Consider the following 922,746-nt stretch of genomic DNA (forward strand, 5'->3'; position numbering starts at 1 on the left):
TAATTGGCATTTCGCAAGCATCTCGTGGTATTCCGTCAGCCAATCGCTTTGCATGGTAATGCCGGCACCACTGCGGAAGAAATAACCTTCCGGTGTCTGTTCTACAAAGCGGATGAGCACGGCGCTGTCCATCTGTAAACCGTCGAAATAGCCCATAATGCCGGTATAGTAACCCCGCGGTTGCCCTTCGATGCGGCGTATGATGCGGATGGACTTGTCTTTTGGCGACCCGGACACCGATCCGGGAGGAAAGATCTGGGAGAGGATGGTCCCGTAAGAACGCTTGAAGGATTCTTTAATCTGCCCCTGGATCACCGAGGAGGTCTGAAGTAGTTGGCCTTTAGCCGTATTAACCTGGTCCACATAGCGGTACTTTACCAACTCTACATCGTCCGCGATGCGGCTGAGGTCGGTATGCAAGACATCCACAATGGTGGCGTGCTCTGCGTTTTCCCGCGGGTCATCGAGCAACAGATTACGTTGTTTGTATTCCGCCTGGGTCTTCGTTCCCTTCATGGGATAGGTGGAGATGGTATCCTGGTTGATGCGGACAAATGCTTCCGGTGAAAAGACAGTGCAGGTATCCTTGATCCAGAGTTTGTAAGGTGCCTGAGTGATCTGGAATAACTCCAGCAGCGTAGCATTGGTATGAATACGGGTAGGCAAGGTCAGGCTTAAAAGTTGGCTGTTACCTGCCATCATCTCCTTGCGTGCAACCTGAAATAACTTCTGGTAATCGGCTTTCGTGATGGGATCGATCTCCCATTCCAGGTATTCCAGCGGAGTAAGCTGGGGCAGTGGCTTGGACATGCTGGGGAAAATGAACTGGATCTGCGTCGGGTCAATGGCGAAGAGAGGAAACAGCAAAGGCTTCTTTCCTTCAAAATCCCAGACGAAAAAGAAAGGTGTGCCGGCATGCCCATAGGCATCCATTTGCCGTACAACTTGTTGAAATTCAAGGGTGTTTTCCATAGTCTAGTGTGCTAACAAATGCTTTTTCAGAAAGCCTAACAGGACTTTATACACTTCAAAGCGGTTTTCTTCATTGCGAAATCCGTGACCTTCGTCGTACTTAACCAAATAGGGAACGTCGATGTTCCTGGCACGCAATGATTTAACAATCTGATCGCTCTCGTCAATATTGACGCGCGGATCATTGGCTCCCTGGATCACCAGGAGCGGGGCCTGGATGCGGTCCACATGATAGACCGGACTTGCCGCATGCATGCGTACCTCATCTTTTTCCGGGTCACCTACCATCTCGTACATCATTTGCAGGAAGGGCATCCAGTAGGGGGGGATGGTCTTCATGAAGGTGAACAAATTGGCCACCCCTACATAATCGATCGCACAGGCATAAAGCTCCGGCGTGAAGGTGACACCTGCCAGCGTTGCATATCCGCCGTAACTCCCGCCGTAAATGCCTATGCGGTTAGGGTCTGCGATACCTTGTGTGATCAACCAGTGGACACCGTCGGTGATATCGTCCTGCATTTTGAAACCCCATTCTTTAAATCCGGCCGTCCAGAATTTTTTACCGTATCCCGTACTTCCCCGGTAGTTGACCTGCAGAACACCGATGCGTCTGCTGGCGAGCAGTTGCACTTCCGGATTGTAGCCCCACACATCACGGACCCATGGGCCTCCGTGTGGATTGATGACGACCGGCAGGCCCTTGCCGTCAGAATCTTTCGGCAGCGTCAGATATCCATGGATGGTCAGTCCGTCACGGCTGGAATATTCGATGGGCATCATGGACGACATGTCCTCCTCGCGGATCCAGGGACTAACATCGCTGATTTTATCCAGCCGTTTTCCCTCGAGATGGTAGATGTAATAAGCTCCCAGCGACCGGTCGGAATGGGTGCGGACCAGGTAGATGTCTTCGGCCTTATTGGTTGAAGCGATACCCACTTCCTTGCCCGGTAATAATTTTTCCAGGTCGTGCTGCAGGTTTCTCCGCTGTTCGTCGAGGAAATGATAGTGTTTCTTATCGGTGATGTAGGTGACTGCGGTGAGCTTTTTCCGTTTTTTGGAATACCCCAGCGAAGATACATCCACCTTGGGGTGGCTATAGATGGGATCCCCGGATTCCTGCCCGGTATGCATGTCCATGGCGACGACAACCGACTTGTCCCGGCCGAGATTGGAAGATACGTAGACCAGGTGAGGGTGCTCAAAATCAAAGGCCAGCGGAGCAATGCTGTCCCGGAAGTCGGTGGTGACAACTTCACGAAAGGCCTCAGACTCCTGGTCACGATACATCAGGCAGTTATTGACGCCATCGATGATCTTCATGGCCATGCGTAGCTTCCCATCATGGTCGGTGATCCAGGAATCGATGGGTTCGGCCGGATTGTCATTGCTGGCCAGTTGATGCAATGCTCCGGTATAGACATCAATACGGTAAGGATCAAAAAGCTGGGGATTGTTTTTGTTCATCGCAATCAATACCGACTGCTCGTCATCCTCCAGGTCGTCGATCAGTTGAACCCGCACCTGCGGATAGGGCGTCAGCGCTTTGGACTGGGAGCCATCCACATTCACACCATACAACTGGTAGTTTTCATCCCCGCCGGTGTCCTTGATATAGATCAGCCGTTCGCTATTGGCCCATAAGAAGCCGGCAATATCACGGTCGGTCTCAAAGGTAATTTGTTTGGCAGGAGCCTGCAGGTCATCTGTGGGGATGATGAACAGGTTTTGCCGCCGTTGATAGGGGCCGGCATAGGCAATGTATTTGCCGTCAGGTGATAGGTCATAACCGGTTTTTTCCGGATGCCGGAAGAAATCTTCTACCGCATAGGTGGCTGTACCAGCCGACCCCAGTTCGATCAGTTGCCTGAGGTCTTCCGAAGAAGATGGTAGAAGGATATCTCCGGGTCGATTTGCTTGCTCTGACATACGATTTGCTTTTTAAGTTGTCCGGTAGGACTGTATAAACGCTTTGGAGCATGGCATGTTGAGCATTAGACGGCATTTTTCATGCCGGTCACGCATGCTCTGTGCGATTTTGATCACCCTGGCAGATGACATGCAGCCCGGGTGATTTGACTCCTACATACAGGTTGGCTGTAATCCGTTTATTTACAATTTGCGCAGCATAGGTTCCAGGCTGACTTTTTCTGCGATGATGGCTGACACTTTGGTGATCGGCACCCGTTCCTGGGACATGGTGTCGCGTTCACGAATGGTCACGGTCTGATCCTCCAGGGTCTGGTGGTCAATGGTTACGCAGTAAGGAGTTCCCACTGCATCCTGACGACGATAGCGACGGCCGATGGTGTCTTTTTCATCGTACTGGCAGTTCATCGAGAACTTCAGGTCATCAAACAACTTCCTGGCGGTTTCGGTAAGGCCGGATTCGGTCCTTATGAGCGGCAGGATAGCGCATTTAACCGGAGCCAGGGCCGGTGGTAATTTCAGTACGGTACGGGTGGAATCTTTACCATCTGCATCCGGCACCGTTTCCTCGGTGTAAGCATTGCTCATCATGGCCAGAAACATGCGGTCGCAGCCAATGGAGGTCTCCACGACATAGGGCACATAGGATTCATTCAGATCCGAATCAAAGTAGGTGATCTTTTTGCCCGAAAATTCCTGATGGCTGCCTAAATCGAAATCGGTCCGGGAGTGAATGCCTTCCAGTTCTTTAAAACCAAATGGGAAGTCAAACTGGATATCTACCGCGGCATTGGCATAATGTGCCAGATTCTCATGATCGTGGAAACGCAGTTTATCCGGTGAAGTGCCCAGTGCCAGGTGCCAGTTCATCCGCTTTTCTTTCCAGTAAGCATACCAATCCAGTTCGCTACCAGGCTGAATGAAATATTGCATTTCCATCTGCTCGAACTCCCGCATCCGGAAGATAAACTGCCGGGCTACGATCTCATTGCGAAATGCTTTCCCGATCTGGGCGATTCCGAAAGGTATTTTTTGCCGGCTGGTTTTTTGAACATTGAGAAAGTTTACAAATATTCCCTGTGCGGTTTCCGGACGCAGATAGAGCTTCCCTTCTTCGCCGGCTATATTTCCCAGCTGGGTATTGAACATCAGATTGAACTGACGTACATCGGTCCAGTTGCGTGATCCTGATTCCGGGTCGGCGATCTCGCAGGCATCGATGAGCGCCTTCAGTGCCACCAGGTCATTCTTCCGCAGGGAGTCATTCATCTTATCATTGACTTCGTCGATCTGGTTCTGGTAGCCCACCACCCGGTCATTGGTCTCGCGGTACATCTTTTCATCAAAGCCATCGCCAAAACGCTTCCTTGCTTTTTCGATCTCCTTATCCAGTTTACCCTGGATCTTGGCGATATAATCCTCCAGCAGAACGTCTGCCCGATAGCGTTTTTTGCTGTCTTTGTTGTCGATCAAGGGATCATTGAAGGCGTCGACGTGGCCGGAAGCTTTCCAGATCCGGGGATGCATGAAGATGGCAGAATCAATCCCCACGATGTTTTCGTGGGCATAGACCATCGCTTTCCACCAGTATTCCTTGATGGCTTGTTTTAGTTCACTGCCATAAACTCCGTAATCGTAGACCGCGCTGAGGCCATCGTAAATTTCACTGGATGGGTAGATGAAACCGTATTCTTTACTGTGGGATACTATGTTCTTAAAAAGATCACTCATACTGCGTTCAATTGCTTGTTCTTTCGGCCTGCAAAGGTATGCCTTTTCCTATGAATGTTGCAGGTTGAAAGTTTAATGTTGAATGAAAGGAAAGATTCGATTCTAATTTATCTCCCATTCAACATTCAGCACGCAACCTTCACCATTCTTAAGTTATAGCTCACTCGTAAAGTGGAATTCTACATTTGGAAAGTTCTCCTGGGCCATCCTCAGCATCCAGGCCGATTCCGCCAGAAAGACCAGCCGGCCATCTTTGTCTTGCGCCAGGTCTTTTTTACGTTTTTGCATCAGTTCACGGATGGATTCAGGTTTGGTGCTGGAGACCCAGCAGGCTTTGTGCAGGGAAACCGGCTCGTAGTGACAGCTGGCCCCGTATTCATGCTCCAGGCGGTATTGGATCACATCAAACTGCAGCGAACCCACGGTTCCGATGATTTGTCGCCCGGTGTCTTCGCGTGTAAATAGCTGGGCTACCCCTTCATCCATGAGCTGCTCGATGCCTTTGGCCAGCTGCTTGGATTTCAATGGATTGGCGTTGTTCACGTAGCGGAACTGCTCGGGGGAGAAACTCGGGATCCCTTTGAAGTGGAGGATCTCGCCTTCCGTCAGGGTGTCGCCGATCTTAAAGTTGCCTGAATCGTAGAGGCCGACGATGTCGCCGGGAAAGGCCTCATCGATGACTTCCTTGCGGGCAGCCATGAAAGAGGTGGGATTGGAAAACTTCATGGTCTTTCCGGTACGTACATTGTAATAGTTGGTGTTCCGTTCGAAGGTGCCGGAGCAGATGCGGACGAAGGCAATGCGGTCCCGGTGCCGGGGATCGATGTTGGCGTGGATCTTAAAGACAAAACCGCTGAATTTTTTCTCAAATGGATCCACATCGCGCTCTTCGGCATGACGGGGTTGCGGATGCGGGGCGACGCGGATGAAGCAATCCAGCAATTCCTTGACTCCGAAGTTGTTGACGGCGGAGCCGAAAAATACCGGAGACAATTCGCCCTTGCGGTAAACGGTTTCGTCAAAATCCGGATAAACCGTGGTCACGGTCTCTAATTCTTCGCGCAGCTCGTCGGCCGGCCGCTGACCTACTTCCTTGTCCAGCCGACCATCGGTCAGGTCCGTGATGGTGATGGTTTCATCCACCTCCTGTTTGCTGTGCGGGCTGAAGAGACACAATTTTTTTTCATAGAGATTGTAAACTCCTTTAAACCGCTGTCCCATGCCGATCGGCCAGGAGAGCGGAGTGACGGTCAATCCTAGCTTGCTTTCGATCTCGTCGAGCAGGTCGATGGCGTCCAGCCCTTCGCGGTCCAGTTTGTTGATAAAGACAATGACCGGCGTGTTGCGCATGCGGCACACCTCCACCAGTTTTTCGGTCTGGGTCTCGACACCTTTCGCGACGTCGATGACCACGATGACGCTGTCTACCGCGGTGAGGGTACGGTAGGTATCTTCAGCAAAATCCTGGTGGCCGGGGGTGTCCAGGATGTTGATCTGCAGATCTTCGTATTCGAAGGCCATCACCGAAGTAGCCACCGAGATACCCCGCTGTTTCTCGATCTCCATAAAGTCGGAGGTGGCGTGGCGTTTGATCTTATTGGATTTGACGGCCCCGGCAACCTGGATGGCTCCTCCGAAAAGGAGCAACTTTTCCGTCAGGGTGGTCTTCCCGGCGTCGGGGTGGGAGATGATGGCAAAGGTGCGTCGGCGTTTGATTTCTTCCTGAAATCCCATGATCATTGTCGATTAGCGGCCGCAAAGGTAAGGATTCCCTGCTATTCCTTTAGGAGTAAGCACTAGTCCGTAATGAGTTAACAGAAGGTGCCATGGTCACCATCGTTTGCCGAAGGAAAACTGGATGGTGCCAATTGGATTTTCATCCAGATCATTTTGTGCAAGTGCGGACAGAGATAAGATCCAGGACTGATTACTGATCCAATCGAAACGCGGGCCTGCCTGATATCCGATCGTGATCACATCCGGATGATGTATTTCTTGATCACGGGCATAGTTTCGATGCCACCAAAGTCCTAATATACCACCTGTTAAAGCCACGCTGAATCGTGCTTTGTTAACGGGAAAAAACACCAGGTTTGACCCTAATTGCTGGCAATAGTCTGTGTAAAATGGGATGGTTTTATTATTAAATTGCTCCTGGGCTTTAAAAATGTTTATTCGGTATCCGGCACTCCAGGCCCAACGGTTATTCATTGGTTTTCATAAAATACACTAGTCTGTATTCCCCAGATATCACCACTGCCGGTAAACGCCGGACCAGTTCCAATGCTCAGTGAATGGTATTTCGACTGGCCAAATAAAGCGACTGCGAAAAAAATATAAATTATAGTTGCTAGCCCGAATTTAAGCAGGTAATTCATTTATCCATTTATTGCAATAACGGTAAAACAGGATGCATATTATTTTATATTCCTGCGCCGGTTACCCTGAATTTAGCTGGACTAAAGTCCTGAATTTTTTCTCCATACCCCATACTCCATGCTCCACGCTCCGTTCCCCACACTCCATGCCCCATCCTCCATGCTCCATGCTCCATGCCCCATGCTCCATGCTCCATGCCCCATGCTCCATGCCCCATACCCCACGCCCCACGCTCCATGCCCCATGCCCAATAACCTCTGCTACTTCTTAAATATTCAGCCAATAATTCATCTTCAACACCACGGCCCGGTTCTTTGGCCCCCAGTATTCCACGGCATAATTGTCCGTATAGACCAGATAAATATCCGACATGGGCTGATAGCGCCACTGGAAGCGGCTGTTGATATTGAAGTTGTCATCTTGGGTATTGTATTGCAGAAAAGTGGTCCAGGATAAATTATTGGAGAAATTAATTTCGATGCGCGGTCCGACCAATAATAAATTTACGTCACCGTAATTCGACGGCAGCCGGATGTTATTTTGTTCAAAACTTAAATCGAACTTACCCCAGGGTTGTTTCCGGTAAGATAACATCAATTTATACTGCTGTCGTTTTCCGTTGTAAAACCCTCCCGTGGAAATACCGAATAATGCAGAGAATAATTTTCTCTGGTCGGTGAAGTAAGAGGCTCCGATCGTATTGTAACGGTATTTACCGGCAGGGAGAGGCTCATCGGCAAATGTGAACGGATAAAGTAATTGATTGAGCTGATGATTGTATTCCAGTAAAAACATGCTGGTGTTCCTCCAGCTGATGTTATAGCTTCCCCTGACGCTGTTTTGGATCAATTCCGATGCCCGGGTGGTCCAGTCACGCATATGGTTCAAAAACCACGTATGCGATATTATTTTTCCTTCATTTTCCGGATAATACGTATAGCTGGCCCGGGAAAATAAATGATTAAATCCCAGGTGGTAAGTGGTGTCCCGCACGGCATCGTAATGATTCTGAGTAGGTATAAATCCGAGGTCCGCGTAATAATTGTCGCCTACACCCGCCAGGTTGGAATAGACGCTTATAGTGCGGTTATCATACCCGGCCCCTACATTGTAGAATGAATTATCCTGGCTCCGGACATGATCTGAGAACGACAGGCCATAGCCACCAAAAGCGCGGGTGCTTCCATCCTGGGTGACAAAATTGAACTCCAGGCCTACCGTCCGGTTGTAGTCATCGGCTAACAATGACTTATTCGCATGCCCCTGACGGTTATGGAAGTATCCCCGCAATACAGACCGCTTAAATAACTGCCGGTGGAGTGCCAGCGAAGTATAATTATTGCCCGGTTGATCATTGATCCCCTTGGTCTGCATATTCATCAAGCCAATCCGCAAGTCCTTATTCAGATTGCCGCTCAGCCGGAGGCCGTACTGGATCGGAATGGTATTTCCATCCTCATCGAGGCCGATCCTTCGGGAGAAAAAGGGCCGCATAGGAGGGATACCAAAATCAGAAAATAAGTCGCTGTTTTCCAGGAAGAACAGCCGCCGTTCTGGAAAGAGCACATCAAAAGTGGTGAGGTTTGTGACTTGCTGGTCTACCTCGACCTGAGAAAAGTCCGGATTGACCGTTAGATCCAAATTAAGGCTGGAGGTGACGGCTACCTTGGCATCCACCCCGGCATTAAAGCTGGTGGTTGTCGGTTCACCTTCTTCAACATTGTTATGACTGGAGGCGGAAACATAGGGTATGACTGAAATATTCGACTTAACGGCTGGTGGTGGCTGATCCCATACCAGGGCTCCGGTATAGCCAAGGTCCATCGAAATGAACTGGACCGGTACCGGTGACCAGGTATGCCAGCTGTTGGAACGGGGTTCGCCACGTGCAAAATTCAGACCCCAGGTTGTCTGGCTGCTTTTATAACGCAGAATACGAAATGGTATCGCCAGTTCAACGGTCCAGCGATCGGTCGCTGTCTGCACCGCAGAAAACCACTTGTTATCCCAGGCATCGTTGATACCGCTAAAATTACCGGTGCCACGGCGCATGGTCTGTCCGTTAACCAGCGCATCGGACTGGACATTGGCCGGGTTGACTGCAAAGCTGAAGGCATTGGTCCGTTCGTTGACAGGATCCAGGAGGATGGAAAATGCATCACCTTCCCAGAAACCCAAATTATCCCTTTTCAGACTCTTGATGATGTAGTCATCCGGGCCATAACAGATGGCTCCAATGTACAGATATTGATCGTCGTAAGTGAATTGTACTTCAGTCTGGATGTCTTTCGGAGCACGTTCGTCGTCCACCGGAAAACTCATCCAGAAATTATCCGCTTTGTCCGCAACCTGCCATGCCGGCTCATCGAGTACGCCATCAATGCGGATAGCTTCTGCACTGCGTTTTATCTGAAGCTGGTATTGTTGTTGAAGGTCCCGGCTATTCTGCCCGGTTATGCGAAAACCGGAACAAATCATCAGAAAAAACAGGACCATGCGAACGAAACTTGTCAGGCTAATATGAAATAGAAATTTATTGTAGAATACCATGATTCAAGGTTCGCTATTGGTTAGGTTAATTCAATGTCCCTGCTTTTGCTATGCCGGATATATGCTTCAGCATAATCAAATCCCCCTTCCATGCCTCGGAATAGTTCCATCCGGCCGTGATCGTTCGGATAGGATTTTTCGATGAACTGACTCCGGTGGGCAAAACAAGCCTGGTGTTTCAGATCCAGGACTGCAGTGATGTCCACGTAGTCGGTTGGATTGAAGTTGTGGGTCTGGATGCCGGACATCACTTCATAATAATACAGTGCCGGCTTGTCTGGCATGCGCAGCCAGGCATCGTAGGTAAGCATAGAACAGATGCGGTGATCGCGATGGGAATCCATCGGCCAATGGGTAAGCAACAGGTCGGGAGTCAGGCTGGTAACGAACTCATACACATTTTGGTAAGCTTCCGGATTGACGACGGTAGCACCATCGACCTGCCCCAGATAATAGGGCTTAAATGCCAATAAAGTGCTGGCCTCCGTGGCTTCAGCCGTACGGATCCTCGCCGCCTCGTTATGGCCGGTGCCTTCAATGCCCGCTTCACCCCTGGTGAGGTACGCTACGGATACCTGATGTCCCGCTTTGCTCAACAGTGCGATCAGCCCACCACATCCTGTCTCCGGGTCATCGGGATGTGCTCCGGTTACCAATACGTGCAGGGGTTTTTCCGGAACCCCCTGGGTTTCTGCCCATTTCCAAAGGGGTAGTGTTCCGAGGGAAGCTGCAGCTCTCAAATAAGTTCTCCGGTCCATGGTTCAACTTTGAACGAATGGGGTCAAAGATAACAATTACCCGACCCCATAATGTCCGGGAGCCTCAAATGAAATGAGCTTTATTCAAACTTTTTTAAGTTTGGATGGATCACAAGTTTGGCCTTACAACGGAGGCAGTGAAATCACCCTGGCCTTCGCGATCCCCGGGGCCTGCGACGAGGTCGTCAGCCATTAATAACGGTGTAATTTAAACGTGTATTTACCCCTTCGGTCTTCTGCCTCAATCGTCAGTTTGTTTTGATTCAAACGGCAGATACTACCGAAATAACAGAAGCTTTCGCCGGCAATGAAGTCATCAAAGCACATATCCAGGAAAAACTCCCATTCACTGTCGGAGCCATCATCGGTATAGTAGACGTCTTTATCGGCATAAATCTGCCAGTCGCCCTGGAAGGTCGCCCGCAATGATACATCATCGTAGATAGCTCCGTAATTGGGGAAAAATTCAATCACATCACCGTCAAATTCATCGGTGATATTATCCCGGAAAAGTGCATTGTCTCGCTTGTAATACACCTTTTCAAATTGCCAGCTGCCGATCAGCTTGTCTTCTTTCCGGCGGATCCGGAAATCCTTGGAACAAGCAGTAACCAGTAAACAGCATGCCAGGAAATAGGTAAAGTTCTTTTTCATGTTCAGTCTTTTTTGGTTCAAATGATCTACCCTTAAGATCCATCAAAAAAGCGCTTTCCCCTATCCTGGTCGCATGGTTTAGAAATACCTTAACCGGACCTTTTAATACCCTGTTAATGCCATAGTGTGTTCAAGGCGTTCTTTAACACTTTTTTGACGTACTTAATAGGTGGTGATGTGTTCCCGGAAGACCTTCTCCAGCCCTTCATCCTCCAGCAACAGCTGAATGTAACACAAGATTTCCTCGGGAGATTCGCGGATTTTCAACCGTTTCCGGTACTCCAGATACAAAATAAGCTGGAGCAGTACACGGTGGTAGGCTGGTGCTTTATCGGTCTCTTTCGGGTCGAAGCGGTAGTCGGAGAATTCCTCAAAAATGGTTGGACGCATTTTGCATAAAGGTAAATGCCGGAAGCCGGAGATGCAAGACATATGCAAATTAATTCTAATGTTATTTTCCGTGCGGAATAATAATCAACATCCTGTCTTCGACCGAAGAATTACATCAATCTTGGGTTAGATCCGGTGCTTCCTTATCTTGGGTTTGTAAAATTGAAAGCCTGCAGTCATCCTGCAGTGTAAATTGACATTCAAACCATTTGTACTTTTGAGCATATGGGGCTAAAATGTTTGTTCTTCTTATTGCTTGTCCTGTCCGGAACAAGATCCTTGTCCGGGCAAGCCACCATCCGCGGTGCCGTTTACAGTGCCACTACTGGTGATCCTTTGTCCGGTGTGAATCTGGTGACCCGGCAAGGGGACACCCTGGCCAGGACCGACACATTGGGTTTGTTTGAAATGATAGTTCCTCAGGATAGTTTATTCCGGGTTTGGAAGCCGGGATACCTGGAAGAGCTGATCCGGTGGGATGGTCAGCCGGCTGTTACCATCAATATGCAGCCTTTTGCATTCAACCTGGATGAAGTGGAGGTGGAGGCTTACCTGCCCAGCCGCAATGCCACACTCCAGCCCCAGCTGCTTCGTCAGCAAGCCATTCTTGCCCTGGATCCCATCTCTATCGAACGGAGCCTGAATACCATTCCCGGTGTTTATATGCAGACCGGTCAGAACAATACCAATCGCATCACCATCCGTGGAGCAGGCAGCCGCACCTTGTTTGGTACCGATAAAGTAAGGGCCTACTGGAATCACATACCGCTCACCGACGGTGCCGGCGAGTCGACCCTGGAAGACCTGGACCTGCAACTGGCGGATGAGATCAGAGTGTATCGTGGGCCTACCAGTGCCCTGTTTAATGCCGGCCTGGGAGGCGCGATCCATGTGGTTTCCAGTTTGAACAGCGATCGTCCTTTTCTGTATCAAGGCCAGGCACTGGTGGGATCGTTTGGCACGTGGGGACTCCGTAATGAAGTTCAGACGCAGGTCGGCGAACACCTCCGGATGAGTTTTAGTCAGGCGCGGCAGGTGAGTGATGGCTATCGTGCAAATCAATTTTACCGGCGGGATAATCTGGCAACGATGGGTCAGTGGATCCAGGGCCGGCATGTGTTGCAGTGGATGTTGCAGTGGATCGAGACCAAAGGTTTTCTGGCCAGCTCGATCAATGAAAAAACATTCCGGACGAATCCGGCTGAAGCGGCGGCAAATTGGGCTGGCGTCAAAGGGTATGAGTATTACGTGCGCCTCCTGGGTGGAGTCCATTACGCCTATGCCCTGGATCGGCGTAACAGCTGGCATGCCGCCGTGTATCAAAACCGTCGGGATGGTTTTGAACGCCGTCCCTTTGATACCTTTGATGACCTCCATAATTTATTGGGCTGGAGATCTTTCTGGCAATACGAAGGAGACCGGATGCATATTGTCCTGGGTGCAGAAAGCAGCAGGGAAGCGGTCACCGATAACTATTTTGAAACCCTGGAGTCCGGTACCGGGCCTTTTATAAGCGCCGATCCGCAGAAACGCCAGCATCTGGATGCATTTGGACAATGGAGTTGGCAAACAAATAATTGGGTATTTGCAGCCAGCGGGCAGTTGCAGAAGGTGCATTACCGGTTTGCCAATACCTATGATTTTCCGGTGATCTTTTCGCCGGGATTTCGGGTCACGCGGCAACTGCCACGGGATCAGCAAGTTCATTTGCTGATTAACAAAGGAGTGTCGGTTCCCGGGCCAGATGTAGTACGCAACGAAGACCGTACCCTGATACCAGGACTGTTGCCGGAACAAGGGTGGAATCTCGAGGGACAATATGTCTATCACGGCAGTCAGGGACTCCAGCTTCAGGCTAATGTATATTACCTGTGGGTTCGGGATCAGTTGGTTCTGCGCCGCCTTACCGAGACGATTTCAAAGGTGATCAATGCCGGTTCCACCGGGATGTTTGGAGTTGAAATTAATGCCAGTTATCCGTGGGTTCTGGGATCGCATACGCTGACCCAGACGCTGGCCTACACCTTTGCGGATTACCGGTTTTTGGATTTTGAAGACGGCGATAACAATTACAGTGGCAACCGGCTGCCAGGATCGCCAAAGCACCGGGTCAATTACCAGTTGGGCTGGGAATACAGGGATCGGTGGCACGCCCTGGTCCAGCTGATCGCGCAGGATCGCCTGCCCTTGCGGGATGATGGTTCAGCCTGGGGTGATGGTTATTTTCTGATGCATTTTAATGCGGGTTATGCATTTCAGCTCGGGAAATGGCAGTTCGATGCATTCGGCCAGGTAGACAACCTCACCAATACCTTATATGCGTCCATGTTCCTGATCAATGCCGGTAGTTTTGGGGGGGCTGCACCCCGCTATTATTATCCGGGCATGCCCCGCAGTTTTCGCCTCGGTTTGCGGTGGAAAATTTGAGGGTGGGGGTGAGGTTAGGGGTAAAAGGAAAAAGGAAAAAGGAAAAAGGTATGGGGTGTGAGGTATGGGGTGAGTGGTATGAGGAATGGGTTGTGATATTGATCCGGTAAACCGGCTGATAACGAACTGAGAATAACCAGAAAGCAAAAACAAAAAACAAAAAACCATAATGCAATGGCTCATCCTTTACTCAATCCCTGGAAGCGTCGCTGGTATTTTTTAACCCGGTTGCCTTCCCTTTGGTTTTGGGGAGTACGTATTGAGTCTGTCGATTCGGACCACTGCGTAATTTTTTTGCCCCATAACTGGCGGAGTAAAAATCCGTTTAAGTCCATTTATTTCTCCGCACTGTGCGGAGCCGGGGAATTGGCCAGCGGCCTGCTGGCACAAGACCATTGTTACCCCAATAATGTATCGATGCTGGTGGTAGAGATGGAAGCTAAATTCCATAAGAAAGCAGTCGGAGGCATCCGGTTTCGTTGCGATGAAGGCACACGGATCGCGGGGGCTGTTGGCCAGGCGGTTGCGACACAGACTCCACAGACTTGCCGGGTACAGGTCAAAGGAGAATCCGGAGGACATCTATCCGTTGAATTGTGGGTTACCTGGTCTTTCCGGGCCCGGACCAAATAAGGTTGTTGACGTAACAATGACGTAAAATTTCACAGGTAACTTCGAGGGTCAAATCACCAATTCTTCAGCATGTAGGCCCTTATTCGTCACATTTGTTTATTATTGGCGTATAAGTGGCGTAATATTTTTTAATGATTGGCGAAAAATTGCAGTAGGGAAATAGTTTTTTAACAAAATTTTAATCCTTTTCTTTGTTAAGGATAGTTGGAGAAAACCAAATGGAATGCCAGCTATTCCAAATTTCGTGAAACAATCTTTTGACTAGGCCTGCATCTAGATTGGCATTCAGAAGGTAACCGGAGAGAGCTTGAAAGACAATAAATATCTTATTGGGTATGATATAGGCAGTTCGTCCATTAAGGCTGCCCTCGTCAGCGTCGACAATGGCAGGACCATTGCGATTGCCCATGCTCCCGGTACCGAAATGGAGATCCAGGCTCCACATCCCGGATGGGCCGAACAGAATCCTGAACTGTGGTGGAGCTACGTTTGTCAGGCCACCCATCAACTACTCTCCGAATCATCCATTCCCTCAGAACAAATTGCAGCAGTAGGTATAGCGTATCAGATGCATGGTTTGGTTGCTGTTGACCAGGGAGGAGCTGTCGTCCGGCCCTCAATCATCTGGTGCGACGGCCGGGCAGTGCCCTACGGTGACCGCGCATTCCAGGATCTGGGAGCCACTACCTGTCTGACCCACCTGTTGAATAGCCCGGGCAATTTTACCGCATCAAAATTGAAGTGGGTACAGGATCAGGAACCGGAAAACTACCACAGAATACATAAGATCATGTTGCCGGGAGACTACATTGCATACCGGCTGACCAATAAACTGACAACTACGGTAAGTGGATTGTCAGAAGGTACGCTCTGGGATTTTGGCCTGAATGAACCGGCACAAATACTCCTGGATTATTATGGTTTCGATGTGAAGGTGCTTCCCGAATTAGTCCCGACTGTCGGCGTACAGGGATACATCAGTATAGAAGCAGCGGCAGCAACCGGTCTGCCAGCAGGGATACCGGTGGGTTACCGCGCAGGCGACCAGCCTAATAATGCCTTATCACTTAATGTGCTTGAGCCCGGAGAGGTTGCAGCCACAGGCGGTACTTCCGGCGTGGTCTATGCCGTCGTGGATCAATACATCTATGATGGTGAAAGCAGGGTGAACGGGTTTGCTCATGTGAACCATCAAGCCGACGACCCGCGGGTGGGCATTTTGCTCTGCATCAATGGGGCCGGCATCCTCTACAGTTGGATCCGGAAAGAGATCGCCCCGTCCGGAACTTCCTACCAGGAAATGGAGAACGCAGCAGCCAGTGTGCCTGTCGGCGCTGATGGTCTGCGCATCCTTCCTTTTGGCAATGGCGCCGAGCGGATGCTATCCAACCAGCAAACCGGGGTCCAGTGGATCAATCTGCAGCTGAACCGGCACAAACGTGCTCACATCTACCGCGCGGCACTGGAAGGGATTGCTTTTGCCTTTGTATATGGAATGCAGATCCTGAAACGCATGGGTGTGGACCTGCAGGTTATCCGGGTAGGTAATGACAATCTGTTTCAGTCCCGCATATTCAGTGAAACCATAGCTAACCTGACCGGTAGTACCATCGAAGTACTGGATACAACCGGTGCCGTAGGGGCAGCAAAAGCAGCCGGCGTTGCGGCAGGATGCTACACTTCTATACGAGAGGCAGTCCAGACTGCTCAGGTTATTCATTCTTACCGGCCACAGCAGCATGCGGATGTTTATCGCGATGCATACGAACTGTGGGAAAAAGATTTAATGAACCAACAAAATGAAACTGTAACTGTATGAGTAATGGCCCGGTCATAGGCGATAAGACGTATTTTCCAGGTATCAACCGTATACGATATGAAGGCCGTTTGTCGGATAACCCGCTTGCATTCAAGTGGTATGATGAAGATCGTGTGGTGGGGAATAAGACCATGAAGGATCATTTCCGGTTTGCCATTGCCTACTGGCATACCTTCTGTGGTACCGGAGGAGATCCGTTTGGGCCAGGTACGAAGGACTTTCCCTGGCTCGTTGCAGGCGATGCCATTGCCCAGGCCAAAGATAAAATGGATGCCGCTTTTGAATTCATTACAAAAATTGGCGCCCCATTTTATTGTTTTCACGACTTCGACCTCATCCAGGAAGGGAAAGATCTGGCGGAATCGACCAGGCGACTGGAGGTCATCACCGATTACGCACAGGAAAAGCAGAAAGCCTCGGGCGTTGAATTGTTATGGGGAACAGCCAACCTGTTCTCCCATCCCCGCTACATGAACGGGGCTGCGACCAATCCGGATTTGCAAGTCGTTGCTTATGCAGGAGCTCAGGTGAAGAATGCACTCGATGCCACCATAAAATTGGGAGGACACAACTATGTATTCTGGGGCGGCCGTGAAGGTTACATGTCGTTGCTGAATACCGATACCAAAAAAGAATTGGACCACCTGGCACGCTTCCTGCACATGGCAAAGGACTATGCAAGGAAGCAGGGCTTTAAGGGTACTTTCTTTATAGAACCCAAACCGATGGAGCCCAGCAAGCACCAATACGATTTTGATGCGGCTACGGTTTTGGGATTCCTCCGGGCCTATGACCTGATGGAAGATTTCAAACTGAACGTTGAAGTAAATCATGCCACCCTGGCGCTGCACACCTTCCAGCATGAACTGCAGATGGCCGTGAATTCCAACGCTCTGGGAAGCATGGATGCCAACCGCGGCGATTATCAGAACGGCTGGGATACGGATCAGTTTCCGAATAACCTCTATGAATTGGCTGAGGCTTTTCTGGTGATCCTGCCCGGTGGTGGTTTCCAGGGAGGAGGTATTAATTTTGATGCCAAAACCCGGCGTAACTCTACCGATCTGGAAGATATCTTCTATGCGCACATTGGTGGCATGGACGCTTTTGCCCGGGCATTACTGATCGCTCAGGATGTCTTGGACCATTCGCCGTACCTCGATTTACGGCAGCAGCGGTATGCCTCTTTCGAAACGGATGAAGGTAAATCTTTCGAAAAGGGACAGCTGAAACTGGAGGATCTGGCAGCACTGGGAAAAACGTGGGGAGAGCCCCAACAAAAAAGTGGTAAACAAGAATTTTATGAAAACATTATAAATCAATACATTTGACGCCGAATGATTGATTTTAACAAATCTTTGACTAAATTCATTGATTCATTAGCTGTATAAAAATTAGGTTTATGGAATGTACTTACTTGTTCAAAATGAGCAGGTTACTGGGCCGGTTTAAGCCCGGAGGCCTGATCATGATGTTGCTTTTCGCCTGGCAGGTGAGCTTCGCTCAGTCTGTCACGGTGACTGGAACCGTTACCGACGAGACCGGATTCGGTCTGCCGGGAGCTACAGTCTTAATTCAGGGAACATCCAATGGTACGGTCACAGAAGTGGACGGTACTTATTCCCTGAGTGTACAAAAAGGGCAAACTCTGCAATTTTCGTACACAGGTTATCAGACGCAGTCAGTAGTTGTTGGCGATAATACCGTCATCAACATCAGCATGGCTCCGGATGTAAGCCTGCTGGACGAAGTTGTTGTTACGGGTTATTCCTCGGAGAAAAAAGCGGACATCATCGGTTCAGTATCGGTGATCAGTACCGAAGACATGAAAACCACGCCTTCGGCCAACTTGACATCCCAGCTACAGGGACGTGCAGGTGGTGTCGTGGTGAGTGGTAGTGGTGAACCGGGTTCTTCGTCTAAAGTGCGTATCCGTGGATTTACTTCCTTCGGATCCAGTTCTCCGCTTTATGTTATCGACGGAGTTCCTACGGGAGACGCTTCCAAAGTTAACCCGCAGGACATCGAGTCCATCCAGGTGTTGAAAGATGCTACTTCAGCGTCAATCTATGGTGCTCGCGCCGCTCAGGGTGTAATCATCATCACCACCAAACAAGGACAAGCTGGTACACTCAGACTGACCTATGATGGTTATGTTGGTACCCAGCAATTCCCTTACAATCGCGCTCCGGACCTGTTGAATACTGCAGATTATGTTAAATACCTGCAGAAGAACAACGGTACGAGCTTCACCCACCCGGTATTCGGCAACCTGGCCAACCCGGTTATTCCTGATTACATCGTGGTCAGCAATGGCTTCAAAGGTGGTGTGAAAGCCGGTGACCCACGGGCCAATCCGGATCTGTACTCCATTGAGAATTACCGTGATATTTATCAGATTATGCCGTTGTCCGATGGTACCGACTGGTTCCGTGAAGCAACGCAGTCTGGATTTATGCAATCGCACCAGTTGACGGCTAGTGGAGGTTCTGACAAAGGAGTGTATTCTCTTGGTTTCAATTACTTTAATCAGGAAGGTACCTTGAAGTATTCCGGTTACAAGCGCTACGCTGTCCGGGCCAATACCTCATTCAATCCTAAAAAATACCTGCGCTTGGGTGAAAACATTCAGGTGCTGTACGAAGACTTTTCAGCAGGTGGTACTGGTAACCGTACGGAAGGCAGTGCTTTCGCACAGATGTTCCGGATGGTACCCTATATTCCTGTTTACGACATCAACGGTGGTTGGGGTGGTAACGGTGTTGGAGAATCCGGTAACGGTTCCAACCCGGTTGCTAACGTCTATCGTCAGAAAGACAACCTGAGCTACAACTACAAGATCTTTGGTAACGTATTTGCCGAAATCATGCCGATCAAGAATTTGACCCTGCGTACCTCCTATGGTATTGATTATGGAAATAACAACTATAAAAGCTATACCTGGCAGACCTACGAACGTTCTGAAAACGTCGGTCTGACTCAGTTGGGACAAGGTTCTACCTACAACTTGTTCTGGACCTGGACCAACACCGCAACCTATGAATTGCCTTTGGGCGATCACAACATCAAAGTATTGGCAGGTACCGAAGCCATCAAAGGCTTTGGAGACGGGATCACCGTATCTTCCAACACCTTCGACTTTGAAGACCCAGAATTCGTTACCCTGAATACCGATCAGGCTGTAAACGACGTTTCTTCACCATTGTTCCGTCAGACGCTTGCTTCCGTCTTTGGAAAGATCGACTATTCATACCAGGGCAAATACCTGTTGAATGCAACTGTACGCCGGGACGGTTCTTCCAAATTTGGTACCGATAACCGGTATGGTATCTTCCCCGCCTTCGGTGTGGGATGGCGTATTTCACAGGAAGGCTTCATGGATAATGTTTCCTTCATCGATGACCTGAAAATCCGCGGTGGCTGGGGACAGTTAGGTAGTGAGCGCGTGGTTGATGCCAATAACCAGTACTCCATCTTCTTCTTCAACGTGGGTGCAACCAACTACGACATCAACCGTCAGCAGACAGGTACCGCACAAGGTTACGCTGCTAAACGTTCAGGTAGTGCTGCAACCAAGTGGGAAACTTCAGAGACAACCAACATTGGATTTGACGCTTCCTTGTTCAACTACAAAGTTGATGTTTCTTTCAACTGGTTCAACAACGATACGAAAGACCTTTTGGTACAACGTGTACGGAATGGTTTGGAACCGTTGGTTATCCAGCCTTTCATCAACATTGGTAAGATGCGTAACCGTGGATTTGACTTCAATGCAACCTATCATGGCGGTGCAAAGAGTGAATTCAAATGGGATGCTACGCTGACCTTTACACATTACAAGAATACGGTTCTCGACATTGACGGTAATCCGGAGACTTTCTTCTCTTCAGGCACCTCTCGCTTTGGTAACGCCTTCAGAACACAGGCAGGTCACCCGATCTCTTCCTTCGTAGGATTCCAGATCGATGGTTTCTTTGAAACACAGGCCGACCTCGAAGCATTGGATCAGCCAAACGCAGTGATTGGTTCTTGGAGATTTAAAGATCAGAATGGAGACGGTGTCATCAATGACGACGACCGTACCTTCATTGGTAGCCCTCACCCGGACTTTGTTGCCGGTTTGAACCTGGGTGCTCATTACCGTAACTGGGACTTGAACTCCTTCTTCGTATGGAACTATGGCAACGAGCTGTATAACTACACCAAAAACTTCTATGAAATGCGTTATTTCGTAGGTGGTGTTGGTCGTAGAGTGTTGGAAGATGGCTGGGAACCTGGTAAATCGGATGCAGCCCTGCCTAAATTGGCTCCCGGTACCGAATCTGGTTATACCGAATTGATCCGGAACTCTTCAATGGATTACTACGTAGAAAGCGGTTCCTACTTCCGGGCTAAAACTGTTCAGTTGGGCTATACCTTGCCTCAGAACATCATGGACCGCCTGCAATTGGGCAGCATCCGTCTGTATGTTCAGGCTCAGAACCTGTTTACTATCACTCCTTACTCAGGAGTTGAACCAGACATTACGATTAACGGTACGGACACCTCGAACGACTTGCGGATGGGATACGATGAAACAAGTTATCCGCAGAGTAAGCAATTCCTGTTTGGCTTGAACGTAACCTTCTAATCTTAAAACCATAAAGACATATGAAAATCAATAAATATCTGTTATACACGCTGTTGCTGGGAGGTACGATGCTAGTCCCCTCCTGTAGTGATAGCTTTCTGGACCAGCCGCCCCAGGGGTCTTATTCTGCGGCTTCGCTGGCAAACTTGAAAGGCATCGAAGGCCTTTTGCTGGGAGCCTACTCCAACCTGGACGGTTCCTGGTTTGAAGACTGGGGTAACAACCACTTCAACCAGCACGGTGGTGCATCCAACTGGGTACTGGGAAGTATCCGTGGTGCAGATGCCTACAAAGGGACAGAACCTTCTGACGGTGTTGACATCAACCCGATCGAACGCCACGAAGTAACCCCTGCTAACGGGATCATCCGGGAGAAATGGGTAGGCAGTTACGACGGTATTGGCCGGGTCAATGAAACCATGCGGGTATTGGCTGAAGCAACAGATCTTGCTGATGCTGACCGGGCACGCATCTCGGGAGAATGCCGCTTCCTGCGTGGCCATTACCACTTTGAGGCTGTCAAGGTATTTGGAAATGCACCTTATGTGGATGAAACCGTTACTGATTTTCCTGCCGTGAAAAATGATCACATGATCTGGTCGGAAATTGAAGATGATTTCAAATATGCATACGATAACCTGCCAGGCACACAGACTGCACCGGGCCGCGCCAATAAATGGGCTGCTGCTTCCTATCTGGCAAAAGTGTACATGTATCAGGGTAAATGGTCTGATGCCAAAGCATTGTATGATCAGATCATCGCCAATGGTACCACTGCAGCCGGTGCTAAATATGCATTGAACGCGAATTACTACGATAACTTTGCTTCAGAAAAGGAAAACGGCAACACCGAGTCCATCTTCGCTTTCGAAGCATCTGCTTACGATGGTTCCATCGCCAACGGTAACTACGAAAACACGCTGAACGTACCACACGGTAGCGCTGCAAGAACCTCTTGCTGCGGATTCTTCCAGCCTTCTCAGTTCCTGGTGAACTCCTTCAAGACGGTTAATGGTCTGCCAATGTTGGATAACTTCAACGATGTTGATGTTAAATCTGACGAAGGTCTTTCTTCTGACGATCCGTTTACTCCGGATGCGGGTGAATTTGATCCCCGGTTGGATCACACCGTAGGTCGTCGCGGTATCCAGTACCTCGATTGGGGACCGCACCCTGGTACATTATGGATCCGCCAGGTACAGAACGGTGGACCATACTCTCCGAAGAAGAATGTCCCTTCCTATGCAGAATTTGACAACGGTCTTGGAGGCGTTATTGACTGGGGATTTGTATCCACATCTCAGAATGTGCAGATCATCCGGTATGGGGACGTCCTCCTTCTTGCTGCAGAAGCAGAAGCTGAATTGGGCAACACAGCAAAAGCACTGGAATACGTCAATATAGTTCGTAACCGTGCAGCTAGTCCGGAAAGTGTTGTGAAATTTGCAGACGGTACCCCTTGTGCCAACTACAATGTTCAACCTTACGCTTCTTTCGGAAGCCAGGCAGAAGCCATCAAAGCCGTACGCTTTGAGCGCATGCTGGAGTTGGGTATGGAAGGTCAGCGTTTCTTTGACCTGACCCGTTGGGATAATTTGTCGAAAGCCGGTAAAACGGCCGTATCTTTCGATGTTGTAGCTTACCTGAATGCTTATCTGTCACACGAGCAGATCAAGCGTATTCACCTCGCGGGAGCAGTCTTCACCGAGAAATACAAATTAATTCCGATTCCGGAATCCGTCATCACTCAGAGCACGGTAAACGGAGTACGTAATATCGAGCAAAACCCTGGTTTCTAACCATATACGTTTAAATCGAATGAAGGAGACTACTGCAAACAGTGGTCTCCTTTGTTTTTTAGTCAATGAGTTAAATCATATTTCACGGATTTGGCAGTACTGGGAATTTTAGACACTTTGCACAACGTTTTCCTGGAAACAACGAAAGAAGTTGTTACCTCCTAATGAACACTTTTAAACGGATAGTCTATGTACCGTTACACATTATTTGTTACCCTCCTCATCCTAATGTTATTTGCATGCACCCAATCACCGGATCATTTGTTTCGTGAGATTCCCCCTTCCCGATCCGGGGTTAAATTCGTTAATAAGGTAGAGGAGACCGATGAACTGAACATCCTCAAACTGGAATACTTCTATAATGGAGGTGGTGTGGCAGTTGGAGATTTTAACCGGGATGGCTTGCCGGATCTGTATTTCACAGCCAATCTCGCCGACAACCACCTGTACCTCAATCAGGGCAACTTAAAATTTAAAGATGTGACTGCAGAGGCCGGTGTAGCAGGTGAGCAGCGCTGGAAATCCGGAGTCGCTGTGGTAGACATCAACGGGGATGGTTGGCTGGATATTTACGTTTGTGCGACCATAGCCGGGGATACCCTTTACCGCCGGAATCTGTTTTTCATCAATCAGGGGCTGGATGAAAAAGGAATACCCACCTTCATCGATAAAGCAGCGGAAATGGGCGTGGACAATCCCAGCTATTCATCCAATGCACTTTTCCTGGATTATGACCGGGACGGAGACCTGGACCTCTACATCCTGACCAATGCAAAACAACACAATATACCCGTTGTGTACCGGGAGAAGGTGAACGATGGCACCGCCGATAATACGGACATCCTGATGCGCAACAATGGTGACGGAACCTTTACCGACGTTTCCAAAGAAGCCGGTATCCGCTTCGAAGGATTTGGACTGGGTGTTGCCACCTGCGATATCAATAAAGATGGCTGGCCCGATATCTATGTCGGCAATGACTACCTGTCGAATGACATACTCTATCTCAACAAAGGCGGGAAATTTGAAAATGTCATCGATCAGATGATCAAACATCAGTCCCGCTTTTCCATGGGCAACGACATCGCGGACATCAACAATGATGGCGAAGTTGACATCATCACCCTGGATATGCTGCCTGAAGACAACCTCCGCAAAAAAACGGTAATGGGTGGCAATGGCTATATCAACTACATCAACGACCGTCGCTATGGTTATACCCACCAGTACACACGCAACATGCTGCAGATCAATAATGGCGATGGGACTTTCAGCGAGATCGGCATGCTTGCCGGTGTCTACCAGACGGAATGGAGCTGGTCACCCTTGTTTGTGGACCTGGATAACGACGGTTATCGGGATCTGCTCATTACCAACGGCTTCCCCAAAGATGTTACCGATAAGGATTTTGTCAACTTCCGGCAAAACTTCGGATCATACACCGATCAGAAAACATTGCTCAGTGAAGTGCCATCTGTAAAGGTGAAAAATTACATCTACCGGAACGATGGGGATCTGACCTTCACCAATGTCAGTGAAGCCTGGGGTATCGATAACGTTTCATTCTCCAATGGAGCCGCCTTTGTGGATCTGGATGACGACGGTGACCTTGACTATGTGGTAAACAACATCAATGATCCCGCATCCATCTACGAAAACACCTTGTATAATGGCAAAAAGGATCTGGATACGCTCAATCATTACCTTGAGATCCAGTTGAAGGGGAACGTTAAGAATACCCTGGCACTGGGTACCAAATTGTGGATTAAATACGGCACCGGCCAATTGCAATACCACGACCATTCCATCTACCGGGGCTACATTTCGTCCGTCGACCCGATTGTTCATTTTGGCCTGGGTCGCGTCAATTCCGTTGACTCTCTGCTGGTGCAGTGGCCGGATGGCAAAGCGCAGCTTATGCTGGATGTGCCGGTGAATCAGCGACTGGAACTGGATCAGGATCAGGGACAGGATCTATCCATGGTTGCCTTACACCCACCCACGCATGTGCCCCATTTATTTACCAGGATCAACGGTGATTTGAATATTAACTACCAACAGCCGATGTATGATTTTATTGATTACAACATCCAGCGCAACATACCTCATAAATTTACAGAGAACAGTCCGGGGCTGGCCATCGGCGATGTAAATGGTGATGGCCGGGAAGACTTCATTATGGGAAATTACAAGAATCAGGATATTGTACTCTTTAAGCAAGGCGTAAATGGCACCTTTGCCGAGCAGGTACTGATTGCCGGCAAGGAAAAGCCGGAAGTGGATGAAGGTCTTTTACTGCTTGATGTCGACGGAGACCGCGATCTCGACCTTTATGTGGTAAGTGGAGGATTTGCGGATTCGGTTGGGCATGATCATTATCGTGATCGGTTGTATTTCAACGATGGTAAAGGCACATTCACGGAAAGGAAAGATGCGCTGCCTGCTCTGGCTTCCAATGGGATCGTTGTCCGGGCAGCAGACATGGATGGTGATGGCGATCTCGATCTTTTTGTTGGTGCGCGCGTATTACCAGGTAGCTACCCCATGTCTGACCGTTCCTATTTGCTGGAAAATGATCATGGTGTCTATACCGATGCGACTGAAAAATGGGCTCCTGAAATTGCTCAGGTCGGAATGGTTACCGACGCCATCTGGTCTGATTACAACGGAGATCACATTCCGGACCTGATGGTGGTAGGAGAGTTTATGCCCGTCCAGATATTCCGAAACAACGGACAAAAATTAGAGAAGGTGAACGGTACCGGCCTTGAATCGTACAGTGGCTGGTGGAACAGCATCGTCAGTGGTGATTTCGACCGTGATGGTGATATGGATTATGCGGTGGGCAACCTGGGTGATAACAATACCTATCATGTCTCAGCGGATCACCCGTTGAAGGCTTTTGCCCTCGATATTGATAACAACAACAGTCAGGATGTCATTCTGGCTTGTTATCTGAAAATGCCTGACGGTCATTATGATCTTTGTCCGGTCAACCAATGGGAAGAGTTGTTCTCCCAGAGCCCCGTATTCCGCAAACGGTTTTCATACCACCGGGAATTTGGGATGGCTACCATTGACTCGATACTGACCCCGGATGAGCGTGCCCGCGCCGTTGAGCGGGAGACCAATTATGTCCTTTCCTCGATCCTGATCAACCAGGGCGACGGCACCTTTAAGGTGGAGGCTATGCCCCTGTTGGCACAGGTAGCGCCCGTAAATGGCATGGTCGTTTACGATGTGAATGAAGACGCGATACCGGATCTCGTCCTGGTAGGAAATGACTATGCCAATGAAGTCTTTTCGGGTACTATGGATGCCATGAGTGGATTAGTCCTGCTGGGCAGAGGAGATGGTCATTTTGATGCCGTCGTTGGCGATTGTGGTTTCCGTGTCCCGGGAGACGCCAAAGCACTGGGCCTCCTGTCGACCAATACCGAAGATGTTTTTATCGCCACCCAAAATAAAGACAGCGTATTGGTATTTGCCACGTCCCGTAAGCCGGAGACTGTAAAGATTTTTTCTCCGGCGGCTGATGATGTATCTGCTTTGATCACTTACAGTGATGGAGCCGCGCAGCGGGTAGAATTCAGCTATGGCGCCGGATATCTGTCTCAGTCCAGCCGTCGACTGCGAATCACCCCGACGATGCGAAAGATTGAAATAACCAATCGCAAAGGCGAAACCAGGCAGGTTTTTGGTGATAGTCAATAACCAGTCCCCACAATGAAAATGCCCGTGAGTGTTTACGAACCCACGGGCATTTTCTTTAGTTAATCGGATGATTATTCCAGAAGTCGGGGAGGTATGAATGAATCCCTAAGACTTACTGCGTACTTTACCACTTCCGGTGATGGCAGAATGAATGGAAGGAGATCCTTCATACAATACACTGCCGCTTCCGGTTACACTCACTTTAAGATCGTCCTTTACATCAACTTCACAATTGCCGGAACCGGCAATGCCTACGGTGCAATGGTCAGTATTGAAGTCCAGTGCACGTACCGATCCACTACCACTGATGCTGATGTCGGTCGAACCTGCATGTCCGTTTAGCCGGATATTTCCGGATCCGGAAATGCTCATTTTGGCTTTGGAGGCCTGTAGATCCAGGTTGATGTCTCCGGAACCTGCTACGGACAAGGTGATGTCAGTGGTTTCGATTCCTTTTTCACTGATGATCGAGCCACTTCCGGCCACGGCAAGCTTGTCAATTTCCTTTAAAGTGATGTAAATGTCGACGGGTTCATGTCGCCGTACATTTTTATCAAACCGAATGTTCCAGGTTCCGCCTGAAACGTCGGTTTCAATATTATCGATGATGTTTTGTTGTCCTTTGATACGTATTTGCTGGCTATTGCCCTGCATAAGGTGGACGGTAGCCGAGATGGATAATCCCAGGGCATCTATTTCAGACAAGTTGAGGCTCTTTTCAACGACTGGCCCTTTCCCGCTGATTTGGCCCCTCCATCCTTGAGCTTGGGTGGAGATGAAACCCAAAAGAAGAATACTTAATAAGTGGATACGGTAAATCAATTTCATAGCAATGGTTTTGCTATAGGACGTGATAGCCTGACAAAAGGTTGCATCCGAATGAAGAAAAGGATCAATTTATTAAGTTCTACCCTGATTAGGCAGTTAGGTTTATCTTTAGACCATGCTTGAACTCGCTGCAATTGTAATACTGGGAATTCTGGCCCAATGGTTCGCCTGGCGCTTCAGAGTGCCGGCCATTCTTCCACTGATCATTACCGGATTGATTGTTGGTCCCGTTTCCACCCTATGGACCGCTACCGGCTCCAAGTGGATCGAGCCAATCTATAACGGGGATACCGGACTCTTTCCCGGAGAATCGCTTTTCTATTTCGTATCCCTGGCCATTGGGATCATCCTTTTTGAAGGTGGGATGACGCTCAAGCGCAAAGAGATCAAAGGCGTCGGATCGGCACTGATGCGGCTGATCATCATCGGTGCGATCGTCACATTTGTCGGTGGGGGCGTAGCAGCACATTTTCTGGTAGGTCTGAGCTGGAAAATTTCATTTCTTTTTGCCGGACTGATCATTGTGACAGGGCCCACGGTCATCGCACCCATCCTGCGCAACATACCACTCACCAGAAATGTAGCTACCGTACTCAAGTGGGAGGGTATCCTGATTGATCCCCTGGGTGCACTGGTGGCGGTGCTGGTGTTTGAGTTCATCGCATCGGGTGGAGAAGAGTTTACCCAGCATGCGCTGTTACAGTTTGGCAAGATCATCACGATTGGCGTTCTGATCGGGTTGGTAGCAGCTTATTTTCTCTATTACATCATACGGCACCAGTGGTTGCCCCGGTATTTGTTGAATGTATTCACCCTTGCCCTGGTACTGCTCGTTTTCGTGCTCAGTGATAAGCTGGCCTCTGAATCCGGCCTGCTTTCCGTCGTCGTCATGGGGATGGTCCTGGGCAATCTCGAGGTGCCTAATTTCAAGCAGATCCTGGATTTCAAGGAGTCACTGTCAATACTCCTCATATCGGTCCTGTTCATATTGCTGGCAGCCAATATTAATCTAGCGGACCTTTATTTGTTAGCAAATATTAACTGCCTGATGCTATTCCTGGTCGTCGTTCTGGTTCTGAGGCCCGTAGGTGTGTTCCTCAGTACACGGGGTAGTGAATTAAATTTTAGGGAGAAGGTTTTCATCTCCTGGGTGGGCCCCCGGGGCATCGTGGCCGCAGGAATAGCATCCTTGTTCGGCCTTCGTCTGTCTCTGGATGGGGTAGCCGAGGCACACTGGATCACCCCACTCGTGTTCATGATTGTCCTGGGAACAGTATTGGTCAATGCAACGACCGCCCGCTGGCTGGCGAAAGTCCTGAATGTCATCCAGGCCGCCTCCGATGGTATTCTGATGATCGGCTCTAACCTGGCTTCCCGGTTTCTAGCCCAATATTTAAATGAGCGCCAACGGCATGTCATTCTTGTGGATAACAACGCCGTCAGTATTCAGGAGGCCAGAAAATCAGGATTGGAGGCCGTTCAGGCCAACATATTTACCGAGGATCTTAACGACCACTTTGAGATGCTGGATATGGGATACCTGATGGCGATGACCTCCAACAGTCAACTGAATAAATTTGCCATCCAGTCCATGGCCTCCAGCTTTGGGGAAAATGGGACATTTCAGCTCCCGCCATCCCAGGAGGTAAGGGAAGGGAAATGCGATCCTACCTCCCTGTTTGCCCCCTACGCGGATTTTGTTAGCCTGACAGAAGTGGTCCGTGATTATCCGGAATATCACGAGATTCCGGTCAGTGGAATTGATGGTACATTGGCTTTGACAAAAGCCATGCAGCCAGGCCTGCAGATACCTGTATTTTATCGGGATAAAATGAATAACCTGCGCATCTTTCCGGCTTCCGTGGATACACTGAGGCAGATGCCTGAACCTGTAAAACTGATCTACGTCGGAAAGAAATTAGAAGTACAGGCCCAGGAAACCAAACCAACGGTCGAAATCACACGGGATTGAGTTCCCGGCTTCAATTTTTTGGAATGAAAGTATAAATTGCTGCTTTCTGATCTTCGATCAGGTTTAGCAACATGCTATCTTTGCGACGGTTATAAAACGATATAAGGAGGAGCCATGAAATACAGGAGGTTTGGTCGTTCAGACTGGAAAGTAAGTGAAGTCGGATATGGTATGTGGGGTTTGGCCGGATGGACCAATACCGATAAGATGGAAGTGGGTAAGGCATTGGACCGGGCCGTAGAACTTGGCTGTAACTTCTTTGATACAGCCTGGGCTTATGGCGACGGGGTAAGTGAAAATATCCTGCGGGATTTGGTAAGACGTCATCCGGACAAATCTCTTTATGCAGCCACTAAAGTACCGCCGAAAGACCGGCACTGGCCACCAGTCAAGGGCTGTTCAATCCAGCAGGTATTTCCTGCAGATTACATTCGCGACTACACCGAAAAGAGTTTGAAGAATCTTGGCTTGGAAACCATCGATCTTCTTCAGTTACATGTATGGGAAGATGCCTGGACCGATAACGACGACTGGAAAGAAGTTGTTGATGAGCTTAAGGAACAGGGCAAGATCAGGGCATTTGGGTTAAGCCTGAACCGTTGGGAACCGGAAAATGGCATGCAGGCGATCCGCACCGGACTGATCGATGCCGTTCAGGTCATTTACAACATTTTTGATCAGAATCCGGAAGATGAGTTGTTCCCCTTGTGCCGGCAGGAGGATGTTGGTGTTATAGCGCGGGTCCCGTTTGATGAAGGTGGACTAATCGGCCACCTGACCAAAGAAACCCGGTTCCCGGACAATGACTGGAGAGCAGGCTATTTTTGCGAGGAGAACCTGATCCCGACGGTAGAGCGGGCTGACGCGTTGAAACCGCTCGTGCCGGCGGACAGTAATCTTCCCGAAATGAGCATGCGGTTCATTTTAAGCAACCCGGATGTGTCTACGATCATACCTGGGATGCGCCAGGTCAAACATGTAGACGCCAATATGCACACATCTGACCTGGGACCCTTGCCGAAACAACAGCTGGAAGCGTTGCGCCCACATCGCTGGGAACGCAGACCTACTGCCTGGTCAATGTGATCTCATAAATTGAATGTATGAAGTGGCCACAGGAATTTACGCCCAAAATTGCTATCCTCAAATCGGAAGGTTATAGTCGCAGTCAGTTTACCCAGGACGTCCTTTCGGGGTTGATCGTTGGTGTGGTGGCGTTGCCACTGGCCATCGCCTTTGCGATTGCGTCTGGTGTGTCTCCGGAAAAAGGCCTGATTACCGCCGTAGTCGCCGGATTTTTGATCTCCCTGCTGGGTGGAAGCCGGGTGCAGATCGGGGGGCCAACCGGAGCATTCATCGTCATTGTATATGGCATCGTGGGCGAATATGGCTTGAGTGGCTTGATCACCGCGACCTTGATGGCCGGGTTCATTTTGATTGGTATGGGACTGATCCGCCTGGGACAATTGCTTAAGTATTTTCCATACCCGTTGATTGTTGGCTTTACTTCCGGTATAGCCCTGATCATTTTCAGCTCTCAGGTTAATGACGCACTGGGTCTGCAGCTGACCGGCGTGCCTGCGGATTTTATCGGGAAATGGCAGATGTATTTCCAGCACTTCACCCACCTCAACGGGTATGCGTTGGCGATCACCTTAGTAACCGTATTGATCTCCTATAATTTCGGAAAGATCAGCAAACGGATTCCCGGGTCCCTGGTAGCCATCATATTGATGACCGTAATTACCGCCTTTTGGAAACTGCCCGTAGAGACTTTGGCTGACCGGTTTGGGACTATTCCCAACGGTATCGGGATGCCTCAGTGGCCGGTGTTAAACTGGGATGTGATCAGGCATCTGATCCAACCCGCTTTCGCCATTGCTTTGCTGGGTGCGATCGAATCCTTGTTATCGGCTGTCGTTGCGGACGGGATGATAGGCGCCCGCCATCGTTCCAATATGGAGCTGGTGGCGCAGGGTGTCGCTAACATCGGTTCAGCCCTGTTTGGAGGCATTCCGGCTACCGGTGCGATAGCCCGGACAGTGACCAACATCAAGAATGGAGGAAGGACCCCTGTCGCCGGTATAATCCATGCGGTGGTACTCTTCCTGATCATGTTGTTCCTGGGGCCTCTGGCCAAGCAGATCCCATTTGCATGTCTTGCCGGAGTATTGATCGTCATCGCCTACCACATGGGTGAGTGGCGCCAGTTTTTCAGCCTGTTGCGATCGCACCGGATGGACGTGGTCGTTTTATTGACAACCTTTCTATTGACGGTATTCTTTGATCTGATCATAGCGATTGAGATAGGGATGGTATTGTCCAGCTTCCTGTTTATGAAGCGCATGGCGGATGCCACCAGGATGTCGGTGGTTACGGATGAAGGAGGGGAGACGTTGTTTGACAAGGAATTGCCGGATCTGCCCCGTGGAGTGCTGTTGTATGAGATTGATGGTCCATTGTTTTTTGGGGCTGCTCAACAGTTCCAGGATACCCTGCAGAATGTTTCCGAGAAGCCGCAGACCATCATCTTCCGGATGCGAAAAGTACCCTATATGGATGCGACAGGCGTATACCGGCTTCGGCAGCTGATCGAATATTTTCAGAAACGGAAAGTTCAGGTACTTCTTTCCGGTGTCAACCCTGCAGTGCTGGAAACGATGGAGAAAGCGGATATTTTTGATGCATTAAGCAAAGATCATGTATTCCCGAACATCTATGCGGCTCTGGACTACATCAAATTGCATGGAATACATTCCTGATTTTCAGTATTCTAAGACTCAGCATTCAGGCGCCGGAACGCTTTCTCCAACACTTTTGCATACAAGTGACTTTGGGTATAATAAGCATGCCTGGCTGTAGCCAGATGCTTGATGCCACCTGACAGATCCGGACGATCATTTTTACATTGGTTACGAAACTTCTGCCAGCGATCCGGATCATGGGTGCGTTGTGTAAGATAAGCTCCGATGAGCTCGGCCTGAAGACTTATCAAAGGAAACGCGGCTCCGTCGGCTTCAACGAATCCGGCAAAGATCAAATTTTCGTATTGCCGGGAGAAGATGTTGAGGTACAGGTCGGGATGGTCAGGATCCCAGGGAAATATTTCCTGGCGAAGGAATGGAAATACCTGCTCATAACCTGTTGCATAGATGATCAGGTCTGGTTCAATTGTTTCACCGTTCACAAAATGCACCCGGGATCCACCAAGAGCCCTGATGTCCGGCAGATATTGAAGATCGCCATGGGACAGATAGTGGAGGATCCGCGTATTCATGATCGGATGACTGGCAAACAGGGGGTGATCCGGTTTCGGCAACCCATATCGCCGCAGATCACCGATCAGGATTTTATTCAGCAGGAAACTGAACACAGGCCTTTCCAGCCACAGGGGAAGATGTGGTCCCTGATTGGCAAACACATCGGAAGGCATCCCGAAGACGTGTTTTGGGATGAAATGATAACCCCGGCGCATGGAGATCCAGGACTGGCTGGCAGCCACAGCTGCATCACAGGCAATATCACAGGCTGAATTGCCACCACCCACCACCAGTACCCGTTTTCCGGACAGTTGGTCAGGGTTTTGATAATCTTTCGAATGAATAACGGTTCCGGTAAAAGTTCCGGGATAATCCGGCCAATTGGGGTACCAGTTGCGGCCATTGGCTACAATCACACCCCGGTATTGCCGATGTTCTCCGTTAGCAAATGCGACATTCCAGCCACCATCCGGTTCTGGTGCCAGATCGGTTACTTCTGTATTGAACCGGATGGAATGCTCCAGCCCGTGTGCAGAGCTGAATAGGCGGATGTATGCCAGGATCTGCTGGTGAGAAGGATAATCGGGGTAATCACCGGGCATTGGAAAATCCCTGAAAGTGGACATGGTTTTGGAAGAAATGAAGTGGGTGGTCGAATAAATGGGTGTGTCCTGTCGTGTACGGTCCCAGATGCCTCCGGTATGGCTGGCTTTTTCGACCAGGTCAAAGGAGATATTTCGCTTTTTTAATACCTGCGCACTGGCTAATCCGGAAGGGCCCGCTCCAATGATCAGCCAGGTTGATTGATTACCTGTCATACGATTAAGGTATTCATTTGGCTGCAATTTCCGTGAGAAATATGGAGTAGCTGAAAAAATTAAAGCCGTTGAATCTGGATCGATTCAACGGCTTGTTCACGAACAGTAACCAATTCAATAGGCACAAAGTGTTTAGCGGGAAAGCTATAAGTCAGTCTGGGTTTAGTAAGCATAATTTATTGGGGCGCTTCCGCCTCTTTAGGACACGTCACGCAGATGAACCCGTCCGAAGTCATCTGATAAATGGATCCGGCATCCGGATGCTGGTACTTGCCTTCTTTGCCGGGTAGCCAGATCCGCCAGGTATTGTTATCAAATGTTATAAATTTTCCGAGAGGTACATTAACCTGCAGATTGATCTTCTGGTCCCTCCATTTATTGCCGGCGGGAATGGAGAAGATGGATTGATAGGCGAATTTATTGCCACTGATCTGAGATACATACTGTACATGATCCAGGAATGATTTTGCTTCTTCCTGCGTTTTGCCCCGGCCTTCCCTGCTCTCGACTATTTCGAAGTTTTCATTGTCTGAGGAGGTGAAGTTAAGGTAAACATCATCGCTGATCAGATAGTCATCACCCAGTTTCAGATCACCGAAATTGATCAGTGATTCCTGCATCGGGTTGTATAAATGCTCGATGTGCAGGGTGTCAACATTCAGAGATGCCTTGACGTCGGACTCCAGGGTTTTACTGTTGAAATGGCTCAGCATCAGGCTGCCCAGTGCAAATAAACTGGCGACATTAAGGGAGAAGAAGATCCACATTCCAGTGCGGATGCGGGGATTCAGACGGTGCCGGTTGATCAACCGTACAAAAAACAAGATCATGAATCCCAGTGGGATCGCGAAGATGAAGTAGATATTCATTAACATCAAAGAACTGAGTCCGGAATTACCCGGAAAGAAATAACCTGCAAATGGCAGGGAATAGAAGAAGCCAAACAACATGGCTATCCACGAAATGGCAAGGAAAATGATGAGGACTACCGCAATAATGGTGATGATGGGCCGGGCTATTTTACCGATGACTTCGATAACCCAGCTTACCGTCCTGCCTAGTACATAAAACCCTTTCTTAATGGTACCGGCGATTCCGTCCTCGTTCGCGCCTGGATTTTTTTTTTGCTGGTAAATTGATGACCAATTTCTACCAGCGTATCGGAAAGGGAGTTGAGTTCTTCTTCCACCGTCTTGGCTATATTGGATACGTTGATGGGCTCTCCCCGCATAGCCAGCCGGTCTGCTGCAGTTTTGGCTTCCGGCATAATAGCCCATAGGATGAGGTACAGGGGTAATCCCAGTCCACCGGAAATGAAGGCCAGTGCAAAAGCGATCCGGATCCAGATCGCGTCCTGAATTCCGAAATAAGCTGCCAATCCGGAACACACTCCCTTGATCACTTTATCTTCCGTGTTGCGGAACAACCGTCTGCCGGTACGGTAGGTGTTTTCTGCCTGCTGGCTTTCTGCGGAATTTCCGAAGGCATCTTCGTCACCACTAAAGTCTTCCGGGCTACCCAGGATCTTAATCGACTCCTTGATATCCGGCAACGTCACGATCTGACGGGCTACCAGGCGTTCCTGGAGCAATTCAGCCATCCTGTTTTCGATATCTGCGATGATCTCCTCACAACCTTCCGAGTGCTGGAAATGCCGGTTCAGAGCCGCCAGATAAGTGCGCAGGTGATCGTAAGCATCTTCGTCGATAACGAAGGGATAACCGCCAAGGTTAATGTTATAGACTTTGTTCATGATGTGTGGTTGTTTTCTATTGAATGATTAACTGCTTGTACAAGATGATTCCAGGAGGTCCTGAGGTCCTCCAGTACTTCGGTGCCATCACCTGTGATGGAGAAGTATTTTCGCGGTGGGCCGCTGTTGGATTCTTTCCAGCTATAGGTAAGCAAACCGGCATTTTTCAACCGGGTCAGCAAGGGGTATAAGGTTCCTTCCACTACGATCAGCTCCGCATCTTTCATGCGTGAGATGATATCTGACGGATAGACCTCCCCTTCATTCTTAATGATCGAAAGGATGCACAGTTCCAGTACGCCTTTCTTCATTTGTGCTTTGGTGTTATCCAGTTTCATGCTCCAAACATAATACGAAATCAGGTACTATGCAAAACAAAGTACCTGAATTTTACCTAGTACTATATTAATAGCTTGATTTTATCGACGAACGTACATTGCAGCATCCCGGAATCTACGCCGGACATTGTTGGAAGGTTCGTGGAATTATTGCCGCATTATTTTTGAGATTTCCTGGATAAATGGCTTTATATAAGCATGATACACATAGGTGATAATTTACAGGTGTTAGCAACCCAGCCCCTGGTTCCACTTTTGGAATGGGGATCATAAAAAAGCACCAGACTGCATGAGCCGACTGGTGCTGGAGGGGGTGTTCTTCAATCGGTCAGATCAGTTCATGTCATACAGGTCACCGGTTCCGGTGATGTCGTAATAGACGTAGGGGAATCCCTGATAATAAATGTTGCCGCTGCCACGGATCACTGCATCAAGTTGATGGTAGGCATAGATCTCGGCATTTCCGGATCCATGGATACCTACCGTACTTTGATCTGTACTTAACAGGTAACCATGGTAATTTCCGGAACCATAAAGGACAGCTCTTTGCCGGTCAGCATAACCTTCCAGGTAGACATCGCCGCTAGCATCAATTTCCAGCCGGAGCTCTCTTATGTCCAGCCCAAGATCGATATCCCCGCTACCCTGTACATCCACACGCAGGATATTCCTTCCCTTGATGGTGTTTTCACTGATGATGTCACCGCTGCTGGCGACACCCAAATATTCAACTGCCGGCAGGGTTACGTAGATCCGTGTACGGCCTCCGCCACCCCAGCCATGCTGATCGATGATCAGATCGCCTCCCTGCAGGTAAAAATTGTAATGGCCGACGGATTCTTCCGGTCCTTCTATGACCACCTCAAAATAGTCAGCCTGCGTCAGATAGACGTCGGCTGAGCCCTGTAATTTAACCCCGGTAAAACCGCTCACCGGAATTGTGGAAGTGATCACCGGCCCAAAATCACGTTCGCACCGGCTGAAAGCCACCAGGGTAGTTATTGCCAGTATCCATGTCCATGTCCTTTTCATAATACGGAGGTTTAGTTTCTAATGAATAGACGTACAGATGGCTGTTAAGGGTTACTTACCGTGGATGTTATCGTCGTGTTAATTAACCGGTGAGGGGATGACCTGAGCGATTCAGTTAGTATCTTTTAGCGGGTACTTTGAAGCATGTCTTAGCGGGTACTTTGAAGCATGTCGGGATCATGTGACGTGGATGACAGTTCACCCGGATAGCAGTTGGAATGCCGGACTTTTTTCTAATAAAATGTCATTCAATTACTTATATCCATCAATTTTCATGAACTAAATCCGGATTGCAGCCGTTACCAATTATGTATGCTTATTTGCAGCACGATATTTTAAGGATTTTGTCGCAGGATTTCTCCTAATTTTTTCCTTAGCAATCGCAACGATTAATTATCAAAGCTGGCTGCAGGCGGATAGCATACCCATCAAAATATATTGTTTTTACACTTTCAATTGTTCCTTATGGAAAATGACAATTATTTGCAGAAAGCAGTCTCCTGGGCAGAACGCAAAGGATTTACCAAAATAAGATCCATTCTGGATGACTATGAAAGCCCCAAATCATTTACCCGTTCAGGAGGCGAAGATGTGGTTCAGCCGGATGTTACAGGTGTGCAGATGGGAACAAAACACTACATCGAACTGGGTTTAAAAACCGATAAGCCGAATAAATTAATATCCAAGTGGAAGCTGCTGGAGCTGCTGTGTCAGCGCAACGAGGGAAAGTTTTATGTGCTGATACCGTATGGCCATAAGGCCTTCGTAGATCGTATCCTCAGGGATAATAACATCCACGCCGTAACGGTTTCCATTTGAGCCATTTTATCAGATTCTTTAAAACAGCTAATAATAAATGAAGAAGTTCAAGTATCGATTGGGCGAAGGTAAGTACTACTTTAACATTGTTTCCGGGATGCAAACGATCCTGGTGTCCCGCAGAGAGAAGACAGCTGCTATCGGAGCATTTCAAAAATACCTCTCCGTAGGTAAGACGTGTGAATGGTTGGGTAAATGGAATGGTAAGGATTTCATTGACACCAGTCTTCCTGTTTCAGCTGCTAAATCCTGAAGCTGCTGCGCTAAACCTGCTCAGATCAGGAATTGACCGTTTTCATAAATACACCGGCCGTCCGCCAGGATGCGTCCTTCATTACGCATGTCCGTAATCATATCAAAGTGAATCGCTGATTGGTTTTTACCTCCACACTGGTAATAGGATTGCCCGACGGCCATATGGATGCTGCCACCTATTTTCTCATCAAATAAAATATTGCGCGTAGGCTGCTGAATGTTGTAATTGGTGCCAATGGCAACCTCCCCGAAGCGACGGGAACCCTCAATGGCAAAAACCTGATCAAGTACCTCTCTTCCGGTTTCAGCATCCCACTTTTCGATCCACCCGTCTTTTACCGAAAGCGTGATGCCCTGCACGGACTGACCCAGGAATACCGATGGGTAACTGAAGTAGATATTCCCCTGTACACTGTCTTCAACGGGAGCCGAAAATACTTCTCCGGACGGCATATTCGCCCGGCCATCAGAATTGATCCACGTCCGGCTGGCGACCGAAAAGGTAATGTCAGTAGCTGGGGTAAGGTACTGTACCTGCTTACAACCATTCAGATAGTTCACTACTTCCTGCTGCATCTCCCTGACCTGTAACCAGCTGTTACGCGGGTCGTCGTCAAATAACCGGCACGCGGTATACACAAAATCCTGATATTCGCTGAGGGTCATCCCGGCCTCCTGCGCTGCTGCCTGGGTCGGGTATTGACAAAGGGTGCGCCGCATGGCACCGGAGCCGGTACGGCTGAAATAGACTTCATTAACCGGGGCTGTCGCTGATTTGCGTTTTGTAAGCTTTTCTTTTTCGCGGATCCGCTCATCCTTCAGATTGAATGGTGCACGGATGACCAGGTAGGCATCAAAATGATTGACAGCGTGCGCATATCCCGGATCGATCCAGGCCAGTTGATCGTCATCAGCTTCGGCGAAATAAATGGCATCTTTTTCGGCAAAATCAAGGTCAATCACCATATTGGCCCCCAGTCGCAGACCTTCCTTCCATACTTCCCTGACCAGGGGTTCTGCGAGCGTGGTACTGCGCACATACACCTGGTCCCCTTTTTTGAGATCGAGACAATATTGGGTCAATAATTGAGCGTATCGGTTTTCAATGGTTTGCATGATGGCTTCGGTTGAACTACCACTGTTTGGAGGTATAAGGATATCGTATCTGGTACAGATTTTTTACATGCTCCAACAATGTGGTACGTAAAGGTTCCAGATTCTCTCCGGACTTGGCGGAGACCAGCAGAATCTCTTTGTCGTATTCATGATAAAGCCGCTGGCTAAGATCTTCCTCGATCTCCCGCTTAGTTTGTCCATCCAGGTAGGCATCGTAGTGTATGGTGCGGTAGAGATCGATCTTGTTAAACACCAGGATCATCGGCTTATCCAGGACACCCATCTCAGCGAGGGTTTCATGGACGGTGCGGATGTGGTCCTCGAACTGCGGATGCGCTATGTCAATCACATGAAGCAAAAGATCACTTTCCCGGACTTCATCCAGCGTGGATTTGAAGCTTTCGACCAGATGATGTGGCAGTTTCCGGATAAATCCTACGGTATCAGACAATAAGAAAGGCGTTTGTTCCAGAACGACTTTGCGTACCGTGGTGTCCAGGGTGGCGAATAGTTTGTTTTCAGCAAACACTTCCGATTTGCTCAGCACATTCATCAGGGTAGATTTGCCCACATTCGTATAACCCACCAGGGCCACCCGGATGAGTTCACCGCGATTCTTGCGTTGGGTCTGATTTTGTTTGTCGATTGTTTCCAGCTTCTTTTTCAGGTAGGATATTTTATCCCGGATGATCCGCCGGTCGGTTTCGATCTCCTGTTCACCGGGGCCCCGCATACCGATACCACCGCGCTGTCTTTCCAGGTGCGTCCACAATCCACGCAGGCGTGGCAGCAGGTATTGCATCTGGGCCAGTTCGACCTGTGTCTTTGCCTGGGCGGTCTGCGCCCTGAGAGCGAAAATATCGAGGATCAGTGAAGAGCGGTCGACAATCTTTCGTTTGAGCTGCTCTTCAATGATCTGGGTTTGTTTCCCGGTCAGGTCATCGTCGAAGATAACCAGGTCGATGTCATGGCTTTCGATGTATTCCTGGATTTCTTCCAGTTTCCCTTTCCGGATGTAGGTCCTGGAGTCCGGATGATCGAGATTCTGGGTGAATCGTTTGATGGTGACGGCACCGGCGGTCTGGGCCAGGAATTCCAGTTCATCCAGATATTCCTGGATCAGGCGTTCGGTCTGGTCCCCATGGATTACCCCCACCAGGATGGCACGCTCCGGCTCCCGGTTGACGTTTGTTTGGGTGGATTCGCCGATGTTCCAGTTGTTTTTCATAAGGGTACGCGTTCGTAAGAAGAGGGTATTTGAAAGTACACCGTCTTCGGTTGATTGACCTTCCAGTCGTTTATTTCCAGGTCAAAGTTATACTTTTCAGCGGGGGTATTGATCTGATAATGACGCATCCAGGGAATCGCGCTGCCATCACCGGCATCGGTAAACTGTTGTTGGGTAATAGCTAATTGTTCCCCGCTGGTCAGGGCAAAAAGCATTTCGCGGATATGTTTCGCCGGCCAGTCCAGATGGATCGAATAATTCATTTGGTCCTCATACATCGGTCTGGAGCCATGTACCCAGACCGAATCCCGCGAAATAGAAAGGGCTGGAACATCAGACGAACTCAGATCGGGTGATAAACCCAGCAACAACCGTTGAAAGCCGTCAAAATCTACCGGAAGTTTTTGTTTCGCCAACCAGTCTTTGGTTGATCCATACACATATTCGTTGTTCAGATTATCGATGAGTTTAAAACTATCCGGGGTAATCAGGACGCGGTGGGTTTCTATGATCTTGGTGACACGGATCCACAACAGGGAATCCTTCGCCCAGTACCAGTGTAACCGTACTCCGATATTCAGATCTGGCGCATCTATGTCGAGTTTGCTTTTCGCCTCCAGATGATCCGGTTCGATTGGCGCATGCTGAAGGTCATCCCACATCGACAGCACTTTCTTTTCATCGGCTACGGCAGTATGCAGTGATTTACCAGCTTTACGATTGCAGTTGAAGCCGGACAATAGCATCGAAATGGCCAGAACCATCAGGATGAATGCGTGTAGTTCAGAACCTTGCTTCATTCGACCAATTGACGGCTGCTGATTTTTTTCTGTAATTCTTCGGATCGGTTATTGGGTAGATCCAGAGCATGGTGCCACAAAGCGACCGCCTGATCGATGGCCCCGGTTTGAAAGGCAATATCTCCTGCCAGCTCGGTGGCCCGGGCATTAGTCGCTCCGGCTCCGTCCAGGTATTTTTGAATGGCCTGACCTGCACGGGTGAAATCCTTGGTCCGGTATGAGAGGAAGGCCTGACTTTCCAGAAACCCGCCGTAATCAGGGTAGGACCGGGTGAGATCATTGAGCAGATTCTGTGCCTGGCTCTGGGTGCTCTCATCCTCAGACAAATATTCCAGATATTGTTGCCAGACCGGAAATGCCTGGGGTGCTTCCTTGAGCAGCTGTTCATAAAGGCCCGCGATGGTTGAACGTTGTCCGGAACGCTGTTGGGCCAGTATTTGCCCGGCACGGATCGACACTGCAAGCGGAGAGGATTTGCCGGCCATCAGGCTGGCGTCACTCAGGTTCTGCTGGGCTTCCTTGATTTGGTTCACATGGATCTGAGCTATTCCCAGGGCATAATAAAGCAATGCCTGGTTAGGAAAGTAATCCATACCCCGCGGGGCATAGGCTAAAATGTGCTGATATTGTTCGTTTTTAATTAAGAGGGGCAAGGCTTGTTCCCAAATGCTCCAAATGGCCGGTTGCAATTCGAGAGCGCTCAGGTAGGCACTTATGGCCTGGGCATCCTGACCGTTGGTCTGGTAGATATCTCCCAAAAGGGCTTGCACTTTAGCTTCTCCCGGATGAGCCTGATTCAAGCCCTGACCTGCATCGATCAGCGCCCGGCCCAATGCTGCTTCCGGATGCTGAATCTGTTTGTCCAGGTAAGGAATCAGTTCCTTGATCTTGTCATCCAGGGGGACCTGGGGATTGGAAAGGATGGACTGGATCGAATGCAGGTACTGGTCATCAGCTCCGCTGGCTTTCAGTGATTTTGACAGAGCCAGGTTGGCCTGAGCATTGTCCGGGTCCATCTGCAGGACCGCCTTGTAGACTTCTTTGGCCTTATCCGGTTTATTTATCTCCATGAAATGGGATGCAAGGAGTAAGCGGAAGCGTATTTCCTGTGGGTAGGCACTGACCAGTTTATTCAATTCGGCTTCGGCTTTCGCTGGTTTGTTGAGTTGAACATAGAGCTGGTATTTCTGCTGGATCAGGCTCTCGTGGACCCCAACCATTTGCTCCAGCTTATCCAGCACGGTGATGGCTTCCTCCGGTTTGCCTGCTTCGACCAGGTCGTGGGACCATACTTCGTAGTCATCTTCATACAAATTGCCGCTGGCGGCCAGTTTTTCATAGATGCCTGCTGCTGCAGTAAATACTTGTTTGTGTTCGTATTGACGGGCCAGCTGCAGCTGGTAGTACGGATTCGATGGTTCCCATTGGGATGCCTTTTGTGCCCAGTCAAAAGCCTGGTCGAATTCTTCTTTGGTGACATAGATCTTGGACAGTTCGTAGGCTGCTGCGGCGTTGGTGGGGTCTTTGGCCAGAACTTCGTTAAACCGGTTGATGGCTTTATCGGGGTTGCCCAGGATAACTTGCTGCATGGCATCGATGAAGAGGCTCTCCAGATTGACTGTAGCTTCATTGGTGGAGCCTGCCTGTGCCTGGACGGGAGTGAGGGATCCCCAGGCGTGCCAAAAAACGATCAACAGGAAAAACCGGGTGAAATGCTTGAAAACCGGCATACGGATCTTTTATGATTAGGACGAAAAAGTTATGAAAAAGTTGTACCTGTTTGCTGGTTCATCCTGTTTTCAAGGATGAAAACATCATTCTACCAACGTTATTTTCAGCATATTCGTTCGTGCCCGCTTACCGAGCGGCATGGATCCGGTATTGACGACCAAATCACCCGGTTTTACCACATTGTGGACTTTCAGGATTTCAACGACATCAGCTATGGTGTCATCGGTGGTCGTAAACTTATCGTAAAAAAATGTCCGTACTCCCCAAACCAGATTGAGGGTGGCCAGCATGTATCTGCGGTCTGAAAAGATGTAAATAGCATTGGGCGGCCGGTATGCAGCCATCCGGAAGGCAGTGTAACCGGATACGGTCATCCCCAGCAACGCCTTGGCGCCGACATATTCAGCCGTCTTAACGGCCTGGTAGCAGATGACATCCGAGAAAAAAGTATTGGATTTACGGGATGGTTTGGATTTCTTTTCGTTGAAATGGTAGTGGCCTTCGGCCTCTTCAATGATGGTTGACATCGCCTCGACGACTTTCACCGGATGGTCGCCCACCGAGGTTTCCCCGCTCAGCATTACGGCATCGGCTCCATCCAGGACGGCGTTGGCCACGTCCGTTATCTCAGCCCGGGTGGGACTGGGATTGTGGATCATGGACTCCATCATCTGGGTGGCCACGATGCAGGGCCGGCCAAGTTGCAGACATTTTGAGGTAATATCTTTCTGGATCAGGGGCAGTTTTTCCATGGGGACTTCAACTCCCAGGTCGCCCCGGGCCACCATGATGGCATCGGATTTGGCGATGATCTTATCAATATTCCGGACAGCTTCCGGTTTTTCAATTTTGGCAATGATCTTGGCTGGGTGCTCGTGTTCCCTGATAATGTTTCGCAGGTGCTTGATGTCGTCGGCCGAGCGAACAAAGGACAGGGCTATCCAGTTGACCGGCTGGGTGAGAATGAACATCAGGTCTTCATAATCTTTTTCAGTGACCGAGGGGAGAGAGACATGGGTGTCGGGGAGATTGACGCCCTTATTCGATTTTAAGATGCCTCCGAACTCCACCCTGAGCTTTACCTCGTCCTTTTTATTGGTCTCGGCAACGGTGAAGATCAATTTTCCGTCATCGATCAGTACTTTTTCACCAACCACCACATCCTGGGCAAACTGGTCATAACTCATATAGACCCGTTCCCGGTTGCCGATGCATTTGGTATTGGTAAACGTGATGATGTCACCCGCGTCCAGATGGATCCCTTCACCTTCCACTTTCCCCACCCGGAGTTTTGGTCCCTGCAGGTCCGCAAGAATACCGAGGTGGAACCGGTGTTCTTCATTGATACGTATAATGTTGTAAATGACCTGCTGGTGATACTCATGTGCCCCGTGGCTGAAGTTCAACCGGAATACATCCACGCCAGCTTTGGCTAATGCCAGCAATGTGTCATAATCCTCACACGCCGGACCTACGGTTGCAACTATTTTTGTATTTTGGAACTTCATATCTTTTCCTGCGGTTAATAGGGCTTCGCTGTCACTCAAGATTGGCAAATTTAGCAAAAGGTTAGCGTTCTTGATCGGACAGAAGCATGATTAATCTAATTTGATACTTTAGTAAGTTCACAGAGGTAGAAGACGCTGATAAAAAAAGGCTGATTTCTTTGTGATTGACTGGGGTTATCCTTTATTTTGCGGAAATTTTTAAAAATTAACCAATTATGTCTAGCATCGAAGAAAAAGTAAAGAAGATCATCGTGGACAAATTAGGTGTCGACGAATCTGAAGTTACGCCTGAAGCAAGTTTTACCAACGACCTGGGCGCTGATTCACTAGATACGGTTGAACTTATCATGGAATTCGAGAAAGAATTTGATATTTCGATACCGGACGAACAGGCAGAAAATATCCAAACAGTAGGACAGGCAGTAAGCTATCTGGAGTCTCAGATGCAGTCCTGATCTGACCTGATTATCAGTTATTTATAAAAAATCCATAAATGAGAACCCTTCTTGTTTATGGATTTTTTTATCGCATTAAGCGGGTAATTTATTTACTTTGCGGATGCTTATGTAAACCTTACGGTCTATGAAACGAGTAGTTGTAACGGGTATTGGAGCACTAACCCCAATTGGCAATTCCGTGGATGCTTACCTCAAAGCATTGCAGGCGGGTGTTTCCGGGGCTAATCCAATCACACGTTTTAATGCCGAAGCATTTAAGACAAGGTTTGCTTGTGAACTGAAAGACCTGGATATCACTACAGTACTGGATAAGAAAGATGTGCGTAAGCTGGATCTTTTTGCCCAGTATGCACTCTACACGACGCACGAGGCCATCGAGATGAGCGGACTCACCGAAGACATCCTTGCCACGGAACGCACCGGCGTGATCTGGGGTTCCGGTATCGGCGGGCTGCGCTCTCTGGAAGCTGAAATTGAAACCTATGCCGAAGGAGGTCATGGTGTGCCTCGTCACAGCCCGTTTCTGATCCCCAAAATGATCGCGGATATCGCCGCAGGTCATATTTCGATCCGGTATGGGTGCCTCGGGATCAACTACGCCACCGTATCTGCCTGTGCATCCGCTAATCACGCCATCATCAACGCATTTGATTACATCCGCCTGGGAAAGGCCGACGTATTCATCACCGGCGGGTCGGAAGCAGCGATCACAGAAACCGGCATGGGCGGTTTTAGCAACATGAAGGCATTGTCTGAGCGCAATGACGATTATCTGACCGCCTCACGGCCCTTTGATGCGGACCGGGACGGTTTTGTGCTGGGTGAGGGGTCGGGAACCCTGATCCTGGAGGATTATGAACATGCCCGCCGACGCGGAGCACCGATATTGGCCGAAATCATCGGTACGGGAGCTACCGCAGATGCCTATCACATCACCGCTCCCCATCCGGAAGGCCGGGGCGCCTCCATTGTGATGCGGACAGCACTGCGCGAAGCAGGACTGAACACCTCGGACGTAGATTACATCAACGTACATGGCACTTCAACTCCTCTGGGAGATGTGGCCGAGTTACGTGCCATTCAGCATGTATTTGGTGACGATGCCTACAAATTGAATATCAGTTCTACCAAATCCATGACGGGACATTTACTGGGTGCTTCCGGCGCCATAGAAGCGGTTGCCGCCATCCTGGGCATGCAGCATAACTTTGTTCCGCCCACCATCAATCATTTCACACCAGACCCTGAGATCGATCCTAAACTGAACCTGACTCTGAACCATGCCCAGGAACGTCACCTGGATATTATTTTAAGTAATACATTTGGATTCGGAGGTCATAACTCATCGATCGTATTGAAGCGGGTATGATAAGTCGGCTGAAAAAAACATACAATTACTATCTCGGTTCCGATAAATATTTTGTGCAGCGGCTTGATTCGCTCGTGAATTATGTGCCACTCAATCCCTATCTCTTCAAGCTTGCTTTTTTTCATAAGTCAAGCCTGAATGAGAATAAAAACCGCATGGACAGCAACGAAAGACTGGAGTTTTTGGGTGATGCGGTTCTCAGCTCAGTGGTAGCCGAATACCTCTTTAAAAAGTATCCCAATAGCGATGAAGGCTTTCTGACCAAAATGCGATCCAAGATCGTAAAACGAAAGACGCTGAATAATCTCGCTGACCAGATAGGGATTGATGTCCTCCTGAAAGAGTTTAACCAGACTCAACTGACCAATTCCATGCTGGGTAATGCCCTGGAGGCATTCATCGGTGCCATGTACATCGAGAGCGGATACCGGCGCACCAAGAATTACATCATTCACAAAATGCTACGTGAATACCTGAATATCCACGCACTTGAAAACAAAGATGATAATTTCAAATCCCAGCTGCTGGAATGGTGCCAGAAACACGGAAAAGAAGTTAGCTATTCCGTGCTGAATAAATACCGCATGGACAACCGGGACCGGTTCCGCGTCGCCGTATTGATTAACGGCGAGGAAATTGCAACTGCCGAAGATTTCAATAAGAAAAGCGCAGAACAATCCGCCTCCAGCATTGCGATAGCCAATTTGGGCATCGCTGAAGAGGTTGATGATGAGGATTGATCGAAGCTTCTGCTGAAGTCCTGAAGGCGCTACAGAAGAGAAGCGGTCATCCAGGAAGGGATACAATAAATAAGTGACCCGAAATAATCAAACGTATGGATCTATCGCTGATCATATCTATTGCCACCTCTGCAATGTCTCTATTGGTTGCATTGATCTCGGTGATCATTATGTACCGAAGTGTCAAGATCAGCCAGAAAGGTCTGGAGAAGACGCTGGAAGAAATGGAAGATTATACCATTTCAGAAAATCTCGAAATTCATGTTCAGGTCGTCAATGCGGTCCGCCAGCATCAGGCCCAGCTCCCACCCAATATTCACGATCCGGATTACGTCATGACGGAAGAAGTCAACCGCCGCATTCGAATGTTTTGGTTTTCCATCTTTGACGAATGGTTTGTCTGCAAGACCGAGGGTAAGTTTATGACGGATTACTGGGATAAATATTATAAATATGGTCTTATGCCAGTGATGAAACGTCCGGTATTCACTCAGGCGATCAAAAAAATGATTGAGGTGGATCACATCACCTTCCTTGGTCAGGTTCACGTTTTCTCCAAAGCCCTTAATGAGGTCCACCGAATGGTAAACAACACGGACCTCATCGATTACGACAAGATTCAATTTGCGGGCCATAACCATAAAGACTGAGATGAAGGCGTCCGGTAAAAAGCCTGTGAAAAAGAAAACCAAAGCAAGTCCCGCGTCTCAGGCTACCTATCCAGTCCTGCCTGTACTGGTCATCCTGGTCCTGGTCGTCCTGGTTTTAAGCCGACTCTATTACCTGCCGATTGCATTTGACCGGGATGAAGGATCGTATCTGTATTTTGGAAAGCTGATCCTGCATGGGGAGCTTCCTTATCAGGACTTTTACGAGATCAAACCCCCGGGAATATTTTATAGCTATGCTCTGATTGCGGCCTTGTTTGGTACCTCACCGATTGGGGCACATGTAGCACTCCTGGCCATCAAACTGGCGTCCGGTTATTTACTATTCCGGATCAGCAGGCGGTATGCAGATAGCTCGTTTGCCTGGCTTGCCATACTGGCGTATGGATTGTACAGCACCAATCCCTACTTACAGGACCTCGCTATGGTTTCCGAACACCTGACCACCCTGTGTACCCTGGGTGGAATATGGATGCTGCACCAGGCATTGGATAAAAAGAAGAACTTCTGGTGGATCGGTAGTGGGATTATCCTGGCGTGGAGTGTCCTGATCAAACAAACCGGCTTATTCTATTTTCTACCGGCGATCGTCATCGCCATCGGCGAAACGAAGGCGCAACGGCAGCCAATGCCCTGGAAAGGCCTGATATTTTTATTGGGAGCTTCGATATCGACGGGGCTGGTGATGTTGCTTCTATTATGGATGCAGGGGAGTTTGCCGGAAGCTTATCACTGGCTGGTCGAACGGCCACTGAATTATGCTGAAGTAATCGGTGACGATCAAAAGACGGACTTAAGAAGCCATTTTATCAGCCTGGCCAGTAAGACGTTGTGGATGCTGGGAATCGTCAGTGCAGTGGGTATGATTCTGGCCTGGATTGACAAACCGCGCCGATATCCGATTTATGTCCTCACGCTCACGCTGGCTGCCGGCATCAACCTGATCATCGGAGGCAGGTATTATGGACACTATGCACTAAACCTGTTGCCTTTCCTGGCCATGTGGGCTGCCTATGCATGGTATGTGGTGGGTAATCGTATCCCCTTCATGCAACTGCAACGCTCCTGGCTGTATATTCTCCTTTGTGTGCCAGTGATTGGAATAACGTTCTTCCTGGCTAGGGCGCAATATTTTCCATTGGACAGAACCATCATGGTTCGCCGTATTTATGGTTTGAACCCATTTGATGAAATGTACCATCTTGGTAAATACATAAATGGAATCAAAGGCCCGGACGATGAAGTGCTGGTTGTGGGCTCGGAACCGGAGGGCTATCTGTACACCCATTCGGTGGCGCCTACCCGCCATGTGTTTCCGGCCTTCATCTCCGATGCAGAACCGGAAAATGTACGCTATCAGCAGGAAGCCTCTGAGGCGATGAAATCGAGTAAACCGAAGTACCTTTTTTTGGTGGTTAGTTCTTTTTCCTGGCTCTTTAAGGATGAAAACCAATCCGGCCGTAGCTACTTCAACAACGCATTTTATTTTGTCCAGCAAGGTTATCGCAGGGTTGCGATCGCAGAAACCTATCCTGACCGGCCTTCCCGTTATTTTTATGGGGATGAAGCCACAAATCGCGATGCTCAATCCAGCACCTATATTGAAGTTTATGAGCGCCGTTAAGCCGTATGAGATCGAATTTGCAGGCCATGGCTCTGCGCAGGAAGGATTCCTGTATGTCGCGGAGCAGCCAGGTATTCCTTTTGAGGTACGCAGATCATTCTGGACGGTCAAGACACCGGCAACTGTTATTCGTGGTGGTCATGCCCACTATCAGACGGAAATGATACTGATCGCATTGCAGGGAACCATTATCCTGCAGGTGGAAAACCTGGCTGGGAAGCAATGGCAGTATAAACTGGACCGCCCGGATACCGGCATCTATATCCCGGTTATGCACTGGCATACCATGATTTATGAGGTTGATGCAGTCCAACTGGTGTTGGCTTCAGCAGATTACAATGAAGATGATTACATCCGGGATTACCAGGCCTTCAAACACCTTTAAAGATGCATAATGGAATTACTCGAGATTAATCGAGCTGATTTTCCGCAGTAACAGAGGCCAGTTGACCCGGATGGTGATTTCCACCCGGTTATTCAGTGCCCGTCCCGCCGGGGTTTCATTGGAGACCCTCGGTTGTGAAGCTCCGACTCCGATCACTTCGATCTGATTGGCCGGCATACCTGCATCCTGAATTAATACACGCGCAATCGAGGCAGCGCGCAAAACGCTAATCTCCAGATTGTCCTGTGTGGTATGCTGACCAGAGGCAGCATCGGGATCCGTGTGCCCGGTGACGGTGACAGGCAGGGTAGGGTATTGCTGCAAGGTTTTACCCAATTGCTGCAATACCTTACCGGCGCCGGCGGAGATTTTCCCATTTGACCCAAACAGGTAGGACGCATAGAGAATCATTTTGACCTGTGATGCTTCCTGTTTGATCTCCAGCTCACTGTCTTTGGCACTTTTGAACTGGCCCATTAGTTGACTCAGGATGGTTTCCAGTTGCGTTTGGTCGGTTTGATAGATCTCGGCAATTTCACTGAGCTGAGCATCCTTTTGTGCCAGAATCTCATTTTGTTCGCTCAACTCCTGATAGAGGGTCTCACGTATGGATTCGGCTTCACTTGACACCGACCCGAGTTTGGCATTGAGGTCGTTTATTTTTTTCTCCAGCAGGATGTTTTCGGCAACGATTTGATTGAATGCCGAATTGGCTTTAATCAATTCATCTCGGGTGTTCTCGTATTGCTCTTTAAACCGGCTGCTTTCTACGAGGGTCTGTTTCAGTTCTTCCCGAAGCGATTGTTCCGTCTTCTCAGTGGATTGCTGCAGTTCACTGTATTTGCGACTGCTGACGCATCCGGACATCAGACCGGAAATAATCACAGCCAGCAATAAGGTGACTCTTTTTAAAGGCATCTCGATGTATTAATTAAGCTGGAAGATGGATGATCCCAAGAGTCCCTTATCGGAGTAAATGGAGGCGATGTAATAACCAGGTTTAAGCTTTTCTGCCAATTCATAGGTGAACTCCAGATGTTGAGACGGACCAATGTTGACCTTTTTGGTATCCTGAGCTTCAATGACCAGTGTCCGGGCATCTTCCCCAACCCGCACTTTGGAGCCAGGCCCCACAGGCACTCCGTCGGCATTGGTGATGTAGAGGTATACGTTCTGGGGTCCAACATATTCTTCGGGAACATCCACCAGATCAAAAGCAACATTGATTTTGCGCACCTTTTTTGATTTGATGGTCGTCTTATCGTTGTTCTTGACATAGTTAACCGCCATTGAACTGGCCTTGAAGGCTTGATTGGCGAGTTGTGATGCGCGCTGCTTCATCAGGGCATTGGCTTGCTCCAGATCGCCGACCTGACCTTTCAGTTCCGTAGTCTGAATTTCATAGGCAGCTACCTGCGCCTGCAGTTCTTCATTCTGATTGCGCAGCGAATCGTTCTGGGTCTTCAGCATGGTGATCTGGGCATCCAGGTCGGACTTGGCAGTTTGGAGGTTGGCTATTTCGGCACGCAGAGACTTTGCATCGTTGTTTGCTTTCCGGGTCAGGCGGTAGATCTGCTGATCTTTTGAAGTCAACAATTCTTTGGCATTCTCCAGAGATCCTTTCAGCGAGTCATTCTCAATGGCCACCGTTGCATACGCGGTATGCATGCTGTCCAGATCAAAGACCAGGTTGTCCCTTACGGTGATGAGGGAGTCCAGTTCCTGATCCTGGGTAGAGATCATTTTGTTTTTGTTGGCACCGGACCAGGCCAGCCAGCCAATGACCAGGATGGCAACGGCCAATAATGCTCCGAGAATAATGGCTAGATTCTTATAATTCTTTTCCTCTTCCATGGCTATCGTTTTTTACGTCTATTTGAAGTTCTATAAAGATATAAATATTATAAATATATTTAATGTTAATTCGTGTGGCCTGCTATGGCCTACATTTCATACGTTAAGACTCCTGAATTAGTACTTGTCACACGTGGATTTTTACATTCATTGGACACTTATCAAAGGCACTAGGTCAATATCATGGTATTGAGCCATGATGTCGTGGTTTATTTCCCTCCATTGACCGATCTGGTTTTGAGACAAACCTCAACGTCAACCCGGAATTTATCCAGGTTGATTATCTTGGGGCCATGACTATGGAGGCATCCCCGGGACCTGCTTTTACCATTACAATTTACCGGCCAGAGGACCGGGAAGTTTGGGACACATTTGTTTCGCAGGCACGAAATGGTCATTTCCAGTTCCTGCGCAATTACATGGATTACCATGCAGACCGCTTTCAGGATTTATCCTTGCTGATCTGGCGTGGAACAAGGTTAATAGGCCTGATGGCAGGCCACCGTACGGAATCAATTTACTTTTCGCACCAGGGACTGAGTTTTGGAGGCCTGATCCAGCACCAGGATTTTTCGGTCAACTGGGCCCTTCCTGTTTTGACAAGCATTCGTAACTGGCTGCAGGAGCGTGGTTGCAAAAAATGGATTTACAAGACGGTACCAGTGCTTTACCACCATCAACCGGCGATGGCAGATCATTGGGCCTTATTTATGATGGGGGCTAACTGGCTATACCGGAATACCAGCATGACCATCGATTTGAGGAATACATTCCACTGGCACAAAAACCGGAAAAGGGCTCTGACCACAGCTTGCAATACGGCCTTTTTCTATCAGGAGAGCTCAGATGCCGGCCAGTTCCATCCTATCCTGACGGCATTGTTGCAGCGAAAATATGACCGGAACCCCGTGCATAGTCTGTCCGAACTGCAGCGATTGATGGATGTATTTCCGGACAATATCCGCTTGCATCTGGCCATAAAAGAAGAAGAGGTTTGTGCTGGTGTCCTGATGTACAATCATGCAGGTGTGGCTCATGCCCAATACATCGCGGCTACGCCCGAAGGAGAAAAGACGGAGGCGCTGACCGGATTGTTTCAGAACCTGATCCAAGACGTTTACCGGGACTGCCGGTACTTCGATTTTGGAATTTGTAATGAAGAAAATGGTACGTTGTTGAATGAAGGATTAGCCCGGTTTAAAGAAGGATTCGGTGCGGGAGTTACTATTTTTGATGCCTATCAACTGGATCTATAAAAAGGCAAAATCAGAAGCCTATGGGGTCGTATGAAGTGCCGTTTCTGGATTTTAGCGGAATACATCATCCTTTGAGGGAGGAATTTTCCCGGGCGTTTGAGACCTTCCTGGACCGACAATGGTACGTGCTGGGGGCGGAAGTATCGCGCTTTGAGTTGGACTATGCACGCTATATCGGACAGGATTTTGCAGTTGGAGTAGGGAGCGGCATGGCGGCGCTGCATCTGGCACTGTTGGCTGGCGGTATTGGTCCGGGAGATCAGGTTATCGTCCCAGCCAATACCTATGTGGCGACCTGGCTGTCGGTCGTCTATACCGGCGCTGAGCTGGTGGCGGTGGATCCTGATCCGCAAACAGCCAATTTATCGGCAGCCGGCATCCGCCAGGCTCTCACCGACCGGACCCGGGCAATAATTCCGGTGCATCTTTATGGAATGCCCTGTCCGATGCAGGAAATCATGGATCTTGCGCGCGAAAACAATTTGCTTGTGATTGAGGACAATGCACAGGCTCACGGCGCCAGGTTAGGGGATAAACGGACTGGCTCGTTTGGTCATGCGAACGCACACAGTTTTTATCCCACCAAGATCCTGGGAGCCCTCGGAGAAGCCGGGGCGGTCACCACCAGCGATGAATTGATTGCGGATCGGTTGTACATACTGCGCAATTATGGTCAGCGGGAACGCTATCAAAATGAAATGATAGGCTACAATTACCGGCTGGATGAGTTACAGGCTGCCTTACTCAATGTCAAGTTGAAATACCTGGATGCCTGGCTGGAAGAGCGACGTACCCTGGCAACCGGATACGACAAGGGTCTGGGTGATTTGCCCGGATTGATATTGCCGCCGGCAACAGATGGGGGACAACATGCCTATTACCTCTATGTCATTCACACGCCTTTCCGGGACCAGCTTCAGTCCTGGCTGAAGACTAAAAAAATCGAGACTATTGTCCATTACCCGCTGCCTCCGCATCGTCAAACTGCCTTTAGTGACTATGGCTGGTCAGCAGAAGCATTTCCAGTAGCAAACCAGCTGGCATCACAATGTTTGAGCCTTCCGTTGTACATCGGTTTATACCGTGAAAAACAGGAATTGGTCATCCATGCCATCCGGGAGTTCTGGCAAGATCATTCGGGTTGAATGTGACCCGGATCACAAAAAAGTTTTTAGCCGTAGGAAATTAATTGCAGTGGGTAGGGCGTTAGAGATACCAGTGTACCTGTTTAGAATCCACGATCAATACATAAAAGGAAAAAATATTTCAGTTGCAGGCAGGTGATTGCATACTAGCCAAAACAACTTTTCGTTCCTTTGGTACGCTGATTGATGAACTTTAAAATTAAACTATGCGGTTGAGAATCATTTTGATGCTGGGATTATTCTTGCCTTTGCTTTCTTTCGGTCAGTCCACCGATGGGGATTATCTGGCGGTTAAAACTTCAACATTCATTCCATTGAATCAATGGAAAAGCAATGATTTTCAAAGCAGACTCACCACTACACTCAACGCGAACCCTACGTACCGTGCATTAATAGCCAGTAAACGGCTGGCTGTAGGTATTGTCGATATGCACGATCCTACGCATATCACCTATGCCACCGTCAATGGTGACAACATGATGTATGCGGCAAGCCTGCCTAAAATAGCCATACTGCTGGCTGCGGAAGATGCTCTCTTCAAAGGTGAGCTATCCGAAACACCTGAAATCGACACCGATCTGCGGATGATGATTGCCCGGTCCGACAATCAGGCTGCTACGCGGATGATCGACCGTCTGGGTTATGAAAAAATTCAGGATGTACTGGAAGACCCCAAATACAATTTGTATTCGGAGGAGCAAGGCGGAGGTCTGTGGGTAGGTAAAAGGTATGGTTCCGGTGGTGACCGTCATCCCGATCCATTGAAAGGATTAAGCCATGCCGCAACGGTCAACCAGGTTTGCCGGTTCTATTACATGATGTATTACGGCAAATTGGTGTCCCCCAGCCGTTCCGCTGAAATGATGCGCATCATGAAAGATCCGGAGCTACACCATAAGTTTGTCAATACCATCGACCGGGTAGCCCCCGGTGCCACCATGTTTCGTAAATCCGGTTCCTGGAAGAATTATCATGCCGACTCGATCCTGGTTGATGATGGCGGTAACCGTCGTTACATTCTGGTTGCTTTGGCAGAAGATCCCCAGGGAGAACAAATCATGCGCGATCTGGTACGGATTGCTGAGCAGGTCATGCACATCCCGGCGGCCTCACCCAATACCGCGCCTTAAGTTTCAGCTGACCCAATAAATGCCCCATAAAAAAATCAACCGGTAGTGGTTGATACAATACGGTGCATATTGCATTGAAACTCGTACCTTTCTCGTAAGCCTTACCGTTTGCATCACTGATGGAAAGCTTGCAGAACACAGTTTACGATTTTACCAAAAAAGCATTTGATATACGTGACGGGGAAATGCGCCGAGCATTTCTGATGATGACCCATATATTTCTCATCATCTCCACCCTGCTGATCGTCAAGCCCACTGTTAATGCGCTGTTTCTGGCCACTTTTGGGGTCCGTTCGTTACCCTACGCCTTTATCTGGGTGGCGATCACCGCCGCAATCGTGACCACCCTGTATGCCCGTGCATTACACCGGGTATCCTTTTTCCAGATGTTATCCGGTACCCTGTGGTTTTGTGTCATTTCTTTGGTGGTTTTTGGTACCCTGCTCTTATTTGGTATAGCAGTTCATCTGGTCTTGTACCTGTTTTATGTCTGGGTAGCGTTGTTTGCGCTGGTGACCACCTCGCAGTTCTGGGTATTGGCGAATATGGTATTCAATCCAAGGGAAGCCAAACGACTGTATGGTTTTATCGGTGCGGGGGCTATTGCCGGCGGCATCTTCGGAGGATATCTGACTTCATTTCTGGCTCAGTTTATGCCCAGTGAATACCTTGCTTTTGTAGGCGCACTGTTATTAGGGGCTATAATACCGATCAGCCGCTATGTCTGGCGCAACTATGGTTCTGAAAAATTCTCCCGGTATACCGGACCGGAGGAAGAAGCACCCATGAAGCATCCGGCAAGGATGGTGCTGGAATCCAGGCACCTGACCTACATCGCATTAATTGTGGGCATCAGTGTACTGGTCGCCAAGCTGGTGGACTTCCAGTTTGGCGGCATTGCATCGGCCAATATTGGCGATGCCGATGAACTGACCGCTTTCTTTGGATTCTGGTATTCGACCTTCAATGTGATCTCCCTTTTACTCCAGTTGTTTCTTACCAGGCGCGTGGTCGGGACACTCGGCGTGGGCATCTCTCTGGTTTTCCTGCCCGGCCTGATTTTAGTTGCTACCATTATGCTCTTCTTTAATCCGATGTCTCTGATGGCAGCTGTGATGCTGAAAATGTCCGATGGCAGTTTTAAGCAATCCATCAATAAGGCGGCTCTGGAGCTGCTGATTCTCCCCATCCCGCTGAATATCAAGAAACAAACCAAGACATTCATTGATGTTTTTGTCGATAGCCTGGCTACCGGGATCGGTGGCATCCTATTGATCTTTATGGTTGATGCCCTGAATTTATCCGCTTTTTCAGTCAATGTAATGATCGTTTTTTTCGTGCTTGGGTGGCTGTACCTGGCTTACCGGGTTCGCCTGGAATACATACGTCTGTTTAAGTTGCAGGTCGAAGCAGTAGGCAATACCAAATCAAACACCACGCATAAGGAGATTGATCTTAAGAACGAGTCGGTGCTTAGTGGTATTCGCAAGGTGCTACTGGATGGGGGTGATTCACAGCGGTTGTATTTATTGGGTAAACTGCTCGAGTTGAAAGACAACCGGCTGTATGACTCGATTGTCCCCCTAATTCATCATCCGGATCCCCAGATCAGAGCCGTTGCCATCGAAAATTTGACAGTACTGACCCACAGCCCATTTTTGCCTGAAATTGAGTCTTATATCAACGATAGTTCACAACAGGTAAGGATCAAGGCTTTCGAGTATCTGATCACCCAATCGCCAGGACCGGATGACCCCTGGTATCAACTATTTCTTTACCACCCGGATGTTGAGGTACGGGGAGCCGCATGGGAGTTTTTAGCGCAGGAGACCGCTCACGACCCGGCACTGGCGGCTAAGTATCAACTGGAGGACAATGTCCGGTCGATGCTCCACGAAGCAACCTGGAATGCCCCCGTCGAACATCGTGTGTACCTGATGAATGCGGCATTAAGGTCCATCGGCTACGGCCATTTGGCTGACCTTTATCCAGTCCTCGAAGAAAAATTGGCGGAGGAGGATCCCAATTATCGCAGTGCAGTCATACAAGCGGTTGGGTTAAGCCAGCAGATCCATCTTTTACCACAGATTTTACCCTACCTGCCCTTCAAACGCTGGCGACAAGTCGTCTTCCAGGCTGTGGATGACATGGCGCCCAAACTATTAAAAGAAGCACGCAGGGAAATGGAGGACTCCATGGTACCCCTGGAAGTGAAAAGGTTGTTGCCTAAAGTCGTCAAGAGGATACAGCGCCAGGAGGCCGTACGCCTTTTATCCCAGTGGCTGGAACATCCCGATCCGGTGATTCGCTATGAATCCCTGAGAGGGTTAAACCGGCTGCGTATCGAAAACGACGGATTGATCTTCGACCGAAAAGCCATCAGTCAGCGGATCCTGGTGGTAGCGCACCGCTTTCAAACCATCCTGGGCATCCTGTATGTCCAGGACCAGCTTGATGCAGATGCCCCCAACAGCAATAAAGTGCGAAAGACTTTGATCGAGCTCCTTGAACACCGGCTGGACCGTCAGCTGGAGATAATCTTCCGCTTGCTGGGATTGACCTATCCGCCCACCGATATGCTGGCCATCTACCGCGGATTATCCAGCGGAGCCAAAGATCGCCGGATCAGCGCCCTGGAATTTCTCGACAACCTGCTGGAGCCTGGAATCAAGCGCGTACTGATCCCACTGATTGAGTCGTCGATGCTGGAGACCATCACCGAAGCCACCATCCGCGAACTGGACGTGCCACTCCCAACAGAAAGGGAGGCGTTATCCCGGTTGCTGGAGATCGATGATCCGCGTATTCATGTGGCGGTACTGCATTTGATTGATGCGCTGGGAGATACACGGTATCAAGCCATCCTGGAAAAAGTCATTGACTCAGGATCCGACAAGGAACGGGAAATCGCAGCAGCCATCCTTTCAAAATGGAGTTGACACTGAGCAGCTATAGATCACTAACCGTGCATCAGCTTGTCGATCCGGCCGGCCAGCGCATTGTGATCATTCGCCGAGTTCTTTTTTAACACATTGGACATCAATGCGACCAGATAGATGGTACCATCCGGGTGCTCGACGATGCACACCGAGTTCATATAATTATTGGCATTGCCCATATACTTCGCACAGGTGTAGCCTTCTTCCGGTTTACATTGGTACAAACTGCCGGATTTGAAGTACACGGCAGCATCTTTCAGAGCGGCGTTGGAAGCATAGCGGATCCGGCGATCCGTCATGTACAGCAATCGTTTGATTTCCAATGAAGAAGGCTCATCGATGACTTTCCCCCGTTCGAGGGCTACCATCCATTTCATCAAGCCTAACGGCGTGCCGATACTGCCACCCTTGGGTGGAATGCGGTTGGTACCGCCCCGCGTGAATAGTTGGCCCAGCCTCCATTCATCTTCGGTGATACCCAGTTCCCGCAGTGGTTCATTGACCACCGAGTTGGCGATGTCCGAGAGCTCGGATTTGGGAGTACTGCTGAAATAGGCTTCCGCTTCCTCCTCGGTCAGATCCGGATATTTTTCCTTAAAGACGTGCATGAGGATGGCCTCTCTCCAGACCACGGATGCTGCGCCATTGTTGCTGACGGATACCATGTGGTCCACCCATTCGTAAAGGGTGAAGACATCACCGGCCTGGACCGTCCGCTTAACCAGTTTATTGGTCTCCGGATTGAAGAAGGGTACGGTATGTTCGTCGTAGAGTGCCCACTGTCCGGCGCGTACCGATTTATTTTTCATGAGCTCCCGCCTGGATTCAAAATCTTCCGGGAAGATGTTTTGCAGTTCACAGAAGAACCCGGTGATAACGGCCAGCTTGCCGACACTCCCCGGTTGAAATCCTCTGTCCTCCTGTTTTTTCGCATATCGTATGGGCCGTCCCGGCGTAATGTCCAACAGCGTGAGGGAATAACTCTCGTGCAAATAGGGGAACAGGGAACCAACAGCTTTTTGTAGGGCCGGATCGGCTTCCGGTAGTACAGCCAGGCTGTCTCCTTTGGGTATATTCAGCAGGTTCAGTTTGATGTCATCCAGTTTCTTTTGCGCTCCCGGGATGGGAGCAGTCCCTTTGATGGTTCCATCGAGAATGTGTTCCCAGTAGAGCAGGCGGCGGATGCCGGTGAGGAGGTAACCGTCGATGGGATAGGCACGCACGGAGGGTAAAAACAGCAGTACGGCAAAGAGTCCGAAGAGATATCGGATAAAATGATGGCGATAGGAATTTTTCTGATTAGTCATTGGCATTTAAGTTTATCCGGGTTCCCTGGGGCAGGGGAGCTTCCAGAGAATGTAAATAGTCGGTGACAACCGCATTCTTTTGCTCCACATATGGCCTCACCTGGAACAGCCAGAGTTTATCCTCTTTAAATCCTAATTCGATGTCGAAAGGTCCGGCAGATTCAATGCCGGGTGTTCCCGGTAATTTTTGCTGTACCTGGCTGGCGAAGCTGAACAGCGCTTTGAGATCAGCAATGGAAAGGATTGGATTTGCAAAGCTGGCAAAATGATTGGCCGTTCCGCCGGTAAGTGGGAGACTGCGGTATTTGGGCTCACGAGCCGGTGACAACAGTTGATAGCGAAGTCCCGGCATCAGGCGATAGGATTCAGCCCACTGGCCCTCTACCGCTCCGCCGGCGCCGCGGCTAAAGGCTACTGTCAACTCATCGGACCTGCCGCTGGTGACGCCGGTCGTGATCATAACGCCGGAACACCGGACATCCACTCCCGGGATAAGTAATATGGATGGATATACATTTTCAGGGTTTAACAGATAAAACTGGCGCCACTTGAAGCTGCGTTCCGAATAGGGTGAGGCCCACACATCGCGGATACCCTGCATGATCTGAGCACTGTCCAGTACATTAAACAGGGTCAGGTTCAGACCGGCGCCGGTGAAGTCTTTCAGGTCTTCCATATTGGTATCACTGCGCAGAAATACCGGTAGTTTGCCGATAGGCACGCCCAGGACCTGGTGGAACTGCCGGGTCAGGTCACTGATGAAACCGGGCAGCAGGTTCATTTTGCCGATGGCTTTCCGCAGGGTGTCCAGTCTCCCGAGGGCATATGTTTCTATGGTTGCATTTTGCTGTCCATTTTGACGCATAGCTTCTGTCCGGACAAAGGTGGCCTGCAGGTAATCCCAGTAGCTTCCCCGGGAACCGGGCAAGGGTTGATCCATATGCTGGCGAAAGATGCCGAAAGGAATGACCAATCCTTCCACCACCTGATCCGGGAATAACAATTTCAACTGACCCAGATTTGCTGCTTTGGGTCCGCAGACCTTACCGGATGAAGTAGCCTGTACCGCGCGCAGGTTTAAAACGCTGTGTTCACCCAGCTGAAGTTTTTCGGTGGGCACAGTGATACGCTCGGTGCTACGCTGACGGGTGGTAACCAGCACTTTTTCATTTTCAGTGAGGTCTGCACCGTCTTTCATCAGGACTTGACCATTAGGTGTTACGGCATAAAATATTTTCTTGCCTTGCCACGGACGTAGTGATTCCATCAACTGGCTGGGTAGGACTGCATTGGGAATGCCCAGGTTTCTGGCCAGTAGCTGAACATGTGAAACCAGGTTTCCTTCGGAAACAGTAGCAATTCCTGCCACGGGTTTCAGGTCCGACGGTGGTCGCATGAAGAGGTAGATCTTGTCCTTCTGGACCTCCAGGTCTTCACCAGCATCATCCAGGATGATCTCCAGTTCACCGAAAGCGATCCCCGGGTTTAGTCCCCGGGCCACCTCGGCTCCCGGCAGCCCGAACAGGTAGGAATTGGAAGGTTTTTCTTTGGATAGTAAAGTGCCCAACTTGTCGACTGCCTGACCCAGTGACAACAAAACCGTCGCACGGATTCGGTCATCGTAAAATCCTTCCGCGATCGGTTCAAAAGTTGCAAAGGTAGCCACCGGATCCCGGTAGGTTGCCCGGATCGTATTTGCGCCCCATTCGAGACCTGCCCGTGCTCTCTCAAAGCGGGCCTGGAGTTCCGTCAGGCCCATGACGGTGTCCTGGGTACTTAAGGCCAGGTCTGCCGCCAAAACCTTCCACTCCCAGCTCTCAAGGAGTCCGGTAGCCGCCGCCGCCTGTGTGGCATAGCAGATCTTGTCAACATTGTTAAAGGCATTATCAGGGTTCCAGGCGATCAGAGAACGGAAGAGCAGATCTTCCAGCTGGACAGAACAATCCATTAAAGCTGCACGTGACGAAGGTTTTTTCAGGGTGGATAAACTATCCCGCATAGCCAGCAATAGGTCCGATGTTGCAATGGACAACCGGGCGGGATCCTTTGAGTTGGCCTGCTTCATGTATTCGTCCAGCAGATGCCGTATACCGGAAGCGGGTATGCGGCGCACCAGAGGAGCCAGGGATTGCAGGTCCACCGGTTGAAACAGGGTTTGCATATCCCGGATCAGTTTATCCAGGAGGTCCCGCTGGGCAACGGTGATTTTGGTCGCATTCCGGGTCCGGAAGGTTTGCAGTTTGGCAATATCGCTCTGCTCGGGCTGGCTGTGGATCTTGGAACGCAAATCCAGGAAGTCCGGAATGCTGTCGCTCAGCAATTTTGAATTGACCCGGATCATTTCTTTGACCCGGTCCGTACCCGGATGGGGCAGGTAACGAAAGGCCTGCCGGATCAAAAAGTAGTTGTCGAGCAGGCGTTGATCATCAGAAACCAACCATTCGAGGAATTCCTGGCCCCAGGCTTCTTCATCCTCAAGCTGTATGGCGCCGCGGTAATATTGTGCGCGACGCAGGACCCATCCATCATCTATCTCACGGAGATAACGCTCTAGGATGTATTGTTTGATCCTGCTTTCACCAAAATCTGCATCCCAGAATTCTTCCTGACCAGTGGTCGCCAGGATCTGTCCAAGATACAGGTGATTCGTTTTTCCTAAATCGATCACTTCATCTTTGTAACGCGCCCGCTGCACTCCTCCTGGTTCAGGGCACGGGTCGCGGGGTTGGCGTATGGTACCATCCTTGCAAAACCAGCGGATATCCCGGTAAGGTCCATGGACATCCTTTTTGTAATTCAGCACCATTTGTTTGATCGCATCTGCAGATTTGGGCTGTGCCCCGATCTGGTTGGTAAAGAAGGTAGTTACGAGGATCAAAGGAATGTAGATTCGATGCATAATCCTTTCACGTCTTTATTGCGGATAAATTGTATAACAGTTCGTGACCCTGAAGGGTTCGGTTAAGCAATTCCAGAGGTCCTTACTCTGCTATGTTGGTACGAGTGATTTTTTGCGATAAAGGAACCATCAGGGACAAAACCGCAGAGCCATAAAATGGATGGAGTTCCATGACCAGCCTTCCAGCCTGAATAGCCGGATCGGTGTTCGTCCACGATTCAGCTTCGGCTGTTGATTCGGTATTAAAAATGTAAATGCCCCGTACAGCTCCGTCATCCAGGAAAGGCCCTGCAAATACCAGCTTTTTCTCCCGGGCCATCCGTCTGATGTTGGCCAGGTGCGCACGCTGTAATTCGGCTGCGGTCACGCTGTCCTGACTGCGGTTTGGGCCAGATTTCAGAAAAGCCAGTACATAACTTTTCATTCCATAATCGTCAGCACCCAGGGCAGCAGCCATCGATGAATCAAACGCAAACCCGGAGGTGTCGATGATTTGACTGTACAGGTCTGGCATCTGCCGGACACCTTCGGGTTTTGTCGAACAATAAAGGAAGCATCCGGAGATCAGGATGACCAGGAGTCGGTTCATATCAGTCGTTTTTATTCAGAATCAACCTGCTGACAAATTATCCGGAAAAAGAGCAGGCAGGTCTAAGATAATTGCTTTTGACGGCTCACGCCTTCCACAGGCAGGGCCAATTTGAATCGATTTTTAAAAAATGTTGCAACCATTCATTGATTTGAACGGTCTCTACTAGGAAAACCTGACTACAATATGATCCAGCATTACCTTAAAATGACCTTGCGAGGATTCCGCAAACACCTCACTTCTTTCCTGATCAATGTGATCGGACTAGCCACAGGCCTGGGCGCGGCCCTTCTTATTTACATCTGGATACAGGATGAACTTCATGTGGATCAGTTCCACAGTCAACAATTGTATCAGGTCATGGAGCATCAGCATTATTCCAATGGCATCGGTACCACCACATCCACGCCGGGTATCCTGGGTGAATATTTGCAGAAGGATTTTCCGGAAGTTAAATATGGATGCGAGACGACCTGGAATGTGCGGAGCCAGCTGAAATATGAGGACAAATTGTTTAAGAAAGAAGGTATTTACGCTGGCAGCCATTTTTTTGAATTGTTTTCTTTCCCGTTACTGGCCGGTAGCCCGGTCACCGTGCTGGAGACAAATACCAGCATTGCTCTCTCGGAGTCTCTGGCCCAGTCCTTGTTTGGATCCACGGAAGCAGCGATGGGTAAAGCTGTCCTGTTCGATAATGATGCCCAATATCAGGTTTCAGCGGTATTTCAGGATCCACCGGCCCGGTCTTCTATGAAGTTTGACTTTGTATTACCCTGGAAGATCTTCGAAGACGAAAACGACTGGGTTAAGGAATGGGGAAACAATGGTCCCCGCTGCAATGTTCTCCTGAATGATGGCGTGGATGTAGCTGCTCTGAATGTCAAGTTAATGGATTACATCAAGGAGAAAGATGAAGGTTCAACGGTAGATCTGTTCGTGGTACCTTATGGACAACGCTATTTACATGGCAGGTATGAGGACGGAGTGCAGGTAGGCGGACGTATTGATTATGTGAGGCTTTTTGGCATTGTCGCTTTATTCATACTGATCATCGCATGCATCAACTTTATGAATCTGGCTACCGCCCGTGCCAGCCAACGGGCGCATGAGGTTGGTGTGCGGAAAGCGATCGGCGCTGAGCGTCGGTCCCTGATCATACAATATCTGAGTGAATCGATGGGCATATCACTGATCGCGCTGATCCTGGCCTGGGCACTGGCCTGGCTGGCTTTGCCGGTATTTAACAGCATAACCTCCAAGTCGATGGCCCTTACCTTCGACGAGCGCACAATTGCCGGATCACTGGTTATTCTGCTTTTCACCGGACTGGTTTCCGGCAGCTATCCGGCGCTGTATCTTTCTTCCTTCAATCCGGTGCGGGTCCTGAAAGGAAAGATCAAGTCTTCCTGGGGTGAGGTCTTCGCGCGCAAAGGACTGGTGATCTTCCAGTTTGTACTCAGTATCGTACTGATCATCGCCGTTTTGATCGTGCGGCAGCAAATCGATTACGTCCAGACGAAAAACCTGGGTTACAACAAAGACCAGCTGATTCATTTTGAGGCCGAGGGGGAAGTAAATAAAAAGAAGGACGTCTTCCTGGATCGGGTCCGCCAGTTACCCGGGGTGGTTGCCGCATCCAGTGTTGGCCATAGTTTCCTGGGGCAGAATAACAATACCTATGGCATCGACTGGCCGGGTAAAGAGGAAGGTACGCGGATATTATTTGAAAATTTTACCTCCGATTACGGCTTGTTATCGACCATGGGTATCCAGTTGAAAGATGGTCGGGACTTTTCCCGGGATTTTGGTGCGGATTCAAGCAAGATCATTGTAAATGAGAAGGCTGTTGAAATAATGCACCTCGATCATCCGGTCGGAACCGTCATCAAGCAATGGGGGAAAGAAAAAGAGATTATCGGGGTGGTGAAGGACTTTCATTTTCAGTCCTTGCACGAGGAAATGCGGCCTGCGTTTTTTTGGCTAAGCCCTGATAATGCCTGGAATATTGTTATACGCCTGGAACCTACCATGGTCAAAGCAGGGATCCAGAAGATAGAGGGCCTGTACGAGTCCTTTAACCCGGGCTTCATCTTCGAATACACGTTTCAGGATGAAGACTATGCGGACATGTATCAGGCAGAACAGCGTGTGGCTTCGCTGGCTAAATATTTCGCAGGCATCGCCATCGTCATTTCGTGTTTGGGATTGTTCGGCCTGGCTGCCTTTACAGCCGACCGCCGGACCAAAGAGATCGGCGTTCGCAAAATATTAGGGGCCGGTTCCTGGAATATCATCTGGTTGATCTCCCGTGATTTCACCAGACTGGTGATCGTTGCCATTGTGATCGCCGTACCGGTGGCCTGGTATCTTACCCGTCGATGGCTCAGTGACTATGCTTTTGCTGTGCACCCGAGTATCTGGGTTTTTCTGGGTGCAGCCCTGGCGGCATTGACCATCGCCTGGCTTACCGTGAGTACACATGCCTACCGGGCAACCCAGGTACACCCGGCGGATTGCCTGCAGGATGAATGAGAAAGAGGTAAAAGAGGTATAAGAAGTATAAGAGGTAGCAGAGGAATAAGAGGTGAAAGAGGTGAATGCATGACATCCATAACCCCAGGTTTTAACCTGGGGACGCAAAAGATGCATGACATCCATAGCCCCAGTTTTTAACCTGTGGGACATTGATTTTAATCCGGGAAGAACTCAGCCAGTAACCAGGTCTCCGGGTCAAGTACCACCCCGGTCACTTCCTGTTCAAAAGCCCACTGAAACGATTGTTTATCTTCGGTGACTTCTATCGTGTAGAAGCCTGATGTACCGTCTTTAAAACGGAAAAGCAGCTCCAGCGGAAAATGAAAATGCCCTTCTTTTTGCGATTGCTTCAGGTTCAGGGTCAGTACTTTGGATTTGTATTTCCAATCGTATTCCAGTTTGGGGTGTCCTGCCGTATACAGCCATTCCTGAAAGAAGTTCTCCAGGTCTTCGCCGGATACTTCTTCCATGACAGCCTGGAAATCCGGGGTCGTGGCATTGGATAAGGCAAAGTGATGGTAGTATTCACGGATGCCGGTCCAGAAGGCCTGATCTCCCAGCTTGCGCCTTAGCATGTGCAATACCCAGGCTCCTTTCTGGTATGAGTTGGCATTTAACAGCTGGAAATAGTTGGTCACTCCTTCCTGGATAACCGGTATGGATTTTTTCTGATTGAATGCGATCACCGCCTGCCGTTCCTTTTGCAGATAATGGACCAGACTGTCCCTGCCCATGGCATGTTCGGTGTACAGGTCGGTGCAATAGGTGGCAAAACCTTCGCTGAGCCAGATATGGGGCCAGTCTGCTTCCGAGGCAGAATTGCCAAACCACTGGTGGGCGATCTCGTGCGCCAGTAAGCGCTGAATGCGGCCTTTTCCGGTAACTGAATTTTCAAAATAAAAAATATTGCTGGCATTTTCCATGCCCCCGAATCGTGTGGTGGACTGAACATTGGCCAGCTTGGCGAATGGATAAGGTCCCAGTTGTCCGATGAAATAATCCAATATGGGCAGGGCCATGCCATAGTCGAAATAACCTGCTTCCCGGTTTTCAGGGTAGACCCAGCTCGTTATCGGGATACCGTCGATCTCACCTACTTGTTGTATCGCGAACGGTGCTGCACCAATCGCCATGACTTTCGTTGGCAGCGGTGCTTTCGAGGCATAGACTGTCATGCGGTGGTTTTGATCCAGGTTGACGGTTTCGAGCAGTTTTCCGTTAGCCACCACTTCGATGTAGGGAGGAGCTATAATTTCCCAGCGTACATAGGCTTTATCTGCAGGGTGGTCCACACACGGTATCCAGTTTTGTGCCCGGTTGGGCCAATTGTCGGCAAATACCGTCCGGTCGCCAAATTTGTTTCGACCGATGTACAACCCATCGTTGGGTATACCGTGATAATAAATGGCAAAACGATGCGTGGAACCTTCCTGTACACTGTTATTAATCCATAAACTCGAATCCTGTTGGCTGTAGGGAATGGAAAGGGAATCGAGTTGCACGGAATCCACCCGCATCCCTTTGCCACTTGCATCCATGGCAATCAGGTCCAGACGAAACCGGTCTGCGTCATGATTGAAATGAATGGTGACAGTGGCCAGACCGTGTATCATATCAGAGGTTCCATCAATCTCCAAATGGAAGTTGTATTCTTCGACATCCAGGGTCGGCGGGCCCCAGGTTTGGGTGTACGCGGAAAAGGTAATCAGCATGAATGCAAGGAAACAAATCGGTTTCATGGTTCTTGTCAATGTTGGAGGGTAAGATACGGATTTAGGTACCCTTCGGGTTGACGTCAGGACTGATAATTTTGTCAGGATGTATGGCTGATTTGCTATCTTCCTTATGCAGATCAAACCATGCTGATGGATACAGTTGAAGGTAACGCGGGATCTCCCGGATCTTTTCGGGAAAGCAAGGTCCTGGCTGTTGTTTTGCACGGCCTTACCCGTGGTATCGATTTGCTTTGCACGCAAATACGTCAATGTTTTGAACCCCACTATCAGGTGCAAATTTATGCCACGAAATATGCCGGCCATGGTGAGGCGCTGGCCAGGGCTGCCGTTTTGTCCGGCCATTACCGGTTGATAGCCATCGGGGGAGACGGTACGGTCAGTGATGTGGTCAATGGTATGATCCAGGGGGCAGCTGAGCTGGACAAATCTGCGCATGAACTCCTGCGGTTAGGGATCCTCCCAAGGGGTTCCGGCAATGACTTTGTGCGCAATTTCGATCAGGCCAGCAACCTCCAGGTTTTGCATGAGGACATCCGGCAGGATCGCTACCAAACCATAGACACCGGCTTCCTGCAATTCAAAGGCTCCGATGGTGCAAAAAAGTCCCGGTACTTTATCAACATTGCCGATGTAGGACTTGGAGGGGTGGTGGCTCACCGCATCAGCACCATGCCCAGGTGGATTCCTGCATTGCTCAAGTACCAATACAGCATCATCCGAACTATATTGCAATACCGGCATCAACGGGTCAGGATCCAGAGTCCCCAAAGCTCCCGTGAAGGGAAGATACTGGCTTTGATCCTGGCTAATGGGAATTATTTTGGCAAAGGACTGGGCATTGCTCCCTATGCCAGCCTCCGTGATGGACAGATTTCAGCGGTATGGATTGGACAGGTCAGTATTCGCGAGTATTTGCGCTACCTTCCCAGGATACGCAACTGTCAGCCCATAGACCATGATGAATTGCGGTATTTCGACTGCACTGCGTTAAACATTGACCATCTCGATCATCCATTACCGATCGACCTGGATGGCGAGTTTGTAGGGTTTACGCCTGCGGAAGTATCGGTTAGCCGGTTTGGCTTCAATGTTTATGGCCAGTTGCGGCAGTGAATCAAATCCTTGTTAAACAAATCCACCGGATAATTTCTTCCTAAATAAGGCAGGTGCAGGTTGGTTATCCCTTTTGATTTGCATTTATTTGTTCATCTCAGGGTAATAGGGTCCTGCTTGTGCCCTTAAGCTTTACCTCAAAGATCTACACCATGGGTCATCTAAGGGCAGCATTGCCCATTGGAGAAAGGAAAATAATTCAATGAAAGGAATATTTAGTTCTCTCAGACACCAGCTGATAAAAAGTGGCAAAACCCGAGCCTATGGGTGGTATGCCTTCGGAGAAATACTCCTGATCGTGGTGGGTATTTTGATCGCACTGGGGATCGACAACTGGAACGAGGAGCGTAAAGAACGGCGAACGGAACAGTATTTTTTGTCCGGGCTAAAGGAGGAGTTTACAGTGAATAAAATTAGACTGGAAAATCTGATAGCTGTGGTTCAGGATATTTCAGATGCATCGGAAGAAATTGAAGCTTATTTATCCGGCACGGTAGATACCCTTTCCGAAAAAAGCCTTTCGAGGAAACTTTACCGGGCATTGGCGTACGATATCATTTACAACCCCAATCAGTCATTATTGAATGAAGTGACAGGCTATGGAAAATTAAATCTCATCACCAGCATGCCGTTGAGGCAGGTACTGATGGGGTGGCAGCCCTTCATTCAACAAATAAGGCTACAGGAATCCGGTTTGCGTCAGAACAGGAATGAAATTCTGGACCTGCTGAGTAGTGAGAAGGGTAGTATCCGGACCATTTTTAACCACATTAGTCAGGATGAAAAAAAGCCTGGCTCCAACTCATTAGCCAGCCGGGAAAGTAATAAGATGGTAGTCCACACACCTGCCTTTGAAAATAAATTATTGATTTATTTATTGACGGCGAATAATACAGGTTCGATGCACTATAAACCGTTACTCACTGAAATAAATCAGATTCTGGAACTTATTGACCAGGAAATTAAAGAATAAGGTTTTGAGTGGTTAGCTTTCCAAATCATATTTAGTTCTTAGGTACTATTGCAATTACTCTTTAACGAGTTAGGGAAAGAATTTTTATGCAATTTCTATTGATCCGAAATGTAATTCTGGTTGCAAGGGTCGCTGCTTGGCGTATTCGTTCATTTTTGTTCCGGCAAACCGCGCCCCGACAAGCTGTGGCGGGCGGGGAACGAACCAAAAACCTCGATTCACGCAAAACTCACCTTGGCGTTCGGTGCAACTGTATGGGATTCAGGATATTAAGTTCTGCATCCCATCCGCTTTGCGGTTCCTTCACTTGAATGTCTCCCAGACATTCATTCCGCCATTTGGCGAAAAACGTTCAGTCAGACCATTTTAGCGGCATGCGCACGGCTCACCGTCTTTCGACGGCAGCAAAAATGCTGTTTTTGAATTGTTCAAACAGTTGCGTGAACCCTCTAAAGAGACGGTTGTATCTTAAAACAACCACTTCAAATAAAAGAAATGCAAAAGCCGTAGCTTTAAAAGTTTGGCTCAAAATTGTAACCCTAAATGGATGACAATTAGTAGAACTTCGAAATATTCTTTTGCCTAAGCCTTGAAAGTCTAAGTAGTTTAGTAATAAATAACGTTGGCTACAGGATTGGAGGGCTGCTCTAATAGGCAAGGTTCTACAAAATTCACTGATAGTCTAAAGATTGCACAAAATGATTTAATCATGGTTTAACCACTGAACGCGTTAAAGAATAAATTGTTCGGAAATACTTGCTTGATTTCAGATTGGTTTTTTTACCGCACAAAAAGGGACGAAAGAACATCTGCGATGGGTTTAAAAATAGGGCTAAACCACGACTGAATACCCAGGACTTATTAAATCCTGATTTGGACGGCTGGGATATTGAATGAATAGTACCTGATAAAAATCAAGTCCAGTTTCATCATTACCACTTAAATCAATTTTTAAGTGATGGTTCTCGCCAATAAGTATATTTGAGTCTTAGTATTGCTGTAACCGGCAAACAATCAACTATTTCCAATGACCAGGTATTTGCGCACGGGAACACAGGATCAGGACTTTCAACTCCTCGTCCAATCGTTGGATCAGGAATTAGCCATCATCGATGGAGAAGACCATGCTTTCTTTGCACAATACAATCAAACCGAATCTGTTCAATTCGTTATTCTCGCGTATCAGGAAGCACAACCCGTGGCTTGTGGTGGGTTAAAAGCATTCGATCCGACCACCCTGGAGATTAAACGCATGTATACCATCCCTTCCGTCCGTAGCCAGGGGATCGCCTCTGTTATCCTCTCCCAACTGGAAGACTGGGCTAGGGAGTTGGGATACACCAGATGTGTTCTGGAAACTGGTGTCAAGCAGCCCGATGCCATGCGTCTGTATGAAAAGAACGATTATGTTCGTATCCCTAATTATGGCCCATATATCCAGCAACCACTTAGTGCCTGTTTCGAGAAAGTGCTGAACCGGTAGGCGGGCCTTAATGCTGAGGCCTGATGATGATCCTGCGGACATACCGGTGAGGATACACCCGGTAGCTGTCCAGGACCGGCAAGGAGGTGTCCCCGACTCCGGTCGTCTCGTAATCCAGATTCAACGTAATTCCTCCCGACGGCTTCAATTGATAGGTGTAGAGCGCCCTGGTCAGTTCGTCGGTCGTATACGGATAGGCGTTAAAATTGAATGGTTTGTCCATTGAGAACTGCAGGCCGCTGCCCTCATCATCCACCATCCGCAACCAGCGGATTCCGGTGCGTAACCCATAATCCTGTGGGATGAGATAAGGCTCATACATAGCCTCAACAGTAGACTGGTAAATGCCGACTTTATAACCCGATTGGCGGTCGGGATAGTTTTCCTGGGGACCCCGCCCATACCAGGATACCTGTGAAAGATCGTCGGCAATCATGAGTGATAATCCGATCCTGGGTAACATTTGCGGCATATTACCCTGGGGTAATACGGTATGATCCAGTTTTATGGTACCATCAGCCAGGATGGAATATTCGCTGATGCATTCAAATCCACTTAGTGTAAGTCCATTTAGATATTTATCCATCATACTGAATTGTAACTGGCCATCCCGCGTGAGTACCAGCTCACGGACATGAACCATCACCCGGCCATCAGCGGAACTGGCTGAAAACTCAAGTGGGATCCGCTGGAGTGCATCCAGGCCGTAAGAATAATACTCCGTGGCCAGGGTCGCGTCAAACCCTTCCTTCCAGCGGCTATTCTTCATCCCATATCCATTCCATCGATCGATTTCATTCGCAACCGGAGCCCGCCACACATTGAGCTTCAACGGAGCTTTGAGCAACTCCCGGCCATCCTGCATCATGGATGTTAATTCTCCTGTGGCCTTTGTAAAGGTGTAAACAAAGCCATTTCCGGTAACCACGAGATGCTCTGGGTCACTTTCGGAAAGGGCAAGGTCACCGGCCGGCAATTTTTCAAGGATAGCGGACTGATTCCACTCATGGAGTTCCAATTGATCCCAGGCTACTTCAAAACCGGCGGGCGCCCAGAGCTCATCCGTCTTCAGTGCTGAGCTAACATTGATGCGGTACTCTTTACCAGCGGCGATGGCTGGCTTATGGTACGGGATACGAACCCACTGATGGCTCTGCGGTGGCGCCTCCAGATTCAGTGTCCCGGATTGCAGCGTATCATTATCGGCCGTTAATGTCCAGGTCGTGGTCCAGTGATTTGCAGGAGTGAAATTACTGTGATTCCAAACTTCTACCAGGCCCGTTTCGGCTTCTTCGAGTCGGAAAGACAAGGGTTGTCCCGAATGTTTCATTTGCCACATTTCTGGTTGTGGCTTCCGGTCAGGCCAGATGGTTCCGTAAGTTCTGGCACCTATCCCGTAGGTGAAGAAATGGCCATCATCCGTTTCATCTTCAAAATCCAGCCAGAGTGCTGCCTTGCCGGGGTCGGATAGAACCGCTGGATCCGTGGAAGTGAAGATGCCGACACGGTCGATCAGGGCATCTGCGGTGTAATTTTTTGTATCCTGGCCCTGAGTCTCTACGTTCCGGCCTATGTTAACAGGAAAAGGCAGGTTCTGGATGGACCCGGTGGCCGGCATGGTAGCTGCTATTGCGCCATCAATGATCAACTGCATTTTAGACCCATCGTACATGGCCGTCATCTGGTGCCAGTTGTGCTCCCAGTTTCCCGGAAGTGCTGCCGTTAAGAGAAACTTGCGGCCGGTATAAATGTAAAATGCAATGGAGTCCTGCCCTTGTTGTTCCAGGCCGAATTGATGGTTTCCCTTGGTGATCAGTGCGCCACCACTCCGATTCAGCTGACGGGGATATACATCCAGTGCCAGCGTTAGCTGGTCACCGGTGAGCTCCAGGTTGTCCGAGCGGTAGATTTCGATCCATTGATCATGGCCGTTCAGGTCTATAGCTTTTCCGTGGTTAGAGTTTACCAGACGTGCATGACCCATAATATTTACCGGAGTATTATAAGGAGACAGGTCCTTCAGACGTCGCACCGGAGCGGTAAGACCAGGACTGACAAAATCCCAGATGGCACCGCCCATCAACCGGGGATGCGCATAAATGACCCGCCAATAGTCGTCCAGGCCTCCTCCTCCATTGCCGGCCACTGAGATGTATTCATCCATGAAGGATGGCCGCTGGTCATTGGAGTCCAGCCCGAATTTCATCTCCAGCTCAACCGGTGTCGGATAGCGGGGGCCTACTATGTCTTCGCCGGGGTGCGTATCGGCATTACCCCCATACATCCAGTAGCGGGTGGGATCGAGTCGTTTTCCTTCCTGGATGACTTTGGTGATGTTTTCCCCTTCTCCGCTTTCGTTTCCTGCGCTCCAGAGCAGGATGCAGGGATAGTTGCGGTCACGCAGAACCATGCACTGTACGCGATCGAGATACATGGGGATATAATCGGGCATCTCAGAAACATATTCAGTAGCGTGCGCCTCATCACCGGTTTCATCGATAATAAACAGACCGTACTCATTGGCCAGTTCGAGGTATTTGGAGACCGGCGGATAATGTGAAGTGCGTACTGCGTTGAAATTAAATTGCTTCAGGAGCTCAAAGTCCTGGCGGATGGTGGCTTCATCCATGGTGTGCCCCGACGTGGGGTGCTGCATGTGGGAATTGATGCCATTGATCTTGACGGGCACACCATTCAGATAGAACGTGTTGCCCCGGATTTCGGTTTCCTTAAAGCCGATTTTTGTGACCACTCGATCAATGGTCTTGCCTTTGGAGTTGATCAGTTCCATGGTCAGGTCATATAAATTGGGAGTCTCCGAAGTCCACTTATCCGGATTGCTGAATGAATGTTCCATGGTGAAGGTATTCTGGCTATGTTCATCCAGGTCTATTGGCGTGCTTTGCATTTGAGCCATGGTTTTACCTGACCTGGAAATATGGGCGTTGATGCGGTATCCGGTACCACCTGACCGATAGCTCTTGACCTTTACATTAAGTCTGAGATGGGCATCTGCATAGTGCTCGTCAAGATCGGTGATCACCTGCCAATCGAAGAGCCGGACCGGATTGGTGGCATAAAGCCAGACATCGTCGAAGATGCCGGCCAGGCGCCAGTAATCCTGACCTTCCAGATAGTATCCGTCACAAAATTTGATGACTAAAACGGCAATGGTATTCCTGCCCCGTTGCAGGTAAGGAGTGATATTGTATTCTGCCGGTTCCTGAGCGCCTTCATTATAGCCTACTTCTTTACCATTAACCCAGACGAAGGACGCGGATGCAACTTTCTCGAATCGCAGGAATATTTCCTGACCTTTCCAGCCATCCGGCAGATTGATGGTAGTGCGGTAAGCCCCGGTAGGATTGTACTCCTTTGGCACTTCAGGCGGTGTCACAGTGAAAGGAGCTTCTTTTCCGGCACCACGCAAGGAGGCGAAGGGATCTGCCGGTGCATTGGATGGCCTTCTCAGAGCGAAGGTGGTGCTGATGTTGCGGAACATCGGATCCCCATAACCTTGCATCTCCCAGTTGGATGGGACGCTGATGTTATCCCAGTTGCTGTCGTCAAAATTCCGCTCATAAAAATTTGCCGGAATGCCCTCTGGTACATCGCTGTAGATAAACTTCCATTGTCCGTTTAATGAGAGATGAGCATCCGGAATGTGATAGGCCCGGCCTGCTTCCTGGCCCAGTTCAAAGACGTTCAGGTTTTCGATGTAGTCGGACAGATGGGACATGAAAGGATGCTCCTGTGCCTTCGATGGGTCCGCGACGAGGAGGAAATAAAAGATGAAGAGAAATACAATCGGTCTCATGCTGTTGAAATTTTGTCAGGGTAGCCGCATTTAAACTTTAATTTACGAATGATCACCAAAACCTGATCATGAACTGATCCAGGTCATGGCAGTGCTAGATCGATGACTCCTGGAGTTCCACCTTATCCATTGTAACTTCACCAAAGTAGTATTTTAGGAATACAGATCTTATTCAGACAAAATAAAATTGAATTGGTATGAAATGGCAGGTGCTCTCTATCTCGATGATGTCACAGGTATTGGCGTTGGCTCAACCACCGGCCGGTAATCCCTGGAATGTGAATCCGGACCCCGATGCGGTGATAACCTACCACAATCCGGTCATTCCTGGTTTTTATTCGGATCCCAGCATCTGCCGGGTAGGTGAAGATTATTACCTGATAACTAGCACGTTTGAATTTTTCCCGGGGGTGCCCATCTTCCACAGCCGGGATCTCATCCACTGGGAGCAGATCGGTCACGTCATGCACCGGCGGGAACAGGTGCCGAAGGGAATCAACATTTTTGCTCCAACCTTGCGCTATCACAATGGGATCTTTTATATGATTACCACCAATGTCGCGGGGGGAGGCAATTTTTATGTGACAGCCAAGGACCCGGCTGGTCCCTGGTCCGATCCGGTTCTCGTTGATGTCCAGGGCATTGATCCGGATTTGTTTTTTGACGATGACGGCAGGACCTATGTGATCTCTTCCACCTTTGTATTGAGTGAGATCGATTTGGCAAACGGTAAACTGACCGGAGAACGGCGGAAAGTGTGGAATGGCACCGGAGGACGGTATCCGGAAGGCCCGCATATCTACAGAAAGGATGGCTATTATTACCTGATGGCGGCAGAGGGTGGTACCGAAGAAGCGCATTCGGAAACCATCGCCCGCAGCAACAGCATCTGGGGGCCCTATACGGAGAATCCGGCTAATCCCATTTTGGCCCATGCCAATGCGGCCGGGCAGGGTAATCCCATCCAGGGAGTTGGTCATGCGGACATCGTGCAGGCACATGATGGTTCTTGGTGGATGGTCTTTCATGGATATCGCAGCGTCACCGGCTATCCCGCGCATCACATCCTGGGCAGGGAGACTTGTCTGGCACCGGTAACCTGGCCCACCAGCGGCTGGCCGGTGGTAAATGGTACCGGTGTCGTGCAAGTCAATATGACCTGTCCCACACTTCCCCAGAAATCATTCCCACCACTACAGGAACGGATTGAATTTGATCAGCCACTGGGTTTGGAATGGAATTACATTCAGCCTCCGGTGGAAGCCAATTATCAGGTTGGCAGCGGACAATTGGCGTTGCACGGATCTGCCACCAAGATCGGTGGCGAAGGGAGCCCTACGTTTGTTGGCCGGCGGCTGACGGATCTTGATTTTACAGCTGCAACCCGGCTTGATTTTTCACCGGCACAGGAGAATGAAGAGGCAGGCATCATCCTGCTGAATAACCAGACCCATTTTGATCTGATGGTAGTCCGCAAAAAGAATAAGCGCTATGTGGTGGTTAATCTTCAGTTCGGCAGGACGCATTACCAATCGGAGCCTGTGCAGCTGAAAGAAGGGCCGGTTGATCTGCGCATCAGCGGTCAAGGCCCGTTGTTTACCTTTGCATATGCCCAGGGCAACGATGATTTTAAAGTAGTGGATACGGCGGACGCACGCTTTTTGAGCTCGGAAACCATCGGTTGGTTTACCGGAGTTTATGTCGGACTGTATGCGACAGGAAATGGGGAATCCTGCAAATCTCCGGCGAGCTACGACTGGTTTCAGTATCAGGGTAACTGATCATGCCTGACTGGATAAAGGTTCAGGCAAAATATTTATCTTGATTATCAGTGATAAATAGGGTCCTTGAATTGCTTGTCTTTTGCGGGTGAATTTTGAGTTTTTTTATTCAATTCGTCCGCAGGATAAAATTATGATTAATGAATTTATTTGGCACAATCCGCCAGCTATTTATCGAACAGGGTAGGGTCAGGAAATACCTGCTGTATGCATTGGGTGAAATCATTCTGGTCATGATCGGGATTTTGCTGGCACTGAAGGTTAACAACTGGAACTCCGACCGGTTAAATCGGGCCAAAGAGCAGGAATACATCCATCGGATGAGGTATGAAATTTTGGCGGATATTAATTATTACACCGGAATTAAGGAAAGATTTCAAAATAAAGAGAAAAGCCTGTACAGAATAATTAAAGTGTGGCAATTGCCACAGCCACATATTGCCGATTCACTGGGATACATACACGATTTTGTTGTTGCGGGAAATGTCAGTTCCTGGTATAATGAACCCGTGACCTGGGATCAGTTGATCCAAACCGGAGACCTGAATCTGATCCGTGATAATCATCTGATTGAAGCATTGTATAACTACCACAATCTGGTTAAACGGATTTCTGATAATTATTCCGTTTACCCGACACAAATGGCCAATCAGGCCCGGGTTTCCTGGAGTATACCTTTCAGGCAGGAGGCATTGGAAAGCTTTATGGTTCCCAGAAATGAACTGCGGATCCCCGCCAAAGCTGTGTATGAAAATATCTGGAGCGAACGGATACACTATTTGGACCTCTACATTTCTTTAGCTTACATTACCACAGCCCAGGTACAAAATATGGAAGAAATCATCCAAACCGGAAATGAATTATTGCAATTGCTCCAGGAAAAGGCAGGGATAAAAAATGAGCTTGTGAATTAATTGATCACCTGGAATTATTGATTCAATTCCTGGGATGCCAGTTAAAATTAAATTCACAACGGTCCGGCTTCACGGGTATAAGTACACAGAAATTTATTCAGAATATCATTGTTGGCTGGCCCAGGCCATACCATCCGGCCCTCCCAGAGCAATATGATTTATGACGGATAAAGTGCCAAGATCCACCACCACGATATCGTTGTCCGGTGTGCAGGCTAAAAATGCCCGCTTCCCATCCGGGTCCATCTGAATGCCGGCCGCACCACGGCCGATGGGCAGGCGTTTGATTTCTTTTCTGGTCTTTGCATCATAGATAATGGCGTCACCCTGGCGGAGGCTGGTGATGAAAACCATCTTCCCATCCGGGGTGAATTTCAGGCGGTTGGCTCCCTGGGTCTGGGCGTCAAACTGCGCACTTTGTTTTTTCGTGGTCAGGTCGATGATGGTTATCTGGCCGTTGTCGCTGGAGGCTGTCCAGAGTTCAAGCCCATCCGGAGAAACATCAAATCCTTCTGATCCCCGGGCGGTAGGAACAACTGTTTGCGTCCATTCATTGCGGGGGCGCGGAGGTCCCGGCTGAGGCGTAGAGGATGATGGTTCAGGGGCATCCAGGATGCTTACAGTACCGGCATTGACATTGGTGGTATAAATTTCACGGGCATCGGAACGGACGTAGAGCATATGGGTACGGTCCTCGCCGGTGCCCATGCTCCAGTCCAGGGTATTGGTTTCCGGATCGTAACGACCTACCGCTTTGGATCCTTCTGCAGTAAACCACACTTTGCCCTGAACAAATTCGATCCCATGGGGGCCCCATAGAGGCCGGGTGTCGATGGTGGAGAGTGGTTTCTGTGCCACCAGGTCGATCACATTGATTTCATGCAGGCTACCACCGCCATAAATGGTCACGTAGGCAGTCTTGCCGTCAGCGGAAGCAATCACTTCGTGAGGATCTTGGCCTACGGGAATCCGGGCTTTGACAGCAAGGCTTACAGGATCGATGATCGCCAGTACATGATCAGATTTTGAAAGAGCGAGCAGGGACTGCTGACCATTGCTTACCGGAATAACCAATAGGAGCAGTGCGTATACTAAAATTGATCGCAAGGATTGCCGTTGATAAATTGATCTCATGATGCTGGTGATGATTATTTCATTTCCAATGAAAGATAACCTATTTGACTGCAGGTCATTGTATTTTAAATTAAATAGTTACCTGAGCAGATGGCCCCAACCTGATTAATTTACCCATTAAACAACCCCAGGGAAAGTCCTTATACCCAGCCACTCCAATACCCCAAAACCCCAAAACCTCAAACCCACAATACCACAATACCATGAAACCCCACACCCCACACCCCCAATCCCACACCCCATACTTCCGCAAAAAAAAGGGTCACCATTTTCAGATGACCCTTCACTGTTTCTGAGATTGGAATATTTTAAAACAGTTATTGTATCGTGATCTTACCTTTCAGTCCATCGGCCGAACTACCGCCTACCATAACATCAAAATCTCCGGGTTCGACGATCCATTTTCCCGTATTGTCGTAGAAGCCGAATACGGATTCATCCAGCTGGAAACGAATGGTCCGGCTTTCGCCGGCGTTTAGCATGATCTTTTCGAAGGCCTTCAGTTCTTTAACCGGCCGGGTCACGCTGGCGACCAGATCGTGGAGGTATACCTGAACGACCTCTTCCCCTGCTAATTTACCCATATTTCTCACATTAACCTGAACAGTAGCTGTATTTCCGCTGCCCATGGTTATGCGTAAGCCACTGTATTCGAAGGGACTGTATCCGATTCCATACCCGAATGGATAGAGCGGATCATTGGATTCATCGTTGTAATGACTCCAGAAGACCATGCCTCCACCCGCCAGATTCGGGCGTCCTGTACTCTTGTGGTTGTAATAGATGGGTACCTGACCAACACTGCGCGGAAAGGACATCGGCAGTTTGCCGGATGGATTGTAGTCGCCGTATAAAACCTGGGCGATGGCCATTCCGCTTTGGGTGCCGAGGTGCCAGGCTTCGACAATGGCGGGTACATGTTCAGCTTCCCATTCGATGGCCAGAGGCCGGCCATTCATAAGAACAAGGACCACATTCTGGTTGACCTCCATGACTTCTTTGAGCAGCTTTTCCTGTAGTCCGGGGATGTCGATGTAGGCACGGCTGCGCCCTTCTCCCGTCATCAGTCCATGCTCACCGATGACCATCACCACGACGTCAGCTTGTTTGGCACCTGCGATAGCAGCGGCAAAGCCGGTGGTATCGGTTTCATTGATTTTTAGCTCCATGACAAAGCTGGGATTTCCTTCAAAGAGACGTACTCCTGGATAATGGGTCAGCTTGTTACCGGAGTAGCGTTCCATCCCCTCCAGTACGGATACCGCTGTGCCATCATCAGAAGCGGGGCGCCAGCTGCCCAGAGGGCTCGTTTTGTCACCGGCAAGCGGACCGATCAAAGCGATCTTTTTGCCGGATTTAGCCAGGGGTAGCAGGTTTTTCTCGTTTTTCAGTAAGACAATGGATTTTTTAGCCATCTGGAGCACGGCATCTAATTCATCCGTATTGCCGATCATGGTCCGTTCACGTTCTTCGTCACAATAACGATAGGGATCATCGAACAGACCTAGTTCGTATTTGACACGCAGGATACGGCGTACAGCATCGTCGATCAATGCTTCATCGACCACACCTGAGGTGACCAGTTCTTTCAGATGGTTGAGGTAGTTGTAGGATTCCATATCCATGTCGCTCCCGGCATGCACGGCCAGGTCCGCAGCTTGTTTGCCGTCTTTGGCGAGTCCGTGTGGTATGAGTTCACCGATGGATCCCCAGTCCGATACCACAAATCCGGTGAAACCCCACGCTCCCTTCAGAATATCACGTTGCAGCAGGGCGTTGGCGGTAGCCGGGACGCCATTGAGCTCATTAAATGAATTCATGAATGTCCTCGCACCTGCATCAGCTGCTGCTTTAAAGGGAGGTAGTACCGTATTGTACAATGTGGAGGTTCCAATGTCCACGGTATTGTAATCCCGGCCGGCTTCTGCAAATCCATAGGCGGCAAAATGTTTGACGCACGCTGCAATGGTCAGCGGGTCACTAAGGTCTTTGCCCTGGAAGCCTCTTACCCGGGCAGCGGCAATCTGTGCACCCAGATAGGGATCTTCACCAGCTCCTTCCATCACACGGCCCCAGCGGGCATCGCGGGAAATATCGACCATCGGTGCAAAGGTCCAGTTGATTCCGGACGCAGCGGCTTCAGTGGCTGCCACCTTTGAAGATCGCTCGATGGCGCTCATATCCCAGCTTGCAGCCTCAGCCAGAGGGATGGGAGATAGGGTTTTATATCCGTGGATGACGTCAAAACCAATGATCAGCGGGATACCCAGGCGGGATTGCAAAGCCAGCTCCTGAACCTTCCGGACATTCTCCACACCGCGGACGTTAAGCATCGATCCGACCAGGCCTGACTTGAGGTTTTCAAATTTATTCGCAGCTTCACCACCGGCGGGAGCAGGGCCCGTGAAATTCCAGAAACCATTGTACTGGTTCATCTGGCCGATCTTTTCCTCAAGGGTCATTTTCGCCAGCAGGGCATTTACTTTTGCTTCAATGGCAGGGTCGTTCTGTGCCTGAATCATTGGTGCCAGGTAATACCCAAGCATCAGGGGTAGGATTAAGGTCCATTTTTTCATGTTACATTTCTTTTAAGCGCTCAAATATGGTAGGAAAGGTATACTTCTAAGGTAACAAAAGTAAGCGGATCTTGCTGGAGGAAAGGTGATGTGCATTAGATTGGTTAATGACCTGGGATACAAGGAAGAGCCGGATGGCCATTCATAGCCGTAAATTTGTTCATCGAATTGGGTCGCCATTGATTTTCTTCCCGGATCTTTAGCCTGTTAATTCAGTAGCATGTTCAATAAGAAGACGTTTGACCACTTCCAACTGAAATTTCGGGAGGCGATAGATCAGAAACCGGAATTAATGGACGAATTGTTGTGGGAGGTGACCCGTAACTTTCAGGAGAACTGGGATCTGGAAGTTTTGGATTTCGCAGCGATGTACGACCGGAGCCTGGAGAGCCGGATAAGCCGGAGGCTTTGGAAAGGGGTGGACTATTATCCCAAGGAAGCCCTGGCTGCATTCATCGCGAAGGACAAAGAAATCGTGCGCGTGATGTTCCGGGACTTATTTGATGAAAAGCGTGACGTCATCGGCCGGGTGAGCCGTTTTAGTTTTCACTGCGATCAGCTCTTGGACAGCCACCGCAGGGATTTGCCAGACTTGCTGGACCACTACCATGGTGATGAGCGGATGCCGGGACTTTATCTTGCTTTGCGCTACCCGGACCTTTATGTCTACCCAGAGCTAGAACTTTTTCGTCGATGCATGATCAAACTGGATGCACGTAATGTGCCCTCGGTGATCCCGGTAGATACTTATTTTAAAATGATGCGGACGATCGATAAATTTTTGATGATGGATGAGCACCTGGTGCGCGCTTATGAGAAGCGCCTGGCGGATATTCCTCATTTTGAAGGAAAGACCTTATTGCCGGCATTGGACTTCATCCGCTGGATGAGTGCTTCATGAAATCTGGCACGCCATTTCATCCAGTTTCAGTACTGTTCTCCAGTTTCGGCTGGTATTTTCCACCTTGATCTTTTTCTGTAAGGTTGCGTCGGCGAGCGGAGAGTTGGATATGCCGTCTGTACAGTAGATGTAGGCGACTTTTTCCCTGACTTCATAGAGGTCATTCTTTAAGTCGATGGAATGCATGATCTGCTGGTGTTCTGGGGTCAATGGCTGCTCATAAAATACCAGCAGGGTCCGGCTGGGATTCAGGTCTTCGATGTGGTTAAATGGGAATTCTTCGATCACTTTTTGCCAGTAGTCCAGGGGGAACACGACGACCCATGCTGAAAATCCGGATCTCTTTTCGATCTCCCGGGTGATAGATTGGGCGATCTCCCGGAGGTCGCTTTGGGGATGCCGGAAGACGATGTTGCCGCTTTGAATATAAGTGGCGACGTCCCGGGCGCCGATGGATTCACAATATTGACGGAGGTCTTCCATTTTTATCTTCTTATTGCCTCCGACATTGATTCCACGCAGCAGAGTGATGTAGGTGTGCATACTAAGTTCTTTTAATTCCGAAGATAAGGCTTCTGGAAGGGATTCCCGGGATTAGCATTGTTGCCTGGACTTACCTGGAAGAAGTATCGTTTACCTAGGTATCGGGAAAGTTGCACTTGTGTAACCACTTCAGGGCTAAAGCCCATAAGTGGAGACGACGTACTACCCCGGGCTGAAGCCCGGAGTTAAGGTACCCTGATGCCTGGCTAGAAAGCCCGGACTCACCAAGCAGGTTGTTTAAAAAACTGGTCAAGGTGCATGCCAGGGAGAGGATCACCCTCTTTGATGCATCTGTACTTGACAACCCCGCCTTTTAAGGCGGGGTGAATGCACAAAACAGGATACTAGGGCTTTAGCCCCGTAATTGAAACTTACTTTTTTATTAACTTACTATCCAATCTACTGCTATGGCCTTTGTCAAAATATTCATCCACACCGTTTGGACCACAAAAAACCGGGAACCAATTCTTCAACCTGACGTACTCTTTCCCATTTTGGAACACATCCGGGGGTATGCAAAGGAAAATGGCATAGCCATTGATCGGGTGAATGGACACCGGGACCACCTTCACGTGTTGCTATGGTTGCATCCGGAAAAGAGTATAGGCAAGATCGTACAACTACTCAAAGGTGAATCCTCCCATTGGATAAACCAACAAGGTTATTTCAAAAAACGATTTTCCTGGAATGAAGGATACTTCGCCGGTTCAATAAGCCCTTCCGTGATTACAGCAGTGCGACGTTATGTGGATGATCAACAGAATCATCATACCAGGGTAAGTTTTCAAGAAGAGTATCAGATGTTTTTGGACATGTTCAAAGAATCTGGGGGCTAAAGCCCATAAGTGGAGACGGCGTACCACCCCGGGCTGAAGCCCGGAGATAAGGTACCCTGATGCCTTGCTAAAAAGCCCGGACTCACGAACCAGACTGTTTAAAAAACCGGTTAAGGTGCGTGTCAGGAGGATCACCCTCCCAGAGACAGCGGTACTCCACAACCCCGCCTTTTAAGGCGGGGCTAAACCTCAAAACACGCCGCTATTGCTTTAGCCCAGTATTAGAAGGCCTGAAGGTCCCTTGTGTTTGGGTTAAAGCCCATGGGTTGAGACGGCGTACTACCCCGGGCTGAAGCCCGGAGTTAAGGTACCCTGATGCCTGTCTAAAAAGCCCGGACTCACGAAGCAGGTTGTTTAAAAAACCGGTTAAGGTGTGTGTCAGTACAGGATCACCCTCCCAGAGACAGCGGTGCTCCACAACCCCGTCTTTTAAGGCGGGGTGAAACCTAAAAAACGATACAAGGGCTTCAGCCCAGTATTTGAACCTGAAGGTCCGTTGTGTTTGGGCTAAAGCCCATGGGTTGAGACGGCGTACTACCCCGGGCGGAAGCCCGGAGTTAAGGTACCCTGATGCCTGGCTAAAAAGCCCGGACTCACGAAGCAGGTTGTTTAAAAAACTGGTCAAGGTGCGTGCCAGGGAGAGGATCATCCTCTTTGATGCATCTGTACTAGACAACCCCGCCTTTTAAGGCGGGGTGAAACCTCAAAATACGATACAAGGGCTTCAGCCCAGTATTGGAAGGCCTGAAGGTCCGTTGTGTTTGGGCTAAAGCCCATAAGTGGAGACGGCGTACTACCCCGGGCTGAAGCCCGGGGTTAAAACACACTGATGCCTGGCTAAAAAGCCCGGACTCACGAAGCAGGTTGTTTAAAAAACCGGTTTAGGTGTGTGTCAGTACAGGATCACCCTCCCAGAGACAGCGGTGCTCCACAACCCCGCCTTTTAAGGCGGGGCTAAACCTCAAAACACTGCACGGGGCTTTAGCCCAGAAACGAACAGAACTTACGAAAACATAATTCTTATACCGTTTTTATCAGCCAAGTATTACTTTAGACCTTTAATCGAGAAAAAGAATAGAATGAGAAAAGGACTTTGGATTGTCGTACTAACCCTCGGAATCACACCACTCTTCAGCCAGTCCCTGGATGCGGACAAAAAACAAGCCATCAAAGCATTGGATGCCCAGCTGGATCACTATGGTGCAATCGCTCACCAAATCTGGGGATTTGCAGAACTGGGTTTTCAGGAAGATCAGAGTACCGCCCTGTTGCAGAAGACATTGACGGATGCAGGATTTCACGTCGAGCAGGGCGTTGCCGGCATGCCAACATCCTTTATCGCCAGCTATGGCTCCGGGAAACCGGTCATTGCCTTCCTGGCTGAATTTGACGCCCTGGCTGACATGGCCCAGCAGGCCGTGCCTACCCAGGACCCGATCGAAGGACAGCCGGCTGGTCATGCCTGTGGCCATCACCTCTTTGGCACTGGCGCGGTAGCTGCTGCCATTCAGGTGAAGGAGTGGCTGCAGAAGACCGGCACATCAGGTACCATCCGTCTCTATGGGACACCCGCTGAAGAAGGCGGAGGCGGGAAAGTATTTATGGTTCGGGAAGGCCTTTTTAACGATGTGGATGCTGTACTCACCTGGCATCCAAGTAGCCAGAATGCCGCTAATGCAAGTGCGACCCTGGCAGCAGTAGGTATGAAATTCCGTTTCCATGGTGTTGCCGCCCATGCTGCTGCCGGACCTTGGAGGGGGCACAGTGCCCTGGATGGTGTGGAAGCAATGGATGTTATGGTCAACATGCTCCGGGAGCATGTCACCCCGGAATCACGGATCCATTATGCCATTACCAATGGTGCTAAAGCGCCGAACATCGTTCCGGCAGAGGCTGAAGTTTATTACATCATCCGCCACCCGGATATGAATGAACTGAAGGATATGATCCAGCGCATCATACGTGCCGCAGAAGGTGCCGCCATGGGGACCGATACCAAAGTGGATTATGAATACATCAATGGCTATTTTAACGTCATGCCCAACGCCACACTGGCGTCTATGATGCACGACAATCTGGAGCAGGTCGGAGGGGTGAAATACAACGAAGAGGAACGCAATTTCGCCCTGGAAATCATGAAGTCCTATCCTTCCGAAAAGCTGACACCGGAATCTGCCATGGAGGTCGAACCATTTAAGGTGGTGGAGAAAGGCGGTTATGCTTCCACCGATGTCGGAGATATCAGCTGGGTTGTACCCACTGCAAGTATGGGTGCTGCTACCTGGGTGCCCGGAACCATTGCTCACAGCTGGCAAGCCGTCGCTGCCGGCGGGACTACCATAGGGCCAAAAGGTATGCTGGTGGCTGCAAAGACGCTGACCCTCTCAGCCATGGATCTGTTTACGCATCCCGAAGTGCTGGTGAAAGCAAAAAATGAACTGGAAGAACGTCGCGGCAAGGATTTCAAATACGAATCACTGATCGGAGACCGCGAACCTCCTCTGGACTACATGAAACTGGGCAACGATTGAGGTCATAGGGTTAACCTTATCCTTCCTGTCCATTTTGATCTGTACTGGGAAATAATCCGGTCGGGAAATTATTCTCCTTAGGCGAGAGCAGGCATTATTCCGAAAGAATTAATACATTAAGCTTCTATATTCTCCGGATATCCTGAGCTAGTAAGATAAGCATGTAAAATCTGATCCACTCCGTTCCCTGGAAAGGCAGGCGGAAGGTCGGTTGATTAGCTATTCTCTCATAATTAATCTTTAGCTCCATGGATCCTATTCATGACTCTGTTCTGTTTCAGAATTATTTAACCCGTTCCGGCCAGTTTGATGAAGTTTTTGCCCGTAATCAAAGCATCAAGCCTGTCTATTCGGATGTAATCGGAGCGTTCAGTGCATTGTCCCCGGACGAATACCGGCAGCTGAATGAATTTGCAAAAAAATCATTTCTGAGCCAGGGGATCACCTTCGCCACCTACAACCAGAATCCGCGTGGCATTGAACGAATATTCCCCTTTGATCTCCTGCCGCGTATCATCCATCAGCATGAATGGGATGTGATCGAACGTGGTATGTTGCAGCGGGCTCAGGCTATGGATCTCTTTTTGCATGATCTCTACAATGGGAAGAAGATCCTGAAAGACAATATTATCCCGGTTGAGCTGATTCATTCGTCCAGCCACCTGTGTAAATTCATGGAAGGGTTTACCCCTCCCGGCAGTACCTACTGTCACATCTCCGGAACGGACCTGATCCGCCATGCTGATGGAGAATATTATATTCTGGAGGATAACCTGCGCTGCCCCAGCGGGGTGAGCTACGTGCTGGCCAACCGCGAAGCTATGAAGAAGACTTTTTCCCAGCTCTTCAAGCAGTTTAACGTGGCATCGGTCATGAACTACCCCTCGGTGCTGCTGGAAGTGCTCCAGTCGGTATGCCCGGCAGGCGTAGATGAGCCGGTCTGCGTATTACTGACGCCCGGTGTTTACAATTCGGCTTATTACGAGCATTCCTTTCTGGCACAGAGCATGGGTGTGGAGTTGGTTGAAGGACGGGACCTTTACGTCGACAACGATTTTGTCTATATGAATACGGTATTCGGACCCGAGAAAGTTGATGTGGTATACCGGCGTATTGATGATGATTTTATGGATCCATTGGTATTCCGGTCGGATTCAGTGCTTGGCGTCCCGGGCATCATGAGTGCCTATCGCAAGGGCAATGTCACGCTGGTCAATGCTCCCGGTACCGGAGTAGCTGACGACAAGGCAGTCTATACCTATGTCCCTGAGATCATCCGCTATTACCTTGATCAGGAGCCGATTCTTCAGAATGTGCCGACCATGCGCTGTGGCGAGGAAAAGGATCGTCAGTATGTCCTGGAGCACTTGCCCGAACTGGTCGTAAAACCCGTGGATCAATCCGGTGGGTACGGGGTGTTCATAGGTCAAAATGCCTCTCGTGAAGAATTGGAAAAACAGAAAGAACTCATCCTGGCATCACCCCGGGAATACATCGCCCAGCCCATCATGGCATTGTCGCTGCATGCCACCTTTATTGAACAGAAAAATCAATTCGAACCGCGCCATATAGATCTTCGCACCTTTACGCTGAAGGGAAAGGATGTTCAGTATGTCCTGAGTGGCGGATTGTCCCGGGTTGCGCTTAAAGAGGGCAGCCTGATTGTGAACTCATCCCAGGGGGGAGGTTCGAAGGACACCTGGATCGTGAACGACTGAATGGAATAATTTGAACTCCGGATAAAAAAACAATGCATGTTATCTCGCGTAGCCAATCATTTGTACTGGATGGGACGGTACCTGGAAAGGACCGATCATCTGGCCCGATACATTAATGTGGAATATTTTGGGTCTCTTGACAGCCCGGAACCCCGGCAACATTTGATCGCTATTAAGTCGATCATTGACATGACCGGCATGCCGGCGGTAGAAGATCAGGATATCAATGAAGAGGAAGTATTGGTCACGGCGGCACTGGACGACAAGAACCCGGTCTCGATCATCTCTTCACTCTATGCCTGCCGTGAAAATGCCCGCAGTGCCCGGGAGAGCCTGTCCAAGGAGCTCTGGGAGGCGATCAATAATTTTTACATCTTCGTCTCCGGCTATCCGGTGGATGTTTTGAAGACACGAGGATTGTTTGATTTTACCACCCACGTCATGCAGCACTGTGCGAATGTCCGGGGAAGGATCATGTTTACCCTGATGCATGATATCAGCTGGCAATTCATTCATATGGGATTGCTCATCGAACGCTCTGCCCAGATCGTACGTATCATGATCAGCAAACTGAACGATATTGAAGAATTAAAAAAGCTGAAACTCGGGCAATACATGGAGGCTCAACAATACAACATCCTGTTGGATTGCGTGGAGGCCAAGGATATGTGTCATAAGTATTATTCCAACTGGCCCGAACGGCACGCTACGGTTGACTTTTTGTTGTTCAATCCGTATTTCCCGAAATCGGTCGTGCGCAGCTTACTCAAACTTAAACTAAGTTTGGAAAAAATTCAATCGGACCGGATGATCACCCAAAAAGATATTGCATTTCAGGTCGGCAAGATGATCTCACCCCTGGAGTATGTAGAATTTTCCGATATCGAAGACGACCTGGAGAAATTCCTGGAAGATACATTGTCCAAAATATACTTAATTAGTGACCTGATTGTTAAAAAGTATTTTACTTAGGGACATGCCGGAATTTGCCATTGATTACCATGCAATAAATCACTACGAGCAACCCTTTTTTGAAGCTTTTCTCGAATACCTCATATTTCCTTTCGAAAATGATAACCAGCGTGTTATCAGCAGAACGTATGAGCTGGAACCTGCATGCACCGCGCACTACTCGACCAATGTCCATGGTTTTCGAACCCTGCGTTGCCGGCTCGCTGCAAACACCGGGACGTTTGAAATACATATGAATACGCGCATCGATAAGTTGTTGGTCAACCCCTTTAATTATTACCCTTACCGGCTGGATGAGGAACAAGCGTTGTTGCTGTCTCATGAATTCAAAGTGGATCATTACGAATACCTGGAACAGACGCATTTTACCCGGTTGCCTGCGGATTGGGCCCATCCGGTCTGGGAATCCACCGAGCAACTGTTTGATTTTTGTCTGCGGGTCAATGGATTTGTGTTTGCTTGTATGGAATACGATACACGCCATGCTTCGGTCCACAATAAGGTTGCAGATGTGCTCCAGGACCATCGTGGAGTTTGTCAGGACTTTGCCCATTTGATGCTTGGAATACTGCGGGAAAACCGTATCCCTTGCCGGTATGTGACCGGGTATTTAAATCCGGGGCAGGGGCATAAAGGCAGTGCTGCCATCCATGCCTGGATCGAGGCGTATATTCCGGGTAATGGATGGACGGGTTTTGACCCTACCAATAATCTTCTGGAAGATGTACATTACATCAAAATAGCCCATGGGGTGGACCTCGACGAATGCCAGACATTGAAAGGTGTCGTCCGGTCTGCCGGAAAAAACCGCACCGAATATGAAGTTCATGTTCGCGAATTGGAAATGCAAAATTTACAGCAATGACCTATTGTTTAGGCATCAAATTGAAAGCAGGAATTGTTGGGATGGCGGATACCCGGATCACCTCCGGCAATGAAACCAGTACGGCAGAAAAATATAAAGTATTTCAGCACGACGAGCGTAAGCTTTTCATTATGACATCCGGTTTACGCTCGGTGCGGGACAAATCACTGACTTATTTCAGTGAGATCCTGGACGAAAAAGTGGATGAATTCTCCAAGCTGTACCAGGCCGTCAACGCATTCGGTGAGCAGGTGAAACGGGTGGCTCAGGAAGACAAGACGGCACTTTCGGAGAGTGGATTGCAGTTCAACATCCACACCATCGTCGGAGGTCAGTTTCCCCATGACGATGAACATAAGCTGTACCTGCTGTATCCCGAAGGAAATTGGATTGAAATAGCCAAAGGTTATCCGTTTACCATCATCGGCAATTCCGGATACGGCACCCCGGTATTGCGACGCACCTTACGCTACGATTCAAGCATCAAATACGCCCTGAAGACGGGATTTCTTTCGTTTGATTCCACCCGGGTCTCTGCGAATGATGTGGGCTACCCGCTGGATGTTCTCATTTATCCAAAAAATGGGAATGAGATCAAGGTTCGCCGGTTTGAGGAGGAAGACCTGCGTTCCATCTCAAATTTCTGGGGACAGAAACTGACCGAGGCTGTGCATGAGGTGCCGGATGATTGGATCAATGGTTTGGGCTAGCCCGGAATTTAATAGTACTGCCTGATTTGGGTTCATCACAGTGTATCTACCGAATAGCTAACTTAGTACCCGCTATTTTGAGATCGCATCCATGAATAAACAACGTATCCTCATCAAGGTAGGGACCAATGTGCTGACCGACGCCCGGGGACGGCTCGATCAGGAAACTATTGTCCAGTTGTCAGAACAGATGGCAACCCTCAAGAAAGAAGGCCATGAAGTCTTACTGGTATCCAGCGGAGCTGTTGGTGCCGGTAAAGACCAGCTCACCCTGCGTACCGGAGCCGATCCGGTGGTGCAGCGACAGGTATACGCTGCTATCGGCCAGATTGCTCTGATGGAAAAATATCAGCAGGCTCTGGCTCCCCGGGATCTGCATGCGGCTCAGGTGCTGGCTACCAAAGAAGACTTCCGGGACCGCGATCATGCCCACAATATGGCGGCGTGCCTGCTTGCGCTCTGCCAGCAGCCGGTCATCCCAGTCATCAATGAAAACGATGTCATCTCCATCACCGAGCTGATGTTTACCGATAATGACGAACTGGCCGGACTGGTCGCTGCATTGGTCCAGGCAGATTTGCTCATCATCCTCTCCAGCGTCGACGGTGTCCTGAACCAGCAAACCGGGGCGGTTATTCCGGTCATCGATGCGGACGATGAAGCCGTGTGGGGTCATGTGACACCTGGGAAGTCTACATTTGGCCGGGGTGGCATGCTGACCAAGCTGCGGATCTGTCAGCGCATTGCACGGTTGGGTATCCCCGTCCTGATGGCTAACGGCAAAAGGCCTGACGTATTGGCGGACCTGATTCAGGGTGTTATCCCGCACACCCGGTTTGAAGCGAAACGCCGGCAACGAAGTCTCAAGCGTTGGTTGGCTTTTCAGGCTCCCCGGGGTTATGCAATGACCATCAATGATGGAGCTCAGGTCATCCTCCAGGACCCGCACCGGATTGCCAGTCTGTTACCGGTAGGGGTCACAAGCATTGAAGGCGAGTTTAAAACCGGTGATCTGGTGACCATCTGCAATGCCGCAGGCAAAGAGATCGGAGTAGGGGTGAGCAGTTATGATGCCGCAGCATTGCAGCAATGCCTGGGACAGCAGGGACATAAGGCAGCAATCCATTACGATTATATGTTTATTTACTAGTCAGTAGTCGGTATTCAGTAATCGGTAGTTGGTAGATTCTGTTTTCGGAATACGATTTTCCAAATGCCTGATACTTATCTTTGAACTCATGCATCAACAATCAGAATCTGGTCATTTGATCCTCAGGCAGGAAATTCAGGATGCTCTGGAAAAGGTAAAACAAGCCGCCCGTTCACGTATTCATTTGAGCGAAGAGCAGGTGCAGGCCGTGTTGATGGACCTGGCTGATCAGACGGAGCTGAACATACCACGATTACTTGAGAATAATGCGAAGGATCTGGAACGCATGGATCCCGACGACCCAAAGTACGACCGGTTGTTGTTAAATCCGGAGCGTATCCGGAATATTGCTCGCGATATCCGTAATGTAGCCCAATTGCCTACCCCTCTGGGCAGGATCCTGGAGGCCCGGAAACTACCCAATGGTCTCGAAGTTCAAAAGATTTCTGTACCCATCGGTCTCCTGGGAATCGTCTTCGAGTCCCGGCCGAATGTGACTTTTGATGTATTTACCCTGTGCTTTAAATCCGGAAATGCATGCGTCCTGAAGGGAAGCAGGGATGCACATGATTCCAATACTTTTATTGTTACCTTAATCCGGCAAGTCCTTGCAGCTCATGGCATTCATCCCGATCTGGTTTATCTGGCACCGAGCGAACGGGAAGCACTGCAACCCATCCTGGAAGCCGATGATTACCTGGATGCCATCATACCACGGGGAAGTCAGGGACTGATCGACTACGTAAGACAGAAAAGCAGAGTGCCGGTCATCGAAACCGGCGCCGGGATTGTCCATGTTTACGTAGATCGCACGGCCGACCTGGAAAAAGCCCAGGCTATTATCCGCAATTCCAAGACCAGACGCGTCAGTGTGTGCAATGCACTGGATTGTGTCCTGCTCCACCGCGACTGGTTGGACGACCTTCCGGAAATACTTAAAGGACTGGATATTGATTTTAACCTGGAGATTTTTGCTGACCCTCTGGCTTATCAGGCATTGGTTGGTGATTACAATCCGTCCCTGCTGCACCACGCTGACCCGGAACACTTTGGCATAGAATTTCTTTCCATGCGAATGGCTGTGAAGACAGTAGATTCTATGGAGGAAGCCCTGGATCACATACACCGCTACAGTTCAAAACACAGTGAAACCATCGTTGCAGAAAATGCAGAAACCATCGAACGCTTTCTGACCAGCGTGGATGCTGCGGTTGTCTATGCTAATGCGTCCACAGCCTTCACCGATGGTGCCGAGTTTGGTATGGGCGCAGAGATAGGTATCAGTACGCAAAAACTACATGCCCGTGGACCGATGGCTTTGCCGGAACTGACCAGTTATAAATGGGTGGTGCGCGGTAATGGCCAGATCAGACCATAGGATTCTGCAATCCACATCCATGAATTTCATTCCGGCTCATCCTTCACCATCAACCATTACCGTTTGATAAATTGACCGACTCGTTCTCCGGTCGGCACATTCTGCCTGAGCACATACATGCCTGCCGGCAGATTACGTACATCCAGTGTGTATTGATCCGATCCAGTACGTTCACACAGGTATTCCTTTCCCATCAGGTCAAACACCTGTACTTCCTTATTGCCTTCTTCCAACCCCCGGATAGTTATCCGGTCCCGGGCCGGATTGGGGAAGATGGTTAACGGGTAAATCTGTACTTCCACACGGGACAACGGCTCCGAGGTGACTACTACATCATCAATTGCAAAATAAGTTGGGGTATTGATCCCGTAGATGCCCACATCCGATGATGCCATAGTGATATGTACACTGTCGGCCTTGCCCAGGCCGAGTAGGTCGATATAGGTCCAGTCTTTGACCAGGTAATCCGACATGGGATCGTCAAACCGGTAATCAGCGAGGTAAAAATCGAGGCTGTCACTGCTTAAGTTGCCATTCCGGAAGACGCGTATCGTCAGACGGAGATAGTCCGGATCTTCACCCGTCTCACCACCAAAGCGTTTGCTGAAAGCATCACCGTCTCGCATGCTCAGGTAAGCATACGTAGTGTTGTTAACCCAGAATCCGGAGATGGAAGCACCAACTGCGTTGTCTTTTAAGCGGATCACACTGCTACCGTAGTTGTAAGCAATGGCATAGTGTGTGGAGTGCCGGGCTCCGGAGCCGGCAATGCAGCTGTATTGGTTGATGTAGCCGGAAGTCAGGGTGTCGCGTATGGTGGAGATGGCCCAGCCGCTCCAGCTCCCAAAGGTTGGGTCGTAGGTGTTGGGAATGGTAACGCTGCCACTCTCAAACTGGCCCGCAGATTGATTCAAAAAGGTGTCCAGTGGCAGGTTAAAAGACTCAAAACCAATCGTGTCCTGTGCAGACAAATGGGCGGAAATAAGAAAAACAATACAGATTAAAGCGGTTGATGGTGATTTCATTATTCAATTTTTTTTGAGTTCAATTCAAGGTGAATCCCAAGGGCATAATTGCGCCCGGGCATAGGCCGGTATTCGACGCTGCGATAGGTGACATTCCATAGGTTGTTCACGCGCAAGAATGAGGTGATTTGTGTGCTTCCTGTTTTAAGCCGGTAGTCCAGTAATAGATTCCCCAGCGAATAACCACTCAGTTCACCGGCATTCAGGGTGCTGACCTGACTGGTATAGTGCTGGCGGTATTGTACCTCCAGGTTACGCCACTGCCCTTGAAAGGAAGCAAAGGCCTGATGCCTGGGCACATAAACCAGCTGTGATCCCACCGGCAACAGCGGTTTTGTTTGAGCAACCTGATTGGTCGAGTGGACCAGATCGTAGCCGGCTTCAACGGTCCACCGGATATGTGGGTGGTTCCTTGTTATTTTGCCCCGTAATTCCAGGCCGCGGCTCCAGACCCGGGTTAAGTTCTGAGGAGACCAGATGAATTGCCCGGGTAGCGGACTCCAGAGGATCCAGTTCCTGATCTGGCGGGTATAGGCAGTAACGCTGCTGCTCCATTGGAGACAGGCATTTTTATTTTTCAGGCTTAGGGAAAGCTCCTGACCCCACCCGGACTCGGGCAGGAGGTCCGGATTACCTCCCGGCTGCCAATACAGATCATTTAATGTGGGCAAACGGTAGTTTCTGGCACCCTGCCAGTAAACCTGTACACTTTCACGGGGTCGCCAGTGAAAAGCCAGTGAAGGGGTGGTGGCAATAAGCCGGCCATCCACCAGCTCTTCGCGAAGGAGTCCCTGTGCCTCAAAATCACGAATCCGGTACCGGTATCCGATGAAAGGTGACAACCTCCATTGGTGCTTTGGTTTACCATAGACATTGGCTAGCGCCTGCTGCCAGGTTTCTGTTATTCCTGTTTCAATGCGCTGGCTGGGATCGAGGTGCCATTGCCAGGTTCCTTCACCAAGAATAGTCCAAAAGTGACTGTCACTGAACTCGCTGGCACGCGGATCGTCGTAGTTCAGGGACTCACGGTAGACACCGGCGCGTGCGTGCCATGCCATTTTACTGCTCCATTTCGTCCAATGGACTGCCGTCCGCAGGGCCTGATCCTGCTGCTTTGCCTCACTGGTAGATTGTTGTGTGGTGGGCGGAATTTCCCGGTCGGCCTGCTGGTACCAGGCATAGACGGATAACAGTTGTTGGTTTTTCAGCTGAAAATGGCCTTCCTGATAAGCCCCTGATTGCCGGGTAAATGCATGTTCCAGGGTTCTTGATGGCAGATCCGGCCGGATCCGGTACGGGAAGTTATTATTGGCTTGTTGCCAGTAGATGCGGGTGCGCCCCAGCCATTGCTGTGATCCGTAGCCTGAAGTTACATTTCCCTGCCAGGAGCCAAAGCTGCCCTGTTCGAGGTTTAGATGAAGGCTGTGGTCTTCGAAATCGGGTACGTTATTGACCTGGACAACGCCACTCACGGCTCCGGAGCCCCATCCGGCGGAATTGCCTCCGTACTGGATGCGGATCTCGTCGGAAAAGGCCAGTGGGAGCAATGAAAAATCCATTTGGCCCAACATGGGTTGTTCCAGTGGGAGACCATTCCACAAGACACGGGTATGGCCGGCACTGCCTCCCCGGATGGAAGTGGTGGCGGTATTCCCGGTTCCATAATTTTTAACATACACTCCTCCCTGTTCTGTAAGAAAATCACTCAATGCGCGATGGGTAGTCCCGGTCAGACGGCGTAAATTCCAAACTTCCTGATGAGATCCCGGCAAGCCATCACGGAGGGACGTACTCACGATCACCGCCTCGGGCAGCTGTTGGATGGTATCCGCCGGAGACAGTTGCTGTGCAGGGGATTCCTGCATCAGGGTTAACATCAGAATAAGAGCGATCCACCTGGTCATCCAGCAGATTGTTAGTTCCTTGCGACGTATCTGAGGAAGGCAGGGAATGGAGTTGTCGGAAGAAGTCAGGACTTGAATACCTGGTTAACCGATGGATTCCCGGCTTTTCCTCCGAAAGCCTAATGAATTAATAGATCATATTGGCAGGTCTTCTGGCTCGTTCCACCTCCGGCACCTTCCCATTCCGCTTAGATGTGGAACAGTGGTCTGATTGCCGTCGGCAATGAAGGAACTTACAGCAGCGGGGACTGCTCCGGATTTTCACCGGATTCCCTTTTCAGGCTCACCACGGATATGTGGTGATGCCACCAATGAGCATGCAAAATAAGTCTGCGTGCACATATGTGCATCCCGCATGAGACACATTAACATTTATAATTATCCGGACGATCTCAATTACCGGGAATTGGCCACCAGAAATCCCAGGACATAAACCAGGGGAGCATTCCAGTTGATGCATATTTCATTTGATGCATAACTGGGCTGCTGGTCCACATAACATTGCATGGGCGCCGCCTTAGCCGGATAGACGGCTCCACTGCGGGTATCCTGGAGAAACTGGTTGGGTCCGCCGGCGAGCAAACCGGGTACCGGATCGATAACGGCATCGGCTCCACTCTGACGGTGATGGATATGCATGGGCGGCTTGGTTCCGGATCCCGTAAGGAATGAATAACCTGTAGCATTCTTTCCAAAGATGTAATCGTTAATCTCAATGACTCCATTGAGATAGGCCTTATTTTTGGTCAGCCGGTATGCTTCCGCCAGAATCATGGCTGCATCCAATTCATCACTGTTGGAGCCCCAGTGAAATGTACTCAGTGGCTGGCGGTAATCCAGTGTGTCCATGGAGTGCAGCAGCTCGTCAGCCTTTGCAGTAAGAGCGTTTTGCATCCTGCTTGCCATATCCGCAGGTAATCCCTGGCTGTTACGCAGGAGACTGAAGGTGCCCAGGTCGCCCTGAAACCATTGCCAGTTGGCGCCATAGCGGTAGGTAATTGGATTTTTACGGGTACTGATAACCTCAAGATACAAAGGATCACGGGTAGCTAACCACAATTCAGCAGCAGCCCAGTAACGTTCGTCGGCAAAGTCGCGGTCACCGTATTCCCCGGTGGAGACATCGGCCGGGTTTCGAAATACAACATCCGGGTGCTTGTGATCCCATTCCCAAGCCTTTTTAGCCACTGCCAGACATTGATTGGCAAATGCAGGATCGACACTCAGGTAGATGCGGTAAGCCTGAGCCATGCATGCAGCAAAATTTAAGGTTGCACCGGTTCCTTTGCCTACGACATACCGTTGACTGATAGCTTTGTCGGGCATGACAAATCCTTCGAATCGTTTCGTCGTAATTTTGTGAAAACAGCCTCCGTCGGTATCCTGCATGGTGCTTAGCCAATCAAGCTCGTACCGCAATTCATCGAGCAGATCGTTTCTGTTATTTTGTGACTCCGGAATGTCCAGGGTGCCATCTGCCAGCAGATCCGGGTATTCTTCAGCGAGCGCGAGCATAATGCCTGCAGAGAAGGCACCATTAAGGGTGTATTTATTGTAGTCGCCGGCATCATACCAGCCGCCGGGTGATGCATATTGACCGTCCGCATGGCCAGAAGAGGGATCAAATATCAATGTTGTGTCCGGATGCGCCGCGCGTCGTGACCATTTGCCGGCATGACTGGCTGCCAATGGGGTAGACATCCGAAGGTAGTAAAAACCTTTGGTTGCTGCTTTCAGGGCAGGATCAAATACGCTTTGTGCGATCTGGAAAACAGGTGAATAACCCAGCCCTTCCACAAAGAGCCGGAAAGAGCCGGTAGTGGTAAATGCGGAAAAATCGGCATAGCTCAGCACTTCTCCGGACAACCCGCTCATAGGCCCTGGCGAAAGAGTGCCTGAAAAGACCTCTTTGTCCTGGTCATCTCTTAACGAGAATTTCTCCCCGGCCTTTGCAGTGACAACGGCGCGCTTCACATTTTCAGGTAAGTAGCCGATCTGATTCAGACGATACGGATCATTAAGTTGTTCGTTTTGAGCTGTTGTACAGAACGGCTGAAGCGCCAGAATTAGGAAGGTTAGTTGGAGATAACTTTTCATGATCACTCGCATGTGTTTATCCGGAGATAGCTCGGGTATGAACTGAAAGTTATGCAAATCATCTGGAAATACCCCTTTCTGATCAACCGACCTCCGGAATCTGGTGTTAATTGAAAAAAACATGTCCCTACAGACACCACGAGACTGGGAAGGTATGGCTGCAATCGCCCGCATTGTAGCGGATACCCTGCAGCAGATGAAAGCCCTGGCGAAGCCCGGGATGAGTACCAAGGAATTGGATGATTTGGGTTCCCGTCTGCTTAAAGATCAGGGGGCAAGATCTGCCCCCACCAAAGATTATCACTTTCCCGGAGCCACCTGTATCAGTGTGAATCATCAGGTCGCACACGGAATACCTTCTTCGGCAGTGATCCTGCAGGAAGGTGATTTGATTAACATCGACGTATCGGCCGAAAAGGATGGTTATTACGGGGACAATGGGGCATCATTCATTTTGGGTGTTGATCATAAGGGGTTATCCCCACTGGTTGCCGCATCGCAGACCATCCTGATGGGCGCCATCTACCGGATCCGTGCCGGGCAGAAAATCTCGGAAACCGGAAAGTACATCGAACAGCAGGCCCGTAAAATGGGGTTTGCCACCATCTGCAACCTTACGGGCCATGGGATCGGCCGTAAACTGCACGAAGAGCCTCGCGAGATCCCCAATTATTTTGACCGCTTTAACCGTCAGCGCTTTAAGAAAAACACCACAGTGGCCATCGAAACGTTCATATCAACCAAGGCAAAGGTCGTGGAGGAGTTACATGACGGCTGGACGTTGGCTACCATGGACGGCAGCTATGTTGCCCAGCACGAACATACCATTGTGGTGACCGATGGAGCTCCGGTCATTTTAACCCTGAATAATGGAATCGCATGATCACGCACAGTTTTCACCACGCACTACGCATTATTGAAGAACTGGATCGTAACCGTCAGGTATTCCGTAACTTGTTGAGTGGTGTACCGCATGAGATGCAGACCTGGCGTCCGGGGCCTGATAAGTGGAACTTGCTGGAGATCATCTGTCATTTGCGCGATGAGGAAAAGGAAGATTTCCGCATCCGTGTACAGATGGTACTGGAAGATCCCGATCAAACCTTGCCTGCAATCGATCCGGTAGGTTGGGTTCAATCCCGGCATTATGGGGACCAGGACTTTGAGGTTGTCTTGAATTCCTTTTTAGCAGAACGTAAACGGTCGGTGGACTGGCTGCAATCACTGCAGGATCCTCCCTGGCATCATGAACATGTTCACCCAACCGCCGGCATACGGTCAGCACGGTTGTTTTTTACCAACTGGCTGGCACATGATTATCTCCACATCCGGCAGATCACTCGATTGAAATACGATTACCTGCATGCCATGACCGGGGTCGCCCTGGATTATGCTGGGAAGTGGGTTTAATCAATAAGAAGAAAGACATTTGATAGGGTGCCCGGGGTGTAAGATCGTCCGGATTTATTACTTTCAACAAAAAGTATAACATCATGACGAAATCTATAAACCGTAAGGAATTCATCCGGTTATCCACCGCTGCCGCATTATCAATACCCATGTGGTCCCTGGTCAGCTGTAAATCAAATGACGGCCAAACCCAGGCGGATCATGCGATGGAGGAGGATATGGCAGATCCGCCCTATGCCAGTCATCCCGGACTTCAGCTTTATACCGTCCGGGAATTGTTTGCCAAGGACCCGGATGGCACCCTGCAGCAATTGGCGAATATGGGCATAAAACAGCTCGAATTTTACGATGCCACGGCTTTGAAAACCTATGTGCCCAAGGTGAAAGACCTGGGTATGGAAGTCATCAGCACCCATTTTTTACCCGGACTGATCACCGGAAACTGGGGGCCCGCAGAAGGTGGTATGACACCTCCGGAAAACTATTCCTTCGATCAAATGATTGAAGATTGTGCTTCCAATGGCGTGAAATATGCAGGAATCGCATTCCTTTTCCCCTGGGACCGTACCTCACTGGACGACTACAAGCACATTGCCGAAATGGCCAATAAAGCCGGCGAGAAAAGCAAAGCCTCCGGCGTACAGTTGTATTACCATAACCATTCATTCGAATTTAAACCCACCGACGGTACCACACCTTTTGTGGAAATGATGAAAATCATGGATCCCAATCTGGTAAAACTGGAACTGGATCTTTTCTGGGCTACCATCAGCGGCAATGACCCAGCTGCCATGATCACCAAATATTCCGACCGGGTCATCATGATGCACCTGAAAGACCTCAAAGCAGGTACTCCTCTGGATACCGATACGATGAATGTTGACCCCGGCGCATTTCAGGCCATGGGTGATGGAATCATTGATTTCAAACAGGTCCTGACGGCCGCCCATGCTGCCCATGTACCCTATGGATTTATCGAACAAGACCAGTCTCCGGAACGTCCGGTGATGGAATCCATCCAGCGGAGCCTTACTTATCTGAAAGGATTGGGGATGTAAAGGCTACCATACGGTATTGATGGATATGCTGTGAAACCCTCCCGGTAATTGATACCCTGCCAGGCTTCCGTGCTATTGATCGGACTGGGTCTGAATGCGGTAGGCATCCACGTTATTGCCATAAAAAGTGGGTACCAGAACCAGGTTCATGGCCGGGATGGTGGTTATATCCGCAGCGTTGATATCCAGGTTCTTGATGTCCAATACCTTTTCTTTCTGCCAGTCGTTGGTGACTGCATAGATCTCGCCATTCCAGTTTGAGATCAGCAGATTGTCCCCAAAAGGAGCGATGCCATCGCCTCCGGGCAGTTCATCCAGAACCGGATTAACCCTTTTAGTAGTCAGGTCTACCGTAAATACTTGTCCGATGTCAAATCCGGCTACCAGCAATTTGTCTCCTTCTACCAACAAGCCATTCGGGCCACCCAGCAGGGTATCCTGCAGGAAGAGGGTAACATCTTCGCCCTCGAGGGAATAGATGGTGTTGGTATTCGTGTCACTGACATACACCCGGCCATTTTGATCTACAGCGATGTCATTGAGAAAGGTCGCTCCCGGTACTTCATAAGTAGCCAGTATCTTACCGGACAGAATATCAATTTTAACGATCCGGGAAATATCCGCTACGTATAGATACTCGCCATAAAGACCCATGCCTTTGGGGCCGTTCAGATCGGTAACCCATTTACGATCGATGATCTTTCCGTCCAGCCCGACTTTCGCTATGAAGCCATCCCCGTCCCTGGCATCTGTCGGCACTTTGCCGATGCAGGCTACATACAGAATATTGTACGTTTCGTCGTAGAGAACACTTTCCGAGGTTGTTAATAAGGTGTCCGACTTCCAGGCCGGAGTCAGGATAATGGTCTCTTTGGTATCCGGAGGAAGCGGTGTCGATTTTTCAGGCTTATTGTTCGTACAACCAATCAAGAGGGAAGCCAGGATTCCCGGTATGGATAATAATCGTAAGGATCGCATGAAGGTAATGATTTGATGAATTTGACAGAAAAACAAGCGGGGTGGGGCGGATGTTGACGAGGGTTTCGTAATTTTTACTCAAACTGGTAATGAGATGAATCATTGGATAATTGTTGGAGCTCTTTTATTGTCAGGGTTTGCCTGTCAGCAACCGTCAGGTGAAGTTCAGAGCACTTCGGTGAAACGTATTCCGGTCCTTTTCGATACGGATGCCAACAATGAGCTGGATGACCAGCATGCACTGGCTTATCTCTTGTTTAACGACCAGACATTTGATATTCGTGGTATTTCCGTGAATTCAACCTTTAATGGCAGCACGATCCAACAACAATACGATGAAGCGCGGAGGATCATGGACCTGTGTGCAGCTCCTGCAACCATGCCCTTGTTGATGGGAGCGGACTCCGGATTTTTGAAGATCAGATCCCACCTCGATGCACCGGATTACGATGGTCATGAAGCGGTGGAATTTATTATTAATGAGATCCGGAATACGGACTCGATGGTGGTGATTGCCGTAGGTAAACTGACCAATATTGCCCTGGCCGTTCAAAAAGCGCCCGACATTGTCTCCCGTTTTCGCCTGGTCTGGCTGGGATCCAATTACCCGGAACCAGGAGAATACAACCAGGTCAATGATACGGCTGCACTATCCTTCTTGCTTAAAACAGACCTTCCCTTTGAAATCGTGACGGTTCGGTACGGCAAACCTTCAGGCACAGATGCCGTCAAGGTGACACGGGAGGAGATTTTACAGCACCTCGGAGGAAAAGGACCGCAAATGGAAACTCCGGTTACCGGTCGACACGGAGGAACATTTAACACGTTTGGGGATTATTCCGTGAACCTGTTTGATCATGCCGAAATGTACGGTGATCCGCCTTCACGGGCGTTGTTTGATCTGGCGGCAGTTGCCATTGTCAAGAACCCATCCTGGGCACATCTGCATTTTATCCCTGCACCCAGATTGGTCGATGGCAATTGGGTGGATCAACCGGAAAATCCCCGTCACATCGGCGTGTGGGAAGATTTTGCCCGCGACAGCATCATTCAGGACTTGTTTTCATCGGTTCCATAATTTCGGAAATGCAGGGACCGCATTGGATAAGGTATTTTCATTTGCTGTTACTATGGATAGGACTCCAACAGGTAGTCACAGGACAGGCTGATGCCAAATTTCACGTGGGTATCGAGCAGGATGTGGTCCCCTATGCCACAGGAGGTTATTTTGCCGGTGTCTGGCTGGGTAGAGGCCATTGGAAAACCCGCTTGCTGCATGTCAAGGCGACCAAGCCGGATTTTCTGCTGGCGGATGGCTTTACGGATAATGTGATCAAAGCCTATGCGATCGTGCTGGATTATAATTTGTCCACTTTTTCAAAGGGCTGGTGGCTGGGTGGCGGATTAGTCCGCTGGGATGCGTCGATCCGGTCTGCTCGTGATGGCATAAGTGCAGACTACCGGCTACACCTGGTGCATGGATCGCTGGGATATCATTTTCCATTGAGATATCATTTTTATATCAGCCCCTGGGCAGGCATGCATTTTAAGGTCACCGGACCCGGGGATGTGGCATTCTCCGCGGGCAATTACCGGATACCATTTCTGAATCCGGAGGCATCCATCAAGCTGGGCTGGTTTTTTTGAACGGGAAGGACCGGTCTTTAAGCCGATAAATGGAGGTCTATATCTAATTTTGATACAAAGGGCATCGTGTGGCGATTTCTAATCAATAAATTGGTCATCTAAATAAGCATCAATGAAAAGGCTTCTTCCAATGTTCTTCCTCCTGGTTACCCACTTTTTATTGTCAGGCCAGCAACTGGCTGACCGGATCGATTCGCTGATCAAGCCAGATTTTGACCAGCCGACCGGAATCACCGTTTTGGTAACCCAGCATGGCCAGACACGTTTCGACGGTGCCTATGGGTGGGCTAATGTGGAGCTACAGATTCCAATGCACACGGATGATGTATTCCGCTTGGGGTCGGTGACGAAACAGTTCACGTCGAGTGCTATCCTCCGTCTGGCAGAGCAGGGAAAACTGAACATCCAGGACGATATTCACAAATATTTTCCGGGCTACCCGACCGAAGGGCACACCATTACCATCGAGCACCTGCTGACCCATACGTCCGGTATCCCCAGCTACACGGATCTGCCGGAGTGGACACCGGAAGTGCATAGGAAAGATTTTACCCCCGATGAATTGATCCAGGAATTTAAGCGCGACACCCTGGATTTTGAGCCTGGGTCCCGGTTTAAATACAACAACACCGGCTATTTTATGCTCGGCGCCATCATCGAAAAGGTAAGTGGGATGACCTATGAAGAATACCTGCGGACCCAATTCTGGGAGCCCCTGGGGATGACGCATACCTTCTACGGTTCCAACAGCCCGATCATCCCCAATCGCATCCCGGGGTATGCTAAACAGGGCGACAAACTGATCAATGCTCCATTCCTGAGTATGACGCAGCCTTACGCAGCCGGGTCCCTGCTTTCGACGACCGGTGACCTGGCCATCTGGAACCATGCTGTTTTCTCGGATCAGGTGATCTCTGCAGCGAGTCGCAAAATGGCTCACACACCCTATACGCTGACAGACGGAAGTAAGACGAACTATGGTTACGGCTGGTTTATTGGCAATAAGTGGGATGAAAGGACCATCGAACACAGCGGCGGCATCCATGGCTTTCTGACCCAGAGCAAATATTTCCCGGACCAGGATCTGTATGTGGTGATCCTGTCCAATTGCAATTGTTTTGCACCGGGGGCTCTGGCGGACAAGATCGCCGGTCTGACCCTGGGCAAGTCGCTGGCCAAGCCGGTCATTGAAATTTCGGCTCAAACGATGCAGGATTATGTAGGTGAGTATACATTAGCTCCGGGTTTTATCATCACCATCTTCATTCAGAATGATAAGCTGATGGCGCAGGCGACCAATCAGGCTGCTTTGCAGTTATATGCCACCAAACCGGATTTGTTCTTCATCAAAGAAGTGGAAGCCCAGCTTGAGTTTGTCCGCAAGGAAGGGAAGGTAACGGAGCTGATCTTGCATCAGGGGGGCGCTGCACAGAATGCACCGCGTACCAAATAATGCGGGTGGCGATACCTCTATTGGTTCTCCTGGCGCTCGCGGCTTGCCGCGTAACCGGCCCGGATGAATTGGATTTTTCCAGCTGGGTTCAGCCGGTACCACGTGATGGTATCCTCATGGATTCGGCCTGGTACACCTGGGGCGGTTCGATGGTGCGTGGGTCCGACGGGAGATGTTATCTGTTTTATGCCCGATGGCCCCGCAACAAAGGCTTTCGGGGCTGGCTGGAATTCTCGGAAATTGCTCTCGCCACCGCCGATAACCCCACGGGGCCCTACCATTATCAGGAGACGGTGCTTACCGGGAGGGGCGATGATTACTGGGATGCTACCGCCGCCCATAATCCCCATATCAAGGCATTTGACGGCAAATATTATTTGTATTACATATCCAATCAATACCAGGATCTGGGTATGGATGCCTGGCATAACCGCATCTATACCCAGCGTATTGGCGTGGCCATAGCGGACGACCCATCCGGACCCTGGCAGCGGCTGGATAAGCCCGTGCTGGACTTGCAGCCCGGTAAAGCAGCTCATGGCTACGTGGTAAATCCTTCGGTGGCTGAAGGCCCTGATGGGCAATATTATATGCTGTTTAAGACCCGCCCGGAAGGGTCGGAAAAGGAATACGGCAAGGTATTTACGACGATCCATGCCATGGCCACCGCACCTTCACCCACCGGTCCCTTTACCATTGCCCACCAGCCTGTCTTTACGGAAGGCACCGGCGAGGACCCCTATCTGTGGGTGCAGGACGGGCGTTTTTATGCATTGGTGAAGGATATGTACGGTGAGTTTACCGGCGAGAAATCGTTGGCGCTCTTCACTTCCCCGGATGGTAAATCCTGGCATCCGGCGGCGCATTCCCTGGCGATGCCGCTACGCATCACCTGGGCGGATGGAGGTGTAGACAGCCTCCAGCATCTGGAACGTCCGCAGCTGTGGCTGGACCCGGAACGCCGGCAGGGCGTGTTGTTTTGTGCGGCCAGCTATGCCGATCCTCAGCGGAACAGGGACTGGAACACCTTTAATGTGCAGATCCCATTGCACTGGTAAGTTTATGATGTACCCTTAAATTCTTTATCCACAGAAATCTACGTTATGCCATATTTCTCTAAGGTAGAATCGAGCCCTGTCAAGGAGGGTGGAGTCGAAACCTGGGTCACTTGAAAGTCTTGGTAAAGGCAAGAGTTAAAAGTAAAGAGCGAATTAAAAGTACTTACTCAACAGGTGTTTCAATGACTTGTTCTATGGCAGATTCAACCAGTTGATTGAGAGAAACGCCTAATTCAATAGCTTTTCGGGCGGCAGCCCGGTGTAAGTCTGGTGATATACGGATATTGAATGATCCTTTGTAGGACTTCTCGAGCGGCTTGCCGGTTTGTTTACAGATTTCAATGTAGTCCTCGACCGCTTCCTGAAAGGAGCGTTTCAGCTCATCAACTGTCCTGCCTTCAAAAGTGACCAAATCAGTGATACCTTCGATCTTGCCGTAGAGTACTTCATCCTCAGCACTGAAATCAACTGAACCCAGGTAGTTTTTATATTTTAAAGAATTCTTCATATCACTTTTTCCTTTTTCAGTTCATCGATGATGTAAATTTTTTGGTATCGTTTCAATTCATTACCAGGATGGGGTTGATGTAACCGGATCAAATGTTTTGTGTAGTCGTTAAAGAAAGCTCTTCTTGAACCTGCTGTTTTTCCAGTCTTAATTTCTGAATATCCTAAGAGCCTTAACAGCGTGGCCAACTCCTGGTAGGTCAGAGATCCATTAAGGTTAAGTAGTTTGTTAACAAGTTTATCTTTCCTGGACACAACAATTGCAACTGAATATTAGTTGCAATTTAATGATAATAGTTGAATCTTGAGTCCACTCAATGATACATTAGATTTTGTGTAACCTTTGGTATGGTTTGCATCAACTATCCGGGTCGAGAAGGACATAAGATGGGAGCACAATTAATCGGGGTTTGGTGTAAGCCGCAAATGTTTGTTTTATACCTTGGACTAACTTGAAGCTGAATCATCATGCACATTGAAAATATAGAACCAAAAGCCCAGTTATGAGTCCAAATAAATTCCATACACCTGCATCGCTGGTGCTGATGCTGGCACTCCTCTCAACTTCCTATGGCCTAAGTCAGGATGGCTTGCTGGCATCGGTTTTCCGGAGCAATTCCGATTCACTGTTCCAGCGGGTCGTAGGGCATCCGGACGATTACCGCATTCAGATCATCTACACCCAGATCGACCGGGATGAAAACAATGTACCCCACTGCACCAACCATTATTTTCATGTCGATCCGGACGATTATTTTAACCCGGCGTCAACGGTGAAATTGCCGACCGCCATCTTTTCCCTGGAAAAGATCAATGCACTGAACATCGAAGGCCTTTCAAAATATTCCACTGTGCAATACGAAGCCGGCGAGGCCAGGGAGTCGGCTGTTTTTCAGGACAGCACGGCGGAGAATGGCTTTCCATCGCTTGCCCAGTACATCCGCAAGGCCTTTCTGGTCAGCGAAAACGATCCGTACAACCGCTTTTACCAGTGGGTGACACCGGAAACCATCAACAGGAAATTTCAGCAGCTGGGATTTGCTCACAGCCGCATAACCAGTCAGTTCCTGGGACTGAGTGTCGAGGAAAACCGGCATACCAACCCGGTGCGTTTCCTGGATACGGAAGGCCATATCCTTTACCGGCAGGATGCCGCCTACAACCAGGATTCGTTTGATTTCAGCCAGGAAGTATTCATCGGGGACAAACATTACGACCGGCAGGGGAATCTGCTGGATGGTCCGATCGAATTCACCCGTGCCAATAAGATTGCCCTGGAAGACCTGCAGCAACTATTGCAACGCCTGGTATTTCCCGAGTCGGTAACCCCGGAAAAAAGATACCAGCTCAACCTGGATGACTATGAATATCTGTACCGCTACCTGTCTCAGTATCCATCGGAGACCAACTATCCCAAATACGATGCAGACCAATATTTCGACAGCTATGCCAAGTTCTTCTTCAGGGCGGGCGGTCCGCAGATGCCCCCGAATGTCCGGGTATTTAACAAGGTAGGGTGGGCGTATGGCTTTTTGACGGATGTGTCGTACGTCGTGGATTTTGAGCACCAGACGGAATTTATGCTTACGGCGACGGTTTATGCGAACAGCGACGGAATTCTTAACGATGGCGAATACGATTACGAGACCGTGGGCTGGCCCTTTTTATATCAGCTGGGCCAGACCGTTTACCGGTACGATTTAAACCGGAAGCGTGAATACACGCCGGACTTATCCCGCTTTATGATGCGCTATACCAAGCGTGGTGAGGACGGCCGGCCGGCACTGAAGGACGTGGATAATTAATTGGGTGCACGGAGGGCCGTGGAAATTTACAACGAGAATCCCAGAGATATGGAGGAGGTACATGGAGAGTACCCGGAGTGTGGTGGAAGGATTTATTCCCGCCCTGTTCTGTGGATAACACGATGTATTAGGAATAGGAGCTCTCGAAAAATAGCATTAAATTGGAATTATCAGCCTATTGACCTTTTTTTACCGGACCGCTGGCTGCGTTCAGCCTAAAGCGACAATTCCGGCATATCTGTCCTGGCGGCAGAGCCCTCCGTACTGCCTGCACGAACGCTATCAGGCTGCGGGCATAAACAGGCTGATGATAACGGGAAGCGTCAAGGTCCGTATGGTAGATGATTAAAAAGCGCAATGTTGATACAGGAAATACGTGGATATAAGTAAGTTAGCGGATATTATTAAGACGACATTAGCACATAGACTTGAAATGAAAAAGACTGATTTATTAAATAACGGAATTCCAATTGCTCCTTCATTAAATCCGACTTTGGAGGCGGAAAATTTTGAACCACGACAGGGTGAAAACAAAAAACGACTGCTGACAATTTCTTCGATCGCTTTTCTAATTGCAGTTCTGGTAAGTTTTATAGCCAAATTTCTAATTTATCTTATTGACTTCTTTACAAATATTTCATTCTACGGAAATTTTTCATTCTCCCATTCAACTCCTGCGACAAACTCACTTGGAATTTTTGTTGTTATAATTCCCGCTATCGGAGGAGTAATTGTTGGTTTAATGGCTCTATATGGGTCAAAAGCAATTCGAGGACATGGCATTCCCGAAGCAATGGAACAAATCCTGACAAATCAAAGTAAAATAAAACCAGCGATTACCTATCTAAAACCGCTCTCATCAGCAATATCAATAGGAACAGGCGGACCATTTGGTGCAGAAGGACCAATCATTGCGACAGGTGGAGCATTAGGTTCAACAATTGGACAACTATTAAAAATATCGCACAATGAAAGAAAAATATTGCTTGCGGCAGGTGCGACAGCGGGCATGGCAGCAATTTTTGGTAGTCCTATAGCAGCAATGTTTTTAGCAATAGAATTGTTGCTGTTTGAATTTTCGCCCCGCTCACTTATTCCTGTTGCAATAGCATGTATGGTTGGAGCTGCAGGACATCACCTACTGTTTGGACAAAAGCCTGTTTTCGAAATGGGCAATATAGCAACTCCAAATATTTTTGCACTTGTTACGTGCTGTATCATGGGCATTGTTATTGGGTTATTATCTGTTTTTGTCAGCAAAGCAGTTTATTTTATTGAAGAAGCTTTTGAAAAGCTGCCCATTCATTGGATGTGGTGGCCTGCTATTGGAGGACTTTTAGTTGGGGGAGTAGGTTATTTTGCTCCGCGAACGCTTGGGGTGGGTTACGAAAATATTACAGATGTTCTTTCAGGTAATTTAAGCATGCAGGTTATTTTATCACTTTGCATTTTAAAATTTATTTCATGGGCAATCGCCTTAGGAAGTGGAACATCGGGAGGAACTTTAGCTCCCTTGCTAACTATCGGAGGTGCAACTGGCGCATTATTGGGAATGATTATTCTTTATTTATTTCCTTCATCGGGGATTACAATTCCTTTGGCAGCATTAGTGGGTATGGCAGCCATGTTTGCAGGAGCATCAAGAGCGTTATTGACTTCAATTATTTTTGCACTTGAAACTACTTTTCAATCCAATGCTTTACTTCCGCTTCTTGTAACGTGTGTTGCATCTTATATAGTTTCCTTTTTTCTAATGGAGCATACAATTATGACAGAAAAAATTGCACGAAGAGGTGTTAAAACTCCCCAATCCTATGAACCAGATATGTTAGAGGGAATAACAGTTGAACAAGTAATAACTAACAATGGGATTGTGATAAATGAAGATAACAGCATTAAAGAAGTTCGTGAATGGGTAAACAAAGAACCAAATTTAAAATCAAATTATCTCATTGTCTCAAATAAAGAAGGTGAATATAAAGGGCTATTGAGTTCTTTAGACTTATTCAGTGAAAACAATGGCCTAGATGAAAAAATCGAAATTCTACTAAATCAGCATCGTGTATCTATACAGCTAAATGACACCCTTAGGACTGCTGTTGAAACAATGGCGAAAGAAAATATTGATGTATTACCAGTTCTTGCAACAGGGAATAAAAGCATCATCGGACTTATTAGCTACCACGACATAATAGCAACATACAAGTATGGAATTGACGAACACGAAATGAAGCGACCTCATATTTCATTGAAAAGAAAAGGGCTAAAAATATTACTGCGGGGACAAAAAATAATTCAATTGACAAAGAGAAAAAGTAAATAACATCCGCTAACACGGGTTTTGCGTTAGTGGGCGGACAGTGCAAATATAAACATTTGAGCAATTAATATACGTTGGTGCTGGCAGACAGTTTGCGGTTTCAAAAGCCCACCAACGCAAAGCCCGAAACCGTCAGACTGTGCAATAACCTATAATTATATTTTTTAATGTGATACTTTTTTCGTAAATTAATACTATCACCTACGAACATATATTATGGACTTTGTCGAAGGTCAAGATCGCGAACAAATGTTCATCTCTTCGATCGAACAAATGGTCGACCCAGAAGCTTTTGTTCGTATTATCGATGCTTTTATTGATGTGCTTCCTCTAGAGCAGTTTGATTTCAAAAACCTTGAGTTAAATGAACAGGGTCGCCCACCGTTTCACCCAGGTGTACTCCTCAAACTTTATCTCTATGGCTATCAGAATGGCATCCGGTCCTGCCGTAAACTAGAACATGCCTGTAAGGTCAATCTGGAAGTCATCTGGCTTTTAAAAGGTAGACGACCTCACTATAAGACCATTGCTAATTTCCGCAAGCAGAATGCACTAGCTTTTCGTCAGGTCTTTCGCCATTTTGTTGCCATGCTCAAAGGCTGGAGACTTATTGAGGGCAAAACCATTGCGATCGACTCTTTTAAAGTCCGGGCTCAAAATAGCCTCAAAAACAACTACAATTTGGCCAAAATCCACCGGCACCTGGATTACATCGATGCCAAAATCGATGCTTACTGTGAAGAACTCGATCAAGCTGATGATGACGAAGAAAAAGAGCAGCTGCATGCCAAGATCAACGATCAGATTGACAAGTGGAATCAGTACTGCGAACTTGGAGATGAAATCATCCAATCCGGTAAAGAACAACTGTCCACTACCGATCCCGATGCTCAAGCTGTTATCCTACACCGAAATATTGTCAACGTAGGATATAACATCCAAGCAGCTAGTGATGCTAAACACAAGCTCCTCGCTGCCTTTGATACCGGTGATGTCAATGATACCCATGCCCTCGAATCCATGGTCCTCCAGGTTCAAGAAAACTTGGAAATCACTAAGTTTGATGTACTCGCTGATAAAGGATATCATACCGCCGCCCAGCTAGCAGCCTGTGAAGCCCTCAACGTTACCACTTATGTTTCACCTAAAGCCAACTCAGCCAATATCACCAATCAAGTCTTCCCGGTCGAGGACTTCAAATATCACCCTGGATCCGATACCTATCGTTGCCCCAATGGTTCCATCTTGCGATCCAATGAAATGATCTACCATCGCAAATCTAAAAAGCCCAAACATCCAGCTGCACGTTTTAAACATTACAGAACAGCTGATTGCAAGCATTGCCCCATTCGATCGCAATGCACCAATGCCAGAAATGGCAGAATCATCCAACGAATCGAATTCCAATCTTCTATTGATCGCAACAATAAGCGAGTACATCAAAAACCAGACTACTACCGCCAACGTCAACAAATCATTGAGCATCAATTCGGAACTTTCAAAAGACAATGGGATTTCACTTATGTCCTCATGAAAGGAAAGGATCAAATACTTGGTGAGATCGCACTTCTATTCTCAACCTACAATCTCAGGAGAACTGTTTCTATACTTGGATTTTCGGTATTCCTCAAGCGCCTAAAAGACGCTTTTTTGACTATATTTGATAATATACTGCTGACAGTCTTGATGGTACGCCACATTCAACTTTCATTTTTAACATACCCTCAGCTGCCACAGTTTAGGACAACACAAAAGATAAATTAGATAGGGAGTTGATGCACAGACTCCCGTTAGCGGTAATTATAAAACAACATAATAACAAAAAATGAAACAAATTCTGACATTAACACTTTTATTAATTGGCATCCTGACATTTGGGCAAAGTCAATCTGTATCAATTGACAAGAAGGAAAAGGAACAAGTCATAGATTCCCTGTCAATTCTTCTATCCAACTATTACATTTTCCCTGAAAAGATTCCACCAACCATTTCACTCCTTAAAGTAAATTACAAAAAGGGTGTTTACGATAAGATTAATGACCCGAATGAATTTGCCGACAAACTAACGTTCGATGTTATTTCAATTACGAATGATAAACATTTTCGTATAGCGTTTGACCCAGAAACAGTTGATGAAGAGCGTAAATATAAGGCGAATAGTTCAGCTTCTACATCTGAAAAAGACAGAACAACAAACTTTGGCTTTGACCAAGTTAAAATATTGAATGGCAATATTGGTTATATAAACCTAAAAGGTTTTTACGATCTTTCATATTCTTCAGCACCGCTTAATGCAGCAATGAATTTTGTGGCAAATTCGGACGCTTTAATAATCGATTTGAGAAACAATCACGGTGGAGCATCAGACTTAGGCCCATATTTCTCAGCGTTCTTTTTCAAAGAGCCACAATTACTATACGATTTTTACTCAAGAGAAAATAACAAGACAATACATCAACAATATTGGACTCAAACTTATGTAGATGGAAAGCGACTAATTGATATTCCGATATTTATTCTTACAAGTAATTTTACTTTTTCTGCGGCAGAAGCATTTGCATATAGCCTTCAATCGTTAAATAAAGCAACAATTGTAGGGGAAAATTCAGGTGGTGGAGCACATATGTGGACGGGGAAAATAGTTACCAATAACTTCTATGCTCATATTCCTTTTGCAAGACCCGTTGACCCGAGAACTAAAACAAATTGGGAAATAACTGGAGTGAATCCTGATGTAAAGTGTGATGCAAACCAAGCACTTGTTAACGCACAAATAGAAGCCTTAAAAGTTCTAATGGCAAAAGATTCGGCAAATAGTTCAAACTACCAATGGCATATAGATGGCTTGAAACCGCAGCTTACAGAGTTGAAAATTGATTCTGAGAAGTTAAATACTTATGTTGGAGATTATGGCAGCATAAAAATTTTATTCAATAACAATAAGCTTTATTTTGATTGGCGTGGAACCAAAAGTGAAATGATTCCTTTAGCGACTAATTATTTTATGACTAATGAGTTTAATTTTTTTCGCATTAAAATAGTAGAACAAGACGGGAAAGTAGTTGCATTGAAAATTATCAACGACAATAGTACGGAAAGGGAATTTGCTAAGACAAAATAGAAAAAAACTACCGCTAACAATGTATATAAAAAATAGGCGAAACAGTAATAAACTCAAGGCTTTTGGCTCGTATCAAACTTTGTGCTTAACCGAAAATTTGGTGCTTTGTAACCGCCTACTTTTCATATACTAACCGTTAGCGCGCATATTTTCATGAAACAGATCTCACAAATATTTTTCGGACTGTTGACATTTCTAATGGCATGCAAAGTGGACAAGAAAAATGTGACTGATCAATTCCCAATTCCTGACCCTAGGCTCGTGGACTATGACACGTCAGACATTAACATTAAACGAGCAATTACAAAAACTAAGGACTACTTAGCAATAAAGGAGACAGATGTAAATCTTACCGACTTCTATCTTGATAGTTTATATGTTAAGAGGGACACTATTGTTCTAATGATTAATCACATTGACGCTTATGAGATTTGGCGAGCCATGAAGGAGGATGAAAAAAGACAAAAAGAAATGGAGGCAAGAGGAGACGCGTTAATTGAAATTTATGTTCCACCGACAGGAAATTGGTCTGGACGAGACAGAGCAATTTTATATTTAGTAAAAAAGGACTCTATTATTGATGTTTTGTACCAATAGAAAATACACCACACAACAAAGATGGGTGTTGACAAACTCCTAAGTTAAAAACTGTCTACAAATGACTGCTTTTTCGAATATTATGCTATGCAAGGAGTAAAGAAATATAAGCCAAAGCTCTTCACGAACTTCTTCTTCCCGGATATTCCGCCAGTGGTCGGGTGGGCTATCCGAATGACAATTTCTACAAGGTCCTGAAGAGCAAAATAGATTTAAACTTCAGTTGCAAGGAGACAAAAACGATCTATTCACCTACAGACAAGCCTTCGATGGTTCAGTCGTATTCCCTGCCAGTTCTTCAGGCTGCTTCAACGCTGCTATCGATCCCAACAATAGGTGTCATAAACCAGACCAGGCTACCATCACCAACGTCACCAGGTCAAAGAGCCCGCCCGAACCCGTCCGTTCCGACAGGGGCTGCCGACGTTCAGTCGAGCGGGCATCAATTCGGAACTATAAAAAGGCCATGGGATTTTACTTATGTATTCATAAAAGGGAAGGATCAAATAATTGGTGAGATTGTACTTCTATTCTCAAACTGCACTTTCAGGAGTACTGAGCCTGCCAGATCACTGGCTGGTCTATACTTGGATTTTCAGTACTCCTCAAGCGCCTAAAAGACGCTTTATTGCTTATATTTGATAATATACTACTGACGCGACTAAGGTCGGTCAGTACACGTGCTGACAGCCCTGGTGGTACGCCATATGCGACTTTCATTTTTGACTTACCCTCAGCTGCCACAGTACAGAACAATACAAATGATAAATTATATCAGGAATTGATACTTAAACTCCTGTAAGTAGTGATAAAAAATAATGAAAGACTCAAGAAGACAATTTATTAGAAACTCAGGAATTACATCTATACTGGGAATATTTCCTGGATTATATATTTTAAATAGCGCTGAAATAGGTAACCTCTCATTAAAAGAAGGGTTTGTTTGTCAACCTGAAAATCAAGAGACCTATTTGATTGCTGGTCGACAGGCCCCAGTCACCTTGATGATTAACAAAATAAAGCATGGTATTAATTCAGTGTCATTTTGTAAAGAGGAGATCGTAGAAAATGATTTCATCCCTATTCATAAACATGGAAGAGAGGAAGAAATTATTTATATACAAAATGGTCGCGGCTTATTTATCCTGGGAGAGAAAGAATTTAAAGTTAGTGCTGGAAGCATAGCGTTTGTGCCTAAAAATATTTGGCACGGACTTAAAAATATTGGTAGTGATGTATTAACGATGATTTTTTCTTACTCACCTTCAGGCTTTGAAAATTACTTCAGGGAGATTGGAGTGGCAAAAGGAGAAGAATGGATTGAAAAAACTCCTGAAGAGTATAATGCAATTGACAAGAAATATTCGATTGTTTATAAATATACCCCACCTCGCTGGGAATAGTAGCCACCGTCAATAAAGTGGATAATGGTCAGTCTTTCACATAGTCGGCTCTGTCATATCCACCCACGTTCTATGTATTCGGCGCAGTTAAGGCACATACTTGGCACCTATAAAGGCGCATGGTTGACACTTTTTAAGAGCTTTAATTTGCGCCAATAGGAGGCTAAAATACGCCAGCTCTCGCAAAAATTAATAACGTAACACCTACCATTTGTTTACATCTTCAAAGGAGGCATTTGCCTTTGAAACCAGGGAGATTTAGAGATCGCATCAGGGCGGTACCTCTGAACATGGATGAAGATTTACCATCCGGACCATTCATTGGATCAGCAACAAGACACTTTCCTCCTGCGCGATCAATTCGTGGGTGACTCGTGCCGGGATCCGGACGTAGTCATTTGGTCTGGACAGAATCACTTCCCGGTCGTCTTCCCGGTAAATGGCCTGGCCGGATAGCAGGATCAGCAGTGCATGCGTCTTGCTCTGGTGTTTATTGAGGACGCCCTGGCTTTGGATGCGGATGATGCTGGCGGTGGCTACATCTTTGAGGATAGGACTGACGGCAATGGACTTATCCCGGGCCGTGATTTGATCAAGTAAGTTCATTGGAAATAAGTTTTGTACTGGTTCAGCTGATCGATCAGGGCATGGATGGTTTCCTGGTTTTCAGCAATGGTGGCGTTATCCATTTTACCCAGCAAAGTGTTTACCGGCAGTAAGTAATGATGCAGTTGTTCGTGGGCCTCTCCGGTCATGGTACACTGCTTAAAGATGTCCTGAAACCGGGCGGTTAATCCGGCGTGCAACTGTTGGTAGTGATCCGGGTCGGTGTCGGCAGGATCGAAGGCGTTCAGGAGTATTTGCATCTGTTCGATGCCCTGGGTGGTTTCCGGATTGGCTTCCCAGCGCTGGCCATTGTTTAATACCACGCTTGCGGTAGCTTCAGGATCGCCATGGTTGTGATTCTGACAGGCCAGCAAGGGTAGGAGCAGGATGAAAGCTAAATTTTTAAATTTCATGGTTTATTCGTTTTGGATGAGTTGAATTAAATGGTTGATGTGCTGGTGCCCGGTTGTTTTTAGGTTAAAGGCGCGGCGATTCATCTGCCAGCGCTGTAACAAAAACCGGAAGGACCCCAGCAACATGGACATGATGTCTTCGGCCGGGATAATGCGGGTTATTTGTCCCGCGGATTGTCCGGCCTCTACGAGCTGGGTTAATGTGTTTTGCATTTTGCCAATGATGGTCAGCATCTGCTGGTTAACGGATGAACTGTAGTTGAGGATGCTTTCCGAAAAGGTAGCCGGGATAAACTCCGGATGGTCAATTAAATAATCGAGTTGCCGGCTCAGGATCTGCTGTATTTTATCCAGGGGCGTTGCTTGGTTGTCTTGCAGGATGGGCTTGATGTGGCTGGCCAGGGATTGGTGCAGGGTGTCCAGGAGCCCGGCGAGGATGGCCTCTTTGCTTTCAAAGTGCCGGTAGACTGCAGCTTCAGTAAAACGGACTTCGCGAGCCAGATTTTTGATGGTCAGTCCGCCCAGGCCTTGTTCGTTCAGCAGTGCTCCGGCGGCTTCCAGGATTTCGACTTTCCGGTCTTTCATGGTTCGGGGCATTAACGGGTTTGCGACGCCTGCTTTTTCAGGTTATAAAAAGAGATACCCAGGAGAAATACCGCCATGGTCATGGCTATTGCGCCGATCAGAACAAAGACCGGTGGAGCATCCAGGTAGACCTCGGCCAGGATACCCAGGGGCATGAGCATGCCGGTTATCCCCAGCCAGGACACGAGGCCTGCCCGGGCAATCCGGTCGTGGAAATGTACCAGCAGGAAGCCGATGAGGACGTTCAGCAGCGCAAACAGGTTCCCATGGACGTGAGCCAGCCGCACTTCAAAATGCTTGCCGGAGCCATATTGGGCGATCCACTGGGCTTTATCCGTCGCGAAGTCCCGCAGGTAGATCAGTAAGAAGCCATAGGCCATGAATAAGGCCATAAAGAGGAGGCCTGCCGCTATGTTGTTTTTACCGGACATGACATGTTAGTAAATGTTCACTTACAAATGTAAACTATCTTTTTATTGCGTTTGAATGATTTGAATCATCCTGGGTTCTATGCCGATGTGTATCATGGCTTGGCCAGTCAGCAGATGGGCTGAAAGTCTCTGAGGGTATTGCCCTTATCCGGAAATAGAACAACTGGATGGTGCCATTTGGAATGTCAATGATCTCAATGTACATTTAGGATACTTTGATGTTTAGCAACCTGAAAGAAGAGAACAATTCCTAAAGTTGAAACAATTCCAAGTATCAACGATGTACCCTGAAAGGGTAAAGCAGCTGGCTTTTTACATTCAAATCATCATTATATGCCTAAAACGATCCTTGTTTTACTTGCTTTTTGCTTTCAATGCTCACTTGTACGTGCGCAGACCAAAATTATAGATATGCACATTCATTCCTATTCGGATGCTGACTTTGGTGAACGAGAACCAACGACCGATTACTATGGAATGAAAGGTGCTTCAAATGCAGAAGTACATCGGGTTGAAACTTTTGCAGCTTTTAAAAAATGGAACATTGTTAAAGCCATGGTAAGTGGTAACCCTCAAAGTGTCGAGGAATGGGCTGCAAAGGATGATGATAATCAGGTAATCAGAGGGATATTGATTTTTTCACCTGATGATTATGGCTTGGACAGCATTAAGTTTGAGCAAATGGTCAAGGACGGAAAAATTGAAGTATTTGGAGAAATTGGAGCATATTATAGTGGTACTACGCTAAGCGATCCAATCTGGCAGCCTTATTTACGTATTTGCGAAAGGTATGATGTTCCTGTTGCAGTTCATACAGGGGGAGGCGATCCGGGAGGAACTTATTCATGGTCTCCGAAAGCAAGGCTGATCAAGGGTGATCCCTATTTAATTGAAGATGTATTGGTGAAATATCCGAAGCTGAGGATTTATTTGATGCATAACGGTGGAGAAGAGTGGCACGAACATGCTTTGCGACTTATGGCCTATTATCCCCAATTATATACGGATATCGCGGTTATGCTTTGGGTTGAGCCCAATACTCAGCGAACGGTAACAGAATTTCTGATGAACGCAAAACATTCGGGTTATTTAGACCGGGTGATGTTTGGGTCAGACCAAATGGTATGGCCATATGCTATTGAAAAATCAATTAATTTTCTTAATAGTCTGGATTTCCTTACAGCAAAAGAAAAAGAAGGTATTTTTTATGATAATGCAGCTCGATTTTTAAAATTGAAATAAATGGGCCTGACGAAATTGCGAGTACTTAGCATTCTGGTTTTAGGACTGATGACAATCCTGATTTCGTGTGACAAGAAAAGCGAGTTTCAAATTAGCATTGAAGCCAATAGAACAAATTACGACACGCTATTCATTCAGGAATTAATTACAGGCAGAACATTGGCTAAAGTCCCATTGCGTCAATTGGATAAGGGTTACGCCTTCAATATAGATGAAGCTACACTTGGACAACTTTCAGTAGTTGGCGCCGGAACTACTTATTTGACAATTGGAAGTAACCTTGGGCGAATAACCAGAATACCATGGTGCATATGAAAAAGTGTATTTGATGAATTATAAGGCTAATCTCAGCCTGCATCCCTGGTGGATTCAGGGGATTTTATTATTGTATTTGCTCCTTGGTCTGCCATTGATTGTTTCGTTAGTGCTGCTGATTATTGGATACAACGTACCAATCAGTTTGTACGGAATTACATCTGTTGAGGGGAGTTCGATATTAGATGTCTTGCTTATAATTTTGGTTGGATTAAAGTTGCTCGTTGGATATTTGTCATTAACCGGAAATAATTACGCCAAACAGTTTGCCATAATAGATGGATCTATTGGTATTTTGTGTTGTTTATTTACTGGGTTTATCTGGCCATTTATTGAAGGGGATCAGTCTGTGGACCTGGTCTTTCGCCTTGAGATGATTGTGCTGATACCTTACGTAGTTTATTTCGTCCGCTTTAAATCAAAGCAATGAAAAGCCTAAAATAGCCTCATGAGTTTCAAAGGGCCGATATTGTTTCAAGCAAGTAAATGAGGATGCAATTTGCACAAATGGAGGCTGAAATATACCTATTTTCTGATTTCGGCAGGAAGAATGAGATCAGGCAAGGCTATCGGCCCAATTTGGTGATAGGATTTTTACCTGAGTCCCTGCCTGAATTATGGATCGGGGATCAATATTATTATTCGAAGCAAGACTCGGGTTCAATTAAGAATATGGATGTTGAATTAAACTCCGATTTGATTGTTTTCCCGGGTGAGCGTGCAAAAGTTACCTTTCTGGTTAACCTGATTAGAGTACATTATGTAGGTGATTTATTGTCGGTGCCCGGTACTGCATTCCTTATTCGCGAAGGGGCAAGAGTTGTTGGAACGGGTATTATCAATGCGTTCCAATTTTAAGGGCTATTCAGACGGACTTTACTTGTAAAATTCCTTAAGGGGCCTTTAGCGGCCATGCCCACCAGCCAGCCAGAGCTGACCAAGCTGACTTCGGCGGGAATTGTGTATGCAGATGTCCTACAAACTGAGGGGTTAAGTCTTGTTTCCATTTGCCCTGCAAATAACGTTAAGCGCATCCAGCTTTTGTATTGTGACCTCAGGGATCAATTCGCGCTCATGGGCGAGTTCTTTACAAAGCAATTCGATCTCAGGGATTAAAACTATAGGTGGGTGTTTCTTTGCCTCAAAAATAACTTGCTCTTTGCATGTATTGCTTGCCTGGAGTATGTTGTTTTTTGACTTTCATGGTCGATAATTTCTTAAATAATGCCTGAAAAAATGCCGACGTAATAAAGACCGGCCAATACAAAAACACTCCCCGTCACATAGCGCATAACCCGTTCTATTTGGGTGATCCTTTGAAAAGTGCCGCTGACCAGGTGGGTCGCATACGCCAACAGGTAGGTGAATAAAACCACTGGCAATCCGGTACCCAGTGCAAATACCAGGGGTAAATACAATCCCGAGGCGCTGGAGATGGTCATAGGGATCAGCATGCCGAAATACAGAGCTCCGCTGTACGGACAGAATGCCAGGGCGAAAATGATCCCCAGAATAAAGGAGCCCCATAATCCCTGCCCACGCAAACGCCCGGAAAATTGGTCCAGAAAATTTGTTTTGCCCAGGAAATTCAGCCGGATCACATTCAGCATGATCAACCCGATAATGATCAGGAGCGGGCCAAGACATTTTTCACCATTTTGCTGAAACAGCCGGGCGATATGGAATTTGCTGGCGCCGAAATACAGGATCAATCCAATGACCGTATAGCTGAAAGCCCTGCCCAATGAATACAAAATACCACTGAGTAATACCTTTTTACTGGAGGCAATATTTTTGGCAATGTAAGCAGTGGCGGTAATGTTTGTTGCCAGAGGGCAGGGGCTGATGGCGGTCATCAGGCCAAGGATAAGGGCTGATAATACCGGGAAATTTTGACTGTCAAGTAGCGATTGTAAAAAATCCATTACAATGCTTTGAGTTGTTCCTCGATTTTCTGTTTTAATTCAGCAGAAAATGCCTCCTGATCCCGGCCCTTTTCAAAGGCAAAATTGGTCAGATCAATATGTTGTTCCTGGCCATCTTTTATTACATTGATAAACAGGGAGGTGCCTGCTGCTTCAAATTTTTCAGCGAGGGCATAGTTTTTCTCTTCATCCACATTCACTGTTTTAAATAGGAGCTTGCCGGATTTAAGCGCATCCTGGAAATACGTGTCCACGGTGTATTTAGAATTGGCTTCAATGGCCATACACGTTTCACAGCGGTGTGTGCCATAAAAATCAATCAATTCGATGCGGGTGGCCGCGATATTTGCAGCGGATGAGGTGCTGTTGCTTTGTCCTGAACTGCAGCTCATGGCCAGCATAAAAACAAACGGAAATACTAGAAATGCTTTCATGTTGTTGTGTTTTTTAAAGAATGATGTTAAACAGATATCCGGACAGGATGATGCACAGCGTCACCACCCCGAAGAATATTCCAATCAATTTGATGGTCATTACTTTTTTCAATAACATCCCCTCCGGTATGGAGAGCCCAACGACAGCCATCATAAAAGCCAGCGCGGTACCAACCGGAATCCCTTTGCTTACCAATACCTGTACGATGGGGATGACTCCACTGGCATTGGAATACATGGGGACCGCCAAAAGAGTGGCCAGCGGAACGGCGAATAATTGACCTTTGGCGAGATAGCGCTCAAAAAAGCCTTCCGGAATGTATCCATGCATCAAACCTCCGATGGCAATTCCAGCCACGACGTAAGGTAAAACGCCCCGGAGGATCTTGACGACATCGGCCCAGATCCCCGGCAGCCGCTCCCGGAGGGTCACCGGCTTGGCCTGCCAATGCTTTTCTTCTTTTTGGCTTTGATCCAGTACATCCTGAACCCATGGAGTGAGGTATCGTTCCAGCCGTAACCTGCTCAAGATGAATCCGGAGGTCATACCCAGGATGATCCCGCTGACAACATAAATTGCCGTGACCCTTAACCCGAACAACCCGACGAATAATCCGATGGCCACTTCATTGACCAGAGGAGAGGTGATCAGAAAGGCGAAGGTCACTCCCAGCGGTATTCCGCCTTTTACAAAACCGATGAAAAGTGGTACCGAAGAGCAGGAACAGAAAGGGGTGACAACACCAAATAGCGATGCCATCAGGTATTCGAAACCATAAAAACGGTTGCGCGAAAGATAGTTTCTGACTTTTTCTACGGGGAAATAACTGTTTACGATGCCCATGAAAAAGATTACGAAGGTCAGTAGCAGCAGGATCTTTACGCTGTCGTAAATAAAGAAGTTCAGGGCATCCGCCAGATGATTCCCGGGCTCGAGGTGAAGCCACCGGTAGGTGATCCCATCCGCTATTTTTTGTAACCAGTCAAACATGGTCCAGACAGGTTTGATTTACCTGGACAAGAGGTCCAGTATCTCGGGTTTGGTGGGTATGCGGCCGGCCAGGACCACTTTTTCATTGACCACTACCGCCGGGGTTGATAGGATATCATATCGCATGATCTCCATGATATCTTCCACCTTCTCGACCGCAACATCTGCTCCGGATTCTGCGACCACTTCTTTGACCAGGGCAATGGTCTTTTGACATTTAGGGCAACCTGTGCCAAGAATTTTCACCTGTTTCATGGTGTCTAATATTTTATATCGTTCATCGTCTATGAACGATTTATAGATGTAAAAAAAACTATTCAAAAAATGCGGCAAACAGCAATTTTGCCTTCCGCCAGTTTTCCTGATTGATGCAATATTTGGTTTTGGGGGGATTGATCTCACCCTGGATCAGCCCGGCATTCTTCAGTTCCTTCAGGTGCTGGGAAATGGTCGATTGGGCGATAGGCAATACCTCCACCAGGTCCCCGGTAAAACAACAGCTCTGCGAGCTGAGCAGTCGGAGTATTTCCAGACGGGTCGGGTGGGCCAGCGCCTTGGCAAAGCGTGCCATTTCCTCCTGGAAATTGTCCGTAATGACTTGTTCGGCGAGGACTTTCATGACAAATCCAATCGTTCATCGCAAATCTACGATTTATTTTAATTGCAGGTTCATTTTTTTCAGGAAGGAGTCTTCGGGCATTAAATTGGTCGAAATTTGATGCCGTAGTCCACGTTTAACCGGTTACCTGATCTTTTGTTTCTGCTCTTTTAAGCAGGTAACAATTCTTCCATGTAATTTTAGCCCATGCAAACATTCACTCTGCAAAACGAACAACTGCGTGTTGGGATCCGGCAAACCGGCGCCGAATTAGCCAGCATCTATAGCCATCAGAACAAGCTGGAATATCTCTGGCAGGCTGATCCCCGCTATTGGAAAAGGCATTCATCCATCTTGTTTCCCATTGTCGGCAAACTGGCTCATGATACTTTCCGGCTGGACGACAAAGCCTATCATCTGTCCCAACATGGATTTGCAAGGGATATGGACTTCGTGGTGGATCATCAGGATGACAAGACCATTAAACTGCAGTTGAAGGATACGCAAGAGACCTTAAAGCTGTATCCTTTCGCATTTCAGTTTGATGCCATTTATACCCTGGAAAAAAATAAATTGTACATCACCTATGAGATTTCCAATCCGGGTGAGGAGCCGTTGCTCTTTTCCCTGGGAGCGCATCCGGCATTCAATGTGCCGGTCCTGCCGGATACCCGCAGAAGCGACTACGGGCTGCGATTCGAAACGGCTGAAACGACAGACCGGATATTGATAGCCGACGGATTGCGGACCGGAGAGACTTCACGTATCCTGGATGATGCGCAGTTGTTACCCATCACCGATGACCTCTTTGATCAGGATGCCCTGATCTTCGCCAGTCTGCGGTCGGAAGAACTGAGTCTCATCGGGCCGGAGGACCAGGAGATCTGGAAATTCGGATTCAGTGGGTTTCCATACCTGGGTATCTGGTCCAAATCCAAGGAAGCGCCTTTCGTGTGCATTGAGCCCTGGCATGGCGTGGCAGACGAAGTAAACTATGAGGGGCCTTTCCACCTGAAAGATGGTATCATCGCATTACCTGGCAAAGCAGAGTTTACCTGTACACACTGGGTGGAAATCGTGTAAGCTTCCTGATCGGATCAGTTCCAGCGCGGTTTTGAAAAAACGACCAGCAGGATATAGAACAGATAGATCCAGCCCGGTACCGCCAGGATGGATAAAACCAGCTTAGCCCATCCGGTATAACCCAGATGATGAAGCCATATCCCACCGCCCAGCACTCCACTGGCTATTGCCAGGAAAGCAAACCACAACGTGCCATTGCGGGAGCTGACCGAGCCATCACCAAGACCTACAATAAAAAAATAAAAGATGACCAGAGCGACGGCAATGGCGGAGAAAAGAAGCACCCGGTAAAAGATCATATGCCAACGGTTTAGGTTATTCACCAAAATTTCTCGGATAGAAAATTACAACGCCCGGAGATCACCACAAAAAAATTGTTGCTGGCTTCTTGCCATACATTTAGTAGCGGTGTTCAACCAACCAAAGTTGTTCTGTATGTAAATCTTATAAGATGCTGGCAGGGACTGGTCTGACCCGGATCCGGGTATGAACGAAACCTGTATATTTAGGAAAAGAATGTCCTATGCGGATTCCGGTTTTCTTAATCATTTCCCTGATGTTGATCGTCAATAGCTGTAATCAAAGCCCTCCTGCCCGCAGCATTGACCTGAAAGAACTCACCGTGGAAGACATTCACGCCGCCTACCGTGCAGGGACATATACCTCAGAACAACTTGTTCAGGCTTACTTCAACCAGATGGACAGCGTCAATCCGGCTATCCATGCCATTACCTACCGCAACCCGGATGCCCTGGCCCAAGCTCGCGCCCTGGACCAGGAATTCAAAGAGACCGGTACGCTGAGACCGCTGCATGGGATCCCGATGATTGTCAAAGACAATTATGAAACTGCCGGCCTGCCTACGACCGCCGGATCTATGGCTTTGGTCAATTTTATTCCGGAGACCAATGCCTGGATGGTGCAGCAGCTGATCGACGCCGGTGCCATCATCCTGGCGAAATCCAATATGGCCGAATGGGCATTCAGCCCGATGCACACTCAGAGTTCGACCTTTGGCATTACCCACAATCCCTATGACACGACCCGGGTGCCAGCCGGTTCGAGCGGGGGCACGGCTGCTGCCATTGCCGCCAATATTGGGGTGTTGGGTTTGGGGACCGATACGGGTAATTCGATCCGGGGACCTTCTTCCCACTGCGCACTCGTGGGGATGCGTCCGAGTTTGGGGCTGATCAGCCGGCAGGGCATTGTGCCACTGTACCTGCGCAACGATGTCGGTGGGCCGATGTGCCGTACGGTGACCGATGCGGCCCGTGTCATCCAGGCTACTGCAGGGCCGGATCCAGGAGATGCGCTGACTTATTTCGGCGAAGGATATGTCAAGCCGGACTATCTTTCTTATTTGCGCAAAGACGGTCTGCAAGGCAAGCGGATAGGCGTATTGCGCATACTCACTCAGGATATGGATCCGGGTATCAGACCGCTGTTCGAGCAGGCAATTAACGATCTGCGCCGATTGGGCGCCGAAGTGCTGGACTCGGTGGAGGTGCCGGATTTCGCCACGTTAAGACAAAATCAGTGGTGTGCAGAATTCCGTACCGATATCGAAACCTATCTGGCGGACCGGGCGCGGATCGATAGTGTACAGACTATTGAGGACATACTGCGGATCGGCACCAAATCGGACTATACCCGCCGGCGGCTGGAATACCAGCGCAGCCACCTGGACCGTCCGGAAGGCGATATTCCTTGTGGAACCCCATTTGATGATCCATTGCGGCTGGCCTTTCGCAAAGCGATCGAGCAGGTCATGGACGATCAGCTTATTGATGCTCTGATTTACCCAACCTGGAATTATCCACCGGCGCACATCGACCGGTTTGAGGAGGAATATCGCGGCGACAACAGTCAGGTTATTGCACCGGCCACCGGCCAGCCGGCATTCACCGTGCCTATGGGCTTCAATCCGGAAGGGTTACCGGCGGGAATCCAGTTTCTGGGCCGGTTGTTCGATGAGCCTACCCTGATCGAGATCGCCTTTGGGTATGAGCAAGGGACTCACCATAGACTGGATGCCAGACAGCAGACGTCGAATTGAGCTAGCAAGAAGACTTAAACACGTAAACACGTAAACACTTAAATACGTAAATACGTTATTACGCCTTATAATACTCCACCTTCCCTTCCTCTGCTACGGGGACCAGTTTATCGATCAGGTCCGAGCGGTCTTTTTCGCCCATGGTGATAAATGACCTGGCCAGGTCGACTTTTTCCTGGAGGAAATCAACATTTTCAGCTCCGGTGATCAGTACGCTGATGGGCATGCTCCAGGCAAAATGAATGGCATCCTCCACGCTGATCTGATTGGGTACAACCGGATTGTCCGAGGTCCAGACGGTACGTGACTCCATGACTTTTTTAGGGAAAAACCGTCCATCAGCCAATGTTTTCATGGCCAGCAAGCCCAGGCCTGCTTCGATGGCTTTGGGGATGACCAGCCGGACAAAGCTGTGCTCACTGGCGGCATCAACCAGGTTGATGGGCATTTGCAAGGTGGAAAACAAACCACTTTTACCCGCTTGTTCGATCATCCGGAGATGGGCGTAGGGGCTGGCATGGCCGGTGAACCCGACGTGTTTTACCTTGCCTTCTTTGAGTGCGTCTTCAGCAAGGCGCAGTACTCCGTTCTGGATGCGGGCATCGACATCATCGGGTGATGACAAGGCATGGATCTGCCACAGATCGAGATGGTCCACATTGTATCGCCGGAGGGATTCTTCCAGCTCCTGGCGGGCGGTGGCATAGGTTGTTGCCGTGCTCTTGCTCATGATAAACACCAGATCCCGGTAAAGTGGGGTCAGGTATTTGCCATAGCGGCGCTCACTCTGCCCGTCACCATAACTGTAAGCCGAGTCAAAGAATCGGATGCCTTGTTCCAGAGAGCGCTCTATGACGGCCTGGGCATCTTTTTCCGTGGTCCATCCGACATGATAGCCCCCGGTACCCAGCATGGTGACTTCACGACCAGTTGATCCAAGCTTACGCAGAGGCAGTAGAGGTCCCAGACGATCCCGGTTGCCGCTTAATTGCCCTTCGATTGGGTCATTGCTCCATGGCAACATCATACCGGAAGTTAGTACCATAAGCGATTCGATAAATTTTCGGCGAGAATGCATGACGTGATGATTAGGATAAAAGAAAGTAGTAATTTAAGCATTCTGCAGCAGATGCTTTAACTTGGCTGAAGTGCAATTGATCACTCTCGAAAGGTTTGCTTATGAATACGACGGAGACACGATCAACATGGATGAATCTGGGTGTAATACCTCAAACCATACTTGTTCTGGTACTGACCATTGTTACCCCAATGGTCATTCATTTAATCCCATTGAGTGGCCCGGTTCCTGCAGGTGCCCGGGTCTTACCTATGTTTTATGCTCCACTCGCTGGCGTATTGCTGCTCGGATGGCGGGTTGGATTTTTAGCCGGTATATTGGCACCTGTTGTCAATCATCTGATCACCGGAATGCCGGTTTGGGAACTGGTCTGGCTGTTAAGCCTGGAGCTGGGTATCTTTACCAGCTGGGTCTGGTTACTGGCTAAGAACAGAGCGCTCATCTGGGTTAGTGGCCCGCTGGCATATGTGCTTACCAAATGCATATCGGCACCGATGATTGGCTTGTTTCAGGATACTACACCCTGGACTTTTTGGGCTGGTTCGATTGTAAATGCCTTACCCGGATTGGTGATTTTGACAGTTCTTACCTTGCTATTTGTACGTTATGAACAAAGTCACACTTGATTTTCCATCCATCAGCCAGCGCATGAAAATGCTGGCATTTCCGGAGGACATTGACCTGGTTATCGGTATCGGTAGCGGCGGGGTGGTTCCGGCAGCGATGGTCGCCCACCAATTGGGTAAAGACTTGCGGATCCTATGGCTCAATTTTCGTGACCCGCTCAATGCACCGCGATATGCGGAACCTCAATTACTGGAGCCCTTCTATCTGTCTGCTGTACCTAAGCGGCATGTTTTACTGGTGGATGATGTTTCGGTCAGTGGTCATACGCTGGAGACGGCGAAAAGGTTACTGGCATCCCACCAGGTGACGACGATGGTCTGCAAAGGGAAAGCCGATCTGGTGCTCTATACAGATGTGCCGCAATGTGTCAACTGGCCCTGGAAAAGCAACGGTAGTCGCATAGCCAGTACTCCAGAGAAGGCAACCTGATGATGGCGTCCCGTAATACGTATCACACTATACCAGGTCAGGATTAACTTTCTTTGTGTAATAAAATGAACAAGCCATGGTCCGGATATTACCACTGCTGATGTTTTTTGTGTCATTAATGGCCTGCACCAACGCGGATAAATCACCGGAAGAAGCGCCAAATGTGGCAGTGGATTGGTATGCTGAAGGGGAGCAGGTGGCTACGGCAGCGCAGAATCACCTGATGAGTCAGGTCAAGGCAGCTTTGCAAAAAGGCGGACCGGATTATGCCATCCCCTTTTGCCATGGCAATGCCGGCCCGATCATGGATAGCCTATCGCAGGCATATCATTGCACCATCCAGCGTGTCTCGGACCGGAACCGCAATCCCGATCAACATCCGCAAACAGCGGCAGAAGAATCGCTCATGATGGATTATGTCAATCGCCAGATCGTCGGTGATACCGTGATCAGCCAGGCTGGTAATGCCGTGTTTTACCGTCCCATCGTAATCGGTCTGGAGACCTGCCTGAAGTGTCATGGACAGCCGGGCACCGATATTGCCACTTCCACACTGGATAAGCTGCATGAACTCTACCCGGAGGACCGGGCCACCGGATATCAGATGAATGATGTGCGTGGCTTGTGGAAGATCACCTTCCGCGAAGATCACCAATGAGGTTTCGGAGTTGCTGATTTTCCGACACATCTGGTCATAACCCCGTTTTTGATCCGGGATCCGGCAGGTTATTGATATATACCATCCAGCCGGCCAATCTATATCATGTTATTTCTGATGGAACCTCCAATAAATTGGGAAAATTGTGTTCCATGAAAAAAATTGTCTTTTCATTCGCAGTGCTATCCATATGTTTCGCCTGCGGGCCACAAGCCGGAAGCCCGGATTCTTCCAAAGACCTGGCAGCTTATTCCGCCAAAGGCAAGGAAGTAGCATCACTTGCTCAACAAACTTTTTTCCAGGAAGTCAATGATGCACTTAATGAAGGTGGGACAGAATACGCCCTGCAATTTATGCATCCAATCGATAACCCAAAGATTGACAGTCTCGATCGGGTTTATGAATGCACTATCGGGAGGACGTCGAATAAAATCCGGAATGTAGCCAACAAACCCGATGGACCGGAAGAATTGGCGCTGATCGAAGCTTATGTCAACGGAAAAGTGCAGGGAGATACGGTACTTGTCCGGAATGATCACGTTATCTATTACCAGCCGATCTTGTTGAGTATGCCAGCTTGTTTACAGTGTCACGGACAGCCAGGTGTTGACATAACCGACAGTACACTGGCCGCTATTCATACGCTCTATCCGGATGATCAGGCGACCGGTTACAAGCTTGGTGATGTGCGGGGACTGTGGAAAGTGACCTTTAAGGATATGGCCCAATAATTACATTTCGGAAATGGAAGAGGCAGCCAACTCACGTTGGGCTCCTTATTCCCGTTGGATGAAACGTCTATTGACCATGAATAAGTAAGGGTATGGACCGATATTGGTCTTCGATCCAAACGCGCAACCAATAGTTGCCAGATGAGACCGTGGGCAAGGGAAGGAGGAAGGTTTGATTGCCGCGAGATTTGAATTCATGCCAGGATGATTCAATCCGTCCGGAGGAACCAATCAACTCAATTCGGATCTGCTCGGCGGATTGGGTAGTGATGCGGAGGTTTGCGTGATCAGTGACCGGATTGCCAAGCAATTCCAGGTTACCCTTCCAAGGCGCCGTTATGAAGATGGCAGATAACCCGATTGCTTCAAAGGCTCCGGCATCGATAGCGCCTTCGCGGCTGTTGCCATTGAAGTCATCCTGGGGTGCACGATCGGCAACTCCGGCATCAATTGCCGGACTCCCAGCTAATAAATTATATTCCGTTCCTAGTTTGGGATCACGATTGGTTTTGTCCTTGGAGTGCGTAAGCCACCGATCCATTTTATCGGATGCACACACATTGCCGCCCCTGGAAGTTACGGACAACTTGCCCGCTTCCAATCCTATCTCTGAGCCATTGTTATCAAATACATTATTTTGTAATATTAAGCGGCTCTGATCCCCACCTTCCTGGAATTCAATGATAAATCCCTTGTTTGTTGTGTTGTTTGCAAAGGTGTTGTTGATCAGAAAGGTTGAGTCGTCATAATTATCGTAGTCGTTAAGGTAGATAATGCCATCGTATACCGAGCCACGAATATCATGCTCTTCCACCAGGCAGTTTTCCATCCAAAGGTTGTGATTGAACATGGACACGGCGGCTCCCCCTTCTGTGGCTGTGTTTTGAGTAAAGTGCGAGCGGCGGATCGTAACCCCATAGTTGCTCTTCATGGCGTCGTTGGTTGATGCAATGGCGCCTCCCTGGCCAGAGTTGTTTTTTTCAAAAGAGCAGTCTTCAATGGTGCATGCTGCGTCTTCATCAAGGTCTATTGCACCCCCTATCACGGTTGATTTATTTTGTTGGAAGCGGATGTCGGCCAGAATTACCTTATTGTATGGCCCATACGAGGCTATTCCACCTCCGTATTCATCGCTCGAATTGCTAGAGATAAAGCCCCCCTTGGCGGATAAATAGCCACTTTGATTGTAAATGCCGCCCCCTGAAAACGATGCTTTATTTCGCAACAGGTCACAATCAGTCATATACAAAGAGGTGTTTATTTCTTCCCTCGCAAGATAGATTGCCCCGCCGGAGCCAGCCTCGTTATCCGTAAAATCGGACCGATCCGCAGCCATGTCGGCATCCACCATCAAAAAGCACCCTCCCAGGTTTTCCGTAGTGTTGTATTTAAAGTTGCATCGGTCAAATTTCAATAGCGCTTCGTAGGCAACTACCCCCACGCCGCCGCCGACTCCATTTTCATTACAGCACTGGGTATTTTTTTCAAAATCACATTTTACCGCAGTCAGTGTCGAGTTCGAACCATTCACAAAAAGGACTCCTCCCAGATAGCTGGCTGAATTTGAGTTGAAGTTGGAGCTGGTACAGGTCACCTTGGCACCAAAGGTAACTTCGATGACTCCGCCACGCGCCGCTTTATTCTCTTCAAAGAGGCAATTGGTGAGGTAGCTGATGTTAGCCAGGTTAGTGGAAAAGGCTCCCCCGGTATCATCGCTTGAATTGTATTTGAATGTACAGTTCGTGGCACTAAAAGAGGTGGAATTGTTGGGCTGATAGACCGCTCCGCCGGCATAGGCGGAATGGTTGTATTGGAGTTGGCAATCTTCCATCTGGATCGATCCCTTTAACAACAAAATTGCACCACCATAATTTGCTGTATTGTAAAGGAAATAACAATGTGACATTTCGAGGTCTCCGGAAACGAGGATCCCTCCGCCAATCCCATATAAATTGGTTGAGTTACCGTTGGGGTTACCGGTTCCATTGGTGATATAAATTCCATCAAGATATACCGTTCCGCCTGACAGCGAGATCTCCATCACATGGTAAGCGTTATCGGAGCGGTGCTCCGTATACGATTCAATATCATCACCTGTCAGGTCTCCCGAAAGTCGTGTATAATAAGTGGTCCAGTCACGATCTTCCAATTTTGACTCTTTGCCGGTAAATCCGCCATATAAACGCAATGATTTTTTAATGAGGTAAGGCTTGGATTTTGCCGCCGGATGATAGGTGCCTTCTGCGATCCATAGTTCTGAGCCTGCCGGGACGGCGTCGATGGCTTTTTGTAAGTCTTTGTAGGCATTGATCCAGCTGGATCCATTGCTGGATCCGGAAGCATCGGATTTAACATAATATACTTTTGCTTGGAGAAAGAAACAGGATACGGCAAATATCAGTGTAAAAATAAATTTCATAAAACGTTGACTTTCAGGCAAAAATATGTACAACTGCCATTGTGGGCCATCAACCTTTTGGGTGATTTTTATAAAACTTGAAAAATAGAATGTTAAATCTATTGCACATAAAGTTAATTATACTTTACATTTGTAAAAATAACTTTACAAAATCAACATTCAATGAAATCACAATGGTTGTTACCTCATCGCTTTCGGCTGCCCGGGTGGATCCTGCTGGTGCCGGCACTGGTATTTGGTGTTATGGTCCTTCATTTTGATTATAAGATCCCCGGATTGGTGATCGAATTGGGAGGTTCTGATATCTTTTGCGGTACGCAGGATCTGACCGATGAACTGGCCTTTTCACTGGTCTGGATTGCCCTTATCGCAATTGGCTTCAGCAAGGAGAAATTTGAAGATGAAGGGACTCGGTTCATTCGCCTGGAAGCGCTTATCCGGGCCAGCTGGATTTACTCCATTTTGCTGTTTGCAGTCGTTTGGACGGTCTATTGCGATGCTTTTTTATCCGTATTAATCTATAATTTGTTTTCATTTCTCATCATCTATATCGTTTGTTACGAATGGATGAAACGATCCTGGAGGAGGCAGCGGGAAGATGAAGAATAAGGTGAAAATCCATCGAGCCATGCACGACTTGTCCCAGGAAGATTTGGCGCAAATCATTGGCGTGTCCCGGCAGACCATCCATTTTATCGAACGTAACAAATACGTTCCCTCGACCGTATTGGCACTTAAGTTGGCCCGGTATTTTAAAGTCCGGGTAGAAGAACTTTTCGAGCTGGAAGACGAAGATTAAGGGGCAGGGTTAAAAAGGCATTCGTATCTTAATTCGAAAATAGCGCACCATGACTCCCATCGAAGTCCCGACGCTCGCCTTTCTGCAAGAACTTACGGTCAACAACAATCGGGAATGGTTTCAGGAACACAAGGACTGGTACGAAGCCACTAAAGAAAACCTGGAGGCCTTTAAGAACAGTTTGTGGCATGCCATGAACCAGGTCGATGTTCTGGATGGGATCAAACTCTTTCGTATCTATCGGGATACCCGGTTTTCCAAAGACAAATCTCCATACAAAAACTACTTTGGCTTAAGCATGTCGCGAGCTACGGCAAAGCGAAGAGGTGGTTATTATCTTCATCTGGAGCCCGGCGGTTCATTTGTTGGCGGTGGATTTTTTGGCCCGAATGCCCCGGACACCTTGTTGATCCGGTCCGCTTTTTCGGCAGACGACCGCCCAATACGGAAGATCCTGGCAGACCCGGCTTTTGTGCAGCTTTTTGGACAACTGGAGGGCGAAGCATTAAAATCTGCTCCCCGGGGATTCACCAATGACGATCCGGCCATCGATCTCATTCGCATGAAATCCTGGATCGTTCGTAGGCCCTTTACCGATGCAGAAGTTGTGTCGCCGCAGTTTCCCGGTGAAGTGGTGAAGACCTATATTGCCATGCGGCCTTACTTTGACTACATGACCGGGGTGCTTACGTCCTAATCCAAAGCCCAACATCATGATAAAGATGCCAAGAGCACAGATCCTGATTTTTGGGATCATCATTCTGACGGGTTGTCGACTCCAGCCAAAAGTTACACCTCCGCTGAATGTCCTGTTCATTGCCATCGATGATCTCAGGCCTCAATTGGGCTGTTACAACCTGCCCTACATGCATACGCCAAATCTGGACCGGTTGGCTGCCAGAGGATTTGTTTTTGACCGGCAATATGTGCAGGTGCCTACCTGCGGGGCATCCCGGTACAGTCTGCTCACGGGGCGGAGACCGGCCACTCCGGATCATCTGTCTAACGATGTATTTGCCCGGTTAACCGCCGGGAAGCCGGAAGGAGTGATGCCTGAAAATTTCATTCAACTGCTCAGAAATAAAGGTTTCCGGACTGCTGCGGTAGGAAAGATCACCCACGCACCGGATGGCCGGGTTTATGGTTATGAAGACGATCCCTCCGAGGTGGAAGAATTACCGTATAGTTGGGACCTTCAACCACGGGTCTATGGGCGTTGGGGTACCGGGTGGAATGCATTTTTTGGCTATGCCGATGGCAGCAACCGACAGAGCAGGCATAAAGAGGTGCCGCCATTCGAGGTGACAGCGGGGCCGGATACCATATATCCGGATGGGATGATAACCAGGGAAGCATTGTCTCTGCTGGATACCCTGCAAAATTGCGGTAATCCTTTTTTTCTGGGGGTTGGTTATTATAAGCCGCATCTGCCCTGGACGGTACCACAAAAATACTGGGACCTGTATGCCGGGGACTCGCTGCCACCGATTCCGGTTCAGGATGTCCCTGCCGGCGCAGATCCGTCCAGCCTGCACGCGAGCGGAGAGTTTAATCAATACCTGGCGGTTCAGGAGCATCCTGATCTCCAACACCCTGCTTCGGCAGCCTATGCCTATGATCTGCGACGGGCGTACGCGGCATGTGTCAGCTATATTGATGCACAGATCGGGTTATTGATGCAGGCACTCGATGATCGTCACCTCAGGGACCATACGCTGATCGTCATCTGGGGAGACCATGGATGGCATCTGGGAGATCAGCGCGTATGGGGAAAACATACGCTGTCGGAATATGCATTACGCAGTGCCTTGATTATGAACCTTCCCGTTGATACGCTACCAGCCAGGCACATTCTGCAGCCGGTAGAAACGATCGATATCTTTCCTACTATCCTGGAAGTGTTGGGGCAGGGGATGCCAGATTTTGCGGAAGGTAAGTCCCTCCTTGCGAATCTTAAGGGAGAACCCGACGATCCTTCTGCGGCTGCATTCAGTTTCTGGCAAAGAGGAATCAGCATGCGGACGAATCGATACCGGCTGACACAGTACCTGGATCACGGAAAAATCTATACCGAGTTATTTGATTATCAGCAAGATCCGAATGAGTCACAAAATCTGGCCACGGGGTCTCCGGATATTGTCCGGGAGTTGATGCCCCGGTTGCAGGCGCACATGCCTGAATATCTCCGCGCTCTTTTTGATCTTCCGGGACAAGCCAAATAGCTGCATTTACCCGATAAAGTGTGATCAGCGATGGCTGATCAGCAGATAAAAACTAACTTAGTCTGAAACAACAATCTGTTATGCCTATGAAATCGCTTGCCTTAGCAATCCTGTTACTTGGTTTTTATGTGTCTATGAATGCCCAGCAATCCAGCTCAGACGTGATGGATTGGGAGAAATACGATCCGCCTTCCACCCTGGTGGTGCCGGAGCATCCCACCAGCCGGGCTAAATTTCCTTTCGTTGATGTACACAGTCATCATTGGCGTGGTTTGGACCGGGCTTATTTCGAAAAGCTGGGCAGGGAGATGGACGAATTGCATATGCAGGCAATGATCAATTTGAGCGGAGGAACCGGATTGCCATTGAAAAATATGGTAGACAGTGCACAGCGGTACCTACCGGGCCGGTTCATCGTATTTGCCAATATTGAATTGCGAAGCATTGACGATCCCGATTTTACGGCAAGCACCGTTTCCCAATTGGAAAATGATTACCACAATGGAGCCCGCGGACTGAAGATCTTCAAATCCCAGGGGATGGATAATAAAGATTCCAAAGGCAAACGGATCGCGATCAATGATCCGCGACTGGATCCCGTCTGGGAAAAATGCGGCGAACTGGGTATGCCGGTGCTGATCCATGCTGCCGACCCCGCCCCTTTCTGGCAACCCTGGGACGAACAAAACGAAAGGTGGCTGGAGTTAAAGGTACGTTCGGGACGCAGGCGTGCCGATTTTGAAGCCAGTTGGGAGCAGATCATCTCCGAACAGCATGATATTTTCAGAAAACACCCGAACACCACTTTTATCAATGCACACCTGGGATGGTTTGCCAACAATCTGGATACGCTGGGTCAGCTTCTGGACGCCATGCCGAACATGTACACGGAAATAGGCGCGGTTATCGCGGAGTTAGGGCGTCAGCCCCGGGCAGCAAAGGCTTTTCTTACCAAATACCAGGATCGTGTCCTTTTTGGCAAAGACTCGTACAATCCGGAAGAGTATCATACTTATTTCAGGGTCCTGGAGACGGCGGATGAATATTTCCCTTATTACAAAAGATACCATGCTTTCTGGCGGATGTACGGCCTGGATCTTCCCGATGAGGTGCTGGAGAAGCTGTACTATAAGAATGCCTTAAAAATCGTCCCCGGCCTGGATCCGGATCAATATCCCCAAGAAAATTAGTCGCAACAAAACCGCATGGAAAAAGATCTTCGTTTTCCGATTGGCCCATTTCAGAGCCCTGATATTGTCGATGAAGCAGACCGGGAACGCTTTATTAAAACCTTGTCGGCATTTCCTGAAGAGGTGCGTGCACTTGTCCACGATCTGGATAATGATCAATTGGCCAGAACCTACCGACCGGGTGGTTGGACAATAAGGCAAATTGTGCATCATGTAGCTGACAGTCATACTAATAGCTTCATCCGGTTTAAATTAACCCTGACGGAAGATACGCCGACCATCAAACCTTACTACGAAGACCGGTGGGCTGAGCAGGCCGATTATTTATTACCGGTGGAGGTTTCGCTGGGGATCCTGAAAGGCATCCACGCCCGTTGGGTAACATTGTTGGAAAGTCTATTTTCGGAAGACTGGTCCAGAGAGTACATCCATCCGGAGAACAACAGGGCTTATCGCCTGGATGTCGCGCTGGCCCTTTACGACTGGCACTGCCGGCATCACCTGGCCCATATCCGCCAGGCACTGGCGGACCAGTGACCGAAAGAAAATCAGGTATAACATTCAAAATTTTAGCATCGAATGGCAGATCGGATTAACTTAGCCCGGTGAATTCAGCCCTATGGATAAGACAAAAGAGATCATTCAGGCTGCGATCCACCTGACCAGTCAATATGGACTGGAAGGTGCATCATCAGCAAAGATAGCGCAGGAGGCCAATGTGACCCCTTCGGTACTGGGTGGTTATTTCCCGACCCACTGGCATCTGCTGGAAGCCGCCTATCAGTCCGTTCAGACGGATCATATGCATGCCTTGAAAAAAGTCTTGCGTGATCATAAGGATGATTTTTCGGAAGCAGCATTGAGAAGTCTATACCTGGCGTCGACACAGTTCTGGTTGGCTCACGAGGCTGCATTTGATTTTGCCCAGCAATATTTTAATTCCAGCCATTTCACCGAAGAGGTTAAGGCTAAAACGGATGCCTTGTTTTCAGACCTGGTCCATTGGTTCGATCAGGCCATGCGCAAAGGGCTGGTTCGCGAAATCGCTGTCCAGCAATTGTTGCCTTTGTTATTCGCAAACATTGTAACCACGGTTCGCTGTATCATGGAGACCGAGGTATTGGTCGAAAAAGACCATTACAATCATGCCGGATATCAATTCATTTGGCACGCCTTACGCCTCTGACATGTTCCAAAAAGCACTCTTACGTCGTCTGACCCGGACGGGATTGATCCTGTGTTGGGGTATGTCGCTGCATGCCCAGGACTTGTTGCTGGGTGCAGATCTCTCGTATGTGAATGAAATGGAGGATTGTGGAGTCATTTACCAGGAAGGAAATGAAGCGAAGGACCTGTACAGCATATTTGCGGATCATGGCTGTGCTTTGGCACGATATCGCCTCTGGCATAATCCATCCTGGTACGACCAGCTGAATCAGGGGAAACGTTATTCCGACCTGCCAGATGTGATGAAGAGTATCCGGCGGGCTAAAGATTATGGGATGCAGGTGCTGCTGGATTTCCAATTAAGTGATTTTTGGGCTGATCCGTCCCGGCAATGGGCTCCCGAAGCCTGGGCGGACATTGTCAATAACCTGCCGGTATTGGAAGATTCCCTTTATAACTACATCCGTGAGACACTGCTGCAACTTGATGCATCCGGATTGCTGCCGGAAATGGTACAGATAGGCAACGAAACAAACCGGGATATCCTGATGGCAACGGGCGTAAATGCACCATGGCAATTGGATTGGTCACGCAATGCCCCTTTGTTCAATACGGCCATACGGGCGGTGCGGGAAATATCTGCGGAAACCGGAGAGGAGATCCGGATAGCGCTTCATATTGCCGGCCCCCAGAATGTAGAATGGTACATGGATGGTTTTATCAGTCATGGGGTGACGGATTTTGATATCATTGGTTTATCCTATTACTGGCCTTACCACAAACCGGTTACCATCGCGGAGACAGGTCAGGTCATCTCCCGGCTGAGGCAGCACTACAGCGATAAAGAGGTCATGATCCTGGAGACGGGATGTATCTGGACCACTTCTTCCCATGACCAGGCGGTAAACGTGCTCAATGAAATTGCCCCAGGATACACCCCATCATCCCCGGAAGAGCAAGCAAGATGGATGATAGACCTCACCAGGGAAGTATACCGGCAAGGTGGTACCGGTGTTATTTACTGGGAGCCGGATTGGGTATCCTCAGGATGCCGGACCTATTGGGCCCAGGGGTCGCATTACGAGAATGCTGCATTTTTTGACTTTGACAACAATCTGCTGGTCGACGGCGGGATCAAATTTTTTAATTATACCACCTCATCTGTCCGGGTCACTGATGATATCCCAAATGGATTTACAATCACGTTTCAGCAGCGACAATGCATATTCCGCTCAAATAACCTGCCTTTTGATGCAAGCTATTCCTACCAGGTGGTTGATCCGTTAGGCCGGATACTTCAGTCCGGATCACTTAATTCGTTAAATGGTACCAGTTATGAGAAAACGGTGTCGTTGCCTGGAGTCGTGCCGGGATGGGTCACCTGCATCCTGCTCCACCGGCAACAGGTCATAGCGACTAATTTGCATTGGATCGGCTTGTGACGAAGATCATTTTGCCTGCTCTCCTTACCTGTTACATTTGTCCCTTCAGGTTAATTTGCTGTAATAGGTGTTCGTGTGACACTTAAGATTTGTAATAGCACGCTTATTCGCTCTTTCCTCTAAGATCAATTCGCTTCCACGCCGGGTGAATGACTTTATATGTTTTTAAATGCCAGTAAGTTACCGGGTTTTGACAGGAATCACATCGAGAAGTGATTACCATCATCCTATTTCAGGCAGCGAAATGAAACCGGGCAACGCTTGATTGACATGTAATACATATGTAATAGCCGGATAGCTTCAGAATGTAGATACTTTTGACCGGCTTGCCAATGAGGTAGATTTATTGGGAAGCAGGTAAGACAATAAATTCTTCAACTAATAATTAGTGGATATGAGCGTTACAATTAGACGTCTAAGTACGTTTCTGATTTTCTTCTTTGTCCTCGCTGGTTTGATGGCACAAAAAACCGTAACCGGTACAGTGCTTGACAACGAAACAGGGGAAGGCTTGATTGGCGCTAACATCCGTGTACCCAATACCTCGATCGGTACGGTCACGGATATTGACGGCAGTTTTAGCCTGACGGTAGCGGATGACGTTACCCAGCTGGAAGTCAGTTATACCGGATATGAAAATCAAATCGTATCCCTGGATCAAGGACTAAATCTCACCATTCGTTTGGCTGTGGGTAGCACCCTGGATGAGGTGCTGGTGATCGGTTATGGTACCGTCAAGCGGGAAGATGCTACCGGATCGGTGCAGACGGTGAGTTCGAAAGATTTTAACATGGGTGCGATCAGTTCTCCTCAGGAATTGATTTCCGGTAAAATAGCCGGCGTCCAGGTTACCACCAACGGTGACCCCGGAGGAGGTTCTACCATCCGTATCCGAGGAGGATCATCACTGAGTGCTACCAACGATCCATTGGTGGTTATTGACGGGATTCCGGTTGCCACAGATGGCATTTCCGGTTTGAGGAACCCGCTCAATGCCATTAACCCTAATGACATAGAGACTTTTACCATCCTTAAGGATGCATCTGCTACCGCTATTTATGGCTCCCGTGCCTCCAACGGCGTTATTCTGATCACGACCAAAAAAGGTAGTCTTAAGAATAAAATGCGGGTCGATTACTCGGGTAACGTATCGGTAAGCACCCGGGCAAAATCCATCGATGTCTTAGGAGCCGATGACTACCGTAGTTTTGTCAATGCCCGCTACCCGAGCGGCCATGCGGCGCTGGGATTACTGGGAAATGACAACACCGACTGGCAGGATGTGATCTTTCAGAACGCTATAGGGCACGACCACAATGTCAGTTTATCGGGTGGTGTAGGCGAGATCCCTTACCGGGTGTCATTGGGCTATACCAATCGCGACGGTTTGTTGAAAACGGACAATTTCAGCCGGACCACGGCAGCGATTAACCTGTCACCGGGTTTACTGGACAACTACCTGCAGATCAATGTCGGTTTGAAAGGTATGTTTGCCAAGAACCAATTTGCAGACTGGGGTGCTATCGGATCAGCGATTAACTTTGACCCGACGCAACCGGTTTACGATTCCGAAAACGATTACGGAGGCTATTTCACATGGTTAGGTGTTGACGGCCGCCCCAATACCCTGGCACCAGCTAACCCCCTGGCATTGCTGGAGCTGAGGGATAATCATTCCAATGTAAACCGCTATCTGGTCAATGCCAGCGTGGACTACCGGATGCATTTTCTGCCAGACCTGCGTGCGAATTTGAACCTGGGTTATGATTATTCCGATGGTTCCGGTACGAACTTCGTCCCTAAACTGGCTTCCTTCACCTTCTCAGATGGTGGTTACAGCGGAGAATATTCCCAAAACAAAAAGAACAGCACATTGGAGTTCTATCTGAACTACGTAAAAGACCTGTCCAGTATCGTGAAGCTGGATGTCATGGGAGGTTATTCCTGGCAGCATTTTTATGTTTCCAACTACAATTTTGCCTCCAATGTCGATGGAACGGAAATCCTGAGTGCAGCAAATACGGATCCCCGGGAATATTACCTGGTATCGTTGTTCGGCCGGGCTAACCTGACGATTGCTGAGAACCTATTGCTGACCGGTACCTTGCGCCGGGACGGTACTTCCCGTTTTTCACCGGACAACCGGTGGGGTTTATTCCCTGCTTTTGCTGCAGCGTATAAAGTGATTGAGAACCGGGATGCATCGGCCCTTTCCAATTTAAAAGTTCGTTTGGGCTACGGAGTCACCGGACAGCAGGATATCGGATCGGATTATTATCCGTACCTGGCACGCTATCTGTCGAGCCAGGAAAATGCACGTTATCAGTTTGGGGATCAGTTCATCACCACGTTGCGCCCGAATGGCTATGATGCCAACATTAAGTGGGAAGAAACAGCAACCTACAATGCTGCCCTGGACTATGGCTTCCTGAAAGACCGTCTGTACGGTTCGATCGAATATTATTACCGCAAGACCACGGACCTGATCAACTTCGTTCCGGTGCCTGCCGGTACCAACCTGACCAACTTCATCAACACCAACGTAGGTGACCTGGAGAACCGTGGGGTTGAGTTTTCCATCAATGCTGTTCCGGTAGAGAAGGAAAATATGTCATGGGATCTCGGGTTCAACATCACGGCCAATAAGAACAAGATCACACGTTTGACCGCAACCGATGACCCGAACTATCCAGGCGTTTATACCGGTGGTATTTCCGGTGGTGTGGGTAACACCATCCAGATCCACAGTGTGGGGTACCCTGCGAATTCATTTTATGTATACGAACAGGTATATGATGAAAGTGGTATTCCGATCGAAGGATTGTACGTAGACCGCAATGGTGACGGACAAGTTACCCCGGATGACCGTTACCACTATCAGAAACCGGCTCCAGATCTGTTCTTTGGTTTCACGACCTCATACCGGATCAAAAATTTCGATGTAGCAATGGCCGCCCGTGCCAATGTAGGTAACTACGTCTACAATAACGTCGCCTCCAATCTGGTCAACTACAGTAAAGTTTATCACTCGACCAACTACCTGACCAATATCCTGAGCGATTACGCTGCATATGATTTTACGGATCCGCGTTATTTCAGTGATCGGTTTATAGAAAATGCATCGTTCCTGAAAATAGATCACATCACCGCCGGATACCAGTTTAACCAAGCCCTGGGCTTGCGTGGAATCCGTGTCTATGCTACGGTTCAGAACCCATTGATCATCTCCGACTATACCGGTATCGACCCGGAAATTGCGGGTGGGATCGACAACAACTTCTATCCGAGACCGGTGAATTATTTGTTGGGTCTGAATGTCAACTTCTAAACCATTAAATAGTAAACGATGAGAAAATACATATATATAAAATCATTCCTCGTCCTTTCTGCCCTGATGCTGGTCGGTACCGGGTGTTTCAAAGACCTCAATACCGTTCCACTCGATACGGACGAGATTACCTCAGCCACCGTGTATGACAACCCCCAGGCTTACGAACAGGTTCTGGCTAAATTGTATGCGGGATTGGCAGTAAGTGGACAGCAAGGCCCAGCCGGTCAGCCCGATATCAGCGGGATTGACGAAGGTTTTTCCACCTACCTCAGACAATACTGGAAAGCCCAGGAATTGTCTACGGACGAAGCAGTCATTGCGTGGAATGACGGTAACATCAAAGATTTTCACGAACAGGATTGGGACTCAAATAACGAGTTTATTGCTGCCATGTACAATCGGATCTTTTACCAGATATCTCTCTGTAATGAGTATTTGCGTGAAACAACGGATGAGAAGCTGAGCGAAAGAGGTGTAAGTGGCACCCTGCTGGATGATGTAAAGACGTTCCGTGCAGAAGCCAGGTTCCTGCGTGCTCTGTCTTACTGGCATGCCCTTGACATGTTCCGCAATATACCTTTTGTGACTGAAGAGGATAAAGTTGGTGCTTTCTTTCCGGAGCAAATCACGGCACCGGACTTGTTCAGTTTCATTGAAAGTGAATTGCTGGACATCGAACCGGAGCTTAAAGCACCGCGTACCAATGTGTACGGTCGTGCCGATCAGGCAGCGGACTGGATGTTGCTTGCTAAAATGTACCTGAATGCAGAAACCCACATCGGTACACCTAAATACAGTGAGTGTATCACCTATGCACAAAAGGTTGTAGATGCTGGTTTCTCACTGGAATCCAACTATGCCAAATTGTTTATGGCTGACAACAATACCTCCGATGAGATCATTTTCCCCATCGAATTTGATGGAGTAAACACCCGGACCTGGGGTGGGATGACTTTTGTCGTCCATGCAGCTGTTGGTGGTAGTATGAAGCCCGCAGACTTTGGTATCGACGGTGGATGGGGTGGTACCCGTACGACCAGCGCCATCGTTTCGAAATTCCCGGCGATAGGTTCCGGTACCGACCTGGTTAGTCCTAACGCAGGCAGTACGGACTTTACAGCACTGTATGTACCTGGTGCTTACCAGGGATGGGACCCCAGTAACACCTCGACCGTTCTGGCTGATCCTGACGGCGATAACAATTTCGAAGGATATTTGTATTTCCCGGATGCAGGTACCCAATTCAAATTCACCACCGGCCCGAACTGGGATGTCAATTTTGGAGACAACGGTGCTGACGGAACCCTGGATTCCGGAGGAGATAATATTGTTGCAGCAGATGCCGGCATGTACAAGGTCAATGTTGACATGAACAACCTGACCTATACGATCACTAAAACCGACTGGGGATTGATCGGGTCCGGAACACCCTCAGGATGGGATTCCGATCAGAATATGACATACGACGCTGAAGCAGGTGCCTGGACGATTCAGCTTGACCTGGTAGCCGGGGATGTGAAGTTCCGCGCCAATGACGGATGGGATATCAACCTGGGAGACAATGGCAAAGATGGGCTGCTGGAATACGGCGGCGATAATATAGTCATTCCATCGGCCGGGAATTATATCCTGAAGTTATTCCTGAATCCTACCGGATACACCTATTCCATAGCACTGGCTAGTTTTGACAGCCGTGCCATGTTCTACACCGACGGACAGTCGCTGGAGATCGATGACATATCTCAATTTGTTGAAGGTTATGCCGTCGCCAAATTTACGAACCTCAGGTCCAATGGACAGGCAGGTTCCGATTTGACCTTTATGGATACCGACTTTCCACTGTTCCGTCTGGCTGATGCCTATCTGATGTATGCGGAAGCTGTTGTTCGCGGGGGCGCTGGTGGTAGTATGGCTACTGCAGTACAATACGTCAACCTGGTCCGAGAGCGTGCCTACAAAGGCCCATCGGGAGACATCACCCAGGCCGATCTGAATCTGGATTTCTTGCTGGATGAGCGTGCCCGGGAATTCCTCTGGGAATGTACCCGTCGTACGGACCTGATCCGCTTTGGCAAATTCAGTTCCGGCAATTACGTATGGCCCTGGAAAGGTGGGGTGAAGAGTGGTACGGCTACGGATAGTAAATACAACGTCTATCCGATTCCGGCATCCGACATCGGAGCAAACCCCAATTTGGTTCAAAACCCTGGTTATTAATCCTTAAATCGTAATACCATGACCAAAAATATAGTCTATCTAACCTTCCTGTTGTTCGCACTATTTTCGGCATGCCAGGACGAGGCTTTTGGCCCGGTGATACAAGTCGGAAGCCCTCCGACTATTACCAGCCCGGCTGCAGGATCCAATTTTGTGATTACTGAAGACAAGGCGCTGCAGGATTTCGGCACTTTTACCTGGACCCCGGTGGAATATGGATTCCAAGCCGCGGTTTCATACAACCTTGAGGTGGATCTGGCAAGCAACAATTTTTCAGATCCGGTGTCTCTGGGGATCATGAATGCAACCTCCCTGGATGTGATCAATGATAAGATCAATAGTGTTTTACTGGCAAAGGGGATTGGTGGAGGCACTCAGACGGCGATGGCTGCGCGGGTCACCGCCACGGTGAATCCGGATGTTGCACCGGTGGTGTCTGAACCATTGAATTTTAATGTTACGCCTTACGAGGCAGAGATTGTTTACGCTGTATTGCATGTTCCCGGCGGTTATCAGGGCTGGAATCCTGCGGATGACGCCACCGTCATTTATGATCAGAAAAGCAATGGCAAATTCGAGGGATTCATCAACTTCCCGGATGACAATACCGAATTTAAATTCACCAATGGACCAAGCTGGGATGTCAACTACGGGGACAATGGAGCGGATGGAACGCTGGATAAAGATGGAGCCAATATCATAGCTCCGGTCGCTGGCGTATACCGTCTGAAGGTGGACCTGAATGCACTGACGTACTCCATATTGCGGACAGATTGGGGCCTGATCGGTTCGGCTACACCAGCGGGATGGGATTCCGACCAAAACATGACCTTTGATCCGGCAACCGGTATCTGGAGCATCACACTGGACCTCGTCGCCGGCGATATTAAATTCCGTGCGAATGACGACTGGGGTGTGAACCTCGGTGATGACAATGCCAACAAGAAATTGTCTTACGACGGTGCCAACATTGTAATTGGTGAAGCTGGTAACTATACCATCGAGCTGATCCTGAATGTTCCGGTTTATACGTATACCGTAACCAAAAACTAAGAGGTGTTACCCTGTTAAACAAGCCCCTCGGAATACCTTCTGGGGGGCTTTTTTTATTTTACTTGAATAAATCTGTGTACCATGAATCCCAGAAAATTCAGTCTGTTATTTTTTACGATTTTTCTCGTCCTGAATGCGTGGTCCCAAAGCCGGATCGAGCGGGTAGAACCGCCGTCCTGGTGGGCAGGGATGCACGATCCGGACTTGCAGCTTATGCTTTATGGGCAGGATCTCCGTGGATATCTTGTTACAACCGATTATGCAGGCATAGAGGTTGTGGCAGTACACGATGCAGCCAGCCCCAATTATCTCTTTGTGGACCTGCGTTTTACCTGGGATATTAAGCCCGGCACCGTGAACTTTGAGCTGCAGCGGCAGGGATCACCGGACTTAAAGATTGATTATCCGGTGCAGCAGCGCCGTTCCGGTTCGGCCTACCGTGCTTCTTTCACGCCTGAAGATGTGATCTATCTGATCACACCGGACCGTTTCGCCAATGGCCAGACTTCCAATGATCAGGTGTCCGGAATGCCGGACCCGTACAACCGCACGGAACCCTTTGGCAGGCATGGCGGTGACCTGTCGGGGATCACACAGCATCTGGATTACATCCATGACCTTGGTTTTACAGCCATTTGGCTGAATCCCGTCCTCGAAAACAATCAGCTGGCGCAATCCTATCATGGCTATGCAACCACGGATTTTTACCGGGTGGACCCACGCTTTGGGTCCAACGAAGATTTCCGCATGTTGAGTGAAAAGGCTGCCGGAGAGGGATTAAAACTGATCATGGATATGATCGCCAACCATTGCGGGGACCGCCACTGGTGGATGTTGGACCTACCCTTTGAGGACTGGATCAACTACCAGGGCCATCCGGAAATAACCTCTCACCGCCGCACAGTCAACCAGGATCCCCATGCGTCACCGTCTGACCGCGAAAAGTTCTCTGCCGGCTGGTTTGTGACGCAAATGCCGGACCTGAACCAGCGCAATCCTTATATGGCCAAATACATCATTCAAAACTCGATCTGGTGGGTGGAATACGCCAACCTTGCCGGCATACGACAGGATACTTACTCGTATCCGGATAAAAACTTCATGTCTGAATGGACGTGCCGGATCCTGAATGAATATCCAAATTTCAACATTGTAGGTGAAGAGTGGGTTGACAACCCATCCATCGTATCGTACTGGCAGCGTGGAAAAATAAATCAGGACGGATATACTTCTTGCCTGCCCAGTTTGATGGATTTCCCCCTTACGATGGCATTGCATCAGGCTTTGAATGAGAATTCGGATTTTGGCTCCGGATGGATCAGAATTTATGATGTACTGGCTAATGATTTTGTCTATCCCGATCCGGGCAACCTGACCATATTCCCCGATAACCATGATATGAGCCGGATCCTTACCCAGGTTGGCGAGGATGTAGCAAAAGACAAACTGGCCCTGGCATTTATACTGACTACCCGGGGTATTCCCCAGATCTATTATGGAACGGAGATCCTGATGTCCAATCCGGGTACAGATAGTCATGGGATTATCCGCAGTGATTTTCCGGGTGGTTGGCAGGGTGACCGCGTGAATGCATTTACCGGTCAGGGACTTACACCAGAACAAAAGGATATGCAGTCCTTTATCCGGACGCTGTTACAATGGCGCCAGACCAATGACGCGGTTCGTTCTGGTAAGTTGATGCATTATGCTCCGGAGAATGGAGTATATGTCTATTTCCGCTATGTGGATGATCAGCAGGTAATGGTTGTATTAAATAAGAATAACAGCCCGGTAAAGCTGGACCTGTCGCGGTTTGGAGAAAGGCTGCAGGGAATTCAGGAAGCAAATGATATTATCAGTGGCCAGGTCATGCATTTTGTGGATCAGCTGGAGATCAAGCCGATGCAACCATTGATCCTTGAATTAATGAAATAAAACAACGGTTTTTTATTGGCTGGCCAGGGGAGTAGTTCGCAGTTTTATGCGGTATTCTTCCGGATCTGTTCGACAACGGTTAATGAATCATCATAGATCGTTCCCAGTATTCCACCCAGTTTATAATTGTCGAAACCGACAAAGTACATGTCCCGGAATACGCCATCGCCTACAGGTGCTTTGGGGTAACCATTCTGGTCCAGAAATTCCTGGATGCCCGGGATGAACTCCTCCAGTTTTGCCCGGTATCCGGTAGCAAGGATCACAGCATCAAACGGATGCATGCTGCCGTCATTGAACCGGACCGCAGATGTATCAAAACCGGAGACATCTGGCAATATCTTGATCTTACCTTTTTTAATTTGGGCTACCGTTCCCAGGTCGATAACCGGTGTTTTGCCGGTCTCCCTCAGCTGGACTGCAGGATGTGTTTTTGAAAGCGGTACGCCGTATTGTCCCAGATTCCCGATGACCATTTTCCGGATCTGGGTGCCCAGCCAGTCTCCGATACCCCAGGGTAGCCGGTCCAGCTTTTTGGCCGTCAACTGGACAGGATTACCTGCAATATCGCGTGGAACAATGGTGATCGGTGAGCGCACCGAGAGTGAAACATCTATAGCATTTTCAGCCAGATCGAGGGCTATCTCGGCTCCGGTGTTCCCCATGCCAATGACCAATACCTTCTTGCCCTTGAAGGGGGCCGGGTTCCTGTAATCAGCACTATGGGTAATTGATCCGGCGAACTGATTTTCTCCTTCCCAGTGGGGATGGATGGGTACTCGATTGATACCGGTGCAGATCACTACAGATTCTCCCTGGTACGTGTTGTCACCGGTGGTAACTTCCCAGCCCTGATCGTTTTTTTGGATCCGGGAGACTTTTTGACCAAACTCCGGACGAATGTTGAAATGCCTGGCATAGTGTTCAAAATATTTCAGCAGGGACTTCCTGGGCACATAGACCGGGTAGTCCGTGGGAAAGTCGAGAAGGGGCAGGTGGGATAATTGTTTTACCGTGTGCAGGCACAGGCGATCGTAGTGCCTGGACCACATGACACCTACGCGGTCCGAGCTTTCCAGCAAGGTGAATTCCAGCCCGGCTTGACGCATCCGGCCGGCAACAGCCAAACCGGCAGGTCCGGCTCCGATGATCAGGGTATGGTGGTTGTTCACGTTGTTATCATTTCTGTAACCTGGTGATGGAAGTTAGCTACCTGCTTTCTTTTTCTGGTCCCTGTCGATAATAATCGGTATTTGCTCCGGATGCAGGTTCTTGCCGATGATGATCCGGTCCGGGTTCAGGACGTAGATCTCCGGTGTATTGTCGACATAATATTTCGCATAGATGGACGCATTGGTCGGGTCGAATACATTGACAAAGGCACCGGTGTTGAATTTCTGGATGAATCCTTTCCACTCTTCCGGATTGGTATCCAGGGCGATGGCATAAACGCCGAAGCCTTTGCCTTCTCGTTTCCATTGATTGAATAAGCTCAGCAGTTGGGGTGTTTCCGCAATACAATGGTCACAGGTAGGGTTGAACATATAGACGACCACGTAGGGTTCTTTCATGTCGTAGATTGCCCGCTTCTGCCCACTGGGATCGGTGGAGATTACATTGGGAGCTTTCAGACCGACACAACTTGCTGCCATTTCGCTGGCCCGCTTTTGTAGTCCGTAGATCTGCATGGAGTCTGCCCAAAAAGCGAGATCCCGTGTGATGTAATTCTGCACGAGGTTAACATAGACGGCTTCTGCATCCATCAGATTGACCTTGCCTGGTTCGTACTTTAGACCGATCCAGTTTACAAAAAATTTAAAATAGGGTTTATCTTCTTTTACCCGGTTGATCAGCACATCTGCCGACTGGATGATGCTGTCGGCATCCTGGATGGTCAGTTCGGTCATGTAGCGGTTCAACTTATTGTATATGACGGGTGTGCGCAGCAGTCGCTCATCGGAAAAATCGACACCGTCCCAAAAAGCTCTCCGGTAGCGGACCAGCTTGGCATTCAGGTCTGGTTGGCCATCAGGCCCGATCACATCCGGGATATCGGGATTCTTGCCGGCATTCTTAAATTTGGTGACGAACGCATCCGGGTATTTTTTTAGGGTATTATCCGTAATTTCCGTACGTACCCTTACCAGACTATCCCTTTTTGATACCAGCGACTGATAAGCAGGATTGGACTGATCCATGGCTTCCACCTGGCTGTTCAAAGGTTCAATTAGCCGGTTGTAGACATCTTCCTGGTGGGTAATCCCATAGAGCAATTCATTTTCCAGATTGCCCTCGACTTTTATCTGGCCGATGAGCTCGTTGATCACCGTATTCACTTTCATAGTCTGGTCCGCACCAACGATCAACGGAAAGGAAGCGTTATTCGGCAGCAATACATATACCACGCCCTGCGGGTAAGGTTCTTGCCGTTTAAATCGGAGATCTCCTTTTTCATCCATTTGGGCAGAATCCAATTTGAAGCGCTGATCGCCATAAATACCAACAACAAAGGCCCATCCGATCGGACCCTGATCAATGTGAATTAGGATATCCGGTGATTCAGCTGTTTCAGCATTGGCATCAGGCGAAGTGCTCTGGCAGGCGAAAAGCAGGGTCGGAAGCACCAGGATTAAATATTTGATTAACTTCATGGTTTATGAATTTCAGAGTTACAAAAGTAATATCCAGCACCTTTTCCGCATGATCTCGTTGGTTTTTTCTCGAAAACCACTTCATTTGAAACGTTAACTTATAGTGTCCTCCCGACGTTTGATCGAATCTTTCAAACCTTATGTCCATCTCCGGAATGCATTTCCTCAGGTATTTTTATCTTTCTAAACCCGTCGTGTCTTCAAGAAATCTCTTGTGATCCGGACATTACTTTCCTTGACTTTGAACTAAACCGAAGTATAATGAAAAAAATTTCCTTTCTGATTATTGCCCTCATCAGCGTTGCATATCTGCACGCTCAAATCAATGCGAAGCTGATCCGTTATATGGATGTATCGGCGGATCAGATCGTCTTTGTCTATGGCGGAGACTTGTGGCTGATGCCCAAAACGGGTGGAACGGCGACCCAGGTCACCCATTCACCGGGCGAAGAGTCCTGGCCTAAATTTTCGCCGGATGGCAAATACATCGCCTACACGGCGAGTTATAATGGCAACGACGACATCTATGTGATCCCTGTTTCCGGCGGGCTGCCTACCCGGGTTACCTATCAGTCCCAGGCAGATCGCATGGTGGAGTGGCATCCGGATGGACAGCATTTGCTTATTGCCTCTCGCCGCGAGAGTGGTAGACAGTCTTATAATCAGTTTTATCTGGTCGATAAAATGGGAGGGCTGCCGGACAAGCTGCCTATTCCTTACGGAGAATTGGCCAGCTATTCACCGGATGGGAAACAATTGGCGTACATCACCAAGATCACCGAAAACTATCCCTTCAAGCGTTACCGGGGAGGTCTTGCTTCCGATGTCCTCATCTATGATTTTGCCACTCAAAAAGTTGAAAATATCACCAAGAACAACGCGACCGACGGGAAGCCGGCCTGGGCTGGAGATAAGGTCTACTTTATCTCTGATCAGGCTGCCGATATGCGTCGCAACATTTGGTCATACAACACGAAGACGAAACAGTCCAAACAGGTAACGGATTTCAAAGACTTTGACATCACCTATCTGTCTGCCGGTCCCCAGGATCTTGTCTTTGAGGTAGGCGGGACTTTATACCGGATGGGTCTGGCCGATGAGAAATATCAGCCAGTCAATGTTCAGGTCGTCAGTGACCTGTCGGTGGAGATGCCACGATCCGTGGACGTAAGCAGCCGGATCGCAAACGGAACGGTATCGCCAGAAGCCAAACGCATCATTTTTGAGGCCCGGGGTGAATTGTTCAATGTGCCTGTGAAGGAAGGATACACGCTTAATCTGACCCGTTCATCCGGTGCCTTTGACCGGGATCCTGCCTGGTCACCGGATGGTAAACAGGTTGCTTTCTGGAGTGACCGAAGTGGTGAGTTTGAAGTCTGGCTGCAGGATCCGGATGGGAAATCTCCTGCCCGGCAACTGACCAAACGGGGTAAAGGGTATGGCTACCATTTATTCTGGTCACCAGACAGCAAAAAGATTGCTTTCATCGACGAGACCAATACCATCTTTATCATCGATGCAAATAGTGGCGCTACCACCACGGCCGGCAACCACTACTGGAATGTCGGACACGGAGGTCGCCCCGGATATCAGATCTCCTGGTCTCCGGATTCCCGGTGGATTGCATTCACCCAGCAATTGGAGAACAGCAATGAATCCATTTTCGTATTCGATACCAGGGATGGACAAAAGCACCAGGTGACCAGCGGATTTTACAGCGATTATGAGCCGGTCTTCAGTGTCGATGGCAAGTACCTGTTTTACTTCACAGACCGCGAGTTTGATGCTTCCTATTCCAGCCTCGGTGACGGTACCTGGATCTATCCCAATACAACCCGCATTGCCGCCCTGGCATTGCAGCCGGAGGTAGCCTCGTTATTGGCGGTGAAAAATGATACGATGCCGGATCCGGATGCTAAGAAACCGGAGAAAGATACGTCCAAACTAGTGGTCAATATCAACTTCACGGACCTTGAATCCCGGCTGGAACTATTGCCCATCACTGCTGGTAATTTTGGTGCGATGGCTGCCTTTGAGGGCAAACTGGTCTTCTCCAAAGGTCCAAATACCGGTTCCGGAGAACGCCAGGCCAAGCTGGTACTTTACGATTTTGATTCACGTGAAGAAAAAACGGTGATCGAAGGTATCAACAATGTAGCCTTGTCGGCCGATGGGAAATCCATCCTGGTCGGCATTCGCGGGAAATATGGCATTATCAAGCCGGCGCCCGGTCAGAAAATCGAAGATCCCATTCCCACTGATGGCCTGGTCATGGATCTGGTACCCAAAGAAGAATGGCAGGAGATCTTTGATGACACCTGGCGGCGCTACCGCGATTTCTTTTACGATCCCAATATGCAGGGTGTGGACTGGAACGCCATGCACAAACGTTATGGCGCGCTGATCAAAGATGCCCGTACGCGATGGGATGTGACCAACATCCAGTCCAATATGCAGGCTGAACTGAGTGCCGGCCATACCTATACTGGTGGCGGTGATGTCGAACAGGTGGATCGGAAGGAAACCGGATATCTCGGTATTGACTGGTCATTGGACAATGGGAAATACCGGATTAAACGCATCGTTCGTCCGGCTGCCTGGAATACGGAAGTGCGGTCTCCTTTTGACCGGCCGGGTGTCCCGGTGAAAGAAGGTGAGTACATCCTCGCCGTGAATGGCATTGTCCTGGATCCGTCGATGGATCCGTATGCCCCTTTCGAAGGTCTTAATGGCAAGACGGTGGCACTTACGGTCAGCAAAGACGGGATGTTATCCACGAGTCACACCGTGGCCGTCAAATGCCTGGGTCAGGGTGAAGAGATTCAACTCCGTTATCTGGAGTGGATCGAGAACAACCGTAAAATGGTGGATAAGCTTTCTGATGGGAAATTAGGTTATGTCTACATGTCCAATACCGCCAACCAGGGCCAGTTGGAACTGGTCAGCATGTTTTATGGTCAGCAGGATAAGGAGGGCATTATCATCGATGAGCGGTTCAATGGTGGCGGCTCCCTGGCAGATCGTTTTCTGGAATTGATGCAAAGGCCTGTTGTCTATAATCTGCACTGGCGACATGGACGTGATCATACCTGGCCGATAAGGTTAAATCTGGGGCCTAAAGGTATGCTGATCAATGGCTGGGCCGGTTCCGGAGGTGATGGGCTGCCCTGGGCCTTTAAAGAATTGAAAGCCGGACCGATCGTTGGAGAACGTACCCTCGGCATCCTGGTAGGTCCTGCCACCGGACATCAGCTCATCGATGGCGGAAGCATCACCGTGCCAGGTGCGCGGCTCTATGCCAATGATGGGAAGTGGTTCTGGGAAGGTGAAGGCGTTTCACCCAATTACGAGGTGTGGGATGATCCGGAACTGCTGATGCAGGGTCGCGATCCGCAAATTGAAAAAGTGGTCACGGAAGTTATGAAGCTGGCGAAAGAACATCCCGGCCGCATGACCCCGGCACCAAAACCGGATGACCGCACCGCGAAGGGGTTGAATAAGAATTGAAAAAGAGGTAAAAGAGGTAGCAGAGGTAAAAGAGGTAAAAGAGGTAGCAGAGGTAAAAGAGGTAAAAGAGGTAGCAGAAGTAGCAGAAGTAAAAGAGGTGGCAGAAGTGACAGACGCGGGGCTGACCAAGGGCAACGAGCGTCAGTAGGTAGAATTTGTCAGCATAACGCTTCATAGCCACACGGCTTTAGCCTGGGGAGATAATATTTCCATAGCCTCACGGCTTTAGTCCGGAACGTGGAGCACAGAGCGAATTGATGCTTCGGTCAGCCCAGTCATGGAGTTTTAAAGGTCATTCTTAACCTAGTGTCATCTCGACCGACCAACGGGAGTGGAGAGATCTCAGGTAGCAAAAGCCTGGAGTATCGAACAAAAGCAAAAACGGTATATTTATTGGGCTTTGGCCTGGGGGTACAAATAGATGGATTCATTAACACATATCGTCGTCGGTGCCGCGGTAGGAGATCTGATCCTGGGGAAGAAAATCGGCAACCGGGGGATGGTACTTGGTGCGCTGGCCGGTTCCGTACCGGATTTTGATGTGTTTACCCAGTTATTAACGGATGACCTGGGCGGATTGGAACTGCACCGTGCCTTCACCCATTCGTGGGTATTCATGTTTACTGCGCCTTTGTTGCTGGCCTGGTTGATGCCACATTGGTACCGGGGGGCTTTCAGACGCTGGCCGGGGTACCCGTGGCTGCGCGGGATGATCTTTGTTTTGTTTTATTTGATTCTCGCTGCAGGGCTGACATGGATTACCACTTTTTTAGCAGGATGGTACGGATTAATACCTGGCATCCTGGGATTGACCCTGGGTGGTGTGATCTTTTACAATTATTACCATGCTCAGATCCGGGGTTTTGCTGACCACATGCAGGAACCGGAATCGGTAGGTTTCGGCCAGTGGTACCTCCTCTTTGCCCTGAACATATTGATCCACATTGTATTGGACTGTGCGACTTCCTATGGTACTCAGATCTGGTATCCCTTTTCCAATGAGCGGGTAGCCTGGGGCAATATGGCCGTGGTGGATCTATTGTTCACATTGCCATTGGCTTTGACGGTGAGTATTGCAGCTGCCTTACCGAGAAGTGCTCTCCTCCGAAAATTTCTGTTGGTTGCCGGGTTGGTGGTGAGCTCGATTTACTGGGCGGGGACCTGGGTTAATAAAGACCGGGTAAATGGTATTTGGAAAGAATCACTCCGGATGAGTCATCTTGAACCCAGCCAATCCTATGCATCACCCACCCTCACGAATAACGTTCTCTGGCATGGGGTGGCAGTGGCTGGTGATAGCATATATGTTGGGGACTATGCCCTGACAGATAAGAATCCGGTGTTTCGCATCACCAACCGGTATGCTTATTGGTCCAGTCCGCCACCGGACCTGGCCGGCACCCGCGCCTGGCGGATACTGACCTGGTTTTCCAAAGGGTATTACCATTGGAAGCAGGAGGGTGAAGGATACAGTTTCACCGATCTGCGCTTTGGGGGTATACCGTCGGAAGGTGATGACGAAGGCGTGTTCAGATTTCATCTGGTGAAAAACGGAATGGGAGACTGGCAGGTGGACGGAGGGCGTGAAGGCAACGGACAAGACATCCGTGCCGGATTGCACAGTCTCTGGATACGCATGAAGGGTTTGCCCTGATGCCGTCCATTACCCCCTGATGCGGAATAAGCTAACGTTTGATAAATGGGATGGTCGCCTTACCCGGGAGGTATAAATAGTACCATCCGGCGGGAAGGTGGTCCAGGGATAATCCATCTCCATTCCAGCGCCCGGGCGTGATTACCCGGCGGCCCCAAATATCCCTTATCTCATATTGCTGTTTAGTAGTAACACCGGTAATATGCAGTGCATCCGAGACGGGATTGGGGTATATTATTGGAATATCGTTTGAGGTCACAGCTTTTCTGCCGGTGGTGACTTGAGTGGTTAGTCTAAGGCTATGCGACATAAGTGTAAGGTTCGGCGCGTCCGGATGGGTGATCTCGACATAATACGTGCCGGTGTCCAGGATACTGAAGTCTGGAAATTCCAAAACTCCGGTGCTGTTTGACATCCAGTTGATCTGATCCCGGTAAAAGTGAAAGGTTTTATTCCCGATGGTGGTGTCGATGGAAAAAACGTACGAAAAATCAGCACCGTTTGTTACTTCAATGGTCGTGTCTTTTCCTACCGGCTTCATATCGGCATAGGTGTAAAATTCCACTGCGCCGATATTAGGCAACACATCTTCAAAAGTAAATTCGTTGCCGCCGATGTCCAGTGACTGGAGGGTAGGGTGGCCATGGAAATCTGGAATTTCATTAAAGTAGTTTTCCCGGATATCCAGGAGATTTAAGTGCGTTAAATCTTTGACACCGGCGGGAATGGCGCCGGAGAAATGATTATCCACACAGCTGAAAGATTCGATGCTCGCAGGCAAAACCGGAAACGGGCCGGAAAATTCATTTTCGCTGATTTGAGCTCGCCTCAATTTGTTCATCTGGGCCATCAGGTCTACCGGAAAATCGGTTAATTCATTGCGAAAGACGATGAGTTCTTCCAGGTTCTTGGCATCTTTAAAATCCTGAGGAATCGTTCCGGTAAAGCGGTTGGCAGATATATTGAAGGTACGCAATAGGGAGTTTTCGCCCATTCCCGCCGGGATGGTGCCGTTCAGTTGATTGTTGCTCACGTCAAAGTCCAGTAAGTTTTTCCAGTTGGCCAGGGATGCAGGCAGGGTGTCTGAGAGTTGATTACGACCCAAATAGATGCTGGTGATGTTATCCAGGTCTCCAAACGAAGCCGGGATACTGCCGGAAAGCTGAGTATTTGTACAGTAGAAAAACTGTAATTGTTTCATCAGCTGGATGCTGTCCGGGATGTTGCCATAAATGCTGTCATTCCCCACCTGAAAGTTTCGCATCTCGGTCAGTTCAAGGATCGCATCGGAGAGTTCTCCCTTGAGATTGTTATTTAATAAGGAGATGCCATAGACCCGGTTGTTCGCCATATCCAGACCATACCAGGTGGATAGGGGTTGGTGCAGGTCCCAGGTGGTAGTCCAGTGTTCACCATCCATATCCAGGTAGAAGGCGACCAAAGCCAGGGAATCATTTTGTGCTGTGCCTTGTAGTGATACACAACAAAAAACAAGTGCTAGGAATGATTTCATCAGATGAAGTGGTTCGTGAAATTAAATATACAAGTTGTAAGGTAATCCTTGGTGTACAGGAATGCCCTACTTAACCTCTTGTAATAAATGCATTTACCGTAGAAGGACCACTGACCCGGTTAATACTTTAGGATTGATTGTATTACCTGATAAAAAGGTGATGTTGTAAACATATACACCTGGAGGCCAATTCCCTCCGTCCCATTGGAATGTGGAATCGGATGAATGAAAGATGTGCTGACCCCACCGGCTATACAGGTCGATCTGAAACGTCGTAAACAGACAGGCAGAATGGATGGTGAAAACATCATTATTGCCGTCGCCATTAGGTGAAAAGATATTAGGAATATAGACATCGCATTCACAGTTACTATGAATCGTGATGGTATCCGATACGATACACCCTTCATCGCTGAATCCATGGACCCAATAGGAGCCCGGATCTGAGATGGTGATGGTGTTTGTGGTCTGACCGGTATTCCATTGATAAGATGAAAATCCGGAGGTTGCGGTAAGTTCCAAAGCCGTCGTTTCACATGAAAAGCTATCGGAAGAAATATGCAATGAACCTGGATTGGCAGCCAAGACCTGGATGGTATCCCGTCGGACGCATCCATTGTGCTCCAGATCAACCCAGTATAATCCGGAGGAAGTGATTTCATAAGAATTAGCTAACGATCCGTCCTGCCAGGTCGCTGTCATGGAGGTGGGAATGTTTATCCGCAATTGGGCTCCGGGACAGAGTGTGGTATCATTGGGTAGGGTAATAAAAGAGGTGGAAATCTCACTAACGGTGATCGAGTCCCTGCGTATGCAGCCATCTTTTTCAATTTCCAGCCAATAAGTCCCGGGACTGGAGATGATCCTGGAAGAGGCGGTATCGCCATCCCACCAGGTGAATCTATTGATATTGTCGGGTTTAATAAGTTGAATGGGGTTATCCTGACATACGGCGGTGTCGGAACGAAAAGAACGAGGTGGAAGTACAACCGTACGTGGCAATAAAGATTGCCTGGCAAAGTATGGATCGATGGTGTTTACATCATGCGATCGGTCACCCAGGTAGTAGGCGGAATCCACGTATTGGCATTGTGCCTGAGCCCCGTCTGGATTAGTGATCGCCGAGAGGAAGTTTTCATTCACATGCGAGAGATAAATGATTCCATTCGGGGCCAGAGCCATATCATTGGCGCTTTGAAAATTTGTAGGAATCCTGTATTGCGATGCATTTATTGCAGTTTCAGTATAATTGCTTAAAAAATATTGTGAGATAAAAACCTTTTCTCCGGTATTATAAAGCGGTTCCGTCACATAAAGTTTAGTACCATCGGGAGAAAAAGCAAGATCAATGTGGGAGTTGTAGATCGTTGGTGGTAGATGAATTGGCACCGGATCAGAAAGATTGCCGGTGTAGGCATCAAACCGAAAGAGATAAATTAGTCCGCTTAATTCACTAATTGCAATAAAATCATTATTAGGAGATCCGGTTATGATGAGCCCAGAGCGTTGTAAATTTAATTTTGGACCAATTAATTGTGAATTATATAATTCAATTCCCGATTCAGTGATCTTGAAAATATAAAATAAATTAGTAAATCTTTCATGCGTGATGAGCCAAATGGATCCACATGGTCCCTGGACAGTAAGTGCATTTATAACGGTGTTTTCAATCAATAAACTATTTTTAGTTTCAGGGATAATGTCTCCAAGCCCTGAATTTAGACTCATATCGACTATGGAATAATAAAGCCCATTTTTTAAGTAGTATGGACTTGGGTAAAATAGATAGTATTTTTCATCAGAACCAGGTACTTGTTGGATGAGAGCATTTTCATATTCTGCATTCATTCCATCAAGGCGTGTCCCGTGCGGCATAATACTATGGGTTTTGTCCCATGCGGTCTGCCCATCTGAGTAAAAGAGTAAATTTCCAAATGAATCACAAATGGAAGCACATCCAACTGCATTGTATAATAAATTGCCATCGTTTAATAATTGGGGTGGGTTCGTGGAAAAATCCATTCCAATATCCTTATAAATGTACCAGATGTTATTGATTGGTTGAGAAAAAACGGTCTTTAGTATTGTTAGTAAAACCAGGGTTTGGATTATTTTTATCATAGCACATATAATAAAAAAGGGGGAGAACAATGCTCCCCCTACCTAAATCTAACAGCAAATATTACATAATATCGTGGAGATCAAATCATTTTGATCTTGAATACTGAGTTCATATGGGCCGGTACCAGAGGTTTCATTAGAAATAAATGCAAATTTATTCACTTCTAATGGATAGGAACCAGCTGTTACATCATCAATCCACTCGTTATTATTATTATAATACCGCCACTGATTCATTGCCACAATATCTGTTGAATTTGTCGTGCCACTATTATTGAAGTCACCCAGATAAAGTACTAAAGTACGGTTACATCGTTGTTCCAATTCTCTTCCTCGTTCAACATCCTCAACGGTAAATGTATCCAACCCGAAATGTTTCATCAGAGCATGGTGTGCTCAACTTGTACATTAGCTTGTTTGGCTTCTTCTGTCCATATATTTTGGGTAACTGAATAGCTTTCTAAACAATTAGTAGGGAAGGGGATGCATGCCGCCCTTATTTCAAACATACTAATACAATCTGTTAAAGTCAACAACCTCCTGGTTAATTAACAATTCGGCCAAGGTGCTTGAATGCCAGGTGTGTCCTGAATATATGGGTCTATTGCATAAATTGGGTTAAAACCTGAGTCTCAAAACTCAAATCCCACATCCCAAATCTCACATCCCAAATCCTACATCTCAAATCTCAAATCTACCGCATCACATATTGCAGTTGCAGTTTTCCAGACACTCGATGATCAGAGACACGTCGCGCTCTTTGAGGGAATAGAACATGTTGCGGCCATCCCGCTCTACGCTGAGGATGCCTTTAAAGCGCATGTTTTGCAGGTGATGGGAAAGCAGGGACTGCTCACAACCTAGCATTTCGCAGATTTCCGTCACGGCCAGCTTGGGGTATTGCTCCAGCAAGTGGATAATACCCAGCCGGAGCGGGTGGGCCACGGTCTTGAGGATAAATGCCGTGCGTTCCAGGCGCTCGGCCAAATCGCGGTTAATGACTTCGGTTTCTCTCATGATGAATCAAAGATAACGAGGAATGCCCGCTTATGCAAATGGGAGTAGACAGTAGACACTAGTCAGTAGTTCTATATACTGGATACTAGTTACTGACTACTAGATACTAGGTACTGCAATATTATTATAACAATATATGAACAAATATTCATGTTTTTTGTACAAATCATTATATTGGTGCTTCATCGCTGAGCCAATTGCCATTGGCTATTTTATCAATTGTAAAAAAACCGTGGTATGAGAGTAGAACAGATTTATACCGGATGCCTCGCTCAAGGGGCATATTACATCGAAAGCGAAGGCGAAGTTGCCATCGTTGATCCATTACGGGAAACCGAGCCCTATATCCAGAAGGCCAAGGCCGATGGAGCGACCATCAAGTACATTTTTGAGACCCACTTTCATGCTGATTTTGTTTCCGGCCACCTGGATCTTGCCAAAAAGACCGGAGCTGAGATCGTATACGGACCGCAAGCCGACACGACGTACGAGAAACATACTGCCAGGGATGGTGAAGAATTTCCATTGGGAAAAGTGCGGATCCGTGTACTGCACACGCCGGGACACACTCCGGAAAGCACCACCTATCTCTTGCTGGATGAAAACGGAAAGGAATATGCCATCTTCTCGGGGGATACGCTCTTTATTGGGGATGTAGGCCGCCCAGATCTGGCCCAGAAGAAAGGCTCCCTGACCAAGGAAGACCTGGCCGGATGGCTCTATGACAGCCTGCGTCATAAGATCATGACCCTGCCTGATGATGTGATCGTTTATCCTGCCCATGGTGCCGGTTCGGCATGCGGCAAAAACATGTCTTCCGAGACCTGGGATACTCTGGGTCACCAGAAAGCAACCAATTATGCCCTGCGGGCCGATATGACCCGTGATGAATTCATCAAAGAAGTGACCGATGGGTTGCAACCCCCGCCTCAATATTTTGCCAAGAATGCCAAGATCAATAAATCAGGTTATGAAAGCATCGATGTGGTGATCAAGCGTGGAGCTATTCCGCTGTCTCCACGGGCATTTGAAGTGGCTGCCAATGAGCACGATGCGCTGATCCTGGACGTTCGCGACAAAGAAGAATTTGTAAAAGGTTTTGTTCCCAATTCCGTATTTATTGGCCTGGATGGATCCTTTGCGCCCTGGGTTGGCGCCCTGATACCGGACTTGCAACAGCCCATCCTCATTGTTGCACCGGAAGGCAAGGAAGAAGAAACAGTCCTGCGCCTGGCACGGGTGGGATATGACCATGCCATTGGTTACCTTCAGGGAGGCTTCGCCGCCTGGAAAGCTGCGGGAGAAGAGGTGGATACCATCGAAGCATTGGATGTACCCACACTTGCCGCCATGATGAAATCCGGTGAAAAACTCCACATTCTGGATGTTCGTAAACCAGGCGAATGGAGCGCTGAGCATGTGGATGGAGCCAGTCATTTCCCGCTGGATTTCATCAACGACCACATGAGCGAGATCAACCGCGATGACACCTATTATTTACATTGCCGTTCCGGCTACCGCAGTACCATTGCAGCTTCGATCCTCAAGTCCCGTGGATTTGAAAAGATCGTCGATGTTGTCGGGACATTTGAAGATATGATTGCCGCCGGAATTCCTACGACAGACTACGTTTGCCCCTCGACATTGAAGAGTGAAGGATAGGCAGCAGATTGCTATTGATATAAACCGTTAATATTAATTAACCATGAGATTTGGATTCGTCATCGATAACCGTAAATGCATCGGTTGTCATGCCTGTACCACCGCCTGCAAGAGTGAACATCAGGTTCCGGTAGGCGTTAACCGCACCTGGGTTAAACAGGTCGAGAAAGGCACGTTTCCCAATACACGGAGGTTGTTTTCGGTCATGCGGTGCAACCACTGCACCGATGCTCCCTGTGTGGAGATCTGCCCGGTAGAAGCGCTATTCTTCCGGGAGGATGGGATCGTGGATTTTAACAAGAACCGCTGCATCGGGTGTAAGTCCTGTATGCAGGCATGTCCCTATGATGCCTTGTACATCGATCCGGATACGCACACGGCTGCTAAATGCAACTATTGCGCACACCGGGTGGATGTCGGCCTGGAGCCAGCCTGCGTCAATGTGTGCCCGGAACATGCCATCATCTCCGGTGACATGGACGATCCAGATACGGAGATCGCCCAGTTGTTGTCCCGTCAGCAGGTGAAAGTGCGCAAACCGGAGAAAGGCACTGTGCCCAACCTCTTTTACATCGATGCCGACGATGCCTCCCTTAACCCTTCCCTGACCGAGAAGTCCAACAATTATTTCTGGAATTCACAGGAACGGGGAGTGGGACATTATGCCAAACAGGCTGAGAAAATGGCATTTACCAACCCGGATGTGGTTCAGGCCGTCATTCAGGCTTCAGGCGTCCAGGGGACGACCGTTGAGCCCGAAGGCGCAAAATCCATCGATGTTCTGCTGGGTAAGCCCCGACGGATCTACGATAGCCCCGATAAAGGGATATTGTGGGGTTGGGAAGTTTCCGCCTACGTTTTCACCAAAGCCATTTCTGCCGGTGCATTCCTGATCCCCTTCCTGGCCTGGGCCTTTGGTTGGGCGCGTCCCGATGCTCCGACATTTTTCTGGGCTTTGGGCCTTGGACTGCTTTTCCTGGGACTGACCGGCTTGCTTTTGGTTAAGGATCTGGATCGTCCGGATCGTTTTCTGAATGTGTTGTTCCGGCCACAGTGGAAATCCTGGCTGGTACGCGGTGGATATACCATCACTGCTTACGGGGCGTTGATAACCTTACTGGCCCTGATCAATTGGTTTGGCTGGTTTGGGCTGGAAGCTCCCGTCATGTGGTTGACAGCCCTGGTAGGGGTTATGGTAGCCATTTATACGGCCTTTTTGTTTGCCCAGGCCAAAGGACGCGACTTTTGGCAGAGTCCTACACTCGCCGTCCATATGCTGGTCCACAGTTTTATGGCCGGAGCTGCTGCCTTTCTGATCCTGAATGTATTGCTTCCGCAATCCTGGGATTGGACAGCATTCCTGCAGCGGGTCATGATGATCGGGATCGGTGTCAATCTGTTTACCATGTTGATGGAGATGACCATGACGCATCCGACGGTTGATGCCAAGCGGGTGGTACACATGATCCTGGAAGGCCGCTACCGCAATCTCTTCTGGATGGGTACGGTATTGATCGGAAATGTGCTTCCGGTGACACTGCTGGTCTTTGCCCAGGGTAATCCCCTGTTGTGGGCACTGGCAGCTGTGTTGGTTTTAGTGGGCATCTACGTGACCGAGAAGATCTGGGTGGAAGCGCCACAACGTATTCCTTTAAGTTAATCTGAAATAAGAAAATCCTATGGGTCATCATAAAGCATCCGTAATCGAACGTATCGCCGAGAAAATCGGCTTGATACCTGATTTGCACCAGGAAGAAGAGGCACCTGTAAACCGGCTCACCGAACCGGGTGACCTGACCAAGTTTCCCCCGCCCGATCAGTGGGATGACTGGGTGGAATACGAAGCCACCTCCTGGCCAAAAAAGGAAAAGAAACACTATGCCATCGTGCCCACCACGTGCTTCAACTGTGAGAGCGCGTGCGGGTTGACTGCATACATAGACAAGGAGAAAGGAGAGATCCGCAAACTGGAGGGCAACCCGTACCATCCGGGCAGCCGCGGCCGTAACTGTGCCAAAGGTCCTGCTACCATCAACCAGATCACCGATCCTGACCGCATCCTCTATCCGATGAAAAGAACCGGAGCCCGGGGTGAAGGGAAATGGGAACGCGTGACCTGGGATGCCGCTTTGGATGATATCGCAGCCCGCATCCGGAAAGCGATCCAGGAAAAACGCAACAACGAAGTCGTCTATCACGTAGGTCGTCCCGGCCATGAAGGTTATATGGATCGCATTCTGAAATCCTGGGGGGTAGATGGCCACAACAGTCACACCAACATCTGTTCTTCCGGAGCACGTTTTGGTTACAACATCTGGTATGGCTATGACCGCCCTTCACCAGACCACTCGGAAGCGAAATTCATCCTGTTGATCTCGGCACACCTTGAAAGTGGACACTATTTTAATCCCCATGCCCAGCGGATCATTGAGGGTAAGATGAAGGGGGCCAAGCTGGCAACTATGGATCCCCGCCTTTCCAATACGGCAAGTATGAGCGATTACTGGCTTCCTACTTACCCAGGGTCTGAGGCCGCGGTACTTCTTGCAATGGCAAAAGTCATTTTGGATGAAGGCCTCTACAACCGCCCGTTTTTGGAGAATTGGACGAACTGGCAGGAGTTTCTGGAAAATATGCATCCGGACACACCGGTTACCTTTGAAAATTACATTCTGAAAATGCGTGAAGCCTATGCGGAATTCACGCCTGAATATGCCGCTAAAGAAAGTGGTGCCAATCCTGAAATGATCGTCGAGGTGGCCCGTCAGATCGGCGCAGCCGGAGAGCGGTTTGCCACACACAACTGGCGCAGCGCCGCGAGTGGTAACCTGGGCGGATGGGCGGTGTCCCGCTGCCTCCATTTCCTGGTGGTCCTGATGGGAGCCGTCGGTGCCAAAGGAGGCACTTCACCGAACAGCTGGAATAAATTTAAACCGACATTTTTCGATAACCCTCCCGGACCCAAGTTCTGGAATGAACTGCATTTCCCGGATGAATATCCATTGGCCTTCTTTGAGATGAGCTTTTTGCTCCCGCACTTCCTTAAGGAAAAACGCGCACGGATGGAAGTGTACTTCACACGGGTATTTAATCCGGTATGGACCTATCCGGACGGATTTTCCTGGATAGAGGCGCTGTCGGATGAATCGATGGTCGGACTGCACTGTGCGCTTACCCCCACCTGGAATGAAACCGCCTTCTTTGCCGATTACGTCCTGCCTATGGGGCATTCGGCGGAAAGGCATGATATCAACAGTTATGCAACACATTCCGGAACCTGGATCGCATTCCGGCAACCGGTATTACGGGAGTTTGCCCGCAAACAAGGCAAAGAATTTACATTCACCTACGAAGTAAATCCGGGCGAAGTCTGGGAAGAGGACGAATTCTGGATTGAATTGAGCTGGCGGATCGACCCGGACGGTGAACTGGGAATCCGGAAGCATTTTATCAGCCCTTACCGGCCTGGTGAAAAGATTAACATCGATGAATACTATCAGTACATCTTCGAGCATACCAAGGGATTGCCGGAAGCTTCAGCCAAAGAAGGCCTGACTCCGCTCGAATACATGCGGAAATACGGCGCCTTTGAAGTCGAAAAACATGGTTACAAGAAGCACGAAAAGCTACTGAGTGAGGCGGATCTCAAGGGAAGTTCCGTGGATCCGAAGACCCAGATCATCAGCAAGGATGGTAAGGATATCGGTATCATGGTGAATGGAGTTGCCCATGTCGGCTTCCCGACACCATCGCGGAGGAATGAGTTTTATTCCCAGACGATGGTAGACTGGAAATGGCCTGAATATGCGATACCAGCCTATGTTAAAAGTCATATCCATCCGGAGAGCCTGAAGAAGGAGGAGGGTGAGTATGTCCTCGTACCTACTTTCCGCCTGCCCACCTTGATCCACTCCCGCAGTGGCAATGCCAAATGGCTGGCAGAGATCTCCAATCGCAATCCGATCTGGATGCATCCGCAGGTCGCCAACCGATTCGGTTTCAAAACCGGAGACCTGGTGAAAGTGAATACCGACATCGGCTACTTCATCGATAAAGTGTGGGTCACGGAAGGTATGGCGCCGGATGTGGTGGCTTGTTCACATCACCTGGGCCGCTGGCGCCGTCCCCAGGATAAAGTCGGCAATCGCTGGGCTACCAATACCGTTCAGATCAACAACGATGGAAAAGGAGGCTGGAAGATGTCAACCATTACCGGCATCCGGCCCTTTGAAAGTTCAGATAAAGACAGTAAGCGCATATTCTGGAGTGACGGAGGTGTCCATCAAAACATCACCCATGCCGTCCATCCCGATCCGATCTCAGGAATGCACTGCTGGCATCAGCGCGTGCGTATCGAGGTGCCTCAGCCTAACGACAAGTATGGTGACATCTTTGTGGATACCAAACGATCCTTTGAGAACTACCGCGAGTGGCTGAATATGACCCGTCCGGCCCCCGGCCCGGATGGCTTGCGCCGGCCCTTGTGGTTCAATCGTCCACTGAGACCTCAGACGGAATTGTATTATCTCAATAAAAAGGAAGAATAGCGCAATCTTGTTTGTTGGCACTGAAAAAGCAGGTCCGGTCTCGTCGGTTGCCCTATTGATTTGGTATCTTTCCGATTCATGGCATTGAAGAAGTGGTTACCGGTTCTGGAGTGGTTGCCTCAATACCAAAAAGGTTGGTTCAGGCATGACCTGGTTGCCGGCCTCACCGTAGGGGTGATGCTGGTGCCACAAGGGATGGCCTATGCCCTGCTGGCAGGAATGCCACCGATTTACGGACTGTACGCCAGTCTGATCCCGTTATTGTTATACGCCCTGTTTGGTACTTCCAGGCAGATATCCATCGGCCCGGTAGCGGTGGATGCTTTTTTGGTTCTGGCAGGTATTAGCGTTCTGGCCGAACCCCAGACACCGGATTACATCTCCCTGGTCATATTGACCGGCTTAGCGGTAGGCGTATTACAATTGATCTTGAGTCTGTTGCGGCTTGGGTTTCTCGTGAACTTTTTATCGCATCCTGTGGTATCCGGCTTTACATCGGCAGCGGCAGTGATCATAGCAGTAAGTCAATTGAAATACCTGCTGGGGATCAAAATACCACGCTTTGACCATGTTTACCAGACCTTCTATTATGCGGCGACACATTTGACAGAAACACATTGGATCACTCTGATCATGAGCTTCGCGGGAATAGCGCTGATCCTTTTGCTGAAAAGATTAAACAAGAACATACCAGGCGCATTGATCGCGGTTATCCTGGGCATTTTGATCACCTGGATCCTGCGATTGGATCAGCACGGGCTGGATACGGTGGGGGTGGTGCCGCAGGGATTGCCGCGGTTTGAAATGCCGTATATCACCTGGCAACGGCTGGTACAAATCTTTCCGACGGTGCTGGCGGTTTCCATCATTGGTATAGTTGAGTCGGTCGGGATTGCCAAGAGTCTGGAATCCAAACACCGCAGTTATGTGGTAATACCGAATCAGGAACTCCTGGCGCTGGGAGTCTCCAAGATCGGCGGCGCCTTTTTTCAGTCACTGGTCACCTCGGGAAGTTTCACCCGCTCGGCGGTTAACAACGATAGCGGCGCTAAAACGCAATTATCGTCCGTGATCACCATGGTGGTCATCGTGTTTACCCTGATCTTTATGACCGGGCTTTTCTATTATCTTCCAAATGCTATCCTTGCAGCTATTATCATGCTCGCAACCAAGAGCCTTTTTGATTATCAGGGAGCGATCCGGTTGTGGCATGTTCACCGGCATGACTTTTACATGTTGATCCTGACCTTCCTGGTCACCCTGATCTTTGGGATAGAAGAAGGGGTCCTTGCGGGGGTGTTGCTTTCCATAGCCATGGTCATTTACCGCAGTTCACTTCCGCATATGGCCATCCTGGGACGGTTGCCTGAATCCACCCATTACCGGAATGTAACCCGGTTTCCGGAAGCCATGCAGGAGGGTGGGGTGGTGATCATCCGATTTGACGCACCTTTGTATTTTGGAAACTCAACGTATTTTAAAGATACCATCCGTCAGATCATTCTGCAGCAAAAAGAGCCGGTCAGAGCGATGGTGCTCGACGCCAGCAGCATCAGCGACCTGGATACCAGCGGGCTCGAGGCTTTGGAGTCGGTGATCAATCAGATGCATGCGAATCAGGTCGACTTTATGCTGACGGGAGTGATAGGCCCGGTAAGGGATATTCTTTACAAGGCAGGCTTGCCAGAGATTATTGGTAAAGACAATGTTTTCCTTAATGTTCAGCAAGCCATGGATGATTATAACAACCGGCGAGATGAACGATCGGCACGTCTTCAGGCCAAAGCACTGCAGACCAATGTCCGCGAGAAGAAAGAAGATCCTTCCAAGCCCTAACCAACTATTTCCTCCATCGTTCTGAGATATGTTGTAACTTTATTTTTCAAGCCCTTACTGCTGCATGGAGGATAAATCATGTAAGACGTCTCGCTGGCGCTTCCTCAAAGCTCAACTGAATAACTTATTGCCGGAAGAATTCTGGCAGGCTATTTTGGATTCTTCGTCTTCGATCATCATCGATGTGCGCACTCCTGCGGAATTCGCCGCTGGTCATTTACCGGATGCCATCAACATCAATTATTTCGGTGAATCCTTCTGGAAAGATATTACCGCATTACCTGAAGAGGCTGAATATTTCATTTACTGCCGAAGTGGCAGGCGCAGCATCCGGACCGCTACCTTAATGCGAAATGGCGGCTTTGATAATCGCCGGGTGTTCAACATGGAAGGAGGCTGGAATGAATGGAAATCCAGAAAACTTCCGGTCACTGCTGTCGAAAACCACCTGCCCTCTTCCTGAGAGGGGTGACACTCTGCCTGCTCCTGACAGGTTTATCTTTTACGTACCATCTGCGAACGGTTTCGTATATCTATTGTTAGGTTTCCGAGGATAATTTTTTATTTAAACCATTGTAAATCATTGATCGTATATGAAAACCATTCAGATAAACCGGATTGGTCTGGACGAAGAAAAAGCGGAAGCCCTGGCCAAAGGATTAAATGAATTATTGGCAAATTATCAGGTGTTATATCTGAACACACGTGGATACCATTGGAATATAAAGGGTGAAAAATTCTTTGAACTGCACCTTAAGTTCGAAGAGCTTTATACCGACTTACTGGTCAAGGTGGATGAGATCGCCGAACGAGTCCTGACTTTGGGAGAAACTCCGGATCATACCTTTTCCGATTACCTTGAGAAATCGGATGTGGCAGTCCATCAGGATGTCACCGAAGGCCGCAAAGCCATTGCCCAGATCCTGGATGCATTTAAGATCATCATTGGGAAACAGCGGGTTTTGCTGTCCGATTCCGCCGATGCGGAAGATGAAGGAACCAATGCACTAATGAGCGACTACATCCGCGAGCAGGAGAAGCTGGTATGGATGTATGCGGCATACCTGGGCTGATCGCAGCCATTTTTCAATTTTTTGCCTGAATGATTCATTGTGTGATGAAAATCACATAAGCGACGTAGTTTATTATTTATATTCAATACGTCGCTGGATAGAGGTCCCGGGGATCCATTGGAAAGGTTTGTCTTGCCGGAGTAGGTAGAAGCTTTACAGGAAATTGTTTTCAGAGTAACAGTGCTCTCCTGCTACAGTTGCGTCATCTTCTGACCCTGAATATGTATATCCAGTGTTGCAGACACCCGGTAGGGGTATTTGTATGTGGATAGTTTATTCAGTTATACATTAATCATTCGTCTTATGATTGAATTCATCAGCCAGCCCTGGCACTGGGCAGTAGGCGGTGTGTGTTTTGCTCTGATCATCTTTCTGATGACTTGGCTGGGTCGCATGTTTGGCATCTCCTCGATCTTTCGCAACATTTGTACCATGGCCGGCGCAGGTGAGCGTTTTTCTTACTTTAAGGTCAACCTAAAAGAAGAGCGTTGGCGCCTGGTGTTCGTGCTCGGAATCATTTTGGGCGGTTACATAGCTGCACATTATCTGGCAAGTCCGGCACCGGTTGCCATCTCTCCCAAGACGGTTGCTCACCTTCAGGAGTGGAACATCGATGCCAGCGAAGGAGACGGATTTTTACCGGTATCAATTTTCAATTTTTCCAATCCCTTTGGTATCCTTTTGGCGGTTATCGGTGGGTTTTTAGTTGGTTTTGGCACCCGCTATGCGGATGGCTGTACCTCCGGTCATGCCATGACGGGATTGTCCCACCTACAGGTGCAATCGTTGATCGCCGTGATTGGATTTTTTATCGGTGGGTTGATCATGACCTGGTTAATACTTCCCCTGTTGATCGGTTAATCATTATTTCGCATTTGAAAACAATGAAGCATGAGATTGCTTTCTTTTTTCCTGGTTGGTATTTTCTTTGGTATCGTCGCTACCAAATCCGAGGTTATATCCTGGTTCCGCATCTATGAGATGTTCCGGTTCGAGAGCTTTCATATGTACGGTGTGATCGGTACTGCCGTAGTGGTCGGTGCTATCATAATGGCTTTAATGAAAAAGTTGCCCATAAAGACCATTGATGGGAAACTGGTAACGTACAAAGTCAAACCCATGCAGGTCAAGCGTTTTCTCTTTGGGGGAACCATTTTTGGGCTGGGCTGGGGATTGATAGGAGCTTGCCCCGGACCGATGTTCACCATGCTGGGCCATGGCTTTTTGATTTTCGGCGTCGTGATCATCAGTGCGGTACTGGGAGCGTTTGCCTATGGATCCTTGCGGGACCATCTGCCGCATTAGGCTGCTGCAATTCCACCCAAATTCCTGGTCACCATAACTTATGTGATCAAAGTTCCATTGGGAATCTGAAATAACGGAGACCTTTGCGTCCATACAAAGGCGGGTTATGGTCGGCTGGCTTCCCGCAAGTATCCGGTTTTGCTTATGATGCCAAGTAGTACACGTCAAACCTCCTTCATCGCCCTTACCATTCTGTGGTTTACATGGATTCTGCCGGGAGTTACCCTGGCACAAACAACCAGCACCCCGATCAGTTGGGCTGATAAGATCAAATTCAAACCAGTTATCGGAATTCAGATGTGGTCCATTTACACCACAGGTGAAGAATTGTACGATGCCACGGCCGCCGAGTATCAACCCGTTGAAAATCGCTTTGATGTCATGTTGCGCAGAAGCCGGTTGGGTTTTAAGATCCAGCCGCTCACCGATTTGCAGATCAGTGTGATTGGGTCCATGGATGTAGTTGGGCGCGATCTGCTCAGTGCCACCCAGGGCGCCAGCAATAATGGATCCACACCGGCATTCGGACTTTGGAATGCCATAGCGCAGTGGCGGGTGATACCGCGCAAAGAAGTGCTCTACCTGGCGACCGGCTACCTCACACCCCAGTTCAGCAGGGAACACATCACCGGAGCCTTGCGTGTGAGCTCCCTCGAGAAATCGTGGTCCCAAAATTATATCCGCAGGCATTTGACCGGTACTGGCCCTGGCCGTGCCGCCGGTGTGCAGGCTGGAGGTTTATTGCGTAAGGATCAGAGCCCGGTGGCCATGACCTATGATCTTGGAATTTTCAATCCGCTCTTCGAAGCTTACAGTGGGAACTCTACCGGCAGGCAATCATCTGCTTTGGTGACCGGAAAACTCACCTTTCACCTGGGTGATCCGGAGTCGGCTACCTATTCCCTCAGCCATCAGGTCAATATGTTTGGTAAACGACGTGGTGTATCCTTAGGTGTCAGTTATGCCTCCCAGGGCAAAACGGATCTTTTTGACCGGAACCGGGCTGCAGCCGTTGATATGCTTTTTAACTGGGGACCAGTCAACGTCGATGGAGAATGGGCATGGCTTTACCGGGCTGGCAAAGTGACCGCGGCAGGCAGTGAAAGGGAGGTCCGCTCACAGACGGGATTTCTGCGATTCTCCTATAATGTTTCCGTTTTCGAAACAAAGGTCATCGAACCAGTCTTCATGATCATGGATTTCACCGGGGCCATGGATCAGCAGGGACAAGCCGATGCCCAGGTATTAAAATCATTTGCCGGAAAGGACCGGGCCATTGACATTGGAGTGAACTACTATCCGGTGCAGGAAATCAGGCTTTCCTTGCATTATACCATACAGAATGGCGAAGAAGGAGAAACCGGGCCGGGAGCAACCTTCAACAATTATTTGTTTCAACGGGATGTCGGGGCTATCCATCGCGGAGATTATCTTGGCCTTGGTGTTGTATTTTCGTACTAGACTGCGGGAAGTTACCGGAAGATGTGACCGTCATCACAATACCCGGTGGCCATTCCCACTAATTTTGTATTCAGACTTTTACCAATGAAATGGAGTTCCATACTTCCTGTCCTTAGCTGGGTGCCAAACTACAAGAAGAGTGACCTTCAGGGCGATTTTTCTGCAGGTTTGACCGTGGGAGTAATGCTGATTCCTCAGGGCATGGCATATGCTATGCTGGCCGGACTACCTCCAATCTACGGATTGTATGCCGCGACAATTCCACTGATCATTTACGCTTTATTTGGAACCTCCCGCCAGCTGGCAGTAGGGCCGGTGGCCATGGTTTCTTTGTTGACGGCCTCAGGGGTAGGTCTTCTTGCCGAACCCGGATCGGTGGATTTTATCACACTGGCGATTGCCCTGTCGCTCTTTACCGGCCTGTCGCAATTTTTAGTCGGAGTCTTCCGGCTGGGTTTTTTGGTGAATTTCTTGTCCTATCCGGTCATAAGCGGATTTACTTCAGCCGCTGCACTGATCATCGGACTCAGCCAGTTGAAGCATTTGCTGGGAATCAAAATGGGTGGAAGCCAGAAGATCTATGTCGTTCTGGGGGAAGCCTTCAGCCAGATCAATAACATCCACTGGTTGACATTGCTGATCGGTTTGGGAGGTATGGCCCTGATCATGGGCGTTAAAAGAATCCATAAATCCATCCCCGGATCGCTCCTGGCCGTAATAGTCGGGATTTTGGTGGTCATGATTTTTCACCTGGAAGGAGCCGGAGTGAAAGTCCTGGGTGACGTACCTCAGGGGTTGCCCAAATTCGCATTACCCCAGTTTACCTGGACCAATTTTCAGGCTCTCTTGCCTACCACACTGGCAATCACATTGGTAAGTTTTATGGAATCGATCGCGGTCGCCACCGCCATCCAAAGCAAGCATAAGACCTATAAAGTTGATCCGAACCAGGAGCTGATTGCGCTGGGCATTTCTAAGATAGCGGGTTCGTTTTTTCAGTCCTTTCCGGTCAGTGGCGGATTCTCCCGTACTGCAGTTAATGATCAGGCTGGCGCCCGCACCCAACTTGCAGCAATTATAAGCGCCATCCTCATCGTGCTGACCTTATTGTTTTTAACCCCTTTGTTTCACGATGTGCCGAATGCCATCCTCGCTTCCGTCATCATGGTGGCTGTCTTCGGATTGATCGATGTCAAAGAGCCTGTGCACCTCTGGCATGCCAACCGCACCGATTTCTGGATGTTGATCGTAACCTTTACAGCGACCCTTATGCTCGGTATCATTCAGGGTATCGGGATCGGCGTATTGCTGAGTCTGGTCATGGTAATATACCGGACCACGCGGCCGCACATTGCTGTGTTGGGCCGGGTGCCGGGAACAAGTGTTTATCGCAATGTTGATCGCTTTCCGGAAATTCAGAAGCGCGCTGATCTGCTGATCATTCGCTTTGATGCACAGCTTTATTTTGCAAACATCAATTATTTCCGTCAATGCCTGGAAGACCTGGTTGTGGACAAAGGTGCATCTCTCCGGGCGGTGATCATCAATGCTGAAAGTATTAACAATATGGACTCAAGCGCGGTCCATGCGGTGGAAGAAGTGGTTGCAGACCTGAGGGCCCGGAACATCGATCTCTATTTCTCAAGTGTCAAAGGCCCGGTAAGGGATGCCATGGCCAAAGGCAAATTGCTGGGTAAGATTGGTGACGATCATTTCTTTATGGTTGTACAGGATGCAGTCAACGCCTACGAGCACCACCAGGACAAAAGCCAATTAGCAGAGGATGATCAGCGCGCTTATACCATGCAAACCAATACCTGATCACTCCTTAATCGTTTCATTTCATCAGAACCATAATTCAATAACGCCAAATCAACACCTGATGCCACTTAAAGAAGAACTGATCCTCCGGGATACACTGGCCATTGACCGTACGCGGTTGGCCAATCAACGTACATTATTGTCGTTTATCCGCACAGGCCTCTACCTGATCGTGACGGCACTGGGTATTTATCAGTTTAGCAAGACTTCCAAATTCCTCTGGACGGTCTGGATCCTTGCCGCTCTTGGCGCTGTCACGGTGGTGATCGGTATCATCAACTACCTGTATATGCACAAGAAAGTCGAGAAAGCCTATTCCGACTGACATCCTTTTCGATCCTGGTAAACTTCAGCAATACAACCCTAATGTAGTAACGATCACACAGCAGATCTGGGCACTCTTGCATGCGATTTAACACATTATAATTAGGTATATGTATTAAATTCATGGTGTCAATTTGTTATATTGAATATCAGGCAAGTGCTTTAGAGGGATGTGGCATGGGTCACACGACCAGTTCTTTTGAAGTGACACCGGTCACAGACTGTTATGACCCGATCCGGGTATTTTAGTGTTGTAATTATTGAATGTAAAAAATGTTGGAAAACTTAAAATTTATGAAGGTAGAACAAATTTATACCGGCTGTCTGGCAGAGGCGGCATACTTGATTGAGAGTGAAGGAGAAGCAGTGATCATTGATCCATTGCGTGAAACCCAACCTTATCTGGAAAAACTCCAGAAGGAAGGATTAAAATTGAAATATATTTTTGAGACCCACTTCCATGCAGATTTCGTTTCAGGACATGTGGATTTGGCTCAGAAGACCGGAGCGACTATCGTTTACGGTCCAAATGCGGAAACGAATTATCAAATACATCAGGCGAAAGACGGAGAAATCATCCGGTTGGGTAAAGTCACCTTCAAAGTGCTCCATACCCCTGGCCATACGATGGAAAGTACCACCTACCTGCTCCGGGATGAGAAGGGCAAGGACCATGCAATTTTCACCGGGGATACATTATTCCTGGGTGATGTGGGACGGCCGGACCTGGCCATTAAGCAGGGTGAACTGACACGGGAAGATCTGGCTGGCTTTCTGTTTGACAGCCTGCGGATGAAGATCATGCCGCTGGCAGATGAGGTAATCGTCTATCCCGCTCATGGCGCCGGTTCAGCTTGTGGAAAGAACCTGAGTGCAGACACCTGGGGATATCTCGGCGACCAGAAAAAATCAAATTATGCCCTGCGGGCTGACATGACAAGGAAAGAGTTTGTAGCGGAAGTTACAGCAGGCCTGACCCCTCCTCCCCAATACTTTGCTAAAAATGCCATGTTGAATAAATCCGGCTATGCCTCCTTTGATGAAGTACTTGGACATGGTAACACCCCGCTGTCACCGGAGCGCTTTGAGGCTATGGTTGAGGATCATGAAGCCTTGATGCTTGATACCCGCACGGCACAGGAATTTGCAGCTGGTCATGTGCCTAATTCAATATTTATCGGCATTGACGGCAGTTTTGCACCATGGGTAGGTGCCCTGATTACCGATATCAAACAACCCATTGTGGTTATCGCCCCGGCAGGACGTGAAGAGGAGGTTGTAACCCGCCTGGCACGCGTTGGATATGATAATACCCTTGGTTACCTGGAGGGAGGTGTTGAAGCCTGGGAAAAATCTGGAAGGGAGATCGACACCGTTGAATCTATCTCAGGCTCTGAATTGGCTGATCGGATGCGCGGAAACTTTAATGCGACCATATTGGATTCCCGTAAGCCTACGGAGTACATCACCCAGCATATCCTGGATGCGATCAATTTCCCGCTGGATTATGTCAATAGCAATATGGACCGGATCCGCCGCGACGAGAAATATTACATCCATTGCCGTACCGGATACCGTTCAATGGTTATGGCTTCCATCCTGAAGGCCCGTGGTTTTCATCAGGTTGTAGACATAAAAAATGGCTGGGAGTCGATTGAAGCTGCACCGATAGCCGTATCCGACTATACTTGTCCGACGACCATTCCTCAGGAGGTCATCGATGACGCGGTAGCAGCCGTTGTCTGAGGTTTGTATCAGTAATTTCAATACAGCAAACAAGCACGTTGCCATCCCATTCCGGCAACGTGCTTTTTGTTACATAACCCCATAAACCCTCTGCCTGAAATGGCGTTGATTACTCTGGGCCCCTGATTCTGGATATTCTATGATGCCGGAAGGGATTTCAGTTTTGCCAGGTCAGTGGTTAAATCGTCTAAATACGAAAAGGCATGGACCTGGAAATTTTATCCCGAATTCAATTTGCTTTTACGGTTTCCTTTCATTACATCTATCCTCCGCTGAGCATTGGGCTGGGCCTGCTGATGGTGATCATGGAAGGCCTTTTTTTGAAAACGGGTGAGGTAGTCTACGAACAGATGGCCCGCTTCTGGACCAAAATTTTTGCCCTCACCTTTGGTTTGGGAGTGGCTACCGGTATCGTCATGGAATTCGAGTTTGGAACCAACTGGGCTACCTATTCGCGCTATGTCGGCGATGTATTCGGTAGTGCCCTGGCCGCCGAAGGGATTTTCGCCTTTGCTCTGGAAAGCGGTTTTCTGGGTATCCTGTTATTCGGTTGGAACCGGGTAAGCCCTAAGGTCCACTTCATTGCCACCCTTGGTGTGTGGTTCGGATCCATGTTTTCTGCCGTATGGATCGTGGTGGCTAATAGCTGGCAACAAACGCCGGCAGGCTATCACATCGTTGGGGAGGGATTGGAAGCTCGTGCGGAGATCACCGATTTCTGGGCCATGGTGTTTAATCCTTCCAGTATAGACCGGATGCTGCATGTGTGGGTCGGAGCCTTTCTGGCAGGAGCATTCCTGGTAATGAGCGTTCATGCATATTATTTGCTGCGGCATCGTCATGTGCATCTTTCACAACAGGCCATCCGCATCGCTTTGGTTGTTGCTGCTGTCTTTTCGCTGACCCAATTGTTTACCGGCCACCGTTCGGCCGACGGCGTTTCGGTGAATCAACCGATGAAGCTGGCTGCCATGGAAGGCCATTTTGACTCTCTGTCTGCCGCGGATATGTATATCATGGGCTGGGTGGACAAGGATAAAGAGCAGACCAGTGGCATTCGTATACCGGGCGGGTTGAGTTTCCTTACCCATGGAGATGTCCATGCTCCTATCCAGGGCCTGAAATCGGTTCCCGTCACCAGTCGGCCGGGAGCCCTCAATGCCATCTTTCAGTTTTACCATTTGATGGTTATCATTGGAATGCTGCTGATCGTGATCAGTATGACCGGATTAATGCAGTGGTGGCGGAAGAAACTATTTGCTAACCGGTGGTTGCTGTGGGTGTTCGTATGGGCAGTATTCCTGCCGCAAATTGGTAATCAGGTCGGTTGGTATGTAGCGGAAATGGGCCGGCAACCCTGGGTCGTCTATGGCATGCTGCGCACATCCGATGCATTGTCCAAGGTGGTAACGGCTAACCAGGTATGGTTTTCCCTGATCCTGTTTACTTTGATCTATGCATTGCTGTTTATCTTGTTCTTATACTTATTGAACCGCAAAATTCAACATGGACCTTCGGATGATGACCCGATTGATCAGCGGCCGAAACAAAGAGAAATGGCGACAATCGTATAAATGCATCCCTAAAAATGGAACGGAACTATGGCATCATTTCTAGGCATTGATTATCCCACCTGGTGGTTCCTGCTAGTTGGGGGTGTTTTCACCGGTTATGCCATCCTGGATGGATTCGACCTCGGAGCAGGAGCCTGGCATTTATTCTTCAATAAGGAGTCGAGCCGGCGGATAGCGCTGAATGCCATCGGTCCTGTATGGGACGGCAATGAGGTGTGGCTGGTTATCGGTGGTGGTGCCCTGTTTGCAGGCTTCCCGGTAGTTTATGCCACCCTGTTTTCGGCCATGTACATTCCTTTTATGCTCTTTTTGGCTTTTCTCATCTTCCGCGCAGTCTCTATTGAATTCCGTAGTAAGGAACCTATGGCCTGGTGGCGTAAACTGTGGGATGTCAGCTACAGCATTTCGAGTATCCTTTTGGCGGTCCTGCTTGGAGTTGTGTTGGGGAATGTATTGCAGGGCATGGCGATCGGCCCCGACCTCGAATACACGGGACACTGGCTGGATTTCATCAATCCTTATTCGTTGCTGGTGGGAGCAACGGCACTGGCCTTATTTATGATGCATGGCGCCATATACCTGACCATGAAAACCGAAGGCCGGTTGTTCCTCAAAATAACCTTGCTGCTCAAACGTTCCATCGTAGCATTTATATCCCTTTTCTTAATGACATCACTGTACACCCTGTTGTGGATACCGCATCAGACCGATCATTTCGAGCGGTATCCCTTGCTCCTGGTGATCCCAGTGTTGGCGTTTGTCGCTATCGGATTTATTCCCTGGTTTGCGCGTCGCAAAAATTACAGGGTGGCTTTCCTGTTTTCATCATTGACCGTAAGCTTATTGATGATCCTGGTGGCATTCACCCTGTACCCGGTCCTGGTTGCTTCTACCTTGAATAATGCATACGATATTACCATTTACAATGCCGCTTCCTCGCAAAAATCCTTAGGCATCATGTTGCTGATTGCGGCGATCGGTGTTCCATTGGTTGCCAGCTATACATTTTTCGTCTATCGAACCTTCAGCGGTAAGGTCCAAATTGATGAAACGAGTTATTAATGAACCAGCTCAGCCAATCATCAAATCCGTATCTGCTTCAGCACCGTGATCAACCGATCGAGTGGTATTTGTGGGGACAGGAAGCACTCGCTATGGCCAGGAAGGACGATCGTCCCATCCTGGTGAGCATTGGTTATTCCACCTGTCACTGGTGTCATGTGATGGCTGAGGAGTCATTCAATGATAAGGACGTAGCTGATTACATGAATTTTCATTTCATCAATATTAAGATCGACCGTGAGGAGCGGCCGGATCTCGATGGTTATTTTATGGATGTTTGTCAGAAGCTCACCGGTCACGGTGGGTGGCCGCTTCAGGTATTTCTTACCCCGGATCTGAAGCCTTTTTTTGCAGGTAATTATTTCCCCCCGGAACCGGATGGCCGGCAAATGTCCTGGTTTCAGGTCATGCGTTTTGTAGTGCACAATTACCGGAATAACCGGGCAGCGGTAGACCGGCAGGGACAGCGGATTCTGGACGGAATGCAGTCCGGTCAGCCTATTGGGCTGGAAGCCGGGCTTGATTTTCAAAACCTGCCCTGGCTCACTGCCACACTGGTTGAGGCGTATGAGGAATCCCTGGTTCGATTAGCCGACGTAGAATTTGGCGGTTTCGGGTCCGCCCCTAAATTTCCCAATACGCCTGCGCTAGAGTTCTTACTCGAACGTTCGTATTACACCGGAAATCCGGATTGCCTGCGGCTGGTAATGCACACTGTTCAGTGCATGCTGAGGGGTGGTATTTACGACCAGGCCGGTGGAGGCTTTGCGCGGTATGCCGTCGACCGCCACTGGAAGGTGCCGCATTTCGAGAAAATGCTTTACGATCAGGCTTTGATGATCCACCTCCTGGCTCAATTGATCCTGCAGAAGCCCAGAAGAATGTACAAGCGGGCATTGCTGGAAACCCTGGGTTTTGTGCAACGTGAACTGGCCAATCCGGCTGGTGGCTGGTTTGCCGCGCTGGATGCAGACAGCGGGGGACAGGAAGGTGCATATTATACCTGGACCCTGGCGGAAGCGATCCAAGGTGTACCACCCGGAGCCAGCTGGTTACTGGAATTCTTTGATATCCATGAAGCAGGAAACTGGGAAGACAGAAACCTGCTTTGGCAGCCCCATGAGTTGTATGCATTTGCGGAGGATCACCAATTGGAGATTGATTATGCAAAAGAACAGATCGCACGGTTCAAGTCCAATCTTCTTCAGGCCCGGCAGAATCGCAGCCGGCCTCACCGCGATGAGAAATTGATCACCGACTGGAATGCCCTAATGGTTAGCGCCTTTATCAGGGCAGGAATTGCATTGCAGGACGATAGCTGGATCAGCCTGGCCAGGGATCAGATGGTTTATCTGTTGGATCAGGTTATGGATGCTTCACATAGCCGGATCGTACATGTACCGGGCTCCGAAACACCAATGCTTCTTTCTGACTATGCCTGTACCATAAAAGCGCTGTTGGACCTGGCCCTGGTAGACCCGGATCACCGGTGGATTGAGGTGGCATCTAATCTCTTAGAGCAGGTTGAGGAACATTTCCAGGCAGGAGATAGCCCGCTCTTCCTGAACCGTGGCGGAGACCATTCTGGTCATGTAGGCAGCCGGATCGAAATTCGCGATGAAGAACTTCCCAACGCGAATGCCCTGTTGGCGGAGAGCATGTATTTGATGAGTATCTATCGGGATCATCCGGAATGGCGGCTTCGTTCCCGGCAGATGCTCGCAGCGGTAAAAGACGCCATCCATCGTGATCCCCTGGCCTATGCATCATGGTACGGCTTGAGTCAGATGCTGCTTTCCGGTGCGACAGAAATAGCAATTGTGGGACCCCGGTTCAAAGAACTCAGCAAGGAGATTTTGCAGTTGCCGGTACCGCATCTTGCCTTAGTTGCTGCGGAATTTCCGGACCAGAAGCAGCCCATGCTGCGGGATAAAAGCAGTCCGGAGGGGTGTACCCGCATTTATGTGTGCCAGGGAGAACGTTGCTTATCTCCCGTATCGACTATTCAGGAATTAAAGGCAGATCTATCCTCTCTCCGCTGATATCTGCAAAGTGTAAATCCGGATGCATTCCCTGGAGCCGTCTGGATTGATCGACCCAATTGCTCCGATAGTCTACTTGTTTGAGTACTCTTTCGATCCAGGGCATTAAGGTGGCTAATACTGAATACCTTCGCGGCAAGTTGGTTTAACGAACCATTAACATGGTTTTAAATCAATTGTGTTTAAAGCCTTCCTACTTTGTTGCTTGTTCCTGTAAGATTCTGATGGATGTGGTGTCTGATTCTGGAAACATTGGGTTAGTGCGGTTTCGCTGAAGAAAGTAAATGAAGTGAGCTGTTATGGATCTGGTGGACAATAGAGGAGGTCAAACGTTTGTTAAGCTATAGCCAAATTTGAAAATGAGATTCACCTATCGTGTTTTTACGGCGTTAACACTGGTCGCATTGTTAGGAATCACTTCCTGCAAATCGGGCTACCGGAGTTTCGATGAGCTGCTCGTTTCCACAGAGATCTTACAGGTAAGCCCTTCGCCACGGGTCCCGATGGGAGCCATGTTGTCCTTCCTGACAAAAGAACCGGCAACCATCAGCTATACGATCCCGGGAAAGTCACCCCTGGAACGCACCTTTCCAAAAGCAGATACCCGCCATGAAATTCCGATCATCGGCCTTTATCCGGACACCGTGAACCAGGTCGTTGTCCGCGCGACAACAGCAGATGGTCATTCGGTAGAGAAGATCATTCCGATAACGATGGGATCTGTTCCTGATTTTTTCCCGGAGGTGGATATCGTCAAGCTGGATCGCAGTGCCATGGAGCCGGGACTTCATTTGGTGGAGGCTTTGATTGCCATCAATGGCAAGTTCACCTACTACGATATCTTATTTGATGATCAGGGAGTTATCCGGTGGTACCTGGATCTCAGTGAGTTTCAGGAGATTGTTTATTCCCCGCTGCGTATACGCAATGGCCATTGGTTTTTTGTACACTGGCAGCAATACATCGAGCTGGATGATCTGGGACGCGAAATGGATAAAGGCGTTATTCCCGGTTATGGGGTCAATCATGAGATCGTAGAGGTCCGCCCGAATGTATTCATCCTGGGTGCCTCCCGCTCGGATACCAAAGTGTATAACCAAGGCAGGGAAGTCTCCAGCCGCTTTGATCACATCATCGAATGGGACCGTAACATCAATAAGGTCATCTGGGAGTGGGATATGCGTGATGTCCAGGATGTCGATCGCCAGGTATTCCCTCCGGACTATGGTCAGGACTTCGCCGCGGATTGGTTCCATGTGAATTCCATAATTCCTCTCCAACAGGACGCCGGATTGATCGTCTCCGGACGCAACCAGGGTATTCTGAAGGTGGATCGCAAAAATAACTTACAGTGGATTCTCGCTCCGCACAAGGACTGGGGATTGGCTGGATTTGATGGGAATGGCCTGGATACTAAAAAATACCTCCTGGAGGCAGTCGACGACAAGGGCCAGCCTTATCCGGGACCGGTACAGGAGGGGACAGCATTGGCAGATTTTGTCTGGCCCACCGGGCAACACTCGGTCCATCTCATGGATAATGGTGATATCCTGCTTTTTGATAATGGACTTAGTCCAGGATTCCAAACCGGTGAACGTTTTTCCCGGGCGGTGGAATACCACGTCGATGCCGTAAATAAAAAGGTACAACAGGTGTGGTCTTTTGGACGTGAAGAAGGATTGAATTTATTTACCCCGGTCACCAGTAGCATTTATCCGTTGGAGCAAACGCACAATATTTTGATAACAGCAGGAAATGTCCGTCTGGGAGACTTGCCTCCCCATGCCCGCATGCTTGAAATTACCTACCCCGATAAAAAAGTGGTCTTTGAGGCAAATTTATTCCTCAAGGATGCCCGTGGAACCAAAGCAGCCGAATGGGCGCAGTTTGACCTGATCTACCGTGGGCATCGTTTTGAAATTTTTCAATAAAAGGTAAAAATATATGGCATTAAAAGTAATCGGAACCGGTTTGCCCCGTACAGGCACAGCATCACTTAAAGGGGCGCTGCAATTATTGGGCTATCAACAAACGTATCATATGGATAATCTGCTCAATAATCCAGCAATGGTTAAGTATTGGGTGGAGTTATTTGATACCGGTAAAACGGATTTTGATGTATTATTTGATGGATTTACGGCAAGTACGGATTTTCCCGGTTTTTTTGCATACAAAGCACTGCTGAAAAAATATCCAGAAAGCAAATTTATTCTGACCACCAGGGATCTGGATTCGTGGTATGAGAGTATCCATAAGACGGTCTTTCAGGCTGTTACCTCATTTTTTGCGAAAGAGACACCCACCGACAGTATGCGCCGGGTAGAAGGGGTATTTCAATTATTAGACCGCTATTTATTTGGTCAATTTTTTAATGGGACATTTACGGATAAAGAAAAAACATTATCCATTGTAAAGGCTTATTTACAGGAAGTGAAACAAAATATTCCTGACGGGCAAATGCTTGTTTATGAGATTTCTGAAGGCTGGGAGCCACTGTGTGATTTTCTGGAATTACCAGTGCCGGACCTGGAATTTCCATATAAAAACAAGCGGGAAGATTTTAATACCATGATCGCTAAAATGTTGTCCGGACAAAAAATGGAAGTAAAATAAGCAGAAGCCGCCCAGCAGTGTCCATTTTACGAAAACCATTGAATCCATTTTACGGATTCCCACAAAAGCAAAAAACCGGTATGCCGTCGCCTACCGGTTTTTTAATTTTTAGTTAAGTTTCGACTAATAATAAGAATTGGATTGGTCCTGCACCTTTGTGAAGGAGTATAGACGGTTGGTTAAAGCACAGTAATGAACAAAGAACAGAAAAATGAAATGTCAAGTTAAAGGGGGGAAATTGTGGGGGGGAGATCCGATTGGCTGGTTGTATCTATATAACTTGCCCATTGGATAAAAATTGTATGAAGTCAAAAAAAAAGTTAATTTTTTTTGAAGGTGATTCCACTCCTGATCCGGATGGCGGATTCATGGAAGGCTCTTGTTGTCCGGCCCTGGATGGATTCGGAACCTCCGCACCACTTGTGCTGTTGTATGAAATGAGGCTTACGATCAACCTGGCAGGTGATCTCTGTCATGGTGTGTGGATGGATAAAAGTTCCATTTTGCCCTCTGTTTGCCGGAGCTTCATAGCAGAGGATGCTGTGAGTGATGGTACGGGTGGAAATGGGGCCTGTACGATTCAAAGTAAAGTTCGGCTATGAAATACAAAGATTATTATCAAATATTAGGTGTGGCGAAGGATGCATCTCCGCAGGAGATCAAAAAAGCATTTCGTAAACTTGCCGCAAAGTATCACCCCGATAAAAACCCAGGTAATAAGGCTGCTGAAGAAAAATTCAAGGAAATAAACGAAGCCAATGAAGTGCTATCGGATGCGGATAAACGCAAGAAGTACGATACGTTGGGATCGAATTGGGAGTATTATCAGCAAGCCGGGGATGATTGGGAGAAATATGCACAGCAGGGACCGCGTTCCGGTGGAGGGAACCGCACGTATTATTATTCCGGGAGCCCGGAGGATGTCTTCGGCCGCGGAGGCCAGAGTGGATTTTCCAGTTTCTTTGACCTATTCTTTGGTGATGGCGCTCAGGGATCGGACCCTTTCGCTCACTATGGGGAAAGGACCAGGACTGGCCAGGCGCCACGCGGGAGTGATGTTGAGGCAACGATGTCCATAACACTGCGGGAGGCCTATCAGGGCAGCCGGCGCACCTTTGAATTTCAGGGTGAAAAGATCCGCATCGCCATCAAACCCGGATCTTATGAGGGGCTGAAACTTCGGTTGAAAGGTAAAGGGCATCCGGGCCCTCGGGGCCAGGCTCGCGGAGACCTGTACATTACCCTGAATATCACCCCGGATCATCAGTTTATCCGTGAGGGCGACGATCTGATCGTAAACGGGAAAGTGGATCTCTATACCGCTGTACTGGGTGGCAGCATAGAAGTATCAACGATGACCGGCAAAGTGAAAGTTAATGTACCGAAGGGTATGCAATCCGGAAAAACCTTGCGATTGAAAGGCAAAGGTATGCCCGTCTATGGTAAATCCGATGTGTTTGGCGACATGATGGTGAGACTGGACGTTGAATTGCCCAGGCAGCTGAGTTCGCAGGAAGAGGAGTTGTTTCGCAAATTGAAGGCCTTGCATAATAAGGAGGCCGTATTCCAAAATTGATGTGTATGTGTAATGGTTTTTACGTTCCAGGAAGTTCAGAAAGACTTCGATTAGTAGACACTTAAAAAACATATTATGCATACTACAATTGCAAATCCCAAAACCAACTATCTGTTGGGTGCCAGTCTCGATGTATTGCATCAGGAAAGCAAAGAATGGCTGGAGACGATTGAGTTCTGGCTGGATGAAATGAAATTCTTCGACAAGCTGCTTAAAAACCAGCCGGAAGGAGATGAGCACAAGATGACGATCCGGGAGATGCTTGAGCACGTAGAAGGCATCCACGTAGATTTCTTCAAACAGTTGCAGCAAGATGTCCGTGAACATGAACGCATGCTTGCCATGGTTGAAAAGAATATTCCGGGCTCATCGGATGAAGAATACCGGGTGAATCACCGTCGGATGAAATCAAGGATGGAACATCTGGATAAAGACTTCAAATCGTATAAAAAAGTAGTTTTTAAATTTGCACTGGACTAAGACGTCTGCCGAGTACCGTGCTGCACCGGCTAATATTAGAACGAATTCGAATTCATGAAAGCAAACTTCAGTGACCTGATCAAAGGTGACACGCCTGTCCTGATTGATTTTCACGCTGAATGGTGTGGTCCCTGCAAAATGCAGTCGCCCATCATCAAAGAGATCGCATTGTCTATGAAGGATAAGCTGCGGGTCATCAAGATTGATGTTGACAAAAATCCATCCTTGTCGAGGAAGTACAAGATCCGGGGGGTTCCCACGTTGGCGCTCTTCAAGGATGGAGAATTGAAATGGATGCAGGCAGGGATGAAATCCAAACAGCAAATCCTCAAGGTTATCGATCAGTTTGGGTAATCCGGGACAAGCTTTTGGTCAGTTCCTGGTCGTATCACACCGCCTTATTTACCCAGCCAGGATTTGAAGTTGTTGGATTTTTCTTTGCTGACGACCACTTCGGTTTCTTCGGGTGCAGGGTGAAGCGTAAGTTTCAGTTTTCCATTGAAATAGGGATGAATGGTGCGAATGGATTTAATGTTCAGAATGAAGCTGCGGTTCGCCCGGTAGAACATATTGGGATCCACTAATCTTTCCAATTGGTCCAGCGTATAATCCATCATATGGCGTTGACCTCCCCAGGTCATCATGAAGACAATTTTACCATCGGCATTAAACCAGGCAATTTCCTGGGTCTCAATGGTAAGTAAGCGCTGGCCCTGTTTCACCAGAAACCTGTTTCGGTAATTACTGACCTGACGGTCCCGTTGCTGCAGGTCGGTAAGCAGTGCCTCGAGCTGCAGGGACATCGATTGCTGCCCAAAATGGGATTGCAGGTGCTGGTATTTTTGCAGGCTGCGCGTGAGGTCATCCTTTCTGACGGGTTTGAGCAAATAATCCAGGCTGTTTACCTTAAAAGCATGCAAGGCATATTCGTCATAGGAGGTAGTAAAAATGACCGGTGCCATAATCTGGACCTGTTTGAAAATCTCAAAACACTGACCATCAGCCAGTTCTATATCCATAAAGATCAGGTCCGGCTGAGCATTGTTTTGCAACCACCATACCGAGGATTTTATGGTTTCCGCATGGCCGATAACCTGGATTTTGGGATCGATTTCTTCCAGTAATTTTATGAGGCGATTTAAGCCTAAGGGCTCGTCTTCTATGATGTAAGCTCGCATAGTGCTATGCTGTTATCGAATGTTTTGAGATGATGGGCAGCCGGACGATGAAATAGTCATCCCCCTCCAGTACCATGACTTCCCCGGCTCCCAGTAATTGGTATTTTGCCATGATATTGGTCAATCCAATTTTTTCCGAGGGCACCCACAATTGTTTCCGTTGCAGATTGTTCTTCACCTCGATGGAATTTCCTTCAAATATGGATATCCATATGTGTAATGGATTTTCAGTTGAAACCTCATTATGTTTTACGGCATTTTCAATGAGCAATTGCAGAGTCAGCGGAGGCAACAGAGTGGTATGAAATGCTTCCGGCAACTGAACATGGATCACCAGCCCGGCGCCAAACCGGGTCTGCAACAGATGCAGGTAGGAGTGGATGAAGTCCAGTTCTTTCGCCAGGGTAATTAATTCATCCTGGTTACTCTGTAGTAAATAGCGGTACACCTGGCTCATTTCTTCCACAAAGTGCTCGGCCTTGACCGGATCGATACGTATCAGGGAGCTCAGGCTGTTCAGACTATTAAATAAGAAATGCGGATTGACCTGTTGTTTTAATCCGGTAAACTGGGCTTCCAGGTGCATACGGTGTAAGGCTTCTTTTTCTTTTTCTGTCGTACGGAGCTGCCGGTAATACTGGATGGCTTCGGTGATACCAACGGCAGTGATGCATAAGATCAGGGCATTGAAAACATAAAATATAAGGATACTCCAGGATGCCGGATTATCCAGCCCGGCCTGGTCGGTATGATAAAAGAATTGAATGCACAGATCGGAGATATGCATCAATGGTGCAACCAAAAGTAGGCTTAAGAGCAAACTCCGGATCAGCCGTTTGACTACCATGGAAGGGTCCGGATGGTGCCGCCAGGAGTTCCTGGTGATCCCCACCACTCCCAACCACTGGATGGAGATGATAACAGTCAGGATGAAATATACCCATAGCCCCGAGGTCCAGGGCAATCCTTCCGGTACCGGGTTGCCGAGGATATTCAGCAGCACCAGGATGCCAATCCCGCCTGTATGTATCCATCGTTCCTTGATCATAACTGTCGGATGATGCATGGAAAGTACTATTTCCCGTTGAATCTCTGCCAGCCATTCTCCGGCAGGTGTCTGATTATCGGTGTCAAACGCCAAATATCTGCCTTGATCAGTCTCTACGCCCTACCGCGTACCTTCTCCGGCTTGATCTGCCCTTTAGGACGCTTCAGGTACCATTAATGCATGTTAACGTCCTCCGGTCTTGCCAATGATAGCTCCCGTAAGTCATTTTTGATAATTGATTCATATAAACCTTACTACTAATGAAATGTCGATTAATCAAGATGAAGCGAAACAGTGTTGTTTTCCTCATCCTTTCGCTTTTGGTTGCCGTGCGGATTTCTGCCCAGGTTTCCGGGTGGGAACTTTCCGGCGGATTGCAATCCTTTTACATCCCTGCTCCCGGATTCCATGTGAATTCATTGCAGCCAGTGGTCCAGGCCGGCAGAACATTCGGTTTTAGTCCTTCCAGCACGATGGGAATTACCATGAGGATAGGCTACAGCCGGAACCGGTATCAGGGCGATGCGGTCTATGTTCAGTCACTGGTCGGGTACTTCCCTTCCTTCGGACAACATTTACAGGGTGGCGTTGCACTGGGCCTTGGCTATCAGCGCTCCTTCTACAGCGGATCCTCCTGGCAGTGGGATGGCCAGGCATGGGAGAAAGGCCGGAGTTCTCGTACGGTGTGGCAGGTGCCTATCCAGTTTCGTCTGGGTTACCGCACACCGGGTGCCACCGGCGATTGGACACCCTTTATTGCTTATCAGGTCCACGGACAGTTCAAGTACAGCCCGGATCTGACCCCGTTGCCCGTTTCAAATTTCCTCATCGGTGTGCAGTATGCACCAAATAAACCTGAATAAAATGAAAAAATTAGTATTGATGCTGGCCCTGTTATGGATAAGCAATGGTTGTCAGCGCGACTTATACCTGGTGGATGTGCAGCCATTGGAAAACCCTATTGATTTCAATGCGGATCATCCACTGAAGGATAGTCTGGATGCGATTGTGGCAAGGCACATCCGGGATGGCGTTCCCGGCATCCAGGTGATCGTTAAAGATGCCGATGGATGGTATGTCACGAGTCAGGGCTATGCCCAGGTCGAAGGCAAAGTGCCATTTCGCGATAATATGGTAGCCTGGGTTTACAGCATTACGAAGATCTTCACGGCCACCCTGACCATGATGGCTGTGGAAGCTGGCAAAATCAGCCTGGATCAGACGATCAGCGCTTATTTACCCGCTGACCTGATCGATAAACTGGCTAATTACAACCGGATCACAGTCCGTCAACTATTGAACCATTCCAGTGGTTTGAGGAACTTTACGGTTATGCCGGCCTATCAGCTGGCTCAGTTCAACCAACCGTTCAGTCAACCGGACCTGATGGAGCAGCTGGCATTTGCCTATGGTAAACCTGCTTTGTTTGAGCCCGGTACGGATTTTTATTACTCGAACACCAACTATCTGCTGCTGCAGTTTATTCTGGAACAGGTCAATAAAACCGATTACCGGACGCTCCTGCAAAAAAATATCGTAGAGCCTCTTCAATTAAAACATTTTTATCTGGAACCGGATGATGCACAAGTAAAAGCCCTTGGGTTTCCCAATTATTATTTTGAAAGACACGCCGATGGACAGCTTGAGAACGTGACTGCCTGGAATAACGCCATAGGGCAGGCACTGGCAGGTTATGGCGGTATCGCAGCGAATGGACAGGATATCATTCTCTTTCTGGAAGCATTACTGGAAGGCAAGTTGATCTCACAGCAATCATTGGAACAAATGCAGACCTGGATTACCGGTAAGGAATCCACCGAACCTGACTACGGGTTGGGTCTTGAATACTTCACCTTCGGGGATCCCGGGATACCAACCTTCGGTCATGAAGGAGATAACATCGGGGGGACCACCATGGTCATGTATATTCCACAAAAGAAGCGGTATTTGTTTATCAGTGAAAATGCAGGACGTCAATTGTTCGGAGAATATCTGTTCAGGACAACGGATACCAAGATCGAGGTCTGTAATTTTTTGGCGGGAGTCGATTAAAGCCTTTCGTTACCTGACAAAACGGGTAAATACATATTGAGGACCAGACAGTAATATGGTGCTTTATCCTGGAGGCAAGTTACAAGTGGCTCACGTACCGGCGTCCTCCTGAAGGAGACCGGTGTGATGAAAATTTGGCGGGATGTTTTTCAAATTTGGTACATTAGGAGAACGGCAGGAAAGTGTGATTCCTGTTCCTTTCATGTTATTAACTGAATCGTGTGTTCATTAAATAACCCCTTCACCAAATTCATCAATCATGGAAACGAAGTCAACTGAAGTTGTCATCTCTTCCGCCCGCAAATTATTGCAAGAACAGAAATACGACGAAGCCCTCGGATTACTGGAAAATGCATCGTCCGGCTCAGGCGAAATAACCGGTTTAACCGGATTGGCTCATTTCCTGAAACAGGAATATCAGCTCGCTGCCGATTTTTACCGGCAAGCCAGCCAGCAGGAACCGGCATCGGAGGAATGGAAATATATGCTGCGGAAATCGGAGGCCAATGCATTTGCCGAAATCCATGAAAATATCCCGGATATCTATCATTTCGAGCAGGAGAAACTGCTGGACTTGCCGGGCATACCGGAGACCGCATTGCCACGTGAGCTTGACTACCGGGTAAAGCGCGGTCCAGGGTGGTTGATCCGCACCGGGATAGGTCATGGTTTTGGCGCCGTCATGTCGGCTGCTATGGCCGGGGTCACCTGGACCTTTGGTAAACTTTTTGGTTACCGGGATCGCATCTGGACCAACTGGTACCGGAGACCGATGTTTCTGGGTGTCATGACCCTGGCTTATATGCGTGAGCGTCTGAATAAATACAACCTGTTGAGTGCTTATCCTGCCGGTACGCTGGTAGGCTTTCAGGCCGCAGGACAGGTGCCGCCAGCCGGGACAGCGCATTTCCGCACGGCAAATGGCAGCTGGAACAATCTGGAAAATCCGATGGAAGGAGCTGCCGGGACCCGGTTTCAGCGCAATGTGAATCCGCAATCCGTAGAACAGGCATTAAAAATGGACCTGCTCACGCCTAATCCGAGGACCATCAGCCGCCAACTACTTGACCGCGGAGAAAAGATGAAGGAGGTTCCTTTCCTGAATTTACTGGCTGCTGCCTGGATCCAGTTCCAGAATCACGACTGGATCAGTTATGGAGAACCATTGCGCAATGACTTTTATGCCATACCATTGGATGATGATGATCCGGCGCGGCAACGGTTCTGGCAGACGAAAATGTTTGTTGGCAAGACCCAGACAGATCCTACGCGGCGGGATCAGGATGTTTACGCCAAAACCTATATCAATGAGTGTACCCACTGGTGGGATGGTTCTCAGTTATATGGAAGTGATCTGGAGACGGTTCATTGGTTGCGCAGTGGGGTGGACGGTAAAATGCGGATGAACCCGGACGGGACTTTGCCACGGGATAAAAAAGGGATAGAAGAGACCGGATATGTGCGCAATTGGTGGGTCGGACTGGCCTTAATGCATACCATCTTCATCAAGGAACACAATGCGATCTGCGATCACCTGAAAGAAAACAATCCGTCCTGGGATGATAACCAGTTGTTCCAGGTGGCCAGAATGATCAATGCTGCACTGATTGCGAAGATCCATACGGTAGAGTGGACCCCGGCCGTTCTGCCGAATGCATCTGCAGAACAAGGACTTAACGCCAACTGGTACGGGATCCTGACCAATCTGTTGCACAAGGGTAAAAACAAAAAAACGGTTGCCGGCATTAATGTCCGCAATCCGGAGATGGGAGGTGTTGTGGGAAACCCGGTAGAAAAACATGGGTGCCCTTATGGGTTGACTCAGGAGTTTGTTGAAGTATACCGCCTGCACTCGCTGCTTCCTGAAACCATCCATGTACGAAACAGAAAAAATGACAAAGAAACGGAAATCCCGCTCTTTCAGGCCAGACAGGCCGGGTCCGGCAAGCTTACCGATCAATATGGGATTGAGACGTTGATTTATTCTTTTGGTACCCAGAACCCGGGGCAATTAGTGCTTAATAATTACCCGCATTTTATGCGCGAACTCAGTATTCCGGGTAACCCTGTTTACGATATGGGGGCTGTGGATCTGCTGCGGGCACGGGAGCGCGGTGTGCCGAGGTACAATGAATTCCGGCGTCAGCTTGGACTTAGCCCGATCAAAAAATTTTCTGATTTGAATGACGATCCGGAAATCGTGCGCAAACTGGAGGCTTGTTACGGAAGTGAACCCGGTGATGTAGAGAAGCTGGACCTGATGATCGGTACCCTCGGTGAATCGCACCGCCCGACCGGATTTGGATTTGGCGAAACGCTTTTTCAGATCTTTTTGCTGAATGCCACCCGGAGACTGCAGGCGGACCGGTTTTATACCGACTGTTACGATGAAGCCCATTATACCAGGGAAGGGCTGGAGTGGATCGATCAGAATGATTTCAAATCGGTATTGCTTCGGCATTATCCTGAACTGGCCAAAACCGGATTGGCCAATATCAAGAATGCCTTTGAACCCTGGGATGAGGACGAACGCCTGGATCCTGCCAGGCATCCTCTACGCGGATTTGATAAAACCTTACACAAAGATCCCTGGAAAGGGGATCGCTGGTGATAAAATAAAAAAACCGGATCCGAAGACCCGGTAGCTAGAGAAGAAGGTTTTTAAAAGGACTGAAATGACAATGGTATCACTGGTGTGATATGAATACTTTTTTACTATCCAGATAAGTGCCGGAACGCACGGTCAGTTGATAAAGTCCTTCTTTGAGGTTCCCGACATCCAAGAGTATATCTTCGCGTGGATCCTTGACCTGCCGGATCAATACCGGACGGCCTTCTAGATTGGACAGTTGGACTGTGACCTGGTGCTGGGTCCGGTCTGCTGGTATCTGGACACTTAACTGCTGATCGGCAGGATTGGGATAAAATGAAATATGAATGGTCTCTGCCGCATTGTTTTTTCGATTGTCGTTGCCTCGCTGGGATTTCGTGGGTTTATTGACCACCTGTGAAGTCAGCGGACTGGATTGGACTGTCAGAGAATCTACTACCCTGGTAGTATCGGTACTACCTGTGCTGTCGACCACGGTGGTGTCGCGCAGTCCCAGAGTCCGGAAGTTGGACCAATCGCTTGAGCCGCTGGTGGAACCATCCGTACAGGTAGCAACCACCCTGAATTTGTAATTACCCATGGGCTCCAGACCTAAGGCCAGGTAGAAGGTGTCAGGTGTGTTGATGGTATTGCTGTAATAGGTTGTTTGTGATCCGCTCTTGACATCAACCTTGAAAGATGTAGCAGAATCCTGAATGATCCAGCTCAGCAAGGCGCTGGAATCCGTCACCTCCAATACCGATAAATTTTTGGGCTTGGGGCACTGGTTGAATGTGGTATCTCCCCCGGTCGTTGAAAAATCGATCCAGTCGCTGGACCCTGCCGAGTTCTTCTCGCAGGATGCTTTAACCCGGAAATGGTAATTGCCTCCTGGTTCCAAACCCTCCACATTGACGAAAGTATCGGTCGTTACCTGTGAAAAATTATACGATGTTGTTTGATTTTTACTTTTTACATCGACCTGGAAGTCGACATGTTGAGCGCTGGGTAACCACGTGAGTACCACTGTGGAGTCGGTAACATCCCGGACTGCCAGATTGGTCGCTTTCGGACATGGACCAGGTCCGGTTACTTTTTCGCCCGTAGTGGTGAACGTGACCCAATTGGTGTTGCCTTTTCCTTTGTCACAGTTGGCCTGAACTTTGAACCGGTATTCACTGCCGGCTTCCAGTCCATCAACCATGACCGATGTTTCCGACGTGGTGGTAGACCATTTAAATGCGGTCGTCCCACCACTGTGCATCACATCCACCGAAAAGGTTAAATTTTCCGGAGAGCCGTCCCAGCTTAACACCGCACTGTTGTCAGTGATGCTGCCGGCTTGAAGGTTTGTCGGTGAACTACATTTTTGTGCGAGCGTATTCAGTGTAAATAATGCAAGAAGCATCACAGTGGTAATCCACTTTCCCATACCAATATTCTTTTTAGTTACACAATAGTTGATGCGTCCGGTACACGTATTGGTTGGAAAAACGAGCTTGCTTAGAAGCGAAAGATAACGGGGGAAATGTTCGGGAGGATTATGTTCTTATAACTTGATACACGAGCAAAAATTGTTCCAGCGTAAATATTTTCCAAATTAATTAAAATTGAAATTGTTCCAGATGGTTGGCAATATGCATGCTGTGAAAATGAGCGTACTGGTTTTTGGTTAATGAGCCGAATGCTTCATGGGGCTGAAGTTTACCTTGCCATGCATCAAATGCATTAATGGCTTTGCGCAGGCGCTGGATGCCGGCCAGGGTGCCGTTAGGTGGAAAGGGTTTTGTTCCTTTGGTAGGCTCTGAAGTGTCATGCTGCATGTAACCCCGCCAGTCGAAATAATGAAAAGCAAGCTTGCCTACCGTAACCCGAAATAGCTTGGAGTGCATTAAGGGATAGCCTTCCAGTGTAAATTCCATTGTAAGAGCACAATGACTAAGATTCTGGAAAGCGTCCCAATCGCCGGATACCGGGATATCAGGGTTGCTTTCTATTCGGTCCAGAAAAGTCACGACTTCGCCTAAATTATTAAGTATCAATGGTTTTTTCATCTGGATGATGGATGTTTCATTGAAGATAATTAATTTAATAGAAAAGTGATTTTGCTTCAATCTGATAAGGATTGAACGGTGTTTTTTCAAATAAGATTTGAATTTATAATTATGAAAACCCCCGAAAACCCATCAATTGACTGGTTAGACCAGTTGCTCTTCGAGAACAAACTTCTGGAAGTGGTCCGGTTCGTTAATACCGTGAAGGATCCACCAGCTGAAATGTTAAGCCGGCAAGGGTTGGCATATTACCGATTGGAAAACTATGAGGAATCATCACGATGCTTTCAGGTTATCCTTACGGTGAAACCTGAGGATAAAGAAATAAGGGAATTATACGAGAGATCAAAAGTCAATGCTCGTACCAGGATCAATGAATTTGTTCCGGAAGTATACCATTTTGACGAGCAGGTTATCCAAAAGTTGAGGAGGACTACGCCATTACCGGTGCCCGTTAAAGTACATCGGGCTCCTGGCGGATGGCGCTTTTCCCGTAAATTGATCGGTGATTTATCAGGACGACTTTTATCTGTCTTGATTGACAATGTAACCGTTGTTTGGGGAAGGCTGGCTGGATTTCACGACCAAATTTGGACCAACTGGTATCGCCGACCTGCATTTTTAGGTATTCTTACCCTGGCCTATATGCGGGAACGAATGCATAAGTATAACTTGTATTCAGCGTACCCGGCAAACGCTTTGGTCGGTTTTGTTCATGGAAATATTAAACCACCGGTAGGCGTGACCCATTTTCGTACCGCAGATGGCAGCTGGAACAATTTGCATAATCCTTTGGAAGGTGCAGTTGGAACCAGGTTTTTGCGAAACATAGCTCCGAATTCCATCCAGACGGAAGATTCGGATCGATTGTTATACCCCAATCCAAGAAAGCTAAGCCGAATTTTTCTTACTCGTGGTCAGAGCATGAAAGAAGTGCCATTTCTTAATATGCTTGCCGTAGCCTGGATACAGTTTCAAAATCACGATTGGATCTCCCATGGTGAACCCAGGCTAAAGGAATATTATGAAATCCCATTGGACAAAGATGATCCTGCCCGTCTTCGCTACCGGCAGTTAAAAATGTTTGTTGGTAAAACACAGAATGATTATACCCGGTGCAAGGATGATCAGATTCCGATAACGCATCTAAATGAATGCACGCATTGGTGGGATGGTTCTCAAATTTATGGGAGCGATCTCGACACACAACAACGACTCCGATCAGGTATATCCGGAAAACTAGTGATTCAGGACAATGGTTTGCTTCCCCGGGATAAAAAGGGCATTGAGATAACGGGATTCACCCGCAATTGGTGGGTGGGATTGGCAATGATGCACACCTTATTCGTAAAAGAACACAATGCTATCTGCGATGATCTGACGAAGCATTATCCGGAATGGGACGATGAAAGGTTATTTCAGGTTGCACGCCTCATCAATGCAGCGGTAATGGCCAAGATCCATAGCCTGGAATGGAATTCAGTGATAAACCCCAATGCCACGCTGGCAAAAGGCTTACAATCCAACTGGTATGGCATGCTGACCACTAAGTTTCATCCCGAAGGTAACCGGAAGACGGTTGCCGGCATCAATGTGCGCAATCCTGAGATGGGTGGGGTTGTGGGAAACCCCATCGAAAAGCATGGATCGCCCTATGGATTGACGCAGGAATTCGTTGAGGTTTACAGGCTGCACTCGATGTTACCTGAAACGTTGATATTCCGTGATCATAATGGAGACGTACTGGAATCGATCCGAATCGATGAATCTCGTCAGAGAGGTTCGGGATTGTTGACAGATCGTCTTGATATGGGCCAGCTTTGGCATTCATTTGGGCTTCAACACCCAGGTCAACTGGTCTTAAATAATTATCCCCGATTTATGCAGGAAATGAGCATCCCGGGAAATCCGGTTTATGACCTTGGTGCCGTTGACATTCTACGCAGCAGAGAACGTGGAGTTCCAAGGTATAATGCCTTTCGACGGGCGTTGGGGCTGCAGCCGATAGAGACATTTGCCGACCTGACAGATGATGAGGAGGTTGTGCGCCGATTGGATGAAGCCTATGGAGGGAATGTAGAGTTACTTGACCTGATGATCGGATCTTTGGCAGAAGGTCATCGCCCTAAAGACTTTGCTTTTGGAGAGACCATCTTCCAGATCTTTTTACTTAACGCTACTCGTCGTCTGCAGGCGGATCGATTTTATACCGACTGCTATACGGCGGAATATTACACACCGGAAGGGCTGGAGTGGATTGACCGTACCGATATGAAAACGGTTCTGCTGAGGCACCACCCGGAGTTGATCCATACCGGACTGGCCCGTGTGAAAAATGCTTTCGAGCCCTGGCATGAATGATATACGGCAGCATTCTAACATGGATGGTTATTCCAGTTCCCAGCCGTATCTGATCCAATCCTCTTCTTTGTCGATGTCTGCCAGGCGGGGCAACTCATAGCAGGTAAGGCCCCGGTTTTGAATGCGACGCATGGTTTCCATAAATACTGAGTCCGTACTCCAGGCCATGGTATCAAATAGTGCTGCATTCTCCTGACGCATGCCAATCAAATAATAGCCCCCATCTTCGGTGCTGCCAATCACCAGGTCATAGTCCTTTAACGCCCGAAAAGCCTGGTTCAGCAGGGACGTCGTAATACCGGGAATGTCGCTCCCGATCAAAATCGCACCCCCGTGGGTGGTCAGAACTTCAGCAATAGCATTTTTCATGCGGGCTCCCAGATCTTCACCTCGTTGCAGGCGTTTTAAGAAAAGGGCCGGATCCCAGGCATCCTTTTCTTCTATTTCATCGCTGTAGTAGAGGTATTTTGTTACCCGGACCGGGGCGGTTACCTGCCGGATGCGTTCCAGCAGCGCCTCATAAATGGCCAGAGCTTTCTGTGGGCCCACGGTGGCTGCCAGTCGGCTTTTTACCTTTCCCAGCCGTGCATTTTTAGCAAAGAGGATCAGCGCATAATCGCTTTGAAGCATGTGGTAAGGTACTCGATTTTCCGTTTTAACCGGTAAGACTGTTAATTTGTGATGCTCAACTGACGTAAATAACCATCCATGCAGCAGGATAATCTTGATTTGCTCACCACCTGGGTCAGGGAATATACCCCTGATCTGTTGGGTTGGGCTGTTACGAAAACCGGCAATGCCACGCTGGCGGAAGACCTGGTACAGGATACATTTCTGGCTGCAGCAGAGCAAATGGAGCGATTCCGCAATGAAAGTCAACCCCGCACCTGGTTATTCAGCATATTGAGAAATAAAATTGCTGATCATTTTCGAAGTAATATCAGGGATCAGCGACGATTGGAGGAAGCACTCAGACAGGATCTTTATTTTCAGAACACCGGCGAGTGGAAGGAAGAATTAGCGCCGGCACCCTGGACGGAAGAAGAAGCGCCACTGCTGGATCAACCTGATTTCAGGCAGGTTTTGAAACGGTGCCTGGACATACTGAATCCGGTAATGCTCGACTGCATCAGGATGCGCTTTCTGGAAGACAGAAGAGGCGATGCGATTTGTCAGGAACTGGGGATTGCCGCGACGAATTATTGGCAATTGATTCACCGGGCAAAGTTGAATCTGCGTAATTGCCTTGAAAAGAATTGGTTTAACCACGACGAAGTATAATATGAATAGTCATTGCTACCAGGATCATTCCGGCCATTTCCTTCGATACCTGACCCTATTGGCAGTATTGCTGTTTTCATGTAGTCAACGGTTGCCTCACGTGCTGCCTGTGCGTGCTCCGGTATCGCACGCCGGATGGGATAGCTTATTGCATCAGCACGTCAGTATGGAAGGCTGGGTGGATTATGAGGGATTCATTCGGGACAGTATGAGATTGAACCGGTATCTGGAATTACTGGCTTCCGCCCATCCCCAGACATCCTGGCCGGGTGAAGAGCAAATGGCCTACTGGATCAATGCCTACAATGCCTTCACGGTGAAATTGATCATTCAGCATTATCCGGTGGAAAGTATCAAGGACATCAAGCGCGGGATTCCATTTGTCAATACCGTCTGGGATATACCATTTATCCACATTCAGTCGGAAACCTATGACCTCAATCAAATCGAACACCGCATTCTGAGGAAACAATTTAAGGATGCCCGGATCCATGCCGCCATCAATTGTGCGTCCTATTCATGCCCCCGCCTGGCATCGGAAGCCTTTGTTGCGGATCGATTGGATGACCAACTGACCCAGGCGATGTACAACTTTATCCATGATCCTCTGCGTAACCGGATTGAACGGTCAAGTGTACAAGTATCCCCGATCTTTAAATGGTTTGGGTCAGACTTCAGGCGGGATGCCGGTTCGCTCCGGGAATACCTAAACCGCTACCTGGAGACCCCTGTACCGGCGGGTGGAGAAATAAGTTTCCTGGAATACAACTGGTCACTGAATGATTCCGCCAGGAATCATCAATAGCAGACCGTCGAATTCAATTCAGCGCAACCATTGGCTGTACCAATGCTTCAATTTCTGACTGGAAACCCATCCACCGGACCAGACCACAAATACCACCAGGTTGACAATCTGCACCCGTAACCAGGAATTTTGCTGGTATTTCCTGGACGAAACAATACATGCTTTAGGGATCAGAACGGCCTTTATGCCCTGAGATTTCGCTTTCCGCAGAAATACATATTCTTCCATAATGGCATCTTTTGGATCATACCCACCGAGAGATTGATACACATCCTTACGGATGAAGAAAGTCCGGTCTCCGCCCTGGGTGAAAAACCAGCGGAACCGGGTAAAAAAGGCATTGATGCGTAATATCCCGGGTCCGCCATCAAAGCTGTATCTGAAATTGCCCATCGTCCATCCCTTTTCACTCGCCCGGATGATATCATCAGCATATGTTTCAGGAGGTAATGTATCGGCATGAACAAAGTAAAGGATGTCTCCGGCGGCATGTTTGGCACCGTAGTCCATTTGAGCAGCTCTGCCTCGTAGCCCGGAGACCAGAATGGTTGCCCCCATTTGCTGGGCTATGGTTATGGTGTCATCCTCGCTACGACCATCAACGACCAGGACCTCCCTGACCAGAGGCCCTCCATAATGCAATACATGACGGATCGTATTGGCGATCAGCCGGGATTCATTATAGGTGGGAATGATGACAGACAGGTACATGGGAGAGGGTTACAGATAGATTCAATAAATGGGAATTGAAAATAGCATGGAATGGAATATCGAATTCGTGTTGTGCATGAATGGAATGCTATTTTATTGTCAGGAATCGAAAAGCTTTTCGACCAATAGTTTGACGGTGTAAGTTAACTTTGTTCCGTAATGAAGGAAAATCCATTGTTGGTATCTTGTAAGGAAGCCACCGTCCTGGTGGAAAAAAAATTGCAGAACGAACTATCTATGGTGGAACGCGTTCAGCTTATTCTGCACACAGCCATTTGTGCAGCTTGTCGGACCTACCAGCGACAAAGCACAAAAATTGACGAAATCCTGAAGAAAGGTTTTAACCAGGGTGCCCGAGACCAACTGGACAGTAATGCGCTGGAGAAGCGCATCATCAACCATCTGGAACGTCCCGAATAATTCAATTACCCAGGCTTTCACAATTGTTAAGGAAATCTAAAAGTTTCTGGTCAGGCGTCAGGAAGGAAGAAAGTTAGCGACCAAGGTATAAAAGCTGGTCATGATTGCTGCAGAAACTACTGTAAGAAAAATCTACCCGATTTCCACCCCGATGGTGAATGACTGGAGTGAATTATTTACTCCGGGTGTTGAACAACACTACCGCCGCGGCCAGGTCGTTTTCCCAAGAAATCACCTGCATCCCTATGTTTATCAGGTGGTAAAAGGGTTGGTGGCCATCTGTTCGGTATCTCAGAATGATGATGTCATTCTGGATGCTCCCGGAAAAGGTGATCTGGTCAACCTTGATGGTATTTTACCGGCACCCAATGAATCATACCGGGCGACGGCACTGACCGGGTCTACGATCCTGAGGCGATTACCGCTGACTGAGGTCCAGGTTGCACTGCAGTCCAGGCAAAAATGGAATGAAATGGTTCACCAGTATCTGCTCAATCAAATCCAGCGATCGCAGCAGCGGATCCACGATCTCATGGTGCTTTCCGCACCGGAAAGAATCATTCATTTTCTGATGCAGTACGTCCTCAAACAAGGTCGTCAGGTCGGCTTTGAGTGGGTAGTCCAGCCGGTGCTGACACACCATGAAATTGGTCTGCTTACCGGAACCGGCAGGCAGACCGTAACCACCGTCCTCAATGAGTTGAGAAGTGAAGATGTCGTTCACTTTACCAGAAATTACTTTATCATCCGTAATCTTGAAAAAATGACCACCCTTTCAGGTTGCCCCGTCAGGGAGGAATTCAGGACTGCCAACAGAAAATAATACGGTTCCCGGTTCAGTAACAGATCGTCCGGATCAGATGCTGGGATGTTTTTCACCCCCGGGCTTTGTTTTTACCTCCCGGGTCGACTGGAATCTGGCTGTGAACGATTAGATTTGTTTAGTGCCAATAATCCATCATCAAACCATTGAACCCCAGGGTAACTGGGCTATCTGGGAAATCCGTGAAGCGGAATCCTGGTTCCGGGCTCATTTGCAGTTATTTGAGGTGGAAGAATCCATGATCGGTGAGATGAATGGTCAGCGAAGGCTGGAGTGGCTCGCGGCTCGTCAGTTACTACACGAAGTTTTAGGAGACCAGGATCGTACGCCATGTCTGAAAGACACGAATGGGAAGCCATACCTGGAAGACCGCCCGATCCATCTATCCATGAGTCATTCCCACGACCTGGCAGCGGTCATACTGGCACCGGTACCGGTTGGTATCGATGTACAGTACCGGGTGGCCAAACTGCAGCGTATTTCATCAAAATTTGTGACAGACAAAGAAGTAGACGTGTATCCGGGGAAACCTGACCTGGACTTTCTGCATATCCTCTGGAGCGCGAAGGAATGTATTTATAAAGCATATGGCAAAAGAGGATTAGATTTTCGTGAGCATCTGCACGTATACCTGGATGAGAAAGTACAGGAAGTTGGGACCTGCGAGGGCTTCCTGATCAAGGGTGACTTTGAAGCCCGCTACAACATCCACTATGAGTGGTTCGATCCCGGATTTGTACTGGTGTATGCCCTTATGGCTTAGTCACAAGCCATGTAGTTACAATTTCTCGATTTACAATGATCAGGCACCCTTGTAATCCTCAATTGGTGGGCAGGCACAGACGAGGTTACGGTCACCATACCCGTTGTTCACACGGGCTACACTCGGCCAAAACTTGAAGTGACTGCGCAGATAGGGAACCGGGTAGGCAGCCTGTTCCCGTGAATAGGGATGTGCCCAGCTGTCGGCTGTGATTTCCTCCAGGGTATGGGGTGCGTTATGCAGCACATGGTCTTCTGCGTCAGCTCCTCCGCTGGCGATATCGTCGATTTCCTGCTTGATGGATAACATGGCTTCGCAAAATCGATCCAGTTCTTCCTTGTCTTCACTTTCGGTCGGCTCAATCATGAGGGTACCTGCAACAGGGAATGAAAGCGTAGGTGCATGGAAACTGTAGTCCATCAATCGCTTGGCGATGTCTTCGGCGGATATGTTTAGTGCCTTGAACGGTCGTGCATCGATGATCAGCTCATGGGCTGCCCGGCCTTGTTCACCGGTATAGACCACGTCGAATACGCCTTCCAGCCGGGCTTTAATATAATTGGCATTCAGAATGGCGTACTCACTGGCTGCTTTCAGGCCCCGGAATCCCATCATCCGGATGTAACCGTAGGAAATCACCAGAATGGATGCGCTTCCCCAGGGTGCCGATGAGACACTTGGAATGGCTTTATCCCCTCCGATATGCTGGAATGGATGGCCCGGGAGGTATGGTTTAAGCTTATCGTTGACGCAGATTGGGCCCATGCCAGGTCCACCTCCACCATGTGGGATGGCAAAGGTCTTGTGCAGGTTGAGATGGCAGACGTCTGCACCGATACGTGCCGGATTGGTGAGGCCGACCTGTGCATTCATGTTGGCTCCATCCATGTATACCAGTCCTCCATGTTCGTGGATCAGCCTGCAGATCTGACGGATATCTTTTTCAAAAACGCCGTGGGTGGAAGGGTAGGTGACCATCAAAGCTCCCAAATGATCAGTGTGTTCTTTGCACTTGGCTTCCAGATCGTCCAGATCTATATTTCCCTTCTCATCACAGGCAACGACAATCACTTCCATACCGGCCATAACGGCGCTGGCCGGATTGGTGCCGTGGGCGGATTCGGGGATCAGGGCTATGTTGCGGTGTGCTTGGCCCCGGTCTTCGTGATAAGCGCGGATGACCAGAAGTCCGGTGTATTCTCCCTGGGCACCGGAATTGGGCTGAAGTGAGCATCCCGTAAATCCGGTGATCTCACAGAGATAATCTTCCAGTTCGGTGAACAGCTGCCGGTAACCTTCCAGTTGGTCAGCAGGGGCCAGCGGATGGATGTCCGCGAACGCCGGCCAGCTTACCGGAAACAGTTCGGTGGCTGCATTTAGCTTCATGGTGCAGGAACCCAAAGGGATCATGCTGTGAACCAGGGACAGGTCTTTATTCTCCAGGCGCTTGATGTAACGCATCAGCTGTGACTCCGAGCGGTAATTGTGAAATACCGGGTGGGTCATAAATTCCGAAGTGCGGCGGTAGGCCGACAGGTTATCCGGAATCTGAACCAGGTCTTCCATGCCTTTACCTGTCAATACTTCGGTCAGGTTTGCCACATCCCGGTCTGAACAGGTCTCGTCCAGGGCAATCGTAATCAGGTGCCCATTGTAATATAAATTATACCCGGCGGCCAGTGCACGCTGGCGTATGGTGGCAACCTGATCGGCAGGAACTTTTATCGTCAGGGTGTCAAAACAGGACTTATTGATGACATCCATGCCGGCAGCGTAAAGTTGGCCGGCCAGAGACCAGGTCAGCCGATGAATGGTTGTGGCTATCTGGCGTAATCCTTCGGGACCATGGTATACGCCGTACATGCCTGCCATTATGGCCAGTAATGCCTGTGCGGTACAGATATTCGAGGTTGCTTTCTCACGCTTGATGTGTTGCTCTCTGGTTTGGAGGGCCATCCGCAGGGCTGTCTTACCTTTTTCATCGATCGAAACGCCGATGATTCGCCCGGGGATCTGCCGTTTGAATTCCTCCCGTGTGGCGAAATAGGCGGCATGAGGGCCACCTGCCCCCATGGGTACGCCGAACCGCTGGGTATTGCCGATAACCGCATCTGCACCCCATTCTCCCGGAGGGATGAGTACCGCCAAACTGAGCAGGTCTGCGGCTACAATGACATATATATCTTTTTCGTGGGCTGCCTGCACGAGGTCACGATAATCGTGGACATGCCCCTGACTGGCCGGATACTGGATTAATATGGCAAAGGTCTGGTCGTCCAGGGTTGCCTCTTCCCAGGGGCCTACTTTCAGGGATATGTTTTGCGGGATAGCTCTCCCTTTGACCACCTCAATGGTGGTGGCGAAGACATCGTCGGCTACATAGAGTACATCGGCTGTTTCACCTTTTGCTCGCCGGTTCTTATGGGCATGGAACATCAGCATGGCTTCTGCGGCGGCAGTTCCTTCATCCAGCAGTGAGGCATTGGCCAGCGACATGCCGGTCAAATCGGCAATCATGGTCTGAAAATTCAGCAAGGCTTCCAGTCTTCCCTGGGATATTTCTGCCTGATAGGGCGTGTACTGGGTATACCAACCCGGGTTCTGAAAGATATTCCGCAGGATGGGGGATGGAGTCACCGTCCCATAGAAACCCTGGCCAATCAGTGATTTGAGCACTTCGTTTTTCGCAGCTATCGATTCCAGATGGTGCAAATAATCGAATTCGGAAAGAGCAGCTGGAAGTTGCAGGGGTTGTTCCAGGCGAATGTCCCGGGGGATGGTTTCATCCATCAGTTGATCCAGGGAAGGGACTCCGATGAGCTCCAGCATGGTGGCCAGATCACGATCGTTAATGCCAATATGGCGGTTACGGAAAGGCGCTTGCATCATAATCTAAATCGGAATAAAAGGTCAAAAAAATCTGATGTAAAATTAACCGAATTGAGCAGATTAAACCGGTCACATGCAAAAAATGTTCATTGGTGTGGTGCATGATTTAAATCAAATGGAAATGCGCTGGACAAGCCTGTTAATTGGTCATGAAATCCTACATTTGTCCCCAATTATCAAGTTATGAAAATCATCTGCGTAGGCCGTAATTACGTTGATCATGCCAAAGAACTGAACAATCCGGTCCCAACGGAACCCATGTTGTTCATGAAGCCTTCTACCGCCATTCTCAACAACAACAAGCCTTTTTACCATCCGGAGTGGAGCGAGAATATCCATTATGAAGCGGAGGTCGTATTGCGGATCTGCAAAAACGGGAAATACATACAGCCGGAATTTGCCGATACCTATTACGATCAGGTTACCCTGGGTATTGATTTTACAGCCCGGGATATTCAGGATCGTTGCAAGGCAAAGGGCCATCCCTGGGAAGTCGCTAAAGCGTTTGACCATTCGGCGGTGATCGGCCAATTTATTCCCAGAGAGGATGTCGATGTAAGCAACATCCATTTTGAGCTGGATAAAAACGGTGAGCGGGTCCAGGTGGGCGAAACCAGGGATATGATCTTTTCGTTTACCGACTTATTGGTTTATGCATCCCAGCGGTTTACACTGCAGGTTGGCGATTTTATTTTTACCGGAACCCCGGCCGGGGTAGGAAAAGTATCGGTTGGAGATGAACTGACGGGACAGCTGGAAGGAAAAGAAATGTTCAGGGTCCAGATAAAGTGATTTCAGAAATCTTCGGTATGGTCCCGTAATGAGCCCTTAAAGATCGGGCTTCCGGGGTCTGCACAACCAACCCGGGAGGGTTTTTTGTCAAATAACCGGAAATCTGAATACTAATCAAGTAATTTCTATTTTTGCGCAACGTTCTAATCAAATCGTAAAATTCAAATATGTATTTGTTTACCTCCGAATCGGTATCTGAAGGTCATCCGGACAAAGTTGCGGATCAAATATCCGATGCCATACTGGATGCCTTTCTCACTCAGGACCCCAAGTCCAAAGTAGCCTGTGAAACATTGGTTACCACGGGTCTGGCGGTCGTATCCGGCGAGGTGCGTTCATCTGCCTATGTCGACATACAGAGTGTGGTCCGGGAGACCATTCAGAAGATAGGTTATACCAAATCCGAGTACAAATTTGATGCGGATGCCTGCGGTGTTGTTTCTGCCATCCACGAGCAATCTCCGGATATCGCCATGGGTGTCGATGTAGGGAAAGATGCGATGAACATCGGAGCCGGGGACCAGGGGATGATGTTTGGCTACGCTACCAACGAGACGTCTAATTACATGCCCTTGCCCCTCGAACTAAGTCATATGATGCTCCGTGAGCTGGCGGCAATTCGCAAAGCTGGTAAGGAAATGACCTATCTCCGGCCGGATTCCAAGGCTCAGGTGACCCTGGCCTATGAAGAAGGGACCAACAAACCGCTCCACATCGATACCATTGTACTCTCTACGCAGCATGATGATTTCGCCTCAGAAGCCAAGATGCTTAAGGTCATTCGCAAGGACGTACAGGAGATCCTACTGCCCCGGGTCATCAAGAAACTGGGTGCCAAAAACAGGAGCCTGTTTGACTATAAATACAAATTACATGTGAACCCCACCGGCAAATTTGTGATCGGCGGACCTCATGGAGATACCGGCCTTACCGGTCGCAAGATCATCGTGGATACTTATGGTGGGAAGGGAGCACACGGAGGTGGTGCATTTTCTGGTAAAGACTCTACAAAAGTGGACCGTTCCGCGGCCTATGCGATGCGTCATTTGGCCAAAAACATGGTAGCAGCCGGCCTCGCAGACCAGTGTCTCGTACAGGTAGCCTATGCCATCGGGGTGGCCGAACCGGTAGGTTTGTTTGTGGATACTTATGGTACCAGCAAAATAAAAATATCTGACGGCGAGATTGCACAAAAATTACTGAAGTTGGTAGATTTGCGTCCGGCAGCTATTATCAAACGTTTTGGACTGCAAAACCCAATATTCCTTGAGACAGCCGCTTACGGCCATATGGGGCGCAAACCCGGTACCAAGGAAGTGATGCTTGGGGTGAATGGCCAGGCCAAAAAAACCACAGTAGAAACGTTTACGTGGGAAAAACTGGATCTCGTGGATACGCTGAAAGAAGCATTCCGCTAGCTCCATGCAAAAGCGACATTCCTTACTTTAGTTAGTAACATTCGATACAATGACATTTCTTCAAGAAATGTCATTTTTTTTTGTAACCAATGGAGTATTTAGAGTCTTTCTTCATGCATTTTAATTCGTGTTTCACATGATCCATCCACATACTGAAATTCGATACATCAACGATTTGAAAGGCTACGGTGTAGTAGCCAAACAAATGATCCCCAAAGGGACCATAACCTGGGTTCTTGATGAGCTTGACCGCGAATTTTCGCCGGAAGATATCGGGAACATGGAGCCTATTTACCAGCAGATACTGGATACCTATTCCTTTCGCAACAGTGCAGGGAATCACGTCCTTTGTTGGGATCATGGACGTTTTGTCAATCACAGTTTTAACTCAAACTGTCTGACAACCGCTTATGATTTCGAGATTGCCATACGGGATATTTACCCGGGAGAAGAATTAACCGATGATTATGGCTATCTTAACATTGGAACCCCATTCCGCGCTTTGGATGAAGGTACCCGGCGTAAGACGGTCTATCCCGACGATCTCAAACGATATTACAAAGTCTGGGATCGCAAGTTATGGCCTGCATTCAAACGCATAGGAAAGGTGAGCCAACCGCTCCGGCATCTTATCCGGGATACCCGGTGGGAGCATTACATGGATGTTTCTACCGGTAGACAGCCAATGGAATCGATATTGGCTTGTTATTATCCCGGTTCAGAGGAAGGCGCATTGATTATGGTAGAGAATGGCCGTAAATGAAATACCTGAATTACTCCAAAAAAGCCTTTGACATGAAAATCTTCCTGAAAATCGGGGTCATCCTGGCTGCTGTAACTGTATTCTCCGGATGTGCCACCATTTACTATTCCAAGGATGCCTATACCCTGGCGAAACGCGATAAAAACATTGCGATTCTGCCACCGGTCGTTTCCATTGCCGCCACCAAAAAAGTTGATGCAGAGGCCCTCCGTGAGCAACAAAAAACCGAATCCGTCAATTTTCAGCAGGAAATGTATTCCTGGTTTTTAAAACGCAAAATGCAAAATGCGTTTGACGTTGAAATCCAGGATGTAGCAACAACCAATGCCCGGCTCAATAAATCCGTTGAATATCAGGACGGAACACTGGCGCCGGATCAAATATGTACGCTGCTGGATGTTGATGCCGTGATTACTTCCAACTTTGCTTTGAGTAAGCCCATGTCGGAAGGTGGAGCAATTGCCCTTGGTTTATTGGTAGGCATTTGGGGAAACACCAATCAGACAGTGGCTACACTGGAACTCCATGACCGTCAAACCAAGAAGTTATTCTGGAGTTACCACCACAACATTTCTGGTTCGGTAGGAAGCACACCTGCACAGCTGGTGGATAACCTTCTGCGACGTGCCAGTAAAAAATCGCCTTATTGGTCGAAATGATGCGGATCTGATCAAATCAATCCGGACAGTTCGCGCACTTCCCGCAGGGTTTGCTGGGCACGTTCGCGGATCCGGGCAGATGACTGTTTGATTTGGTCTTTGACAGCGCGCTTATCGGCCTGCAGGCTTTTTAACTTCTGACGGAAGGGCTCGGTCATCTCGACAATGGCATTGGCCACTTGTTCCTTAAGCATCCCGTAACCCAGGGTTCCGTTTTGGTACTGACTCATCAGGTCGTTGTAAGAAGTAGTCTGGCCTGAAGCTTTCAGCAGGGAGAATAAATTTTCCACGCCTGGACTCATGGCGGGATATTTGATATCTCCCGAATCGGTCACGGCGCTCATGATCTGTTTACGCATACGGTCCGGGTCCGCAAAAACATCAATATTATGTTTCTCGCCCAGAGATGCACTCATTTTCCTCGTAGGGTCGGCGGTTGACATGACCTTCGGGATTTCGGTATACAATGGTTCCGGGAGGGGGAAATAATCCTTTTTTACGACATAATTAAACCGTGTGGCAATATTCCGTGTCAGTTCGAGATGCTGTTCCTGGTCCTTGCCCACCGGTACATAATGGGCGTGATAAATAATGATATCCGCTGCCTGTAATACGGGATAGGTGAACAGGCCCGTGGATATAAAGGCATCCTTGCTGGACTCCGAGATCTGTTGACTTTTATCTTTAAACTGGGTCATCCTGGTGAGTTCGCCATAGGAAGTCATGCAGCTCAGGATCCAGGCCAGTTCGGTATGCTCCGGCACCAGTGAGTGTATGAAAATATTGTTTACGTCCAGGCCGCAGGCGATCAGACGGAAGGCAACATCCCAGGTCAGTGTCCGCAGTTTTTGCGGATCAAAAGGCGTGGTCATGCCGTGGTAATTGACAACCCCGTAGAAACAATCATACTGGTCCTGCAGTGCTACCCAGTTTTGGATGGCTCCGAAATAACGGCCGAGATGTACATTTCCGGTGGGCTGGATGCAGGAGAGAACTTGTTTTTTGCCTTCCATATTCGGTCAGGATGCTTTTTTAGCGGCGATGGCGGATATCTCGATATTGACGAACTTTGGCAACGCGCTAACCTGAACCAATTCCCTGGCCGGAGCATTTTCCTCGCCAAAGTATTCGGCATAGATGACATTGATGCGTCCAAACAGGTGCATGTCTTTAACAAATACCGAGCACTTGAGCACATCTGCATAGTCCATTCCGGCAGCTTTTAATATGGATCCGATGTTTTTCAGCACCTGGTGGGTTTCTTCTTCGATGGTGCCTTCCAGGATCGTATTCTGCTCGGGAATGATAGCAATCTGGCCGGAGATAAAGAGCAGGTCACCCCACTGGGTTGCCTGGTTGTAAGGTCCTACCGGCGCCGGCGCTGTTTCGGTTTTGATGATTTTTTTTGCCATGTTAAAGGGATTAAATAAAAAAGCTGTCTGACACACTCCAGAACCAGCAGGACGTCAGACAGCTTCTTGTTGAATATTCTGAAAAGCTTATACTCGATTATTCTTCGAAGGCTTCTTCCGCTTTGATCACCAACTGGCCTTTATAGTACATATTGCCTTCATGCCAGTAGGCACGGTGCCACAGATGGGGTTCACCCGTAGTAGGGCAAATCGCCACGTTGGGAGTGGTAAGTTTCTTATGGGTGCGGCGCTTGTTTTTTCTGGCTTTCGATACGCGCGACTTAGGATGTGCCATGATTAATTATTTTGATCGTAATTTAACTTTTTTAATACTTCCCAAACGGAATTGCTTTCGGTTTCCCCGGGCTCTTCATTCGGTTCTTCATGGGATGCCTGCAGGATGTTTAATATTTCCTCATTGCATTTCGCTTCCGGATCCTCTTCACATGCATAAACCTTGGTCATGGGAATACCCAGGCAAGTTGTTTCATAGAGCATGTCGGCAATGTTGAGTACCGGCGTTTTTGGTTGAAGGTAGATCACATCTCCTTCGTCCCTTGCCTCCTCACTGTATCGAAAAAAATACGTCTGCTCAAACGTCACCGGAAGTTGGATGGGTTCCAGGCAGCGGTCACAAATGGCTGCCATTTTACCCTCAATAGCACAATCCATCACCATGGCATCACTGTTTTTTTCAAGCGTCACCACTGCATGGAATTTGCCTTGTTCTACCGGAGACTGATCGTATCCTGCGAAAAAGTCTTCCCCCAGGTCAAATTGAAAATGGTGAATACCATTGCGCAACCCTGAGATGGGAAGGTCAAACATCGATTTTGCATCCATGACAAAGAACTAGCAAAAGAGTTTGCAAAGGTAATGCTTTATTTTAAATCGGCACGAACTTTTTTCGCATTTCAATGGGGGCCTGAGGGGCTTTGCTGACAACCCGTCAAAGGTTGCTGGCAGGCCGTTTTGTCGACAGTCCCTGAGCCGGGAAATGCGAAATCAATAAGTTCAAATTCCAGTCGTTTATTACTTCATCAAGGGTCATTAATCCTCATTGAAGCAGTCGTTATCATGCGGTTACTCTTGTACCAGGACCGGAATACTTATTTGCCGGTCATCCTGTCGAATGCGAAGGCTGTGCCATCCGGAAGCCCATTGCTGATTGGCGATCGTGGTCAGTTGATCTGTCGCTTTACCTTCCCATATGGTCTGTCCAAGTACATTGATCAGTGAAAGCCGGCTTCCGATCAGGGCTTGTGGCAGCCTGATGGTCAGCTGGTACTTGACGGGATTGGGATAGGTTCGAATCTGTTCGATCAGCTGCTGATCAAATCGGGCTGATGTCTCTTCGATGCGAATGGTGTCCGATACAGCCTGACAACCGAGCCCGTCTGTGACTGACAACCGGTATAATCCGGGCGTGGCGCCGGTCAGATCTTCATTGGTACTGACGACCGAGGTATCATTGCTCCATTGGTAGGTAAACGGTTCTGTCCCACCCTGTACCGTAACCCGGATGATTCCTTCCACGCTAAGCACGGTATCAATCAGAATAGTGACCGGTGCATTCTCCGTTATCATGAATGAGTCGTTGGTTAGACAACCCAGTTCATCCAATGCATAGACCATATAACTTCCGGCTCCCAGGTTACTGATGCTGTCACCAAGGTCTCCGGTGGACCAGGATATGGAGTATACACCCTGAGCACCTGTTATTTCTGCTTTTGCTGTTCCGGTAGAATCGCCACCACAGGCTACATGGGTGGTAGTAAGGATGATTCCGACCGGATCCGGGGAAGTAAGGGTGACTTCACCAGTCACCTCGCATGCAGCTCCATCCGTGACCGTATATTGATAATCACCGGCTAACAGTCCGCTGATGAATGTGGTATCCGGGGCGCCATTCGACCACTGGACTGTGACATCACCCACTGCTCCGGTGACATTCAGCCGGATATTGCCTGAGTTATCTCCGTTACAGAAAATGGGCGTTGAATTGACAGCAACTTCAAGGGCACAGGCACCACCCATGATCTGGATTTCGGCACTCAGGGCCTGGCATCCATTAAAATCGGTAACCGTTACCTGATAGACGCCATGGGATAAATTGCCGATGTCCTGGGTGGTCTCCCCATTCGACCAGGAATAAGCGTAAGGCATGGTACCTCCGCTAACCAAAAGCGTGATGGATCCGTCTCCGGCTCCGGCCGTGGATTCCTGGTGTGATTCAGTAGAAAGGACGAGGGGGACTGGCTCCGTGACTTCGGCGGATACCTCTACAGTGCAGGTGCCTTCCGTGATGGTAACGGTATAATTTCCGGCAGGTATCCCGGAAATATCTTTTGTGGTTTGGCCCGAACTCCAGGTATAGGTTTCACTGCCTGTGGCGCCAAGGACTTCCAGATTGATCGATCCGGTAGATTCCCCGGCGCAGGTAACGGGTAATACGGAAGGGGTGGCATCGATTAGACAGGCTGCGTTGATGGTAAAACAATCCGCACATGACCAGAAGGTACCGGCGGTACCCTGTTGCCAGATGGTTGCATTGTACAATCCGGATGTAGCATCGGGAGGCAGGTCAAGCGAGCCTGAAAACCGGGTGGCGCTGGTTGCTGATCCGGTGATATCATAAGATTCTATTCCGTTGGAAATGCGGGCGGTAGTAGTCGAAGCGACACTGAATGCGGTGGCAGTTCCGGTGATGGTTACCGTAAATGCGGAGCCAGGGTTTCCGTTGTCCGGATTAAGAGCAATAGTCTGGGACTGCAGGAATCCCAGGGTGGTAAAACTTAGTAAAAGGGTGAATAGACATTTCATAGGTGCGGAGATTTGATTCGGAATATAATAAAGAAATTACTGCTATGAAAATAAGTCATTCTCAAGCAGAAGAAATAAAAAGGATAAGATCAGGGATGCAGGAGTTGGTCTCTGCAAAAACTAATTTAGCAATCCTGAAAGAATCGCTACGGAGCCTGGATCATTATTTTTTTAATTCCGGATTTATCTGCTGTTTTTACAAGGAAAAAATAGATACCAGGTGTGATTTGAGTCAAGCTTACATCGTACGACCGGATAGATTCGTTAAAGGCCCGTTGCCAGATATTCCTGCCCAACGCATCGATAAGTACCATAACCGGACGGTTCAGGACTTCCGTGAATTCCAGATGTAACCTGTCCACGGCCGGGTTGGGGTAGAGCTGGAATGTTAATTCTTCCAGATGCTTAATGGCCACTCCGGCATCCGACCTGAAGTAGATCGTAGCCCGTGGAATCCATCCTCCATGGCCATCCTGAATGGATACGACCACTGAATCCAGTCCTGCTTCAGGAGATGTAAAGGTATAATTGCTTGATCCGTCGAGGAGTTGCAGCAGGGTCATTTGAGAGCCTACAGCCAGGATTTGATTGTTCAATCGAAGTTCACCTTTAACCGGTTCCTGCAGCAGGGTGACTTGTAAGTCCCCGATGCTCTGGTCCCCGTCACTTACCGTAAGGAGATCCGGATTCAACGGGGTGCTGATCGATGGCATGACGAGCAGGGTGTCGCTGCCGATCAGCACCGGAGGATTGAGAACATCATCAAAACACAAGGCCAAAGTCCATTGATCGATACTGCCCCCACTGTTACCACCATTATCTGTGATCCGTAGCTTCCAGTCTCCTCCGGCCGGCAATCCGTTTAACTTTGAAAGAGGATTCTCCGGTTTGAAGATCTTCTGCGAGGACAGCGGACAAGATAATAATGTGGAGGATTGATCGTCAAACCCAAAATCAAAATTACTCAGGTTCGAACATTTGCCTTTGGCCAGGATAACCGAACTGTCCAACGGATTAACCAGTGTGAATGTCAGATTTCCCACCAGCTGCCAGGTGCCTTTCAGATTCAGTACGTTAACATCCGTTGGTATGATTCCCATTGGGACAGCGATTACCGATTCCGCTTGCCTGCCACCGATCACGGGAGTCGAATTGGTGTATTCCTGGCAAGTCTGTGTTTTGGTTTGGAACGCGGATGCGGCAGAGGGCTCTCCGCTCCGGCAGGAGTTGGCTGGGGTGATACGCCAGTAGTAGACGCTGCTGTTGGAGAGGGGAGAGGTTACGTCATAGAAATTGGTATAGGACAGCTTCTGCAGGATATTCGAGGTGAAACCCGGATCGTTACTCACCTCCACCCAGTAGTAATCCGCATCCGGTACGGTTTGCCAGGTTAACCGGGGCAGGCTGGATTGACCTGTAGCTCCATCTGCGGGTGATGATAAGGCCAGTGCAGAAAAGTCACTGGGAGTAAGATGGAGGTAGACTGGTATGGTACGCTCATCATTGCCGCTTTGCAAGGTGAGCATAATGCTGGTGTCCTGATAAATCGTCTGATAAGCTGCGGTTAAGGTCAGATTGATGGTTTCATCCGGCTGAACGGTGGTCTGGTCAGCGTCAAGCATTATGCCTTCCGGTAACTGCCCGGGCCAGGTTATGGTTATGGGGTCTTGAAAGCCATTGGAAGACTTCGTGTCAATGACAATGGATTCAGAACCTGGTATGCAGAGATCCAGTGAATTAGGCGTGATCCCGAAAGACCAGGTTTCGGTAGTTCCGGTTTGGATTTTGAACGTTCCCGGTGACAGATTGAAAAATACATTGTTGATTGCTTCTACCTTGATGTTGGCAGCGCTGGTCTCGATACCTGCCGGTATCAGGACGTATTCCGATCCGTCATTTTCGGTGACATCTTTTAATACGATCGGGTGATTGTGCCCGCCATCCGTGGATAGCAGTATCCGTACCTTCTGACAGTTGACCTGACTATTATCGGTATTGGCGACATCCCAGGTAACCAGCTGGTATTGATTGTTCTCCCAGGTAGCCCCGGAGCCGGGGCCTGTGACGCGGAAGGGACCTGCATTGCCATCCACTTTAAAGCTCAGCTCCTGCCAGGATGCCAGTCCACCTCCGGCATGATTGTCCCGCACGGTAAGTCGGAATTTCAAATTCCTTGAATAATCCGGCAATACTTCCGTCTTGGAACTTAAGCCAAGCAAATAATTGGTGAGATTGGGTAATGTTCTGACCGGGTCACTTGTCGGTGGGTACGAGCGGAATGCCGGCGCATCCCCTTTAGGTTCACCGAGCGCAGATTGGGGACCCAAATTGTATTCCTCCCAGCAATAGGTCAGGTCACTGTCTTCATTATCCGTGGCTTCACCGCGCAGTTGAAACGGTGTAGACTTGGGGATATGGGTAAAGCCAATGTCCAGAATGCTGACCTGGGGTGATGTGTTGCTGATAGGAGCGGTACTTCCGCAGGTGGCGCCGATACCCTGCCTGGTAAACGTGATGATTTGATTCAGTGCAATGTTGTGGTAGTAGTCCTCATTTCTTGATGCAACATAGTTGGATCCGCAGTTGCTGGCGCCGGCATAACACATGATGGTAGATCCGCTCCCGGGTTCGTATGCAGTTTCCGAAGACTCATTTTCCCCGTCACAAAAGTTGAATGAATGGGTCGCATTCAGCTGATGTCCCATTTCGTGGGCAACGATCAGGTAAAAAAGGCTGTTGCTGTAAGCGCCGAAGGTACTTGAAGTGGCATTCGCCTTGCCGGCAGTACAGACCGTACCCAGAAATGCAACACCACCGGCATTGGTCCCGAATACATGTCCGATGTCGTAGTTGTTGGTATTGATCACAGCATTGATGGCAAATGGCGCCTGAAGCAGCAGGGAATCGGGTGAACCATTGGTGAAGGGATCCGTCTGCGGATTCAGGAAGAACAATTGATCGGTGCCATCGACCAGCTGTAGGTTGATGGACAGATCTCTTTCCATGACTGCATTGACCTTGGTGATAATGGAAACCACTTCCGTCATGACTGAAGTGCGGGTGTTACCGTATTTAGCAGAGAATTCACCGGTGGTTGCAACTGCCAGCCGGTAGGTACGCAGAACCTGGTCCGCCAGCGGGTCCCTTGTTTCCAGAACGTCCTCAGCGTGATGAAATCCGGTAGTTTTTCCACCCTGTCCATCAAGCACGGTACAGGGAAAAGTTTCTCCAGAACCCATCCAGGCCGAAAGTTTCCCCAGGCTGGCAGATCTCGTATCGCCTTCCAGCAGCTGGGTTATGGTGCCATCATCCAGATAGGCACTAAACTGATTTGGAGTGATGACACAATGGAGTGTCATGGACCCGCTCTTGCCCAGATAGGTACGGATGTCCGGATATTTTTTGGCCAATTCCGGAGCTAAAACTGCTGTTTGTTGCAGTTGAAAACGGGTAGTTGAATGTTCCGTAGGCAGAATAAGTTCCGGTGCCGGAGAATTTTGGATCCATGACCACAAACCAGGAAAGTCCACTTTAAAATAGTGCCGGCCAGCCTCGGCATCCTGCGGTAATTCCCTGATATCCAATATGGGCTCGAAAAAATTCTGGGCTGTGCTGGTGGATGGAATGGCAAAGAATACAATCAGGGATAATAGTACAACCGGTCTTGGCATGATCGAAAAATTTCTTCGAAGAATCAGGATGTCGTCAAATGGTGTATCGCATGTAACGCGAAAAATAACCCATATGTTTCATATATCCAGCCGGTACACCCCGGAGCTTCGGAAACCCTCCCGGGTAACAGAAATGGATTGATTTTTGAAATACATGAATATACAATTCGGACCAGGAGCGTGAATAGCTTAAAAGTTAAAGTTAAAGGATTATAATACAATATTTTATAAGTTATAAAATATCGTTATATATTTGTTTTGCAACCCGTGGACGACCGGATTCATCCCGAAACAGCTGCCAGTAAAATTCTCTTCCGCCATCTTAACAAAATAAAGGATGAGTCAGACAACCATGGTACCGTCAAAACATATATCTTTGCTTTTCCCCTCCGGATCTGGAATCCGGATTCTAAGGTGTTGTTGGAACGCACATATATCCTTAATTGATGTCAGCGCAATCGCTAAGCCTATGAAGAGATGTGTACTTGTTAGCTTAATGATATTGGGCTCAGTATGGGTATTCGCTCAGGAGGCGAGGACCATTGACGGCACCTTGAATAACCCTTATGAACCAAATCTGGGAGCTGCTAACACAACCATGAAGCGCCTGGCTCCCGCGCAATATGCCGACGGTATCGGAGTACCGGTGGATCGCATGAATCCCCGTATTATCAGCAATCTGATGTTTGATCAGACCGATAACATCAACGACCAGAAAGGACTCAGTGCCTTTGTATGGGTGTTTGGCCAATTCATCGATCACGACATTACCCTGGTTCCCGATGAGGAAAATGAAACCCTGATGATCCGGGTACCTGATGGCGATATCATTGGGCCGGTTATTCCAATCAAACGTTCTGTTTTTGACCCGACCACCGGGATCACAACACCACGCCAGCACATCAATGCCATCACCTCCTTTATTGATGGCAGTGGAATCTACGGGTCAGATGCTAATCGGGCCAATTGGTTACGGACTTTCCAGGACGGAAAGCTGAGGACTTCTTCCGATGATTTGTTGCCGTTGTCTACCCTTACCGGCGAGTACAACTCTAACATTGATCCGTTAGCTCCGTTTATGGCCAAGCTGACACCCAATGACCCGAACCCGACTTTTGTAGCCGGTGATGTACGCGCCAATGAGAATCTTTATTTGCTGGCGGTACATACCTTGTTTGTTCGTGAACACAACCGGCAATGCGATCAGATCAAAAAGCAGCATCCCGAATGGAATGATGAGCAGATCTACCAGCATGCGAAAAGAAAAATAAGCGGCTTCATCGAATCGATCACCTATAATGAATGGCTTCCGGCCATGGGTGTACCGATGACCGAATACATCGGCTATCAGAGCAACGTGGACGCCGGCATCAGCAATGAGTTTTCTGCGGCCGCATTCCGTCTCGGACATACGCTGATCAATAATCAGATCCTGCGTCTTGACAACAAAGGTGAAGAGATACCACAGGGACACCTTACGCTGCGTCAGGCATTCTTCCAGCCACTGCAGATGATCACCGGAGGCGGGTTGGACCCGCTCTTCAAAGGTATGGCTACCCAGGTTCAGCAGGAATTTGACTGCAAAGTGGTGGATGACGTTCGTAACTTCTTATTTGGTGCCCCGGGACAAGGCGGGCTTGATCTGGCGGCCATCAATATCATGCGCGGAAGAGAGCGTGGTCTCGCGGACTACAATACCATCCGTGCTGCGGTAGGGCTGCAGCGGATCACCAGGTTTTCGGATATAACCAGCAAGACAGATGTGAGCCGCCTGCTCGCCCAGATCTATGGTGATGTCAATAATATCGATCCCTGGGTGGGGATGTTATCCGAAGACCCCATGGAAGGAACCATCTTCGGGCCAACCGTTACGGAGATAATGCACCGGCAATTTACAGAACTGAGAGACGGAGACCGGTTCTTTTACAAGAATGATCCGGCGTTGTCCCCGGCGGAAGTTGCCGAGATCAACAATACCAAGTTCTCCGCCATCATCAAAAGAAATACCGGGATTAGCCTGATGCAGGACAATGTCTTCCAGGCAATGCCTCACGAACAGATCCCGCATTCCGGCGTCGTTGTTGCCAAACGCAACCTGGATATGGCGATCTATCCCAATCCGGTCAATAGTGAAATGCATATGAAAGTGTATGCTTCTCACAGCAGTACCTGCCAGTTGCGGTTAATCAATATGCTGGGTCAGGAATCCCTGTACCGTGAACTTAGTTTGCTGGAAGGTGAAAACGATTTTGTCATTCCGGTTTCAGATCAAATTGTCAGTGGTACTTATCTGGTACAGCTGCGCATGGGTGATGTCACCAATGTGTATAAGATTTCCAAGCTTTAGGAGATTCAAGCCACCGCAGCCGGGTATTGTGGACTATGATCAATCTGCTAATGACGTTTCTGAGTGTGGTTGGGTGTCCTGTTCTACTTTTTTCCACCTGCGATGGGACCACAGCCAGTCAGCCGGATTTTTCCGGATGATACTTTCCAGTTTTCTGGCATAGCGGGCAGTTATTTCACCAGGCGCCACCTCACGTGGATTTTCTACCAGAACTTCAATTTCCATGGTATAATGACCTTGCGAAGTGTGCTTGATATCACCGTATAGCACCGGCCAGTTATTTTCGCGCGCGATAGCTTCAGGGCCATGGACAAAAGGTGTTTCGATGCCGAACAGCGGAGTCCAGATTGCCTTGGCTATCTTGCCGGGACTTTGATCAGCTACCAATACCAGACATCCTGGTTTTTCCTGACACAGCTGTACAGCCATCGCGGTTTGTTTTACGGGAATTAAATGCAATCCAAAGGCACCGCGGGTTTTGAGCACATACCTTTCCAGATATTTGTTCGTCAGTGGTTTATAAATCCCGTAGACCGGTGGTTTCAACTGTTGCGCCATGCCCAGGGCAGCCCATTCCCAGTTGCCGATATGGCTCGACAGCAGTACTGTGCTTTTGCCCTGCTCGGCATACTGGTTCAGCAGTTCACCATGAAGGATGGTGAATCTTTCCAGTAACATTGCATTGTTCATGGTAAATCCACGCAGGGACTCCAGGAGGGTGGTGGCGAGGATACGGTAGTTGGCATCTGCCAGCTTTTCCAATGATTCCGGGGTTAAATCCGGAAAAGCGCGAATTAAATTTCCATAAAGAACTTTTTTTCTATATTTGAGGCAACGCCTAAGAAACCATGAAATCAGTCTTACTTGCCTATAGATAAGCGATTCAGGTATAAGCCCCAGGATTTTTATAAAACTCCAAGATATACCGAAAGCAATTCGTTGCATTTACCTATTATTGTTTTAAATCTTGCCTGCGAAGGTAGGGTTATCAATTAGAGCAAACAACACATGTTTAGCAGGAGAGACTTTATTCATACCACTGTAGCATCTACCGGATCATTGATACTGAGCAATTCCATTGCCCCAAAGATGGATGTCATTGAGCGTAAGCCAGTGGTGGTTTCTACCTGGGATTTTGGCCAAAAAGCCAATGTACGGGCCTGGGAGATCCTGGGCAAAGGCGGAAGAGCCCTCGACGCGGTGGAGCAGGGTGTCATGGTCATTGAAGCCGACACCAGCAATATGACCGTAGGTGTGGGTGGATTGCCGGACCGGGATGGAAAGGTGACCCTGGATGCCTGCATCATGGATGAATATGGCAATGCTGGTAGCGTATGCTTCCTCGAGCACATCAGTCATCCGATCTCTGTCGCCAGAATGGTGATGGAGCGTACCCCTCATGTGATGCTCGCCGGTGAAGGTGCTCTGGATTTTGCTCTTTCACAAGGTTTTAAGAAAGAAAACATTTTAACCAAGGATGCTAAAAATGCTTGGGAAAAGTGGAAAAAATCAGCGGAATACAAACCGATTATAAACGTAGAAAATCACGATACCATAGCCATGTTGGCCTTAGACAGTCAGGGCGGACTTGCAGGCGCATGTACCACGAGTGGATTGGCATATAAACTGCACGGAAGGGTGGGGGATTCACCCATCATCGGTGCCGGTCTGTATGTGGATCCCGAGATCGGTGGTGCGGCTGCAACTGGTCTGGGTGAAGCGGTGATGCGTACGGTAGGATCATTTCTCGTAGTGGAACTGATGCGGCAGGGACGCAGCCCGCAGGAGGCTTGTATGGAGGCAGTTGAACGAATAGCCAAACGGGAGAAACGACCCCAGGATATGCAAATCGGCTATTTGGCACTTGGTCGCAACGGCGATGTTGGAGCCTACAGCCTACAGAAGGGTTTTACCTATGCTCTGCAAGATGAAAAACAGAGCACTACTGTGGCTGCCCTCTACTATCTGAAATAGTAGTGAATTTGGTATACTATGGAAAAAATTGTAAAAGTTGGTCTCATTGATGACCACGAGTTGTTCGTACATGCATTTGCATTATTGCTGGAAAACCTGGGTACATCCAATCGACTGAGAGTTGTTGCCCGCGCCCATTCCTATGCTGACGCATTGAAATGGAATCACGCTGATAATCTGGACTTGTTAATGCTGGATTTGCACCTGTCTGACGGGGACGGGCTGGACCTGATTTCCCACTTCCGGGAGAATTATACCCGCTTACGCATTGTGGTCATCTCGATGTATGACAATGCTGAATTTGTCAAAAAAGCCTTCCTGAACGGTGCTGACGGGTATATATTAAAACGGAATTCGCTGGAAGACCTCAAACTTGGCATTGATGAAGTGTTTACCGGCGAGACCTTTATGGGAAAGGGGGTAAAGCCCATTCCTAATTTGTCAGGGCCGAAGAGTAAACCGTCTGAATACACCTTAAAAGGGGACGCCTACCTGATGCGTAATGCATTGACCAATCGCGAACGTGAGATTCTGAAATACATTACCCAGGCCAAAACCAATCGCGAAATCGGCGACTTGCTTTTTATCAGCGACCAGACAGTTGGCGTACACCGTAAAAATATCATGCGGAAAATGGGGGTAAACAATACGGCAAGCCTCGTAAAGAAAGCTCTGGAAATGAAATTGTATGAATAAAACGGTCCGGTCAGCACCATTGTCCGGATTCTCCGTGTCAACCGTTAAAACTTCACACCAATCTACAGCTCTCAGGTGAGATTTAACATTTCATAATGTATATCTTATTAAAGAGCAAACAATTAGAAATGAGCTATTCTTGTGATGTAAAACATACTATAAAAACGGTAGAAGGCATCCTATGAATTAAGTTATTTTTGTATTTGTATCGGTATATCTGAGGTATTCCGGTCATTTCAAAAAGGCACTATACTTACACAGTAGTTTATTGAACTCAATAACTTACACATGAGTCAGACGAATTTTACTTTCATCAAGTTTATCTTTTTCGTTATTACCCTAAGTTCCGTTACGCTTTTGAATGCCACCAATAAGCCTTTGGCTGGTGCATGTTCGGAGGCTACTCTAACGGTGAATGCTGGTGATACCATTTACCGGAATATTAAATTCAAGGATTGCGCTTCGGAGTTCGAAGTGCCAAACAGTGACTTTGATATTCTGAATGGTTTTGACCCAAGCATCTATTGTAAATCGGTTACTCACATTGTACCCAGTGACCCAACGATGTCCGTAATGATCAACTTACTGGACGATTATATCATCGATGGCGGGGTAAATGTGATCAGCCGGGTTTTGGTTCTGAATGGTCATGTAGACGAAGCACTCTTACCTTCCGTTTGCGCGAATATGACCGCACTGAACATTCCTTCCGGTTCTGCCCAGGTGGATACCCTGTTTGACAATTTCAGGAATGGTTCATCGATCACTCCGACTACACCACGTACGTTCACCAGTACGACGGACGACGGTGAGTTGACGGTCGTATATTACATCGTTTCAGCCTCCGACGGACGGATTCCATTCCGGGCTGGTCTGAACCGCCGCCCGAGTCCACCGGACGGAGTATGTAACCTGAGTTGCCACGACCAGGTAACCATCTCAATGAACAGCTCCTGTGATCGCCAGGTAACTCCTGCCGATGTTTTATCGGACATCGATGAGGATTGCACCAACCTGATCACCATGCTGGCTTATCCCTACGATTTCTACAATGACCGGTATCCTAACCGTGACCAGGTAGACGTTGGTCTTGTTGGAGCGGATCTGATCTATAAGGTGATCGATCTCAATACCAACAATACCTGCTGGGGACATATTAAGGTAGAAGACAAATATCCCCCACAGATAGAATGCCGTAACATCACGGTAAGCTGCCTGGTAGCTGATGAAGCATCGAATTCAGTATCCACTGCTGAAAATTGCACCCTCTATGGAGGTCCACAGGTAGACATTCTGAGTAAAAAATATGTCAGTTTCGATTGCGAAGAAAGCCGTGACCTGATCGGTTATATGGCTCGCAAAGTACGGGCTACGGATATCTGGGGTAACTTCCGGGAATGTCAGGACACGATCTTCATCTGGAAAGAGACCATTGACAGCGTGGTTTGTCCCCCGGACACCCTGATCGAGTGTACCACGGAAGTAGTTCGCAACGGTAAGACTGTAGAATTACTATGGAATACCGGGAAGAAGGGTGATACCTACCTGGATGAGCAGGGTTATGCCCATCCCTGGCCGACGGATGGAGACGGTTATTTTCCGGCGCCGTACCTGAGCAGTGTAGATCCGCTGCAGGATCCGGCCTATATGATTCCAGAGAAGTCTGATGACGGACCAGTATTTGGTACTGGCGGAAAGTGTATGATCGTGTACGAATACACCGACTATGTATTACCCACCTGCGGCAAGTCTTATAAGATCCGCCGGGTGTGGGATATCTACGACTGGTGTACCAAACGGGATACCCAGTGCATCCAGTGGATCAAGATCACGGATACCCAGGCACCTGTAATCGATCCTAACCACCTCAACAATATTTTCGATAATGTGATTCACATAGATCTGGATCACGAGTGTGATTATGTCCCTGAATCGGTGCATGAAAAAGCCATTGAATTAGGTGCCTGGATTGCATGTGAAGTATTAAAGGCAGATTCAGATCCCCATGACTGTAAATCCGGGGTTACCCTGCCTGATCCGCGTGCCTGGGTATTGAAAGATTGTGATGATCAGCTGGATGTCTATTATGAAATAGAATATTTGGATCCTTCACATCCCGGCAAAACGGTTCTGGAATCAGGCAGCATTGCCGAAGGCAGTACAGCCCACGTATACTTGCCCGCAGGTTGGCATAATGTGGTCTACCACATTCGTGACCGGTGCTGGAATGAAACATTATTACTACAAGGTATTAGCATTTACGACAATACCCCGCCGACTCCTGTCTGCGACGAGATCACCCAGGTGACCCTTGACCCGGAAAATTGCTGGGCACGGGTTTATGCAAAAGACCTGGATGATGGCAGCCATGACAATTGTTGCGATCAACTGCATTTTGCAGTAGCCTCCATGGACTCCATTACCTATTGGAGAGATTACTGGCATGAATATTATGCCGGTTGCCTGGACCCATATGATTACCATCATTACAGCGATGCCATCGATCAGGAAATCGAAGACTGGATCAACATCTTCGTCTTTGACGACTACATCGATGTGACGGAATGTGGTGATGAACAGCTGGTATTACGGGTCTACGAGGCTTGTGATGTACCGCTTTATGATCCGCATCTATTCTATGGTGGAGAACATGAATGGTACTGGTGGAACTTATCGTATAAGTTCGCGGCCTGGTACATCTACCGACTGAATGATTACATTCATTATGGAGATCCCAGACCTGCTCTAACCTGCGATCATGAATTCCAGCTAATGAACAAGGTTGAAGCCTCCCAGACCAGTGAGGTAGTTCCTCTATCAATTGAAATTGGATTTAAGTGGGACTTCCCAATGCACGCTGTTGCATGCTTTGCATTGGGTAATATCAGCAATCCCATGATCCCAATTGTGGATCTTGGTTTCTTTGAGCATGGCACCTATCAGGCGCCTATCTGCGATTATTATTTCGATCCAGCATCAGCTGAATCGGAATGGCGCGGACGGGTACAGTCTGCATATCCCACCGAGACTACCATTACCGTTAATGCCTTAAGCACTCAAAAACGCTGGCACTTCCCTCACCTGTACAACGACTGTATGATCCAGGTGCTGAAGGACGACAAGCAGCCGCCGGTGGTGGTAGCTCCTGATGATATCACGGTCTATTGTGATGGTGTACCGTACTGGGGCTCGATCACATACGGACCGGACACTTACGATTTCCATGGGGCCATGTTTGCCCACGACGTATGTTACGGTTCGGATGAGTTGCTGACCTCAGGTTGCTTTATGGATGACAGCTACGCGGACCACATCACGCTGGGACACGAAGAATTGTGTACCCGCATCCCGTGGGATGGAGGAGACTATGGTTACTACGGCGGAGCAACGTGCGGAGATGAATATGGCTACAACCATTGTACGGATCTGTACTCCTGGTACCCGGAAAACTGGGCACCGATCTATTGCCGGGTATGGCTGTGGCTGGATAAATACGACAATCCGGATGGAGGCCACCCGGATCCACAAAGCTATTTTGACGAGACGACGGAAGACTGGCAGATCAGTGATAACTGCTGGTATCCGGAAGTTGATGACGTGATCGAAGGCTCGCTGAACGAGTGCGGGGTGGGGACCTTCACCCGGACGATCACAGCCACGGATAAATGTGGCAACACCTCCTACGATCATCAGACCCTGTATGTTAAGCCGAGATCGGACTTTGAAGTGATCTTCCCGGCGGACGTACTGGCAGAATGTACGGAAGTTGATCTGGACCTGGCCGCAACCGCAGAGGGAGCAGGTTATCCGGAAATATCGGATGACGACTGCGAACTGATCGGTATCACGTACAGTGACGAGCGTTATGACATCGTAGACGGTGCCTGCTATAAGATATTGCGTAGATGGAAAGTGATCGACTGGTGTGTTTATTCACCAGACATCCATGAGCGTTATCCGGATGTGATCGTTGACGACCGTATCGTAGCCGGTCCGGACCGCTGCTGCATCAACCGGAACCTGAAAGACGATGGCGACGGATATATGGAATACCTGCAGGTGATCAAGGTGATCGATGAGAATGCACCGGTGGTCACATGCAATGAGTTGCCGGAGACCTGTATCTACGATGCAGACTGCGAAGGAACGAGTGTATCGTATGATCTGGGCAGCGCTGAAGATGGCTGCACGCCGGCAGATGAGATCCGTTACCGCTACTTCGTGAAGCCATACCAGAGCGATGCACCGGCAGGTTACATCTATGGCCAGGGTCATGTACTGGAAGGCAGCTTCCCGGTAGGTACGCACGATGTATGCCTGATCGCCTCGGATCTGTGCGGCAATGAAGACACCTGCACGACGTCCTTCACGATCCGTGACTGCAAGAAGCCGACGCCCTACTGCTACAATGGTATAGCGACGGTGATCATGCCGAGTTCAGGGACGGTGGACATCTGGGCGATCGACCTGGATGCAGGCAGCTATGACAACTGTACGGCACAGGATAAACTGCGTTTCACCTTCGGACCTACGGCACCGGAGGATGATGCGGACTACGACGAAGCACAGCGGAGCTCCTCGGAGACGTTGACGTGTGATGACCTGGGTCAGCACAATGTGACGATCTACGTGTGGGATGAGACGGGCAATTTCGATTTCTGTGAGACGTACATCCTGGTACAGCCGGGAACGGAAGCCTGCCCGGGAGCGAACCTGGGATCGGTGAATGGACAGATCACGACGAGTCAGTCGGTGACGGTCGAATACGTGGATGTGAACCTGGCCCAGTCGGGGTCAAATCTGCCGACGTATCAGACGGGAGTTGACGGCCGCTATGCCTTCAACAGCCTGATGGCGAACAATGCGTATGAGATCAAGCCGGTACGTGATGACGACCCGACGAATGGAGTAAGTACGCTGGACATCTTCGAGATCCAGAAACACATCCTGGGATTGGAAAGTCTGCAGGGACCATACAATGTGATTGCCGCGGATGTGAATGGAGACAACAAGATCACGGTACTGGACCTGGTAGAGCTTCGTAAGCTGGTACTGGGCGTTATCGATGAATTGCCGAATAACACAAGCTGGCGTTTTGCGGTAGCAGATCAGACCTATGCTGATGTACAGGCACCGTGGGGCTTCCAGGAAGTATACAACATCCAGGACCTGAACCAAAATGAAGAAGTGAACTTCGTAGGGATCAAGGTGGGAGATGTGAACAATACGAGCAAGGCCAACAGCCAGCAGCTGCAGAGTGCGGAGATCCGCGACAATGTACACCTGGCGTTTGGGATCGAAGACCGAACGGTAGCAGCGGGAGAAGAAGTATCGGTGGCCTTTATGGCCCGGAACTTCAAAGACGTTGACGGCTATCAGTTCACGTTGCTGGGGCGCCAGATGGAGGTCCTTGGCATCGAAGCGGGAGCGCTGGATGTGACGGAACAGAATGTGGGACTGCAGCGGAGCAAAGACGGGATCATGACATCGAGCTGGAATGACAGCCGTGGAGTGACGGTGAGTGACGGTGAGGTACTGTTTACGGTACGGGTTCGTGCTCAGGAGAGCGGACAGCTGAGCCAGATGCTGCAGCTGAGCGACGTGATCACGCGGAGTGAATCGTATGTAGGCGGCGAGGTGAGCGGACTGAACCTGCAGTTTGAGCAGGACGGCAGAGTGTTAGATGTGAATAACTTTGCATTGTACCAGAACATGCCGAACCCATTCACGACAGAGACAGTGATCGGGTTTACGCTGCCGGAGTCAGGGGATGCGACGCTGACGATCATGGACGTGACGGGTAAGCAGCTGAAGCAGATCCGGGGGACATATACGAAGGGCTACCACGAAGTGAAGCTGAAGAAAGGTGAGGTGGGCGTTACCGGCGTATTGTATTACCGTCTGGAAAATGGCGCAAACGTAGCCACTAAAAAACTGGTGGTTATCGATTAATACAGTTGTTTTGAAAAATAAAAGAGGCCTGTATGCATCGCATGCAGGCCTCTTTTGCTTTTCGGCCGGATGTTTTCAACACCAGGCTTATGATACCTTCTATCTTGCCTGTACCTCCTTACGTTTACTCGTTTCCAAATATTGATGGAACTTCTTAGAAATATGCAATTCCCGTTGATTCATAGTTAATTATAAGCTTACACATTAATAAATTTTATAGTATGTAAAACATCATTTATGTGTAAATAGCTTTAATTCTTATTGCTATATATTATATAATTATTTAGTCTGAAATATACCATTGGCTCTATCCTGATTAGGAATTTCGTTGGGTTAATTTTGATTCGGAGACGTGTCGAAAGCCAGTAAATCGGTTATCCGTCAAGAGTTCTTCAACCGAAACACACACGCAAACTTGATCAAACCATGTCCATGAACAAGACGAAATTTACACCTATCCGATTGCTGATCCTGATCCTGGCAATCGTATCCGGCATTCAGGTTCATGCCACCCAAAAATTATTAGCCGGTGCCTGTGAGATCACTACGGTCACCTTAAATGCCGGTGACACGGTACGCAGAAACATCGGTCAGTTGGACTGTGCGGAAGAATTCACGACTGATAAAACCAAGGTGCCCAAATTTGACCCATCGTTATTCTGCAAGTCGGTGACCTATCTGGCACCCGGGGATAATGCAATGTCGGTTATGATCAACATCCTTCCGGAATACATTCTGGATGGTGGGGTACACGTCGTGAGCCGGGTTGTCGTCTTGAACGGACATGTGGATGAAAGCTTATATCCATCGGTTTGCCAGGGTGTAGCAGCGAATATTCCTGCTGGCTCCAGTCAGGTGGATACCCTGTTTGACAATTACCGCGATGGTTCTTCTTACGCGGTTACAGGGCCACGTACCTTCACCAGTACTTCAGACGATGGTGAGTTGACAGTGGTTTATTATCTGGTATCAGCGTCCGATGGCCGTATCCGCTTCAGGGCAGGGCTGAATCGCAGAGCCAGTCCTCCGGATGGAACCTGTAATCTGAGTTGTCACGACCAGGTTACCATCTCGATGAACGGAACCTGCGATCGCCAGATCACGCCTGCAGATGTACTTGCGGATAATGACCAGGATTGTACGAACCTGATCGCCATGCTGGCATATCCCTACGATTACTACAATACCCTGTATCCCAACCGTGACCAGGTGGATGTAGGGCTGGTAGGAGCGGATTTGATCTACAAGGTGATCGATCTGAATACCAACAATACCTGCTGGGGACATATTAAGGTAGAAGACAAATACCCACCGCAGATAGAATGCCGTAACATCACGGTAAGCTGTCTGGTTGCCGATGAGGCTGCTAATACAGTGTCCACTGCTGAAAATTGTACCCTCTATGGAGGCCCTCAGGTAGAAGTTCTGAGTAAAAAGTATGTCAGCTTCGATTGCGAAGAAAGCCGTGAACTGATTGGCTATATGGCCCGCAAAGTACGTGCTACGGATATCTGGGGTAATTTCAAGGAATGTCAGGACACGATCTTCATCTGGAAGGAGACCATTGACAGCGTGGTTTGTCCCCCGGACACCCAGATCGAGTGTACCACGGAGGTATTACGAAATGGCAAATACGTCGAGTTGCTCTGGAATACCGGGGTGAAGGGAGATACCTACCTCGATGAACAGGGTTATGCCCATCCCTGGCCGACGGATGGAGACGGTTATTTCCCGGCGCCTTACCTGAGCAGTGTCGATCCGCTGCAGGATCCTGCCTATATGATCCCGGAGAAGTCTGATGATGGACCGGTATTTGGAACAGGCGGCAAGTGTATGATTGTCTACGAATACACCGACTACATATTACCTACCTGCGGCAAGTCGTATAAGATCCGCCGGGTGTGGGACATCTACGACTGGTGTACCAAGCGCGATACCCAGTGCATCCAGTGGATCAAGATTACGGATACGAAAGGGCCACTGGTGGATCCCAAATACATCCGCAACTATAAATTTGATTCTGCGACTGAGATTGAAGCGAGCGTACAATCACATAGCATTAATTTGCCAGGCCCTGCGGACTTGTTTTCACTGGGTAACGGCTATTTTCTTATTTCAGACTTAGGTAACGATGCCTTATACGAAATTGACGTCCACGGTAAAGTTATCCGACAGGTATTCGGTTATCCTGCAGGATCGAATGTCATCGCCGTAACCACAGATGGTGCCAATATGATCTACCTGACGGAGACTCATGGTGATCAAATACTTATTTTTGATAAGCAAGGAAATCTAATCAATTCCTTCTCGGTAGCAGCTTATACTTCTTTTCCAGAAGGCATTGCTTATAATCCAAAAACGAACTTACTATATATAGTAAATGGATCAGGCACTAATGTTGTCCATGCATTCTCAATGCAAGGAACTCATGTTGCAGATTATCCGATATTTGGATCCAGCCCGGACGGGATCGCTTACGATCCAAAGGTTGATGGCTTTTGGATATACGATAGTGGGACCAATCAAGCGCGATTGTACAATTCCGATTTCGGTCAAGTGATGCTGGCTTTTACTGGGCCAGGATCTAGCGAAGGAATATCCACTTATGACGGTAAGGTGTATATAGTACAAACGGGAACTGCAACATTATTTAGCTATGATATTGGCTATCCGATCATTGATGTTGATCTATTGACTGAAGTAGACCCCCACGATTGTAAAGCGGGTGTTTCTCTTCCAGATTTGCGCAGTTACCTATCCAAGGAATGTGATAATGAAATAACCGTTTACTACGAAGTGGAATACAATGATCCGGACCATCCCGGGAAAACAGTATTGCAATCTGGTAACATAGATGAAGGAGGTACAAGCCATATTTACTTACCATTTGGCTGGCATTGTATCCACTATACCTTTATAGATCGTTGTTGGAACCAATGTACTTATGCCATAATGGTTAATGTAGAAGATAACACCCCACCAACGCCGGTTTGTGATGAAATCACCCAGGTGACCCTGGACCCGGATTCATGCTGGGCCCGTGTCTATGCCAAAGACCTGGACGATGGTAGCCACGACAACTGCTGCGACCAACTGCACTTTGCAGTAGCCAGTATGGACTCCATCACCTACTGGAGGGATTACTGGCATAACTATTTTGCTGGATGTCTCGACCCATACGATTATCACCATTACAGTGATGCGATCGATGAAGCCATCGAAGAATGGATCAACATTTTCGTCTTTGACGACTACATTGATGTGACAGAATGTGGTGATGAGCAATTGGTTTTGCGGGTCTATGAGGCCTGCGACGTACCTCTCTACGATCCCCATACGTTCTATGGAGGGGAACATGAATGGTATTGGTGGAATTTATCCGAGAAATTTGCTGCCTGGTATTTGTACAAGTTGGATGAGTACATCCACTATGGAGATCCGCGTCCGGAATTTTCCTGCGACTTCCTGACCTTGATGAACCAGGCAGGTACCACGGCAATGAGTTCCACACAAGGTGACATCAAGATGACCAGTGAGCTACTTTCGTTTACCAATCCGGTAACCTGGGCTCCGGAATTTTATGCTTCACCCTGTTTCACTCCGGGTGATCATGGCACTTTTTTCGCGCCGATATGCGGCTATTTTGGATCCACGCCTATCTACAATGAATGGCACAACCGGGTTGTTAACGCCTATCCGACAGAATATTCCATAACCTGGAGTTTAAGTACCAAGAAGCGTTGGGCCTTCCCTCACCTATACAACGACTGTATGATCCAGGTGCTGAAGGACGACAAGCAGCCGCCGGTGGTGGTAGCTCCGGATGATATCACGGTCTATTGTGATGGTGTACCGTACTGGGGCTCGATCACGTACGGACCGGACACGTACGATTTCCATGGGGCCATGTTTGCCCACGACGTATGTTACGGTTCGGATGAGTTGCTGACCTCAGGTTGCTTTATGGATGACAGCTACGCGGACCACATCACGCTGGGACACGAAGAATTGTGTACCCGCATCCCATGGGATGGAGGAGACTATGGTTACTACGGCGGAGCAACGTGCGGAGATGAATATGGCTACAATCATTGTACGGATCTGTACTCCTGGTACCCGGAAAACTGGGCACCGATCTATTGCCGGGTATGGCTGTGGCTGGATAAATACGACAATCCGGATGGAGGCCACCCGGATCCACAAAGCTATTTTGACGAGACGACGGAAGACTGGCAGATCAGTGATAACTGCTGGTATCCGGAAGTTGATGACGTGATCGAAGGCTCGCTGAACGAGTGCGGGGTGGGGACCTTCACCCGGACCATCACAGCGACGGATAAATGTGGCAACACCTCCTACGATCATCAGACCCTGTATGTGAAGCCGAGATCGGACTTCGAAGTGATCTTCCCGGCGGACGTACTGGCAGAATGTACAGAAGTGGACCTTGACCTGGCGGCAACCGCAGAGGGAGCAGGTTATCCGGAAATATCGGATGACGACTGCGAACTGATCGGTATCACGTACAGTGACGAGCGTTATGACATCGTAGATGGTGCCTGCTATAAGATATTGCGTAGATGGAAAGTGATCGACTGGTGTGTTTATTCACCAGACATCCATGAGCGTTATCCGGATGTGATCGTCGACGACCGTATCGTAGCCGGTCCGGACCGCTGCTGCATCAACCGGAACCTGAAAGACGATGGCGACGGATATATGGAATACCTGCAGGTGATCAAGGTGATCGATGAGAATGCACCGGTGGTCACATGCAATGAGTTGCCGGAGACCTGTATCTACGATGCAGACTGTGAAGGAACGAGTGTATCGTATGATCTGGGCAGCGCTGAAGATGGCTGCACGCCGGCAGATGAGATCCGTTACCGCTACTTCGTGAAGCCATACCAGAGCGATGCACCGGCAGGTTACATCTATGGCCAGGGTCATGTACTGGAAGGTAGCTTCCCGGTAGGTACGCACGATGTATGCTTGATCGCCTCGGATCTGTGCGGCAATGAAGACACCTGCACGACGTCCTTCACGATCCGTGACTGCAAGAAGCCGACGCCCTACTGCTACAATGGTATAGCGACGGTGATCATGCCGAGTTCAGGAACGGTGGACATCTGGGCGATCGACCTGGATGCAGGCAGCTATGATAACTGTACGGCACAGGATAAACTGCGTTTCACCTTCGGACCTACGGCACCGGAGGATGATGCGGACTACGACGAAGCACAGCGGAGCTCCTCGGAGACGTTGACGTGTGATGACCTGGGTCAGCACAATGTGACGATCTACGTGTGGGATGAGACGGGCAATTTCGATTTCTGTGAGACGTACATCCTGGTACAGCCGGGAACGGAAGCCTGCCCGGGAGCGAACCTGGGATCGGTGAATGGACAGATCACGACGAGTCAGTCGGTGACGGTCGAATACGTGGATGTGAACCTGGCCCAGTCGGGGTCAAATCTGCCGACGTATCAGACGGGAGTTGACGGCCGCTATGCCTTCAACAGCCTGATGGCGAACAATGCGTATGAGATCAAGCCGGTACGTGATGACGACCCGACGAATGGAGTAAGTACGCTGGACATCTTCGAGATCCAGAAACACATCCTGGGATTGGAAAGTCTGCAGGGACCATACAATGTGATTGCCGCGGATGTGAATGGAGACAACAAGATCACGGTACTGGACCTGGTAGAGCTTCGTAAGCTGGTACTGGGCGTTATCGATGAATTGCCGAATAACACAAGCTGGCGTTTTGCGGTAGCAGATCAGACCTATGCTGATGTACAGGCACCGTGGGGCTTCCAGGAAGTATACAACATCCAGGACCTGAACCAAAATGAAGAAGTGAACTTCGTAGGGATCAAGGTGGGAGATGTGAACAATACGAGCAAGGCCAACAGCCAGCAGCTGCAGAGTGCGGAGATCCGCGACAATGTACACCTGGCGTTTGGGATCGAAGACCGAACGGTAGCAGCGGGAGAAGAAGTATCGGTGGCCTTTATGGCCCGGAACTTCAAAGACGTTGACGGCTATCAGTTCACGTTGCTGGGGCGCCAGATGGAGGTCCTTGGCATCGAAGCGGGAGCGCTGGATGTGACGGAACAGAATGTGGGACTGCAGCGGAGCAAAGACGGGATCATGACATCGAGCTGGAATGATAGCCGTGGAGTGACGGTGAGTGACGGTGAGGTACTGTTTACGGTACGGGTTCGTGCTCAGGAGAGCGGACAGCTGAGCCAGATGCTGCAGCTGAGCGACGTGATCACGCGGAGTGAATCGTATGTAGGCGGCGAGGTGAGCGGACTGAACCTGCAGTTTGAGCAGGACGGCAGAGTGTTAGATGTGAATAACTTTGCATTGTACCAGAACATGCCGAACCCATTCACGACAGAGACGGTGATCGGGTTTACACTGCCGGAGTCAGGGGATGCGACGCTGACGATCATGGACGTGACGGGTAAGCAGCTGAAGCAGATCCGGGGGACATATACAAAGGGGTACCACGAAGTGAAGCTGAAGAAAGGTGAGGTGGGCGTTACCGGCGTATTGTACTACCGTCTGGAAAATGGCGCAAACGTAGCCACTAAAAAACTGGTGGTTATCGATTAATACAGTTGTTTTGAAAAATAAAAGAGGCCTGTATGCACCACATGCAGGCCTCTTTACGTTATTACCCTACTGCTTCTTGAACATTTTCCCCGTATAAATTGGAACGATTTTGGTAGTATTAAAAAAAATCGTAATAGGTAATTGATCGATATGCCCGAGGTTTGGCTTTGTGAAGAGGGGCAGAACGACATAAACAGTGGGTAAATAATATGAATTACCCTTTGTATCTTTGCAGGAATTTTAACAAGTAGTTCTTTCTTATAATAAGAAGCATATGAAGTTATCATTGACCACCCTATTCATTGCTGTTTTTTCCCTGTTCTTGTCAACGGGCATAATTGCAGAAAATCCCGATCTGTTTGCCCTGAATCTAGCAGGCTCGGTTGAGACAACCAGCCCCAATCAAGAAGTTTGTGTGAAGATTACAGCACAGGGTTTTAAGAATATTGTCACTGCACAATGGTCGCACAAATGGGACCCGGCAGTTCTTCAATTCAAGGAAATCCGGAATTTCAACCTGCCTCAGGCATCCGGAGGTGACCTCAACTTTGCAACCAACCGTATTAGTGAAGGTATCCTGACATTCTCCTGGAATACCACCGATTTTGCCAATGGTACGACGTTGAATGACAATAGTGTACTGTATGAGATTTGTTTCACAGCCATAGGTCAGAATGGAAAGTTCAGCCTGGTTGAGTTTTCAAACTCACCGCGGGCTATTGAAATTTCCGATCTGAATGGTATCATCACCCCGAATCTTACCAGCGGACGGGTTAATATCGGTCAGTCGACGGGTGGCGATGGATTCACCATCAATATTGGTGAAGCAAGCACCTCGATGGGTGAAGAAATTTGTATTCCGGTTACCGTAACCGGATGGAAAAACCTGACCAGCGTGCAACACAGCATCAACTGGAATCCGCAACAATTGGAATTCGTTGATATCAAGAACTTTGCACTTACCACCAATTTTAACCTGACTTTCGGTTTAACCGAGACGAATCTGGGAAAAATCCGATTTCTATGGATATCCAATGACCCGGTAGCCGGAGATAATGTTGCTGATAATACGGTGATCTATGAACTGTGTTTCAAAGCCACCGGTGATTGTGAGACAACGGTTCCTGTAAGTATAACCGGCGATCCTGCCGAGATAGCGGCAACAAACAGTGCCGGCGACATTCCACTCAATGCCGACAATGGAAGTGTGACCATTGGTTCATGCCAGTTCTCCGTAGTTGCAGCTGCGGTGCTGAATCCTTGTCCCGGCCAAACCAATGGCTCCATCAACATTACCGTGTTTGGTAAGGATGCCAATACAACCTATGCCTGGAGTAATGGCGCGACGACTGAGGACCTGACAAATCTGGCACCAGGTAATTATCAGGTAACTGTGACAAACGGTCAAGGCCAGAAAGTAAGTCTGGACAGCCCGGTGGCACTGAATGATAATGGGATGCAGTTAACACCTAATATTGTTGATCCTCAGACATCCTCTTCTTCGGATGGCAGAATAGAGCTGACAGTTACCGGAGGCAGTGCACCCTATGAATACCTCTGGAGCAATAACAGTACTGGGAAAGATCTGGTCAATATCCCTGAAGGATCCTACAGCGTGACGGTTACGGATGCGAACAGCTGTACATCAACGGCCACTTTCGCCGTATCCCTGGGTATTAAAGTGGCTAATGCCACAGTGAATAGCATCAAGTGCAACGGAGATAATAATGGTAGCATTGATATTACCGTCAGTGGGGGAGGTGGTACTTACACCTACAAGTGGAGCAACGGGGCTACCACCGAAGACATCAACGGACTGGCTGCAGGTTCGTACTCAGTCACGGTGACGGATGGTGCATCAAATACCACGACCGGTGGACCGTATTCAGTGACAGAGCCCTCCGCCATCACTGTAACTTCCCAGGTTACCGATGTAGCCAACCAGAATGACGGTGCGGTAAGCCTGACCGTTTCTGGAGGGGCTACCCCTTATACCTATGCCTGGAGCAATGGTGCTACTACGAAAGATATTTCGAACCTGGAACCAAATAATTATACGGTGACGATCACCGATGCCAATCAGTGCTCTTCGGTGGAAACCATACCGGTACAGACGGCTATGTTACGGGTGAATATTTTGACCCAGTCACCGGCATGCTTCGGCTCAACCAACGGATCGGCCACCGCTACGGTCAGCAATGGGGCATCTCCCTATACCTATAAATGGAATAATGGCGCAACCGCCGCAACCATTTCCGGGATTGGAGCCGGAACCTATACCGTAACCATTACGGATGCAACCGGAGCAACTGCCTCCGCCAGTGGTGAACTAACCGAACCAACCTCATTATCCGTGAAAACAAATACAGAACCGGCCAATGGCGGATCCCAGGGTTCAGCTACCGTCATTGCCCAGGGTGGTACTCCGCCTTACACCTATAACTGGTCACCGTCTGGCCAGACAACCCAGACCATTTCCAATCTTGTCAAAGGCCGCTATACCGTGGTCGTTACCGATGCGAACGGTTGTTCTAAAATCGCCACGGCCAACGTTCGGGATAACAACGACATTGAATGCTATGATGGGCGTAAGGTAATCACCCCCAATGCAGACGGTCTCAATGACAACCTTATCATCGAATGCGTGGAGGATACGCCAACCAAGTTGCGGATATTTACCAGTCATGGACAGTTGGTCTATGAACAAGATAATTACGATAATACCTGGGAGGGTACCGACAATGGAGGGACTCCATTGAGTGATGGAGTCTACATGTGGGTATTGGACGTTCGCCTTGACCCCAATGATACCCGGATCTATACCGGGTCGGTAACCATATTACGCAAACTGAATTGACCTGAAAACACACAACTCCCGAATTGCAAAATAGAATTCTATGAAAAAAATGATCTACTTGATATTGATCCTGATGCTTGTGGCAGTGAAATCCTGGTCGCAGGACCGGTCCCGCTACGCTCAGTATCAACTGTACCCTGTCCTGATCAACCCTGCGTATACCGGTTTTAGCGGTGACCACAACCTGCTGTTCAATTACCGCAGTTCATGGGCAGGGTTTGAAAATGGAAACCCTCCGAGAGATGTGACGTTTAGCTATGACGGGAAGGTGTTGGATAGGGTAGGCCTGGGAGCCATGCTGGTATCACAGCAGATCGGTTCTCTCCAGAATTATCGGGCACAGCTGGCATACGCCTATGGTTTTAAAGCCGGTGATTTTGATCTGAGCTTTGGATTGACCACGGAGTTTTTGCAAACCCGGCTGAGCAATAAAGCGATTCTGGATCCATTTTATGACCCGGGCGATCCCATTTTTGAAGAAGCTGTGGATGGGCTGCAGTATTTTGATGCGGCACTGGGCTTTTATACCGAATATCAGGAAAAGTTATTTGTGGGATTGACCGTTCCTAACCTGATCCGACTACGGATCGATCAGGCCAATGTTCCAACCCAGTCTGAAAGTACGGCACTGAAATATTTCGCGTTGCAACTGGGCTACCGGTTCATGGTGGAGAATTACAACTTCAAGGTTGAACCTTCCTTATTGGTACGCCGGTTGCGTGATGCTCCGTTCCAGACCGACCTTAACTTAAAACTGGCATTCCTGGAAGACCAGCTCATCGGAGGATTGGTTTATTCCATCGGTACCACCAGCAAAGTGGGATTCCTGATCGGTACACGCATCAATAATCTGCGTTTATCCTATTCGTATGATGTTGGACTGATCGATTTCCAGCAATACAACAATGGTTCCCATGAGATCACGGTAGGGCTCAAAATTGACCAGAAACCACGTCGGGTGAAACTGGAGGACGTGGACCCTAATCAGTAAAGAAACATCTTAGCTAATAAGAAAGCCGGGCAATGGAGACGTTGTTCGGCTTTTTTTATGTGATGAATGCCCGTGTGGGCTTCGTTGCATAACAAACAGGCTTGCTGGATGGCTTTTGGTTCAATTATTGGAATACCAATGCAGACTGAAAGAAGCCTATCATATTATGTTTATTGAAATATAAAGATAACCTGCAATTGTAAGTTGTAGATTTTCAATACTTAATGTAAAACAACTATCTGCTATTCTTCACGTATTAAGAAAATTTGGCATAGGATTTGGATTTATTAGGTAAGTCCTGGAATGATATCGTTCAGGCGGAAATCTGCCCCAAACAGATGGATGCGGACGGTGTCAGGAAAGGAGGTAATTGGATCGTTCAGGGAAGCGGCCTGCGCAACCGTGTCCCGTGTATCCAGGAACCAATTTGATTCAAAACACAAAACAAACTGTATGAATTCTGATAACCAAAACCGATGTCTTATGAAAAAGCTGACATTTACATGGCTTTACATTCTGGCATTTCTGGGTTTCTCTCAAATAGGAAATGCTCAGGAATGTTTGCTCAACGCAGCTGACCTGGTTACCATCAATATGGATTCACGATGTGAACGGACGGTAACTCCGGCAGATGTGCTGGTCAACCTCGACACCACCTTGTGTGATAGTCTGGGGTTGATCATTGAGTACCCTTATCAGGAATTGGCTACCGATCTGGGGCCAAATCGCGTTGATAAGCGATTGATAGGGTATGTTCTTACCTGGCAAGTGATCGACTCCGCTACAGGCAACAGAACCTGGGGACGATTGAAAGTAGAGGATAAGTTTCCTCCTACGTTCAATTGTGTTGATACCCTGGTGAGCTGTTTTGTCGCGCAGGACTTTCCAGCCATCTTGAGTGATCCGATGGATAACTGTGATTATCCAGCCCGGACCGAAATCCTACACCAGCAATGGTTTGACTACGACTGTGCGAATCCGGATACACTGGGTCGTATCGAACGTACCATCCGTGCTTTGGACGTATGGGGTAACTCCTTTACCTGTAACCAGATATTGTACATCCAGCGTGAAAATCTGGATTCAATATATGTTCCTGGTTTGCGCATCATCGACTGCTGCAATGACAGTCTGAAAAACTCCATGTATGCCGAATATGTAGATGGCAAGTACATTCCGATTCCAGTGATCAATGACCTGGGAGAAAGTATCGGTTTGGTTGACCCAATCTACCTGGCTGAAGGCGGCGATACCACCTATCTGTGGCCTAACACCGGCTATTGCCAGATCTATTCGGATTACAAAGATCACGTGATTGAAACTTGTGGGCATTCCTACAAGATCCGCCGTGAATGGAAAGTGATCGACTGGTGTGCGCAGCGCGATACGATTTTGACCCAGTGGATTAAAATCGTTGACACCATGGCACCTGTTGCAGATCGTCCTCTGGATATCACTGCAGCTACCAAAGTGCACGATTGCAAGGCTCACGTCGAATTGAAGCGCCCGAAAATCACCAAAGAATGTTGGGATGCATTTGACGATGTAGAAGTTCGTTATGCCGTGGATGTACCTAGCAGCAGTCATCAGGCGAGCGAATTCATCAGCGGAACCATCGCTCCTGGTAAAACGGCGATCATCTACCTTCCTGCCGGTTGGTTTACGGTCACCTATACCCTGACGGACGGATGTCTGAACTACAGCGTCTATACGCAGAATGTATATGTATATGATAATTCACCTCCGACACCGGTGTGTGATGAGATCACGCAGGTGACACTGGATCCCGATTCCTGCTGGGCACGTGTTTATGCCAAAGACCTGGATGACGGTTCACACGACAACTGTTGCGAGCGTCTGCATTTTGCAGTAGCCAGCATGGACTCCATTGATTATTGGAGAAATTACTGGGAAAATTACTTTGAAGGTTGTTTTGACCACTATGGCTATCAGGATTATAAAGCCTATATCGATGCCTTCATTGAAGAGTGGATCAACATCTTTGTTTTCGATGACTACATCGATTTGACCCATTGCGGCTCTGAAAACCTCGTATTGCGTGTTTATGAAGCTTGTGATGTACCTCTCTACGATGATCACCTCTTCTATGGTGGTGAGCATGAGTGGTACTGGTGGAACAAATCGCCCTGGTTCATGGCATGGTACATGTGGAAACTGGATGAATACAAGCATTATGGAGATCCTCGTCCTGGACTGACATGTTATGAAGGCTCTACCTCTGGTCCGGAAGCTGAAGTGCCAATTACGTGGGACTTCCCGGTAACCTGGGAGATCACAACAGGTACTCATACTTTCTGTGATCCTTCTGACCTGAATACGCCGTTGTCCAAATACGGATATGGAACGCCATACGAAAACATGACCAACACGAGCTCGATCTTCTTCGAACATTTCTTTGGTCTGGATGGTAATCATGGTCCGGAAGCATGGCAAATGTGCTACTGGCATCCGCGCAACGAGTCCGCTCAGGCTGACTGGTATTCAAGAGTACTGGTTCCCTACCAGACAGAAGCTAAAGTCACCAAGACTTTGAACATCACCACTCCTTACTACAGCAAAGGCTTGTATGCGGATTGTATGATCGAAGTTTTGAAAGACGACAAAGTACCTCCGGTGATCCCGGATCTGGAAAACCTGACCGTGTATTGTGATGGTGTGCCTTACTGGGGTGATGCTAAACTGAATGGTGTGGATGAATTCATCTGGCACGGTGCACAGTATGCACATGATATTTGTGCAGAAGAGGACGACCTGGGCTATAGCTCCTGTTTCCTTGACGATACTAAAAAAGATGTTGTCAACCTTCCGGCCGGTAGCCTTTGCGTAAAAGTGCCATGGGATGGTCATGATTTCGGATATTATGGTGGTACTTACTTTGAGAATTACCACAGCTACGATCAGAAACCCTGTCAGCTTGACCAGGTTTGGAAACCCATCTACTGCCGCGTATGGCTGTGGTTGGATTACTACGATCGTGATGCCGATCACAAGTTCAATCCGGAGGATGAATTCACCGATATTTACGATGATATCTACGACAATTGCCGCATCAAGGATATTGAAGAATCCGTAGATAATCATTTGAATGAATGTGGTTATGGCTATGTCGTTAAGACCTGGACTGCCACCGACTGGTGTGATAACGTGACCACTGCTTCTCAGCATCTGTATGTTAAGCCGCGTTCAGACTTTGAAGTCAAATTCCCGGCTGACGTGAAGATCGATTGCAACACCGTCAACGGTAGCCTGGAAGAAGCCATCAAAGCATCTGCTGCTGGTGCCGGATACCCGGTTATTACGGACGATGATTGCGAACTGATCGGCGTTGCTTCTGAAGACCAGCTCTTCGAGACGGTAGAAGAAGCTTGCTACAAGATCCTGCGTACCTGGACCGTGATCGACTGGTGTGTGTACAATGCAGACCGTCACGTATTGAATCCTGACGTTATCGTTACCGATACCTGTGTGGCAAGTTCAGACCGTGACTGTGTCGTACGTCACCTGAAAGATGATGGAGATGGTATCGTTAAGTATACTCAGATCATCAAGGTATTTGATCATACGCCTCCGACGATCACGCCGGCCGAAGACCTGAATGCATGTATCAATGATCCGGATTGCGCTCCTGCAAGCATCGTTTATCCTTTGGGAGAAGCCGTAGATGCTTGTACACCTGGTGACAAGATCGGATACCGTTACTATGTAGATCTTAAAGGAGCCGGTAATCCTGCTCAGTATCTGCGTGGTACAGGTAATGTTCTGAATAAAGAACTTCCTGCCGGTAACCACAAAGTATACCTGATCGCTTCTGACAATTGTGGAAACGAAGATACCGCTTTGATCAAAGTAACGGTTAGAGACTGCAAGAAGCCGACACCTTATTGTTATCATGGTATCGCTACAGTGATTATGCCAACCTCCGGTTCTGTGACCGTATGGGCTAAGGACCTGGATGCAGGTAGCTACGATAACTGTACGACAGATCCGAACCGCCTGATCTTCTCTTTCTCGGAAGATGTTGATGATCAGAGCCGCGTGTTCACCTGCGATAGCATCGGACAGCGTGAGGTTAAAGTATGGGTAACGGACGAGGCTGGTAACCAGGACTTCTGTACCACCTACCTGTTGATCCAGAATACCGGAGCTTGCCCGGATGTATCCGTAACCAGCATTACGGGTAACATCCTGACGGAAGACAAGGAGAACGTAGAATTTGTGGAAGTCAAATTGATGACCTCCAACAATCCGATGTCCATGTTCAAAACTGGTGTTGATGGTAAATACAGCTTTGGCAGCATCAACATGGGTAACAGCTATACCGTTCAGCCTATTCGTAACGACGATGCAGTGAATGGAGTAAGTACCCTTGACCTGGTTGCTATTCAGAAGCACATCCTGGGTATTGAGAAATTCGATACACCTTATAAAGTGATCGCCGCTGACATCAATAAGTCAAACAGCGTATCTGCTGTAGACCTGGTAGAGCTGCGTAAACTGATCCTGGGTGTATACGAAACCTTTCCGAATAACACCAGCTGGCGCTTCATAAGCAAAGATCATCAGTTTGCCAACATTCAGAGCCCATGGGATTTCGATGAAACGAAGACCATGACGGACCTGAAAGAAGGCGTGAATCTGGCAGATTTTGTTGCGATCAAAGTAGGAGACGTAAACCATAGCCGCCAGGCACACAGCCTGCAGGGTGTGGAAGTACGGAGCAATGAAAACCTGACCTTCCAGATCGATGAGACCTCGCTGCAGGCAGGTGAAGAGAAAGTATTGGCTGTTCGTGCTACGGACTTCTCCGGAATTGAGGGATATCAGTTTACCATGAACCTGAAGGGTATGACCTTCTTAGGGTTTGAATCTGGTGTACTGTCCCTGAATGCTGACAACTTCGGAATGATCCAGCCAGAGAAAGGGGTAATCACCACTTCCTGGAATGCGACCAAACCGGTAACCTACTCGGATAAAGACGTCCTGTTCAGCATCCGTGTACGGGCTAACGAGAATGTTCAGGTCAGCAAAGCCGTACAATTTACCTCTGCCATCACCCGGGCTGAAGCTTATCGCGCCGGTGATGAGCCGATGAATGTAGATGTAGCATTCGTGGATGGCAAGCGGATCATAAATGCCGCTGACTTCCAACTGCTGCAAAACAATCCGAACCCATTCGCTACAACGACGAATATCGGATTTGTTCTGCCAAGTTCAGGTGAAGCTACATTGACCATCCTGGATGTAACCGGTAAAGTAATCAAGGTTTACTCCAACGAGTATACCAAAGGTTACCACCAGATCCAGGTAAGCAGAAAAGATTTACCAGCTAGTGGAGTATTGTACTACAAATTGGAGTCACAAGACTACACAGCTACACGAAAAATGGTACTGGTTGACTAAGGAAGACCAGTAGCCGATGATTTAAAATCGGTTTTTGGGATGGCCTCTCTCCAAGAAAGTTTGGAGGGGGGCTTTTCTCTTTATAGGGAAAAAGGAAAAGGGGAAAAGGAAAAGGAAAAGGGGAAAAGGGAAAAGGGAAAAGGGAAAATAGGTTGTAGAGATTGAAGAGGTTGAAGAGGGAAAAGAGGAAGCGGGGTAAAATCAGCTGGAGTAATATAGATATCATCGGGACTTAACACCGTGTTGTCCCAAGGCTCCAGCCTGCGAAAATTGGCACGGGGAAGGAACGAGAGGCATGGGAGATAGCAAAAGTTTCGGAAGTTACTGGGGCATATCCACAAATTACCGGGATTGATCCGGTGTGTTTTGGGCTGTTCAAAGGATCCACTTAATAACTCATTTACGGACTTGCCGCCACACCCATGGTGTCCGCCAGGGGTAGCCAATCATGGATTACCGTTTTAACTTATATCAATAATGATAATACGTTAAATATGAATTTGAAAAATTACCCGATCAGAATATTTTCTATCTTTCCATTCGAATCCTCCCGATAGAACCGATTTTCCTAGGAAAATTTAGATTAACCGCACCCTAAACCGTTATGTATGGAAAGATTTCAACATTTGAAACTTAATTCTGCATGGCTGGTAAGAATCATGAGCACCTTCGCTCTGCTGATGACTTTTGCCGCATCGTCCTTTGCCTTCGAGATCTGGTGTCCGAAAGATACCTGGATCTGGGATGAGGATATGCCGAATTACCACTACGAAAAACCCGTAGTGAACTCGTACTATCATTATGATATCTGGGGACCTTGGGAAGAGAAACACATCAACTGTGGAGAAGGTTACATCAAGGTAACCTGGAAGATCAAGGATCATTATGGAGACTGGCATTATTGTTATCAGACCATAACCGTCAAAGCGAAACACCATTATGGATCCATCACCGTGGAGTGTCCTAAGGACAAGACCATCTGGTGTGAAGACCTGCATTATTTAAAATACGAGAAGCCGTACGTTCATTCCTATGGCCATTATGAAATTTATGGCCCCTGGGTTGACGAGCATCTGAACAGCTGCGGAGTCGGCAAGATCCTGGTCACCTGGAAAATTGTGGATGACTGCGGACAATGGCAGGAATGCCACCAGTACATCTGGGTCAAACAGAAAAGCAGTTATGACAGTTATTACGGACCGGTGACCTGGTGGCCCAAGGACTACCTCACCGATTATTGTGAAGGTGATCTCAGTCCGGACAATTTGCCAAAAGGATACGATTATCCAAAACTGGCGTCGGACGAACACAATTGCAGCAGTCTGGGTATTAGCTATTCCGATGAAGTCTTTTATCCTTACGGGGACGCTGACTTCTGCTATAAGATCCTGCGTACCTGGAAAGTGATCGACTGGTGCAGCTATGATCCGTATGATCATTATGGTCATAAAGGACTTTGGGAACATGTTCAGGTGATCAAAGTCCATGGTGGGGGAGAAGCTCCTGACCTGGTATGCCCGGATGACATTACGGTTTCCGTGTCCGGCCATGACAACCAGGCTTACGTGGAGCTCGATCCCGTAGATGCCAGCTCGGCCAATAGTTGTTCCGATAAGCTGTATGTATCGAACAATTCCAAATATGCTGACCACAATGGTGCAGATGCCAGCGGTTATTATCCGATCGGCGTCCATTGGGTATCGTTCTGGGCTAAAGATGGCTGCCACAATACCGCCGAGTGTAAAGTGAAGATCACTGTAGAGGACCAGATCGCTCCGACACCTTATTGTGTTGCCAGCCTGGTTACAGTCATTGCCTGGCATGAAGACGGAGTCTACACCAAACTGGATCCGAAAAAATTTGACCTCGGTAGTTATGACAACTATACCCCGAAGAACAAATTGAAGTTTACCATGGATCCACCGGTATTGGAATGTTCGGATCTGGATACCAATCACGTAAAGATGTGGGTGGAAGATGAATTTGGGAACAAAGACTTCTGCACAGTCCAGCTTATCCTTCAGGATAACATGGGCATGTGTCCACGCGATTCCACCGAAGGGCTCTACAGCATCTCTGGCTCCATCAAGACCGAAGCAGGTCAGCCGGTTGTCAATGCGATCGTATCCTTTGCCAATAGTGATACGGTCTCAACCGTCACGGCAGCCAATGGTAACTACCAGTCGCTGCTGTTGCGTCCTGACCGGTCGTATTCCGTAATACCGACGAAAGAAGCTCATCCGATGGATGGGGTCAATACCAAGGATTACATACTCCTTTATCAGTATGTGATGGGTAATGCCACCCTTGACTCCCCGTACAAAATCATTGCGGCGGATGTCAACGGAGACCATAAAGTGACGTTCGAGGATGTATTCGCTCTCGGATCCATGATCCTGAGCAAGGATGAATCGATGCCGGCAGGAATGCACTCCTGGCGCTTTATTGATGCACATTATCAATTTGCACATCCTTCCGATCCATTCCAGGACAATTTCCATGAGTATATGACAGTGTCAACACTGGCAGACCATATGGAACATATGGATTTCATCGGAATCAAAATTGGCGATGTTGACGGATCTGTCGGGGGATTGGAAGCACGGGAAGAAGTTGACCGTCAATTAATCCTTGACATTATGAATCGTCTGGCTCCACAGGTAAAAGCATTAAAAGCAACCGTATATCCTAATCCATTCCATCAAGAGGCCATCCTGGAAATCGAATCACCTCAAGTGGACCAAGCGACTATTATATTACACGATGTCACCGGAAAGACCCTGTACCAGACGCAGCAGCAGCTGGCACCAGGCATCAATCAGGTGGCGCTGCCGGCACAAACCCTGCAGTCAGAAGGTATTTATTACTACCGTGTGCTGACCAGCACCGGTTCTGCAACAGGTAAAGTGTTAAAAGTAGAGTAGGCTACGTAAAGTCCACTATCCATTTGAAGCCCTTTCAAAGTACTTTTTGAAAGGGCTTTTTGTATTTATACACTTACTGCCAACTATTTACAAATTATAATAATACATAATATAAATAAGTTATGGTGTAAAATACCAGAGCCTGGGTATTGGTGTCTCAAACACATTACATAAATTTGTAATGTATAATCTGTTTTTAATAGAGTTACTACACTTATCAGATTATACTTATTTGTCATCCCTCCCTTCCCTAAAACAGTAAAAAACCTATTTGCAAACCTATAGGCCGGAATTTTTATAACCAGGTCTAAACGAATGATTATGGAATCTATCTTTAACCAACGATGGAAGATGTGGATACTTCCGCTACTATTACTGACAGGGATCACTACCCAGGCCAATGCACAGTTAAGCTGTCCATGTGCCTCGATAGAGGTGTATACCCCTTCTCCTACAGGGTGTGAATACACGCTTTCATTAGCCGATTTTTTGCCGGAGGACCCGATGTTGTGCTTGCCTCCACTATCATTTTTATTATTTAACGCGCAGGGTCAGATTGTCATCAGCAATAGCCTGGATTCTGTCGGCAAACCATTTATCTACAAGCTGGTCTTTGACATACTAGGTACAGACACCTGCCGGGGGATAATTACTTTGGCAGATACAACCAGGCCTGTATTGGATTATCCCGCCAGAGACACGGTCTCCTGCATTGTTCCGGTCGATTCTTTTCCTAAGCCGACCGAAGCAGATGTCATAGACTGCTCGGAAACCCGGGTTACCCAATTAGGAGATACCGAATTAGACTTGCTGGGTTGCAGTGACCCGACTTTTTATGCCAAGTATTATCGGCTTTGGCAAGTGGAAGATGCGAGCGGGAATACAACCCTGTTTCGTGACACCATTTATGCCCGAAGAGCCGATCTTGCCCTGGTGGAATTTCCAGCCAGCATCGTTGGAGACACCTTTCTAATCTGTGAAAATTACGATACCAGTGTAGCTGCTACCGGTTGGCCGTTGCTTGACTCGGTTCCGATTACCGGTGCAAACCCCAATTGCAATTTATGGGTCTTTTATTCAGACTCGGTCATGGTACTGAATTGTCCGGCCAATCAAAAGATATTACGTCGATGGACGATCATGGATGACTGCGGCGGTGCTCCCGGTGTGCGCCAGCAGACTCAGATTATTGAAATCCGGGATACCGTTGCCCCTCAGGCTGTGATACCGGATACCATGTACGCAAGTACCGGATTAGCTGGATGCTTTGGAGATTTTACAGCTCCTTTACCTTCTGAACTGAGTGATAATTGCATTGATTCAGCGGATATCACGATCGATATCCTTTGGATTGAAGGAGCACAATTAGCCGGTGCCGACCGCAGATTTACCACGGTGCCTCCCGGCACACACCACCTTGAGTATACCTTCAGGGATGGATGCGGAAAATTCAGCCGGGATACTATGGTCTTGATCATGGAGGACAATACGCCGCCTGCGGTTGTCTGTAAGGATATACAATTCCAATTCAACGAGGGATTTAATGAAATTACCGTTCCTGCTTCCATGTTTGACAATGGTTCTCAGGATTTGTGCGGTGGTGAGGTCTTCCTTAAGGTCAAACGGATGGATGTACCTACCGGAGAATGTACGACCTTTGATAATCCGGACTATGCTTTTTCCGATAACATTCGCTTCTGCTGTACGGATGCCGGCAATACGGTCATGGTACTGCTGCGAGGATACGACCAGTATCCAGGAACCGGTCCGGTATCGGACGATACGCTCACGGGACATTTCGCACAGTGTATGGCGCGCGTCACCATTCTGGATAAGGCAGCGCCGACGATCCTGTGTGGCGAGGCAGTTACAATAGACTGCAGTGAGGTATTGGATCTTTCTGCAGTAAGTGAGCCCACGGTGTCTGATAATTGTGATGATCCCAGGTTGACGCTGATCAGTACCAACACGGATGAACTTGATGCTTGCCATACCGGTACTATTTACCGGACCTGGGAAGCCAGCGATGCATCTGGAAATTCATCACGCTGCACCCAAATTATTGTCTCTGTAAACAATGATCCGTTTGATGCCAATAATCCGGATCATCTGGAGTGGCCGGGAGATACCGTTCTTTACGGTTGCGGGACACCATACGATACTACGGTGACCGGATCGCCACACATTTATTACGATGGATGCTCACAGATCGCTTATCGCTATTACGATGAAGTTTACCAAAGTGTAACAGGGGTCTGTCTGAAAATATTACGCTATTGGAAAGTGCTGGACTGGTGCCAGTTCACCGGTAGCGAATACGATCCTTTTGACCCCAATATTCCGGGTACCTGGCGGCACTTGCAGGTCATCAAGGTTATGGACTCGGTCCCGCCGGTGTGGGTAACCCGCGTAGAAGATGTAACGATCAGTATCGATCAGGGTTGTGGCCCGGTTCATGCGCGGCTGGATCAATTTGAAGCTACGGATTGCACCAGCAATCTGAAGTATCGGTTCCGTGTAGATTATGGTAATGATCTGACCATTGACACGGCTGGTACCGGTAATGTGCCGGAAGGAACATTCCCTGCCGGGCAGAGCAAGGTATTTATTTACGCGGATGACGGATGTGGTAATGTCATAGATACATTCTACCTGGTGACTGCACGGGATAACAAACTGCCTACCCCGCAGCTGGAAAGCCTGATCACCACGTTGATGGCTCCGGCGGGAATGATCGAGGTGCCAGCACGTAAGTTCAACAAGTCCAGTTTCGATAATTGCACGCCGGATGACGAGATTACATTCTCCTATTCGGATGACCCTGCTGATTCCCTGCGCACCTTTACCTGTGCGGATATTGGCCTACAATTACTGACGATCTATGTCTTCGACGCATCCGGCAATTTTGATTTCGCTATCAATGTTCCGCTAACCATCCAGGATAACAACAATGTATGCCCGGGACCGGCACCAAGTGGTAACCAGGGCGAGATCAGTGTCCAGGGGAAAATCACCACTGTCACCGGGAAGGCTGTTGACCAGGCAGATGTTTATATGAAGGATGATGCAAATGGAAGTCATCCGGTGAGCACCGACCTGCGCGGTGAATACCATTTCCTGAAAGTGGCGAAAAATGAGAACTATGAGATCAGGCCAAAGAAAGACATCAATCCGCTCAATGGCGTTTCCACCCTCGATGTGGTTAAGATCATCAAACACATCCTGGGAGCCGATAAATTGGTTGGCCCCTACAATCTGCTGGCAGCAGATGTCAACTTCAGTGGCCAGATAAATGGAGGTGACGTCATCGACTTGCGGAAAATTGTTCTTGGACTAGCCGATTTCAAAGACCAGCGTTCCTGGGTCTTTATTAACAAAGACTACCAGTTTAAGAACGATAACGATCCGTTTGCTGACAATTATCCTCAGTCTTACAGCATTCAGCAGGCTTCCAGGGATATGGACATCAACTTTATTGGTGTAAAAATGGGTGATGTTGATAATACGGCCATCCTGGGTCAGCTGAATCAGGCTGAGATCCGTTCGAACCCGGTACTTCCGATCTATTACAATGCTCCTTTCCTCCAGGAAGGTAAGGACTACCAGATTGAACTGACAGCGGATGCATTGCACGATGTGTGGGGCGGACAGTTTGTACTGGAATTGGACCCTGAGGTAGCAACCATTGAGGCTGTTCAAACAGGGGGCATGCTGAAAGCAGGCACAGCAAACGAACGAGGATTGAAGGATGGAATATTCAAATTCAGCTTTGCTCAGTTAGGTGCTGGCGAATTCAAACAGGGAGAGGTGCTGCTTACCCTGACCATTCGTGCCCGTAAGGCTACCAACCTCGACGGCCACCTGCAGTTTACCAGTGACGATTTATTGCCCGAAGTCTATCAGCAGGATCAGACCAACAGTCTGGCGCTGATACCCGGACAATCCGGCATCGAAGGCTTGCGTTTGGCCCAAAACCGCCCGAACCCGTTTGCTGATCAGACCATCATTGACTACTTCCTACCCGAGAATACCCCAGTGGTACTATCGGTGATGGATATCGCAGGAAGGGAGGTGCTGGTTCGTCAGATGGCCGGACAGAAGGGGCTGAACTCCATCGTCATTCAGGGCAATGAACTGCCACGGCAGGGGATGTACATCTATTCGATACGCACGCATGATGGCCTGCTCCAGAATAAAATGATCTACCTGCGCTAATCCTAGACAATGAATAACAACTTATTAATACAATTATTTAAAAACGACCGGTTTATGAAAACAACATGGTTTAACCAATGGATGTCTCGAACCCCGAGAACCCTGGTATGGCAGGTCGGCTTAGTTTTATCTTTCTTGATGACATTGTTCACCCATCCGGTGCACGCAACGTCAGTTGTTGATAAAGCCAAGTTGCTTGGTCCTTACGTGCCAGAGGAGCCGAGTGCGGTTCCCTTTACGCCGGATCCGGCGTTTGGCTGGTGCTATGACGTAGTTTTGTACCTGGATGGTTCCGGGACCGCGACTCTGACCCTTGATAAAGCATTGGGTGGTCCGGTTCCTATTGGAGCCAGCTATAGCCTGAAGGTGAGTGGCAACGGAGGGAGCACTTCCTTCAATTGCAATAGTGTAGGCCAGCGGATCTCGTATGTGATCCGTGACCTGAGTACCAACTTCACCTGCAATGGCTGGGTGAAAGTCATGGATACCCTTGCACCTGTAATCTCCTGCAGTCCTGGCGGCACCCTATTTTGCCAGGATGCCCTGGATGAAGCCAAACCATCGGCATCAGACAATTGTACGCCAGCTGATGAGCTGAAATATACGTACAAAGACGCCATGGAAATGAATCCCAATTGCCGGGATCTGGATAACTCACTGACCATAACCCGCACCTGGACGGTTACAGACCGCAGTGGCAACGCATCTACTTGCACCCAAGTATTTACCATCTCACGACCGAGTGTATTTGCGGTCGAAATTCCCAAGAATATCGTTCTAGAATGTCCGGTAGCAAATACCGATCCTGCAGTAACAGGGGTCCCAACCATAAACGGTAAACCATTTACACACTTATGCGGAGCTATTTATTCCTATAAAGATCAAATCAAAAAAGAATGCGGTAACACTTTCGTTATCTGGCGTAAATGGTTCATCACCGAATGGTGCACCAAGATCGTACGCGAACAATATCAGGTAATTACTGTCGTGGATCGTACGCCTCCGACTGCGGTATTCGCAGATACCATCGAAATAGGCACGGATCTGCATTCGGATATGGCAACCTATATGATCATGGGGCCGGAATCCGTCGAGGATGCATGTTCACCCAATGTGACCATTACCGCAGTGGTGGACAATACCACCATATTGAATAAAGGCAGCAAAGTCAAACTGAAAAAAGGTTACCACACCATTAAGTATGTGGTAAAGGATGCCTGTGGTAATGAGACCATGGGTAGCACCGTGATCCACGTTTACGACGATGAACCTCCAACGATCATTTGTCATGATATAACCGTAGAGGTCAACGTAGATTCTTTCTCCGTAGTCTGCCTCGACGATTTACCCATAACCGCAACGGATAATTGTGGAAATGTTGATCTGGCTATCCGTAAGGACAAAGATCTGTGTAATGACGGAGAGAACGACCTCATCTATGGAGATTGTGTGACTTTCTGTTGTGAAGATGATAACATCACGTATGTTACAGTTCGGGGAATCGACCCGGTAGGGAATCAAAGTACCTGCCGGTTCCGGGTTACCATCGTCGGTGTAGGTGGTGGTGTTCCGGTAATCTCCGTACTGCCAGCTCAGGATACCACGAATTGCGGACAGACCATCCAATGGGCACAACCTACTATCCAGTCCATTTGTGGTATTTCGGTTGACATCCTGATCGACACAATTGAGAACAGTCTGAATAACTGCGGCGTTGGTGCCATTACCCGCCGTTATATTGCGATCAATACCAGCAACGGGTTACGCGATACCGCTACCCAGCGGATTGTCGTGATCAATGAACATCCATTCAGTGCAGCCAACATCGTATGTCCGGATGACCTGGACATCCAGGGTTGTTCCGTGGATGATGCGATGAACCTACCGGATATCAGCTTTACCGGGTTGAGCAACCTGGATTGCTACGATATCGATACGACCTACCGGGTCACTCAAAGTTCATCCCCACAGTTTTGCATCATTTTAACCCGTGAATGGATCATCCGTGATCTTTGTCAGCCCGACTCCATGTGGAGCTGCACACAGATGATCCGGATCAATGATACCACACCGCCACTGATGAGCGGTCCTACGGATGCCACATTCTATGCAACCACGAACTGTACGGATACGGTCGACCTGGATTCAGTTACCGTGATCGACTGTGATCCGAATGTCGTAGTTACCAATAGCTTCGGAGGTGGAGCGAAATTCACCAGAATCATGATGGTGGGAGAATATGACATTTCGTTCTATGCTGTGGACAATTGTGGAAACCGGGATACCCTTACGGTTCATGTGGCGGTACAGGATACCACACCTCCGACGATCGTATGCCGGGACTCCATCATCAATTGCGGTGATCCCATTCCGCCGGTTTCTATCATTTTATCTGATAATTGCGTTTCTGCTACGGTGGATCTGCTTTCAGACACTTCCATCACCGATGCTTGTGGCAAAGGAAGGGTTATCCGTGAGTACATCGCTACCGATGGATCCGGCAATACCTCGATTTGTACGCAGACCATTACCATCTCCGGGGCAGGATTGTTCACGGAAGATGATATCACCTGGCCGGCGACACCGCTGACCTTTACCGATTGTCCTGATCCGGCTAATTTAAATACCGGCTCGACAACGGTGGACACTGCAGGCAAGCCCTGTATTAACGTATACGTATTCAGTTCGGATTCCATAGGAAAATCAGATTCATTCTGTCTGGTCATCTTCCGTACCTGGACGGTAATCGATTCCTGTAATCTGGATCTTGCGACCGGAGCAGGCCGCTGGGATTCGATACAGGTGATCCGCATTGATGACAATACTCCGCCGGTGTTAAGCGGACCGGTTGATATCACGGTGGGTGCAGGTACCAATTGCATGGCACAGGTTACCCTGGACACCGTGGTTGCCACCGATTGTGATCCATTTGTTGTGATTACCAATAGTGAAGGGGGAGGAGCAGTATACAGCGGCTCACTTCCGGTGGGTGTAAATACCATCACCTTCACCGGACGCGACTCCTGTGGCAATATCGGCACACTGGATGTACTCGTGACGGTTACGGACACGATACCTCCGGTATTGAATTGCTCCCGGGATGTTACCGTCGCTTGCGGAAGTTCAGTTAGTGCAATCTTACCTTCGGCTACGGATGCCTGCGGTGTGGTGGATACCATCCTGGTTGATTCAACCATTGTAAGCGGGCTGTGTGGACGTGATACCGTTATTTATGAGTTCATAGCCGTTGATAATAGTGGGAACAGAGATACTTGTTCGTACCGGGCTATCTTCCAGCCTGCCGAACCATTCTCCTGTGATTTTGTAAGGCTGGCACTGGATACCATTAACCTGATAAGCTGTTCAGCTTCAACGCATCCGGATAGTCTGCCAGGATCCAGACCTACTGTTGATTTTGGCTCCAATTGTTATGCCGTAGAAGTCACCTGGAATGATGAGACGATTTCCAATGGTGGTGTACAATGTTTACTTGAGATACACCGGACGTGGATCATCACCGATACTTGTGGTGGAAACAATGACGCGTGTTCTATCCTTCAGGTAATTCGTGTTGAGGACAAGGATGCCCCTGTACTTGCCGTGCCGAATGATACGTGTATTTTTGCTCCGGATACAGCCAATGGTTTCGTAATCGTCACTTTGCCGCCGGCGACCGCCGATGATTGTGATCCGGCAGTTACCATCACCAATAACTATAACGATCAGGGGGCGACCATTTCGGACACCTTCTACCTTGGACAGACGGAAGTTACCTTCTATGCAGAGGATGCCTGTGGAAACCGCGACACGGCAACGGTTGTCGTTGAAGTGAAGGACGTGACTGCACCGGTATTCAGTTGTCATAAGATCTTCCGGGAAGTGAGCAATGATCCCATACCGACGGTTACAGTCCGGCCCATTGAGTTCATCACGACCGTTCACGATAATTTTTATGACAGTACTCAGATCTGGTTCTCCTTCTCCACGGATATCACCGATACGGTAAGGACCTATACCTGTGACAGTGTTGGATTGCTTTTTGTTCCGATCGTGGCAACGGATGGAAGCGGAAACCAGGATACTTGTCTTACGCTCATCCGCGTACTGGATACGCTGGGCTTCTGCCCATCGCCATTGGTAACCATCGGTGGTTCCATTCTTACTCCGGATGGCCGCGTAGTTGAAGATGTAGAGGTCCAGGCCCGTGGCACGAATCCGGTAAAAGCCATGTCGGATGCCGACGGAATCTATGAACTCAATGCGATCCAGCATGGATCCAACTATACTGTTACACCGGTGAAAAAAGATGACCCCAGAAATGGTCTTTCTGTTCTTGACCTGATTGTGCTGAAGAAACACATTCTGGGTATCCAGGAATTCAATAAACCGGAACAATACCTGGCTGGCGATATTGACCTTTCAGGCAGTATTTCCACCAGGGATGTATATGAAATGCAGAAGTTGCTGGTTGGTGCCATCAATCAGTGGTCACATGGCCAATCCTGGAAGTTTTATGCTGCAGATTACAAATTCCCGGATCCGACTAATCCGTGGGTTGAAGCGATTCCGGAGTCCATATTGTTACCTGACGGAATTAACTCAGCGATGCATTCTGATTTCATCGCCGTGAAACTTGGTGACTTTGACGGTTCGGTACGGACAACAAAGTTGCAATCGGCAGAAGTACGGAGTCATGACGCAACCACCTGGCACCTGCCTAACCAGCGCTACCAGCCGGGTGAGCTGATCTCGGTACCAGTGTATGGAGACGCCGGCAGCTGGGAAGGCTGGCAGACCAGCCTCCAGATTGCAGATGGCAGTTTGGAACTGATCCGTGTAGAGCCCGGAACCCAGTGGAAAGATGTCTTTGATTTCCATGCCGATGAGGATGGGTTGCAGGTTGTTGCTGCCGATGTCCGTGGGGTTCAGAATAAGGAAGACGAACCATTGTTCACACTGACTTATTTGGCCCATCAATCCGGCCAGGTTGATCAGGCTATTGAGTTACAATCCGAGCGTCTTAAAGCAGAAGCATACCACGACCAGGGTAATTCTGCTGCGATACGCCTGAGTTACGATGGCGCGCAGGCTCCGGCGGCCCAGTTTGAGTTGTTCCAAAACCAGCCAAACCCGTTCGCTGCCTATACTGACATCCGGTTCTATGTACCTCAAAGCTCAGATGTTATACTCCGGGTATGGGATGCAACCGGAAGAGTGCTGGTTGATCAGCATAATTCCTATGCGAAAGGAGTACATCAGATTCGACTGGAGAAAGAACTGTCAGAAGCCCAGGGTGTCTTGTACTATCAGATTCAGTCGGGCTCTTACACAGCAACCAGAAAGATGATAAGGATAAACTAAGTTCTATAATCTTAGTTCGTTGTTCGTTGGTTAAGCCCCCAGGTACTAGTATCTGGGGGCTTTTTCCAGTTATTTCGACAAAGTAATTGTGACATCTATTTTATATATTATTGATATTTAGATTATTATAAATATCACTATACGATACACTAAAAAATACCATTACCTCGGTAATCGTTCATATTATCGAAATCCTATATTTGTATTGTCTTAGCTTATAAATAAGTGTTTATAGCAAGACATTTTAATATTAGAACCTTCTTGTAGTTTTCTTCCTGAGGTGTTAATCTAGAACCTAGATTCGCTACCAACCTATTACAGTGCGATAATAGACCTAGTAAGTCTGTGGCTTTTCCAAGGCATGGACTGTTACGAGTTTTTTCATCGAGCCGGGCCATTGTCTTGCTCCAAGCATATTATTATTTAATAACTCTTAAACTAGGATCTCATGAGGAAAACTAACTCTCTTAAGTATCGCACTGCTATTGGAGAGTTCGTCCCAATAGTTGGTAAACTAAGGGCACTCGCCACAGGAACACTGTTGCTGCTTCTGGCTTTCGCAGGCCAGGTACAGGCACAAGAGTGTCCAATGGGCTGTACGAACATTAACTTGTCATTGGATACCATGAAAAATGGTACCGTGACCGTAACCCCGGCCATGATCATGGCAGACATGACGGCTAACGGTTGCGATGATCTTTCGGTTGTATTATACGACCAATTCAACCGTAAACTGGACCGTCCGGACGTCAACTGTAACTACATAGGCCAGTTGATGACCGCCGTTGTTATTGACGGAAATACTCAAAACAAATGCTGGTCAAACATCAGGGTTGAGGACAAAGCAGGTCCCAACTTAGGCTGTGTGGTAGATACCGTCTATTGCACCGAATTGCCGTTGATAGAAGCCGGATTGGACCGCTTCCCATCGGGAATGGCCATGGACAACTGTGATCCGTTAACCGGTTATCCGGTGATCATTTCGATGGATTACACCGAATATCCATGTGATTCTGTCCGTTTTGCAGGTTTGGCAGTTCGTCGTATAGTTGCACGTGACCGCTGGGGAACAGTGGCTGACTGCAACGATACATTTTACGTAGAGCGCGTGCCTCTGGATAGCATCGTTTGTCCTGCTGATACGATGTACGAATGCTATGCGGCAGATACGCTTTATACCATGATCAATGGTAAAAAAGTTATCAATCCGGACTTTTCCGGAGTTCCAAGCGCCATTGTGGACGGTGATACGATTCCTTTGTATCCAAACGGAACGATCTGTAAATTGTATGGATCTTTCAATGACCACGAATGGGAAATCTGTGGTAACGGCAAGAAAATACGCCGTACCTGGGAAATCGTAGACTGGTGCCGTGATACTGTTATCACCTGCGTCCAGTGGATTAAGATCATGGATACGCTGCCCCCGACAGCGGATGCTTATGCCGATGTTACGGCAACAGCACTGCCACACGATTGCCAGGGCAAAGTGGTATTCCCTTACCCAACCAAAATCGAAGACTGTTCTGCTATCAGTCGCGTACGGGTAGAAGTTGAATACGCTGCACCTGGTCACCAGGGAACTCCTTCCATCTTCTCCGAAGTATTTACTCCTGGCGTTGCAGTACAAACGTACCTGCCGGCTGGTTGGTTTGAAGGTACCATCTATATTACCGATGCCTGCGAACAGACACTGGAATTGCCTTTCCGGGTACATGTTCTGGATGAAACACCTCCGATTCCGGTTTGTGATGAAATCACACAAACCACACTGGATCCCAACTCATGTTGGGCCCGTATTTACGCAACCACCTTTGATGATGGTAGCCACGATAACTGTTGCCCAACGCTGCACTTCTCAGCTGCACGAATGAGTGATGTTACCGAAGCACGTACATACTGGGAAACCAATTTGAAGACCATCTTCGGACTAAACAACTACAATCGTTATTACAGTGAAATCCAGAAATTCATCAATGTATGGTTGGATTGCAATGTATTCGGCGATTATGTAGAGTTCTCAGGATGTGCCGATGACGATCAGGTAGTAACACGTGTGTACTCCACCTGCCACATCGAGCGCGTTTATGATCCGCACCTGTACGGTTCATCCGAACAGAAATTCTATTGCAACTTCACTTATGATGGTTATGCCAAATTGGTTGATAGCCTCAAGACGGCAGACCAGGTTGGATCAGCTATTATCGATGCCATCGAGCATATTGGTGATCCGCAGTTCAGCTGGAACTATTACAGTGAGTGTATGACACAGGTATTGGTTGACGATAAAGTTCCGCCGGTATGCCTGCCTCACGAAGATGTTACAGTATACTGTGACGGCGTGACCTATGGTAACGGTAACAATCAGTACGCTGCTTGCAACTCACTTGCTTCTCCAGATTTTGCATCACACAATACTTCAAACAGCGCGTTTGATAACTGTGATACTTGCAAATATTGGCTGAAACTGGATGACGTAGATATCCTGGTAGATCCATATTCCTACTTCTCCAGACCTGGTATCAAAGAAAACTGCAGCGATTATACGGTAGACAGCACAACCGTTGATTACGATGATAATTGCAACAGTTACTCTGAAAGAACCTGGGTGATTACCGACAACTGCGGTAACTCCACGACTTGTTCACAACGTGTATACATCAAACACCGTTCGGACTTTGAAGTCATCTTCCCGAAAGACACCATCCTGACCTGTATTCAGAATATGCAGATCGATGCCAGTCCGGAAAGACTTGGAGAACCGATCATCAGTGATGATGATTGTGAACAATTAGGTGTTCGTTACGTGGACGAAGAGTACCAGATCGTAGCTGGTGCCTGCTTGAAACTGTTGCGTACCTGGACGATCATCGACTGGTGTGCATACAATCCGGATGCCGACTATCACGGTCGTGACATCTGTGCTTCCGAAAGTCTGATCGCTTCCGCAAGCCGTCCGCAAATCAATCGTAACCTGAAAGATAACGGTGACGGTTACATGACCTATACACAGGTGATCAAATTGATCAACACGACTCCTCCGACCTTTACAGATACCACCATCAATGTGGCTTGTGCTTCTGATGCCAATACTTGTGAGGGTTCGGCTACCATCTCGATGTCGGCTTCCGATGACTGTTCATTGGGCGGCGACCTGAAGTGGACAGTACTGTTGTCCTATGAAGGTGGTGCAGAAGCACGCGTACCGGGACAGGATGTACAGTTTGGTTCAACAGCAACCCTGACGGATGATTATGAAGTTGGTTCTTATGTAGCACACTTCATCGTATCCGACCGTTGCGGCAACCAGGCAGAAGCATACATTCCTTTCTATGTAGGACTTTGCAAAAAACCGACACCATATTGCCATGACCTGATCATCACCCTGATGCCAGTCGATACCAACCAGGACAATGATCCTGATCTTGGTATGATCCGGGTATGGGCCAGTGATTTCGACGCCGGTAGCTATGGCTATTGCGGCCAGGATATCGTAGCGCTGTCATTCAGTGCCGATACCACCGATACGTACCGTGATTTCGATTGCAGAAGCGTAGGTCAACAACAACTGGAAATGTGGGTTACCGATGAGTACGGCAACCAGGACTTCTGTACCGTTACCCTCGATGTACAGGATAACATGGGAGCTTGCACCAGTCCGGATAATGCCAATGGAAACATCGCAGGTCGCGTTGTTACCGAGACGCAGGAAGGTGTTGCTCAGGTTAACGTACAACTGAAAGGTGCCGGATCGAATCCGATCAACACCGGTGTAGAAGGTATGTTCAACTTTGGAACCATGCCACTGGGTGGTAAATACTCACTGGTACCTGGTAAAAACATCAACCCGGTTAACGGTATTTCAACCCTTGACCTGGTCTACATCCAGAAGCACATCCTGGGTTACGAGAAATTGAATTCACCATACAAGATCATCGCCGCAGACATTGACCACAACGGTAGCATTACTGCCAGTGACCTGGTCCAACTGCGCCGCCTGATCCTGGGTGTGGATGACAACTTTAAGTCCAACACATCTTGGAGATTCATTTCTTCCACCTATGCATTCAAGAATCCGGAAAATCCGCTTGCAGAGCAGTTCCCGGAATCATACGACATCAGCTCTCTGAGCAGCAATATGGTTGTGAACTTCGTCGGTATCAAAGTGGGTGATGTAAACGGATCCAACAGTCCTAACGAACTGCAGAAGACTGAAATCCGTAGCAACGAGTCACTGACGCTGACCATGCCTCAGATCAGCTATAAAGCAAATGATGTCATCGAAGTACCGGTTACGGCCGAAAACTTCAATAACATAGACGGATATCAGTTTACCCTGGAATTCAATAATTCCGAACTGTCTTATGCCGGCGTTCAGCCAGGTGTATTGAATGTGACCGCTGCAAACATTGGTTTGAACCAGGTAGGCAAAGGAATCATCACCACCAGCTGGAATGAGGCTCAGTCAGTTTCCTATGGTAAAGAAGATGTCCTCTTTACGATCGCATTCCGTGCCTTGAGCAATGGTGACCTGGAAGAATCCGTACAGGTGAACTCCAAGGTTACTGCTGCAGAAGCTTACAATACCTGGGCTGAAGTACAAGGTGTAGACCTTGCATTCAAAGCCAACGGATCAATTGCAAGCAACGGATTTGCATTGTATCAGAACAATCCGAACCCATTCAATTCGAACACGGTTATCGGATTTAACCTGCCGGAAGCTTCCAGTGCAACCCTGAAGATCATGGATGTAACTGGAAAGCTGATCAAGCAGATCGACGGTGAGTATGTTAAAGGTTTGAACCAGATCACGATCAATAAGACGGATCTGCAAGCTTCTGGCATCCTGTACTATCAGCTTGAAACTGGCAAGTTTACTGCAACTCGCAAGATGATTATTGTTGAATAATTCTGTTTTGCTCTAAGAGTTTACTGTTTTTGGGATGGGACCCCTCTCCGAGAAAGTTCGGAGGGGGTCTTTTTTTTTGAGTTGACAGGTTTATGAGGGAATGAGATAACAGTTGGTAAGGTTAGAGGTCGTGTTGTAAGCAGATTGAAGGTGGCGGAAGGAGTAGAGTGTCACAACTATTCGTAAACTATTGGGGCATTTTATATGTTAAAGCGAACGGATGAAGGGTAGAATTCTGGCCATAGATTACGGGATTAAAAAATGCGGCCTTGCTGTAACGGATCCGCTGCAAATTGTTGCACAGCCTCTGGGTACAGTTGCGACGGTAGAAATGATTGACTATTTGAAACGTTACATCAACCAGGAACCTGTCGTTGCCATGGTGGTGGGAGATCCCTCCATGCACACACCGGATGGTCATCCGTTATTGCAGGCTATTGCTGAGTTCCTGACTGCCGTCGGCAAATCTTTTCCACAGTTACCTGTATACCGCCAGGATGAGACATTAACTTCCCAGAAAGCCAGGGAAATTATTTTAAAAAGTGGCGTCGGAAAGAAAAAACGCAGGGATAAAACACTGGTCGATAAGGTCAGCGCAGTTTTGATCCTGCAGGAATATCTGGGACATCTCTAAGTCCTTTTTGTACTTTTGCGTCACCAATTGATCCAACGATAAAGCATGATTTTACCTATTGTATTGTACGGAAACCCGGTATTAAGAAAAAAGTGTAAACCCATAAACGTTGATTTTCCTGAGTTGGAAAGTTTATTGGAAAATATGTGGCAGACCATGTATCAGGCTCATGGTGTGGGGCTGGCCGCTCCGCAGATAGGCTTGGATATCCGCGTCTTTATCGTCGATACCGTCCAGACGGCGAAAGAAGATCAGGAAAAGGAAGAACGGATAAAAAAGGTCTTTCTGAATGCTGTTCTTCTGAGCCATGGGGAGGAAGAGGTCGATTATGAAGAAGGCTGCCTGAGTATTCCCAATATTCATGGCGATGTGACCAGGCCGGATGAGATCACCATTCAATATCAGGATGAATCCTTTAATACATTCACGGAAACGTTTAGTGGAACCAATGCGCGAGTTATACAGCATGAATACGACCACATTGAAGGGATCCTCTTTACCGAAAAACTCAAGCCGCTCAAGCGGGTCCGTTTAGCCAAGAAGCTGGACAAGATCAAAAAGGGCATCGTCGATTGCGATTATAAAGTGAAAAGGTAGTCTGGTCCTGTCAAAAAAAGGGAACTATAGCAGAATCCCCCAATACCAGAAACTCCCAACACCACAACACCACAACACCACAATAACACAACACCCCATACCTCATACCCCATACCTCAAACCTCAAACCCCATTCACTTCCTGCCAAAGTCGGCGGGTATTTCACCCCATTTTTCTGTTTCCCATTTGATGATTGGATTCTTCCACTGATTGGTTTTGATCCATTGTAATGCCCGGTCTACCAGATCATAAATGGCTTTGTTTTTGGCGGTGCGGGTTATGGTTGATTTAATAGCCCGGTTGCGAACCCAGGCGATCGCGGTGATGGAGTCTGTATAAATGGGCATCGTCGGCTTGCCTTGTTTTTGCAGGTATGCCAATGCATGTACCAGGGCCAGGAACTCCGCCAGGTTGTTACTGCCACCGGCAAACGGTCCCTGATGAAAGATCAGCTGGCCGCTTCCTACATGTACACCGCGGTATTCTGTGGCTCCCGGATTGCCGCTGCAAGCACCATCTACGGCCAGACTATCGGCCTTCACGTCAGGAGGTATTGCATCCCGGATTACTTTTTTAGGGGCAGCGCTCTGGGGATTTTCCCAGCCACTGTGAAATGCTGCCCTTGCTTCCTGTTCACTGTTGTAGGCACGGTACTTGGCGCCGGGATAACCTTTGATCTGTTCCTGGCATGCACTCCATGACGAATAAATGCCGGGCTCTACACCCTCCCAGACGACATAGTACTTTTGTTTCTGAGCCATTGTCTAACTTTGCAGCCAAGTTAACCAAGATTATGTTTATAGACACCCATACCCATTTGTACCTGGATGATTTCGATGAAGACCGGAAAGAGATGATTGCCCGGGCTCTTCAGGCAGGAGTCCAGCGCATGTATTTACCCAATGTGGACGAAGAAACCATTCCGGCATTAAAATCGCTCGTTGGGGCCTATCCCGGCCAACTATTTCCCATGATGGGTCTGCACCCCTGTTCTGTGAAAGGCGATGTTGAAGCGGTATTGGAGGTGATCTTCAGGGAATTGGAGCAGGGTGAGTATGTTGCAGTAGGGGAGGTCGGGCTGGATTTTTATTGGGACAAGACCTGGGTGGCTGAGCAGGAGCTGGCTTTCAGAAAACAAACCGAATGGGCCATAGCCCATCAATTGCCGCTGGTGATCCACTCCCGGGAGGCTATGGATCGTTTACTGGAGATCCTGGAAGATTACCGGGGCAGTGGCGTGCGTGGTGTATTTCATTGCTTTACCGGGACCACTGCTCAGGGTAAACAGGCCATCGATCTAGGATTCATGCTTGGTATCGGCGGGGTCATTACCTTTAAGAACAGCTCGTTGCCTGTGGTTTTACCTCAATTGGGCCTGGAACACTTGGTTTTAGAGACGGATTCTCCCTATTTGGCACCGGTTCCATACCGGGGTAAAAGGAATGAAAGCGGGTATGTGCCCGTTATCGCACACAAGCTTTCGGAAGTTCTGGATTTGCCAGTGGCTGAAATTGAAAGGGTAACGACTAAAAATGCGATGGAACTGTTTCATATAGCGAATTAATTCTCAGACGGATACACCGTTTTTGGCTGGTATTTCATCTATTGTGTAGCGGCCAAAAAAATTTTGAATTTTTTGTTTTATTTAGAAATTTTGTATTTCTTGGAGCGGGAAAGAGACGAATTAATTATTAGCTTTGGAGAGTTGGCCGAGTGGTTTAAGGCGCACGTCTGGAAAGCGTGTTTCCCAAAAGGATCAAGGGTTCGAATCCCTTACTCTCCGCTTGTCAAGGTGTGCAACACTCCTTATTTCATGTAACCAATTGTCAATCAAAACATTAGAAAACAGTAAATAATTACGATTATGCGAAAGTTTGTTGTTCTACTTTTGGTTTTCGCCGCACTCTCTGTTTTTGGTGCAGTAGAAACGATGGCTCAGGAAGTGGTAAAAGATGCCACTGGCTTCCAGATGTTGAAGGAAAAATTCATCGAAGGTAGCTGGGGCTTCATGAGCACGGTATTGATCTGTTTGATCTTAGGCTTGGCCTTCTGTATTGAAAGGATCATTACACTGAACATTGCCAGTACCAACACGGATAAATTGCTGGCCCGTATTGACGAGCGTCTTGCTGACGGCGATGTCGATGGTGCGATGGAAATCTGCAAATCGACGCCTGGTCCAACGGCAAGCGTTTTGTATGAAGGTCTGCGTCAGTCCTCGAAAGGACCGGAAGCAGTTGAGAAAGCCATTGTTAGTTATGGTAGCGTTCAGATGGGCTTGCTGGAAAGAGGCCTGGTTTGGATCTCATTGTTTATCGCCATCGCCCCGATGCTCGGGTTTATGGGTACGGTAATCGGTATGATCCAGGCGTTTGACCGGATTGAAGAAGTGGGTGACCTTTCTCCGTCAGTTGTTGCCGGGGGTATCAAAGTAGCCTTGTTGACCACCGTATTTGGTCTTATCGTAGCCATCGTGTTGCAGTTGTTCTACAACTACATCATTTCCAAGATCGATGGTATCGTTAACAAAATGGAAGATGCTTCCATCGGTTTGGTGGACATCATGTCCAAAAACAACGTTTTTAAATAACTACGAAAAGGATACACCATGTATAAATTTTTAGCCAAGCATGGTCAGCTTGCCGCATTCGGATTGGGTGCTCTGATCATCCTGATCTTCTTTGGATCGGTGTTCAGTGGCCTGACCGACTTCAATGCACTGCCTGAAGAGCGGCAAGGGGAAACCACCATATTCGACTTTGGTTTGTGGGCGTCTATCATTTTGACGGTGCTCACGGTAGTAGTCGCTATTTTATTCGGATTGTATTACATGATCACGCATCCAAAAGGCGCCCTTGTTGGTATCATCGGGTTGGCTGTAATGGCGGTCGTGTTTATCATCCTGTATTCTACGGCTGCACCGGATACCGGCACTCTGGCCGCCAAAATCAACGAGTTTAAAATCAGTGATACCACCAGTAAATTAATTACCGGGGCACTGGGAACCGGTGTCATTCTTACGATTGTTGCTTTTGCATCATTCGTGATCACTGAAATCATTAACATCTTTAAATAAGCCGCTAGATGGGAAATGCTAGAAAGGTAAGCACGGAAATCAATGCCGGATCCATGGCGGATATCGCATTCCTGCTCCTTATCTTCTTCCTGGTAACAACGACCATTGTCGAAGATAAAGGAGTACTGGTGAAGCTGCCACCCTGGTCCGACGAACCACCGGAAACGGCGAAACTGAAGTCTCGCAACGTATTCTCCGTATTGGTTAATGCGCAAAACCAGCTTCTGGTGCGTGGTGAACCGGTGAAAATTGGTGACTTGCGGGAAAAAGCCGAGGAGTTCATCATGAATCCCAAGAATCAGGAAGATCTTGCCGAATCACCTAAGAATGCGATCATCTCGCTCAAAAACGACCGGGGTACGAAATACCGTACTTATCTGGAAGTGTATAATGAGCTGATGGCTGCTTACAACGAACTTCGGGAGACGGAATCACAGAAACGCTTCGGGAAGCATTATGATGATCTGGGTAACGCCCAGAAAAGGGAAATCAATAACGATATTCCTCTGGTCCTTTCGGAAGCGGAACCGACGTCATTCGGTGAAGAAAGTAAATAATCTCGAGCATCTAACAGCAACGCTATGTCAAAGTTTAAAAAGAAAAGAGGAGCGGCCTCACCGGCAATCTCGACAGCGTCCTTGCCTGATATCATCTTCATGCTATTGTTCTTCTTCATGGTCGTAACGGTACTGCGTGATTCGGAGTTGAAACTTCAGGTTGTAACTCCACAGGCTACCGAGTTGACCAAACTCGAGAAGAAGTCACTGGTCCATTACATTTACATTGGACGTCCCCTGAAAAAATATCAGGAGATTTACGGAACTGCGCCCCAAATTCAGTTGGGGGATAAATTCGCGCAAACCTGGGAGATCCCGGCATTTGTGGAAGAACATCGTGCACGGGTCAGAGAATCGGAGATACCAGCTATCATCACTTCGATGCGCGTCGATGGAGATATCACCATGGGTATTGTCAATGACGTTAAAACCCAGTTACGTAAAGCTGGACAGTATAAGGTTAACTATTCTGCCAAGCAGCGTACAAGTAAGATTCAATAAAACGAATCTGGGAATTTGCAGGGACCCTTCCCTGAAATGCAAAATAATAAAAGCTGCAGCTTTAAAAGCTGTGGCTTTTTTTATGTTTTGCGGGGAAAGCAACTCCAGAGTTATCCAGCGGTGATCAGGACACCCGGAAGTCATTCAATCGAAACAACTTTTCGTATTTTTACTCAAACATTTTATTCATGATCCAGCGACTACAATCCATCTTCCTCTTCTTACTGGCTGTATGCACCGCACTATTGTTCATCTGGCCGATAGCCTCCTCCTCACAGCAGGATGCCTATTTATTTGCCGATGGTAAATATTCGGTCGAGGACAATATCGTATTGATGGGAATCACAGCCATTGGAGCTATACTGGCTTTTGTTGCCATATTCCTGTACCGGAACCGTCCAGTCCAGCTACGCATGACCTATCTTTCTACGGTCTGCAGCATTTTAATACCAGTAGTGGCCATCCTCATTTACCTGAATGATACCAAAAACAGTGCGGTTCCGGCCAGTACCATCGATGACCGGATCGGAGCTTATTTGCCGGTTTTGGGGATTGTATTCGGGGTATTGGCAGCCCGCTTTATCCGGAAGGATGAGAAACTGGTGAAGTCCATGGATCGGTTACGGTGATCTAATGGAGGTTTCCATTCTGAAATACCTCCTTCCTCAGTACACAAGTTTATCCTGGAATAGCCGTCTGTTTTATTTCCCGAACAGGATCTAACCGGCAGGGAGAAGCCATACTACTTAAACACATCACCACTGAACACTTTATTATCTTTACAGCATGCAAAGAACACCGCAACAATGGAGCTACTGGGAAAAAGACCTTTACCTGGATGGCATTGAAGTGGCCATTTTGGGGGCAGGGATTGTCGGGTTAACGACGGCTATATTTCTTAAACAGCAACGGCCGTCATGGAAGATACAGGTGTTTGATCAATGGACTATCGGAGGCGGAGCTACCACCCGGAATGCCGGATTCGCCTGTTTTGGCTCACCTACCGAGCTGGTATCGGACCTCGCAACGCAGGATGAAGCAGCCACTTTTGCTCTGGTCAAAGCCCGGTGGGAAGGCTTGCAGCTCCTGCAGAGGACCGTCGATATGCAGAAGGCTGATTATGTGACTTGCGGAGGATATGAGGTGTTCTTTCCGGACGATCAATCTGCTTGGGATAAAACGGTGGATCACCTTCCCCGCTTCAATCAATTGGCCGAAGAAGTTACCGGTGTAAAAAATGCCTATCAAATCTTAACTCCTGCTGCCAGTGGTCTGCCATTCGCCGGTTTGGAACAGGTGGTTTTTATGCCCCATGAAGCCAGGATCCATCCCGGGAAAATGCACCAGCTACTGGTGACACAAGCCATCCGTTTAGGTGTCCCGGTCATCCGGGGTGTGGAAGTGGAGCACATCCACACGGATGGCACGTATGCTCAGATGACTACCTCCGAGCATGGCATCCTGCGTGCCAGGCAAATTGTCGTAGCCACCAACGGATTTACCCGGAGATTATTACCTGACGTGGACGTGCTGCCAGCCCGAAATCAGGTCCTGGTGACCGAGCCCATACCGGGGTTAACATGGGATGGCACGTTTCATTACCAGGAAGGCTACGTCTATTTCCGGCGTATAGGGGACCGCATACTGTTAGGCGGTATGCGGCATATCGATAAAATGGCGGAAATGACCGATGATTTGTCGCAAACCACAGTGATTCAGGAAGCGCTCGAACATTTTCTGACCAAACGATTATTAGCTGGCAAAAATGTTGCTATAACCGACCGCTGGAGTGGTATCCTGGGAGTTGGCGCGCAAAAATGGCCTATCCTGAAGCGATTGGATAATAATTTGATCGTCGCCGTCCGGATGGGTGGAATGGGAGTCGCTCTGGGCACCGGACTGGGTCAGCAAGCTGCAGCCTTAACCATTTCATAACCATCTATGCGGCATTTAAAGCGTTTAGCATTGGATATGGTCAGGTTTTGTACCGGGTGGATCTTACTATTTATCTTGCCAGGAGTGTTATCGGCTCAGCAAAGTGCCGACACTTCGGTCATATACCTCATCCATGCCGATACCCAGGTCTGGGAGTTGAAAGACCGAAGCACGATCCAAATCTATACTGGCAATGTCCTGCTTTATCAGGATTCGGTTTTTATGTATGCCGATTCAGCCTACATCCGGGACAGCATTTATTTATCGGCCTATGGACATGTATTGATCCAGCATGCCGACAGCGTGCAGGTATTTGCAGATACACTCATTTATCAGGGCAGGACCCGCAATGCTACCCTGTACGGGGACATCCTTCTGGTCAATGGAGGGCAGAAGTTGTATACAAACTACCTGGAGTATAACCTGGACGACCGGATCGCTCATTATTCGAAAGGGGCAACCCTGACGGATGATGAAACCACCCTCACTTCCAAGACCGGACATTATGAAGTGGATCTGGATCTGGCCCATTTTAAAGACTCCGTGGAGGTGACTGGCAAAGATTTTTTCATGCGGATGGATTCGATGGCCTATCAGACGCAGGAAAAAATCGCCTATTTTCTTGGACCCACTTTGTTGAGGCAGGAAGACAAACGCATCTATTGTGAAAGCGGTTACTATAATGTCCAGGGAGAAGTGGCGGAGTTTTCCGATCACGCCCAATATGAAGAGGGCGACCGTCGAGCCGAAGCGGACATTATCCGTTATGAGAAGGCCAACAACAAGGTAGTCCTGGATGGTAATGCCCGGATCAGGGAGGAAGGAAGGAACGCCTCAGGAGATCATATTGAATACCTGGAAGACAAGGAATGGTTCACCATCGATGGAAACGGTTATTATTCCGATTCATCCCGTACAGTAGCTGGTGAAACCATCTTTTACGATGTAAAACAAGATTCTTTTGCCCTTCCCGGCCGGAGCACGGTTGCTTCCGGCAGCCAGCAGTTTACTGCGGACCGTATGCGGTATTCAAAGGCTCAGGGAAATGGTGTGGCTTCGGGTGATGTTATCTGGATTGATACCATCCAGCAATATGTGATCCAGAGTGACTCCTTGAGTTACGGGGACCATCCGGCCCGGATTGAAGCGATAGGCCTGACCCGACGGCCTTTGCTGATAGCGATTATTGACGGGGATTCTTTATTTATTAAAGCGGACTCGCTGCGATTCACTCAGGTATCGGAAACGGATACCACCAGGATTATGCGGGCTTTTCACCGCGTCCGGATGTACAAATCCGATATGCAGGCCATCTGCGATTCCCTGGTGTATCGGGAGGCGGACTCGCTGTTTATCCTCTTCCGTGATCCCATATTGTGGGCTGATACCTCCCAATTTACCGCCGACACTATTGAAATGAGGCTTCGCAATAAACAGCTGGACGTTATCAACTTAAAGCAAAGCGCATTTATCGTGAATACAACCGATGAAGTCTTTTTCAACCAGATCAAAGGCCGTACGATACAAGCGCACCTTACGGACAATGAACTGGAGCGGATGGACATTGTTGGTAATGCAGAGACCGTCTATTATGTGCAGGATGATGATAAGGCGTACATTGGGGTCAATAAAGCCGTATGCAGCCGCATCCGCGTCTATTTTGGCCACAATGAGGTGGAACGAATACGTATGTATCAGGATCCTTCCGGACAAATGACACCAATGGACTTGTTTGATCATGAAGGCAATAAACTGGAAGGGTTTATTTGGCACGAGGACAAACGCCCCAAAAACAAAAGCGAATTATGACCTCGGGATGGACAATTAAGGCATGGTTGACTGGTGTACTGATACTGGTATTGATGCTACGGGGTACAAGCCAGGAACCTGGGCAGCTCCTCGCCAGTGCTGATGCCGCATTTCAGTCCGGGGATTACTCTACGGCCATTGAATCTTATCAGAACCTGATCGGCGAGGGTTACCGGCAAGCTGAAATCTATTACAATCTGGGTAATTGTTATTCGGCAAAGGGAGACCGCGGGCATGCGGTGATCAACTATGAACGGGCATTACGGCTGGATCCCCACAACCGGGATACGCGACACAATCTGGCGTTGATCTCCAAGCCGGTTGAAGATGCGATAACCGTATTGCCGGCATTTTTTCTTACCCGCTGGCTCCAGGCGATAGCCAACCTGGCTTCAGTGACTTCCTGGGCTTGGTGGACCATTTTATTTGCCTGGCTTTGCCTGGGATCGGTGATTGCTTACATCTGGTTTTATCACCGGATCTCCCGGGCCATTACGGGTCCTTTGGTGATCGCTTCATTGGCGATTGTCCTGGTTTGTGCAAGTATGGGCTGGTATCGGAACCATCTGTTGCACGATCATTCCATTGCGGTAGTGATCAAAGATCAAACCGAATTCAAATATGCTCCGGAGGATAATAGTGAAACCATTCACTCCCTTTTGGCGGGAACCCGGCTGGAGCTGGTGGATACCATCAGCAACTGGTATAAAGTGATCCTTACCAACAAGGATGAAGGCTGGATCGAAAAGTCAAATGTAGAGCAGCTGTGATTGAACCATTGTTCTTTGCCTCCAAAGAAGCTTTTTTAGAGTTTTTATCCAATTGGGGTGGCCAGGATGAGCTCTGGATAGGATTTCAAAAAGTTCATACCGGCATCCCATCTTTGCATTACCCGGAATTGGTAGATGTTTGTCTTTGCCTGGGGTGGATTGATGGAAAAAGGATGAGCATCGATGAGAATCAGTGGATGATCCGGATCACCCCACGACGACCTGGCAGTGTTTGGAGCCAGGTAAACCTAAAACGCTATGCAGAACTGGATTCCTCAGGCCATGTCCTGGATGAAGGAAAAGCTGCATTCGGCGTGCGTACCGAGGAAATAAACCCCCGGCAATCGTACCTGAATGGGGAGGTGGACCTGGATGCCGATTACCTGGATGCAATCAAAACCAATACTGCTGCCTGGTCCTATTATCAAAAACTGACGAAATCCAGGAAAGCCACTTGTGTACTTTGGATCATGAGCGCCAGACAGGAAAGTACCCGCCGCCGCAGGCTGGACCAGTTTATCGAATATAGTGCAGCAGGAAGGATGATTCCTGCGCTCCAGCGGTAGCACGGCTTACTGTGGTCCAAATAATTTTAAAGCATTATCCCGATAGACTTTTTTCAGGACCTCATCGCTAAGGTTGTAGCCATTGAGAGGCCAGTGGTAGGTAAAGTAGTCGTGGTAATAAAAATGCTCATCATCCGTCTCCAGAATGCGGAAAGTCAGGCGGTACATTGCCGGACTATTACCCATGTCGGTACCATAGAGCAGACGATCATCGTACTGGTTGAAAAATGCGTGCGCATAGCGGGGTATCGTGGCCGTCTCGGCATAGCGGGCTCCGATATCGGCGTACAGGTTGGGGTAGCGGTCAAACAGGCGGCCTAATATGGTCAGGTCGTAGCTGCAATTGGCATAATGGCAGGCGATAAATCTCGTTTCCGGGTGCTTCTGGACGGCTCTTTCCAGGGTCTCGATCATTTCGGCATGATCGAGGATATCACGCTGGTCATCCAATCGCCAGGTGTAGGCATTCATCAGGCCATCATTGGTAGAATCCATTGGTTCGTACATCCACAACGGTTCTGCCACATGAATGGATATGGGTATGTTTAATTCACCGCACCGTTGGATCAGAGGATCCATTCTGGGGTCATCGATATGCATACCCCATGCCGGGGTTGGTTTGGAATAAAATAACCCTTTTCCTTTGTCCCCCAGTTCGCCAACACCTTTGGCACCCATTGCAACACACCTTTCCAGCTCTGCGACAGCAGCTGGTCCAAAGCTTAATTTATCGTACCCGGAATAGTCAAATCCACAAAACAGGATAAACCGGTTTGGGTATGTATTGTACAATTGAACAAGCGAATCGAACGCCGGGCCGGTTTGATAAGTCATGATCACAGCCTTGTCCAGTCCAACTTCATCCATGGTCTTGACCCAGGCATCCACCTCATCCGCCGTTTTTGCATAGGGATGACTATGCAGGTCAATGACCGGATAACGGGCCTGGGCAATTTCGGTGTGGGGAATGTTGTAAATAGTAGTGGGACGATACTTGTCCAGCAGAAGTTTCTCCGGCAGTGGGAGTGTGTCCATCCTTGCAGGTGTGGTAGTGGTATCTGCAGTTGGCTGTACACATTTGCTGAAAGCCAGGGTCAGTAAACCTAACCATAAATACCCTTTCCACTGCAGTCTGCTCATACATTTCATCGATGTACAAGGTACGCTATTTAAGGATTAAATAAGTCAATCATGACATCAACCGTACAGGGTACCGGATCAACCCGGATGTCTGATTTGCACCGGATGGTGACGGACTCCTATTGGTGGGGTCATTCATTGATAAGTCTGTTGGTCCGTGGAAGGGGAGGATAGTGCCGGAATGACTAACATCAACAGCCTAAAAGGATCATATCACCTTTTTTCAAGGCTATTCGTGGTAGGTTTATCGTTCGAATTTTGGAACTTAATGAACATTCATCGCAGACAATAAAATAACTTATGATTCCTCTGAAAGATTTAACCACCCCAATTGACTTGGGGGATCACGCGAAAGGTACAGGCCAAAGGCGTACCCAACGTCCTGTTTATACCGATTCTCTGCCACCATGTAATCAGGCATGCCCAGCCGGTGAAAACATACAGGCCTGGCTGGCATTGGCCCAGGAAGGCCAGAACGAAGAAGCATGGCAGGAGCTGGTAACCAACAATCCATTCCCTGCAATTCATGGCAGGGTCTGCTATCACCCCTGTGAAGACGGTTGCAACCGCAAACAAATGGATACCTCGGTGTCCATCCATTCGGTTGAGCGGTTTCTGGGTGACCTGGCTATTGAAAAAAATTGGCAGGTCAGGTATCAGCCCCAACCGGGAGGTAAACGAGTGCTGGTGATCGGAGCAGGCCCCAGCGGGTTGTCGGCAGCTTATCATTTGGCTCGACTGGGACACGAGGTTGAAATATTTGAAGCAGGGCCATTGGCCGGAGGAATGATGCATTTCGGAATTCCCGCCTACCGCCTGCCGCGTAACATCATTTCAGCTGAAGTCGACCGTATCAGAAACATGGGTGTCAAGATCCATTTGAATCGCAAGGTTGAGGATGTGGTACAGGCCAAACGGGAGGGTAACTTCGATGCTGTTTTTGTTGCAGTAGGTGCGCACCTAGGTAAAAAGACCAATATTCCGGCGCGTGACGCCGGACAAATTCTGGATGCCGTTTCCTTCCTGAAAGACGTCGAGATGGGGAATACGCCCAAGCTTGGCCGCCGGGTAGCCATTTATGGAGGTGGTAATACCGCCATGGATGCAGCCAGAATTGCCAAGCGTATCGGAGTGGATGAAGCGATGATCATCTATCGCCGCGACCGTGAACACATGCCAGCGCATGATTTTGAAGCCGACGAAGCTCTTTCTGAAGGGGTAAAGATCCACTGGTTGCGTACCATCAAGGACATCAATCAGTCGACTTTTACCGTCGAAGTGATGCGGGTTGAAAATGGCCGGCCGGTACCCACTGGTGAATACGAAACCCTGGAAGCCGATGCGCTGATTCTTGCTCTGGGACAAGATACCGATACCGACTTTCTGCGACTGGTTCCCGGCATCGAATTTAAGGATGACGGCACCGTCATTGTTGGACCGGATATGATGACCGGAGCCGAAGGGATCTTTGCCGGCGGAGATATGGTTCCCAGCGAACGAACGGTGACAATTGCCGTTGGACACGGCAAGAAAGCCGCCCGGTTTATGGATGGCTATCTGCGTCGTAAGCCGTATGTGCCTGCTCCCAAGCATCCGGTGGTAGGCTTCGACAATCTCCATGTTTGGTACCAGACATTTGCGCCCGCTCAGGAGCAGCCTCATCTGGAACCGGATCAGGCGATCGCAAGTTTTGATGAGGTCGTGGCCGGATTGACACCCGATGAAGCCCGCTATGAAGCACAGCGCTGTCTGTCCTGTGGCAACTGTTTCGAATGCGACGGCTGCTATGGCGCATGCCCGGAAGACGCTATTATCAAATTGGGTCCCGGAAAACGTTACCGGTATAATTACGATCTGTGTACCGGTTGCGCCGTCTGTTTTGAGCAGTGTCCCTGCCACGCCATTGAAATGGTTCCTGAACCGGATTCCTCAACCTTATAAACTCCTTAGAGATCAATTATGAGTACGAAGCATAAAGTCACTACCATCGATGGAAATGAAGCGGCGGCGTATAACGCTTACCGCATCAACGAAGTTTGTGCCATCTACCCCATTACCCCATCTTCTCCGATGGCCGAGTGGGCGGATGAATGGTCCGTAAAAGGTATCACCAACATCTGGGGTAATATTCCAGAAGTTGTCGAGATGCAAAGTGAGGGCGGCGCGGCAGGAGCAGTCCATGGTGCGCTGCAGGCGGGTGCGTTAACCACCACATTTACCGCTTCACAGGGCCTCATGCTCATGCTTCCCAATATGTATAAGATAGCAGGTGAGCTGACACCCACGGTATTTAACGTGGCAGCCCGGTCCCTGGCAGCCCAGGCGTTGTCGATATTCGGAGATCACCAGGACGTGATGGCTGCCCGTTCGACCGGATTTGCCATGCTGGCATCCGCGAGTGTCCAGGAAGCGCACGATTTTGCATTGATCTCCCAGGCCGCGACCCTGGCATCACGCATCCCATTTATGCATTTTTTTGATGGCTTCCGCACTTCCCATGAAGTAAATAAGTTGTCGCTGGTAGCGGATGAGCACATCCGGGCCATGATCAGCGACGATCTGGTCATCGCGCACCGGCAGCGGGCATTAAATCCGGACCGGCCCATCATCCGGGGGACTGCCCAGAACCCTGACGTATATTTCCAGGGCCGCGAAACCGTGAATCGCTTTTACTTGGCTACACCGCAAATCGTTCAGGATCAGATGGATGCATTTGGTAAGCTGACCGGAAGGCATTATCATCTGTTTGATTATACCGGAGCCCCGGACGCCGACCGGGTTATCCTGATCATGGCATCAGGCGGGGAAACTGCAGCAGAAACCGCGAAAGTACTGGCTGCCCGGGGTGAGAAAGTAGGCGTTCTTCAGATCCGTCTGTACCGGCCATTTTCCAATGAACATTTGCTGAAAGCTTTGCCCGCCTCGGTTAAATCCATTGCTGTACTGGACCGCACCAAAGAACCAGGTGCCAATGGTGAGCCCATGTACCAGGATGTGGTTGCCTCACTGACTGAAGCCTTTGCCGAAGGTATTCTCAGTGACCTGCCACGCATCATCGGTGGCCGCTATGGCCTGTCATCCAAAGAATTTACGCCAGCGATGGTCAAAGGGATCTTTGATCACCTGAAAGCGCCAAAGCTTAAAAATCATTTCACGATCGGGATCATTGATGACGTAACCTTTACGCATTTGGATTACGATCCGGACTTTACCCTGGATGAATCCGGCTGGCGGCAGGCTGTGTTCTTTGGTTTGGGTGCAGACGGTACCGTGGGTGCCAATAAGAACAGCATCAAGATTATCGGTGAAAACACCGATATGTATGCGCAGGGTTACTTTGTGTACGACTCCAAGAAATCCGGAGCTAGGACAGTTTCCCACCTGCGGTTTGGACCGGAACCCATCCGTGCGCCTTATCTGATTAAAGAAGCTGATTTTGTGGCCTGCCATCAATTTCAATTCATCGAAAAGGTGGATATGATGGCTTATGCCAAGAAGAATGCAACCTTCCTTTTAAACAGCCCTTACCCACCTGAAGAAGTGTGGGATCAGTTGCCCCGCCCTATGCAACAGGCCATCCTGGATAAAAACATTTCCTGTTACACCATAGATGCGACTGCTGTTGCCATGAAGACCGGGATGGGAGCCCGGATCAACACCATCATGCAAACGTGCTACTTTGCATTGGCCAATGTGTTGCCAAAGGATGAAGCCATTGGCGCAATCAAGAAAGCCATTGAAAAGACGTATTTCAAAAAGGGCAGGGCGGTCATAGAGCAAAACTTTAAAGCGGTCGATGCTACCCTGGCGAACCTGTATGAGGTGGCATTGCCTGGTAAGCTCACCAGCAAGCAGGAATATCCTCCTATCGTACCGGATTATGCACCGGAATTCGTGAAGGGCATCACTGCCGAGATGATGGCCGGCATCGGAGACCAGATCCCGGTTAGCCGTATGCCTGTTGATGGGACATATCCTACCGGTACAACCAAGTTTGAAAAGCGCAACATTGCCAACCTGGTGCCGGTCTGGGAGCCGGATATCTGCATCCAGTGCGGAAACTGTAGTTTTGTCTGTCCTCATAGCGTGATACGGGCAAAATATTATCACCAGGAATACCTCATGGATGCCCCGAAAGGGTTCAAATCCGCTCCGATTAACGCCCGGGGATTTCCGGAGACCCAATTTACCCTTGAGATCTATTCGGAAGATTGTACCGGCTGTACCTTATGTGTAGAGGCTTGTCCGGCAACCAGCCTGACTGACCGCTCGACCAAGGCCATCAACATGAAGCCGAAGAATGACATCCTGGAGGAATCACGCAATAGCATCGATTTCTTTGAATCCATTCCTCAGAACAACCGGAGCAAAGTCAACTTCTCGACTGTCCATGGTGTGCAGTTTCTGGAACCTTTATTTGAGTTCTCCGGAGCATGTGCAGGGTGCGGTGAGACGCCTTATGTACGACTGATGACACAATTATTCGGTGACCGGCTGATCATTGCAAACGCCACCGGATGTTCTTCCATCTATGGAGGTAACCTTCCAACGACCCCCTATACCACGAACGCTGAAGGTAAAGGACCGGCCTGGTCCAACTCGCTGTTTGAAGACAATGCAGAGTTCGGTTTAGGTATGCGGGTGACGGCTGACAAACATCTGGCTACTGCACGCCAGTTGCTGAAGACTATGGAAGCAGAATTCGGGGAAGCGCAGGTTAAGGCGATCCTGGATGCACCCCAGCATGTCGAATCGCAGATCGTGTCCCAGCGTCAACGGGTTGAAGCATTGAAGCGCCAATTGGAGCAATCGAAGCATCCTCAGGCAAAACTGATGTTGTCTCTTGCCGACCACCTGGTGCGGCGCAGCATCTGGATCGTTGGCGGTGACGGTTGGGCTTATGATATTGGTTCAGCCGGTGTGGACCACGTTTTAGCCAGCGGCCGGAATGTGAATGTCCTGGTCCTGGATACGGAAGTTTATTCCAATACGGGAGGGCAGATGTCGAAGGCAACGCCAACCGCAGCCACTGCAAAGTTTGCTGCCGCCGGCAAGCGTGTTGGTAAAAAGGACCTTGCTATGCAGGCTATCTCCTATGGTAATGTGTATGTGGCACAGATCGCCATGGGAGCTAATCCACAACAAACGTTGCTGGCTATGCGTGAGGCAGAAGCCTATGAAGGCCCTTCCCTGATCCTGGCTTACTCCCATTGCATTGCCCATGGTATTGCAATGGAGAAAGGCCTGACGCAGCAAAAACTTGCAGTGAGCAGTGGCTACTGGCCGTTGTTACGTTACAATCCGGTATTGCGCAAAAAAGGTATTAACCCCTTTGTTCTCGACTCACCGGAGCCGGTCATCAACCTGAAAGATTATGCCTACAATGAATTGCGGTATAAGATTTTGACCAGGACCAACCCGGAAGAAGCAGAACGTCTGATGCAGCTGGCACAAGAACTGGTGGACCTGCGATGGGAAACATACGTTGATATGGCGGCAGCCGGAGCATCATCATTCGCACCTGTAGCCTGAAAATGAATTAACCGATTACAATGAATTTCAAACAACAATCATGGATCTAACCTCTCAATATATGGGATTGACCCTGCGGTCACCCCTGGTTGTCTCTGCCTGTACTCTATCGGAGGATATTGCCAACATCAAGCAAATGGAGGATGCCGGTGCGGGCGCCGTCGTGCTGTTTTCTTTGTTTGAAGAGCAGATATTGAAAGAGCAAAAATTGTTCGATCAGACCATGCAAGTCACCACGAATATCTTTGCGGAAGCGCTGGATTTTTTTCCGGACATTGACGATTACCACATCGGTGCCAGTCAATATTTGGAACATATCCGGCGTGCGAAAGAAGAGGTCGATATCCCTATCATTGCCAGTCTGAATGCCATTTCGCACAGCGGATGGATCGATTATGCCAAGCAGGTCGAAGAATCCGGAGCAGATGGTCTGGAAATTAACGTTTATTACATTCCCGCGGATATTCGGCTGACTGCGGAGATGGTGGAGCAGCGTTACCTGGATATTGTGCGGCTGGTCAAAGCACACATTAAAATTCCGGTTGCAATCAAGTTGAATCCTTATTTCAGTTCGATCGGACATATGGCTTACAGGTTGCATGAAGCGGGTGCTGACTCGCTGGTATTGTTTAACCGGTTTTATCAGCCGGACTTTGACATCAATCGGTTGCAGGTGCTGCCAAACCTGGAGTTCAGTGTGGCGCACGAGATCCGGCTTCCATTGTTATGGATCGCAATCCTCTATGGACGGATACCGGTTTCGCTGGCCGCGACGACTGGTGTGCAGAGTGCCGAAGAAGTGGTGAAATATCTGTTGGCTGGGGCTGACGTCGCCATGACGGCTTCGGCATTGTATAAGCGCGGTATAAGCTATCTCCGCACGATGACCAAAGATCTACAGTTGTGGATGGACCGTATGGGATTTGCATCGGTGACAAGTTTCCGTGGAGCAATGAGCCAGCAGCATATTTCGGATCCGACTGCGTACGAGCGGGCCAATTATATCCGCATTCTGGAAGGTGTGAAATAACGGGCTGCTCAGGGGGATTCAGAGTTCAATGACGGCTTTATCTTTTTTCTGAAGGTTACTTTCCAGGTGCTTCAGACAGTTCTTAATGGACTCCTCCAGGACTATCAGGATGCTTTTTTTTGCGTAGTGGCGATAGGTCACAAGGCTTATCTCTCGCACGGGCACAGGTGCCTTGAATGCGCGAAGACAGGCTTTTTGGCGAGGTGGCAAATCAATGGCCGCCAGCTCAGGGATGATGGTGATCCCCTGATTGATGTCGACGATCTTCAGAAGGCTTTCGATACTGCCGGCGCCGAATTCCATATGGTGTTTACCGGATTGTTGTTTTTGGAGCTCACAGAGATTCATGATCTGACTGCGCAGGCAATGCCCTTCCTCCAGCAGCCATAAATGATCCAGGTCGATATCCTCCGGCAGCAAATATTTTTTCTTTAATGCCTGAGATTCGGGATCGGCAACATAAACACTGAATGGTTCGTAAAATAGTGGGATTTCACGGAAGCTGTCTTTATGTAAAGGTGTTGCTAAAATACCGATATCAAGTTGGTCCTTCGCCAGTTTTTCGGTGATCTGGTCGGTCGTTAGCTCCGAGATGATGAGTTTGATCTCCTGGTATTGTTCCAGAAACGGGGGCAGAAAATGAGGTAACAGGTAAGGAGCCAGGGTAGGGATGATCCCGATGCGCAGGTCACCCTGCAATCCGTGGACCGATTCCTGGGCCATTTCCTGAAACCGGGCAATCTCATTCAATATGATCCGCGCCTGTTCGATCAACTGTGACCCGGTATCCGTGGGGGTCACCGGTTGTTTGCTGCGGTCAAAAACCATCAGGTCCAGTTCGTCCTCCAGTTTCTTGATCATCATACTTAAGGTGGCCTGGGTAACGTAACAGGATTGTGCTGCACGAGCGAAATGACGGTGTGTGTCGACGGCGACCAGGTATTCCAATTGCTGGATATTCATGATGGGGTTCAATTTTCGTTTTGCCGTATAGGCCAGAGCGCCATATACAATATCTATATTTTAAGTACAAATATAGGTATTGTCAAATTGAGCCGGTACTTCGCCTTTTTAGCAAATGGAAAGAGTAAACTTTTTAACGGATGATCCTGGAGTTCCTGGAAGCAGATCTTAATTCAACCCAAGTGGGTGCCAGCCATGCAGTACCATGATCGCCTCGATCTCCTCTCTGCGTTTGGCGGCCTGGAAGGCTGAATACATAAAGTACAGGTAAAGCACTTTGTTCGGAATGCTCCAGAACCAGAAATTATGAAATGGGTAGAAGTAGAATAGTGATTCGATGAGTATCAGAGTGACGAAAAGGAATCCAAAGCCCCACCGGGCGTTGGAGAATGTGACCGTTAAGCCTCCGGAAATGTAAAAGAAGGTAGCACACAACCAGATTAGTAATTCTTGTTTTGTCCCTAGTAGCAGAAAGCCCAGAATGGAAGTGATAATGAAATACAAAATCGCAGTGGTTTGACCCTTGCGAATAACGATGGATTCATTTTTAAAATTAGCGCGTAGTACATCCATGTTTTGCCCCTCAATTTGCTTCGCCTCAACCAGCATATTCCTTATACAGTCTAGATCAGATAATTGGGGGATCCATTTACCCATTTATCAAAAACAATACCAAAAGTGACTGCCACTTTGGATTAATCGCTGCATAAGGAAATGTTGCCTTAAAATATGGTTACGGTTTTCCGACTTCCCACTCGTGGATTCCGCTTGAAACTCCCGGCTGGGAAGTCATGATCAAACGCATCGCATTGGTGGAAACTGCTTTGAAGTGTACATTATTCCACTCGTCTTTGGAGAGGGGATAGTCTCCTTTGATTTTAACGTCCTTCCATTTAGAGCCCTTCAGGTATTGCAGCTTCCAATCTGCCGGGATGCGGCAACCACCATCCGGCCCGTCATCAAACCAGTACACCCGTGAAGAAGAGATCGATGCTGTTTCTTTGAAGTCATATTGTACCCATTCTTGCGTTCCGAACCGCGGCCAGAAATGCAGGTAGGGATTGGTGTGGTCGTTGGAATTTTCGGGTAAATATTGGTCATGGATAGCGTCCAGATTGCGGACATCCTCGGAACACGAGACCTTTCCGGTACTGGCCAGGGTAGGCATGGGCACCGGCGTGGTATGCCGCATATCATCCGCCAACCAGATTGCCATGAAGTTCCGTTCCCGGTTGGCCCAGGCATAATAGGGGATTGCGATTAAGGGTATACGATTACTTGCCAGGTTCTGGTTTGATTCCTCATGAACTACGGCTCCTTCCAGTGAAACAGCCATCACGCCGTTTAGCAATGCCGGTTCCCAGGTACTCTCCAGCTTTGCATTTTCAAAAACCATTGTGTTGATCACATGTTCGTCCGGTTGATCCTGACCTTCCAGGCAGTAGACCAACGGGCCTCGTTGAATGGCCACTTTCCCTTCATCATCCTTCAGGTTTGGATGTGCACGAACAAATCGTGGTTGCATAGGGAAGTTGATGGAAATGTGGTCACCGCTTTCCCAGCGTCTGGTGATGACGGCATAACCGTGATCCACCTGATACGCCTGAGGTTGTCCGTTGATGGTGACCGGAACCGGATTCGTATTACCTGATGCAAAGGTGTACAGGTCACTGGGCACCACTTCTCCCCGGGCCCAGCCTGGTATGCGGATCTTCACCGTGAACTGTGACGATGACCGGGGATTTACCCGAATATCCACCTGCCCATCCCAGGGATAACGGGTTTCCTGGATCATCTCCAGTTCGCCAGCCGTCGTCCGTATGCTGGCTTTTCCTCCAACGAAAAGGTTGACGTAGATCTGGTCGCCCTGAACGGCATACTGATAGCCGGGAATAGAAGGGAAGAACCGTGCTACATTACTCGGACAACATGCACACGAAAACCATGGACTGCGTGCCTGATTCTTCCGTGCTTCCAGAGGATTGGCGTAGAAGAAACGGTCTCCTTCCAGGGACATGCCCGAATTGGCGGCATTATACAGCGTGCGTTCCAGCACATCGATGTATTTGGATTCTCCGTGAAGCAAGAAGAGCCGGTAATTCCAGAAGACGTTGGCAATGGAGGCACAAGTCTCACAGTAGGCACTGAAATTCGGAAGAGCATAAGGCGGCCCGAATCCTTCCCAGGCTCCGGTGGCTCCTATCCCTCCGGTAATGTAAAGCTTTTTAGATACAACATCTTCCCAGATCTTGTCGATGGCATGGATGTAATCCTGATTGCCGGTGAGCGCCGCAATATCTGCCATTCCACTGTACATATAGGCGGCGCGTACTGCGTGGCCTACCGCTTCTGTCTGGTCGATCACTTTCAGATGCGCCTGGCTGTATTCACCCTGATTTGGCCCCCTTACGTCCAGGAAGAACTTGGCCAGGTCGAGGTATCTCTTCTCTCCCGTGATGCGATAGAGCTTAGCCAGACCGATCTCGATGACCTGATGACCCGGGTATTTTTCAATCTTACCCCATCCGAACTCCCGGTCGATCAGATCGGCAAATCGAATGGCAATATTCAGCAGGGTTTTCTTGCCCGTAGCCAGGTAATGGGCCGCTGCTGCTTCAAAAAGGTGTCCGGCATTGTACAATTCATGCGATAGGTCTTCCGTCTTGTCCCAGCGGTGAGCCCCAGCCCAGGCGTGGGGATGTTCGGGATCGATCGTGCGTGTGGTATAGAGGTATCCATCGGATTCCTGGGCTGCACCAATAATTGCAATCCAGTCATCAATTTTTTGCTCCAGGACCGGATCGGGATGGACTTGCAGGGAGTAGGAGGCGCCTTCAATTATCTTGTACAGATCCGAATCATCGAATGGGTAGGCGGTGCAAAAGGAACCTTGCTCTTCCCCAGCAGCGATGGCAAAATTTTTCACCCTTCCGGTGGACTGGCATTGTTCCATGGTATAGGGCAACGTACGTGTCCGGTGTTGTTCAAGGCGTGGTGCCCAGAAATCGTCGTTGAAATGGACCTGGGTGAAGGGTACCGGATGATAGGGGTAGTCGTGTGTGTCGTCCAGCGATTGGCAGTTGAGGTAGAGGGAAGTAAGCATGAATAAGAACATCAGATGGATTCGGATCAAATGCATGATTTGTTCGTTTTCTAATGGATAAATGATTACGGTAAGGCAAAGGCCACCCAGGTGTCACCGGATTTCGTACCCAGTTTTCCTCCTCCGCAGGCGATGACCACATATTGCTTGCCATTCACGGCATAGGTCGCTGGTGTAGCGTAGCCGGCTGCCGGCAGGTCAAAAGACCAAAGTTCGGCTCCTGTCGCTTTATCAAAAGCACGAATTTTTTCATCAGCGGTGGCTGCGATGAAAAGCAGGCCTCCGGCGGTCACGACAGGGCCGCCGTAATTTTCCGTACCGGTAGGTGGTAAGCCCCGGTCGATCAGTTCCTGATGGATGCCCAGAGGCACCTGCCACCGGATGGTTCCCTGGTTCAGATCAATGGCGCTCAGAGTTCCCCAGGGAGGGCGCACTGCCGGATAGCCATCTGCTCCGACAAATTTATTGTAACCGGTATGCTGGTAACGGCGGTCTTCTTTGGACGGTGCATCGTTTGATGGTTTGCCGGTGTCAGGTGTATCCAGGTTGTACAAAAAGGCGACCAAAGCATCGATTTCCTGGTCTCCCAGCCACCGGAAGTTAGGCATTTGCCCCTGTCCGGATTGTAAGATGTGCCGCGCTTCATCAGCCTTCCGGCGGGAAGGAAGCTGGGTCAAATCCGGTATGCCGCCCATAAAGGAACTCCCTTGCCGCTCCAGGCCATGGCATCCAGCACAGTAATTCTTATACGTATTGAAGCCCCTGTCCCGGAGCAGGCCGTTGGTTTTTTCTGTGACTTCAAAGAGTTTCAGGATCCAGGGCATTTCATTGGCGTTGACATAAAGGGTGCCTGACTCCTGATCCCATCCGGCACCTCCCCATTCTCCTCCGCCATCAAATCCGGGGAAGATGACTGTTCCCTGGAAACTGGGCGGAACAAAAGGCCCCCCGGTACGTACGGTAGCCAACATCTGCAAAGCATTTTCACGGGACGTATCACTGATGGTGGTTACTACGTCCGGAGTAAAATTCTGCCGGACAAAGGGTGGGGGAGCAGTAGGGATGGGTTGGGTTGGCCAGGCTGATTCACCAGGTATATCACTGGCAGACACAGGCTGTTCAACGATAGGAAATAGCGGCGTGCCATCTTCCCGGTTGAAGAGGAATACAAATCCGGTTTTGGTGATTTGAGCGACGGCATCAACCTGCTTACCATCCCGCTCTACGGTGACCAGGTTAGGTGTTGAAGGAAGATCTCGATCCCAGATGTCGTGATGGACCGTCTGAAAATGCCAGATCCTTTTCCCATTGTGTGCGTCCAGGGCGATCAGGCAGTTGGCAAATAAGTTAGCTCCCAGCCGGTTACCACCATAAAAGTCAGCCGTGGCGGAACCGGTGGGGACGAAAAGCAATCCCCGTGTAGCATCCAGGGCCATTCCTGCCCATGAGTTGGCTCCTCCTTCATACGTATAGGCTTCCGGTGGCCAGGTGTCATAACCTTCTTCTCCCGGTTGCGGAATAGTATGGAAGATCCAGCGTTGTTGTCCCGTATGCACATCGTAAGCGCGAATATGACCGGGACCTGCTCCGTAACTTTCATCTACCCGGCTACCAATGATAAATAAGTCTTCAAAAACGACCCCGGGGGAATTGGCTGTCAAAAAGAAAGATTCCGGATCCCGGCCCATGCCTTCGCGCAGATCGACGCGTCCGTGGGTGCCAAAGTCCTCGATCAGTTTTCCGGTAAGGGCATCTATGCAAAGCAGGTAAGGGCCAACAGTCACCAGCAACCGCCGGCCTTCTATGCCATCCCAATATGCCAGCCCCCGGTTTACACCCAGGCCATTCAGCCCGGACAGGTCTTCCAATGGGGCTATCTTCCAAAGCTCTTTGCCACTGGCCGCATCCAGGGCAAAAAAGTTCAGTGCGGGGGTGCTGCCATAAAGGACACCATCAAGGATCAGCGGATTACACTGAATCTGGGTATTGCGGGAGGTATCCAGGTCACCGGATGAAAAGCTCCAGGCAACCTTTAACCGGGTTACATTTGACTGGTTGATCTGATCGAGGGAACTGTAATGATCACGATCGTTACCTCCCAGATAACCTCCCCAATCCGGACTGGATTTATCCGTACGACAAGCCAGGAAAGATAGTGTGACAAAAAAAAGCGTAACCCGCATTTGAAAATTAATTTACAGGAAGATAGTTATTCCCGGAAGTTTGACCACCCTATGAAGCAAGGAACATTTGTTTACCTTTAAACATGCTGGCAATGGAATGAGCCAGGGGATTGTGAAAGCAGGAATCGAAAACATGAAAAGTCCATTTAGACGAATTAGTCTGGCTTTTTCCACGCTCTTAATGGCGTGGATGGTAAACGGGCAGCAAGCCCTGGTGATTATGAACGTGCGCATTATAGATGGCAGTGGCGGACCTTCCGCCATGGGAAATGTGCGTATTGTAGGTGACCAGATAGACACGTTCGGTCATATCTCACCTGCCCCCGGAGATTCCATTATTGATGGTGAAGGCCTGACACTGAGCCCTGGATTCATTGATTCTCACAGCCATCACGATGCTGATTATACGGCGGATCATCACCTGGTGCCGGTCATAAGTCAGGGCATTACAACCATTGTCGTAGGCCAGGATGGCAGTAGTAATTTGCCCCTTGGTGCCTTTTTTGACCATCTGGAGCAAGAACCACCTGCTGTGAACATCGCTTCCTATGCCGGCCATAATACACTGAGGTGGGAAGTGCTGGGAAATTCCGACTACCGCCGCGAGGCAACTGCTGATGAAATAGCCCGGATGGGACAATTACTGGATCAGGAGATGGAAGCCGGCGCACTGGGGATGTCTACCGGTCTGGAATACGATCCTGGTATTTATTCATCGCCCGGGGAGGTGCTGAGTTTGGCCAAACATCTGAAACCTTACCAGGGCAGATACATAAGCCATATGCGCAGTGAAGATGTCGAACTGGAAAACGCAATCGGAGAGATCATTAATATTGGCAGGACTTGTCAGATTCCGGTACAGATCAGTCATTTCAAGATAGGCATGAAAGCAAAATGGGGCAGCGCACCCGCATTGATAGCCCGGCTCAATGCAGCCCGGGAGGAAGGTGTCGATATCACCGCAGATGTCTATCCCTATACCTACTGGATGTCTACGCTGAAGGTGCTCTTTCCAAAACGCGATTTTACCAACCGGGAACAGGCTGAATATGCTCTGAGTGAATTAACTACCCCGGATGGCATGTTGCTCTCGACCTACGATGCCAATCCGGATTATGTGGGTAAAACGATTGCTGAGATAGCCCGTGCCAGCGGTGAAAACCCAGCCGACACCTATCTGCGGCTGATCCGCGTCGCGGACGAAAAGCATGGAGATGAGTCGGTCATCGGGACCGGAATGGATGAGGAGGATATCAGCCTGTTGTACCAGTGGCCGGAAACCAACGTTTGTTCCGATGGAAATGGTGGCAGCCTGCATCCGCGTGGTTATGGCGCTTTTCCGCGCTTTATTCGGATGTACACCCGTGATTCAGAGGTGCTCTCCCTGGAGGAAGCTGTCCATAAAATGACAGGGCTTACAGCGCAACATCTGGGTATCCGGGACCGGGGAATTATCGCTCCGGGTAAGTTTGCAGACCTGGTGTTATGGGACCCGCAAACGATCACCGATCATGCGACAACAGCACAACCCCATGCGTTATGTACCGGTATCAAGGCGGTCTGGGTCAATGGGGTTCAGGTATGGGATGGGAAGGACGCATCCGGAGCGCTTCCCGGCAGGGTCATCCGCCGGGAATAAGCCTGGCTATGGATAGGATATATGGCGTGGTTTTCTCATCTTGCACGCGCTTTGGCGTCGTTTCAGACGTCCGTCATAAATAACAAATCTCAGAAATCGATGATACTTAGTGACGTATCCATCCTGGAGGCTATCGAAAAAGGTGAAATCGTCATCGAGCCTTTTCGCCGGGAGAGTTTAGGTACCAATTCTTACGATGTCCGCCTGGGTAAATACCTGGCTGTGTATCAGGATGATGTACTGGATGCCCGTCTCCATAACCAGATCAGGGAGATTGAGATTGGCCCCGAGGGATATGTGATCCAGCCGGGGATACTCTACCTGGGTGTGACCGAAGAATATACGGAGACCCATAACTCGGTACCTTTTCTGGAAGGTAAATCGAGTGTCGGACGGCTTGGCATTGACATCCATGCCACGGCCGGTAAGGGTGATGTCGGTTTTTGCAATACCTGGACTCTTGAGATATCCTGTGTTCAGCCGGTACGTATTTATGCGGGTATGCCGATCGGTCAATTGATCTATTTTCAGGTTGAGGGCCCGGTTAACCGAATGTACCACACCAAGAAGGATGCAAAGTACACCACGCGTACCACCAAACCGGTAGAATCCATGATGTGGAAAAATAAATTCTGACAAAACGCAATGCCGGGATATGGTTGACAACTTTGCGGCCGTTAAAAATTTCCTAAATCCGATGTGCTCCCGCATAAGCATGCTATTTTTGTAACTATGCAATTTGTGTTTCCATCCTTTCTTTGGGCCTTTGCGCTCCTCAGCATACCGGTTATCATTCATTTATTTTACTTCCGACGCTTCCGCAAGGTTTATTTTACCAATGTGCGCTTTCTGCGCGAAGTAAAAGATGAGACCAGCAGCCGTAATAAATTGAAAAATTTGCTGGTACTGCTTTCCCGCGTCCTGATGGCTTCCTTCCTGATCCTGACCTTTGCTCAGCCCTTTATTCCCCTCAACAACAAGGTGGACGAGGGTCGCAAAGCTGTCAGTATCTACGTCGATAATTCGTTTTCGATGAAAGCTCAGAGCTCGGATGTACCGTTACTGGATAAAGCAAAAAGCCGGGCCCGGGAAATAGTGGAAGGATATAATGAAAGCGATCAGTTTCAGATCATCACCAATGATTTCGAAGGCCGTCATAACCGGTTTTTTAATAAGGAGGACATCCTTCCCATCATTGATGAGATCACGTACAGCCCGCAGGTGAAAGATATGAAGCAGGTGATGGAACGACAACATCAGCTCTTCAACCAGGCTCATCAGTCGCAACCAGTATCGTATCTGATCTCCGACTTTCAGGATCGCATTACTAACTTGCCTCCTGACCCGGACACCTCCTTTCATACCAATCTGATCCCCATTCAGAGTGTGCAGGAGAAAAACGTGTCGATTGACAGCTGCTGGTTTGGCGCTCCCGTGCATGTGCTGGGTCAGAATAACCCACTGTATGTGCGGATCCGAAACTATGGCGATCAGACCGTGGAAAATGTACGGCTATCGGTCATTCGCAATGGCCAGGAGCAACCCATGGGATCCTCCTCCATCGCGGCCAATGCCAGTACCGTGGATACCATAAATATTCAGACACTGGAGGCAGGATGGCACGAGATGGTAGTAAAGATCAGTGATTACCCGGTGACATTTGACGATACCTATTACCTGACATTTGATGTAGCTCAACAGGTGCGCATCCTGTTGTTGTACGCCGGCTTGCCGGATCGCTACCTGCAGGCGGCACTGGCAGGACTGAAGAATTTCCAGGTCACCGCCCAATCCGCTCAGAATATTGCCTATTCGGAATTTGGGAATTATCAGCTGATCATCCTGCAGGACTTGCCGGGCATTTCTTCTGGTCTGGGGTCAGAGCTCAGGCAATACCTCGAAAATACCGGTAATGTATTGATTTTCCCGGCCCATAACATCGATTTACAGAGTTACAATGCCTTCCTCCAGTCGGTACCGGCAGGTCAATTGTTTGCTCCGGACACCCTGCACCGACAGGTATCCCAGATCAATACGGAAGAATTCATTTACAACAATGTCTTCGAACGTATCAGGCCTAACTTGCGCCTCCCGGAGACCAATTATAATTTCGGTATCTCACGTGCCGGCAGGGCTGCTGAAGAGCCGCTTTTAACTTACCGGGATGGCAGTGCCTTCCTGATGAAATACCGCGTAGGAGCAGGCCAGCTCTATCTTTCGGCGGCCCCGATCAATCCGGATGACAACAACCTGGTCAATCAGCCGGAAGTATTCGTTCCTTTATTATTCAAAACGGCGCTGGCCAATGCCGAGAGCAAGGAGATCGCATATTGGATCGGTGGCAATAATACCATTACCATGGAGCGGCAATCGGGTAGCGACGCAGTTTTTGTTATCCGCGGAGCTCAGGAATGGATCCCCAAACAGACGACCGTAGGCAATGTTGTCTACCTCGACACGGAGGAAGAACCCGGGGAAGCGGGATTTTACGAGGTATTGTGGGATAACACCCCGCAGGCAAAACTGGCATTCAACTTTGACCGCAAAGAATCGGACCTGTCCATCACGCCATTGAGTGTCCTCAAAGACCGCTACGGGGCTGCTTATACCTTTCTCGATGACGCACAGATCGCCGATTTCTCAAAATACATTCGTGACCAGATCAGCGGCATCAGCCTGTGGCGGTACTGTCTCTGGCTGGTATTGTTTTTTCTGGCCCTGGAAGTCCTTATCCTGCGATTCTGGAAAACTTAACCTATGGATGTCCTGCTCAAAAAATGTACGGTAATTGACCCTTCCGGTCCCCATCATCGCAAAGAGGTGGATGTACTGATCCATAATGGGGTCATCGAGAAGATCGGGAAGCGCCTGACCGCTCCGAATCAAAAATGCAAACTGGTTGAGGCCAATGACCTGCATCTAAGTCCGGGTTGGTTGGATATTATGCCCTGGCATGGTGAACCGGGTTTCGAACAGGTGGAAACGCTGACTTCTTTATGCGCCGCAGCCAGCTCCGGAGGGTACACGGCCCTTGCGCCGGCACCAAATACGTTACCGGTTGCTGACCAGTTTAATAATGTTCGCGCCCTCCGGCATTTTCAGAATCCACAGGGAGTCAGGATCCATCCCCTGGGGGCCTTATCGGTTGGAACTGAGGGGAAGGACCTCACCGAGATGTATGACCTTACCCAGGCCGGAGCCGTTGCCTTTACGGATGGATGGAAATCGGTCCAGCATAGTGGATTGCTCCTGCGGGCCCTGGAATACGTACGTCCGCTGGGACGTACGGTCATCAACCAGCCTCACGAACGTCACCTTGAAAATGAAGGTCTGATGCATGAAGGGGTGACCAGTACCTTGCTGGGCATGAAAGGTATCCCTGCATTGGCTGAGGAGATCATGGTTCACCGGGATCTGGAATTAGCCCGGTATGCTGGTTCATCCATACACATCCTTAATATCTCCAGCAAAGGTTCCGTCCGGCTGATCAAGGAGGGTAAAAAACAAGGCATTCCGGTCAGCGCCAGTGTGGCGATCATGAACTTGCTGGCTGATGATGAAACGATCAGGGATTTTGATGCGGTCTACAAGATCTGGCCTCCATTGCGTGGGACGGAAGACCAGAAATCGCTCTGGTCCGGTGTTAAGAACCAAACCATTGATGTGATCACTTCCAATCACAGTCCGTCCGACCAGGAGCATAAAGACCTTGAATTTGCCTATGCCGCCTATGGCATCACCCAGTTACAGACCTGTTTTCCTGCTTTTAACTCGGCGTACCCGGATGAACTCGACACCTTTGTAAGCGCGGTCAGTGCAAACCCACGCCGTGTCCTTGGCTTGAAGAAGTTGATGCTTGAAGTTGGGCAGGAAGTTGAAATGACTCTGTTTAGCCCAACGGATACCTGGACTTTCAGCCGGCCTAAAAATAAATCGCTGGCAAATAACACACCATTTTTTGACCGTGCATTTACCGGAAAGGTTATCGGGACTATCATTGGTGATCAGCTAAACCTGATTTGAAATGTCCTGACGAATCAGTACATTTAAGAAAATATCAGACGATGGAACCAATCGATACCACCGAACAATTACCGGATCCGCAAGAAGTAAAATTTGGACGTACTGCGATGCGCTTCGGACTTTATACCGGACTTATCCTGGTGGCCATATCTCTGGTGATGTATTTGACCGGATTGTCAGACCCTACCAACACAAGTCAGCGTTTCATAAGCATGGCCATCAACATTTTAGTGTTTGCAGGAGGAATGGTATTAGCCTGCCGGGCGCACCGCGATGAAGAGCTTGGTGGCGTGATGTCATTTGGCCGTGGATTTGGAGTAAGCATGTTGGTAGCCATCGCAGCCTCACTGATTTCTTCAGTTTATTCCTACATCTTTCTGAAGTTTATTGATCCTGAGGTGATGAAGAAAGCCATGGATCTGCAAATGCAACAGATGGAAAGCAGAGGTATGACCGATGAGCAGATTGAACAAGCCTCAAAAATGATGGAGATATTTTCAACTCCCGGCTTTGCCAGTTTGAGTGCATTTATCTTTTCGGTGATTTTTGCATTAATTGTGGCGCTTATTGTGGCCGGGATCATGCAAAAGCGTGCTATCTGATCTGCTTAGAGTAGGCATTGTTCCACTGATTTCAGCTTTACCGTTATTCTTACTCCTCTGGAGGATTTTGCGACTAAGGTTTTCATACCTCATGACGGCTATGGTCAGATCCATTAGCAGCGGCATTAGCTGAGCGCTCCGGAATTACATGATCGCTAATTAAGCCAATAAAAAAGGGGCACCGGTAAGATGCCCCTGAAGATTGGTTGATTTGATTTATTGTCAGTTCTTGATAAAGCGCCTGGTGTAAACCTCACCATTTGCATCGATCCAGCGGACGAAATAAGCGCCGGCCTGCAGTTGGTCAATGGATTCCTGACTGGATCCGGCTGACCGGGGTTGTTGCAGGATTACCTTCCCGGAGAGGCTGATGATCGACAACTGGCCTTCTCCACTGCCCGGCAGATCCAGCCGGATGCTGCTGCTGGCCGGGTTGGGAGCGATACCGATATCCGGTAGTTCCCGGTTCAGAACGGTGGTGCCAATTTGAGGATCTACTCCCGGATTAATGACCAATGGGTCGTAATGATCATGTATGTCAATGGTATAGTCTTCCACTTCTCCATACCAATAGGTGCCGCAAGCTTCAGGATAGTCATCAAAGGCCATGGCCACCCGCATCCGCGTTTTTCCGGTTTTAGCCCAGGATGGAATATAAATGTATGACCAGACCCAGTTGGAGGAGTGATCAAAGGCTACTTTCTCATTGTAGTCGAATTTTCCATTGTGGTTAAAGTCGATCCAGACACACCAGAATGCAGCCGGTTTGATCCAGCCATAATGCGCATCATGCACCCAGTTCAAGGATGGTTTTAGAAACAGAGTGCCGCGGTCGTTGCGATACATCACAGTCGACATGTGGGTATAATCGCCATACCCGTTATGGGCGTAATTGGAGTAATTGTCCAGATCTCCAAGCCATACCTGATAGATGTATCCATAATTGGGATCCTGACCGGAAGATTCACAATACTTCGGCGCCGGAGGGCCACTCTCGACCCAAACGGAATAATCCTCCACTTCACCGTACCAGAATGCATCACAGGGATCCGGCTTATACTTGTCGTAATCTTTGAAGTGCATGGCTACGCGCATCCTTGTTTTGCCCGGCTTTGCCCAGGAGGGTACGTCAAAATGCATTTGCAATGGATCGTAACAAGCTGAATCACAGACCATTTCCTCCTTGTCAAATTTCTGATTCTGGTTGTAATCGATCCAAACCATCCAATGTGGTTTTTCCATGTACCAGTCACCCCATCTATCGTATTGCTTCCGCAGGTAGGGCTTCAGATACATGTCATGCCGCTTATTTTGGGTGATCTTGCACATCAGTTTGGTATAATCGGCATAACCGGATGGATCGCAACCCGAGACCTTATTGATCTCGCAAACATTTACCTGTTTGATGTATCCGTATTTGGAATTCTTACCCCAGCCTTTACAATAGTCGTTGTCATGTCCGTAGTAGGGATTTTTGATATGTACGGCATAATCTTCCACCTCGCCATACCAGTAGTAGCCACACGGTACAGGGTCGTAGATGAAACGCATCCCTACCCGCATCCGGGTGTTCCCGTCCTTGGCATCGCTGGGTATTACCACCCAGGCCGTGATTTCCCTCGAATAGGAATCTTTTACCACGACCTCACTTTCTTCAAACTTTCCATCGTGATCAAAATCGATCCATACGGTCCACCGGGCATCTTCGTGAAATGCCGGCCAGGTTCTCGGGGTCAGGGTGATCGGGTATTTCTTGCCGGCTTCTACTTCGATGGTCTGATGCATGTAATCACCATAACCATTATAACTGAAGCCGGAATGATTGCTCACGTTGCACATGCGTACACCGGCAATCCAGCCATAATACTCACTTTTTCCATAGGCAGAACAGTAGTCAGGGTCTTCGTTAGCTTGCAGGAAGGCAGTGGTGAGTAATAGGCATAATAGGGTCGTAAAGCTTTTCTTCATAGTACAATCATTTGGTTCATTCTTATCTCTAAGATAAGAAGCGGACTTTGATCATAGGTGACTTTAACATATAATAGAACGCATGATACGATCCGTATTCATGAGACTTAAGTACGATCAATTGTTCTGAAACCACTTCTTTTTGCTGATCTTCGCGGGTAATGAAAACCTTAGTTTAAAATCGGATCATGTTAAGATCAAAAGCAACGTATTTGTTCTTCCTGGGTATGGTCATCCTCTGCTTTTCCTGTCAGAAGGTTGAATCGGATTCAAGCCATTGGTATAAAGGGAATTTGCACACGCATTCGTATTGGAGCGATGGTGACGATTACCCCGAAATGATCATGGACTGGTACAAGACCCATGGTTACCAGTTTATTGCCCTGAGTGAACACAACACGATCGCCGATCACGAGAAATGGGTGCGCATAGGCCAGGATTCCTTAAAGAAAGTAGCCCTTAATAATTACCGGGGACGATTTGGAGACGACTGGGTCGTGGATCAGCTGGATGAAAATGGATTGGCAATCAAGCTTAAAACGCTGGAGGAATACCGACCTATATTTGAAGAACCGGGTAAATTCCTCATCATCCAGTCCGAAGAAATCACCAACCAGATCGGTGATAAACCACTCCACCTCAATGCGACCAACCTGCGTAATCTGATTGAGCCGCAAGAAGGAGAAAGTGTGGTGGAGATCCTGCAAAAAAGCATTGATGCAGTGCAGCAACAGCGTGAAGAGACCGATCAGCCGATGATTATACATTTGAATCATCCCAACTTTCATTATGCCGTGTCTCTGGAAGATATGATAGCGCTGAAAGGTGAACAGTTTTTTGAAGTGTTTAATGGGCATCACATGGTCCATAATCAGGGAGATTCCACCCACATGGGGACTGAAGAGATGTGGGACCTGGTCAATATTGCATATCTCAAACAAGGGAAACCTCTGCTTTACGCTTTGGGTACTGATGACAGTCATAACTACCACCGCATGGGCCGCCAATGGAGTAATTCCGGCCGGGGATGGGTGATGGTCCATGCCAGTGAATTAACAGCTGAATCCATTATCGCGGCTCTGGAGGCAGGAGATTTTTATGCTTCTACCGGTGTAACCTTCTCCCGGCTTGAGGTGCAGGACGGTACACTCAGCGTTTCTGTTAAAGCCGAACCGGGAGTGCATTATCAGATCCAGTTTATCGGATGCCGGCAGGGAGCAGATCACAGCGAAGTATTCTCAGAGGTTGAAGGAACCAGCGGGTCCTTTACCCTGCAGCCGGATCAGCTGTTTGTGCGGGCTAAAGTCCTCTCGGATAAGCAACATCCCAATCCCATTGAAAACCTGGACTACGAGATGGCCTGGTCCCAACCGGTTACCCATACCAACTGATAATGGGGTCGGCCGGATTTAAATTTTCCTGCCTATATACCGGATAACATGGGCGGGACCCTTATGGTATTCTCCTTCCTGAAGCAGGAGGTCGGTTTCCAGCAGGTAAATGGCTTCCAATGCAGATAACTCGCGCTTCACACTTTCGGTCGAATACAAGAGGTCCTCAGTTCGTGGTCCTCCGGACGAGTAAGCCAGCTGGGTACGCGTAAAGGCTTCCATGAAGAGTTCACCGCCTGCTTTCAATGACCGGATAAGTTTATCGTAAAAAGGAATCCTGACCATCTCTGGTAGATGGACATAGCTCAGGCCGATGGCGTCGTAATGGTGGTCTTTCACAGTGAATTCCTGTATTGATTGTACCGCATACCGGATATGGACTTGTTGCATGGCTGACTGTGCCAGGGCCCGCTGCTGGGCAACAGCACTGAAATCGAATGCTTCGACATCCCATCCCAGCCGGGCGGCATAAATGGCATTCCGCCCCTGGCCCTCCGCAGGAAAGAGGATCCTTCCCGGCGTCCTGGCATCGAGGCAGGTTTTCATCCATATATTAGGGGCCTCCCCGTAGACCAGTTCTTCCTCATTAAATCGATCATTCCAGAAATTTCTTGGGTCCAATTGGTTACAGTTTATTGTATTTATAATGCTTCCTGACCCGGATCATTCGGTCGAGCGGTTCAGAAACCGGTCGAAAGGATACAAAGCCTTAAAAGCACTGGCAGCATGATCCAGAAAGTCTGATGATGTCACCAATTTGTCGGGGCATGAATTGGAAGCAAGAAAGCTTTTCATTTTAAGGAATTCAATCTCCGGATGATCCGCCGGATAGCCTTGAGGGGTGCTTTTAAGCTTCTCACCATCAATGTCGCCGAAATAATGCCTGAAATCCTTGTTTTCAAGGATGGACTTAAACTCTTCGCGGTTGTAATCGATCTCCTGACGGATCGCTTTAAGCCAGCTTGATTCCGGCAGATAGGCGCCGCCCGCCAGCATGGATGCCCCCGGCTCCAGATGGATGTAATAGCCGGCCCTGCTATGGATCTCAGACCGTTTGGCCGCAGAGGATACATGCGCACCCATGGCAATCTTATAGGGTGATTTATCCTTGGAGAAGCGCACGTCCCGGTATATCCTGAAGACGCAATCCTTTGCTTTGAAATGGGCAATGGAAGGATCAAATTGCGCTATCTGCAGGATGAGTGCATCAATAAATTGCTCAAATTCTGCACGGGCAGCTTCATATCGCGGCTTGTTTTCCTGAAACCACTCGCGATTATTGTTGGCTTTCAGGTCTTTAAGAAACCGTAGGGTTGAAGTGGAAATACTTGGCATAGCTAACTCATTTAATGTTTGATTTGAAGCAGTTCATTGCAGTGGTTATAACCATTTAGTCCAGAGGTGCCGTTCCTTACCGGCAAATCCTGCTTTGCGGTAAAGGTTTTGTGCCTGCTGATTGGAATGGTCTACTTCCAGGTGAACAGCCTTTAAGCCATAAAGGGCACACTGATCACTGACGAAGTTGATAATCTCTTTCCCATAACCCTGTCCCCGGAATTCTTCTTTCAGAAACAACTCATCGATGAATGCGTCTTTGCCCAGATACTCAAAACTGAAGCCAAAACAGATGGCCACGTATCCGGCTGATTCACCGTTCATCCTTATGGAGTATAACGTGCCCAGCGCTTCATTGTTGAGCATCTGCAGGATCAGAAGTTCCCTGATTTCGGCATCAAAATGCAGATGCTCCAGGGTGCAGAAAGTTTCCATCATGCCCAGCAGGGTGGGGATATCGCCGGCGGTGGCCACGGTACACTGTATTGGTGCGTTTGGATCCATGGATTTTGAATCGGTGATTGCAGTATTTCCAGAGAATTTGTTGCTCCCTGGAAAAGTAAACATCAAATTTGTTTAAAGATCGTTAATCATGCTTTTTTTCTGGTTGTTCCTGTTAAACTTAACATCTTGCAGTATGCATACCGATTCAAATTCCTTCGACTGGCAGGGCCACCGTGGCTGCAGGGGACATTTCCCGGAAAATTCCATTCCGGCATTTCTCCATGCGCTGGAAACACCGGTCACGACACTGGAGATGGACGCTGCGATCAGCAAGGATGGCCTGGTAATTATTTCACATGAACCCTGGTTCAATCCGGTGATTTGCCGGGGCCCGCAAGGTCAGCAGGAAGGATTGGAATCCATTGCGATCCATGATCTGACCTATGAAGAGATAAAGCAGTACGATTGCGGGTCCTGGGGTAATCCCAGATTTCCGGATCAGCATGCTATATCTACCTACAAGCCTTCTCTGGCTGATGTGGTGGCCGCCGTTCGGGCCTATTGCGATTCGATTAACCGGCCCTACCCCTATTACAACATAGAGATCAAGAGCAGCCCGGAGTGGGATGGTACCTTTACGCCTTCCGTGGAAACGTTTGCTGCAACGCTGGTTTCTGCCTGCCGTGAACTTGGCATCCTGGATCAGACTACGATCCAGTCTTTTGACCTTCGCGCCCTGCGGGAAGTGCATCAGAAGTACCCGGAGGTTAAATTATCACTGCTGGTCGAAGAAACGTTTGAACTGGAATCGTTGCTTGATAAGTTGGAATTTGTTCCTCAGATTCTCAGCCCCTATTTCCCTTTAGTGACTTCCGAATTGGTGTCGGATTGCCATGCACGGAATATGCAGATTGTGCCATGGACGGTGAATGAAATAGCCGATATGAAAGCGCAGCGGGCCCTGGGTGTGGATGGGCTCATCACGGACTACGTAGACCGGATTGCACACATAGATTAGTTTCCGGTTGGAACTGGATCGCCTTTAAGCCTTGAATACAGCCAGGCATCCACGTATTTATCATCCTTCTTTACCGCATGGCGCATCAAGCCTTCACGGATGAAACCTGATTTTTCGAGGACGCGGGCAGAAGCAGGATTATAAGTGTAAACCATGGCCTCCAGCCGTGTCAGTGAGGTATTTTCAAAGATCATTTCACAAAAATCCCGGACGACTTCGGTCATGATACCCCTGGATCGGAAGGGAGCTCCCAGCCAATATCCAAAACCCGATTTGTGGCTGCTAATACCATGTTCGTACATTAATCCAATGCCACCTATTACCCGGTCCTCTTCATCCACGATCATCCAGTTAAAATGAATCTGGTGAGCTTGCTCCAGGTTTCGGTTCAATACCCTGAAATCGTTAGCATCGGAAACGGTATAAGGGTAAGGTATGAGTAGCGTATTGGTATACAGCTCGTTGTCATTCAGGTATTCAACCAGTTGCGATTCATCGCCCTTTCTTATTTCGCGTAAGGCCCAATGCGGATTTTTAAGATGCAGGTAATTCATTGCAAGGAACGCTTTGTACTTGAAAATAATTTTAATCCTGAAATATCTTCACTTCCCGCTGACCAGGTTTGGCGTAGCCACGATACATGCCTGGAGAATTAAAAACCATGGCGATGTTACCCTCAGGGTCCACAGCGATGATACCCCCTTCGCCCCCGGCCTTGCCCACCTTATCGAAGATAACCTCGCGGGCAGCCTCTTTCAGGGATTTATGCTGGTACAACTTAACCGCTGCGATGTCGTGGGCTACCGTATACCGGATGAAATACTCTCCGTGTCCTGTACAGGAGACTGCGCAGCTCATATTGTTGGCGTAGGTGCCGGCACCGATGACAGGTACGTCACCAAACCGGTTGTATCTTTTGTTTGTCATCCCGCCGGTGGAAGTAGCGGCGGCAATATTTCCAAATTGATCCAGTGCTACGGCTCCCACCGTGCCGTGTTTCATTTCCGGGGTCATCGCCTCGGATTTTTGTTCGGCGGCAATGGCATCCTGCAGTGATTTCCAGCGCCGTTCGGTATAAAAATAAGAGGGATCCACTATTTCCAGACCCTGATCGGCGGCAAATTGTTCAGCGCCTTTACCTGAAAGGAATACGTGCTCCGATTTTTCCATGACGGCACGGGCAGCAGCGATAGGGCTTTTAACCTTCGTTAGTCCCCCTACGGCGCCGGCATTCAGATCCCGGCCATCCATAATGGAAGCATCCATTTCATTTTTTCCATCGTGGGTGAAAACAGCACCTTTGCCTGCGTTGAATAGCGGATCGTCCTCCATGGACTGCACAGTAGCAACCACGGCATCCAGGGCTATCCCACCATCCTTCAGTATTTTCTCTCCTGCATCCAGAGCCGCGTTTAATGCCTGCCGGTAGGCCATTTCCATAGAATCGGAAAGGTTCTCCCTCAGGATGACGCCGGCACCACCGTGAATGACCAGCGCATAAGCTGGCTTGCTGGGTTGTTCTTCTTTATATTCCATCTGCTGATTTGAATGTTGTGAAGTACAGGCTGCTAAACATGCCACAATAACAAAAGTCACTGAAAATGCGATCCTCATGTGCATACATCTATTTTGTGCTAAAATACGAAATAGGGTGGTGGTCGTTTAGTGCTCCCCATCGGGTAAGCAACTGCTTCGATTGAGCGAGCGAATCATCCGGATTCCTCCAGATTGCCGTATCTTCACCGGGCTGAATAAATTAAGAAAAGTAATTAGCTGATAGCACATTATGAAAATTCTGATTGTAGGCGGGGGAAATATGGGATTGACTTATGCACGGGCTTTTCTGAGAAGTCATTTGTGCAGCGAAGAAGACCTGATGATACTGGAAAAATCCGAACGGAAACGTGGAGAATTAGCCTCGATGAAAGTAGGACACATCCACCTGGAGCCCGATACCTGCCTTCCTTTTGCCGACCTGATCATCCTTGCCGTGAAACCACAGGATACCAGTGATTTGTTTTCCCAGTTGCAGCCGCATCTGGACTCCGAACAGGTGGTACTCAGCATCATGGCCGGGATCCCTATTGCCGGCATTTCCCATGCTCTGGGTGTTCAGAAGATTATCCGGGCTATGCCCAATTTACCGGCGCAGATCGGGATGGGTATGACCGTATTCACTTCGGCGCCAGCCATCACCCGCATCGAACTGGTTACGGTCCAGAACTTGCTGAACACCACCGGCAAGTCCATTTATGTGGAGAATGAATCCATGATCGACGCTGCAACAGCGATTTCCGGATCAGGCCCTGCGTATGTTTTTTATTTCATGCGATCCATGATGGAAAGCGCTGCTTCGATGGGCTTTTCCACATCCGAATCGGAGCTCCTGGTGAGTCAGACATTCCTGGGAGCCATCGAATTGTATATGAAAAGTGATTTCAGCTGCGCGGAATGGATCCAGAAAGTGGCTTCGCGCGGGGGCACTACCGAGGCGGCATTGGCTTCATTTACAGAACATACTGTAAATACCCACATCGGGATAGGATTGGAGGAAGCACGTCTGCGCGCTGAGGCGCTTGGCAAATCATCTTAAAGCATCTGTGGCGACTTTTTTCCCAGCCTCCTGCAGTATGATCAGGTCGTGGCTGCCTGCACCCGGTGGATGGAAGCAGACCGGTCATTCTTAATGATATGATACCCGTAATAGATACTCAACAGTCCAAGCAATTCCGTGACATACAGCACTTCCACGTAACCCATACGGGTAAAGGAGCCGCCTATGCCGGGCAGTAAAGCACCTACCGCAATGAAAACATTGCCCAGGAAGCGCACGTCATTGCGCGCATCACGGTAATATTTGATGGCGGAATAGATCGCTCCTCCGAACAAGAAAATGAAGGAATACAAATTGATGAAGGGGGAGAAGTAACGGACCCATTGCCAGGTCAATGCCTTGCCACTCAGCCTTCCGTCGGATAAAACGGAGATGTCCACTGGGCTTAAGATGACACAGATGCTGGCAATGACGATCAAACTGGTGAACAGGACAGCCAGAAACCGTGCTGTGCGGGGCTTTAATAACAAATACACGGTGCCCTGGGCTAACGGGAATCCTCCCAGCAAGGCACCGACAATGTACCAATAGGTGACATTCCAGGACATCACCCCAAATAAGGTGTTAATCGACTCAGCGAGGGTGCCCATGCCATAGGTCAAAACGCCCAGCATCCACCACAGCAGGTATTTTGCGGAGGACTTAGTGCGATAATGCTGGTAGATCTGAAGAAAAAAATAAGCGGCAAGGATTGTTGTTCCGATCGGAATGAAATGTACCCAGTGCATGGTCTCTTTTAAGAGACAAAACTAGACCGGTTGTGCCGGACACCCCAAATTTTCCTTGTCAGGGTTTTGTCATATTAAGGCACCGCCGGTATCTGCAACAGTGATTTCGTTTGCGCAGTAAACTGACTGATGCGTTTTTTTTCATTGCGGATGCGATCACCATCAATGGCCCAGATGTGCAGAACGCCCAGGACGCCCAGAGCAGCAAAGATCAGGATGAACCACCACCCAAAAGCCCAAAAGCCAAATGGCGCGAGGATAATCCAGAAGATCAGGGAAATAAAAGTGCCTGAGCCCCACAGTACCGGAGCATAAAATGGCCCGGGCTTGGCTTTGCTGCGGGTAATCCGGTAAGCCAGCGCCAATGGGATGCGGTGAATTAGACTTCCCGGCCAGGTCATCCAGTACCATAAAGATCGCTTTGGTTGCATTGCCGGCGTATTGAGGCTGGCCAGCGCTTGGTTTAACTGGCTCTTTGTCGGCTCATCCATATTGTTTATACGGCTGGCCCAACTACGCTCACATTGATAGGCGTCATTCCTCGTGCTTACATTGGGTAGCACGTGCCAAAAGTTTTCCGGGCGGTCCAGTTGACATAATTGGTTGAAGAGCGGTTCGTCCTCGTCCTTGTTTACATGCAATACCAGTGGCTGCATAGCTTCCTCCACGGTCTGCGTTAATTTGCGTACACCACGTTTGTTTTCAGCATCATCCGCTTCCAGGAAAGACCTGGCTGAAATAGCAGGACCCACTTCAATCATTACTTCCGAACGCCAGCGGCCGGCTTCCACGAAGTTTACGCCGATGGGTACGATCGGGATATCCTGGATGTTTTCGACCTCCATGGCTCCAAATACCATCCGTGCCAGTCCTTTCTGGATCGGACGTAATTTCTTTTCTAGCCGGGTAGTGCCTTCAGCAAACACGGTCACGGCTTTCCCTTCACCAAGCCACCGGTACACCTGAGCGAAGGTAGCGTGATTGTTGCGCAAACTGCTGAATCCATCCCTGAAACGGTAGATCGGAATCTGGTGTGTAGAGTTTAGCAGGAAGTTAACGAATGGATTGACGAAGACATCTCCCCGAACCAGGAAGTACAGGGACCGCGGCAGGAAACAGGCAAGCACACATGCCTCCATAAATGAGCTGGGATGGTTGACAGCCAGCATGACCGGTCCGTCGGCCGGAATAGGCGCCTGAGTGTGCAAATAAATTTTCCTGAAATACAGGCGGAAACCCAAGCGGGCGAAAGGTCTGAGAATAAAATACAACATAACCCTGCTCTGAACGGTCTGACAAAGGTATACATTCCTCACCATCTAGAATGCCTATTGTCCGGATTCTGTACTTTTGCTGCTGTGAAACATCGCTATCTGATCGTCATTGCCGGATGTACCGGGGTAGGCAAGACCCGATTGGCACTCCAGGTGGCAAAACATTTCCGGACTGCCATCGTATCCGCTGACAGTCGTCAGATTTACCGGGAAATGTCGATCGGAGTTGCCAGGCCATCATCCGCAGAACTTGAACTGGTACCTCATTATATGATCGGGTCCCACTCCATACTGCAACCATTTGATGTAGTCCAATACGAGTTAGAAGTGCTGAAAATTCTGGAACAGCTGTACCGGGATCATGATGTAGTCGTTATGGCTGGTGGTACCGGATTGTACCTGAAGGCCGTGCTGGATGGAATGGACCCGCTCCCTCCCAATGACCCGGCCACCCTGGAAACATTGCAGGCATTGTTCAACCTTCAGGGGATAGAACCCTTGCAGGAGGAATTGATGCGCAGGGATCCCAGTGCCGCCAAAGCGATGGATGTCAAGAACCCAAGGCGTCTATTGCGAGCTTTGTGTGTGATGAGGCAGACCGGAAAACCCATCTCGGAATTTTGGCAGGGGGCTCCGGTAAAAAGAACTTTTATTCCCGTTCCAGTCTGGCTGCGCCTGGACCGTCAGGCACTTCATCAGCGGATCAATCAGCGGGTCGGTCAAATGATGGAAGCCGGACTGTTGGGCGAAGTATCCGGGTTAATGCCATTCCGTGGGTCTCAGGCTTTGGAAACGGTAGGTTATCAGGAGTTATTTGAATACCTGGAAGGTAATTCTACACTCGAAGAAGCAGTCGATTGGATTAAAGTGCATACGCGCCAATATGCCAAAAGACAGGAAACCTGGTTCAGGAAATACTTTAAAGGGCCGGATTTTTCTCCTGATGCAACCGCAGAAATCATGGCTTATCTAACTCAAACAATCCAAAACCATGAAAAAATACATTTGGAACCATGATTTAACCCTTGATGAACTCAATAGTTTTTTCAAAAACTCAATGGGTGAACAACTCGGAATGCAGTTTATTGAAATCGGGCCGGACTATCTGAAAGCAACCATGCCGGTGGATCACCGCACCATGCAACCGATGGGCTTCCTGCATGGAGGAGCTTCGGTGGCATTGGCAGAATCGATGGGTAGCGTGGGTGCCTGGTTGGCACATCCCCATGGATCGGAACGGCAGGTTATGGGCCTCGAAATAAATGCCAACCATCTTAAAGCGGTGACCAGGGGAGTTGTCACTGCGGTGGCTTCGCCCATTCGTCAGGGAAGCACCGTACAGGTGTGGAAGATCGATATCTTTGATGATCAGGAAAATCTGGTTTGTACCAGCCGCATTACCACTATGGCATTAAAAACCCGGTAGTTTGCTCATTTTGTTGCATAAAACAGCCCGTTAAGCCGTTATTAAACCATCGTATGCGTCTCAGATCAAAAATCAACCTCTTTCTAGGATTCTGCTGCTTGTACCTTGCAAATCTTGACGGGCAGGCCAACTTCAACATTCAGTTGATCGGACACGTTCAGTACCCCGATTCAGAATTCAGTGACATTTGGGGTTTTACCGGACAGGATGGCCGCGAATATGCAATCATCGGAGCTACCGGTGGAACCCTCATATATGACCTGAGTGATCCGGCCCATCCGGAGGAAGTACAATTCATTCCTGGTGCCAACTCCATCTGGAGAGACTTCAAAAGTTATGGTTCGTATGTGTATGGAATAGCCGACCAGGGTAAGGATGGCCTGCTGATCATTGATATGTCGGGTGCACCTTCAGCCATAACCTGGACCTTCTGGAATGAGAATATTCAGGTAAGGGATGACCAGGGAGCGATCGTCCGGGAAGGAACACTCGATCATTGTCATAATTTATTCATCGATGAACACGGAGTCCTTTACCTGGCCGATTGCGCCAATGTGTACCGCGGGAATATCATTCTCGATATCACCACAAACCCGGGTTCGGCTGCGTTCGTAAATGTTTTTAACACCTCCATTTCGCACGATATCATTGTTCGTAAGGATACGGCCTACAGTTCCGATATCTTCTCGGGGTTTTTCTCTGTTTGGGACCTGAGTGACAAGCAACACCCACTGCTGATAGCCACCCAGCCTACCACCTCTGAGTTCACTCACAATGCCTGGATCAGCGATGATGGTCATTATCTGTTTACCACGGATGAACGTGCTGAGGCTTACGTGGATGCATACGATGTTACTAATGTCCATGACATTCGCTTCCTGGACAAATACCGGCCTCCCAATGCCCGCATCAAACAGGTTATACCACATAATGTACACTATAAGGATGGGTACCTTGTCGTTTCCTATTATACCGACGGGCTAAAGATAATTGATGCCCATCGGCCTGATCTGCTGGTGGAGGTTGGTAGTTATGATACGTATCCTGGTGATGATGGTGGATATCACGGGGATTGGGGTGCTTATCCCTGGTTGCCTTCCGGGTTGATTCTGGTATCCGATATCGAGTCCGGCTTATACATACTGAAGCCGGATTATCGCCGGGCATATTACATTGAAGGACATATCACCGATGCGATGACGGGAGACTTCTTGAATGATGTTCAAATAACCATCTCCGGTGACCGGCTGGATCAGCAGGTGACGGATGCCTCCGGGAAATACCGGTTGGGGTATCCCGAAGGTGATACATTATCGGTTGAGTATTACCGGCCCGGATATGAAATAGTCCAAAGAAAGTTAATTGGCGAACCTGGTACCACCCTCTTGGTTAATATCGCACTGGTACCCAAACAACAGACCGTCTCACGGATCCAGATCGTCGCTGCCCAAACACAGGAAGGTATAGCCGGTGCGACGGTCCTGTATCAGGACAGAGCCCTGGTGGAGACCGTTTTGTCCGGTGAAAATGGATTGACGGAAATCACGCTACCGGTGGGGCATTACGAGATCGTGGCCGGGAAGTGGGGGAACATCACCAGACATATCCAGCTTGAAATTACGGCACTTAATGAGCCATTGGTGATCGAATTGGACCAGGGTATTGCGGATGATTTTTCCGTTGATCTGGGTTGGGAAGTTGAGTCTACAGCTTCTCGTGGAGGATGGGTTCGTGAAGTGCCGGTAGGAACCATATTTAATGGTAAAGATCTTAATCCGCCAGTCGATAGTGATGATCCTGGCGGTGAATGTTACCTCACTGGCAATGGCATAGGACCTGCCGGCGCATTTGACCTGGATGAAGGCTCTTCCTGGCTGAGGTCACCGGCATTCTCGATTAAAGCAGGTCTTTCACCGGCATTATCTTTGAATCTTTGGTACCAGGTTGCATCAGGTACTCCTGGAAATGATACACTAAAGGTCTATCTTGAAAATCAGGCCGGCCAGCTGGTATTACTGGAGGAATATGTGGATCCCTGGGACGGATGGCGTCCTTTCAGATACGATCTCTCGGCCTTTCCCGATGGCAATTATCGCTGTGTCGTTGTTGCAAACGACCTGGCCGGCCAGGGGCTGGGAAACCTGGTAGAAGCGGGCGTAGATAACTTCAGCGTTGAACATGCGATGGTCGTGACCTCCGTGCCTGAAATCTGGATGGCAAGTCTTGACTGGCAGGCCTACCCTAATCCGGTCAGGGATAAACTGGTTATCCGGTACCAGTTACACCATGCTGAGGGACCGGTCGTTTTCCAATTAATGAATATGCAGGGTCAGGTCATCCTGGAGCGACAGGTTTCGGATAATGAAGAGTTATTTCTTCCCGATGTGGTGACCGGGGGAGTTTATTTTGGCGTTTTACTAGGGCCCGGATTTTCTTCACAGGCACGAAAGCTGATTGTTCAGCGTTGATTCGCCACAATTTTTTTAAGAGACCTGTTTACACTTTTAGTAAAACATTCTATATTTGCCTCCGCTTTCACCGGAAGCAGGTGGAAGATTTGCCTTAAAAAGGCCCATTCGTCTATCGGTTAGGACGCCAGATTTTCATTCTGGAAAGAGGGGTTCGATTCCCCTATGGGCTACGAAGGATTGAAGGAGTTGCTGAGAAGTGACTCCTTTTTTGTTGATGGGCCAGGAGAAAGGAAAAGTGCCCATAGGTTGGCTGCGGTTAGCAGCCTCATCGCTAAGGCGATGAATAATCGAAGTTTATCCTGCGATAAAAGAGCAGGGATTCCCCTATGGGCTACGAAGGATTGAAGGAGTTGCTGAGAAGTGACTCCTTTTTTGTTGATGGGCCAGGAGAAAGAAAAAGTGCCCATAGGTTGGCTGCGGTTAGCAGCCTCATCGCTGCGGCGATGAATAATCGAAGTTTATCCTGCGATAAAAGAGCAGGGATTCCCCTATGGGCTACGAAGGATTGAAGGAGTTGCTGAGAAGTGACTCCTTTTTTGTTGATGGGCCAGGAGAAAGGAAAAGTGCCCATAGGTTGGCTGCGGTTAGCAGCCTCATCGCTGAGGCGATGAATAATCGAAGTTTATCCTGCGATAAAAGAGCAGGGATTCCCCTATGGGCTACGAAGGATTGAAGGAGTTGCTGAGAAGTGACTCCTTTTTTGTTGATGGGCCAGGAGAAAGGAAAAGTGCCCATAGGTTGGCTGCGGTTAGCAGCCTCATCGCTAAGGCGATGAATAATCGAAGTTTATCCTGCGATAAAAGAGCAGGGATTCCCCTATGGGCTACGAAGGATTGAAGGAGTTGCTGAGAAGTGACTCCTTTTTTGTTGATGGGCCAGGAGAAAGAAAAAGTGCCCATAGGTTGGCTGCGGTTAGCAGCCTCATCGCTGCGGCGATGAATAATCGAAGTTTATCCTGCGATAAAAGAGCAGGGATTCCCCTATGGGCTGCGAAGGATTGAAGGAGTTGCTAAGAAGTGGCTCCTTTTTTGTTGATGAGCCGGGAGAAAGGAATGGTGCCCATAGGTTGGCTGCGGTTAGCAGCCTCATCGCTGCGGCGATGAATAATCGAAGTATATCCTGCGATAAAAGAGCAGGGATTCCCCTATGGGCTACGAAGGATTGAAGGAGTTGCTGGGAAGTGGCTCCTTTTTTGTTGATGGGCCGGGAGAAAGGAATGGTGCCCATAGGTTGGCTGCGGTTAGCAGCCTCATCGCTGCGGCGATGGCGAATCGAAGTATATCCTGCGATAAAAGAGCAGGGATTCCCTATGGGCTACAAAGGATTGAAGGAGTTGCTGAGAAGTGACTCCTTTTTTGTTGATGGGCCGGGAGCTTTCTTTATTGCATCAGGGTATTATAGGCGCAGAGATCGTTGGTGACAATGAATTCAAACTCCTGCCAGGAAGCCCGGCCATCTGCATTGGTCGCAGGGATCCATCTGGGCATTTCTGATATTGCATTCAGCAAGATGGCATCCACCTCTTTTTGACGCGCGGGTTGAAGGAGGTAAGCCTGATGAACAATCCCATCCGGATCAACCGAGAATCGAATCCTCACCTGAGGTATATCGGTCAACCCGGCCAATTGATCTATGGCTTTTTCCTTCAGGTATTGCTGCATGGCTTCCCTGCCGCCCTGAAATTCCGCATCATGATCCGGAACGATCCGCATGGTAAACTGCATTTCTTTCTGCTCTTTAGACAGGTTATTGTTGGGGTAATAGGTTATGGTCATGACAATATCATCACCGGTTTCACCCTGTTGAAGCAGACGTTTCTGTGCCGGGCTCAAATTGAATCCATCGCCTATTGCATATTTTATTTCATCGTGATGAGTCAAGGCAAGATCCAACCTTACATATGTTTTCACCCAGGATGCGGGATAACCAGGGTGGATGTCCTGGATGGTGCATGCTTCTTTTGCGATTATTTTTTTGACCGATTGATTGATTGGAAGGATGCCATAGGCCGGAGATTGAGTATGGCTGTGAAAGGGAAAGGATAGCATAGCAAAGAATAGAATTAGGTGTCGCATGGATTTTGTTTTTGGATTCATTGCACGAAAATAAACGCATTGGGATGGGCATGCTTTAAAAGAATGTAAACAAGTGTAAATCGATGGTATCCTATCCGTCTTCTTTGGGTTATTCCCTGCCCGGGTCTTCCGTCTTAAAGAGTTTTGCAAAGGCATCGTAGGCCGCTAGATGCAGGATATCACCGTGATTTTGGGCCGGAAAGTATTGGAAAAACAATTGCAGTTGGGGCTTCTCCAGAGACAATTTGTAAAATAAGGTTTGAGCCAGCCGCTCCATTACCGGCCCTTCCTGGCCGACACCGATGTATACGGATTGGTTCTGGAGTTTGGGCTGCAAAGTAAGCTGCAGCAATTTTTCAGCATCCCACCAAAGGCTGGGACTGATAATGATATAGCGATTGAAGCTTTCCGGATTTTTGAAGAGAACCTCCGAGGCCAGCAGACCTCCCAACGATTGACCAATCAGGGTTTTTTCACCATTGACCCGATAATTCTGTTGGATGACGGCCGGTAACTCCCTGGTCAGAAATTCAATAAATGCTTTCGATCCTCCCGAGGTCGGTAATTTAATCCGATCCATTTCCTCTCCGGAAGGGTAAGTGAAATCACGTTGTCGATCTACATTTGCAATTCCAACCACAATGGATTCAGGCATCATCCTGATCCAGGAGAAAGTGCAAAACTGAACCAGGCCGCTGATGTGAATGAAATCTTCGTCTGCAGAGCCGTCCAGAAGATAGATCACCTGATATTGTTTCAGGGTATCGTTGTGATAATTGGCGGGCAGGTAAATATTTACAATGCGATATTCATCCAGGACCTCTGACCGGAATGTAATGGTTTCGCCGATGGAGAAGTGCTCTTTGCGGAGCTGCTGGCCATCTGCCCAGGTAGCATTTACCAATAAGACAATGGCTATGAAAATGGATCTCCAAATTATTCCATTCCGCATGCTTCATTTTTTTGTTTGGTCATTGACTTGGTCTTATTGGGTTCAATGCAAAAACCTATTGCCCACCGGACGCGGTTTTGACCTGAATCGTTTTGTCAAATACATTCACACCTCCCTTTACACCAAAGTCCAGTGTAGTCACCGGATAAGCTATGGAAATATTTTCCTGTTCAAACCGTTTCTTGATGCGCATGATCGCGTCATTCATACCGCGACAGAAGTCGTCGTTGGATTCAAATTTTACCCAATAGCGTAGCATAAAGTCATACGTTGAGTTGCCGATATCGGTGAAATAAAAATCAACACCTTCATCTGGGAGCAGCTCTTCAATATTTTTCACTTCATCCAAAGCCACCGCGCGGACATGAGCGAGGTCGTCTCCATACGAAACACCACTTTTTAAAATGATCCGTCGCTTGCCCCAGGTCGAATAATTGGTGAAAGTTCCACTGTATATGATCTGGTTTGGAACAAAAACTTCCTGGCCGGGTACGGTTTTGATGGATGTGGTGATCCAGCCGACCTCCAGCACGACACCATAGGATCCGTTGATCTCTACCCAGTCACCCACTTTATAGGGGCGCTGGATATCCAGTAGCAGACCGGCAAAAATGTTGGATGCAATGTCCTTAAATGCAAAGCCGGCAATGATCCCGATGACTCCAGCCCCGGTCAATAAGTTTCCCAGGGGTTTTTCTAGCCCAAGTATCTGCATGGCCCAGAAAATACCTGCCAGCAGGATGATGAAGTAGAGCGAGGAACCGATGATATGTTCCAGGTTGAGATTGTTGTTTTTGAATGTTCGGGTATAGATACGGATGCTTAGTCGTTTAGCCCATCTGGCCAGAAAGGTAAACAGCACGATCACCAGTACGGCCATGAATATTTTGGGCATATGATCTAGTATAACCTGTTGAAATTCCTGCCAGGTTTGATCCATATAATTCTTCGTTTGATCCATACGGGATTATTTTATTGGGCTCCCTGATTTTTGTTTTTTATACATCCATTCCAGCAGGAAGCAAAAAAGTATTACCCCTAAAGAAACAATTATTCCGGTAACATTGGAATGCAATTGTTGGAGGACCAGAATGATGAGTGCGACCAGACAAAGTACGGCACCGGAAAGAGGTAAAGATCTGATGGCACTGATCTCTCCGGAACGTTTGTAAGCCACCAGGTTGACGATGCCAAAAATGAGGATAAATCCGATGCTGCCTGCTGTAGAGATGCTTTCCAGTCCCAGCAGATTCACCAGCACCAGGGTAGCTACCCCAGTAATCATTAAGCCTATTGGCTGACCCCACAATTTAGCCAGGCAGTGGTGTGGCAGCTCCCCATCTTCGGCAATTTCATAATTGACCTGACTGCCTCCGTATAGCGATGCATTGATGGCTGAGAAGGTCGATATGAGGGCAGCGATGGTGATGATGGTGAAGCCGATTTGCCCCAGCATGGGCTTGGCAGCTTCTGCCAGTACATAATCCTGAGCCTTGGCGATCCGGTCGAAGGGTAGGGAGCCAACCGTCACTAAAGCAATCACGATGTATAAAACCAAAACAAAGGAGACTGAATAATAATAGGCTCGCGGAATATTCCTGCCGGGGTTGACAATGTCAGGGGCTGCATTGGCTATGAGCTCAAATCCTTCGTAGGCCACAAAGATGACCATGCCGCCGGCAAATAATTTAACCGGGTTTTCCCAACTATGGACGGACAGCTGTTCCAGGTTGGTGTTGCCTGCCAGCCCGTATGCGCCAACGGCCACAAAGCCAATCAAGATGATCAGCTTAATAATGACCGCATACGATTCTATTTTGCCTACAACAGCAATACTGTAATAATTGATCAGGGTAGCGAAAAGAATGATCGCACTCGCATAAATGTGAAAATCGATGTTGGTGTCGGCGGTTATCCTCCACAAATTAGGAGCGTAAGAGCCAAACGCTGAAGCATAGAGTGACAACATGATGATGTAGCTGATCCACAACAGGTTATTGATGGCTCCGCTGAAAATGGACTCACCAAATCCCTCATTCAGGAATTTCACCGTCCCGCCGCGATCCGGATAGCTTAACGAGAGCTTGGTGTAGCTGTATGAGGTGATCAGGGCCAGGATCCCGGCAAATAAGAAAGCAACCGGAGTTCCCCCTTTGGCGATGGAAACAGCCAGTCCCAGCACCGCAAAGATCCCACCGCCGACCATGCCGCCGATGCCGATAGCCATAGCCTCTTTAAGTCCGATCTTTTTTGTTATCACGCGACTGGCTTTGGTACGTAAATAAAATGATCAGGAATAATTAAATGATATTCAAATCATTATGGCCTGATGGGGTGAATTCGTGTCTCCCTAATATAAGGATAACGATTAAATTGTATGGATCCTCAAATCCGATCATTGTTTAATTCCAATGGGCAATCATCTTGCAGCCCAGGTATTTTTTGTGAGCTCAAACCATTCTGTCGGTTCACCATGATAATCAAAACTTTCCCGGAAGGTAAACCCCAATTTGGTAAGTACATTTTTTGAGCTGTAATGGAGGGGATCCACCATCGCCACAATAAAATCCATATTTATGTGCTCAAAGCCGTACTGAATGCATGCTTTTGAAGCTTCAGTAGCATAGCCTTGACCCCAGTGTTTTTGTTTGAAGCGATAGCCCAGGTCATAATAATGCCGTCGGTTGTTAGTTAGTTCTTCCACCAATCTCAATCCTGCCCATCCCAGACACTCAAGCGTTATTTTATCCACGACCGCCCACCGGCCGATTCCATTTTTCTGATATTGTGCCTGGATCATCCGGATCACCTGCTCCATTTCTTCCATGGATTTGACCGGGTTCTTTTCGATCAGTTTATGCACTTCCGGATCGGAATCCATTTCATACAGATCCTCTGCATCGGAATATTCGATCTCCTGTAAAATAAGCCGGGGCGTCTCCGCTTTGATTTTCATTTACTAATAATCTTTACCTTATCAAACATAAACGGATTATCGCTTCGCCTCAATTCGAGTCCGCTGGCAGTGGTCACGTTTTCCAGAATAACCGCTTTGGTCAGGATATAGGGGAATGGTTCCAGATACGAATCATTAGTGCGATCCGGATTAAAATTGGTAAAAATTGCCGGACCCTGATATTTTTCCGGATGATTGGTATCGTCGATGAAGAGATTCTGGATGGTAATCTTTTCCGGCATGTAGCAGGTGTAGCCGAAATCATGCTGTCCGGAGTAGGATCCATTGATTAATGCCGCCTGGACCGGTCGTCCTCCCGCAGGTATGAAAGTGCAATCGCGAATCACAAAACAACCCTGCCACGTACTTCCATAATCGGAACGCAGGTTGATGATGCTGTTACCTCGGATCGTACAATGATCAACCATAAATGTGCCGCTACCGATGGCATTGATGCCCATGTGCCCAAGGATTGAATTCCGGATGGTCGCATTCGCGACGCCTTTGTGCGCATCAAAACGGGAAAATATGCAACTGTCGTAAAGCAGGTTTTTTGAATAATTCGAACCCATGATGCCCCAGAAGGTGCGGTCATCGATGTCGTTGGTTTGCCGGCAGTTGACAAAAGAAACATTCAGGGCACGATTGACGATGATGTCGTAGGTACCCATGGAAACCGGTTTCCCAGCTGAGCCTATGGTTTGGTAGGTCTTATGTCCGGTTAAAATCGTATTACGCACCTGCACATTGACGCATTCGCTGATATGGATAAAACCTCCGTAAGGTGCTCCGTGGTCTCCTTCTCCTTCGATCCGGTGTTCCAGCCCGATCAACTGGACGTTAGAACGACGAATCGCCAGGTTACGGCTGTAGTACGTGTATTTGGATTCGGCTTGATTGGCAATCGTGGTAAAGCTACCTCCCCGGATGATCAGGGGCTGTATATCGATGGGTTGCGCCGAGACATCCGTGATCTGATCAAAATCCCAGAGAATGGGGGCATTCTGATCGACATTGCCATCCGCATCCACCAAAAATATATCCGTTTGGGAAGCACCGTTGTCCTGATTCAATCCGTAGCGGATGTAGTGTTTAACATGTTCATTGGTGACGGAAATCAGACAGGGCCCTGACAGTGCCAGGTCAAGGTGCTGTTGGTCTCTTTTTAACGTGGTCAACCCATCCGGATGGAACGAAGGCAGGCTGGATTCGACGAGAAAAACCGGTGCGTTATGATTTTCCACCCGGGTATCATCGATGATAAATGAAGCTGAGCCAAAATCCGTGTCGGTGCGTATGATGGCTATCCGGGCACTTCCTCCGATGTAATAAACAGCATTGTCTGCTGCCTTAACGGGCAAGGTTAATTCGTTGGCCAGTGCATGCGTCGCGGCGATTGCTGTAAGGTCGTCGGAGTGACCATCCCCTTTAGCGCCAAAATCGCCGTATTCCACCCATCCCCGTCTATTAATCCTCATCCGTTCTTTGGGTGAGATGTTCAGGATCAATAACCCGGCTTCGTCGGTTTTTACAGTCGTTTTACCTTTATTCCAGGTAATGACCACGGAATCTCCCGCGTGATATGCCTGCGCATGGATAGGTAGCGCTATCAATAGGGTAAAGAGGATGAATAAGCAGATTTTCATGACGACTTTAATTCCTGGAGAGGAAAATAAAGAAACTGCAAACGGAAATCAAAAAATGTAAGAATTCACTAATAACACCCCGCGTTATTTTTTAATTCACTGAGCCGGGTTTTAACCGGGATTACTTTACCCTTTTGTTTGCCGAAATGGATTTGACAATGGTTTGTCCTACCATCAGCTGCCTGGAGTCCTTTACCTTGGATAGGGATAATGTATAGGCTTCATGAACCAGTTGCTCCGCAGCCCTTTTCGGAAAGGTGTCCAGGTCGGGCACCAAAATAGACCGGAATTGATTGCCCCCGCCACGAAGGACTTTATTCGGATCTTGTAATGAAGTGCCCCAGTAAAATCCAAAAAGAACATTCATGCTGGTTCTACCTATCGATAGCGTGCAGGCCGTTTGACTCTGCCGGTCCGTGGGGCTCCATCCCAATGCAACGGCATTGTAATTATCGTAGATCAATTCATTGGCGGTCGGACAAAGATCCCAGGCGAAATCACGCAGCCATAAGACCAGGTCTCGTTTGCCGGGGTCGAATGGTTCCAGGAAGGGCAGGAGCAGGTGCACATCTTGTTTAGCCATGTTTGTGTATTAATTCGATGTTGTCACTGGATTAATTTTAGTTGCGTTGTGTCATATTTGTTCATGCATTTCCAATTTTGCCTGCAACAGCAATACTGTAGTAAATGAAAGGGTCTATTGCATGATTTGGGTTGAAAATTAATTAATTATTCGGATAGCCAATTGAAGACTTCGATTCCTTTAAACGAACATGTTAAAATTTTGATCTTGACCAGGAATTCTACTATATTGGAAATCAGTTAAGCTGATTGGCACTACCTTGGCACTACCTTGGCACTACCTTGGCACTACCTTTCAGGATTTGATTACCACTAAATCTTTGAGTTATGAAAAAATTACTTTTATGGGTAATGGCAGTCCTATTGCTTATTACACATGGATGCAAAGTCTCTGAAACTGAACAAGAAATTTTACCCGAACAAGTGGGATTCGAAAAGGTCCCGGAAGTATTGAATGGGGCAACGATAGCCGGATTGAGATTTCCCGATGGAACGATTTCAAATTATGTCACCAGGGGCGAAGTTGCTTTTGATTTTCCGGCAGGTTGGAGATTAATTGACTATAATTTTGGTGAAGGTACCTATTCCTATGTGAAAACATATACGTGTACCAGTAAATGTTCCGGTGGGTGCGATGTGATTTACATTAGTGATAATGTAGGGTGTTCTTCATGTCCAGAAAACGATCCGCAATCATGCACAGGAAAGTGGGGAGCTGACAATGAACAAATCATTGTGCCATTTGCTGATGTTGATAAAGCCTTGCAAGGTGAAAAACTTGTGTTTGTAAATTTTGGAGTTGGAATAAATAAAGTAGATAATGATTCCGAAGTGAAAGAATTGAAACCATTACCAAATTATTTATTAAATATACCGGAAGTACAAGCGCTATACAAAGAATTTATTATGCGGGAAGCGCAAATTTCGTCATTCAATGATGAATTGTTTTCTAGTGATGATAGAATTCTCCAACCGGTAATGGTGAATTTTTTAGGTTTTGGTTGCTATTTAAACATTCCGGTAAAGAAGGAGAATGCCAAATTGGAAACAAGAGACCCTAATTGTAGTTGCTCAAGTGGACAAAGTGGATGTACCCTGGAAGAAATAACCAAGGGATTTATTCATATTGGCTGGAAGTGTACCACTGGAGGATGCACCAGTTGCACAATGGGTAATATTCAATAATAAGAAGAAAGAATAAATTATTTGATAAATCAAGTTCATTCCAGCTATGAACTTGATTTATTTTTTTATTGATATGATGTGTTGTGTGGTTAACCATAAATAAACTATCTGCGCACATTCAACCCAAATCATGCAATAGCATTCGTGACAAGGGACATTTATGCAAGATGAGCAAGTGATTTGCTGAGGAGCCATAGCAAGCTATGGCGTATAGAAGAGATTGGATATGGTTCCAGTAATAGGAGTAGCAGGTGCATATCTTGGATAGTCACGATGTTCTTCAATCCGGGTCGTTAATCTAAAGCAAGCTGTCCGGATTTAATTTGCATAACTAATGAGGTGAACTGATTTTATTCAATAGGCTCCCACAATTCAATTTTATTGCCTTCCGGATCCAGGATATGGATGAATTTACCGTAATCGTAGGTTGCCAGATCATCCACGATGGTTACGCCTTCCTCCTTAAGTGCCGTAACGAGCTCTTCCAGATTTTCGACGCGGTAGTTGATCATGAAATCCTTTTCTGAGGGTGCAAAATAGCCGGTCTTTTCCGGGAATGGGCTCCACACCGTAGAACCTTTTTTGGAAGGGTCTTCCTCGTCGCGCCATTCAAACTGTACCCCATAAGGGTCGGCTTTGAATCCAAGATGGGTTTTATACCATTCTTTCATTTGGTCGGGATCCTTGCATTTAAAAAAGATGCCACCGATACCAGTTACTCTCTTCATTGATGTTGTATTTGTGGTTTGATTGTTCAAGGAGGACCGTAATGCAAATCCGAGTCCGAATGCAATCGCTGCGGAAATAAGCAGGGTTGTTCTTCGAGTCATTTATTAAGCGTTTCCAGCGGTTATGGGGCTTGCTATTAAAGATATCAAAAATGATTTCAGGTTTGTCGGAAGGAAAGTAAATTTTTATAGCGGACCCTGATGGTGTTGGGTGCCAAAAAAGTAGGAGACAAATACTGGAAGCAATAGCTGGATGCTATTCCCAGATTGTGCGCTGCAGGATGTCCTGGTAAGCCAGTTGGATGAGTTGTCTAACGGCCTGTTCCTCGTATACCTGATCAGGCCTGAGTTTGATATGCCGGCCCAGTTTTCCGGTTCCTTCCAGTATTCCGGATGGGTCAGGCAGGGTTGCCCCATAAAAGAAACCGACGTTTACATGTGCACTGTAGACATTGACATAGGCGAATGGAGCATGGTCCACACAGCCCATCGGATAATTATCATGAAAGATACCCTGAACATCCGGGCCGCAGTGATGGATCACCTTAATCCATTTGCTGGCGATAGGCCGTAGTTCGGCAGGTTTCCGGTTCAGCCAGTCCTCCAATTCAATATTCTGAAGGTCTTTACCGGTATATCTGAGTATTTTATTCATGTTAACCTTTTCATATCCTGTAATCCTGATTTGGAAATGGTGTCATACATGGTCATCCTCCCAAATTACATTGGCGATTTTCCAATCCGGGCCGGCTTTTGCGAATTGAAATAGTTTGGTGCCGGAGCCAGTAAAATCATTGCCATTGAGACATCCGCTTTTGGCGTAACGTGAAATACGTTGGGCGATATGATGACTGATCCGGGTTTCATCTGATATTTCCCATTCACTGAATCCGGTCAATGTTCCGTTTGTTAATAATAATTCTCTGGGTTTAAGGAATGCATTGAGGTCAAATATTTCCGTCTGTCCCGAGCTGAATTTAATGATGTTCGCTTCAGGCAGGCAAATGGAATAAATTTCCTGCAATGGAGGAACTTGTTGGTTGGTATTGGTAAAAAGATTAAAAAAACGAGTTGTAAGCTGGTCAATTTTGTATTGATCTGCTGAAATTGAATAAACGGATAATAATTGTTTTTTGACTTCAATTTCCTTTTCAATTTTTAATCCCATTCGCTTGAGTAGCCGGATCGATTTTTCATTGTCCGGCAATGAGATAGCCAGAATTTTATCGATTGTCTGACCATGGAATATGTAATCCATTACTGCCCGGGTGGCTTCCAGGGCATAACCCTGATTGGTGTATGCAGACAGAAAGGCATAACCGACATCATGATGTGGCAGATAATCCCTCTTCATGAATGTAATCATGCCGATGGGATCTTCTTCTCCATGCCTTTTCACAGTCCAGTAATCCGATCCGGCGTCGTTCCTGGCATTTTGAATATAAAGTTGTGCATCCGAAAGTGAATGGACATTACGGTCACCGATGTACCGGATCCATTCCGGCATATTGACCAATTCAAGAATAAATTCCTGATCGGACATATTCAGCAAGCTGAGGTAAAGCCGTTCGGTTTTAATCATGCTCACCAGTAGGTTTTAATATTCAGTGCTTTTTTTCCGATTTGTCTAATGAATTCTTCTGGACTCCCGGAACCAAATAATGATAATTTACGCAAGCCTGACGTGTTTTCATGATAAATTTATGTACAGATACTTATAAATCAGTGGGCAGGATAGTCAATTTTTGTTTTGGGATTGAACAAGTTCAGGGTGCAGGGACATCACAAATACCTCCCTGCTGGTACCAAATGAACCGATCGTGGTCACATGAACTTGATAACCTGGTTAATTGACCGTAACCTTGAAGGATAAATTACACCAAATGAGAAGAATCACCATTGCATTTCTGGTCATCACAAACCTGTGCGGTGTCAAAATGCTGTCTGGCCAGGCTATTGAAAATCCTGAGCAGTTAGCCGTAGAACTTGATGCCCTGGTACAACAGTATCGTGACCTGGATATATTTTCCGGGGTAGTGCTTGTGGCTGAAAATGGTAAGCCGGTCTATCAAAAGGCATTTGGGTTATCCAACCGGGAAAAAGGAACAACCAATACCCTGGGTACGTATTTTGACATTGGATCCATCAATAAGCTGTTTACCAAAGTTCTGGTTATGCAGTTGATCGAAGAAGGAAAGATACAGCCGGACGATCATTTGGGTAAATTTCTGAATGGGTTTCCCGAAGAAGCAGCCGCTAAAGTGACTGTCAAAGAGTTGATTGATCATACTTCTGGTTATGGAGATTATATGCAGGAGCCGGGCTTTTTTGATTTGCCAAAAAGCCAGCAGACAATCCCTGCACTGGTCGAAAGGATTCGTAAAATGCCGCTGGATTTTGAGCCGGGAACAGAATGGCAATACAGCAATGCAGGATACCTGTTGCTGGGTGGTATCATCGAGGAAGTGACTGGTAAGCCATTTTACCAGAACATCCTGGATCGGATTGTGATTCCTCTGGGCATGACCCATACGGTGGTTGACGAAAAGAAGGAAGTTACGGCAAACCGGGCGATCGGGTACATGAAGACGATGTTCGGATCCTTGGAAAACAATGAGAATCTGTTATTGATACCGACACCTGCCGGTGGTTTTATCATGACGGTTGAAGACTTGTTCAAATTTGTTGAGGCTTATTTCTTTTCAGATCAAATGGTAAGTCCGGCAGGAAAGCAATACGACGATTTTTATCCTTTTATCCAGCAGTTGAAGAAAGATGGTGGCGCCATTCCGGTAGCCGGTGGATTCGAAGGTGCCAATGCTCTGGCGTTGGTGGACATTCAACGCCATCTTGATGTCATTGTATTGGCTAACATGGACGAGCCGGTGGCCGAAAATCTGGGCAAGGCCATTTACGGATTGATCGATGGGAAAGAACCAACTGCGCCGGCCCTTCCCCTGATTCCGCAACTCTATTCAGCCTATCGTGATCAGGGCATCGGCTATTTGAAGGAACACTTTGCGGAGCTCATTGCGGGCACCGAAGATCGTGAGCCCGGGGATGTATGGTTGAATCAGATCGGCTACAATTTGCTGTATTCCGGCATGACCTCCGAGGCATTACAGATCTTTAAACTGAATACTGAATTATTTCCGGACATAGCCAACTGCTGGGACAGCTACGGTGAGGCTTTGTTGAAAAGCGGTGACCGGAATGCCGCACTGAAAGCGTACAAACAGGCGCTCGCCATACGTCCTGACCTGCCCTCTGCTCTTGAGGCCATAAAAAAATTGGAAAATTAATGGCCAGCCCGCAGGATTAGAGTCGCAAGTTGGCATTCCTTCTGTGTTTTGGATTACGCCAGTTATCTCTATTGATGGGTAAACAGGTAGTCCGATGCTTCAGCGATCTCTGAACGCTCACTCACTTCGCCGCCAGCCAGATCTGCCAACTTCTGGTAATAGTTTTTTGCTGCTTCGGTATCATTCAGTTTTAGTGCAGATACAGCAGCACCATAAAGCCCATTTAAGCGGTTTGGATGCGTATTCAGATCCATTTGATAGGCCATTAGTGCCTGTTCCGGTCGGTCAATTGTCAGGAGCAGATCGGCAAGAAGCTCCCGGGCAGGCAATACTTCGCATGGGGTCACCGGATGTTTGGTGGTATGGTCTTCACGGTTTGCTGCATCTTCCATCAGGCTCAAGGCCTCTTCAAAATTGCCTTCAGCCCACTTGATCCAGCCTTTAGCGGCCAGTGACTGAATCATGACCTGGTTGGCCTGATAGGTATTATTCGCCCTGGATAATTTTGCCTGGAGCGTGTCAAGTTGCGCGAGCTCGGAGTAGGCTGCTTGGAGATCTCCGGTATGTGCAGCACCGAGTGCACGGGTAAAATGCAGGATGGAAGCTTGCCAGGGAAACTGCTCCCAGGGGAAGTCCATCGGTGGCAGGGTCAAATTTGCTGCGGTTTTCCAATCCTTATTTTCCAAAACCATTCTTGCGGGTATAGCTGCCATGGCATAAGCAACTTTAAAATTTACGGGATATACTTTTTCAAAAGTTTTCAGGTAATCGTTTTGGGCAGCAGCTTGACCATTGTTGCCGCGTTGCAGGTAGGCGTATACAATGTAATCCATGCCATGTAATTCTTCATCCCAATGAGCATTAAATCCTGCCTGGTCTGCATAACAGACTGCTGAAGCTATGGAGTTTAAATTGGACTCAATCGATTCATCCCATAGACCCAATCGGGTAAAAATATGGGAGGGCATATGTTGTGCATGCGCAGAAGCCGGAGCAATTTGCGCATACTTGCGAGCAGTGACCAGGGCCTTGGACGCCAATACCGGATTGTCATAATTGTGGATGATGTAATGGGCTATTCCAGGGTGATTCGGATGGTCTGAGAAAAGGGATTCGAGAATGCTGCCCGCTTTCCGCTGGTTGGTGAAATTTTGATCGGCAGGGTCGGCGGTGGTATTTAGCGCCAGCGCATAGAGGATGGCAGCCTCGTTATCGTCCGGGTATTTCAAATAGATGGCCTCCATTTTGTCAGCCATTTTTTGTGCTCTGGTTTTCGGATCGGCGCTTTCCCAGTGGTGATAATATTCGCCGATGGCAGCAAGGTATTCCGCCTCTCTTTCTGTCTTTGGAATGGTCGCAGCAATTTGTAGGATCTTTTCACCTTTCTTCAATTGTTCCGGTCCCGGCGGCTCCCATAAGGCATGGTAGATGCTCATTGCGATTCCCCAGTAGGCCATTGCACAATTCGGATCGGCATCAATAACCTGTACAAATGCCTTCTCCGCTTCATCGTATTCAAACGAATGCAACAGCGATATAGCCAGCTCAAAAGTTTCCCGGACCGAATAGTCGCAGGACATGGCAAAATCTACTTCTCCGAAGTCTTTCCCGCTGCACATGATGATATCTCCGCGAAGCAGTTCGATTTGGTTCAGGGCAGGATTGGGGTTATTGACTTTTTGATGGCATCTTGATATTGGTCCCAATAAAATCAGGATAATTGCCAGGATAAATGGAATTGAATATTTCATGTACCATGAAATTGATCTTTACAGTAATATTGCCTGAAGCACATTTAATGCCTCTACCTAATTTACGTTAATTTCTTTATTCACGTGGGACATTAACCAATCGAACGAAATAAAACGCATGGACCCGGTAATCCGATGAACAGGTACGGGATATTTAATCTCAAATAATATCACTTCGATCCGCACTGGAAATGTTGAATATTGGGGTCCGTGGACAAACAAAAAGACTATGGGACTCAATACCTAAAATAGATCTGATGTTTTTATTCTGAAGCGCATTCTTCAGCTCCGGGGACTTCAAAAAATAAATGATTGGATATCTACAGCTCTTAAAACCTGTGTTATACTGCGGTATATCCTCCATCAACCAGATAATATCCACCCGTTATAAAGGATGCTTTATCGGAACTTAGGAATAATACCAGTTCAGCGACCTCTTCCGGTTTACCAAGGCGGCCGATAGGATGCCTTTGTCTCAAAAGTTCAAGTAATTCGTCATTAGCGTGCTTTTCTAGGAGGGGAGTAAGGATGTACCCGGGTCCGACAGCATTGCACCGAATGTTCAGAGCGCCGTATTCCGTTGCGATATTTTTGGTGAGTCCCACCAATCCATGTTTGGAGGTGGTGTACGCACTGGATAAAGGTGCTGCGACGGTACCATGGACGGATGCCATATTCACAATAGCTCCACTACCATTGTCCACCATGGCTTTTAGTTGATATTTGCATCCGTAGAATACACCGTTCAGGTTGACATCAAGAACTTTTTTCCAGCTTTCGAGGCTGTAATCACCGGTCAGGGCAGCTTCGCCTCCGATGCCGGCATTGTTGCAGGCAACATCCAGTTTGCCAAATTTTTTGATGGTGGCCTTTAACAGCGCTTCGTTGTCCTCCGGTGTGGAAGTGTCTGCATGAAAATAGGCCGCCGTGCCCCCGACCGCGGTTATCAGGTCCACCGTTTCATTTCCTCCTTCATCAGAGATGTCGGAAACCATCACGGAGGCTCCTTCCCTGGCGTAAGCAAGTGCTACTGCCCTTCCAATGCCTGATCCGGCGCCGGTCACCAGTGCGACTTTTTGGTTTAATGCATTTCCATTCATGGTATGACTATTGATGATCCTGAAAGATCAAACATCTGGAAGTAATTCTGGTTTAAACAATTCTTAATCAGAAAAGAAGGGAAAGGAACCTGTTGGAAAAAGCAATAGCTTTGTTTGACTGAGCTAATCAGAAATTTCAAGCTCCGTTTCAATAGCAAAGATCAGACTCTTGCTCATTGTAATAAAATGATGCCAATGCTGAATCTGGTTTTTCTCCGATGAATATCGCTGATTTACTGCTGCAATAAATTCAATGTTGCGGGATAAACTTTCAATATCCAGCTGCTTGAATGCAGAGGGGTGTCCAATAAATTGATCAAAAAAATCTTTTGATGTGGATAAGGTTTTGAACATGGTCGGAAAAACGACATCGAATTTTTGTTGTGTTGCATATTTGTCGTTTTCATTCAATTTGGAAATGCGGTAATATTCGAAGATCTGTTGACGGAGTAAATCATTACGAATGTATTTTAGGAAACCGGAAGATAAACTTTCATCAAAAGTGCCGCTGTTGACATTGAATTCATTACTGCTGGCCAATGTATAGGCCATTCGAAGAAACTTACCTGAAGTAAACTGGTGGGGGTTACTGAGTGCAATGTAGACCGAATCAATTTGTGCTGTTCTGTCTTTCGCTGTTATAATGTTATAGGTTAATTGTAAGGTATCGTTAATCAAATCTTTTTTAAGACTTAGTAATATCCTGTTTTCTTCCTGATGGTGTTGCCTCCTTTCATTCCATTCATTGATTTGCAGGGCAATGAGGATCCCGATCACCACCAGAATAATTTCACCAATAGCATATACAAGGTATTTACTGAATCGATTTTCAGACAGCCATAACCGGCGTAAATTTCTGATAAAATTGCTCATAGATATTAATTTATCTGCTGGTGGAAGACTTCGTTTGTTAGAAGCCTATGGGCAAAGCAATACTTTACCGGCGGTCATGTTGGCTAAATAATCTTCGATTCCACCATCAAATTCATCCAGCGAGATTTTTTTTTGGATGATTATCTCCTGCCCGGACGATATTAATTTTTGGGCATTTTTTAAAATCTTTAATAATTTAAGCAGCGGTTGCCGGGTTATCCATTCCGACAGCCAGAACCCGCTTACTTGTTTTCGTTCAAACAGGATATTGGTCACATCAGCGGTAAAGAAATCCCCGGACAAGCGTCCATAAATGCGGACTTCACCACCTTTGGGCAGGGCGCTTAATAGATCCTGTGTGCTGGAGCCACCAATGGCGTCAAAAGCAATCATAGCGTTTTCCTGCTTGCAAATAGCTCTTAATTGAGTAAGGTAGTCTGCATCACTGCTGTTTAACACGAATTCAGCGCCAAGTTTGGCAAGCAGCTCCACCTGTTCCTGCCGGTGAACAACATTGATGAGGGTTATTTTTGCATCCGAACACGCTTTGATGAGCATTTTCCCCAATGCACTGGCGGCCGCCGTATTCACCATCGCCTTATAATTATTTTTCTTACAGATATCGATAAAGGCCAGCGCCGTGGTAGGATTAACCATGAGCATGGAGCCCTGATCAACCGGTAGGTCTTTCATTAATGGGGACACAAACGTAAAATCGGTGACCATGTATTCTGCCCAGGAGCCATTGCCGGTCAACGGGGCAAAACAAGCTACATTTTTTCCACGCAGGCGTTTGGCAAGAAAATGATTGCCGGTAGCTACCACCTGACCACTTGCTTCAAAGCCGGGAATAACCGGTAAGGATTTCTTGTTTGGGTATTTTCCCTGCAGAAAAATGGCATCGGAGGGATTGATAGGCGACGCGGCAATTTTTATCAAGACTTCCCTTTTGTCCGGTTTGGGTACATCTAAAACCTTCAGCTCAGGCTTTTTTCCATATTCGGTGAGCCATAAGGCTTTCATTTTGTCAGGGGATCGGTTTTCCATTGTTTGGCTATTTTTAACTGATGGAGCTATTTGATTCCAATTTCTTCTGTGGCTGTATTACTGATCGGTTTCTACTGACTCAATATAGCGTGCAAACTCCTTAGAGAAACCTGATTTATGACTTTCCCAGAATCGATAAAATGGGTCGATATCCAGCTGGCTCTGGTAATAGCCATTCCATCCTTGCCATATCTTTTCTTCCATGGCCCCTTTATGATAGGTAATGAATGCGAACTCCCAGGCATTAAACATGTCCGCAATGAAGGTATTGAGCTGGATAACCTGGGCAGGCAATAGAGAGTCCTGGTTCGTCAGTGCTATTTCATAGATTTCTGCGAATCCCGGCACCCGGAACCAGGCGTTTTTTTCCATATCCATCGACACCAGAGCCTGATGATTAGCGACTTGTACGGCTTTCGTGTTTTGCCTTATACTGATTCCTACATAGATGAGGGAAATGACTACCGCGACAGCCCCCACAATTTCCGAGATCTGGGCATATTTTTCGATTTTCGCATTCATTGATCATTTGGTTTTTCAGGGTGCTGCTGGACATGTTCAATATATGATTTCCAAGTGGGATTTTCTCCGCTCCGTGTTGAATCGAAGCATTTGACAGCATTTAGTCCTACTATAGTCTGATCGATCCATCATAGAGAACCAGGGATGCTTGGCCAAGCTGAATGATCATTTCGGGATTATTGAAACCGGGCTAAACCGAAAGGGCATCCATCAGCTGCTGATTTAACGGGTTGGATTTTTCGTATGTTTCCTTTTTGGTGGCCAATTGTCGCCTCCCATGGACCCAATACTAGTTACTCCTGACCAGGGCCTTCATTGGATAAAATCTATCCTGTTTTAACCGGCCTGTTCGTAAGCTGCCCGGAGCCAGTCTATTACCTCCGTGTCAATATCCTCGATACTGGTAAGGTTAATCTTATGTGAACACATCGCGTTGGAGCTGGGAGCCAGTTTCCCCTGATTTTCAAGCTCTTTCAGGTTCAGACCGACCTCAAATCGCGTTTTTGTAGCCGGTTGCAAAAGAGCAAATTGTTTCTTGCGCCGTAAACTCACGTAGGCCCGCTTGGGCGCTACTTCGACATCTTTGCCGAATAGTAAGATCCCTTGCATCAGTTTGTCAAAAATCGGACGCATGTGTTCTTTCCCCTTGTACTGCTCTTCGATGAGCTCGTCTTTATTTTCCACAGAACCGGCATCTGCTTCCCGGGCTTTCATAGCCACCAGATTGGCAAATCCATGGGTAAAGCCATGCTCCGTCTTTAGGTATTTTAGGATCTCACCGTGCTTGGCAAATTGTTCTTTGCGGACAATGGCTACCCATTCCTCCAAGGTCTTCCCTGTGTTTTTGTGCAGGTTGTCGATCATGGTTTGTGTTGCTTTATCCATGGTGTTGTTATTTTCTGTTATGATGAAATCCTGTAAACACTGGTTTGCTGTACTTTACGCATTCAATTTGGTGAATTTATGGATAATCTGGTCATGTTCAGGGTAAAGCCTGCTCCGGAGTTGCCCAGAACTTCTACCATTAATTTTCCATCCGAGATGTTGGTGTATATGATTTTGTTGGGAAAGTCATGTTCCGGGTTTTCAAACGAATAGCTGGTAAGACTTCCAGGTACAAGCTTAAATACAACGGTTTTACCGTCATTCTGATCCGGCACTGTAGCCGCATAATACAGGTTGCCATTTTTAACCCAAATCTCCAGCGACTCGGTAATTATTTTTGTAGAATCCTTCATGACAAACGAATATCCTTAAAGGTGATTTCCGGATATTTTTTTCCACGTTTCAAAAGTATTTTTTCCATCGATTTGCCAGGTGCCTTCCAGAAATAATGGAAAATTAATCTGGCTATTTGCAGCGAGATTCAGGAAAAGGAAAACTGCCGGAATTATTATGCGTACAATCATATTATTCGGGTTCATTGAGACCGGTGATCAGGTCCACGACTTATGATAAAGATAGCGCATATTGGTCAATCTACCGGGGCGAAGGCCACGCAGGCATTCTGAGACTTCTGGTCACCTAACCGTGTTCCACCATTCTTTAAACTGCTGGTTTGGATCATTTAGATCAACGGGCTCGCCGATCATTGGAGTGACCAGAGGTACTCCGTTTAATTTGGATAGGTCACTGATTCTTCTCAGCGGATCATCCCAGGCATGTGCGGCTAATGCAAATTTTGAGGAATGAACCGGAAACAACCGCTTTGCTTTTAAGTCCATTGCCGCTTGTAAGGTGTCTTCGGGGTGGTTATGAATGTATTTCCAGGCTTTGTCGTACTGTCCATTGTCTAATATGGCCAAATCGATCGGAGTATATTTACTTCCAATGGCCGCATAATGCTTATCGTAACCACTATCACCTCCCAGGTATATGGAAATCCCCGGGGTTTTAAGCAGATAAGAGACCCATAAGGTTTTGTTTCTGGTTAGTTTTCGACCGGAGAAATGCCTCGCCGGTTCAACAAAAACAGTAAAGTCAGTATCTATTTCCACCTTTTCATACCAGTCTTTTTCGATAATTGTTTCCGGGGAATAACCCCAGTGTACGAAATGGGAACCTACCCCTAATCCGCACAGGATGGTTTTGATTTTGCTTTTTAGGGCAATTAGGGTTTCGTAATCGACATGGTCGTAATGATCGTGCGTAATCAACAGATAATCGATGTCCGGCAGGTCGGCTGCCGAATAGCGATCGGTGCCCAAAAATGATTTTACGGTTCCGGGCAGGGGAGAGGCGTTGCCACTAAAAACAGGATCCACTAATATCCGTTTTCCGTCGACTTGGAGGTAATACGATGAATGTCCGAACCAGACCAGTATATTGGAATGAATCGGAAGGTTTTTTAGGTCGGTTTTTATAGCCGGGATTTCGTCTTTCGGATATTGTCGCGACTTGTTCTTAAAATAGTTCTCGTATATAATGCTGAAATAATTGTGCCCTTCGGTAAGTGCAGGGGTTTCGGATAAATTTTGGAATGCCCCTTTTCGAAAGTTTGGAGAATGAGCTATTCGGGCAAGATGCGGACCTCGCGGATCTTTACCGAACTTGGCCTGGCGCATATACAACCAGACAGCTGTGATCAGGATTCCGGTTAAAGAAAGTATTACAACCATGGTCCAATTCATCGTTGATGTGAAAACCCTTCTACAGACATCACAGGAATGACTTCCCCGCCGGTATTCGATGCGTGACGGTTACTGGTTATTTGTACCTGACTTTTGGTTATTTATTACATGTTTTTCTCTGGCTCAAACGACAGCATGGTTAAGGTACACACAGATCCTTCCCCCGTAGCAGAAGTAAAGGTTAAATACAAATTGTGGACGCCATCCGTTTTTTGAATGGCAACCGGCCTATTAAACATAGCGGCAGCCATTCCATCCCTGGTTTCGATATTTGCACTACCGATCACCGGACCATCCGCAGCGTCAAGATGAAAATCCACGACACCACCAGCCATAAAGCTTGCCGGCGCACTACCGGTCAGGGTTATGGAGCCGATCCCGGTCAGATCGATATCGTTGTATGCAACATACCCTCCGGAAGCACCAATAACGATCTCCATGTCTTGAGTGATCCCGGGAGCCTGCCCGGCTTTGAGCTCATACTTTTGTGCTTTATCTACGGCATCGAAAGCTGCTGCAAGGATAGTGGGACGCCTTAAAACGACCACATCGCGCGCTTCGAGAGGACCGACCTGATTACCTCCTTGATCGGTATAGGAAGCGATCAGAATGTATCGGTCGTTGAGCAATCCGGGTTTCTGCTTGTTCAGGTCTATCTTCCCGCTGGAGGCCAGATTAGTAGCCTTGGGTTTTTCGTCTGCCAGTGATAGAATATACTGGACTATAAGCTCAGCCTCTTCTTTTTTGAGTGCCGGGTGGGCTGCCATGGCAGTCTCTCCCCATACACCGCCACCTCCATTGATGACTTTGTCTGCCAGATAGGAAACGGCATCGGTAGCCCCGTGATATTTTGCGGCAACATCCAAATACTTGGGGCCGATTGAAGCGATATCGATTTGATGGCAGGTCATGCAGTCGCTACCATTAAGGAGTTCTTTGCCACGGATCAAACTGGATGCCATAACCTGGGAAGCATGATCAATGGCACTTTTATTGATATCTGCTCCGTCCTCAATGTAGTCCATGGTAACGATAACGTGTGCCGGATCGATACCTGAGGCTATGCTTCCATCTTCCTTGTCGGTCACATCAACCTGATACCCCAGTTGTTCATTGTCCCAGAAGAACGATTGGTTGCCATCCAGCTTCCAGGCGACGGATGGCGGCTCGTTACCAACACGAATGGTTTGGGTTAAGGATGCGGTATTTCCTGCCTTGTCCGAGACGGTCATTTTTACATCGTAAATCCCGGGATCTGCAAAATTATGAGTCATGGTTGCTCCATTTCCGGATACTTTCTGATCTCCGATCATCCAGGTATACTCCAGATTGTCACCATCGTAGTCCTTGGATTTTGCGGCAGAGAAGTTGACCACCAAAGGTGCTGCCCCAACATCTTTTGTTGCGGTCAGGTCAGGGACAGGAGGCCGGTTGCCTGCGGTATAGGTCAGATGAACGAGCCGGGCATCCGGATTGAGGTGAAACCATACGGTCCCGTATTCCAGCATGAACATATCGCCCTGTGGAGACATGACCACGTCGATCATGTTGTTCCAGTGAATGCCGGGCAGAAATCGTTCCATGCTCACAAAGTTTCCGGCGGAGTCCATGGTGACCGACATGATCCAACCCCGGATCCAATCATAGGTGAACAATTTTCCATCGTAATAGGCGGGGAATCGTGCCGGGTTGTCCGGATAATCATTGAGGTGGAATACAGGACCGGCCATGGCATTCCGTCCGCCGGTTCCGACCAACGGAAAATCAGGTGAATTGGCATAAGGATACCAAATGTAGGCTGGTTGAGCGGGTGGAAGGATTTTAGCTCCGGTATTGTTTGGTGATGTGTTTTCGGGAGCCATCGGATCCCGTGGTTCTCCTAACTTTCCGGTGGCAAAATCATAACGGTTATAGGCATAGTTATTCCCGATGAAGTATGGCCAGCCAAAATAGCCGGCTTTACGGGCTTGATTAACTTCATCGTATCCGCGGGGCCCACGGCCGATGCTGTCTTTATTGGCGTCAGGTCCTACATCCCCCCAGTAAAGGTAGCCAGTATGTTTATCAATGGAGGTCCGGAATGGATTCCTGCACCCCATCACAAAAATCTCCGGTCTTCCCTGACTGCCGTCTTTAGGAAACAGGTTGCCATCTGGAATGGTATAGGTGCCGTCCGCCTCCGGATGAATACGCAGGATCTTACCGCGTAAATCGTTGGTATTGCCGGAGCTACGCTGTGCATCCCAGGCACTGCGTCCCTGACGTTCGTCGCTTGGATTGTATCCTTCGGACGCAAATGGGTTGGTATTGTCTCCTACCGACAGGAAAAGTTGTCCGTCATTTCCAAATTCAACACTTCCTCCTGAGTGGCAACATTCATCGCGCTGCGTGTTGACTTCCAGGATGACCTTCTCCGAAGCCATGTCGATTGTCTTACCGTCAAAATTAAAACGTGACAAGCGATTGACCACTTTGCCTACCGGTGAGTAATAAAAATAGATCCAGTGGTTGCTGGCATAATTTGGATCGAGGGCCATACCCAGCAGGCCATCTTCCAGTTCATGGTGTACCGTCATGTGGGTAATGGTGGAGATTTTTTGATCAGCGGGGTTGTAAGCTTTGATGTCGCCTTTGCGTTCGATCCAGATCAATCGTCCATCGGGAAGGTATTCCAGTTCCATCGGTTCATCAAGATGGTCGGTCAGTACCACTTTGGTGAAGCGGTTCTCCTCGGGGGCCACAGTAGGCTTGGTGTAGTCGGGAAGCTGGCCGTTGCCGGTCACATATTGGACCGCGCCCCAGATCATCTGAATGTATTCCGGTTCGCTGTAGGTCTCATCGGTATGGCCCATGCCGGTGTAGAAAACCTTTCCCCCTCCATATTCCTGAATCCAGGTTATGGGGTGCTGCTCTCCATTGGTTCCTCCTTCATAGGACGATTCGTCCAGGTTGATCAGAACCTGAATGTCAGGGCTAATATTCTTGTAGTTGTACCATTCATCGGTGCGTTCCCATCGTGCAGGTAGGTGCGAAGTACAGATGTGGTCTTTAACGACGACATCGGAAGCACCATCACGGACATTGGGATTGCTCGGGTGTCCGTTGAAATAAGCGCCGACCAGCTTGCCGTACCAGGGCCAGTCGTATTCTGTATCGGCAGCGGCATGTATTCCGATAAAACCGCCGCCGGCGGCTACATAGCGTTGCATCTCCTGCTCTTGCTCTGGATTCAGAACATCACCGGTTGTGTTCAGGAAAACTACAGCGTTGTAGTTTTTTAGATTTTGCTGGGTGAATTTAGTGGCATCTTCCGTAGTGTCAACAGTGAAGCCATGATCCTTAGCCATTTGAAAGAACATCGCCTGGCCGGCAGGAATTGATTCGTGGCGGAATACCGCAGTTTTTGAAAAGACCAGCAAACGAATTGCAGGTGTCTTGGAACATTGCCATTGAAGAAATGTCAGAATAAGTACAAGAAATACCAGCGACCTTTTCATTTTAATACTGTTGATTTTATTGACTCGATGAAGCAGCAGTGTTCAAGGGCTTACCAGTTTACCCACCACATACCACAACAATAATAGGGAATTCAGGGCGATTCACCTGCTCCATTTTACCGAAGATCGAGGTACACAGCCAGCTCGTGGATGAAATGCAGGAGGAGACCGACATTCGTGCGGGGCAGTAAAATTCAAAAGGAATGGATTTGGATTGAATACCAGATCGCGATGGAGCAAGCCTGGAGAAGATAAACTGTTTGATGAGGAATTGCTAAATGGCTCAATTGCCGGAGCATGATGTATAGCCGGGATCTTATTCGACCTGCAATTTAGGCGACTGATTTAATAAGAACTCAGGATTAACCCACAATAAGTACCTATTACATATTATAACTAATTAAGTTATTAATACCCAGGAATATATGCATGTTTAACTCAATGTGTATACATTATTAATGTATTGTATTGATTATCAAACTATCTTAAGCATGGTGATTATAGGTAATATGTCAGGCTGTGATAAGTTAATCATTTTAGGTATGTATAAATTACCTATTACATATAATTTATGAGTCTAATACTTCATTCCTGCAGTCAAATGGAGGCCGGCCATGAGAAGAAGCCATCATGAGGACTCTGCCAATTCAGTTAATATTTGGAAAGTGATGAATTTGCCACCGGTCTTCCCGGGAAAAAAGAAATGCCGAGGTACGGAGAAAACGGCCTCGCCGGAAAAGTTGTCAGCTTGACAATCTTTCATGTGCAATACACATAACTTTCATGGAGGTAATGAAATAGTATTCACCTCAATGGTTATAGTGCATTTCTCAATGCTTTGTACTGTTTGTCACTTGGAAATCAAAATCAGACAGAGGGTTCCTGCTGGCTGAGGCAATGAAAGCTGCCCAGTCCCCAGATGATATCGCGGGAATCGATTCCGACTACCTGACGGCCGGGGAAACAGTCCTGAATGATCCGTAAGGCAGTGTCATCCTTTGAGCTATGAAATACCGGTACGATAACAGCATGGTTGGCAATATAGAAGTTTGCATACGATACCGGTAAACGCTGACCCTGATAATACACCGGATCAGGCATGGGTAATTCTATGATGTTTAAGGGTTGCCCATCACGTAAACGCATGGATTGAAGCTGTTTCAGATTCTGTTGCAACAAGGCGTGATTCTCATCCCGGACGTTGTCCTCGATCACAGTGAGAACGGTGTCCCGGTTAACAAACCGAACGGTGTCATCGATATGGCCATCGGTGTCGTCACCAATGATGCCTTCATCGACCCAGAGTATCTGTTCCACGCCATAATATTCGCAAAGCAGTGCTTCAATCTGGCCCTGATTGAGATCCGGATTTCGGTTTGGATTGAGCAGGCAGGCGGTGGAAGTTATCAGGGTGCCGTCACCATTGAACTCAACCGAACCGCCTTCCATAACGATACCCGGGTAGAAAACGGGCAATCCCAGCTTTTCTCCGATCAGGGTAGGAATTACATCATCGAGATCGTACGGAGGATATTTACCACCCCAGGCATTATAGCCCCAATCAATGATGGCTTTGGGCTGGGCAGCATTCGGGTTAATTACAAATGCAGGGCCGTGATCCCTGCACCATGCGTCATTCGTGGGATGGTGATAGAACCGTATCCGGTCCGGAGATACCCCCGCTTCGTGAAGCATCTGCCGGGCTTTCACCTTCATAGCTTCATCTACGACATTGATCCGGACCTCTTCACTTTTCGTTACTTCCTTGATAAAGGCGCAATAGGACGGATAGATGGTTTCGATCTTGCCCGGCCAGGTATCCGGGTTATGCGGCCAGCTCAGCCACATGGCTTCGTGCGGCTCAAATTCAGCAGGGAACCGGTATCCGAGTTGTCGGGGCGTCATGGCAGTGTTATCCATAGATTATACTTCGTCGATGAACCTTTTCTGCAGAGGTTGGTAAGAATCGATTCGGCGATCCCGCAGGAAAGGCCAATGGGTGCGGTAGCGATCCGATTGAGCCAGGTCAATGTTTTCCACATGGATCTCCTCCTCTTCATGGGATGCCTGATACAGTATGCGGCCGAAAGCATTGGTTATGAAGGAGCCACCCCAAAATTGCATGGCACCATTTTGCTCGAAACCTACCCGGTTGACCGATATGACAGGGACACCGTTGGCCACACTGTGGCTGCGCTGGATGGTCTGCCAGGCCTGGTATTGCTCACTGTTGGTTGCCTCATCCTGGTCGGTCGCCCAGCCTATGGCAGTTGGATAAAAGAGCATTTCCGCGCCCATCAGAGCGGTAATGCGGGCAGCTTCCGGATACCATTGGTCCCAGCATATCAGGACACCTATGGTGCCATAGCTGGTCTTGAACGTTTTGTATCCTAAATCACCGGGTGTAAAGTAAAACTTCTCATAATAGGCCGGATCATCAGGGATGTGCATTTTGCGGTATTTGCCAAGGTAACTCCCATCTGCATCCAGGATGGCCACCGTATTGTGATAGAGACCAGGGGCCCGCTTTTCAAAAAGGGATGCAATGATGACCACATTCAACTCTTTGGCCAATGGTCCCAGAACATTGGTTGAAGGTCCGGGTATCGTCTCTGCGAGGGCAAAATTGTCGTAATTCTCCTCGTCACAGAAATAGAGTGAAGTGAACAACTCCTGCAGGCAGATGATTTGTGCTCCCTTTGCGGCAGCCAGTCGGATCCGCTGCTGAGCTTTATCCAGGTTTTGAGCCTTGTCCGCCACACAGCTCATCTGAATAATACCCACCTGTACATTGGCCATAGTTATTGCATTTAGCGGTGCAAAATTAACGTTTTCCCGCTTTGGACGCAGCAATTCGCACAAGTAACGGGAAAAGGAATCGACCACATTCAAAATTAGGTTAACCAAGCAATTCCCAGGGGCAGGTCTCCGGTTGCAATTTTTTGATTAATTCCGGGCCCATTCAACATGCAACATCCACCTTCAAAATTACCATGTGACTCCCGTCACGCAGACTACCGGGAGAATGTTTCACTTTTGTGATGCGGTTCGACGGTAACCGGACATTTCTAAATCCTTAATCAACTCCTCGTGAAAACAAAAAAAGTATCCTTCAAAGACATCATCAGCAGCAACAAACCGGTTCTGGTGGATTTTTCAGCCGAATGGTGTGGCCCCTGTAAAGCCATGGCGCCGGTACTCCAGCAGGTAGCATCCAAAGTGGGTGACAAAGCACGGATCGTCAAAATTGATGTTGACCGTAATCCGACCCTGGCCAGCAAATACAAGGTCCAGGGTGTACCGACCTTTATGATCTTTAAAAAAGGTAAAATGCTGTGGCGTCAGTCGGGGATGCAACCCATGCAATCCCTCGTGAGTTTGCTGGAAAAAGAAGCCGCTTCCGCCTGATATACTCTTCAGGGTGTTTCACTACCCGGATTCCTGAGGGACCGGCATGAACACCTGCTTAAAATAATTAATATCTAATTCACTCCATTATAAGGAGTCTGGCTGTAAATGTCTTATTTTGCAGCCATGAGCAAGCCCTTGATTTTAGTGACCAATGATGACGGGATCGTGGCGCCTGGCATCCGGGTATTGGTTGACATCGTCCGTGCCCATGGCGATGTCGTCGTGGTTGCACCCGATTCTCCCCAGTCGGGTAAAGGCCACGCAGTGACCCTGGAGGAGCCGCTGCGGATCAATAAGGTGAATGTATTCCCGGGCCTGGAAGCCTATGAATGCAATGGTACACCCGTCGATTGTGTCAAACTGGCTAAACACATCGTCCTGAAAGACCGTAAAGTGGATTTATGTGTATCGGGTATCAATCACGGTTCGAATGCATCCATTAACATCATTTATTCAGGCACCATGTCTGCCGCCATGGAAGCATCCCTGGAAGGAATAAACTCCATCGGGTTTTCGCTATTGAACTTTGCCTTTGATGCAGACTTCAATCCTTGCCGGCCTTACGTGGATAAGATCGTCCGGGATGTGATGGAACGTGGCATCCCGCACAGCCGTCTGCTCAATGTCAATATTCCTTACCCGGACCATGGCCGTATCCGTGGTATCAAGGTGTGCAAGCAGGCGGAGGGCCGCTGGCGCGAAGAATTTATGGAGGCAGTGGATCCGCGAGGCCAGAAATACTATTGGCTTACCGGTGTATTTCAGGTCGATGATCATGCTGACGACACTGACATCTGGGCGCTGCAAAACGATTACATCTCGGTGGTGCCTTCCGGACATGACCTGACTACTTACGCTTCATTACCTGGACTAAAATATTTGGAAGTATGACGTTTTTTAAACGCAACAATCTGGCATTGGGTTTATTGCTGGGAGTATGCCTGCCGGTAGCCCTGTACGGGATCCTGCTTACGATTTACGATTTTATGGAAGACCACGATTTATTAGCCAATGTCAGTTTCTCACCAACTTTCCGAACACGTACCCTTGCATTGGTAGCCATTTGTTCCAACTTGCTGTTGATGCGTTTGTTTAGTAAAAACTATGCACCTGACAGCATGCGCGGAGTGGTTTTAGCTACCTTCCTTCTCGTAGTTGCCTGGGTTGTTCGCTTTGCCAGCGTATTGTTTGGATAGATTGAGTGATCTCTGATTTTTAGTTACTTCATAGCTCAATCAATTCATGACAAGAGATCTTACAACCTATGGATCCCTTCCTCGTGATGGGACAATGACAGTGGGAGCGATTGCACAAACAAAAGGTAATTTCCATTCTGGCCATGAATAAGAAATGCCAACATAAACCTATCTTGAAATCCTTAACCAATTAAATATACAGCCATGGATCATCAACTAAATAGCCGGAGGAAATTCATCAGATCTTCCGCTATAGCTGCCACATTCCTGGGGATTGCTCCCGATCAGATGAGTCGCAGCGCCATAGAGCGCAAGCTGGAAGATCTTACTTCAACACCGCAGGCACGGGGAAAGTCGGTCATGGGCCTGAAGAAAGCGCCGCTGGATCAGGTTAAAGTCGGGATGATCGGATTGGGTAACCGGGGAAGCTTCCACGCCAAACTGGTCCATGCTCTGTATCCCAAGGCCAAACTGACAGCGATCTGTGATATCCGGCCGGAATATGCTCAGAAGACAGCGGATTTTTTAAAAGAGAATGGACAGAACCCTGCCGTGTATACAGGGAATGCCGATGCCTGGAAAGAGATGGTAAAGCGGGATGATATCGACCTGGTTATCGTGGTGACTCCCTGGGAAAACCATGTACCCATGTGTGTCGAAGCCATGCGTCAGGGTAAACACGTAGCTACTGAAGTGCCTGCTGCCGTGACCCTTGCCGAACATTGGGAAATGGTCGATACCGCAGAAGAGACCCAGCTCAACTGCATGATGATGGAGAATGTCTGTTACGGGGATGAAGAGCTCTGGCTGCTGAATATGGCAGAGCAGGGCGTCCTGGGTACACTGACCTACGGTGAATGTGCCTACATCCACAATTTGCGGGACTCCATGCTGAGTAAGACTGGCTATTACAATCAATGGCGGATACGCCATCATGTTACGACTGACGGGAATCTGTACCCCACCCATGGTCTGGGCCCCGTAGCACAATACATGGGCATCGGAAGAGGAGACCGCTTTGATCATCTGGTTTCGATGTCTTCGCTTCAGGCGAGCTTGTCTGAAGCTTCCCGGTCCATTGAGCCAGACAATGAGTTTTACAATCGGACCGATTACGCCCATGGCGATATGAACACCTCATTGATCAAGACAGATAAAGGCCGGTTGATTACCGTTCACCATGATGTGGTGACGCCACGGCCTTATAACCGGATTAATGCACTGGCTGGTACGAAAGGATATCATGAAGGTTACCCGAGCCGGCTCTCCATATTGGGTAAAGAAGAACATGATTGGCTGCCCGAAGAGGAATACAAGAAATACCGGGAACAATACAAGCACCCCATCTGGGATAAGTTGAAGGCTGAAATCGAGAAGAATGGCGGGCATGGCGGTATGGACTTCGTGATGATGTATCGCCTTATCGACAATCTGCACCAAGGATTGCCTCTGGATATGGATGTCTACGATGCGGCAGTATGGTCCGGGGTGACGCCGATCTCCGCGATATCCGTTCAACTGGGTTCCAGTCCGGTACAGTTTCCGGATTTTACCCGAGGCCATTGGCAGGGGAACCGCAAGTTAAGTATCATGGAAAGTGTCTGATCCGGGTCCGCAGTCAACAGTAATGGCTGATTTGGGTTAAAGGAAGCATCATGCGTTATTACGTCATTGCAGGCGAGGCATCCGGCGATTTGCACGGAAGCAATCTGATCAGGGCAATTCATACCCTGGACAAGGATGCTACCATATATGCCTGGGGTGGCGAGAAGATGGAGGCTGCCGGTGCCCAACTGCGCAAGCATTATAAGGATCTTGCTTTCATGGGATTTGTGGAAGTAGTCAGGCACCTGGGTACCATCATGCGAAATTTATCATTTTGCAGGGAGGACCTATTGGCCTTTAAGCCGGATGCGCTCATTTTGATCGACTACCCGGGTTTTAATATGCGGATCGCGAAATGGGCAAAATCAAAGCAAATCCCGGTTTATTACTACATCTCTCCTCAAATCTGGGCCTGGAAAGAAAAACGTGGATATGCACTGAAGGCCAGTATACGCAAGATGCTGTGTATTTTGCCTTTTGAGCCGGCATTCTATGAAAGATTTTCGATGAAGGCAGATTATGTCGGACATCCTTTATTGGATGTGATCCCGGAATACAAGGCAGAACCATTGAGTCTTGAAACTGAACTGCCGGTTATAGCAATCTTACCCGGTAGCCGCAAGCAGGAAATTGAACGGTTGCTCCCTGTCCAGCTGGGTGTCGTCCGTCATTTTCCAGGCTATCAATTCGTCATCGCAGGTGTACCTCATCAGGATTCATTGCTGTATTCCGATATTATCCATAATGCGGGCCTGCGGGATGATCAGGTTCCGGTCATTACTGGCCGTACCTATGATTTATTGGCATCGGCCTCGGGAGCTGTTGTTACCTCCGGAACGGCGACACTGGAAACCGCCTTGTTTGGGGTTCCTCTAGTGGTCGTGTATAAAGGGAGCCCGGTATCCTACCAGATAGCTAAAAGGCTGATACGCGTCAAGTACATCTCGCTGGTCAACCTGATCCTGGATAAACCATTGGTTCCCGAATTGATCCAGGATGAGTGCACTCCTGAGAGTATTGTTCAGGCCCTCAGGGTCCTGTTGAATCTGAATGCGGAAGGACAGTGGGCGAAAGAAGTGGTTAAACTAAAGGCCATTCTTGGAGGTCCGGGCGCATCACAGCGGGCGGGGGAGCTTATTTGTCAGGACGTTCCAGTCCGGGGATAAAAAAAGTCAACCGGTTATGGTCGACTTTTTCTTGAGAATGGTAACCCTTAAAGCGAAATATTGAAACAAATTTCTTTTAATCGAACTATACTCTTTTGTATAGCCATCCATACGCTGCAAATGTATCGCCTCTGTGTTAACTGAGTATGAACGGCTCATTTACATATTGTTAATTAAACGATGGTCTGTAATGGTTTGTTGCCTGACAACTAAAAAATTAGCATCAAAACGGAATTACCCACCGGATGGGTGGATATGATCTGATCTATTCCATGGCATGACCCAACTCATCAATTCGGATTGGCACACCTGCTAACTTGTGAAATTCAGAAAATGCCAACCTTAATACTTCAGATTACGGACACCACTGAAGGGGTTGTCTTTGTAGCCTAATGATCACAAATTTTACAAATTATGGATGCGAAATTATCCAATCCGGCGCCTCTGGGCCTGATGGGTTTTGGTATGACCACCGTATTGCTGAATATCCACAATGCAGGATTTTTCCCGGTAAGCGCCATGATCCTGTCGATGGGTATATTCTACGGAGGCATTGCGCAGGTAATTGCAGGGATTCTTGAATTCCAAAAAGGAAATACATTTGGTACCACCGCTTTTACCTCCTATGGATTGTTTTGGATCACCCTGGTTGCCTTGTGGGTATTTCCGGAATTTGGCTGGGCAAAAGGCGAAGCTACCGGGGCAGCATTTATGGGATGGTACTTATTCCTGTGGGGTGTGTTTACTTTCTTTATGTGGATAGGGACATTTAACAAGAACAAAGTCCTGCAGTTCATCTTCCTTTCCCTCTGGATCCTGTTTTTGCTTCTTGCTATCCGGGATTGGAGTGGCTCAGCCATCATCGGCACCATTGCTGGTTGGGAAGGCATGGTATGTGGGGCATCAGCAATTTATCTGGCAATGGCCGAGGTGATTAATGAGACACGTGAAAAACAAATCTTACCGGTCGGATAAAGATCAGCGCTTTAAAGTACGGACACCATAGACCACACCAGCGGTGTTGCCTTCATGTCCCTGGAAGCGGACGCGGACGGTATTTTTGCCATGGCTCAATGCAGGAGGGATCGGATATTCCACGTCAAAAAAAACACCCGGGAAGTTCTCATTCAGTTGTTGGGAGCCGATAATCTTTCCATTGATCAGGATGTCAAACGAACGTTTGCCGCGGTCTGAACCCCAATAAGTTGCCAACAGTTGCATGGGGGCCTGTGGGTCGACTTTCATGTCAAATTCAAAATAACCTCCGTTGCGGGCATCACGACCTTTCCGGCCGGATTCGTCGTAGACATAGGAGGCTTCCACACTGGTGAGATGGTGATCACGCTCGGGTTGCATTTCCCCTAATCGCATGATGTCCACAGTCCTTTTTTCGATTTCGGCTTCTTTTTGTTGCTTGGCGAGGAAATCTTTTTTGCGCTGCTCCCATCCGGCATCGGTAAAGTAATCGAGGTACGTGGTATATCGGATGGTATCGGCCCGGTAAAACGGTATAAAGGAAAGTTCGTAAGGTCTCCCACTATGTTCAGAGTGAAAAGCCAGAGCCTGTTCGTCCTGGATTACCCAGGAATTGGGTGAACGATCTTCTGTGACGATCACAGGTACTTCGAACAACGGATCCTCCACTGTTTCAGGCAGTTTCCCGGCCAATACGTACGGGCCGTACAGCAGTGCGATACGGTCCGGGTTGTCCGGCATGGATTCTTCCTGCAGACCAGCCGGCATTTCGATGCGGACCACATCACCGTCATGCCAGATACGACGGATCACGGCATAATCAGCAGTCTTGTAATGAGACAGGACAGGCGCTCCGTTAACCCAGATGCGCATGCCCTGGGTCGCCCACGCAGGATGTCTTAATTTCAAGGTGAATTCATGGGGAGCATCACAACCGACCTTCATGGTTACAGCCCCGGTGGCCGGATCTCCGGTCTGACTCAGTTGTACTTCCTTTGCTTGCCAGGACAAAACACTGGGCAGATAAAGATTAACCATCAGGCTGCCATCCATCCCGGTAAAATAGATGTGTTCGGCGTATTTGCCGTGGTTCTCCATGGCGGTCCCGACACAACACCAGAAAGAGTTGAACTTGTTGCTGAAATGCCTTTTGGTACCCTGCCGTAAAGGGATAAAATAACAATATGCTCCGGGGCCGTCGATGGATGCCAGGATGTGATTGTACAGGGCCCTTTCGTAGAAATCGGCATAAACGGGATCTCCCGACCAGGTGAATAAATGCTGGGTCAATTTCAGCATATTGTACACATTGCAGCTTTCTCCGGTGGCATCGCTGAGTTTATCGTTCAGCTTGTCCGCTGTTCCGAAATATTCCGAAATGCCATGGCTGCCGGTGACATAGGAATGGTGATGGACCACGCGATCCCAGAAAAATTGAGCTATGGCGGAGTCCTGAGCATCTCCGGTCATTTCATAACGCCGGGCGCAGCCGATCACTTTTGGGATCTGGGTATTTCCGTGTTTGCCAGCGAGATTGTCTTCTCTGTGTGCCAGGGGATCCAGCACGGCCCGGTCGTGAAATTTGCGGGACAAATCCAGATATTTCTTATCCCCGGTCAACGCGTAAAGATTGACCAGTGCATCGTTCATCCCACCATATTCGCAAAGCAGCATCTCCTGCCATTGCGCTTCTGAAAGGCCGGCAAATTTAGTATCAACCCAGTCGGCAAATTTGATGGCAATATCCAACGCTTTTTTATTCCCCGTATACTGGTATACATCCTGCAGGCCGGCAAATACTTTGTGCAGATTGTACCAGGGAGACCAGAGTCCGTTGAGGTCAAAACCGCGGGAAACGATCTGGCCGGAAGCGATCACATTCCAGGTTGAGTCTTCTTTCGGAATGGCACCGATATATCCTGTTCCTCTCGCATCCTGGCAGCGCGCCAGTTCATCCACGACATAATCTGTACGCTCTTTATAAGCATCGTCACCGGTGGCAGCATACATCTGGGCACAACCTGTGAGGTAATGTCCCAGGCTGTGGCCGGACAGGGTGCCTTCTTCCCAGCCGCCATATAAATCACCTTTGACAGGTAATCCTGCGTATTCATGAAAACGGTGTAAAAGCCGGTCAGGGTCCAGCTCGAGGAGATAGGCGCCATTCATATCCATGGCCCTCTTGAAAGGAGAATCCAGGAGGCGGATATCAGCCAGCGAAAACCCTGTTGCTTTCGGCTGGATGGCTGGTTGCACTTTCAGCAGTTGACCTAATTCCAGGGTAGGCGCCATATTCTGACCTGGTAATGTGCCACCGGCAAAAAGAACGGCAATCGAAAAGTATATTCCACGGTGCATGTTCCTGAATTTCAAAAGTTCAATCGAAAATAGGCAAAAAAAATCCCCGCCCGAAGGCAGGGATCTCAACAGGTCAATCAAAATTGACGAAAATTAGTTAGCTGCGATTATTCATCGGCGGCAAGAAATTCTTCTTTGGAGCGAACCTTAATCGGTTCCTTTTTGGCTTTAACCAGGAGGCCATTGATGGTATTGAGTTGGGTGTGAATGGTTTCCATTGATTTTAGTGCTTCCTGAAGCTTTCCGTCCAACAAGGTCAGGTTTTGCATTTGAGCCTCTGTAGGCCGGCCATTGTAACCTACGACCTCTCCATAAAGCGTTGATATTTTCTCGCGTAACAAGGGTTCAGCTGTGCCCACATAATTATCCCCCGTCATGACGACCAGTGGTTCCTTAAGCTTTTCCAGTCCCATGACAAACCCTGGCAGGAGGTTGGCGATTTTTTTATTTACCGGATCGGATTGCAATTTCATGCCAGCCTCGTGAAGGTTGTCAATCTCGTCCACCAGGTAAGCCAGATCTTCATTCATATGATAAAGTTTCATGGCTGTCTCGTGCTGAGCAATATGATCTGCTTCCGAATGAATTGATTCCGGATCGTATTTTAGCATTAGATCTTCTTCAAAGATGTTCTTGCCTTTGGTGATCCGCACCTTATAGGTTCCGGCAGGGACGGTAGGCGAACTGAAGCCCCCGAAGGCCAGCGTTTTACCTTTGGCCACCTTGGGTCGCTTATAGCTGTAGTTCCAGTCCACGATATTGATGCCCTTGGATTTTCCCGGAGTGACGACTGAAATGACATTTCCGTCCTTATCCAGAATTTCCATGACCATTTTGCCAAAGGTGTGTCGGCTCTTCATAAAATAAGCGATCTGTGCTGCTGAAGATGGGTTTTCCCCTACAAATTCGCCAACACCGGAATAACCTGCATAACCACTGGCTTCATGGATGATGGCTGTTTTATTTTTCAGGAAATGCAACTCCTGAGTCGTGACTTCCGGAGTGATCTGGCGCAATAGGTTGATGTTGTCGATCACGATCAATCCGCGGCCGTGGGTAGCCAGCACGATGGCATCATCCCGTTCCTGCTGAGCAATCCAGTGGACGGCTACGGCAGGTACGTTATTCGTAAACTGTGACCAGTTCTGGCCTCCGTCCAGGGTGATGTACAGCCCTAATTCAGTACCCAGGAATAACAAATTCCTGTTTTCGTAATCCTCCCGGATGGTCCGGCAGAATCCTTTGATATCCGGGGTGACCAGTGATTTCCAGGTCTTGCCACCGTCGGTTGTCTTGTATACGTAGGGATTCATGTCGCTGGCGGTGTGGCCATCAAATACGGCATATGCGGCTTGTTTGTCAAAGTGGCTGGGTTCAATAAAATAGGCCCAGGTGTTTTTCGGTAAGTCTGGAATGTTTGCCGTTACATTGCTCCAAGATTTTCCACCGTCAAAGGTCACCTGGACATTTCCATCGTCGGTTCCGATCCAGATTACCTGCTCGTCAACCGGAGATTCGCCGATCGCAAAGATGGTGCAATGGTTCTCTGCGCCTGAGTTGTCGGTGCTTAATCCTCCCGAATTTGCTTGTTGTTGTTTCGCAGGGTCGTTGGTGGTCAGGTCCGGCGAGATCTTGGTCCAGCTTTCGCCACGATCGTTCGATTTGTGGAGGTATTGACTGCCGATGTATAACCTGTCGGGGTTATGGTGGCTGGTGGTGATGGGAGTATTCCAGTTAAAACGAAGCTTAGGATCTCCCTCCTGGGCATAGGGCTTGATGGTTTTGGACTGATTTTTTTTCAGGTCAAAGCGCCAGACACCTTCTGCACCCTGCATCTCTGAATAGACGATATTGGGGTCGCCCGGATTGGGGAATACACGGAATCCATCTCCGAATCCCACACCAATCCAGTCGCGGTTTTCTACGCCTCCCGGCTTTGAGGAAACACCGACCCAGGAGCCATTGTCCTGCAGACCACCATAGACTTTATACGGATTTTGATTATCCACAGCCACCTGGTAAAACTGCGATACAGGTAACCCTTTGACCATCTCCCAGGCATTCCCGCCATCCCAGGAACGGTAAACCCCACCGTCGCAACCTAGATAGATCGTCGATGGGTGATTGGGGTCAAACCAGAAATCATGCAGGTCTGAATGAACGCCACCGTTAATATCGCGGAAGGTCTTTCCACCGTCCTTACTGATGGATCCATTTAATCCGGCCTTGACAATGATGTCCGGATTGGTAGGGTCAATGACGATACGGGAAAAATAGAAAGGTCTTACCGTGAGTCCAAAATCCGAGTTCAGGTGTTTCCAGGTTTGACCGGCATCTTCTGAACGGTACAATCCTTTGTCCTCTGCCTTTTCCGCTTCGACCACGGCGTAAACAATGTCCGGATTGGAAGGCGCGATGGCGATGGCAAAGCGGCCCAGTTGGCCTGCCGGGAACCCATTGTGTATCTTATTCCAGGTTTGTCCTCCGTCCGTGGATTTGTAGAGTGCACTAGATGCTCCTCCAGAGCTGAAAGACCAGGCAGTGCGGCGAAACTCCCAAAAGGCTGCATAGAGGACCTTGGGATCACGGGGATCCATGGCCAGGTCAGAACAGCCGGTTGTAGGATTTACGTACAGGATTTTTGACCAGGTCTTACCACCGTCGATGGTCTTATATACGCCGCGATCTTCGCTGTCGCCCCACAGAGCGCCCATGACCGCAACATAGACGACGTCGTGATTCGTCGGATCAATCTGAATGCTGGCGATGTGTTCGGATTTTTCAAGGCCCATGCTGTTCCAGCTCTGTCCACCATTAGTGGTCTTGTAGATTCCGTCACCTATAGAGACGCTGTTACGGGTCCAGGTTTCACCGGTACCTACCCATACCGTCTGATCCGGATCGGTAGGGTCGACAGCAATGGCGCCAATGGATTGGGCATATTTATCGAAGATGGAAGAAAAGGTCACACCGGCATCCACAGAACGCCAGACACCGCCGCCGGCAGCTCCCACATATATGATCCTGGAATCTGTCGGGTGGCCGGTGACGCGGGAAATACGGCCACTCATCAATGCCGGGCCGATGTGGCGGCCTCTCAGTCCACCGAAAAGCTCTTCTCCTTTAATGGTAATGGGCTGTTGGCTGAAAGTGGGTAAAGAAAGCAGCAACGCTGCGACCAACGTATATAGTTTTTTCATTATATCATCAAGTTTTGTTGAGAATGGGGATGTTCAGTTGGCTTAAAAGAACGAGGAAGCCGGCAGGTAATTGGAACCACCCGCAGGCTCCCACTTCTGTTTACTTTCCGGGAAATGCAAACACCGAATCATCCATATCGATGTTGACTTCCACTTTGTCCATTGTCAAACTTTGCATGACTTGTCCATCGAGTTTGATCTGCAGGGTAAACGGTTGGTAGACACCGGATACTTCCTGGTAATCACTCATGAAAGTCTCCTGTGATTTGCCTTTCATATCACCTTTGTGAATCATGCTTCGAACCATTACCGGTACATTGGTTTCTTTATCGAAGAAATAGTATGTAAAGTTTTCTTCTTCTTTTCCATCAACGGTAATTGGTTTCTTCGTCAGTTTCAGGCGGTAGCAATCGGTGCCCTCGATGTTTTCTTCACCTTCGATTTCGGCAGTGTACCCCTTATCTTTGTAATTGAGGAAAACTTCCGGGAAATCCATTTCGGATTTCATGATTTCACTGTCCTCCGACTCCCATTTTTCAGGTTGCATGGTCATGAAATTGGTACCCCAGCCTTCATTGCCGTCAAATGACATCTGGGTGATTTCCTGACCCTGGAAATTAATGACCAATTTCTGAGATCCGGGAACCTTTTGATACATCACAAAAGGTATTTCCATACCCTGAAAGTTGACTTTGCCTTCAGACTTCATGGTCTTGATCGCCGTTAAGGCATCACGTCCTCCTATCGTCTCCAGGTAGGACTCGATGACTTCATCAGCCGTTTGAGCATAGGAAAAATTGGTGACCAGCAAACCGGTCAGCAAAGCGAAAAAAATCGTTCTCATTAAGATTGTATTTCGTGAACTAATAAATCAAGTATGCGTAAAGATATCAGAACGTACCAGTACACTGGAAAGATACATGGATAAGAGCCGGTTGACGAAGTATTTCGACGAACGGGGCCAAGTGCCTGGACATTTGGAGCCAGAAAAGCGCCAGATCAGTGTCTGCCAGTAAGAATAACCACATAGCGATCACCCTCCAACCGGTCTGCCTTGTGCATCTCCAGCAGTGCTGCCAGCCCTACCGTGGATGCCGGTAAGACATGCAGACCTTCTTTTTGTTTCAGTTGGCGGCTGTACTGCATCATCTTGTGGTCACTGATGTCAAATGCATCCCCCTGGCTTTGGTTGAGAGCCCATAATGCCTCGTTTCCGTCGAAGCTGTGCCAGTTAATGAGTGGTTCGTTGATACGGGATTCCTTGATCTTATCTTCTTCGATATTGACGCAGGTTTCCAGGCCTTTCTTGAAGGAATAAATGATGGGGTTCTTTTTATAAGAGGAGGCAGCGACAAAACGTGGAATACGGGACGTTTTGCCTCTTTTGTATAAGCTTGCAAACCCCCGGTAGATTCCCGCGAGCAAAGTGCCATTGGAGACCGGAACGGCGATGATCTTCGGAGCGTCACGGAGGACATCGTACAATTCATTGGCTATTTCCGCATAAGCCATGATTTGAATAGCTGAATTGCTCCCTCCCGGATTGGCGTCATAGTAACCTTCATCTTCAGCCAGTTTCCGGGAGTACCATACCGCATCCTCGTACTTCCCTGGTGTACGGATGATTTGAGCGCCCTGGGCCTCCATTTCCTGCACCCGTTCAGTGTGATAGGTTTCCGGAATACAGACCAGGCAGCGCAACCCCGCCAGGTTTGCAGCCAGACTTATTGCAGCCCCATAATTGCCGCAGGTGGCCAGCGTGATGGTGTCGTATTCCCGGCGTAAAGCATCAAGGCATTGAGCAAAGGCGATGCGGTCCTTCTGGGTCCCGGATGGGTTGTTTCCTTCAAATTTTAGCCAAATCTGTTTCAGATCAAATTCCCGCTCAAAGTTCCGGGCCCGGATCAGTGAGGTGTCACCAATCTCGATATTGATGATGTCCGTATACGCATCAAGCCGGTCAATCAGGGCATTCTGTGGGTTTCGAACATACTGGCTCAGCTCAAGCGATTCGGAGGAAATGGATTCATGCAGGGTGCTTACACCATCCAATAAGGGATCAATCACAATACCGGGAGTTTCCATATATACATTAACAAACAGGCTATGAAAGGATTGGTTTGAATTTCGAACAATATAGACTCATCAACAGATCGAAGTCACTCTCCTGAGATAAGGATTGTCGTGTCCCATTATAATTGCATTCACTGGTGCGGCAATGAATGGAGTATGCCATGGGCACGGCGATAATCATTTTTGGTATGGAATTTTCATACCTATTTCTACGTCCTCGTTTTTGTCACCGAAATGGTTTCATGAGATTAGTTTTTACATCCATCCTGATCGTTTATGCCACGGTCCTCTGGGGTGCGGATTATTATTGGGTAGGAGGTAGTGGAAACTGGACGGATATCACCCATTGGTCCACCACCTCAGGGGGAAGCACCCAACAAGTCGCTGTACCGAGCTTTCTCGACCGGGTCATCTTTGATAATAACTCCTTTTCAGCTCCCAATCAGACTGTGACCATCGTAGGCGAAGTCTTTTGCGCCGGAATGGAATGGAAAAGCGTTTCAGGAATGCCGACTTTATCGGGATCCTCCGGATCGATCCTGAATGTATATGGCGATCTTATGATTGGCGATATGCAATGGAGCCTCCAGGGCAAAACCATCCTCTGGGGAAGCGGTACCGTCACACAAATCAATACTGGTGGTATAACCCTGCTGGGCGATCTGGAAATCAATCTTGGATCCGGTAATACCCTCTCCCAGAAAAGTAATCTGGTTGCAGGAAATGCCATTCGCCTGATGGGAGGCAATTGGAATAGCGGTGGATACCGTATCCAGGCAGCCTCCATCCGGCTGGATCCTATGGGATCTTCCACAATCACCTGGCAAAACAGTACCATTCAATTTTCAGGAAATACCAATGACTTATTTGTTCAAACCGACATGGTAAATCTGAACTCCAATGCATCAGCCATCTGGATGGGCGGGAGCAGTTGTAGTGTCCAACTGGGTGGAAGTAAACCGGTGGCATTTGCTACCTTATCCACGACCGATGTCAATGGCCTGCTTACCATCAATAACAAAACAGCTAGCGGAACCATCCCGAACATATCATTTTCCAATCTGACGATGGGCAGTAATGCAGTGTTCCGTGGCCCGGTTCAAACGGACCGGCTGGAATTGACGGCCGGGCATACCTACACATTCGCTGCTACCAATTGGTATCCGGTCAGGCAGCTGGTAGCTGTCGGGTCCTGTGAAGCTCCGGTTCTTTTAAGTTCAGACCAGCCCGGCGTATCGGCTACACTGCAGTCGGATGTAAGTCAATCGGTTGAATATGTACGCATCCAGGATATTGAGGCAATCGGTAGCGTTTTTTCAGCCGGCAACAGCAGTGGCACAGGGATAACAACGGGATGGGTTATAGCCAATCCGTCCGGCTCAAAAAAATTGTATTGGGTCAATGGACAAGGTGACTGGAGTGACCCCTACCACTGGTCACTGACCTCTGGAGGGAGTGGGGGAGCATGTATACCCTCCGGCTCTGATGATGTATTTTTTGATTCGAAGTCCTTCATCACAGGTCAGGATAGCGTCACCGTGAAGATAGCCATGGCCGAATGCAATAATATGACCTGGGATGCTCCTACCGGCAAGCCGGTTATGTATTCTAAAGAAGATGTAAGCCTGGTCATCAATGGTTCCCTCCTTTTTGATCCGGGAATGATCAATGCCTTTTATGGAAGTATTTCGTTTCAGTCTGCCGGACCTGGCAATAGCATAGATCCTGCCGGCACCGGATTTTCCGGACCGGTAAAGTTCAATGGCTCCGGTAGCTGGGTACTGAAGAGCAAATTGGTTTCAACAAGTACCCTGAGTCTGAAAAAGGGTGAACTTGACTTAAATGGAATGCCTCTTGATGTCCAGGGCATAGAGTCCCAGACCTATGAAATACGTCGACTAAAACTTGGCAATAGTACCATACGGCTAAACAGCTGGAACTTGCAGATGAGTGGCATGACCGTCACAGGCGATCTGGCTGATCTTATATTTTGGGGAAATAATGCGACGTTTTTTAATGTCGGCACAGGCAATACCCTGCATCTTCACAGTCTGAACTCTCAGGCGGATGAGATCACTTTAAACCGGTTTGGGAATCTTGACATCCGCATAGATGAGGTTGCCATCCTGGGGCGTGGAATATTTTTGGGCACACATCATTTTGGGACATTAAGTCTGGGCGCGGGACAGCATTATTCATTTGGAAATACCAGTGCATCTTTTTATATCGATAAACTCCAAGTCTCCGGTTCCTGTGCAGGCTTGACTGTTCTTGAGTCCAATGTGCCTGGTACGGCAGTATCTTTTAAGATTGCATCTGACCAGGCCGTGTCCATGGTTTCTGTGCGGGATATTGTTGCTGAAGGAGGGCAGATCAAAGCTTCTGCTTCGGTCGATGAAGGCAATACATCGGGTTGGTCATTTACAGAGAATCCAGCCAGGACCCTCTATTGGGTTGGCGGAGGCGGCTTATGGGAAGATCCGATGCATTGGGCAGCTGCATCCGGTGGAACACCCGGGGAATGTATTCCTACGGCCAATGACAATGTCATTTTTGATGACCACTCTTTTTCAGTAGACGGACAGATGGTCCATACCGACCGCAAGTTGCTGGCGCAGTGTTTTGACTTTACCTGGAACAATCCGGTTGTTGGTATTCAATTCAATCTGCCTAAATTGGAAGTACACCACTCTATTCGCATCCAAGGCCAGGCAGACTGGTCTCTGGAAACCCTCCGTATGATGGGTGATGCGCCGGATATGATCATCGCGATGGACACCTTTTATACACAGACCATCGAACTCATCGGCCTCGGTACCTGGACCCTGGAACACGATTTGCACATGCGCGCACTGGAAGCCAGTTACGGTCACCTGATAACGGCGGATTATTCCATCATCGGAAATACTTTCCGGATGTACAATCAGGCGAAGGTAAAACTTGGAAATTCTCTGGTTCAACTGGATGGAGCGGGGCTGGCTACCTTGGGAACATTTCACGTAAATGCACCAGAAGTCAATCTTGATGCCGGCCATTCCCGGCTATTGCTTACTCATGTGGGGGCGCAGGTTAACCTCATCGGTATGCACCGATTGTACCATGTTTTGTTCAGTAATCCGGCTGGCAATGGAACCATCAAGGGCGATGTAGGAGGATCATACCGCCGTGTGGAATTCTATGGCAGTGGCAGAATTGAAGCCGAAAACACTTTCGACAGCTTGATATTCAATGCCGGGAGAACGTATGTCCTTGAAAGCGGGAAAGTTCAGGTCATAGGCCAGTACTGGCGGATCCTGGGAACTCCGTGTACCTACATCATTCTGCGGTCTACCGACCCGGGTAAAAGATCCGTTGTGTCCATGGCCAGCGGTGTGGTCAGCGGAGATAACATTATTATCAGGGACCAGGAGACCCGTGGTGGAGCGACATTTTTTGCCGGCCGAAACAGTGTTGATGCCAGTAATAATCTGGGCTGGCAGTTCGAGCAGAATAGCGGTGTAACCCTGGATGGACTGCTGGGGGCAGATGTGACGCTGTGTTCTGGTCAGTCATTAAAAATTAATGAAGTGGATCTTATCGGTGCACAGTGGTATGTTTGGAATGATTCCATTTCGACTTCCTACCTGGAGGTTCATGATCCGGGGCAGGTCACCCTGTATGCCTATTTTGGTCAAAATTGCGAATACCGGGACACATTGAATATCAGGACACCTGAAGGGATTCAATTTGACCTGGGAGCGGATACGGCATACCTATGTGAGCAGGGCACCTATGCATTTGACATAACTGTTTCGGATCCGCACGCAACCTATTTGTGGAGTGACGGGGCAACTACGCCGAACCGTTCTGTAGCTGCAGAAGGTATATACCGGGCTACCGTTTCATCCGGAGGATGCACATTTACCGACAGCATTTACCTGGACCAGATCATTTTACCGAATATACTGGTGGACACATTGTTCACCATTTGTAGTACGGATAGCGTTTCATTCCATCTTGATCCCTGGTCAGCTTCTTTTACCTGGAGTGACGGTTCACTGGGTCCGGATGCTTCTTTTACTTATCCGGGGTGGCACTGGGTGGAAGCTGAAAGCGGCGGGTGCGTCAGTCGCGACAGTTTCAGGATCCTTGATAAAATACCAGCTGTACCTATTTTGGGCAATGACACTTTGATTTGCGGTACTGAATATACCCTGCGGGCGATCGCTGACCCGGAAGCAACTTATCTGTGGAGTGATGGCCAGATTACATCTTCAATCCTGATTTCGACCAGCGGCGTTTATGTAGTTGTGATGGATAAAGATGGTTGTTCCTTCTCGGATACGATACAGGTCACCTTGTCTTCCGGAAGTCTTGAATTGCCGGATACATTGAACTACTGCACGGGTGATCCAAAGATCATCGATCTGGGAAATGTTTCTGGTGAAGTGCGGTGGAGTGATGGTGGATCTGGCCCGGTCCATGCATTCGATAGTCCCGGTATCGCCTGGGTTTCCATAGAGGCAGGTGGTTGTGTCGTGACAGATACCTTTCTGATCGCTGAACAGATCACCCCACAGGTTAAGCTACCTGCAGATACGATGCTATGTCCCGGGAGTTGGTGGAGTTTTGATGCTGCCTTCCTTAGGCCGGCAACTTTAGTGTGGGAAGATGGAAGCACGGATGAGGTACATAAACTCATGGTTGATGAGGATACGTTAATTGTCCTGAAAGCTTCGCTGGGAGGATGTATTCAGGCTGATTCACTGCAAATTTCATTGAAGCCGATTCCGGTTATCGACCTTGGAAGCGATACCACCCTGTGCAATTCCGGCCCCATTGAACTGGGTGTGGAAACCAGTGGAACAACTGTTACCTGGGATGATGGGAGCACTGACGTATTCCGACAGGTTTTGGAGAGCGGTCATTATTGGGCTGAGGCGGATTTAAACGGTTGCAGTGCCCGCGATACGATGCAGGTCAATTTTATAACAAATACACTGCCTTATCAATTCCCGGATACGGCGCTTTGCAACGGTTCCGGATGGCAAGTTTCGGTGGCAGACATCCCTGCTCTTGATTATGTGTGGAGTGACGGAACCCGGGGACCGGCTAAATCAATTACCACCGCCGGCAGGTACATACTGATGTATGAATTCGGGGCATGCAGTATATCGGATACATTTCAGGTGAGAATCGAAGACTGTGACCATCCCGAGATTTACATCCCAAACCTCTTCTCACCCAATGGGGATGGGTTTAACGACTATTTTACCGTTTATACTGAACCGGGTAAAGTTATCAGGAGCTTCCGTATGCAGATCATGAACCGCTGGGGATCATTGTTGGCAGATATTCCTTCCATGACCCCGGGATGGGATGGGTTGGTGGGGGGTACAATGGTGCCGGCGGGAACGTACATCTACCGGATCTCGGTAGAATACGAAGAAGAAGGAGTATTGCATACAACCACCATTACCGGCGACTTAACCCTGGTCCGCTGATTTGATGTTCTGAGAATGTTCTCTGACGAAAGCCTGTAAGGCAGGTTGTAGTTCGAGCCACTTCTTTACCAGTGCAAACTGGTTGCGGGCACGGAATAAATTGTGTTTATCAATTTTGGTCTTGTAATAGACATCACCAGACAGGTAATCGGTTAAAAACCGGATACCCATGATAAATGTCATATAGGGAGCGGCAAATGGGAGCCATGTAAGCTCATATTCATTGAGTTCCTTACCCTGAATTGCCAGGTAACCTTCCAGGAAAGCAGTCGTGAGAGGGATTGATATTTCCAGTTTTTCGACATCGACGGCATCCTCAGGCAGATTGACCGGTAGTGTCCGCAGCGCGTCTCCCACGTCATACAGGATGGTACCGGGCATTACCGTGTCGAGATCGATCAGGCAGATCACTTCCTGACGTTCATCGAACAGGATGTTCTCGAGTTTGGTGTCATTGTGAACAACCTGAATTGGGATATGGTGCTGCAGGACCTCTGTGGGCAGGGCAGTCATGGTGTCTTCCATGGATTCCACCCATTCGACCAGGGGTAGAACACCCATCAGACGGTCTGAATTGTCTTCTGCACAGGCATCATAGAATTGTTCATAGCGCCAGAACATGTCGTGGAAATCCGGAATTACCGGAAAAAATGTTGCCGGATCCAGTTGTCTGGATTTTTGATGAAATGTTGCGATGGCTTTTCCTGCTTCGCGGGCAATTTCCGGGTCGGTGGTATTCGTCAGGGTGGCACCCGGTATGAAAGTCGTCATTCGCCAGTAACTGTCGGATTGTGCATCGTAAACCATGTTTGCACCAGTACGGCTCCGGATCAGTTTTGGATAGGCGCTTTCAAGAGAGCGGTGCATCAGGTCAAGCAGCAGCTCCATATTATTCATTAGCTCTTTGACCGGACGAAATACCTGATGATTGATGCGCTGAAGAAAGGCATCACCAGAATCTGTGATGACCCGGTAAGAGTCATTGATGTGTCCAGAGCCCACACTTTGAATGGATTGAACGAAGGCCAGGTCAAACTGAGGTACGATTTCCTGTAGGATCCAATCGTTATCCCAACTTGTTTTATTCATATTACCACAGTTGGTCAGGGTATGCCCCGCTGGTAATTAATTGATTTAACCTCGTCTGGACCATGGGTTTGTCTTCCGGATAGGTAACGCCAAACCAGGAAGCTTCACTGTAGAGCGATTGCACTTTGATCCCATGGGTCCGCATCATGGTAAAGACAGCTGTAGGGATATAGAATTCCGACTTTTCCTCACGACCATGCTGGCTTAGGAACTGCTTTAATATGGTCTCGCTCAACTCAAAGTAGGAAGGGTGAAATCCCCAGAAATTCATAGAGACCAGGGTGTCTTCGGTAAGCAGCAGATCCGGGCCTCCATCAGGGTTCGGATAACTTATGGTGCCGTCGGATTGGCGGCGGATCTTTATGATCTCTTCCACCGAGGTCAGGTATCCTTCTTCGTCCACATGGCAAACACCCCGGTTCACCGTACCGTGTTCGCTCAAAGTATTGATCAGTGAATAAGCAACATAGCTGTATAATTGCTCATTTACCTCTTCGGTCAGAAATTTTGCCATGGTGTGGAATGCTTCCTGGCCATAGTAGTCATCGGCATTGATCACGGCAAAAGGTTCATGGATGACATCCCTGGCAACCCAAACGGCATGCGCTGTTCCCCAGGGCTTGGTACGGTCATGAGGTGCTTCATATCCCTTCGGGAGGACGTCAAGTTCCTGACAGACATAAACGGTCTCCACGCGATTTTTGAATTTCGGTTCGAACAAGGCTTTGAATTCCTCCACAAAGGATTCCCGTACAATGAAAACGATTTTTTCAAAACCAGCCTGGATGGCATCATAGATGGAGTAGTCAATGATGGTTTCTCCATTGGGGCCAAATGCATCCATCTGCTTCAGCCCTCCGTAACGGCTACCTTTGCCTGCCGCCAGGATCAATAAGGTAGGTTTAATCATAGGGTTCTAAATTATACTCAAAGGCGCAAGTTTAACCTAAAAATGGGAATCGGAAAGGACATTTCCTGAAATATTTAGCTTTATGGGAAGGAAAGGTAAATTGACCCCGGCCACATAATTGGTCCCGATTCAAGGAGGGATGTACCGGTTCCGGGATTTTCATTCAGGGTACTAGGTGCAGGAATAGAATATTATTATTTTACCATCGGAATAGCCTTTTGTGTGCCCACACAGTGTAATTGTAATCATTTTCAGGCTCATCAATCATCGCAAAATCAGGAGGTGATTGCTGCATCTGGTAAAAGCATTTGGAACTATGGCATTAAATGGAGCAGACTGGATTTTTATCATAGCCTTTTTCATCATTTCTCTGGTGATAGGCCTGGTGGTAGCCAAGCAGTCCGGAAAGAATACTTCCGAATTTTTCCTTTCAGGACGCAGCATGCCCTGGTGGTTATTGGGTGTTTCCATGGTGGCCACAACATTCTCGGCAGACACACCCAATCTGGTGACCAGCATCGTGCGCCAGGACGGAGTTGCTGGAAACTGGGTATGGTGGGCATTTCTGATCACAGGAATGATGACGGTATTCATTTACGCCAAGTTATGGCGGCGTTCCGGAGTCCTGACGGATCTCGAATTTTACGAGCTTAGATATTCAGGCAAGATGGCTGCTTTCCTGCGTGGATTCCGGGCTATTTACCTGGGATTTTTCTTCAATGTCATGATTCTGGCAACCGTTTCACTGGCTGCGATAAAGATGGGAAGTATCATGCTGGGCCTGCAGCCTTGGCAAACCTTGCTTTATGCCTCGGTCATCACGGTGATCTACAGTGCCATGGGTGGACTGCGGGGTGTGATCATAACGGATTTTTTCCAGTTTGGTATCGCCATGGCCGGATCGATCATTGCCGCCATTGTTATCATGCAACTGCCCCAGGTTGGTGGCGTCCGCCAGTTACTTTCCCATCCGGAGGTACAGGCAAAACTGAACATTTTACCCAACCTGTCAGACCCTGACCAATTGTGGTCGCTATTGATATTGCCGCTGGCGATACAATGGTGGAGCGTATGGTATCCCGGAGCTGAGCCGGGAGGCGGTGGTTATATTGCACAACGGATGCTTGCAGCTAAAGATGAAAATCACGCCGTTGGGGCAACCATGCTTTTCAATGCAGCGCATTATGCTTTGCGGCCCTGGCCCTGGATCCTCATCGCTCTGGCATCCCTGGTCGTATTCCCGCAACTGGAACACATTCAGTCTGCATTTCCTCAGATTCCGGTGGATAAAATCGGTCATGACCTTGGATATCCGGCCATGCTGACTTTCCTGCCCCACGGACTGTTGGGATTGGTCGTCGCATCATTGATCGCGGCATTTATGTCAACATTGTCAACACAACTTAACTGGGGATCGAGTTACCTGGTTAACGATTTTTACCGTCGGTTTATCAATCCAAATGCATCCGAGAAGCAGCTCGTTTCTGCCGGGCGTATCTCAACAGTGGCGTTGATGATCTTTGCCGCCATTTTTGCATTGTTGTTGACAGACGCGTTACAGGGCTTTTCGATCTTGTTGCAAATCGGAGCCGGAACCGGCTTGATTTTTATCCTGCGCTGGTTCTGGTGGCGGATCAATGCGTATAGTGAATTAGCCGCGATGGTAATCTCATTTGCTGTTGCACTCTATTTTGAATTGCTGCACACCAGATTGGGATTTGATCCGGTTTCAACGCACTGGAAACTGATTATCGCTGTCGGGATAACGACTGTAGGATGGTTGATTGTCACCTTCCTGACCAGACCCACCGAACATAAGACCCTGGTCAATTTCTACCAGGTGACACAGCCGGACGCCACCGGATGGAAACCGGTCGTGGAGAGTGCCGTAAAGGAGGGTGCTTTGCATAAAGATCAGATCCAGCACGGTAAGCTTCCATTGCAGATCGCATGCATTTTTATTGGTTGCTTTGCTATCTACGGTTCATTATTTGCAGCTGGATTCTGGATATATGGAAGAATTGTATCCGCCATTATCGGTACTGTCATCGCAGGTCTGTCTATAACCGGGCTCCTGATCCTCTGGAACCGGATCAGGAATTTATAGACTATAGTTTTACCATGCGCAGGGTGCGTTGCCCCAGTGTTGTCATCAGGTAAATGTAATAGGTTCCAGGAATTAAGCGGTGAGTATCCAGCTCGATCGTCTGCGGACCTGAGGCAAGATTCCCATCGTACAGGGTGCTGATCACCGATCCCAGGACATTCATAATCTGAATGCGGACTTTTCCGCCCGGATGTTCCCACACCAATTTACCCGACTGACGGATTGGATTTGGTACAATACTGGCAGTTGAAAAGGATGAGTAGCTATGCCGGCTGCTGGTCGCTGTACTGCAATTTTTCAGGATAGGTAAACTCTGGTATTCCGGATACAACAGCAAGCCAACTTTCTCCTTTGGTATTTCAAACCAGTGTTCGAAAAGAGAGCCGTAGATATTGCGGAAATCGTGCTGTAGGGCAACGCCTTCCAGCGGGTCCACATCATCGGGTATCTCCGGGTTATGGCCTACAATGCTCCCTTCCACACAGGATCCAAATAAGAACAAAGGAGCAGCCGATCCGTGATCGGTACCCAGGCTGTAATTGGAACGGATCCGCCGCCCGAACTCGGTGAAGGTCATTCCCAGAACTTTTTCCTGGTATCCCAGGGCGTTGAGGTCAGCCTGAAATGCGGCGATAGCCGAGGACAATTCTTCCATTAAATCAGCATGTGCCCCCTTGGTTGCATCGCCAGGGGTGATCTGGTTGGCATGGGTGTCGTATCCACCCATGGAAGCAACATAAATTCGGGTCTGGAGTCCTCCGGAGATGAGCAGGGCAACATTGCGTAATTGGTTGGCCAGGTTATTATTTTCCGGATAGCTCACCTGGTTTTTACCTTTCTCAGCTGCTGCCTGGATAACGTCCGAGTATTGATTGGTTTTTAATATGGCATCTCTCAGGAAAGCAAGTTCGTCACCATAGTAAGTGTCCGGAGCATTACCGGCCGTGCTGATCGTGAGTGGCGCCAATGCAAAAGGATCGTTCACACTCATTGAAAAATTTCCTCCGATACCCTGACAGGTTTCGCTGACCGTACCCTGCATGGTGATCGCAAAAGGGTCCGGATCTTCCGCATTCGGGTAACCTTCAGGATAGCCCGGATACAGATCGTCCAGGTATCTGCCCAGCCATCCGGTATTCAGGTACTGATCGGAAGCAGAACCGGATGTCCAGATATCCGTGGACCGGAAATGGGACCTGTTCTGTTCCGGATAGCCAACTCCCTGGATGATTTGCAGTTGTCCTTCCCGGAACATTTCAGCCATTGGAGCCAGAGCCGGGTGAAGGGCAACCTGATCGGTCAGCTTAATGCCTTGGGTTTCCGGTATCAGCAGATTGGCCCGTGCTCTTGATAAACCATCGTATTGATCTAAAGGAAGGACCATATTCAGTCCGTCATAACCTCCCGAACACTGGATCAGGACCAGGATCTTATCGGTATTCTCCGTGAGATAACTTAATAATTTCCGGTACGTTTGGTTTAAACCGGGTAGGGCAACGGGGAGTGTGGCCAGCGATGTATTTCGCAGAAAAGTTCGGCGTTTCATTCATTATGTTTTTAAGCCAGATAATATTCAGGCATGCTTAACAGGGTAAAAACCAGATCCAGGAGTTTACGTCTCAGGGCTTCTTTAATTTCCACATCATTGGGATTGGAAAGGTATTCTCCATATTCCAGCTTCCATTCGTAATCAGGCAATCCCGGTATCAGGGTGTTTTTTAAGGTGTCATATTGCCCTTGCGTAATGGGCTGTGGCAGCAACCAGGCGATCCACTCATTCAGCAGCGTGTAGATGTCGGAAGGATCGCTGGTCAATTCCAGTAGTTTGAACGGATCAATGATGATCGGCTCCAGGTTGTTCCCTCCTTTTCTACCAGTCACGATATTGATCCAATCCTGACGATTGCGCAGGGTCGTGGAATTGATCCAATTCTGGTAAAAGCTGGGTTCCTGGTAATACGCTTTCCACCCTGCTACATCCGGCGCGCTGAAAAGACGCATGTCCATCGCGTCGACAGCCCGGTTAAGTAAAAGGTGGAATACATAGGTGGGAACCAGTCCTACGGGGCTTGTAGTGGAGAAGTTGCGGACAGTGCTTCCGACAAAATCCATCGGATTTTTTATCATCGCCCCATAGAGTTCTGCATCGTAAAAATGACTGCTCCCGAACAACTGGCGCAGTACCGGTTTTACTTCAAAATTGCTTGTCACCAGCGTATCAGCCATTGGCTCGATGATGTTTTCCTCTACAAATTCGTCGATACGGTAGTAGACGAAAAACTGATATAGATTACGGCACAGAAAACGGGCCGTCTCCTTTTTTGAGAACAGAATGTCGATGAGGGTCTTGTACTCATTAGCTCCTCCATTGGCAATGGAGACCTCATCAAAGCGGGGACTTAACTTTTTGGTGCTCTTATCGTGCCGGCTGGATCGGAAGATTGACTCAACAGGTACTTGCTGCTGGGCAAAAAAACCTTTATCACGCCAGCCTGTGAGGATTTTGGCTATGGCAACTACATCTTCCTCCGTATAGTTGGTATAATCGCCGGGACCAACTTGCGGACCTTTTCCAATGGTGAATAATTCCAGGAGCTCGCGAGCATAATTCTCATTTGGTGCCTCTACGGTATTGTCATTACCATTCAGAAAGCGCAACATAGCGGGGTCGATCGTAATTTCTTTAGCCAGGTCACGGAAATTGCCGGTGGCATGTTTACGCAACAACTGGGCATAGGAATAATTGTACTTGGGATCGTTGACATCACTTACCACAAAATGGTTGTGCCAGAACAACCACATTTTTTCCCGGATGTTGATGTGTGGCTCCAGGGCTAGCTGCATGGTCCAGGACAGCAGTGACTGCCTACGGAATCGCACTTCATCATTGTTCGTATCCTGGGGGCTATAGGGCTTATCAACCCAGGTGGTACCTATTGGGGCATTGACATCATTCTCGTCATTGAAATTGACCGGAGGGTCAGGCATGGGGAGATCTTCTAATAAACGATTCAGGGTTGCTTCCAGGCCCAGGTTTACGGATTCTATGATCTGGTCAGGCGAAGTGCCGAATAACGTGCGGCGAAGCAGATGTCCTGCTTCCTGTTCAGTCCAGAGCCCTGCATAAGAGTCTAAGTTTTGCCTTGGCGGCGGCGGGATGAATGCAAGATTGTTTACCGGCTTTTGTAGAAATGTTCGACGATCCATGGATTGGTTTTTATCATACACGTAAATCCGATGTCCCTGGTTGGACGCTTATCGGAACATTTGGTTTAATTTGATTTTCCCTAAAGAATTTAATTGACGGACAGACGGTCCGAAAGACCGTATTCAATGAATTATCAATCAATTGATTATGGTATTTGTTGGGCTAAAGGGTATAGTGAAAATAATATCGAATTCATCAAATTCAGGTGTTTATTGATCCGGGAATAGATTTAGACTATGAAAGGTTATCCCAACCCCGGCTTGAAATTTGTTCCTGCTAGCAACAAGTATCCGCAAACGGCCTTTTATTGCAACATCACGCACCGGAATCTTCTTGCCGAAGTCTTCCTGAAAATTATTTAAAGGTCGACTTGGCTGCGTTCCGGTAAAACACGGGCGTTTATGCGGAGTGGAGCGACAGAAAACAATATCTTGGATGGTCATGGGGAGAACAGTGTATTGGAATGTATTGCAGAGCGTGCTTGGTCTGGGGATCGTCCTGGCCATGACAGGGTGTTTCCATGGTGATCAGGAGGACCGACAACAGATTTCGGTGGCGGCCGGAGCGACTGAGGAACAGCTTCTTGATAAATCATTGGAAGTGCATCCCGCACCTCGTCAGTTAAGCTGGCAGAAACTGGAAATGACGGCTTTTCTGCATTTTGGTATCAATACATTTACAGACCAGGAATGGGGCGACGGGACTGACAAGCCGGATCTGTTTAATCCCTCCCGGCTGGATACCAGGCAATGGATCAGGACGCTCAAAGATTCAGGGTTCAAACTGGCCATGCTTACCGCCAAACACCACGACGGGTTTTGTTTGTGGCCTTCCCAGTTCACCGACTATTCGGTCAAAAGCAGCCCCTGGCAAGATGGTCAGGGTGATGTCATGCGTGCGTTTGTAGATGCCTGTCATGAATTTGGACTGAAGGTAGGTGTCTATCTTTCACCATGGGACCGGCACGAAAAGACCTACGGCAGTGATGCTTACAACGACTATTTCGTCCGGCAGCTGACTGAGCTGCTGACCAACTATGGTCCGGTGGATGAGGTTTGGTTTGACGGCGCCAATGGGGAAGGACCCAATGGGGTTAAGCAGGAGTACGACTGGAGCCGGTATTTTTCAACGGTTCGGGCACTGCAACCAGAGGCGGTTATTGCAATCATGGGTCCTGATGTCCGGTGGGTAGGCACGGAGACCGGATTTGGCCGGGAGACCGAGTGGAGCGTGATACCTATTGCCTATCAGTCCACGGATACTTCCGTATCCACACAGAATAGTAAAGGCATTTACCGCCCACAGATCAATCCGATGGATTACGATCTGGGCAGCCGGGAGAAACTGATTGGCGCCACTGAGCTGGCGTGGTACCCTGCCGAAGTGGATGTCAGCATACGGCCGGGTTGGTTTTATCATGCCAATCAGGATGAGCAGGTAAAGACGGCTGAGCAATTGCTGGAGATCTACCTGACATCCGTAGGACGAAATGCAGTCCTCCTTTTGAATGTGCCTCCTGATCAGCAAGGCAGGATCTCGCCTATCGATTCAACCCACCTGGCTGCATTTCATCAATCCCTTGAGGAGATTTTTCGGACCAATCAGCTAGCCGGAGGGACCATCACTCCTTCCACCAGTAAAAAGAGGCTTGAAACCGGATACCTGACCGACGGTTCCCTGACAACCTATTGGGAGCCCGATGCGGATGATGCTTCCCCATCGATATCCGTAGAATGGGAACAGCCCCACTTATTTGGGATCATGGCATTGCAGGAACCTATTCAGGAAGGACAGCGCATTGAAAAATTCATCCTCGAAGCATATGTTGATGATGTGTGGCAGTCGATAGCGGAAGGAACTACCGTGGGATATAAGCGGATATTGCATTTTCCGACAATTAAAACACAGCGGGTACGACTCATTTTTCCGGAATACCGCGGGCCAGCTCCACGGATTGCTTCCTGGGGTCTGTACAAGGATCTGCCTCAGGTTTATTTTGAACCCAAAGGCATGGCCTTCAGCGATAATCTGCGTATCACGCTGCATACCGATGATCCGGATGCGTTGGTTTATTATACGGTGGACGGCACCACTCCGACTGTGAAATCGAAGCGGTATGCTGGCCCCATTGAAATATTTGGTACCACCGAGATCAGGACCATTGCAGTTTCGCCTTCCGGGACAAAAGGATTTGTAAAATCCCAGTTGTACAATAAAGCACGCTATAAGATCCTCCTAGAACACGCCCCGGATATCCGCTATACGGCAGGGGGAAGTCTGATCCTTTCAGACGGCATACGCGGTGGTACCCAATTTGATAATAATCGCTGGCTCGGATTTCAGGGCGAAGACCTGGAAGCCATTATTGATCTGGGCACCCTGGGCCGTATGGATGGCATTACCCTGCATTTCCTGGAAGATTTAAGCCAGAAAATCTTTCCGCCGGAATACGTAGATATTTATGTAGGCACCAATCTTAAAAATTGGAGAAAGATAGGGCGTTTGCGCCCTGAATCCGGCGAAACATCCAATCTGCCCAGGACCGTAGACCTGTCCTTGGACCGGAACCTGGAAAATATCCGCTTCATCAAAGTATTCGGTAAAAACCAGACCATTCCGAAAGGGATGCAGGATGAGGGCGATCCTGCTTGGATCTTTATCGATGAAATCAGTATCAGATAGGCATTGCCCACGCTGTTACCGCCCTGTTAATAAAGATGTAATATAAACGCAGACTACCCACAATCAACTGCAGAAATGTAATTTTGGGCCTTGTTCCACCAAATGCATGCACTTAATATGTCCAAAAAACTGCTCTTGATAAACCTGCTTGCGGTTCTTTTGCTTCAATGTACTTCCAATGAGGATCGTCCTTCCGTGACTGATAATCCAGGATCCGTGGCTATGCCACAATTTGACCAGTCTACCTGGGAAGCCCGGAAATTCAGCATGTTTATCCACTGGGGTTTATATTCGATCCCTGGAGGGGTATGGAAAGGAAAACAAATCGAAAAAGGTTATAGTGAACAAATCCAGGCCTACGCTGCCATTCCGCGTGATGAGTATGCCGAGCTGGCCAAACAGTTCAACCCTTCCAATTGGGACCCGGACCATATTGTCCAGATCGCCAAGGAAGCAGGAATGCAGAGCATCGTACTGACAGCTAAACACCACGATGGCTTTTGTCTTTTTGCATCCAACGAAACGGATTTCGATGTGGTCGATGCAACGCCTTACGGCAAAGATGTGGTCAAAGGACTTGCCGATGCATGTGCACGGGGTGGTTTAAAATTTGGGTTGTATTATTCGCTGATCGACTGGCATCATCCGGCCGGTAGCCCCATATCGAAGAGTAATTCGGATCCGATCTCCGCGGAGCTGCATGCCTACAATCTGGCTCAGGTCCGGGAATTGCTGACCAATTATGGTCCGATCGATCAATTATGGTTTGATATGGGAGCTCCGACACCCGAACAAAGCAACGAATACCGCGACCTGGTCAAATCACTGCAACCCGAATGTCAGATCAGCAGCCGGGTCTGGAACCAGGACGGCGATTTTTTTGTAATGGGAGACAATCAATATCCCGAGGTTTCCATCCAGGCACCCTGGCAGGTGCCCGCTTCCATGTTTGATGAAACCTGGGGGTACCGGTCGTGGCAGAAGCGGGGAGATCCCCGTGCGAAAGCAGCGGAGAAACTGCATTCACTGGTCCGGGTTGCCGGAAGTGGCGGTGTTTACCTTCTCAATATTGGACCTGAAGGTGACGGCACGGTGGTGCCGTTTGAAGAAAAGGTATTGCATGAAATGGGTCAATGGATCACCCACAATGGCAAGGCGGTATTTGATACAAAACCGACTTCTTTCGGGGTTCGGACCTGGGGCGCAGTTACTGCCGGCAATGAGTTAGGGAAGCTGTATGTCACGATCCTCGAACATCCTCAGGATGGTAGGATCAGCCTGTACGGATTACAGAATCAGATCCTCAGAGCCTACCCGTTGGCTAATCCCTCGGTTGAATTGCCGATCGCAAAACAAGGAAAGAATGTAACATTCGACGTAACGTCTATGGTTTCCGATTCCATGGGAACAACCGTAATGGTTGTTGAAATAGGAGGGGCACCGGACTTTTATCCTCTCCGGACCGTTATCCCCAAGGCAGAAACCTATACCATGGATCTGAAGAATGCAAAAACCTACAAAGCCTATGTTGGCGATAAATACCAGAGCATTACCGAGGTGAATAATTGTTTGCAGTGGTTCCTGCAAAGCACAAAAGCCGGTAATTATGCCATTCGCCTTTCCTATACCAATGAAGAGGTCGGGCGAAATTTTACCTTAAAGGTCGGGGACAACACTTTCCCGCTGACGTTGGAAAAATCCGAACCGGAAGAAATTCCTGCACCTTCAGGTATTGCCTTTGGTAATTTCCTGATGGCAGAGCCTATCTATGAAGATGCTTCATTCAGCACAATTCACGGGGTGCTCTATAATCTCGCCTACTCCAGGCCATGGGGTTATGACGGCTCAAGGACATTCGTTGAAAAGAATGATTGGGAACAGGGTAAGCCTTACGATTTGAATCTGCCGGATGTAGGCTCTCAATACATTGGGTTCAGCATGTTTTCTCCGAATGATCAGGTAATGATGTCAACCATAACTGCGGATGATGGTGTCGCCTTATGGGTGGGAGGGAGAAAACTACTGGAGACTTTTGCCCCGGCTCCCCAGAAGACATACCTCGTTGAAATTCCCCTTGAACAGGGCAACAACCAGATGATGTTTAAATTTTATAATTCAAAGGGATCCAGCGAAGTCACCATACAGCATGATGTCGTTGCTGCGCGTTATCGTAAGACGGCAGGAAACATCAACCTGCAGGAAGGATCCATCGTGCCGGTAGAGATCCGGGCTTCATCTCCATACGCAGATCTTGGATTTGTCAATTTCAAAATGGAGATCGTGCCGGTAGATAATTTGTAAAAAAACCTTAGTTATGCGTGGATTGCCAGTGATTCTGTGGTTAAGCGTGGGGCTTTCAGCCTTAGGTGCACAGCCGTTTCAGTTTTTGCCGGAACTTAAGTCCATTACCTACCAGGAAGGCGAATTGTTCCTGGCCAAACCGGATTTTGGCTATAGTTTCGAAGGCAAAGCCACGCCAAACAATCAGGTTGCAGTTTCACAATGCCGGGTTGTGCTGGATGACTTTCGAACCATATCACCGGTTCCTGCAGGGAAAGGTCAGGCTAAGCTGCTGCTGGCCAAAAAAGGTGATAGCAAACACCTGGATGCGGAGTTTGCCAAAGAACTGAATGAGATCGGGGATCAGGGTTATGTGATCAAGGTGGATGTCAAACACATCACCGTATTGTCCAATACAGATCAGGGCTTATTTTATGCCATGGTAACCCTCAAGCAATTGTTGCAGCAAAATAAAAGATTACTGATCCCTTGTCTAACGATTGTCGACTATCCTTCCATAGCAGTAAGAGCCTGGCAGGATGACATCAGCCGGGGACCTATACCGAACATGGACTTTCTTAAGGAGGAGATCAAGCGACTATCCCAGTACAAACTGAATGCCCTGACTTTGTATACGGAGAATGTCTACAAATACAAAAGTCACCCCGATCTGGCTCCCCAGGAGGGAATATCCGAGGATGAACTTAAGCAGCTGGTTGAGTATGCCAAGCAGTATCATGTTGACATCATCGGCAATCAGCAGTCTTTCGGTCATATGGATAAAGTGCTCAGCATACCCGCCTACCAGTCACTGGCAGAAACACCCGGTGTTCTTTCTCCTGCGGTTGAAGGTACATATACTTTACTCCAGGATTGGTACGCTGACATAGTTCCCGTGTATACATCACCTTACTTTCTGATCAATTGTGATGAAGTGAGTGGTTTAGGCACCGGTCCCGCTAAGTCGATGCTGGCGACCCAATCGAAAGCGGAAATTTATGCCGGACACATCAATAAAGTGTACGAGTTGCTTAAACCCTACGGTAAAAGAGTCATGATGTGGGGAGATGTTGCGCTACATAGCCCGGAGATCCTCGATCGTTTGCCCAAGGACATCATCATGGTTCCCTGGGATTATGCAGCACTGCCATCGTACCGTGCTGAGATAGACCCGATCAAGACTGCCGGATTCCCGTTCTTTGTTGCTCCGGGAGTAAGCAATTGGGGCCGGATATGGCCGGATATGGAAACGGCATTTGCGAATATTCGTCAGTTTATTTGGGACGGATACCAGACTGGTACAGAAGGAGTCATACTGACTACCTGGGATGATGACGGCATAAGTTTATTTGAAGATACCTGGATGCCTCTGATCTGGGGTGGGGCCCTTTGCTGGGCGCCCAGGGATCCGGTAGATACGGCATTCCGAAGTGAATTCATCCAGTTATTTGACCAGAAGTTTTATCAATTGCCCGAGAAAAGCTTCGGACAGTTGTACATGGATATGTCCCATCTTGGGGATTACCCTGTGATTGCCGGCCTGTCCAATGCCCTGACCTGGGAAGACCTGATCCAGCTGGACTTTCCCTGGTCTGCTGCCGATATTCAGGAAGCAACACTGCAAACCAATGCTTTGCAGAAGCAATTGTCAGAAATTCAGGTTATAAACCACAATCAGATCAATAGCACGGTCGCTGCTGAGCTGTCACTGGAATGGGTAAGCTGGGTTTTACAAAAACGAATGGTACAGCGTTACCTGGCCGATCACCTGCCTGACGCTTCGATCAATCCGGGTCAGCTGGATCGCCTGCTTACCAATTTAAGGGGCAATTTGCTCAAGATCCGCTCAAAATACCAGTTGTTGTATAAAGCCGAGAACAGGTCGTATTACCTTGAACATAATCTGGAGAAGTTTGATGCCGAACTGGCCCGGATCGTTGAACTGTCCCAGCGGGTCATTTTTATTCCCGATGACAATGCGTTTGGAACCATACGTACGATGACCCTGGGCACGGTTATTCCGGGTGAGGAAGTCGTATATACGACGGATGGTACGGATCCGGATGCTTCCTCAACGATCTACCAGGTGCCGGTATTCATGGACCATTCCGGTACGCTCAAGGCGCGGGTGATCAATGGAAAAGAAATGGGCCCTGTCTTTGAAAAGTACCTGTACGTTCACGATGGTTTTGTCGAAAAGATTTCCTTTGATCATCCCTATGCACCACAATATGCAGGCTCCGGACCAGTCACCCTGGTGGATCATCAGGCCGGGACAGAGAATTTTCGCGATGGCAAATGGCTGGGGTTTGTGGGAGATGATCTGGTTGCCAACCTTCAATTGGAGTCCATGACCCAACTGAAGTCCCTGCACATCTCGTTTCTGGAAAGCCAGACATCCTGGATATTTTTCCCTACGGAGATCAAGGTTGAAGCTTCAGAGGACGGCGTCCATTATTCCACTATAGGAAAGGTGAACTGGCCACTTAAGCAGGATGAAGCCGATGTCCAGCGCAAGACGGCATCTTTTCAGTTTCCGGATACCCCGTTTAAGTATATCCGGGTTATGGCCAGAAACGTTGGTGAAAATCCGGCCTGGCACGTGTCTCCGGGCGCCCCATGCTGGTTGTTTGTTGACGAGATCAGGATTGAGAAAGCCGAATGACCGGTTATACCCGTATGGAGGAATGGCATAGGCAGTCTTTTGAAGTAACCTGGTCGTACGCATAACGCTACCTTTTTTCCTGCAGGGCTGGACATGTTGGAGAATTCCTTGTAATTTAAAAGGATGAACCGCATGCATCTCATCGCGATTAGTTTTGTTTTTGTTGGACTTTTTCAACGGGTAACCTGGGCACAGGATTCCGAGATGCCGGGCGAAAATCAACCTTACCTTATCAAGTCCATCTATTTTGGAGGTGGAAGTTATTACATTGACGACGATCAGAAGTCTGCACTGTACCTCTTTCTCAGCGGGGTGATCCTGGAAAATTACGAGATCCATATTCATAGCCACACCGACAATATCGGAGGTGTGGAATACAATGAATGGCTGTCAAAGATGCGCAGTGAAGCGGTCCGGGAAGCATTGCTCGATCACCTGGTACCGGAAAACATCATTTTCATCAAAGACCACGGTTTGTTTGACCCCCAATTCAATAATGAGTCCTGGGAAGGACGCCGCAGAAACCGGCGGGTGGATGTTGTGCTCTGGCCGAAACCAGCCTGAATTTCAAAACATCATGGGAACCCATAAAAAAAGCCATCTCCGGATGAAGATGGCTTGGTGATCGTGCTGGGACTCGAACCCAGGGCCCACGGCTTAAAAGGCCGTTGCTCTACCGGCTGAGCTACACGATCGTGTAACTTTTCTTGCAAAGCGACTGCAAAGATACAAACCATTTCATTTTTGGCAAGTTGTGATTCTATTTTTTGCCTTTTACTATGGAATAGGTTTGTCCTTCTATGCTTAGTTGGGTATTTGGGAAAATAGCCCGGGCTTCTTCCAGTAGGGGAGTAAGGTCACCGAACCGGCTGGAGTAATGTCCTAACAACAACTGCTGTACTTCGGCCAGGACGGCAATTTGGGCGGCCTGCGCAGCTGTGCTATGCTTTGTCAGCATGGCTTTTTCTTCAAATTCTTCCGTAAACGTCGATTCATGGTAGAGGGTGTCGGCGCCACGGATTAAAGGGACCAGCGTTTCATCGTATAAGGTGTCACTGCAGTAGGCATACACATTGGGAGGCGGTGGTGGAGAGGTCGCTTCACGAACGGTAATCCACCGTTCATCGGGAAGTTGGATGTCATTCCCGGCCTTCAGGTCCTTAATGTTTGCAATGGTCAGGCCGTATTCATCAATGTAAGCTTTGATCACATTGGGCTTGCTGAATACCTCTTTGAAGATGAAGCCCCAGGTGGGAATGCGGTGCTGCATCGGGAACGACCAGACTTCATAGTCATCATGGCGTACCAGAAGGTTGAAACCACTTTCCAATTCGTGAAAATGGAGGGAATACTGCAGAGGTACATCTCCTGCTTCCAGGATCAGGTCCAGGATTGCTTTAAGCCCCTTGGGTCCGTAAATATGGAGACTGTCTTTGCGCCCCATATGGTTAAAGGAAGTGACCACACCAGGCAACCCAAAGAAATGGTCACCGTGAAGGTGTGAGATAAAAATGTGATGAATGCGACCCCGTTTGACGGAATAGTCGATCATGCGCATTTGTGTCCCTTCCCCACAGTCAAGGAGGAAAGAATGATGCTTGATTTTGATGACCTGGGAGGTAGGATGCCGTTGGTGGGCAGGAACAGCGGAATTATTTCCCAGGATCGTTACTTCCATGGATTAATTATCGGTGGCTTCCTCTTCTTCGGCCCCGATTTCCCGCTCCAGTTCTTCCATCATCGCATAGTCAATGGCTTCCTGCAGGGTAGGAATGATCGTGAGAATGGATTCAAGCCGGGAGATCTCGATCAATTTTTTTACAGCAGGATGTACAATGCCGGTTACGATGAAGGAGCCATAGTCTTTCCAGATGCGGTTAGCCGTAAGGATGGAACTTAGTCCGGAAGAATCGACATAGGCTACTTTGGACAAATCGAAGATAAGGTTGCGTACGCCTTCGTTGCGCATAAAGACAAACTCCGATTTCAGATTTGGGGCTATCAGCGAGTTCAAATTTTCTTCGTCCAAAGTCAGGACGGAGTACTTATCCTGTTTATCCAGAGAGAATTTCATGTTACATTACTTTATCGCGTGCAAAAATAATGGAATTCTAATAATATGGACCACCCTTGTGTCAGGATCCGCAATTCATTCATCCGGAGGATCCCCAGTGTGCGGAATAAACCTGCTGGCATTTCGGTAAGAAGCGGTACTTAAAACGTTGATCTGCACCATAATCGAAAAGAGTTGTTGGAAATGATATTCATTATGTATGCAATTTTGTTTTAATATGTTATATTTCTATTAAACCGTGGCCAGTGGGAGGTTTATGACGTACTTGTGATGTTACATTACCAAGACAAAATGTCAGTTCGAACCAGTTTGGCATGTTTTTGTTGGGTTAACAGTGGGATTAATTCTCACTTTTTGTAAAATAATTGTGATCTTTGGTTTTGACGGAGTGCGAGCCAAATAAACAACAGGTAAACTATTTATGAACAGCAAGTTTTCATCCGAAGTGAAAAAGATTTTAGGTTTAAGCCGGGAGGAAGCGGTCCGTCTGGGCCACGACTACATCGGTACGGAACATCTGCTGCTGGGCATGCTCCATGATAAAGACATTCTGGCAGTCAAAGTCCTGGATTTTATGGATGTAGATTTCTCAGAATTGAAATACAAGATAGAAGAACAGATTCCACCCAAAAGCAACCTCTCCGACTCCCGCATCAAATTGGGCAGCATCGACCTGAACAAACAAGCTGAAAAAGTACTCAAACTAACTTTCCTGGAAGCGAAAGTGCTTAAAAATGAAGAGATCAGCCCGGAACACCTCATGCTGTCTATTCTCAAACACAAGGATAATCTGGCTTCCAGGATCCTGGAAGAGTTTGATGTGGATTATGAATCCTACAAGTCCGAGCTCGAATATGTGAGTCAGGAACAGGAATTCTCTAAATCCGATTTCTATAGTCAGGCATCTTCCGACTCGGATATTCCGATGGAAGAAGAAAGCTCAACCAAATACAAAAAAGCCAACCCCAAGTCCAAAACGCCTGTCCTGGATAACTTCGGCCGGGATATTACCCGCCTGGCAGAAGAGGATAAGCTGGATCCGATCATTGGTCGTGAAGAAGAGATCGAGCGCGTATCCCAAATCCTGAGCCGCCGTAAAAAGAACAATCCGATCCTGATCGGTGAACCAGGAGTAGGTAAAACAGCCATCGTTGAAGGTCTTGCACTGCGGATCATGCAGCGGAAAGTTAGCCGTACCTTGTTCAATAAACGCATCGTCATGCTTGACCTGGCTGCTCTCGTAGCCGGTACCAAATATCGCGGCCAGTTTGAAGAACGCATGAAAGCCATTATGAATGAACTGGAGAAATCACGTGATGTGATCCTGTTCATTGATGAGATCCATACGATTGTTGGCGCCGGAGGTGCCACGGGTTCATTGGACGCATCCAACATCTTCAAGCCAGCCCTGGCACGCGGTGAGTTACAATGCATCGGTGCATCCACCCTGGATGAATACCGTCAGCATATCGAGAAAGACGGCGCTCTGGACCGCCGTTTCCAGAAAGTCATCGTCGATCCGCCTAGCGCAGAAGAAGCTATCAGCATACTGACCAACATCAAAGCGAAATACGAAGAGTTTCATAACGTCACCTATTCCGAGGAGGCCATCAAGGCCTGTGTTATGCTCAGCGACCGCTACATTTCAGACCGGTTCCTGCCGGATAAGGCCATTGACGTACTCGATGAGGTTGGCGCCCGCGTCCATCTGAAAAACATCCACGTTCCGAAGCACATCGAAGAACTGGAAAAGAAGATCGAAGAGGCTAAGGAGAATAAAAACATGGCGGTAAAGAATCAGCAGTATGAACAGGCTGCTGACCTGCGCGATTATGAGTCCCGCCTGCAACGCCAGCTGGAGAAAGCGAAAGAGGAATGGGAAGAAGAATCCCGTTCCAAACGCTATCCGGTATCGGAGGAAGACATCGCCGAAGTCGTGAGTATGATGACCAGTATTCCGGTCAAGCGCGTTGCACAAAGTGAAAGCAATCGTTTGGTCCATATGACCAAAGACCTGAAGGAGCTGATTATTGGACAGGATGAAGCCATCACCAAGGTATCCAAAGCCATCCAGCGCAACCGGGTCGGATTGAAGGACCCGAAGAAGCCTATTGGGTCATTCATTTTTCTGGGACCTACCGGGGTAGGGAAGACCGAATTGGCCAAGGCGCTGGCCAGATACCTTTTTGATACCGAGGATGCCCTGATTCGTATTGATATGAGTGAATACATGGAGAAGTTCTCCGTTTCGCGACTGATCGGTGCGCCTCCGGGATACGTAGGTTATGAAGAAGGCGGCCAGTTGACAGAAAAAGTACGCAGGAAACCATATTCGGTCATCTTATTGGATGAGATCGAAAAAGCACATCCGGACGTTTACAACATCCTGTTACAGGTATTGGATGATGGTCAGCTAACCGATGGCCTGGGCCGGAAAGTGGACTTCAAGAATACTTTGATCATCATGACCTCCAATATTGGTGTAAGGCAGCTGAAAGATTTTGGTCAAGGGGTGGGATTCGCCACCAAGGCCCGTGTTGAAGCCGCCGAAGAAAATACCCGGAGTGTCATTCAAACGGCACTCAAGCGTACTTTCTCACCGGAATTCCTGAACCGGATCGACGACGTGGTGATCTTTAATGCACTGGATAAGGATCAGATCCACCAGATCATCGACATCACACTGAAAGATTTGTACAAGCGGTTAAGCCTGATGGGTTATACCCTTACCTTGTCAGATGAGGCTAAAGATTTCGTTGCCGATAAAGGATATGATCCACAGTACGGTGCCAGACCATTGCACCGTGCCATTCAGAAATACCTGGAAGACCCGTTGGCAGAATTCATTTTACAACAGAATCCGGAGGAAGGAGCCCAGCTGGAAGCTGTCCTTACCGCTGACAAGGAAGGCGTCCGGATCGTATTGGTCAATAAAGTAGAATCATCTGATATCCAGGAAAATTAACAGACATCGTGCATGGCATCGGATTTGCTCGTCCTTATCCTGGGATGATTGCAAGGCTTTTGCCCTATTTATGAAACTTACATCAAAGCAATTACCTTAATAAGTTGTAGTTTTGTACACTTTTTATTCATTAAACTTTTAAACATTTGGCAAGAGAAACCAACTACAGGAGACCGCAACAAGATAATGCAGGTTACCGAGTAAATGATCAGATCCGCGTTAGAGAAATACGACTCGTCGGGGATAATCTGGAGACAATCAGTGGAGAGATAGGAGCTAAAATAGAAACAGGCATTTACAATACTTACCAGGCACTTAAATGGGCCGATGAAGTAGGCTTGGATTTGGTCGAGATTTCACCGAATGCAAATCCACCGGTTTGCAGGATTACCGATTTTAAGAAATTCCTTTACCTCCGGAAAAAGAAAGAGAAGGAAATAAAAGCAAATACTGCCAAAACCGTCATTAAAGAAGTCCGTTTCGGACCGAACACCGATGACCATGATTTTGAGTTTAAATTGCGTCACAGCAGGAAATTCCTGGAGGAAGGGGCAAAAGTGAAAGCCTATGTACACTTCAAAGGAAGGACCATCGTCTACAAGGACCGTGGTGGTGATCTGCTGGAACGGTTTGTGAAAGAACTGGAGGAGTTTGGCACCCCGGACTCTCCGCCTAAAATGGAGGGACGCCGGATGCATGTCATCATCTCTCCGAAAAAGGATACCAAGAAGAAATAACCTTCAACCTCAGACAAGTCTAATAAGCTTTACTTTGTAAGGTTTTGCCTTTGGTATTCAAATACTTTTTATACCTTTGCACTCCATCTTAAAATTCGTGTGGTTATGCCAAAGATGAAAACACATTCCAGTGCCAAGAAGCGCTTCAAGCTAACCGGCTCAGGAAAATTAAAAAGGTTCCACGCAAATCATTCTCACCTGATGCGTAAAAAGACCAAGGTGAGAAAATTGCGGTTGGTCCAGTCATCGCTGATCAGTCCTGCCGATGAGGCAAGAGTGAAGCGGATGCTGAATATCTGATTCTGATTTTTTAACGAGAATACAGGTCAAGCACCCAAGTAGGTCCCTGTATTGAACTAAAAACAAAAGCACATGCCACGTTCAGTCAATGCGGTAGCTTCCCGCAAAAGAAGAAAGAAAATCCTAAAAGCAGCCCGCGGTTATTTCGGTGCACGGTCTAAAGTATACACCGTTGCCAAAAATGCCCTCGAAAAAGGTATGCAGTATGCATACCGGGACCGCCGCAACAAAAAACGCGTGTTCCGCCGCCTATGGATAGCCCGTATCAATGCTGCTGCCCGCATCAACGGATTGAATTATTCTCAGTTTATGCACAAGCTTGATGAGTCGAACATCCAGCTAAACCGGAAAGTGCTTGCCGATCTGGCCACCAATCACCCGGAAGCATTTAAAGCAGTTGTTGATCAGGTGAAATAAAGGAAGAGTTCCTTCAAGCGAAATATAAACCCTGGCCGGTTCCGGTTCAGGGTTTTTTATTTTCGGACAATTTTTACAAGTATGCTAAATCACCCGATGCCCGTTTGTCGAAGGCATGTAACGTGCTCCCAAATGGACTAATGTTTGATCGGCATTGGATCATGACCGGATCGCCTCGACCGGATCCATGCGGGCTGCCTGCCAGGCTGGTATAATGCCACTGAGGATACCAATGATAAGACTCATGGAAACACCGAGAATGATATTCTTCGCCGGCAGATAAAAATGAAATCCGGACAGTTTGGTGGCCAGCTCGGTAATGCCGAATACGATAATCAAGCCGAGGGCTCCTCCCAGCAGACACAGGATGATGGATTCGATCAGGAATTCCATCAGGATGACCGGGCGGGGAGCGCCTAGTGCTTTTTTAACACCGATCTGATTAGTCCTTTCTTTCACCGAAACAAACATGATATTGGCTACGCTGAAGATGCCAACCAGGATAGCGAAAAGTCCAATGATGATGGCTACCATACTTAGGACTTTAAAGATCGGTGCCAGCAGGTTCGTTAGTGTGGAAAGTTCGTTGATGGAAAAGTCGTCGCCTTCAATAGGTTTTAAATGCCGGTGGACACGTAGTACGCCGGTCAGCTCATCCCTCAGGTCATCCAGGGAGACCCCCGGGTTTGCTTTTACATTGAGCATGGTACCCCAGGTGGTCCTGGAACTGATATTGATCATCTTACGCGCCTGGTTGTAGCTGATGATCACAGCCCGGTCAAATGGGATGACATTGACCAGACTATTGCCTTCTTTCTTCAGGACTCCGATCACCATGAGCTTGCGTCCCCGCACATTGATGTATTTGCCTACCGGGTCGGTATTGGGAAAAAGGCTTGTAGCAATTTCATAACCCAATATGGCCCGGTCTGCCCCGGTTTCAAATTCAAAGTTGGTAAAATACCTGCCGGACTCGAATTCCAGTTTGAATATTTCGCCAAATTCGAAGGTAACCCCGGCCATGTATGCACCGCGGATACTGTTGTTGCGGAATTTGATCACATTGGTAGGCATGAAGACTGCCAGCGAAGCCATTTCCGCCGAATGAACCTTGGTCGTTATAGCCTTGTAGTCGTTGAAATCCGGGTTAGGACGTTTAGAGTATTTCCAGAAGTTTTCTCCGGGGTCTTCGTTCCAGGGGAAGCGGTCCACATAAAGGACATCACGCCCCAGTTTTTCGAAGCTTTGTTCGATATTTGCCTGGAGGGAGTCGACAGCAGATAAGATCAGGATGATGCACAGAATGCCGATCAATATCCCCAGCAGGGAGAGAAACGAACGCATCTTATTTGAGGCAAGTTGCTGAAATGCCTGGGTGATGCTTCCGATGAGTATGTTGAAATATATTTTCATAATACCGGTGAGCACCAAGGTAAGAACTAATCCTTTCGGGCAGCAAATTGTTCGATGAATGCATGGTATTTTCAGCTAAAAACCAGTGAGTTAACTGCCAATTTCAATTGGATTGTCTCATTGAATGTTTATTTTTGCCGAAATTTTGCAAAATCCGAAGCACATGAGGTCGAAACTATCCAATTTCAATTTTGAACTGCCAGCTGAATTGATTGCTCAATCACCAGCAAAAGAACGGGATGAGTCTCGACTGATGGTCATACACCGGGAATCCGGTAAAATCGAGCATAAGATCTTTAAGGATCTACTCAATTATTTTGATGAGGACGACGCACTGATCTTCAACAATACCAAAGTTTTTCCCGCCCGGATGTTCGGACGTAAAGAGAAGACAGGTGCCAAGATCGAAGTCTTCCTGCTGCGTGAGCTGAACAAGGATGCCCGTTTGTGGGATGTGCTCGTGGACCCGGCCCGGAAGATCCGCGTAGGCAATAAACTTTATTTCCATGACAAGAATGGCAATGAGGTTTTGGTCGCCGAAGTGGTGGACAATACCACCTCTCGTGGGCGGACGATCCGTTTCTTTTACGATGGCTCTGACGAAGATTTCCAGAATGAGTTGAAAGCGCTGGGTACCACCCCGCTTCCGAAATACATCAAACGTCTGGCTGAAGATCTCGATGTGGACCGGTATCAAACCGTGTATGCCAAAGTGGAGGGAGCCGTTGCCGCACCTACCGCCGGACTCCATTTCAGTAAAGAGCTGATGAAGCGATTGGAAATCAAAGGCGTAAACTTTGCAGAGATCACCCTCCATGTGGGACTGGGAACATTTCGCACCATTGATGTGGAAGATCTTTCAAAGCACAAGATGGATGCCGAATATTTTAGGGTTGATGATAAGGCGGTCCAGGTGGTGAATAAAGCAAAACAGGGCGGAAAACGTGTATGCAGTGTGGGTACCACCTCCATGCGATCCATCGAGTCGGCAGTTTCGGCCAATGGTCTTCTGAAGCCTTCCGAAGGCTGGACAAATTTGTTTATTTATCCTCCGTACGATTTTTCCATCGCCAATGCAATGATCACCAACTTCCATTTGCCAAAATCCAGTCTGATGATCATGGTATCGGCTTTTGGCGGGTATGATTTGATCATGGACGCATACCAGGAAGCCATCAAGGAAAAATATCGCTTCTATTCTTATGGAGATGCGATGTTGATCCTTTGATCAAGGAAACCACTCTTAGGTAAAGTTTCCCAATTTTTTAGGGCTGGGATGTTGTTTCAGTGATTTTCTTTAATACATTTGCGGCAAAATGAATGGGGGAAACTATTTCGCTCAGTACATAGTTTACCACATGAAATTTTTTGATTAACCTTTAATCTCGTTGACTATATGTATTGGACGCTTGAATTGGCTTACCATTTGGAAGAGGCTCCCTGGCCTGCTACCAGAGACGAGTTGATTGATTATGCTATTCGCTCCGGGGCTCCACTTGAGGTTATTGAGAATCTGCAGGAGATGGAGGACGAAGGAGAGATCTACGAGAGCATCGAAGACATTTGGCCGGACTATCCACGCAAAGACGACTTTCTCTTTAACGAAGACGAATACTAATTCGGCTGTCACAGCTGGAAATCTGCCGTATTTGCACAATTGGGACAAAAACAAAGCCCTGTATCCGCCTGCCTGCTTCCAAGATTGTATTTTTAACGCATGACACCGGCTAAAGACATTATTGTTGCTATCGATGGATTTGCATCTTGCGGTAAATCGTCCCTGGCGAAATCCCTCGCAAGGACATTGAATTACCGCCACATCGATACCGGTGCCATGTATCGTGCCGTCACCTGGTATTTTCTCAAAAATCAGGTGGATTGGCGTCATAAACCGGATCGGGAAGAAGCCCTGGATCAGATCGCGATTACCTTCGAAAACCACCATCAGCTGAATCGTACCCTGCTGAACGGACAGGATGTGGAAACAGTTATCCGTTCAGCCGAGGTAAATCAGGAAGTCAGTGAGGTGAGTGTTTTTGGAGATGTCCGTGAGAAAGTTGTCGCTCTGCAGAGGTCGATGGGAAAGGGTAAGCGCATCGTGATGGAAGGAAGGGACATAGGCACCGTTGTCTTTCCTGAAGCAGAGCTAAAAATTTTTCTAACCGCCTCGCTGGAAGTACGTACCGACAGGAGATTTCAGGAATTGATGCTTAAGGGCGTTATGACCACACGGGGAGAAGTCCAGGAAAATCTATTAAAACGGGACTACATCGATTCTCACCGCGAGATCAGTCCCTTGCGTAAAGCGAAGGACGCCTGGGAGATCGACAACAGCGATCTGACCATCCTGGACCAGCAGGCTCTCATCGTCGATCGCATCCGGGATCAATGGGGAATGACCGAAAAGGCATGACAACATGGTTGGACGATGTGTTAATTCTATGATAAAGGGTGCGGAAGGAGATTACATTTATACTTGAAATGCGTTTATCACCAAAATGGGAATATGAAAACCAATTATTACCTGTGCATGCTTGTCGCCTTGCTTTTTGCTATCAATGGGCAGGCGCAAAGCCGAAGCTCATCCAGCCGGCGGGCCCCGGTCAAGAAGACCGAGTGGACCGATAACCTCTGGTATGGTGGAGGACTGTCCCTGTCGCTGAGCAACTCCAATTTCGGTATTGGACTGGCTCCATTAGCAGGATATAAGATTTTTGAAAGCCTTTCGGTCGGACCACGTATCGATTTTTTCTACAACAGCGGTCGCTATCAGGAATTTTTTGGTTCACCCGTACTCAGATACAATACAATATCTGTAGGCGGTGGTCTGTTTTCCCGTTTTAAAATATTTCGTGGTTTGTTCGCGCATGTTGAAGGCGACTATTACAGCCTTGAAAATCCTGTCAGTGTGGACCCCCTCTCCAATAAGATCATCACGGAACGTGCATCGGAACCCAGACTTTATGTCGGAGCTGGTTACAGTACCGGTGGAACCGGACAATTTGGTACAGAGATATCCATTGTCTACAATACCCTTGCCGACCCAAACAGCGCCATCATACCCTGGGAATACCGCTTCGGGTTTAATTACAACTTCTAGGCACACCTACCAGGTCAGGGTCAATGAAGCCAGCACCTGCCTGGTTGCTTGCGGGTAATAACCGGCCAGATGATACCGGGTGCCCGATTCCAGTTGTGCATAAGGATCATCGGGTCGCGGATCGTATCCGGCTGAACTGAACCGATAAACCCAGCCATTGGTTGTGTACAGGGTATTCCATAAATTTTGTACCTGGATATTCCAGCCGATCTGCGGCCCGTTTTTCACCGGGATTGATCCGATCAAGGCCAGGTCATTTACCCAATATCCCGGGATCGATGCTTCTTTTTGTTGTGTATTGTCGAGGTTTTGACGGCTGACGTGGTTCCACGCCCATTGGACCAGGATGTTGCGGCTTGCTTCTTTGTTGCCCTGAAGGTAATACCGGATTTGCTGATTGTTGACCCATTGTGGTGAGAAGGATAGACTGGTGTTACGATATTCAACGGGGATCTGTCCACCGGCATCCCAATCATCCACATAATCGGTAAATTTTCTGACCCGGTTTTGGCTCCAGGTCAGGTTGGTGATGATTTCAAGTTTTTCCAAGGGTTGCCACTGGGATTGAACCTCTATTCCTGCCCGGTAGCTCTTTGGGATATTGATGCGGGTATAGGCGCCCACATCGTTGATTTGACCATTTAACACCAGTTGATTAACATAGTACATATGGTAAATGTTGGCGCCAAGAGAAGCCCTGGCACCCGACCAGTCCCAGCCCAGCTCGGTGTTGTAAAGGGATTCCGGCAGGGGATGCTGGGAACTGCTGCTTTCCGTATAATCATCCCGGTTAGGCTCTTTATGTCCTACCGCAAAAGATAGATAAGCCCGGTGGTGTGCACTGGGTACCCAGGACAATCCTGCCTTTGGGTTGAAAAAAGGAAGCTGGACCGATTGCCTCAATGGTCGCCCATCCTGGCCGGTCCCGAGGAAATCATAGTAGACCTGCCTGACTTGCAGATCCAGGTAACTTTGCAACTGTCTGGTCAGAGGTATTTCCCATTTACTATAGGCACTGAGATCGCGTTTTCTGGCATCATTGTCATAGTATCTAAAGCCCTGTTCGGCATCCCCCATAAAACTGGCCCAAATGACCTCGCCGTAATGGTTCCCCAGGTAATCATTTCCGGCTGCACCCAATGTCCAGGTCATTCCTTTGGCTGTGTGCAAAGCCCAGGAAGCAAGTGCGCCATAAAAGTCATTATCAAGCCAGCGTCGCCGGATCAGATTCGTGGTTAGGTGCTGGCCGGTTGGATCGGTTATCCCGTAGTCGGAGAGAAGTTGATCCGCTTTGTATTGTTCAAAATAACCATATCCCTTGGTATAATGCAGGGTGACATTAAGATCCATGAAAACCGACAGTTTTTGATTCCATATCGCCTGATAATGGCTTTGCTGGTAGTCATCAATTTCGTTAGGATGGGGAGAGCCCGGGCGCTCCGACCCGGCTGAATTGTAGCGGCGGAGCTGGGGATCGTCGATATAGGTGGCAGGAACACCATCCCAGGCTTGGTAAGTATTCTCTTTGCCTGAAAAATGCAGGAATCTAAGGGACGTATTCCGGTTTAAGTAAGCTGCGCTGAGGTAGTAAGATCTCAGATCTGCCCGTGCCCGGTCAATATAGCCATCGGAGTGAATGGTTGAAAGCCTTCCGTCCATTTGAAAATGGTTGTTAATCAGGCCTGTGCTGACTTCAGCAGAGGCCCTCCGGGTATTGAACGAGCCCAGAGATCCGGTGATGCGTGCCTGAGGGCCAGTCGTAAAAGACTGGGTGTTGAGGTTTATGCTCGCGCCAAATGCTCCTGCTCCATTCGTTGAAGTACCCACACCGCGCTGGATCTGCATTTGCTTGGTGCTGGATGCGAAATCCGGCAGATCAACCCAGAATACATATTGCGATTCCGGATCATTCAGTGGAACTCCATTGATGGTGACGTTGATACGCGTAGGATCGGAGCCACGGATCCGCATGCTGGTGTAACCGATTCCATTTCCGGCATCCGAATTGACCCACAGGGAGGGCGTATACCGTAACAGATAGGGCATATCCTGCCCGGTATTTTGTTTTTGAATCTCTGCCCCTGGATAATTGGTATACGTCATCGGGGTTTTTCCAGTGGCCCAGTGGTGGATCACCTCCACCGGGTCCAGAGTCAGGGAAGCAGGCTGCAGCTGAATATGAAGCGTAGCCGAAGGTATTGAATCCAGCCGGATAATCTTGTCTTCGAAACTGAGATGCTGTAAGCGGATCTCTGCCGGCAGATGGGTTACAGGTAATCGGAAGGTTCCGTCTTCTGCCGAGAGAGCCTGTGCCTCATTGGTAAGATTTTCAATGAATACATGAGCGATCGGAACACCGGAATCATCGACAATGACCCCGGACAGATTTTGTGCTTGGCCAACGGCAACAGCTAATAGATGCCAAGCCACCAGTACGCGGATTTTCACGTTAAAATATTTTTGAGCTACCTAATCCAGTAAGCTGGGGTAGCTCCTGGCATTTCCCTTCCCAGCATTACCTGGGCAGGTTCATTGGGTTTGATCTCAGCCGGTTTATGTACGGCACCCCACTTGATCTCGGCAATAAAGGTAATACATCCGTCATTCTATCACTAGTTTTTACACCTTTTTCAGACAATCCGCCTGGAGACGGAATATTTTTTGCAGACTGGATTGTCAGGCGGTTGGAAATGCGGTGAACACCTTAATGGACTGGATATCGAACAATAAATTGACTATCTTCATACCATTTGATGCGGATAAAGAGCAAAGAATATGTCTAAGAATTTGAGTGCGCTCTCAGGGAGAAAAGGTCTTGATCGGGGATTGTTTGAGCAGCTGGGGAAGCTTGGTGAGGAGGATGGTACTCCCGATCCCGGACAACTCGAAGAATTGGCTAAATCCTTTCTGATCGGGACAGCCAATACCTACGGCGTAGCTACCTTCTATGACTTACTGAGACCTGAAAATAAAGGCAAGCAGGTTTATGTATGCAATGGATCTGCCTGCCTGAACGCCGGGACACAGCCCCATGTCCATGAACAATTAACCCGATTTTTTCCAGCGGAGGCCATTGGAGAGATGTGCTGCCTGGGACGGTGTCACGAAAATGCCGCTTTTCAGTTTGGTGGGAACAATTACTCGGGTACAGCCATCAGGCACCTGGATGCCATTGTGGCCGGAAAGGCAACATCTGGAGATCGTTATTCCGTAGTTTCAACAGGGCCGGCAATCCTTACCCAAAACGATTTGACTCTGGACGAATGCATTGCAACTCTCGGGCAGGTATTGCAGACTAATCCGGAAGAAATCCTGACTGCGATCCAGATTTCCGGACTGCGGGGGAGAGGAGGTGCAGGATTTCCGATCGGACAAAAACTGGCCTTCTGCAGGCAAGCTTCCGGAGAAACGAAGTTTGTTATTTGTAATGCCGATGAAGGTGACCCGGGAGCTTATTCGGATCGTTATTTGCTCGAGCATCAGCCACATCGACTGTTATTGGGGATGCTCATTGCAGGATATGTGACCGGAGCGTCATGGGGTGTGCTCTATATCCGGGCAGAATATCCGGAGTCCATTCGCATTATGGAGCAGGCTGTACAAGATTTCCGTCGGGCTGGATTGGCCGGAAATGATGTGCCTGAAAGTGGATTTGGATTCCGGTTCAAGATCATCCAGGCCAGGGGCGCCTACATCTGTGGCGAAGAAACAGCTTTGATTAATTCCATTGAGGGTCAACGACCGGAAGTACGCGTACGCCCACCTTACCCTGCTCAATCGGGATTGTTCGGTAAGCCTACCGTTGTCAATAATGTAGAAACGCTGGCTGTTCTTCCGACCACACTGGTGGATGGTGGTAATTATTACGCTTCCTTAGGGACGGATGCTTCTCCCGGCACCAAATTGCTAAGCCTGGACGGCCATTTTATGCAGCCGGGGATCTACGAAGTAGAGATGGGAACACCGTTACAAGCTGTCATCGATCACGCAGGAGGATTCCGAATCCCGGTGAAGGCTTTACACATTGGAGGGCCGCTGGGAGGTCTGGTACCGGCTAACAAATTCTCAGAGCTAACGATTGATTTTGAATCCTTCGCTCAGGCCGGATTTTTGCTGGGGCACGCCTCATTTATTGCAATCCCGCAATCATTGCCTCTCATAAGCTACCTGGCAGACCTGTTTCGATTTGCCGCCCACGAAAGCTGCGGAAAATGCTTCCCATGCCGGCTAGGCACCAAGCGTGCGGAAGAACTATTTACCCGGGCTGCTGCCGGAGAGCAAGAGATTGATCCTGTTTTATTGGATGATCTGCTCTTCACTCTGGAGTCCGGTTCATTGTGTGCCCATGGAGGAGGCATTCCTCTGCCGGTACGTAATGCACTCATGTATTTCAAAAAGGAACTCGAACCTTATTTCAAACCCAGAATAATTTTGTCTGATGTTAGTCACACCTAAGGAAAAGAAGCGATTCGCCACAAAAGAGGAAAATGGAGCAGTGGCATTTATTGATGGTAAACCTTACGCTTATCAGAAAGGGGAGACCATGCTTCAGTTCATTCGTCGCAATCTTGGAACGCATTTGGTGCCAACTCTGTGTGATGCGCCGAATCTTGATCCTTTTGGTTCCTGCAGGGTGTGCAGTGTTGAGGTTGCTCAAAATGCTTCCGGTCCCCGGAAAATGGTAGCATCCTGTCACACACCACTCATGCCTGGGATGCATTTGTTCCCAACTTCCCACAAAGTACAACGGTTGCGTAAAAATATTCTGGAACTGGTGCTCACCGACCACCCGTTAGATTGCCTGACCTGTGAGGTGAACGGCAACTGCGAATTGCAGCACGTAGCCGCTCAGGTAGGGATCCGGGAAGTACGTTATCCGGCCGGAGCCCAGCATACGGATCGCTCTAAGGATTTGAGCCATCCCTATATGGTATCGGACCTGTCGAAATGCATCAATTGCTATCGTTGCGTCCGTGCCTGTGATGAAGTACAGGGGCAATTTGTATTGACCATGGCCGGACGCGGATTTGACGCTCATATTGTAAAAGGAGCAAATAAACAATTTGTAGAATCCGATTGTGTAAGCTGTGGTGCCTGTGCCCAGGCCTGCCCGACATCCGCTATCAGCGATGTATTCCAATCCAAGGCAATCCTTGCAACGGAAAAGACCAGGACGGTTTGCACGTATTGCGGGGTAGGGTGCAACCTGGAGGTATCGACCCGGGGTGAGAATGAGATCTTATCCATACGTGCACCCTATGATGCCGAAGTCAATCACGGGCACACCTGTTTGAAAGGGCGCTACGCATTCCAGTTTTACAACCATCCGGAACGCTTGCGCCATCCGTTGATCAAACGTAATGGCCGGTTTGAGGAGGCTACCTGGGATGAGGCTTATGACTACATCATTGGCCGATTGAACACCTATATTTCAGATTATGGCGCCGATGCCATTGCCGGGATCTCTTCATCCCGGTGCACCAATGAAGAAAATTACCTGATGCAGAAGTTTATCCGGGCCGTGGTGGGGACCAATAACATTGACGGATGTGCCCGGGTCTGCCATTCACCCACTGCACTTGGGATGCAACGTACGTTCGGTACCGGTGCGGCCACCAATTCCGTAGAGGATCTTAATCACACCAATTGCATATTGGTTATTGGTGCAAACCCAACCGACGCGCACCCGGTTACCGGGGCACGGATGAAACAAAAAGCCATGCAAGGGGTGACCACCATCGTCATCGATCCCCGAGAGACCGAGCTGGCAAAATACGCGACCTACCATCTTCAATTGCGCCCGGGGACCAATGTTGCAGTACTTAATATGATGATGTATTACATCGTGCAGGAGGGCCTGGTGGATCAGGATTTTATTGATCATCGTACGGAAGGGTACCGGTCGTTCACTGAAGCTCTGTTAAGCCTCGATATGGACACGATGGAGGCTATATCCGGCGTGCCCCGGGGATTGGTTCGCGAAGCAGCGATCGCATATGCATCTGCGCCCAATGCCATGTCGTTTCATGGCCTTGGGGTTACGGAACATTCTCAGGGAACATTCACCGTGATGCAGATCGCTGAACTGGCAATGCTGACCGGGAATATTGGCCGGCCGGGAGTGGGCGTTAACCCATTGCGCGGCCAGAATAATGTCCAGGGGTCGGCAGATATGGGTGTGCAGCCACACCAGGGCGCCGGGTATCTCGACATAACCCGCGAGGATGTACGCAATCGGTATGAGTCGTATTATGGCGTGCAATTGCCGCAGCACATTGGGTACAAGATACCGGAGATGTTTGATGCTGCCCTGCAAAACAAACTAAAAGCCATCTGGATCATTGGGGAAGACGTGGTGCAGACAGATCCAAACACCCAAAAAGTGATCCGGGCGCTCGATGCCATCGATCTGGTTGTGGTTCAGGAATTATTTATGACAGAAACTGCAAAATATGCCGACGTAGTCCTGCCGGCATCTTCTTTTCTGGAGAAGAGCGGAACCTTTACCAATGGAGAGCGTCGGGTACAGCGGGTAAACCAGGTAATAGATCCATTACCGGGCACGAAACCGGATGGTCAGATTATTGTCGAGATCATGCAACGCATGGGATATCCGCAGCCAGATTATTCTGCCCCAGCAGTACTGGCCGAAATTGCCGGCATCGTTCCGTTTTTTGCAGGTATTCGCTGGGAGGATCTGGGTACCAATGGCAAGCAATGGCCAGTCGCCGAAGATGGTACCGATTCAAAGATCATTCATGTGGAGTCGTTCAAACGGGGCAAAGGCAAGTTTGAATTTCACGGATTTCAAGAATCTCCGGAGCGGTCTGAATTTGAAAAAGATTATCCCTACATATTGACCACTAACCGCGAGCTGGAACACTATAATTGTGGCGCCATGACGCGGCGTACTAAAAATGTGGAAATCCTTACGGAAGACTATTTATTGATCCACCCGGATGACGCAGCAAATCATGGTATTGCTGCCGGAGATATGGTCTGTGTCGAATCACCCCGTGGTAAGGTGGATATAAAAGCTAAAGTGACTGATGAAGTCAATGCAGGTATATTGAGTACGACCTTTCATTTTCCGGAAATAATGGTCAATAACATAACTTCGGACATCCACGATTCAGAGGCTAAATGCCCGGAATACAAAGTAGTTTCTGTGCGCATCCGGAAATCGAAAGGTAAATATCGTCATACTGTGTCTGCGTGATATTGCCTGGGTAAATTTCCGTAACTTCAGCTTGAAAAAATACCTCAATCATGATGAGATGGCTGGGTTCAGTGATTCTGGTGGTTAACCTCTTTGCCTGTTCATCGGGTGAATCGCCTAAAGAAACAGCAGTCAGTCCCTATTCTACGACAGGCACCGTGGAAAGACTGGATTTGCGCATCAATGAATACATAGCGCGGGAAGCGGTCATTGAAGTGCTTGATAGTGGGTACAACTGGACGGAAGGGCCTGTTTGGCTGGCTGACGAAGGCTATTATGTCTTTTCAGATGTTCCTGAAAATACGGTCTTCGCCTGGCAGGATGGCAAAGGATCCTGGGAATGGCTGAAGCCAAGCGGATACACAGGAATTGTGCCCCGGCCCGGCGAAATGGGTTCTAACGGGTTAACACTGGATCCGCAAGGAGAACTCGTCCTTTGTCAGCATGGTGATCGTCGTGTGGCAAAGCTGGACGCTCCGTTGTCCAATCCGTTGCCTACATTCGCAACCCTGGCTGACCATTACGAAGGGAAGCGTTTCAATAGCCCGAATGATGTGATTTTTGATCATCATGGTCGTATGTATTTTACTGACCCACCCTATGGACTTATCAATAATATGCAGGATAGCTCCAAAGAGATTCCCTTCCAGGGAATATACCGGGTCGACTCTCCGGGTGAAGTGGTGCTACTGGATACGGTAAGCCGGCCCAATGGAATTGCTCTATCACCGGATGAACGCACCCTGTATATCGCTAACTCCGACCCACTTAAGGCGGTTTGGTATGCCTATACGCTTAGTGAAAATGGGGAAGTCTCCGACAAACGGATCTTTATGGATGTTACGGATAAGGTTAATGTTCATAATCCCGGTCTGCCTGACGGCATGAAGGTTCATCCTTCGGGTACTTTGTTTGCCACGGGACCAGGGGGCGTATGGTTAATTAATGCTCAGGGTGAACCACTAGGCATCATACGTACCGGTCAGGCAACAGCCAACTGTAGTTTCAATAGTGATTATTCTGAGTTGTTCATGACTGCGGATGGTTACATCATGCGGATCAAACTGGAAACGAATCTGCTGAAGAAGCGGACTCAATGATGGCTATAGCCTGTATTTTTCGCATTTCCAGGGGCCCGTTAAGGATGGTGTAGGGTATTGAAAGTCCGGATAGCAACAATTCATAATCCTGAAATAACTTTTCACGGCGGTTTTCATCTTCCCGCAGCGGATCTGCTTCCCAGGGCATGTCGGGATAACAAAGAAATACATGCTGATATCTGTTACGTGCAGCTTCCATCCATCGGGCCAGGAGAGGAGGCAACGCTTTGCCCACTTTGTCCTGCCACCAGATGGCAAAGGTATAGACATCGGTATCGGATAAAGTACAGGTTTCCTGATAGCATTGTAAGGTCTCCAGGGCAGACTGAGCCGAAGCTATGCGCAGGATTAATTCAGGAGTTGAGCTGACGGGCGGGCGGCTAAGATAATTCCGGCTGTATTCCGGAATCCACAACCAATTGGTAGTCAAATGGATGGCGTGGCAAAGTGTCGATTTGCCTGAACTTTCAGGTCCGGTAACCGAAAATATCATTCTACAGAAGTAGGGAAAAAAATTGAAATTGAAAAGCAGAATCTCTATCTTTACCCATGGAAAGGGTTTCAAATCTTCGGGTAGAAAATGCCCGGGAAGAGTACAATATCAGAAGAAGACAAAACCGATTTTTACTTCATATTACAAGTTTTTGGCATAAAACTTGTTTGAATTAAACTGGTTCTAATCATTCAATCCAATATTGTACTGCCCAGACAAATTGTAGTTTTCTTATTTTGAGACCTTAGTCTAGAGAGCCTGGATTAGCTAGTCTAATTCGGGCTTTTTTTCTTCTCCGTTCCAAATATAAAAAGAAATTTAAATATAAAAAAGCTATATATATAAAAATCCGTAATTTTTTAGGAATTACCTGCTGCCTGGTCGCGAAGTCGTTGCAGAAAGGGCGATGCGAAAACAAAATCTTCCATGTCCGGATTGTCGCTGTGCAGTACGGATTCTTTATTACCGATCCAGGCGACACGGCCCTGGTGGAGTAGGGCAATGTTCTCACCAATTTCCATCACGGAGTTCATATCATGGGTATTGATGATGGTGGTGATATGATTTTCTTCAGTAATACTGTTGATCAACTCATCAATCAGGATACTGGTTTTAGGATCCAATCCTGAGTTCGGCTCATCACAAAACAGGTATTTCGGATTCAGTACGATAGCCCGGGCTATACCTACCCGTTTTTGCATCCCGCCGCTTATTTCAGAGGGAAATTTTGAATTATTACCTGCCAGGTTGACCCGTTCAAGGCACCAGTTAACCCGGTTATCTTTTTCCTTTTTTGTCTGGGTGGTAAACATATCCAGAGGGAACCTAACATTTTCCTCTACCGTCATGGAATCAAACAAAGCCGATCCCTGGAAGAGCATGCCGACCTGCATTCTGACAGTTTTTAACTGCCTTTTATTGAGTCTTGAAAATTCAACGTCATCGTACCAGATGGATCCTTCATCCGGCCGGATAAGACCTACCAGGATTTTGAGTAAGACGGTTTTACCTGCACCACTTCGGCCAATGATCAGATTGTTTTTACCGGTATCAAACGTCAGGCTGATATCCTTCAGGACATTGTGTTCACCAAATGATTTATATATACGCTCGGCTCGAATCATAGATCAGGTCGTTAATACTACGGCAATAACATAATCGGCGAGAATGATCAGGATGTCGCTTAAAACAACGGCCTGGGTACTCGCACGTCCTAATTCTATACTGCCACCGGTCACGGTATAGCCATGGTAAGTCGAAACACAGGTCAGGATGATGGCAAAGACGAAGGACTTCACGAGCATCAGGGTAACGTTAAAGGGGACAAAGAAGGAACGCAGTCCCTGGATGTACTCTTCACTGGCCAGGAAATGGGTCGGTACCATGGTCAAATATCCCCCGGCTACGGCCAGAAATGCAGCAACAATCACCAGCATGGGGATAACGGTAATGGCGGCGATCAGCCGTGGCATGATCAGAAAGCCGGCCGTATTCACCCCCATGATCTCCATCGCATCGATGTGTTCCTTCTGGCGCATTCCTCCCAGTTCGGCAGCCATGTTTGATCCGACTTTCCCTGCTAAAACCAGACAGGTGAAGGTAGGAGCCAGCTCGATGATCGCTATATCCCTTACAATGTAGCCGATGTAATACCTCGGGATGAGGGTGCCATCCAGCTGATAGGAGAATTGGATGGCCGTAACGGCTCCGATGAATACCGAGATCAAACCTACGATCACCAGTGATCCTATACCGATGTCGTACATTTGCCGCACCGTTTCTTTCCAATACATCGACCAGCGCTCCGGCTTAGCGAATGCATTGCCCATCATGATGATAAACCGTCCAAAATGCGACAGCAGTTTAAGCATGCTACTTATTTTTCAGATCGTAACTTTGCGGGACAAAATAAACCATTATTAACCGTATAAAACGAAGTGTGGTCCATTTTCATGCCATTCCTTCGTCAAAGGTAACACATATCAAAGATCATGCGAGCTATCATTAGCGGAGGCACAAAAGGAATCGGACTGGCCATTGCAGAACAACTGGTGGGTGAAGGATATGATCTTGCCCTCTGTTCGAGGCAGGTGACTGACCTGATAGCTGCTCAAAAAAAACTCCTGCAGATCCGTACAGGTGCGGAAATCCTGATCCGGGAAACCAATGTCCGTAATAAAGAGGAAATAAAAGGTTTTGTTGATTATGTGCTGGGTAAATGGGATCGTATCGATGTACTGGTGAATAATGCCGGGATTTTTATCTCAGGAAAAATAACGGAGGAAGAAGATGGTGTGCTGGAAGAAATGATCGAAACCAATCTATACGGCGTGTATAACATGACCCGTGCCGTGTTACCAGCTATGCTGCCCTACCACCGCGGCCACATCATCAATATGGCTTCCATTGCAAGCATCATTGCCTATCCGAATGGCGGATCGTACTCCATTTCGAAATTCGGATTGCTGGGATTCTCTAAAGTATTGAGAGAAGAATTGAAGCCGGCCGGTATTAAGGTAACGGCACTCCTGCCCGGCGCCACCTGGTCCGATTCATGGTCCGGAGCGGATTTACCTTATGAGCGATTGATTGAAACACGGGATATTGCAAAAATTGTTTCATCCATATTAAGCCTGTCGGATTCAGCGGACATCGAGGAGTTGATTGTGAGGCCGCAACTGGGCGATTTATAATCTAATTGTATGTGTACAGTCACCTACCTGCCCTATAATGGTGGATTTGTAATTACTTCGAACCGCGATGAAGCACCGGATCGTTCTCCCCACGAATTATCACGGGTCCGTCTCGAAGAAGAGGTCATTGTATTTCCGAAAGATGTGAAAGCCGGTGGAACCTGGATTGCAGCAAGTCAATCGGGAAAAGTACTTTGCCTCCTCAATGGCGCTTTTGAAAAACACCACCACCGCCCGCCATACCGGTTAAGCCGCGGGCAGATGGCTCTGCAGTTTTTTGACTATCCAAGCATCAATGATTTTGTCCATGGATATGAATTTCAGGACATAGAACCATTTACCCTGGTGGTCTGGGATGGGGTAGAGCTAGCTGAGATTCGCTGGGATGTTCACAATTGCCTTCATTTTAAACAGTTGGATGCTTCTATGCCGGCAATCTGGTCCTCAAGCACACTATATCCACTGCCGGTACGGAATCAACGGCTAGCCTTATTTAACCAGTGGCTGTCCACTCATAGCAACTATGAACCAGCAGAGGTAAGGGCACTGCACACCTTTGGCCGGGTAGGCGACCCCACAAATGACCTGGTTATGGATCGCGATGGCGTGGTGCGTACTGTCAGTATAACCCAGGTGATTCTCCAAAAGGATACAACCAGCATGCATTACGAAGAATTGATCCAGAATGCTGAGGAAGAGATATCACTGCCTTTAACAGCCCTTCAACATCAATGATTGGCAGGATGGTATCAGATGTTTAAACCACCACAGACACTAAGTACCTGACCGGTAATGTAGGAAGAGTCATCGGACGCCAGAAATAGTGCCAGTTTGGCCACATCCTCGACCTTGCCCAGGCGATTCAGCGGTATGTTTTGCAGGTATTGTTTCATGGTTTCTTCGGAAAGTTCTCCCGTCATTTCGGTTTCGATAAATCCCGGAGCGATAGCATTGCAACGGATATTTCGGGATCCCAGTTCCTTGGCAATTGATTTCGTAAATCCGATGAGCCCGGCTTTGGACGCAGCATAGTTTGCCTGACCCGCATTTCCGAAAACACCCACTACAGAGGACATATTGATGATCGACCCGCTCCGGGCTTTCATCATCGGCCGCAGCACCTGTTTCGTGAGGTTGAATGCGGACTTCAGGTTGGTGTGGATGACCTCGTCCCATTGTTCTTCGCTCATACGCAACATGAGGGTGTCCCGGGTTATGCCGGCATTATTGATCAGTACATCAATAGTTCCAAAATCCTCCAGTACCTGCTTAACCAGTGCTTCCGCCTGGGTATAATCGGCTGCATCCGATGCATAGCCCTTAATGGTGACGCCGGAATCCTTCATGGCTCCGATGAGTTCGTCGGATGCCTGGTGGCTGGACCGGTACGTGAAGGCAACATGAGAACCTGCAGAGACAAATGCCTCTACAAGGCCTTTCCCTATGCCCCTGGTACCTCCGGTGATGAGTGTGACTTTCCCATTCATGTTATCAAAGATTTAATCATGCTGCCACAAAGTAATGGGTATTTCATCGTACTACCAAACCAGTGCCGACCAAGGTTGGTTTACCCAATCCATTTGCTCAGCATCCTGGCTAGAAATGATGCGCATGAAACCAATATGTCATTCTATTACACGGTCACATCGTGGTCTGACTTAAAAGTCATATTGCATTATTTACGTTATTTTTAGGGGAAATCCTCTGTAATGATTGCACTTCCAGTCTGGTCAGGTCCGATAACTCCCGGCATGCTTTCCATTTTGCCAATTCTATACGTAGCATGGTCCGACACGGTTCTCAGCCCTTCCGAGATGAGTTTGATCCATGACCGCATCAGCCGGATGCCCCATCTCACACCCGCAGAAAAGAAAGCATTAATCCAATGGGCTGACCCTGCGAATCCTCCCGGAGAGGAGATTTTCCGGGATTGGATAAAAGCCATGCAGGAGGCCTCTGGTAAATTAACCGGTAAGAAGCGATTGTCACTAGCAAAACTGGGCGTTGAAATGGCAGAGGCTGCAGCCAGAAAAGGAATGGATCCGGTCCATCTGCATCAGGTTTTGGATTCACTGCAGGAAATGGAGACGGCATTGGGGGTAACCAATCCAGAGAGCTACCGGCTTCTCGCTGGACGACTTAGTAACTACGGATCACTGGAGACGGAAGAACAACCTTCCTTCAGTGTCAAAGCGATGACTGCAGTACTCGATGACGATTATGCTTTAGAGCGTCAGCGACTGCGACGGTTGCTTGAGGACCCGGCTTTCAAATACCGCTATACCCGGGATAAAGACCGCCATCGCGAGCAGGTATTGTCCTGGTGCAAGATGCTGGCTCAACAGGGATATGGAGCTATTTCTTACCCGGAAGCATACGGTGGCCGGAATGATATGGGCAGGTATGCTGCAATCTTCGAAACATTGGCTCACCACGACTTGAGCCTGGTGGTCAAATTTGGTGTACAGTTCGGTCTGTTTGGAGGGGCCATTCTCCACCTGGGGACGAAGATGCACCACGATGCTTATTTACGGGATGCCGGAACACTTACCCTGCCGGGGTGTTTTGCGATGACTGAAACGGGTCATGGTTCTGATGTGCGGGGGATCCGGACGACCGCCCTGTACGATCCGGCAACCCGTGAATTTACTATTAATTCATCGGGGCCCGAATCCAATAAGGAGTACATCGGCAATGCATTGCACAGTCGCATGGCAGTTGTATTTGCTCAATTGAGCACGTTAGGCTCAGCACATGGAGTGCATGCGTTTCTGGTGCCTATGCGCGACAATGAGGGGCATGAGTTGCCCGGAATCCGTGTGGAAGACAATGGATACAAGATCGGACTGAATGGGGTGGATAATGGCAAAATATGGTATACCGATGTACGAATACCAAGGGAAAATTTGCTTAACCGGTTTGGATCGGTTGCTGAGGATGGTAGTTATGCCAGTCCGATCGAGAATCCGGATAAACGTTTCTTCACCATGTTGTCGACGCTGGTGGGAGGGCGCATTTGTGTTGGCAGGGCAGGGCTGTCAGCAGCAAAGTCCGGATTGACCATTGCCATCCGTTATGCCTTGCACAGGAGGCAGTTCAGCCCCGGACCTGATCAGCCTGAGACATTATTATTGGATTATCCCACCCATCAATGGCGGTTGTTGCCACGATTAGCCACGGCTTATGCACTGGATTTTGCATTGACGGATCTGACCCGTCAATACCAGGCTGCCCAGGGAGGCGATTTGCGGAAAGTGGAAACAAAAGCCGCCGGCTTAAAAGCATACACGACTTCTTTTGCTGTGGAAACCTTACAGGAATGCCGTGAAGCATGCGGTGGTAAGGGTTATTTGTACGAGAACCGGTTTGCCGACCTTAAAGGAGACACCGACATTTTTACCACCTTTGAAGGGGACAATACGGTGTTATGGCAGCTGGTTGCAAAAGGATTGCTGAGTGATTTCCGTCAGCAATTACACGATCAGGGAAATCTGGCGCTGGTGCGTTTGATCATGGAGCGGGTAACCACTTCCATGACGGAGAAAAACCCTATCATTACCAGGAACACCGATGCCAGCCATCTGCTGGACTCGGAATTTCTCCTTTCGGCTTTCAGGTACCGGGAGCGTAAGTTGGTACAGGGTGTGGCTGAACGCATGCGAAACTACCTTCGAAAACACATGGACGCGTACGATGCATTTCTCCGGTGCCAGATGCATATGGTCACCGCGGCAAAGGCATTTGTCGAGCGGGAAGTTCTGGAACAATTCGTTAAGGTGGTAGAAGACCAGGAAGACCCTGCTATCAAAGTTGCCTTACAGCAACTAAACCGGTTGTATGGATTGTACACCATTCTCGAGCACAAAGGCTGGTACCTGGAGGCAGGTTACCTGGAACCAGTCAAGACCAAGGCTATACGCCGGATGGTGCAAAAATTGTGCGCGGATATCCGGGTCGATGCCCTTGCACTGGTCGATGCTTTCGCTATTTCGGATGTCGTGCTGGGAGCTCCGATTGCCATCGGGTGATGTTTGGGTATACCCCCGTTTAACAATGGATTGTCATAGGTTGACCTTCCGGCCATCCTGGATCAGGATGTGGTTACCGGTTACCGCTTTGTAGGTGGCATGCGGGAAGATGGTTTTGAAAGTGCCGTCGTAAAACTGACTGGTATGATGACGGTCAGCTTCTGTATAAGCCAGGCAGTTGTAAAAGATAAGACCCTCACGACTGAGAAGCCTCCGGCAATTTTCCAGAAAGTCCATGGTCTGGCAAGCCTCGGGGATCCGGGCATTATCAAAGACATCGATGCAGATGAGGTCATACCTGTGGTTGTCCTGAGCCACAAAAGTGGCGGCATCCGTTACATACCAGGTGATAGGCTTCCGGAGTCTTGGTGCGGTGTATTTGACGGCTAGCTCAACTACCGCTTCATCCAATTCTACCGCCGTTATTTCAGCCTCCTGGTGGAATACATTCTGCAAAATAAGCGGTATAGACCCTAAGCCAAAGCCCAGGACCAGAACCTGGTCACAGCGAAAGGTATCCCAGCCTATGGTCATAAATGAAAGCCGGAAATTATCGTAGGCCTCATCAAACGAGTAAATGGCATTTTGAGTGCTTAACTGAAATTTTCCCCGGACCAGACTTACGTTCAGTTGAGGATTCAGATCGGAAGATGTTCGTTCCAGGGAAACTTCCCACAGGTAACTCAACCATCGTTTCCAGGCAGGTATTCTCATCACGAAGTATAAGATGCGCGATTGGTCTGGGTTTTCTGAAAAACAGCCTCGGTAATCCGGCTGTCGAGATCGCGGAAAGCCTGATTTTTTGAAGCATGGGCAGCTTCGGCTACTTCCTGCGCTTTAGACAGGTTATAGGTGAGGAAGCCATGCGGGCCACCCCAGGTAAATGGAGGTATGAATTTACGGAAATAGCCATCTCCGAATAAGTTGCAATACGGTCCGGCGACGGTTCCGGTGGTCAGCATGGTTTGGATACCCGTGCGGACGTGATCCCCCATGATGGTGCCGCAATAAGGGCTGCCGGTGGGGATGAATTTGTTTTCAGGATAACTCCAGACCGACACATCATCAAGGGTGTTTTTAAGATTGCTGATGGTGGTTCCGGCTCCCAGGTTGCAATACGATCCGATGACCGAGTTTCCAAGGTATCCGTCATGACCTTTATTGGAATAGGACTGCATCACGGTATGCTTGATCTCTCCGCCTCCGGTACACCCTGGTCCCAGGGTGGTGGGCCCGTAGATTTTGGTGCCCATTTTTAAAACACCCTGTTCACCCAGGCTGAAAGGTCCGCGGATCAGGCACCCTTCCATGACCTGAGCCCCTTTGCAAATATAGATGGGGCCTTGTTCGGCATTCAGGATGGAATGTTTCACCTGGGCGCCTTTCTCGATAAAGATCTGATCTGCCTGGATCAACTGATTGCTGGCGTCGGGCGATTGAAATGTTTTGACTTTCCGTAGCAGATCCACATCCCACTGCATGGCAATGGCATTGTATTGAAAAAAGTGCCAGGGCCGGTTCAGCTTAAAAAAAGGAGTATCACTGACCTGAAATCCATTGAGCTCCCGGATCGGCTCTTCCCGGATCAGCAGATCAAATTGACTGCGGGGAAACCGTGCGGCGATGAGGTCTTCACCCTCCATGATCGCCTCATTGATGTTCAACTGATCAACCAGTTTAATCAGCTCCCGTGAAGGCAAGTAGGCCGCATTGACCAGATAATTGTCGTCTTCGATATTGAGTGGATAGGCTTGTGCCAGATGATCCTGAGTGATGTAGGATGCTTTGCCATTCAGGAGTTGTTCCCATTTTTCCTTCAGGGTGAGTATGCCAATTCTAAGTTCACCGACAGGTTTGGTGAAACTGAGGGGAAGCAAATAGTCCCAACTATCATCATCAAACAATATGATGTTGCGGCTCATATTCCTTTCTTGGCTTTAAAAACGCATCAATTTGCGTGGCATTGTGTGATTGATTTTGGATAAAATGAAGAAAGCTGCCTGACCCGTCGCCAAGCAGCTTTCATCTATATCATTTTTGGATTGTATGATTACTCTTCCTTCTTGGCAAATCGGGAGTTTGCAAACTTCTTATTGAACTTGTCAATACGACCTGCAGTATCTACAAATTTCATCTTACCAGTGAAAAATGGATGTGACATGCTTGAAATCTCCATTTTGACCAATGGGTACTCTTTGCCGTCTTCCCAAACGATGGTGTCACGGGTAGGAGCACAGGAACGTGTAACGAAAGCTTTATCCACTGAAAAATCCTTGAACACAACAAGGCGATAATTTCCAGGATGCAAGTCTTTTTTCATCTTCAATTCAATTATTGGAGTGCAAAGGTAAAGTAAATTCCTCAATATGGGAATACTCAGACTTGAAAAAATATCAGGGTATAGTCGGTTAATCATTCCATCCAGGCCAAAATGCATCCCGGTAATGCCTTATGGCTGGAAGCTGACGGGAAGAAAGGTGAATCGCGATAATATCAAAGCGGATCTCCCACTGGTGATTATGCTGGATCATATAAGCTTCGGCAGCCTGCCACAACTTACGTTGTTTGGCCGGGGTTACAAAGGTCTCCGGCGTCCCATAATACAAGGATCGCCGCGTTTTCACCTCGATGAAAACCAAAATCTCACCGTCCAGGGCAACGAGATCCAGCTCCAGGTGACCATGACGCCAGTTTTTCGACAGGACCGGCCAGCCCATATTCTGGATCAGTTCCAATGCCAGTTTTTCGCCATATTCACCGGTTTGGAGGTGCTTTGCCATGGATTAGGGTAAGTTGACGTAAAGTTTAATATTGCCGTGTGATGGAAATGAAGATAACCTTTATTTTCGTGCTTGAATTTATTTCGCCTATGTTACCGAAAGTCAATCCACTGACGACTCAGGCCTGGCAAGCACTCGAATTGCAGGCTGATATGATACGGGATAAATTATTGAAGGCCTGGTTTGAGGAGGATCCTCATCGCGGTGAGACCATGATGATCCGTCACAATGAATTGATGTTGGATTATTCCAAAAACAGGCTGGACCAATCTACCCTGCAGTTGCTGGCAGAACTGGCATCCGCCTGCGGTCTGGAAGAAGCCCGCGCAGCTTTTTTCAGCGGAGAACTCATCAATGAAACCGAACACCGGGCGGTTATGCACCCTGCACTGAGGGCACCTCGCGACGCCCATTATTTTGTCGAAGGTGTCGATGTAATACCGGAAGTATACCGGGTACTCGATCAGATGGAAGCATTTTGCGCAGCCATCCACCAGGGAGTTACCAGAGGGAGTACCGGTAAAAAAATTACCGACATCGTAAATATAGGTATCGGCGGTTCTGATCTGGGAGCGGTGATGGTAACCGAGGCACTCCGCCCTTATTGGGTCGATGGAATTCAACCCCATTTTGTGTCCAATGTAGATGGAAATCACCTTTATCAGGTATTGCAGGAGGTGAATGCAGAGACTACTCTGTTTATTATTTCCTCCAAGACATTCACAACCCTGGAAACCATGACCAACGCTAAAAGTGCCCGGAAATGGTTCGTAGATCAGAGCGGTAATGAGGCCGCAGTCAAGGATCATTTCGTCGCTGTTTCCACCAATGCGGAAGCGGTGGCTGCATTTGGCATTGATACCCGGAATATGTTTGAATTTTGGGATTGGGTAGGCGGACGTTATTCGCTTTCCTCCGCAATAGGCCTCTCCATCGCATTGACGGTAGGTTTTAAAGCTTTCCGGGAGCTTCTGGATGGGATGCATTCCATGGATGAACATTTCCGTAAAGCTCCTTTGCTGGAAAATATGTCCGCATTGATGGGGCTTATCGGAGTTTGGAATATTAACTTTCTGAAGATGAGTACGCTCGCAGTCCTGCCATATGATCAGTATCTGCACCGGCTACCGGCGTATTTGCAACAACTGGACATGGAGAGCAATGGTAAATCGGTCGATCGTAATGGTCATCCGGTTCATTATGCTACCGGTCCGATCGTGTGGGGTGAAGCCGGTACCAACGGACAGCACGCATTTTATCAGCTGATCCATCAGGGAACGATCGAAATACCCAGCGATTTTATCGGCGTCGTTCAACCATCTCACCCGCTTCCCGGCCATCATAATTGGTTATTGGCCAATCTTATTGCACAATCACGTGCATTGATGCTCGGCCGTACCCGGGAGGAGGTGTTGGATAGTGGAGAAAAAGCCTCCGAAAAAGTAGTACCCCACAAGGTGTTTCCGGGTAACCGACCCAGCAATACCATACTGATGAAATCCTTGTCGCCATCTGCTCTCGGACAACTGATCGCGTTATACGAACACAAGGTTTTCGTGCAGGGCATTATCTGGAACATATATAGTTTCGATCAATTTGGTGTGGAACTCGGTAAAAAACTAGCGGTTCAAATCCATCCTTTCCTGGAGGATGGACGGACAGATGCATCCCTTGACTCTTCAACGAACGGATTATTAGCTGCCATTTATGACTGGAAGTAAGACCCCTCCCATTCCAATTCAGCCGACCATTCAGCACTATGCCTGGGGTGGTAAGGCCCTGATTCCATCCCTGGCCGGCATTCAGAACGATCAGGGTGAGCCATTCGCGGAATGGTGGATTGGAGACCATCCTAAAGCGCCTTCGATGGCTTTCTGGGACGACAAATGGCAGCCACTGGATCAACTGATCCGGAGTTCACCGGAATTTTGGCTCGGAGAACCTCTGAAATCCAGGTTTGGAGACCATCTGCCTTTCCTATTCAAGGTCCTGGATGTTCAGGATATGTTATCCATCCAGATCCACCCAACCAAGGCAAATGCTGAGATCGGATATGCCCGGGAGGAAAAACTCCGGCGTCCTTTGGATGCTTACGACCGGGTATTTAAAGATTCAAACCACAAGCCGGAACTCATGGTGGCCATTTCAGAATTTTGGCTGCTGCATGGATTTCAAAATGAAAAATCGCTCCAGCAGATCCTGGCGCGGGTACCGGAGTGGAAAGAGTTTCCGGGTATTCTTCGCAAGAAGCACGTGAAAGGGCTTTATGCACACATCATGCAGCTTTCGGATGCTAAGCTCTTTGATTACCTCAGTCCGCTGCGCGACCGAATATTACCGTCCTACCAGCGTGGTGAGTTAACCCGTTATCAACCGGAATACTGGGCAGCCAGGGCCTTTATGCAGTATGGCCTGGATCGTGGCATCTTTTCCATATTTCTGTTGAATCTGGTGTGCCTTTTGCCTGGCGAAGGCATATTTCAGGATGCAGGCATACCCCATGCTTATCTGGAGGGACAGAATGTGGAAATCATGGCCAATTCCGATAATGTCTTCAGAGGAGGGCTTACACCGAAATACGTGGATGTGGATCTGCTGTTACAACACGTGGATTCTCAATCGGTTGAGCCGGAGATCTTAAAAGCGGAGGACACTCCCAACGGGCGGATTTTTCATGTCCCAGTTCCGGATTTTAAATTGTACGAATACCGGTTAGAGCCGGGCCAGTCGGTTCAAATCCCTGCCGGAGCTCCGGGAGAACTGATCGTTATTTCCGGCCAGGGAAAGATCCTGCACGATAGCCGGAGCCGGGCACTTCGACCGGGTAGCGTTTTTTATTTATTGCCCGAGACCGATTGCCGGATTCAGGCAGATGATGTATTACTGGCTTATCTTGGGACATGTTGACCTGATCCTGCTTTTCCCTTTGGCACTAAAATAAAAAAGCCAGTCACTAGGGACCGGCTTAAGTCTTCGGGGTATGGTACAACCTTACTTGTACATGGACTCTTTCTTGAATTCTTTTACCAACAAGTAATAAAAGATCGCGCGGTATTTGTTCCGGTTGCTGGATCCGAATGTATCCACAACTTTAGCAATTGCTTTGTCCAGTTCCGGACCATCTTTCAAACCAAGTTTCTTGATCAGAAAGTTCTTTTTTACCCGCTCAAGTTCCTGAGGATCTCCACTTGAAACTTTACTGGCATCATTACGGTAAATGGAAGGACCACAACCTTTGGTAACGGATTTCAATAAAGCGCCATCGACAGTTTTTATGCCAAGTTTGTCTTTCATCTCCTTTTCATAAAGACTGACGCATTCATCAAATTTGCTCATAATTAGGATTTTTTAATGATTGATTGCAAATAGAGAACGCACGGAATGTCCTTGCGTGTATCAAATGTAAAGATTAATTAATACAATACCTATTTTTCCAGGTTTTGTAGGGTCAGAGCGGGGATTAACACCGGGTTGGTATCAGTTCAATTCCAAAACGATGGGGCAATGATCGGACCCCATAACATCCGGAAGCATGTAGGATGCCCTGATCTTTGGCACCAGGCGGTTACTTACTACAAAATAATCGATCCTCCAGCCCACGTTACGTTCCCGGGCTTTAAACATATAATTCCAGTAGGTATAAGCTATGGTATCGGGGTGAAGATGACGGAAGCTGTCTACCCAGCCGGCATCGAGTAAATTTTGAAACCCATCGATTTCAATCTGCGTATATCCGGCGCTTTTATTGTAGTTGCTTTTGTCATTGGCCAGATCTATAGGCCGGTGAGCCACATTCAGATCGCCCGTCAGGATGACCGGTTTTTTCTTTTCTAGCTCTTTCAGAAAAGACAGGAAGTCGGTATCCCAGGTCTGCCGGTAATCCAGCCTGACCAGCCCTCGACCACTATTGGGAACATAGGTGTTCACCAGATAGTAGTCTGTAAATTCAGCGGTGATAACACGACCTTCGCTGTCGTGGTCGGTTACCCCCATGTCGAAAGACACACCAATAGGTTCAACCCTTGAAAGTATGGCTGTGCCTGAATATCCTTTCTTGTCCGCAGAATTGATGTGAATGTGATAGTCGCTCCATTCGCCAAGTTCAGCAAGTACTTCATCATCCTGCGCTTTCGTTTCCTGCAGGCATAAGACATCAGGTCCCGCATGCTTCATGGAAGCATCAAAGTCTTTTTTGCGTGTTGCCCGCAGGCCATTCACATTCCAGGAGACGATCTTCATATTCAATACATTGATGGATGCTCAAAAATATAAAAAGCCGCAGATACCCGTTCGACTAGGTTGAAATTCACGGGTTGCAAACTACTTTTTTCCTATCTTTTGCATGATTAAAGTATCGCAACAAATGTCCTATATTTTAGCCCTTGACCAGGGAACGACCAGTTCCCGTGCCATTCTTTTTGATCAGAACGGTGCAATAACCGGTGTAGCTCAGCAGGAGTTCACCCAATATTTTCCCAAACCCGGATGGGTGGAGCATGATGCCGAAGAAATTTGGGATACGCAGCTCCAGGTTGCCCGTGAAGTCATCCGGAAATGCAACATCCAGGCCGGGGAGATCAGAGCAATCGGTATTACCAATCAACGTGAAACCACCGTCCTGTGGAACCGGAATACCGGTAAGCCCATCCACCATGCGATCGTCTGGCAGGATCGGCGTACGGCATCGATATGCGATGAGCTGAAAGCCCAGGGGCTGGAGGATTATGTGCGGCACAATACCGGGCTGGTAATCGATGCTTATTTTTCCGGGACCAAGATCAAGTGGCTATTGGATCATGTGCCGGGAGCCCGCCAGCTGGCTTCCGAAGGTGCTTTGTGTTTTGGAACCATAGATACGTGGCTGATTTGGAATCTGACTCATGGAGCTTGCCATGTTACCGATTACAGCAATGCCTCACGAACCATGGTTTTTAATATCGATCACCTTAAATGGGATGACCGGCTACTCGGAAGCCTGGATATACCGTCATCCATTCTGCCTGATGTACGTCCCAGTAGCCAGGTCTATGGAACGACCCATCCAGCATTGTTCGGTGACACCACAATTCCAATTGCGGGTATAGCGGGGGATCAACAGGCTGCCTTGTTTGGGCAGGCTTGCTTTGAAGCAGGTATGGCAAAGAACACCTATGGGACCGGGTGCTTTATGCTTATGAATACCGGAACAGAACGGGTGAGTTCGCACTCCGGCTTGCTGACAACCATTGCCTGGGGACTGAACGGAGAGGTGGTTTATGCCCTGGAAGGCTCCATATTTATCGCCGGCGCTGCCATCCAGTGGTTGCGCGACAGCCTGAAGCTTATCGATGAATCTCCAGATAGTGAATATTTCTCCTTTAAAGTGACCGATACCGAAGGTGTCTATGTCGTACCTGCATTTGCCGGATTGGGGGCGCCTTATTGGGATATGTATGCCAGGGGAGCCATATTTGGCCTGACAAGGGGATCTACCAAAGCTCACATCATCCGGGCCACCCTTGAGTCCTTGGCCTATCAGACCAGGGATGTGCTCGATGCCATGCAAAATGATGCCGGCATTCAGCTGCATACCCTGAAAGTTGATGGAGGAGCCAGTGCAAATAACCTGTTGATGCAGTTTCAGGCTGATATTCTCAATGTACCGGTCGAAAGGCCAGTGATCATTGAAACCACAGCCCTGGGAGCAGCCTACCTGGCTGGTTTAGCTGTTGACTTCTGGACTACGGAGGGGATCAGAAAGCAATGGGCACTGGATAGAATTTTTAAGCCGGATATGGAGGATACTACAAGAAATTCCCTGTATCAAGGATGGCAAAAAGCTGTTTCACGCACCATGGGGTGGTCAAAAGATGCGTGAAAAAACAAAACTTACTTTTAACAATTTGTAGTAATTTTCATTTGTATCAAATTCAATTTGTTACGGATAAATATTAGCCCTATTTCTCACATAAAGTTTCTTCAATTTAAGGCTAAAATTTAACTAAAAAGTGCTCACAATGAGCTACTTAAATAGGTTACTTCGCTATAACCTTCAGTCTTACCTGAGGCTTGTAATCCCGTGATATACCGATGAAATGGTCACCATTGTGGCACATTCTTTGGTACATATTTAGTGAATTTTACACTTGAATTATGAACTCATATCCTTTACGTCTGAGTTTACTCCTACCATTATACCTTTTAACCGCGACATTGCTCCCGGCCCAAAAGGTTCAACTTACCAGACTCTGCCAGCCAGCAAAGACCATTTATGTAAACAATGGTGATACCCTTGAAAAAGAAATCAAGACGGATCGTTGCGACATGGTCGTAGGCAATGTCACCAACTTACAAAAAGGCTATTATCATTGCATATCGGTGACCAAGGTGTATCCTCAGGATCCCAAGATGATGGTTGAATTATCACTCACCCCCAATTTCATTATTGGTTATCCCAATGATAAATTCATTACCGGACGATTATTGATATTCAGTGGTGACCTGGATGAATCGATCTTTACCAATACCTATTGTTACTCACCCAATCCAAGCCAGCCGACTGCCAAAGTGGATACCCTATTTGACAGTCAGAAAAACGGAAGCAAATTTAATACACTTCATGGGTTTGACCGGATCATGAGTAAAGCAGATGATGGCGCTTTGACGGTAGTCATTTATCTCTTGTCACTCGACCTTGGCAATTTTGAATTAAGAACAAACCTGGTGTCGCGTGGTCCAGCCGCAGAATGCATCCTTGCTTGCCACGACGATGTGACCATTTCACTCAATTCAACCTGCAGCCGGATTGTATCACCGGGTGATGTCCTGGCCGGATACGATCCCATAAGCTGTCAGGATCTTATCCTCATGCTTGAATATCCATATCCATTTTACAAAGATTTATACCCTGGTCGCAACATCGTTGACGCATCCCTGGTCGGCGAAACCATGATTTATAAGGTTATTGACCCGTATACCAATAACTATTGCTGGGGCAACATCAAAGTTGAAGACAAGTACCCACCCCAGATGGTCTGTCAGAATGTTACGGTGAGCTGCCTGAACCTGGATGAACAGGTACACGCGGTGACAACGAGTGACAACTGCCGGCTCTATGGAGATCCCCGAATGGACATATTGTCGATGAAGTGGGTCGGTTACGACTGTGGTGTGGATACCATGTTCCTTGGATATGTGGCACGGCAAACCCGCGTTACCGATGTCTGGGGCAATTATCGCAATTGCTCTGATACCTTGTTCGTATGGCGTGAGACCCTGGACTCTCTGGTTTGTCCACCGGATACACTGATTGATTGTACGACAGAAGTAGCGCGTAATGGTAAATATGTGGAGTTGCTGTGGAATACCGGCAAAAATGGGGATACCTACCTGGATGCCCAGGGATTTGCTCATCCCTGGCCGACCAAGGATGATGGATATTTCCCTGCGCCGAAATTGTCCAGTGTAGACACCACGCAGCCCGATGCTTACTTTCTTCCGGACCATACCGATACCGGTCCGGTATTCAATCAGAAATCAAAATGCCAGTTCATTGCGGAATACGAAGACTTTGTAATTCCAACCTGTGGAAAATCCTATAAGATCCGTCGCGTCTGGACCATCTACGACTGGTGTACTCTTACGGATACACAATGTGTGCAATGGTTTAAAATGGTGGATCAGTCCGGTCCGGAACTGGACCTGGATTATATCTCCAATCTCGATGGGGGTAACTGCAGTGACCTGGAAGTAATGCGCTATTCGACATTGGTCAATAAAGCCGTCGCTTCTCCGGCCTACCTGCTATGTGAAGTCATTGAGTCAGGTAGCGATGCACACGATTGTAAATCCACGGTTACCCTTCCGGACCCCCGAAAGTATGTCGAGAAAGACTGTGATGATGTCCTTGAAGTCCTTTATGAAGTAGAATATCTGGATCCTGCCCATCCTGGTAAATCCATTGTTCAGCAAGGTAAGATCACTCCGGGCGGTACAGCTCATATCTACCTTCCGGATGGATGGCATTGCGTTACCTACACCATTCGTGACCGTTGCTGGAATGAAACACAGCTTTTGCAAGGGGTGAGCGTCTTTGATAATACACCTCCGACGCCGGTCTGTGATGAAATAACACAAACCACTCTCGATCCGGATTCTTGCTGGGCACGGATCTACGCAAAAGATCTGGATGATGGCAGCCACGATAATTGCTGCGACCAGTTGCATTTCGCAGTGGCCAGCATGGATACCATCACCTATTGGAGGGAACACTGGCATGATTACATCGTGAATTGTGTCGGACATTATACTTATCTGGACAATCAGCAGTATTACGATGATTTGATTGAAGAATGGATCAATGTCTTTGTTTTTGATGATTACATCGACGTGACCGAATGTGGCAATGAGATGCTTGTCATGCGGGTTTACGAAGCTTGCGGTCAGCCCCTTTACGACGACCATCTCTTCTATGGAGGAGAACATGAATGGTACTGGTGGAATTTATCCGCAGATTTTGCTTCTTATTATTTATGGCGCCTCAATGATTACATTCATTACGGTGACCCGCGGCCCGGACTGATCTGTGATGATAGATTCCAGGGAGGTATTGGTTGGGATAATCCTCTATATGGCCAGGAATGTGCTTATCAGCTGAACGAACATGCGCCATACCTGGAGACATTCTGTGCTATTGTATTTAATCCGGCATCAGCCCAATCCGAATGGGAAAGCCGGGTGGCACAGCCTTATGGATCGGAAACACAGGTGACCCGGACTTTGATGGCCAATAGCCGCTGGCACTTCCCGCACCTGTACAACGATTGCATGATTGAAGTGCTGAAGGATGATAAACAACCCCCGGTTGTTCAGGCAGCTCCGGATATCTATGTTTATTGTGATGGAGTGCCTTATGCAGGTGTCATTACCGTGGCCGGAACCCGGGTCCACTGGGAGGGAGCTTCTTTTGCCCATGACATTTGCTCTGAATCGGACGACCTTTTGTCAAGCTGCTCTTCCATTGCGGATATTTATGCACCAGCTGCGTATTGCGTCAAGGTACCCTGGGATAGTGAATACGGATATTACCACGGTTCTGCTTGCGGTGATGCCTACCATTATACCGGAAAGCCATCCTGTGATGATTATTCAGCATGGTACGATACATACAGCTGGCAACCCACTTATTGCAGGGTTTGGCTGATGCTGGATAGTTACGATCGCGAAGAAGGCGCCAAGCCCAATCCACGTGACTATTTTGATGAAACAGCAGGTGACTGGGTGATCAGCGACAACTGCTGGTATCCTGATGTGGAAGAAACCATCGAAGGTGGGTTGAATGAATGTGGCATCGGTACTTTGTATAAAACAATAACTGCGACCGATAAATGCGGTAACCAGTCTTCTGACCGGCAAACCTTGCATGTGGTTTCCCGCTCCGATTTCGAGGTGATCTTCCCTACGGATGTGCTTGCTTATTGCGATGAAGACGGGTTAGATCTTACAGCTACACCGGAAGGAGCAGGTTATCCAGAGATCAGTGACGACGATTGTGAACTGATCGGAGTGACCTATTCGGATGAGAAATACGATATTGTCGAGGGCGCCTGTTATAAGATACTCCGGACCTGGAAAATAGTCGATTGGTGTGTTTATAGTCCGGACCTGCATCAGCATTATCCGGACATCATTGTCGATGACCGACTGGTAGCCAGTGACGACCGCTGCTGTGTGCACCGTAACCTGAAAGACGACGGAGACGGCTTTATGACTTATCTCCAGGTCATCAAAGTTATTGATGATAATGCTCCGGTCGTTACATGCAATGTTCTGCCTGAAGGTTGTATCTACGACGCGAATTGCGATGAGACTCCGGTATCGTATGATCTTGGAAGTGCCACGGACATTTGTACTCCCGCCGGTGACTTGCGATATCGTTATATCGTCAAACCCTACGAGAAGAATGTTCCAGCAGCCTACATCTATGGACAAGGACACGTTTTGAACGGAACCTATCCGGTAGGCACACATGGTGTATGTCTGATCGCTTCAGACCTTTGTGGCAACGAGGATACATGCTATACAACGTTTACGATCCGGGACTGCAAGAAGCCTACTCCTTATTGTTATAATGGCATTGCTACAGTGATCATGCCTACTTCTGGTTCAGTCGATATCTGGGCAATTGACCTGGATGCCGGCAGCTATGACAATTGCACTCCAAAGGATAAACTGCGGTTCACTTTTGGTCCGGTAAACCCCGACGATGATCCTCTGTATGATCCCGACATGAGAAGTTCTTACCGCACCCTGACCTGCGATAACATTGGTCAGATCAGTGTCACCATTTATGTTTGGGATGAGGAAGGCAACTACGAATTCTGTGAAACCTATATGCTGATTCAACCAGGTTCTGATGCTTGTCCAGATATCAGCCTGACTACGCTGGAAGGTCAGATCACAACCAGCCAGTCGGTGACAGTAGAGTTTGTTAATGTTGGATTGGAGAACTCCAGTAATTCGTACCCTTCATTCGATACCAAGGCGGATGGTAAGTTTGTCTTTACGGGATTGCAGGGTCAGAAAACCTATCGGATCGTACCGGAACGTAACAATGACTTTACCAATGGTATCAGCACCCTGGATATCCTGGAAATACAAAAACATATTCTGGGTGTTAAACCACTCAACGGGCCTTACAGCCTGATCGCTGCTGACATTAACGGAGACCGGAAACTGTCGGCTATCGATCTGGTGCAACTCAGAAAAGTGGTACTCGGTGTAGTGGAAACATTGCCCGAGGACAAGAGCTGGCGTTTCTTACCTGCCGGTCAGACATTTGCCAATAATCAGGCACCATGGGAATACACCGAATCGACAGAAGTGACGGTAGATGATCAGGCACAATTGGAAGCCAATTTCATCGGAATAAAAATAGGTGATGTCAACAACTCAAATAAGGCCAATAGCCAGCAATTGCAAGGCGCTGAGGTACGTGATCACCAACCATTGGTTTTAGAGATTGCCGATCAGTCCGTAGTGGCTGGGCAGGAAGTGGCCATCAACATCATGGCTAAAGACTTCAAGCAAATCGAAGGATTCCAGTTCACGCTGGCAGCTCGTGACCTGGAGGTACTGGGGACCGAGGCCGGAGTATTGCAGGTTACACCTGACAACTTTGGGATGAATAGAAGTAAAGATGGCATCCTCACAGCAAGCTGGAATGAAGTTTCTCCGGTTTCTGTCGCGGATGGTACCACCTTGTTTACGGTAATGGTGAGGGCTTTAAAAGATGTTAAGTTGACCGATGCACTTGTATTGAACAACAGCATTACGACCACAGAAGGTTATCAGAATGGTGATATCATCCATATGGAGCTGAAAGCCAATGAAGAGCTGTCGGGTATCGATATCAATCAGTTTGCATTGCTGCAGAACAACCCGAATCCATTTAATGGTGAAACGTCAATCGGATTTGTATTGCCGGCGACCGGTACCGCAACATTGCGTATCATCGATGTAAATGGTAAAGAAATATACCGTGAATCCGGGTCCTATACACAGGGTTATCACCGGGTCACAATCAAGCGTAAAGAATTGCATTCCAGTGGAGTATATTATTATCAGCTGGAAAGTGGTTCAAACGTTGCCATCAAGAAGCTAGTGGTTATCGACTAATACAGTTTGTTAAAATTTGTTTTGGGAAAAGATAAAGGGGATCTGTAACTCAGATTCCCTTTGTTGTTTTAATCAGGATACCCCAAATTGGGAGATGTGTTTCATATCTCCAAACATGACCAGAATGTCATCCTCCTCAAGGACTGTCTGAATGTCAACAACGCCCAGGACGCTTCGCTTAACCGATTCACCACCCAATGCACCACGGAATTTTTTATAGCGGATGATGGTCAATACCAGCACCCGGTGATTGTGCCGTACATCGATATCGTGCAACGTTTTGCCGATGTATTTTTCAGGAACCTTGATTTCAACGATATTGAAGCGGTCTGATAGGTAAAAGGAATCGATGACCCCTTTGATGATGAGGCGGCGAGCCAACCGGTCGGCAGCTTCTTCCTCAGGATTGATGATCTCCTGAACACCCATGGCATGCAATATGGTCGAGTGGACCGGTGAAAGCGTACGTGCAACGATCCGCTTGACCTGGAGCTCTTTCATGATAGCCACTGTGAGCAAAGAAGGTCCCTCTTCTTCGCCGATCGCCACGATGACCACATCCGCATCACGTAAAGGCAACGATTCTACAGCTGACTTGTCCGTGGTGTCCATAGCGAGGGCCAGAGTGACGCGGTCTTTGATTGAATCGACTTTCTCCATTCGCTTATCCACGGCCACGACTTCATGTCCTAGCAGCATTAATTTTTCACTCAGCGCGAGGCCAAAGTTTCCGATTCCGATTATTATGTATTTCATGATTTCGTGTTCTAATATACGACGAGTTCCTCGGCTGGTAATTGATAGCGCATGGATGCGGCCTTAGGGACCAGCCCCAGCATGAGTGAAAATAATCCAACCCTGCCGGTAAACATGGCAAAAATAATGATCACCTTTCCGATGGTGGATAGGTGAGGAGTCACATCAAGCGAAAGACCAACGGTTCCAAAAGCAGAAAATACCTCGAAGATCATCTGATTCAAAGTAAACTGCTTTTCACTTAGCGAGAGTAAAAATATGTATATACCTATGGCCAGAATGGATAGCCCGATCACCGCAAATGCCTTGCGAATGCTGTTTTCGGCAACAATCCGGCTTTCTATTTCTATATTCTTTTTTCCACGGGTCAGGCTGACGATATTCAATATTCCGATTGCAAATACGGTCGTCTTGATACCGCCGCCGGTCGAGTTCGGTGAGGCCCCTACATACATCAGCAGCAAAGTTACCATAATGCTCGCCAGGCTCAGGGTATTCAGGTTCATGGTGTTAAACCCGGCTGTCCTGGTCGTGACAGACATAAACATGGCCTGAAGCCAGCGCTGGCCTTCATCCAGTTTGCCAAACAGCTGGTGTTTTTCCAGGATATAATACATGATGGTACCGAACAGCAACAAACTACCGGTTGTAACCAGCGTGATGCGGGTGTTGATATGAACTTTCTTACGTAATGGGGGCAGCTGGTCCCTACGGATCACCTCAAGATAGAGGCGATGCAGGCGATTGATCACGGCGTCGTAAACGTCAAACACGATATTGAATCCCAAACCGCCAAGGATGATGAGGGTCATAATGATCATCAAAACGCCTCCTGCCTGGGCAATATGCGGGTCAGCGAGCCCATCGGTAATGGTAGAGAATCCCGCATTGCAAAATGCTGAAACCGCATGGAAGACAGCGTAAGGCACCGTGCGGTATCCAGAACTTTCAGGCATAAAATAATACAGGATACAGGCACCGATGGTCTCCGTCATCAACGTGATGAAAAGAATTTTACGGATCACATTCATTACCCCGCCAATGACCTTGGCGTTAACCATCTCTTTCAGGATGATCTGATTGCTGATCGAACTGCCTCCCCGTAAAATGTAGGCGACAAGTCCGGTATAAGTCATGATGCCTATACCCCCGATCTGGATCAGAAACAGGATGATCCACTGACCCAGATCAGAAAAATCAGTTGCAGTGTTCATGACGGTAAGTCCCGTTACGCAAACGGCACTCGTAGCCGTAAACAAAGCGTCAATGAAATCTATTCCTTCCTCCGTTGCATTGGGCAACATCAGTAACAGCGAACCAATTAAGATGATCAGCGTAAAACTGGAGGTGAACAACAGGTTAGGATGTATTTTGAACCGTTCGAGATACAGGGAATGCTGGATCGAGATCAATCCGGCGAAAAACAGGATCCAGGCGAGACTAAAACTGCCCAGGGCATGTTGGTGCCATAAGGTGATTCCTTTGAACAGCAGGTCATAAGCTGTATAAAAAATGGTCAATAAACTGATAAAATGGATGATAAAAGAGAATGTCTTGAAGTAACTCCAGTGGAAAGACCTCCATTTTTCCCGGTCACCGTAAAAGGATATTGGCGCCACAATAAACAAATACAAGAAGTAAACCCACTGGTAGGAGTAGAGTACGCCGTGAACATGTTCAAACCCAAAGTCCCAGATGAAGAAGGCTATGATGGCCATACTCAGGAACATAGACAAGCGATCAAACCATTTTGTAAGAGCGGACATCCCGAGAATTAAGGGCGGAAAGTTATAACGTTCTGACCTATATTTGGAAATTACCTTATGTGGATATTTATTTGAAAGTGAACTTGATTCTTATGTCCCGGCATCAGGCTAAAGTGGTGGATAATGCAGAATAGGCATTTGCTCTGGATTTTGTGGGGAGCTGTCTTCTTCATAACGGGGCCGGGACTGATCGAGCCTTACCAAATCTTCAGGGCTCTTTTTATACTGATATTGGCTTTAGAGTGTCTGGGTTTACCGGACAGGCAAAGCTCCGGACGATGGTTTATTCCAAAGCCCTTCCTATGGATTGGGGCTTCCATCACCTGGTCAGCACTATCCATCATATGGGCATATAATCTCGTAGAATCTGTCTGGACTCTTTTTCTGTATTTCACTCCTGTGATCAGCCTCCTGGTTGTTTCCCAAAAATGGGGTAAGCACCACTCTTTGATTGCATGGGTCGGGTATCTGGGCTGGATCTATGCACTGATCGTCGCTGTTTTACTGGTGAGTAATGGGATCCGGCATGGATGGACCAATCAGGAATTGTATCGTATCCATTATCCCTCCGGCCACAAATCAATGATAGCTGCCATATTGGTTGGCTGGTTTCCATTTATGTTAAATTCTGATTTGCCTAAGAAAGCGATCCAGGGATGGGTATTGCTAGCTTTAGCTCTGATCTTGTTTCTTCAGAGCCGGGCAGCTTTTCTTGCCCTCCTGGCATTTGGAGTGATCTGGTTATTACATCAACCCATCCGGTGGAAAACATACCGAAAGCTGTGGGTCATACCGGTAATTGGCCTGCTGATCTGGTGGATCAACCCGGGAAGGATCAGGTTGCGGATACATCCGTCCTACATACTGCAATCTCCGACCGCTTCGGATCGGCTGGTCATGTGGCAAAAAACGCTCCATCTGATCCGGGAGGAGCCATTATCCGGTTTTGGACTCGGACAGTGGAAGGTCCAGTGGCCAGCACTTGGCATACCCTCGAATCAATATTACAGTGATAAGGATGAGGAAGTGGTCTGGACACATGCTCATAACGACTGGCTGGAGACTACTGCGGAGCTTGGGTTACCCGGATCTTTGTTGCTTTTTCTTTTTCTGGCATCAGTGTGGTATTACAGCGGATATCTGGACCCGAAGCTTAAATCATATTCCCGGGCTTTAGTAGGCGCCTACATCATGTTCAGTATTTTTGACTTTCCCCGGTTGCGTCTGGATATCCAATGGATTTACCTGTCCTGGTGGGTCTGGTCGCTGAGAACTACTACCGTGTCCGGCCTTTCATTTAAAGTGAACATCCCTCTTAAAATTGCATCAGCCGGGGTCTTGGCTTTGATGATCACCTACGGAATGTTCCATTACGCTGATGAATATTGGGTTCGGAAATTGTGGCTGGCACGTGCTGCAAAGCAACCCGACAAAATAATTGCGCTTGCCGGCAAAATTAACCGGTCGGTGATGAACCTGGATGAGGCAGCCGTACCCATAGACTGGTATGCTGGTATGGCAGCACTGGATAAGGGACAGCAGGCCGATGCATTGAATGATTTCAGACAAGCTCGTCTTGTCCATCCCAATCATCACGATGTATGGAACAACCTGGGGGTAATTTATTTCCAACAAAGCCAACTGGATTCTGCCATCATCTGTTTCGGAAAAGCCAAGCAGATTGCACCTTCGCGGTGGGAATATACACGGAATCTGGTCAATGCCTATGCGGCCGGGGCACAATACAGCGAGGCGTTGAAAATACTGGACAACTGGAAGGATAATGCGGATGAGAAAGAAGCATTGCGCCGGAAAATAGTGGAATTTCAAAAGGCTTCAACGTCCAATTGAGCCCAATCAGGACTTACGGCGCTGAAACCATTGGTACATTTTCCAAAGACCAAAAGCTGCTGTTGCCAGCACAAACCATCCGATCATAAATCCAGGCTTTGAATTATTCAATCGGGAATTCCCTTCCTTCAGATGAAGTCTTCTTATCTTTTTGGCGTAAATAGGTAACGATATCACTATGAAAAAAAGAGATCTTATGGCCCGGCTAAGTGTTTTAGGTTGTTTATTGGCTGCAAGTCAGCTGCTTATTGGACAAACCTTATTTGGTCCTGAGGTTCAGTTTCGTCAAGTGGGACCTAGCCGTGGTGGTCGGGTGACTACAGTGACCGGCGTCGCTGCACAGCCGGGTACGTTCTATATGGGCGCCACCGGTGGGGGAGTCTGGAAGAGCACGGATTATGGGCAATCCTGGAAAAATATCTCCGACGGCTATTTTAATACGGGTTCCATTGGATCCATCGCTGTGGACCCACAGCATGCCAACCGTATACTGGTGGGCACCGGATCCGACGGTATTCGCAGCAATGTGATCATCGGGGATGGCGTCTATTTCAGCCGCGATGAAGGTAAATCCTGGAAACACATCGGCCTGGAAGATGCCGGGCAGATTGGTGCGGTATTGATTCATCCTCAGGATACCAACCGGTTTTTTGTAGCAGCAATAGGCAATGCCTTCAAGTCAAATGACATGCGGGGAGTATACCGGAGCAATGATGGCGGGGCCAGCTGGCAGCAAGTGTTATTTCATTCCGATAGTGTTGGGGCGGTAGATCTGGAGTTCGCTCCCGATAATCCGGATATCATGTATGCTGCGATGTGGCACGGGTTGCGGAAGCCCTGGACCATCATCAGCGGAGGAATGGAAGGAGGAGTCTACCGCAGTATGGATGGAGGAAATACCTGGAGTAAAATGAGCCAGGGACTGCCCCAGGGTCTCATCGGCAAAATTGATTTTACCGTGAGCCCGGCGATGCCACAGAGGGTGTGGGCGCTTATTGAGGCTCCGGTAGGAGAGGGAGGGGTCTACTTATCCGAGGATCATGGTTCTACCTGGACGCTGGTAAGCACCAATGAAGACATCCTGGACCGCCCATTTTATTACTGTAACATCAAAGTCAACCCACAAAATCCCAATAGCCTGTATGCGATGGCAACCTCTTTCTGGCATAGCTCTGACGGTGCTAAATCCTGGAAAAGAACCTCTGCCCCTCATGGTGACCATCACGATCTATGGATCAATCCATTAGATACCCTGGTTTGGATAGAATGCAACGACGGTGGAGCCAATGTGACACGAGATGGCGGAAAGACCTGGTCCACCCAGAACAATCAACCCACTGCTGAATTGTATCAGGTAGAAATTGACGATGATTTCCCTTATAATTTATACGCCGGGCAACAGGATAATTCAACCATTATGGTGCCCAGTATCCCTCCACACACACCAACTTTTGATGCAACCTCATTCTGGATCGCTACGGGTGGATGCGAAACCGGTCCTGCGGTACCTAAGCCAGGTGACCCAAATATCGTTTATGCCAATTGTAAAGGCAGATTTGGCGTTTATAATAAATTGACCGGCCAGGAGCAGCAATATTATGTAGGAGCTGCCAACATCTACGGACACAATCCAAAGGATCTGGCCTACCGGTTCCAGCGTGTTTCCCTATCCACGTATCGCCCTTTGATCCCAACATCGTTTATCATGGATCCCAATATCTGCACCGGACTACGGATGGTGGTAAAACCTGGGAGACCATTTCACCGGATTTGACCGCCTTTACGCCGGAAACACAGGTGATCAGCGGTTCGCCCATAACCCGGGATGTGACCGGAGAAGAGTTTTATTCAACCCTGTATGCGGTCCGTGAATCACCCCTTGAGCGAGGTGTTATTTGGACAGGATCCAACGATGGTCCTTTCTATGTGACCCGGGACGACGGCCAGACTTGGCAGAATGTAACACCAGCGGATCTGCCTCCGGGAGGCAGGGTTCAGAATATTGATGCTTCACCTCATAGTGCATCAAAAGCTTATTTTGCGGTCTACCGGTACTTGCTGGGGGACTATCAACCCTATATTTATAAAACGGAAGATTACGGCAAATCCTGGCAGCGGCTTACTGATGGCAAGAACGGAATAGCCATGGACGACCCGGTTCATGTGGTACGTGAAGATCCGGCAGTGCCGGGGTTGCTATTTGCGGGCACCGATCATGGTGTTTATGTTTCTTACAATGATGGTAAGACCTGGGAATCCTTGCAACAGAATTTACCGGTTACCCCGATAACCGACCTAAAGATTCACAAAGGTGATCTGGTGCTTTCTACCATGGGACGAGGTTTCTGGATTTTGGATGATATGCGTTTCATCCGCCAGGGTTCTTCTTCGGTTGCGACGAAACTGTATAAGCCTCAGGATGCATATCGCATGCGTTATTTTACCCGGGGCGGAGATATTCCGGTTGAGTACAAGCAAAATGGAGTCATCATCGATTATGTCATCGGCGATACTTCCTCGGCACAGGTCCTATTGGAAATTCGAAAAGGCACTGAGGTCGTCAAATCCTGGAAACTGAAGCCCGAAAAGGCAGCAAAAGAATCGAAAGGATACAACCTGCCTATCCGTCCTTCCTACACAACAGGACATCACCGCTTCCTCTGGAACATGCAACCGGATAAAGCTTCCCGTGGCGCCCTGGTTCCTCCGGGAGCTTATACCATTGAGTTAAAGAAGGGGGATGACCGGTTCACCGAAGATTTTTACATCAATTTGGATCCAAGGGTAGAAGCTTCCGGAGTGACCGAAGCGGACTTGGTGGAACAATACCGCCTGTACCAGGAAATTAGCCAGTTGCAGCAAAAAGCCAATGACCTAAAAGCCAGAATCGAAGCGGAAAAGAAGGCGATAGATCCCAATGCACTTAAAGGGAAAAAACGACTTGAAGCTGAATTAAAGGTAGATAAGCTTAATCTTGCTATCAAGGAATTAGTGACTGAGGAGGGCAGGTACATGACGCCCATGTTGTTGGATCAGATTCGTTATTTGGCAAGCATGATTAGTTCTGCGGATCAACGCCCTGGAAGGGATGCTTATGAGCGCCTGGATCAACTTTTCCAATGGTTGTCTGAAGTTGAACACGCTCTGGATTGATACTAGAAGCGGATAAGGGCATACCCTTTCTGCTGATACTCCGTCAGAATCGTCATGGCTGAAAGTCCAAGTTGTACAGCAGGATTGAGTGTTGACGGTTGTAAGCCGCGGCTGTAAGCGGTCTGACCGCAAAGGAAGAGCTCCACACCGGCATCCTTCAGTTCATGCATTAAATTGGTGTTGGGATTAGGCATTCCAAAGCGCTCCTGGTAAGCAGCATCATTCAGGGCATCCTTACCTGCAGATCCATGGAATACCCCCGCAACATGCAAGTGATCGAGTGGGACACCATAACGGGTATGCAAATTGATAAATCGGGCAATACTATTCAGTAACAAGTTGATCTGATCCGGGTTTTGTTCACCCGCATGGATATCAAAAACCACCCGATAATGAATGGTGGTATCCACTGTATGTTGTGGCTGATACCCGTAGTACACCGCTCCCTCGGTGGGTATAGCAGGACCAGGCCAGTGTTTTATATCTTGCCCATAGCCCGCAGTGGTAAGGTAAAGGAGAATGACTAGGGGTAGTAAGTAGCAAGACTTATTCATCATTACCGGATTCGGGTAAAAAGCGAAGTGAAATCGAGTTCACGCAGTGACGGGTATTTTTCGTTGTAAGGCGTTCTCCGATAAACACATGACCCAAATGCCCTCCGCAATTGGCGCAAAGGATTTCAACCCTTAAACCATCGGCGTCCGGAACTCTTTTTACAGCGCCAGGTATCTCATCGTCAAAGGCCGGCCAGCCACAACCGGAATCAAATTTATCTTTTGACCGGTAAAGTGGCGCATTGCATTGGCGGCATAGATAGGTACCGGAAGCAAAGTGTTTGTCGTAGACCCCCGTGAAGGGTCGTTCCGTTCCTTTTTTCAGAATGACTCTGGCTTCTTCGGGGTTTAGAGGATTGAACTTATTCATTGGTCTTTTTTAGCTTGGCTGCAAATTGTTTCCGAAATTTTTCCACTTTAGGATTGATGATGACCCGGCAGTAAGGCTGATTGGGATTCAGATTGTAATAATCCTGGTGATAATTTTCTGCCGTATAAAAAGTCTCGAAAGGTACAATCTCCGTCACGATCGGATCATCCCACAGAGCGGTGGCAAAATCGCTTTTAGCCGACTCGGCCGCCTGTTTTTGCTGATCGTTATGATAAAACACCACAGACCGGTATTGCGTACCTACATCATTGCCCTGTCGGTTGAGCGTCGTCGGATCGTGAACCGTAAAGAAAACTTTCAGCAAATCGTCGTAACTGATCAATTTAGGATCAAAGTAAATCTGGACCGCCTCGGCATGTCCGGTATTCTCATAACAAACCTGCTTATAGGTCGGATTTGGCAGATGACCTCCTGAAAAGCCGGATTCTACTTTAATGACACCGTTTAGTTCCTGAAAGATGGCTTCGATGCACCAGAAACAACCACCTGCTAATGTCGCCACCTCCAGGTCGGTTCTGTTTTCAACCGGCATGTCCATGGATTTATCTGTGATGGTGGCTTTGGGAGCACAAGAAATAAGACCCCACATAAAGAAAGGAAGCACTAGCCCAAAAAAGCCCGACCTCTTCATGTCTTTTGATTTGCTTGTACAAACGGTAGTCGTAAAGATAAGTTTTTTGCCAGGATGAATTAACGATACTTTAAAGCATTACCCTTGTGTCGGTATTGATTCAAATGGTTGATAGTCAGTTCGGTATCTGTCAGCCAGGCGAATTACCGATTGATGACATTCTTGAATCTGGGTCGATGCGGGGTGTTATCCCCGGACGCCGCTTTCTTGGCGCTCTCATAATCCGAATAATTACCCTCAAAAAAGACTACTTCCGAGTCTCCTTCAAAAGCCAGAATATGTGTGGCCAGGCGGTCTATAAACCACCGGTCGTGAGAAATGACCAGGATACATCCGGCAAAATCCTCCAGGGCATCTTCCAGGGCCCGCAAGGTATTGACGTCTATGTCGTTTGTAGGTTCGTCAAGGAGCAATACGTTACCTCCCTCCCGCAAAGTCATAGCCAGGTGCAGGCGGTTTCGTTCTCCCCCTGAAAGTACCCCAAGCTTTTTTTGTTGATCGGCACCGGCAAAATTGAACTTGCTCAGATAAGCACGGGCATTAACGCTGACATTACCCACCGTAATCAGGTCCTGTCCCCCTGAGACTACATCGTAAACGGTCTTTTCACCATCCTGGAGTGCCTTATGCGATTGGTCGACATACGATAATTTGACGGTATTGCCAATTTTGACATTCCCCTGGTCCGGCTTTTCTTCTCCCATGATGATGCGGAAGAGCGTACTTTTTCCAACGCCATTCGGGCCAATAATTCCGACAATTGCATTGCGGGGTATGCTGATGTTCAGATGTTCGAAAAGGATGCGGTGGTCAAAAGCTTTGCTGAGATCCTCAGTGTCAATGACGACGTCTCCCAGTCGGGGCCCCGGCGGGATATATAATTCGAGACGCGCCTCTTTTTCTTTGATTTCCTCATCCGCCAATTTCTCGTATGCATTAAGACGCGCCTTGCCTTTTGCATGGCGTGCTTTGGGTGCCATCCGGATCCATTCCAATTCGCGCTCAAGGGTCTTGCGTCTTTTACTTTCCGCTCTTTCCTCAGCCTCCAGTCTGCGGGCTTTCTGTTCCAGCCAGGAAGAATAGTTTCCTTCCCAGGGGATGCCTTCACCGCGGTCCAATTCCAGGATCCAGCCAGCGACATTATCGAGGAAATAGCGGTCGTGGGTTACGGCGATAACGGTACCTGGAAATTGCTGAAGGTATTGTTCGAGCCATTCCACCGACTCGGCATCCAGGTGGTTGGTAGGTTCATCAAGCAGCAAAATATCCGGATTGCTCAGTAATAATCTCGCGAGCGCCACCCGGCGCTTTTCACCTCCGGAAAGAACCTGGACCTTTTGACTTTCTTCCGGACAACGCAAAGCATCCATGGCCGTCTCAATCTTGTGATCAATCTCCCAGGCATTGTGATGTTCAATCTGCTCCATCAATTCGCCCTGGCGCTCAATCAATTGCATCATTTCATCGGTATCGATGGGTTCGGTAAGCTTCAGATTGATCGCTTCGTACTCTTTAAGCAGATCCATGATCGGCTTAACTCCTTCCTCAACGATTTCCCGGACGGTTTTCCCGGGGTCCAGCTCAGGCTCCTGAGCTAAATATCCAATGCGGAATGATCCGTCAAAGCGGATCTTCCCTTCGTAATTGCTGTCCAGTCCGGCAATCAATTTTAACAAGGTTGATTTTCCGGATCCGTTTAGACCGAGGACACCAATCTTGGCCCCGTAGAAAAAAGAAAGCCAAATGTTTTTTAAGACTTGTTTGGAAGGTGGAAATGTTTTTGAAACCCCTTCCATTGCAAAGATGATCTTGTGGTCTGCCATACGATTGCTTGCGGTAAAATTTTGATTATTGCTTGCAAAGGTATGATTCTGTTCCACATTCCCGGATGGTTTTATCCAGGATTGGAGGCAATCAGTGATGGAAGGAGCTTGTAAGTAGACAGCTCTTGAAACGGGTTAAAATGGAATGTGCCGGTAGGAGAGCCGGCACATTCCAAAGAGAAGCTATTAATTTAGTTTGATTTCACATTCATAACAATTAATCACCGCCTTGCCGGACCCATTACTTCCGACCATGGCTTCCATCTTTAGATTGGAATTTTCTTTATCTCTGATCCGGACGGTAGTCCTGGAAGGCAATTCCACTTCACTGTATTTCGCATCAACGGTGACTGAAAAGTCTCCTCCTGTCTGATTGGAAGTCAACTCCAGGTATTTCGCATTAAGCTCGAGCCTGGTTAATTGTTCTATGCGGCCAATCGTGATCTCATCCTCGTAACTTTCCGGAAATATCAGCTCATTGCCTAATGCATCCAGTTTGTATTCCCCGTATTTACTATTGACTTTCAGTCGGCCAACGCGGGTAGCGCTGAACTCATCTTCATAGGAGCTTTCTAATTCGATTTCACCGACGGACTTAAAATGAAACTCACCATATTTTGATTTGCCGCTGATGGATTTCGCGTTGCCCAGGGTAAGATTGCATTCATAACCGTCGAATACCAGTTCACCGATATTTCCCATTTCATAATCGGAGTATTTGTCGGTTATAGAAGATTTTCCGGGTACTGCTCCAAAACGAAACTCCGAATCGTAGGTTTCCAAGGTAACCTGATTAAGGTCTCCACCGGTCATTTTGGAATATTTCAGGGTGCCGGATAGATTACGGGCAGACTCATAGGTCATATCCGAATCATAAATATCCATTGTTACATCGCTAAGAGCACCTAGACTGGCCTTGCCATATTTCATATTGAGGGTGAAGGGGCCGGTACAACTAGTCACATGCACTTCACTGTCGTATTGCTCAATTCTAAGTTGACCTTTTACCGCTTGGTCGATGGTGATGGGATCGTATTTATTTTTGACTTCAATCAGAGCAATGTTATCGGGTATCCGGACCTCCAGCGTCATATCGATATCCCGGATGTCCTTCGCTTTATCACCGGATTCGAAAGTGATAGTGCTCTTGTTGAGGACTGTAATCCAGTTCTTAATATTCCGATCGGATTCAATGTTGATTTGATTACCGGACTGGGAGGCCCTGATATCCATGTTGTCCAGAGCAATTTTAGCATTCGACTCATCACTTGCTTTTACACGGATGGTCCCCAGTATGTGGATTTTTCCATCGGTGGAAGGAATCAGTTTGACCTCACCACCTCGATGACTGATGTAGAGCCGCTGGTCATGGACTACGGAATAATCCTGGTTCAGCGTTTTGGTCTTATCCACCTGACCAAATAGCGACCAGGTCAGGGAAAAGCAGAGCAGAAGATTAATAGATTTCATTAGGAATTTCATTTCGCTCGGGTTTTTGTAGTTCACGTTGTAATAATTCAAGCAGTTTGATTTGGATCTCATTGTTTTTACGCATGAGTTCCAGAATCTTATTTCGGGTGTTTTCATCCATTTGGTCGGAAGAGGTTTGGATGGTAAGTCGGGTTACTTCTTCCCATTCCGAGTTTATGTCTTGTAGTACGCCATGATCTACTTTAGATAATTCATTGGCGGTAAGAGGCTGCTGAAACTGTTGCTCATAAGCTTTTACAAAGGAGGCATCCAATGGGAACTGGGTCTTCTGTGCGACAATGGCCGGGGCTGGGCTGGTTGTATACCAGGCGAAGAATCCGCAAAGGATGACAATTGAGGCGGCTGCCACCTGCAAAACCCATCTGGATCGTTTATGAACTTTGGGTTGCCGGATGGAACTCCATAAAGCTTCGTGATCGAGATCTTCAATCTGATCCAGTGATTTCCTGTTATGCAGGATCCACCGTTCCAGTTCGTCCTGTTTGTTCATTGATTGATATTTTCTGTTTTAATAATTGTTTGGCACGCCAGTACTGAGACTTCGACGTGGATTCGGTTATCCCCAGGGTTTCAGCAATTTCCTGATGTTTGTATCCTTCCAGGAGGTGCAAACAAAACACTTGCCGGCAACCATCCGGTAAATCAAGGATCAGATCGTGCATGTCCTTGACAGCCAATTTAATTTCGGCTTCGGCGGCGATGGCCAGTTCAGGAATATACTCCTGGGGCTCTATGAGCCAATGACGCCTGGCCTGAACATGGTCCAGCGAACTATTGACGACAATCCGTTTGATCCACCCTCCCAGAGCCTTCGCATCCTGGATGCTTCCGAGATTGGCAAAAACCTTTATGAAGGATTGTTGTAATACATCTTTTGCGTCTTCCCGGTTACCCACGATCCTCCAGGCCGTGTGGTACATGGCCTGCGCATACCTTTGATACAATTGGTATTGCGCAAGTTCATTACCTCGGATACATTTTTGGATCAATGTGGCATCTTGCATAGAATCCGGTCAATCGGGTTTTTTCAAAGTTAGGACCGCTGGATGGGTAAAAAGGTTGGAATGGGCCAAGAATTTTGTGAATTGTTTTTTACACCATTGTAAAGTGGGATTAAGTCGTACCTTTTTGGAGAAAAAGCAAACAAGTCGATGCAAAAACTGATTTTTGGTGCGGTAATGATATTCCTTATGGCTCAATGTGGTGAAAAGACTGCATCCATTGAGCTCTTCGACGGATCAACGCTGCAAGGCTGGCACTCCGATGTGCCCGAGCTGGATACGAATTCACTTGCCCGAGATCCGTTCATTGTCCGAGAAGGGATGCTGGTCAGCCTGGGTACGCCGGGAGGCCACCTGATCACAGATTCGGTGTACTCGGACTACGCACTGGATGTCGAATACCGCTTCGCCGGTGAGCCGGGCAATTGTGGTGTGCTGGTTCATGCCTCTACCCGCGTTTTTTGTACGGCATGTTTCCCAAATCCATTGAGGTCCAGATGATGCATGAAAATGCAGGTGATTTCTGGTGCATTGGTGAAGACATTACCGTCCCGGATATGGTTGAACGGCGTGGCCCAAAAGATGAATGGGGAGGTACGGAAGGTAAAAAGCGGCGTATTCTCAATCTGACGGACGGATCTGAAAAACCGGTAGGAGAGTGGAATCAAATGCATATCGAGTGCCTGGGACGTGCGGTTAAGGTATGGGTAAATGGAGACCTGGTGAATTCCGGTACCGATTGTACGGCAGATCATGGTCAGATTGCATTACAGGCTGAGGGATCTGAAGTTGAATTCCGTAAGGTCACCCTTTCGCCGCTTAAACAACTTTCTGCCGATGATGCATTTTCATCCGGGGCGAAATAAATAATTGCAAGCAAGATCAGGGCTTGGGGAATCCTGCTGCCTGACTATCCAGTATTAACAACCAGTCATTGCCCCTTCTCGGGTCGCCTGGAGGATCGAACGGGATTGTTGCTGCGAAGTCCAGCGTACCGCCATCCAGGGAAGTTCCCGTTGCTGGATGGTACCACCAGGCATGTAATTTCCCTTGATTCATATAGGTAGTTCTGACTTCAAATGCATTTCCATAAGGGGCATAGACCATCAGAAATGTTCCTTCGCGATCACAGGCAGCCAGACAGGCTTGTCCACCTTTATTGGGGGCGTTCTGTAAGATGTCCTGATGCGGCGCCAAACGTTGCCAGGGTCTGGTTTCAAAAACATGGCGCATGTACCCTGCTTGATAAGCGCCAGGTAGATCAAGGGCCTGCTCCCAAGGTGTGCGGGCTACTGAAACGGGAGAAAATTTGGGGGATAAAATTGCCAGATATCATGACAACCATACGTGTTTCCACATGCGCCGGCCAGCATGGACCAGTAGCCGGCTCTTCGGCTGTCGAAATCATCAAACCAGCCATTGGCCGGAGTCCAGTTGATAGGATGATCCTCGTAATTGGGTTCGCCGTCCAGGACTGGTTTTGCTGGAATAATGTCGTAATCATGGCGGGTCATACGGTAGTTTGGATTGTCAAATTCGCCATGACCGGATTGGAAGAGGTTGAAATCAAGCCAGGAACTGTCTTGAAAAAACCGGGATGAGGATTCTCCTCCCATCGGATGAAAAGTGATCAGATGCCTGCCGCCGTCACCTTCCCTCAACCCTCGCGCCATGGAAGCTATGATCTGGAAGTCCTCCGGTTCTTCCGGTATCCGGTCACCTCCTAAAATCCAGATGATCGCAGCATCCTTATACCGCGCTCCCAGGAAATGACCATATTGAAAGGCATTCTGCGGGGTAAAGATTTCCGGGCCAATGCCCCAGCGTTTGTTGTATTTGTCACCCCAGGTAGGCAGCATGCCCATCACCATCCCCAGTCGATTGGTTTCACGGACGAGGTAGTCCACGTAGCTGAAATATTTTTCATTAGGCTGCGTAGGATCGTCATTGGTCAAGGGAATTTCTCCATAGGCATTTGGAGTGTGCAATCCGTCAAATTCGGCTAATGCCACAGCCTGTATCACTGTAAACCCTTTCTCTGAGCGGTTCTCCAGGTAGTGCAGTGCCTGAGTGCTATCCAATCGATGAAATAATTCCCAACCGGTGTCACCCAGATAAAAAAACGGTTTTCCATCGGCATGAACCAAGTGGTGTCCATCTGAGCTAATTTTTAAGGTTAGTTTTTGCCCCTGAATGGAGAAAAAAGCTAGTGTTGCTAATAAGAGCAGTACCAAAGATTTCAATTTCATGGAATTAAGTTACGGTGAGAATGAAGCAAGTTAGTGAAAAAGGAGAGTGAATTACTGGCCTGAATTCTCTCAGGTGGGTTATGTCACATGATTTGTGGGATTTCCCACATTTTGACCATTGGGAGTAGGCTTGTCGAAAATTGAACAAAGGTGTCTTTTTGGTCAAAAAACAAGGGTAATTTACATATTAAGAAAAATTGGCATTATTTATGTTATTGTTTAAATGTTAAACTAATTGCTTATTGCCAATTTTTACGGTATCCCTTTTAATTAATTAAGTTTTTTCTGTTAATTGCATCCAATGAGCCGAACCAATCGATCTGCTATGTCTTCATACCTACTGGGTAGCTTTGCTATTCCAATTATCCGTTATGCATTAATTCCACAAGGAAAGCAAAGTACATATAAAGAGAAAATATATTTAGCTTGGCCAATTACCCGTCCAAACTCCGTATTTATTTCCTCCCATATCTTGCCACATCCTCAAAACAGTAATCGAGTATGAGTATTACAAATTACGTAAAATCTGTAATGATTATTACCCTGTTTTGGGTATTTGGTTTTGTTCGTACGCCTATACTGGCCCAAACTTACCCAGTTACATTTTATGTTCCATTACCGGAGGGGGAAATCCGGAATACCCTCTATGCAATTAATTCAGCTACAGGTAATTCCATAACCTCAGTTATTTCATTGGTTACCATTGAAGGCAACGCTGTGATCGTCTATGATCAATGGGAAGATGGATATGAAGCAGATATTAATAATCCGGTTCAGAGTACCACGTTGGTTTTTGGGGATGGGAATCCGGCGAATGGGGATTTGGCAACTCCTCCTTCAGGGCTCTCCTGTTTCCCGCTCTGCCCGGCAGGGGATGGACCACTGCCTGTTGGATTAATACTCACTTTTAAGAATACGATGAATGCCGTTCCCACCAGGGGAAATACCCCAATATTGTTTGATGGAAAAGATCGAATCTCGAGCAACCGCAGTCTTTCCATTTCCCGGGCTGCGTGGTCTCCAACACCTGGAACGGTTTTAGCTGGCGCGGTAGAGGTTGTTGACACTTCGGCTTATGGCCTAAGCTTTGTAGCCCCGGTTGGGCAAAATACTGCGAATCAATACAGCATGTTTGAGCGTACGGATTTTTACATTATGGCCGCTCAGAATGGGACTCAGGTGACCATTGACGTGAATGGTCCGGCAATGGCAGGAGGTATTTCGACGGTAACGCTAAATCAAGGACAGGGCTATTGTGCCACTCAAGTATTGGAAGGAGCTACCATTGTTGCAACTAAGCCTATTCAGGCGCATTTGATAACGGGAGATGTAGGAGCAAGTTATGAGAGTCGCTGGTTTACGCTTTATCCACTGGATTTCGCGGATAAAGTTTATTATAACCCGGTGGCATCAGCATCCAATGATGACCCCACGGCTGTATTTCTATACAATCCAAACGCTGCAGTCATCTCCGTGAATTACAATACAACTACCGGGAGTGGCTCCTTTAATATACCAGCAATGCAATCGTACCGGTTCAATGTGCCGGTTAATTCGGGAGTAAAGTTTTCCGGCACCAATAACTTTTTTGCGATCGCTGTAGTCGATGCAGATGCTACCAACAATCTGACTCACGACTGGGGTCTAACCTTGTTGCCCGAAAATTACCTTACCTCTTCGGTCGTGGTAGGATGGGGGCCAGGAGCAGATGATATTTCTGGACCAGTTGGACCTGATGCCAATTACAGCCCCATATGGGTTATCGCTGAAAACGCTACGACAATCTACGTGGACTGGGATGGCAATCCGACGACTGGAGCAAATACCGATCCGAATGGAAATAAATACGACCAGTCATTTTCGGTATCTGCCTACCAGAGCATACGCCTTTATGACAATGTCAATAACGATAACGATCAAACTGGTGCAAGGATTTATACCGTCGATGGAACAAAAATAGCTGCAGCCTGGGGCCAGGATCCTTCGGTGGCTGTAGCCGGTAATCCGGCCCTGGATTTAGGAACTACCGTTTCTCCCAGTCTGGTGTTAGAGGCTTTTAAAAAAGCCCAATTGGTTGACGGAGATGCGGATAACCTATTGGATAATGGAGAGAACATCGTTTATCGTATCATTGTACGCAATCTCTCCCTTCGTACAGCGACCTCGATTGCGGTCAGTGATATGCTACCTACAGGACTGATCTATGTTCCTAATTCCACCATTCGGTACAGCAGTGATCCTATATTTAATAACGTCTCCATCCCAGATATGGGAACGACAACTTTTCCATTGGATGAAGGGGGAATAATGTTGATGGATGTAAAAGGTGGGCAGATCGATACGATCGAATTTCAGGTGACTGCAGCATTGATGGCACCCTTTCCCGAATACGTGACCAACAATGCATCCATAAATTCAGGGGACTACAATTTCATGGTTGATGTAGACATCCCGGTGGACAACAATTTTACACCCTGTTCTTTAGAATTTTACACCAACAATACTTATACGACCACCACTACGAACTACCAAGTAAACAGCACTTTGTACATTAGTACTACGATACCATATCTATTGAATGCAGGTACAGTAAATGTAACCGTCGAAAACACCTCCAACGGTGATCTAGAAACCGTGGTATTGACGGAGTCTCCAGCCGGATCGGGCATCTATCTTGGATCATTACCATCATCTAACGCGACGGGAGGTGCACAACAAGATGGAACCCTGCTGGCCAAGCTAGGACATTCATTTACAGCTACTTATACCAATGCCCAATTTGCCAACACGTGTAGTGCCAATGCCATCATTACCCCTCCCGTACAGACCAAACCGTTATACCTTAGTTCGGATGGATCAGGAACACCGGACCAGGACCTGGACCGGATCGACCCAGTCACCAGCGGGGATATGACGACGGCATTAAGCCAGACACTATCTTCTGGAGGCGGAGGAAGTATTTCTGCAGTGCAGACATTGCCTCTAACAGCAGTTGAGGAGACCAATAACAATGATAATACAACGAATTTTACACACACTGCAGGGAATGGTTCGAATAAATTACTAATGGTTGGAATTGCTGTTGGAAATAGAGATAATTCTGGAACCCCGCCAACAGTCACATCGGTAACCTATGGAGGAACACCACTTACCCTATTAGGAACCCGGCAGTCTCCAGGTACCTCTGGAAGTTATGATGATGATGCCAGATCGTACATATTTTATTTAATTAATCCGGCTAGCGGTCCAGCCGATATACAGATTAACTTTTCCGGCAATCGAGGAGTTGTGGCGCAAGCTGTTACTTTTACAGGAGTGGACCAAATCCAGCCATTTAGGGATTTCGATCCAGGGCCAGGTACTACCTATTTTCTTTCGGATGCAGGAACAAATGGCCAGGCAAGTTTAAGTATTGCATCTACCTCAGGTGAGTTGGTTTATTCCATGTGGGCAGGCGACCAAAATGGCAATGAAGCAAATCCTGGATCAGGCCAATCCACTGTCTTTACCGGATCCACGAACCAGATAAGTGGGGTGGCAAGTATCGAAAGTGGCACTTCACCTGGTAATCAAACTTATTCAGATCAAAATACCGATTGGGCTATCGTAGGTACTTCGATCCGACCAGCTCCAGCCGGAGTGGCTACAACAACTTTTACCCAGGTGCCAACCATGTGTGACGATTTCAATCTTATAGCAGGTACTACCATAACTTCGACGCTGTACCTAAACATCGTATCCGGTACCATGCCTGCTACCCCATCTATAACCGGGGTATTGAAAGCAAATGGTAGCCCGGTGGCAAACTTGACTACAGCCTCGTACAATTCTGGAACGGGTATATTGATTTTAACCGGCACTGTGAGCAGCAATACGACATTAACTGCCGGGCAAGCCCTTTCGTTGGATGTTACTACGGCACAAGCAGGAGTTACCTTTCAGATCCGCTTCGATTCACAAACCTATCCATCCCGAATTGACATTCCAACCACAACCGTCATATCGGTGGATAACCAGGCAGTTTACGATGCTCCCTATCCTGGTGGCTCAACCATCACTTCTGCCTTCAATGGAGATCTGGTTTACGTGCGCAGTACAGTGAGTGATCCCTTCGGATTCAATGACATCACTGCCATGGATTTAAAAATTACCGACCCCAATTCCGGCATGTCAACGGTTTCAGCTACATCAGTGGCTACAGCAGGTTGTACCCGTACTTATGAATATGCTTGGCAAACTCCTCCCAGCCCGGAAGGAGACTACGACTTACAAGTTACGGCGAAGGAAGGTTTGGAAAATACCATTGTGGATCAAGCGGTGACGACAATCAACATATCAAAAGAAGACCTCGGAACGCCATGCGAGATCAGACTTTTCACGGATAATACCTATTCCACAATAACCACCAATTATGATCCATCCAGTACTATCTATATTGAAGTGGTAGATGCAGATGAGGATGAGACTGGCGGCATGGATATGGTCAGTGTTGTGATTACTACGACCAATGGTGACTCAGAAACCCTGACTCTAATTGAAACTGGGAACAGCACAGGGATCTTCAGGAGCTCAATCGCCTCCAACATTGGCAGTGCCGCTGCGGATGGCATCGTAAATGCACCTGCTGGATCTCAAGTGTATGTGACGTATACCGATCCGGACAATGTGCTGGACGTATGTCCGGTTACCGCATTGATCAATACCCCAGCGCCATCTATAACACTATCCAAGTCACTGATCACTCCAATGGACGGTTCTGCCACAGTTGGGGAAACGGTTCAATTTCAAATTCAAATTTCCAATACGGGAGCTACTAACATTACGCAATTGACACTTAATGATGCTTTCAACCCGGCAGAATTGATGTACACCATGGCATCCATTACACCGGATGCTACAGCTTCCGGGTCCCTAACATGGAATTCATCAGCGTATAGCTTTTTACCTATTCCGGCAGGACAAACCAGAACCATTACGGTAAGTTTTACGGCAATGGCTCCTGCGGTTCCTTCCATCAATACAGCCTCTACCAGCAATGGTCAGGATCAGAATGGAACTTCTATTTCTGATCACATGGATAACGCTCAAGTGAATATTACAAATCCGTCGGTGTCGATTGTAAAGACTCGGACAAGTGTCAATCCAGCTTCTGTTGGGAATCAGATAACTTACCAAATTGACATAGTTAATAACGGTAACACTACTTTGGAATCACTTCCTTTGGTAGACAGCTATAGTGATGTGTGCCAATCTTTTGCCTCAACTACCGCTCCGGTAAGTCCGACAAGTGCTGGAGGTGGAGTTATTATATGGAATGATCTTCTACCAGGGTTGACAACTTTGGCGCCAATGGCTAGCTTAAACTTCACGGTGACCTTCAACGCCATCATGGAATGTACGAATACCCTAAATACGGCCTCGATCAATGGTGCGGTTGACGTAAATTTTGATCTTGTTCCTGCAATTCAAGACACTGCACTGGTGACAATAATAAGCATGGCCGATTTGAGCATTACGAAGACGGACGGCAGTGCTACGTACACCCCAGGAGTCGGGGTGACCTACACGGTGGTGGTGAGCAATGCAGGCCCGAGTGATGCGGTGGGTGCTACGGTCGCAGACATTGCACCGGCGGGGACGACGATCACGGGCTGGAGTGCAGTGTTTGCGGGCGGAGCGACGGGCAATGCCAGCGGCAGCGGCGACATCAATGAGCCAGTAACGATCCCCAGTGGTGGCAGCATCACGTACACGATCAGTGTGAGTGTACCGAGCAGCCAGACGGGAGACTTAGTAAATACAGCGACGGTAACAGCGCCCAGTGGGGTGACCGATCCGACGCCGGGTAACAACAGCGCCACGGATACAGACATGCAAAACAGTATGGCGGATCTGAGCATCACCAAGACGGACGGCAGTGGAACCTACACACCGGGAGTCGGGGTGACCTACACGGTGGTGGTGAGCAATGCAGGTCCTAGCGATGCGGTGGGTGCGACGGTCGCGGATGTGGCACCGGCAGGCACGACGATCACGGGCTGGAGTGCGGTGTTTGCGGGCGGAGCCACGGGCAATGCCAGCGGTAGTGGCGACATCAGTGAGCCAGTAACTATCCCGAGCGGTGGCAGCATCACGTACACGGTCAGTGTGAGTGTACCGAGCAGCCAGACGGGAGACTTAGTGAATACAGCGACGGTAACAGCGCCCAGTGGGGTGACGGACCCGACACCGGGCAACAACAGCGCCACGGATACGGACACGGCAGACCCGATGGCCGACCTGAGTATTACGAAGACGGACGGCAGTGCAACCTACACGCCGGGAGTAGGGGTGACCTATACGGTGGTGGTGAGCAATGCAGGCCCGAGTGATGCGATGGGTGCCACGGTCGCGGATGTGGCACCGGCGGGTACGACGATCACGGGCTGGAGTGCGGTGTTTGCGGGCGGTGCGACGGGCAATGCCAGCGGCAGCGGCGACATCAATGAGCCAGTAACGATCCCGAGTGGTGGCAGCATCACCTACACGGTCAATGTAAGTGTACCGAGCAGCCAGACGGGAGACTTAGTGAATACAGCGACGGTAACAGCGCCGATGGGTGTGACCGATCCGACGCCGGGCAACAACAGCGCCACGGATACGGACACGGCAGACCCGATGGCCGACCTGAGCATTACGAAGACGGACGGCAGTGCTACGTACACCCCGGGAGTCGGGGTGACCTACACGGTGGTGGTGAGCAATGCAGGCCCGAGTGATGCGGTAGGAGCTACGGTCGCAGATAATGCACCGGCAGGCACGACGATCACGGGCTGGAGTGCGGTATTTGCAGGCGGTGCGACGGGCAATGCCAGCGGCACAGGCAACATCAGTGAGCCAGTAACGATCCCGAGTGGTGGCAGCATTACCTACACAGTGAGTGTGAGTGTGCCGAGCAGCCTGACGGGAGACTTAGTAAATACAGCGACGGTAACAGCGCCCAGTGGGGTGACGGACCCGACGGGGGGCAACAACAGCGCCACGGATACGGACACGGCAGACCCGATGGCGGATCTGAGCATCACCAAGACGGACGGCAGTGCAACCTACACGCCGGGAGTAGGGGTGACCTACACGGTGGTGGTGAGCAATGCGGGCCCGAGTGATGCGGTAGGGGCTACGGTCGCAGACAATGCACCGGCGGGGACGACGATTACGGGCTGGAGTGCAGTATTTGCGGGCGGTGCGACGGGCAATGCCAGCGGCAGCGGCAACATCAATGAGCCAGTAAATATCCCCAGTGGTGGCAGCATCACCTACACGATCAGTGTAAGTGTTCCGAGCAGCCAGACGGGAGACTTAGTAAATACGGCGACGGTGACGGCGCCGATGGGTGTGACCGATCCGACGCCGGGCAACAACAGCGCCACGGATACAGATATGCAAAACAGCATGGCGGACCTGAGCATGACCAAGACGGACGGCAGTGCAACCTACACACCGGGGGTAGGGGTGACCTACACGGTGGTGGTGAGCAATGCAGGCCCGAGTGATGCGGTAGGAGCTACGGTCGCAGACATTGCACCGGCGGGCACGACGATCACGGGCTGGAGTGCAGTGTTTGCGGGCGGAGCCACGGGCAATGCCAGCGGCACGGGCAACATCAATGAGCCAGTAACGATCCCCAGTGGTAGCAGCATCACCTACACGGTCAGTGTAAGCGTACCGAGCAGCCAGACGGGAGACTTAGTAAATACAGCGACGGTAACAGCGCCCAGTGGGGTGACCGATCCGACGCCGGGTAACAACAGCGCCACGGATACAGACATGCAAAACAGTATGGCGGATCTGAGCATCACCAAGACGGACGGCAGTGGAACCTACACACCGGGAGTCGGGGTGACCTACACGGTGGTGGTGAGCAATGCAGGACCGAGTGATGCGGTAGGTGCTACGGTCGTAGACAATGCACCGGCAGGTACGACGATCACGGGGTGGAGTGCGGTATTTGCGGGCGGTGCGACGGGCAATGCCAGCGGCACGGGCAACATCAATGAGCCAGTAACGATCCCCAGTGGTAGCAGCATCACCTATACGATCAGTGTGAGTGTACCGAGCAGCCAGACGGGAGACTTAGTAAATACGGCGACGGTAACAGCGCCCAGTGGGGTGACGGACCCGACGGGGGGCAACAACAGCGCCACGGATACGGACACGGCAGACCCGATGGCGGAACTGAGCATCACCAAGACGGACGGCAGTGCTACGTACACACCGGGGGTTGGAGTGACCTATACGGTGGTGGTGAGCAATGCAGGCCCGAGTGATGCGGTAGGAGCTACGGTCGCAGATGTGGCACCGGCAGGCACGACGATCACGGGCTGGAGTGCGGTATTTGCGGGCGGTGCTACAGGCACGGCGAGTGGCAGCGGTGACATCAATGAGCCAGTAAATATCCCGAGTGGTGGCAGCATCACGTACACGATCAGTGTGAGTGTACCGAGCAGCCAGACGGGTGACTTAGTGAATACAGCCACGGTAACAGCGCCGATGGGTGTGACGGACCCGACGCCGGGCAACAACAGTGCGACGGATACGGACACGGCAGACCCGATGGCGGATCTGAGCATTACGAAGACGGACGGCAGTGCTACGTACACCCCGGGAGTCGGGGTGACCTACACGGTGGTGGTGAGCAATGCAGGCCCGAGTGATGCGGTAGGAGCTACGGTCGCGGATAATGCGCCGGCAGGCACGACGATCACGGGCTGGAGTGCAGTATTTGCGGGCGGCGCTACGGGCACGGCGAGTGGCAGTGGCGACATCAGTGAGCCAGTAACGATCCCCACTGGTGGCAGCATCACCTACACGGTCAGTCTGAGTGTACCGAGCAGCCTGACGGGTGACTTAGTAAATACAGCCACGGTCACGGCGCCCAGTGGGGTGACCGATCCGACGCCGGGCAACAACAGCGCCACGGATACGGACAGCCAAAACAGCATGGCGGACCTGGGCATCACCAAGACGGACGGCAGTGCAACCTACACCCCAGGGGTCGGAGTGACCTATACGGTGGTGGTGAGCAATGCGGGGCCGAGTGATGCGGTGGGTGCCACGGTCGCAGACAATGCACCGGCGGGCACGACGATTACGGGCTGGAGTGCAGTGTTTGCGGGCGGTGCGACGGGCACGGCGAGTGGCAGTGGTGACATCAATGAGCCAGTAACAATCCCGAGTGGTGGCAGCATCACCTACACGGTCAGTGTAAGCGTACCGAGCAGCCAGACGGGAGACTTAGTGAATACAGCCACGGTAACAGCGCCGATGGGTGTGACGGATCCTACGGGGGGCAACAACAGCGCCACGGATACGGACACGGCAGACCCGATGGCCGACCTGAGCATCACCAAGACGGACGGCAGTGCAACCTACACACCGGGAGTCGGGGTGACCTACACGGTGGTGGTGAGCAATGCAGGCCCGAGTGATGCGGTGGGTGCTACGGTCGCAGACATTGCACCGGCGGGGACGACGATCACGGGCTGGAGTGCAGTGTTTGCGGGCGGAGCCACGGGCACGGCGAGTGGCAGTGGCAACATCAATGAGCCAGTAACGATCCCCAGTGGTGGCAGCATCACCTACACGTTCAGTGTAAGCGTGCCGAGCAGCCTGACGGGAGACTTAGTAAATACAGCCACGGTCACGGCGCCGATGGGTGTGACCGATCCGACGCAGGGCAACAACAGCGCCACGGATACGGACAGCCAAAACAGCATGGCGGACCTGAGCATCACCAAGACCGACGGCAGCGCAACCTACACCCCGGGAGTCGGGGTGACCTATACGGTGGTGGCGAGCAATGGAGGTCCCAGTGATGCGGTGGGTGCCACGGTCGCGGATGTGGCACCGGCCGGTACGACGATTACGGGCTGGAGTGCGGTGTTTGCTGGCGGTGCGACGGGCACGGCGAGTGGCAGTGGCAACATCAATGAGCCAGTAAATATCCCCAGTGGTGGCAGCATCACGTACACGGTCAGTGTGAGTGTACCGAGCAGCCAGACGGGAGACTTAGTAAATACAGCGACAGTAACAGCGCCCAGTGGGGTGACCGATCCGACGCCGGGTAACAACAGCGCCACGGACACGGACACGGCAGACCCGATGGCCGATTTGAGCATCACCAAGACGGACGGCAGCGCAACCTACACCCCAGGAGTCGGGGTGACCTACATGGTGGTGGTAAGCAATGCAGGTCCTAGCGATGCGGTGGGTGCGACGGTCGCGGATGTGGCACCGGCAGGCACGACGATCACGGGCTGGAGTGCGGTGTTTGCGGGCGGAGCCACGGGCAATGCCAGCGGTAGTGGCGACATCAGTGAGCCAGTAACTATCCCGAGCGGTGGCAGCATCACGTACACGGTCAGTGTGAGTGTACCGAGCAGCCAGACGGGAGACTTAGTGAATACAGCGACGGTAACAGCGCCCAGTGGGGTGACGGACCCGACACCGGGCAACAACAGCGCCACGGATACGGACACGGCAGACCCGATGGCCGACCTGAGTATTACGAAGACGGACGGCAGTGCAACCTACACGCCGGGAGTAGGGGTGACCTATACGGTGGTGGTGAGCAATGCAGGGCCGAGCGATGCAGTGGGAGCTACGGTCGCAGACAATGCACCGGCAGGCACGACGATTACGGGCTGGAGTGCGGTGTTTGCGGGCGGCGCTACGGGCACGGCCAATGGCACGGGCAACATCAATGAGGCAGTAAATATCCCGAGTGGTGGCAGCATCACCTACACGATCAGTGTAAGTGTACCGAGCAGCCAGACGGGCGACCTGGTGAATACAGCGACGGTGACGGCACCGAGTGGGGTGACCGATCCGACGCCGGGCAATAACAGCGCCACGGATACGGATATGCAAAACAGCATGGCGGATTTGAGCATTACGAAGACGGACGGCAGCACGACGTACACGCCAGGAGTAGGGGTGACTTATACGGTGGTGGTGAGCAATGCAGGCCCTAGTGATGCGGTAGGAGCTACGGTCGCGGATGTGGCACCGGCAGGGACGACGATCACGGGCTGGAGTGCGGTGTTTGCGGGCGGCGCGACGGGCACGGCGAGTGGCAGTGGCGACATCAGTGAGCCAGTAACGATCCCGAGCGGTGGCAGCATCACGTACACGGTCAGTGTAAGTGTACCGAGCAGCCAGACGGGCGACCTGGTGAATACAGCGACGGTGACGGCGCCTAGTGGGGTGACCGATCCGACACCGGGCAACAACAGCGCGACAGATACAGATATGCAAAACAGTATGGCCGACCTGAGCATTACGAAGACGGACGGCAGCACGACGTACACACCGGGAGTCGGGGTGACCTATACGGTGGTGGTGAATAATGCAGGGCCGAGCGATGCGGTAGGAGCTACGGTCGCAGACAATGCACCGGCAGGCACGACGATCACGGGCTGGAGTGCGGTGTTTGCGGGCGGTGCGACGGGCACGGCGAGTGGCAGTGGCAACATCAATGAGCCAGTAAATATCCCCAGTGGTGGCAGCATCACGTACACGGTCAGTGTAAGCGTACCGAGCAGCCAGACGGGAGACTTAGTAAATACAGCGACGGTGACGGCGCCCAGTGGGGTGACGGATCCGACGCCGGGCAACAACAGCGCCACGGATACGGACACGGCAGACCCGATGGCGGACCTGAACATTACGAAGACGGACGGCAGCACGACGTACACACCGGGAGTCGGGGTTACCTATACGGTGGTGGTGAGCAATGCAGGACCGAGCAATGCGATGGGAGCTACGGTCGCGGATGTGGCACCGGCGGGCACGACGATTACGGGCTGGAGTGCAGTGTTTGCGGGCGGTGCGACGGGCACGGCGAGTGGCAGTGGTGACATCAATGAGCCAGTAACAATCCCGAGTGGTGGCAGCATCACCTACACGGTCAGTGTAAGCGTACCGAGCAGCCAGACGGGAGACTTAGTGAATACAGCCACGGTAACAGCGCCGATGGGTGTAACGGATCCGACGGGGGGCAACAACAGCGCCACGGATACGGACACGGCAGACCCGATGGCCGACCTGAGCATCACCAAGACGGACGGCAGTGCAACCTACACACCGGGAGTCGGGGTGACCTACACGGTGGTGGTGAGCAATGCAGGCCCGAGTGATGCGGTGGGTGCTACGGTCGCAGACATTGCACCGGCGGGGACGACGATCACGGGCTGGAGTGCAGTGTTTGCGGGCGGAGCCACGGGCACGGCGAGTGGCAGTGGCAACATCAATGAGCCAGTAAATATCCCCAGTGGTGGCAGCATCACGTACACGGTCAGTGTAAGCGTGCCGAGCAGCCAGACGGGCGACTTAGTAAATACAGCCACGGTGACGGCACCTAGTGGGGTGACCGATCCGACGCCGGGCAACAACAGCGCCACGGATATGGACACGGCAGACCCGATGGCGGACCTGAACATTACGAAGACGGACGGCAGCACGACGTACACACCGGGAGTCGGGGTTACCTATACGGTGGTGGTGAGCAATGCAGGACCGAGCAATGCGATGGGAGCTACGGTAGCGGATGTGGCACCGGCGGGCACGACGATTACGGGGTGGAGTGCAGTATTTGCGGGCGGTGCGACGGGCACGGCGAGTGGCAGCGGCAACATCAATGAGCCAGTAACGATCCCGAGTGGGGATATGATCACCTATACGATCAATGTAAGCGTACCGAGCAGCCAGACGGGTGACTTAGTGAATACAGCCACGGTAACAGCGCCGATGGGTGTGACCGATCCGACGCCGGGCAACAACAGCGCCACGGATACGGACACGGCAGACCCGATGGCGGACCTGAGCATCACGAAGACGGACGGCAGTGCTACGTACACCCCAGGAGTCGGGGTGACCTATACGGTGGTGGTGAGCAATGCGGGCCCGAGCGATGCAGTGGGAGCTACGGTCGCAGACAATGCACCGGCAGGCACGACGATCACGGGCTGGAGTGCAGTGTTTGCGGGCGGTGCGACGGGCACGGCGAGTGGCAGTGGCGACATCAATGAGCCAGTAAATATCCCGAGTGGTGGCAGCATCACCTATACGATCAATGTGAGTGTACCGAGCAGCCAGACGGGAGACTTAGTAAATACAGCGACGGTAACAGCGCCCAGTGGGGTGACCGACCCGACGCCGGGCAACAACAGCGCCACGGATACGGATATGCAAAACAGCATGGCGGACCTGAGCATCACGAAGACGGACGGCAGCACGACGTACACGCCGGGAGTAGGGGTGACCTATACGGTGGTGGTGAGCAATGCAGGCCCTAGTGATGCGGTAGGAGCTACGGTCGCAGACATTGCACCGGCGGGGACGACGATCACGGGCTGGAGTGCGGTGTTTGCGGGCGGTGCCACGGGCAATGCCAGCGGCAGCGGCGACATCAATGAGCCAGTAACGATCCCTAGTGGTGGCAGCATCACCTACACGGTCAATGTAAGTGTACCGAGCAGCCAGACGGGAGACTTAGTGAATACAGCCACGGTAACAGCGCCGATGGGTGTGACCGATCCGACGCCGGGCAACAACAGCGCCACGGATACGGACACGGCAGACCCGATGGCCGACCTGAGTATTACGAAGACGGACGGCAGTGCAACCTACACGCCGGGAGTAGGGGTGACCTATACGGTGGTGGTGAGCAATGCAGGCCCGAGCGATGCGGTAGGAGCTACGGTCGCAGACAATGCACCGGCAGGCACGACGATCACGGGCTGGAGTGCGGTATTTGCGGGTGGTGCGACGGGCACGGCGAGTGGCAGTGGCAACATCAATGAGCCAGTAAATATCCCCAGTGGTGGCAGCATCACCTACACGATCAGTGTGAGTGTACCGAGCAGCCAGACGGGTGACTTAGTAAATACAGCGACGGTGACGGCGCCCAGTGGGGTGACCGATCCGACGCCGGGCAACAACAGCGCCACGGACACGGACACGGCAGACCCGATGGCCGACCTGAGCATTACGAAGACGGACGGCAGTGCAACGTACACACCGGGAGTAGGGGTGACCTACACGGTGGTGGTGAGCAATGCAGGTCCTAGTGATGCAGTGGGAGCTACGGTAGCGGATGTGGCACCGGCGGGCACGACGATCACGGGCTGGAGTGCGGTGTTTGCGGGAGGAGCGACGGGCACGGCCAGCGGCAGTGGCAACATCAATGAGCCAGTAACGATCCCCAGTGGTGGCAGCATCACGTACACGATCAGTGTGAGTGTACCGAGCAGCCAGACGGGCGACTTAGTGAATACGGCGACGGTGACGGCGCCGATGGGTGTGACCGATCCGACGCCGGGTAACAACAGTGCGACGGATACGGATATGCAAAACAGCATGGCGGATCTGAGCATCACCAAGACGGACGGCAGTGCTACGTACACCCCAGGAGTCGGGGTGACCTATACGGTGGTGGTGAGCAATGCGGGCCCGAGTGATGCGGTGGGTGCTACGGTCGCAGACAATGCACCGGCAGGCACGATGATCACGGGGTGGAGTGCGGTATTTGCGGGCGGCGCTACGGGCACGGCCAGCGGCAGCGGCAACATCAATGAGCCAGTAAATATCCCGAGTGGTGGCAGCATCACCTACACGATCAGTGTAAGTGTACCGAGCAGCCAGACGGGCGACTTAGTAAATACAGCGACGGTAACAGCGCCGATGGGTGTGACCGATCCGACGCCGGGCAACAACAGCGCCACGGATACGGACACGGCAGACCCGATGGCGGAACTAAGCATCACGAAGACGGACGGCAGTGCTACGTACACCCCAGGAGTCGGGGTTACCTATACGGTGGTGGTGAGCAATGCGGGCCCGAGCAATGCGGTAGGAGCTACGGTCGCAGACAATGCACCGGCGGGGACGACGATCACGGGCTGGAGTGCGGTATTTGCGGGCGGTGCCACGGGCACGGCGAGTGGCAGCGGCGACATCAATGAGCCAGTAAATATCCCCAGTGGTGGCAGCATCACCTACACGGTTAATGTGAGTGTGCCGAGCAGCCAGACGGGAGACTTAGTAAATACAGCGACGGTCACGGCGCCGATGGGTGTGACGGACCCGACGCCGGGCAACAACAGTGCCACGGATACGGACACGGCAGACCCGATGGCGGACCTGAGCATCACCAAGACGGACGGCAGCACGACGTACACACCGGGGGTCGGGGTGACCTACACGGTGGTGGTGAGCAATGCAGGGCCGAGTGATGTGGTGGGAGCTACGGTCGCAGACAATGCGCCGGCGGGGACGACGATTACGGGCTGGAGTGCGGTATTTGCGGGCGGCGCTACGGGCACGGCCAGCGGCAGCGGCGACATCAATGAGCCAGTAAATATCCCCAGTGGTGGCAGCATCACCTACACGATCAATGTGAGTGTACCGAGCAGCCAGACGGGTGACTTAGTGAATACGGCGACGGTGACGGCGCCGATGGGTGTGACCGATCCGACGCCGGGCAACAACAGCGCCACGGATACGGACACGGCAGACCCGATGGCGGACCTGAGCATCACGAAGACGGACGGCAGCACGACGTACACCCCAGGAGTCGGGGTGACCTACACAGTGGTGGTGAGCAATGCAGGCCCGAGTGATGCGGTAGGAGCTACGGTAGCGGATGTGGCACCGGCAGGTACGACGATTACGGGGTGGAGTGCAGTATTTGCGGGCGGTGCGACGGGCACGGCGAGTGGCAGTGGCAACATCAATGAGGCAGTAAATATCCCGAGCGGTGGCAGCATCACCTACACGATCAGTGTAAGTGTACCGAGCAGCCAGACGGGCGACTTAGTGAATACAGCCACGGTGACGGCGCCTAGTGGGGTGACCGATCCGACGCCGGGCAACAACAGCGCCACGGATACGGACACGGCAGACCCGATGGCAGACCTGAGCATCACCAAGACGGACGGCAGTGCTACGTACACCCCAGGAGTAGGGGTGACCTATACGGTGGTGGTGAGCAATGCAGGCCCGAGCGATGCGATGGGAGCTACGGTAACGGATGTGGCACCGGCGGGGACGACGATTACGGGGTGGAGTGCAGTATTTGCGGGCGGTGCGACGGGCACGGCGAGCGGCAGTGGCAACATCAATGAGCCAGTAACGATCCCGAGTGGGGATATGATCACCTACACGATCAGTGTAAGTGTACCGAGCAGCCAGACGGGAGACTTAGTAAATACAGCCACGGTCACGGCGCCCAGTGGGGTGACCGACCCGACGCCGGGCAACAACAGCGCCACGGATACGGACACGGCAGACCCGATGGCCGACCTGAGCATTACGAAGACAGACGGCAGTGCAACCTACACGCCAGGAGTAGGGGTGACCTATACGGTGGTGGTGAGCAATGCAGGCCCGAGTGATGCGATGGGTGCCACGGTCGCGGATGTGGCACCGGCGGGTACGACGATCACGGGCTGGAGTGCGGTGTTTGCGGGCGGTGCCACGGGCAATGCCAGCGGCAGCGGCGACATCAATGAGCCAGTAACGATCCCTAGTGGTGGCAGCATCACCTACACGGTCAATGTAAGTGTACCGAGCAGCCAGACGGGAGACTTAGTGAATACAGCCACGGTAACAGCACCGATGGGTGTGACCGATCCGACGCCGGGCAACAACAGCGCCACGGATACGGACACGGCAGACCCGATGGCCGACCTGAGTATTACGAAGACGGACGGCAGTGCAACCTACACGCCGGGAGTAGGGGTGACCTATACGGTGGTGGTGAGCAATGCAGGCCCGAGTGATGCGATGGGTGCCACGGTCGCGGATGTGGCACCGGCGGGTACGACGATCACGGGCTGGAGTGCGGTATTTGCGGGTGGTGCGACGGGCACGGCGAGTGGCAGTGGCAACATCAATGAGCCAGTAAATATCCCCAGTGGTGGCAGCATCACCTACACGATCAGTGTGAGTGTACCGAGCAGCCAGACGGGTGACTTAGTAAATACAGCGACGGTGACGGCGCCCAGTGGGGTGACCGATCCGACGCCGGGCAACAACAGCGCCACGGACACGGACACGGCAGACCCGATGGCCGACCTGAGCATTACGAAGACGGACGGCAGTGCTACGTACACACCGGGAGTAGGGGTGACCTACACGGTGGTGGTGAGCAATGCAGGTCCTAGTGATGCAGTGGGAGCTACGGTAGCGGATGTGGCACCGGCGGGCACGACGATCACGGGCTGGAGTGCGGTGTTTGCGGGAGGAGCGACGGGCACGGCCAGCGGCAGCGGTGACATCAATGAGCCAGTAAATATCCCGAGTGGTGGCAGCATCACGTACACGATCAGTGTGAGTGTACCGAGCAGCCAGACGGGCGACTTAGTGAATACCGCCACGGTGACGGCGCCCAGTGGGGTGACCGATCCGACGCCGGGTAACAACAGTGCGACGGACACGGATGTCGAATTTGGAATGGCAGATCTAAGCTTGGTAAAAACGGTTGATAATCCATTTCCGATTGTTGGAGAGATTGTAACCTTTACCATACAAATCGACAATTCCGGACCGAGTGATGCAACAAATGTAGCTGTAGAAGATCTCGTTCCTAATGGATATTTCAATATTACGAATATCAGCAACAGTGGTATGGAGTTGATGAGTACCATAGCCTGGAGTGGCTTGGTAATACCTGTTGGAAGCTTATCGCTGACATTTGATGCTACAGTGGATACTCCTGGAGTAGGTATTAATTATATAAACATTGCCAGAGTATCCGGAGCAGATCAATTTGACCCTGATTCAGATCCAAGCAATGCTGCCGACAGTAACCCGGGTAGCGGAATAGGATCAGTTGATCCGGATGGTAGTCAGGACCCCCTCGACGAAGATGATGGCGATGATGCTGAAGTCACTCCTCAATTATTCGATTTGGCATTGACAAAGACACTGGATATACTTTCCATCCCGGGCCCCTATTTGCCTGGAGATACCATCCAATTCATATTTACTATTTATAACCAGGGGGATATCCCGGCAGATTCGGTTGCAATCATTGATTATTTACCATTCGGTTTAACCTATGCAGATGGTGGAGTGGGATCCATGATGACATCCGGAGGGACACCGGTCCAAGTGACTTATTCAGGCGGAATTTTTGGAATAGATACCTTGCCTGCTGGCGATGAATTAAGCATAACTGCACGATTTAGGATTACACCCGGATTGATGATGCCATTTCTTACGAATGCTGCAGAAATTGCTTTTGCAAGTAACCCACTTGGAGCGAATGACCTGGATAGCTGGGCAAACTCAATACCGGATGATGACGCTGGGGGCATGCCTGGTAGCCCTGCAGATGGATATATTTATGGCGATGGGACCGGTGTTCCTGGAGATGGAGTTGCTGCTACGGATGAAGACGACCATGATTCTGAGAATGTTCCCGTGCTTCAATTCTTTGATCTGTCAATTGCGAAAACTGTTACTTCCAATCCGCCATACTTCCCGGGTGGACAGGTTACTTATTCCATTTCGGTATCAAACGAAGGAACATTAGATGCCACAGATGTTATAATTGTCGACTACTTACCCGCTGGGCTGATATTAAACGATCCCAATTGGAAGGATAATCTGGATGGAACTGCTTCATTAATAAATCCAATACCATTGATTCAGCCCGGTACATCTGCCTCAGTAACTATTTCTTTCGATATTGATTATAGTACAACAGGTAGAATCACCAATGCGGCAGAAATTGAATCAGCCTCGAATGCACTTGGATTTATGGACATGGACAGTCAACCAGATAATGGATCCAATGGTGAAGACGATTTTGGAACTGTTTCCATTGACATTGTTTGTCCGGCTTTAGTATGTCAAGACCGGATTATTGTCAGTTTGAATTCAAGTTGCGAGTACCCGTTGTCAAGCCGGGATATCATTCGTAATGTATTCATTCCCAACGAACTATTAAATTGGACCATTACCGACAAGGATGGAAATAGGTACAATACCAATATTCTTGATTCACGTTTTCTCGGTCAATGCGTAACTGTCCGAGTGGAATTTGAAGTTTGTAATCAACAGTCCTGTTGGGTAGAAGTATGTGTTGAAGATAAATATCCGCCCCAAATCATGTGTGAAAACGATACAGTGAGTTGTTTTAATTTGGAAGAAAGTGCCGATGAAATTCAACTTGCAGATAATTGCCAAATGTACCCGGTACAAACGAAAATCCTTGAGAAACGTTGGGTGGATTATGGGTGTGACAATCCTCTGTTTATTGGATATTTGGCCCGTAAACTTCGCGCAGAAGACGTTTGGGGCAATTACAATGAATGCCGCGATACACTCTTTGTTCGAAGGGAACTATTGGACAGTCTGGTTTGTGGACCAGATACATTGATTGCCTGCAACTTGCAACACCAGCTTTCTAATGGAACCTGGGTAGATGTTTTGTGGCAAACGGGCAAGCAAGGGTATACTTATCTGGATAAAGATGGGTTTGTCCATCCCTGGCCAACCGATAATCAGGGACTTTTCCCTGCACCTTACCTGGTGAGTGCTCAATCCAATCAGGATACAGCATTCTTGTTACCAGACCGAACAGATTCCGGACCGGTATTTAATCCGACTGGAAAATGTCAAATCGTATTTGAATATGAAGACCATGTGATTTCAACCTGTGGTAAAGCTTTTAAGATTAGGCGAACATGGAAAATTTACGATTGGTGTGATGGAAGAGATACGACGTGTACTCAGTGGTTTAAAGTGGAAGACAATACACCTCCATATCTGATGGAAGAAATGGTTACAACATCCGGTGACCTAACATCAGAGCAGGAATCCATAACCAGAGATTTACTGACCGCAAACAAGGACCTTTTAGCCTATACCGATGCTCACGATTGCAAGGCGGTTATTCAGTTACCAGATATCCGCCAATTCGTAGAGCGTAGAACAGGAATGAATAATACGTATGAATGCGATGATCAACTTGAATTGTTGTACGAAGTAGCATATGATGATCATAGTCATCCGGGCAAAACCATTATCAGTCAAGGAAATTACGATGTTGAAGGCGGGCATATTTATCTACCGGAAGGATGGCATTACATCCTTTGGACCATCCGTGACCGTTGTTGGAATGAGTACCAAATTTGGCAGCGTGTCAGCGTGATTGACCGGACTCCACCATCGCCTGTTTGTGATGAGATTACTCAGGTGACGCTCGATCCGGATTCCTGCTGGGCAAGGGTATATGCCAAGGATCTGGACGACGGCAGCCACGATAACTGTTGCGATCGATTGCACTATGCGGTAGCCAGCATGGACTCAATCACCTACTGGAGGGATTATTGGCATGAATATTTTGCCGGATGCCTTGATGCATACAATTACCATCATTACAGCGACTACATCGATGAGGCCATCGAGGAATGGATCAACATCTTTGTCTTTGACGACTACATTGATGTGACGGAATGCGGTGATGAGCAGCTGGTATTGCGTGTTTATGAGGCCTGTGACCTGCCACTTTATGATCCACACACCTTCTTCGGCGGGGAACATGAATGGTACTGGTGGAATTTGTCATTGAATTTTACCCGGTGGTATTTCTGGCGGCTGAATGACTACATTCACTACGGTGATCCCAGAGCAGGCTTTTTATGTACTATACCCGCCGAATTGGATCCTGCACAAAGTGTTTCTACACCACTAAATCCAATTGAGTGGGATATTCCCAATATAGCTTCAATCTGTGATTCGGATAAATCGACCGTTCATGGTACCTATCAGGATGGTGTTTGTTTCTCCTACCTGTACCGGACACCGGCCGATTACCAGGATTTTCTGACTCGGGTAGATGCCAAATACCATAGTGAAGCTCAGATTACCCTTGCCTTATCCGAAAAGAAGCGGTGGCACTTCCCTCACCTATATAACGATTGTATGATCCAGGTGCTGAAAGACGACAAGCAGCCGCCGGTGGTTATCGCCCCGGACGACATCACGGTCTATTGCGATGGGGTACCGTACCACTGGAATGTTGAACGCTCATACGATGCCGGGCGAAAGGTATATTCTGTGAGTGGATATGGAGCACATTTTGCGCATGATGTATGCAGTGAAGATATCCTTAGCACCTATTGTTCCTCTCCTTATATCAGCCTTGGTTCTGATTCCCAATCAGGTGATATTGGACCAGTTAGCTATTGTGTGGAATATCCATGGAGTTCAGAACACGGATACTATGGCGGAACAGTTTGTCCCGAATCCAATCATTACCCGGAAAATACAGGTTGTGATGAATATTCGGAGTGGTATGGACAAAACGATTGGAGTCCGATTTATTGTCAGATCTGGTTATTGTTGGATCAATACGATTCCCCGGACGGCAGCAAACCTGAAATTGATCAATATTTCTCTTCGACGGATGCGGATTGGCAGATCTACGACAATTGTTCTGTGGCCAGTCAACGTACCCAATTTTCCGGTAGTTTGAATGAATGTGGGGTTGGCACATTGAGCAAGAAAATTGAGGTTACCGACCGGTGTGGAAATACAGCCTATGATGTTCAAACGGTCTATGTTAAACCTCGTAGTGACTTTGAAGTTGTTTTCCCGGCCGATTTGATTGCCGAGTGTATGGATACCGAATTTTTAATGCCGGAGATATCCGGGCGTCCTGTTATCTCCGATGATGATTGTGAATTAATAGGTATTACGTACCAGGATGAACGGTTTGAAACTGGCGAAGGGTGTTATAAAATTTTGCGCACATGGAAAATCATTGATTGGTGCGTTTACCAACCAGAAATTCAACATCGGAATCCAGACATTGTAGTCGATGATCGGCTGGTGGCAAGTGCCGATCGTTGTTGCATTCACCGGAATCTTAAGGATGATGGAGATGGTTTCATCACGTATCTCCAGGTCATAAAAGTAATTGACCAGATTGCACCCGAAGTAACATGTAACGATTTGTCAGAAATATGTTTATATGACGATCAATGTGCCTCTACGCGAGTCAACGTTGATTTACTTGGACATGTGACGGACAATTGTGCTACACAAGATGAAATCCGATTCAGGTATTCCGTATTGCTCAATGAGACCGAACTGGTTCATGCTCAATCGGGTCATGTTTTGATCTGGAATTACCTGTCGGTCTGTATGGTATTTGGTTAATTGCAGAAGACCGTTGCAATAATGCCGACAGTTGTTACTCGACATTTACAATTAGGGACTGTAAAAAGCCAACGCCATATTGCCATACAGGCATCACCACGGTTGTCATGCCTTCAACTGGAAACATTGAGGTGTGGGCAAAAGATCTTGATGCTGGCAGTTACGACAATTGTTCTGACCAGGGGAATTTGCGTTTTAGCTTTACAAGTGATGGACTGACACCTTCCTTGTCTTTCTCTTGTTCTGATATTACAAATGGCAAATCTCAGGAATTTGAACTTGAAATCTGGGTCATTGATGAATCTGGAAATGAAGATTATTGTACAACGACATTAATGATTCAGGATAACTCTGGCAACATTTGTCCCGATAGATCCCCATTTAGTGCAGGAGGAGTCGGAATCGCAACTCCAGGTCTACGAGTGAATAAACCACAACTGTATCAGAATGTTCCCAACCCATTTTCTGAGACGACAAATATTGACTTCAATCTTCCCGAGACCATGGAGATAACCTTAAAACTCTTTGACATTACGGGAAAGGAAGTTTATTCTCATCAGGGTGTTTATTCCCGCGGTATGCACCGTCATACCATTGCAGCAGGACTACTCCCAGATACGAAAGGAGTTATCTTCTATCAGTTGCAGACACCGAAAGGTATTTTGAATATGCGAATGATTCGGGTAGAATAATTTGAACTGATTGCAAAATGATAAACGGGCCAATGAATGAATTGGTCCGTTTTTATTAATAAGAATAATTTATACACTTCTCAAGCGCTCCGCTGCAGTTTCCGGCGTAATGTCTCTTTGGGGGTAGGCAAATAACTCATATCCTACCATAAATTTTTTAACACTTGCTGACCGGAGCAATGGCGGATAGAAGGACATGTGCATATGCCATTCCGGATGATCCAGGCCATCAGTAGGGCTTTGGTGAATGCCGGATGAATATGGGAATGAAGTGTTAAAAACCAGGTCATAACGTTGGGTAAGATCCTTCAGAATTGCTGCAAATTGATTTTTTTCTTCTTCTGTAAGCAGTCCAAGGTGGGGCACGTGCCTTCGGGGGATGATCATCGCTTCAAAAGGCCAAACTGCCCAAAAAGGTACAAGCGCAACAAACCCAGGGTTGGTGGCGATGATCCGTTCTTTGAGCGTCAACTCTTGTTTGAGATAGTCCTTAAGTAGGCTGGAGCCGTTTTGCCTGTAATATTCCTCCTGTTTATGACTCTTTTTGAGGACCTCCGTAGGTATGGATCGCTCTGCCCAGATTTGACCATGGGGATGGGGGTTGCTGCATCCCATGATTTCTCCTTTGTTCTCAAATATCTGAACGTGGTTAATGGTTGGATTTCGTCCTATTTCGAGGTATTGCTCCTGCCACACATCGATCACCTTGCGAATAGCAGGCAATCCCATTTCAGGAAGAGTCAGCGAGTGATCCGGTGAAAAACAAATGACTTTACAAACACCTGTTTCGCCCTCCGCATGTAAAAAGCCTTCGGTATAACTTGCCTTGCTGCTATCGGGTAATAAAGCTGCAAAATCATTAGTGAAGACATAAGTATCACTATAGTCGGGGTTTATGGATCCGTTGGACCTGGTGTTACCCGGACATAAATAACATTTAGGGTCAAAGCGTGGTCTGGTTCCCACGTGTGGCGTTTCCTGTTTGCCTTGCCAGGGACGTTTATTTCGGTGTGGGGATACCAATACCCATTCGCCGGTTAAAATATTGTAGCGTCGATGTGGATCCTGGCTGAAATTGAGTTCGGGCATTTTCTAATCCATTTAATCTTAAAGGTACAGCAGTAGAGCAGAATCACCAAAATGTTCGTCCAACGACCTCCGGGTCGCTTGATTCCAAAAAAAAAGGCTGTACGAATACAGCCTTTCTTGTGGTATTATTTTCAGGATCAGCTCTTAGGACCCAATGTTTTGTTCTTATGCATTTCGTACAATTTGCCAATGTTGGGTACAACAATGATTTCTGTACGACGATTCTTAGCCAGTGAATCCGCGTCGGTACCTTCAGCGGTAGGCATAAACTCGGCCCGGCCGGCAGCAGTAAGTTGCTTTGGATCTACGCCCATCTTGATCAACTTACGCACAACTTCAATACTGCGGGCAGCACTCAGATCCCAGTTGTCCTGGTATTTGTCCGTATGAATGGAACGCTTGTCCGCATGACCTTCAACGATAAAGTGCATATCAGGATTAGCTTTCAGCATGGTAGCAATTTTGTCCAGTGTTTCCTGGTCGTCTTTACTAACCACAGCAGACCCGGTTTTAAAGTTGATAGGATCATCCATGTCGACGTATAGCATGTCTTCCAGTTCAACCAGACGTTGATTGGATTCCAGTACGGCGTCTTCTACGGTGGTGAATGCCTCATCCATAGCAGAACGGATCTGATTAATTTGTACTTGCTTGTCATTCAGGTTTTTCTCAACATCTTTCAGTTGGGTTTCTGTAGATGAAAGCTGGGTACGGACCTGACTGATGTTTTGATCAAGGGTGGCTTTTTCGCTGTTAAGCTTGGTGTTCTCTTCTTCCAGCATGTTCACTTTTTGCTCAATCTTGGCCATGCTGGCAGCAAGTTCATCCTTTTCACTTTGCAGTGCATTGAATTTCTTTGTGCTTACACATGAAGACAACAACACAAGCAATAACAATGGTAGCATCCAAATCTTCGTCTTTTTCATTATGCGCCTTTTTAAAGAATTATGTAAGAGTCTTTTCCTCCCCAAAAATAGGGGTCAAAACCTAATATTCATAATATTCACGCGAAGTTGCGTCGCATGAAGTGAATTTAATCCAAAGCATTAACCTCCAATGCCGTCGATTGACCTCTCAGGTTCATCAATAACGGTTTCCGGCAACCCCCTCGTCAATGAGCGACTCCAGGCGTTTCAGGTGTTGGTCCTGAAGTCTGATCTCCTGGGAGCTCCAATTTTCTTCCAGCCGTGGTATGCTCCTGGTTCCCGGTATGGCGGATATCGGGATGTCCCTGGACAATAACCACGCAAGCGCTACCTGTGCCGGCGTAACATTCAATTCTGTGGCAACCTCGGCTACGGCATCGGCTAACTGTATGTTTTTCGCAATCGCTTCTTCGGAAAACCGGGGGTTCTGCAACCTCCAGTCACCCGGCTCCAGATCTTTTCGTGAGCGGATCGAACCAGAGAGAAATCCACGACCCAGTGGACTGTAGGCTACAAAGCCGATATCCAGCCGCTTTAGGGTAGGAATGATTTCAGCCTCTACTTCTCTGGACCACAGGGAATATTCTGTTTGCAGGGCACTGACAGGGTGTACTGCGTGTGCCCGGGCAATTGTTTCCGGATCGGCTTCCGACAATCCGATATAGCGAACTTTGCCTGCTTTTACCAGTTCGACCATGGCGCCCACGGTTTCTTCGATGGGTGTCTTTGGGTCAACCCGGTGCTGGTAATAAAGGTCAATGTGGTCGGTACCTAGGCGTTTCAGGGAAGCTTCGCAACTTGCCCTGACATAGGATGCACTTCCTTTTGTGCCCAGCCAGCTACCGTCTTCTCCCCGGGAGATCCCAAATTTAGTGGCCAGGGTGATTTGGTTTCTGCGTCCCCGTAACGCTTTGGCCAGAAGTTGTTCATTGGTAAACGGACCATACATATCGGCGGTGTCCCAAAAGGTGCAGCCGATATCAACAGCCCGGTCCAGCACCGCCAGGTTATTGGCTTCTGATGAAGAACCATAGAAGTCCGACATGCCCATGCAGCCAAGACCAATGGCTGGCACCTGCAGGCCTTGTGATCCTAATTTAACCGTTGACATGATTTATTTCCTTTTTCAATGTTAGGGGAGAAGACTCCTCAAGCCGCCAATCTAACAACCTGATTAAGTTATGGTTTGGAGTTACCGGGAGTTTATGCAGGATGGATGTGCTCCGTCAATCGGTTTGCTGCACTTTTTGGGCTTTTTGCTCAATCGCCGAAAATACCCGTAAATAATTTTCACAAGTAATTTTTTTTAACTCTCTTTTGGACCAACCACGCTTGGCTAGTTCAATTAAAACCTTTGGAAAGCAAGACACATCTTCAAGCCCTGGTATGGGATAATCCATCCCATCGTAGTCACCACTGATGCCAATGTAATCTATACCAATTAATTTTTTTACGTAATCAAAATGATCCGCAACATCAGATACCGTCACCAACGGCATCGGATATTTCTTTTCCCATGCTTCCATAGTTTCTTGAAGTTTCGCATTGTCTCCTGGAAATTCTTTCATGAAAGCATAATAAAGTGAATCTCCCTGATTCATCCATCGGCTAAACGACATGCTGCTGTGTTCAGCAACCATGTCAATCATAATCAATCCTCCATTCGATTTCAACTTGAGTAAAATGGTGTCGGGCACGTTGCGGTTAACATCGCTTAATTTTCGTACGTTGGAATGACTGAAGATCACCGGAGCTTTTGAGATCGCCAAAATATCACTCATCGACTTAGCGGAGATATGGCTCATGTCAATGATTATCCCAAGGTTGTTCATTTCCTGAACGAATTCTCTCCCCAATGCTGAAAGGCCATTGTTCCGTGGTTCATCATCGCTGCCATCTGCAAGTTCGCTGGTGTGATAAGTGAAGGTCACACAGCGCAATCCCAGCTTGTAATATGTACGGAGCAAAGAAGTTTTATTCTGTAAAGCATCAGACCCTTCAAGCATGGGAAGTAACGCAATTTTACCCTTATTCATTGCTCTTCCCATTTCATAAGAGCTTCGTACAATTTCTAAATCGCTGGTATAGGTATTTTGAAGGCGGTAGAGTAAGTCATAAGCGTCCAGTAAACTGCTTAGTGAATCACTTGCCACATTAATCTGCACACCACCCACACCGCCTTTCCGCCATCTGGGAATATCAGTCTGTCCTGCTGTAATCTGGTCCAGGGGGTAATCATCAATGTCCTGCGGGCACTTGGGAAGATGTTTGTAGTTGCAGCCATAATACCAGGCAAATAAATCATTATGACCGTCTATTATTGGCGAATTTCTTAATACAGAGGCTACAATTTTTTCGGCTTTGGCTTCACTTCTCGGATATTCGTTCTGCGCTTGAACGAGGCAATTGACAAAAATCAAAAGTGACAATAGGTGTAGCCTTTTCATATAAATTTTTTCCTCTGTGTTAAGCGTGTTTACCTGGATTTGCCTACGTTCTCGAATAAAGAAAGATAATGAAAAACAACAGGTTGGTTCCTTGAAGATTTTATGGATTGGAAAAATGCAGAGGCATACTGCTTGAAATATGGGGTTAAAGGCTAGAACAAGTGACTTCACATTGAGATGCGTGGTAAAAAGAATGGAATAAAAAAGCCCAATACGAAGTGCCGGGCTTTCTCTTTGGAGTGGAAGAGGAAGTCGAATCCCGCTTGGGCGGAACAAGTACTGCGTCCGTCAGCTGACTAAATGAGTCGACGAGTTAGGTAGTAAAAACGAAAAGGGAACCCAAAAATTGGATTCCCTTTCCTTTTGTAGCGGAGGCAGGACTCGAACCTGCGACCTTCGGGTTATGAGCCCGACGAGCTACCAACTGCTCCACCCCGCGATGTAATATCTGTTTGACTAAACAAACAGGGATGCAAATATACGAAATCAATTTTCAAAAGCAAGCCTCCATATGCATTTTGTAAAATTTAGATGGACGTTCCGACTAAACGGTAATTTCTTTACAACGAAATCCCGGCATTCGTTAATTTCAATGGCTATGAAGAACAAACCCTTACAAATCGTCTGTCTGGGAGCTGGCTATCTGACCATCCATGCCGTACGGACCTTGATGAAAAGCATTCGCAAAGGCATCGTAGAAGTTTCCGTTATCGACCGTAACAATTACCATGTCTTCCATGGATTGGTGGCGGAAGTCTTGACAGGTAAACTTTCACTCGGAGATATTGTAAGCCCAGCCAGAAAACTGTTTAAAGGTCTTGACTTTATTAATGGGGAGATCGAGTCAGTGGACTTTGAAGCCAAAGAAGTCGTTACAACCCGCCTTTTGGATGGGAAACGCTTCCGGATCAACTACGACCACCTGATCATTGGCATGGGTTCTACCGATGATCTGGATAAATATCCCGGTGTTTCGGAAAACACCTTTCGGCTAAAAGTGTATTCTGATGTGGTGAGCTTAAGAAATCACATCATTTCCTTATTCGAATATGCATCCATAGAAGAGGACCCAGAAGAACGCAGGGAACTGCTCACCTTTGTCATCGCTGGAGGCAATTATGCCGGTATCGAGGTTGCCGTGGAACTGGATGAATTTGCGGGTGATATGACCAGATATTATTTTCCCCAGATCGGATATGAGGAGGTCCGCATCATTGTGCTGCATTCCGGTGCATTCATCCTTCCGGAACTGGGTGAACGGTTTCCCGGATTGCTTAAATATGCTGAAAAAAAGATCAGTGAAACCAATATTCAGATCCATTATAATGAACGGATCCAGTCCGCAACACCTGTTTCTGCCCGCACCAACAAAGGACTTGAGATCAGTTCCAGGACCATCATCAGTTGTGTAGGTAATGCACAATCACCTTTATTCGACCAATGGCCGGTAGAGCGGCATGAATCGGGCCGGTTGTTGACCGATGCCTATTTCCGTTTGGCTGGAAAGGAAAACCTGTGGGCAGGGGGAGATTGCGCCGCTGCTCCGCATCCGAAAGGAGGATATTGTCCCCCTCTGGCGATTTATGCGATGAAAGCCGGAAAACAAATTAGCAAGAATATTTTGCGCTCAATCCACAATAAACCCCTTGCTCAATATCGCTTTACCGGTTTGGGAGATGCCTGCACGCTGGCACACCGACGTGCCGTAGGGCATTTGTATGGTATCCCCTTCTCCGGGTGGCTAGCCTGGGTGGCCTGGCGGATTTTTATGTTCAAGTATTTGCCGATCTGGGAAAAGAAGATACGCACGGCAATTGACTGGTGTATCTGGCCTTTCGTAGGAAGGGATATTGCAAGTTACCAATCGGATAAGCAGCTGCAGGTTAAGGAGCTTTTTTTTGAACCAGGACAGGATGTGATCGTTGAAGGAGAAGATGGAAATACCATGTTTATTATTTATGAAGGTGAGGCAGCTATATCCAAAGAAGGTCATGAGCTTGGTCAGCTCAAACGAGGCGATTATTTCGGTGAGCTGGACGTTTTAGGAAAAGGGACACGAAGCTCAACCGTTAAATCCATAACCCGGTTAAGGTTGCTGGAAATACGCAAACATCTGGTTACCAAACTGAAAAAGGCCCTGGAGTAGGCCCTGACCGAATCAGCTTACCGCTCTTGTCAGAGATCATGACCCGGATCCAGGCGAAATCATACGGAAATGCCTAAATTTTTTTCATCTTTAGCCACAGCCAAACCAAAATATCTCGATAATGCGACCATCTTTTCTTGTTGGTGGAGTGCGCACCCCTATCGGTAAATTCGGTGGAACATTAAGTACAGTACGAGCCGATGATCTGGCTGCCGGCGTGATACGTCATCTGGTCGATCGGTACGGACGAATCCCCTTTGAAGAATATGATGATGTGTTACTGGGATGCGCAAACCAGGCCGGTGAGGATAACCGGAATGTAGCCCGCATGGCACTGCTTTTGGCAGGGTTGCCCTGGTCGGTACCCGGAGAAACCATCAACCGGCTTTGTGCCAGTGGAATGAGTGCCGTCATCCACGCGCACCATGCCATAACCAACTCCGATGCAGACCTGCTGATCGCCGGAGGTGTCGAACATATGACACGGGCCCCCTGGGTGCTTTCCAAATCAGCGATGCCATTTGGCCGTGATGTTGAGCTATTTGATTCCTCCTTCGGCTGGCGGTTTATCAATCCCAACATGCATGAGCGATTTGGCACTGACAGCATGGGTGCGACTGCTGAAAACCTGGCACAGGCTTATCACATCAGCCGCGAAGCCCAGGATGCTTTTGCGTTATCTTCACAAATAAAAGCGAGTGCCGCAGATGCAAGTGGACGGCTGGCGGAAGAAATTGTTTCCGTCGAGATCCCCAGACGAAAAGCAGATCCGCTTCTTTTTGAAAAGGATGAGTTTATTAAACCACAAACCACACTGGAAGGGCTCTCGAAACTGAATCCTGCCTTTCTGACCGCTGCGGAAGGTGGTACCGTGACCGCCGGTAATTCTTCCGGGTTGAATGATGGTGCCATTGCGCTTTTGATCGCGAGTGAAGATGCAGTCCATCGCCATCAACTTGAACCGCTGGCCAGAATTGTCGCTTCTTCAGTCGTTGGTGTCGAGCCTCGAATGATGGGAATCGGACCGGTGCCGGCTACGAGAAAATTATTGGCTAAGACCGGACTCACACTGGGTGACATGGACATTATTGAAATCAACGAGGCATTTGCTGTTCAGGTCCTGGCCTGCCTCCAGGAGCTCGGCCTGCCCCAGGATGATCCGCGTATCAACCCGAATGGAGGTGCCATTGCCCTCGGGCATCCACTAGGCATGACCGGTGCACGCATCCTCCTTACAGCAGCACTGGAACTGGCCAATCAAATGAAACGCTATGCCCTGGTAACCATGTGTGTCGGGGTCGGACAGGGATATGCCGTATTATTAGAAAGAAGCTAATCAGACATGCAGCAACTGGAACATTTTATTGAAGGTAAATGGCAAAAAGGAGCAGGCCAGGGCAAGATTCTGTATCATGCCATCACCGGAGATCCCATTTATCGTGCAGCAGGTGATGGTATCGACCTGGGCAATGCGCTGGAATACGGACGCCGCGTCGGAGGCCCTGTATTGCGTGGAATGACATTCCACGAAAGGGGACGGATGCTGAAAAAGCTGGCATCCTATCTATACACCATGAAGGAAAATTATTACCCCATTTCTTATCAGACCGGGGCTACCCGCGCAGACAGCTGGTTTGATATCGAAGGAGGTATCGGGAATTTATTTTCCAATGCCAGCCTGAGGAGACAATTTCCGGATCAACCTTTCTATACGGAAGGCGATGCGGTCCCGAGTTCAAAAGGTGGTACCTTCATCGGGCATCACATCATGGTTCCCCGCGAAGGCATCGCCATTCACATCAATGCCTATAATTTTCCCATCTGGGGCATGCTGGAGAAAATAGCGGTCAATCTGCTGGCAGGTGTGCCGGCTATTGTAAAACCGGCCACAGTCACGGCTTACCTGACCGAAGCCATGGTGCGCGATATTGTCAACTCCGGTATATTGCCTGACGGCGCTTTGCAGTTGATTGCAGGTGGCGGCCGTGGTCTCCTTGATCACGTCATGTACCAGGATGTGGTCACCTTCACAGGATCTGCAACTACTGGCCTGCAGCTTAAATCACATCCGCGTGTGCTAAGCGAAGCAGTGCCATTCAATCTGGAGGCCGACTCATTAAACTGTACGATTCTCGGAGATGATGCTTACCCTGGTACTCCGGAATTTGATTTATTCATCAAGGAGGTGCGTAAAGAGATGACCATCAAATGTGGTCAGCGATGTACGGCAATACGCAGGATATTGGTACCTGAAAAATTGACCGGGGATGTCCAGGCGGCACTTGTTTCCGTATTGCAAGAGACCACGATCGGTGACCCGCAGCGGGAAGGCGTACGGATGGGTGCGTTGGTCAGCCGGGATCAGGTTGCCGAAGTTCGTGAACGTATCACCCAATTGACCCAGTCGGCCAAGATCGTTTATGGCGACCCGCACCAGGTGGAAGCCCACGCCGCCGATCCCGGGAAAGGAGCTTTCATGAGTCCCATTTTGCTGAGAGTGCATGACCCTTTCCATCAGGTAGCGGTACATGAGGTTGAAGCATTTGGTCCGGTGAGTAGTCTGATTCCTTACCGGGACCTGGATGAAGCATTGATGCTGGCCCGCATGGGCAAAGGATCACTGGTAGCCAGCATGACGACATACGATGATGCCCTGGCCCGGAAGTTTGTCCTCGGAGCTGCGGCCCATCACGGGCGATTGTTAATCCTGAACAGAGATTGTGCGAAAGAGTCCACTGGTCACGGGTCACCCTTGCCCACGTTGATCCACGGAGGGCCGGGCCGGGCCGGAGGGGGAGAAGAAATGGGCGGTAAACGGGGCGTATTGCATTATCTGCAGCGCACCGCTATCCAGGGAAGTCCCACCACCATAACGCATGTCACAGGCATTTATCAGCGGGGTAGTAAGGTGACTCACGATGAGGTGCACCCGTTTCGTCGTTATTTTGAAGACCTTGAGATTGGCGGGCAGTGGATCACTGCAAAACATACGGTGACCGAGGCCGACATTGTTAACTTTGCAAATGTAAGTGGGGATCACTTCTACGCACATGTCGATGAAACTTCTCTCGAGGGTACCCTTTTTGAACGGCGGGTTGCACATGGATACTTCCTGTTGGCTAAAGCTGCCGGATTATTTGTTGAGCCACGCAAAGGACCTGTATTGTTGAACTACGGCATCGATGAATGCCGGTTTACCAAACCGGTTTATCCGGGAAATACCATCGGGGTTAAACTGACTGTGAAAGAAAAAATTAACCAGGACAAAAGGGATGAAACCGATATTGCCAAAGGAATCGTAAAATGGGATGTGGAAGTCTATGATGAATCCAACGAGCCGGTAGCATTAGCCGTTGTTCTCACCATGGTTAAAAAAAGAAATCAGGATTGAGATGAAAGAGGGGTATGTGCAAACGACAGCCATCAACGATCGGGTGCGGCGGATCGAATTTTTTCATCCGGCCCATAATGCATTGCCCGGCAAGCTCTTGGCTGAACTGGAGCAAGCCATAAAAGCATTGGAGAATACACCAGGTATTGTTGCAGTCCTGTTGACCAGTGCCGGTGACCGGACGTTTTGTGCAGGTGCAGACTTTGATGAACTGGCGGCGATCAGGGACGAGGCCGGTGGATTCGAATTTTTCTCCGGATTTGCACGGATCATTAATGCCTGCCGGACCTCTTCAAAATTGATCATCGGCAGGGTGCAGGGTAAGGCTGTCGGCGGGGGAGTGGGTCTTGCTGCTGCAACCGATGTATGTTTTGCCACCATTGAATCGTCGGTTCGGCTCAGTGAATTAGCCATAGGCATCGGACCGTTTGTTATCGGACCTGCAGTAGAACGGAAGACCGGGAAGTCTGCATTTTCTACGATGGCCTGGAATCCCGAACAATGGTTTGACGCCCAATGGGCGAAGGACCAGGGGCTTTTTCAGGAGATCTACCAGGATATCAGCCTGATGGATCAGGCAATCACAGCTTATGTAGCCCAAATTGATCGTTATCATCCTGCTGCGATTGAAGCCCTGAAAATTGTAAATTGGGAGGGGACAGAACATTGGGATCAGCTATTGGCGGACCGTGCCAGGATAAGCGGAAAGCTGGTCTTATCCGATTTTGTCAAGCATAAAATTCAAAGCATTCAAAACAAGATTAAACGTCAGGAATAATGAAATCAGCTTATGTCATTTCGGCTGTTAGAACCCCTTTAGGTAGTTTCGGCGGTCAGCTGGCTATGTTTGGTGCAACAGCACTGGGTAGCAAAGCCATTGAAGGTGCACTTGCCGTCGCCAACATCGACCCGGGAGCCGTTGAAGAAGTATTTATGGGTAATGTGGTTTCGGCAAATGTGGGGCAGGCACCTGCAAGACAGGCAGCTCTGGGTGCGGGGATCCACATCAACGTGCCCTGTACCACTATCAATAAAGTGTGTAGCTCCGGAATGAAATCCATCATGTTTGGTGCACAGGCCATCCAACTGGGTCTTGCCGATGTGGTTGTTGCCGGAGGCATGGAATCAATGTCCAATATTCCGTATTACATTCCCAATGCCCGCTGGGGATATAAATACGGTGGAGGAGAGCTGATCGACGGATTGCAGCGCGACGGTCTTAATGATGCTTACGGTCATGAACCCATGGGTATCTATGCGGACCGGACTGCAGAAAAATACAATATCTCCAGGGAAGCACAGGACGATTTTGCCATCAAGTCTTACCAGAAAGCGGCCCGGGCAACAGAATATGGCAAGTTCAGAAACGAGATAGTAGGGATTCCGATACCGCAACGCAAGGGGGATCCGGTGATGATGACCGAAGATGAAGAATTCCACCGGGTTCAATTTGACAAGATCCCGGCCCTAAAGCCGGCTTTTTCCAAGGGAGGCACCGTGACGGCTGCCAATGCCTCAACCATCAACGATGGTGCGGCAGCACTTGTACTCGCGAGCGAGGATGCCATTAAAAAATACGGTCTGAAACCCATTGCCCGCATCGTGAGCTATGCCGATGCCGCCCATGAACCGGAGTGGTTTACGACTGCACCCGCCCTGGCAGCACCGAAAGCCCTGCAGCGTGCGGGATTGACTAAAGAGGACATTGATTATTACGAAGTCAATGAAGCCTTTGCTGTGGTGACCATGGTCTTCAATCAGATCCTCGACATCGATCCCGAGAAGGTGAACGTGAATGGTGGTGCGGTGTCCCTCGGTCATCCATTAGGTGCTTCCGGCGCTCGCATCGTCTGTACCTTACAGCATGTATTACAGGACCACGATGCCAAATACGGCCTGGCAACACTGTGTAATGGTGGTGGCGGAGCTTCTGCAATTATTCTGGAAAAGATCTAGGATTCCTGGCAGGTTTTCATTTAAATCTGAATGGTAAAGCAGGTGCCCTGACCGGGGATGGAAGTGGCAAAAATATGACCTTTATGCATCTGGACGATTTGGCGGCTCAGGCTGAGCCCAATCCCGCTGCCATTTTTCTTGGTTGTGAAAAATGGAACAAATATTTGATCAGCCAGTGAATCGGAAATGCCGGACCCATTATCCAGGATGGAGATCTCCACTGCGCCTTGAGAATTTTTAATAATGGCTACCTGCAGGACCGGATCATCCGTCTTCGTCATGGCTTCCAACGCATTCTTGATTAGATTGATAAAAACCTGTTCCATCAGATCCGGATCCATCAATGCTGTGACCGGATAGGTAGGATATCGCTTTTCGATCGTGATGTGTCGTTCCTGAATGTCCTTGGTGAACAGGACGAATGTTTGATCCAGCAGGTTCGTGGGATCTATTTGTTGAAACTTGGGAGGAGGTATCTTGGTCAGCTGGCGGTAGGTTTCCGTAAAATGCAACAGACCATTACTCCGCCGCTCAATGGTTTGAATGGACTTTCTGATGTCTTCCTGTACATTGGCTTCTTCCAGTGAATCGGAATTAAGCATTTCATTGGTCATGGCAGCCAGCGACACCACCGGGGTGATCGAATTCATGATCTCATGAGTAAGGATCCGGATCAACTTCTGCCAGGAGTCGACCTCCTGCTGTTCCAGTTCCGCATGGATATTCTGCAGGGCAAACAAGTGCAGAGGTTCGTCCCGGAGCTTCAGGATGGTCTTCCGGATGGCTATTTGTTTGATTTGATTTTCAATGACCAGCTTGACAAGCTTTTTCTCCCCGGGTTGAATATTTTGGAGTGCATCGTACAGGTTAACATTGTATCGTTCGACCGCTGAGAAGTTGGGGAAATAGGATTTGTGGAGTAATTGCTGGATGCCCTTGTTCATCAGGACAGTTTTACCGTTCTGCTCGAAGCAAATCAGTCCGGCATCTACATTTTCAACAATGGCTTGTAAATATTGAAACTGAGCCTCCTTCTCCGACCGGATATTGCGGAATTTTTCATTGACCAGATTAAATGCACTGTGAAGATCCTGGTAACTATCCTGTACATTTTTATTTTCCGGATAACTGACTGCATAATCGTTGTAGCGGATATTGGATAAGAAGGTTGCCACCTCCGAATTTGTCTTGTCAACAAGACGAAACAGCCGCCAGATCAAAATTCCGGTCAGCGGGATAAAGAGCATCAGATGCATTTTTAATCCATCCCTCTGCCACAGGTATGTAAAGAGCAAAATCAGGATGAGGATGGCAATGAGGAAGGAAACGACCTTGACTTTAAAATGTTGGAACATTAACGATGTTTAGGACAATCCGAATTTTTCCAGACGACGATATAAAGCAGCTCTTGTGAGCCCCAGGTCTTCGGCTGCCCGGGTGATGTTGCCTTTATGCAAATGCAATGCTTTTAAGACATACTGACGCTCCATATGGTCCAAATTTAAGGATTGGTCTTCATCGGTGGTGGTATAGATCCCTTCTTTTTGTAACAGGATGTCTTCCGCACGCAACGTATTGGAGTCAGCCAGGATCACCGCCCGTTCGATGACATGCCGCAATTCCCGGACATTGCCGGGCCAGTCGTGCAATTCGAGTTTATGGATGGCTTCCGGAGCAAAGGCCAATTCAGGTTTTTGATATTTCCTGGCATTTTGCTCAAGGAAAACACTGGCCAGGATGGGGATATCACCAATGCGCTCTCTCAGGGGTGGGAGCTGGATGGCCACGGTGTTGATGCGATAGAGTAAATCCTGCCGGAAAGCTTTTTGCTGGACCATCTCGTGCAGTGGCATGTTGGTGGCACTGATCAACCGGATATCGACGGGAACAGGTTGATTGGATCCTACCGGCGTAACTGCTTTATTCTGGATGGCGGAGAGCAGCTTACTTTGAGAGGCCAGTGACAGGTTGCCGATTTCATCCAGGAAGAGCGTGCCCTGATGAGCCGATTGAAAACGGCCAATGCGGTCTTCCCGGGCATCGGTAAAGGCTCCCTTCTTATGTCCGAATAATTCGCTTTCAAGTAAAGCTTCCGGAATAGATCCCAGATCCACATTGATAAATACTTCATTGTGTCGTGAGGAAGCGCGATGAATGGCACGGGCGACCATCTCCTTACCGGTTCCGTTTTCGCCCAGTATCAGCACATTGGCATCGGTGGTAGCTACCTTATCAACGGTACGGAAGACCTCCTGCATGGCCGGTGACTGTCCGATGATCTCGCCGGACTGCTGATACAACTGTTCGGTGAGGACCTGACGTGTTTGCTGGAGTTGTTTGATCTCCCGTTTGGATAAACTGATCGAGAGCGCCGACTCAACAGCCGAAAGCAGTTTTTCATTTCGCCAGGGCTTCTCTAAAAAATCGATGGCACCGATTTTTAGGGCATTAACCGCTATTTCAATATCCCCGTGCGCGGTGATGACGATGACCTGGGTTTGGGGACGTATCTCCTTGATCTTGCCCAACCAGTGCAAGCCTTCTTCTCCTTTGATCGCCCCCTTGTTGAAGTTGAGGTCTAGCAACACAAGATCGGGCTCGTACTGACGCAATAACCGGGGTAAATGGTAGGGATTCGACTCCGTATAGAGATGACTGACCCTGGATTTAAGCAACATTTTCAGGGTGAGGAGGATGTCTTCCTCGTCATCCACGATGAGAACGGTACTCTCCAGCTGAGAAGCGATTTTCATGCGTGTTTGGTTCACAATTGGATCCTGGTTGGTTAAATATACGGCAATCTGTCCGAAATCGAACACTATTGCTAAGACGTAGCAATGTCCCAAAACGTTGCAAAGGGTAGCTGATTTTTTGTGAATAACTTATGCAGAAGCCCGAGGGGGCCTATGCAATCCGGTACACCGGTACAGTCTCTGCTTTACCCCGTAGTTCCAGGTCGCCCACGCGTTCGGCAGGATAAGGAGTCGATTCAAGCTGCATGATCAGTGGACCGGTGGCGGCCAGCTTGGCTTCGATCCGGTTGCACATCTGCTCAACCCTTGAGGTTGTATTCAGCACATCGCCGGAATATTTAATGCTTTTTTTGATCTTACCCATCTCCCCGATGATCACCAGCCCGCAATGAACGGCTGCCTTGAATGCCGGCACCACCCCGAACTTCTCCAGGTATACACCTCTTTTACCTTGAATTTCATTCTCGATGTCAAAAAAGCATTTCAGACATCTGGACTGGTTTAGCCCGTCAGACATTTTCCAGCAAACCACAATTTCATCCCCCACGTATTCGACGACTTCTCCGCGGTTGGTCTCGATAGCGGTTGCCAGGTCGTGAAAGAAATCGTTCAGCAACTGGTAGAAACGTGCATTGCCCAGGTTTTCAGCCAGCGTGGTTGAGCCATTCAAATCAAGAAACATAAAGATCCTGGGTTCTTCCTTCGGATGGAAATATTTGCCCGAGATCAGCCGGAGCAATTCCTGGATGCTGAATCGTTCGGTCAATTGTATGAAGAATATGGATATCAGTGCCAACACTAAAAAAGGAGTCACCGGATGCCAGAAGGAGGTGGAAGTAATGAAATGCATCGTTTTCTGCCAGCCATCGGCAGTAAACAAACCGTCTCCGGAAAGTACCGTATTAAATAACCAGGAGGTACCGGTGATGATAATGAATAGAACACCGCTATAAAGGATCATCTTCAGGATCAAACCCATCCAGAACTTTGTCCGTGCTACGATGGACCTGAAGAGGAATAATTCAAGAACTCCCAGTAAAAGTCCCCCACAGCCAAGAGCAATGGATGCCGCCATCAGATTCTTGCTGAATTGGTAGTTGGACATCGGAGTTGTATCGAGTACCCCTGGATAATTGGTGAGGAAGAGGTATTCGTGCAGGGTGATCAAACATCCGGCGATGAGCCACAACAGTGTTATTAAAGCCAGTTTAAATGCTTTGGGACGAAGGAACATCGGGTCAGGTTTTAGTCATCGAAGTATGATATCGGATTTCATTTCCTTAAAGTAGACGTTGGACTCAACGGAATCGTTGCAATTTTTGAGAAAATGTAACCTTTTGCGTGATCTGGTTGTCCGATATCGAACATGCGATCGTTCATTTTCGCACAGAAAATTATATATTATAAAATATTTAATCTGTAAATGAATGATATCCAAATATATAAAAGTTTGGCATGGCTTTATTATATAATAAGTAAGAAGAAAAGGTTTAAAGAACACTGAATGGACCGTAAGATAGAAAAGAAGACCTGGACATGGCAACGCATAGCAATCATCGTCGCCGTCGTTGGAATTGCCGCGTATTTGATCTCCACTATGGTGAAGTCAGCCGGCACTTCAAAACTGAATGTACAATCGGAGCGCCTGCTATTGGACACCATCAAAACCGATGTGTTCCAGGAGTATATTCCCGTTACCGGGGTCGTAGAACCGATCAAGACCATTTACCTGGATGCTGTGGAAGGCGGGAAGGTGGAAGAGCGACTTGTCGAAGATGGTGCAATGGTTAAGAAAGGACAAATGATCCTCCGGCTTTCCAATCCGGACCTGATGTCCAACTTTCTGAATCAGGAGGCTAACATCATTTCGCAGATCAACCAGATCCGGAACACCTCACTCCTGATGGAACAGCAGAGCCTGAACCTTAAGGAACAGGCGCTTAATGTCGTGTACCAGATCGATCTGACCAGCAAAAGGCTTGAACGCAACAAACAACTCTATGCGAACAATGTGATCGCCAAAGTAGATCTCGAGGAAATGGAAGACGAATATGAGAACCTCCTGCGCCGCAACGATCTGTTGAAAAAAACCATCGCAAAGGACAGTGCTTACCAGGCCCTGCAACAATCACAGATGGAATCCTCTCTGGACCTTATGCAGCGAAACCTGGAGATTACCCGCCAGAGCCTGGAGAATCTGGTGATCAAGGCGCCCATCGATGGTCAGCTTTCCGGATTGAATCTGGAGATCGGTGAATTGGTCACGGAGGGTGAAAACATTGCAACCCTCGACAACCTGGAAAATTTCAAAATTCAGGTACGTGTGGATGAATACTACATCTCCCGGGTATTCCTGAATCAGGAAGGCTCCTTTCAGTTTGCCGGGAAATGGTACAATCTGCGCATCGCCAAGATCTATCCCCAGGTTACCAATGGTGCCTTCCTGGTAGATATGGTATTCACTGATGAGACCCCGACCGGGATCAAAAGAGGTCAGTCGGTTTCTGTGAAACTGGAACTCAGTGCCGAAGAGCGTGTCATGTTGATCGCTCGTGGAGGATTTTATCAGACGACCGGTGGCAACTGGGTGTACGTCATCGACCCGGCTACCGGTAATGCCCGCAAACGCACCATCCGCCTCAACCGTCAAAACCCTAATTATTATGAGGTAACCAGCGGTTTGAATGAAGGTGATGTGGTCATCGTCTCCAGCTATGAGAATTTCGGAGACAAAGACGAACTGGTATTGAAATAATTTAAGCTTAAATCATATCGATATGATCAAAACAGTAAATCTGACTAAAGTGTACCGGACCGACGAGGTCGAGACAACCGCTTTGAACGGTGTCAATATTGACATCAAAGAAGGCGAGTTTGTCAGCGTTATGGGACCCTCGGGATGCGGTAAATCAACCTTACTCAACGTATTGGGGATGATTGACAACCCAACTACCGGAGAGTACTTGTTCAATGGAGAAGAGGTTGGCCATCTCTCCGAGCGGAAACGTTCCAACGTACGTAAACACAACCTGGGTTTTGTGTTTCAGAGCTTTAACCTGATAGACGAACTGACCGTGTATGAAAATGTGGAGCTCCCGATGCTCTATACCAAAGTGCCTTCTGCCGAACGTAAGAAAAGAGTGGAAGAATTGCTGGAAGGTATGAACATCATGCACCGCCGCAACCATTTTCCCCAACAGCTTTCCGGGGGGCAGCAGCAGCGGGTAGCCGTGGCTCGGGCCATCGTCAACAAACCCAAGCTGATCCTTGCCGACGAACCTACCGGTAACCTGGACTCTGCCAACGGGGATGAGGTCATGAAGATCCTTGCCGACCTGAATGCGACCGGAACCACCATCCTGATGGTTACGCACTCCCAGTACTGCGCCGAATTCGGCAACCGCATCATCCGTATGCTGGACGGCCAGGTCGTTACGGAAAATGTGGTGAAGCAATATTTGTAGGCAGAGAGCATGGAGCATGGAGCAAGGGGCATGGAGGATGGAGTAGAGAGCATGAAGGTGTAAGCAAGGAATGCGTGTGACGGACTGTATAATTGTGAGGCAAAATTGAATAAAAATAACCGTGGCAAAATTCAGATTCGAAGATCTTGAAATTTGGAGGGAAGCCATATCTATTGCCTCAGATTTATTCAGGATAGCCCGAAATCTTGAAGAGCAAAAATTATTCAGATTCGCGGATCAACTGCGAGGTTGTGGTATTGGTATTCCCAATAATATAGCGGAGAGTACTGGTACTTCAATGATCAAAGAACAACAACAGTTGCTTCGTTATGCCAAACGGGAATGCTTTGAAGCTGCTAATATACTTGTCATTCTGGTTAACGAATCCCTGGTATCTAATGAATCCAAGGATGAGTTATTTACCCGGATTGAAATATTGAGCAGAAGGATTCAATCATATTCAAACGCTTTGATAAAAGCAAAATAAAAGCAATTGAATCTTATAATACCTAGTCAACCAAAGGGGGACTATCTCAAGGTCCCATATTCTATACTAAGTACTTATGAAAATGACCAATAAAGAATACCATAAAATAATTGCATTACAATGTGGGTTTGAAGCTCCATGCTCCATGCTCCATGCACTATGCCTCCAAGCCTATGATCCAACTATCTAACATTGAACGCCTTTACACCACCGGCCTGCAGAAAACGTGGGTTTTACGGCAGGTGGACCTGACCATTAACCAGGGTGAATTTGTAACCATAATGGGTCCCAGCGGAGCTGGTAAAAGCACCTTGCTGAATATCATCGGGATGCTGGATCAGCCGAATAAAGGGGAATATTTATTTCTCGATGAGCCGGTATTTCAAATGAGAGAAAGGCATCGCAATGAATTGCACAAACAGTACATGGGATTTGTTTTTCAGGCTTACCATTTGATCGATGACCTGACCGTATACGAGAATATAGAGACCCCGTTATTATACCGGAAAGTAAAAAAGAATGAAAGGCAATCCATTATTGCTGAATTATTGGACCGGTTTAATATGGTGGCAAAAAAAGACTTGTTCCCGAGTCAGCTGTCCGGTGGTCAGCAACAAATCGTAGGTGTAGCGCGAGCCATCGCCGCCAAGCCGAAATTACTCCTGGCCGATGAGCCGACCGGTAATTTGCATTCTTCGCAAGGTGAGATCATTATGGACCTGTTCAAACAGTTACACGAGGAAGGGATGACCATCATTCAGGTTACCCACTCCGAAAAGTATGCGCAATACGGTACCCGAATTATTTTTATTGAAGACGGATTTGTACGAAACGATGAGCGAATAAACAGATAGTATTCGAACCTGATAAAATGAAATTATATGTTCTTTAATTATTTTAAGATCGCATTTCGCCAGCTTAAAAAGAACCGGCTATTCAGTTTCACCAACATAGCCGGTTTAAGTATTGGAGTGGCATCCTGCCTGCTTATTTTACTCTTTATTGCTTACGAGCTGAGCTTTGACCGCTGGATCCCGAATATCGACCGGATCGTCCGACCTCATGCTGAAATTAATTTTGGAGGAAACGAAGATGCGTACCCTTTTGTGGGTAGCATTGTTGGCCCGGACGCTGCAGCGCAACTGCCGGAAATCGAATCGTGGTCCAGAGTTCGTACGTATGGAGGCTACCTGGTCAAAGTAGATCAGACCAATCAGCAAAATAATCTGGAAAGGCAGGTGATGAGTGTGGATAACGCATTCATCAATTTATTTTCATTGAAGATGCTGGCCGGTGATGCCGGTAGTGCACTGAACGAACCCAATACGTTAATCCTCTCCGCGTCCGCGGCCAAAAAATATTTTGGAACACCGGAAGCAGCCCTGGGTAATAATTTATTACTGGATAATGAAAAGATCTGGAAAGTAAACGGAGTTTATGCGGACATACCACCGACCACCCATTTCCAGGCAGATATGCTGCTTAGTTTAGCTGGAAATGAAGAAATCAAGAAGGAGTCTCCATTATGGGCAACGAGCAATAATTTTTATACCTATTTCTTATTGCGAAAAGGTGTGGATTATGATGAATTCAAACAAAAATTCCTGAATCTATCCAGAGAAAAGATCAGCATTACAGCCAGGCAATTACTTGGAATGACACTTCAGGAGTTTGAAGCTACCGGTCAATATGCCCGTATGGATCTGGACAAGGTGGCTGACATCCATCTGTATTCAAAATTAGGTGGAGAATTATCCCCTGGAGGGAATATTCGCTACATCTATATTTTTGGTGCGATTGCCATATTTATATTGTTGATCGCCTGCATTAATTTCATGAACCTGACCAGCGCCAAATCTTCTCAGCGAAGTATGGAAATAGGTGTTCGTAAGGTCATGGGTAGCAGTAAGCAGAACTTGTTTTCCCAGTTCCTCAGTGAGTCTTTTTTAATGTCTTTTTTGGCAGTGGTAGTGGCAGTGATTATTGCATTACTGGCACTGCCCGCATTTAATACGCTCACGGCCAGGCAAATTACCATGCCGTGGACCAGTCCGGTTTTCTGGGCCTGTCTGATTGGCGGAATATTGATAACCGGATTCTTAGCAGGGGGTTATCCTGCCATGGTCCTGGCAAGTTTTGACCCCATCCGTTCTTTGAAGGGTCAGAAATTAAAATCTGCAGGCCGGATTAATTTACGCAGCGTCCTGGTGGTCTTTCAGTTTATGATCGCCATCGTGCTTATCGTGGGATCCATCCTCATCTACCGGCAACTGAACTACATTCAGAACAAGGATCTGGGATTTGATAGAGAACAAATCCTGATTATCAACAACACGTACGCCCTTGGGGACCAGATCCAATCCTTTAAGAACCGTATCCTGAGCCAGCCGGAGGTGAGCAGTGCCACCATCAGCAGCTATCTTCCGGTGCCCTCAAGCTACAGCAACAGTACCTACACCAAAACACGGGAATTCAGACAGGACCAGTCCATCAATATGCAAGAGTGGAATGTGGATTTCGATTATGCCAAAACGCTGGATCTCAGGATGGCTGAAGGTCGTTTCTTTGACCCAAAATTTCCGACCGATAGCTTTGGAGTGGTTATCAATGAAGCGGCAGCCAAAATCCTCAATTTCCCTGATCCTCTTGGTCAGAAGCTCTATGGCATAACCGGTCAGTTGTCCGGCCCGCCCAAGCCGGAAGACTTTACAGAATACACCATTATCGGGGTAGTAAAGGATTTTAACTGGCAAAGTTTGCATGACAAGGTCGGCGCCTTAAGTATGTTTTTGGAGCCTTCACGGGGATTGGTTTCCGTACGCTATCAGGCGAAGGACAGTAAGAACCTGATCCAGTCAATCGAAGGGATGTGGAAGGAGATGGCACCTTCGCAACCATTCTCGTACCGGTTTATGGATGAGTCATTCAGCCGGATGTACGAATCCGAACAACGGATCGGTAAGATCGCTCTGATCTTTGCATTTCTGGCCATCCTGGTTTCTTGTCTTGGCCTGTTTGGCCTCACACACTTTGTTACCGAATTACGTCGTAAAGAGATCGGTATCCGTAAGGTTTTGGGTGCAACGACAGAATCCATCGTGCGGATGTTGAATAAAGAATTTTTGATCCTGGTATTGATCGCACTGTGCATAGCGACGCCGATTGCCTGGTACGCCATGAATAAATGGTTGTCGGATTTTGCTTACCGGGTAGCTATTTCCTGGTGGGTATTTGCGTTGGCGGGTATCATTGCCCTGAGCATCGCTCTGCTCACTGTCAGTTTCCAAAGCCTGAAAGCTGCACTCGCCAATCCGGTGAAGAGCATTAAAAGTGAATAATTAAACACTTTCCGGGATGCCCTTGCCACATGAATGTATGAGGAGGCGCATCAACCCTGAAAAATAAAGATCAAAAATCGGGATAAGCGATAGGAGCTGGATAATCGGTGTGAATTACACGAATACCAAAATCAAAAAGAAATAATTCATGTTGCAGTCATTTTTAAAAATAGCCTGGAGGAACATTATTCGCAGTAAGGGATTTTCCTTCATCAATATTATGGGTCTGGCTATAGGTATGGGCAGTAGCATGTTGATCCTGATGTGGATTTCCAGTGAAGTGACGTATGAAAACTTCCATGAAAACGGGGATCGGATCTATGAGGCGTGGAATCGCGCAAATTTCAGTGGCAAATTGCAGTGCTGGAATACCACACCAAAAATATTGGCTAGAACGGTAGAGAAAGATTTACCGGAGGTTGAGCAGGCTGCAAGGGTTGACTGGAGCAGCCACTTCCTGTTTAGCGTTGGCGACAAGCGAATCACCGAAAAAGGTAATGTAGTCGATTCCAATTTTCTGCAGATGTTCACATTTCCGCTGTTGAGGGGCGAGCCGGAAACGGTTCTCAAGGAGCATAATTCCATCGTGCTGACCAGGTCTTTCAGTAAAACGCTATTTGGTGATGAGGACCCCATGGGGCAAATCATCAAAATCGACAACGATCAGGACTTTAAGGTTACGGGTATCCTGGAAGAATTGCCTAATAATACGCTGTTTAGTTTTAAATATCTGGTGCCTTGGTCGTACAAGCGCTCCCTCGGTGATGATGATAGTTACTGGGGGAACAACAGTACCCGCACGTACGTGATGTTAAGACCCAATGCATCCATCGTTTCAGCAAATGAAAAGATGAAAGCACTAAAGCCGAAATACGACCCAGAGGATCCGACCTGGGAAATGTTTCTTTACCCCATGGCCAAATGGCGTTTATACTCCAGTTTTACCGATGGAATAGAAGATGGGGGAGGACGCATTGCCTACGTCAGATGGTTCGGTGTCATCGCGCTGTTCATCCTGTTGATTGCCTGTATTAATTTTATGAATCTGAGCACTGCCCGGAGTGAACGTCGGGCGAAGGAAGTTGGCATCCGCAAGGTGGTAGGTGCCCGGAGAAAAGGATTGGTCAGTCAGTTTATCGGTGAGTCGGTTCTGATGGCATTTATTGCAGGTGTCCTGGCCCTCGTGCTGGTTTCGGTTAGCTTACCCGCATTCAACCGGCTAACGGGTAAATCCCTGCAAATCGATTTTACCAATCCCTATTTCTGGATGCTGTTTTTGGGATTCATCCTGCTTACCGGCATGTTGGCGGGCAGCTATCCCGCCTTTTTCTTGTCCTCTTTTCAGCCATTGAAGGCTTTGAAAGGTGCCATGAATAAGGTGAACACGCTGGTGACTCCGCGAAAGGTACTGGTCGTTTTGCAGTTTACTTTTGGCATCGTCCTGATGATCTGCACCATCATTGTCCGGCAGCAAATCAATTATGCCCAACAACGGGAGACCGGATACAACAAGAACAATTTGATCTACCACCCATTTACGGGAGATATCAGCAAGAATTACCGGTTGATAAAAAGTGAATTGCTATCAAGTGGTACCGCTACCTCGGTAGCTGTGACCAGTGCTCCTATTACCCAGAGCTGGAGCGATGGTTGGGGCCAGGAATGGGAAGGAAAAGACCCCAATGATAAAACCGACTTTTACCGGTACAATGAGGAAGAAGATCTGGGTGAAACAGTTGGTCTGACGTTCGTCCAGGGACGGGATTTTGATTTGTCCCAATATCCTACCGACTCTACTGCCATGATCATCAATGAGACCTCACTTAAGGTGATGGGTTTCGATAATCCGATCGGACAAATCGTGAAGGATAACGGTCAGGAATGGCATATCGTGGGCGTGATCAAGGACTTTATTCTGACCTCCCCTTACCTGCCGACCCAACCCATGCTCATTTACGGGGCAAATTCCTGGTTTGAGACCCTGATGATCAAACTGAGTCACGATCATTCCACAGCAGATAATTTGAAAACGGCCGAAGCCATATTTAAAAAATACAATCCGGAATATCCCTTTAATTATCAATTTGTGGATGAGGAATACGCGCAGAAATTCGCCAATGAAAGGCGCACCGGCACACTGGCCGGATTATTTTCCGCACTGGCCATTTTGATCTCGTGCCTGGGATTGTTTGGACTGGCAACTTATATGGCGGAGAGCCGGATCAAAGAAATAGGTATCCGAAAAGTACTTGGAGCTACGGTGACCGGTTTGACCTCTTTATTGACCAAGGATTTTCTAAAACTGGTTTTGGTCTCCTTTGCCATAGCGGCTCCACTGGCCTGGTGGGCCATGCATCACTGGCTGCAAAGTTATCCCTACCATACCCCTATACGCTGGGAAGTATTTGCAATGACCGGTTTGCTCTCTGTTTTGATTGCTGTCGTGACAGTCGGTTATCAGGCGGTAAAAGCAGCATTAACCAATCCGGTAGGAAGCATAAAGAATGAATAGGCATAAATGATTTTAATTAATTGAATTCAGGATTATGTTCAAAAATTATTTATCGGTAGCACTGCGGAGTTTCATGCGCAATAAGGTATTTACCTTAATTAATATTGCGGGACTGGCCATCGGAATCAGTGCTTCACTGGTTATTTTTTTAATCGTCCAGTATGAATTCAGTTACGAAGATTTTTTAAAGAATAAGGATCGCATATACCGGGTGGTCACGACCTTACATTTTCCTGATATGTTGATTCATAACGGGGGGGCACCAGGGCCACTTCATACGGCTGTCGAAGAGTCGATACCGGGTATCGAAAATTCAACCGCGTTTTGGATGAATTACCAGATGGATGTGAAAATTTCTAATGGCAATGATAAATCTGAAACCTTCAAAAAGCAAAAAAATATCCTGTATGCCGATGCAGGGTTTTTCCAGATGATCCCTTACAGCTGGATTTCCGGTGATCCGGGTGATGCCCTGAACAAACCCAATCAGGTGGTCCTAACTGAAAGCCGAGCCCGGGCTTATTTCCCTTATCAGGACATAACCCGCGCAGTTGGAAGAACCATCATTTACAACGATTCAATCCAGGCTGTAGTTACCGGCATTGTGGAAGATCTAAATGAAGTATCAGGCTTTAATTTTTCTGAATTTATTTCACTTCCTACGTTTCTTGATGACTGGGAAAAAAATCAAAGTGGCGATGAATGGGGTAGTGTCTCCTCATCTTCTCAATTTTTCGTCCTGCTTGAGCCCGGTGTCAATCCAGTCCGCATCAACGAGCAATTGGCTGAATTAAGAAAGCAACATGCCTCAGAAAATGATGTTCCGACCGAATACACGCTGCAGCCGGTAAGTGACATTCATTTCAATGCGGACTACGATAGCCTGTCATCACCCCATGGTCATAAACCGACACTCTATGGCTTATTGGTCGTTGCAGCATTCCTCTTGCTATTGGGATGCATTAATTTTATCAATCTGACAACAGCCCAGGCAAGCCAACGGGCTAAAGAGATCGGGGTGCGTAAAACACTGGGTAGTACAGTGGGTCAAATGCGTGTTCAGTTTCTCAGTGAAACATTTATCCTGGCGGCAATTGCAGCAATTATTTCTTTATCGATCACTCCCGTCATCCTGCGGATGTTTTCAGGTTTCATTCCTGAAAGTTTGCATTTCAGTTTGCCTCAGCATCCGGTAGTCTTATTGGTTGTAGCCGGCTTGATTGTACTGGTAGGGTTGCTGGCAGGCTTCTACCCGGCGATGGTGCTTTCTCGTCTGAAGGCCGTAATTGCCATAAAAAATACAGCTTCTGATGCCGCCACAAACCGGGGTGCCCTGATTCGCAAGTCGTTAATCGTATCTCAGTTTGTCGTTGCCCAGTTCTTCATCATTGCCACCCTTATCGTCGGCAAGCAGATCCGGTATTCGCTCAACAAGGATATGGGCTTTCAGCGGGATGCGATCATCAGTTTCAGAGCGCCTTACAATTATATGAACCCGGACAACAAACAATACGTCCTCAACGATCGCCTGCGGTCCATTCCGGGTATTGAAAAGATGAGCCTTGCTGGTGCTCCTCCAGCCAGCAATAGCACCAATACCACCTCCATGGAATTTACAGAGGATGGAAAAGACATAGAAACCATGGTTGAAGTAAAAAATGCTGACACCAGCTATTTTAATTTGTATGGAATCCGATTGTTAGCCGGACGCAACTTACAACCGAGCGATACCCTGAAAGAATACGTCATCAACGAATATTATTGTCATTTTTTAGGCTACGATAACCCCCAAGATATCATCGGAAAAACGATTAAACGGAATACCAGGAACATTCCCATTGTAGGTGTTGTAAATGATATTAATACGAAATCGGTGGCACGAGCGATTGGTCCACTGGCATTTGCCAGTATTGGAAAAAACCACAGCACTTTCCACGTCAAGCTGCCTTCTCAAGGTGAATCTACCAGCGCCTGGAGTAAAACAATTGATGCCATTCAGAAGGTATTCAATGAAGTTTATCCCGACCAGGAATTCAGTTATACTTTTTTTGATGACGATGTTGCTGCTTTTTACAAGAAAGAAAAGGATATCGCAAAACTGCTCAACTGGAGTGCCGGCCTGACCATTTTCATCAGCTGCCTGGGCCTCCTGGGACTGGTACTGTTTACCACCACCCAACGCGTCAAGGAAATCGGAGTACGCAAGGTTTTGGGTGCATCGGTGGGCCAGCTGGTGGTTTTGCTGTCCAGTGATTTATTGAAACTGGTCATGATCGCATTTTTCATTGCAGCTCCGTTTGCCTGGTGGATCATGCACCGATGGCTGGATAATTATGCCTATCGCACATCCGTAGGCATCTGGTTGTTTGCGCTGAGTGGCCTGGTTATGCTGCTCGTCGCCGTCATAACTCTAAGTACGCAGACGATACGTTCGGCGCTGGCAAATCCGGCTGACAGTCTGCGCAGTGAATAAATGATCATAAATCCTGACCCTGGTAAATCCGGGGCGGAACTTAATAAAAATAGTATGTGGATCAATTCTTTGAAAGCTGCTATCCGGAACCTGACAGATCAATTTTCCGGGACCTTCAATTGGCTTAAAAAGGCAAAGTATAGCCCGATCAAAGCCATTCAAAATTAGAAGATATGGCCGTACCGCTTAACAACATTAAAATAGCATTGAGAAACTTGTGGAAACATAAGACCTTTTCGGCTATTAATCTGCTGGGCCTTGCACTAAGTATGAGTGTGTGCCTCTTTATACTTCTGCTGATTCAGGATGCTTTCAGCTACGATCGCTTCCATCCCCGTAAAGAGAACATCTACCGCGTGGTAACATCGGCACACCGGATCAACGGTAACAGTGAAGATTATGCCACTTCACCCTACCCGTTTGGTTATGTAGCCCAGGAGCAATTATCCCAGGTCGAGCTCTGGACACCGCTGATCGCACGGTTTTCGGGAACGATGCAAACCCCAAACAAGCATTTGGATTTTGGCGGGTTGTTCACTACGCCATCGTTCTTCAACATGTTTGGATTTAAGCTGGAAGGTGATCCAAAAGAGGCCTTAAGCGCCCCGTACAATCTGGTGCTTACGGATAAAATGGCACTTAAATTATTTGGGGACCGCAATGTTATCGGAAGGATTATTTCAATTCCTGGTTATAGCCAGGATTTCCGCATAACCGGAGTTCTATATCCGTCGCCGGGAAAGTCCCACCTTGACTTTGATGCACTGGCTTCAGTGGCAACCATGGAAACTGAAAATAAGAGCAAGGGTGATGTTTCCGGGGTGGATAACTGGAAGGATTATTATTCAACCTACAATTACATCCGTCTCGAGGACGGTGCAGACTTCCAGAAGGTCCAGGGAGAAATGAACGATGTCGCCCGGCCTCATTACGCCGGATTAAGTTTGGAAAGCCGGGATGCTAATTATTCGTTTTCTCTTCAGCCCCTGAGTGAAATAACTCCCGGCAGGGTGCTTTCCAACCAAATGGGTAAGGGCATGCCACTTTTCCTTGTTTGGTTTTTATCCGGACTCGGATTGATCATCGTTCTGGCTGCTATCTTCAATTATACCAACCTGACGATTGCACAGGCACTGGTGCGTGTAAAGGAAGTAGGAGTCAGAAAAGTAATGGGCGCATCAATGCGTCAGGTCTTCTGGCAATTTATCGGAGAGTCGGTCATCATGTCCTGGCTCGCTTTGATCTTGGGATACAGCCTGATGCAATTGGTGAAAGGAGCATTTAACCAGTTGAGCATTACCGAGCTGCTCGACATGGATTTGCATGAAAATGGACAGGTTTATCTGCTCTTTATTCTTTTCAGTACTCTTGTAGGTATACTGGCCGGATTACTGCCTGCCTTAACGCTATCCAAAACAAAACCCATTGCAATTTTACAGCGGGCCGTAAGCTACCCGTTGATGAAAAGAATGGGCTTGCGAAGAATTTTATTGGTCACCCAGTTGAGTTTTACGCTCTTATTTATGATCCTGGTGACCATCTCCTGGAAACAGGTACAATATGCGCTCCGGGTAAATTTCGGTTTTGACCGGCCCCAAACTTTACTGGTGGACTTGCAGGACCAGCCTTACGGCAAAGCAGCCCTGGCGCTGAATCAGGTGCCTGGAGTAGGAGCCTATACCGGAATTTCTATTCCGATGGGCACCTGGATGGACGCATCCGAAGATGTCCGGACAGCATCGGATAAGGAAAAAAGGGGTGTGCGGGACTATTTCATTGACGATGCCTATCTGGACTATTTTCATCTCCCGTTGATTGCCGGTAAAGCATTCCAGGACAATCCGGCCCAGCAAAAGGAGGCTTTCGCTATTGTTAATGAATCTTTTGTCCGGCAGTTTGAACTTGGAGACCCGCATGAAGCAATCGGCAAACCACTGATACTCGGAGACAGCACCATGGTAAGTATTCTCGGTGTCGTGGGGGATTTCCCTTTCAAGCCGGCCAATTATAAAATGGAACCTTTGTTACTGCGCTATGACCCGGGACGAATAGGATATCTCATGCTGGATATAAACAGCAAAGATGTTCCGGCAACACTTCTTGCATTGGGAAGTGCCTGGAAAAAACTGGATGACCAAAATCAATTTTCCGGTGAGTTTTACGACCAGACCATCCGGTCAAACTTTAACAATCTCATGGATCTCACCCGTATTGTTGCACTGTTTGCAATCCTGGGATTGATAATAACCTCCATGGGCCTCATGGGCATGGCTATATACAATGTGGAAACCAAAGCAAAAGAAGTGAGCATACGTAAGTTACTGGGAGCAACATCCGGAGAAATCATTGTATTTCTCTCCAAGGGGTATGTCTACCTGATTGGAGTTGCTCTGATCATAGCCATTCCGGTCGGGATAATACTGGGGGCTCAACTGCTCCAATTATTTGTGGATCGCATACCCTGGGGAATTAATGTATTTCTCCCCGGAGTGTTGATCGTGACCGTGATAACCTTAGGGACGATAGGGACACAAACCTGGAAAGCAGCATTTCGAAATCCGGTTGATTCATTACGCAACAATTCCTAAAATTAGATAGCATGTTCTGGCAAAACCTCAAAATCGCTTACCGCCATTTCGCAAAAAATAAATTATACACGGCCATTAAGCTGACTGGTCTCACCATAAGCCTGACAGCGTGTGTCCTGATCGGGCTCTATCTGAATTATGAGTTGTCGTACGATGGAATGCATGAACATGCTGATCAGATCGTCAAAATGAATATGGAATATCATTTTGGTGGCGAGACAGCGCAGGCAAATGTGACCGGTACCCGCGCAGGTGTGGCATTTGAGCAGGACTTCCCGGAAGTGGAGTCTTTCGTCCGGGTTATTGATTACCCTCAGGTGGTGAAATACGGGGACAAACTTTTTGAAGAGCCCCGGTTCTATTTCGCCGATTCCACATTTTATAAATTCTTCAGTTTTCCATTGGTGGAGGGCAACCCGGATAAAGTCCTCAGTGGCCCGAATCAGATGGTCCTTTCTGAGCGGATGGTTGCCAAATATTTTCCGTTCGATAATCCCATCGGGAAATCGATGAACATAGGAGGTACACGGGATGCTACCATCACTGGTATCATGAAAGACCCTCCGTCGAATACCCACATTAAACCGGACTTTGTTTGTTCATTTATGTCTTTGCCACAGGCTAAACCGGAAAATGAGACCTGGTGGAATGCCAATTATACCACTTACCTGTTGCTTAACCCGCATGCCCGCTGGCAGGACCTGGAGAAACGGATTCCCGAATACATGCAGTCAAAAACCTCGGAAACCGGTATGGAGGATGGCAATTACGTCACATTCCACCTGGTACCCATGAAAGACCTGCATTTAAGGTCTACCGTGGCGGGCAATTTTGAACCCAACGGTGACATTCGTTATCTCTATGTATTGGGGACAGTGGCACTGTTGCTTCTGCTGATTGGTTGCAGCATTTATGTGAATCTGACGACTGCCGCCAGTACGGAAAGAGCCCGGGAAGTAGGTGTGCAGAAAGTCCTGGGTGCCGGACAGACATCCCTGAGCTGGCAGCACCTCAGCGAATCCGGATTCCTAACGTTCGGTGCACTGGTTCTGAGTATCTTCCTCGCCTACCTGATCCTGCCGGTATTCAACCGGCTGTTTGACCGCCCGTTGACCATGGAGCCGATGGCACAGCCTGTAGCATGGGTGGGTCTGATAGGCCTGGGTACAGCCATTACGCTGGTGGCCGGCTTCTACCCGGCCTGGGTGATCTCCCGCTTCCGGCCGATCAAAGTTCTGAAAGGACAATTCAAGATGAGTGCCTCCGGTTTGTGGTTGCGCAAATCGTTGCTGGTATTCCAGTTTGCCATATCTATCCTGCTGATCATCAGCACACTGCTCCTTCGTGGACAGATGCAATACATCCAGAACAAAAAACTGGGCTATGAAAAAGATCAGGTGGTTGTGATTCCGTCAGACCGCCAGATCAACAAAGCCTTCGATGCACTCAAATCCAGCTGGAAGCAAAATGCCGGTATACTTTCGGTCACCAGGAGTTACGATCCTCCGGTGGATATCCGGGGCGGTTATGATATTGGTAAAAATCCGGATGGCAGCGATGTGGTTCCGGTGACCGCTATGCCAGCGGACCAGGATTTTCTGCAAACGATGGAAATTCCCCTGGTTGCCGGGTTGGATCTTACACCTAATGAGTCGGATCTGGAAAGCCGTATGGAGGCAGATTCAACCTTACAGGGGGTGGTGCTGATCAATGAGGCAATGGCCGGTTATTTCGGCTGGTCGGCGGAAGACGCAGTAGGTAAAACCGTACGTTTCAAAGGACGCATGTGCAATGTAAAAGGGGTCTTCAGGGATTTTAATTTTAAATCATTGCATGAGCCCATCCAGCCATTGGTGATGTTTCCAAGTACCTCAGGCCGATTCATTCTGGTCAAGCTGGGTACCCAGGACATCCAGCATACACTTGGTGCTATGGGGGATGTGTGGCGGCAGCACGTGTCGCATCGTCCCTTCAGTTATGAATTTCTGGATGACACCTACCGGAACATGTACGAATCTGAAATGCAAACTTCACGGGTGGTGTCGGCATTCACCTGGATTGCCATATTCCTTTCCTGCCTCGGTTTGTTCGGTATGGCTTCCTATACATTTGTGCAACGTACCAAGGAGATCAGCATTCGCAAGGTGTTGGGGGCATCTACCTGGGGAATACTAAGACTGCTTTCCCGTGACTTTCTGGTCATGGTTGGGATCTCCCTGCTGGTGGCATCTCCCATTGCCTACTTCCTGATGAGAAAATGGCTCAATGACTTTGCTTATCGCATCAACATTTCATGGTGGGTGTTTATTCTGGCGGGACTGGTCGCGGTAATACTCACCCTGCTTACAATCAGTATTCAAGGATTCAAAACGGCCCGGACAAGCCCGGCCGGCAAATTGAGAAGTGAATGAAAAGGAATTGATCAAAGCGGTGTTGGTCTGATAACCTCAGTATGATTTTGAAATTGACAGATCTAAAAATGTATATAAATGATTAAAAATTATATCCTGATCGCCATAAGAAACATGCGTAAACATCCTACGTATGCACTGATCAATACCTTTGGCCTGGCCGCCGGGATCGCTTCGGTATTACTTATCTACCGTATTGTCAGTTATGAACTGAGTTTTAACAAGTCCTTTCCCAACTACGATAACCTGGTGCGCATCGTAAAGGAACATCAGACATTGGATGGCTCCATCGAACACAATGTCTGTGTGCCTGCGCCAGCCATGGATGCCATCGAGTCCACGGTGCCTCAATTTGCCGGTGTCAGCCGCGTCAAGGAAGTTTGGCCAAGCATAAAGATGGAGGAGCCTGATGGCGGGGAGATCAAGAAATTTAATGTACCGCGCGGTCAGACAGCCTTTTTTGTTGAACCGGATTTTTTTACCATGTTTTCGATACAATGGCTTACCCAGCCGGACGTAGCTTCCTTTCAACGGCCCGGATCCATCGTCCTCACCGAATCCTTCGCACGCCGGTTTAATGTGGATCCTTCATTGATGGTCGGTAAGGTCTTGATGATGGATAATGTAGCGGAAGTAACAGTAACCGGGATCATCAAAGACATGCCTTCGAACTGTGATTTCAACTTGCCTTTCCTGGTAAGCTGGGAGACCATGCTTGCCCATAAGGAAGCATTTTTCTTCGATGAGCGCTGGGGCAGTTGCGCATCCAACAATCAGATGTATGCCCTGATGAAAGACCCCGGCGAAGTGAATCAGGTCAACACCATTCTTGCCGATATCGGCAAGGAAGAATACAAGAACCGCAATGGCAAGCAATCCCAGCATCATCTGCTTCAACCGCTGAGTGACCTCCATTTTGATGAACGCTATAATAATTCCGGAACCCATGTTATGCTGAAAAGCCGGCTGCGGATTTTAGGAGCTATCGGCCTGCTTATTCTGATCATGGCCTGCTTTAATTTTATCAACCTGTCCACGGCCAGAGCAACCTTGCGGGCCGGAGAAGTGGGTGTACGCAAAACACTTGGTAGTGACCGTCGCCAGCTGATCGGACAATTCATGGGAGAAACGGCACTGGTTGTTTCTGCCGGTGCAGTCCTGGGAGCAATCCTCGCACACTTTCTGGCTCCATTGCTGAGCTATGTGTCGGATGTGCCCAGCGATTTTCCTTTTTTCTCCAATCCACAGATCTTTGTTTTTCTGGCTCTTTTAGTTCTGGTCGTTACTTTGCTGGCCGGATTTTATCCTTCCATCGTACTGGCATCCTTCTCACCGGCACTGGCGCTGTACGGACGCCGTAATAATCAGGCCAATACCGGTATTACCCTGAGGAAGGCTTTGGTTATTTTGCAATTTGTGATCGCACAGGGTTTGGTCATCGGTGCGGTGATCACGTTGCTTCAGCTGGACTTTATCCACAACCGTGATTTGGGCTTTAAGCAGGACCTGATCTATACGTTCCCGATTGGGATTGATAGTTCCTCGCTGTCCCGCCAATCTGCATTGCGGTCAACGTTGCTGGCCCAGCCCGATATCGCTGCGGTAACCTACAGCAGTGATCTTCCATTTTCCGGAAATACCTGGTCCAGTAATTTTAAGTACGGCAGTCGGCCTGAGGATGAGACGTACCCGGTGACCATGATATTTGGCGATGTAGATTATCCAGAAGTATTCGGGTTGGAGCTGGTGGCCGGACGTTGGGTCATGCCTTCGGATACCATTCGCCAGGTCGTAATTAATGAGACACTGGTACATAAATTGGGCATTCAAAATCCGGAAGAAGTCATAGGGCAGAGTCTTGTATTGGGCAGGAAAAGGACGGAGATCACCGGTGTCGTCAAAGACTTTAATACACACAGCCTTTACAATGAAATGCTGCCTTTGGCGATCTCAACATTCAAAGATTATTACTGGAGTGTTGGCGTAAAGATTAAGCCGGGAGATGTCAATGGTACGATCCGGGGTATAACGCAAGCCTTCGATCAGGTCTATCCGGAACAAGTGTTTGAAGGCCGTTTTTTTGATGACAGCATCCAGGAGTTTTATGAAAATGATCAGCGCCTGTCCCGAACGTGTAAAGCATTCGGGCTCCTGGCCATCCTGTTGGCTTGTCTTGGACTCTTCGGCCTTATCACGCACATTGTACAGGAGCGGATTGGCGAAATCGGAGTACGTAAGGTTCTGGGTGCATCCATTCAGAGTATCGTGGGATTGTTATCACTCGACTTTATCAAACTGGTCCTGATCGCACTGGTCATAGCAAGTCCGCTTGCCTGGTATCTGATGCATCGCTGGCTGCAGAACTTCGTCTATCACATCGACATCAAATGGTGGGTATTTGGAGTGACCGGCCTGGTGGCTGTTCTGATTGCCTTTGTGACCATTGGGTTTCAGGCCATCCGGGCTGCTCTGGCCAATCCGGTGGATAGCCTGCGATCGGAATAAAAGGATTTATAAAAAACAATCGACAAGGTATATGATCTGGAAATACATCAAAATAGCCACCCGGAACTTAAGACGCAATCGCATCGTCGGGTTTATCAATATCGGTGGTTACGTACTAAGTGCTACCAGCTTTTTATTGATTGTTTTGTATGTATTGAATCAAACAGACTACGATAAGCATCATCAATATGGAAAAGACCTGTACCGCGTTGAGACCAAACTGATCAATACGGGTACTCCCTGGATCACCGCGACCGTGTCTCCGCCTATTATTCCAGCCCTGGAAGTTGATTTCCCTGAAGTATTGAATGCTACGCGGGTTGTCGATCCGCCAGAAACATCCCAGCATATTCTGAAGCATGACAATGTGTCTTTTTTTGAAACCAAGGGCTATTATGTAGACAGTACTTTTTTCTCCATGTTCAGTTATGACTGGGTGGAAGGAAATCCGGAAAAGGCACTGATGGAACCCTATACGGTCGTCCTCACCCTTCCAGTGAAGGAGAAACTTTTTGGGAAAGATCCAGCCATAAATCAAACCATCCGGATTATCAACCGATTTGGAGACCATCCGTTCAAGGTGACCGGTGTAGTTGATCCAAAGACCTATAAATCCCACATCCGGGCTCATTTCTACATGTCGATGAACAGCGGCGGAATCGGGGAATACGTGCGCCAAAACGACCAGTGGGCCGGTGGAAATTTCATATTTGGTTATGTGCAGCTGACACAACATGCTGATCCTAAAGCGCTGGAAACCAAGCTCCCGGCGTTTTTACAAAAGCATGGCGGGGATCAATTGCGTGAAACAGGTATTGAAAAAACACTGACTTTGCAAGCTGTCCGGGACATCCATCTTTACAGCACCCGGGCGAATCAACTGGATACAGGTGGCAACTTGAAATTGCTGAGCATCCTTTCGTTGATTGCATTTATCATCATACTGATTGCAAGCATTAATTACATGAACCTGGTGACGGCCCGGTCAGTGGCCAGAAGTCAGGAAGTTTCCGTACGTAAGCTTCTGGGTGCGGAGAAACGAAATATCACAGGCCAGTACCTTGTAGAATCGTTTCTCACCGTTGGGATTTCACTCATAGTTGCCGTATTACTCGCATTCCTGCTCTTGCCCGAGCTAGGAGAATTTACCGGCGAAAACCTGGACGTGAGCGGTAGCAAAGTCGCTTTTGTTGGAGTGGGATTGATTGGGTTTTATATCCTGATTGGCCTGCTTTCAGGAAGTTATCCGGCGTTGATGATGGCACGTGTTTCTCCCGCTCAGGGAGTAAAAGGGCTGGTCCGTAAGGGGGTGATGAGCGATCACCTCCGCAAAGGCCTCGTGGTGGCGCAGTTTGCCATTTCACTGATGTTGATAATTGGTTCGGTCATTATGTCCCGTCAGATCCAATTTCTCAAAACCAAGGATCTGGGCTTTAACCGTGACAACCGCATCGTAATCCCATTTCAGACCAGTGAGGCCCGTGAGCAAATGGCCATTATCAAATCAGAGGTACAGCGTTTGTCCGCGGTTAAGGGCTTATCCGGCATGCGGGTATTGCCGGGACAATTTGTGGCGCAGGACTTTAATCTGACGGCTGCCTCCACGCAAATCGAAAATAACCTGAAATTGATCCAGGTCGATGAAAACTATTTTTCTGTGCTGGACATTCCCATTGTATCCGGGCGAAATTTCACTCAGGGAGATACTTCTCATCAGGTATTGATCAATGAAAAGTCCCTCAAGGCATTTAACCTGAATCCTGCTGACGCCATAGGCCAACATCTTATATCTGAATATCAGGGCGAGCGGACGGAATATCAGATCATAGGCGTAGTAAGAGATTTCAACCAGAATTCACTGAAAGAGGCTATCCATCCACTCCTTTTCCAGTATCAGCCTACAGACCGGAATCTTTACCTGATGCTGGCACTGAATGCCGGTGTACAGGGGCATTTGATTTCCGACCTATCACAGATATGGAACGGGGTGATCCATGATACTCCCTTCGAATGGCATTTTTTGGATGAACTGGTGGAAGCCCAGTATCAACAGGATACCAAAATTTCGACGATCATCGGCGGGTTCACGCTGCTTGCCATACTGATCGCTTGTCTGGGATTATTTGGACTGGCTCTTTTTATGGTTGAGCAAAAATCCAAAGAAATAGGGATCCGTAAAGTGCTGGGCGCGTCGGCAACCCAGATCGTAGTCCGGATCGCATTGCAGTTTATTGTCCTGGTAGGCCTCGCCCTGATCATTGCAACCCCGGTAATCTATTGGCTGATGGATCGGTGGTTGCATAATTATGAATACCAGATTGCCATACGGCCCTGGATGTTCCTGGCGGGCGGATTGGCTGCAATAATCATTGCATTTATCACGGTGAGTGTGCAGAGTATTTCCGCTGCATTGGCCAATCCGATAAAATCACTCCGGGAAGACTAAATATTTTTCAATAAAATGAAATGAGATACCAATGTTCCTGATTTATCTGAAATCCGCCTGGCGCAGTTTATTAAAAAATAAACGGCTGACAATAATTCATATCACCGGACTTTCCATTGGAATGGCGGTGGCCTTGCTGATTGCCATGTGGGTCTACGATGAATACACCTTTAACCGTCAATTTCCCAATCACAACCGGATCGCGCAGGTCTATCAAAACGTAACCAATAACGGAGAAATACAGACCTGGACTAACGTGCCCTATCCACTTGCTGAAGAATTGCGGAGCAATTACGGATCGGATTTTTCACATGTGGTCATGAGCACCCAGCCGGATGACCATATGGTAACGATTGGTGCAGAAACGATGAGTGTTTCCGGATGTTTTATGGAGCAGGAAGGTCCGGAGCTGTTCTCACTGGATATGATCCGGGGAAGCCATCAAGGGTTAACAGATCCTACATCGGTCCTGCTTTCGGAGTCGACAGCCGCTACTTTTTTTGACGGTAAAGACCCCATGGGACAGGTCGTTCGCATTGATGAATTACCGGAGGTGAAAGTGACCGGTATTTACCGGGACTTTCCGGAGAACAGCAGTTTCCGTGGGCTGGATTTTATTATCCCCTGGCAGTTTTTCTATTCCAATCTCGATTGGGTTCGGAGTAACACCGACCCCTGGCGCCCCAATTTTGTGAATCTTTTCGTTGAAATAAACGGCCAGGCAAGTTTTGCAGAGATATCGGCGCAGATAAAAGATGCCAAGCTAAAAAAGATCAGTCCTCAGCTGGCACAAAAGAAACCGGAGCTCTTCCTTCAACCCATGGATCGCTGGCACCTTTACAGTGAGTTTAACGACGGAATCAATACCGGAGGAGCCATTCAGTATGTGATCCTTTTTGCCGTTATCGGTATTTGTGTGTTGTTACTGGCGTGTATCAATTTTATGAATCTGAGTACGGCGCGCAGTGAATCCCGGGCAAAGGAAGTCGGTGTGCGTAAAACAATTGGATCAAAACACGGGCAACTTATTTTACAGTTTTTTGCCGAATCGTTTTTTACGGTCTTAATCGCCTTTTTCGTCACGCTGGTCCTGGCCCAGGTGGCCTTGCCTTTTTTCAATCGCGTGGCACAGAAGGACTTACACATCCCGTGGGGAAACCCATTGTTCTGGCTGGCAAGCACAGCGTTCCTGGCGCTGACCGGACTAATCGCCGGAAGTTACCCATCCTTTTATCTTGCCGCCATCAATCCCCTTAAAGCCATTAAAGGGACTTTCAAGGCTGGTCGCATGGCAGCTGTACCCCGGCAGGTGCTGGTGGTTTTGCAGTTTGCCGTTTCGATCAGCTTTATCATAGGTACTATTGTGGTTTACCGGCAGATCCAGCACGCCAAATCGCGCCCCGTGGGTTATGACCGCGATGGGCTGATCATGGCGCCGGTAAATAATTCGGCAATTCACGATCACCTTCCGGCTATACGCGATGCCCTGGTTAAGAGCGGGGCGGTCAAAGAAATGGCGGAGTCCGGCAGCCCCGCCACCGGAGTCTGGAGCAGTACCAGTGGTTTCAGCTGGCCGGGTAAGGATCCCAATTTGTCCATTGACTTTGGAAATGTCAACGTCTCCCACGATTACGGTAAAACCATTAAATGGAATATACTCCTGGGCAGGGATTTCTCCCGGGATTACACCACGGATTCCAGCGCAATTATTTTAAACCAGGCTGCGGTTGAATTCATGGGCCTGGACGACCCGGTAGGCAAACCAGTCACCTGGTGGGATAATAAGATGCAGATTATTGGTGTGATTGAAAACACCATCACCGGTTCACCTTATGAAGAAGTCCGACCGGTGATCTATTCCCTGACCAGTTATCCCGGCAATTACGCCCTCATCCGGCTTGGTGACGGGATAGGTGTTCGTGATGCCCTGGCTCAGGTTGAAAAGGTGTTCAAATCCTTTAATCCGGAACAACCATTTGATTACCAGTTTGTGAATGAAGCTTACGCTTACAAATTCGGACAGGAGGAAAGGGTGGGGACGCTGGCCGGATTTTTTGCAGCACTGGCCATACTGATATCCTGCCTAGGGCTTTTTGGCCTTTCTGCTTTTGTGGCGGAGCAACGCACAAAAGAAATTGGGATCCGCCGGGTGCTGGGTGCAAGCGTGATCGGGGTATGGAATATGTTGTCCTGGAATCTGGTCAAACTGGTTATGATTTCTGTGCTGATTGCGATACCGGTATCGTACCTGGTTATGGGTGGCTGGCTGAACCATTACACCTACCGGGCTAGTTTGTCGTGGTGGATTTTTGCTATCGCAGCAATTGGGGCCATGATACTTACGGTAGCGGTGGTAAGCTATCAGACAGTGGCTGCCGCCCGTGCCAGTCCGGTTAAAGCACTAAAAGATGAATGAACATTTTCAATCAGATAATCAATTCTTATGATCCGTAATTATTTTTTGGTTGCATGGCGGAACCTGACCAGTCAAAGGTTGTATTCTTCAATCAACCTTTTGGGCCTCACCATCGGGACTGCCGTGGTCATTCTTTTACTTGCCCATGTCAGGGACGAACTGACCTTCGATCAATTTCATCCCAATGCAGATCGCATTTCACGTGCCTGGGTCAAAGAGCATGCTGACGGTAATGTTTTTTTTAATACGATTACTCCTTACGTATTGGGCCCGGTGCTGGAAAATAATATTCCTGAGGTCGAGTCGGTCACGCGCTACATGACCTTTCCGGTTCAGTTCAAGGAAGAGACCCAGGTCGGCCAGGAAGATGTTCATGCCGTTGAGCCATCTTTTCTCCGGATGTTTGGATTTGAGCTTCTGCAGGGAGACCCTGACCGGGTCTTAAGCGAGCCTAATTCCATTGTACTGACCGAATCGATGGCACAGAGGTATTTCGGTGAACCCAGGCCTATCGGAAAGACGCTCAAGGTGTATATGGATGACTGGTCGGATTTCAGGGTAACGGGTGTGATGGCTGACCCGCCCGTCAATTCAAGCCTTCAATTTACATCATTGGTTCCACTGGCAACTTTCAAAAACCGGTTGTCGGAGAATGGTCAGGTGAGCTGGACTAATGTCAATGTAGAAACTTATGTACTTCTGAAACCGGGTGCGGACCGCCTTGCCGTTGAAAAAAAGATACAACCGTTGATGGATGCCCAGGTGGCGAAAATTTACGATCCGGGGGAATACGAAGTCGGTTTGCAACCTTTGACTGATATTCATCTGGATGATGCTTTTCCGGTCGGGTTTGTGCCGGTAAGCAATCCTCGCTACCCTTACATCCTCGGGGCGATTGGACTGCTTATCCTCCTTCTTGCCGGAATAAACTTCACCACCCTTGCTGTGGGAAGATCCATGACCCGGGCCAAGGAGGTAGGCATCCGCAAGACCACTGGTGCCACCCGTGGTCAGTTGATCGGCCAATATTGGGTTGAATCGGTATTGACCGCCACGATAGCCGTTATTGCCGGTTTTATTGTCGCAAGAGTTTTACTCCCGTATTTCAATGAACTGTCAGACAAACATCTTAACCTTTCCCTCAATGGTAACATGATTTTATTCCTGGGAGCACTGGCTTTATTGACCGGTTTACTGGCCGGTATTTATCCCGCTATGATCGTATCCGGGTTTAAGCCCATTCAGGCCTTACAGGGGAATAATAATACCGGTAAACAGCAAAAATTTGGGACTTTAAGAGGGTTGGTGGGGGCCCAGTTTACCATTTCCATTTTATTGATCATCTGTACCTGGACCATGTCCCAGCAATTGCACTTCCTGCAAAATAAAGATCTCGGATATAACCATGATCAATTGGTTGTTATTCCCTACCTGGAAGAAAAAAGTTTCATTGCGGACATGTTTGAGTCTGGTAAGGCACTCCGGCAACGCATCCTTACGGAGCTCGGATCAGAAAGCGGGGTTCAGGACATAGGTGTCTCTACCAATGCACTGGGCACCCCCGGCTGGGTGAAACTGGGGTATACCGATGCTCAATCACGGCAGTTCCGGCAATTTACCACGACGGCGATCGATCCGCACTTCTTACCCCTGATGCAAATCTCCCTGGTGGAAGGCCACAACTTTACCGGGGCGGATGCCACCGATGCCAATTCAGTAATTGTCAATGAAGCATTCGCCAAAGAATTTAATGTGGCGCTGGGACAGCCTCTGCCTCAGCCGTTTGACCAGTTCAGGGTGACCGGCGTGGCGAAGGATTTTAATTTCGAAAGTCTGCATGAGCAGATCCATCCCCTGGTTATGACCACGAATATTCGTGGGATGTTCATGGCTGCTACGGACGTCAGTTTTGATGATTTTCCGAACCCAAAGCTGACCTTTAAGTTAGGTGCAGGCCAGATCGCTTCGACCATGTCCAGGATAGAAAAGATATGGAAAGACCTGGTTCCGGATCAGGCATTCCAGTATTCCTTTATGGATGATTCGATTGACCGGCAATACCGTACGGAGCGGCGCCTGGGTCAAATCGTTACCCTGGCGACCCTGCTGGCCTTGTTTATCGCCTGTCTGGGATTGTTTGGGATAGCCACTTTGACCACGGCACAGCGCATGAAGGAAATTGGGGTGCGCAAAGTACTTGGGGCATCCACTGGTGAAATATTGGTCTTGCTGAATAAACCATTGACACTGATCATTCTTCTGGCTACCGGTATCGCCATTCCGGTCGCCTGGTACCTGATGCAAAACTGGCTGACCAATTTTGCTTTCAGGATCAGTCCTTCCATCCTGGTCATGATAGGGGCAGGGTTGGGAGCGCTGTTTTTGGCGTTGGTTGCTGTGTCCTGGCAATCCTTCCATGCAGCCAGAAAAAGTCCCGTCCACTCATTACGAAACGAATAGGTTAAGAAAATCAACAGAATATCATGAAAGCGATACTCTTAAATCTGATCAAATCCGGTTTTCGCAGCCTTAAGCGAAACAGTGGATATTCGGCCATCAACATTCTGGGTTTAGCTGTTGGCCTGGCCAGTTTTTCATTCATTATGCTGTATGTCCGGGGAGAGCTGGGCTATGACAATTGGCATGAAAAGGGAGATCGCATATACCGCATGGCGCTGGAACGAAAATACCCCGGCCGTTCACGTTTTTATGCCATCATCCCCAATGGTTTCAGTCAAGTCGTAGCGCAGGACATTCCTGAGGTGGAAGAGACTTGCCGGTTATTTTATTTTAACGGGAATCAAACGACCATCAAGAAGGATGGCAATCTGTATGTTGAGGATAACTTCATGTGGGCGGACAGTAATTTCTTTGACCTGTTTTCTGTACCCTTACTGGAAGGCGATGCCAAAAAAGCCTTATCCCAGCCCCGCAGTGTCATCATCACCCAGCACATAGCCAAAAAATATTTCGGGGATGCAGATCCAATGGGGCAGATCCTGGACGTAGCCAATAACGATAATGATTTTAAAGTGACCGGTGTATGTGCCGATCTTCCGGAGAATACCCATTTGTCTTTTGATTTTCTGATTGCATCGGCGGACCTGGGCGCTTTTATTCAACAACCAAATTTCGTAGGTTTTTCGGCTTATACTTACCTTTTGCTGAAACCGGGTGCCGATCCGGTCGCCGTAGAATCCAAGTTGCCGGACATAGTCGTGAAATATGCCTCTGGTCAGATCCTGCAAAACTTTGGCGTGGATTATCCTACCTACCAGCAACAGGGGAATGGCTACCGCTATTTTCTGCAGAAACTGCCGGATATACACCTAAAATCCAATCTGGAGTCAGAAATCAAAGCACCGGGATCTCTGAAAAGAGTTCAGTTTTTCATTCTGATCGCCCTGTTGATCCTGCTCATCGCTGTCATTAATTTTATGAACCTGACAACGGCAAAATCAGCCAGCCGCGCCCGGGAAGTCGGTATCCGCAAGACGATGGGTTCATCACGGGGCGCCTTAGCCGGCCAGTTTTTTACAGAGGCAATACTGGTATCGTTAATTGCCGGAGTTTTGGCACTCGGCATAAATTTTTTAGCACTCCCCGGATTGAACACCCTCACGGGAAAGACCTTCACGTATCAAAACCTGATGAGTTGGTCGTTCCTGGGAATGCTGTTTGGGGCATCGCTGATCACCGGACTTATTTCCGGTACCTATCCGGCCACGTACCTGTCCTCCTTTAAGCCCATCGATGCATTCCGCGCTCACATATCGACCGGTGTTCAGCGGGTTATCCTGCGCAACGCACTGGTTGTATTGCAATTCAGCATCTCTGTATTTCTGATCATTGCGACCATCCTTATCTATAATCAGTTGAAATTCAGTCAGAATCAGGATCTGGGGTTTGATAAGGAAAACCTGTTGAATATCGGCGGCGGATTCAACCTGGAATTCCAGCAAGAGGAGACTTTCAAAAAAGAGTTGCGACAGCTGTCCGGCGTAGTCGCCGTCAGTGGTTGTAATAACCAGCCGGGTGATAATTATTTTGGCATGTCCTTTAAACCCATGGGAGCGGACGAAACTACCACAGGCTCTGGCCTGATCATCGACGATGGATATGTGGAATGCATGGATATGAAGATCCTGCAGGGAAGAAGTTTTTCGGAACAATTTACCGACTCACTGAATGTAGTGGTCAATGAGGCTGCTATCCGGGAAATGGGCCTCAAAGATCCGATAGGAAAGACGATGACCTCCAGCGATAACTTTCTTAACCCGGTGGAAGGAACTCCATCGGTGTACACCATTATTGGTGTCATTGAAGATTTTCATTTTCAATCGTTTCATCATCAGGTAACACCTCTGTTCTTAATTCATGATACCCGCAGTTTCCGCCCTGGCGTGGATGGTGTAATAACCGTTCGTCTGGCGGGTGGGAATATTCCGGCTACAGTAGAAACCATCCGGAAGATGTGGAATAAAATGGTGCCTGAAGTACCATTTTCGTATACCTTCCTGGATGACGACTGGTCAAAACTGTACACCAGTGAAATGACCATGCGCAAAGTCTTCGGCGTCTTTTGTCTCATCGCCATCTTCATTGCATGCCTCGGATTATTTGCTCTGGCAGCCTACACGATTGAAAAACGGGCCAAAGAAATAGGCATTCGCAAGGTCCTGGGAGCGTCCGATGAAACCATTGTCGGATTGTTGTCCAAAGACTTCCTCAGGCTGGTATTGATTGCAATTGTGCTGGCCAGCCCGATAGCCTGGTATGTGATGCATCAATGGTTACAGGGTTTTGCCTACCGGATTCCCATTCACTGGTGGGTTTTTCTCCTGGCGGGTGGTGCAGCTGTGCTGATTGCATTTCTCACGGTGAGTTTTCAAAGCATAAAAGCGGCAATGAACAGTCCGATCAAATCATTACGGAGTGAATAGTCCAACTAAATAATTCGATTATGATCAAGCATAATTTGAAACTGGCCTTTCGCAGCCTCGTCCAACAAAAAGGTATCACGGTTATTCATTTAATCGGCTTATCATTTGGCCTGGCCAGTTGTCTGCTTATTGGTAGCTACATCTATAATGAATACAGCTACGACCGGTACAATCACAATGCCGATCGTATTTACAGGATCAGCCGGGAATTTATCAACCGAGATGGTTCGCGTCAGCTTCATCTGGGGCACCTGGCACCCCCGTTTGCCCCTCTGTTGAAAAGCGACTACCCGGATATTGAGCAGATCGTCCGTATGTTGGAAACGAACCTTACGTTCCGCAAGGATGACAACATTTTTGATGTTGAAAAGGTCTTTATCGCCGAGCCTTCCTTTTTTCAAATCTTTGATGTTGACCTGATCGAAGGAGATACCGCCAGTGCGCTGGATAATGCATTTACGCTTCTCTTGAGTGAGTCCATGGCTAAGAAATTTTTCGGTAACGAGGATCCGTTGGACAAGACGATGGTCGGGATGGGCCAGTATAATTTTCAGGTATCCGGCGTGTTTAAGGACTTTCCTCCGGAGTCCCATTTTCACCCGGATATTCTCGCCGCCTTCAACACCTTACGGGACTCAACCATTTATGGCGAAGAAGGATTGCGTACCAATTGGGGAAACAACTCCTTTTCAACGTTCATCCTTTTGCCCAGGAATTATCCATCTCAACAGCTTGAAGCGCAATTCCCTTCATTTGTAGACAAGTATATGACGGGTGTTTATGGCAATCAAAGTAAACCCAGCGATCGTACCAAGCTGCATCTGATGCCGCTCACGGATATTCATTTGCATTCCCATCTGGATTCGGAGATAGAAGAAAATGGCGACATCAAACGCATCTATATCTTTGCGGTCATCGCTTTGCTGATCCTGCTCATTGCCTGCTTCAATTACATGAATCTTTCCACAGCCCGGTCAGCAATACGCGCCAAGGAGATTGGCGTTCGTAAGGTGGTTGGAGCCCGCCGGACAGAGATCATGCAGCAGTTCTTAGGAGAATCTGTTGTGCTCACCCTGGTTGCCGCTGTCATTGCCGTGGGACTTTGCTGGCTGGCTTTCCCGGTGGTCAACCAGTTACTAAATATCCATCTGCAATTCAGCAAGCTGCCACTGTTTGGTGTGGTGGGGTTGATCGTCGCGGTGGCTGTAATTACGGGCCTTCTGGCGGGAATTTATCCGGCGGTCTTTTTGTCGGCCATGCGTCCGCTTGGTATGCTGAAAGGCGATCAGTCCCGTGGAACCGGCGGTGGATCAGGAGCGTTGCGCAAAGTCCTGGTCGTTATGCAGTTTGCTATCTCCGGAACTTTGATCATAGCCACGATCGTGGTGTTCCGTCAGTTGAGCTATATGCAGAACAAGGACCTGGGACTGGATCAGGACCAGGTGATCACCATTAATTTTTATCGCAACCTGGCTCCCCAGTTTGAGAGCTTTAAGCATGAGTTATTGGCAAATCCGTCTATCCGCGATGTAGCCAGGAGCTCCAGGATACCTTCCGGCAGGCTTTTGGACAGTTATGGTTCTGCTGAGGTACAGCTATCGGGTGATTCGCTGGAAAAGCCGGCTGCTGATCTGAAGACGTTGTTGATCGATGAAGCATTTGTGCCGACGTACGACATTAGGCTGACAGCTGGAGATAATTTCCGTGATTTTGATAAAACGGGTAATATCATACTCAATGAGACAGCCATCAAAGACCTCGGTTTTAGCTCGCCTGCAGAGGCAATAGGTAAACGCATTAAATATGCCGGCAGGGATACCTATATCACCGGGGTTCTTCATGACTTTAACTTTGAAAGCCTGCATCAGGACATCCAGGCTATGATTATGATCAAGCCTTCTGACAGTACCAACTACAACTGGTTATCAATCAAGATGGCCGGACAAAACCTTTCAGAGGGAATCGTCCACCTGGAGAAAACATGGAAGCAATTCTTACCGATGTTTCCGTTTAATTATCAATTTGTGGATCAGCAATTTGGTGAATTGTACCAGGCCGAACAGCGCCAGGGTAAAATGTTCATCGCCTTTGCCTTGCTGGCAATCCTGGTGGCTTGCCTGGGATTATTGGGCCTGACTGCATTTGTGGTTCAGCAAAAAGTCAAAGAGATCGGTATACGCAAAGTGCTGGGGGCAAGTACAGCTTCCATTGTCACTATGCTGAACAAAGACTTCCTAAAGCTGGTCCTGTTGGCGCTGGTGATCGCCAGCCCGCTGGCCTGGTACCTGATGCACCGCTGGCTCGAAGACTTCGCCTATCGCATTCAGATCCCTTGGTGGGCATTTCTTATTGCCATCGTTGTGGCAGCACTGGTGGCCTCACTAACCATCAGTTTTCAAAGCATCAAAGCCGCACTGGCCAATCCGGTTAAATCATTAAGAAATGAGTAAGTAAAAACCTGACTGACTATGTTACGAACTTATCTTAAGATCGCCTGGCGTAATTGGCGCAATCAACGTTTTTATACGTTGATCAATACGGTCGGACTGGCATTGGGCCTGACCAGCTTTCTGTTCATTTTTCTTTATGTAAACTATGAATTGAGTTTTGATCGCTCTTTGCCCAATGCTGACCGTGTTTACCGGTTCAACTTCATGGCAAAGCTGGGGGATCAGCTCGCTCATACAGCAGCTTCGCCAAAACCGGCGGGTCCGGAGTTCATGCAAAGGATACCGGAAATTGAAACTTTTTGCCGTCTGAGAAAGTGGGGAAACCATGTCGTGCATTTGGAAAATCAATCGTTCAATGAGGAAGTCGTTTATGCTGACAGTACGTTTTTCCGGGTCTTCCCGTTCAAACTCCTGGAAGGTGATCCGCTCACAGCACTCCAGTCGCCTACTTCGGTGGTATTAACCCAGCAGGCAGCCAGGAAATATTTCGGTGATCAGGATGCGGTCGGTCAGCATCTCAGGATTGGTGATGTTGAACTGCAGGTCACAGCTGTTATCACGGACCTGCCTAAGAATATGCATTTTCATTTTGATTTCTTCAGGTCCATGTCCGGCCTTAACCTGGAATGGGACAACGATTGGGGAAGCACAAATTATTACAATTATTTCCTGTTGCGAAAAGGAGCCGACCCCGGAGAAGTTTCACGGAAAGCTACCCAGATCCTTGATGAACACCTGGCTAAGGTGATCAAAGACTATTTGGGTACCTCGTGGGAAGATTTTACGGCTGCAGGCAATTATGCAAATGCCGTAATATTTCCAGTAACAGACATTCATTTGTACAGTCATCTGGAAGATGAGCTTAGCCCGAACAGTGACGGTAAATACATAACCATTTTTGGAATAATCGGATTATTTATTCTGGGCCTTGCCTGCATCAACTTCATGAATCTGTCCAGCGCCCGTTCTACGGTACGTGCTAAAGAAGTTGGAGTAAGAAAGACGCTGGGAGCCAGACGTGGTGAGCTCGCCTGGCAATTTTTATTCGAGAGCAGTTTGATGAGCCTGTTTGCGCTCATAGTAACACTGATTGCTGCTCCATTCCTGTTGCCTTATTTTAATCAGCTTTCTGGTAAACAGTTGTCGAATCATGTTTTATGGAATCCGGCTTTGTTGGCAGGGGGCATACTCTTTACGTTGCTTGTAGGCCTGATATCCGGAAGTTATCCGGCCTTTCTGTTGTCCAGGTTCCAACCGGTTAAGGTGCTGAAGAGTAACTCGACCCAGACCGGTAACACTTCAGGCTGGAATTGGACGGGGTCTATTCGGAGTGCTCTGGTGGTATTTCAGTTTGTCACAACGACTGTTCTACTGGTGGGTGCACTGGTGGTGAGCAAGCAACTACATTTTATTCAGAACAAGAAATTAGGCTTTAACAAGGAGCAGGTTCTGGTATTGCAAGATCCCTACCTGGCTGGGGATAATCTTCGTGCTCTCAAGGAGCAGCTCCTGCAATTACACGATGTCAGTTCAGTCAGTGTAAGTGGCAACTTACCGGTCAACACTTCCGATAATGCCGGAAGCACCATCCGCGGCAGGGTGATCGATCAGGAGCACACCACGCTATCCAACAACTGGTGGGTCGATTTTGACTATTTAAAAACGATGGGAATGGAGATCGTTGCGGGCAGAGACTTTTCGCATTCGATCAGTACGGATAGCAGCGCGGTGATCATCAATGAAACCATGGCTCGCAAATACGGCTATCCACAAAATGACGTGATAGGGCAGGAGGTTAACTTTATTCAGGATGGGCAGCAACTGGATATTCATACCATTGTAGGTGTAGTCCGTGATTTTAATTTTGCCAGTTTACACAATCAAATTGAGCCTCTGGCTCTTTTCCGGGGTGTCAGCAGGAGTTTCATGAGCATCCGGTTGAATACCGCGGATCTCGATCATTTTATCCATGATCTGCAGAACCTATGGGAGAGGATGGCTCCTTCACAACCTTTTGTTTTCTCCTTCCTGGATGAACGCTTCAATGCGTTGTACGAATCGGAAATTCGCATCGGAAATATCACCAATCTCTTTGCCTTCCTGGCTATTTTCATTGCTTGCATGGGTCTCCTTGGCCTGGCAACCTTTACGGTACAGCAGCGGACGCGAGAAATAGGCATTCGCAAGGTTCTGGGAGCTTCGGTGCAGGGGATCGTGGTCCTGCTGTCCGGCGAATTCCTGAAGCTGGTGATCCTGGCACTGATCATCGCTACACCGATCGCCTGGATCATGATGCACCGCTGGCTCGAAGATTTTGCTTACCGGATCCCTGTGCCCTGGTGGGCATTCGTTTTAGCCGGTATCATCGCTATATCAGTAGCTTTCTTCACGATCAGCTTTAACAGTATCCGGGCGGCACTGGCTAACCCCACTAAATCATTGCATAACGAATAATGAATTACCTGGCACCTATTTAAAAAACAGTAACCAATGTTTTACAATCATCTCAAAGTTGCAATCCGAACCATCTGGCGGCAGAAAGGCCTGAGTTTTATCAATCTGGTCGGCCTCAGCGTCGGAATAGGCTGCTTCAGTTTATTCCTTTTGTATGCGATCAATGAATTCAGTTTTAACCGGTTTCACCAAAATAAGGACCGCATATACCAGGTGGTCGTGTGGAGGCAGCCTGTAGGTAATCAGACAGAGGTTGGGTCGGGCACTTTTTTGCCCATGCCATTGGGGCCGGCGATGGAGTCCGAACTCCCGGGAGTAGAAAAAGCAGTACGTTATAAGCCTTCGTGGAAAAAAAGTTTTGTACGCGCTCATGGCCAACTGAGCCAGGCAGGAGTAACTCTGGTCGACACTTCATTTCTTTCGGTCTTCTCCTTTCCACTCATTGAGGGAGAGATCAGCTCGGCATTGGATGATCCGTATAAGATCGTTCTGACCGAAAAAACTGCGGATCGTTTATTCGGAGACCGGCATGTTATCGGAGAGCAACTTCAGATTAAATTGGAGGATCGGTTTGAAACCTATACCGTTGGCGGCGTGGTCAAAGATATTCCATCCAATTCTTCACTTCAATTTGAGATACTCAGCCCATTTTCCCGCTATCTGATGACTGATAATGGAAAGTCTGCCAAAGATGAATGGAACTGGTCCAATGGCGAAGCGTTCGTGATGCTCCATGCGAATAGTGATCTCGCTGGCCTGGATGGGCCGGGAGTAGCCAAGCTGCAAGATTTCTACAACAGGCATTTCCCGGAAGAAGAAGCATTTCTGAGAAAAGAAGGACTCTGGACAGGAGTAGGGGCTCCCTCCACGTACCGTCTGATGCCAATGGATGAGATGCATATGGGCAAAGCACAATGGCTGAATGCCGCCGAGATGGACCCTGAGTTTATCTGGATGCTGTTGTCGATTGCCGCCGGTGTTCTGCTTATTGCCTGCATTAACTTTACCACACTCTCGATTGGGCGATCCGCAGGCCGGGCGCAGGAAGTAGGGGTTCGGAAAGTACTGGGGAGCAACCGCAACCAATTGGTTCGGCAGTTTTTAGCAGAAGCACTGCTCATGAGTATTTTTTCTGCAGGCCTGGGATTGACGCTGGCTCAGTTGGCTTTACCGTGGTTCAACACCCTTGCAGACCGTAGCCTGCAGTTCTCGCTTCAGTTGTATCCGGAGATAGGCTGGTTGATCATCGGGTTGATTTTACTCGTCGGTTTACTGGCCGGGGCATATCCTTCGGCGGTTTTGTCCGGGTTCCGCCCGGTTGCCGTATTGAAAAGCAAACTTCGGTTGGGCGGATTAAATTTCTTCTCAAAAGGCCTGGTCACGACCCAGTTTGTGCTTAGTGTCGGGTTAGCCATTTCTACGGCCATTATCCTGCAACAAGTGCATTACATGCAAACCCAAAATCCGGGATTCCAGAAGGAAAATGTCCTGGTGGTCAAGGCCAGGGAGACAAATGCAGCAGAGATTTACCCCAAGTTCCGTCAACTGGCGATGCAAAACCCGGATGTACTCTCCATCTCAAGCGCTGAGATGAGCTTTGGCCAGGACGAGGGATATGCCCTCATGGGCTGGGAATACCACGATGAACAAAAAGAGACCTACCAGTATATTGTTGATACCAATTTTGTTGCGGCACTCGGAATGGATGTGGTGGCTGGTTCCAATTTTCAACCGGGCATGGGGCAGAACCGGGTGATTATCAATGAGGCATTTGCCCATAATTTCGGCTGGACGGCGGACGAAGCTGTAGGAAAAACGATTGATGGCTACAACGACACAAATGCACCCCCTCTGGTACAGGGTGTCGTACGGGACTTTCACTTTCGCTCGTTTCGGGAAAAGGTAGAGCCCCAGCTGTTTCTGCCCTACCAGCCAGGTGACGCACATCCTTACCAGTTTTTTATCCGCCTGCGACCGGGAGATCCGGCGTCTGCATTGACAGCCCTAAACAAAAACTGGAAGCAAATCGAACCCGATTTACCCTTCAACTACAGTTTTCTGGATGAAGACCTCAATCGATTCTATCAATCGGAATCGCGGTTGGGCAAGATCATCGGATGGGCTGGAGGCATAGCCATCTTCCTGGCATGTCTGGGTTTATTGGGACTGGTGGCACTGGCAGTGGTTAACCGTACGAAAGAAATTGGCATCCGCAAAGTGCTGGGTGCCAGTGAGCTAAGCATTGTTGAATTGTTGTCGAAGGACTTCCTCCGGCTGGTCGCTGTTGCGGTAATTATAGCCAGTCCGGTTAGCTGGTTTCTGATGCACAACTGGCTACAGAGGTTTGCTTACCACATTATCATGCCCTGGTGGATTTTTGTAAGCATTGGTGCCTTTGCCTTGGCTATTGCTTTTCTGACCATCAGCTTTCATGGCGTACGCGCGGCTGTCGCAAATCCGGTAGACAGCCTGAGAAATGAATGATTAACACCTGAATTGGACCGGGTAAATAATTTAATAGAAAATGCATTTCTTCCAGTTAAAGATCCTTTTTAGAAATTTATTCAGGCAGCGGGTTTTCACCCTGATTAACCTGTCCGGGCTTGCCCTCGGGATCATGTGCAGTCTCTTGATTTTTTTATGGGTGGCTGATGAGCTGGGCTACGATCGGTTTCATGAAAAATTGGATCGATTGTATGTGGTTACCAGCAAAGAGGTCATGGAAGGCGAAATGTTTGGGAGCTACGATACACCCGGATTACTTGGAGAGGAACTACCCCGAAAATTTCCGGAGATCGAAATGGCCTGCAATATGTCCTGGACTCAATATATGACCGTGTCGGTAGGTGAGCGGAACATGTTGAGGAGAGGAAATTATGCCGGCCCTGATTATTTCAGCATGTTCACCTACCCAGCTCTTGCAGGCTCGGTAGAAAATGCCCTGAAATCTCCAGACAATATGGTCATCACTGAAAATATGGCCGTTGTATTTTTCGGGAGTGCCAATGAGGCAATAGGGCAGGTCATTAAAGTAGATAATAAATGGGATATGAATGTCGCTGCGGTGGTGCAGGACGTCCCATCCAACAGCTCCGAACAATTTGATTTTTTATTAAGCTGGGAGTTATTTAAAAAATTCAATCCTTGGATGGATAACTGGCACAACAGCGGACCATATACGTTTGTGCTGCTGAAAGAAAATACCGATGCAGGGAATTTAATTGGAAAATTAAAGGCATTCATCAAGCAATACGATAAAGATTATGCCGACAATGACCACCTGGAACTGGGATTGCAACCTTATGGAGAAAGGTACCTGCATTCGAATTTTAAAAATGGATACGTAGCCGGAGGCCGCATCGAATATGTCCGCTTATTTATTCTGGTGGCCCTTTTTATTTTAATGATCGCCTGTGTCAATTTCATGAATTTAAGCACGGCATACTCCTTAAAAAGGAGTAAAGAAATTGGGGTTAAAAAAGTAATGGGAGCAGAGCGGATGGTCCTGATCCGGCAGTTTATTTCGGAAGCCATTCTTTTTTCTTTCTTTGCTACGATACTGGCTCTGATGGTTGTGCAATTAATTCTTCCTTTTTTTAATCAGGTCGTATCCAAGCAACTTACGCTTCCGTTGGGTCACCCGATATTTTGGTTGGCAATTGGTGCACTGAGTGTATTGACCGGACTTTTAGCCGGCAGTTATCCGGCCTTTATGCTTTCGGCATTCAGTCCCGTTTCCATTTTAAAGAATGAACTTAAACCCGGTTTGTCAGGGGTGCTGGTACGCAAGGGACTGGTCATTTTTCAGTTTGTTTTATGTGTGGTATTTATGATCTCCTCACTGGTCATCACCGATCAGGTACATTACATCTATACCAAAAATGTAGGGTATGAGAAAAATAATTTGCTCTATATCCGCCTGAGGGGTGATTTGCAAAATCAATTTCAGACGTTTAAAGATGAAGCATTAAAAATCCCGGGCATCGAACACGTAAGCCGGATTTCGCAAAGGCCATTTTCCATAGAAAATACAACCGGGGATGTCGATTGGGAAGGTAAAACGCCCAATACCAAACCACGCTTTTCAGAAGTAGCCGTCGATGATGATTTTTTAGAAACCATGAAGTCAGAGATGGTGATGGGGCGAGGTTTCAGTGCTGCTTTCCGGGACACAGCCGGATTTATTATCAATGAAACGGCATTAAAACAAATCGGGTATGAAGAACCCATTGGTAAGCCGTTGACATTTTGGGACACCAGGGGAACAATTGTCGGCGTCATTAAGGACTTTAATTTCAGTTCCCTGCATCAGCCGATCGAGCCTCTCGTCATGCGCAAGGCACGTAAAAGACAGGGTGGCTACGCAATGATCCGGGTTGAACCGCAGGCTATGGATCAGGTAATAAGAGACCTGGAAACACTGGTGAAAAAAATAAATCCTGCTTTCCCGTTTGCCCACCAGTTTGCGGATGAGGAATACATGTCCATGTACCAGAATGAATTGTTGACGCGCAAGTTGTCCGGCTATTTCACCTTTCTGGGCATTTTTATCGCTTGCATGGGATTGTTTGGATTGGTCCTTTTTATGATCGAACAGCGCACCAGGGAAATAGGTATCCGGAAAGTGCTGGGAGCGCCGGTAAGCCGCCTGGTGGGGATGATCTCGCTGGATTTTGTCAGGCTGGTATGGATAGCCCTGCTTATTGCCATGCCTTTGGCTTATGTGCTGATGGAGCGATGGTTACAGGATTTTGCTTACCGGATTGGCATCCCCTGGTGGGCATTTGTTTTAACCGGCATATTGACTTCTTTTATTGCATTTGCTACGATCGGGTTCCATAGCCTGAAAGCAGCAACGGCGAACCCGATAAAAAGCCTGCGAAATGAATAAATCAAAAGCCAAACACATGAAGCTGAAATCGATATTCATTCTGGCCCTGGGATTAGGTATCACAGGCGCAACTGGAAAAGCTGCAGCCCAGAAACCCATGACCCTTAAACAGGTGCTTATAGAACAATTAAAGACAACCCATGCTGACAAAGACTGGTTTGTGCCGGCAAATCTGGCAGTGGCAGGATTAACGGCTGAACAGGCCAACTGGGATGACGGTCAGGGGAATCATTCCATTGGCCAGCTTGCCACCCACCTCATTTTCTGGAATGAACGAATGCTCGAGCAATTTGAGGGTAAAAAATTGCCGGCATTCGAAGGAGACAACCAGGAGACATTTACCCAATTTAATCAGACCGGATGGGAAACGACAGTCCAGAGGCTGGATGAGGTGTTGAGCAAATGGGAATATGCCGTACAAGCTGCAAATGACGAAAAAATTAATCAGTGGGCTTCAACCATCGCCCATATCGGAACGCACAACGCGTATCACATCGGACAGATTATTTACATCCGCAAAGACCGCGGATGGTGGGATGCGGAAAATGGAGTTAAATAAATAGAAATAAAATAAAATCCTTGTTTCTATGCTCAGGAATCATTTAAAAATTGCTCTGCGCTCGTTGCGGAAGGATGTATCCACCAGCACGATCAATATTGTTGGACTAAGTGTCGGTATGTGTGTTTCATTGCTCATTGGATTGTGGGTATGGGATGAAATTTCCTACGACAAGTTTAATGAGCATCACGAACAACTTTATCAGATCATGCTCAATGATCACATGGGTGACGGAAGCATCAATACCTTTTCAGCAGTTCCGCTACCATTGATCGATGTACTGCGCTCTTCTGTTCCGGAAGTGAAATATGCAGCAGTACAGGACTGGGGTTGGGAACATGGGTTAATGGTCGGCGATCACCGGTTTTCCAGGCATGGTTTGCAGGTAAGTGATGATTTTCTCAGGATGTTCACTTTCCCGTTGATAAAGGGCGAAATTGGTACAGCTCTGAAAGAAACGTATTCCATCGTACTGACCCAGCGGATGGCAGAAGCATTATTCGGCGATGAAGATCCGATGGGCAAAATGGTACGGATAGATAACCGGGAGGACCTTATGGTGACTGGTGTCCTGCAGGATCCACCGCAAAATTCAAGCTTTGACTTTGAGTTTCTGGTACCGTTCAGCTATTACGAATTTTCCGCACCATGGGTTAAAGACTCACGGGACAATTGGCAAAATTTTGCTTTTCAGGGTTATGTGGAATTACAACCCGGAATTACTGCCGATCAGGTGATACCCAAGATCCGGAATCTTGTTAAAGAACATTTGTCGGGGGATGAGGTAAATGCAGAGGTGACACTCCATGGCATGGATAAATGGCGCCTTTACAGTGAATTTGAGAACGGAGTTGCGGTAGGCGGATTTATCAAATACGTTCGCCTGTTTGCATTGATCGGAGCATTGGTTCTCTTTATTGCCTGCATCAATTTTATGAACCTATCGACGGCGCGGACCGAGCGTCGTGCACGCGAAGTAGGTGTTCGTAAAGTGATCGGATCCAACCGCAGCCAACTGATCTCCCAGTTCCTGACGGAATCGGTCCTGATGGCCGTACTGGCATTTGTTATCTGCATCCTCCTGGCTGAGGTGTTTATGCCAGGCTTTAATCATTTGACCGGAAAGCATTTGTCGATACCTTATTCGTCGATGTCATTCTGGATCCTTGCCACCTGTCTGGTGGCGATCACCGGACTATTAGCCGGCAGTTATCCTTCGCTGATCTTGTCAGCTTTTTCACCACGGACGATCATTAAAGGACTGGGATATTCCGGAGAACGTTACCGGGGATCGCTGGCGCGAAAATTTCTGGTGATCACTCAGTTCGCATTGTCTATAGCCTTGATCATCGGCACCATGGCGGTGTTTTTACAGGTGCGATACTCTATGGCCAGGCCTTCGGGTTACAACCCTAATCTGCTGGTCATGGTCAATACGACCCCGGACCTTTCCCGGAATTATACGGTATTAAAAACTGAATTGATCTCCTCGGGGGAGGTACAGGCTATCACCAGGTCTGGTAGTCCGATCACAGCGGTTTTCCAGCATTTTGCTGACATAGACTGGCCAGGGAAGCAGGCAGGTGACCGGGCGGTATTCGCCAATGTAGATATCGGTGACGATTATTTTGAAACGACCGGAATCAGGATACAGGAAGGACGTGCTTACCGCCACGGCAGCATTGCGGATACAGCATCCATCATCTTTAATGCTTCGGCGATCAAACGGATGGGACTACTGAACCCTGTAGGTCAGACGGTCCGGGTTTTCGGAGCGCCACGGACCATCGTTGGAGTTGTCGATGATGTCGTTATGACATCACCCTTTGAGCCGGTAGAACCCACCATGTACCGCATGAATTACGACTGGGGCGACGCCATTATGTTTCGTCTTGATCCGAAAGTGAATGTGCATGAGGCACTGGGTACCATTGAACGTATCTTTCAAAAGCATAATCCGGCTTATCCATTTGCTTACCAATTTGCAGATGAGCAATACGCCCGGAAATTTGGGGAGGAGGAACTGACGGGTAAACTGGTTGGGATCTTTGGTATGCTGGCCATTTTCATATCCTGCTTGGGTTTATTTGGCCTGGCCATGTATATGGCTGAACGCAGAAACAAGGAGGTGGGTATCCGGAAGGTTTTGGGCGCGTCGATCAGCAGCATATGGATGAGCTTATCCCGGGAATTTTTTGTGTTGGTTTTCATCGCCTGCGCCATCGCCATACCCGTAACTGCCGTGGTGTTGAAAAAATGGTTGAGTGGTTACGTTTATCATACCAATTTACCCTGGTGGGTGTTTGTGCTGGCAGGTGGGTTTGCAGGACTCCTTACCCTGATTACCGTGGGCTACCAGGGAATAAGGGCTGCTTTAGCCAATCCGGTAAAATCACTGCACAATGAATAACAGGACTTTTTAAACTTAGTAATGCATCTCAAACGGAATAAAATATGTTGACCAATTATCTGAAAATAGCATTCAGGAATCTGTTCAAACACCGGTTTTTTTCATTGCTGAACATTACCGGATTAGCCCTGGGCATGGCGTCTTGTCTGACGGCTATCCTTATCCTGAAAGATCAATTGGGTTACGATCGTTTCCAGCCAAACCGGGACCGGGTGTACCGCATCATCTGTCAGAATAAGGAAGGGATGAAACTGGCCTCAGTGGCCTACCCGCTTGGCGATGCCATTGCAGAGAATTACAGTCAGGTTGAGAACACCGTTCGGCTGGTAAGGAGCATTTATGCTGCCGATGCTACCACAGCGGATAATAAAACATTACAGGTCAGTGGGTACTTCACCGAGCCCTCCTTCTTCCAAATTTTTGGCTTTGAACTGGAGGCCGGCAATCCGGCAAACGCACTTTCACAACCCAATACCATCGTTTTATCACACGAATTTGCTGAGCGCATGTTTGAAGGTAGAGATCCGGTGGGCCAAACCCTGGAGCTGGGTGGGAAAGGTACTTATCAGGTCACCGGTGTCGTTGCACCACCGCCAGGAAAAAGTCATTTGCGGTTTGATGTCCTGGCATCTGCGGCTACATTGGCCTCGCTGGACCAGGCTTTACCAACGTCTGAAGCCGGAGAAAAGATCCTGGACAACTGGGCTAACCGTTACATGAGTTATGTCTATGTATTGGTCAAGCCGGCAACCACGGAGAAGGATCTGAAGCTGGCCTTGGATCAGATAGCCGTGACCCGTTCTCAGACGGATTTGGAAGATAGGAATGTGGTCTTTTATCCACAGCGTCTGGCTCATATTACGCCTGCGCCGGAACAATTGGCCAATGATACAACGGATGGAGCTCCCTGGTTTTTTATGTATGGCATTGGATTTTTTGTACTCCTGCTGACGTTGTTTCCGGCTTTGAATTATGCCAATTTAACGACGGCCAGGGCACTGTCCAGGGTGAAAGAGATCGGGATTCGTAAGACGGTGGGTGCGAAGAAAGCGGACGTGCGTAAATTGATACTAACAGAATCGGTCCTAACGGCTTTAATAGCGCTGGCTATTGCTTCTCAGTTGAGTATACCCCTGAATCATTTTGTGGTCAGGTATTTTCCGGTTTCCATTGACGCTGCAGGTTTACAAATTGATGGATTTGATTGGGCAATATTTATTGTGTTTGGCCTCCTGGTAGGCCTGATCGCAGGCTGGCTCCCTGCCAATCGTATGGCAAAAATGGAATCCCTGTCGGCCTTAAAACATAGCACGCGTATTTTAGGAAGGTCACCATTCCGGTGGAAATCGGTGATGCTGGCGGGACAATTTGCACTTTCGCTGATATTCCTGGTTTTTGTGACGACCATCTGGATGCAGATGAAGTACATGTTGATAACGGATTATGGCTTCCAGAGGGAAAATCTGGTTACGGTATCCCTACAAGGTAACGATCCGGCGATTCTCAAGAATGAATTCAGGCAGGATCCGCATGTCGTGGGCATCACACAAAGTTCCTTGTTTCTGGCGAGCAGTAATTTGCAGGGCATGCCGGTAAAGCTCGAACCAGGTGGCGAATATCAGGAAGTACATAGTACGTTGGTGGATGCCGATTTTAACAATGTCATGGGGCTCAAACTGGTAGCTGGTCAGGATTTTCCGTCGAATTATACAGGAGGAGATCAAACGTTTCTCATCTTCAACCAGACAGCCGTGACTGCCTTTCATTGGGGCACACCTGCAGAGGCGGTTGGCAAGACGGTGTGGCTGGACGATACGACAACGGCGGTGGTCCGGGGTATCGTAGAAGATTTCCATTACCGGAATCTGGAAAGCGGGATCGATCCGTTTGCTCTACAACTGAAGGATACCAAATTTGGCACCTTATATCTGCGCATGGCGCCGGGTGATCCGGTGATCGCCATGCAGGCTTTGCAAAGCATCTGGAAGAAGGTAGATCGCGTACATACCTTTGACGGGACTTATATGGAAGAAAACATCCGGCGGGCGTATCAAAGCGTAACTTTTGTTGGCGGCTTGATGAGTTTCTTCACCCTGCTTGCCCTGGTCCTGGCATGCATGGGATTATTGGGAATGGTAACCTTTAGTGTGAACAATAAGATCAGGGAAATTGGCATCCGCAAGGTACTAGGGGCATCCATCACGCAATTGACCATTCAATTGTCACGACAATTTATGGTCTTGTTAGGTCTTGCCCTGATCATTGCCTTACCCCTGAGTTATATGTTGGTAAGTAAATTTCTGAATGTGTTTGTTTACCACATTTCCATCGGCTTCCTGATTTTGGGAGGTAGTGCTTTTATGATGATTATACTGGGAATAGCAACCATTGGCGTTCAGACCATCAGAGCGGCCAGGGCTAATCCGGTAGATACGTTAACGCAGGAATGATCAGCTGGATGAAATTAAAATCAGGTCATAAAATGATGGGTCATTCTCCTAAATCTGCCGGTAGCCATTGGTTTCCGGTAATTCCTGTTCATTCTGTTGAAGTTCAGACGGATGGTGACCTTACGATAATGCATCAAAGGATTTATACAACCCATATTTTCAAATGATTAAAAACAGAGCTTATGTTACAATTAGCCATACCAATTCCTTCTGTTCCGGGTATCCAGGACATTGACATGGAAATGAATATCCAGGGTAAAAAGCAAAAACTGCATTTCAAAGTGCAGGTGTTTACTTGGGATGAATGCGTGCATACCCTGGATGAACGCATCGAATGCATCCGGGATATTATCCGGGATTACGGGGAGGAATGGAGCATCTATCACATTGGATCGCCGACGGAATCTTATGTTCCATTGACTTTTATCCGCACCGATGACTGGAACCGTCAGCGGCAGATGATGATGGAAGTGCTTAAGGAAGGTTGAATGTTGAATGTTGAATGTTGAATGGGAGTGGAATTTCATCTTGTGATGATTAGTAGTGGCGAGGGGACTCGGGGATGGCTCACTCAACAACAAATGGTCAATAATGAAACAGGCGGGAGCAAGTGTTATGGTGATTCCGGCCTAAAATTGTATAAGCATAAAAATGAATAAAAATACCACAACGATGAATTGGAATGAAGTATTGAAAGGGATCCTCAGTGCCGTAGTGATGTTACTGACAATTACGGGTCGTGGTCAGGAAACCTTGACCATCCAACAGTGCATGGATCTGGTTGAAAAACAGAGTTTGTCTGTGCAGGCCAGTACGTACGACGTACACCGTGCGGAGATCAACCTGCGCGAAAGCAAGCAGGCGCTAATGCCGGATCTATCGGCAGACGGTCAGTTTAGTTACAGCTTTGGACGGACAATTGACCCGACGACTAACCTGTTTGAATCTCAGAATCTGGGATTTAACAGTTTTAATCTCCGCAGCAGTGTGCCTATATTCCAGGGTGGGCAACTACGGCGCGAGATCATCGCAGCACAGCAGTCCCTGGCGGCGCTGGATCTTCGCAGTCAGGAGACTCAACTAAATACACGCATGGATGTGCTCCAGGCATATGTCACCCATTTATTTGAAGCGGAGCGTATCAAAAATGCCGAGGGGCAGATGGCAATATCCCAGCATCAGCTGGATCAGGTCGATGAACGAATTAAAGCAGAGGTGGCACCAGCGGTCGACCGGCTTCAATGGCAGGCACAACTGGCCCGCAACACACAAGACCGCATCCAGCGATTGAATGCGATGGAAAATGCCGGGCATCAACTGCGCAACCTGTTGAACCTGGATCCGGAAGCTCCGCTGAACCTTCAGGAACCGGACGGTTCCGCTGCGGTAGCAGAGGAAGCCTATACGTTCGCTTCGGTGATGCAGCGGCTTATGAACAGCCATCCCGGAATCCAGGCGGATGCCCGGAATGTACAATTGGCAGAAACCAACATTTCCATTGCGGAGTCCAGATACCTGCCTACCCTGTACGCCGGAGCGAGCGTGAACACTAATTATTCAACCCTGGGTTCGACTTCTTATTTTGAACAATTGAATCAAAACCTGGGTGTTGGAGTAGGGGTGGCACTGAATGTCCCGATTTACGACCGGGGTACCCGCCGTGCGGAAGTCCACCGTCAGGAAAATGCCCTGGATCTGGCACGAAACACCCAACAGCAAAACCTGAACAGTCTCCGCCAACAAGTTCAACAGTTATTGACTGACCTGCGCAGTGCCCGGGAAGAAATGACCGCAGCAACGACCAAAGTTGAATACCTCAAAACAACCCTGGATAATATGCAGCAACGCTTTGGACTGGGGATGGTCAACAACTATGAACTGCTGGATGCACAAAACCAATACGAGCAAGCCGTCAACGACCTGACCATTGCCAAATTTGATTTGCTGTACCGCCGCCTGGTTATCAACCTGCTGGAAGATGGTACCATCAACTAGGACCGGACTTGAATTGTGAAACTGAGAGAGGATTCGCCGGTCAATCGAAAGAATGAATCGATTTCCTTGTTACCTTCGCAGGGTGAAATAATCAAGGAAAGTGCGATTGATTGACCGGATTTACATTAAGGTGCTGGCTTGGCGGAGGCGCTATCTGAGGGATTATACATTTGTTCTTTTGCTTGCTGTCCTGGTGGGCATCGTTGCCGGACTGGCATCTGTGGTATTAAAGACCATCATCAATACGGTGGAGATCTATACCACCACACTTACCTCCAAAGGTTTTTTCCTCTTTGTGCCTTTATTGGGTATCCTGCTCGTTAGCGCACTGAAGCGTTTTTTCTTTCAGAAGGTCTCGACCTTTTCGGGTATTGGCAGCATCATTTATTCAATTGCCCGCACCAATGCACGTATTCCGGGCATGCTGATGTACACCCGGATGATCACTTCGGGCCTGACCATGGGTTTTGGTGGCAGCGCCGGACTGGAAGCCCCGGCCGTGGTGACAGGTAGTGCAATCGGAAGCAATCTGGCATCCTTCTTCAATTTGGGTCATAAGTTCAGGACCCTGTTTATCGGGTGTGGATCTGCAGCCGGCCTGGCAGCCATCTTTAATGCACCGGTTGCGGGGACCTTGTTTGCGCTGGAAGTGCTGATCCCTCATTTTTCGACGGAGATATTTATTCCGGTACTGATCTCTGCGGCCTCCGGGAGCTTGTTTTCTCAGCTGTTCATGGACGGTGAAGTATTGTTTCAGATTTCGGAAGTTTCGGTATTCAAAGCGAATGAGGTGCCACTGGTGGTCTTGCTGGGATTGCTGTCTGGGATAACCAGTATCTACTATACGAAAGTGGGAGGCTGGGTGCAGAACAAGCTGAAACAAATGGAAAGCTGGTACTTGCGGGCCATTATAGGCGGTGTGTTGCTGGGTGTCTTGTTGTATGCTTTCCCGTTGTTTTACGGTGAAGGATACCTGAGTGTCCGGTTTTTACTGGATCATGAAGTGAACGGACTTTACGAGTCTTCCTTGTTTAGTTTCTTACCCAATACGGCCTTGTTCCTGTCAATATTCATGATCGCACTGGTCCTGTTTAAGCCGATCGCTGCCAGCCTGACCCTGGGTGGGGGTGGTGACGGAGGTATGTTTGCTCCCTCCTTCATCACGGGAGCTTATCTGGGATATTTGTTTTTTTCTCTGGTTGAACTGGCATTTCCTTCCTGGCTGATCAACCCGACGAATTATATCCTCCTGGGGATGAGTGGTGTGCTTGCGGGTGTTATGCATTCTCCGCTCACTGCGATCTTTCTGATCGCTGAGATGTCCGGAGGATATACCCTGTTTATCCCCCTGATGATCATCGTGTCCTGTGCCTATTTTATGAAGTTGTACTTCCACCAGAAGCCGATCTACCTGCAATCCAAGTTATTGGAAGACATCAACTTTGAACACCAGGAAGCGATTTCGCTGCATCAGATGGAAATGCAGGATTTACTGGAAACGGATTTGCGGCAAATTAATCCTGAAATGACCCTTGGGGATCTGGTGAAAATTATTGCTAGCTCCCGGCGTAACTTATTTCCGGTCGTTCAGACCGGACAGTTGATGGGTGTGTTACTGTTGGATGACATCCGCCCGATTATGTTTGATACCAGCCGGTACCAGGAGCTGAAGGCCAAGGATTTGATGATCCTTCCTCCTGCGACCATCGAATGGAATGAGCCCATGTCTTCGGTGCTCTCCAAGTTCGAGAAGACGGGAGCCTGGAACCTTCCGGTCCTGGATGGAGGAAAGTATAAAGGTTTCATTTCAAAATCCAACATCCTGTCTGAGTACCGGGAGGCGTTGAGGAAATCCAGGGATATTGATTAAGGGAAAAGGGAAAAGGGAGAAGGGAGAAGGGGAAAGGGAAAAAGGGAGAAGGGGAAAAGGAAAAAGGGCAAAAGAGGTATCAGGGGTAAAAGAGGTATCACAGGTGAAACTCTCATAGTTCCATGGCTTCAGCCTGAGCAAATCGTATCAAAGTCAGAAACCCCTATAATCCCATGGCTTTAGCCTGGGGAAAAACCAGGTGGAATGCTGGACCTGCGTATCTTTGTGGAGCAACCGCTAACGTTAACGGTGAATAGTTACCCAAAGGAAAACACAGTATCATGAAGTTATTCGACATGCGCAAGGAGTACAGGGCCCCGGAGATCAGTCTGGAGGATATGAATCCGGATCCCTTCACCCAATTTGAACAATGGTTCTCCGAAGCCAAAGAACTTTATGGTGACCACACCAATGCCATGAGTCTGGCTACCGCATCGGCCGGGGCAGCACCATCGCTGCGGACGGTCCTGCTGAAATCATTTGACCGGGAAGGCTTTGTTTTCTTTACCAACTACGCCAGCCGCAAGGCCCGGGAAATAAGTGATAATCCTCAGGTTGCGCTGATGTTTCCCTGGATCGAAATGCACCGCCAGGTGATCATTACCGGAACAGCCAGCAAGATATCCACAGCGGAGTCTTTGTCCTATTTCATCTCCCGGCCCCGGGGTAGCCAGCTGGGTGCCTGGATCTCACAGCAGAGCAGCGTGATCTCATCGCGTAAGGCACTGATGATACAGTGGGAACACATGAAAGAAAAATTTAAGGATGGTAACATACCCTTGCCGGATTTCTGGGGAGGTTTCCGGGTCGTACCGTCCAATTTTGAATTCTGGCAAGGACAGGAAAACCGCCTGCACGATCGTTTTTATTATTCTCCACAGGATGATGGCGGATGGGTGATCGAGTTGCTTTCGCCGTGATGTTGGCAGAAGCCTTGTGAATGAAGTCGCAACAATTAATTAACCTTGATGGGTCTGATCACCTGCGGACGTAGTCTCTGATAAAAATCCTGGGGATTACTGGAGATGTATGGCGAATGCCGTAGCCATTTTATCGAGAACGGCTTTCGTCTGTTTACTGCCAATTCCTATTTTTTGTTTAAAATCAAAAGTTGATATTACTTCACCGGTAGAGGTTTGGATCAAGGAGGCATTGAAATTTGCCATACGTTCCCTCCAAAGGTTATGGTAAGTATACCGGAGGATACAGTCGGACTGTTTTGCCTGAAACAACTCCTGAACAATAAGTCCTGTCTGGGGTATGGAATAAAATGTATCCAACACTTGAATGGAAACCGGAGAACCGGTGGGCAGAAAGGCTGACACCCGATTATTTGCTATTACTTTCCATCCACTCCGCATCATGGCTTGTTCGATCAGGGTGACCAACCGATCTTCCGTATTGGAATGTACTATTTTAACAGTGGTTACCCGCGCATTCGAAATGCTTTCGGAATCAGATTTCGGACAGGAGATGCAGCCGGCTTCCAGAAAGAATAAGGACAAAATGAAAAGAGAGGTAAATATTTGGTTCATCGTGATACTTTTCGCCAATTTACCGGAGTTGGCCTCAGCTAATTATTTGCATAATGTTAAACCGTCTTAATTTGGTGTTAATCCTGGATGACAATTTAGATCATCCCTTAAACGAAAAGAATTGACACGCAATGATCACTTCTCGCGGCAGGCGGAAGGTTACTCTCTTTATCGTCCTGCTTATCCAAAGACATTGATAAATTTTCTCCTGGAGAATGCAGATGGCCGGGATAGGCTATGGGATGCGGGGACAGGTAATGGACAACTGGCCCGACAGCTTGCTACTGATTTTACCCAGGTTTTTGCCACGGATCATAGCGCCAATCAGCTCAACTTTGCCCGGGGCCCGGAAAATGTTAAGTTCATCCATTGTCCGTCGGAAAAAACGCCATTGCCGGATAACAGCATTGATATGGTGACCATCGCTCAGGCTATCCACTGGTTTGATCGCCCGGCATTCTACCAGGAGGTGCGCCGGGTTGGGAAGTCCGGGTCTAAAATTGCCGCCTTAGGCTACGGATCATTACAGATAGAAGGCCTGGAGGAGATTTTGGCTGCGTTTCATTCCAGAACATTTGGGGAATTTTTATCTGCTGAACGGAGACACGTGGATGAACATTACCGTAACCTCTACTTTCCATTTCCGGAGGTCCCTTGCCCGGAATTCAGGCAATCGTTTGTATGGGACTTGCCAATGCTTGAGGGCTATTTCAATACCTGGTCCAGTGTACAAAAATACATCGATAAATATGCGGTCAATCCAGTGGGTGCGTTGATGCGCGCGATTCAGGATAAACTGGATGGGGAAATGGAAGTTCGCGTGACATTCCCTTATTTCATGCGGCTGGGGACCATCGGAAGCGGATGATTATTTGCCTTTGCCCTGCAGGATGACCAGGATCGTATAAAACATGATCTTGATATCCAGCGCCAGGGACATATTCTCCAGATAAAGGATGTCAAATTTCATGCGTTGTACCATTTGCTCCACGGTAGAGGCATATCCATATTTGACCTGTCCCCAGGATGTGATACCCGGGCGCACCTTGAGCAGATGTTTGAAATGCGGATCCTTCTGCAGGATCTTGTTGATGTAATAGCGGCGTTCCGGGCGGGGGCCTACCAGTGACATATCACCTTTCAACACATTCCAGAATTGCGGTATCTCATCAAGTCGCCATTTACGCATGAGCCGCCCCCACGGGGTGCAACGCTCGTCATCGGAATGGGAAAGCTGTGGCCCATTCGGTTCGGCATCGACAAACATCGAGCGGAACTTGATGATATTGAACGGCTCACCCCCTTGACCCACCCGCTCCTGGGTAAAGAAAATCGGGCCGGGAGAAGACAGCCGCACCCGGATGATGATGTAAATGATCAGGGGGAACAGGATTACCAATGCAATCAGGCTGATCACAATGTCCATCAGCCGTTTAAGCATTTTTTCCCATTTGGGCATCAACACCGGTTGGATCTCAATCAGGATGGCGCCGTAAACGTGATTCATTTTCACCGTTCCCAGCATGATGTCATACATGTCAGGTGTGATCTTCACCAGGACCCGGTCGTCGTAATCAAACAGAATATTCAGAATGCTTTTTAGCCGGTTGTGTTCAGAGGTCTCGATGGCAATCAATACTTCCTCGATCTCCTGATGTTCGATGATGTCGGGCAGCTGTGCTATATGTCCTAATTTGGGTAGATATTGAGCCAGCAGATTTTTCGATTTTCCATTGCTGTCAATGAATCCAATGAACTTATGTCCCAATTTTTTTGGCCTGGAGATAATGTCCTGATACAATTCCAATGCAGTGGTATCCCCGCCAATAATGATGGTATTGTACGCCACCAGACCAGCTTTCAGTTTACGGGAGGCCCGCGTCAGCAGGATCATCCGGGAGGTGACCGTGAGTAGGAAATGCAGGCAAAACAGGGTAAGGAAGGACTGGTAATAGGTTCGGTAGTTCACGATGAAGTCATCCAGGATCAGGGTGAAAAACAAGAAGACCACCCCCATGAAACTCAGGAAGAAAGTGCGGGTGAAGGTAGCCAGGCGCGAGAGACGGTAGATGTCGTTGTATTTGTCAAATATATAGTAGAATAGTATCCAGCCGACGGGGATGATCAATACAGCGTAGAAGTAGTTGATATCGTTCAGGTCGGCAGGTAACTGGATAGAACCGTTCTCCAGATTTTTACGGTAGATAAAGAACAAGGTCCAGGCAAGCGCTGCCATGAGGAAATCGGCAGCGATGTAAATCCGCGTATCTAACAGGCGTCTCTGGCGATTCATCTACAGATGTAGCAATTTAATATTATCCAAATATACAGACCCTTCCGAGAGGGTATCCGGGAGTTCTGCCCGGAATACAACCTGATATTCCGAGAGGTCGGACAATTGTACATCAGGGGTAAAGTTAATATATATTTTGTTCCACTCTGCTTTAGGGAATAGCGCCAGTTTATAATTGATTACCGGATTGATGCCAGGAGCAACACCGCGAAGCCCGATTTGCAGCAAGACATCTCCATGGTAATGCAACTCCATCCAGATTGGACTGCCATCCTTGGGAAGTTGTGTCAGTGCAACCGACGTCGTCACCTCGATCACGGGATGGGCCCTGGTAAGGCTGGTAGTAGCTGCATCCGAGCCTCCGATGCCAATACCGGGTATAATCTTCAGGTGGGTAAAGGTATCCTGATCCAGGTCCAGGTCCAGGGACAAAGACTCGTTAAAAGGTTCCAGCCAGCGGTATTTAACGCGATCCTTGTACCGGAAAACCGGCTGAATGGTCTGACTGTCGGCGGGAATAGCTGCGGGTTCAATGATCCATGGCTCAAGCATAGGATATAACGCAGGATACAGCTGTAGTCCGTTTTCCCGAACGCCTGGAAAGAGTGTTATGGATTTTTCAACATTGGGAGACCCGATCGGAGCGACTGCGGGAATGCGGAAGGCTCCCAAAAATCCCTGATCTCCATACAAATGGTATTCCGTAAGCTCCTGATCGGTAGTGGTTTCGGCAAAGCGAAGATCAAATTTTGGTTGCTCAAGGACAAGATAGGTCACCGGAGGGACTTCTTTGATGCAACCGGATACAAGGATGATTGCCGGCAAAAGAACCCGCAATAAAAGTTGATCAGATGGCTGCATGCGATGCATTGATCTTCTCCATGATCCTGAACGCGATCTCCAACGCCCGCGTGCCATCCTCCAGATCTACCAATACCGGTTTATCATCCCGGATGCTCTGGAGAAATTTTCGGAGCTCATCCACGATCGCATTGTTGGGCTGCACGACCGGACTCTCCAATTTGATGTATTTACGGCCATGACCGGTATCAAGCGGAATGTATTCGGATGCCTGATCCGGACTGACGGTATCGGCCAGCTGAACGATTTGTACCTCTTTTTCGAGGAAGTCGATGGATACATAGCAGTGTGGCTGAAAGAGGCGCAATTTGCGCATATTCTTCAGTGAAATTCTGCTGGCAGTCAGATTGACAGTGGCTCCGTTTTCAAACACAATGCGTGCATTGCAGATGTCCGGTTCTTTGGAGATAACCGCCACACCGTTTGCGTGTATCTCTTTAACCGGAGCATGGATCAGGTGCAGGACCAGGTCCAGATCATGGATCATCAGATCAAGGACTACAGATACGTCCGTACCTCGCGGATTAAATTGGGCCAGGCGGTGACCTTCAATGAACATGGGTTCAAATCCATATGGCTCAATGGCCTGAAAGGCAGGATTAAAGCGCTCTACATGACCGACCTGTACTTTTAGCCCTTTGTTGCGAGCCAGTTGTAATAATTCGCTGGCTTCCAGCATGGTGGCACACACCGGCTTCTCGATGAATACATGTTTTCCGGCAATCAATGCCTCTGAGGCGAGGGCATAATGGGTTCCGGTAGGGGTCACAATATCCAGGATATCACAAGCGGCAACCAATGAAGGGTAATCCGAAAATGCTTGAACACCCAGGTCAGCGGCAACCATCTCACGGGTATCCGGATTCGTGTCGTAAAATCCAACGAGTTCGTATTCAGATATTTGTTGGATGCATCGCAAGTGGATTTTTCCCAGGTGCCCTGCACCGGCTACTCCTATACGCATATAAAACAGGTTAGGACGGACTTATCCATCCGTTGTTGAAAAACCATGCTATCAGCAGGATGGCGACCAGCAAAACGATAAAAGTTTGCATGGATTGCTTCATATATTTCGCAAGTAAGCGGATATCCTCACGGTGTCCGGGAAAGCGTTTTAATAAATCTTCCGTTTCTGACCCGGGCTGAAATAACATTTTAGGAGAAATTTCAATCTTGGACCGGGTAAGTTTTCTTGAAAGTTTTAATACTTTGATCCGGTAATAGACATTGGTCACCAAGAGGGCGGCCACTAATAAAATCATGCTAATAATAAGAATCCAATGCATAAACTTTTGAATCCGTTCTTGCCCGCAAAAGTAACACAAATCGCTAAGTCCATGGTCATAGCCCTGGGGGTTTCTGTGGCTTGTGCCTTGTCCGGACAGCAACCTACGCTGGCATATTATCTTCCGGACATACCTTATGATCCGGCAATTACCACCCCGGCAGCCTTTCTCGGTCATGAAGTAGGAGAGTGGCACGTAAGCCATGACCGCTTGTACCAATACATGTTACAATTAGCCAGAGAATCGGACCGGATAACCGTGCAGGAGTATGCCCGGACTTATGAAGCACGGCCGCTTTTATTGCTGACCATCACTTCGGAAGCAAACCAACGCAACATAAAGGCCATCCAGGCAAAACACATGGCATGGTGCGATCCGAATCAGGATGTGGGCATGGATCCTCAGGATATGCCTACCGTATTGTATCAGGGTTACAGCATCCATGGCAACGAACCCAGCGGCGTCAATGCTGCTTTATTGACGGCTTATTACCTCGCAGCAGGACAAAGCAAAGAGGTAAAAGATATCCTGGATCATGTCGTGATCTTGTTTGATCCATGTTTTAATCCCGATGGAGTACAGCGCTTTTCCGGGTGGGTAAACAGCTATAAAGGACAGGAACTGATCTCCGATCCGGCGTCAGAAGAATTGAATGAACCCTGGCCAGGAGGACGTACCAATCACTACTGGTTTGATCTGAACAGGGACTGGATGTTGCTGCAACACCCCGAATCGCGTGGCCGTGTGGCCAACTTTTATGCCTGGAGGCCCAATATCCTCACGGACCACCATGAGATGGGATCCAACAGTACTTTTTTCTTCATGCCCGGCGATCAGCGACGGGTACATCCGTTGACTCCGAAAATAAATCAGGAACTAACCTTTGCGATTGCAGAATATCACGTCAAAGCTCTGGACAGCATCGGTTCCCTGTACTTCTCCCAGCAGAATTACGACGACTATTATTACGGCAAAGGCTCATCCTATCCAGATATGAACGGATGTGTGGGCATCCTTTTTGAACAAGCCTCGGCTCGCGGACACCTGCGGGAAACCGATAACGGATTGCTTTCTTTTCCCTATGCTATCCGTAACCATGTTAATACCGCCTTGTCCACCTATCGGGCTGCCGTCGGCCTGCGTAATGACTTGCTGACGTATCAACGGCAGTTTTTTATTGACAATGCGAAAGAAGCAAAATCATTCCCGGTCAAAGCCTATGTCTTTCAGGATAAACAGGATCCGGTGAAAGTGGCGCGTCTGGTGGATCAGCTCAAGCAGCAGCAAATTAACATTTACCATTTAAAACAGCCGGTCTCGGCACAGGGGAAAAACTTTAGTGAAGATGCCTACATCATCCCCATGGACCAGACCCAGTACCGGGTGGTAAGAGCTTTGTTTGAAACGATCACCCATTTTGAAGACAGCATCTTTTATGACATATCAACCTGGACCATGCCCCTGGCTTATAATGTGGAATATGCCACGCTGGATGCCCGGAATTTCCGACCGGATTTGTTAGGCAGTCCCGCTGATGGAATGCTTAAGCCGGGGATGATCAAAGGTGGAAAAGCAACTTATGCGTATATGATCCCCTGGGAAGATTATTTTACGCCTGCAATTGCTTATCAGCTGCTGGCAAAAGGGTTGCATGTCAGGGCTAATGATGAACCATTGCAGGGAATGGTAGGTTCAGAAAAGCGGGATTTCGCTGCCGGATGTCTGATTCTCCCGGTCGCCAATCAATCCATGGATGCAGAGTCTATCCACGCTTTGCTGGAATCGCTCTGCCAGAAAATGGGCGTAAATGCCTATGCACTGTCCAGTGGATACACCCACCCGATCAACCTGGGTAGCCCGAATACATCGGCCATCCAGGAGCCCAAGATCGCATTGGTCATCGGAGAGGGGGTCCAGTCCAGCGATGCTGGTGAGATTTGGTTTATGCTGGACCAGCGTTTTCAGATACCGGTTACCTTAATTTCTTCAACCGATTTTTCACGGTTGGACATCCAGCGTTATACGACAGTCATCATTCCGGATGGATCTCCGCGGATCAATCAGGCCGGTGTGGATAAATTGAAATCCTGGGTGCAGGCCGGTGGTATCCTGATTAATATGGAGGGAGCGGCATTGTGGGCTGCTTCCAATAACCTGGCTAAAGTCAGCAGGAAAAGCCTTAAAGATGGGGATGACATCAACCTCCCGTATGGGGAGCTGAGTGATTACCAGCGTACCCGGTACATTGCCGGTGCAATCATGCAGGCAAAAATGGATCTTACCCATCCGTTGGCATTCGGCTATACACGGGAGACTTTGCCCATTTTCCGCAGAGGTAACACCTTGTTCGAAATGCCGGCCAATAAAAATGCCACTCCGATTCAATACACCGATCATGCGCGGTTGAGCGGGTATGTACCTGCAGCATATCTCCCAGCAATGGATGGCAGTGCCGAGGTGGTCGTCAATCAATTAGGCCGAGGGCGGGTCATCAATTTTGCGGATGATCTCAATTTTCGTGCCTTTTGGTATGGTACAACCAAGTTGATGATGAACGGGATCTTTTTTGGTTCCATGATCTCACCCAACGCCTGCGAGCGGTTAGGGGAATGATGCTGTAAGCATGGAAGTTGGCGGTCAATTTTGACTATTTGTGAATAGGTGACTTCTTGCCCTGGCGGGCACGGCGCTTTCTTTCTAAAGCCAGTGGTATTTTCGCTTGATTGGGTTGTTGAGTCACCAATTCAGCCTGCAGTAATGTGAATTAACAACAGTGGTTCCTGATTGAGTTGGTATTCGCAAGGCTCATTAATCCGTTTGATTGACCGGGAAATTGGCTGAAATGGTTATTATTGGGTGTCAAAATAAACCGAGATGATAAGGTATCTAAACCTGGTAATCCTGCTACTGCTCATAAGTACGTTCATTGAAGCCCAACCCATCATTCGCTATCCGGCTATAAGTCCGGACGGCCAGTCCATTGCCTTTTCTTTCCAGGGGGACATCTGGGTGGCTAAATCGGACGGTTCGGACCCGCAGCGGCTCACCATTCATGAAGCCTATGAATACGAACCGCACTGGAGCCCGGATGGCAAGAACATCGTGTTTATCGGTAACCGGTTTGGGAATGATGACCTTTTCATAGTAGACCGTGAAGGAAAAACAGTCAAACGGCTGACCTACCATTCGGCAGCGGACCGCGAACCTTCCTGGGGTTCGGATGGCCAGATCTACTTTACCACCAACCGGGATTTTGCTTCGGTGGAGTGGGAGTATGAGATCCATACTGTTCCAGCCCAGGGTGGCACTCCGGGACGATTGCTGGATGCATTAGGTTACAATCCGGTTCTTTCCCCGGATGGCAAAATGATTGCTTTTGAGCGGGGGTCATGCCGGATTGTTCGGGAAGATTACCATGGACCGGCGAACCGCGACATCTGGATCTATCACATTCCTACCAAAACCTATCACCAGATCACCACATTTGATGGACAGGATATCGAGCCTGCGTGGGGAAAGGATAATCAGTTGTATTGGTTGTCTGCGCAGGACGGACGCTATAACCTGTTTGTCATTCCAGTCAATGCAGACGCAAGTGCCGGCAAACAGCGCCAGGTTACCAATTTTAAAGGTACCGGTATCCGCTATTTCGATGTAGGGATGAGTGATGTGGGCGTGGTAGAAAAGGGCAATGAAATATTACGCCTTGATCTTAAACAAGGGAAATCTACACCGATAAATCTCACATTGACCGGCGATGACCGCTTTGATCCGGTAGTGGACAAGTCCTTCTCCAGTGGAGCCGATGAATATGCCGTGTCACCCAATGGAAAAATGATGGCACTGACCATTCATGGGGATATCTTTATCAAAGCGGTGGACAAAGATATCGACAGAACCACACAGGTCACCCACCATCCTTTCCGTGACCGGAATCCGGTGTGGGTTAGCGATTCGGTCCTGCTATTCATTTCCGATCGTGATGGAAACTATGAAATATATTCGGCTAAGTCTTCAGATCCAAAACAAGCCAATCCTTTCCTGACTCTGAAATTTGATGTCCATCGAATCACCCGCACCCCGGAGGATGAAGGTGAGTTGATTATTTCTCCGGACCACAAAAAGGTTGCGGTCCTTCAGGGCAGAGGTAAATTGATTGTGATGGATGTGGACAGTACCGGGATGTTAAAAAATCAGGTGGTCATGCAGGATGGCTGGGATACGCCTGGTGGTGTAGCCTGGAGTCCGGATAGTCGCTGGCTGGCTTATGCTTTATCGGACCTTGACTTTAATTCTGATGTGTATATTCAGCCGGTTGACAATCACCTCAAGCCTACCAATGTTTCCATGCATCCGCGTGACGATTCCCAACCATTCTGGAGTCCGGATGGGAGCAAACTGGGATTTATGTCCATACGCAACAACGGTGATAATGATGTTTGGTTTGCCTGGCTGAAAAAGGAGGACTGGGAAAAGAGCAAACCCGACTGGGACGGAGACAAAGAGACAGAGTTATTTGCCGAGAAGAAAGATGCCAAAAAGGAAGACAAAAAAGAGCCTGACAGCCTGATCATCGATCTGGACGATATTTATGAGCGTCTGGTTCAGGTGACCCATTTCCCGGGCAATGAAGGAGATCTGTCCATTTCCAGGGATGGGGAGACCTTTTTCTTTACAACCTTTAATGGCGGTCGGGCCGGATCAGAGGGAGACCCGGAGTTAAAGAGTGTCAAATGGGATGGATCGGACCTCAAGACGGTTCTCAGCAATGGGCGTATCTGGGGAACCCAATTAGGTCCCAAAAATGAATACCTGTATTACTTTTCTACGCCTGGATCAATCAACCGGCTTAAGCTGCCGGATGGTAAACCGGAGCGCCTGCCTTTTGTTGCCAAAATGAAAATTGACCAGCCTGCAGAACGGGAACAGGTGTTTGAAGAGGCCTGGAAAACCATTGAAGAGGGCTTTTATGATCCGAAATTCCATGGATACGATTGGGATGCATTGAAGAAGAAATACAAGCCCTGGGCCATGGCGGCTTCGACCAAACAGGACTTCATCTATTTATTCAATGAAATGCTGGGTCAGCTCAATTCAAGCCATATGGGTTTGTTCGGATCCACACCGGAAGAGACCCAGCGGGAGACTACCGGCAAGTTGGGCGCTGAAGTCAAACCGGTGAATTCCGGAGTAGAAGTAACCCATGTTATTGCCAATACGCCGGCGGCAAAGGAAAATGCATTGCAGATTGGTGATGTGATCACCGCAGTCAATGAACAGGCGATCACCAATTCGGGTAATTTTTACCAACTATTGGCAAATACGGCCAATGAACGCACCTTGCTGAGTGTTCGTGGTAAAGATGGGTCTACCCGGGACGTAGTCCTGCGACCTTCGGTATCCATCAATGCTGATCTTTACGATGAGTGGGTGCAGCAACGCAAAGACCTGACTTCCAAATATTCAAATGGCAAACTGGGATACATCCATATCCAGGGTATGAACTGGCCAAGCTTCGAACGATTTGAGCGGGAATTGATGGCCAGCGGAAACGGTAAGGAAGGAGTCGTGATCGATGTGCGGTATAATGGGGGAGGGTGGACCACTGACATGTTGATGGCGGTTCTCAATGTCCGTCAGCACGCCTATACCATTCCACGCGGTGCGGCCGATGACCTTAAGAAAGAAAATACCAAATTCAAAGACCACTATCCGTATGGTGAGCGGCTTCCATTATCGGCCTGGACCAAGCCTTCGATAGCTATGTGCAATGAGTCCAGCTATTCCAATGCAGAGATTTTTTCCCATGCGTATAAGACGTTAGGGATCGGTAAGCTGGTCGGAAAAGCCACCTTTGGTGCGGTCATTTCAACGGGTGGTTATGGGCTGATGGATGGCTCTTTTGTACGGCTTCCCTTCCGGGCCTGGTATGTTAAAGCTACCGGTAAAAATATGGAGCATGGCCCAGCTGTACCGGACATCCAGGTGGAAAATGATCCGGAATACAAGGTTGGTGACGACCAGCAGTTAAAAGCAGCAGTAGATGAACTATTACGTGAAGTAAACAGCAAAAACTGATTTTACTCGACGGTTCTCGATCAACAGGACAACTATCAACCCCGCAGTTTTATGCAGGGTTGCGAACCCTAACCACCTACTACCTTACGGACTACGTCGATGGCGGCACCCAACCCTCCGGTGTCGCTACCGCCTGCCGAGGCGAAAAAGGGTTGTCCTCCGCCACCGCCCTGGATGGCTTTGGCGGCATCACGGACCAGATTGCCTGCGTGCCAGCCTTTTTCGTCAACCAGGGATTGACTGATCTTGATCAACAATTGCGGTTTCCCGTCTACAGCGGCACCGATGGCGACAATGGCGGGCTGCAGGGTAGCCTCCAGCTGGAAGACAAGATCTTTGAGAACTTTGCTGTCCTCGATCTGAACGACCTCGGTCAAAACCCGGAACCCATCTTTACTTTTTGCTTTACCAGCCAGGTCCGCTTTGAGCGACACAGCTTGCTGGCCCAGTAAGGCCTCGATTTTTTGCTTTAAGGCGCGGTTTTCTTCCAGCAATTGTTCAATCTGGGGCGTGGGATCCTGCTGAGCTTTAACCAATTGCCGGATATTCCGTAGTGTGGCTTCTTCGTCGCGGACCATGGTTTCAGCGCCTACCGCGGTTTTAGCCTCGATACGGCGTACCCCGGCAGCGACCGCTGATTCGGACGTAATCTTAAAGAGTCCGATCTTTCCGGTGGTGCCAACATGGCAACCCCCGCACAATTCCCGGGAATAACCCGGATCAAAGGTGATCATCCGCACGGTATCGCCATATTTTTCACCAAAAAGCATCATCGCTCCGGCGGCTTTGGCTTGCTCGATAGGAATCCCCCGGTCTTCACCCCGGTGTATGTCCTCACGGATCCTGGCATTGACAATCTGCTCGATACGGTCCAGTTCATCCTGTTCGACCTTCTTGAAGTGGGAGAAGTCGAAGCGCAGATAGTCTTCATTGACCAGTGATCCTTTTTGGTGCACGTGATCGCCCAATACCTGACGTAAAGCGGCATGCAACAGGTGGGTGGCTGAGTGGTTATTTTCAATGAGATGCCGGCGATTCGCATCAATGACAGCCTTGACCGGCTGTTTCAGTGTGCTGGCATCTGGTAGTTTATTGACCAGATGAATGAAGAGGTCGTTTTCTTTAATGGTGTCGATAACCCGGATGGCTTCCCCGCCAAACCATAAGGTGCCGGTATCGCCAACCTGACCCCCACCTTCCGCATAGAATGGTGTCGTTTCCAGGACCAGTTGATAAACCGGCTTTCCTTTGACCAGCATTTGCCGGTATTTCAGGACATGGGTTGCGTCGACTTCGGATTCATCGTAGCCTACAAAATGGGAGCTGCCATCCCGGAGGATCACCCAATCACCAGTCTCTACACTGGCATCGGCACGTGATCGTTCACGCTGGGCTTCCAGCGCCAGCCGGAAACCATTCTCATCAACAGTAAGCCCTTTTTCGACTGCGATGAGACGGGTCAGGTCGATCGGAAATCCATAGGTATCATACAATTCAAAAACGAAAGCACCATCGAGCACCCCATCCGTAACTTCAGCCTGATCCACTTTTTTTAGTCCCGCTGCCAGTGTGCGCAGGAAAGAGCGCTCCTCTTCAAAGACGACCTGGCGGACAAACTCCTCCTGGGCTTTGAGTTCCGGAAATACATGCTGAAAGCGATCCGCAAGCAACGGTATCATGGTATGCAAGAAAGGCTGATCCTGCCCGAGGAAACTGAAATTGTAGCGTACGGCACGGCGCAGGATGCGCCGGATGACATATCCGGCGCCAGTGTTTGACGGGAGTTGACCATCGGCGATCGTGAAGGCAACTGCCCGGATATGATCGGAGGCCACGCGCATGGCAATGTCTGACTTAGCCTCCTCTGTATAACGGCCGGTATACCTGATACCGGTAGATTGTTCAATGAGTTCGATGAAAGGTGTGAATACGTCGGTGTCGTAGTTGGACTTTTTACCCTGGATTGCCATGCAAAGCCGTTCGAATCCCATACCGGTATCGACATGTTTTGCAGGTAGTTCCTCCAGCGTGCTGTCTGCTTTCCGGTTGTATTGAATGAAGACCAGGTTCCAGATCTCGATAACCTGAGGATGACTTTCATTGACCAGGTTACGACCGGGAAGTTCCGCCCGTTCTGCATCCGAACGGAGGTCGATGTGTATTTCGGAACAGGGTCCACAGGGGCCGGTATCGCCCATTTCCCAGAAATTATCTTTTTTGCTGAAGCGCAGGATGCGCTCTCCGGGGAGGTATTGTTTCCAAAGGTTTTCCGCTTCCAGGTCGGTATCCAGATTTTCCGCTTCATCACCGGCAAATACACTCGCATATAAGCGTTCGGGGTCCAGGCCGTATACACCGGTGAGTAATTCCCAGGCCCAGGCGATGGCTTCCTTCTTAAAATAGTCACCAAAGGACCAGTTGCCCAGCATTTCAAACATCGTGTGGTGATAACTATCCCGGCCTACTTCTTCCAGGTCGTTATGCTTTCCGGATACCCGCAGGCATTTCTGAGTATCGGCAATGCGTGGATATACCGGGGGCTTATTGCCGAGGAATGAATCTTTGAATTGATTCATGCCGGCATTGGTGAACATCAGCGTTGGATCATCTTTATTGACGATGGGAGCCGAGGGAACGATGCGGTGGTCTTTGGATTGAAAGAAATCCAAGAAGGTTTGTCTGATTTCCTGTGCCGTCATGGTACGGTATTTGAATTGAATTGGGCTGTAAAATTAGAAATTCTCGGGTTCTGTTTGCTTTCCGGAAACAGTTTCGGTTTTTCAATTACATAATAATGTAATATGATCTGAATATGGTTGTTAAGACTGGGTGCTAAAGGTTATTTGTTCGTTAAAATTTTGTTTAGCAAGGCTTTCCTGCTAATTTTACGCCTAATCTTCACATGGAACATATCTAAAATTATTATTGGTTCGTATAATGATGTGTATACATGAGCTCAGATAAGTATGTTTATAACCCGCATACGTTGCGATTTGAGAAGGTAAAAGTGTCTCTGAAGCAGCGCCTTATGCAGGTATTTGGTTTTGCCTCAGCAAGTTTGGTTTCTGCATTATTGCTGGTTTATTTAATCCACGAATACTTTCCTTCCCCTAAAGAAAAATTACTGCTGAATGAGATCGAGAATATGAAGGTCCATTACAGCGGATTGACCGATCAGCTGGACATGCTGAGTAAGGTTCTGAATAACATCCAGGAACGCGACGCCAATGTTCACCGCACGTTATTAGGGGTAGACCCGATCGATGAAGCGGTATGGAATGGTGGTGTGGGTGGTCACCAGCAATACGAGGAGTTTCAACAATATGAAAATACGGGCCAGTTGCTGATCAGTACACAGAAAAAAGTAGACAAGCTGGAGCGTCAGCTCTATCTGGAGACCAAGAGTTTGGATACCATTACCAACCTGGTCGCCAAGAATGAAGATCGCCTGAAGTCCATACCGTCTATCAAACCGGTACGGGAAGATAAATTAAATCGCAGCGTCACCCTGTTGTCCGGTTTTGGATTGCGTATTCATCCCATTTATAAGATCCGCAAGATGCATTACGGCATCGACTTTTCCGCGCCGAAAGGTACCGCCATTCAGGCTACCGGTGACGGTAAAGTGGTCGAAGTGGTCAATGGTGGTCGCGGGTTTGGTAAACACGTGGTCATCGCCCATGGATACGGTTTTGAAACCCTGTACGGTCATATGTCGCGCATCGATGTGAAAGTAGGACAACACGTGACCAAAGGCCAGCAGATCGGCCTGGTCGGCAGTACAGGTACATCAACTGCTCCGCATTGCCACTACGAGGTGCATCACGATGGCAAGCAGATCAATCCCATCGACTACGTCATGGATGGGTTGACACCGCAGGAATACCAGGAACTGGTGCGCAAAGCTTCCATCGCCAACCAGGCTTTGGATTACTAATAAGCAGACTGATTAACTGAGAATATAAAAAGGGCTTCTTCGGGAGCCCTTTTTTGTTGGTAATGTTTTGTTAGGCCTAAAGCCCTTAAGCCCCCTTCTTAGTCACGCGACTTTCTGAAGCCCGGCTTCGTGGTCCGGCAGGCTGGTCCTACCTGAGTTTTCCCAGGCTAAAGCCGTGGGTCGATGAGGAGTTCTGCCTTGGATACCTACTGACACTCGTTACACCCGGTCGGCACTGCCTCTTTTACCTCCTCAACTTCTTTTACTTCTTTTACCTTTGTTACCTCTGATACCTCTTTCAATATGCCTCGTAAACAACGTCAGATCAACAAGGAGATCCATCAGTGCCTCAATTGCGGGACATCCTTCAATGCTCCTGACAACTATTGTCCGAATTGCGGCCAACTGCGTACGGATGGTATGGTTTCCGTGTGGGACTTCATCAAAGATGCGTTTGAGGACATCTTCAATTTTAACGGTCGGATCTTCCTGACCCTGAAAAGCCTGATGATCCCCGGCAAGCTGACCAAGGCATTTTTCGATGGAAAGATCAACAGCTATTACAAGCCGGTGAGGATCTTTTTCATCTCTATGATCATCCACTTTTTCTTACTCAGTCTCACGTTAAATGACATCTACGATTCCCAGAATTTCCAGCAGTGGGGGAGGGAGTCCGTCACCCGCGAGCAGTCTATCGAGTTGTTGGACTCGGTCAGAAGCAATTACACATGGTCCACCCAGCAAGAACAAACATTGGACACCCTGGAAAAGCAAATCAGAAAACGCTTTAGTGGCGGTGATTCGACGGATTTTAGTATTTATCAGGAGCCTATAAGAATTGCATTTTATGACATCTATTCCGGGATGAGCCGGGAGGATATGATCAAAGCCTATCAGCTGAAAGGAGTAAATGCCATTTTGGCACCGCAGCTGGCCCGGCTTTTGCGCTCACCGGGAGATGCTTTGCGCTTTGCCATCGGTAATCTGACGTGGATGATCCTGGCCCTGATCTTCGCCCTGGCACTGGTCATGAAGCTGCTTTATATCCGGAGGCGAAAGCTGTATGTCGAGCACCTGGTTTTCCTGTTTCACAACCACGCCTTCGGGTTTCTGATTTTTTCGATCAATTATTTGCTGAATTTCGTCCTAAACACCGACGCATTCATTGGATTCTCTACGATCATTTTTATGATCTATTGCTTCATTGCGATGCGACGTTTTTACCAGCAAAGATTCTTCAAAACCTTTATTAAATCAGGTATCCTGTTGATATCCTATTTCTTATTGTTTTCCATCTTTGTGGTGATAACCATGTTGGTAAGCATACTCCTGTATTGATGAACGATGCTGCTATGAAATACGATCTGGTGGTTGGTCTGGAGATCCATGTCCAGATGAACACGCTTAGTAAAGCATTTTGCGCGGAGCGAAATGCCTTTGGCGCTGCGCCTAATACTCAGGTTGGCGTTGTTTCACTGGCTTACCCGGGAAGCCTACCGGTGCCGAACCATAAGCATATGGAAAAGGCCATCCGCCTGGGCCTGGCGCTGGACAGTACGATCGCACCCGCAGTCTATTTCGACAGGAAAAATTATTTCTACCCCGACTTACCTAAAGGCTATCAGATCACCCAGGATGCCATGCCTATCTGTAAAGGTGGATTTCTTTACCTTGCCAATGCTGGTCGGAAGGTTCGCATCCATCATGTGCATATGGAAGAAGATGCCGGTAAACTGATTCACGATCAGGATCCGGATGATACGCTGATCGATCTCAATCGTGCGGGTGTGCCCTTGCTGGAAATCGTGACCGAGCCGGACCTTTTCAGCCCGGAAGAAGTCTACGAATTCATCACGGAAATCCAGCAATTGGTCCGTTACCTGGACGTCTCCGATGGAAACATGGAAGAAGGTTCGTTGCGGTGCGATTGCAATGTTTCGGTGAAACCTGCCGGATCAACCACTTTGGGTCAGCGTTGCGAGATCAAAAATGTGAATTCACGCCGGTTTGCGCGTCAGGCGGTGGAAGCAGAATTCGAACGTCAGATCAAATTGCTTGGAGAAGGAGGTGTCATTCGTCAGCAGACATTGCACTTTGACAAAGACCGGCGACTTACCATTCCAATGCGTAGTAAAGAAGAAGCGCATGACTACCGCTATTTTCCGGATCCGGATCTTCCCCCTTACCCCGTGACGAAGGAAGCAGTGGATCGTATCCGTCAGGAAATGCCAGCCTTGCCCTGGAAAATCAAGGAAACCCTGCAACAGGAATACCAATTGTCTGAAGAAGATGCTTCGAATATTGCAGGTCATCTTCATGATGCTACGTTCTACCTCCGGATTGCGGATGCTTTACCCATTGAACACCGAAGGATATGGACCGACCTTTTCATCCATAAGATCAAACCGATGGATGCGGGTGAAACCTTTCCTCTTTCTGAAAACCAGTTGATCGGGTTGATCTCCTGGATCGGTGATGAAAAGATCAATCGGACAGTAGCTTTCAGCACCCTATGGGATGCGTGGCTGGAGACGCCGGATCATACCCTGGAGGTTATGGCGCAAGCGCTGAATATTGTTCAAACCGATGATGAGGGTTTTCTCAAGGATCTGATCCGGGATGCCTTCAGACAGTTTCCCGACAAAGCAGCAGCTCTGAAGAATGGCAAAAAAAACCTGATCGGCTTGTTTATGGGTGAGGTGATGCGCACATCCGGAGGAAAAGCCCACCCTCAACGAACACGTCAGTTGATCGAGAACTTGATACAGGAGTTAGAGTAATTTATCGGCCTTCCCTTGCAATTTTATTGGAACATGCATCGTATCTAACAATATCGATGTTTAAATAGCTGATATCAAGGCTATTGCATGTCCTGAATTTGAGTATCTTTATTGTATGATCGATACTTCCAAACTGGAAAAACTGTATTACTCCATCGGAGAAGTGGCGGAAATGCTCGGCGTTTCCAAGTCGCTGATCCGCTATTGGGAATCGGAGTTTCCAACGCTGAAACCCAGTAAGAATTCCAAGGGAGATCGTCGATTCACCAAGAAAAACATCGAGCAGCTTAACCTCATATTCCATCTGGTCAAAGAACGCGGCTTTACCATCGAGGGTGCCAAAAACGAGATCAAAGAAGGCAAGACCAGTTACGAAGCGCGCATCGAGGTCATCGAACGGCTGAAGTCCATGCGCCAGCGCCTTTCCCGGTTCAAAGAGACTTTTGAGTAGTCAGTAGCAAGTAGTCAGTAATCAGTTATACTTCTTTTACCTCTTCCACCTCTTCTACTTTTTCCACATCTTTTGCCTCTTCTCCCCCTGTTACAATTCAATCTTTCTGCCACAAATCCGGTAATCAAATCGTTCGTTGGAAGCGATGATCAGGGTCCGGTCTCCAAGGTAAGTTTCCAGTAATTCCTGATACCACTGTTTGTAATGTTCATCCAGGTTGGAAGTAGGTTCATCCAGGCTAACCAGTTCACTGGATGTCAGAACCGCCAGGGCAATGCGCAGGCGTTGCTGCATACCGGTGGAATAGTGGCGGATGATCTTGTTTCGTTCTCCATAGAGATGGCAGGCTTCTAGGAAGCGACCGGCATCCCAGCCTGGTAATAAATGGCGGTGGCTCATATGGAAACCGATGAGTTCGTTGGCGGAAAATTCCTGAATAAGGTCCAGATATGGTGCGGTAAAATTGAGGTGTTTCGGTACGTCTTCGAGTGGGTTGCCTCCAAGGGTGAAACGGACCTTGCCAGCACTTGGGGTGAGTAGTCCGCTGGCAATTTTAAGAAGTGTTGATTTACCCGCCCCATTGGATCCGGTTATGGCGATGCGCTCACCGGGATGGATGGTGGTCGTTAAGTCCTGGAATACCCAACGATGCCGGAATTGTTTACCGACGTGATCCAGGTCAATTTGCAGTCCCATTGATCTGGCGGAACCCTTTCATGATGCCGCGGTCGGAATTACGGATGAAACGAATGATCTGGTCGCGTTCTTCCGTCGCCTCCAGTTCGGTTTCGATGATATTCAGCGCCTGGGTGGTATTGTACCCTTTGACAAACAGAACGCGGTAAATATCCTGAATGTGGTTGATGATCTCGGATGAAAAACCTCTTCGCCGTAAACCGACCGAGTTGATCCCGGCGTATGACAGGGGCTCTCTTGCCGCCTTGACGAACGGTGGTATATCTTTACGGACCAGCGATCCACCCCCAACCATCACATGTTCTCCGATTTTGACAAACTGATGAACTGCCGTTAATCCTCCCAGGATGGCGTATTCTCCAATCTCAATGTGTCCGGCCAGGTTACAGCTGTTGGCCAGGATGACGTTATTACCCAGTACACAATCGTGAGCGACATGCACATAAGCCATCAGCAGACTGTTGTCACCGATATGCGTTTGAAAGTTGGCTTTGGTACCGCGATTCAATGTTACGTACTCCCGGATGGTGACCCCGTTTCCGACGGTAACTGTCGATTGTTCGCCTTCAAATTTCAGGTCCTGGGGGATGGCGCCAAGTACGGCTCCCGGGAATACTTTGCAGTTGTTTCCCAAGCGGACACCGTCCATGATCGTGACATTTGGACCGATCCAGCTATTGTCACCGATTTCAACATCGGCACCGATGGTCGTAAAGGAGTCAACGGTGACGTTTTGACCGATGCGTGCATCCTTGTGGATATTGTGAAATGCCGTCATGCGTCTCTTTTGATGATTTGTGCAGTGAGTTCGCCTTCTGATACAATTTTGTTGCCCACGTAGGCTGTGCCATACATGTGGCAGATTCCCCGGCGAATCGGGTTGAGTAATTCCATTTTTAAGATCAATGTATCACCAGGCATTACCTTGGATTTAAACCGGGTGTTATCAATTTTGATAAACAGCGTGTCCCAATTCTCGGGGTCAGGTACCGTGGATAATGCCAGTATGCCTCCGGTTTGAGCCAGCGCTTCAATTTGTAAAACACCGGGAAAGATGGGATTGTTGGGAAAATGCCCGGGAAAGAACCACTGATCGTAGGTGATATTCTTGATCCCCACTACGTGCTGAGGACTTAATTCAATGATTTTATCTACTAACAGGAAGGGATGCCGGTGGGGAAGAAAATTATGGATCTGATTGATGTCGTAGACGGGTGTTTCATCGGGGTCGTAATTGGGTTTGCCGCGTAGCTTGCGTTGCTCAACCAGTTTCTTTTTCAGGACCCGGGTAAATGCCACATTAGGGCCATGACCGGGCTTGCGGGCCACAATTTTTCCTTTGATCGGCGTGCCCAGGAGCGATAGGTCACCCAGGACATCCAACAATTTATGCCGGGCAGGTTCATTCTTGAACTGGAGCTCAGTGGTGTTCAGTACGCCCTCTTTTTCAACATGGACCACCGATTTACCCAGTTTCCGGGCCACGCGTTCCAATTCACTGTCGGTCATGATCCGGTCGGCAATAACAATGGCATTGTCGAGGTCGCCGCCCTTGATCAGCCCCTGATCGATCAATCCTTCGATTTCATGGAGGAAAACAAACGTGCGGCAAGATGCGATTTGTTTGCCATAATCCTCGATGTCAGTCAGGGTGGCATATTGCTGACCCAGATAAGGGGAGTTAAAATCGATCAGACAGGTTATCTCCAGCTGGTCGGCCGGTAGGGCCATGTATTCCGCCCCGCTCTGTTCATCGGTATACAGGATCGGCTCCTGGATTTCGAAATAGGCGCGCTCGGCATCCTGAGCCACTTTCCCTGCCTTTTCACATTCGGCATAAAAGGTCCGTGCACTTCCATCCAGGATGGGTACTTCCGGGCCATCAATTTCGATTAAAGCATTGTCGACTTGAAAGCCTGCCAATGCGGAAAGGATGTGTTCGACCGTGGCAATGGAAGCATCTCCCCGACCGATGGTTGTACCCCGCTGAGTGGTCTGGACCATGTTGATGTCCGCGGGGACCACTGGACGATCCGGAAGATCAATGCGTTGGAATTTTACGCCGTGATTGACGGCAGCCGGCATGACTTTCATGGTCACAGAAACACCGGTATGCAGTCCCACTCCCCGGAGTGTGAAAGAATCTTTAAGCGTGCATTGTTTGGCGGTCATAAGCTATGGCTGAATAAATCGTGTGCAAAGATAGGGTTCCTGACGAAATCCGGAGATTATTGGCCTGCGATCTTATCGGGATCCTACTTATCCAGCAAGTAAAATCACCGGCTCCTGGTCACTTTGGAGTCATGGGATATTAACCTGCGATAACCGTCTATTCACTTAATTCCTCGGTGGACTGCAGCTCTTTCTCCAGCGATATCAGTCGCTTGAACAGCTCCGGAAGCTTGCGGAATATGGCATAGGATTTCAGGTAGTCCCGGTAAGGGATGGCTGGTGATCCATACCAGGCCGAACCGGGTTCTTCGATGGAGGCTGCGATGCCGGACTGGGCCTGGATCCTTACCCGGTCGGCTATACGGATGTGACCAATGATTCCTACCTGTCCTCCGATCTGGCAATAGGCACCAATTTTTGCACTTCCGGCTATGCCAGTCTGGGCTGCAATGACCGTATGCGGGCCGATCTCCACATTGTGAGCAATCTGGATCAGATTATCCAGCTTGCATCCCGTACCAATACGGGTGGATCCCATGGTAGCCCGGTCAATCACCGTGTTGGAGCCGATTTCCACCTGATCTTCGAGGACAACGTTGCCGATCTGTTGAATTTTTTGGTAATTACCCTGACCATCCGGTGCAAAACCAAACCCGTCACTTCCGATCACGGCATTGGCATGGAGGATGCAACCCGCACCGATCCGGCAATCGTGATAGATCCGGACACCCGGATAGATGATTGTACCATCGCCGATAACGACATTTCGACCGATAAATACCTGACCGTGGACAACAGTCCGGGCGCCTATATGGGCACCTTCCTGGATGATCGTGCCTGGTCCAATGGAAGCGGAACCATCAACAAAACTTTCCGGATGAAGATGAGCTCCAGGGTCAATACCTTCCGGAGTTGTTTGCTGTTGTTGGTAGACGTCCAGTAACTTCTGTAATGCCGGATAAACCTGATCAACCCGGATCAAGGTCATTGAAAGGGCTTTTTCAGGCAGGAAATCCGTTGACACCAACACGATCGAAGCCTGGGATTCGTACAGGTAGTGTTCGTATTTGGCATTCGCCAAAAAAGTGATACTACCTGGCTTACCTTCTTCAATCTTGCTTGGCTGTGTGACGACCACGTTGGGATCTCCTTCGACCGTACCCTGAAGCAGGGCAGCAATTTCGGAAGCTTTCCATTCCATGGTGCGAAGGTACAGAATTGTACCTATACTTTCGTACTTTCGTGCCCGGGCACATTATACACCTTATGCTGATCGGTTACCATCCCCATTCTGAAAAATTGATCCAAAAACTACCCCTGGATGAGCGGAAGATCATCCTCACACGCGATCCATGGAATCCTGCCTTTTGGGAAGCTCAGGACATCAGCGGTTTGTGCTGGCCTATGCATGCAATTCCGCTTTCCGGTGTTCCGGGATTCAGGATCAGCGCATTAAGTTATCGGGTTCGTCGCAGTGCCATACTATCCATTCCAAAGGTTTCCATTGATCGCAAGCAGGATTTTCACCTGAAAACGGAGTCGATCGTTCAGACCCGCTACCCGCTGTATGCATTTCAGTTATTGGGCCTTCGGCCGGACATTCGTGTTGAGCTACTGGATCTGGAAACAGAAAACGATCCTGAAAAAGCGTTTATCGGTCATCACCAGGTCGTGGAGCATACCCATCATTTGCATCTGCATCCCGGCGAAATGGTTCCGGTGAGTGCACTTGGTTTCTACGGCTGGGCGACCAGGGACCAGGACGAGCAAGCACATCTGCTGGTCCGGAATTTTCATTATCCCGAGAGCATATGGTGTAATAACCTGGAAAGGGGCCTGGCTCGTCGATGGGAAGAGTACCGGGTAGGGGTTCATGTCAGACAGGAGAACAACTTGCTCCAGGTCTGGATGGCTGGAGCCGATCAGGATGATCATTTGATCCGGGTCAGTGCGTCATTTATTTCCCAGGCCGGTGTAGAAGATCACATGAATCTGTTATTCAGCAAGCAGATCGAATTCATCCGGGACCATCAGCCCTGATTAATAGGTTGCCATAACCCCTTCAAAATCTCAAATCTCAAATCCGAAATCTCAAATCTTAAATCTCAAATCACATGTATCTCTTCTTTGATGCTTCCGCATTATCCATGCCGGCCCATTGGAAAGCTGCTGTTGAAGACACTTATCACTGGCCACGCCTGGTTCATCTAGCCTGGGAACTGGTGGATGAAGAATCCAATATCGTAGAGACGGCGAGCAAGATCATCAAACCATCCGGTTTTGAGATCCCTTACAGTTCCACCGAATGGCACGGTATCGATCACGATGTGGCGATGGAGCAGGGTGAGGATATTGCCGATGTCTTAAAAGCCTTTGCAGCAGTGGTCCGTAAAGCGGAATATGTGATTGCTTTCAATATGCAGTTCAATGAAATGATCGTAGGTGCTGAGTATTTCCGTGCCAGTATTCCGAATCCACTGGTCTCTGCAGAAAAGATCTGCCTGATGCGGGAATCGACCTACTTCTGTAAGATCCCGGCTCCTGGTGGTCGGTATAAATGGCCCAGTCTCAGTCAGTTATTCCAGAAATGCTTCGGGCACAAGTTTGAGGGTGCCAATGAGGCCGATAAAGATGTCCGTGCCGCCAGCATGTGTTTCTTCAAACTGCTGCAGCTGGACGAGCTGGATGTCTTTTGAGGGGTAGTTAATGGGTTCATGAGAGTTTAAGTTACCATGGATGGATTAGGTCATGATTTCAAGTTATTTTATCTCCACTGTCATTTCGACTGAGGCCGAAGAATGAGGCGGAACGGAGAAATCTCCGGTCATTACTGTGAGTTATAATGGTCCTCGGACGTTTCTATCACTTGTTTAGATTCAGCATGGCGATATAAGGTATAATTCCATCATTATGTTTACATTGTAATCTGCTCAACCCGGAACGGCCGGATTGTATTATTACCGGCTCAAACAAATGGACATCGATGGGCAGTTTGAATATTCACCCATCCGGCAGGTTCGTCTGCTACCGGCGGTGAGAGAAATTTCTGTTCGCAATACACTGGTCCGGGACCTGTTAACCATTGACGTGGGCAAGGAGATAGAGGATTTACAGCTAAGTGTATTCGATCTGGCGGGACGAAAAATGAATGCCTGGAGGGTTCCGCATGGTATTACCGAAAAAGTCCTGGATCTTAGTGAATTATCCGCTGGAACTTACGTGCTCCAGGCCCAGGGTGGATCCTTTAACGGAGTCTGGAAAATCATTAAGATTTGAGGGCAACGCCATCAAGATGGATAATCTTATTTAGTTTAAATCAAGTTGTATCCATTATTTACGTAATACATTATAGATTTCAGGCATATTGTTATGCATGGTAGGTGAATTTGCATTATCTTCAATGCAAGAATCTCCTGAATTATGCATAGAATCGTTTCACTCTTTGTAGCAATACTATTCTCCACGTGGATATTAGCACAGCCTGCTGATTCAACGTATTCCACACCAGGAAGTTATGTATACACCATTCCGACCGGTTATACAGCTACCCTACAGATTGACGTCTGGGGTGGAGGTGGAAGCGGAGGCCGTCAGACCGGTGGTGGCAAAGGCGGCGGCGGCGGTAGCGCGTTTGCAAGTTCTACAATTGTTTTAGGGGCTGGAACGTACAATCTTATGGTTGGAGCTGGTGGTATAGCTGGAGAAGATGGTCAGTCTTCCGATTTCAATAGCATGGTTGTAGCTGTTGGGGGTAAAACCACGAAAGATGAAATTGGTGGTTTAGGCGGTGCTGCTACCGACTGTGTTGGACAAATTAAATATTCCGGAGGACATGGAGGGAATGGCATTCAAGACGGAGGCGGTGGCGGTGGCGGCGAAGCTGCCGGGCCAGAGGGTGATGGTGCTAATGGTAGTAACCAAATGACAGGTTTTGGAGGAGATGGTGGTGCCGGAGCTACTTCCGGAGGAGATGGTGGTAACGGTGGTTATCGCATTGATTTTGCAATCGCAGAAGATGGCTATGCTCCTGGAGGAGGAGGTGGTGGTAAACATGGCCCACATCAAGCTAATTATGTCGGCGTTGGTGGAGACGGCATGATCGTAGTAACTGTAATCGACTATGCCCTTCCTATTTCCCTTCTATCCTTTGAAGGATATGCCCAAAGTCATTCCATCCAGCTGAAGTGGAGCACCGCTACGGAAGTCAACAATGATTTCATGGCCATCGAGCGCAGTGTTGATGGATTGCATTTTGATGAAATCGGACGGGTGAATGGCCAGGGCACAACCTATGAAGCACATCAATACCAGTATCTGGATGCAAAACCCATTTCCGGACTGAACTATTACCGGCTGCGTCAGGTCGATATCGATGGCGTGCCTACCTATCATAAGATCATCTCAATCCAGATGAATGATGTGGCACAATCTGGTACACTGGTCGTGTATCCCAATCCGGTTCAGGACCGCTTGCATCTTCAATGGCAGGCCAGTAATGCGCCTTCGGATATTAAAGTGTTTGATTTGAACGGCAAAGAATTGCTGCGTAATCGCATGCCGGAAGGGTCGACGGAATATCAGTTATCGGTAAGTAATCTGCCGGCAGGAATCTATGTATTACAGGCGATCCGTGCCAGTTCAACTGAAGTGACCCGGTTCCAGAAGCTCTAAATATTTAAGGTATTCATTGCTTGAAAGTAGTTTGGTATAAGCCAGTAAATTAACCACTTAAAGCAAGACGATATCCACTTTTGTCAAGAAGTCAACTTCTGTCTTCGGCGTTAAAGTTGCAATGGTCTGTTGCAATATGAATCTATTTTGGTATATATTAGTACCTAGTAATCTGATTTGTATTTTTTCACGCACTAGGAACATTGACTTGCTAACCCCATAGGTCCCTGTTTCGCCCAAATAACAAGCGACCATGCAACGTTTATTTTTACTCTCTCTGGCCATATGCCTGACAACCTTGATAAGGGCTCAACCAATGAGTCAAATCTTTAACTCAAGTGGAACTTGGACTGTACCAGTTGGATATTCGGCTATCGTTACTGTACAAGTTTGGGGAGCAGGTGGTGGAGGTGGTAATAGTAACCATGCAGGCGGTGGTGGTGGTGGTGCATATGTTAATCGTGGAACAATGACAGTTCCTAGTGGTACTTATAATGTTACCGTTGGTGTAGGAGGAGGCCCAGAAGTTAATGGCACCAACAGCAGTATTACTTTAAATACTTCAACTGGAATGGTAACATTAACAGCAGGAGGAGGACTAGCAGCAATTGGGTCCACTGGAGGATCAGGAGGTACCCCGATTGCAGGTACTAATCTACATTCTGGAGGTAGCGGTGCAAATGGAACCGGAATTATAGGTGGAGGTGGAGGTGGCTCAGCAACTTCCATTTCAAATGGAGGTAATGCAACTGGCTCAACTGGAGGTACAGGAGAAGGAAATGGTGGAAATGGAGGGACCGTGAATAATCAAGGTGGCCAATCGGGAGTTGCACCTGGAGGTGGGGGAGGAGGTAAGGCAAATGGAACCGGAATCTCAGGATCTGGAGCTGCAGGCAGAATAATTATCACTGTCGATCAGGCTCTTCCCATCTCACTTTTATCTTTTTCAGGCGAAGCACAGGGACATCACATCAATCTATCCTGGAGTACCGCCACAGAGATCAACAACGACTACATGGCTGTAGAGCGCAGCGCGGATGGCATCAATTTCAGTGAGATAGGTCGCGTAAATGGTGCAGGAACTAGCTATGATGTGCATCGCTATCACTTCACCGATGCAGCTCCCGTCAATGGATTGAACTATTACCGGTTGCGACAGGTCGACATCGATGGTGTCGGTAGCTACCATAAAATCATTTCCGTTGAAATGGATGCATTACGGCCTGGTATCCAGGTGAAAGCCTATCCGAACCCCACCAGTGATTTCCTGTCCCTGAGTTGGGATAGCCATGCTGAACCGACCCTGATCCGGGTCTTCGATATGACTGGAAAGGAACAAATGCACCGGGTGACTGCAGCTGGATTGACACAGTATTCTTTACCGGTTTCACAACTATCCAATGGAACCTATGTACTGCAGGTACAACATGGAAATATCAATGAAGTGATTCGCTTCCAGAAATACTAAATGATTTACAAGACGTAACTGAAATGCAAAAGGCCTTTTCTGTGAAGGCCTTCTGCATTTTAAGATATCACTGGTTTTGTCTCCAGGCCGGATCTTCCTTGGCATCCTCCAGGAAATCATCAACGTCATCCAGTTCCGGTGATTCTTTGACGGCGCGCCAGTCAAAATGTTCGTCAAAAGGATCCAGAGCCTTTTGAGGATCAAATACCCGTACATCCACCGGTAGCGCTTCATAAGGCGTGTAGTCCGGATTCCCGGTGAAAAAATCTGCCAGGTCCGTGGAGCCGGCATCGTATTGGTTCAGATAGGGCAGGCCAAGAATATTCCAGAAAGTCTTGAAAATACTGCCGAAACTCACGTGGGTATGACCGGTATACTGGCGCTTGATATATGGGGAGATTAACATCAGTACGCTGCGATGAGCATCAATATGATCCACTCCGTTCTGACTGTCATCTTCCGTGATCACGATCAGCATGTTTTTCCAGTACGGAGTTTGAGTGAGGAATTCTACCGTACGACCAACTGCGAGGTCATTGTCCGACATATAACTCTCCCGGTAAGGATAACCAGCTTCAGGACGCTCTCCAGCTCCGTGATCGTTAGGAATGATCAGTGTAACGAATGAAGGCATGGTGTCCGAACCATCGACCCACATCCGGTTAAACTCACTTTTGAACTGATCAACCCGGAATTGATCTGGTATGGCCATATTGTAGGATGGAAAAACGCGACTGGTGCGGTCGTACAGACCCTGAGGTAATGGATAGTTGATGATGTGCCGGATGCCCTGGTATTTGAAGTCGGGACTATAAATGCCCGGTTCAAACATGATACTGAATCCAAAATTGTAGAAGGATACTTCATTCCGTAATAAATGATCCCACATCGAACCAGCCTCATTGTAGTCTTCCGGATAGATGGCTCCGGCAGCACCATTCATTGCGAAGATGCCAGGTGCTTTTGAACCGGATTTAAAGCTCCGGTTTCCGCCATAGGAAGCAGAGGTACAGGTTTCGGTCCATTCATTCGGATAGGTATTCACCAGCCACCGGTGGCCATCAGCAGAATGATCAGAATCTACATAAAAATTATCGGCAAAGGCATAAGCTCTGGCCAGTTGCAGGTGATTGGGCATAACTGTGGCATCATGCACCGTGTCCTCTTTCTCCCGGTTGGTGAAGCTGACCCCGGCCCCGTACCTGGCCAGAGATGGATCGCCGGTTGCCCTTTTGATCTGGCCGAATATCTCATCGTAGGTGCGGTTTTCTTTAGATATAAACACGATGTGCCGGATAGGTGACGATTTTTCGCCCGGATACAAGGGGATTGGATTATCCTTTCTACCGGCAAATTGCGAGTCATTGGATTGCATGAATGACCAGTTGTTTGAAACGACTTCAGCTGTCATGGATTTCAGCGTCGTTTCATCCGGGATCGCTACCATTTGAACGTTGCCCTTCATTAAATTGCCAACATAGGTGCCCTCTGGACCGGAAGTGAAATGCTCACCTCCATTGGGGCCTGCACCAAATCCTTTGGCATTGGCGATGATGAGATGGCTATTGTCTGCACTCACTTTTAATTTGGATGGGAACCAGGCTGTTGGGATATGGCCCAATACTTCCAGAGTAGCAACATCAATGACTGCAATGGCATTGATACCACTTTCTGCCACGTACAGCCTTTTTTGGTCGGGGGATAATGCCAGTCCGAAGGGAATGACTCCCCGGAAAGATGAAAGCCTGGAGTCCGGTTTAAGGTAGATGGTTTTAACCACGGTGTCGGAAGCGGGCGATAACACCGAAATGTTATCGTTATTACCATTTGATACGAATACATAATCATTGGTTGCAACCAGGGAGTTCGGGCTGGAACCTCCTACGGCAGGGATATCTTCAATCAATGCTCCAACACGATTACCAGTTTTCGTCTTTTGGATTACTACGGGAGCGGCTGGGTTTTGGACATCTACGGTGAATACAGAAAAAGATTCTGCAACATTCGGGTCGCCCAGGCCGGGCACCCACACACTATCCTTCGTATAATATCCTTTCAGCGATTCCTCACTCAGGTATTCGTAGGGAGGAAACTCCCAGGCGGTCGAATCGACATTTGAAGGATCAATCCCGGGCAGTAGATTGTATTGATACATACCCACATTGGCGACGTAAGCTTTTAAACCATCGCTGGATAAACAGATTCCAAATGGATAGCGACCGACCGGAACTTCACCGATGACCTTCTTATCCTTCGTATCCAGGATGACCATGCGAAAACCGATTTGATCCACAATGTATAGCGTATTGCCATCTGCTGAAAGTACCAAATCTCCGAGGTAACCATCTTTCGTTTGTTCCGAAGTCATACATGAGATGCTATCCATTTTTTGGCCTGTTTCCAGGTCGAATAGATAGACCAAATTGGTCTGTCCGCCGGAAACATAGACGTATTTGGACGCCGGATCGATGGCCAGGCCCATGAAAACAGATGCCAGTACACCCCGGTCCGTGTTAGCTCCTTCAGGAATTTGGGACACCCGGGGGTGGTCCGTGAACGGATCCTTAATAATTGTGATCGAAAGAGGGGTGGTTCCGGAATTGGCCGTGACGGCGAAACGATTGTCCGGGCTAAGGACCAGTCCATAGGGATGTGGAGCAGTCTCTATCCAGGATCCTGCTGGCCGCACGATGCGACCATTGGGGAGAATTGCCTCTCCGGACATCTCCTTATGGGTGAATTCATCACCGGCAGGTGCCTGGATTATCCATACCGGAGAGCGCTGTGTACAGGACTGAAGCAAGATGATTAGGAGCACAAATGGTACGAGTCGCATCTTTTTTTTCCAAAAAAACAAAACTGGCCGCATAATTCCTGGGATCTTATATTAGGTTATTGTAATGATTTACAGTATGAAGGGGAAGCATTGAATTTTCCACCCTCATTTTAAAGGTGTTGAGGTAGCCGGACGGATGATTGAGGTTTGCCTGCCCTTCCAGTTTGGTCCATCCCAGGCCGATCGCATGACATCAATTTGTCCATCGATCCAGGATTGTGATTTTTCCAGGAGCGTGCGGTAGTTGCCCGACCGGATTACCGGACCATACCTAAGTTCTACGATACTGACGGGTTTGCCAAAATGCCGAATGAAATGCAGGATGAAATTGCAGCTGTGATCCCAGTTATCGTTGCGGTCTTCATATTCCATGGCTACTGGTTGGACAGGAAAATGATTTTCTGCAGCCACTTCAAAAGAACCTTTTTTGAAGAGTTGAGTAGGATATCGGTTACTGGTTTTGCCTTCCGGATAGATCAGCACATTGAAACCTTTGCGCAACGCCTCCGCGATAGCGATTCTCGTCCTGGCCCGGCTTGCGGTGCTTGAGCGGTCAACAAAAACAATTCCTGTTGCCCAGGCACCTTGTCCGATGATGGGCCATCGTCCGAACTCGACTTTCGCTACCGGAAAGAGTAAGGCATCCGCGAGATTGATCAATGGGTCGATCGAAGAGCGGTGATTCACAACCACCAGGTGGCCATGCTCAGGTGGCGTTCCTACGCGTTTCAACTGGATGCCGCCGATTCTCATCATATGCTTAGCCCACACCTCTTTGCGAAAACGCATACCTTCTTCTACATTACCTGAAAATATATTTTTAATCAGAACCCAGATCAGATAGAATAAGGTAAGTCCAAACAAACCAAACAGGCGGAGGATAGCACGGAGAGGATACAAAATTTGTTTCATGATTAACCTACATCATGCTATAGAAACCGTTGCGAGGTGCATTTATGGAACCTGCCTGTCTACCGGCAGGTAGGAACAAGCGTTTCGCTCAGGAGTCATCACATGAAGTTAATAACTATTGTACCCTATTCAAAGGATTCTGGCATTAAGATAGGGTGGATATCGCAAGTATTATTTCCGGAGTGATTTCAAAATCAAGGACCTGGTTAATGTCGATTTGTGAAACGGACACAAGACCTCAACCGGGAGTTTCCGTCCGCTCCAAATGACCATCCATCCAGGACTTGACTTGATCCATTCCCTGCATCGCATCCTTTACCAGGATTTGTTGCCCAATTTTCAGGTTTACCCGGATGCTGGGTTTACCAAAGGTGGTTACAAAATGACGGTGCATGGACCCACTTTCCCAGGCGACATCGTGATCGAGATACTCTATCAACAAAGGAAGGACCGGTATGTCCTGCTCAAGGGCCACTTCAAATGATCCTTTGCGAAATGGCCTGGTTAACTGCTCGCCACCGGTAGTTCCTTCAGGAAAAATCAGGATAGAATATCCCCTCTGAAACCATTTTCCAATGGCTTCCCGGGTTTGCCGGCGGCTATTCGGATCGGTACGATGCAGGAAGATAATTCCGGTGGCTTCTGCAGCTCTGCCCAGGACAGGATATCGGGCAATTTCAGCTTTCGCTACCGGGATGCAGGTATAGTGCGCCAGAATGACAACCGGATCCATCATCGACCGGTGATTGCATTCAACCATCACAGGGTTTTGAGGCCAAAAACCTTCCCAGGATACGCTGATTTTTAGAATGCGTAAGGCCAGCCGGCACCACCGTTGACGAATCCTCAGCGCATGGCTGAGATCGTCCCCGCTCCATAGTCTCCTCAATAATATTACCGAGAGGTATACACCCATTGTAATCAGGACAAGTGCCATCCGGCTGTATGCTCTTATTCCTTCCAATTCCTGCGCCTTACTTTGAACCTAATAAAGTTAAAAATCTCTTTCGATAACTATCTTTGGATATGAACATGCAGGAATTACTGGCCTCATATCCACATCATGGAAGTGTCAAATGGATCGGAATCCGACCCGGATTCCGGGAGGCGGTGCAGGAATTGGAAGCAGCAGAGATTACTGCTACACAGGGCCTGGAGGGGGATCATTATCATGGCCGCAGTAAAAAGCGCCAGGTAACGCTACTCCAATGGGAGCATTTGCCGGCGATAGCCGGATTGATGCAGACAGACCGGATCGATCCTTCTTTGCTCAGGCGAAATCTGGTGGTGGCAGGAATCAATGTCCAGAGCCTGATGTACAGCCGCTTTCGAATTGGTGAAGTGATCCTGGAAGGCACCGGCCCATGCCATCCCTGCTCCCGCATGGAAGAGAACCTTGGTCCGGGCGGTTATCAGGCCATGCGTGGTCATGGAGGAATAACCTGTAAGGTGATCCGTCCGGGAATGATCCACCGGGGCGATGAAGTTGTTTGGTTGGAAAATCCGCATCCGCCATCCAAAAATTCCGACTGAATCTACATTTTGATGGTTGAGACGTTATACTAGTACTACCGGTTAACATCATCGTTTTGGTCACCTCCCGGAATAGGGAAGGATACTTGTATTTGCCAAAACGAAATCCAATGCATACTTCATCGTATGAAATCCGGGTTAATCACCTGGACGAAGCAGAAAAGTTCTATCGTTTCATCCTGCAGGTTAAAGGAAAAAGACAGAAAGGTAAACGGTACTTTTTTAAACTCCCGGATCTTGAGATTTACCTCTCTGAAAGGAAAGAAAGGGCCACTGCGAAGATCAACCCGGAAATCACCATAGCCGTAAATCATCTGGAGTATTATTATGCGCGATACCGGGCACTCGATCCACGCCTGGTTCTTCGAGGCATGTATGAGACACCGGGGCAATTTACCACGCTGGACCCGTTTGGTAACCGGTTGGTTTGGGTTCAATTGTAATCAGGTATCTGATTTATGTACTAGTAGTAGTTCCTCATTTTTTTGGGATTTTGAGGCGAATTGGCTATGATAATTTGGTCATGGAGTTAAGTGGATGTTTCGATAATAAAAAGCAGTCCTTGTTATTCATTTCAATGACCGGATAATTTCACTTTTTTAGTAAGAACAGCTTTGTCCTACTTGTACCCAGCATATTGATTGGCATTAAATTCGAAACGCTCATACGCTGATTCATCAGGAGGACCTGGTGTAACCTGGATATAAGGTTTGTCTGCCATAGTCATGATGACAGATGCAAAAGTGTATCCTTTTCCATTCTGAAGATTGGTGCGACACACCGGATTATTGTTAAAATCGCGGGAGCGCAATGTTGCCATGATGGTCGATTCAGACACGTCCTTATTTTTACTTATTCGTTGTTCCACGGCTTTGAAGCGGTAATAACTGTTGTCTTGCACCTGCTTGGTTCCCTTCGGACCGGAAGGTTTAAATGCAGCGAACCAGGGTTTAACATCGTCATTGGCCAGCGGATGGTTGGTGTGATAAACCGATCCGTTTTCGTTCACCGGATTGAAACGGGTGACCTGATTTGCAGAGGCTTCAAAATCAAAAACTTCACCTTTTATGCCGATGATGTAATTCTGTCCGGACGCATGTGGGACGGTTTGGATAAATTGTAAAAGATCTTCTTTGTCGGTGGACCGGATGATGCGGCGGATGATAAAAGCCACCGGTAATCCCGTTGAGGAAGCTTGCAGTTGCATGAGGGTGTTGACGCATACACCAATGCCCTGTTCATTTAAGCCATTTAAAGCAATCAAACCAGGATGGGTCAGGATAAGCTGTTCTGGTTGATCGCCTGATTTCTCAATGCGCATCATCACCTGAAATCCGTCTGTATAATTTTCCAGATCCATATTCTGGGAGATATATCCTGGACGGCTACCCGTTGCCGGTACACCAATCCCGCTGCAATGATGATTGTTCAGATTGTTGACATATACCCAAAATTCATCCAGCAGGTTCAGGACCATAATATCATTAAAGGCTTGTCCGGAGCCATCAGCTATTCCGCGGATTTCCTGATACAGGTCCGGAGTCCATTTTCTAATGGCATCATCAAAGTGGGCATATTCAAAAAAATCTTTTAATACGGCATCAGCGTCTTTTTCCAATGCAGTGGAAGTGTTCTTTTTCCACGCTGCAATAATTCCGGCAATTTCTGTCTTTAGTGTTTTACCATGTTGGACACCCAATTCGTAGCCTTCTCCCGTAAAGGTTACGGTTTTCAAATTTCTGTCCGTTGGCTGAGCAAATGAATATATGCCTGTAAATAGTAAAAGGTGTACAATGATACTTTTCATGGTATGGAGGTTATTCCTTCAAGTTAAGGTATTAAAGGTATTATTTCAAAGAAGGAAGAATCCATGGATTAAATGTAGGTGGTATTGCAAGACAAAGAAAAGTGACATTCTAAAGATGAGACTGCAGTCAGCCAGGAAACTGGAAAGTTTTAGGACAGGTTGGGAAACAAATCGCTGTTTCATAACATCAAGTGTGTACAGAACATTGCTTGCTACGATTTTGATGGATGTAGTTATTTTTAAATAATTGTGTGAGCGCAGTACGGATGTGAAATGCATGCTGGGTTCACAATCGATACTTTTCATTCCTGACTAAATGACTTATTCATGACTAAACGGTATTTCCTCTCAGCCATACGTAACCTATGGCGAAGAAAAGGTATTGCCCTGCTCAATGTGTTTGGACTGACCCTGGGTATTACGGTATTTCTCCTGATAACCCAGTATGTTCGGTTTGAGACCAGTTACGACCAATATTATCCGGATAAGGACAGGATTTATCGTATTGGTTTGGAACAGTACCAAAACGGAGAATTAGTCCAGGCGAGTGCAGAAAATTATCCTGCCCTGGGTCCGGCTTTACTGAAAGACTTTCCAGAAGTGGAATCGTATGCCCGTATGTATAACCTGGGCGCCAAGAATAACATTGTTGTCACTTACGAAGACGGTCTTAACAAAATTGCCTTCAAACAGAAACGCTTCTTGTATGCCAGTGAGACATTTTTGGATCTCTTCGGCTATCAAATGGTAACCGGAGATGCACACTCTGCTCTCCTGGAGCCTTTTAAGGCCGTCCTCTCGGAAAGTACCGCAAAAAAATACTTCGGGACCAGCAACCCGGTAGGTAAATACCTGCGCATGCAGGATGATGATTTCAATAATGAGCTGTACGAAGTGACCGGTGTAGTCAGGGATGTTCCGGCTAATTCCCATCTGAAATTTGATATCCTGGTTTCTTACAGCACTTTGTTCAGCCGCTACCAGGGATCAGCAAGAGCAAGAGTCCGGTTCGATGAAAGCTGGCAGCGCAAAGACATGTACACCTATATAAAGCTTCGGAATGGTGCAGATGCGCAAGCAATGACCTCGAAGTTGCCGGATTTGGTTGCCAGGTCAATTCCTGACCTTCAGGCCCAGAACCGGGAAGAGCAAATGGTGGTGCAGCCGGTAACAGCCATCCATTTGACGTCTTCGCTTAATAATGAACCTGAGCTTAACGGTAATGGGAGGACCGTATCTTTTCTTGGGTTGATTGCTCTGTTTGTCCTGATCATCGCTTACATCAACTACATTAATATTTCAACCGCAAGATCCGTAGAAAGAGCGAATGAGGTAGGGGTCCGCAAAGTATTGGGTGCAAACCAACGGCAGTTGTGGACCCAATTTTTGACCGAATCATTCCTGGTTAACGCCTTTGCTCTTTGTATAGCTGTAGGCGTATATGCATTGTTTTTCAAATCGTTCAGCAGGATGGTAACGAATCTTGCGGATGAACAGTTTGGAGGATTTGCACTATGGTACCAGGGATATTTTGTATGGCTGCTATTGGGATTGTTATTGGGTGGCACCTTGTTATCCGGGCTGTATCCTGCATTTGTGCTTTCTCAGTTTAAGCCCATACGCATACTGGGAAAATCAATGGAGTCCGGCCGGCGTGGTAACCTGTTGCGTAAGGGGCTGGTACTCTTTCAGTTTGCTGTTTGTATTGCGCTGATCGTCGGTACGATGATCGTATACGGGCAGATGAAATTCATGCTCAACCAGGATCTTGGATTCAATGGAAGTCAGATAGTCGTCGTAGAACAGCCGGGCGTGTCTGCTAACTTTGAGACCAGGATGCAGAAAATTAAGAATTTCAAGACGGAGATAGCCCGCAATACAGGGGTCTCCGACGTGATGAGCACCCTGGTTATTCCCGGCAGAAAGATGCGGTGGAAAGTCAATGTACGCCGTTATCAGGATGAACCGGAAATGGCCCATGCCTTCAATTACAACTTAATAGATGCACATTTCATCGATGGCTTTAATATGCAAATGCTGGCTGGACGTAATTTCTCAGAGGACATTGCCACGGATGCCGATACCGCCTGCATCATAACCCAACTGGCCAGTCAATTACTGGGCTACCAGGATCCGGATGATGCCATTGGTCAAACCATCACTTCAGATGACCTGGGCACAAGCAGGATCATCGTCGGCGTGGTGAATGATTATCATCAGGAGTCATTGCGTAGCGAGGTGCAACCCACCTTGTTCTTACTGGATGATTACGCCGAATATTATCTGATGCGGATTCAGGCAGGCAACCTGCAGCAAACCATAGGGTATATAGAGACGGAGTGGACCAAACGATTCCCCGGAAGTCCCTTCCAGTATTTTTTTCTGGATGATTATTTCAATGCGCAATACCAAAATGAACTGAGGTTCCAGAAGTTGTCTTTCATTTTTGCATTTTTGGCTATCCTGGTAGCGTGCCTGGGGTTGTTTGGGTTGTCTGCATTTATGGCTCAGCAACGTGTGAAAGAAATCAGTGTCCGGAAAGTGTTGGGTGCTGGTGTCGGGCAACTGATCCTTATGCTAACAGCGGATTTTGCCAAAATTATTCTCGTAGCAAATATTCTGGCCTGGCCGGTCATCGGATGGCTCATGTACCAGTGGTTGCAGGGATTTTCACTGCGGATACCACTGCATTTCTGGTATTTTCTGGTTGCAGGATTTATCGTGATGCTTCTCGGAGCCCTGACCGTGTTCTTTCATGCCTGGCGGGCGGCAAATTCCAATCCCGCAGAAATATTGGCGGGCGAATAGAGATATTCTGATCAGTCACCTGAAACTCACAGCAATGCATTCCCTCACGTGTGGAGGGGTATGTTGTCCTTGAATTTTAATACCTTGATTTCTGAAATTATTGAAAGGTAAAATGATTTCAGGATGAAAGGACTTAAACTGTTTTTACTGGTTAGCACTTCCGCCTGTACAACTCTGGTTACGGCTCAGGATCATGTGCAACGGATCGACCACGGTGTACGTATCGAATTTGAAAACGCATCATCCGATGCCCCTGAATGGCTGCAAATTCAGGCGGTGACTGACCAGGTCATCCGGGTAACCGCTGGTAAAAAAGGAGTTTCTGTATCCGAGCATCAGGATCTCATTGTACTGCCTGGTGTCCCCGCAGCTGTAAAATGGGATATCCAGGAGTCGGCAGAAAAGGTCATCCTTAAAACCGATTCGCTGCAAGCCGAATACAACCGGGGGACAAAACAGTTGCGCTTTCTGGATAATCATGGCGGGGAACTGTTACGTGAAGCCGATGGCAATGCACGAAGTTTACACGCCGTGGATATCGAAGGAGTGCCCTACCAGGCGATCTCTCAAAGTTTCCATCAAACGGAAGGCGAGGCATTTTATGGCATGGGGCAGCACCAGGCTGGATGGACCAATTATGCCGGAACTCAGGTTGAATTGGCTCAGAATAATACCGAAGTAGCGGTACCTTTTTTGATCTCCTCCCGGCACTACGGGATCTTGTGGGACAACTATTCGACCACACGGTTTCTCGATGTCCGGGACTTTCAATCCCTCACTTCCTTAAAATTGTTCGATAAAAATAGCCAGGAAGGTTGGTTGACAGCCACCTATATCAATAAAAACACCAATGAACCCTTTGTGGTAAAACCGGAATCGGTCATTGATTACGATTTTCTGCCCGATATGCGATATTTTCCGTCGGAAGCGCCGATGGGACAAAGTAAAGTCACCTGGGAAGGATCGTTGGAGTCACCCCATACCGGCACACATTTGTTTCAATTTAAGTATGCCGGCTATGTCAAACTCTGGATCGACGGAAAGTTATTGGTGGACCGCTGGCGCCAGGCCTGGAACCCGGCTACCTTAATCCTCAAAGTTGATCTTGATAAAGGTAAACGTACGCCGGTGCGAATCGAATGGGACCCGGATGGGGGAGAATCCTACCTGACGATGCGCTGGCTACCACCCACTCCGGATGCGCATGCTTATGATATCGCTTCGGAGGCAGGATCTATCTTATCCTATTATTTTATTGCGGGTTCGAATCCGGACCAGATTATCCACCAGTACCGGAAGATCAGCGGCAAGGCGCCCATCATGCCCCTTTGGGCGTATGGGTTTTGGCAAAGCCGCGAAAGGTATAAGACCCAGGCGGAACTGATGAATACGGTTCGAACTTTCCGCGACCGCAAAATACCGCTCGACAACATTGTCCAGGACTGGTCCTACTGGAAACAGGATGAATGGGGAAGTCAGGAATTTGATGAAAGCCGTTTTCCGGATCCGGACGGGATGATCGATAGCCTGCATTCGATTTACCACGCTCATTTTATGATTTCCGTATGGCCCAAATTTTACGAAGGCATTCCGGCTTACGATGCTTTCAACAAAAAGCACTGGTTGTATCCCCGCAATATTGCCAAACAGACTCGGGACTGGATAGCCCAGGGTTATACCTCGACATTTTACGATGCTTTCAACGCCGAGGCCAGGGATGGATTCTGGCAGTTGTTACGGACTGAATTATTTGAGAAGGGCATTGATGCCTGGTGGCTGGATGCGACGGAGCCGGATATTCACAGCAATGCTACCATGGAAGAACGGAAACGGTTGATGTCGCCCACCGCCCTTGGTCCTGGTGGCGCTTATTTTAATGCTTACCCGATCATGAATGCCCGGGGTATCTATGAGGGACAACGCAGGGACAGCCCCGGACAACGGGTATTTATTCTTACCCGGTCAGCCTTTGCCGGTCAGCAACGTTACGCCGCTGCGACCTGGAGTGGAGATATTGCATCCCGTTGGCATGACTTTAAAGATCAGATACCAGCCGGAATTAATTTTTCATTATCCGGCATTCCATATTGGACCATGGATATCGGTGGCTTTGCTGTTGAACGCAGGAACGAACATGCACAAGGCGAGGCGCTGGAAGAATGGAGGGAAATGAATGCACGCTGGTATCAGTTCGGCGCCTTTTGCCCACTGTTTCGCTCGCATGGCCAATATCCCTTCCGGGAAATTTATAACCTGGCGCCGGAGGATCACCCGGCTTATCAGGCCATGCTGGGATATGCGAAATTGCGTTACCGGCTGATGCCTTATATCTATTCGGTCGGAGCCAGGGTATATCTGGAGGATTACACCATGATGCGTGGATTGATCATGGACTTTGGCAATGATCCGAAGGTGCAGGACATCGGCGATGAATACTTGTTCGGTCCCGGTATCCTGGTGAACCCGGTGACCGATTATCGAGCACGGAAACGATCAGTGTATATGCCTGCGGGAACAAACTGGTTTGATTTTTATACCGGAGAATTCATCACAGGCGGTCAATCCCGGATGATGGATGCCCCCCTGGATCATATGCCTTTACTGGTCCGCAGTGGTTCTATCATTCCGGCTGGTCCGGCCATGGAATACACCACCCAGCATCCCCAGGATACGTTGTATATCCATGTTTATACCGGGGATGATGCCCACTTCGACCTGTACGCCGATGATGGCACCTCCTATGCCTACGAACAAGGGGCTTATTCCATTATTCCAATGGACTATACAGAGTCATCCGGATCCTTGATTGTCGGAGATAAAACAGGTGGATTTACCGGTGATTTGACCGACCGGTATCTCAGGATCATTTGGATCACCCCGCAGCATGGGAGTGGATTCATGCAACTACCTAAAGGCAGGGCGAAACGGTACCGCGGGAAGGCTATCACGTTCCAACGACCGAAAAACTATTGAAAATGAAGCGTAGGAAATTTATACAGACCACCGGACTTGGTGCGGGACTTTTCACGATTGTTCCCCGACAGGTGCTTGGGAAAGGCTGGGTAGCGCCGAGTGATCAATTGACGAAAGCCATCGTTGGTGTTGGTGGAATGGGCACCGGACACATTCAATATGAAGGCCGGTTAGTCGCGATCTGTGATGTGGATGCCAACCACCTGGCCAAGGCCAGCGAGATTGCAGGCCCCCAGGTCAAAACTTTCCATGATTATCGTGAGCTACTGGCCATGCCTGAAGTCGATGTAGTGCATATTGCAACACCTCCTCACTGGCATGGATTGATTTCAATAGCGGCAGCGAGGGCTGGCAAGGATGTCTGGTGCGAGAAACCAATGACCCGGACCATCAGCGAAGGCAAAGCAGTGATCCGTGCGGTTCAGGAATACGGCCGAATGTTTCGTTTAAACACCTGGTTTCGCTTTGAATCAACTTTTTATGGCATGGGGGTTCCGGTCGCACCGATTAAAAAGCTGGTAGATAGTAAGGTTTTTGGCTGGCCACTGAAGGTTACCTTAAATGCCGCTACCGGGTTTAACTGGAAATTTTACTGGCAGGGTAAAACCGATCTGATACCGGAACCGGTGCCTCAGGAACTTGATTACGATTTCTGGTTGGGGCCGGCACCTTTTAAACCCTATCATCCGCACCGGGTTCATGCTTCTTTCCGTGGTTACTGGGATTACGACGGAGGTGGCCTTGGTGACATGGGGCAGCATTATCTTGACCCGGTCCAATTTCTTTTGGACAAAGATGACGAGAGCCCGGTTACCATTGAGATTGATGCCCCGCAACAGCATTATGATGCCGTCGGGACCTGGCGGCGAATTACGTTCACCTACGCAGACGGTTGTCAGATCGTTCTTGATGGTGCCAACGATGATACCAGGGCTCCATTCCTGGAAGGGCCCGGCGGGAAATTGTATCCCGGATTAAAAACGGATAGACTGGACGTCGAAAAATTATTGGCCTATTTACCGGATCCTCCTCCCGTGATCACCCGGTTTTCCGATTCGGTTCGTACCAGACAAAAATTTGCATTGAACGAAATGAACGGACACCGGTCGTGCACTTTGGTGAATCTGGGGAAAATCGCATTGCGGTTGGGTCGAAACCTCACCTTTGATTCGACAAGTCAGCAGTTTGTCAATGACCCGGGAGCGAATGCCTTATTGGAACAGCCGATGCGGGGAAACTGGAAAATGGAATTGTGATGAGAACAAGCTGGAAAATAAATTATGGGGGTTGGATATTGACCATCTTCCTGTTTCTGCTACCCGTGTTAGCACGTACACAGGATCACTGGCCTGTAGATTACCGGGTATCACGATGGCTCGACCGACTGCCAGCCGGGAATAAGCATCAGCTGGATGGAATGCTCAGGGAGTTTTTTATTTATGGCAATAACAATGTCAATGCGTTAATATCCGGGCATTTGGTGAAGGCAAAGATGGTCGCAACTCCCCTGGATTATGCGATCACTTCCATCTTCCGCTATGTGGGTCAGGAAGGGCATGACGTAGAGCGCTCCCTTTTTATTAATGCCTTGGTTGAACAGTGGGATGCTATCCAGGCCGTTCCGGTGAAAAAGTATTTGTTGCAGGAAATGCAATTTATCCATGATGCACGACTTGCTCCGCTGATAGCTAATTGCCTGAGTGACCCTGAGCTCAGAGGTGATGCCATCCTTGCCATGAATATTTATCCGGACCGGAAGTTAAATAAGCAGATTAAAAAAGGACTTAAAGCCGGGGATCCTGCCATCTGGTCATGGGCCTCCGCACATCCTCAGGAGCAATTCCAATCTTTGATCTGGAAAAAGTTTCAGCGGTCAGAAGGTGAAGAACAGGAGATGTTCCTCAAAGCCATCGCAATGCAGGGCAATCCCCGCGACAGCTCAAAGATGACTGAACTTGCAGCTGCTCATCCGGTTACCGCGTTGCATTATCTGGAACGTGTGGACAAGCAGTTTTTTCCGGTTTCCACGGCAGAGGCAATCATGACAGCGGGGGAAGCTGTTAAATGCCAGGCGCTCCATGAGTTATTTGAAGCCAGGCCACTCTACACTTTCCGCCATTACGGACAATCTGTGATAGAGGGACCCTGTGCTGCATTGATATCCAATGATCTTACCAGTTCGAATGACAAATCCCTGGATGATGCCATCCAGAAGCAGCTACTGGCAGATTCTGCTCATGCTGAAAGACAACGCACCTGGTTACGGATCTTGTCCGGGCGGGGCGGATTTTCCAATGCCAGGTTTCTGAAGAGCCTGACAGGAAACCCGGATCAGGATGTGCGGGTGGATGCGTTACTGGCATGGTCCAGGATCGCAGGCGCAGAATCCATGCCTTATCTGACGGATTGGTACTTTCATACCCGTGATTCGGCCCGACAGATCGAGGCGTGGCCCCTGATCCGTCAATATACTGACGGGGGAAATATGAAATCATTAGCTGACCGGATAGCTTTCCTGACTCCTCATTTCCGGATCCAGCTTCTTGATTTGATCGCTGATAGACAGGCAGGTGCCTGCTTTTCCCAGGTTTATTACCAGACCCAGCAAAATGACACAGCGGTAGCAAACCAAGCCTGGAAAACCCTGGCCTCCATTGCCGAGCCTCAACACGATGCCCTGATGCACTCGCTTATTCAGGAAGCACCTGAGAATCTCCGGGCGATGGTCGCAGAAAGCTTATTGAATGACCTGCATTCTCCAAGGGATAAGTTGAAAAACTGGCAGTGGATCAATCAATCACTGGATGCCGGCGTCGTATTACCTCTACTGATACGCCATAGCGAAGAGCCTTATGCTCAAAACATGATAGATCACCTGGAGCAAGTTCCGGCGCTGACGACCCGCACCCTGGTTAAGCAGTTGTTGGAGAAATCCGATGAAGAGTCTTTACAAGTCCTGCTTTGGATTGCTGGTCATCATGAAACCCTGCGCACGATGGTGATCGATGAATCGGTTCCTCAGGTGAGGCGGAACATATCGGGTAAGGAAACTCAGCGCCTATGGCTGGTCGATTGGTTAGGGATCTGCCGCTCCCAGCATGAACGTGATGTCGTCTTTCAGCAATTGGCCGGTTTACCCGGATGGAGTACCTACTTCACCTTAATGGATTATTTTAAAGAGGAGAACCTTAAATCACTGGCTTACCTCCGTGCCTTGACATCGGTCTGTCTGCCATCCGGGGACCATGAAGGACTTAGCGGACAATCGGTGAAAAATACCCTTCAGCAACTGGTACCTATTGCAGAGGAAATGGATCATCAGGAATCTTCTGCCATCGAAAATTACCTGGTAGAAATGCCCCAGGGTGATGCATTCCAGTCGCTTTTTAATGGTGTAGACCTTACCGGGTGGCAGGGATGGGTAGCCGATCCTTATACATTAAAAAAGTTGAGTGCTCAGGAAAAGAAAATGCGCCAGGAGGAGGCAGATGAGAAAATGCGTCAGCACTGGCAGGCGAAAGACGGGAAGATCGTATTTAGCGGCGAAGGCGCTAACCTGGTCACCAAACGGACCTTTGAGGACTTTGAAATGCACGTGGACTGGAAGATCACCAAAGACGGTGACAGCGGTATTTATCTGCGGGGTTATCCCCAGGTCCAGATATGGGATACCAGTCGGGTGGAAGTCGGGGCACAGGTTGGCTCCGGAGGCCTTTACAACAACCAGAAAGGTTTCTCAACACCACTTACGGTGGCAGATCGGCCAGTTGGCACATGGAATCATTTCTTTATCCGGATGTTGGGAGACCGCGTGACGGTGTACCTGAATGATGTACTGGTGGTTAATGACGTGGCATTGGAAAACTATTGGGATCGCAATCTGCCGGTCCTGGCTGAAGGCCCCATTGAATTGCAGGCGCACGGTACCGATCTCGCATTCAGGGACCTGCTGATCCGTGAAATTGATCCGGCTTCCTACACGCTTACTCAGGAGGAAATTGACCATGGTTATCAGGCATTGTTCAATGGTATGAATCTGGATAATTGGATCGGGAACACCACGGATTATCAAGTTCGCGATGGTGTTATCGACGTGGATCCTTCCCGTGGTGGGGAAGGTAATCTGTACACGGTGGACACCTTCAGTAACTTTTCTTTGCGCTTTGAATTTCAACTTACCCCAGGGGCCAATAATGGGATTGGCATTCATACGCCATTGACGGGGGATGCTGCCTATGCAGGCAAAGAAATTCAGGTCCTAGATAATACGGACACCATATACGATAAACTCCAACCTTACCAATATCATGGTAGCGTCTATGGGGTTATTCCAGCGAGACAAGGATATCTTAAAGGCATTGGTCAGTGGAATGAAGAGGAAATCCGCGTGGATGGCGATCACGTTCGGGTGACCTTAAATGGCGAAGTGATCACGGAAGGTAATGTGAAAGAATGGACCGAGCATGGGACGATGGATCATAAAGATCACCCAGGCCTGCAGCGTCATTCCGGACATATTGGATTTCTTGGGCACGGAAGTCCGTTGAAATTCAGAAATGTGCGTATCCTAAGACTTTAATTGCCGACTCATCAGATGAAAAACGGAAGAATCTCATTGGTACAGGCATCTCCGGCCTTATTTGACAAAAAAGGCACGCTCGAGATCGTCCGGGATTGGTTGGTCCAGAGCAAAAAAGAGGGTGCGGATGTAGCGGTCTTTCCGGAAGCATTTATTTCAGCTTATCCGCGGGGGTTTACCTTCCAGTCGCCGGTAGGGGACCGGAAGCCTGCCGGGAGAGCACTGTGGCAACGTTATTGGGAGGAGAGTGTAAACCTTCCCGGGCCAGAATTGGAGTTGCTGCAGAAATGGTGCAAAGAACTGAACCTCGTACTCGCTATAGGTGTGGTGGAGAGAACGAGGGGGAGCCTCTATTGTACGCTTGTTTACATTGATCAGGAAGGTCAATACCTGGGAAAACACCGCAAGCTTAAGCCTACAGCAGCCGAGCGGATCATCTGGGGCGAGGGAGGTGCCCAAGACCTGGTGTCCTTCGCCACCCCGTATGGACAGTTGGGTGGTTTGATCTGTTGGGAGAATCGGATGCCTCTGGCGAGGATGGCCATGTACGAACAGCAGGTTACCCTTTATGTGGCGCCAACAGCTGATCAACGGGATACCTGGTTTCATACGCTACACCACATTGCCGCTGAAGGCCGTTGTTATGTCTTTGGCGTGAATCAGTTTGTGCGTAAATCCGACTATCCATCAGATCTCCCGGGCATTGAGGAGTTGGAAGGGTGGCCGGATATCATGTCGCGAGGGGGCAGTTGTGCGATGGACCCGATGGGTCAGCTTATCGCCGGGCCGCTTTGGGATCAGGAGGGATTGGTTTTGGTTGATGTGGATCAGGGCCTGATAACCAGGTCCCGGATGGATTTTGACCCGGCAGGGCACTACCACAGGCCCGATGTATTTGAGTTCAGGGTTAAAGAGTAGTCAGTAAGAAGTAATCAGTATTCAGTAAGCAAGCAGGACCAGGTGAATCCTTAAAAGTTATAACTATTCAGGAATTGAGACGTCACCCATCAGATATTCATCCACCGAAACCGAAAGCTTAATGATTGGAGACTATGAATAATCGTACATTTCACGTATGAACTCTTGCAGTCAAAACACGATCCTGAACTTGGTATTGGTATCAGTCATTTCGGCTTCAAGCCTGATGGCTCAAGTTGTCCCGCTGCCCAATGCCCATGCCCACAACGACTACGAGCATAACCGGCCGCTGTTGGATGCGTTGGATCAGGGCTTCACCAGTGTGGAAGCAGACGTTTACTGGTGGAATGGGAAGTTGGTGGTCGCTCATAATTTGCCTCACGGCGAGGAGGCCAGGCAGGCCCTGCCCACGTTGGAGGAGCTTTACCTGAAACCATTGCAACAACGCATCCAGGACCATGGAGGAAAAGTGTATCCCGGCTACGATGGCGTCTTTTTCCTGATGATCGATTTCAAATCCGGTGCCGACGAAACGTATGCGGCACTGATAAAGACACTGGAACCTTATCGGGAGATGCTGCATACGGCCAATCATCCCGGACCGGTGACCATTTTTATTTCCGGCAACCGACCTATCGATCTGATCCTGCAGGATCCAGAGATCCTTGTTTCCCTCGACGGCCGGCCGGATGACCTGGTACGCAACATAGCGACTGCCCGCATGCCGGTTATCAGCACCTCATTAGCCACCATAGGATCCTGGGACGGCCGGTCTCTGATGCCCCGCACGATGCGTAAATCCATCCAGCAACTGGCCAAAGCCTGTCATACGCAAGGCAAAAAGCTGCGCTTATGGGCCATCCCGGACACCGAATTATCCTGGTCCACCATGCAGCGCCTGGGCGTCGATCTCATCAATACGGATGATCTGGAAGGGCTGAGGAGGTTTTTGGGGAGATAGTGTAGGGTAAAATGAAAGAGCCACCGGACCAGATCCGATGACTCACTTTGATTGCTCCAAATGCAAGCAGGATTGTTCCAAAATTTATCGACTAAAGTCTAATAACTTTATTGTCACCATTTCCCACTCGAATCCGGGGTGAATCGTTTGTTTGGATATTGTGTTTGTCATTGTCGAACCTCTTATGGATTGAAGGGTTTTTGTGGAATCTATTTTGACAGTTTCCGGATTTTGAGTTGTTGATTTGGATTTAGGAGGCTTACAGACACTGCATGCGGTTTTGCCTAACTCTAAGGCTTTTTTTAATTCGATTGAAATCGAACTATATTTTAGATATCTGCAATCTTTCATGTGGTACTTAGCTCCGGTTTTTGTTATGTATACGGTTTGGGCTATCGTGTTGCTAGAGCTTCCAATCAGGATGCCCAATAGCAGGACAAAGTAGATTAATGGACTTGATTTTATGGACATGATAAATTATTTAAATTGAGGAAGTTGAATTGTGAATATTGTGAAAAGTTCTAAGCGTGGGAGCAGTCTTGTTGTCAAAAAGTAATAACTTGAAATAGTTCATAAAATTGCGGATTAACCGATCATCAGTTCGAGTTGAATAAGAAGATTAATCCGGGAAATCCGCGATTAAAAATGGTGACTAATTATAGCCGTTAGGCTTGATAACCTTTACTGGAGTAATGTTAGGTATCCCATTAGTCGTATTGTAGACATCATATCCCCCATAAATATTAGGTTTGGTGGTTTGTGCTGGAGTGATGTTAGGTATTCCATTGGTTGTATTATAGATATCATATCCCCCAAACATATTTGGTTTAGTGGATTTTGACGCCGTGATATTAGGGACTCCATAGGTTGTATTGTAGACATCGTATCCGCCATACATATTTGGTTTAGTGGTTTGTGATGGCGTAATATTAGGGATTCCATAGGTTGTGTTGTAGACATCGTATCCGCCATACATATTGGGTTTGGTGGTTTGTGTTGGTGAGATATTAGGTATCCCATACGTTGTATTGTAAACATCATACCCACCGAAATTATTTGACTTAACTGTTTGTGTTGGCGAGATGTTTGGAAGTCCGTAAGTGGTATTATAAATATTATATCCATTTTGAGCAAAGCAAATGTTGATTGCACTTAGAAGGATTAATAAATTAAATAGTTTTTTCATCAGAATAAGTTTATTGAATTCGGTTCCTACTCTTATGGATTTTCGGAGTAACTCCCTGTTTAAAGCTGGTTTTCTAGACTCCAGTCGTTTGTCACAATAGGTTGCCAGCCTGTACTTAGTAGCTAAATGGTTGTTTAAGGATTGATATTGTCAAGCTATTTTGAAGAAATAAATGTTTAATGCCTGATCATTAACCGGGAGGGCCATAATTTTTCAATGGAGAATTCCTCCCGGATCCATGATTTTAGTTAGAAATAGAAGCTTACGCCAATGCCAAACTGAAATGCATTAATGTCAATTTCTGCTTCGGAGTCATTGTCCTTCAACGTGCCGAAGTCACTGCCAAGACTCATTCGGGCTCCGATTTTATGGTCGATTAAGTATTCCAATCCAGTGCGCACTCCAAAGGAAATGCCGCCGAAGGTTAGCTCATCGTAATCGTTATCAATCGTTAATGAATTGTATCCAAATCCTCCTAAAATGGGTAAATACAAATTGTCAGAAATAGGAACCATATAGGCGACATGTGGACCAAAAGTGAATCCGGATTGTTTTTCCTCGTAGGGATTCAACCTTAGATTTATTGGACAAAAGCCCTAAACTGACGCCTATTTCCAGGTTATCGATCACATAATAGCCTCCGGTTATGCCAGCGTTCAAATTGGACTGCTTGAATTTTGCATTCAAACCGTCTATTTCGAGTTTGCTGTTGCTGAAGCTAATGTCCGGTCCAATCCTAATTGAGCCCTGCCCGATTTGAGCATAACTTGTGGTGAGGGTAAATAAGAACCCGAATAATGGAATTTTAAAAAGGTGTTTAAATTTCATGTCAAAATAATTTAAGGGATTTATTTAAACGGAATGATTTATAACTTATGCTAGAAAGGCATTCTCACCGATTGATGGGAACGGCGTCTTGCTGCCTGGCGTTGGGTTTTTGCACGCTTGCGAACGCATTTACGCTTTGCAACGTATTTCTTTGTTACCCGGGTTTTGCGTTTGCCGTAGCGGGATTTCACCATGAGTGTTTTTGATCTTCCTCCATTGTGGTGTTTTTGCAAACTACTGGCAAATTCTGTACGGGCTATGGTTGGCTGACCCTGGGAGGATAGTGGTTGTATGGCGATTAAGAGTGTTAAAGTGAAGAGTGTAATGATGGTTTTCATGGTACGTGATTTTTGTTGTTTCTAATCTGTTCACGTACATGTATTGCAGATTCAATGCATTGTTAACAGCTTGGGCAAATTATTTTTTCACCAGCAATGGAAAAGCTTAATAAACCAATGAAGTTCGGTTTATCTGGACGGTGAGGCACAAGGCGTGAAAGAGAAGCTATAGGAGATCCACCGGCGGGTATTTGGTTCGAAGTAACTTAAATATTGCAGGTGTTCACCTAGCACTTGTTTAACTTCATGGAAAGGTGTGATTTGGTTCTTTAGCGGGTCTATCCGTATAAAATCAAATTGGCAACCAGACGTTGTGGTTACTCGATAATCCTGTCCGGAAACCTCAACCAATCCATGTTCAACTTTAAACCGAAGTTCTGTGGGAGAACTTAAAAATTTTGAAGTAAGGTCGATTTTACCAGTGAATGCTTTCTGCGATTCTGTTTTTTCTTTTCTTGCTATTTGTTCATTTAATTTCGCATAGTAGGCAAAGGCTGGATCACTGATTTGATTGAAGCATTGATTTGCATTGCTCACCGTGCCGATTGCCAGATGATTAATCCCAAGAATCAATAGAAGCAAGTCTTTATCCTTGCCAGGGAGATTTTCCGATTGCAGCGTTTTAATCAGTATTCCCTGACTTTCGGTGAATTTTTCTTCCAATAACTTCACCATGGACCACCCGGCGATACCATTGGTGTATTCCGGATTTAATTCAAGGCTATTCTGGAAATGGATGCTTGCTTTCTTCAAATTGATATCTCTCCGGTAACGCTCACCGATGGGTAGATCCTTGGCCCCCCCCGGTAATTCTGGAAGATCTAACCGCAACGACCAATCCAGCTCAATTGGAAGGACAAATTGATCGATCTGATAACTGCAACTTTTCAATGCTGTCCGGATATAACCAACCCCGATGTTGTATTCCAATACCGGGCTTGGTACATAGGACAATATTTCCGAATACAATTCAATTCCCATCGACTCCTCGCCACCTAAGGTCAAAAGATTTGCTAATTCATACATGTATTGAAGCTTGTTGACCTGATCAACTACTTTCCAGATGGTATACTGTCTTTCAGATTTACTTGGATATCCGGCCAACTGGTCTTTCAATTCGTAGATTTCATAGATGGCATCAATGAGTTTGGGTAATACCGGACCACATTCATAACCAGCCAGGTGCGCCATGAATGCACCTTGAATATCGGCACGCTCTTCTTTACTCCGCTCCTGATTCGGGGTTTTATCGTAGGCAATAAAATGTTCGTCATGATCCAATTGTTGAAGTGCGTGGATTAGTTCATGGCCAATGAGAAAAGCCAGCGCATCTTTTTTTGCTGCACCAAACTGATTAAGCGCCTGAAGTAGATGGTTTTCCACCAAAATCGTATTTGAGGACGGCTGATAAGCAGCTCCGAATCGTTTTGATGTTGCAATTTTTATTTCCGGGGCGATGGACGGGTCAATGGCATTAGCCTGTAGGATATTTGATAGATGGTATCTACTGCTGTTTGACTCTGTACAGTCAATGTCAGTAACAGGAGTCCGAACGACAGGCCATATGTCCAGATTTTTTTCATGTTTATTGAATCAGTTGGTTGATTGCTTCCATCAATGGACAATCCGGATACTGATTTGGTATATTTCGCAATGCCATGAGGGCATCTTTATCTCCATTCATTCTGTGGATCAGTGCCTTATAAAAAGGTAATTTACATCCTAAGCTCTCCTCATTTATTTTGTCCAGAGTAGACAGAGCCTCGTCGTATTGCTTTAATCGGGCCAGTGCAATGGCCTTGTAAAGATATACTTCGTCCATAACGGATCCCTGGTCGATCATTGCATTTAATTGTTCCAGGTCCCGGGAAGGGTCGTTACCAAAAGATTTTAGTACTTCGGATAATTGTACACGCTGGACAGGATTTTCCATCCCGATGCCTTGCAAGCCAAGTTGTTCTACATCGTCACGGATGAATTGATCATAGGCCAGCAAACCTTTTTTTATCTGTTGATCAGTGTTCCATCTTTGATATCCCCAAAATCCAACAATAGCCATCAATACAATGGCTGCAACCCGTATAACCCGCCGATAAAGGATACCACGGATTACTGGTTCCTGTTTTTCTGGTAATTTTTTGATTTGATGGATTTCAGATCTGATTTTATTGGACTCGGTCAGATCCATGGCCTTCATTACATCTTCTTCCCAGGCTTCATCAGGGTCTTCGGCGCCTGTTTGCCAAAAATCGTGCGCAGCACGAATTTCTTCCCGTATACGATCTTCAGAAACTTTTTCTACTGCTTTGATAATTTGAGGGAGTTGATCATACCAGAACTTTACTTCCGGATCCTCGTTGACCAGCGATTCGAATTCCGGGTCATCCTGACCTGCCATAAGCTGCAGATGTTCTTCACATCGTTCCAGCGGGGTTTTATCGTTCTTATCCTTCGGATTCACCTAGTACTAATTTTTTGAGATAATTCATACAGCGATTCTTTTTCACGCGTATCGATCCTTCCGTGTATTTCAATTTCTTCCCAATTTCCAGCAGTGGGACCTTTTGGTAATAAAACCATTGAATTATTTTCTGACATTCTTCATTGAGCTGTTTAATTTTCTCAGCAATCAATGTGTGTTTTTCTTCGTACGCTGTCTTTTCCGCCAGATCGTCTTCCGTCCATCCTTCGAGTTCGGGCGCATTTCCATTGTCAAGACTTACTGCTTCTTTTCCTTTGCGTTGTCGAAGGGTATATAGCCATAGTTTACTGGCAACAGCATAAATGTAGGTTGTCAGCTTTCCCTTTAGCTCAAAGGAACCCTTGCGGATCTGTTTGACCAGGACAACCAAAACTTCCTGGAAAAGATCTTCAGCATCTTCTGAGGAACCGCTATTCCGGATAACCAACGTTCGAATGAGGGAATAAGCGTCATCGTAAAGTGCTAGTAAACCTTCTTGTTTTTCATCCTGGATTAACCGGATGATCTCCTGATCGGTCATGACTTACCTGTTTAGATTGCTCCATTGCTACAAACGTTAACAGGAGGCAAATAAATTTCTCAATTGTGTCCAGAAAATAAGTGCTCCTGATGCATCAATTTCTAGTGACTGTTAACATTTGGTATTTGCTGCAATCTATGGACAAATCGAAAAAAATCCATGATTATGAAAAAGAACATGTACCAAATCCTCTGGGCGATATGCTTGATCTTTACGAATTTGTTATCCGCGCAAAGTCCGGATTCCTGTGCAGATCTTGCCCTCATTCAACTGAATGTTATTGAATTTACACCGACGGATCAAACCATATCCTTCCATTTGAAAAATATTGGAACGCAGGCTGCTGATCTGCAAGGTCCAACATTGAATCTGGATGATAATGCAATGGTTTCCATTTATTTTTCGAAGGATTCCATCCTGGATCAAACGGATGTCCTCCATAGCAAGGTGACATTGGGTGAATTTCCTTTGAATCCTATTGCCGCGGGAGAAACCTTTACGATCGTTAGTTCCAATCCGTTATCCCTGAATTTTAACGACTACCATTTTTTAATTGCAATTGCGAATGCGGATTTCCTGCCAGAATGCTCCAAAGAAAACAATGTATTGGTAACGCCGCTGGATATTCCCTACATCCGTCTTTCCATGCCATCAGTGGATGCGGACCCGGCCAGCCAGGTTGCAATACCTGTTTATGCCAGTGGATTTACCATGATGCTTGGCATGCAGTTCAGCATCCAGATGCCCGATGCTTCTTTGTTTCATTTTGATTCAGTAGGTTCTATCCAGTTGCCTGGATTGTCAGGCCAGGACATTGCTGCACAAGATGATCACCTGGGATTGATCTGGTTGAGTGATGAACAAAATGGTACAACCTGGTCCGGTGAGAATGCCCTGTTTTATCTGTACTTCACGCCATTGGCGGCTGCTGACACCTGTGTTTCGGTAAATTTTGACGGTGAATTTTTGCCGATTGAATTGTATCGTGCCAAATCAAACGGATTGCAAGCCATCCCTTACGGATTGGAGTCGGGAACCATCTGCTTGCGGGCATTCAACGAGTGCTCAGGTCTGGTACATCTCGAGAATGGCAAGCCGATTGCCAATGCACTGGTTCAGCTCAATGGATTTGAAACCTTTACGGATGCCAACGGTCACTACCATTTTGACCATATTCCCAATGGAGAGGATTACACCATTCAGGTTTCCAAAGGGGGTGATTATCTCAACGGGATCAGTATTGCAGACATCATTGCCATCAAGCAACATCTCTTAGAGATCCTGCCCCTGGACTCTCCCTATAAAATAATCGCTGCTGATGTTTCTGATGATCATCATTTGAGCGTGATCGACCTGGTTCTGATCAGGCGCCTGATGCTGGGCGTCATCGATACGTTGCCCAACCTTTATGTCTGGAAATTCATACCAGAATCCTATGTATTTGAACATCCTGATGCACCGCTGGCAGAGGATTATCCGATGGTTGCCCAGATCATTGATCCTGCCAAAGTGGAAGAAGGTGTTAATTTTATCGGGCTGAAGATCGGTGATGTAACCCTCGATGCCCGTCGTAATTTGCAGGAACAACCTGTCGAAGTAAGGGAATCCATAACCTTGCAGTCTGAATTTGACCCCAATACCGGCACAGGTGAATTTAAGACCATCAATCTGGTGGCCATGAAAGACCAGGACCTGGAAGGTATGCAGTTAAGCTTGCCATTGAATCCCGGATTTGAGGTGCTCGATGTCGAATCGGACGTGCTCGGTGGTTTGGACGACCAGGAATATTACGTTCGCAAAACAGCATCCGGTAATGAGCTGAACATCGTTTGGGTGAATAAATCCGCTGTGTCAACGGCTGTACATAACGGTGATGCTGTATTGCGTATCCATATTCTTACCAACGCTGAAGCAGCTGCTCAGAACTTGTTTTCTAGCAAAGAAGGTCGATTAATGAACCTAGTTCAGGATGGGCAAAATGATTCGTATGCTGTCCGGATTGAAACCAGGGCATCGGCTCCACACCAGGTATTCGAGATCAAGTCCATTGCGCCTAATCCTGCATCCTATTATACCCTGATAAAGCTTGACATACCGCAGGACGGTGATCTGGAAATAAAAATTTACGACATGGTTGGACGCAATGTCTGGAATTACCATGATCGCCGGGAGGCAGGTTTACAGCAAATCCTGGTGCCATTGTCGTCCTGGAGTGCTGGTGGATATGTTGCGCAATGCCGGATGGGTGCTACCTATCTTTCGGAACAGTTCATTAAGGTATCCAATGAGACACTCCGGTAAACCGTATTCGAAACCATGGTTTTTTTGGTACGTGTCAATAGATAGCAGCTTGAATTAAATCATAACCATGACCGGATTATTTCGGTCATGGTTTTTTTTGTTAAACAAGCATGCATTAATTTCAATGATCGTACTTTAGAGTAGCCTATTTGATTGATGAGTTTCAACATGAGCTATCACCCAATCCACCTTTTTTTGTTGATGCTGTTTTGTGCAGTGCCTTTCCAGGAGTTGCAAGCACAAATCACTGAGCCTTTATCGGAAAGTCTTTCCCTGTTACCGGGCGACGACGGATTTCAGGCTATGGATGCTTTTCCGAATGGTGATGTGGTTGCTGTGGGATATACACAAGGCAAGGAGGGTAAGGGTAAGGATATTCTGGTTCAGTTGGCTGATTCCACGGGCAAAGTATACTGGACGAAGAATATCGGGTACACCCACGACGATGAGGGCAGGGGAGTGCTGATCAATAAAATGGGACAAATAATCGTGGTTGGATCCATATCGTTACCAGGTGCTTCGGGGTTTACAGAAGTTAAACCCATCATGCTGATTTTTTCAAAGGAGGGACGGCTTGTGGACCGGTTCATATATTATGATCCTACTCCATATGCCTATTGGAATACAGTTACAGAAGATGATCCCGGCCACTACTTCCTCGGAGGCTCGATGGAAAATAAGCCAGGTGTAGTTGCCTTCCGGAACCATGGGGTGATCTGGAAAAAGAGCCTGGATGCGGACCCCGGTTCGGTGCAGAAATTGATCCTCCTTAATGGTAATTTGTTTGGAACCGGATCTGCAGGAAATAACCGTTTACTCACCTTTTCAATGAATCAGGACGGCGATATTCTGTGGCAAAAACGCAACCAGGAGCCATTCAGACAGGGTGTGGATCTTATCGCCTTCTCTTCGAAGGAATTAATCGTTGCGGCCAATGCCTGGGATCCCCGCCTAAGAGACCAGGCGGGTATCCTGAAAGTGGACGCGGCTTCTGGTAAAATACTCGCATCCCAATTATATGGCGGCAGGTTCAGGGATGAAGCACGAACCATCCTAAGAAGCGATGTCGATACGCTGATTTTGTTTGGATTGAGTTATTCTCATCTCCGCCAGGGAGCTCACCGCTCCCAGGGCTGGATCCAAATCATTGATTCAGCAGGAAATGCAATCCGGGATCAATATCTGGGAGGCAGTCAGGACGAATGGTTTGCTTCAGCCAGGTATTTGACATCGGGTAGGATCCTGGTGCTTGGACAAAGTGCCTCCGGTGATGCCATTGGTGCCGATGGCTGGATGGTTCGTTTGCAGGCATCCCCGCAGTTGAAAATCTTTGATTGGTCAGAAAATCCATGGCGTTGGCACCCTCCGGCCGATACGGTCCGGAGCGGAGAAAAACTGATATCCTGGCTGGAATTAACAAATAGCGGATCTACACCAATCCGGACTCCGGAAGTAGCCATTCAGGTGGATGGTCAGACCCCGATCCGGGCTACCCAGACTTCGGCGTGGATCGCACCCGGCGAGCAAATAAGCCAATATTTTGCGTTCCCGTTCGCGTCACAAAACGCTGGTACTGCCTTCATTCAACTGGAGGCTGGGGGCCGGCCCATAGCTGATGCTCAATTCTTCGCCGGTGTTGCCCCGGAAGAACATTACCTGGTTACACTGGATTCCATTCGCCTGGGTGATCAGGAAGACCATTTTGCATTTCTTCCTTTGCAAATCAAAAATACCGGTAACACCTCAACTCAACCGGTACAGTTGAAGCTCATCGCTCCGGGTTGGCTCGAATTGGATAATGATTTGGTACCCTTTCTGGTTGCTCCTGGTGAGACCAGGGAAATCCAGGTGCCCTTCCATTTGGGACAGGATGCCGGAGATAGCCTCCATCTGGAAGTGCTGGGATCGCATACCAATGATTCCATCCTGTTTATGGGGCATTTTAATCTGGACCTTGGCCGGGTGAAATCGGCTTACCAGGAGGCCCGGCAGCAGCGCATCACCGTGGTGGCACTGGATGCCTTAAAAAACAGATCGCTTGGCCAGATCACGTCGGACCAGGTGGAGGCGCTGCCTCTGGATTCATTTCTACAAAAAGTTACGGTGACCGGATTTGAACCCACATTGCCTGCCGAGGAGGAGGTCATTCAACCGCCCGAAGAAGTCGCTTGGCAAGGACAATTGTTCTGGATTCAGCCGGACCCGATCCAGAAAGCGGATGTGGTGCATACCCAGCTGGATCGCTTTCCTTTGTTGCTGCGTTATGTGTCCAATCAGCCGGTGGATTCTTTCTGGAAGGTCCAGGCCCTGGTCCATTATCAAGGTGGGGCCGACACCGTGTCATCAACCTGGCAGGGCGGGTCGTATGTTGTTGGCTATCAGTATAATCTGCAGGCTTCTGCTTTGTTGCATGAAGGGGAAAACCGGATAGAAGTTTTACTGTCCAATGGTGAGCACCAGTGTCCGGTTCCCGATGTCTTCGTCTATTACGAACCTCCCCGAGTCAATCTGCATGTGTACGCCTATGGAGTGCCTTTTGAGGATCTGCCCTGGGTCAGCAAGGATGCGCAGGACTTCAGTCAGCTTTTCGGTGGCCAGGAAGACCTGCTGTTTGATCGCGTCAACACCACGGTTTACAATTCGGCCAGTAGTACAACAACGCAGGCTATCCGGAAGAGTATCCGTGATATCCAGCTGGACTACCTGGAGTTCAGTCGCATCAAGCCCAACGATGTGCTTATTTTCTATTGGTCTTCGCACGGTTTTGTTCTTGATGATCGCTACCGGCTGGCGGCTTCCGATTTTGATTTTCTGTATGAAGAGGAAACGTCACTGGATTTTCAGACCGAGGTGCTGGATAAGCTGAAGCTACTACCTTGTAAGAAGATCCTCTTCATCGATGCCTGCTACAGCGGGTCCATCGCCAACCTGGATGTGCCGGAAGGGGTAAAGTCGGAACCCATACCCGATGAGATTGCGTTGTCGGAGGCCCTACATGCCTTGGCTTCCAGCGCCAATGATTTTTACTTCGTGCTGTCGTGTGGACCCGGCGAGCTGTCCTATGCCGATGACCGATGGGACAACAGCGCGTTCACGCTGGCCTTAAAGGAAGGGTTGACTACGAATGGTATTGACCGGGATGACAACCGCATCATAACCCTGGGTGAGTGGTACGAATATGCCAGGGACCGGGTGCCTGAGCTGGTTGCCGAGAAGAAAGACATCATTACGACCCAACGCCCGGTCTTGCTGCAGGAACCGGTAGCAGGCCGATTGCCGATATTTATTCGTGATGAATAAAATCATAATGAGGGGATGTGTTAACATTGGAGGACGGAACGCAATACACCCAAAACCATTAGCATGAATGCGAGATATACACGTTGGATCAATCATGGCATTAACAATCTGATCCTTATTATCCTTATAGCCAGCTTTTTGCCCCAAACCCTTTCCGGCCAAACCTGTGACCGGCAGCGGGACTCGTTGGCGCTGGTGGCGTTGTATAATGCGACGGATGGGCCGAACTGGACAATAACCTGGGATTTGAATAGGCCGATGAGGGAGTGGTATGGCGTCATACTAGATAGTACTGGTTGTGTTCAAAAATTAATATTAAATGGTGGAAGAGGCCTTAGTGGTGAATTACCTGATCAGGTTTTTAATCTTGAAAATTTGGAAGTGTTGGAACTATTTGGGAATAATCTTACTGGTACTATCTCTAGTGGTTTCGAAAATTTAACCAAGCTACGATCACTTAATTTAGGACAAAATAATTTCCACGGTCAAATACCAACAGAGATTGGAAAGTTGAGTAGGCTTAACTTTCTTAATTTACAAAATAATAACTTGACAGGTAATATACCTATTGAAATTTTTAATTTCACCAATTTAGAAACATTATCACTTAGCTATAATGATTTAGATGGTAACATTCCAAATAATGTTGGTAAATTGATAAACCTAAGGAATCTGAGCTTTGCAGGAAATAGGCTTAATGGAAACATACCCGAATCAATCAATCAATTACAGAACTTAACATCCTTACATTTAGAGATCAACCATTTAGATGGTGAAATACCAAGGGGAATTACGTTCTTGGATAGTTTATGGTGGGTCTCACTTTGGGGAAATAATTTTTCCGGAAGTATTCCAGAGGGGTTTGGTCGATTAGAAAAATTAGCTATCCTTTCATTAAATCATAATCAACTTAGTGGTTGTATTCCAGAAGATTTGATTTCAAAGTGTAGAGTTGATGTGGATTTTAATGCAAATCCGCGACTTCCCTGGCAAGGTGATTTCTCCCGTTTCTGTGTCGGTGAGCCACAAACCGGAGCACCTTGCGATGACTCCAATCCCTATACAGCAAATGATCGCATTCGGACAGATTGCTCCTGTGCTGGAGATACTATCTCTTGTAGGAGCCAGGATTCTTTGACTTTGGTGGCTTTTTATCAGGCTACTGGAGGACCAAACTGGACGGTGACCTGGGATTTGAATCAGCCGATGGATACCTGGTTCGGAGTTAAGATGAATGATGAAGGTTGTGTAACGGAAATTAAGTTAGGAGCAAATGCTTTACATGGAGAGATACCGGTCGAGTTGGGACAGCTGGGACCATTGCGTTTGTTATTGCTTGCAGATAATGATCTATCTGGACCCATACCTGGTTCGATAGGAAATTTAAGCCAACTAAGCCAGCTGGACTTGCGTTTAAACACCTTTGCGGGTGAGATTCCAAAAGAGTTAGGAAATCTAACTCAATTGTCCTGGCTGCTGCTTGCAAATAATGAACTATCGGGATCAATACCTTTCGAGTTATCCCAATTGAAAGATCTTCAATTATTATGGTTGGATAATAATCAGTTAGAAGGAGAAATTCCAGAAATTTTTGGTTCAATGTCCAAACTGAAAGCGCTTTGGTTGTATCAGAATAATTTGTCTGGAGCATTGCCTCAAAGTTTAAGTAATGCAGACAGTCTGGCTGAATTCATCGCCTATCAAAATCAATTGAATGGTGATTTGCCTGATTACCTGGGAACATTAAGTAATCTTTCCATATTAAAACTGAACGATAATCGGCTTAGTGGTTGTTTTCCTCAATCACTGGCTTCCGGTTGTTTCATCGATTATGATTTTACCAATAACTCATTGCTCCCCTGGCAGGGTGATTTCTCTCGCTTCTGCGCCGGAGAATCGCAAACCGGCGCTCACTGCGATGATTCCGACCCCTACACGTTAAATGACCGAATACGGACAGATTGCTCTTGCGCAGGGGATACCGTATCCTGTCGAGGCCAGGATTCTCTAGCATTGGTAGCCTTGTACAATGCGACAGATGGACCAAACTGGACGGTGACCTGGGATTTGAATCAGCCGATGGATACCTGGTTTGGGGTGGAGCTGAATGAAAATGGCTGTGTGACTTGTTTGGATCTGGACGGAGTGCCTGATTGTGGTATTGTTCAAAATAATTATCAATCAGGAAATAATCTTACAGGAAATATACCAGGGCAAATTGGTGACTTACAAGAATTAAAAGTTTTATCTCTTGGCTTTAATAAATTAGACGGAATCATTCCCAAAGAATTGAGTAGATTAATTAACCTTGAAGACCTAGACCTTAGTAAAAACAATCTAACAAGTTCGATTCCATTTGAAATAGGTAGTCTAATAATCCTAAAAAATCTGGACCTTGGTTATAATCAATTGACTGGTGAAATCCCAAATGAATTGGGGGAGTTAAAATCGTTGATTTTCTTGGGATTAGATGTTAATTCCTTATCAGGTTCAATCCCAACTGAACTAGGTCAACTTACGAATTTGGAGGATTTAGGCCTAGGCAATAATCACCTCAGTGGTCAAATACCCAAAGAAATTGGAAGTCTATATAAATTGAAGACCTTTAGACTTAGTTTCAATGAAGTATCAGGAAGCATTCCTCCTGAATTATCAAAGTTATCCAACCTTGATATCTTATGGCTAAATTTTAATCAATTAAGTGGTGAGATACCAGCTGAATTAAGTCAATTGGAAAACCTCGGTACCATTGGTCTTGACAATAACAATCTTGAAGGTTGTTTTGATGGCTCGTTTAGTGCATTTTGTTCGATCAGTTATGGTTTTTCTAACAACCCAAAGCTACCCTGGCAGGGCGATTTCTCCCGCTTCTGTGCCGGTGAATCGCAAAGTGGAGCACCCTGTGATGATGGAGATCCCTATACGGTCAATGACCGAATACAAGGTGACTGTGGGTGTGTTGGTCAGGCAGTATCCTGCCGGCAACAAGATTCACTGGTTTTGTTGGCCTTTTACAATTCGACGGGCGGTTTAAATTGGAATACCACCTGGGATATTAAACAGCCGATGGACAACTGGTATGGCGTTGAGTTGTTCGACGATGGTAGTGTAAAATCATTAGAAATTTGGACTAACAATCTGACAGGCACCTTGCCTTTTGAAATTGGTAATTTCTGCAATATCCAGACCATTTCAATTGGAGGTTCTCAAATAGGAGGACCTATTCCATCTGGAATAGGAAATCTGACGAATCTCGAAGTGCTTACTTTGGGTCAAAATGAATTGTCCGGGGAAATACCTGTATCCATTGGAAATCTGACCAAATTGAAGACTTTATACTTGGATCAGAACAATCTTATTGGACATATTCCCACCGAGATTGGGTTCTTGATTAATGTAGAAGATCTTCATCTTTATGACAACCAACTCACCGGTTCGATCCCTGAAACCATCGGGAACATGATCAGTCTGAAAAATGTTCGCCTCGACCGGAATCAATTATCTGGTATTATTCCTCCTTCCATTGGCAATTTGGCAAACCTCGAGGTATTAGCTCTGGGATACAATCAATTAAGTGGAACTATTCCACAAGAATTGGGAGATGATTCAAAACTGAATATCCTGCATATGCAGGAGAACCTACTCAGTGGTGCTATTCCTGTTTCTTTGAGTGGGCTCAATAATCTGAGTGAGTTATTTCTTAATACCAACCAATTATCTGGTACGATTGATAAATCGTTTGGTCAGATGCAACAATTGCGAAAACTTTATTTGCATAAAAATAACTTATCTGGAGCCATACCATCTGAGTTAGGTGGCTTAATAAGCCTGGAAGAATTTCGTGTTGACAGCAATGCACTCACTGGAACAATTCCATCTTCCCTAGGGGATTTGGTGAAAATAAAATTATTGGTTCTTCGGGACAATCAGTTGTCGGGCGGAATCCCCGCCTCTCTGGGAGGCTTATCCAATCTAGAACTGATCCAATTAAATAACAATGAACTAAGTGGTTGTTTTGATGATGCACTCAATTCGCTTTGTTCGGTGATGTATGACTTTACTAATAACCCACTACTTCCCTGGCAGGGTGATTTTGCTCGTTTCTGTGCCGGGGAGTCCCAGGTAGGAGCGACATGCAGTGACAATGATCCGAATACGACTAATGATCAAATCCAGATGGATTGTGGTTGTCTGGGAGAAATTGTCACTTGCCGCAGCACAGACTCCCTTGCTTTGGTAGCATTGTACAATGCAACAGATGGACCCAACTGGACCGTGACCTGGGATTTGAATCAGCCGTTGGATACCTGGTATGGGGTTGAGTTGAATGAAGAGGGATGTGTCATATGTTTAGATCTTGATGGAGAAGTCAACTGTACAAATACATTCAATAATGTGCCAGGAAATAACCTCACTGGAACCTTGCCTGTTGAACTATTTCATTTAGATCAGCTTGAAGTTTTAAGTCTGGCAAATAATGCGATTACAGGTGAAATTCCGTCCGACATTGAGAATTTGGCATTCCTTCGAGGCCTATATTTACAGGATAATAAAATTTCAGGCCAATTGCCCGACGAAATCGGTAATTTAAAAAGCCTGGAAATGTTTTGGATGCAGAATAACAATTTGACAGGAGAATTGCCTGCTAGTATGGGTAATTTATCCAAGCTGATAGGTTTTACACTTCAGTATAATCAATTGACTGGAAATATTCCAGGCAGTCTTGGAAATCTAGAGAATGTGCAATGGATGGGTTTGGCCTACAATAACTTTTCGGGACCTCTTCCAGCTGAATTGGGTGAACTATCTAGCATACAGGCTATAGGTTTCAATAATAATCAATTAACAGGTGAACTCCCTTCCTCCTTTAGTAAACTACAGAACTTAGTGAATTTTCAATTAGAGAATAATCTCTTGTCGGGTGAAATTCCAAGTTACTTTGGGGACTTTCCTAAATTAAGATTACTTTACCTAAATGATAATCGGTTATCTGGCTGCATTCCCGAAAGCCTTCTAAACAAATGCGATAGTTCTGTCAATCTTTCCAATAATCTTCAACTTCCCTGGCAGGGCGATTTCTCCCGTTTCTGTGCCGGTGAATCACAAACTGGAGCACCCTGTGATGATGGAGACCCCAATACGATCAATGACCAGATCCAGGTGGATTGCGGTTGCAGAGGGGAGGTGCTTACCTGCCGCAGCAGAGACTCACTGGCACTGGTAGCAATATATAACGCTACAAATGGCCCGAAATGGACAAAAGGCTGGAATTTAAATACACCAATCACTTCCTGGAATGGCTTGAAGTTTAATGGTGATGGTTGTCTATCTCAACTGGACTTAAGTAATAATAACCTTAGTGGTTCCTTCCCTTCCGAAATAGGGAACCTAATCGACCTCCAGCATCTGGACTTGAGTAAAAATAACCTGACCGGCGGTATTCCGGAAACCATCGGTGAGCTTAATCGTCTAGAAACGCTACTATTATTTGAAAATCAACTCTCCGGATCGATACCTGATGGAATAGGGAATTTAATTCATCTGAGAAATTTTCAATTGGATTACAATCTACTGACCGGTCCGATACCTCTATCGATTGGTAATCTTGGTCAATTAGAGATTCTTTCCATGGGCTTCAATCAACTGAATGGAGAGATACCAGGGGGATTGGGTACTTTATCCCATTTGCAGCAAGTCTTTTTATTGCATAATCAATTGACTGGCTCCATTCCCGCCAATTTAGGTAATGCGGTGAGCCTTGAAGAATTATTTTTAGATGATAATCAATTGACCGGGAGTATTCCTGCTGAACTTGGTCAGCTTTCCCGTCTGCGGATCTTGCATTTATACCGTAATGGGTTGGTTGGCTCCATCCCTGCTCAATTGGGAAACCTCTCGGCATTGACGGAGTTGCGATTGGAATTTAATCAGTTGGGAGGTGCCATTCCATCCTCGCTGGGTAATTTGAATCAGATGAAATTATTCGTTTTGCAGGGTAATCAATTGACCGGAGAAATACCTGGTTCCCTGGGTAATTTGTCAAGCATTGAATTGATTCAATTAAACGATAATCAACTGAGTGGTTGTTTTGATGAGACGCTCCGGCCATTGTGTTCGGTTACTTATGACTTTACAAATAATCCCCAGTTAGCCTGGAAGGGTGACTTTTCTCATTTCTGTAATGGAGAAGCGCAGCCAGGAGCTACCTGTGATGACGGTAACCTGACCACAACGAATGATCAAATTCGTTCGGATTGCGGTTGTTCTGGTGAGATAAACGATTGTGGTTCCGTTACGGTGGATATTTCGAATTACACCAATCAGAGCTACTCCATGCAACCCGGTGAGCGACTATTCGTTGATCTGTTTGCAGATAGCCCTTTACCTTCCAATTATGAATTCCAAGGATTTGGTAGTGTTAATCAGGGTACCATAACCTTAGGACCGGTTCCTGGTCAGTTCACTTATGTGATTAATGACGTTGCATCAGCTACCATCCAGGTACCCTTTGAGATTTGCAGCAAATCGTGTCCTGATGCCTGTAAATCTGGGCTTGTTACCATTCAGGTAAACCGCGACTGCTTCAACGAAGAAAACTTCAACTTGCCCAACATCCTCTTCCCCGATGGCCCGGCCGGAACCAACCGTTACTTCATTGTGGAAACTACCAAGTTATGTGCGGACCTTTACGGGGAGTCTACCACAGCATTAAGGGTCTTTGACCGTTGGGGCAAAGTCATCTACCGGGATGAAGACTACCAAAACAACTGGAGTGGCACCGATCAGCCCGGTGCTCCGCTAGCAGCAGGAACGTATTATTATGTGCTGAACATCCACCATGAGCGGGGGATGGAGCAGGTGACGGGGTATATTACGTTGTTGAGGTGATGTCAGACATGGAGCATGGAGCATGGAGCATGGGGCATGGAGCATAGTGAGTAATGAGCAATGTGACAGTATGGTAATAGTCAGATCAGGAATATTTTTCTTGCTTTTACAATTTAGGAAACTGTAGTCCAGTCAATGAAATCCTGTGATTGACCTCATGGAAATTTAGCTTTACATCATGGATTTATTTTTTTGGGACTCTTAAATTTATACCCACTCTAAGAATAGTTTTAGAACATTGAATGTCCCTGTTAACATGAAATAAAAAATGGCAATACACCCTAAAGTGAATTGATGAAAAATTGGTTTACACAACGATCAGGCTGGAAGTTGAGGATTAAGCTACTCATTCTTCTTTTCGGATACCTAACGCAGAGCGGAAGGGCCCAAACCTGTGAACGGCAAAGAGACTCTCTGGCTCTGGTGGCCCTTTATAATTCGACCAATGGACCAAACTGGTCGGTAACCTGGGATTTGAATCAACCGATTAATGCCTGGTATGGGGTTGAATTGAATGATGCGGGCTGTTTGAGAAGTCTCATACTGAATAATAATGGCTTGAAAGGCAGTATTCCTCCGGAAATAGGGAATTTTGAGAATGTGCTTCAGATTAAGATGGATGATAATGCTTTGGTTGGATCCTTGCCAGATAAATTGTATGATCTTGCGTTAATAGAAACATTAAGTCTCCTGAATAATCAACTATCTGGTGAATTATCAAGTATAGTTGATCATTTGAAAAGCATAGGAACACTTAATTTGATGGGCAATCAATTCAGCGGACCAATACCAAAAGAGATAGGTAATCTACACCACATAACGTGGTTGGGATTGAATAATAATCAATTTTCAGGTGAAATACCTCATGAAATCGGGCAATTGACAACGCTTGGAAGTCTTTGGGCATCATTTAATCAATTATCAGGTCCTATTCCGGAAGAGTTTGGTAATATGGTGAACTTAAGTCAGCTTACTTTGTCTCAGAATAATTTGTCCGGGGGTATTCCCAGTTCTTTAGGTAATTTACCCAACCTTACATTCCTTTACCTTGACGGTAATAACCTTACGGGAGAAATTCCTGCCACGTTTAGTAATTTACAATCTATGCATTCACTATTTCTTCATAATAACAATTTGGAGGGATGTTATCCGGAAGGGCTATGTTATTTGGCATTAGAAGATAGGCGCGGAGGCTATTGTCAAGGTGCTTATGAAGGATGTCAATTTAATTTTAGAAATAACCTCAAGTTGCCATGGCAAGGTGACTTCTCTAAATTCTGCGCCGGTGAATCACAGACTGGTGCTACCTGTGATGATTCTTATCCCTATACATTAAATGATCGAATTCGGGCTGACTGTTCCTGTGCGGGAGATACTATTTCTTGTCGAAACCAGGATTCCGTGGCATTGGTAGCCTTGTACGATGCGACGGATGGACCAAACTGGACGGTATCCTGGGATTTGAATCAACCGATGAATACCTGGTATGGGGTGGAGTTGAATGCGGAAGGTTGTGTGCAGTGCATTGATATGGATGGCGTCTTTGATTGTGGTGAGGCAGGAAGTGACTTTCCCGGAAATAATTTAAATGGAATTATTCCACCTGAAATTGGGGACCTCTCTAGCCTTCAATATTTGATCCTAAACAATAACCATTTAAGCGGTTCGATCCCTCCTCAGATTGGAAACCTAACAAATTTGGTATTACTGAATCTGAGCTCTAATAATTTAAGTGGCAATCTGCCATCTGAGACTGGCGATTTATCCTCTATGAAACATTTAAAGATTGCTTCAAATCAAATATCTGGCCAAATTCCAGGCCAAATTGGGAACTTGATAAATGCAGAAGTGATCGATCTAAGGTTCAATCAGCTTTCAGGACCGATTCCACCGACTCTCGGAAATTTGAAAAAGCTTTATGGGTTGACGGTTGGCTTTAATCAATTATCTGGGCCTATTCCTGCTAGCTTGTCTGGTCTAAGTAATATCAATTGGCTGGACCTTAGTAACAACGACTTATCTGGCGAAATACCAAATTCTTTAGGTGACTTAACAACATTGCGTTTTTTGGGGATAGGCGTAAATCAACTCATCGGCCCAATACCAGCCTCCTTTGCTTCTCTTAATTTAATCAATATTCAAGCTGAAGAAAACCAGCTCTCCGGTGAGATTCCTGCTTTTTTTGGAGATTATCCCAGTCTTCAATTACTTTCTCTTCGAGATAATAATTTTACGGGTTGCTTTCCGGAGAATTTGCTCAGCAAATGCAACATTACCGTAGATGCTACGCAAAATCCTGAACTCCCCTGGCAAGGCGACTTCTCGCGTTTCTGTGCTGGGGAATCACAAACCGGAGCACCCTGTGATGATGGTGACCCCAATACGATTAATGATCAAGTTCAGAGTGATTGTCGCTGTAAAGGTTCGATAAGTATTGGAGCTGATTGTGATGATGCAATCATAATATCGGACACTGGGAGAATTGTTATTGATACATTGTATGGCCCTGGTAAAAAACGTGAATTTAATGGATTTAATTGTTTCAATATAGTTGGTATAGATAGTGAAACAAACTCAAAATGGTTTGAATTTTATTGTGACTCTTCAAAGGAATTAAACTTTACTATTACTCCACTAAATAATGCGGATGACATTGATTTTGTATTTTTTGAGCTTCCGAATGGATTTTTTGATTGTGATTCGTTGATAGTTTTAAGATGCATGGCTTCATCATGTGCGGGACCCACTGGCCTAAGAGGTGATTCTGAAGATAGTTCTGAATTGCCAGATTGTAAAAATGGACAAGATGGTTGGTTATCTACCGTCTGGATTGAACGTGGTAAATATTACGGTATAGCTGTAAACAATTTTACGGGATCCGGCGGTTTTATATTGGATTTTAATGTAGAGTCTAATAGGACCGATTGTAACTCACTTACATTCGATATTGAAAAATACGAGCAAAGATATGCAGTGCCACCTGGAGAGCGTTTATTTGTGGATCTGTTTGCCGATAGCCCTTTGAGTGCCAGTTTTGTCTTTAATGGATATGGTAGTGTTAACCAGGGTACCATTAACTTAGGACCAGTACCTGGACAGTTCAGTTTCGTTCTGGACGGTGTTACTTCGGCTACGATTCAGGTGCCTTTTGAAATTTGTAGCTATGTCTGTCGTGATGTATGCGCTAATGGATTTATTACCATTGAGGTGAATCGAGACTGCTTCAACGAGGAAAACTTCAACTTGCCTAACATCCTCTTCCCGGATGGCCCGGCCGGCACTAACCGGTATTTCATCGTCGAGACCACGAAACTATGCGCGGACCTCTATGGTGAATCTACGACAGCTCTGCGTGTATTTGATCGTTGGGGTAAAATCATCTACCGGGATGAAGACTATCAAAACACCTGGAGTGGCACCGATCAGTCCGGTGCACCATTGCCTGCTGGTACCTATTATTATGTGCTGAACGTCCGCCATGAGCGGGGGATGGAGCAGGTGACGGGGTATATTACGTTATTGAGGTGATGGACAGGCATGGGGCATTTTGCATGGTGCATGGGTATTCATTGAAGACGGCGAATGCAGATCTTTGTAACATCAGTAATTTAATGCCTTATCCTTAGCACTTACTTTTTTATCAAATTTATGATGAGTTTTTGGATTGTGCCTCTTTGTTCAGGAAGGCTTTGAGCTATCAATAAAGCCAATGTAACAAGGGTGTTTTCGCTAATTTTTCGTTCTCCATTGTCATTAAAGTGGAATTTATTTTGTTCAAGAAACCAAACGAATAAGAATGAACCTATCCTTTTATTACCGTCACTGAAGGGATGTCCTTTTATAATGGAATAAAGCAATTGTACTGATTGCTCTTCGATAGTTGGATATGCTAACTCACCAAAAACAGTCTGTGAAATACTTCCCAAAATACCTTTAAACGAATCATCCTTTTCATTGCCAAAAAGTTCACTTGCCTCTCCTCTTTTCAATAAATCAGATTTTAGTTTTTCAATGGCGACCTTTACATCTCTATAGTTAATTAGATAGATTACTTCCCTATTGAGATTATCAGAAACTAGCTCATCTTTGTCATATTTTTCGAGTAGCTCAAATGATTTCGAATAGTGTGATATTATAGAAAGGAAGCCATCGGTGATTGCTTTTTGTTTTTCAAAAAATTCTTCATTGAGACTATTTAATTCCTTTTGTAAAACTGCAACCCTGTTTTGCTCTTTCTCCAGGAGTTTTTTATTGATCGAATAACCTTTGAGAAGGTATTCTTTAAGTTTTTGAGTTGCCCATTTCCTGAATTCGGTGCCAACCTGTGATTTGACACGATAGCCGACTGAAATGATAACATCTAAGTTGTAGTAGGCAACTTTTCTTGATACTTCTCGTTCTCCTTCCTTTTGAACTTGGCGGAATTCCCGCCAAGTTGATTCTTTAGTAAGTTCTCCTTCTTTGTACAGGTTCTTAATATGCTCTCCAATTGTTCTTCTAGCTTTTCCAAACAAGTCCATTATTTGTTGTTCTGAAGCCCAAACAGTGTCATGTTCACCATCAAGAACAACCTGGAATTCAGTATAACCATCTTTTGGTTTGAAAACTACAACTTCACTGTTTATAATATCAGGAAGACTCATATTTGAATTGTATCGTTCTACAAATGAAGTTTTTTTATATACTTCTTCAATACCTTTGTGTAAGACTACATATTATGTAGTAAACCGCAAATAAATTATAATTTCCATATTCCATTCATTTGATCTATCCATTAGATGCTTCTCTCCTCGGCTGACCTACCTGACTGAAATCGATCGGGCGGGTATGACATTTAGTAGTAAATAGTATCAACGCGTAGAAAAAGCAACTGACATGAACAATTCGTGGGTCATGCCCAGGACACTCGACAGTTCGCTGAAGCTTTGATTAAATGCATAGCCGAACCGGTAATTGTTTAGGGAGTTGATGTTTTCCCCTAAGGATAATCCTGCCTGGAAGTGAAAGGTCTTTTCGGTGGAGAAGCCGACACCCAGCCAGAATTCTTCGGACAATTGAGCCCGGATCATTCCATCCACATGCAAGCCGGAGGTTTCTACATAACGAACCCACACACTGGGCTCTATATAAGAAGTCTCTGAAGTGTATTTGATGTAGCCCATGGTTGCATAATAATGCGGTACACGGCGGACACCACGGTATTCCCGGTTGCCCACGTTCAGATAACCCTGAAATGAAAAGAACTGAGGGATGGATAGGCCTCCATAGATGTTGTCGTCGTTATTTAGTTGTTTTTGGGCAAATACCCCGATCCCAATATCCGGGTACCACTGGCTCTGCAAGTCATCCAGCGGTATCTCGGTGATATCGTTCGCCCGGATGTCATCCATATCGATCCCCAGGTAATTCATGCCGATTGAGAGTGCACCGGATATGCCACCATAATAGGGATCGCGGGAGAAAACGGTACCTAATTGGCCATACAAACTGGTTTGGCGGGTGGAGCCCAGCCGGTCCTGCATCAGATAGCCGCCGGTAATCAAATGGGCATTGCCGTCATTGCGGGTGATCCAGTGTCCATGCATCAGAGCCGTAGAAGGAGCCCCTTTCAAGCGTGTCCATTGTTGCCGGTAAGCAAGACCTGCCTTGGCATTCTGGTCGTAGAGAAAATATTCATGATGAATGACAGCTGGATTTAGGACTGCGTGATAGTCCTGGTAAAAGGTGAATTGAGGTAATTGCTGTGCCTTGATGGAAGGGATGACAGCCCAGAAAAGAATCCAGCAAAGCCATTTTTTATGCATGGTCAATACATTCCAGTCAAAGGTAGCTAAATTCAATTTTTGTGCCTAATATACTGTAAACACACTTGTGATTTCAAATCCAATTACGCGGCAAAGCACTTCAGAATTATGCCTTCATTCCTTACCTTCATTGGCCTAAATAAAGAAGTCGATGAAAGAACGGATGATTCTCATGACTGCCCTGGTCATGATCTTAGCTGTGACGCCAGACTGGGCGCAGCGAAAAAGCAAAAAACAGGAACCTGCACCTGCGCCAGAAGTGGCGGTAAAGATGGTCGATGCCAAAGAATACTCCGGCATGACCTTCCGCAATATCGGCCCTTTCCGCGGTGGACGGGCAGTAGCGGTATGCGGGGTGGTGCAAGATCCCTATACCTTCTATTTTGGCTCTACCGGCGGTGGCGTTTGGAAGACCGAAAATGGTGGCGAAACCTGGAAAAACATCACCGATGGTTACCTCAAGACCGGTTCCATAGGTGCTATTGATGTTTCCCGCTCCGACCCGAATGTTGTTGTGGTCGGGACTGGTGAAGGTCCGGTGCGTGGGGTGATGACCTCGCATGGGGATGGTGTGTATATTTCCACCGACGGAGGTGCCACCTGGGCCAACAGAGGTTTGGATCGCGTACGGCAAATACCCAAAGTCCGCATCCATCCGCAAGACCCTAACATCATCTATGTCGCTGCACAGGGAAGCCCTTATGAGCCGACACCGGACCGGGGTGTCTATCGTACCAAGGATGGTGGGAAGAGCTGGGAGAAAGTCCTCTTTGTCAACGACAGCGCCGGCGTCTGCGACCTGTCGATGGATATGACCAACCCACGGGTGCTGTATGCTGCCTTCTGGCACCACCAGCGGTTACCCTGGAAGATGGTTTCCGGCGGCCAGTACAGCTCGATCTGGAAGACGACAGATGGAGGTGATACCTGGACAAAATTGACCAAAGGATTGCCGAAGTCCATCATGGGTAAGATTGGAGTATCGGTATCCGCGGCAGATCCTCAGCGGGTTTATGCTGTCATCGAATCGGAAGAAGGTGGGCTATACCGTTCTGATGATGCCGGTAACAGCTGGACCCGGATCAACAAAGACCGGATCCTGCAGGCCCGCTCCTGGTATTACATGCATGTGTTTGCCGATCCGCATGATGCCAACCGCGTCGTGGTGCTGAATGCGCCTTACCTGCTTTCGGAAGACGGTGGTAAGACCTTCCGGACTGTCCCGACACCGCATGGCGACAATCACGATCTGTGGGTGCATCCTTTGGACCCGAACATCCAGATCAACTCCAACGACGGCGGCGCCAACATCAGCTATAATCGCGGGCTGACCTGGAGTACCCAGGGCAATCAGCCTACCGCCCAGTTCTACCGCATCAATGCCGATAACCGTTTTCCATATTACGTCTACGGCGGCCAGCAGGATAATACCTCGGTCTGCATACCTTCCCGTAGTGACCGTGGAGGCATCTCGAATGACGAATTTTATCCGGTAGGAGGATGTGAATCGGCCTATTGTGCCTTTGATCCGGACAATCCGCGATTTGTGTATGCCGGATGCTATCAGGGCATCATCTCTGAGACAGATACGGAACTAAAAATTTCCAAAGACATCATGGCCTATCCCTATCTGGGACTGGGTTCAAAGCCTTCTGATGTCAAATACCGATTTAATTGGAACGCCCCAATTCTGGTCTCACAACATGATCCCAAAGTGATCTATCACGGTGGAAATCAGGTCCTGAAATCTTCAGACCGTGGAACCACCTGGAATGAGATCAGCCCGGATCTTACCCGTAATGATCCGAACAAACTGGATTTTGGCGGTGGCCCCATCACCAATGAAGGAGCAGGCGGTGAGGTCTACCAGGCCGTCTATTACCTGGCGGAGTCGCCCTTTGATGCCAACGAGCTTTGGGCCGGCAGCGATGACGGATTGGTCCACATGACCCGAGACGGTGGCCAGAACTGGGCCGATGTGACACCTCCGGGGCTTATGGAGGGGCAAATCAACAGCCTGGAAGTGTCTCCTAATACGCCGGGTAAGGTGTACGTGATCTACAACCGCTACAAGTTCAATGATTTCAAACCACACATCTACATAACCACCGACTTTGGTAAAACCTGGACTGATCATGTTCAGGGTATTGCTCCGGAAGCACATGTACGTGTCGTACGCGAGGACCCGGTGCGCAAAGATCTGTTGTTTGCCGGTACCGAAACCGGAATGTACATCAGTATAAATGGCGGTATGCAGTGGGATTCGTTCCAGCTTAACCTGCCTATCGTGCCCATCACCGACCTGATGATCCATCACGGTGATTTGCTGGTAGCTACCCAGGGCAGGGCTTTCTGGATATTGGATGACCTGACACCATTACGTGAAATGCAACCCAAATCCGCCGGGCAGGTTGCCCTGCTGGCTCCACGTGACCCGATTTTATACGGAGGCCCAAGACGTGAATCACTTACCATGGGTACCAATCCGGACTATGGTTTGGCATTGTATTACCAGGTAAATGAGAAACTGGATTCTTCCGACATCAAGATCCGGATCCTGGATGATCATGGGAAGGTGTTGAATGGCCAACCACTGGGCGACAATAAAAAGTCACTTGACAAAATGCCCGGGTTGCATAAATACGTCTGGGACATGCATGTACAGGATAAGCCTGAAGTGAAAGGTGTCCTCACCCTCGGTGGTAGGGGAGGCCATCTCGTCACTCCGGGAAAATATACCGTGCGCGTCGTCGTTGGAAAAGACAGCATCGACCAAACCTTCATGGTTGATGCGGATCCCCGCCTGGAAATTACCGATCCGGCGGCTTATCAGGAAAAACGGAAACTATTGGATCAGCTGGATGCCGGAGCCCGTGCTCTTAATGACGAAGTGAATACGCTGACTGCGGTCAAGCAACAACTGGAGGACTTTGTTAAACGCCCGGGTCTGGATACCAGCTTAAAAAAAGCTTGTAAAGATGTGATCACCTCGATTGAAGATGTTGACAAGACACTGGTGCAGCGCAAGCAGCAGACGTTCCAGGATGTCATTAATTTCCCCAATCAGCTGGACGCTGAGCTCAAGCACATAGAGGGGTTAATTGAGGATGGATACCTGCCGGTTACCAATGGACAGAAGATGCGGGTCCACGATGTCATGGATAAGTGGGATAAAGCAGAAATGCAAATCAATGAATTATACAAGAAGGTCAGTGATCTGAATCAGATGATCCAGGAGGCCGCAGTTCCGGTCATTCAGGTGGATCGCAAAGGTAAGACCTGATCCGGAAGCCCTTCAATAAAAGCAGAAAAGGTTGCCATTCGAAAATCTGGATGGCAACCTTTTTTCATTTGGTACTTGTCTATATAAGACTTTTGATCCGGACCTGATGATGCATCAGATCACTTCCGTAGGTATTAGTTGAAATACCAATTGGCGTACCTTTCGCGACAATTCCTGCATAACATCCTGGATCGGGCCGGATAACTCCACCGTCAATGGTTGTACCATTGAAATCGAAACGGTAAACAGATGAATGGTGGGCAGAGATCCCAGCAGTTGCATACTTTGGATGACATCTTTCAGACCGATCTCATGGGTGCTCATAGCTTGCGGGAAGTCCTTTACGAATCTTGGTTTGATCAGACGTATGGTACCGGGAGGATTTTCGTCCATCGTGGCATCGATCATGATCACCTGTTCGTACGATTCGATCTGGTTCATCAGCACAAATCCGCCGGTACCTCCATCCAGTATATCGACATCATCAGGCCATTCCTGATCTTGTAATGCCTTAACAAAATGGACGCCCAGGCCTTCATCACCCATCAGGTAATTACCCAGTCCAAGAATCAATACAGGTTTTTTGTCCAATGGTCAGGCGTTATGTTGGTTTTCAAAAACTTCTTCTTCAATGAATTTCCAGCCACCACCCATGGATGACATTTCACCTCTGCCTTCCACAAAATCATGGAAAAACACCAGATAGATGTGGATGATGGCGAAGACGATGAAAAACCACATGGTGATGTGATGTACCATGCGCAGCGTTTGGTCATTACCAAAAACACCAGGTACCCAGGCAAACAACGAAGGCAACCAGGCATCACTCATCCCGGCATAGAGCCCTCCACCCGTAATACACTGGATGGCAAATGCTATGAAAGTCATGAAATAAATGAATCCAGCGAGGGCATTGTGGCCTACCGACAGGTGTTCGCGGTTTCTTTTTAATAAAATGTCAATCCGGATGACATCCCACATTTCCTTAAAATACTTTTTCGTGATAGGGACGAAGTTTTTCCAGTTGGCGTACTTGTTACCCACGAAACCCCAATAAATCCGGAAAATGAAATTATAAAAGAAGATGTAGGCGGCCAGAAAATGCAAAAACCGTACGATTCCAAACCAATAACTGAATGATGCTTCTGCATTCGATTGTATGGCGATTGGTGAGCCAATCAGATAACCGGTGATGCACAGCACCACGATGGCCAACGCATTCAACCAATGGTAGAAACGCACCGGGCGTTCCCAGACGTAAACACGTCTTAAAACTTTATTTTTCATTGGTTTGGCATTTTAAGGTACTACCTGTATGCGGCTTACTGTTTCTCCCTCTTCATCGTAAAGGTGTACTGCACAAGCCATACAGGGGTCGAATGAATGAATTGTACGCAATATTTCAAGCGGCTGTTCTTCATTAGCAACCGGTGTGTCCAACAGTGCAGACTCGTATGCTGAACGTTGACCTTCCGGGTCCCTCGGCGAGGCATTCCAGGTAGTAGGTACCACCAGCTGATAATTTTTAATCTTTTGATCTTCGATCACGATCCAGTGGGCGAGTGCCCCCCTGGGTGCTTCGGTATGACCTACGCCCTTAGCCTCTGCAGGCCAGGTCTTCGGTGCAAACTTGGTCGTATCCGCCATGCGGACATCACCGTTTTTGATGTTTGTGATCAGGGCGTCATAGAACTCCTGTGCCCACTGGGCGACCAGAATGGACTCGAGACCACGTGCAGCGGTACGGCCTAGCGTCGAGAACAATGCTGTAACCGGAACATTAAGGTTCGTGAGTGCCATGTTAACTACTTCCTTGAAGTCTTCACGACCGCGTGCATAACCCACCAGGACACGGGCGAGGGGACCAACTTCCATGGCGTGCCCTCTCCAACGGGGTGTTTTCAGATAGCTGTATTTCTGATCGACATCCAGATGTTCGTAGGGTGGTTTTGGCCCGGTGTAATTCAGATTTGTTTCACCGGCCCATGGATGCAGGCCGGCTGCATCGCCGCCGCTGTATTCGTACCACGAACGGCTGATAAATTCCTGAACCTGAGCATCTTCCCGTAAATCGACTTCCTGCAGATTGTTGATATCTTTATTTAAGATTACCCCACTGGGGAATTTAAAACTGGATTCGTCACGGTAGCCATTCGTCGGTAAATCACCGTATACGAGATAGTTGCCAAGTCCACCTCCGATGGCTCCCCAATCCAGGTAATAGGGCGCTATGGCCATCAGGTCGGGGATATACACCTGTTCGATAAACCGTTTGCCTTCTTCCAGAAGCTGACCGACATAAGCCAGTCGCTCTGCATTGATAACACTTACATCGTCCAGGCCAATGGAACAAGCCATACCTCCCACCAGGTAATTAGGGTGTGGGTTCTTGCCACCGAAGATGGCGTGCACTTTGACGATTTCTTTTTGCCACTCCAGCGCTTCCAGGTAATGAGCAAGACCAATCAGATTGATCTCCGGAGGTAGCTTATAGGCGGAGTGCCCCCAGTAACCATTCGTGAAAATGCCCAGCTGACCGGTGGAGACGAAGCCTTTTACTCTTTTCTGCAAATCGGAAAAATAGCCCGGTGAGCTCTTGGGCCAGTTGGAAATGGACTGTGCGATTTCCGAGGTCTTTTTCGGATCTGCATTTAAGGCATCAACGACATCTACCCAGTCCATGGCATGCAAGTGGTAAAAATGGACTACGTGGTCGTGCATGTATTGTGCGCAATACATGAGATTCCTCACCAATTCGGCGTCGGGTGGAATGATGATATCGAGGGCGTCTTCGACGGCCCGGCAGGATGCCAGTGAGTGTACCGTGGTGCAGACACCACAAACCCTGCCTACAAAAGCCCAGGCATCCCGTGGATCCCGGCCCTGCAGGATCCGTTCGATCAGACGCACCATGGTTCCTGAACTGTAAGCATCGGTGACTTTGCCGCCTTCAATATTCGCTTCAACCCGCAAATGGCCTTCTATGCGGGTAATGGGGTCAACAACTATTCGAGAACTCATTTTTTTTGGTTTGTTGGATTAATGGACTTAGTCACAGATCATTCATGATCTAATTCTTCCGCGCTGGTACGGCCTTCCTGAACGTGACTCTGAATGATTTTTTTCTTCATAATGTTGGTACCGATGGCATGTGCCGCAATACCTGTTGCGGTAACACCGGCTGCAATGGCTCCGATCTCATCGGCGGTGCTTTCGATACCGAAACCCGGGAAACTGGAAAGCCTGCGGTAGAATGGGCCATTATCCCAGAAATTCTCTTCACTGCAACCAATGCAGCCGTGACCGGATTGAATGGGATAACTGGTACCATTGTTCCACTTGGTCACTCCACAGGCGTTGTAGGTCGTTGGTCCCTTACATCCCACTTTATAAAGGCAATACCCTTTGCGGGCATTCTCATCATCAAAACTTTCAACGAACAACCCTGCATCGTAGAATGGACGGCGGTAGCAGGTGTCGTGTACCCGCTTGCTATAAAATGCTTTGGGTCTGCCTACGCGGTCCAATTCAGGAATCCGGCCAAATGTCACCACGTGGACCAGCACCCCGGCCATGACTTCGCCGATAGGCGGACAACCAGGTACTTTGATAATGGGTTTGCCTTTGACCAGTTTGTGAATAGGAGTAGCTCCGGTAGGATTCGGTTTGGAAGCCTGAACGCAACCATTGCAGGCGCAGGAGCCCCAGGCAATGATAGCCTTGGCTCCGGCAGCAGCTTCCTGAAGGATATCGATCGCCGATTTTCCTCCGATACAACAATAAGCACCATCAGCACCCATTGGTACAGAACCTTCGACACACAGTACATATTCACCCGGATATTCTTCCATGGTTTTGCGCATCGATGCTTCGGCCTGGTGACCGGAGGCTGCCATTAATGTTTCCGTATAGTCCAAGGAGATCTTATCCAGGATGATGTCCGCAACGATCGGGTGAGAAGACCGGATAAATGACTCACTGCAACAGGTGCATTCCTGAAAATGCAACCAGATTACCGGGAGTCTCGGTTTGGTCATTAAAGCTTCGGTGATCTGAGCCACGCCGGTCGATTCAAGGCCCATATAGGCTGCGATCATGGTCGTGAACTTCATGAAATCCCGGCGGGAATAACCTCTTCTTCGTAAATCTTCGTAGTAGGTAGGACGCTTAACGCTGGTTGATGATGGAGCCATTTTTTATGAATTCAAAACGTTTTGAAAATGGTATCAAAAAACATCTTAAATTAATTGATATCTATACGGATTAAAGATGACATACATCATAATCGCGCATGATGATGTAGGATCTATTTAGGATGCTGAAAATTTTAAATTTGTTATTGCTCTGATATTTTGTGACCGGAGCAGTTAAAATCAAACCCTTCTTTACTATGAAACCAATTCGAATTGTAGTTCTTCTGCTGAGTCTCTTACCATTCACTTTAATTGCTCATCCCGGACATGGGATAGGCAATGGATGGTCGTTGACCCATTACACCGGTTCACTGGAGCACGCCTGGATACTTGTGGTAGCAATTGTGGCCATCAGTTATTGGCTAGTGCGCAGCACCAAAAAATCATCCAGTTGAAATGCATGAGCTTTCAATCGTGATGAGTATTTTGGATATTGCCAACGATACGGTGAAGGCTCATAATGCACAGGGTGTCGAATCCATTGAATTGGATATCGGAGAAATAGCGGGTATAGAGATGCCTGCATTGGAATTTGCCTGGGAAGCTGCCGTGCCGGGTACGGTATTACAGAAAGCAGAAAGACAGATCAATCACATACCCGGTAGGGGGAGATGTCTGGAATGCGGATCCACTTTTCCCATGTCAAATTTATACACACCCTGTCCCGGATGCAACAGCTACTTCACGGATGTGATCGCTGGTAAGGAATTAAAGATCAAATCATTAACCCTGGCTACGGCCGAAGACTAAATATCAACTGTTATGTGTTCAACTTGTGGATGTGGTGATACGGATGGCATCACAATTACCTTATTTAATTCCGGAGGAAACCTGAAAGCAATTGATCTGCCTGCCATGAAAACCATGGGACCGGTTCCCTTTGCTACTGCCACTGAACATCACCACCACGGACACCATCACCATCATGATCACGGCTCCCACCATCATGAAACAGGGCACATACACAGCCATGGAGATCATGGCCATCCGCATGTGCATTTCACCAGCCCGAAAACAGTGGTCGATCTCGAAGTGGACATTTTACAGCAAAATCAATTACTCGCAGAACGCAACCGCGGGTACTTCCTGGCCAAGTCTATTCTGGCCCTGAACCTGGTCAGTTCTCCCGGATCGGGTAAGACCAGCCTGCTGGAGCGAACACTCACAGACCTGAAGGGTAAAATGGACTGTGCCGTGATCGAAGGGGATCAGCAATCTTCGCAGGATGCCAGCCGGATCGCTGCTACCAGTGCCCCGGTGGTTCAGATAAACACCGGGAAAGGATGTCATCTGGACGCGGACATGGTTTCGAAAGCACTGCAACAACTTAAACCAGCTAACAACAGTTTATTATTCATTGAAAACGTGGGTAACCTGGTTTGTCCGGCATTGTTTGATTTGGGAGAAGCAAAGCGCGTCGTCATTATCAGTGTGACGGAGGGTGATGATAAACCCATCAAATACCCGGATATGTTTCACAGCGCGCAACTTTGCATTATCAATAAGATTGACTTATTGCCCTATGTTCAGTTTGACGTGAATAAAGCAAAGGACTATGCCCTGCAAGTCAATCATCATCTCAAATTCCTGGAGCTTTCAGCAACAACCGGACAGGGCATGGACCAATGGTATCAATGGCTGGAAGAGGAGATGAGCCGGATCGGTTGACTCAGGATAACACCCTATCATAGATAACGTAGCAATTGTTAGGTAGAAGCATTCATATAAAAGGCCGGGTACAAGGGGTCGGATTCAGGCCATTTGTCTATCGCCTGGCGGTTCAACTCCAATTAGCCGGCTGGGTCAAGAATGGTCCTGATGGTGTACATATTCTCATCGCCGGAGATGAGGAGTCTATGGACCGGTTTGAAAACCATCTGCGGATCAAGCCTCCTGCATTATCGATCATCACGTCGTTTACTTCGGAGCTGGAAAAAGTCAATGACCTGGCCATATTTCAGATTATAGAATCCGCAGCTTCAGGCCCGGGAGAGGTGCTGTTAACTCCTGATCTGGCTTTGTGTATGGAATGCCGTCATGAATTGCACGACCCGTTGAACAGACGTTACCACTACCCGTTCATCACCTGTACACAGTGTGGGCCCCGTTATTCCATCATTCAATCGCTTCCCTATGATCGTCCGGGGACAACCATGTCGCCATTTACGATGTGCCCCACTTGTCAGTCAGAATACAATGATCCCCTGGATCCAAGGCATCATGCGCAGACCAATTCGTGTCCGGATTGTGCAATTTTACAGAGCTGGTGTGACGCCACTGGGAATGTGTTGCATCAGAATCAGACAGTGGCTGTCAATTCTGCGGTCCAGGCTTTATTGTCCGGATTTATTGTTGCCGTAAAAGGAGTGGGAGGTTATCTGTTGATGGGTGACGCCACACAAGCCCGTGTTATCGAGCAGCTTAGGGAACGTAAACACCGGCCTTCAAAGCCATTTGCGGTTTTATATGGTGATAAAAGCCAGCTGGAGCTCGATGTGCTGCTTTCCGACCTGGCGTGGAAACAACTGACAAGTCCCGAGTCCCCCATCGTCTTACTGCCATTCCGGAGCGATGAACCCGATTCCGGCCTGCAACGAAACCTGGTGGCTCCCGGCCTGGATCAGTTAGGGGTCATGTGGCCTTATACACCATTGCTTGACCTGATCAGTAAAGAGGCAGGCAGGCCTTTGATCGCTACCAGTGGAAACAAAAGTGGTTCTCCCATCTTTTACCAGGATGAAAAAGCAATTGCCGGATTAGAAGGTATTGCAGATTTTTTCCTGGTCAATAACCGGACCATTGTTGTACCGCAGGACGACAGCGTGATGCGGTATTCTCCAGTATACCGCCAACCTGTGATCCTCCGGCGCAGCCGCGGATTTGCACCCAGTCTGATCCTCCCTTCATCACAGCCGATGCAAGACGGAGTTCTGGCCATGGGAGCAGCACTTAAAAGTACATTTGCCTTTACACACCGAAACAATTGTTATGTCAGCCAATATTTGGGAGATACGGACCATTACGAAGTTCAACAGGCTTATGAGCATACGCTTGACCACTTGCTAAGAACGACCGGTCAGGAACCCCGGGTCATCCTGGTTGACCGCCATCCGCAATATGCCAGTACCTTGCTGGGGCAACGGTTGGCGGAAGAACTGTCCTTGCCTATCCTGAAGGTTCAACACCATGAAGCCCATTTTATGGCTGTACTGGAGGAGCATTCGTTGTGCGATCGGGAGTTTCCCATTCTTGGTTTCATTTGGGATGGCACGGGTTATGGCCATGATGGCCAGACCTGGGGGAGTGAATGTTTTATGTATCAGAAAGGTAAACTCCGGCGGGCCGGGCATTTAAATTATGTAGCACACCTGGCCGGTGATCAGATGGCACGGGATGCCCGCTTACCGGCATTGGCATTCAGCGGCGGCAATCCAACCATCCTGGCGTATTTGGAAACGAAGTTCAGCCGATCAGCCTGGAACATTTACCAAAAACTCCTGGAGAATGATTCCAAAATCCAGACCTCCAGTATGGGCCGCTTGTTCGACGCAGCCGGATGCCTGCTGGAGTTGGGAACACATCAATCCTTTGAGGGGGAAATTGCCATGAAACTGGAAGCGCAGGCCTGGGAAGGTATTCGGCGGATAGGGTGGGAACTGGAACCCTACGGTGTATTAAGATGGGATGGCGCTGAGCTTCTGATGGCTCTTTTTCACGACAAGTCTGCGGTGCCTGAACGTGCTGCGCGATTTCATCGTACCCTGATAGGCTGGATGTTCGATGAAGCGGGAATGCATCCGGAGGTTGAACACCTGGCAATGAGCGGGGGCGTTTGGCAGAATGGATTGCTGGTGGATATGGCTCTGCATTTTAAACCTTCGCAATACAATTTGTATTTTCATAAACAGTTGTCTCCGAACGATGAAGGCATATCCTTTGGTCAACTGGTCCATTATCAGAAAGTAGGACAGCAAGGTTTTGTCAGGGACCAATTGATGAAAGCATTTGATGCTTCTACTTCGAGCAATTGATGCACAAAAAAAATTAAGATTATGTGTTTGGCAATACCGGGAAAAATCACTGCGATCACGGAGCATCTGAATGGTGCATTCCGGACCGGGAAGGTCTCTTTTGGCGGGATCCAGCGGGAAACAAATCTAAGTATGGTTCCCGATGCGCAGGTCGATGATTATGTATTGGTCCACGTAGGTGTGGCCATCAGTGTTGTCGATGAAGAAGAAGCCCGTAAAACGTTTGAGTTGTTGAAAGCGATGGGTGAACTGGAGGATGAACTCGGACCGGAGCCCAAAACCGATGGAGTATGAAATATCTGACCGAATACCGTGATGCTGTGATGGTTCAGGAGTATGTCAAACGGATCCATCAACTGGTGACCAGGCCCTGGTCCATCATGGAGATATGTGGGGGACAGACTCATGGTTTGGTGAAGAACGGGATCCTTGAAATGTTACCAGAGCAGGTAACCATGGTTCATGGCCCCGGATGCCCGGTATGTGTCACACCGCTTCACCTGATTGATGATGCCATCGCTCTGGCCTATAAACCAGGAGTCATCGTGACCTCCTTCGGTGATATGCTCCGCGTGCCAGGGTCTGAAGAATCTCTTTTGGAAGCCAAGGCCAATGGAGCCAATATGCAAATGGTTTACTCTCCCCTGGATGCCCTTAAAATTGCCCAGAAGAATCCGGATAAAGAGGTTGTATTTTTTGCCGTAGGTTTTGAGACAACTGCCCCGGCCAATGCACTGTCGGTCATCCAGGCGGATGCCATGGGGCTGGAAAATTACAGCATACTGACTTCTCATGTATTGGTACCTCCTGCCATGGAGGCCATACTGTCCGATCCGGAAAGCAAAGTAGATGGTTTTCTCGCCGCCGGTCACGTATGTACGATCATGGGTATAGAGGAATATTACCCGATCGCTGAAAAATACAAGGTGCCTATTGTGGTGACCGGATTCGAACCCATCGATTTACTCGTAGGGATTTACGAGACTTTAAAGCAGCTAGAAGAAGGCACTTACCGGGTAGACAACCAATATGCGCGAGTCGTTCAGGCGGCAGGAAATCCTCAGGCCAGGAAGGTTATCGGAAAAGTATTCACGACCTCAGACCGGATCTGGCGGGGTATAGGTGAGATACCAGGCAGTGGCTATGAGGTTGACCAGGAGTTTAGCCGGTACGATGCAAGGTTAAAATTTCATCTTGGCCACCGGGAGGTTCCTGAGCATCCTGAGTGCATCGCCGGACAAATCCTTAAGGGATTGCGTAAGCCTTTCCATTGCGCTCAGTTTGGCAAAGGGTGTACACCCGAACATCCGCTGGGCGCACCCATGGTCAGTTCGGAAGGCGCTTGCGCTGCTTATTATCATTTTGCTCAAATGAAAAACGAGACGGTCCATGGCTGAAAAATTGAGTATGCGGCTGCAATGCCCGGTCCCAAAGATGGATTTTGATGTGATTCAGCTGGGACATGGAAGTGGGGGCCTGATGACCCACCGGTTGCTGAAAAGTGGTGTTTTTGAAGTGTTGCAGAATGAGTTTTTACGTGAGGAACACGATGGTGCGATCGTTGACCTGAAAGGGAAAACGGCCATCACGACCGATAGTTTTGTGGTCTCTCCAATCTTTTTTCCCGGAGGAAATATCGGGGATCTGGCTGTAAATGGCACGGTGAATGACCTGGCCATGTGTGGAGCCAAACCACAGTATCTGACCCTGGCATGCATCCTGGAGGAGGGGTTTGCGCTGGAGGAATATTGGGAGATACTGTTAGCCATCCGTGAGGCAGGTAAGACTGCCGGTGTGCAGGTTGTGACCGGTGATACGAAAGTTGTTGAAAAAGGTAAAGGCGACGGTATTTTTATCAATACGACCGGCATTGGACTGGTGCATCCGCATGCAGACATTCGTGTTTCAAGGATCAAATCCGGTGATGTCGTCGTCGTCAGCGGTTTGGTTGCCAGTCATGGCATGGCCATTATGTCGGTGCGTGAGGGACTGGAGTTTGAGACAACGCTGGAAAGCGATACCGCACCGGTTCACGATATGGTGTGGGCACTATTGGATCAATTTGGAGAGGATATCCGGTTTTTGAGGGATCCGACCCGGGGTGGGGTGGCTTCAACATTAAACGAGGCTGCATCGCAAAGGAAACTCGGAATCCGGCTGGAGCAAACACAGATCCCGATGCTGGAAGAAGTGGAAGGTGCCTGTGAGCTACTGGGAATGGATCCGCTTTATGTAGCCAATGAAGGGATATTTGTAGCAATTGTCGCACCCGGTACGGCAGATGCAGTCGTTAAAACCTTGCAGCAATTTCCCGGGGGAAAATTTGCATCGGTCATCGGACGTGTGGTGGATGAACATCCGGGTCAGGTCGTCCTGAACAGCTCAATAGGTGGTAAACGTGTCGTTGCTATGCTGGCAGGGGAACAGTTGCCGAGGATTTGTTAATGCCCGGGCTAATAAATAGAATGGCTGTGTACGCATGATTTGGGTTGAAATAAAAAATGGCAATAGAAAGCACCTCGATCTATTACCATTTAGTTGGAAATAATCCGTCGATTTTATTCAGGATTTAATTTGCGGAGTCATATTCTACCATCCATTCCACGCCATATTTATCGGTAAACATGCCAAAATAGACACCTAATGGTCCGTTGGAAATAGGCATCTCTACAGCACCTTCTGAAGATAGGCCATTAAACAGACGGTCAGCTTCTTCCCGGCTTTCCGCACTTATTGAAATGGTATTTCTGTTGTCATTTTCACTGACCTTTCCCATCATTTCCAAAACATCGCTCGCTATTAAGCGGGTGTGTTTTCCGATCGGGAGGACAATGTGCATGATCCGGTTGGCATCATGGTCCGCTATTGGAAATTCAGGGCTGGATATGGACCCATACCGCAATAATTTTGTGAATTCTCCGCCGAAGACGGACTTGTAAAACGTAAATGCTTCTTCTGCATTTCCATTAAAATGAATGTGAGGATTAATTGTTGCCATATTTAATTGATTAAAGGTTAAAAGGTGTTGTTGTCAATGTTCCGGATTTGATTAAGTGATCGATTTTATTCATCGTTAATGTAAATCCTTCCCGGAAACCTTTTTCAATCATCATTTCCAGGATAGCCAGTGATTTGTATTTGATGCTGATACGCACCGTGGTAATCCCATTTGCTTCGCTGAATTTCAAGTCGTTTTCCGACCCGTAGAAATCCTGATTAATGTGTTCATCCTTGTCGCTAAAGCCTGAAAGGTATTTGAGATTTGTCTTAGGGGAAATGGATGTATAGTCCTGAACGGAATAATGTTCCTGTCCTTCGGGACTTATCATTTTGTAAAACCTGCGTCCACCCACTTTAAACTCCATACGTATGGTTTGTGCTACCCAGGGCTCCGGAGCACCCCACAGATCCAGAATTTCCTGTTTGGTAAAAGCGTCCCAAACCAGATCAAGCCCGGCATCAAATTCTTTGTGGACAAAAATGGTATTCGTTTTTTTGTCAACATTAAAATCAAACAGCAAATGATTATTCATGATTTTTGATTTTTAAGCTTTGATAATATTTTGTCAAGTTGATTAAACTTGTTTTCCCAAATGGATTTTAATTGGCTCAGCCATTTATCGACTTCTTTCATTTTATCCATTTCAAGTGAATAATAAATTTCTCTACCCTGTTGTTCCTGTTTGACCAACTGGCATTCGGTCAAAATCCGTAAGTGCTTCGATACGGCTTGTCTGCTCATATCGAAATGCTCGGCCATTGCATTCGGTGTCATTGCCCTTAAAGCAATTAAGGTGATTATCGCTCTGCGGGTTGGATCTGCTATAGCCTGGAAAACATCTCTTCTCATGTGCTGCAATTTATTTTAAGAAACCGTTCGGTTGCAAATATATGCGCAACTGTTCGGTTTCGCAAGTGATTATAAAAAAAATTTGATTTTTTGTGAGGCTGCATGAAGCGGCAGCCACCTGCTACGATATTAACCAGGATTTAGAATCAGCAAAATGCATCAATCCTTCCTGTCTGCTCTGGCAGGGGTGAACTAAGATTTGCCTGTGTAGAGGATAAATTAATTATTCAATACCGCTTCTGCCACCCTTCCACAAAATAGGTCGTCCGGCCCCCGATTTTGGCAGACTCCGCTACTCCGGGACCATTAGGGTTTTTGGCTCCCGGCTCCCGCCATTTCCAGAACCAGTCCTCCGGATAAACTTTGTAGTAAGCATCGCGCTCACAGGCCAGCGTGAGGATGGATTTCATTCGCTCATAGAGCTCCTTTTGTTTCTTGAGGGGGATAGCACCGGTTATAGATGCCGGATGAACCCTGGCTTGATAACAGATCTCATCGGCATACAGGTTGCCGACCCCGGCAAGTATGGACTGGTCCAGCAGCCAGGCCTTGATAGCCGTGGTTCTTCCTTTCATTTTGGCCAGCCACTCCGATTCGTCTATTTCGAGTGCATCCGGACCCAGGCCGGTTTCATTGATGTAGGCATGGATATCGTTCAGCAGGAGGATACGGCCAAACTTACGTGGGTCATCATATCCGATATAGAGCCCATTGGATAACTGCCAGTTGAATCGTTCGTATCGGGAGCGCTCCATCGGATCCTGATAATAACGCAGATCACCGGTCATGCTCAGGTGCAGTAAAACCGACTGTCCCTTATCCAGCAATGCAAAAAGGTATTTACCCCGGCGATAGGTTCCGGTGATGGGTCGTCCGGAAAGGGCCTGGATAAACTCATCCCCGGAAATATTCCGAAGGATGTGCTCATCCCATACCTCAACGCGGTGGATTTGCTGGCCTACCGCTTCGGTATGCAATAGTTTTTGAACGGTGTTGACTTCAGGTAATTCTGGCATATTGGTCTTAACAAACAGTTGTATAAATGGTTTGTGTCATCCAGTTACCAGATTTGGCGGGGAAGGTTGTATTTTCCCTTTGGAAAAGCAAATCATATGATGCGACGGATCAACTATGCTACTCTGATCATGGCTATGCTGGTATTGACCCAGTGCAGCCGTAAACCGCCCTTTTACATGGACCCGGGTTATTTTGGTTATGATCAATCATTTCTGGGTGAGCATGTCAAAGATCTGGTATTGCTTACCTCAGCGGACAGCAATCAACAATTGCTGGTTTCTCCGGCTTTACAAAGCAGGGTATTTACTTCTTCAGCGGAAGGTCGCCGCGGCAGGAGTTTTGGCTGGGTGAATTATGACCTGTTGAAGAGTGGTGAAGTCAGTGCACAGTTTAACCCCTACGGAGGAGAAGACCGCTTTTGGCTTGGTCCGGAAGGTGGTCCCTATGCCTTGTATTTTGCTCCAGGCCAGCCGCAGACATTTGACAACTGGGTGGTGCCCGGCCCGTTTGACCGTGATCCTTTTAATATAGTAGAGCAGGATCCCACTTACATCCATTGCCGCTCAGGATTTACCGTTCCGAATTATGCCGGTACTCCCTTGTCGGTGCAGGTGGATAGATCCGTACGTCTGCTTGATCAGGCGGGTGTGGAGCATGCCCTGAATATGGAGATGCCTAACGGAGTGCGATGGGTAGGGTACAGCTCGGAGAATGCAGTTCAGAACACCGGGGAGACAGCCTGGACGGCTGAGCAGGGTTTACCTTCTGTCTGGATACTCGATATGTTTCCTCCTGCGGAGAATGGTGCCGTGATCATCCCGTTCCGGGCAGGTGATGAAAGCGAATACGGCATGGTGGTGCGTACCAACTATTTCGGAGATATTCCAGATGACCGTTTGCAGGTCAACGAAGATTACCTATTGTTCAAAGTCGATGGCCATTATCGCAGTAAGATTGGCATACCTCCTCTACGGGCGAGGCAGGTTGCCGGCAGCTATGACCCGGATCATCAGACACTCACCATCATCCAGATAGGGCCCGTGGATACTCAATCGGTCTATGTAAATTCCGTTTGGGGCACAGACACTAATCCGTACGACGGAGATGTGATCAATTCGTACAACGATGGCCCACTGGAAGGAGGAGGACAACTGGGACCTTTTTTTGAGATCGAGTCTTCATCACCGGCTTTGGCATTGCAACCAGGAGCCTCTTACCAGCACCTGCAACGCACCTTTCATTTTACCGGGGATGCCGGAACCCTGAATCAGATCATGCAGACGGTGCTTGGGGTGACGGTCCTCGATGTAGAACATTTCATTCATCCCCCAATCCAATAGTTATGGCTGCCTCATGGTATTTGTATCGTACCCCGGAACAAATTTATCTGCATCAGGACAACAACTGGTGGGAGGCTCCGGCAGGATTATCCTGGAGCGCGGTCTCCAATCATGTCAATTTGTATCGCTGGCTGGAATTACATCATCAGGACTGGGACCAGTTAGCTGCGCCCCCTGAGCTTTCCCATTGCCTGCCTCCCCTGGACAAGCAGGAAGTCTGGGCGGCTGGTGTCACTTATTACCGCAGCCGGGATGCACGCATGGAGGAATCCCAGGAGTCCGGTGGTTCAACCTTCTACGATAAGGTGTATGTGGCGGATCGCCCCGAACTATTCTTTAAGTCCATGGCACACCGGGTTTCTGGCAACCATGAGAAAGTACACATACGGCAGGACTCAACCTGGAATGTGCCCGAGCCTGAACTGGCATTATGGGTGTCTTCCGAAGGGACCATCGAAGGTTATGCCATTGGAAACGATATGTCCTCGCGTGACATCGAGGGTGAAAATCCGTTGTATTTACCTCAGGCAAAAGTGTACGATCGCAGTCTGGCCCTGGGTCCCTGTCTGTATGTCCCGGATGGCCCACTGAGTTCGGAAACGCGTATCCAGATGATGATCGAGCGGCACCGTCAGGTTATTTTTAGTGGTGAGACGACCGTAGATCAGATCAAGCGCAGTTTTATAGACCTGGTAGGCTATTTGAATCATTCGATGGACTTTCCGGATGGCGTCTGGTTGCTGACCGGTACGGGTATCATCCCACCGCCGCAATTTACCCTGAATGCCGGTGATCAGGTGCTGATTGAAATCGAGCCTATTGGTTTACTGACCAATCAGGTGCAGGTGTTCTCCCGGGAATGACCTTGTTAGTTTTTTGTCATTGAGAAGGGGACACTATCCTTTCCGGTAGCCCATCGCTTATCAGGCTGATCGGCCATTTTAAAATGGAGTGTACCACCCTGCATGATTTCCGGGTAAGTAAGAAAGGTGCGATCGATAGGCTTACCATTGAGCTGCAGCGACTGGATGTAATAATCCGTTGCTTCATCCTGGGTGGCCACGATGGTCATGGTCTTCCCATTTTCGAGCTTTAATGTGATCTGGTCAAAAAGCGGACTTCCGATAACATACTGGTCCGATGCCGGAGTGACCGGGTAAAATCCCAGTGCGCTGAATACATACCAGGCGGAAGTTTGTCCGTTATCCTCATCTCCGCAATATCCGTCCGGAGTCGGGCTGTACAATTTTCGCATCACCTGACGGGCCCAATATTGTGTTTTCCATGGCTCGCGGGCATAATCGTAGAGATAGATCATGTGTTGGATCGGCTGATTGCCGTGGGCATAGTTCCCCATATCCATAACTTGCATTTCACGTATCTCATGGATGGTAAAGCCATAGTAGGAGTCGTCAAAATTAGGGGCCATCGCAAAAACAGTGTCCAGCATGGATACAAAGGGTTGGTCTCCACCCATCAGATTGATGAGACCCTGGATATCCTGAAATACGGACCAGGTGTAATGTAAACTATTGCCCTCAGTGAAAGCATCACCCCACTTCAGTGGATTAAAAGGAGTTTGAAATTGGCCGTCCTCGTTTTTGCCACGCATCAGATTGTGCGTCGGATCAAAGAGGTTTTTATAATTCTGTGCCTGCCGGTAAAAGCGGTCGGCTATGTCTTTTTTACCCATTTTAGCTGCCATCTGTGCCAATGCAAAATCATCGTACGCGTACTCCAGGGTACGGGCAGCATTTTCAGGGATACCTACATCATAGGGTACATAACCGAGTTCGTTATAATATTCGACGCCAGCGCGTCCCACCGAACTGACCGGCCTGCCATCCGGTATGTTGCCATTTTTAAGCATAGCGTCCAACAGTATATCCGCGTCTTTTTCATCAGGAATATTGCCTTTCAGGTAAGCATCAGCAATTAATGACGCAGAATTGGAACCCACCATGCAGTCACGGTGTCCCGGGCTGGCCCATTCCGGCAGCCATCCCGATTCCTTATAAGTATTGACCAGGCCTTTCATGATCCTGGTGGTCAGGGAAGGATACATCAGATTAAAGAAGGGAAAGACTGCACGAAAGGTGTCCCAGAATCCATTGTCGGTGTAGAGGTATCCCGGTTGTACGGTGCCATTGTAGGGGCTATAGTGGAGGACCTCACCGCGGTCTCCGATTTCAAAAAATTCTCGGGGGAATAACATCATCCGGTAAAGGCAGGAATAAAAAGTTTCCACCAATTCCGGATGATCATCGGTCACCTGGATCCGGCCCAGTTCTTTTTCCCACACGCCCTGAGCTTTTTCTTTCGTCTCTATGAAGGTATCATTCCCGATTTCCTGTTTAAGATTGCGCTCAGCCTGTTCCGGGCTGATGAAGGAGGAAGCCACTTTCACGTGAACCTGATCTCCGCGCTTTGTAGAAAATCCGATGATAGCGCCTACATGATCGCCTTCTGCCAGCCGGCTGTTCTTTACCAGCTGCCATTCGTCAGACCAGGTGTCTGTGATCTCAAAATCATGGTCAAACACTGCCACGAAGTAGTTGTGAAAGTTCTCAGGCACACCACCGTGATTATTCCGGCAATAACCGATGATCTTCCGTTCCTCCGGTATTATACGGACCATGGATCCTCCATTGAATGCATCAAGCAGGATGAAAGCAGAGTCAGCCATGGGAAAGGTGAACTGGAAATGACTGGCACGCTCGGTAGGAGCCATTTCCATGGTTACATCGTAATCCGCCAGGTACACGGAATAATGATAGGGGTGCACGACCTCCGCTTTATGCGAAAACCAGGAGGCCCTCTCTTCTTCCTGAAATTTCAGTTTCCCGGTCACTGCCATCAGAGAGAATGCTGCATAATCATTGATCCAGGGACTGGGCTGATGCGTTTGTTTGATACCCCGGATCTTTTGTGCACTGTACTGATAAGTCCATCCGTCTCCCATCTTGTTGGTCATCGGAGTCCAGCTGTTCATTCCCCAGGGTAAGGAAATGGATGGATACGTATTTCCATGAGACATATCAAACCTCGAGTCGGTTCCCATCAGGGGATTGATCAGGTCAGCAAGACCGGATGGCTGGGCAGTCAGGGCAGACACCATCATCAATAGCAGACCGGAAAAAAGTTGTGTTCGCATGTTTAAAAGAATTGTTCGTATGGCGTGAATGTCAGCATTTGGTGGTCAGGATCAAAATGATTCCCTGGGTATTTTGTCTATAGTAACCAATAGCCGGCTCTGATGCCCAATCACCTTATTGGCCAGTAAATCGGCACCTTTCCATAGCAGGTAAGGTAAATATTTCAGCACAACATGCCCTTTCAGCATGACCAGTAGTTTGTTCAGAAATGCCTGCGTTGAGACTTTGCCATGAATACCGGATTCCTGGACCTGGTCTTGTATGAATTTTTCATTGACCGAGTGCAGATGGGCGTGCAGTGGCGTTTTTTGGTTGCAATGGATGCACAGTGAATATTGGATGACTTCATTGTAGGGCGTGGTCAGGATCAGCCTGCCGCCCGGTTTGAGTGCGCGGAATAATTCCTGCAGGAATTTGGCTACCTCCTCAATGTGTTCCAGCACCTCTGACGCGACGATAACGTCAAAGGTATTGTCCTGGAAGGGTAAATGCTGTGCGTCACCCCGGATGACCAGGTGGCGTTCGTCATGGACACGTTTTTTGGCATTTTGGGTATTAGCCGAGGAGAGATCCATCGAACAAATTTCTGACCTTTTCCGGTTTTGAATGATAGATGCTGCCAGCCAGGCGTTTCCGCATCCCACATCCAGAATTGATGTTGCCTGGCCCGGTATTTCCCGTATGATGGTTTCCTGCAGGCGACGGTGTTCGTGGAGAGTAGCCTGATTACCGGAGGATTCGAAATAATCAAACACCTCGGCATCTGTTTCATAGTGTTCGAAATAGTTTGTTATCCGGTGACTGGCAAATTCATTGGGTAAAAGCTGCCAGACGCCATCAACAGTAGAGTATCGCACCTGGTCTGCCTCCGCATGGGTGCCATCCGGAGAGAGGTGCAATGGAACTCCGGTGACCGGACACTGAAGCTTACCAAGTAATTCCATCATACCATTTGTTCAGGTAGGTTTAGGTTATCCGCCCAGGCTTACCCCAAGCAAGTGACCGATGCCAAAGGTAATAGCTGCAGCCATAGCTCCGAAAAGGACCTGTCTCATGCCGGACACCCATACTGATTTGCCGGTCATGAGGGTGATCAAGGCACCGATTCCGAAAAGTCCAATGCCGCTTAGTCCGATGCTTAACCAGGTAGCCCGGGGTGCCTGGGTGAAGAAATAGGGTAGTACCGGAATGATCGCACCCAGGGAGAACAACACAAATGAAGCGATGGCTGCTTCCCAGGCTGAGCCCCCAAGCTCCTCCGGATCAATACCCAACTCTTCGCGGGCCAATACATTCAACGCATTCTCATCATGCTTCATCTGTTCTTTGGCCAGGTTGTCAGCTTGTTCCTGGCTTAATCCTTTGGCCTGGTAAATCAGTGATAGTTCAAGTTGTTCTTCTTCAGGGTTGTTGGCTAATTCCTCACCCTCCAGGTCGAGCTGCCGCTGAAAGAGTTCACGGGCGCTCTGTACGGACAGCCACTCACCCAGTGCCATAGAGAGGGCGCCGGCAAGGAGTCCTGCCATCCCGGTGACCAGGATGTATTTGTTGTCGACAGCTGCTCCAGCCACGCCCATGACCAAACTCAGGTTGGAAACCAATCCGTCGTTGGCGCCCAGAACAGCGGCGCGGAGGGCATTGCCACCCACATTGCGGTGTCGTGATTCCAGGGTGGCTAAACGCCGGGGGTCAATGGTCTTATGCTGAGCCTGGATTCCTTCCAGGATTTGGGCATGATGGAGCAGGCTGGTTCTGGCTTGAGGTGAAGACTTGGGTGACTGGCCAAAAGCAATGGCCTTTTCTGTTTGGATGAGGTCTCCCAAAATAAAGGAAGTGCCGAAACGCTTTGCCAGCCAGGCTTTGGTCCTGGCTTGCCAGGAGGGGCGGAAGGCCACAGCAGATGCATCATTTAAACCTTCCTGGTTAAGGAAATGAGTGTAATGACGCTTTTCAATCGATGCCATTTGCTGGTATATTGCCCGGATGGCTTCCTCTTGTTCCAATCCGGCCAGGGTCTCATAAAGAAATGCCGCATCGAGCTCATTTTGGATGAGGGCCCGGGACTTTTTAGATATCGTGTTTCCCAATACTTTGTACTTTGGAACAAGTTAATAAGAGTCTCTATGAATCTAAAGCAAACCCGCACCTTTACCATTTTTGCTCCCTATCCAGTTCGTTATGCCCCTCCGGAAATACTTAAGCCAGAGACAGCAGCTGATGCCAAATTGCTGAACCCGAACGTCCAGGAAGAGATCCGGAACATGCAATCGGTTGCTGGCGTTCTATTTAGCGGAAGCTGGATGCTTGGAATAGCTAACCTATCAGGCGGCTAAAGCTGAAAAACATGCGCATGAATGCATTGCGGACATCGAAGAAGGATTCCAGGGGAAATTGTACAGGTTCCTGTTCAGCAATAAAAATTCCTTCTTCAAAGCCCTGATTCATGCAATGGGCATGGGTAATTAGGTAATCCCTGATGAAAAAATCATCTTAACTCTTTAAATAGCAACCAAATGGCATTCTGGAATGCAGGCATTATCGTATGGCTGTTTATTATGACCCAGCAGTCTACGCGGTATGTACTTACTTCAGGTACCATTTACTTCCGTTCGGATGCCCCGTTGGAGATCATAGAAGCAAAATCCGAAATGTTGGAAGGGGTGCTGGACATATCTACGAATTCCTATGCATTTTCTGTCAGGAATAGTTCTTTTAAAGGATTTAACAGCCCACTGCAGCAGGAGCATTTTTATGAAAATTACATGGAGACGGACCATTATGCAACCAGTACTTTCACCGGTAAGATCCTGGATCCGATAGACCTGACCAAAGAAGGTGAATACATTGTGCGGGCAAAGGGTATCCTTCAGATCCACGGTGTCAATCAGGAGCGGATCATAAAAAGTAAATTAACCGTACTGACCGATCGTCTTATCATTCGCAGTCAATTCACGGTTCCGCTGGAAGATCATAAGATCACGATACCCCGTATCGTTTACCAAAAAATAGCTGAAGAGATCCAGGTTACGGTGGAGGCCGAGTTCAAAGCGCAATGAACAGGATATATCAATTGGCCGGAGAACAGCTATGCCTGATGCTCATCTTCCTGGGGGCGTATGGTTCCGTATATGGCCAATACCACATTCGTGAGGTTCAGCTTCCTGAAAACTTACGTAGACATTCCATTCATTGTCAGCTTCAGACATCCAAAGGGTTGATGCTATTCGGCACTTCAGAAGGACTTTATCAGTACGATGGATGGCGATTTGATCACATTTCCGGCGACAGCATGCTTTCACAGAATATCACGGCTGTTTTCGAGGATGCCGACGAAACAATTTGGGTTGGCACTGAAACGGGAGTCATAGGTAGAGCCCAACAATGTGGTGCCCTGACCCTCGAGCCCTGGCTTATCGAGGAAGGGCATCCGCATGTCAGAATAACTTCGATACTAAGGGATAAGGCGGGGATCCTCTGGATTGCCACGTATGGTGAAGGTGTTTATGCCTGGACTGGCAGCCGGCTTTATAATTTCAATGAAGATGACGGCTTACCGGCTAACGAGATCTACCAAATGGCGCAAGGCCCCAAAGAAGGCGTATGGGTAGGTACAGATCTGGGTTTGATCCATTGTTCATATACCTCCAATCATAAATGGGTCAGAACCCTTACTACGGGCCTTGGGCTACCGGACCATATCATACCATCTGTACGGGTTTATGGCGCACGGATCTGGTTTGGCACATTTGATCTGGGATTTGGCTGGGTAGACTCTTCAACTCAGCAAATTGAACATCTGACACCGGATTGGTCAGGTGGAAGTATTGCATCCATGTTATTTCTATCACAAGATCATGGTTTCATAGGGACTGCGGAAGGTGGATTGTGGGAAATGGATGGTGACCGGATTACCCCCGTTCAATTTTCTCCGAAATTGTCCGGTAAGGTATCCATCGATCAATTGTGGCTGGATCACGAGGGGGTGGTCTGGATGATCGTCAACGAACAATATATTTATAACTTTCTTCCGGCCATGCAGCGCTGGGAACATTACCTGGGTGATATACAAAGCTTGGCTTACCTGGATGAGGATACAATCTGTCTGGGGAAGGTGGACGGATTGGCCCTGACCCGGATTAATGAGGACGGCAATCTGCAAGTCATTCGTGAGGTATTACCGGGTAGTAATGTCATCAGTCTTTATGCCGATGAAGACCGTTATGTGTACGCCGGAACTTTCGGGCAGGGTGTTTATGTGCTGGACCCGAAGTTCCAACTGGTTGCCCATTGGGATGAATCCACAGGTTTTTTAAACGGATCGATCCTGTCCATTACCCGTCAGGGTGATTTTCTGTGGTTTGCCACCCTTGCAGGTACGAGCAGAGTGCAGTATCGTCCGAAAAAGTCAAAAGGACCCGTAATCCAAAATTTTACCAAAGCACAGGGACTGCCTTCCAATTACATCTATCAGGTTCGAACAGATCATCGCGGACGGCTTTGGATCGCTACGGACGGAGCCGGTGTGTCGGTATTGGAAAACGATCATTTTACCCATTATCCCACTGCTGTCGTGAAAAGATCAGGAGGGTATGATACCCTGTCGATCGGCAACGTATACAGCATGGCAGAAGACAATAACGGTCATCTCTGGCTCAATACGGCCAATAATGGAATTATTGGGTTGGATATCAATGTTTCCGGAGACCCGCATTCCGATAAGCAGGTCAGCCCGAGGGCGAGTGAAGTAAGCATTCTGGCCTGGTCCGGAGCTCACCTGATTATGGTAGATCGTGATGGAGTCGAAGCTTTTTATCCCGGCAGTAACAGTATCACCTATTTTGAAGAAAGCGCTGGAATCAAGGATCTGGTATTAAACATTAATGCATCCTGGAATGATGATTCCCACGGTGTATGGTTTGTTTCCAACCAAAGCTTGTTTCACTACCAGGAAACGCCTGCGAAATGGTTTCAACCTACGCCGGTGATTAAAGAGATCCAGATCATCGATGGTGGAGCAAATCTGGTGCATACCAATCAATTCGGTTATGATCAGAATCACCTGCGGATCAGTTATGCCGGCATCTGGTTTACCGAACCGGAGAATCTCCTCTTTTCTTATCGCCTGCTGGGCAGTGATACGACCTGGCGGAGAACCAGGGACCATCAGGCTTTCTTTCTGAATCTGGATCCGGGGAACTATGAATTTCAGGTCAAAGCTTCCGCTCACGGTGATTTCACTTCAAGTGAGAAATCCAGTTATGCATTCACGATCGGCAAACCCTTCTGGCTCACCTGGTGGTTTATCACTCTGATGACAGTATCGGTCTTTGCCTTACTTCTCGGGGTGATCAAATGGAGGGAATATGTCGTCAATCAGCGCAGTGCCATGGAGAAGCATCAGATTGAGGCGGAACTGGCTACCATTAAGAATCAGATCAACCCCCATTTTCTATTTAACAGTTTCAATACCCTGGCGGCGGCCATTGAAGAAAATCAAGACCTGGCAATTGAGTACGTGGAGCACCTGGCCGACTTTTACCGGAAGATCCTCCTTTTCGGAGACAGCCAGAAAATCGAGTTGAGTGAAGAACTTAAGATCGTGGATGAGTTCTGTTCTATCCTTCAATACCGCTATGGAAATCAGCTCATCATCGATAAGCAACCGATGTCTCATGAAGGACAGATCGTCCCGATGAGCTTGCAGCGGTTGATCGAAAATGCAATCAAACACAATGAGATATCCAGGCAGAAGCCATTGACCATCACCTTGTTTAGAAAAGAGGATTATGTAGGGGTTTCCAACCCGGTACAACGAAAATGGACCAAGGAATCTTCTACCGGGTTTGGCCTGGAAAGCATCCGTAAACAATACCGCTTTCTCACGGCTAAACCTATCCACATTATGCAGAATGAAAATCGATTTACCGTAGAAATACCCATTCTAACCAATGAATGACTTATGAAAGTATTAATTATTGAAGACGAACATGCCGCTGCCAAGCGATTGATGAATATGCTGCATGAGATTGACGATACCATCGAAATAGAAGGTGTGACGGACACCATTGTGAGCAGTCTGGAATGGCTGGAGTCCCATAAAGAAGTGGATTTGCTTTTTATGGATATCCATCTTGCTGATGGCAGCAGTTTCAAGATCTTTGATCACATCGATATTCAGAAACCGATCATTTTTACGACCGCCTACGATCAGTATGCGATTGAGGCCTTCCGGGTCAATGCACTGGATTATCTCCTGAAACCTATAAAGAAAGCCGAACTTCAGGTGGCCCTTCAGAAATATACCGACCGTCTGCAGCGCGCTGCTTTTGATTACCGCGAACTGGCCCAGAGTCTGTTAAAGGAAGAACCAGCCAAACGGTTTCTGATCAAAGTTGGTCAGAGTTACCATGTGGTGGACATCCTGGATGTAGCCTATTTTTATACCCAGGATAAAATCACATTCCTGGTTACCAATCAGGGTAAGCGATATCCCATCGAATATTCCCTGGAGAAACTGGATGAGCTGGTGGATTCGAAACTCTTTTTCCGCATCAACCGTCAATTCATCATTAACTATCAGGCGATTCATGAGATGCATGCCTACTCCAAGTCAAGGGTAAAGATCGTTCTTGAACCGGCTTGTAAAATTGACAGCATTGTCAGTACGGAGCGGTCACCGGTATTTAAAAAATGGATCACCGGAGATCTGGAGAGCGGTGAATTATAAGAACCAGATACAAAAGCAGATTAAACGTGAAAAGTCCACTTTCCCGCATGGTGGGTAATAAGCCGGTTACAGCCGGACATTATCCCGGTTCAGCGGGTAATCCGGCGGAAGAATAAGTGGGTAAGGTACATTTGCATAGACGAAAGCAGAACATGCTATGAACATGAAATCACATTATTTGTGGATCACGGGTATTGTAATGATCCTCTTCCTGTCAAAATGCTATTATGACAATGAAGAAGACCTTTATCCGGTGGTGGATTGTAATACGACGAACATGAGTTATGCCAATGATGTGAATCCCATCATCACCAACAATTGTTTGTCCTGCCATAATGCACAGTTTCCCCAGGGAGGAGTGGTGCTGGAAGGATACAGCAACCTGCACAATTATGTGATCAATGGCAGATTGAAAGGCTCGATTCAACACGACAGTGGATTTAGCCCGATGCCCCAGGGTGCGGCCAAACTTTCGTCCTGTTTTATCCAACAGATCAATGCCTGGATTGATCAGGGAGCTCAAAACAATTAACCGGAAGTCATGATCAGGAAAGTGCTATTATTCTTGCTTTTAGTAGGCGTTGTTGGAGGTTTTGTTGTGTACAAGTTTGTCAACAAGCCATTTGAAGAGGTTAAAGACATCGCCCCGGTGGCTACCTTGACAGCAGAGGATCTGTTAAAAGCTTTTCAAGCCGACGAGACTAAAGCTAATGAGACCTATCTGGATCATTTCATTGATGTAACCGGAGAAGTAGAGTCGGTGAGTCAGGAGGATAGTATCTGGACGGTCATCCTGAATGCGGATGATGTGATGTCCACTGTGCGGTGTGAAATGGATTACGTCCAGGGTAATCATCGCCCGGAGTTCAACAGTGGTCAATTGGTCACCCTGAGGGGAAAATGTACCGGCATGCTGATGGATGTCGTACTGGTTCGCTGTATTGAAATAAAAAAATAAACCATGCATAACATGAAAAAAGGAATTTTCGCATTGAGCATAATGCTGTTAGGCGCTTCTGCCTTAATGGGACAGAAGTATTTTACCAAGGATGGCAAGGTCTCTTTTTACTCGGATGCACCGATGGAGAAGATCGAAGCACACAATACCAAGGCGGCCAGTGTGATTGATGCCTCGAGCGGGCAGATGGAGTTTGCCGTTCTTATCAAGGCTTTTCAATTTGAAAAGGCGCTGATGCAGGAGCACTTCAATGAAAATTACATGGAAAGCAGTACCTATCCGAAAGCTTCATTTAAAGGTAAATTGGAGGATCCCGGTAATGTGAAAATGAATCAGGATGGTACCTATCAGACGAATGTTTCAGGAGAGTTGACCATCCATGGGGTAACCAAGAATGTTACTACACCGGCAACCTTTACCGTAAAGGACGGTCAGGTCGTCGGCAAGGCCACTTTTACAATCCTTATTGAAGATTATGGTGTCAAAATTCCTGCCGTGGTCAAGGACAAAATTGCCCGAGAGGTCAAAATTGACATCGAGTCCCAATATTTACCCATGGATGACAAAAGTTGATCATGATGCGGCGAATTCAATTCATGCTTCTACTGGTGGGCTTTGTCATCTCCGGCAGCCGGGCTCAGGATACGGATCTGCTTTCTTTGCTGGGTAATGATGATGTGACTGAATATGCCACCGCAGCATTCAAAACGAACCGGGTCATCAATCTGCATTCGCTGGAAAGTACGGCCGGAGGAGTTTTGGACTTTAAGATCAATCACCGGTTTGGATTCATCAATGGTGGTCCTTATGAATTTTTTGGGCTGGACAATGCCATGATGCGGCTTGGTTTTGACTATGGCATTACCGATCAACTCACGGTAGGAATTGGCAGAAGCAGTTTTCAGAAATCATTCGATGGTTTTTTGAAATACAAGATCCTCCGCCAGTCCTCTGGGAAGAAGGTCATGCCGGTGACGTTGGCGGTGATGGCTGCCAGTTCACTAAATTCCGTAAAATGGGCTGACCCAACGCGAGATAATTATTTCTCATCGCGACTATTTTATACCTATCAGGTGATTGTTGGCCGCAAATTCAGTGACCGGTTATCACTACAGCTTTCACCAACCCTGGTGCACCGCAACCTGGTGGCTACCAGAGCGGAGAAGAATGACGTATATGCGGTAGGGGCAGCAGGCCGGGTTAAATTAACCAATCGTTTGGCCATCAATGCGGAGTATGTCTATGTACTCCCTAATCAATTGGGGCCTGATTACCACAACTCGCTATCTGTGGGTGTGGATATAGAAACGGGAGGCCACGTATTCCAGCTTCACTTCACCAATTCCACTTCGATGATTGAGAAAGGTTTTATCACTGAAACGGTAGGGCAGTGGGAGAAGGGTGGTATTCATTTCGGATTTAATGTCAGCAGGGTATTTACCATTGTTGACCGTACTAAACACCGATAAGACAATCAAGTTTGGTTCTTCGGACAAGAGCTTATGTTCGTTCTTTCGTCGGCACGCAGAAGGGATCTTATCAGGTCCCTTTTGCCATTTAATGGAGTTGATTCGTGGCGGGCTATGTAATCCGGGCTACAAACCCTGGCAAACAATTTGCAGCATTGTTGCGTTAATGCGTATATCTTTATGATTAAATAAGAAAACAAGTCCTTGTCATGCACTATCTTTTTTATCTGATTTTGCCCTACTTTTTTATTTCAAATCCGACACCGGTTACTCCAACCGCAGCGGAAGAAATCCACTGGATTACCTGGGATGAGGCCGTCCAACTGAATGCTTCCAATCCCAAGAAGGTATTTGTAGATGTGTACACCGACTGGTGTGGATGGTGCAAACGGATGGATGCTACAACCTTTAAGGACCCGAAAGTAGTCGAGTATATTTCCAAGAATTATTACGCAGTTAAACTGGATGCTGAGCAGAAAGAAGATATTGTTTTCCAGGGAAATACCTTCAAATGGATTGCTGCCGGACGTAATGGTATCCACCAGCTCGCTTATGCGCTGCTGGACGGTAAGATGAGTTACCCTTCCTATGTCACACTGGATGAGAGTTTTGCGCGTATCCTGATCTCTCCCGGATATAAGCAGGCCGATGGTTTAATGAAAGAATTGGTTTATGCCAGTGAAGAGAAGTACAAGACCATGACCTTCGCAGAATTCCAGAAAGCGAGATAGTAAATTTCTGACCCGCTAGAATTTCCAGCTCACCGAAAAGTATGGAGTGATGGGCAGCAACGATACATCGTTGCCCAGGATGTAATTTTGATTTGGAAGATTTGTATTGGGAGAGCCTTCCAGGCTGAGGACATATTGCCGGTATTCAACATTGTTGTGGTTGAACAGATTATAAACGCCAGCTGAGAACAAGAGGTTGGAATTTTTAACGGGCAACCGGTAACTGGCACCCAAGTCAAATCGCTGGTATGCCGGGAGGTAAACATAGGCTCGCCGGATGTTGATATCCCTGCGGGGCGTCTCGCCCACGCTAAGAATGTTGAGATAGGGTTTTCCGCTGACATATTGATATCCCGCCCAGAGTGACCATCGTTTATTCTGGTATTCCTGGACAATTTTCAACTGGTGCCGGCGATCATTTTGAGATGGATAATAGGCGCCCTGGTTGATCTCAGGAATGGATTGTTCCGCTTTGCTAAGGGTATAAGCGATCCAGCCTGGCCAATGGATGGCGTCGTGACGTAATAAAACATCGATGCCAAATTGTTTTGCTGATCCGTCATAGAGTTTATAGGTACTGGATCTTACCGGGTTCTTGCTGTCCACCCCGGGCATTTCCTGAGCATATTCCAACCAACCGGTGAGGTCATGATAAAATGCTTCGGCTTCTACCCTCCAGTCCTCTTTTTGCCAGGTCCAGCCTCCGGTAAACTGCCAGGACCCAAGGACAGGAAAACGATCTCCGTCTGCCAGGATGAAGAATTCAAAACTCCGGTTGTACCGGTCTTCATGATTTGAACTGCGTAGATACTGGTGGTAATTCCCGGCAGCCAGATGAAACCGGTGACCTGTCGGCGATTCATATTCCAGGTACCACCGGGGTTCGAACTGGATTTGTTTGGTTACCGAATAATAAATGCCTCGCAAGCCCGCTTCCATTTTCCACCCCTTGCGCTCAAAAATATATTCGCCATAGGACTGGAATGTCCGTCCCTGCAGTTCAACATTTAAGGATGGCAGTGCTTCCAGATTAAAATCCACCCAGTTGTCCATTTGGGATGCCTGTAAACCTACTTTTAGCTGTTGTTGCGGGTTCAAGGTAAAATCAACTTCCGTCTGTGCTTCTGCCAGCGAAGAATTGTTGAAAAATGAGTCGGAAACATCAAGTTTGATCGGAGGATACTGCACACCTTCGATCCGGTCCAGGTTCAGCTGGTTAGCGGCCTCACTGGAATGTGAGGTGTAATTGATCCAATTCTTCCAGACAATCCCCGATGCAAAGCGATGGTCCAGGTAAAACCCTGCAGCCTGGTTTTTCCAGGTACTGGTTTCACTCAAAGCGGATTTATACAGGACATGTTCATCGCGATTAGGGATCGCAAAGCCATTATTGCTCAGATTATTGAAATCATCGTAGCCAGTGAAGTATTGCAGGCGAAGCGAAGTGTTTAGCCAGTGCCCTTCAATACCGGCGTATCCATCATAAAACTGGAAGGAAGGCTGTGTTTCCCGGATATTCAGGGTGTTGCGGATGGGGTTTTCACCCGGGTATTCAAAGTAATCTTCTGTGGGTTTTTCATAAAGAAAGTTAAAAAGGCCGTCTGAAGAAAGGTTGTAATAGGTGGAACGACCGGCTACTGTGGCGTACAAATGTTTTGACAGGGGGCCCCGCGCCACTCCTGAGGTGGTGAGATTGTCCCAGGTTATCTGTCCGCTCCATCCCGGATTCTGCAGAGAGGGCTCAAGTGTATTTAAATTGATGATGGAAGCCGTGCGTCCGCCGTAATTTGCCGGAAAATATGAACGGTACCAGGTGACATCCTGAACCAGATTGGGCGGCAGGGCGCTAAAAATGCCGAAATAGTGATCTACTTTTAAGAGAGGCATATCATTCAGTAAGATCAGGTTTTGATCCGGCTCATTGCTACGGACTCCCGGCAACGCATTCAGGTCGTCACCGGTATTGACACCTGGTAGCCATTGCATGGATCGCAGTACATCCGATTGCAGGCCTCCCAATCCCATAGCCAGCATTTCATTGGGACGCCATTGGATTGCTGTGCTTTTTGAGCTGTATCCGATGGGAGGAGGTTTGGAAGCGATCAGGATTTCAGGCATTTCCTGAATCTGTGGGATCAGCGAGATGGATAGTTTGTTTGAAATTTGATTTTGGTTAACCCGCAGATCACCATATCCAAGCAGTTGAAAAGCTACCTGTCCGGACTGTTCATTGCAGGCCAGAGTGAACCGGCCCATCGAATCTGTGGTAGTCCCATGACGAAGATCCGTGGTGAAAACGGCAACGTTCTCAAGATAATCCCCGGTCCAGGCATCACGAACCCTTCCTGAGAGGATAAGGTGATCAGATCGGCTCGCATTCTCTCTGGGAGGATGTGTCCTGATCAGGTATTGTTTGTCTGAAAGCCGTTGGCACTCAAACTGGTTGTCAGCCAATAAATCTTCAAGAATTTTGTCCGGATGGTTCTGAACCTGGGTCGTATCAAAATATACGGAAGCTAATGCCGAAGCATCGTAGGCAAACCGGATGTTTAATTTTTTCTCAATTTCGTTCAGTAGGGTAGGTAAAGGGCATTGGGAGCGTATAACCTGTTGCGTGAATGCTGGCATCTGCAACACCCACCACGCAATCATAAGGTGTACTATCCGTGGTCGCAACATATGGTTATGGACTCAACGACTATTTGACGGTTATTTGTTTCCCATTTATTTGAAATTCTAATTGCATTGGCCAACAAATGTGATATAAAGCACTATCCAGCTGATTCAATTGATAAAAACCGGTATATCGTTTCGATCCGGTTTCATCCCCGTAAATAATGGTTACGTCGTATTGTCTTTCGATTTCTGCAAAAACATTGCGCAGGGGTTGTGCATTCACCCGGATCAGCCCGCTCCGCCAATCGTCCTCTCTAGCCGGATCAAAGGTATGGGATTCGGCAGCTCTGCCGGCTACATAGCCATATTGTTGCCCCGGGGTCAACATCACTGGATTCTCTCCCGGAACGGTTACTTCAACCTTCCCGGTGAAACATTTCACATCAAAAATGGAATCGCGGGCGAAGACATTAAAGGATGTCCCCCATACCCGAATGGAGCCCAGTTCGGTCTCTACCGTAAAGGGCGCCCCCTTGGTAACTTCAAAAAATGCCTCACCACTCAGGTGAATGTCACGTTTATTCTGGTATTGTCTCTTGCGATAAGTGATTTGTGATGCCGCGTTGAGGATGATTTGGCTTTCATCCGGTAATACATGCGTCAGGTGGGTTCCGGCCATACTGCTGATCCTTGACTGCCCGGCTACCTGAAGCCATAATAACAAACTGGCAGCAACGAAGAAGCAGGCAGCTGCCACGGCATACCACCTGGATGGAATGACACGTCTTTTTGCGACAGGTTTTTCTTGTATCTCTGATTGAATCTTGCCCCATATTTTTTCCCGTTGCCCTGCTGACACCGCGTATTCCCTCACGGCAAGATGACGGATCAGTTGCCTGGCTTCATCGATGCGGGGTTTAGTATCAGGATGGTCAGACTCCCATTCCTGCCAAGCCCGCCGATAGTGTTCATCCTTATGCAGGTAGGCAGCAATGAAAGAATCCACGTCGATCAGTTGCTCAGGAGTATATGTTATGTATTCTTGCTTCATAAGCTTTGCATGCTTTCCATACACTATTAAGTACCCGGATACCTGTTTGTACTCATCCCTGTTAAGAAAATCATAAATACCAAAGTCAGTATGGCCCTGAGCTTTTGGATGGCACGATGAACCTGATTGCGCAGAGACTGGTACTGTACGCCCATGATGTCTCCGATCTCTTCGTAGGTAAGGCCCTGATGATAACGCAGGTAAATGGCTTCTTTCTCCCGGTGTGACAGCTGATCCAGGGCTGATTCCACCTGTGCATACCGCTCTTCATTGGAAGGGCTGTCCTCCCAGTCCCAGATCAGTTCGAAGGGAATCTGATCATCGCTGCTGATTTTAGCATTTTGTTTAAGGGTTCTATAGAGCCGGTGACGGAGCGAAGCACAGAGGTATTTTCGCGGGGAGTCCGTATCTCCCAGATTGGCCTTGCGTTGCCAGAGGTCAACAAAAAGTTCCTGAATGACATCCTCAATAATCTCGGTCTGGGGTGTGAAGTGATGCCCGTAACGCAGCAGCGCATCAAGGTGTTCCTGGTACAACTGCTCAAATGCTTCCGTGTCTCCCTGTTTAAACCGCAACCAAAGCGGATGAGGTGCATTCATCGTATTCTATTTGCTAAGGCAGCCTGCGATTTGGATGGTTCCGCAGACAGTTCGTTTAAAAACCCGTATGCAAGTATCGAAAGATTTCACAGAAAATTCCCACTTTCGAACTGAAGTTATCCGGAAAACCGGTTTACGGATTATGGTAAAATAGCTATATAGGAGATCTTCATTATGAGATCAATACCCAAAACGGTCATCACGCTAGGCTTAATCAGCTTATTTACGGATATGGCAAGTGAAATGTTGTATCCGGTGCTCCCTCTTTTTATGACTGAGGTCGGCTTTACGGTATTCGGAATTGGTTTATTGGAGGGTTTTGCCCAGTTATTGGTGGGATATGCCAAAGGTTATTTTGGCCGGTGGTCCGATGTTTCGAAAGTGCGGGTTCCCTTCATCCAATGGGGATATACTCTGAGTGCGGTTGCCAAGCCTTTAATGGGAGTTATCATGATTCCAGCGGGAATATTCGTCTTACGATCATTAGATCGGCTGGGTAAAGGCGTACGCACTGCCGCTCGTGATGCATTGCTGGCCCAGGAAGCCACTTCTTCCACCAAAGGCCGCATCTTTGGGTTTCATCGCAGCATGGATACGCTGGGCGCCAGCCTCGGGCCATTACTGGCTTTGTTCTTTCTCTGGGCAAAACCCGATGACCTCCGGTCGCTATTTTATCTGGCGATCATTCCGGGTATGGTAGCCATCTGGTTTGCATGGCGTTTACGTGAAAATGCAAAGAGCAATTCCGGTTCCACTGCCAGTCGACCTGGTTTTCGGGATTTTTTAAAGTATTGGAAAGCGTCGCCCCGGGGGTACCAAACGGCGGTTGGGGGATTATTGATCTTTGGGTTGCTCAATAGCTCTGATTTCTTTCTCCTGCTCCAATTACAATCTTTGGGATATTCTGAAAAAGCAGTCATTGGTTTTTACATCTTTTACAATTTCGTCTATGCAGGCTTGGCATTTCCTGCCGGCATCCTGGCGGACCGGTGGAAATTCAAGTCTATCTTTGCGCTGGGTATATTGTGTTACGGCCTCGTATATGGAGGTATGGGGATCGTTCATGAACCCTTTTTTCTGGCGATCCTGTTTCTGCTGTACGGTGTGTATGCCGCGATGACAGAAGGGATCGCAAAGGCCTGGATATCCAATCTTATCCCACCGAAAGAGCTGGCTACGGCCATCGGTACCTATGAAGCTTTTCTGAGTATCAGCGCCTTTCTGGCAAGCCTGCTGGCAGGATGGATTTGGTCCACCTGGGGCGCATCTCTCTTATTTCTTCTGGTGGGTATTTCAGGCGTCATTTTAAGTGCATTTTTCTTTCTGAAGCCGATGCCGGAGAAAATTGCTCAATAAAATTCCTGTTTTTTATTACAGATTTTTTCCTATCAATTTTATGATAGTCTTCCATTTATACATAATAAAATAATGTAATTTAAACTTTCAGGCAGTTTGGCAGGTCCAATCGGTGAGTACAAAACAACAACTGTTCGATTTTCAAAACGAGTTCTTAATCGAACATTTTTTCACTAAAATTCACCTTGTCATGCAAAAAATTATTGCAAAACTGTTCTTGCCATTGGCCATGATCGGCCTGATGATCGCCTGTCAAAAGGAACACATTGAAACGACCCAGAATTACACAGAGGCGACGTTGGATCTGCGGGACGCAACCGATGATCCTTCCGATCGATGCTTTACGTTTGTATTTCCCGTCACTGTCGTTTGGCCCGATGGGACCTCGGCAACATTTGAGACCCAGGAAGCTTTTGTCGAAGGAGTATTAACCTGGAGAGCCGCTAATCCGGGAGCACGCATTTTACCTAATGTTCAGTTGCCAGTGGATGTAACCCTGTCGGATGGATCGACCAGTACGATCTCAACAGCAGCACAATTACATGAATTGCAGGTCGCTTGTGGCCTGGAACGATTGGGTAAAGGACACCGGATCCTGGATTGTTATAAACCGGTATTTCCGTTTACACTGGTCTTTCCGGATTCTTCGACTCAATCAGTCAATGACCGGGAAGAAATGCAGGACGCCATTGCGAGTTGGCGTACAGCAAACCCATCTACACCGGGCGTAGTCCACATTCAGTTTCCTTATGACGTGCGCCTTCAGGACAGTACTGTGATCACGGTTTACAGCAAAGAGGACATTGATGCCATCACAGCGGATTGTGATTTCGCTCCTCCTTATGGCCCCTGTGTCCGGATAATATTTCCGATCATGCTGAATTATCCTGACGGTACAGGTGAGGAGATTGCCGATCTTCAGTCGCTGCGCGATGCAATAGATACCTGGAACGCGGCACATCCCGATGACACGACGAAACCTGAGATTGCGTTTCCACATGAGATAGAGTTACCCAATGGCTCTACCGTCACCGTGGAGAATAAAGAACAGTTGGCAAAATTCCTCCGGGCTTGCCGCGAACAGCGTCCTTTTATTCCCAATCTGCTGGATAACGCATGTTATCAGGTGATCTTTCCGGTAACCATTGATTTTTCCGATGGATCTTCCTTGGAGATTGCCGGCTATCAGGCCTATCTGGATTTTCTTCAGGCCTGGCACAAGAGTCATGCCATGGGCGACCGGCCACCACATATTGCATTTCCGTTTGAAGTATTGATTAATGCCACCAACACAGTAGTGACAGTAGAGAATGCGGCGGACCTGGCGGCCATTGTTGCCAGATGCATTAACTGACAGACAGCTAAGTACATTTCATTTCATATCGTCCAATGAATTTATGGACCAGGGGGTCAGTCGTCGTGATTGATCCCCTGGTTATTTATACTGATTGCTGGTCTGAAATGAACCGGGGAGAACAAATCGAGCCGGGATTTGGTTATCTTGGCAGTAATCGGCTTTTGTGTATGCAGTTAAATCAGATTCCTTCCACATTTAAGATCAAAGCGCTGATCATCTTCTCAGCCCTGGTGGCATTTCTGGCGGTGGTTCCTGATACGTATAGTCATCCGGCAGCTGCCCAGGTAATCATAGAGGCGATACACCGGGTGCCCACCACTCAAAGCCGCATTTACCAGTTGGAGGTATGTGCTGAGATACCCGATAACTGGACTCGAACAGAGACTGCTTTCTTCCCGAAAACTCAACTGCCGGAAGACCCTTTCTCTGAAAATGTGCAATTCCTGCTTACATTTCGTTATTTGCCTCTCCTCGCCCGCAGTTTTCTTTCCTGATCTGTGATGGTTCCATAAGTCATTCAATGATGGTGTTTTCACAGCATACATTGATCCATTCATTCTTTAAATCATCATCATGATACTCAATAAAAGGATGCAAAGATCCTGGGGGATCCTCCCGGATTGCATCATCGATCAGGCGGATATTTACCTGAAAGAAGTAGAGGAAATTCGCCGGCATGAAGCCTTGTTTCGAAATGCCAGTCACCTGCCGGAAATATTACCGATGAAGCCAGATATCGACATGCTGGAATTTCTGGGCCTGGCTGGAGCACTGGTAAGTCACCACCTGGGTATAAGGCCATTCGACGAACAATATCAGGGAGCAATAGCACTGATAAACCGGCAGATGGTGGAAATGCAAACGGGTGAGGGCAAGACTCTAACCATAGCATTGGCAAGTGCATGGCTGGCATTTCATCTTGGTAAAAGCACCATATTGACGTTCAACGATTACCTGGCGGGCAGAGATGCTGCCTGGATGGAACCCGTATACCAGGCACTTGGACTGTCCGTCGCTGCGGTGCGGGAGAGTGACAATGCACTGCAGCGCAGAAGAGCTTATCAGGCGGATATCGTATACTCGACGATCAAGGCGATCGGGTTTGATTTTTTGCGTAACCAGATGATCTGGACTACGGACGAAGCGATGCCGATCGATTTTCGTTCTGTGATCATTGATGAGGCAGATGCCATACTTATCGATGAGGCCAGACATCCCCTGGTATTGGCCGGGCCCAGACCGGGAACTCCTCTGGACCTTAATTTTATTGCTGATCTGGTGGGTTCGCTTTCGGATGCAGACTTTGAAGTGGACGAACGCCGTCACGAATTATTTTTAACGGAATCAGGACTCCACATCATCCAATGTGCTTTCCCTGAGTTTGATTTTACAGTCGATGATGGCTTCAGAGTGTTTTCTGCTATTCAGGTTGCTTTACAGGCCCGGGTTTTGCTCCAAAGGGATGTACATTACCTGGTGGCGGGAGATCGTATCCAGCTTATTGATGAATTTACCGGCAGGGTTGTGCCGGACAGGCAATGGCGAAATGGGCTGCAGGCTGCGGTGGAAGCAAAGGAGAAGGTGACTATCCGGGCTGATGGTGAAGTTCTGCAAATGATATCCATACCTCATCTGATCCGGAAATACCAGCGTAAGGCGGGAACAACCGCAACTGCTGCTGATGTAGCTGAAGAACTCCATTTGCTTTACGGAATAAAAACCTGCATTATACCAACGCATCAGTGCTCACAACGAAGAGACCTGCCCCTCCAGGTATTGGTGACGCAGGAAGAGAAAGACAGGCACATTCTGGAAGAAGTCAAAAGAAGGCATACCAGTGGTCAACCGGTTTTATTGGGCACCCTGACAGTGAAAGAATCTGAACATCTCACTAATCTGTTGAAAGCATCCGGCATTACCACCCAGCTACTGAATGCCCATCATGATGCACATGAAGCACAGATCATCGCACAAGCGGCACTCCCGGGGATGGTTACGATCGCAACAAATATGGCTGGAAGGGGCACGGACATCCGGCTTGGGAACGGCATACCGAAATTGCAGGAAGAAGTATTGGCAACCGGAGGCTTATTTGTGTTGGGGACCAATTTGCATGAGGCACGGCGGATAGATCGTCAATTGAGGGGCCGGGCAGGCAGGCAGGGTGATCCGGGCGAAACGGAGTTTATCGTATCCATGGAAGATGACCTGATGGTTCGCTATCACCTGAACGAGATCCTTGATGCCTCCTGGCGAAAAAAAGATGTACACAGGATGAATCAATCAGAACGAGCTCATTTTGTGCTGATGGTACAGCAGATAATTGAGAAACGCCTTGAGGAGATGCGACGAAATATTGCGGAGTATGCGGACTTCCTGGAAAATCAGCGCATCATCTGGAGTCGTGAAAGACATCGGTATTTTAATGACGCATTGATTCAGGAGTTGTTGCAAGCGGAAATGCCCGGGCAATTCAACTTGATTCAGGGCAGGATCAAAGGGCTGAGGGAGATCATATTACATCACTACGATCAGTACTGGGCGCAGTTTCTTCAGGAGATGATGATGCGCCGGGATGGAATTTACCTGGTACGGCTGGGCGGTTATCAACCCTTGCGCATCTTCAGGGAGGAAGCCGATTCTCGTTTTGAGGAATTACTTGAAGACTGCCGGTCAGCGTGTGTCAGGGATTGCATCGAATATTTGACAAGAAGTGATTCCCACGATGATTCGCACGCATTTAGCCGGCCTACATCAACCTGGACCTACATCGCCAGTGATAATCCTTTTGCCGATCAATTAAATATCCGGCTGGCGAATCCGGGTGAAATAGCTTTGCAAACGGACGTGTTTACGTTACCACTTCTGTTTGTCAAGGGACTGCTGCAACGATGGCGTGAACGAATCAGGAAAAAAGGATGAAGCGTAATAGAATGGGCTATTTGAGGTTGTTTTCCAGGAAAAGGAGATCAATAGCAGTATTTCGCCATGCTTGCAATACCTCTCTCCCGGTTGGAGCAGGGGACCAGATGTTGGAACCCAGAATAACATCAAGATCGCCATCGTGATCGTAGTCCACACTTTCACTGATCAGCCACCGGCCTGCATTGGCTTCTTCCGGAAAGGTATACGATGTGAATTGAAATGTGTTCTGTGATTCATTTTGCAGATAAACGATGGATTCCTCAGGGAGCTGGTCGTAATCGGCAAAATAGGCGGTAACCAGCAGATCGGTATCTCCATCCTGATCGAAGTCCTGAGCTATTACCCGGGTGGCTCCATAGATGGGATAAAACCAGGCTTGTTCAAATGTGTTCGTACCGTCATTTGTAAATATCCGGACACCATGATAAGGTTTCAGTGCGTAGGAGTAGTCGGCATTGTCTCCATTAGCCAGTACGATATCCAGATCGCCGTCGTGGTCCATGTCGGAGAGTTCGATCCAGCTGGAACCATAAACACTGGGCAGGCGGATGATCTGTTGGGTCTTAAAAGTCAGATCACCCTGATTCATCATCAGGTATACGCCTTCATTGCCCTGACTGGCCAGCACGATGAGATCTGGTTTGTCATCATGATTCATATCCTTGACGATGACCCGGATGATGCCCGGTTGTCCCAATAAAGGAATGTGATCGTATTTACCGGTCCGATCGGAATGAAGCATGAGCAACTCTCCGGTCTTGTTGCCAAATTCGGCTAGCAGTATTTCATCTTTTCCATCTCCATCGAGGTCAGAGAATACCGTATAAACCGGACGATGTAAGGAATCACAAATTACGGTCAATGCCGTATCAATGGTTTTGGTAAGTCTCCCTTTTGGGATTTCGGAAGGGAGGATTGGTCCCATTTCGGTACACCAGGTGGTATCGCCCGATTGCCGGTAATCGGCAATGGTGTAATACCGTTTTTCGATGAACTCATGGTGATCGGGATCGGGAACGGAGTAAACCTGCCCCCGGACGAAGCCCACGAAATTAGTGCCGGCACCTTCATCATGATGGATGTAGGATACGAAAGATTCTGGCAGGTCATCCAGTTTGACCGCATGAGCTGTGAATTGCTGCATTGGTTTGTTCCGATGCATCCGGCTACTGTCAAACCTGAAGGTGTCGACTGCGTGAGATAACACATAATGGGCGATCGAATCCCAGGCAGCCTGTGTCAGGATCGGTTTCTGTGGATACGCCATTGAAAACTGCGTATAAAAGGTCTCTTCCATATTCAGACCTGCGTAAGGGTTGTAATGATCGATGATCAATCCCATACGGGCAGCCATTTCAGGCAATACACGGTTTTTCCAGACGGATACAGGCAGGTCAGTAGGCTGAGGGGCAAGGTGACAAGAACCACAATATTGGTCAAAAAGTGCTTTTCCGGTTCCAGCATCAGCTGAATCTGCCGGTTGACAACCCGTCAGTACCAGAGCCAGGAGTACAACCGACCATCCGAATTCCGTTACCTGGGCAAACCGGATGTCGGGTTGAGTAGAAATAATTTTTTGGCTTTCGATCACTGCTCACCCTTTCAATGCAAAGTTGCCGGATTGTTCGGACTTAATCCAAATCCTGTAACCATAAATCACGGTAAATGTGATTTATGGAACAATCAGGGCCTCAGGGATGCCTGCAAGAATATGTTATTCCTGAATTGGTTTAATTGTGGTACAAGGCGTTATGCACCAGCATTTCTCCGCAATTAGCACAGGCAATCGCTGAACCGGCACCACCCTCACAACCATTAGAGCAGGTATAATGCCATACTCCGGCGGCATTTTGAGGAGGATCAGGTGTTGAAGTCGGTGTAGTCGCAGCAGGAGTTGAATGATAGGCCTGGTTGTGCAAATAAGCAGACCCGCAAACCGGGCAGGTACCTTCGGCGTCGCCGCCACTCCCTTCACAATTATTCGGGCAGATGTAATGAGATACGCTGGTATTGACGGCTGCCGCTGCAGGCAGTTGATTGGCAGGTGCTGTATTGGCAAGGCTCGCATTTTGATCCAGCAGCGATTGCCGGGCTGATTCCCGAACTTCACGATCCTGGGCACTGGGTCCGCATGCAGAGATTGCAAAAAGAATAAACAATAAGGAGGCAAATAACTTCATTTGTCGCTTTTTAATTAGAGTTACGAAAGTAAGAAGATTCTCAACGTTGGCATGCAGGCGAAGGCTTGAGCCTCCGATTTCCATGACATAACTTAAAATTCCGTCTGTGCATTGTGCCAATGCTTAAAAATCACAGTATAGTTATTTTTTATTTTCCTTCAAGTCCTTCGGCTACCTTTTTCATGGACCAAAGACAAAGCGCCTTGTCTGAATATTGACCGTTGAGTTCCGTACAGTTTTCAGTTAAAATGAAATCTGGTTCAGGCAGTGCGATAGGCGGTAGTTGGAAGTTGAGGGCCCGCCAACCACCATCGGGTAATTCCTGATAAGGTCTGGGGCCGGTGAATGATGTCATCAGCAGCCATGTTGAACCAGACCGGGTAAAATTGGTCAGTGCTTTGCGGATGTTCGTTTCACTGAAATGAACCAGGCAATCCCGGCAAAGGATGAGATCTGCCCGGGGTAATGGATCTTCGGTCAGATCGCCCAGAATGAATGAGAAAGGTCGACCGGTAAATTGCACTTTGTTCGAAGCGATGATCTCCGGCACGATATCCATCCCGGTGTATTCAAGGTCATCAGGCAATATACCCTGTATCCAGGCAAGATCTCCGCAGGGGGCATCCAGTAAGGACCGGATTGAAAGCCTGGCAAATAAGTCCGGCAATACGGAACTTATGGTTCTCGTCTGATCTACATCGGATCCCGGTCCCGATACGGTACCCTGGTTATCCCAATAATTGGTTTGATGGATGGTATGGAATATTTCAGCCAGTGATTTTCCACCGAACTTTGCGGAAATCGTGTCCATATCATCAAGATAAAATGCCGGTATCGGTTCTTTTTTATCGCTGCTCATTTTGCCTGGATAAATTGGTGGATGGATTCAATTAATTTCTGGCGGTCCGGTTCATGGTTGTAGATCATGTGGCCGGAATAATAATAGGAGAATTCAATGCGATCGGTGGGTATGCCGTTTCGGGAACAGGTATACTCTCCGTCAAAGAAGGGTGTGATCAAATCAAAGTAACCACTGGCGACCATAACCCGGAGTGCATTGTTACGCCGCATAGCCAGGCCCATCCCGGGTGCTGTATTGACGTAGGAAGGCTCCCATGCTGCATCTTTGGGTACCGGCTTCCAGTCCCATTTACCATAAATAGCATCATTGCCGGTGAGATAAGGCCGGTCCATGCTAACTTTCAAATCCTTCGCCAAATAATCATTCAGGGCTGCGGTATAAGCGCTGGAGGTGCGGTAGTCGGCAGCGTCGCCCAGTGTCGGTTCGCTGGCGGACTGGTCCCATTCCTTTCCCCAGTACCTGGCGTCCAGCCGGCCAATGGTAATGCCCTGGTCGCGAAGCAATTCTTTTTGAAACCGGGGTACCAGGATCCGGAAGTTCGATTGGCGGATATAGGTGGTGTCCAGACCGGTAAAATAAGCCAGCGAATCGGCCAGCATTTTACGTTCCGGACCTGAAAGAAAATTGCCTTTGTACAGCCAGGGAGCATAGGTACGGTAGGTAAAGGATCGCGCCTGATCCAGGAATGATTCCAATGGCTGCCCAGCACCGGCCTTCTTGTGATACCAGGCCGTGGCTGCCATGCTGGGTAGGTAGGTCAGGTAAGAAGTGATGTTAAAGTCTACCGAGGTGGAACCGGCATAATCCAGTGCCTGAGATATAAGTATCAGCCCATTGAGTGCCAGATCCTGTCCGCCCTGCTCCAATGTCGCAGCGACTGCAGCAGCCCGGGTGGTTCCAAAACTCTCGCCGATAATGTATTTCGGAGACATCCACCGCTGGTGATCGGTTGTCCACAGTCGGATAAACTGTGCTACCGAACGGGCGTCCCCAACGAGGCCCCAGAACGATTCATCTTTACCTTTGCCGATTGCCTTGCTAAAACCTGTTCCGACCGGATCGATGAAGACGAGGTCGGCGATATCCAGGAGACATTGTTCATTATCAACAACGGGGTAGGGAGGCGCACCATCATCCCGATTAGCGTCTGAATCCACCAGCACCCGGCGCGGGCCTAAAAAACCCATATGCAGCCATATCGAGGCAGAACCTGGTCCACCATTGAATACGAAAACCACCGGCCTTGGCACATTGTCAGGTACATTTGTTCTCAGGTACGAAACCGACCAGATGGAGGCAACAGGTTCATTCTTATCATCGCTGAGGAAGAATTCCTTCGCTTCTGCACGGTAATGCACACCTACACCATGGTAGGTGCCCTGATGTGTGGTGATGAACGATCTGGGTTCAGGGATTTTCAGCGAATCCGGTTTTTGCCCGAAAGAGTAACCTGCCATCAGAAGGCATAAAAGTTGGATCAAGGTGGTTTTCATTGACTTAACAACAAAGGTTTAAACGAAAATAATCAATATCCTTAAAGGAGAATGCTGTGCTGGAACGCAGGTTACATATCAGGAAAATTGCAAATGAGCTTGCTGGGTTTTGGCGGAAGGATTAAAATAACCATAAGCCAGATGCGGAAAAGACGTTTTCAGTGTTTGCAGTAAAGTTGCTACTCCCATTACGTCGTCGATGGTTTCAATCCTGGCCTTTTCCAGGTACCAGTCAGGGTCTATATTAAAATTGCGCCACTGGATCATATTCAGGCCGGTATCCCGGATAAATTGCGACAGTGCTTGAAATTCAGGGAGACTATCGGTCAAACCGGGGTAGACGAAATAATTGATGGAAGCCCACCCATTGTATTTCCGCACCGTCTTCAGAGATTCCTTCAATGCTCCGAATGAATAGTTCCGTGGCAGATAATAGGGATTATACCATTCTTCCTGGGCGCTGTTCATGCTTACGCGAATACTTTGCAAACCTGCTTTACAGAGCCGTTCTACATCCTTTGGCCGGCTACCGTTGGTATTGATGTTGATGATGCCGCGTGGCGTGCGGGCCCGAATTTCACGGATGGCTTCTTCCAGGACATCAGCCACCAGTAATGGTTCTCCTTCACAACCCTGGCCAAAGCTGATGATCGGATCTTCAACGGTTTCCAGGTGGTCAACGGCTACTTCAACGATCTCCTGTACATCCGGTTTGAATTGCAACCGAAAATGACTTGAATGGATCTGATGCTCTTCCGGCTGCAGGGAGATGCATCCCAGACAGGTAGAGTTGCAGGCCGGGGAAGAGGGAATCGGGCATTCCCACCGGTTTAAAAAATAATTTTGTGCCGCACGGCAGTGGTAGCTCATGGCACATTGTGTTGCCAGATGATTGACCAGCCGGTTCTCCGGGTATTGACTACGGATCCTGGTTATTCCGGCTTCGATGTCCGGCAGGTCGAATTCTTTTACATCCTGACGGACATCGGCATCAACCCGAATTGCTGTAGTATAAAATTCATCATCCAACCATCCTACGGCAGTATAGGCATAGAGCGGTAACACAGGTGCATCCTCATCATTGGCATAGGCGGAAAGATAGGTCTGGGTATGCGCCGGCGCAATGAATGCAGATACGGCATGGCCATCCGTGTATATCTGAGCCTGCTGCCTGCGGAGGGAAAAACCCCATGGATTCCGGTTTTGGAGAAAGAAGATCTCGCTGCCTTCAGGTAAAGGGATAAAGTCTTCTTTTTGCAGCCGGACCATTTCTCTTCCGGTCCTGCCCATGACCTCATACCGGGTATCTTCCATAATGTTTCCCGCGTCATCTGCGAAAAGCATAAACGGAACTCGGGACGGATGTTTGACTCGATCTTTTTTCATGCAGAAATAACCAGGATTATTCGTTAACGAATTTATAACCGACGCCACGAACCGAGCGGATATACTTTGGATTCCTGGGATCTTCTTCGAAATATTTGCGAAGCGCCAGGATGAAATTGTCCACCGTGCGGGTGGAAGGAAAGATGTCGTAGCCCCATACCAGCTGCAGCATTTGCTGCCTCGATACCACTTTGTTCCGGTGATCTATCAATAGCTTCATGAGCTGGACTTCTTTTTTAGTCAGGGTTAAGGCTCCCTGGTGGCTATTCGCCTCAAAAGTGACAAAATTAATGCTGTTGGGACCGAATTGGTAAATCGAACGATTGGGATCGATCGGCGCCGTGCTCCGTTTGAGCAAATTGTGCACCCGTAATAATAATTCTTCCAGGTGAAAAGGCTTGGTCAGATAATCGTCGGCTCCGATGCGTAATCCATGGATGCGATCAGCACTGGTATCCTTAGCCGTTACGAAAATGATCGGCACGTGTTCCTGTTCAAGCCGTATAGCCTGGCAAACGGTATATCCGTCCTTCTCCGGCAACATAATATCTAAAATAATCAGATCGAAATGTTGTTCCTGTACCAGGTGGATGGCCAGATCACCCCGGTCTGCGGTAACGACCTCCAGATTTTCGATCTCCAGATTGATGCGAATGGTTTCGCGTATGCTGGGCTCGTCTTCTACCAATAAGACTCTTTTCTGCATTTATTGATTCTCCAGGATATTTGGAAAGGTAACTAAAAACCGCGAGCCTCGTGGTTCATTGGGCAAAACCTGTATCTGGCCTTTATGCCTCTCCATGATTTTTTTTACAATGTACAAGCCAAGACCAGTGCCGGATGTTTTACGGGTACTTTCCTGGCCAATGCGGTAAAATTTTTCAAAGATAAGTTTCCTTTCACGTGCATCGATGCCATCACCATGGTCACTCACCTCCAGGATCAGATTTTCAGAAGACTTCGTTGTCCTGATTCCGATGTATTGCGGTTCTTTCTGGTATTTGATGGCATTCTCGATCAAATTGGCCAGTATACTTTCCACATCTTTCCGGTCGGCCCATAAAGGTGGCAGTTTGCTCAATTGCAAATCCCAATGAATGTACGGGTGGTTCATGGTATACGTATTCTTAGCCTGTCGGATCATGTCATTAATATCCAGGGCTTCAGGTTCCATCCCATAGGCGGCTTCTACCTGTGCAGCAAGAAGCAGGTTCTGTATCAGCTTTTCCAAACGGTTATTTTCATTCAGGGCTCCCTGGATGAGTGTAGACTGTTGTTCGGCAGACAAGGAACGTTTTTGGATGGTTTCAAGCACCAGGCGGATGCCTGCTATTGGTGACTTCAATTCATGGGTAATGGAAAGAAGAAAGTTTTGTTTTTGAGTGGCAACGGCAAGCTCCTGATAATACGACCGGTTAATTAGGTATAAGCCAATGCCCAGTGCGGCGATAAATACGAGTCCTTCGCCGAGGATCATGATGGATTTTCGTTTATGACTTCTTTCTATCATTACCTCATCCTTCAGACTTCCTTGATTTTCTTGCCGGACCTGCTGCTCCAGCCGGTAGATTTCCTGGTTCTGCCGGTGCAGCAGAATGCTCCACCATGAGAGTGCAGCAGCCATGTAGATCATGATCATTAGGGTAAGCAACCTTTTATACTGCATAGTGAACTATGATCGTTTTTATTATTAATAAGAAATTGATAATCAAGTATATTGGAAGTTATTGAAGTTGTAAAGATACAATCAAAAGCAAATGAATTTTAATACATCACCTTTGCCAACACATTAAATTATTTACCTTTGATCGTGAAATCATGAGAATGGAGCGTCGACAGTTAGAGGAGCTGATCCGGTTGCTGATGAAAGAAAACGACCGGTTGTACATTCCCGGCTTCGGCGTGATCCAGAAGCACATGCAGTCTGCCCAATACGATAAGTTGCACAACCGCCTGCTTCCACCAAGTTATGAGTTCAGACTGGAAGATCATTTACACTACGATGATCCCTATCTTGCGGACATGTTTGCCTGGTATTCGGATTCCGATCAGGAAAAATCGGCAAATTTTGTGCAGACTTATGGCGAACAATTGCACCGCGATTTATTTGCCCAGGGGAAGAGTGAGATAGTTGGTGTTGCATCTTTCCAGCGGCATGGTGATGTCGTTTCAACTACCTCAGATCCTACTTTTTCCAAGACCAACCGGCTGCCGGTTTTAGAAATCCAGGATATCTGGGAAGAAGATGTCACACGCCAGCAGGTCTGGTGGGAATTCAGTGTATTTGGTGTAATGCTGTTGTTGGTGCTGGGGTTCGTTTATTTTCTCCTCTATACCGGGTCGAACGCTCCGGGATACTTACCATCCAACGATCTTCCGCATACCATAGGACAACAAATCAGTTTTCCGGACATTCATGATCAGCCGGATACGATCCAGAATCCCCTGATCGAAGGCATGCCGGATGAGAGCATGACTGAAATTCCTGAAGTTCATCTTGTCCAATCGCCGTCCGGAAAGAGCAATGCCGTAATCATTGTTGGCGCATTTGAAGACGAAAGTAATGTGCTCAAAATGCGCCGGATCCTGGAACAGCGCGGATGGCAGGTTTACGAAGAACAATCCAGGGCATTACCCATGACCAGGATAGGATTTGTACTGGATCAGGAGGAAGATATTGATTCAGTACTGGGCCTTGTTCGCCGGGAGATAGAACCGGGTGCCTGGTTACTGGTACGCAATAGCAAAGACCGCAAACATGAATGAACATCCCACACTTGCGCAGATACGTGATGGAGCCTTCTTCCTGATCGCCGGCCCCTGTGTCGTGGAATCAAGATCGCTGTGTGAGGAGGTTGCCGGACAGGTCAAATCGTGGTGTGAACAATTAGGAATCCCCTATATTTTTAAAGCGTCTTATCGGAAAGCCAATCGCTCAAGCATCCATTCATTTCAAGGGATTGGAGATGCTGCTGCATTAGAGGTGTTAAGTCATGTACGTTCAACCTTTGATTTGCCGGTTACGTCCGATATCCACACGGAGGAGGAAGCAGCGCTGGCTGCGGATCATCTGGATGTCCTCCAGATACCGGCCTTCCTGTGTCGCCAGACCACTTTGTTGCAAGCCGCTGGTCAAACCGGTAAAATAGTCAACATCAAGAAAGGTCAGTTTATGAGTGCACAGGCTATGCAGTTTGCACTTGAGAAAAGTCAAAATGCGGGCGCTTCAGACACCTGGCTCACCGAGCGTGGCAATAGCTTTGGCTACCAGGACCTGGTCGTTGACTACCGGAATATTCCCTGGATGCAACAGCTCGGCGCCACAACGATTCTGGATTGTACCCATTCACTCCAGCAACCAAACCAGTCCAAAGGTGTTACCGGTGGCCATCCCGAGCTTATCCCGGTCATCGCACAGGCGGGCGTTGCTGCTGGTGCCCATGGCCTGTTTATAGAGACCCATCCCAAGCCTTCGGTGGCATTATCGGATGGAGCCAATATGTTACCACTTTCATCACTTTACCCGCTGTTGGAAAAATTAATCAGGATACGTGAAGCGCTCCAGTAACCAAGATGCTTATCATGAAAGATGTATTTGATTTGATCGGAAGAATTTTAATTGCCGCCTACTTTTACTACGAAGCTTACGACTCAACGGTTTTTTTTGAAGCGACCATGCATACCATGAAGGAATACAATCTGACATGGAAACCCGAATTCCTGCTCATCTTTACCATCGTGTTTCTGATCATCGGAGCAACCATGATCCTGATTGGATACCGGACTTCGCTGGGAGCCATATTTTTACTTGGATACCTCTTACCCGTCACTATCATCGTCTATTCCTTCTGGAATGATCCGGCAGAGACACGCCGTTTTCATGGGTTCATGTTCATGAAGAATTTGGCCATTGCCGGTAGTTTACTCTATGTCATCAGTCACCGCGAAGGAAGATTCCGGCTACGGAGGCTCTTCCAGGCAGCCAAAATTTCCCGCCCGGACTGGAAAAAAGTCTGAAATAGCCACTTACTTGACCGCGAACGTTCGAACCAGCTGGTTGCCTTGATCGTCCAGTAAGACCAGGAGATGACTGCCTTTTTCCAATGTTATTGTCAGGGTATGGATCCTTTTTGTTGTTCCTACATATCCACCGTCAAGATGCCAATGGATGGATGCATTCGGGTCTTCATGGGTCGCTTTCAGGACCAATGGTTGTATGTTGCCAGCTGCGTTTACCGGTAAGTAGATTGCCTGACTGCTTGCATGGGGATAGATGAGCGCCATAGGCTGGTGATCCTGACCACAGCCGCTCTGCCAGGGTGGAGGATCCTGGTATTCGGGATGTGAATGACGGTAATAATAGGCTTGTAAAGGGGGTAATTGAAAGGAGGAAAGCGTCTCAGACGGACCGGAATAACATTGCTTGTCCACTTGTTTGCCATTGGCTGGATTGATCCAGATGTGGTGGTGGTAAGGGCAGGTTCCCATGCGTTCCATTGACGTCAATCCCCATGCCGTATCGACCGGGCAGTCCGGGCCTGGCAGTAAACCGGACTGGGCACACAGAGCAAGTTTGGTCAGATCATCATAGGGTGGGGTAAACCATGCAGAGGAAGGCAGGTAATTTATCAGTTGAAACAGGAGTGGGGCCGCCGCCTGGATTCCTGTACATCCCGGACGGCCTTCACCATCAGCATTACCAGCCCAAATACTAATGATGTACCGGGGAGTGATCCCCACCGCCCACGCATCACGAAATCCGAAACTCGTGCCGGTTTTCCAGGCAACCATTTGCTGCGATGGAAATTGTTGCCAGCGACCTTCTTCATCGGGTCTGGTCAATGCAGTCATGGCATCAATTGACAACCAGATGGCGCCAGCCGGCCAAACTACCGGGTCGGATTGATAGACCGGATGGTTTGAATCTTTTTGGCCTGTCCATCCATGGCTTTCCTGCCAGTCCTCCCTCGTGTATTGCGCATCCCGGCTGGTAAAATGCAGTAACGTTCTGGCCATAGCACCATAGACCCGGTTCAGTTGCCAAAGACTTGTTTCTCCACCGCCCAGGATCAGTGACAAACCATAATGCTCCGCAGTAAAAGGAAACGAAGTGAAACCACTTTTACGAAGATCCTGTAGAAAATTGGGCACGCCGTAGTTCCTGAGCAGTGAGACCATGGGAATATTGAGTGATTTTCTCAGGGCATCACGAACCGATACGGCGCCTTCATACTGCAAATTGAAGTTTTCCGGCTGGTAACCATTGATCAGCAGCGGCACATCCGGAAGCAAGGTTTGGGGATGTACAATGCCCTGGTTGAATGCACCCGTTGTCAGCAGAGGTTTGAGGATGCTACCCGTGCTCCGCAAGGCCTGCACGCAATCAACTGCACCTGCATGCTGAGCGCCTGCTCCAGGCAAATTTCCTGCATAAGCCAGGACTTCATTTTCTTCAACGGATGTGATCAGGATTCCGGCATTGTGGATCGCTTTCCCGGTCAGCTCTTTTTCATAACGTTCCAGGATCGCATTGACTTGCTTTTGCAGCCTGGTGTCCAGGGTGCTCGCTATGCGGTGGGTCTCAGGTGCTGATTGGACTGCAAACTGAAGAAAATGCGGAGCAAGCTGTGGCAGGGGCAGGGGAGATTCCGGGACAGGTTCATCAAGAGCCAGCGAATAATCCAACGAATCCAGAATACCAGACTCGAGCAGCTGGCGGAGTACCCGGTCGCATTTACCCTTCAGGGCAACATCGTGTTTGCCGGGACGGACTATGGAAGGCTGGTTGGGAAGGACAGCCAGGACTGCAGCTTCAGCCCAGCTGAGCTGGGAAGGAGGGCGGTTAAAATAGCGCCAGCTGGCTGCTTCCAGGCCGACTACATTGCCACCAAAAGGCGCCTGACTGGCATAAGTTTTTAGTATGGATTCTTTGCTGGTCTCCCATTCCAGTCGCAGAGCCCAGAACATTTCAATTAATTTTTCGCCCAGCGTACGGGGTCGCCCCGCTCGCACCAACCTGATGACCTGCATACTCAAAGTACTGCCGCCGCTAACGACCTTTCCAGCACTCAGGTTCTGCCGCATGGCCCGGATCAGAGCCAGGGCATCTACTCCCGGATGCCGGTAAAATTTCCGGTCTTCAAATTGTAATAGACACGTTTTGAATTTTATGGGGATCGTATCAGGGCCTTCAAATCGCCATTGGCCGTCATTTGCCACTTGTCCTCCGATCAACTGGCCCTGCCGGTCCAGCAGCTCCCTGGCCAGAGGACGGTCAAAGAGCGGTTCGGGCAGGCAAAACCAAAACCAAAAACCCAGTATAGCCACCAGTGCCGCACTGCAATGCGTGATTATTTTAGGAAGGAACAATGGTTGGAATGATTTTTGACCTGAAGATGGGAAAAAAGAAAACTATACACGCGATCGGAAATCGAAGAAACTTTTCTCTACGAAACGGTGTATCAGACAGCCTTTTCCGGTGTATAGTTTTCTAAAACTACTATTGTGTATAGATAGATGTGTTAAATCAAAAATACATATAAAATCCTATCCTCGTGCGCCCGCGAAAACATATTTATTATTTAAATAACTTATTCTCAGATGTTTAAGCGAGGTGTGAAGCACTGAGAATGTTATCAAGATGGCCTACTGCACAAAACGGAATATCGGATCGATCACAAAATGCAATCCCGGTAAATACCAATCAGGCCAGCCCTTTTCTCAGTGCAGCCCCTGCCCACCCGGCAAATCCACCGATCAGGCCACCAAGAAAACTTAAGACCAGGATCAGCGCAACAGGTGGCAGCCCGCCAAACAGCTCCCCAACTTTCGGTGTCAGGACCGTTGCATTGGTTTTATACAGCCAAACGGACCAGAGTAACCAGGTCACAAATACGGCCAGGAAGCCCAATGGAAAAGCTTTTCTCACCGGGAATTGCAAAATGAACACGGCCAGACCGATAATTACGGCAAAGCTCCACCAGGGGAGAACAAGGCTGGCCAGGTGGCATACCAGCACCAATGCCAGTAAGATTATCCAGAAGTTTTTCATTGTGCAGAAGTTATGGAGAATAATGGCTGGTGTGTCTGCCAGTATTCCTCCGGTACCAACAATAAAGGATAATATTTGCCCTGAACCCAGGCATCGACCATCTGATCGTAATATTTACTCCCCGGATGACCGCTTTGGCCACCAGGATATACTCCGATGGTCTGCGGCTCCTGGCCCAGTTGAACGATCATCCGCCAGGAAGGTCCGTGACTTGCCGGTCCATTCGTCGCATTTAATGCGGTTGAATGTCCCCCGGCAGGTAGATTTTTACGGCTGAATGCTGGTAAATTAGCCAGGTGGTTGATGTTTAATGGTGCATATTCACCCCAGCTGTGGGTGGTCAGGGAGTTGAAATCTTCCTGAGATTCCTGCCAGGACTGGAGCAATAGGTCACCGGCAGTTTCGATTTTATCCGGCGTATCCTGGCGGTCCATAAACGGATCATCCGGGTGATCCTGCAACCATTGCAAGGTCAGGAAATTTTCAGGAAACAGGATCGGCTCCGAGTCTGATTTTGCTTTAAACTCATCCCAGATCATATTGTAGAGGTGCCGGTACCAGATCGTAAAATAGATCGGTGCCTCAGCGTTTGCATTGAATTGATAATCCCAGGACTTCAGGGCTAGCCCAGGACCGGATGTGGAAGCCTCCGTTGGTATCCCGGCGAGCATGATCGGGAGCGCATCTGCGGCGAACTGACTGAAGGTGCTTAATTGGAAAGCCTTCATATCATCCACAGTAAATTGCTTTTCGGTAGAGAGGTATTTGTTGATGGTGCGACCGCGGTAATCTTCAAAATGACCATTGTAATAATAAGGATAGGTGTCATCTGTGCTTCGCTGGTTGGCGGATGCCACATAGCCTTGAGCCGGGTTGTGAACGGTCGGTAATTGTTCGAATGGTATCATCCCTTTCCATCGGTACTGAGGATCTTCAGCGGGGAAAACGAATCGGCCCACTTCGGGTGCCTTAACCGGGAAATGACCGTTGACAGTCAGCCCGATATCGCCCTGGTTCGAGGCGAAGACAAAATTCTGCGCCGGTGCACAAAAGGTTTGGAGCGCTTTACGGTAATCGCTGTAATTGTCTGAACGGTCCAGCCCCATAAACGTCTTCAGTTCATTGCCGTCACTGTCATGACTTACCCAGCGGTATGCCAGGTCTGCATGGCCATTTCCGGCATCTTCATAAACGATCGGACCGAGTACAGTCCATTTCACCGAATCAACGATGGGGTCCCCGTTCTTTACCAGGATCTCCTCCCTTCGCCAGGTGATCTCCAGGGTGTCGCCATCCATCAGGTAATGGTTTTTGACAGCATCCGTCCAGTGGACCTGATACCAATCGGCGACGTCTTGTCCCACATTGGTCACTCCCCAGGCCGTACTCTGATTAAAGCCGATGACGATGCCGGGTGTGCCCGGAAGTGCGACTCCATGGGCATTTATAGTCGGGGTATGCAAGGACATTTCAATCCAGATGGAAGGTAAAGTCAATCCAAGATGCGGGTCATTGCATAGCATGGGCAATCCGGAAGAGGATTTAGACCCACCTACCGCCCAGTTGTTGCTACCGTCCTGTCCTGGCGGTTTTGGGTGTACCGGGGATGGTAATCCTCCCAATATACTATCTGGCAAAACAATGGGATTCGGTAGCTCGGGAATAAAATCCCAGGTTACTTCCGAAGGAATGACGGGCTTATCCAATGGGTTTATCTCCGGGAATAATTCGGAGAATCGCTGTATGCCCAGCCAATGTATGGTGTTGCTTGCTTCCAGGTCATCTTCGCGGCCATTGAGGCGCTGAGCCATGGTTTTTACATAAAGAGCACACTGGAGTACAGACCAGGGTTTGGGTTCATGACCTATAAGTTTGTACTCCAGTGGAAGAGTGCGTGCATCCAGCGTGCTGATGTACTGATTTACACCATCAGAAAAAGCTTCGAGGAGGGCATACTGATCCGGATCTTTTTGCCAGGAAACCACAGTTTTTTCCGCGGCAGCCAGCATTCCCAGTCTTCTCTGGTTTTTGTCCCGATCCACCAGCCTTGATCCCATAACCTCCGCCAGAAATCCACCGGCGGCACGGGTGGTCATGTCCATTTGCCACATGCGTAAACTGGCTTGAATATATCCCTGCGCCCGGTAGGCATCAGCATCCGATTGTGCATAGATGTGCGGAACCAGACGGTCATCGAAATAAACATGAACGGGAGCAGAAAATGAACTTTTCAGGCTGGGTGGAAAGTCAAATTCGGGATGGTCCGCGCCATTTTGTAAAAATCCGGTATAAGGACTGAGGAAATAGCCTAACCTGGGCAAAGTCGTTTTACCTATCTGGAGCGGGCGGTTAAAGAAATAGATGAGAAGAAATGCGATGATAAGTGGAATAACTCCAATAAACCGCTTCATATGTTATGCATCTTGCTGGCGAATGAACGTCCATTCGTTCGCTGAAGATAGCTCATCTGCATATTGATAAGAACTTTCGTTAAAGGTTTTTATGGCTTCCGGGTCAGAGAGCCGGTGGCGGATGATAAAACGGGTCATGATCCCGCGTGCTTTTTTGGCATTGAAAGATATGAACTGCAAATCGCCGCCGCGGTCCTCCAGAAATTTGATGTTGATGACCGGCGCTTTAACTTTTGCTGTCCGGATGGCCTGGAAGTATTCCTGGGAAGCAAGATTGATAACAACTCTGGTGTCTTCCGGCTGTTGCAGGATTTTATCATTGAGGTGGCGCGTAAGTTTCTGCGTCCAGAACTCGTACAGGTTCGAATATTTGCCTTGTTCCAGGCGGACGCCCATTTCCAGACGGTAAGGTTGGATCAGGTCCAGTGGTTTGAGCATCCCGTAAAGTCCGGATAAAATAATAACATGATCCTGGGCGAAGGACAAATCGTCTTCATCCAGGGTATCTGCTTCCAGACCAACGTAAACATCTCCCTTGAATGCCAGTACTGCCTGTTTCGCATTCTCCTTCGTAAACGGGAAATCAAACTGCCTGTACCGCTGGTGGTTCAGGCTGGCCAGAGCTTCGGATATGGACATCAGTTGTTGCAGATCGCCGATGGATTTCTTCTTCATGACCCGGATCAGCTTTTTGCTGTCATTCAGAAAATCGGGAAGGGTGTGGGTGGTGACCCCGGTCGGTTTGAAATCAAGGGTTTTAGCTGGGGATAACAGGATCAGCATACGGAATTTTACATGAAACAAAACTTAAGGCGGGAAAAGGTTCACCAGGGAGGGAATAAAAAAACCGTCTCAAAAAACGAAGTTCTTGAGACGGCCATTTTGAGAAAGGACTATGCGAAAAAAAATTAGTTTCCTTTAGTACCTAAAACCGATTGTTTCTTTTCGGGTAATGCTTCCGGTTCAGCCGGTTTGGCATTGATCTGTCCAATCACCTGGATGGTGATGGGCTGATCTCCCTGATTGGTATAAACGGTAACAGTTTTACGGATTGCTCCGATACGATGGGTATCGTAGCGGATGGTCATGGTATCGACTGCACCGGGCATAACCGGCTCTTTTGGCCAGGTAGGCACCGTACAGCCACAACTTCCCTTTGCGTTGGTAATGATCAATGGGGAGTCGCCTTTGTTTTCAAATGGCAATTTGCGATAAGGATCAGAATCCTGTTCGATGGTACCGAAATCTACCGTAGTCGTTGCGAGGTACATGACAGGACCTTTGTTTTCTTGCTTTTCAGCAGCAGGTGCTTGCTGAGCATGAGCGATGGCAAACCCTGCGAACAACATAAAGAGGAGAGCGAATTTTTTCATTATCAGTTACTTTTAGTTTACACGTTCAACAAAAGTATTAACAAATTTGAGGCCGGGAAAGTGCGTTAACAAATCATTTGAATTTAATAAATCTTCATTTAGATCTGCTTATAGCAGGATGACCGGTATCAGAAAGTAAGTTTTGCATGACCTTTCGGATGCTACAAACCGACCAAAGTCATGTGTTCCAGGCACCATTACATCCGGTGATTTTTTAAATAATTGGTATCTTTAGCCGTTCCATTTCTACAACAGTTCTTTCTTTTTGCCATGCTTGATTTCAAAGAAATAGAAGCCCTGATTCTACCCGAGAATGAAGATTCCGATCGCTTCCGCAACGAAGTTATCCGGGACTACTGGATAAGCTGTATCAGCAGGGAGGCAAGTATTCTGGCCCGGAAGGATGTATTATTGGGTAAGGCTAAATTTGGAATTACCGGGGATGGGAAGGAAGTGCCACAGGTCGCGCTCGCCCGTGCCATGCGGGCAGGAGACTGGCGTTCCGGTTATTACCGGGACCAGACCCTGATGTTTGCACTCGGGATCACGAATGTCGAGGATTATTTTGCCCAATTGTACTCGGATACCAACTTTGACCCTTTCTCTGGTGGCCGGCAAATGAATAATCACTATGCAACCCGCATGGTCGATCGCAGCGGTGCCTGGATAGACCAGCGTTCCGGCTATAATGTCTCATCCGATGTCTCCTGTACCGGGGGCCAGATGGCACGTGCTCTGGGGTTGGCCATGGCTTCCAAGATGTACCGGAATGACCAGGACACACAGGCTCTTTTTTCCAATGAGGGTGACGAAGTATGTATCTGTACCATCGGGGATGCCAGTACCACCGAAGGCATTTTCTGGGAAACGATCAATGCAGCGGGTGTCATGCAGGTACCACTGGCCGTCTTTATCTGGGATGATGGATACGGGATTTCCGTTCCCACTAAATTACAAACGACCAAAGGCGACCTGACGGAATTATTATCCGGTTTCGTCACCACAGATGAGAACAGGGGCATAGAAGTCTATACAGTGCCCGGATGGGACTATCCCACTTTGGTCGAAGTCTTTGAACGCGCGCTGAACCGTATGCGTAAACACCACATACCCATGGTGTTTCACATCACCGAGGTGACACAGCCTCAGGGGCATTCCACTTCCGGAAGCCATGAGCGTTACAAGTCTCAGGACCGGTTGCTGTGGGAACGCAATCATGACTGCATTAAAGTGATGGGCAACTGGATGGTCGACAACCAGATCGCCACCGAAGACCAACTCCAGCAGTTGCGCAAGAAAGCGAAGGAGTACGTACGACACGGAAGAAATGCCGCGCTGCACCGGTTTTATGATCCTGCGAAAAAAGAAATTGCGAAACTGACCCAGATCTATGAGACCATAAAAACCCACCACTTGCCCCAAGTACTGGAACACGCAATCCAGGAATTGAGAGGATTGCAGGATCCGTTGATCAGTGATATTGTCCGTAATGCAAAACATATCTATTATACGATTGCCCACATGAATGTGCCGGGAAAAGCCGAGTTGCACGACTGGATTGTCGAACAACAGAAACAACGGCATATCAAATACCATCAGCACCTGTATAATGAGACACCGATGAGTGCATTGCAGGTTCCGGTCGTTTATCCGGCTTACGACGCGGATCCGGAATTGTTGAATGGCTATCAAATCCTGAACCGGTTTTTTGATCAGGCCCTGCAGGCCAATCCGAAACTGATCGCTTTTGGTGAAGATGTAGGGAAGATAGGAGGGGTTAACCAAACCATGGCCGGGATGCAGGATAAACACGGGGAACACCGTGTATTTGATACTGGAATCCGTGAATGGACCATTGTCGGTCAGGCAGTAGGATTGTCGATGCGGGGTTGGAGGCCATTGGCGGAGATCCAATACCTTGATTATCTGGTGTATGCTTTGCCGGAACTGACCGATGACCTGGCAAGCCTGCACTATCGATCCAATGGTATTCAGATCGCCCCGACCATTATACGCACCCGCGGCCATCGCCTGGAAGGTATATGGCATGCGGGATCTCCTCTTGGAATGCTGATCCATGCCCTGAGAGGAATGCATATTATTGTTCCGCGCAATATGACCCAGGCCGCAGGTTTTTACAATACACTGCTGCAATCCCATGACCCGGCCCTGGTGATTGAATGTCTGAATGGATATCGGCTGAAGGAGCCGCTACCTTCAAATCTCGGCCAGATCGCACTTCCCCTTGGTGTGCCTGAAGTGCTTCATGAAGGAAGTGATGTGACTCTGGTTACCTATGGATCCTGTGTCCGGGTAGCTCTTGCTGCTGTGCCTTACCTGGAGAAACTGGGTATTCGCGTGGAGATCATCGATGTCCAGACATTATTGCCTTTTGATCTGGAACATGTTATCGTCAATTCCCTGAAAAAGACCAACCGGATCGTATTTATGGACGAAGATGTCCCCGGAGGCGCCACAGCCTACATGATGCAGAAGGTACTGGAAGAACAGAAAGGATATTATTACCTGGATTCCCCCCCGGCTACCATTACTGCAAAGGAACACCGGACCCCTTATGGATCGGATGGTGATTATTACACCAAGCCCAATGCGGAGGATGTGGTGGAAAAGCTGTACGATATCATGCAGGAAAGTTATCCGGATGATTATCCGAAGCCGGTCTGATCCTGAATAATGGTCTTTGGTATTATCTTCGTGAAATAATCAGGCATCTTATATATTAAGAAATATTATTATCTATATTTGTTCAGCACAAATCGCAGGACTTGCAGGAGAATCTCGTAGTTATCCCTACCTATAATGAAATCGAGAACGTGGAGGCCATCGTTCGCGAAGTGCTGACCCTACCAGTTGATTTCCATGTATTGATCGTTGACGACGGCAGCCCGGATGGAACGGCCGCGAAAGTCCAGTCTTTGAAGATTGACTTTCCGGGCCGGCTTTTTCTGTTGGAAAGGTCGGGTAAGCAAGGTTTGGGTACGGCTTACATCACCGGATTTAAGTGGGGACTGGAGCAGGGCTACCAATACCTGTTTGAGATGGATGCCGATTTTTCGCACCCTCCAGCCAAACTGATCGATCTGTATAAGGCTTGTTCTTCCGGTGCGGCCGATGTGACAGTGGGAAGTCGGTACACCAAAGGCGGTGACGTGGAGAACTGGCCCTTGGACCGCTTATTGTTATCCCGGGGCGCATCATTATATGTTCGTATGATCACCGGGATGCCTGTTAAGGACCCTACCGCCGGATTCATCTGTTACCGCCGGCAGGTTCTGGAGAAAATGGATCTCGATCATATCCAGTTTATTGGGTATGCCTTTCAGATAGAGATGAAATACAAGGCGTACAAGCTCGGTTTTAAGCTGATGGAGGTTCCCATTCTGTTTAAAGACCGGGAGCAGGGCGTGTCTAAAATGAATGCAAGTATCATTAAAGAAGCCGTGTTCGGCGTACTGGCCCTACGATTTGGCCGTAAATAGAGACGATTTTACCCACGACTAACCCATTCCCTTAAGCAGTATCAATTATTTGGTGTCACGACATCATCAATTTGATGATACGATTTTGATCGTGAGTTACACATTATGGAAATTTTTAATTTTTTCTTGAAAAAAAGTGGGCATAGGTGGGGATATGTGGTAAAAAGTTATACATTTGAATTGTAAATTAACTTGAGAGTGTAACCATGTACCAATTAAGAGGCGAATATGAGTGCAGTGTAGACGCGAAAGGGCGTCTTCGTTTGCCCTCCTCCTTGCTTCGTCAATTCGGTGGTTCAGGTCCTCTCTCATTTGTAGTGAACCGTGGCTTTGAAAAGTGTGTCATGCTTTATCCAAAGGAAGTGTGGGACCGCAAAGCAGCCGAAGTCAATGCCTTAAATATTTACAATCCCAAACAGCGGACTTTTATTCGGTACTTCTATCGTGGGGCCACAGACATTGTGGTTGACGATGCCAGCCGGATCAATTTGCCTAACTCGCTGCTGTCGTATGCGGGTATCGATAAGGACATTATTCTGTTTGCTTACCATGAGCAAATTGAGATCTGGTCCAAAGAGCAATACGATCAGGCCATGCTGGACGAGCCGGAAGAATTTTCAGCTCTGGCCGCAGAAGTATTCGGAGGCCGGGATCTGGATGCCGCTCATGATGAGTGAATACCATAAGCCCGTACTGCTTAACGAAGCGGTGGAAGGTCTGGTGACAAATCCCTCAGGTGTCTATGTAGATGCCACTTTTGGCGGGGGAGGTCACAGTAAGGCCATCCTGGGTCGATTGACAGATAAAGGTCGTTTGATCACGTTTGATCAGGATGAGGATGCTGCAGTAAATGCCATCGACGATGACCGGTTTCAGCTGGTTCAGGCCAATTTTCGCTATCTGGTGAAATACCTGAGGCTGCTGGAGATCAGCCACATCGATGGATTGCTGGCTGACCTGGGAGTTTCATCTCACCAGTTTGATGAAGTTGACCGGGGGTTTATGTTTCGGGAGAATGCAGTGCTGGATATGCGGATGAATCGCAGCAGCCCGCACACCGCTTCCGACCTCCTGATGGAAATGCCGCAAGAGGAAATGGTGCGCATGTTTAGTCTTTACGGAGAAGTCCGGAATGCCCGAACTGTAGCCCAGCGAATCGTGGAAGCGCGAAAAAACGTCAAAATAGAACATTCGGCAACCTTAATGCGCATCCTGGATCCTGTGGTCCGGGGCTCTCGACTAAGGTATTATGCACAATTGTTTCAGGCGCTGCGCATTGCAGTGAACAGGGAACTGGATGCGCTGGAAGGGTTGCTTAATAGTTGTCACCAGGTTATCCGTCCGGGAGGGAGATTGGTGGTGATCTCTTACCACTCGCTGGAGGACAGGATGGTGAAACATCTGATCCGGAGTGGCAACACGGATGGAGTGAGTCACAAGGATGATTTCGGGAATGTGGAATGCCCTTGGCAGGCCATCACCCGGAAACCCTGGGAGCCTGATGAAAATGAAATAAAAACGAACAGCCGGGCACGAAGTGCACGGATGCGCATAGCTGAAAGACAATGAGTAAAAAACCTAAGCAGAACAAAGGTAAACTGAAGGGGACCTGGATGATGTTCCGGAACCTGCCCTATGTCTACTTTTTATGCGGCATCGGTTTGGTCTATATAGCCAATGCGCATTACGCAGAAAAGAAGATGAGGAAAATTCAAAGGCTGACCAAAGAGGTGGAGGAATTGCGATGGCAATACAATTCGCTGAAATCCGACTATCTGTATCAGAGTACCGAGAGTCAAATCCAGCAGAAAGTCACCTCTCTGGAACTTTCGGACCGGAATAACGCTCCGAAAGCCATTGAAAAAAAGCAAAGGCGTTAAGCCATGAATGTAAAAAATGAACTACTGCTGCGACTCTATGTCGTCATGCTGTTTTTCATTCTCGCGGCAGGCGTCATCGGTTACCAGTTGGTAAAGATCAGTGTAATCGAAGGCGACAAATGGCGCAAAAAGGGGACGGATGATTATCGTAAATACCGTCCCATCGAAGCAGAACGAGGAACCATATTCAGTGCTGATGGCACACCACTCGCTGTTTCACAACCGTTCTTTGATATCGCAGTTGACCCATGTCAGAGTAAGCCGAACGATTTCAAGGCTAATGTTGATTCTCTGGCGTACTTTCTGGCCAGATATTTCCAGAAGGGAAAGACCCCGCAATCCATTGCTTCTTCGCTGAAGAAAATGAGAGCGGAAGGGAAGCGCTATTTTCTGGTCGAACGAGGTGCAACATTTAATGACCTCAAGAAAGCCCAGAGCCTCCCTCTGTTAAAGCTGGGGCGTTACGGAGGTGGTTTGTTGTACGATGTTCAGCACAACAACCGGATGCGTCCGTACAAAAGCCTGGCAGCCAGAACCATCGGTGTTTACCGGGAAAACAATCCGGTCGGAATTGAAAAATCATTCGATGCCTTCCTGACCGGCGAATCGGGTAAAAAGTTGTGGCAGAAGTTGAATGATGGCGACTGGGTTCCTGTCAATGATATGGAAGCCATAGCGCCCAAGCGCGGAGATGATGTCTATACCACCATTGATGTGGAAATCCAGGACTTTGCCGAAAAGACTCTGTTGCAGACCGTGACAAAGTATCAGGCAGCTTACGGGACCATTATCGTGATGGAAGTCAAGACCGGAGCCATACGAGCGATTGCTAATCTGGGTAAATCGTCCGATGGGTATGATGAGATCTACAATTATGCTGTAGGTACGGCACAGGAACCAGGTTCCACCATGAAACTGGCTACTGCCATGGCTTTGCTGGAAGACCACGGGGCAGATCTGAATACGCCGGTACGGCTGGATGGAGGAAAGACCCAATTTTACGGAGAATGGATGTATGACAGTCACCAGCACGGTATCCAGACCGCGACGATGATGGATGCATTTGCGGCATCATCCAACATTGGAATGGCCCGTTTAGCCGACCAGTTTTACAATAACAAAGATCGTTCGGAGCAATTCATCAACCGGTTACAGCAGTTTGGCCTGAATGCCAGGACCAATATTGAAATCCCCGGTGAAGTTTCTCCTTTTATCAAGAATGCCTTTGACTACGAAGCCGGATGGAGTAAGACATCCATTCCGTGGATGGCCCATGGCTACGAGTTAAAAGTGACGCCGCTGCAGATGCTGACATTTTACAATGCGGTGGCTAATAAAGGGATCAAAATGCAGCCATACCTCGTCAGCAGGATTGAGGACGAGCATGGCCTGGTCAAATCTTTCGGTCCTAAAGCGTTCAAACAACCAATAGCAAGTCTCGTGACCATTGATAAGGCTCATAAACTGCTTGAGGAAGTGATGCGGACCGGGACCGGTAAGGACCTGCAATCGAACCTGGTTCAGATGGCTGCCAAGACCGGTACCTCAAAAGTCGGGTATTTCCACAAAGGACAATCTCCGGACTACATCGCCTCCATCGCAGGATTTTTTCCATCCGATGACCCGGTTTATTCCTGCATTGTCGTGATCGGCCAACCAAAAGGTGCTTACTACGGTAGCTCTGTAGCAGGACCGGCCTTTAAAGCCATAGCAGAAAAATGTTATCTGCGCCGGATTGCACCGGGAGATGTGGTTAATACTGGTAACATGCCCAGTAGTACCCAAATCACGCTTCCCCGGTCCAGCGTCGGGTTTAAAGAAGACTATAAAGACATCCTGAAGACACTTGCCCTGGAATACCAGGACGAAACATCCAGTGACTGGATATTATTGGAAGGTGGGCGGGTGCCAATGGAGATGAAACGCAGGTTCGTGGATTTTGAAAAGGTGCCGGATGTGATCGGCATGGGAGCGCGCGATGCAAGTTATTTAATGGAACGCTGTGGATTGCGGGTCCGGATCGAAGGAGCCGGAAAAGTGGTTCAGCAGTCGCTCCGTCCGGGGCTAACCGCCCGGGGACAAATGGTACAATTGAAATTAGGGTAATATAAATTCTAGTTCATTGAAAAGGTTGCGTGAAATCTTACCCAATACGGTAATCTCAGTAGTGGGTAATACCGACCGGGAAATCAGGAAAATCGTCCTGGATTCCCGGCAGGCAGGAGCAGGCAGTTTATTTGTTGCCATGCCCGGAACCCGGGTTGATGGTCATGAATTTATCGCCACGGCCATTCAAGCCGGTGCACAGGCAATCGTCTGTCAGCGGCTGCCTGAAAAACCGGAAGATAATGTAACCTACATCCAAGTGGAGAATGTGCCGCAAACGTTGGGGCACATCAATCAAAAGTTCTTTGACAACCCTTCCAGGAAAACCAACCTGGTAGGTGTGACCGGTACCAATGGAAAAACAACCATAGCCACCTTGCTCTACCAGCTTTTCATCAGGCTGGGATACAAAGCCGGACTGATCTCTACCATTGAGATCCGGGTCGGTGAGCGCAAGGAAGAGGCTTCACATACCACACCGGACAACATCACCTTAAACCAACTATTGGCCAAGATGGTGGATGAAGGATGTGACTATGTGTTCATGGAAGTAAGTTCACATGCACTGGAACAGCAGCGGGTCGCGGGATTGCATTATGTGGGGGCTATATTTACAAACCTCACGCATGATCATCTCGATTACCACGGAACATTCAAGGTATATCTGACTGCAAAGAAGAAGTTGTTTGATGCGCTGGAAAAGGATGCTTTTGCATTGATCAATATCGATGACAAGCATGGTACGGTGATGGTGCAGAATACCAGGGCCAGAATCCTGAAGTATTCACTCTTACGGCCAGCGGACATCAAAGGCAAGATCATCCAGAACAGCATCGAAGGATTGCAGTTGCAGATCAACCGGAGAAACGTATTTACCCGGCTTACGGGCAGATACAATGCTTCGAACCTGCTTGCCGTCTACGGGGCTGCCATTGAATTGGGACAGGGTGTTGATGAGGTGTTGACAGCCATCAGTGCGTTGAACCCCGCGAGAGGTCGTTTTGAAGTCGTTCTGGACCCTTCTCATGGTAAAACAGCAGTTGTGGATTATGCCCATACCCCGGATGCTCTGGAGAAGGTTCTCCAGGCTATGCGGGAAGTGAGACAGCCGGGAGGAAAGATCATTACGGTCGTAGGTTGCGGGGGCAATCGCGATAAAGCGAAACGTCCGGTGATGGCGAAAGTAAGTGCCATGCTCAGTGATCAGGTCGTATTGACATCGGACAATCCTCGCGACGAAGACCCGGATGCCATTCTGGCGGATATGTGGGCAGGGCTTGAAGAAGGTACACGGCAAGGGATATTCCGGATAACCGACCGGCACGAAGCCATCCGCATTGCCTGGCAATTAGCTCAGGCAGGGGACATCGTTCTGGTCGCCGGCAAGGGTCACGAAACCTATCAGGAAATCAAAGGGAAGCGGTATCCATTTGATGATAAAGCGGAAATACAAGCCTTGATAAGTCAGGCTTAAAAATATAGGTTCTATTATCATTCTCAGGTTGGTTTTACAGTTGCAGACGGCCGGCTAACGAGCTGGCCGCTGCCACTGATTTTTGGAATGTAAGAGAAAAAAGGATTATGCTTTATCACTTGTTCGAATATTTAGACCGGAACTACGATTTGGTAGGGACGGGACTTTTCAGATACATCACTTTCCGATCGGGCGCGGCAATCATCTTATCATTGATTATTTCCATGGCCATCGGTAAGCGGATCATCAGTTCTTTGACACGCTTGCAAATAGGAGAATCTGTCCGAAACCTCGGATTAGCCGGGGAAAAGACCAAAGCAGGCACTCCGACCATGGGTGGGATTATTATCATCCTTTCCATCGTCATCCCAACCTTGCTGCTGGCAAGGCTGGACAATATTTACATCATCTTGCTTTTGGTCTCCACCCTGTGGATGGCAACGATTGGCTTTATCGATGATTACATCAAGGTATTCCGCAAAGATAAAGCGGGATTAAAGGGTGTCTTCAAGGTGTTGGGTCAAATCGGCCTTGGGATTATCGTTGCAGCCACGATGCTTTGGCACAAGGACATCACCGTACGGATGCCGGCCGAACAGGTCAACGGTAAATACAAAGTGGTTGAACAGTTCACGGATCCGGAAGACGGCGTCCAGGTGGCAAATGTAAAGACCACCCTTACCAATGTCCCGTTTCTGAAAGGCAATCAACTGGACTACCAAGTTTTTGTACGGTGGTTTGCCGGTGATAATGCGAAGAATTGGGCCTGGCTGATATTTATCCCGTTCGTCATTTTTGTGGTTACGGCAGTTTCAAACGGTGCAAACCTGACCGACGGCCTCGATGGCCTGGCCACCGGAGTATCGGCCATCATCGGGGCGACCCTGGGTATTCTGGCTTATGTGTCCGGTAACAAACTAATCGCAGACTATCTGAATATCTTTTATCTGCCGAACAGCCAGGAGATCGTCATCTTTTCTGCCAGTTTTTTAGGGGCATGCGTCGGGTTTTTATGGCACAATGCTTATCCGGCACGGGTTTTCATGGGTGACACGGGAAGCCTTACTCTGGGAGGGATTATCGCAGCCATGGCCATTCTGCTGCGCAAGGAATTGCTGATACCGATCCTTTGTGGAATCTTTCTGGTTGAGAATTTATCGGTTGTATTACAAGTCTCCTATTTCAAGTATACCAAACGTAAGTATGGTGAGGGAAGGCGGTTGTTTCGCATGGCGCCACTCCATCACCATTACCAGAAAGGAGGGATGCCTGAATCAAGGATCGTCATTCATTTCTGGATTGTGGCCATCATGTTGGCCGTCATCACATTGATAACATTAAAAGTACGCTAATAGTATGCAGGAAGGACTCGGAACAATGTTGTACCATCGGTTAAAGGGGGACCGCGCGATCTGGCTGATCGTAGCGCTGCTAACCGTTTTGTCCTTACTAGCCGTTTACAGTGCAACAGGTAGCTGGGCTTATGTGAAGAAGGGAGGTAACACCGAATATTTCCTGGTGAAGCAATTCACACTGATCGCGTCGGGATTGTTCCTGATGTGGGTATGTTACCGGATTCATTACACCAGGTATTCCCGGCTGGCTCCCGTATTGCTGGTTTTTGCCATCGGCATGTTGCTGTACACGCAACTTTTTGGGATCGAGATCAACCAGGCGAAACGATGGATCGGAATTCCGTTCACATCGATAACCTTTCAGACCTCGGACTTCGCAAAGCTGGCGCTCATCATTTTTGTAGCACGGAGCATTGCCAAAAAGCAGGATAAGATCAAGGACTTCAATGGAGCATTTTTGCCCATCATCCTTCCGATTGTACTGGTATGCGGATTGATCGCGCCTTCGGACTTGTCCACAGCCATCCTGCTGTTTGCGACCAGTTTTATGATGATGTTCATTGGAAGGATCGATATGAAATACCTGGTCTTCCTGGTGATGATGGGGATGGTCGCTTTTGGGTTGCTATTCCTGGTGGGTAAGTTATTCCTTCCGGATGCGATCCGGGTGGATACCTGGGAAGTACGGGTGAAGGATTTTATGGAGAATAAAGAAGGCAGCCACCAGATCCAGCAAGCCAAGATCGCCATTGCCAATGGCGAGTGGTTCGGCAAAGGCCCGGGCCAGAGCACTCAGCGCAATTTTCTTCCGGCTGCATTTTCCGATTGCATCTATGCGGTCATTTGTGAAGAATATGGTTTGATCGGCGGATTTGTGGTCTTGATCCTGTACCTGTGGTTGTTGTTCAGGACCATTGCGATCGTGACCAAGTCGCCCAAAACGTTCGGAGCCATGCTGGCAGTAGGACTGGGCATGAATATCGTGATCCAGGCATTTGCCAATCTGGCGGTATCGGTGCATTTGGTGCCGGTTACGGGATTGACACTGCCTTTGGTCTCCTGGGGTGGCACTTCCATCCTGTTTACCAGCATGACCATCGGGATCATATTGAGTGTGAGTAAGTACATCGAGCAACAGGATAAATCCGCACCGGTGGAAGCGGCATGATGAAAGTGATCATCAGTGGTGGAGGCACCGGCGGACATATTTTCCCTGCTATAGCGATAGCAGATGCATTGAAAGACAAAGATCCATTGACCGAGATCCTGTTTGTAGGAGCTGAAGGAAAGATGGAGATGGAGCGGGTCCCGAAAGCGGGATATCCGATCGCTGGACTTCCCATCCGGGGATTACAGCGAAAATTGACATGGCAAAATGCTTTGGTTCCCTTCCGGGTACTGAAGAGCTTGTGGAAAGCGGCGGGTTTGTTGAGGACATTTCGCCCCGATGTAGCCATAGGCGTAGGCGGGTATGCCAGTGGACCTTTATTGTACGCGGCAGCGAAACGGAAAATACCGTGCCTGATCCAGGAACAAAATTCCTATGCAGGTATCACCAACCGCCTCCTGGCCAAAAGGGTAAATACCGTCTGTGTGGCTTATCCCGGGATGCAGGCATACTTTCCGTCAGAGAAGATCGTGGAAACCGGCAATCCGGTCCGTGCCGACCTGGAGATGATTGATGCTAAACGGGAGGAAGGCTATACGCATTTTCATCTGGATCCGACCCGGAAAACGTTACTGGCTTTTGGCGGCAGTTTAGGCGCCCGAACCATCAATCAATCTGTCCAGGCTCTGATCACTGAAACGGAAGTGCCTGATTTTCAGATTCTCTGGCAGACAGGAAGAGGTTATTGGAGCCAGTGGGAAAACCAGGTGGAAGAACTGAAGCAAAAAGGCATCCACATCATGCCCTTTATAGACCGGATGGACCTGGCTTATGCAGTGGCTGATCTGGTGATATGCCGGGCTGGAGCGCTGACCATCAGTGAATTGTGCCTCGTGGCCCGACCGGCGATCCTGGTTCCTTCTCCTCATGTGGCAGAAGATCACCAAACTAAAAATGCCCGGTCGATAGAACAGGCTGGAGGTTGTCTGGTGGTCAAAGATGCAGAGGCCGAAAGCAAGCTGATGCCATTAGCCAGGGAGCTAATGCACAACGACATAAAAAGGGAAGCATTACGACAGGCCATCCGTAAGCTGGCAAAACCGGATGCAGCCCGGGAAATTGTAAACGAAATCTGGAAATTGAATAAAGTAAAATAAATGAAAAACTGGTTTAAATCGATTCACCTTCAGGACCGCCGGGTCAAAGCCATCGTTTGGATGGCGATGGTTGCGGTTTTGATCATGCTTTTCAGCATGGGTGCGTCCTACAAAAACCAGCAGATCACGCAGCAGTTGGTGATCGACCTCGATGAAAGCATCAAGGATGACGCGATTACCAAAGAAGACATTATCCGGATGATCCAGGAAAGTTTTTCCTACGATCTTACCGGCTCCAGGATCAGCGATATTGATCTGGCCAGTATAGAGGCCGTTATCCGGCAATACGATTTTGTCGCCAACGCAGAAGTTTATGTGGATGCCGAGCAGAACATCCATGTGGATGTTAAGGCCAGAAAACCCCTGGTTCGGGTGAGTGATATATCCGGTAAGCAATATTTTCTGGATGACACCGGCATGCAGATCATGGCCGACGGGGATTTGAAAAGCAGGGTGATTGTCATGTCAGGCAATGTCGGACCATACAATCGCAATGAAGAGGGCCAGCTGGAAAGCAGACTGCAGAGGGGACTGGAACTGGTACGGGTGATCAACCGGGATGACTTCCTGAAGGAGCTGATCGAGCAGATCTATGTTCAGGAGAATGGCGAGATCACGCTGATACCGAAATTCGGAGACGAGCGGATACTTCTGGGCATGGTTGAAAATCTGGATGCCAAATTTTCGAACCTGAAGGACTTTTATTTAGGCGGACTAAGGTACCGTGGTTGGAGTACGAACCACGAAATAGACATTCGATACAATGGACAGGTAATAACAAGAAAAAGGGCTTAACAATAAGATAACTACAAAAATACGATCTATGAGCTTCAAGCATTTGAAGAAGTCCGAGCCGGTTGTGGCTCTGGACCTTGGTACCACCAAAGTTTGCGTTCTGGTGGGGAGGCGCAACGAATATGGGAAGATCGAAGTGATGGGATTAGGTAAGGTGGAATCTGAGGGTATTTTACGGGGCATCGTTTCCAATATCGATAAAACGGTGAAGGCTATCTCGGATGCTGTGGACATTGCCGAACGCAATTCCAAATACGAGATCAAGGGAGTGCATGCAGGCATCGCCGGGCAGCACATTAAAAGCCTGCAACACCGTGGCATACTGACCCGTGACTCCGCCCAGACGGAGATCTCACAGGAAGACATCAACAAGCTGATCAATGACATGTACAAACTGGTGTTGCCTCCGGGCGATAAGATCCTGCATGTCATTCCCCAGGAATATACTGTTGACCATGAAGAAGGCATTACCGACCCGATCGGTATGTCCGGTGTACGGTTGGAAGCTAACTTTCACATCATCACCGGTCAGATCTCTGCTTCCAATAACATCCTCCGTTGTATCGAGCGCGTAGGACTCAAGGCAGCGGACATGACCCTGGAACCGATCGCCTCAGCGGAATCGGTGTTAAGCCGCCAGGAGAAGGAAGCCGGAGTCGTGCTGGTGGATATCGGGGGTGGTACTACGGATATCACTATTTTCCAGGAGGGGATCATCCGGCATACAGCGGTCATACCATTTGGAGGTAACGTGATCACCAAGGACATCAAAGAAGGGTGCACCGTCATGAACGATCAGGCTGAAAAGCTCAAAGTGAAATTTGGATGTGCGCTGGCTGAAGAAATCGTAGATAACCGGATCATTACCATTTCCGGAATCAATGGCCGCGATCCCAAAGAGATTTCTGAAAAAAATCTGGCCAAGATTATCCAGGCCCGTCTGGAAGAGATCTTTGACTATGTGCTGTGGGAAATACGCCGGTCAGGATATGAGCGCAAGCTCATTGCCGGTATCGTGCTCACCGGGGGAGGCGCTTTATTAAAGGACATTGATTTACTGGCAGAATATCATACCGGCATGCCAACCCGGATCGGATTGCCAGTGGAGCACCTGGCCCATGGTTATGAAGAACAATTAGCCAGTCCCATCTTCGCCACGGCGATTGGACTGCTGATCCATGGCATAAAGCTCAGCGAGCAAAAACCCAAAGTGGAAGAGGAAGAAGAGGAAGATGTAACACCGAACGACAAAAACGGGGTGGATAAGTACCCGGAATTAGCGCAAAACAGTTGGTATACCAAGTTATTCAATAAGACGAAGGAGTTCTTTGAGGCAAGTCCGGATCCGGATTTACGCTAAACAAGGAAGGTCTATTTTACCAAAACTACTAAAACCTAAGTCATGATTTTTGATTTACCTAAAGAAGATCGATCCATCATCAAAGTGATTGGAGTAGGTGGCGGTGGCTGTAACGCGGTCGCGCATATGTACAAGCAGGGGATTGTCGGCGTAGACTTCGTGATCACCAATACCGATAACCAAGCATTGGAACTGAACCCGGTGCCTGTCAAGATCCAGTTAGGGCCTTACCTCACGGATGGCCGCGGAGCAGGTTCTAAACCTGAGGTAGGCAAGGAAGCTTGTGAAGAATCCATCGAGGACATCCGGTCCATTTTGGAGGAAGATACCAAGATGGTATTTATCACCGCCGGTATGGGTGGTGGTACCGGAACCGGAGCAGCTCCGATCATCGCCAAGCTCTCCCGGGAGATGGGTATCCTCACGGTGGGGATCGTTACCGTACCATTTACTTTCGAAGGCCGCCGGCGCAACGAACAGGCGAAGCTAGGCCTGGAAGAACTTAAAAAATGTGTCGATGCCATTGTCGTGATCTCCAATGATAAACTGCGTGAGATCCATGGAAACTTACAGCTGTCGCAGGCGTTTTCCAATGCCGATGACATCCTGTCCATCGCTGCCAAAGGCATCGCGGAGATCATCACTGTACCCGGATACGTCAACGTTGACTTTGAGGATGTGAATACAGTGATGCGGGACAGCGGCGTAGCCATCATGGGAACTGCTGTGGCCGAAGGGGGTGACCGCGCCCGCAAAGCAGTGGACAGTGCATTGAATTCACCGCTCCTGGAGGACAACGATATCCGTGGGGCAAAGCACATCCTGCTGAACATCGCTTCCGGCAGCCAGGAGGTAACGATGGAGGAGATCTTCGAAATTACCGAATACGTTCAGGAAGAAGCCGGATTTGGTACAGACCTTATCTGGGGCCATTGCAAGGATGAAACTTTGGGTGAAAAGATCAGTGTTACCATCATTGCAACCGGATTCGAGCACAAGACCAAAAAAATTATCCATGAAGCCGCTCCTGAAAAAGTGATGGTTTCACTGGAAGAAAAACACGAAGATGAAAAAGTCTTCGAAGTGGAAACAGCCCCGAAAGAAGAACTGAATACGATCGAATTTGATCACGTGGACGGAGGAGTCTACGATAAATTTCAGAAGAACAGATACAGTTACGAAGAGCCATTTGTGAAGGCCGAAGCGGATGAGAAACGTGATGAAATGCGTGAACGTTTTATACGTCAGGAAGCAGAACGCCGGGAGCGCCTTCGTAAGATGAACATCAAATTAAACAACCCCAAGAGTGTGGTAGACCTGGAGAGTAAGCCGGCATACCAGCGCCGGAATGTTGAGCTGGATGATGTCCCGCATTCTTCGGATAATCCCCGGTCCAAGTGGATCCTCACGGATGACAATGAACCGAAGATCAGGGAAGAAAATTCTTTCCTGCATGACAACGTCGATTAGGTAGTAGTTTATCATATAGACCTAAAGATTTCTTTCTATTCGTCTTTTTCTGAGATTGGTTTATGGTTCCGGGCGCTCCCCGCGCCCGGACATTTTCAAAATGTCGAATTTTTAGGAAACTTTATGATAATATTTAATGTATAATGTATTATTTTAGATACATTTAAAGATCTTCTTTTTATTCGTCTTTTTCTGAGATTGGTTTATGGTTCCGGGCGTTCTCAGCGCCCGGACTTTTTATTTTACCCATTTTGTACAGCATTATTCAATGATTCCATCTCTCATCCTCGCCTTCATGGAGGTAGGTGACCGGCAGGTTTGACCCATAAAAACCAGTGTCATGTATCGGAAGACAGCGGTGCGTACGTATCCGGATCCAGGATGTTGTAGATCCATTGTACCACCTCTTTCAGTACCATTTCTTTTTCCGGCTCGTTATGCAGTTCATGGTAAAGGCCATCCCATACTTTGAGTGTAAGGTCACCCTCAAAGTTTGTTGCAAAAAATTGACTTCCTTTCAAAAAATTGATGCGGTCAGCAGAACCATGCATCAACAAGATCGGCACGGCGCTTTCGTGCCTTTTTGTATACAGGAATTCAGCTGCATCCAGGATGCCTACTCCAAGTTTTATTGATGCACTTTTGAACCGGTGGGGATCTGCATCTGCTTGCTTTACAATTTCTTCATCACGGCTGAGCCATTTTGTTTTCAGTCGTATTGGCAACATCATGGATGGCACAAATGCTGCTACTTTACGGACGATGCCACGCACCCATCTTGGAACATCGGCAAAGGTCTTGATAGCCGGTGCCGAAACAATGGCTCCGGCGATCTCTGGCTCATAGCGAAGCAGATAATATAGCAGGAGGTTGCCTCCCATGCTATGCCCGTACAAAAAAAGCGGCACCCCCGGGTAATCCTGTTCCAGTTGGGTCTTGAATCGATCTATGATCTGAAGTAACGTATCGTAATCGCTGATATGTCCTCTTTTGCCGCTGGACAGTCCGTGACCAGGTAAGTCGAAAGCTTCAAAAGCAATGTCTTCTTCCCTGAACCAGTCGGCAACGTGTGCATAGCGGACAGATTGATCTGCCAGTCCGTGGATCAGGCCGACCACGGCTTTTACCTCCTTAGGTGGTGTCCAATGGTGGAAAGTAATCGAGTAATCAAGGATTTGTTGTATGGAGGTAGAATGATGATCGTCTTCCATGTATTTAATAATAGCCCAGATAAGTTACAAACAAATTCCGGAATCCCGGAGGTACAGGAGGTTCTTGCAACATGGATTAGATGATCGTGGACATTCCTGCCTTCAATTTTTCCAGCTTCTGTTGATTGAGGGGTTCACCTTCAATGATGGAAGCTATCAGATCACCGGTTTGCGAGCAACTTAATTTATAGCTGGGTTTAAGATCTTCGGTACCAAACCCATTTGCAAGGTACACGTCGATGGCCTCCCGGATGGTCTGCGCTTCGGTATTCATATTCCAATGATCAAGCATCATGGCAGCAGAAAGGATGGTTGCAATCGGGTTTGCTATATCCTTGCCGGCACCCTGTGGATACGAGCCGTGGATTGGTTCATACATGGAAGTCTTCGATCCAACGGAGGCAGAAGGGAGCATACCGATCGAGCCGGTAATGACGGATGCTTCGTCTGACAGAATATCTCCGAACATGTTTTCGGTAAGGATGACATCAAACTGACCCGGATTAAGTATGATCTGCATGGCGGCATTATCCACAAACAGGTAGTCCAGAGTCACATCAGCATAGTCTTTTTTAGCCAGTTTGGTTACGGTATCGCGCCATAAACGTGAGGTTTCCAGGACATTGGCCTTATCCACAAGGGTTACCTTGTTGCGACGCAGTTGCGCGGCTTTAAATGCTTCGTGGGAGATGCGTTCAATTTCTTCAACATGGTAGCTGCAATGATCAAATGCGGTAGACCCCTCGGCAGAGCGGCCTTTTTCTCCGAAATAGATCCCACCGGTCAGTTCGCGGAAGATGACCATATCCACGGGACGAACGATATCCTCCTTAAGCGGGCTGTATTTGACCAGGGAAGGATATGCCTTTACTGGCCGGATGTTGCAGTACAGTCCCAGGTTTTTCCGGATAGCGAGCAAACCCTGTTCCGGACGCACTTTAGCATTCGGGTCCATATCGTATTTGGGATCTCCGATGGCGCCAAACAGTACGGCGTCGCTTTGCAAACTGGTTTCCAGGGTCTCGTCAGGTAGGGGAGAACCGGTCTTGTCAATGGCAGTAGCGCCTACGAGGCCAAAATTATAATGAAATTGATGGTGAAAACGGTCAGCGATTGCTTCAAGCACTTTGATGGCTTGTTCGATGACTTCAGGTCCGATGCCATCACCGGGTAGTACAGCGATTTTTTTATTCATGACGATTAATAGATGACTTGCTGCTTTTCAAAAGCCGCGATTTTATCTTTCAATGATAGTAAAAAGTCGATATCATCATACCCATTTATCAGGCACATTTTTTTGTAATCATTGATATCAAACGAAAAAGTTGCCCCAGTGCTGTCATTCCGGATGATCTGATCTTCCAAAGAAACGGTAAAAGTAGCTTTTGGATTTTGTTCAATAGACTTAAACATATCATCTAAAAATGCAGGACTAACCGTCACGGGTAGAAGTCCGTTATTGAGCGCGTTCCCTTTAAAGATATCGGCAAAGAAGGATGAAACCACAACCTTGAAACCAGCATCGTAGATGGCCCATGCCGCATGTTCACGACTGGATCCACATCCAAAGTTCTTACCGGCGACCAGGATTTTACCCTGGTACGTGGGATTATTCAGTACAAAGTCCGGATTAGGCACATCGCCTTTCATATAGCGCCAGTCACGGAATAAATTCTCACCAAAGCCATCGCGGCTGGTCGCTTTCAAAAAACGGGCGGGTATGATCTGATCGGTGTCAATATCTTCGATCGGAATCGGGACAGCAGTGGACTGCAGGGTGGTGAATTTATCCATTAGTTCAAATATTCTCTTACGTCAACAATTTCTCCGGCTACCGCACAGGCAGCGGCGGTTAACGGGCTGGCAAGCATGGTCCGTGCTCCGGGACCCTGACGACCCTCAAAATTCCGGTTTGATGTGGAAACACAGTATTCACCGGCGGGAATCTTGTCTTCATTCATCCCCAGGCAAGCCGAACATCCCGGTTCTCTCAGGTAGAATCCGGCGGCTTCGAAGATCTTATCCAGACCTTCTTTTCTGGCTTGTAGTTCGACTTGTTTCGAGCCGGGTATGATCATTGCCTGGACATGGTCCGATTTGGTCTTGCCCTGCAGGAATTGAGCTACCAGGCGCAGATCTTCGATCCGCGAATTGGTGCAGCTTCCTATAAAGACATGCTCGATGCGTTTACCCAATAATTCCTGGCCTGGATCCAGACCCATATAGTGCAGGGACTTTTCATAGTTCACCTTGTTCTCGACTTCATCCATGCCCGGGATATGTCCGGTGATACCGATGCCCATCCCGGGATTGGTTCCGTAGGTGATCATCGGTTCGATGTCAGCCGCATCGAAGATATATTCCGCATCAAAGACGGCATCTGCATCGGTGTACAACGTTTTCCAGTAGGACAGAGCTTCTTCGAAAGCAGCTCCCCTGGGAGCGAACTCACGTCCGTTCACATAGGCAAAAGTGGTCTCATCGGGTGCAATCATTCCACCGCGTGCTCCCATTTCTATGCTCATGTTGCAAATGGTCATCCGTGCTTCCATAGACAGGGAGCGTATGGCTGATCCGGCATATTCAACGAAATAACCGGTACCGCCGCTGGCGGTAAGTTTGGATATGATGTAGAGGATGATGTCTTTGGATAATACACCTGGTTTAAGCTGACCTTCCACACTGATCCGCATCTTCATGGGTTTAGCCTGAAGAACGCATTGCGAAGATAGGACTTGCTCAACCTGGCTGGTGCCGATACCAAATGCGATGGCGCCAAAAGCTCCGTGTGTGGAGGTATGACTGTCACCGCAAACGATGGTCATTCCCGGACGGGTGATACCCAGTTCCGGACCAATGACATGCACGATGCCCTGATAAGGGTGGCCTAAGCCATAGAGTGGCACGCCAAACGCTTCACAATTCTTCGTCAGGGTTTCCACCTGGTGGCGGCTTAAGGGATCGTTGATCGGCAGGTGCTGATTGATCGTAGGCACATTGTGATCGGCAGTGGCAACGGTATGATCCGGTCTGAAGACCTGAATATGTCGTTTTCTCAACCCGTCAAAAGCCTGAGGGCTGGTCACCTCATGAATGAAGTGCTTATCGATGTAGAGGACATCCGTGCCTCCCTCCAGGGTATGGACAACATGTGCATCCCAGATCTTGTCAAAAAGTGTCTTTCCCATAAAATTTAAGATCCTGTGTGATTAGGCTCAGGCGGCGTGTATTGAATTTTTTTCCAATAGCTGGCAAAGATCGTCTTCCTGGACTTCTTTTTTATCATCCGCCAATGAAAGAAATTGCTCATAGACGGAATCCAGCTCGTTTTTAGTTAATTCAAACCCGATCTGCCGCGCTTTAAATGCCAGGGCAGCCCGGCCACTGCGTGCGGTGAGGACAATGGAGCTGTGATCAACGCCGACATCCATCGGATCAATGATCTCGTACGTCTCCCGCTTTTTGATGACCCCATCCTGGTGGATACCGGAGGAGTGCGCAAATGCATTGGAACCCACGATGGCTTTATTAGGCTGGATCAGGACGCCCATTTTCTCGGAAACCAATTGACTGGTTTTGCTAAGGAGACGGCTGTTGATCCCGGTTTCAAAATTCAGGTAGGGGTGTTGTTTGAGGATCATGACAACTTCTTCCAGAGCGGTATTTCCTGCTCGCTCGCCGATCCCATTGATGGTGCATTCCACCTGACGGGCACCGTTCTGGACACCCGCTATGGAGTTAGCCGTGGCGAGTCCGAGATCGTTATGGCAATGCGTAGAAAGGGTTGCTTTATCAATGCCCTTCACATTATCCCTCAGGTAGGCGATCTTGGCTCCGTATTCTTCCGGAAGACAATAACCCGTCGTGTCCGGAATGTTCAATACTGTAGCTCCGGCAGCGACAACTGCTTCGATGACACGGGCCAGGTAGGCATTGTCTGTGCGGCCGGCATCTTCAGCATAGAACTCTACATCTTCCACAAATCGTTTGGCATACTTCACTGCAGCGACGGCCCGTTCCAGGATCTGCTCCGGTGTGGATTTGAACTTATAGCGGATGTGGCTCTCGGAAGTTCCGATGCCGGTGTGGATACGAGGATGCTTGGCATATTTTAAAGCGGCAGCTGCGGCTTCGATGTCTTTTTCCACCGAACGTGACAGTCCGCAAACCGTTGCATTTTTAATCAATTTGCTGATTTCCTGTACAGATGCGAAGTCGCCGGGACTGGATATAGGAAAGCCCGCTTCGATGATGTCCACACCCAGTTCTTCCAGGGCTTCTGCCAGCTCCAATTTTTGATTGGTATTCAGTTTACAACCCGGGACTTGTTCCCCATCTCGCAGTGTGGTATCGAAAATCTGTATTCTGGTTGACGACATAATTTTGCTAAATTTGACTTTGATTCAATCAAAAATATCGGGCATCTCTCGAAATCAGGAACTATTTTAACAGAACTGTTACAATTTCTAAGTCCGGTATATTTTCATAATATTTTGATATCCAATTACTTATAATTTTCTTATTACAATGCCAAAACCGCAAACGGACTATTTGGTACAGCTGATCAAATCCATGACAAAGTCTGAGAAGCGATTTTTCAAGGTCTTTGTCAACCGGAACAATGCTTCCGAGGATACCCTCTTTATCCAGCTATTCGATGCCATAGACCGGATGAAATCGTACGAGGAAGAGTCGATCCTAACGAAGATTCCTGGCATCAAGAAAGCCCAATTATCCAATCTGAAAGCCCATCTGTACAAACAATTACTGGTGAGTTTGCGACTGCTTCATCGCAATCAGATGGCCGATATTGAGATGCGTGAACGCCTGGACTATGCCCGCGTCCTGTACAGCAAAGGCCTGTACCGCCAGAGTCTGGAGATCCTGGATAAACTCAAAAGGAAATCAGAAGCCCTTTACCAGTATACCATAGCCCTCGAGATCCTGGAATTTGAAAAACTCATCGAGACCCAGTACATCACCCGGAGTATGTCCGACCGGGCAGAAGAGCTTACCCGAGAAGCTCAGGATCTGACAAATAAGGTGCGCCGGTCGCATGAGTTTTCCAATTTGTCCCTGTTGCTGTATGGATTATACCTGAAAGTAGGCTATGTGCGCAATGAAAAGGATTACCGGTTTGTAAAACAGTTTTTTGAGAGTCATTTACCCGCCTATTCCATATCCCATCTGGATTTTTTTGAAAAACTGTACCTCTATCAGTCCTACGTTTGGTATTACTATATGACGCAGGAATTTACCATGTACTTCCGCTATGCACAGAAGTGGGTGGATCTGTTTCATGACCACATTGAGATGATCGATTTTGACATGCCTTTGTACATCAAGGGACTGCACAATCTTTTGAATGCCCATTTCCTGACAGGTCAGTACCACCGCCTTTCTGAGGCGCTCAAGGAGATGGAAAATCTCCTCGCCCACAAGAGCCTGGATAAGAACATGGAGAGCCTGCTGACCCAATTCCTCTATACTCATCAGATCAGCAAGCATTATCTGGAGGGTACATTTACCGAGGGAATTGCATTGGCGGAAAGGCTGGCCAAATTGATTGATGAAAATCCCTATAACTGGGATTCGCACCGGGTAATGGTATTTTATTACCGGATTGCCTGCCTCTATTTTGGAAGCGGAAATCCATCCATGGCCATTACCTATCTGAACCGGATTATCAATGAGATCACGCCCGATTTCCGGGAAGATATCCAGGGATTTGCCCGGATACTCAATTTGATCAGTCATTATGAATTGGGCAACGACCAATTGGTGGAATACCAGGTCAAGTCGGTGTACCGATTTTTAAGCAAAATGGAAGATCTGAATAAAGTGCAGGTCGCTATCATCCGTTTTATCCGTAACCTGACCCGGATTTTGCCTGCAGACCTCAAACAAGAGATGATCCGTTTGCGTGATAAACTGGTCAAGCTGGAAAACGATCCGTATGAACGCCGGCCATTTCTTTATCTGGATATCATCTCCTGGCTGGATTCAAAGATCGAGTCTATTCCGGTACAGGATGTCATTCAGCGCAAATTCAGACAGAAGCAGAAAGCTATTCTGGAGCGATCACTTTCCACCTAGCGCGGCGGAATCATCTTGCCGCCAGTTTACCAGATTCAGGTACATGAGGATGATCCCTGCTAACATCATGACGATGCGCAGTATGAAAGCGCCTAATCTGCCGAAGTTATCGATCCAGGTAAGAAAGACAAACTGAAGTCCAACGAGATTGAGAATAATGGACAATATTCCAAATAGAAACAACAGAAATCCCAGGACGGTATAAAATGACTTCATAACTGAAATTAAACAATGGATCAAAGGTAGTTGTTTGTGTGGAAACATGGTATCCAAGGCTTCAACTGGCTTGGATAGTGTCCACAGAAAGCATTGTATTACGAATCCCCGCAGCAAAAAGTCTGAATATATGGATGGAGCAAAAGTAAAACTGATTGAATGTCCCCGGGATGCAGTCCAGGGCATTCATGCTTTTATTCCAACCGAATTAAAGGTGCGCTACCTCCAGCAATTGTTAAAAGTGGGATTCCATACCATTGATTTCGGGAGTTTTGTTTCCCACCAGGCTATACCTCAGATGGCGGACACTCACGATGTTATTCAGCGATTGGACATTTCGGATACAAATACCAGGTTGCTAGCCATCGTGGCGAATCTCCGCGGCGCTATTGAAGCGTCGGAATACGATGAGATCACCTATCTGGGATATCCCTTTTCAATTTCAGAGGTGTTTCAGATGCGCAATACCAACGCCACCATTGAACAATCCCTTGGTCGCGTGGAAGCCATACAGGAAGTTTGTGCAACCCGGAATAAATCACTGGTCATTTATGTTTCGATGGGCTTCGGAAATCCCTATGGTGAAACCTGGAACGTTGACATTGCTCAATATTGGGTAGACCGGCTGGCGGATATGGGGATCAAGATCATGTCTTTGTCCGATACCATTGGTGTGGCTACCCCTGAAACGATAAGTTATTTGTTCGGCAATCTGATCCCTCCTTATCCGGACGTCGAATTCGGGGCACATCTGCACACAACGCCGGACTCCTGGGGGCCAAAGATTGAAGCAGCTTTCAGCAACGGGTGTTTTCGATTTGACGGAGCCCTGAAAGGATATGGCGGATGCCCGATGGCCAAGGATGAGCTGGTGGGCAACATGCCAATGGAAAACCTGCTCCGCTTTATGCATCAGCATGGAGAACTAACCGGTCTGGACATGGAAGCCCTCGCTGAAGCGGAGCAAATAGCGCTGGAAGTCTATGCATATGCGGATCGGTAAGGGTTGGCTTTCAATATGGATAACCGTGTCTCGATAACAGTTCCTTCAGCCGCGCTTTTCGTTCTGTGACCGTTTCATCCAGTATGGAGTCCGCCAGGGGAGAAAGCTCCTCAGGATCGGTGGGCAGGTGATAAAATCGCCCGTCCGTGTACAATTTCCAGGTCCGGTCCTGAGCAAAGGTCGCAGCTTTCCAGGGGCCCCAATGCGGGTCGTAGGAGCAGTATATGGCATCACGTCCGGGTTGTGATTGATGCATTAGCCCGCGCCAGAATGATTGACCGGGACCATCATAACGATTATTCACTTGATGCGAAGCATCCAGCAAAGTAGGGATCAAATCCGTAAAATCGATCAAACCTTCGTAAACGGAATTTCCGGTTATGGAGTCCGGGTACCAAACGAACCCCGGAACATGTGTGCCCCGGTCATTCGGTAATCCTTTGCCACCTTGGACAATTTCCCCATTGCAAATACTTTCGATTTGTTGGTCTGTTCCGTTATCACTCATAAAGATCAACAGGAGTGGTCGCGGGTGCTCCCGGGCGGCTTGCAACAGGATACCTATCTCCCGGTCCATAGCGGTTACCATACTCGCAAAGTTTGCCGGATTGCTGCGGATGGAATCTTCTGCACCGGGAACTTCCGGAGCGGGAAGAAAAGGATCGTGTGTCAGCACCATCGAATAGAAGAAGAATCGCGGAAAGGCAGCAGCCTGATGCATCAGACTGTTCAGTTTTCCGGCAAAATAATCCGGTCCATAGCCGCCGCTAAAGGTCTGCGTATGTCCATTTTCTGTAATGGTGGGACGATAGTATCGTGATCCCAGAGTGTCCATCTGCCAGACATAATGGTAATCAAAGCCCGCTTGTTCCGGGGTAGAACCTCCCTGGCCAGCCAGTTTTCTTTGGTATTCGTTTCCATATAGTTGCCATTTACCGATGATGTAGGAGCGATAACCTGCGTCTTTCAGATAATCCGGTAAGGTCGTAAAAGAGGTATCCAGGATGCCGAATCCACGATAGGTTTCATCGTTGTATTTTCCGGTAAGAAGTTGAACCCTGCTCGGAGTACAAAGGGGCATGCTGTACAAATGTTTGAGAAGTACCCCTTCACGGGCAATCTGATCCAGATTGGGCGTGGAATAACTGGTTCCACCATAGCTCGTAAGCGTTTCCAACCCAAGGTCATCAGCCAGAATAAAGAGGATGTCCGGAGCAGTTTGATCTTCAGTCGATGAGGTGGAACAAGCCATCCATAGTAGCAGGGGTATGAGCAGCCCGATCTTTTGTATCAATGTGGTGTACATGGCCATAAGTTGTGCACTATTTGACGATCAGTCGCAACGCTTCTCTTCGGGTGAGTGGTGCCAGTTTGTGGGTCTCGGTGAAGGCGATTACCGCCTCAGGACTGACTCGTGAATAGTTCCGCAAAGCCCATCCGGCTGCTTTTTGCAGGAAGAACTCCTTGCTGTCTTTCACATGGAGGATGTAATCGAATAATAACGTTTCATCGGTTTTGTCACGATACAGTAGTTGAAAAATAATTGCAGCTCGTTGGAGCCAGAAGTTGTCGCTTTTGATCCAGCGTCTTGTGACTGGAATCTTTTGTTCCGGGAATTGCCGAAAGTGTATGCCCGCAAGTTTGGATACCCAGTCCACGGTATCCCACCAGCTTCGATGGGTTATCTGCCACTCCAATAATTTGATCAGCTGTGGATCTTTCTCTTTTTGTGCATATTCCACCATTTCGATGGACGCGTAATGCAGTTCGCGATGATCGTCCTCAAAACAGAGTTCAACGAAATTCCATAACCTTTTACCGGTAAACAGTCCATGTTCTCGATAAAAAGGCTTGACGATATGGAGCCATTCAGGTGCTTTAAGCCCGTAATGCTCAAACTGGTTACGGAGGTAAGCCATCTGACCCGCTGCGCGTATCGGATCACCCTGTTCAGCAAATAGTTGACTTAAATGATTCAGATAACCTTCCGGCGTTTTTTGAAAAGACATGATCTGAACTAGTTTTTTGACATCAGTGCAATCCGGTTTCCTTCACTGTCTTCTATGACTGCCATAAATCCTCGTTCTTCGGATATTTGTCGTTTAGAGATCAGGATTTTATGCCCGCTCTCCGTTACCCGTTTTAAGACCGGATCCAGTGAGGGTTCTGCGTTCAGATAAATTAACGGTCCTTGATTCCCCGGAAAATAAAAATCAGGGTGATAGGCCAGTGCCCCCTGTACCTCATCCTGCTGGCCTGGAAACAGGATCAATACGAATTCATTTCCAAGGGGTAAACGCTGCATGCTGATATCAAAGATTGATTCATAAAACTGCTGAGCCCGGTCCGGATCAGATACCGGAATTTCGAACCATGCAATCCGATTGGCCATAATAATATAGGTTTACAGCAAGGTACGTTTCTTGGAAAGAAGATAAGGTATTGCCCCAAAGAAAACGTGGCTACTCCGCTTTCACCAGCCACTTTCCCTGTTGCGAATACCTGGTTTGATATCTGACATAATAGGTGCCGGCAGGCAGTAGGCTCGCATCCCAATCCTGTGTATACCAACCTGCTGCGAATTTGCCTTGTGCCAGAGTGCTTATGCGTTGCCCGGCGCCATTAAACAGCTGAACAAGGATGGACTCTTCACTATTGCCTGCAAACCGGATGGTGGTTCGCTGTGAGAATGGATTGGGATAAGCGTCAACCAGACTGCGACCTGCCACCTGATTTTGCTCGTGTATGGCCGTTGAGATGCATGGGCTATTGGTGACAAATGGAATTTTTTGAAATTGATTGGTAAAAATGGATCCCAGATCATTGGGGCCCAGGCAGAACCAATCTTCCAGAATGGTCGTATAGATACTCCGGAAATCATAATGCATGGGTAAGTTTACTTCAACATCGACTTTTTCGGGTAGGGTAGGATTGGGGCCCCAAACTGAGGACTGAACGCCGTCACCAAACACAAAAAGTGGAGCAGCGGCGCCATGGTCGGTCCCAAGACTTGAGTTTGAAATAACCCGGCGGCCGAATTCGCTGAACGTCATGCCCATCACCCGTTCAGAGATACCCAGGTAGCGTAGATCATCCACAAATGCTTTGATACCATCACCCAGTGCTTGCAATAAATTGGCATGTTCACCTTTGGTATGATCGTTATTGATAACCTGCGCATCATGGGTGTCAAATCCATCCAGCGATACCATGTAAATCCGGGTCTTTAATCCACCGGCAATGAGCTTGGCTACGATCCTGAGCTGTTCTGCCAGGGCATTATTGGTGGGATAGTTGTTTTGTGTGGTCACCCTTCCCGCTGCTTTTTTAATAACCTGACCATAAACCTGTGATTGTTTGGTGATCAGGCGGATGTATGCGAGCTTTTCACCGGAAAGGGTATCCTGGGCTTGTTCTTCCACATCATCAACCAGGCTGTAAAACCAGTTGGGATCACCGACAACCATACCCATCGCGCTGGCTGGCCCCTGGAATGCAAGGGAGAGGTTGTAGCCAATCTGAATGGCAAGGGGATCGGGCATGATGTCATTAGGGTAGTCGATGGGGAAGTTGGGATATTCCTGGTTCAGGTAGCGGCCCATCCAACCGGAGGACAGGATTTCATCGTGGTCGGCAGCAGTCATCCAGATGTCCGTTGACCGGAAGTGGGAATAATCCTGATCCGGGTATCCAACGTTCTGGATGATGCTGAGATGTCCATCGTTGTAAAGGTCGCGTAACCCACCTAATGAAGGGTGGAGTGCAACCCGGTCTACACCGGTGAGTGAAAGCAATTTGTTTTCAGGGATGATCACCTCCGGCCTGACGTTGGCCAGTGTGTCGTACAGGTCCAGCGGGATCACCGTGTTTAATCCATCATTGCCACCTGCCAGATAAACCAGTACCAAAACTTTGTCGGTGTCGACGAAGTCGTTGTACATAGCCTTAAGAAAAGGAGAATTCATGAAGGCCTGCACCCCGAATCCACCGGCCAGAGATGGCATGAACAAGGCGTTGTATTTAAGGAAATCTCTTCTTTGCATGGAATAGGGTATTTATTGAAGGTGATATTCCGAAAGCTGAAACAAATACTGGAAGAATGGCTTTACCCGGTTTTCTACCGTCATCCGGGCCATTTCATCGTAGGGAGTCAGTTTATAGGCAAACCAGGCCTGGTTCCAATAGCCTTCATTTGCCTGACCGGAAAGCAGGATGGACTTCATCTGGTTGCGTTGCAATTCACTGACCGGTACAGCCAACAGGAGATCGATGATCTCATCAAGCATTGGGTTTAGTTGATTGGGATTGTCCAGGCTGTCTATGAACGCCAGCAGATCCACATTGGTCAATAAGTTTTCCGACCAGAATCCCCAATAAATGAAGGAATCTGTGGTCAGCGCACGACGAGGTATGGAATCCGTGGTAATCCACGACTTATCGTACTGAGGGTATTGGTGGTAGGCCGGCCAGCCGGCAACATTGGGTGGATCCATAAGTTGCTGTCCCAGGCTGGACATCTGCCAGAGGGAGGAAGTCCTGATCTCCAGGTTGTTTTGTACCGACGCATTGGCAGGCATTTTGACCTGCATCGAACGCCAGAAACCAATGAAGAAGTCAACCGGACTTTTAATCATCGCTCCACGCAGTTCCGGGTCAAAAAAATGAGCGGAGTTCAGCAGGGTACGCAGTACTGGCTCGATATCGTAGTTGTTATCACGGAGCAGCATGGCCAAAGGCTCAATGATCGATTGTTCAGTCTCGTCAGAAATGTATGGATACACAAAAAACCGGTAGATCTTTCGACAGATGAACAAGGCTGTCTCCTGGTTGGCAAATATCATATCCAGCAATTCATCGGTTTCTTTTGCTCCATCCGGACCATAATTTCCCTTGATAACCTTGTTGCCATAAAAGGATGAGAATTGTTTGTCAGACTGATCGTGTAGCCAATAATTAAAGTAAGACTGGTAAGTTCCTTCCCACTGGATCGTCCAGCCGGTCAGGACTTTGGCTGCCATCTTGACGTCCTCTTCGGTATAATTGGAATTGGGGCCTTTACCAATGCAGAACAATTCCTGTAGTTCACGACCGTAATTTTCATCCGGGCTTTCCTGGTTGTTGAATGCGCCATTAAGGTAGAGGAGCATTTGCGGATCGGTGGTAATGGATTTAGTCAATGTCCGGAAATTGCCAAATGCCTGCTCATGTAATAATTTAAAGTGACGGTAAGCCTGATTAGCCCAGAAAACACCCCAGGTCTGGGTCGAAAAATGGTTGTGCCAGAACAACATCATTTTTTGTTGAAGGCTGGCCGATTGGTTCATTAACTGATCAACCCACCATGCCTTCAAGCTCACTATGCGCGCACTGGTCAGATCACCGTTTGTTGTGTGATCGTTCACCCAGGTCTGACCAAAGGGAATGTTGGGGTCTTTCAGATCATCACGGTTGTAATCATTGACAGGTAATGGTTGGGGGTGAACCTCAAACAAACGATCCAGGGTAGCTGCCAAGCCAGAAACGACGGCCTGATCCACTTCATCCTTCTTTGCTCCAAACAGGGTCCGGCGCAGCAAATGCACGGCATCCAGGTAATTAAAGTCACCGCCATAAGGTTCCAGCCCACTGGTTATTCCCAGAGGCTGCCATTCTTGTATCGGGGTAAGCATCTCCATTTAGCAAGTCATTTTATAGTTAACGCAATTGATACTCTGTCCGGTACCGGTTAGGGTAATGCATTTGGAATATAAAGGAAATAACATATCCCATGACGCGTAGATCGGACGATGGTTAACAGAGGTGGTCAATAATACAGTAACTTATAAGATACATCGTTGAAAATGGTCAGATCTTTCTTAAATTTTATCCATGGAAAGTGATTCTTAGTAAAGAAAGAGCCGTAATTCCAAATAACATTTTAAAGATGATTTCCGGAGTACATACCATTATCTATTCCATGAATGCAGAGGCAGACAAGGCTTTTTTCCAGGACATCCTAAAATGGCCATACGTTGATGTGGGGCATGGGTGGTTGATCTTCAGGCTTCCTCCAGCTGAACTCGCCGTGCACCCCTCTGGAAACAGTCATCATCATGAACTGTACCTGATGTGTGATGACATCCATGGATTTGTGGAGGATATGAAGGTGCATCACGTCAATTGTAGTGAAATTAAAGATCAGGGATGGGGATTATTGGTTGATCTGACCTTGCCCGGAGGAGGAATTTTGGGGGTGTACCAACCAAGACACCCAAGGCCATAAATCAGGTACCTTATGTGGTAGGCTTATATTACAGGGATGTTGTGGAACGCTATCGGTTGTCGTAATTCCACCTTTGCCTGACGTGTTCGTAGGCCAGGATAGCAGCCGTGTTGGAAACATTCAGGGAATCGTTTTGTCCAAACATTGGAATCTTAACGAATTGATCAGCCCGTTTGCGCCAGGCTTCCCGCACACCCGTGGATTCTGTCCCCAACACCAGGGCTACCGGCCCTGCCAAATTGACCTCCCAGGGCGGCAGACCTCCTTCCAGTTGCGTCGTGATCACATGGACCGACTTCAGCCATTGCAGCGCTTCATCCAGGGTACACAACGCAACGGGTACAGAAAACAGGGTGCCTACGCTGGAGCGAATGACATTAGGGTTGTAAAGGTCGGAGACAGGATCTACAACGATCACCCCGGCCAGCCCTGCTGCATCTGCTGTACGCAGGATGGCTCCGATATTGCCTGGTTTTTCTACCTGATCAAGCAACAGGTAACAAGAGGTCCCGGTAGGTGTGCCCAGAGAACTTAACGGATGTTCCTTAGCGGTGGCAATTGCACATGCATCTACGGTTCCGGAACGGTAAATCAGGGTGGAGAACAACTCACTTTTCACCTCACAGCAGGGGAGGGTAGAATATTTCCAGTCCCCGGGCATCCCCGAGCCTTCACGCAGGATCAGATGGTTAATGGTATAGCCATTCTCCAGAGCCATCCGGATCTCCTTCCAATCCTCCATGACAAACAGACCTTCCTGTCTGCGCGCACGGGATTTTTCCCGTAAACGGTGGATCGATTTAATGGTTGGATTGGATGCAGAAGCAATGATCATTATCTTTGATTATAGCTGTGCGGCGATCATAAAGGTAAAAGTAATATCGGTACATGATTTACGGTAACATACCCTTCTTTCGAATCAAATGGTCATACCTATTAGGGTATGGACTATTGTTTGGAGGCTTGTCGGGATTCATTTCATGGCTTGAGTTCAACTATACCCTTGAAGCGATCGATCCACGTTGGGCATTTTTCTGGATAGGGCTGTTATTTACGATCGTAGGTGCATGGGGAGGCCGTGTCCTAACCAGTCAGGTGACATCCACGGCATCCATGGTTAAGATTCATGAGGTTTCCAACGATGGAACGGACCTACGCATTTCAATGGATCATGCGACGAAACCTGTCAATGGATTAAGTGACCGGGAATATGAAGTTCTGGTAGCCATGGCGGCCGGAAAGTCTAATCAGGAAATTGCCAATGATCTTTATATCGCCATCAGCACTGTGAAGACCCATGTTTCAAGGATTCTGCAAAAAACGGATGCCAAGCGACGTACCCAGGCTATCCGGCATGCTAAAAGAATGGGTTGGATTCGCTGAAATAGTCATTTTTTCTGGATAATTGGTTAAAATCCTACTTTAGGCGGATGCGTCTTATCAGTCTTTGCTGCAATTTTAGTTCAAAAAACGAATATGCGTAAAATCATTTTAACCAATGGATTGATCGCCGGATTCATGATACCGGCAATAATGGGATTGGTGGTATTGGTAGCCGGGGAAGGAAGCGGATTCACCGAAATTGCCGGTTTCGCTTCCATGATCATCGCCCTTTCTACCATATACCTGGGAATCAGGCAATACCGTGACCGGGTACAAGCAGGCAATATCACGTTTTGGCAGGGTGTGAAGGTAGGCATGCTGATTACACTGATCGCCTCGGCAATTTATGTGATCAGCTGGACCATTTATTATTACCTGGGGCCGGGCCAGAATATGATGGATCAATATTTTCAGAATCAAATCGATCAACTGCAGGCGGATGGCAATCTTACCAAAATACAAGCGATGCAGGATATGAAGGTCAACTACAGCAAGCCATACATATTGATCGCTTACACCTTTATGGAAATCTTTCCGGTAGGATTGCTGATAACACTTATCGCTGCAATGATCAACAAGCGCTGATCAGAGGAATGTCCTGATTGACAGCCTCAGTCCTGGATGATAAAGGGCAACCGTGCCATAGGACCTTGATGGTTTTGCCAGAATTCCAGCTCCCTGACGTATGGTTCCCATTTCCCAAGTTTAAATTTCAACCTGGAAGAAATCAGGTCATCGGAATTTTGTCCCGTAACTTGTTCCAGAATCCGTGTTAAAGGATCTTTGATCGGAGGATAGGAAGCAGTCCGGTAATCATCAATACCTGCTAATTCAGCGGCTTTCTTAATAGCGTCGTTGAGGTTGCCAATCTGATCCACCAGTCCTACCTGCAGGGCATCTTCCCCGGTCCAGACCCGCCCCTGAGCTACTTCATGGACAGCTTCTTTGGACATCTTCCGGCCTTCGGATACATTGGAGATGAACAGGTCGTAGAAATTGTCGGTCTGTAACTGCAGTATTCTTCCCTCTTCATCCGAGAGGGGTAACAGTGAAGTAAACCCTGCCGCGTATTTACCGGTAGAAACGGTATCAACGTAAATCCCGATCTTGTCTTCCAGCAGGCCATTGAAATTGGGCATCATCAGAAACACGCCGATGGATCCGGTCAGTGTATTCGGTTCGCTGATGATGAAGTCCGATTTACAGGAAATAAAATAGCCACCGGAAGCTGCATAATCACCATAGGAAGCGACCACTGGTTTTCCTGCCGCTTTTATTTTTTCTATTTCGGAGAGGATGTCCTGGGATGCCATAATACTACCCCCCGGAGAGTTTACCCGTAAAACGAGGGCTTTGATTTTGTCATCGAGGCGGATCTTACGCAATTGCCTGGCATATTTTCCTCCCCCAATCACACCTTCGGCTGTACTTCCGTCCACAATGTCACCCTCTGCATACAATACGGCTATTTTGTCCCGGGCGCTGTAATCCGTGCCGAGACCACGGGCCTTCTTGTATTCATCCATGGTGACATAATTAATTTTATCATCCTCTTCCAGTCCTATCTGTTTGCGGATGTAATCATCGGCAGCAAAGGGTCCCCCGATTTCATCCACCAGGCCGTATTGAAGAGCCTGTTCTGCATTTTGGGCCAGAAATTCATTGGCGATTTCACGCAGTCGGTCTGTGGTCTGATTGCGATCCTCGCCGATCTCCTTAAGATAGAGTGCATAGATGCTTTCCAGATACTCCCGAATCTGATAGCGGTTTTGCGGACTCATTTTATTCAGGCGGAATGGTTCGGTTGCCCCTTTGTACTGGCCTTTGTAGAAGACCTCCATTTTAACCCCTATTTTATCGAGTGCATCTTTAAAAAATGGAGTTATCGACGCAAAACCCCTGAAGTCAACACCTCCAACCGGATTAATAATGATGTGATCTGCCGCGGATGCCACCAGGTAACCGGTCTTGTCAAAATACCTCCCGTCAGCAACGACGAACTTTCCGGATTTCCGGAATTCATCAAGGGCATCTTTTAGGGCCAGGGCAGTGGCCTGTCCGTGGAGATTGGACATACTGCCAAGTTTGACTCCTTTTACATCGTTATCTGATTCGGCCTTCTTCAGCAGGGTGATCAGGTCCTGAAGTCCGACATAGTCTTTTTGTTCCAGAGAGAATGAGAAGTTTTGAACGTTGTTGGTCAATTCTGGTAATGCATAATCCAGTGACAGGTCCAGAACCGTGTTGGGCTTTACGGCAACCTGCTTTTCCGCAACTTTTGTGAACCACCCCACCATTGCGATCCCCAGAAATACCAGGATTACTGATGCGAGAATGGTACCCAGACAGGAAGCAAATAGAAATTTAAAAAATTGTTTCATGATCGATTATAACTGCCTTATATCTAATAAATCGCTCAAAGCTAATGCTTGTTCAACCGCCGTATGGGAATATTAGATGGAAAGGTGCCTTAATTAGATCAATGGGTCCCGGACATGCGTTAAAAATATAGGTCGCACCGGACCTCCGAATATAAATTTTTTAATTTCACGCCCCATTTACACACTGCTTGAGGTGATGAATAGAAGTGGATTGCTCTGGGTTGTTTGTATGTTGGTAGCCTTGCCCATGTGGTCACAGGGACTGCAGGTTTTTGCCGAGGATAAACTGCCCGTAAAACTGGAAGAAGCAATTCGACAGTTCCTCCTAGGTGGTGGTGTGGAGATCCTCTCCATTCAGTACGAAGGTGATTCACGGGCCATCGGGTTTTTTACAGACCACCAGGCGACTACCGGATTTGATCAGGGCATGGTCCTCTCCACTGGTTTGGTGGACTCGCTGGCTCAACCGAATCGCAGCGACAATCTCAGTACTTCAACCTCAGGACTCCGGTACAGTGCAGAAGGACTCGAAGCGCTGGTCCATACGCTGGATACGACCGATCAGCTACTCTTCGATGTAGCCAAATTAACCATTCGTTTTCGGCCGGCCACCAGTCGGATTGCATTCCGCTATTTTTTTGCCTCGGAAGAATATCCGCAGTTTACCTGTAGTAATTTTAATGATGTCTTCGGCTTTTTCCTTTCCGGACCAAACCCGGACGGTGGTCAGTATCAATTACAAAACCTCGCGGTTGTCCCTGGTACCGACACCATTGTTTCAGTGAACACCATTCATCAGGGTAATCCATTAAAACCGGATTGCAAACCTGTTTACCCCCAGTATTACCATGACAATTCAGGCGGTCAGGTCTTTGCTTATAATGCGTATCTGGATGCTTTTACGGCCACCGCCGACGTGGTGCCCTGTGCCGAATATCAAATGGAGCTGGCTTTAGCCGATCTGGCAGATGATCATTTTGATACAGGTGTCTTCATCGAGGCCAATAGTTTCCAGTCGGTGCCCTATCGTTTTGCCGAAGGGACGCTGCCAGAGCCTTTTATCTTGCAGGAAGGCTGTAATCCGATGCAGATCCAGCTGGATTGGCTGGACACGCTGACACCGGTGCACTATAAGGTAGTGGGTACACGGGGCAATAATGATGATCTCTACGTACGGGAGACACTGCGCCAGGATATTGCTGGCAGCAGTATATTGTTTCAATTGGTGCCTTTACCGGATCAGGAAGACGAGGGTGATGAACCCATCTATTTTATACTGACCTATGGCTCTTGTGGAGCCGATACCATTCATCTGACTTTGCTCGATGGTTTTAAAACGATTGAGCAGATGCCTGAAGACACGGTAGTCTGTCAGGGGACCTCCCTGGAATATCTCGGAAATTCCAATGCCCCAATCCGGTACAATTACCGGGGAAGCAGGGGGCCGGTCAGTCCGGGGAGGAATGATTATTCCCTGCAGATCCCTTACTTCCCTGCACCCTATCTGGATCTGCAATGGCTCCAATCATTCTGCATGGCGGTCTCTGCAAATACAAATGCCAATTGGGATGTGTATTTGACGACGCCCGGTGGTGTCCGAGTCCCCCTTATCCTCTCAGGTGAAGGACCCCGGGGCTGGACCAGTGCTTGTTTTAACTGGGATTCTACCACACTGTGGCGCGATGCCACACCACCTTTTTCAGATTCCTATCGTCCGGACCAGATGCCGGTCATCCACCTGCCCTATAGCGGACCGGTGGCTGGAACCTGGTATCTCACCATCTATAACCACAGTCAAGAGGAGGGTCAGTTGCGTGACTGGAATCTTACCTTAAATGACCCGGTGCAGGAAACCTGGGTCTGGAACCGTGATGATTCCAACCCTTGCACAAATTGCCAGCTATTATCTACTGATCCGGACTCATCGGCAAATTATACCCTGATCCGGAGTACTTCTTTACGTTGTCAGGACATCCAGCAAATGCATGTCGAGGTGCTTCCCAATAGAATGGATTCCACAGGTATCCAATGTATAGCTACGAATGATAGTTTAGCCTTTATCTGGAACTATGAGGAAGGTGTTACTTACGAGGTAAGCACGAATGGCTCTGACTGGTTTGCTCCTAACCGGACACCTTACCGTCAGGTTTATGACGTTCAATCCAGTCCGACGGATAAATTCTATCTGAAGGTTCAGGGACCTTGTCTCGATTCGGTCATCACATTCAACTGTACGGCCATACCCTGTGCTGCAGGGCCAATAATCAGTCCCCCAGGAGATACTTCAGTTGCCTGTTTTGGACAACGCATTGACCAATATCAGGTTGAGCCACACGCCGGGTATACTTACTGGATGCAGGGCCTTGAGAATAATACCGGGCGTTTCAATAACCTGGCTGCCGGAACTTATCCATTGGTTGTAACGGATGAACAGGGTTGTAAGTCGGAATTTACGATCCATATCGCGGAGCCTGACTTACTGAATGTGGAAGCCCGGATCTTACAAGAGGTAACCTGCCACTATGCCAGTGATGGTCAGGCAGAACTTCTGGTCTCGGGAGGGAATGCCCCCTATGCCTATGCCTGGTCCAATGGAAATAATGATCCCAACCCGAAAGACCTGCCATTTGGACCAAACCGGGTGGTGGTCACCGATCAAAAAGGGTGCGCGGCTTACCGCACGGTCGAATTATCCATTCCCCAGGACCTGCAACTCACCGTGATAGAGCAGGATATCCATTGCGCCGGGACTAAGACCGGCCAGGTGCGGATTGATGTGTCGGGTGGCAATGGTCCGTTTCAATTTGATTGGTCACATAACCCGTTCCTTGATAATGCAGTGGCAACCAATCTGGCAGCAGGTTCGTACCGCGTCACAGTCACCGATCCTTCCGGCTGTCAGGTATCCGCCATGGCGGTCATTAACGAACCGGAATTACTAAAGGTAGAGTGGGAGAGCGAAGCCATTTCCTGTCCTGATGCCGGTGGCGGTGAACTGAAGGTCGTAGCGACCGGTGGTGTATCCCCGTATATCTATCAATGGAACAATGGGTGGGAAGAAAACGTACTGACTGAAGTCCAACCCGGTAATTACTGCGTCACGGTAACCGACAATGAGGGATGCCAGCAGACCGCCTGCCAGCTGGTGTCACCCGGTAGGACCGCATTGGTTGAAGCTAAGACCATTCAACCCAGTTGCTTGCTGGGACCTTTAGGGGCGGTTGACATGCAGCTGGATCCTGCATTTGCACCCTATTCGATTATTTGGACCGGTGGCTCAAAATACATGAGTAACGGATATGGGATCAAACTCGCTGAACCCGGAAAATATACTGCTTTCGTCAACGATGACCGGGGGTGCAGTTTTTCCAGGACCTTTGAAATTAATCCTCTGGATACGCTGCAATACAACCTGGCTACCAGTGATGTGACTTGCGCAGGCTATCAGGATGGATTATTTATGATCCAGGTCCTGCAATCCAATGGATCGGTTTTCTTTTCCCTGGATAGCATGCAGTGGCAGACTACCGGCCTTTTCCGTGACTTATCGGAAGGTATGTACCGTCTGTTCATTCGCGATCAGGCAGATTGTACTGCTGAAGATACCGTGGTGGTCCTTGCACCGGATAGCCTGCGTATCGACCTGGGACGGGATACCGTAATTCGCTATGGCCAGACATTGGTGGTCAGTCCGGTGATTGAAAATGCACAGGGAAAGCCAGCACTGGTCTGGACTGGAACGGGAGTGCCTGCTGACTGCTTGGATTGCCCGACGCTATCGATCCAACCCTCGTATTCTACCTCATTAAAAGTGATCGTCATGGATGAAAAGGGATGCCGGGCTGAGGATTATCTGGACATATCCGTCGAAGATGAGGTGTTGATCGAGGTGCCTACTGCATTTACGCCGAACGGGGACGGACTGAATGATCATTTTGTGATTCACGGGACACCGCCAGTTCGACTGCTCGAAGTCATGGTTTGGGACCGTTTGGGAAACTTGTTGTACGATTCAGATACCAATGTGTTAAATGACCGGTCCTCAGGCTGGGATGGGACATTCCGGGGGAAGGAGGTTCCAGCCGGGGCTTACCGCTGGCTTGTCCGTGCGGAGACCAGGCCCGGGAAGCAAGAATCACTGAGTGGATGGATACAATTGCTGCGATGAAGAAATGGCTGCTGATATATGGTATGTGGTTTGTAGCCGTGGGGGTAATCTGCGGACAAACCATCACGGTTGTCTGGCCGGATCGCAGTTCCATGCCAGCACGTATTGGAGATCAGGGCAGGATGGAAGCAGGAGCTTATGTAGCTACCCAGGGGCAGGAAAAATCCACCAGGATCCGACAGTGGAATGCGGATGCTGCTGTTCGGTTGTTACAGACCGGATACGATCACCTGGCCATAGGATTAAATATCCGGCAGGAGCAGGTGAGTACATTGTTTCGCAGCCAGCAGGTTGCTGCAGGGATCGCTTATCGTCGTGAACTGAATGAACCGCGAGCAGATTTCCGGAACATTGTTGGAGCTGGGGTTCAATTGGGACTTTATCACCTTAATCTGGATGCAGGAGACTGGATCTTTTCCAGTCAGTTTAATGATCAACTTTATCAGTTCGACCCAGCTATCAATTCAAATGAACAGTTGAGTGGAGTGAACTGGAGTTCAAATGTCCAGCCCGTGGTCCACGCCGGTCTGTATTACCGGTTGATGACCGGTCCATGGACCATGCTGCTTGTTCCGTCCTTTGCCACCTTAAATACCCCATCTCTGGACATGGATGGATGGTCCTATGTACTGCCTTCGCAAATGCAGCTGTTGGGACAGCTCGAATACCGTGATACGGAACAGGTTACTCTCGGAGCGGAAGGGTGGTATACACGCCTTGAAAAATTATCCGACCTGCAACTGCAGGGTTACATACGCATAGGAAAGCAGGACCGGGAAGAAACGACTTTTCAACTTGGCGGCATTCTAGGAGTGAATCGCGATCCAAATGAGGTACAATTTATGCATGGCGGATTACAAGCCAGAATCCGCTGGAAAGATCACCTCGCAGGATTACGGGTTGAAGATGCACTGTCCAGAGTGAATCGTTGGGGCACGCGGCTTCTTATTCAGTACCGTTACGTACTACGTGATGAGTAAACCTCAATTGATCAGCTGGATGCGGTGTACACCAGGCTGGTAGGTCCTGGTTATGAGGTTCTTAACCTCATCGTAATCTGCATCATTGGACAGGAAGTCCAGCCGGTCAGCGTCCAGGATAATGATCGGGAAGCTCACCTCTGACCGGAAATATTCGAAATAAATATCCTGAAGGGCCTGCAGGTAATTCAACTGGATCTCTGCTTCAAATTGCCGCCCTCTCTGGGCAATATTCTTCAACAGATTGGCTGGCGAACGATGCAGATAGATCAGCAGGTCCGGATTAGGGAAATTGTTGGCCAGGGTAAAGAACATGCGTTGAAACAACCGGTATTCATCCTCTTTCAGATTGTTTTTGGCAAACAATAAGGTCTTCAGGAAGAAGTAGTCAGCAACGATAAACTCATGAAAGAGATCCTGATGAATCAGTGATTTTTCGAGCTGCTTATGCCTTTCCGTCATAAAAAATAACTCAAGCGGGAGTGCGAAACGGTCCGGATCTTTATAAAAGTGAGGCAGAAAGGGATTATCGGTGAATTCTTCCAGTACCAGATTGCAGTTAAAGTCCTGGGCTAGGCGCTGACACAACGTCGTTTTTCCGGCACCGATATTGCCTTCGATACAAATGTACTGATGTGGTATTGATTGACTCATTCTTCCTCGGCAATCATAACTTCATTGAAATCTTCACATTGGTTATACAATTCTTCAATGCTGAGATCATAGACCGGATGGACCCAGTCGGAAACAATTTCCATTAAAGGGACCAATATAAAATTTCTTTCATGTATTCTTGGGTGTGGAATGATAAGTTCTTCGGTATCCAATACAAGATGGTCGTAAAAAAGGATATCAATGTCAAGCGTACGTGGTCCCCAGTGTACGGTGCGTGTCCGGTCGAAGTGAATTTCGATTTGCTGGCACTCGTGCAGAACCTGTAACGGTGATAGGCCCGTTTCGAGCATCAATAGTTGATTATAAAAATGGGGCTGGTCAGGTTCACCCCATGGTTCTGTAAAATAGAGCCGGCTTGCATTGATTATCGGACCTACCTGCCTGATCAGCCTCTCCCGGGATTTGGTAAATGTATCCAGGACTTGTCCTACATTCCCTCCCAATGAGAGGATGACCTGGTGCGGTGGTGGTAAGGGTGTCATGAATGCAATTTCCGACAAAATTAGGTAAGTCGAAAAATTTTTAAACGATAGCTCCTTAACCGTTCAATTCAGTTTTGCCTCGTAGTCCGCGCTGATGGAGGTGTATCCTTTTTGTTTGGCTGAGTTGAGAAACTTGCGGGCTGCAATGAGGTTTCCACTATTGAAGTATGCCTGGGAAATGAAATAATCAAAGGACCCTTCCTTTGGATTCAATTCAATGCAACGTGTAAATCCATCTATGGCTTCCTGCAGCTTTCCACTGGAAAGTAAAGCAAAGGAACGGTTGGGCAGCACATCCCTTTCGGAAGAGCCCATTTCCAGCGCTTTGTCAAAATCGTTGATAGCCAGCTTATATTCTTTCCGTAAAGAATAAGCAATTCCCCGGTTTTGATAGACTGAAATCAAATTGGGGTCAATCTTAAGCGCTTCGTCGTAGTTTCGGATGGCAACGTCCACTTTGCCCTCCATGCTATTTACATTGCCCAGTGACTCCTGGATTTCAGCATCAAAAGGATCCAGCCCGGCACCGGTATTCAGTAGCCTGTGTGCTTCGGTCGTGTTGCCGGATTGAGCCATATAATTACCCAGGTTTTTATAGGCTGTGGCATACCGGTTGGGATATTTTCTGATCATATCCCGCCACAAAGTCTCACTATTGTTCCAGACCGGAATTCGTGTCCAGGTGACGGCGCCATATACAACCGTCAGGGCAGTGAGGAATGCCAGCCATGGAATGCAATTCTTAAAGCGTGCCATATGAATGGATGTTCCGGCGGACATCAGGAAAAATATACCCAGTGAAGAGACGTAGCTGTATCGATCTGCAAGAACCGCCGAGCCCACCGAAAGCCATTGCAGAACGGTCAAAACCAATAGCGTATAGAAACTGAAACTCCAGAACATCAGCATTTTTCTTCTACGCCACTGAATGTAGATCACGACCAGGAGACCTGCCCCTGCGAGGGCCAGAAGGTAATAGCTGAAAGGAAGCATCCCGGCTGATGTCAGCCTGGGGTAAGGATAGACATTGCTCAGATGAAAAGGAAATAACAGCTTAAGCGGATACATAGCCAGACCATAAAAGCCTACCGTGATGCGGTTATACCAGGATAACGCTTCCATCTTCGAGACGGCACCCGCTTGTTGTTGAACCACAATGGCCACAATTCCAATGGCCAAAGCAATGACAAAAAAGGGCAATTTTTCTTTCCAGTCGCGGGCCTCCTGTTTGAAGCGACCATATTTCCAGTAATCCATCAGTAACAAAGCCACCGGAAATACGACCGCCATCGCCTTGGAAAGCACTGCGAGCACAAAGCATAAAAGTGTTGCCGCGTAATACATGCGGTTGCGGCTGCCTTGGTAATGGAGATAGGAAACAAGTCCGGCGATAAAAAAGAGACCATAAAGGACATCTTTCCTTTCTGCGATCCAGGCTACCGATTCGATGTGCAGGGGGTGGATCCCAAACCATAAAGCTGTGAATAATCCCACCCATCCATTGCGTGACATTTTGGAAAATAAATGATACACCAGTATGGTAGACAGTACATGCAGGACTACATTGATCACATGATACCCCGAAGCGGAGGTTCCGAAGAGGAGGTGGTCGATACCCAGTGATAACATGGTTAACGGATGGAAATTGCCCACGAAGGATTGGGTCATCAGGGCGCCCCAGTCCAATTGCAACATGGATTCATTTTCCAGCACATAACGTGGATCGTCCCAGTTTGTCCAACCAAGTTGAAAAGCCGGAATGTATAAGATAAATGTCACTATTGCCGGTACTATTCCCCACCACCATGCCAGTGGCATAACAGGTATCCGCTCCGAAGACTTTTTGGGTTTTCCCGGACGTTTCTTTTCAGCTGCCATAGATCAATCGCTTCAAAATATCAGTTTGACAGGTAAAGACAATTTGTGAAAACCTGCCAATATCAGTAACGTTATTTTGAAGCAGGGCTCCACTTCTTGATAGCCAGTAAATACCGGTTGAGTTCCTCTCTTACTCTGGGGAAAAGGAGGAGTAATCCCAGCATGTTAGGGAATACCAAAGCCAGAATCATGGCATCAGAAAAGCCCCACACCGCGCTCATGTTTGCCGCAGCACCGATGACAATGAATACCAGGAAAATAACCTTGTAGGAAAGGTCAGCAGCTTTGCTACGGCCGAAGAGGTATTTCCAGGACTGTAACCCGTAGTAGGACCAGGAAATCATGGTCGAAACAGCAAATAGGACGATGGCTACTGTCAGAACATAGGGAAACCAGGAAATGCGCTCCCCAAAGGCCAGGGATGTCAGTGTTGATCCCTCAACGGACACTCCGTTGACAATCACCGAACCGGTTCCGTATTCAAATACGCCATTGAAATTATAGAAAATAATGACCAGGGCGGTCATGGTACAGATTACAACAGTATCAATAAATGGTTCCAATAAGGCGACGAGTCCTTCCGATGCTGGAAATTTGGTCTTCACTGCGGAGTGTGCGATAGCCGCTGATCCGGCACCGGCTTCATTGGAGAAAGCTGCCCGGCGGAATCCGATGATCAATACACCGACCAAACCACCTAATCCGGCCTGCGGGGTAAAGGCGCCTTCCATGATCACCCTGAAAGCATCGTCGATAAGGCTGAAATGTTCGAAGACGATAAAAATACAGGCACCGACGTACAGAATTGCCATGAAAGGAACAATCTTCTCGGTAACGGATGCGATCCTTTTGATGCCTCCGATGATGACGAATCCAACCACTATGGCTAAAACTACACCGATGATGGTGCCGGAGGCGCCGCCTTGCATCCCTAACATGGAAGCCAGCTGGGAGGCAGCCTGGTTGGATTGGGCTGCATTACCACCTCCAAAGGAGGCACCAACGCAGAGGAATGCAAAAATGAAGGATAATGCTTTACCGAGGCCGGTGAAGCCTTTTTCTTTCAGTCCTTTTGAAAGATAGTACATCGGTCCGCCATAGACGGTCCCGTCAGGCCCGATATCACGGTATTTTACACCAAGAGTACATTCCACAAACTTAGTTGACATACCCAACAATCCACAGATAATCATCCAGAAAGTAGCGCCCGGACCACCTAATGCGATGGCCAGCGCGACCCCGGCGATGTTGCCAAGTCCTACGGTACCGGATACAGCAGTAGCCAGTGCCTGAAAATGGCTTACCTCACCATGTTTGCTTTCGTCTTCAATGGTCCGGAGCACGTCCCCGTCAACCACAATCGAAGAATCAGGTGAAATGGCTTCGTGATGATCCATTTCATCGTATTGGCCGCGGACTACACGTATCGCCAGAGGGAACCTGCGGATATTGACAAACGAAAAATAAATGGTAAAAAACAACGCACCACCGATCAGCAGGAGTAAAACGATGGGTAATTCTTTGCCCCCTCCCAACGGGATGGGATATAATACGATATTTTGCCAGGCATTCGAAAATGGGGTGAACGCCTCATTGATCCGGTAGTCTAAACCGGTGGTATCAACGGCTGCCTGACTAAATAAGGATATCTGGAGGAAGAGGAGTCCTCCCATTGCGAGGAAAAATTTCTTCATACGTGCGATGGTTTTGTTTTTTCGGTTGCTTTCTATCCAATTGGATGCGGGAAATTAAGAAAAAATCCCGGTTAGGAAAGTAGCCTAAAAATGAAAGTGCCATGAGGGTGTCTGATTTGTGACGAAAGAATAGCGGTAAATTCTTTTATACAGGGCACCGTTTTTCATTCGTATTCCCGGGGCAAATGCCTGATACGCCAATGTTTGGGATAATAATTGTTTAAGCGGTTGCCTACTGATTTTGCCCATCCCAGCCCCAACGACTGGTAGGTTATGCGGAGCCAACCCGGAGGTGCGGAAATCGGTAAAGGTTTTTGTGCCAGGAACACCAGTGCCTGATCCAGTTCCAGTTCAAGATCCGGAAAAGAGACTTGATAGACCGTCGAAAGAGCCAGTGCCGGGTGTGGTTTAAATTGTTGGCCAATTAATTGCCCCAGTCCGGTCACAGGTTCGGCCTGCGGAAAATGATGGAGGAATGATGAGACAAGTTCCAGATGTGCTGACGGAATTGCATAGAGCATGTTATGATGGTCTAGGGGAGCCAGTCCCTGAAGGTCACTGATATGCCGGGTAAACACTTTTTCGAGTGACGAATGAACTTTCGAATGCAGAAGTTTCGGTTTCTTCCAGGATTGCAGTGGTGTATCAGCAGCCTTTATCAGTACTGAAAAGAAAAAGCCTTCTCCGCTGATCCGGTGTGGCCAGCATTGATATCCCGTGGCATCACCGGTCGTTACCGGCATCACATTGGCAGGGAGGTCGTGCCTGGGAACGGAACTTGCTTCCGGAAATTCCCTCAATAAATGATTCACCTGATCCAAATTCTCATAATGGTTGTACGTACAGGTTGCATAGATCAGTGAGCCTCCCGGTGCAAGCAGGCCCCAGGCTGCCTCCAGGATACTTTCCTGCCGTAGGGCACATTGCTGGACCAGACCGGTCGACCATTGTTCCAGAGCTATGGGCTCTTTGCGGAACATACCTTCCCCGGAGCAGGGGGCGTCCACCAGGATCACATCGAAAAGAGCCGGGCATTTGTCCTGAAGCTGCTCCGGACGGGCTGATAAGGTCACGACATTGGGAATACCCCACTTGGTAAGATTTTCGTGCAATATGTGATATCGTTGAGGTACGATTTCATTGGCAATAAGAAGATCGTCTGGTCTGAGAAGTGAGGCGATCAGGGTCGATTTCCCACCGGGAGCAGCGCACAGGTCCAGGACCCTTTTGGGCGTACCTTGAATCGCCTCCCTGAGCGTGGAATACAACAGCATGGTGGAAGGATCCTGTACATAATAGGCACCGGCATGGAGCCCTGGGTCGAGTGTAAATGTGGGCCTGGCATCTAAAAAGTGCCCGTCCGGATGCCACGGAATGGGGTGTGTAGGCCAGGGGAGGGGATACAGCTTGTAAGGGTTGGTGCGAAGGCCTGTGACCGGATCTTCCTGTATGGACTGTTCAAACCGGTTATATTCATCGCCCAGTGGGATAGAAAGCCAGGATGCCAGTTCTGCCGGGATCTTACGACGGACCATCGAAAATTGTTTTGGCGGGATGACCAATTGTTTGTAGAGAAAATACCTGCATCAGCATGGACAGATCTGTGATTTGATCAAACATATGCAGACAACTGTTATTTTACAAACGAAAAATAAAAGTTTGATGTACCGAAGCCTGAGGGAGAGTCTCGAAGATTTAAAGCGCCATGGTTACCTCATCGTGGTCCGGGAAGAGGTAGATCCTCAACTGGTGATGGCGGAGGTACATCGGCGGGTCTTTGAATCCGGAGGGCCGGCATTGTGGTTCCAAAAGGTGAAAGGAAGCCCATTTTCAGCTGCTTCAAACATCTATGGGAGTAAAGAGCGGATCCGCTTTTTATTCAGAGATACGCTGGCCCGGGTGGAAGAGCTGGTGCGGGTGAAAAATGATCCTGCATACCTACTGAAGAAATGGTACCGTGCCCCCGGGGTCGGTTGGACCGCATTGAGTGCCTTGCCTAAAAGACTTCGTCGCAACACTGCTGTGGAATATGGACAAACCACGATTGATCAGTTGCCCCAGGTCGTCGGTTGGCCGAAGGACGGCGGTGCGTTTATTACACTGCCGCAGGTATGTACCTTACCCCCACAGGATAAAAACATCATGCATTCCAATCTGGGAATGTATCGCATCCAGCTATCCGGTAATGCGTATTTACCCAATCAAGAGGTAGGCTTACACTATCAGCTGCATCGCGGGATAGGCATACATCATCAGGCCTATCAGGCCAAAGGCATGCGTTTTCCTGCATCAATTTTTGTAGGTGGTCCTCCCAGCCACGCTTTTACAGCCATCATGCCATTGCCTGAAGGCTTGTCGGAGATGACGTTCGCGGGGATGCTGGCCGGTAGGCGTTATCGTTACAGGTGGGAGGGAGAGCATGTTATCGGAGCAGATGCTGATTTTTGCATTTCTGGTGAGGTGTTACCAGAGACTTTAAAGCCGGAAGGGCCATTCGGGGATCACCTGGGCTATTACAGCCTGGAACATCCGTTTCCGGTGATGAAGGTGGACAAGGTTTATCACCGCAAGGATGCCGTGTGGCATTTTACGGTGGTGGGCAGGCCACCGCAGGAGGATACCTGGTTTGGCTACCTCATCCATGAGATCGTGAAGCCATTGACATCCACGGAATTTCCGGGATTGGTATCCATCAATGCGGTAGATGCCGCCGGCGTACATCCTTTATTATTGGCCGTTGGAAAAGAGCGCTACATGCCTTTCCGCGAACAACGGCCTGAAGAGATCCTGACCATCGCCAACCACTTGCTGGGTAAAGGGCAAACGTCACTGGCAAAATATCTGTTTATCGCAGCGCAGGATGAATATTCAGATCTGACTACGGAAGATATCCCCCGTTTTTTTGGTCATGTGCTGGAGCGCGTCCACTGGGATCGCGATCTCCATTTCCAAACTCAGACAACAATCGACACGCTGGATTATTCGGGAGATCACTGGAATGCAGGATCCAAACTGGTGGTGGCTGCCCGTGGGGTAAAGCTGAGGTCCCTGGCTACCTCAGTTCCGGCGGTATTCCCTGTCCTGGAGAAGGTGAAAAAGATATCCATCCCATTACCCGGAATCATGTGTCTGGAAGCCCCAGCTTATCAAAATGAAGAACAGGAATCACGATGGAAGCAACAATTGGCTGAGGCGATACCTGTCGGGACGGTGGATCATTTTCCGTTGCTAGTCCTCGTCGATGACGCTGATTTCTGTGCCCGTACACTGAATAATTTCCTGTGGGTTACGTTTACCCGTTCCAATCCGGCGCCGGATATCACCGGAGTCGGGGCTTTTGAACAAGACAAACACTGGGGATGCCGTGGTCCGCTGATCATCGATGCGCGGATAAAGCCGCATCACGCACCGGTCCTGGAGGTGGATGCGAAAACCAAAAATGCAGCGGACAAGCTTTTTGCAAAAGGTGCCAGCTTGTACGGCGTGGGATAGAATATTCTAAAGCATTTTCAGGACACCATGGATGTAACCCGCAGACTCCGCAAGTCCCGGGAGAGGATCCTGTCCATCCTTTTCGTATTCGATGGCAGCAAAGCCGCGGTATTTGACCTTTTTTAATGCCTTGAGGACTGCCGGTATATCGATGACGCCCCGGCCAATTTCCACCGGAGTACCATCAGCATTATTCTCTGTTTCATCCTTAAGATGCAGATCATAAAGCCGTTCGTGGTATTTTAGGATCATGGCTGCCGGATCTTCATTGATGCGGACCACATGCCCGATATCGATGCAAAAACCTACCCGCGAATCGAGGTCTTTGATCAGCTTGTTGACGTCATTTACACTGGAATACAGGCTGTCACCGGGTCCATGGTTATGGATAGCCACTTTGATGTTGGTCTTTTTAACAAGTTCATTGACTTGTGGCAACAGATCATGATCTGGCACCCCGATGATCACTTCAATACCTGCCGCCTTTGCATAGTTAAATGCATTGGTAACCTTATCGGCGGATTTCATATAGATCACCCCTGCGGCATACAGGTTCAAACCGGCATCACGGACTTTTTTGGCCAATCGCTTTATCTCTTCTTCAGAGGCATCAAGCGGCATGTGCATGCTTTTCAATCCAATATTCAGTAATCCTACCCGTTTTGCCATTGCAATCGTGTCATCCAGGCTGAATTCCCGGGTGGTGTACGAGGCAAGACCAAGTTGATATCCGGGCTTGTCACTTTCCCAGGGAGTATTATCCTTTGGCATGAAAGGCTGTAGTGTCGAGTACCCGGTCAATGCCGCAACGCCGCCTAAGAATGATTTTCTCGAAATTTTCTGTGCCATATGATCTGATTGGATTGAATGAGAATTTCGCGCAAAAAATACAAAATATATCAGGCGATGTGGTCTAACACTACAAAAGAATTGGCGAATCCATCGATCCCTGGATCCACCCGTTGGTCCCAAAATCTTAGTCAACCATAACCCAATACTTTTGCCGGAAGATAAATCCCGTATTTTCGGTGGAATGAATAACAATTCACGCCAATCGCGTATTCCTACTTTCTGGAGTCAGTTACCCATACCTTATTTCTATATGATCCTTCTGGGCTTTGGACTGGGATTGCTTTTGGGAGTGCGCTTCTATTTTACCTTCTGGATGTCCGGAGAGATTAACAACTGGACATTCGAGAATTACTTCATACCTCCCTTTACCAATCAGACCCTGTGGGGTTTTATCGCTCCTCTGGTTTATTGGGCTTTGCAGAGGTTTCCGGTAGGTAGGGGCACTTCGACTTCTCGATGGGTGCAGGCTATCGGATTCAGCATGCTGATTGCCATGTTCCATGAGATCATGTCTTATGTGGTCTGGTGGGTGCCTTATCATCTTACCGGATATGAGAAGATCACCTGGGAGATGATCCGGAACACATTAGTACGGATTCCAGCAGGATTCATTGGGCAATGGGTCGAGTATTGGGTCTTGTATCTGGTGTTTGCCGGCATTAATTATTCCAGGAAATACAAACAGAAAGAATTGGAGCTTATCCGACTGGAAGCCCAGCGCAACCAATCCCAGTTGAATGCCTTGCGCCTGCAGCTTCAGCCTCATTTTCTGTTTAACACCTTAAATACGATTTCTTCCCTGGTGGACATCGAGCCAAAAGATGCCCAGACTATGATCCGCAAGCTGGGTGATCTGTTAAGAGGTTTGCTGGCAACTCATGAGAATCACCTGATCCCCTTTGAAAAGGAGATGGAATTCGTGCGTAACTATTTGGACATTGAGCAGGTTCGTTTTAACGATAGGCTAAAGATTGACTATGAGATAGATCAAGGTACAAACAGAGTGCTCGTGCCGGCATTTATATTACAACCCCTGATGGAGAATGCTCTTAAGCATGGATTTTCGGGTAAACTGGAATCCTGCACTATCCGTGTTTCAGCCAGGTGGTGCGAAGAGGATATGCTGTGTCTAAAAGTTGAAGATGACGGGCATGGCACCAATGCAGAACCTGGCGAATTACTCCAAAAGGGAATTGGGCTGCGCAACGTAAAAGAACGGCTTGAACTGATCTACCAGGACCAGGCCAGCCTGCGCGTTTCTAATCCAGAACAACCGGGCTTCATGGTAACGATAGTCCTTCCTAAAAAAATGGCATGACATGGAACGGATAAGGACTCTTGTCATTGATGACGAACCGCTGGCCCGGGCCAGGATCATACGTTTGTTATCAATGTATCCGGAGGCAGATCTGATTGGTGAAGCGCGGAATGGCAAAGAAGCGATTCTGCAGATGCGTGAACACCAGCCGGATTTGATATTCCTGGATATCCACATGCCTGATTTAAACGGCTTTGAAGTTCTTGAAATGCGTGGGGACGCATCCAGGCCATTCATCATTTTTGTGACAGCCTACGATCAGTACGCTGTTCAGGCTTTTGCAGTTCAGGCCATTGACTATCTGCTTAAACCTTATGATGACCAGCGATTTGCCAGGGCCTATGACCATGCCAGGCATCAGATACTGCTCAACCGGCACAAAAATAAAGTACCTGTTGAGGCATCGCCTAACCAGGCTGGAACAGACCAGGCAACATTTATTGTGAAAGGCGCCCATGGTATTGACAAAACCCTCCGGTACGACGGTGTGATCGGTATCCGGGCAGATGGTAATTACCTGCATGTCCACACCCTGGATACCCGGTACCTGGTTCGGATGACGCTGGCCGAAATGATCGAAAGATTGCCGGACCGGATGTTTTTACGCATTCATCGCTCCTTTGTAGTCAACCGGTTGCATATCTCCCAGGTCCATTATTACGGGAACAATACCTATCGTTTCCTGCTTTCCAACCAGATGTCCTGGTGCTCAAGCCGTGGCCATAAGCCAGAAATAATGGCTTACCTGAATGAAAGCTGAGATGCCGATCAGTGTGATTCTTTTACTTGGGAAATAGTTGTTGTTCGATGAGCTCACAAATGATGTGTCCGATGAGGATATGGCTTTCCTGGATCCTGGGAGTGTCCTGGGAAGGTACGTTGATAAGGTTGGTCGATAGGGCTTTCAGTTTGCCGCCGCTTTCTCCGGTCATCCCGATGGTTACGATCGATCGCTTTTGAGCTTCCTCAAATGCCCGCAGGATATTCGGTGAATTGCCTGAGGTACTTAAACCGAATAATACATCTCCCGGCCGTCCTTTAGCCCGTACCAGGCGCGCATAGACTTCTTCGAACGAATAATCATTCGCCACTGCGGTGAGATACGAGGTGTTTACGTGCAGGGCTTCCGCAAAGAGGGGCTCCCGGTCTAGGTAGAATCTGCCGGACAGTTCTGCCGCCAAATGCTGGGCATCTGCAGCGCTGCCTCCATTACCACAGAACCATATCCTGCCATCCCTGGTCAGGGCAGAAGTACACACATCAATGGTTTGATTGATACGATCCATCAGTCCGGGATCCTGGAGCAGTTGCTCTTTAACCCGGATGCTTTCCTTGATGATGGCTGGAATGCGTCCTTTCATGGCTTGGATTTTGAAGATAAAGTTCCCGGTCGTTCAATGCATTCGAAGAAGGCAGACCAGGAATAGTGTGGTTTGATGGACTGGATATGCCGGGTAAAGTCAGCCTGGTGATTCTCCTCGAAATAGATTTTCATAGCATCACCGATGGATACAGGATTAGTATCCACGACGAGTCCACCCTGCCGGTCGCCGATGATTTCCGGTAGTCCGCCAACCCGCGTTACGACCATTGGTTTTTCGAAAAAAATGGCAAGTTGGGAGATACCACTTTGAGTCGCCGAACGGTAAGGCTGGGCGACCAGGTCGACCGCACTGAAATAGTATTTAACGCGATCATCCGGAATGAATTCGGTATGCTCTACCACCACTTCAGGATGTGGAAGTGACTGGATCAGGGTCTGGTATTCTTCCCTGGGCTCATAATATTCTCCGGCGATCAGCAGACGTATTTTGTTTTGCAAAAAATAGGGGTCTTTCATAGCCAGGATTAATAGATCCAGCCCCTTGTATTTGCGGATAAAACCGAAATAGAGGATGTAGCGGTAATCCGCATCAAGATGTATGGCGGCCAATGCTGTATTGCGATCTACCGGATCCCCATAGTTGTCATAGATGGGGTGGGGATGATAACGAACCGGTTTCGTTTTGGTGAAGAGTCGCATCTGTTCTTCCACGGACCTGGACATAACTACGAAATCATCGGTCGCCCGGACAAACAACCTGGTAAAGGCCTGATCAAAAGGTCTTTTCTCATGAGGGATGATGTTGTGTACGATGCCGGTGATCGTGGTAATCCCTGACCTTTTGGCCAGGCGGGCAATCACAGCGAAACAGAATCCGAAGAAAGGAAGCCAGTAATTGATCAGTACGCGAGTGGCTTTCTTTTTACGGATGTAAAGGCCGGTGCGTATCCAGCTCAATGGATTAAGCGCATGGATCATCCTGCGAATCGGGATGGTCGTTGGGTTTGGGCCTGTATTGTACTGGCTGGTACCGGGAAACAGGAATCCCGGATACTGAAGCGTAAAAGTTATGATTTCTACCGTATAGTCGTGTTTACGGTATTCTTCACCCAGCCTGTGTATAAAGGATGCTATACCTCCCCGGTAGGGGTAAGCCGGCCCAACTAAAATGATATGAGGTTTTACTTCCAAATGCGCGTGTTGTGTTGTATTACCCAGGGCCCAGCAGACCCTTACATTGGGCTTGGGCAAAGCTAAGGAATTGGTTTATTTCAGCCATCTTCTGAGGGTTAACATCATAGGAATTACAGTCCACCACAGAAAAGGTCCATTCATCACTATCGGCTGACTGAAGACATCAAGCAAACTTAACTTTCAGTAGAAAACCTGACAAAATGAAATGTATATTGACTTGTTTGATTGCCGCCCTGACGCAATTTACGGTCGCACAAACCCAATTAACGGTAACTCCTGACGTAAGTCCTGCTGCTTCGGTTATGCAACAAATCGGGCTTACCCAGATTCGGGTGGATTACCATCGCCCGGCTGTGAATGGCCGCACCATCTGGGGTGGGCTGGTACCTTACGGCCAGGTCTGGAGGGGCGGGGCGAATGAAAATACCGTCATTAACTTTTCGACACCGGTAAAGATCAATGGTAAAACGCTGGATGCCGGAAGTTATGGCCTGCACTTTTTGGTGGAGGAAAAATCCGTTACCGCCATCTTTTCCAGCAACAGCACATCCTGGGGTAGCTTTAGTTACGATCCCACAGAGGATGCACTACGAGTGAGTGCAGCGTTGGCCCCGGTGGAACAACCGCGCGAACGATTGGAGTATCAATTTGAAGACCTGACTCCGGAAGCGGTGAACTGTGCAGTCACCTGGAGCGATAAAGCCATTGTTTTTCAGATTGCCGTGGACGTGGATGAAACAGTGGTCGCCAGTCTGACGGAGCAATTAAGGAGTAAACCGGGATGGACCTGGCAGGGATGGTATGAGGCGGCTGGTTATTGCCTCAGTAATAATACACACCTGGACCAGGGGTTGACCTGGGCGACCCGGTCCGTATTTATAGCTCCCAACGCGCAAAACATCCTTCGCAAGGCACAGCTCACCAGCAGGGTGAAAGGAATGACCGGCGAATCTGCAGTTGCTGCCGAGATGGAATCCATTCAGCAAGATCTGTCACGGGGCAATGTGACCTGGAAGGAATACAGTGCGGCTGCAAATTATGCCTTGAGAATGGATCAGCTGGACCAGGCAATCCGGTGGGCAGATGCAGCCATCGACCAGGGGGGAGGTATGAACCCATCCATGGTCAAGGTGAATATTCTGACCAGGCAAGGCCAGCGTATGGAGGCAGAAAACCTGCGATCAAATGCTATTGCGATGGGATCCAATCAGGAATTAAATACCTATGGGTATCAACTTTTATACGCCGGGAAGAGTGTCGAAGCCATACGCATCTTCGAAGCCAATGTTGCCAAAAACGCAGATGACCCCAATGTATGGGACAGCCTGGCAGAAGGATATATTACCAATGGAGAAAAGGAGAAAGCAATATCCGCTCTGAAAAAATGTCTGAGCATGAACCCTCCTGCCAATTTAAAAACGCACGCTGAAGCACTTCTGCAGCAGGCAGAATCAAATGAATAGCCCGCTAGACCTGACTTAAAACGATGAAAGGTCCTCCTGGTGACGGGAGGGCCTTTTTGTTTTATTTCTAATACGAACCCCAAAGATTGATCCCCCACTTTTGATTCAACCTCAGCAAAGACACAGACTGGAGGGTAGCCGGAACCTGTATGAGGGCGAAATGATTATGACCTAAGCTCTTCCTAATTCATGAAGAAATCTTCATATATTGCCCTGGATTTTATATTTCATATTCTGTTTTTTTATATACCTAATAAGAAAAAACTATCTTGCAGCGTCCAAACGGATTAAAGCCATCATGAGATGAAAGCCTACCAGGATCTATTACGACATATCTTGGCTGACGGTGTTGTCAAAACCGATCGGACCGGCACGGGGACCATCAGCGTCTTCGGTCATCAGATGCGCTTTAACCTTGCGGACGGGTTCCCCATGCTGACCACTAAAAAATTACATCTTAAGTCGATCATCTACGAATTGCTTTGGTTCTTGCAGGGAGATACCAATGTGGGCTATCTGCAGGAACATGGTGTACGGATCTGGAATGAGTGGGCGGATGAGGCTGGAGAGCTGGGACCGGTATATGGAAAACAATGGCGTAGTTGGGAATCTCCGGACGGTAAAACGATCGACCAGATCTCTAGGGCTGTCGAATTGATTATAAATAATCCGGACTCGCGGCGGATCCTGGTCAGTGCCTGGAACGTAGGGGAATTGGATCAGATGGCTTTAACGCCCTGTCATGCCCTGTTCCAGTTTTATGTTGCGGATGGGAAGTTATCCTGTCAATTGTATCAACGCAGTGCTGACGTCTTTCTTGGGGTACCATTTAATATTGCATCCTACGCGTTGTTAACGATGATGATGGCGCAGGTGTGCGATCTTGAACCCGGTGATTTCGTCCATACTTTTGGTGATGCCCATCTGTATTCCAATCATTTGGAGCAGGCACGCCTTCAATTGGAGCGGGAGCCAAGAATGCTTCCGAAAATGATCATAAATCCAACTGTGCGTTCAATTTTTGATTTTTCGTTTGATGATTTTTCATTGATCGATTATCATCCGTACCCGCATATCAGAGCGGAAGTGTCGGTATAAATGGTGTCATAATTTAGATAGAGTCTAAATAGATAGAGCTTAAGTGGATTTATTGTAAACTATAGGACCGCTCGTTATTTTTGCGCGGGTTTTTAACAGAGGGTTAACATTTTTGAATACCTCATCGTAGAAAACATTGAAAGGCTGAAATTTTCTAAAAATATGAAGATCAACATGCGTCGCCTGGTTTTAAGCAGCCTGGGCTTCTTTTTTGCCCTGGCCTTGTTCGCCCAGGATAACATCGAAGAGGGTAAGAACCTCTTCCGGACCAATTGTGCGGCATGCCACAACAAGAACATGAAGGACAAACTCACAGGTCCTGCATTGGGTGGTGTTGAAGACCGCTGGCCCAGTAAAGAAGATTTGCATGCCTGGGTCCGTAATTCTCAAAAGTTGATCGCAGATGGTAATCCACGTGCTGTCGAGATCTGGAAAGAATACAGCCCGGTGGTAATGCAGTCATTTGAGAATTTAACAGATGCTCAGATCGACAATATATTGGCCTACGTCAATGATGTATATACCGGTGCATCCGCCGCTGCGCAGACAACTGCTACCGGACAGGAAGGCGTGCCGGTAGAATCTCATTCTAAAAATTACATCTATTACATTCTATTGGTTGCCCTGGTTTTCCTGGCCCTGATGATGAGTCGCGTCATCCTGAATACCCGCGGAATCGTCAACGCGGAATCTACCGGAGAGGTACCCGTGAAGCATTCCATGTGGAGTATGTTCACCAACCGGACCGTGATCGGGTTTGCCATTTTCGCATTGATCGTTTTAGGCAGTTATACTACCGTCAAGAATGGTGTAGCACTGGGCCGTCAGCAGAACTACGCTCCGGACCAACCCATCAAGTTTTCACATGCCACTCATGCCGGACTCAACAAGATCGACTGCCAGTACTGTCACGACGGCGCACGCCGCTCCAAGCACTCCATCATTCCGGCTACCAACACCTGTATGAATTGCCACCGGGCTATTAAGAATGGTAGCACCTATGGGACTGCAGAATTGACCAAGATCTTTGTAGCTGCCGGATTTGACCCGAATACGGACACCTATATTGATAACTACGAATCCCTGACCAATGATGAGATTGCCGCCATCTATAAAAAATGGATCGGCAACCAGTACATGGAAAGTGAAGGAGTGGCCTCACTGGATGTGGATGGTACCCGCACGGTCGAAGAGCAGTGGACCAATATCGAAGAATCCATGACCAGCGATACCAAACCCACATTACAGGGTCCGATTGAATGGGTTCGCATTCACGCACTGCCCGATCACGTCTTTTTCAGCCACCAGCAGCACGTGACTGTAGGCAAACTGCAATGCCAGCAATGCCATGGCAAGGTTGAAGAAATGGAGAAAGTGCGTCAGTACTCCACCCTGTCCATGGGTTGGTGCGTCAATTGCCACCGCCAGACAGAAGTCTCAAGCTTTGGTGATAATAACTATTACCTGGATTCCTACAAGAAATACCACGATGATCTGGAAGCTGGTAAGCGGACCGGAGTCACGGTAGAAGACATCGGAGGAACCGAATGTCAGAAATGCCACTATTAATTCGATAAAATAAGATTTGTAAGCAGCATATAACTTGCTTTATGAAAGACAATAAAGTAGCCATCTGGATCGGACAAAAGGACCTCAATCACGATCCGAAATTTTTAGAGGAGGCCGGCAATGAATTTGCCCGTATTCCTCTGGATAAGATGGCGGAATCGTCCTCACTGGAACATGTGGGAGCTACACGACGGGATTTTCTGAAATACCTTGGATTCGGATTGGGAGCTGCCACCGTTGCCGCAGCCTGTGAAATACCGGTTCGTAAAGCCATCCCATATGTCGTAAAGCCGGATGCCATCGTTCCCGGAGTAGCTAATTACTACGCCAGCTCCTTTGTTAAAGGCGGTGACTATTGTGCCGTCCTGGTAAAAACCAGGGAAGGACGTCCGATCAAGATAGAAGGCAATGACCTTTCTCCGGTCACCATGGGTGGAACTTCAGCTAGAGCCCAGGCCACCGTCCTGGAACTCTATGATGTGAACCGCATCAAAGGCCCCGGACGCATTAGCGACGGTGACGTCATTGATGGTAGCTGGGCAGCCATTGATAAAGAAGTTACGGGTGCTTTGCGGCCGGAATCCAAAGTCCGCATATTATCCAACACCATATTAAGTCCGGCGTTGCATGCCTCCATCGCAGAATTTACAACTGCATATCCCAATACGAAACTGGTTCAGTACGATCCCGTTTCTTCTGCAGCCATGCTCATCGCGAATGAGCAGCAATTCGGAATGAAAACAGTGCCGGATTACCATTTCGACGGCGCCAAGGTCATTGTGGGGATTGAAGCGGACTTCCTCGGAACCTGGATCTCACCCATCGAATATGCTAAAGGCTACGTGAAAAATCGCAGGATTGAACACGAAGAGCATGCTACCATGTCGCGCCACTATCACGTGGAATCGCATATGTCAATGACCGGTTCCAATGCCGATAACCGCGTGTTGGTGAAACCAAGTGAAATCGGTGCTGCCATCGCAGCACTGTACAACGAAATTGCTGCTCAAACCGGAGGCGCCAGGGCAAATGCCCCTGCCGGCCTGAATGAAAAAGCGACTGCTGCTATCAAAGCTGCAGCAAAAGACCTGCTGGCTAACAAAGGCACTTCCCTGGTGGTCAGCGGATCCAATCTGGTTGCCGAACAGCTTTTGATCAACCAGATCAACCTGCTGCTGGGCAACTATGGTAAAACCATCACCTTCGAACATGCCTCCAAACAACGTCAGGGTGACGAGAGAGATGTGGCCCGGTTAATTGACGAAATGAAAGGTGGCCAGGTGGATGTCCTCATCCTCATGGGTGCCAATCCATCATTTGACCTTCCTCAGGCAGAAGCCTTTAACGCCGCACTGGAGCAGGTGCCTCTGAGAATTTCCATGAATTATCACGTGGATGAGACCACCGGACGCTGTCATTGGGCTGCTCCGGATCATCATATCCTGGAATCCTGGGGAGATGTCGAACCTAAGTCAGGTGTTTACAGCCTGATGCAACCGACCATCAACCCGCTTTTCGATACACGACAGGCAGGCCTCAGCCTTTTAACCTGGGCAAAGAGTGCGAAAATATCGGGTGGAGATCAGCCTTACCACGATTTCATTCAGCAGCTGTGGCAGGAAAATATGTTTCCGCATCAATCCGAATATTCTGTATTCCAGGCATTCTGGGATCATACCTTGCACAATGGCGTGTTTAGCGCCGGAGGAAACGCTGAACCCGCCTATAATGCGGTGGATGTCAGTGGATTACAGGTTCGCAAACCGGCAGGCGAGGGGATGGAGTTATCCCTGTTTGAGACCGTAAATATGGGTGCCGGCCAATATTCAAACAACCCCTGGTTGCAGGAAATGCCGGATCCCGTCAGCCGTTGTGTATGGGGTAATTACCTCTCCGTACCGGTATCATTTGACGGATGGAAGACGATTGAAGGATTTGCCGGTTTAAAAGACGGTGACCTGGTAAACCTGACCTCCGGCGAGGCAACGCTCGAAGTACCGGTGATTCAGCAATTCGGACAGATGGACGATACGTTTGGAATTGCCCTGGGTTATGGAAGGACTGCTGCCGGACGGTGCGGTAACGATATCGGAGTTAATGTCCAATCCCTGGTCCAGATCGATAACGGCCTGTTCCAATATTACCGTTCGGGAATCCAGGTGAGTGGCAAAGCCGGTCGTGAGGATCATTTTGCCTGTGTACAGTATCATCATACCATGGGCGTGAAGACCCTGGATAAGAATGGAGAAGAAATAAATGCTGACGAAGCAGCACTGGCATCCGTATCGATTCCATTCTTCAAAAAGACACGTCGCGGATTCCAGGGAGCTTTGACCGACCGTTCCATTATCCACGGGACCCACATCAATGATCTGGAGACCTTCCTGGAAGAACTTCATGAAGAACGGGAAGAGTTCCAATATCTGAATTCCCGGAGTTTGTATCCTGACTACTCAGACCACTACAGCCGGGGTCACCACTGGGGTATGCACATTGACCTCAATGCTTGCATCGGTTGTGGAGCCTGTACAGTGGCATGTATGTCTGAAAACAATGTTCCGGTGGTCGGTAAACACAATGTCGCCCGCCATCAGGAGATGACCTGGCTGCGGATTGACCGCTATTTCTATGGGGATTTTGAGAACCCGAAGACGGTCTATCAGCCGATGATGTGTCAGCATTGCGATAATGCACCTTGTGAGAACGTATGTCCGGTGGATGCCACCAACCACAGCTCAGAAGGTTTGAATCAAATGATCTATAACCGTTGTGTAGGTACGCGGTATTGTGCCAACAACTGTCCTTATAAAGTACGTCGCCTGAACTGGGCGGATTACACCACCGCTGACTTGTGGCCGATTAACGAGCACAAGATCAATGAGGAAAAAGTACAGTTCTATGCCGATGATCTGACGCGTATGGTATTGAACCCGGATGTTACGGTGCGTAGCCGTGGTGTCATGGAAAAATGTTCTTTCTGTGTACAGCGAATCCAGGAAGGTAAACTAAATGCCAAAAAAGAAGATCGCCGCCTGCTTGACCGCGATGTTCGCCCGGCATGCCAGACGGCCTGCCCGACCGGAGCCATCACCTTTGGTGACCAGAATAATCCGGAAGGTGAATTGACCGGAAAGTTCAAGTCACCGCTGAATTACATTGTATTGGAAGAGACCAACGTACGGTCCAGTGTAAATTATACTGTTAAGGTGAACAATGCCAATGAGGCACTGGACGCCTGAATTGAAAGTCAAAATTCAACGAAACTAATTCATTAATAATGAGTCATTCTCCTGTTTCACCGATCAGATCTCCATTAGTTGAAGGTCATAAGACCTATCATCAGATCACGGAGGACCTCTCGGCACCTACCGAGAATAAACCGAATGCGGCCTGGTGGGGTGCCTTTGCAGTCGCTCTGACCTTTCTGACGATTGGAGTTGTTTGCATCATTTTGACCATTTGGGATGGTATTACAGAATGGAATCTGAACCGGACCATTGGGTGGGGCTGGGACATCACCAACTTTGTATGGTGGATCGGTATCGGTCACGCAGGAACCCTGATTTCAGCGATCCTGTTGCTGTTCCGTCAGAAATGGCGTACCGGGGTAAACCGTGCGGCAGAAGCGATGACCATCTTCGCGGTAATGTGTGCGGCATTGTTTCCGGCCATCCACGTAGGAAGGATCTGGGTAGTATTCTTCTTCTTCCCTTATCCGAATAGCCGGGGACCCTTGTGGCCCAACTTTAACTCACCATTGTTGTGGGACTTGTTTGCAATCAGTACCTATTTTACCGTATCCCTGTTGTTCTGGTATACCGGTCTGGTACCGGATTTTGCCACTTTGCGGGACCGGTCAAAGGGGTTACGCCGGAAAATGTACAATTTCGTATCCTTCGGATGGACAGGCTCAGCCAAACACTGGCAGCGGCATGAGTCACTCTCATTGGTTTTGGCAGGGTTAGCTACACCACTGGTACTTTCGGTACACACCATTGTAAGTTTTGACTTCGCCACCTCGGTGATTCCGGGATGGCATACGACCATATTCCCTCCTTACTTCGTGGCAGGGGCTATATTCTCAGGATTCGCAATGGTGCAGACACTGATGGTCATCACGCGTAAAGTGCTGAACCTGAAGGAATATATTACTCTGGAGCACATCGAGTCCATGAACAAGGTCATTCTGCTGACGGGTACCATCGTAGGTGTGGCCTATCTGACGGAGTTGTTCATCGCCTGGTACTCCGGGTACATTTACGAGCAGTTTGCATTCTTCAACCGTGCCCTGGGCCCTTATTGGTGGTCGTATTTTGGTATGATGTTGTGTAATGTGATATCACCCCAGTTATTCTGGTCAAAGAAGATCCGCCGCAGTGTATGGTGGACCTTCTTCATGTCCATATTTGTGAATATTGGTATGTGGTTTGAGCGATTTGTGATTATCGCCACCACATTGGCCCGTGATTATCTGCCTTCATCCTGGAGTTATTATTCACCTTCATGGGTTGAGATTGGCATCTTCCTGGGAACACTGGGTATCTTCTTTACCTTCTATCTCCTCTTTACAAGGTTAGCGCCGGTAGTAGCCGTTGCGGAGATTAAACATATCCTGAAGTCGGCTGGCGACCAATACATCGGAAAAGATGCACATCACCATCATTCCAAAGAAATAACACAAGAATCCTAATCATCACATATAGCTGAGCAATGGCAAACCATAAAGACGTTTTATTCGGATTGTATTCAGATGAAGAAGTACTGCTTAAAGCTGTACGGAAGGCCAAGGCTGCTCATCTGGACATCATGGATGTCTTCACTCCATTTCCGGTACATGGCCTGGATGAGGCATTGGACTTAAAAGAGTCAAGACTGCATATTGTAGGTTTCATTTTTGGTCTGATCGGATCGCTTACGGCTTTTCTGGGGATGACATGGATCTTCACGGATGACTGGCCTATCATCATTGGTGGTAAACCTTACTGGTCGGTACCAGCATTTATCCCCATCACCTTTGAGCTTACCGTATTATTTGCCTCTATTGGCATGGTGGTCGTCTTTTATGTGATTGGCGGACTGGGACCAGGTGTGACGAATCCGACACTGGATGACCGGATTACTGATGACAAATTCTGTATAGCTTTTGACCAGCACGGCTTGAGTGATAAGGATATTGATAAAGTGAAATCTTTCCTCAAAGACAGCGGAGCGGAAGAAATCCATACAAAAACCATCTAAGCAACGAAAATGATGCGATCAATAAAATATGGCGTATTTGTTTTGGGATTGGTCGTCCTGGTATACGCCTGTTCACCAGCGAAGGGCAACCGTACCGGGCATGAATTCATGCCGGATATGGTGCACTCAACTGCTTATGAAGCAAACGTCCTGAATTACTATTATTACAATACCTGGGGGACTATCCAGGAATTGAAGTCGTATGCCACTCCACGCCTTCCGGTGAAAGGAACCATCGCCAGAGGTTTTGAAGGGGGCGGAGTCGAACCGGGTAATATCAGCATTCCTATGAATGGAGCGGTGCCCTTTTATTACGGACCAAGTGAAGAAGAACGAACACGTGCCATGGCCGAGATCGTTCAGAATCCTTTTCCGATCACTGCCAAGGGGCTGGCCGAAGGTAAGAACCTCTACACCATCTATTGTGGTATCTGTCATGGAGATAAAGGAGACGGCCTGGGCTATCTGGTTCGTGATGATGGCGGGAAATATCCTGCACAACCGGCTATATTCACCAGTGATGACTTCTTGAATGCATCGAATGGACGCTACTATTATGCCATCATGTATGGTAAAAACGTCATGGGATCCTATGAGGATAAATTGTCGTACGAGGAGCGCTGGCAGGTGATCCATTACATTCGCTCGCTGCAGGCTGCGAAAAATGGTACGGTTTATAATGAAGACGCAAATACCTTTAATACCGTAGATATCCCTGGTGCGCAGTGGAAATCTGACGAGGATAACATGCCTGCCGAACCTGCCGGTATGCACGAAGAAATGTCAACGGAAAGTCATTCAGAGCACTAATCATTTGGAAAACAAGAGTATGAATACCTTTACTTTTGAACGGAGCCAGCGCATGTTTTTAGGAATCCTGATGGGAATAGGAATTCTAAGCGCTATCATTCTATTGTTACAGCACGATCCTCTGAAAGCTCGCTTTTGGTCGGACTTTCTGCATAACTCAGTGTTTTTTTCCGGCATAGCGGTCATGGCACTCTTTTTCATGGGTGCCAGTATTACAGCAATGGCGGGCTGGTACACGGTGTTTAAACGTGTCTGGGAAGCTTTCAGTCTGTTTTTGATCGTCGGGATAATCCTTATGATCATTCTGGGACTGGGAAATTACCTCGGATTACACCATCTGTACCACTGGAATGATCCAGAATCTGTCGCGGATGATGTCCTGCTAAAAGGCAAGTCACATTTTTTAAATAAAGGATGGTATTTGATAGGCACCATAGTCATCATGGGAGCATGGATCTATTTTGCCCGCAAGATCCGCACCTTGTCGCTGGAAGAAGATCAGAATCCTGGTCCGGACTTTGAAAAACACCGTAAAATGCGGGTTTGGGCTGCGGCCGTTCTTCCCTTCATTGGCTTTTCCAGTGCTGCGGTCATTTGGCTCTGGGTGATGTCGGTGGATCCACACTGGTATTCTACACTGTTTGCATGGTATAGTGCGGCCAGCTGGTTCGTAGCAATGATCGCTATGACTATCATGATCATGGGCTACCTGCAATCCAAGGGCTATTTCCCGGAATTTAACCGGGACCACCTGCACGATCTTGGCAAATTTTTATTTGCATTCAGCATTTTCTGGACCTATCTCTGGTTCTCTCAGTTCATGTTGATCTGGTATGGCAACGTAGGGGAGGAGACCACCTATTTCTTCACACGCCGGGATCATTATCCCGTTTTGTTCTATGGAAACCTGGTGATCAATTTTGTACTTCCCTTCCTGATCCTGTTGCGCAATGACACCAAACGGAAGTTGGGTACCATGTTCTTCGTTTCCGGTCTGGTCTTTTTTGGCCACTGGATCGATTATTTCCTGATGATTAAACCAGGGGTGCTCCACACGACACAAACGCTGAGTGCGGCAGGGGATGACCACGGATCACATGCCATTGCTGCCGGATTTGGAATCCCGGGATTTTTGGAGATCGGAATGATGTTAGGCTTCTTAGGCCTGTTTATCTATATGGTTTTCTGGCAATTGAGCAAGGCATCACTGATACCGAAAAACGATCCGTATTTAGCTGAAAGCTTACACCATCATGTGTAAATCATTAAATCGAAATTGTAAACATTAATAGCGCGTAATATGTCGACTCCGCTGATCATTGTTTTGATTGCCATCATGGTTATGGTACTGATCGTTCAGATCGCAAGGCTTACCGAACTTTCGGGAATCCTGCGAGGAGAAGAGGAAACAGAAGTTCGTGATAACCGGGTCCAGGCCAAATGGTTATTGATATTTATGATCCTGTTTCTGGTCTTTTGTGTATGGTCCGCGTACCATTATAAAGATTTTATGCTCGGTTACGGGCCACTCAAGGCTTCCAGTATACACGGAAAGGAGCTGGATGACATGTTCAACATAACTTTGTTTTTCACTGGTATTGTATTCATTGCCACCCAGATAGCATTGTTCTGGTTTAGCTTCCGTTATCGCGGAGAAAAAGGAAGGAAATCAATCTTCCTGCCTCATAACAACACCCTGGAGATCTGGTGGTCGGTGATACCCGCCCTGGTTATGTGTGGTCTGGTCGCAAAAGGATTGGTTGCCTGGAACAATGTGATGTCAGATGTCAATGAGGACGAAGAAGCCATAGAAATTGAAGCTACCGGGGTTCAGTTTAACTGGATCCTACGCTATCCCGGACCGGATGGAGCACTTGGTACCCGGGATTACCATAAAATTACTGCTGCCAACCCGCTGGGCCAGGATTATACCGATGATAAGAACCTCGATGATTTCCTGCCCGATGAGATTGTATTACCGGTAAACCACAAAGTACGGGTCCGGATTACCGCCCGGGATGTATTACACGACTTTTATCTTCCCCATTTCAGGGTTAAAATGGACGCCATACCCGGTATACCGACGTTCTTTGTCTTTACGCCTAAAGAAACGACGCAGGAGTTCCGGGATCGTCTTCGTGCCAGTGGAAAATATGATTTCCCTTACGATGAGACCGATCCTTCTCTGGGGCCCTACTGGAAGAATGTGAATTTTGAATTGGCTTGTGCGGAATTGTGTGGTAAAGGGCACTTCTCCATGCGCCGTACAGTCCGCATCGTATCAGAGGCCGAATACGAATCATGGCTGCAGACACAGAAATCCTATTATTTGAATAGCATCCGTAACTCGGATGACGATCCGTATAAAGGACAGTTGTTGAATGTGGATGTTGCCAGCAGGAAAGCAGAGTTTATGGATGCTTTTGCCAAGGCAGATACAGCGGCTTCTGCAGCTGCCCGGATCGTGCGGCTGAATTATGTACATTTTGAAACAGGTTCCGCAACGTTGACGGCATTGTCCCGTTATGAATTGTCTAACCTGATCGATGTATTGAACGATCATCCGGATCTGCGCATAGAACTGGCAGGCCATACCGATAATACCGGTGACGCCGCTGCCAATCAGGAATTGTCCAAAAACCGGGCAGAAGCCGTACGCGATTACCTTATACAGCATGGTATCAATGAAGGCCGGCTGACTGCGGTAGGCTACGGTCAGAACCGTCCGGTGGATACCAACGATACTGAAGAAGGAAGACAAAATAATCGCAGAACCGAATTCCAAATCTTAAATTAATCGAAAAATCAAGCATATGGCTGAGGTAATAAAGTATGAGCCTGAAGTGTTGATCGAGGAGCAAGGATTTGATGACCATTTCCATGAACACCACCATGGAGATAAGTATCAGTCCAACTTCATTACAACCTATATATTTAGCCAGGACCATAAGATCATCGCCCGACAGTTTTTGATCACGGGTATTTTCTGGGCGATCATTGGAGCTGCTATGTCGGTTATCTTCCGGCTTCAGCTGGGTTTTCCGGAAGAGAGCATGGCGTGGTTGAAACCTATACTTGGGCAGTGGATCACCATCGGTGATGATGGAGTCGGTCATTTATCGCAGGACTTTTATTATGCATTGGTTACCATGCATGGTACGATCATCGTATTCTTCGTGCTGACGGCAGGACTGAGTGGGACCTTCTCCAATTTGCTCATTCCTCTGCAGATTGGAGCCCGCGATATGGCCTCTCCCTTCCTCAACATGCTTTCTTATTGGTTTTTCTTCCTGGCCAGTGTGGTTATGTTCCTGTCATTATTTGTAAGTACAGGGCCCTTTGCCGGAGGATGGACTGCATATCCCCCGCTCTCGGCGCTTCCACAGGCATCATCAGGATCAGGCACCGGTATGACCCTGTGGTTGGTCAGCTTGGTTTTCTTTGTCGTCTCGGTTTTGTTGGGAGGTATTAACTACATCACTACCGTATTGAACCTGCGTACCAAAGGGATGAGCTTATGGCGGATGCCCCTGACGATCTGGGCGTTTCTGGTTACAGCCATTATCGGTCTGTTGTCATTCCCGGTATTGGTTTCCGGATTTTTGTTGTTGATGTTTGACCGGATTTTAGGGACCAGCTTCTATCTGAGTGATATCTACATCGCAGGACAGGCACTTGATCATTCCGGTGGTAGCCCCATCCTGTATCAGCACTTGTTCTGGTTCCTTGGACACCCTGAGGTTTATATTATCATCCTGCCGGCTATGGGTATCGTTTCCGAAGTCATGTCGGTCCATGCCCGCAAACCCATCTTTGGATACCGGGCGATGGTCCTTTCGATATTGGCGATTGCCTTTTTATCCTTCATTGTTTGGGCACACCATATGTTTATGGCCGGAGTTAATCCGTTCATTTCCAATTTCTTTGTACTCTTTACCCTGATCATTGCCGTTCCTTCGGCGGTGAAGGTATTCAACTGGATAGCCACACTTTACGGAGGGAACCTCCGGTTGAATACGCCTATGTTGTATTCCATTGGCTTTGTATCCATGTTTATATCCGGCGGATTGACCGGTATCTACCTGGGTAACTCAGCGATCGATATTCAGATGCACGATACTTATTTTGTAGTTGCACACTTCCACATCGTAATGGGTGTTGCTGCATTCTTCGGAATGTTTGCCGGGATCTATCACTGGTTCCCTAAAATGTTTGGCCGATTTATGAATGAAACCCTGGGTAAGGTCCATTTCTGGGTTACCATGATTGGCGCTTATGCCATATTCTGGCCCATGCATTACATAGGAATGGCCGGTGTACCCCGGAGATACTACAGTTTCGACCAGTTTGATGCTTTCCGTCATTTTGCGTCGATGAACAAATTCATAACCATTGCAGCAATCATCGTGTTCTTTACCCAGCTGCTCTTTGTATTCAACTTCTTCTACTCCATTTGGAAAGGGAAGAAAGTAAAAACGAAAAACCCCTGGGGTGCCAACACCCTGGAATGGACTACACCTATCCATCCGCCGCATGGCAACTGGCCGGGTAAAATTCCTACGGTGCACCGGTGGGCCTACGACTATGGAAAAGACGGAAATGAATTCATTCCTCAGTATGTTCCGTTGGCTGAGGGAGAAGAAGCGGGTGATCATTAAGTGAAGCAATAATAGCAGTAAGCGTTGAAGCAGATCAAAGAACAAAGTATGCCTCTGGTTGGATCTCTGGAAGTGAAGACATATTCCAAAGTCCAGGATTTGAAATTGCTTTTCAAGTTCAGGCTGACTTTAATGGTCGTATTTACGTCCATCCTGGGGTATTTGATTGCCTCTGGTGGTAACATCCAGTGGAGTAGTCTGGCCTTGTTATTTATAGGAGGTTTTACCATAACAGCAGCCAGCAATACCCTGAATGAGGTTTTGGAAAAAGACTTTGACGCATTGATGCAGCGCACGGCCAACCGGCCATTACCGGCAGGCCGTATGTCAATCTCGCAGGCGGTGATCATCGCCGGCCTCCTTGCTGCAACCGGGATCATTACCCTGGCATTGTTTAATCCACTGACGACACTATTGGGTTCTTTGTCTTTGGTGTTGTATGCATTTGTGTACACGCCGTTGAAACGAATCACATCATTATCCGTGCTGGTAGGCGCTGTACCGGGAGCCTTGCCTGCATTGATAGGCTACGTGGCTTTTACCGGTACGATAGGCCCGGTGGCGCTGATATTGTTTACCATCCAGTTTATCTGGCAAATGCCTCATTTCTGGTCGATCGGATGGTTGGGTTTTGAAGACTATCAGGAAGCGGGGTATAAGTTGTTACCCAATATGTCCGCCGGTAAAACGGGTGACATTAGCAAATATGCATTTATCTATACCCTGGCGCTGATACCTGTGAGCGCTTTGCCGGGGTTTCTGGGCTTGTTATCATGGGTTAGCTGCCTGGCGCTTGGCGTGGCGGGATTCTTTTTTATCTGGAAAGCATACCGCTTTTACCGTTCCAATGATAAAGCAAGTGCAAAAGGGTTGTTGTATGCATCCTTGCTGTACTTGCCCATCACATTTATCGTCGTATTAATTGATTCAATCTGATGCAGACATTGAGCCATCAAGAAAGCTATACGCAGAGTAAGATTCACCCGCACAAGCTGGCGTTGTGGATCTCCCTGGCGAGTATTCTGATGATGTTCGGAGCATTTACCAGTGCCTATATGGTACGAAAAGGAGCCGGTAACTGGCTGGACTATGAGGTTCCGGGTATTTTTTATGTTAGTACGGTGGTGATGTTGCTCAGCAGTGTTACAATCCAGTACGCATATCTTTCGTACAAATCAGGCAAAGAACTTCTCTACAAAGGGGCCCTGGTGCTCACATTTTTGTTAGGGATTGGATTTCTGATCCTGCAATACAAAGGGTGGATGGACTTGTACGGGATCGGCATAGAGATCAACGGGAATCCTTCCGGATCCTTCTTTTATGCTATTAGCGGAGTTCATGCAGCACACGTGTTGGGCGGACTGGCTATAATGGTCGTGGCCATGGTCCAGGCATTCAGTTTACCATTTACATTTTTAAAAAATCGATTAACCCGCCTTGAGTTGACCACCACCTATTGGCATTTTGTGGATCTTCTTTGGGTATATTTATTATTCTTTCTGTTAATACAATGATGTTCATATGGCTGAGACGATATCTAGCACAGAAGTAGTCGAACAGGACAATAATCTATGGTCTGGCGGTAAACCACCCATGAAGGCCAGTTATGGCAAGTTGATGATGTGGTATTTCCTGCTGTCGGATGCCTTTACCTTTGCCGGCTTCCTGATCGGGTATGGCGCTTTGCGCTTCAGTATGCCCAACTGGCCGGTGCCGGAGAAGGTGTTTAATAAATTTCCGTTTACCGGAGAGGCGAACCTGCCATTGATCTTTGTGACCTTCATGACTTTCGTACTGCTGGCCAGCTCATTTACCATGATGCGTGCGGTCCAGGAAGGTCATAATGAGAATCGCAAAGGGGTCATTAACTGGATGTTACTGACCATCATCGGTGGATTAACCTTTCTGGGGTGCCAAGCCTGGGAATGGACTACCCTGATTGCGAAAGAATATACCTCGATCCATGTCAATCCATTTGGGCGTATGACCGAGGACGGCGTTTTCCTGAATGCCGATGGCAGTGAAGGAGAAACCTTTGAAGCGGGATACAGTTATCTTCTGCACAATATCAATGCACATGCAGATGGTCATGGAGAAGAGGCTGGGGAAGGCCACGGCGAGGCCGCCGTCAGCCACACCCACCCCGGGGATTACACCGATGCATTGATTGATGAGGACGGTTACATCCACAGAAAATATAAGGTCACATCCGGAAATGATGCCGGTCAGATCAAATCCGAAGCTTTCGGCCCGAGAGCCTTTGGGGCACTCTTCTTCTTTATCACCGGGTTCCACGGATTCCACGTGTTTTCAGGGGTCCTGTTTCTTACGATCATTTTGATCAATGTGATTAGCGGCATTTATGTTGCACGTAAGAATGGGTATGAGATGGTCGAGAAAATTGGGCTCTACTGGCACTTTGTGGACCTCGTATGGGTCTTCGTATTTCTGGTATATTATCTATTGTAAATCGATCCAAAACACATCATCGAATGGCACACGATCTCGAAGCAGGTAAAAAGTTAGCTTTAAAGACGATCTTAATATTGGGGGCGATAACCGTTACCGAAGTATTGGTTGCGCTGACCGGCAAAGGATACATCATCAGTGGGTTTCATATGGCTGAAGCAATTCTGGCTATCATCATGATCGCCATGAGTGCTTATAAAGCTTACCTTATCGTATTTGAATTTATGCACATGCGGCACGAAGTGAAGGGACTGCGCTTTAGTGTTCTCCTCCCGATGTTGCTGTTGGTATGGGCTATAATTGCATTTTTCTCCGAGGGCAATCACTGGTTGCATAACCGCGATCAGATCATTGAAAAGAATGAACAGGTGCCTGCCGTTGAAACCATCAAGCCGGTCGGAGATTAATCGTTGGTGTTCCTCTGACACAGGAACCTGTCTCCTAAATTTCTTACCGGGAATTGGCGCTCAAAGCATTGCGCGGACTAAACCAGAATGCATCTGCAATGTTTTTTAATCACACGATTTAATCGCCATCCAATGCGTAAATACCTTACCTGGGCTTCCGTTGCTTTAATTCTTATTGTTTTGCCGGTCGGTTCCTTCATCTACCTGAAGCGTGGATTTGATTTTCAGAAAAAGAATTTTGCGGAGATGCAAATGCTTGGCGCCATGCCGTATGATTCTTTGGTAAACTGGGATCCGGGATTGAATGCAGTATGGCTATCCGGGGATGTCCACGTTGTTGCATTCTTTACTCCCGGCAACAGGATCGATATGGGAAATACCCTGGTTACCCTTCAGGAACAGTACGCCAAAGTAAGCCATTTCCAACTGATCGGTATGGCCGACAACATTGATGCCATGCCGGAATTGGCGACCTATAAGATTGTAAGCTCAAATCCCAATCTGCCGTCCATCCGCTCCCGGTTCCCGACCAATTTCGGTCCGGATGTTCTCACCCTGGTGGATAGTAAAGATGAGATCCGGGGTATGTACCATTGGCGTGATGCCGAAGAAATGAAAAAAATGGTAACGCATATCGCACTGTTGTTGCCAAAAAATGAATAGTATATGAGCCAACCTAATCTTCAGCTGGCCCGCAAACTGAATACCGTCGCATACATTGTGAGCTTTTTAGTCCTCGCGTTGGTCGCCCTGATGCGGCAGTTTAAACTTAATACAGACATTGATTTTTCATTTCTGCCGCCTTTTCATGCCACGTTAAATGCGATAACAGCAGTTATCCTGGTATTTGCTTACATCGCCGTCAAAAGGAAAAAGATCTCTCTACACCGCAAATTGATGATCACCGCCCTGATCACTTCTTTGATCTTCTTGATTTCTTATGTTTTGTACCACATCACGACAGAAGAGACGCGATTTTGTCAGCCAGGAGCCATTCGCTATGTTTATTTTCTTCTGTTGATGACCCACATCCTGTTGGCAGCAGTGAGCTTTCCCCTGGTCCTGTTCACATTTATTCGGGGGTACACCGGCCAGTATGTACGTCATCGTAAGATGGCAAGGTGGGTTTATCCCTTATGGTTGTACGTCGCAGTGACCGGACCAATCTGTTATCTGATGCTGATGCCTTGTTATTCGTAGAAATTGTAATTTCGTATCATGAAAAAATTAATCCTTCCGTTCACTCTTGCTCTGGTGTTGCTGATGGCTGTTTCTCCTGCGTTTGCACAATGTCCCATGTGTCGTGCTACCGCTGAATCCAATTTACAGCACGGAGGTACCGCCGGGAAAGGATTGAATACCGGCATTCTCTATATGCTTGCGATGCCGTATGTATTGGTAGGAGCGATCGGAGTGATCTGGTGGAAAAATCGTATTACTTCTCAGAACGATTATCCGCCGGTAGGTGATGATCAGATGAATTGATTATTGCACACTTGCCCATTTTCTTTTCTGCATTGGACAAACAAAAAAGCTGCCCCGGCAATTCGAAGCAGCTTCGTCATTCTGATTATTGGGAGTCCGTTTTAATTCAGTGGGATCTGGTATCCAATGTTAAATCCAAATCCATAGTTCCGTACGTGGACGTCGATGATTGGATCGCGGATGAAATCTGTAATCAACTGCTGGTATTGGCCTTCCAATAAGAGTTTTCCTTTTCCGGCAGGGATTTCTACGCCAGCCAGGCCAACACCATTGACTCCCCAGCGGTTGTAATTCTGGTTGTTCAGGTTGATATTGGTTTCGCTGATGTTGAAGTCCAGGATTAAACTTGCCTTGGTTTCCAACCTAGCCCTGGAGGCATACGAGACCGATGGGCCGGCAGCAAGATAGAATTGGACCGGGCCTTCACCGAACCGGTATTTCAATAACAAAGGAGTTTCAACGAATTGAATTTTGGTGGTAGCTTTTAATTGTACATCCAGGGGAATCTGCAAAACTTTCATGTTCCAGCCTTCTTTCAGATGGAATCCTTTTTCCTTGTAGGACACACCCGGTACAAAAGACCACTGTTCATTTAGCGGGAGATCATAGTACAACCCAGTTGCATATCCGGCATAAAAAGCTTTTTCAGGTATTAAGGCATCCATGACACCATTGACCTGGATATTGGACAGCAGCACGCCACCTTTTATCCCCACGGATGAGCTATTCTGGGCTAATGCCATGGTGGTCATCAAACTGAAGCAGGCTCCGAGGAAGAAGTTCTTTTTCATAATTCATCATTTTTGCGGTGAATAATTTGATTCATTTTCAGGTAGACCGGTAGGCGATTGTTAAATAGCGTTAAGCCTGATGTTATGGATCCATTAAAATTTCAATTGACCGGAGAGATTCTTTTTTGATTAATTCCTTGTCGGTGAATCTTTTGGCACGAAAAATGCGGTTGAAGCATTACCCTCCACTCCAATCAGTCCATTGTTCACAGTCTCAATGATGCTTATGATGCACAAATACTCCAGTATTGCATGCAGTTTTCTCGTGTTGGGGGGCATTCTGCTTATGGGACTTCGTGCAAGTGATTGGTCGGAAACCAACGCCTTTGATGACCAATTAGAACTGGCAACCTGGATGGATTCTTACCAGACCACCATTGACCAGGCTAAAAACTACATCAAGGAGAGGTATCCCAATCTGAACTGCATTCCCCGCGAATGGGTATGTATCCAACTGGGTACCGCTTCCTGGTATACCTATACATTGGAATCCAAGCAAAATGGCGGATGCATTCAGACGATCTACATGGTTGACTCCAGCGGTAAAGTCGAGGAGAACAACGTTGATATCAGGGAAGAAAGGGAACTCTATGACCGGATCATCCAAAATGTTGCTGATCTCATGATCGATGTAAAGGCAGATCCACGGATCCAGTTTGTACCTTTTATCAAGCGTAATGAAGACAATACCATATCGGTATGGATGTTGCCGGGGCAGGAGGAAGAAGAAGGTGGTGACAGCCTGGCATTTTATGGTCCTGAATACCATTTCAAATTTGAATCTTCAGGAAGCCATGTTATAGAGCAGGATATGATCAACCGGGATCTCCTGTGGGGCGTTCCTTTGAATCGCGGCAGGGAGATCTGGTTAAACTATCAGAAAGAGGAAACGATAACGACCGGGGCTATGTATTTTGCCTGGCGCTACCGGAACAACTTCAACCGGGTATTCATTGAGACCAGGAGGCATATTACGGCGATTCAATATTATGATGATGGTAGTTATACACTTTCCCAGATGACCAAAAAGCATCGTGGCGACCGTTACATTTGTTTTGATCCCAACCGCAGAGGCTAGTGAGTAATCAATGACAACGCTAAATAAAAAAGCCGGTCGCAACAGCGCCGGCTTTTATTTTTTGTCTTTTATCGTAAGGTTATCCGAACTTCTTAACCAGCCAGATGACCAAACTTACAGTACCAAACAGCCAACACAAGGAGCCGAGGATCCAGATGAAGCCGCCAGTCGAAAACAAGGTTGCAGCTCCAATAATGGACAACAACAAACCTGCTCCCCAACCGAAGATCCAGAACCACATCCATTTGTTCACCGGATCCTGGAAATCGATACCTGCATCGTATTTTTTCTTCATGACTTTCTGAACGAAAGCTATGCGCTTTTCAAAACGAGCCTGCTGGCGTTCTGCACGCTTGATGTCTTTGATTTCTGCTTTAGTCAAGGCCTTTGAGGTGGCGGAAGCGATTTCAATTTTAGATTTCGCTTCTTTTGCTTTTATCTCTCCATGAGGTAAAGCCCACATAGTGTTGCTCAAAAGTGCCAATGTGAAGAAGCTTAGTAACAGTTTAAGTTTCATATGGCGTTGTTTAATTGTGAAATAATAAATCGGTGGCTAAATATATAAAGAAAATCAATAAGTGAATCGCAACAATCGTCATCATTTTTTTATCAGCCCTTCCCAGGGTATATGGTGTATATCGGCTCAGTGGATACCAACCTGCAGACATCATAATCTTAATTGGGATCGATTCACTGTCTCAGAATGTAAAATACCGGTTCAGAATGCACTTGCCGCTTGTCTCCGCTTTAACTGGCTTTGACCTCATTTGGCTCACGGATGCCTATAAAGAGACTGACCCATCCGGCGATCATCAGAAGCCCACCCAACGGGGTGACCGCACCCAGCCACCTTGCCTCAGTCAATGCCATGATGTACAGGGACCCGCAGAAGAAGGCAGTGCCCAGTAAGAAAAAGAAGGCAGCCCGGCGGATCCACGGACTCGAGATCCGGTAGCCTAAAAGTCCGGCGAAGGCCAGGGCAAAGGTGTGAATGACCTGATAATATTGAGCGGTATTCCACCAATTCAGCTGGTCAGCATTAAATCGGTCCGAAAGTAAATGAGCCCCGAAAGCTCCGAGTACTACGGATAGACCTCCTAATGCACTGGCCCATAACAATGTCTTTTTCATACTTCCATTATTTCAACTGCCAATCTATGGGTTTTAGGCCTTGTTTTTCCAGGATTTCATTGGTTTTTGCAAAATGACCATTACCCAGAAATGCATTCCCAGCCAGTGGTGAAGGATGGGCAGACTCCAGAACATAATGCTTCATTTCATCGATCAATTCAATTTTTGAACGTGCAAAACGGCCCCATAACAGGAAGACCAATCCACTGCGATCATCGGATAATTTCTGAATGACAGCATTGGTAAATTCCTGCCACCCGATGTTTTTGTGTGACCCTGGTTGTCCAGCAGCGACCGTCAGGATGGCGTTGAGCATGAAGACACCCTGTTCTGCCCAATAGGTAAGATCGCCGTGATTAGGCGGTACAAAACCCAGGCTGTTCTGCAGTTCCTTATAGATGTTGCGTAGCGAAGCAGGAATGGCAATGCCGCGGGGAACAGAAAAGGATAGCCCCATCGCCTGTCCGGGGCCATGGTAGGGATCCTGCCCGATAACCACCACTTTAACCCGATCAAAAGGTGTGGTATTGAATGCATTGAAAATCAGGGGACCGGGAGGATATACGGTTATGCCCTGTTGTTTTTGCTCCTGCAGAAATTGCTTTATACCCTTAAAGTAGGGCTTGGCAAATTCCTCCGCCAACTTCCTCTTCCAGCTTTCCTCAATCTGTATTCCTTGCTCCGGCATACGTATCTCAGGTCTTTAATGGTTGGATTCCCTTATCTTGTCTGAAAATAACAATTTTAAAGGAACCCAATGCACCACGGCACCTGGCATCGTGAACCGCTCTCCGGTTGGGAAAAGGCAATCCGCGAAAAGATACAGGGCGAATTGGCTACGGATGAGCTAAGCCAAATTCTTTATGCTACGGATGCTTCCGTTTACCGGGAGATGCCATTGGGTGTTGTTTACCCACGGGAAGAGCAGGACATTGCGGCCCTGATCCAAATAGCCTCCGCCTACCACCTCTCGCTTATACCGCGTACTGCGGGCACTTCATTGGGTGGCCAGTGTGTTGGCCATGGTTTGGTCGTTGATGTTTCCCGGCACCTCCATAAAATTCTCGAACTGGATGTCGAAAATCGTCGTGTGACAGTGCAGCCCGGAGTGATCAGGGACGATCTCAATCGTTTTCTGGCACCGCACGGACTCTTCTTTGGACCCAATACCTCAACGGCCAATCGATGCATGATCGGGGGTATGGTCGGCAATAATTCCTGTGGTTCGACTTCGATCGTTTATGGTTCTACCCGCGATCATGTTCACAGCCTGGCCGGATACCTTAGTGATGGGTCACCGGTCACATTTGGTCCTCTGGATCTTGAAGAGGTCAACCAGCACATGGACCAGGAAGATTTCAGCGGAACGCTGTACCGTCATCTTATCAACAGGCTCGATAAAACAGAAGTACGGGATAACATCCGTCAGTGGTATCCAAAAGAATCTATCCGGAGGCGAAATAACGGTTATGCCATAGATACACTGATCCGTCAGCAGCCTTTTGATCCGGACGGAGATCCGCTTAACCTGGCCAAAATGGTCTGTGGATCGGAAGGCACCCTGATGCTGATAACCAGGATAACGCTCGATCTGGATGAGCTTCCACCCGTCAGTGGTGCCATGGTTTGTGTTCATTTTGCAGATTTGCTCGAAAGCATGGAGGCAGTGGTACCGATCATGAAGATGAAACCATTTGCCTGCGAACTGATGGATAAAGCGATCCTCGATTGTACCAAAGGGTCCAGGGCACAGGAGAAAAACCGTTTCTTCCTGCAGGGAGATCCTGAAGCTGTGCTCATGGTTGAGTTCAGGGCAGCTACCGAAAAAGCTGCGTTGGCCATGGCCGAAGATTTGATCATCATCCTGAAAGAGCACCACTTTGGTTTTGCTTACCCGCTGGTGACAGGAAAAGATATTCACCGGGTTATGTCGCTCCGGCAGGCAGGCCTTGGCATACTGAGCAATATTCCGGGGAAGAAAAAGGCGGTGGCTTGTATAGAAGACACCGCAGTGGCAATCACGGATCTGAAGGATTACATCCGTGATTTTAGCGAATTGATGGCGTCATTTCATCAGCAGTCTATTTATTACGCTCATGCCGGTGACGGGGAGATTCATCTACGACCTGTACTGGACCTTAAAGAAGCCAGGGATGTGGCTCATTTTCGGTCAATCAGCGAAGCATCTGCCCGGCTGGTCAGGAAATACCGGGGCTCCCTGAGTGGAGAACATGGAATCGGTAGGGTACGGGCCGAGTTTCTTCCTGATTCCATAGGCCCCGATAATTATGCGCTACTCCAGGAAATTAAACAGGTCTGGGACCCCGGGTATGTCTTTAATCCGGGCAAGATCGTAGATGCACCACCCATGGATGCTGCTTTGCGGTATACAGTAAATCAGCCCGAACCAAGCTTCCCAACTGCTTTCGCTTTCGGAAGCCTGAACGGGATGTTGGGGGAAGCAGAGCGATGCAATGGTTCGGGTGACTGCAGGAAATCGACCGAGGCCGGCGGAACCATGTGCCCAAGCTACCAGGCCACCCTGGATGAAAAACATACAACCAGGGCCAGAGCCAATGCACTTCGGGAGTATATGACCAGATCGGCAGGTTTGGAAAACCCACTGGATCATCCTGAATTATTGGAAGTACTGGACCTGTGTTTGAGTTGCAAAGGGTGTACCGGTGAATGCCCGTCGAATGTGGATATGGCAGCCATGAAATCGGAGTTTCTATATCAGTATTACCGTTTCCATCGTCGTCCTCGTGGTCATTATTTTATCCTGAACAACGACCGGTTGGCACGGTTAGGAGGCTTGGTGCCCGGTATTGCAAATTGGGCCATGAAACATCACTGGCTGGGAAGACTGATCCGGAATGTCATGGCAGTGGCGCCGGAAAGGTCGTTACCGGCCATTGCACCCCATACGTGGTGGTCACTCTATAAACGGGAATCTGGTCGGTTAAGTGCTGGATCCAAGGACACGATCGTATACTTTCTGATTGATGAATTCACCAATTATTTTGAACCGCATATTGGCATGCAGGCCATGCAATTAATGCACCGGTTGGGTTATCCGGTCAGGGCTATGTCGCCGGTTTCCACTGGACGTGCTGCCATTTCCAAAGGTTACCTTGACATTGCAAAGGACCTGGCTGAAAAGCAGATCAGACGCTATCAGCCACTCCTAAAGAAAGACGTAGTGTTGCTGGGCTTAGAACCTTCGGCTATCCTGTCGTTCCGGGATGAATATCCACGGCTTTTAAGAGACGAAGACCAGGCAGTTGCCAATCAGTTGGTGGGAAAAGCATGGCTGGTAGAAGAGTTTTTGGTGCAGGCGTGGCATAATGGGTTGATAGATGCCAGTCGATTTGATCAAAAATCCCGGCATCTGCTGGTCCATGGACATTGCCATCAAAAGGCATTGGCAGGTATCGAGCCTACCCTGGAAGCACTTTCGATCCCCACAGGTCATCATGTTGAGCTCATCCCTTCCGGTTGCTGTGGTATGGCCGGTAGCTTTGGTTATGAGCCGGAGCATTTTTCCACCAGCATCAAAGTAGGAGAACTGGTCCTTTTTCCCGCCCTGCGCCAAGCGGGCAAAGATCAATTGGTCGTAGCATCGGGTACCAGTTGCCGCCATCAGATACTTGACGGGGTCAATATGAGGGCACTTCACCCGGTAGAGGTTCTTTCACTTGCCCTCAAACCACATTAAGGTTGTTATTCGTCGAAGGATTGCATTACTTCACACGATCAATTTGGTGATTTTCCGGGTTATCCTTTATCCTTGCACCGGATCCAGATCCTATGGAACAATCAGCATATTCCGGCTCCGACCTGCTCGCACTTATCCGTGCCAGTGACCCTCGTGCCCTCACCTGGATCTACAATCGTTATTATCAGGACCTGGTACGGGTAGCATTTCAGATTACCGGCGATGGTGATTTAGCCGAGGACGTTGTCCAGGAAAGCATCGTTTACTTTTGGGATCGCAGAGAGGCCATTGAAATCACCCAATCGTTGTTTGGGTATCTGAAAAGAATGTGCGTCAACCGGGCATTGCGCAGAGTGCAGCAAGAACAACGCCGGAGTGAGGTTCTCCAATTCCAGGATGCTGACCATTCTGAGTCCAGACCCCTGGAGTTTGAAGAACTCCAAACGTCCATCCATCAAGCCATCTCCACTTTGCCGGACCGTTGTGAAGAAGTGTTTCGTCTTTCCCGCGAGGATCAGCTGACCTATGCAGAGATTGCAGATCGCATGGGGATCTCCATCAAAACCGTTGAAAACCAAATGAGCAAGGCGCTGCGATTGCTGCGAGAAAAATTAAAAGATTTCCTCATATCCATTTTTTTGTAAAAAGGAATAGGGGTGCCGGCATTATCGGGGTATCCTGCCTATGAAAGCTATGAATCAGGACATATACAACTGGACGAAGAAATTCCATCAGGGCCAGTTATCGGAGTCAGAATGGAAGCAGTTGATGCAGGCAATGGAAGATGATCCGGCGCTGGCCGATGCATTTTATTCCGTCTTGACATTGCTGCAGGGAGAAGAAAAAATTCCTCCGGAAGTAGACGTCCGCAAAGCATTGGACAAACATTTAATCAGGGAGCAACCAGGTAAGCGACCAATACGGCACTTTATGTCACGGCATTGGTGGAAAATTGCAGCGATGATAATACCGATTTTACTCGTGCTTAAAGCTTTGTGGCCTACGTCCCCTGAAACACCGGCCCTGGTCAGCACGATCCGGGCAGATAGTGTACAGCTGGATGTGGTGCTTCCGGATGGCAGTCAGGTTGTGCTGGCGCCATTCAGTAACATAACCTGGCAAGAGAATTTTAAAGTCCGTGATGTGACCATTGCAGGGGAGGCATTTTTTACGGTTCAGCGGGATAGTCTGCATCCATTTACAGTGCAGGCGGGTACATCCAGCGTGCGGGTCCTGGGCACAGCATTTTCGGTCAGGGCCTTTGAGTCATCACCCATTCAGGTTGAGGTACTGCATGGCCGCGTAGCTGTAAGAAGAGAAACCACTGCGAATACCGTAATCCTGACCGCGATGGAATCGACAGTCTGGGATGAACAACAGGGAAGCTGGTCCACCAGTGAGATGACCGATGAAGGTGATTTGGCGTGGGCTACCCGGGTTTGGAAAATTGATCAGCAAAAACTCGAAGACATCATTCCAGGTTTGGAAAGGATGTATGGCATTGATCTGGAATTGGCCAATCCTGCTTTAAGGCATTGCCGTGTTTCCGCTACATTGGATCACAAGACACAAGAGGAGATGCTCGAGATTCTTAAGCTGATCCTGCAGGTGGACATCACCTACCAGTCAGGTAAAATCTATCTTGATGGGCCCGGCTGTTAAATGGATCATCGGATTGATTTTGACCGCCTCGGCATGCTTCGGTCAGGAACTGGTCATCGAAAGGACAACCATAGTCCGGGTTCAGGGATTAACCATTGAGGAGGCCATACGCCGGCTGGAAAGTTTATACGGCATGCAGTTCGCCTACAGCCCCGACCGGTTGCCGTTAGCGCGGACCGTTGATTGGCGTTTTCAGGAACAGCCTACGGAGACGGACTTGATTAACTTCTGGTCCCGGTACGGAATTCGTAGTCAGCGAATCGATAATTTATTTGTCCTGAGTGCAGATCCGGACTTTGTGGTAGAGCAGTCAATACCTGAATTATCTGTTAACACAACGGAAGCGATCTATCCGGTGCGGGAAGCCTACCAGGTATCATTATTGGATCAGCGGAAGATACCCGCATACCTTCCGTCGGTAGTACCGGAAGTCATCCATGCGCCCGGCTCGATGAAGTTGCCACCTCTTCAACCCGAAAAATATCAGATCACCTTTCTGCCAGGGATATCCAGCGGTGGAGTGATGCCCCAGCTGAAAGCTTACCATTTGTCTTTTAACATGCTGTGGGGACAGACCGGACTGGTGGAAGGGGTGGAAGTAGGTGGATTGATCAATGAGGTGACCTGGGATATGACCGGGTTGCAATTAGCCGGATTTATCAATCAGGTTGGCGAGTCCATGGAGGGATTTCAGATTTCCGGCGGTGTCAATGTGAACCATGGCAGGACCTGGGGTGCACAATTCGCTTCTTTGGCCAATATAACCGGGTCCATGGAAGGGTTACAAATTGCTGGGATGTTTAACGTGGCTCATGGTGATGTGGTGGGAGTGCAGTGTGCGGGTGGTGCCAACCTGGCTTACGGAGCAACCAATGACTTTCAGTTTGCCGGCATCTTTAATAAGGCTAAGGGTAGCTCACGGACACAGGTGAGCGGATTGTTTAACAGTGCGGGAAATGTAAAAGGATGGCAGTTGTCCGCATTGGGGAACCGGGCAGATACGGTTTATGGAAGCCAGGTAGGGCTTGTAAACATTGCGGATTCCCTGACTGGTGCTTCCATTGGCCTGTTGAATTTTGTCAAACACGGACACAACCGTATTTCACTGGCTGCCTCAGCTGCTTTCCCGGTGGAGATCACAGGAAGTCTGGGATCCAGGGCACTGCACAATTTACTGAACGTGGGCTGGCAAAAAACCGGAGATCATCCGTTCTGGGCTCTGGGTTATGGGCTGGGATCCTATTTAGCACTCAGAGATTGGGGAGGAATCAACCTGGAAGGTTTGGCCCAGTGGATCATCGCTGGTAACCAACTTGACAGAAATGGTGTCTTATACTCTGCCAAGCTTGATCTTGAAATTGCGGTGACCAGAAAGCTGGCCATTTTCGGGGGACCATCCTGGCAAATTTTCGGCCATCCGGACAGGGATGTCTTGCCGGATGGATCGGTCGAGTTCAGGCCCTGGACTGGTAGAACGAGGGAACTTGATCACAGCAATTGGCGGGTGTACCACTGGACCGGCTGGTCTGCCGGTATTCGGTACGGCTTGAAATAATTCATCTAAACCTTATTAAAATAACAGACTATGAAAACACATATTGGAGTTTTCTTTTTGACAAGTGTTGCTTTCACTTCGTGCTTTTTTGACTTTGGGAACCGTGATATCTTTGGTTGTATCACGGCGGAAGGGGATTACATCGAGCAGAGCTTTAACCTGGAAGACTTTGATCGCATCCAGTTGAGTATCGACGCCGAGGTAATCGTCGAACAGGGAGATCATCAAAGCGTTGTCGTTGAAGGTTATGAATCGGTGGTCGATAACCTGAACACCGATATTCGCAACAGGGAATGGAACATTCGCCTCGACCATTGTTCCCGCAACATTAAAGAAGTAGTTATTCGGATTACATTACCCAGACTGGAAGCGGTAAAAGTAAGTAGTTCAGGATCATTGGTATCCACGAATACCATCTCCGGAAGCGGGATTGATATTGACATCAGTGGTTCCGGGAAAGTGGATATGGCCATCAATGTATTAAGTCTGGATGGACAGATCTCCGGCAGCGGCTCCCTGATTCTGGAAGGAAATGGAGAAAATGTGGATTACCGGATTAGTGGAAGCGGTAAATACCAAGCATTCAATCTCGAATCAAAAAACACCTCCATGGACATCTCCGGATCGGGCGATGCAGAAGTTCGTGTCAGTGATCAGCTTGATGTACGCATCAGCGGATCGGGCGATGTCTTTTACAAAGGGAACCCGCTATTAGACGTGCGCACCAGTGGCTCCGGCCGGGTTATTAATGCCAATTGAATACATTCTTGTTCTCATCCTAATTTAAAGAGGTACACGCACAGTACCTCTTTTTTTATGCTTCATCCAGGATAATTATTGAAAACTGAAACCTTTGGGCAGTCTCAGACGTCCTATCCCTGTTCCGTAGCAGGAATTGCTGGCTTCAGCACTTAACACCTGGTATTGGTCGATAATAATGGACCCGGGTCGGAATTCGGAATAGTTTTGACCCATCATTCAACTGAACTAAACTGACTTAAATGAAATCATTTAACCTGACTTTCGTATTGCTAATGCTATCTACATTCCTCTTCGCTGGTAAGGAAGGAGCTATCAATGGTAAAATACTGGACCCGCAGGGAGCAGGTGTTCCCTTTGCCAATGTGCTCCTTTTAGCCGTACAGGATAGCCAACTGGTGAAAGGGGAAGTCTCCAATGAAGATGGTGGATTCAGCATCCCGGGCATTGATGCCGGAGAATATTTCCTGCAGGTAAGCTTTATTGGTTTTGATACCTACAACTCAACCCCATTCTCCGTGTCCGAAGGCCAGGAGATCAGCCTGCCGCCGGTTCAACTGTCTGAATCTGCCAATGAGTTGACCGAGGTGGTGGTCAAGGCAACCAAGCCATTGATTGAAGTGAAGCCGGATAAAATGGTGTTTAACATCGAAGGCAGTATTAATGCGCAGGGGAATGATGCCATGGAATTGTTGAGGAAATCTCCTGGCGTCGTAGTAGATAACAATGATAACATCCTTCTGCAGGGTAAATCGGGTGTAAAGGTTTACATCGATGGTAAACCCTCACCTTTGAGTTCCGATGACCTGGCAGCCATGCTGAAGACCATGCAGTCATCGGAAATTGAAGCCATCGAAATCATTACCAACCCGTCCTCCAAATACGAGGCGGAAGGAAATGCCGGGATCATCAACATAAAACTCAAGCGGGATAAGAATATGGGTGCCAATGCTACCGTAGACCTGGGGTACTCCATCGGACAATTTGCCAATTACAACGGTAAAATAAGTGCCAACCTGCGGCAGAAGGAATACAATCTCTACGGCAGTTACGGCTACAACGAAGGCCAGCATTACAATTATATGAACCTGTACCGTGAACAGGTTGGTGGTGTATTTGATCAGAAGTCCAGCCATCAGGGTTCAAGCAACAACAACAGCTTCCGCCTGGGTGGTGACTATTTCCTGAATAAGAAGAATACCCTGGGCTTTCTGGTGAATGGCAATGTTTCAAATTACAAATTCAATTCAGATTCCCGGATGGCTATCTCCAGAATAGGTAGTTCGACGATTGACAGCTTCTTATTGGCCACCAGCAACAACACAGGAAGCCGTTCAAATTATAATTTCAACGTGAATTACCGCTTTGACAGCGGATCTGGTACAGTCTTCAATGTGGATGCAGACTATGGACGTTATGATAACGATGGCACCGAACTGCAGCCCAACTATTATTATGCTGGGGATGAATCCGGTTCACTACTGAATCAGCGTACGTACCGGAATGTGACACCGACCATTATCGACATCTATACATTAAAGATGGATTATGAGAAAGCACTGTGGGGAGGGCAACTTGGAGCAGGAGTTAAATTTGCCCTGGTAGAAACCGACAACACCTTCAATGTCTTTAACGTATATGGGGGCGAAGAGGCTATAGATCCCAACCGCAGCAATTCCTTTTTCTATTCTGAGAATGTAAACGCTGGATATGCCAATTATTCAAGGCAATGGAAGAAGTGGAATGTTCAGGCTGGATTGCGTATAGAGCAAACCAATTCAGAAGGTGACCTCAAAGCTTTCCTTCCCGTAGATAATCAGAATGTAAAAAGGCACTACATGGACCTGTTTCCATCCGGTGGATTGACCTATCAGGTCAACGATATCAACAGCCTCCAGCTGACCTACAGTCGCAGGATCCAAAGGCCTAATTATCAGGACCTGAATCCTTTCCTGGGTTACCTGGATGAGTTGACCTATGAAAAAGGAAACCCTTTCCTGAATCCGCAGTATGCGCATAACATTCAGCTTACGCACACCTACAAATACCGCTTCAACACCTCGCTTTCATACAGCCATACGACGGATCTGATCACTCGCATTACGGATACCGCCGGGGTGGCTGCCAGCTTCATTACCTGGCTTAACCTGGCAGAGCAACATAATGTCAGCCTGACCTTCAGTGTTCCTTTCCAGATCACCAAGTGGTGGAGTTCGTTCAGCAACCTGAGCGGTTATTACACCCGGAATATCGCAGATTATGGCAATGGCAAGTCCGTAGACCTTGCTGCGACCACTTTCAATATGTATGCTCAGGAGACATTTACCTTGCCACACGACTTCCGGCTGGAGATCTCCGGCTGGTATAATTCCCCGTCCTTGTGGGGAGGAACTTTCCGCATGGGCGGTATGGGATCATTGGATATTGGCATTCAGAAGAAATTGCTGAATAACCGCGCTAACCTGAAGGTCAGTGTCAGCGACGTGCTCAAGACGAACAAATGGCATGGAGTAAGCCAGTTTGGTGCTTTGTATATGAACATCAATGGTGGCTGGGACAGCCGCCGGCTGAAGGTGAACTTTACCTACCAGTTGGGAAATAACCAGGTCAAATCAAGAAATCGCCGCACCGGCCTTGAAGACGAGCAGAACCGGATAGGGGGCGAAAATTAATTGTAATCTGTTCTTCATCTGCATAAGGCATCCTTTTAACCGGGGATGCCTTTTGTTTTAGGTGCTTTGTAAAGTCAACAATTTACTTTCCAGGAGATCGCGTTCGGTACTGGTCTTAACGAGCTCAATTGCTTTCCGGAGATGGGCAATGGCCAGGTCAGGAAGATCCGGCAGAAATAACGTGGATAGCAGGGAGTGATAATACGGGTTGTTTTCCAGCTTTAATTTTAAGGCTTCTTTTCTGGCTACCTCATTGCCTTTGACTTTGGACAGCGCATAGGTGCGGTTGAGTGCAGCTATTGGCGAATATTCCAGGACCAGCAAATGGTTGTAGAGGTCCAGGATATTAGCCCACTTTGCCGGAGTATCTTCTTTCTGTGTGTGCCAATAAGCTATACCTGCCTCAAGATGATAGCGGGATAGATGGTTTCCCTGGGCTGCCTGATGGAATAAATAAGTCCCCCGGATTATCATGGGTTGATCCCACAATGCCGGATCCTGGTCCTGGTAAAGAATGGGGTGACCGAATTGATCTCTTCGCGCCGGGAACCTGGAGGCATGAAAGCACATCAATGCCATCAGCGCATAGACTTCCGGAATTTGGGTGACCGGAGTCTGGAGTAGCAAATCTGTCAACCGGATTGCTTCTCCTGCCAGGTCTTCCCGGATAATCGAGTCATGGCTCTCTGAGTAATAGCCTTCATTGAACAACAGATAGAGCATGGTGAGGACCGTCGGCAGGTGGTCGTTTACCTGCCTGGCCGAGGGTGTTTCCAGCGAAACGCCTTCGAGACGAAGTTTCTGTTTTGCCCGGTAGAGTCTTTTGTGGATCGTTTCTTTACTGGTAAGCAGTGCATTGGCAAGCTCATCAATGCCAAATCCACACAGAACGCGAAGTGCCAGTCCTATTTGATCCCGGGGATGGATGGAAGAGCGGCAAATGGCAAAAAGCATGCTGAGCTGGCTATCGCGGATGTACCCTTCAGAAAGATCTATATAGTCGGTTTCGCTGGCATGCAGTGAAATGAAGTCTGCTTCCTTTGTCTTAAAATTCTGGTGTCGTCTGATCCAGTTCAGGGCATTGTTTTTCGCCACTGCATACAGCCAGGCCCGTGGATTTCCAGGGATTTGACCATAGGTCCAGGATTCGAGGGCTTTGGCAAAAGTAGCGCTGGCAATATCCTCTGCATCCTCTAAATGCTCAAATCCGACATATCTTGTCAGCACTGCTGTGATCTTTCCGAACTCAGTCCGGAAGAGATGTGGTATTAATGCTTCAGAATTCATAACGGTAACCGGTATCCGGTGGTCAGACCGGATACCGGTCGTGCATAACTCATCTGTGTGTCGCAATCTTTCTGACCTCTACGGTATTGCCATCACCCTGCAGGACAGGACAACCTTTGGCAAATGCAACGGCTTCATCAATGGATTCTGCCCGGACAATGATCAGGCCACCGATGGTTTCTTTAATGTCACCAAATGGGCCATTGGTCACCACATCATTGAAGTGGACTACCCTGGCGTCATCAAAAATCAGTCCCTGGCTACCGACAAATTTATTCTGGGCGGCAATACCTCCGATCCAATCCATGGTTTGTTTCATCCAGATTTGCATTTGTTCGGGTGAGGCGATCCTGGACCCGTCCTCATGGCGCATAATCAACGAATATTCATTCATACTGTTCGTTTTGTGTCTGTCAGTAAATGCAGACGATGATCTAATTTATTTCATCCTGATGACAATCGGGCAGTTCGGATTTGGACAAATCCTGTGAAAAAAATTTAATTATCGCCAGGTACGCGCTTTCATTTCCAGATACCGGTTGATCAGGTTGATGGTCAGCTCTTCCGGTTTGGTGTAAAGTGACTGAATGCCATGTAGACCCATCTGGTAGATCATCTGTTTTTTTTCAGCGAGGATCTTCTCAGCCAGGGTGTGGTGATAGATCATACGAAGGTCTTTGGGCACGTCCTGTATATAACGTTCAAGTTCTGTGTTCTCAAAAAAAACGGGAACAAGCAAATGTCGCTTGTTGATAAGTCGGAGGATGGGTAAAACCCTTTCAAATGCAGGCAAGCTTTCAAAATTCACGAATAAAAAAAGGAGGGAGCGCACTTTCAGCGATCGGCGAATGGTGGAATAAAGCATTTCATAATCCGACTCACCCGACGATGGCTGCAGGTCGAAAAGTTGTTCCAGTAGGAGATGCTTTTGCCGGGAAGAAGCATTTGCCTGTAGAAAAACATCGGTTTTTTCGGCGAAAGATAACAACCCGATCTGGTCATACTTTGCAAGAGCTGTATTCGCCAATACCAGACCGGCATTGATCGAATGATCGAGGAGGGTAAGTCCATCGAATGGTAATTGCATGGAGCGGCTACGGTCAAGCAGGAGGTAGATTGGTTGGGCCCTTTCATCTTCATAATGATTGACCTGTAGGTCCTGACCCCGGCTGCTGGCTTTCCAGTTGATGCGCTGGAAGTCATCACCGGTCACATAATGCCGGATGTGGTCGAACTCCTGGCTTTGTCCAATCCGGCGAACCTGCTTGATGCCGTAATGCGCAGCCAGGGGAGTAGCCAGTATGGCTTGCATCTCCCTGACCAATTTTACGGAAGGGTAGACAGGGATACGAGAGGATTGTCCGGTAACCATCCGGCGCGATATCAGGCCCAGAGGTGATTCTAAAAGTAGTATCGTTTGACCAAACTCATAAGTTCCACGATCCTTCGGGATTAAATGATAGGTCCAGTTACAGTTTCCATTGGGTTCCAGAGAAGTAGAATAATGTAGATCCCGAATCTGGAATTCAAACGGAACCTCATCCAAAATCTGGATTTTTAGAAGGAGGTCGGTATGGTTTTGTACGGTGATAGTAACGGATTCGCTGTACCCTAATGACAACAGTTCACTCATAGACCGCGTACTGCTCACCGGTTCGCTGGTTCGGAATAACCAATAAAGATCCAGTAGGGTAAGGATGCCTATTACTGACAGGAGGTAAGGACCCAAAGCAAACAAGGGTGTGATAAAATAAGAGAGGATGAAATAAATGACCAGGCTTCCCCATATCAGGAAAAACTGCGGAGTCAAATAAGCATTTCGTCCTATGTAAGCAAAGCTATTCATCGTTAACGCGGTACCGGTATCGTTTCGATAAGCTGACGGATAATATCGTTCGGTTTGATGCCTTGAATTTCTTTATCTGCCGAAAGAATGATGCGATGGTTCAGTACAGGATATGCCAGTTCCTTGATGTCTTCCGGAAGTACATACCGGCGGCCATGCAATGCAGCTTTCGCTTTCGCAGAATGCATGATGGCAAGGGATGCGCGGGGTGAGGCACCGAGGAAGAGGTCCGCAGTGGCCCGGGTGCGATGGATAATTTCTGCAATGTAATCCAGCAGATCGTCCTTGATATGAATACCGGCCACGATGGATTGGGCCCGTTTCAGGTTTTCACCATCAAAAACGGGTTCTATCCTTTCAAGCAACAAGGTGTTTCCGGGATTATTAAACCGGCGAAGTATTGCTTTTTCTTCCTCCAGTGATGGATAATCCATTTCAATGCGAAAATGAAAGCGATCCAGCTGAGCCTCGGGTAACTTGTACGTGCCTTCTTGTTCGATGGGGTTCTGGGTAGCCAGAACCAGGTATGGGAATTGCATGGGATAGCTGGTACCATCTACTGTCACCTGCCGCTCCTGCATAACTTCAAACAAGGCTGCCTGTGTCTTTGCCGGGGCGCGATTCACTTCATCGATCAGTACCAGGTTGGAAAATAGTGGTCCGGGCTTAAATTCAAATTCGACGTTCCTGGTATTGAAGACCATCGTACCGATGATATCTGCAGGCATCAGATCAGGAGTGAACTGGATACGCTTAAACGGCGCCTTTATGGCTTTGGCAAACAATCTGGCCGTGAGGGTTTTGCCTATTCCTGGAACGCCTTCCAGCAGGATATGGCCATTGACAAGGAGTGCGATCATCAATAAGTCGATCATGTCTTCCTGGCCAACGATGATGGAGTGAATTTCTTCTTTTAATCGACGATGTTGTTCCTGCAGCCATAACAGGTCTGCGTCCGGGGCATACAAATAGTCTGTATTTTCTTCAGTCATGACAGATCAAGCTTTAAATTTTGAATTTGCAGATGTAACTTTTGTTTCATTATGGTTGATTTGGGCCAGAATTCGTTGCAGTTTTTCTTCGTAAGCAATTACCTCCCGGGAAGGGATGGCCGGACGGCGGACCAGTGAAGTATATTTTTCCTTTATTGCTTCGATCTCCGAAATTGGAATGCCGGATTTAGAGGCCACTTCTTTGGTGAAACCGGATGATTGGGTCGAAATCTGAATATTCAGCATGTTTCGCAAGCCTTGCCAGAACAGTTCTGAACGCATTTTCAGCCAGGGCAAATGATCTCCGGTGGAAAAATACAAGTCACCCAGCGTCTCGGCATAATGGATGGAGGTGTTTTCGATTTGTTTGAGAACAGGTATCGCACGTTGCCGGCGTCGGATCTGGGAAAGTACATACAATAAGGCTCCTGCCAGGATCAGATACCAGGCCCATCGCAAAGCAGGGTGTTTCAGGATGTAATCCAGGTAAGAACTGGGCCTCGGAGGAGGGTTTGTAAATGGTAATTTACTATGCTCGTCCCAGAACACAGGGCCCTGTGGCATGGCCGAGGCCAGATACTCGAGATGGCGCTTGCCTGCTTCTTCCCGCATAAAATAATTGGTGAAACACAAAGGGGCTGCATGCAGGATAAACCGGCCTTCGCCCATTGGTATGGCTATGCAAAGCGCTTCAGGATCATCCGCTACCAGGATTTCCCGGATGAGCGTGTCCGGGAAGATCTGTTGCGAGTCAGCCAGATAAAATACGGGGCGTACCAGCTCCGTTGTGTCAATGTTTTTTGTTACAAAGGAAAGTGTGTCCCATAACTGTATTGAATCCATCGATGGGATACTCAGAAACCAGGATGTATCCTGGCCAAATGAAAAATCGGACTCCACGATCCATTCTTGCTCTTCATCCAGGATCAGGTTGGACAATTCAAACCAATTCTCAAACGACATGAATGCGGTGCCACCACGGTCTACAAATTGTGCTAGCTCTCTGAAATCGTTTGGTTGGTAATAAGCTTTCTGACCAATACAGACATAGGTAGCGTTTCCGGGATCCGATATCGTATCCAGTGTGCTTTCCAGGTCATGATAAATGGTTATTACGGAATCACCACCCAGCATCCGGCCCAACAATTCATGCGTTAACCAAAGATCATAAGGGTTTTTCTGGTGGATGGAATAGCTTCTGCCCCAGTGCACAACTTGTACGGGCCTGAACAAAATATACCAGGCTATTAAAGCCAGTATTATGATGCCGGTCAATGCTATGGCAACTCTGGATTTACGCATGCGTTGCCAGAGATTGAATTATTTGCAAGAAGGCATCGCTTTTGTTGATCTCGGCTTGCAGAATGGACTCGGATGCACGATATCCTCCGTACCATATCAGTTCATAAAATTGGGCAATAGGAATAAAATGCGACTGCAGGGGAGGATGGGGTTGCAATTCGCTGCGATACGCAGCATTGGTTTTACCTTTGCGCCAATCGACCAGATTGTTTTTGTGCAATAACCATAAAGCATATAAAAACTGATACCGGATGACCTGGATCAGATCCTGTTGCTTTCTGGCCTCGGCAATCCGGTCCAAAAACCATGGTTCCGTAAATGCTGTAAGGGTTGTTTCCGGCAATACAGATTCATCGGGTCTCACAGGGGATTGGATAATCCTCCGGATCCGGATGTTTCGGAATAATAGAAAAAGGAATATTGCTCCCACGGCAATCAATAATATACGGATGATTTTATTGACCCAATTTGGTATTATTCCGTGCTTTTCCGGTTGTCGTTTGGTGACGGTTTCAGTTTCTGTTGCTGTTTTCTGAGTTCCTTGCCCTCCGCGAACATTTCGGTTTTTCTCCCACCTTGATGCCGGATCTTCATAAGATGGAAGCTGTCGGATTTTCGCTTTCCATTCCGTCGTATCGAGTGAGACAGGGTTCTGCCCCGATACGATGGTGCTTGCCACGCTTAACAAGACCCAGGTAATCGCCATCAGTCGCCTAGTCATTCACAAAAAATTTGTTGACATCTTCTTTGATCCCGGTGGCTTCATTCAATTCACGAAACGACCAGTACATCATCCGGCAAACCTGATAATGGATGGCAAGGAATACACTGGAGAGGAAGGAGATGTACACAGCCAATAGTCCTTTGCTGAATGCTTCGTTCATCCCAATGTTCCAGGAGATCATCATCTGTATTCCTTTCGCAATGGTGAAATAGCTCAGGTACAATACCATTAACTCCATCAATAATAATGGGGCCAGGACCGTCATGAATCGGTTTAAATTGCCATGCAGTAAATTTTTAGTTCGGATCATAGTCTGCATCCATGTTCCTGGTTCTTCGGACCAAACAACCAGCATAAAATAATAATATCCCGCCATCAGAAAGAGCATCAGCAATCCCAACCACCTTGCTGTAAATGAAAATCCGATCCAGAATAATATATATAATCCAGTGGCCAGCCATAACACACCATTCCGGTGATGTGTGGATTTAAAGGAGGGTAGGAGGGGAATGGTCAGGTTTAACCACCAAAGAATGCCACACGTGATACTAACGTACCATCCACTTTGTATATCAGGAGCTGCAATTACACCCAGCAGTTCGAACAGTGGCTCTTCATACGTGCTCACGAGATTGAGATGATGCATGACACCAATTGCCAGGCCTACCGTTATCCAGGCCGGCCATTGGGATCTGAGGTATTGGCCTATTGTTTGCCGGGTAGCAAGGAGCGCGTCACCGATAAGCCGGTCCGTAGATTTTATCTGATGTAATTCGATGGCTGGATTATATAAGGGAGTGATTTCCGCACTAAGGGTTGCGAGCTGTCCTTTATGTTTTAATTGCATAGGATACCAGACGAAATACCAGAGTACAAAGGCCAGACACAACCCGATAAAAATTAACCTTATCAGGTCTGGAGTATCCGTGTACCGTGTAAAAAAGCCTTCAATAAATGCAGCCATCGTAATCAGAGGGAGGATACCCATAAGAACCTGAAGTCCTCTGACTCCACCCAGTTTAAAGGACTGAAAACGTGTATACGTACTCGGAAACAGAAGATGTTTGCCCATAATCAACCCGGCCCCGCCAGCTATAATGATGCAGGAGATCTCAATGGTACCATGCATCCAAATCGTTAATGCCGATTCACGGAAAAGGCTATGCTCAATAAAGAAGTACTGGAAGCTGCCTACCATGACGCCATTATAAAAGAGGATGACCAGGCTTCCGAATGCAAAAAATAGTCCCATCAAAAATGTCCGGATCGATACCAGAATGTTGTTTAAGGTAATCCCCAGGAACATGTCTGTCTCATTCATCGATTTGTAGACGGCCATTGGGTCACCCTTTGCGATGTTTTCTTCGGTCATCTGGACGTATTCTGACCCTAATATGGTCTGCACGAAAGCAGGGTCCTGGTACGCTGAAAATACCCCGACGATAAATGCAAAGGTGAAAACGATCAAAGACAACCTTAGCTCTCTTCGATATTCATAAGCAAGAGAAGGCAATTGGAGCGTCCAGAAATGGATCAGATCCTGTAGTGAAAATCGCCTGGTACGTGATAATTGGTAAAATAAGCGTTGAGCAATGCTATTCAGGTAATACCGGACGGAACGGTTAGGATAAAAAGTGCGGGCATAAGACAGATCATCGGTAATTTCTACGAACGCCTGATGAAGGGACTCCGGATCCTGGACCTCACGGCTTATCAGCGCCTCATAGGTTTTCCATTTTTGTTTATTTTGCTCAATGAAGGAGGACTCCCGCATACATGGGCTTCTTTCGCATCAGGGAAGATATGCAAAAAATTGATATTACGACCACGCAAAACGTGATCATCCAATACGATCAGGCTTCTACTGGTGAGCGTGTCTATGCATTCATTATTGACCTGATCATCAGCATCTCATTGTTCCTGCTCATGGTTTTCTTTTTCAACGTTTTCCGATTTGGTGATGAGGCAGGTACTATCGTGGGAATTGTGCTGGGGCTTCTGTATCCGCTGATTGCCGAATGGACCAATTCCGGACAGACCTACGGAAAGCGATGGATAAAGATCAAGATCGTAAAGCTTGATGGGAAGGATGCGCGGGGCCTGGACTATCTTATTCGCTGGTTCTTCGGGTTTATTGAGCTGTATTTTACGCTAGGGATCCTGGCCTACATCGTGGCAAAGATTACCCTTCCGCACCAGCGCATCGGAGACCTGGTCGCCGGAACCACCTGCATCACCATTCAGCCGGATTATAACATTTCCCTGAAACAAATTCTGGATATGCGTACGATGGAGAATTACACGCCCGTGTACCAGCAGGTATCCGTATTCAGCGAAGAGCAGATGCTGGTACTCAAGCAAGTACTGGACCGCTGGCAAAAATATCCTAATGCGGCCTATCAATCGCTGATCGACACCCTGTATAGTGCTGTTCACCGGCATATGGAAATGACCGAAATGCCCGCCACCATTCCTCAAAAGGTGGAATTACTACGTCAGGTTTTATCCGATTACATCGTTGTTACCCGGTCGTGACAGATGGTCGAAAACAATCGGAAAAAATTTAAGCCGAAACCCGGCTAAAGAAGGGTTGCAGGATCAGGGAGAACCCAATGACAAGCAGACATCCAATAGGGTTCAACCAAAGGAACGAGATGTCCGACTTGAAAAATAAGATCAGGATGGTTATTTCGGATAAAATGGCGCCTACGAACACGGGCCATGCAGTAATGCGTTTCACATAAAAAGCTGCCATGAAGATACCCAGGATCGTACCATAAAAAAGTGATCCGACAATGTTGACAAACTGGATCAGATTTTCCGCCAGTGAGGCGAAAAAAGCAAAACCTACCGCCACCATTCCCCAGAAGAAGGTAAATGCTTTGGACATGTACAGGTAGTGTTTATCCGATGCTTGTGGCCGGATCAGCCTTTTATACATGTCCACCGTAGTTGTTGATGATAGCGAATTTAACTCGGCGGAGGATGAGGACATGGCGGCTGAAAAGATGACGGCTAATAATAAGCCCACCAATCCTTTGGGCAGATGATGCAGGAAAAAATGCAGGAAGACGTAGTCCCGGTCATTGGTTTCAATGGAAGAATCCACGGCTTTGATCAGGCTTTTTGTCTGCTCTCTGAGATCATTTTCCTGAGCATAAAATGATTGCAGTTGCTTGCTGGATGAAGCTTTTAATCCGGCATCATTTTGTTCCAGCGCTTCTTTGAAAATTGATTGTACCTGAGTTCGGTCGGATACCAGTGCATCGTATTCGGCTTCTATTTGCCGGAGCTGGCCCGCCATATCGGTTTCGTATACATGATCCACAACATTTTCATTGAAGAAGATGGGCGCCCGGTGAAACTGGTAAAAAATGAAAACCATAATCCCTACCAGAAGGATGAAAAACTGCATGGGTATTTTCAGCAATCCATTGAAAAGCAATCCCATACGGCTTTCAGTAATACTGCTTCCAGTGAGGTAGCGCTGGACCTGGCTCTGGTCCGTGCCGAAATAAGCCAGGAACAAGAAAACACTGCCCAGTATCCCGGAAAATAACGTGTACCGGTTATTCAGATCAAAGGAGGTGTCAATGATATTCATTTTGTTGTTAGCCCCGGCCAGATGCAAGGCCTCGGTCAACGACCATCCTTCCGGGATGTAATTAAACAGTACCATAAAGACCACGAACATGCCGCCCATGATCACTACCATCTGCAATTTCTGCGTTTGGTTGACGGCTTTTGAACCACCGGAGACGGTATAGAGGATGACCAGTGATCCGATGATCATGGTGGTCCAGCGCAAACTCCATCCCATGATGGTGGTCAGGATAATCGCCGGGGCATAGATGGTGATGCCGGCGCCCAAACCACGTTGGATCAGGAATAAAAAGGCTGCTATGAGACGGGTTTTGATGTCAAACCGGGTCTCGAGGTATTCATAGGCCGTGTAGACCTTAAGACGGTAATAGATCGGTATGAATGTGATGCATAAGATGACCATAGCAATGGGCATCCCAAAATAAAACTGAACAAACTGCATACCGTCCGCATATGCTTGTCCGGGAGTGCTCAGAAAGGTAATGGCGCTGGCCTGGGTAGCCATAACAGAAAGACCGACCATCCACCATTTTGCCTGCTTGTCTCCTAACAGATATGAATCGATATTTTGCTGGCCACGCGATTTCCACACGCCATAGATAACTATGAAAAGCAGGGTGCCTATTAATACGATCCAATCTAACTGCTGAAGCTGCGCCATTATGGTTTCAAGTTCCGGATGCTCTCTGCCCGTGGATTTGGTTAAAGATAGAAGAAAATAGCTGAGCTGAAAGGCCAGGTCATGGCATTAAGAAAATTTTAAGGGATGGCATGGATTGGCCTTTTGGATATAATGAAGGCCCGTTCTCTAAAATCCATACGCTTTGCGTGCACTGGCGATTTGGGCTTCTTCCTGCGTGGCAGGGAATAGGGTGTAACGAGGTGCAATAATGGGTCTGGCCCTGCTTATGGTAATGAGAAAAATCGTAGTGAAAGGGAAAATTCCACCGGTCATCGCGGTCAATCGCTGTTCTTTTTCCGGATAATCCGGTGAAGTGGGGTCAATTACCTGCGCTGTGCCATACAACTGATACCCTTTTTGAACGAGGATGTCAATGAAACTGACACACACTTTGTTGTTTAACCGGATATTCCTCGCCGACTGCGGCGAGGCGATATTGGCTATGATGATCTTATCCTCACCGTAATGGGTGAATATTTCTTTGGGAGAAACAGTGGGTTGCAGGTCCGGGCTGGTCGTCGCCAGCCAACAGAGGACACTCTGATCGATGTATTTCAGGATTTCCGGCGTAAGGTTGTGCATTGGAATTTCTGTTTATTGGTTCAATATTTAGGTAGGTGGCTATAGTCTCCAATTATGACATCATTTCAATTTCTTAGCAGAATAGCTTAGCTTTATCGAATGAGTTCAATGGAAGATAAAACCCTCAATGAAAAGCCGCCGCTCACCAAATCCTGGTCCAGCTGGTACATGATTGTGTTGTCCTTTTTCGTATTCCTGGTGGTGATTTTTTTCATGCTGACCAAATGGTTTGCAGCATAAGCCAATTGCAGTTACCCTCCCGAATAGCTGCATGGACTACTGTTGAAGTTGTTTGCGGAGCCAGATCATGAGGATAATCCCTATTGCAGCAAAACTCAATCCGCTCGCTATCCCAAAACGCCATGGTTCCAATTTACCCGCCCAACCGGTCTGATCGATTGCTCCGATGATCTGATATATGCCTAGAAATGTCGTCACCAGGGTGATCATCACGAAGAGCAGGTTATGAATTTGGCTATTGCGGTATTTCGGAGGGATTATGCGGGCATTGCTGATCACAAAAAATAAAAATATCGTTACAACCGGCAGTAGAATGCCATTCAATGCCTGAGCCAGGATAATTACCGGAATGGGTTTTACATCCAGCAGGCCAAAAAGCAGTCCTACTCCCAGCACCAACATCCAGCTCAGCTTAAAAAATAATCCTTCCGGTTGCCAGGCAGGACGATCCGGGAATAGAGTGCGTCCGGCGATAGCGGTAGCCAGGGGTGCCGTTATGGCCGAGCTGATTCCTGCGCCCGCCAGCCCAATACCAAACAAATAGCGGACCCATCCGCTGCCGGTACCTGCCAGCTGGTCGGCCAGAGCGGCAAAACTGAACGATCCGTCGATGGCGGTTCCCACCACCAGCACGGCAATGGAAATGATACCACCGAGCGTGACCGCAATTCCAAGCCCCCACCGCATCTCGTTAAGGGTTTGTCCGGTTCCGAGGCGACTTCCCAGAAACAAGTTGTAAGGGACAATGGTAGTTCCGATCAGGGCGACCACCAATAAGGCACTGCCTGCCGGTAATTGAGGAATCAGGGCACCGCTTCCAATTGCACTCCAGGATAGGTCTACCTGGGATGATGCCAGCAGGAATGAAAAACCCATCAGGGCAACCATGGTGCCCAGGATCCGGGTGATTTGCTTCAGGTTCCCCTGCCAGAGCAGGATGAATGCGATCATAACGATCAGGATCACCCAGACCGGCCGCGACACCCGGGACATCAGGTCAAGTCCGGCCACAGCTCCCAGGATGTTGCCAGCTTCATAGGCAGCACACCCGGTCATGAGGCAAATGAAGAGGAATACGGGTAGCCAGCTCCTTCTTTGATATTGTTCAGCGATCAGGGTGCCCAGCGGTCTTCCGGTGGCCATAAAGATGCGGGCCACCCCTTCTTGGAGGAGGATGGTGGCAATCGTGGAAAACACCAGAGCCCAGATGAGACTGGCTCCGTAAGTGGCTCCGGCTTTTCCTGCGGTAGTCACGGTCCCCGGGCCGATAAAAGCTGCTGCTATGACCGACCAGAGGATGATGTTGGCAAAACGATGGCCCCAGTTCAATGGCTTTTTCACGAAGAGGATTTTTGCTGTAATATACGCCAGCCCAGCTGGAGCTGTCCGGCATGATAGATGTCGTGGGTATATACCCCTTCCATCAGTTCGGCAAACGAATAGTTTTTGCCAGGGACTTTTTCGCCAAGTTTATTCAGCGGAAATTCATGGATCGCCTGGATGAGCTCTCTCTGATTCTGATCCATTTGTTCCACCAGGCCGTGAACAAGGTCTTCCGACCATTCCCGTGGAGATGGCCAATCCTGTGGACTGTTTACGTCAAGCCGGTAGTCATCCTGTCCCTTCAGGTGAGCCAGGGTATATTCGCGCCATGCCAGCATATGCTGGATAATCTGTCCCAGTTGTTTTTCGGTGTGAGGTAAAAATTGGGTCAGATCTTCCGCTGTCAGCCGGGTTATGATGTCTCTGATGGCTGTCCCATACCATGGGTTTCCCTCATATGTTTCGAGATACCGGTGGATGAGATAGGATTTTAATTCCATGTATTGCAGATTAGGACCATGTATGGCAAGAAAGATAATGGATTTCGATAGCAAGGGATGATCAACGCGGTTTAAATTCTTGAAACTGTGCCGGTAGTATAGCAACACTGGTTGATTTTTATTTCATTTAGTTGATTGTGTCAACTAAAATACATTTATTTACTATAAAAAATGGAAGACGTAACCATACAGGAGATCCGGAGATTTAACCGGTTTTATACGCAGATCATCGGGTTGTTGGATCGTCACATCATACAAAGCCCGTTTTCATTGCCAGAAGCCCGGGTATTGTATGAACTGCATGCACAGCAACCTACCACCGCTTCCAGTTTGGTTGAGAGCCTTAAGATGGACAAGGGGCTGCTCAGCAGGATCCTTTCGGCTTTTGAAAAGAAAAAATTCCTTCATAAAGAGAAGAGTGTTACGGATGGAAGGTCCTTCCTGCTTCAGCTGACCCCGGCAGGTGAACAAGCCTTTGGCAACATCAATACTGCTGCAAACCAGCAAATCCGGACTTTGATAAGTGATAAAACACATTCAGAACAACAGAAGATCATGAAGGCTATGCAAACCCTGCAACATGTATTTGGAACCAGTGCAACGGATAATAAAAAACTTACGCTGGATGACCTGATCATTCGCACCGAATTACAGTCCGGAGATCTGGGTTATATGATTCAGATGCATGGCCAGGTGTACCAGGAAGAATACGACTACGGGATTTCATTTGAATCTTATGTTGCAGGGGGTGTTGCCGAATTTTATCAAATGTATGACCCTGCGAAAAGCAGGATTTGGATCGCAGAACATCAGGGCTTGCGTGTTGGATTTCTGGTTTTGCTGGATCGGGGTGAAGTAGCACAGCTCCGGTATTTTTTGTTGGATCAGCACTATCGCGGGATCGGTCTGGGGAAGCGGTTGATGGAATTGTTTATGGAATTTCTTCGTGCCAAAAAATATTCCGGAGCTTATCTGTGGACTGTGGATGGATTACCTGCTTCCGCAGCATTATACCGGCGACATGGATTTCAGCTGACCGAAGAAAGGCCCTCATCTGCATTCGGGAAGCCTTTGACGGAGCAGCGATATGACCTTAAATGGTAGAAGAATTTGGATCAATAGCCTCCCCAAAAACGGCGTAGGAACCATTCCAGAGCCGCCAGGAAAAAGAGCAGGAAGAACAGCCATTTCATCATCAGCAACGGCTGGGTGACCGATTGTGCATAGGCTACCGGCTTCACATCCTGACGTGCCTTGATACGATCGGGGAGGGTACTCATGGCATCTGGTAACACAACTTCTCCGTTGCGGTTACTAGCCAATGACTCCAGTACCGACCGGTCGGCGGTCAGGTTGTACATTTCCAGTTGTACGGGTTGGATGCTGAAACTGCCATTGAATGTGAGTTCCTCATTATTATAGGTGGTACTGGCACGGTAGGTATAATTGCCTTCCGGAAAATAACCGGCTTGTAAGGTATATTGCAGACCACGGCGATCCATGGTAAATCTAAATTCCTCCCGATTATCATTGTAAATAGAAATGAATACATCGGGATCATTCACCAGTTCATAGGATTGGTTGTATAATTCTGCATCCATCCGGACGATTTCATTTTCCCGGAATATCTTTTTAGGCAGGTACACCCTGAATTGACGTTTGTCTTCCTGGAGGGCCAGGTACTGGACCGTTTTGTCGATCAACTCATCCACCAGCTGGTGATCCTGATGGTTTAAATAGTCGTAAAGACGCCATTTCCAGATTCCTTCAGCAGTGAGTATCCCGGTCTTAACCTCTCCGTCCTGATGGAAGAGCCACAACGGATAATTTGTCTCCACTTTGCTGATCACCTGATTCATTAACACTGTTGTTCCGGCCCGCAGGCCATATTCGCCAAAAGGAGCCTGCAGCGGTGGCATTTCCGTGAGGAAATCTTTGAGTGCGTCGCTGAGGGTGAACAATCCAAAGCTGTTTTGCAGTTCACCGGTCACTTCATCGGTATTCCGGATCTGCGTTTTGATGGATAATGCATTTTGTATCTGATTGAAGGCATTGATGTCCGTATCGGCACCCAGGATAAACCAGCGATTTATCTTGCGGTCATCCATTGTTTTGAGCATGGCATTGATGGACTTTCCCGGAGCCGGCAATTGATCAAAGACAACCAGATCAAAGTCCTGAATTTCAACCGGGTCGCCAAATATTTTAGTGGTGACCTGGTAATTTTTATTCTTTTCCAGGCTTTGGCGGATGGCAGCCAGATCCGGATGGGGTGTGGAGGCCAGTAATAACACATTTTGCCTGGCATCCAGGACATCTACGTAAATGTCTTTGTAATTATTGGAGGTCGCTTCCTCTCCGGTGACCGGGGCCAGGGCGATGCGGTAATGCTGCACTCCCGGTTTATCTGCTTCCAGGATGAAATTTAGCGATTGGAAGAAAGGGTCCCGGTTGATGGTTATGGTTGCCTGGTCAGACCGTGTCCGGCTATCACCCTCCACCCGGTAGATCTGTAGATTGGACCGGTCCCCATCACAGGCGTCAGCCTGGACATCGACCTGTACCTGAAAGCGATCTCCCAGGTAAACGATGTCATTGTAATACACATTTTCAACACGGGCATCCTTCTGAATGGTCGTATCACCCAGTAATACACCATAGATCGGGGCCTTCAAATTCTTGCTGCCGTAAATCGGATTCTTGCCTTCATTATACAATCCATCCGTGGCAAGAATGACGGCACCCAGATTCTGATCATTGTACTGATCGTAGACATAATCCAGAAACTGTGTGATATCTGTAACCGGATCTGTAAAGCTATCGCGAAAGCCTTCGTGGACACCGTCACCGAAACTGAGCCGGTGAATATCGTAATCCCCGGAGAGCTGATTGGCCATTTGATCCAGTTGCCGCTGGTAAGCAACGATCTGTTCAGGTTTCATACGTGCCGGCACCGATTGAGATACATCCGTACCTAACACAATGATCGGCTTTTCGACCGTGGAGGTTTGATATTTCAAAAATGGAGACAACAGCAGGGCTGCGAGCAGGAAACTGACAATAAAGCGCAGGATTCCAAGTAGATATTGTTGCCACCGGTGTGAAGTCGGAATGATTTTATTCCGGTAATATAAGATCAATGTAATGATCAGGGCTGCCGCTGCACATAGAATGAGGTAGACCGGAGGATATAAAAAACTTAGGTTTTCCAAGTGTTCACCAAATTAGCTGGGGCGTCAAAGATACGCCGCCAGGTAAAAAATCATATTATTCTCCCAATTATTGGAAAAGGTCTCTCATCTTAACATGAATTTAAGGTTCCTGTTGATGAATACATTCTAATTTTGAACGATTTCGAGCGCCAAATGTGTTCTTACTTCATCAGCTGGAATTGAAACCATAACATCATGCGTCTTAGATTAATCAGCCTATTGCTCTTTCTTAGCTTCACAGCAATTGTCCGTGCCAACTACATTTTGATTCCTATGGACTTAAAGCAGAAGCAGCATCTGAAAGCTTATGGTATCTGCTATTGGGTTTTGGAACAGAACGTAGAAGCATGGTGGCTGCTCAATTACCGGGGAGGGAGTTTTGCATTTCCCTATGCCCAGTCCTTTGAGAAGGAATGCCTGACCCGGGATGTGACCTTTGAGGTGATACCGGATGCAGCATTTGCGAAAATTCGGAATGAAATCGCCCAGGAAGAGGTGAATCAGGATGCCATTAAGCTGGAGAAAGCGCCAAAGATTGCGGTGTATACGCCGGAATTCAGCCAGCGGGGAGAAAAAATTCAGCCGTGGGATGATGCGGTCACCTTGGCATTGACTTATGCGGAAATTCCATATGAAACCATTTACGATGCGGAAGTCATGTCGGATAAGCTGGCATTGTATGACTGGCTGCACCTGCACCATGAAGATTTTACCGGCCAGTATGGAAAATTTTATGCCTACCATAACGAACCCTGGTACCGTGAGAATAAGCGTCAGCAGGAAGAACTAGCTGCCAAACTTGGATTTAAGAAAGTGTCCGAACTCAAGCGGGCAGTCGTAAACAAGATCCGGGACTACGTTGCAGGAGGTGGATTTATGTTTGCGATGTGTTCCGCTACGGATACGTATGATATTGTATTGGCTACTGAAGGGGTAGATATTTGTGCGGACATTTATGACGGCGACCCGATGGATCCGGATGCCAACCAAAAGCTGGATTACTCCCAGACCTTTGCTTTCCGTGATTTTAAATTGGTATTGAATCCTTTGGAGTATGAATTTTCCACTATTGACAATACACGCCGGCGAACGGTGACTCCTGAAAACGACTATTTTACACTCTTTGACTTCTCGGCGAAATGGGACCCCGTACCGACCATGCTGACCCAGTGTCATACCCGCACCATCAAAGGGTTCATGGGGCAGACCACGGCATTTCCCGAAGACATCATTAAATCCAATGTACTGATCCTGGGTGAGAATAAGGCCATCCATGAAGCACGCTACATTCACGGAGAATATGGAATGGGCACCTGGACTTTTTATGGGGGCCACGATCCGGAAGATTACCGCCACCAGGTCCATGATCCGGAGACGGATCTCAGTTTGCATCCCAATTCTCCCGGCTACCGGTTGATTCTTAACAATATCCTCTTCCCGGCAGCACGTAAGAAGGAACGGAAAACCTGATGTTGAAGCACCTCTTGTGGCTGCTGATCCGCTGGGGCTTTTACATTTCCCTACCATTTGTTTTGTTGATCCGCGGGGGTGTATATCTCCACCGGCATTTCTATTTGCAAGCCTGGCTCACGGTACTGGGAGGGGTTGTTATGGCTTCGGTCATCCTGCTGGTGTACTGGACGCTGATACAACGAAGGCTTTTTCCGGAAAAATCGATCGAACATAATAGGTTTAGTATAATGTTGGTTTTTCTGGTGGTGACGGCCTACGGCTTCCAAAGTGCATTTTACCTGGCTCAGAATCATGCCAAAACGGATGCTATTCACGCTGAATTCCAGGAGTTACATCCGTTATTAAGGCTTAGCGTATCGACTGTGATCCTTTTGGATCGCAAAGTCCTCATCACAGATGCTTCACGATTACCGGAGGACTATAAGAGGATGGGGATGTCCTCCAAAAAGCAGTCGCTTCACTACCTCCAAAAGGATGGTTATACCCATGCCATGGACCTCCGGACCAGAGGACAGCCGGCCTGGCGGAATGCCTTGTTGCAGGCTTATTTCAAGATCATGGGATTTAACACCCTGCGGCATGGAGGGAACAATGATCATTTACACGTATCCTTATCCAGCTGGGACCGGCCAGGATCGATATGACTTTATCTGGGAAGTGAATACCTGGTCAATATCCTCGCAAGACACACCCGGTGCGGTCATTTTTTTGTATTTTGTAAACGTATAAAATTAGGATTATGTACCGAACGAAGATAGCAGGGATTGGATACTATGTACCGGAGAAAGTGGTTACGAATAATGATTTGACCCGGGTCATGGATACCTCCGATGAATGGATCATAGAGCGCACCGGAATACAGGAGCGCCGCTATGCGAAAAAACATCATGAGTCTACCTCCACCATGGGAGCAGAAGCTGCCAAAATTGCCATAGAAAGGGCTGGGATCACTGCCCAGGATATCGATTTTATCATCTTTGCTACCCTTTCACCCGATTACTTTTTCCCGGGTTGCGGCGTATTGGTTCAGCGCCTTTTGGGAATCCCGAATGTCGGTGCATTGGATGTTCGCAATCAATGCAGTGGATTCATATACGGACTTTCAGTTGGAGACCAGTTTATCAAAACCGGCATGTATAAGAATATACTTCTGATCGGGGGGGAGTTTCACAGTGCAGGCCTAGATTTTACGACCCGGGGGAGAAATGTTACGGTCATCTTTGGGGATGGCGCCGGTGCAGTTGTCCTGCAGCCTACGGAAGAAGATGGTCAGGGTATCTTATCCACCCATCTGCACGCGGATGGGAATTATGCCGAGGTACTCGCCTACATCAATCCGGGATGTCATGGCGGTGTGCACCTGGGGACAGAACGATTTGGCTATCCAGACCAGGAATTTGGTGGTGCCTTTCTGACCCAGAAAATGTGGGATGACGAAGATTATTACCCCAATATGGATGGCCAGGCAGTCTTTAAGGTCGCCGTTCAGAAGTTTCCGGAAGTGATCATGGAAGCATTAAAAACCAATAACCTCACTCCGGCAGATATCAATTTGTTGGTTCCGCACCAGGCGAATCTGCGGATCAGCCAGTTTGTCCAACGCATACTCAAACTCCGCGATGACCAGATTCATAACAACATCCAGAAGTTTGGGAATACGACAGCAGCGTCGATCCCCATTGCCCTGTGCGAAGCTTGGGAAATGGGCAAGGTGAAGCCGGGAGATTTGGTCTGCCTGGCAGCATTTGGGAGCGGATTTACCTGGGGTTCGGCTTTGATCCGCTGGTAAAATTCAAACCACATCGATTTCCGGAAAGTCGGCCTCAATACAACACCTGGATTGATTTTTCCATGCCATTGTATTTCTCTCAACTTATCTACATACTTCGTGTTTGTTGAGCACGATGAAAACCATATACGACCATCAGATCCGGGATATTTACGGGAATCAAATTCCGCTTGAGAAATATCGGGGTAAGGTTTTGCTAGTCACCAATACGGCTTCACATTGTGGGTTTACTCCCCAATTAGCCGGACTGCAAGAGCTATATTCTCTCTACCGGGATCGGGGATTAGAACTGTTGGCTACCCCAAGCAATGATTTCCGTAACCAGGAGCCGCTGGAGGGGAATGAGCTACTGGTATTTTGTGAATCCTATTTTAAGACCACATTTACGATCACGGAGAAGATCCACGTCACGGGCCCCGGGCAACATCCCCTGTACCGGCAGTTCGAGCATACATTGGGGCCAATGTCTTGTCCCCGCTGGAATTTTTACAAATATTTGATTAATCGTAATGGAGAAGTAGTATCGTACTTTGTTACATTTACCAAGCCCAATTCAAACCGGGTCAAAAGAACCATTGAAAGATTACTGAATTCATGAAAGTTGATATTCTTGCCATCGGGGTACATCCGGATGATGTGGAGTTGTGCTGCAGCGGAACGATCTTTAAACACATAGCAGAGGGATATAAGGTCGGTATCCTCGATCTGACAAAAGGGGAGCTTGGCACACGAGGCACTCCCGAAATCCGGGCGGCCGAAGCTGCGGAGGGAGCGCGGATAATGGGCGTCGAGTTCCGCAAAAACATCGGACTGCGGGATGGATTCTTTGAAATTTCAGAATCATCAATTAATCCGATTATCGAGGTCGTCCGTTATTGTCAGCCGGACATCATACTGGCCAATGCGATTCAGGACCGCCATCCCGATCATGGCCGGGCCAGCGAGTTGGTTGAGCAAGCTTGTTTTTTAGCCGGATTACACCGTATAGAAACGAACTATGAAGGGGTATTGCAATCACGGTGGCGACCGAAGGCTATCTATCATTACATTCAGGATTTCCAATTGAAGCCTGACCTGATCGTAGATATTACAGCTCACATGGATAAAAAGATGGAAGCCATCCTGGCATTTAAATCCCAGTTTTATGATCCGAATAGCCCGGAGCCTACCTCACCCATATCCGGGAAGGAGTTTCTGGATTACGTAAAATCCATTTCTGCGGCAATGGGCCGGCGAATTGGAGCAGACTATGGGGAGGGATTTAACGTCATGCGGCCCATTGGTGTGAAAGACCTCGTGAAGTTGGATTGAGAAGATGTGAGCGGGTTGAATTACCGGTTATAGGTTATCTTCAGCGTATGGAATTGCGAAGTCGTCGAATACGTTTAACCAGCCCGCTGTATCTGTATATTTCGGCATTGCTGCTCCTGATTTATGTGTTTCTACGGGCCTTGAATCTCTCCATGACCCACGACGAAGCCCACACCTACCTGGCTTTTCATGATGTTTCCGTGTGGTCCTGTTTCTGGTCTGCCTCGTGTTGGGAAAATGCCAATAACCACTTATTGAATACACTGCTCATGCAAGGTTCAGTAGCATTGTTCGGGCCATCCGAATGGGCTATTCGACTTCCCAATGTATTGGCTTATGCCTTGTATCTCTGGGTATCATTGCGCCTGGTGGCATTGCTGGCTCAAGATAAGCCTGGATTACAATGGATCGGATTCATCCTTTTGAATGCCAACCCCTACCTGCTCGATTTCTTCTCCCTTGCCAGAGGATACGGATTATCGGTTTCCTTTATGTTGACGGCTTTATGGTTTTTCCTTCGCTGGATGCGGGATGGTAGAATGCTGGACATATCCCTGTCTTATCTATGGTTGGGGCTGGCAGTCCTCAGCAATTTTACAGCATTAAATTTACTCGCGTCATTTATGATTGCACATGGTATAATGGGACTATCCTTGATTTATCATGAGCACACCTTTAGCTGGAAAAGGATCATAAGCACAGCCCTGCCGGCCCTGGTCCTTCTTCTGGTCCTGGGTGTTTTTCTGGCATTACCTATTCAGGAGTTAAGGGCAAAGGGCGAATTTCTTTATGGAGCACCATCGTTATGGGATACCATTTCCATCCTGGTTTCTGATACCTTATACAGTCAGCATTATCTGGGAGATGCAACGGTCAATACCGGCCTGGTATTTCTGTTGGTGATTATGGTTCCAGCCGTAGGGTTTGCTTTAGGTATTTATTCTTTGCGGAAAAATCTGACCCAACGCTTCTATTTTTCTGTTGTTCTGATCTTACTTACTTCTTTCGCCATCATGCTGATTCAGCACCAGTTACTGAGATCACAATTCCTGTTTAACCGCAAAGCCCTGATGTACATTCCTTTGCTGGCACTGATCCTCTGGTTATTCATATTGGTTAACCGGGACAGGCTCTGGATGCGGATAGGAGGAGGTGTGATAGCCGGATTTCTGGTGTATCATGAATTGCGGTCTGGCAATTTAACTTCCTGCCGGGAATGGTGGTATGATGCTGATACCAAGGCCATGATGCTGTCCTTGCATGATATCACCCAGGATGACCCAAAGCCGGTGTCCGTCGGGTTGAACTGGTTGTTTATGCCGGCTTCCGAATATTATCGGGTGGTTTACCATCTTGACTTTCTGGAGCCATTGGTCTACGACAAAGAAATCCAGACCGATGGTCGATTTGACTATTACTACATTGATGGTGGAGATTGGCCTAAACTGCAGGACCGATACGATAAACTGGTTGATTACGGTGGCCGGTTCTTATTGAAGAAGAAGGGGGGAGGTTAGTCCAGTTTCGCGGTGACTGCTTCTGAGGCGATCCAGGCTCCAATCGCTAGTGACGAAGTAGCTGCCGGAGAAGGTGCATTAACTACATGGACGATTCCCGGACTCTTGAACAACCTGAAATCTTCCTCCAATTCTCCATTGTCACGTATGGCCTGAGCACGCACGCCTGAAGGCGCAGCCTCAACCTGGTCTGCTCGCAATTCTGGTATGAGATGTTGTGCGGCCTTGATAAATGCTTTTTTGGAGAATGAACGGTAATATTCGTCCAGGCCTATTTTCCAGTAACCTTTAAAGAGTTTCCAGGAGCCGGCAAATCCCATCCAGTCTTTCATGTCCCTCCAGGAAAAATCGGTGCGTTGATATCCTTCTCTTGCCCAGGCCAATACTGCGCTCGGTCCGACATCGATGATGCCGGTGATGCGCCGGGTAAAATGGACACCCAAAAAGGGTAGGGCAGGGTTCGGGACTGGATAGATTAGGTGATTAACCAGATGGCGGGCTTCTTCCTTTAAGGCATAATATTCACCCCGGAATGGCAAAATGCGCAGATCCAACCGATTCTCGGTCATCCTGGCCAGCCGGTCAGCCCATAGCCCACCACAGGTTATTACCAGCTTGGTGGTAAAAGTCCGGGTGCTTGTCTCGATGGTCACCTGACGGGGGGCATGTGTGATACCCAATACTTGCGTATTTTGATGGATCTCACCTCCTGCTGCCCGAACCTTTTCAGCAAATTTGGTTGCCACGTCGGCAAAACGAATGATACCCGCCTGTGGTACAAATAATGAAGCCAGTGCCGCTACATGGGGCTCGCGCTCTCTGGTTTGTTCAACGCCCCACCACAGGACATCTTTCATCCCGTTTTGGATACCCCGCTGCTGGATGGATTGCAGTCGAGGTATCTGGTCCGGGTGAGTAGCAACGATCACTTTTCCACAGCGTTCATAATCGATGCCCTCCCGTTCACAGAAGTCAATCAATTGTTGGTATCCCTCTTGACATAATTTTGCTTTGAAACTGCCGGGACGGTAGTAAATGCCGGAATGTATGACACCACTGTTGTGACTGGTTTGATGGGTAGCTAGCCCGGATTCCTTCTCCAGTATGGCCAATTTCCAGTGCGGGTATTGCATGGATATCCGGTAGGCTGTGGATAGCCCGACAATACCACCACCTACGATCAAGACGTCATACGTATTCATGGCACGAAGGTACTGCATTCAACATCCGCTTATACCATCTTTCCTGACTCTTTCGTTTGTAGGACATGATCCGGAAGACTGGGACTTCCGGGCAAAGATTCCGGAAACCCGGATGGGATAAAAATTTGTTTAAATTTATCCACATGGTCAGGTTAAAGCAGTACTGGGATAATTTGTTTCGTGTAGCGTTTGTCAGCGTGTGGATTGTGCTGTCTGCTCAGGTTGTGCTTGGTCAGGACACCCTGTCCAATGAAATGTACATAAGTCCGGCGGGTGAATTGAAATACGAGACTGTATATCACTGGGACCGGAATCAGGGCTTGCCGGGGGGGCAACTCAAGCAAACCTTCAAAGACTCTCTGGGATTTTATTGGTTTGTTACGGAAAATGCCATCACCCGATTTGATGGAGAACGCTTTTTGGATTTTACCATCAAGGATAAAGATCGTCACCTTTCAGGAGCTCATATCCAGAGTGTGTGGATGCCGGATGCGGAGAATTTGTGGGTCTTTTACGAGGACCGGCAGACAGGTTATGATCGGATCAATGCCATCAATCTTAGCGTCAGTTACGAAGACTTTCCCTATGGCAATATGATTCGTTTCTATCCGCTGGACCGGCAGCGCTCCCTTTGGATCACTGGAAATCAAAGCGAGATTGAGATATATGTCAAGTTGCAAAGCGGATCGCGGATGGTCCGATCGTATGTATTGCCTTCCAATTGGGATCCGGGACAGATTTTGATCCGGGCTAATGAGCAAACCATTTTTGTCGGTAATCTGATCAATGATACGTTGTTACTGATCCATGATCAGCAATTGGAACAATACCCGGTGCGGGGGCAACTGAATACGATAACCCCGCGCGGGGACCGGGATGCCTTACTCACCTATGAAAATGTTCCGGGCATCTTCCGTCTGGACCTGATGACCATGGTTCTGGATCACTTTGGATACGTCTCTGCCAACGAATATTTTGATGGCGGATTTAAGGATCGCCAGGATAATATTGTTTTTTCCATCCGGAGTAATTTCAAAACACCCAAGGGGTACATTATCATTACTCCGAAGAATGAGGTGGTGCCCCTATACCTGAATATTGATGGGGGAGAGATCATCAGCGACCTGTACAGCGACAACATTTTTAATGAAGCCACCCTGGCGACGCCTACCGGCGCCTATTACCTGTATAAATCCGGAAACAAGATCCACAATTTTTTCACCAAGAAAATCTCGAAAGGACAGTGGGGAGCCGTGATGCGCGGTATGGCTGAAGCGCCTGACGGCACGGTATATGCCTTAAGGGAATTTGATGTATTACACGAGCTGTCACCCGACCATGAACATTCCAGAGCTATTCTGCTCCATCTTCATGATACGCTGCAAAACAGGTATTTACCACTGAGTTGCAGCTCGAACCTGGCTATGGTTGACAGTACAGTCCTGTGGGGAAGTCTCTGTGATCAACAGCAAAATGCCTATTTGTTTTCCTATAATGTGAAGAACCGGCGTTCTCACTTATTCTGGGTTGGTTCAGATATGCTGGTACGCGATCTGACATACGATCGTTCCCGCAACAGTATCTGGCTTGCTGTGCGGAGGAATGTGGATAATGGGGGATTATTGTTGCGTTTTAACCTTATTACCAAGCAATTCGAATTATGGAAAAATAAGGATCAGGAAAATCCTTTGGACGATGCCCTGCCCAATTGCATCAAAACAGATTCCCTGCAAAAGCTGTGGATAGGCACTCAAAACGGATTATACCGGGTCGACCCGGACAAAAATGAATGGCAAGCCTGGACACAATCCAATCAACTACCTAACGAGCAGATATTGGATTTCTACCTGGTCAGTCAGGAAGAGATCGCGCTGGGCACCGAAGGTGGATTTGTATTGTTTAATCCCAAAACAAATCGTGTAATTCAAAAATACGATGCAGAAGCAGGGTTGAATAACCTCACCGTCTGCAGTATCCTGAAGGATGCTTCCGGTAATTTCTGGTTGGGCACATTCAATGGCCTTTCCTTCATTAATGTAAAGGATGGCCTGGTCACGAATTATCTCGAACAAAGCGGAATAAGCCATACGGAATTTAATCGATTGTCGGTATTAAAGGATCACCGGGGTCAATTTTATTTCGGAGGCATGAATGGTGTAAGTGTTTTTTACCCGGATCAGCTTCGTGATAAAGATTTGGACAAAGGCTTGCGGCTGGTCGCTATCAATCAATTAAACAGAAATTTAGGTTTGGTCCGGCACACGGATGAAGTGCCTTTTTTGAAAGAAATTGTCATGCGGCCCTCGGATGTATTTCTGGAACTTCAATTTTACCATCCGGATAATATGAATGCGCAGAACATGACGCTGGCCTATAAGATCCAGGAGGCCGGTAGCTGGAATATTACAAAGAGTAACCGGATTCGCATTGAACAGTTAAGTCCGGGATTTTATACGTTACGGATACGGGGCACAAATATTGCCGGTAACTGGCTTGAAGAGGAATGGGAAATGCCGATCCGCGTAAAAAATGTATTTTACAAAAGTCCCTATTTCATTGTTTTTTTGTTACTCAGTGCAGGAGGATTGATTTATGGTTACATCAAACGAAGGACCTTGATTATTGCGGAGGAAGAAAGGCAGAAAGCGCTGATAACCAAACGGTTTGCTGAACTGGAAATGCAGGCATTACAAGCCCAGATGAATCCGCATTTTATTTTTAATGCATTGAGTGCCATCCAGTATTTTGTACACTCAAATAATAAAAAGGCGTGTGAGCTTTACATCAGTAAATTTGCGTACTTAATCCGCTCTGTCCTCGAAGCATCAAAGAATAAATACATCTCATTGAGGGATGAATTAAAAATTGTAGCAACTTATGTGGAGCTTGAACGAATGCGGTTTAATAACAAGTTTGATTTTGAAATGGATATTGACGGCTCGGTAAAGGATATGAATGTCCAAATTCCGGCATTGTTTTTACAACCATTTGTGGAGAACAGCATCAATCATGGTTTATTCCATAAAAAAGAAAAAGGTCATTTGCAATTGCGTGTAAATCAGGCAGGAAAAAATATTCACATTCTTATCCAGGATAATGGAATTGGCCGGTTGCAATCGGTGATGATCAAGGAGAAATCAATTGGAGCCCACAAAAGTCGCGGTTTACAGATGATGGAAGAACGCAAGGAAGTCTATCAGAAGGTGGACGGCTATCATTTGAATTTTAATATTGAGGATTTATTTGATGGCGGTAAACCTTCCGGAACCAAAGTAATAGTAAATATTCCCATTTTCGAAAATTAGTAAAAATGATACGAGTTGTTTTAGTGGACGATGAAGAATATCCGCGTTTATTGTTAAAGGAATTGCTGGAGGAAAGTTTTCCTGAAATAGAGATTATCGGTGAGGCAGACAATGCCGATGATGCCTATGTGCTAATTGAAGATGAAGAGCCGGATCTGGTTTTTCTGGATATAGCCATGCCGGAGAAGACGGGGTTTGATCTGTTGCAGATGTTCGATCATCCGGAATTCGAAGTCATCTTTGTAACCGGTTATGATCAGTATGCATTGGATGCATTTAATCACTTTGCCATAGGTTACTTACTGAAACCCATTGACAGCAGCATGCTTTCGGAAGCGGTATTGAATGCTAAAAAGCGCATTGAGAGTAAAAAATCCAATGCTAATATTCAGGAATTGTTACAACATCTTAGCAACTCCTCGCGGAAGACCAATCGGATAGGTATTCCCACCATGGAAGGTTTGGAGTTTGTTGAGATGAATGAAATCATCCGGTGTGAAGGAGATCAAAAGTATACGAAGGTTTATCTGACGAACAGGACCAATATCCTGAGTTCATACAATATTGGCGAATTCAGGCGTATCCTGGAGCACCATAACTTTTTTCAGTGTCACAAGTCTCACCTGGTGAACTTAAACCATGTAAGAAAATACAATAAAGAAGGCACTTTACACATGTCGGATGACAGCTCGGTGCCGGTTTCAAAACGTAAAAAGATCGAGTTTCTGAACCAACTTCCCAGGTTATAAGGCCGATTATGACTTATTTGCATGCGGTCGTCAAATTAGTTGGTAAGTTTCTATATGAAAACATATATTTGCAACTGCATATCCTTATAAGTTGTTTCACCCAAAGAGTTCAACTTAGAACCACCTGTCATTGATGGGTGGTTTTTTTGTTTAGAGGAGTAATGTAAACTTCCCAATACGGCGCATACTCTGTCTGGGCCGTTATCCCAAGTTACCAATCAGGTACAAACAAGGTACTTCAGCCATACCTGAAAATATTCCGTTTTCATTCCCCTGGTGCGAATAACTGTATACTTTGATGCTGATACTACACTGTTGAACTAAACCGCTACGCGGTAGCATCTTAACTCAAAATAGTGTAAAAAGACTCATTGGTTAATCATTAAATCTTTAACAATGAGTCAATTAAGTGATCGGTTCCAACGGGACCTTAACATTCGTAATTACAGCCCTCGAACCATTCGCAGTTATACCCTGGCGCTTCGGCAAATTGGTAGGCACACCGGCAAATGCCCTTCCCAAGTTTCCATACCAGAGTTGAAGGACTATCTGGATTTTCAGGTCAAGCAAGGTAAAAGTTGGTCCACCATTAACGTGATCATCTCTGCGGTTAACCTCCTGTACACCGAGACCCTGGGCGAGCCCCCTATTCTCGATCGCATCAACCGGCCCAAGACACCGGTTAAATTGCCTTCCGTCCTTTCTACAGAAGAGGTAGCTTCCTTTCTGGGATGTATTCGCAACCTCAAACATCGTACCCTGTTTATGACTACCTATTCCGCCGGATTACGCATCGGTGAAGCTTGTCGATTGAAAGTCACCGATATCGACTCCGCACGCATGCGCATCATCGTTCGCAATGCCAAAGGACATAAGGATCGTGAAGTGATCCTATCCCAAAAGCTCCTTGACCAGTTGCGCTCCTATTATAAGTTCTACCGTCCCACAGAATTCCTTTTCATGGGTCAAAAACCAAATACACCCCTTACCTATCGTGCCGCTCTGGATGTCTTTAAAAAATCCTTGGCACGCGCCGGAGTCCACAAACACGCTTCCACCCATACCTTGCGGCATTCCTATGCCACTCATCTCCTCGACAAAGGCATCGACTTGCGCATCATCCAGGCCACGCTCGGTCATAAGTCCATCAAAACAACTCTTAAGTATTGCCACCTCACCAACAATCGTTATGCCGGCGTGACCAGTCCGCTGGATGACCTCAACCTCTAATGCGTCCCCAATGGGAAGTGGCCGATGTCCTGCATCTCGTCGCTGAGCAACTCAAGGAGGATCCTTCATTACCCCAGGTGGTCAAAAAAACCATCACCGATATCCTCCAATGCCGTACTAGCGCCCTTGGAGGTCATCTGCTCGAGTGTCCTAACTGTAAACACACTGTCATCTCCTATAACTCTTGTCGTAATCGCCATTGCCCCAAATGCCAGTACTCCAAACGCGAACAATGGTTGCTCGATCGCAGTGTCGATGTCCTCCCCGTTCGCTACTTCCATGTTGTATTTACGTTGCCTCACCTGCTCAATCCGGTGGCTAAAGCCTTTCCCAGGGTGGTGTATCACGCGCTCTTCCATGCAGCTTGGATGACCATTCAAACTTTGAGCATGGATCCTAAATGGCTAGGAGCGCATTCCGCTATGATTGCCCTGCTGCACACTTGGGGTCAAAACCTCTCCTTTCATCCCCATCTCCATTGCATCATCCCGCAGGGAGGCTTCGTCCCACAGCTGAATCGTTGGGTTTATGCCTACCATCGCAAAATGCTCTTTCCCGTCCGCGTTATCAGTGCACTCTACCGTCGATTCTTCCTTGATTTACTTCAACAGGCTTTCTCCAATAAGCAAATACTTTGGTCCCTTACGGATTGGAATACTTTAATGCAAAAGGCTCAAAGTAAATCTTTTAATGTCTTCGCTAAGTTGCCTTTTACCGGTCCTCATAAAGTCCTCGAATATCTCAGTCGGTATTCCCATCGCGTGGCCATTACCAATCAACGATTGATCCACGTTTCCAAGGAGTCCGTTCAGTTTTCCTACCGCGATTACCGCGACAACAGCTCCAAAACCATGTCGCTTAATCCCTGGGAATTCGCCCGTCGTTTCCTCCAGCATGTACTCCCTAAGGGGTTTGCCAAAATCCGTCATTACGGCTTCTTATCCAATAAAGCCAAAGAAGTCTACATGCCAGCCATTCTTGCTTTCTTCGAGCGCCGTAGACCTGCTAAAATTCGCTTTGACCTAATCGAACATTTCATCAATATCTTCAACACTGATCTTTCCATTTGTCCCCACTGTCACAAAGGCAAACTCCTGCCCATAGCTCAATTACCACCTGCGCGTGGCGATCCGTCCTGTATCATCTCCAGGCATCTCTTGAACAATATTTCAATTCCTATTGATTTTTAATCCAAAACAGACACCATGCTGATCAAATCCTTTTTGCATCCATACTTCAAATACCTACCAGCAGTAGTCCTATTGTTCCTCCTGCATCCATTCTCCAGTTCATGCACCTGTCAATTACCTTTCTTTTATCGATGCGCCAGCATCCATGCTTCTCTTATTCTACATTCATTTCAACCCAAACCATCATTTCCTTTTCCCATAGCGCGGCTTCGTTCAACTCAATTGTATCTATAGTCCTTTTTATCTATCTTTAGCTTAACTATTCAGGTTGTATTGCCCTCCACGCAACACCTTACTTTCGTTCCAGCCGCGAGGACTACAGATACAATCCTTTTTAGGTAAAGGTGGTCGTCAAGGCTATTAAGTTCTTTGTCAGCCGGCCATGAAAGGGGTCTGGAGTGGATTTTGATCACGGTCATTCTGAATTATCGTCCGATAATCCAATCAGTCTTTCTTTTCGACGCTGTCGTGTGCAGATTTGTATCAGCGAAAGGGAAACCTCAAAGTCAGGGTAACTTTCTTACGAACCAATGTATGTACATCACTCATTGACCGCTTTTTTTCATTAGTCTCTCTACATAGTTTAAAAAGCGTCTTATATCATTCAGCATTGAAGTTCAATTCAAAGTTATAGAAAGCGGTTAATGAGATAAAAAAGTAAAGGCAGTTCATTTGAACTGCCTTACTTTTTTCAAAGAAGTGCAAAAACATCGCTTGGGTTATTTTATGGGCGCTTTATCATCCACTTAGAATGCAGGACATTTCACTTTACTGCGCTTTCTGGCCGGACGGTCAAAATCAAAGTACTTCATAACCGAAAGTTCAGGACCTCCCAGGGTACGGGATGCTTTTGCCAAATCTGAAATATTCATGTCAAAGGAGAAGGTAAATACCATATCCTTATAGTCGTATCGTAGTGCACCGATCAGGGCATCGCGTTGGAACTTGCCATCATTGATCGCCCAGCGTAACCAAAAACCGGTATAGACGGCAGATTGTGCACGGAAGTAAGTACGTGGCTCTTTGGACATCCTTACAAAAGTCCCCAGGTTAAATTCACGGTGTGGTCCCTGGTAGTGAAAGATAAAACTGGGTTTCAAGGCCACATATGCATTGACACGGATGCTACCCCCACCGTGAAAGGTATATTTTGGGTACAACTGCAGGCCTTCGGTTTGGATATCCTGATGATCCATGAAAGAAATGGTAGCCCGGTTGAGATGGAACCCCGATAATCCCAGATACAAAAAATCGTATCGGTTGTAGAGCGGAACGAACCATCCCAAACCAGCGGAAATATCCAGATATTGGGTGGTGTTCATCAGCTCTCCGTTCAGCAGAGAAGGATCTTCATCCAGGAATCGTAATTTCTCAATATCAAATTGATTCTGAACAAATCCTATCCGGGCACCGGCAGATATGAGGTGGTCGCCATTGCGATTAAGCGCTTTCAGATAGGACAGGGTGAGGGCGATATCCGTTGTGTTGTACGCAATATCTCCTGCCTTGTCACTTAGTATCTGCAATCCTGCTCCAAACTCATCACGCAGGCCAAAACCTCTGAACGCTTTCATGTCCGCCGAGGCAATCATGGTGCGGTATCCGGCATTGAACGTTTGCCACTGGCTTCGATAATTGCCGATGAGTCGCAAATCTTCGTTCATCAGCCCCACCATGGCGGGATTTAGAAATGTTGGCGATGCATGGATATGTGACAGGTGCACATCCTGCCCCACAGCTGTCCTACTCAGCATGATCATCCCCGTTAGGAACATGAACAAGTAAAAGTGTTTCATAACCCTAGCTTTAAATTTTTACCTATATAAGCTCGTGGCGGGGGGGAGGCCACATGACATCTTGGGGGGCGAATAAGCGATTATCACATCACTCGGTCATCAAAAAAATGGCATTAAACTCTTTGGTATTGATGTTATCTTTTGTTTGTTATCGAATAATTGAAATGTTGCCGCTCTTGACAAATCTGTCTCCCGCAGCACAGTGACCCTCCAGCAGATAGACGTAGACGCCGCTGTTAAGAGGAGCATTCTTGTACGTTCCGTCCCATAGGTCATTCTCGACATTTTTGGTAGAGAAGATCAGTTCACCCCAACGGTTGAAGATCTTTAACGACTCCAGGGTCGATGAACCGGAATTACGGATCAGGAATTCATCATTACGTCCATCATTATTGGGCGTCATGGCATTTGCGATCTCGATCTTATCAAATTCACAATCGTCAGCAACGAAGACTATGAAGTCTGCAACGGCCATACATCCTGCAGGGTTGCTTGCTTCCACGGTATAGGTGGTGGTCTTATCCGGATTAACTGTTATGGTCTTACAATTGGAACAGATCAGTTCTCCATTGGCGTACCAGTCAAGGATCACATCCGGGCTGGAGGTTTGCACCGTTAAGGTGGAGGATTCCCCTTTCTTGATTTCTACATTTTCAGGTTTGATCATTTCCGGCGCTTCATAGACCGTAACCGTTACCTGAGATGAAATGGTGTCACCCGTGCATCCGATCGTTTTCACGGTGTAGGTGGTCGTTTCTGTCGGACTCACCTTGGGTTGACGGCATTCGGTACAGGATAATCCCGGGCCTTCCCAGTATAAATCGAGATTAGATGCTGCATTTACCTTTAAGATGGCATCATCTCCCAGGCAAATAGCCTGATCTATACCCACCAGGGATTTTTCCGGAATGATTTCAATGGCATAAGTTACGATCGAATCACAGCCTGAGGCAGCCTGATAGGTCTTGCTGAATGATGCTGCCTGTGTATAGGACTGACCATCGATGATAACCGAGTCGCCCTGGCACAAGGTATAAGACACATCTTCACGGTAGGCATCGAGGACAGTGGCATGCACATGGATGATGCTGTCGCAACCACTCGCGCTTGTCAGAGTGACTTCATAATCACCACTGGCATTGATTGTGAGGCCCTGGTAGTCGATGCTTTCGCCTTCGCACAGGGTGACCTCATCGTCCACATCAATGGCATCCAGAACATCCAGGTTCAGGGTGATGATGCTATCACATCCTGAGCTGCTGGTGAGGTTTATGGTATAAACACCGGCTGAAGTGTAGTTCTTACCTGCAAGGGTAAAGGTCTCGCCTTCACATATCGTTTGATCCACCGTAGTCTTGATCTGGCTGGTTACTTCCAGTTCCAAGGTGACGATCGAATCACAGCCTGCTGACGTGGTTAATGTGTCGGTGTATGTACCGGAGACTGTTAACTGTTGTCCTCCGAAAGCATACGATTGACCTTCGCAGATCTGTTGCTGAAGGTTATGCTCGATGAGATCGGCAACAACCAGGTTTAAGGTAACAATTGAGTCACAACCGGCTACCGATGTAAAGGTGGCAGTATAGGTTCCGGACGCGGTTAGGTCCTGACCGTCAAACGGATATACTTGAGAGGAACAAATCGTCTTGTTGATGGTTTTGTTCTTTTGTTTTACCACCGTTAACTCCAGGATCACGGTGGAGTCACATCCGTTGCTCGTGGTAGCCACTTCCTGGTAGGTCCCGGCTGTATTCAGATTCTTACCGAAGAAGGCATAAGATTGACCTTCACATATTTCTTCCGTAATGGTGGTCGTCGGTGCCGGCAATACCTCAAGAGCCAGATTTATGATGGAGTCACAACCTGCCGCACTGGTATAAGTAGCGGTGTAATCCCCCGTGGTGCTTAAGTTCTTCCCGTCAAATGAATAGGTTTCTCCGGCACAGATACTTGCCGCCATGTCTACCACGACAGGATCAATAACCTGCAGATTCAGGGTTACAATCGAGTCGCAGCCGGACGAAGCCGTTAAGGAAGCAGTGTATGTGCCGGCTGTATTCAACGATTGACCGTCGAAAGTATAGGTTTCCCCACTACAGATGGTTTGATCCAGGTTGGTGGTCAACTGATCGAGGACTTCGAGATTGAGCGTGACAATGGAGTCACAACCAAAGGCTGAAGCTAAAGTATCTGAATAGGTACCCGGTGTCGTAATGGTCTGGCCACCGAAAGTATAAGACTGTCCGGAGCAGATCTGCTGGTTGATGGTTTTGCGGATTTTGTCCAGAACAGCCAGATTCAGAGTTACAATAGAATCACATCCGCTGGCTGAGGTCAGATTTGCAGTGTACGTACCACTCGTGTTGAGTGTCTGTCCGTCAAACAGGTAAGTCTGGCTGGCACAGATTTCCACATCCAGTGTTTTGGTAAGCTGTGGCAAGACCTGCAGATCCAGGGTTATGATAGAGTCACAACCTTTGATGGTGGTCAGATTAGCCGTGTATGTGCCGGTGGTCGTTAGTGCTTGTCCGTTGAAGGTAAAGCTTTGACCTTCACAAATTTGCTGGCTGATATTTTGTGCATATTGTTCATTGACCGTAAGATTCAACGTTACTATGGAATCACAACCACTGGCAGCAGTAAGTGAAGCGGTATACGTGCCACCTGTACTTAAGGACTGACCATCAAAAGTGTAGGTCTCTCCTTCGCAAATGGATTGATCCAGCGTGGTTGTCAGTTGATCCAGTACTTCCAGATTCAGAGTCACAATGGAGTCACAACCAAAAGCAGAGACCAGGGTATCCTGATAGGTTCCTGCTATGGTCAGTGTTTGACCACCAAAAGTGTATGACTGTCCGGCGCATATCTGTTGGTCAATGGTGCGACGGATCTTATCCAGAACACTCAGGTTGAGCGTGACGATAGAGTCACAACCATTTGCTGAGGTCAGATTTGCCGTATAAGTGCCACCAATGTTCAGATTTTGTCCGTCAAACAGATAGGATTGCCCGGCACAGATCTCTACATCCAGTGTTTCGGTGAGTTGCGGTAAGACCTGCAGATCCAGTGTCACGATGGAATCGCAGCCATTGACCGTGGTCAGATTGGCTGTGTAGGTTCCTGATGTGGTCAGTGTCTGGCCATCGAAAGTGAAACTTTGACCCTCACAGATCTGTCTGCTGATATTTTCTGCATACTGCTCATTGACTGTCAGATCCAGAGTGACAATGGAATCGCATCCTCCAGCCGATTGCAAAGTATCAACATAGATTCCGGAAGTATTCAATGATTGACCATTGAACGTGTAAGATTCGCCTTGACAAATAGCTGCTGAAATGGATTCAGTGAAGCTTGGTGATACTTCCAGATTTAAAGTGATGATACTGTCACAACCGGCTGTAGATGCTAGTGTATGTGTATAGGTCCCAGTCTGGTCAAGGATCTGACCGAAGAAGTCATACGTTTCTCCTTCACAGATCCTCTGATCCAATTCCGTTTGGAAATTGTCGTTGAAAGTTAAGATTAAGGTTATAATGGAATCGCAACCTCCCGTCGTGGTTAATGTATCGGTATAAGTGCCGCCTGTGGTAAGTTGGGTGCCATTGAAATCATAAGTCTGTCCTGTACACAGCTGGACATCAAGGTCTGTTAAGAGTGCTGGTAAGACGGACAGATTAAGTGTCACGATGGAGTCACAACCACCGGAAGTTTGCAAAGTGTCAATAAACGTACCACTGTTCGTCAATATGGTACCATTGAAATTGTATGTCTGACCGGTACAGATTTGCTTGTTGATCGATTTTGTGATCTGAGGCAATACCGACAGGTTCAGGGTGATAATAGAATCGCAACCGGATGAACTTGTTAATGTATCCACATAAGTTCCCGACGTATTCAGTGACTGACCTCCAAAGGTTACGGTTGCACCATTACAAATTTGCTGATTGATCTCCCGTGAATAGGAATTAAGCAGCTGTACGCGCATGGTAACAATACTGTCGCAACCCCCAGCGCTCGCCAGGGTATCCCGGTAGGTTCCTGCCTTGGTGATTGTATTTCCATTGAACACGATGGATTGGCCCTCACAAAGGGGTTGATCGAAGGAATATCGAATGGTCGACTGAACAGTAAGATTCAGTGTAACAATACTATCACATCCTGCTACCGAAGTGAAATTACCGGTGTATGTTCCAGATGTGGAATAAGGTGTTGAGCCCAGATAGAACACATTCCCTTCGCAAATTTGCTCATCCAGGGTCGTTGTGATTTGCGGAACAACAGAGAGATTCAGTGTGACTACACTGTCACAGCCAGCCTGAGAGGCAAATGTCTCCGTATAGGTGCCACTTGAATTCAGGGTCTGGGAACCAAACACATAAGATTGACCATCACAGATCTGCAAATCGATATTGGAAGTCAATTCCTGTAGTACGGTTAAGTTCAGATGGATGACCGAGTCACATCCATACCTTGTTTGTAATGAGTCGGTGTAATTGCCGGTACTGTTATAGGTATGACTGCCAATGGTTACCGATTCACCTTCACAAACCTGACGGGTGATGGTTCTGTCAAATACTGGCCGAACAGTCAGACGAATCACCACTGTACTATCGCAACCAAAGACGCTGGAGTAATCTTCCTGGTACGTTCCGCTTGTCGTGTAGGTTCCTTTAGGTGTGGTATAAGATTCACCATCACAGATTTCCACCTGGCTGGTTTGTGTATATTCCGGGTGGACAGTAAGATCCAGCGTGATGACTGAATCACAACCAAACGCATTTTGCACGGTGACCGTATGAATACCAGTGGTGTTGTACGAGTTTCCACCCACAGAGTAGGACGATCCCTGACAGATATCCGTTACAATACTTGAATCACGGCGAGGGACCACTGTCAAATGCAGGGTAACCAAACTGTCACATCCACCGTGCGAAGTGAACGTATTTTGATAAGTTCCACTTGTGGTATAGGTGTTCGATCCAACTGAATAACTGTCACCTTCACAAATGATCTCATCCAATGTCGTGAGGATATTATCTACTACTGTCAGGTTTAGGGTTACAATACTGTCGCACCCTGCCTTTGAAACAAAGGTACCCGTGTATGTTCCGGATGTATTGTAGTAGGTCGAACCCAACAGGGTTGAATCACCCAGACAGATGGTACGGTTGATGGTCTTTGTAATTGCACTTACGACCTGAAGGTTTAAAGTTGCAATGGTATCGCAACCCACAGTTCCTGGCACAACGGTAGAATAATTACCGGATATCGAATAGATCGTGCCATAGAAGTTATAGGTTTCACCCTGGCAAATTTGTTCATCAAGGTATTTGGTAAGTTGAGGATCAACAACCAGGTTCAGATTGATTATCGAATCACATCCAAATGCTGTTTGCAGGCTAATGGTGTAATTACCCGTTGTATTGAATGTTTGTCCACCTATAGTAACATCCTCACCAAAACACAACCTGAGGCTTTGATTCTGGATAATATTTGGCTTAACAGTCAGATCCAAATTAATGGTGCTATCACAACCGTGAACATCGGGAACAACCACCGTGTAATTTCCAGTGGTATTGAAGAGGCTTCCTCCAACATTAACAGACTCGCCATCGCATATGATCTCGGACAGGTTTGTTGTTTGAAGGGTATAGTTAGAAAGGGTTAAATGCACGATACTGTCACAACCGGAGCTGGAAGTCAGGGTTACATCGTAGGTTCCCGGAATGGAGAAGTTGGTTGATCCTACAGTTACTACCTCACCCGGACAAACGGTTTCCACAAGACTGGTCTCTTCGTGAGGTATGACGGACAAATAAACTTCATTTGAAACGATACTGCAATCAGGATCTCCCAGATTGCCGGGAGCATCAGCCACAGTTACCCGGTAGAATCCGGCATTGGCACTCGTCGCATTGGTGATACTTATGGATGAACCGGATCCTGCCGGTGACCAGTTTATGTGGTCAGGGCTGAATTCCCATTGGTAGGCCGGATTGGTAAATACCCCGGATACGCTCGCAGAGATCACTGATGATCCACCTTCACAGATCTCATCAGGTGAAACGGTTACTGAAATTGTAGGGAAGCAGTTAATGACAGTTACCGTTTGGGTTGCGGTTGCAGTGTTTCCACAGGCATCTATTGCCGTGTAGGTGCGAACAATCTGATAATTGGATTCGCATGAACCAGGGACAGTGGTTTCATTCACGGTAAATGAGCTGATCGTGCAGTTGTCGGTTGCGGTTACATCCACATTCAGCACCGGAGCAGGTGGGATACTGCTACAATCTACGATAGCATCGGTACCGACTCCATTGATGACGGGTGATTCCGTATCATTGATAGTGATGATTTGTGAGCATGTAGCTACATTACCACAATTATCTTCAATTTTATAGACCCGGGTTACTATTTCTGGACAGGAGCCTCCGTTGCTCGTTTCGCTCACGAGACCGAAGGATGCCTCATTCAGGCCACAGTTGTCGAAACCTGAACCACCAGCAATTTGAAACTCGGTGTAGGTGCTATAAGGTGGCAATTCTGAAATATCGCAAGTCAGATTCTCATTGCCCGGACAGGCAAGAGTTGGATCCACATCATCGATGATTGTGATCGTTTGATTGCGTGTAGTTACATTGCCACAGTCATCAGTAAGTGACCAGGTACGGGTTATGGAACCTGTGCCATTGCAGCCCTGGGAAGCATTATCCGTAAAGGTGGCATCCAGGTTCGTGGCACAATTGTCAGATTCGTCGGTTACATCACCAGTAAGTCCAAGATCATAAGGATCCTGATCACAGGTAAGTGTAATGGCGGCAGGCACCGTGAAAGTAGGCGGCTGATCGTCAATGACTTCAATGGTCTGGGTGTATTCAAGTAACCGACCGCAAGCATCGGTATACGACCAGGTTACATAGATATAATCATTACAATCCAGTGCATTTAAGGTTACCGTGGGAGATACCGTTCCACTGATCGCACATCCTCCGGTAGAGCTGTTGTCATAGGTCAGGTCAACCGGTGAGAAAGCTCCTACAGCATCACAGGCAATGGTGACATCAGCAGGAGTGGAAGTAAATACCGGTGCTGAAGCCGGTTGTACATTGATGGTCTCAGTGAAGCCCGGCAATGTTCCACAACCATAATCCTGGTCCGGATATTCAACGGTGATGGTTCCACCACAGGCATCGAAGCTTGGGGTTACTACTGGACTAACTGTATTTTCAATCAGGCAAGAGCCCGAGTTACTGTTTGAATAGGTGATGCTTGGAGCTACAAAGATTGATGCATCGTCACAGGTTAGATCAGTAGGAATGGTATAGCTTCCCCAGGTAGGTGCAGGAGCAGGATCCACGGTGACACTTACCGTGATATCCGGTAAAGTACCACATGCGAGCGTTGGGGCCGGGTAAGTTATAACCAGTGTCCCACCACATTCATCAAAAGCCGGACTGGTAATTACGCCGTCAATAAGACCTGAAATTTCGCACGCTCCGGTTTCTCCGTTGGTGTAGCCTAACTGTGGTATAACTACCGTTGCAGTTTCAGCATCCTGGCAAGAAATGTTGGGGATGGAGGGAGTAGGATCCCATGCCGGCGATGGAGCAGGCAGGACATTTACGGACACTGTAATGTCTGTAAGCCCGCTACAGGGTAAGGTTGGTGCAGGGTAAGTTATTGTAACCGTCCCACCACACGATGTATAGTTCGTATTTGAAATTACGCCATTTATAGTTCCGGATATCTCGCAGGTGCCGGTCTCACCGTTGGCATAATTCAAGGGAGGAATTATGAATGAAGAAGCATCTGCTTCTGAGCAGGAAATGTCCGGAATACTCGGTGTCGGATCCCAAACAGGACTTGGAGCCGGGACTACAGTAACGGATACCGTGACATCAGTTAAACTGAAGCATACCGGCAAGGATGTCGCAGAATAGGTTATTTCTACCGTGCCACCACAAGCATCAAATGTGGTATTGGTTATGACACCATTGGCGGTACCAGATACATCACAGCTACCTGCTTCACTGTTTGAAAATCCTAACACCGGAATTGTGAATGAACCGGACTCGGCTTCAGAGCAGGTGATCGGGCCAATGGCGGGTGTAGCATCCCATGTGGGATCTGCCGCGGGATCCACCGGTATCGAAATTATATAATCTGCCAATGTCCCGCAGGCAAGCGTTGGACCAGCCCAGGTAATGTCAATCGAGCCGCCACAGGCATCGTAAGTGGAAGAGATCGTGGGAGTAACTGTCCCATCTATAAGGCATGATCCTGCTTCGCTGTTCGAGTAAGTCAGATCGGGTGCAGTAAAGGTAGCTACGTCACTACAGGTGACACTTGCAGGCAGCGTAGGCGTACCCCAGGTTGGTACCGGAGCTGGATCCACAGTGATGGAAATGGTATAGTCGGATAATGATCCACAAGCAAGGGTCGGTGCTGGCCAGGTGATGTCAATGGTTCCTCCGCAGGCATCGAAATTGTTGACTACTGTTGGTGTTACGATTCCATCAATAAGACACGAACCAGCTTCGCTGTTGGAATAGGTCAAATCTGGAGGTGTAAAGGTTGCAACATCTCCGCAAGCCAGATTTGAAGGCACAGTTGGTGCGATCCAGGTTGGTACTGGTGCCGGATCGACGGGGATAGAAGCTGTAAAGTCAGATAAACTACCACATGACAAAGTTGGAGCGGCCCAGGTAATATCAATGGTACCGCCACAAGCGTCGAAGTTGTTGATAATTGTCGGGGTAATTATTCCTTCAATCAGGCAGGAGCCGCCTTCACTATTGGAATAGGTCAGGTCTGGTGCGGTAAAGGTAGCAACATCACCACAAGCCAGGTTTGCCGGCAAGGTTGGCGTTCCCCAGGTTGGTACTGACGCAGGGTCAATGGTAATGGATGCCGTATAATCGGTCATGGTACCGCAAGCTAAAGTAGGAGCGGTCCAGGTGATATCAATGGTTCCACCACATGCATCAAAGTTGTTTATTATGGTTGGTGTAATGGTGCCGTCAACGAGACATCCTCCGCTTTCACTATTGGAATAAGTCAGATCCGGAGCAGTAAACGTTGCTACATCGGCGCAAGCCAGATTTCCCGGCAAGGCAGGTGTTCCCCACGTAGGAGTCGGTGCCGGATCTACGGTTATAGAAGCGGTAAAATCACCGATTGTTCCGCATACCAGTGTCGGTGCCGGCCAGGTAATGTCAACGGTTCCTCCGCACGCATCGTAGTTTAGGGTAATGGTCGCTGTGACGATACCATCGATCAGGCAACCTCCGGCTTCACTGTTGGAATACGTCAGGTCAGGAGCAACAAATGTACCGGCATTTGCACAGGTCAGAGACGCCGGCAGTGTTGGTGTTCCCCAGGTGGGAGTCGGAGCTGGATCAACCGGAATCGATACGGTATAATCTCCAATGCTTCCGCAAGGAAGTGTCGGTGCCGGCCAGGTAATATCAATGGTTCCGCCACAGGCATCGTAGGTAGTTGATATGCTTGCCGTTACGGTGCCATCGATCAGACAAGATCCTGCCTCACTGTTTGAGTAAGTTAGATCGGGTGCTGTAAATGTAGCAACATCACTACAAGCGACACTTGCCGGCAGGGTTGGTGTACCCCAGGTTGGAGTTGGAGCCGGATCTACAGGAATGGAAACGGTATAATCAGTCAGCGAACCGCAAGACAGTGTCGGAGCTGGCCAGGTAATATCGATGGTTCCTCCACATGCATCAAAATTATTAACGATTGATGGTGATATTGTACCATCGACCAGACAAGAGCCAGCCTCACTATTAGAATAAGTCAGATCAGGCGCGGTGAAAGTTGCAACGTCAGCGCAAGCCAGATTTGCAGGTAATGCAGGAGTACCCCAGGTTGGAACTGGTGCCGGATCTACCGGAATAGAAGCCGTATAGTCTGTCATAGATCCGCAAGACAGCGATGGTGCTGTCCAGGTAATATCAATGGTGCCACCACATGCATCGAAGTTGTTTACAATTGATGGGGTCACCGTACCATCAATCAGACAGGTCCCTGCTCCGCTGTTTGAGTAGGTAAGATCAGGCGCAGAGAATGTAGCGACATCGCCGCAAGCAAGATTCGCAGGAAGGGCCGGTGTACCCCACGTTGGTATTGGAGCCGGATCTACCGGGATAGAAGCTGTGTAATCGGCTAAAGTTCCACACGCCAGTGTTGGGCCGGTCCAGGTAATATCGATCGTTCCACCGCAGGCGTCAAAATTGTTCACGATGGTTGGGCTAACTGTTCCGTCTACCAGACAAGAGCCGGCCTCGCTGTTCGAATACGTCAGATCCGGAGCGGTAAATGTTGCAACATCCGCACAAGTCAGGGTTGCTGGTAAAGATGGAGTTCCCCAGGTTGGCGTTGGAGCCGGATCCACTGGAATGGAAGCCGTGTAATCCGCAATAGAACCACAAGGCAATGAAGGCGCAGGCCAGGTGATGTCAATGCTTCCTCCGCAGGCATCGTAATTTAATATTATCGTGGCAGTTACGGTACCATCAATAAGACAGCCGCCGCTTTCACTATTCGAATAATTCAGATCAGGCGCCGTGAATGAACCGGCATTGGCACAGGTGATACTGGCAGGAAGTGACGGTGTACCCCAGGTTGGTGTTGGAGCCGGGTCTACTGGTATGGAGACGGTATAATTTGGAATAGAACCACAAGCCAACGAAGGCGCAGGCCAGGTGATGTCAATGGTACCACCACAGGCATCATAGGATGTTGAAATGGTCGGTGATACGCTACCATCAATAAGGCAGGATCCCGCTCCACTGTTTGAGTAGGTCAGGTTTGGAGCCGAAAAGGTAGCTACATCACTACAAGCAACGGTTGCGGGAAGGCTGGGCGTTCCCCAGGTCGGCGTTGGAGCCGGATCCACGGTAATAGAAGCAGTGTAATTCGCTATTGAACCACAGGCTAATGTAGGAGCTGGCCAGGTAATGTCAATGGTTCCCCCGCAGGCATCAAAGTTGTTTACGATAGTCGGAGAGACGGTACCATCGACCAGGCATGAACCTCCTTCACTGTTGGAGTAAGTAAGGTCAGGAGCAGTAAACGTCGCGACGTCGCCGCATGCCAGGTTGGATGGCAGTGTTGGTGTACCCCAGGTTGGTGTTGGAGCCGGAGTTATCGTAATTGAAGCCGTATAGGGAGCCATTGTGCCGCAAGAAAGTGATGGTGCCGGCCAGGTAATATCAATGGTGCCACCGCAGGCGTCAAAATTGTTGACGATTGTCGGCGAAACGGTTCCATCGATGAGACAAACACCGCCTCCACTGTTGGAATAGGTTAGATCAGGAGCAGTAAATGAGGAAACAGCAGAACAAGTCAGGGTTGCCGGTAAAGTTGGTGTGCCCCAGGTTGGTGTTGGTGCCGGATTGATGGGGATGGAAGCCGTATAGGCGGTCATGGTACCGCAGGTCAGAGATGGTGCGGCCCAGGTAATGTCAATGGTTCCTCCACAGGCATCATAATTATTGACCACTGTTGGAGTCACAGTGCCATTGACCAGACATCCTCCACTTTCGCTGTTGGAATAGGTTAAGTTGGGTGCAGAAAATGATCCGGCGTTGGCACAGGTAAGACTACCCGGCAGGGCCGGTGTACCCCAGGTTGGTGTCGGTGCCGGATTAACCGGTACAGAGGCTGTATAGGCAGTCATAGTCCCACATGCCAGAGACGGCGCAGCCCAGGTAATATCTATGGTTCCTCCGCAGGCATCATAATTATTGGTCACCGTTGGAGTTACAGTACCATTGATCAGACATCCTCCACTTTCGCTGTTGGAATAAGTTAAGTTAGGGGCAGAAAATGATCCTGCATTGGCACAGGTAAGACTTCCGGGCAGGGTTGGTGTTCCCCAGGATGGTGTTGGTGCAGGGGTTACCGGAATAGAAGCTGTGTAATTCGTCATCGTGCCGCATGGTAAGACCGGTGCCAGCCAGGTAATATTTATGGTGCCACCACAGGCGTCATAGGTTGTTGATACCGAGGCTGCAACGGATCCATCTATAAGACAGGTACCGGCTCCACTATTGGAATAGGTTAATGGAGGCGCTGTAAATGTAGCCACATCACTACAAGCAACACTGGGTGGTAATGATGGCGTTCCCCAGGTCGGTGTGGGCGCCGGACTGACGGTAATGGATGCGGTATAGTTGGTCATCGTGCCGCAGGATAATGAAGGTGCAGCCCAAACGATATCGATGGTACCTCCACAGGAAGTATAATTGAGGGTCATTGTAGGGGTAACCGTTCCACCTACCAGACATGCTCCGGATCCACTATTGGAGTAAGTCAGGTTAGGAGCACTGAAGGATCCTGCATTAGCACAGGTCAAACTTCCCGGGAGAGATGGGGTAGCCCAGGTTGGTGTAGGTGCCGGAGTTACCGGAATGGACGCGGTATAGGGTGCTGGAGGACAGGCTCCGGTTCCGGTCCAGACGATGTCGATGGTGCCACCGCATGCGTCATAGTTATTGGTGACCACTGGTGTTACACTTTCAGTGATAGCGCAACTTCCGGATTCACCATTGGAATACGTTGCATTTGGCGCGGAAAAGCTGGAAGCCGTAGCACAGGTCAGAGATCCTGGTAAGGACGGCGGTGTCCAACTCGCTACAGGAGCTGGGTTAACAGTTACTGTTGCCGTTTGGGTAATGGTTCCCCATCCGCAACCACTTACAGTCCAGGATAAGGTGATGGACCCTCCGCTACATGCATTAAAGCTGGACGAGGTAATGGTTCCGTTTGCCGATCCGGAGATCAGACAGTTACCGGATTGTCCATTCGTATACGTTAAGGTAGGCGCAGTATAACTTGCTGCTGTCGCACAGGAAATAGCCGGTAGGGAAGGAGTACTGAATGATGGAGCAGGAGCAGGATTTACACGGATCGTTTGCGAACCTGAGCTGGAGTTTGTACAGGCATCGGTTGCTGTCCAGGTACGATTTATGGTATAGCCGGTTGCCAACTGTGTCGGGCCAGGGCAATCGTAGGTTACTGCATCCACATAGGTTGGTGTTACCGGGTTATGACAGTCATCTGTTGCAGTTGCGGATCCGGTGGAACCTGGAGCTGTGCTACCGCCGCAGGATACGGTCACTGCTGCCGGGACAGAGATCACCGGGGCTGTAATATCCCGGATCGTGATTTGTTGTGGTGTTGAAGCGCCGGAAGTGTTTCCGCACAAGTCGGACACCCTCCATTGGCGGTTATAGACTGTGGTACACGTGTTACTGGATACCAGTACATCCGTATAGGAAAACATCAGTTGACCGGTAGGAGTACAGTTGTCCGTGGCTGAAACGACTCCGGTGATTCCGGTATCTGTATAGTCCTGGGTACATGATATGGTTATGTTCGGTGGATTCGTTTTGACTGGGTTGGTATTATCATTACAATAGACGTAAAAGCTACTAAATTCAAGGAAGTTGCCACCTGCATCATAAGCTGTAACCGTGAAGAGAGCAGGTGTCACACCGGATGGCGGTGGGCTTCCAACGGTGACTGATACCGAACTACCGGGGATGGTGCCGGTAGGACTTACATTACCGGAAATGGTCCATTCAAAATGATCGAAGGAAGGATTCGTAGAGGTTGCACTAAAATTGAGAACTTGTCCAGGCAGATAACAGCCGGTCGGGGAATCTCCGGAAATGGAAACGGCAAACGGGGCAAAGGAAGAGCTTCTTTCCAGATCAAAGTTCGTAACGTAGTTGTAGGGTTTACCTTTATAAATATATTGGACCAATACTGATTTCGATCCGGCTTCTGAATAGTCGTATGAAAACCCATTTTTTCCGGATTGCAGCAATTCACCCTGTGCATTAGGCATATCATACCAGGAAATCTGAAATTCCAAATCCCGGTTATTTATTGCCAGGTTCACGGTGTAGGACTTATTTGAGGCAGCAAGATGCTGTGGTGAAACCAAACGCAATTTTCCTTCCTCCAATGAAAATCCCAGATCGGCACAGTCGGCCATCTCATAGGGTTGATAATCAATATCAAAAGTAGAATGGAAAGAATCCGGAGAGTCATACACTTTGGCACTATAGCCAAAGAAGTATAAGGACAGCAGGGCTGTCGTGAACACATACCTATACGAAATCATACAACCTAGATTTTAAAGTTGTATGATAGATCCCATACGATGTTTTGCTAAATTGATACCCGTTTCGTAAAGAATCTATCTATACACAGTAGTTTACGTGATGTGGATAAGGCAAAATCTATGCCAAGGGCAGGGATGTGCAACGCTAGGCGCCACAGCTCCGTCCACTGTAAAAATGATGCATATGTATGATGCACATGAAAATCTGTTGGTTATATCTGTGAGATTTAGATAATATGATATCAAAAAAAAATGGAATAGCAGAATGTGGGTACTGTTTACTTGGGATGATGCTATTATTGAATGGGTGTAATCGCGTAGGAATGGAGGTTGAAACCCAGGATAGATCTGTATTTTTAGGTTCTTTACCTCACTTGTTTATTCAACACAATGAACCCTATATTAGCTGGATTGTCCAAGAAGATAGCATGGATTGGTGGCTGGTACAGAATCTGAATACTTCAGAAATTGATACCATTGATGGTAGGTTGGATTGGTTTGTTAACTGGGCAGATTTTCCAAAAGTATTTTCAGGACAGAATGGTATGCTGGCCCTGGGCTTACGTTACACTAGTTCAGGTAAATATTCCTATACCATTGATTATTACACCAAGACGAATGATCAAAAAGGTTGGATCTCACATGGTTCTCTTCCGGACGATTCAACCTTTACAGAGCATGGATTTGCATCTGCTATAGCCTATCATTCCGGATGGCTCGTCGTTTGGTTGGATGGTCGAAATGGTGAGAAAGGCGGTTTTACAGGACTGCGCAGTGCTGAAGTGCTTACTGATGGTAAGGTCTTAAAACAACAATGGGTCGATACCTCAGTTTGCGATTGCTGTCAAACTGCAATTGATGTGATCGGAGGCATCCCGCAGGTTGTATACCGTAACAGAACAAAAGAGGAAATCAGGGACATCTACACCGCAAAATATAACCATGGTACATGGTCTGAGCCTGAACAGATTTATGAGGATAATTGGACTATAGCCGGGTGTCCGGTCAATGGTCCACAGATTGTGGGTTATACCGATAAAGGTGTTGTAGGTTGGTTTACTGCGTCACATGACAAACCTCAGGTGAAATTTTCATTTACGGGAGGATCAATCATGGAAGCCCGGATCTTGGATTCGTTAACTCCATTGGGAAGAGTTCGAATGTCAATGATAGATGACGATGGATTTGCAATAGCCTGGATGGGTAATTCAGAGAATCGGACCAACTTGAATTTGCATTTATTTGACTGGGATGGCGTAGAAAGGAAAGCCTGGTCGATACCACAGTTAAGTCCTTCCAGAGTAAGTGGATTTCCTGCACTAAGTTATCTGGATCAAAACATTTATCTGGCATGGACCAGCCCCGGCGAAAAAATAGATACTGTTCAGTTAATTAGATTGCCAGTTTATGGAATTAATTGATAACACCAGCGTCATTTACCAGATTACCATACTGATCATTTTTGGTGTGGCATTGCTCTTCTTCATTTTTATGTACCGGTATTCCGTGGCATTGCGCAAGTCAATCCTGGAAGAAGAAGAGGCAAAACGGCTCCTGACGAGTAATTCATTTAAGCTGGAAAAAAGTGTTTTGGAAAATCAAAAATTAGAAGCAACTCAGAAAATGCAGAAAGAGCGTAATCTTCGCCTTGAACAGGAAGTGGTTTTGCGAAATAAAGAGTTGGTGACCTCTACCTTGCTTATCAATAAGCAAAAAGAAATATTGGCAAATATTGACAAAGAGACCAGTCAATTTTCAGACTCACTTCAAATTACAGATCGGTCCGTTTTGAAAAATATTAAACGAATAATTCGGACCAATTCAAGTATTGCCAATGAATGGGAAGATTTTAAATTGCATTTTGATAAAGTTCACCCGCAGTTTTTTGAAAAACTTTCGGAAAGGCATCATACGTTATCACAGCATGAAATAAGGCATTGTGCTTATATAAAAATGGGGTTGGCCACCAAAGAAATTGCCAGGCTGATGAATATTAATGCGACCAGTGTTCAAATTGCCAGAGTGCGGTTGAAGAAAAAACTAAAACTGACCAAAGAATTGGATTTGATTGGATACATCCTCGATGTTTAAACAGAACTAAACCAGATGGACCACGCCGGATTGCATGTAATTGATTTGACTATCGTACTGTGGTATGTGGTCATTTTATTAGTGATAGGATTGTCCTTTTCTAGCCAGACTAAAACGGAATCGGAATTATTTCTTGCCGGAAGAAGGCTGACCTGGCCAGCGATTGGCTTTAGCCTTTTTGCATCAAATATTTCCAGTACAACGATTATTGGATTGGCTGCTTTTGGTTACACCTATGGTGTTGCAGCGTCCAATTATGAATGGATGGCAACGCTTATTTTAATTTTGGGTATTTTTTTCTTTTTTCCTTATTATATAAAACAACGAATTACAACCGTACCGGAATTTCTGGAAAAAAGATATGATGCAAAAGTCCGGAAATATGTTTCTGTCTTTACCATTTTATTAAGCGTGGTGATTGATATTGCGGCAAGCCTGTATGCTGGCGCTTTAATTATTCAGGTATTTTATCCGAATGTTCAGATTTGGCAGACATGCATGTTTTTAGCTGTAATTGCAGGTATTTACACTGCAGCCGGAGGGCTTGCGGCGGTGGTATATACGGATATCCTGCAGAGCGTCCTGGTATTGATGGGATGCTTTATTTTATTTCTGGCAGTTCTTGGACAATATGGATTCTCCTGGGAAAATGCAGTCTCCCACATTGATCCAAAATGGATGCAAATGATCCTGCCCAGCAGTGACAAGCACTTACCGTGGACCGGAACATTGTTTGGCTTGCCCATTCTGGGTTTTTATGTCTGGATCATTAATCAGTACATTGTTCAGCGCATACTTGCTGCCCGGAGTTTAGCCCATGCCCGCTGGGGTGCCATATTAGGAGCTGGATTAAAACTAACGATCCTGTTCCTGATGGTTATGCCCGGGGTATTGGCGATCCCTTTGTTTCCTGACCTTGATAATCCGGACAAAGTATTTCCAACGTTGATGACCAGTCTGCTGCCTCCTGGCGTATTGGGCCTCATGTTGGCAGCAATGATCGCAGCAATCATGTCGAGTCTGGATTCTGCACTGAACTCGGCCTCTACGCTGATCGTGAATGATTTTTTGAAACCGTCTTTCCCTGACCGGTCCACCAAACATTTTGCCAAGTTAGGAAAGTATACCACCTTGATTCTGATGATTTTTGCTGGGGTTTGGGCGCCGTTAATCTCCCGGTTCGAAGGAATTTTTGTCTATGTTCAGGTAGCGCTCGCTTATCTGATTCCCCCGATCGTGGTCATCTTCTTAGGAGGTTTTATTAGCCGTAGGGTATCCGGGAAAGCTGCATTCCTTACTTTGATAATAGGTCACTTGTTATCTATTATATTCATTCTGTGGGAGTTGGATGTGCGTATGGGCATCCATTACTCGATGCTTCCCATGATTCTGTTTATATTGAATGCCGCTTTGTTAGGTGTCATGACCTATTTCCATCCCAACACCGATGATTCCAAACTTATTGATACAACATTCTATTCAAAATTGGGGATTGAGGAAAAGCCGGTTTCCTGGTATTTTGATTACCGTGTCCAGGTTGGTGTCTTACTCGTCATCACCGTATTGCTGATTATTGTATTCCGTTAACGGCAATACTTGCTATCTATTCCCCTAATGGTATTCGTTTTTTAACCTTAAATGCGTGATTTTGTTTGGTGAAGACTCCGGCACCCGGATCCAATGGAGTTGAGAATAAGGGAGTTCAGATCCGTATAACAAAACTATTACACAATAATACAAATGTACATAATGTATATGTATAAGTCCTTGGTAAAATCAGTAATTCAAGGCTGGATTGATGCTATTACAGCAGTCTGATTTTGGATTGGATATAACAAATTTCGTTTATTGCCAAAAGAAATCTACCTTAGTGTCAAAGAAATTGTAAAGGTTGCTTTTTAGAAATTAGCAAAATAAATTTTGGTATGAGAGTTAAGTTGGACCAATCGGTGAAACAAGCCTCCGTGTTTGTGGCTTTCTTACTGCTGACAGCCATGACCTGGGCGCAAAAAACCATTACAGGTACGGTTACAGATGCAGAAAGCGGCGAGCCATTAATCGGAGCAAACATTGTGATTAAGGGTACGTCAACTGGTAATGTGACAGACATTGATGGAACCTATTCGATACAGGCCAATATGGGCGATGTATTGGTGTTTTCTTACACATGATATGAAAACCAGGAAGTCACAGTAGGAGCTTCCAATGTAATTGATGTAACATTAGCAATCGGTAAGCAACTCGAAGAGGTTGTGGTAATCGGTTACAGCTCAGTGAAGAAATCTGACCTTACTGGAGCGGTAGTACCGATCACCGAGAAAGATTTCAACCGGGGTGTGATCACTTCGCCGGAAGAACTTATTCAGGGCCGGGCGGCCGGAGTACAGATTACCTCTGCATCCGGTGAGCCAGGATCCGGGATCAATATCCGGATACGGGGTACATCCTCCGTGGTAAACGGAAATAACCCGCTTTTTGTGGTGGACGGTGTTCCACTAAGTGGAGACAATACTTCCGCTTCTGGTCGGGGGATCGGAACGGTTGCTGCAAAGAACCCGCTCAACTTCCTGAACCCGAGTGACATTGTAAGTATCGACATTCTTAAAGATGCATCAGCAACGGCGATTTACGGATCACGGGGTGCAAATGGTGTTGTGATCATCACGACTAAGAGCGGCCAGTCTGGCGCTGGTGTTCTGGACTACAATGTATCGTTTGGATTGTCAACGGTAGCTAAGCGCTATGATCTTCTTTCTCCTTCTGAATTCATCGACGCTTATTCCAGTTTTAATGGTGCAGCAGCAGCTGCTACTTTGAATGGCGGATCTGAAACAGACTGGCAGGATGAGTTATTCCGTACTGCCTTCACACAAAACCACAACCTTTCTTTCGGTGGTGGTAATAACGGAGGCAACTACCGCTTTTCCCTTTCCTATCTGAACCAGGATGGGGTGATCCAGGAGAGTGGCTTGCAGCGTTTGACGGGACGATTTAACGGGTCTAAGAAATTCATCAGGGATAAATTGAATCTGACGGCTCAGTTTACGGTTTCCAACAACCATGATGATAACGTACCCAACACCAGTGATACCGGATTTGAAGGTGACTTGATTGGTAACATCCTGAAAGCAAACCCTACACAGCCGGTATACAATGCGGATGGAACTTTCAAGCAAGTGAGCAACACAGAACCGAATCCACTGGCAATGGTTAAGCTTACGGATGGTTTTACCAACACGTTGCGTACCCTTGGTAATGTATCTGGTGAATTTGCCATCACCAACGATCTGTCCTTTAAATCTGTTTTGGGATTTGACCGCTCCACTTCATCAAGGATAGATGCATTGTCGAGAGATCTGAATGCATTGCAGGGTATTTACAACATCGGACGCCTTTATAGTAGTGATATTTCCATCCTGAATAAATTGTGGGAGAACTACTTCACCTACGATAAAGATTTTGGCAGTATTTCATTCAATGGACTGTTGGGATATTCCTACCAGAGCTTTGATTACGGAGGGAAGTCCCTTGAACTGGCAAACTTCCGCACGAATGATCTCAATGTGATGATCAACAACTTCGGAGCAGCGGAAAATTCAATTGTGAACAATTCCTACCGTACGATTGACGAATTGCAATCGTATTTCGGCCGGGTTACATTCGACATTGCAGACAAGTATTTGCTGACTGGTACAGTTAGGGCCGATGGTTCGACCCGCTTTGGTCCAGGAAACCAGTATGGTTATTTCCCATCCTTTGCCTTTAAATGGCGCCTGATTCAGGAATCGTTTGTGCCCGATTTCTTCTCGGACCTGGGGCTCCGCCTGGGATGGGGTCTTACCGGAAACCAGTCCATTCCTCACGATCAATTCCAGCTTAGAAGACGTTATGGCAACTGGAGCCTCCAGACCGACGGCAAAGGGATCAACTCCGGTGGTTTGTCAACCATCTCATTCCAGAACCCGAACCTGAAATGGGAGGCAACCAGCCAGCTGAACCTTGGTATTGATTTTGGTTTTGCCAACAACCGTATTTCAGGCTCTCTTGACCTGTATAAGAAGAATACCAAAGATCTTTTGATCCAGGTGTTCTCTGCGCAGCCAGCTCCCCAGCCGTTTACCTGGGAGAACCTTGACGCCGACGTGGTGAATCAGGGCGTAGAACTGGCGCTGAATACCTTCATCGTGGATAATGCCGATTTCTCCTGGAATTTAGGAGCCAATCTTGCATACAATCACAACATTGTTAAGAATTACAATGGTTTGTTGAACACAGGTGCTATTCGCGGTCAGGGTTTGTCCGGCGCTTTTGCTGAACGTATTGCAGGTGATCAACCCCTGTACGCATTCTTCCTGAGAGAGTTTGGAGGTTTTGATTCGGAAGGCATTACCCTCTATCCGAATGGTGACGTCCAGGAATTTGTGGGAGCAAGTCCACTTCCTACGGTGAATGCCGGTTTGACAAACACCTTTACGTACAAGGACTTTGATCTGAGCTTCTTCTTTGCGGGCCAGTTTGGACATTATGTATACAACAATACAGCTAATGCGTACTTCACCGCCGGTGCACTGGCAAACGGCCGGAATGTTACGAAAAATGTTGTTGGCAATGGCGAAGGTCGGTTGAATGCTCCTGACGTATCCACGCGATTCCTTGAAAAAGGTGACTTCGTTCGTTTGCAGAACTTGTCGTTGGGTTATAATGTCAGAACCTCGGGTGACATCTTCAAATCTATCCGGTTATATTTGACCGGACAGAATTTGTTCCTGATTACCAAGTACTCAGGTCAGGATCCTGAAGTGAATAATGATGCATCGATCAATGGTATTCCTTCATTGGGTATCGATTACACGACGTATCCACGTCCTCGGACGATTACGTTTGGTGCCAACTTTTCCTTTTAATCAAGCAAATTCATCATGATCATGAAAATGAAAAAAGCTATAAATATAATAATGGGCGGGGCATTCATTCTGACCCTGGTGCCAGCCTGTACCGATCTCAAAGTCAATGAAGTTGATTCCATAGTAGAAGAGAATGCCGGTGGCGGTTTTGTGGCCGGAAATCCTACTGATTTGTTGTCATCGGCGTATAATGACCTTGGATCCTATACCGACCAGGCAAATATCTATGCACTGCTGGAGCAGCCTTCGGATGAAATGATCCCGCCAACACGCGGGGTTGACTGGGGTGATAATGGAGTATGGCGTTTGCTGCATACCCAATCATGGGATGCAACGCATTCACAAGTACTCGGTGTCTGGAACCAGCTGAATTCGTTTGCTTATAAGTGCAATGAAATCCTGGCCTCCAATCCAAGTCCGCAACAAGCGGCTGAAGCTAAAGTTTTACGTGCGTTGAACATGTACTATGTCATGGATTTTTACGGTCAGGTGCCTTTCCGGGAAGTTACCGAAGGTGTTGATGTAGACCCCAAGGTACTTTCAAGGTCCGAAGCTTTTGATTTTATCGTCAAGGACCTGACGGATGCGTTGGCAGCACTGCCAAATGATGGTCCAATGGTAGGGGGACGCTCAACAGCGACACAGGCCGCAGCCAATGCCCTGCTATCGCGCCTTTACCTGAATAAAGCAGTCTTTACAGCAGCCGATGCAGCCGGTCCCTACAATTTCGATGCAGGTGATATGACAAAGGTGGTTCAGTATGCTGATGCCGTTGCCGCTTCAGGATACGACCTGGAAGATGAATACTTCAAAATTTTCTCGAACAGCTCAGAAAAGGAAGTTATCCTGAATAGTGTTGCCGGTACTCCGCAAAACCGTTGGTTTATGACGCTTCACTACGATCAGAATCCCAGTGGATGGAACGGTTTTACCACCCTGGCTGATTTCTACAATAAGTTTGACAAGAGCGATCCCCGGATCGGTAACTATCCTGCACCGGATGGTTCCCAATTCTCCGGTATTGGCAGAGGCTTCCTGATCGGTCAGCAATACAAAGATGACGGAAGTGCATTGGTCGATTCACGGACACAAAAGCCACTGCAGTTTACCACCGATGTACCTCTGGCTGGTGCTGCCACAGATAAAGGTATCCGTGCGATTAAATACCACCCGTCAAATGCCGGTAAATACATTATGATCCGATATGGTGAAGTGTACATGAATAAATTGGAAGCCATCGTACGTGGCGGTAGCAGTAGCCAATCCGCTTTGGACGTGGTGAACAATCTGCGTGCAAAGCGTGGTGCTCCTGCACTGGCCAGCATCGACGTAAGTGGCGTTCTGGACGAGCGCGGCCGTGAATTGTACTGGGAAGGATTCCGCCGGGATGATCAAATCCGGTTTGGTACCTTTACGGGAACCTGGGAATCCAAGACAACCACAGATCCTAGTCGTGTTTTGTTTCCAATACCGCAGCAGGCATTGGATTCAAATCCAAACCTGACTCAGAATCCGGGATATTGATTTAAGTTCATTTCCATAAACGAAAAAGCTGTCCCTGGGTCTTCTGCACAGGGACAGCTTTTTATTTTTTTGAAACTCGCTGACACCGAGCATTGAAAACACCTAATTTTGATTTCGTGAAAAAGGCCCTCGCCGGTATAGTGTTCTGCACACTTCTGATAAGTTCATGGGCTTGCCATGAAGAGGAAAAACCGGCTCTTTTTCAGCTGATGCCCTCTGAGGAGACGGGAGTTCATTTTGTCAATGATGTTGAAAATTCTCCGGATTTCAATATCCTGTTGTATCGGAATTTTTATAATGGTGGAGGAGTAGCCATCGGGGATATCAACAACGATGGACTGGCAGATATTTACTTTACCCGAAATCAGGGGCCCAACAAACTTTTCCTCAACAAGGGAGATTTTCATTTTGAAGATATCACCGAATCAGCAGGTATCGGTGGAACGAAAGCCTGGAGTACAGGTGTGGTCATGGTTGACATCAACAACGATGGTTGGTTGGATGTATATGTATGTAACGCAGGTTATGTTAAAGGTGATGATCAGGAGAATGAATTATTTATCAATAATCATGACCTGACATTCACCGAATCAGCAGCCGAATACGGGCTGAATGAAAATGGGTACACCACCCACGCCGCATTTTTTGATTACGACCTGGATGGAGACCTGGATGCCTACATTTTGAACAATAGTTTTATACCGGTCAATACGCTTAACTACCAAAACAAAAGAGACCTCCGCGCTAAAGACTGGCCAGTAGAGGATTTCCTGAAGGGTGGGGGTGACAAATTACTTCGCAATGACAATGGCCATTTTGTCGATGTGAGTGAAGAGGCTCATATTTTTGGGAGCTTGATTGGTTTTGGGTTAGGGGTCACTGTCGGCGACATCAATGGCGACCTCTACCCGGACATCTATGTGTCCAATGACTTTTTCGAAAGGGACTATCTCTACATCAACCAGCGGGACGGAACCTTTAAGGAAGAAATTGAAAAATGGATGAATCATCTGAGCCTGTCATCCATGGGTGCCGATATGGCGGACATCAACAACGACGGGTATCCCGAGGTGTTTGTTACGGAAATGCTTCCGGATAACGATTACCGCATGAAAACTACCACTTTGTTTGAAAACTATTCGACCTATCAGCTCAAACAGTCACGGGATTTCTACCACCAGTTTATGCAGAATACGCTGCAGTTGAATAATGGAGACAGTTCATTTAGCGAGATTGCTTACTTCAGTGGTGTCGCTGCATCCGATTGGAGCTGGGGAGCCCTGCTCTTTGATATGGATAATGATGGCTATCGGGATATCTACGTATGTAACGGAATACTCCAGGATGTTACTGATCAGGATTTTCGTGACTTTTTTGCCAATGAAGTAATTCAACGCATGGTCCTGACCGGAGAAAAAAAGGATATTGATGAGATCCTGACCAGAATGCCTTCCAAACCTCAATTGAACAAGGTGTTCCATAATCAGGGCAATCTGACTTTTAATTCGGTGGGCCCCGAATGGGGTTTTGATAAGCCGTCTTTTTCCAACGGGGCAGCCTATGGCGATCTGGATAACGATGGAGATCTGGACCTGGTCGTGAATAATCTCAAACAGGAGGCATTTTTATTCCGAAACAATTCCTCCTTACAACTACACCACCATTATATCGGGTTTAATTTGAAGGGCAGTCCGGAGAACACATTTGCCATCGGTACAGTCATCCGTGTGTATAGCGGGAACAAAATCCGCAATGCTCAGGTAATCCCATCACGGGGTTTTCAGTCCTCTGTGGATTATCGGACACTGTTTGGAATGGATACTTTGACGGATATTGATTCCATTCAAATAATCTGGCCGGACCGGACGCAGACTTCCCTCGGCCCGCTTGCCCTTGATTCAGTCTATTCACTGGATTATGCCACCCTCCAGCGTCAGCAAATACCGGCTCCCCAACAAGCAGGCACGGCCACCTACCTCACCGAGGGACCTAGCCCGTTTGCGGCACAACCTGAAGATGAATATGTTGATTTCTATCAGGAAGGTTTGGTCTTTAAAATGTTATCGAAAGAGGGCCCGCGTGCTGATGCCGGCGATGTCAATGGAGATGGCCTGGAAGACGTATTTATTGGAGGTCCGGCAAATGTTCCCGGGCTCCTGTACATCCAGTCCCCTGCAGGATTTTCGATAGCGGATACGCGTACCTTTTTGCGTGACGCCATCTATGAGGATACGGCAGTCCGATTTTTTGATGCTGATGGAGACGGCGATCTGGATTTATTCGTCGGGTCCGGAGGAAATCGCGGCCGGGCGGGGTCAACCAACTTTCATGACCGGTTATACATCAACAATGGTAAAGGGGATTTTGCCTTGCAGTCCTTTGCCTTTCCGGGTAATGGCTACAATACGGCAGTAGCCGTAGCTGAGGATATAGATCGTGATGGAGACCTGGACTTATTTGTTGGTAATCGGAGTGTTCCGGGAGTCTACGGTATTGATCCACAGAGTTATCTTCTGGAGAACGATGGCAAAGGGCATTTCCGGGATGTAACACATACCCTGGCACCGGAACTTGAACACATCGGCATGGTGACCGATGCTCAATGGATTGACCTGGATGGGGACCAGACCAATGAATTGGTTGTGGTGGGAGACTGGATGGCACCTCAAATCTTTCACTGGAAAGATCAGCAATTGCATCCATTTGACAGCGGTCTTGAAAAACTGTCGGGATGGTGGAATGGTATGCAAAGTAGCGATCTCGATCAGGACGGGGATATGGATCTGATCCTGGGTAACCGGGGAGAGAATTTCTTCTTCACCGCAGATGAAGAACATCCGGTCAAATTATGGTTGGAGGATTTTGATGACAATGGCACGATCGAAAAAGTCATTACCCGTACCATAGACGGTAAGGACATGCCGGTCCATACCCGCGATGAGCTGGCATCTCAGATCGTCAGTCTTAAAAAACAGAACCTGAAACACGTCGAATTTGCGACCAAATCGATGGATCAGTTGTTCTCTGACAAGGTGCTTTCAAATGCGCAGGTCAAAGAGGCGACCTGGTTTAAATCCTGTATTGCATGGAATGATGGAACAGGGAGATTTACAGTTGAAGCCCTGCCTCAGGAGGTTCAATTTTCTTGCGTCTGTGCCATCAATTGTACCGATGTCAATGCCGATGGGCGTCCGGATATCATCCTCGGCGGTAATGAAAGTAATTTCACGCCCCAATATTCACAGTTGGACGCCAGCAGGGGGCAGATAGTCCTGAATATGGGAGCAGAAAACTGGCAGTGTGTCGATCTTGCCAAAACAGGAATGCACCTTGAAGGTGATGTAAAACAAATCTTGCCGGTCACCATTAGAAACGAAACCTACTTACTGGTCCTGATCAACAATGAGGTGCCGCAACTTTTCCAGATTAATTCACAGACGATCCCGGCATTATGAACCAGGCTCTAGGGGCAGAATGGAAAGGCGCAATAACGACTCAGAGCATCTTCATGATGCTGACTTTGATTTTATTCCTAACCGGATGCACCAGTGAATCGAAACGATTTGAGTTGTTATCCAGCTCAAAAACGGGTATTTCATTTAGGAATGACCTGGAGCCGACGCCGGAGATGAACATTTTTAACTACCTGTATTTTTACAATGGAGGCGGAACGTCAACAGGTGACGTCAATGGTGATGGACTACCGGATCTATTTTTTACCGCAAACCAAACAGAAAACAAGCTGTATCTCAACCTGGGTGATCTTAAATTTTCAGACATAACCAAAATAGCAGGTGTAGGTGGTCCGGAGGGATGGTCTACCGGGGTAACCATGGCGGATGTTAACGGAGATGGCCTGATGGACATTTATGTATGCCAGCTGGGCAGCCACCTGACTTTTCAGCAACGCAATCAGCTCTATATTAATCAGGGCAATGATTCGAACGGGATACCGCATTTCGTCGATGAGGCTAAAAAGTACGGACTGGATATAGCTTCCTATTCTACGCAGGCTGCTTTCTTTGACTATGATCTGGATGGAGATCTTGACATGTACCTGCTGAATCATTCCGTGCATAACAACGGGACTTTTGGTCAAAGGAACACCTTGCTGGATGAGATGCATCCTACCGCTGGTGACAGGCTTTTCCGTAATGACGGAAACGTATTTACCGATGTTACTTCCTCTTCTGGGATCTATTCGTCTGTGCTGGGCTATGGACTGGGTATAATAACACCGGATGTCAACAATGACGGATGGCCGGATATTTACATCGCCAATGATTTTCACGAAAACGATTATCTGTACATCAATCAGAAGGACGGGACTTTCAAGGAGTCATTGTATGAGACCGTCCAGCATACTTCCCGCTTTTCCATGGGTTGTGACTGGGGCGATATCAACAATGACGGCTGGAATGAATTGATGACCCTGGATATGCTACCGGAAGATCCGGTGATCCTGAAGTCTTCTGCAGCAGAAGACGCTTATGATGTTTATCAGTACAAATTAAAATACGGGTATGGTCACCAGTTTGCCCGCAATAACCTGCAATTCAACTGGGGGCTGAATCCCCAGAATGGGAAACCTATGTTTTCGGAGATTGGTATGATGAGCGGTGTCTACGCCTCCGACTGGAGCTGGAGCACATTATTCAGTGATTTTGACCTGGATGGATATGAAGACATTTTTGTTTCCAATGGAATCCTGCGACGGTCCAATGACCTGGATTACATCAACTTTATTACGAACGATTCCATTCAGGCCCGGCTCAGCAGCCCAATGGTCTCGGCCAGGGATTTCCAGTTGTTCGAGCACATGCCGGAGATCAAATTGCCAAATTACCTGTACCACAACAACCATGACCTGACCTTTACCAATGTCGCTCAGGAATGGGGGCTTGATAAACCAAGTTTCTCCAATGGCAGTGTTTACGTGGATCTGGATAACGATGGCGACCTGGACCTGGTAGTGAATAACATCAACGATTTTGCAGCCATTTACGAAAATCACACCCGGGAGAATCAGGCTGATTCACTTCACTACCTTACCGTCATTCTGAAAGGAACCGGGGCAAATTCATATGGAGTAGGTAGCTGCCTTATTGCGCGAACCCATGGTCAGTCATTGATCCGCTATGCAAGTCCGACCAGGGGATTTCAAAGTTCCGTAGACATACGGCCCACCTTTGGTTTAGGAAAACAAACGCGGATTGATTCACTATGGGTTATCTGGCCTGATCACCGGTATCAGTTGTTAACCGATGTGGCCGCCGATCAGTTTTTAGAAGTTCGCCAGGATCAGGCACAAGGTATCTATCCATGGCAGAATAAGGATAATGCAACTCCCCTGGCATACCGTTACAAAGACCTTTCGAAAGAAACAAACCTGAACCACGTCCATAAAGAGAATAGTTTCATTGAATTCAATCGTGAGCCACTAATCCCGCATATGAGCTCACAGGAGGGGCCTGCATTGGCTGTGGGAGATGTGAATGGTGACGGGCTGGAAGACCTGTTTGTAGGAGCTGCCCGCAGGGATACAGCCGTCCTTTTCCTGCAATCGCCGAATGGTACATTCAGGCAGGACCTGGTAAATCAATCTTTGTGGAATGCCGAAGCACATTTTGAAGATACTGAGGCATTGCTCAAAGACTTAGACGGTGACGGGAAGGTTGATCTGGTGATTGCCAGTGGAGGAAATGAATTCAATAACAATTCGCCCGAGACATTCACCCGGTTTTACCGGAATCACGATGGCCGCTTCATCCGCGATTCTTTTCCACCAATCGGATTATCGGCGTCGGCCCTGGTTGCGGTGGATATCGACCTGGACGGCGATGAAGACCTGGTCATTGGAGGCAAGTCCATTCCCAGGCATTATGGTAAACCGGCTTCGTCGTATATCCTGGTCAATGATGGCCATGGCCATTTTAAGGATGCGACCCTTGATGTGGCTCCTTTTCTGATGGGTATCGGGATGGTTCAGGATATCGATGTCGCGGATATGGATGGTGATGGCCGCCCGGATTTGCTTATTGCCAGTGAATGGTCCCCGGTGATGATTGCGATGAACCGACCCGGTCATTTCGAACTTCTGAAAGGCGATGATCTCGGTATTCCCCATTCGGAAGGCTGGTGGAACACCTTCATTCCCGCGGATTTTGACGGAGATGGAGATCTGGATTTCATCGGTGGTAATTTGGGACTAAATTCCAAACTCAAGGCCACAGCAGAGCATCCGTTGATCCTTTATTTGGCGGACTTTGACTTCAATGGTGATCAGGAACAGGTGTTGACCTACTACGATAAAGGCTCCTACAAGTCGTTTGCCACGATGGATGAGCTGGTCAAACAGATGCCCACCATTCGGAAGAAGTATCATACTTACCACGACTTCGCCAGTGCGGACATCAAGGAGGTCTTTGACCCCCAGATCATGGACACCGCTGTCCAACTGGTCGCGTATCAACTCGCGAATTGCTATTTTGAACAGGTTGCGCCTATGCAGTTTGAAATGCATGTTCTGCCATTGACCTGTCAGGTATCCACCATCGAGAAAGGAATGCCTGCCAATCTGGATCGCGATCCGGAACCTGAAGTAACTGTAGTAGGAAATTTTTACCCCGTTAATATTCAGCTTGGCCGCTACGATGCTTCCCCTGGCTTTGTGCTTGATTTTCCCGGGGGTAATCCAAGAGTAATTCCTCCCCAGGAATCCGGTTTGGTCGCTTTTGGACAATGTCAAAATGTTGTTCAGATCAATTCTCCACATTATGGACCATTATTTGTTGTAGGTCGTAATAACGATGCGTTGCTGTGCTTCGGAAGGTCCCCTGCGATCGTGCCTGATAGCAAGCAATAATGGTCGTCCTTGTTTTCTGTTAAGGGCAAACAATTCCATCATTGTTTTTGAACACAATGATTTTGAATTAGTTATATCTTTTTGTTTTCTGATATATCATTTAATGTATTGCTCTTTTCAGGATGACCGAGGGCTATTCAATCAATAAAATGAAACCAATATGTGTGGTATTGTAGGTTACATCGGTGATCATTCTGCCGTTTCGATCTTATTAAAAGGTTTGCAGCGACTGGAATACCGTGGTTACGACAGTGCAGGAATTGCCGTACTCGAAGAAGGTGAGCTCGTTGTTTACAAGAAAGAAGGGAAAGTAGCGAATCTAATCTCGCAGCTAAATGGAAATGGATTGCATGGATCCATCGGTATCGGACATACCCGGTGGGCTACGCATGGTGTACCCAATGACACCAATGCCCATCCCCATGTCTCGGAAGATGGCAAGATCGCATTGATCCATAATGGCATCATTGAAAATTACCTGACCTTAAAGTCCGAGCTCAAGGCTAAAGGTTACCATTTTCAGAGTGAAACGGATACAGAGGTCCTCGTGCAGTTTATAGCTGATGTTTACCGCAATACCGATGTGGATTTTGCGGAAAGCGTTCACCTGGCCCTGCAACGCGTAATAGGAGCTTACGGTCTGGTGATCCTAAATGTGGATGAACCGGATCAACTCATTGCTGTACGCAAAGGTTCACCCCTGGTGATTGGGAAGGGAGAACATGCACATTTTATTGGATCCGATGCAAGCCCTTTCCTGGAATATACCAATGAGGTTATCTATCTGAATGATGATGAAATCGCGGTGATCAAACGTGATTCAATAACGATCACGGACAGCAGACATAAGCGTGTGTCTCCCTATTTCGAGAGACTGGACCTGGAGTTGGATGCCATTGAAAAAGGTGCTTATGATCATTTTATGCTGAAGGAGATCTTCGAACAACCCGACCGGTTAAGGGATTGCATGCGGGGTAGGGTGTTAGCCCAGGCAGGTGAAGTCAAACTGGGTGGCATCAGGTCCTATGCAGACAAGGTATACCAGGCTAAACGACTGATCCTGACCGCTTGCGGTACCTCATATTATGCAGGACTCACTGCCGAGTACCTGTTTGAAGATTTGTGCCGCATTCCGGTGGAGGTTGAATATGCATCGGAGTTTCGCTATCGCAATCCGGTCCTCTCACCGGATGATGTCTTGGTGGCCATCTCTCAATCCGGAGAAACAGCTGATACCCTGGTTGCTGTTGAACTGGCAAAATCGGCAGGATCTACTGTTCTAGGTATCTGTAATGTGGTTGGATCTTCTATCGCCAGGGCGACCCATGAGGGCATCTATACCCATGCCGGACCGGAAATCGGCGTGGCAAGCACCAAAGCATTCACCGCCCAGCTCATCGTTTTGTCCATGCTAGCCATAAAAATTGCAAGTGAACGCGGGACCATCGATGCCCGGAAAAAACAGGCGCTGATCAGAGAACTTCAGTTGGTACCAGAGCTGATAGAGGATGTGCTGGATCAGGCAGGCAGGATAAAATACATTGCCCAAAAGTATTGGCTGGCTTCTAATTTTCTGTACCTGGGCCGGGGTTACCAGTATCCGATAGCCATGGAAGGAGCATTAAAGCTGAAGGAGATTTCATACATCCACGCTGAAGGATATCCAGCTGCTGAGATGAAGCATGGACCCATTGCCCTCATAGATGCAGAAATGCCGATTGTGGTATTAGCCCTTAAAGACAAGGCCTATGATAAGGTGATCTCCAATATCGAAGAGATCAAATCCCGTCATGGCAAAGTGATTGCCATTATATCCCAGGGGGATGAAGCGATTAAAAATCAGGTAGATGACTGGATTGAAATCCCCGCAGTGCTCGAATACTTTGCACCCCTGGTCTCTGTCGTGCCGTTACAATTACTGGCCTATCACATCGGGATTATCAAGGGATGCAATGTAGACCAGCCCCGTAACCTGGCTAAATCGGTCACTGTGGAATAATGGGAGGCATTCAGAAGAAACCGATCGACCACATTGGATATGATTTTCTTGCAGGAGGGGCACTGCGGAAGGTAGAGGATGATGCACGCCGCAGAGACAAGCAAAAGAGCTGGCCTTATGCATTCCGACCGCTTGAACCGGCAGAAATTGAAGTTTTGGTTCATCAGGAAAATACGGCAAGTGACTGGCGGCATATCTGGGTTGCTGACGGGTTTAATCCCCGGTTGGTTCGCAATAGCCGTTTCTTCGGTTTGGTAAGGATCGGGCCTTTGCACCCCGTTTATCTTGAGTTTCATGATTTGAGCCTTCCGGTAGGCATCTACAATTCCACCATTATCTCCTGTGATGTGGGGGAAGATGTTGCCATCATGAATGTTCGCTATTTGGCACATTACCTCATCGACCCCGATGTCATATTGCTCAATATTGACGAAATGCACGTGACAGATCATGCAAAATTTGGTGAAGGGGTACTGAAGGAAGGCGAACCGGAATCGATCCGCGTTTGGCTCGAAGTAATGAATGAAAACGGCCGTAGAAAGATTTTGCCCTTTGCCGGTATGCGTCCTTTTGATGCCTGGATGTGGACCCGCTACCGCGGAGACCTACTCCTGCAGGCCCGCTTTAAAGAATGGACCCAGGCCTTATCCGGTGACCGATTCGATGGATATGGTGAAGTAGGATCCAATACAGTGATTAAGAGCTGCCGTATCCTGAAAGACGTACGCATCGGATCCTACGCATACATCAAAGGGGCCAATAAGTTGAAAAATCTGACCATCCTGAGTGAAGAGGCCAGACCATCTCAGATCGGAGAAGGCGTCGAAATGGTCAATGGTATTATGGGCTATGGTTGCCGGGCCTTTTACGGTGTTAAAGCCATTCGCTTTTTAATGGATGACCATACCACACTGAAGTATGGCGCCCGTCTAATCAACAGTTATCTGGGAGCTAATTCAACCATATCATGTTGTGAAGTATTGAATAGCCTGATTTTTCCATTTCACGAGCAACATCACAATAACTCGTTTCTGATTGCCGGTCTGATCGAAGGACAGAGCAACATCGCTTCCGGGGCTACCTTAGGATCAAATCACAATACCCGGCAAGCGGACGGGGAATTTACTGCAAAACGTGGCTTTTGGCCCGGACTCTGTGTGAACATAAAGCACAACAGTGTATTTGCAAGTTATACTCTGCTTGTCAAAGGTGATTACGCTTACGAACTGAATAACCCTTTACCCTTTGCCCTGCTGTCCAATGATACGTCAAAGGATGAATTGACCATTCTTCCTGCCTACTGGTGGATTTACAACGCCTATGCATTGTTTCGCAATGAGATGAAGCACCAGACCAGGGAACAGCGGAAGAACCGACCGGCGAATGCCATCCGGTCCTTTCTTGCAGCGGACACGGCACAAGAGATCCTGCAGGCTTTGGAATTTTTATCCCGGTATCAACCCGGCGATGACGGAATGGCAGAGATCGATACAGGCGTGATCGAAAACAGTAAACGCCGGGTAATGATCGTAAAATTCGAGGAGGCCATGAATGCCTACCGGGAGATGTTATTGTTTTACGCCGCACGTTGCATGGCTGAACAGGCAGGTGAGATTGAGCTTGATACTTCTTTTGACAACACGCTAAAATGGAATGATCACCACTGGGTTAATGCCGGAGGATTGCTTTTCCACCAGCAGCAATTAGAATTACTGATCGATGGTATCCATAAACATGAAATGGTGTCCTGGGAAGACTTCCACGATGTTACGGATCGTTTTGCAACGGAATATCCTCAAGCCAATTTCCTGACCGCAATCGGTGTCCTTAATAAACTTGGATACCAAAATCTGGAGTCGGTTTGGCATGATCAGATTCAGTTACTGAGTAAAGTGCGGCATCGAATTCATGAAAGTCGTCTCAAGGACTATCAAAACGAATTCAGGAAGGCTACATCCGAAACAGAAGCGGAATGGAACGCCGTTTATGGCGATCTGGAATCAGAAGAACAATATCAATCGATACTCCGGTTCATAGAGACAGAGATTCAGCGATTCAGTCAATTATCCCTGATTTCACACTGAATTCAGGTATGAACAGAGGGAACAATCCACGTATCCCTTTTTGTTGATGAAGATCACAAAGGTCAATTCAATGAATGACTGTATATTTAGTGCGCTTTAAAGAAAGGTAAATCGATCCTCCTTTCGGATACCGGGTAACCGTGTACGTACGCGATGGCCCATAAAACAGCATTGAAGAAACAGTTAACTCCATTCCTCGCATTAACCAAATGAGACCTCAGCAATGAAGAAATTCGGATTATTAAGTATGCTGACCATCCTACTCTTATCCGGGTGCCAGAAAAAAGATGCCTATCTCACCGTTCTGAAAGACCCCGATAACATCCACCATTCAATGAAACAATTGTCGGATGTGATCGTACACGACATTTTTTCCCCTCCGGTTGCTTCCAGGATCTATGTATATCCCAGTATCGCAGCTTATGAGGCCATGCTGCCGGCTTATCCCGACTACAAATCGCTGGCAGGCCAGTTGCATGGATTGACACCTACACCGCAACCAGATACCACCAGGACAATTTGTTTTGAACTTGCCTCGGTCCATGCCTTTCTGAAAATTGGAACCATGCTGATCTTTTCCGAGGATAAGATGAAAGAGTATCAGAAGAATCTTTATGCCAAACTGAAGCCCACTATGCCATCCGATGTGTGGGATAATTCTCTTGCCTATGGTGAGGAGGTTGCTGCCCATATCAAAGCCTGGATGGATGGCGACAATTACAAACAGACACGTACATTTCCCAAATTCAGCATTACCGATGAACCGAGCCGGTGGAAACCTACGCCGCCTGCCTACATTGACGGCATTGAGCCTGCCTGGGCAAAGATCCGGACAATGGTCATTGATTCTTCCAGCATGTTCAAGCCAGCAGCCCCTCCGGCATTTGATATGACAGAAGGAAGTGAGTTCCGGACCAAAGTGGAAGAAGTTTATCGGGTGGTCAATGAATCCACTCCGGAGACCAAAGCGATAGCCAGCTTCTGGGATTGCAATCCCTATGTCTCCCATCAAACGGGTCACGTCATGTTTGCCACGAAAAAGATCACTCCAGGTGGACACTGGATAGGCATTACCAATATAGCCTGTCACGTAGCAAAAGCAGATTTCCCCAAAACGGTTGAAGCGTACACCCTGACCTCCATATGTTTGTTTGATGCCTTCATCAGTTGCTGGGACGAAAAATACCGGAGTAACCTCATTCGCCCGGAAACAGTCATCAATCAATACATGGATGAGAACTGGGTACCGATCCTGCAAACGCCACCTTTCCCTGAGCACACCAGCGGCCACTCGGTTATTTCTACTGCTTCTGCCATAGGACTGACCAGTCTGTTTGGAACACCATTCGCTTATACCGATAGTGTTGAGGTTGAATATGGCCTGGAACCACGTCATTTTAATGCATTTCTCGATGCATCGAGTGAAGCAGCTATCTCACGGCTCTATGGAGGGATCCATTATATGCCTGCCATTGAGTTTGGAGTGGACCAGGGTAAGAAAGTTGGTGAGCTGATCGTTTCCAGACTGGAAATGGAAAAGAAATAGTGAACCGTAAGGCCGTTTCTTTTATTTAATGTAATAAAATGGCCTTGGTATGCGCTTGATGCTATGCTTTACATTGGTGTGTTTATTAACAGGCTGTGACGCACAATCCGGTAATGGGTTGGACAAGGCATTCAAAGCTTATTGGTTTGACGGACAGGCAGAGATTACATCCTATGAATTGCAACAGGCACGATATGGGAACAGTTATCCTGGAGAAGCTGTGGTAATCTTTGTAACCGAAGATTTTTCCAGATCACGCCAGGTTAAACTGGATCATCCTCTTAACGCTGGGTCCGATGCGGTGAATGTATTGAAATGCAACATCACCAAGAAATTTAATACCGGCATTTACCCATACTCCATGATGCTTTCCAGTTTTGTGCCGACCGGAATTCCTGCTGTTCATGCCCTGAAGGTTACAGCCAGTTGCCAGGAATGGTGCGGACAAAGTTTTACCCAGCTCAACTGGATCGACCACGGTTATCACCTACAGGGTTTCTCGTATTTTGAACAGGAAGGAGATGAAGAAAAGAACCTGACCGGTGATTTCTGGTTGGAAGATGAAATATGGCAACAGATCCGGCTGGATCCTGCTAGCCTTCCCATCGGCAAAATCCAGATGATTCCGGGGCTCCTGTTTACGCGTTTAAGGCACCAGTCCGTCAAGCCACTGGAGGCGGAATGCCGCTTTGTCCGGGAAGAATCCACAAGAATCCGTTCCTATCATATCCGGTATCTGGAGGTGACGCGTGAATTGATCATCAATTTTGAAGCGGATTTTCCCTACCGAATTGTAAGTTGGAAAGAAATTACTGAAAATGGCTTTGGTCCCGACAAATCGATTTCAACGACTGAAGCCATCCGGAAAGAAACCATCCGGCTGGATTACTGGAACCATCATCAGCCGGTGGATAGTACGTATCGTAAGACCCTGGGACCGAAGACCATTCATCAAGGAAACTGAGGGCTTAATAGAAATTACGTAGATTCGTCGTTTATCTGTTGGAAATGGAAAAACTGATCGATAATCACGGTAGATCCATAGAATACATCCGGATTGCAGTCACGGACCGGTGTAACCTCAGGTGTTATTACTGCATGCCTGAGGAAGGCATTGAATATGTGCCCAGAGATCATCTGTTGCATTATGAAGAAATCGAAAGGCTGGTCCGGGTGCTTGCGGAGATGGGTGTCCGGAAAGTTCGGTTTACCGGAGGGGAGCCGTTTATACGCAGAGATGTCATCCATCTGATGGAGTCCATTGCATCAATCCCCGGTATCGAAGCCCTGCATATCACAACGAATGGAACGGTAACCAGGCCATTTATCCCACAGCTTAAAAAACTCGGTGTGAAAGGGATAAACCTGAGTCTGGATACGCTTGATCCACAACGGTTTAAAGAGATTACGCGGAGGGATGTCCTGCAGGAGGTGATGGATACACTGGATGAGCTCGTTGATGCCGGTCTTCCGGTAAAAGTGAATATGGTTGTCCTCGGCGGTATTAACGAAGATGAAATCGGGACCATGGCACGACTGGCAGAAACACGGCCAGTTGACGTACGGTATATTGAAGAAATGCCATTCAACGGGGGAGGGCATGAACAACAACAGACCTGGAGAGACCACCGGTTTATTGTAGAAAATTTGAAATCAACCTTTCCGGACATCATGCCGGTAGCTGCGGAGAAATCTTCCACAGCATTGATGTATGCCATTCCTGGCTTTCAAGGTAAAATAGGCATCATTCCAGCCTACAGCAGAACATTTTGCGGGAGCTGCAATCGCATCCGTCTCACCCCTGAAGGTGTGCTCAAAACGTGCCTTTACGATCGGGGGATGTTTAATATTCGTGACATCATACGGTCAGGGGCGACTGATGAACAGATTAAAGAATCCATCCGGGATGCTGTCGGACATCGGGCTAAAGACGGTTTTGAGGCAGAAAGACAGGCGTTACAGTTTCCATTGGGAAGCAGGGAATCCATGTCTACCATTGGCGGATAAATATCGGGAAACTATGACAAAGGAATTCAGTCATCTCAAAGATGGTCAACCCAGTATGGTTGATGTTACTGTGAAGGAAGTTACCCGAAGGCTGGCCAGGGCGAGGGCTACTGTAATCCTGGGTGAAGACCTCATCGGGATGCTGGAAAGTGAGGAACTTTACGTGCCTAAGGGTCCGGTTTTCCAGACGGCTATTCTGGCGGGCATCATGGCTGCTAAAAAAACCGGGGATCTCATACCACTTTGTCACCCGCTCCCGCTAAGTCATTGCCAGATTACGATAAAAATGGTTTCGGGTGACCGCTTGCATATCGAGTGTATTGCCCAGTTGGATGGCAAGACAGGCGTAGAAATGGAAGCACTTACCGGCGCATCACTGGCAGCGCTGACAGTATATGACATGTGCAAGGCATTGTCTCAGGACATTCAGATCACCGACATCATGCTCATGGAGAAGACAGGGGGAAAAAAAGATTTTATCCGGGAGTTATGAATACACATCAGAAACACGCAAATCTGGTCAAGCCATCCACCGGTCATTTTCACCGGCACGAGTGGGGAATCCTCGGTTCCAGCTGTTCGACCATCGGTGCCTTGGTTCAGAAAATTGCCCAGGGATTTCCAGGCTCCAGGATGGGATACCTGGATGCAGCGCACCGGTCAGGAGACCAACCATTGGATGAAAATCACCCGCTGAACGCAGCAGGACTGCAAGTCGTGGTAACCGATCACATTCATTACCGGGAATGGCAGGACGGTCAAGCCATGAATGGGTTTGACTGGAAGATCCGTTTTGCAGATCTTGACGTCCTCTGGATCAATGGCAATCATTATCCATCGGCAAATCAGATCATCATCGTAGACCAGGCTAAAGAACACTCACTGAAAAAACGTCTGGAAAGGATCAAAAACATAGAATTGATTTTATTGAAAGATAAGGATAGCGGACTTCCGGCATTACTTACAGAACATCCCGCATTTGATCGTGCTATCCCGGTGATCGATATCCAGGATGAGGCAGCATGGATGGAATACATCAGATTATTGGTCAATGCCTCCAGGCCCGATGTAAGCGGGTTAGTCCTGATTGGTGGAAAAAGTAGCCGGATGGGTAGAGACAAGGCCGCTATCGAATATCATGGTCAAGCTCAGAAGGATCACTTGTACCAGCTCCTTCACTCAAAACTGGATGCGGTTTACTTTTCGGTTCGGCCGGGACAGGAAGTAACGGGACCATCCATCGAAGATGCATTCCCGGGGCTGGGCCCCTTTGGTGCCATCTTGAGTTATTTTCAGCAGCATCCGGATGAAGCCTTGCTGGTGGCAGCGTGTGATCTGCCCGGGATTCATACTGAGGCCATAGGTTATTTGTTGGAACACCGGAATTCGTCCAAAATGGCTACGGCTTTCTTAAACCCGGAAACTGGTTTTGCGGATCCGCTTTTTACTATCTACGAGCCAAAAATCTATCCCCGGATGCTGCAGTTTCTGGCGTTGGGCTATTCGTGTCCGAGAAAGGTGTTGATCAACAGCGACATTGAAATATTGGAAGTACCCGATCCGGACTGGTTGCAGAATGTGAATACACCGGAGGATTTTGCCAAATATTCCATTGTGTAGTGTGATCCGGAACAGTCATACGGATCTTTTATTTATCCGCTGGGATTAAATCAAAACGAAATCCATGGAAGAGATCATTAAGAAACTCAATTTTAAGGGACAGCAGGAAATTCAGGTTATCCGGATGCCCGCAGAACTCAGGCCTTTGTTTGAGCATTGGAGCAAAGATGTCAACGTACTGGAGGACGAAGCATTAAAAAGAGATGTGGACTTTCTGGTGGCATTTTTAGTGGATCCCGCGCATATTGCACAGCTGGCAAAAGAACTACGGAAAGTAGACCAAACCAGAGACCCGGTACTGTGGTTTGCCTATCCGAAAAAATCATCGAAGCGATATAAGACCGAATTATCCCGGGATCATGGATGGGAGCCGATGGGAGCGATTGGTCTGGAACCTGTTCGTCAGGTAGCTTTGGATGACGATTGGTCGGCACTGCGGTTTCGTCCTGTGAAGAACATAAAAAGCATGACCCGGAGTTCTGCATTATCCAAAGAAGGCAAGGAACGTATCAAGAAGTAATTTCCGGAATATAGAATTATTTGCGAAGAAGCTGATAGAGGTAAAATGCAAGGAGAGCTATGATCGCAAGGACAAACACAAGGCCTGCCAGGTTTATTCCAATAGCTATGATGGAAGGCAGGTGTGTTATCGTCCAGATAATACCGATGGCCAGTACTCCCATGATAATCAAGCCCAGAATTTTGTTGGTAGACATAGCTGATCAATTTTGGTTAAACCATCCTGCTCCACGAATAACATTACAAGATTAAACATCATGTTCGCCATACAGGTTCAAAATACCGGCATTAGGTGCTAATCCGTTAATTTTTTCATATATCTTAATTGGTACGCTTTTAATGGATTAGTTCATGTTACTAGTTTCCATCCTGGTATATCTGGTCTTCACAGTATCCATCGGTTATTTTGCCAAACGTTGGGTTTCCAATGCCGAAGATTTTATCATGGCTGGCCGTAACCTTCCCGCTTATCTGAATGCAGCCGCGGTCTTTGCACTCTGGTTTGGGAGTGAAACGGTTTTGGGGGCATCCGCTGAGTTTCTGGAGCATGGGCTGCTCGGAGTTATTGAGGATCCGTTTGGGGCAGTGCTTAGTCTCGTACTGGTAGCAGTATTTTACGCCCGCCGGCTTTACCGGCTCAATGTGTACACCATTATTGATTTATTCCGGATGCGGTTTGGACGGGTAGCCGAACAAATCAGCGGGATCATGATGATCTTCTCTTTCTTTGGTTATTGTGCAGCACAATTGGTTGCCCTGGGGTTATTATTATCGACCATCACCGGGCTGGAGTTAACCACGACCGTCTTGATATCCGCAGGCATGGTCATCTTTTATACCTTTTGGGGAGGTATGTGGGCGGTGTCGGTTACTGATTTCCTGCAGAGCATCATGATTGTCACCGGATTGGTTGCCTTGACGATCGTATGGGGAAGCCAGAGCGATGGATTTCAAGCTGTAATACATAGTGTTCCAAGCAGCCATTTTCAGTTTTTTCCACACGAAGGATCGCTGGAATGGATCCACTGGATTACGGCATGGATGGTCATTGGACTGGGCAGCATAGCCAGCCAGGATGTCTTCCAACGAGTCAATTCCGCGCGATCGGAAAAAGCCACCTATTATTCGACCCTGATTGGAGCCGGGTTGTATCTCATCTTCGCACTTATTCCACTTTACCTGATCCTGCTGGCTAAGAACCTTTTCCCGGATATGATGGCTGGTGACCTCCAGACGGCCTTGCCTTCCATTGTTTTGCAGAAAGGTCATATTGGGCTCCAGATCCTGTTCTTTGGCTCTCTGGTGAGCGCGATACTAAGTACTGCCAGTGGTGCCTTATTAGCCCCCGCCAGTATACTTTCAGAAAATATCCTGAAACCGCTTGTCGCCGACCGGTTGACCACACAACGATTCTTATGGCTGACCAGAATTTGTGTTTTGATGGTTGGCCTGATCTCAGTCCTTTTCGCCCTCGGGCACCAAAACATTTACGACCTGGTCGGTATCTCCAGTGTGTTTGGACTGGTCTCCCTATTTATTCCATTAAATATAGCTTTGTTTACCAAATGGAGTAACCGCTCCGGGGCTTTGTGGTCCATGATCTGTGGGGCGGGATGCTGGATCTATTTTGAATACGTTCATCCGCTTATCGTTGATGCGCTCTGGCCGGGAGTACTGGCCAGTATTGTTGGGTATTTGATAGGGACGCTGATTCACAACATCCGAAATGCGGATTTGGTACAATCCACAGACTAGCCTTCCGGCAGCTTTTCCCAGGGGACGGATTTCAGGATGTATTTGATGGCTTTCAGGGTTGTTTGCGGTTTGATGTCACCTTCAATGACGTGCCATGGAGCTTTGCCTACCCCGGTCAATTTGAACATCTTTGTTTGGTATTCATGGTACTGGTCATACAGACCTACGGCATTCAGGTCCACAGCAGATAACTCCCACCGTCGCAAGGGATTTTGTTGGACATGTTCGATGCGCAGGGCTTGCTCTTTACGACTGATGGTAAGATGGATTTTGACCAGGATGGTGCCTGCGGATAAAAGCATTTTCTCAAATTCCAGTACTTCTTCCATAAAAAGCTGATGTTGTTCCGGGGAACAGAAGCCGTTGACAGGTTCAACGACGGCACGGTTGTACCAGCTTCGGTCGTAAAAAACAATCTCGCCCTGTTCGGGAAGACTGGCAATGTATCGTTTGAAGTACCACTGACTCTTTTCCTTTTCGGTAGGCTTATCCAGGGCTACCAGCCGTACATTCCGGGGGTTCATATGTTCCATACATGCCCGGATCAGGCTGCCCCGGCCGGCGAATTCGCTTCCTTCCACGAGAATGGCGACCCGGCTGCCACTGCGCACAATCCAGCTTTGCATCTGGTTCAGGGCAATTTGCAGCTTCTTGAGTTTGCTCTCAAACATTAACGCCTGCAATACCTGCGGAAAGTCCGGGACCTCCTGTCGCAGGAGTAGTTCCAGGGCACGCGTAGAAGACAGGCGCTTCAGATCTTTCTTGGAATACATAAACATTGATTAGATATACATCGAACGATAAAAACGGTGGACAACATTCGGATCCGGACTCAGGATGGTCTGCGCCTGGTCCTTGCCGGGATAGTTGAATCTGGATAGCAGATACCGGATGCTTTCCAGACGGGCCTCCATCTTCGAGTCGGTATTGATGATGATCCACGGAGAAAATTCAGTGTGGGTCTTAATGAACATTTCCCGGATGTGCCGGGTATATTCATCCCATTTCTCCCGTGATGCCAGATCTACCGGGCTTATTTTCCATTGCTTGAGCGGGTTGGTCATCCTGGCCTGGAATCGCTTCTCTTGCTCTTCCTTGGAAATGTCAAACCAGAATTTGATGATCTTAACCCCATCTTCGTACAGCATATGCTCAAATTCCGGAACCTGCTGAAGGAAACGTTCGTATTCTTCCGGGGTGCAAAAACCCATCACCGGTTCCACGACGGCACGATTATACCAGCTGCGATCGAAGAAAACCATCTCACCACGATTGGGGAGTTCCTTCACATGGCGCCGGAAATACCAGTGTCCTTTCTCAATATCCGATGGTTTTCCCAAAGCAACTGCTTTGGCAGCCCGTGGATTGAGGTAGCGCATAAACCGGCGGATAGCGCCACCTTTGCCGGCCGCATCGCGTCCTTCAAACAATATGGCCACACGCATACCCTGCTGGGTTATCCAGTTTTGCATTTTCAGAAGCTCGATCTGAAGTAATTCCAGGTCGGTCTCGTATTGGATCCGGTCATACACCGGAGTGAGGTGGACCATGCGCTCAAACAACAAATGTTCAAGGTCAGCCCGGGTAGCGATTGGAGCAATTTCTTCATTGGAGAATAAGAAGGGCTCTGTTGACATGCTTTTTTCACCTTTGATCAGACTAAAATAATTGCTTTAAACTAGTCATTCTACTAGGAAAGCCGTAATTCAATCCGCAGATTTACATCATCATTAAGGCCAGACGGCCTCACCCGAAAAGTCAGGTGTATTAAGTTATTAAACGTAAATTAAACCAAAAGTAACCTGTCATGAAGCCGTTTATACTGGAAGAAACGAATTGGAAAGCTGTCCGGGAGCAGCAATACGATGTGGCTATCCTGCCGTGGGGGGCAACCGAAGCCCACAATTACCATTTGCCCTATGGTACGGACAATTACCAGGTAGAATACGTCGCGGATCAGGCGGCTAAAAAGGCCTGGGACAAAGGTGGAAAACCATTGGTATTGCCTGGCATCCGCTATGGTGTGAATACCGGCCAGCTGGATGTGCCATTTTGTATGAATCTTTTGCCTTCTACTCAGCTGGCCATCCTCAAGGACATAGTGGACATTCTTAACCGGCATGGTCTGACTAAACTGATCATCCTCAACGGGCATGGAGGTAATGACTTTAAGACTATGATACGAGAATTATCCATCACCTTTCCTGATGTGTTCGTGTGCTGGGTGAACTGGTGGCGAGCAGTGGACTGGTCACTCTTTTTTGAAGATCCGGGCGATCATGCAGGAGAAATGGAAACGAGCGCGGTCCTGCACATTGCCCCACACCTGGTCCGCCCTCTGGAGGAAGCAGGACCCGGAAAGGCTAAAACTTTCAAACCAAAGGCGCTGCGGCAGGGATGGGCTGTCACCCAGCGGCAATGGACTCGGGTAACCGAAGATACCGGGGTTGGAAATCCCTACCCAGCAACCGGAGCTAAAGGCGAAAAATATCTGGATGCTATAACCGACTCATTGGCAACCTTTTTCCTTGAACTCGGCACGACACCGTTGAATGAGCTTTATACGGATTGATCGTTCCTACTGATTAAAACCTGCTGCGCAAAGTGTAGGATGTATACCTTTCATTCATCAGATAACCGCTATATTTGCAGCCGGAAAAACCATTTGGGCCCCTTCCTTGTTAAGGGGTAATATGAAATTGAATACATGGCAATTATTATAACTGACGAATGCATTAACTGCGGAGCATGCGAACCGGAATGTCCGAATAATGCAATCTATGAAGGAGGTATCGAGTGGGCAATGGTTGATGGAACAACGTTGACAGGATCCTATCCGTTGCAAAATGGCCATCAGGTGGATGTCGACCAAAAGCAGGAACCCATCTCTGAGGATTTTTATTATATCGTGCCCGATAAATGCACCGAATGTGTTGGTTTTCACGAAGAACCACAGTGCGCTGCCGTGTGCCCCGTGGATTGCTGTGTTCCGGATCCCGATCACGTAGACAGTGAACAAGTCCTGCTCGATCGCAAAGAAAGATTACATATAGCCTGATCCGGGCTTAGTCCAATAACATAGCTGCAATCTCCTGGTTTAATTTCCCAATCCACACATTGGATTTATTGGTCAAGACAACAATAACCATTTGATCATCAGGATAGATGACCAGATTTGAAGTTCCACCTACCGACCCACCGCTATGTCCGAACCAATGCCGGCCTGCATCATCCATATCGCTGCGAAATCCGATCCCATAACCCGTGTCCTGACCCGAAGCATCCTTCTGTGAGGTTGTGAACAGGGTGCGGACGGATTCAGACCAAAAGTCTGTGCCCAGCAGGGTATTGGCAAAGCGGCAGAGATCTGTCGCCGAGGATAAGTATCCTCCGCCAGCCCATTTATAACTATTATCCACCGCAGGAGCATTGGTGATATTACCCTGCAGGTCTTCAACGTAAAAACGCGTGCGCCCGGGGATGATGGCATTTACCATTTCCGGTCCGGTGTGGAGCAAGCCAAGCGGCTTAATGAGCTCATCATCCATCAGGTAGAGAAAAGGTTTTCCACCAACAGTCTGCATGACGGCACTGATCAGGTTAAAACCATAGCTGGAATAAGCATATTTACTGCCAGGTTTATGAAGCAGTGGATCATCTTTGAAAATATCAAGAGCGGTAATAACATCCGAATAATGTTCATTCATTAAAATTTCATTGCCGTTGTAGTGTCTGATGCCGGCCAAATGTCCGCCGAGAAGCCTTATTGTGATCATGGATTTATCACCATCGGCAGGGTAGGATGGCAGATAGTGCTGCACAGGAAGATCAAGATCGATCAGGCCCTGCTGATACTGTTTTGCAAGGACGGATGCGGTAAGGGATTTTGAAATGCTGCCAATCCGAAAGCGGGTTGACAATGCATCTACCGTGACATTTTGTTCCAGATCCGCATAGCCAAATCCTTCCGCATAGATGAGTTCACCGTGACTGGTAACAGCTACTGCGACTCCTGGTACGTGCTGTGATTCTTTAAATTCCTCAACCCGATGCTTGACCTGATCGAGCTTGTCGGAAAGATTTTGCGCATTGGAAGATGTCCAGGTTAGGACTGCAAATAATAAGGTAATGATCCATTTCATATGTTACGATTTGAAGTATTTCCAGGGAACCACCAGCATTCCGAAACATTCGCCATCTTCTTTCGTCAGATGTTTATGATGGATTTTATGTGCCCTGCGGATTGCTCTAAAATAAACATTGTTTGAGTTCCTGAACCATTTAAATCGCTGATGAATGAATACGTCATGAATCAGAAAGTAGGTGAGGCCGTACAGAAGTATCCCCAGTCCTGCCCAGATCATCCAGATCATAGTAGTTAAACTGCCTAAAATGAAAAATGTCGCGCTGGGTATGGCGAAAATCAGGAAAAAGCGGTCGTTTTTCTGAAAAAAACCTGGCTCGCTGACGTGATGGTCCCGGTGCCAGGACCACAGGAATCCGTGCATGACAAACTTATGGGTGAACCAGGCCACAAACTCCATGACCGAATAGGTTACAAGGGTGATGATAAGTCCTATTACAAGATTCATTGTGTAAACATTTTAGCTAATATGTTTTTGCGATATGCGAATATTTGATCAATTTTTTTACTGATTAACCATTTATCAATCCATTTGCCTATGAAGCCAAATGGGACAGCATAGTACAGCAAGTCAGTCATTAGAATACCATCATCCTTTTTTTCAAAATGGTGTTCATGATGCCAATACCGGTAAGGTCCGAAGCGTTGTTCATCAACAAAATAGAAGGGTGCCTTGACCTGAGTTATTTCAGTGACCCAGGAAGCGGGAATGCCTAGCAAGGGAGTAAGTCGATAACGAATCACCATGCCGGGATACATAGGTACGGACTGAATATCGCTGAGCACTTTAAAATTCATTTCCGGGGGAGTGATTTGGCCCAGATTTTCCGGCCTTGAAAAAAATTGCCAGGCTTCTTCTAAAGTGACAGGCAACGTCATTTCCCATTTTTTGACCTGCAGTTGCATCAGACGCGATTAAATTTAATATTCATTTTCGCGAGGATTAAAAGCAAAATTTTAAAACCATTGGATATTCGAATTCTTTTCTCCAATAAAATCTGCGGCTGGCAAGACCTGATTTTCAGGAACAAAGCTTTGTAATATACATAAGCCGAATACACACCGAATTTTGCCTGGGAGGGCAGTCGTTGGATAGCCTGGCGCGCGGCTTTAAAATCTTCCGCAATCTCCTGTTCTATCTCCTGTTTTATTTCGGCATTAAGCCCACTGGAGGCCCAATTTGGGAAATAGATCCTGCCCAGTACTTCCTTATCATTCTTCAGATCCCGCAGAAAATTGACTTTTTGAAATGCAGCACCTAATCGCATTGCTCCCGGTTTAAGTTCCTGATAACAAGCTTCATCTCCTTGACAAAATACTTTTAAACACATCAATCCAACGACCTCTGCTGAACCCAGGATGTATTCTTCAAATTTCTCCCGTTGATAGTTTTGCGCATACAAGTCCATCTCCATGCTTCCCAGAAATTGCTCGATCAATTGCAAGTCTATTTGAAACCGATTGACTGTGACTTGGAAAGCATGCAGGACCGGATTGGTGCTTATACCTTCATCGATCGCCCTGTAAGTCTCACGCTTAAAGCGGTCCAGAAGACCAGCCTTGTCGAAGTCATGAAAGGTATCGACAATCTCATCTGCCAGTCGAACGAATCCATAAATTGCGAAGATATGTGGGCGGATCGAATGGTCAAGCATTCGGATTCCAATTGAAAAGGAAGTACTGTATCGCATGGTGATCACCCGCGACAACTGCATACAGACATTATCGTATAATGCCATCATGCCTGGTCTTGCTGTTGTTTTTTAAGAATGTATTTTGCAACCACTTCGCCGCTGATAACAGCTGGAGGTAATCCTGGACCAGGTACCGTTAGCTGTCCGGTAAAAAATAGATTGTTTACCTTTTTGCTTTTAATTTTTGGTCTTAAAGGGCCAGTCTGTAACAGCGTATTTGCCAGGCCGTATGCATTACCTCGGAAAGAATGATAGTCTTTGATGAAATCATTGATGCAATAACTGCGGTGAAACAAGACTTGGTCCTTTATGGTGCACCCAAGTTGGCGCTCCATGCGATCAAGGACCCTATTAAAATAGTGGTCATGCTTTGCGGGGTCATCTTGTAACCGGGTGGAGAGCGGTATCAGAATGAACAGATTTTCTTTTCCTTCCGGAGCAGCCATGGGATCGGTCTTGGAAGGCGCACATACATAAAATAGGGGATCTTCCGGCCATATGTGGTCGTCGTAAATGGACTGAGCGTGCGAAGAGAATGGTGCATCGAAGAATAAATTGTGGTGCTCAAGGCCGGAGACCTTTTTATTAACACCTACGTAGAACAACAAGGATGAAGGGGCCATTACTTTTTTATCCCAATAGGCTTTTGAGTAAGACCGGCTTGAATTCGGTAATAGGTCCATTTCCGTATGATGGTAGTCAGCCCCTGATATCACCAGATTTGTCTCAAACAGACCGTTGCATGTAGACACGGCTTTCACATTTCGGTCTGAACCCATGATGAATGAATCTACCTCCGTGTCAGTAATTAATTCAACTTCATTCTCTGACAGGATTTGACGGAATGCTTCTGAAATTTTCGTCATTCCTCCCATTGGATACCAGGTCCCCAGCATCATGTCCGCATAATTCATCATACTGTATAATGCAGGCGTTTCTTCTGGTTTTGCTCCAAGAAATAGAACTGGAAACTCCAGCAACTGCACCAGATGCGGATCCTGAACATATTTACGGATGTGCTTTGCGATGGATTGAAAAAGATCCAGGCGCATGCTTTTCTGAATCAATTGCAGATCAGCATATTCCGTGACGTGGAGCGATGGTCTGTAAATGAATTCAGACATCGCTGTGTCGTATTTAATTTTGGCTTCTTTCAGGAAAGCTGCAAGGCGGTCCCCACTGCCTGACTCAAATCCATCAAACAAAGTCTTTAAGCTGTCAAAATCGGATGGAAGGGTGACGGGCTCCCGGTCACTCCAGAAAACCTGGTAGGAAGGATTAAGTCGCTTTAATTCGTAAAAATCCTGGTGGGTATGCCCGAATAGCTGGTAAAAGCGTTCGAATACCTCCGGCATCCAGTACCAGGAAGGTCCCATGTCAAACTGGAAGCCCTGGTGATCCCATTTTCGGTTGCGGCCACCTACTGATTGATGTTTTTCAATCAATCGTACAGAGTGACCAGCTTTGGCCAGGAGTGCGGCACAAGCCATTCCCGCGATTCCGGCACCAATGACCACTGTCTTGCTTCCAGATTGTAAATTCATACCTAATAGATCAAATTTTAGTTAGTTTTGTTTAACGAAAATCAAAAAAAATTAAACAAAACATGCAACAGGTTACCCTGTACTGGTTTAGAAGGGACTTGAGATTGGATGATAACCACGGATTTTCACAAGCGTTGGCTTCCGGTTTTCCGGTCTTTCCAATTTTTATTTTTGATCGCAACATTCTGGATGAACTCGAGGATAGGTCAGATGCCCGAGTGCAATTCATACACAACCAGCTGGTTAACCTGAATAAGGAACTGGCAGTCTATGGATCCGGATTATCTACTTTTTACGGTACGCCTGAAGATGTTTTCCGGGAGCTGATCCAAATCCATTCGATCCGGATGGTTATGACCAACCGGGATTATGAACCTTACGCTATTCAGCGGGATAAACGAATCCATGCTTTCCTTTCAGACCATGGAATTCCATTTAAGGGATTTAAAGATCAGGTGATTATGGACCGGCGAGAGGTCCTGAAGGCTGATGGGGAACCCTACACAGTTTTTACTCCCTACAGCCGGAAATGGAAAGAACTATTCCGCCCGGACCTGATCCAGCCATTTCCGGTTTGTCTCTCCAGGGAGGTGCTTTTGCAAATACCCGGCAAAGATGTGCTGCCCTTGAAATCAATAGGATTCCAGCCTGTAGGTCAGGCATTTCCGGGCAAGGTAATGGATGAAGAGCTTATTCGTAACTATCAGGAAATCCGCAACTTTCCGGGTATCAGAGGGACTACAAGGCTGAGCGTGCATTTGCGATTTGGCACCATCAGCATCCGAAATCTGGTCAATAAAGCAATGGCCTGGAACGGCACTTTCCTGAATGAGCTCATTTGGAGGGAGTTCTACATGATGATCCTGTACCATTTCCCCCATGTCGTCCATCAGTCTTTCCGGCCACAATATGACCGTATACCCTGGCTAAACCAGGAAGAAGCGTTTGAAGCATGGTGCGAGGGGCGTACCGGATATCCGATTGTTGACGCCGGAATGCATGAACTGAACGAGTCCGGCTTTATGCACAACCGGGTTCGTATGATCACCGCTTCATTTTTGACCAAGCATTTGTTGATCGATTGGCGATGGGGGGAAGCCTATTTTGCCCGGAAATTGCTGGATTACGAATTAGCGTCAAATAATGGAGGCTGGCAGTGGGCGGCAGGATCGGGCGTGGATGCAGCGCCATACTTCCGTATTTTTAATCCGGCATTGCAAGCCCAAAAGTTTGATCCTGACCACCGATACCTGGATGAATGGGCGCCGGGATGGCAATTGCCCGGGTATCCGTCACCTATTGTAGATCATAAGTTAGCCCGGGAAAGAGCTATTTCCACATTTCGCAAGGCCTTGGATTGAATCAATTTCCAAATTAGATTATACCCTCCGGATGAATTCCATTGCCGGTTCAAATGGCGATGATGTATGGAAATCAGGCAGTTCTAACCAGTTAGACAGAAGCGGATTTGGCTTGCCATATACCTGGTGTGCTTCCCAGACATAATCCAGATACCAGTCAGGCTCGTTGCCCCAGCGGGTTTCCTGGTGACGCATTTCCCAATAGGACTTTCTGGGTAACCGGAGATAGATGCCTCCTGAATAGCGATGGTTTAAGTCAGGGTGGGCAAATGCCAGGATTCCTTCAATAAGAATCAGATCGCAGTCATTTTCACAGTCTTCGATGGCTGAGAACAATCGATTCCAGTCGACAGACAAGGGATGTTCCCAGTCCTCGGCTTGATTGATCCTCGGAAGTTGGTTTTTGGGCAGGACGTAGTCATCCAAAGCCAGCAAAACAGTTTTTTCAAATATTCCGGCCAGGTGAAGAGCCAGGGAGGTTTTACCCGCCCGGCTAATCCCGCCAATTCCGATCATTTTACTCATCATCGGGCTGATTGCGCAGCGATTTGCCGGCTCTTACAATGGCCTGCGGATTTCGCAACCACAGGTCCCGCTGCGGGAAAGGAATTTCTATTCCCTGTTGGCGGAACATATCAATGATACGGTAACGGATCTCACTTTTGATTCGCTCGATGCGGAAAAACTCACGGCAATAGATATGCAGGGTAAACTCAAGAGCTGAGTTGCCAAAGTCGGAGAAATGAACGGAAGGTGGCGGCAGATCCAGCACTTCTTTTTGCTCTTCGGCAGCCTGCATCAGGATTCTGGTTACCAGCTGGACATCCGACTGGTAAGAGACTCCGACATGGATCTGAAAGCGGGAAGGCTCATTATTGTTGCTGAAATTGACCACATTGTTCACAACCAGTTTCGAATTGGGTATGATAATGACCACGGAGTCCCTGGTCTCAACCTTGCTGGTACGGATACCTATGTATCGTACCCGGGCCACCGTGCCATCTACGACGACAATGTCGCCTACTGCTACAGTACCTTCGATAAGCAGCACAATGCCTGAAATCCAGTCCATGAAGGTCTGCTGCAAACCCAGACCTAAACCGACCAACAGAGCAGCCGCACCGGTCCAAACATAGGAGAGCGTAAATCCCAGAGCCTGGATTGACCAAAGCACCGTGATGGTATACAGGACGTATTTGAAGGTTGTAATGATGGCAAACTGACGGCCAATATCCACCCCACGGCGCTGAAAACGGTTTTTTAATGTTTTGGACAACAGATAGCTTATCAACCGGGCCAGGGTGATGATCGCAAGGGCAATCAGCAGGTTCTGTACAGTAACCGTGTTGGTGCCTGCCTTAAAGAGAACTTGATCCAGTATCTGTTGCAAGAAGGACGGTTTGGCAACGAAAATAGAAAAGATTATTCCAATTCGGGTAAAATGGTTGCCGGCGGAGTGCAGACACCAACCCGTTGTTTTCCATCTTGTTCAGAAGATTACACTGAAGGACAAGTGCTAACCACGGGAGGTATGAAGTGCGGGGTCCCTAGGTTTCAACCGAGTAAAACCTGAAAGTTTATTACCTTAATCCTCATACAACAACTCATCAGCTTGGATTCATCTGAAACTATTACCACAGCAGGCACATCGGCGAAGAAGTTCAATACGATGCCCGTTTTCTTTACTGCTATTTCAACCATCCTCGGAGCCATCATGTTCCTGCGGTTTGGTTTTGCAGTAGGGCAACAGGGACTATTGGGTACCATCATCATCATTCTGATCGGGCATATGGTGACTATTCCGACAGCTATGGCCATCGCAGAAATAGCGACCAATCAGAAGGTTGAAGGAGGGGGAGAGTATTACATTATTTCCCGGTCTTTTGGTCTGGTAATAGGGTCTACCATTGGGATAACGCTTTATCTATCGCAAGCCATAAGTGTAGCTTTTTACATCATTGCATTCACCGAAGCGTTCACACCGCTGTTTAACTGGATTGACGGACTTCATCCTCCTGTCTGGGTGTCCTGGTTGCTGGCTCAAAAACAAACGATCGGGATCCCGGCATTATTGGGACTTACCTATATCATGCTGACCAAAGGGGCATCTTTAGGCGTGAAGACATTGTATGTGGTTGTTGCCACTTTGGGGGTGGCTCTCGTTGCTTTTTTTCTGGGAAGTGCGCTGGATCAAACATCTCAATACGGCCCGACAACCACCATTCTGGATTTTCCAAGTACCGGGATCAAATCAGTTGATTTCTTCACCGTTTTCGCCATTATTTTCCCTGCATTTACCGGGATGACCGCCGGAGTAGGCCTGTCCGGGGACCTCAAGGACCCATCCAAGTCGCTTCCATTAGGGACACTATCAGCTACCATATCCGGAATGATCATTTACTTGTTTATAGCCTACAAACTACACATTTCTGCGTCCCCGGTAGAACTGGCGGATACTTCACGACTGATCATGTCGGATATAGCCTGGCAGGGATCATGGCTGATTCCGATCGGATTAGCTGCTGCAACCATTTCTTCCGCCCTGGGATCCATCATGGTAGCGCCGCGGACCTTGCAGGCCATATCCCGGGACCGCATCTTCCCCACGCCCTTCCTGAATGACTTCCTGGCCAAGGGAAAAGGATTGTCCGATGAACCCTACAATGCCAGTCTGGTAACCATTCTGATCGCCGGTGCATTCATCTTTCTGGGCCAGTTGGATGCAGTAGCACAGATTATATCCATGTTTTTTATGGTCACTTACGGTTCATTGTGTCTGATATCTTTTCTCAATCATTTCGCCGCGGATCCTTCCTACCGGCCCAGTTTTCGTTCCCGGTGGTACATTTCCCTGTTTGGCGCGATAACCTGCTTTGGCCTCATGTTCTTTATGAATGCTTCGTATGCCATTATGGCAACGTTGTTACTGATATCACTTTACTTCTTAATTGCTTTTTTTAACAAGGATAAAAAGAGTATTGCCTTGATTTTCCAGGGTGTGATTTTCCAGTTCAGCCGGCAGCTTCAGGTCTTCCTGCAAAAGGCGGATAAAGAAGCAGCCCGTAGCTGGCGCCCATCCGTTGTTGCCTTGTCTAAATATACGTTTGATCGTATCGGTCCATTTGATCTGTTGCGCTGGATTGCCCACAAATATGGATTTGGAACCTACATTCATTTTGTCCCTGGTTATCTCTCCCGCCAACTCAACCGTGATGCTAAGGTGGCTAAGAACCGGCTGATCAAAATGGCAGAAATCAGTGATAGCAATATTTATATTGATACGATGATCAGCCCATCCTATCAGTCTGCAATCGCTCAGATCATCCAGTTACCAGGTATGGCTGGTACGGATAATAACCTGCTGCTCTTGGAATATACAAAGCACGATTCAAGCGGTCTGACAGACCTGATCGATAATTTTAACCTTATCCGGTCTGTGGATTTTGATTTGGCTATCCTGGCAAGTTCGGACCGTGGGTTTGGAATAAGGAAACGAATACACATCTGGATCACACAACAGGATTACCGGAATGCAACCCTGATGATCTTGCTGGCTTACATCCTCATGGGACACAAGGAGTGGGCCGGCGCTGAACCACGGGTTTACGCCTATTTCACCGAAGACATTATGGATCAGGAGAAGAGCCGCCTTACCGGGCTGATTCAGGCGGGTCAGTTGCCTATTTCTACCCATAATGTTGAATTTATCACACGCCAACACGATGCAAATCCACACGAAATCATCATTGCGAAATCCCGCGATGCTGATCTCACTTTTATCGGATTCCTGGCCGAAACCGTTAAGAAACTGGGGGCTAAAATGTTTACCGATTACGACCTGCCCGGAAACATCTTGTTTATCAGCAGCTCGGACGAAATTGACCTTCAATGAGACCAACTACATCTTAGCGTTTTTGGTTTTAATGATGATGACGCCGTGGTTGCCTTCTTCTCCGTAAATGGCAGTTTCAGAGAGGCTGCGGAGAACCCGGACACTCACGATTTCATTGGCATTGATGCTGTTATTGACCGAAGCATAATTCCTGCCCATGTTGGTGTTATTGACGATGAACAAGGGCTGCGTTTCGAGGGTGATCGTGCTTTGACCCCGGACGTAGATACGGGCGTTATCGCCATCCCCCTGGATTGTCAGGGATGAATATTTGCGCAAAACATCAGCCAGGCTGCGGTTGTCCTGCTGATTGTTTATTTCATAGGGATCCTCCTTGGCAGCTTTTTTAGGGGTGTCTTTCGATACAAAACAACCTGTAAGGAGAACCAGGGTGAGCAGGTAAAATAGATTTGTGGCTCGCATACGTATGGGTTTTAGTCCAGACATCAAATTAAACATTCTTTTATAAGATGAAAAGGGTAACCCTTATGGCGTATGGGTAAATAGCAGGATTAATACGTGTTTTCTTCCTGAGTGCTCAATGAATGACCACAACGATGGCAATATTGGGCGAATTTATGATGTTCGGTCTGACCGCATTGCGGACATTTGAAATAATGAAATTCTTTCTGGTTCATTACCCGCCCGCTGATCTCGGCTGTTACAATACCGGTAGGTACGGCGATGACGCCATAGCCAAGGATCATGACCACGGTAGCCAGCATTTGCCCCAGGGCAGTGATCGGGATTTTATCCCCATATCCGACCGTGGTGAGCGTCACAATGGCCCAATAAATACCATCGGGAATAGAACGGATCTGTGGATTGATGTCTCCTTCAACCATGTACATCAATGTACCCAATAAGACAGCCATCAGAATCACGAAGGAAAGGAATACGTAAATTTTGGTCCGGGACGCCTGCAGTGCACTAACCACAATGGAGCCTTCACGGACAAAATGTCCCATTTTGAAAATGCGGAATATCCGCAACAGACGAAGGACCCGGATAATCAGTAAATGTTGTGCGCCAGGAAAAAAGATGCCGATGTAGGCTGGTAGGATTGCCAGTAAATCCACGATCCCAAAGAAAGAGGTGGCGTAGGCAACCGGGTTCCTGGAGGCATACAAACGTAGGACATACTCGACGGTAAAAATTACCGTGAAAAACCATTCCAGCGAGTAAAAAAGCCACCAGTAGGTATGGTGAAATGAGCTTACCGTTTCGAAAATGATCGCCAGTACACTCAGTACAATGGCGATGATCAGGATCCGGTCAAATCGCCGGCCTTCCTTCGTATTTGACTCAAAGATTATTCGGTGCAGCCTTTCCTGGCCTTTAACACTGATAAAACGGTCCAGGAGCTTCCGGCCACGGTTGCCCATGAAGAGTAAAAACTTTCCCAAACGGCGAAAGAATCGAACCAACAGATTGCCATCTTCAGTCATGGTTTGGGTAAGATAAGCCATCGCTGGTAATTAGGTGATGATTCTTGTCAAAAAATGGAAGAGTTCGGTACATGCATTAACCTCGGCAGGGTCGTACCTTTAAGTGGTAAATATCAAGGGGTTATGCACGTAGAATCATTTCGGGACTATTGTTTGTCCAAACCAGGCGTTACCGAGTCTTTTCCCTTTGGGCATGACACGCTCGTTTTTAAAGTGATGGATAAAATGTTCGCTTTGACAACACTTGATTCAGACGGCTTTACGGTGAATCTAAAATGCAGACCTGAACTGGCCCAGGAATGGAGGGAATCTTTTCCGGAAGTTAAGCCTGGCTATCACATGAATAAAACGCACTGGAATACGGTGGACTTTGAAGGATCCCTGGACGATTCCTTTTTAAGCAAGATGATCGATCTGAGCTATCAACTGGTTGTGGAAGGGCTTCCAAAGCCGGTTCGTGAACAATTAAATCGACTGTAGTATGCATATCGGGATCGTAGGGCAGGGGCTGGCAGGTACATTGATGGCTTTCCGGCTTATCCAGGAAGGATATCAGGTTACCGTAATCGATCCGGGTGGCGAGAATTCCAGTACCATTGCCTCAGGTCTTATCAATCCGGTTACGGGCCGGAAATATGTAAAAAGCTGGCTGGTGGAGCGATTACTCGATCTGTCAGACCGCGTGTATCCGGCTATGGAAATTGAGCTGAACATCAAATGTTACCATCACCGGCCATTGTACCGCATATTGCACGATCACCAACAGGCCGAGTTGTGGATGCTGCGAGCCATCATGCCTGGCTATGATTCTTACCTGAGTTCCAATACCGAAAATTGGACTCCGGAAGATTCCGGATTACGCAGACCTGCAGAGTTGGGCAAAGTCCGGGAAGCCAGGTGGCTGGACACAAGTTTGTTGCTTACGGCGTTTCGCAGCTATTTACAGGCTCGCGGAAACCTCCGACAAAGTAAATGGCAACCGGATGAGACGACAATCCGGATTGATCACATCCTGTGGAATGGAGAATCCTTCGATTATCTGTTGTTTGCAGAGGGTAGTGGCATAAGTGATAATCCGTATTTCAATTGGTTACCAATCCAGCCCAGTAAGGGGGAGAGACTCCTTATCAAAGCCGAAAGCAAGCTGACCCGAACACTGAAAGCAAATTATTTCATTATTCCGTACCGGGAGCCTGGTAACTTCTGGATTGGTTCCCCTACGGACTTCACTGCTCAGGACTCAGCGCCGAGTGAACGGGGTAAGCAAGTGCTGGAAGAACACATCCGGTATTGGCTTTCAGATTCCTTTACCATTGCGCATCACGCGGCGGCATTCCGGCCTGCCAGCAGGGATCGCAGGCCGGTGATCGGTTTTCATCCTCAATATCCCAGGATCGGTGTCCTGAACGGTCTCGGTACCAAAGGGGTATCCATAGCGCCTTACCTTGCTGACCTGATGGTTGAATATCTGCGGGACCAGTCTCCATTTCCCGCAGAAGTTGATATCAAAAGATTTGCATACCCGGGAGGGGGTGAATCGCGTTAAATTTATATTAATATGGATCCAGCAGCTTACCGAAGTGGCTTGAATAGCCATCTATCTAAACATACCAACCAACAAACCCTGCTTTATGATTCGCAACGTTTTCGGTATTACCATCATGGCCAGTTTACTCTGGTTCTGTCATACCACACAACCATTACCACAAAAAGATAAACCATTGAATTGGAAAGGAATTGATAGTCTTGAGGCCATAGGTAAATATCAATCAGCAGCTGACGAATGCCGAAAATTATACCTGTCATTACCTGAAAATGCGGTCTCCGAACGCACCAAAGCCCTTATTTACCTGGCAAAATACATGGTCTATCTTGATGCCAGGGATCAGCAGGCAGCCATCCTGTGGCTGGATAAGCAAGCCAAATTGGCATCGGGGCCGGTTAGTAGCCTGATTCATTCGTTTGTTGGTGAACAGATTGCAGCCTGGGCAGATCAAAACCGTTGGGGGAGAGAGAACCTCTTGCCGGGTGCAGTGCTGGATACAACGGATTTGCAAACCTGGCCCTTATCCGAGTTATACCATTGGGCCATGACCCATTATGAGGCGTCCCTCGTAGATGTACAAGGCACCTCGATACCTCTGACCGAGCTTGGAGATTTGATTGTCTGGGATACATTGGCACAGCAATTTGCACCCAATCTGCATTACCTGTTGCTGGATCGCGCACTTCAGTTCTTGCAGAGGCCGGAAGTGACAGCAGTAGCAGATGAGTCTGTCCTGCAGGATCTTACTGCTGCCGGACCATTGTCTGAATTCCTCGCGTGGCAAATTACCGGATCGGACCACGCGTCGCAAGTGCTCAGACACTTCCAGGCCATGCTGAAGTATTCCCGGGAGCATTTATCCGCCCCTCTGCAGATCCAAACAGACCTGAAAAGACTGAACTATGCATTTAATGCACTGATCCATACAGGCAAAGAGGCTCAATTTGAGGCAACACTTTTCTCAATGACGGAGGAGGATTATCCGGTAGCCGAAAAGGCCTGGATTCGATATACGCTTGCTGATTATTGGGTCCATACCAAGTCCTATCTGTCCGAAGAAGCACATGCTGCCCTGAATCGTAAAGCACATTCCGAAGCAATCGCAATAATCACGGATGAACCGGGGGTGCCGGCAGCACAGGCAGCTCAGGCTCTGATTGATGAACTGGAGACCAAAGAGTGTAATGTGCAGATGGAAAGTGTCTGGCTTCCTGACCAACCTGCTCTGCTCCACGTGAATTACCGGAATCTAAGCAATGTTGATTGCCGCATATATCGCCTTGAAAGTACGGATGAATGGCAACGATTGGATGGCAGAGAACGTAAGGCCTGGCTTGAAAGTACCAAAGCCTACAAGGTTTGGACCAGTAAAATCACCGATCCCAAAGATTATTTGAGACATTCGACGGAAATCCCGGCACCTGCATTACCGTTCGGCCGGTATGTGCTCGTGGTGACTTCTCAGAATGACCGTGGGGAGTGGATTTATGCCGAAGCATTTCAGGTCTCCGACATCATTTATGAACGCAACCAAAAAACACCGGTCACTTTTTCCATCTCTTCCCGGTCCAGTGGATTGCCTCTGGCAGGAGTGAAAGGAACCCTCTATAAATGGGATTACGGCCGTAATCAGCAAAATGCCAGGAAATCCATTGCCGGAACCATTGAAACGGACAGTCAGGGGCAGGTAACCACAGATAACGGTAATTTTCAGGAGGTTGTCTGGACCCTGGGTAAGGATACCCTGGAGTCGATGGATGGAAACGGTTACCAAGGTTTTGACGGAGTAATCCAGCAAAATGCTTCGGTGGTTCTATCTGACCGTTCTATCTACCGGCCAGGTCAGCGTATGCAGGTTACAGTTTTATTTTACCAGAATAGCCGGTCAGACCGCAAAGTCATGATCGACCAACCCGTTGAAATTCAGTTGGTCGATGCAAATCAGCAGGTCGTATCCTCTATGAAGTTGAGAACCAACAGATTCGGTAGTGTGAATACCAGTTTTCTGCTTCCTTCCGACCGGCTTGCTGGAAACTGGAGTATTCAAACTCCTGGTTATCAGGGCTATTATGGATTTCAGGTTGAAGCTTATAAACGTCCTACACTTGAAGTTACCTGGACGCCGGATACCTCCATTCATGTTCTAGGCGATGCGATTACGGTGACCGGTCATGTCCGGAATCTTGCCGGAAATCCGGTACAGGGAGCCACGGGTAAATTCACCGTTTACCGGCAGATGCCCTGGTTCGATTATTGGAGAATACCTGCCTATAACAGACGGGAACAGATTGCTGCCGGTGTCGTAAAGGTTGACGACCAGGGCAACTTTTCATTTAATTACGATGCCTTGCCGGATCCGTATGCCACCCAGGCCAAGCGCCCGGTCACCTATCATTTTTCCATCGAGGTTGAGGTGACGGATTTGAACGGAGAGACACAATCCAATCAGCAGGTTCAGATCCTTACTCAGGATCCGGTCCGCGTATTGATTCCTGTTCAGGATGTATTGGTTGATGCGACGGAAATTGCATTGTCCTGGCAGTTGCAAAATTATTCGGGTCAACCCTTGTCCATATCCGGAAACTACCAATTGGTTCAGTTGGCAAATCCTGGACGCCTGATTCGGAGAAGGTTGTACCCCAGGCCGGATATGCCCGTGTTGTCACCTGGTGAGTTTCAAAAACTGTTTCCGCTGGATGCCTATCAAGACGAAGACAACTGGCAAAACTGGAGAGATGATCAGGTGATCCGGCATGCATCCTGGCAGTCTTCCACAGATGGGAACGTAAGCATCAATCTGACCGGCATAGCACCCGGTGCCTACCGGCTGGAGGTAATAGCTGAAGGCCAGAAGGAAGCCAAATACGGATATTTCCTGGTAGCCAATACTTCTCTGCCACTGGCCATTTCCGACTTGTTGCTATTGAAAAAGGACAAGGGCTCGTATGAACCCGGAGAACAAGCCGTCGTGAATCTTGGTTCTGCGTGGAGCGGACTTCCGGTTACCATTCGTATTATACACAGTGGAGCAGAGATTATTTCGTCCATGATCCGGCTTGAAAGTTGGAGCAAGGTAGAGGTCCCGATCCTACTGGGTGATTTTGGTAATGTGGTACTTCAGATCTCAGCCGTGAGGGATAACCGGACTTTATCGCAGACGATGGTATTGCCTGTTCCCTGGAAGAACAAAACCCTGCTGGTCGATCGGATTAGTTTTGATTCGGTGGTTGAGCCAGGGCAGATTCTGGATTGGTCACTCCGGGTAACCGATGCGGACGGGACGCCGGTGGAAGCAGAGGTGACCGCTGTATTGTATGATGCGTCATTAGATAAACTGAATCCCCATGAATGGTTCCTGCCGGAAATGCCTCAGCGATGGTATCCGGAGGATCCCTGGACCTGGCGGATGAGTGATATCAAATGGTTATCCATGGTTCAATATCCTCCGATCACCAGTGCGGGAGTACCTTCGATCCCATGGTTTTATCTGAACAGTTTCCGATATCCTCAATTTGGTGGCCGGGTACTTCGCGCTCAGAACATGGAATCGGATATGATGTCCAGGGAAGCAGGTAATCCAGCTCCCGCTCCACCAGCAACAGCACAGGCAAAAATGGAAGATCAACCTGTTGAAGATCAGCCTGGACAGGAACAAACATCCGGAGAAGCATTAATGAAGATCCGGAAGAATTTTGATGAAACCGCTTTCTTCTTCCCTCAGTTGAAGACAAAACCAACGGGAGAAGTAGAATTACCCTTTACGATGCCGGATGCCTATACACGATGGAAATGGATGATCATCGCGCATACACCACAGATGGCTGCAGTCATCCATACCGAATCGGTCGAAAGCCGCCTGGACCTTATGTTATTCCCTAATTTGCCGCGTATCGTGCGCAGCGGCGACCTGATCGAATGGCCGGTAAAAGTAGTGAATACCGGTAATGAGAACCTTCCCGCAGTCGTACGTCTGGATTTCTTTAACGTGAACAACAGAGAACCTTTGCCGGGATTGACGGGACAGCCGGAGCGGGACATTAACCTGGAGGCCCATGGATCAGAATTCATATCCTGGATGGTTCAGATACCTGCTGATTATGTAGGTGTATTGGGATGCACTATTCGCGTTCAATCCGGAGCTAAGGGAGATCAGGAAGAGCGGCTGATCCCGGTGCTCACCAATCAGACGCTGGTAACCGACACCTATCCATTTTACATGGATCCGAATACGGACAAAACGATTGAAGTCGATGCACTCAAACGGATTTTCGAGCGACCAGAGCTGCAATTGATTGGTTATCAAATGGACTGGACTGCAGATCCGGCATGGCTGGTCCTGCCAGCCTTGGCTTATGTGCAGGGGCAACGTCACCTCACTGCTGCCGACTGGGCGGAATCAGCATACAGCTGGATATTAGGTGAATCCATCGTAGCCAATCCCCTGATACGCCAGGAAATTGCCAATTGGCCGGTCGAAACACTAAAAAGTCCGCTGGAAGGACAGGATGAAGTTAAAGCCGTCTTACTTCGTGAGACCCCCTGGGTATTGGATGCCAGTTCAGAGACCTGGCAGATGCAACAGATCAAAGGATTCCTGGAGCCAAATACGGTTGCCTATCAAAAGGTGCATAGCCTGGAGCAGTTACGGTCTCTCCAGAATGGAGATGGCGGATTTACCTGGTGTCCTCAGGGAAACTCCGATGTGTGGATGACGATTTATGTAATGGATATCCTGAGTCGTCTGCACAGTGAGCTCGACTGGCATCCTGCTGATACGGACTGGATAGGTGAAGCGTTGGCCTATATCGACAGGCAAATGGAACGAAACATTCAACTGGACCCTGACCGCAAACATATCACTTCGCTGGATGTAAAGGCATTGTCCGTATTAACACGCTGGAGCGATGTGCGGACCGTACCGGATAGCAAATGGATCCAATTTGCCTTAAAGGTACTGCCGGAGCAATGGATCGATCTTCCACTACAACTGCAGGCTTATGCAGGGGAATTATTGCGAAAGGACCATCCCGATGTTTCAAAGACCATCCTGGAGTCGCTGTTGGAACGTTCCATCGTCCATCCGGAACTGGGTCGATACTGGAAAGGTCAGCCAGGATACAGCTGGGAACACGCACCGATAGCCACCCAGGCTGCCATCATTCAGTTCATGCGAACCATGCAAGTCGATGAGTCGGTGATCCGTTCGGGCATCCAGTGGCTGTTGAAAAATAAACAAACCAATCACTGGGACTCGGGCAGTGACACTTATGTTGCCATCCAGGCCATCTGGACCGGTACCCGGAGCCTTCCCGTGAGCTCGGTTCCTCTGGCGATCCGGGTCGGTAATTGGACGGCGCCGGCAGTGATCCGCGGTGAGAAACGCTGGGATCCGACAGACATCGGGAAAGACATGCAGACGGTAACTGTTACCAACAAAGGCGGTCAGATTGCCTGGGGTGGGATTTATGTACAATCTCTACAGCCCCTTTCTGCAGTCCAGGCTCAACGTCAGGAAGGAGTGGTCCTTCAACGACTCATCAGTGAGGTGAAAGGGCAGGAGATCGTGCCCTTATCCGGTTCCGCACAACTCGCAAAAGGCGCACGGATAAGGGTTCGTCTGACCTTGAAAACAGACCGGGACCTGGACTATGTATACATCAAGGATTTACGGGCTGCCGGGTTGGAGCCTGTCGATCAGCGCAGCGGATATCACTGGCAGCAGGGCTTGAGTTATTATCAGGTTGTTCGTGATGAAGCCCAGGAGTTTTTTCTTGATCACGTACGCCCTGGGACGCACATCATCGAATTTGATGCTTACGTAAGCCAGTATGGTACTTACGAGGCAGGATATGCTTTGATGCAATGTCTGTACGCTCCTGCATTTGCTGCACGGACTGATGGGAAACAAATCCGGATCAATCCTGTCCAGTAAGTTGACCGGTATTCATATGGCCAAAGAATGCATTTCATCGCCCGGAGCATGCGTTGAATCGAAAATTGATGCACGCAGGCAAGAGATGGTCTATCTTTCTGTTGATAAAAACTACTGAAAATGACAGACGATAAGAATTTCCGTGAAGATCATGCCCAAACCATCATTCGCAATCATATGATCTGGTCCATGGGAGCCGGGTTTATTCCGGTACCTATTGCCGATTTCTTTGCGGTCAGTGCGATCCAGTTGGATATGATCCGCCAATTATGCAAATTGTATGAAGTCGACTTTAAGGAACGCCAGGGAAAGGCGCTGGTCACTTCCTTGACAGGTTCCGGGTTGGCCCGCCTGGGAGCCCGTGCCGTGAAGTTTATCCCGGGAGTGGGTAGCGTCTTAGGTGGGATTACGATGGCTGTTCTGTCCGGAGCTTCCTCCTATGCGTTGGGACAAGTCTTCATTAAACATTTTGATACCGGGGGGACGATCCTGGATTTTGATGTGGAGCGGTTGAAGAAATATTACAATGAAATGTTTGAGAAAGGGAAAGAAGTTGCTCAGGATCTGCAGCGCCAGCAACAGGATACCCGCGAACAGAAAAAGCATGAAAGAGATGAAGCTCTTGCTGCCGATGTCGTAGAAAAACTTAAGTCTTTGGCTGAATTGAAGAGTCAGGGCGTAATTACCGAGGCGGAGTTTCAAAAAATGAAAGAAAGGCTGATCAACGCCTGATCGGATGATGGGGCAGGGGCATGCGGGCAGCCGGTGCCAGGTCAAGGGATGCAAAATCTCCCTCCAGGTATTTATAATATCCGGCAACGGCGATCATGCCTGCATTGTCCGTACAATAAGCAAAGTCCGGGATGAATAGATCCCATCCATGAAGTTTAGCTGCTTCAGTTGCGGCGTGGCGTAATCCACTGTTGGCAGAAACACCTCCGGCCAGAGCCAGGGTATGAATGCCCGTATCTTTTGCCGCCTGGATAAGTTTTTCCATCAGGGACTGGATGATAGCGGACTGGATGGATGCACACAGATCATCCAGGTTGTTATTGACAAAATCCGGGTCTTCCCTGCTTTGTTTTTCAACAAAATAACGAATCGCAGTTTTCAGTCCTGAAAAGCTGAAATTGTATCCCTCCAGCTGCGGTTTTGGAAATGGATAAACTGGTGTGCCTGAACGTGCTAACCGGTCGATCTTTGGCCCTGCGGGATAGCCCAGTCCCAATAATTTACCTGATTTATCAAATGCCTCACCGGCAGCGTCATCCAGGGTCTCACCGAGAATTTCCATATCGGCATGGTTATTCACCTGAACGATCTGGGTATGGCCTCCGGACACGGTAAGGCACAGAAAAGGAAATTTCGGATAAGGAGTTTCTGCAAAATGAGCCAGTACATGGGCTTCCATGTGGTGGATAGCCAGCAGGGGTACATTCAGACTGAGGGCCAAACCTTTGGCAAAGGACATTCCAACAATTAGTGAACCCAGTAAACCCGGGCCTGCGGTGACCGCAATCGCATTAATTTCCTGGAGGGATACACCAGCCAGTTTTAAGGCTTTTTCTGTAACCGGCAAGATGGATTCCTGATGTGCCCGGGATGCAACTTCAGGAACTATTCCTCCATAATTTACATGCTCCAGCTGAGATGAAACGATATTGCTCAGCACCGTTCCATTCTTCCAGATTGCGACTGAAGTATCATCACAGGAGGATTCAATTGCGAGGATGACAGGATTTTGTACTATTTTAAACTGGCTATACACCAATCAAATGTTTTTTTTCATCTTTAAGAATGCAAGGACAAAGTTCCGGATATTCAACCAAAAAGAAGATTTGGTATTGGATGAAATGTGGTGAAAAATAATTATAATTGCGCAAAACCGATCTAAAGACGTCAGATTATGCGATTGATTATCAACTTAGTTTTAGTGCTTATCAGCGTTGCCTTGATCTACATGGTAGTTGAGTCCATTGCGGTTCCAATCCGTTTCAAGACCATGAAAGACAAACGGGAGCAAGCTGTAATTGATAAATTAATGTTGATCCGGAATGTTCAGAATATGTATCAGGACATTACCGGGTCGTATGCTCCTACCTGGGAGCAACTGAAAGACACCCTGACCAATGGTCGCTTTATGTACATCAACATTAAGGGTGACCCTGATGATCCTAATTTTAAAGATTTCGAGCGCGATACCTCTTATTCGAATGCAATTGACAGCATTCGTGCCCTTGGTATTGACCTGGCTCATATCGGAAATATTCCTTTTACGGAAAATGAGCAGTTCAATTTGTATGCGGATACTGCAGAATACCAGCAGGTCAGTGTTAACGTGATTGAAGTTGGTACACAGTACAAATCATTCATGGGTCCTTATGCCGACCCCTCCTTTGCCCGGTATGATAACTCCTATGATCCGAATAAAGTGATTAAATTTGGCGACAAAACAACGCCAAATACTGCAGGCAATTGGGAGAAAAGATAGAAAAAGGATCAAAAGGTATTTATATTCCAGGGAACAAATCAGCCGTTCCCAAACTGTCTTTACTGCTTGGTAAAGACAGTTTTTTTTGCATCCATATCGACTCTCATCAGCGCCTGACGTTTTATCGCACCGGACGTAAATCCTCCTTCAAGCAATCGGTCATCGAGTGGCTTGAAGAAAGTATTCAGCTATCGGAGTTACTCCAGGAATCAACCCTTGAGGTGTGGGTAGGACTGATCCAGCAACATTATACCTTTGTCCCGGTACCCCTGTACCAGGAAGAACACCGGGATCTCTACGCACAGCGGGCCTTTTATCTGCCACTTCGGGATGCTACCTGGACAGACTCCATTACCACCAGAGACTATATAAAGGTGTTGTACGAAGCAGACCGTGAATTATACAAGGTGCTTTACCAATACCTGCCCGAGGTTTCCTGTACCCATTATCTTACCCCCTTGTTGCGCCGGTTTTACGAACAATTCGGGGATCACAATAAGACCCTGTGTCTGGCCAATGTGCGGGGCGGATACCTGACACTGGCCGTCTTTGCGGATGGGAAACTGATCTTCGTAAACCTGTTTGAGTGGCAGAAAGATGAAGACATCTACTATTATCTGGCATTGATGGTCAACCAGCTTGAACTCGATCCCGGTAAGCTGATCATGTATCTGAGCGGAGAATGGGTGCCGGATAGCGATCGGCACAAATGGGTCAGACGCAAGTTCAAACAATGGAAATGGACCCACGTACAAAATCATCTTTTCTCTGCTTCCGTGAAGAAGCACAATCTTCAGGCTTTCCAATTGTATGATCTAGTTTGTCCCTTCTTATGAGGATCATAGGAGGGGCATTTAAGGGACGGAGATTTTATCCGCCAGCCGATAAGTGGCCGACCCGCCCGACCACCGATTTTGCAAAAGAAGGGTTGTTCAATATTCTGGAAAACCGGATGGACTTTTCCGTTTCTGTCTGCCTGGACCTTTTCGGCGGTACAGGAAATCACAGCTTTGAGCTGATCTCCCGTGGGGCTGCACGAGTGACGTATGTTGACAAGTTCCGTCCAGCGGTAACTTTTGTTCATCAATTAGCCAGGGAATTGGAGATTACCGACCGGATACAGATCGTACTTGGTGACGTGTCGCGCTTCCTGACCCATAAGAGTGGCGAATTCGATTATATTTTTGCCGGGCCTCCCTATCCGCTCCCCTGGATCTCCGAAATACCGGATTTGATTTTTGATCACGGCTGGCTGAAAGAAGGAGGAATATTTGTTTTGGAGACAAATCCGAATCATCGTTTTGATCAACATCCGCGTTTTAAGGAATTGAGGACCTACGGAAAGACCCACTTTAGCTTTTTTGGTTAGACGGGGTCAAATTCCCTTATTCCTTGTAATTTTGTCGGTCTTTAAGCGGATGTATGGAAATCGTGCCAAAAATACAGGCGGCAGTAGCAGCATTTCTGAAGAATAACTACCAGGAAGAGGTGGCCTTTGATGCGGTTGTCGTTTCACCTACAAAAAGGGAATTTGCTGGCGACTTCACGGTTGTTCTATTTCCATTCGTAAAAGCATTACGGACCAACCCTGCCCAGCTCGGAGAAGCAATCGGAAACCAGCTGATCAGCCAGACCTGGGTCACTGCATTTGAAGTGAAGGGCGGATTTCTGAACCTGACTCTGGCTAACTCGATCTGGAAAGAATTGCTGGATACAGTAACCGTATCTGACCGGCAGCGTGACCCGGAGCCGAAAATCATCATTGAATATTCTTCACCCAACACCAATAAACCTTTGCACCTTGGACATATACGGAACATCCTCCTGGGATGGTCGTGTGTACAGATCTATAAAGCAATAGGTTACCAGGTGATCAAGACTCAGGTGATCAATGATCGTGGTATTGCCATCTGCAAGTCCATGCTGGCCTGGAAGAAATTTGGCAATAAAAAAACGCCGGCATCAACCCGGACAAAGGGAGATCATTTTGTCGGTGAATATTACGTGTTGTTCAATACCAAACTGGACGAAGAATATAAATCGTGGCAACAACAAACGGAAGCTCAGGGAATCTATGTTGCCAACAGGAAGGAAGATCAGAACGAGGCTGCCTTTTTTAAAGCATATGCCAATACCTACTTTAATGAACACAGCTTATTAGGCCGGGAATCCAAAGAAATGCTCCTGAAATGGGAAGCCGGTGATCCGGAAACCATCGAGCTGTGGCAAATGATGAATAATTGGGTGTACGATGGTTTTAATGCCACGTACACGGAACTGGGTGTCGATTTTGACACCATTTATTACGAGTCGGAAACCTATTTGTTGGGCAAGGAATCGGTCGATATCGGTCTGGCAAAAGATATTTTTTACCGGAATGATGACGGCAGTGTCTGGATCGATCTTGAAGATGCAGGCATGGATAAGAAGATTTTGCTCCGGTCCGACGGAACATCCGTGTACATAACGCAGGATATCGGTACGGCCCAGCACCGTTATCAGGATTTCCATTTTGACCGGATGGTCTATGTTGTAGGCGATGAACAGGAATACCATTTTAAAGTTCTGTTTGAAATATTGAAACGCCTTGGTGAGCCCTATGCAGACCAGCTTTTTCATCTCGCATATGGCATGGTAGATCTTCCCACTGGCAAAATGAAAAGTCGTGAGGGAACGGTCGTTGATGCCGATGACCTCATCACGGAAATCCTCGGGGAAGCACGCAAAGCAGCAGAAGAAAGGGGTGAACTGGCGGACCTGGCACCTCAGGAACAGGAAAAGATCATTCGAAACATTGCGTTGGGAGCCTTAAAATTCTTCATCCTGAAAGTCAACGCCAAGAAGCGCATGGTATTCAATCCCGAAGAATCCCTGGACCTCCAGGGCCAGACCGGGCCTTACGTTCAAAACGCATATGTGAGGATCCGGTCCATCCTTCGCAAGGCCGATCAGATGACCATCCCACAGGATTATTCCGGCTATCAACTGGTACCGGAAGAACGCGAGCTGATCTCCCTGTTGTTGCAATACTGGGAGACTCTGGTGCAGGCAGCCAATAATTTTGATCCTAGTGGAGTAGCGAATTACGCATACCAAATGGCCAAATCGTTCCATCGTTACTATCATGATGTATCGATTTTACGTGCCGAATCGGAGGAAGCGATGGCATTCCGGTTTGTACTGATCCGGAAGATCGCCAAGGTGCTGCAGCATGCCATGCTCATGCTGGGGATTGAGATGCCGGATAGGATGTGAGCCCATTATTAATTATTATGAATTGATTGAATTTATGGCAGAGGAAAAAGAATCGTTGAACTTTATTGAACAGATCATAGAAGCAGATCTGGCAAGTAATAAACATGGAGGTGACGTCATTACCCGCTTCCCTCCCGAACCCAATGGGTACCTGCATATCGGGCATGCCAAGTCCATCTGTCTGAATTTCGGTATTGCTCAAAAATATGGAGGGCGTACCAATCTCAGGTTTGATGATACCAACCCGGTTACGGAGGATACGGAATACGTGGATTCGATCAAGGCCGACATTCACTGGTTGGGTTTTGACTGGGAGGACCGTGAATATTATGCTTCAGATTATTTCCCACAGTTGTACGAATGGGCGATACAGATGATCAAAGCTGGTCAGGCTTATGTCGATGATTCGACGGCAGAAGAAATCGCTGCCATGAAAGGCACTCCTACGGAGCCAGGCAGTGAGAGCCCATACCGTAATCGCTCGGTAGATGAAAACCTCGACCTTTTTCAGCGCATGAAAGCAGGCGAATTCGAAGAAGGTTCCCGTGTTGTACGGGCTAAGGTCGATATGGCCTCGCCGAATATGCACATGCGCGATCCGGTGATGTATCGCATTAAATTTGCCCATCACCATCGTACCGGTGATACGTGGTGCATCTATCCGATGTATGATTTTGCTCACGGACAGTCCGACTCCATGGAGCATGTGACGCATTCACTGTGCAGCCTGGAGTTTGAGAACCACCGTCCCCTATACGATTGGTTTATCAAAGCGTTAGACATCTATCCGTCCCGGCAGATCGAGTTCGCCCGCCTGAATGTGGAATACATGCTGACCAGTAAGCGGAAGTTGTTGCGGCTGGTGAATGAAGGATATGTGCATGGATGGGATGATCCGCGTATGTCAACCATCAGCGGTATGCGCCGCCGGGGCTACACTCCGGCTTCGATCCGTGAATTTGCCGATCGGGTAGGTATTGCCAAAAGAGAAAATGTAATCGAGTTTTCCTTACTCGAATACTGCGTTCGGGAAGATCTGAATAAAGTAGCCCAGCGTGTCATGGCGGTTCTGGATCCGCTGAAGCTCGTCATTACCAATTATCCGGAAGGTCAGACCGAATATTTACCAACGGAAAACAATCCGGAAGACCCCGATGCCGGCAGCCGTGAAATGCCTTTTTCCAAAGTACTCTATATCGAACGGGATGACTTTATGGAGGATCCCCCCAAGAAATACTTTCGCCTGGCACCTGGTAACATGGTCCGCCTGAAAAGCGCCTACATCATCGAGTGCACAGATGTTATCAAAGATGCGGACGGCCGGATCTCAGAAGTACATGTCCGCTATATCCCGGAAAGCAAAAGCGGTCAGGATACCTCAGGGATCAAGGTTAAAGGTACTATCCATTGGGTGGCTGCCGCAACGGCTCTTGACTGTGAGGTGCGGATGTACGATCGTTTGTTTACCGTACCAAACCCGGGGGATGATCCGGATAAGGACTTTACCGCATTCTACAATGCAGAGTCACTGCGGGTATTGGAAGGAGCCAAAGTGGAACCCAGCGTGCAGAATGCCAGGACAGGGCAGGGGTTTCAGTTTTTGCGGAAAGGATATTTCACTCTGGATATGGACAGCAAACCCGATCACCTGGTATTTAACCTGACAGTTAACCTGAAAGACAGTTGGGCTAAAGTAGCTGCTAAAGGGCAGCCGGCATAAAGTAAATTACGCCGGCATGCTCCATGATGGTATATAACAAAAAATGACTACCACAACTGTAGAATGTACTGATGATTAGATGTTATTGGTGTCCCTGGGTTTAACTGCAGCCTGAAATATTTTCTGGCCTAAATCCATGGCAGGTTTGCTGGATACTGATCATGTTTCATTTATCTTTGCTACCATGGTATCGGACCGTGTCATATTGGAGGAACCGCGATTTGTGCTCACCTTGAAGCGACTCAGTCACCAGCTCATTGAAGACCACAGTGATTTCGCCGAATCCTGCCTGGTGGGAATACAACCAAGGGGAGTTTGCCTGGCTAACCGGTTGCACCATATCCTGACCAAAGAACTGAAGGTTAAGTCCCTGCCTTACGGTAAGCTGGACATTACCTTTCACCGCGACGATTTCCGCACCCGGCACAAGCCACTGGCTGCACATGAAAATGATATGCCTTTTTTGGTTGAAGACAAAAGGGTGATCCTGGTTGATGATGTACTCTATACCGGCCGGTCAATACAAGCGGCCCTGTCGGCACTGACCCATTATGGCCGGCCCCGGGAGGTGACACTGGTCGCACTGATAGACCGTCGGTTCAACCGTCATCTGCCGATACAGGCAAATTATGTAGGTCTTCGGGTTGATGCGCTGGATGAAGCCTATGTTCAGGTGGAATGGAATCCGGACGGATCACCGCACCAGGTATTATTGTTCGCCCATAAATCAGAAAAAGAAGATTAGCATGGCGTCTCAACTTTCGACGAAACACCTCCTGGGGATCAAATACATCGAACGAAAGGATATTGAATTGATACTTGAGACCGCGGACCAGTTTAAGGAGGTCATTAATCGTCCCATCAAAAAGGTACCTTCCCTACGCGATACCACCATTGCCAATTTGTTTTTTGAGAGCTCTACCCGCACCCGGATATCCTTTGAGTTGGCTGAGAAGAGACTTTCCGCGGATGTTATCAACTTTTCCGCATCCTCATCATCGGTCAATAAAGGGGAGACACTGCTGGATACCGTCAATAACATCCTATCCATGAAAGTGGATATGGTGGTTATGCGACATCCGGCGCCCGGTGCACCCTCCTTCCTGGCCGGAAAGATCGATGCAAATATCATCAATGCCGGAGATGGCACGCACGAGCACCCTACCCAGGCCTTGCTGGATGCTTTCTCCATCCGGGAGAAATTAGGAACATTACAAGGCAAAAAAATTGCCATCATCGGTGATATTCTCCATTCCAGAGTTGCCCTGAGCAACATCTTCTGTTTGCAGAAATTAGGGGCAAAAGTGCGGGTTTGTGGTCCGGCAACCCTGATCCCGCGTTATATTGGCGACCTGGGAGTAGAAGTAAGTCATTCGGTAGAGGACACCCTGCAATGGTGTGATGTTGCCAATGTATTACGGATCCAGTTGGAACGTCAGAACATTAAATATTTCCCTTCCTTACGTGAATACACCCAATATTTCGGAATCAACCGTGCAAAACTGGAAAAGGTGAAGAAAGACATCGTTATCATGCATCCGGGTCCCATCAACCGGGGCGTTGAATTGTCCAGCGATGCGGCTGATTCGCCCCATTCCATCATTCTTCAGCAAGTGGAGAATGGGGTAGCGGTGCGCATGGCCGTTTTGTATTTATTGGCTGACCGGAGAAATTAATTTGGACTTGAATTCGTTGACATGCTTGTATTTCAAGTAGGTAATCTGTTATTATGAAATTATTACGTACGTTTCTTTTCGCAGTCCTTGCACTGCTTTCGATCGGGATCCATGCCCAGACTCCTGCTTATCACATCGAAATAGCCTGTCCAAGCTGTCATCAGGATACCATTTTCCTGGGCAATCACTATGGAAATAATCAGTTTTACCGGGATACAGCCTACCTTATCCAGGATACATTTTATGTTTTTGAAGGAAATAAGCCTCTGGAACCCGGTGTTTACATGCTGATTATACCTCCCAATCCACCCCGCATCGTACAGTTTATCGTCAATGAGAATGAACAGGAGTTTGCTCTGCTCTTAACTCAGGATTCATTTCCTGCCATCGAGGAAGCCGTTGGATCCGATGACAATCAACTTTTTGCCGATTACATCAAATACCTCAAAGTTGCAGAGTTGCAGCGAAATCAGATCCTGGTGAAATACGATGGTAAAACCGACCCTGCCAGCCAGGATTCGATGCAGGTCGATCTTGTCAATTTGAACGCACAGGTGCGCGGTGCCCAGGAGCGGTTGGCTGCTCTGATGCCCGGCTCGACTGCCAGCATGCTGATCCGCAGTTCCTGGGAGCCACAGATTCCTCAGTTTACCGGGGATACGCAAGAGGTAAAAATGCAGAACTACCAGTACTACAAGAACCATTATTTTGATGAAATTGACTTTGCCGATCACCGGTTGATCCGAACCCCTTTCATCCATCAGAAAGTTTTTAATTACCTGGAACGGCTGGTATCCCCGGAACCGGATTCACTGATGAAAGAAATGGATCTGCTTCTGGCCAGGATGGAGGGCAACGATGAATTGTACAAATATTTTATTATCCAGTTTCTCAACTGGTCTGCCCGGTCGGAAATCGTCGGATATGATGCCATTTACGTGCACCTGGTAGATCAATACTATGCGGATGGGAAAGCGGACTGGCTGGGAGAAGACCAGCTTAGCCGCATCGTAAATACGGCAAACACCCTACGCCCTCTACTGATCGGTAAGCAGGCGCCGGACCTTGAGATGCATACGCAGGAAGACCAGGTGCTGCACCTCTATGATGTGGAAAGCCCGTACACCGTTTTGTTTATCTGGGATCCAGAATGCGGACATTGCAAGAAGGCCATGCCCATCATGGAGGAGTTCTACCAGAAATACAAAGACGACGGTGTGAAGATCTTTGCCATCTGCAGTAAACTGCGTACCCAAAATGAACCTGAGGGAGACAAGAAATGCTGGGAGTTCATTGATGAGCATCCGGAGATGAAAGAATGGATAAACGTAGTCGACCCATATCATCAATCACGGTTTAAAGTGGTTTATGATGCCAAGACGACACCTCAGATCTATGTTCTGGACAAGGACAAAAAGATCATATCCAAAAAGATAGGAGCGGAACAATTGCCCGGATTATTTGATTACCTGCTGGGTCAGCAGGTGGCACCAGCCCCCCCGGTTAAATAACCATAAGCGTCAAAGCCTCGACGGATTGCTGTGAGTTATTTGATGGTAAATGTCTTCTTGACTTCGTCAGTGCCGGACTTCAGGATTACTTGATACTTGCCGGCCCTCAGATAATATTTACCATTATCCGCAGGCTTGATTTCTTCCTGATCGTCTTCCTTTTTATCCTTGTTGATGGCTGCGGAATATGCATCGAGTACGGACTCAGAAAATGCAAGATTGTACTCTGGATACTGGATCCCCTTGTTTAAATCCAGCGTTGTCTGGTACAAAACGATGTCATCCATAAGCACCTGCATATCCGCTTTTTGTGTGTCTTTGCTATAGACCGGTATCTTTAAAGCCGGTTCACGCACGGGGTAATAGGGTGAAAATTGCCTGCCCCAGAAACCACTGTACCGCTGTTCTTCCAGATCGAAAAGGGCCAGGTTCTTCGCGATCATTTCCGGATTCAGCTTTTCAACTTCGGAGACATTACCCACATAAAGCGAACGGCCATGGGTGGCCAGGATCAGGTCGTGATCCCGTGGATGGACGATCAGATCATGGACTGGGACAGCCGGAAGATCCTGGGATAACGCCATGAAGGATGCTCCTCTGTCGAGGGAAAGATAAGCACCGAGGTCGGTACCCACATAAATGATATCCGGGTTGACCGGATCTTCTTTTACAACATTGATGGGAGCCATGGGCAAGTCTTTGCCCAATGCTGTCCAGGTGCTGCCAAAATCTTCTGATATAAAGAGATACGGTGTAAAGTCATCCCAGCGGTAGCCATTCAATGCTGCATAAACACGTGATTTTTCATGGGTACTGGCTTGAACACGTACAACCCACAGGTCTTTGGGAAGGCCGGCGCTGATGTTGGTCCAATGTCCGCCACCGTCCTTGGTAACATAAACCAGTCCATCATCACTTCCGGTGTACAATAAGCCAAACTGCAGTGGTGACTCATGGATGGTTGTAAGCGTGCCGAATGCCACGTCCCCGGTCTTGCCCCCGTTCGTAAGGTCACCGGAGATAACTTCAAAATCATCACCCTGGTTCAGGCTTCGGTGAACCATGTTGGATCCCATGTAAAGTATATCCTGATTATGGGTGGATAACCAGATCGGCGCCTGCCAGTTCCACCGGAATGGATGTTCACCCAGCTCATGAACCGGTGTTATACGGGTAGGTCTTCGTTTGTTTTTATTGGTGCGGAAATAATTGCCAAATTGTGAGCCGGCATAAACGGTTTCATTATCCCGCGTGTCCACCGCTGATTGCATGCCATCACCGCCTCCTATTTCCTGGAAAGGATACTGACCGTTATCCTGCCATCTGGTGTTCATGGTATTGTTACTGGGTCCGTACCATACGCCATTATCCTGCAACCCGCCGTAGATGTTGTATGGCTTCTCCATATCGACGGAGATGTGGTAATACTGTCCTACATTCGGTGTGTTGCATTTGATCCAGCTGGCGCCATTATCGTAGGATATGTTTATACCTCCGTCGTTGCCCAGGATCAGATGGCCGGCACGGTTAGGGTCAGCCCAAAGCGCATGATGATCGCTGTGCACATTATCGCCATCAATGGATTTCCAGTTTTTACCTCCGTCATCCGACTTGAGGACCGGAACCCCCAGCACGTACAGCTGATTTGGGTTCTGCGGGGCGACGCGGATCTGTCCGAAATAGTAGCCATAGGAATAAAATAATCCATCCAGATAGCCTTCGTGTGTCTTCTGCCAGGTTTTTCCGGCATCTTTGCTGACGTACACTTCGGCGCCGATCACTTCGGTATCAAAAAGCAGAGCATTAGCATCTTCCAGGTATTCGGCGAGAGCAGCCGGTGCGATTTTACCCTGGCGTACCATGGCTTTCACCGACTGGACCGTATACTTGGCTGGGAACCGGTTGTCGGATAAAAACTTCTTGAGGGTCTTATCCTTTAGTTCCATGAAGCCCTCTTTGGACATCTCTTTCAGACTTGCTTTGGTTAACACATCCGGTTCTTTTTTCTCCTCGCTGGGGCGCCGGTTGTAATTATCCACGATGGCATAGAGATAAAGCTGATTACCGGCACGAACGGCATCCATACCGATACGGCCGACACCGTCACCGGTGGGAAATCCACTGCCCTCATTCGTAAGAAGGGTCCAGGACTTACCTCCATTGGTACTCTTATAGATGCCTGAGCCACTGCCTGCTTCCACGAAGTTCCAGGCTCTGCGTTCACGATGCCAGGTGGCGGCATACAAAATATTGCTCTTGCCCGGCTCCTGAATAAGTTCAATAGCGCCAGTGTTGTCATCGACAAATAAGGTTTGCTGCCATGTTTTTCCTCCATCGTTGGTAACATAGACGCCTCTTTCCGGATTGGGTGAATACAGATGGCCCAGAACGGCGACGACCACGTGATCCGGGTTTTTCGGATCGAGGATTATTCTGCCAATGTGCTGACTTTCCGGTAAACCCATAAAATGCCAGGTCTTTCCATTGTCTGTGCTTTTGTAAATGCCGTTTCCGGCATAGGAAGACCGGCTGCTGTTGTTTTCTCCGCTGCCCAGCCAGATGATATTGCGTGACCAGTCTACGGCAATGTCACCAATGGCAATGACGTCCTCATGGTCAAACACCGGAGTGAAAGATGTTCCGTTATTCTCCGTTTTCCACAAACCTCCGGAGGCGTAGGCTACATAGAAATGACTCGGATCGGTGGGACTGATATCAATATCGACCACCCTTCCACTGAATATGGTGGGCCCGATGGCTTCAAATGGTACTCCCGTAACGAGTGAACGATCTACCAGAGCTTGATTTTGACTCCGGGCTTTCATCCGGTCTCCTGCTGGGGTGGGTCCAGGCTGGGCCATTGCTATGTAAGAAAAGAGTATACAGGGTAGTAAGAGCTGAATCCGAAACTTCATCGATATGGTTTATGGTCGATTTGGAAAAAAAAGAATGCCTGAGATAAAGATATCCCAGGCATCCATTATATCCAAAGTATGTATTCAGAATCAACGTGCCGATACGACCATATGATCTTTAAGGTTATTCAGGTCATCTTGATTGAATCGACCCTTCAACTGGAAAAGTAGAAGATTGTCCTCGTCTCCACCCTGGATCAACAGGATCAGCTGATCCCGGTGTTTTGGATCTTCCTTCAGGAACAGATGAACTTCATCACCGTCATCGCGGACCATAAACAAGGTTTCAAAGCCTTCCCGGTTGAGGTCTTTTTTCAGGAATCTCAGATCCGAATTCAGGCCATCTACATGCTGGTCAAGGATCAGAAAACGCAAGGAAGAGATCCGGTTGGATAGAGAAGCCAGGGAGGGCTCTTCTTTGGCTGCGATATCAATTCCAATTCGGGCTATGAAGCCGGGGAAAGAAAGCTGCAAGGCGTTATCGTATCCTTTGTAATAGGAGATGAATTCATCAACTGCACTTTGTGCTTTGGACTGGGTTACAAAGAGAAGGGATAAAAAAGTCAGGTTTAGCAGAATGAATTTTTTCATGTCAGTCGTTTTTTTGCTTTTTATCTAAATCTTCCAGGTGTTCCATGCCTTTGACATCCATTTTGTCAGAAAGCTTGGAGATCTTTTTCAGGTCGATATTTCCTACAAAACTGATCAGGGCAAAGTCCTCTCCGCCAACCAAGAGCAGTAATTCATTGATGCGGTTGGAGTTGGCGGGATCTTCTTTCACCCAGAATCGTACATTGGAATCCCCATCGCGTACGGTCATGAGCGTTTCGTATTCCTTGGTGTTCAGGATGTTCATAGCCTCCTGATAATACTTTTGACCATCGTTGTCGCGGGACAATATCCTGAGACCTTTCAGGTCCTTGAGGACGTCCTTAGTATCCTGGTCCATGTCATCCACGTCCAGTTTGGATACCAGGTCAAACATCTTTGGGCTGATATACACGACGGAGAAAGACTCGTCATTCAGGTATTTGTCAAAATATTTGCTGATGGCATCGGCTTGTGCCATAGACGCAGTGACTCCAAAAACCAGGAGTCCACATGCTATTAGGAACTTTTTCATGATTGAATCCGAATTTTGATTTGTTTATGAATCAGGTTTAGTTATTCTCTAATGATTTGAAGTTTGTCAAGTTCCTGGATGCTTTCCATGGACTTGGTTCCTTCGTGCATTTTATTACTGACCATGGCCAGGGCTGCTTTTGTGGTCTCCCATGCTACCCTGGGATCTTCATACGTATCCCGGCTGGGCCTGTGCTCGTAATGAAAAGTGGTCCACACCACACCGCAAAACACTGCAGCAACCGCTGCTGCGCGAGACCATAGAATAATACGTCTGGCCGTCGGACGAGGCGATTGTTCCAGATGTTTGGTATAATCCCGGGATGTGGACATCTGACGAGCTTCCTGTAAAAACTGGAAATAGATGGCGTCAGCCGTTTCATCTTCCATTGGCAAATCCTCTTCACCAAAGTGTTGTAGCAGGATTTTTTCTTCCTCCTGTGTGGACTCTCCGGCCCAGTATTTCCGCAGGAGTTCTTGCATGGATTTATTTGGCGCTGTCATAAGCTTGTAATTGTTCAATTTGTTTACGAATAGTGGTCCTGGCCCGGAACAGGTTTATCTTGACCTGGTTCAGGGTCAGATTCAGCATTTCTGCGATTTCCTGGTAGGCGTATCCTTCGATATCCCGCAGGTGCATCACATCCCTTTGCTGTTCTGGCAACTCATTCATCATGTTTTGTATCCGCTGGAAGAGGTCTTTTTTGGTTAATGCCAGATCAGGGGTGTGATCATGCGATTCAAATTGCCTCACTCCATCCAGCCCTTCTGTTCTGCGGTGTTTTGAACGCAGATGATCAATCGAGATATTCCGCGTCAGCTGCATACACCAGGCTTCCACATTTTGGATCTTGTCCAGGTAGTCTTTCTGTTTCCACAATTTGATCCAGACTTCCTGAACGACATCCTCAGCCTCTTCTACGCTGCCTACCATCCGCAATGCGAAGCGGAATAATTTGTCCTGAATTGGTGTGATGAGTTCTTTTATCGCATCCATGGTATTAGAAGATCGAATGAAAATGGAATTGGTTACATAAAAATTAACTATTCAGTGACATAATATGACGATCCAGCAGGTGCAGTTGTGGATAACCTGGTCTAAATCATTTGCCGGGCGAATTAAATGCAGTCAATTCCTATTCTGTCTGATGGACACCGCGAGCGTATCATCCCCCCGATTCGATGGGCATGGGAGGAGAAAGATGCCCCTGGATTACAGTAGACGGGTTCCGGTTTGCCAGAGGAATGGGGCAGCATGAACGATTTGCCTGGCGTTTCTGTTTTTTAGGCAGTTTGAATAACCGCACGCACTTACGGTAATTCTCCTACTTTTGCATAGACTATGTTCAAGTTAAAGCGGATCGATACATTACTGGTTAATTCTTTCTTACCTCCCTTTGCATTGTCGTTCCTCATTGCATTGTTTGTGCTGGTCATGCAGACCATCTTCATCTACATGGATGATCTGATGGGGAAAGGATTAGGGCTGTTCATACTGGTCGAGATGATCTTTTATTTATCGGTCAAATTATTTCCTCTTGCACTGGCTATCGCCGTTCTGCTCGCCTCGGTTTTGGTTTTTGGCAATATGGGCGAGAAATATGAATTATCCAGTCTGAAATCTGCAGGTGTGTCCCTGCTGCGAACCATGCAGCCACTGATCTACCTGGTTACCTTAATCAGTGTGCTCTCTTATCTAAGCAATGATTACCTGTCACCGATCGCCAATTTGCAGTTTCATTCCCGGATGTGGGACATCCGAAAACAAAAGCCTGCTCTGGCCATTGAACCGGGCATCTTCAATGAAGACTTTATGAACACCGCCATCTGGGTACAGGAAAAAGGCGTAAACCAGCGTGACATCAACAATGTATACATCTACAATCAGGATCGCAATGAAGCGAATATTGACATGATCCATTCAAAGACGGGTGAGATGTTCATTACTGGCGATGGGAGGTATTTTGTCATGTCACTCCATGACGGGCACATGTATAACGAACAAAACCGGCGTGTCACCAATGACAATAAAATATCCTATCCGTTTGTGCGGGTTAATTTTAAAAACTGGCACAAAGCCAACGACATGTCTGAATTTGATTTGGATATGACGGATCAGGATCTGTTCAAATCCCATCAATACATGAAGACCAGCCGTGAGCTTATTTTGGATGTGGATACATTCAATCAGCAGCTGGCCAATGTCAATCCCACTTTACTTGAAAAATATCCCAATTTTATCACGGGTGTCGATACCTCCAAGAGTGAGAACTGGAAGGAGAATGCGATGGCATCGCTGAAGAATGGCGATAATATACCCAATGGGTTGCCACGGGATATCATCATGGACAGGATGAAACAAAAGACCGATGTGCCAACCGATGAAGCGAACGAATACTACATTGGCCGATATGCCCCCCCGGTCGAACTGGTTACCGGAAGTGTCGGGCCGGGCCATTTGGAAAAGCATTTCGCAAGAGGTGAATACTCCCGCCTCTTCTATGCTGCGCAATCCAAAAGCAGCCGTATCGTCCAGGAAATTTTAAGCCGCGAAGCAGAGAAACGCAACCTGGAGGAACGCAAAGCGAAATTCCTGTTTGAATTGCATTCCAAATTTGCTCTGGCAATTGCCTGTCTGATCTTTTTGTTCATAGGAGCACCTATGGGGGCCATCGTGCGCAAGGGAGGCTTTGGATTTCCTTTTTTGATCTCCATTTTCTTCTTTGCCCTCTTCATCATTTTGTCGATCATGATGCGTAAGATGGCAGAATCGTTGGCCATCAATCCCGTTCTCGGAGCCTGGCTGCCGGTAATCATCATCTTTGCCATGGGTTTCACCCTTACGCTGCGTGCCATGCGTGATTCCAAACTGATGAATCTGGATACGTACACACAGGGCTTCCAAAAATTCTTTGCCAAACTGTTTCAATGGAGTTAAGGTCCCTGGTCATTTTTTCCTTGCTGATCCTGTCACTATGGCTTGCATCACTGGCTGCATTAAACCATTATCCGGTGGGCACCGAATTGGATCATATCCAGCTCATCAGGACACCGGCAGCCGATTTTACCTTCAAATGGATCACCAGGCTGGGGGAGGTGTGGATTTATTTTATAGTGGCTATCTATTTTGGTTTGCACCGTCGGTTTGGCAAGGTAGGACAGGTGGCCTTATTGGGTTCACTGGTTATGGTATTAAGTATGGCTTTAAAGCTGTATTTCGCACATCCCAGGCCGGCCCTTGCCTGGGCCGGATTTGGTCAAATGGCCTCCATCCCGGGGGTGACCTGGAGAGCGACGCTGGATTCATTTCCTTCCGGGCATACCATGTCTGCCGTTGTCATCTTCGGATGGTTGGCGCTGCGAAGCCGTAATGGATTCTTCGCCGCCCTGTCAGCGCTGACAGCCGGATTGGTGGGTTTTTCGCGGATTTATCTTGCGGAGCATTTTCTTAAAGATGTCAGTATGGGATTGATCACCGGACTGGCATTGCTTTGGATTTACTGGAGGGTACAGTGGGCGCTGGATCCTGGCCGGCATGCAAAGCCAGGGATATCATCAGATCATTCCTCTTCGAAATAATCTTCCAGTTGGCGTTCAGTGGTGCGAAGCCGGTCCCGGCAATAATTCAATAATTGCTGTGACTCTTCAACCAGCTTTGGTAAATCATCGACAGCAACCTCCTGGGATTCCAGCATTTTTAGGATGGCTTGTAGTCGCCGGTAAGCCTCCTGGTACGTTTTTATTCCTTTCATGGTTTTCTCGATTTAATGGCAGTGACAGTACTGGTGATCTGACCGTCTTTCAGGTAACTCGTAAGTTCATCGCCAGGGCTCACGTCATGAACCGTAAGGAGGGGCTTTCCGCCAGAAAATACCCAGGCATATCCCTTCTCCATCAGATACAATGGATTCTTCCATTCCAATTGCTCCTCCATCCGCTCCAGTTGATTGTAGAGATCACGAAAATAGGATTTCAGAATGGAAGAACGCATTTGTTGAATGTGTTCGATCTGTTGCTGGGCCCTCAAGATGGGTACTTTGATCATCCGGTGCAGATCGTGGCTGATGGACAGTAAATTTCTGGACTCTGTCTGGATACGTTGATGAATAAGGGAGGTAATGCGTTCAGCGGTTTCTTCAATCAGGCCTTCAAACCGTGCATTGTGGTCTACGATCAGGTCTGCGACGGCTGTCGGTGTCTTCAGCGAGGAATGTCCGACAAGGTCCAGTATGGTCTGGTCGATATCATGGCCAATTCCGATAAGTACTGGCAAGGGAAACCAGGCCACTTTCCGTCCCAGGGCCTCACTGTCGAAGGCGGCAAGGTCGAGTTTTGAACCGCCCCCACGCACGATGCATACGGCATCAAATTCATCGCTGCGATCTGCTATCTGTTCCAAGGCTTCCGATACTTCGCGCTCCGTGTTGATGCCTTGCATGGCTGCGGAGAAAAGGGTTACGTGAAACCGATACCCATAAAGGTTTTCTCCAAGATGATTGAGAAAGTCCTGAAATCCTGCTGCTGTCGATGAGCTGACCATGGCGATGTGCTGAATTACAGGAGGCAGGGTGATTTGCTTGTTCTTGCCGATCAGGCCCTCTTTTTGCAAGGCCTCAATAACCCGCAATCGCTTAAGGGCGGCCTGGCCATAGGTGTATTGTGCGTCCAGGTCTTCGACGATCAGTTTTAAACCATAACGCTCATTGAATTCCACTTTGATCTTGAGTCGTACTTCCGTACCATCCTGGAGCAGATCATCCAACAGGTCAGGATATTTTTTCTCCAGAAAGCGGTATTGGCTGCTCCAGATAGCTGCCTGGGTCTGGGCGATGATCTGATCGCTTTTTTCGTCCTTTTGAATAAGATCCAAATAGTGATGTCCCCGGGATGATCCTACCTGATTGATCTCCGCGGTGATCCAGATGGCATCGGTAAAATTCAGGGCGATCACCCTGCGGATGTATTCATTTAATTCAAACAGCGAAAAAGTCTGCATAGTGCCTAGTTCACATCATCCAGGATGAGATCAACTGTGAGTTCTTTTTGGCCGGCGCTATTGGCATTGCGGATCACGGTGACCTTGACCTTGTCTCCGGCATTGTGTTTTTCCAGCACCGACCGCATTTCGATCAGGTTGGTGATCTCATCGTCGTCAATCTGGACGATGATATCACCCCACTGGATGCGTCCGAACCGGTCCCTGTCGGTGCCGTGCAATCCGGCTTTTTCTGCTGCTGAACTCTGGGCTACCTGCAGGATCAGGACACCATTGATTTTATAACTCGAGGAAGTATAAGGGACTATGCCGAGTGAAGGACGGCGAATCTTGCCATACTGGATCAGGTCCGGGATCACCGAGCGAACCTCATCGACCGGTATCGAGAATCCGATGCCTGCACTGGCGCCGGAAGGGCTGTAGATGGCGGTGTTTACGCCGATCAATTGCCCGGATGAATTAAGGAGCGGACCACCCGAGTTGCCCGGGTTGATGGCTGCGTCGGACTGAATGACATCACGGATCGGCGTGCCGTCTTTGGCCCGTATTTCCCGTCCGAGAGCGCTGATCACTCCGGTAGTCAGCGTCTGGTCCAAACCGAAAGGGTTGCCAATCGCGTAGACCGACTGCCCCACCTTAAGTTCGTGGGATACCCCTACGGTAATCGGCGTTAACTGGCTGGGTGCTGCCTTGATCTTCAGGACTGCCAGGTCCCTTTCTGCCGCATAGCCGATGATTTCTGCCTCCCATACCGACTGGTCGGCGAGTGTAACAGTTGCCTTGCCACCATTGATGGCTGACTCGATCACGTGATAATTCGTCACGATGTGTCCCTGATTATCCCAGATAAAGCCTGAGCCGGACCCCTGAGGCAATTCGTAGACATTGGTAGACCAGTAATCCTTTTCATAGACACTGGTATTGATAAACACGACCGCCGGTGCAGCATGTTGAAACAAGTCGATGGTGTGTTGTTCATTATCAAGTAATGGTGCCGACGGAGTAGACTCTCGTTCACCGGTGGTGGTGGGCACGGGGGTGGATGCGACCTCCCCGGCTTCTGGTGGCAGTGATTCCTGGTCCTCTGCAGCTGTCCGGTTTTGCCAGGATACACCCATAAAAAATCCGGCAGCAAGGAGGAAAACATAAAGAATCGTGCGCAAAAAGGAATAAGTTTTCATTTTAGTCCAAATTGAATTGGTAAAATAAATTGAAAGCAGACTTTGAGTCCCGCCACGGTTCAGAACAAATAAAAGCAGAATCGGTTTTCCGCTTATAGACCAACGACATCCTTACCCTGATCAAAGATCAGGTCGACAGGTATACCCAGTGCCGCACAGCGATCAAGATCGGCTTGCAATTGAGGTGAGACTATCCCTTTTTCAGTGACAAATTTAGCCACTCCGGCATAGTCGCCGTCACCTTGCAGTGTCAGGATTTTTGTCGACAGTGCATCAGTAGCCTGTTGGAACTTATCAAAATTGACCCGGTACTTTCCGGTAGCTTCGTCGCGTTCGAAAGCGCCCATGTCCTTAAAGAAATTAAAACGGACCATATTGGCCCGGCCGTGTGCGTCTGCTCCGCCAAACCGGATCGAGCGGAAAATGCTGGCCATAAAAGTGACGACGTTGCTTTTGTAGTCGCCTTCGATTTCACCCTTGTCGTGGAGCTGTTTGACCATATACAAACCCAGGACATCCGCTTTGCCTTCTTCCAGGGCCGAATAATGTTCCTTAAGTGCCATACGAACGGTTCCTTTTCCGTCGATGGTGTTTTTAATGCCCAGGCCGTGCGCAACCTCATGAAACATGGTGTTTGCAAAAAAAGCGTCAAAATTGATGAATGAAACCTGATCCGAATCGATTAACTCGTCGGCCAGGGGTATCAGGATCTTATCAAATTTGGCACGCATGACATTCTTCAGTTGGAGACGGCGTGTTCCTTTTTCCAACTGGACCTGCTCGTCGTTTGGCAAATTGATGGCAATGGTTTTTCCGCCGGAATTGGCCTGACCGGCATAATAGACCACATCGTATGCATTCAGGTCGGTGTCGGTACCTGGTTTTTCTTTTTTATAGGCCGCCGGGACAGGAAGGCCTGCTTGCAGTTCAGGCAGGAATTGTGCAAATCTTGAAAGACGTTTGCTCCAGGTCTGATCTTTTATCAATACGTAGGCTTCATGCGCGGCTTTATAGCCAAACAGCTGATCTTCATAGGTTTCGATGGGGCCAATGACGATATCCAGCGTGTTGTTTTTCATGTCTAGCCAGGCCCGGTCACTATCCTGATAGTCGTCATTCAGCATGGCTTTTGCACGTAGTTCCAGATACTTCCGGAATCCCGGATCTTCCGCAAGTACAGCGGCCTGGTTGAGCAATTCAGCTGCCCGGTTCACAGCCATGTTGAACTGGTCGTGATAAGGTATGCTCTCCAGTTTTCCTTCCGGATCCCGGCGAATGAATGTATATAAACCGGTCTTATCCGGAATATCTGCAGCTTCGAACTCCTCCTTGGTCATATCCGTCGGATAGAAGTTTGCTCCGGCAGGTTTGGTTCCTGCACCGGGTAAGAATGGTTTGTTGTCATCCAGACGATCCCATGGTCCGTAATTTATCTCCATAAATTGCTTGGCTACGGGCTCAAGATTGGCTTCCAGAAACTTGTCTTTCCCACCGTACGATTCGTACCAGAACAGATTGTCCATCACCATGGCAGCATCCATTAAAATAGGGATCATCTGACGCTCCTTGTCGGTAAGCTGAGCCAGATCCGTGGTGAGCGGCACGGTGACGTATTGATCCAGCTTGGCTTGAATTTCTGCTTTGACCGAGTCACTCAGGTTTTCATCCCTGGCTTCGGTAACCTCAGGAGCAGGCTTGCAATGTGCGAAAAGTATCAGCAGGGCGAAGAAATAAGTTAGCTTGCGCATAGCTATCGATTTATGATAAAAATTGAGTTTTGCTACCAATTGGTTTCCGCTACATCCGTAAATACTTGTTCGGGTAATTCGACATAGACTTTGATATCTCCCATTTCCCGGTTAGGCCCCCTTCCGGAAGACAGCACGATGCCGGTAGGCTCATAACGCTGATAATTAGTCCAAAGGTTCGTAAAACCCGGCATGGTATCCTGGGCATTGCGATAATAAGCCCATTGCAGGACTTCACTGGGTTCTCCACCGATCCAGATGTGGTATTTGTTTTGGGGAGTGACCCCTACGGCGGTAAACTCCATTGCAACTACCTCAGCTGATGCACCTGCCTGCGTTGTATCCTTTCCTATGTAAGACAGATGAACTCCAGGGTCACGAAGCTTGAATGGCATTAAAAGCCAATAGCTGTCATTGATCCAGGTCCGGTAGGCCTGGTTCAGGTATTTATCCAGAGAATCCGGTTCGGTCATAGCCACGCCATTCTTCCAGACCATTCCTGTGGTGTCCGGAATGTGCAGGCTCATATCCATACTGCCGTCTGTATAATGGATCCTTACTTCCTGCCCCCATTTATCCCAAACCAGACGTCGACGGCCAAAAAATGTCCAGGCTATGTAGCGGCTATCGGTCCAGGCTTTTTGACCTCCATTTGTTTCCAGTACCTGGGCGGCCAGATTCAGAGCAACGGAGTCGCCAGTGGCTGCAAATTGCATTTCATCGGGATTGGGTTGCCCGCTTTGATCCTGACAGGCCATCAGGCCGGACAACAGTACGATTACCAGAAATGAAAGAATGCGACGCATGGGGATTGTTTAAGAATGAACTAAACTACAAAGATAGCATTTACCTATATTTGCATGCATTATTGCAGCTCCCTCAAACAGCCCTGGCTATTCCTTTGGTGGAGAAAAAGCAGACCATAAATACAGATTATGTTTGATAGTTTGAATGAAAGGTTGGAGAGTGCCTTTAAGAACCTGAAGGGCGAAGGAAAACTAACTGAACTAAACGTTGCTACATCGATAAAAGAGATCCGTCGAGCCCTGGTCGGCGCAGACGTGAATTATAAGATCGCGAAGGAATTCACCGATAAAGTAAAGGATAAAGCTCTGGGTACAGAGAACGTTCTCCAGGCGGTCAAGCCTGGTGAATTGATGGTGAAGATCGTGATGGATGAACTGGTGGAATTGATGGGAGGCCAGTCGGTCGGCATCAACATCACAGGCAGTCCCGGCATCGTACTGATTGCCGGTCTCCAGGGTTCCGGTAAGACCACCTTCTCTGGTAAACTGGCTAACTTCCTGAAACAAAAGCGCAAGAAATCTCCTTTACTGGTTGCCGGCGACGTCTACCGTCCGGCTGCCATCAATCAACTATCCGTAATCGGAGAGCAGATCGGGGTTCCGGTTTACAAAGATCTGGAAAGCAAAGACCCGGTGGATATCGCTCAGCGTGCCATCGAGTTTGCAAAAGCCAATAAACATGATGTCGTCATCGTCGATACGGCTGGTCGTATCGCCATTGACGAAGCCATGATGGATGAGATCCGCAGGATCAAAGCGGCAATACAGCCTACGGAGACCCTTTTTGTGGTGGATTCCATGACGGGCCAGGATGCCGTTAATTCCGCTGCTGCCTTTAATGAGGTGATCGATTACGATGGTGTCGTCCTGACCAAACTGGATGGTGACACCCGGGGTGGTGCTGCCCTTTCCATTAAGTACACCGTAGGCAAACCCATCAAGTTTGTCAGTATGGGTGAAAAGATGGAAACACTTGACGTCTTCTATCCCGAACGGATGGCTCAGCGTATCCTGGGCATGGGTGATATCGTTTCCTTCGTGGAAAAGGCGCAGGAGCAATTTGATGAAAAAGAGGCCAAACGACTCGAAGCTAAGATCCGCAAGAATAAATTTGATTTCAATGACTTCCTGGGCCAGATCAAGCAGATCAAGAAAATGGGTGACATCAAATCACTCATGAATATGATCCCGGGGATGAGCAAGATGACCAAGAACCTGGAGATCGACGACAAAGCATTCGCCAAAGTGGAGGCCATCATATTTTCGATGACACCGGAGGAACGTAACAAGCCGGAGTTGCTGAATATGAGCCGGAAACGCCGCATTGCCAAAGGTTGTGGTCATAACATCCATGAGATCAACTTGTTTATCAAGCAATTCGATCAGATGCGGAAAATGATGCACCAGCTGAGCAAAGGTAAAGGGATGGCCAATATGATGGGCAACATGAACCAGATGCGCCGCTAGTAGCCTGCCAATTGATCTTGTGCACCTTTTAGGTTATTTTTACGTTAAAATCCTATTACTCCATGCACCACCATGGGTAAAGTTGGTAGGTTCAGTTATCCATTCAAATTCATCAATATGAAAAATATACGCCTGATTACCATTGGCTTTGGTTTGCTATTAACCATGGCTTGTACTCCTAAAACAAGCCAACCCCTTCAGCTGCCGGCTCCTCCGCCGACACCAGCGATGCCGCAGGAGGCCATGCCTTCCACGGCAGATGAGACTCCCTTACCAAAGGACAGTACGGTCAGGCAAGGTACTCTGGCTAATGGAATGACCTACTTCATCCAGCACAACAACAAACCCGAGAACCATGCTGAATTGCGGCTGGTGGTCAAGGTGGGTTCATTGCAGGAGGATCCGGACCAGCTGGGTGTGGCTCACTTTGTTGAGCATATGGCCTTCAATGGCTCGGAACACTTCAGCAAGAATGAATTGGTGGATTATCTGGAATCCGTGGGCACCCGGTTCGGGGCGGACCTGAATGCTTATACTAGTTTTGACGAGACGGTGTACATGTTACAGGTACGTACGGATGATACGGTTCAGTTGTCGAAAGGCCTGCTGGTCCTGCACGACTGGGCTGGAGGTGTCAGTTTTGATGATGAAGAAATCGACAAAGAGCGCGGTGTGGTGGTCTCGGAATGGCGTACCGGATTAAGCGCCGGTCAGCGTATGCAACAGCAGTATTTGCCTGTACTCTTTAAGAATTCCAGGTATGCGGAACGATTGCCGATCGGAAAGCCGGAAATCATCGAAACCATCTCGTACGACCGGGTACGGCAATTTTACCACGACTGGTACCGGCCGGATGAAATGGCCGTCGTTGTAGTCGGCAATGTGGATGTGGATGATATGGAGTCGCGGATAAAGCAGCAATTCAGTGCCCTTGACAATCCACAACCGGAGCGTCCCCGTGAAAAATATTCTGTCCCGATGAATGGGCAGACCTTGGTCTCCATTTGTTCGGACAAAGAAGCGACGAATACGGCCGTACAGTTGTTATACCGTCATCCGGAATACAACACCCGGACCGAAGCCGATTTTCAGGAGTCGCTGACCCGCAGCCTGTACAATAATATGCTGAATAACCGGCTCTCGGAATTGTCGCAGAAAGCAGACCCGCCTTTCCTGTTTGCCTATTCTGGTTATAGTGGCGGCCTGGGACATGTCTCCAATTATACATCTTATGCTGTCGTACAGGAAGGAGGTGTTGAGCAGGGGTTAAAAGCCGTTTTGGAAGAAAATGAACGGGTATTGCAGCATGGATTTACCGAGACCGAGCTGGAGAGGAGCAAGACCGAGATCCTAAAGGCTGCTGAACGATTGGCCCGGGAGCGTGACAAGCAGGAGTCAGGTGACCTGGCTTCCGATCTGGTCAGCTATTTTACTGATGGAGGTCCATTGCTCAGCGCAGAACAATATTATCGACTGGTAAAAGAATTGATGCCGGAAATACCTTTGACGGATGTGGATGCCCTGGCGAAAAAATGGATCACCAAAGACAACAGAATACTGGTTGTCACCGGTCCGCAGAAAGAAGATGCACCACTACCCACCGAGTTGGAATTGTTATCCTTGGTAGACCAGGTTTCCAATGCTCCTGTTGACGCCTACGTCGATGAAGTGACGGAAGCTCCCTTATTCAGCGAAGATCTGGTGCCGGTGCCGATTGTCGAGAAGAAGACCGATGACGCTACCGGAGTGATGGAGTGGACCCTGGCGAATGGCATTCGTGTTTTTGCCAAGCCTACAACTTATAAAAATGACGAGATCCTGATGAGCGCTTACAGCGACGGAGGGACCTCACTTTATGACGACAAGAAGTTCTTACAGGCGCGCTTTGCATCATCCATCATCAACCAGTCCGGCCTTGGTGCTTTTACCGAGGTTCAGCTGGAAAAACTGTTAACCGGAAAGCGGGTGTCGGTGGTGCCGACCATCGGTTCCCAATCCGAAGGATTTTCGGGCTCCGCTTCACCGGAGGATCTGGAAACGATGTTTCAGCTGATTTACCTCTACTTTAAAGACCCCCGGAAGGATGAAGAGGCTTTCGCTTCGTATGTTTCAAAACAAAAAGCATTTATCGAGAACCTGGATGCCAATCCCAATTTCTTTTTCTACGATCAAACCACCAGGATAAAATACAACAATCATCCACGGACCGGATATCCCACAGTCGAAGAGCTGAACAGCCTGAACCTCGATTCGATCTTTGCTATTTACGAGGACCGCTTTTCCAATGCGGGTGATTTTACTTTTTATTTCGTGGGCAATTTTGATCCTGAAGTATTGCAGACCATGACCAGGGAGTATCTGGGCAACCTGACCAATACCGGTCGTAAGGAGCATTGGAAGGATAATGGCATTGAACTGGTCAACGGGGTCATCAATAAGGATTGGGAACGGGGAGCGGCACCCAAGACCACCGTTCAAATCGTATACCACGGTCCGATAACGTGGGATGATGCTTCACGATACCGTTTCAATTCTATGGTAGATCTGATGCGGATCAAATTGCGTGAGTCGATGCGCGAAGATAAAGGCGGGGTTTATGGAGTAGGGTTGTCTGGTAATATAAGTCGCGATCCGAAGCCTGAATATTCACTGGTTATCTCGTTCAACTGTGACCCTCCGCGCACCCAGGAATTGATCAATACCGCCTCGGAGACCATCCGGCAGGTAGCAGAGGATGGTGTTTCGGAAGAAGACCTGCATAAGGTAACTGAAACACAAAAGCAGACCCGCATAAAGAGCATGGAGCAAAATCGCTTCTGGCTGAATGGTATTGAAGACTGTGACTACTACGATTATCCTTTATCCAAATTACTGTTGCCATCACTGGAATCGAGTATTGAGTCCCTCACTGCTGAGGACCTGCAACAAGCAGCAGCAACCTATTTTAACGCGAATAACCGCATGCAATTCGTGATGAATCCGGAGAAGGAAGCGAATTAATACATTCCGGGACAGATTAACTTGCAATTACAGTTCATAGGATGGCAGATGGATGTTCAGGATTATCTGTTGGAAATGAACATAATGATTGTCCTTGTCCTCAAAACTGGTTAGCATCACAAAAGAATCTGAGCTGTTACCGGTGGAAAAGCTGTGATCCTACATTTTACGGATCCAATCAGTAAAGATATTTTTCTGAAGGTCATCCATTTCAGGTAAAACCGTCAGCAAATATTCAGTGCTTGCCGGGTCAACTGCTCTGGGTTGTTTACTCAAAGTCAGTCCGCCATAGGATAAATAGCGGTCGTAATCCAGCGGTTTGGTGGTATAGATGTTTTCAAAGAAATCATCCAACGAAACTCCGGCAATCTCTTCGCAAGTCTGCTGAAATTCAGCATCTGTAAAACCACGACCCATTGCCTTATAATATTTTTGGTAGAGCAAACGCATCACATCATCCAGGGATCTGTTGTTTTTAGTCGTATGACGGATGGCAAAATCCAGCATAAGTCCTACCACCGGGCCTTTTTCGTAATAGGATATAGACCGGTCATCAGCGCTGTTATCTCCTCCGAATGGACCATCCTGCCAGGTCGCATAACTGGCCTGAGCCAGGGACTGATAGGGAAGACCGGGATCCTCTTCGGTCGCTTTGATATTGCCCGCGAATTGTCTCAGCAAGGTAGCTTCATCCACCAGGCCTGCCCGGCGTACCGTAAGATATTCGTAATAGACACTAAGCCCTTCGCTGACCCATAATAGATTTGTCTTGGACCCTTTGTCGTAATCAAAGGGACCCAACTCAAAAGGCCGTATACGCTTGACGTTGTAATGATGGAAATACTCGTGGCCCAGGAAGTTAAACATCCGAAGGAAACCTGCTTCATCCCTGAGTTGATCTCCGCTAAACCCAAATGAGGTGTTGTTCAGGTGTTCAATACCTCCGCGGCCGGGCCCGATGCCTATGAATGTGTATTCCCCATATGGTATTTCATCAAAAAGATCGACGGCGGCTTCAACAATTTTATGTAAACCATTCATAAGTTTCTCCCGGTCAAATTCACCGGCCTTATAGGCAAAAAAGCGGTGATCAATTCCACGTACTTTAAAAGCCGGTAATTCTTCAAGGTCGCCCACCAGGATCGGACAATCATACAGGATATCAAAATCGGCTGCGTAAAAAGACAAGGTGGAGCCTTTTTGAGGGGCGAGGCCCGTGGCAACCTGATGTTGAGGCGATTGGGGCAGGATCGTCACCGTTGAAGGCAAGTTCAGATGCCCATCCGGATAAAGAAATGCACTTTCAGGGATTACATAGGAGTGGAGTGAATCCACATAGCTGGTGGCTACAAACTGGCGGCTGGTCGATACATCGTATTCAAGAGTGATCTCCTGACCCCTGGTTTTGGATAATCGCCAGGTATTTTCATTGGGATGATCTACGGTAACATTCAGATGGTTACCATTGGAAGCCTCAAAATGGTCCACCGCCGCACCATAATGCATGTACTGATAAAAACCAGGCATCCAACCGGGCATTTTTAGAATTAGGGTATCTTCCTCCCATCCGGTCAGATGCATCTGCACATGAAACTGATGCCTGGAAGCCTGTTCAAAAGACAGGGTGTAATGGATCGAAGGCTGAGCCTGGCAGGAAGTAATCGTGGTTAACCCAAGAATCAGAAATGTGTTAGCCAGCATGCGAATAGGATGTTGTCTAGTAGAACGAGTCATGTACAAGCAAATCTGGTTTTGTTACTGCAACATTTATTTTTTTACAAGCTGAAACGTCAGCCTTTGAGGTATTTGACAGGACTATTGGTATTGTAGAAGAAGAAGGACAATACATCCGCCCCTTCTTCAATTATTTTACCGGTCGGTTTACCTGCACCATGTCCGGCATCGGTTTCGATACGGATCAGTACCGGGTTCTCGCCCTGGTGTGCCTCTTGTAGCCGGGCTGCAAACTTGAAGGAATGCGCCGGTACCACACGGTCGTCGTGATCCCCGGTCGTCACCAGGGTTGCTGGATAATGCACGCCGTCTTTGAGGTTGTGTAAAGGAGAATAGGCCTTTAAATATTGGTACTGTTCCGGATCGTCACTGGAGCCGTATTCTACAGCCCAGGCATGACCGATGGTGAATTTTTGGTAACGCAACATATCAAGGACTCCAACGGCAGGAAATGCCACTGCAAAAAGATCCGGTCGCTGCGTCATCGCAGCACCAACCAGTAAGCCGCCATTTGATCCTCCGGAAATAGCCAGTTTGTCCTTTGAGGTAAATCCGGTGTCGATCAGGAACTCGGCTGCAGCTATAAAATCGTCAAATACATTTTGCTTCTTCTCCAGCATCCCGGCACGATGCCATTCTTCGCCGTATTCACCTCCGCCGCGCAGGTTTGCCAGGGCAAAGACGCCGTCATTTTCCAGTATGAGGATGCGCATCGGGCTGAAATACGGCGAGAGGGAGATATTGAAGCCGCCATAACCGTAAAGGAAGGCCGGATTTTGGCCGTTCAGAGCAAGTCCCTTTTTGTGAACTAAAAACATCGGTACCCGGGTCCCATCCTTGCTGGTGTAGAAGACCTGCTCTTCTGTATATTCATCAGGATTATACTTAAGCGGAGTTTCGAAAAATGGCTTGGAGGCCCCGCTGGCGATATCATACAGGAAAATAGTCGGTGGATAGAGGAATGAAGTATAGGTGTAGAAAAGTTCCTGGTAATCTTTCTTTCCATGAAAGCCACCAGCGCTTCCCAGTCCGGGTAGTTGTATTTCTTTTTTTCCACTGCCATCCTTTTCAAACTGAAACATCCTGGTGGTGACGTCTTTCAGGTAATCCGCAAACAACTTCCCGCCGGCACTGGACACTCCCTGAAGAAGATCATCGGATTCAGGAATTATTACCTGCCAGTTTTCAGGTTCAGGCTGTTTGATTTCTACCCGGATCAACCGGTATTTTGGAGCATCTATATCCGTATGGACCAGGAAGGCGTCCTGATCATGATCGACGACTGAGTTTTTATGAGCAAACCCGGTGAACAGAGGGATAAAAGCACTCTTCGCTTCTGCCGGACGGTACCAGGTCTCAAATCCATCCGTGCCGCTGCTTTTAGTAAGGATCAGATACTGTTCATCCTCCGTGATGTCAATGCCCATTGTATAATTTGGGTTTGCTTCATCTCGGTAAATGAGTTCATCCTGGTCCTGTCCTTTACCGAGTTGATGGTAATAAACAGAATGATATTGGTTGGCTGCTGAGAACTTCTCATTTTCATCCGGATCGGGGAAACGACAGTAATAGAATCCAGTTTTGTACCAGGTTGTTCCCGAGAATTTGACATGTTCAATAACGTCCGGAAGCTCCTGACGGGTGGCAATTTCCATGACATGAACTTCAGCCCAGTCGGATCCGGCTTCCTGACGCAAATAACTCAAATAACGATCGTCGGAGGATGAACCGGCCAGGGATATGGCTACGGTGCCATTTTTTGACAGCGTATTGGGATCAATGAAGACCTCAGGATCTCCATCCAGGCCATGTTGCACATAGATTACGGATTGATTCTGCAGCCCGTCATTCTTGTAGAAAAAATAATAATCACCAACGCGGTAAGGACTTGATAATTTGGGATAATCATACAGTTCACGATAGCGATCTTCGATGGCCTGACGAAAAGGAATTTTATCCAGATAACCGCGAGTGGTTTGGTTTTGGTGGACAACCCAGTCTTCTACCTCCGGTGCCCGGTCATCTTCCAGCCAATGGTAATCATCGCGGACTGCATTGTCACCATAAGTATCGGTGTGTTCCTTCTTTTCAGTATTTGGATATTCAACCGGGATGGTTGGATTCTTCATGTGTTCGTTTTTTTCATTTTGACATGCGATGATCAACAGCAGGGGCAGAAGGAACGTTGGTTGATATTTCATTGATTTGCTGATTAAGGAGGTTACTGGGGTGGGCGTAAGCTTTGACTGATCTTTTTATACCTGGCTGACCAGGTGTCGGATTGTTGCTTAAGTTGAAGCAATTGAGCATTGATGGAGACCAGTTCCTCCGCCTCTTTTTTCAGGTAGGCGTCAAATGGGGAGAAGTTTTCCAGTATCCGTATCCTGAGCTGATCGATGTAATGTTCCAGTGCAGTCGTTGTTTTCTCCTTCAATGCATTTTTTCCCTGTGCCGTTGCTTCCTGGAATCCGTTGATGATCTGCTTCCTCTTTATCCCGGCTGTGACCCCGGCAAATACCAGACCGACTGCCGTAAGTACACCTCCGGTAATGTCGAAGACAAGTCCATTGGCCAGGGCGGTCAGGATAACTCCGATAACGGCAATACCGCTCCCGGCTGCGATGTCTGTGGATATATTGTACTTCTCAGAGAACAGGCTCCGGTCGGCAAATTGTTCGGCATCCTGCATGAAGCTTTGAAAAGAACCGTGGAGTTCTTCGATGGCTTTGGCACGCTGCTCATAAACACCGCCAAAGAGTTCCGTTTTCCGGTTGGCTACCAGTGGATTATCACGTAGCTGCATGTCAACCATCAAACCCATTTGTTGCACCGATTGGGAAAGGTGGATAACTCCGCTGCTCATGCGTTGATGGAGTGATTGCTTCAGGTTTTTGGCAAACGTATCGTTGAGTTCTTGCAGCCAGTCCTGGATCGATTGCTTCTTGCCAAAGATGGCGCCAAATGATCGCCGGAGCAAACTGAAGAAGGACAAGCCTTCCCGCAATTCTTCTTCCGTGTTTTGACATATATCCTGATAAGCATGCAGGATATTCTCTACGAAGATGTGCACCTGATCCTTGGATTTTTTACTTTCCAGTTGAAGGATCTCGTCAATCTGATCCCGGAATTTACGGTCCGATTCGTATTGACGGGTACGGATATCGACGGCCTGGGTGATTTTCCCATGGATGGTCTCCAGCGAAGTATGTGCACTTCCCAGTTTCAGGAATGGCGCTTTTCCTCCCGTAATGGTGTCGCTGATGTACTTGCGCAATTCAGCGAATCCTGAATCCGGAATATGATCGAGTTCCCCTTTTGCCGTGACCGAAAAGATAATTGGCCGGTCGACGCCCTGTTTTTGAGCATATTCTTTGAGGCCCTTTTCATTGATGGCAAGATCTCCTGCGCTGAGCAGGTCTTTCTGCTGAAGGACGAAAACGATTTTCTTGTGCCATTCGGCATTGATGAACTGGAAAAAATCCCATGCCGATTGCCGGTATGGATTTTTGGCTTCGAACACAAACAGGATCAGGTCGGATTCCGGGATGAACCGCTCCGTGATCTCCTGATGGTGGGCCACGATGGTATTGGTTCCGGGAGTATCCACGATGGCAATCTCCCGGAGTATTTCGAATGGAGCATAGCGCTTGATCACGAAAGGAGAGATGGTTTCCTGATGGGGATTCTCTCCGTAAACGATCAGCTGAATTTTGTCGGTCAGTGGCATTGGTGCGACCGGACAGATCTCTTCATCGGTTTCCAGCAATGCATTGATAAAGCTTGACTTGCCTGCTTTGACTTCTCCCACCACAACGAACATGAAGGGTTCCTGGACTTGTTTTTCGATGCGTTCCAGGGTCTCAAACAAGGAGTCTTCGGAAACAAAGTGCCTGATTTCCAGTAAATTGTGAATAAGTTGTGTCAGCTGGCTCTGGAGGCTATGGTATTCTTCTTGAATTTTCAGCTGCATAGTTCAGGATTCACATCTCGCATGCGTAAGGTCGCTTCGGGACCACAGCAAAAGATGAGATCCAAAATACTACAATTCGCTATAAATCCCTGCCTGTCTTCGAAAACTTGCGGGTAGGGAGGACATCCTGCAGCAGCTTTCCCGGTCACCGGATAAGGATTGGTTCCGCGAAGATTGATATCGCTTTCAGCGCTACCGTCCGCTATATGGCTCGTCATTTGTATGGTGGCCGGCCAGTGCAGGATGGATTGCAGGATGGATATCGCGTCCATGTTTAATGTGGCCAGGTGTGTGTATTCCCGATGAAAGATGGGTTCAAACAGATAGGCATAGTGCATAAAGTAAGGCGATTTACCATAAAGTGTGGATAGCGTTCGCCAATGGATCCTTTGCCAGGCCTGTGCATTGTCGATGCGGACGTCCTTCATCCGTTGTCCCTGATGTTTCCCCTTCAATAAGGGTACGGAGAGTACTACGGGGCCATCCGGACCAGCCAATTGCGTTTTATTTCTCCAGGTACGTTTCTGGTAGTTATCGTTAACTTCAAGATAGATAATATCGTGATGGTAAAATGATGCAATGTTTTGAATATTAGGGAAATAGAATAAATCGGTATAGGCCTTAGTCATTTTTGTACAGCAAAATTTTCAACTAAATAAAAAAATGGTTTGTGTTTGTCTTTGGAAGTTTATTATCTTTGTTGCGGATAGAGGAACAATAATACATATCTTTTACGTTAATAGGTTATATCCCTTAAGTGGGTTAAAAATATAGTGGGTAGTATTATTTTCGAAGGGGATTAGTCGCTCGACAACGCCCCTTCGTTTTAACTTCTTAATATTTTGTTAAGATTTGGTTAAAGCGAAGGTGAGATCCCAAGAAAATAGTCACCTTTGAAATGATGAATTAAACCCGATTGGGTCAAAATATAGTGGGTAGTATTATTTGAAGGGGTGAAATCGCTCGATGGAGCCCCTTCGTTTGGTTCTTCCCAACTTCCTGATGAGGAAGTAAAGATTTAGTGGGTAGTATTATTTGAAGGGGTGAAGTCGCTCGACGGAGCCCCTTCGTTTGGTTCTTTCCCGACTTCCAAAAAAGGAAGTAAAGATTTAGTGGGTAGTATTATTTGAAGGGGTGAAGTCGCTCGACGGAGCCCCTTCGTTTTTTTAGTCGGCAACTACCAGATGATCATAACAACCAGAGTCCCGGTCCATTTTGAGCTAACAGCAATTTCCAGAAAAAGCAATTTGTACTTCAATAGTACGAGTCCTTACTGTTAGAAAGCCTAATGCATAGGCGATGTATCAACGGTAAGCTGATAAGTCAGGTAAATGAAATGCCAATCCAATTGATCTTTGTGAAGGAATTGTCAGGTAGTCCGGAAAACAAAGTAAAGGATAATGATCAGAACGACCAGGATCCCAATGGTCCAAACGAAGAAATTTTTTTCTTGTTTACGGTGTTGCCGTGCCAGTTTGAGTTTTCTTTTTGAAGTACTCATATCCCATTTTCTTGCTCCTGAAATTTAATAAGTTTTATCCATTCCGCACAATGGACTGGTAAAAATCTGTAACTCTGGGATCAACCAGTATGTCCTGCGCCCTGATTGGCCTCTTGAGGTGAATCCCTTCAAAAGTACGGCACCGGCTTAAGGCAACATACGTCTGGCCGTGCTCAAATGCCCCGCTTCCCAGATCAATGATAACCCGGTCGTAGGTTTTTCCCTGGCTCTTGTGGATGGTAACAGACCAGGCCAGCTTGACTGGAAATTGACGGAATACCCCAACCACTTCAGCTTCGATTGGTCCTTTTTTACCTTCGGGTAAATGGTACTTAACAATTTCCCAATCGGAAGGCTCCACTTCCAGGAACTGCTTTTCTCCCGACGGATCAATGAAGGAAATACCAATGTGTTTGTCATCCAGGGTTTCGATCTTGCCTATGGTTCCATTGACAAAACGCTTCTGGAGATCGTTACGCACCAGCATGATCTGGGCGCCAGCCTTCAGAGTGAGGATGGCTTCGGTAGGATACAACCGGGGATCAAACTGTCCCAGCACCGTGGCTTTGTAGGTGAACTCGGTCTGATGAAGGCGATTCAGTTCCATTCGGTTCATGGCATCAACCTGTGCATTACGTGCCGACAAGGTCACCGTATATTCACTGGTAGGCACTTCCTGCTGATACCGGGTGTTTAAATACTCCAGATCTTCATAATCCATATCGTTGAGCCGGATCTGGTTGAGCAACTGGATGAATGACCGCTCATCCTGACGGTAGATCTTCTCCATCTCGATGCACTGAAGGAAAAATCCGTTTTCCCTGAATAATCTGGCATCAAAAAAATAGGGAGAAGCGTAGACCTCATGGAAGTACCCTTTCTCAAAAGGAGTACTGACGACCGGTGGTAGCTGAAACAGGTCACCAAAAAATACAACCCGTACTCCTCCGAAAGGCTCCTCATTTTCACGGTTGAGGCGTAGGAAAAGATCCATGTGATCTATCAGATCGGCCCTTACCATTGAAATTTCATCGATGACGAGGACTTCCATCCGCTTGTAAATCTGATTTTTAGGCCTTTTCCTTATCGTGCGGACATCCATCAGATTGGGCGGGAAGGCAAAAAATGAATGAATGGTCTGTCCACGTACATGCAGGGCTGCGACCCCCGTCGGAGCCAATACGACGACTTGCTTTTTAGTGGTTTGCCGGAACAATTGAAGCAGGGTAGACTTTCCGGTACCGGCCTTTCCGGTAATGAAGAAGGAATTATTGGTGTATTCCAGCTCATGTAGGATATCGTTAAACGATTGGTCTAAGATTAATGGCCCGGTATTGTTCATAGACTTTTGGACAAACAAGCATTCGCTTAACGAATGTATTGATTTAATTTGTGGCATGAAGCCAAAGACTTATGTCCGCCGGATTGGTATGGCATTGCTATCCATTTGTTTTATTGCCCAGGTACTTTCAGCTCAATCTGCTATTTCCATCGTCCGGCAACTGCAGCCAGGTTCTGAAGTGACCGTACAGGGCGTGGTCCTAAACGATGACGCTTTGGGTATCATCCGCTATATCCAGGATTCGACGGGAGGTATTGGGGTATATCCAGGAAGTGGTTCCGTGACGGGTGTGGGGGAGGCAGCTCCTGGCGATGTCATCCAGGTTACGGGAACTTTGGTAACTTACCACGGACTGCTGGAAATCAACCCGGTAACTTCTTTTATTCGTTTAAGTCAGGGTCATACTTTGCCTGATCCTCTTCCATTGACCTTGGGTGAGCTTGGCCCGGCCAATGAAGGCCAGCTGGTGCGTATTTCCTGTCTGACCTGGCCATCCGTTACCAACTTCTCCGGAGGTGAAACCCAGGTTGCCGATCAGGAAGGAACGACCGCGACCATTTTCCTGCGCAATGGTCATCCGGCTATTGGAAAGCCAGTTCCCGGTGCCACAATGGACATTGTTGGCATCTCGTCCCGCTTCGATGGGCCTCAACTCTTACCACGCGGGGTGGAAGATTTTTATTCTACATCCTGCGAATACCTGACGGAAGACCTGAATCCGGTTGCAATCGAACGCGACGGATTTACATTCACCTTTTCATCCAATATTGCAGCCGTAGGAGGAATTCGCTATCGCCAGGATAATGGTCCGTACCATGAAATCCTGTCTACTGCAAAACAACAGGGCCACGAACTGCAGATCATTGGGCTCGAACCGGCCACCATGTATGCATGTCAGCCGTTCATCGAAATTGGAAAGGAACGTATCTATGGCAGCACCAGTCTCTGGATCACGGAATCTGAAAGTCCGGGGGATATCGAAGTATTTTTCAATTATGGAACAGATTCAACGATCTCATCCGGGCTTTATCCGTCCGGGACTACGGGCACAGTCATGCAGGCCCGGCTGTTGTCTCTGATCAGTAATGCCTCATCAAGCATTGATTTTTGTGCATATAACATCAATCAGGATTGGATCATTGATGCGCTCAACGAAGCGGTGGATAGGGGAGTGGAGGTGCGCTACCTTGGGAACGAAGGAACATCAAATACTTCATTATCGAAAATGCTCGATTTTCCGGTTAGCCTGGTCAATCCATCCGAGTTAATGCATAATAAATTTGTGGTCGTCGATGCCGGTATTCCCGAACAGGCGATTGTCTGGACCGGATCTGTCAATTTTACAAGCGATCAGATGCTGGTTGACCCGAATGATTGTATTCTGATCCACGACCAATCGTTGGCGCGGGTGTATACCGTTGAATTCAATGAAATGTGGGGCGGGACAGGCGATCTGCCAGGTGGCGATGCCCGGGTAGGGTCTAGAAAAATGGACAATACGCCGCACTGGATCAATATCCAGGGTACCTGGTGTGAATCCTATTTCAGCCCTTCGGATCATACGACGGATGCCATTATCCGTGCAATTAATTCAGCAGATCATACCCTGTCATTCGGGGTCTTATCATTTACCAGGGATGACATTGCGGATGCAATCATCGCGCAATACCATCAGGGCAGGCAGGTGCGTGGCATTATGGAGAATATTGATGACCAGGGATCCGAGTGGGTCAGGCTTTTGCAATCTGGTATACCGATGCACTCGTTTCCGGATAAAGCTTTGTTCCACCATAAACTTGGGATTGTGGATGGTGATAACCCGGACTCCGATCCTTTGGTTTTAACCGGGTCACACAACTGGACCACAGCAGCGGAACGAGATAATGATGAGAATCTGTTGATTGTACACAGCCATCAAATCGCCAATATTTATGATCAGGCGTTTGAAGCCATTTACCGGCTGTCAACCACCCGGCGGGAAAGTATCATTCCGGAATCGGCTACTCTGCAACTCTATCCTAATCCAACAACCCATCTGCTGCACATCCGTTTGGAGACCGCATTACCTGGCAGGATCTGGCAAATACTGGATGGAGAGGGCCGGTTGATTCAATCGGTATTGATACCACAATCAGCCTCAGAATTGGAAATCCCGGTGGAACATCTTCTTCCCGGCATCTATTTTATCCAGGTTCTGGACCGGGGCAAATCTCTCAGTTGTCGCTGGTTCAAGTTATAATGGCTCTACCTTCCGTCCCCAATTTGTCGGGAAATCCCGGAGGCACATCATTGACATAGCAAAACCACCAACTGGACAGGTTATAAAATAACGTATAACTTTGCCTTCGCCTAACCGACCAAATGTTGATGGATTCATGTTTTTTCTGGTCATATTCACCATAGAATCTTTGCGTTAACAATTAGATCAGTGATTAGTACACGTTCGTTATGAAAAACAATGTCCGGCCTCTGGAAAAAGAAGAAACATTTCGGTTCAAGCAATTTGCAGTTCGCCAGTCAGATCAGGTTATGAAGATTGGTACCGATGCTGTTCTTCTGGGTGCATGGGCTCATCATCAGGATCCCAAACACATATTGGATATTGGTACCGGCAGTGGTGTTATTGCATTGATGATGGCTCAGCGTTATCCCGGGGCTCAGGTAACTGGTATTGACCTGGACCCGGCAAGTGTTGATCTGGCGCGCCAGAATTTTAAGAACAGCCCATTTAATGATCAACTATACGCTGTTTTGTCACCATTGCAGGCTTTTAAAGGGGAAGGCAGGTTCTATGATCTGATTGTTAGCAATCCACCTTTTTTTACCGGCGGGGCTATTACCGAACATGGAGGCAGGGCTGTCATGCGACACACGACCAAACTATCCCATAATGAACTTCTGCGGGCGGTGAGATCCTTATTATCTCCTAAGGGTGTTTTCGCCGTCATACTGCCTTTGCTGGAAGGATTGCGGCTGATCGAGTTAGCCGGACTTTACCACCTGCATGCGGATCAGCAAGTTCAGGTCAGGAGTTTGGCTGACAAGAAGGTAGAGCGCCTTCTGATCCGGTTTAGACTGGAGCCGGCAAAACTGGACCAAAAAGAGCTGATCATCCAGAATAGTACGGCAAATCATGATTATACCCCGGATTACGTTAACCTGACCCACGCATTTTATCTCAATATGCCCGATCAGGTGGATTAAATGCAAAACCGAAAGATGAATTGGTTTTCTACCCATCTTTCGGTCTCTTCAAAGCAAAAATGTTGGGGTGGGAAAAGAGGTGGAAATTGAAAATCGGAATTTTTCTAATTGGAGCTTGAACTGCCTGTTTCGGTAATGATCTGCCGGGCAAGGTCCAATATGGTCGTGTCTTCGATGTAGACGATGCCTCCATCAGGTCCTGGCTGAACATGTTCGTTTACGATCTCGCCATTTTCATATTTCTTGGCTCCGAAGTAATTACGAACGGTCTGCTCATCAATATCTAACTCTTTGGCAATTCGGCTTACGCTGCCGGTTGGCAAGCTATGTTTGATTTGACGTAGCTCATTGAATGTAATGTGCATGGTCGATCAGATTTAAGGTTAGGAAATAAATAATATTCAATGTAGTAAATTCCCCAAATATGGATCAAGAAAAATGCCATTATTTAGGTCAATTTTATGAGTCCTGCCTGTCGGCTTACAATACCTCTTCTACATCGATATAGGGTAATCCGAACGCATCGGCTACTCCCTGGTAAACTACTTTTCCTTTTACGATATTCAGTCCCTTGCGTAATCCCGGATGTTCGCGGCATGCCTGTTGCCAGCCCTTGTTGGCCAGAGCCAGAGCAAACGGCAATGTGGCATTTGTCAGGGCGATGGTGGAGGTTTGTGGTACCGCTCCCGGCATATTGGCTACGCAATAGTGAACGACATCATCAATAATGAAAGTCGGATCATCATGGGTGGTCGGTTTGCAGGTTTCGATACAGCCTCCCTGATCGACAGCTACATCCACGAGTACGGTTCCGGGGCGCATGATGGAGAGCATCTGGCGCGTGATCAGGTGGGGTGCTTTTGCACCAGGGATCAATACGGCGCCAACAACCAGGTCTGTACTCGGCAACAGCTCGCGGATGTTGTATTCGTTGGAATAGAGGGTGGTCACATTGGCCGGCATGATGTCAGCGAGTTCACGCAACCTTGACAAACTGATGTCCATGATATAGACCGAAGCGCCGAGTCCTGCTGCCATCTTGGCGGCCTGGGTGCCGACAATACCTCCTCCGAGGATCATTACCTTGGCGGGAGGCACTCCGGGAACACCACCCAGCAATACACCACGGCCTTTTTGTGGTTTCTCCAGGTATTTCGCTCCTTCCTGTATCGCCATCCGGCCGGCTACTTCCGACATCGGGATCAGCAACGGCAAACTGCCATCGATGGCCTCAACCGTTTCATAGGCCAGGCAAATCGCCTGACTTTCAATCATGGCTTCCGTCAATGGCTGGTAGGAAGCAAAATGGAAGTAGGTAAACAGTAGTTGGTCCTTTCGGATAAGTGGATACTCTTTTTCAATGGGTTCCTTCACTTTAATGATCATGTCGGCAATGCCGTACACTTCTTCGATCGAAGGGAGAATTTTGGCACCACTATCCTGATACGATTCATCGGGAAAGCCGCTACCTTCTCCTGCCGTGGACTGGATGTATACCGTGTGTCCACGTTTGACAAATTCGCGTACTCCAGCTGGCGTTAACGCCACGCGATTCTCGCTGGTTTTGATTTCTTTTGGAACACCAATGATCATGATCGGAAAAACTTTTGATGGCGGTGAAAAAGGCTATTTTTAATAACCGGACAAAAGTAGAAATTGTTGACCAATTGTATGGTTGAACAGCAGGCATTTTAGCAGGAAGCTTTGCGATATTCATCACCGGAATGGATTGAGAGGCTAATTCCGGGCAAAAAAAATGCCCGCGACTTTTCACGAGCAAGACGAATTTTACACTATTAAAACCAAAACTTACACAATGCAAAGATAATACGCATTAGATATATATTCAATATGTTTTCTAAATTAAATATCACTATTTCGTTATATATTTATTTTCAAATGTGTAAATCAATGAAGTAGTAGTGGTTAAAAGGTAACCCAAAGGTCGATCTGAAGCTCAAGAAAATTTACAGTGGTTTAGGTATCGCACTGCACAGGGGAGTTCAGGGCACAAAAACAGGTGTGGTGATTTCACTGGTCAAGCCGATCTCCCGAGCCTTATCAAGCAGAATGTGAACGGCTTGCATCCCCTCATCCCCTAAATCGAGCGAATAGGAATTCACGTACAGATCAATGTGCTGCCGCATAACGCCGAGATCCATTTCCTGAGCAAATTCACTTACGTAAGGCATGATTTCGTCGGGATTTGCATAAGCGTAGTCCAGGCTTGCGCGGATGGCACGCTGGATCTGACGCTGGATCGGGAGGGAAAGATCACGCCGGATCCCGATGCCTCCGAGAGGAATGGGCATGCCGGTCTCTTCTTCCCAGAATGCGCCCAGGTCCTGTAGGGATACCAAGCCCCGGTCCTGGTAGGTAAATCGATTTTCATGAATGATCACCCCGGCCTCGGCCGTGCCATCAGAAACGGCTTGTTCGATGTTGGAAAAAACCATTTGCTCCACATGTTGCATTCCGGGGTACTTCAGCCGGCTGAGCAGATGTGCCGTGGTTAATTTTCCGGGCATTGCCACGACTGCTTTTCCCATATCCAGCGAAGCCTGGTGTTGTGGGGTGGTGATCAGTAAGGGGCCGCACCCCCGACCCAGGGCACTGCCACTGCGGCTGAGGATATACTGTTTCTGTGCATAGATGTAAGCATGATAACTGATCTTGCTCGCGGACAATTTTCCTTCCAGAGCCCATTCATTGAGCGTTTCCACATCCGCCAGCAGGATTTCCCAATCTATGCCGGAAGTCTTAACTTTGCCGGTGGCCAAAGCCCCGAAGATAAAGGTGTCATTAGGGCAGGGCGAGTAACCAAGCGTCAGCTTCATGTGCAATGTTAAACCAGGGTTTTCAAGTTATATACGAAGATAATCATTTGCTGGTAGCTAATAAGCCGGCAAACCTGTTGTCCCAGGGCGACCATACCGGGGATGCATGTCTCCTGGATCTGGCCAAGGCCTACATCAAAGAGAAATACCAGAAACCAGGGAATGTATTTCTGGAGCTGGTTCATCGCCTGGACCGGCCCACTTCCGGGATTCTTTGTATGGCCCGAACCAGTAAAGCCCTGGAACGCCTGCAGGAACAATTCCGGAAGCGAACCGTGGAAAAATTTTATTTCGCTTTGGTGGAGCCGGCCCCGGACCGTGAGCAGGCCTATCTGGAGCATTATCACTGGAAGGACCGGTCGCTAAACCGTGTCTTCATCTGGGATCAGGCCAATCAGGCGGATGCGGTGAAAGTTCGGATGGAATACCGGACCATTGGTGCCATCAAAGGAATGGCCGTATTGCAAATCAAATTGCATACAGGTAAGTCGCATCAGATCCGTGCCCAGCTGGCACATATCGGCAGCCCGATTGTAGGAGACGAGAAATATGGAGTTCGTTCGGATAGTGAATACACCCGCTCCCTGGCCCTTCACGCTTGCGAATTGAGAATCGACCACCCGGTTAGGGGAGAGCGTCTTGCACTCTTCGCTCCGCCTCCCGCTGAAGAGCCCTGGCTGCGATTCCAGAATTACACCTCCGAGACAACCTATTTTTAACAGGTATTGCCAATCACAAAATTCCTTTTACCTTTGCAATCCGTGAGGGTCATATGACCAGCTCCCTCCGAACTCCCCCAGGGTGGAAACACAGCAAGGGTAGGAGGTTGTAGCGGTACGATATGATTCCTCACGTTTTATTTTCCATCCGGTACCTGCGATAATTATTGTGATGTTCGTTTTCCAGGTAAATGGCGAAAGGATATACATCCGCCCAGGAATGCACATCATCAAGATCACCCAGTTTCGCCAAATAGTCCAGATCTATCTGAATCCTCTCCATCATAAATGCAGCATCCTGATAACAGGGTCCATGTCCGGGAATGGCTATTTCCCATCCAAGCTTTGGTAAAATATCCTGCATTTTTAGCAACGTATTCTGGTAGGCGATCCAGCTGTCCTCAATGAATGGGAATTCAAGAGGGCTCAGGTAATCTCCCAATAATAAGGTTTTGGCCTGTTCAATAAAGTACATGGCGCCATCTTCGGTATGTCCACGGGTTGGAAAACCGCGAACTGTAAACTCGCCCAGCTGCAGTTGCTGCCCATCGGATTGTATGGTCAGATCCGTGATAGGATAGCGGTGGAGGTAGTTACGTTTAATGTATTTCTGACCGTCCCACTCATTGACCCTGGTCAATGCTTTGTCCTTGTCGATGACGGTCTGCATAGCCTGGCTGGTCACCACCCGGCCGGGGGGCATGGCACCATATCCAATGATGTGATCGTAATCCGCATGCGTAAACAGGTAATAAAAGGAATGCGTCTCCAGAAATGGCTGGAGCTGGCTCAGAATGGCTTCTATCTCCTGAGGTAACCAGTTCGGATCACATACTAATATGGTCTCCCTGCCGAAAACCAGGGTGGTATTGGTTTGGTACAAGCTGCTGGAACTTATCCGGATCTGACCAAAAGGAAAAGATTTAAACAAGTCCATACAAATTGCATTTTCTTATAAACAGGTGACAGCGTTAAGGATAAGATTATATTCTTTCACAATATGTAAAATGTGCTGTTGACAACCTACCTTTACGAACTCAAAAAAAAGAAATCATGAAATTTTTCATTGATACCGCCAACATCGATCAGATCAAGGAAGCCAAGGATCTGGGCGTTCTTGATGGTGTAACGACTAATCCCTCCCTGATGGCTAAAGAAGGCATCTCAGGAGATAAGGCTGTCATTAAGCATTATGAAAAGATCTGTAACCTCGTTGACGGGGATGTCTCCGCAGAGGTGATCGCTACCGATTTTGAAGGCATTGTAAAGGAGGGTATAGCTTTGAGCAAACTAGCTCCGAACATTGTGGTGAAAGTACCCATGATCAAGGATGGTGTTAAAGCTTTGAAATATTTTTACGATAACGACATCAGGACTAATTGCACCCTGGTCTTTTCAGCCGGACAAGCAATCCTGGCAGCTAAAGCCGGAGCCAATTACCTTTCTCCATTTGTGGGTCGCATCGATGACATCAGTTGGGATGGCATGCAATTGGTTTCGGAAATAGCGGAGATCTATGCCATCCAGGGATTTGAAACGGAAATCCTTGCCGCATCCATCCGTAGTTCCAAGCATATTGTTGAAGCAGCAAAGGCAGGAGCAGATGTCGTGACGTGTCCGCTCTCAGCCATATTAGGGTTATTGAACCATCCGTTGACTGATATCGGTCTGGAGAAATTCCTGGCTGATCACGCCAAGGCAAAAGTAAAGAAGTAATATGGTAATTACCAGACGTTGGTTTTTACTTTTGGTCGCCATATCCTTTTACTTAACCCAGTCGCTGCAGGCCCAATCGAAAAAAAGGGAATTCAGGGCAGCATGGATAGCCACGGTTGAAAACATTGACTGGCCTTCCAGACCGGGACTGTCCCCGGAGGAACAACGCCGTGAACTGACCAGCCTGTATGATCAATTGAAAGGAATCGGCCTCAATGCAGTCGTTGTTCAGATCCGTCCGGCATGCGATGCCTTTTTCCCCTCTACCATTGAGCCCTGGTCTGCATTTCTGACCGGACGTCAGGGCGAATCTCCTAACCCGTTTTATGATCCGCTGGAATTCATGATCCAGGAAGCCCATAAAAGATCGCTGGAGTTCCATGCCTGGATCAATCCGTTCAGGGCAGCCAACAACAATCAGCGTCAGGCTCTTTCACCTGATCATATTGCCAGAAAACATCCGGAATGGGTCATCGAATACGACGGCAAACTCTACCTTAACCCAGGAATGCCGGCAGTTCAATCGTATGTCCTGTTGGCAATTCAGGAGATAGTTCAGAATTACGACATTGACGCCATTCACCTGGACGACTATTTCTACCCGTATAAAGTTACCGGTTCCGTTTTTAATGACGCTGCAGCCTATGCTGCAAGCCCGGTGAAGTTCACCTCCATTGATGAATGGCGTAGAAACAACATCAATACCTTTGTTTTTCGGCTCCATAATATGATCAAGAGTACCAAGCCTTATGTTCAGCTGGGCATAAGCCCATTTGGCGTATGGAGAAACCAGGACAAGGATCCGAAACTGGGTTCACCTACCCAGGCCGGGCAGACCTGCTACGATGATCTGTATGCTGATATCCTGCTCTGGCTGGACAAAGGGTGGATGGACTATGTCGCTCCTCAGTTGTACTGGCCCCTGGGCTTTAAGCGCGTGGACCCGGCGACGATGATGGATTGGTGGAGCATGCACCGGAATCAGGCAAACCTATACATTGGTCATGCGATTTACCGGGTTGGCTCTCAGGGAGATCCGGCCTGGCTTTCACCAAATGAATTACCCAATCAGCTTCGGTTGTCAAGGCTAAACCCATCCATCGAAGGCAACATCTATTTTTCAGGTAAATGGTTTGAAAAAAACAACTTAGGAGTAACGGATTCACTGGCGGTTTCTTACCGGTTTCCAGCCCTCACTCCCGTACCTCCGGATGTTGAAATATCACCATTGCAGGCGCCACAATGGTCCAGGATAAAACGTCGTAAAAAGTATGTAAAACTTACCTGGGAGTTATCCGGATTATCCAGGCACCGCCCTTACTATTACGTGATCTACCGGTATGACGGGACGAAATATCAGGGCATCGACGATCCGCGCTTCATACATGAGATCACTCCATTTGATGACCGGAAGCTGGAATTTGTGGACCGGAATATTCGCCGGAAAGCATCCTACACATACGTGATCACCTCCGTCAACCGGGAACAGGTTGAAGGATTGCCCAGTAAGGCACTTCGTATCGAAACAAGATAATAATCCCGGTCTAATCGGGTAATGTGATCAATCGTTCCAGGGTATAGGCGATCAGTCCGTCAATGGATTTAGCCGGATCTGGGCTGAAGGTGTTGGCCAGCCGGTTGGCTAAGATCGCATTCAGGCTGAGTGCCCGGTGTCCACAGAGATTTGTCAATCCATAGATCGCCGCTGTTTCCATTTCAAAATTGGTGATCCGATGTTCCTGGTATAGCACATACCGCAGGAGATCGGTAACAGGCATTTTGGGCTCCAATCGAAGTTTTCTTCCCTGAGGTCCATAAAATCCCGGACTGGTCGCGGTAATGCCGGAATGAATGCCGGTTCCGGTGAAATGATTGCGCAATGAGACATCACCGGGCACCAGGTACGGGGCTACCGGCAGGGTAACTTCTCCACAAAGTACCTTGCCCTCTGCATAGAATGGTTCACTGCCCGCGTAGTAAGCAAGCAGGTTGTCAAGTCCAAGCCCATGTGAAGATGCGACCCAGGCATCCACCGGGATGTCGGCTTGCAGCGAACCCGAAGTTCCAATCCGGATAAATGTAAGTTGCGTATGGGTTGACTTTGGTGTCCGGCTTTCAAAATCAATATTGTGGAGGGCGTCCGCCTCATTGATCACGATGTCAATATTGTCCGGACCAATTCCGGTTCCGATGACCGATACCCGTCTATTGCCAATCCACCCGGTGTGCGTTACGAATTCGCGGTGCTGCAGTTGATGCTCCACGCGATCAAAATGACGGCTTACCCGTGCGACTCGCTGCGGATCTCCTACCGTAATGATGGTCGTTGCCAATTCACCGGGATGCACATCCAGATGGTATATGGAGCCCCGTGGGGTAATGATTAATTCGGAAGGCGGGATAAACATTTTTGCTGTCATACGATTTATTAGGGAGACCAAAAATACCTGGTTGATTTCGATTGAGGGTCCATCCCGTTGTTTTTTTAATGATGTCTATATCGGAATCGGACCAACCATCGATTCATCCATCAACCAAATGGATAATTTACAGTTAATGTTTATAGCATGAAAAAGATATACCATTTATCGACCTGCTCCACGTCCCAGCGGATCATCCGTGAAATAGGTCCACAGGGGTTTGTACTACAGGATATCAAAACCGATAAGATCACCCCTGAACAGCTGGATGCCATGGCCAAAAAGGCAGGGTCATATGAAGCATTGTTTAGCCGGAAAGCGCTGAAATACCGGGCCATGGGGTTGCACGAAAAGCAGCTGTCGGAGCAGGATTACCGTCAGTTGATTCTGGATGAATATACATTTCTAAAGAGACCGGTTATAGAGATAGACGGAAAGCTATTTGTAGGTAACGCCAAATCCACTGTTGCGGCAGCCAAAGCGGCCAATGAAGCGTAAGCGGGTACAATTTCTACTGATTCAATCTGGCCCTGCTCAATTACATCGTATGACGATGGGGCTCGTTTCAACCCGGTTGGATTCATTACCCGCGCGATCTATAATGTAGATGCTGTAGCGCATGACATCGTAAAGCTGATCGCCCAATGCCGGGGTGCAGGGCTGCTGGCCACTGGCATATTTACAGCATACGTTAAACTGCGTATTGATCAGCAGTTGTATAGTACCGCTGACGTCACTAAGAGACTCACCACCGGGGATAACCGGTGACGCATATTTGATCACGTACCCGTCCCGCATATCTTCAATGAAGATATTGGCATCGTTGTTATTAAAGCCGATGTCGCCATCACCATCCTTAAAACGCAACAGGATAAAGATGGAATCATTTTGCTTTACATTCTGATCTACGGTGTCCTTACTGATGCCGATGAATTCGATGTCTGGAACAACACTGATATCGGTTGATGGCTTGCAGGCCAACCAGTAAATTAGAATGATAAAGACGGGTATCAGCTTTCGCATTCGACTAAATTATGGAAATTCGCCCAATACCATAACGTGTGGAATTCTCCTTTGGTTATATTTTTCGGGATAATCGAGTTTTCATCCTGAATTAAAGGTAGATGCCATTTTTAGATGTTTTCCGATAGTGGTAATAACATTATGTCAATCAATTGGTTATAAAACAATGAGGGCTAATGGGCTTACGGGGCATGTGATCCACGCTAAAAGATCAATTCTTAAGAGGTTACTCGGGTGATACCGGAAAGGATAGTTAATGAAAGAACAAGATACAGCGGTCATCATTAGGCAATTTAAGGACCTCATCACGTCCGGTGATTACGATTTTGATCAAATAGCTATGAATATCTTCCAATTTCAAAGCCGGAATAACATGATCTACCATAACTACCTGGATTTGATAAATTGCTATCCGGAGCAGGTCACGAGGTTGGAGGAGATCCCTTTTCTTCCGGTACAACTATTTAAATTCCGGGCCATTCAAACCGGGAAATGGAAATCCGAAGCATGGTTTGAAAGCAGCGGAACAACAGGTCAGCAGCCCAGCAGGCACATGGTGGAAGACCTGTCGTTTTACCACCGGAACTGTGTGCGTGGATTTCAGAATTACTGGGGGGATCCTGCGGAATGGTGCATCCTGGCCTTGTTGCCTTCTTATTTGGAACGCCACCACAGCAGTTTGGTATCCATGGTGGATTATTTCATCCGGGGTTCTACCTATCAAGAATCAGGATTCTATCTCTACGATCATCAGAAACTCTATGATCAATTGATGCACTGCCAGTCGAAAGGGATTCCGACGGTACTTTTTGGAGTTGCGTTTGCATTGACTGATTTCTTTGAAAAGTATAAAATGAATTTCCCAGGATTGCATGTAATCGAGACTGGCGGTATGAAGGGGCGGAGGGAGGAAATGACCAGGGAAGCTCTGCATGAGTTCCTGCGCCAGCGCTCTCGGGCTCAGATCCATTCGGAATATGGGATGACTGAGCTCCTGTCACAAGGTTATGCCACCGGTGATCTTATTTTTGCCAATTCATCGACCTTTCGTGCACGATTATTTGAGCGGGAAGATCCCCTGGTGCCTGAAAACAGAGAAGGACGGGTAGGACGGATAGGGGTGATCGACCTGGCGAATGTAGCAACATGTTCGTTCATTCTCACCGAAGACCTGGGTCGTTACCGGCAGGGAGGATTTACGGTGGAGGGACGCCTCGATGCCAGTGAATGGCGGGGATGCAACCTCATGGTCCAGGACCTGTAAGGGATTACGAAACGGTCAGATTTCCGGATTCGATGATGCGAGGCGAGGTCCGGATATCTGAATCCATATCAGTCTTTGATGATACCCTCGAACAACCATTGAGCAAGATATTGCCGGTTCGTGGGGCTTAGTATGCGCTTGTGATCGCTTTCATTTTGAATGTTGGCCAGTTCAACCAATACCGCCGGAGGAAGTGTATTGACCAAAACAAAATATTCGTAAGGGCGTACCGAACCACGATAGCCTCTCCCTTTCTGGTAATAGTCGTATTTCTGCTGGAATGTTTTATACATATTGAAGGCAAGATGGCTGCCGGCTTTGCTTCCGGGTGCATGGAAAAAGTAGACATCCTGCCGGTTGTTTTCATTTTGCGAGTCCACATGGATGGAAATCATTTTCTGATCGGTATAACCTTTGGCCTTATATTCCCGGTAAAGCTTGTTCACCGCATCCGAGCGTTGTTGTAAACGCAGTTTTTGATTGCGGGGAAGTTTTTCACCCATACAACGTTCATCGTAATCTTTATCCAGTATTTCCGCGTCACGGATTCCGTCGTTGGGATCCTCAATGATGATCTCCACTTTGGCTCCATTTTCCATAAGCAACCGGGAAAGGCGTAAAGCCACATCGTAGGCATATTCATCTTCACAGAGGCGATGACCGTCCTTGACAGTATTGCATCCGATATCCGGTCCGCCGTGACCTGCCACAATAAAAAATACTTTCCGTTTAAGTGCGTCACTTTTTATCGGCACTTCCGCGTATTCCTTGCCAAAGAGGGGCACGGTCATAGACCGCTCGCTTACGGCGACCACGCGTGGGCCAGCTTCATCAGCCACAGAAGTTTTGGTCTGTGGTTTCTGGTTGACCACTTCCGGCTTGCGCGTCACCTTTTCAGCCATGCAATACAACTCATGGAAAGGTACCCATATGATCCTGCTGTTCTCGATGGTCATTTTTCGGAGCCCCTGGTTTTTCAGGAAGTCGTTATAGCTCTGGATCCGACGGGCCTTTTCCTCGTCCTGGATGTCCAGTGTGGTTTCTATACTCTTACCATCATAGCGATAGATGTAAACCGGAAGCAGATATTGCGTTCCGGCTACCAGGTAGGTTTCCGGATCAATGTTATTGATGTTGTAAAAGTGCTCCAGATTGCAATCATTGAGCAGTCCATATTTGCGCAGGATGGAGTAAACTCCGTCACCGGTCGTGGCGGTCACTTTGTAATATCCAGCCTCATCTACCGGCTTGAAGCTGAACAGAAATGGAACCAGTAAGAGTAAAATTCCCAGACGTCGCATTCAGAAAGGTTTTGAGGCACAAATTACATAAATATGATATATATAATCAATTGAAATAATAATTTTTATTTGTCATATATAAAAGATATTTATCTGAAAGGAGATTGGTTGGCGGCAAAACACAGATAAATGGCAATCAGCATCTTATCTTTAGGCAATGAAAGCAATGGCTCAGATATGGTCGCTGATCCGGAAAGACTGGATGATCGAATGGCGTCTTAAATACGCCCTTTCCGGGTTATTGCTCTATCTTATAACGCTGGTATTTGTGATTGTCATATCCTTCCAGCAGATCAGTGGCCCCGTGTGGAATGTATTGTACTGGATCCTGTTTTTATTTGTAGGTATGAATGCGGTGCTGAAGTCCTATCAGCAGGAGAGTGGTAACCGCAAATATTATTTCCAGCAACTGATCGACCCCGTGACATTACTCCTCAGCAAGACCATATACAATATTGTATTGCTGTTCTTAGCCGCCATCCTGATTTACCTCTTGCTTACTGTTTTTATTCCAAGCCCGGTACAGCATTTTGCATTATTTATCGGAACCGTTGCCGCAGTGAGCGCAAGTTTTGGGATTTGTCTTACGTTTATTTCCATCGTAGCCAATCAGGCAGCGGAAAGCGCTACCTTGGCGGTTATCATTGGATTCCCGGTGCTGCTTCCTATCCTGATCACAGGAGTCAGAATGAGTGCGTTTACCATCGGGATGTCTATGGGAGGCGAAATTGGTGGAGATTTTACTATCCTTTTGGCAATTGATTTGTTGTTAATGGGATTGTCTTTATGGTTATTTCCATTTTTGTGGAAGGACTAAAGCAGCAATGGTATGAGATTGGAATGGTGGAAATATCTGGGTATTGCAATTTTATTGTACACCCTTCTTTTTGGTATGCTGGTGCCATTGGGCCCCGGGATCGTGGAAGTGTCTCCGGGCCAGACATCTACTGGAACACAAAAGGAATTTGATATCTGGGGGTATAATACCCGGTTTACCCGGTTTGATCAGCTTAATGTGGTGCTCAAGCTGGATGATGACCACTGTGTTTCGGCTAAAGAATATAAGGTTATTTCTGATTATCAGCTTTCCGCCAAATTCGATATTCCTGCTCTTCCGGAAGGTGCAAAATCGGCGGAGTTTGCCACCCTGTTTATCTATCCCGCTGGAACGGGCACAGCAATCCTTCCTTCCGCAGTTTCCATCCGGCAAGGCGAGGAGGGACCTTCGACAGGTCAATGGGTACCTGAGTCTCAATTTGCATTTGACCGTAATACCAGCCTGCATTTTCCCTACCGTAATATCCTGATGGAGAGTATCCGGAACACCTATTTCCACGTAGCGCTTTGGTTTGCCATGATGTTCATTCTGGGTGCTTCGATGGTGTACAGCATACGTTATCTGCGTTCGGGCCGGCTGGATTGGGATCTCAAAGCCAATGCCTATGCACAGGTTGGTATATTGATTGGTTTTCTTGGCATAAGTACCGGGATGATATGGGCCGCAAATACCTGGGGCAAAGCGTGGAGCTGGGATATCAAGCAGACGATGGCAGCCGTGGCCATGCTGATCTATCTGGCCTATTTTGTCCTGCGCTCCTCCATCGAAGACCAGGAAAAACGTGCCCGTACCGGAGCAGCCTATAACATCTTTGCCTTCGCCACTTTAATACCGTTGCTGTATGTGGTTCCCAGATTGGTCGACAGCCTCCATCCGGGCAGTGGTGGCAATCCAGCTATGGGAGGTGAGGATCTGGACAATACCATGCGCCTGGTCTTTTATCCGGCGATCATCGGATGGACCCTGTTGGCGACGTGGGTTGCCCAGCTGACTTTCCGCTACCTGAAAATTCAATATCAGGCCCGCAGCAGAAATTTAACCGAACAATATTAATTCCAGCGATAATGGTTCATCATTTAGAATTATATTTGGCCCGTCTAAAAAATGGTTTTCAATCATTTTATAAGATGCGTATTTCAAGAGTCCTTTCCGTTATATTGTTGGTATTCACCTCACACCTGTTGTGGGGGCAATCGCAGTCACTGGATTATTACCGGAATTCCGGTAAAATTTATGTCGTCGTCGCGGTAATTGTGGTGAGCTTTCTGGGCATCGTACTTTTTTTGATCAGCCTGGACCGGCGGATAAGGAGAATGGAGAAAGACCTTAACCAAAAATAATTATATGTCAACATTTTATGAGAGCGTACAGTCTAATTTTGACCGCGCTGCCGCAATGACAAAAATCCCCAAAGGACTACTCCATCAAATCAGAGAATGCAATGCAGTACTTCAGTTGCGATTTCCGGTAAAGATCGGAAACCAGTACAAAGTGATTGAAGCATACCGTGTGCAGCATAGTCAGCACCGTCAACCGACCAAAGGTGGTATACGCTACAGTTCCCGGGTTACCCAGGATGAGGTCATGGCATTGGCCTCATTGATGACTTATAAGTGTGCACTCGTGGACGTGCCTTTTGGTGGAGCTAAAGGAGGTATCAAAATTACTCCCTGGAAATATACCCCTGAACAATTGCAAGCCATTACTCGCAGATACACCGCAGAACTGATCAAAAAGAATTTTATCGGTCCCGGACTGGATGTTCCTGCACCTGATTACGGCACCGGGGCCCGGGAAATGGCCTGGATCCTGGATACCTATATGAGTTATAAAGGGGGTGACATTGATGCCGTAGCCTGCGTCACCGGTAAGCCGGTTTCACAAAACGGGATCAGGGGAAGGACGGAAGCCACCGGGAGAGGTGTCTATTATGCCATGCGCGAAGCGGTTTCCATCAAGGAGGATATGAAGAAACTCGGGTTGGAACCAGGACTGGCCGGAAAAACAATGGTTATCCAGGGACTGGGCAATGTTGGTTCCTATACCGGGAGTATCTCGCAGGATGAAGGGGATGTGAAGATCATCGGCATCTCAGAGTACGAAGGATCCATCTACAATCCGAATGGCATCAACATCGATAAGTTGTTGAAGCACCGGAAGGCTACCGGAAGTATTTTGAATTTTAACGGTGCCAAAAACCTTCCCAGCAGGGAAGCTGCTCTGGAGCTGGAATGCGATATCCTGGTACCTGCAGCTCTGGAGAATCAGATACACATTGATAATGTGAACAACATCAAAGCCAAAATCATAGCGGAGGCAGCTAACGGTCCGGTGAGCGCCGATGCCGATGAAGTCCTGCGCAAGAAAGGCGTGATGATCATCCCCGATATGTACATCAATGCAGGAGGGGTGACCGTTTCGTATTTTGAATGGTTGAAAAACCTTTCCCACATGCGGTTTGGCCGGATGGAAAAACGTTTTGACCACAATACCTATTCAAATTTGGTAGGCCTGATCGAAAAGCAAACCGGAAAATCAATTGGCAATAAAGAAAAAGACTTCCTCACCAGAGGGGCTGATGAAATCGATTTGGTGCGTTCGGGACTAGAGGAGACCATGGTGACCGCTTACCATGAGATCAATGAAGTACGCAAGCGTAAGAAAAGTTGCGAAGACCTGCGTACCGCTGCTTTTGTGGTCGCACTGGAGAAGATTGCGTCGGATTACCACAATTTGGGGATTTTCCCATAAGCCATCTCCGGAATTGGCTTATTTTATTATATTGTTTTTTGCAATAAATGGGTCATAAATCATGAAGTTGGATAAGATAGATCGTAAAATACTTAAGTTACTCCAGGAGAATAGTAAGATTACCAATCTTGAACTTTCTAAAAAAATAAATTTATCTCCGGCTCCCACCCTGGAACGGGTGAAGAAGCTGGAGCAAACCAATATCATCGACAGTTACCATGCCGAGGTAAACCCGCAGTCGATCGGCTTGAATGTCAAGACGTTTGTGCTGGTTTCTCTGGCCTGGAAAAAAGAAAATGTGCTGGATCTTTTCATTGAGAAGATCCAGCATATCGATGAGATTACCGAGTGCTACATCATCACCGGAGAAGCAGACCTGTTGCTTAAAGTCGTGTGCAAAGACATTCCAACCTATGAGCAACTTCTGTTCAAAACCTTGTCGCAGATAGGCGAGATCGAACGCCTGAAAACATTGGTGACCCTGTCAACCGTAAAGGACTCAAAGGTTTTGCCGTTTGATTACGGCAAGGAGGACTGATGTCCGGTCGATTGGATCATTTGATCTGGACTGCCAGGCATTCCGTCAGGCCTCCTGTTTATTTATTTGGTACCATGCACCTGGACTGCGACCTCTTTCCGGAATTGCAGGAGCGTTGTCTGCGTTTGGTTGAATCAATTGATCTCCTTGCCACAGAAATTGATCTGGAATCCATGGAAAATACTGCATTTCCCATGCTGGAGCAGGGCATCCAGGACCATCTTTCCCCGCAACAGTACGAACGGCTTCGAGACCAGCTCATTCGGTTTTTTGAATTTGACCTCCTGCCCTGGGATCGGGTGCCTCCCATATTCATTTATCAGTTCCTCATCGAAAAGATCCTGCCTAAAGCTGCGGGAAAACCGGTGGACCATTTCGTATGGCGGCTGGCGGAAGAAAGGGGAAAGAAAAGGACAGGATTGGAAACGCTGGAAAGACAGATGGAGATAGCCAGCCACCTGGACTTCTCCTGGCAAATCAAAAGCCTGAAATCCATCGCCCGGTCGCCACAGCGTTTTCGGCGGATGATCGGTGAAATGGTGGCAGGTTACCGGCTTGAACGATTACCGCAATTGTACCGGTCCAGTAAAAAACAACTGGGTCCTTACCGGAAATTAATGCTGTACGACCGCAACAAAGTGATGTTCTCTGTAATGGAGGATCTGATCGGAGACCAGATCGTCCTTGTGGCTGTCGGTGCTGCCCATCTCTGGGGCCACTACGGTTTGCTTCGTCTAATAAAACAGGCCGGTTATCGAGTATCACCCTGGAAGGGCTAGCATTCCATCTGTTTTCACCCTTATTTTTGCAGCTGGTTTTAATATCTCCGGGACTCCCGGCAGAATACTGCAATATGAACACCTTGAGAGATACCCTAAGTATTATTTGTATTTTTTTGTTGATGGCGTCGGCTTTGCCTGCTCAAAATGCTACGATCAGCGGTTATGTCAGGGATGCTAATAGCGGGGAAACACTGATAGGCGCCAATGTGTACAACCAGGCCGATCCCGGGCAGGGTACTTCAACCAATGCGTATGGATTTTATTCCCTGACCTTGCCGGCTGGTGAGTATACCCTGGTTTTTTCCTACCTGGGTTATCAGGACCAGCATCAGACCATCCAACTTCTGGATAATCAAACCGTTAACATCAATTTGAGTGAAGGGGTGGCGATGGATGAAGTGGTCGTAGTCGCGGAACAAAGAGACCGGAATGTGACCAGTACGGAATTGGGTAAAATAGATTTGCCGATTGAAAACATAAAATTGTTGCCGGCAGTTTTTGGCGAGGTAGATATCCTGAAAGCTCTCCAACTTCTACCGGGTGTAATGTCCAGTGGTGAAGGCAGTTCCGGATTTTATGTACGGGGTGGGGGAGCAGACCAGAACCTGATCCTGCTGGATGAAGCTCCGGTATATAATACGGGCCATCTGCTGGGATTTTTCTCGGTATTCAATGCGGATGCCATTAAAAACACCACCCTGATAAAGGGAGATATGCCGGCCCAGTATGGTGGCAGGCTCTCCTCGGTGGTGGATGTCCAGATGAAAGAAGGCAATAATCAGCAATATGCAGTGGATGGGGGTATTGGCCTGATCGCTTCCAGATTAACCGTCCAAGGCCCGGTGATCAAGGATAGGAGTTCCTTTATGGTCTCCGCCCGGCGTACTTATGCACTGGACCTGGCTCAGCCTTTCATCCGCAGGAGCAACTTTGCCGGTACCAACTATTATTTCTACGACCTGAATACCAAATTGAATTATCAGTTCTCGCAGAAAGATCGCGTTTACCTGAGCGGATATTTCGGCCGGGATGTATTTGCCTTTAACTCGAATCAGTCGGATTTCAGTCTGAGGATGCCTTATGGGAATGCAACTGCAACGCTGCGGTGGAACCATCTTTTCAATGACCGGCTGTTCATGAATACCTCGGTGATCTACAACGACTACGATTTCAGTTTTTCGGGCGGGCAGGATCTTTTTAAGTTCAAGCTTTTCTCCGGAGTGCGGGATTGGAATACCAAGCTGGATTTTGACTATTACCCGAATTACCGTCACTCCATCCGTTTTGGGATCAACGCCATTCGTCACCGGTTTGTACCCAATGTCGTACAGGGCACCAGTGGAGATGTAACCTTTGGCTCGGACTTTACCGATAAATTTGGTGTGGAGTCGGCAGCCTATTTTCAGGATGAGATCAAGTTGGGATCAGCTTTTAATGTGCAATTGGGTATGCGCTATTCCCGATTCAGCCAGGTAGGGCCTTACACTTCCAAGTTCAATGGCGAGCAATACGGCTCCTGGAATTCCGTGGTGACCTACGATGGCTGGGAGCCCAGGGCTGCCTTGCGCTGGCAGCTTTTACCATCCGCTTCGCTTAAGGCCGCCATAACATTTACCAACCAATACATACACCTGGTGAGTAATTCCGCAAGCACGCTTCCGACTGATGTTTGGGTACCCAGCACGGAAGTGGTCAAGCCGCAGCAAGGCATTCAGTACGCTTTGGGTGTGTTCAAAAACTGGAAGGATAATACGCTGGAAACTTCCGTAGAAGTCTATTACCGGGACCTGGCAAATCAGATCGATTACCGTGATTCCTATGTAAACAACCTCTCCAATGATGTGGAAGATGACTTTGTGTTTGGAGTAGGGCGGGCTTACGGCGCCGAATTTTTCCTGCGCAAATCGAAAGGGGACCTTAACGGCTGGATCGGTTATACCATATCCCGTTCTGAAAGGTCTTTTTCGGAGATCGAAGGGGGCCGTTGGTATCCTACGACCTTTGACCGGACCCATGACGTCTCGGTGGTTGCCAATTACCAGCTCAACGACCGTTGGAGTTTCGGAGGTGTCGTGGTTTACGGTACAGGCAGAGCCTACACTCCGATCGATGGAGTTTATCTCATTGGGCAGGACCTGGTGACGGAATATGGCCCCCGCAACAGTTCACGGCTGGAGCCCTACCACCGCCTGGACATTTCAGCGACTTATGTGCCTGCCAGGTCTGCAGAAAAGCGTTTTCGGGGTAGTTGGACCTTTTCGGTTTACAATGTGTACAACCACCGCAACCCGTATTTCACCTATACGGATATTGACACCAATCTGGCGACTGGTGAGGCTCAGGCAAAAGCCTATAAAGTTTCGATATTCCCGATCATCCCTTCCGTTACCTGGAATTTTAAATGGAAATAATGGCACTGAGAAATAACTTCTGGATCCATAGCCTTGCCTTGTTTCTTTTCCTTGCAGGAACCGGGTGTGAGGAAGAATACATCCCGGACACTGTCGAGGGACCATCCAAGCTGGTTGTGGAAGGTTACGTCGAAGCCGGGGATCAACCGATGCCGGCGTATGTGATACTAACCCGTTCCAGATCCTTTTTTCAGCAGCTGAATCCCGGAGATTTGGAAAATAGTTACGTGCATGACGCACTGGTACAGGTATCCTACGATGGTATAACCGCCACCCTGCCGGAAATTTGTCTGAACGACCTCGATACGACCTTGCGGAAAGTGGTAGCCCGTGAGTTTGGGTTTGATCCGGATAGCCTGGAGATCAATATCTGTGTATATGTGGACCTCAATGGTCAGGTGGTGGGACAATTTGGCAAACAATATGCATTGCATGTGGAAGCCGAAGGTAAAATACTGGAAGCAATTACGACCATACCGGAATTGGTCCCGTTGGACTCTTTTCGTTTCGAGCCCACGCCAGGTATGCCTATTGATAGCCTGGCCCAGCTGATAGCGACAATTTCCGACCCGTCTGATGAAACCAATTATTACCGCCAGTTCATCCGCATCAATTCTGGAATTTACGATCCCGGCTTTGCATCCGTTTCCGATGATGCCTTGTTCAACGGTAAGACACTGGACTTTCGAATCAATTCCCCGCAGCATACTCCGGATGACAACCCTGAAATATTTGGCCTCTTTCATCGAGGGGATACCATTTCTATAAAATGGACCAATATCGATGCCGATCATTTCAAATTTTGGAATACCTTCGAATCCAGCCGTAACAGCGGCGGACCATTCTCCAGCTATGTGCGGGTGAGTTCGAACATACAGGGAGGACTCGGAGTCTGGGGAGGCTATGCTGTTGCGTATTATGATGCAATCGTACCGGAAAAGTGAAAGATCCGCTTGACATTCATACCGGCAATAAAATCGCGATCGTTGCCGGCGCTACGGGATTGATAGGCAATGAAGTCGTCCGTCAATTGCTAAACCATCCGGCCTATGGCAGGGTGAAGGTTTTTGTACGCCGCCATCTCAGCTTTCAGCATCCCAAACTGCAGGAGATCATGACAGACTTTGATCGCCTGGAAGAGTATGCTCACGAATTTAAGGGCAATGACCTATTCCTGTGCCTGGGAACCACCATGGCCAAAGCCGGGTCCCGAAAAGCGTTCATCAAGGTAGATCTCACTTACAACCTGAAGATGGCCCGGATGGCCAGTGACAATAAAGTCCATCAGGTTCTTTTGGTTTCATCGGTGGGTGCCGATCCGGACGCATTATTTTTCTATAGCAAAGTAAAGGGTAACCTGGAGCAAGCCATTAAGCAACTGCCTTTCTGGGGTATTCACATTTTCCAGCCTTCGGTGCTCCTGGGCCAGCGGGAAGAATTGCGTATGGGTGAAAAGGTGGCAGGATCGGTAGGCCACTGGCTAGATAAAGTGACCGGGGGAGGTATGACCGTCTACAAACCGGTCCATGCCGAAACCGTTGCTTTGGCTATGATCCGGGTGGCGCAAAAGCTCAGTGGCGGTGTCCATACCTATGAGAGTCACATCATTGCGGAGATTGCCGGTGTTGAGGACCCAAATTGAATGTCTTTCCTACCTTTGCCTGCGAAATTAAATTGAACATGCAGAAGAAGTCTGAAATTAAGCTGGAGGTCCAAATGGACAGTAAAAACATTCCGGAACAGATCCTGTGGGAGACATCCGACGATCCAGCCGGAACCGGTAAGCAGGAATGCAAAGCCATCTTTCTCTCTCTGTTTGATATGAAAAGCGGTGATACCCTTAAGATAGACCTGTGGACCAAAGATATGCAGGTGATTGAAATGGACCGGCTGGTATATCAGACCATGCGTTCATTGGCAGACTCCTACGCGCGGGCAACCAATAATGTCCGCATGGCTAATGAGATGCAGAAATTTGCCCAGTTCTTTGGTGAAGAAACCGAGATCATCAAGCGCGGTTAATCCCCCGAATGAATCACGGTGGCAATGCGCTCACAGGGCATCATTGACCTTAATTACTCCGGAAATTATTCTTTCTTACGGGCACTCCAGGCATTGAATCCGCCCTCTACGTTGATCACGGACGTAAATCCGGCCCGGATCATCTCATCGGCTGCAATAAGACTGCGGTGACCGCTGCGGCAGTAAACCCAATAGGTATGGTTCTTGTCCAGTTTTTGGATCTCTTCCTTGAAATGTTCATTCTGAAGAATGTCTATTTGCTTCGCATTGGCAATATGACCTCCAACATATTCCTGAATGGAGCGTACATCAAGTACATGAATGCTGGAGTCGGCAGCCAGAGCTGCTGCCAGTTGGTCAACTGAAATGTTGGTCACCACACCGGGGGTTGTCTTTACACCCGGAACGACGGTTTCAGTGGATTGAGCATGCGCACATGAAATTGCTCCTATCGATAGAAAAGCAAGAAAAAGCCAATTATTCATTCTGCCAGTTTTTATCGTATTTAACAAAAAGATGAAGCCAGATGCTCCGGCTGAGTCGCAAAATATAGACGAACAGAAGGACTATGATGGCAATGGTCCAGCCGAATGCGGCCTCCAGTGAGGTATTGATTCCGAAATAGAACAAAGCAATCAGGCCAAACATGAGAAATGCACTGACGGCATAGGATACAAACATGGCTCCCCAGTAAAATCCCGGTTCCAGTTCGTATTTCTGATGACAAACGTCACAGTGCTTCCCCATGGATAGCGGATGAGCATAGTCAAAAACGGAAGTTTCAAATAATTTCCCTTCGTGACAACGGGGACATTTCAGGTTAAAAACACTGTACAGAGCACTTCCTTTCATAGATGCGACGCAAATGGTCACGCAAAGATGAAGTGCTCCGCACAGTTTTTATGTAATCCTGATCACTTATTTTGCCAGGGCTCCTTCTTTGATCTCATCCACAACTTCTGGATTGAGCAGTGTCGAAGTGTCGCCCAGGTTGGATGTATCGCCTTCCGCAATCTTTCGCAGGATGCGCCGCATGATCTTTCCGGACCGGGTTTTCGGCAATCCGCTTACGATCTGTATGATGTCCGGTTTTGCGATCGGACCGATTTCCCGGGTGACCACGGCCAGGACCTCCTTCTCGAACACCTGAGTATCACCAATGATGGTGCTTGTGATCACATAAGCATAGATGCCCTGTCCCTTGATCGGGTGGGGATAACCAACTACGGCGGACTCAATGATAGCGTCATGCTGGTTGATGGCATTTTCGACCTCTGCAGTTCCGATACGGTGGCCGGATACATTGATGACGTCATCTACCCGTCCGATGATGCGGTAAAGGCCGTCTTCATCCCTCTTGGCTCCGTCGCCGGTAAAATACATGTTTTCAAACGTCGCAAAATAGGTGGTCCGGCAACGCTCATGGTCTCCATAGGTGGTCCTGATGATGCTCGGCCAGGGAAACTTCATACACAGCAACCCTTCGACACCATTCTCTGTCAGTTCCTTTCCGGATGCGTCCACCAGGCAGGGCTGAACCCCGGGTAACGGAAGGGTCGCATAGGTCGGTTTGATGGGAGTGATTCCCGCCAGTGCTGAGATCAGTATCCCACCTGTCTCGGTCTGCCACCAGGTATCCACGATTGGCGCCCTGCCTTTTCCCACATTGTCATCGTACCAGTGCCAGGCTTCGGCATTGATGGGTTCACCTACCGATCCCAGAACCTTGATGGAGCTCAGGTCGTATTTGTTGGGCCACTCGTCACCGGCAGCCATCAGTGCCCGGATAGCTGTCGGGGCGGTATAAAACTGGTTGACCTGGTAATGTTCACAGATCTCCCAGAAACGTCCCGGGTCCGGATAAGTAGGTACGCCCTCAAACATCACCGAGGTAGCGCCGGCTAACAGAGGGCCGTACACGATGTAGGAGTGACCGGTGATCCAACCGATGTCCGCCGTACACCAGTAGATGTCACCTGGTTGGTATTGAAATACGTTGAGGAATGAATAGCAGGTGTAGACCATGTATCCTCCGCAGGTGTGCACCACGCCTTTAGGTTTGCCGGTACTCCCGGAGGTGTAGAGGATGAATAGCATGTCCTCACTGTCCATGGTTTCGGCTTCGCAATGGATGGACTGCGGCGAAACGAGTTCATGCCACCAACTGTCCCGTCCGCTGGTCCAGTTTACCTGTTCGCCGGTACGCTGGTAGACCAGCACATGCTCTACGGAGTCACAACCCATGGACAATGCTTCATCGACGACCTTTTTGACCGGTATGTTTTTGGCACCGCGTGGATTGTAATCCGAGGTGATCACCATCTTGCAACTGGCGTCTTTGATCCGGTCTGCTAATGCGGATGCCGAGAATCCGGCAAACACCACGGAATGCACGGCTCCGATGCGGGCACAGGCCAAGATACCGATGGCTAATTCCGGGATCATGGGCATGTAAAAACAAACCCGGTCTCCCTTTTGGATACCCAGTTGTTTTAAGGCATTGGCTGCCTGATTAACCTCGTTGAGCAGCTCCCGGTAGGTGTAGCGTTTTGCCGGGGCATCCGGATCATTGCTCACCCAGAGAATGGCTGTCTGATCGCCACGCTCAGCAATATGACGATCCAGTGCATTCTCGGTGATGTTTAGCTTGCCGCCCTGAAACCATTTGATATCCGGTGTCTTAAAGTTCCATTGCAGAACCTGATCCCACTTTTTCCGCCACAGGAAATTTTCAGCTATGGATCCCCAAAAGCCTTCCGGGTCTTTTACACTCCGGTCGTAGGTATTTTGGTATTCTTCCCAGGTTCTAATTTGCATGTTCATATCAATATGTTTTATTCATCTGGTAATCGAATGTGTTCCACCATATTCTGCACTGCTAAGGGAGGAGGTGGTGTCATATAAGTAACTCCAATGGACACGATGAAGTTGATAATCATGCCCACCGTCCCGATACCTTCAGGGGATATGCCCCACCAGTATCCATCGGGGGTTCCTCCCAGAAACTTGAAGTATACAATGTAAGCTGTGGTAAACACCAGGCCGGTAATCATGCCGGCTATGGCGCCTTGTTTGTTAATACGCTTCGAGAAAATCCCCATAATGATGGCCGGGAAGAAGCTGGCGGCTGCCAGTCCAAAGGCGAATGCAACCACCTGGGCCACGTATCCTGGTGGATCAATACCGGCCCATCCCGCGATGACAACCGCTATGGCGATGGTAATACGAGCTGTCTTCAATTCTCCTTTCTCTGAGATGTTTGGCCTGAGCCAGTTCTTAAACAGGTCATGGGAAATACTGGTGGAGATCACCAGCAATAATCCGGCAGCCGTCGAAAGGGCGGCAGCCAGACCTCCTGCTACGACCAGGGCGACAACCCAGGCCGGCAGGTTGGCAATCTCCGGGTTTGCCAACACCATGATGTCCCGATCTACCGTCAGCTCACTACCTTTCCACCCACGCTCATTGGCTACCGTTTCGACGAAGGTCGGATTGGCATCGTTGTAATACTGGACTTTCCCGTCGCCATTTTTATCCTCAAATTTGAGGAGGCCAGTGCCTTCCCAGTTCTTGAACCAGGCCGGCAGCTCGTTGTAGGGTTGGTCCTGGACGGTGTGAATCAGGTTGGTTCTTGAGAATACAGCGATAGCCGGTGCAGTGGTATACAGCAGGGCGATGAACAGCAAAGCCCAACCGGCTGACTTCCTCGCATCCTTCACATTGGGTACGGTGAAAAATCGCACGATCACGTGGGGTAATCCGGCGGTACCCAGCATAAGCGCTGCCGTAATAAAGGCAAAGTCAATGGTATTCTTTTTAGAGATCGTGTACTCTTGAAAGCCCAGGTCCCGGCACACCTGATCCAATTTGTCGAGGAGGTATGTCCCATCACTGAGTTTTCCGCCTAGTCCCAGCTGCGGGATCGGGTTATTGACCATCAGCACCGAGATAAATATGGCAGGAACGAGATAGGCAAAGATCAGTACGCAGAATTGGGCCACCTGGGTGTACGTGATGCCCTTCATGCCGCCCAGTACTGCGTAAAAGAAGACGATCAAGACTCCGATAATGACTCCGTATTTAAAGTCGATCTCCAGGAACCGGCTGAAAGCCACCCCGACGCCTTTCATTTGCCCCACCACATAGGTGAAGGACACAAACAACGCCGCAATGACCGCCACCAGGCGCGCTCCCTGGGAATAATACCGCTCGCCGATAAAATCGGGCACGGTGAATTTCCCAAACTTGCGCAAGTAAGGGGCCAGTAAGAGTGCAAGCAGCACATAGCCACCCGTCCATCCCATCAGGTATTCCGCTCCCTGGTAACCAAGGAAAGCGATCAGTCCTGCCATGGAGAGGAAGGAAGCGGCGCTCATCCAGTCTGCCGCGGTGGCCATCCCATTGAGTACAGGGTGGACGCCGGAGCCGGCAACATAAAACTCCGAAGTTGATTTGGCTCTCGACCACCATGCAACGACGATGTACAGGATAAATGATATCCCGACAATAAGGAAGGTCCATACGGTTTGGCTCATGGTGTCGTCTTTTTGGCTTTGAATTTCTGATCCAGACGATTCATGAGGATGACGTACACGACAATGATCCCGATAAAACAATAGATGGACCCTTGCTGTGCAAACCAGAACCCCAGCTTGAAGCCGCCGATACGGAACTGATTGAGCCAGTCAGCCCACAGAATTCCAAAGCCGAATGAAACGATAAACCAAATGAGGAGCAATACGGACAAATACCAGATGTTTTGTCGCCAATACATTTTGGTCACTTCAGTTGACATTTTTACAGTTGATTACAGCGTTTATAAGGACTCGGAAATTAAGGAATATTTACCGAAACAAGGTATGCATGCAGGTCATGTTTGGTAATGATTAGTAGTGTACGGTCAATCACTATGTGTGGACATTGATCGGGTTATCAGGGATTCCTGTCCATTTACCTGGAAAATGCGAACACCATCTGTTTGGTGGGGTATATCATATGTTGGTTCAAAAGAAGAACTGTCATGCTGAGCCTCAGACGAAGCATCTGTCCAGCGGAGAACTTTATGCATAGTTACCTGGGAGAATAATATGAACAATGTTATACTATGTGATTAATCATTGCAAGCAAGAAAATACAGCCAACGACCGATGCTTCACGACGCAACGCTACGCGGTTGCTGTTCAGCATGACAGGTATGGCATATGGTACTAAAAAACCAGAACTGTCATGCTGAGCCTCTGGCGAAGCATCTGTCCAGCGGAGTACTTTATGCATAGTTGCCAGGGAGTATATAGGAACAATGTTATAATACGTGTCTAATCACTCCAAGCATGAAAATACAAGCATCAACCGATGCTTCACGACGCAATGCTGCCCGGTTGCTGTTCAGCATGACAGGTATGGCATATGGTACTAAAAAACCAGAACTGTCATACTGAGCCTCAGGCGAAGCATCGGTTCAACGGAGTGATGGCACTAATGATCAATACTGTCATGCTGAGTCACCGGCGAAACATCTGTCCAGCGGAGAACTTTATGCATAGTTATCAGGGAGTATATAGGAACAATGTTATACTATATGACAAATCACTGCAAAAAAGAAAATACAGCCAACGACCGATGCTTCACGACGCAACGCTATGCGTTTGCTGTTCAGCATGACAGGTATTGATTATTATCCTTAATGAATCAAAAGCAGAACTGTCATGCTGAGCCTCTGGCGAAGCATCTGTCCAGTGGAGTACTTTATGCATAGTTATCAGGGAGTATATAGGAACAATGTTATACTACGTGGCTAATCACTACAAGCATGAAAATACAGCCAACGACCGATGCTTCACGACGCAACGCTGTACGGTTGCTGTTCAGCATGACAGGGCGTTGAATATTATTCACGATGAGTCAAAAGCAGAACTGTCATACTGAGCCTCTGGCGAAGTATACGTCAGGTAAAAGTGGCAAACAATCAATATTTATTTGATCACCGGCCTTAACACAATATTCCGGTATTCCACCGTACCATGGTCTCCCTGCAGATAGATAGGACCCGGGATGAACTCATTGGAGGTGATGGCACCTCCGGTACATCCGCGGACTGGCTGATTGTCGATAATCTTTTTGCCGTTCAGGATGACCGTCACATGCCGGTCAACCAGGGTCATGTCCAGGGACTGCCACTGTCCGGCAGGCTTTTCGGCGGCCATGGATGGTGTGATCCTGCTGTACAACGCGCCCATGTTGTGCGGATCAAGGTCCTTCCCATAGCTGTCGAACACCTGGATTTCGTAGATGCCGCGAAGATAAACGCCGCTGTTGCTTCCTTCCGGTACATTAACTTCCAGGCTAAGATTGAAATCTTCAAATTCATCTACTGTCCGTAAATTCCCGTAATGGATGTGGTGGTTTGGGTCGTTCTGAACCGGGTTATTGTTCAATATGCCGTTGGACACACTCCAGCCGCTGGTCACATCATCGCCCATGATCTCCCAGCCTTTCAGGCTATTTTGATCCAGGAGGTTGATGGCCGGTCCGAATTTAACTTTAGCAAGGTCCGGAGCCGGAGGATCGGCCGGTAATTTTTTTCCATAAAAGCTCGCGCGTTCGACCCGGGTACCATCGGTGCGCGGAAAGTAACGGACGCCATTCAGGGTCTCGCCCTCCAGGTGCATTTTTAACCAGGAGGTGACTTGTGCTTTTTTATCACCGGGTAAATTACGCTCGCCTACAAACGTAACGACGAGGTCATCCCCTTCGAGGTAGGCGTGACTGACCGGAACCACGCTGCCGCCATACCAGAGCACGCTGGCTCCGATGTAGCCATCTTCCTGGGTGACTTCCAGCCAGCCGGCATTGAAGGTGCCGTCAAAGGGTGGGAGGGTGAGGGCCCAGGTACCGAGATAAGGGGTTAAGGATGCATTATCTTGGGCAGAGACGTTGACCTGTACGATCAGGGCTAGGGTCAGGGTAGTCAGTAGAATCTGGATTCGTTTTTTCATCGATGATGGTTTGAAGTGTCAAGGTAATTATTCCTGCAAACAGCGCCAAGAGTATCCTGCCAGATACCTTTGAATTAAAATAGTAAAAAAGAGATATGTAGGTGTCAGATTTGAGACGCACAAGCTGAATCTTGTGGGTCGAGATTAACTGTTGGTCAAAATCAGACGATATGGGGCTTTGGTGTAAGCCGCAACTGTTTGAACAATGGGTACGCCCCTCCTTTGACAGCCGTTGAAAAACGGTGGAATTGTGGGTGGCCGTCAAGGAGGGAGGGAGCAAATACCTTATAAACCAGACTCTTCAGATCAATGACTGGACGCAAAGGTGAGTTTTGCGGATTACGAGGTTTTTCTCCCTTTTTGCCGATACAAAAAGGGAAATAAAAAAAGAACAACGATCAGGACCAATAAGGTAATTGATTGAACCTTTAAAACAATCAAGGGCTCACAGCTATCCACATGTTGTTAAGTCAATTTTTGCATCACAATAGGCCCTGGCACCTCGACCTTACATTTTGCAATAAATATGTGACAGTCCTTTGTTTTTCCTTGTATTAAAGACATACGGTCAATCCCTGCCTTCCAGGGCTCTGCGCTGGTAATTAATCTGACCGAGGTGGTAATTCAGGTGAGCCAATAGCTGGACGACGACATAGCCGTTGGTGCGTAGGGCATCGTCAAATGGGATGGGGTAGGGAGCAGTTAAGTCGATGCTATTTATTGTATTGGTGATCAGGGGGATCAGTGCCTCCATTTGCCGGATCAATTCTTCTTTGGGGACTCCGTTTTGGGTGAATTCCCGCTCCCGGTCCCGGACATATCCGGTATGGGCCAGCACCGTCCCAAAGAGGTAATTGGATCCGCCGATCAGGTGTAAGACCAGGTTCCCGCTGGAATTACGAATCGAACCTGCCGTTTTCCACAGATTCCCTTCATTTCTGAAGGCCTTGACTTCATCGATAAGTTTGTGTAAGTCGCGGGTATAGAATTGAGCCAGCGTTTTATTCAAAGTGCAAGGAATTTACTTCGGGTGGAATAATCTTCGGTCGATCGTAAAATCTTCTATGCGAATGATCTTTACGTGAATCCTATCCGGATGCAATGGATTTATAATCACATTAACCTCATCCGGGATGATGGCTGAAGGCACCTTCAAGGCCAGGGTCTTCATAGCCAATAAAAAATGATCGCCCAGTTTTTGCGTTTCATCCGTCGGAGGAAACCGATTCCAGTTTTCGGACAGGGATTTTGGATCTAAAACTTCGATCAGCGCATCGGGCACTTCTAACGTTGCAATGGAATACGATGGTGGCACCATTCCCAAAGGCAAATGCACCGCCACTTCGAGCAGGCTCAGAGCCCGGGATTCTGAGGTGTAGATGGCGGGGATCCCTTTCCGATTCCAGCGACCACCAGCCATTTGCGCGCCTCTCCCTGATAGGTCACCGGCATATTTTCGTTTGCCAATCCGGTAGACGATCATGCCAGGATGCCGTATTCGATCCGGTTTAATTCATCTTTGACCACTTCGACTCCGAACGTACTATCCAATAAGTCTTTGGGCTTGCGTCCTCCTAAAGCAATGCTGTTCAGGTTCAGCCATTGATCAAAGGATGCTTGATCTTCGAATACTTCCAGCCCGAGCTGATAGATGATCTGAATCTGGAGGATTCGTTCGGAGATGGGCTGTGGCATGGGTTTTTTATCCTTTTTATAGCGCTGCAGGGTACGTAGGGTGGTGTTTAAAAAATGCGACCATTCTTGCTGGGTGAAGGCCAGGTAACTGGCCAGCGTTTCAAAGGTTGAATAGAGCAACCCTTGGCGTGCTACCTCTACCAGTGTCATGACATCCCGGCCTTCTACTGCTTCGATAAGGTGCTTGCTTGATCCCATTGCGCAGATTATTAATTCCAATTTACGAAAAATGTCATAATATTAACGACAAATTGCATTAAGTAGTTTCGACCCAGGGAGGCGAACTTCGGGAAGGAGCGAATCGTGTCAACGCGCCAGAGTCCGCTCAGGCCTTCTTGACAAATTCGGATTTCAGCCCCATGGACCCAAATCCGTCGATTTTGCAGTCGATGTTGTGGTCGCCATCGCTCAGTCGAATATTTTTGACTTTGGTGCCCGCTTTGATGGGAGCTGAAGCGCCTTTCACCGGCAGATTCTTGATGACGATCACCGTGTCCCCATCCTGCAAGAGATTTCCATTGGCATCTTTGACCACCAGCGTTTCTTCGGCTGGAGTCTCGGCCGGGTTCCACTCATGACCGCATTCCGGGCAGGCATAGGTCTCTTCCCGCAGAAAGTATCCATAGGGTGAGGCGCATTGCGGGCAGGTTTGAAGGGTGTCGGGCATCGCTATTTTGGTGTTTTGATGCGGCAAAAATAAAGATCTCCCGATAGCAAACACTGGTTTTCGGTGATTATTCACCGGGGGAAGCGGATACGGCTCATCAAATACCAGTAAATGAAATGCAAGGATGCAATGGTCTATGTTAAGTGATCAATAGGTTTTCAAAGGCGATTTACGGTCAGTTTTCCACCGAATGATCTCCCCGGGCCGCTTGCCTCCCTCATGCTGCTTGAGTATGCCTACAATCGGTGTCTCTGTACAATTTGTTCTTTTCGTGGTCAAACAGTTTTAGGTTAGGTTTTCTGGCTCGATTTAAGGCGTCTGGTTCTCGTTGAAGTCTACATTCTCTACTGTCAAATTCGCTGCTTAAATATATTCAGATTTAATATTTATATCCTAACTTAATAGGATGATTATCAGATTACTATAACTTTAGCTTTGACTTACGCATGAAATGCCCTCATTGCAAAAATGAAAATCCAAGCCAAGCACAATTTTGTACGAATTGCGGCTCAAGTCTCCAAGGAATATGCAATCAATGTGGTGCAGCAAACCCCACGACCGCCAAATTCTGTATGGCTTGTGGGGCAACACTTCACGTCCAGAAAACGATAAATATCAATGTTTCCCAAAAGACGAGGAAGGCCGAACGACGCCAACTTACCGTGATGTTTACAGACATCGTCGGATCGACGGCACTATCTGAGCACCTTGATCCAGAAGACTACCGTCAAGTGATGTTGGACTATCAAGAGGTTGCCAATATAGCAATCCAGAAACATGGAGGCCATATCGCTCAATATCTTGGCGACGGATTGTTAGTTTACTTTGGCTATCCGAAGGGCCTGGAAGATGCACCGGTAGCTGGAGTAAGAGCTGGATTAGAAATCATTCAAGACATTCAAATAGCAAATAAGGAATGGATCAAACGCTGGGAGACTGAGATTAAAATCCGAATTGGGTTGCATACTGGAATAGTGGTGGTAGATGATCATTTAGCTTTGGGAGAAACGACCAATATAGCAGCCCGACTTCAATCGGAGGCCCCAATTAATGGATTGGTAATTAGCCTGCAAACTATGAAAATGATTGAAGGGTGGTTCGAGGTCATAAGTCTAGGTGAAAGAACTCTGAAAGGCATAGCACAGCCTGTGGAGATTTTTCAAGTTCTTCGTTCGAGCAGCGCTAAAACTCGTTTGGATGTCACCCAAAAAGTATTAGGTAGACTTTCACCACTGGTTGGGAGAGAGTCGGAATACAAATTGATCCAGGAAAAATGGCAAAGGACCCAAGATGGCAATGGCAATCTCATATTTATTTCAGGAGAAGCTGGCATCGGGAAATCGAGGTTGGTACGGGCTGCTTCCGACGAATTGGTTGAAGCGCATAACTTGTCAAAGCATGTAATTAGATGTTCTGCTTATCACCAGACCAGTGCCTTTCATCCACTAACTGAATTTTTAGAGATTGAAATATTTCGAATCCGAAGTGAGGATGGATTGGAGGATAGATATGCAAAGGTGAAAGAGGTATTGAATCGAATTGGAATCGACGACCAATCCACCATTTCGCTACTTGCAGAATTCTTGAATCTTAAGTCGGATTTGTTTTTACCCCTTCAACTCAGTCCTGTCGCCAGAAAGCAAAGATTAATCGAAAGCATTTCCCATATTGTACTCAGGCACCTACCAAATCAAGTTCTGGTTATTGAAGATTTGCATTGGGCGGATGCCTCAACTTTGGAATGGCTTGACTTTTTAGTTGATCATCTACCTGATCAAAAATTATTTCTTCTATGCACTTCACGGCCAGGATATACACCCAACTGGGTAACTCGGTCTGAAGTTACCCCGATAACTTTGCAGCGATTATCCAGATCTGAAACCAATCAGATTTCCTCGTTCTATGCGGATGGTAAGGGATTGCCTCCTGAAATATTGAATCAAATATTCCTGAAGACGGAAGGTATTCCTCTTTTCGTAGAAGAATTAACCAAATTGATTCTGGAATCCGGCACTATGCAGGAACTTGAAACGGAATACAAAATGAAAGGTGACAAACCAAAACTTGCAATACCTACTTCTTTGCAAGATTCATTGCTTGCTCGATTAGATCGATTAGAGCAAGTGAAAGAAGTTATACAATCAGCGTCTGTGATCGGACGAGAATTTTCTGTGAACCTTCTTTCAGTTGTCACAGAAACTGATCCAGGTAAACTAGTTCAATCTCTTGAAGCATCCGTTCAAGCTGAGATCATTTACCGTCAGTTGAATGATCACCGGGTGGTTTACAAGTTCAAGCATGCCCTAATTCAGGATGCAGCTTATGAATCCTTATTGAAAAAACAGCGAGTACAACTACATCAAAAAATTGCTGAAATACTGAATGATACATCGGATACTAAAATAACTCAACCTGAGCTAATAGCATACCACTATACCCAGGGTGAGCGACCCTTGGTTGCGATTCCAATATGGCTGCAAGCAGGACAAATGGCCGCACAAAAACATGCTAACAAGGAGGCAATATCACACTTGGAGCAGGGCATGTCGCTACTTAAGTACGTTGATAATGATGAAAAACGGCAGGATCTTGAACTTGATTTTAATTTGACGCTCGGAGGAGTAAGTATTGGTTACTATGGTTATACGCATCCTAAGGTTGGCATCTATTTCAGTCGAGCACAACAGATTGCTCAAAACATTGATATAACACCTAAACTTGCATTTATACTTTACAATCTGCAGACCTACTATATGCTTTCCGAAGAATCAAAGACAACAAATGATTTAATTGAATATTGCTTACAAGTTGGTACCTCGATTGAACAAGGCTACCTTTTTAATCTTTTTGGCCTGCATATTAAGGGTACCGTGAACGTGTTCCTGGGTCAATTTAAACTGGCAAATAAATTTTTAAAAAATGCGATAGAGATCTATCTGCCGGCTATTAATATACCACTAGAATTGTCACCAGGGGGCAAGGTCGATATTTGCGTTGAGGTATGGTGGTCAGTTAGTCTACAAATCTCTGGCTTTCCTGATCAAGCTAAGTCCATCACCAAACACCATTTGGAAATTGCTGAAAAACATAAGGACTCGCGTACTTTATATCATATCTATGCTTGGGCAGGCTGGCAACTAATCGAAGCCAGAGAGTGGGAATCAGCTGAAAAAATTTTGAAAAAATACTTGCCAAAAGCTATGGAATTCGGTGATCCGTTCTTCATGCTTGCAGGAGAATCTTTTTATAATATTTCCAAAGCATATCAGGGTGATCTTGACGCCTTCAGGCATTTTGTTAATGTAAATCTGGAGACGGCAAGAAAAATGGGTGCCAAATCAATAGAAAGCATTTTTTCATCCTATGTTGCAGAAATATATCTTCTAAATGGTGATTTTATAAATGGCCTGAAATGGGTTAACTCATCCATTTGTCTTGTAAATCAATCCGGATACCATATGCATACCGCAGAGCTCTATAGGATAAAAGGTTTGATGTTATATGGTTTGAATCCACAGGATCCTGAAATTGAAATTAACTTAACTATGTCGCTTGAAATGTCGAAGAAACAATTTGCTAAAACTTATGAACTGCGAGCTGCCTGTGATCTTGCAAGATTGTGGACTGAGAAGGGAAAGATAAATGAGACCAAACAACTAGTTTCGGGAATTTACGATTCATTTACAGAAGGTTTTGAATCCATCGATTTGAAATCCGCCCAGAACCTACTCAACGAAATTGAAAATCTTAGGTGAGAATCAAATGATATTTTATCATAAATATTTTTAATTATGCTGTTTAAGTATTTGATCTCATTGTCATTCATTATTAATAGTTAATTTATTAGCTTTTTCAATTAATTTACTCCCATGACAGCTCTTGATTTCGATTATACCAGTGAAATAATATTTCTGTTCTAAAAATGCTATTTGGATCCTTTTGTAGCCTTCCCCGAGACTGTAGCCTTCCCCGAGAATGTAGCCTTCCCCGAGAATCGGACAGTTTAAAACTAGACAGAAATCTTAACTTTAAACTGTTTGACCATGAAAAGAACAAAATTTACAGAGACAAAGATTGTCGGCATACTCAAGGAGTATGAAGCCGGCAAGCGGACAGAGGACATCTGTCGTGAGCAAAAAATCAACCGTGCGACTTTTTACACCTGGCGCAAAAAAGTACGGAGACATGGACAACCAGCAGCTGAAACGGCTTAAGGAATTGGAGGATGAAAACCGCCGGCTCAAGCGTATGTTTGCGGATTTGAGTCTGGATCACCAACTGCTAAAAGAAGTATTGGAAAAAAAGTTCTGAAGCCTGCTGAGCGAAAAAGGCGAGTGTAGTATTTGATGGAAGAAAAAAAAGTGTCCGTACAGCAGGCTTGCCGGGTCGTTAATTTACCCAGGTCCCAATGGTATTATAAGTCTAAACGGGACGATCATGAAGTAGAGGTAGCACTTCAGGAGTTGGCTGACTTATTACCTACCCGAGGATTTGACAACTATTTCGGCAGATTGAGATCGCAGGGATATACGTGGAATCGCAAACGGTTACTTCGAGTATACCGGACACTGCAATTACCGATAAGACGAAAGCGCAAAAGAAGACTGCCGGCAAGCATAAAGCACCCTTTGGTCCTTCCAATTACCATCAATCGTACCTGGAGTGCCGATTTCATGCATGATTCACTGGAATATGGTCGAAGGATCCGGGTATTAAACATCATTGATGATTACAGTCGGGAAGCCTTACGCATCGAGGCTGATTACTCACACAGTGATGAAAGCGTCGTTCGGATCCTGAATGAACTGGTGTGGGAAAGAGGCATACCCCGAGCTATCCGGGTAGATAACGGTCCGGAGTTCCGGGGAAACTCCTTTACCAATTGGTGTAAAGAAATGAATATAAACATCCTTTTTATACAGCCCGGAAAGCCGATGCAGAATGCTTATATCGAACGATTCAACCGATTATTCAGAGAAGATGTACTGGATGCGTACTTATTCGAAGACCTCGAACAGCTACGCAAACTGTCCGAAGAATGGCGCGAAGATTACAATTTGAATCATTCACATAGCGGTTTAAATGGATTGTCACCATTGAATTACAGAAATCAAATAAATTTGAATCTGTCTAGTTTAAACGTGTCCTAATTTGGGGAAGGCTACATTCTCGGGGAAGGCTACACATGCTTCTATTTCGGTGCGGTCAATTGGTATCATTTGAGTACTGTGTTTTTTTACATGGCATACAACGTTCGAAGCTTGACGCATGGCTGGTATTTTATAACTGTCAGCCCGCCAACTGAAACAAATAAAAAACGGTTGCTGAAGTTAACAACTAAAAGCTAAATAGAATTCAGTCAAGCCCGATATTAGCTGATAGCAGTACAACCGCCGATTGTTGTTCCGTCCGCCAGCCTTGCGGCAAACCTTTTGTTGGGCGTTCGTGCTGTTCCTTTAAGTCATTACGGATTTACCTAAACATTTTTCTCTTAATTCTCTTATTTGTTCCTTGCTTAATCCGTCAAATTTTTTGTCAATGAATATTTTAATATTTCTGTCTAAACTATCTAAATGAAGTATTCCATTAATGTCAATCGTCAATATGACTTCTATCTGCTGACTACCTCTTAGTTGTGGCGGAACATTGTCAATAGTAAATTTTATAAGGCTTTTATTCTCTTTCGCTACAGTGCTGAAACCTTGAAGTAAATGAACTTTAATATTCGTTTGCCAGTCTTCGGAAGTCTTAAAATTTATTGTTGTTTGTACTGGTATTGGTGTATTTACTTTTAGGATAAGTTCGGCTAATCCGTTTGGTAACGCATAATAAAGAGACAAAGGAATAACATCTTCTAATGAATGATTTATTTCAGAAAAAAGAATATGTCCAATTGAAGTATCAGCAAAGTGCGATAAAATTTTTCCAGCGATTGTGGGGCAAATTAAATCTAATAATGACTGCTTAAAAGCTTCGTCCAATTTCATTGAAATTTCATAAGGCTTTGTATCCTTCATTCTATCAAATGCTTCGCCCTCAATTCTATCTTTGTATGAACATCTGGGAAATTCAAACTTATGTTTGGTACTTCTAATTCTGTCAAGTATTTCTTTTGAAATTTCAGTTGTAGTATAATAGTATTTTGTTCTTTCTTTCCGAAAAATTGCACTCAAAAAATACCAAAAGTTCACCTTGATAAATTCAATCAACTCTTCTTTTGCTATATCATTGTACTTGTTCTTTAACGGGTCATAAAGTTGCAAAGCCTGATTTGGATTAGCCTTGATTAGTTTATTGGTGATATTTATAGCTATCTCAACACGTCTGATAATCTCGCCTTGATATTTCGTAAGTTCATTGCCCATCCTCAAAATTGTTTGCTTGCTGCTGTAATTTTAGTTTAGCCTTTTCAAAGTATTCATCCCAATTCACAATGCTGATAATCGTCTTATATGTTTCACTGTTCTTTATAAGTTCAATTTCTTTTTTCAATTCTGCAATTCTAAATCGTAGCTTTTCCATTTCAGCTTTTAAAATTTGCTTCTCACTAATAACATCAGATTTACTGACAAAGAAGTTTCCTTTTTCTAAATTGCTTAAAATCTCTTTTACTTTTTCTAAATCGTTCTCCTCATATGCAAGACTTAGTTCCGAAAAGAGTTTTGTGGCTAATTCTTTTTGTTCATTACTGACCACATCTGGATGACAAAGTTTGCTTGCTTTACGATACTTGTCTTTTAGTTCTTTCTGTTCCTCGTCTGTGAGTACTATTTCTTGCTCATCTTTTGAAGCCTCAAATTGATTTTGGTAGGTATTGTAATCGTATTCAGCTTCACTTTCATTATTAGTTCCCTTTGCTTTTTCTTTTCGGTAACGCAAAACTTTTAAAAGCAGTTCTCCTAATTCTTTGTTATGCCTTACTCCAAATTCATGAATAACCTTTTCTAAATCAGCTTTATCATTCGACAATGCATTTAATTCAACTTCTAAAGATCTTATTTCTAATCTTAATGCTTCAACTTGTGGGTCATTGTATATAACAAGCCTTTGGTGGCTATTGATAAAAGTATCAATGGTAGTTACTGCTTCACTATAAGATTTGGACTTAAGAGCTTTAACGATATTTTTAACATCCAATGGTAGGTTCTGTTGCTCAAGTTTTACAATATGAGCATTGATTTCATCTTCCTCTTCCAAGGCGATTAGGTTTCTGATTAACTCTAAGCGTTTGATGAGTTTGGAAATGTCAAGGGTTGGTTCTTCTATCATTTTTTGATAAGTTACAACTCACTGTAGCATGACGCCCACCGTCTGGGCGCATGCGCCGTCCCGCCTTTGATTGAATTCTTCTAAGTTACAATGTCGGTTGATAGTTTCATATTCTTCCTTTGTACCTCATTCTATCAGGCGGGATGGTAGTTATGCGCCAGGTTGGCAGCAGTATAATTTTTACCAGATGCTATTTGAGTATCTTTTAGTACTTGATAATTTCGGGGCTGAATATTTGAAAGAAGGGGCCTTGTAGGGTCTACTAATTGATTTCGGGGCTGAATATTTAAAAGAAGGAGCCTTATAGGGTCTACTAATTGATTTCGGGGTTGAATATTTGAAAGAAGAAGCCTTATAGGGTCTACTAATTGATTTCGGGGTTGAATATTTAAAAGAAGGAGCCTTGTAAGATCTGCTTGTTGACTTCGGGGTTGAATAGTTAAAAGAAGGAGACTTATAGGATCTGCTTGTTAATTTGGGGGTTGAATAGTTAAAAGAAGGGGCCTTATAGGGTCTACTAATTGATTTGCGGGTTGAATAGTTGAAAGTTTTATTGCCATATGTTGAACTTACATTTCTTCTTTCCGTAGCAGTTTTCTGATTATGTTGTTCTATAGTAATTAACTGCATGTTACTGGGAACATCCCGACCTCCTTGGGATAAAGGAACAATATGGTCAACTTGGTAACCATTTGGAACTTTTAAGTAACCCCTACTTTTTAAAAATTCCTTTCTGGCCGATGAGTTTCGTTCTACTTTTGGTTGTCCTGTTGTTTTGTATGTTTCCCCTAAAATGTATTTAGTCCCAGCTAAATTGTAAGTTGGTTTCTTTATTTGGGATGTAGTATATGTAGATTTTTTATATGTCGTGTTAGTTGTCTGTGCATATGAATCGTTATCAACCGACAAAGCTGTCATTAAAAGCAGGATAAATCCAAATTGGCTTATGTTATTCGTCATATACTCAAATTTAAGAATAGTTTTAAAATAATGCTGCCGAAAGTTGGCATTATGGCTAGTTCGTTTGATGAGCACTTGGTTTCTTTCGAAGATGGGACATACGGAACTAAAAGACTTTATCTGGTACATGGCTAGCACATTGGCTATTACAACAGTTCTTATAGCCTAAAGTCCTTTAAAAAAGAATAACTCCAATTTATCGGCATCAACATCATTGGTTTGTGATATTTCGTGCATTTGATTCACATAGTGAACATAGGCTTCAGGCTTTTGATTTGGCTCTATATTTAGAATATGGCAAAGATCCTGATTGATAGAGTTAACTAGACTTATGGTTTTTGCCACTCTTGCATCAAAGATCAATGGGTATTTTTTCATATTGAGGGATCGACCAAGAAAATAAAGGAACTTGGAGAAGAAGTTGACTCGGCACCTTTTCATTTGATTGAATGAAACATGCGCTGCATGTATATCATTTTTTTCCAAACATGTTTTGGCACTTTCCAAAATGGTGAGAGCCTGATCGTATGTATTTAGCATATTTGAGACCTTCCATGGACCTCGGTTATCGGCTCTTCCATTTTCTGAATAACCGTGACCCCAGATCATTGTCAAAATGAATCCGCTCATCAAAGACCCATGCTGAGATCGTAAATGATTGATAATATCGCCTCGTGTGATATGATTTGCATATTTATGGGCAATAAAAATCATTTCATCAGAGACCAAATTATTTTTATAGTCGAAGTTTACCCAATGGTCACTGTTGAAGTAAACTACTTGTTCTAGTGGATTGAGGTTATTTATTTGCTCAAGATAAGGTTGTATGTTCATGGCATATCATTAAGGATTGACAGCAGTTTTTTTTCTAAAATAGTCCTAAGTCCTTTCCTTTTTTAACATATTCATCAAATGATGTAATTTTTTTTAGCTCGTCCTCTGTCAAAGGTCGTTCAGCTAAGTCTTTTGTTTGTAAATAGCTATTCAATGAGCTATCGTCTCCTAGTATAAATCTGTCTGCCTTTTGAAATTGCTCTGTATTTGAAATCAATTTTTCGGTCTTACAGAATAGTCCAGATACATTGTGCCTAACAATTAAATTTCTAGCATCCTCATCAGCATCAGGAATCAAGAACAACACATGTTTTTTATCGAGAGGAAGCTTCATTATGTTACTTGGGTCAAACGGAGTAATATGTCCACCTTTTAAATTTTGAAGGATTACAGGATTGTCGCTGGTAATAAATTCACTGTCAGCATCAGAAAGTTTTGAAACAAAAATGTTGTCACTTATCACTCTAATTTGAATGAGCTTTAGTGCTACCTCCAATTGAGTAATCACTTGTCCTGGTCTATTTTCAATTTTATGCTCGATTAAAAGGTCATCTAATGATTTATCTTTTATAGATATTTTGGTTCCCTCAAACAGAAAGTAATCTTTGCCTGTTTGTTGACAAATTGCAAACATTTGTGCATAGACTCTTTTCATCAAATCGTTATGCTGATTAATCCATTTGGTTGTCCTATAAAATGTGGTTACAACAGTTGAAATAATTAACTCTCTTTCCTCAGGGGTGACATTTGTTTTAGCTGGGTTAGTTAAAAGCGAATAAATATTATTATAATGTTGTTCAATTTCGTCAGAGTAAAATTTCTCTAATAACATTTGCTGATCTACAGTTTCTCCAGGAAGTGTATAAAGGTTTCGCTCAAGGCAAACGTTTTTGATATTGATTTCAAAAATCTTGTCAGATTGTGGATTGTCTATTGGTAGAGCCTTTACAAAAAATTCATCACCCTTCTGTTTACTGGCAAAATTTTTCAAATATGTCCTTGGAACGTAATGTTGCCGTTTAACTAAGTCTTTTGACATTTTCGTTTAGTTTGTCAAGATTTTACCTTATTGCTGCCAACGGGAGTCTGTGCATCAACTCCCTATCTAATTTATCTTTTGTGTTGTCCTAAACTGTGGCAGCTGAGGGTATGTTAAAAATGAAAGTTGAATGTGGCGTACCATCAAGACTGTCAGCAGTATATTATCAAATATAGTCAAAAAAGCGTCTTTTAGGCGCTTGAGGAATACCGAAAATCCAAGTATAGAAACAGTTCTCCTGAGATTGTAGGTTGAGAATAGAAGTGCGATCTCACCAAGTATTTGATCCTTTCCTTTCATGAGGACATAAGTGAAATCCCATTGTCTTTTGAAAGTTCCGAATTGATGCTCAATGATTTGTTGACGTTGGCGGTAGTAGTCTGGTTTTTGATGTACTCGCTTATTGTTGCGATCAATAGAAGATTGGAATTCGATTCGTTGGATGATTCTGCCATTTCTGGCATTGGTGCATTGCGATCGAATGGGGCAATGCTTGCAATCAGCTGTTCTGTAATGTTTAAAACGTGCAGCTGGATGTTTGGGCTTTTTAGATTTGCGATGGTAGATCATTTCATTGGATCGCAAGATGGAACCATTGGGGCAACGATAGGTATCGGATCCAGGGTGATATTTGAAGTCCTCGACCGGGAAGACTTGATTGGTGATATTGGCTGAGTTGGCTTTAGGTGAAACATAAGTGGTAACGTTGAGGGCTTCACAGGCTGCTAGCTGGGCGGCGGTATGATATCCTTTATCAGCGAGTACATCAAACTTAGTGATTTCCAAGTTTTCTTGAACCTGGAGGACCATGGATTCGAGGGCATGGGTATCATTGACATCACCGGTATCAAAGGCAGCGAGGAGCTTGTGTTTAGCATCACTAGCTGCTTGGATGTTATATCCTACGTTGACAATATTTCGGTGTAGGATAACAGCTTGAGCATCGGGATCGGTAGTGGACAGTTGTTCTTTACCGGATTGGATGATTTCATCTCCAAGTTCGCAGTACTGATTCCACTTGTCAATCTGATCGTTGATCTTGGCATGCAGCTGCTCTTTTTCTTCGTCATCATCAGCTTGATCGAGTTCTTCACAGTAAGCATCGATTTTGGCATCGATGTAATCCAGGTGCCGGTGGATTTTGGCCAAATTGTAGTTGTTTTTGAGGCTATTTTGAGCCCGGACTTTAAAAGAGTCGATCGCAATGGTTTTGCCCTCAATAAGTCTCCAGCCTTTGAGCATGGCAACAAAATGGCGAAAGACCTGACGAAAAGCTAGTGCATTCTGCTTGCGGAAATTAGCAATGGTCTTATAGTGAGGTCGTCTACCTTTTAAAAGCCAGATGACTTCCAGATTGACCTTACAGGCATGTTCTAGTTTACGGCAGGACCGGATGCCATTCTGATAGCCATAGAGATAAAGTTTGAGGAGTACACCTGGGTGAAACGGTGGGCGACCCTGTTCATTTAACTCAAGGTTTTTGAAATCAAACTGCTCTAGAGGAAGCACATCAATAAAAGCATCGATAATACGAACAAAAGCTTCTGGGTCGACCATTTGTTCGATCGAAGAGATGAACATTTGTTCGCGATCTTGACCTTCGACAAAGTCCATAATATATGTTCGTTGGTGATAGTATTAATTTACGAAAAAAGTATCACATTAAAAAATATAATTATAGGTTATTGCACAGTCTGACGGTGTTGTGATATGGAGCGGACGCAGCGACAGCAAGTCTGATCTCATATCACTTGTTAGAGATAGTCATTCTACTTTTTGTTTTGAGCATTCCATTGTTTAACTGCTGAAAAGTTGTATGCAATCATTCTCGACTCTAAGGTTTTGTGATAAGATTTAATCTCAACTCCATTATCACGAACGTCCAGTTGAAAACGTTTAAATGTATCTTCCATACCAAACTGAATTAGTAGTTTTTCAAGAACTATGGCTGATCTTATGAAGATATTACCATCGTTTATTGAAATTGGATATTTCTTTTTCATAAGAATCTCTTTAAAATGAGTTGAAATCACTCCCAGAATATTTAGTGCTCTAATACTGTTATGGGGATGTGATCCTTCTTCTGTATAGAATTCTTCTTTGCACATAGGTAATGCTAATATGTAAGCCATCACCGCACCAATGATTATTGCTGGCAGTTCATTTAAGTTACTGTTGTTCATTCGTCCTTTCATCCATTTATCAATTAATTGAAAGAGATGAGTGGCGAGACATATTCCAGCAAATGTATCCGCATCAAACTCTTCGGTTTGTATAACTTCATTATATTTACAATCTCCAGCTAAATAGTCTTCCCTTTCAAAAGATTCTTCTTGGGCGAATTGGATTAAGTGGGCAAATTCGTGATAAAAAGTGAAATGATTTATTGATTGTTCTAACATTTCTGAAATCTTATGACCAAGTTCTTTATTAAGATCAGCAAAGCTTTCAAGCCCTGGAATTTGTTCAAAGTCAAAATACAATCCGAACCACCGCTCCAATCTATAAACTATGCCTTTGTCAAAAGCAAGGATATAATGGTTATTTGATTTTTTTGCTTCTGCATATATTTCATTCTTCCCGTAATAAACTAAGTAAGAAGGATTTGCTCCAAAATGTGAGTTGTGTTTAAGGTTACCTGTGTAAAATTCAAAAAGTTTTTGAAAGTACTCTTCACCTGCATCACCTGTGTAATCGAACACTTTTGCTTCCTTAAGACTTGTATTGGCAATTAAGTATTCTAATGTCTGTTTATAATTCATCTTTGATTATCTCTAACTTGTTTATATACGCGTATTTTGTTCGGTTTACAGACTCATACGTCCTATTGTACGCTACTTCGTAGCGGTTTATCTCAACCATCGTATCTTAAACTTCTACGGATAGTGGTGCCTAATGGCATAGTGCTCCTTTGTACCAAATCTACATATTAGGGTAGAAAAGATCTAGTAAATGTTCATTATTTGTAATAAAAGGCAGTTTGATGATGCGTCCTGAAGAGGTTTATTGACCAAATGAGATTGGATGGTGAGTGAATATCCAGATTTAAACTCCATCCTGACATCCCATTCTGTGGACTATTGAGTTAGCCATGTGTCATCTGGTTAAAACCGCAACAGTTTCACCTACAGATACTTATAAGTTCCTAGAATACTGTAGTATTTAGTAGCCCCGCCAGGAATCGAACCTGGATCTAGAGTTTAGGAAACTCCTATTCCCCGCCCGACCGAACGTCGTTCGGGCGGGTATCCGTTTCGCCTTGCACTTGAAGAGGTAATTAGTTATATAATGGACCTATCTTTTTATTCAGAAAGCGACTGCCAGCAGCCGTTTTGAAATATTTCTCCCGAGTCCTGGCCTCTACAAAGGTGTCAAATACTTCGATGTATACAATCCGCCAAGGAATGAAAGATTTGGTTGATTTAGTCAGGCCAGCGTTGTGTTCATGCAATCGTTTCTCTAAGTCACTACAACACCCCTTATACCGTTTAGCATGAATATCAGATTGAATTACATAGGTGTAGTACATAGTAGTATTTTGTAGCCCCGCCAGGAATCGAACCTGGATCAAAAGTTTAGGCCCGCCCAACTTCGTTGTTCGGGTAAAAAAGTACGGGCCAAGTTAGTTACACGCTCATTATGACTTTTAGTAGCCCTGCCAGGAATCGAACCTGGATCTAGAGTTTAGGAAACTCCTATTCCCCGCCCGACTGAACGTCGTTCGGGCGGGTATCCGTTGAGCTTTGCCCTTGAAGAGGTGATTAGTTATATAATGGTCCTATCTTATTATTTATAAAACGCCTGCCTGCTGTGGTTTTGAAATATTTCTCCCGAACCCTGGCTTCTGCAAAGGTGCCAAATACTTCAAAGTATACCATCCGCCAAGGAATGAAAGCCTTGGTTGATTTAGTCTGGCCAGCGTTGTGTTCATGCAATCGTTTCTCTAAGTCACTTCAATACCCCTTATACCGTTTAGCATGAAGATCAGATTGAATTACATAGGTGTAGTACATAGTAGTATTTAGTAGTCCCGCCAGGAATCGAACCTGGATCTAGAGTTTAGGCCCGCCCAACTTAGTTGTTCGGGTAAAAAAGTACGGGGCCAGTTAGGTACACGCTCATTATGACTTTTAGTAGCCCTGCCAGGAATCGAACCTGGATCTAGAGTTTAGGAAACTCCTATTCTATCCGTTGAACTACAGGGCCTAACTTATTATTCAGAAAGCGTCTGCCAGCAGCCGTTTTGAAATATTTCTCCCGAGCCCTGGCTTCTGCAAAGGTGTCAAATTCTTCGTAATACACCAACCTCCAGGGGGCAAATGGTTTTGTGGATCGGGTTTGACCAGAATTGTGCTCTTTCAAGCGCTTGTCCAGATCTTGACAACAACCTTTATATCGCCGGCCAAATGAATCGGATTGAATGACGTAGGTGTAGTACATACAATGCTGTTGAAGTGTTTAGTATCCTGGATCAAAAGTTTAGGAAAGTACCATTCACTATCCGTTGAACCCCGCCTGAACGAATTCAGTCGGGCAGGTACGGGGCCATCTGGTGGTTCAGCATGCAAATTTGGTTATTCCCGGCCATTTCACCAAACAACGGGAAGGCTTCGAATAAACTACCTCGACAACAGATAGGCTTTGATGGCTTCCCCAATTTCACGGTCGCCGGCCTGGTTGGGATGCAAGCCATCCCTATAGTGCTCCGGATGCACCACCCGGAACAGGCTTAGAAAGGAGATGCCTTTTTTTGCCGCCAGCAGTTGGTATTGCTGCTCCATCCTGGCCAGTAATGGGGGAGTAATGTCATATCCTTTCGCCAGGTTGATGGAATCCATCAACGCGGGATTGACATTGCAGGGTGCGATGAGTACGATGTCTTTGGGCTTAAAGTAATGCAATGCTAAATCTATAGCCACAGCAATGCTGTCCACGCACTCGGCAATCTTGACATCCCCGGGCCGCGGGTCCCGCGCCGGCAAGTCATTGACACCCAAAAACACCAATAACAGGTCAAGGTCCGGATATTGATTTAAGTAGGGCGCCAGTTCCGCCCGTGCCTGAACGGCCCGGCGACCACCCCTCCCGGCATTGATCGTGCTGAAAGAATCCAGGTTGCCTACTTCCTCCACCCATTCGCCATACGCCGTTATGGAATCCCCAAAACATAAAATGCGTTTGGTTTGAACTTCCTTTACGGCGAAAATGCTTATAAGAAACAGACCCAGGAAAATGGTGTTGTGGATTGGATTCATGCTTATTGATTGATTAGCCCAAGGAAACTTACAACAAATTAGTGCTAACGCATTGAGTGGTTAGCTTACCAAATCATATACGGTTTGTAGAGAATCTAATATTATTACCTTTTATCAAAAAATTGAGGAAGATTTTTTATGGAAATTACATTGTACCGTAATGTCATTTGGTTGCATGTCGTTGCTTAGCGTATTCGTTCATTTTTGTTCCGGCAAAAACGAACCAAAAACCTCGTTTCACGCAAAACTCACTTTAGCTTCGGATCAACTGTATGTGGTTCAGGATATTAAGTTCTTCGGAGTCACCATTTTTGCGGCAAACGCACGCCTCACCGTCTTTCGACGGCTGCAAAAATGCTGTTTTGAATTGTTCAAACAGTTGCGTGAACCCTCCTGAAGAGATATCGGTAACTTGAAACTACCACTTTTGAATATAAGCAACGTGAAAAACCTTAGCTGCAATAGTTTGGTCCTAAATTGTGCATCCTAAATGAATGGCAATAAGCAGAGCTTCATAACATTCTTTGGTCGAGTATTCCTATCCTTGTGTAAACGGTCCTGGGTTATGCCATCGCTTAATCGTTCAGTACTTAGCTTTATGCATCGCCTGCGATTGGATAGGCCATAATCCCAAACAGGCTCGTAAGTTTGGACTGGGTTCATTAATTTTTACATCAAATCCGTTGAAGTGCTAAACAAAAAGATTGGAGTTTCCCTTGCGCTGTTGATCGCAGTGACCTTTTTCGCCGCTTTTAGCGCTCGTGAGAAGAATGCGCAGCGCGAAGCTGTATTAATGCAATCGCTGTTGTCGAGTCTGAGCACCTTCCATATCCAACCGTTGGACATCGATGATCAGTTCTCTGAAAAATTGTACAACCTGTATCTGAACCGCGTCCATGGCTCGAAATCCTGGCTGACCCAGGAAGATCTGGACGTGCTGGAAGGGTACAAATGGCAATTGGACGATGAAGCCAATGAAGGATCCTTCGCTTTCCTCGATCAGGTGATCAAGTTGGAGCAGAAAGCCCTCCGGAAAACAAAAAAGTACTACCTGGAGCTGCTCTCGAAACCATTCGATTTTACGCATAACGAAGACTACGACACCGATCAAAAGAAAAGGCCCTATGCCAAGAATGATGAGGCGCTGAAAGAATACTGGCGGCAGGATTTGAAATGGGAAACGTTGACGCGTCTTTCAGAAAAAATCACCAAAAAGGAAAATAACGAGGAAGCATACCGAAGTAAAAGCAATGAACAACTGGAAGAGGAAGCCCGCAATGAGGTGCTTAACCATTACAATGATTTATTTTCCGGGTACGAAGCATATACACGCACCGAAATCATTAGCGAATACCTGAGAGCGCTGACCAACGTCTTCGACCCCCATTCGGACTACCTGGAACCTGCCGGAAAACCAGCGGACGACGCAGCGCAGATCAAAAGACTGGAGGGTATCGGCGTATCCCTGACAACCCAGGGCGGATTCATCGTAGCGGATGAAATTACCTTCGGCGGGCCAGCCTGGAAGCAAGGTATCCTGCAAGTGAATGACCGGATCGAAAAAGTCGCGGAGGGTGACCGGGGAAAGTGGACCGACGTTACCGGAATGAGCGATAATGAAGTGGTCCAACTGATCCAGGGCAAGCCGGGTTCAAAAGTCCGCCTTGTCATCAGAAAGCCGGATGGATCTTCCCATGAAATCGCATTGATGCGCGATGTGGTCATTGTGGAGGAAGATCTGGCAAAATCCCTGCTCCTAGAAACGGGAAATCAGGAATTAATCGGCCTGATCCATTTGCCGGACTTTTATGGGGATTACGATCATGACAACGGAGTGCATTGCGCGGATGACGTTGCCATGGAAATTGAAAAGCTCAGGAAGGAGGGCGTCAAAGGCCTGATCATCGACTTACGGGATAATGGAGGTGGCAACGTGGGGGAAGCCATCAAGATGACCGGATTATTCATCGGGGAGGGTCCGGTCATGCAAACCCTGGAGCGGGAGCGATACGCCTTTCGCCCGGATGGACCTCCCGTTTTGATTGGCGGTAAGCCCGAGGTAAATAGCGATGAAGATCCCAGTGTGCTTTACGACGGGCCACTCATCATCCTGGTCAACAAATACACGGCTTCCGCGGCAGAAAATGTAGCGGCAGCATTACAGGACTATGGCAGAGCCATTATCGTAGGAGAAGGTAATGCGACCTGGGGGAAGGGCTGCGCGAGTTCTGACTTTGACCTGGACCGGTCCCCGATTGTCAAGCCCAAATTCATGCCGCTGGGTACCGTCACCGTGACGACTTCCCTGATCTACCGGGTGACAGGAGGCTCCTACCATCTGCAGGGCGTCGTGCCGGATGTTGCTCTACCCGCAGCTAACAGGTACCTGGGATTGGGTGAAAAGCAGTACGACTTTACGTTGCAGTGGTCAGAAATTGAACCGGTGCCTTTCGGGCAAAAGGTATATAACCTGAAAAACCTGAAGGAAATTCAAACGCTCAGCGCTGAACGGGTAAAGCAGAACCACGCATTTTCGGAAATCGATCGGTATGCTGCATTTTTAAAGAAACTCCGGGATGAATCCGCCTGCACGCTGAATCTGGATGGTTATCGTCAATATCTGAGCAAATTAGAGGCAGAAAAAAAACCGTTTGACAATCTATTCACCACCACATCCATGAATCGGGTGAGAAACCTTACCGCAGATATGCCTTCCCTTGAAGAAGATGAGAATAAAAAGTCTCGTAATGCAGAATGGGTTACTAACGTGGCGGGCGACATCTACCTCATGGAGACGCTCAACATCATGCAGGACCTGCTGGGGGGGAGTAACTAGGAGCATGGACGATGGATTTAGCCGACGCCATTCACTTTGAAGGCAACGGTGGAGAGGCTCCGAAGTACCAGTTACGCTGATGCGCTATTTTTTATCCGTTGCATGATTTGGTTGATCAAATAATTGTACTTTCGAGCCCAGATTAGATGTTTTAGCCTGCGTCTTTTGGACGGATTTCTGGTAACCGTTACCAGCAAGAAATTCCACAGGCTAGTGAACTGTATTCACATTGTTAACTTCAAAAACCATTTACTTTTATGATTAAGCATTTTAATCACCTTCTGCTTGTCCTTTCCACGCTGTTTATCGTAGCATGTGGTGACCTTGGGACAGAAAAAAATTACAACGGCACGCAGCTTTTTTACACTTCGGATATCACGGATGCGGAAGCGGATAAGGTTGGAGAATACCTGGTGTCATCAGGTTTTGCGGACGGCCAGGAAAAAACCGTACAACTTGCCAAAACCGGAGGCACCTATGAATTCAAGATGGTGGTGAAAAAGGGGTTGGAACAAGACCAGGAGTACGCCACTTTGTTTAAAAACTTTGCCGCGGAAATGTCCAGGGACGTATTTGGTGGCGCCCAGGTTGATTTACATGCCTGTGACGAGAACCTGGAAACATTGCGGGTCTTCCCCATGGCCATGGAGTAATCTTCAATCCTTTTTAGATTTATCGATCTCCTGAATTATTTTCCAGGAATACCTGAACAGCCATGCATCAACAACTGATATCTTTTGTTGATGCATGGCTTTGTTATCTGTTGGCAAATCGAACACGGAGATCAGGGATGTTAATACCACGAATATGCGTAAAATCCTAGTTGCCGCATGGATGGTGTTTAGCACTATTTCCTGCCATCAAAGCACCGTTGCAGAAAGAGAAAGTGCAGCGGAACGCGTAAAAGAAGCCCTCACGCTGGAACTGGTTCAAATCCATCAACGGGGATACATCAATGGATTTTCAGTAGCGATTGTCAATGAAAATCAACTCTTGTATGCAACCGGAATCGGATATGGCAATAGCAAAACCCGTGAACCCTACACGGAGCAGACCATTCAGAATATTGGTTCCATATCAAAAACGCTCATCGGAATAGCCCTGCTGAAAGCCCAGGAAATGGGAAAATTAAAATTGGATGATCCGATCAACAGCTATTTGCCCTACGCAGTTAATAATCCCTGGTTCCCGGAAATACCCATTACCATCAGGCATCTGGCTACACATACATCCACGATGTTGGATTCCTATCGTTACTTTAATCAATCGTATGTCCTCGCACGGGATGAAAGCAGCTCCGATTCCATGGTTTATCGGGCATTGCGAAATCATGGTGTGACTTTTAAACCAGCTGCTGCCAAAATAGCACCGGAAGAATTTCTTCGTAAAATGCTGGTTCCTGGTGGGGAATATTATGGCCTGGAAAATTTCTCCAAATATCAACCGGGTGAACGATTCGAATATTCTAATGTAGGGGCTACGCTCGCCGCAGTAATACTTGAACAAGCTGTCGGGCAATCATTTGATGAATTTACAACCGGGCATATCTTGATGCCCTTGAAGATGGATGCTTCCGGGTGGTCGTTTGATGCTGTTTCCATGGAGCACCATTCCAGGCTTTATTTGGAGCCGGAGCTGGAATTGCCTTTGTATTCGCTGATCACCTATCCGGAGGGTGGCCTATTGACCAATATCCATGATCTCGGAACCTATTTAGTGGAACTCATCCGGGGATATAATGGAGATGGTCTTATCCTTTCGAAGGATAGTTATCAGGAAATATTTAGGGCACAATTGACCGGTGAAAATTTTGCAGAACGTCCATTGGACAACCCCTATGCCGATGATTATAATTATGGAATCTTTATGGGATTTACGCCAACCGGATATATCGGTCATTCAGGATTGGAGCCCGGGGTATCAACTTATATGTTTTTTAATCCAAAATCAAACACCGGCAGGGTTTTAATAACCAACACTAATTTCTTAACCAGTGTTGAAGGAGCGGAGGAGTTCGATGCGATCTGGAATGTGCTAGGTAAATATGAGCATCAATTGAATCAACTATTATATAGGCCAAAAGAAGGCTATTAATCCAAATCAGCACGGAGCCTTCAATTTTGTCAAAAACGACAGGCGGGATCTACTCTACTGTAATCGGAACCGTTACTTCTGCGGTCACTGATTGTCCATTTTTGTAGTGAGAATGTAATGATCTACTTAATTATCAGATAAAACGGTAAGAATAAGCTACCGCTATCGATAACCTAAGGGAGAACCCATCTCAGTACATCGATATGAAATTGAAATTAGTGCTTTTGCTTTTGTGCCTTCCCACACTTTCTACGACAACGACTCCGGTATTGCGAAATCCCGGATTGCCGGCTAGCGAAGCCTTTGTCATCCATGAATACCTGGATGCAAAAACAGGTTACGTCACTTCGACGATCCACATAGAATTAAAAGGGGATAATGATTCAAAATATTATGCCATTGTTGTCGACGAAGGTGGACTTTACCGCAATGAAATAAATGTGAACTACGCAGATCTAACGACCATTTCCGAAAAACGCATCGATCTGAAGGACAATAAAGTGGTTCAATCTTTTGAGAAAAAAGGGGACCAGGTTCATTTTTTCAATGCAGAAAAATCCCTTGATAAGACCTATACGACCAATGAAACGAACATTTATTCTCCCCTGGCTTATCTGGTGGCTTTCCGGGGATTTCCCTTCAAGCAGGGGAATCGGGTTTCCTTCAAAACCTACATGTATGCTTATGGTGGTGTGTTATCCATGAACCTGGAGCAAATTGGCGTAAAGACCGTCGCTGTGAAAGCCGGGACATTTACATGCAATGTACTTGCACTTTCGGTGGGAGGTTGGCAGTCCTTGTTTGCACCGGAGAAATATTATTTTTACTACTCCGTTGACTATCCCTATCCGTTTGTCAAATTCGAAGACATGGAAGATGGAAAGTTAATGGCTGATGAGCTGATGCGTAATCTGGATTGACTGGGATGGGGATATCCCTTTGGCCAGCTTCTGAATCACAATCCGTTGGCTGATCAATTCCCGGATTTGCGCTGGAATCAACACGTCTGTTTTAGCAAGGTCTATTCAAATTTTCTCCCTATCTTTTGCCGGGAGAGATTCTTCTTTTTTGGTAATCATCACCAGTCCAATTACACCTAATTAGTTACCATGAACCATATAATCCGCACAACCCTGTTGATTTTAATGCTAACAACGACTGCCAATGCGCAGAATAAACCAGCGTATCAGTTGTTCACCAATCAGGGTGCAATCGCCGATTACGACCAGATGATCGTTGATCTGGCGAATAGCGATATGGTCTTTTTCGGAGAACAACATCACAATCCCATCTCCCACTGGTTGCAACTGGAAATGACCAAAAGTTTCTTTGAGATCAAGGGACAGGAATTGTACCTGGGTGCCGAGATGTTCGAAAATGGCAATCAACTGGTCCTGGATGAATATTTGCAGGGTTTTTATCCGGAGGATAAGATGATCCCGGAAATCACGCAGTTGTGGGGAAACTACAAGACCGATTACAAGCCCTTATTGGATTTTGCCAAGGCCAATGGATTGCGGTTTATCGCGACCAATATCCCCCGCCGGTATGCTTCCATGATCAATACCTATGGCATGGAGGCCCTGCGGAAGTTAAGCCCCGAAGCCTTGGCTATGATCGGGCCGGATCTGGAGAAATATTTTGACCCAACCGTGAAAGCTTACGCGGAAATGGCCGAACACATGGGTGCGCATGTGCCGGAAAATATGTTGAACATACAAACTGCACAGGCTTCCAAAGATGCCACCATGGCTTATTTCTCCCTGAAAAACTTCTCGCCGGGAAATCTGCTCCTCCATTTTGATGGCTCCTATCATTCCAATAACGATCAGGGCATCATCTGGTGGATCAACAAAACGCATCCGGGTCTTACCATTAAATCCATCACCACCGTTGATCAGTCCGAATGGGATAAAATGACCGGAGAAGAAAAAGGGACCATCGCGAATTACATCATCGTGGTCCCGGATAACATGACCCAAACCAAGGGATAATCCGACGCGATCAGGCTCCGTCCCCAAACATCAACAGGATACCCTCCAAAGGCTCGTCGTTTTCATTGTAAAACTCGTGTTCCATACCAGCGGGAATGAAGATGGCTTCGCCCTTGGCAACACGAGAAGTGACACCGTTGATGATCATCATGCCCTGTCCATTGGTTGCTATGAATAAGGTAGGGAAAGGATTGCTTCTGGATCGCTCGTCCTGATTGGCATGCTGACCTTTTTTGACCGCCACAAAGGCAGACCGGAATCCTTCCTGATAGTAAAATATGCTGGCCTGGGCTCCATGCGTCATCCTGGTATAGTCCAACCCGAACGGTATCCGTTCCGGCACCCCTTTTGTCCAGAAATGAAACATCGTCGATAGGAGGGTGTTCAGGAAACCGGCGTCCGGCTGAAAGCCCTCCATCACATCCGCGTCGAAGGGAGCGAAATCCGACTCAAAGGCCTTGGCAGCTCCGGTCAATGCATTGAGGGATCCTCGTTCAATCTTCTTTAATGTTTCGCCATCCGTATAAAAATAAAAGGTAGGCTCTGCCGGCGGCCCGGCCGTTACTGCAACATGAGCAGGGGAATCATCTGTTTTGGCAACCGCTTTAACCTGGTAAAATTGGTTGTCCACTTTAACCCCAAAGGTTACGTCGGATTTTAAGGTAACATCCTGTTCATAGTCTTTCGCGAACCCGTTAAGGATGGATAAGACGTTGATTTCCTGGGCTGATGCAGGGTTATTAACGAAAATAATTGCAAGCAGGAATGGCAGGAAATGTTGACCCGCCACCTTTGCAGGCATTCTGAATTTCAATTTTTTGTTTAGCATGACGATTTCATTTTAGTTTCATCAAAAGACGGGACCTTCCCGATCAAAAGCCATGTTATCCATGGAATAGGGATGAAAAAAGCCTGCCTGGGGATGAATGGTGGGTTGATTTACCGGGTGAGCTGTTCGATACGCTGGATAAGATCCTGCTGTCGCGACCGGGCAACCTCAATGATTTGCGGAACCCCGTTCAATTTCAGTTGAAGCTTTCCGGAAACTGTCCTGGAAGATTCCAGGTGGATCAGATTGACCAGGGTGGAACGGTTGCAACGCACGATGGTGGGCCCTGCAATCTTTTGCCCCAGACCAGCCAGGGTGGAGCGGATCAGGTATTTTTTGATTTCGTCGCCTTCCACATAATTCAGGCTGGCATAATTGTCCTCCGACTGGATGTACACTACATTCTGAAGGTTCAGGGCAATCTTATCTTTTTTGTAATCTCCTGAAAACAAAACCACATTTTCCAGGTCCGGATGATCATCGCTGACGGAAACAATGGCTTCATATTCTTTAACGACTGTGGTATGCCGGAAATAAAAGAGGGTACCTGCTATGGGAAACACCAGGATGGAGCCCATCTCCATCAAGTGTTTCAGATAACTGTGGAAGTGAAAATCATGAAATCCCCCAATCACGTTATAAAACAGGAAAGAGATGGATCCGATGAGGGCTATTTCAAAAACAAGCCAGCCATAGAACCATAAACCCTGGCTCCACCGAATCCGTTTGGGCCTGATGATAAATTCACCAACCAGAAAGCTCATGAATATGATCAGGCAAAATGCCAACAGTGCCAGCGCCAGCAGCGGGGTTATTTTTTCATCCGGGCGATAATTATTGATGCCGAAGGGCTGAAAGAAGAGCAGGAAGGTATACGAAAAAAGACTGCAGGCACCTGCCAGCACGATTTTGTATTTCTTCCCGGTTGTAAAATCCAGCGTCGATCCAGCGCTCATAGGATATGAAAAATACGCTTTTCAGTGGTTTTCTTGCAATGCATCGGCAGAACCCGGTTTTCCGACTAAGGGAATTTCAGGCAAATGCTTCCTGTCTGTGTTATTAGCTCAATTATAATGTCTAAACTCCTTTTCTTCTGAACTTCCTTACCAGGGTAGGCTGGTAAAACCCATATTACGCCTTAATCATCGCCATACAGCGCCTGGTATTCATCAGGTAACTCGGTCAATGGTTTGATGCGGATATCCCGGTAGAAGACCTCCGCAGCTTCACTCTGGAGCTGGATTTTGCCTTCGATCATGGGCACCTCCTCTCCATCCGGAGTGATGTAGCGGGAGTTTTGCAGGACCATCACCACATGCCCGTTTACGATGTGGATACTCTTGCCCTCGAAACAAATCAGATCCAGTGTGGTCCATTCCCCATCCGGGCTTTCGCGATTGCAGGAACGCATGCAAAAAGACTCGGAACCCGACTTGAACGGGTGGAATGGTTGGCTGATATCTGCGACCGAATTCATGTTCCCTTCCGGTAGGTAAGACCGGATGTCAATGGCTGAATTGGCTTGGCACCAGAAATCACCCATATGCCCTTCCATCACCTGGAATTCCTGGGATAGCATCCAGGACCGCCAGTATTCGACCCCAGCTTTGCCAATGGAATGGTAGAGGATGCCCGAGTCCTTCAGTTTATCCAGGCGGGACACGTATTTGGTATCTCCCCATTTAACCTGCATCGTCAGGTGATAGTTTTTATAGGATTTTTTGGAAAAAAGGCATCCGTAGATTTCACCGCTCACCCGCAAAATGGGCCCTTCCGGGCTCTGTATGACCGAGAATACATGTGTCTCGTCTTTGTTGTACCCAATCGGGGCTATTTCATGGCCCTCGTCGTCGACAGGTACCTTCCCGTTGTAGTCGATTTTATGGCGATAACTTAAGTAATTCTCCCATTTTGTCAGTCCGGAGTCCAGTAGTGGCTCCCAGCCATCTTGTTGAGGATCCGGCCATGAAAAGATTGCACCCCAAAAGGCAATTAAGGCAAAAAACACCGTGCTCATCCTTTCTGTTTTATGATGGTATAAAGATAGGACTACGAGCTTGGAATAAGAGTGACCTTTGCTGATAATTTGTAGGACTACTTTACTTCCATTTTTATTACTCCGGTCCAATGATCGGGGACGCCCTTTGACAAAAAAATGTTCATGATATTGAAACCTATGATGTAACTTCAGTAGGATTTTCATTCAGGGAATAATTCCACCTACTTATTTGGTTTTTAAGTCTTAGAGGATACCCTTCCAGATTGATCATTAACTCTGGAGCAGAATGAATGGGACACCTTGTCTGATCATCCTATGCTCAGGGTGAACGAGATATTTTTTAATCCTAAAACCAATTCAATGAAATTCAATTTTGTATTCATTGTAACTGCTATCCTCTATGGTTTTCTTGGCCTCGCAACAATTTTTTTTACGAAAGGCATGTTGGATGCAGCCGACATTGAATCTGAGATACCTTATGGGGTGATCATGGCCCTTCGGTTTTCAGGGGTAGAAATGTTTGGCCTTGCCATTATTGCCTGGTGCGTACGCAATGCTGCTGCTTCTCAAGCGAAAGCAGGCGTTTCCCTGGGATTTGCGATCTATTTTTTATGCCATGCATTAACCAGTCTGTATGCTCAGTTTACGGATCCCTCCAACAAGGTCCATTGGGTGGCTGCAACCATACAAATTCTGCTGGCAATTGGATTCTTTATGGTGAGCAGGTCGAACGATTCGAAATCGGCTGGTTGATGGCAAATTTGCTGTCTTAACCATCAAGTTCATCCAATAGTTTAAATGTTGCTCTGCAGGAATTACAGACAGACAACCTGCATTGGCCTGGCTTACGTTTTTCAAATACCCGGGGGATTCTTCCCGTGGCGAACCAACCCGGGGGATTGCTGTTTAATAAACACAAGCAGCAATAATGGAAGAAAACGAATACCACGAAGTAGAGGAATCACAGAACAAACCATTGCTGGCGGGGAAGGTATTGCCAGGTAACCTGAACATCATCCCGCTGTTCAAGCGGCCTATATTTCCTGGTATTGTGATCCCGATGCTGATCGACCGCAAGGAAGATATCGAATCGGTTCAAAATGCATTGGACAAGGACAATGGCAACGTGGGTTTGGTCTATGTGAAGGACCAGGTTGGAGACGAGATCGAATATTACGATTTGGGGACTATCTTCCATGTCTTCCGGTCTAATCCCATGCCCAATGGCAATTTGCAGATCCTCGGTCAGGCGGTGAAGCGCTTCCGGAAAAAACGTATTTCGCTGGTGGTACCCAGGCTGCGGTGGGAAGTGACCTATTATACGGACCCGGAGGATAAACCCGGCACCGAGCTGAAAGCCTACATGCTGGCGATCAGCACCCAGGTGAAGGAATTGCTGCAACTGAATCCTACCTTTAAGGAACAGGTCAACCAGCTGGTATCCCAGTTGAACTACGATACTCCCGGGCTGACCATGGACCTGATTTCCAACCTCCTCACCACCGACAGCGATGATCTGCAGCTGCTGCTCGAGAAGATTGATCTACAAGAGAGGGCTGAGTTCTTAATGGAATTGTTGCGGGAAGAGTACGAGGTGGCTAAGATCCAGCAGAAGATCAACGATCAGATCAACGAGAAAGTCCAGGAACAGCAACGGGAATTTTTCCTTAGAGAACAGCTCAGTGCGATCAAAAAGGAGCTGGGGCTGGAGAAAGATGAGACGGAGAATGAAGTTGAACAACTGCGCGAAAAACTGGCGGGCAAAAAATTACCTGCGGAGGCACAAAAAGTGGTTGATGAAGAGATCCAGAAGATGCAGGTCCTCAATCCACAGTCACCGGAATACAATGTCACGCGCAATTACCTCTTATTAATAGCTGATTTGCCCTGGGGAGTTTACTCCCAGGACAGTGTCGATATCAAAAAGGCCAGGCGCATTCTGGATCGCGATCACTACGGCTTGCAGGATGTAAAAGACCGCATCCTGGAGTATTTGAGCACCATCATCAAGCGGGGCAGGATAGGGGGATCCATCATCTGTCTGGTAGGCCCTCCTGGAGTCGGGAAGACTTCCATTGGCAAATCCATCGCTTCTGCATTGAATCGCAAGTTTTTCCGATTTTCGGTTGGCGGTATGCGTGATGAGGCAGAGATTAAAGGGCACCGTCGGACGTACATCGGTGCCATGCCGGGAAAAATCATCCAGAGCCTGAAACGGGTAGAGACCGCAAACCCGGTGATCATGCTGGATGAGATCGATAAGATCGGTATGTCCTTCCAGGGAGACCCAGCCAGTGCATTGCTGGAAGTCCTGGATCCTGAACAGAACCAGGAATTTATGGACCACTACCTGGATATCCCCTTTGACCTTTCCAATGTTCTCTTTGTAACCACGGCCAATCAGCTGGACACCATCCCGGGGCCCTTGCTGGATCGCATGGAGGTTATCCGACTATCCGGGTACATCATGGAGGAAAAGGTGGAAATTGCCCGGAAGTACCTGGTTCCCAAACAGCTGGAAGCCCATGGTTTTAAGCGCAACGAGATCACCTTCACCAAAACAGCTCTGAAATACATCATTGACAATTATGCCCGTGAAGCTGGGGTACGAAACCTGGAAAAAGCCATCCGGAGAATTATTCGCAAGGCTACCCTGGCCCTGGCTGAGGGACAGGAGGCTGACCTGCACATCGACAAAGAAGACGTTGAAAAATTCCTGGGTAAACCCATCTTTCACACCGAGCAGCTGTACGATAAGCCGATTCCCGGTGTCGTGCTGGGGCTGGCTTACACTTCTTTTGGAGGTGCCACGCTATACATCGAGGCTGCTGCCATCAAGTCGGCGCGCAGTGGGTTTAAACAAACCGGTCAACTGGGGAGTGTGATGCAGGAGTCTTCAGAAATAGCCTACAGTTATGTGCGTTCACTCCTGAGTCATGATGAGCGCTACAGTAAATTTTTTGATGAGAACTTTATCCATCTGCACGTACCAGCAGGAGCGACACCGAAGGATGGACCTTCTGCCGGGGTGACCATGGCCCTGGCCCTCTACTCCCTGGCCGTCAATAAAGCGGTCAAACCAGGGATCGCCATGACCGGTGAATTATCCCTCACGGGTAAGGTTTTGCCGATTGGTGGAGTTCAGGAGAAATCCATCGCGGCCAAACGAGTTGGTATCAAGGAGTTGATCTTTCCTTTAGAGAATAAAAACGACTTTGATACACTACCCGACTATGTCAAGAAGGGCCTTAAGGTACATTTCGCTGGTCATTTTTCCGACTTACTGGATGTCGCATTTCGAGGAAAACCACCTGTGACCTCCTGATACAACGAGGATTATTCGACCAGGATTTTTTGGGTTTGTGTTCCCTGATCAGTAGTTGCCGTTAAGAAATAAAGACCTGGTGACAGCGAATTCAGGGGGATCATATAGGTGCCAGCGGATATCTCAGTCTGTTGCATCTGACGGATCATTTGTCCATTAAGGGCGTACAGTCGGACCCAAACGATGGTATTCATGGTGTGGCCAAAATCAAGGTAGATCTCATGACTTACAGGATTGGGATAGGCATTAAAGAGTCGATGTTCTTGGTCCAGTCCCGGATGCCTTCCGGAAGTCAGGGGATTGCCAAGCAGGTCCCTGGTCAGGTTTAGGAAATCCTGCCCATAGCCTTTGAAGGTATATCCCAGCGTATATTGTTTGCTCGTTGGACTGCTATCGGTATTGGTAGGCTGGGTCAATATCGTCGGTTCGATCTCTGTGTCCTCATGCCATTCGTTCCAACTGGTGATCATGACCAGTTGGTTGGCAGGATCAATGAATGGGCGGGATACTTTGATGGTATATTCGTAAACGGATGTCAGGGGATCTTCACTTGATAATTGCCGGGGCAAAATGAATCCATCATCAATCCTCCGATTATTAAATCCAGGATAAACATCTGGTATAAACAACTTACTTTTTGATTTTAATTCCTGCTGACGTGAAGCTTCCGCGCCAGCAAAGTGATTGAGAAAATCAATATCATTGGGGTATTTTCCGGCTGGCATGGATTGAAGGGAAATGTATGGTGATGCACCATCCAAAACCGAAATATGATCCTTATCAACCGGATTATAAAGATCCATATCTCCAATCAGGAACAGATCAACTCCTTTAGCGGACAGCATCTGCCGAACTTCCTGGATGGCTTGTTGGTATTGGCCGGAATAAATGTGTTCGAGATATAAGAAAACTACGTATTTGCCGTTGATTTTCAGATAATTGGATTCGCTGAAGTAGGTGTCTGCCAGATAATTGAAATGATCTTTAAAATACGCGATGTTGGCCGTATTGAATTCGATTTGCCCATTGTCAAAGCCCAAGATGGCTGATTCGTAGTAAACGGCAAACTTAAGATCCCTGTTCCTGATCTCAGGTAGGATGTTTTGCTTTAAAACTACATCTTCCCGCGAATTTGGGCCCCACCAACTCGATACAATAAAGTCGATCCCGGATGCTTCCATCCAGTCGAAATGTTGATTGATAACGGCTTTTGAGGCACTGGAATAATGCCCAAGTTCCGGGGGCTGAGTGGGCACCATGTAATAACGTGCGTACTGTCCGGGCCACAGATGATGGGATAATTCGGGCTGGTACCACGGGTAATAATAGACGCCGGTCTGGTAATCGGCCCGATGGATGGTCCGCGATACAGAAAGGCCGCTGAATGACCCGGCATGCCCATCGGCATCATTAGCTACCATCAGGTAGTAATACAATTTATCCCGTTCGATGCCTGCGTCCACATAAGCTATTTGATCGGAGTCCAATGAAGCGATACGATTGGAGGCGCCCGTTTCGAAATTAGCCGAGGTGGACCGGTAGATCGAATACGATTTTGCTCCGGATACCGGCTTCCATTCCAACTGGATCACTTCATCCAAGCCATAACTGCGAAAACCCGGAGGAGCAATTAGAGGGACATACCCAATAGGGGCAGTTGACGTGACAATGGAAGCATTCCCGAACCGCGCAGCATTGTTTTTGTTATGAGACCGGTCAAATACCCAGTCACTATCGGAAAATTCAAAATCCAGGTACAGTTCCAGGTTAGCTTCGGCCCCGGTTAGTTTCTCATGCATACGCGATTGGATGAGCGCGGCGGAGATCTCTTTGCTCCAAATCCTGATTTCATCCATGGTGCCAATAAACCGGAAGGTAGCTCCCGGATAACCTAAAAATTCACCGATGCGTAAAGGGGCGGTGGACTGGGTGTTGTAATCGCTTGAAGAGGTGGCAGCAATTAATTCACCATTCTGATAGATTTTACTGGAGTCCCTGGTGAATACATAAGCAAAATGGGTCCACCGTTTACCTCCTATGCCCGGGAAGGCATGAATTTCATTGGAGGGCAAATAGAAAGAAAATACGGGTAATGGATATTGCTCACCGGCAAGACGGATGTTGAACCCCTTGTCATCTCCCCGTTTGTCAAACAGGGTTTGTTCTCCTCCCGGAGCGGAGGATGTGGATTCGGAATAGAGCCAGAACTCGATGGTCATCTCAGGCGTTTGCAAACTGGCCTTGTTTGGCACTTCCAGATAGGCGCCTTCCCGATCGAAACGGATGGCTTTCTGAGCAACAGCATGGCTACTCGATAAGATCAACACATAGAGGGAAACCATTCGAAGAATGCAGGACACCGCGCAGTTCCGATGAGCAATGGACATGGGTTTTCATTTTTGTGCCTTTTGAAGATAGGGCATACCAGGTTCTAAAACAACCGCAACTGGCCGTCACCATCCTTTTTCATTTTGCGGTCATCCATGACGGTCCGTCCGCCATAATGTTCTTTGTGGTTCCATTCTTCCTGGATAAAAGCGTCGTAACCGTCCGGATTGGGTTGGAACTGATTTTCCATTTCTTTACTGCGGGTATGCAATTGCTGTAATGCTTTAAGTTTATCCGAATGACCAATTTTAGCTTTTTGAATCGCCTGATCGAGGATCCGGATTGACTCATCATAGACTTTTAGTGGTACCGGAAAGGGATGACCGTCCTTGCCTCCATGTGCAAATGAATAGCGTGCAGGATCCGAAAAACGGCTGCTGGTCCCGTAGATAACTTCTGAAACAAGGGTTAATGATTGTAAAGTCCGTGGACCCAGTCCGGGCAGTAAAAGGAAATCTTCAAAGAGTCCTGGCTGTTGATCATGGGATAATGCAACGACAGAACCCAGCCGTTTCAGGTCAAAATCGGTCAGTCGGACGTCGTGGTGCCTCGGCATGAAGAGCTTCTTAATTTCGGGCAACAGGTGTGCGGGATGCTCGTGACTCAGGTCCAGAATTTTGTCGCGGGTTGGATTGGCGTCGCGGTGGGTCAGGTTAAGAATGAGCCCCTGATTGTCACCGCACACACCGGCATGTGGTTCATCGACAAATGATCGAAGCGCCGGCCCGTGCCAATGATATCTTCTGGCGTATCCGGAATCACCATTCATGCCTTGCTGTACGATGGTCCATTTGCCTTCATCGGTAACCAGAAAGGCGTGTAGGTAAAGCTGAAAGCCATCTTGCACAGCGGTGTTATCGACTTTAGCCGTCAGTTTGCTGGCCTTCACGAGTTCAGTTCCATTAAGGCCTAACCGGTCTGATAGAAGAAGTAGTTCGTCCGGTGTTTTCCTGGAATGTTTTCCACGGCCTCCGCAAACATAAATGCCCAATTCATTGCTCCGATCCTTCAGGCCTTTCTTCAGTGCCCCAATAACCGAGGTTGTAATGCCGGATGAATGCCAATCCATCCCCATCACCGACCCGAGAGCCTGGAACCAGAAAGGATCTGCCATGCGTCGTAGTACTTCGTCTTTACCGAATTCATAAACTACCGCCTCGAGGATAGCTCCTCCCAGCAGGGCCATGCGCTCCGCAAGCCAGGTAGGCACCCGGCCACCATGAAGTGGTAAATCGGCAAATCCACTGCGTCGCATGTCAAAGGATTACAGTAAATACACCTGAAATAACGCAATCGTTACCTTATTGTTTTTTCATCCCAGTTCCAGTCAGGATCTGTCCCGGGCGGGTGCCCGTGTGTTCTCCATTATCAATAACAACAACACCATTGACCACGACATAATTAATTCCGGTACTGTAAGCATGCGGATGGTCAAATGTAGCCTGGTCACTAACTGTAGCTGGATCAAAGATGACGACATCAGCGGCATAACCGGGTAAAAGCATGCCCCGGTGCTCCAAATGAAACTTTTGCGCCGGTAAGGATGTCATCTTTCGGATAGCATCTTCCCAGGTTAAGGTCTTGTGCTCGCGGACATAACGTCCCAGCACCCGGGCATTGGTGCCGTAAGCGCGAGGATGCGGAGAACCGACATCCATGGCAGGGATTCCGGCATCCGAAGCAATCAAGGCATAGGGTAATTGCATCAGTGTTTCCACATCGGTTTCATTCATCTTGTGATAGACCATCTGGACTCGCCGACGTTTTACAGCCAGATCAAGGATGGTTTCCGTTTCCAAAGTGGCTTTCCCCTTGCGTCCCATTTTCAGATTGATATCATGCAGGTTCATACCATTGATGGTTGAATCCCAGGGACAAAATGCCACGAAAGCATAGCTGTAATTCTTGAAACCACTTTTCTTAAGCATTTGTAACATTTCCGTCCGGATCTTCTTGCGGGTGGCAGGATCCTGAATCCTGGCTACAATTTCTTCATCAGTCCCCTCCAACGCCCAGTCCGGGAGCAATACATCCAGGCTGGTAGAGCTGGCAGTATAAGGATATTGATCCACCGTCACGTCAACCCCGCGCTTGCGGTATTCATTGACCAAATCGATCATCTCTCCTGTGCGCCCCCAATTGGGTTTGCCGGTGATTTTAAAATGGGATATTTCCACAGAAATACCACTTGCTGCGCCAATATCGGCTGCCTCACGGATTGCGGCAAACACGCGTTCATCTTCATTGCGAATGTGGGAGGCATTGACTCCACCATAGGAATGTGCGACTTTGGCTAAGGAGATGATTTCATCCGACTTGGCAAATGTTCCCGGCAAATAGATTAAACCGGTACTCATTCCTACCGCACCCTGCTCCATGGCGCGGGCCACCAGTTTTTCCATATTTTCAAGTTCCTCTGCAGTCGGCGCGCGGTCCTCATTTCCCATGATCGTGCGGCGGATCGTATTGTGTCCGATCAGGGAGGCCATGTTGATGCTGATTCCCAGTGTGCGCAGATCATTGAAATACTGTTCGAGATCTATTCGGGAGCCACCACAATTTCCGGTTACGACAGTGGTTACCCCGTCGTGGATGAAGTTGTCTGCCGTTGGCCGGTTTTCCAGGGATCCTTCCACATGAGCATGGACATCAATAAATCCGGGACAGACATACTGGCCCTTGGCATCAATGGTTTTCAAGGCATTACGGTCAGCCAGTTCTCCGATCTCGATGACCTGACCGTCTTTAATTCCTACATCGCCCAGGTACCAAGGATTGCCGGTACCATCCAGTATTTTACCATTGCGGATGAGGACATCAAATTGCTGTCCAAAACCCTTGAAAGTTTGCAAAAGTAATAGAAGAAACAGCAATTTTACTTTCATGCCGCAGCTTTTTGACCATTGGTTTTTTCATTAAAGAATATAGCGAAGATGACCATGACGATGGCAGCCAGGATGGCTGGGAAGATCCAGATGTGGTACCAATCGTGATTGGTTATCTGGCCACTGGCATCGACAAATTCATTTTTCTGCTGAATCATACCCTGTACTTTAGATCCAATGTACATGCCCACGCCATAGGTAGCCAATGTGATCAACCCCTGGGCGCTGGCTCGTTTTTGCTCGGGTGCGGCATTTTCGACATAGATCTGACCGGTCACGAAAAAGAAGTCAAAACATACTCCATGCAGGATGATGGCCATGTAAAGCATCCAGATCAGACTGTCACCATTGCCATAAGCAAAGAGCAGATAGCGGATAATCCAGGCGACAACACCGATCAGGATCATTTTTTTAACACCGAGTCGTTTAAAGAACAACGGCATCAGAAGCAGGAATAAGATTTCAGACCATTGGCCAAGCGTCATGATACCGGCGGCTGCGGTAACATTGCTTTCATTCAGAAAGAGGTTGGTTGAGTTGTAATAAAAGGTCAGAGGAATGCAGATCAGCAAGGAACCCAGGATCATCACGGCAAAGGATCGCTTTTTCATGAGCCCGATGGCATCCAGGCCAAATAGGGCCGTAATGGATACTTTCTCGCCTTTCGCCTTTGGTGGCGTTTTAGGAAGTGTGAATGAATACAAGCCAAGTATGATGGATACAATTGCCCCGATTTTGAACGGGATATTGGTCGGTTCAATGTTTTGTTTGATGAGGTAGGATGTGCCTACGATGGTAAAGCCGGCTGCTATCCAGCCTATGGTTCCCAATACGCGCACCTGTGGAAATTGCTCTTGAGGATTATGCATTTGGTTGAATGCTATGGCATTGGCGATAGCCAGGGTCGGCATGTAGCAGATGCAATACAGGAGCATAACCCAGAAGAATCCGCTAGGGTCGGTGACCGTGGTGACCCAATAGAGCAGCAATCCACCCAGCAGGTGCAATACCCCCAGCAACCGCTGGCCTTCAAAAAAACGGTCAGCGATGGTCCCCACCAGCAAGGGTGCAATGATCGCACCAATGGCGGTGGTAGAGTAGGAGTTGCCAAATTGAGTACCGTTAAATCCCAGTTTGGTGATGTAGGTGCCCATCGTGACGTACCAGCATCCCCACACAAAAAACTGCAGGAACATCATCACGGACAGCTGTACTTGTATTCTTCGGTTCATAGTCCATTTTTGTTGCAAGGGGAAGATAAAAAGAAAAGAAGTAAAAGAGGTATCAGAAGTAAAAGAGGTGTCAGATAGCATTACATCCCATAGCCCCATGGCTTTAGCCTGGGGAAGAAAGGGCATGGGGCATGGAGTAGGGAGCATGGAGCATGGAGCATGGAGTAAAGAGCATGGGGCATGGAGTAGGGAGCATGGAGCATGGAGTAGGGAGCATAGAGCAATGGGCATGGGGCATGGAGCAAGGAACAGGGGAATTTGTTGGCTGTCCGGTGTGGATTAACTGGGCGACACAGCCTTTAGTTTTTACCTTTCGCCGGCTGGAAGGATTGTGATTTTCCAGGTTCCCATTTAACCAGGTATTGCTGCTCCAGCTGATTGACGTAGGAGAGGGAACCCAGCCTGAACTTCATCGGCATTTTGTGATCCTGGTTTCCCATGTCTTCCCACCGGCAGATGGCGCCGAAGTGGAAAGGAACAACCTGAGGAATCTGGAACGATTTGGAAAGGAGCAAATTATTTTCCAGCGGTAATTTGAATTGTTCCAGCCTGGATAAGTGCGAAGCACTAAAATTATGTCTCGTGCTGTCCGTGTACATGCCGGATTGTTGTCCGTAGGCTAGCTGACTGCCGGATAAAAGTAGCATTCCGATAACCAGGTATCTAATCATACTGATCTTTACGCTTCCCTGCGAAAATAACGAATTGCCTTAACTGTGCAGGTAATTGACCATTGTACAGGTTAATTTTACGGGACGGACGTAATCCGATGGCTTTCATGGCTTCCGGATTGGCAGAAAAAATCCATGCTTCACACGGAGCAAACTTGTGCTTTAAAACGGTTCCTATTTCCCCGTAAAATTGTTCGATGGCACGGTGCTGCAAGCGGACATCGTAAGGCGGGTTCATGATCAGGACAGGTTCCTCCCACGGTAGGGGGAGTTGTTGAAATGCAGCTTGCTTCCATTGGGTTATCTCCTCCACACCGGCAGCCTTGGCATTGGTACGGGCAATGTCAACTACGCGTCCGTCCTGGTCGGCACCTAATAGCCGGATATCCGGAGACTCGATGATGGCAGCGTCGGCTTGATTGACAACTTCTTCCCATAGACCGGATTGGAATTCGGGCCAGTGAAACAATGCGAATTGTTTGCGGTGCATCTGGGCTGGCATTCGTCTGGCCATACGGGCAGCTTCAATGATGAACGTTCCGGAACCACACATAGGGTCCACCAATGGACGGGATGGATCCCAATCCATGTTCCTGATAATACCTGCAGCCAATACTTCATTAAGGGGTGCCCTGCCCGTCTGCTGGCGGTAACCACGCTGAAAGAGTGGTGCGCCGGAGGCATCGCGGCTCAATTCAAACTTTTCTTCATTCACCCGGAGGACAAAATGATGGTCTGCATGATCCCGGTCGACCGATGGTCTTCTTCCAAATTTATTCCGGAAAAAATCAACCAGGGCATCCTTAGCCAGTTGCATGGCATAGATGCTGTTGTTAAAATAGGAGGAACTGACGTGGCCTTTAAAGGCGAAGGTCTGCTGCTGGTCCATGTACTTGTCCCAGGGTATTGCAGCCAATTGATTGTAAAGATCTCTGG

General features: G+C 48.0%; 677 protein-coding genes, 5 tRNA genes, 1 other RNA gene, 4 pseudogenes and 2 riboswitches (2 of these 689 cut by a window edge). Of the genes and pseudogenes, 388 read left to right on the plus strand and 299 right to left on the minus strand.

Annotated features, from left to right (window positions below):
• The 10 genes from H6570_02015 to H6570_02060 form a co-directional block, all read right to left on the minus strand.
• Positions 1 to 972, minus strand: the 5' portion of a protein-coding gene (locus H6570_02015; GenBank protein ID MCB9318028.1) for an aminodeoxychorismate synthase component I. It extends 48 nt beyond the left edge of the window; only the first 972 of its 1,020 coding nucleotides appear in the window; its start codon is at positions 970 to 972; its stop codon lies off the left edge, out of view.
• 3 nt (positions 973 to 975) lie between these two features.
• The gene (locus H6570_02020) at positions 976 to 2,904 is read right to left on the minus strand and encodes a S9 family peptidase (GenBank protein MCB9318029.1); all 1,929 of its coding nucleotides are present in this window, start codon (positions 2,902 to 2,904) and stop codon (positions 976 to 978) included.
• Positions 2,905 to 3,087: 183 nt separating this feature from the next.
• Entirely contained in the window at positions 3,088 to 4,635 is a 1,548-nt protein-coding gene (locus H6570_02025) for a glycine--tRNA ligase (protein MCB9318030.1), read from the minus strand.
• Between the two features lie 153 nt (positions 4,636 to 4,788).
• Complete coding sequence (locus H6570_02030) at positions 4,789 to 6,369, minus strand: peptide chain release factor 3 (GenBank protein ID MCB9318031.1); 1,581 nt, start codon at positions 6,367 to 6,369, stop codon at positions 4,789 to 4,791.
• Between the two features lie 96 nt (positions 6,370 to 6,465).
• Positions 6,466 to 6,846: a hypothetical protein gene (locus tag H6570_02035; protein ID MCB9318032.1), complete on the minus strand. Its 381-nt coding sequence runs from the start codon at positions 6,844 to 6,846 to the stop codon at positions 6,466 to 6,468.
• A gap of 211 nt (positions 6,847 to 7,057) precedes the next feature.
• On the minus strand, positions 7,058 to 7,252 hold the full coding sequence (locus H6570_02040) for a hypothetical protein (GenBank protein MCB9318033.1): 195 nt from the start codon (positions 7,250 to 7,252) through the stop codon (positions 7,058 to 7,060).
• Positions 7,253 to 7,281: 29 nt separating this feature from the next.
• Positions 7,282 to 9,510, minus strand: coding sequence for a carbohydrate binding family 9 domain-containing protein (locus tag H6570_02045; protein MCB9318034.1), 2,229 nt, complete (start codon positions 9,508 to 9,510; stop codon positions 7,282 to 7,284).
• A 74-nt stretch (positions 9,511 to 9,584) separates the two neighbouring features.
• Positions 9,585 to 10,322, minus strand: coding sequence for a PIG-L family deacetylase (locus H6570_02050; protein MCB9318035.1), 738 nt, complete (start codon positions 10,320 to 10,322; stop codon positions 9,585 to 9,587).
• Between the two features lie 192 nt (positions 10,323 to 10,514).
• Complete coding sequence (locus H6570_02055) at positions 10,515 to 10,976, minus strand: hypothetical protein (GenBank protein MCB9318036.1); 462 nt, start codon at positions 10,974 to 10,976, stop codon at positions 10,515 to 10,517.
• Positions 10,977 to 11,138: 162 nt separating this feature from the next.
• Positions 11,139 to 11,366: a hypothetical protein gene (locus H6570_02060; protein ID MCB9318037.1), complete on the minus strand. Its 228-nt coding sequence runs from the start codon at positions 11,364 to 11,366 to the stop codon at positions 11,139 to 11,141.
• 240 nt (positions 11,367 to 11,606) lie between these two features.
• Here H6570_02060 and H6570_02065 point away from each other — a divergent pair, with 240 nt between their 5' ends.
• The 7 genes from H6570_02065 (at position 11,607) to H6570_02095 (ending at position 26,388) form a co-directional block, all read left to right on the plus strand.
• Positions 11,607 to 13,793 (plus strand): TonB-dependent receptor plug domain-containing protein, encoded by a 2,187-nt coding sequence (locus tag H6570_02065; protein ID MCB9318038.1) that lies wholly within the window; start codon positions 11,607 to 11,609, stop codon positions 13,791 to 13,793.
• A gap of 174 nt (positions 13,794 to 13,967) precedes the next feature.
• A complete protein-coding gene (locus H6570_02070; GenBank protein ID MCB9318039.1) occupies positions 13,968 to 14,426 on the plus strand; it encodes a DUF4442 domain-containing protein in 459 nt (152 codons plus the stop codon).
• A 307-nt stretch (positions 14,427 to 14,733) separates the two neighbouring features.
• Positions 14,734 to 16,245, plus strand: a complete 1,512-nt coding sequence (locus H6570_02075) for a carbohydrate kinase (protein ID MCB9318040.1) — start codon at positions 14,734 to 14,736, stop codon at positions 16,243 to 16,245.
• Positions 16,242 to 17,576 carry a xylose isomerase gene (gene xylA / locus H6570_02080; GenBank protein ID MCB9318041.1) on the plus strand — a complete coding sequence of 445 codons (1,335 nt, stop codon included), beginning with the start codon at positions 16,242 to 16,244 and terminating at the stop codon, positions 17,574 to 17,576. Before H6570_02075 ends, xylA begins: the two co-directional genes overlap by 4 nt.
• Positions 17,577 to 17,647: 71 nt before the next feature.
• Entirely contained in the window at positions 17,648 to 20,875 is a 3,228-nt protein-coding gene (locus tag H6570_02085) for a TonB-dependent receptor (protein ID MCB9318042.1), read from the plus strand.
• Between the two features lie 20 nt (positions 20,876 to 20,895).
• Positions 20,896 to 22,674, plus strand: a complete 1,779-nt coding sequence (locus H6570_02090) for a RagB/SusD family nutrient uptake outer membrane protein (GenBank protein ID MCB9318043.1) — start codon at positions 20,896 to 20,898, stop codon at positions 22,672 to 22,674.
• A gap of 189 nt (positions 22,675 to 22,863) precedes the next feature.
• Positions 22,864 to 26,388, plus strand: a complete 3,525-nt coding sequence (locus H6570_02095) for a VCBS repeat-containing protein (protein MCB9318044.1) — start codon at positions 22,864 to 22,866, stop codon at positions 26,386 to 26,388.
• A gap of 105 nt (positions 26,389 to 26,493) precedes the next feature.
• On the opposite strand, the gene H6570_02100 is transcribed toward H6570_02095, so the two are convergent.
• Positions 26,494 to 27,216 carry a DUF2807 domain-containing protein gene (locus tag H6570_02100; protein ID MCB9318045.1) on the minus strand — a complete coding sequence of 241 codons (723 nt, stop codon included), beginning with the start codon at positions 27,214 to 27,216 and terminating at the stop codon, positions 26,494 to 26,496.
• A 115-nt stretch (positions 27,217 to 27,331) separates the two neighbouring features.
• Here H6570_02100 and H6570_02105 point away from each other — a divergent pair, with 115 nt between their 5' ends.
• From H6570_02105 to sulP, 3 genes are all read left to right on the plus strand, one after another.
• Positions 27,332 to 29,188, plus strand: a complete 1,857-nt coding sequence (locus H6570_02105; GenBank protein MCB9318046.1) for a sodium:proton antiporter — start codon at positions 27,332 to 27,334, stop codon at positions 29,186 to 29,188.
• A 114-nt stretch (positions 29,189 to 29,302) separates the two neighbouring features.
• The gene (locus H6570_02110; protein MCB9318047.1) at positions 29,303 to 30,274 is read left to right on the plus strand and encodes an aldo/keto reductase; all 972 of its coding nucleotides are present in this window, start codon (positions 29,303 to 29,305) and stop codon (positions 30,272 to 30,274) included.
• 17 nt (positions 30,275 to 30,291) lie between these two features.
• A complete protein-coding gene (gene sulP, locus H6570_02115; GenBank protein ID MCB9318048.1) occupies positions 30,292 to 31,950 on the plus strand; it encodes a sulfate permease in 1,659 nt (552 codons plus the stop codon).
• A gap of 11 nt (positions 31,951 to 31,961) precedes the next feature.
• On the opposite strand, the gene H6570_02120 is transcribed toward sulP, so the two are convergent.
• The 5 genes from H6570_02120 to H6570_02140 form a co-directional block, all read right to left on the minus strand.
• Positions 31,962 to 33,266, minus strand: coding sequence for an NAD(P)-binding domain-containing protein (locus tag H6570_02120; protein ID MCB9318049.1), 1,305 nt, complete (start codon positions 33,264 to 33,266; stop codon positions 31,962 to 31,964).
• A 176-nt stretch (positions 33,267 to 33,442) separates the two neighbouring features.
• The gene (locus tag H6570_02125) at positions 33,443 to 34,216 is read right to left on the minus strand and encodes a hypothetical protein (protein ID MCB9318050.1); all 774 of its coding nucleotides are present in this window, start codon (positions 34,214 to 34,216) and stop codon (positions 33,443 to 33,445) included.
• A gap of 107 nt (positions 34,217 to 34,323) precedes the next feature.
• Positions 34,324 to 35,019 (minus strand): PspC domain-containing protein, encoded by a 696-nt coding sequence (locus H6570_02130; GenBank protein ID MCB9318051.1) that lies wholly within the window; start codon positions 35,017 to 35,019, stop codon positions 34,324 to 34,326.
• Positions 35,016 to 35,357, minus strand: coding sequence for a PadR family transcriptional regulator (locus tag H6570_02135; protein MCB9318052.1), 342 nt, complete (start codon positions 35,355 to 35,357; stop codon positions 35,016 to 35,018). Before H6570_02135 ends, H6570_02130 begins: the two co-directional genes overlap by 4 nt.
• 333 nt (positions 35,358 to 35,690) lie before the next feature.
• On the minus strand, positions 35,691 to 36,389 hold the full coding sequence (locus H6570_02140; GenBank protein MCB9318053.1) for a DUF2807 domain-containing protein: 699 nt from the start codon (positions 36,387 to 36,389) through the stop codon (positions 35,691 to 35,693).
• Positions 36,390 to 36,854: 465 nt separating this feature from the next.
• Here H6570_02140 and H6570_02145 point away from each other — a divergent pair, with 465 nt between their 5' ends.
• Positions 36,855 to 37,208, plus strand: coding sequence for a hypothetical protein (locus H6570_02145; protein ID MCB9318054.1), 354 nt, complete (start codon positions 36,855 to 36,857; stop codon positions 37,206 to 37,208).
• A gap of 37 nt (positions 37,209 to 37,245) precedes the next feature.
• Positions 37,246 to 37,461 (plus strand): hypothetical protein, encoded by a 216-nt coding sequence (locus tag H6570_02150; GenBank protein MCB9318055.1) that lies wholly within the window; start codon positions 37,246 to 37,248, stop codon positions 37,459 to 37,461.
• Positions 37,462 to 37,481: 20 nt separating this feature from the next.
• Here H6570_02150 and H6570_02155 read toward each other — a convergent pair whose 3' ends face one another.
• The 5 genes from H6570_02155 to pyk form a co-directional block, all read right to left on the minus strand.
• Complete coding sequence (locus H6570_02155) at positions 37,482 to 38,579, minus strand: aminopeptidase (protein ID MCB9318056.1); 1,098 nt, start codon at positions 38,577 to 38,579, stop codon at positions 37,482 to 37,484.
• Positions 38,580 to 38,595: 16 nt separating this feature from the next.
• The gene (gene hflX, locus H6570_02160) at positions 38,596 to 39,807 is read right to left on the minus strand and encodes a GTPase HflX (GenBank protein ID MCB9318057.1); all 1,212 of its coding nucleotides are present in this window, start codon (positions 39,805 to 39,807) and stop codon (positions 38,596 to 38,598) included.
• Positions 39,804 to 40,607 carry a DUF4292 domain-containing protein gene (locus tag H6570_02165; protein ID MCB9318058.1) on the minus strand — a complete coding sequence of 268 codons (804 nt, stop codon included), beginning with the start codon at positions 40,605 to 40,607 and terminating at the stop codon, positions 39,804 to 39,806. The genes hflX and H6570_02165 overlap by 4 nt, the downstream gene beginning before the upstream one ends.
• Entirely contained in the window at positions 40,604 to 42,337 is a 1,734-nt protein-coding gene (locus H6570_02170) for a tetratricopeptide repeat protein (protein MCB9318059.1), read from the minus strand. The genes H6570_02165 and H6570_02170 overlap by 4 nt, the downstream gene beginning before the upstream one ends.
• Positions 42,338 to 42,421: 84 nt before the next feature.
• Entirely contained in the window at positions 42,422 to 43,846 is a 1,425-nt protein-coding gene (gene pyk / locus H6570_02175) for a pyruvate kinase (GenBank protein MCB9318060.1), read from the minus strand.
• A gap of 215 nt (positions 43,847 to 44,061) precedes the next feature.
• On the opposite strand from pyk, the gene H6570_02180 reads away from it, so the two are divergent.
• The 6 genes from H6570_02180 to H6570_02205 all read left to right on the plus strand — a co-directional run bounded on the left by H6570_02180 (position 44,062) and on the right by H6570_02205 (position 49,090).
• Positions 44,062 to 44,301 (plus strand): acyl carrier protein, encoded by a 240-nt coding sequence (locus H6570_02180; GenBank protein MCB9318061.1) that lies wholly within the window; start codon positions 44,062 to 44,064, stop codon positions 44,299 to 44,301.
• Positions 44,302 to 44,428: 127 nt separating this feature from the next.
• Positions 44,429 to 45,673, plus strand: a complete 1,245-nt coding sequence (gene fabF, locus H6570_02185) for a beta-ketoacyl-ACP synthase II (GenBank protein ID MCB9318062.1) — start codon at positions 44,429 to 44,431, stop codon at positions 45,671 to 45,673.
• Complete coding sequence (gene rnc / locus H6570_02190; GenBank protein MCB9318063.1) at positions 45,670 to 46,413, plus strand: ribonuclease III; 744 nt, start codon at positions 45,670 to 45,672, stop codon at positions 46,411 to 46,413. Before fabF ends, rnc begins: the two co-directional genes overlap by 4 nt.
• Before the next feature lie 95 nt (positions 46,414 to 46,508).
• A complete protein-coding gene (locus H6570_02195; protein ID MCB9318064.1) occupies positions 46,509 to 47,063 on the plus strand; it encodes a hypothetical protein in 555 nt (184 codons plus the stop codon).
• A 25-nt stretch (positions 47,064 to 47,088) separates the two neighbouring features.
• Positions 47,089 to 48,705: a glycosyltransferase family 39 protein gene (locus H6570_02200; protein ID MCB9318065.1), complete on the plus strand. Its 1,617-nt coding sequence runs from the start codon at positions 47,089 to 47,091 to the stop codon at positions 48,703 to 48,705.
• The gene (locus H6570_02205) at positions 48,692 to 49,090 is read left to right on the plus strand and encodes an FdtA/QdtA family cupin domain-containing protein (protein ID MCB9318066.1); all 399 of its coding nucleotides are present in this window, start codon (positions 48,692 to 48,694) and stop codon (positions 49,088 to 49,090) included. Before H6570_02200 ends, H6570_02205 begins: the two co-directional genes overlap by 14 nt.
• 15 nt (positions 49,091 to 49,105) lie before the next feature.
• Here the strand turns inward: H6570_02205 and H6570_02210 are convergent, their stop codons facing one another.
• A complete protein-coding gene (locus H6570_02210) occupies positions 49,106 to 50,008 on the minus strand; it encodes an OmpA family protein (GenBank protein MCB9318067.1) in 903 nt (300 codons plus the stop codon).
• Positions 50,009 to 50,017: 9 nt separating this feature from the next.
• Positions 50,018 to 50,944, minus strand: a complete 927-nt coding sequence (locus H6570_02215) for a hypothetical protein (protein MCB9318068.1) — start codon at positions 50,942 to 50,944, stop codon at positions 50,018 to 50,020.
• 293 nt (positions 50,945 to 51,237) lie between these two features.
• On the opposite strand from H6570_02215, the gene H6570_02220 reads away from it, so the two are divergent.
• The 4 genes from H6570_02220 (at position 51,238) to H6570_02235 (ending at position 57,414) form a co-directional block, all read left to right on the plus strand.
• Positions 51,238 to 52,200, plus strand: a complete 963-nt coding sequence (locus H6570_02220; GenBank protein ID MCB9318069.1) for a GNAT family N-acetyltransferase — start codon at positions 51,238 to 51,240, stop codon at positions 52,198 to 52,200.
• Between the two features lie 20 nt (positions 52,201 to 52,220).
• The gene (locus H6570_02225; protein ID MCB9318070.1) at positions 52,221 to 53,345 is read left to right on the plus strand and encodes a DegT/DnrJ/EryC1/StrS family aminotransferase; all 1,125 of its coding nucleotides are present in this window, start codon (positions 52,221 to 52,223) and stop codon (positions 53,343 to 53,345) included.
• 227 nt (positions 53,346 to 53,572) lie between these two features.
• The gene (locus H6570_02230) at positions 53,573 to 54,475 is read left to right on the plus strand and encodes a serine hydrolase (GenBank protein ID MCB9318071.1); all 903 of its coding nucleotides are present in this window, start codon (positions 53,573 to 53,575) and stop codon (positions 54,473 to 54,475) included.
• Between the two features lie 185 nt (positions 54,476 to 54,660).
• Complete coding sequence (locus H6570_02235) at positions 54,661 to 57,414, plus strand: hypothetical protein (GenBank protein ID MCB9318072.1); 2,754 nt, start codon at positions 54,661 to 54,663, stop codon at positions 57,412 to 57,414.
• A 20-nt stretch (positions 57,415 to 57,434) separates the two neighbouring features.
• Here the strand turns inward: H6570_02235 and H6570_02240 are convergent, their stop codons facing one another.
• The 3 genes from H6570_02240 to H6570_02250 form a co-directional block, all read right to left on the minus strand.
• A complete protein-coding gene (locus H6570_02240; protein ID MCB9318073.1) occupies positions 57,435 to 58,685 on the minus strand; it encodes a hypothetical protein in 1,251 nt (416 codons plus the stop codon).
• Positions 58,686 to 58,713: 28 nt separating this feature from the next.
• Entirely contained in the window at positions 58,714 to 61,620 is a 2,907-nt protein-coding gene (locus H6570_02245; protein MCB9318074.1) for a phosphoenolpyruvate synthase, read from the minus strand.
• 82 nt (positions 61,621 to 61,702) lie between these two features.
• Positions 61,703 to 62,209 carry a hypothetical protein gene (locus tag H6570_02250; GenBank protein MCB9318075.1) on the minus strand — a complete coding sequence of 169 codons (507 nt, stop codon included), beginning with the start codon at positions 62,207 to 62,209 and terminating at the stop codon, positions 61,703 to 61,705.
• Positions 62,210 to 62,395: 186 nt separating this feature from the next.
• On the opposite strand from H6570_02250, the gene H6570_02255 reads away from it, so the two are divergent.
• On the plus strand, positions 62,396 to 64,741 hold the full coding sequence (locus H6570_02255) for an ABC transporter permease (GenBank protein ID MCB9318076.1): 2,346 nt from the start codon (positions 62,396 to 62,398) through the stop codon (positions 64,739 to 64,741).
• A gap of 158 nt (positions 64,742 to 64,899) precedes the next feature.
• Here H6570_02255 and H6570_02260 read toward each other — a convergent pair whose 3' ends face one another.
• Entirely contained in the window at positions 64,900 to 66,483 is a 1,584-nt protein-coding gene (locus H6570_02260) for a M1 family peptidase (GenBank protein ID MCB9318077.1), read from the minus strand.
• A 126-nt stretch (positions 66,484 to 66,609) separates the two neighbouring features.
• Here H6570_02260 and H6570_02265 point away from each other — a divergent pair, with 126 nt between their 5' ends.
• The 3 genes from H6570_02265 (at position 66,610) to H6570_02275 (ending at position 70,049) form a co-directional block, all read left to right on the plus strand.
• Positions 66,610 to 67,593 (plus strand): hypothetical protein, encoded by a 984-nt coding sequence (locus H6570_02265; GenBank protein ID MCB9318078.1) that lies wholly within the window; start codon positions 66,610 to 66,612, stop codon positions 67,591 to 67,593.
• Positions 67,594 to 67,795: 202 nt separating this feature from the next.
• Positions 67,796 to 68,566: a hypothetical protein gene (locus H6570_02270; protein ID MCB9318079.1), complete on the plus strand. Its 771-nt coding sequence runs from the start codon at positions 67,796 to 67,798 to the stop codon at positions 68,564 to 68,566.
• Positions 68,567 to 69,593: 1,027 nt separating this feature from the next.
• Entirely contained in the window at positions 69,594 to 70,049 is a 456-nt protein-coding gene (locus tag H6570_02275; protein MCB9318080.1) for a GNAT family N-acetyltransferase, read from the plus strand.
• A gap of 7 nt (positions 70,050 to 70,056) precedes the next feature.
• Here H6570_02275 and H6570_02280 read toward each other — a convergent pair whose 3' ends face one another.
• A complete protein-coding gene (locus tag H6570_02280; GenBank protein MCB9318081.1) occupies positions 70,057 to 73,866 on the minus strand; it encodes a DUF4981 domain-containing protein in 3,810 nt (1,269 codons plus the stop codon).
• 197 nt (positions 73,867 to 74,063) lie between these two features.
• Here H6570_02280 and H6570_02285 point away from each other — a divergent pair, with 197 nt between their 5' ends.
• Positions 74,064 to 75,647, plus strand: a complete 1,584-nt coding sequence (locus H6570_02285; GenBank protein ID MCB9318082.1) for a glycoside hydrolase family 43 protein — start codon at positions 74,064 to 74,066, stop codon at positions 75,645 to 75,647.
• 140 nt (positions 75,648 to 75,787) lie between these two features.
• The gene (locus tag H6570_02290; GenBank protein MCB9318083.1) at positions 75,788 to 76,561 is read left to right on the plus strand and encodes a hypothetical protein; all 774 of its coding nucleotides are present in this window, start codon (positions 75,788 to 75,790) and stop codon (positions 76,559 to 76,561) included.
• 105 nt (positions 76,562 to 76,666) lie between these two features.
• Here H6570_02290 and H6570_02295 read toward each other — a convergent pair whose 3' ends face one another.
• Both H6570_02295 and bglX read right to left on the minus strand, forming a co-directional pair.
• Positions 76,667 to 77,695, minus strand: coding sequence for a YncE family protein (locus H6570_02295; protein ID MCB9318084.1), 1,029 nt, complete (start codon positions 77,693 to 77,695; stop codon positions 76,667 to 76,669).
• Positions 77,696 to 78,012: 317 nt separating this feature from the next.
• On the minus strand, positions 78,013 to 80,271 hold the full coding sequence (gene bglX / locus H6570_02300) for a beta-glucosidase BglX (protein ID MCB9318085.1): 2,259 nt from the start codon (positions 80,269 to 80,271) through the stop codon (positions 78,013 to 78,015).
• Between the two features lie 220 nt (positions 80,272 to 80,491).
• Here bglX and H6570_02305 point away from each other — a divergent pair, with 220 nt between their 5' ends.
• Positions 80,492 to 81,172 (plus strand): hypothetical protein, encoded by a 681-nt coding sequence (locus H6570_02305; GenBank protein MCB9318086.1) that lies wholly within the window; start codon positions 80,492 to 80,494, stop codon positions 81,170 to 81,172.
• Here H6570_02305 and H6570_02310 read toward each other — a convergent pair.
• Positions 81,167 to 81,715: a DUF1697 domain-containing protein gene (locus tag H6570_02310; protein MCB9318087.1), complete on the minus strand. Its 549-nt coding sequence runs from the start codon at positions 81,713 to 81,715 to the stop codon at positions 81,167 to 81,169. The genes H6570_02305 and H6570_02310 overlap by 6 nt on opposite strands.
• Before the next feature lie 407 nt (positions 81,716 to 82,122).
• Here H6570_02310 and tnpA point away from each other — a divergent pair, with 407 nt between their 5' ends.
• The 9 genes from tnpA to H6570_02355 all read left to right on the plus strand — a co-directional run bounded on the left by tnpA (position 82,123) and on the right by H6570_02355 (position 91,875).
• Positions 82,123 to 82,551: an IS200/IS605 family transposase gene (gene tnpA, locus H6570_02315; GenBank protein MCB9318088.1), complete on the plus strand. Its 429-nt coding sequence runs from the start codon at positions 82,123 to 82,125 to the stop codon at positions 82,549 to 82,551.
• Between the two features lie 521 nt (positions 82,552 to 83,072).
• Entirely contained in the window at positions 83,073 to 83,240 is a 168-nt protein-coding gene (locus H6570_02320; protein MCB9318089.1) for a hypothetical protein, read from the plus strand.
• Positions 83,241 to 83,630: 390 nt separating this feature from the next.
• Positions 83,631 to 85,082 (plus strand): amidohydrolase, encoded by a 1,452-nt coding sequence (locus tag H6570_02325; GenBank protein MCB9318090.1) that lies wholly within the window; start codon positions 83,631 to 83,633, stop codon positions 85,080 to 85,082.
• Positions 85,083 to 85,330: 248 nt separating this feature from the next.
• Positions 85,331 to 86,800, plus strand: a complete 1,470-nt coding sequence (locus H6570_02330) for a circularly permuted type 2 ATP-grasp protein (GenBank protein ID MCB9318091.1) — start codon at positions 85,331 to 85,333, stop codon at positions 86,798 to 86,800.
• 36 nt (positions 86,801 to 86,836) lie between these two features.
• Positions 86,837 to 87,772 carry an alpha-E domain-containing protein gene (locus H6570_02335; GenBank protein MCB9318092.1) on the plus strand — a complete coding sequence of 312 codons (936 nt, stop codon included), beginning with the start codon at positions 86,837 to 86,839 and terminating at the stop codon, positions 87,770 to 87,772.
• Between the two features lie 4 nt (positions 87,773 to 87,776).
• Entirely contained in the window at positions 87,777 to 88,637 is an 861-nt protein-coding gene (locus tag H6570_02340; protein ID MCB9318093.1) for a transglutaminase family protein, read from the plus strand.
• Entirely contained in the window at positions 88,634 to 89,347 is a 714-nt protein-coding gene (locus H6570_02345) for a peptidase (protein MCB9318094.1), read from the plus strand. The genes H6570_02340 and H6570_02345 overlap by 4 nt, the downstream gene beginning before the upstream one ends.
• Before the next feature lie 91 nt (positions 89,348 to 89,438).
• On the plus strand, positions 89,439 to 90,497 hold the full coding sequence (gene proB / locus H6570_02350; GenBank protein MCB9318095.1) for a glutamate 5-kinase: 1,059 nt from the start codon (positions 89,439 to 89,441) through the stop codon (positions 90,495 to 90,497).
• An 88-nt stretch (positions 90,498 to 90,585) separates the two neighbouring features.
• Complete coding sequence (locus H6570_02355; protein MCB9318096.1) at positions 90,586 to 91,875, plus strand: glutamate-5-semialdehyde dehydrogenase; 1,290 nt, start codon at positions 90,586 to 90,588, stop codon at positions 91,873 to 91,875.
• Positions 91,876 to 91,931: 56 nt separating this feature from the next.
• Here the strand turns inward: H6570_02355 and H6570_02360 are convergent, their stop codons facing one another.
• From H6570_02360 to H6570_02370, 3 genes are all read right to left on the minus strand, one after another.
• A complete protein-coding gene (locus H6570_02360; protein MCB9318097.1) occupies positions 91,932 to 92,900 on the minus strand; it encodes a DUF4465 domain-containing protein in 969 nt (322 codons plus the stop codon).
• Positions 92,900 to 94,804, minus strand: coding sequence for a TonB-dependent receptor plug domain-containing protein (locus H6570_02365; protein MCB9318098.1), 1,905 nt, complete (start codon positions 94,802 to 94,804; stop codon positions 92,900 to 92,902). The genes H6570_02360 and H6570_02365 overlap by 1 nt, the downstream gene beginning before the upstream one ends.
• A 124-nt stretch (positions 94,805 to 94,928) precedes the next feature.
• Positions 94,929 to 95,132, minus strand: a riboswitch (cobalamin riboswitch).
• Positions 95,133 to 95,200: 68 nt separating this feature from the next.
• The gene (locus H6570_02370; GenBank protein MCB9318099.1) at positions 95,201 to 96,901 is read right to left on the minus strand and encodes a glycoside hydrolase family 9 protein; all 1,701 of its coding nucleotides are present in this window, start codon (positions 96,899 to 96,901) and stop codon (positions 95,201 to 95,203) included.
• 121 nt (positions 96,902 to 97,022) lie between these two features.
• On the opposite strand from H6570_02370, the gene map reads away from it, so the two are divergent.
• The 3 genes from map (at position 97,023) to H6570_02385 (ending at position 99,369) form a co-directional block, all read left to right on the plus strand.
• Positions 97,023 to 97,784, plus strand: a complete 762-nt coding sequence (gene map, locus H6570_02375) for a type I methionyl aminopeptidase (GenBank protein ID MCB9318100.1) — start codon at positions 97,023 to 97,025, stop codon at positions 97,782 to 97,784.
• Complete coding sequence (locus H6570_02380; protein ID MCB9318101.1) at positions 97,781 to 98,311, plus strand: DinB family protein; 531 nt, start codon at positions 97,781 to 97,783, stop codon at positions 98,309 to 98,311. Before map ends, H6570_02380 begins: the two co-directional genes overlap by 4 nt.
• Positions 98,312 to 98,394: 83 nt before the next feature.
• Positions 98,395 to 99,369 carry a sugar phosphate isomerase/epimerase gene (locus H6570_02385; GenBank protein MCB9318102.1) on the plus strand — a complete coding sequence of 325 codons (975 nt, stop codon included), beginning with the start codon at positions 98,395 to 98,397 and terminating at the stop codon, positions 99,367 to 99,369.
• Positions 99,370 to 99,441: 72 nt separating this feature from the next.
• On the opposite strand, the gene H6570_02390 is transcribed toward H6570_02385, so the two are convergent.
• A complete protein-coding gene (locus H6570_02390) occupies positions 99,442 to 100,347 on the minus strand; it encodes a gluconolaconase (protein ID MCB9318103.1) in 906 nt (301 codons plus the stop codon).
• 94 nt (positions 100,348 to 100,441) lie between these two features.
• Here H6570_02390 and H6570_02395 point away from each other — a divergent pair, with 94 nt between their 5' ends.
• From H6570_02395 to H6570_02410, 4 genes are all read left to right on the plus strand, one after another.
• Positions 100,442 to 101,425: a nucleoside hydrolase gene (locus H6570_02395; GenBank protein MCB9318104.1), complete on the plus strand. Its 984-nt coding sequence runs from the start codon at positions 100,442 to 100,444 to the stop codon at positions 101,423 to 101,425.
• Between the two features lie 8 nt (positions 101,426 to 101,433).
• Positions 101,434 to 101,994, plus strand: a complete 561-nt coding sequence (locus tag H6570_02400) for a hypothetical protein (GenBank protein ID MCB9318105.1) — start codon at positions 101,434 to 101,436, stop codon at positions 101,992 to 101,994.
• Positions 101,995 to 102,106: 112 nt separating this feature from the next.
• On the plus strand, positions 102,107 to 103,447 hold the full coding sequence (locus tag H6570_02405) for a serine hydrolase (protein ID MCB9318106.1): 1,341 nt from the start codon (positions 102,107 to 102,109) through the stop codon (positions 103,445 to 103,447).
• Between the two features lie 5 nt (positions 103,448 to 103,452).
• Positions 103,453 to 104,505: a family 43 glycosylhydrolase gene (locus H6570_02410; GenBank protein ID MCB9318107.1), complete on the plus strand. Its 1,053-nt coding sequence runs from the start codon at positions 103,453 to 103,455 to the stop codon at positions 104,503 to 104,505.
• Between the two features lie 163 nt (positions 104,506 to 104,668).
• Here H6570_02410 and H6570_02415 read toward each other — a convergent pair whose 3' ends face one another.
• Positions 104,669 to 105,013: a type II toxin-antitoxin system HicB family antitoxin gene (locus tag H6570_02415; protein ID MCB9318108.1), complete on the minus strand. Its 345-nt coding sequence runs from the start codon at positions 105,011 to 105,013 to the stop codon at positions 104,669 to 104,671.
• 502 nt (positions 105,014 to 105,515) lie between these two features.
• On the opposite strand from H6570_02415, the gene H6570_02420 reads away from it, so the two are divergent.
• The 6 genes from H6570_02420 (at position 105,516) to H6570_02445 (ending at position 114,258) form a co-directional block, all read left to right on the plus strand.
• Entirely contained in the window at positions 105,516 to 106,817 is a 1,302-nt protein-coding gene (locus tag H6570_02420; protein MCB9318109.1) for a serine hydrolase, read from the plus strand.
• A 433-nt stretch (positions 106,818 to 107,250) separates the two neighbouring features.
• Positions 107,251 to 109,140 (plus strand): chloride channel protein, encoded by a 1,890-nt coding sequence (locus H6570_02425; GenBank protein MCB9318110.1) that lies wholly within the window; start codon positions 107,251 to 107,253, stop codon positions 109,138 to 109,140.
• Between the two features lie 213 nt (positions 109,141 to 109,353).
• A complete protein-coding gene (locus H6570_02430; protein MCB9318111.1) occupies positions 109,354 to 110,901 on the plus strand; it encodes an IS1182 family transposase in 1,548 nt (515 codons plus the stop codon).
• Positions 110,902 to 110,962: 61 nt separating this feature from the next.
• A complete protein-coding gene (locus H6570_02435; GenBank protein MCB9318112.1) occupies positions 110,963 to 112,258 on the plus strand; it encodes a S41 family peptidase in 1,296 nt (431 codons plus the stop codon).
• 210 nt (positions 112,259 to 112,468) lie between these two features.
• Positions 112,469 to 112,855: a hypothetical protein gene (locus tag H6570_02440; protein MCB9318113.1), complete on the plus strand. Its 387-nt coding sequence runs from the start codon at positions 112,469 to 112,471 to the stop codon at positions 112,853 to 112,855.
• A gap of 818 nt (positions 112,856 to 113,673) precedes the next feature.
• On the plus strand, positions 113,674 to 114,258 hold the full coding sequence (locus H6570_02445; GenBank protein MCB9318114.1) for a cupin domain-containing protein: 585 nt from the start codon (positions 113,674 to 113,676) through the stop codon (positions 114,256 to 114,258).
• Between the two features lie 318 nt (positions 114,259 to 114,576).
• Here H6570_02445 and H6570_02450 read toward each other — a convergent pair whose 3' ends face one another.
• Genes H6570_02450 through H6570_02465 form a run of 4 tightly spaced genes read right to left on the minus strand, consistent with a single transcriptional unit; the run spans position 114,577 to position 116,293 of the window.
• Positions 114,577 to 114,864 carry a hypothetical protein gene (locus H6570_02450; protein MCB9318115.1) on the minus strand — a complete coding sequence of 96 codons (288 nt, stop codon included), beginning with the start codon at positions 114,862 to 114,864 and terminating at the stop codon, positions 114,577 to 114,579.
• On the minus strand, positions 114,861 to 115,277 hold the full coding sequence (locus H6570_02455; protein ID MCB9318116.1) for a hypothetical protein: 417 nt from the start codon (positions 115,275 to 115,277) through the stop codon (positions 114,861 to 114,863). Before H6570_02455 ends, H6570_02450 begins: the two co-directional genes overlap by 4 nt.
• Positions 115,278 to 115,280: 3 nt before the next feature.
• A complete protein-coding gene (locus H6570_02460) occupies positions 115,281 to 115,862 on the minus strand; it encodes a TetR/AcrR family transcriptional regulator (GenBank protein ID MCB9318117.1) in 582 nt (193 codons plus the stop codon).
• Positions 115,863 to 115,873: 11 nt separating this feature from the next.
• A complete protein-coding gene (locus H6570_02465; protein MCB9318118.1) occupies positions 115,874 to 116,293 on the minus strand; it encodes a hypothetical protein in 420 nt (139 codons plus the stop codon).
• Between the two features lie 333 nt (positions 116,294 to 116,626).
• Here H6570_02465 and H6570_02470 point away from each other — a divergent pair, with 333 nt between their 5' ends.
• The 3 genes from H6570_02470 to H6570_02480 all read left to right on the plus strand — a co-directional run bounded on the left by H6570_02470 (position 116,627) and on the right by H6570_02480 (position 118,708).
• Complete coding sequence (locus H6570_02470) at positions 116,627 to 117,535, plus strand: amidohydrolase (protein MCB9318119.1); 909 nt, start codon at positions 116,627 to 116,629, stop codon at positions 117,533 to 117,535.
• Between the two features lie 328 nt (positions 117,536 to 117,863).
• On the plus strand, positions 117,864 to 118,280 hold the full coding sequence (locus H6570_02475) for a hypothetical protein (protein ID MCB9318120.1): 417 nt from the start codon (positions 117,864 to 117,866) through the stop codon (positions 118,278 to 118,280).
• A gap of 62 nt (positions 118,281 to 118,342) precedes the next feature.
• Complete coding sequence (locus tag H6570_02480; GenBank protein ID MCB9318121.1) at positions 118,343 to 118,708, plus strand: hypothetical protein; 366 nt, start codon at positions 118,343 to 118,345, stop codon at positions 118,706 to 118,708.
• A gap of 359 nt (positions 118,709 to 119,067) precedes the next feature.
• Here H6570_02480 and H6570_02485 read toward each other — a convergent pair whose 3' ends face one another.
• Genes H6570_02485 through H6570_02505 form a run of 5 tightly spaced genes read right to left on the minus strand, consistent with a single transcriptional unit; the run spans position 119,068 to position 121,819 of the window.
• The gene (locus tag H6570_02485) at positions 119,068 to 119,775 is read right to left on the minus strand and encodes a sulfite exporter TauE/SafE family protein (GenBank protein MCB9318122.1); all 708 of its coding nucleotides are present in this window, start codon (positions 119,773 to 119,775) and stop codon (positions 119,068 to 119,070) included.
• On the minus strand, positions 119,775 to 120,209 hold the full coding sequence (locus H6570_02490; GenBank protein ID MCB9318123.1) for a hypothetical protein: 435 nt from the start codon (positions 120,207 to 120,209) through the stop codon (positions 119,775 to 119,777). Before H6570_02490 ends, H6570_02485 begins: the two co-directional genes overlap by 1 nt.
• A 13-nt stretch (positions 120,210 to 120,222) precedes the next feature.
• Positions 120,223 to 121,200, minus strand: coding sequence for a permease (locus H6570_02495; GenBank protein ID MCB9318124.1), 978 nt, complete (start codon positions 121,198 to 121,200; stop codon positions 120,223 to 120,225).
• A gap of 18 nt (positions 121,201 to 121,218) precedes the next feature.
• Positions 121,219 to 121,455 carry a TM0996/MTH895 family glutaredoxin-like protein gene (locus tag H6570_02500; GenBank protein ID MCB9318125.1) on the minus strand — a complete coding sequence of 79 codons (237 nt, stop codon included), beginning with the start codon at positions 121,453 to 121,455 and terminating at the stop codon, positions 121,219 to 121,221.
• A gap of 58 nt (positions 121,456 to 121,513) precedes the next feature.
• Positions 121,514 to 121,819 carry a winged helix-turn-helix transcriptional regulator gene (locus H6570_02505; GenBank protein MCB9318126.1) on the minus strand — a complete coding sequence of 102 codons (306 nt, stop codon included), beginning with the start codon at positions 121,817 to 121,819 and terminating at the stop codon, positions 121,514 to 121,516.
• 186 nt (positions 121,820 to 122,005) lie between these two features.
• Between H6570_02505 and H6570_02510 the strand changes: the two genes are divergently transcribed.
• A complete protein-coding gene (locus H6570_02510) occupies positions 122,006 to 122,881 on the plus strand; it encodes an aldose 1-epimerase family protein (GenBank protein MCB9318127.1) in 876 nt (291 codons plus the stop codon).
• A gap of 14 nt (positions 122,882 to 122,895) precedes the next feature.
• Here H6570_02510 and H6570_02515 read toward each other — a convergent pair whose 3' ends face one another.
• On the minus strand, positions 122,896 to 123,180 hold the full coding sequence (locus H6570_02515) for an osmoprotectant transporter permease (GenBank protein ID MCB9318128.1): 285 nt from the start codon (positions 123,178 to 123,180) through the stop codon (positions 122,896 to 122,898).
• Positions 123,181 to 123,404: 224 nt separating this feature from the next.
• On the opposite strand from H6570_02515, the gene H6570_02520 reads away from it, so the two are divergent.
• Complete coding sequence (locus H6570_02520) at positions 123,405 to 124,940, plus strand: amidase (protein ID MCB9318129.1); 1,536 nt, start codon at positions 123,405 to 123,407, stop codon at positions 124,938 to 124,940.
• 58 nt (positions 124,941 to 124,998) lie between these two features.
• Here the strand turns inward: H6570_02520 and H6570_02525 are convergent, their stop codons facing one another.
• A complete protein-coding gene (locus tag H6570_02525; protein ID MCB9318130.1) occupies positions 124,999 to 126,018 on the minus strand; it encodes an aldo/keto reductase in 1,020 nt (339 codons plus the stop codon).
• 101 nt (positions 126,019 to 126,119) lie between these two features.
• Between H6570_02525 and H6570_02530 the strand changes: the two genes are divergently transcribed.
• The 4 genes from H6570_02530 (at position 126,120) to H6570_02545 (ending at position 128,463) form a co-directional block, all read left to right on the plus strand.
• The gene (locus H6570_02530; GenBank protein MCB9318131.1) at positions 126,120 to 126,644 is read left to right on the plus strand and encodes a hypothetical protein; all 525 of its coding nucleotides are present in this window, start codon (positions 126,120 to 126,122) and stop codon (positions 126,642 to 126,644) included.
• Positions 126,625 to 127,074: a hypothetical protein gene (locus tag H6570_02535; protein MCB9318132.1), complete on the plus strand. Its 450-nt coding sequence runs from the start codon at positions 126,625 to 126,627 to the stop codon at positions 127,072 to 127,074. The genes H6570_02530 and H6570_02535 overlap by 20 nt, the downstream gene beginning before the upstream one ends.
• Before the next feature lie 76 nt (positions 127,075 to 127,150).
• On the plus strand, positions 127,151 to 127,732 hold the full coding sequence (locus tag H6570_02540) for a DUF3365 domain-containing protein (protein MCB9318133.1): 582 nt from the start codon (positions 127,151 to 127,153) through the stop codon (positions 127,730 to 127,732).
• A gap of 152 nt (positions 127,733 to 127,884) precedes the next feature.
• A complete protein-coding gene (locus H6570_02545; protein MCB9318134.1) occupies positions 127,885 to 128,463 on the plus strand; it encodes a DUF3365 domain-containing protein in 579 nt (192 codons plus the stop codon).
• A gap of 67 nt (positions 128,464 to 128,530) precedes the next feature.
• Here the strand turns inward: H6570_02545 and H6570_02550 are convergent, their stop codons facing one another.
• Positions 128,531 to 130,882: a hypothetical protein gene (locus tag H6570_02550; protein ID MCB9318135.1), complete on the minus strand. Its 2,352-nt coding sequence runs from the start codon at positions 130,880 to 130,882 to the stop codon at positions 128,531 to 128,533.
• 162 nt (positions 130,883 to 131,044) lie between these two features.
• On the opposite strand from H6570_02550, the gene H6570_02555 reads away from it, so the two are divergent.
• The 12 genes from H6570_02555 (at position 131,045) to H6570_02610 (ending at position 146,238) form a co-directional block, all read left to right on the plus strand.
• Positions 131,045 to 131,491 (plus strand): hypothetical protein, encoded by a 447-nt coding sequence (locus tag H6570_02555; GenBank protein ID MCB9318136.1) that lies wholly within the window; start codon positions 131,045 to 131,047, stop codon positions 131,489 to 131,491.
• Positions 131,481 to 131,681 (plus strand): helix-turn-helix transcriptional regulator, encoded by a 201-nt coding sequence (locus H6570_02560; GenBank protein ID MCB9318137.1) that lies wholly within the window; start codon positions 131,481 to 131,483, stop codon positions 131,679 to 131,681. The genes H6570_02555 and H6570_02560 overlap by 11 nt, the downstream gene beginning before the upstream one ends.
• 49 nt (positions 131,682 to 131,730) lie before the next feature.
• Positions 131,731 to 132,378 carry a DUF2461 domain-containing protein gene (locus H6570_02565; protein ID MCB9318138.1) on the plus strand — a complete coding sequence of 216 codons (648 nt, stop codon included), beginning with the start codon at positions 131,731 to 131,733 and terminating at the stop codon, positions 132,376 to 132,378.
• Positions 132,379 to 132,394: 16 nt separating this feature from the next.
• Positions 132,395 to 133,903: a sulfatase gene (locus H6570_02570; GenBank protein ID MCB9318139.1), complete on the plus strand. Its 1,509-nt coding sequence runs from the start codon at positions 132,395 to 132,397 to the stop codon at positions 133,901 to 133,903.
• Positions 133,904 to 133,989: 86 nt separating this feature from the next.
• Complete coding sequence (locus H6570_02575) at positions 133,990 to 135,093, plus strand: amidohydrolase family protein (protein MCB9318140.1); 1,104 nt, start codon at positions 133,990 to 133,992, stop codon at positions 135,091 to 135,093.
• Positions 135,094 to 135,108: 15 nt separating this feature from the next.
• Positions 135,109 to 135,630 carry a putative metal-dependent hydrolase gene (locus H6570_02580; GenBank protein MCB9318141.1) on the plus strand — a complete coding sequence of 174 codons (522 nt, stop codon included), beginning with the start codon at positions 135,109 to 135,111 and terminating at the stop codon, positions 135,628 to 135,630.
• A gap of 82 nt (positions 135,631 to 135,712) precedes the next feature.
• Positions 135,713 to 136,279, plus strand: coding sequence for a TetR/AcrR family transcriptional regulator (locus tag H6570_02585; protein MCB9318142.1), 567 nt, complete (start codon positions 135,713 to 135,715; stop codon positions 136,277 to 136,279).
• Positions 136,239 to 137,702 carry a glycosyl hydrolase 53 family protein gene (locus H6570_02590; protein MCB9318143.1) on the plus strand — a complete coding sequence of 488 codons (1,464 nt, stop codon included), beginning with the start codon at positions 136,239 to 136,241 and terminating at the stop codon, positions 137,700 to 137,702. The genes H6570_02585 and H6570_02590 overlap by 41 nt, the downstream gene beginning before the upstream one ends.
• A gap of 457 nt (positions 137,703 to 138,159) precedes the next feature.
• Positions 138,160 to 141,030 (plus strand): TonB-dependent receptor, encoded by a 2,871-nt coding sequence (locus H6570_02595; GenBank protein MCB9318144.1) that lies wholly within the window; start codon positions 138,160 to 138,162, stop codon positions 141,028 to 141,030.
• Between the two features lie 18 nt (positions 141,031 to 141,048).
• A complete protein-coding gene (locus tag H6570_02600) occupies positions 141,049 to 143,250 on the plus strand; it encodes a RagB/SusD family nutrient uptake outer membrane protein (protein ID MCB9318145.1) in 2,202 nt (733 codons plus the stop codon).
• 18 nt (positions 143,251 to 143,268) lie between these two features.
• Positions 143,269 to 144,303, plus strand: coding sequence for a SusE domain-containing protein (locus H6570_02605; protein MCB9318146.1), 1,035 nt, complete (start codon positions 143,269 to 143,271; stop codon positions 144,301 to 144,303).
• An 81-nt stretch (positions 144,304 to 144,384) separates the two neighbouring features.
• A complete protein-coding gene (locus H6570_02610; protein ID MCB9318147.1) occupies positions 144,385 to 146,238 on the plus strand; it encodes a glycoside hydrolase family 13 protein in 1,854 nt (617 codons plus the stop codon).
• A 44-nt stretch (positions 146,239 to 146,282) separates the two neighbouring features.
• Here H6570_02610 and H6570_02615 read toward each other — a convergent pair whose 3' ends face one another.
• Together H6570_02615 and H6570_02620 are read right to left on the minus strand one after the other, a co-directional pair.
• Positions 146,283 to 147,392: an NAD(P)/FAD-dependent oxidoreductase gene (locus H6570_02615; GenBank protein ID MCB9318148.1), complete on the minus strand. Its 1,110-nt coding sequence runs from the start codon at positions 147,390 to 147,392 to the stop codon at positions 146,283 to 146,285.
• 51 nt (positions 147,393 to 147,443) lie between these two features.
• Complete coding sequence (locus H6570_02620) at positions 147,444 to 148,889, minus strand: DUF5106 domain-containing protein (protein MCB9318149.1); 1,446 nt, start codon at positions 148,887 to 148,889, stop codon at positions 147,444 to 147,446.
• A gap of 261 nt (positions 148,890 to 149,150) precedes the next feature.
• Between H6570_02620 and H6570_02625 the strand changes: the two genes are divergently transcribed.
• Positions 149,151 to 152,396, plus strand: a complete 3,246-nt coding sequence (locus tag H6570_02625) for a PD40 domain-containing protein (protein MCB9318150.1) — start codon at positions 149,151 to 149,153, stop codon at positions 152,394 to 152,396.
• A 421-nt stretch (positions 152,397 to 152,817) separates the two neighbouring features.
• The gene (locus tag H6570_02630; protein ID MCB9318151.1) at positions 152,818 to 154,050 is read left to right on the plus strand and encodes a metal-dependent hydrolase; all 1,233 of its coding nucleotides are present in this window, start codon (positions 152,818 to 152,820) and stop codon (positions 154,048 to 154,050) included.
• Positions 154,051 to 154,081: 31 nt separating this feature from the next.
• On the opposite strand, the gene H6570_02635 is transcribed toward H6570_02630, so the two are convergent.
• The 4 genes from H6570_02635 to H6570_02650 all read right to left on the minus strand — a co-directional run bounded on the left by H6570_02635 (position 154,082) and on the right by H6570_02650 (position 158,701).
• Positions 154,082 to 155,563, minus strand: a complete 1,482-nt coding sequence (locus H6570_02635; GenBank protein ID MCB9318152.1) for a hypothetical protein — start codon at positions 155,561 to 155,563, stop codon at positions 154,082 to 154,084.
• A 93-nt stretch (positions 155,564 to 155,656) separates the two neighbouring features.
• Positions 155,657 to 156,745 carry a gliding motility-associated C-terminal domain-containing protein gene (locus tag H6570_02640; GenBank protein ID MCB9318153.1) on the minus strand — a complete coding sequence of 363 codons (1,089 nt, stop codon included), beginning with the start codon at positions 156,743 to 156,745 and terminating at the stop codon, positions 155,657 to 155,659.
• Between the two features lie 987 nt (positions 156,746 to 157,732).
• On the minus strand, positions 157,733 to 158,065 hold the full coding sequence (locus H6570_02645; GenBank protein ID MCB9318154.1) for a hypothetical protein: 333 nt from the start codon (positions 158,063 to 158,065) through the stop codon (positions 157,733 to 157,735).
• Positions 158,066 to 158,386: 321 nt separating this feature from the next.
• Positions 158,387 to 158,701: a helix-turn-helix transcriptional regulator gene (locus H6570_02650; protein ID MCB9318155.1), complete on the minus strand. Its 315-nt coding sequence runs from the start codon at positions 158,699 to 158,701 to the stop codon at positions 158,387 to 158,389.
• Between the two features lie 237 nt (positions 158,702 to 158,938).
• Between H6570_02650 and H6570_02655 the strand changes: the two genes are divergently transcribed.
• The 21 genes from H6570_02655 (at position 158,939) to trxA (H6570_02755) (ending at position 184,177) form a co-directional block, all read left to right on the plus strand.
• Complete coding sequence (locus H6570_02655) at positions 158,939 to 160,363, plus strand: MBL fold metallo-hydrolase (protein MCB9318156.1); 1,425 nt, start codon at positions 158,939 to 158,941, stop codon at positions 160,361 to 160,363.
• A gap of 43 nt (positions 160,364 to 160,406) precedes the next feature.
• The gene (gene nrfD, locus H6570_02660; GenBank protein MCB9318157.1) at positions 160,407 to 162,023 is read left to right on the plus strand and encodes a polysulfide reductase NrfD; all 1,617 of its coding nucleotides are present in this window, start codon (positions 160,407 to 160,409) and stop codon (positions 162,021 to 162,023) included.
• 19 nt (positions 162,024 to 162,042) lie between these two features.
• On the plus strand, positions 162,043 to 164,910 hold the full coding sequence (locus H6570_02665; GenBank protein MCB9318158.1) for a molybdopterin-dependent oxidoreductase: 2,868 nt from the start codon (positions 162,043 to 162,045) through the stop codon (positions 164,908 to 164,910).
• Positions 164,911 to 164,988: 78 nt separating this feature from the next.
• Positions 164,989 to 166,746 (plus strand): solute carrier family 26 protein, encoded by a 1,758-nt coding sequence (locus tag H6570_02670; protein MCB9318159.1) that lies wholly within the window; start codon positions 164,989 to 164,991, stop codon positions 166,744 to 166,746.
• 64 nt (positions 166,747 to 166,810) lie between these two features.
• Complete coding sequence (locus tag H6570_02675) at positions 166,811 to 167,209, plus strand: rhodanese-like domain-containing protein (GenBank protein ID MCB9318160.1); 399 nt, start codon at positions 166,811 to 166,813, stop codon at positions 167,207 to 167,209.
• Between the two features lie 130 nt (positions 167,210 to 167,339).
• Positions 167,340 to 167,819, plus strand: coding sequence for a DNA starvation/stationary phase protection protein (locus H6570_02680; protein ID MCB9318161.1), 480 nt, complete (start codon positions 167,340 to 167,342; stop codon positions 167,817 to 167,819).
• A gap of 303 nt (positions 167,820 to 168,122) precedes the next feature.
• Positions 168,123 to 168,680, plus strand: a complete 558-nt coding sequence (locus H6570_02685) for a YeeE/YedE family protein (protein ID MCB9318162.1) — start codon at positions 168,123 to 168,125, stop codon at positions 168,678 to 168,680.
• A 30-nt stretch (positions 168,681 to 168,710) separates the two neighbouring features.
• Positions 168,711 to 169,124 (plus strand): YeeE/YedE family protein, encoded by a 414-nt coding sequence (locus tag H6570_02690; GenBank protein MCB9318163.1) that lies wholly within the window; start codon positions 168,711 to 168,713, stop codon positions 169,122 to 169,124.
• A 144-nt stretch (positions 169,125 to 169,268) separates the two neighbouring features.
• Positions 169,269 to 170,585, plus strand: coding sequence for a hypothetical protein (locus H6570_02695; GenBank protein MCB9318164.1), 1,317 nt, complete (start codon positions 169,269 to 169,271; stop codon positions 170,583 to 170,585).
• Between the two features lie 84 nt (positions 170,586 to 170,669).
• Entirely contained in the window at positions 170,670 to 172,406 is a 1,737-nt protein-coding gene (locus tag H6570_02700; protein ID MCB9318165.1) for a solute carrier family 26 protein, read from the plus strand.
• 61 nt (positions 172,407 to 172,467) lie between these two features.
• Entirely contained in the window at positions 172,468 to 172,731 is a 264-nt protein-coding gene (locus tag H6570_02705; protein MCB9318166.1) for a DUF202 domain-containing protein, read from the plus strand.
• Positions 172,732 to 173,024: 293 nt separating this feature from the next.
• The gene (locus tag H6570_02710) at positions 173,025 to 174,476 is read left to right on the plus strand and encodes an MBL fold metallo-hydrolase (protein ID MCB9318167.1); all 1,452 of its coding nucleotides are present in this window, start codon (positions 173,025 to 173,027) and stop codon (positions 174,474 to 174,476) included.
• Positions 174,477 to 174,679: 203 nt separating this feature from the next.
• Positions 174,680 to 176,050: a cytochrome ubiquinol oxidase subunit I gene (locus H6570_02715; protein MCB9318168.1), complete on the plus strand. Its 1,371-nt coding sequence runs from the start codon at positions 174,680 to 174,682 to the stop codon at positions 176,048 to 176,050.
• A 27-nt stretch (positions 176,051 to 176,077) separates the two neighbouring features.
• Entirely contained in the window at positions 176,078 to 177,112 is a 1,035-nt protein-coding gene (gene cydB / locus H6570_02720) for a cytochrome d ubiquinol oxidase subunit II (GenBank protein ID MCB9318169.1), read from the plus strand.
• Positions 177,112 to 179,154, plus strand: a complete 2,043-nt coding sequence (locus H6570_02725) for a thioredoxin domain-containing protein (GenBank protein MCB9318170.1) — start codon at positions 177,112 to 177,114, stop codon at positions 179,152 to 179,154. The genes cydB and H6570_02725 overlap by 1 nt, the downstream gene beginning before the upstream one ends.
• Before the next feature lie 359 nt (positions 179,155 to 179,513).
• Complete coding sequence (locus tag H6570_02730; protein MCB9318171.1) at positions 179,514 to 181,085, plus strand: aryl-sulfate sulfotransferase; 1,572 nt, start codon at positions 179,514 to 179,516, stop codon at positions 181,083 to 181,085.
• A gap of 13 nt (positions 181,086 to 181,098) precedes the next feature.
• On the plus strand, positions 181,099 to 181,767 hold the full coding sequence (locus H6570_02735) for a sulfotransferase family protein (protein ID MCB9318172.1): 669 nt from the start codon (positions 181,099 to 181,101) through the stop codon (positions 181,765 to 181,767).
• 302 nt (positions 181,768 to 182,069) lie between these two features.
• Entirely contained in the window at positions 182,070 to 182,369 is a 300-nt protein-coding gene (locus H6570_02740) for a hypothetical protein (GenBank protein MCB9318173.1), read from the plus strand.
• Positions 182,366 to 183,343, plus strand: a complete 978-nt coding sequence (locus H6570_02745; protein ID MCB9318174.1) for a J domain-containing protein — start codon at positions 182,366 to 182,368, stop codon at positions 183,341 to 183,343. Before H6570_02740 ends, H6570_02745 begins: the two co-directional genes overlap by 4 nt.
• Before the next feature lie 75 nt (positions 183,344 to 183,418).
• A complete protein-coding gene (locus H6570_02750) occupies positions 183,419 to 183,823 on the plus strand; it encodes a hypothetical protein (protein MCB9318175.1) in 405 nt (134 codons plus the stop codon).
• Positions 183,824 to 183,877: 54 nt separating this feature from the next.
• Positions 183,878 to 184,177, plus strand: a complete 300-nt coding sequence (gene trxA / locus H6570_02755) for a thioredoxin (protein ID MCB9318176.1) — start codon at positions 183,878 to 183,880, stop codon at positions 184,175 to 184,177.
• Positions 184,178 to 184,221: 44 nt separating this feature from the next.
• Here the strand turns inward: trxA (H6570_02755) and H6570_02760 are convergent, their stop codons facing one another.
• Together H6570_02760 and H6570_02765 are read right to left on the minus strand one after the other, a co-directional pair.
• A complete protein-coding gene (locus H6570_02760; GenBank protein MCB9318177.1) occupies positions 184,222 to 185,001 on the minus strand; it encodes a response regulator transcription factor in 780 nt (259 codons plus the stop codon).
• Positions 185,002 to 185,005: 4 nt separating this feature from the next.
• On the minus strand, positions 185,006 to 186,142 hold the full coding sequence (locus H6570_02765) for a histidine kinase (GenBank protein ID MCB9318178.1): 1,137 nt from the start codon (positions 186,140 to 186,142) through the stop codon (positions 185,006 to 185,008).
• A 167-nt stretch (positions 186,143 to 186,309) separates the two neighbouring features.
• On the opposite strand from H6570_02765, the gene H6570_02770 reads away from it, so the two are divergent.
• The 3 genes from H6570_02770 (at position 186,310) to H6570_02780 (ending at position 190,712) form a co-directional block, all read left to right on the plus strand.
• Positions 186,310 to 186,912: a hypothetical protein gene (locus tag H6570_02770; GenBank protein MCB9318179.1), complete on the plus strand. Its 603-nt coding sequence runs from the start codon at positions 186,310 to 186,312 to the stop codon at positions 186,910 to 186,912.
• Between the two features lies 1 nt (position 186,913).
• Positions 186,914 to 188,101 carry a beta-lactamase family protein gene (locus tag H6570_02775; GenBank protein ID MCB9318180.1) on the plus strand — a complete coding sequence of 396 codons (1,188 nt, stop codon included), beginning with the start codon at positions 186,914 to 186,916 and terminating at the stop codon, positions 188,099 to 188,101.
• A 259-nt stretch (positions 188,102 to 188,360) separates the two neighbouring features.
• A complete protein-coding gene (locus tag H6570_02780; GenBank protein ID MCB9318181.1) occupies positions 188,361 to 190,712 on the plus strand; it encodes a peroxidase in 2,352 nt (783 codons plus the stop codon).
• 76 nt (positions 190,713 to 190,788) lie between these two features.
• Here the strand turns inward: H6570_02780 and H6570_02785 are convergent, their stop codons facing one another.
• Both H6570_02785 and H6570_02790 read right to left on the minus strand, forming a co-directional pair.
• The gene (locus tag H6570_02785) at positions 190,789 to 192,123 is read right to left on the minus strand and encodes a fibronectin type III domain-containing protein (protein ID MCB9318182.1); all 1,335 of its coding nucleotides are present in this window, start codon (positions 192,121 to 192,123) and stop codon (positions 190,789 to 190,791) included.
• Positions 192,124 to 192,295: 172 nt separating this feature from the next.
• Complete coding sequence (locus H6570_02790) at positions 192,296 to 192,745, minus strand: DUF1569 domain-containing protein (protein MCB9318183.1); 450 nt, start codon at positions 192,743 to 192,745, stop codon at positions 192,296 to 192,298.
• Between the two features lie 111 nt (positions 192,746 to 192,856).
• Between H6570_02790 and H6570_02795 the strand changes: the two genes are divergently transcribed.
• Entirely contained in the window at positions 192,857 to 195,106 is a 2,250-nt protein-coding gene (locus H6570_02795) for a peroxidase (GenBank protein ID MCB9318184.1), read from the plus strand.
• 27 nt (positions 195,107 to 195,133) lie between these two features.
• Here the strand turns inward: H6570_02795 and H6570_02800 are convergent, their stop codons facing one another.
• Entirely contained in the window at positions 195,134 to 195,736 is a 603-nt protein-coding gene (locus H6570_02800; protein MCB9318185.1) for a TIGR04282 family arsenosugar biosynthesis glycosyltransferase, read from the minus strand.
• A 78-nt stretch (positions 195,737 to 195,814) separates the two neighbouring features.
• On the opposite strand from H6570_02800, the gene H6570_02805 reads away from it, so the two are divergent.
• Both H6570_02805 and H6570_02810 read left to right on the plus strand, forming a co-directional pair.
• Positions 195,815 to 196,387, plus strand: a complete 573-nt coding sequence (locus tag H6570_02805) for a sigma-70 family RNA polymerase sigma factor (protein MCB9318186.1) — start codon at positions 195,815 to 195,817, stop codon at positions 196,385 to 196,387.
• A gap of 1 nt (position 196,388) precedes the next feature.
• Positions 196,389 to 197,192, plus strand: a complete 804-nt coding sequence (locus tag H6570_02810) for a DUF547 domain-containing protein (GenBank protein ID MCB9318187.1) — start codon at positions 196,389 to 196,391, stop codon at positions 197,190 to 197,192.
• An 18-nt stretch (positions 197,193 to 197,210) separates the two neighbouring features.
• Here H6570_02810 and H6570_02815 read toward each other — a convergent pair whose 3' ends face one another.
• A complete protein-coding gene (locus tag H6570_02815) occupies positions 197,211 to 197,903 on the minus strand; it encodes a TIGR04283 family arsenosugar biosynthesis glycosyltransferase (GenBank protein MCB9318188.1) in 693 nt (230 codons plus the stop codon).
• Positions 197,904 to 198,062: 159 nt separating this feature from the next.
• On the opposite strand from H6570_02815, the gene H6570_02820 reads away from it, so the two are divergent.
• The 3 genes from H6570_02820 to H6570_02830 all read left to right on the plus strand — a co-directional run bounded on the left by H6570_02820 (position 198,063) and on the right by H6570_02830 (position 199,909).
• Entirely contained in the window at positions 198,063 to 198,323 is a 261-nt protein-coding gene (locus tag H6570_02820) for a hypothetical protein (protein ID MCB9318189.1), read from the plus strand.
• Between the two features lie 100 nt (positions 198,324 to 198,423).
• A complete protein-coding gene (locus H6570_02825; GenBank protein MCB9318190.1) occupies positions 198,424 to 199,146 on the plus strand; it encodes a Crp/Fnr family transcriptional regulator in 723 nt (240 codons plus the stop codon).
• A gap of 121 nt (positions 199,147 to 199,267) precedes the next feature.
• Positions 199,268 to 199,909, plus strand: a complete 642-nt coding sequence (locus H6570_02830; GenBank protein ID MCB9318191.1) for a 4'-phosphopantetheinyl transferase superfamily protein — start codon at positions 199,268 to 199,270, stop codon at positions 199,907 to 199,909.
• Between the two features lie 39 nt (positions 199,910 to 199,948).
• On the opposite strand, the gene gcvP is transcribed toward H6570_02830, so the two are convergent.
• Entirely contained in the window at positions 199,949 to 202,798 is a 2,850-nt protein-coding gene (gene gcvP, locus H6570_02835) for an aminomethyl-transferring glycine dehydrogenase (protein MCB9318192.1), read from the minus strand.
• A gap of 183 nt (positions 202,799 to 202,981) precedes the next feature.
• Between gcvP and H6570_02840 the strand changes: the two genes are divergently transcribed.
• The 4 genes from H6570_02840 to H6570_02855 all read left to right on the plus strand — a co-directional run bounded on the left by H6570_02840 (position 202,982) and on the right by H6570_02855 (position 206,430).
• The gene (locus tag H6570_02840) at positions 202,982 to 203,590 is read left to right on the plus strand and encodes a fumarylacetoacetate hydrolase family protein (GenBank protein ID MCB9318193.1); all 609 of its coding nucleotides are present in this window, start codon (positions 202,982 to 202,984) and stop codon (positions 203,588 to 203,590) included.
• A gap of 167 nt (positions 203,591 to 203,757) precedes the next feature.
• Positions 203,758 to 205,008, plus strand: coding sequence for a methionine adenosyltransferase (locus H6570_02845; protein MCB9318194.1), 1,251 nt, complete (start codon positions 203,758 to 203,760; stop codon positions 205,006 to 205,008).
• A gap of 136 nt (positions 205,009 to 205,144) precedes the next feature.
• Positions 205,145 to 205,771: an SET domain-containing protein gene (locus tag H6570_02850; protein MCB9318195.1), complete on the plus strand. Its 627-nt coding sequence runs from the start codon at positions 205,145 to 205,147 to the stop codon at positions 205,769 to 205,771.
• 32 nt (positions 205,772 to 205,803) lie between these two features.
• Complete coding sequence (locus H6570_02855) at positions 205,804 to 206,430, plus strand: hypothetical protein (GenBank protein MCB9318196.1); 627 nt, start codon at positions 205,804 to 205,806, stop codon at positions 206,428 to 206,430.
• Positions 206,431 to 206,441: 11 nt separating this feature from the next.
• Here H6570_02855 and trpS read toward each other — a convergent pair whose 3' ends face one another.
• The 6 genes from trpS to H6570_02885 all read right to left on the minus strand — a co-directional run bounded on the left by trpS (position 206,442) and on the right by H6570_02885 (position 214,336).
• Positions 206,442 to 207,443 carry a tryptophan--tRNA ligase gene (trpS, locus tag H6570_02860; protein ID MCB9318197.1) on the minus strand — a complete coding sequence of 334 codons (1,002 nt, stop codon included), beginning with the start codon at positions 207,441 to 207,443 and terminating at the stop codon, positions 206,442 to 206,444.
• 6 nt (positions 207,444 to 207,449) lie between these two features.
• Positions 207,450 to 207,842 carry a RidA family protein gene (locus tag H6570_02865; GenBank protein ID MCB9318198.1) on the minus strand — a complete coding sequence of 131 codons (393 nt, stop codon included), beginning with the start codon at positions 207,840 to 207,842 and terminating at the stop codon, positions 207,450 to 207,452.
• Positions 207,843 to 207,939: 97 nt separating this feature from the next.
• The gene (gene rpmF / locus H6570_02870) at positions 207,940 to 208,137 is read right to left on the minus strand and encodes a 50S ribosomal protein L32 (protein MCB9318199.1); all 198 of its coding nucleotides are present in this window, start codon (positions 208,135 to 208,137) and stop codon (positions 207,940 to 207,942) included.
• 2 nt (positions 208,138 to 208,139) lie between these two features.
• The gene (locus H6570_02875; GenBank protein ID MCB9318200.1) at positions 208,140 to 208,685 is read right to left on the minus strand and encodes a DUF177 domain-containing protein; all 546 of its coding nucleotides are present in this window, start codon (positions 208,683 to 208,685) and stop codon (positions 208,140 to 208,142) included.
• Between the two features lie 240 nt (positions 208,686 to 208,925).
• A complete protein-coding gene (locus H6570_02880) occupies positions 208,926 to 210,665 on the minus strand; it encodes a hypothetical protein (GenBank protein ID MCB9318201.1) in 1,740 nt (579 codons plus the stop codon).
• A gap of 146 nt (positions 210,666 to 210,811) precedes the next feature.
• On the minus strand, positions 210,812 to 214,336 hold the full coding sequence (locus H6570_02885; GenBank protein MCB9318202.1) for a T9SS type A sorting domain-containing protein: 3,525 nt from the start codon (positions 214,334 to 214,336) through the stop codon (positions 210,812 to 210,814).
• A gap of 469 nt (positions 214,337 to 214,805) precedes the next feature.
• On the opposite strand from H6570_02885, the gene H6570_02890 reads away from it, so the two are divergent.
• On the plus strand, positions 214,806 to 216,683 hold the full coding sequence (locus H6570_02890) for a T9SS type A sorting domain-containing protein (GenBank protein ID MCB9318203.1): 1,878 nt from the start codon (positions 214,806 to 214,808) through the stop codon (positions 216,681 to 216,683).
• A 39-nt stretch (positions 216,684 to 216,722) separates the two neighbouring features.
• On the opposite strand, the gene H6570_02895 is transcribed toward H6570_02890, so the two are convergent.
• Positions 216,723 to 217,628, minus strand: coding sequence for a lysophospholipid acyltransferase family protein (locus tag H6570_02895; protein MCB9318204.1), 906 nt, complete (start codon positions 217,626 to 217,628; stop codon positions 216,723 to 216,725).
• A gap of 63 nt (positions 217,629 to 217,691) precedes the next feature.
• Between H6570_02895 and H6570_02900 the strand changes: the two genes are divergently transcribed.
• From H6570_02900 to def, 13 genes are all read left to right on the plus strand, one after another.
• Positions 217,692 to 218,657, plus strand: coding sequence for a N(4)-(beta-N-acetylglucosaminyl)-L-asparaginase (locus tag H6570_02900; protein MCB9318205.1), 966 nt, complete (start codon positions 217,692 to 217,694; stop codon positions 218,655 to 218,657).
• An 18-nt stretch (positions 218,658 to 218,675) separates the two neighbouring features.
• Complete coding sequence (locus tag H6570_02905) at positions 218,676 to 219,353, plus strand: response regulator transcription factor (GenBank protein ID MCB9318206.1); 678 nt, start codon at positions 218,676 to 218,678, stop codon at positions 219,351 to 219,353.
• A 288-nt stretch (positions 219,354 to 219,641) separates the two neighbouring features.
• Positions 219,642 to 225,305 carry a T9SS type A sorting domain-containing protein gene (locus H6570_02910; protein ID MCB9318207.1) on the plus strand — a complete coding sequence of 1,888 codons (5,664 nt, stop codon included), beginning with the start codon at positions 219,642 to 219,644 and terminating at the stop codon, positions 225,303 to 225,305.
• Between the two features lie 432 nt (positions 225,306 to 225,737).
• Positions 225,738 to 231,932 carry a T9SS type A sorting domain-containing protein gene (locus tag H6570_02915; GenBank protein MCB9318208.1) on the plus strand — a complete coding sequence of 2,065 codons (6,195 nt, stop codon included), beginning with the start codon at positions 225,738 to 225,740 and terminating at the stop codon, positions 231,930 to 231,932.
• A gap of 274 nt (positions 231,933 to 232,206) precedes the next feature.
• On the plus strand, positions 232,207 to 234,789 hold the full coding sequence (locus H6570_02920) for a gliding motility-associated C-terminal domain-containing protein (protein ID MCB9318209.1): 2,583 nt from the start codon (positions 232,207 to 232,209) through the stop codon (positions 234,787 to 234,789).
• A 40-nt stretch (positions 234,790 to 234,829) separates the two neighbouring features.
• Positions 234,830 to 235,780 (plus strand): PorP/SprF family type IX secretion system membrane protein, encoded by a 951-nt coding sequence (locus tag H6570_02925; GenBank protein MCB9318210.1) that lies wholly within the window; start codon positions 234,830 to 234,832, stop codon positions 235,778 to 235,780.
• Between the two features lie 483 nt (positions 235,781 to 236,263).
• Positions 236,264 to 241,201: a T9SS type A sorting domain-containing protein gene (locus H6570_02930; protein ID MCB9318211.1), complete on the plus strand. Its 4,938-nt coding sequence runs from the start codon at positions 236,264 to 236,266 to the stop codon at positions 241,199 to 241,201.
• 608 nt (positions 241,202 to 241,809) lie between these two features.
• A complete protein-coding gene (locus H6570_02935) occupies positions 241,810 to 244,125 on the plus strand; it encodes a T9SS type A sorting domain-containing protein (protein ID MCB9318212.1) in 2,316 nt (771 codons plus the stop codon).
• 321 nt (positions 244,126 to 244,446) lie between these two features.
• Entirely contained in the window at positions 244,447 to 248,340 is a 3,894-nt protein-coding gene (locus tag H6570_02940; GenBank protein MCB9318213.1) for a T9SS type A sorting domain-containing protein, read from the plus strand.
• A gap of 54 nt (positions 248,341 to 248,394) precedes the next feature.
• On the plus strand, positions 248,395 to 253,701 hold the full coding sequence (locus tag H6570_02945; GenBank protein ID MCB9318214.1) for a T9SS type A sorting domain-containing protein: 5,307 nt from the start codon (positions 248,395 to 248,397) through the stop codon (positions 253,699 to 253,701).
• Positions 253,702 to 254,149: 448 nt separating this feature from the next.
• Positions 254,150 to 258,610 carry a T9SS type A sorting domain-containing protein gene (locus H6570_02950; GenBank protein MCB9318215.1) on the plus strand — a complete coding sequence of 1,487 codons (4,461 nt, stop codon included), beginning with the start codon at positions 254,150 to 254,152 and terminating at the stop codon, positions 258,608 to 258,610.
• Positions 258,611 to 258,845: 235 nt separating this feature from the next.
• The gene (gene ruvX / locus H6570_02955) at positions 258,846 to 259,244 is read left to right on the plus strand and encodes a Holliday junction resolvase RuvX (GenBank protein ID MCB9318216.1); all 399 of its coding nucleotides are present in this window, start codon (positions 258,846 to 258,848) and stop codon (positions 259,242 to 259,244) included.
• A 45-nt stretch (positions 259,245 to 259,289) separates the two neighbouring features.
• Positions 259,290 to 259,841: a peptide deformylase gene (gene def, locus H6570_02960; protein MCB9318217.1), complete on the plus strand. Its 552-nt coding sequence runs from the start codon at positions 259,290 to 259,292 to the stop codon at positions 259,839 to 259,841.
• Positions 259,842 to 259,975: 134 nt separating this feature from the next.
• Here def and H6570_02965 read toward each other — a convergent pair whose 3' ends face one another.
• The gene (locus H6570_02965; GenBank protein ID MCB9318218.1) at positions 259,976 to 260,602 is read right to left on the minus strand and encodes a viroplasmin family protein; all 627 of its coding nucleotides are present in this window, start codon (positions 260,600 to 260,602) and stop codon (positions 259,976 to 259,978) included.
• 32 nt (positions 260,603 to 260,634) lie between these two features.
• Here H6570_02965 and H6570_02970 point away from each other — a divergent pair, with 32 nt between their 5' ends.
• The 11 genes from H6570_02970 to H6570_03020 all read left to right on the plus strand — a co-directional run bounded on the left by H6570_02970 (position 260,635) and on the right by H6570_03020 (position 269,055).
• A complete protein-coding gene (locus H6570_02970; GenBank protein MCB9318219.1) occupies positions 260,635 to 261,405 on the plus strand; it encodes a TatD family hydrolase in 771 nt (256 codons plus the stop codon).
• A gap of 135 nt (positions 261,406 to 261,540) precedes the next feature.
• Positions 261,541 to 261,624, plus strand: a tRNA-Ser gene (locus tag H6570_02975).
• 81 nt (positions 261,625 to 261,705) lie between these two features.
• Positions 261,706 to 262,431 (plus strand): MotA/TolQ/ExbB proton channel family protein, encoded by a 726-nt coding sequence (locus tag H6570_02980; protein ID MCB9318220.1) that lies wholly within the window; start codon positions 261,706 to 261,708, stop codon positions 262,429 to 262,431.
• Positions 262,432 to 262,449: 18 nt separating this feature from the next.
• Positions 262,450 to 262,917, plus strand: coding sequence for a hypothetical protein (locus tag H6570_02985; GenBank protein MCB9318221.1), 468 nt, complete (start codon positions 262,450 to 262,452; stop codon positions 262,915 to 262,917).
• Between the two features lie 8 nt (positions 262,918 to 262,925).
• Positions 262,926 to 263,474 (plus strand): biopolymer transporter ExbD, encoded by a 549-nt coding sequence (locus H6570_02990; protein ID MCB9318222.1) that lies wholly within the window; start codon positions 262,926 to 262,928, stop codon positions 263,472 to 263,474.
• Between the two features lie 24 nt (positions 263,475 to 263,498).
• On the plus strand, positions 263,499 to 263,975 hold the full coding sequence (locus H6570_02995) for a biopolymer transporter ExbD (GenBank protein MCB9318223.1): 477 nt from the start codon (positions 263,499 to 263,501) through the stop codon (positions 263,973 to 263,975).
• Positions 263,976 to 264,163: 188 nt separating this feature from the next.
• Positions 264,164 to 264,604 carry a DUF4293 domain-containing protein gene (locus H6570_03000; protein MCB9318224.1) on the plus strand — a complete coding sequence of 147 codons (441 nt, stop codon included), beginning with the start codon at positions 264,164 to 264,166 and terminating at the stop codon, positions 264,602 to 264,604.
• Between the two features lie 157 nt (positions 264,605 to 264,761).
• Complete coding sequence (locus H6570_03005; GenBank protein ID MCB9318225.1) at positions 264,762 to 265,910, plus strand: FAD-binding oxidoreductase; 1,149 nt, start codon at positions 264,762 to 264,764, stop codon at positions 265,908 to 265,910.
• A gap of 36 nt (positions 265,911 to 265,946) precedes the next feature.
• A complete protein-coding gene (locus tag H6570_03010) occupies positions 265,947 to 267,719 on the plus strand; it encodes a hypothetical protein (GenBank protein MCB9318226.1) in 1,773 nt (590 codons plus the stop codon).
• Positions 267,716 to 268,489: a tetratricopeptide repeat protein gene (locus H6570_03015; GenBank protein MCB9318227.1), complete on the plus strand. Its 774-nt coding sequence runs from the start codon at positions 267,716 to 267,718 to the stop codon at positions 268,487 to 268,489. The genes H6570_03010 and H6570_03015 overlap by 4 nt, the downstream gene beginning before the upstream one ends.
• Positions 268,486 to 269,055 (plus strand): YdeI/OmpD-associated family protein, encoded by a 570-nt coding sequence (locus H6570_03020; GenBank protein MCB9318228.1) that lies wholly within the window; start codon positions 268,486 to 268,488, stop codon positions 269,053 to 269,055. Before H6570_03015 ends, H6570_03020 begins: the two co-directional genes overlap by 4 nt.
• A gap of 6 nt (positions 269,056 to 269,061) precedes the next feature.
• Here the strand turns inward: H6570_03020 and H6570_03025 are convergent, their stop codons facing one another.
• A complete protein-coding gene (locus H6570_03025; GenBank protein ID MCB9318229.1) occupies positions 269,062 to 270,090 on the minus strand; it encodes an amidohydrolase family protein in 1,029 nt (342 codons plus the stop codon).
• A 405-nt stretch (positions 270,091 to 270,495) separates the two neighbouring features.
• On the opposite strand from H6570_03025, the gene H6570_03030 reads away from it, so the two are divergent.
• The 3 genes from H6570_03030 to H6570_03040 are packed head-to-tail and all read left to right on the plus strand — an operon-like array spanning position 270,496 to position 276,757.
• Positions 270,496 to 272,136, plus strand: a complete 1,641-nt coding sequence (locus H6570_03030) for an NAD(P)-binding protein (GenBank protein MCB9318230.1) — start codon at positions 270,496 to 270,498, stop codon at positions 272,134 to 272,136.
• 18 nt (positions 272,137 to 272,154) lie between these two features.
• Positions 272,155 to 275,727 (plus strand): pyruvate:ferredoxin (flavodoxin) oxidoreductase, encoded by a 3,573-nt coding sequence (nifJ, locus tag H6570_03035; GenBank protein ID MCB9318231.1) that lies wholly within the window; start codon positions 272,155 to 272,157, stop codon positions 275,725 to 275,727.
• Positions 275,728 to 275,767: 40 nt separating this feature from the next.
• Positions 275,768 to 276,757, plus strand: coding sequence for a dihydroorotate dehydrogenase-like protein (locus tag H6570_03040; protein ID MCB9318232.1), 990 nt, complete (start codon positions 275,768 to 275,770; stop codon positions 276,755 to 276,757).
• 18 nt (positions 276,758 to 276,775) lie between these two features.
• Here H6570_03040 and H6570_03045 read toward each other — a convergent pair whose 3' ends face one another.
• From H6570_03045 to H6570_03060, 4 genes are all read right to left on the minus strand, one after another.
• Positions 276,776 to 277,720: a LysR family transcriptional regulator gene (locus tag H6570_03045; protein ID MCB9318233.1), complete on the minus strand. Its 945-nt coding sequence runs from the start codon at positions 277,718 to 277,720 to the stop codon at positions 276,776 to 276,778.
• Positions 277,721 to 277,888: 168 nt separating this feature from the next.
• Positions 277,889 to 278,293 (minus strand): hypothetical protein, encoded by a 405-nt coding sequence (locus tag H6570_03050; protein ID MCB9318234.1) that lies wholly within the window; start codon positions 278,291 to 278,293, stop codon positions 277,889 to 277,891.
• A 160-nt stretch (positions 278,294 to 278,453) separates the two neighbouring features.
• On the minus strand, positions 278,454 to 280,859 hold the full coding sequence (locus H6570_03055; protein ID MCB9318235.1) for a glycoside hydrolase family 127 protein: 2,406 nt from the start codon (positions 280,857 to 280,859) through the stop codon (positions 278,454 to 278,456).
• Between the two features lie 29 nt (positions 280,860 to 280,888).
• Positions 280,889 to 283,006, minus strand: a complete 2,118-nt coding sequence (locus H6570_03060) for a PQQ-binding-like beta-propeller repeat protein (protein MCB9318236.1) — start codon at positions 283,004 to 283,006, stop codon at positions 280,889 to 280,891.
• Between the two features lie 133 nt (positions 283,007 to 283,139).
• Here H6570_03060 and H6570_03065 point away from each other — a divergent pair, with 133 nt between their 5' ends.
• The 5 genes from H6570_03065 to H6570_03085 all read left to right on the plus strand — a co-directional run bounded on the left by H6570_03065 (position 283,140) and on the right by H6570_03085 (position 289,270).
• The gene (locus H6570_03065; protein ID MCB9318237.1) at positions 283,140 to 284,645 is read left to right on the plus strand and encodes a D-aminoacylase; all 1,506 of its coding nucleotides are present in this window, start codon (positions 283,140 to 283,142) and stop codon (positions 284,643 to 284,645) included.
• Between the two features lie 99 nt (positions 284,646 to 284,744).
• Entirely contained in the window at positions 284,745 to 285,281 is a 537-nt protein-coding gene (locus tag H6570_03070) for a dCTP deaminase (GenBank protein ID MCB9318238.1), read from the plus strand.
• A gap of 96 nt (positions 285,282 to 285,377) precedes the next feature.
• Entirely contained in the window at positions 285,378 to 287,399 is a 2,022-nt protein-coding gene (locus H6570_03075; GenBank protein MCB9318239.1) for a BatA domain-containing protein, read from the plus strand.
• Between the two features lie 3 nt (positions 287,400 to 287,402).
• On the plus strand, positions 287,403 to 288,668 hold the full coding sequence (locus tag H6570_03080) for a dihydroorotase (GenBank protein MCB9318240.1): 1,266 nt from the start codon (positions 287,403 to 287,405) through the stop codon (positions 288,666 to 288,668).
• Positions 288,669 to 288,709: 41 nt separating this feature from the next.
• On the plus strand, positions 288,710 to 289,270 hold the full coding sequence (locus tag H6570_03085) for a DUF4199 domain-containing protein (protein ID MCB9318241.1): 561 nt from the start codon (positions 288,710 to 288,712) through the stop codon (positions 289,268 to 289,270).
• Between the two features lie 222 nt (positions 289,271 to 289,492).
• On the opposite strand, the gene H6570_03090 is transcribed toward H6570_03085, so the two are convergent.
• The gene (locus H6570_03090; protein MCB9318242.1) at positions 289,493 to 291,238 is read right to left on the minus strand and encodes a T9SS type A sorting domain-containing protein; all 1,746 of its coding nucleotides are present in this window, start codon (positions 291,236 to 291,238) and stop codon (positions 289,493 to 289,495) included.
• Between the two features lie 227 nt (positions 291,239 to 291,465).
• Here H6570_03090 and H6570_03095 point away from each other — a divergent pair, with 227 nt between their 5' ends.
• A complete protein-coding gene (locus H6570_03095) occupies positions 291,466 to 292,629 on the plus strand; it encodes a histidinol-phosphatase (protein MCB9318243.1) in 1,164 nt (387 codons plus the stop codon).
• 18 nt (positions 292,630 to 292,647) lie between these two features.
• Here the strand turns inward: H6570_03095 and H6570_03100 are convergent, their stop codons facing one another.
• Genes H6570_03100 through H6570_03110 form a run of 3 tightly spaced genes read right to left on the minus strand, consistent with a single transcriptional unit; the run spans position 292,648 to position 294,468 of the window.
• Positions 292,648 to 293,250 (minus strand): class I SAM-dependent methyltransferase, encoded by a 603-nt coding sequence (locus tag H6570_03100; protein ID MCB9318244.1) that lies wholly within the window; start codon positions 293,248 to 293,250, stop codon positions 292,648 to 292,650.
• Between the two features lie 42 nt (positions 293,251 to 293,292).
• Complete coding sequence (locus tag H6570_03105) at positions 293,293 to 293,964, minus strand: DUF2461 domain-containing protein (GenBank protein MCB9318245.1); 672 nt, start codon at positions 293,962 to 293,964, stop codon at positions 293,293 to 293,295.
• A 45-nt stretch (positions 293,965 to 294,009) separates the two neighbouring features.
• Positions 294,010 to 294,468 (minus strand): GNAT family N-acetyltransferase, encoded by a 459-nt coding sequence (locus tag H6570_03110; GenBank protein ID MCB9318246.1) that lies wholly within the window; start codon positions 294,466 to 294,468, stop codon positions 294,010 to 294,012.
• 133 nt (positions 294,469 to 294,601) lie between these two features.
• On the opposite strand from H6570_03110, the gene H6570_03115 reads away from it, so the two are divergent.
• Positions 294,602 to 295,426 carry a glycerophosphodiester phosphodiesterase gene (locus tag H6570_03115; GenBank protein ID MCB9318247.1) on the plus strand — a complete coding sequence of 275 codons (825 nt, stop codon included), beginning with the start codon at positions 294,602 to 294,604 and terminating at the stop codon, positions 295,424 to 295,426.
• Here the strand turns inward: H6570_03115 and H6570_03120 are convergent.
• Both H6570_03120 and H6570_03125 read right to left on the minus strand, forming a co-directional pair.
• Positions 295,423 to 295,980 carry a GNAT family N-acetyltransferase gene (locus tag H6570_03120; GenBank protein MCB9318248.1) on the minus strand — a complete coding sequence of 186 codons (558 nt, stop codon included), beginning with the start codon at positions 295,978 to 295,980 and terminating at the stop codon, positions 295,423 to 295,425. The genes H6570_03115 and H6570_03120 overlap by 4 nt on opposite strands.
• 31 nt (positions 295,981 to 296,011) lie before the next feature.
• Positions 296,012 to 297,046: an isoaspartyl peptidase/L-asparaginase gene (locus H6570_03125; GenBank protein MCB9318249.1), complete on the minus strand. Its 1,035-nt coding sequence runs from the start codon at positions 297,044 to 297,046 to the stop codon at positions 296,012 to 296,014.
• Between the two features lie 166 nt (positions 297,047 to 297,212).
• On the opposite strand from H6570_03125, the gene proC reads away from it, so the two are divergent.
• On the plus strand, positions 297,213 to 298,019 hold the full coding sequence (gene proC, locus H6570_03130) for a pyrroline-5-carboxylate reductase (protein MCB9318250.1): 807 nt from the start codon (positions 297,213 to 297,215) through the stop codon (positions 298,017 to 298,019).
• 41 nt (positions 298,020 to 298,060) lie between these two features.
• On the opposite strand, the gene H6570_03135 is transcribed toward proC, so the two are convergent.
• Both H6570_03135 and H6570_03140 read right to left on the minus strand, forming a co-directional pair.
• Positions 298,061 to 298,768 (minus strand): hypothetical protein, encoded by a 708-nt coding sequence (locus H6570_03135; GenBank protein MCB9318251.1) that lies wholly within the window; start codon positions 298,766 to 298,768, stop codon positions 298,061 to 298,063.
• A 74-nt stretch (positions 298,769 to 298,842) separates the two neighbouring features.
• On the minus strand, positions 298,843 to 300,042 hold the full coding sequence (locus H6570_03140) for a 1-acyl-sn-glycerol-3-phosphate acyltransferase (GenBank protein MCB9318252.1): 1,200 nt from the start codon (positions 300,040 to 300,042) through the stop codon (positions 298,843 to 298,845).
• An 84-nt stretch (positions 300,043 to 300,126) separates the two neighbouring features.
• On the opposite strand from H6570_03140, the gene miaA reads away from it, so the two are divergent.
• From miaA to H6570_03160, 4 genes are all read left to right on the plus strand, one after another.
• Positions 300,127 to 301,059: a tRNA (adenosine(37)-N6)-dimethylallyltransferase MiaA gene (miaA, locus tag H6570_03145; GenBank protein ID MCB9318253.1), complete on the plus strand. Its 933-nt coding sequence runs from the start codon at positions 300,127 to 300,129 to the stop codon at positions 301,057 to 301,059.
• Positions 301,034 to 301,468, plus strand: a complete 435-nt coding sequence (locus H6570_03150) for a hotdog fold thioesterase (protein MCB9318254.1) — start codon at positions 301,034 to 301,036, stop codon at positions 301,466 to 301,468. The genes miaA and H6570_03150 overlap by 26 nt, the downstream gene beginning before the upstream one ends.
• Positions 301,469 to 301,521: 53 nt before the next feature.
• Complete coding sequence (locus tag H6570_03155) at positions 301,522 to 303,936, plus strand: choice-of-anchor B family protein (protein MCB9318255.1); 2,415 nt, start codon at positions 301,522 to 301,524, stop codon at positions 303,934 to 303,936.
• Between the two features lie 101 nt (positions 303,937 to 304,037).
• Positions 304,038 to 304,109: transfer RNA gene (locus H6570_03160), tRNA-Glu, on the plus strand.
• Positions 304,110 to 305,318: 1,209 nt separating this feature from the next.
• On the opposite strand, the gene H6570_03165 is transcribed toward H6570_03160, so the two are convergent.
• The 7 genes from H6570_03165 to H6570_03195 all read right to left on the minus strand — a co-directional run bounded on the left by H6570_03165 (position 305,319) and on the right by H6570_03195 (position 312,151).
• Positions 305,319 to 306,014 carry a hypothetical protein gene (locus H6570_03165; GenBank protein MCB9318256.1) on the minus strand — a complete coding sequence of 232 codons (696 nt, stop codon included), beginning with the start codon at positions 306,012 to 306,014 and terminating at the stop codon, positions 305,319 to 305,321.
• 109 nt (positions 306,015 to 306,123) lie between these two features.
• Positions 306,124 to 306,966, minus strand: a complete 843-nt coding sequence (locus H6570_03170) for an alpha/beta hydrolase (protein MCB9318257.1) — start codon at positions 306,964 to 306,966, stop codon at positions 306,124 to 306,126.
• 55 nt (positions 306,967 to 307,021) lie between these two features.
• The gene (locus H6570_03175; protein ID MCB9318258.1) at positions 307,022 to 307,927 is read right to left on the minus strand and encodes a mechanosensitive ion channel family protein; all 906 of its coding nucleotides are present in this window, start codon (positions 307,925 to 307,927) and stop codon (positions 307,022 to 307,024) included.
• A gap of 6 nt (positions 307,928 to 307,933) precedes the next feature.
• Positions 307,934 to 309,223, minus strand: a complete 1,290-nt coding sequence (locus H6570_03180) for an amino acid permease (GenBank protein MCB9318259.1) — start codon at positions 309,221 to 309,223, stop codon at positions 307,934 to 307,936.
• A gap of 162 nt (positions 309,224 to 309,385) precedes the next feature.
• A complete protein-coding gene (locus tag H6570_03185) occupies positions 309,386 to 309,922 on the minus strand; it encodes a GNAT family N-acetyltransferase (protein MCB9318260.1) in 537 nt (178 codons plus the stop codon).
• On the minus strand, positions 309,919 to 311,568 hold the full coding sequence (locus H6570_03190) for a hypothetical protein (protein MCB9318261.1): 1,650 nt from the start codon (positions 311,566 to 311,568) through the stop codon (positions 309,919 to 309,921). The genes H6570_03185 and H6570_03190 overlap by 4 nt, the downstream gene beginning before the upstream one ends.
• Positions 311,569 to 311,689: 121 nt before the next feature.
• Positions 311,690 to 312,151: a hypothetical protein gene (locus H6570_03195; protein ID MCB9318262.1), complete on the minus strand. Its 462-nt coding sequence runs from the start codon at positions 312,149 to 312,151 to the stop codon at positions 311,690 to 311,692.
• Between the two features lie 326 nt (positions 312,152 to 312,477).
• On the opposite strand from H6570_03195, the gene H6570_03200 reads away from it, so the two are divergent.
• The gene (locus tag H6570_03200; GenBank protein MCB9318263.1) at positions 312,478 to 313,335 is read left to right on the plus strand and encodes a hypothetical protein; all 858 of its coding nucleotides are present in this window, start codon (positions 312,478 to 312,480) and stop codon (positions 313,333 to 313,335) included.
• 350 nt (positions 313,336 to 313,685) lie between these two features.
• On the opposite strand, the gene H6570_03205 is transcribed toward H6570_03200, so the two are convergent.
• From H6570_03205 to H6570_03215, 3 genes are all read right to left on the minus strand, one after another.
• Positions 313,686 to 314,063 carry a VOC family protein gene (locus H6570_03205; protein ID MCB9318264.1) on the minus strand — a complete coding sequence of 126 codons (378 nt, stop codon included), beginning with the start codon at positions 314,061 to 314,063 and terminating at the stop codon, positions 313,686 to 313,688.
• A 256-nt stretch (positions 314,064 to 314,319) separates the two neighbouring features.
• On the minus strand, positions 314,320 to 314,718 hold the full coding sequence (locus H6570_03210; protein MCB9318265.1) for a DUF1801 domain-containing protein: 399 nt from the start codon (positions 314,716 to 314,718) through the stop codon (positions 314,320 to 314,322).
• Positions 314,719 to 314,760: 42 nt separating this feature from the next.
• Complete coding sequence (locus H6570_03215; GenBank protein MCB9318266.1) at positions 314,761 to 315,645, minus strand: GNAT family N-acetyltransferase; 885 nt, start codon at positions 315,643 to 315,645, stop codon at positions 314,761 to 314,763.
• A gap of 301 nt (positions 315,646 to 315,946) precedes the next feature.
• Between H6570_03215 and H6570_03220 the strand changes: the two genes are divergently transcribed.
• Positions 315,947 to 317,365: a serine hydrolase gene (locus H6570_03220; GenBank protein ID MCB9318267.1), complete on the plus strand. Its 1,419-nt coding sequence runs from the start codon at positions 315,947 to 315,949 to the stop codon at positions 317,363 to 317,365.
• Between the two features lie 68 nt (positions 317,366 to 317,433).
• Here H6570_03220 and H6570_03225 read toward each other — a convergent pair whose 3' ends face one another.
• The 11 genes from H6570_03225 to H6570_03275 all read right to left on the minus strand — a co-directional run bounded on the left by H6570_03225 (position 317,434) and on the right by H6570_03275 (position 331,584).
• Positions 317,434 to 319,116 carry a hypothetical protein gene (locus H6570_03225; protein ID MCB9318268.1) on the minus strand — a complete coding sequence of 561 codons (1,683 nt, stop codon included), beginning with the start codon at positions 319,114 to 319,116 and terminating at the stop codon, positions 317,434 to 317,436.
• A 341-nt stretch (positions 319,117 to 319,457) separates the two neighbouring features.
• Complete coding sequence (locus tag H6570_03230; GenBank protein ID MCB9318269.1) at positions 319,458 to 320,216, minus strand: SDR family oxidoreductase; 759 nt, start codon at positions 320,214 to 320,216, stop codon at positions 319,458 to 319,460.
• 123 nt (positions 320,217 to 320,339) lie between these two features.
• Positions 320,340 to 321,089 (minus strand): hypothetical protein, encoded by a 750-nt coding sequence (locus H6570_03235; protein ID MCB9318270.1) that lies wholly within the window; start codon positions 321,087 to 321,089, stop codon positions 320,340 to 320,342.
• A gap of 45 nt (positions 321,090 to 321,134) precedes the next feature.
• Positions 321,135 to 322,136 carry a zinc-binding dehydrogenase gene (locus H6570_03240; protein MCB9318271.1) on the minus strand — a complete coding sequence of 334 codons (1,002 nt, stop codon included), beginning with the start codon at positions 322,134 to 322,136 and terminating at the stop codon, positions 321,135 to 321,137.
• A 57-nt stretch (positions 322,137 to 322,193) separates the two neighbouring features.
• The gene (locus H6570_03245) at positions 322,194 to 322,658 is read right to left on the minus strand and encodes a hypothetical protein (protein ID MCB9318272.1); all 465 of its coding nucleotides are present in this window, start codon (positions 322,656 to 322,658) and stop codon (positions 322,194 to 322,196) included.
• 336 nt (positions 322,659 to 322,994) lie between these two features.
• Entirely contained in the window at positions 322,995 to 323,543 is a 549-nt protein-coding gene (locus H6570_03250) for a DUF4287 domain-containing protein (protein MCB9318273.1), read from the minus strand.
• A 62-nt stretch (positions 323,544 to 323,605) separates the two neighbouring features.
• Positions 323,606 to 323,896, minus strand: a complete 291-nt coding sequence (locus H6570_03255; protein ID MCB9318274.1) for a hypothetical protein — start codon at positions 323,894 to 323,896, stop codon at positions 323,606 to 323,608.
• Positions 323,897 to 324,178: 282 nt separating this feature from the next.
• Positions 324,179 to 325,276 (minus strand): MBL fold metallo-hydrolase, encoded by a 1,098-nt coding sequence (locus tag H6570_03260; protein MCB9318275.1) that lies wholly within the window; start codon positions 325,274 to 325,276, stop codon positions 324,179 to 324,181.
• A gap of 116 nt (positions 325,277 to 325,392) precedes the next feature.
• The gene (locus tag H6570_03265; protein ID MCB9318276.1) at positions 325,393 to 328,785 is read right to left on the minus strand and encodes a ThuA domain-containing protein; all 3,393 of its coding nucleotides are present in this window, start codon (positions 328,783 to 328,785) and stop codon (positions 325,393 to 325,395) included.
• An 867-nt stretch (positions 328,786 to 329,652) separates the two neighbouring features.
• Complete coding sequence (locus H6570_03270; GenBank protein ID MCB9318277.1) at positions 329,653 to 330,705, minus strand: agmatine deiminase family protein; 1,053 nt, start codon at positions 330,703 to 330,705, stop codon at positions 329,653 to 329,655.
• A gap of 3 nt (positions 330,706 to 330,708) precedes the next feature.
• A complete protein-coding gene (locus tag H6570_03275; protein MCB9318278.1) occupies positions 330,709 to 331,584 on the minus strand; it encodes a carbon-nitrogen hydrolase in 876 nt (291 codons plus the stop codon).
• Between the two features lie 291 nt (positions 331,585 to 331,875).
• Between H6570_03275 and trxA (H6570_03280) the strand changes: the two genes are divergently transcribed.
• The 6 genes from trxA (H6570_03280) to H6570_03305 all read left to right on the plus strand — a co-directional run bounded on the left by trxA (H6570_03280) (position 331,876) and on the right by H6570_03305 (position 337,138).
• Positions 331,876 to 332,193 (plus strand): thioredoxin, encoded by a 318-nt coding sequence (trxA, locus tag H6570_03280; GenBank protein MCB9318279.1) that lies wholly within the window; start codon positions 331,876 to 331,878, stop codon positions 332,191 to 332,193.
• 126 nt (positions 332,194 to 332,319) lie between these two features.
• Complete coding sequence (surE, locus tag H6570_03285) at positions 332,320 to 333,087, plus strand: 5'/3'-nucleotidase SurE (protein MCB9318280.1); 768 nt, start codon at positions 332,320 to 332,322, stop codon at positions 333,085 to 333,087.
• Positions 333,084 to 333,392: a hypothetical protein gene (locus H6570_03290; protein ID MCB9318281.1), complete on the plus strand. Its 309-nt coding sequence runs from the start codon at positions 333,084 to 333,086 to the stop codon at positions 333,390 to 333,392. Before surE ends, H6570_03290 begins: the two co-directional genes overlap by 4 nt.
• A gap of 204 nt (positions 333,393 to 333,596) precedes the next feature.
• The gene (locus H6570_03295; protein ID MCB9318282.1) at positions 333,597 to 334,997 is read left to right on the plus strand and encodes a Gfo/Idh/MocA family oxidoreductase; all 1,401 of its coding nucleotides are present in this window, start codon (positions 333,597 to 333,599) and stop codon (positions 334,995 to 334,997) included.
• 50 nt (positions 334,998 to 335,047) lie between these two features.
• Positions 335,048 to 336,163, plus strand: coding sequence for a lipid-A-disaccharide synthase (gene lpxB / locus H6570_03300; GenBank protein ID MCB9318283.1), 1,116 nt, complete (start codon positions 335,048 to 335,050; stop codon positions 336,161 to 336,163).
• 414 nt (positions 336,164 to 336,577) lie between these two features.
• Positions 336,578 to 337,138 (plus strand): acetate uptake transporter, encoded by a 561-nt coding sequence (locus tag H6570_03305; protein ID MCB9318284.1) that lies wholly within the window; start codon positions 336,578 to 336,580, stop codon positions 337,136 to 337,138.
• Between the two features lie 3 nt (positions 337,139 to 337,141).
• On the opposite strand, the gene H6570_03310 is transcribed toward H6570_03305, so the two are convergent.
• From H6570_03310 to H6570_03325, 4 genes are all read right to left on the minus strand, one after another.
• Positions 337,142 to 339,496 (minus strand): glycoside hydrolase family 127 protein, encoded by a 2,355-nt coding sequence (locus H6570_03310; GenBank protein MCB9318285.1) that lies wholly within the window; start codon positions 339,494 to 339,496, stop codon positions 337,142 to 337,144.
• 107 nt (positions 339,497 to 339,603) lie between these two features.
• The gene (locus H6570_03315) at positions 339,604 to 342,696 is read right to left on the minus strand and encodes a hypothetical protein (GenBank protein ID MCB9318286.1); all 3,093 of its coding nucleotides are present in this window, start codon (positions 342,694 to 342,696) and stop codon (positions 339,604 to 339,606) included.
• Positions 342,697 to 342,796: 100 nt separating this feature from the next.
• Positions 342,797 to 343,540, minus strand: coding sequence for an outer membrane lipoprotein-sorting protein (locus H6570_03320; GenBank protein MCB9318287.1), 744 nt, complete (start codon positions 343,538 to 343,540; stop codon positions 342,797 to 342,799).
• Between the two features lie 155 nt (positions 343,541 to 343,695).
• Positions 343,696 to 344,781, minus strand: coding sequence for a pyridoxal-phosphate dependent enzyme (locus H6570_03325; protein ID MCB9318288.1), 1,086 nt, complete (start codon positions 344,779 to 344,781; stop codon positions 343,696 to 343,698).
• Positions 344,782 to 345,011: 230 nt separating this feature from the next.
• Between H6570_03325 and H6570_03330 the strand changes: the two genes are divergently transcribed.
• Positions 345,012 to 350,252: a gliding motility-associated C-terminal domain-containing protein gene (locus tag H6570_03330; protein ID MCB9318289.1), complete on the plus strand. Its 5,241-nt coding sequence runs from the start codon at positions 345,012 to 345,014 to the stop codon at positions 350,250 to 350,252.
• Here H6570_03330 and H6570_03335 read toward each other — a convergent pair.
• The gene (locus H6570_03335) at positions 350,235 to 351,341 is read right to left on the minus strand and encodes an aminoglycoside phosphotransferase family protein (GenBank protein ID MCB9318290.1); all 1,107 of its coding nucleotides are present in this window, start codon (positions 351,339 to 351,341) and stop codon (positions 350,235 to 350,237) included. The two genes, H6570_03330 and H6570_03335, sit on opposite strands and share 18 nt — an antisense overlap.
• A gap of 1 nt (position 351,342) precedes the next feature.
• Positions 351,343 to 352,248, minus strand: coding sequence for an NTP transferase domain-containing protein (locus H6570_03340; protein ID MCB9318291.1), 906 nt, complete (start codon positions 352,246 to 352,248; stop codon positions 351,343 to 351,345).
• 319 nt (positions 352,249 to 352,567) lie between these two features.
• Here H6570_03340 and H6570_03345 point away from each other — a divergent pair, with 319 nt between their 5' ends.
• A complete protein-coding gene (locus tag H6570_03345; protein MCB9318292.1) occupies positions 352,568 to 354,358 on the plus strand; it encodes a Na+:solute symporter in 1,791 nt (596 codons plus the stop codon).
• Position 354,359: 1 nt separating this feature from the next.
• Here the strand turns inward: H6570_03345 and H6570_03350 are convergent, their stop codons facing one another.
• Both H6570_03350 and H6570_03355 read right to left on the minus strand, forming a co-directional pair.
• Entirely contained in the window at positions 354,360 to 355,904 is a 1,545-nt protein-coding gene (locus tag H6570_03350) for a DUF1501 domain-containing protein (GenBank protein ID MCB9318293.1), read from the minus strand.
• A gap of 11 nt (positions 355,905 to 355,915) precedes the next feature.
• Positions 355,916 to 357,565, minus strand: a complete 1,650-nt coding sequence (locus H6570_03355) for a DUF1800 domain-containing protein (protein MCB9318294.1) — start codon at positions 357,563 to 357,565, stop codon at positions 355,916 to 355,918.
• 442 nt (positions 357,566 to 358,007) lie between these two features.
• Here H6570_03355 and H6570_03360 point away from each other — a divergent pair, with 442 nt between their 5' ends.
• From H6570_03360 to H6570_03375, 4 genes are all read left to right on the plus strand, one after another.
• Positions 358,008 to 360,248 carry an alpha-L-fucosidase gene (locus tag H6570_03360; GenBank protein ID MCB9318295.1) on the plus strand — a complete coding sequence of 747 codons (2,241 nt, stop codon included), beginning with the start codon at positions 358,008 to 358,010 and terminating at the stop codon, positions 360,246 to 360,248.
• A gap of 117 nt (positions 360,249 to 360,365) precedes the next feature.
• Positions 360,366 to 362,549 carry an alpha-L-fucosidase gene (locus H6570_03365; GenBank protein ID MCB9318296.1) on the plus strand — a complete coding sequence of 728 codons (2,184 nt, stop codon included), beginning with the start codon at positions 360,366 to 360,368 and terminating at the stop codon, positions 362,547 to 362,549.
• A gap of 13 nt (positions 362,550 to 362,562) precedes the next feature.
• On the plus strand, positions 362,563 to 365,193 hold the full coding sequence (locus H6570_03370) for a family 20 glycosylhydrolase (GenBank protein ID MCB9318297.1): 2,631 nt from the start codon (positions 362,563 to 362,565) through the stop codon (positions 365,191 to 365,193).
• Between the two features lie 123 nt (positions 365,194 to 365,316).
• Positions 365,317 to 365,757, plus strand: coding sequence for an OmpA family protein (locus H6570_03375; protein MCB9318298.1), 441 nt, complete (start codon positions 365,317 to 365,319; stop codon positions 365,755 to 365,757).
• A gap of 55 nt (positions 365,758 to 365,812) precedes the next feature.
• Here H6570_03375 and H6570_03380 read toward each other — a convergent pair.
• The 3 genes from H6570_03380 to H6570_03390 all read right to left on the minus strand — a co-directional run bounded on the left by H6570_03380 (position 365,813) and on the right by H6570_03390 (position 367,267).
• Positions 365,813 to 365,888, minus strand: a tRNA-Lys gene (locus H6570_03380).
• A 65-nt stretch (positions 365,889 to 365,953) separates the two neighbouring features.
• On the minus strand, positions 365,954 to 366,871 hold the full coding sequence (locus H6570_03385) for a ribonuclease Z (GenBank protein MCB9318299.1): 918 nt from the start codon (positions 366,869 to 366,871) through the stop codon (positions 365,954 to 365,956).
• A 3-nt stretch (positions 366,872 to 366,874) separates the two neighbouring features.
• Positions 366,875 to 367,267: an STAS domain-containing protein gene (locus H6570_03390; protein ID MCB9318300.1), complete on the minus strand. Its 393-nt coding sequence runs from the start codon at positions 367,265 to 367,267 to the stop codon at positions 366,875 to 366,877.
• A 421-nt stretch (positions 367,268 to 367,688) separates the two neighbouring features.
• Between H6570_03390 and H6570_03395 the strand changes: the two genes are divergently transcribed.
• From H6570_03395 to rplT, 4 genes are all read left to right on the plus strand, one after another.
• Positions 367,689 to 370,232 (plus strand): ATP-dependent Clp protease ATP-binding subunit, encoded by a 2,544-nt coding sequence (locus H6570_03395; protein MCB9318301.1) that lies wholly within the window; start codon positions 367,689 to 367,691, stop codon positions 370,230 to 370,232.
• A gap of 146 nt (positions 370,233 to 370,378) precedes the next feature.
• Positions 370,379 to 370,969 carry a translation initiation factor IF-3 gene (locus H6570_03400; protein MCB9318302.1) on the plus strand — a complete coding sequence of 197 codons (591 nt, stop codon included), beginning with the start codon at positions 370,379 to 370,381 and terminating at the stop codon, positions 370,967 to 370,969.
• A gap of 105 nt (positions 370,970 to 371,074) precedes the next feature.
• Complete coding sequence (gene rpmI / locus H6570_03405; protein ID MCB9318303.1) at positions 371,075 to 371,269, plus strand: 50S ribosomal protein L35; 195 nt, start codon at positions 371,075 to 371,077, stop codon at positions 371,267 to 371,269.
• A 72-nt stretch (positions 371,270 to 371,341) separates the two neighbouring features.
• The gene (gene rplT, locus H6570_03410) at positions 371,342 to 371,686 is read left to right on the plus strand and encodes a 50S ribosomal protein L20 (protein MCB9318304.1); all 345 of its coding nucleotides are present in this window, start codon (positions 371,342 to 371,344) and stop codon (positions 371,684 to 371,686) included.
• 159 nt (positions 371,687 to 371,845) lie between these two features.
• On the opposite strand, the gene H6570_03415 is transcribed toward rplT, so the two are convergent.
• Positions 371,846 to 373,099, minus strand: a complete 1,254-nt coding sequence (locus H6570_03415) for an ABC transporter permease (protein ID MCB9318305.1) — start codon at positions 373,097 to 373,099, stop codon at positions 371,846 to 371,848.
• A 163-nt stretch (positions 373,100 to 373,262) separates the two neighbouring features.
• On the opposite strand from H6570_03415, the gene queA reads away from it, so the two are divergent.
• The 4 genes from queA (at position 373,263) to H6570_03435 (ending at position 376,199) form a co-directional block, all read left to right on the plus strand.
• A complete protein-coding gene (queA, locus tag H6570_03420; protein ID MCB9318306.1) occupies positions 373,263 to 374,327 on the plus strand; it encodes a tRNA preQ1(34) S-adenosylmethionine ribosyltransferase-isomerase QueA in 1,065 nt (354 codons plus the stop codon).
• 168 nt (positions 374,328 to 374,495) lie between these two features.
• The gene (locus H6570_03425; protein MCB9318307.1) at positions 374,496 to 374,717 is read left to right on the plus strand and encodes a DUF2795 domain-containing protein; all 222 of its coding nucleotides are present in this window, start codon (positions 374,496 to 374,498) and stop codon (positions 374,715 to 374,717) included.
• A 99-nt stretch (positions 374,718 to 374,816) separates the two neighbouring features.
• A complete protein-coding gene (locus H6570_03430) occupies positions 374,817 to 375,512 on the plus strand; it encodes a (d)CMP kinase (GenBank protein MCB9318308.1) in 696 nt (231 codons plus the stop codon).
• Positions 375,513 to 375,605: 93 nt separating this feature from the next.
• Positions 375,606 to 376,199: a hypothetical protein gene (locus tag H6570_03435; protein ID MCB9318309.1), complete on the plus strand. Its 594-nt coding sequence runs from the start codon at positions 375,606 to 375,608 to the stop codon at positions 376,197 to 376,199.
• A gap of 6 nt (positions 376,200 to 376,205) precedes the next feature.
• On the opposite strand, the gene H6570_03440 is transcribed toward H6570_03435, so the two are convergent.
• Positions 376,206 to 378,647: a TonB-dependent receptor gene (locus tag H6570_03440; protein ID MCB9318310.1), complete on the minus strand. Its 2,442-nt coding sequence runs from the start codon at positions 378,645 to 378,647 to the stop codon at positions 376,206 to 376,208.
• 37 nt (positions 378,648 to 378,684) lie between these two features.
• Positions 378,685 to 378,779, minus strand: a riboswitch (TPP riboswitch).
• Between the two features lie 195 nt (positions 378,780 to 378,974).
• Here H6570_03440 and H6570_03445 point away from each other — a divergent pair.
• Genes H6570_03445 through H6570_03455 form a run of 3 tightly spaced genes read left to right on the plus strand, consistent with a single transcriptional unit; the run spans position 378,975 to position 384,518 of the window.
• On the plus strand, positions 378,975 to 380,654 hold the full coding sequence (locus H6570_03445; protein ID MCB9318311.1) for an NAD(P)H-dependent oxidoreductase subunit E: 1,680 nt from the start codon (positions 378,975 to 378,977) through the stop codon (positions 380,652 to 380,654).
• Entirely contained in the window at positions 380,638 to 383,418 is a 2,781-nt protein-coding gene (gene fdhF / locus H6570_03450; protein ID MCB9318312.1) for a formate dehydrogenase subunit alpha, read from the plus strand. The genes H6570_03445 and fdhF overlap by 17 nt, the downstream gene beginning before the upstream one ends.
• A 53-nt stretch (positions 383,419 to 383,471) precedes the next feature.
• Positions 383,472 to 384,518 (plus strand): SMP-30/gluconolactonase/LRE family protein, encoded by a 1,047-nt coding sequence (locus tag H6570_03455; GenBank protein MCB9318313.1) that lies wholly within the window; start codon positions 383,472 to 383,474, stop codon positions 384,516 to 384,518.
• On the opposite strand, the gene H6570_03460 is transcribed toward H6570_03455, so the two are convergent.
• The 3 genes from H6570_03460 to H6570_03470 all read right to left on the minus strand — a co-directional run bounded on the left by H6570_03460 (position 384,478) and on the right by H6570_03470 (position 386,882).
• Entirely contained in the window at positions 384,478 to 385,011 is a 534-nt protein-coding gene (locus H6570_03460; GenBank protein MCB9318314.1) for an ATP-binding protein, read from the minus strand. The genes H6570_03455 and H6570_03460 overlap by 41 nt on opposite strands.
• 359 nt (positions 385,012 to 385,370) lie before the next feature.
• Positions 385,371 to 386,135: an ATP-binding cassette domain-containing protein gene (locus H6570_03465; GenBank protein MCB9318315.1), complete on the minus strand. Its 765-nt coding sequence runs from the start codon at positions 386,133 to 386,135 to the stop codon at positions 385,371 to 385,373.
• 3 nt (positions 386,136 to 386,138) lie between these two features.
• Positions 386,139 to 386,882: an ABC transporter permease gene (locus tag H6570_03470; GenBank protein MCB9318316.1), complete on the minus strand. Its 744-nt coding sequence runs from the start codon at positions 386,880 to 386,882 to the stop codon at positions 386,139 to 386,141.
• A 120-nt stretch (positions 386,883 to 387,002) separates the two neighbouring features.
• Here H6570_03470 and H6570_03475 point away from each other — a divergent pair, with 120 nt between their 5' ends.
• Positions 387,003 to 387,704 carry an SDR family oxidoreductase gene (locus H6570_03475; protein ID MCB9318317.1) on the plus strand — a complete coding sequence of 234 codons (702 nt, stop codon included), beginning with the start codon at positions 387,003 to 387,005 and terminating at the stop codon, positions 387,702 to 387,704.
• A gap of 9 nt (positions 387,705 to 387,713) precedes the next feature.
• The gene (locus H6570_03480; protein MCB9318318.1) at positions 387,714 to 388,439 is read left to right on the plus strand and encodes an NRDE family protein; all 726 of its coding nucleotides are present in this window, start codon (positions 387,714 to 387,716) and stop codon (positions 388,437 to 388,439) included.
• A 14-nt stretch (positions 388,440 to 388,453) separates the two neighbouring features.
• On the opposite strand, the gene fabG is transcribed toward H6570_03480, so the two are convergent.
• Positions 388,454 to 389,191 carry a 3-oxoacyl-[acyl-carrier-protein] reductase gene (fabG, locus tag H6570_03485; protein MCB9318319.1) on the minus strand — a complete coding sequence of 246 codons (738 nt, stop codon included), beginning with the start codon at positions 389,189 to 389,191 and terminating at the stop codon, positions 388,454 to 388,456.
• Positions 389,192 to 389,413: 222 nt separating this feature from the next.
• Between fabG and H6570_03490 the strand changes: the two genes are divergently transcribed.
• Positions 389,414 to 391,732: an acyl-CoA dehydrogenase family protein gene (locus H6570_03490; protein MCB9318320.1), complete on the plus strand. Its 2,319-nt coding sequence runs from the start codon at positions 389,414 to 389,416 to the stop codon at positions 391,730 to 391,732.
• A gap of 33 nt (positions 391,733 to 391,765) precedes the next feature.
• On the opposite strand, the gene H6570_03495 is transcribed toward H6570_03490, so the two are convergent.
• The 4 genes from H6570_03495 to H6570_03510 form a co-directional block, all read right to left on the minus strand.
• Positions 391,766 to 392,446 (minus strand): hypothetical protein, encoded by a 681-nt coding sequence (locus tag H6570_03495; GenBank protein MCB9318321.1) that lies wholly within the window; start codon positions 392,444 to 392,446, stop codon positions 391,766 to 391,768.
• Positions 392,446 to 393,654 carry a glucose-1-phosphate thymidylyltransferase gene (locus tag H6570_03500; protein ID MCB9318322.1) on the minus strand — a complete coding sequence of 403 codons (1,209 nt, stop codon included), beginning with the start codon at positions 393,652 to 393,654 and terminating at the stop codon, positions 392,446 to 392,448. Before H6570_03500 ends, H6570_03495 begins: the two co-directional genes overlap by 1 nt.
• A 128-nt stretch (positions 393,655 to 393,782) precedes the next feature.
• Positions 393,783 to 394,052 (minus strand): type B 50S ribosomal protein L31, encoded by a 270-nt coding sequence (locus tag H6570_03505; protein MCB9318323.1) that lies wholly within the window; start codon positions 394,050 to 394,052, stop codon positions 393,783 to 393,785.
• An 88-nt stretch (positions 394,053 to 394,140) separates the two neighbouring features.
• The gene (locus tag H6570_03510) at positions 394,141 to 394,512 is read right to left on the minus strand and encodes a YraN family protein (protein ID MCB9318324.1); all 372 of its coding nucleotides are present in this window, start codon (positions 394,510 to 394,512) and stop codon (positions 394,141 to 394,143) included.
• An 89-nt stretch (positions 394,513 to 394,601) separates the two neighbouring features.
• On the opposite strand from H6570_03510, the gene pgi reads away from it, so the two are divergent.
• Together pgi and manA are read left to right on the plus strand one after the other, a co-directional pair.
• The gene (pgi, locus tag H6570_03515) at positions 394,602 to 396,233 is read left to right on the plus strand and encodes a glucose-6-phosphate isomerase (GenBank protein ID MCB9318325.1); all 1,632 of its coding nucleotides are present in this window, start codon (positions 394,602 to 394,604) and stop codon (positions 396,231 to 396,233) included.
• Positions 396,220 to 397,419: a mannose-6-phosphate isomerase, class I gene (gene manA, locus H6570_03520; protein MCB9318326.1), complete on the plus strand. Its 1,200-nt coding sequence runs from the start codon at positions 396,220 to 396,222 to the stop codon at positions 397,417 to 397,419. The genes pgi and manA overlap by 14 nt, the downstream gene beginning before the upstream one ends.
• Before the next feature lie 84 nt (positions 397,420 to 397,503).
• On the opposite strand, the gene H6570_03525 is transcribed toward manA, so the two are convergent.
• Entirely contained in the window at positions 397,504 to 397,848 is a 345-nt protein-coding gene (locus H6570_03525) for a DUF2853 family protein (protein ID MCB9318327.1), read from the minus strand.
• 141 nt (positions 397,849 to 397,989) lie between these two features.
• Positions 397,990 to 398,751, minus strand: a complete 762-nt coding sequence (gene xth, locus H6570_03530) for an exodeoxyribonuclease III (GenBank protein MCB9318328.1) — start codon at positions 398,749 to 398,751, stop codon at positions 397,990 to 397,992.
• Between the two features lie 124 nt (positions 398,752 to 398,875).
• On the opposite strand from xth, the gene glpK reads away from it, so the two are divergent.
• Together glpK and H6570_03540 are read left to right on the plus strand one after the other, a co-directional pair.
• Positions 398,876 to 400,369 carry a glycerol kinase GlpK gene (gene glpK / locus H6570_03535; GenBank protein ID MCB9318329.1) on the plus strand — a complete coding sequence of 498 codons (1,494 nt, stop codon included), beginning with the start codon at positions 398,876 to 398,878 and terminating at the stop codon, positions 400,367 to 400,369.
• A gap of 275 nt (positions 400,370 to 400,644) precedes the next feature.
• Entirely contained in the window at positions 400,645 to 406,167 is a 5,523-nt protein-coding gene (locus tag H6570_03540) for a T9SS type A sorting domain-containing protein (GenBank protein ID MCB9318330.1), read from the plus strand.
• Between the two features lie 72 nt (positions 406,168 to 406,239).
• On the opposite strand, the gene H6570_03545 is transcribed toward H6570_03540, so the two are convergent.
• Complete coding sequence (locus H6570_03545; protein MCB9318331.1) at positions 406,240 to 406,923, minus strand: TrkA family potassium uptake protein; 684 nt, start codon at positions 406,921 to 406,923, stop codon at positions 406,240 to 406,242.
• Between the two features lie 11 nt (positions 406,924 to 406,934).
• Positions 406,935 to 408,689, minus strand: coding sequence for an ATPase (locus H6570_03550; GenBank protein MCB9318332.1), 1,755 nt, complete (start codon positions 408,687 to 408,689; stop codon positions 406,935 to 406,937).
• Between the two features lie 123 nt (positions 408,690 to 408,812).
• Here H6570_03550 and H6570_03555 point away from each other — a divergent pair, with 123 nt between their 5' ends.
• The 3 genes from H6570_03555 to H6570_03565 all read left to right on the plus strand — a co-directional run bounded on the left by H6570_03555 (position 408,813) and on the right by H6570_03565 (position 413,693).
• Positions 408,813 to 410,540, plus strand: a complete 1,728-nt coding sequence (locus tag H6570_03555; GenBank protein ID MCB9318333.1) for an O-antigen ligase family protein — start codon at positions 408,813 to 408,815, stop codon at positions 410,538 to 410,540.
• A gap of 178 nt (positions 410,541 to 410,718) precedes the next feature.
• Entirely contained in the window at positions 410,719 to 412,314 is a 1,596-nt protein-coding gene (locus tag H6570_03560; protein MCB9318334.1) for a hypothetical protein, read from the plus strand.
• The gene (locus H6570_03565) at positions 412,311 to 413,693 is read left to right on the plus strand and encodes a hypothetical protein (protein ID MCB9318335.1); all 1,383 of its coding nucleotides are present in this window, start codon (positions 412,311 to 412,313) and stop codon (positions 413,691 to 413,693) included. The genes H6570_03560 and H6570_03565 overlap by 4 nt, the downstream gene beginning before the upstream one ends.
• Positions 413,694 to 413,695: 2 nt before the next feature.
• Here H6570_03565 and H6570_03570 read toward each other — a convergent pair whose 3' ends face one another.
• From H6570_03570 to H6570_03600, 7 genes are all read right to left on the minus strand, one after another.
• On the minus strand, positions 413,696 to 414,247 hold the full coding sequence (locus tag H6570_03570; protein MCB9318336.1) for a DsrE family protein: 552 nt from the start codon (positions 414,245 to 414,247) through the stop codon (positions 413,696 to 413,698).
• Entirely contained in the window at positions 414,240 to 414,617 is a 378-nt protein-coding gene (locus tag H6570_03575; GenBank protein ID MCB9318337.1) for a methionine-R-sulfoxide reductase, read from the minus strand. Before H6570_03575 ends, H6570_03570 begins: the two co-directional genes overlap by 8 nt.
• Positions 414,610 to 415,227: a peptide-methionine (S)-S-oxide reductase MsrA gene (gene msrA, locus H6570_03580; protein MCB9318338.1), complete on the minus strand. Its 618-nt coding sequence runs from the start codon at positions 415,225 to 415,227 to the stop codon at positions 414,610 to 414,612. The genes H6570_03575 and msrA overlap by 8 nt, the downstream gene beginning before the upstream one ends.
• Positions 415,228 to 415,412: 185 nt before the next feature.
• Entirely contained in the window at positions 415,413 to 417,092 is a 1,680-nt protein-coding gene (gene ettA / locus H6570_03585; protein ID MCB9318339.1) for an energy-dependent translational throttle protein EttA, read from the minus strand.
• A 186-nt stretch (positions 417,093 to 417,278) separates the two neighbouring features.
• On the minus strand, positions 417,279 to 418,562 hold the full coding sequence (locus H6570_03590) for a hypothetical protein (GenBank protein ID MCB9318340.1): 1,284 nt from the start codon (positions 418,560 to 418,562) through the stop codon (positions 417,279 to 417,281).
• Positions 418,549 to 419,073, minus strand: a complete 525-nt coding sequence (locus H6570_03595) for a hypothetical protein (GenBank protein MCB9318341.1) — start codon at positions 419,071 to 419,073, stop codon at positions 418,549 to 418,551. Before H6570_03595 ends, H6570_03590 begins: the two co-directional genes overlap by 14 nt.
• Positions 419,033 to 419,503 (minus strand): sigma-70 family RNA polymerase sigma factor, encoded by a 471-nt coding sequence (locus tag H6570_03600; protein MCB9318342.1) that lies wholly within the window; start codon positions 419,501 to 419,503, stop codon positions 419,033 to 419,035. Before H6570_03600 ends, H6570_03595 begins: the two co-directional genes overlap by 41 nt.
• A 231-nt stretch (positions 419,504 to 419,734) precedes the next feature.
• On the opposite strand from H6570_03600, the pseudogene H6570_03605 reads away from it, so the two are divergent.
• Positions 419,735 to 420,450: pseudogene (locus H6570_03605) on the plus strand (DUF1080 domain-containing protein).
• 16 nt (positions 420,451 to 420,466) lie between these two features.
• Here the strand turns inward: H6570_03605 and H6570_03610 are convergent.
• Together H6570_03610 and H6570_03615 are read right to left on the minus strand one after the other, a co-directional pair.
• The gene (locus tag H6570_03610; GenBank protein ID MCB9318343.1) at positions 420,467 to 420,817 is read right to left on the minus strand and encodes a hypothetical protein; all 351 of its coding nucleotides are present in this window, start codon (positions 420,815 to 420,817) and stop codon (positions 420,467 to 420,469) included.
• Between the two features lie 56 nt (positions 420,818 to 420,873).
• Positions 420,874 to 421,833, minus strand: a complete 960-nt coding sequence (locus H6570_03615) for a DUF4038 domain-containing protein (GenBank protein MCB9318344.1) — start codon at positions 421,831 to 421,833, stop codon at positions 420,874 to 420,876.
• A 501-nt stretch (positions 421,834 to 422,334) separates the two neighbouring features.
• Here H6570_03615 and H6570_03620 point away from each other — a divergent pair.
• Together H6570_03620 and H6570_03625 are read left to right on the plus strand one after the other, a co-directional pair.
• The gene (locus tag H6570_03620; protein MCB9318345.1) at positions 422,335 to 444,045 is read left to right on the plus strand and encodes a DUF11 domain-containing protein; all 21,711 of its coding nucleotides are present in this window, start codon (positions 422,335 to 422,337) and stop codon (positions 444,043 to 444,045) included.
• 107 nt (positions 444,046 to 444,152) lie between these two features.
• A complete protein-coding gene (locus H6570_03625; GenBank protein MCB9318346.1) occupies positions 444,153 to 444,737 on the plus strand; it encodes a T9SS type A sorting domain-containing protein in 585 nt (194 codons plus the stop codon).
• Between the two features lie 69 nt (positions 444,738 to 444,806).
• On the opposite strand, the gene H6570_03630 is transcribed toward H6570_03625, so the two are convergent.
• From H6570_03630 to H6570_03650, 5 genes are all read right to left on the minus strand, one after another.
• The gene (locus H6570_03630) at positions 444,807 to 445,826 is read right to left on the minus strand and encodes a UDP-glucose--hexose-1-phosphate uridylyltransferase (GenBank protein ID MCB9318347.1); all 1,020 of its coding nucleotides are present in this window, start codon (positions 445,824 to 445,826) and stop codon (positions 444,807 to 444,809) included.
• A gap of 137 nt (positions 445,827 to 445,963) precedes the next feature.
• Positions 445,964 to 446,752 carry an OmpA family protein gene (locus tag H6570_03635; protein MCB9318348.1) on the minus strand — a complete coding sequence of 263 codons (789 nt, stop codon included), beginning with the start codon at positions 446,750 to 446,752 and terminating at the stop codon, positions 445,964 to 445,966.
• Between the two features lie 157 nt (positions 446,753 to 446,909).
• Positions 446,910 to 447,863, minus strand: coding sequence for an aldo/keto reductase (locus tag H6570_03640; protein ID MCB9318349.1), 954 nt, complete (start codon positions 447,861 to 447,863; stop codon positions 446,910 to 446,912).
• A 115-nt stretch (positions 447,864 to 447,978) separates the two neighbouring features.
• On the minus strand, positions 447,979 to 449,199 hold the full coding sequence (locus H6570_03645; protein MCB9318350.1) for a membrane dipeptidase: 1,221 nt from the start codon (positions 449,197 to 449,199) through the stop codon (positions 447,979 to 447,981).
• Between the two features lie 366 nt (positions 449,200 to 449,565).
• Positions 449,566 to 449,638: transfer RNA gene (locus H6570_03650), tRNA-Met, on the minus strand.
• A 159-nt stretch (positions 449,639 to 449,797) separates the two neighbouring features.
• On the opposite strand from H6570_03650, the gene H6570_03655 reads away from it, so the two are divergent.
• The 5 genes from H6570_03655 to H6570_03675 all read left to right on the plus strand — a co-directional run bounded on the left by H6570_03655 (position 449,798) and on the right by H6570_03675 (position 456,692).
• Entirely contained in the window at positions 449,798 to 451,345 is a 1,548-nt protein-coding gene (locus H6570_03655) for an FAD-dependent oxidoreductase (GenBank protein ID MCB9318351.1), read from the plus strand.
• A 121-nt stretch (positions 451,346 to 451,466) separates the two neighbouring features.
• Complete coding sequence (locus H6570_03660; GenBank protein ID MCB9318352.1) at positions 451,467 to 452,681, plus strand: acetyl-CoA C-acyltransferase; 1,215 nt, start codon at positions 451,467 to 451,469, stop codon at positions 452,679 to 452,681.
• A gap of 6 nt (positions 452,682 to 452,687) precedes the next feature.
• On the plus strand, positions 452,688 to 454,736 hold the full coding sequence (paaZ, locus tag H6570_03665; protein ID MCB9318353.1) for a phenylacetic acid degradation bifunctional protein PaaZ: 2,049 nt from the start codon (positions 452,688 to 452,690) through the stop codon (positions 454,734 to 454,736).
• A gap of 1 nt (position 454,737) precedes the next feature.
• Positions 454,738 to 455,514 carry an enoyl-CoA hydratase/isomerase family protein gene (locus H6570_03670; GenBank protein ID MCB9318354.1) on the plus strand — a complete coding sequence of 259 codons (777 nt, stop codon included), beginning with the start codon at positions 454,738 to 454,740 and terminating at the stop codon, positions 455,512 to 455,514.
• Positions 455,514 to 456,692, plus strand: coding sequence for an acetyl-CoA C-acyltransferase (locus H6570_03675; protein MCB9318355.1), 1,179 nt, complete (start codon positions 455,514 to 455,516; stop codon positions 456,690 to 456,692). The genes H6570_03670 and H6570_03675 overlap by 1 nt, the downstream gene beginning before the upstream one ends.
• 20 nt (positions 456,693 to 456,712) lie before the next feature.
• Here H6570_03675 and H6570_03680 read toward each other — a convergent pair whose 3' ends face one another.
• The 3 genes from H6570_03680 to H6570_03690 all read right to left on the minus strand — a co-directional run bounded on the left by H6570_03680 (position 456,713) and on the right by H6570_03690 (position 460,679).
• Positions 456,713 to 458,047: a GHKL domain-containing protein gene (locus H6570_03680; GenBank protein ID MCB9318356.1), complete on the minus strand. Its 1,335-nt coding sequence runs from the start codon at positions 458,045 to 458,047 to the stop codon at positions 456,713 to 456,715.
• Between the two features lie 9 nt (positions 458,048 to 458,056).
• On the minus strand, positions 458,057 to 459,445 hold the full coding sequence (locus H6570_03685; GenBank protein ID MCB9318357.1) for a sigma-54-dependent Fis family transcriptional regulator: 1,389 nt from the start codon (positions 459,443 to 459,445) through the stop codon (positions 458,057 to 458,059).
• 151 nt (positions 459,446 to 459,596) lie between these two features.
• Entirely contained in the window at positions 459,597 to 460,679 is a 1,083-nt protein-coding gene (locus H6570_03690) for an adenylate/guanylate cyclase domain-containing protein (protein MCB9318358.1), read from the minus strand.
• Positions 460,680 to 460,949: 270 nt separating this feature from the next.
• On the opposite strand from H6570_03690, the gene H6570_03695 reads away from it, so the two are divergent.
• From H6570_03695 to pdxH, 25 genes are all read left to right on the plus strand, one after another.
• Positions 460,950 to 462,200 (plus strand): efflux RND transporter periplasmic adaptor subunit, encoded by a 1,251-nt coding sequence (locus tag H6570_03695; GenBank protein MCB9318359.1) that lies wholly within the window; start codon positions 460,950 to 460,952, stop codon positions 462,198 to 462,200.
• Positions 462,201 to 462,222: 22 nt separating this feature from the next.
• A complete protein-coding gene (locus tag H6570_03700; GenBank protein MCB9318360.1) occupies positions 462,223 to 462,909 on the plus strand; it encodes an ABC transporter ATP-binding protein in 687 nt (228 codons plus the stop codon).
• Positions 462,910 to 463,030: 121 nt separating this feature from the next.
• Positions 463,031 to 463,396, plus strand: a complete 366-nt coding sequence (locus tag H6570_03705; GenBank protein ID MCB9318361.1) for a four helix bundle protein — start codon at positions 463,031 to 463,033, stop codon at positions 463,394 to 463,396.
• A 173-nt stretch (positions 463,397 to 463,569) separates the two neighbouring features.
• On the plus strand, positions 463,570 to 464,250 hold the full coding sequence (locus H6570_03710; GenBank protein MCB9318362.1) for an ABC transporter ATP-binding protein: 681 nt from the start codon (positions 463,570 to 463,572) through the stop codon (positions 464,248 to 464,250).
• Between the two features lie 27 nt (positions 464,251 to 464,277).
• Positions 464,278 to 466,734: an ABC transporter permease gene (locus H6570_03715; protein MCB9318363.1), complete on the plus strand. Its 2,457-nt coding sequence runs from the start codon at positions 464,278 to 464,280 to the stop codon at positions 466,732 to 466,734.
• Between the two features lie 148 nt (positions 466,735 to 466,882).
• Positions 466,883 to 469,246 carry an ABC transporter permease gene (locus tag H6570_03720; protein ID MCB9318364.1) on the plus strand — a complete coding sequence of 788 codons (2,364 nt, stop codon included), beginning with the start codon at positions 466,883 to 466,885 and terminating at the stop codon, positions 469,244 to 469,246.
• A 34-nt stretch (positions 469,247 to 469,280) separates the two neighbouring features.
• Positions 469,281 to 471,719, plus strand: coding sequence for an ABC transporter permease (locus H6570_03725; GenBank protein ID MCB9318365.1), 2,439 nt, complete (start codon positions 469,281 to 469,283; stop codon positions 471,717 to 471,719).
• A gap of 173 nt (positions 471,720 to 471,892) precedes the next feature.
• The gene (locus H6570_03730; protein MCB9318366.1) at positions 471,893 to 474,307 is read left to right on the plus strand and encodes an ABC transporter permease; all 2,415 of its coding nucleotides are present in this window, start codon (positions 471,893 to 471,895) and stop codon (positions 474,305 to 474,307) included.
• 11 nt (positions 474,308 to 474,318) lie between these two features.
• Complete coding sequence (locus tag H6570_03735; protein ID MCB9318367.1) at positions 474,319 to 476,718, plus strand: ABC transporter permease; 2,400 nt, start codon at positions 474,319 to 474,321, stop codon at positions 476,716 to 476,718.
• A gap of 78 nt (positions 476,719 to 476,796) precedes the next feature.
• Positions 476,797 to 479,223, plus strand: coding sequence for an ABC transporter permease (locus H6570_03740; protein ID MCB9318368.1), 2,427 nt, complete (start codon positions 476,797 to 476,799; stop codon positions 479,221 to 479,223).
• A 31-nt stretch (positions 479,224 to 479,254) separates the two neighbouring features.
• On the plus strand, positions 479,255 to 481,669 hold the full coding sequence (locus H6570_03745) for an ABC transporter permease (GenBank protein MCB9318369.1): 2,415 nt from the start codon (positions 479,255 to 479,257) through the stop codon (positions 481,667 to 481,669).
• Positions 481,670 to 481,700: 31 nt separating this feature from the next.
• The gene (locus H6570_03750; GenBank protein MCB9318370.1) at positions 481,701 to 484,085 is read left to right on the plus strand and encodes an ABC transporter permease; all 2,385 of its coding nucleotides are present in this window, start codon (positions 481,701 to 481,703) and stop codon (positions 484,083 to 484,085) included.
• Positions 484,086 to 484,112: 27 nt separating this feature from the next.
• Complete coding sequence (locus tag H6570_03755) at positions 484,113 to 486,545, plus strand: ABC transporter permease (GenBank protein MCB9318371.1); 2,433 nt, start codon at positions 484,113 to 484,115, stop codon at positions 486,543 to 486,545.
• 23 nt (positions 486,546 to 486,568) lie between these two features.
• The gene (locus H6570_03760; GenBank protein MCB9318372.1) at positions 486,569 to 489,028 is read left to right on the plus strand and encodes an ABC transporter permease; all 2,460 of its coding nucleotides are present in this window, start codon (positions 486,569 to 486,571) and stop codon (positions 489,026 to 489,028) included.
• 20 nt (positions 489,029 to 489,048) lie between these two features.
• Complete coding sequence (locus H6570_03765; GenBank protein ID MCB9318373.1) at positions 489,049 to 491,478, plus strand: ABC transporter permease; 2,430 nt, start codon at positions 489,049 to 489,051, stop codon at positions 491,476 to 491,478.
• Positions 491,479 to 491,496: 18 nt separating this feature from the next.
• Positions 491,497 to 493,932, plus strand: coding sequence for an ABC transporter permease (locus H6570_03770; protein MCB9318374.1), 2,436 nt, complete (start codon positions 491,497 to 491,499; stop codon positions 493,930 to 493,932).
• 36 nt (positions 493,933 to 493,968) lie between these two features.
• Positions 493,969 to 496,416, plus strand: a complete 2,448-nt coding sequence (locus H6570_03775; GenBank protein ID MCB9318375.1) for an ABC transporter permease — start codon at positions 493,969 to 493,971, stop codon at positions 496,414 to 496,416.
• A gap of 40 nt (positions 496,417 to 496,456) precedes the next feature.
• Positions 496,457 to 498,823, plus strand: coding sequence for an ABC transporter permease (locus tag H6570_03780; protein ID MCB9318376.1), 2,367 nt, complete (start codon positions 496,457 to 496,459; stop codon positions 498,821 to 498,823).
• A 16-nt stretch (positions 498,824 to 498,839) separates the two neighbouring features.
• Positions 498,840 to 499,382 (plus strand): DinB family protein, encoded by a 543-nt coding sequence (locus H6570_03785; GenBank protein MCB9318377.1) that lies wholly within the window; start codon positions 498,840 to 498,842, stop codon positions 499,380 to 499,382.
• A 28-nt stretch (positions 499,383 to 499,410) separates the two neighbouring features.
• The gene (locus H6570_03790) at positions 499,411 to 501,792 is read left to right on the plus strand and encodes an ABC transporter permease (GenBank protein ID MCB9318378.1); all 2,382 of its coding nucleotides are present in this window, start codon (positions 499,411 to 499,413) and stop codon (positions 501,790 to 501,792) included.
• Between the two features lie 44 nt (positions 501,793 to 501,836).
• A complete protein-coding gene (locus H6570_03795; GenBank protein ID MCB9318379.1) occupies positions 501,837 to 504,242 on the plus strand; it encodes an ABC transporter permease in 2,406 nt (801 codons plus the stop codon).
• Positions 504,243 to 504,424: 182 nt separating this feature from the next.
• Entirely contained in the window at positions 504,425 to 504,730 is a 306-nt protein-coding gene (locus tag H6570_03800) for a hypothetical protein (protein ID MCB9318380.1), read from the plus strand.
• A 184-nt stretch (positions 504,731 to 504,914) separates the two neighbouring features.
• A complete protein-coding gene (locus tag H6570_03805) occupies positions 504,915 to 506,237 on the plus strand; it encodes a TolC family protein (protein ID MCB9318381.1) in 1,323 nt (440 codons plus the stop codon).
• 100 nt (positions 506,238 to 506,337) lie between these two features.
• Entirely contained in the window at positions 506,338 to 508,107 is a 1,770-nt protein-coding gene (locus H6570_03810; GenBank protein ID MCB9318382.1) for a chloride channel protein, read from the plus strand.
• Between the two features lie 281 nt (positions 508,108 to 508,388).
• Positions 508,389 to 509,027: a pyridoxamine 5'-phosphate oxidase gene (pdxH, locus tag H6570_03815; GenBank protein ID MCB9318383.1), complete on the plus strand. Its 639-nt coding sequence runs from the start codon at positions 508,389 to 508,391 to the stop codon at positions 509,025 to 509,027.
• A gap of 96 nt (positions 509,028 to 509,123) precedes the next feature.
• Here the strand turns inward: pdxH and H6570_03820 are convergent, their stop codons facing one another.
• Positions 509,124 to 509,642: a hypothetical protein gene (locus H6570_03820; protein MCB9318384.1), complete on the minus strand. Its 519-nt coding sequence runs from the start codon at positions 509,640 to 509,642 to the stop codon at positions 509,124 to 509,126.
• 121 nt (positions 509,643 to 509,763) lie between these two features.
• Here H6570_03820 and H6570_03825 point away from each other — a divergent pair, with 121 nt between their 5' ends.
• Positions 509,764 to 510,510 (plus strand): class I SAM-dependent methyltransferase, encoded by a 747-nt coding sequence (locus H6570_03825; protein ID MCB9318385.1) that lies wholly within the window; start codon positions 509,764 to 509,766, stop codon positions 510,508 to 510,510.
• On the opposite strand, the gene H6570_03830 is transcribed toward H6570_03825, so the two are convergent.
• The 4 genes from H6570_03830 to H6570_03845 are packed head-to-tail and all read right to left on the minus strand — an operon-like array spanning position 510,511 to position 514,058.
• Positions 510,511 to 511,935, minus strand: coding sequence for a sugar transferase (locus tag H6570_03830; protein MCB9318386.1), 1,425 nt, complete (start codon positions 511,933 to 511,935; stop codon positions 510,511 to 510,513). It lies immediately after the preceding gene.
• Entirely contained in the window at positions 511,936 to 512,796 is an 861-nt protein-coding gene (locus H6570_03835; protein MCB9318387.1) for a hypothetical protein, read from the minus strand.
• Positions 512,783 to 513,760 (minus strand): Gfo/Idh/MocA family oxidoreductase, encoded by a 978-nt coding sequence (locus H6570_03840; GenBank protein MCB9318388.1) that lies wholly within the window; start codon positions 513,758 to 513,760, stop codon positions 512,783 to 512,785. The genes H6570_03835 and H6570_03840 overlap by 14 nt, the downstream gene beginning before the upstream one ends.
• A 10-nt stretch (positions 513,761 to 513,770) precedes the next feature.
• Positions 513,771 to 514,058 carry a hypothetical protein gene (locus tag H6570_03845; protein MCB9318389.1) on the minus strand — a complete coding sequence of 96 codons (288 nt, stop codon included), beginning with the start codon at positions 514,056 to 514,058 and terminating at the stop codon, positions 513,771 to 513,773.
• A 75-nt stretch (positions 514,059 to 514,133) separates the two neighbouring features.
• On the opposite strand from H6570_03845, the gene H6570_03850 reads away from it, so the two are divergent.
• Together H6570_03850 and H6570_03855 are read left to right on the plus strand one after the other, a co-directional pair.
• The gene (locus tag H6570_03850; protein ID MCB9318390.1) at positions 514,134 to 516,695 is read left to right on the plus strand and encodes a zinc carboxypeptidase; all 2,562 of its coding nucleotides are present in this window, start codon (positions 514,134 to 514,136) and stop codon (positions 516,693 to 516,695) included.
• A gap of 261 nt (positions 516,696 to 516,956) precedes the next feature.
• Positions 516,957 to 520,160 (plus strand): PD40 domain-containing protein, encoded by a 3,204-nt coding sequence (locus H6570_03855; GenBank protein ID MCB9318391.1) that lies wholly within the window; start codon positions 516,957 to 516,959, stop codon positions 520,158 to 520,160.
• Positions 520,161 to 520,228: 68 nt separating this feature from the next.
• On the opposite strand, the gene alaS is transcribed toward H6570_03855, so the two are convergent.
• The gene (alaS, locus tag H6570_03860; GenBank protein MCB9318392.1) at positions 520,229 to 522,859 is read right to left on the minus strand and encodes an alanine--tRNA ligase; all 2,631 of its coding nucleotides are present in this window, start codon (positions 522,857 to 522,859) and stop codon (positions 520,229 to 520,231) included.
• Positions 522,860 to 523,110: 251 nt separating this feature from the next.
• Between alaS and H6570_03865 the strand changes: the two genes are divergently transcribed.
• From H6570_03865 to H6570_03880, 4 genes are all read left to right on the plus strand, one after another.
• Positions 523,111 to 524,097, plus strand: a complete 987-nt coding sequence (locus tag H6570_03865) for a M23 family metallopeptidase (protein MCB9318393.1) — start codon at positions 523,111 to 523,113, stop codon at positions 524,095 to 524,097.
• A gap of 303 nt (positions 524,098 to 524,400) precedes the next feature.
• A complete protein-coding gene (locus H6570_03870; protein MCB9318394.1) occupies positions 524,401 to 525,435 on the plus strand; it encodes a DUF3667 domain-containing protein in 1,035 nt (344 codons plus the stop codon).
• Positions 525,435 to 526,877, plus strand: coding sequence for an Asp-tRNA(Asn)/Glu-tRNA(Gln) amidotransferase subunit GatB (gatB, locus tag H6570_03875; GenBank protein MCB9318395.1), 1,443 nt, complete (start codon positions 525,435 to 525,437; stop codon positions 526,875 to 526,877). Before H6570_03870 ends, gatB begins: the two co-directional genes overlap by 1 nt.
• Positions 526,878 to 526,992: 115 nt before the next feature.
• Complete coding sequence (locus tag H6570_03880; protein ID MCB9318396.1) at positions 526,993 to 527,328, plus strand: MerR family transcriptional regulator; 336 nt, start codon at positions 526,993 to 526,995, stop codon at positions 527,326 to 527,328.
• A gap of 90 nt (positions 527,329 to 527,418) precedes the next feature.
• Here the strand turns inward: H6570_03880 and H6570_03885 are convergent, their stop codons facing one another.
• The 4 genes from H6570_03885 to lpxD form a co-directional block, all read right to left on the minus strand.
• Positions 527,419 to 528,024: an ATP-binding cassette domain-containing protein gene (locus tag H6570_03885; GenBank protein ID MCB9318397.1), complete on the minus strand. Its 606-nt coding sequence runs from the start codon at positions 528,022 to 528,024 to the stop codon at positions 527,419 to 527,421.
• Entirely contained in the window at positions 528,008 to 528,802 is a 795-nt protein-coding gene (lpxA, locus tag H6570_03890; GenBank protein ID MCB9318398.1) for an acyl-ACP--UDP-N-acetylglucosamine O-acyltransferase, read from the minus strand. The genes H6570_03885 and lpxA overlap by 17 nt, the downstream gene beginning before the upstream one ends.
• Positions 528,799 to 530,196, minus strand: coding sequence for a bifunctional UDP-3-O-[3-hydroxymyristoyl] N-acetylglucosamine deacetylase/3-hydroxyacyl-ACP dehydratase (locus H6570_03895; GenBank protein MCB9318399.1), 1,398 nt, complete (start codon positions 530,194 to 530,196; stop codon positions 528,799 to 528,801). Before H6570_03895 ends, lpxA begins: the two co-directional genes overlap by 4 nt.
• 157 nt (positions 530,197 to 530,353) lie before the next feature.
• On the minus strand, positions 530,354 to 531,397 hold the full coding sequence (gene lpxD, locus H6570_03900; protein MCB9318400.1) for a UDP-3-O-(3-hydroxymyristoyl)glucosamine N-acyltransferase: 1,044 nt from the start codon (positions 531,395 to 531,397) through the stop codon (positions 530,354 to 530,356).
• A gap of 65 nt (positions 531,398 to 531,462) precedes the next feature.
• On the opposite strand from lpxD, the gene H6570_03905 reads away from it, so the two are divergent.
• The 5 genes from H6570_03905 to H6570_03925 all read left to right on the plus strand — a co-directional run bounded on the left by H6570_03905 (position 531,463) and on the right by H6570_03925 (position 536,335).
• Positions 531,463 to 532,236: a hypothetical protein gene (locus H6570_03905; protein ID MCB9318401.1), complete on the plus strand. Its 774-nt coding sequence runs from the start codon at positions 531,463 to 531,465 to the stop codon at positions 532,234 to 532,236.
• Positions 532,237 to 532,310: 74 nt separating this feature from the next.
• Positions 532,311 to 532,892: a 3'-5' exonuclease gene (locus H6570_03910; protein MCB9318402.1), complete on the plus strand. Its 582-nt coding sequence runs from the start codon at positions 532,311 to 532,313 to the stop codon at positions 532,890 to 532,892.
• A 277-nt stretch (positions 532,893 to 533,169) separates the two neighbouring features.
• On the plus strand, positions 533,170 to 533,472 hold the full coding sequence (locus tag H6570_03915; GenBank protein ID MCB9318403.1) for a T9SS type A sorting domain-containing protein: 303 nt from the start codon (positions 533,170 to 533,172) through the stop codon (positions 533,470 to 533,472).
• A gap of 144 nt (positions 533,473 to 533,616) precedes the next feature.
• The gene (locus H6570_03920; protein MCB9318404.1) at positions 533,617 to 534,867 is read left to right on the plus strand and encodes a T9SS type A sorting domain-containing protein; all 1,251 of its coding nucleotides are present in this window, start codon (positions 533,617 to 533,619) and stop codon (positions 534,865 to 534,867) included.
• A 571-nt stretch (positions 534,868 to 535,438) separates the two neighbouring features.
• Positions 535,439 to 536,335 carry a T9SS type A sorting domain-containing protein gene (locus H6570_03925; GenBank protein MCB9318405.1) on the plus strand — a complete coding sequence of 299 codons (897 nt, stop codon included), beginning with the start codon at positions 535,439 to 535,441 and terminating at the stop codon, positions 536,333 to 536,335.
• A gap of 67 nt (positions 536,336 to 536,402) precedes the next feature.
• Here H6570_03925 and H6570_03930 read toward each other — a convergent pair whose 3' ends face one another.
• From H6570_03930 to H6570_03940, 3 genes are all read right to left on the minus strand, one after another.
• Complete coding sequence (locus H6570_03930; GenBank protein ID MCB9318406.1) at positions 536,403 to 539,171, minus strand: bifunctional YncE family protein/alkaline phosphatase family protein; 2,769 nt, start codon at positions 539,169 to 539,171, stop codon at positions 536,403 to 536,405.
• 105 nt (positions 539,172 to 539,276) lie between these two features.
• Positions 539,277 to 540,083, minus strand: coding sequence for a 1-acyl-sn-glycerol-3-phosphate acyltransferase (locus tag H6570_03935; protein ID MCB9318407.1), 807 nt, complete (start codon positions 540,081 to 540,083; stop codon positions 539,277 to 539,279).
• A 238-nt stretch (positions 540,084 to 540,321) separates the two neighbouring features.
• Positions 540,322 to 540,843: a 1-acyl-sn-glycerol-3-phosphate acyltransferase gene (locus H6570_03940; GenBank protein MCB9318408.1), complete on the minus strand. Its 522-nt coding sequence runs from the start codon at positions 540,841 to 540,843 to the stop codon at positions 540,322 to 540,324.
• A gap of 266 nt (positions 540,844 to 541,109) precedes the next feature.
• On the opposite strand from H6570_03940, the gene H6570_03945 reads away from it, so the two are divergent.
• On the plus strand, positions 541,110 to 541,616 hold the full coding sequence (locus H6570_03945; GenBank protein ID MCB9318409.1) for an MOSC domain-containing protein: 507 nt from the start codon (positions 541,110 to 541,112) through the stop codon (positions 541,614 to 541,616).
• 110 nt (positions 541,617 to 541,726) lie between these two features.
• Positions 541,727 to 542,059 (plus strand): VOC family protein, encoded by a 333-nt coding sequence (locus H6570_03950; GenBank protein MCB9318410.1) that lies wholly within the window; start codon positions 541,727 to 541,729, stop codon positions 542,057 to 542,059.
• Between the two features lie 176 nt (positions 542,060 to 542,235).
• On the opposite strand, the gene H6570_03955 is transcribed toward H6570_03950, so the two are convergent.
• Positions 542,236 to 543,423, minus strand: a complete 1,188-nt coding sequence (locus H6570_03955) for a hypothetical protein (GenBank protein MCB9318411.1) — start codon at positions 543,421 to 543,423, stop codon at positions 542,236 to 542,238.
• A gap of 327 nt (positions 543,424 to 543,750) precedes the next feature.
• On the opposite strand from H6570_03955, the gene H6570_03960 reads away from it, so the two are divergent.
• The 6 genes from H6570_03960 to H6570_03985 all read left to right on the plus strand — a co-directional run bounded on the left by H6570_03960 (position 543,751) and on the right by H6570_03985 (position 555,662).
• Entirely contained in the window at positions 543,751 to 546,231 is a 2,481-nt protein-coding gene (locus H6570_03960) for an ABC transporter permease (GenBank protein ID MCB9318412.1), read from the plus strand.
• A 123-nt stretch (positions 546,232 to 546,354) separates the two neighbouring features.
• Positions 546,355 to 549,204 carry a DUF5110 domain-containing protein gene (locus H6570_03965; GenBank protein ID MCB9318413.1) on the plus strand — a complete coding sequence of 950 codons (2,850 nt, stop codon included), beginning with the start codon at positions 546,355 to 546,357 and terminating at the stop codon, positions 549,202 to 549,204.
• Positions 549,205 to 549,206: 2 nt separating this feature from the next.
• Positions 549,207 to 550,460: a Gfo/Idh/MocA family oxidoreductase gene (locus H6570_03970; GenBank protein MCB9318414.1), complete on the plus strand. Its 1,254-nt coding sequence runs from the start codon at positions 549,207 to 549,209 to the stop codon at positions 550,458 to 550,460.
• A complete protein-coding gene (locus H6570_03975) occupies positions 550,460 to 553,783 on the plus strand; it encodes a DUF1080 domain-containing protein (protein ID MCB9318415.1) in 3,324 nt (1,107 codons plus the stop codon). Before H6570_03970 ends, H6570_03975 begins: the two co-directional genes overlap by 1 nt.
• A 15-nt stretch (positions 553,784 to 553,798) precedes the next feature.
• A complete protein-coding gene (locus tag H6570_03980) occupies positions 553,799 to 554,701 on the plus strand; it encodes a carbon-nitrogen hydrolase family protein (protein MCB9318416.1) in 903 nt (300 codons plus the stop codon).
• 226 nt (positions 554,702 to 554,927) lie between these two features.
• Positions 554,928 to 555,662, plus strand: coding sequence for a hypothetical protein (locus H6570_03985; protein ID MCB9318417.1), 735 nt, complete (start codon positions 554,928 to 554,930; stop codon positions 555,660 to 555,662).
• A gap of 652 nt (positions 555,663 to 556,314) precedes the next feature.
• Here the strand turns inward: H6570_03985 and H6570_03990 are convergent.
• The 6 genes from H6570_03990 to H6570_04015 form a co-directional block, all read right to left on the minus strand.
• Complete coding sequence (locus H6570_03990; GenBank protein MCB9318418.1) at positions 556,315 to 556,848, minus strand: hypothetical protein; 534 nt, start codon at positions 556,846 to 556,848, stop codon at positions 556,315 to 556,317.
• Positions 556,849 to 557,096: 248 nt separating this feature from the next.
• A complete protein-coding gene (locus tag H6570_03995) occupies positions 557,097 to 557,420 on the minus strand; it encodes an outer membrane beta-barrel protein (GenBank protein ID MCB9318419.1) in 324 nt (107 codons plus the stop codon).
• Positions 557,421 to 557,726: 306 nt separating this feature from the next.
• Complete coding sequence (locus H6570_04000) at positions 557,727 to 558,014, minus strand: hypothetical protein (protein ID MCB9318420.1); 288 nt, start codon at positions 558,012 to 558,014, stop codon at positions 557,727 to 557,729.
• Positions 558,015 to 558,143: 129 nt separating this feature from the next.
• A complete protein-coding gene (locus H6570_04005; GenBank protein MCB9318421.1) occupies positions 558,144 to 559,397 on the minus strand; it encodes a hypothetical protein in 1,254 nt (417 codons plus the stop codon).
• A gap of 202 nt (positions 559,398 to 559,599) precedes the next feature.
• The gene (locus tag H6570_04010; GenBank protein ID MCB9318422.1) at positions 559,600 to 560,475 is read right to left on the minus strand and encodes a hypothetical protein; all 876 of its coding nucleotides are present in this window, start codon (positions 560,473 to 560,475) and stop codon (positions 559,600 to 559,602) included.
• Positions 560,459 to 561,016, minus strand: a complete 558-nt coding sequence (locus H6570_04015) for a sigma-70 family RNA polymerase sigma factor (GenBank protein MCB9318423.1) — start codon at positions 561,014 to 561,016, stop codon at positions 560,459 to 560,461. Before H6570_04015 ends, H6570_04010 begins: the two co-directional genes overlap by 17 nt.
• Before the next feature lie 165 nt (positions 561,017 to 561,181).
• Between H6570_04015 and H6570_04020 the strand changes: the two genes are divergently transcribed.
• The 4 genes from H6570_04020 (at position 561,182) to H6570_04035 (ending at position 577,033) form a co-directional block, all read left to right on the plus strand.
• Entirely contained in the window at positions 561,182 to 563,317 is a 2,136-nt protein-coding gene (locus H6570_04020; GenBank protein MCB9318424.1) for a hypothetical protein, read from the plus strand.
• Between the two features lie 168 nt (positions 563,318 to 563,485).
• A complete protein-coding gene (locus tag H6570_04025; protein ID MCB9318425.1) occupies positions 563,486 to 566,617 on the plus strand; it encodes a caspase family protein in 3,132 nt (1,043 codons plus the stop codon).
• Between the two features lie 63 nt (positions 566,618 to 566,680).
• Positions 566,681 to 573,505 carry a leucine-rich repeat domain-containing protein gene (locus tag H6570_04030; protein ID MCB9318426.1) on the plus strand — a complete coding sequence of 2,275 codons (6,825 nt, stop codon included), beginning with the start codon at positions 566,681 to 566,683 and terminating at the stop codon, positions 573,503 to 573,505.
• Between the two features lie 294 nt (positions 573,506 to 573,799).
• Complete coding sequence (locus tag H6570_04035; protein ID MCB9318427.1) at positions 573,800 to 577,033, plus strand: gliding motility-associated C-terminal domain-containing protein; 3,234 nt, start codon at positions 573,800 to 573,802, stop codon at positions 577,031 to 577,033.
• Positions 577,034 to 577,134: 101 nt separating this feature from the next.
• On the opposite strand, the gene H6570_04040 is transcribed toward H6570_04035, so the two are convergent.
• Positions 577,135 to 578,148 (minus strand): virulence protein RhuM/Fic/DOC family protein, encoded by a 1,014-nt coding sequence (locus tag H6570_04040; protein ID MCB9318428.1) that lies wholly within the window; start codon positions 578,146 to 578,148, stop codon positions 577,135 to 577,137.
• Between the two features lie 207 nt (positions 578,149 to 578,355).
• Positions 578,356 to 579,309, minus strand: a complete 954-nt coding sequence (locus tag H6570_04045) for a PorP/SprF family type IX secretion system membrane protein (GenBank protein ID MCB9318429.1) — start codon at positions 579,307 to 579,309, stop codon at positions 578,356 to 578,358.
• A 151-nt stretch (positions 579,310 to 579,460) separates the two neighbouring features.
• Between H6570_04045 and H6570_04050 the strand changes: the two genes are divergently transcribed.
• Entirely contained in the window at positions 579,461 to 582,592 is a 3,132-nt protein-coding gene (locus H6570_04050; GenBank protein MCB9318430.1) for a glycosyl hydrolase, read from the plus strand.
• A gap of 114 nt (positions 582,593 to 582,706) precedes the next feature.
• On the opposite strand, the gene H6570_04055 is transcribed toward H6570_04050, so the two are convergent.
• From H6570_04055 to H6570_04070, 4 genes are read right to left on the minus strand one after another with little or no spacing between them, the layout of a single operon-like run.
• Positions 582,707 to 583,138 (minus strand): hydrogenase maturation protease, encoded by a 432-nt coding sequence (locus H6570_04055; GenBank protein MCB9318431.1) that lies wholly within the window; start codon positions 583,136 to 583,138, stop codon positions 582,707 to 582,709.
• A 48-nt stretch (positions 583,139 to 583,186) separates the two neighbouring features.
• Positions 583,187 to 583,879, minus strand: a complete 693-nt coding sequence (gene cybH, locus H6570_04060; GenBank protein ID MCB9318432.1) for a Ni/Fe-hydrogenase, b-type cytochrome subunit — start codon at positions 583,877 to 583,879, stop codon at positions 583,187 to 583,189.
• 12 nt (positions 583,880 to 583,891) lie between these two features.
• Positions 583,892 to 585,613: a nickel-dependent hydrogenase large subunit gene (locus H6570_04065; GenBank protein MCB9318433.1), complete on the minus strand. Its 1,722-nt coding sequence runs from the start codon at positions 585,611 to 585,613 to the stop codon at positions 583,892 to 583,894.
• 38 nt (positions 585,614 to 585,651) lie between these two features.
• Complete coding sequence (locus tag H6570_04070) at positions 585,652 to 586,785, minus strand: hydrogenase small subunit (GenBank protein ID MCB9318434.1); 1,134 nt, start codon at positions 586,783 to 586,785, stop codon at positions 585,652 to 585,654.
• A gap of 197 nt (positions 586,786 to 586,982) precedes the next feature.
• Here H6570_04070 and H6570_04075 point away from each other — a divergent pair, with 197 nt between their 5' ends.
• The 7 genes from H6570_04075 to hypE are packed head-to-tail and all read left to right on the plus strand — an operon-like array spanning position 586,983 to position 593,261.
• Entirely contained in the window at positions 586,983 to 587,180 is a 198-nt protein-coding gene (locus H6570_04075; GenBank protein MCB9318435.1) for a hypothetical protein, read from the plus strand.
• A gap of 1 nt (position 587,181) precedes the next feature.
• On the plus strand, positions 587,182 to 587,535 hold the full coding sequence (locus H6570_04080) for a hydrogenase maturation nickel metallochaperone HypA (GenBank protein MCB9318436.1): 354 nt from the start codon (positions 587,182 to 587,184) through the stop codon (positions 587,533 to 587,535).
• A gap of 12 nt (positions 587,536 to 587,547) precedes the next feature.
• Positions 587,548 to 588,453, plus strand: coding sequence for a hydrogenase nickel incorporation protein HypB (gene hypB, locus H6570_04085; protein ID MCB9318437.1), 906 nt, complete (start codon positions 587,548 to 587,550; stop codon positions 588,451 to 588,453).
• A 35-nt stretch (positions 588,454 to 588,488) separates the two neighbouring features.
• Positions 588,489 to 590,816, plus strand: coding sequence for a carbamoyltransferase HypF (gene hypF / locus H6570_04090; protein ID MCB9318438.1), 2,328 nt, complete (start codon positions 588,489 to 588,491; stop codon positions 590,814 to 590,816).
• A gap of 21 nt (positions 590,817 to 590,837) precedes the next feature.
• Positions 590,838 to 591,110, plus strand: a complete 273-nt coding sequence (locus H6570_04095; protein ID MCB9318439.1) for a HypC/HybG/HupF family hydrogenase formation chaperone — start codon at positions 590,838 to 590,840, stop codon at positions 591,108 to 591,110.
• Positions 591,107 to 592,213, plus strand: coding sequence for a hydrogenase formation protein HypD (gene hypD, locus H6570_04100; GenBank protein MCB9318440.1), 1,107 nt, complete (start codon positions 591,107 to 591,109; stop codon positions 592,211 to 592,213). Before H6570_04095 ends, hypD begins: the two co-directional genes overlap by 4 nt.
• Positions 592,214 to 592,223: 10 nt before the next feature.
• Complete coding sequence (gene hypE, locus H6570_04105) at positions 592,224 to 593,261, plus strand: hydrogenase expression/formation protein HypE (protein MCB9318441.1); 1,038 nt, start codon at positions 592,224 to 592,226, stop codon at positions 593,259 to 593,261.
• Between the two features lie 124 nt (positions 593,262 to 593,385).
• Here the strand turns inward: hypE and H6570_04110 are convergent, their stop codons facing one another.
• The 4 genes from H6570_04110 to H6570_04125 all read right to left on the minus strand — a co-directional run bounded on the left by H6570_04110 (position 593,386) and on the right by H6570_04125 (position 595,682).
• Complete coding sequence (locus tag H6570_04110) at positions 593,386 to 593,814, minus strand: VOC family protein (protein ID MCB9318442.1); 429 nt, start codon at positions 593,812 to 593,814, stop codon at positions 593,386 to 593,388.
• A 10-nt stretch (positions 593,815 to 593,824) separates the two neighbouring features.
• Positions 593,825 to 594,349: an SRPBCC domain-containing protein gene (locus H6570_04115; protein MCB9318443.1), complete on the minus strand. Its 525-nt coding sequence runs from the start codon at positions 594,347 to 594,349 to the stop codon at positions 593,825 to 593,827.
• The gene (locus H6570_04120) at positions 594,346 to 594,666 is read right to left on the minus strand and encodes a winged helix-turn-helix transcriptional regulator (protein MCB9318444.1); all 321 of its coding nucleotides are present in this window, start codon (positions 594,664 to 594,666) and stop codon (positions 594,346 to 594,348) included. Before H6570_04120 ends, H6570_04115 begins: the two co-directional genes overlap by 4 nt.
• A 227-nt stretch (positions 594,667 to 594,893) precedes the next feature.
• Positions 594,894 to 595,682, minus strand: coding sequence for a DNA-(apurinic or apyrimidinic site) lyase (locus H6570_04125; GenBank protein MCB9318445.1), 789 nt, complete (start codon positions 595,680 to 595,682; stop codon positions 594,894 to 594,896).
• 96 nt (positions 595,683 to 595,778) lie between these two features.
• Here H6570_04125 and H6570_04130 point away from each other — a divergent pair, with 96 nt between their 5' ends.
• The gene (locus H6570_04130) at positions 595,779 to 597,023 is read left to right on the plus strand and encodes a hypothetical protein (protein ID MCB9318446.1); all 1,245 of its coding nucleotides are present in this window, start codon (positions 595,779 to 595,781) and stop codon (positions 597,021 to 597,023) included.
• Between the two features lie 2 nt (positions 597,024 to 597,025).
• On the plus strand, positions 597,026 to 597,886 hold the full coding sequence (locus H6570_04135; GenBank protein MCB9318447.1) for a fumarylacetoacetate hydrolase family protein: 861 nt from the start codon (positions 597,026 to 597,028) through the stop codon (positions 597,884 to 597,886).
• A gap of 5 nt (positions 597,887 to 597,891) precedes the next feature.
• Here H6570_04135 and H6570_04140 read toward each other — a convergent pair whose 3' ends face one another.
• From H6570_04140 to H6570_04150, 3 genes are read right to left on the minus strand one after another with little or no spacing between them, the layout of a single operon-like run.
• Positions 597,892 to 600,177 carry a glycoside hydrolase family 92 protein gene (locus H6570_04140; GenBank protein MCB9318448.1) on the minus strand — a complete coding sequence of 762 codons (2,286 nt, stop codon included), beginning with the start codon at positions 600,175 to 600,177 and terminating at the stop codon, positions 597,892 to 597,894.
• Positions 600,178 to 600,228: 51 nt separating this feature from the next.
• Positions 600,229 to 601,125 carry a class I SAM-dependent methyltransferase gene (locus tag H6570_04145; protein MCB9318449.1) on the minus strand — a complete coding sequence of 299 codons (897 nt, stop codon included), beginning with the start codon at positions 601,123 to 601,125 and terminating at the stop codon, positions 600,229 to 600,231.
• A 24-nt stretch (positions 601,126 to 601,149) separates the two neighbouring features.
• Positions 601,150 to 602,253, minus strand: coding sequence for a VIT1/CCC1 transporter family protein (locus tag H6570_04150; protein MCB9318450.1), 1,104 nt, complete (start codon positions 602,251 to 602,253; stop codon positions 601,150 to 601,152).
• Between the two features lie 48 nt (positions 602,254 to 602,301).
• On the opposite strand from H6570_04150, the gene H6570_04155 reads away from it, so the two are divergent.
• From H6570_04155 to H6570_04195, 9 genes are all read left to right on the plus strand, one after another.
• Positions 602,302 to 602,511, plus strand: coding sequence for a hypothetical protein (locus H6570_04155; protein ID MCB9318451.1), 210 nt, complete (start codon positions 602,302 to 602,304; stop codon positions 602,509 to 602,511).
• Positions 602,512 to 602,691: 180 nt separating this feature from the next.
• Positions 602,692 to 603,234: a YceI family protein gene (locus H6570_04160; GenBank protein ID MCB9318452.1), complete on the plus strand. Its 543-nt coding sequence runs from the start codon at positions 602,692 to 602,694 to the stop codon at positions 603,232 to 603,234.
• Positions 603,231 to 606,134 carry a histidine kinase gene (locus H6570_04165; GenBank protein MCB9318453.1) on the plus strand — a complete coding sequence of 968 codons (2,904 nt, stop codon included), beginning with the start codon at positions 603,231 to 603,233 and terminating at the stop codon, positions 606,132 to 606,134. Before H6570_04160 ends, H6570_04165 begins: the two co-directional genes overlap by 4 nt.
• 3 nt (positions 606,135 to 606,137) lie before the next feature.
• Positions 606,138 to 606,905: a response regulator transcription factor gene (locus tag H6570_04170; protein ID MCB9318454.1), complete on the plus strand. Its 768-nt coding sequence runs from the start codon at positions 606,138 to 606,140 to the stop codon at positions 606,903 to 606,905.
• Between the two features lie 163 nt (positions 606,906 to 607,068).
• Positions 607,069 to 607,437, plus strand: coding sequence for a hypothetical protein (locus H6570_04175; GenBank protein MCB9318455.1), 369 nt, complete (start codon positions 607,069 to 607,071; stop codon positions 607,435 to 607,437).
• 9 nt (positions 607,438 to 607,446) lie between these two features.
• Positions 607,447 to 607,863, plus strand: coding sequence for a hypothetical protein (locus H6570_04180; GenBank protein MCB9318456.1), 417 nt, complete (start codon positions 607,447 to 607,449; stop codon positions 607,861 to 607,863).
• Between the two features lie 12 nt (positions 607,864 to 607,875).
• On the plus strand, positions 607,876 to 608,436 hold the full coding sequence (locus tag H6570_04185; GenBank protein MCB9318457.1) for a YceI family protein: 561 nt from the start codon (positions 607,876 to 607,878) through the stop codon (positions 608,434 to 608,436).
• 5 nt (positions 608,437 to 608,441) lie between these two features.
• Positions 608,442 to 609,332, plus strand: a complete 891-nt coding sequence (locus tag H6570_04190; GenBank protein MCB9318458.1) for a hypothetical protein — start codon at positions 608,442 to 608,444, stop codon at positions 609,330 to 609,332.
• 209 nt (positions 609,333 to 609,541) lie between these two features.
• Positions 609,542 to 610,063 carry a DUF255 domain-containing protein gene (locus H6570_04195; protein MCB9318459.1) on the plus strand — a complete coding sequence of 174 codons (522 nt, stop codon included), beginning with the start codon at positions 609,542 to 609,544 and terminating at the stop codon, positions 610,061 to 610,063.
• A gap of 15 nt (positions 610,064 to 610,078) precedes the next feature.
• Here H6570_04195 and H6570_04200 read toward each other — a convergent pair whose 3' ends face one another.
• From H6570_04200 to H6570_04210, 3 genes are read right to left on the minus strand one after another with little or no spacing between them, the layout of a single operon-like run.
• Complete coding sequence (locus H6570_04200) at positions 610,079 to 612,715, minus strand: carboxypeptidase-like regulatory domain-containing protein (GenBank protein MCB9318460.1); 2,637 nt, start codon at positions 612,713 to 612,715, stop codon at positions 610,079 to 610,081.
• 46 nt (positions 612,716 to 612,761) lie between these two features.
• The gene (locus tag H6570_04205) at positions 612,762 to 613,730 is read right to left on the minus strand and encodes a FecR domain-containing protein (protein ID MCB9318461.1); all 969 of its coding nucleotides are present in this window, start codon (positions 613,728 to 613,730) and stop codon (positions 612,762 to 612,764) included.
• Between the two features lie 26 nt (positions 613,731 to 613,756).
• Positions 613,757 to 614,329 carry a sigma-70 family RNA polymerase sigma factor gene (locus H6570_04210; GenBank protein MCB9318462.1) on the minus strand — a complete coding sequence of 191 codons (573 nt, stop codon included), beginning with the start codon at positions 614,327 to 614,329 and terminating at the stop codon, positions 613,757 to 613,759.
• Positions 614,330 to 614,503: 174 nt separating this feature from the next.
• Between H6570_04210 and H6570_04215 the strand changes: the two genes are divergently transcribed.
• The 4 genes from H6570_04215 (at position 614,504) to H6570_04230 (ending at position 619,964) form a co-directional block, all read left to right on the plus strand.
• Positions 614,504 to 615,685 carry an MFS transporter gene (locus H6570_04215; protein MCB9318463.1) on the plus strand — a complete coding sequence of 394 codons (1,182 nt, stop codon included), beginning with the start codon at positions 614,504 to 614,506 and terminating at the stop codon, positions 615,683 to 615,685.
• Between the two features lie 190 nt (positions 615,686 to 615,875).
• Positions 615,876 to 617,039 carry a hypothetical protein gene (locus H6570_04220; GenBank protein ID MCB9318464.1) on the plus strand — a complete coding sequence of 388 codons (1,164 nt, stop codon included), beginning with the start codon at positions 615,876 to 615,878 and terminating at the stop codon, positions 617,037 to 617,039.
• Positions 617,040 to 617,209: 170 nt separating this feature from the next.
• Positions 617,210 to 617,536 carry a hypothetical protein gene (locus H6570_04225; protein MCB9318465.1) on the plus strand — a complete coding sequence of 109 codons (327 nt, stop codon included), beginning with the start codon at positions 617,210 to 617,212 and terminating at the stop codon, positions 617,534 to 617,536.
• 79 nt (positions 617,537 to 617,615) lie between these two features.
• Entirely contained in the window at positions 617,616 to 619,964 is a 2,349-nt protein-coding gene (locus tag H6570_04230) for a hypothetical protein (protein MCB9318466.1), read from the plus strand.
• 16 nt (positions 619,965 to 619,980) lie between these two features.
• Here the strand turns inward: H6570_04230 and H6570_04235 are convergent, their stop codons facing one another.
• The 7 genes from H6570_04235 to H6570_04265 all read right to left on the minus strand — a co-directional run bounded on the left by H6570_04235 (position 619,981) and on the right by H6570_04265 (position 627,554).
• Positions 619,981 to 621,558 carry a VCBS repeat-containing protein gene (locus H6570_04235; GenBank protein MCB9318467.1) on the minus strand — a complete coding sequence of 526 codons (1,578 nt, stop codon included), beginning with the start codon at positions 621,556 to 621,558 and terminating at the stop codon, positions 619,981 to 619,983.
• 139 nt (positions 621,559 to 621,697) lie between these two features.
• Complete coding sequence (locus H6570_04240) at positions 621,698 to 622,147, minus strand: hypothetical protein (protein MCB9318468.1); 450 nt, start codon at positions 622,145 to 622,147, stop codon at positions 621,698 to 621,700.
• 148 nt (positions 622,148 to 622,295) lie between these two features.
• Positions 622,296 to 623,006: a class I SAM-dependent methyltransferase gene (locus H6570_04245; protein ID MCB9318469.1), complete on the minus strand. Its 711-nt coding sequence runs from the start codon at positions 623,004 to 623,006 to the stop codon at positions 622,296 to 622,298.
• Positions 623,003 to 624,502, minus strand: a complete 1,500-nt coding sequence (locus tag H6570_04250; protein ID MCB9318470.1) for a peptidase S10 — start codon at positions 624,500 to 624,502, stop codon at positions 623,003 to 623,005. Before H6570_04250 ends, H6570_04245 begins: the two co-directional genes overlap by 4 nt.
• A gap of 78 nt (positions 624,503 to 624,580) precedes the next feature.
• Complete coding sequence (locus H6570_04255) at positions 624,581 to 625,888, minus strand: radical SAM protein (protein ID MCB9318471.1); 1,308 nt, start codon at positions 625,886 to 625,888, stop codon at positions 624,581 to 624,583.
• 16 nt (positions 625,889 to 625,904) lie between these two features.
• A complete protein-coding gene (locus tag H6570_04260) occupies positions 625,905 to 626,594 on the minus strand; it encodes a response regulator transcription factor (protein MCB9318472.1) in 690 nt (229 codons plus the stop codon).
• Positions 626,595 to 627,554, minus strand: a complete 960-nt coding sequence (locus tag H6570_04265; GenBank protein ID MCB9318473.1) for a HAMP domain-containing histidine kinase — start codon at positions 627,552 to 627,554, stop codon at positions 626,595 to 626,597.
• A gap of 158 nt (positions 627,555 to 627,712) precedes the next feature.
• On the opposite strand from H6570_04265, the gene H6570_04270 reads away from it, so the two are divergent.
• The 3 genes from H6570_04270 to H6570_04280 are packed head-to-tail and all read left to right on the plus strand — an operon-like array spanning position 627,713 to position 629,905.
• Positions 627,713 to 628,654 (plus strand): hypothetical protein, encoded by a 942-nt coding sequence (locus H6570_04270; protein ID MCB9318474.1) that lies wholly within the window; start codon positions 627,713 to 627,715, stop codon positions 628,652 to 628,654.
• Positions 628,647 to 629,456, plus strand: a complete 810-nt coding sequence (gene kdsA, locus H6570_04275; GenBank protein ID MCB9318475.1) for a 3-deoxy-8-phosphooctulonate synthase — start codon at positions 628,647 to 628,649, stop codon at positions 629,454 to 629,456. Before H6570_04270 ends, kdsA begins: the two co-directional genes overlap by 8 nt.
• A 14-nt stretch (positions 629,457 to 629,470) precedes the next feature.
• The gene (locus H6570_04280) at positions 629,471 to 629,905 is read left to right on the plus strand and encodes a DoxX family protein (GenBank protein ID MCB9318476.1); all 435 of its coding nucleotides are present in this window, start codon (positions 629,471 to 629,473) and stop codon (positions 629,903 to 629,905) included.
• A gap of 9 nt (positions 629,906 to 629,914) precedes the next feature.
• On the opposite strand, the gene pbpC is transcribed toward H6570_04280, so the two are convergent.
• The 5 genes from pbpC to H6570_04305 all read right to left on the minus strand — a co-directional run bounded on the left by pbpC (position 629,915) and on the right by H6570_04305 (position 636,723).
• Positions 629,915 to 632,257, minus strand: coding sequence for a penicillin-binding protein 1C (gene pbpC / locus H6570_04285; protein MCB9318477.1), 2,343 nt, complete (start codon positions 632,255 to 632,257; stop codon positions 629,915 to 629,917).
• 334 nt (positions 632,258 to 632,591) lie between these two features.
• Positions 632,592 to 632,939, minus strand: a complete 348-nt coding sequence (locus H6570_04290; protein ID MCB9318478.1) for a hypothetical protein — start codon at positions 632,937 to 632,939, stop codon at positions 632,592 to 632,594.
• Positions 632,936 to 635,350 carry a penicillin acylase family protein gene (locus H6570_04295; protein ID MCB9318479.1) on the minus strand — a complete coding sequence of 805 codons (2,415 nt, stop codon included), beginning with the start codon at positions 635,348 to 635,350 and terminating at the stop codon, positions 632,936 to 632,938. Before H6570_04295 ends, H6570_04290 begins: the two co-directional genes overlap by 4 nt.
• A 3-nt stretch (positions 635,351 to 635,353) precedes the next feature.
• Positions 635,354 to 636,133, minus strand: coding sequence for a peroxide stress protein YaaA (gene yaaA / locus H6570_04300; GenBank protein MCB9318480.1), 780 nt, complete (start codon positions 636,131 to 636,133; stop codon positions 635,354 to 635,356).
• Between the two features lie 125 nt (positions 636,134 to 636,258).
• Entirely contained in the window at positions 636,259 to 636,723 is a 465-nt protein-coding gene (locus H6570_04305) for a DUF1573 domain-containing protein (GenBank protein MCB9318481.1), read from the minus strand.
• 270 nt (positions 636,724 to 636,993) lie between these two features.
• Between H6570_04305 and H6570_04310 the strand changes: the two genes are divergently transcribed.
• The 13 genes from H6570_04310 to ftsZ all read left to right on the plus strand — a co-directional run bounded on the left by H6570_04310 (position 636,994) and on the right by ftsZ (position 652,928).
• Positions 636,994 to 639,408, plus strand: a complete 2,415-nt coding sequence (locus tag H6570_04310; protein MCB9318482.1) for a transketolase — start codon at positions 636,994 to 636,996, stop codon at positions 639,406 to 639,408.
• Between the two features lie 101 nt (positions 639,409 to 639,509).
• Positions 639,510 to 640,223 carry a polyprenol monophosphomannose synthase gene (locus H6570_04315; GenBank protein ID MCB9318483.1) on the plus strand — a complete coding sequence of 238 codons (714 nt, stop codon included), beginning with the start codon at positions 639,510 to 639,512 and terminating at the stop codon, positions 640,221 to 640,223.
• A 206-nt stretch (positions 640,224 to 640,429) separates the two neighbouring features.
• Positions 640,430 to 640,900, plus strand: coding sequence for a division/cell wall cluster transcriptional repressor MraZ (mraZ, locus tag H6570_04320; GenBank protein ID MCB9318484.1), 471 nt, complete (start codon positions 640,430 to 640,432; stop codon positions 640,898 to 640,900).
• Entirely contained in the window at positions 640,893 to 641,792 is a 900-nt protein-coding gene (gene rsmH / locus H6570_04325) for a 16S rRNA (cytosine(1402)-N(4))-methyltransferase RsmH (GenBank protein ID MCB9318485.1), read from the plus strand. The genes mraZ and rsmH overlap by 8 nt, the downstream gene beginning before the upstream one ends.
• The gene (locus tag H6570_04330) at positions 641,789 to 642,103 is read left to right on the plus strand and encodes a hypothetical protein (protein ID MCB9318486.1); all 315 of its coding nucleotides are present in this window, start codon (positions 641,789 to 641,791) and stop codon (positions 642,101 to 642,103) included. Before rsmH ends, H6570_04330 begins: the two co-directional genes overlap by 4 nt.
• A gap of 3 nt (positions 642,104 to 642,106) precedes the next feature.
• Positions 642,107 to 644,209, plus strand: coding sequence for a transpeptidase family protein (locus H6570_04335; protein MCB9318487.1), 2,103 nt, complete (start codon positions 642,107 to 642,109; stop codon positions 644,207 to 644,209).
• Between the two features lie 16 nt (positions 644,210 to 644,225).
• Entirely contained in the window at positions 644,226 to 645,683 is a 1,458-nt protein-coding gene (locus tag H6570_04340) for a UDP-N-acetylmuramoyl-L-alanyl-D-glutamate--2,6-diaminopimelate ligase (protein ID MCB9318488.1), read from the plus strand.
• A gap of 107 nt (positions 645,684 to 645,790) precedes the next feature.
• Positions 645,791 to 647,035 carry a phospho-N-acetylmuramoyl-pentapeptide-transferase gene (locus H6570_04345; GenBank protein ID MCB9318489.1) on the plus strand — a complete coding sequence of 415 codons (1,245 nt, stop codon included), beginning with the start codon at positions 645,791 to 645,793 and terminating at the stop codon, positions 647,033 to 647,035.
• Positions 647,036 to 647,060: 25 nt separating this feature from the next.
• On the plus strand, positions 647,061 to 648,206 hold the full coding sequence (locus H6570_04350) for an FtsW/RodA/SpoVE family cell cycle protein (protein MCB9318490.1): 1,146 nt from the start codon (positions 647,061 to 647,063) through the stop codon (positions 648,204 to 648,206).
• Positions 648,206 to 649,303, plus strand: a complete 1,098-nt coding sequence (gene murG, locus H6570_04355) for an undecaprenyldiphospho-muramoylpentapeptide beta-N-acetylglucosaminyltransferase (GenBank protein MCB9318491.1) — start codon at positions 648,206 to 648,208, stop codon at positions 649,301 to 649,303. The genes H6570_04350 and murG overlap by 1 nt, the downstream gene beginning before the upstream one ends.
• Positions 649,304 to 650,098 (plus strand): hypothetical protein, encoded by a 795-nt coding sequence (locus H6570_04360; GenBank protein MCB9318492.1) that lies wholly within the window; start codon positions 649,304 to 649,306, stop codon positions 650,096 to 650,098. It abuts the gene before it with no gap.
• Positions 650,099 to 650,126: 28 nt separating this feature from the next.
• Positions 650,127 to 651,458: a cell division protein FtsA gene (ftsA, locus tag H6570_04365; protein ID MCB9318493.1), complete on the plus strand. Its 1,332-nt coding sequence runs from the start codon at positions 650,127 to 650,129 to the stop codon at positions 651,456 to 651,458.
• 42 nt (positions 651,459 to 651,500) lie between these two features.
• Positions 651,501 to 652,928 (plus strand): cell division protein FtsZ, encoded by a 1,428-nt coding sequence (gene ftsZ, locus H6570_04370; protein ID MCB9318494.1) that lies wholly within the window; start codon positions 651,501 to 651,503, stop codon positions 652,926 to 652,928.
• Between the two features lie 338 nt (positions 652,929 to 653,266).
• Here ftsZ and H6570_04375 read toward each other — a convergent pair whose 3' ends face one another.
• The 5 genes from H6570_04375 to H6570_04395 form a co-directional block, all read right to left on the minus strand.
• Positions 653,267 to 654,139, minus strand: coding sequence for a lysophospholipase (locus tag H6570_04375; protein ID MCB9318495.1), 873 nt, complete (start codon positions 654,137 to 654,139; stop codon positions 653,267 to 653,269).
• Positions 654,140 to 654,215: 76 nt separating this feature from the next.
• On the minus strand, positions 654,216 to 655,334 hold the full coding sequence (leuB, locus tag H6570_04380) for a 3-isopropylmalate dehydrogenase (GenBank protein MCB9318496.1): 1,119 nt from the start codon (positions 655,332 to 655,334) through the stop codon (positions 654,216 to 654,218).
• A 5-nt stretch (positions 655,335 to 655,339) separates the two neighbouring features.
• Positions 655,340 to 655,933, minus strand: coding sequence for a 3-isopropylmalate dehydratase small subunit (gene leuD / locus H6570_04385; GenBank protein ID MCB9318497.1), 594 nt, complete (start codon positions 655,931 to 655,933; stop codon positions 655,340 to 655,342).
• On the minus strand, positions 655,933 to 657,327 hold the full coding sequence (gene leuC / locus H6570_04390; GenBank protein MCB9318498.1) for a 3-isopropylmalate dehydratase large subunit: 1,395 nt from the start codon (positions 657,325 to 657,327) through the stop codon (positions 655,933 to 655,935). Before leuC ends, leuD begins: the two co-directional genes overlap by 1 nt.
• A 27-nt stretch (positions 657,328 to 657,354) precedes the next feature.
• Entirely contained in the window at positions 657,355 to 658,518 is a 1,164-nt protein-coding gene (locus H6570_04395; GenBank protein ID MCB9318499.1) for a 2-isopropylmalate synthase, read from the minus strand.
• A 148-nt stretch (positions 658,519 to 658,666) separates the two neighbouring features.
• On the opposite strand from H6570_04395, the gene H6570_04400 reads away from it, so the two are divergent.
• Positions 658,667 to 660,235 carry a hypothetical protein gene (locus H6570_04400; GenBank protein MCB9318500.1) on the plus strand — a complete coding sequence of 523 codons (1,569 nt, stop codon included), beginning with the start codon at positions 658,667 to 658,669 and terminating at the stop codon, positions 660,233 to 660,235.
• Here the strand turns inward: H6570_04400 and H6570_04405 are convergent.
• Positions 660,221 to 660,451 carry a hypothetical protein gene (locus H6570_04405; protein MCB9318501.1) on the minus strand — a complete coding sequence of 77 codons (231 nt, stop codon included), beginning with the start codon at positions 660,449 to 660,451 and terminating at the stop codon, positions 660,221 to 660,223. The genes H6570_04400 and H6570_04405 overlap by 15 nt on opposite strands.
• Positions 660,452 to 660,581: 130 nt before the next feature.
• Here H6570_04405 and H6570_04410 point away from each other — a divergent pair, with 130 nt between their 5' ends.
• Positions 660,582 to 661,454, plus strand: a complete 873-nt coding sequence (locus H6570_04410; protein ID MCB9318502.1) for a hydroxymethylglutaryl-CoA lyase — start codon at positions 660,582 to 660,584, stop codon at positions 661,452 to 661,454.
• A gap of 10 nt (positions 661,455 to 661,464) precedes the next feature.
• Here H6570_04410 and H6570_04415 read toward each other — a convergent pair whose 3' ends face one another.
• The 5 genes from H6570_04415 to H6570_04435 all read right to left on the minus strand — a co-directional run bounded on the left by H6570_04415 (position 661,465) and on the right by H6570_04435 (position 667,129).
• Entirely contained in the window at positions 661,465 to 662,760 is a 1,296-nt protein-coding gene (locus H6570_04415; GenBank protein ID MCB9318503.1) for a sulfatase-like hydrolase/transferase, read from the minus strand.
• A gap of 16 nt (positions 662,761 to 662,776) precedes the next feature.
• Positions 662,777 to 663,463, minus strand: a complete 687-nt coding sequence (locus tag H6570_04420) for a DNA alkylation repair protein (protein MCB9318504.1) — start codon at positions 663,461 to 663,463, stop codon at positions 662,777 to 662,779.
• Positions 663,464 to 663,471: 8 nt separating this feature from the next.
• Positions 663,472 to 663,846: a VOC family protein gene (locus tag H6570_04425; protein MCB9318505.1), complete on the minus strand. Its 375-nt coding sequence runs from the start codon at positions 663,844 to 663,846 to the stop codon at positions 663,472 to 663,474.
• A 70-nt stretch (positions 663,847 to 663,916) separates the two neighbouring features.
• Entirely contained in the window at positions 663,917 to 665,497 is a 1,581-nt protein-coding gene (locus tag H6570_04430; GenBank protein MCB9318506.1) for a DUF1501 domain-containing protein, read from the minus strand.
• A gap of 12 nt (positions 665,498 to 665,509) precedes the next feature.
• Complete coding sequence (locus tag H6570_04435) at positions 665,510 to 667,129, minus strand: DUF1800 domain-containing protein (GenBank protein ID MCB9318507.1); 1,620 nt, start codon at positions 667,127 to 667,129, stop codon at positions 665,510 to 665,512.
• A gap of 248 nt (positions 667,130 to 667,377) precedes the next feature.
• Here H6570_04435 and H6570_04440 point away from each other — a divergent pair, with 248 nt between their 5' ends.
• A complete protein-coding gene (locus H6570_04440; GenBank protein ID MCB9318508.1) occupies positions 667,378 to 667,716 on the plus strand; it encodes an extradiol dioxygenase in 339 nt (112 codons plus the stop codon).
• Positions 667,717 to 667,765: 49 nt separating this feature from the next.
• On the opposite strand, the gene H6570_04445 is transcribed toward H6570_04440, so the two are convergent.
• Positions 667,766 to 668,551 carry an RNA methyltransferase gene (locus tag H6570_04445; protein ID MCB9318509.1) on the minus strand — a complete coding sequence of 262 codons (786 nt, stop codon included), beginning with the start codon at positions 668,549 to 668,551 and terminating at the stop codon, positions 667,766 to 667,768.
• Between the two features lie 53 nt (positions 668,552 to 668,604).
• Here H6570_04445 and H6570_04450 point away from each other — a divergent pair, with 53 nt between their 5' ends.
• Together H6570_04450 and H6570_04455 are read left to right on the plus strand one after the other, a co-directional pair.
• A complete protein-coding gene (locus H6570_04450) occupies positions 668,605 to 669,099 on the plus strand; it encodes a response regulator transcription factor (GenBank protein ID MCB9318510.1) in 495 nt (164 codons plus the stop codon).
• 93 nt (positions 669,100 to 669,192) lie between these two features.
• Positions 669,193 to 669,684, plus strand: coding sequence for a DUF4199 domain-containing protein (locus H6570_04455; GenBank protein MCB9318511.1), 492 nt, complete (start codon positions 669,193 to 669,195; stop codon positions 669,682 to 669,684).
• A gap of 26 nt (positions 669,685 to 669,710) precedes the next feature.
• Here H6570_04455 and sppA read toward each other — a convergent pair whose 3' ends face one another.
• A complete protein-coding gene (sppA, locus tag H6570_04460) occupies positions 669,711 to 671,480 on the minus strand; it encodes a signal peptide peptidase SppA (protein ID MCB9318512.1) in 1,770 nt (589 codons plus the stop codon).
• 196 nt (positions 671,481 to 671,676) lie between these two features.
• On the opposite strand from sppA, the gene H6570_04465 reads away from it, so the two are divergent.
• Positions 671,677 to 675,648, plus strand: coding sequence for a choice-of-anchor L domain-containing protein (locus H6570_04465; protein ID MCB9318513.1), 3,972 nt, complete (start codon positions 671,677 to 671,679; stop codon positions 675,646 to 675,648).
• Positions 675,627 to 676,628 carry a type IX secretion system membrane protein PorP/SprF gene (locus tag H6570_04470; GenBank protein MCB9318514.1) on the plus strand — a complete coding sequence of 334 codons (1,002 nt, stop codon included), beginning with the start codon at positions 675,627 to 675,629 and terminating at the stop codon, positions 676,626 to 676,628. Before H6570_04465 ends, H6570_04470 begins: the two co-directional genes overlap by 22 nt.
• 3 nt (positions 676,629 to 676,631) lie before the next feature.
• Here H6570_04470 and H6570_04475 read toward each other — a convergent pair whose 3' ends face one another.
• From H6570_04475 to H6570_04495, 5 genes are all read right to left on the minus strand, one after another.
• Entirely contained in the window at positions 676,632 to 677,282 is a 651-nt protein-coding gene (locus tag H6570_04475; GenBank protein MCB9318515.1) for a deoxynucleoside kinase, read from the minus strand.
• A complete protein-coding gene (folK, locus tag H6570_04480; protein ID MCB9318516.1) occupies positions 677,279 to 677,785 on the minus strand; it encodes a 2-amino-4-hydroxy-6-hydroxymethyldihydropteridine diphosphokinase in 507 nt (168 codons plus the stop codon). The genes H6570_04475 and folK overlap by 4 nt, the downstream gene beginning before the upstream one ends.
• Before the next feature lie 63 nt (positions 677,786 to 677,848).
• Positions 677,849 to 679,663 (minus strand): tetratricopeptide repeat protein, encoded by a 1,815-nt coding sequence (locus H6570_04485; protein ID MCB9318517.1) that lies wholly within the window; start codon positions 679,661 to 679,663, stop codon positions 677,849 to 677,851.
• A 71-nt stretch (positions 679,664 to 679,734) separates the two neighbouring features.
• Complete coding sequence (locus H6570_04490; protein ID MCB9318518.1) at positions 679,735 to 681,357, minus strand: alanine:cation symporter family protein; 1,623 nt, start codon at positions 681,355 to 681,357, stop codon at positions 679,735 to 679,737.
• Between the two features lie 164 nt (positions 681,358 to 681,521).
• The gene (locus H6570_04495; GenBank protein MCB9318519.1) at positions 681,522 to 682,892 is read right to left on the minus strand and encodes an RNA methyltransferase; all 1,371 of its coding nucleotides are present in this window, start codon (positions 682,890 to 682,892) and stop codon (positions 681,522 to 681,524) included.
• Positions 682,893 to 683,016: 124 nt separating this feature from the next.
• On the opposite strand from H6570_04495, the gene H6570_04500 reads away from it, so the two are divergent.
• The gene (locus tag H6570_04500) at positions 683,017 to 684,849 is read left to right on the plus strand and encodes a UbiD family decarboxylase (protein MCB9318520.1); all 1,833 of its coding nucleotides are present in this window, start codon (positions 683,017 to 683,019) and stop codon (positions 684,847 to 684,849) included.
• A gap of 6 nt (positions 684,850 to 684,855) precedes the next feature.
• Here the strand turns inward: H6570_04500 and H6570_04505 are convergent, their stop codons facing one another.
• Positions 684,856 to 685,698, minus strand: a complete 843-nt coding sequence (locus tag H6570_04505; protein ID MCB9318521.1) for a sugar phosphate isomerase/epimerase — start codon at positions 685,696 to 685,698, stop codon at positions 684,856 to 684,858.
• Between the two features lie 184 nt (positions 685,699 to 685,882).
• Here H6570_04505 and H6570_04510 point away from each other — a divergent pair, with 184 nt between their 5' ends.
• Both H6570_04510 and H6570_04515 read left to right on the plus strand, forming a co-directional pair.
• A complete protein-coding gene (locus H6570_04510) occupies positions 685,883 to 687,019 on the plus strand; it encodes a histidine kinase (protein MCB9318522.1) in 1,137 nt (378 codons plus the stop codon).
• Between the two features lies 1 nt (position 687,020).
• Positions 687,021 to 687,779, plus strand: coding sequence for a response regulator transcription factor (locus tag H6570_04515; GenBank protein MCB9318523.1), 759 nt, complete (start codon positions 687,021 to 687,023; stop codon positions 687,777 to 687,779).
• Between the two features lie 22 nt (positions 687,780 to 687,801).
• Here H6570_04515 and H6570_04520 read toward each other — a convergent pair whose 3' ends face one another.
• Together H6570_04520 and H6570_04525 are read right to left on the minus strand one after the other, a co-directional pair.
• Positions 687,802 to 688,380, minus strand: coding sequence for an SIS domain-containing protein (locus tag H6570_04520; protein ID MCB9318524.1), 579 nt, complete (start codon positions 688,378 to 688,380; stop codon positions 687,802 to 687,804).
• Entirely contained in the window at positions 688,377 to 689,534 is a 1,158-nt protein-coding gene (locus H6570_04525; protein MCB9318525.1) for a glycosyltransferase, read from the minus strand. The genes H6570_04520 and H6570_04525 overlap by 4 nt, the downstream gene beginning before the upstream one ends.
• 203 nt (positions 689,535 to 689,737) lie before the next feature.
• Between H6570_04525 and H6570_04530 the strand changes: the two genes are divergently transcribed.
• From H6570_04530 to H6570_04610, 17 genes are all read left to right on the plus strand, one after another.
• Positions 689,738 to 691,000: a DUF2911 domain-containing protein gene (locus H6570_04530; GenBank protein MCB9318526.1), complete on the plus strand. Its 1,263-nt coding sequence runs from the start codon at positions 689,738 to 689,740 to the stop codon at positions 690,998 to 691,000.
• Positions 691,001 to 691,303: 303 nt separating this feature from the next.
• A complete protein-coding gene (locus H6570_04535; protein MCB9318527.1) occupies positions 691,304 to 692,098 on the plus strand; it encodes a thymidylate synthase in 795 nt (264 codons plus the stop codon).
• A gap of 174 nt (positions 692,099 to 692,272) precedes the next feature.
• Positions 692,273 to 693,667: a c-type cytochrome gene (locus H6570_04540; protein MCB9318528.1), complete on the plus strand. Its 1,395-nt coding sequence runs from the start codon at positions 692,273 to 692,275 to the stop codon at positions 693,665 to 693,667.
• Positions 693,668 to 693,708: 41 nt separating this feature from the next.
• Positions 693,709 to 696,906 (plus strand): TAT-variant-translocated molybdopterin oxidoreductase, encoded by a 3,198-nt coding sequence (locus tag H6570_04545; protein ID MCB9318529.1) that lies wholly within the window; start codon positions 693,709 to 693,711, stop codon positions 696,904 to 696,906.
• Between the two features lie 38 nt (positions 696,907 to 696,944).
• Positions 696,945 to 698,357, plus strand: a complete 1,413-nt coding sequence (gene nrfD / locus H6570_04550; GenBank protein ID MCB9318530.1) for a polysulfide reductase NrfD — start codon at positions 696,945 to 696,947, stop codon at positions 698,355 to 698,357.
• Positions 698,358 to 698,377: 20 nt separating this feature from the next.
• A complete protein-coding gene (locus H6570_04555) occupies positions 698,378 to 698,905 on the plus strand; it encodes a DUF3341 domain-containing protein (protein ID MCB9318531.1) in 528 nt (175 codons plus the stop codon).
• Positions 698,906 to 698,914: 9 nt separating this feature from the next.
• Positions 698,915 to 699,715, plus strand: coding sequence for a c-type cytochrome (locus H6570_04560; protein MCB9318532.1), 801 nt, complete (start codon positions 698,915 to 698,917; stop codon positions 699,713 to 699,715).
• A 19-nt stretch (positions 699,716 to 699,734) separates the two neighbouring features.
• Positions 699,735 to 700,976 (plus strand): hypothetical protein, encoded by a 1,242-nt coding sequence (locus H6570_04565; protein MCB9318533.1) that lies wholly within the window; start codon positions 699,735 to 699,737, stop codon positions 700,974 to 700,976.
• A gap of 39 nt (positions 700,977 to 701,015) precedes the next feature.
• Complete coding sequence (locus H6570_04570) at positions 701,016 to 702,512, plus strand: OmpA family protein (protein MCB9318534.1); 1,497 nt, start codon at positions 701,016 to 701,018, stop codon at positions 702,510 to 702,512.
• Between the two features lie 16 nt (positions 702,513 to 702,528).
• Complete coding sequence (locus H6570_04575; GenBank protein MCB9318535.1) at positions 702,529 to 704,373, plus strand: cbb3-type cytochrome c oxidase subunit I; 1,845 nt, start codon at positions 702,529 to 702,531, stop codon at positions 704,371 to 704,373.
• Between the two features lie 48 nt (positions 704,374 to 704,421).
• The gene (gene cyoE, locus H6570_04580; GenBank protein ID MCB9318536.1) at positions 704,422 to 705,309 is read left to right on the plus strand and encodes a protoheme IX farnesyltransferase; all 888 of its coding nucleotides are present in this window, start codon (positions 704,422 to 704,424) and stop codon (positions 705,307 to 705,309) included.
• Positions 705,309 to 705,887: a cytochrome c oxidase subunit 3 gene (locus tag H6570_04585; protein ID MCB9318537.1), complete on the plus strand. Its 579-nt coding sequence runs from the start codon at positions 705,309 to 705,311 to the stop codon at positions 705,885 to 705,887. Before cyoE ends, H6570_04585 begins: the two co-directional genes overlap by 1 nt.
• A 7-nt stretch (positions 705,888 to 705,894) precedes the next feature.
• A complete protein-coding gene (locus H6570_04590; protein ID MCB9318538.1) occupies positions 705,895 to 706,842 on the plus strand; it encodes a cytochrome c oxidase subunit 3 in 948 nt (315 codons plus the stop codon).
• Positions 706,843 to 706,865: 23 nt separating this feature from the next.
• Entirely contained in the window at positions 706,866 to 707,249 is a 384-nt protein-coding gene (locus tag H6570_04595; GenBank protein ID MCB9318539.1) for a cytochrome C oxidase subunit IV family protein, read from the plus strand.
• Positions 707,250 to 707,381: 132 nt separating this feature from the next.
• Positions 707,382 to 707,912, plus strand: coding sequence for a hypothetical protein (locus tag H6570_04600; protein ID MCB9318540.1), 531 nt, complete (start codon positions 707,382 to 707,384; stop codon positions 707,910 to 707,912).
• Positions 707,913 to 707,915: 3 nt separating this feature from the next.
• Positions 707,916 to 708,449 carry a DUF420 domain-containing protein gene (locus H6570_04605; GenBank protein ID MCB9318541.1) on the plus strand — a complete coding sequence of 178 codons (534 nt, stop codon included), beginning with the start codon at positions 707,916 to 707,918 and terminating at the stop codon, positions 708,447 to 708,449.
• 18 nt (positions 708,450 to 708,467) lie between these two features.
• On the plus strand, positions 708,468 to 708,734 hold the full coding sequence (locus tag H6570_04610) for a hypothetical protein (protein ID MCB9318542.1): 267 nt from the start codon (positions 708,468 to 708,470) through the stop codon (positions 708,732 to 708,734).
• Positions 708,735 to 708,835: 101 nt separating this feature from the next.
• On the opposite strand, the gene H6570_04615 is transcribed toward H6570_04610, so the two are convergent.
• Entirely contained in the window at positions 708,836 to 709,525 is a 690-nt protein-coding gene (locus tag H6570_04615) for a PorT family protein (protein ID MCB9318543.1), read from the minus strand.
• Positions 709,526 to 709,751: 226 nt separating this feature from the next.
• On the opposite strand from H6570_04615, the gene H6570_04620 reads away from it, so the two are divergent.
• Positions 709,752 to 710,603, plus strand: coding sequence for a hypothetical protein (locus H6570_04620; protein ID MCB9318544.1), 852 nt, complete (start codon positions 709,752 to 709,754; stop codon positions 710,601 to 710,603).
• A gap of 79 nt (positions 710,604 to 710,682) precedes the next feature.
• Here the strand turns inward: H6570_04620 and H6570_04625 are convergent, their stop codons facing one another.
• The 3 genes from H6570_04625 to ung all read right to left on the minus strand — a co-directional run bounded on the left by H6570_04625 (position 710,683) and on the right by ung (position 712,422).
• Positions 710,683 to 711,120: a hypothetical protein gene (locus H6570_04625; GenBank protein ID MCB9318545.1), complete on the minus strand. Its 438-nt coding sequence runs from the start codon at positions 711,118 to 711,120 to the stop codon at positions 710,683 to 710,685.
• 230 nt (positions 711,121 to 711,350) lie between these two features.
• The gene (locus H6570_04630) at positions 711,351 to 711,734 is read right to left on the minus strand and encodes a DUF423 domain-containing protein (protein MCB9318546.1); all 384 of its coding nucleotides are present in this window, start codon (positions 711,732 to 711,734) and stop codon (positions 711,351 to 711,353) included.
• A gap of 7 nt (positions 711,735 to 711,741) precedes the next feature.
• Positions 711,742 to 712,422 (minus strand): uracil-DNA glycosylase, encoded by a 681-nt coding sequence (gene ung / locus H6570_04635; protein MCB9318547.1) that lies wholly within the window; start codon positions 712,420 to 712,422, stop codon positions 711,742 to 711,744.
• Positions 712,423 to 712,491: 69 nt separating this feature from the next.
• Between ung and H6570_04640 the strand changes: the two genes are divergently transcribed.
• The 6 genes from H6570_04640 (at position 712,492) to H6570_04665 (ending at position 722,100) form a co-directional block, all read left to right on the plus strand.
• Positions 712,492 to 715,452, plus strand: coding sequence for an FAD-binding protein (locus H6570_04640; GenBank protein ID MCB9318548.1), 2,961 nt, complete (start codon positions 712,492 to 712,494; stop codon positions 715,450 to 715,452).
• 92 nt (positions 715,453 to 715,544) lie between these two features.
• Positions 715,545 to 716,096, plus strand: coding sequence for an RNA polymerase sigma-70 factor (locus H6570_04645; protein MCB9318549.1), 552 nt, complete (start codon positions 715,545 to 715,547; stop codon positions 716,094 to 716,096).
• 49 nt (positions 716,097 to 716,145) lie between these two features.
• Positions 716,146 to 717,114 (plus strand): FecR domain-containing protein, encoded by a 969-nt coding sequence (locus H6570_04650; GenBank protein ID MCB9318550.1) that lies wholly within the window; start codon positions 716,146 to 716,148, stop codon positions 717,112 to 717,114.
• Positions 717,098 to 718,669 (plus strand): hypothetical protein, encoded by a 1,572-nt coding sequence (locus H6570_04655; protein MCB9318551.1) that lies wholly within the window; start codon positions 717,098 to 717,100, stop codon positions 718,667 to 718,669. The genes H6570_04650 and H6570_04655 overlap by 17 nt, the downstream gene beginning before the upstream one ends.
• Positions 718,670 to 718,699: 30 nt before the next feature.
• The gene (locus H6570_04660; protein MCB9318552.1) at positions 718,700 to 719,428 is read left to right on the plus strand and encodes a DUF2807 domain-containing protein; all 729 of its coding nucleotides are present in this window, start codon (positions 718,700 to 718,702) and stop codon (positions 719,426 to 719,428) included.
• Between the two features lie 242 nt (positions 719,429 to 719,670).
• Entirely contained in the window at positions 719,671 to 722,100 is a 2,430-nt protein-coding gene (locus H6570_04665) for a TonB-dependent receptor (protein ID MCB9318553.1), read from the plus strand.
• A gap of 57 nt (positions 722,101 to 722,157) precedes the next feature.
• Here H6570_04665 and H6570_04670 read toward each other — a convergent pair whose 3' ends face one another.
• The 7 genes from H6570_04670 to H6570_04700 form a co-directional block, all read right to left on the minus strand.
• A complete protein-coding gene (locus H6570_04670) occupies positions 722,158 to 723,387 on the minus strand; it encodes a sigma-70 family RNA polymerase sigma factor (GenBank protein ID MCB9318554.1) in 1,230 nt (409 codons plus the stop codon).
• A 49-nt stretch (positions 723,388 to 723,436) separates the two neighbouring features.
• The gene (locus H6570_04675) at positions 723,437 to 723,781 is read right to left on the minus strand and encodes a transcription initiation protein (protein ID MCB9318555.1); all 345 of its coding nucleotides are present in this window, start codon (positions 723,779 to 723,781) and stop codon (positions 723,437 to 723,439) included.
• 108 nt (positions 723,782 to 723,889) lie between these two features.
• Positions 723,890 to 725,233 (minus strand): DUF58 domain-containing protein, encoded by a 1,344-nt coding sequence (locus tag H6570_04680; protein ID MCB9318556.1) that lies wholly within the window; start codon positions 725,231 to 725,233, stop codon positions 723,890 to 723,892.
• A 2-nt stretch (positions 725,234 to 725,235) separates the two neighbouring features.
• Positions 725,236 to 726,225, minus strand: a complete 990-nt coding sequence (locus tag H6570_04685; GenBank protein MCB9318557.1) for a MoxR family ATPase — start codon at positions 726,223 to 726,225, stop codon at positions 725,236 to 725,238.
• A gap of 6 nt (positions 726,226 to 726,231) precedes the next feature.
• A complete protein-coding gene (locus H6570_04690) occupies positions 726,232 to 727,527 on the minus strand; it encodes a hypothetical protein (GenBank protein ID MCB9318558.1) in 1,296 nt (431 codons plus the stop codon).
• A complete protein-coding gene (locus H6570_04695) occupies positions 727,520 to 728,248 on the minus strand; it encodes a hypothetical protein (protein MCB9318559.1) in 729 nt (242 codons plus the stop codon). The genes H6570_04690 and H6570_04695 overlap by 8 nt, the downstream gene beginning before the upstream one ends.
• On the minus strand, positions 728,241 to 730,025 hold the full coding sequence (locus tag H6570_04700; protein ID MCB9318560.1) for a stage II sporulation protein M: 1,785 nt from the start codon (positions 730,023 to 730,025) through the stop codon (positions 728,241 to 728,243). Before H6570_04700 ends, H6570_04695 begins: the two co-directional genes overlap by 8 nt.
• A 29-nt stretch (positions 730,026 to 730,054) precedes the next feature.
• Here H6570_04700 and H6570_04705 point away from each other — a divergent pair, with 29 nt between their 5' ends.
• Positions 730,055 to 730,786: an RDD family protein gene (locus tag H6570_04705; protein MCB9318561.1), complete on the plus strand. Its 732-nt coding sequence runs from the start codon at positions 730,055 to 730,057 to the stop codon at positions 730,784 to 730,786.
• A 28-nt stretch (positions 730,787 to 730,814) separates the two neighbouring features.
• Here H6570_04705 and H6570_04710 read toward each other — a convergent pair whose 3' ends face one another.
• The 4 genes from H6570_04710 to H6570_04725 form a co-directional block, all read right to left on the minus strand.
• Positions 730,815 to 732,515: a sodium:solute symporter gene (locus H6570_04710; GenBank protein ID MCB9318562.1), complete on the minus strand. Its 1,701-nt coding sequence runs from the start codon at positions 732,513 to 732,515 to the stop codon at positions 730,815 to 730,817.
• 147 nt (positions 732,516 to 732,662) lie between these two features.
• A complete protein-coding gene (locus H6570_04715; GenBank protein ID MCB9318563.1) occupies positions 732,663 to 733,118 on the minus strand; it encodes a pyridoxamine 5'-phosphate oxidase family protein in 456 nt (151 codons plus the stop codon).
• A gap of 276 nt (positions 733,119 to 733,394) precedes the next feature.
• Positions 733,395 to 734,699: an Nramp family divalent metal transporter gene (locus tag H6570_04720; GenBank protein ID MCB9318564.1), complete on the minus strand. Its 1,305-nt coding sequence runs from the start codon at positions 734,697 to 734,699 to the stop codon at positions 733,395 to 733,397.
• Positions 734,696 to 735,181: a DinB family protein gene (locus tag H6570_04725; GenBank protein ID MCB9318565.1), complete on the minus strand. Its 486-nt coding sequence runs from the start codon at positions 735,179 to 735,181 to the stop codon at positions 734,696 to 734,698. Before H6570_04725 ends, H6570_04720 begins: the two co-directional genes overlap by 4 nt.
• 171 nt (positions 735,182 to 735,352) lie before the next feature.
• Between H6570_04725 and H6570_04730 the strand changes: the two genes are divergently transcribed.
• Positions 735,353 to 736,285 carry a MarR family transcriptional regulator gene (locus H6570_04730; protein MCB9318566.1) on the plus strand — a complete coding sequence of 311 codons (933 nt, stop codon included), beginning with the start codon at positions 735,353 to 735,355 and terminating at the stop codon, positions 736,283 to 736,285.
• Between the two features lie 11 nt (positions 736,286 to 736,296).
• On the opposite strand, the gene H6570_04735 is transcribed toward H6570_04730, so the two are convergent.
• Positions 736,297 to 738,393, minus strand: a complete 2,097-nt coding sequence (locus H6570_04735) for a hypothetical protein (protein MCB9318567.1) — start codon at positions 738,391 to 738,393, stop codon at positions 736,297 to 736,299.
• Positions 738,394 to 738,588: 195 nt separating this feature from the next.
• Here H6570_04735 and H6570_04740 point away from each other — a divergent pair, with 195 nt between their 5' ends.
• The 6 genes from H6570_04740 to H6570_04765 all read left to right on the plus strand — a co-directional run bounded on the left by H6570_04740 (position 738,589) and on the right by H6570_04765 (position 744,483).
• A complete protein-coding gene (locus H6570_04740; GenBank protein ID MCB9318568.1) occupies positions 738,589 to 739,863 on the plus strand; it encodes an asparagine synthetase B in 1,275 nt (424 codons plus the stop codon).
• Positions 739,863 to 740,510, plus strand: a complete 648-nt coding sequence (locus H6570_04745) for a hypothetical protein (protein MCB9318569.1) — start codon at positions 739,863 to 739,865, stop codon at positions 740,508 to 740,510. Before H6570_04740 ends, H6570_04745 begins: the two co-directional genes overlap by 1 nt.
• A gap of 95 nt (positions 740,511 to 740,605) precedes the next feature.
• Positions 740,606 to 741,655 carry a ketoacyl-ACP synthase III gene (locus H6570_04750; protein MCB9318570.1) on the plus strand — a complete coding sequence of 350 codons (1,050 nt, stop codon included), beginning with the start codon at positions 740,606 to 740,608 and terminating at the stop codon, positions 741,653 to 741,655.
• A gap of 115 nt (positions 741,656 to 741,770) precedes the next feature.
• Positions 741,771 to 742,253: a glutathione peroxidase gene (locus tag H6570_04755; protein MCB9318571.1), complete on the plus strand. Its 483-nt coding sequence runs from the start codon at positions 741,771 to 741,773 to the stop codon at positions 742,251 to 742,253.
• Positions 742,250 to 742,966, plus strand: a complete 717-nt coding sequence (gene bshB1 / locus H6570_04760; protein ID MCB9318572.1) for a bacillithiol biosynthesis deacetylase BshB1 — start codon at positions 742,250 to 742,252, stop codon at positions 742,964 to 742,966. Before H6570_04755 ends, bshB1 begins: the two co-directional genes overlap by 4 nt.
• 47 nt (positions 742,967 to 743,013) lie before the next feature.
• Positions 743,014 to 744,483: a glycosyltransferase family 39 protein gene (locus tag H6570_04765; protein ID MCB9318573.1), complete on the plus strand. Its 1,470-nt coding sequence runs from the start codon at positions 743,014 to 743,016 to the stop codon at positions 744,481 to 744,483.
• Here the strand turns inward: H6570_04765 and lhgO are convergent.
• Positions 744,480 to 745,685 (minus strand): L-2-hydroxyglutarate oxidase, encoded by a 1,206-nt coding sequence (gene lhgO, locus H6570_04770; GenBank protein MCB9318574.1) that lies wholly within the window; start codon positions 745,683 to 745,685, stop codon positions 744,480 to 744,482. The genes H6570_04765 and lhgO overlap by 4 nt on opposite strands.
• A 143-nt stretch (positions 745,686 to 745,828) precedes the next feature.
• Here lhgO and H6570_04775 point away from each other — a divergent pair, with 143 nt between their 5' ends.
• The 4 genes from H6570_04775 to H6570_04790 all read left to right on the plus strand — a co-directional run bounded on the left by H6570_04775 (position 745,829) and on the right by H6570_04790 (position 752,159).
• Positions 745,829 to 748,990: a histidine kinase gene (locus tag H6570_04775; GenBank protein ID MCB9318575.1), complete on the plus strand. Its 3,162-nt coding sequence runs from the start codon at positions 745,829 to 745,831 to the stop codon at positions 748,988 to 748,990.
• Between the two features lie 5 nt (positions 748,991 to 748,995).
• Positions 748,996 to 749,739 (plus strand): response regulator transcription factor, encoded by a 744-nt coding sequence (locus H6570_04780; GenBank protein MCB9318576.1) that lies wholly within the window; start codon positions 748,996 to 748,998, stop codon positions 749,737 to 749,739.
• A gap of 396 nt (positions 749,740 to 750,135) precedes the next feature.
• The gene (locus H6570_04785; GenBank protein MCB9318577.1) at positions 750,136 to 750,969 is read left to right on the plus strand and encodes a site-specific integrase; all 834 of its coding nucleotides are present in this window, start codon (positions 750,136 to 750,138) and stop codon (positions 750,967 to 750,969) included.
• Positions 750,969 to 752,159 (plus strand): IS91 family transposase, encoded by a 1,191-nt coding sequence (locus H6570_04790; protein ID MCB9318578.1) that lies wholly within the window; start codon positions 750,969 to 750,971, stop codon positions 752,157 to 752,159. The genes H6570_04785 and H6570_04790 overlap by 1 nt, the downstream gene beginning before the upstream one ends.
• Positions 752,160 to 752,905: 746 nt before the next feature.
• On the opposite strand, the gene H6570_04795 is transcribed toward H6570_04790, so the two are convergent.
• Positions 752,906 to 753,955 carry a PorP/SprF family type IX secretion system membrane protein gene (locus tag H6570_04795; protein MCB9318579.1) on the minus strand — a complete coding sequence of 350 codons (1,050 nt, stop codon included), beginning with the start codon at positions 753,953 to 753,955 and terminating at the stop codon, positions 752,906 to 752,908.
• Positions 753,956 to 754,103: 148 nt separating this feature from the next.
• Positions 754,104 to 768,107 (minus strand): gliding motility-associated C-terminal domain-containing protein, encoded by a 14,004-nt coding sequence (locus H6570_04800; GenBank protein MCB9318580.1) that lies wholly within the window; start codon positions 768,105 to 768,107, stop codon positions 754,104 to 754,106.
• A gap of 323 nt (positions 768,108 to 768,430) precedes the next feature.
• Here H6570_04800 and H6570_04805 point away from each other — a divergent pair, with 323 nt between their 5' ends.
• The 15 genes and pseudogenes from H6570_04805 (at position 768,431) to H6570_04875 (ending at position 793,267) form a co-directional block, all read left to right on the plus strand.
• Positions 768,431 to 769,528 (plus strand): hypothetical protein, encoded by a 1,098-nt coding sequence (locus tag H6570_04805; protein MCB9318581.1) that lies wholly within the window; start codon positions 768,431 to 768,433, stop codon positions 769,526 to 769,528.
• Between the two features lie 85 nt (positions 769,529 to 769,613).
• Positions 769,614 to 770,198: a hypothetical protein gene (locus tag H6570_04810; GenBank protein MCB9318582.1), complete on the plus strand. Its 585-nt coding sequence runs from the start codon at positions 769,614 to 769,616 to the stop codon at positions 770,196 to 770,198.
• Between the two features lie 15 nt (positions 770,199 to 770,213).
• A complete protein-coding gene (locus tag H6570_04815) occupies positions 770,214 to 771,785 on the plus strand; it encodes a sodium/solute symporter (protein ID MCB9318583.1) in 1,572 nt (523 codons plus the stop codon).
• A gap of 338 nt (positions 771,786 to 772,123) precedes the next feature.
• Positions 772,124 to 775,102, plus strand: a pseudogene (locus H6570_04820) (SusC/RagA family TonB-linked outer membrane protein).
• Positions 775,103 to 775,123: 21 nt separating this feature from the next.
• The gene (locus H6570_04825; GenBank protein MCB9318584.1) at positions 775,124 to 776,626 is read left to right on the plus strand and encodes a RagB/SusD family nutrient uptake outer membrane protein; all 1,503 of its coding nucleotides are present in this window, start codon (positions 775,124 to 775,126) and stop codon (positions 776,624 to 776,626) included.
• A gap of 209 nt (positions 776,627 to 776,835) precedes the next feature.
• The gene (locus tag H6570_04830) at positions 776,836 to 780,081 is read left to right on the plus strand and encodes a VCBS repeat-containing protein (GenBank protein MCB9318585.1); all 3,246 of its coding nucleotides are present in this window, start codon (positions 776,836 to 776,838) and stop codon (positions 780,079 to 780,081) included.
• Positions 780,078 to 783,491, plus strand: coding sequence for a VCBS repeat-containing protein (locus H6570_04835; GenBank protein ID MCB9318586.1), 3,414 nt, complete (start codon positions 780,078 to 780,080; stop codon positions 783,489 to 783,491). The genes H6570_04830 and H6570_04835 overlap by 4 nt, the downstream gene beginning before the upstream one ends.
• Positions 783,492 to 783,651: 160 nt before the next feature.
• Positions 783,652 to 785,490, plus strand: a complete 1,839-nt coding sequence (glmS, locus tag H6570_04840) for a glutamine--fructose-6-phosphate transaminase (isomerizing) (protein MCB9318587.1) — start codon at positions 783,652 to 783,654, stop codon at positions 785,488 to 785,490.
• Complete coding sequence (locus H6570_04845) at positions 785,490 to 787,574, plus strand: DUF4954 family protein (GenBank protein MCB9318588.1); 2,085 nt, start codon at positions 785,490 to 785,492, stop codon at positions 787,572 to 787,574. Before glmS ends, H6570_04845 begins: the two co-directional genes overlap by 1 nt.
• A 223-nt stretch (positions 787,575 to 787,797) precedes the next feature.
• Positions 787,798 to 789,120 carry a vanadium-dependent haloperoxidase gene (locus H6570_04850; GenBank protein ID MCB9318589.1) on the plus strand — a complete coding sequence of 441 codons (1,323 nt, stop codon included), beginning with the start codon at positions 787,798 to 787,800 and terminating at the stop codon, positions 789,118 to 789,120.
• 49 nt (positions 789,121 to 789,169) lie between these two features.
• The gene (locus H6570_04855; GenBank protein ID MCB9318590.1) at positions 789,170 to 790,084 is read left to right on the plus strand and encodes a hypothetical protein; all 915 of its coding nucleotides are present in this window, start codon (positions 789,170 to 789,172) and stop codon (positions 790,082 to 790,084) included.
• A gap of 44 nt (positions 790,085 to 790,128) precedes the next feature.
• Positions 790,129 to 791,127, plus strand: a complete 999-nt coding sequence (gene moaA, locus H6570_04860) for a GTP 3',8-cyclase MoaA (GenBank protein MCB9318591.1) — start codon at positions 790,129 to 790,131, stop codon at positions 791,125 to 791,127.
• Between the two features lie 13 nt (positions 791,128 to 791,140).
• Positions 791,141 to 791,620 (plus strand): cyclic pyranopterin monophosphate synthase MoaC, encoded by a 480-nt coding sequence (moaC, locus tag H6570_04865; protein ID MCB9318592.1) that lies wholly within the window; start codon positions 791,141 to 791,143, stop codon positions 791,618 to 791,620.
• A complete protein-coding gene (locus tag H6570_04870) occupies positions 791,617 to 792,747 on the plus strand; it encodes an NTP transferase domain-containing protein (protein MCB9318593.1) in 1,131 nt (376 codons plus the stop codon). The genes moaC and H6570_04870 overlap by 4 nt, the downstream gene beginning before the upstream one ends.
• A gap of 64 nt (positions 792,748 to 792,811) precedes the next feature.
• Positions 792,812 to 793,267 carry a hypothetical protein gene (locus H6570_04875; protein MCB9318594.1) on the plus strand — a complete coding sequence of 152 codons (456 nt, stop codon included), beginning with the start codon at positions 792,812 to 792,814 and terminating at the stop codon, positions 793,265 to 793,267.
• 16 nt (positions 793,268 to 793,283) lie between these two features.
• Here the strand turns inward: H6570_04875 and H6570_04880 are convergent, their stop codons facing one another.
• Positions 793,284 to 793,463 carry a hypothetical protein gene (locus H6570_04880; GenBank protein MCB9318595.1) on the minus strand — a complete coding sequence of 60 codons (180 nt, stop codon included), beginning with the start codon at positions 793,461 to 793,463 and terminating at the stop codon, positions 793,284 to 793,286.
• A 154-nt stretch (positions 793,464 to 793,617) separates the two neighbouring features.
• Between H6570_04880 and H6570_04885 the strand changes: the two genes are divergently transcribed.
• The gene (locus tag H6570_04885; GenBank protein ID MCB9318596.1) at positions 793,618 to 795,021 is read left to right on the plus strand and encodes a sodium:solute symporter family protein; all 1,404 of its coding nucleotides are present in this window, start codon (positions 793,618 to 793,620) and stop codon (positions 795,019 to 795,021) included.
• Here the strand turns inward: H6570_04885 and H6570_04890 are convergent.
• Positions 795,018 to 795,794 (minus strand): polyphosphate kinase 2, encoded by a 777-nt coding sequence (locus H6570_04890; protein ID MCB9318597.1) that lies wholly within the window; start codon positions 795,792 to 795,794, stop codon positions 795,018 to 795,020. The genes H6570_04885 and H6570_04890 overlap by 4 nt on opposite strands.
• Positions 795,795 to 795,803: 9 nt before the next feature.
• Positions 795,804 to 796,658 carry a polyphosphate kinase 2 gene (ppk2, locus tag H6570_04895; protein ID MCB9318598.1) on the minus strand — a complete coding sequence of 285 codons (855 nt, stop codon included), beginning with the start codon at positions 796,656 to 796,658 and terminating at the stop codon, positions 795,804 to 795,806.
• 170 nt (positions 796,659 to 796,828) lie between these two features.
• On the opposite strand from ppk2, the gene H6570_04900 reads away from it, so the two are divergent.
• Entirely contained in the window at positions 796,829 to 797,593 is a 765-nt protein-coding gene (locus tag H6570_04900; protein MCB9318599.1) for a creatininase family protein, read from the plus strand.
• Between the two features lie 135 nt (positions 797,594 to 797,728).
• Complete coding sequence (locus H6570_04905) at positions 797,729 to 798,079, plus strand: 4Fe-4S dicluster domain-containing protein (protein MCB9318600.1); 351 nt, start codon at positions 797,729 to 797,731, stop codon at positions 798,077 to 798,079.
• Positions 798,080 to 798,086: 7 nt separating this feature from the next.
• Here the strand turns inward: H6570_04905 and H6570_04910 are convergent, their stop codons facing one another.
• The 5 genes from H6570_04910 to crtI are packed head-to-tail and all read right to left on the minus strand — an operon-like array spanning position 798,087 to position 802,403.
• Positions 798,087 to 799,163 carry a beta-lactamase family protein gene (locus tag H6570_04910; GenBank protein ID MCB9318601.1) on the minus strand — a complete coding sequence of 359 codons (1,077 nt, stop codon included), beginning with the start codon at positions 799,161 to 799,163 and terminating at the stop codon, positions 798,087 to 798,089.
• Between the two features lie 3 nt (positions 799,164 to 799,166).
• Positions 799,167 to 799,613 carry a sterol desaturase family protein gene (locus H6570_04915; protein ID MCB9318602.1) on the minus strand — a complete coding sequence of 149 codons (447 nt, stop codon included), beginning with the start codon at positions 799,611 to 799,613 and terminating at the stop codon, positions 799,167 to 799,169.
• Entirely contained in the window at positions 799,610 to 800,071 is a 462-nt protein-coding gene (locus tag H6570_04920) for an SRPBCC family protein (protein ID MCB9318603.1), read from the minus strand. The genes H6570_04915 and H6570_04920 overlap by 4 nt, the downstream gene beginning before the upstream one ends.
• Positions 800,071 to 800,907, minus strand: coding sequence for a phytoene/squalene synthase family protein (locus tag H6570_04925; GenBank protein MCB9318604.1), 837 nt, complete (start codon positions 800,905 to 800,907; stop codon positions 800,071 to 800,073). The genes H6570_04920 and H6570_04925 overlap by 1 nt, the downstream gene beginning before the upstream one ends.
• Complete coding sequence (gene crtI / locus H6570_04930) at positions 800,904 to 802,403, minus strand: phytoene desaturase (protein ID MCB9318605.1); 1,500 nt, start codon at positions 802,401 to 802,403, stop codon at positions 800,904 to 800,906. Before crtI ends, H6570_04925 begins: the two co-directional genes overlap by 4 nt.
• A gap of 62 nt (positions 802,404 to 802,465) precedes the next feature.
• Between crtI and H6570_04935 the strand changes: the two genes are divergently transcribed.
• A complete protein-coding gene (locus H6570_04935) occupies positions 802,466 to 803,764 on the plus strand; it encodes a deoxyribodipyrimidine photo-lyase (GenBank protein MCB9318606.1) in 1,299 nt (432 codons plus the stop codon).
• 18 nt (positions 803,765 to 803,782) lie between these two features.
• Here H6570_04935 and H6570_04940 read toward each other — a convergent pair whose 3' ends face one another.
• Together H6570_04940 and H6570_04945 are read right to left on the minus strand one after the other, a co-directional pair.
• The gene (locus tag H6570_04940; protein ID MCB9318607.1) at positions 803,783 to 804,289 is read right to left on the minus strand and encodes a hypothetical protein; all 507 of its coding nucleotides are present in this window, start codon (positions 804,287 to 804,289) and stop codon (positions 803,783 to 803,785) included.
• Complete coding sequence (locus H6570_04945) at positions 804,282 to 805,154, minus strand: mechanosensitive ion channel (protein ID MCB9318608.1); 873 nt, start codon at positions 805,152 to 805,154, stop codon at positions 804,282 to 804,284. Before H6570_04945 ends, H6570_04940 begins: the two co-directional genes overlap by 8 nt.
• Positions 805,155 to 805,433: 279 nt before the next feature.
• Here H6570_04945 and H6570_04950 point away from each other — a divergent pair, with 279 nt between their 5' ends.
• The gene (locus H6570_04950; GenBank protein MCB9318609.1) at positions 805,434 to 807,656 is read left to right on the plus strand and encodes an amino acid permease; all 2,223 of its coding nucleotides are present in this window, start codon (positions 805,434 to 805,436) and stop codon (positions 807,654 to 807,656) included.
• A 6-nt stretch (positions 807,657 to 807,662) separates the two neighbouring features.
• Here the strand turns inward: H6570_04950 and H6570_04955 are convergent, their stop codons facing one another.
• On the minus strand, positions 807,663 to 808,079 hold the full coding sequence (locus H6570_04955) for a TonB-dependent receptor plug domain-containing protein (GenBank protein MCB9318610.1): 417 nt from the start codon (positions 808,077 to 808,079) through the stop codon (positions 807,663 to 807,665).
• A gap of 89 nt (positions 808,080 to 808,168) precedes the next feature.
• Positions 808,169 to 809,125, minus strand: a complete 957-nt coding sequence (locus H6570_04960; GenBank protein ID MCB9318611.1) for an ion transporter — start codon at positions 809,123 to 809,125, stop codon at positions 808,169 to 808,171.
• Between the two features lie 102 nt (positions 809,126 to 809,227).
• Here H6570_04960 and H6570_04965 point away from each other — a divergent pair, with 102 nt between their 5' ends.
• The 4 genes from H6570_04965 to H6570_04980 all read left to right on the plus strand — a co-directional run bounded on the left by H6570_04965 (position 809,228) and on the right by H6570_04980 (position 817,314).
• On the plus strand, positions 809,228 to 809,584 hold the full coding sequence (locus H6570_04965; GenBank protein ID MCB9318612.1) for an MmcQ/YjbR family DNA-binding protein: 357 nt from the start codon (positions 809,228 to 809,230) through the stop codon (positions 809,582 to 809,584).
• A gap of 1 nt (position 809,585) precedes the next feature.
• Positions 809,586 to 810,650 carry an FAD-binding oxidoreductase gene (locus tag H6570_04970; GenBank protein MCB9318613.1) on the plus strand — a complete coding sequence of 355 codons (1,065 nt, stop codon included), beginning with the start codon at positions 809,586 to 809,588 and terminating at the stop codon, positions 810,648 to 810,650.
• An 85-nt stretch (positions 810,651 to 810,735) separates the two neighbouring features.
• Positions 810,736 to 816,582, plus strand: a complete 5,847-nt coding sequence (locus tag H6570_04975) for a hypothetical protein (protein MCB9318614.1) — start codon at positions 810,736 to 810,738, stop codon at positions 816,580 to 816,582.
• 120 nt (positions 816,583 to 816,702) lie between these two features.
• Entirely contained in the window at positions 816,703 to 817,314 is a 612-nt protein-coding gene (locus H6570_04980) for a DUF697 domain-containing protein (protein MCB9318615.1), read from the plus strand.
• Here H6570_04980 and tsaD read toward each other — a convergent pair.
• Positions 817,304 to 818,332, minus strand: a complete 1,029-nt coding sequence (gene tsaD, locus H6570_04985) for a tRNA (adenosine(37)-N6)-threonylcarbamoyltransferase complex transferase subunit TsaD (GenBank protein MCB9318616.1) — start codon at positions 818,330 to 818,332, stop codon at positions 817,304 to 817,306. The genes H6570_04980 and tsaD overlap by 11 nt on opposite strands.
• Before the next feature lie 156 nt (positions 818,333 to 818,488).
• On the opposite strand from tsaD, the gene H6570_04990 reads away from it, so the two are divergent.
• The 8 genes from H6570_04990 to H6570_05025 all read left to right on the plus strand — a co-directional run bounded on the left by H6570_04990 (position 818,489) and on the right by H6570_05025 (position 827,235).
• The gene (locus tag H6570_04990; protein ID MCB9318617.1) at positions 818,489 to 819,073 is read left to right on the plus strand and encodes a hypothetical protein; all 585 of its coding nucleotides are present in this window, start codon (positions 818,489 to 818,491) and stop codon (positions 819,071 to 819,073) included.
• Positions 819,058 to 819,909, plus strand: a complete 852-nt coding sequence (locus H6570_04995) for a DUF3822 family protein (protein ID MCB9318618.1) — start codon at positions 819,058 to 819,060, stop codon at positions 819,907 to 819,909. Before H6570_04990 ends, H6570_04995 begins: the two co-directional genes overlap by 16 nt.
• Entirely contained in the window at positions 819,906 to 820,442 is a 537-nt protein-coding gene (locus H6570_05000) for an RsmD family RNA methyltransferase (protein MCB9318619.1), read from the plus strand. The genes H6570_04995 and H6570_05000 overlap by 4 nt, the downstream gene beginning before the upstream one ends.
• 53 nt (positions 820,443 to 820,495) lie before the next feature.
• Positions 820,496 to 822,328 (plus strand): arginine--tRNA ligase, encoded by a 1,833-nt coding sequence (locus H6570_05005; protein MCB9318620.1) that lies wholly within the window; start codon positions 820,496 to 820,498, stop codon positions 822,326 to 822,328.
• 34 nt (positions 822,329 to 822,362) lie between these two features.
• Positions 822,363 to 824,048 carry a glutamine--tRNA ligase/YqeY domain fusion protein gene (locus H6570_05010; protein MCB9318621.1) on the plus strand — a complete coding sequence of 562 codons (1,686 nt, stop codon included), beginning with the start codon at positions 822,363 to 822,365 and terminating at the stop codon, positions 824,046 to 824,048.
• Between the two features lie 184 nt (positions 824,049 to 824,232).
• Entirely contained in the window at positions 824,233 to 824,793 is a 561-nt protein-coding gene (pyrR, locus tag H6570_05015; GenBank protein MCB9318622.1) for a bifunctional pyr operon transcriptional regulator/uracil phosphoribosyltransferase PyrR, read from the plus strand.
• Position 824,794: 1 nt separating this feature from the next.
• On the plus strand, positions 824,795 to 825,724 hold the full coding sequence (locus H6570_05020) for an aspartate carbamoyltransferase catalytic subunit (protein ID MCB9318623.1): 930 nt from the start codon (positions 824,795 to 824,797) through the stop codon (positions 825,722 to 825,724).
• A 53-nt stretch (positions 825,725 to 825,777) separates the two neighbouring features.
• Complete coding sequence (locus H6570_05025; GenBank protein MCB9318624.1) at positions 825,778 to 827,235, plus strand: DUF5106 domain-containing protein; 1,458 nt, start codon at positions 825,778 to 825,780, stop codon at positions 827,233 to 827,235.
• A gap of 35 nt (positions 827,236 to 827,270) precedes the next feature.
• Here H6570_05025 and H6570_05030 read toward each other — a convergent pair whose 3' ends face one another.
• The 5 genes from H6570_05030 to H6570_05050 all read right to left on the minus strand — a co-directional run bounded on the left by H6570_05030 (position 827,271) and on the right by H6570_05050 (position 832,269).
• Positions 827,271 to 830,096: a glycosyl hydrolase gene (locus tag H6570_05030; protein MCB9318625.1), complete on the minus strand. Its 2,826-nt coding sequence runs from the start codon at positions 830,094 to 830,096 to the stop codon at positions 827,271 to 827,273.
• A 144-nt stretch (positions 830,097 to 830,240) separates the two neighbouring features.
• Positions 830,241 to 830,741, minus strand: a complete 501-nt coding sequence (locus tag H6570_05035) for a DUF4252 domain-containing protein (GenBank protein MCB9318626.1) — start codon at positions 830,739 to 830,741, stop codon at positions 830,241 to 830,243.
• 1 nt (position 830,742) lies between these two features.
• Complete coding sequence (locus tag H6570_05040; GenBank protein MCB9318627.1) at positions 830,743 to 831,273, minus strand: DUF4252 domain-containing protein; 531 nt, start codon at positions 831,271 to 831,273, stop codon at positions 830,743 to 830,745.
• 41 nt (positions 831,274 to 831,314) lie between these two features.
• On the minus strand, positions 831,315 to 831,755 hold the full coding sequence (locus H6570_05045) for a hypothetical protein (protein MCB9318628.1): 441 nt from the start codon (positions 831,753 to 831,755) through the stop codon (positions 831,315 to 831,317).
• A 4-nt stretch (positions 831,756 to 831,759) separates the two neighbouring features.
• Positions 831,760 to 832,269, minus strand: a complete 510-nt coding sequence (locus H6570_05050; GenBank protein ID MCB9318629.1) for an RNA polymerase sigma factor — start codon at positions 832,267 to 832,269, stop codon at positions 831,760 to 831,762.
• Between the two features lie 345 nt (positions 832,270 to 832,614).
• Between H6570_05050 and H6570_05055 the strand changes: the two genes are divergently transcribed.
• Together H6570_05055 and H6570_05060 are read left to right on the plus strand one after the other, a co-directional pair.
• On the plus strand, positions 832,615 to 834,210 hold the full coding sequence (locus H6570_05055) for an LptF/LptG family permease (protein ID MCB9318630.1): 1,596 nt from the start codon (positions 832,615 to 832,617) through the stop codon (positions 834,208 to 834,210).
• A complete protein-coding gene (locus tag H6570_05060; GenBank protein MCB9318631.1) occupies positions 834,201 to 834,851 on the plus strand; it encodes a phosphatase PAP2 family protein in 651 nt (216 codons plus the stop codon). Before H6570_05055 ends, H6570_05060 begins: the two co-directional genes overlap by 10 nt.
• On the opposite strand, the gene xseB is transcribed toward H6570_05060, so the two are convergent.
• From xseB to H6570_05085, 5 genes are all read right to left on the minus strand, one after another.
• A complete protein-coding gene (gene xseB, locus H6570_05065) occupies positions 834,833 to 835,024 on the minus strand; it encodes an exodeoxyribonuclease VII small subunit (protein MCB9318632.1) in 192 nt (63 codons plus the stop codon). The genes H6570_05060 and xseB overlap by 19 nt on opposite strands.
• Positions 835,021 to 836,268 carry an exodeoxyribonuclease VII large subunit gene (gene xseA, locus H6570_05070; GenBank protein ID MCB9318633.1) on the minus strand — a complete coding sequence of 416 codons (1,248 nt, stop codon included), beginning with the start codon at positions 836,266 to 836,268 and terminating at the stop codon, positions 835,021 to 835,023. Before xseA ends, xseB begins: the two co-directional genes overlap by 4 nt.
• Before the next feature lie 5 nt (positions 836,269 to 836,273).
• Positions 836,274 to 837,386 carry a trypsin-like peptidase domain-containing protein gene (locus H6570_05075; protein ID MCB9318634.1) on the minus strand — a complete coding sequence of 371 codons (1,113 nt, stop codon included), beginning with the start codon at positions 837,384 to 837,386 and terminating at the stop codon, positions 836,274 to 836,276.
• A 155-nt stretch (positions 837,387 to 837,541) separates the two neighbouring features.
• Positions 837,542 to 839,197: a Zn-dependent hydrolase gene (locus H6570_05080; GenBank protein MCB9318635.1), complete on the minus strand. Its 1,656-nt coding sequence runs from the start codon at positions 839,195 to 839,197 to the stop codon at positions 837,542 to 837,544.
• Between the two features lie 32 nt (positions 839,198 to 839,229).
• On the minus strand, positions 839,230 to 840,003 hold the full coding sequence (locus tag H6570_05085; GenBank protein MCB9318636.1) for a hypothetical protein: 774 nt from the start codon (positions 840,001 to 840,003) through the stop codon (positions 839,230 to 839,232).
• A 129-nt stretch (positions 840,004 to 840,132) separates the two neighbouring features.
• Here H6570_05085 and ffh point away from each other — a divergent pair, with 129 nt between their 5' ends.
• A complete protein-coding gene (gene ffh, locus H6570_05090; GenBank protein MCB9318637.1) occupies positions 840,133 to 841,470 on the plus strand; it encodes a signal recognition particle protein in 1,338 nt (445 codons plus the stop codon).
• 117 nt (positions 841,471 to 841,587) lie between these two features.
• A complete protein-coding gene (locus H6570_05095) occupies positions 841,588 to 844,470 on the plus strand; it encodes an insulinase family protein (GenBank protein MCB9318638.1) in 2,883 nt (960 codons plus the stop codon).
• A 159-nt stretch (positions 844,471 to 844,629) separates the two neighbouring features.
• On the opposite strand, the gene H6570_05100 is transcribed toward H6570_05095, so the two are convergent.
• From H6570_05100 to H6570_05120, 5 genes are all read right to left on the minus strand, one after another.
• Positions 844,630 to 846,204, minus strand: a complete 1,575-nt coding sequence (locus tag H6570_05100; protein ID MCB9318639.1) for a M61 family metallopeptidase — start codon at positions 846,202 to 846,204, stop codon at positions 844,630 to 844,632.
• A 56-nt stretch (positions 846,205 to 846,260) separates the two neighbouring features.
• The gene (locus tag H6570_05105; protein MCB9318640.1) at positions 846,261 to 848,405 is read right to left on the minus strand and encodes a S9 family peptidase; all 2,145 of its coding nucleotides are present in this window, start codon (positions 848,403 to 848,405) and stop codon (positions 846,261 to 846,263) included.
• A 20-nt stretch (positions 848,406 to 848,425) separates the two neighbouring features.
• Complete coding sequence (locus H6570_05110; GenBank protein MCB9318641.1) at positions 848,426 to 850,174, minus strand: dynamin family protein; 1,749 nt, start codon at positions 850,172 to 850,174, stop codon at positions 848,426 to 848,428.
• Entirely contained in the window at positions 850,165 to 850,803 is a 639-nt protein-coding gene (locus H6570_05115) for a WbqC family protein (protein ID MCB9318642.1), read from the minus strand. Before H6570_05115 ends, H6570_05110 begins: the two co-directional genes overlap by 10 nt.
• Positions 850,804 to 851,709: 906 nt before the next feature.
• Positions 851,710 to 853,017 carry an AAA family ATPase gene (locus H6570_05120; GenBank protein MCB9318643.1) on the minus strand — a complete coding sequence of 436 codons (1,308 nt, stop codon included), beginning with the start codon at positions 853,015 to 853,017 and terminating at the stop codon, positions 851,710 to 851,712.
• Positions 853,018 to 853,072: 55 nt separating this feature from the next.
• Between H6570_05120 and H6570_05125 the strand changes: the two genes are divergently transcribed.
• Positions 853,073 to 855,256: a T9SS type A sorting domain-containing protein gene (locus H6570_05125; GenBank protein ID MCB9318644.1), complete on the plus strand. Its 2,184-nt coding sequence runs from the start codon at positions 853,073 to 853,075 to the stop codon at positions 855,254 to 855,256.
• A gap of 209 nt (positions 855,257 to 855,465) precedes the next feature.
• Positions 855,466 to 856,221: a methyltransferase gene (locus tag H6570_05130; protein MCB9318645.1), complete on the plus strand. Its 756-nt coding sequence runs from the start codon at positions 855,466 to 855,468 to the stop codon at positions 856,219 to 856,221.
• 104 nt (positions 856,222 to 856,325) lie between these two features.
• On the opposite strand, the gene H6570_05135 is transcribed toward H6570_05130, so the two are convergent.
• The 3 genes from H6570_05135 to H6570_05145 form a co-directional block, all read right to left on the minus strand.
• Positions 856,326 to 856,586: a DNA-binding protein gene (locus H6570_05135; GenBank protein ID MCB9318646.1), complete on the minus strand. Its 261-nt coding sequence runs from the start codon at positions 856,584 to 856,586 to the stop codon at positions 856,326 to 856,328.
• A gap of 115 nt (positions 856,587 to 856,701) precedes the next feature.
• Positions 856,702 to 857,814 (minus strand): alanine dehydrogenase, encoded by a 1,113-nt coding sequence (gene ald / locus H6570_05140; GenBank protein MCB9318647.1) that lies wholly within the window; start codon positions 857,812 to 857,814, stop codon positions 856,702 to 856,704.
• Positions 857,815 to 858,224: 410 nt separating this feature from the next.
• Positions 858,225 to 859,058, minus strand: a complete 834-nt coding sequence (locus H6570_05145; GenBank protein ID MCB9318648.1) for a 1,4-dihydroxy-6-naphthoate synthase — start codon at positions 859,056 to 859,058, stop codon at positions 858,225 to 858,227.
• Positions 859,059 to 859,063: 5 nt separating this feature from the next.
• On the opposite strand from H6570_05145, the gene H6570_05150 reads away from it, so the two are divergent.
• Both H6570_05150 and ffs read left to right on the plus strand, forming a co-directional pair.
• A complete protein-coding gene (locus tag H6570_05150; GenBank protein MCB9318649.1) occupies positions 859,064 to 859,777 on the plus strand; it encodes an RluA family pseudouridine synthase in 714 nt (237 codons plus the stop codon).
• A 41-nt stretch (positions 859,778 to 859,818) separates the two neighbouring features.
• Positions 859,819 to 859,915, plus strand: an RNA gene (gene ffs, locus H6570_05155) — signal recognition particle sRNA small type.
• On the opposite strand, the gene H6570_05160 is transcribed toward ffs, so the two are convergent.
• Entirely contained in the window at positions 859,908 to 860,714 is an 807-nt protein-coding gene (locus tag H6570_05160; GenBank protein MCB9318650.1) for an MBL fold metallo-hydrolase, read from the minus strand. The two genes, ffs and H6570_05160, sit on opposite strands and share 8 nt — an antisense overlap.
• Positions 860,715 to 860,830: 116 nt before the next feature.
• On the opposite strand from H6570_05160, the gene fsa reads away from it, so the two are divergent.
• Both fsa and H6570_05170 read left to right on the plus strand, forming a co-directional pair.
• Positions 860,831 to 861,493 (plus strand): fructose-6-phosphate aldolase, encoded by a 663-nt coding sequence (gene fsa, locus H6570_05165; protein ID MCB9318651.1) that lies wholly within the window; start codon positions 860,831 to 860,833, stop codon positions 861,491 to 861,493.
• Between the two features lies 1 nt (position 861,494).
• The gene (locus tag H6570_05170) at positions 861,495 to 863,027 is read left to right on the plus strand and encodes a family 10 glycosylhydrolase (GenBank protein MCB9318652.1); all 1,533 of its coding nucleotides are present in this window, start codon (positions 861,495 to 861,497) and stop codon (positions 863,025 to 863,027) included.
• 10 nt (positions 863,028 to 863,037) lie between these two features.
• Here the strand turns inward: H6570_05170 and H6570_05175 are convergent, their stop codons facing one another.
• The gene (locus H6570_05175; GenBank protein MCB9318653.1) at positions 863,038 to 863,901 is read right to left on the minus strand and encodes a nucleoside phosphorylase; all 864 of its coding nucleotides are present in this window, start codon (positions 863,899 to 863,901) and stop codon (positions 863,038 to 863,040) included.
• A 159-nt stretch (positions 863,902 to 864,060) separates the two neighbouring features.
• Between H6570_05175 and H6570_05180 the strand changes: the two genes are divergently transcribed.
• Positions 864,061 to 864,411, plus strand: a complete 351-nt coding sequence (locus H6570_05180; protein MCB9318654.1) for a hypothetical protein — start codon at positions 864,061 to 864,063, stop codon at positions 864,409 to 864,411.
• Positions 864,412 to 864,447: 36 nt separating this feature from the next.
• Here the strand turns inward: H6570_05180 and H6570_05185 are convergent, their stop codons facing one another.
• Positions 864,448 to 864,936 carry a hypothetical protein gene (locus H6570_05185; protein MCB9318655.1) on the minus strand — a complete coding sequence of 163 codons (489 nt, stop codon included), beginning with the start codon at positions 864,934 to 864,936 and terminating at the stop codon, positions 864,448 to 864,450.
• 256 nt (positions 864,937 to 865,192) lie between these two features.
• On the opposite strand from H6570_05185, the gene H6570_05190 reads away from it, so the two are divergent.
• On the plus strand, positions 865,193 to 866,200 hold the full coding sequence (locus tag H6570_05190) for an acyl transferase (GenBank protein ID MCB9318656.1): 1,008 nt from the start codon (positions 865,193 to 865,195) through the stop codon (positions 866,198 to 866,200).
• A 68-nt stretch (positions 866,201 to 866,268) separates the two neighbouring features.
• Here the strand turns inward: H6570_05190 and H6570_05195 are convergent, their stop codons facing one another.
• Positions 866,269 to 867,501 (minus strand): N-acetylmuramoyl-L-alanine amidase, encoded by a 1,233-nt coding sequence (locus H6570_05195; GenBank protein MCB9318657.1) that lies wholly within the window; start codon positions 867,499 to 867,501, stop codon positions 866,269 to 866,271.
• A 166-nt stretch (positions 867,502 to 867,667) separates the two neighbouring features.
• Between H6570_05195 and H6570_05200 the strand changes: the two genes are divergently transcribed.
• The 10 genes from H6570_05200 (at position 867,668) to gldC (ending at position 876,843) form a co-directional block, all read left to right on the plus strand.
• Positions 867,668 to 868,318 (plus strand): ABC transporter permease, encoded by a 651-nt coding sequence (locus H6570_05200; protein MCB9318658.1) that lies wholly within the window; start codon positions 867,668 to 867,670, stop codon positions 868,316 to 868,318.
• 12 nt (positions 868,319 to 868,330) lie between these two features.
• Positions 868,331 to 869,392 carry a cytochrome c biogenesis protein CcsA gene (ccsA, locus tag H6570_05205; GenBank protein ID MCB9318659.1) on the plus strand — a complete coding sequence of 354 codons (1,062 nt, stop codon included), beginning with the start codon at positions 868,331 to 868,333 and terminating at the stop codon, positions 869,390 to 869,392.
• Between the two features lie 74 nt (positions 869,393 to 869,466).
• Positions 869,467 to 869,679 (plus strand): CcmD family protein, encoded by a 213-nt coding sequence (locus H6570_05210; GenBank protein MCB9318660.1) that lies wholly within the window; start codon positions 869,467 to 869,469, stop codon positions 869,677 to 869,679.
• Positions 869,680 to 869,683: 4 nt separating this feature from the next.
• Positions 869,684 to 871,090, plus strand: coding sequence for a Glu/Leu/Phe/Val dehydrogenase (locus H6570_05215; protein MCB9318661.1), 1,407 nt, complete (start codon positions 869,684 to 869,686; stop codon positions 871,088 to 871,090).
• A 61-nt stretch (positions 871,091 to 871,151) separates the two neighbouring features.
• The gene (locus tag H6570_05220) at positions 871,152 to 871,628 is read left to right on the plus strand and encodes an Lrp/AsnC family transcriptional regulator (protein MCB9318662.1); all 477 of its coding nucleotides are present in this window, start codon (positions 871,152 to 871,154) and stop codon (positions 871,626 to 871,628) included.
• Complete coding sequence (locus tag H6570_05225; GenBank protein MCB9318663.1) at positions 871,628 to 872,407, plus strand: TraB/GumN family protein; 780 nt, start codon at positions 871,628 to 871,630, stop codon at positions 872,405 to 872,407. Before H6570_05220 ends, H6570_05225 begins: the two co-directional genes overlap by 1 nt.
• Before the next feature lie 74 nt (positions 872,408 to 872,481).
• On the plus strand, positions 872,482 to 874,821 hold the full coding sequence (locus H6570_05230; protein MCB9318664.1) for a TonB-dependent receptor: 2,340 nt from the start codon (positions 872,482 to 872,484) through the stop codon (positions 874,819 to 874,821).
• Positions 874,821 to 875,765 (plus strand): DUF4249 domain-containing protein, encoded by a 945-nt coding sequence (locus H6570_05235; GenBank protein ID MCB9318665.1) that lies wholly within the window; start codon positions 874,821 to 874,823, stop codon positions 875,763 to 875,765. The genes H6570_05230 and H6570_05235 overlap by 1 nt, the downstream gene beginning before the upstream one ends.
• A complete protein-coding gene (locus H6570_05240) occupies positions 875,762 to 876,463 on the plus strand; it encodes an NAD-dependent epimerase/dehydratase family protein (GenBank protein ID MCB9318666.1) in 702 nt (233 codons plus the stop codon). The genes H6570_05235 and H6570_05240 overlap by 4 nt, the downstream gene beginning before the upstream one ends.
• A 38-nt stretch (positions 876,464 to 876,501) precedes the next feature.
• Complete coding sequence (gene gldC, locus H6570_05245) at positions 876,502 to 876,843, plus strand: gliding motility protein GldC (GenBank protein ID MCB9318667.1); 342 nt, start codon at positions 876,502 to 876,504, stop codon at positions 876,841 to 876,843.
• 65 nt (positions 876,844 to 876,908) lie between these two features.
• Here the strand turns inward: gldC and H6570_05250 are convergent, their stop codons facing one another.
• The 10 genes from H6570_05250 to H6570_05295 form a co-directional block, all read right to left on the minus strand.
• Positions 876,909 to 877,328, minus strand: a complete 420-nt coding sequence (locus tag H6570_05250; protein ID MCB9318668.1) for a rhodanese-like domain-containing protein — start codon at positions 877,326 to 877,328, stop codon at positions 876,909 to 876,911.
• Positions 877,321 to 877,695 carry a DUF983 domain-containing protein gene (locus H6570_05255; GenBank protein ID MCB9318669.1) on the minus strand — a complete coding sequence of 125 codons (375 nt, stop codon included), beginning with the start codon at positions 877,693 to 877,695 and terminating at the stop codon, positions 877,321 to 877,323. The genes H6570_05250 and H6570_05255 overlap by 8 nt, the downstream gene beginning before the upstream one ends.
• Before the next feature lie 66 nt (positions 877,696 to 877,761).
• On the minus strand, positions 877,762 to 879,666 hold the full coding sequence (gene acs / locus H6570_05260; protein ID MCB9318670.1) for an acetate--CoA ligase: 1,905 nt from the start codon (positions 879,664 to 879,666) through the stop codon (positions 877,762 to 877,764).
• Positions 879,667 to 879,677: 11 nt separating this feature from the next.
• Positions 879,678 to 881,378, minus strand: coding sequence for a cation acetate symporter (locus H6570_05265; GenBank protein MCB9318671.1), 1,701 nt, complete (start codon positions 881,376 to 881,378; stop codon positions 879,678 to 879,680).
• Entirely contained in the window at positions 881,375 to 881,638 is a 264-nt protein-coding gene (locus H6570_05270) for a DUF4212 domain-containing protein (GenBank protein ID MCB9318672.1), read from the minus strand. Before H6570_05270 ends, H6570_05265 begins: the two co-directional genes overlap by 4 nt.
• Positions 881,639 to 882,815: 1,177 nt before the next feature.
• Positions 882,816 to 883,838 carry a DUF1080 domain-containing protein gene (locus H6570_05275; protein ID MCB9318673.1) on the minus strand — a complete coding sequence of 341 codons (1,023 nt, stop codon included), beginning with the start codon at positions 883,836 to 883,838 and terminating at the stop codon, positions 882,816 to 882,818.
• A 568-nt stretch (positions 883,839 to 884,406) separates the two neighbouring features.
• Complete coding sequence (locus tag H6570_05280; GenBank protein ID MCB9318674.1) at positions 884,407 to 884,847, minus strand: DinB family protein; 441 nt, start codon at positions 884,845 to 884,847, stop codon at positions 884,407 to 884,409.
• Positions 884,848 to 884,859: 12 nt separating this feature from the next.
• The gene (locus H6570_05285; GenBank protein ID MCB9318675.1) at positions 884,860 to 885,321 is read right to left on the minus strand and encodes an RES family NAD+ phosphorylase; all 462 of its coding nucleotides are present in this window, start codon (positions 885,319 to 885,321) and stop codon (positions 884,860 to 884,862) included.
• The gene (locus tag H6570_05290; protein ID MCB9318676.1) at positions 885,318 to 885,731 is read right to left on the minus strand and encodes a DUF2384 domain-containing protein; all 414 of its coding nucleotides are present in this window, start codon (positions 885,729 to 885,731) and stop codon (positions 885,318 to 885,320) included. Before H6570_05290 ends, H6570_05285 begins: the two co-directional genes overlap by 4 nt.
• A gap of 127 nt (positions 885,732 to 885,858) precedes the next feature.
• Positions 885,859 to 886,200 (minus strand): alkylphosphonate utilization protein, encoded by a 342-nt coding sequence (locus tag H6570_05295; GenBank protein ID MCB9318677.1) that lies wholly within the window; start codon positions 886,198 to 886,200, stop codon positions 885,859 to 885,861.
• A 446-nt stretch (positions 886,201 to 886,646) separates the two neighbouring features.
• Between H6570_05295 and H6570_05300 the strand changes: the two genes are divergently transcribed.
• Positions 886,647 to 889,955: an AAA family ATPase gene (locus H6570_05300; protein MCB9318678.1), complete on the plus strand. Its 3,309-nt coding sequence runs from the start codon at positions 886,647 to 886,649 to the stop codon at positions 889,953 to 889,955.
• A 288-nt stretch (positions 889,956 to 890,243) separates the two neighbouring features.
• A pseudogene (locus H6570_05305) lies at positions 890,244 to 891,350 on the plus strand (IS3 family transposase).
• A 306-nt stretch (positions 891,351 to 891,656) separates the two neighbouring features.
• Here the strand turns inward: H6570_05305 and H6570_05310 are convergent.
• The 12 genes and pseudogenes from H6570_05310 to H6570_05365 all read right to left on the minus strand — a co-directional run bounded on the left by H6570_05310 (position 891,657) and on the right by H6570_05365 (position 901,557).
• Positions 891,657 to 892,565 carry an Hsp70 family protein gene (locus H6570_05310; protein MCB9318679.1) on the minus strand — a complete coding sequence of 303 codons (909 nt, stop codon included), beginning with the start codon at positions 892,563 to 892,565 and terminating at the stop codon, positions 891,657 to 891,659.
• Positions 892,555 to 893,469, minus strand: a complete 915-nt coding sequence (locus H6570_05315) for a DnaJ domain-containing protein (GenBank protein ID MCB9318680.1) — start codon at positions 893,467 to 893,469, stop codon at positions 892,555 to 892,557. The genes H6570_05310 and H6570_05315 overlap by 11 nt, the downstream gene beginning before the upstream one ends.
• A 180-nt stretch (positions 893,470 to 893,649) precedes the next feature.
• Positions 893,650 to 894,429 carry an HNH endonuclease gene (locus tag H6570_05320; GenBank protein ID MCB9318681.1) on the minus strand — a complete coding sequence of 260 codons (780 nt, stop codon included), beginning with the start codon at positions 894,427 to 894,429 and terminating at the stop codon, positions 893,650 to 893,652.
• Positions 894,430 to 894,594: 165 nt separating this feature from the next.
• On the minus strand, positions 894,595 to 895,263 hold the full coding sequence (locus H6570_05325; GenBank protein MCB9318682.1) for a hypothetical protein: 669 nt from the start codon (positions 895,261 to 895,263) through the stop codon (positions 894,595 to 894,597).
• Between the two features lie 34 nt (positions 895,264 to 895,297).
• Positions 895,298 to 896,302: a DUF4238 domain-containing protein gene (locus tag H6570_05330; protein MCB9318683.1), complete on the minus strand. Its 1,005-nt coding sequence runs from the start codon at positions 896,300 to 896,302 to the stop codon at positions 895,298 to 895,300.
• Positions 896,303 to 896,368: 66 nt separating this feature from the next.
• Positions 896,369 to 897,916, minus strand: coding sequence for an IS1182 family transposase (locus H6570_05335; protein ID MCB9318684.1), 1,548 nt, complete (start codon positions 897,914 to 897,916; stop codon positions 896,369 to 896,371).
• A gap of 155 nt (positions 897,917 to 898,071) precedes the next feature.
• The gene (locus tag H6570_05340; protein ID MCB9318685.1) at positions 898,072 to 899,064 is read right to left on the minus strand and encodes a hypothetical protein; all 993 of its coding nucleotides are present in this window, start codon (positions 899,062 to 899,064) and stop codon (positions 898,072 to 898,074) included.
• A 515-nt stretch (positions 899,065 to 899,579) separates the two neighbouring features.
• On the minus strand, positions 899,580 to 899,831 hold the full coding sequence (locus H6570_05345) for a GIY-YIG nuclease family protein (protein ID MCB9318686.1): 252 nt from the start codon (positions 899,829 to 899,831) through the stop codon (positions 899,580 to 899,582).
• Between the two features lie 232 nt (positions 899,832 to 900,063).
• A pseudogene (locus H6570_05350) lies at positions 900,064 to 900,315 on the minus strand (GIY-YIG nuclease family protein).
• 121 nt (positions 900,316 to 900,436) lie between these two features.
• Positions 900,437 to 900,508, minus strand: a tRNA-Arg gene (locus H6570_05355).
• On the minus strand, positions 900,482 to 900,742 hold the full coding sequence (locus H6570_05360) for a GIY-YIG nuclease family protein (protein ID MCB9318687.1): 261 nt from the start codon (positions 900,740 to 900,742) through the stop codon (positions 900,482 to 900,484). Before H6570_05360 ends, H6570_05355 begins: the two co-directional genes overlap by 27 nt.
• Before the next feature lie 179 nt (positions 900,743 to 900,921).
• Positions 900,922 to 901,557 carry an SGNH/GDSL hydrolase family protein gene (locus H6570_05365; GenBank protein MCB9318688.1) on the minus strand — a complete coding sequence of 212 codons (636 nt, stop codon included), beginning with the start codon at positions 901,555 to 901,557 and terminating at the stop codon, positions 900,922 to 900,924.
• A gap of 688 nt (positions 901,558 to 902,245) precedes the next feature.
• Here H6570_05365 and H6570_05370 point away from each other — a divergent pair.
• From H6570_05370 to H6570_05390, 5 genes are all read left to right on the plus strand, one after another.
• Positions 902,246 to 904,393, plus strand: a complete 2,148-nt coding sequence (locus H6570_05370; GenBank protein ID MCB9318689.1) for a carboxy terminal-processing peptidase — start codon at positions 902,246 to 902,248, stop codon at positions 904,391 to 904,393.
• Positions 904,394 to 904,650: 257 nt separating this feature from the next.
• Positions 904,651 to 905,046, plus strand: a complete 396-nt coding sequence (locus H6570_05375) for a hypothetical protein (protein ID MCB9318690.1) — start codon at positions 904,651 to 904,653, stop codon at positions 905,044 to 905,046.
• Between the two features lie 154 nt (positions 905,047 to 905,200).
• Positions 905,201 to 906,487 (plus strand): beta-lactamase family protein, encoded by a 1,287-nt coding sequence (locus H6570_05380; GenBank protein MCB9318691.1) that lies wholly within the window; start codon positions 905,201 to 905,203, stop codon positions 906,485 to 906,487.
• Positions 906,488 to 906,690: 203 nt separating this feature from the next.
• Complete coding sequence (locus H6570_05385; protein MCB9318692.1) at positions 906,691 to 907,407, plus strand: hypothetical protein; 717 nt, start codon at positions 906,691 to 906,693, stop codon at positions 907,405 to 907,407.
• A 189-nt stretch (positions 907,408 to 907,596) separates the two neighbouring features.
• Complete coding sequence (locus tag H6570_05390) at positions 907,597 to 908,481, plus strand: ChaN family lipoprotein (GenBank protein MCB9318693.1); 885 nt, start codon at positions 907,597 to 907,599, stop codon at positions 908,479 to 908,481.
• A 10-nt stretch (positions 908,482 to 908,491) separates the two neighbouring features.
• On the opposite strand, the gene H6570_05395 is transcribed toward H6570_05390, so the two are convergent.
• From H6570_05395 to H6570_05405, 3 genes are all read right to left on the minus strand, one after another.
• Positions 908,492 to 909,310, minus strand: coding sequence for a cupin domain-containing protein (locus tag H6570_05395; protein MCB9318694.1), 819 nt, complete (start codon positions 909,308 to 909,310; stop codon positions 908,492 to 908,494).
• Between the two features lie 110 nt (positions 909,311 to 909,420).
• On the minus strand, positions 909,421 to 910,266 hold the full coding sequence (locus tag H6570_05400; GenBank protein ID MCB9318695.1) for a LytTR family transcriptional regulator: 846 nt from the start codon (positions 910,264 to 910,266) through the stop codon (positions 909,421 to 909,423).
• Between the two features lie 182 nt (positions 910,267 to 910,448).
• Complete coding sequence (locus H6570_05405) at positions 910,449 to 911,327, minus strand: DUF1080 domain-containing protein (GenBank protein ID MCB9318696.1); 879 nt, start codon at positions 911,325 to 911,327, stop codon at positions 910,449 to 910,451.
• A gap of 342 nt (positions 911,328 to 911,669) precedes the next feature.
• On the opposite strand from H6570_05405, the gene H6570_05410 reads away from it, so the two are divergent.
• The gene (locus H6570_05410) at positions 911,670 to 912,062 is read left to right on the plus strand and encodes a hypothetical protein (protein MCB9318697.1); all 393 of its coding nucleotides are present in this window, start codon (positions 911,670 to 911,672) and stop codon (positions 912,060 to 912,062) included.
• A gap of 175 nt (positions 912,063 to 912,237) precedes the next feature.
• Positions 912,238 to 914,634, plus strand: a complete 2,397-nt coding sequence (lon, locus tag H6570_05415) for an endopeptidase La (protein ID MCB9318698.1) — start codon at positions 912,238 to 912,240, stop codon at positions 914,632 to 914,634.
• 11 nt (positions 914,635 to 914,645) lie between these two features.
• On the opposite strand, the gene H6570_05420 is transcribed toward lon, so the two are convergent.
• From H6570_05420 to H6570_05445, 6 genes are all read right to left on the minus strand, one after another.
• Complete coding sequence (locus H6570_05420; GenBank protein ID MCB9318699.1) at positions 914,646 to 917,021, minus strand: T9SS type A sorting domain-containing protein; 2,376 nt, start codon at positions 917,019 to 917,021, stop codon at positions 914,646 to 914,648.
• 44 nt (positions 917,022 to 917,065) lie between these two features.
• On the minus strand, positions 917,066 to 918,277 hold the full coding sequence (locus H6570_05425) for a DUF763 domain-containing protein (protein ID MCB9318700.1): 1,212 nt from the start codon (positions 918,275 to 918,277) through the stop codon (positions 917,066 to 917,068).
• 46 nt (positions 918,278 to 918,323) lie between these two features.
• On the minus strand, positions 918,324 to 919,907 hold the full coding sequence (locus H6570_05430; GenBank protein MCB9318701.1) for a D-aminoacylase: 1,584 nt from the start codon (positions 919,905 to 919,907) through the stop codon (positions 918,324 to 918,326).
• A complete protein-coding gene (locus H6570_05435; GenBank protein ID MCB9318702.1) occupies positions 919,904 to 921,139 on the minus strand; it encodes a nucleoside permease in 1,236 nt (411 codons plus the stop codon). Before H6570_05435 ends, H6570_05430 begins: the two co-directional genes overlap by 4 nt.
• 299 nt (positions 921,140 to 921,438) lie before the next feature.
• Positions 921,439 to 921,810, minus strand: a complete 372-nt coding sequence (locus H6570_05440; GenBank protein MCB9318703.1) for a hypothetical protein — start codon at positions 921,808 to 921,810, stop codon at positions 921,439 to 921,441.
• A protein-coding gene (locus H6570_05445) for a class I SAM-dependent RNA methyltransferase (protein ID MCB9318704.1) crosses the window boundary here: on the minus strand, positions 921,803 to 922,746 show its 3' portion. Its footprint extends 205 nt past the window's final position; 944 of the gene's 1,149 nt are visible here — the last part of the coding sequence; its start codon lies off the right edge, out of view; the stop codon is at positions 921,803 to 921,805. Before H6570_05445 ends, H6570_05440 begins: the two co-directional genes overlap by 8 nt.

The organism is Lewinellaceae bacterium (assembly GCA_020636135.1).
Lineage (GTDB): Bacteria > Bacteroidota > Bacteroidia > Chitinophagales > Saprospiraceae > JAGQXC01.

Excerpts from the sequence above, each read along its gene's own strand:
- H6570_02020 (MCB9318029.1), bottom strand. The coding sequence starts at position 2,904 with ATGTCAGAGCAAGCAAATCGACCCGGAGATATCCTTCTACCATCTTCT.
- H6570_02025 (MCB9318030.1), bottom strand. The coding sequence starts at position 4,635 with ATGAGTGATCTTTTTAAGAACATAGTATCCCACAGTAAAGAATACGGT.
- H6570_02030 (MCB9318031.1), bottom strand. The coding sequence starts at position 6,369 with ATGGGATTTCAGGAAGAAATCAAACGCCGACGCACCTTTGCCATCATC.
- H6570_02035 (MCB9318032.1), bottom strand. The coding sequence starts at position 6,846 with ATGAATAACCGTTGGGCCTGGAGTGCCGGATACCGAATAAACATTTTT.
- H6570_02040 (MCB9318033.1), bottom strand. The coding sequence starts at position 7,252 with ATGGAGCGTGGGGCGTGGGGTATGGGGCATGGAGCATGGGGCATGGAG.
- H6570_02045 (MCB9318034.1), bottom strand. The coding sequence starts at position 9,510 with ATGGTCCTGTTTTTTCTGATGATTTGTTCCGGTTTTCGCATAACCGGG.
- H6570_02050 (MCB9318035.1), bottom strand. The coding sequence starts at position 10,322 with ATGGACCGGAGAACTTATTTGAGAGCTGCAGCTTCCCTCGGAACACTA.
- H6570_02055 (MCB9318036.1), bottom strand. The coding sequence starts at position 10,976 with ATGAAAAAGAACTTTACCTATTTCCTGGCATGCTGTTTACTGGTTACT.
- H6570_02060 (MCB9318037.1), bottom strand. The coding sequence starts at position 11,366 with ATGCGTCCAACCATTTTTGAGGAATTCTCCGACTACCGCTTCGACCCG.
- H6570_02070 (MCB9318039.1), top strand. The coding sequence starts at position 13,968 with ATGGCTCATCCTTTACTCAATCCCTGGAAGCGTCGCTGGTATTTTTTA.
- xylA (MCB9318041.1), top strand. The coding sequence starts at position 16,242 with ATGAGTAATGGCCCGGTCATAGGCGATAAGACGTATTTTCCAGGTATC.
- H6570_02085 (MCB9318042.1), top strand. The coding sequence starts at position 17,648 with ATGGAATGTACTTACTTGTTCAAAATGAGCAGGTTACTGGGCCGGTTT.
- H6570_02090 (MCB9318043.1), top strand. The coding sequence starts at position 20,896 with ATGAAAATCAATAAATATCTGTTATACACGCTGTTGCTGGGAGGTACG.
- H6570_02095 (MCB9318044.1), top strand. The coding sequence starts at position 22,864 with ATGTACCGTTACACATTATTTGTTACCCTCCTCATCCTAATGTTATTT.
- H6570_02100 (MCB9318045.1), bottom strand. The coding sequence starts at position 27,216 with ATGAAATTGATTTACCGTATCCACTTATTAAGTATTCTTCTTTTGGGT.
- H6570_02105 (MCB9318046.1), top strand. The coding sequence starts at position 27,332 with ATGCTTGAACTCGCTGCAATTGTAATACTGGGAATTCTGGCCCAATGG.
- H6570_02110 (MCB9318047.1), top strand. The coding sequence starts at position 29,303 with ATGAAATACAGGAGGTTTGGTCGTTCAGACTGGAAAGTAAGTGAAGTC.
- sulP (MCB9318048.1), top strand. The coding sequence starts at position 30,292 with ATGAAGTGGCCACAGGAATTTACGCCCAAAATTGCTATCCTCAAATCG.
- H6570_02120 (MCB9318049.1), bottom strand. The coding sequence starts at position 33,266 with ATGACAGGTAATCAATCAACCTGGCTGATCATTGGAGCGGGCCCTTCC.
- H6570_02125 (MCB9318050.1), bottom strand. The coding sequence starts at position 34,216 with ATGTTGTTTGGCTTCTTCTATTCCCTGCCATTTGCAGGTTATTTCTTT.
- H6570_02130 (MCB9318051.1), bottom strand. The coding sequence starts at position 35,019 with ATGAACAAAGTCTATAACATTAACCTTGGCGGTTATCCCTTCGTTATC.
- H6570_02135 (MCB9318052.1), bottom strand. The coding sequence starts at position 35,357 with ATGAAACTGGATAACACCAAAGCACAAATGAAGAAAGGCGTACTGGAA.
- H6570_02140 (MCB9318053.1), bottom strand. The coding sequence starts at position 36,389 with ATGAAAAGGACATGGACATGGATACTGGCAATAACTACCCTGGTGGCT.
- H6570_02145 (MCB9318054.1), top strand. The coding sequence starts at position 36,855 with ATGGAAAATGACAATTATTTGCAGAAAGCAGTCTCCTGGGCAGAACGC.
- H6570_02150 (MCB9318055.1), top strand. The coding sequence starts at position 37,246 with ATGAAGAAGTTCAAGTATCGATTGGGCGAAGGTAAGTACTACTTTAAC.
- H6570_02155 (MCB9318056.1), bottom strand. The coding sequence starts at position 38,579 with ATGCAAACCATTGAAAACCGATACGCTCAATTATTGACCCAATATTGT.
- hflX (MCB9318057.1), bottom strand. The coding sequence starts at position 39,807 with ATGAAAAACAACTGGAACATCGGCGAATCCACCCAAACAAACGTCAAC.
- H6570_02165 (MCB9318058.1), bottom strand. The coding sequence starts at position 40,607 with ATGAAGCAAGGTTCTGAACTACACGCATTCATCCTGATGGTTCTGGCC.
- H6570_02170 (MCB9318059.1), bottom strand. The coding sequence starts at position 42,337 with ATGCCGGTTTTCAAGCATTTCACCCGGTTTTTCCTGTTGATCGTTTTT.
- pyk (MCB9318060.1), bottom strand. The coding sequence starts at position 43,846 with ATGAAGTTCCAAAATACAAAAATAGTTGCAACCGTAGGTCCGGCGTGT.
- H6570_02180 (MCB9318061.1), top strand. The coding sequence starts at position 44,062 with ATGTCTAGCATCGAAGAAAAAGTAAAGAAGATCATCGTGGACAAATTA.
- fabF (MCB9318062.1), top strand. The coding sequence starts at position 44,429 with ATGAAACGAGTAGTTGTAACGGGTATTGGAGCACTAACCCCAATTGGC.
- rnc (MCB9318063.1), top strand. The coding sequence starts at position 45,670 with ATGATAAGTCGGCTGAAAAAAACATACAATTACTATCTCGGTTCCGAT.
- H6570_02195 (MCB9318064.1), top strand. The coding sequence starts at position 46,509 with ATGGATCTATCGCTGATCATATCTATTGCCACCTCTGCAATGTCTCTA.
- H6570_02205 (MCB9318066.1), top strand. The coding sequence starts at position 48,692 with ATGAGCGCCGTTAAGCCGTATGAGATCGAATTTGCAGGCCATGGCTCT.
- H6570_02210 (MCB9318067.1), bottom strand. The coding sequence starts at position 50,008 with ATGCCTTTAAAAAGAGTCACCTTATTGCTGGCTGTGATTATTTCCGGT.
- H6570_02215 (MCB9318068.1), bottom strand. The coding sequence starts at position 50,944 with ATGGAAGAGGAAAAGAATTATAAGAATCTAGCCATTATTCTCGGAGCA.
- H6570_02220 (MCB9318069.1), top strand. The coding sequence starts at position 51,238 with ATGACTATGGAGGCATCCCCGGGACCTGCTTTTACCATTACAATTTAC.
- H6570_02225 (MCB9318070.1), top strand. The coding sequence starts at position 52,221 with ATGGGGTCGTATGAAGTGCCGTTTCTGGATTTTAGCGGAATACATCAT.
- H6570_02230 (MCB9318071.1), top strand. The coding sequence starts at position 53,573 with ATGCTGGGATTATTCTTGCCTTTGCTTTCTTTCGGTCAGTCCACCGAT.
- H6570_02235 (MCB9318072.1), top strand. The coding sequence starts at position 54,661 with ATGCGCCGAGCATTTCTGATGATGACCCATATATTTCTCATCATCTCC.
- H6570_02245 (MCB9318074.1), bottom strand. The coding sequence starts at position 61,620 with ATGCATCGAATCTACATTCCTTTGATCCTCGTAACTACCTTCTTTACC.
- H6570_02250 (MCB9318075.1), bottom strand. The coding sequence starts at position 62,209 with ATGAACCGACTCCTGGTCATCCTGATCTCCGGATGCTTCCTTTATTGT.
- H6570_02255 (MCB9318076.1), top strand. The coding sequence starts at position 62,396 with ATGATCCAGCATTACCTTAAAATGACCTTGCGAGGATTCCGCAAACAC.
- H6570_02260 (MCB9318077.1), bottom strand. The coding sequence starts at position 66,483 with ATGAAACCGATTTGTTTCCTTGCATTCATGCTGATTACCTTTTCCGCG.
- H6570_02265 (MCB9318078.1), top strand. The coding sequence starts at position 66,610 with ATGGATACAGTTGAAGGTAACGCGGGATCTCCCGGATCTTTTCGGGAA.
- H6570_02270 (MCB9318079.1), top strand. The coding sequence starts at position 67,796 with ATGAAAGGAATATTTAGTTCTCTCAGACACCAGCTGATAAAAAGTGGC.
- H6570_02275 (MCB9318080.1), top strand. The coding sequence starts at position 69,594 with ATGACCAGGTATTTGCGCACGGGAACACAGGATCAGGACTTTCAACTC.
- H6570_02280 (MCB9318081.1), bottom strand. The coding sequence starts at position 73,866 with ATGAGACCGATTGTATTTCTCTTCATCTTTTATTTCCTCCTCGTCGCG.
- H6570_02285 (MCB9318082.1), top strand. The coding sequence starts at position 74,064 with ATGAAATGGCAGGTGCTCTCTATCTCGATGATGTCACAGGTATTGGCG.
- H6570_02290 (MCB9318083.1), top strand. The coding sequence starts at position 75,788 with ATGAATTTATTTGGCACAATCCGCCAGCTATTTATCGAACAGGGTAGG.
- H6570_02295 (MCB9318084.1), bottom strand. The coding sequence starts at position 77,695 with ATGAGATCAATTTATCAACGGCAATCCTTGCGATCAATTTTAGTATAC.
- bglX (MCB9318085.1), bottom strand. The coding sequence starts at position 80,271 with ATGAAAAAATGGACCTTAATCCTACCCCTGATGCTTGGGTATTACCTG.
- H6570_02305 (MCB9318086.1), top strand. The coding sequence starts at position 80,492 with ATGTTCAATAAGAAGACGTTTGACCACTTCCAACTGAAATTTCGGGAG.
- H6570_02310 (MCB9318087.1), bottom strand. The coding sequence starts at position 81,715 with ATGCACACCTACATCACTCTGCTGCGTGGAATCAATGTCGGAGGCAAT.
- tnpA (MCB9318088.1), top strand. The coding sequence starts at position 82,123 with ATGGCCTTTGTCAAAATATTCATCCACACCGTTTGGACCACAAAAAAC.
- H6570_02325 (MCB9318090.1), top strand. The coding sequence starts at position 83,631 with ATGAGAAAAGGACTTTGGATTGTCGTACTAACCCTCGGAATCACACCA.
- H6570_02330 (MCB9318091.1), top strand. The coding sequence starts at position 85,331 with ATGGATCCTATTCATGACTCTGTTCTGTTTCAGAATTATTTAACCCGT.
- H6570_02335 (MCB9318092.1), top strand. The coding sequence starts at position 86,837 with ATGTTATCTCGCGTAGCCAATCATTTGTACTGGATGGGACGGTACCTG.
- H6570_02340 (MCB9318093.1), top strand. The coding sequence starts at position 87,777 with ATGCCGGAATTTGCCATTGATTACCATGCAATAAATCACTACGAGCAA.
- H6570_02345 (MCB9318094.1), top strand. The coding sequence starts at position 88,634 with ATGACCTATTGTTTAGGCATCAAATTGAAAGCAGGAATTGTTGGGATG.
- proB (MCB9318095.1), top strand. The coding sequence starts at position 89,439 with ATGAATAAACAACGTATCCTCATCAAGGTAGGGACCAATGTGCTGACC.
- H6570_02355 (MCB9318096.1), top strand. The coding sequence starts at position 90,586 with ATGCATCAACAATCAGAATCTGGTCATTTGATCCTCAGGCAGGAAATT.
- H6570_02360 (MCB9318097.1), bottom strand. The coding sequence starts at position 92,900 with ATGAAATCACCATCAACCGCTTTAATCTGTATTGTTTTTCTTATTTCC.
- H6570_02365 (MCB9318098.1), bottom strand. The coding sequence starts at position 94,804 with ATGACCAGGTGGATCGCTCTTATTCTGATGTTAACCCTGATGCAGGAA.
- H6570_02370 (MCB9318099.1), bottom strand. The coding sequence starts at position 96,901 with ATGAAAAGTTATCTCCAACTAACCTTCCTAATTCTGGCGCTTCAGCCG.
- map (MCB9318100.1), top strand. The coding sequence starts at position 97,023 with ATGTCCCTACAGACACCACGAGACTGGGAAGGTATGGCTGCAATCGCC.
- H6570_02380 (MCB9318101.1), top strand. The coding sequence starts at position 97,781 with ATGATCACGCACAGTTTTCACCACGCACTACGCATTATTGAAGAACTG.
- H6570_02385 (MCB9318102.1), top strand. The coding sequence starts at position 98,395 with ATGACGAAATCTATAAACCGTAAGGAATTCATCCGGTTATCCACCGCT.
- H6570_02390 (MCB9318103.1), bottom strand. The coding sequence starts at position 100,347 with ATGCGATCCTTACGATTATTATCCATACCGGGAATCCTGGCTTCCCTC.
- H6570_02395 (MCB9318104.1), top strand. The coding sequence starts at position 100,442 with ATGAATCATTGGATAATTGTTGGAGCTCTTTTATTGTCAGGGTTTGCC.
- H6570_02400 (MCB9318105.1), top strand. The coding sequence starts at position 101,434 with ATGCAGGGACCGCATTGGATAAGGTATTTTCATTTGCTGTTACTATGG.
- H6570_02405 (MCB9318106.1), top strand. The coding sequence starts at position 102,107 with ATGAAAAGGCTTCTTCCAATGTTCTTCCTCCTGGTTACCCACTTTTTA.
- H6570_02415 (MCB9318108.1), bottom strand. The coding sequence starts at position 105,013 with ATGAAGAATTCTTTAAAATATAAAAACTACCTGGGTTCAGTTGATTTC.
- H6570_02420 (MCB9318109.1), top strand. The coding sequence starts at position 105,516 with ATGAGTCCAAATAAATTCCATACACCTGCATCGCTGGTGCTGATGCTG.
- H6570_02425 (MCB9318110.1), top strand. The coding sequence starts at position 107,251 with ATGAAAAAGACTGATTTATTAAATAACGGAATTCCAATTGCTCCTTCA.
- H6570_02430 (MCB9318111.1), top strand. The coding sequence starts at position 109,354 with ATGGACTTTGTCGAAGGTCAAGATCGCGAACAAATGTTCATCTCTTCG.
- H6570_02435 (MCB9318112.1), top strand. The coding sequence starts at position 110,963 with ATGAAACAAATTCTGACATTAACACTTTTATTAATTGGCATCCTGACA.
- H6570_02445 (MCB9318114.1), top strand. The coding sequence starts at position 113,674 with ATGAAAGACTCAAGAAGACAATTTATTAGAAACTCAGGAATTACATCT.
- H6570_02450 (MCB9318115.1), bottom strand. The coding sequence starts at position 114,864 with ATGAACTTACTTGATCAAATCACGGCCCGGGATAAGTCCATTGCCGTC.
- H6570_02455 (MCB9318116.1), bottom strand. The coding sequence starts at position 115,277 with ATGAAATTTAAAAATTTAGCTTTCATCCTGCTCCTACCCTTGCTGGCC.
- H6570_02460 (MCB9318117.1), bottom strand. The coding sequence starts at position 115,862 with ATGAAAGACCGGAAAGTCGAAATCCTGGAAGCCGCCGGAGCACTGCTG.
- H6570_02465 (MCB9318118.1), bottom strand. The coding sequence starts at position 116,293 with ATGTCCGGTAAAAACAACATAGCGGCAGGCCTCCTCTTTATGGCCTTA.
- H6570_02470 (MCB9318119.1), top strand. The coding sequence starts at position 116,627 with ATGCCTAAAACGATCCTTGTTTTACTTGCTTTTTGCTTTCAATGCTCA.
- H6570_02475 (MCB9318120.1), top strand. The coding sequence starts at position 117,864 with ATGAATTATAAGGCTAATCTCAGCCTGCATCCCTGGTGGATTCAGGGG.
- H6570_02480 (MCB9318121.1), top strand. The coding sequence starts at position 118,343 with ATGCAATTTGCACAAATGGAGGCTGAAATATACCTATTTTCTGATTTC.
- H6570_02485 (MCB9318122.1), bottom strand. The coding sequence starts at position 119,775 with ATGGATTTTTTACAATCGCTACTTGACAGTCAAAATTTCCCGGTATTA.
- H6570_02490 (MCB9318123.1), bottom strand. The coding sequence starts at position 120,209 with ATGAAAGCATTTCTAGTATTTCCGTTTGTTTTTATGCTGGCCATGAGC.
- H6570_02495 (MCB9318124.1), bottom strand. The coding sequence starts at position 121,200 with ATGTTTGACTGGTTACAAAAAATAGCGGATGGGATCACCTACCGGTGG.
- H6570_02500 (MCB9318125.1), bottom strand. The coding sequence starts at position 121,455 with ATGAAACAGGTGAAAATTCTTGGCACAGGTTGCCCTAAATGTCAAAAG.
- H6570_02505 (MCB9318126.1), bottom strand. The coding sequence starts at position 121,819 with ATGAAAGTCCTCGCCGAACAAGTCATTACGGACAATTTCCAGGAGGAA.
- H6570_02510 (MCB9318127.1), top strand. The coding sequence starts at position 122,006 with ATGCAAACATTCACTCTGCAAAACGAACAACTGCGTGTTGGGATCCGG.
- H6570_02515 (MCB9318128.1), bottom strand. The coding sequence starts at position 123,180 with ATGATCTTTTACCGGGTGCTTCTTTTCTCCGCCATTGCCGTCGCTCTG.
- H6570_02520 (MCB9318129.1), top strand. The coding sequence starts at position 123,405 with ATGCGGATTCCGGTTTTCTTAATCATTTCCCTGATGTTGATCGTCAAT.
- H6570_02525 (MCB9318130.1), bottom strand. The coding sequence starts at position 126,018 with ATGCATTCTCGCCGAAAATTTATCGAATCGCTTATGGTACTAACTTCC.
- H6570_02530 (MCB9318131.1), top strand. The coding sequence starts at position 126,120 with ATGAATACGACGGAGACACGATCAACATGGATGAATCTGGGTGTAATA.
- H6570_02535 (MCB9318132.1), top strand. The coding sequence starts at position 126,625 with ATGAACAAAGTCACACTTGATTTTCCATCCATCAGCCAGCGCATGAAA.
- H6570_02540 (MCB9318133.1), top strand. The coding sequence starts at position 127,151 with ATGGTCCGGATATTACCACTGCTGATGTTTTTTGTGTCATTAATGGCC.
- H6570_02545 (MCB9318134.1), top strand. The coding sequence starts at position 127,885 with ATGAAAAAAATTGTCTTTTCATTCGCAGTGCTATCCATATGTTTCGCC.
- H6570_02550 (MCB9318135.1), bottom strand. The coding sequence starts at position 130,882 with ATGAAATTTATTTTTACACTGATATTTGCCGTATCCTGTTTCTTTCTC.
- H6570_02555 (MCB9318136.1), top strand. The coding sequence starts at position 131,045 with ATGAAATCACAATGGTTGTTACCTCATCGCTTTCGGCTGCCCGGGTGG.
- H6570_02560 (MCB9318137.1), top strand. The coding sequence starts at position 131,481 with ATGAAGAATAAGGTGAAAATCCATCGAGCCATGCACGACTTGTCCCAG.
- H6570_02565 (MCB9318138.1), top strand. The coding sequence starts at position 131,731 with ATGACTCCCATCGAAGTCCCGACGCTCGCCTTTCTGCAAGAACTTACG.
- H6570_02570 (MCB9318139.1), top strand. The coding sequence starts at position 132,395 with ATGATAAAGATGCCAAGAGCACAGATCCTGATTTTTGGGATCATCATT.
- H6570_02575 (MCB9318140.1), top strand. The coding sequence starts at position 133,990 with ATGAAATCGCTTGCCTTAGCAATCCTGTTACTTGGTTTTTATGTGTCT.
- H6570_02580 (MCB9318141.1), top strand. The coding sequence starts at position 135,109 with ATGGAAAAAGATCTTCGTTTTCCGATTGGCCCATTTCAGAGCCCTGAT.
- H6570_02585 (MCB9318142.1), top strand. The coding sequence starts at position 135,713 with ATGGATAAGACAAAAGAGATCATTCAGGCTGCGATCCACCTGACCAGT.
- H6570_02590 (MCB9318143.1), top strand. The coding sequence starts at position 136,239 with ATGCCGGATATCAATTCATTTGGCACGCCTTACGCCTCTGACATGTTC.
- H6570_02595 (MCB9318144.1), top strand. The coding sequence starts at position 138,160 with ATGGCACAAAAAACCGTAACCGGTACAGTGCTTGACAACGAAACAGGG.
- H6570_02600 (MCB9318145.1), top strand. The coding sequence starts at position 141,049 with ATGAGAAAATACATATATATAAAATCATTCCTCGTCCTTTCTGCCCTG.
- H6570_02605 (MCB9318146.1), top strand. The coding sequence starts at position 143,269 with ATGACCAAAAATATAGTCTATCTAACCTTCCTGTTGTTCGCACTATTT.
- H6570_02610 (MCB9318147.1), top strand. The coding sequence starts at position 144,385 with ATGAATCCCAGAAAATTCAGTCTGTTATTTTTTACGATTTTTCTCGTC.
- H6570_02620 (MCB9318149.1), bottom strand. The coding sequence starts at position 148,889 with ATGAAGTTAATCAAATATTTAATCCTGGTGCTTCCGACCCTGCTTTTC.
- H6570_02625 (MCB9318150.1), top strand. The coding sequence starts at position 149,151 with ATGAAAAAAATTTCCTTTCTGATTATTGCCCTCATCAGCGTTGCATAT.
- H6570_02630 (MCB9318151.1), top strand. The coding sequence starts at position 152,818 with ATGGATTCATTAACACATATCGTCGTCGGTGCCGCGGTAGGAGATCTG.
- H6570_02635 (MCB9318152.1), bottom strand. The coding sequence starts at position 155,563 with ATGAAATCATTCCTAGCACTTGTTTTTTGTTGTGTATCACTACAAGGC.
- H6570_02640 (MCB9318153.1), bottom strand. The coding sequence starts at position 156,745 with ATGGCTCTGGCCCCGAATGGAATCATTTATCTCTCGCATGTGAATGAA.
- H6570_02645 (MCB9318154.1), bottom strand. The coding sequence starts at position 158,065 with ATGAAACATTTCGGGTTGGATACATTTACCGTTGAGGATGTTGAACGA.
- H6570_02650 (MCB9318155.1), bottom strand. The coding sequence starts at position 158,701 with ATGAGAGAAACCGAAGTCATTAACCGCGATTTGGCCGAGCGCCTGGAA.
- H6570_02655 (MCB9318156.1), top strand. The coding sequence starts at position 158,939 with ATGAGAGTAGAACAGATTTATACCGGATGCCTCGCTCAAGGGGCATAT.
- nrfD (MCB9318157.1), top strand. The coding sequence starts at position 160,407 with ATGAGATTTGGATTCGTCATCGATAACCGTAAATGCATCGGTTGTCAT.
- H6570_02665 (MCB9318158.1), top strand. The coding sequence starts at position 162,043 with ATGGGTCATCATAAAGCATCCGTAATCGAACGTATCGCCGAGAAAATC.
- H6570_02670 (MCB9318159.1), top strand. The coding sequence starts at position 164,989 with ATGGCATTGAAGAAGTGGTTACCGGTTCTGGAGTGGTTGCCTCAATAC.
- H6570_02675 (MCB9318160.1), top strand. The coding sequence starts at position 166,811 with ATGGAGGATAAATCATGTAAGACGTCTCGCTGGCGCTTCCTCAAAGCT.
- H6570_02680 (MCB9318161.1), top strand. The coding sequence starts at position 167,340 with ATGAAAACCATTCAGATAAACCGGATTGGTCTGGACGAAGAAAAAGCG.
- H6570_02685 (MCB9318162.1), top strand. The coding sequence starts at position 168,123 with ATGATTGAATTCATCAGCCAGCCCTGGCACTGGGCAGTAGGCGGTGTG.
- H6570_02690 (MCB9318163.1), top strand. The coding sequence starts at position 168,711 with ATGAGATTGCTTTCTTTTTTCCTGGTTGGTATTTTCTTTGGTATCGTC.
- H6570_02695 (MCB9318164.1), top strand. The coding sequence starts at position 169,269 with ATGATGCCAAGTAGTACACGTCAAACCTCCTTCATCGCCCTTACCATT.
- H6570_02700 (MCB9318165.1), top strand. The coding sequence starts at position 170,670 with ATGAAATGGAGTTCCATACTTCCTGTCCTTAGCTGGGTGCCAAACTAC.
- H6570_02705 (MCB9318166.1), top strand. The coding sequence starts at position 172,468 with ATGCCACTTAAAGAAGAACTGATCCTCCGGGATACACTGGCCATTGAC.
- H6570_02710 (MCB9318167.1), top strand. The coding sequence starts at position 173,025 with ATGAAGGTAGAACAAATTTATACCGGCTGTCTGGCAGAGGCGGCATAC.
- H6570_02715 (MCB9318168.1), top strand. The coding sequence starts at position 174,680 with ATGGACCTGGAAATTTTATCCCGAATTCAATTTGCTTTTACGGTTTCC.
- cydB (MCB9318169.1), top strand. The coding sequence starts at position 176,078 with ATGGCATCATTTCTAGGCATTGATTATCCCACCTGGTGGTTCCTGCTA.
- H6570_02725 (MCB9318170.1), top strand. The coding sequence starts at position 177,112 with ATGAACCAGCTCAGCCAATCATCAAATCCGTATCTGCTTCAGCACCGT.
- H6570_02730 (MCB9318171.1), top strand. The coding sequence starts at position 179,514 with ATGAGATTCACCTATCGTGTTTTTACGGCGTTAACACTGGTCGCATTG.
- H6570_02735 (MCB9318172.1), top strand. The coding sequence starts at position 181,099 with ATGGCATTAAAAGTAATCGGAACCGGTTTGCCCCGTACAGGCACAGCA.
- H6570_02740 (MCB9318173.1), top strand. The coding sequence starts at position 182,070 with ATGAAGTCAAAAAAAAAGTTAATTTTTTTTGAAGGTGATTCCACTCCT.
- H6570_02745 (MCB9318174.1), top strand. The coding sequence starts at position 182,366 with ATGAAATACAAAGATTATTATCAAATATTAGGTGTGGCGAAGGATGCA.
- H6570_02750 (MCB9318175.1), top strand. The coding sequence starts at position 183,419 with ATGCATACTACAATTGCAAATCCCAAAACCAACTATCTGTTGGGTGCC.
- trxA (MCB9318176.1), top strand. The coding sequence starts at position 183,878 with ATGAAAGCAAACTTCAGTGACCTGATCAAAGGTGACACGCCTGTCCTG.
- H6570_02760 (MCB9318177.1), bottom strand. The coding sequence starts at position 185,001 with ATGCGAGCTTACATCATAGAAGACGAGCCCTTAGGCTTAAATCGCCTC.
- H6570_02770 (MCB9318179.1), top strand. The coding sequence starts at position 186,310 with ATGAAATGTCGATTAATCAAGATGAAGCGAAACAGTGTTGTTTTCCTC.
- H6570_02775 (MCB9318180.1), top strand. The coding sequence starts at position 186,914 with ATGAAAAAATTAGTATTGATGCTGGCCCTGTTATGGATAAGCAATGGT.
- H6570_02780 (MCB9318181.1), top strand. The coding sequence starts at position 188,361 with ATGGAAACGAAGTCAACTGAAGTTGTCATCTCTTCCGCCCGCAAATTA.
- H6570_02785 (MCB9318182.1), bottom strand. The coding sequence starts at position 192,123 with ATGGGAAAGTGGATTACCACTGTGATGCTTCTTGCATTATTTACACTG.
- H6570_02790 (MCB9318183.1), bottom strand. The coding sequence starts at position 192,745 with ATGAAAAAACCATTGATACTTAATAATTTAGGCGAAGTCGTGACTTTT.
- H6570_02795 (MCB9318184.1), top strand. The coding sequence starts at position 192,857 with ATGAAAACCCCCGAAAACCCATCAATTGACTGGTTAGACCAGTTGCTC.
- H6570_02800 (MCB9318185.1), bottom strand. The coding sequence starts at position 195,736 with ATGCTTCAAAGCGATTATGCGCTGATCCTCTTTGCTAAAAATGCACGG.
- H6570_02805 (MCB9318186.1), top strand. The coding sequence starts at position 195,815 with ATGCAGCAGGATAATCTTGATTTGCTCACCACCTGGGTCAGGGAATAT.
- H6570_02810 (MCB9318187.1), top strand. The coding sequence starts at position 196,389 with ATGAATAGTCATTGCTACCAGGATCATTCCGGCCATTTCCTTCGATAC.
- H6570_02815 (MCB9318188.1), bottom strand. The coding sequence starts at position 197,903 with ATGTACCTGTCTGTCATCATTCCCACCTATAATGAATCCCGGCTGATC.
- H6570_02820 (MCB9318189.1), top strand. The coding sequence starts at position 198,063 with ATGAAGGAAAATCCATTGTTGGTATCTTGTAAGGAAGCCACCGTCCTG.
- H6570_02825 (MCB9318190.1), top strand. The coding sequence starts at position 198,424 with ATGATTGCTGCAGAAACTACTGTAAGAAAAATCTACCCGATTTCCACC.
- gcvP (MCB9318192.1), bottom strand. The coding sequence starts at position 202,798 with ATGATGCAAGCGCCTTTCCGTAACCGCCATATTGGCATTAACGATCGT.
- H6570_02840 (MCB9318193.1), top strand. The coding sequence starts at position 202,982 with ATGAAAATCATCTGCGTAGGCCGTAATTACGTTGATCATGCCAAAGAA.
- H6570_02845 (MCB9318194.1), top strand. The coding sequence starts at position 203,758 with ATGTATTTGTTTACCTCCGAATCGGTATCTGAAGGTCATCCGGACAAA.
- H6570_02850 (MCB9318195.1), top strand. The coding sequence starts at position 205,145 with ATGATCCATCCACATACTGAAATTCGATACATCAACGATTTGAAAGGC.
- H6570_02855 (MCB9318196.1), top strand. The coding sequence starts at position 205,804 with ATGAAAATCTTCCTGAAAATCGGGGTCATCCTGGCTGCTGTAACTGTA.
- trpS (MCB9318197.1), bottom strand. The coding sequence starts at position 207,443 with ATGGAAGGCAAAAAACAAGTTCTCTCCTGCATCCAGCCCACCGGAAAT.
- H6570_02865 (MCB9318198.1), bottom strand. The coding sequence starts at position 207,842 with ATGGCAAAAAAAATCATCAAAACCGAAACAGCGCCGGCGCCGGTAGGA.
- rpmF (MCB9318199.1), bottom strand. The coding sequence starts at position 208,137 with ATGGCACATCCTAAGTCGCGCGTATCGAAAGCCAGAAAAAACAAGCGC.
- H6570_02875 (MCB9318200.1), bottom strand. The coding sequence starts at position 208,685 with ATGGATGCAAAATCGATGTTTGACCTTCCCATCTCAGGGTTGCGCAAT.
- H6570_02880 (MCB9318201.1), bottom strand. The coding sequence starts at position 210,665 with ATGAAATGTCTATTCACCCTTTTACTAAGTTTTACCACCCTGGGATTC.
- H6570_02885 (MCB9318202.1), bottom strand. The coding sequence starts at position 214,336 with ATGCCAAGACCGGTTGTACTATTATCCCTGATTGTATTCTTTGCCATT.
- H6570_02890 (MCB9318203.1), top strand. The coding sequence starts at position 214,806 with ATGAAGAGATGTGTACTTGTTAGCTTAATGATATTGGGCTCAGTATGG.
- H6570_02895 (MCB9318204.1), bottom strand. The coding sequence starts at position 217,628 with ATGCAACGAATTGCTTTCGGTATATCTTGGAGTTTTATAAAAATCCTG.
- H6570_02900 (MCB9318205.1), top strand. The coding sequence starts at position 217,692 with ATGTTTAGCAGGAGAGACTTTATTCATACCACTGTAGCATCTACCGGA.
- H6570_02905 (MCB9318206.1), top strand. The coding sequence starts at position 218,676 with ATGGAAAAAATTGTAAAAGTTGGTCTCATTGATGACCACGAGTTGTTC.
- H6570_02910 (MCB9318207.1), top strand. The coding sequence starts at position 219,642 with ATGAGTCAGACGAATTTTACTTTCATCAAGTTTATCTTTTTCGTTATT.
- H6570_02915 (MCB9318208.1), top strand. The coding sequence starts at position 225,738 with ATGAACAAGACGAAATTTACACCTATCCGATTGCTGATCCTGATCCTG.
- H6570_02920 (MCB9318209.1), top strand. The coding sequence starts at position 232,207 with ATGAAGTTATCATTGACCACCCTATTCATTGCTGTTTTTTCCCTGTTC.
- H6570_02925 (MCB9318210.1), top strand. The coding sequence starts at position 234,830 with ATGAAAAAAATGATCTACTTGATATTGATCCTGATGCTTGTGGCAGTG.
- H6570_02930 (MCB9318211.1), top strand. The coding sequence starts at position 236,264 with ATGAAAAAGCTGACATTTACATGGCTTTACATTCTGGCATTTCTGGGT.
- H6570_02935 (MCB9318212.1), top strand. The coding sequence starts at position 241,810 with ATGGAAAGATTTCAACATTTGAAACTTAATTCTGCATGGCTGGTAAGA.
- H6570_02940 (MCB9318213.1), top strand. The coding sequence starts at position 244,447 with ATGGAATCTATCTTTAACCAACGATGGAAGATGTGGATACTTCCGCTA.
- H6570_02945 (MCB9318214.1), top strand. The coding sequence starts at position 248,395 with ATGAAAACAACATGGTTTAACCAATGGATGTCTCGAACCCCGAGAACC.
- H6570_02950 (MCB9318215.1), top strand. The coding sequence starts at position 254,150 with ATGAGGAAAACTAACTCTCTTAAGTATCGCACTGCTATTGGAGAGTTC.
- def (MCB9318217.1), top strand. The coding sequence starts at position 259,290 with ATGATTTTACCTATTGTATTGTACGGAAACCCGGTATTAAGAAAAAAG.
- H6570_02965 (MCB9318218.1), bottom strand. The coding sequence starts at position 260,602 with ATGGCTCAGAAACAAAAGTACTATGTCGTCTGGGAGGGTGTAGAGCCC.
- H6570_02970 (MCB9318219.1), top strand. The coding sequence starts at position 260,635 with ATGTTTATAGACACCCATACCCATTTGTACCTGGATGATTTCGATGAA.
- H6570_02980 (MCB9318220.1), top strand. The coding sequence starts at position 261,706 with ATGCGAAAGTTTGTTGTTCTACTTTTGGTTTTCGCCGCACTCTCTGTT.
- H6570_02985 (MCB9318221.1), top strand. The coding sequence starts at position 262,450 with ATGTATAAATTTTTAGCCAAGCATGGTCAGCTTGCCGCATTCGGATTG.
- H6570_02990 (MCB9318222.1), top strand. The coding sequence starts at position 262,926 with ATGGGAAATGCTAGAAAGGTAAGCACGGAAATCAATGCCGGATCCATG.
- H6570_02995 (MCB9318223.1), top strand. The coding sequence starts at position 263,499 with ATGTCAAAGTTTAAAAAGAAAAGAGGAGCGGCCTCACCGGCAATCTCG.
- H6570_03000 (MCB9318224.1), top strand. The coding sequence starts at position 264,164 with ATGATCCAGCGACTACAATCCATCTTCCTCTTCTTACTGGCTGTATGC.
- H6570_03005 (MCB9318225.1), top strand. The coding sequence starts at position 264,762 with ATGCAAAGAACACCGCAACAATGGAGCTACTGGGAAAAAGACCTTTAC.
- H6570_03010 (MCB9318226.1), top strand. The coding sequence starts at position 265,947 with ATGGTCAGGTTTTGTACCGGGTGGATCTTACTATTTATCTTGCCAGGA.
- H6570_03015 (MCB9318227.1), top strand. The coding sequence starts at position 267,716 with ATGACCTCGGGATGGACAATTAAGGCATGGTTGACTGGTGTACTGATA.
- H6570_03025 (MCB9318229.1), bottom strand. The coding sequence starts at position 270,090 with ATGGACACACTCCCACTGCCGGAGAAACTTCTGCTGGACAAGTATCGT.
- H6570_03030 (MCB9318230.1), top strand. The coding sequence starts at position 270,496 with ATGATTCCTCTGAAAGATTTAACCACCCCAATTGACTTGGGGGATCAC.
- nifJ (MCB9318231.1), top strand. The coding sequence starts at position 272,155 with ATGAGTACGAAGCATAAAGTCACTACCATCGATGGAAATGAAGCGGCG.
- H6570_03040 (MCB9318232.1), top strand. The coding sequence starts at position 275,768 with ATGGATCTAACCTCTCAATATATGGGATTGACCCTGCGGTCACCCCTG.
- H6570_03045 (MCB9318233.1), bottom strand. The coding sequence starts at position 277,720 with ATGAATATCCAGCAATTGGAATACCTGGTCGCCGTCGACACACACCGT.
- H6570_03050 (MCB9318234.1), bottom strand. The coding sequence starts at position 278,293 with ATGGATGTACTACGCGCTAATTTTAAAAATGAATCCATCGTTATTCGC.
- H6570_03055 (MCB9318235.1), bottom strand. The coding sequence starts at position 280,859 with ATGCATTTGATCCGAATCCATCTGATGTTCTTATTCATGCTTACTTCC.
- H6570_03060 (MCB9318236.1), bottom strand. The coding sequence starts at position 283,006 with ATGCGGGTTACGCTTTTTTTTGTCACACTATCTTTCCTGGCTTGTCGT.
- H6570_03065 (MCB9318237.1), top strand. The coding sequence starts at position 283,140 with ATGAAAAGTCCATTTAGACGAATTAGTCTGGCTTTTTCCACGCTCTTA.
- H6570_03070 (MCB9318238.1), top strand. The coding sequence starts at position 284,745 with ATGATACTTAGTGACGTATCCATCCTGGAGGCTATCGAAAAAGGTGAA.
- H6570_03075 (MCB9318239.1), top strand. The coding sequence starts at position 285,378 with ATGCAATTTGTGTTTCCATCCTTTCTTTGGGCCTTTGCGCTCCTCAGC.
- H6570_03080 (MCB9318240.1), top strand. The coding sequence starts at position 287,403 with ATGGATGTCCTGCTCAAAAAATGTACGGTAATTGACCCTTCCGGTCCC.
- H6570_03085 (MCB9318241.1), top strand. The coding sequence starts at position 288,710 with ATGGAACCAATCGATACCACCGAACAATTACCGGATCCGCAAGAAGTA.
- H6570_03090 (MCB9318242.1), bottom strand. The coding sequence starts at position 291,238 with ATGAAGAAAAGCTTTACGACCCTATTATGCCTATTACTCACCACTGCC.
- H6570_03095 (MCB9318243.1), top strand. The coding sequence starts at position 291,466 with ATGGTCATCCTCTGCTTTTCCTGTCAGAAGGTTGAATCGGATTCAAGC.
- H6570_03105 (MCB9318245.1), bottom strand. The coding sequence starts at position 293,964 with ATGCCAAGTATTTCCACTTCAACCCTACGGTTTCTTAAAGACCTGAAA.
- H6570_03110 (MCB9318246.1), bottom strand. The coding sequence starts at position 294,468 with ATGGATCCAAACGCACCAATACAGTGTACCGTGGCCACCGCCGGCGAT.
- H6570_03115 (MCB9318247.1), top strand. The coding sequence starts at position 294,602 with ATGCATACCGATTCAAATTCCTTCGACTGGCAGGGCCACCGTGGCTGC.
- H6570_03120 (MCB9318248.1), bottom strand. The coding sequence starts at position 295,980 with ATGAATTACCTGCATCTTAAAAATCCGCATTGGGCCTTACGCGAAATA.
- H6570_03125 (MCB9318249.1), bottom strand. The coding sequence starts at position 297,046 with ATGCACATGAGGATCGCATTTTCAGTGACTTTTGTTATTGTGGCATGT.
- proC (MCB9318250.1), top strand. The coding sequence starts at position 297,213 with ATGAAAATTCTGATTGTAGGCGGGGGAAATATGGGATTGACTTATGCA.
- H6570_03135 (MCB9318251.1), bottom strand. The coding sequence starts at position 298,768 with ATGCACTGGGTACATTTCATTCCGATCGGAACAACAATCCTTGCCGCT.
- H6570_03140 (MCB9318252.1), bottom strand. The coding sequence starts at position 300,042 with ATGTTGTATTTTATTCTCAGACCTTTCGCCCGCTTGGGTTTCCGCCTG.
- H6570_03150 (MCB9318254.1), top strand. The coding sequence starts at position 301,034 with ATGAAAAAATACATTTGGAACCATGATTTAACCCTTGATGAACTCAAT.
- H6570_03155 (MCB9318255.1), top strand. The coding sequence starts at position 301,522 with ATGCGTCTCAGATCAAAAATCAACCTCTTTCTAGGATTCTGCTGCTTG.
- H6570_03165 (MCB9318256.1), bottom strand. The coding sequence starts at position 306,014 with ATGCGACACCTAATTCTATTCTTTGCTATGCTATCCTTTCCCTTTCAC.
- H6570_03170 (MCB9318257.1), bottom strand. The coding sequence starts at position 306,966 with ATGCGGAATGGAATAATTTGGAGATCCATTTTCATAGCCATTGTCTTA.
- H6570_03175 (MCB9318258.1), bottom strand. The coding sequence starts at position 307,927 with ATGGATCAAACGAAGAATTATATGGATCAAACCTGGCAGGAATTTCAA.
- H6570_03185 (MCB9318260.1), bottom strand. The coding sequence starts at position 309,922 with ATGAAAATCAAAGCGGAGACGCCCCGGCTTATTTTACAGGAGATCGAA.
- H6570_03190 (MCB9318261.1), bottom strand. The coding sequence starts at position 311,568 with ATGAAAATCTGCTTATTCATCCTCTTTACCCTATTGATAGCGCTACCT.
- H6570_03195 (MCB9318262.1), bottom strand. The coding sequence starts at position 312,151 with ATGGCTAAACAAGATGTGCACCTGCTCCTGCCCTTCCTGGAACCATTC.
- H6570_03200 (MCB9318263.1), top strand. The coding sequence starts at position 312,478 with ATGAAAAAATTACTTTTATGGGTAATGGCAGTCCTATTGCTTATTACA.
- H6570_03205 (MCB9318264.1), bottom strand. The coding sequence starts at position 314,063 with ATGAAGAGAGTAACTGGTATCGGTGGCATCTTTTTTAAATGCAAGGAT.
- H6570_03210 (MCB9318265.1), bottom strand. The coding sequence starts at position 314,718 with ATGAATAAAATACTCAGATATACCGGTAAAGACCTTCAGAATATTGAA.
- H6570_03215 (MCB9318266.1), bottom strand. The coding sequence starts at position 315,645 with ATGATTAAAACCGAACGGCTTTACCTCAGCTTGCTGAATATGTCCGAT.
- H6570_03220 (MCB9318267.1), top strand. The coding sequence starts at position 315,947 with ATGAGAAGAATCACCATTGCATTTCTGGTCATCACAAACCTGTGCGGT.
- H6570_03225 (MCB9318268.1), bottom strand. The coding sequence starts at position 319,116 with ATGAAATATTCAATTCCATTTATCCTGGCAATTATCCTGATTTTATTG.
- H6570_03230 (MCB9318269.1), bottom strand. The coding sequence starts at position 320,216 with ATGAATGGAAATGCATTAAACCAAAAAGTCGCACTGGTGACCGGCGCC.
- H6570_03235 (MCB9318270.1), bottom strand. The coding sequence starts at position 321,089 with ATGAGCAATTTTATCAGAAATTTACGCCGGTTATGGCTGTCTGAAAAT.
- H6570_03240 (MCB9318271.1), bottom strand. The coding sequence starts at position 322,136 with ATGGAAAACCGATCCCCTGACAAAATGAAAGCCTTATGGCTCACCGAA.
- H6570_03245 (MCB9318272.1), bottom strand. The coding sequence starts at position 322,658 with ATGAATGCGAAAATCGAAAAATATGCCCAGATCTCGGAAATTGTGGGG.
- H6570_03250 (MCB9318273.1), bottom strand. The coding sequence starts at position 323,543 with ATGGATAAAGCAACACAAACCATGATCGACAACCTGCACAAAAACACA.
- H6570_03255 (MCB9318274.1), bottom strand. The coding sequence starts at position 323,896 with ATGAAGGATTCTACAAAAATAATTACCGAGTCGCTGGAGATTTGGGTT.
- H6570_03260 (MCB9318275.1), bottom strand. The coding sequence starts at position 325,276 with ATGGTTGTAATACTTTCTTTAACCGGAATCCTGATCACAGCTGTCTGG.
- H6570_03265 (MCB9318276.1), bottom strand. The coding sequence starts at position 328,785 with ATGAAAAGGTCGCTGGTATTTCTTGTACTTATTCTGACATTTCTTCAA.
- H6570_03270 (MCB9318277.1), bottom strand. The coding sequence starts at position 330,705 with ATGGATAACACTGCCATGACGCCCCGACAACTCGGATACCGGTTCCCT.
- H6570_03275 (MCB9318278.1), bottom strand. The coding sequence starts at position 331,584 with ATGGCCAATGTACAGGTGGGTATTATTCAGATGAGCTGTGTGGCGGAC.
- surE (MCB9318280.1), top strand. The coding sequence starts at position 332,320 with ATGAGCAAGCCCTTGATTTTAGTGACCAATGATGACGGGATCGTGGCG.
- H6570_03290 (MCB9318281.1), top strand. The coding sequence starts at position 333,084 with ATGACGTTTTTTAAACGCAACAATCTGGCATTGGGTTTATTGCTGGGA.
- H6570_03295 (MCB9318282.1), top strand. The coding sequence starts at position 333,597 with ATGGATCATCAACTAAATAGCCGGAGGAAATTCATCAGATCTTCCGCT.
- lpxB (MCB9318283.1), top strand. The coding sequence starts at position 335,048 with ATGCGTTATTACGTCATTGCAGGCGAGGCATCCGGCGATTTGCACGGA.
- H6570_03305 (MCB9318284.1), top strand. The coding sequence starts at position 336,578 with ATGGATGCGAAATTATCCAATCCGGCGCCTCTGGGCCTGATGGGTTTT.
- H6570_03310 (MCB9318285.1), bottom strand. The coding sequence starts at position 339,496 with ATGCACCGTGGAATATACTTTTCGATTGCCGTTCTTTTTGCCGGTGGC.
- H6570_03315 (MCB9318286.1), bottom strand. The coding sequence starts at position 342,696 with ATGAAAAAACTATATACGTTGGTCGCAGCGTTGCTGCTTTCTTTACCC.
- H6570_03320 (MCB9318287.1), bottom strand. The coding sequence starts at position 343,540 with ATGAGAACGATTTTTTTCGCTTTGCTGACCGGTTTGCTGGTCACCAAT.
- H6570_03325 (MCB9318288.1), bottom strand. The coding sequence starts at position 344,781 with ATGGAAACTCCCGGTATTGTGATTGATCCCTTATTGGATGGTGTAAGC.
- H6570_03330 (MCB9318289.1), top strand. The coding sequence starts at position 345,012 with ATGAGATTAGTTTTTACATCCATCCTGATCGTTTATGCCACGGTCCTC.
- H6570_03335 (MCB9318290.1), bottom strand. The coding sequence starts at position 351,341 with ATGAATAAAACAAGTTGGGATAACGATTGGATCCTACAGGAAATCGTA.
- H6570_03345 (MCB9318292.1), top strand. The coding sequence starts at position 352,568 with ATGGCATTAAATGGAGCAGACTGGATTTTTATCATAGCCTTTTTCATC.
- H6570_03350 (MCB9318293.1), bottom strand. The coding sequence starts at position 355,904 with ATGAAACGCCGAACTTTTCTGCGAAATACATCGCTGGCCACACTCCCC.
- H6570_03355 (MCB9318294.1), bottom strand. The coding sequence starts at position 357,565 with ATGGATCGTCGAACATTTCTACAAAAGCCGGTAAACAATCTTGCATTC.
- H6570_03360 (MCB9318295.1), top strand. The coding sequence starts at position 358,008 with ATGGGGAGAACAGTGTATTGGAATGTATTGCAGAGCGTGCTTGGTCTG.
- H6570_03365 (MCB9318296.1), top strand. The coding sequence starts at position 360,366 with ATGTCCAAAAAACTGCTCTTGATAAACCTGCTTGCGGTTCTTTTGCTT.
- H6570_03370 (MCB9318297.1), top strand. The coding sequence starts at position 362,563 with ATGCGTGGATTGCCAGTGATTCTGTGGTTAAGCGTGGGGCTTTCAGCC.
- H6570_03375 (MCB9318298.1), top strand. The coding sequence starts at position 365,317 with ATGAACCGCATGCATCTCATCGCGATTAGTTTTGTTTTTGTTGGACTT.
- H6570_03385 (MCB9318299.1), bottom strand. The coding sequence starts at position 366,871 with ATGGAAGTAACGATCCTGGGAAATAATTCCGCTGTTCCTGCCCACCAA.
- H6570_03390 (MCB9318300.1), bottom strand. The coding sequence starts at position 367,267 with ATGAAATTCTCTCTGGATAAACAGGATAAGTACTCCGTCCTGACTTTG.
- H6570_03395 (MCB9318301.1), top strand. The coding sequence starts at position 367,689 with ATGAACAGCAAGTTTTCATCCGAAGTGAAAAAGATTTTAGGTTTAAGC.
- rpmI (MCB9318303.1), top strand. The coding sequence starts at position 371,075 with ATGCCAAAGATGAAAACACATTCCAGTGCCAAGAAGCGCTTCAAGCTA.
- rplT (MCB9318304.1), top strand. The coding sequence starts at position 371,342 with ATGCCACGTTCAGTCAATGCGGTAGCTTCCCGCAAAAGAAGAAAGAAA.
- H6570_03415 (MCB9318305.1), bottom strand. The coding sequence starts at position 373,099 with ATGAAAATATATTTCAACATACTCATCGGAAGCATCACCCAGGCATTT.
- queA (MCB9318306.1), top strand. The coding sequence starts at position 373,263 with ATGAGGTCGAAACTATCCAATTTCAATTTTGAACTGCCAGCTGAATTG.
- H6570_03425 (MCB9318307.1), top strand. The coding sequence starts at position 374,496 with ATGTATTGGACGCTTGAATTGGCTTACCATTTGGAAGAGGCTCCCTGG.
- H6570_03430 (MCB9318308.1), top strand. The coding sequence starts at position 374,817 with ATGACACCGGCTAAAGACATTATTGTTGCTATCGATGGATTTGCATCT.
- H6570_03435 (MCB9318309.1), top strand. The coding sequence starts at position 375,606 with ATGAAAACCAATTATTACCTGTGCATGCTTGTCGCCTTGCTTTTTGCT.
- H6570_03445 (MCB9318311.1), top strand. The coding sequence starts at position 378,975 with ATGTCTAAGAATTTGAGTGCGCTCTCAGGGAGAAAAGGTCTTGATCGG.
- fdhF (MCB9318312.1), top strand. The coding sequence starts at position 380,638 with ATGTTAGTCACACCTAAGGAAAAGAAGCGATTCGCCACAAAAGAGGAA.
- H6570_03455 (MCB9318313.1), top strand. The coding sequence starts at position 383,472 with ATGAGATGGCTGGGTTCAGTGATTCTGGTGGTTAACCTCTTTGCCTGT.
- H6570_03460 (MCB9318314.1), bottom strand. The coding sequence starts at position 385,011 with ATGATATTTTCGGTTACCGGACCTGAAAGTTCAGGCAAATCGACACTT.
- H6570_03465 (MCB9318315.1), bottom strand. The coding sequence starts at position 386,135 with ATGATTCGAGCCGAGCGTATATATAAATCATTTGGTGAACACAATGTC.
- H6570_03470 (MCB9318316.1), bottom strand. The coding sequence starts at position 386,882 with ATGCTTAAACTGCTGTCGCATTTTGGACGGTTTATCATCATGATGGGC.
- H6570_03475 (MCB9318317.1), top strand. The coding sequence starts at position 387,003 with ATGCGAGCTATCATTAGCGGAGGCACAAAAGGAATCGGACTGGCCATT.
- H6570_03480 (MCB9318318.1), top strand. The coding sequence starts at position 387,714 with ATGTGTACAGTCACCTACCTGCCCTATAATGGTGGATTTGTAATTACT.
- fabG (MCB9318319.1), bottom strand. The coding sequence starts at position 389,191 with ATGAATGGGAAAGTCACACTCATCACCGGAGGTACCAGGGGCATAGGG.
- H6570_03490 (MCB9318320.1), top strand. The coding sequence starts at position 389,414 with ATGATTGCACTTCCAGTCTGGTCAGGTCCGATAACTCCCGGCATGCTT.
- H6570_03495 (MCB9318321.1), bottom strand. The coding sequence starts at position 392,446 with ATGAGAATACCTGCCTGGAAACGATGGTTGAGTTACCTGTGGGAAGTT.
- H6570_03500 (MCB9318322.1), bottom strand. The coding sequence starts at position 393,654 with ATGAGCCGCAACATCATATTGTTTGATGATGATAGTTGGGACTATTTG.
- H6570_03505 (MCB9318323.1), bottom strand. The coding sequence starts at position 394,052 with ATGAAAAAAGACTTGCATCCTGGAAATTATCGCCTTGTTGTGTTCAAG.
- H6570_03510 (MCB9318324.1), bottom strand. The coding sequence starts at position 394,512 with ATGGCAAAGCACCTCCAAACCGGTGAATATGGCGAAAAACTGGCATTG.
- pgi (MCB9318325.1), top strand. The coding sequence starts at position 394,602 with ATGTTACCGAAAGTCAATCCACTGACGACTCAGGCCTGGCAAGCACTC.
- manA (MCB9318326.1), top strand. The coding sequence starts at position 396,220 with ATGACTGGAAGTAAGACCCCTCCCATTCCAATTCAGCCGACCATTCAG.
- H6570_03525 (MCB9318327.1), bottom strand. The coding sequence starts at position 397,848 with ATGAGCAAATTTGATGAATGCGTCAGTCTTTATGAAAAGGAGATGAAA.
- xth (MCB9318328.1), bottom strand. The coding sequence starts at position 398,751 with ATGAAGATCGTCTCCTGGAATGTGAATGGCCTGCGGGCAACACGCAAA.
- glpK (MCB9318329.1), top strand. The coding sequence starts at position 398,876 with ATGTCCTATATTTTAGCCCTTGACCAGGGAACGACCAGTTCCCGTGCC.
- H6570_03540 (MCB9318330.1), top strand. The coding sequence starts at position 400,645 with ATGAACTCATATCCTTTACGTCTGAGTTTACTCCTACCATTATACCTT.
- H6570_03545 (MCB9318331.1), bottom strand. The coding sequence starts at position 406,923 with ATGAAATACATAATAATCGGAATCGGAAACTTTGGCCTCGCGCTGAGT.
- H6570_03550 (MCB9318332.1), bottom strand. The coding sequence starts at position 408,689 with ATGTCCGCTCTTACAAAATGGTTTGATCGCTTGTCTATGTTCCTGAGT.
- H6570_03555 (MCB9318333.1), top strand. The coding sequence starts at position 408,813 with ATGCAGAATAGGCATTTGCTCTGGATTTTGTGGGGAGCTGTCTTCTTC.
- H6570_03560 (MCB9318334.1), top strand. The coding sequence starts at position 410,719 with ATGAAAAAAAGAGATCTTATGGCCCGGCTAAGTGTTTTAGGTTGTTTA.
- H6570_03570 (MCB9318336.1), bottom strand. The coding sequence starts at position 414,247 with ATGAATAAGTCTTGCTACTTACTACCCCTAGTCATTCTCCTTTACCTT.
- H6570_03575 (MCB9318337.1), bottom strand. The coding sequence starts at position 414,617 with ATGAATAAGTTCAATCCTCTAAACCCCGAAGAAGCCAGAGTCATTCTG.
- msrA (MCB9318338.1), bottom strand. The coding sequence starts at position 415,227 with ATGTGGGGTCTTATTTCTTGTGCTCCCAAAGCCACCATCACAGATAAA.
- ettA (MCB9318339.1), bottom strand. The coding sequence starts at position 417,092 with ATGGCAGACCACAAGATCATCTTTGCAATGGAAGGGGTTTCAAAAACA.
- H6570_03590 (MCB9318340.1), bottom strand. The coding sequence starts at position 418,562 with ATGAAATCTATTAATCTTCTGCTCTGCTTTTCCCTGACCTGGTCGCTA.
- H6570_03595 (MCB9318341.1), bottom strand. The coding sequence starts at position 419,073 with ATGAACAAACAGGACGAACTGGAACGGTGGATCCTGCATAACAGGAAA.
- H6570_03600 (MCB9318342.1), bottom strand. The coding sequence starts at position 419,503 with ATGTACCACACGGCCTGGAGGATCGTGGGTAACCGGGAAGACGCAAAA.
- H6570_03610 (MCB9318343.1), bottom strand. The coding sequence starts at position 420,817 with ATGCGCCATGTTTTTGAAACCAGACCCTGGCAACGTTTGGCGCCGCAT.
- H6570_03615 (MCB9318344.1), bottom strand. The coding sequence starts at position 421,833 with ATGAAATTGAAATCTTTGGTACTGCTCTTATTAGCAACACTAGCTTTT.
- H6570_03620 (MCB9318345.1), top strand. The coding sequence starts at position 422,335 with ATGAGTATTACAAATTACGTAAAATCTGTAATGATTATTACCCTGTTT.
- H6570_03625 (MCB9318346.1), top strand. The coding sequence starts at position 444,153 with ATGCCTTCAACTGGAAACATTGAGGTGTGGGCAAAAGATCTTGATGCT.
- H6570_03630 (MCB9318347.1), bottom strand. The coding sequence starts at position 445,826 with ATGCCCGAACTCAATTTCAGCCAGGATCCACATCGACGCTACAATATT.
- H6570_03635 (MCB9318348.1), bottom strand. The coding sequence starts at position 446,752 with ATGAAAAAGACGAAGATTTGGATGCTACCATTGTTATTGCTTGTGTTG.
- H6570_03640 (MCB9318349.1), bottom strand. The coding sequence starts at position 447,863 with ATGTCAACGGTTAAATTAGGATCACAAGGCCTGCAGGTGCCAGCCATT.
- H6570_03645 (MCB9318350.1), bottom strand. The coding sequence starts at position 449,199 with ATGAAAAGGCTACACCTATTGTCACTTTTGATTTTTGTCAATTGCCTC.
- H6570_03655 (MCB9318351.1), top strand. The coding sequence starts at position 449,798 with ATGAAGAACAAACCCTTACAAATCGTCTGTCTGGGAGCTGGCTATCTG.
- H6570_03660 (MCB9318352.1), top strand. The coding sequence starts at position 451,467 with ATGCGACCATCTTTTCTTGTTGGTGGAGTGCGCACCCCTATCGGTAAA.
- paaZ (MCB9318353.1), top strand. The coding sequence starts at position 452,688 with ATGCAGCAACTGGAACATTTTATTGAAGGTAAATGGCAAAAAGGAGCA.
- H6570_03670 (MCB9318354.1), top strand. The coding sequence starts at position 454,738 with ATGAAAGAGGGGTATGTGCAAACGACAGCCATCAACGATCGGGTGCGG.
- H6570_03675 (MCB9318355.1), top strand. The coding sequence starts at position 455,514 with ATGAAATCAGCTTATGTCATTTCGGCTGTTAGAACCCCTTTAGGTAGT.
- H6570_03680 (MCB9318356.1), bottom strand. The coding sequence starts at position 458,047 with ATGTTCCAACATTTTAAAGTCAAGGTCGTTTCCTTCCTCATTGCCATC.
- H6570_03685 (MCB9318357.1), bottom strand. The coding sequence starts at position 459,445 with ATGAAAATCGCTTCTCAGCTGGAGAGTACCGTTCTCATCGTGGATGAC.
- H6570_03690 (MCB9318358.1), bottom strand. The coding sequence starts at position 460,679 with ATGTTCCTTCGTCCCAAAGCATTTAAACTGGCTTTAATAACACTGTTG.
- H6570_03695 (MCB9318359.1), top strand. The coding sequence starts at position 460,950 with ATGGACCGTAAGATAGAAAAGAAGACCTGGACATGGCAACGCATAGCA.
- H6570_03700 (MCB9318360.1), top strand. The coding sequence starts at position 462,223 with ATGATCAAAACAGTAAATCTGACTAAAGTGTACCGGACCGACGAGGTC.
- H6570_03710 (MCB9318362.1), top strand. The coding sequence starts at position 463,570 with ATGATCCAACTATCTAACATTGAACGCCTTTACACCACCGGCCTGCAG.
- H6570_03715 (MCB9318363.1), top strand. The coding sequence starts at position 464,278 with ATGTTCTTTAATTATTTTAAGATCGCATTTCGCCAGCTTAAAAAGAAC.
- H6570_03720 (MCB9318364.1), top strand. The coding sequence starts at position 466,883 with ATGTTGCAGTCATTTTTAAAAATAGCCTGGAGGAACATTATTCGCAGT.
- H6570_03725 (MCB9318365.1), top strand. The coding sequence starts at position 469,281 with ATGTTCAAAAATTATTTATCGGTAGCACTGCGGAGTTTCATGCGCAAT.
- H6570_03730 (MCB9318366.1), top strand. The coding sequence starts at position 471,893 with ATGGCCGTACCGCTTAACAACATTAAAATAGCATTGAGAAACTTGTGG.
- H6570_03735 (MCB9318367.1), top strand. The coding sequence starts at position 474,319 with ATGTTCTGGCAAAACCTCAAAATCGCTTACCGCCATTTCGCAAAAAAT.
- H6570_03740 (MCB9318368.1), top strand. The coding sequence starts at position 476,797 with ATGATTAAAAATTATATCCTGATCGCCATAAGAAACATGCGTAAACAT.
- H6570_03745 (MCB9318369.1), top strand. The coding sequence starts at position 479,255 with ATGATCTGGAAATACATCAAAATAGCCACCCGGAACTTAAGACGCAAT.
- H6570_03750 (MCB9318370.1), top strand. The coding sequence starts at position 481,701 with ATGTTCCTGATTTATCTGAAATCCGCCTGGCGCAGTTTATTAAAAAAT.
- H6570_03755 (MCB9318371.1), top strand. The coding sequence starts at position 484,113 with ATGATCCGTAATTATTTTTTGGTTGCATGGCGGAACCTGACCAGTCAA.
- H6570_03760 (MCB9318372.1), top strand. The coding sequence starts at position 486,569 with ATGAAAGCGATACTCTTAAATCTGATCAAATCCGGTTTTCGCAGCCTT.
- H6570_03765 (MCB9318373.1), top strand. The coding sequence starts at position 489,049 with ATGATCAAGCATAATTTGAAACTGGCCTTTCGCAGCCTCGTCCAACAA.
- H6570_03770 (MCB9318374.1), top strand. The coding sequence starts at position 491,497 with ATGTTACGAACTTATCTTAAGATCGCCTGGCGTAATTGGCGCAATCAA.
- H6570_03775 (MCB9318375.1), top strand. The coding sequence starts at position 493,969 with ATGTTTTACAATCATCTCAAAGTTGCAATCCGAACCATCTGGCGGCAG.
- H6570_03780 (MCB9318376.1), top strand. The coding sequence starts at position 496,457 with ATGCATTTCTTCCAGTTAAAGATCCTTTTTAGAAATTTATTCAGGCAG.
- H6570_03785 (MCB9318377.1), top strand. The coding sequence starts at position 498,840 with ATGAAGCTGAAATCGATATTCATTCTGGCCCTGGGATTAGGTATCACA.
- H6570_03790 (MCB9318378.1), top strand. The coding sequence starts at position 499,411 with ATGCTCAGGAATCATTTAAAAATTGCTCTGCGCTCGTTGCGGAAGGAT.
- H6570_03795 (MCB9318379.1), top strand. The coding sequence starts at position 501,837 with ATGTTGACCAATTATCTGAAAATAGCATTCAGGAATCTGTTCAAACAC.
- H6570_03800 (MCB9318380.1), top strand. The coding sequence starts at position 504,425 with ATGTTACAATTAGCCATACCAATTCCTTCTGTTCCGGGTATCCAGGAC.
- H6570_03805 (MCB9318381.1), top strand. The coding sequence starts at position 504,915 with ATGAATTGGAATGAAGTATTGAAAGGGATCCTCAGTGCCGTAGTGATG.
- pdxH (MCB9318383.1), top strand. The coding sequence starts at position 508,389 with ATGAAGTTATTCGACATGCGCAAGGAGTACAGGGCCCCGGAGATCAGT.
- H6570_03820 (MCB9318384.1), bottom strand. The coding sequence starts at position 509,642 with ATGAACCAAATATTTACCTCTCTTTTCATTTTGTCCTTATTCTTTCTG.
- H6570_03830 (MCB9318386.1), bottom strand. The coding sequence starts at position 511,935 with ATGAATCGCCAGAGACGCCTGTTAGATACGCGGATTTACATCGCTGCC.
- H6570_03835 (MCB9318387.1), bottom strand. The coding sequence starts at position 512,796 with ATGCAGCCATCTGATCAACTTTTATTGCGGGTTCTTTTGCCGGCAATC.
- H6570_03840 (MCB9318388.1), bottom strand. The coding sequence starts at position 513,760 with ATGCGTATAGGAGTAGCCGGTGCAGGGCACCTGGGAAAAATCCACTTG.
- H6570_03845 (MCB9318389.1), bottom strand. The coding sequence starts at position 514,058 with ATGATTTTATTAGTGGCCGCCCTCTTGGTGACCAATGTCTATTACCGG.
- H6570_03850 (MCB9318390.1), top strand. The coding sequence starts at position 514,134 with ATGGTCATAGCCCTGGGGGTTTCTGTGGCTTGTGCCTTGTCCGGACAG.
- H6570_03855 (MCB9318391.1), top strand. The coding sequence starts at position 516,957 with ATGATAAGGTATCTAAACCTGGTAATCCTGCTACTGCTCATAAGTACG.
- alaS (MCB9318392.1), bottom strand. The coding sequence starts at position 522,859 with ATGACGGCACAGGAAATCAGACAAACCTTCTTGGATTTCTTTCAATCC.
- H6570_03865 (MCB9318393.1), top strand. The coding sequence starts at position 523,111 with ATGAGCTCAGATAAGTATGTTTATAACCCGCATACGTTGCGATTTGAG.
- H6570_03870 (MCB9318394.1), top strand. The coding sequence starts at position 524,401 with ATGCCTCGTAAACAACGTCAGATCAACAAGGAGATCCATCAGTGCCTC.
- gatB (MCB9318395.1), top strand. The coding sequence starts at position 525,435 with ATGAACGATGCTGCTATGAAATACGATCTGGTGGTTGGTCTGGAGATC.
- H6570_03880 (MCB9318396.1), top strand. The coding sequence starts at position 526,993 with ATGATCGATACTTCCAAACTGGAAAAACTGTATTACTCCATCGGAGAA.
- H6570_03885 (MCB9318397.1), bottom strand. The coding sequence starts at position 528,024 with ATGGGACTGCAAATTGACCTGGATCACGTCGGTAAACAATTCCGGCAT.
- lpxA (MCB9318398.1), bottom strand. The coding sequence starts at position 528,802 with ATGACGGCATTTCACAATATCCACAAGGATGCACGCATCGGTCAAAAC.
- H6570_03895 (MCB9318399.1), bottom strand. The coding sequence starts at position 530,196 with ATGACCGCCAAACAATGCACGCTTAAAGATTCTTTCACACTCCGGGGA.
- lpxD (MCB9318400.1), bottom strand. The coding sequence starts at position 531,397 with ATGGAATGGAAAGCTTCCGAAATTGCTGCCCTGCTTCAGGGTACGGTC.
- H6570_03905 (MCB9318401.1), top strand. The coding sequence starts at position 531,463 with ATGCTGATCGGTTACCATCCCCATTCTGAAAAATTGATCCAAAAACTA.
- H6570_03910 (MCB9318402.1), top strand. The coding sequence starts at position 532,311 with ATGTATCTCTTCTTTGATGCTTCCGCATTATCCATGCCGGCCCATTGG.
- H6570_03915 (MCB9318403.1), top strand. The coding sequence starts at position 533,170 with ATGGACATCGATGGGCAGTTTGAATATTCACCCATCCGGCAGGTTCGT.
- H6570_03920 (MCB9318404.1), top strand. The coding sequence starts at position 533,617 with ATGCATAGAATCGTTTCACTCTTTGTAGCAATACTATTCTCCACGTGG.
- H6570_03925 (MCB9318405.1), top strand. The coding sequence starts at position 535,439 with ATGGTAACATTAACAGCAGGAGGAGGACTAGCAGCAATTGGGTCCACT.
- H6570_03930 (MCB9318406.1), bottom strand. The coding sequence starts at position 539,171 with ATGCGACTCGTACCATTTGTGCTCCTAATCATCTTGCTTCAGTCCTGT.
- H6570_03935 (MCB9318407.1), bottom strand. The coding sequence starts at position 540,083 with ATGAAACAAATTTTGTATCCTCTCCGTGCTATCCTCCGCCTGTTTGGT.
- H6570_03940 (MCB9318408.1), bottom strand. The coding sequence starts at position 540,843 with ATGGTTGAATGCAATCACCGGTCGATGATGGATCCGGTTGTCATTCTG.
- H6570_03945 (MCB9318409.1), top strand. The coding sequence starts at position 541,110 with ATGAACATGCAGGAATTACTGGCCTCATATCCACATCATGGAAGTGTC.
- H6570_03950 (MCB9318410.1), top strand. The coding sequence starts at position 541,727 with ATGCATACTTCATCGTATGAAATCCGGGTTAATCACCTGGACGAAGCA.
- H6570_03955 (MCB9318411.1), bottom strand. The coding sequence starts at position 543,423 with ATGAAAAGTATCATTGTACACCTTTTACTATTTACAGGCATATATTCA.
- H6570_03960 (MCB9318412.1), top strand. The coding sequence starts at position 543,751 with ATGACTAAACGGTATTTCCTCTCAGCCATACGTAACCTATGGCGAAGA.
- H6570_03965 (MCB9318413.1), top strand. The coding sequence starts at position 546,355 with ATGAAAGGACTTAAACTGTTTTTACTGGTTAGCACTTCCGCCTGTACA.
- H6570_03970 (MCB9318414.1), top strand. The coding sequence starts at position 549,207 with ATGAAGCGTAGGAAATTTATACAGACCACCGGACTTGGTGCGGGACTT.
- H6570_03975 (MCB9318415.1), top strand. The coding sequence starts at position 550,460 with ATGAGAACAAGCTGGAAAATAAATTATGGGGGTTGGATATTGACCATC.
- H6570_03980 (MCB9318416.1), top strand. The coding sequence starts at position 553,799 with ATGAAAAACGGAAGAATCTCATTGGTACAGGCATCTCCGGCCTTATTT.
- H6570_03985 (MCB9318417.1), top strand. The coding sequence starts at position 554,928 with ATGGCTCAAGTTGTCCCGCTGCCCAATGCCCATGCCCACAACGACTAC.
- H6570_03990 (MCB9318418.1), bottom strand. The coding sequence starts at position 556,848 with ATGAAAAAACTATTTAATTTATTAATCCTTCTAAGTGCAATCAACATT.
- H6570_04000 (MCB9318420.1), bottom strand. The coding sequence starts at position 558,014 with ATGAAAACCATCATTACACTCTTCACTTTAACACTCTTAATCGCCATA.
- H6570_04015 (MCB9318423.1), bottom strand. The coding sequence starts at position 561,016 with ATGACCGATCAGGAGATCATCCGGTTAATCCAGGATGAAAAACAAGAA.
- H6570_04020 (MCB9318424.1), top strand. The coding sequence starts at position 561,182 with ATGAAAAAGAACATGTACCAAATCCTCTGGGCGATATGCTTGATCTTT.
- H6570_04025 (MCB9318425.1), top strand. The coding sequence starts at position 563,486 with ATGAGCTATCACCCAATCCACCTTTTTTTGTTGATGCTGTTTTGTGCA.
- H6570_04030 (MCB9318426.1), top strand. The coding sequence starts at position 566,681 with ATGAATGCGAGATATACACGTTGGATCAATCATGGCATTAACAATCTG.
- H6570_04035 (MCB9318427.1), top strand. The coding sequence starts at position 573,800 with ATGAAAAATTGGTTTACACAACGATCAGGCTGGAAGTTGAGGATTAAG.
- H6570_04040 (MCB9318428.1), bottom strand. The coding sequence starts at position 578,148 with ATGAGTCTTCCTGATATTATAAACAGTGAAGTTGTAGTTTTCAAACCA.
- H6570_04045 (MCB9318429.1), bottom strand. The coding sequence starts at position 579,309 with ATGCATAAAAAATGGCTTTGCTGGATTCTTTTCTGGGCTGTCATCCCT.
- H6570_04050 (MCB9318430.1), top strand. The coding sequence starts at position 579,461 with ATGAAAGAACGGATGATTCTCATGACTGCCCTGGTCATGATCTTAGCT.
- H6570_04055 (MCB9318431.1), bottom strand. The coding sequence starts at position 583,138 with ATGGGTGATGAAGGCCTGGGCGTCCATTTTGTTAAGGCATTACAAGAT.
- cybH (MCB9318432.1), bottom strand. The coding sequence starts at position 583,879 with ATGAAAAATAAAGTTTTAAGACGTGTTTACGTCTGGGAACGCCCGGTG.
- H6570_04065 (MCB9318433.1), bottom strand. The coding sequence starts at position 585,613 with ATGAGTTCTCGAATAGTTGTTGACCCCATTACCCGCATAGAAGGCCAT.
- H6570_04070 (MCB9318434.1), bottom strand. The coding sequence starts at position 586,785 with ATGGCTCCATCATCAACCAGCGTTAAGCGTCCTACCTACTACGAAGAT.
- H6570_04075 (MCB9318435.1), top strand. The coding sequence starts at position 586,983 with ATGAAACCAATTCGAATTGTAGTTCTTCTGCTGAGTCTCTTACCATTC.
- H6570_04080 (MCB9318436.1), top strand. The coding sequence starts at position 587,182 with ATGCATGAGCTTTCAATCGTGATGAGTATTTTGGATATTGCCAACGAT.
- hypB (MCB9318437.1), top strand. The coding sequence starts at position 587,548 with ATGTGTTCAACTTGTGGATGTGGTGATACGGATGGCATCACAATTACC.
- H6570_04095 (MCB9318439.1), top strand. The coding sequence starts at position 590,838 with ATGTGTTTGGCAATACCGGGAAAAATCACTGCGATCACGGAGCATCTG.
- hypD (MCB9318440.1), top strand. The coding sequence starts at position 591,107 with ATGAAATATCTGACCGAATACCGTGATGCTGTGATGGTTCAGGAGTAT.
- hypE (MCB9318441.1), top strand. The coding sequence starts at position 592,224 with ATGCGGCTGCAATGCCCGGTCCCAAAGATGGATTTTGATGTGATTCAG.
- H6570_04110 (MCB9318442.1), bottom strand. The coding sequence starts at position 593,814 with ATGGCAACAATTAATCCTCACATTCATTTTAATGGAAATGCAGAAGAA.
- H6570_04115 (MCB9318443.1), bottom strand. The coding sequence starts at position 594,349 with ATGAATAATCATTTGCTGTTTGATTTTAATGTTGACAAAAAAACGAAT.
- H6570_04120 (MCB9318444.1), bottom strand. The coding sequence starts at position 594,666 with ATGAGAAGAGATGTTTTCCAGGCTATAGCAGATCCAACCCGCAGAGCG.
- H6570_04125 (MCB9318445.1), bottom strand. The coding sequence starts at position 595,682 with ATGCCAGAATTACCTGAAGTCAACACCGTTCAAAAACTATTGCATACC.
- H6570_04130 (MCB9318446.1), top strand. The coding sequence starts at position 595,779 with ATGATGCGACGGATCAACTATGCTACTCTGATCATGGCTATGCTGGTA.
- H6570_04135 (MCB9318447.1), top strand. The coding sequence starts at position 597,026 with ATGGCTGCCTCATGGTATTTGTATCGTACCCCGGAACAAATTTATCTG.
- H6570_04140 (MCB9318448.1), bottom strand. The coding sequence starts at position 600,177 with ATGCGAACACAACTTTTTTCCGGTCTGCTATTGATGATGGTGTCTGCC.
- H6570_04145 (MCB9318449.1), bottom strand. The coding sequence starts at position 601,125 with ATGATGGAATTACTTGGTAAGCTTCAGTGTCCGGTCACCGGAGTTCCA.
- H6570_04155 (MCB9318451.1), top strand. The coding sequence starts at position 602,302 with ATGAATCTAAAGCAAACCCGCACCTTTACCATTTTTGCTCCCTATCCA.
- H6570_04160 (MCB9318452.1), top strand. The coding sequence starts at position 602,692 with ATGGCATTCTGGAATGCAGGCATTATCGTATGGCTGTTTATTATGACC.
- H6570_04165 (MCB9318453.1), top strand. The coding sequence starts at position 603,231 with ATGAACAGGATATATCAATTGGCCGGAGAACAGCTATGCCTGATGCTC.
- H6570_04170 (MCB9318454.1), top strand. The coding sequence starts at position 606,138 with ATGAAAGTATTAATTATTGAAGACGAACATGCCGCTGCCAAGCGATTG.
- H6570_04175 (MCB9318455.1), top strand. The coding sequence starts at position 607,069 with ATGAAATCACATTATTTGTGGATCACGGGTATTGTAATGATCCTCTTC.
- H6570_04180 (MCB9318456.1), top strand. The coding sequence starts at position 607,447 with ATGATCAGGAAAGTGCTATTATTCTTGCTTTTAGTAGGCGTTGTTGGA.
- H6570_04185 (MCB9318457.1), top strand. The coding sequence starts at position 607,876 with ATGAAAAAAGGAATTTTCGCATTGAGCATAATGCTGTTAGGCGCTTCT.
- H6570_04190 (MCB9318458.1), top strand. The coding sequence starts at position 608,442 with ATGCGGCGAATTCAATTCATGCTTCTACTGGTGGGCTTTGTCATCTCC.
- H6570_04195 (MCB9318459.1), top strand. The coding sequence starts at position 609,542 with ATGCACTATCTTTTTTATCTGATTTTGCCCTACTTTTTTATTTCAAAT.
- H6570_04200 (MCB9318460.1), bottom strand. The coding sequence starts at position 612,715 with ATGATTGCGTGGTGGGTGTTGCAGATGCCAGCATTCACGCAACAGGTT.
- H6570_04205 (MCB9318461.1), bottom strand. The coding sequence starts at position 613,730 with ATGAAGCAAGAATACATAACATATACTCCTGAGCAACTGATCGACGTG.
- H6570_04210 (MCB9318462.1), bottom strand. The coding sequence starts at position 614,329 with ATGAATGCACCTCATCCGCTTTGGTTGCGGTTTAAACAGGGAGACACG.
- H6570_04215 (MCB9318463.1), top strand. The coding sequence starts at position 614,504 with ATGAGATCAATACCCAAAACGGTCATCACGCTAGGCTTAATCAGCTTA.
- H6570_04220 (MCB9318464.1), top strand. The coding sequence starts at position 615,876 with ATGCAAAAAATTATTGCAAAACTGTTCTTGCCATTGGCCATGATCGGC.
- H6570_04225 (MCB9318465.1), top strand. The coding sequence starts at position 617,210 with ATGCAGTTAAATCAGATTCCTTCCACATTTAAGATCAAAGCGCTGATC.
- H6570_04230 (MCB9318466.1), top strand. The coding sequence starts at position 617,616 with ATGATACTCAATAAAAGGATGCAAAGATCCTGGGGGATCCTCCCGGAT.
- H6570_04240 (MCB9318468.1), bottom strand. The coding sequence starts at position 622,147 with ATGAAGTTATTTGCCTCCTTATTGTTTATTCTTTTTGCAATCTCTGCA.
- H6570_04245 (MCB9318469.1), bottom strand. The coding sequence starts at position 623,006 with ATGAGCAGCGATAAAAAAGAACCGATACCGGCATTTTATCTTGATGAT.
- H6570_04250 (MCB9318470.1), bottom strand. The coding sequence starts at position 624,502 with ATGAAAACCACCTTGATCCAACTTTTATGCCTTCTGATGGCAGGTTAC.
- H6570_04255 (MCB9318471.1), bottom strand. The coding sequence starts at position 625,888 with ATGAAAAAAGATCGAGTCAAACATCCGTCCCGAGTTCCGTTTATGCTT.
- H6570_04260 (MCB9318472.1), bottom strand. The coding sequence starts at position 626,594 with ATGCAGAAAAGAGTCTTATTGGTAGAAGACGAGCCCAGCATACGCGAA.
- H6570_04265 (MCB9318473.1), bottom strand. The coding sequence starts at position 627,554 with ATGCAGTATAAAAGGTTGCTTACCCTAATGATCATGATCTACATGGCT.
- H6570_04270 (MCB9318474.1), top strand. The coding sequence starts at position 627,713 with ATGGAGCGTCGACAGTTAGAGGAGCTGATCCGGTTGCTGATGAAAGAA.
- kdsA (MCB9318475.1), top strand. The coding sequence starts at position 628,647 with ATGAATGAACATCCCACACTTGCGCAGATACGTGATGGAGCCTTCTTC.
- H6570_04280 (MCB9318476.1), top strand. The coding sequence starts at position 629,471 with ATGAAAGATGTATTTGATTTGATCGGAAGAATTTTAATTGCCGCCTAC.
- H6570_04290 (MCB9318478.1), bottom strand. The coding sequence starts at position 632,939 with ATGAAAAACTTCTGGATAATCTTACTGGCATTGGTGCTGGTATGCCAC.
- H6570_04295 (MCB9318479.1), bottom strand. The coding sequence starts at position 635,350 with ATGAAGCGGTTTATTGGAGTTATTCCACTTATCATCGCATTTCTTCTC.
- yaaA (MCB9318480.1), bottom strand. The coding sequence starts at position 636,133 with ATGCTGATCCTGTTATCCCCAGCTAAAACCCTTGATTTCAAACCGACC.
- H6570_04305 (MCB9318481.1), bottom strand. The coding sequence starts at position 636,723 with ATGAAAAAATTCGCTCTCCTCTTTATGTTGTTCGCAGGGTTTGCCATC.
- H6570_04310 (MCB9318482.1), top strand. The coding sequence starts at position 636,994 with ATGCTTGATTTCAAAGAAATAGAAGCCCTGATTCTACCCGAGAATGAA.
- mraZ (MCB9318484.1), top strand. The coding sequence starts at position 640,430 with ATGTACCAATTAAGAGGCGAATATGAGTGCAGTGTAGACGCGAAAGGG.
- rsmH (MCB9318485.1), top strand. The coding sequence starts at position 640,893 with ATGAGTGAATACCATAAGCCCGTACTGCTTAACGAAGCGGTGGAAGGT.
- H6570_04330 (MCB9318486.1), top strand. The coding sequence starts at position 641,789 with ATGAGTAAAAAACCTAAGCAGAACAAAGGTAAACTGAAGGGGACCTGG.
- H6570_04335 (MCB9318487.1), top strand. The coding sequence starts at position 642,107 with ATGAATGTAAAAAATGAACTACTGCTGCGACTCTATGTCGTCATGCTG.
- H6570_04345 (MCB9318489.1), top strand. The coding sequence starts at position 645,791 with ATGCTTTATCACTTGTTCGAATATTTAGACCGGAACTACGATTTGGTA.
- H6570_04350 (MCB9318490.1), top strand. The coding sequence starts at position 647,061 with ATGTTGTACCATCGGTTAAAGGGGGACCGCGCGATCTGGCTGATCGTA.
- murG (MCB9318491.1), top strand. The coding sequence starts at position 648,206 with ATGAAAGTGATCATCAGTGGTGGAGGCACCGGCGGACATATTTTCCCT.
- H6570_04360 (MCB9318492.1), top strand. The coding sequence starts at position 649,304 with ATGAAAAACTGGTTTAAATCGATTCACCTTCAGGACCGCCGGGTCAAA.
- ftsA (MCB9318493.1), top strand. The coding sequence starts at position 650,127 with ATGAGCTTCAAGCATTTGAAGAAGTCCGAGCCGGTTGTGGCTCTGGAC.
- ftsZ (MCB9318494.1), top strand. The coding sequence starts at position 651,501 with ATGATTTTTGATTTACCTAAAGAAGATCGATCCATCATCAAAGTGATT.
- H6570_04375 (MCB9318495.1), bottom strand. The coding sequence starts at position 654,139 with ATGGAAGACGATCATCATTCTACCTCCATACAACAAATCCTTGATTAC.
- leuB (MCB9318496.1), bottom strand. The coding sequence starts at position 655,334 with ATGAATAAAAAAATCGCTGTACTACCCGGTGATGGCATCGGACCTGAA.
- leuD (MCB9318497.1), bottom strand. The coding sequence starts at position 655,933 with ATGGATAAATTCACCACCCTGCAGTCCACTGCTGTCCCGATTCCGATC.
- leuC (MCB9318498.1), bottom strand. The coding sequence starts at position 657,327 with ATGGGAAAGACACTTTTTGACAAGATCTGGGATGCACATGTTGTCCAT.
- H6570_04395 (MCB9318499.1), bottom strand. The coding sequence starts at position 658,518 with ATGTCGTCAACCAGAATACAGATTTTCGATACCACACTGCGAGATGGG.
- H6570_04400 (MCB9318500.1), top strand. The coding sequence starts at position 658,667 with ATGCCAAAACCGCAAACGGACTATTTGGTACAGCTGATCAAATCCATG.
- H6570_04405 (MCB9318501.1), bottom strand. The coding sequence starts at position 660,451 with ATGAAGTCATTTTATACCGTCCTGGGATTTCTGTTGTTTCTATTTGGA.
- H6570_04410 (MCB9318502.1), top strand. The coding sequence starts at position 660,582 with ATGGATGGAGCAAAAGTAAAACTGATTGAATGTCCCCGGGATGCAGTC.
- H6570_04415 (MCB9318503.1), bottom strand. The coding sequence starts at position 662,760 with ATGTACACCACATTGATACAAAAGATCGGGCTGCTCATACCCCTGCTA.
- H6570_04420 (MCB9318504.1), bottom strand. The coding sequence starts at position 663,463 with ATGTCTTTTCAAAAAACGCCGGAAGGTTATCTGAATCATTTAAGTCAA.
- H6570_04425 (MCB9318505.1), bottom strand. The coding sequence starts at position 663,846 with ATGGCCAATCGGATTGCATGGTTCGAAATTCCGGTATCTGATCCGGAC.
- H6570_04430 (MCB9318506.1), bottom strand. The coding sequence starts at position 665,497 with ATGCAAAGAAGAGATTTCCTTAAATACAACGCCTTGTTCATGCCATCT.
- H6570_04435 (MCB9318507.1), bottom strand. The coding sequence starts at position 667,129 with ATGGAGATGCTTACCCCGATACAAGAATGGCAGCCTCTGGGAATAACC.
- H6570_04440 (MCB9318508.1), top strand. The coding sequence starts at position 667,378 with ATGATTTCCGGAGTACATACCATTATCTATTCCATGAATGCAGAGGCA.
- H6570_04445 (MCB9318509.1), bottom strand. The coding sequence starts at position 668,551 with ATGATCATTGCTTCTGCATCCAATCCAACCATTAAATCGATCCACCGT.
- H6570_04450 (MCB9318510.1), top strand. The coding sequence starts at position 668,605 with ATGATTTACGGTAACATACCCTTCTTTCGAATCAAATGGTCATACCTA.
- H6570_04455 (MCB9318511.1), top strand. The coding sequence starts at position 669,193 with ATGCGTAAAATCATTTTAACCAATGGATTGATCGCCGGATTCATGATA.
- sppA (MCB9318512.1), bottom strand. The coding sequence starts at position 671,480 with ATGAAACAATTTTTTAAATTTCTATTTGCTTCCTGTCTGGGTACCATT.
- H6570_04465 (MCB9318513.1), top strand. The coding sequence starts at position 671,677 with ATGAATAGAAGTGGATTGCTCTGGGTTGTTTGTATGTTGGTAGCCTTG.
- H6570_04470 (MCB9318514.1), top strand. The coding sequence starts at position 675,627 with ATGGATACAATTGCTGCGATGAAGAAATGGCTGCTGATATATGGTATG.
- H6570_04475 (MCB9318515.1), bottom strand. The coding sequence starts at position 677,282 with ATGAGTCAATCAATACCACATCAGTACATTTGTATCGAAGGCAATATC.
- folK (MCB9318516.1), bottom strand. The coding sequence starts at position 677,785 with ATGACACCCTTACCACCACCGCACCAGGTCATCCTCTCATTGGGAGGG.
- H6570_04485 (MCB9318517.1), bottom strand. The coding sequence starts at position 679,663 with ATGGCAGCTGAAAAGAAACGTCCGGGAAAACCCAAAAAGTCTTCGGAG.
- H6570_04490 (MCB9318518.1), bottom strand. The coding sequence starts at position 681,357 with ATGAAGAAATTTTTCCTCGCAATGGGAGGACTCCTCTTCCTCCAGATA.
- H6570_04495 (MCB9318519.1), bottom strand. The coding sequence starts at position 682,892 with ATGGTCCGTCGTAAGATCCCGGCAGAACTGGCATCCTGGCTTTCTATC.
- H6570_04505 (MCB9318521.1), bottom strand. The coding sequence starts at position 685,698 with ATGGCACAGAAAATTTCGAGAAAATCATTCTTAGGCGGCGTTGCGGCA.
- H6570_04510 (MCB9318522.1), top strand. The coding sequence starts at position 685,883 with ATGAATAACAATTCACGCCAATCGCGTATTCCTACTTTCTGGAGTCAG.
- H6570_04515 (MCB9318523.1), top strand. The coding sequence starts at position 687,021 with ATGGAACGGATAAGGACTCTTGTCATTGATGACGAACCGCTGGCCCGG.
- H6570_04520 (MCB9318524.1), bottom strand. The coding sequence starts at position 688,380 with ATGAAAGGACGCATTCCAGCCATCATCAAGGAAAGCATCCGGGTTAAA.
- H6570_04530 (MCB9318526.1), top strand. The coding sequence starts at position 689,738 with ATGAAATGTATATTGACTTGTTTGATTGCCGCCCTGACGCAATTTACG.
- H6570_04535 (MCB9318527.1), top strand. The coding sequence starts at position 691,304 with ATGAAAGCCTACCAGGATCTATTACGACATATCTTGGCTGACGGTGTT.
- H6570_04540 (MCB9318528.1), top strand. The coding sequence starts at position 692,273 with ATGCGTCGCCTGGTTTTAAGCAGCCTGGGCTTCTTTTTTGCCCTGGCC.
- H6570_04545 (MCB9318529.1), top strand. The coding sequence starts at position 693,709 with ATGAAAGACAATAAAGTAGCCATCTGGATCGGACAAAAGGACCTCAAT.
- nrfD (MCB9318530.1), top strand. The coding sequence starts at position 696,945 with ATGAGTCATTCTCCTGTTTCACCGATCAGATCTCCATTAGTTGAAGGT.
- H6570_04555 (MCB9318531.1), top strand. The coding sequence starts at position 698,378 with ATGGCAAACCATAAAGACGTTTTATTCGGATTGTATTCAGATGAAGAA.
- H6570_04560 (MCB9318532.1), top strand. The coding sequence starts at position 698,915 with ATGATGCGATCAATAAAATATGGCGTATTTGTTTTGGGATTGGTCGTC.
- H6570_04565 (MCB9318533.1), top strand. The coding sequence starts at position 699,735 with ATGAATACCTTTACTTTTGAACGGAGCCAGCGCATGTTTTTAGGAATC.
- H6570_04570 (MCB9318534.1), top strand. The coding sequence starts at position 701,016 with ATGTCGACTCCGCTGATCATTGTTTTGATTGCCATCATGGTTATGGTA.
- H6570_04575 (MCB9318535.1), top strand. The coding sequence starts at position 702,529 with ATGGCTGAGGTAATAAAGTATGAGCCTGAAGTGTTGATCGAGGAGCAA.
- cyoE (MCB9318536.1), top strand. The coding sequence starts at position 704,422 with ATGCCTCTGGTTGGATCTCTGGAAGTGAAGACATATTCCAAAGTCCAG.
- H6570_04585 (MCB9318537.1), top strand. The coding sequence starts at position 705,309 with ATGCAGACATTGAGCCATCAAGAAAGCTATACGCAGAGTAAGATTCAC.
- H6570_04590 (MCB9318538.1), top strand. The coding sequence starts at position 705,895 with ATGGCTGAGACGATATCTAGCACAGAAGTAGTCGAACAGGACAATAAT.
- H6570_04595 (MCB9318539.1), top strand. The coding sequence starts at position 706,866 with ATGGCACACGATCTCGAAGCAGGTAAAAAGTTAGCTTTAAAGACGATC.
- H6570_04600 (MCB9318540.1), top strand. The coding sequence starts at position 707,382 with ATGCGTAAATACCTTACCTGGGCTTCCGTTGCTTTAATTCTTATTGTT.
- H6570_04605 (MCB9318541.1), top strand. The coding sequence starts at position 707,916 with ATGAGCCAACCTAATCTTCAGCTGGCCCGCAAACTGAATACCGTCGCA.
- H6570_04610 (MCB9318542.1), top strand. The coding sequence starts at position 708,468 with ATGAAAAAATTAATCCTTCCGTTCACTCTTGCTCTGGTGTTGCTGATG.
- H6570_04615 (MCB9318543.1), bottom strand. The coding sequence starts at position 709,525 with ATGAAAAAGAACTTCTTCCTCGGAGCCTGCTTCAGTTTGATGACCACC.
- H6570_04620 (MCB9318544.1), top strand. The coding sequence starts at position 709,752 with ATGATGCACAAATACTCCAGTATTGCATGCAGTTTTCTCGTGTTGGGG.
- H6570_04625 (MCB9318545.1), bottom strand. The coding sequence starts at position 711,120 with ATGAAACTTAAACTGTTACTAAGCTTCTTCACATTGGCACTTTTGAGC.
- H6570_04630 (MCB9318546.1), bottom strand. The coding sequence starts at position 711,734 with ATGAAAAAGACATTGTTATGGGCCAGTGCATTAGGAGGTCTATCCGTA.
- ung (MCB9318547.1), bottom strand. The coding sequence starts at position 712,422 with ATGCCGGAGCAAGGAATACAGATTGAGGAAAGCTGGAAGAGGAAGTTG.
- H6570_04640 (MCB9318548.1), top strand. The coding sequence starts at position 712,492 with ATGCACCACGGCACCTGGCATCGTGAACCGCTCTCCGGTTGGGAAAAG.
- H6570_04645 (MCB9318549.1), top strand. The coding sequence starts at position 715,545 with ATGGAACAATCAGCATATTCCGGCTCCGACCTGCTCGCACTTATCCGT.
- H6570_04650 (MCB9318550.1), top strand. The coding sequence starts at position 716,146 with ATGAATCAGGACATATACAACTGGACGAAGAAATTCCATCAGGGCCAG.
- H6570_04655 (MCB9318551.1), top strand. The coding sequence starts at position 717,098 with ATGGGCCCGGCTGTTAAATGGATCATCGGATTGATTTTGACCGCCTCG.
- H6570_04660 (MCB9318552.1), top strand. The coding sequence starts at position 718,700 with ATGAAAACACATATTGGAGTTTTCTTTTTGACAAGTGTTGCTTTCACT.
- H6570_04665 (MCB9318553.1), top strand. The coding sequence starts at position 719,671 with ATGAAATCATTTAACCTGACTTTCGTATTGCTAATGCTATCTACATTC.
- H6570_04670 (MCB9318554.1), bottom strand. The coding sequence starts at position 723,387 with ATGAATTCTGAAGCATTAATACCACATCTCTTCCGGACTGAGTTCGGA.
- H6570_04675 (MCB9318555.1), bottom strand. The coding sequence starts at position 723,781 with ATGAATGAATATTCGTTGATTATGCGCCATGAGGACGGGTCCAGGATC.
- H6570_04680 (MCB9318556.1), bottom strand. The coding sequence starts at position 725,233 with ATGAATAGCTTTGCTTACATAGGACGAAATGCTTATTTGACTCCGCAG.
- H6570_04685 (MCB9318557.1), bottom strand. The coding sequence starts at position 726,225 with ATGACTGAAGAAAATACAGACTATTTGTATGCCCCGGACGCAGACCTG.
- H6570_04690 (MCB9318558.1), bottom strand. The coding sequence starts at position 727,527 with ATGCGTAAATCCAGAGTTGCCATAGCATTGACCGGCATCATAATACTG.
- H6570_04695 (MCB9318559.1), bottom strand. The coding sequence starts at position 728,248 with ATGACTAGGCGACTGATGGCGATTACCTGGGTCTTGTTAAGCGTGGCA.
- H6570_04700 (MCB9318560.1), bottom strand. The coding sequence starts at position 730,025 with ATGCGGGAGTCCTCCTTCATTGAGCAAAATAAACAAAAATGGAAAACC.
- H6570_04705 (MCB9318561.1), top strand. The coding sequence starts at position 730,055 with ATGCAAAAAATTGATATTACGACCACGCAAAACGTGATCATCCAATAC.
- H6570_04710 (MCB9318562.1), bottom strand. The coding sequence starts at position 732,515 with ATGGCGCAGCTTCAGCAGTTAGATTGGATCGTATTAATAGGCACCCTG.
- H6570_04715 (MCB9318563.1), bottom strand. The coding sequence starts at position 733,118 with ATGCACAACCTTACGCCGGAAATCCTGAAATACATCGATCAGAGTGTC.
- H6570_04725 (MCB9318565.1), bottom strand. The coding sequence starts at position 735,181 with ATGGAATTAAAATCCTATCTCATCCACCGGTATCTCGAAACATATGAG.
- H6570_04730 (MCB9318566.1), top strand. The coding sequence starts at position 735,353 with ATGGAAGACGTAACCATACAGGAGATCCGGAGATTTAACCGGTTTTAT.
- H6570_04740 (MCB9318568.1), top strand. The coding sequence starts at position 738,589 with ATGCGTCTTAGATTAATCAGCCTATTGCTCTTTCTTAGCTTCACAGCA.
- H6570_04745 (MCB9318569.1), top strand. The coding sequence starts at position 739,863 with ATGTTGAAGCACCTCTTGTGGCTGCTGATCCGCTGGGGCTTTTACATT.
- H6570_04750 (MCB9318570.1), top strand. The coding sequence starts at position 740,606 with ATGTACCGAACGAAGATAGCAGGGATTGGATACTATGTACCGGAGAAA.
- H6570_04755 (MCB9318571.1), top strand. The coding sequence starts at position 741,771 with ATGAAAACCATATACGACCATCAGATCCGGGATATTTACGGGAATCAA.
- bshB1 (MCB9318572.1), top strand. The coding sequence starts at position 742,250 with ATGAAAGTTGATATTCTTGCCATCGGGGTACATCCGGATGATGTGGAG.
- H6570_04765 (MCB9318573.1), top strand. The coding sequence starts at position 743,014 with ATGGAATTGCGAAGTCGTCGAATACGTTTAACCAGCCCGCTGTATCTG.
- lhgO (MCB9318574.1), bottom strand. The coding sequence starts at position 745,685 with ATGAATACGTATGACGTCTTGATCGTAGGTGGTGGTATTGTCGGGCTA.
- H6570_04775 (MCB9318575.1), top strand. The coding sequence starts at position 745,829 with ATGGTCAGGTTAAAGCAGTACTGGGATAATTTGTTTCGTGTAGCGTTT.
- H6570_04780 (MCB9318576.1), top strand. The coding sequence starts at position 748,996 with ATGATACGAGTTGTTTTAGTGGACGATGAAGAATATCCGCGTTTATTG.
- H6570_04785 (MCB9318577.1), top strand. The coding sequence starts at position 750,136 with ATGAGTCAATTAAGTGATCGGTTCCAACGGGACCTTAACATTCGTAAT.
- H6570_04790 (MCB9318578.1), top strand. The coding sequence starts at position 750,969 with ATGCGTCCCCAATGGGAAGTGGCCGATGTCCTGCATCTCGTCGCTGAG.
- H6570_04795 (MCB9318579.1), bottom strand. The coding sequence starts at position 753,955 with ATGAAACACTTTTACTTGTTCATGTTCCTAACGGGGATGATCATGCTG.
- H6570_04800 (MCB9318580.1), bottom strand. The coding sequence starts at position 768,107 with ATGATTTCGTATAGGTATGTGTTCACGACAGCCCTGCTGTCCTTATAC.
- H6570_04805 (MCB9318581.1), top strand. The coding sequence starts at position 768,431 with ATGGAGGTTGAAACCCAGGATAGATCTGTATTTTTAGGTTCTTTACCT.
- H6570_04815 (MCB9318583.1), top strand. The coding sequence starts at position 770,214 with ATGGACCACGCCGGATTGCATGTAATTGATTTGACTATCGTACTGTGG.
- H6570_04825 (MCB9318584.1), top strand. The coding sequence starts at position 775,124 with ATGAAAATGAAAAAAGCTATAAATATAATAATGGGCGGGGCATTCATT.
- H6570_04830 (MCB9318585.1), top strand. The coding sequence starts at position 776,836 with ATGCCCTCTGAGGAGACGGGAGTTCATTTTGTCAATGATGTTGAAAAT.
- H6570_04835 (MCB9318586.1), top strand. The coding sequence starts at position 780,078 with ATGAACCAGGCTCTAGGGGCAGAATGGAAAGGCGCAATAACGACTCAG.
- glmS (MCB9318587.1), top strand. The coding sequence starts at position 783,652 with ATGTGTGGTATTGTAGGTTACATCGGTGATCATTCTGCCGTTTCGATC.
- H6570_04845 (MCB9318588.1), top strand. The coding sequence starts at position 785,490 with ATGGGAGGCATTCAGAAGAAACCGATCGACCACATTGGATATGATTTT.
- H6570_04850 (MCB9318589.1), top strand. The coding sequence starts at position 787,798 with ATGAAGAAATTCGGATTATTAAGTATGCTGACCATCCTACTCTTATCC.
- H6570_04855 (MCB9318590.1), top strand. The coding sequence starts at position 789,170 with ATGCGCTTGATGCTATGCTTTACATTGGTGTGTTTATTAACAGGCTGT.
- moaA (MCB9318591.1), top strand. The coding sequence starts at position 790,129 with ATGGAAAAACTGATCGATAATCACGGTAGATCCATAGAATACATCCGG.
- moaC (MCB9318592.1), top strand. The coding sequence starts at position 791,141 with ATGACAAAGGAATTCAGTCATCTCAAAGATGGTCAACCCAGTATGGTT.
- H6570_04870 (MCB9318593.1), top strand. The coding sequence starts at position 791,617 with ATGAATACACATCAGAAACACGCAAATCTGGTCAAGCCATCCACCGGT.
- H6570_04875 (MCB9318594.1), top strand. The coding sequence starts at position 792,812 with ATGGAAGAGATCATTAAGAAACTCAATTTTAAGGGACAGCAGGAAATT.
- H6570_04880 (MCB9318595.1), bottom strand. The coding sequence starts at position 793,463 with ATGTCTACCAACAAAATTCTGGGCTTGATTATCATGGGAGTACTGGCC.
- H6570_04885 (MCB9318596.1), top strand. The coding sequence starts at position 793,618 with ATGTTACTAGTTTCCATCCTGGTATATCTGGTCTTCACAGTATCCATC.
- H6570_04890 (MCB9318597.1), bottom strand. The coding sequence starts at position 795,794 with ATGTATTCCAAGAAAGATCTGAAGCGCCTGTCTTCTACGCGTGCCCTG.
- ppk2 (MCB9318598.1), bottom strand. The coding sequence starts at position 796,658 with ATGTCAACAGAGCCCTTCTTATTCTCCAATGAAGAAATTGCTCCAATC.
- H6570_04900 (MCB9318599.1), top strand. The coding sequence starts at position 796,829 with ATGAAGCCGTTTATACTGGAAGAAACGAATTGGAAAGCTGTCCGGGAG.
- H6570_04905 (MCB9318600.1), top strand. The coding sequence starts at position 797,729 with ATGGCAATTATTATAACTGACGAATGCATTAACTGCGGAGCATGCGAA.
- H6570_04910 (MCB9318601.1), bottom strand. The coding sequence starts at position 799,163 with ATGAAATGGATCATTACCTTATTATTTGCAGTCCTAACCTGGACATCT.
- H6570_04915 (MCB9318602.1), bottom strand. The coding sequence starts at position 799,613 with ATGAATCTTGTAATAGGACTTATCATCACCCTTGTAACCTATTCGGTC.
- H6570_04920 (MCB9318603.1), bottom strand. The coding sequence starts at position 800,071 with ATGCAACTGCAGGTCAAAAAATGGGAAATGACGTTGCCTGTCACTTTA.
- H6570_04925 (MCB9318604.1), bottom strand. The coding sequence starts at position 800,907 with ATGATGGCATTATACGATAATGTCTGTATGCAGTTGTCGCGGGTGATC.
- crtI (MCB9318605.1), bottom strand. The coding sequence starts at position 802,403 with ATGAATTTACAATCTGGAAGCAAGACAGTGGTCATTGGTGCCGGAATC.
- H6570_04935 (MCB9318606.1), top strand. The coding sequence starts at position 802,466 with ATGCAACAGGTTACCCTGTACTGGTTTAGAAGGGACTTGAGATTGGAT.
- H6570_04940 (MCB9318607.1), bottom strand. The coding sequence starts at position 804,289 with ATGAGTAAAATGATCGGAATTGGCGGGATTAGCCGGGCGGGTAAAACC.
- H6570_04950 (MCB9318609.1), top strand. The coding sequence starts at position 805,434 with ATGCCCGTTTTCTTTACTGCTATTTCAACCATCCTCGGAGCCATCATG.
- H6570_04955 (MCB9318610.1), bottom strand. The coding sequence starts at position 808,079 with ATGCGAGCCACAAATCTATTTTACCTGCTCACCCTGGTTCTCCTTACA.
- H6570_04960 (MCB9318611.1), bottom strand. The coding sequence starts at position 809,125 with ATGGCTTATCTTACCCAAACCATGACTGAAGATGGCAATCTGTTGGTT.
- H6570_04965 (MCB9318612.1), top strand. The coding sequence starts at position 809,228 with ATGCACGTAGAATCATTTCGGGACTATTGTTTGTCCAAACCAGGCGTT.
- H6570_04970 (MCB9318613.1), top strand. The coding sequence starts at position 809,586 with ATGCATATCGGGATCGTAGGGCAGGGGCTGGCAGGTACATTGATGGCT.
- H6570_04975 (MCB9318614.1), top strand. The coding sequence starts at position 810,736 with ATGATTCGCAACGTTTTCGGTATTACCATCATGGCCAGTTTACTCTGG.
- H6570_04980 (MCB9318615.1), top strand. The coding sequence starts at position 816,703 with ATGACAGACGATAAGAATTTCCGTGAAGATCATGCCCAAACCATCATT.
- H6570_04990 (MCB9318617.1), top strand. The coding sequence starts at position 818,489 with ATGCGATTGATTATCAACTTAGTTTTAGTGCTTATCAGCGTTGCCTTG.
- H6570_05000 (MCB9318619.1), top strand. The coding sequence starts at position 819,906 with ATGAGGATCATAGGAGGGGCATTTAAGGGACGGAGATTTTATCCGCCA.
- H6570_05005 (MCB9318620.1), top strand. The coding sequence starts at position 820,496 with ATGGAAATCGTGCCAAAAATACAGGCGGCAGTAGCAGCATTTCTGAAG.
- H6570_05010 (MCB9318621.1), top strand. The coding sequence starts at position 822,363 with ATGGCAGAGGAAAAAGAATCGTTGAACTTTATTGAACAGATCATAGAA.
- pyrR (MCB9318622.1), top strand. The coding sequence starts at position 824,233 with ATGGTATCGGACCGTGTCATATTGGAGGAACCGCGATTTGTGCTCACC.
- H6570_05020 (MCB9318623.1), top strand. The coding sequence starts at position 824,795 with ATGGCGTCTCAACTTTCGACGAAACACCTCCTGGGGATCAAATACATC.
- H6570_05025 (MCB9318624.1), top strand. The coding sequence starts at position 825,778 with ATGAAATTATTACGTACGTTTCTTTTCGCAGTCCTTGCACTGCTTTCG.
- H6570_05030 (MCB9318625.1), bottom strand. The coding sequence starts at position 830,096 with ATGGCCCAGCCTGGACCCACCCCAGCAGGAGACCGGATGAAAGCCCGG.
- H6570_05035 (MCB9318626.1), bottom strand. The coding sequence starts at position 830,741 with ATGAAAAAATTCATTCTGCTAAACCTGACTTTTTTATCCCTTCTCTTT.
- H6570_05040 (MCB9318627.1), bottom strand. The coding sequence starts at position 831,273 with ATGAAAAAGTTCCTAATAGCATGTGGACTCCTGGTTTTTGGAGTCACT.
- H6570_05045 (MCB9318628.1), bottom strand. The coding sequence starts at position 831,755 with ATGCAAGAACTCCTGCGGAAATACTGGGCCGGAGAGTCCACACAGGAG.
- H6570_05050 (MCB9318629.1), bottom strand. The coding sequence starts at position 832,269 with ATGGATGCGATAAAAGAACTCATCACACCAATTCAGGACAAATTATTC.
- H6570_05055 (MCB9318630.1), top strand. The coding sequence starts at position 832,615 with ATGTTCAAGTTAAAGCGGATCGATACATTACTGGTTAATTCTTTCTTA.
- H6570_05060 (MCB9318631.1), top strand. The coding sequence starts at position 834,201 with ATGGAGTTAAGGTCCCTGGTCATTTTTTCCTTGCTGATCCTGTCACTA.
- xseB (MCB9318632.1), bottom strand. The coding sequence starts at position 835,024 with ATGAAAGGAATAAAAACGTACCAGGAGGCTTACCGGCGACTACAAGCC.
- xseA (MCB9318633.1), bottom strand. The coding sequence starts at position 836,268 with ATGCAGACTTTTTCGCTGTTTGAATTAAATGAATACATCCGCAGGGTG.
- H6570_05075 (MCB9318634.1), bottom strand. The coding sequence starts at position 837,386 with ATGGGTGTATCCTGGCAAAACCGGACAGCTGCAGAGGACCAGGAATCA.
- H6570_05080 (MCB9318635.1), bottom strand. The coding sequence starts at position 839,197 with ATGCGCAAGCTAACTTATTTCTTCGCCCTGCTGATACTTTTCGCACAT.
- H6570_05085 (MCB9318636.1), bottom strand. The coding sequence starts at position 840,003 with ATGCGTCGCATTCTTTCATTTCTGGTAATCGTACTGTTGTCCGGCCTG.
- ffh (MCB9318637.1), top strand. The coding sequence starts at position 840,133 with ATGTTTGATAGTTTGAATGAAAGGTTGGAGAGTGCCTTTAAGAACCTG.
- H6570_05095 (MCB9318638.1), top strand. The coding sequence starts at position 841,588 with ATGAAAAATATACGCCTGATTACCATTGGCTTTGGTTTGCTATTAACC.
- H6570_05100 (MCB9318639.1), bottom strand. The coding sequence starts at position 846,204 with ATGACTCGTTCTACTAGACAACATCCTATTCGCATGCTGGCTAACACA.
- H6570_05105 (MCB9318640.1), bottom strand. The coding sequence starts at position 848,405 with ATGAAATATCAACCAACGTTCCTTCTGCCCCTGCTGTTGATCATCGCA.
- H6570_05110 (MCB9318641.1), bottom strand. The coding sequence starts at position 850,174 with ATGCAGCTGAAAATTCAAGAAGAATACCATAGCCTCCAGAGCCAGCTG.
- H6570_05115 (MCB9318642.1), bottom strand. The coding sequence starts at position 850,803 with ATGACTAAGGCCTATACCGATTTATTCTATTTCCCTAATATTCAAAAC.
- H6570_05120 (MCB9318643.1), bottom strand. The coding sequence starts at position 853,017 with ATGAACAATACCGGGCCATTAATCTTAGACCAATCGTTTAACGATATC.
- H6570_05125 (MCB9318644.1), top strand. The coding sequence starts at position 853,073 with ATGAAGCCAAAGACTTATGTCCGCCGGATTGGTATGGCATTGCTATCC.
- H6570_05130 (MCB9318645.1), top strand. The coding sequence starts at position 855,466 with ATGAAAAACAATGTCCGGCCTCTGGAAAAAGAAGAAACATTTCGGTTC.
- H6570_05135 (MCB9318646.1), bottom strand. The coding sequence starts at position 856,586 with ATGCACATTACATTCAATGAGCTACGTCAAATCAAACATAGCTTGCCA.
- ald (MCB9318647.1), bottom strand. The coding sequence starts at position 857,814 with ATGATCATTGGTGTTCCAAAAGAAATCAAAACCAGCGAGAATCGCGTG.
- H6570_05145 (MCB9318648.1), bottom strand. The coding sequence starts at position 859,058 with ATGAAGCTGACGCTTGGTTACTCGCCCTGCCCTAATGACACCTTTATC.
- H6570_05150 (MCB9318649.1), top strand. The coding sequence starts at position 859,064 with ATGTTAAACCAGGGTTTTCAAGTTATATACGAAGATAATCATTTGCTG.
- H6570_05160 (MCB9318650.1), bottom strand. The coding sequence starts at position 860,714 with ATGGACTTGTTTAAATCTTTTCCTTTTGGTCAGATCCGGATAAGTTCC.
- fsa (MCB9318651.1), top strand. The coding sequence starts at position 860,831 with ATGAAATTTTTCATTGATACCGCCAACATCGATCAGATCAAGGAAGCC.
- H6570_05170 (MCB9318652.1), top strand. The coding sequence starts at position 861,495 with ATGGTAATTACCAGACGTTGGTTTTTACTTTTGGTCGCCATATCCTTT.
- H6570_05175 (MCB9318653.1), bottom strand. The coding sequence starts at position 863,901 with ATGTTTATCCCGCCTTCCGAATTAATCATTACCCCACGGGGCTCCATA.
- H6570_05180 (MCB9318654.1), top strand. The coding sequence starts at position 864,061 with ATGAAAAAGATATACCATTTATCGACCTGCTCCACGTCCCAGCGGATC.
- H6570_05185 (MCB9318655.1), bottom strand. The coding sequence starts at position 864,936 with ATGCGAAAGCTGATACCCGTCTTTATCATTCTAATTTACTGGTTGGCC.
- H6570_05190 (MCB9318656.1), top strand. The coding sequence starts at position 865,193 with ATGAAAGAACAAGATACAGCGGTCATCATTAGGCAATTTAAGGACCTC.
- H6570_05195 (MCB9318657.1), bottom strand. The coding sequence starts at position 867,501 with ATGCGACGTCTGGGAATTTTACTCTTACTGGTTCCATTTCTGTTCAGC.
- H6570_05200 (MCB9318658.1), top strand. The coding sequence starts at position 867,668 with ATGGCTCAGATATGGTCGCTGATCCGGAAAGACTGGATGATCGAATGG.
- ccsA (MCB9318659.1), top strand. The coding sequence starts at position 868,331 with ATGAGATTGGAATGGTGGAAATATCTGGGTATTGCAATTTTATTGTAC.
- H6570_05210 (MCB9318660.1), top strand. The coding sequence starts at position 869,467 with ATGCGTATTTCAAGAGTCCTTTCCGTTATATTGTTGGTATTCACCTCA.
- H6570_05215 (MCB9318661.1), top strand. The coding sequence starts at position 869,684 with ATGTCAACATTTTATGAGAGCGTACAGTCTAATTTTGACCGCGCTGCC.
- H6570_05220 (MCB9318662.1), top strand. The coding sequence starts at position 871,152 with ATGAAGTTGGATAAGATAGATCGTAAAATACTTAAGTTACTCCAGGAG.
- H6570_05225 (MCB9318663.1), top strand. The coding sequence starts at position 871,628 with ATGTCCGGTCGATTGGATCATTTGATCTGGACTGCCAGGCATTCCGTC.
- H6570_05230 (MCB9318664.1), top strand. The coding sequence starts at position 872,482 with ATGAACACCTTGAGAGATACCCTAAGTATTATTTGTATTTTTTTGTTG.
- H6570_05235 (MCB9318665.1), top strand. The coding sequence starts at position 874,821 with ATGGCACTGAGAAATAACTTCTGGATCCATAGCCTTGCCTTGTTTCTT.
- gldC (MCB9318667.1), top strand. The coding sequence starts at position 876,502 with ATGCAGAAGAAGTCTGAAATTAAGCTGGAGGTCCAAATGGACAGTAAA.
- H6570_05250 (MCB9318668.1), bottom strand. The coding sequence starts at position 877,328 with ATGAATAATTGGCTTTTTCTTGCTTTTCTATCGATAGGAGCAATTTCA.
- H6570_05255 (MCB9318669.1), bottom strand. The coding sequence starts at position 877,695 with ATGAAAGGAAGTGCTCTGTACAGTGTTTTTAACCTGAAATGTCCCCGT.
- acs (MCB9318670.1), bottom strand. The coding sequence starts at position 879,666 with ATGAACATGCAAATTAGAACCTGGGAAGAATACCAAAATACCTACGAC.
- H6570_05265 (MCB9318671.1), bottom strand. The coding sequence starts at position 881,378 with ATGAGCCAAACCGTATGGACCTTCCTTATTGTCGGGATATCATTTATC.
- H6570_05270 (MCB9318672.1), bottom strand. The coding sequence starts at position 881,638 with ATGTCAACTGAAGTGACCAAAATGTATTGGCGACAAAACATCTGGTAT.
- H6570_05275 (MCB9318673.1), bottom strand. The coding sequence starts at position 883,838 with ATGAAAAAACGAATCCAGATTCTACTGACTACCCTGACCCTAGCCCTG.
- H6570_05285 (MCB9318675.1), bottom strand. The coding sequence starts at position 885,321 with ATGATCGTCTACCGGATTGGCAAACGAAAATATGCCGGTGACCTATCA.
- H6570_05290 (MCB9318676.1), bottom strand. The coding sequence starts at position 885,731 with ATGGGATCAAGCAAGCACCTTATCGAAGCAGTAGAAGGCCGGGATGTC.
- H6570_05295 (MCB9318677.1), bottom strand. The coding sequence starts at position 886,200 with ATGCCCGACACCCTTCAAACCTGCCCGCAATGCGCCTCACCCTATGGA.
- H6570_05300 (MCB9318678.1), top strand. The coding sequence starts at position 886,647 with ATGAAATGCCCTCATTGCAAAAATGAAAATCCAAGCCAAGCACAATTT.
- H6570_05310 (MCB9318679.1), bottom strand. The coding sequence starts at position 892,565 with ATGGGCAATGAACTTACGAAATATCAAGGCGAGATTATCAGACGTGTT.
- H6570_05315 (MCB9318680.1), bottom strand. The coding sequence starts at position 893,469 with ATGATAGAAGAACCAACCCTTGACATTTCCAAACTCATCAAACGCTTA.
- H6570_05320 (MCB9318681.1), bottom strand. The coding sequence starts at position 894,429 with ATGACGAATAACATAAGCCAATTTGGATTTATCCTGCTTTTAATGACA.
- H6570_05325 (MCB9318682.1), bottom strand. The coding sequence starts at position 895,263 with ATGAACATACAACCTTATCTTGAGCAAATAAATAACCTCAATCCACTA.
- H6570_05330 (MCB9318683.1), bottom strand. The coding sequence starts at position 896,302 with ATGTCAAAAGACTTAGTTAAACGGCAACATTACGTTCCAAGGACATAT.
- H6570_05335 (MCB9318684.1), bottom strand. The coding sequence starts at position 897,916 with ATGGACTTTGTCGAAGGTCAAGATCGCGAACAAATGTTCATCTCTTCG.
- H6570_05340 (MCB9318685.1), bottom strand. The coding sequence starts at position 899,064 with ATGAATTATAAACAGACATTAGAATACTTAATTGCCAATACAAGTCTT.
- H6570_05345 (MCB9318686.1), bottom strand. The coding sequence starts at position 899,831 with ATGTACTACACCTATGTAATTCAATCTGATATTCATGCTAAACGGTAT.
- H6570_05360 (MCB9318687.1), bottom strand. The coding sequence starts at position 900,742 with ATGTACTACACCTACGTCATTCAATCCGATTCATTTGGCCGGCGATAT.
- H6570_05365 (MCB9318688.1), bottom strand. The coding sequence starts at position 901,557 with ATGAATCCAATCCACAACACCATTTTCCTGGGTCTGTTTCTTATAAGC.
- H6570_05375 (MCB9318690.1), top strand. The coding sequence starts at position 904,651 with ATGATTAAGCATTTTAATCACCTTCTGCTTGTCCTTTCCACGCTGTTT.
- H6570_05380 (MCB9318691.1), top strand. The coding sequence starts at position 905,201 with ATGCGTAAAATCCTAGTTGCCGCATGGATGGTGTTTAGCACTATTTCC.
- H6570_05385 (MCB9318692.1), top strand. The coding sequence starts at position 906,691 with ATGAAATTGAAATTAGTGCTTTTGCTTTTGTGCCTTCCCACACTTTCT.
- H6570_05390 (MCB9318693.1), top strand. The coding sequence starts at position 907,597 with ATGAACCATATAATCCGCACAACCCTGTTGATTTTAATGCTAACAACG.
- H6570_05395 (MCB9318694.1), bottom strand. The coding sequence starts at position 909,310 with ATGCTAAACAAAAAATTGAAATTCAGAATGCCTGCAAAGGTGGCGGGT.
- H6570_05400 (MCB9318695.1), bottom strand. The coding sequence starts at position 910,266 with ATGAGCGCTGGATCGACGCTGGATTTTACAACCGGGAAGAAATACAAA.
- H6570_05405 (MCB9318696.1), bottom strand. The coding sequence starts at position 911,327 with ATGAGCACGGTGTTTTTTGCCTTAATTGCCTTTTGGGGTGCAATCTTT.
- H6570_05410 (MCB9318697.1), top strand. The coding sequence starts at position 911,670 with ATGAAATTCAATTTTGTATTCATTGTAACTGCTATCCTCTATGGTTTT.
- lon (MCB9318698.1), top strand. The coding sequence starts at position 912,238 with ATGGAAGAAAACGAATACCACGAAGTAGAGGAATCACAGAACAAACCA.
- H6570_05420 (MCB9318699.1), bottom strand. The coding sequence starts at position 917,021 with ATGTCCATTGCTCATCGGAACTGCGCGGTGTCCTGCATTCTTCGAATG.
- H6570_05425 (MCB9318700.1), bottom strand. The coding sequence starts at position 918,277 with ATGCGACGCAGTGGATTTGCCGATTTACCACTTCATGGTGGCCGGGTG.
- H6570_05430 (MCB9318701.1), bottom strand. The coding sequence starts at position 919,907 with ATGAAAGTAAAATTGCTGTTTCTTCTATTACTTTTGCAAACTTTCAAG.
- H6570_05435 (MCB9318702.1), bottom strand. The coding sequence starts at position 921,139 with ATGAACCGAAGAATACAAGTACAGCTGTCCGTGATGATGTTCCTGCAG.
- H6570_05440 (MCB9318703.1), bottom strand. The coding sequence starts at position 921,810 with ATGATTAGATACCTGGTTATCGGAATGCTACTTTTATCCGGCAGTCAG.